This window comes from Ochrobactrum sp. SSR (assembly GCF_030067775.1).
Taxonomy (GTDB): domain Bacteria; phylum Pseudomonadota; class Alphaproteobacteria; order Rhizobiales; family Rhizobiaceae; genus Brucella; species Brucella teleogrylli.
The window spans coordinates 1146358-2069103 of sequence record NZ_CP125969.1; the positions used below are offsets into that span (position 1 = coordinate 1146358).

Below are 922746 nucleotides of genomic sequence, written 5' to 3' on the forward strand. Positions count from 1 at the left end.
GCAAAGCGAAGATATTCTTGCCCTACACTCCGGCCGGATGCGTCAAACACGAACAGCTTCATCAGAACATAAGCCGTCGTCATTCCAAGCAGATAGGCAATGACGATTGCTGTCGAGAAGTTGGTCACTTCCGACAGCAATACACGCGAGCCGATATTGACCGCCGCTGCGATGCCACCCGACAAGGCGAAGCGGACAAACGGACGGTCGAGAAGAGACTTGGCAACGGCGATCATTTGCTGACGGTTTCCGCCATCATACGACCGTATCGAACGCTTTCAGCGATACCGCGGTCTTCCGGATAGTAATAACACGTGTCTGCAATTTGCAGGCCGCCGATTGGCGTCTGAATCGGCGGCAGCTTGTCCAGAAAGTTCGGTTCACAGACGGGCTGGGCATAACGCAAACGCCCAACACTCGCATCGATCAGGTCATCGCGGTTGATATTGGGATTGATCTTGCGAATATAAGCGAACGCTTCCTCAATGAACTGCTCGTCGCTCCACTGCCATTTCGGCTGTGTCGTCGGCATGTAATAGGGGACGTAGATGATGTGATCATCAACAGGGCGCAGGTTCGAAAACTCGATCAGTCCCGGAATTTCGATCTTCTCATCAATGATGTTGAGCCAAAAGTTCTTGCTGACACTTTTCTTCAGCTTGAAGAGCAGGCATACAACGCCGATGTTGCGGATGGCATCATATTGTTCTTTCGACGCTGTCGGCAGATCAGGAACAAGCGATGAGATAAATGGCGTTGGGACAGTCGAAATGACCGCGTCGGCTGGGAAGACACGCCCGCCTGCGACCACGCCCGTGACCTTACCGTCTTTGGTTTCTACACGCTCGGCAGGCGTCGAAAGATGCAAGCGTCCGCCTCTTTTCGCGTAAGCGTCGACCAATGCGTCAACGAGCGTTTGCGTGCCGCCATCGATATAACCCAACTCTTCCTGGAAAATCGAACGCCGCGAATTGCCGACACGGCGCACCCGGGTCGCAATCCACGACGCCGACATCTCGTCGGCAAGCTCGTAGAATTTGAGCTCCATCAAACGCTTCCACAGCGTATTGTAGACTTCCTTGCCCGAACCCTGTTCCAGCCACTGACGCGCTGTTTTGTCTTCGATGGATTTGAAGTTCTTGGCCTTCGTGGTCAGGAACATCTGCAAGCCGGTGCGGAATTTCGAAACGAGGCTTAGATAAGGGAATTTCAGCAATGAAATCGGATCGCCCCACGGATGGATACGGTCCTTGATGTAATAGCCCATAGTGGTTGGACGCCATTTCATCTTGTCGCCGATACCAAGCTCACGCATCAGGCTGAATGTCGGATCGTCAGATTTACAGACAAAATGATAGAAGCGCTCAATCGATAACCCGCCAAAGTCGAAATGGGCAGCCATGCCACCCGGCACGCTGTCGCTTTCGATGAGATCGACCTCATGGCCCAGCTGAACCGCGCGGTGCGCAGCCGCAAGCCCCATCGCACCAGCACCGATGATAACAATCCGGCTCATTTCGCTACCTCAGAAATCCAGAACAATCGTGCTATAAGTCTTGTTGAGGTAAGTTTCCTCAACAGCTTGCTTCAAAGGCGTGGCTGTAATCGCAAATTCCTTCGGCCAATCGATCTCCGGAAAAGTTTCCGGTATGACCAGCGCCTCGAGCTGGCTGGTCGTGAAAGGCGGATTTTTGCTGAACTTTCCGTAGACGAATAGCAACCACCAGAAAAGCGCATAAGGGATATGGACAATCCGCGCCTTCGGCTTGACCGTATTGTGGATCAGCTTGATCAGATCGCCGTAATTAATCTGCTCCAGACCCGAAATATCGAAAGTACCGGTCTTCCGCGTATTCAATGCCGAAATAATGATAGCCGCGAAGTCACCGACATAAAGCGGCTGGCGAATAAACGCACCGTTACCTGGAATGGGAAACACCGCCGTCCGATCCATGAACCGGCGCAGCCAGCCAAGATGCTTGCGGTCAAACCAGCCGAACATAAGTGTTGGCCGTAAAATGACATGCGGAATGTCTGTAACGGTATCGATGAAATGTTCCTGCGTCGTTTTAGACCGCGTGTAGAAATCATCGGCCTGCGAGTTAACGACTGACGACGAAATATGCACGAAATAAGGCGTCTTGTGCCGCCGCATTGCATCGACGATCCGTTCGGTCGCCGTAACATTGTTATCGACAAATTCTTTCTCAACCAGACCACCGATCTGCGCCTGATTAAGAACCACTGCATCCGCACCTGCAAACGCGTCCTGCCAGGCACCTTCCTGCGCCAGATCTGCCTCAATCACTTCGACTTCAGGATGAAGACGGCGCAGCAAATCCGTATTGGTTGGATGCTTGTCGATACCAATTATCTTCAACCCCGGCACCGATTTCAGCCGTGCGATCAAATTCTGACCAACAAGCCCGGCGGCGCCGGTAATAACAATCTTCTGCATCAGATGTCCATACGATTGAAAATGGCGCTCGGCAGATTGCGAATGATCAGCATGATCAGCCGCCAAAAGCCCGGCGCATAAGCAATGGGCCCACCGCGTTTGGACCGATTATAGGCAATGAGAGCGATCTGTTCCGGTTTCGCCCAGAGCAGACCTCTCCGGTCCATATCCTCGGTCATAGGCGTAACGGTCGGACCGGGTTTGATGAGCACCGCACGCGGCCCCTTATCGGCAAAGCGATGTGCAATGCCTTCGACCAACGCTGCCAGTCCGGCCTTGGCTGCACCATAAATATAGTTTGCCCGCCGGCCACGATCTCCTGCAACGGAACCAATCACCACCAATGTGCCCCGGCCCTGTCGCTCAAACACATCGGCGGCGGCGAGAGTCCAGGCAGCAGCCGAATTAAAATTGACGCGCAAAATCTCTTCGGCAGCCACAAGATCGCGTTCCGCCGCGCCCTGATCACCGAGAATACCATAAGCGAGCAATATCTGGTCGACGCCACCGATCTGCTCGACAAAACCGCCGAATTGCGCTTGCGCATCCTGTGGAGCAGCGAGATCGGTGATCGCAGTCTCAACGCGCTCCGCACCGCGGATCTTAAGGTCAGCGGCAATCTGGTCAAGTCGAACCTGATCTCTGCCCACCAGAACGATAACAGCGCCATCCTTTGCGTGAAGGCGTGCCGTTGCAATCGCAATAGCCGACGTGGCTCCAAGAACGATAAGGCGCAAGACCTTCCCCTTTTTAATTCGGCTCTTTCCAAACGGAATATTAGAACCGCCCTAATCATCTAACGAACGCATTACCGCACGCGACACCTCGCGACGCGTTTGCAGGCAATGCTCTATTTCACGACACGTGCCCAAAAATGGGAGCTGAAGCCCGGATCGACATGTTCGGCAAAAGTTTCCCATTCGGGATAGCCGCTTTGAAACATCTTCGCCGACATGCGCCCATCCTTGGCCGGATAAAGCCTTCCACCAGCTTCTAGCACAATCGCATCGAGCTTTTCCATGAGCCGGAGCGTTTTAACGCCGCGGTTTGGGAAATCCAGCGCCAGCGTTGTGCCTTCGCGCGGAAAGGACAACAATCCAAGTGAAGGCTTGCGTCCGAACGTCTTCAACACAGCCAGAAACGACCCTTGTCCGCTCGAAGAAATAGCATTCAGCATCTCGCGTGTTGCTTCCAGCTGGCCAGCCGGCGGAACAACCGATTGATACTGATACATGCCTCCACGCCCGTACATCCGGTTCCAGTTGCCAATAGCGTCAAGCGGATAAAAGAACGGATGCGCTGGAATGATTGCCTTGCCGCTCTTTCGCTTACCATTCCAGAAATAAAGAGCGTTGAAGGCTTGTATCGAATAGCGGTTCATCGCAAATCCGGGCAGATTGACCGGCATTGTAAACCGCGTATTGCCGCGATCCAGCAGTCGCGACCCTGTGCGTGCGTGATTGCCGCGCGTGAAAATCCCCCGCCCAAGGACGTCGCCCTTCGATAGGCAGTCGATCCACGATACCGTATAATCATAGCCCGCCTCGCTTTCAGCAGAGAGCGAGAAGAATTCGTCCAGATTGTCGAAAGGAATATTCTCCGCATCCATCAGAGCGCTGTCGACCGGAATGACTTCCAGCTCCACCCAGGTGATGATGCCTGTCAGCCCCAACCCGCCAATCGTTGCAGCAAACAGGCCCGTATCGTCATTGCGCGCCAGCTCAATTTCATTGCCATCGGAACGAAGTAGCCCCAACCGGCGCACCCAGCAGCCAATCGTCCCATGCGTGTGATGGTTCTTGCCATGTACATCGTTTGCCACAGCGCCGCCGAGCGTAACGAAGCGCGTACCGGGTGTAACAGGCAGGAAGAAGCCTTGTCTGACGATAATATTCAAAATGGCATCGAAGGAAACGCCAGCCTCGGCCCGCAACAGACGCGTCGCAGGGTCGAACGCAATCACTCTGTCCAGCCCAGAAATATCGATCAGGCTTCCATCCGGATTGAGGCCGCTATCGCCGTAGGAACGGCGCAATCCACAGGCAAGCAAACTGCTGTTTGAATCCTGTGCGCTCGCGACAAGATCGGGCAGTTGGTCACGCCATGCTGGCGACGCGACCAGATGCTCGCGCAATATGGTGCCACCCCAGGAACAAATATCGCTGCGGGGAACGAAACCGCTCATAGCGCAACAACAAAAAGTAGTGCTATGACGACACCCAGGCCGATACTCGTCCGGTCGCGTATGGCAAAGCTGACTGGATCGTCATTCATCTTACCGCGATGCGACAAAAGCCAGATGCGCCCGAGCCAGATGGAGAGAACCAGAGGAATAAGCGCCAATGGTTGCGGGTGCGAATAGCTTTTGCTTGGCAGAAGTTCCTGCAAAATGAAGATCATCATCACGACAAGCGAAGCAATTGCGGTGCCGAGCCCCATAGCCAGCGTGAGGGGTGCATCTTCAACCTCATAACCCCGGCTTTTCAAGCTCGTCTCGCCCATAAGCGAAGCGCGCACGATTTCCGTATGCCTTTTGGCCGAAGCGAGCGAAAAGAAGAAGAACACAGCAAAAGTGAGCAACCATTCGGGGTGGGGGTCAGCGAGCAAAGCCACCCCCATGACCAGACGGAGCGTAAACAGAACACCGATAATCAGCATATCCAGCAATGGAACCCGCTTGAGACCAAGCGAATATGCGCCCGTGATCACCAGATAAGCGAGCAATGCCAATCCAAAACGGGGCGTTATCGTGAAGGCGACCGCAAAGCCGCCAACAAGCAATCCGACAGCCAACAGGAACGCCGACCTGATGGCCAGCCTTCCGCTGGCGATGGCCCGATTGCGCTTCGTCCAATGATGGCGATCGGCATGAACATCAGCGATGTCATTCAACAAATAGGTCGCCGAGGTCACCGCGAGCAGACATGCGAAAGCGATAATAGCGTGCAGCCATAAACCGATATTCGTCCACTCATGTGCGAGAACGAGCGGCACAAACATCAAAACATTCTTCGACCAGTGATGGACGCGAATTGCCTTCAGAAACGCCTTGAGATTGAGCTTGGGATTATCAAAACTTGCAATAACAGGCTTTTCCAGCGCCTTCGCGCGCGCTGTCACTGCTGGCTTCGTACCGGCAAGAACTATACCACTCGATTCCTTCCAGACATTCAGGTCAACGGCATGATCGCCGACATAGATAAATCCATGAGGGAATTGCTTCTTTAGATAATCGGCCTTGGCTGGCCCCTTCAGATTGGCTTGTGCCGACCCGATTGCAGAACTGAAAATCCCGATATGCTCCGCAACGCTATCCACCACGGATTGATCTGCAGCTGAACACAGATGCAGTTCATGTCCTTCCTTGGCCTGTTTATGCAACCACTCAACCAGATCCTCACGGATCGGGAACACTGCATCGGACAGATTGACTTTTGAAGCGATGACCGCTTTGAGCGAATGGCGGCCTTTCGCAAGCTGCGGCAGGCACTGGACAAAAGCCAAGGGCCGCTTGAAAAACAGCATCGCCGCCGTCTCATAGAGAGTATCAGAAAGGATCAGCGTCTGATCGAGGTCAACAACAATCGGCAAACGCTCATCGTTACTATTGCCGCTGATATCTGCCTGCTGCTGGACCGGTGCATTAAACATTGTAATTCCACACTCTAGGCAAGCAGAATAACGCCCCCTTGCGATTTACATCGTCTAGCAGATACTATGGCTGGAGCAACAGTGACAATCATTTTTATGATAATAAATATGCGTCGTGGAAAAAACGTCACATGAAAAGGTATCGCTATCTTCTCGCTTCTGTTGTCGATTAAGAAAAATACGATCCCAAAACTTCAGACGTGTTGCCTTCCATCTTAACACGACCATGCTCCAACCAGATCACACGATTGCAATTCTTTTCCAGCAAATCTCGAGAATGACTAGCTAGAACAAGAATTTTGGTGGAGTCAACGAGATTGCGCATACGCTGATTAGCGCGCACCTTGAAATCTTCATCACCGGTCGAGAGCCATTCATCCATAATCAGAATTTCTGGATTGATTGATGTCGAAGCGGCAAAAGCCAGGCGAAGTTGCATGCCTGTTGAATACGTCCTGAAAGGAACATCCAGAAACTCACCAAGCCCGGAAAAATCCGAAATATCATCTATCTTCTCGGCAATCTCATCCGGGTGCATACCCATCATTGCACAGCGCAGACGAATATTTTCGCGGCCAGTCGCATCAGGATCAATGCCCAAATTAATATTAATGAGCGAGATTGTGTGTCCGTGAATAAGTGCGGTCCCCTGCGTCGGCGTATAAATGCCAGATAAAACGCGCAGTAAGGTCGTCTTGCCAGAGCCGTTATGACCGATGAGTCCAACACGATCGCCATCATTCAGCGAAACCGTCACATTATCCAAACCCCGAATAATAACAGTTCTATCTGTTCGTCGCTCTATTTTTCCACCGGTCGCTACACTCAAGACGCGGTTTTTCAGAGACCGACTCGACGAGTTGTAAATTGGAAATTCTACACTCGCATTCTGAAGTTTGATAAAAGTCATGGATTTACAACCAATAAGCCACGCGCCAGCGGTACTTGCCGAAGAATACAATCGCCAGACCCCAGCCGGCAATCGCCAGACATCCAGCCACAACCCAGCTTAAAGTCGCCGGCGCTTCACCGAACAGTGGCGCGCGCACCAACTGGATCAAGTGATAGAATGGGTTCCAGTCGATAACAGCGTGCGAAACATGACCCGGCAGAGTTTTGACCATCCACATGATCGGCGTAGCATAGAAAAAGACCTGCAAGATATTGCCCACTACCTGCGTCATATCGCGGAATCGCGCGCACAGAACAGCCAGAATCAACATCATCCAAGTGAGATTAAGACAAACCAACAGAAACCCGGGCACGCTCAGCAGCGCATAATCATTGAGACCGCGCCCCAAAATCAGCGCAACAATCGGAAAAATTATAATGTTGTGGCCAAAGATAATAACATTACGCCACAGCGTCCGCATGACGTGCGTAAAGAGTGGTAACCGCACCTGCAGAATGATGCCATCAGATGAGCTAAAAGTCGTGCATCCTTCCGACAAGGAAGTCGAAATGAACCCCCACATGATAACGCCAGCGCATAGATAGGGAAGAAACTCCCGCATCTCCGACTGGAACAGCGTTCCGAATATCAGGCCCAATGCGCCGATAAATACTGCCATATTCAAGGTGAGCCAGAAAGCTCCAACCCGAGACCGACGATAGCGCTGCGCCACGTCCTGCCAGCCGAAAATCAGCGCCAGTCGGTACTTAGACAAAGCATCACCGATATCGGTCAATGCAGCCGATACACCTGCCTTGGGAGGAACCGAGGCCATTTCCGAGTTTATGTGCCGCTCTAAAGAGTCAACGCTCATGGTCATCCTGTTTCAAGGGCAATATGCCCCGAAATTGTTCGGGCGGCTAGTCAAATAGATAGTGCCCATGCTGTGCGTACTAGAGGAATAGCTTTCGGAGAGTCAACTATTATGAACTATGAAATGACGATGGAATAAGGCTTCAATAAGTCACACCCGCTACACGTCACCACTGCAAACACTATGTTGAGAGACGAGTTCACAGGTTAAAAAAAACTGCCCGAACAACTGTGAAATTTAAACCAATTTCGTTGAGTGGCTGGGGCGCCTGGATTCGAACCAGGGAATGCCGGTACCAAAAAACCGGTGCCTTACCGCTTGGCTACGCCCCAACAAATCAAACCGAAGCAATCGGTTGCGCGGCCTTATAGCCGCTTCATTTGGCAAGCGCAATCGCCTAATCGCGAATTTCCCGTACATGCGCAAACTACCAGTTCGAACGCCATAATCACCCAATCGGCTCACTTCTTCCACCGTCAGTCAAAGCAGGGATTTGCGCGGACGCGTAAAGCTGATAATCCCTGTAACAGCTTCATTTGCCGCCGGTATCCCTATGCTTTTTTTAGCAATCTCTTTTCTATTCAGTGCCGTCCTTTGCGTTTTGGGTCTCGTGATCCTTTCTCGCCTTCTGCCGATGACATTTCTGGCCGCGCGGATGAATTCGCGCTCCAATCACACCGTCGCCGCAAGGCAGATTGGCGGACTGGCTTTGATACCGGCAACGCTGGCAACTTTGCTGATTTTCGCATCCGATCTTGAAATTGCCAACAGGCTGTTGCTCTGCCTCATCGGCGCATCGACCTTGCTGTGGGTTGTTGGCGGGCTGGATGACCGCTACGAGTTGTCCGAGATTATTCGGCTTGGATCGCAGCTCTTAGCCGCCTGTGTCGTTCTCTACGGTATGGGACCCGATTTTCGCCTTCTGGCGGATGTGCTGCCACATTGGCTGGAAGCGGCATTGGTCGTATTCTCACTTCTGATCGCCATCAATGTCACGAACTTCATGGACGGCCTTGATCTGATGACCGTCGCGGGGCTTGGGCTGCCGCTGGCGGGTGTTGCGCTGCTGGCAGCGCTTGGCCTTGCGGGCATGGAAAGCGGCGGACTGAGCGCGGCGACCGCGGGCGGGTTACTCGGCTTTGCATGTTTCAACCGCCCCCCTGCCCGCGTTTTCCTCGGCGATACAGGTAGCCTGCCGCTCGGGCTCATCACCGGCACTGCCCTGCTTCTTCTGGCGCGCGAAACGCATATCGTCGTGGCGTTGATTTTGCCGCTTTATTATATTCTCGATGCGGGCTCGACCATTATCATGCGCCTCAGCCAAGGCGAGAATATCCTGAAAGCCCATTCGAAACATGCCTATCAGGTCGCCAAACGCGCAGGCTGGAGCGTGTTGAAGGTCGTCGGCCATATAGCCCTGCTCAACCTTATCCTGATTGCCTGTGCTGTCGCGCTGCTGGCGCTTGACCATCTGATCACGCGCGGGGCTTTCCTGCTGGTCGCAATGGTGGCCACGCTCGTGCTGCTACTGGATTTTCGCGGACGCTTCAGGAAGCTATGACGCTGAAGAGTATCTTGCGAACAGCGTCCACATCGCCGCTTTCCATGGCCGCCTGAAGGCGCTGAAGGCTTTCAGGCACATCAACAGCGGCCTTGTTGCCCTTTGGAGCGCGCATGATCTTCGGGTGCCGTGTGGATTGCGCCTGCGAAGGATCGTAGAAGAGCTCCTCATACATCTTCTCGCCTTCGCGAATACCCGTCACTTCAATGGCGATATCGCCCGCAGGATTTTCCGCATTGCGTACGGTCAGCCCGGCGAGCAGGATCATGTTTTCGGCCAGATCGCGGATTTTGACCGGCTCGCCCATTTCGAGCAACACGGTGTCGCCGGATTCGGCTATTGCGCCTGACTGCACGATGAGTTCCGCCGCTTCCTTGATCGACATGAAATAGCGCGTCATATCCTCATGGGTCAGGGTGATCGGCCCCCCATTGGCGATCTGCTCGCGGAAAAGCGGCACAACCGAGCCATTCGAACCAAGCACATTGCCGAAACGGACCGAATAAAAGGCTTTTTCCTTGCCCGCTTGTGCGGCCAGCAAGCCGTAATAATAGACGACCAGTTCGGCCCAGCGTTTGGTCGCGCCCATAACATTCGTTGGCCGAACCGCCTTGTCTGACGAAATCAGCACCATGCGCTCGACATCGGATGCGAGTGCCGCTTCCGCCACGTCGAGCGTGCCGAACACATTGTTGCAGATGCCGATGAGAGGATTTTTCTCGACCAGCGGCACATGCTTATAGGCAGCGCAGTGATAGACCGTGTCAATGTGATTATTGCGCAGCGCCTGCTCGACATAAGCGCGGTCGCGCACGGACCCCAGCACCGGCACGATCTGGCAGGACGCAATTTGTCGCAACTGGCGCTCGATCTGATAAAGCGCGAACTCGCTCGATTCAAACAGCACCAGACATTCGGGATTCCACTGCACGATGGTCCGGCAAAGCTGGCTGCCGATAGAGCCGCCTGCGCCCGTCACCATGATGCGGCGACCTTCGACCACTTCACGCAGCAGTTCTGCATCCGGTGGCACCGGCGAGCGACCAAGAAGGTCATCGATTTCGATATTGCGCAGCGCCGAAACGAGATATTTGCCTGCGCTCAAATCGGCAATCGGCGGTAGAATCCGCGTATTGACCGGAAGCCGGCCAAGCAGACGGGCAAAGTCCTGACGCTGTTTCTGATCGAGCCCCGGCTCGGATACCAGCACCTGTTTGACGCCGTAATTTTCAATAAGGGCAGGCATTTCTTCAGCCCCATAGACACGCAGGCCGATAATATCCATGCCCTTGAGCTGCCCTGCCGGATCGACAAAGCCAACGACCATCGTATCGCTATGGCTGCGCAGCGCCGTCGCCAGCTGGCGCGCAGGCTCTCCGACGCCAACGATCAGCGCCGAGCTGGTATAAGTCCGGCCGGTTTCGGCATTGCGCAGCAACCATTTCGCGCCGAAACGGCTTGCCGTGATCAGCACCGTGCTCAAAAGCCAATAAAGAAGCGGAACCGAGCGCGGCAGACCGGCATTGCCGTAAAGCTCCATCAGAAAGACCAGCGCGACCCAAAAAAGAGCCGCCACTGCGGTCGCCTGAAAGATCGGCCAGATGGCGCGTTCCGCAAGATAGCGGATGATCGCCCGATAAAGTCCGAACCGGATGAAAACCGGAACGGTCAGAATGGGCGCGATGATAATCAGAAAAAGTTGTGCCTTGCTCGGCGTAAAAACAAAGCCCAGGCGAATGACAAATGCCAGATACGCGCTGAGCAACAGCAGAACGCAATCGCTCAGCATCAAAATAATCTGCTTGGTCAGTCGTGGCAAAAGCGCGAGCCTTTGCCAAGGATATCTCAAACTCATACGCGCATTATCCTGCTCTCAAGACAGAGCGAAACAAATACCGCTCCTGTCGGCAGCAAAAAACTCTCTTTTTACCCGACGGATGAAGCCCCTAGAATTATTCCGCAACCGTTAGCATGAGTCCGCCAGACGAACCATATGAATTGAGCCTGCATAAGATTAACGAACACGTTTCAGGCGATTAGTACGCCGGTGCGGCATAAAAGCGTCGGAAAAGGCGACCTGTCTGGAAAAATTTCGATTTTCCAGACAGATACCACTCAGGATATCAAGATGCCGGTTCTGATGCTGCGCCATGCGCTACCATCGGAATAGGCAAGCTGCGCGCCCGCCGACGCATCCGTAACGTAGATCAAGGCGCCCGCGCCGTGATTCGCGGCGATAGGCATTGTGAGTTTCGAATAGGATGCAGGCCGGATCGGCCCATCGACATCAAGACGCGTCACCGGTGTATTGCTTCCGATTGCGACATTGCCCGTCGCGCGATCCACACGCATTGCCTGACGCCACGTGCCCAGATCGTCACTCACCTTGATGCTGAAATCGCTGCTGCCGTTCAGGCCCATTTCGGCATAGCCGGTCCAGCTGGTCTGGAACAGAAGGCTCGCCGTGTCGGTCGCGGCCTGCTTGTTGACCTTGATCTGATGTCCCGCGCCTGCATTGTTGAACAGGCTTGCCGCTGCCGAAAGCGAGAAACGATTGACCGCATCCGCCGTCGCCTGAATGCCCAGCATGGATACGGACAGTTCGTCCGGCACGCCGCCGCCGGTGGGGTTCCAGTCCGTTCCATCGAAAACCAGAAGCTGCGCTTCCGCCTCGACATAGGCTTGCCAGCCGATCGCCGGTTGAATGAACAGCCAGCCATCATCGATGAACGAAGCGACCATGCCGTTCTTGCCGGACCAAGCACCTGTGGCGGGCAGTGCAACGATATAGCGCGCGCCAGCGGAAGGTGCTGCCGGTGGGGCGGTGAGGCTGCGCGATTTCACACTTAAATTCACCACCGCATCCAACAGCCGCAATGCTTCATTATGCGTGACATGCTTCTGCGCCTGACTGGGCAGAATATAGGGAAGTTTCAGATTAGGCGTTTCATCCATGTTCGGCTCCTCATGTTTGGTGATACGAGGAGCTTAGTCCGGGCGAACGACGCGGGGATAAGTGCGGATCAGCTGCCGCGATAGGTCGAATAGGACCAAGGGCTGACAAGCAGCGGCACGTGATAATGTCCGTCCACATCCGCCACGGCGAACCGGATCGGAATGAGATCGAGGAAAGGCGGATTGGCCTGATCGGCCCCGCGCCCTGCAAAATACTCGGCCACATGGAATTGCAGCTCGTAAACGCCAATCTGCATGTCGTCGCCGGTCAGCAGCGGTGCATCAGTGCGCCCGTCCAGATTGGTGACAACGCGCTTGATCAGTTCCGGTGTGCCCTTGCTGATGCGATAGAGCTCGATGCGCATTGCCGCAGCCGGGCTGCCATGCGCTGTGTCGAGAACGTGTGTGGAAAGTCTGCCCATGTTTCCCTCGAATAATATTCAGATTGGTTTGGCCGACTGGATGCAGAAAACGACATCCGGGAAGAAATATTCTTCCAGATTGTCCTCCTTGCCAGCGCGGTCGACAATGAGAAAATCCGATTTCTGCTCAAGCGCCAGAAGCGGATGATGCCAGACATTCTTGAGATAGTTGACGCCCTGATCGCCCTTGGCAAGGAAAACACGCGGCCGTGCGGGCTTGCCGTCGGCATCTTCAGCGACAACGACCAGAAACGGACGCCGCTCCAGCGGTATGAAGGCCTGCGAACCGAAGGGATGACGCTCCATCATGACGATATCGATGGGCGCTTCAAAAGACTGGCCGCGGAAAATATTGATGAGTACACGCGCTTGCGTGCCTTCTGCCTCGACGCGCGCCAGATCATGAAAACGCTCGGTCGAACCATTGTTGATGAGACGCCGCTCTGCCCCTTCAACCTCGATGACATCGCCGAACGGCGCGAATGCTTGCTTGGTCAGCGGCTCTACCGCGAGCGTCTCAACCTTCACCTTTGCCTCCCGAAAAACAGTACTGGAGTATGACAAAGCGTTGTCCCGCGCCGCTTGTCAATCGCGAAGCAGTTTCAATCAGATATGATAAAGGCCGGACATGATCCGGCCTCTCGCAACCACGGTGAAATAAGCCCTGCATATTTGCGCGGGAGCGCGTTTCACTTTTTCTTTGAAAAGCCGTAGAGCGCTGAAATGCCCAAGAGCGCCACCGCCTGCACCGCCATGATCATATAGATGAAATCAACCTTCACCCCAGCGGCAATCGCAACGAGCGCCGCGCCGATCAGGCCAAGGGAAAGGAAGGAGAATATTCGGGCGAGCTGTCTTGTTTGACGAGATTCGGCGGCGAGCGATGCGGTAGCGACGCGTGACTTTGCTCTGTGCGGCATATCCAACTCCTGACCGTGATGAATAGGATTTCCGAATTTCGAACGCACAACCCTCTGACGTCCATTCTTGACGTATCAGGCAGTTACCGTTTGAAATCCTACTATATAAGGCCTATGCCGTTTCGACAATAACACCGTAAATAAATTGGAAATGACTTCCATGGCGCTCGTTTTCGACAGCAGTTTCTCTCCTGAATATGGGAAGCCGGTTGAGCTAAGTAAAGGGATTGTCCGCGTGACGGTGAACAATCCGAGCGCCTTCACCTTTCATGGCACCAACAGCTATATCGTTGGCCGGGACACGCTGGCAATCATCGATCCGGGTCCCGTCGATGAGGCCCATTATCAGGCTCTGCTTGCCGCCATTGCAGGACGCCCCGTCAGCCATATTTTCGTCAGCCACACGCACCGTGATCACTCGCCGCTAGCCGAGCGCCTCAAAAACGAGCTGGGTGCAAAAACGGTTGCCGAAGGCCCGCACCGGCCCGCCCGCCCCTATCATGCGGGCGAAGTGAACGTGCTAGAAGCCAGTGCCGACACGGATTTTGCGCCCGATATCGTGCTTGCCGATGGCGGAACCGTTGAAGGCGATGGCTGGGCGCTTCAAGGCCTTCACACACCGGGCCATGCCGCAAACCACATGGCATTCGAGCTGAAAGGCACGGATATCCTGTTTTCGGCCGATCATGTGATGGCCTGGGCTACCTCCATCGTCGCCCCGCCGGATGGCTCAATGAGCGACTATATGGCCTCGCTCGAAAAGCTTCTGGCACGTGACGATCATGTCTATCTGCCCGGCCATGGCGGTGCGGTGACCAAGCCCGCCGCCTTTGTGCGCGGATTGCGGGCCCATCGCAAAATGCGCGAGCGCGCGGTTTTTCAGCGCATCATGCAAGGCGACCGCACCATCGGCGACATGGTGAAGGCGATCTATCGCGACACCGATCCGCGCCTCCATGGCGCAGCAGCTCTGTCGGTGCTGGCGCATCTGGAAGATCTGGTCGGGCGCGGGGAAATCGTGACCGAAGGCGACCCATCGCTCGACAACATCTACCAGCCTGCATAAACAACGCTATTCGACGTCCGCAGGTGCCTTGTTCACTTCGCCTTCCAGGCTTCCAAGAAATTCGGTGATGAAGGCCGCATTCTGCCCCAGATCGCGTTTTCCATAGCGCGAGAGCGAACGGATATCGACATAGGTGGTTTCACCTTCATCCAGCAGCCGGATAACGATATCGCTCTTGAGACCGAGAATGAAACTATGCGCCGTCGCGACAAAGCGGGTGGCGCTTTCCTCCGGCGACGGCGCATCGTTGACGATTACCTGCCAGCCGAAACTCTTCAACACGGTCTGCACACCCTGCGCCACGCGGTCGGGCGCTGCCTCATAGCGGCGGCCGAGTACATCGGGATAGGCGGTGAGCTGTGTCAGCGCATCGCCGCTGACCGCCGGTGTCAGCGGGTTCATCCATTGCAGGCGGGCGGGCATGTCGGTGGGAAATTGCGGCGGCGTCTCGAAATCGGTCGAAATATCGTAGAGCGCTGGCGAGCTGATCCAGAGAATGCCCAGAAAACCGAGCGGCGCCAGCACGATGCAGGCAAACACGCAGGCCGTGAAGGATCGCGCCCCGCCCTTGTCGCCATTGACCCAGAGATTGCGAAAACCCTTGGCTGCGCAGATCAGCGCCAGCAGGGCCAGAGCGCCGCTTAACCCGGCGGCAAGGACGAAATCAGGCGTTTCAAGCTTCCAGAAGCGGTGCAGCACGAAAGCCAGCGCCAGCAATACGGCGGCGAAGACCCCGAACCGCAAGGCCCAGACCGCAGAACGCGACTGTCGCCGCTGATAGCGAAGTTTTCTCATCCAGGTTCCCAGAAGCACATCCCGAAAAATACAAAGCACTTTCCGGCAGAATCCCAAAACGGCCACAACATTCAGCCACGCTTATGAATAGCAGAGAGATTTGAACCCGGCAAAACATCCAGCTGTACAGTTTTGCATAATCATCTTTACTGCCTGAAAAGCACACGTATTGCGCGATCATGGCACACTAAAAACGCATGAAGTGCAGGCTATTTTTGGCTCACTATTGCCGCCTAACAGAAAAAAGCGAGGTAAATCAATCAAAAGAGCATTGCAGCAACTACTAATGAAGGGCATGATCGATTATTAGGGGGCTTTTTTCGGATTCGTCGGAGAGGACGGAATGAACCACGCGCCTGAAAACAGTGCCAACGGGATTGGCACCACCACCCGGTCGGGCAGCGCCGAAGAAAGCGCCCAGACGGGTCTTGAAACAAGTACGATGACGCTCGAAGCCGTCGAGCTGGAATTTGCGCTCGGGGCCATTGACGTGCTGATCGAGGGGTTTGATGCAGCGCTTGCCAAGGCCGCAGAACGTGTGGGTGGCGAAGTTCTGTTCAACATGCCGGCGCTCGACACCAGCGAAGCCCAGCGCATCGGCGCGATCGCCATTGCCGGGCAGCCGCAGGATCAGGTGATTTTCGTCACGCTGCGCAATGACGGCACAACCCTGTCGGTCGAACCGCCGAAGGGCGAGAATGCGCTTTTCGAAAGCCTTGGCCGCAACTATGCCGCCGTCATGAAAAGCCTGTCGCCGAAGGAGCAGACCAACGGCGCTTGATCATTTCGGCGGGGTGGATTTTTTGACGCCTGGAACACCTGCCTGAAGATTGTGCGCAGGCACCGGGTTCAGCGTCATCGACGTTTCAACATCGCGCAGCAGCACGAATTTCATGCCCTTGGCCTTCAGCGCCATTATGCCTTTGGCAACGCCCTCGCCCGCCGAACGTGTCGGCTGATTGATATGCGAGATGATGACATCGCCATCGCGGGCCGCCGATATGCGCCGCGCCACAGTCGGCGCCAGCAACGATGCGCCCTGATCGCCATTCAGCGAATAACCGCCGATCTTGTAGCCAAGGCTTGTGGCGAGCGCCACGGCATCGGTCGAATAGCGGGCTGTCGCATCGCGATAATATCGCGGCTTTGGCGCACCAGCCCCGACAATCAACGTCGATCCGCCTTCGATTTCCGAGCGCACGGCATCCAGCGATCCGGCGGTCTTGATGCCATACATCGTCGGCACATTGGTAATGGCCGGAACATGCATAGCGCCGTGATCCTCAATCGCGAACAGGTCGGGATTGGCTTTCATCACCGCAAAGGCTTCCGCGTTTTGTTTCAACCAACGCCCGGTCACAAAGATCGTCGCGGGAATGCGCTCCTTGACCAGCGTATCGAGAATGCGATGGTCCGTCTTGCCCATGCAGGCATCAAGCGTCAGCGCCACTTGCGGCGTTGCACTGCCGCCGCGTGCGATGCGCAGCTGCGGCTCCACGATCCGAACCTTTTCCGGTTGGGCCGCATCCTGCGGTGAAACCTCGACAGCGCCTGCCGTGCTGCAAGCGAAAACAAGCGCGGCCCCCGCCGCAGAAATGAAACGACGCATGGCCCGTTCTTCTGAAAGTGTAAATTTCGAAGGATTTTAATACGTCGGGCAATATTGTCCAGTGTGCCGACCCAACTGAATGGGGCCGACATATTAACACTTTGTTATTATAGGGATTTTCCTTGCCAAAGCGAAAGCGCTCCTTCCTTTTCAGGAGCGCTTTCTTTTCGCTTTACGCCTTGCGCACGGCTGCCTGTGCGGCGGCGAGCCGGGCAATCGGCACGCGGAACGGCGAGCAGGACACATAATCAAGGCCGGTCTTTTCGCAGAAGGCAATCGACGACGGATCGCCACCATGCTCGCCGCAAATGCCAAGCTTGATCTTGTCGCGCGTCTTGCGTCCGCGTTCGGCAGCGATCTGCACCAGTTCGCCCACGCCATCCACATCGAGCGACACAAACGGGTCCTGCTCCACCACACCGCGCTGCTGGTAAGTGGTGAGGAAGCCTGCCGCATCATCGCGCGAAATGCCGAAGGTAGTCTGGGTCAGGTCGTTGGTGCCAAACGAGAAGAACTCCGCCGTCTCGGCAATTTCCGCTGCCCGCAAGGCGGCACGCGGCAGTTCGATCATCGTGCCGACCATATAGTCGATCTTGACGCCCGCTTCCTTCATGACGTCCTGCGCCACGGCATCAATGCGTCCCTTGACGAAATCCAGCTCTGCCTTGAGGCCGACCAGCGGCACCATGACTTCCGGCACCACCGGCTCGCCGGTCTTCTTGCCTGCTTCGACTGCGGCCTCGAAAATCGCTCGCGCCTGCATTTCCGCAATCTCCGGGTAGGAAATTGCCAGGCGGCAACCGCGATGGCCCAGCATGGGGTTAAACTCATGCAGGCTTTCGGCGCGCTCGCGCAGCTTCACTGCATCCACGCCCATGGAGCTGGCCACTTCGGCAACTTCCTCATCCGTATGCGGCAGGAATTCATGCAGCGGCGGATCGAGCAGGCGGATCGTGACCGGCAGGCCCTTCATGATTTCGAACAGCTCGGCAAAGTCCGAACGCTGCATTGGCAGAAGCTTGGTCAGCGCTGCGCGACGGCCTTCTTCACTATCCGAGAGGATCATTTCACGCATCGCAACGATACGGCTTCCGTCAAAGAACATGTGCTCGGTACGGCAAAGGCCAATGCCTTCCGCACCGAAAGACCGCGCCGTGCGGGCATCCTCCGGCGTTTCCGCATTGGCGCGCACTTTCATGCGGCGCTGGCGGTCGGCCCATTCCATCAGCTGGCCGAAGTCACCGGAAAGCTCCGGCTGGAGCATGGCGACAGCACCCTTCAGCACCTGCCCGCTCGAACCGTCAATGGTCACGACATCGCCCTTCTTGAAGGTCTGACCGGCAGCCAGCATGGTGCCATTGCGATAATCGACGCGCAGCGATCCTGCACCCGAAACGCAAGGCTTGCCCATGCCGCGCGCCACAACCGCCGCATGGCTGGTCATGCCGCCGCGCGTGGTCAGAATGCCTTCTGCCGCATGCATGCCGTGGATGTCTTCCGGGCTGGTCTCGATACGAACCAGAATGACCTTGCGGCCTTCCGATTTTGCCTGTTCGGCATCTTCCGACGAGAAGACAATTGCACCCGTCGCAGCGCCCGGCGAGGCAGGCAGACCCTGACCGACGATCTGACGCTCGGCGCGGGGATCAATGGTCGGGTGCAACAGCTGATCCAGCGCTGCGGGATCGATGCGCAGCACGGCTTCTTCTTCGGTGATCAGTCCTTCGCCCGCCATTTCGACCGCCATTTTCAGGGCAGCCTTAGCCGTGCGCTTGCCTGAACGAGTCTGGAGCATCCAGAGCTTGCCGCGCTCGATGGTGAATTCCAGATCCTGCATGTCGCGATAATGCTGTTCCAGCCGGTCGGCGACTTTGAGGAATTCCGCAAAGGCTTCCGGCATCACCTTTTCAAGCGATGGCTTATCGGAACCGGCAGCGATACGCGCTTCTTCGGTGATGTTCTGTGGCGTGCGAATGCCCGCCACCACGTCTTCGCCCTGCGCATTGACGAGGAATTCGCCGTAAAGCTTCTTCTCGCCGGTCGACGGGTTGCGGGTGAAGGCAACGCCCGTGGCCGAGGTCTCGCCCATATTGCCGAACACCATGGCCTGCACATTGACCGCCGTGCCCCAAGCCGCGGGAATATTGTGCAAACGGCGATAGGTGATGGCGCGCGCATTCATCCAGCTGGAGAAAACAGCACCGATGGCGCCCCAGAGCTGCTCATGCGGGTCCTGCGGGAAAGGCTGGCCCAGCTCTTCCTCAACCTTGGCCTTGTAGAGCGAGATGACGTCTTTCCAGTCTTCACCCGTCAGCGCCGTGTCGACATCGACGGCAAGATCGGCCTTCTTGTCTTCAAGAATTTCTTCGAAAAAGCCATGATCGACGCCCAGCACCACATCCGAATACATCTGAATGAAACGGCGGTAGCTGTCATAGGCGAAACGCTCGTCACCGGCTTCCCGGGCGATGGCCTGCACGGTTTCGTCGTTAAGGCCGAGATTGAGCACCGTGTCCATCATGCCGGGCATGGAAGCGCGTGCACCGGAACGAACCGACACCAGCAGGGGCTTGTCGGCATCGCCGAAATTGCGGCCCGTCACCCTGGCGATATGGGAAAGCGCTGCACGCACCTGCTCGTCCAGTTCGGACGGATAATTGCGGTCGTGGTCGTAATAATAGGTGCAGACCTCGGTGGTAATCGTAAAGCCGGGCGGTACGGGCACACCGAGGCTGCTCATCTCAGCCAGGTTCGCTCCCTTGCCGCCGAGGAGATTGCGATCACTCGCAGTGCCCTCTGCCTTGCCGTCGCCGAATGTGTACACCCACTTCGCCATTATGGCCTCCCTTCACGCAAGATCGGCTCTTGAAAGCCTTGCAACGATCGCAAGAACTTTTAGAACCCGCTTCTCCCGTTGCTTATGCGATCCACAGGGCCGCTGCCAACCAAAAAGCACGGGCCGCGACAATAGGATCGATTAGAGCGGGATCTGTGGGGGAGCGAGTTGGCTTTTTTGGCCAGACGATTCAAGATTAAGTTCAATTCCGAAGCGACCACCCACAATATCCCAGCTGACATCCGTGAACCGGGCACCGTGATGGCACTAACATCGTGCAGTCGCGTGGAGATTGGCTTTTTGGGGCGGCATGCGTGATCTCAGCAAAATTCCCTTAGTGCGATGGTTTCCAAAGGGGGCAAGCGCTTCGCTTTAGCGGCGCTACACATTACGGGTCGTAAATTTCAGCAACAAAAAACCGTCCGTCCAATTCTAGCTCTGGACCGTATTATTTATTGAGAATTCCAGCACCTGGTCGATATCATCGTGTTCGCCGCTCCGTCCGATTCTTTGACCATTAAATTAGTATTTGAACACCAATTTCGTGGAACCCGCAGCACGACGGTCTTGATCAAGTCAGAATGACCTCAATTAATTGTGCTAAATAGAGTACCGTGCCATCGTGAGCTTCCGGGCAAAATGAGCTCAAGCTGATTTCGGAAACCGACCCCGCTGGAGCACACAAACGAGTGGCCTCGTGCCAACCACCACTGGAGCTTCTGCATTGACGTCGATATCCTGAACATTGCATCTCCATGTATCGACAACTGCGCTAAACTTGGGATTGGAGGGGTAGTGAGGTGAAACCAAATGGCCATGGGGGCCAGTTTTGGAAAAAAAGCCCCGTAATGCTTAAAAGCCTCCCGCGGTTGTCCAATCTATAGATGCCGAGCGGAATTGCCATCTACATTCACGCATACAACTACAAAGTGATAAAAAACGATGAGCAGCTTCTTAAGTGATCGGTTACAAAGTCAAGCTCTGGCGGCATTCGCTATTCGTGAAATTCTCGAAAAGCCGCTTGTGGGTGAAACACCGCAGTCTCGTATCAAACAGATCGGACTAGTAAACATCCTCTACATGATGCATCAAGCCCACGAGCCATTGACCCTTGCAAAGGTCATGAATTTCACTGGAATGACGCGCGGCGGTGTCATCGAGACGATGGACGCTCTTGTGCAGCGCGGCATCCTTCAAGAAATTCTGGGCAAGAATTCCATGGGGAGAGGTACAGCTCGGCAGTTCGAGTTTGCGCCCGAGGTCTTTTCTCAAATTCGCTCGACCATCTAACTAGACGCCGTTGTCTAATCGCGCACCCACGGTCAAGCCTTTTTGACAACGGCATCTAGATAGCCTGATTTCGGGATGGTTTCATAATTGTATTGGGCAGATTATTACTGCACTAGCCGTAGCGTGTTTTTGCTACCGCAGCTTCCTCGCTGATGGCGAAAAAAACGCGCGCTGAGACGGCTTGACAGACTTGTTTTTGTTTAATCAAGTGGCGTGGCGTAATAGCAGCGGACGCGTGCACGAGGTGCAGACCAACGCTCGCGTTCGTCCTTTGGGGAGGGTGTCGTGCTAGTCGAACGATCTATTTCTCGTGTAGAGCAAGTTTTTCAGAACATTAATCAGTTTACGCAAACAGGACTTGAAATTGGGGCACTCGACAATCCAATTGCCCGCAGAGAAGTCGGGGCCGTATACTACGCGGACTACTGTTCAACAGATCAGTTAAGAGAAAACCATCGCAATACCCCGACGGTGAACATTGACAACATTGTTCAGGTGGATTTTGTGACGAACGGCGGAGCGATCAGCGATGTAGTTCCGGAAAATGTTCGGTTTGACTATGTACTAGCTTCGCATGTGATCGAACATGTGCCCGATATCATCTCTTGGCTTCAGGATGTGGGCAAAGTGTTGAAGCCGGGCGGCATTCTTTCCTTGATTGTCCCCAACAAGAAAAAGACATTCGATATCCGCAGGTCGATCTCGGAGCAGAAGGACTTTTTCGCTGCTTATGTGCTGAAGCAGACAAAGCCATCCCCGATCCAAGTTTTTGATAGCTACAGATGGCATGATCGGGACGGATGCATAGTCCACACTCTCGACTATACCTTGGCGAAGACAAGAGAAGCACTGTTGGAATACGTGGACTGTCATTGTTGGGTTTTCACGCCCGAAAGCTTTGCCAAAGAAATTCAAGCCTTGATTGACGAAAATCTAATTCCATTCCGACTCGATGTCGTTACAAAAACGCCGGAAGATGAAATCGATATGTTCGCCAGATTGACAAAGATGTAGACGAACGTCTTGATTATTGGGAAAGCAATCGAGCCGCCCGTGTCTCGCCAAATAGATCGATTACGATCTGGCGTATTGATAGCTATGTTCGGCATGAAAGTATTTGATTTCAACACCCTACCCTCCGTCACAATGCAAAGGATAGGGCCATCGTGGATAGTGGTGTGCGACCGTAAGGCACTAACTATTACCCCGGCAGGGGGCAAGCTTGGCGACCACCATTAATCAACAGAAACGGTTTTAGCGGCTGCTCCGCGCCTGGGCCCACATAACCGTACCACCCATCCAAGGAACTACCAAGAACCGATAAAGCTGGTCTCACCTTTTCAGTCACCCAGCCATTGAAGCCATATCCCACGACCGTACCGGTTCTGTCGAGGATGACAATACGCTTATTCTCAATTCCTGCATTGGGATAAGTCGCCCAGCCGTTCACACGAAGCGCACCTTGGACGTTTGCTACCGGCTCACTCGTATTCAACTCTCCAGAACATGCTCCATCGACAACTGGAAGCGGCAAAGGCTTTCCGATCCAGTCAGCCCATTTCTCCGAATACATGCCTAGCCTTTCCTTCTGAACTCCCTCCAGAAGAGAAGGAAATGCATTTTCCCATGGGTAAACTAACTTCATAACAAAGCTATCGTTAACGTCAGCAAGCAATGCAGCCGCTGGCATTCTGCGAAGGTTCGCCCATTCACGATCACGCTTAGCCATGTGCACTTGATGCGCCGCAGTGGCAAACATCAGAGTAATCATTGCAAGCACTACATACGGTTTCGCAGACCTTTCGCTGCTTACAATGATGTCAATGAACAACATCCCTACGACAACTGTAAACAAGACGCCGCCCATTCCGTATCGACCGTCTACGGCTGTTGCCAAGCCATAACTGAAGCGACCTGTCGATGTCGCCAATGCCGTAACTAAGACAAAACCGCCAATAGCAACTAACGTGAACTGAATGTGCCGTTTGGTAACGAACAACACGCGAAACGTTAGGATGGCAAATCCAAGGATCAGCGCCCCTCCGACATACAGCGCCAAAACAGGATCGATGCCTTCTCCTCCATATCGCAAGGGGTCCGGGGCTGTGCTGAAAACGTAAAAAAGCAATAGATATAAAGGACCGCCGACATAAGCGAGTGTATATTTCAATACCTCAATCACGTTACCGGACTGCAGACATGTATGTTGCGCTTTTAACCCCCAAAAGTGCAATAGTAAAAGTGCTCCACTGCCTATCACCGAAAACAGGAAAAGTCGCCATTTTCCAGTAAATAGTGTGACCCCAGCCACAGGAATTAGAGTCAATGCGCCATTTGCCATGGAAATTGACGACAAAAATGCAAATAAGAACGAGTATATTAATGAGTTTTTTTTTGTGATTATCATCGAACGCGAAAACGTAAGAAAGAATTGCTGACACATACACCAATGGCCAGCTCACCATGAAACCCCACTCTAATATGTTTCTCTGCTGCATACTCAAAAATAAACCGCACAGCAAAGCGCTGACGGCCACAGTTCCGAGAGTGCTTAGCTTAAGGAGATAACGCGCAACAATCCCCATCAGAACGCCATATCCGATCATGAGGATATGAGTTCCAAATAGTGGGATGATCTGCCTGCCGCCGTCAAAATATCTATCGAGGATAAAAAACAACCTCGGCAGGACTATCCGATGTTCATTATGATGGGAAAAAAAAATTGCCGACCAACTGGACTAACGTAATGTTATCCCACGTATCCCAAAACGGAACGGGCGAGTATGTAATATATATGTATAATATATTAACCGCCTCCATAAATAATGCATAAAATATACTTAAAAAAGCAAATACAAATAAGGCAATCATTATTTTCTTTTTATTGGCCACCGCCACAGAACCCGACATGATCAATCCCGTCATCAACGATTTTTAACGACATTGATCCTCATCGAGCTGAAAAACAAGCCGCCGTCTGTTTTACTGGGGTGGTTGATGTCGCGCGGTGATATTCGACAGGGCAACACCTGGCGTCTCGCATACCGCTTTTATCTCAAAACGTCCTTCGGCAGCGAGACTGAGTGCAGCATGCTTTTTTGGGACCGTTGCCGATTTCTAGGGCTTCCTTGAGAATTTCCCCCTCGATTGTCTCCTTGTCTGTAAGCGCGATTTTCGATGCGCCTAGACGGCCTCTTCAGGCGGAATCGCGCACGGGTTCTAGCGGTACGCAGCTTTATTGGGCATTTGCCTTGGAGAAGTTGAACGGCAGCAGGTCGCCAATGTCGGCCGTTTCTTCGCGCTGAGGTAGCTCAGTAAGCACGTGGCGTAGCCAGGTGAGCGGGTCGACACCACAGGCGCGCAAGTCAGCATCAGACTGTAGATCACAGCACTGGCCTTGGCCCCGTCAGCGGTATCGCTGAACAGCCACGATTTTCTTCCAGTGGCAAAAACTCTGATCTCGCGTTCCAGAATGTTGTTATCGATCGGCATCCTGCCGTCGCTGGTGTAACGCGTCAGGTAACTCCATTGGTTCAGGGTGTAGGACACCGCATCGCCGAGCTTGGTATCCGGCACGATCTTTGGCGCGATATTGTCGAGCCACGCCTTTAGGGCGTTCAGGATAGGCAGACTGTGCTGCTGGGGGAAACGGCGAATGCAATCGGCGTTTGTCTCCCTCGGATCTGGGGTCTTGTCTCTCGCCTGCCTTTCGATCCGGTAGAGCTGTTCGAAGAACCGGAGAGCTTGCTCCGGCGGGCCGCCACCATTCTTTCTCGCCTTGAGAGCATCAACGAAGCGCCGCCTGGAGTGAGCCATGCATCCGACATGGGTTGCGCCATTCAATGTGCGCCAGGCGGTGTAGCCATCAGTGACGAGTATCCCACGGTAGTCACCAAGGAAGGTCTGCGGGTAAATCTGACCGCGGCCGGGCTGGTAGTCGAGAAGCACGATCGGCTCGTCACTGTTCTCGCTGCTGCGGTACGCCCACATGTACGACGTGCTGGTGGCTTCCTTGTCCTTTTCCTTCAGCACCTGAACCGTCGTCTCATCGCCATGGATGAGAGACTGCGATTGCAGCCGCAGCTTCAAAGCATCGTAGATGCGATGTAAATGCTTCTCGCTCGAGCCGATGACCCAATGCGCAAGAGCGCCACGGCTAATCGGAACGCCGGCACGCTCGAATGTCTGAGCCACGCGGTAGAGCGGCGTGCCATCTACGTATTTGTGGACGAGAGCAAAGGCGAGCGTCGACGCGGTGGCGATGCTGCCCGGCAGGGGTTGCGTGGGCATGGGCGCGATTACGACGGGCGTGTTAATCCCTGTACGGTCACAGTGCCGGCAGGCGTATTTGAACCGTACGTTCTGCAGGACCTTTGCCTTGATCTCGATATGGAGCTGCTCGCTAACGGCTTCTCCCATGCGATGCATTTGGCTTTTGCAGCACGGGCAAGCCTTCTGATCGTCAGCAAGGTCGTATTCGACACGCTCGCGCGGCAGGTCTGCTGGTAGGGGCCTGCGCCCCCGTTTTTGCCCGTAGCGCCCCCGGCCGCAGGCAAGCCAGTATCCGGAAGCTCGACGTCATCGTCTTCCTCGCTACCACCTTCGACCGCAGCCTCTTCGGCCTCGTTGAAGAGACGATCAATGTGCTTTTCACTGCGGGGGGCAAAGCGGTGCAGCTTTGCCAGTGCCAGTTCTTCTTCAAGCTTGACGACCCGCTGCGAGAGCGCTTCCTTCTCGGCTTTGAGTGCGGCGATTTCGGCAGCATTGGCTGCCAATTGCGCCATCAGTTCTGCAATGCTCGGTTCGCCGGTGCGCGTCATCAGATTCTTGAATCTTCTGTGGTTGCCGCCCGTGATGCAAGAAGTCTTTGAACCGAAGGTCATGTGATCGAGTGCGGTCTTCTGTGAGGCCTGTAGATACGGCGTTTACAGAAGCCGCTGGCCGGTATGGTGATCTGCGGGTCGGGTCTAAATCTGAATCCCGAGCTCTTCTGCTCATGATTCAAGGCTGGTTTTCCCGATCCATATCTTTTCGATCATTTGCCCATTCGGGTCGTCGCCTTCTCACACCCCTTTTTCCGACATTAGGCTACCTACAACACCTTCATCATGTTGCTGGCGCCTGTGCCGGAACTCGATAATCCTCATGTTTTGTCAGCAATGCCCAGACCGTGCGCGCCATCTTGTTGGCCAGTGCGATCGCGACCAACATTCGGGGCTTTCGCGCGAGCATGCGCGCCAACCACGATCCTTCGGGTATGGATTTCCGCCCCAGCCAGTTCAGACGTGTCATTGCCCCAATAATCAGCAGCCTGCGGATATCAGACTGCCCTGACTTGGAAATGCGTCCCAGTCGTTGTTTGCCGCCCGACGAGAACTGACGTGGCACAAGGCCCAGCCATGCGGCGAAGTCACGGCCACGCCCGAAGTTCTCCATTTGCGGGGCAAAGGCTTCTATCGCCAAGGCTGTCAAAGGGCCAACGCCAGGAATGGTCTGCAAGCGCCGCGCCGTGTCAGCTTCAGCCGACAATGCCTTGATCTTTGCGGTCCGCTCGTCGATGCGGGCCGTCTTCTCAGCGATCTGTTTCAACAAGTCGCGGCATTCATCAAGCATCAACGCAGGCAAGTCGCTGTTTAGCCCGTCCAAAATCTCTTCAATACGCTTGAAGTGGTTACGACCTTGAGGAACAACATGGCCATATTCATAAAGGCATGCTCTCAGCGCGTTGACCAGTTCTGTGCGCTGATGGACGAGTCGTTCTCGAGCCCGAAACAGAATCGCTCGGCTCTGCTGATCCGCGGATTTTGGCTCCACGAAGCGCATTTCCGGTCGCTGGGCCGCAATTACAATAGCCTCCGCGTCCGTCGCATCGTTCTTCTGCCGCTTGACAAACGGCCGTACATATTGCGCCGCGATCAGCTTCACTTCGTGGCCAAGCCTAACCATCTCACGTGCCCAGTAATGCGCGCTGCCGCAGGCCTCCATCACCACCAACGCCGGTGGGTGTTCCGCCATGAACTTGGAAAAGTTCTGCCGTGACAGCTTCTTTCGAAACCTGACTTGCCCGCTCATCGAAGCACCGTGCAGTTGAAAGACATTCTTTGCTAAATCCACGCCAATCATCATATCGTTCATAACGGTTGCCGTCCTTTCCGCTAAGTGGTCACAACACCACATCTTGGCACATTGCGATGCCGTCTCGGGAGGGCGGCAACCACCCCATCTGAACCGCCGCCCCTGCGCGTCAATCGCAATTTGTCATCCTCAGCCAGCAATCTGATACTGCCGCACGGGATGGCGGACCATCGCATCTATATCGATGCCATCGAGGATCCAGTGGAGTTGCTCTGTCGTCAGCGTCACCACCGCAGTTTCCCGGCGGGGCCACCTGAACCGATCTTCTGGTAGCTTCTTCAGGACCATAACAAACCCGGACCGATCAAAGAACAAGAGCTTCACCCGGTCACGCCTGCGATTGCAGAAGGCAAACACCGATGGAGCAAACGGGTCCAGCTCCATCACCTCTTGTGCCCCGCGAACAGCTGGTTAGGCGCAATGCCATGACGACGCGCGACCAAACTGACCGTAAGCGCATTCTGCACTCCACCTTCCGGATATAGGGCTGATTATCTCATTGAAGTGTTGTGATGATCAGTTTGGATGTTCTCCAAGGAGTGTACATTGGAGGTTCTCCCGGTTGAAGGACAAAGCCGCCGGAACCGCAAGTGGCCAGATTATTTGAAAGCGCGGATCGTGGCCGAGACGCCGACGCCCGGCGTGACGGTAGGTGAAGTTGCACGCCGCCATGGTTTGCTTTCGAACCATGTGTCGTCATGGCGGACGCTTGCAAAACGGAGACGGCTGGTATTGCCTGCGCTGGACGATCCGGTGGAATTTGCAACGCTGATGGTTGGCCCAGTTGAGAAAGCGTCGAGCGTCGATGGCGCTGCTCACACGCGTCCGGAAATCGTGGTGGGTGCAGTGACCATTCGACTGGAAGCAGGCGCTTTGGCGAATCGGATCGCGTCGGTCGTGCACGCGTTGGCTACTTACCTATGATGTTTCCTTCCAACCGGGTGCGGATCATGGTTGCGACGAAGCCCATAGACTGCCGCAAGGGGCATCACGGGCTGGCTGCACTGGTGTCATCAGTTTTGCGCAAGGATCCGTTCACGGGTACCGTATTTGTGTTCCGTTCACGCCGGGCGGATCGATTGAAGTTACTATACTGGGACGGTACCGGGCTGGTGATGGCTTACAAGCGACTGGAGGATACCAGCTTCACCTAGCCTGCCGTCAGCGACGGGGTGATAGCACTGAACCATGCACAGTTTGAGCCGCTTTTTCTGGGCTCGACTGGCGCAAGGTCAAGGCGTTGGAAGCCCGGGCGCCAGCTGTGGCAGAATGAATCAAGTCTCTGGATCCGCGTGTTTTTGCTGGCGTCTGGTGATAACTTCGACTGATGCAGACTGCTCCCGCCCTTGATCTTTCCGCCATCCCTGCTGCGCAACGTGCGGCAGTTCTGGCATTGATGGAAGAGGTTCGGCGCTGAAAGACATCACCCGGCGACAAGAGCACCTGATTGCCGAACTGAACCACGCCTTGCATGGAAAACGGCCGGAAAAGCTGTCAGAAGACGAGCGACAGCTGGCGTTCGATGATCTGTCTATCGCGCTTGCGGAAGTGGAGGCAGAGAAGGAAACGCGTGCCGCCAAAGCAGGCGACGGAACAACCAGGCCTGCAGCCAGACGCATCATCGGCAATTTGCCTGCCACATTGCCGCGTATTGAAGAGATCATCGAACCGGACAGCCTGGTTTGCCCTTGCGGCTGTGGCGTGATGCATAAGATCGGTGAAGACCGAAGCGAGCGGCTGGACATCGTACCGGCGCAGTTGCGTATCATCGTTACAGTGCGTCCAAAATATGCCTGCCGAATTTGCACCGACGCGGTGACCCAGGCACCGGCTCACCTGATCACCGGTGGCCTGCCCACGGAAACAACACTGGCCCATGTTCTGGTCCGCAAGTATGCGGATCATTTGCCATTATATCGTCAAAGCCAGATTCTGGCACGAGCAGGCCTTGATCTGCACCGAGCCGTTCTGACCGATTGGGTCGGCAAGGCAGCGTTCCACCTGAAGCCGGTGGTCGAAAGGCCGGCCGACCATCTGAAGCGGTCTGGAAAGCTGTTTATGGATGAAACCACCGCGCCGGTGCTGGATCCGGGACGCGGAACGACAAAACCCGGATATCTGGGCACGGGCTCGCGATGACCTACCACGGTGCGGAGAGGACCCGCCCAGCGTCGTCTACTTTTATGCCCCAGGTCGCGCGGGCGAGAATGCCTAAACCTTCCTGAGTGGTTTCGATGGCATTCTACAGATCGACGGCTATCAGGGTTACAATCGGCAGACTAGCTCCTCTCGCGAGGGTGGCAGTCCCGTTCAATTGGCCAATTGCTGGGCACATGCAAGGCGCAAGCTGAAGGAGGTCTTCGACCGGGACGGCTCCGAGATCGCCGCCGAAGGCTTACACCGCATTGCCGAATTCTATGCAATCGAGGCCGATATGCGCGGCATCCCTGTGGGACAGCGTCTGTCGGCCCGCCAGACCCGTACTGCGCCCCTGGTGGTGGCCTTCGGTGAATGGCTTCAGGCACAACGTTGCAAGGTATCCGCCAAATCACGTCTGGGAAAAAGCTCTCCTATATCCATAACCAATGGGTCGGCCTGCAAACCTTCCTGACAGATGGTCGCGTGGAGATCGACTCCAACAGGGTTGAAAATTTCATCCGACCCATCGCTCTCAATCGCAAGAACGCGCTCTTTACAGGTCACGACGAAGGCGGTATCGCTTGGGGTCGCATCGCTTCGCTGAACGAGACCTCTAAAATCAACGGCGTCGAACCGTTTGTCTATCTTAAGGATACGCTGACCACCATCGCAAGTGGACATCCCCTAAGTCGCCTCGATGACCTGCTTCCGCGGAACTTCAAGACGTCAAGCTAAGACAGATGTGCTTTGCAGCGAAAGCTTACGACTGACCGTCGCGTCCGCCTCGTAGACAATTGCAAGCCTCTCCGCCGTACTCCAGCGTCGAAGCCACGCAGGGCCCGAAAGGATGTCCAACTTAATTTTGTTACCCTTTAAATTGTAAACAGTATTCCTATCGCTTAACTAAGCGGAGGAAATATTAAAGACAATTATGTTCAAATCCATTAGGACTATGCATAATTTTCTAGACGAAATACGTTAATGCATTCTGTAAATTTATTTCCGAAATATTCTAAAATAACTGTTAAGACAATATCATATTAGCTTATATTAGCTATTCTTTTGGCTTATGTATAGATATACTCGAATAGTTTATTTGAAGGAACATTTAATTGAATTATTTTATTCGAATAAGCAAGGTTAAAAAATAGTTAAGAAAGATTTTGTCATATCAATAAATTCTGCAAATTCATTACGCGTGAAATCAGCGCTACATTCTAACGTCAGGTGCCCCGTTTCCGGCGTGCTGATTTCCTCAAGAGCATTGCGATCTATTTTCATCTGTAACTCCTGGCAGAGCTACAGAGTTTCCTGAAAGGGAGCTCCACTTACCGGCTGCCAATCGATCTCGGTTAAGGTGGCTATGGTTAAGTACATGTAACCGGAAAGGACCGTCAAAATACCATAGAAATCGACAATGTTTCGCGCCGAAACCCATACTACAATGCCATTATCTGCGGTTTTGATTGCGGCTTTTCCATTGGATAGAGAATAGAAAGTCGCACACTCTCCGTGGAATACGGAGCTGCACAAGGGCTTGACCTTTTCTTCTATTTTTCTGGATACCCTCGTTGGATCCATTGAACGGATAAAGACTTCCGCATTCGTTTCCTGCATGGAACATCCCTTTCCAATAAGAATATCTGGATTACTCGTAAAGCTGACTATATTCCTAATTCATCTGCCTTTTTCTTCGCATTTTTCCCAAATGCCTCGACCGCGTCGATGAGGTTGAGATCAAATTGCGTCTGAAAATATGCGTGCAACGACACGAAACTCTTAAAACCCTCTTCATCTTCGAGCGGGACTAAAATCCCCGTTGCCAATCGGAATTGCTTTAGAAACTGAAGAAACCCCTGACCACGAGGGTCTCGATACCGATCGAACGTGCTGTCCCAGATGAATGCGCGGCTGCCCCCAATGATGTGAGGTAGAAGGACATCATTCTCAATCCAGTTCTGGCGCTTATATTCCCTCATGACATCCAGCGGGATGGTGGAGTAAGTAGGGTTAAGCAATAACGCCTCTTTGGTCGACTTGTGACATGAAAGCATGACTGCATCGAACCCGAGAACGTTACAGCCTCGATCCAACGCAGCAAAAAGTTCCACTGGGGTATGAGCCTCCTTAATCCACTCGTCGACTTTTTGAAGGATTTTTGCCAATTGGGGGCGACTGACACCCCGGCTTGGTACTCGTGAGCCCGTTCTTGCGTTCAAATCATCATTGCTATCGATCGTAGATGCTTGCTTACCTTCAATGGTCAGCCAATGTAGCCTGTCGAATAGCGGAAGCTCAGACTGGCGAATGGCTTTGACAACCGTGTGTGTCTTGTTCGAGGCCTCTAGCTTGATACGCGAATTTTTTTAAGTGCGTTTTTACTGTTGTTTCCGCAATGCCGAGTATAACAGAAATTTCCCATTGTGTTTTTCCTTCTGCCGTCCAGTAAAGTACATTTTTCTCCTGCTCAGTCAGTACTCTTCGAGTGTAGAGTCTATATCTTCCATCACTTTGCAACCGTTTCGCCTCTAATTGGACGGCCGATACAGAAATTGAACTGACTGGATATGTTCAGCCTCTCACTTTCTTAATTGACCACAGCGCCGAAGCATATTTTTCACTTCTATTCGGTCGAATATCGGCCTTTCTACTATTAGAAGTACCTTTTGAAACATCGCAATTGCAAGTCTGTAAAGAGCGTTTGATTATTATAATAGGTGGCCACACAACGCGTAATCTGGATTGCTATTGATTATGAGATTAACCGCTATCTTTGCGCGAAATTTGCGACTCTGTCGCCAGCAATCCGGCCTTACACAGGAACGCCTGGCCGAGTTCGCCGGACTTGACCGAAATTTCATTGGCAAGCTTGAGCGTGAGGAATGCTCGCCCACTCTCGATACGATCGAAGCTCTATCCCTAGCCATGCAAATCAGCGCCGAACGCCTCATTGATCGCAACATACAGACCAGAGAAAAAAATGGTACGACGCTGTAAATTTTCTATTATTTATCAATCTTTTGATTGCGACGCAGAAGATCATCGAGGTCGACACCAAGCGCCTCGGAAAGCTGTACGAGCGTCAAAATAGTCGGGTTACGCTTACCCGCCTCCAACCCACTTATATAAGCGCGCGTCGAGGTCAAGCGGAACGCCAGTTCTTCTTGCGTCAAACGGCGTTCACGCCGGATTCTCAGAACGTTGAGTCCAATGACCGAGCGTATATCCATGCCGCGACGGTCGCAGGGGCGTACATTATATGACGACACACTATAGTGAACATTCTGCTTGACACCGAGACGATCCGAGGACTTTAATGTTCATTAAATGGAACACTGTTCTTATAATAGGAACACTTGATGAGTAACAATCTCTCACTAGAAAAAGGTTTGCTAATCCTGGGCCTGCTCAAGAACACTCCTGAACCGCTGGGCGTCCGAGAAATTGCTCGACGGCTAGAATTGACCCCATCTGTCGCCCAAAGGCTTCTGAACACATTGGCCGCGCAAGGATATGTGGAACAGGAAAATGGTCGCCGCTATCAGATCGGGTATGCAGTGCTTGGGCTCGCGCAACATGTTTTCCAACGAGACAGGCTGATGGCGCTCGCGGAAAGGGAGCTCAAGGAGTTAGCGGCCGGGGGCTGTTTCAACGGCTTCCTCGGTGTCAGGCGAGGATTGGTCGGCATCTATGTACTTGCCGTACAGTCCGACAGCCCGGTCGTTATTAGAGCTCATCCCGGTGAAGCGATGATGTTGCATTCCACTGCACTTGGCAAAGCATTGCTGTTCGGCATGAGCGACACGATGATTTCGGAGTTACTTGGCCGCGAACCGCTCAAACAACTCACCGAACGAACAGTCGTGGACGTGGATAAATTGGTCGAGCAACTGCGTCTGGGCCGCTCGCTCGGCTATGCCACGGCCATCTCGGAAAACCTGGAGGGCGTCATCTCGGTTGGCGCTCCGATTTATGATGCTGCCGGCTTTGTAACAGCTGCTCTCAGCATCGCATTTCCACGCGCGGTCTATCCAAAAGTTAAAATCGGCGATGTCGCACGAAGCGTCACTGCAGCTGCGCACCGCGTATCGAAGGGATTGGGCTTCGAGGGAAAGTATATTTCAGAGGAGGAAGAGATACCTAATGTTGTTACATGAAGAGCGTCTCCACGCCATGATGGCGAAGCATGCCCTGGCCGCTATTGTGGCCACCTCACCAGAAAACGTTCTATATTCCAGCGGATTTTGGTGTCTGCCACAGTGGATCAGGCGCGGCCCACAGGCCTTTGCGCTTCTCACATCGGAATCCGCTACCCCGTCTTCGATTGTCATAACAGGAACATCTACACTTGATCTTCTTGCTGATCAGCATGTGCAAACAAAAGTTCGCCGGTTTGGGTCTTTCACCGTCGATATAGCTCCATCGGCGAAACTCGACACTGTAAGTTTGAGAGAGGAAAAGCTCTTCAAACAGCCCGATGAGGGCAATGCGCTCGATGCTCTTGTGGCGGAAATCCGTTCACTGAAATTGACTAAGGCGCGCATCGGTATCGATGAAGTCGGACTGCTGCCCGGTGACATGGAAAAACTTCAAAGCAAGTTACCCGGCGTCATCTGGGTTACTGCCGCAGCGCTGTTTAGATGGATACGCGCCGTCAAGACCGCAGAAGAAATCGAGCGGCTCGCGACCGTTGGCGCAATTACCGAAAGGTCCATTGCAGCTGCGCTCGGTGTCGCAGGCGTTGGCGTGACAGAACGGGATTTCGCCAGAGCATTTCATTGCCAGACGATTGTGGAAGATGGTTTTCCTGTTTTGGGGTGTATCGGCTTTGGAGAGCGTAGCGCGCTCATGAACGTCCAGCCTTCGGATCGCCGTCTTAAAGACGGTGACATAATCCGCTTCGATGTCGGGGGCCATTTTAAGCATTATCGCGCAGACATTGCACGAAATGTTAGCTTCGGCGAACCATCACAGGACATTCAAACAAAATACAATGCTTTGAATTGTGGCGTTCAGCGCGGCATAGAGCAAATTCGTCCGGGCATTGTAGCGTCGAAAATTTTTGACATTGTTGTCGATACGGTCCGCAAGGAGGGCATTCCTCACTACCAACGCAGTCACGTTGGGCACGGAATCGGCCTGGATGGATATGATCTTCCGCTTCTTTCTGCCGGTAGCGCCGATATTCTCGAAGAGGGAATGGTTCTCTGTATCGAGACGCCCTATTACGAATTGGGACATGTTGGCCTTCAAGTCGAGGACATGCTCGTCGTCCGTTCAACCGGCGCGGAAATGCTGACCAACAACGGCGACAACCTCTTGGTGCTGTGATGACGCACCAGATAGTAGCATATTCCTGTTATCGATGCGGCAGCGAATTTCCAATCGATCTACCAATCGATTCCCGCGGTTGCCCGTCATGTCTGCACACCGCTTCTTCAAATTTGAGAGTTCTTTATCGCGCACCATTTCCGGCAACATTTATAGACAATGGGAGGTCCGATCTACCGTCGCTTTGGCGTTATTCTGAAAGGCTCCCTTTCGATGAAAGTAGAGCAGTCTCGCTTGGCGAAGGTTTAACGCCACTCCTTCGCTCCGAACGAATTGGGGCCGTAATCGGCGCGCCCAATTTCTTCATCAAGAATGAGGGCTACAATCCGACCTGGTCACACAAGGATCGGTTTTCAACGGTTGCTGTTACCGCCGCAGTAGAGGCAGGTGCATCCGTCGTCGCAACGAGTTCAAGCGGAAACGCCGGCGCATCGCTGGCGGCCTATGCTGCGCGTGCGGGCCTGGAATGCGTCGTTGCCACCATTGCCGGTTCTGCGGGCCCCATGCTCTCTCAAATCCAAAAGTATGGCGCAAAAATCGTACCCTTTGAAAACAAGCAGGACCGCTGGCCGTTTCTCGCCGAAGGCGTCAGACGCTACGGCTGGTTTGCGACATCGCCCTATAGGCATCCAGTAGTCGGCAGCCATCCGATCGGCATCGAGGGTTACAAAACCCTCGCCTACGAAATTATCGAACAGTTCCATGGGAACGTGCCGGATTGGTGTGCTTTTCCAGTCTGCTACGGAGACGCAATTACGGGTGCCTGGCTCGGCTTTCGTGAGTTGATGACATGCGGAATGATCTCCAGGGTGCCAAGGCTTCTTGCAGCGGAAGCGCATGGCTCTCTCGCTAAAGCGCTTGAAACGGAAGCAGATCAAATTCCAGACATGCCCACTTCTTTCAACGCACTCGCCATTTCGGTCGGAGCAGCACGGAGCACCTATCAAGCTCTCAATGCACTACGCGCTTCAAACGGCATCGCCGTTCCAGTCAGCAATGACGGCCTGATTGCGTTTCAAGAGCGAATAGCCGCCACTGAGGGCACATTCCTTGAGCTTTCCTCCGTGATGCCTGTGGCCGCTGTTGCGACAGCACGACGTCAAAACATAATCCGAGAAGACGAAAGTGTCGTCGCAATTGTCACCGCCTCTGGCCTCAAAGACATCGACAAATCTGTTTCAAGCAAGGTTCACCCACGCTTCACCAACATCGATGATGCCTTCAGGCATTTCGCCAACTAGCAAGGAAATACTCATACGCAAGTCGCCCAACAATTAAAATTGAAAGGGAACGAACATGAGACGACGGGAATTTCTGGCCATGACGGCCTTATTTATTGGATCAGGCCCACATTTGGCATGGTCAGCTTCGAAAGCTTACCCCGCTAATAATCCAATGCTGATCGTCGGTTTTGCAGCAGGTGGTGCGGGCGATATCGCGTCTCGTGTCGTGACAAACTACGTTAAACAAAATCGTGGTCTCATTGCCATGCCGGATTTCCGTCCCGGCGCGGGAGGAACAATCGCAACCGACCAAGTGCGCAGGGGAACATCCGACGGCTCAATCCTGTCGTTGTACTCGGCCAGTCCAGTGCTAGTCGCACCTCATCTGCAAAAGGTACCATACGACACGACAAGTGACTTTACCTTTATTGCAAGCTATGCGGGCATTTCCGTTCCGTGTTTCGTCCGTAGAAACAGTCCGTTCGAAACCTGGGACCAATTGCTGGATTTTTGCCGCAAAAATCCAAAAAAGTTGAAATGGGCGACTGCGGCGCCGCGAGGACTTGCGCATATTGCGACCGACGCAGCGTTTCGCCAGGAGAAAGCGACAGCGACATTCGTTCCCTTTCGAGGAGGAGCCGATGCTGTAACTGCACTTCTTGGGGGGCACATCGACATGGTCGTTTCGTCGGATTTCGGACCTCATCTGGCAGCCGGATCAGTGCGACTATTAGCCGAAACCAGCCCAAACCCAAAAGCAAGCCCGGACGGTATCGTCAGTTTTGCAGAACGGGGCTATCCCATTGCAATCCCCGCATCATACGGCCTCTTCGGTCCCGTAGGTCTACCTTCCGAAATCGTCTCCTGGTGGGAAGGCGCGATTGGGGAAATGGTCGCAAGTCCAATGTACGCCGATTTTTTAAAACTGATTAATGGCTATGCGATGTTCCAAAAAAAGCGAAGAATTCACCCACATGGTCAAAGAAGGATATACCAGTATAGGACATCAGATCGAAGCGATGGGGGTCCACCTATGAACCTGTCTCGTTTCGTTCCTTACACGCTTTCCACAATCGGCCTTGGTGCTGCAGCGAGCGGCCTAAGCATGCGTCTTTGGGAAAACGGTGAGCCAGGAGCAGGGCTTTTTCCCTTTCTGGCCTCACTACTGCTGATCATCACCAGTTTTCTTTGCACCATGCAAATTTCATCCAATGAAGATCCAATCGAGATACACCGTGTCCTCGCCTATTGCGTATCACTCGCTCTTTTTTGCATCTTCCTGGAATTTCTCGGCTTTGTAGCGGCCGCGTTTTTATTCCTCGCAGGGGTTTTGCTGTTCATTGAACGGATAAGGTGGCAAATATCCGGATTTTTTGCAGCCGTCGTGGCTATAGCAACCTGGCTTCTTTTTGAAATCCTTCTCTCCGTTCCCCTACCACATGGCGTCTGGAGACTGTGATGCTGGATTCTCTTTCCCAACTCATCATGGGCCTCGGCATTGCGCTCGAGCCAACCAATATCGCCGTGGCTTTTTTGGGCGCAGCATTGGGTACGGCCGTAGGCGTTCTTCCTGGTCTGGGTCCATCGGCAACGGTTAGCTTGTTATTGCCCATTACCATGGCACTCGACCAAACAAGCGCAATTATCCTGCTTGCTGGTATCTATTACGGATCGCAATATGGTGGTTCTATAACCTCCGTCCTAATGCGGGTTCCCGGAGAGGCCTCAAGCGTGATGACGTGCTTTGACGGCTATCCGATGGCCAAACAAGGCCGAGCCGGTGCTGCGCTAGGCATCAGTGCATTTGGGAGTTTTATTGCAGGAATTTCCGCAACACTGGCAATCGCAATCGTTGGTCCAGCCTTCACAACAGTTGCCCTCGCATTCGGGCCGGTCGAGAAGTCAGCAATTGTCCTGTTGGGTCTCGTGCTTGCCGCAAGCGTTGGTGAGGGACCGCGTATCCGTGCGTGGACGATGGTGGCGCTGGGTCTCCTTCTTTCAACTGTCGGCGTCGATCTAATTTCTGGACAAGAGCGGTTCACCTTTGAAATCAGCTACCTGCGCGACGGTTTCAATATCGCCATACTGGCCATGGGCCTGTTTGGAATGAGCGAGGTTTTGATGCTCATCCAGCGTAAAGAAGCGCACGAAACAACTAAAATGCCCTCTTATCGAATACGCGACCTTCTGCCGAATCGTGACGACTGGAAAGCCTCAGGCGGACCAATCGCGCGCGGCACAGTTCTCGGTTTTTTCCTAGGCCTGCTGCCCGGTGGCGGTGCGCTCGTCGCCGGATTTGCAAGTTACCTCATGGAGAAAAAACTTTCCCGCTCACCTGAGCGGTTTGGCAAAGGGGCGATAGAAGGCGTCGCTGGGCCAGAAAGTGCCAACAATGCTGCTGCACAGGCGAGCTTCATTCCTATGCTATGTCTCGGCATTCCTGCCAATGCAGTAATCGGCATCATCATGGGAGCGCTCCTGATGCAAAATGTCGTTCCCGGGCCGCAGATTATCTCCGAGCATCCGCAACTTTTCTGGGGTATCGTGGCCAGCATGTTGATCGGAAACGCCATGCTCGTCGTTCTCAACGTCCCTCTGATCCGCATTTTTGTCCTTTTGCTAAAAGTTCCTCAGACAGTCCTGGCTCCCCTTATCGTCTTGTTTTGCGTGATAGGGGCGTTCAGCCTGAGCAATAGCATGTTCGACGTCGGCGTCGTAATCGGATGTGGATTTGTAGCCTATGGATTACGTCGGGCTGGCTTCGATATGGCGCCTCTCCTGCTGGCATTCCTGCTTGGATCGCTTCTTGAGGAAAATCTGCGACAGAGTCTTATTCTTGGCGAAGGCAGCCCGTCAATTTTCATCGAAAGCCCGATCAGTATCTGCCTGATCCTATTCACGCTGACTATCCTGGTTGTACCTCTACTCAAGAACGTCAGGGTTTGGCTCGTCCGTCGGCCCTCGTGAGAAACCCGCCGTGACAGAAACCAAATGTCACGGCGTCACTAAGTACTCAATCACTTTCCCAACTCACTTACGCGCGGCTCGAATTCCGCGAGCCAATGGCATGTGACCGCAATGAGAGAGCTAATATGAAGCACCAACATCTCAAGACGATCGAACAACGGCTGCTGTGGCTATCACATTGGATGATCCATCACGCAAACCACATCCGCCCAAAGGAGGATGGAATTAAGGTGGGAGGACATCAGGCGTCGTCAGCTTCTCTAGTATCGATCATGACCGCACTTTATTTTTCTGCGTTGCGCCCGCAAGACCGCGTTGCGGTTAAACCACATGCGTCACCAATCTTTCACGCAATTCAGTACCTCATGGGCAACCAAACACGACAGAACATGGAGAACTTTCGCGGTTTCCGCGGAGTACAAAGCTATCCCAGTCGCACCAAAGATATCGATGATGTTGATTTCTCGACCGGATCGGTGGGGCTAGGTGTCGCGATCACATCTTTCGCCTCGATGATACAAGACTATATCGCTGCAAAGAGCTGGAGCACGGACCTCGTTCTTGGCCGTATGATCGCGCTGGCTGGGGATGCCGAATTGGATGAAGGCAATCTTTATGAATGCCTGCAGGAAGGTTGGAAACACGACTTACGCAACACCTGGTGGATTATTGATTATAATCGACAATCGCTAGACGGTATCGTCCGTGAAGGTTTGTTCCGGCGGATCGAAGGCATTTTCAGCGCCTTTGGCTGGGATGTGGTCAAGATTAAGTATGGTGTGCTGCAACGCGCAGCTTTTGACGAACCGGGCGGCGAACGCCTTCGCGAATGGATCGATAACTGTCCAAATCAGCTTTATTCCGCGCTCACCTTCATGGGCGGCGCCGTTTGGCGCAAACATCTCATGAACGATCTCGGCGATCAGGGCAATGTCACTGCGCTAATCGAGCGGCGCAACGATGTTGAACTTGCCGAACTGATGGAAAATCTTGGCGGCAATTGCGTGAGCACCATGGCAGATACATTCGCCGCGATCGATCACGACCGACCGGTCTGCTTTCTCGCCTACACAATAAAGGGATGGGGTACGCCCATCGCCGGGCACAAGGACAATCATGGCGGCCTCATGAACAAGGCCCAAATGGCCGATTGGCAAGCGTTTATGGGTATTTCACAAGGGCAAGAATGGGATAAATGGGCAACTGTTGCAAACCCAAAAAAGCTGCAGGATTTTCTAGACACCATGCCATTTTTTGCCAGCGGCCAGCGTCGTTACCGTGATGCTCAAATCGAGGTTCCCGCTATCCCAGCAGGAAACGAAGGAGACATCTCGACCCAGACGGCCTTCGGAAAAATACTGGATGAACTATCGAAGTCCGATTCAGAACTTGCAGCGCGAATTGTGACTATGTCACCTGACGTGACGGGAACAACCAATCTCGGGGCATGGGTCAACCGGCGAAAGCTGTTTGCCCGCGAAAAGCGTCCTGACACTTTCATTGATCAGTAAATACCTTCAACCGCAAAATGGGAATTTACACCGGCTGGCCAGCACATCGAATTGGGCATTGCGGAAATGAACCTTTTCCTACTGCTGGGTGCAGCCGGCCTATCACACTCACTTTTCGGCAAACGTTTGTTGCCTATCGGTACGGTCTATGACCCATTCGTTGCGCGCGGCCTCGATGCGTTGAACTATGCCTGCTATCAGGATGCACGATTCATGATCGTGGGAACGCCCTCTGGTGTCACTTTGGCGCCCGAGGGCGGTGCCCACCAATCGATTGGATCTCCATTGATTGGGATGTCCCAGGACGGGCTCGCCTCTTTTGAGCCTGCATTCGCAGACGAACTTGCGGTTATCATGACATGGGCTTTCGACTACATGCAGAGAGACGGAAGCGGCGACCCAGATGAGAGGACTTGGTTAAGAGATGAAACCGGTGGGTCGGTCTATTTACGGCTTTCAACCAACCCCATCGAGCAACCGGTCAAGCGTCTGGACGATAGGTTCAAACAGGGCACGATTGACGGTGCCTATTGGCTGCGGGAACCAGGACCAAATTGCGAGGTGGTCATCGCCTATCAGGGTGTGATCGCGCCCGAGGCTATCAAAGCTGCCGGCATCATCGGTGAGAGTCGTCGCGATATTGGTGTGTTGGCGATAACATCTGCCGACCGGCTTCATGCGGGCTGGTCCGCTGCGCAACGTGCTCGTGCCCGTGGTCTTACGCAAGCTGAGAGCCACATAGAAACACTCATGAAAGATGTCCCAGCACACTGCAAAGTCGTTACGGTCATCGATGGACATCCCGCGACCTTGTCCTGGCTCGGTTCGGTTAACGGTCATAAGACAATTCCCCTTGGCGTCGAGCATTTCGGGCAGACGGGAACGATTGGCGACCTATATCGGCACTTCGGTATCGACGCGCGTGGAATCGTGGAAAAGGTGAATGGCCTCACATTTGGCAAACCTGTGTTAGGTGTTGTAGCCTAAGTAAAGCCACTAGCTCAAAGCAGCAACGAGAGCGCCGACCGAGGCCTTAAGCGCTCCGATCCCGTGTCAAATTGGCCGCAAGTTTCCATTCGATCAGTACCAGCCGCCGAATTGTGTTCTCCGGGCAATGTTACCCCCGAAATGCAAGTTGCGGCTCGGTGACCACCTCAACAATCTCGCGAGACTTGATAAAACCGCCCAGATCGCCGTGCATACCGTTGAAGAGATCAATCAAGGTTTTTTGGGTTACGGGTCGAGTACGAAGCTGAACGATCTTCATGTCTGGTATCGGTCGATCTCGATCCTGATCTTTTATCAATGACGTTCGGAAGTCTACGAGATCCTCACGTGCCTCATCTTGTGATCCGTAAAACTGCCGCGCGCAGTGTCGCGGATCGTCACCATAGGTGTAGGTATAGAAAGTAAAGCCATGCGCGGCTTCGTGTTCGGTAAAAGCCATTTCCACGGTTTCCAATTGAAGCATTCGCGGTACGCCCCCGCTTCAATGCTCATTGACCCCTTGGTGATCGGGGAGTTGCAAACCGTCACGAAACGGCCCTGTGGCCTTTAGCCGGAGGCCTGTTGCATAAGCCACAGGCTCCCCGACCATAAGGTCAAGGAGTACGGTGCCATAGCAGCAGGCACCAGCTTTCGTGAGGGGTTTGCACGCCCCAAGGCAGCGCGTCACTGCCTTATGTTCACTCTAATGTAACCGTTATCGATTGTCGTCCATTTTTTCGGTCGCTTTGCATTTGCCGAAAAAATAACAATATCAACAATAGGAATTGTCTACTTTAGCCACGCATCAGGCCCAACTAGCGAATTGAGAAAAGATCGGAAGCGAGCGCACCGAGCGTCACCATCATCTTTAATCGCCGTGAAAAGATCAGGAGTCTTGAGAACAAATGAAACCTTCAGTCGTACGGTCCCGAGTGTCATGCAGCGATGTCGAATAAGTGAATCGGTCACATGTTCGAAAGCGTCGAATTTAACCCCCGCGGATATGAGCTCATCGTCCGGGCCAGCCGTGGCAAGCCAAACGGTACGCGCGTCAATGTAAGCAGCAATGAGCTGCTCAAGTTCCGTATCTGGCATATCAGCTACTTTCGACAAAGGATAATGTCGTGTGCGCTTTGCATTAGACTGCAAAGCTCTCCCAATGTACGTTAAGTATAACGTTTTAGACTCACAAAATCAAACTAAAAGTACCACATAATATACGAAAAGTGACAAATGATCGACGCAGGACAAATTAAAGCCGCTCGTGCCTTGTTGGGGCTAACGCAAAACGACGTCGCTGCTGCGACCGGGTTATCCGTACAGACTATCAAAAGGATGGAAACAGCGGGAACGCTACGAAGCACCGTTTCAAACGTCCTAACAATTCAGAAAGCACTTGAAAAAGCAGGCGTCATTTTCATTCCTGAAAATGGTGGCGGTACGGGTGTGCGGCTGGCTAAGCCACTACTTTCTAAATGAAAGGGAACGGTCAGCCTTGCAGTTGGCGCAATGACCAGTTCATGTAAGTCCAATCGCGCTCGCTGGCCGACGCAATTGCTGTAAGTTCCGTCGGCTCCTGCTTTACAACGGATGTCCATCCCGGTTGAATATTCAACCAGGTATCGGAAAAAACAGTCGACTGGTATCGATAACCTTCGTCAGCCGTAATGGCGACTATGGTTTTGTTAGGCTCGCCACTTGCATGCCAATTTCCAACGAGCGCAGAAGCTCCGCCGGAAGGGCCGACAAAGATTGCATGGGTTCGATAAAGTTCACGTGTAGCAGCAAAGGCTTGTAAGCCTCCCACCCAATGCACTTCGTCGATTAACCCGTGATCGAGGTTTTTGGGCACGATACTGTTTCCAAGTCCGCGCAACAGACGCGGCCCGGCTTCTTGTCCGAAGAGAACACTATTGTTCGTATCAACCGCTACCGCGCGCATATCTGGGTAAATCCGACGTAGATAGTGGGTCGCGCCGCAAAGCGATCCGCCGGAACCGACACACCCGACCAGACAATCAACGTGACCCAGATGATCTACAATGACCTCCGCAAGACGCGAATAGGCCGCCGGATTGTCAGGGTTGTCGTATTGTTGGGGCCAGAAAGCGTCCGGTGTCTCGCCAAGCACGCGATGTAACTCAGCGAGACGACCTTCCTGATTGCCTGTTCGGCTCGGATCGTCAACCATCCTCACCACGGCGCCAAGCTGCTCGAGCCGTTCCTTGAATGAACCATCCATGAGGCTTGTCGCGCTAACAATTGTAAGGCGATAACCACGGATCGCAGAGAGCATCGCCAATGCCAATGCAAACGTTCCTGAACTCGTCTCAACGATGTGACCGCCGGGCTTTAGAAAACCATTTTCCTCTGCACGATTCAGCATGTAGTGGGCCGGCAGCAGTTTCATCAAACGAAATTGAGCCAAATAGAAATTCGGCCTCAACTCAATCATCTGGGGTGTTTCGTAATCATGAAGAAAAGACCCCGAATTCATGACACTGCCCCGAGAATCTCGACGTCGTTGTTGACGGAGAACTGATGAAAGCCTGCAAATCCCAGCTCGGCCGCCGCCTCCACTGCTGCGCCAATCTTTAGATCAACTTCCGGATCATTGGCATCCATCAGAAGGCCCATCAAATTTCCACTGTGGGCCACTTGCACGCCGAGTGCGTTGCTATTTTCCCCGATCTTGAGAAGATCATCAAAATGCCTTTTCGGGAGATGTCGTTGATTTATCCGGGCGCTTGCTGTTGCGACACGGCCAAGCAAGCCGACATCCTGATCAAGGACCGCCTTGCGGGCAAGACCACGGAGCACCCGGAAGCTCTCGATCTCGGATCGATCGTAACGGGCGGGTGTGAACGTTAACGTATCTACGGGTGGATCATCTGGCGAAATAAAACCCACAACCATTAAGGGAGGATATTCGCCTGGGAAAAATTCCATGACGTGCCCTTCCCTGTGGGCGAATAAAACAGCATGCTCGCCAAAAACGATAGAATCGCTAGCGGTCTCAGCCGCCACAGCCAAACGACATATAAGCGCGCGTCGGAGTTCAACGCCCATAGCAACTGAAACCGCTCTTATTGCTGCGACAACGTCCGCAGTCGATGATCCAAAACCTAGACTGATCGGTATGTTCGTTTCAATCGTGAGACATCCCGCCTTTTCCGGTTTTCCCAACGCGTCCAAGGTCAGGCGCGCCGCGCGGGCAGCTTTGCTCATGCCTGCTGGACGCGTGCGGATCTCATTTCCGTCATCAGGCCAGAACGTAACCACGGATTCCAACGCCGGACACGGCAACGTAATCAACGCTCTGTGTAGGCTTCCCGCATCGTCAGAAAAAACCCCTTGAAGTATTTCTCCGTGATGAGCCATCGCTCGACCGGTTCCAGCACCAAGCGAAAGTGGGGAGACACGTTTCTTGAAAAAATTTGTTTCATCAGCAACTGAGCGGGAAAAAGACACCGATTTTCCTCCGGCAATTGAAAGATTGAGCAGTGTGCTTCACGAAACCACGAACGTCTGCCCTCCTTTTGGAGGAGAAAATTTAATTTGACTAAATGGTGTGGTGGGTAGCCCAAAGAACCCACCACAGAAATCATCACAAAGAAACGTTGGGGATCGCGCGCGCTAATTCACTACAAGGATGCTGCGATTTTCGCTCTAAAGCGGGGCAACGAAGTGCCACTATTCGGCCAGCCACACACTCTGTCTGTTTAAAGTAAAGATCATGACCACGTGGCCGTCGGCTATCGCTACACAATCTTTGCATAGGATATACTTGCCGAGCTTGCGCTTCAGGCACTTTTGAAACCGAAACGCAGTCAGCAAAATTCCGGCCATCACGCAAAACTGGCAACACGACGGAAATCATTGAGCCTTTTACAACCAGAATAACAAGCGATATCGATACTACGTGAAAGCCGGTCTGGAAAAATAGTCCAAGCACCAAGCCTGTTTTACGCCATATAACTCACCTCAAGTTGATCAAGCGTGGGAACTGCGGGCGTCAATGCAATCCGCTCAGCAAAGCTATTGACGTCAAACTTAATACGTTATCCCTCGTTCGAGCGCACGACGCTGACGTTCGGCCACGATTTGCTGGCTTGCCTGCATGCGAACCGTCTGTTGTACGATCTTCAAGCTTTCCTGCATTGTCTCGAATGCTCGGCGTTGCGTCGGTGCCACACTGTTGGTAACGGTCGTTTCGCCGCGCAGGATCGCATCACGCCCAAACCTCAGATCAAGCGCCCGGCTGACAGTGGTGAATTCCTGTATGATATTGGCCCCGAGTAGTCCGGCTTCCGCTTTGAGATCTGTGCCTTTCTTCTTCATTGTCTTTGTGAGCTCACGCAATACCACTTCGGCTGCAGGTGACAAACCTGGAATGGCAATTCCCATGCGCTGGCGCTCCCCGGTAATCGCTTTGGTCTCGTTGCTCAGCGCCGTCGCGTAAGATGCACCCAACGACCGAACACGGCTTTCTGCGTCCGGGACAGCCAAAAGGGCTTCCTTTCGTTCACGCCCAGATGCCAGAAATTTATCCATGATGCGGTCAGAACCACGCAATGCCCCATAGGCTGCGGGATCGTTAGCAACCGCCGCCGCGATGCGCTCAGCCGCAAAACCTTTGATAATCAAGGCTTCAATTTTGTCGACGGCACCTGCCGGATCACGCCAGATGTTGGATGCTGTTTTAGTAAGGACTGCGCGATTGTATTGGTAGTGATTGGCTGTGAGCACCCTCTCCTTTGCCACATCTTCTATTGGCGTTTTGAACTCCGTCACAGCTGTCAGCATCGGCAACACGGCATTTGTTTTCGCGCTTGGCTCGATGCTGGCAACTGCAACGACCTTCGCGCGGTCCCTAGTTTCGACAAGACGCTGTTCCTCGGCAAAACGGCGTATAATGGTAAAAAGACGCGTCAGTTTCTCGCGCCGATCTGAATTGAGGTTCTCCGGCATGCGCTCGAGGATATTGCGTTCAGCCACGGCATCAGCTTTGTCGGTAAAGGCCGACCAGCCAAAGCGCGCGGTCAACGCCTCATTGATCGCCTTCACTTGCTGGACCAACTGATGGTCCCCCGCAGCATGGGAAAAGGCCGTCTTATAGGCATCTGTTACACCGCGCTTGCGCTCCGCTTCGACTTCGATAAGGCGGGCCATTGCCTGCTGCGAGGGTGCAGGGATCGACAGTGCCATATAGCCGCGACGTTGCTCTTCGCGCTTGCCAAAGCGTTCCGCCTGACGACGGAATTCTGTCGCATGCGCACGCGACAGCGGAACAAGTTCAGAAAGAGCGCCAAGCGCGGCCTTGCGTTCATCCCGAGCGACGCGACCGTCAAACAGAGAACCCGATCCCCGGATCGGGCCAAGACGTTCTGGTTTAGCGGCAATATCCTCAGCAAGGCTTCGCGGTTCTATTTGCCTGTTGGAGGCAAGTGCATTGAACCTTGCCAGCGCACCATCTGGATCTCGATATATCTTCCCCAACACTTGTCGAAGAATGACCTCCCGCTCCTTCCAGCGATCTGAATGTAATTGCGCACGTCGGGCATCCTCTTCGAGGCTGCGGGCGAACTGGGTTATTGGGGGAAGAAGATGAGGTCCGTTGTTGCCTCGTTGCTCTGATGTTTCAGGTTGTCGTGCTGCAAGCTGCTGCGAACGTTGTTCGTTATAGGAAACGCTTTTGTTGCGTTCGATCATGATATCGAGCGCCACACTGGCCCGTTCCCAAAGCTTTGCCACTTGTCCGCGCTTGTCATCAAGCCACGCCAGCTTTTGTCCGACACGCTCTTCTATGCTCGCCATAACTCCGGCAAGCGTGTCGATACCTCGCCGACGGGCAAAGTCATGCGCATGCGCCCGATAACCAGCTTCATTCTCAAAATCGAGCGTCGTGGTTTTTGTGCCTGAACGGCCAAGACGTTCAACCAGTTGCCCAAACAATTCCGGCCTATGGTTTTCGCGCTCGATCCGCTCACTTCGTATAATAGCAGTTTCGAGCTGCTTTGCCGTCCAGACGTTTCGCTCGACTTCGCGTTCCTCAAAACTCTTCCGGCCGGTCTCCTTGTCTGTGACAGGGATTTTGACCTTGACGATTTCAACGCCGTCTTTTCGGAGAAGTGCGGTATCACCTTTTGATACACCTCCGTCAGCCAACGCCTTGGGCAAACTGACGCCCCAGAGCCGATGCACGGTTTCGTCATCTATCTTCACATCAGCATAGGGACTTTCATCCGTATCCTTATCCTGTGGCCGGAACTTTGCCATACCGGTCGCAATCAGTTCGCCGGCAACACCGGCTGCATGATCAACCCGCGATTTCCCGCCCCATTCCGCTTTTGGCTCAAAATCCTCCCGCGCCGCATAAAGATCGGCGCGGTCATGATGACGGGTCATGGACACATAGGTCAGATGCTGATCCATCATGCCGGTAGCAAGCACAAATGTCCGACCAACGGTCACGCCTTGCGATTTATGGATGGTCACAGCATAGCCATGATCGATATTGCGATAGCTGTCCTCGCTGAGCACCACATCCCGGCCAGTGTCGAGACGGATCGATAACAGCGGACGCCCACCTTTGCCACCGGTGGAAACGACAGTACCGAGCATACCGTTTTTGACATATTGCGGACGAAGATGCTTTGCGCGCGTTTCGACAAAGCGGGCATTTTCTAGAAAGATGACCCGGTCGCCGCAGCCAAATTCTCGAACGCCGCGCTCTGTGCGAAACTCACGAGCGTTTGTCAGAGCACCCTCCCTGTGCATGACGATGCGCAGGGATTTGTTCAAGCGCCTTACATCTTTATTGGTATGAGCGAGCACCAGCATCTCGTCGCCGCGCAGCTTTCCATCTTTCCCTGCCGTCCGCGACTGTGCGATCGCCTCTCGGCGCCCATCGCTCCAGTCGGCAACAAGACGTTCTATAACCTCAGCGCGTCGCTCGGCTTCGATTATGTGCCCCTTTTGAGCATAGGCATCGAGCCCCTCTTCGACCTTGCCCCGCGCAAAAAGCCTGGAGGCATCGCGTGCCCAGGCTTCTCGTTGGCGGCGGACACCGGCAAGCTCGGCGAAACCAATCCGCTCCGTTATTGCCCGGAAGGCTGCACCGGCCTGGATCGGCTGAAGCTGCATCGCATCACCGACCAGAACGGCTTTTGCACCGGCATTCTCAACCGCCTTCAACACGCGTGCCATCTGCTCAGAAGACACCATGCCGGCTTCGTCCACTACGAAGATGTCTCCGCGTTTGAGAAGATCACGACCATTCTCCCAGCCAAGTTCCCAAGCGGCAAGGGTTCGCGATTTTATGCCAGAGCTATCCTCCAATCCTTCCGCAGCTTTACCGGATAAGGCTGCTCCGAAGACATCCCTGCGCTCATTTTCCCAGGCAATACGGGCAGTGGCAAGAAGCGTCGACTTGCCAGCGCCCGCAAGCCCGACCACGGCGGAGATGGCACTGTCGCCAGTAAGATGACGAATGGCGTCAATCTGCTCTAGATCAAGCTTAAAAGATTTGCCCGGATCCGCCGTTTTGAATTTTTGGATGCCCGCTTCAATCTTCGCAGCACCAATTCCAAAGCCCTTGCGCTTTGACAAAACCTCAGCTGACTGCGCCATGTCATATTCAATCCGCAGGATCTCGCGGGTGGTAAAAATTGCGGGCTCGTTTGCCTTGCCGGTTTGCTGATCCACCTGTTGCGGCTTCAACAGTACTAGATCTTCAGACGCCATCAGCCGTGAGCGAATATTGGCAAAATCGCCCGGATCATCAACATAACGATGCAATGTCTTGGCGATATCCTTCTCATCAAAGGTCGAACGCTCAATGCCGAGGCGTTTGAGAAGAAGTCCGGGGTCAGCAAGCAGTCGATCAGCCATTTCCTGCCGACGCGCAAGTTCGGCCGGCGCGAAATACATCTCCACGCCCTTGCGAGCCATTGCAGTCTTTGCTGGCCCAAGATGTTTCTGGGCAATTCCATCCAGACCCTGTTCAGCGTAAGAGCGCCCATCAAGGCGAATATCATGGCCAGCCAGAGCCAAGTAGCGGCTCGCCGTCTCTGCCCAAGCAACCTTCCACGCCTTCATCGTTTCTTTGTCGCCAGCCCAACACGTATAAACAATATCCCCGTTATGGCGGTTCGACTTTACCTCACGCAATGGTTTCCCGTCCGGTCGGAGAACCGGCACATATTTGGGACCGAAACCCGTTTCTGTCAGGGGTCTGAGCGCAGTCAGCAGGTGAATATGGGGATCACCATCCTTGTCGTGATAGACCCAGTCAGCAATCATACCCTTCACAGTCAGATTGTCCCGGACGAACTCCTGCACCAGGGCAATATTCTCCGCCCGCGTCAGTTCTTCTGGGAGCGCAATAATCAGCTCACGAGCAAGCTGTGCATCCACCCGCGTCTCAAATGCATCGACGGCGTTCCACAACACTTCGCTCGCACCCGCGGCGGTCTTGCCATCTATCGCCAACCGTAACCAACCCGGAACATCTTCCGGCAAAGCCAGCTCTTCATGGACCAGATCATCGTCGCCACCACGATAGTTGAATGAGATTCCGGTCTGTTCGTCTCTCATCCGGGTGCGATGCCGATAAGAAGCCGCGGAGATAATATTACGGCCCGCCCCTCTGCTGATCATCTGTGCTCTGACGAACATGATTGCCACGATTAACTCCTGACCGCACAAACGTGCCAACCAACCCAATCCTGCTGCTTGCCAAAAGTCAGCTCCCAACTCCGGGACGAAAATCAGGTTGGAATTTCGGTAGTGTCGATTTGGATAATTGCACAGACAAACGCTTTTTACTATCTTTTTTTAGATTAGTTAAATTCGACCCTTATGTCTGGCTAGAATAAGCGTAAGGCGTAAATTGATCTAAATTTCGTATTTTCTCGTAACGATGGATAAATAGAGATGCTGATCGAACGTATAAAACAAGTTACAGTTAAACCGGCCGAACCGCTAAGGCAGGACTAGCGCAAATGAGGTCGCCGATGTGAAACTCAATCACTGTTTCGAAGAATTCGTGGCGCGGCTTCGTGAAAGCTGAAAAAAGCGATTGGGGAGAGCGACAACGGCAAAATAAAAAGCCACACAACTTTTAGAAAACGTCTCAAGGACGAGCTGCCAGAACACGACCGGTTCATGAACCCCTGAGGCAGTCGCAACCTCTTCCCCGTTGCTTATGCAATCACCTTATCTGCGCCAACGAAAAAGTTGGGGCGCGACAATCGAAACGATTCAACAGTTGAGGTCCACACTGGACGATTGACTCTCCTTCTCAGTTGCCTCAAAAATAAGAACAAATAATGAACACTTGGAGATGATGATGCGCACAACTGGCAAACTCGATTATCTGGAAATGCCCGCCGCCAATGGCTCACTCGACGCGACAAAAAGCTTTTATGCACGGGCATTCGGCTGGTCGTTCACCGATTACGGTCCCACTTATTCGGCCTATTCCGAGGGGCTGGACGGCGGCTTTGACGCCGACCCGCAAGCGACATCGAAGCCGCTACCCGTGCTTTATGCGCTGAGGCTCGAAACCGCGCTTCAAGCCGTGACCGAAGCTGGCGGCACCATCGTCAAGCCGATCTTTGCATTTCCGGGCGGACGCCGCTTTCATTTCACTGATCCGGCGGGTAATGAACTCGCAGTATGGAGTGAAAATTAGAGCAGCCCATGTCCACATCCTTGTCAGCCCTCGAAGCCGCAGCGCGATACTTATCCCAGGCCGACAAGGATCGGTTCTTCCGGATCAAACGTGAAATGGAAGCGGCAGGCGCTTCCAAAAAGAGTATTGAAGACCGCCTTCACGCCTTCATCTGGGAAGTCATCGAATCCGATGACGACGATGAAGACGTGGAAGAAGAATAGACGTCAGGTCTGAAGCACATCCCGAAAAATACGAAGCGTGATCAGCTCGCTTCACGCAGGCGTTCCGCCGTTTGGAGATCGACCGAAACAAGCTGGCTGACACCCTGCTCGCCCATGGTGACGCCGAACAGACGATTCATACGCGCCATGGTGATCGGATTATGCGTGATGACCACGAAACGAGTTTCGGTTGAAGCCGCCATCTCGTCCATCAGATTGCAATAGCGCTCAACATTGTGGTCGTCGAGTGGCGCGTCCACTTCGTCCAGCACGCAGATCGGCGCGGGGTTGGTGAGAAACACCGCAAAGATCAGCGCCATGGCAGTCAGCGCCTGCTCGCCGCCTGAAAGCAGCGTCATGGTCTGTGGCTTTTTCCCGGGTGGACGGGCGAGAATTTCAAGCCCGGCTTCCAGCGGATCGTCGCTTTCAATCAGTTGTAGTTCCGCCGTGCCGCCGCCGAACAGATGCGTGAACAGGCGCTGGAACTGCACATTCACCACCTCGAAGGCAGCCAGCAGACGCTCGCGTCCTTCGCGGTTCAGGCTCTGGATCGCCTGGCGCAATTTCTTGATCGCCTCGATGACATCCTCGCGCTCGGATACGATCGCGTCGAGACGGTCCGAAAGCTCCTGGCTTTCCTCTTCCGCGCGCAGGTTCACCGCGCCAAGCCGCTCGCGCTCGATCTTGAGCCGCTCCAGCTGGCGTTCCAGCTGATCGGGGTCGGGAATAGCATCATCGGCCTTCAGCCCGGTATGGCGGATCGCTTCATGCGGCGCACAGTTGAGCGCCTCAACGATACGGACTTCCGCGTCCTTGCGCCGCTCTTCGGCTGCGGCAAGACGTTCTTCGGCGCGGGCACGCTGCTCGCGACTTGATGCCAGATGCTGAATGGCAAGCGTCGCAGCCTTGTCGAGTTCGGCCTGCGCGGTCTCAGCCGCAGCCAGAATATCAGCGGCTTCTTTACGACGATCATCGGCCAGCGAAAGCTCGTTCAACAGCGCCCGGCGGCGCGCCTCGATCTCGTCCGGAGCTTCGGCCAGACCTTCCGCCTCGTCTGCCGTCTCAGCGCGGCGGTCGTTTAGCGACGCAATCTGCCGGTCGGCATTTTCCGCGCGCGAAATCCAGTTGCGTCGCTCCAGCGCAATCATGTCCAGACGGCGCAACCGCGCTTCGGCCTCACGACGCAGCCCTTCATAAGCGGCGCGTGCTTCGGCCAAAGCCGTGCGGTCGGAGAGAACTTCACTCGTCAGCGCCGCAAGGCGTTGCGCGATGGCCTCCAGATCCGGCATTTCACCGAGCCTATCTTCTGCTTCCGCGACGCGGATCTGCGCTTCTTCCAGATTTTCTTCCAGTCGCGCCTTGGATTCGTCCAGAGCCGAACGGCGGGTTGCAAGCTGCCCTGCCGCACGCTCGGCGACCGCCAGCGCTTCACGCGCCTCATCCAGTTTGCGCTGATTGGTGCGCCACTGATCGCGGGCGACACGCTCATGTTCGACGGCTTCGCGCACCGAAGCTTCAGCGCGGCGCACGGCCTGTTCGGCCTCATCGACGCCTTTGCGGGCGGCAACCGATTCCTGCTCCAGCTCGCTCAGGCGGTTCTTCTGGGCCAGACGTTGTGCTGCCGGTGTCGGCGCATCGGCGCTTGCCGTATAGCCATCCCAGCGCCACAGTGCGCCAGCCTTGCTCACCAGCCGCTGGCCGGGACGCAAAAGCGCCTGCAAACGCTGACCATCATTGTCCGACACAACGCCAACCTGGGCCAGCCTGCGGCGCAATTGCTGCGGCCCATCGACCAGCCGGTCGAGCGGCGTTGCCCCTTGCGGTAAGGCCGGATCGGCTTCCGGCGCCGGATTATAAGCCCAGTAGACGGGCGCATGCTCGTCGCTTGCCGCGTCGAGGTCTTCACCAAGCGCCGCGCCAAGTGCGACTTCATAGCCCTTCTCGACACGCAGCTCTTCCACCACAGGCGGAAACTGGCCGGTCTCGCCAGCATTAAGGATACGCGCCAGTGTCTGTGCTTCGGTCTCGATGCGGTTCAGTTCGGTGCGCGCTTCGTTCAGTGGCTGACGGCTCGCCGCTTCCACTTCGCGTGCGCCTGCGACCAGTTCTTCTGCCGCAACAACCGCTTCTTCAGCCGCAGCAAGCGCATCCGCACAAGCATCAACCACGATGCGCTTTTCAGCCGGGTCGAACAGACCGCCGATCTGCTGGACGACAGCGGCAATATCGCGCTCGATGGCGTCCATCTGCGCGGCAAGCCGGTCGCGGCGATCCTGCGTTTCCTTCAAAGCGCGTTCGATCTGCGCCCGTTCGGCGGTCGCTTCCGCCCGTTCGGCGGTCACCCGCGCCAGCGCGCCTTCGCTATCGGTCAGGCGAATTTCCGCCTCTTCGAACAGCGCACGCAATTCCTCGTCGCGCTCGCCCGATGCTTCGTTGGAAGCGACCAGTTCCTGCTCTTCTTCCTCCAGTTTCGCCAGAATATCGGCGTTCTCGCGCACCATCTGCTCTTCGCGAGCAATGTCGGCAGTCAGCTGTTCCAGCCGCTTCATCAACTCGGCGCGGCGGGCGCGAATGCGTCCGTCCTCTTCGTCCAGCTGGGTGCGGGCAATTGAAAGGCGCTGCAAGGCGGCAGCGGCCTTGGCTTCGGCCTCGCGCAGTTCCGGCAGCTTATGCGCGCCAATCGCCTGATCGCGGGCCGCGTTCATCTGCGCCTGCGCCATATCGCCGACAGTCGCGGTCGCAGCCGACAAGGCGCTTTGCGCCTCGCCTTCCTGCACCTTGGCCTGGCTCCAGCGCAGATGCAGCAAGGCGGCTTCCGCACGGCGGATATCGGCGGACAGCGCCTTGAAACGGTTGGCCTGACGCGCCTGACGCTTCAGGCTTTCGATCTGGCTACCCAACTCGCCGACCACATCGTCAAGACGATCTAGATTGCCCTCGGCAGCACGCAGGCGTAGCTCCGCTTCGTGGCGGCGCGTATGAAGGCCGGAAATACCGGCAGCTTCTTCCAGAAGCGCGCGGCGCGCCTGCGGCTTGGCCTGAATGAGTTCGCCGATGCGCCCCTGCCCGACCATGGACGGCGAACGCGCGCCGGTCGATTGATCCGCAAAGAGCAACTGCACATCCTTGGCGCGAGCTTCCTTACCATTGATGCGATAGACGGAGCCTGCCTCGCGCTCGATACGGCGCGACACCTGCAACTCATCGGCGTCATTATAGCTCGCGGGAGCCGTGCGGTCGGAATTGTCGAGGAAAAGCGTCACTTCCGCCGTATTGCGCGCCGGGCGCGTGGCAGAACCGGAGAAAATGACATCGTCCATGCCGGAAGCGCGCATGTTCTTGTATGAGTTTTCACCCATCACCCAGCGCAAGGCTTCCACCAGATTGGATTTGCCGCAGCCATTCGGCCCGACAACGCCGGTCAGCCCGCCTTCGATGACGAACTCCATGGGTTCGACGAAGGACTTGAAACCGACCAAGCGCAGTTTGGAGAAGCGCATCAGCAAGCTCCTCCAGTTTTATCGCCCATTCCAGAAACGACAAAAGCGGACGCAATGATGCGTCCGCTTTTCATCCGGGAAAACGGGTCAGAGAAGCTTGTCGATGATTGCCGACATTTCGTCAACCGAAAGGGCTCCAGCGTATTTTTGGCCGTTGATGAAGAAGGTTGGCGTCGCATTGACTCCATAATCCTTCGATCCACGTTCCATCGTGGCTCTCACATCATCGAGAACTTGCTGGTTCGTCAAGCAAGCCTTGAAGGACTCCTGTGTAAAACCGGCAAGTTTTGCGATTTGTAGCAGGGCAGCTTCACCATCTTCGGCGGTTGCCCACTGTTGCTGCTGCTTGAAGAACACGTCGACCATCGGGAAATAGCGATCTTCCGGAGCGCAGCGCGCCAGCATGAACGCAGCGGTTGCGCGCGGATCGAACGGGAATTCGCGGAAGATGAGCCGCGCCTTGCCTGTATCGATATATTTTTCCTTGATCTTCGGCAAAGTATTGATCGTGAATTCGGCGCAATGCGGGCAGGTCAGCGATGCATATTCGATGATCGTCACCGGTGCATCGGCCTTGCCGTAGACCATATCCTTGAGCTTGCCCGGCTCGGCGATCTTCGCCGCATCGACAGTGCCTTCCGGGGCACGGTCCTGCGCCAGAGCGCCCGTTGCAGAAGCTCCTGCAAAAGCCAGTCCGGCAGCAGCCGATCCAGCGAGAGAAATGACGTGTCTGCGATTAAGTACGGCAGGCATCCGAATCATCCAGTCCTGTTTCATTTGGTTGTTCGATATATAATTTAAGGCGGCCGAGAAATATTCGCCAGACCCGCATCGTTCACATGAAAGTCAGAAGAGCGCCGATATTGTTTCCATATTCAGAACGACTAGCCCGGTTCTTGCTTCGACTCGCTGCAAACTGCCCAAGGCTTGCATCAAATTTATGGCGGCTTGTATCGCAATTAAGAGTTTTTGCAATTGTGGGAGTTTCTTAGAGCTTGTTCCAAAAGTCGCCCTGTGTGGCTGCAAATGGCAATTTTCTCCATTCCGGTGCTCACGTACCTTAAGTACGTTCCGCTCCGGTACTCGAAAATCACCATTTTCGCACACACATGCCGCTTTTTGATTCAGTCTCTTAATCCGTCTTTTTGCCAGAGCTGCGCTTTTCCGCCAGAATATTCTTACCGAGCCGTGCAAGTGCTGCCCGCAAGGCATCATCCTCAATTCCGTCCGTTGCCTTGTCGATCCGGCGCTCTTCCGAAGGGGCCAGCGGAGCAAGCCGCTTGGCCCGGCGCTTGGCCGGTATAGCGGGCGGCTTTTGCTCGATGCGGATGCGCCCGATGGCCGAAAAGCCAAGAAAGCCATTGACGCGACTGATGATTTCTCCGGTCTCGTGCTGGATCTGTAAGGCGGCAAAACCTTCGCAAGCGATGATCAAGGTCGCAGGTTTGAATGGGTCATCTTCATGCAGGCGACGCGGCCAGAGAATACGCAACGGGCGCGATGTGGCGCCAATGGCTGGGCCGACGATATCTTCCCAGGATTGCAGGAGCGAGAGATTGATGCCCGCACGTTTCTGGAGCATCGGGTCCATCAGACCCGAGGTCATATCTGCCAGCGGTCGAAATCCGCGTTTTGATTTTGGCTCGCTCATCGCGCTCCATTATAGCCGCGAAACCACTCCACAAACAAAGGAATACCTTCATCGAGCGTCGTTTTGGGGCTGAAACCCAGATCGCGGGCGGCCAGCGTGATATCCGCATAGGTGCGTGGAACGTCTGCGGCAGGCATCGGTTCAAGCTTACGGATCGCTTCCCTACCCGTCGCCTTCTCGATTGCCGCAATGAAATCATTGAGCATGACCGGGCGGTTGTTGCCGAGATTATAGACCGGCGCGGTTTCCTCCGGCTTTTCCACAATGCGTTTCACGGCGCCGACAACGCCGCTGACGATATCCTCCACGAACGTAAAATCGCGCTGCATCTCGCCATTGTTGAAAACGCGGATGGGCTCCCCTTTCAGGATCGCCGAAGTGAAAAGCCATGGCGCCATATCCGGTCGTCCAAAGGGGCCGTAAACCGTGAAAAAGCGCAAGCCCGTCGAATGCAGCTTGTGTACATGGCTGTAGGAAAAAGCCAGCAATTCGCCCGAGCGTTTCGTGGCGGCATAGACCGATACCGGATGATTGACCGGATCGCTTTCCGAAAAAGGAATTTTCTCGTTTGCGCCATAAACCGACGACGAACTGGCATAGACCACGGGTGGGCGCTTTTCGAGCTTCAGCGCGGTCTCGAAAATATTGACCTGCCCCATGACATTGGCCGAAACATAGGCAGCCGGGTTTTCGATGGAATAACGAACGCCCGCCTGCGCGGCGAGATGCACGATCACATCGGCATCCCTATCCGCGCCAATGGCACTCTTGATCGCTTCCGCATCCGCAATATCGGCTTTGGCAAAACGAAAGCCGTCGCGCGCGTGGAGCTTGGCGAGCCGCGTTTCCTTCAGCTCGACCTGATAGTAGTCGTTGACATTATCGATGCCGACAACCTGCCAGCCTTCGTCCAACAGGCGTTGTGCCGTGTGGTATCCGATGAAACCGGCGGCCCCCGTTACTATCGTTTTCATGCAATCGACTTCTTTCCGAATACGCACATTTCAAGTCCGGCGCGCCGTGCGGCCATGACCCGACGGGACGCGGCTGCATTCAGCGCCGCAAGGAAGAACATGGTCGACGAAATCGTGACTTCATGCAGTAGCGGATTGTGCAGCATGCCATAACTGCCGCTGACCACCGCGAAATAAATCAGGGCTCTGCGCATTGCCCAGCTATCTGCGGTTCGCCACAGATAGACCAAAATGGACAGGAAGGCACCGGTCATGAAGATCAGGCCGATGATACCGTCATTCAGCAATTCGTCGAGAACAGTATTGTGCACATGGCGGAACCCGGCCAGTATCGGAGCCTGTTCGCCCGCTTCCGTCCGCACCTCATTCATTTTGGAATAGGAACCGACGCCCGCAATCGGATGCTGCACGATGATCTTGCTGGCGCTTTTCCACAGCACCTCTCGAATATCGGCAGAAATCTTGTCTTCCCACTGCTTGCTGTCACCGGTGTCGTAATACTCGATCATGCCAGAAAAGCGCTTCGAAATGATGTCGCCGACAGGACCGACGACAACCAGCGCCGCCAAAGCAACGCCCAGCGCGGCGTAAACACTCCCCTGCTGGCGGATGCTGAAACGCTTCAGAAAGAAAATGATTTCAATCGCCGCAAAGAACGGCAGAACCACGATCACGGCCCGGGTTTCCGAGGTTAAAACCGCCGCCAGACCAAGCACGAGCCAGTGCGGCCCGTTCGGGAGATAGCGCGATGCCTGGCGCAAAGGTATCGCTGCCGAGATGGCCGAGACGCCCACAACAAAGGCAAAAACCGCCTGATTGCCGCCGATCCCGATACGTCCGCCAGCGGTGACCGCCAGATACAGCGCAGCAATAGTGGCGACGAGGACGCCGACACGCGCGCCAAGCACATAGGCGCGCAGCGGGTCGCGGATCAAAGCCATGCCGGAGCCTGCAAAGGCGAAAACCGCAATCAGCAGCGTATAGCCGATCTGACGGTTATCGTTGAAGGGTTCGCCGCGAAACAGGATCAGCCCAAGCGACCAGGCCGCATAAAGCAGAATGAAAATATAGAATTTCTTGCAATGGAGCCGCGCGACCGCATGGCGGCCGCAAGCCATATAGATTCCGATGCAGGAAAAAACGAATAAAATCAAAGGGCCGAGGCCGACCCGGATTGGCATCGCCGCTGAGGCCACGCCCAAAATCCAGGGATCTACCCTGCGGCGAACTAAAAAGGATTTTTTGAAATAACTCAATCGGTTGCCTCTCTGAGATTCCTCTTCGCAAGTGCATAAACGATTCGCCTGACATAATCGGCAGTCCTGAAAAAAAGCGTAGTTAGCCTTTTGTATGGCGGCAATCGCTTTTTAGCGTAAGCTGAACGGCCCTGTGCAATTGTCGATACAGCAACGTTGGAGAATTCCACCACCGGTTTGTCGGTAGTGAAAATCTCGTAATGGCCAGCCCATCCTCGTTCAAGTGCAACATCGTAAGGGACCCGCATGGGGCGTATCCCAGCCAGCAGTTTCGCAGCCCCTTCCCGTGTCACGATATAAGCCGCAGAGCTTCCCAGCGGTCCATGCAGACAACGCCCGATTGCGAACTCGTCATCGACTTGACGGAATGACCGGAATGCCGCCGTGCGGTGATTGACCAGTTTGATCGCATCCCAACCGCTGATTCGGATCGCTTTTTCAACGAAGGGCATAAAAGCGGTCGTAAACAGGACATCGTCCTCGACCAGAACGGCAAAGGGTTCCGGGGCCGCAGCGATGACTTCAAGCGCGCGAATGTGGCTGAAATAGCAACCAATTTCGGCAGGCATGGCGATTTTGCCATGGCAGCGTCGGAAACCGGCCTCATCGAAATCGCCAAGCTCGTCCGGCTGCAACAGCTTGCCTTCCACAGCCTCGACGCGCCGCAGATCGAGCGAAAACGCGTCAGCGCTTTGTTGCAGGCGCTCCCATCGGTCTCGCGAACGCGCGAGATTGATGACATAAACCGGTACGGAATTAATCACTGATTCTCTTTCCACGGCAAAAGCGCGATGGGAGGATTTGTAACGCGCCAGACCCATTTGCCAAGTGCTGACAATGTTTGGCTTTACACTATCGCTGTTTTTTCTATCAACTACAGAAAACGGGACATTTTTTAGAAAGCCGCTGCGACTTTGAATTCCACCGCCCGCCCGATCACTGCTTCGCCTCAAGCCAAAAGCGGTTCCACACGCAGCGGCCAGCTTTTGAGCTGGTATGATCGCCATCACCGTGTTCTGCCCTGGCGCGTGACGCCCTCAGAACAGACGCGCGGCATACGGCCCGATCCTTACCGGGTCTGGCTTTCGGAAATCATGCTTCAACAGACGACCGTTGAGGCCGTGAAATCCTATTTCACCGCTTTCGTCGCACACTGGCCGAACGTGCGCGCCATGACGAACGCCAGCGAAGACGATATTCTGCGCGCATGGGCCGGGCTTGGTTACTATTCCCGCGCCCGCAACCTCAAGAAATGCGCCGATCTCGTTGCCACGCAATATGGCGGCAAATTTCCAGACAATGCCGCAGCATTGAAGGAACTGCCCGGCATCGGGGACTACACATCGGCAGCTATCGCCGCGATCGCGTTCGGCGAAAATGCCGCAGTGGTGGACGGCAATGTCGAGCGCGTCATTTCGCGGCTTTATGCCATCGACACGCCGCTGCCAGCCGCCAAACCGCAAATCCGCGCCCTGATGGCCGAGATGACGCCGTCAGACCGCCCCGGCGACTTTGCACAGGCGATGATGGATCTCGGCGCAACGATCTGCACGCCGCGCCGACCGGCCTGCGCGATCTGCCCGGTCAACGATAATTGCATCGCACTCGCCACCCGCGACCCGGAGGAATTTCCGGTCAAGGCGCCCAAGGCGGAAAAGCCGATCCGCACTGGTGCGGCTTTCATTGCAATCAACGGAGATGGGGCGATTTTTCTGCAAAAGCGTGAGCGCCAAGGCCTGCTGGCGGGCATGACGGAAGTGCCGGGCAGCGCGTGGACCGCGCGTATCGATGGCGACGCGACCATAAATGCGGCCCCCTTTCCGGCATCCTGGATTCCGGCGGGCAGCATTACCCATGTCTTCACCCATTTCGAATTGCGCCTCTCGGTCTACCGCGCCGAGAATGTGAGCGAGCGTTTGGCCGCAAATGGCTGGTGGTCAGCGCCGGACGAGCTCGCCGGAGAAGCTTTGCCCACCGTGATGAAGAAAGCCATTGCAGCGGCGGTGCCGGATGCCTTCAAGCAGACTGGCAAACCCAAAAGGACGAAAACGTGATCTCTCCAATCAAACATGTCGTTTTCGATATCGGCAAGGTTCTCATCCATTACGATCCGGAACTGGCCTATCTCGACATCATTCCCGACACCGAGCGGCGGCGCTGGTTTCTGGAAACGGTCTGCACGGGTCCGTGGAATGTCGAACAGGATCGCGGGCGCAGCTGGCAGGATGCCGAAGCGCTGTTGATCGACACCCACCCGGAATGGCGCGAGCAGATTCTGGCTTTCCGGCAGAACTGGTCGCGCATGGTGCCGCATGCCTATGATGAAAGCGTCGCCATTCTGCGCGGGCTGATCGCCTCGGGGAACGATGTCACCATGCTGACCAATTTCGCCTCCGACACGTTCCGCGAAGCGCAGGTCCGGTTTCCTTTCCTGACGGAAAGCCGGGGTGTCACCGTTTCGGGCGACGTGAAGATGCTGAAACCCGACCGGGAAATCTACGATACGCACGTCGCAGCGTTCGACCTCGACCCGGCGGCAACGCTTTTCATCGATGACTCGCTACACAATGTTGACGGCGCCAAGGCTGCCGGCTGGCAGGCCGTTCATTTCACCGGTGCGCCCAAACTCGCCGCCGACCTGAAATCTCTCGGATTAAGTTTCTGACAAAGCGAAAGCGCCCGAAGCATTCGCTTCGGGCGCTCCATGATCAGACTTTGCTGGAGGCCGTCCGATGAGAATTATGCTCAGGCGCCTGCTGCTGCCATCTCGTCGCGGATGACTTTGCGCAGATCGTCGATAGGTTTCAGCACGCCTTCTTCTTCAAAATGCCAGAAGGTCCAGCCATTGCAGGCGTCGAACCCTTGCACCTTGGCGCCGATACGATGGATCGAACCGGCTTCACCATTGGCGGCCAGCGTGCCGTCAGCGCGAACGATCGCTGCAAAGCGGCGGCGCGCATCGCAAAGAACCGTTCCCGGACGTAAGAGACCTGCTTCCAGCACGCTGGTGAAAGCCACACGCGGTTCAGCGCGCTTGCCGGTCATGACGGTCAGTTCAGCCTTGCCGAGCGGTTCCACCGCATCAATGCGGGCGGTTGCGGCGTCGATATAGGTCTGTTCGCGTTCGATACCGACAAAATGGCGTCCGAGGCGCTTCGCCACCGCGCCGGTCGTGCCAGAACCGAAGAATGGGTCGAGAATAACGTCTCCCGGCTTGCTCGAAGCCATCATGATGCGGGCCAGAAGCGCTTCCGGCTTCTGCGTCGGATGAACCTTGTCGCCGTTCTCGTCCTTCAGGCGTTCGGAACCCGTGCAGATCGGAAACAGCCAGTCCGAGCGCATCTGCACATCGTCATTGGCGGCTTTCATCGCTTCATAATTGAACGTGTAACCCTTGCCCTTCTGGTCGCGCGATGCCCAGATCAGCGTCTCATGCGCGTTCTGGAAACGACGCCCGCGGAAGTTCGGCATCGGATTGGTCTTGCGCCAGATGACATCGTTGAGGAGCCAGAAGCCCAGATCCTGCAACTGCGTGCCGACGCGGAAAATATTGTGATAGGAGCCGATAACCCAGATCGTGCCATTCGGCTTCAATACGCGGCGGCAGGCCAAAAGCCAGGCGCGGGTGAAAGCGTCATAAGCCTGAAAGCTCTCGAACTGGTCCCAATGATCGTCAACAGCGCTGACCATCGACTGATCCGGGCGATGCAGATCGCCACCCAGCTGAAGATTGTAGGGCGGATCGGCAAAGATGACATCGACGGAATGATCCGGCAGGCGCTCCAGAGCGGAAACGCAATCACCCTTGATGATGGAGTCGAGCCAGGCGGTACGCGGGGCCTCGATGGGCAACTCATGGGCAAGACGTACTAGGGACATGGGATACTCGATTACCTGTGGACGCGAAAACTTGTCCTTATGGTTACCGGGTAGGGTAAATATGGCGTTAACGCCAAGGTATTGAAATCGTAAACCTTTTCTTAAAAAGGCAACGAAGTCCCGGCTTTCCGGGCTTTTTCCTTTCAAACGATGCGGAACAATTTCATGACTGCCATCTTAACGCCGTCATCGAAATGCAAAGGCCGACGGGTAATGCGTCGTCTCCAATAAGGCTTGGTTATCCCTTTCCGGCTATGATTTGCGAATAATCAGCCTTCGAAGCAACTGAGCCGACCGATCCGCGCCTGTCAGGTTTTTGCATATGAATTTCGCAGAACTGCGCCATAACCGTTATTTGAGGGTTTTCTTCGTTCCCTTCCGCATGCGCGCCGTTGTGCGCGGCAGCGAAATCGGTCTCGTCATCGCGGGTGTGGTGATCGGCATCGTCTCCGGCCTTGCCGTTGCGGCCATCGGCGGCATATCGCAATGGATGCATCAGGCGCTGTTTGCGCTGGAACCCGGCGAAAAGCTCAGTTCTGCGGCGCAGCTTTATCCCAGCGCCTTCATCGCGCCGCTGGCTGGCGGCATTCTTATGGGGATTATCATCTGGGTGCTGGCGCGTTGGCGCAAGCGCCCCATCGTCGATCCCATCGAAGCCAATGCCTTGCATGGCGGTCGCCTGTCACTCACCGATAGCTTTATTCTCGTCGGGCAAAACCTGATTTCCAACGGCTTTGGCGCTTCGGTTGGCCTGGAGGCCGCTTATACGCAGCTTGCCAGCGGTTTCGCATCGCGCATCGGGCGCGCGCTCAAACTGCGCCGGGCCGACTTGCGCACGCTGGTCGGCTGCGGTGCGGCAGCGGCCATTGCCAGCGCGTTCAACGCGCCCCTCACCGGCGCATTTTATGCATTCGAGCTTATCATTGGCGTTTATTCCATCGCCACACTGGCCCCGGTGGTCGTCGCGGCGATTGTCGGCACTTTGGTGACGCAGGCCATTGGGGGCACACCTTTTCTGATCGATATCGGCAACATCGACGCCATCACCCCACGTGACTACGTGCCCGCATTGCTGCTGGGCTTTGTTTCGGCAGGGATCGCCATTTTGATCATGCGCGGCGTAACATTCGTCGAGCAAATCACCCGGCGCAGTTTTCTGCCCAATGTCCTGACACCGGCTATCGGCGGGGCCATCGTCGGTCTGATCGCCTTCTTCTCGCCGCAGGTGCTGGCCTCTGGCCATGGCGCGCTGCATCTCGATCTGAATGCGAATATTACAATCTCGGCGCTGCTGTTGCTGATCCTGACGAAATCGCTGGCCTCGGCAATTTCCATCGGCTCCGGCTTTCGCGGCGGCCTGTTCTTCGCATCGCTGTTTCTGGGCGCATTGACCGGCAAGCTTTTCGCAGCGGTCGCGGGCGTGGTGCTGCCAACCAGCCTGACGCTTGCGCCGGAAGTCTATGCGGTGATCGGCATGTCATCACTCGCCGTCGCCATCGTCGGCGGCCCCATGACCATGACCTTTCTGGCGCTGGAACTGACCGGCGATTTTCCGATTTCCATGCTGGTGCTCGGTGCCGTCGTGTCCTCCTCGCTGATGGTCCGCAAGACCTTCGGCTACTCCTTCGCCACCTGGCGCTTCCACCTGCGCGGCGAAGCGATCCGCTCGGCGCATGATATTGGCTGGATACGCAATCTGACCGTCAGCCGCATGATGCGTCACGATGTGCGCACCGTGCTGATCGACACGGATATCGAAACCTTCCGCCACGATTTCCCGCTTGGTTCTACCCAGCGGGTCATCGCGGTGGATACGCAGGACGCTATGTCGGCATGATCCCCGTGCCGGAAGTCTATGCCGACAGTTTCGACAGTTCGGAAAACCACAGCATCAGCGAGCTTTTGAAGTATCAGGATGAATTCCTGTTGCCGCAAATGAACGCCAAGGAAGCTGTCGTGCGGTTTGACCGTTCCGAAAGCGAAGCGCTCGCCGTGGTCAACAATGCGCAGGAACGCAAGGTCATGGGCCTGTTGAGTGAAGCGCATACGCTCAGGCGCTATAGCGAAGAGCTGGACCGCAGACGGCGCGAAGTCTCCGGTGAAGTTTGACGCTAGGGCTATAAAGTTGTAGCTGATCCTTCAATATTCCCGATGCGTTCCCGCAAGTGTGAATGCGTCCTCCTCCCGATAAGAAGGCTACCCACATGGCGGCTCCGTCCCTCATCATTTTCGATTGCGATGGCGTTTTGGTGGATTCCGAAATCATCGCTGCGGAAGTCGAATCCGTGCTTCTGACCGATGCCGGTTTTCAGATTTCCGCCGACGAACTGGCCGAACGTTTCGCCGGTCTCACCTGGCAGGACATCCTGCTGACGGTCGAGCGCGAGGCAGGCATAGCGCTTTCCGCATCGCTGATCGATAAATCGGAAAGCATTCTCGATGAGCGCCTCAAGAACGAGGTGCAGGCTGTCGATGATATTGTGGAAGTGGTTTCGGCATTGAAGCTGCCGAAATGCATCTGCTCCAACTCGACCAGCGCACGGCTGGAAACCATGCTGAAGCGCGTTGAGCTTTACGATCTCTTTGCACCGAATATTTTTTCGGCCAAGGAAGTCGGCACCAAAAAGACCAAGCCCGCGCCGGATGTGTTCCTCTATGCGGCCAAGCAGTTCGATGTCGATCCAAGCAATGTGATCGTGATCGAGGATTCCGTGCACGGCATCCATGGCGCGCGTGCCGCCGGTATGCGGGTCATCGGCTTTACGGGTGGTGCGCACACCTATCCGGGCCATGCCGACCGTCTGACCGACGCAGGGGCCGAGACGGTGATCCACCGTCACAAGGATCTGGCGAGCGTCATCAACGCGCTATCGATCTGGACCGACGCCTGACACACAAGGTTCCGGCGTACCGTCCGATCTGATCTAAATATCGCGTTAGCCCGAACGTTCGGGCCATCTTCCGCACTGCTTCAGTGTCTGAATCAAAAAGCGACAGGCCGTGGCGAAAATGGTGATTTCGAGAACCAGAGCTTGAGCCGTACTTTTGGGTACGTGAGCACCGGGAGCCTCGCGCAATCCCGAAAAGTTGCAGACTTTTCGGATCAGATTATGCGAATACAAAACTCAAATTGCGATTTGCAGTCCGGCATGGCGACTTTTGGAACAGACACTCAGGCGGCGGAGCGTTTGCTGCGCCCCTTCGGCGGCACGTTGAGGATGGCCAGCAGCTCTTCGGCTTCCTGCTCGGCAAGACCGATCAGCAGCCGGGTCCCCATCATGACAGGCTCACCCGTAGACGTCTCGAAGATCGCCCAGGTATCCGTCGGTTCGAGAATACGTTCATATTTCTGTTTCATGGGTGCAGACTAGCGCAGACTCGTTGCTTTTCGTTTGAACATCGCTGTCGAATTTAATTCGAATTTTAGCTAAAGCGCGTTTTGCTTTTAGGATATTCACAGAATGCGGTAAGACATCAGCCTATCTAACCACGCGGCTCGCCGCCAATGCCCAGAAACGAGCCTTTTCGGGTCGTCTTCCGGCGTTTTACGGGTTTTGCGGGTTTTGCAACCACCAGCGTTCGCGCGATGATCGCAGAGACCGGCTTGCCGAAATACCAGCCCTGCGCCTTGACCGGCGCGCTGTCGCCCGCACTTTCCCTGGCGAAATAGAGCGCCTGCGCCTCCGTTTCCACACCTTCCACAACCACGTCCAGACAATGCTGCCGCGCCATGGCCAGTATCTGCGGAACGATCGAAACCGTGCTGCCATTGTCGACCGTCCGTGTGAACGTCTTGTCGATCTTGATCGCATCCACATTCAACGCGCCGAGATAAGCAAGGCTGGAATAGCCTGTTCCAAAATCATCGATATAGATGCGATGCCCCTTCTCGCGCAGATGATGGATCGCACCGGAAGCCTTCGCAAAATCCACCGCTGTACGCTCGGTCAGCTCCAGACCGATCTGCTGCGGGTCGATGGACGCTTTCACCAGCCGCGCCTCCAGCCGGTTGGCGAATTCCATGTCATGCAGGTCGCGGGCGCTTATGTTGATATTGATGCGCAAGCCGGGCTTGGCGCGCAACAGCTCGCCCATTTCGCTGATCACTGCATCGATTACATAAAGCGTTATGCGATGGATCAGCCCGCTCTTCTCCGCCCGCGTAATGAAAACATCCGGCGGAACAAAGTCTCCCTTATGAATCTCCCAGCGTATCAGAGCCTCAAAACCGACAATCGCGCCACTGGCAACATTGACTACCGGCTGGTAGACAACCTCCAGTTCCTTTTTTGTCAGCGCTCTGGACAGGAGCGTCATCAGCGAACGGTCGCGATTATTATAGACGCGCCAGCCAAGGCCAAGACTGCCAGCCGCCAACATGCCAAGCACAATGGAAAGAAATGATCGCAGCCGCGCATGCAGGCTTGTGCGGTCGATCTCCGTCCTCAGCGTGAGACAGATGAGCTTGTCCGGGCTGCAGGCATAGGCGTTCAGCTGGTCATGCTTTTCGACAAAATCCCGGATCTTCCCGCCTGATAGCGGCTCAAGATCGGCATTGGCCGGATATTCATAAAAGCGAGCGAAATTCTCGCGCGACTGATCGCTCATGAACAGGGCGAAGGCATAGCCCGGCGTATGCATGAAATCGAAGGCCGCCGGGCTTAGAACGACATTGGAGTTACCCTTGCCCATCACCGGGCCATAGGTTCCCGGCGTAACCAGCGGGCGGTCGGCATAGACGTAGGTTCCGTCAGGCAGCAGCGCATCCGCCGTGGAGCGCGGTTCCTGCCGCGCCAGATCCGGCAGCAGCGTCGAACAGTTCAACCGGCCATCGATCAGCCGGCCAATATCCTTGATCTGGTAGGCTTTGAAGAGAATTCTGCGCAGATAGACCCGCTCATCGGCGGAGCAAACCCTGTAGGGCGATTGTTCTGCCTGATCGAGAGTATTGTGCGCCGAGTCGATCAGCCGCCCCGCATAGGAAAGCAATGCCTCCATATAGGCATTTACCTGCCGCTCATCGCCCATTCTTCGTAGTTTTTCGCCAACCCAATGCCCGGCGACCGCTCCACAGAGAAGCAGCAAGACAAGGATAAGAGGAACTGGATTGAAAAGGCTCCCGCCACTGCTCCGCCTGCGCACCATCCGCCCTTGATACCTCGCAAACGATCTGTGGCAGGGACTATACTGCTTATCCCGCATAAGCAGCTATATTAAATATAAGCACAGACCCACAGCATCAATATAAACATATAAAAACGATATGACTATTACACGAACCGCATCTTTTGGGAACAATATTAATTTATTGGCAGTTTTGTTTTTGTATTAGAGCTCGCAAATATATCGACGTTCGCGACTGTACCAATATCGCGCGCAGGCAACAAAAAATGCGCGGGTTTTGCCCCGCGCATCTGGTTTTCCGATAAGCGCTCCGCCCTATCAGGCGCTGCGAAAATTACTTGGGATTCGGGCCTTCATCGAAGCCGACGAAAATCTGGATATTCTGCTTGTCCGGCATTGGCAGCGAAATGCCCTTGTCGTTGAAGACGAACTGGGTCGCGGTATCGCCGTTGGTGATGGTGACCGCCTGCTTGTGCAGCTTGGAATAGACCACCTGATCACCCTGACGCACGGCCACACGCACCGGCATGGTGATGGTGCCGCTCTTATATTTCGGACCGGGCACAACCTTGCCAGCGGCAGCCACATCGATGGTAATGTTGCCGTCGCCATACTGGCACGAACGCGTCACATCGGTCAGCGATGCCTGATAGACCACCTGTGCCGGGTCCTTGTCGCCGCCCTTGGCATAGGTGCTGAAGAAGGCGGTTCCGTCACGCAGCGTCACCGTCGGGCAATAGGCGCGAAGCTCAGATGCGCTGATGCGCTTTGGACCTTCAGCCGCCATATCGCCAGGCTTTTCGCTGCCACTGGTCGTGCAACCCGCAAGCGCTGCGAGCAAAACCGTTGCAAAGACTGGAAACAACGATGAACGATTCTGTGATGCTTTCTGCATAAACCGGGCTTCCCTGCATTAATTCGTTTGTTTGAGAGCGCGCCGATTTCATTGAAACCGCCGGACCACCCCAATTTGTTCCGCCGCCACATTTCCCAACGCAAAACCGCTTCGCACTTTTGCTGGAAATGCTTTATACCACTGCGCACAAAACAGTGCGCGATGACGTTTTCCCGTTTTTTGCCGCGAAGAGCAACCCCACCCCCTCCGGGATGTTTTAATTTCTTGCGGCTTTTTTATGGACGCCCTATTGCATTTGCACAGCTTTGAAACGCATCCCAATAAGATGCGCGTCGAATGAGACATGCGCAGCCGATCTGGGCAGATATCTGGAATGAAGGCCTGACGAAATGAAATATGTAAGCACACGCGGCGAAGCCCCGGTCCTGGGTTTTAGCGATGCATTGCTCGCCGGACTTGCCCGCGATGGCGGCCTCTATCTGCCGCAGGAATACCCGCAGTTTTCTCCAGAACAAATCCGCAGCCTGCGCGGAAAATCCTATGTCGAAATCGCGCTGGCCGTGCTGACGCCCTTCACCGGTGGCGAAATTCCGCAGGCCGATTTCGAACGCATGGTGCGCGAAGCCTATGGCACCTTCCGTCATGATGCCGTGTGTCCGCTCGTCCAGACCGGCGCGAATGAATTCGTGCTCGAACTCTTCCACGGCCCGACGCTCGCCTTCAAGGACGTCGCCATGCAGCTTCTGGCGCGCATGATGGACTATGTGCTGGCAAGCCGTGGCGAGCGCGCCACCATCGTCGGCGCAACCTCTGGCGATACCGGCGGTGCGGCAATCGAAGCCTTTGGCGGTCGCGACAACACGGACATCTTCATCCTGTTCCCGAATGGCCGCGTCTCGCCGGTGCAGCAGCGCCAGATGACTTCGTCGGGCTTCGCCAATGTTCATGCGCTGTCCATCGAAGGCAATTTCGACGACTGCCAGAACCTCGTCAAAGGCATGTTCAACGACCTCGCCTTCCGCGATGCGCTGTCGCTTTCGGGTGTGAATTCGATCAACTGGGCGCGTATCATGCCGCAGGTGGTCTATTATTTCACCGCTGCGCTGAGCCTCGGCGCGCCGGACCGTCCGGTGTCCTTCACTGTTCCGACCGGCAATTTCGGCGATATTTTCGCAGGCTATGTGGCCAAGCGCATGGGTCTGCCCATCGAACGCCTGATCGTCGCAACCAACGACAACGACATTCTGTCGCGCACGCTCGACACCGGCGCTTATGAAATGCGCGGTGTGGCCCAGACCACCTCGCCGTCGATGGATATCCAGATTTCGTCCAATTTCGAACGTCTGCTGTTCGAGGCCCATGACCGCGATGATGCTGCCGTGCGCGGCCTTATGCAGAGCCTGAAGCAATCGGGCGGCTTCACCATTTCCGAAAAGCCGCTTTCGGCGATCCGCGCCGAATTCTCCGCAGGCCGCTCGACGGTTGCGGAAACGGCGGAAACGATCAAGTCGGTGCTGGCTGATGACGGTTATCTTCTCGATCCGCATTCGGCCATTGGCGTAAAAGTGGCTCGCGAAAATGTGTCCGGCGCAGCACCGATGGTAGCGCTCGCCACCGCGCATCCGGCCAAATTCCCCGATGCCGTAAAGGCTGCATGCGGTGTCGAACCGCAGCTCCCGGCATGGCTGTCGGACTTGATGCAACGAAAAGAAAGCTTCACAGTTCTTCACAACGACCTGAAAATCGTAGAAGAATATGTAAGCCGCCATTCCAGAGCCCACGCCTGAGGCTCCGGAAAGGAAATTTGAGCCCGACCCCGAACCGGATCGGGCCCATGAAAAGTCAGAGCGGGGAATGCAGGGAGCAGTTCGCTTATGGGTGTTGAAGTAACGCGTCTTCCCAATGGGTTGACGATAGCCACCGATACCATGCCGCATGTGGAAAGCGTGGCGCTTGGAATCTGGGTTAAAGCCGGCGCGAGAAACGAAGCCGCCAACCGGCACGGAATAGCCCATCTCCTCGAACATATGGCCTTCAAGGGCACGGAAAACCGCTCTGCCTGGCAAATCGCCTCGGATATCGAAGATGTGGGCGGCGAGATCAACGCCGCAACCAGCGTCGAGACTACATCCTATTACGCGCGCGTGATGCGCGATGACATGCCTCTCGCCATTGATATCCTCTCCGACATCCTGACCGCATCGAAGTTCGACGAAGCCGAACTGGAGCGCGAAAAGCAGGTGATCATGCAGGAGATCGGCGCGGCGCACGACACGCCGGACGATATCGTCTTCGACCGTTTCACCGAAACAGCCTATCGTCACCAGCCCATCGGCCGCGCCATTCTTGGCGAGCCGGATACGGTGATGTCCTTCTCTTCCGCCGATCTGCGCCAGTATATGGACGAGCAATACAGCGCCGACCGCATGGTCGTAACGGCTGCCGGTGGCGTGGACCACGATGCTTTCGTCAAGGAAGTTGAAAAACGCCTCGGTGGTTTCCGTGCCCATAACACGGCCCCGACGCTTGAGCTTGCCACCTATGTCGGCGGCGACTTCCGCGAAAACCGCGAATTGATGGATGCGCAGGTGCTAATCGGCTTTGAAGGCCGCGCCTATCATGTGCGCGACTTCTATGCCTCGCAGCTTCTGTCCATGGTGCTGGGCGGCGGCATGTCTTCCCGCCTGTTCCAGGAAGTGCGCGAAAAGCGCGGCCTGTGCTATTCGGTCTATGCCTTCCATTGGGGCTTTTCGGATACCGGCCTGTTCGGCATCCATGCCGCCACGGGTCGCGATGAACTGGTGGAACTGGTTCCGGTCATCATTGACGAGCTGCACAAGGCGGCGGATTCGATCAGTATCGAGGAAGTCAATCGCGCCCGGGCGCAATATCGCGCCAGCCTTCTGATGTCGCAGGAAAGTGCAGCCAGCCGCGCAGGCCAGCTGGCCCGCCAGTTCCTGCTCTATGGCCGCCCGGTCGACAATAACGAATTGATGGAACGCCTTTCCCTGATCACGCCGGAACGCCTGACGGACCTTGCAGGTCGCCTGTTCCTCGACAGCAAGCCGACCATCGCGGGTGTCGGCCCCGTTGGCCGCCTGATGAGCTTCGGCGACCTCACCGATGCGCTGTCGACCAATGCGCATACGAGAAAGATAGCTGTTTAAGGCCGTAGGGGAATAAGGGAATAGGGGAGTATGTGGCCGTGAAGATTTCGTTTTTCCTACTCACTTATTCCCCTACTCACCTACTCCCCTAACTCCGATGATCGGCCTGTCGTTTCGGCGCAACAACCCGACGATCCTGCGTGGACAGCGCATTTATCTGCGCGAGCCCATGATGGGTGATTTCGCGGGCTGGGCAAATCTGCGTGAGCAAAGCCGGGCGTTTCTAACCCCGTGGGAGCCGACCTGGCCCGACGATGACCTGACGAAAAGCGCCTTCCGCTATCGCATGCGGCGTTTTCAGGAAGAAATTTCTGCCGGAACCGGCTATCCTTTCTTCATTTTCCGCAACAGCGATAATCGCATTCTCGGCGGTATCACGCTCGGCAATATCCGGCGCGGCGTAGGACAGAACGGCATGATCGGCTATTGGAGCGGCGCTCCTTTCGCGGGTAAAGGCTATATGACCGAGGCGCTCTCTCTGGTTATCCCCTTTGCATTCGACCAACTGCGGTTGCACCGGATTGAAGCTGCCTGTATTCCCCATAATGTACGTTCGGTCCGGCTTCTCGAAAAAGCCGGATTTCAGAGAGAAGGACTGTTGCGCTCCTATCTCAAGATAAATGGCTTCTGGCAGGACCACCTGCTGTTCGCCCTCATAGAAAGCGACAAACGTATGTTGGATGGCCGCATGATCAATGGCAAGGTTGAACGCTCGTGAGCGGTTTTTCTGAAAAGCTATTCCAGAACGCCGCGCGGTTTCTCGCGTTGATCGTCTTTCTGGCCTTTTCGACCGTTCATGCATCTGCCATCGAACCGATCAAGATTTCCAAGGACGACACCGCTCTCGATCTGTCGCGCGCCGTCGAACTCCTGCGCAACAAGGGCGAGAGCGTTCAGGTTTCTACCGCGCCCGGCCCCGATGGCATTGTGCGCCGCATCGAAGTGCAGGCCGATCAGAACAGCAATGCCTCCGGCGACTGGGCCGCTTTCTCCATCGCCAATCCGACCGACCAGCAGATCGACCGCCTGATCGTCGCGCCGCATTTCCGTCTTGTCGGTTCAGGCATTATCTGGCCGGATCTCGGCTCGCCGCGTATTGCGTCGATCACCCCCAGCGAAGGCTTCGCGCTCGACCGCCAGCCAAGCGCCGATGCGGATGTGTTCCGCATCACGCTCAATCCGGGCAGCGTGGTCACCTTCGTCGCCGAGCTTTCCTCGCATAATCTGCCGCAGCTTTATCTGTGGGAACCGGAAGCCTATAAGGACACGGTCAATTCTTATACGCTCTATCGCGGTATCCTGCTTGGCATTTCAGGCCTGCTGGCGCTGTTCCTGACCATTCTCTTCGTCGTCAAGGGCACCTCGCTGTTTCCAGCCACGGCGGCGCTTGCATGGGCGGTTCTCGCCTATATCTGCGTCGATTTCGGCTTCTGGAACAAGCTGATGGAAATCACACCCGGCAATGAGCAGATATGGCGCGCGGGCACAGAGGTGGCGCTTGCCGCCTCGCTGGTGATCTTCCTGTTCGCCTATCTCAATCTCAACCGCTGGCACGACCATTTCAGCTATGGCGCGGTGACGTGGGTTCTGGGCCTGCTGGCGCTTGCAGGCGTTGCGGTTTTCGATCCGCCGATTGCCTCGGGCATCGCCCGCATCTCGCTCGCACTGACCGTCGTTTCCGGTGTGGCGATTATCGGCTATCTCGCGGTGAAGGGCTATGACCGGGCGGTCATGCTGATACCCGCCTGGCTTCTCACATTGATATGGCTGCTCGGCGCATGGATGGCGGTCACGGGCCGTCTCGACAACGATATTGTCCAGCCAGCGCTGGGCGGCGGCCTCGTGCTGATTGTGCTTCTGATCGGCTTTACCGTCATGCAGCACGCCTTTGCGGGCGGTGCGCTGCAGCAAGGGCTGCTGTCCGACATGGAACGCCAGGCGCTTGCCGTCATCGGCGCGGGCGATATCGTCTGGGACTGGGATGTGCCGCGCGACCGCGTGGTTACGACGCCCGATATCGCCAACCAGCTCGGCAATTCGGCAAGCAGCTTGCAGGGACCGGTGCGCAACTGGCTGCCCGTCATGCATTCCGACGACCGGGATCGTTTCCGTTCGACGCTGGACGCCATTCTGGAAAACCGCCGCGGACGCATCGGCCAGATTTTCCGTATGCGCGCCAATGACGGCCATTACCACTGGTATGCGCTGCGCGCCCGCCCGGTGATCGGCTCGGACGGCGAAGTCGTGCGTTGCGTCGGCACGCTCGTCAACGTTACCGAGCAGAAGAAGGCCGAAGAGCGCCTGCTGCACGATGCCGTACATGACAATCTGACCGGCTTGCCCAACCGTGAGCTTTTCCTCGACCGCCTCAGCAATGTGATGAACATGGCGCGCGGCGAGAGCAATCTGCACCCGACCGTGTTCATGATCGATATTGACCGCTTCAAGCAGGTCAATGACAGTCTGGGCATGTCGGCGGGCGATACAATCCTTTTGACCATTTCGCGCCGTCTGGCGCGATTGATGAAGCCGCAGGACACGCTGTCGCGCCTGTCTTCCGACCAGTTCGGGCTGCTGCTTGCATCAGAGAGCGACCCCGGCCGTATCGCGGCCTTTGCGGAAGCGCTGCGTCAGGCCACCCGCGCGCCCATTGCCTACGCCAAGCGCGAGATCGTCCTGACCGCCTCCGTCGGCCTCATCACATGGACGAAAACCGCCACCACGGCAGAAGATTTCGTGAAGGACGCGGAACTGGCCATGTATCAGGCCAAGCGCTTTGGCGGCGACCGGATCGAGCCGTTCCGCCCAGCCTTCCGCGCCATCGGCAGCGACAAGCTGCAGCTGGAATCCGATCTGCGCCGCGCGCTCGAACGCGACGAAATCAGCATGGCCTATCAGCCGATCGTCAAACTGGAGGAAGGCACCATCGCCGGTTTCGAAGCGCTAATGCGCTGGGAACATCCGCGCCGTGGCGCAATCTCGCCGTCGGAATTCATTCCGATTGCCGAAAACTCTGGACTGATCGTGCAGCTTGGCCTTTTCGCCATGCAGCGCGCCGCCGAAGACCTCTTCGCCTGGCAGGAACAATTCCCGAAACTCGACCTGTTCGTCTCGGTCAACCTGTCATCCACGCAACTCATCCGGCAAGACCTCATCAACGATGTCCGGTCCGTACTGTCGCGCATCCACCTCAATCCGGGCAGCCTGAAGCTGGAGCTGACCGAATCCGTCCTCATGGAAAATCCCGAGCAGTCGGCCCATGTGCTGGCGCGGCTCAAGACGATGGGGATCGGCCTGTCACTGGATGATTTCGGCACCGGCTATTCGTCGCTAGCCTATCTGACGCGCTTCCCGTTCGACATCATCAAGATCGACCGCTCCTTCGTGAAGGGCGACCAGCCGCAGAAGACCACCCTGCTGCGTTCCATCGTCAGCATGGCGCATGATCTGGGGCTGGCGGTTGTGACGGAAGGTGTGGAGAGCGAAAGCGACGCGCTCCAGCTGCGCCAGATGGGCTGCGAATATGTGCAGAGCTTCATGTTCGGCCAGCCGACCAGCCGCGAAGACGCCACCCGTATGATCAAGGAACAGCTGGAAGCAGCGGCAGCGTGAGATTAGGGGGAATAGGGGAATAGGGGAATAGGGGAATAAAAACTGAATCGGGTCAGCCGAAGCAAGTCTTTTTGACCTACTCCCTTACTGCCCTATTCCCCTACTCCTTGACTCACGCATGCCCCGCGTCGGAAACCAGTCGCGACATGTCGATGCCCATATGCATCATGAGGCGGGAATATTTGCCTTCGATGTCGCTGTCGAAAAGCATGTCGAGCGGCGCATCGCAACAGAGCCAGCCATTGTCGGCAAGTTCTGCTTCCAGCTGCCCCGGCGCCCAGCCGGAATAGCCCAGCGCCATCAAAACCTGTGACGGGCCCTTGCCGCCATAAATGGCGCGCAGAATATCAACCGTTGCGGTCAGGCAGACATCTTCGGAGACCGGCATGGTGGAATCGACCATGTAATCGTCGGAATGCAGCACAAAACCGCGCGAGGTATCTACCGGCCCGCCATTGCGCACCATCATATGCTGCGTGCGCTCTGGCAAAATGATCAGTTCATCCTCATCGATCACGCCAATCTGGCGCAAAATATCCGGGAAGCCGATCGGCTGCAGTTGATTGATGATGAAGCCCATCGCGCCCTCGTCCGAATGGGCGCAGATATAGACCACCGACCGGGCGAAACGCTCGTCGCTCATGCCGGGCATGGCCAGCAGGAACTGCCCGTTTAAGAACCCCTGCTCGTGGTTTGGCTTCCGCATCGTGGTCATAGTGATGAAGGTAGCAAGCCTGCAGAAAATAACAATGGGCGTCGCAGAATTGTCTTCGACGGACGCAAAAATATAATTGCTCCCAACAATGTTGGACTTGAAGCAACCATGATTTCATTTCATTTTTGAACAATGAAAACACGTCTGAATATTCTTGCGTTTGGCCTGCTGGCCACCTCGGCCCTGCCCGCCCACGCTTCAACGTCCGCCTGGACCGACACCCCCGGCGGGCGCGTCCGCGTCATCATCGAAGATGGTGCGGTTTCAGCTGAAGCGGGCCCAAAGCGCGAGATACGCGGCGCGTTGCAAATCGAGTTGCAGCCGGGGTGGAAAACCTATTGGCGCAATCCGGGCAGTGCCGGTGTGCCGCCACAGATCAATCTTGATGGCAACGCCAACGCACAGATCGACTATCCCGCGCCAGTGCGGTTCGGTGGAGATGACGACGGCATCGGCTACAAGAAGCCGGTTTCGCTCCCCATCATCTTCAAGCTGCAACCCGATGACACACGCCTCAAAGGCCATGCCTTTCTGGGTGTTTGCGAACATATCTGCATCCCCGTGCAGGCCGAATTCGACTTCCCCGTGAGTGCAAATGCCGAATCCGCCGAGCCGCAGGCCATTGCCGCGCGTACCATTGTGGAGACGGCCTTCGGGCGGCTTCCGGCGACGGCCTCCCCCACTTTCGGCGTCAGCGCTGTGAAGCGCGATGAGGACACGGCCGTCTTCACCGTGGCCGTGCCTGATCCCAAAGCACCTGCCGAGCTTTTCGTCGCCAGCGACAAGCTTCGCCTGTCTGATCCGGTGGCGTCCGGCAATCGCAACTTCACCGTTACGATCAAGGGCAATGCGCGCTATGCAACAGTCGACTATACCGTCGTGCAGAACGGCAAGGCTGTATCGGGACAGGTCACGCTCGACTGAAGTCGTGTGCGCCCTCGCCCTTTTTGATGGCAATATCAACGTTTTGAAATTGTCGAGCGCCCCGTTATCGGTTTAACTGTCGCTGCCTGCGCTTCGCAGTGCGGCAATGACAGTTTTAAAATCAGGCAGCGGATCAGACGGCGATTTATCCCCTGCCCTCAGGAGAGAACAGATGACGATCAAAGTTGGCGACACGCTTCCCGCAGCAACCTTCAAGGTCAAGACTGCGGACGGTGTCAAGGAAGTGACGACCGACGAAGTCTTCAAAGGCAAGAAGGTCGTCCTCTTTGCCGTTCCGGGCGCTTTCACGCCGACCTGCAGCCTCAACCACCTGCCGGGCTATCTCGACAATCGCGATGCAATTCTCGCCAAGGGCGTGGATCAGATTGCGGTCGTCGCCGTCAATGACGCCTTCGTCATGGGCGCATGGGCGCAGAGCACCGGCGGCGAAGGCAAGATTCTTTATCTCGCAGACGGTTCAGCCACTTTCACCAAGGCAGCAGGCCTTGAACTCGACGCCACCGCGGGCGGCCTTGGCATTCGCTCCAAGCGCTATTCGGCCATCGTCGAAGATGGCGTGGTCAAGACGCTCAATATCGAGGAACAGGCCGGTCAGGCCGTGACCTCCGCTGCTGCCGGAATTCTCGAACAGCTTTGATCCAATGCAAAAAAGGGCGGTGAAAACCGCCCTTTTTAGTATCCAGAATGATGTCTAAAGCACCTTCAAAGATTTGTGGCCGCCATATTTGAACGGCTCCATACCGGCGCGGGCCAGTTCGTCGGCCCGTTCGTTTTCCGGGTGCCCGGCATGGCCCTTGACCCAGTGCCAGTTGACCTTGTGCGGCTTGCGCGCCTCATCCAGCAATTGCCATAGCTCGGCATTCTTCACCGGCTTCTTGGCCGCTGTTTTCCAGCCATTGCGCTTCCAGCCTTCAATCCAGCCGGAAATACCGTCGCGCACATAGACCGAGTCCGTATAGAGATCGACTTCGCAAGGTTCCTTCAGCGCCGACAGTGCCGAAATTGCCGCCATCAACTCCATGCGGTTGTTGGTGGTCTCGGCCTCGCCGCCCTTCAGCTCTTTCTCATTGCCGTTCCAGCGCAGCACCGCCCCCCAGCCGCCGGGGCCGGGATTGCCGGAGCAAGCGCCGTCCGTATAGGCTTCGATCCGCTTCACGCAGCCACTCCCTGCGGTTCCAGCCCATATTCGGCAGCCGAAACGATCTGGCGGTGGAAGCGCATCTTGCGCACATATTCCATCGGGTCCTTCTTCATGACGAAGCTGCCGTCGGGGACGGTCAGCCAGTCATAAAGCCGCGTCAGCATGAAGCGCACCGCAGCCCCCCGCGAGAGGACCGGCAGCGCATCGGCTTCCGCCGTCGAAAGCGGACGGATCGATGTGTAACCACGCAACAGCGCTGCGCCCTTGGTGCGATTATAGGAAAAGTCTTTTTCGAAGCACCACGCATTCAGGCAGACGGCAACGTCATAGGCCAGAATATCGGTGCAGGCGAAATAGAAATCGATGAAGCCCGACAGCTTGTCGCCGAGGAAAAAGACATTGTCCGGGAACAGGTCGGCATGGATCACACCGTGCGGCAGTTCGGCCGGCCAATGCTTTTCCAGAAAGTCGAGATCGGCTTCGGCTTCTTCGACCAGCCCCGGTTCGACCGTATCGGCGCGTTCGCGCGACAGGTTCCACAGCGGGCGCCAGTCGGGCAGCGTCAGACCGTTGCGGCGGCGCATGGCGAAATCCTCGCCTGCCAGATGCATGCGCGCCAGTCCCTCGCCCACGGCCTCGCAATGCGCCACCGTCGGCTTGCGCATCCACATGCCTTCCAGAAAGGTGACGATGGCCGCCGGGCGCCCGGCCAGTTCGCCGATCGTTTCGCCGTCGCTGCGTATCACCGGCTGCGGGCAATCCACGCCATGCCGGGCCAGATGCTGCATCAGGCCCAGAAAGAACGGCAAGTCTTCGCGGTTGGTGCGCTTTTCATAAAGCGTCAGAATGAAGGAACCGGAGGTCGTGTGCAGGAGATAATTGGTATTCTCCACGCCCTCGGCAATGCCCTTATAGGACGTCAGCGTGCCGATATCGTATTGCTGCAGGAATGCGCCAAGTTCGATTTCGTTGATATCAGTATAGACGGCCATGCCGCTTATTTCCCCTATATGACCTTGGGCATTATTTTGGGCGCCAGTTTCGGAATGCCGACAACCTTGTTCTCGCCATTGACGAATGCCATATCCTGCACCGTCAGTTCCACATCGCGAATTTCACGATTCACAAGGAAGTTTTCCGTTTCCACTGCCGTTTCCGCCAGTTCGATGCGCACATCGAAGCGGTCGCGGAACGATGCGATGATTTCGTCAACGATGATTTCCGGGGCGGAAGCACCCGCCGAAAGACCGACGACCGAAATATCGCCGATCTTGTCCCACTCGATATCAGCCGCGCGTTGCACCAGCATGGACATGCGCGCGCCCGCCTTTTCCGCTACTTCGACCAGACGTTTCGAATTGGACGAATTCGGCGCACCGACAATCAGGAACAGGTCGCAGCCGGGCGCTGCCGCGCGAACCGCATCCTGACGGTTGGTGGTGGCATAGCAGATCGATTCCGCAGCCGGAGCCGAAAGATTGGGGAAGCGCGCCTGCAATTCCTCGATAATGCCTGCGGTATCGTCCACCGAGAGCGTCGTCTGCGTGACGAAACCGAGATTATCCTCATCAGCAAAATGGCAGTTGCGGGCGTCCTCGACCGTTTCGATCAGCGTGACAGCGCCTTCCGGCAGCTGGCCCATCGTGCCGATGACTTCCGGATGGCCGGAGTGGCCAATCAGGATGACATGGCGTCCAAGCCGCTGATGGCGCATGGCCTGCTTGTGCACCTTGGAAACCAGCGGGCATGTCGCATCGAGATAGAAGAGGTTCTTCGATTCCGCATCGGCAGGCACGGATTTCGGAACCCCATGGGCCGAGAAAACCACCGGCTGATCGCGATGCTCCGCCGGGATTTCATCAAGCTCTTCGACAAAGATCGCGCCGCGCGATTGCAGCCCTTCGACCACATAGCGGTTATGCACGATCTCATGGCGGACATAGACCGGCGCGCCGTATTTCTTCAGCGCCAGCACGACGATCTGGATCGCCCGGTCAACACCAGCGCAAAAGCCGCGCGGACCGCAAAGGCGAATTTCCAGTGGGGGGCGCTGATCGGTCATGAAGAAGCTCGCAGGTTCGGCGTGACGAAATACTTAAGATCTGTAGCCTCCGAGTTGGGCCGCAACGCGGCCAATGTCAACCCCTTGGCGATTTTCGATAGCGCCAGAGCCACGTTCCGACAACCCCCATCAGCGCCAGAGCGAGGCCGTACCACGTCACAGCATATTGCAGATGATTGTTGGGAAAATCGATGATCGTCACGCCGCCGATGGGCAGCCCGCCCGGATTGAGCTTGTTGTCGGCATCGATGAAAAAGGGCACAACCTGATTGAGATCCGGCAGATCGGCGCTTTCGGCCATCGCCGCCCAGTCCTTCCAGTAGAAGATATTTTTGGCGATATCGTTTTCGGGCAGGAAGAAACCGGGCTTTGCGGATAGCGGGTCGCGCGCCAGCCCGGTTATGCTCACCGGCCCGTCCAACTGGCCATCGGCGCGGGTGGCCGGGTCCTTCTTCTCATAGGGAACGAAGCCGCGATTGACCAGCACGAAGCGTCCGTCTTCCAGCATCAGTGGCGTATAGACATTATAGCCTGCCGCACCTTCATAGGTGGACAGGAAATGCCGTTCGCCCTGATGCATGAAGGTGCCGGAAACGGTCACGGGCAGATATTCGACCGTGCTCTTTTCCTTATAGAGCTTTTCCATCTCCGCCAGCGGCAGCGGCGGTTCCTTGATGCGCTCATTGGTGGAAGCGATCAGCGCTTCCTTCCAATAGAGCCGCTCCACCTGCCAGGTGCCAAGCGCCAGAAGGATGACGAGCGCGATACCCGATGCGATGAGAACGCCCCATGGAAAGCGGCGCGATGCCTGACGCTCTGTCATTCTTTGGTATCCGGATGGCTATCGGCACCTCGTTGTATCGTGCCGGGCGCGGCCTTGTTGCGATATTGCATATTGATGAGAATACCCTTCATCCATCGCATCGCGACGAGGCTTAGAATGATCGCCAGCGGCACCCAAAGGATGAAATGCACCCAGAGAGGCGGGCCGAGATTGACTTCCATCCAAAGCGCCAGCCCGACGACGATAAAGCCGATGATCAGAATCACAAAAGCTGCCGGACCGTCGCCGGAATCGGCAAACGCATAATCCAGCCCGCAGGCATTGCAACGCGGCGCGACCGTCAGAAAACCGTTGAACAGCTTGCCCTCGCCGCAGCGCGGGCAGCGCCCGGCAATACCGCTTTTGATCGGATCGACCGGCGGATAGAGATTGGCATCAGGCATCGCGCGCTCCAAGATCTTGACGGTGTTTCAAAACAAAAGGCGGCCATGTTGCCAGGGCCGCCTTCAAACTCAGATTACGGCCAATCAGCCGGCGTGCATTGGCGCGCCCCAGCCACCCCAGACATAAATGGCGAAGAACAGGAACAGCCAGACCACGTCAACGAAGTGCCAGTACCAGGCGGCAGCTTCAAAGCCGAAATGCTGCTTTGGCGTGAAATCACCACCGATTGCGCGGAACAGGCAGACCAGAAGGAAAATCGTGCCGATGATCACGTGGAAACCGTGGAAACCGGTGGCCATGAAGAAGGTCGCGCCGTAGATCGAGTCCTTGAACGCGAACGGAGCGTGCATGTATTCATAGGCCTGCACGAACGAGAAGATAATGCCCAGCACCACGGTGATAGCGAGGCCGGTGATCATGCCCTTGCGGTCATTGTGCAGCAGCGCGTGGTGCGACCAGGTGAGCGTCGTGCCCGACAGGAGCAGAATCACAGTGTTGTAGAGCGGCAGGTGCAGCGGGTCGAGAACCTCGATGCCCTTCGGAGGCCAGACGCCGCCCGTAAACGTGGCGCGCGCCACCTGATGAACTTCGTTCGGGAAGAGGCTTGCATCGAAGAAGGCCCAGAACCATGCCACGAAGAACATCACTTCCGAAGCGATGAACATGATCATGCCGTAGCGCAGATGCAGCGACACGACGCGGGTATGGTGACCTTCCTTGCCTTCCTTGATGGTATCCGCCCACCAGCCATACATGCAGTACAGCACGATTGCGAGGCCGATGAAGAAAATCCACGGCGTGACGAGGTTCAGGCCGAAGAACGGCACCTCACCCGCATTGATGTAACGCATCCAGGCGATGCCGCCGATTGCGAGCACAAAAGCGCCCATCGAGCTCAGGAACGGCCAAGGGCTGGGCGCTATGATGTGATAATCGTGGTTCTTCTCGTGTACGTCCGCCATGTCTCTCCCCGTAATCCCCTGAGGGGCTCCTCTCTCGTGCCTGCCTGCTGAAATCCGCCAAGGGACACAAGCAAGCGCGACTATGTTTTGCGTCAGATGGCTCCCTGACCAGATGCCGCATACCGTCAATATTCAAGCGGTTTTACCAACGGTTCGATTCCGACAATAAAACCAGTCTTCGCATTTGTCTTTGCGGCATTATGTGCCGCCCCGGAACTCGCGTCCCGTTATCCCCCATTGCTCACCGCATCATCCGGCTTCGTTGCTGCCTTTGCATCGGCAACCGGCTTCGGCTTGTCGATCGGGAAAAATGTGTAGGAAAGTGTGATGGTCTTCACATCCTTCAGATCGGGATCGTTGACGATCTCCGGATCGACGAAGAAAACCACCGGCATTTCCATGTCTTCGCCCGGCTTCAGCGTGGTATCCGTGAAGCAGAAGCACTGGACCTTGTTGAAATAGGCGCCTGCCCGGCCCGGCGAGACATTGAAGCTCGCACGACCAAAGGTCGCTTCATCGAACAGGTTGCGCGCTTCATATTTGATCATGGTGGTTTCGCCGATACGCACCGTCACTTCGCGCTGCACCGGCTTGAAATCCCAAGGCAGGCCATTAGCCGTATTGGCGTCGAAACGCACCTTGATGGTCTTGTCGAGAATCGTATCGGAATATTGCTCAACGCGCTGCGTCGTGCCGCCATAGCCCGTGACCTGACAGAACAGCGTGTAAAGCGGGACGGACGCATAGGCCGCACCGATCATGCAGACGAAGAAAGACACGCAGGCAATCGCAATGGTCCGGTTGGAACGCTGCTGCCGCTTGAGCTTATCGTCTTTGTTCTGCTGATCTGCCATGGTCTCCTCCCAGTTTCCCTCCCGAAACAGCTTAACCCGAACTGTTTGTCAGAGCGGCCGCACCAGAATATTGGCACCCAGTTTTGCTATCGTGCCGACATAGACGAGCAGCACGAACAGCGCCAAGGCAATTGCCAGTCCCCAGGACCGGTTGCGCTGGGCTTTCTTCTGCTGCTCGGTCGGCACGACCAGTTCCAGCTTCTCATGAACCGGATTTTCTGCCGTTTTATCCATTACAACACTCCAAAGGCGTGAAGCGCCTTCAACGTCAGTGCCTCGACCAGCATAACCGCGAACAGGCCGGACAGATACACCAGCGAAAAGCGAAACAGCTTGCGCGCGGCAACCAGCATTTCCGGCTGCGATGCGGCCATCCACATGCGCCAGGCATAATAGATGAAGGCTCCGCCCAGCAGCACCGAGACGGCGCCGTAGACCGGGCCTGCAAAGCCCATCACCCATGGCAGCACGCCGACCGGCGCCATGAGCAGCGTATAGAACATCGCCTGACGGCGGGTCGAAAGCTCGCCCCTCACATTCGGCATCATCGGAATGCGCGCGGCTTCGTAATCATTGGTCGAAAACAGCGACAGCGCCCAGAAATGCGGCGGTGTCCAGAGGAAAATGATCATGAACAGCACGACGCTGTCCCAGGTGATTTCACCCGTTGCCGCAGCCCAACCGATCATCGGCGGGAACGCGCCCGCAGCACCGCCAATGACGATATTCTGCGGCGTCGAGCGCTTGAGCCACATCGTGTAGATGACGGCATAGAAGAAGATTGTGAAGGCCAGAAGCGCTGCCGACAGCCAATTGACCATCAGGCCCAGCGTCAGCACCGAAAAGACCGACAGCGTGAGGCCAAAAGCCAGAACCTGATTGGGTGCAATCACACCAGCGGGAATCGGGCGGTTGCGGGTGCGCTTCATCACCGCGTCGATATCGGCGTCGTACCACATGTTCAGCGCGCCGGATGCGCCCGCACCAACCGCGATGCAGAGAATGCTGATGGCAGCCAGAACCGGGTTCATCGTGCCCGGAGCAAGGACAAGCCCGACCAGCCCCGTGAACACCACAAGCGACATCACGCGCGGCTTCAGCAGAACCAGATAGTCCCGCGCCGTTGCTTCCGAGAACGCGACTGCGTCATTCGGACCTGAAGCGCTTACGTTTTTTTCCACCAGCGACATTAGACTTCAACAACCTCAAATTCACCGGTCCGACCACCGCATCTTGTTCGATACAGTTCGACAACCAACACAACTTGTCCCTCCCGGAGAACATCCGTTCCTGCCGGAAATGCCGTGCAATTGTCGGCAGGCCAAACCTGCCAGTACGGTCATAACGCGATGGGCGGAACAGAATGTCGCCCGCCTTTAGCACAATTTGTTGGAAAGGGCGAAGCCTTTTACAGACCTCCCCCTACCCATCGCATTATCCTAAGCAAAACCGCTTCGCACTTTTGCTGGAAATGCTCACTTTTCCCTGTCGCATTATCCTAAGCAAAACCGCTTCGCACTTTTGCTGGAAATGCTCATGCCCTTCGCGCGATTACTTGATGCGCGGCAGCTGTTCCCACTGGTGGTACGGCGGCGGTGAAGGAAGCTGCCATTCCAGCGTGGTTGCGCCTTCGCCCCATGGGTTTGCACCCGCTTCACGCTTCTTCGCGAATGCCTCGAAGACATTGTAGAGGAAGATCAGCACGGCAAAGCCCGAAATATAGGAGCCGTAGGACGACACCATGTTCCAGCCTGCATAGGCATCCGGATAGTCGATGTAACGGCGCGGCATGCCAGCGAGACCGAGGAAATGCTGCGGGAAGAAGATCAGGTTCACACCGATGAAGGTGACCCAGAAATGCAGCTTCGCGGTGAACTCGTTATACATGTAGCCGCTCATCTTCGGGAACCAGTAGTACCAGCCCGCGAAGATCGCAAAGACAGCGCCCAGCGACAGAACGTAGTGGAAGTGTGCCACCACGTAATAGGTGTCGTGCAGTGCACGGTCGAGACCGGCATTGGCGAGCTGAACGCCCGTCACACCACCGACCGTGAACAGGAAGATGAAGCCGATTGCCCACAGCATCGGCGCGCGGAAGGTGATCGAACCACCCCACATGGTCGCGATCCATGAGAAGATCTTGATGCCTGTGGGAACCGCGATGACCATCGTGGCGAACACGAAATAGCGCTGCGTGTCGAGCGACAGGCCGACCGTGTACATATGGTGCGCCCAGACCACGAAGCCGACGACACCGATGGCGACCATGGCGTAGGCCATGCCGAGATAACCGAAGATCGGCTTGCGCGAGAAGGTCGAGACGATGTGGCTGACGATGCCAAATCCCGGCAGAATCAGAATGTACACTTCCGGGTGACCGAAGAACCAGAACAGATGCTGGTAGAGGATCGGGTCACCACCGCCATCCGGCGCGAAGAAGGTCGTGCCGAAGTTACGGTCGGTCAGCAGCATGGTGATGCCGCCTGCCAGAACCGGCAGCGAAAGCAGAAGCAGGAATGCCGTGACCAGAACAGCCCACGCGAAGAGCGGCATCTTGTGCAGCGTCATGCCCGGCGCGCGCATGTTCAGGATCGTGGTGATGAAGTTGATTGCACCGAGGATCGACGATGCACCCGAAATGTGCAGCGCCAGAATGGCGAAATCGATTGCCGGACCCGGCTGACCGCTCGTCGAAAGTGGCGGATACAGTGTCCAGCCGCCGCCAGGACCCCAGCCGCCCGGTGCCGAAGGCATGAACAGCGAGATCATCAGCAGCATCAGCGCAGGCGGCAGAAGCCAGAACGAAATATTGTTCATGCGCGGGAACGCCATGTCCGGCGCGCCGATCATCAGCGGCACCATCCAGTTGGCGAAACCACCGATCAGCGCAGGCATGACCATGAAGAAGATCATGACCAGCGCGTGCGCCGAGGTGAACACGTTGAACATCTGCTTGCCGGCATCAAGTGCGGCATCGCCCTCGACACCGTAGACCATGGACGCAAGGCCATGGAAAATCTGAATGCCCGGTTCCTGCAGTTCGGCGCGCATCGCGATGGACAGCGCGCCGCCGATGATACCGGCGATGATTGCGAAGATCAGGTACAGCGTACCGATGTCTTTATGATTGGTCGAGTAAACCCAACGAACCCAGCCGTGTGGCTTGTGGTCGTCATGGGCACCCTCGTGAGCTGCTGTGCCAGCCATGGAATTCGCTCCCGTTTTTCAACAGTTTGGCGTTCGGGATCAGAGACCCGCCGCAGCCACTTTATTGTTTGCGCCACCTTCGACGGCAGCCTGCAGCGCCTTGTTCGCGCCGTTCAGATCCGAGCCCGCAGCGGCGAGCCATGTCTGGTACTGCTCTTTCGAGACAACGCGCACGGCGATTGGCATGAAGCCATGATCCTTGCCGCAAAGCTCCGAGCACTGACCGTAATAGAGGCCTTCCTTGTCAGCCTTGAACCAGGCTTCGTTGATACGGCCGGGAACGGCATCCATCTTCACGCCGAAGGCGGGAATGGTCCAGGAATGGATCACGTCGGCGGCGGTTACCAGAAGGCGAACGGTTTCACCGACCGGAACAACCACTTCATTGTCGACGGCCAGAAGGCGCGGATAGCGGGACTTATCCTCTTTGCCCGCGGCGGCGCGATCTGCATCCTTCAGAAGAAGGGCGTCAAAGCTGACCGGATTGTCGACCTGATATTCATAGCCCCAATACCACTGGTAGCCGGTTGCCTTGACCGTCAGGGACGGGTCTTCCGGCGAATATTGCGCGGTCAGAAGCTGGAACGACGGCACAGCCAGGAACAGAAGAATGATCACGGGACCAACGGTCCAGATCACTTCGATCATCGTATTGTGGCTGGTCTTCGATGGTTCCGGATTGACGCTCGCCCGGAAGCGAAGCACGACGATAACCAGCAACGCCAGAACCAGCAACGTAACCGGAATAATGAACCAGAGCGTATAGCGCTCAAACCAATGAATCTGCTCGGCAATACCCGTTGCAGCGTCCTGAAATCTCCATTCCCATGGACGCGGCTGATCCGCAAAAGCGGCACCGGTCATCCACAGCACTGCAAGAGCACCAACGACGGCGCCCTTCGTTGTGGCAACAATCTTATCCACCAGAACTCTCTCCCTTTTCGCCCTTTCAGGCTGGACGCCGGACGCAAATGACGGCCGCATCCCCCGTCGGCGTTCAAATCACACCTTAACGCACACCGCAAGGAAGGCGAATATGTTCCTGTGCGGCATTTTTGCGCGCAGCTTTTGCCCGCCGACGGAACCACTCCCAATTCCGCCCGGATTTCTAGCCTTATGCCTGCGCATCCTTAAACCGGCAAAAACTTGGGAAAAACCTGTAAATCTCATAATGAAGCCATGATTTGAAAAGAGGTTTCGCCGCACGTGCTACGTGACAATCGATCCAACAGGCGATATCACCGTTGCAATGATAGCTATGATTGACGATGACTGATAATCGCGTCTCTGATTGCTTTTCATGGCTGATGCTGCGCGTTAACGTCCCACTGATTCGATCAGGGATTCGATCTGGAGATTTCATGACTGTCCGCATGCTTGCCAACCGCCCGATTCTTCAGCGCCTGATGGCTCTTGCCGCTGGCGTCAGCCTGTCGCTCGCAGCCGCAACCCTGCCGTCCGCCGCGCAGAATACGCCCGCGCCGTTGCAGACACCGGATCAGGCCCCGGCTGCGCAGTCGCAGGCGGCCCCGTCCAACCCGCAGCAAAGCGGCAAGCTGAAGTCGCAGCACGGCGCTTGGGCTGTGCTTTGCGATACGCCCGCTGGCGCCAAGACCGAGCAATGCGCGCTAATCCAGAATGTGGTTGCCGCCAAGCGTCCGGAACTCGGCCTTTCGGTCGTGGTTCTGAAGACCGCCGATAACAAGGCGCGCATTCTGCGCGTGCTGGCCCCGCTCGGCGTTCTGCTGCCGAACGGCCTCGGCCTCAACGTCGACGGCAAGGATATTGGCCGCGCCTATTTCGTGCGGTGCTTCGAAGACGGCTGCTATGCGGAAGTCATTCTCGAAGACGAGCTGTTGAAGACGCTGCGTTCCGGCAAGGCCGCAACCTTCATCGTCTTCCAGACACCGGAAGAAGGCGTCGGCATTCCCGTGGATTTGAAGGGGTTTGGTGAAGGCTTCGACGCCCTGCCCTAAGAACTATCGATATTCCGGCGCTGGCGGGCTGCAAACCGCATCCCGCTGCGCTTCCGGTGCTCATGTACCCTTAAGTACATTCCGCTCTGGTTCTTGCGGCCAACGGTTTTCGCCTCACCATCACCAGAATCTCAACAGTTCTTCATCGCGTGGTTGTTCTCAACCGTTTTAAGGCTTACATCCTGCAGCAGACCCATGCTGCAGGATTTGTTTTTATGAAAAGCCTGATCGACAGTTTCGATACCGGACGTGACGATATCGAACGCCTCGTCGCCGCAAGCCTCAAGGGCAGCGACGACGGCGAACTCTTCATCGAATATCGCGAAGCTGAAGCGCTCGTTTTCGACAATGGCCGTCTCAAGACCGGTTCCTTCAATCAGGATCAGGGTTTTGGCCTGCGCTCGGTTGCCGGTGAAGCCATCGGCTATGCCCATGCGGGCGACCTTTCGATGGCCGCGCTGAAGCGCGCCTCCGATGCGGTTTCCGCCACCATCAAGGGCTATGGCGGTTCCTATGCCGCTGCACCGGCGGGCACCAATCGCCATCTCTATACCGACGAAAACCCCATCGGCTCGCCGACCTTTGATGCGAAAGTGCAGCTTTTGCAGCAGATCGATGGCTATCTGCGCGCCAAGGACCCGAAAGTTCGTCAGGTTTCCGTCTCGCTGGCCGGTTCATGGCAGCAGGTTGAAATCCTGCGCGCCGACGGCCATTTCGTGCGCGATATCCGCCCCATGGTGCGGCTCACCGTTTCGGTCGTGGCAGGCAGCGGCGACCGTCAGGAATCCGGCTCGCATACGCTGGGCGGGCGCAAGGGTTTTGGCGAATTTATCACTGTTGAAAGCTGGCAGCACACAGCCGACGAAGCTCTGCGGCAGGCGCTGGTCAATCTGGAAGCGATCCCTGCCCCGGCGGGCACGTTCGACATTGTACTCGCCAATGGCTGGCCGGGCGTCATGCTGCACGAAGCGGTTGGTCACGGCCTTGAAGGCGACTTCAACCGCAAGAAGACCTCGGCCTTTGCCGGGCTGCTCGGCCAGCAAGTGGCATCCAAGGGCGTGACCGTCGTGGATGACGGAACGATTGCCGAGCGTCGCGGTTCGCTGACCATCGACGATGAAGGCACGCCGACCAATCGCACGGTGCTGATCGACGACGGCAAGCTGGTCAATTACATGCAGGACCGGCAGAACGCCCGCCTGATGGGCATGGAGGCGACCGGCAACGGACGCCGTGAATCCTATGCCCATGCGCCGATGCCCCGCATGACCAACACCTATATGCTGTCGGGCGACAAGACGCCGGAAGAGATCATCGCCTCCATGAAGAAAGGCATCTATGCCGTTTCGTTCGGCGGCGGGCAGGTGGACATCACCTCCGGCAAGTTCGTGTTCGGCTGCACCGAAGCCTATATGATTGAGGACGGCAAGGTTGCCGCGCCAATCAAGGGCGCCATGCTGATCGGCAACGGTCCGGATGCCATGCAGCGCATTTCTATGATCGGCAACGACATGAAGCTCGATACCGGCAGCGGCAATTGCGGCAAGGGCGGCCAGTGGGTTCCTGTTGGCGTCGGCCAGCCGCATCTGCGTATGGATCAGGTCACCGTCGGCGGTACGGCGGTCTGAGGACCGTCGTTTAGCCAGAAACGCGGCGCATTTGATAAACCGCACAGAAGGCGTTTATAAAGCTCTCTGAAGGCTTATAGAAAATATAGGCCGATCTGGAGATGCATATGCCTGGTTCTTCATATGACTGGACAGGGAAGCAGCCCGACAAGCGCAACCGGCAAAAGCGCATGCTCATCATCACGGCGATCACGATGGGCGCGCTCATCCTGCTATTAGGCATGGTGGACGGACTTTTGATCCTGCTCGGTTGATGGTGCCCGTTTACGAAATCGACTGCGCAGGTGTGACAACGCCAGACGAACTCTGGCGACGCTACCTTGCCGCGGTCCCGGCGCAGGATGTGCAATCCTTCGGCTATACGCTCGATTCTTTCTGGGATGCGGTGCAATGGCAAGGGCCAGGTTGGCCTGGCGAATGCGAGCTTGTGTTTAAAAACACAGAAGCGCTGAGCGAATTGCGCACGCTCGGAGGCAAGCCTTTTCTGGAAGCCTTCAGACGGCTGGTGCATGACACCAGCCGCATTTCGATAAGGCTAAACTAGATCGTCAGATATTCTGACCGCCGGACACTTCGATGCGCTGGCCGGTGATCCAGCCCGTGCCGCCCGACAGAATGGCCGCTACTGCACCGCCAATATCATCCGGACGTCCCACGCGACCCATGGCCGTGGAGTTCGCCACCATCTTGTTGACTTCCGGCATGTCGCGCACCACGCCACCGCCGAAATCCGTTTCGATGGCGCCCGGCGCAATCGCGTTCACCGCAATGCCGCGCGGGCCAAGCTCGCGAGCGAGATAGCGGGTCAGAACCTCGATGCCGCCCTTCATGGTGGCATAGGCCGAATAGCCCGGCAGCGCGAAACGCGCGAGACCGGTCGAGACGTTCAAAATCTTGCCGCCATCCTCGATCAGCGGCAGCAGGGACTGCGTCAGGAAGAAGACGCCTTTCAGATGCACATTCACCAGACCGTCGAAATCTTCTTCCGTGGTTTCGGCAAATGGCTTGTGAACGCCATGACCGGCATTGTTCACCAAATAGTCGAAGGTTGTGCGGCCCCATTTTTCCTGAAGCGCCTGCTGCAACTTTTCAGCAAAAGCAGCAAAACTTGCCACCTTCCCCGTGTCGAGCGGCAGGGCAATGGCGGTGCCGCCCTCGGCTGCAATTTCAGAAACCGCCTCTTCCGCCGCCTTCGCATTGCTCTGATAGGTCAGGACGATGCCGACTCCCTGTCTGGCCAGATGCAGCGCTGCGCTGCGGCCAAGGCCCCGGCTACCGCCTGTGATGAGTGCAATCGTCATGTCAGTTTCCTTTCGCTCAACGAATTCTGGTTTCTATATTGCCGCTTTCCCGTTCGTTCGGCCTGCCACATTCTCCATGAAACATGCCCATTTCTCCGAAGGCTCCGATTTCTGTGTCACGGAAAACAAAGGCTTGCTATGCTTTTTCCATGTCCGAACACGCTTCAAATCTCGCAGCCCGCTGCATCGAAATTGCCCGCGAAACTGGGGTGGGGCCTTATCCTGCGCCGACCGGCATCGACGGCGTAACCGTGGTCTGCTCCCCGGCCATATCGGCCATTCGGCCCGATATGTATCAGCCGATGATTTGCCTGGTCCTCCAGGGCGCCAAAGAAATCCTGCATGGCGAACGGGCCGTTCGTTTCGATGCGGGCATGACGGCGATCGTCTCGCACGAATTGATCACAGGTGCGCGCATTGTCGAAGCCAGCCCCGATAATCCCTATATAGCCCTTGCTTGCCGGATCGATCTGGAGATTTTGCGCGCCCTTCAGGGCGAGATTGAGCCGGAGATGATCGCGGCGGCGCGTAGCGAAGCCGTGGCCACCGGCAGGGCGGATGCAGGCGTGACCGATGCCATGACGCGTTTGCTCGATCTGCGCGACAAGCCGCTGGAACGCCGCGTTCTTGAGCCGATGATCCGCAAGGAACTGCATTTCCGCGTGCTTCTGACCCGCAACGGCGCGATGTTGCGTCAGCTTGCCCAGCCGGGCAGCCCGGCAAGCCGCATCGCTAAAGCAATCACCCATATCAAGCAGCACTGGAACAATCCGATCCGCACGGAAGAGCTGGCGGATATTGCCGGAATGAGCCCTTCCAGCTTTCACGAGCATTTCAAATCCGTCATGGCCACCACGCCGCTGCAATATCAAAAGGCGTTGCGGCTTCTGGAAGCGCGCCGCCAGTTGAGCGAAACCGCAGTGCCGGTTTCATCGGTTGCTTTTGCTGTCGGCTATGAAAGCCCGACGCAGTTCAGCCGCGATTATCGCCGCGCCTACGGCGCCCCGCCCCGCGACATGCGCGCATAGAAGAATTGCCCCGCATTGCGGTGAAGATGTGGGAAACGCCGCGAAGCGTGCCCCTCGCCTGGCAATTTTCAGTCTGGCATCCACAAAAATAAAACCGCCTCAAAAGGCGGCTTTATTGTTCAGCAGAATGCTCAGATGCCCGGCTCTTCTTCGAGCAGGCCTGTCACGAAATCGAACAGGCCGGGGCGGCGGTCGCGACGCAGGCGCTCGGCCTCAATGATCGACTTGATCGCCGCAAAGGAGCGGTCGAGGTCTTCATTGATGACAATATAGTCGTATTTAACCCATTTCTGGATTTCAAAACGGGCATTCTGCAAGCGTGTCTCGATGACTTCCGGCGTGTCTTCCGCACGGCGGTTGAGGCGTTGCTGCAATTCGCGCATCGTTGGCGGCAGGATGAAGATCGACACCACATCGGCGGGCATCTTGGCCTGAAGCTGGTCCGCGCCCTGCCAGTCGATATCGAACAGCATATCCTGACCATCGGCCAGTGCAATCTCGGCGGTTTCGCGCAGAGTGCCGTAGAAATTGCCGTGCACTTCCGCCCATTCGATCAGTTCGTCATTGTCGCGCAGACGCTCGAACTCGCGAATGGTCTTGAAGTGATAATGCACCCCTTCGATCTCGCTCGGACGGCGCTGGCGCGTCGTCACGCTGATCGACAGCGAAAGGTCCATCTTCTTGTCTTCCAGCAACAGCCGGGCAATCGTGGATTTTCCAGCGCCCGACGGCGACGAAATCACCACCATCAAGCCTCTGCGCGCGACGCCATTTTCAACTGAAGTGATGGCCATGTTACTCTTACTCCAGATTCTGTACTTGTTCGCGAAACTGATCGACGACCGCTTTCAGTTCCAGCCCGATGGCCGTGATCGACGCCGCGTTCGATTTGGAACACAGTGTATTCGCTTCACGATTAAATTCCTGTGAAAGAAAATCGAGCTTGCGCCCGACCGGCCCGCCATCGGCGAGCAATTGATGTGCGGAGGCGACATGGGTGTCGAGCCGGTCCAGCTCTTCCTGAATATCCGCCTTGGTCGCAAGGAAAGCCGCTTCCTGATAAAGTCGGGCCTCATCCAGTTCACGCGGGCCGTCAAGCAGCAGCGCAACCTGCGTCGCGAGCCGCGCCTTGATGGCATCCGTGCTTCGCGACGGATCCTGACGCGCCGCTTCGGTGAGACGGCCAATCGTATCGACATGGCCCGACAGGATCGTGAACAGCGCCTTGCCTTCCTGCGCCCGCGCCTCGGCAATGGCCTTCAGCGCGCCTTCAAAGGTTGCCACGACGGCTGCTTCCAGTCCTGCCCGGGCATCGTCGTCTTCCGAGACCTGCGCCTGATCGATCATGCCGCGCAGCGACAGAACACCATCGACGCTAGCAGGTGTCAGACCGTGCTTTTCCTGCAATTCGGCACCGAGTTTCAGCACCTCGGACAGCATGGCGTGGTTGATGACGAAATTGGCCTGCTCGTCGGTCCGTTCGACACTCAGGCTCGCCTGAAAATTGCCGCGGGAAAAATGACGCGCCAGCATGGAACGCACCGGATGCTCGACCGCTTCCAGCCCCTGCGGCAGACGCAGGCGCAGATCAAGCCCCTTGCCATTGACCGAGCGCACTTCCCAAACGATACGCGCTTCGCCATTGGCACCGTCATGCTGCGCGGCATAGCGCGCAAATCCGGTCATGCTCTGGAGCGCCATGCGTCCCTTCCCCTCAACCTGAGCCCGGAAGCGATAGTTCGCCGGCCGTGCACCGAAACTCAATCATGCACTCCAATACGCGGAATGCTGCATTCCTTTAGACATACAGAGCCGGCGCTTTTCAGCAACCGGCTCTGTCGAATCACACACAGATATGTCTGGCAGTCAGATCACTGCGCAACCTTCTGGCTGCCAGCAGCGCCACCGGCACTGTTCTGCTGTTCGACATTGCGCCACTTGCGGACATTGGCATTGTGTTCCTGCAAGGTCTTCGAGAAGACGTGTCCGCCAGTGCCGTCCGCTACGAAAAACAGGTCCTGCGTATCAAGCGGATTGGCGACAGCCTCAAGCGCTGCCTTGCCCGGATTGGCAATCGGCGCCGGTGGCAATCCGTTGATGACATAGGTGTTATAGGGCGTCGGCTTTTCGATATCCGACTTGAAGATCGGACGGTCGGACGGTTTGCCCGCACCACCGAACAAGCCATAGATGATCGTCGGGTCCGATTGCAGCCGCATGCCCTTGTTCAGACGATTGACGAAAACCGAAGCAACATGCGGACGTTCCGACGCGATACCCGTTTCCTTCTCGACAATGGAAGCGAGCGTCACGAATTCATTGCGGTCCTTGACCGGCAGGTCGGGGCCGCGCTTCGCCCAGATATCGTCAACCAGCTTCTTTTGCGAAGCGATCATGCGGTCGATGATTTCGGTCCGCGTGGTGCCACGCGTGAAATGCAACGTGTCGGTGAAGAGCGAACCTTCCGGCGGCATGTCTTTCGGCATATCGCCGACCAGAATCGGATCAGACGAAATACGATCGAAAATCTGCTTGACCGTCAGCCCTTCCGGCACCGTCAGCGGATACATGATCGACTTGCCGCTGATGAGAATATTCATCACGTCGCGCATGGTTGCACCCGCTGGAATGGCATATTCACCGGCCTTGAGGTCGTTTTCGTGACCATAGGCGCGCATGCCGAAACGGAAAATACGTCCATCGCTGACGATATCGCGGGCTTCGAGGCTGTTGGCGACTTCGGAAATGCCCGCGCCGCGCTTGACCACGAAAGTCGTCTCGCTTGCCAGCGGGCCCTGCCCGTCAAATTGCATCTTGCCGAAATAAAACAGCGCCGACGCGCCCAGCAAAGCGAGCACGACCAGCGACAGCATGAAATTCATGAAGACGACGATCTGGCTGCGCGCATGGCGCGAACGCTTGCGTGGCGGCGGCGTGCCGGGTTCAGGACGCAGAGCTTCCGACGCAGATTTGGGAACAAACGGCTTTGTGGCCGCAGCCGTTTCCGCCGGCGCTTCCGTTGGCGTCTCCGGCTTGCCAGCCTTGGCTTGCTCTTCAGCAGAGTTGGTTCCGGGTTGTGCCCCGGGCTGTACCTCTGAATTCACTCCGTCACCTCGGTCCTGTAGCCTTGACCGGCCTTGCCGCCAAGAGGCGTCAACGACCTGTCCCGAGCGGCTCTCCGCACTTGATGCCCAAATCCGCTCAGGCCGAAGCCTTCCGTCAATTCGAGCGTGCTCACCCTAACCACTATTAGCGATTTTAAATATCGCATCCGGTTATATTTTGACAAAAACGCGGAGAAATCCCCGCGTTTTTATTTATTCCTATCAGATTTGGTCTGTCCGGCCAGAAATGCCGGTCAGGAATAGCGACGCAACACCAGCGAAGCGTTGGTTCCGCCGAATCCGAAGGAGTTCGAAAGAGCCACGTCGATCTTGCGTTCGCGTGCCTTGTGCGGCACCAGATCGATCTTTGTCGAGACAGCCGGATTGTCGAGATTGAGCGTCGCAGGTGCGATATTGTCGCGAATGGCCAGCGTCGAGAAAATCGCTTCGGCAGCACCGGCAGCACCCAGAAGATGGCCGATGGACGACTTGGTCGAGGACATGGAAATCTTCGAAGCCGCATCGCCGACCACGCGCTCCACAGCGCCCAGTTCGATCGTATCGGCCATGGTCGATGTGCCATGGGCGTTGATGTAGTCGATCTGGTCCGGCGTGATTTCAGCACGCTTGAGAGCCGCAACCATGCAGCGCTCCGCACCTTCACCGCTCTCGGTCGGAGCCGTGATATGGTATGCATCGCCCGAAAGGCCGTAGCCGATCACTTCGGCATAGATCTTCGCGCCACGCGCCAGCGCGTGTTCGAGTTCTTCCAGAACCACAACGCCTGCACCTTCGCCCATGACGAAGCCGTCACGGTCATCGTCATAAGGACGCGATGCGGCGGTCGGATCGTCGTTGCGCTTGGTGGACAGCGCCTTGCAGGCAGCAAAGCCCGCCAGCGAAATGCGGCTGACCGGCGATTCCGTGCCACCGGCAACCATCACTTCGGCGTCGCCGAAAGCGATCAGGCGGGCGGCATCGCCAATGGCGTGCGTGCCTGTTGCGCAGGCGGTGACGACCGAATGGTTCGGGCCACGCAGATTGTGCTTGATCGACACATGGCCGGAAGCCAGGTTGATCAGACGACCGGGAATGAAGAACGGGGAAATACGGCGCGGGCCCTTGTCGCGCAGCGTGTAGCCCGCTTCGACAATACCTTCGATGCCGCCAATGCCAGAACCGATCAGAACGCCGGTGCGCACCTGATCTTCATCGCTTTCGGGATGCCAGTTCGCGTCATCCAGTGCCTGATCGGCCGCGCCGACGGCATAGACGATGAACGGATCGACCTTGCGCTGTTCCTTGGGCTCCATGTGGAGATCGGCATTGAACGTGCCGTTGGTGCCGTCGCCAACCGGAATGCGGCAGGCAATCTGGCAGGCCAGATCGTCAACCTCGAATTCCGTGATGCGGCGAGCCCCGCTTTCGCCAGCCAGAAGCCGCTTCCAGGACTCTTCCACACCGCTTGCAAGCGGTGACACCAGACCGAGACCGGTGATGACGACACGCCTCATATCCACCCCTTAAAACTGTTATGTCACGAGCATCGACCCGCAGGCTTTCACCGGCAGATGCAATGTCCGGGCCTGACTTTGAAAGGGATGATGCTCCAATCGTTAAATCGGAGTCTGCCGCAAGAGCCTGTCGAAACGATCCGACACCGGCATGCCGGCAAATTCACTTGGATGCCGAAACGGCCCGTACAGACATGTCTGTACACTGTATTTTCTACACGCTTTATTCCCGACCATTCCCGGATGCGAGGCAACCTTCATTTAAAAGGCGCAGCATCCGGCAATGTCGGAATAGAGCTCAGAATACAGGCAGGGCCGGGTTCCGAAGAGCCCAGCCCTCAGCTCTGGTCCTGATTAGGCCGAAGCCTTGTCGATGAACTTCACAGCGTCGCCGACCGTGAGGATCGTTTCTGCAGCGTCGTCAGGAATTTCAACGCCGAATTCTTCTTCGAAAGCCATGACCAGCTCGACGGTGTCGAGGCTGTCTGCGCCGAGATCATCAATGAAGCTTGCGCCTTCCGTGACCTTGTCGGCATCTACGCCCAGATGTTCAACAACGATTTTCTTGACGCGCTCTGCGGTATCGCTCATGTCGGAACCTCGACCTGTTTGTTTGTTGCTCTGCCTTGGTTAGCGGCATGCAGGATTGTAATCAAGTTCTAAGATGACTGCCAGTTTCGAGCGAAGCCGCCCGGACAGTCATCCTGTGGATATTCCTTTCGGAACAGGATCGCGGCAAATTCTACGAAATGCCACAACTCTCGATGGGCGCATTACCATGCTTCTTGAGCAAGGCAAAGCGCCTTTTCCCGTCACGCCCCATGTATTAAGGCATTTTATACCATAAATCGGGGATCGCCGAGGGTTTATGTCTGAATCAAAAAGCGGCAGGCCGCGGCGAAAATGGTGATTTCGAGAACCGGAGCGCAGCGTACATTTGGGTACGTGAGCACCGGAAGCGCAGAAATTGCCATTTGCAGACCGGCATGGCGACTTTTGGATCAGACACTTAAATCATGGCCATGCCGCCATTGACATGCAGCGTCTGACCCGTCACGTAGCCGGCCTGATCGCTGGCGAGATAGACCACGGCAGCGGCAATATCGGCGCCAACACCCATGCGCTTCATGGGAATATTGGCCATGATCGCTTCTTTTTGCTTGTCGTTCAGCTTGTCGGTCATGGCCGATCTCGATGAAGCCCGGCGCAATGCAGTTCACCGTCACATTGCGGCTTGCGATTTCCTGCGCCAGCGACTTGGAGAAGCCGATGAGGCCCGCCTTCGACGCGCAATAATTCGCCTGCCCCGGGTTGCCGGTCACGCCGACGATGGAGGTGATGTTGATGATGCGGCCATTGCGGCGGCGCATCATCGGATGGGTCAGCTCACGCGTCAGGTTGAAAACCGAGGTGAGATTGACATTCAGAACGGCATCCCAGTCTTCATCGCTCATGCGCACGAACAGGCCGTCACGGGTGATACCGGCATTGTTGACCAGAATATCGACGCCGCCCAGCTCCTCTTCCGCCTTCTGGCCGAGCGCCTTGACGGCTTCGCGGTCCGACAGATTGGCCGGGAAGATGAAAACACGATCGCCGAGTTCGGCAGCCAGTTCCTTCAGCTTTTCTTCGCGCGTACCGTGCAGGCCGACAATAGCGCCCTGTGCATGGAGAGCGCGAGCAATCGCTTCACCCAGACCGCCGGTCGCACCGGTTACGAGAGCCTTGCGGCCAGTCAGATCAAACATATCGGATCCTTTTAGCTAATGAGCTTTTATGCCAGAGCAGCAAGCGCTGCTTCGATTTCTTCAGCCGAACCAACAGCGGCGCCCGACACATCCTTGGAGATGCGGCGCGCCAGACCGGTCAGAACCTTGCCCGAACCTACTTCATAAAGCGAGGTCACGCCATTGGCGGCAAACCATTCCACGGTCTCGCGCCATCGCACCTGACCCGTCACCTGCTCAACCAGCAGATCGGCGATTTCACTGGCGTCCGTCACCGGCGCGGCGCGCACATTGGCGATGAGCGGGACAACCGGATTGTGCTTCTCGACACTGGCCAGCGCTTCGCGCATTGCTTCAGCAGCCGGAGCCATCAGAGTCGAATGGAAGGGTGCGGAAACCGGCAGCATGATGGCGCGCTTTGCGCCCTTTTCCGAAGCAAGCTTTGCCGCCAGTTCGACCGCAGCCTTGGAGCCGGAAATTACCAGCTGGCCGCCGCCATTGTCATTGGCGATCTGAACAGAACCGGAAGCCCTGGCTTCCGTGCAGATTGCTTCCACATCGCCATGCTCCAGACCGATGATGGCAGCCATCGCGCCTTCGCCAACCGGAACAGCCTTTTGCATTGCATTGCCACGAATGCGCAGGAGGCGCGCCGTATCGGCAAGCGAGAAGGTGCCGGCAGCGCAAAGTGCGGAATATTCGCCCAGCGAATGACCGGCCACATAGGAAACCTTTTCCTTCAGCGAGAAGCCACGCGCTTCCATGACGCGCAGGACGGCCATCGACACGGCCATCAGCGCGGGCTGGGCATTGGCGGTGAGCGTCAGAACGTCTTCCGGGCCTTCGAACATGGTGGCGGACAGCTTTTCGCCAAGCGCTGCGTCCACTTCGTCGAAGACGGCGCGCGCTTCCGCGAACTGTTCGGCCAGGGCTTTGCCCATGCCTACCGCCTGGCTGCCCTGTCCGGGAAAGGTAAATGCTACCGCCATTGATGCCTCGTTCTGGTTCTATGCATATGATAAAGGTGAAACCGGTATCCGTTTTCGCCGCCATGCCTGCAATGAAATGCACAATTTGGCGCGATGTGCCTTAGCCTTGGGCGAAAAGTCAAGCATTTGTCGGTTTTTCGGGGATATCGCGCTTGCAAACAAGGGGAAAAACACGTAATAGCCGCCCGTTCATTGCTCGGCACCAGCTGGGGGCTGAACGGAGGGCCGTGTCTTCTTGCCGTTAAAAGCCGGATAACACGTTGGAAGTCATAAGCGCTTCTGCCTCCCGTGTCTCCGCTCTCGACCGTCTCAAATACGCGTCCTTTCTTCACCGGTTTCCGGCAAAAGAGAAGTCGCAGGGGCTTAGCCGCTGGTGTCGGCGTGATATAACGAAGAAAGGCAAAGCCAATGGCTCTTTATGAACATGTGCTTCTTGCCCGCCAGGACATTTCCCAGCAGCAGGTCGACGCTCTCGTCGAACAGTACAAGGGTGTCCTCGAAGCTAATGGCGGCAAGGTCGGTAAGGTTGAAGCTTGGGGTCTGCGTCCCCTCACCTACCGTATCAACAAAAACCGTAAGGCGTATTATACGCTTCTGAACATCGACGCTCCGGCTGCTGCCGTTGCTGAAATGGAACGTCAGATGCGTATCAATGAAGACGTCCTGCGCTTCATGACCATTCGCGTTGAAGAACACGAAGAAGGCCAGTCGGCTATGCTGACCCGCCGTGACGACCGTCGCGAGCGTGATGGTGATGACCGTCCGCGCCGCCGTGAAGGTGGTTTCGACCGCGGTGATCGTGGCGATCGCGGTGATCGCGGCCCACGTCGCCCGCGCGACAACGAAGCTGGTGAAGGAGCATAATCATGGTTGATATCAATCAGATCCCGACCCGCCGTCCTTTCCATCGCCGTCGCAAGACGTGCCCGTTCTCCGGCGCAAACGCACCGAAGATCGACTACAAGGACATCAAGCTTCTGCAGCGTTACATTTCCGAACGCGGCAAGATCGTTCCTTCCCGTATTACGGCTGTCAGCCAGAAGAAGCAGCGTGAACTCGCCAAGGCGATCAAGCGCGCCCGTTTCCTCGGCCTGCTGCCTTACGTTGTGAAGTAAGACAAGATTTTCGGGAGGCATCTCATCAGAGTTTGCCTCCCGGACCCTTTCCTCCCTTGCGATGGGCGCAACGGAGCGTACTGAAAACCCAAGTTGGGGCATTTGCCTCTAACTGCACGAGCCGGCAAGACCGGGGCAGGACAGCGAAACTGATGAAATTCAATGGAACCATAGTTGGTGTCGGCATATTGGCGGGGCTTGCCTCGGCACTGATGTCGTCCGGCGTCATTGTCCAGTCGGGCATGGCGATGGTTCTGTATTTCCTGACACCGCTTCCCATTTTCGTTGCAGCACTCGGCTGGGGTTCCACCGCCGGTATTGTCGCAGCAGCCGTAGCAACTATCGCGGTCGGCGTTTTCGCCGTTCCGATGGCGGCCCTCCTGATGGCGCTGACGAGCTATATTCCTGCGGCCATCGGTGCATATCTGTCCGGCCTTGCGCGCCCCGCCGAAGAACTGGGCGGACCGAAAGGCGTGATGGTCTGGTATCCGCTGTCGGATATCGTTTTCCGCCTTGCCCTGATGGTGGCGGTTTCCTTCATCATCATCGGCGCTGTTCTGGGCTTCGGCCCGGATATGGCGCGCGAGCTTGCCAATGCGGTCATCGACCGCGTTGCCGAAGCCGACCCGCAATTCACCGCCAGCGATGAAATGCGCAACACCATGTCGGCGCTGCTGATGTTCGCCCTTCCGGCGATCCAGCCCGCCACGTGTCTTGCCATTCTGGTCGGCAATCTCTATCTGGCGCTGCGTCTGACTGCCATGTCGGGCCGCCTGCGCCGTCCGCGTGACGACTGGCCCGCAACGCTGCGCATGCCGCGCACGGCGCTGATCGTTTTCGCAGTAGCACTTGCAGTCGCTTTCCTGTCGGGCGCCGCCGGTCTGGTGGCAACCGTCGTGGTCGGCTCGCTCGGCGCAGGCTTCATGATGGCGGGCCTTGCCATCATGCATATGCGCACACGCGGCAAGGTATGGCGCCCGATGGCGCTGTGGTTTGCCTATTTTGCGATCATTCTTTTCGCATTTCTGCTTTTCGTCTTCATGGTTCTCGGACTTTTCGATACGTCGCGTGGCGCGCCGATCTCGAAAATTCCGGGCAATGACAAACAATAACCCGGATTAAAACACTCGAAAGGAAACTCCAATGGAAGTCATTCTTCTGGAACGCATTGGCCGCCTCGGCCAGATGGGCGAAACCGTCAAGGTCAAGGACGGCTATGCCCGTAACTTCCTGCTCCCGCAGGGCAAGGCTCTTCGTGCCAACGAAGCCAACAAGAAGAAGTTCGAAGGCCAGCGCGCTCAGCTCGAAGCCCAGAACCTGGAACGCAAGAACGAAGCCAGCGCCGTTGCTGAAAAGCTGAATGGCCAGAGCTTTATCGTTGTGCGTTCGGCTGGTGAAACCGGTCAGCTCTACGGTTCGGTTTCGACCCGCGACATCGCCGACATCATCACCGCAAACGGCTTCACCCTGCACCGCAACCAGGTTGAACTGAACCATCCGATCAAGACGATCGGCCTGCACGAAGTTTCGATTTCGCTGCATCCGGAAGTTCAGGTTGAAGTGACCGTCAACATCGCTCGTTCGAACGAGGAAGCTGAACGTCAGGCAAAGGGTGAAGACCTCACCTCGATCGAAGCCATCTACGGCATCGAAGAAGCCCCGCTTTCGGAAGAAATCTTCGACGAAGACGAAGAAGCTGAAGACCAGGCTTAATTGTTACACTTACCTCCGGAAAAGCCAGCTTTGTCAGCAGGCATTCCAATGGTGGTAAACTTTAAATGATCATGCCCGGCGGCCTCCGCCGGGCATTTTCTCTTTCCAGAATGGGAAAACTGCCTATTCTTCTCCATGGTAATGTATTGGAGAGGGTGCAGACGGAAACGTCCGCGTTGCTTAAGACAGCGTTCCCAGGGCCGGTAGACCTTACGGAAACTGCCTGAAAATCTGATGACAGTGTGGCTCGAGAAGAGGATACACAAGCCGCCTGCCATGCAACCGCATGGATGCTACGCCTGTCTCACTCCATAAAAGGAGATGGGGCCGATGTATGGAATGATGCGTACTGTTCTTTCGCATATGATTAAAACCGGAGACCTGACGGTCACCGATTCTAGTGGTGCGCGTTCGCAGTATGGCGACAAGACCGGGGTGCCGGTTCATATACACTTCAAGACAAAGCACGCCGAGCGCGCCGTAGCGCTCGACCCCGAACTGAAGCTCGCCGAATGTTTCATGGACGGCGAGATCGACTTTCTGGACGGCGATATCTACACGCTGCTTCAAATCGTGTTCGAAAACACCGGGCCGACCGCCGCGACAGAACCGTGGATGAAGGCGCTGGCGAAACTGCGCATCCTGTTCCGCCGCTTCCAGCAGATGAACACGATTGCGCGCTCGTCCGACAATATCAAAAGTCACTACGACCTTTCGGGCGAGCTTTACGACCTGTTTCTCGACCCGGACAAGCAGTATTCCTGCGCCTATTTCGAAACACCGAATGCAACGCTTGCCGAAGCGCAACTTGCAAAAAAGCGCCATATCGCCGCGAAAATGCTGGTGAAGGAAGGCGACAAGGTGCTCGATATCGGCTGCGGCTGGGGCGGCATGGGGCTTTATCTCGCCCGCCATCTCAAGGCCAATGTGACCGGCGTGACCCTTTCGGAAGAACAGCACGGCATCGCCAACCAGCGCGCCGCCGATGAAGGACTTTCCGACCGCGCCAAGTTCGAGCTGACCGACTATCGCAATATCGAAGACAAGTTCGACCGGCTGGTTTCGGTCGGCATGTTCGAGCATGTCGGTGTCGGCCATTTCGCGGAATATTTCCAGCATGTGGCGCGACTGATGAAGCCGGATGGTGTGTTCATGCTGCATGCCATCGGGCGTGCCGATGGACCGGGCGCGACCAATCCGTTCATCCGCAAATATATCTTCCCGGGCGGTTACATTCCTGCTTTGTCGGAAGTGCTGCCGCATATCGAAAAGGCCGGGCTCTATGTCACCGACATCGAAATCCTGCGGCTGCATTATGCGGAAACGCTGAAAGCCTGGCGTGAGGCCTTCATGGCCAATCGCGAACGGGCCAAGGCGCTTTATGACGAACGCTTCTGCCGCATGTGGGAGTTTTATCTGGCCGCATCGGAAAGCGCCTTCCGCTGGCAGAACATGATGGTGTTCCACATCCAGATCGCGCACCGGCAGGAATCCGTTCCGCTGACGCGCAACTATATCGAAGCGGAAGAAAAGCGCCTCAAGCGGCTCGACAGCGCGCCAAAGGGGGCCAATAGCGAGGCCCGCGCCGTCAAGAAAAGCGCGAACGCCTGATCCGGCGAGCACCGGTTCACAAAAAGGGCTGCCGTCTCCGGCAGCCCTTTTGCATTTTCACTCGACCTTCGGCACTGGTCCTAATTTTAGCCAGCCTTCGGCACTCATCGTTGTTTTAGTCGGCCTTCGGCACTGATCCTTGTTTTAGTCGGCCTTCGGCACTCCGGTTTCCCACTTGTCCCAACGGGTAACGATATCATCGACCAGCGGCGAACCGGCGAGATAGATGTTCTGCACCGTCTCCGCAAAACCGCCTGCCGTCTGACCCGGCGCTGGATCAAGATGCTGCAAGGTGGTTTCGTTCGGGTTGCCCTGATCGAAGTTCACCGAGCCGCGCAGGCTGGCGATACGATCCGTGCCGAACTGGCGCTTGATGACCAGCGTAATCGCAGCCGCTTCCATTTCCGTCACCAGATAATCATCCGCACCGTAGAGATGCGCGATATATTGCGCCTCTTTCGACAGGCCGGGCCCGTGGAAGAACGTATCGCCGGTCATATGCGTGCCTGTCTTGAGCGACGGCTTGGCCTGTGCGGCCTTGTCGGGATAACGCATGCGATAGTTCTGAGCGTCCTGCAGATCAAGCAGTTCGACCTTCGAATCGAGACGAAGCGCGGCGGCGATCAGATCTGGATTCAGCTTGAAGACCCGGTAATCCTCATAACCCTTCCGCGGCATGAAAACCGGCTCGCCGGGCTTGCCTTCTTCCGGCGCCCAGCGATGGCCGAGATCGTAATCGACCAGCCAGGTCGCCCAACTGACATCGCCGATGGTGCCGCGCGATGGCGGCGTGCCACCGACGCCCGACAGAATATAATAGCTCTTCGAGAAATCGAAGGCCGGATCGAGCAGAATAGCCTGCATGCTGGAGGAGGAATTGACCTTGCCCATGCCAAGCACCGAGCCGCAAACGCCGTCATTGTTGCAATAGACCGGCTTCAGCGCGCCCTTCACTTCGATGGGCTTTGCGTCTTTCCAGTAACGGTCATACCACCACTGGAATTCACCGGCGCGATCACCGCTATTCTGTCCGATTTCGAACATGGCGGCGATGAAGACCTTGACCTTGATCGGCTCGGCAGCCGTAGCCGGTGCCGTAAACGAAGCGAGATAAGCAAGGCAGGAAAGCCCGGCTGCGATCAGACGATGCCGCATGAATGAACCTTTGCATGAAGAACCTGTCATCGGGATCTGGCACGACCGTGGACAGGGTGAATTTGATGATCGGGAGGCAGAGTAATATCCACTGCTATTAGCGGCAACGCCCGTCAAGAACATAGCGCTCATGCACAGGCGCAAACTGTGAATCAGTGTGAATCATGGTATAGCTTATCCCTTCCAGCAGGAATCATCCGAAGCCGCGTTGCGTTTGGCATCACATGACGGTTAGCTGGCAGCATCAGGGACAGGATCAAGAATCATGGCGGAAGCGGCGGTACGCAAACTCGAGGATGTGCGCGATCAGAAGGACGCACTCTATCGGGAAGCACCACACAATATCGAAGCGGAACAGGCATTGCTGGGCGCAATCCTGATCAACAACGATGCCTTTTACCGCATATCGGACTTCCTGAAGCCGACCCATTTCTTTGAGCCGCTGCATCGCCGTATCTACGAAATCACCACTGATCTGATCCGCGTCGGTAAGATGGCCAATCCGGTCACGATGAAGACCTTTCTGCCCGAGGGCAAGGTCGGCGATCTTTCGATCTTCCAATATGTCACCCGCCTTGCCACCGAGGCCGTCACCATCATCAATGCTGCCGATTATGGCCGCGCGATCTACGATCTGGCGACCCGCCGAGCGCTGATCGGGATCGGCGAGGACATGGTCAATCTCGCCTATGATGCGCCGGTCGACAACGCGCCGCAGGAGCAGATCGAGGACGCCGAGCGCCGCCTGTTCGAACTGGCAGAAACCGGTCGTTACGATGGCGGATTCCTGCCGTTCAAGGACGCCGTGACCACCGCAGTGGACATGGCCAATGCCGCTTTCATGCGCGATGGCCACCTGTCGGGTATCTCCACCGGCATTCACACGCTTGACGGCAAGATGGGCGGCTTGCAGCCGTCCGACTTGATCATCCTCGCCGGACGTCCGGGCATGGGTAAAACCTCGCTCGCCACCAATATCGCCTTCAACATCGCCAATGCCTATGAGGGCGAACAACAGGCCGATGGAACGGTGAAAGCCAAGAATGGCGGTGTAGTCGGCTTCTTCTCGCTCGAAATGTCGGCGGAACAGCTCGCCACCCGTATCATTTCCGAGCAGACGGAAGTGTCGTCCTCGAAAATCCGCCGTGGTGATATCACCGAGACCGATTTCGAAAAGCTGGTCGCCTGCTCGCAGGTGATGCAGAAAATCCCGCTTTATATCGACCAGACCGGTGGTATTTCCATCGCGCAGCTGGCCGCCCGCGCCCGTCGCCTCAAGCGCCAGCGCGGCCTTGATGTTCTGGTCATCGACTACGTGCAGCTGATGACCGGCTCGTCCAAGGCCTCGGCACAGAACCGCGTGCAGGAAATCACCGAAATCACCACCGGCCTGAAGGCGCTCGGCAAGGAACTGAACGTTCCGATCATCGCGCTTTCCCAGCTCTCGCGTCAGGTGGAAAGCCGCGACGACAAGCGCCCGCAGCTCTCCGATCTTCGTGAATCGGGCTCGATCGAGCAGGACGCCGACGTGGTGCTGTTCGTGTTCCGCGAGGAATATTACGTCAAGAACCTCGAACCGCGCGACGAGTTCGACCCGAAATACGAAGAATGGAAGCAGCATTTTGAAAAAGTGCGCGGCACTGCCGATGTCATCATCGCCAAGCAGCGCCACGGACCGACCGGCACGGTCAAGCTCGCCTTCCAGTCCGAATTCACGCGATTTGCAGATCTGGCCGAGGGTTCCTATCTTCCCGAACAGTATGAATAATATCTCTTCGAAAAAGGCGCGTCTCTGATGGCCAAGGCGCGCATTCAGTTCATCTGCCAAAATTGCGGCACAGTGCATACGCGCTGGGCGGGCAAGTGCGATTCCTGCGGCGAGTGGAACACGCTTGTCGAGGAAGGCACCAATAGCGGTATCGGTTCCGGTCCGGGCGCCATGTTGTCGAAGCGCAAGGGCCGCGCCGTGGCGCTGACCTCGCTGTCCGGCGACATTGAAGATGCCCCGCGCATTATTTCCGGCATCAGCGAACTCGACCGTGTAACCGGCGGCGGCTTCGTGCGCGGGTCGGCGCTGCTGATCGGCGGCGATCCCGGCATCGGCAAGTCAACGCTTTTGACGCAGGCGGCAGCAGCCCTTGCCAATCGCGGCCACCGCATCGTCTATGTTTCAGGCGAAGAAGCGGTCGCGCAGATCCGCCTGCGCGCGCAGCGTCTCGGCGTCGCCACATCGGCAGTGGAACTTGCCGCCGAAACCAATGTCGAAGACATCATCGCCACCATTTCCGACGGCAAACGTCCCGATCTCGTCATCATCGATTCGATCCAGACCTTGTGGACCGACATGGCGGATTCTGCCCCTGGCACGGTCACGCAGGTGCGCTCCTCGGCACAGGCCATGATCCGTTACGCCAAGCAGACCGGCGCTGCGGTTGTTCTGGTCGGCCATGTCACCAAGGACGGCCAGATTGCCGGTCCCCGCGTGGTCGAACACATGGTCGATGGTGTTCTCTATTTCGAAGGCGAAGGCGGGCATCATTACCGCATCCTGCGCACGGTGAAAAATCGCTTTGGCCCCACCGACGAAATCGGCGTTTTTGAAATGTCCGATGGCGGCTTGCGTGAAGTGTCCAATCCGTCCGAGCTTTTTCTGGGCGAACGCAACGAAAAAGCGCCGGGGGCAGCGGTTTTCGCCGGGATGGAAGGCACGCGCCCGGTTCTGGTGGAAATTCAGGCCCTTGTCGCGCCCTCCTCGCTCGGCACGCCGCGCCGCGCGGTGGTGGGCTGGGATGGCGGGCGTCTCGCCATGATCCTCGCAGTGCTCGAATCGCATTGCGGCGTTCGCTTCGGCCAGCATGACGTCTATCTGAATGTCGCGGGCGGCTATCGGATCAGCGAACCGGCTGCCGATATTGCGGTTGCATCGGCGCTTGTTTCCTCCATGGCCGGTATTGCCCTTCCGCCAGATTGTGTTTATTTCGGCGAAATCAGCCTTTCCGGTGCTGTTCGTGCGGTGACGCATGCAGTACAGAGATTGAAGGAAGCGGAGAAACTCGGCTTCCGGCAGGCGGAAGTGCCAAGCGGCAGCGGCGAACTTTGGAAAGATCGCAGCTTCCGTCTCATGGAAACCGCCGCCCTGCCCGACCTCGTTGCGCGCATTGCAGCATCGGGTGCCGGAAAGAAGTAATAATTCAGGGGCTTAACGCGGGAAGATTCTGTCAACCTTCGGATGTTAAGCTTCCGCGTCTTTGACTGCCCTGCGCACCGGAACGCATGCGCGAAACACTGAGGACAGGCCAGAATGCCGATAACCATACTTGATGGAATTCTACTCGGAATAACGCTGGTATCAGCGGTTCTGGCGATGGTGCGCGGGTTTTCCCGCGAAGTGCTGTCGCTGGTATCCTGGGCCGCTGCCGCCGCTGCTGCATTCCTGTTCTACAAGCCGGTGCTGCCCTACATAAAGCCCTATATCAATAACGACACGCTGGCCATGATCGCCGCTATGGCTGCGGTTTTCCTCGTGGTGCTGATCATCGTTTCGCTGATCACCATGAAGATCGCGGATTTCATCATCGACAGCCGCATCGGCGCGCTCGACCGCACGCTGGGCTTCCTGTTCGGTGCGGCCCGCGGCGTGCTTCTGATGGTCGTCGCCATGCTGTTCTTCAACTGGGCGGTGCCGGATAACCAGCCTGCATGGATCACCAACGCCAAATCGAAGCCGATGCTCGATTCCTTCGGCGAACAGTTGCGCAATCTCCTGCCGGCTGACCCGGAAAAGATGGTCGACAAGTTCAAGCCGCAGCAGAACAATGCTCCGGCCACTGGCGAGCAGGAAGAAGCGCCTGTCCCGGATGACGCGCCTGCACAGCAATAATCACAATCTGACTTAAAAAATTGAAACCGGCTTGTGCCGGTTTCATCTGTTTTTGGCCCCAATAAAGGCCTATATGATCAGCTTAACTGACGCGGGTTCAAGGGATCGCTTTCAAAACGGCGTCCTTTCATGTAAATGTTGTTTTTAACAACCCGCAATCGAAAGGCCTTGCGGACAATGTTCCAACAGTCGCATGATGAGACTTCCTTTATGCTGGATGACGACACCCTGCATGAAGAGTGTGGTGTATTCGGCATTTTGGGTCATGAAGACGCCGCAGCGCTGACAGCGCTCGGTCTGCACGCCCTTCAACATCGCGGGCAAGAAGCCGCCGGTATTGTGTCCTATCACAATCGCCGCTTCCACTCCGAACGCCATATGGGCCTCGTCGGGGACCATTTCACCGACGCCGCCACGCTGAACCGCCTGCCCGGCGACCGCGCCATCGGCCATGTGCGCTATTCCACCACCGGCGAAACGATCCTGCGCAATGTGCAGCCGCTTTTCGCGGAACTGGAAGTCGGCGGCATTGCGATTGCCCATAACGGCAATTTCACCAACGGCATTTCGCTGCGCAAACAGCTGATCGCCTCGGGTGCGATCTTCCAGGCGACTTCCGATACGGAAGTCGTTTTGCATATGATCGCCCGGTCGCGTTTCGCCTCGTCTTCCGACCGTTTCGTGGATGCGATCCGTCAGGTTGAGGGCGGTTACGCCATGCTGGCGCTGACCCGCACCAAGCTGATCGCTGCGCGTGACAGCATCGGCATTCGTCCGCTCGTCATGGGCGAACTGGACGGCAAGCCGATCTTCTGCTCGGAAACCTGCGCCCTCGACATCATTGGCGCGAAATATATTCGCGACGTCGAAAATGGCGAAGTGATCGTCTGCGAAATCCAGCAGGACGGCTCGATCACCACCCAGTCCATCAAGGCGGAAAACCCGCAGCCGGAACGCCTGTGCCTGTTCGAATATGTCTATTTCGCCCGCCCGGATTCGGTCGTCGGCGGACGCAGCGTCTACGTGGCGCGCAAGAACATGGGCATCGAACTTGCCGGTGAAGCCGGTGTCGAAGCGGATGTCATCGTGCCGGTGCCCGATGGCGGTACGCCTGCGGCGCTCGGCTTTGCGCAGGCAAGCGGCATTCCATTCGAATATGGCATCATCCGCAATCATTATGTGGGCCGTACCTTCATTGAGCCGACGCAGCAGATTCGCGCCCTGGGCGTGAAGCTGAAGCATTCGGCCAATCGCGCCATGATCGAAGGCAAGCGTGTTGTGCTCGTGGATGATTCCATCGTGCGCGGCACCACTTCGGTCAAGATCGTGCAGATGATGCGCGATGCGGGTGCAAAGGAAGTGCATATTCGCGTGGCAAGCCCGATGATCTATCATCCGGATTTCTACGGCATCGACACACCGCATGCCGACAAGCTTCTGGCCAATCAGCATGAAGATCTGGAATCCATGTGCCGTTACATCGGTGCGGATTCGCTGGCCTTCCTGTCCATCGACGGTCTCTACAAGGCTGTCGGCGGCAAGGTTCGTGATCCGAAGGCGCCTGCCTTCACGGATCACTATTTCACGGGTGACTACCCGACCCGCCTTCTCGATCAGGAAGGCGAAAGCAACATCCACACGCTGTCGCTGCTTGCGAGCAACGGCTGACGCATATTCGCGAACGGGCGGCCTCCGGGCCGCTCCAATCTCTTCATAAAAGTCATTGGGGACGGAATGACAATCGACCTTACGGGCCGGCTGGCCTTGGTAACGGGCGCATCGCGCGGCATTGGCTATTTTCTTTCGCTGGAACTGGCAAAGCGCGGCGCGCATGTGATCGCCGTGGCGCGCACTGTCGGCGGCCTTGAAGAGCTGGACGACGACATTCGCAAGCTCGGCGGCAACGCGACTTTGGTGCCGCTCGACATCACCGACATGGAAGCCATCGACCGCCTTGGCGGCTCGATCCACGAGCGCTGGGGCAAGCTGGATATCATGGTCGCCAATGCGGGCGTGCTGGGCACCATCTCCCCGATCGGCCATGTGGAAGCAAAGACCTTCGAGAAGGTCATGAATGTCAACGTGACGAGCGTTTGGCGGCTGATCCGCTCTACCGATCCGCTGCTGCGTCTTTCCGATGCCGGGCGCGCCATTCTGCTTTCATCCGGCGTTGCGCATAGCTGCCGCGCCTTCTGGGGGCCTTATGCGGCCTCCAAGGCGGCTGTCGAGGTCATGGCCCGCAGCTGGGCCGAAGAGACCAGGCAGATGGCGCTGAACATCAACTCGGTCAATCCCGGCGCAACCCGCACCGCCATGCGCGCACAGGCGATGCCGGGCGAAGACCCTGACACCCTGCCGACACCGCAGGAAGTGGCCGAAAAAATCGTGAAGCTTGCCGATCCGGCGCTCAATGTCACGGGCAAGCTGTTCGACGTGCGGCAGGACCGCTTCCTCGACTATCACATGCCGTCCTAATACTATTTGGCTGGCCTTGCCAATTAGCAAGGCCAGCGTTATTTTACAAATACTTGCCCCCTCGCTGCCTTGTCTTCGGCCTTTTTTAGCGGGCTTTTTCCCTCTCCCCTCCCAAAGAAATCCATCGTCACCGGCATGCGCTTTCGCACGCCGCAACTCACTTCATTTGTCTGGAGAACAGAATGGCTGACAACCAAGCCCGATTTCACGTCATCAGCGGCGGACCCGGATCGGGGAAGAGCACGCTGATCGACGCACTCGAACAGCACGGCTACGCCCGCACCGTGGAGGCCGGACGCGCCATCATTCAGGATCAGGTTGCCATTGGCGGCACGGCCCTGCCCTGGGGCGACCGCGCTCTCTTCGCCGAGCTCATGTTATCGTGGGAAATACGCTCATACCGCTTGGCGCAAGACCAAACAGGGCCGGTCTTCTTTGATCGCGGCGTGCCGGATGTGATCGGCTATCTTTCGCTTTGCAACTTGCCCGTACCGCCGCATATGGAAGCGGCAGCACAGCAGATTCGTTATAACAAAACAGTGTTTCTCGCCCCGCCATGGCCGGAGATTTTTGGGCAAGATGCCGAGCGCAAGCAGGATTTCGACGAGGCTGTGCGCACCTTCACGGCGATGGAAACAACCTATCGCCGGTTCGGATATGAAATCGCGCTCCTGCCGAAAACGTCGGTTGAGGAGCGCGTTGCGTTCATTCTGGAAAAGCTGCCGTCAGTTTTCTTCTGACGCTGACGGCTTTTCTTCCTCGTTCGCGGTCGCGGTTTCTTCCGCCGCTCCCCGATCCGCTGCCTCGCGGCGGTTCCATGCGGCAAGGCTGAACGGCAGGAAAGCCAGATAGGCGAGAGCTGTCAGGCTCAGCGTCTGCCATGTGAAGCTCATCAGGAACGCCACATAGACGACCACGCAGAGGATCAGCGGCATGACGATATCGCGGCGCACGAGGCTGCCCGCCGATTTGCCGTTATAAACCGGCAGGCGGCTCACCAGCAGAAACGCGATGGCTACCGTATAGATGGCGACGCCGAAGGCCAGCCCGCGCGAGGGCGTCAGGCCGAGAAAACCGAGATAGACCGGCAGCAGCACCAGCATGGCGCCTGCGGGCGCAGGCACGCCGATGAAATAATTGCTCTGCCATGCAGGCCGGTTCGGGTCTTCCAGCATCACATTGAAGCGCGCAAGACGAAGGCAGCAGGCAATCGCATAGAGAAGACCGGCGATCCAGCCGAAGGAACGCGCCTGATCCAGCATGAAAGCATAAAGCACCAGCGCGGGCGCAACGCCGAAATTGACGATATCGGCCAATGAATCCATCTGCTCGCCGAATTTCGACGAGCCTTTCATCATGCGCGCGACACGTCCGTCGATGCCGTCGAGAAATGCCGCAACCAGCACCATAGCGACGGCCAGCTCGAAGCGGTTTTCGAAAGCAAGACGAATCCCGGTCAGACCAGCGCAAATGGCCAAAACCGTAATGAGATTCGGAATAACAATACGCAGCGGTATCTGCGACAGCTTTGGGCCGCGGGATGACTCCACGCGGCCATTGGGCTCAAAAAGGCGGAAAAGGTGTTCCCATCGGCTACGCAATCCGGACGACGGGTTCGCTACGGTTGCTGCCATAATCGGCAAGCACCGTTTCACCGGCAACAGCCGTCTGACCAACTGCAACGCGAACAGTCGCATCGGCGGGCAGATAGACATCGACGCGGGAACCGAAGCGGATAAGGCCAAAACGTTCTCCGACCGACAGATCGTCATCCTGATTGGACCAGCACACGATTCGGCGCGCCACCAGACCAGCGATCTGCACCACGCCGACCTTGCCATGCGGGCTCTCGATCAGAACGCTGTTGCGTTCGTTTTCGGTGCTGGCCTTGTCGAGTTCGGCATTGAGGAACTTGCCCGGGCGATGCTCGACCTTAACGATCTGACCACGAACCGGCGAGCGGTTGATGTGCACGGAAAAGACATTCATGAACACGGAAACGCGCGTCAGCGGCTCGTAACCGAGATCAAGCTCCGCAGGCGGAATGGCCGGGCCGACGAAGGATACCTTGCCGTCAGCCGGGCTGATGACGAGATCGTCGTCCATCGGTGTCACGCGCTCGGGATCGCGATAGAAATAAATACACCAAACCGTCAGCACCATGCCGATCCAGAACAGCGGGTCCCACAACCAGCCAAGGATCAGCGAAACCACGAAAAAGCCCGCTATGAACGGATAGCCTTCACGGTGAATCGGCACGAAAGTGTTGCGGATAGTGTCAGTCAGGCTCATCGCTTGTTCCTCGCGTTTCGCCGTATGTAGCGCATCCCTTCCAGAATCTCAAAATGCATTTCGCAATTTATGCACGACTGTCAGGTGGCGTGATCACTCCGCCGCAGGCGTACCGCGCACAACGACGCCCAATTCGTCACTTTCGCGCACCTGACGCAGGCGTTCTTCGGCTTCGTCGGCCTCGCGCTGGCGATCCCACATCGAAGCATAAAGGCCTTTGTGCTTCAGAAGCTGGCGATGCGTGCCGCGCTCGGCGATCAAGCCATCCTTCAACACGATGATTTCATCCGCGCCGATCACCGTTGAAAGGCGGTGCGCGATAACCAGCGTCGTGCGGCCACGGCTGACGATATCCAGCGCCGACTGGATTTCCTGCTCGGTCGCCGTGTCCAGCGCCGAGGTCGCTTCATCGAGGATCAGGATCGGCGGTGCTTTCAGGATCGTGCGCGCAATCGCCACGCGCTGCTTTTCGCCGCCTGAAAGCTTCAGGCCGCGTTCGCCGACCATGGACTTATAGCCGTCCGGCAGATGCTGGATGAAACGGGAGATCTGCGCCATTTCGGCTGCCTTCTCCACCTCTTCCTCGGTCGCATCGGTGCGGCCATAGCGGATATTATAGGCGATGGTGTCGTTGAACAGCACCGTATCCTGCGGCACCATGCCGATAACCTTACGCAGGCTTTCCTGCGTCACATCGCGGACATCCTGCCCGTCGATGGTCACCGAGCCCGACTGGATATCGTAGAAGCGGAACAGCAGCCGCGAAATCGTGGACTTGCCCGCGCCCGAAGGCCCGACAATCGCCACCGTCTTGCCCGCCGGAACTTCGAAGCTGATGCCCTTGAGGATCGGGCGATTGGAATCATAGGCAAAATGCACGTCATCAAAGCGGATTGCGCCCTTGTCGACCTGCACCGGCTTGGCGCCCGGTTTGTCGCTCACTTCCTGCTTCACGTCGAGCAGGTCGAACATCTGTTCGATATCGGTCAGACCCTGACGGATTTCGCGATAGATGAAGCCGATGAAGTTGAGCGGAATGGAAAGCTGCATCAAGAGCGCATTGATGAATACGAAATCGCCGATGGATTGCGTCCCAGCGCGCACTTCCAGCGCCGACATGACCATGACAATCGCCATGCCGACACCGAAGATCACCGCCTGACCGAAGTTCAGCCAGCCGAGCGAGGTCCAGGTCTGGGTCGCAGCCTTTTCATAACGCGCCATAGAGCTATCGAAACGCTTGGCCTCCATCGCCTCATTGCCGAAATATTTCACGGTTTCGAAGTTCAGCAAGGAGTCGATGGCCTTGGTGTTGGCGTCCGTATCGGAATCATTCATCTCGCGACGAATGTTGATGCGCCAGTCGCTCGCCTTGATGGTGAACCACGTATAGAGCCATACCGTCGCCGCGACGACGACCAGATAGGAAATGCCGTAGGAGACGGCGAAGATCACCGCCGTCATCGCAAATTCCAGAATGGTCGGCAGCGTGTTGAGAATGGTGAAGCGGACGATGGTTTCGATGCCCTTCGTACCGCGCTCGATCACGCGTGACAGGCCGCCCGTGCGCCGCTCCAGATGAAAGCGCAGCGAAAGCTGGTGCATGTGCACGAACGTCCGATAGGCGAGCTGACGCACAGCATATTGGCCGACACTGGCAAACAGCGCGTCACGCAGCTGGTTGAGACCGGCCTGCACGACCCTCGATCCATTATAGGCCACCACCAGCATGACCGCACCGGTCAGGAAGAGCGGCACATAGCCCGGCGCTTGCAGCTGTCCGTTCAGCGCATTCGTCGCCCATTTGAAGAAATAGGGAACGAGAATGAGTACGATCTTCGAAATGACCAGATAGAACGTCGCCCACACCACGCGCATGCGCAGGTCCGGCCTGCCCTCGGGCCACATATAGGGCCAGAGATTGCGCAGGGTCTTGAATGTTTCGCCGGATTCGGCAGAAACCGTTTTGGAGGAGCTCATCAGGCGTTCTTTCGGGTCAGATCATAACGTGCAACAACCACCGGCAAATGCGGCAAGGTGGGTGCGAATGGCATTGATTTGCTGCCAGTTGACGCTGTAGCGCGAAGACTGGCGTTCGGGTCGATAGTCGATCAGCCTTGCGGTCACGAGAACCTTCAAATGCTGCGAAACAGTGGATTGGGCGAGATCCAGCCTGCCGACAATGTCCTTGCAGCAGCAGGCGTCCTCAAGGATCAGCTGCCGTAAGATGGCGATACGCACCGGATGCCCCAGCGCGGCATAGATCCGCGCGGCATCCTCGTCGCCTTTCGCCATCGTGCCGAGATCGGCTGCGGGCTGATCATTCATGGAAATCTTCATCGTATATCGACGATAAACGATTATACTTTAAAGCACAAGATTTCACGGCGTCTTTTCCAAAAAACGCCGTGAATGTAAAAACAAGCTATCGTGATTGTTGAGTATAATGAAGACCGGTCAGTTTTGACGTTCTTGCCTCTGGCGCTTCACTTCCTCATCGCCCAGTGGCTCTTTGGGCATGTGGAACACCTGCCCCGGCCAGATGAGGTCCGGATTCCTGATCTGCTCGCGATTGGCCAGATAGATCGTCGTGTAGCGTGTGCCCTTGCCATAAGCGCGCTTGGAAATCGTCCACAGATTATCGCCGCGGCGGATGATCACCGAACCATCGACCTTTTGCAGCGCGGCCTTGTCCTCGGCACCGGCTTCCGCGGGCGCAGCGCCGCTGGCGGCGGGGGCGACCGCCGAAATATTCGCGCCAGCCTCGCGACGGAACGGCACACGCGCAGTTGCGACGATTCGATTGGCATTGTCGAGAAGATCGGCGCGAATGATGTAATCGGCAACAGCCAGCGGCTGCGTGCTCTGCACGAGGAAACGGCCTTCCGGCGAAACGGCGCTGGAGCCGATCAGAATATCGTTGGCATGGACGATCACGCGGTTTCCGCCCTTGGCGTTGCCTGCCACGAAGATGGCGTCTCCTTCGATTTCCACCGCTTCGATGGCAATCGGAAGTTCCTCCGCAGGCTTGGCCTGCGAACTTTCGCCCGGTGTCGGCGCTGTAGCCGCGCCATTCGACGGGCCGGAGGCGCTGTCGGCGGGCTGCGCGGGAGCCGCTTCGGGCTTGGTGATCAGGCGGCTTGCTGCGCCCGGCTCTTCAACCAGCGCCAGAACCTGTCCGCTTTTTGAATCCGGCACGGAGACAATGGCGGTTTGGGCGGAAGTGGCAACCTTGTCCTGCCCCGAGGCGCGCAGCACCAGCTGATGATCGCCCGGCTTCAAAGGATCGTCCAGCACCACGACGAAATCGCCATTGGGGCCTGCCTTGGCCTTGCCGAGAACACTGGCACCCGCCACGACTTCGACATCCGAATTTGGCATGGCCTTGCCTGCAATCACCACGGAACCGTCCGGTTCTACGCGCAAGACGTCGAAGATCGGCGTCTGGTGTTGCTGTTCGGGTTCAACGGCAGCCTGTTCGGCAGGGGTGGTCGGCTTATCGGCCTTTGGCGCAGCCGCAGCGGATTGCGCTGGGGGTGTTTCCGTCTGGGGCGTTTGCGGCTGTGCTGCCTGTTGTTCGCCGCCGGAAGCGGCGGGCGCAGAAACGCCGGCCTTAGTTGTATCAGGCTCTGTCTTTTTCGCGTTCCAATAAAGACCGAGCCCGACAATAACCGCCATCACGCCAGCGCCGAGCAATCCAAAGCTGTTCTTCTGCATTTCGTTTCGAAACCCACGCCAGAGACTTGCGCGTTTCCGGTTAAAACGGAGACTTTGGAACCGCGCTATCTATTTTTTTTCTGCGCATCATCCAACACAAACCGCTACGCAGTTTTGCTGGAAATGCTAACTTCTTCCCCTGTCGCATTATCCAACGCAAAACCGCTTCGCACTTTTGCTGGAAATGCTCTCTAGAACGGGTTTATAGCTTTTGGCTTCCCCCACAACAAATCTGCACCGAATTAGCGAAAGCTACGAGGGTTTTTCTTAGCTTGCTTATTGTTCTGCACAGCTTGTAGGCTTTTCCTGCTCCGGGTCGTCCATAAGATTGTAGAGACTAGCCTCCGGGCCCTTGGTCCACCAGACATAAACGCCACCGGCATATTTCGCGCCTGAGCCAGAAATGACGTTGGAAGCGACGACGGTTTCATCATCCAGCTCAAGCTCGGCCAGCGAAATATCACCGGCATTGTAATAGGTGACGGACACGTCCTTTTCGCCGCATTTATAAAGAACTGAATTGGTCGTCACCGCCGTATCGTCCGGCAGTTTGATGGTAATTTCAGCAGCCGATGCCGCAGAGGCGGTCAGGGACAGTGCAAAAAGCGCGACGGACAATTTCATTGGTGACAACATTTTCAAATTCACTCCGATTTGATTTGCAAAATAAGACTTAGAATACCGGCGCTGAATGTACAGGACATGAACGGTTTTTGCGCCACTGCGGCGTGACGCCCGACTTGACGCTTACGCAGCAAAAGCCCAAAAAAGCACTATGTCTGAGATTCGATCCATTTGCGTTTATTGCGGCTCTTCCATGGGCCAGAACCCCATCTATCGCGAAGCGGGACTGGCGCTTGGCCGCTCGATTGCCGAGCATGGCCTGCGCCTTGTCTATGGCGGCGGCACACGCGGCATCATGGGCGCGGTGTCGCAGGGCGTGATGGAAGCTGGCGGCGAAGTCACCGGCATCATCCCGACTTTCCTGCTCGACAAGGAAGCAAGCCTCGAAAAGGCGGAACAGCTGACCGAACTGATCGTCGTTGACGATATGCACGAGCGCAAGCACTTGATGTTCCAGAAGTCGGATGCATTCGTCACACTGCCCGGCGGCATCGGCACGGTCGAGGAAATCGTCGAGATGATGACCTGGGGACAGCTCGGCAAGCATCGCAAGCCGATGGTCTTCGCCAATATCAACAATTTCTGGCAGCCTATGCTGTCGCTGCTCGACCACATGCGCGCAGAAGGGTTTCTCCATACCGCCCATCAGGTGCAGCCGCTGGTCATCGACCGGGCGGAAGACATTGTGCCGGCCATCATCGCCGCCAATGGCAAGCCGCGCGAAGGCGATCCCGAAATCATCGAAAAGATGTGAGCCCTCCCCCTCGCAAGGGCGGCCTTCTTATTCGTTTTGCATTGAACCATCTGTACCACCCGTACAGATGGTTTTGTTTTTAAAGCATAATCCGCCCGGAGTGAAACGAGGATCGATAAGATTATGCTTGAAATATAGAAGCTTAGAGCGCTCATCTGATTCATTCAGATCGAAACGCGCTCTAAGCACGCAACTGCCACCACAGCCCATTGAAAAACGTTCACCCATATGGTTGACTATTTCCATGGATGACGTACATTCAACCTTACGGGTGAATAATGAACGAGGATGCTCTGTCACATATTCTCAAAGCCGTCGGAGACGTTACGCGACGGCATATCTTGACGCTGCTCGTACAGGAGGGGCCATCAAGAGTGACTGCGCTCGCCGCTCATTTCGACATGTCGCTCAACTCGGTCTCCAAGCACATCAAGGTGCTGGAGGAAGCAGGGTTGGTCACCCGCAAGACTTTGGGCCGCGAGCATTTCATTGCCGCTGAACTGGAACCAGTACGGGAAGTGGAAAACTGGTTCGCGGAACTGAAGTCTGTCTGGGAACTGCGCCTGACGGCGCTGGAGGATGTACTCGTTTCGAAGGAACAGGAAAATGAGTGAGCTTGAACTGACAGTCAATCGCAGGATCGCCGCTCCCCGGGAGAAGGTTTTCAACGCATGGCTCTCGCCCGTAACGCTGGCGAAATTCATGCGCGCATCAAGCGACAGCACCGGTCCGTCCGATGTCACCACGGATGCGGTGAAAGGCGGTCGCTTCTCCATTTTGATGCACATGGTCGACCGCGACGTGCCGCATTCGGGCACCTATCTCGAAATCGACCCCCATGCGCATCTGGCATTCACGTGGAATTCGCCCCATTCGCTGGACGACAGCGTGGTGACGATCGACCTGAAGGAAGTGGACCCGAACACCACTGACATCACGCTGAAGCAGGTCAAATTCCGCAGCCCCGAAGCGCGCGACGGCCACATCAAAGGCTGGACCACCATTCTGACGAATTTCGACGGACTGGCCAACTAAGCCTGACGATAGAAATAAAAATGCTGGGCGCTCGGCCCGGCATTTACTGCTTTATTTCTTCACCAGTGTCACAACCGCTTCCACATGCGGCGACCACAGGAACTGGTCGATGGGCGTGACGCGCTGGATGCGATAGCCACCCTTTACCAGAATGGCGAGATCGCGGGCGAGCGTCACCGGGTTACACGACACGGCAACCACCCTTTCCACTTTGGACTTGGCCAGTTCCTGCGCCTGTTCTTCGGCACCCGCACGCGGCGGATCGAAGACCACGGCGTTGTATGGCAGCAATTCCTTCGGCATCAGCGGACGGCGGAACAGGTCGCGCCGCTCGACCGAGACAGGCTTCAAGCCCTGCACATGGCGCACGCCACGATCGAGCGCCGCCAGCGCGGCAGCGTCGCTTTCCACCGCATGGACAGCGCTTTTCTCTGCGATTCTGAGTGCAAACGTACCGACACCGCAGAAGAGATCGGCCACACGCTTTGCCTTGCCGACATGGTTCAGCACCAACGCCGTCATGGTTTCCTCGGCTTCAGCCGTCGCTTGCAGGAAGCAGCCGGGCGGCACTGGCACCGGAACCTTGCCGAAATGGATCAGTGGCTTTTTCGGCTCGACGATGATTTCGCCCTCGTGGGAAAGACGCGCAAAGCCTTTCTTGATGACCAGCGCGGTCAGGGAGCGGCGCTGGTCGTCATCCAGCACTCCGCAGCCGCTTGCCGCCAGATCGAGGCCGGATGCCGTCAGTGTTGCCGCCAGCTTGAACGGTTTGGAACCGGGCGCCAGCAAAGCGCCGACATCGCGCAGATCGTCGAGGCGCACAATGATTTCCGGCACAGTAACCGGGCATTCGACAATATCGATGATTTCGTGGCTGAGATGGCGATTGAAGCCGAGCAGAACGCCCTTTTCCGTCTTGCGCGCGGCAAAAACGGCGCGGCGGCGCGTATGCGGCGCGCAGGCCACCAGCGGTTCAACCTCTGCGTCGATGCCCCTGCCCTTCAGGGCCGCGACCACCAGTTCGCGCTTCCACAGGCGATAAGGCTCATCCTGCCAGTGTTGCAGCGCACAACCGCCGCAGGCTTCGAAATGCTGGCAGGCCGGGTCCTGCCGTTCCGGCGAGGCTTCCAGCAAGGCCATCAGCGTCGCGCGGTTCTTGTCGCGCGCCACATTGGCCACTTCGCCCGGCAGGGTGAAAGGCACATAGATCTGACCATCGGGAAGATTGGCGACGCCATCGCCGCCCGCACCAATCGAGCGGATATTAACTTGCCCCGTTACTGGCGTCGTCATTGGTCTTTCTTTCCTGCCAAGAGATATTCACGATTGCCATCACCACCTTCGATGGGCGACGGGCAAAGGCCGAGCGCGCGCCAGCCAGGCTGCGTCTCAAGCCAGAGTTTGAGTTCTTCTGCGATGCGTTCGCCGTCTGCCGCGTCGCGCAAAATGCCGCCCTTGCCGATGGCTTCACGTCCTGCCTCGAATTGCGGCTTCACGAGAAGCGCGCAGATAGCATCTTTTTGCGCAAAGGCCAATGCCGGGGGCAAAGCCAGCTTGAGCGAGATGAAACTGACATCAGAGACAACGCAGTCGATGTCGCGTCCATCGAGATGGATAAGCTCCAGCGCGCGGGCGTTGACGCCCTCCTTGTTGGTGACGCGGGGATCAGCGCGCAGGCTGTCATGCAATTGGTCGTGGCCGACATCGATAGCGATGACATGGCTTGCACCGCGCTCCAGCAACACCTGCGTAAAGCCGCCGGTGGATGCGCCAATATCGAGCGCCGTGCGCCCCGTCACATCGAGGTCGAAATGATCAAGCGCCGCAATCAGTTTCAACGCGGCGCGGGAGACATAGGCGCTGGCCGGGTCGTCCACCGCGATTGCCGCGTTCTGCGCCACGGTCTGGCCCGGCTTGGTGACGGCTTTGCCATCCACCTTGACCGTGCCGCGCTGGATCGCATCGCGGGCGCGCGAGCGCGTGGCGAACAATCCGCGTTCCACCAGCAACTGGTCAAGGCGCGGACGACTATCGGCAGATGGCACGCTCATAGGATCAGGCCCTGAAATCAGGCACGGAACGGTGTCGCGATATCTTCGCGGCCAAGCGCCGAAAAGACCGTGTGCACGATACCGGCACGGTCGAGACCGGCGCTGGCATACATCGCATCCGGCTTGCCGTGATCCTGATATAGATCGGGCAGCGTCAGCGCACGAACCTTGAGGCCACGATCCAGCAAACCATCGGTGGCGAGGAATTGCAGCACATGCGAGGCAAAGCCGCCTACCGCACCCTCTTCGACCGTCACCAGCACTTCATGCTCACGGGCGAGACGACGGATCAGATCGTGATCGAGCGGCTTGGCAAAGCGCGCATCAGCAACTGTCGTCGAAAGTCCGGCAGCGCCCAGTTCATCGGCGGCGGCAAGGCATTCCTGCAACCGCGTCCCGAAGGATAGCAGCGCCACTTTGGTGCCTTCGCGCACGATGCGGCCCTTGCCGATTTCCAGCACCGAGCCGCGTTCCGGCAGATCGACGCCGACGCCGTCACCACGCGGATAGCGGAAGGAAATCGGGCTTTCGTCATATTCGGCGGCGGTGCGCACCATATGGCGCAGTTCAGCCTCGTCGGAAGCCGCCATAACGACAAACCCCGGCAGAGCCGCGAGGAAACCCGTATCGAAGGAGCCTGCATGGGTGGCGCCATCGGCACCCACCAGACCGGCGCGGTCGATGGGGAAGCGAACCGGAAGGTTCTGGATCGACACATCATGCACGACCTGATCGTAACCACGCTGCAGGAAGGTCGAGTAAATAGCGCAGAACGGCTTGAAGCCCTCGCTGGCGAGACCGGCTGCAAATGTGACGGCGTGCTGTTCGGCAATGCCCACATCGAAGGTGCGCTTCGGGAACACTTCGCCGAAGAGGTCAAGCCCGGTGCCGGTCGGCATGGCGGCGGTGATCGCCACGATCTTGTCGTCGTGACGCGCTTCCTCGATCAGGCTTGTGCCGAAAATCTTGGTATAGCTCGGCGCATTCGCAGGCGGCTTCGCCTGCTTGCCGGTGATGACATCGAACTTGTTGACGCCATGATATTTGTCGGCAGCAGCTTCCGCAGGCGCGTAGCCCTTGCCCTTCTGCGTCACCACATGGATCAGCACCGGGCCTTTTTGCGTATCGCGCACATTTTTCAGCACGGGCAAAAGATGGTCGAGATTATGCCCGTCGATAGGCCCGACATAATAGAAACCCAGCTCCTCGAACAGCGTGCCGCCGGTGAAGAAGGCGCGGGCATATTCTTCCGACTTGCGCGCCTTGTCCTGAAGGAATTTCGGCAGTTTCTGCGCTACCTGCTTGGCGGCTTCGCGGACGCTGCGATAGGTGCGGCCCGAAACGAGGCGCGCCAGATAGGCGCTCATCGCCCCGGTCGGCGGCGCAATCGACATGTCGTTATCGTTGAGGATCACGATCAGCCGCGCATCCAGCGCACCGGCATTGTTCATCGCTTCATAGGCCATGCCAGCCGACATGGAGCCATCGCCGATGACGGCAATGACATTGCGCTTTTCGCCGGAAAGATCGCTGGCCACCGCCATGCCGAGACCGGCTGAAATCGACGTCGAGGAATGCGCCGCGCCAAACGGATCATATTCGCTCTCGGCGCGCTTGGTGAAGCCCGACAAGCCGCCTTCCTGCCGCAGCGTGCGAATGCGGTCGCGACGACCGGTCAGGATCTTATGCGGATAGGCCTGATGGCCAACGTCCCAGATGATGCGGTCATGCGGCGTGTCGAAGACATGATGCAGCGCGACCGTCAGCTCGACCACGCCCAGTCCCGCGCCCAGATGCCCGCCCGTGGTGGACACGGCGTCGATCAGCTCGGCGCGCAGTTCTGCCGTCAGTTGCGGCAGGTCCTGCTCCGGCAAAGCGCGCAGGCGATCCGGGGTCGGCGCCTTGTCGAGCAATGGGGTGTTGGGTCGGGACATCGAAACAACCTGTTGTTGGTTTATCTGGATTGGTCGTCGGTATAGCAGCATCGCGGCCAGATCAAGCAGCGCAGGCCGATCTGGGCCAATATGCCCAATCTAGCACGATAAGGCCATCATTCAGGCAAGGGGATGAAATCCTGTTCGTCGCCCGGCACGATATCAAACCGACCCGTGCGCCATTCTTCCTTGGCCTGCTCGATGCGCTCTTTGGAGGATGAAACGAAATTCCACCAGATGTAACGTTTCGAGCCAAGCGCCGCACCGCCGAAAAGCATGATATGCGCGCCTTCAGGCCCGGCCTGCACGACGATATCGTCACCGGGGCGGAAGGCCAGAAGCCGGTCGGGCGGAAACACTTCGCCGCCGATGCCCACATTGCCGCTCAGCGTATAGATCGCGCGTTCTTCCGCTGTCGGCGGGATGGGAAAACGGCCATGCGGCTTGATGCGGATATCGGCATAAAGCGTATCGGCATGCTGGATGACCGGCGATTTCAGCCCATGCATCGAACCGATGATCACGCGACCGTCAAATTCGGGATCCGTCATCAACGGCAGATCGGGCGCATTGGTATGATAGAAATGCGGGTCGATTTCTTCCAGCGCGTCGGGCAGCGCCAGCCATGTCTGCACGCCGGAAATCGAGAGCGGCCCATTTCGTTCTTCTTCGGGCGAGCGCTCGGAATGCACGATACCGCGCCCCGCCGTCATGAGGTTCACATCGCCGGGCCGCACCACCATTTCCGTGCCGAGGCTGTCGCGATGACGGATATGACCATCAAACAGATAGGTCACCGTCGAAAGACCGATATGAGGATGCGGGCGCACGTCGAGCGCATCGCCATCGCGCAGCACTGCCGGCCCCATGCGGTCGAAGAAGATGAACGGCCCCACCAGTCTGCGGCGAACGGTTGGCAGCGCGCGGCGCACTTCCAGCCCGCCAATGTCGCTTGTGCGCGGAATTACCAGCGTCTCAATCGCATCCACTGTCGTCTTGTCGCCAAGCACCGGATCGGGACAGGGAAAAAAGCTCATGAGACATCCTTTCCAACCGGATCAGCCGCAAACCAGCCGATCAAATCTGTTCAAAACAAAACCGCACCGGCAGGCCGGTGCGGTCCGCATTCATCAATATGGCGCTAGCTCCACGCTTTTCCAGAGCCGCATTATCTACGCATCGAAGCGGGATCAGAAATCAGTCCAGTGGACTGATTTCCCCGCGTAGGCGCTACGCACTTTTGCTGGAAACAGCTTTTTCCTACGCATTATCCTACGCAAAACCGCTACGCACTTTTGCTGGAAATGCTTTAGCGACCCTGCAACAGCTTGGAAAGCGCGTTGGTGTCCGGCACCTGACCGTTGGCGGTCAGCTTGTCCACCAGACCCGGCAAAACCTGCGAAAGCTGGTTCAGCAATTCCTGCTGGTCAATGCCTGCATGCTGTGCAATTTCGCTGAGCGTCTTCTGGCCAATAGCATCGCCAAGCTGGCCCGGCTCGATGGGGTGGTTCTGCCCCTGGCCGACCCAAGATTCAACCTTTTCACCAAGACCTGCCTGATTCAGCTGTTCCAGCAGGCCGCCAAGGCCACCGCTGAGCGGACCCGGCGCGGAAGGTGCTGCCGATGCGTTGCCCGCAGCAGCGCCACCAAGCAGGCCACCAAGCCCGCCGAGAATGCCACCGAGCAATCCACCACCAAGCCCGCCAGCCTGACCCGCAGACGGTGCAGCCGAAGCATTACCGGCTGCGCCGCCGCCAAGCAGGCCACCGAGAAGATCGCCCAAACCGCCGCCAGCCTGAGACTGGTCAGGCACCGGCTGCGCCTGCGTCGGTGCGGGTTCTTCCTTGCTGCCGCCGAGCATCTTGCCAACCAGCAACGCGCCAAGTGCAATCATGATTGGCTTGGCAAGACTGCCGCCGGGGATCGGCGAACCGTTTGAGTTATCGTCGTAACTACCCATGACGCAATACTCCCTGTTATCCCATGCAGCTTGACGTGCATGCGGTAAGTTGAAGTTAAAACGATTTCTCGTTTTGACAAGCATATTAACTTGCCTCTGCGCAATAAATATGAAAATTTTCCGCGAGCGCGAAACAAATGTTTATCTGCGCTTCGGGAGATATAAGATGTCTGTAATAAGCTGGATCATACTCGGCCTGATTGCTGGCTTCGTCGGCAGCAAAATCGTTAATAAAAGCGGTCAAGGCGTCTTCTTTGACATCGCATTGGGTATTGTCGGCGCAATCGTCGGCGGCGTGCTTTCATCTTCACTGTTCGGGCGCGGCGTCACCGGCGCATTCGATCCGATCAGCCTTATCATCGCCATTGTCGGCGCAGTCATCGTGCTTTGGGCCTATCACGCCATCACCGGCAAACGTTCTATCGGCTGATATTTTGATTTATATGTTTCCGGCTCCGGTCCGCGCCGGAGCCGTTTGCGTTTCAGGACCAGCGGTTTCTCAGCAAAGATGTTGAATTTATGAGCTTTCTCGAACCCTACATCACGGCCTATGGCGCGTTGGCGCTGTTCGTCATCGTCTATTTCGAGTCGTTCGGCGCGCCGCTTCCCGGCGAAAGCGCGCTGATCGCAAGCTCGCTTCTGGCGCTGCATGGCACGCTGAATATCGAAGCCGTGCTGCTGGCGGTGTTTATCGGCGCGGTACTGGGCGATTGCACCGGCTATCTGATCGGGCATTTCGGCGGGCGCAAGCTGATCCTGCGCTATGGCCATCTGGTCAAGCTCACGCCTGAAAGGCTCGATCAATTTGAAAAGCTGTTCGACAGCAAGGGGTTTTATGTGGTCGCGACGGCGCGCTTCGTCGTGCTGTTGCGCCAGCTCAACGGCATTGTCGCGGGCTCCATGAATATGAACCCGCTGCATTTTCTGGCTGCAAACGTGATCGGCGCTGCCGGGTGGACGCTCTGCTGGGGCCTTGGCCCCTATTTGCTGAGCGGCGTGCTCGCGCCCTATGTCTCTCAACTCAGGGCGCTGTTCTAACTATTCCGCGTCGAGCGGTTCCGTGCCGACAGGCTGACCATCGCGGCCGATGCGGATTTTTTCGACCTTGTCTTCCGCCGATTTCAGCAGCGTGTCGCAATGCTTCTTCAGCGCTTCGCCGCGCTCATAGATGCGAATGGATTCTTCCAGCGGCACATCGCCCCGCTCCAGATCATCGACGATCTTTTCAAGCTGCTTGAGGGCATCCTCGAAGCTCATGACCGCAATATCGGCGTTGGACGGTTCGGTTACCATGATTCATCCTTTCAACAGCCGCGTAATATGCGTAGATGCGGACTGCGACAAGCCCTCTAGATCATATCCACCCTCCAGCACACTCACGAGCCGGTGATCGCAGAAGCGTTCCGCCCGTTCCATGAGTTTGCCGGTCGCCCAGTCGAAGTCCGCCTCGTCGAGATTGATCTCGGCCAGCGGATCGCGAAAATGAGCATCGAAGCCAGCCGAAATAAGGATCAAATCTGGCCGGAAGTTGTCCAAAGCGGGCAATACACGACTATTAAATGCTTCGCGAAATTCGCGGCTGCCCGTATTGGGTGATAGCGGCGCATTGACGATATTGCCGACGCCGGTTTCATCCTTCGCGCCCGTGCCGGGATAGAGCGGAAACTGATGCGTGGAGCAGAACAGAACGCTTGGATCGTCCTGAAAAATATCCTGCGTTCCGTTGCCATGATGCACGTCCCAATCGATGATGGCGACCCGCTCGGCACCGTGTCGGCGCTGCGCATGACGAGCCGCAATGGCAATCGAATTGAACAGGCAAAAGCCCATGGCGCGCTCACGCTCGGCATGATGGCCCGGGGGGCGTGCAGCGACAAAGCCGTTGCTGGCGGCGCCTGAAAACACGTCATCCACCGCGCCCATCGTTGCGCCGATGGCGGTGAGCGCTGCCTCCATGCTTTTCGGGCTGACATAGGTGTCGCCGTCGAGCTTCACGACGGGCTGCGGCGCTTCTTCATCCTCGACCGGCTCCGGGATTTTGGCGCGCACCGCGTCAAGATGCTCTTCCGGATGGGCGAGAAGGATCGCGTCTGCGCTCGCCTTCGATGCCTCGACCCGGTCGAGCCGGTAGAAATCTGGCCCTTCCAGCTCGCTCATCAGCGCGCGAATGCGATCCGGGCGCTCGGGGTGCCCGGACGGTGTCAGATGTTCCAGATAGATCGGATGCCAGTAAAGCCGTGTCGTCATGCGTCCACTATAGCATCAGGCGAGCACATGACCATGACGGCCCTGTGCATATCCTGCCTGCAGTCTTCAGATGATTTCGGTGCGGGCAATGCCGATGCCGAAACCTTCGAGGCCGACATAGTGACGTTCGCGCGAGGCCAGCAGCACGATGGAGGTGATGCCCAGATCTTTGAGGATCTGCGCGCCAAGGCCGATCTGCCGCCATTCTTCTTCACGGGCGCGGGCTTCCGCATGGCTTTCATGCTCGCCTGGCAGATTATCGCGGGCGCGCGCATCGTGATGATCGGCGCGAACACCGACCGAACCTTCACGCAGATAGACCAGAACGCCCCGGCCTTCCTTGCCCATGCGCTCCATGATCGCGTCGAGATTGCTGCCACCCTTGCCGAACACGTCGTTCAGCACGTCTTCGCGATGCAGGCGCACCGGCACTTCCTCGCCATCGCGAATGTCGCCGAACACCACCGCCACATGCTGCATCGGCTCCCATGGCAGTTCGTAAGTATAGGCATGGGCATTGCCGGCGCAGGTCTTGATCGCCGCATCGCCGACGCGCTTGACCAGCGTTTCCTTGCGCTGGCGATAGGCGATGAGGTCTGCCACCGTCACGCGGTGCAGCGAATGTTTTTCGGCGAAAGCGGTCACATCGGGGCCGCGCATGACTGAGCCGTCATCATTGACCAGTTCGCAGATGACGCCGATGGGCGGCAGATTGGCGAGCTTGCAAAGATCGACGGCAGCTTCGGTGTGGCCCGAGCGCATCAAAACGCCGCCTTCGCGCGCGATCAGCGGGAAAATATGGCCGGGACGCACAAAATCATCCGCACCTGCATTCGGGTTCGCCAGATTGCGCGCCGTCAGCGTGCGGTCTTCCGCCGAAATGCCGGTGGTCGTGCCATGGCGATAATCAACCGTGACCGTGAAAGCGGTGGTGTGGGCGGATTCATTCTCGGCGACCATCGGCGCGAGATTGAGGCGCTTCGCTTCCTCACGCGGCATCGGCGTGCAGACGATGCCCGATGTGTGGCGCACGATGAAGGCCATCTTTTCCGGCGTGCAATGCACGGCGGCAACGATCAGGTCGCCTTCGTTTTCGCGGCCATCATCGTCCATGACGACGACGATCTCGCCGCGCTCGAAAGCGCGCAATGCATCCACAACCTGCTTCTGATTATAGCTCATCGACATACACCTCTGTTAAATCCGCCTGCCTTGGCCGTATTTTCCTCAGACGCGGCCAGTCTGGCCGCGGTGACGCAGATAATGATCCGCAATGGCGCAAGCGACCATGGCCTCGCCAATCGGCACGGCGCGGATGCCCACGCATGGATCGTGACGTCCCTTGGTCATCACGTCCACTTCCTTGCCGTCCTTGTCGATGGAGCGGCGCGGCGTCAAAATGGAAGACGTCGGCTTGACCGCAAAGCGCGCCACCACCGGCGCGCCGGTGGCGATGCCCCCAAAATGCCGCCGGCATGGTTGGACAGGAACAGCGGCGTGCCGTCATTGCCCATCCGCATTTCATCGGCATTTTCCTCGCCGGTCAGGCGCGCAGCTTCAAAACCATTGCCGATTTCGACACCCTTCACGGCGTTGATCGACATCAGCAGGCTGGCAATATCCTGATCGAGCTTGCCATAGATCGGCGCGCCGATACCGGCGGGCACGCCCTCGGCCACGATCTCGATCACCGCGCCGACCGACGATCCGCTCTTGCGAATACCATCGAGATAATCCGCGAACAATTCAACCGACCCGGCATCCGGCGAGAAGAAAGGATTGTTGTCCACTTCCGACCAGTTCCAGCGGCGGCGGTCGATACCGTGTACGCCCATGGCAACCAGCGCGCCCTTGACTTCAAGGCCCGGCACGATCTTGCGCGCAATGGCCCCAGCCGCCACACGGGCCGCCGTTTCCCGCGCCGACGAGCGGCCCCCGCCACGATAATCGCGAATGCCATATTTGACGTCATAGGTGTAATCGGCATGACCCGGACGGTACTGGCGGGCGATCTCGCCATAATCCTTGGAGCGCTGATCGGTGTTTTCGATCATCATCGAGATGGGTGTGCCGGTGGAGGTCATGGTCACGCCGTCTTCGCCGAGAAGAACGCCGGATAGCACGCGCACCTGATCCGGCTCGCGACGCTGGGTGGTATATTTGGACTGACCGGGCTTGCGCTTGTCGAGATAGGACTGAATTTCAGTTTCGGTGAAGGTGATGCCGGGCGGGCACCCATCCACGACGCAACCGAGCGCCAGACCGTGGCTTTCGCCCCAGGTGGTTACGCGGAACAGATGACCGAAACTATTATGAGACATGCGCGACGCCTGACTAAAATGACCCCGGAACGCCCCGGAGGCGAACCCTGACGGGCAGGATACCAGCTACTTCATCGGGCGTTTTATTGAGCTTTTCGGGATCGGTCAAATCATGGCCACCGCCGACCCGAAATTTCCTTCGGATCATCCCGTTCCGGTATTTTTTTTGACACATTCGACACGCTAGATTGAGGGCAACAAAGAGCAAGTCGCTAATAGACAAATGGCGACGTCGTGTCGATCTCGGTGAAGTCTTGCTTCACGACAATGAAACCGGGCGAAAGAGCGGGCAAAGGAACGGAAAACCATGCAGTATCTGGTCGGATTGATCCTCATTCTCGCCTCGCTGTTTTCAACAGTCGCCATGGCCGACGATGCCGAAGGCAAGATCACGTCCATCAACAAGGACAGCGAAACGCTTTCGCTCGATGACGGCAAGACCTACAAACTGCCCGGCGAATTCGATTACAGCGCCATCAACAAGGGCATGAAGGTCATCATCATCTACGATATGGTCGACAATACCCGCTTCATCACCGACATTCAGGAAGCGCCGTAAGCGCTGGCTATGGGCAGTTGGCAGGTTTGACGAGCGGCTGAAAAGCCGCTCTTTTCATGGGTGAAACCAGCCGCTGCGCACCACGCGCGCCCAATCCGGACGCCCGGCCTTCTCCGCAAGCGCCACCATGCGCGACGTGTCGTAAGGAATGCTGCGCATCGTCACGAGCCAGCCGGACGGGCCTTCCTCTATCACGGCATAAGATGCATTGGGATTGCCGGTCTGCACGACATGCGGGCGCGGCTGATCATCGTCATAGCCGGGGCAACCGACACTGCCGGGATTGACCAGCAGGCTGCCATCGCTCAGGCGCAAAATGCGCGGCATATGCGTGTGTCCGCACAACAGCAGCGACGCGGAAATATCCCCGGCTTCCGCTTCTATCACCGCCCGCGATTGCAAAACGACATCGCCGCTTTCAGTCACAGTCTCGAGCCAGTAGCATGTGTCGCTCGTCGGCGTGGCGTGGCAGGCGAAAATGCGACCATCGGCCAGCTCGCGCGTTGCAGGCAAGGCGCGCAACCATTCCAGATGCGTCTCATCTATCTTCTCCCGCGCAGCGCGGTCCGACTGGCTCATTTCGTCAATGGGCTGTTCAACCAGCCAGCGATCATGGTTGCCGCGAATGGAGATCATATCGCGGGCAATCAGCATGTCGGCTGTTTCGCGTGCAGCAAGCGGTCCGCTCAGATGGTCGCCCAGATTGATGATTGTTTCGATGCGCTGCGCGTCAATATCAGCAAGCACCGCCGCCAGCGCATCGCTGTTGCCATGAATATCTGCAATGACGGCAAAGTGTTTGAACGGCATCATGTGACCTTTTCGCTATGTGAGCGCAATTCTGCTGCCGATCATAGCCGCCATCAGCGGCTTGTCACACCCACTCCAGCTTGCCGTTTTCGAACTTCAGAATCTTGTCCTGCGGGATGGAGAGATTGGCGGCGTCGTGGCCGTCCAGATCACCATAGAGATAAAACAGCGTGCGAATGCAGCCGCCATGCGTCACGCAAACGGTTGGCCATTCCACGGCCTCCACCCAGCGGCCAATGCGCTGCGACAGGCTCATATAGCTTTCAGCGGTGGTGCCCGGCGGCATGAAATTCCACTTGTCGCGGGCGCGCGCTTCGATGAGATCGTTTCTCTCCCTGGCAATGTCTTCCATCATGAAGCCCTGCCAGTCGCCGAAATTCACTTCCATCAATTGCGGATCGGTGCGGAAATCATAAGGATCAAGGCCCATGCGCAGCCGGATGCGTTCCATCGTCTCGCGCGTGCGGCGTAATGGGCTTGCCACGAAATCGAAGCCTGCGCCATCACCGATTAGCGATTTCAGCATATCGCCATTGCGATCAGCCTGGGTGCGTCCATGGGCATTGATGTCAATATCGAGCTGCCCCTGAATGCGCTGCGAAACATTCCAGTCCGTTTCGCCGTGACGCGAAAAGTAGATGATCTCCCGGGCCAAAGCCTTACCTCTAAAGCGTTGCCAGTCGAAAACAGCTGTCGAAGCCGTTCCGGCTGTTTCCTCTTTCTCTTAGTGTCTGAATCAAAAACCGGCAGGCTGTGGCGAAAATGGTGATTTCGAGAACCGGAGCGCAGCGTACATTTGGGTACGTGAGCACCGGAAGCGCAGAAATTGCCATTTGCAGACCGGCATGGCGGCTTTTGGATCAGGCGCTAAAACAGGGATAACTTTCCCGGTCCGGGAAAGACAAAGAAAAAATCCCGAAAAGCGTCTCAACTTTTCGGGATTTCAAAAGGATCGTATCAGTCCTTGACGACTGAAATGTCCGGCGCGTCCACCGCCTTCATACCGATGACGTGGTAACCGCTATCAGCGTGGTGCACTTCACCCGTCACCGAACGCGACAGGTCGGAGAGGAAGTAGAGGCCAACATCGCCCACTTCTTCAATCGTCACGGTGCGGCGCAGCGGCGCGTTATACTCGTTCCATTTGAGAATATAGCGGAAGTCGCCAATGCCCGAAGCGGCCAGCGTCTTGATCGGGCCTGCCGAAATCGCGTTGACGCGGATGTTCTGCGGGCCGAGATCGACGGCGAGATACTTTACGCTTGCTTCGAGTGCAGCCTTGGCAACGCCCATGACGTTGTAATTCGGCATGACCTTCTCGGCGCCGTAATAGGTCAGCGTCAGGATCGACCCGCCATCAGCCATCAGCTTTTCCGCGCGGCGGGCAACTGCGGTCAGCGAATAAACCGAAATCAGCATCGTATTGGTGAAATTGGCTTCCGACGTATCGAGGTAGCGGCCGGTCAGTTCGTCCTTGTCGGAGAAACCGATGGCGTGCACCAGAAAGTCGATCTTGCCCCACTTCTTCTCAAGCGCGTCAAAAACAGCGTCGATGCTCGCGGCATCCGCCACGTCGCAATGACCGGCAACAAAAGCGCCAAGTTCTTCGGCAAGCGGCTCGACGCGCTTCTTCAATGCATCGCCCTGATAGGTGAATGCGAGTTCTGCGCCGGCATCGCGGGCGGCCTTGGCAATGCCCCAGGCGATGGAGCGGTTGTTGGCCACGCCCAGAATCAATCCACGCTTGCCCTGCAACAAACCAGACTGTGCGGTCATTAAGGGTCCTCATTGAAAAACTATAAACTTGTTGCCCTATCGCACAGGCTTGCATCACCTTCAAGCAATTGCAGCGAAAAAGCCGGGCATTGTCACTTTACTGCCGCAAAGCTACAACACCCGGCCCGCATTTTGGCCCGCGTGACCACAGAAAAAACAGTTCTGATCGATTGAAAAGCAATTCAATCGATCAGAATCGCATCAATTCTTATTGTGTGGCCTTATTGCCTCCCAAAGCGATTTTCCGCTTCGGGAGAACAATATCAGCCTTCGCGGCGCTTCTGGAGGAATTCTTCTAGTTCCTTGTCACCGCCCTCCGGCAGCATGATGCGGATATGAACATAAAGGTCGCCGCGCCCGCCCGCTTTCAGCGGCAGGCCCTTTTCCTTCAGGCGCAGCACCCGATCCGAACTCGACCAGGCGGGAACCTTCACCGCAATACGCCCATCAAGCGTCTCGACCTCTTCCTTGCCGCCAAGGGCTGCATCGCTGAGATTGACCGGCAAATCCACATGCACGTCGCGCCCTTCAAGACGGAAACGCGGATGCGGCTTGAAGCGGATCGTCACAAGCGCATCGCCGGGCGTTCCGCCCATCAGCGGCTCGCCCTGCCCTTTCAAGCGGATGGTCTGGCCATCCTCGACATATTTCGGCAGCTTGATGTTGAGATGCTTGCCATTCGGGAAAATCGCCTCGACTTTCTCCGCGCCTGCCGCTTGCGACAGGGTCACGTCGATGGATGCGGACAGATCTTGGCCCTTGGCACTGGTGCCCGCGCGGCCACGCTGCCGTCCGCTGCCGCCAAAAGCACCGCCGAACAAATCGTTCAGAATATCTTCTGCGCCGCCGAAGCCGCCGCCCTGACCGCCGGGACCGGAACGGAATTCGAAATGGCTGTTGCCGCCGCCCTGGCGGAAGCCCGCAAACGGGTCGCCATGTGCACCGCCGAAACCACCGCCGCCCTGGAAACCCTGAAACAAGGGCTTGCCTTCGGCATCGATCTCGCCACGGTCGAACTGACCGCGCTTATCCTTGTCGCCGACGATTTCATAGGCCTGATTAACTTCCGCAAAGCGCTCCTGCGCCTTTGGATCATCCTGGTTCTGATCCGGATGGTGCTTTTTGGCCAGCTTGCGAAAGGCCGATTTTATTTCTTCGGGCTTCGCCGTTTTGGCGACGCCCAGCACGCTATAGGGATCGCGCATATAGTTCCTCATTCAGGAAAATGACTGTGAAGTCAGTGGTAAGACTCAATTGAGCCTAATATGCGCATCAGGCAAGAAAAGTTCCAGTCTGTACCGACGTCAGACTGCGCATATTGTCAGATCGGTGCAAATGCCGTGACAGTCCACTGGCCGCCGCGCTGCATGCAGGTTTCACCGCGATAGATGGAAACGCCGTCAAAAGCTTCGCGTGAGGTCTCGAATTCACGGCAGAGCTGATCGTTCTTGTTGCTCTCGGCAACGGTCGTGATCGTGCCCTGGCTGCCAGTATCCGGATTGGTCCACGGCACCGGCTTCTTACCCCATTGCGTGAAGTTTAAAGCGGAAACCACGTTCTTGACTGTTGACTGATCGGAAAGCGTACTGGAATCCGGCACGGTCGGCTGCTGCACCGAACCGGTGATGGTGGTCGAATCAGGAACGGCCTTGTCGATGCTGACGCCACCCATGGCACAACCGGCCAGCGAAAACAGCGTCATGCCGATCACGGCATTGCGCAGGGCCGCAGCAAAATCAACGGCAGAGCGGATATGTTTCTGGTGACAGACAGTTCCAGCAGCCAAACGCTACGTCCTCAATTTTACACGCTATGGATGCAGCGATTATGGCGGTGGTGGGTTAACAAGCGATGAGCTGGCAAGGTAAACAAAACCATACCAATGCACAACAGCAACTCTGTGGGTTTCCTCAGCCGACGGGCAGAAAAATCCACGCCCATTCTTGTGATGCGGCATATGCATTCAACCCCGCCCCTGTCCCTGACCAGGAGGTGGACAAGACGCGCTTTATGGAGGAAGCTCGCGCCAGTTTTTCAGGTCGGGATTCCCGTTCCGACCCCGCCTATCACCACAATCATTCGAGAATAGTGGAAATGACCAGCTCAAGCGACGATTTCACCCTGTCTTCCCAGCCTTTCAAGCTTTTTGCGGAGTGGCTGGCCGATGCAGGCAAGACCGAACCGAACGATCCCAATGCCGTAGCGCTTGCCACCGTCGATCCTGATGGGCTGCCCAATGTGCGCATGGTACTGCTGAAGGATTTCGACGAACACGGCTTTGTCTTCTACACCAATTATGAGAGCAAGAAGGGGCAGGAAATCCTGTCGGCTGAAAAGGCTGCCATGTGCTTCCATTGGAAGACGCTGCGCCGTCAGGTGCGCGTGCGTGGGCCGGTTGAGAAAGTCAGCGATGCCGAAGCCGACGCTTATTACGCCTCGCGTCCACGCGGCAGCCGTATCGGCGCATGGGCCTCAAAACAGTCGCGCCCGCTGGAAAGCCGTTTCGCGCTGGAAAAATCTGTCGCGGAATATACCGCGAAATATGCCATCGGCGACATTCCACGCCCGCCATACTGGTCGGGCTTCCGCATTCGCCCGGTCTCGATCGAGTTTTGGCACGATCGCCCGTTCCGCCTGCACGACCGCGTCTTATTTACCCGGCCCGTGCCGGAAGGGGACTGGAACAAGGACCGGCTTTATCCGTAAGAGAAAGAAAAGCTGCTACCCCCGCCCTCACCCTGAGGTGCGGAGCGTAGCGAAGCCTCGAAGGGGCGGCCCTTCGACAAGCTCAGGATGAGGGTCGCGCGTTTACGCCTGCCCCTCAATTACACAATCGGCTTGATCGCCACCCAGAGGCTGCCGAAAACGAGGCCGAGGAAGATCAGCCAGCCGACGATATTGTTCGACTTGAACAGTTTCAGGCACTGGTCGGGGTTGTCGATATCGAGCACGATGATCTGGCGGTAGAGATGTACGCCAGCGGCCAGCAATCCGGCAAGTGCCGGCATCGGCACCTGCGCCACCGCAAAAGCGGCGGCAAAGAAACCGATAGCGCCACCATAAAGGATCATCAGCGCGGTCTTGGTGTGCTTCCCGAACAGGCGCGCCGTGGAACGCACGCCGACCAGCGCGTCGTCTTCCTTGTCCTGATGGGCGTAAATCGTGTCGTAACCGATGGTCCACAGGATCGCGCCGATATAGAGCAGCACCGGTGGCAACGAGAGCGATCCTTCGACCGCAGCCCAACCCATCAACGCACCCCATGAAAAGGCGAGACCCAGCACAAATTGCGGCCAGTCGGTAATGCGTTTCATGAAGGGATAGGCAGCGACGATCAAAAGCGAGAAAATGCCCAGCGCAATCGAAAACCAGTTGAATTGCAGCACCACGACAAGCCCGACCAGCGCTTGCAGGACGAGAAAGGCTTTGGCCTGACCGCGTGTCACCTGCCCGGCAGGCAGCGGGCGTGAACGGGTACGGTCCACCTGATCGTCGATATCCTGATCGACCAGATCATTATAGGTGCAGCCCGCGCCGCGCATGGCGATGGCGCCGACCAGAAACAGAAACAGGTGCCAGATCGAAGGCACGACCGACCATGCGCCGTCACCGGGCTGCGCACCGGCGCCCGCCACCAGTGCCGCCGACCACCAGCACGGCCACAACAGAAGCTGCCAGCCAATCGGGCGATCCCAGCGCGCAAGCTGCGCATAGGGCCAAAGCGACTGCGGCAACAACTTATAGACCCAATGGCCCGACGGAGCGTCCTTTACGCGCCCTTGCGCATTGCGTGACTGAATCGATCCGTGTAGTTCGGGCTGTGACATGGCGAAATCCTTGATATATGCAGCCATCACTATAACCCCGACGAAGACGGAGCAAGCAATGAGAGTTCTTTTAATCGGTTCTGGCGGTCGTGAACATGCTCTGGCCTGGAAACTGTCCGCTTCTCCGTCACTGACAAAACTCTATTGCGCGCCGGGCAATCCCGGCATCGCGGAAGCAGCCGAGCTGGTCGATATCGATGTCAGCGACCATAAGGCCGTTATTGCCTTCGCCAAGGATAAGGCCATCGATCTGGTCATCGTCGGACCGGAAGCGCCGCTGGTTGCAGGCCTTGCCGACGATCTGCGCGCCGAAAACATCCGCGTCTTTGGCCCCTCCAGGGCGGCAGCCCAGCTGGAAGGCTCCAAGGGTTTCACCAAGGATCTCTGCGCCCGCTTCGATATTCCGACCGGGGCCTATGGCCGTTTCAACAATGCGCCGAAAGCCAAGGCCTATATCCGCCAGCAGGGCGCGCCCATAGTGGTGAAGGCTGACGGTCTGGCCGCAGGCAAGGGCGTGGTCGTCGCCATGACGCTCGATGAAGCGCTGGATGCGGTCGATGCCTGCTTCGAAGGCGCGTTCGGCTCTGCCGGGGCCGAAGTGGTGGTGGAAGAATTTCTGGACGGCGAAGAAGCAAGCTTCTTCTGCATATGCGACGGCAAAACGGCGCTGCCGCTTGGCTCGGCGCAGGATCACAAGCGTGTCGGCGATGGCGACACCGGCCCCAATACGGGCGGCATGGGCGCTTATGCCCCAGCTCCGGTCATGACGCCGGAAATCGTTGAGCGCACCATGCGCGAACTGATCGAGCCGACCATGCGCGGCATGGCGGAAATCGGCGCGCCCTTCTCCGGCATCCTGTTTCTCGGCCTGATGATCGGCAAGGACGGCCCAAAGCTGATCGAATACAACACCCGTTTCGGGGACCCGGAATGTCAGGTGCTGATGATGCGCCTCAACAGCGACTTGCTGGCGCTGATCGATGCCGCCGTCGACGGCAAGCTGGATCAGGTTTCGCCGGACTGGAAAGATGATCCGGCGCTGACCATCGTTATGGCTGCGGAAGGCTATCCGACCAATGTAAAGAAGGGCAGCGTCATTCGCGGTCTCGACGCGCTTGACGGTCTCGATGGTGTCAAGGTCTTCCACGCAGGCACTGCTGAAAAGGACGGCAATCTCATTGCCAATGGCGGTCGTGTGCTGAACATCACCGCAGTCGCCAGCACTGTCGAGGAAGCACAGGCGAAAGCCTACGACGCCATCAGGAAGATCGACTGGCCGGAAGGTTTTTATCGCACCGATATCGGCTGGCGTGCTGTGGAGCGGGAACGTTCCGGCAAATAGTTTTAATGACAGCACCGGCATGATCGCATCCTTTTGACAGATAGGATGCGATTGGAGCCTGTTTTCATCATGCAATAGGCTGCGAGAAAATATTGACGTTTACGTAATAAGCCGATAGCTCTTGTGTTGAAGAAGACTGATACTCCCTCTGCACGCTTGCAGATCGGAGGCCGGGGTTTCCGAGGAGGGGCCTCGATGAGCACGATGTGGAGGAAAGATGTATCGCGCGCCGGTTTCTGAAATTTCCCATACGCTGATGAAGGTTGCGGGGCTTGAAAAAGCGCTGGCCGACAACCGCTTTCCCGAATTTTCCGCCGATCTGGCCGCAGCCATTCTCGAAGAGGCCGGAAAGTTTGCCGCTGAACGTGTCGAGCCCTTACGCATCCCCGGCGACCGGCATGGCGCGACCGTCAAGGACGGCGTCGTCACCACCGCGCCGGGCTGGAAAGACCTTTACCGCGACTGGATTGCAGGCGGCTGGAATTCGCTGACGGGCACGCCGGACTATGGCGGTCAGGGTCTGCCGACCATGATGTCGGTCGCCGTCAATGAAATGTGGAATGCCGGTTCGCTGTCCTTCGCCATCGGGCCGACGCTCACCACGGGTGCGATTGAGGCGCTGGAAAAGCATGCCTCCAGGGAATTGAAGGATATCTATCTCGAAAAGCTTATCTCCGGCGAGTGGATGGGCACGATGAACCTGACCGAGCCGCAGGCCGGTTCCGACCTTGGCGCGCTGCGCAGCCGCGCCGAGCGCGGCAATGACGGCACCTATCGCATTTTCGGCCAGAAGATTTTCATCACCTATGGCGAACATGACCTGACCGATAACATCGTGCATCTGGTGCTGGCCCGCCTGCCCGATGCGCCTGCGGGCACCAAGGGCATTTCGCTGTTTCTCGTGCCGAAATTCCTCGTCAATCAAGACGGTTCGCTCGGTCGTCGCAACGATCTGTTCTGCTCTGGTCTTGAACACAAGATGGGCATTCACGCCTCGCCGACCTGCACCATGATCTATGGCGACGGTTTCGTGAAAGGCGAGGAACAGGGCGCGGTCGGCTATCTGATCGGCGAAGAAAATCGCGGCCTCGCCTGCATGTTCACCATGATGAACAATGCCCGCCTGCTGGTCGGCATTCAGGGCGTTGGCGTTGCGGAAGCGGCTTACCAGCAGGCGCTCAACTATGCCAAGGAGCGCAAGCAGGGCCGCGCCATCGGTGCGAATCCCAAGGAGGGTATGAGCCCGATCATCGAACACCCCGATGTGCAGCGCATGCTTTTGACCATGAAGGCGCTGACGCAGGCCGCCCGTTCCATCACCTATGCCTGCGCCCATGCCATCGACATGAGCCATGCGACCGAAGGTGCGGATGCACAGCATTGGGCCGACCGTGCCGGTTTGCTCACGCCGCTGGCCAAGAGTTTTGCCACCGATGTTGGCGTGGATGTCACGTCGCTCGGCGTGCAGATCCATGGCGGCATGGGATTCATTGAGGAAACCGGCGCGGCCCAATTGCTGCGCGATGCGCGCATCACGCCGATTTACGAAGGCACCAACGGCATTCAGGCCATCGATCTGGTGATGCGCAAGTTGCCGCTTGGAAATGGCGAGCATATCAAGGGTTTCCTTGCCGAATTGCAGCAGGATGCCGACAAGGTAGTTGCCTCCAACCGCCCGGAACTGGGCGAAACCGGCGCACGTCTTGCAAAGGCGCTCTCCGAAGCGCGTGAAGCGACCGACTGGCTGCAAAAGACAGTTGCCGAGGGTGGCGCAGAGGCGGCACTTGCCGGTGCAACGCCTTATCAGCGTCTGCTGTCGCTTACTTCCGGCGGCGCTTATCTGGCCCGCGCAGCCGCTTGCAGGCGACGATAAGGGTCGCGCCGTTCTTTGCCGTTTCTTCGCCGAGAACATGCTGGCCGAAGTATCGTCGTTGAAAGACACCGTCATCACCGGCGCAGCCAGCCTCGCCGCCGCTAAATCCGCACTGGAGGCTTGAACGTGAGCGAACATATTCTCGTCGAACGTCGCGATGCGGTGCAGATTATCCGACTGAACCGGGCCGACAAGAAAAACGCCATCACCCGCGCCATGTATGCCACCATGGCCAAGGCGTTGAAGGATGGCGACGCCGACGACGCGGTGCGCGTCCATGTGTTTCTTGGTGTGCCGGGCGCGTTTTCATCCGGCAACGACATGCAGGATTTCATGGCCGCAGCGGCTGGCGGCGGCGATATGGGCAAGGATATTCTGGATTTTCTCTATGCCCTGTCGAGCGCCAAAAAGCCGGTCGTCTCAGGCGTTGATGGCCTTGCGATTGGCATTGGCACGACGATCCATTTCCATTGCGACCTGACATTTGCAACGTCACATGCGCTGTTCCGCACGCCATTCGTTGATCTCGGTCTCGTGCCGGAAGCCGGTTCCAGCTTGCTCGCGCCACCGCTGATGGGGCATCAGAAGGCCTTTGCCCTTCTGGCGCTCGGTCATGGTTTCAGCGCGGAAGCAGCGCTTGAAGCAGGCATCGTCTATAAAATCGTGGAAAGCGCAGAGCTGGAAGCGGAAGTGCTGAAGGCTGCGGAAGAAATCGCCGCCAAGCCGCCGGAGGCCATGCAGATCGCGCGGTCGCTCATGCGCATGCCCGCCGAAAACATCGCGGATCGTATTGCGCGGGAAGCGAAGCTTTTCGGCGAACGCCTGACCTCCAATGAAGCGCGTGAGGCCATCATGGCCTTTCTCAGCCGCAAGAAGTAAATCCCGGCTCTGATCGATAAAAAAGAACCCGGATGGGGAAACCCATCCGGGTGGCTTTGTCTGGAGGTCAGCCAATTAATTTAGCTTCAAAATGAAGCAGTCTCCTAAACCTAGCGGCAGAATGGGACGAGATCGTGATCACACGACAATGTGAATAATCTCGCCCGTTCAACTTTTCCGCTGCGGTCAATTCCGGGCGATGATTTCCTTGCCTTCGATCACCAGACGGACGCCCAGCGTGCCAGCCTTGCGGCGGGCGAGGAAGCGCGGGCGGCGACGGCGCGTCTCGTGCCCCTGACGGCGGGCCTGCGGTTGGCTGGTGCGCACCGGGCCGGTGCTTTCGTAAAGCGGACGGGCGACGCCGTCTTCTTCCACCAGCATCATCGGCAGGTTGAACGCAGCCGCCCAGGCGCGCCAGTCGGCGGCAACATCGGTCAGGTCATGCGCCACCAGAAGCGGCACGGAAAGCTGCGGGTCCTGATGCATCAGTTCCAGCGTGACGGTGATTTCGCCATATTCGTCTTCGACCGCGCGGGCGACAACACCGACAAAAGCATGGATCGGCAGTGCAATCGACATGGGCAGGCCGCTCGACGGCAGAACCTGCCGGATGACCGCGCCCCGTTCGTTGATGGTGAAGGTGACGTCGGTATTGCCGTCGTGCGATGCGTAGCTCACCACCTGCGGAAAGTGAAACGGATCGAGCCGCAGTTCACGGCCTGCCCAGTCTGGCTTCAGTCCCTTGCTCATCATTGTCAACGCCTCTGTCTCTCTGTCTCTGTCGAGAGCCGGTTATTCCAGCTTCTCTTTGATTGGGCTTTCTGCCCTCGTTGAGATGGAGAATAGACCGCGTTTGTTACCGATGGCCTTAAGGAGTTGGGTTAACTTTTCCCTGCTTTTTCCTTTGGTTATCAGAATGCAACCAGGTGTAAGAATTCGGAAATTATTCCTAATATGCGTTTACCGATAGCAAAACGGGCGGAAAAACCGCCCGTCATTCAAGTAGCAATTTGGTTTGTTTTACAGGGTCTTGCCGGGGTTCATAATCCCCGCCGGGTCGAAGGCCGTCTTGATGCGGCGCATCAGGTCGAGCGCGAAAGGCTGCTTGAAATGCGCAAGCTCGTCCCGCTTCAGGCGACCGATGCCATGCTCGGCAGAAATCGACCCCCTGTAACTTGTGACAATCGTGTGGATGCGGTGATTAAGCGCGCCCCAATGGGAGAGGAATTCCTTTTTGTCCGCGCCGACCGGCTGCGACACGTTATAATGCAGGTTGCCATCGCCGATATGGCCGAAGCAGACAATGCGTGCACCGGGGATCATCTCCAGCACCGCCGCATTGGCTTCGCGGATAAAGGCCGGAATGGATGAAACAGGCACGGAAATATCGTGCTTGATCGAGCCGCCCTCCGGCTTTTGCGCCCAGGACATTTCCTCGCGCATTTTCCAGAAGGATTGCGCCTGCGCGACGCTTTCGGCAATCGCCGCATCCTGAAGAATATCCGCCTCAAAAGCTTCGTGCAGAATGGTTTCCAGCGTGGTGCGCGCATCTTCTTCCGAGCGCGTGGAGGAAATATCGATCAGCACATACCAGTCATGCGGGCTTTCCAGCGGATCGCGCGCGCCATCGACATGGCGCACCGTGAACTCGACGCCGACACGCGGCATCAGCTCAAACCCGGTCAGCGACGGGCCTGCATGTTCGGTCGCGAGCTGGAACAGGCGCAGCGCGTCGTCCGGGCTGCGCATCCCGGCATAGGCGACGCCCTTGCCCTTCGGCTGCGGAAAGATTTTCAGAACCGCCGCCGTGATCACGCCGAGCGTGCCTTCGGAACCCACGAACAGGTCTTTCAGGTCATAGCCGGTATTGTCTTTCTTCACATAGCGGAGGTCGTCGAGAATTTCGCCGGTTGGCAAAACCACTTCGAGACCGAGGCAAAGCTCGCGCATATTGCCATAGGCGAGCACCGCCGTACCACCTGCATTGGAACCGAGATTGCCGCCGATCTGGCACGAACCTTCCGCGCCCAGCGACAGCGGGAACAGGCGGCCCGCCTTCTCGGCCGCGTCCTGAAGGTTTTTCAGGATGACGCCTGCCTCGACGGTCACCAGATTGCCCACCGTATCAAGCGCGCGTATCTTGTTCATGCGGCCAAGCGCCAGCACGATCGTCGTGCCGCTCTCATCCGGCGTCTGCGCGCCGACGAGGCCCGTATTGCCGCCCTGCGGCACAATCGGTGTTTTCGTTTCGCTGGCGAGTTTCATGATCGCCGCGACTTCTTCCGTGGAGCCGGGACGCAACACCAGCGCCGAATTGCCCTTATAAAGATCGCGTTGCTCGATCAGATAGGGCGCAATGTCTTCTGGCGCGGTGAGTGCGTTCTTCTCGCCCACGATGGCGGCGAAACGTTCGATCAATCCGGTGTCCATATTGGTCCTTTGAAATCTAGCGCGGTGCGGCAGCGCGGTTCAAACGGTCATTGATGGCCTCGCCGAGACCGTCAAAGGGAATGGGTTCAACGGCAATGGTGCTGGCGCCGATGGCGTCGAGCTTGCGCATGAAATCGAACAGATTGCTGGCCGCCTCGCGCAGATTGCCATCGGCGCTGAGGTTGAGTACGGCCTTTGCCGTCTCGGCTCCGGCCACCCGCGACGGCCCGAAAGCCAGCAGCGCCTCGCCCGGCTGCACATCGCCAACCGCAAGCCGCATGGCGGCATCCGGTGCATAATGCGAGGCCATCATGCCCGGCGCGATGATATGCGCCTGAATGGCCTCGGTCTGTTCGGTGCGCACCAGCTTTGTGCCAATCGCTGCTTCTATGTCCTCTGCAGCAAGCCCGCCGGGGCGCAACAGACGCACCATGCCGCCCTCGACCTTCACGATGGTGGATTCCACGCCCACTCCGCATGGACCGGCATCGAGGATCAGGTCTATTTTGTCGCCAAGATCGTCCGCGACGGCTTTGGCGCTTGTCGGACTGATACGCCCGGAGGTATTGGCGCTCGGTGCCGCAACAGGGCTGTCCAGCGCCGTGATGACCTCCTGCACGCGGCCATGCGGCATGCGGATGGCGAGCGTCGGCAGTCCCGCCGTCACCAGCGGATGAATGGGCCGACTGGTATCCTGTTGGTCTTTCAGCGGCAGCACGATGGTCAGCGGGCCGGGCCAGAACAGTTCCGCCAGCTTGCGCGACAGGGCATCGAAGGTAACATAGCGCTCTGCCATGGCAATGCCGCTGACATGAGCAATCAGCGGGTTAAACTGCGGGCGACCCTTGGCGGCGAAAATACCGGCCACGCCTTCGCCGTGCGAGGCATCGGCGGCAAGACCGTAGACGGTTTCGGTGGGAATGGCGACAAGACCGCCGCGCCGCAGGATTTCCACCGCGCGCTGAACTGCCTCATCATCGAATTTCATTACATCTGACACTGGTTTTCCGCCTCTCGGGCGTCCAAGTTGAGTGCATCCCGAAAAGTGCAAAGCGGTTTTCGGACAAGATGCACGCATAGATATGAGCGCCTTCTGCCTACACAAGCGCGAAGCCCTGCGCAAGCAAACAGGCGGTTTGCCTCGTGCACATTTATGGCAACGCGACCCGGAAAATTGCGTTTTGTTAGCTTTTTTGCGGCAGGATGTTACTATCCATGCTTGAGGTGAATAATGTTATCGCGATTTATCGCCATTTCACTGACTGTCGCCGGACTGCCCGCTGTTCCATCGGCCCACGGGGCGGAACTTGCGCGAACGACCTATGCGGTCGGTTCCATCGACTATATCGGCTATGACCGGATGGGCGCCAACGGGCTGCCTGTCTGCGGCGCTTGCAGCCAGCGGCAAGAGGCTGAAGCCGAAGCGCTGAAGGAAATCGAAGCACGGCGCAAGCGCGCCCGCGCCTATATGGCGCGCATGCAGGGCAAGCCGCTGCCGGAAGACGTGCAGGAACAGCCCGCTATCATCCCGACCGAACAGAAGATGCCAGACTTCGACCCCGCCAAGCCCGTGCGCGTCGTCGGCGATCCGTGGGCAGGCGCATCGGGAGAAGTGGACCTCAGTTCGCTGACGCTCAGACCCAGCCTTCAATAATCCTCAAATAAAAATGGCGCCAACCGGCGCCATTTTTATTTCGTATAGGCTGGCTATCAGCCAGCGATCTTGGAGAAATCCGCAACCTTGCCGGTGGCCGTGCGGATCAGGTCGAGCAGAGCCAGACGGTTGGCGCGAACATTTTCGTCCTCGTCATTGACGAGCACCTTTTCGAAGAACGTATCGACCGGACCGCGCAGCTTGGCGAGCGCCAGCATCGCGCCCGAAAAATCTTCGCGGGCAATGGCCGTTTCGGTTTCGCTCGATGCGAGATTGACCGCGTCGAACAGAGCCTTTTCCTCGTCCAGCTTAAGAAGCGAAGCATCGACGCTGCTCGCGACTTTGGTGCCCTTCTTCTCTTCCGCTGCCAGAATATTGGCGGCGCGCTTGGTGCCAGCCAGCAGGTTCTTGCCGTCTTCCTCATTGATGAAGACGATCAGCGCTTCCAGGCGGCGTGCGACCAAAAGCAGGTTGTCGGCTTCCGGCGTCAGCACGGCGTCGATAGCGTCGTAACGTGCGCCTTCGTCTTTCAGATGCACCTTGAAACGGTCGTGAAGGAAGGAGAGAAGATCGGCCAGCACCGGTTCGGCGCTGCGGTCGGCTTCGGCACGAACTTCCGTCTCATAGTTGCGCAGTGCATTGTCGACATCCTGTTCGCCATCGACATCGCCAGACTTTTCACCTGCAAGCCTGGCTTCGAATTCACGCAGCTTGCGCTGGACCACGCCTTCTTTCAGCGCGGCGAAGGCCGAACGGAACAGCGGCAGCAGCGGGAATTTCCAGTCCTGCGATAGCAGAAGACGAATCACGCCAAGGGCGGCACGACGCAGCGCATAGGGGTCTTTCGAACCGGTCGGCTTTTCGTCAATGGCCCAGAAGCCGACCAGCGTATCGAGCTTGTCGGCCAGCGCCACGGCAACCGAGACCGGGTTCTTCGGCACCACATCGGACGGGCCTTGTGGTTTGTAATGTTCTTCAACCGCTGCGGCGACGGCTGCATCCTCGCCCTGAAGCAAAGCATATTTGCGGCCCATCGCGCCCTGAAGCTCGGGGAATTCACCCACGACTTCGGTGGTCAGATCAGCCTTGGCCAGCACTGCCGCACGTGCAGCAAGCTTCGGATCGGCACCGACCAGCGGCGCGATCTGCGCAGCCAGTTCGCGGATACGCTCAACGCGAGCGCCTTGCGTCCCGAGCTTGGCATGGAAGGTCACGTTCAACGCGTCCAGCCGCGCCATGCGCTGATCGAGCGGCTTCTTCAAATCGAGGCCGAATTTTTCCGCCGAGGCGCTGAGCTTGTCGAGGTCGGGCAGATCATGCTGATCGGTGTGCCAGAAATAGAGCGCATCCGACAGACGTGCGCGCACCACCTTGCCGTTACCGTATGCGATTTCCGTACCGCCATCGCGGGCTGCGATGTTCGACACCAGAATGAACCGGTTGGACAGCGCTTCCGTTTCGCCCTGCTTGCGCGTGACAAAACACTTCTGGTTGGCGCGGATGGTGAGGCGGATGACTTCCGGCGGGATCGCCAGAAACTCTTCCTCGAATTCGCCCATCAGCACGACCGGCCATTCGACAAGACCTGAAACTTCCTCCAGAAGCCCCTCATCCTCGACCAGTTCGAGTCCCGACGCGAAGGCAAGGTTATGCGCGTCCTGCGAAATCATTTCCTTGCGGCGTTCGGCGTCGAGCACCACAAAAGCCTTTTCCAGCTTTTCGACATAATCGTCGAAGCGGCGCACCTTGATCGCCTGACCGTCGCTCAGGAAACGATGACCATAGGTCAGATTGCCGGACTTGATGCCATCGACGTCGAATTCGATAACCACTGTTTCCTCGGTTTCAGGGCCGAAGGTGCACAGGATCGATTGCAGCGGACGCACCCAGCGCAAAGCACCGGGCTTTGCCGAAGCCGCGCCCCAGCGCATGGATTTCGGCCAGGGGAAATTGCGGATCGTCTGCGGCACCAGCTCGGCGACGATTTCTTCCGCCGGGCGGCCCGGCTTCGTCAGATGGGCGACATAGAAATCGCCCTTCTTCGGATCGGAATGCACATGGGCCTGCGCAACATCGGTGAGACCGGCCTTGCGCAGAAAGCCCTGAATGGCCTGTTCCGGTGCTGTGACCGACGGGCCCTTGATGTCCTCATGCACGTCCTTGGAACGCACGGTCAGGCCGCGAATGTCGAGCGTCAGGCGACGCGGCGTCCAGTAAGCGGTCGCGGCTTCATAGGTAAGACCGGCTTCGACCAGACCATCGGTGATCATCTTTTTCAGATCGCCGGCAGCCTTGCGCTGCATGCGGGCCGGGATTTCCTCGGAAAAGAGTTCGAGAAGTAAGTCAGGCATTAAACAGCCTCATTCTTGTAATTAAAGCCGCCTGCATCGGTGAGCAGAAATGCCTCGCCGCACTGACGCGCGAGATTGCGGACGCGCAGGATGTAGCTCTGGCGCTCGGTGACCGAAATCACGCCGCGCGCATCCATCAGGTTGAAAACATGGGATGCCTTAATGCACTGGTCATAGGCGGGGAGCACGCATTTGTGCAAAGAGCCCTCGCCCGTGCTGCCCGCCTTCAAAATGGCTTCGCATTCGCGCTCGGCATCAATGAAGTGGCGATGCAGGATTTCGGTATCGGCCATTTCGAAATTGTAGCGGGAATATTCCTGCTCAGCCTGCAGGAACACATCGCCATAGGTAACCTTTTCGTCGCCTTCGAGACCGTTGAAATTGAGGTCGTAGACATTGTCCACGCCCTGCACATACATGGCGAGGCGCTCCAGACCATAGGTCAGTTCCCCGGCGACCGGCGAGCATTCAATGCCGCAGACCTGCTGGAAATAAGTGAATTGCGACACTTCCATGCCGTCGCACCAGCATTCCCAGCCAAGCCCCCAGGCGCCGAGCGTCGGGCTTTCCCAGTCGTCTTCCACGAAACGCACATCATGCAGCGTCGGATCAAGGCCGATGGCCTTCAGCGAACCGAGGTAAAGGTCCTGAAGGTTCGGCGGCGATGGCTTGATGATGACCTGATACTGGTAATAATGCTGCAGCCGATTGGGATTTTCGCCATAGCGGCCATCCTTGGGACGGCGCGACGGCTGCACATAGGCGGCTTTCCACGGCTTCGGCCCGAGCGAACGCAGCGTGGTTGCCGGATGAAACGTACCCGCACCCACTTCCATGTCGTAAGGCTGCAAAATAGCGCAACCATGTTCCGCCCAATAGTGATGGAGCGTCAGGATCAGACCCTGAAAGGAACGGGTGGGATGCATATGTGCGGGCAACATGCTGGACGAATTAGACACCGGGCTGGGCCTCGTTATTGAAATGATGGCCCGGTCTAAGCAGGATTTCCGAAAAGTGGCAACCGGTTTTCGGATAAAAATCCTGCCAGATCATACATCAGCACCGCAGGGTCAAGCACAGACTGCCGGTTTCAGTGTCCTATCGCCCTGAAACCGGACCTATCTGCCGCTTTTAATCCGTCGTCGGCTTTTCCGGTGTGGGCGCAGCTGGTGCAGGCGCGACAGCAGGCGTGTCCTGCTTCGGTTCTTCCGGCTTCGGCTGGTCCGGCTTTTTCTCGCCTGGCTTGGTCGCATCGGCGGAAGACTGGCCCGGAACGTCGGGCAGGCCCTTCTTCAGCTTTTCCTCGATCTTGACGAGTTCTTCCGGCTCCGGCTTGCCTGCAATCGCATGGTTCCACTGAAACGTCGCCTCAAGCTGGCGACCAACGCGCCAATAGGCATCGCCCATATGATCGTTGATCGTCGGGTCTTCCGGGCGCAGCTTAACAGCCTTTTCCAGTTCCACCACCGCTTCGTCGTAACGACCGAGCTTGTAATAGGCCCAGCCCAGCGGATCGACGATGTAACCGTCCTGCGGGCGCAACTCGACCGCCTTCTTGATCATGTCGAGCGCACGATCGAGATGGATGCCCATATCGACCCAGGAATAACCAAGATAATTCAGCACCTGCGGCTGGTCGGGATAAAGCTCCAGCGCCTTGTTGAAACTCGGTTCCGCCTTGTCCCACTGCTTCAGACGCTCATAGGCGATGCCGCGCTGGTAGAAGACCGGCCAGTCCTTGCGTTCCGGCGTCTTGATCTGTTCGACAGCCGCGTCATAAATCTTGGCGGCTTCGGCGAAATTCTTGTCCTGCGCGTAAACGCCACCCAGCGCCAGATAGGTACGGATGTCGGTCTTGTCGCGGCCCAGAAGCGTCTTCAACTGCTCAATGGCCTCGGCAGACTTGTCATTATCGGCAAGGTTCAGCGCGCGCTGCATTTCGGCATCGCGGCGATAGGGCGATTTTTCCGGCACTTGCGCATAATATTCCACTGCCGCTTCCGGACGGCGCAGCTTGGCCGAAATATCGCCAAGCTGGAACAGGGTCGCATCATTGCCCGGACGCAGCGGCAGCGAGAGTTGCAGATAAAGCTTCGCAAATGCCTCTGCACCGCTGCGGTTGATCGCGGTGCCGAGCGTATAAAGCACTTCACCAGCGCCCTGCTGCGGCGTTTCGATCAGGCGGTCAACTTTCTGCCCCGCCTCGACCTGCTCGCGCAGTTCGGTGAGCGTCATGCGACCATTCAGCAGTTCCTCGCCATCCTTCAAGATCTGGATGGCCCCGGCCTTGTCGCCCTGACGCAGCTTGAACGAGGCATAGGCCATAATGATGCGTTCATAGGTGTCGGGCGCAGCGCTGCCGCCGGGACGGTCATCGAAGGCCTGCTGGTAGAATTCCGCCGCTTCCTTCTTCATCCCGGCCTGATCGGCGATCAAAGCAGAATTATAGGTGCGGAACAGGCCATACCATTCGGGGCCTTCCATCTTCTTGATATCGGCCAGTGCCTGCTTGGGATTGCCCTGCCCCACCTTGACCCACGCATTCATGAAGCCTGTCGCAAGCCGGTCCATGTCGGACTGCATGGACAGCATCAAAAGCGGTCCGACCTTGCGGTACTGCTTTTTGGAAATAGCGTCGATGGCAAGGGCGACGCGAGAGAAACGCTCGATATCCGGCACATTCTGCAATTCGGAAGCAAGTGGCAGGGCGTCTTTGAAGCGGCCTTCGGTCAGCAGAACGAGAAGCAGGTCCTGCTTGACCTGACTGTTGCCCGGATCGAAAGCCATGGCCTGACGATAGAAATCGGCGGCGGCGGACAGGTTGTTATCGGCTTCGGCGGTGCGGCCCGCCAGATAGGCGCCAGCAAAGGAACCGGCCCGAACAGCAGGCGTGACGACGGGAGCGGGATCGGCTGCCGCCTTGGCCCATGCGCCGCTGGCAGGCATTGCAATTCCCGCCAGAAGCGAAAAAAGCAAACCGTAAAGCGGGCCGTTTTTCATTCCATGCCGCATGAAGCCCAATCCTCTTCTCACATTCCCACCTGTGCCATCGGCAACGAATCGCCGACCGTATCCAAAACCGACAAGCCGTCTCCTCACCGGAAAAGGCACTTCAAGCATGGCCTTTTTGGGATGAGGGGGCAAGAAAAGCATCCGTGATGGGGTGCTTTTCCTGATCGATCCCGTTCGAAATATTCGAACTCAGTTCACGCGGCTGATGCAGAAGTCGATGACTTCGATGAGGGCATCCTTTTCCGGCGAGGCCTTCAGCGGCGCCAGAGCATCGCGGGCAATCTCGCCAAAGTGGCGCGCACGCTGCACGGTATCGGCAATCGCGCCATGTTTGGTCATCAGGCCGATGGCCTTTTGCAGCGATGCATCGTCGCTGGCACCGTCCTCGATGGCGTGCTTCCAGAACGCGCGTTCATCATCGGTGCCACGACGGTAGCTGAGAATCACCGGCAGCGTGATCTTGCCTTCGCGGAAGTCGTCGCCCGTGTTCTTGCCCAGATCGGCAGCCGAGCCACCATAGTCGAGCGCATCGTCAACCAGCTGGAAAGCGAGACCGAGATTGAGACCGTAATCCCGCAAGGCTGCGCGATCCGAACGCTGCACACCGGCGATGATCGGGCCGACTTCGGCAGCCGCCGAAAACAGCGCCGCCGTCTTGGCCTTGATGACCGCCAGATATTCGTTTTCGGTGGTTTCCATGTTCTTGGCAGCGGCAAGCTGCATGACTTCGCCCTCGGCGATCACCGAAGCAGAGGTCGCCAACACGTCAAGCGCGTCGAGCGAGCCGACATCGACCATCATCTTGAAAGCCTGACCGAGCAGGAAATCGCCGACGAGAACGCTGGCCTGGTTGCCCCAGATCATGCGGGCGGTGCTTTTGCCACGGCGCAGATCGCTTTCATCAACCACATCATCGTGCAAAAGCGTTGCGGTATGCATGAATTCGACAGCGGTTGCGAGACGCACATGACCGTCGCCGTCGTAACCGAACATGCGGGCGGCAGCGAGCGTCATCATCGGGCGCAGGCGTTTGCCGCCCGACGAGATCAGATGATTGGCGACTTCGGGAATCATTTCGACGTCGGAACCGGCGCGTGACAGGATCATTTCGTTTACGCGCGCCATATCGGCCTTCGTCAGGTCGACAAGCGGCTGCACCGATCCTGTCTGCTTTTTCTTGTCGTCGAGATTCAGAACCACACCCAATGCCATTACTCCTTGATGGGGCCGCCACCATATTTAAGCGCGGCGGAATGCTCAAGACGCATTCCGTGCCTTCACTGCCTGTTCAACATTGACGGAAGCTGTTGTCAATGCGGTGCATTGGCTCCAAACTAGGTAAATGATCGAACTTATCCGCACCAACGATTCCGTCCTTTTGTCTTTCGCCGAAGCCTTGATGAAGGAAGCGGGAATAGCTTATTTCATCGCAGACACCAATATGAGCATTATCGAGGGGTCGTTAGGCGTACTGCCGCGCCGTCTTCTGGTCAGTGAGGATCAGCTGGACGAAGCGCGGCAAATCCTGATCGATGCCGAGATTGAACACGAACTGCGCGATCAATGACCCTGACGACCGAAGACGAGATTGAAGAAACGCTGGATGTCTTTCATCGCGGCGCTTTTCATCTCGTGCAACCGGCAATGAAAGGGCATCGCTCCGGCGTCGATGCGATGATCCTTGCAAGCGCGGTGCCGGACGGCTTTGCCGGACGCCTCGCCGATCTTGGCAGCGGTGCGGGTGCAGCCGGGCTTGCGGTTGCGGCCCGATGCGCGGCAAGCCGCATTACCCTTGTCGAACGCTCTGGCCTGATGGTCGGCTTTGCCAGAAAGACCATCGCGCATCCCCTGAATACAGCTCTGGCAGACCGCCTCGCGATTGTGGAAGCGGATGTGGCGCTGACCGGAAAAGCGCGTGTTGCGGCAGGTCTTGCCGATAACAGCTTCGATTTCGCCATCATGAACCCGCCTTTCAACGAAGCGGCGGACCGGCGCACGCCCGATCCGCTCAAGGCGGAAGCGCATGTCATGCCCGAAGGCATGTTCGAACAATGGGTGCGCACGGCGGCGGCCATCGTCCGGCCGGGCGGCGGCATCGCCATCATAGCGCGACCGGGCTCGATTGCGCTCATTCTGGAAGCGCTCACCGGGCGCTTCGGCGGCTTGCGCATCGTGCCGGTGCACCCCCGCGGTGACGCAGCGGCAATCCGTATCGTCGTCACCGGCACGCGGGGCAGCCGCGCCGGTCTCTCGTTCATGCCGCCACTCGTCCTGCATGGCGACAGCGGCAACGGTTTCACACCCCGCGCCAATGCCATCAACAACGGCCAGACCGCGCTTCTTTGATCCGGGGAGAATAAACCGTGCTGCTTATCGTCGGAACCGTTCGGCTGCCTGCTGCGAAGTTGAATGAGGCGCGCCCTGTCATGCAGCAAATGATCGAAGCCAGCCGCGCCGAGGCTGGCTGCATCGACTATTCCTATGCCGCCGACATTCTCGATCCGGGTCTTATCCATGTAAAAGAGCTGTGGCTGGACCGGGCTTCGCTGGACAAACATTTTGCCTCCGGGCACATTGCCGCCTGGCGTTCGACATGGCCGACACTCGGCATCACCGACCGCGATCTTGTGCTCTACGAAGTGGATGCGCCGCAAAGCACCTAACAGTTTCTTTAAGGAGACCGATGAACCACAGTCCAAATTCCGCTCGCCCCGTATCTCTCATGCGACGCTTTCTGGATAGCGAGGTTGCCGGTGGCCTGGTGCTGATGGCAGCGGCAGCGCTTGCGCTCATCGTGGCCAACTCACCCTTCTCGCAAATCTATTTCGATGCGCTTCACGTCTATATGGGCCCATTGAGCCTTGCGCACTGGATCAATGATGCGCTGATGGCGGTGTTTTTCCTGCTCGTCGGGCTGGAGATCAAACGCGAATTCATCGACGGGCAGCTTGCAAGCTGGCCAAACCGGATGCTACCGGGCATTGCCGCAGCAGGCGGCGTGATCCTGCCTGCGATCATCTTCGCGTCGCTGAATTTTCACGATGCCGAAAAAGTGCGGGGCTGGGCGGTGCCTTCCGCAACCGATATCGCCTTTGCGCTCGGGGTCCTGTCGCTGCTCGGCTCACGCGTACCGTCGAGCCTCAAGGTTTTTCTGGCGACGCTCGCCATTCTCGATGATCTGGCCGCCGTCGTCATCATCGCCATTTTCTACACAGCCGAAATCTCGATGCCCTATCTGGGCGGGGCTTTCATAACTGCGATTGCGCTTTTCGCGATGAACCGCATGGGCGTGATGAAGCTGCTGCCCTATCTGATCGGTGGCGCAATTTTGTGGTTCTTCGTGCTCAATTCCGGCGTTCACGCCACCGTCGCCGGTGTGGTGACAGCGCTGATGGTGCCGCTGAAACCTGCGCCCGGCAAACCGGATGACATGACGTCACCGCTGCACATCCTCGAACATGCGCTGGCAAAACCGGTCGCCTTCCTCATCGTGCCGATCTTCGGCTTTGCCAATGCGGGCATTTCCTTTGCCGGGCTCGATGCCTCGGTGATGGGCGACACGCTGACACTCGGCATTCTGCTCGGGCTTTTTGTTGGCAAGCAGCTTGGCGTGTTCGGCGCAGCCTGGCTCGCCATCAAGACCGGCCTTGCGCAAAAGCCGATGGGCGCCAGCTGGGCGCAGCTTTATGGCGTCGCCATATTGTGCGGCATCGGCTTTACCATGAGCATTTTCATCGGGCTTTTGTCCTTCCCGTCCGATCTCATGCAGACCGAAACGAAAATTGGCGTTCTGGCCGGTTCGGCGCTCTCGGCCATATTCGGCTACGGACTGTTGCGGATCGTGGCAAAACCCGCGAAAAAATGATCCTACTCACCCTCCGAAGATATAAATTTTCGGAGGGTTTTCTTTGTGTTTCCCAGATTGGTTCCTACATTGGCAACCAACAGTTGATCCAGTTTGGAGTTTGCCTTGCCCGGTTTATTGACGCGCCTTGTTCCGCGCCGCTTTCGCAATGCCGCAATTGAAATTCCCGTCGTGCGCCTGCATGGCGCCATCATGAGTGGGGGTTCAGCGCTGCGCCCGTCGCTATCGCTGGCATCGACCGCCGCCGTGCTGGAAAAGGCTTTCAGCAACAAGCATGCGCCAGCCGTGGCGATTTCGCTCAATTCTCCCGGCGGTTCACCGGTGCAGTCGCGCCTGATCTATCGCCGCATTCGCGATCTCGCCTCCGAACACCAGAAAAAGGTTTTCATCTTCGTTGAGGATGTGGCCGCATCCGGCGGTTATATGATTGCCCTGGCCGGTGACGAGATCATCGCAGACCCCTCCTCCATCGTCGGCTCCATCGGCGTGGTGTCCGCGTCATTCGGTTTTCCGGAATTGCTGAAGAAAATCGGCGTGGAGCGGCGCGTCTATACCGCCGGCAGCAACAAGGTCACGCTTGATCCGTTCCAGCCGGAAAAGAAGGCCGACATCGAACGGCTGAAATCGCTGCAACTCGAAATCCACGACACCTTCATCGAAATGGTCAAGGAACGGCGTGGCAACAAGCTTGTCGAGGAATCCGACCTGTTCACCGGCCTGTTCTGGACCGGCACGACAGCCTTGCAGCTCGGCCTCATCGACGGGCTGGGCGACATGCGCAGTTTCCTGCGCAAGACCTATGGCGACAAGGTGGAGCTCCAGCTGATCCAGCCCCAGCGCGGACTGCTTGGCCGCAAGGTTCCGGGCGTCGGCATGGCGCTTTCATCGGCGTTTTCCGGCTTGGAACCGGCGGAAATTGCCGCCCATCTCGGCGACGGCCTGCTCTCCGTTGCTGAAGAAAAAGCGCTTTGGGGACGCTATGGTCTTTGAAACATCACGGTTTCTCGTGATAAGATGTCAGAAATGACAGGGTGCGATAAGCGCGCGCCCAACACGACACATAAGGAATTTGGTCATGCCACAGCTCATTTTTCTGCTGCTGATCATCATCGCCGCCTGGTATGGCTACCGCTCGTTCAAGCGTGAAGCCACACGCGTGTCGCAGCGCGTTCGTCAGGCCGAGAAGGAAGCGCAGAACCGTGCCAACGGCACGCTGGTGCAGGACCCGAAAACCGGCGAATATTACGTCAAGAAAGACTGATCCGCTTAAACCCCGATGACCGACACCCTGTTGCGCGCCCGGCCTGCTGACAGCCGGTCTGTTACCCGTCTTGCCCCTGCGAAAATCAACCTCGCGCTGCACGTCACCGGACGGCGCGACGATGGCTATCATCTGCTCGACATGCTGGTGGTCTTTGCGCACTATGGCGATACGATAACGGTTGCCGATGCTCCGGAAGACCGGTTTACGGTCAGCGGGCCTTTCGCCTCGGCGGTTCCCCTCGATGGCGGCAATCTGGTGCTCAAGGCGCGCGATGCATTGCGCGCGCATTCCGGGCGCGATCTGCCGCCCGTTGCCATTCATCTTGAAAAAAACCTGCCCATAGCATCGGGTATTGGCGGCGGCTCCAGCGATGCGGCGGCCACATTGCTTGCCCTCAACACGCTCTGGAACCTCCAATTCGATTTCGACCGGCTCGCCGCGCTCGGTCTGGCGCTTGGCGCTGATCTGCCCATGTGCCTGCATGGTGCGGCGCATGGCACGCCGCTGACGGCGCGCGGCATTGGCGAAGACCTTGCACCTGTTACGGGCCTTCCGGCCCTGCCCCTGCTGCTCGTCAATGACGGCACGGCGCTTGCCACGCCCGATGTGTTTCGCGCCCTCGACAAGCGGAACAATCCCGCCTTGCTGCCGCCCGACCAGAATGAACTCGGCGCGCTCTGCCATTACCTTGGCACGACGCGCAATGATCTCCTGTCGCCAGCCCTGGCGCTTGCTCCGCAAATCGGCGACAAGCTTGCGCTGCTACGGGCGGGCGATGCGCTATACGCCCAGATGTCCGGTTCCGGCGCGACCTGTTTTGCAATCTTCGCCGACGAAGACGCCCTGCAAAAGGCCGCAGCCCGCATGAGAGCCGAAAAGCCGGACTGGTTTGTCATCGCGACCGGCACAGCTGCATCGTAACCCTCACACAGCTGTAACCCGCCTCCTCCGATATTGATTCTGCCTGCTTTGCGCTTGCGTGCAGCCCGCAGAAATCCATTCTCCTTCGATAGTCAGTAACACCCTATTCAAAAGCCAGCTATTGTTCACTCTTATTGGACAATAAACACGGACACTCTGTTCGCGATTTATGAACAAAAAGCGTCATATAACAGTCACGTGATTGCTGGTATATCAATCAAACTGTTGATTTTACGTATATATTTTTCCTATTTTCGATTGTTTCCAAATATTAACGAGCACGAATGTGTGATTAACAAAACATTTTCGTGACTGGAACTTTTGCCCATTGTCACCCATTTCAGCTGCATCGGAACGACGAAAAGAAACGCCGCTCCAGTTTCCAAGGAGATAGGAAATGAAAAAGATTGTTCTTGCTGCTGCTGCCCTCGCCCTGAGCGCCGGCGCTGCCTTCGCTGAAAACCCATATGTTGGCGAACCTGCAGACCTCTATGCAAATGACCGCACCCCGGTTGTTTCGCAGACTGTTGACCACACCGCAACCGCAACCATCCAGTCTGGTTCGGCCTATCAGGACGGTTCTGCAAATCGTTTTGGCGACGCTTCGCCTTCGAGCTACCAGAACTAATCAGGCCTACGCCTGACTGCATAACGGGCGTCGCGCTGAAAACGCCGCTGACGCCCGCCCTGCCGGAATCCTCCCAAGCAATCCCGGCGATTGATTTCCCCTCCCTGATGGATGGCATTTCGGCCACCCGGGACGCCCCGGACAGAACCCAGTGATTGGGTGTCGTTCGTGCGGCAAACGAAAAGGAATATGAAAATGAAAACGTTTGCTCTTGCTGCTGCCGCCCTTGCCCTTAGCGCCGGTGCTGCCTTCGCAGAAAACCCACATGTTGGCGAACCTGCAGACCTTTATGCAAACGACCGCACCCCGGTTGCTTCGCAGACCGTTGACCACACCGCAACTGCGACGATCCAGTCGGGTTCGGCCTATCAGGACGGTTCCGCGCATCGTTTTGGCGACGCTTCGCCTTCGAGCTACCAGAACTAATCAGGCCAAAGCCTGCTGCATAACGGGCGTCGCGTTCGAACGCTGACGCCCAAGGCCGGGCCTCAAACGATCCGGCTTCAACAGTTATCTCCCCGAAGGATGGTGCCTGAGCCACCCGGGTGCCCTTACTTGCTTCCCGATTGGTTCGGGTGCCATCCGAAGGGCGATCTTCAAAGGAATATGAAAATGAAAAAGCTTGCTCTTGCTGCCGTTGCCGTTGCCCTTAGCGCCGGTGCTGCTTTCGCAGAAAACCCGCATGTCGGCGAACCGGCCGACCTCTATGCAAACGACCGCACCCCGGTTGCTTCTCAGACCGTTGACCACACCGCAACCGCGACGATCCAGTCGGGTTCGACCTATCAGGACGGTTCTGCACATCGTTTTGGCGACGCTTCGCCTTCGAGCTACCAGAACTAATCAAGATAGAAGCGAAAGCTGCTATCTTACAAAAAAGGCGAAGCTCCTGCTTCGCCTTTTGCTGTTTAGAGCCTGAATCAAAAAGCGGCACGTGTGTGCGAAAATGGTTATTTTCGAGTACCGGAGCGGGGCGTACTCAAAGTACGTGAGCACCGGAACGCAGAAGATTGCCATTTGCAGCCACACAGGACGACTTTTGGAACAGGCTCTTAGGGACCGCTTCAATCCTGCGTGGGCGGATGAATGCCATGCTTGAGCCGCACTGGCTTCATCTGACGCGGAAGCCCAGCAAAAGCCATCCCGTCCAAAATCAGAGGCTTGATCATATCCAGCCGAACCAGAAGCCCGGCATCGAGCGTCGGCCCCTTGCCGAACACTGCCGCCTTCAACCCGCCAAGCCCGCGCTCCCCGGCCAGCGTGAACCGCGCCGGATCACTTGTGCCTTCCATATGGCGACGCGCAACTTCTTCCCATCCATCCTGCGGAATAGCGCCCGGCGCGAGAACCAGAACCCAGGGCGTGCGGATCTCGCTTAACGCCGCCGCCTTATCCGCGCCATCGCTGAACGAACATCCGGCGCCAATCGCCACCAGTGCGGTTTCATCCGACGAGCCTTTGTCGATCACCAGAACGCGACGAACAAGCCCCTCCACCACCGCTGGCACAAGCGCCGACAATGTGTGGGTCAGAGGCTTTTCGGAATTCTGCGTTTCTATAATCACGGACAGCATGCGCGCTTCTTATATCAACAGCGCGTGAACGGAAAGCGGAACGAACTATGTTCTTGATTTGTTCTTACTCTTCGGATAGGAATAGATTCATCAGACAGAGTCGGACAATTACCAGAAGCGTTGCCGCATGCAAGCCGTCAGAGGCTTTGCCGGACATGCTTTGAAGCTCCGCAGGGAGATGAATATGGCAGCTATCCAGCACGCAGATATCATCAAGCAGGCAGACATGGCCGCATTCGGCACTGGCCGTGCGGAGCATGCCAACGCGCTTGTCGGCGAAGCGGGGCTGCGGATCGATCACAGCCGTCGGCGTGGACGCGGTGCGGGCATTAATCCGACGGGACGCTTTGAGCCGACCACGCGCGAGGATTTCGACGACGGCTGGACGACGCTGGAAGAGCTGCCCGCTTTTAACACCGATGTGCAGGTGGAAAAGCCGCGCACGATCATCACCCGCAACGATTCTCCCGATATCAGCTTCGACCGTTCGATCAATCCTTATCGCGGTTGCGAGCATGGCTGCATCTATTGTTTCGCCCGCCCGAGCCATAGCTATATGGGGCTGTCGGCTGGTCTCGATTTCGAATCCCGCCTGTTCGCCAAGCCGGACGCGCCGCGCCTTCTGGAACGCGAACTGGCGAAGGCTGGCTATCAGCCCAAGACGATTGCCATCGGCACCAATACCGATCCATACCAGCCGATCGAGAAGAAATGGCGCATCATGCGCGAAATTCTCGAAGTGTTGGAAGCGGCCAACCACCCCGTCGGCATCGTAACGAAATCGGCGCTTGTGGTGCGCGATATCGACATTTTGAGCCGCATGGCTGAAAAGGGTCTCGCCAAGGTCGCGCTATCGGTGACGACGCTGGACGCGCATCTGGCCCGCACGATGGAGCCGCGCGCTTCGACGCCGAGCCTGCGCCTTCAGGCAATCCGCAAGCTGACCGATGCAGGTATTCCGGCTTCGGTCATGATGGGACCTGTCATTCCGGGTATCAACGATCACGAGATCGAGCGCATTCTCGACGCGGCTTATGCGCAAGGAGCGCGCGAGGCTGGCTATGTACTGCTGCGCCTGCCGCTGGAAGTAGCGCCCTTGTTCAAGGATTGGCTGCTGCGCAATTATCCCGACCGTTACCGGCATGTGATGTCGCTGGTGCGCTCGATGCGCGACGGCAAGGACTACGATGCCGAATGGGGCAAGCGGATGCGCGGCACCGGCCCTTATGCCTGGCAGATCGGCCGCCGGTTTGAAATCGCCGCCCGCAAGCTCGGCTTCAACAGCCAGCGCAAACACTTGCGTACCGATCTGTTCGAACCCGTCCAGAAAGGCGGCAAGCAGTTGTCATTGTTTTGATGGCCACACCCAATACAGATTAACACACTATCTATTTCCGCCTGTCCCGTCAGGCGGATCGGGTCCTGCTTCCCGCCACCATTCCTCTTGGCAGGACCTTGCGGAGAATCGGAGGCAATGCGAAAATCGCCGCCTCATGAAAAGCACGGCTTCTGATTCTCCTCTTCTATTCGACATCCCACTCGTGCCCGACTTCTCTGAAGAAGCGAGGCTGCTGGCGCGTGGGCTTCGCCATATTGTCGGCATCGATGAAGCGGGGCGCGGGCCTCTCGCCGGGCCGGTCGTAGCTGCTGCCGTGCTGCTGGACGCAAGCGACGTTCCCGACGGGCTAGACGATTCCAAACGTCTCAATGCAGCCAAGCGCGATGCGCTCTATGAGACTATTCTGGCGAAGGCCATAAGCGTCTCTGTTGCAAGTCTCAGCGCCCGCAGCATCGATGTCAGCGATATTCGGAAAGCTGCTTTGGAAGCCATGCGTCGCGCCGTACACGGGCTGATCTTACAGCCATGCCACGCATTGATTGATGGGCGCGATGTACCGCCCGGCCTGCCCTGCCCCGGTTCCGCCCTCGTGAAGGGCGATCAGCGCTCCGTGTCGATTGCTGCGGCTTCCATCGTCGCCAAAGTGACGCGGGATCGCATGATGGAGCGCGCAGGCAGCGTTCACACGATCTACGGCATGGAAGTGCATGCAGGCTATGCAACCGCCCGCCACCGCGCCGCCATTGAAAGCGACGGCCCCATCCCCGGCCTGCACCGTTACACTTTCGCACCGATCAAGGGACGCTTTGAGCCTCACACTTAAGCGCATCGTGTAGATGCGAAACGCCTGAACGGAAATCAGTCCGCAGGAATGAGCCCTTATCCGGCTCGGTCCGAAAAGATGCGAGCGCAAAACCGGAAGCTGCACCGATCGAATCCTGGTGGATTTATCAGGCGCCACTGGCGGCGATCAACCAGATCGCGCCGGTTATGTCATCCATCGCCCCCGGTAGCTCCATTCTTTTCGAATACTCGGCATGTCCCTGAATGGCTCATCCATTCCACTGGTATGCACCGCCGAATTGGCGCACCCTCTCCGAGGCCTTATTAAAACAAAAATGCCGCCCTTTCAGGCGGCATTTCAAAACTCAAAAGGTCGCGAGAACCTTAGTTCATGTTCGACTTGACCTGAACCAGTGCGTCCTTGAACAGACCGCCGGAAACCTTGGTGTCAACCTTGTCGGCGACAAGCTTGCCAGCGGCGGCAACGGCGAGATCGACAGCCGAAGCGCGGACGGCATTGATAGCGTCGACTTCAGCGGTTGCGATCTTCTGTTCAGCCAGCTTGTTACGGCGGGCCACATATTCTTCAGTCGCACGCTTGGCGTCTTCGAGAAGAGCCTTGGCTTCGCGTTCAGCAGCGGCGACGATATCGCCTGCTTCCTTTTCGGCTTCCTTGCGCTTGCGATGGTATTCGGCCAGAAGCTGCTGTGCTTCTTCGCGCAGCGTACGGGCTTCTTCCAGTTCCTTCTTGATGTGATCGGCACGCTCATCGAGCGAACGACCAACCATGGCCGGAACTTTCAGATAGGCGAGGATCGCCAGGAAGATGATGAGGCCAACAAGTGCCCAAAATGTAGCGTCCATTGTCCTCTCCTCAGGCGTTCACGGCCTTGACAGCGGCTGTTACCGAAGCCTTGTCGGCCTTGGTGCCCAGAAGCTGTTCGACGATTTCAGCCGTGGTTTCCTCGGCGATGGTGCCGACGTCGCTCATGGCCTTGGCCTTGATCGCAGCAATACGCTCTTCGGCGTCCTTGAGCTTGCCTTCCAGCGCAGCTTCGGCAGCAGCGCGTTCGGCGTCTGCTTCGCCCTTGCCTTTTTCGCGAGCAGCTTCTGCAATGGAAGCGGCCTTGGTGCGGGCCTGGGCCAGTTCCTGCTCATAAGCAACGATGGCGTTATCGGCATCCTGCTTGAGACGGGCAGCCTGCTCGAGATCCTGGGCGATACGGTCACGACGGGTTTCGATCACGCCGCCAATGCGCGGCAGAACCACGCGCGACATGAACAGATAGAAAAGACCGAAAGTGATCGCCAGCCACAGAAGCTGCGAGGCGTAGTGGGTGGAATCGAACGGAGGGAATACGCCGCTGCCGTGTCCGGCATCCTGCGCGACCCCGGTTTCGGTGTGCACAGCATCAGCTGCGCCGTGCTCACCAGCAGCTGGTGCCGGTTGCGATTCGGTGGCGGTTTGGGCAAACGCCGTGGACACGAACATCCAGATTTCCCCTTAAATCGAGCATGATCTGATCCGAAAACCGGTTCCCGTCTTCCGGGATCATGCCTACTCGAACGTCATATGCAAAGGCCAGCCGCGCTGCATTTCAAGATACAGATCGCGGCAGGCCAGACTCTTGAACCGTTTATTAGACGGCGAAGAGGAGCAGAAGCGCGATGAGCAGCGAGAAGATGCCCAGAGCTTCCGTAACGGCGAAACCGAACACCAGACGGCCGAACTGGCTGTCAGCAGCGGACGGGTTGCGCAGAGCGCCGGAGAGGTATTGGCCGAAGATGTTGCCGAGGCCGAGAGCCGTACCGGCCATACCGAAACAGGCGAGACCGGCGCCGATGTACTTTGCTGCTTCCGCTTCCATGTTAAGCTCCTTCTGGATTGAAATATAAGCGCGGATTTCAGTTCTGGCGGTCGCCCGCCGGTTTGAACTCAGTGTCCCGGATGTACTGCGTCGTTGATGTACATGCAGGTGAGAACGGTAAACACGTAGGCCTGGAGGAAGGCTACGAGGAATTCGAGTGCGGTGATCGCAACCGTCATGATGAGCGGCAGCACCGCGCCACCGACGCCGATGGGCCCAAGAGCGGCCAGCGAAACAACAAAGCCGGCAAAAACCTTGAGCGTGATGTGGCCTGCAAGCATGTTCGCAAAAAGACGAACCGAGAGGCTGATCGGACGCGACAGGAACGAGATGATTTCAATGGCGACAACCAGCGGCACGATGATGCCGGGAACACCGCTCGGCACGAACAGCTTGAGGAAGCCGAAACCGTGCTTGAAGAAACCGTAGACGATGACCGTACCGATGACCAGGCACGCGAGAGCGAACGTCACGATGATCTGGCTGGTGACAGTGTAGAAATACGGGAAGAGACCGATGAAATTCGCGACCAGCACGAACATGAACAGCGAGAAGACGAAGGGGAAGAACTTCATACCCTTCGAACCAGCCGAATCCCGCAGGCTTGTCGCCACAAATTCGTAGGCCATTTCCGAAACCGACTGCAGACGGGTCGGGATAAGACCGCGGCCCGACGATGTCAGATAAAGGAAGCCCGAAGCGACCACGACGGTTGCGACCATGAAAGCCGAAACATTCGTGAACGACAGGTCAACGCCGCCTACATCGATGGGAATCCACCGAGAAATCTGGAACTGATGGATCGGATCGTTCGCCACCTTAACCTCGTCTGTCTTCCCTGCCCGAAGGCGATTTGGCCTGCCCGAAGGCGATTTAGTCTGCCCTGAGGCGACTTGGTCTACCCGAAGGCGTTTCAGTCTCGGGGCCCGACATGCATCCGGCCCGCTTATCACTTACACTTGAACGAACTTTACCGTAAAGTCCGCCAAGTCTTATTTCCTGTCACTCTTTTCCGCGTTAGTCTTAATGCCGCCTTGATCGGCGACATAACCTACGGAACGAAGCACATTGAGGACACCCGCTGCGAAGCCCAGTAGGAGAAATACGATCAATCCCCAAGGCGACGTGCCGGCGACACGATCGATGAACCAGCCAAGCACCGCACCCACCACGATCCCAGCGATAAACTCGCTGGAAAGCTTCATGGCCTGCGCGACCGAACTTGCCGTCTCCGACCGCTCCTCCTCGGAAGCTGGCTTCTTGAACATGCCCTTCTTGACCAATTCGGCCTCAAGACGGTTCAAACGCTGATCCAGCTCCCCGGAAGCAGGTTGCCCTTGCCCATCCTTGACAGCACCGGATGGCTTTTCGGGCTCAATTCCCCGTGCCATTGGCAGCTCCTTTTTTCAAGAAAGGCAGGTTCAAAACCCCATTTCCAAGTTGCGCGCAACATATTGACACCCCGCCCGCTAGTCAAGGCGGTGAAGCCACTGCTCCAGAAGGTTTTTTATTCATAAAAAACAATTGGATAGCTAATGGTGCGACTCATTTTCCGCCCAAAGTCCAAGAATGTGGCGCGAATCCTTCACTTTTTCGTTGCCACTATCCCCAGCGTATCGCAGCCGGAGCGGCTCCAGCGCCAATGAAACGCGGGCCCTGCTTCAGCCATCCGGTTTCCGCCGCGATCAACGATCAAACTTGCCCTGGATTCGCGTGAGAGCGCACTGCGCCAAGTGCTTGCTGTCGAGCAGTGAAACACAGACAGGGAAAGCTGGGTCAAGAACGGGCGCAACGCAACAGGCGGAAGAGGTTGCCCTCTCCCGCCTGTTTGTTTTCATAATGACAGTTTCGCTAAACGGCACGTCGAAGCCGATCTGCCGTCGGCTCTAACGCTTCATGCCAAGCAGAACCGTTCCTTGCCCGGCAAAGCTTAAAACTTGCCAGAAAGGCCGATGATCGCGCCGAAGGCCGTATCCTTGTTGACCGTGCGGTTTACATAAGGCGTCACGCCGATGCTGACGGCATCGCTGAACGCATAGGAAACCGTGGTCGACAGGCTGCCGCGTGTATGCGCCGCATCGGAATCGAACTTGAACGAGCCGATATAGTCGGCGCTGGCGATTACGCTCGGGTCCTTGTGCGACAAATCCTGCTCGATCTCGGCATTGACGGACCAGTTGACCTTGTCGGTCAGCGCCATGCCGTAATTGAGACCGAGATAGGCCGTGGTGCGCTGTGACTTCACATCCGAATAGGTGAATGGGAAATGAGCGCCGGATTCGGTATAGCCGTCCATTTTCAGGTCGGTATAGTCCAAGCCGCCGTAATAACCGAACGATGCCTTGTTGCCGAGATCAAACGACTGCCCTGCTTCCAGCTGTACGCCCCAACCATTGACGGTGCTGTCACCGCTGCCCGGTTCGGTATAGCCCAGCACCTGACGCGTCCGCTCGACATCATAGCGATTGATCGCAGCCGAACCACGCATATACCAGGTTCCGCTCTGGGTCCGGTCTTTCCACTGCGCATAGATACCGCCGCCGAGATTATTGTTGGTGCGGTCGAAATTGTCCGGCATGTCCTGCCAGAACGTATGGGCAATGGTTGCGCCTGCCGAGAAATTATCGGTGAAGGCGTGACCGAGCGTCATCCAGCCGAGCACATCCTTGCTGTCGCCTGCGCGGCCAACGTCGGAATAGATGCCGTACCAGCTTTCGCCACCCCGCGCCATGCCGAGACCGGCGCCGGAGAAGTCGTTGAAGCCCTGACCGCTGCTGCTGCCGCCCATCAGCCGGCCAACAATGGCGCCTTGCGAGCCGACGACCGAGAAGGTGTCATTGGCAAGTGCGGCAACCGTCTGCACCGTATTGGTGACATCGATGCCGACAGGCGTGGGCGTTGGTTCCGGTGCTGGTGTCGGCTTCCCATTCGCGTTCGGGTCCGGATCAGGGGTCGGAGTGGGGTTCGGCTTAGGATCGGGCGGCGTTACCGTCACGAGTTTCCAGAGCGCGGTATGTGGAACAGTATCGGCGCCATAAGAGTAACCGACGATCACAGTCCCATCAGCAGAGACGCCGCTCGTATAGGAAGCCTTGCCCCCCAAAGTCCCAAGGTCTGTCGGCGATGTCGCACCGCCAATCCAAACCACGGCGTGGATTGCATCGCTCTCATTCGTCGCATGGCCAACGATAACCCCCCATTCGCTGAAACGGCAGTTGCGTCAGAAGCCTTGCCCCCTAAAGTGCCCAGATCGGTCGGTGTTGTCTCTTGATTATACCACGCTACGGCATGGGTATCAGCTGTTGATGAATACGTTGCCCCCCCCGATGATGACACTGCCATCAGCGGACACAGTACGGGCAAAAGAGCTCGATCCGCCATTCAAAACGCCCAGATTCACCGGATTCGCGTTTTTGCCGTACCACGCCACGGCGCGCAAATCTCCACCAGCCAGGTTCGACTGTCCAACAATTACGGTTCCATCGGCAGACAAGCCGCGTGCGCTGGAGTTACCACCCAAAGTCCCAAGATCCACCGCATGCGAATCTATGTCGTACCATGCCGCAGCATGGTTATGTGTCGCATCCAAATCTGCCGAACCGACAATCACCGATCCATCGTGGGAAACGGCAGCCGCGGCGGAAGTAGCGCCACCCAATGTTCCAAGATCAAGGATCGAATAGGCACCGTTAACACGCGACCAAAGAACGGCATGACCGTTGTTCAAAGCACCATTACTGTTCGAGGATCCGACAATCGTCGTTCCGTCGGCCGAAATTGCATGGGCGACCGCCGTACTATTGGCATCGAGAGCGTCAAGACCAGTTGGCGTCGACGTTTCATTCAACCACACCAGAGGGCGCTGCACACCTTGGGCGTCGACCGTGCCGCCAAAAATAACCTTCCCGTCAGCAGACGCACCATTCGCAGAAAACGGACGACCTGCGTCCAAAGCCAAATTTTGGAGGACAGTCAGTTTTCCAGTTTTGCTATCCCAGACTGAAGCAGTAGTAGCGCCGCCAGTCGTATCTGCAACGTACCCAAAAATCACACTGCCGTCAGCAGAAACGCCTTGGGCAACAGACCTAACCCAGCCAGCCCCCTCAACCAAAATGGGTGCAGGGTTAGGATCAAGCTCCAGCTGCTGCGCCATCGCAATATGTGCAACGCCTAATAAAGAAGATGTACCAATAAGCAAATACGCCAAATTCTTATTTAAAACTTTCATTACCCCTCACACATCAAAAAAGATGAACAAACTCCGATGATTCCTATCTTATATTTATTTTAAAATATCATGTCTATATTACAAAATATTCATATATACACTAATAAAGTTAAATATGAAGTAACTTTATCTATATATTATTTTACATCTAATTTAGATAATAAGAATAGCTACGCGCAGGCGGGCCGGATCGACACGCCAGACATTTATTCGCGCATATTTTATGAAATCGAAGCCGCAGCAAGCTCTGCTAAAGCGGGCCTTTGCGGGTGGATACCGGATAGATCAAAGCTGTATCAGTGGGCAGTCCAGCGGGCTTGCCGCCGCGGGCTTCACACTTTTGCTGGAAATGCCTTCTTCCCTACGCTTTTCCGAACGCAAAGTCGCTTCGCAATTTTTGCTGGAAATGCTTGTCAGCTCCACCCGCCGCCATAGGTGCGGTAGAACACATGAAGGCCGATCTTGGTCAGCTTCTTCATGGTGGGTGCCCAGAAGGGCTTCACATAGGTTGCATGATAATGCGTGGCCGAGCCCACTTCCGGCAGCCATATCTGACCGGACGACACCGTCTTCGCCACCTGCTGCGCCATGCGCCATTGCGGCATCTCGGTAACACGATGTTTCTGCCCGTCGCAGGCAAAGGAGAACTGGCAGGCATTCAGCCAATCGCGGTTCTGATAGACCACCCCGCAAATGGTGCCCGGATAGGCCGGGTTGCGCACGCGGTTGAGCACGACCTGCGCCACAGCCACCTGCCCTTTGACCGTTTCGCCACGCGCCTCGTAATAAACGGCTTCGGCGAGGCACTTCTGTTCGCCCTTGCTAAATGCCGAAGGCGGCAACGGAGTTGCCGCCCAGTCGTGATCTTCCTGTCCGATGGGCGGGACGAAACGCCCCTCGCTCGGGTCTGGTTTCAGGATACTCTCAAAGGGTGATGTTTTTCCATAATCAGGCGCAGACGGTGCATAACCCAGGGCCAGCACATCCGGCTGGTCATTGTTGATCAGCTTGGCCAGTTGCACCGGCATTTCTGCGCGCGGCTTTGGCGGCTTCACGGCATGGAAGGCCATGGTGATGTCGATTTCCTTGCCTTCAAGCTTGCTGGAAAAGGCCATCTTGGTGTCGGTCTTTTCCGGCGGGCGGGTGATCATGCTGATCTTGTCGAACATGCTGCCCGCGGTGAACGCCTTGGCGGGCGCCTTTGGCTGCACCGAGACCAGACGGCCCGTCTTGTCGGCGCGGTTGATGCGGTTTTCGTCCGGGTTGGGATCATCCGGGCCGAGCTTCGCGGTCTTCTTGCCGCCCGAAAGCGCTACACGACCGATGCCCGGCACTTCGATGCCGTTGGTGGCGATGCTGCCGGTGACGGTCGTTGCATCGACAAAGGGCATTTCCGCCTGATGCACCGAACCAACGGGAGCCTTGGCGACAAAAGCCGTCCAGCGATGCGTGCCGAGATCAGCAGACGGCACGAGGCTCGCCATATCCTGAAAGGCAATCGCATTGGAATTGAAGAGATAGGCGAAGGCTGTGAGGACCAGCGGGATCAGACGCTGCGGCCTGCGGGCGATGTGACGCGGTTTCGCGCGCACGGCATAATAGCGACCATCCTCCGGGCAATAGCCCGTGACAGGATAATGCCATACCGGCTCGGCAACGGCCTTCCGTCGGCCAAACAGCGCTCGTATCGACACAAGACGCACCGCACACTCCACTCACACAGACTTCAGTTCTCGCGCACAGGTTCCGAAGCCGTTTCACGCTTTTCGGGATGTGCTTAACGAAGCCGATAATGGAGTATTAACCTTGATGGATCGTTAACGATGTCTTGTTTACCCTTTGAAAATATTGATTAATTTTGAATTAACACTGTCCGCCCAACGATTGTTTTCATTGCGTTTTTGAGTGGCAATGGTCAAAACGGTATGGCAGGGATAAAAGCCCTTTGGCAAAAAATGCCTGCATAAGATTACCGACAGGAACCAGCGAACGTCATTGGCACGTGATATTCAAACAGAGGCAGAATGGACTTTTTCCAAATGTTTGCGGCTGGCCTTATCAGCATAGTTGGATGTTATGCTGCTTCAGCGGAAGTCATGAACCTCAGAGTGACCAGCTCATCCATGATGCCCACTTTTGGTCCGGGGGATGTGGTCGCCACCACCAGCTATGCGTCGACCGAAACCATGGAACGGGGCGATCTCGTTGCCTACAAGGTCCACTATATATCGAAAAGCTTGTTGGGCGGCCCCGGCCAGCTTGTGGATACGGTATTCCTCGGGCGGATCATAGGCTTGCCTGGAGAAACAATCGAGATCGAGGACGGGATACCAATTATCAATGGTGAACCGCTTAAGATGACACCAATTTCATCGACTCTCGATGGGGGGTGCCCCGAAGAGACAGAATCCAGCACTTATTATCAATGTCGTTTCGTGCGGGAAACAACACCGAAAGGCAAAAGCTATATACTGCTGGACATGGTCAATAATAGTTTCGGTGATAATATCGACGCAAAGACACTCGCGGATAATGAATACTATATTATGGGGGACAATCGGGACAACGCGAATGACAGCCGCTTTCCATCGGTCGGCCTTGTTCTCAAGGACCAAATAAAAGGTAAGATCCGCATGTTTTCCGCATCGGTCCGCAAGCCGGATCGTCAGTGGCGACTGGATGGCTTTCCGGGATTTAAGTAAGCTCTATCAAGCGCACTCGACAGCAATCGTTCGGAGGGGAATGATGAACGCAATCTTCAAGACGGCCTGCATCAATGGTTTCATTGCAATGGCGTTTCTGGCATCGCCGGGGAGCGCCTTCGCCAAATCGCCCTGCGACGGGGTTACCACGAGCCTGACCAAGCAACAGCGGTCCGATTACTCGGCCCTGATTGCCAAAAGCCTTCGCAAGAAGGTGAAGCCAACTGCGGTCAAAATCGACAGTTTCATGCAAAGCGGTGAATGGGCAGTCGTTTATGCCGATGTTCCGGTCGCCGACCCCGGCTATTTCTTCTTCGACCTTTCAGGCAAGACACCGCAGCTTAAAGACGTCTGGGGCGGCATGGCCGACAGGAGTGAAGTGCCGGATCTGGTCAAATGGGCCAAAAAGCTTGGCGCGAATGGAAAGATCGCCAGCTGTTTTGCCGATACGGCAACTGCATCCTAAAGCGCTTGTCAGAACAGAGCGCCTTTGGCAATCACTTCACCGACCAGCGGTCGATATCGGCGTCCTGTCCGATCAGCGCCAAACCCGTGGCAATCGAATCGAACTGGTTGGAGCTGGTCACGGCCGCATCGGGAAAGCGGCTTTCGAATGCGGTGCGGATGGCCGGCACAAAGGACGTGCCGCCCGTCAGGAAAACGCGGTCGATATTGCCGGATTGCAGTCCGGCCTTTTCCACGGCTTCATCCACCGACTGTTCGATCTGGCGCACATCCTCGGCGATCCAGTTTTCGAAATCGTTGCGGGTGATATCCGAGCGAATTTCAAAATCGTCCGCCTTGAAATGCAGTTCCGCGATGCGCTCGGATGAGAGGCGAACCTTCAGGTTCGAAACGGCGCGATAGATTTCGTAGCCGTAATCATTCTCGATCAGATTGATGAAATGCTCCAGCGCTTCCGGCTCGACCGCCTGCTTGGCAAGCTCGGTCAGGTCGCGGATCGTCGCGGGCGAGTTCATCAGGAACAGCGTGTTCCAGCGCGCGAAATTTGCGTAATAATGGTTCGGCATGGTCAGGCGCTTGCCGAAGGACTTGTATTCCGTGCCCTTGCCGAGCAATGGCGAAACCGCATTGTCGATGATGCGGTAGTCGAATGTGTCGCCCGCAATGCCAAGACCGGTCTGGCTCATCGGCGTGAAGGAAAGACCGCCCTTACCTACTTCGAAGCGCACGATGGAAAAATCGCTCGTGCCGCCGCCAAAGTCGGCCACCAGAACAGTCGAATCCGCCTTCAATTCCTGCGCATAAAAATAAGCCGCGGCCACCGGTTCATAGACATAGTGAATGTCGGTGAAGCCGAAGGCGCGAAACGCCTTTTCGTAGCGCTGCATGGCCAGCTGCTCGTCCGGCGAGCCGCCTGCAAAAATAACCGGACGCCCGACCACCACGCGATTGCCCTTTGGCGGCAACCTGTCGCCGAGGCGCGCGGCAACCGTTTCGAGGAATGTCGTCAGAATATCCTCGAACTTGAACCGTTTGCCGAAGACCGGCGTATCGGTGAAGGATTTTGACGCCGCAAAGGTCTTGAAGGATTGCAACATGCGCGTTGAATGCGGCGCATTGACAAAAGCATCCATCGCCCATGGGCCGCTTTCCACCGTGCGCTCGCCGGTTTCGCGATCTTGCCAGAAACAGAGGATCGAGCGATAGCCGGTCACGTCGGCGCCATCCTTGACGACGCTCAGCACAGCCGCGGTGCCATCGGGGCTTGCAACCGACAGAACCGTGTTGGTGGTGCCGAAATCGATGCCTAATGTCACGCCATCAAATGGGCTCTCAATAGCCTTCGTCATCGTGGCACCTTTTGGGAGAAAATCGGGGAGCGGGCGGATTAGCAGCCGCGACGACCAAGCTCAACCCGTTAATGTGCGTTTTGATGCCAACGGATAAGATCGGCGCGAAAAAAAATACCTGAAACACCGGCCCAACCCATCATGTAACGAACGGAAAAGAAGTTTGAAGTAAAAGATTGTAGGTTTTTTTGAAAATTTATAGAATTTTTTGTTTTCAGACTGTTAGGTTTCAGCCCCGCATCCGGAGTGGTTCACCTTTTAGAGCATAATCCGATCAAACCTGCTCTCATAATACCGCCAGAACTGCTCCCTTATTTGTTCTCACCGCATGAATGCGACGCCGGGTGATTTCTTCCGACTGCATAATGCTCCAGGCTGTCCAACAAATGAAAGCGATACTCATGGCGTTTCTCTCACGTACACTTCTCGCCACCGTCTTGCTGTCTGCAAGCGCCCTGCCCTTTGGAGCGCTGGCTGAAGAATCAGCGGGCCAGCCGCTCGCCACCGGCTATCACAGCAGCGGTCAGGTTACCGCCGAGGTCAGCGGCGCCATCCGCGACGGCGACAAGCTAACCGTCAAGGTTCGTTTCAAGAACGCCACGGAAGGCGACAACGTTTCCTCGACGCTTTACAGCTCCATGTCAGACAAGGAGTACGAGAATGATTATTACCTTCTCGCCGGCGACAAGAAGTATCTGCTGTTGAAGGACTCCGAGGGCAAGCCGCTCACGCCAACCTCCGTTTCACTGTTCGGCAAGGGGCCTGTGGTCGGCGTCTGGCACGGCGTTTTTCCGGCACCACCGAAAGATCAGAAGGTGACGCTCTATATCAAGGGGGTCGAGCCGCTCGGACCATTCGCCGTTCCCGCCGAATAGGGGGAACAGCCAATGGCTACAATCCATCGATTGACCCGTCTCGGTCTGATCGGCCTTGCTGCGCTGTGCCTGCCGTCGGTCGGAACAGCGCAGGATGCAGGGCTGAATACGGATAAGAACGCCTATATCCGTGATCTTGTGCCGGAAATCCGCGATCTGGTTTCGGCTTCCGGCGGTACGGATGACAACGCACGCGGCCTTTCGGCCGCAGCGCAACAGATTGTCGAGAAGAGCGGCAACATCACGATGCGCGAGACAGACAACAGCGTCGTCCTGTCTGTCTCGAGCGATATCCTGTTCGGTTTCGACAGCGCCAAGCTGACGGCTAAGGCCAAGTCCACACTGGGTGGTGTCGTCAAGATATTGGACAGCACACCGGATTCCACCGTGCAGGTTGTCGGCTATACGGATTCCAAGGGCTCCGATAGCTATAACCTCAAGCTTTCGAAAGCGCGGGCCAGAGCGGTTGTCGAATTTTTAGTCGGCAATGGCGTGCCGTCGGCGCGCCTGAAGCCGGAAGGGCGTGGCGAAAGCGAACCTGTCGCTCCCAACGACATCAAGGGTAAGGACAACCCCGATGGACGCGCCCAGAACCGGCGTGTGGAATTTGTGCTGCCAAAGGCATGATGCCGTCTGCACAGTAATGCCAAAAGAAAAAGCCCGGATCACTCCGGGCTTTTTTTACATGATGCTTATCGCTTCTTCTTGGCGCGGCCCGCGAACGGATTGTCCGAGGTGCGCAGCGCAAGGCGGATCGGCACGCCCGGCATATCGAAGGTTTCGCGCAGGCCGTTGACCAGATAACGCACATAAGATTGCGGCATCGCGTCGGGACGCGAGCAGGAGACGACGAAGCCCGGCGGGCGGGTCTTCACCTGCGTCATATATTTCACTTTCAGGCGGCGACCGGAAACAGCCGGCGGCGGCTGATGGGCAATCACGCTTTCCAGCCAGCGATTGAGGCGGCCGGTGGAAATACGGCGATTCCATATCTCATGGGTCTTCACGACATTTTCCATGAGCTTGTCGAGACCCTGGCCGCGTTCGCCGGAAATCGGCACGGCGCGCAGCCCGCGCACCTGCGGCAGAAGACGGGCGGTCTTTTCGTAAAGATCGGCCAGAACCATCTGACGGTCTTCGATCAGGTCCCACTTGTTGAAGGCGATGACCGGCGCACGACCTTCACGGATGATGAGATCGGCGATCTGCAAATCCTGCTTTTCAAAGGGGATCGTCGCATCAAGCACGATGATCACCACCTCGGCAAAGCGGATGGCGCGCAGGCCATCGGCAACCGAAAGCTTTTCCAGCTTTTCCTGCACGCGCGACTTGCGACGCAGACCGGCAGTGTCGAACAGCTTGATCTTGCGACCGTGCCATTCCCAATCGACCGAGATCGAGTCACGGGTGATACCCGCTTCCGGGCCAGTCAGCAGGCGGTCTTCACCGAGCATGGTGTTGATCATCGTGGACTTGCCCGCATTCGGGCGTCCCACAATGGCAATGCGCAGCGGCTTGGTCGCGTCATAGGCCGGGATGACTTCCTCATCCGGATCTTCAATGTCGTCGCCGATCAGCTCGCCGACCGCCTTTGGCGTGAAGACTTCGTCAGCGCCTTCCGCTTCTTTTTCGTCGGCGAAGACGCGTTCTTCGCCCAGAAGTTCGACAATGGCGTCGCGCAGGTCGGGCATGCCCTGACCATGTTCAGCGGAGATCGGGCACGGTTCGCCGAGACCAAGCTGGAAGGCGTCATAAAGGCCCGACTGCGCGCCGCGCGCTTCGGCCTTGTTGGCCACCAGCACCACGGGCTTGCCGGACCGGCGCACCAGTTCAGCAAAGGTGTTGTCGGCAGGCGTCAGGCCGTTCTTGGCATCGACCACGAACAGCACCGCATCGGCTTCGCTGATGGCGGCTTCCGTCTGGGCGCGCATACGCGCTTCCAGCGAGTCATTGGCGGCCTCTTCGAGACCAGCCGTGTCGATCACCTGAAACTTGAGGTCGTAGAGCTTGGCGTCATGGATGCGCCTGTCGCGCGTGACGCCCGGCAGGTCGTCCACCAGCGCCAGCTTGCGGCCGACGAGACGATTGAACAGCGTGGACTTGCCGACATTGGGACGCCCGACGATTGCGAGAGTGAAACCCATGAACGAAAATTACTCCAGAAAGAAACAGGGCCGGTTCAAGACCAGCCCCGAAGGTAGCCTTTGTTTAACTTTGTGCCGCAACGCCTGCGCTGCGCATCAGGTCCAGCATCGTATTGGCGCGCTGGCGGATATTGGCCTGCGCCATACCGTCATCGGCGATCTGCTTGAACAATTTGACCGCATCGTCGAAACGTTCGGCCTTCCAGGCTGCGAGGCCAAGGGCTTCGCGCGCGCTGGAGCGCATCGAATTGCCATCGGCAGACAGGGTTTCAACCCGCTTGGCGACATCGTCATAAGAACCGCTATCGACCAGCAGATAACCCGCCCGCAAACGCGCCACATCGCGCAGCGTACCCGGCACGGCATTGTCGGCAGCGATATCGTCAAACGCCTTCACGGCGCCAGCCGCATCGCCCTTGCTGGCAAGGACGGAGGCCGCACGCAGGCGCGCCAAAACCGGATAAGACCCATAGCCGGTCTTTTCCAGATCGTCGAGCGCAGCAAGTGCTTCATCGTTCTTGCCTGCCGATGCAAGGTCAAGCGCCGCAAGGAACTTGTCGCCGGAAGCAGAGGCCTTGCTGTCGGTCCAGTGCTGGTAGCCGACCCAGCCGGCAGTGCCCAGAACGATTGCAACGGCAGCACCGATCACGATCGGGCCGAAATTCTTCCAGACCTGCTTCGCCCGTTCCGAACGGAGTTCCTCGTTTACCTCGCGAATGAAACTGTCGTCTGCCATGGACCTGCCATTGTTCTTGAATCTGATTTACGAAATAGCTGTTCTGGCGCTTTTAGTCGGAATTGTCGCCATATGTAAGACCCGTCCGCGAAATAAGCATAGCGAGCCCTGCGTAAAAGTGAATTTCGGTCCGACCTTCGCCATATTCAAGGGATAGCCGGGTCACTGGCCCCTTCCCGGCCTTGGATTTTCCCGGTATTTGATGGCAATGCGCGTTTTCTTCCCCAAAACTCTCCTCGCTCTTTCCCTCTCGGCGGCTTTTTGTGCGCCTGCCGGGGCCACATCACCGGAAACAACGGCCAGCAAAACGCAATATGTGCTGATTTCCTTCGACGGCGCGCATGACAATGCGCTTTGGACGCGCTCGCGCGAGCTTGCGAAGAAAAACAACGCTCGTTTCACCTATTTCCTGTCCTGCGTCTTTCTGATGACCCGCAAGGACCGCGCCAGCTATCAGCCGCCGCACAAAAAGGCGGGCGCGTCCAATGTCGGCTTTGCCCAGACCCGCGATGAAGTCGTGACCCGGCTTGGCAATATCTGGCAGGCGCATCTGGAGGGCAACGAGATCGCCAGCCACGGCTGCGGCCATTTCGACGGCACGAGCTGGTCCACCGCCGACTGGAACAAGGAAATCGGCGCGTTTCGCCGCATCGTGGCCGACGCCTACAAAAATAACGGCATCGACGGCGAACCGGAAGGCTGGCGCAACCTCGCTCTCAACGGCATCAACGGCTTTCGCGCGCCCTATCTCGCCGCTTCGAAGCCGGTGCAGGACGCACTCAAGGCCAATGGCTTCCGCTATCAGGCATCATCCGTCACACGCGGGCCGGAACTGCCGCAGATCGCCGGTCAATTCGCATCTTTCGGTCTGCCGCTGATCCCGGAAGGCCCGTCAAAGCGACCGATCGTCGGCATGGATTACAATCTCTATGTCCGCCATTCCAAGGCTAAGGAAACACCTGACCAGTCGGCAGCGTTCGAAGAGCGCGCCTATAAGGCGTTTCGCGCCGCCTTCGACAAGCAATATGACGGCGAGCGCATTCCCTTGCAGCTTGGCTTCCATTTCGTGCTGATGAATGACGGCGCATACTGGCGCGCCATGGAGCGACTTGTTTCCGAGGTCTGCACCAAGGCCGACGTCAAATGCACCACCTATGGCGATTATCTGAACAACCTCGACAAGAACACCGGCTCGACCATTCAGAACCGGTCGTAACCGGCGTTTTTCCAAACCCTCGTGCTTCGAGACGGCGCTGACGCGCCTCCTCAGCATGAGGGTGTTGGCGCTCTTTAGCATGAGGTGTTGGCGGACTTCCCTAAACGCTCTGCGGCGTTTCCAGATTTTGACGATCCAGCGTCGGCAGTTGCTCGCCATGGATGGTCGCCTCGAAGGCGCGAAGGCGCTTGTAGATCGACAGAAGCTCGATGATCGTTGTCCAGGAATTGACCAGATACTGGAACGAGCCGCGCACCTGATCGAAGACGTTCAAGATCTGGTTCATCAGGCCCAGGGTCAGTTTGCCTGCCACAATGGACGGAATGAGGATCAGGGTCGGGAAAATATTATCCGCCTGAATGTAGAAGATGCGGGCGACGTTGAAATAGACGTAGTGGAAATAAAGCCGGAAATAATTATGCCGGACATTGCGGAACAGTTCCTGCATCGTCACCGGCGCGGCGCGGTCTTCGTGATCCTCACCATAGACCAGCTCCTTACGATAGGCTGCTTCCACGCGCTGATTGTTGAACTCCAGCCCCGGCAACTTGATGCCGACGAGCGCCAGAAAACCGGTGCCGAAGGCGGCCCACAAAATGGCCGCCCAGACAAGCGCATGCGGAATAGCGCCGATGATCGGCAGTTCATTGACCTTTTCCGAAAAGGTGAACAGGACCGGCAGAAAGGCGATCAGCGTCATCACGGATTTCACAAGGCTGACGCCCAGCTGTTCCAGCGTGGAGGAGAACCGCATCGTGTCTTCCTGCACGCGCTGCGCGGCGCCTTCGATATGACGCAATCGCGGCCAGTGGCTCATATAGTAATTGTTCATCGCCGTGCGCCATCGGAAGATATAATGGCTGACGAAGAACAGGCTGAGCACGCTCACCGTGACCGCGATGAAGGCGATGCCAGCGAATTCGACCATCCCCCAGTAAAAATCGGCGGCTGTCACCGAACCCGGCGTCGACAGCGCCTTCTGCACCATGTCGTAGAATGGTCCGTACCAGGCGTTCACCGCAACACTCACCTGCACCGAAAAATAGGTCGTGAACAGGATCAGTGCCGAACCGAGGATCGACCAGCGCTGCCATGGATGCGGTGAAAACAGCGCCCAGAAAGCGTAAAACGCAAAGGTCGCCACGGCGAAATAAATGTAGAACCAGAGAAACGGCGCCGACCAGAAAAGGCTTGCGCCGATGATCGGCGCGGCGTCCGGCGCGGCGGGCGGCAGGCCGAAAAGACGCCCGAGATTTTCGCCCCCCATATACCAGCCGAACACGGCCAGCAGACTCCAAAGAAAGACAGATGGAAAAAACAGTTTTGGGCGGGGGAAAAAAGATACGAACACGAAAGCGGTCCCGATTCTATGGGGTTATCGCCCCATAGAATGCTTCTTGCAGCGCCTTTGCCAGTTAAATGTTTGTAAGATTTTGACAGAAACCTTTTTTTAGATTCCCAATTTTGCAGTGCTACTTGGCCTTTTGACCGGCCAGCACGCCGATGACGGCGACTGCCACCAGCGAGAAGGCGGCGGCAAGGCTGGCCGAGGTGAAGGAGCCAGAACGCTGCGCCATGTAACCGGCGACCAGTGGCCCGACAATCTGCCCGATGCTGAACGATACGGTCATGCGCGCCAGTGCCCGCTTCGGCGAGGCGGGAGCCAGAACCCGCGCGATCTGGAGACCGAAAGCAGTCAGCGCCATGAAGGTCATGCCGAGAAGCGCACCGCCGACCAGCGGACCGACAGGCGGGGCGATGACGACGCTTGCGGCGACACCGATGGCTTCCAGTAGCGCCGTCAGCGCGAAGGCATTGAACAGGCCGAACTTCTTCGCCGCCGGAGACCACAGCCAGATCGACGGCGCGGCGGTCAGGCCGGTGACGATCCACACGGCTGCTTCCATCAGCGGCCCGCCATCATTGGCGCGCACGATGGCGATCAGAAAGGTGGCGGTGATGACATAACCGAAGCCGAAAATGCCATAGGCGAGCGCCAGCGCGTTGAAGGCAAAGCTTTTCGGCAAAGCCGGTTCACGCGCGTTGCCGCCGTTGCCGCGCGGTCCCTCGCGCACCAGAAAGACCACTGCCGCCAGCATGACCAGCGTGAGCAAAGCCGCGCCGATCCAGTCCGCACGCCAACCGAGGCCGGAAAAACGGATGGCCGCCACCAGCACCGCCGATATGGCGATACCGCTGCCCACGCCGCCGAAATGCAACGCGCCAAGCCCGCTGCGCTCGGCGGCGGTCACATGGCTGAGCACGATGGCCGTGCAGAGGATCATGGTCACGGCGCTGGCGAAACCGGCGGCAAAGCGGATCGCGGCAAACATCCAGACGCCGTCGAAGAGTGCCATGGCGGCGCAAAGTGCGGCGCTGATGATCAGGCCGGTGATCACGCTGGCGCGCTCTATGCCTGCCGACCAGCCATAGCCTGCGGCAACAGCGCCGAGCAGATAGCCGATATAGTTGGCGGAAGCGATGAAGCCCGCATCGGCGGCATTGAAGCCAAGATCGGCCATCATGCCCGGCAGGATCGGCGTATAGATGAAACGCCCGATCCCCATTGCGGAGGCCATGGCGAGAAAACCGCCCAGCGCATAACGGATCGCCGTCTGATGTTGAGCGGATTTTAGTGAGGATGACATTGAAAAATCCGAACGGAAGAAGGCAGACTTAAGGAAGTTCGACTTGGGAGAGAACTGAGTCATGCGCGGGAAAATACGCCTCAAATGCAGCCGCACAATTGAATTTTTCTGATGGCAGCGATCAAGGGGAGTAAGGGAGTAAGGGAGTAAGGGAGTAAGGGAGTAAGGGAGTAAGGGAGTAAGGGAGTAAGGGAGTAAGGGAGTAAGGGAAGAGGATCGCGGGCGCTTATTCAGCGCAAGCGTTTTTCTTCGGAGCACCGAGTGCCTACCCTATTCCCCTATTCCCCTACTGCCCTCCTCTATCCCCTCACCACCGGCACGCTGTCCGGAACCCCGGAATGCAGGAAGTGCAGCAGCGTATCCTGCACCGATTCCAGCCGGTGCACGCAATCGCGCCAGCCGAAGGGAATTTCCTTCGGCACGGGCGGAATGCGCTGCGGCGCCACGCCTTCATCCAGCGAACAATTGGCGATGATGATCTGCAACGCCTCGCTGACCCATGGCGGCGGAGGCGCTTCCTTCTTGCGCAGCGCATTACCCAGCGCTTCGCCAAACAAGAGCGCTGAAGCATAAAGACGAATGCCGCGACGGTCATAACGCCCGGCCATTTCTGTCACTTCGCGCGCCGCCAACCGCCCGCGCAACGACCAGCGCGCATTGCTGCGCGCAAGCGCAATGCCGTCACCCAACGCGATTACCGCGCGATGCGCGGAGGTGAACTGGTTGATTGCGTTTTGGGCGCGTGCCGCATCCTCCTTATCGAGCGCGATGGCCGCCTGTTTCAGCCCGTTGGCCAGCCGGTCCAGCAGGCCCCGCGCCGCCCGGTCGATCAGCCGCACCGGGTCCGGTGTCAGCAAGATCTGGCTGAACAGAAGCCCGACACCTGCGCCCACCAGAACGTCGATCAGGCGCGTCACACCCGCCACCTGCGGCCCCATGGCGAGCACCAGAATGGCCGAAACACCGGACTGGATGGCAATTGCCGGCGCCATGCCGAACGAGGTTGCCAGCACCATGGCGATGAAGGTCACCACCGCCATATGCACGACGAGAACGGTTTCCGGCAGCAGCAGCGACAATTCTCCCGCGGCTACCCCTGTCGTCACGCCGACCATGACGCCGATGGCCTGCTTGCCATGGTTTGGCAGGTTGGGCGCAAGGCAGATCACCGCCGTGACCATGGCGAAGACCGGCCTTGGCTGACCGAGAAGCCACTGGCAGATCAGCCACGCCACAGCCCCACCAATGGAAGCAATCAGCGCATCGCGCCAGCTCACCGACCATTGCTGGACAACCTTGTTCACGCGCTGATGCATGGGGTTTTCTCCGCTTGGGCAGGCCTATCCGCAGATACTTATGGCAGAAGCCCGGCAGCTCAAGCCTTGAAGAACGCCTCATACTGATCCGGCTTGAAACCAACCGTCAGCACGCCGTCCCTGTCGAGCACCGGGCGCTTGACCATGGAGGGCTGTTCCAGCATCAGCGCCCGCGCCTTGGCGGCATCGACACTCTGGCGTACATCTTCGGGCAATTTGCGGAAGGTCGTGCCAGCGCGGTTCAGAAGCTGTTCCCATGCGACGGTTTTAAGGAAACGGTCGAGCGTTGCCGCATCCAGCCCTTCCTTCTTGTAATCGTGAAAACCATAGTCGATGCCATGGTCCTCCAGCCATGTGCGCGCCTTCTTCATGGTGTCGCAGTTTTTGATACCGTAAATGGTCACGCTCATGGTCGACTCCTTCAATCCTTTGCGCGATCAAAGGCTAATACGCGTTTCGGTTCAACCCCTTATGTCGGCCTATCGCGCATCGTGAAAGATTATGCCCAGCGTATGTCGCATGCCGGAGCGGATACGGCTGACGCCGTGCCGCATCTTGACCCGGTAGTCGCCGCGCGTGCCCTGTACCGGGCGGTCATTGACGGCGAAGATAACCGCGTCACCCTGTTGAAGCGGCACCACCTCCGCCCTGCTCTGCATGCGCGGACGTTGCTCGGTGAGCACGAATTCGCCGCCCGAGAAATCCTCGCCCGGCTTTGACAGGAGGATAGCCACCTGCAACGGAAAGGCGATGTCGCCATAAAGGTCCTGATGCAAACAATTATAATCCCCCTCGCCATATTGCAGGAGAAGCGGTGTCGGACGTAACTGACCGGCTGTGTGGCAGCCTTCCAGAAAGGCGTCGTGGGTCGGCGGATAGCGCGTGTCGCTGCCCATTCTCCGGCTCCACGCATTGGCGATGCGCGCGAGCTGCGGATAGAGATTTTCGCGCAGGCCCGCAATTAAGGCAGGCAGCGGATAGGCGTAATATTTGTATTCGCCGCGCCCAAAACCGTGCCGCGCCATGGAAATGGTGGTGCGAAATGCGGCGGAATCATGCCATTTCGTGGCAAAATTGTGGCATTCGCTATCTGAGAGGAGTTTCGGGAGAATAGCCGTACCCAATGTGTCGAGTTCGGCGCCGATCTTCTCCCAGTCATAGGCGGCGACTTTAGCCGCCGCCGTTTCGTGATCGCCACTCATGCTTCACGCTCCCGCTTCAGGAGGTCGCGCTTGCGCTCGACACCCCAGCGATAGCCGGACAGTCCGCCATCATTGCGCACGACACGATGGCAGGGCACCGCGACGGCGATCTTGTTGGCGGCGCAGGCCTGCGCAACAGCGCGAACGGCTTTCGGCGCGCCGATCCGTTCGGCAATATCCGTATAGCTTGCTGTTTTTCCTGCCGGAATTTCCCGCAAGGCCTGCCAGACACGCTGCTGGAATGCCGTGCCGCGCAGATCGAGCGGCAGATCGAGACCAATGCCCGGCGCTTCGACAAAGCCGACCACCTGCGCGATCATGTCCTCGAAGTCGCGGTCGGCCCCGATGAGATTGGCTCTCGGAAAGCGCTTTTCCAGATCGCGTATCAGTGCTTCCGGGTCGTCGCCCATTAAAATGGCGCAGACGCCCTTGTCGCTCGCCGCCACAAGCACTGCGCCAAGCGCCGATTGGCCAATGGCGAAACGAATGTCGGCATCCTTGCCGCCCTGCCGGTAAGCCTTTGGCGTCATTCCGAGAATCCGGTCTGAGGCTTCGTAGAAGCGGCTGCTGGAATTGTAACCCGCATGATAGATTGCATCGGTGACGCGGATTTCCGGCGCGTCGAGCGCCACACGCATTTTGCGGGCGCGATGCGCATCGGCATAAGCTTTTGGCGTCAGCCCGGTGAAGGCTTTGAAAATGCGGTGGAAATGCGCGGGGCTGGTCTTCACCGCATCTGCGATTTCCTCCAGGGACGGCACTTCTTCCGCCGCCTCTATATAGCGGCAGGCAGCGGCTACAATTTCGGCATGGCGCGCATTATTCTGCGTCGCGAGCGTTTCAGTCAGATGCGGCTTGCAGCGCAGGCAGGGGCGAAAGCCTGCCCGCTCCGCATCCTCACAGCGGTCGAAAAACTGCACGTTTTCGCGCTTTCCTCGCCGCGACGGGCAGGACGGGCGACAATAAACGCCAGTGGTGCGCACGGCATAAACGAAGGCGCCGTCCGACGCCTTGTCGCGTCCGAGCACCTTCTGCCAACGGCTTTCATCGGGATCGTGCTTTGCGAGTGTCATAAGGTTCATGTCCGTGTTCCTTCTTTATATGAACCAGACATAGAAGCTTACAAGGGCGCTCACACTCCGCTGCTTGCTTTCAAATTCGCATCACGCTTTACGCGCATCCGCGATAGCTGCGATCAGTTCCTGCTGCTTCATGACCCCGCCATAGAGCTTGGTGCCGATGACGAAAGACGGGGTGCCGCTGAAATTAAACGCTTCGCCCTGATTCATGTTGCGCTCGAGTATGTTGTTGATGCGCTTGGAATCCGCCTTATAGGCCGCCTGAAGCTTGGCCGCGTCCAGACCAGCCTTCTTCAAGGCTGCATCGACCTGTTCCTTGGTCAGACGGCCCGGCGTGGCCATCATGGCTTCCATCGCCTTGGCGTAATTACCGGATTTTTCCGCCGCCAGAACAAGCCGCGCCGCATAGGCTGACGTTTCGCCAAAGATGATCCAGTCCTTCAGCACCAATCGCACATTGCCGTCATCCTTGACGACGCGCATCAGTTCGCCATGGCCCTTTTTGCAATAAGGGCACTGATAGTCGAAATATTCGACGATGGTGACATTGCCATTCGGGTTGCCGAGAACCGGGATTTCGGTGTCGTAAAGAACCTCGGCCACGGTCGGAACGGCCTGTGCCAGACCTTGCACGCCCGAAAGGCCGAGCGTCGCAACGGTTCCGGCTGAAACAGCCAGCATCTGACGACGATTTATCATGCACTCACTCCCGTACCGGATTGCGACTTGTCGAGCACCACAACGCGGGCGCCCGTCGGGGCGCGCTTGTAGAGATCGAGAATGTCCTGATTGAAAAGGCGGATACAGCCCGAGGACGCCGCCTTGCCGACCGACCACGGTTCGTTGGTGCCATGGATGCGGTAGAGCGTGTCCTTGCCGTCGCGATAGAGATAGAGCGCGCGGGCGCCAAGCGGATTGCGAATGCCGCCTTCCAGACCATTGGCATATTTCGCGTAATGATCGGGATTGCGCTTGATCATATTGGCGGTCGGGGTCCAGCGCGGCCATTGCGACTTATAGGCGACCTTGGCTTCGCCCTTGAAGGTCAGCCCTGCACGGCCGACGCCAACCGAATAGCGCATGGCCTTGCCGCCCGGCTGCACCAGATAAAGATAGCGCGCATAGGGATCGACAATGATGGTGCCCACCGGATGGTCGGTCGCGTAATCGACCTGCTTGCGCAGGTTGCGCTCGGCAATCTTGTTCACGTCGAGCGCGGGAATGAAGTTCTTTCCGTCGGTGACGGCACCATACATCACTTCATATTCGCTGCGCGCCGTCTGTACTTCCGGTTCCGCAACGGCCGCGACTTGCACCGGCTGCGGTTCTGCCACAACCGGCTGAACCATCGGCGCGGGCATAACAACCGCGACCGGCTGCTCGGCGGAAGTGGTCGTGCAGGCGGCTGCCGCCAGTGGCAGCGCAGCGACAGTGGCAATGCGCAACAGTCGCGCTGCAATACGATATCTATCGTCCCCGCGTTTCATAATAGTCCAAGCCCCCGGCATCATCTTCAATCCTTGTTTCTGCAATTACATCCGGCCATCGGCTGTGAGACCAACCGACCGGGCAATGGTGGCAGACGTGACATCGCCCACCAGTCTCGTCCCTCCCGCTCGCGGCTTGCCTTGTCGAAGAAAATCATCGTCGGCGGGCCAGCCACTTTCAGCTTCGCCATCAGGTCGGCATTGCCACTGGTGAGATCGGAAATATCAGCCTTGATGAGCTGATAGCCGTTCAGGCTTTTCTTCACATCGGCATCCGGCAACACACGCTTTTCCACGGTGGAGCAACTCACGCACCAATCCGCCGTGAAATAGACCAGTGTCGGGCGCGAGCCTTCCACTGTCGCAAGCTTCTCCTGAAGGGAAGAAACCGTATCGACCGGCGCGAATCGCAGCTCGGTCCTATTCTGGTTGTCGCCACGGTTAGCGAATGCGGCCAGCGGTTGCAACGGATCTCTGCCGCCCGAGGCAAGACCGAGCATCAGAATGGTTGCGTAGACGAAGGCCGCCGCGCCAATCGTGCGGGCCACCACGCTGTGCCCCGGCACTTTGAGAAAGGCAAAACTTGCCACGCCGAACAGCAGGATCGCCCAAAGTGCCATGTCCACGCCTGACGGCAGAAGCGGCGCGGCCATGAAGATGGCGGTTGCCAGAAAACCGAAGCCGAAAATCTGCTTCACGGTTTCCATCCATGCGCCTGCGCGCGGCAAGGTGCCCGCGCCAAGGGTCGCGAAAGCGATCAACGGCAGGCCCTTGCCGATGCCGAGCGCAAAAAGGGCCCCCGCACCCAGCGCGATATTGGCCGTCTGTGCAATATAGAGAAGCGCGCCCGCCAGTGGTGCGGTCACGCAAGGACCGACGATCAGCACCGACGAAAAGCCGAGTATGACGGCGGAGCGCTTGGAGCCTGTGCGCTGGCCAGTCTGCGCGGAAACCGCGCTCACCCACTGGCTGGGAAGCTGGATCTGGAACAGGCCGAACATCGACAGGGCCAAAAGCGTGAACAGCCCGGCCAGAGCAAGCGCTGTCCATTTCGATTGCAGGACCATTTGCAGATTCTGCCCCGACCAGCCAGCGATTGCCCCCACCAGCGCAAAGCCCAAAGCCAGACTGACCACATAGACGGAGGACAGGACGAAGCCGCGTTTTGCCGTCAGCTTTTCACCTTCGCGCGCCAGTGTTCCGGCAACAATGGGGTAGATCGGGAAGACACAAGGCGTGAAGGCCAGCAGCACCCCGAAAGCCAGAAATGCCGCGATAACAAAGCCCGTGCCGCCCTCAGCCAGCAGGTTTTCGACCATGCCCTTTTCCGGCGCGAGCGCAAAGGCCTTGCTTTGTGCGCCAGGGGTCGGCGGGACCGCGGCTTGCGTAAAGGCCGAACTCTGCCCGAATGATTTCGCCAGATTTCCCATCTGGCTGGAAACCGCCAGCGTCACCGGATCGACCGTCCGTGTTTCAGGCCGATAGCAGATGCCGTCTTCCTGACAGCCCTGATAGGTGATTTCCACCGGCGCGGTTTGCGCGTTCACGCTGGCGCTGGCATAGCGATAATAGACTTCAAGCCTGCCGAAATTCGGATCGTCCTTGGCAATGCCGGGCTGTGTATCGACATCGAGCGCATTGCCCTTGTCGTCCTTCGCGGCAATATGATCGCGATAGAGATAGTAGCCTTCGGCAATGGTCCAGCCAAGCACGAGGCGTCCGTCGGCATCTTTCGTCACGCCGAGACGAAAGGCTTCGTTCACCGGCAAGGGGCCTGCGGCAAAGGCAGACGAGCACGCCGTGAAGATCAGGAGAGCCAAACACGCAAGGCTCGCAGAAAGACGCATTCCGGTTTTCCGAACTGATTCGTAGAAAATTGATTATGCTGTAAAAGGCGAATGACGCCGCCACCTTAAGGCAGCCTTAAGCTGGGTTGCCGACAAGCCCGGGCGGTTTAAAACGACAAACAAGGCGAAAACAGGAAGACCAATGCGCATTCTGGTGGTTGAAGATGATGCAATCCTGCTCGACGGCCTGTCCGTCGGTCTTGGCATTGCCGGTTTCACCGTGGATGCGGTCTCGACCTGTGGCGATGCGGAAGCAGCCCTCGCCGCGCAGAATTACAATGCTGTCGTGCTCGATCTCATGCTGCCGGACGGGTCCGGCCTCGACATTCTGAAAACCATGCGGCGCGGACGTGACGATACGCCGGTGCTGCTTCTGACCGCCCGCGATCAGGTGCCGGAACGCATTGCCGGGCTGGACGCCGGTGCCGACGACTATGTCGGCAAGCCGTTCGATCTGCATGAGCTGGCCGCCCGGGTGCGCGCTATTGCGCGGCGGGGGGCTGGTCGCGCCAATGCCGTGCTGGAATGGCGCGGCGTCGAGCTTGATCCGGCGGAAATGTCGGCGCGTTTTAACGGCGAACCGCTGCGGCTGACGCGGCGCGAATTCTCGATCCTGCGCGCGCTGATGGAGCGCCCCAATGCGACGCTTTCGAAATCGTCGCTGGAAGAAGCGCTTTATGGCTGGCAGGAGGAAGTAGAGAGCAATGCGGTGGAGGTCCATGTCCACCACCTGCGATCCAAGCTTGGCTCCGATTTCATCGAGACGGTGCGCGGGGTCGGCTATCGTCTGGCGGGAGCCTGCGCATGAATTCGATCCGTGGCCGTCTGACCGGCATTCTGATCGGCGTGACCTGTATCGTCTGGCTGGTTGCGGTGGTGTGGATTCACATCACCACGCAGGCGCAACTGGAAAAGGTTCTGGATGCGCGTCTGATGGAAGCCGCGCGCATGGTTAATTCACTATTGAGCGATCACCGTGTCGAAGTCGGCCCGAACGGCGATGGCGGCCAGCTTTCGCTAAAACCCATGCCGGAATTTTCCGACTATGACCGGCAGCTTTTCTGCCAGATCTGGGCGCTGGACGGCAAGCTGGTCGGGCGCTCGGAAAGCGCGCCCATCACACGGCTGACCAATGTGGCGAACGGCTTTTCCAACACCGTTGTCGACGGTGAGCGCTGGCGGGTCTTTGCGGTTGAAAACACGCAGCTCGGTCTGCGCGTCATGGTTGGCGACAGTCTCTATGTCCGTGAAAGGCTGGTGCGCACGGTGGTGACGGGGCTGGCCGTGCCTGCCCTTCTGGTACTACCGCTGCTGGCAGGCATGATCTGGCTTTGCGTGCGGCGCGGGCTCAACCCGTTGAGCAGCCTTGCCTCCGTTCTGTCGAAGCGACAGGCACAGGATTTACGCCCGCTGCCGGAAGACAATCTGCCCAAAGAAATAGCCCCTGTCGTGACGGCGTTGAACGGGCTGTTCCACCGCGTCGAGGAAGCGCGCGAGCGCGAGCGCAACTTCGCGATCTTCGCCGCCCATGAGCTGAAGACGCCGCTCGCCGGACTGAAGACGCAGGCGCAAATCGCCGAAAGCGCAAAGGACAAAGCCGTGCGCGCCAATGCGGTGCGCCAGATTGCGGCGGGCGTGGACCGCACCAGCAGGCTGGTCGGTCAGTTGCTCGATCTTGCGGCGCTTGAAACCAGCGACGAAGCCGAGACACCGGTGCCGGAACCGGCCTGCAAGCTTCTGCACACCATCGCCACCGATATGCGCATGCTCGGCGCGCAGCGCGGCGTCGCCATCGAATTGCTGGAGGGGATGCCGCTTGTGCAGATGCCGTTCCCACATCTCTTCACGCTTGCCGCGCGCAACCTGATCGAAAATGCCGTGCTGCATTCCCCGGTGGATGGCTTCGTGCGCTGCGGCTTTACCGTCGCGGACGACCGCCTCACCCTCACCGTCGAAGACAGCGGCCCCGGCATTCCCGACAATGAAATGCCGCATGTGACGGAACGCTTCTTCCGTGGCAAGCACCGGCAGGATAATGGCAGCGGCCTTGGGCTTGCCATCGTGCACATGGCGGTGACGCGCATGGGCGGCAGTTTTGCTCTGGTCAACCGTTCCGATGGTGGTCTTCGCGCCTCTATGATCGTCCCGGTGACATAAGCTCCGGGACCACTTCCCTCCCTAGAAAATCGTCGTTGATTAGGATCAATGACAGCACGCCACCGAGCGCAGATAGACATCCTGTCGCTACAACTGCCCCTGACGGGCGGTCTTCGTTACGCGCTGCGAGGGGATTTCATGAACTACGCCGCTGGAACAGTCCTATCCGGTCTGGGAGCGCTTTTTGCCGTGCTTCTGGCCGGATTTTCCCATGACGAGCTGTTCAGAACCCATATGTGGATTCTGTTCGTCGTGCTCGCCATTTTCACCATTCTTCTGATGCGCAATGCCGATTACGGTCTGACGCCGAAAAAGACGGACCAGTCCGTCTATATGGATGGCCCGATCCGCTACGGCGTGATCGCCACGGTGTTCTGGGGCGTTGTCGGCTTCCTCGTCGGCGTCGTTATCGCAGCCCAGTTGGCTTTCCCGGATCTCAATCTGGAACCATGGCTGAACTTCGGTCGGGTGCGCCCACTGCACACTTCCGCCGTCATCTTCGCCTTCTGCGGCACCGCGCTCATCACCACATCCTTCTATGTGGTGCAGCGCACCTGCCGCGCCCGTCTGTTCGGCGGCGATCTGGCCTGGTTCGTGTTCTGGGGCTACCAGCTTTTCATCGTTATGGCCGCCACCGGCTATCTGCTCGGCATCACCCAGAGCCGCGAATATGCCGAGCCGGAATGGTATGTGGACATCTGGCTCACCATCGTCTGGGTCGCCTATCTGGTCGTGTTCCTCGGCACGGTCCTGAAGCGCAAGGAGCCGCATATCTATGTGGCCAACTGGTTCTTCCTCGGCTTCATCATCACCATCGCCATGCTGCATATCGTGAATAACCTTGCCGTGCCGGTCTCCTTCCTTGGCACCAAGAGCTATTCCGCCTTCTCGGGCGTTCAGGATGCGCTGACGCAATGGTGGTACGGCCACAATGCCGTCGGCTTCTTCCTCACCACCTCGTTCCTCGGCATGATGTATTATTTCGTGCCGAAGCAGGCGAACCGTCCAGTCTATTCCTACCGCCTGTCGATCATCCACTTCTGGTCGCTGATCTTCCTCTATATCTGGGCTGGTCCGCACCACCTGCACTATACCGCCCTGCCCGACTGGGCGCAGACGCTGGGCATGGTGTTCTCGATCATGCTGTGGATGCCGTCCTGGGGCGGCATGATCAACGGCCTGATGACGCTTTCGGGCGCATGGGACAAGATCCGCACCGATCCGATCATCCGCATGATGGTGGCGGCCATCGCCTTCTACGGCATGGCGACCTTCGAAGGTCCGCTGATGTCGATCAAGGCGGTCAATTCGCTGTCGCACTATACCGACTGGACCATCGGGCACGTCCATTCCGGCGCGCTTGGCTGGAACGGCATGATCACCTTCGGCGCAATCTATTATCTGGCTCCGAAGTTGTGGAACCGCGAACGCCTCTATTCGGTGCGCATGGTCAACTGGCACTTCTGGCTCGCTATTCTCGGCATCGTGCTCTACGCCGCCGCCATGTGGGTTGCGGGTATCCAGCAGGGCCTGATGTGGCGCGAATACGACGACCAGGGTTTCCTCGTCTATTCCTTCGCAGAAACGGTCGCGGCGATGTTCCCTTACTACGTCATCCGCATGACTGGCGGCCTGCTCTACCTCACGGGCGGTCTCGTCATGGCCTGGAACGTCTATCAGACCATTCGCGGAAATCTGCGCGATGAAGCGCCGATTGCCGGCGTAACACCGGCCAAGCCGACATCAGCGATGCAGCCTGCGGAATAAGGATCGAACACACATGTCCTTTCTGAAAAAACATGCCGTAATCGAAAAGAACGCAACGCTGCTGCTGGTTGGATCGCTGACCGTGGTGCTGATTGGCGGCATCGTGGAAATCGCGCCGCTGTTCTATCTCGAAAACACCATCGAGAAGGTGGAAGGGATGCGACCCTATTCACCGCTCGAGCTTGCGGGGCGCAATATCTATGTGCGAGAGGGGTGCTATCTGTGCCACAGCCAGATGATCCGCCCCTTCCGCGACGAGGTGGAACGCTACGGGCATTACAGCCTTGCGGCGGAATCCATGTATGACCACTCGTTCCAGTGGGGTTCCAAGCGCACGGGGCCAGACCTCGCCCGCGTCGGTGGCCGCTATTCCAACGAGTGGCACGTCCAGCACCTGATCCGCCCGCGCGACGTGGTGCCGGAATCGGTCATGCCGGGCTATGGCTTCATGAAGGATACGCCGCTCAGCGCCGACACCATTGCCGCCGATCTTAAGGCCAATGTCGCGGTGGGCGTACCCTATACGCAGGACATGATCGACAATGCGCTGGCCGACCTCAAGGCACAGGCCGATCCCGAAGCGGATACATCCGGCGTCGAAGCCCGCTATCCGAAAGCAAAACTTGGCGATTTCGACGGCAACCCGGCTGCTTTGACCGAGATGGATGCACTCGTCGCCTATCTCCAGATGCTCGGCACGCTGGTCGATTTCTCGACCTACGATCAATCCCCCAAAGCGCGATAGGAGCTTCCCATGGATTACAACGCCATGCGCCACTTCGCCGACAGCTGGGGCCTGCTCGGCATGACGGTCTTCTTCGTTATCACCGTCTTCTATGTCTTCCGTCCCGGCAGCAAGAAGATCGCCGACGAGGTGAAAGCCATTCCGTTCAAGGATGACGCAAATGACTGATAAGCATATTGACGACGTCAGCGGTGTTTCCACCACCGGCCATGAATGGGACGGCATCCGCGAACTCGACAATCCGATGCCGCGCTGGTGGCTGTGGACCTTCTACGCCACCATCCTGTTCGCCATCGGCTACACCATCGCCTATCCGGCATGGCCACTGATTTCCAGCTCGACTGCGGGGCTGACCCAATGGTCGAGCCGCGGCGCGTTGCAGGAAGACATGCGCCAGGTGGCGGCAGAAAAACAAGGCATTCTCGACCAGATCAAGACCAAGGATGTGCACGAGATTGTGGCCGATGAAAATCTGCGCCAGTTCGCCGTTGCAGGCGGCGCGGCTGCCTTCCGCGTCAATTGCGTGCAGTGCCACGGCTCCGGCGCGCAGGCCGCGCCCGGCTATCCGAACCTCAACGACGATGACTGGCTGTGGGGCGGTTCCATCGACGAAATTCTGACGACCATCCGTCATGGTGTCCGCTCGAAGGACGACGCGGATACGCGGACTTCCGAAATGCCCGCCTATGCCGACATTCTGGAACCGCAGCAAGTTCGCGATGTGGCGGCCTATGTGGTGAGCCTGACCGGCACACCGCATGACCCGTCGATGGTCCCGGCAGGCCAGAAGGTTTTCTCGGAAAACTGCGCCGTCTGTCACGGTGCCGACGCCAAGGGCAGCCGCGAATTCGGCGCGCCGAACCTGACCGATGCGATCTGGTTCTACGGTTCCGGCGAAGACGCGATCATCCGTCAGGTATCACACCCCAAACACGGCGTCATGCCCGCATGGGAACCGCGCCTCGGCGACACGACCGTCAAGCAGCTGGCGATATTCGTGCACTCGCTTGGCGGGGGAGAATGAAGAGAGGGGAGTAAGGCAGCAGGGGAATAGGGGAGTATGTTTTGGTTGTGAAGGCCCGCAACGTCGCGCCCCTTTTTTTCATACTCCCTTACTCCCCTATTCCCCTACTCCCTTCTCCTCTCACGGAGCATAAAATGTCAGAGCAGGTCGAACGCATCGACGTTCAGGCAGTGAATTCCCCCAAGACCCGGCAATCGCTCTATGCGGCGCGGGTCAAGATTTTTCCGAAGCGCGTTCGAGGTGAGTTCCGGCGCTTCAAATGGCTCGTCATGCTCATCACGCTGGGCATCTATTATCTCACGCCGTGGTTGCGCTGGGATCGCGGGCCTTATGCGCCCGATCAGGCCGTGCTGATCGACCTCGCCAATCGCCGCTTCTATTTCTTCTTCATCGAAATCTGGCCGCAGGAATTCTATTACGTCGCGGGCCTGCTCATCATGGCGGGCCTCGGCCTGTTTCTGGTCACATCCGTCGCAGGCCGCGCATGGTGCGGCTATACCTGCCCGCAGACCGTCTGGGTCGATCTCTATCTCGTGGTGGAACGCGCCATCGAAGGCGACCGCAACGCCCGCATGAAGCTCGACAAGGGGCCATGGACTTTCGACAAGATCTGGAAGCGGGTGGCGAAACATTCGATCTGGCTTTTGATCGGGGTGCTGACCGGCGGCGCGTGGATTTTCTATTTCGCCGATGCGCCGAAATTGCTCCTCGACTTCGTGAGCGGACAGGCGGCGCCCGTCGCCTATTTCACCGTCGCCATTCTCACCGCCACCACCTATGTGCTCGGCGGGCTGATGCGCGAGCAGGTCTGCACCTATATGTGCCCATGGCCGCGCATTCAGGCCGCGATGCTGGACGAGAATTCGCTGACCGTCACCTATAATGACTGGCGTGGCGAGCCGCGTTCGCGCCATGCCAAGAAGGCAATCGCCACCGGGGAAGCCGTCGGTGACTGCGTGGATTGCAATGCGTGTGTCGCCGCCTGCCCCATGGGTATCGACATTCGCGACGGCCAGCAGCTTGAATGCATCACCTGCGCGCTATGCATCGATGCCTGCAATTCCGTTATGGACAAGGTCGGCAAGGCGCGCGGCCTCATCTCCTATGCGACGCTGGCCGACTACAACGCCAATATGGCGCTGGCGACCGACAACGGAACGATGCCCATTACCCCCGCGCGGGTTTATGACGCGCCGAACCGCTTTTCCCACAAGGTGCAGAACCTGTCGTGGGGCAAGGTGCTGCGTCCGCGCAGCCTGTTCTATTTCATCGTCTGGGCGCTGATCGGCCTCACGCTGGTCATTTCGCTGTCGATGCGCCAGCGCATCGGTATCAATGTCCTGCATGATCGCAACCCGCAATATGTGCTTCTGTCCGACGGTTCAATCCGCAACGGCTATACCGTCAAGCTTCTGAACATGATCCCGACGCCGCGCACCTTCCGGCTTTCCATCGAAGGTCTGCCCGGCGCGACCCTGACCGTACAGGACGAGACGGCAGACGTAGACGGCAATTATGCCGTGCCCGTCGAACCCGACCGGCTGAAGACATTGCGCGTCTTCGTGACCCTGCCGCACAGCGCCATCACCGATCACCGCCAGGATTATGAAATCGAAGTGCGCGATGCGGACGGCGCGGAACACGCCCGCTACAAGGCAACCTTCATGGCTCCGGAGGGACGATAATGTCGGCAGAAACCAAGACAGCATCCGCAAATTCGTCGGGCACTTTCACCGGCTGGCACATGCTGGGCATCATGGTGGCGTTCTTCGGGGTGATCATCGCCGTCAATGTGACGATGGCCTATTTCGCCATCAACAGCTGGAGCGGGCTGGTCGTCGCCAATTCCTACGTCGCAAGCCAGGAGTTCAACGAAAAGGCCGAGACCGGCAAGCAGCAGGCCGCTCTGCAATGGCAGTCGAAACCGTCTTATGAAAATGGCGTGCTGACCTATCGTCTGCTCGACCGCAACGGCCAGCCGGTTGCAGTGACTGGCGGTACCGTGGAGTTCAAGCGTCCGGTGGGCGATGTGAACGATACCAAGGCCGCGCTCACCGCTGGCGACGAAGCAGGTGTGCTCGGCGCCAGCATCGCGCTTACCGATGGCGCATGGGTCATGGAAATCAATGCCGATGCCGGTCTGGAAGACCCGTATCGCCACATCATCCGTGTCCTGATCAAAAACGGCAAAATGCTATGAGCTGCTGCGTCGAGAATGCACAGATCGCGACTGTCATCCAGCGTGTTTCTCCGGATGAAATGCAGCTCGCCAGCCGCGCGCTTGGCGACGGGCTGCGGCAACTCGACCTCTCGGTGCCGGGCGTTCACTGCGGCCTGTGCATCAAGACCATCGAAGATTCGCTGGGCCAGATTGCGGGCGTTGCCTATGTGCGCGTCAACCTGACGGCGCGCCGGGTCGCGATCCGCTGGAAGGACGGCGAAACGCCGCCCAATGTCGTCGATCCGCTGCGGAAGCTCGGCTATGAAGCGCATATTTTCGACATGGCGCAGGAGAAGGACCCCGCCTTCACGCGCCTGCTGATCGCGCTTGGCGTTGCGGCTTTTGCCTCCAGCAATGTCATGCTGCTTTCCGTCGCCGTCTGGTCGGGCGCGGATGCGGCAACCCGCGATCTGTTCCACTGGGTCTCTGGCCTCATCGCCCTGCCGACGCTGATCTTCTCGGGCCGTATCTTCTATGTTTCCGCTTGGAATGCGCTGCGCAACAGGCGAGTGAACATGGATGTGCCGATAGCGCTCGCCATTTCGCTCGCTTTTGCGATGAGTATCTATGAGACCATGAACCACGGTCATCATGCCTATTTCGATGCCTCCGTGACGCTTCTGTTCTTCCTGCTGATCGGTCGCACGCTGGATTACATGATGCGCGCCCGCGCCCGCTCCGCCGTGCGCGGACTGGCGCAGCTTGGCAGTCGCGGCGCGGTGGTGATCGGCGATAATGGCGAGCGGAACTATCTGCCCGTCAATGAAATCCGCCCCGGCATGCGCATCATTCTGGCGGCGGGCGAGCGTGTGCCGGTGGATGCCAGAATTGAGGAAGGCCGCTCCGAACTCGATTGCGCCATTGCATCAGGCGAAAGCGATGCGGTGCCGGTCGGCCCCGGTTCAGATATTCGCGCCGGTACGCTGAACCTCTCCACGCCACTCATCATCCGGGCGACGGCGGAAGCGAAAGATTCCTTCCTTGCCGAAATGGTGCGCCTGATGGATGTGGCCGAGAGCGGACGCGCCTATTATCGCCGCCTCGCCGACCGCGCCTCGGAACTCTATGTGCCGATGGTGCACACGATCGCCTTCCTCGCATTTACAGGCTGGATGGTCTACACGGGCGGCGACTGGTATCGCTCGATCTATATCGCCATCTGCACGCTGATCATCACCTGCCCATGCGCGCTGGCGCTGGCGGTGCCGATTGTGCAGGTGGTTGCGGCGCGCCGCCTGTTCGAGAACGGCATCATGATCAAGGACGGCTCCGCCATGGAGCGCATGGCCGAGATCGACACGGCGATTTTCGACAAGACCGGCACGCTCACGCTCGGCCAGCCGCGACTGATCGGCGTTGAAAGCGTCAATGCGCGCTATCTGGAAATCGCCGCCGAACTGTCGCTCTATTCCCGCCATCCGCTGTCGCGGGCGTTGGCGCAGTTTTCCGGTCAGGGCCCGATGAGCGCCTTCACCCGGATCGAGGAATTTTCCGGTTCGGGGATCGAGGCGGAAATCGACGGCAAGCTCTATCGTCTCGGCAAATCCGAATGGGTGGGCGGCCTGGCCGATGCAACCGCCGCAAACGGCCCGGAAACCTGCCTTTCCATCGACGGTATGCTGGTTGAAACCTTCCGTTTCGAGGACAGCCCGCGCGAAGACGCCGCCGCCGCCATCGCCGCGCTGAAAAAGGATGGGCTGAAGCTCGCCATTATTTCCGGCGACCGGTTGCCCGCCGTCAGACAACTCGCGGATTATCTCGGCGTCGATGATTATCGCGGCGCAGTGCTGCCCGCCGACAAATCCCGGCTTGTACAGGAGCTTTCCGGCGAAGGCCGAAAGGTGCTGATGGTGGGCGATGGTCTCAACGATGCGCCCGCCCTCGTCGCGGCCCATGTTTCCATGGCGCCTGCAACTGCAGCGGATATCGGGCGCAATGCCGCCGACTTTGTGTTCCTGCGGACAAGCCTCGCCGCCGTGCCGCTGGCCCTCGCCGTCTCGAAGGAGGCTGGCCGGCTGATCAGACAGAATTTCGCGCTGTCCATCGGCTATAATATCATCGCCGTGCCGATTGCGATTTTCGGCTATGTCACGCCGCTGGTGGCGGCTCTTTCCATGTCGCTATCATCCATCGTGGTTGTCAGCAATGCGCTACGCCTGAAAGCGGGAAAGCAGAAGCAACAGGCGCAGAAAACGGCAGCGCCTGTGGCCTTCATCAAGGAAGCACACAAATGAGCGGGCTTCTGTTTCTGATCCCCGTTGCGCTGTTCATGGGTGCACTGGGACTTGCCGCTTTCCTGTGGTCGCTGAAAAACGGCCAATATGAAGATCTCGATGGCGCGGCTAGTCGAATCCTGCTCGACGACGACACTATTCCGTCACAAGAATCGCGCGCAAATCGTTGACATTGGTGCCGGTCGGTCCCGGTATGAACAGATCGCCGATGGCGTCAAACGCCGTCCAGGCATCATTGTTGTTGAGGCGCGCCGCACCATCCTCGCCCGCCTTTTGCAGACGCGACACCGTGCTGCCATCGGCGAAAGCACCCGCATTGTCCTCCGAACCGTCAATGCCATCCGTGTCAGCGGCCAGCGCATGGATATTGCCATAGCCGTCGATATCGAGCGCGAAGGACAGCAGGAATTCGCTGTTGCGCCCACCCTTGCCACCCTTGCCGCGAATGGTGACGGTGGTTTCGCCCCCGGACAGAATGACCACCGGTTTCTTGAACGGGCGGTCGCGTTCGGCCACCTCCCGCGCAATTGCCGCATGGACATGCGCCACCTCGCGCGATTCCCCTTCCATGGCGTCCGACAGGATCACCGCTTCAACACCGTGGCGGGCAGCCTCTTTCGCTGCCGCTTCCAGCGATACGGCGGCAGATGCAATCACCCGCACCTCGTTTTGCGCGAAAACCGCGTCATCGGGTTTCGGTGCATGTGCGCCTTCGCCGCGAATATGCTTGAGCGCAGCCTCCGGCAAGTCGAGCCGGTAGCGTTCGATGATCCTGAGCGCATCGTCGCGGCTGGTTTGATCCGGTACAGTCGGGCCAGAAGCCACGAAGGCCGGATTGTCGCCCGGAATATCCGAGACCACCAGCGAGAAAACTTTGGCCGGATGGGCGGCGGCGGCAAGGCGTCCGCCCTTGATGGTCGAAAGATGCTTGCGCACGGCATTCATGGCCGAGATCGGCGCGCCCGACGCCAGCAAGGCCTTGTTGACGGCAATTTCGTCTTGCAGCGTCAGCCCTTCCGGCGGTGATGGCAGCAGTGCCGAGCCGCCGCCTGATATCAGCGCCACCACGAGATCGTCTTCCGTGAGGCCCGATACGGCTTCGAACAGGCGCTTGGATGCCACAAGCCCGGCATCATCTGGAACCGGATGCGCCGCCTCGATAATCTCGATGCGTTCGCAGGGCGTGCCATAGCCATAGCGTGTCACCACAAGACCCTCAATCGGGCCGTCCCACGCCCTTTCGAAAGCCGCCGCCATCTGCGCGGAACCTTTGCCCGCGCCGATGACGATCGTGCGGCCCTTGGGCTTCGCGGGCAGGTTTGCCCGTATCACCAGTTCCGGATCGGCTGCGGCAACAGCCGCATCGAAAAGGCTGGTCAAAAACTTCTTCGGATCGGCGATGGCGCTTGGGGCAGTCATGGGATTCCCGATTTTGATTATTGGTTTGGCAGCACTATTTCGTGCCGCGCAAATAAAATCAATGGAGCCGGCCACCTCCTCCAAAGCGGCCAGCTCCACCTTCTCCCCTCCAGAGAAAAGGTCATGCCCGAAGCTCAGGCGACCTCGTGATTGGCCATCCGCTCCAGCGCGCGCACCAGACCGGAATGGTCGAGACCATCATCGCCGTGCGCCGCGCAGGAATTGAACAGCTCCTGCGCCGTGGCCGTGTTGGGCAGCGAGACGCCCAAGGCCTTCGCGCCCTGAAGCGCCAGATTGAGGTCTTTCTGATGCAAGGCAATGCGGAAACCAGGATCGAAGGTGCGCTTGATCATGCGCTCGCCATGCACTTCGAGAATGCGCGAGGAAGCAAAACCGCCCATCAGCGCTTCGCGCACCTTGGCCGGATCGGCACCCGCCTTCGAGGCGAAGACCAGCGCTTCGGCAACAGCTTCGATGTTGAGCGCCACGATGATCTGATTGGCGACCTTGGTGGTCTGGCCATCGCCACAATCGCCGACCAGCGTGATGTTCTTGCCCATCAGCTTGAGAAGCGGCAGCGCCGCATCAAAGCTTGCCTGCGCGCCGCCCGCCATGATGGAGAGGCTGGCGTTCTTCGCGCCCATCTCGCCGCCCGAAACCGGCGCATCGATATATTCCGCACCCGTGGCGCGGACTTTTTTCGCAAATTCCTTGGTCTCGATGGGCGAAATCGAACTCATGTCGATCAGCGTCTTGCCCTTGCCCAGACCTTCCGCCGCGCCGTTTTCCCCGAAAAGGACTTCGGCCACCTGCGGCGTATCCGGCAGCATGAGTATGGTCGTCTCGCATTCCGCAGCCACCGCCTTGGGCGTATCGAGAACCGTCAGCCCCGCATCCATCAGGTCCTTGTGCGGCGGCTGGCTATGCTTCGAGGTGAAAAGCTGGTGGCCTGCATTCTGCAAATGCTGCGCCATCGGCTTGCCCATGATACCCAGTCCGATAAAGCCGATCTTGGCCATTCTCTATCTCCCTATGCAATTTACGCGCTCAGACGCTCGGCTTCATATTGTTTGAACCAGCCCAGACCTTCCTCGGTGGTGGTCTTCGGCTTGTATTCACAGCCGATCCAGCCCTTGTATCCGGCGTTCTTCAGTGCCTCGAAGACGTTCGGATAATGGATCTCGCCGGTGCCGGGCTCGTTGCGCCCCGGATTGTCGGCAAGCTGCACATGCGCGATCAGCGGCTTGTAGCGCTCATAGGTCGCGACGAGTTCGCCGCGCGTGCGCTGCTGGTGATAAAGGTCGTACTGAATGAACAGGTTGTTGCTGCCCACCTCGTCGATGATCGAAACCGCCTGCTCCACAGTGTTCAGATAGAAACCTGGAATGTCGTAATGGTTGATCGGCTCGATCAGCAGGCGGATGCCGTGCTTTCCCAGCTCCTTCGCCGCCAGCCGCAGATTGCCGACAAAGGTGGCCCGCAGCGCGTCCGGGTCGATGCCCTGCGGCGCGATCCCGGCAAGGCAGTTGACCTGCGAGCAGTTGAGCGTCGTGGCGTAATCGATGGCATCCGCCACGCCGCGCCGGAACTCATCCACACGATCCGGCAGGACGGCGATACCGCGCTCGCCGCCTGCCCAGTTGCCGGCGGGCAGATTGTGCAGCACCTGCGCCAGATTGTGGCGGGTCAGCGCTGCTTTCAGCTCATGCCGGTTGAAGTCGTAAGGGAACAGATATTCGACGCCTGCGAACCCGGCCTTGGCGGCCAGCGCAAAGCGATCCATGAACGGCACTTCGGTGAAAAGCATGGTGAGATTGGCTGCAAATCTTGGCATTTCCGCCTCCTCTGTTTTTCTACGCAATTGCGGAGAACCGCTTCACACTTCTCCAATTGCTCTAATGTTGTTCTTTTCCCTCATCCTGAGGAGCCTCCCGAGCTTGTCGAAGGGAGGCGTCTCGAAGGGCGAGGGAAAACGCACCGTGCCTGCCCTCACCCTTCGACCCTTCGACGGGCTCAGGATGATGCTTCGCTTCGCTCCGCACCTCAGGATGAGGAGTGAAGCCGGGGGAAAAATCGCGCCGCTAATCCAGCAATGCCGCAATCGCGGTCGGCGCATCCTCGCCGCGTTCGGCCAGGTCCTCGAACTCGACCACCTGATCGATGTCGGCGCCCATGGAAATATTGGTGACGCGTTCCAGAATGAATTCCATCACGACGGGCACCTGATGCTCCTGCATCAGCGCCTTGGCCTGCTCGAAACTTTCCGCAAACTGGTTAGGGCTGCGCACCCGGATCGCCTTGCAGCCGAGACCTTCGGCAACCGCCACATGATCGACGCCATAGCCCTTCTCCGCATCGCCGGACGCATTGATGTTGTCAAAGGCAAGGCTGACCTCGAAATCCATATTGAAGCCGCGCTGCGCCTGACGGATCAGGCCGAGATAGGAATTGTTCACGACGACATGGATGTAGGGCAGTTTGTGCTGCGCGCCGACCGCCAGTTCCTCGATCATGAACTGGAAGTCATAGTCGCCCGACAGCGCCACGATAGGCCGATCCGGATCGGCAGCGCGGACGCCCAGCGCCGCAGGCAGGGTCCAGCCGAGCGGACCGGCCTGACCGCAATTGATCCAGTTGCGCGGGCGGTAGACATGCAGGAACTGCGCGCCGGCGATCTGGCTGAGACCTATGGTGGTGACATAGCAGGTGTCACGCCCGAAAGCCTTGTTCATCTCCTCATAGACACGCTGGGGTTTCAGCGGCGTCTGGTCGAAATGCGTCTTGCGCAGCATGGTGCGCTTGCGGCCCTCGCATTCCTTCGCCCAGCCGGACCAGTCGCGCAACTTGCCTGCCGCCTTCCATTCGGTCGCAACGTCGAGCAACTGCTTCAGCGCCTTGCCCGCATCGGACACGATGCCGAAATCTGGTGCAAAGACGCGCCCGATCTGCGTCGGTTCGATATCGACATGGATGAAGGTGCGATCCTTCTTATAGGTATCGACATTGCCGGTGTGACGGTTGGCCCATCGATTGCCGATGCCGATGACCGCATCGGAGGCCAGCAGATTGGCATTGCCGTAGCGATGCGAGGTCTGGAGGCCGCACATGCCCGCCATCAGACGGTGATCGTCCGGGATGACGCCCCAGCCCATCAGGGTCGGGATGACCGGAATGCCGGTGATCTCGGCGAATTCGACCAGCAAATCCGATGCATCGGCATTGATGATGCCGCCACCCGCAACGATCAGCGGGCGTTCCGCCGCGTTGAGCATGGCAATCGCCTTTTCGGCCTGCGCCCGCGTGGCGGCTGGCTTATAGGCCTCCATCGGCTGATAGGTGTCGATGTCGAACTCTATTTCGGCCATCTGCACATCAATCGGCAGATCGATCAGCACCGGACCGGGACGGCCCGACCGCATGACATGGAACGCCTTCTGAAAAACAAAAGGCACCAGTGCAGGCTCCATGACCGTGACCGCCCATTTGGTGACCGGGGCCGCGATCTTGGCGATATCGACTGCCTGAAAGTCCTCCTTGTCGAGCCGGGCGCGGGGGGCTTGCCCTGTGACGCAGAGGATCGGAATGGAATCGGCGGAAGCCGAATAGAGGCCGGTGATCATATCCGTGCCCGCCGGGCCGGAGGTGCCGATGCACAGGCCGATATTGCCATGCTTTGCCCGCGTATAGCCTTCGGCCATATGCGATGCGCCTTCGACATGGCGGGCGAGCACATGGCGGATCGAGCCGCGCGCCTTCATGGCCGAATAAAACGGATTGATGGCTGCACCCGGCACGCCGAAAGCGCAATTGATCCCTTCCCTCTCCAGCACAAGCACGGCTGCATCGACTGCACGCATTCTGGCCATCGCCCTATCCTCCTACGGAAACATCTTCCATTTACAAATCCTATTTTCAAAAAATGGAAATGCATACCATTATATGGAAATAAAGATTTTCAACGGAATGGAGATAATCGGCGGCCCTTTTCGCGGATGCGGCGATAGGATAGTGAATGATCACAGCAGAATCGGAGGCGGGCAGATGGAACAGGCCAAGGCGAAGCGGGGCCGCAAGGCGGCGGATAATGCCGCGCCCTCGTCCGTGCAGGTTCTGGACCGTAGCCTGAAACTTCTGGCGCTGATCGCCGAGAATGACGGCTCGACCCTGACCGATCTCGCCGATGCGAGCGGCATGGCACCTTCCACCGTGCACCGGCTGTTATCCTCGCTTGCCAATCACGGCATGGTTTCACACGATCTGGAAAGCGGCGACTGGACCATCGGTGTCAAGGCGTTTGAAATCGGCAATGCCTTTCGCCGCTTCCGCAAGCTGGGCACGCTGGCGCGCCCCTATCTGAAGCAACTCATGGAGACGAGCGGCGAGACCGCGAATATCGGCGTCGAGGACGACGGCGATGTGGTGTTCATCTCGCAGATTGAAAGCCATGCGCCGATGCGCGCCTTCTTTCGTCCCGGACGGCGCGGACCGATCCACGCATCGGGCATCGGCAAAGCAATTCTGTCGACCTGGTCGGATGGCGAAATCGCCCGCGCGCTTTCAGCAAAAGCGCTTGAGCACTTCACCCAGCGCACGCTGGATGGCCTGCCTGCGCTTCTGAAAGACATTCAGGCGACACGCATGCGCGGCTGGTCCATCGATGACGAGGAACACACGCTCGGCATGTGCTGCATCGCCGCCCCGATTTTCAACGAATATGGCGAGGGCATTGCTGGCATTTCCGTTTCCGGCCCCGCGGTGCGTCTGCCAAAGAAGAAGCTCGAAGAGGTGGGGCCGCTCATCCGCGCGACCGCCGATCAGCTGACCCGCGCCATTGGCGGCAAGCGACCGGAAGAGCTCTGAACACGATTATTTTGGGCTGAATTCTATGTTGCCACGCTGCTCTTTTCCCTCATCCTGAGGAGCTTTCCTGAGCTTGTCGAAGGAAAGCGTCTCGAAGGGCTGAGGGAAAACGAACCAGCGCCTGCCCTCGTCCTTCGATCCTTCGACAGGCTCAGGATGATGCTTCGCTTCGCTCCGCACCTCAGGATGAGGGGGAAGCGAAGCGACGGATTAGGCGAAAATCGTCAGGCTACATCTGTACTTTACAGTTCCGTCTTGAGCGGCCTCCCCGCCACATAGGTTTCGACAATGGCGCGGTCGTCGCCGACCGTTTGCAGCAGGAACAGCTCCTGTTCCAGCGTTGCGCCTGCCGCCATGCGCAGACGCATCGGCGATGTGGCGGCTGAATCAAGCACCACGATATCGGCCTCCGTGCCTTCGTCCAGCGTGCCGATCTTGTCTTCCATCGACAGCGCCCGAGCATTGCCAAGCGTCATCATGTAGAAGGACTGGAACGGGTTCAGACGCTGTTCGCGCAACTGAAAAATCTTGTAACCCTCGTCCATGGTGCGCAGCATGGAAAAGCTGGTGCCGCCGCCGACATCGGTTGCCACAGCCATGCGCACGCCCGACGCCTTCAGGCGATCACGGTCGAACAGGCCGGAACCGAGGAACAGGTTCGAGGTCGGGCAGAACACCGCCACCGAGCCGGTTTCCGCCATCACACCCACTTCGCGCTCTTCCAGATGGATGGAATGGCCAAGCAGCGTCTTGTTTCCCAAAAGGCCGTAATGCTCGTAAATGCCGAGATAATCCGGCGCATCGGGATACAGCGACTTTGTAAACGCAATTTCGTCGTGGTTCTCCGAAAGATGCGTCTGGATAAAGCATTCGGGATGTTCACGGGCAAGCGCCTGACTGGCTTCGAGCTGTTCCGGCGTCGAGGTAATGGCAAAGCGCGGCGTGATCACATAGTCGAGGCGGTCCTTGCCGTTCCAGCGCGCAATCAGCGCCTTGCTGTCGTCGTAGCCGGATTGCGCCGTGTCGCACAAAGCGGGCGGCGCGTTGCGATCCATCATCACCTTGCCGCCCAGCATGCGCATATTGCGATGCTGCGAGGCACGAAAATAGGCGTCGACGCTTTGCGGATGCACCGAGCAATAAGCGACAGCCGTGGTGGTGCCATGGCGGATTAGCTCGTCCAGAAAACGCTCGGCGATGAATTCCGCGTGCTGCTCATCGGCGAATTTCTGTTCGGCCACGAATGTATAGGTGTTGAGCCATTCCAGAAGATTGGCGGCATAGGACGCGACCACCTGGGTCTGCGGATAATGGATATGCGTATCGATGAAGCCCGGCAGGATCAGATGCGGGCGATGATCGGCCAGCTTCACATCGCTGCCCGCTTCCGCGCTAACTTGCGCATACTCCCCAAGGCGCACAATGCGTCCGTCTTCGACCAAAATGGCGCCATCTTCGATATAGCGATAGGACGCGCTGTCATCGAGACTTTGCGGCTCATCGCGAAAGGTCAGCACGCGGCCACGGATGAGAAGTCTGGTCATTGTTACTTTGCTCCAGCAGTAGCGGATTCATACCAGGAGGCGAGAAGCTGGCGCTCCTGGTCGGTCACTCCGGTCACATTGGCGGGCGGCATGGCATGGGAGCGACCGGCCTGCAAATAGATTTCACGCGCATGGGCGGCGATATCCCGGTCTGTTTCAAGCGTCACGCCCTTCGGCGGCGTGATCATGCCTTCCCAACCCGGCTCCGCCGCATGGCACATGGCGCAGCGTCCTAAAACGGTATCCCGCACCTTGCCGAAGTGCGGGTCCGAGATGAAGCTTTCCTGCAAGGCCGAAACCTTCTGTTCTTCCGGCTGACCGGTCAGAATCTTCGGTGCGGTGGAAAGCCACATGATGACGATGAACAGGATGACCGTCACCAGCCAGGTCCAGGTCGGCTTGCCCTTGCGGGCATGCTGCGTGTTGAACCAATGGCGGATGGTCACGCCCATCAGGAACACCAGCGAAGCGATGATCCAGTTATACTGCGTGCCGAAAGCCAGAGGATTGTGGTTCGACAGCATCAGGAATAGAACCGGCAGCGTCAGATAGTTGTTATGCGTCGAGCGCTGCTTGGCGATCTTGCCATATTTCGGATCGGGCTTGCGACCGGCGATGAGATCGGCCACCACGATTTTCTGGTTCGGGATGATGATCATGAACACGTTGGCCGACATGATCGTCGCCGTGAAAGCGCCCAGATGCAGGAAGGCCGCGCGGCTGGTGAACAGATGCGTATAGCCCCAGGCCACGAACACCAGCACCGCATAGAGCATGACCATCAGAAGCGTATCGCTCTTGCCCAGCATCAGCTTGCAGATGGTGTTATAGGCGACCCAGCCAAAGGCCAGCGAGGCGATGGAAATCGCGATGGCGACCGGAACAGACACGTCGAGTACATTCGGATCGATCAGATAGAGATCGGCGCCCGTGTAATAAACGATGCAGAGCAGCGTGAAGCCCGACAGCCAGGTGGCGTAGGATTCCCATTTGAACCAAGTGAGATGTTCCGGCATTTCGGCTGGCGCAACCAGATATTTCTGGATGTGATAGAAACCACCGCCATGGACCTGCCATTCCTCGCCATGCGCACCAACCGGCAAGCCGGGACGCTGGCGCAGACCGAGATCAAGCGCGATGAAGTAGAAAGACGAGCCGATCCACGCAATCGCGGTAATGACATGCAGCCACCGCGCTGCGAAGCCCAGCCAGTCCCAGGCTACGGCAAAATCATACATCAGGCACTCCCATTGTTCGCCCCATTGTTCGTTATCTCATTATGTGCCAAAGCTTTGCGTCCGAGGGAACGTCACAACACGACCATCACTTTCAAAAAAAACTAGACAATCGTGGAGGGGACGCATGTCTTATCTTGATAATCTGCGCGTTTTCGTGCGCGTTGTCGAATTGGGAAATCTTTCTGCCGCCGGGCGCGACCAGCGCGCCTCTCCGGCGGTTGCGAGTAATCGAATCAAGGAGTTGGAGAAGCATCTTGGCGTCCGGCTCTTCAACCGTACCACGCGCAAGCTGACGCCGACCGAGCATGGCCGCATATTCTATGACGGCGCTTTGAAAATCCTCGAAGCGGTCGATGAGGCGGAAGCAGCCGTCGCGGAACTTGCGAAAAATCCCAAGGGTTCGATTCGCATCACCGCGCCTTTGGGGCTTGGCCGCAGGCTCATCGCGTCGGGCATTCCGGAGTTTCACGACAAATATCCGGATATCGAAGTGCGCCTGCGACTATCTGACCACGAGATCGACATTATGAGCGAAAGCGTGGATGTCGCCTTCAAACTCGGTGTTCTGGAAAACTCCAACTTGCGCATGCGCGGCATCCTGAATTGTGAGCGCGTGATCTGCGCCGCCCCGCAATATCTTGAAAAACATGGGATTCCGCAATCACCGGAAGAGCTGCTCGGCGACACGCATGACTGTTTGCTGCTGCGTTTTCCGGGGTCGAAGGAATATTACTGGTCGCTGCAAACATCGGAAGGTCTTCGCAAATTCGAAGTCACCGGACCTTATGATTCCGATGATGGCGACGTATTGACGCAATGGGCGCTGGGCGGGCGCGGCATCATCAACAAGCCGCTGTTCGAGGTGAAGGAATATCTCCGCGACGGACGGCTGGTGCCGCTCCTCGAAAGCACGCCGCCAGCACCGATCCAGCTTGCGGCGATCTATCCGCACAAGCGTTTTCAGGACCCGAAGGTGCGTCTGATCATCGATTTCATGACGGAGCGCTGCCAGCGGCTGATACGGGAGGCGCTGGCTAAATAGCAAAGCGCAAAGATGTTCATGCATCGCCTCTGCGGAGGTGCGGTCGCCACACGCACTTGACCAAAGTCTCTCCGAGCCGTTCCGATGAAAGCGGAACGGCGGAGCTTCTCCATACTATCAGGGGCCGCGCCCGTTCAAAATCTCCTGTTCTGGATGATGAACCATAAATCCCGTGATAGTAACGGCCATCAAAGCGGCAAGAGTATCTAATCCACGCAACAATAAGCGACCACACTATTCGAATTGACAATTAATCGGATAAAGCTTTCAAATATATTTGAAATATAAATTCAAAATAATACATTTTACACAATACTCATTTTAAAAATTCCATGAGTATCAACCCGTAAATCCAACGGTTCAGAGAAAATGTGAATAAATTTCAAGGAATTATTTTTTTTGAGAGAAAATATTTCACCTGATGCTTCAAATCGCGACCCAATAATTGAAGACATCCAGAAGCGCACCTTCCAATGGTTCTGGGAGAGTGGGCAAAATAGTCCCCACGGCCTTATCCCCGATCGCAATTCGGAAGGGCATCTCGATCAGGATTTCACAAGCATCGCAGCCACGGGTTTTGCCCTTACAGCCTACGCTGTCGGTGTCGAGCGCGGATATATTGCTCGTCATGAGGCCGCAGAACGAACGTATAATACCCTTCATTTTTTTTGCCACCGCACCTCAGGGCGACGGTACGAGCGGCTTCACGGGTTACAATGGATTTTTCTACCATTTCTTGCACAAGGACAGCGGCACCCGTTATAACACCTGCGAATTATCATCCATTGATACCGCTTTGCTGCTTGCAGGGGCGCTGTTTGCTCAAGCCTACTATTCCAACCCTTCTGACCCGCTAGAGAAAGCTATTCGCAACCTCTCCGGTCAGATCTATTCAAAAGTAAACTGGAGCTGGATGCGGGGTGGAGCCGACAAAAAGACAATTGCCATGGGCTGGCTGCCGGAATCGGGGGGCTCTTTTGTGTCAGCCCCGTGGCTCGGCTATAATGAAGCAATGATATTATATATCCTTGCACTGGGCGCGCCTACATTTTCGCTTCCACCGTCTGCATGGAAAAAGGGATGGACCAGTAATTATTACCGGCAAATATGCTCTTATCAGGACAAAACCCTGCTTCGTTTCGCGCCCATGTTTGGCCACCAATACAGCCATATCTGGCTTGATTTTAAAGGCATCCAGGACGACTGGAACAAAGAAAACGGGCTGGACTATTTCGAGAACAGCTGCCGTGCGACCTATCATCAGCAAGCCTATGCGGTCGCCAATCCACTGGGTTTCAAGGGATATGGCGAAAATGTGTGGGGGCTTACAGCATGCGATGGCCCTGCCAATGATTCTGGTGGCGAACCTTACTGGGACGCACAGGGAAAGCGCTATTTCGGCTATACTGCCCGTGGCGCCGGGCGTCTGGGCGTTATCAATCCTGCGGATGCTTATACAGATGCCGGCGGCACCATCGTTTCTGACGATGGTACGATTGCGCCTACGGCAGCAGGTGGCTCCATCGCATTTGCACCAGATATTGTCATTCCCACATTAAAACATATGAAGAATATAAACGTTGGAAACAGGCCTGTTTATGGTAAATATGGCTTCTTCGACGCTTTCAACCTCACCGTAAACAAGTCTCCATATGTAAATGGATGGGTGGGTTATCAATATATTGGTATTGATCAGGGACCGATCGTGCTCATGATTGAAAATTATTACAGCCGCCTGATATGGGACACGATGAAAAAGAACAGTTATATTCGCGACGGATTGAAGCGAGCCGGCTTTACGGGTGGCTGGCTCAACGATAACGGATATGATGGCTTGGTTGAGCCCGCGCGGTAATTGAACATTTTCTAGTGAATTGAATTTGACGTTTGAATTCCGCCTGACATAGATGCTGTTTCAAACGTCAAATTCGAAAAATCCACTAGATACATATACTTGCTAGTGGTCTTTTTGATTCCAACATTTGCTTAGCGCGTGAACCGAGGGATGCAAATGTTGGAATCAGATCACTAGGCGTAATGCGTCAGCATCTCAGCGCCTTGGAATAATTGACACACAAAACGGCGGTCAGCACTTCGGCCGCCGCAAGGGCTGCAATGACTTCCGGCCGTTTGTCCTTCACGACCGCACCGCCGACCGGGCAGATGAGCTCTTCAAACAACTCGTCGCTGCCGAATTCGCGGTTCAACCAATTTTTGAAAGTCGCCTTCTTCGTCTTCGAGCCGATCATGCCGACATAGATCGCATCGCGGCGTTGCAGCGCCTCGGCGGCGATCAGAAAATCAAGCGCATGATCATGCGTCAGTATGATGAACGCACTGCCCGGCGGTGCGGAACGCACCACCTGTTCCGGCATGGCCGCGAGGCAGGTTTCGACGCCCGGCGCGTCAACAGCCATAAGCTCCGCCTCGCGCGTATCCACCAGCACCACCCGCACCGGCGTCAGCGACAGCGCATAGGCCAGCGCATCGCCGACATGGCCTGCGCCGAAGACATATACATGCGGGCGGGTGGCGATTTCCGCATCGATCTTGCCGACCAGTTCATCGGCGAGGCCGCGATTGACGCGTCTGAAACTTAAAGCCACGCGCCCGCCGCAGCATTGGCCGATTTCGGGGCCCAGAGGCACATCCATCGGGGAATCGCGACCGCCAGCGAGTATTTTCCGGGCGTGGTCGATGGCCATATATTCGAGCTGTCCGCCGCCGATGGTGCGGAAGATCATATCGCGGGCGACGAGCATCCATGCCCCGGCATCGCGGGGCGCAGAGCCCTTCACGTCCGCCACCTCCACCAGCACGCTGTCGTGGCGACGGTTCAGGAATGCCCTTATATCGTCCCGCCTGCCCAGCGTGCCGCGGCTCATAGTGTTACCCCTTTTGCGCGCGCAACCGCTCGATAGCCATCAGCACACGCTCAGGCGTGGCTGGCGCATCGAGACGCGGGCTGATCTTGTGGTCGGCAACGCTCGCCACCGCATCCGACAGCGCATAAAGCACCGACATGCCGTGCGGCAGCGGCGGCTCGCCCACCGCTTTCGAGCGATGGATGGTCGACTCATAGGCTTCCGACCAGTCGGTCAGCGCCACATTGAAAATCTTTGGCCGGTCGGACGCCAGCGGGATCTTGTAGGTGGATGGCGCATGGGTGCGAAGCCGCCCCTTATCGTCCCAGACAAGTTCCTCGGTGGTGAGCCAGCCCATGCCCTGCACAAAGCCGCCTTCGATCTGGCCGATGTCGATGACACGGTTGAGCGAGCGTCCGGTATCGTGAAGAATATCGGTGCGTTCCACCACATATTCGCCGGTCAGCGTATCGATAGAGACTTCCGAACAGGCCGCGCCATAGGCGTAATAATAGAAGGCATGGCCTTTGCCCTTCGCCCGGTCCCAGTGGATTTTCGGCGTCTTGTAGTGCCCGGCGGCGGAAAGCTGCACGCGCCCGATATAGGCCTGCTTCACTAGATCGTTGAAGCTGATCTCCTGATTGCCAACGCGAATGCGGTTGGGCAGGAATACAACCTGATCTTCCGGCACCCGATATTGCTCGGCAGCAAAACGGATCAGCCGCTTCTTGATCTGGCGTGCGGCATCCTGCGCCGCCATGCCGTTGAGATCGGCACCCGACGATGCCGCCGTCGGCGCGGTGTTCGGCACCTTGGCGGTGGTGGTCGCGGTGATCTTCACCCGGTCGATGTCGATCTGGAATTCTTCCGCCACGACCTGCGCCACCTTCATATGGAGCCCCTGCCCCATTTCGGTGCCGCCATGGTTCATATGCACCGAGCCGTCATTATAGACATGCACCAGTGCACCGGCCTGATTGGACTCGGTCTTGGTGAAGGAAATGCCGAATTTCACCGGCGTCAGCGCCATGCCGCGCTTCACGGTGCGGCTTTTGGCGTTGAATTCACGGATAGCCTCGCGGCGCGCAGCGTAATCGGCGCTTTCTTCCAGTTCCGCGACAATGCGCTGGATGATGCAGTCTTCCACCTTCTGGTGATAGGGTGTGACGTTACGAGCGCCACCCTCGGTACCCATCGCGTCGTAGAAATTGAGCTTGCGGATATCGAGCGGGTCCTTGCCAACCGCAAAGGCCACTTCCTCGATGACACGTTCGGCACCAACCATGCCCTGCGGGCCGCCAAAACCGCGAAACGCCGTGTTGGACACGGTATTGGTATAAAGCGGCGCGGATTGCGCATGCACTGCCGGGAAGAAATAGGCATTGTCGCAATGAAACAGCGCGCGGTCACCGACCGGTCCCGAAAGGTCGGCGGAAAAACCGGCATTGAGCGCGAACATATAATCGACGCCCAGAATATTGCCTTGGTCGTCGAAGCCCACCTCGTAATCGATCATGAAATCATGACGCTTGCCCGTGGCGGTCATGTCCTCATCGCGGTCGAGACGGATTTTCACCGCGCGCTTGTGCTTCTTGGCGGCGATAGCGGCAATAGCGGCCCATTGATTGGCCTGCGTTTCCTTGCCACCGAAGCCGCCGCCCATGCGGCGCACTTCAACCGTGACCGCATGGCTCGGCACGCCCAGCGCATGGGCGACCAGATGCTGCGTTTCGCTCGGCCCCTGCGTGGAGCAATAGATGGTGACGTCTTCATCTTCACCGGGAACGGCCAGTGAAGCCTGCCCCTCGAGATAGAAATGGTCCTGACCGCCGACCATCATGCGGTTCTTGACCTTGCGCGGGGCCTCGTCGATGGCCTTGCGGGCATCGCCGCGATTGAGCGTCAGCGGCGTGAAGACCAGACGGTCTTTTGCGCCGTCGAGATCGGCAATGGAAAACAGGCCCGGCATTTCCTCATATTCGACCTTGGCCAGACGCGCGGCGCGGCGGGCCTGATCGCGTGTGCGACCGATCACGGCAAAGATCGGCTGGCCGTGAAACTGTACCGTATCGACCGCGAAGATCGGATCGTCATGCATGCCGGACGGCGAGACGTCGTTTTCGCCGGGAATGTCGCGCCAGGTCAGCACATCGACCACGCCGGGCGCTGCACGCACGGCGGCAAGGTCGATAGACTTGATATTGGCATGGGCCACCGTCGCAAGGCCGACGCCAACATGCAGCGTGCCTTCGGGTTCGGGAATATCGTCGATATAGACCGCCTCGCCCGTCACATGCTTATGCGCGGAATCGTGCTTCTGGTCGGTGGCGACACCACCTTTGATAGCGGCGGCTTTGATCGTGCTTGCAGGATGTTTGTTCATGCCTGCCTCCTTCAGACCGCTTCGATATGCTGAGCGCGCAGGGGTTCGGCTTGCCCTTGCGTTTCGGCATAGAAGCGGCGCAACAAATTCTTTGAGACCATCAGGCGATAATCCGCTGTGGCGCGCATATCGCTCAAGGGCTGGTAATCCTGCTCATAGGCACCGATTGCGGCCTCCACTGTATCTTCGCTCCATGGCTGGCCCAGAAGTGCGGCTTCCACGGCAAAGGCGCGTTTTGGTGTCGCCGCCATGCCGCCATAGGCGATGCGAATGGAAGCGACCTTGCCTGCCGCATCAAGCACCATGTGGAATGCGCCGAGCGCTGCGGTGATGTCTTCCTCGAAACGCTTGGACACCTTGTAGATCGCAAAGAGATTGCCTGCCTCCGGAACCGGCACATGCACCGCCTCGACGAACTCGCCGGGCTGACGATCCTGCTTGCCATAGGCGATGAAGAAATCTTCCAGCGGAATGGTGCGGCGGCTATCGCCCTTGCGCAGCGTCAGCCTTGCGTTGAGCGCGATCAGCGGCGGTGGGGTGTCGCCGATGGGCGAACCATTGGCGATATTACCGCCGATGGTGCCCATATTGCGCACCTGCTCGCCGCCGATGCGGTTGATGAGTTGCCCAAGCTGCGGAATGCGCTTGGCGAGGAAAGCGAAGGCCTCCGTATAGGTCACGCCCGCGCCGATGGTGACGACGTTTTTGTCCTCGGTGATCGCCCGCAATTCGGTCAGATGGCCGATAAAGACCACCGGCGAAATATCGCGCATCATTTTTGTGACCCAGAGGCCCACATCGGTGGAACCGGCCACCACGGTCGCCTTCGGCTCATTGGCCAGCAGTGCGGCAAAATCGTCGAGATCGGCAGGCACGACCAGACGGTCCTTGCCATCGCCGACTTCGACCCGCGAACCGTCGCGCATGGAATTCAACTGTTCCAGCACATGGGCGCGTTCTGCCGCCAGCGGGTCTTCAGTTGTATTGCCGTAATCGGAAATGGCACGGGCGGCGCGAATGATCGCCTCATAGCCGGTGCAGCGGCAGAGATTGCCTTGCAGCGCCTTTTCAATGGCCGGATCGGCGGGCTTCGGATTGCGCATCCACAGCCCGTAAAGCGACATGACGAAGCCCGGCGTGCAGAAGCCGCATTGCGAGCCGTGGAAGTCGATCATCGCCTTTTGCACCGGATGCAGACCGCCATCGGCCCCGCGCAGATGCTCGACCGTCACCACATGGCAGCCATCCAGTGAACCGACGAAACGGATGCAGGCATTGACGCTTTCATAGACGAGTTCGCTGCCCGCGATCTTGCCGACCAGCACCGTGCAGGCGCCGCAATCGCCTTCTGCACAACCTTCCTTGGTGCCGCGCAGCTTGCAGGCCAGACGCAGATAATCGAGCAGTGTTTCCGTTGGCGAAACCTGGTCGAGTTCAACCCGCTCGCCATTGAGAAGAAAACATATTCTGTTTCTCACAGACTGAACCATCCTGCTCAGCTCCCGCGATAGGTCGAATAGGAAAAAGGCGAAACCAGAAGCGGCACATGATAATGCGCTTTTTCATCGGAAACACCAAAGCGCAACGGCACCACATCAAGGAACGGCACGCCGTCTTCGTCCTTGCCAAAATATTCGCCGACATGAAACAGGAGCTCATAGGAGCCGCGTTGCAGGTCGCCATTGGCCAGCATCGGCTCACCGCTGCGCCCGTCCTGATTGGTGCGGATTTCCTTGATGCTGTGCGGCGTGTGATTCTCGATCCTGCGCAATTCGATACGCAATCCCGCAGCAGGCTTGCCGCTGACCGTATCGAGAACATGTGTCGTCAACCGACCTGTTCTGCCCTCATCGCCGTGATGTCCCTGACCCATTTGCACTCCTGACCGCTTGCGTGATTCTCCGGCCATTAACAGCCGAACCGCCGCAAGTTGCTGATTTTACTCGGTTTGCCAGTGCTGTTTTTGCAATGAAAGCACATTTTTATGGCAGACCGGCGGCGTTCCCGCTTTTGTTCCCATCGTGAAGTATTCCGCCTTATGCGGCATTAAGAAAGAGCTTTCTCATTGGATGTCTTTCAAAATTTTGAAGGGGAATTCAGCGCGTAAATCTTTATTATCATGGACCAAATAACAGAACCCAAAGGGATGTTTGGAAGGGGATGTATGGCATGAGCTATCCACGTAATCTGATCGGCTATGGCCGCAACACGCCAGATCCGCGCTGGCCCGGCGGGGCCAATATAGCCGTCCAATTCGTGGTCAATTATGAAGAGGGTGCGGAAAACTGCATTCTCGACGGCGATGCATCCTCGGAATGCCTGCTGTCGGAAATCGTCGGTGCACAGGCCTGGAACGGCCAGCGCAACCTGAACATGGAATCCATCTACGAATACGGTGCGCGTTCCGGTTTCTGGCGTCTGTGGCGCGCCTTCACGCGGCGCAACATGCCCGTCACTGTCTATGGCGTGACGCTGGCCATGGCGCGCAATCCCGAAGCAGTCGCTGCCATGAAGGAAGCCGACTGGGAAATCGCCAGCCACGGCTTGCGCTGGTGGGAATACAAGGACGTGCCGGAAGAAGTGGAGCGCGAGCATATCCGCGAAGCCGTGCGCCTGCACACCGAAGTCACCGGCTCGCGTCCGCTCGGCATTTATCAGGGCAAGCCGTCCGACAACACGCTGAAATTGGTGATGGAAGAAGGCGGCTTCGTCTATTCAGCCGATTCCTATGCGGACGAGCTGCCCTATTGGGTCAAGGGCCCGAAAGGCCCGCATCTGATTGTGCCCTATACGCTCGATGCCAACGACATGCGTTTTGCAACGCCGCAAGGCTTCAATTCCGGCGATCAGTTCTACACCTATCTGAAGGACGCCTTCGACGTGCTCTACCGCGAAGGCGCAGAAGGCGCGCCCAAGATGCTGTCCATCGGCCTGCATTGCCGTCTGGTCGGACGTCCGGGTCGGGCAGCCGCCCTTGAACGTTTCCTCGATTATGTCCAGAGCCACGACAAGGTCTGGGTTGCCAAGCGCATCGACATTGCCAATCACTGGCACGAACACCATAAGCCAAAAGTGGCCGATGTAGTGCCATCCCAAGCCAGCAAAGCCGATTTCGTGGCCCGTTTCGGCAGCATTTTCGAGCATTCGCCGTGGATCGCCGAGCGCGCCTATGATGCCGGCTTCGGTGCCGCTGAGGACACGGCCTCCGGTCTTGCCGCTGCGATGACGAGAATCTTCCGCGCCGCCTCGCCCGAGGAGCGGCTTGGCGTTTTGAATGCCCACCCGGATCTCGCCGGCAAGCTGGCGCAGGCCAAACGCCTGACGGCGGAATCCACCGCCGAACAGGCCGGTGCCGGTCTCGATGCACTGACCGATGCGGAAAAGCAGACTTTCACCGAACTGAACGACGCCTATACGCAGAAATTCGGCTTTCCCTTCATCATTGCCGTGAAGGGGCGCAACAAACAGGAAATCCTCGGCACGTTCCAGCGCCGCGTCGCCAATGACCGCGATACGGAATTCGCCACCGCTTGCGCGCAAGTCGAGCGTATCGCCCTTCTCCGGCTGAAAGATATTCTGCCAGAAACGCTTTATTGATCAGGAACAGACAATGACCCGCACTTATTTCGCACCGACCGGTGGGTTGCCACCGCAGACGCAGCTTCTGACCGACCGCGCCATGTTCACGGAAGCCTATGCGGTTATTCCGAAAGGCACGTTCAGCGATATTGTGACGAGCTTCCTGCCTTTCTGGGAAAAGACGCGTCTATGGGTGATCGCCCGCCCTATGTCGGGTTTTGCCGAAACCTTCTCGCAATATATCATGGAAGTGCAGCCCGGCGGCGGCAGCGACCGCGCCGAGCTTGACGACACGGCGCAAGGCGTGTTGTTCGTGGTCGAAGGCGAAGTCACCGTCACCGTCGCGGGCAAGACCCACACGCTGACCGAAGGCGGCTATGCTTATCTGCCGCCGAAAAGCGGCTGGAGCCTGCGCAACACGGCCAGCGCGACCGCACGTTTCCACTGGGTCCGCAAGGCCTATGACTATGTGGACGGGCTTGATGTGCCGGAGCCGCTCTTCCTCAACGAAAACGACATCGCCCCCTCGCCCATGCCCGACACCAATGGCGTTTGGGCAACGACGCGCTTTGTCGATCCGAACGACATGCGCCACGACATGCATGTCACCATCGTGACGCTAGAACCGGGCGGCGTGATCCCCTTTGCCGAAACCCATGTCATGGAGCACGGCCTCTATGTGCTGGAAGGCAAGGCGGTCTACCGGCTCAATCAGGACTGGGTGGAAGTGGAAGCCGGTGATTTCATGTGGCTGCGCGCTTTCTGCCCGCAGGCCTGCTATGCAGGCGGTCCGGGCAAGTTCCGCTATCTGCTTTACAAGGATGTGAACCGTCATATGAAACTGTCGCGATAAGCGTAAACCGCAACAGGTATCAGGCCAAAGCTGGCTGGATACCTGCTCACTGCAACGCCCAACCCGCTATTTTCAAGCAAACGTTGCAGTGAAGACTATATTAGACTTCGATAACCTTTTAAGATTATTCGAGCAAACAAGATATTTTGATGGGATTGCAGTTGAACGCCCTCCTGATTTATGCTCAATAAATCTCCAAAGCCGCCTCTTTTGAGCAGCAGGCTTCGGATGATTGTTTTTTAGAGAGAAATATATTTATGAAAAACCATCGCGCGCTCGGCCTTGCTTGCACGCTGTCAGCACTTCTCGCAGCCCCTGCCTTTGCAGCCCCCCTTCCGGGCGGTGCAAACAGCTTGCAGGAAACCTATCAGGACTGGACCGTCTCCTGCCAGACGCAGAAGGACGCGTCCACCTGTGCTATCCGCCAGGAGCAGAACAGCTCTCAGACCGGCCAGCGCGTCTTGACCGTCGAGCTGCGCAATGTGGCGGGCGGAAAGGTCGACGGCGTCATCCTGATGCCGTTCGGCCTTGATATCGGCAAAGGCGCAACCATCAAGGTTGATGAGGCCGCTGGTCCGAATCTGGCATTTTCCACCTGCCTTCCGCAGGGTTGCCTTGCACCGGTCAGCTTCGACCCCAAACAGGTTGCGGCCATCAAGGCGGGTGCCAATATCAACGTGACCGCGACGGCGCTCAGCCCAAGCCAGCCGGTCGCCTTCAAGATTTCCCTGAAGGGTTTCGGCAGCGCGCTTGATCGCATTATTGCTCTGACGAAGTAATCGCAAAAGCGAGAACGCGGATACGGTATGATATCCGCAGCATGCAACTATGCCGCACGACCTTCAGGCCGTGCGGCATTTTTGTTTTATGCCAGTGTTCTGGAAATATGGGCCAGATGCCTGCGCCAGCGCAGGGTCATCATCACCGCAACGATGCCAAGCCCTGCGGCAAGGCCGAGCCAAATGCCCTGACCGCCCATGCCGACCTTGAAGGCGAGCAGCGCGCCAAGCGGCAGGCCGACGCCCCAATAGCCAAGCAGCGCCAGAAACATCGGAACGCGCGTGTCGCGCATGCCGCGCAACATGCCCGCCGCGACCGCTTGCGCGCCATCGACCGTCTGAAACAGGGCGGCCAGCGCAAGAAAGCTGACGGCCAGTTCCATCACGGGCAGATTTTCCGGATCGTGCAGATCGAGAAACACGCCGATGAACAGACGCGGGATCAGGATCATCAGAAGGCCCATGATCATCATGAAGCCGACGCCCAGCGCATAGGCGCTCCAGCCTGCATAGGCGACGGCTTTAGGATTGCCCGCGCCATAAGCGCGCCCCACCCGCACGGTCGCCACCTGCCCGAAACCGAGCGGCACCATGAAGCTCAGCGATGCGATCTGGATCGCCACCGCATGCGCCGCCATGGCGGTCGGGCTGATCCGGCCCATCATGACCACCGCCGCATAGAAGATCGAGGTTTCAAACACGAAGGTCAGCGCCATCGGAAAGCCAATGCGCCACAGCTCGCGCAGACGCGGCCAGTCAGGACGCCAGAAGCGACCGAACAGGTGATAGCGCCGGAAGCGGCGATGACGCAGCGCGATCACCGCCATGCCGAGAAACATCATCAGGCTGGAAAGCGTCGTCGCGATACCTGCGCCATGCAGTTCCATGCGCGGAAAGCCGAAATGACCGAAGATCAGCGTCCATCCGGCAAGCGCGTTGAAGCCGATCGCAGCACCTGCAATCAGCAGCGTCCACATCGGCTTTTCCATCGCCGCGAAGAACGAGCGCAGCACGATGTAGAACAGATAGGGCAACAGCGCCCATTGCAGCGTGTGCATGAAATCGGTCGAGCGTGCGGCAATATCCGGCTGCTGGCCGAGGAACAGGAATATCTCCTCGCAATGCCACAGCACGACCCAGATCGGGATCGAGATGATGATCGCCGTCCAGAAGCCCTGACGGACCGTGCGGCGCACATCGCGCACCGAATGGCGGTTCTTGCCAAGCGCGATGGCGATCATCGGCATGACCGCCGAAACCAGCCCCATCGAGAAGATGACCAGCGTGTGGTAGAAGCTCGTGGCGAGCAGCGCCGAGGCGAGCGTATCCTTGCCGAGACGCCCGATGAAGATCACGTCGGTTGCCGTCAATGCGGCTTGCGAAACATTGGTCAGGATCAGCGGCCAGCCGAGCTTCAGCGCCGCCGAAAGTTCCCTGCCCCAGCGTTGAACGCTGTTCTGATTGGGCTCATGAAAGCCCGCATTGGTTGTACTGCTCACATTCCACTCCCCTGAATCATCCGGGGAGCCGTCACTCCGCCGGACAATTCAAAACCTGAAAACCACGCGCCGAGACATCAAAGACTCAGAGACCGGGTCAATCTGAGGAGAGAGTGGCGTCGCGATACGATCATCGACCGTCCCATGCCGGCTAAGAGCCGCGCGTTGCTTTTCAAAACAACGGTGCCCCAGCTTTTCGGGTTGTTCAATTTCAATGGGGAACGTTTTGCATGTTCCTGAAACTGATCCGGAGCCAAGCGGGTTGCGCATCGATCTGCACAAAATCAGTGCAATCAATATCAAAACTGCACGGATAAGCAACACATCATGAAACGAAATACTTTGCCCCTGCCAATGTCAGAAATCCTTTTCTCTTTCCGTCGCGAATGAGCCATCCATCGTCCGATAAATGATTGACCCGGCACAGCGTCTGGATAGGAATATACGTGTTGTATTTTGCGAGGTTCCCATGCGCAGCACCAAGGTCATCCATATCGTCGGCTGTCATGCGGAGGGCGAAGTCGGCGACGTCATCGTCGGTGGTGTCGCGCCGCCTCCGGGTGAAACGGTGTGGGAACAGTCGCGCTTCATCGCCAGCGATGAGACCTTGCGCAATTTCGTGCTGAACGAACCGCGCGGCGGGGTGTTTCGCCATGTCAATCTGCTGGTGCCGCCGAAAGATCCGCGCGCGCAGATGGGCTTCATCATCATGGAACCTGCCGATACGCCGCCTATGTCGGGTTCGAACTCGATCTGCGTTTCAACAGTGCTGCTTGATAGCGGCATCATCCCGATGCAGGAACCGGTAACGCGCATGGTGCTGGAAGCGCCGGGCGGGCTTATCGAGGTGGAAGCGGAGTGCCGCAACGGCAAAGCCGAGCGTATCAGCGTGCGCAACGTGCCGTCTTTCGCGGACCGACTGGATGCTGCGCTTGAGGTCGAAGGACTAGGCACCCTCACCGTCGATACGGCCTATGGTGGCGACAGCTTTGTCATTATCGATGCGGCTGAGATCGGCATGAAGATCGAGCCGGGTCAGGCGCGGGAACTGGCAGAGATCGGCGTGAGGATCACCAAGGCCGCCAATGAGCAGCTCGGTTTTCGTCACCCGGAAAAGGACTGGAACCACATTTCGTTTTGCCAGATCACCGAGCCGGTCACGCGCGACGGCGATGTACTGACCGGCGTGAACACGGTGGCGATCCGTCCGGCCAAGCTGGACCGCTCGCCGACCGGCACTGGATGTTCGGCGCGAATGGCTGTGCTGCACGCCAAGGGCCAGATGAAAGTGGGCGAGCGCTTCATCGGCAAATCCGTACTGGGTACGGAATTTCATTGCCGGTTGGACAGAGCGCTGGAACTTGGCGGTAAGCCCGCCATCAGTCCGATCATTTCCGGTCGCGCATGGGTGACCGGCACCGCGCAGCTGATGCTCGATCCGAGCGATCCGTTTCCCGGGGGTATCGGTTGTCGGACACCTGGCCCCGGGGCGAATAGCCGGATTCGTTCGAATAGAGCGGTACTGGTTTAGCGCCGAGGTCCACAATTCCAGCATGGCAATACGTGGAAAGGACTAGACAGACCTTTGGCCTGCCCGCCGGCCCAGGATGCGCCCATGGCGCCACCCAGAATTCCTGTCAGGACCGATAAGGCTATCACTGTATTTTTCATCGAAGACCTCCTCTGTTGTAAACACAGTGGAGTTGAACACAGATCGGATTCTCCCACATCCCCAACTCTATGCCGCCGAAATTCAGGGTTCCAGAATATCCTCGATCCTTCGAGACGGCCCTACGGGCCTCCTCAGGATGAGGATCGAAGGAGACAGTGCAAAGCATGAAGCACGCAATAAAAAAAACCCCGCCAAAGCGGGGTTTTTTATTGTGTAAAGCTATAACCTCACGCGAAGTCCAGCGCGCGGTCGCCATTCTCATCCTTGATACGGGATGGCAGGCCGATATGGTTCAGGATGTTGAGGAAAGGCTTCGGGTTCAGCTCTTCCACATTGACCATTTTCTTCACATCCCATTCGCCGGAAGCGATCAGGATTGCGGCAGCCACAGGGGGAACGCCAGCCGTGTAGGAAATGCCCTGCGAACCCACTTCGTTGTAAGCGTCCTTATGATCGGCAACGTTGTAGATGAAGACTTCCTTTTCCTTGCCGTCCTTGGTGCCCTTGACGAAATCGCCAATGCAGGTCTTGCCGGTATAATCCGGCGCCAGCGACGACGGATCGGGCAGCACAGCCTTGACCACCTTGAGCGGCACGACTTCCAGACCTTCAGCAGTCTTGACCGGCTGTTCGGACAAGAGACCAAGATTGTTCAGCACCGTGAAGACGTTGATGTAGTGATCGCCAAAGCCCATCCAGAAGCGGACATCCGCATTCGGGTAGTTCTTGGACAGCGAATGCACTTCATCATGGCCAGTCATATAGGCCTTGCTCGGGCCGACGACAGGCAGATCGAACGTGTGGCCAACTTCGAACATCTTGTTCGACTGCCACGCACCCTTCTGCCAGGAATAGACCGTGCCGGTGAATTCGCGGAAATTGATTTCCGGGTCGAAATTGGTCGAGAACCAGCGGCCATGCGAACCGGCATTGATGTCGACGATATCGATCGACTTCACATCATCCAGATAATCGTCAGCGGCCAGACGCGCATAGGCATTGACCACGCCCGGATCAAAGCCGATGCCGAGAATGGCTGTGATGCCCTTCTCTTCGCACTCCTTGAGGTGCTTCCATTCGTAGTTGCCATACCATGGCGGCGTCTCGCAGATCTTCTTCGGATCTTCGTGAATGGCCGTGTCCATATAGGCAACGCCCGTATCGATACAGGCGCGAAGAACCGACATATTGAGGAAGGCCGAGCCGACATTGATGACGATCTGAACACCCGTCTTCTGGATCAAAGCCTTGGTGGCTTCAACATCCAGAGCATCCAGCGCATGCGCTTCCAGCTTCACCTCGGTCTTGAGGCTCTTCTTTTCATGCACGCTATCGATAATCTTGCGGCATTTCTCAACCGTGCGGGACGCAATATGGATATCGCCCAAAATGTCAGAGTTTTGCGCACATTTATGTGCAACAACCTGTGCCACGCCCCCGGCGCCGATAATGAGAACGTTCTTCTTCATTTTCTGTCGATGCTTCCTCTTCCAGCGGTTTCCCGCCATCTATTGACCGTCCCGATTGCCTTCTCATTCGGAACACATGAGTTCGTTGCAGCCTGAAGCCGCAACCGGATCTTTACGAAAGCGACCCTTCAAAATCCGCGAAGGTGAATTCGCGGACAACATTGACCGTGCCGTCCAATTCGCGCACGGCAATCGCAGGCATTTTCACGCCATTGAACCAGTTTTTCTTGACCATCGTATAACCGGCGGCATCCGCAAAAGAGAGACGGTCGCCAACTTTCAGTTCATGGCCGAAATTGAACTCGCCGAAAACATCGCCCGCCAGGCACGACTTGCCGCAGACCATGTAACGGTGGTTGCCCTCATTCGGCTCCATCTTCGCGGTTTCGCGATAGATCAAAAGATCGAGCATATGGGCTTCGATGGAGCTATCCACGATGGCGAGGTTCTTGCCGTTGAACAGCGTGTCGAGAACCGTCACTTCCAGCGTTGTGGTCTTGGTGATCGAGGCTTCGCCCGGTTCCAGATAGACCTGCACGCCAAACTTTTCCGAAAACGCCTTCAGGCGCGTGCAGAACTCATCGACCGGATAATTCTCGCCGGTGAAATGAATGCCGCCGCCAAGGCTGACCCATTCAACCCGGTGCAGAAGCGAGCCGAACTTGTCTTCGATCTCCGTCAGCATCTTGTCGAACAGACCGAAATCGGAATTTTCGCAATTGTTGTGAATCATGAAGCCAGTCACGCGGTCCATGACCTTCTCGACCTTCGCCACATCCCACTCGCCAAGACGGCTGAACGGACGCGCCGGATCGGCAAGATCGAAGCTCGATGACGACACGCCCGGATTGAGACGCAGGCCGCGCTTGATATGCGCCGCCTTATCGGCAAAGCGATCCAACTGGCCGATGGAATTGAAGATGATCTTGTCGGCATTGGCGATGACTTCATCGATCTCGTGATCGGCATAGGCAACGCTATAGGCGTGGGTTTCGCCGCCGAATTTCTCGTGGCCAAGACGCACTTCGTTGAGCGAGGACGAGGTGGTGCCGTCCATATACTGGCTCATGAAATCAAACACAGACCATGTCGCGAAGCATTTCAGCGCCAGCAAAGCCTTCGCGCCGGACTTCTCGCGCACATAGGCGATCTTTTCCATGTTGCGCTTCAGCTTGGTCTTGTCGATCAGGTAATAAGGCGTCTGGATCATGGCTCTTCGTCTTCGGGTCGTCCAATGGGGAAATCTGGCCTGTCCAGCAAGGCTGGTCGCCACGTTGGGAAGAAGCGTCAGACGCTTCTTCTGGAATTATTCAAAGGCTTATAGGAAGCTTGTGACAGAAACACAAATCCGCCACAGCACCACGGGGAAAAATTTCCCCACAAGCTGTCGCGGATCGCTTCCATCTTGGCTATCAGCCTTCAACGGTTGGCCCTGATATAGAGCTTTTCGCCAGAATTTGAACCCCTTACACGCTTCTCCCTTGTTTTGATTGAAAGTCTTTGTGCGCTGGCCCGGCTTCCTGCGCGTGATTGACCGCTCTATCATCGCCCGAAATATCTCCCTGATAATTAAACAAGCATCTTCTTGACAAATTAAAGGGGCGGGCGTAGCGATTGGCATGCAGTTCGGACAGATGGGCATTTTGGGGCCTCCATGTCCGGTTATTCAGTTGTGTAAGGGAAAAATCATGCAGGACCAAACATCCGCTAGCGGCCAGACCGCCGGTTGGGGAGACCTGTTTGCCGGTAAGAACGCCATCCGGTCGCTCACGCTTGTCGGCGGTGTCGCATTGCACGCCATCAACGTGTTCATCGCCACCACCATCCTGCCCACGGTCGTCGCCGATATTGGCGGCATGGATTATTACGCCTGGAACACGGCGCTGTTCGTGACGGCCTCCATTCTCGGCTCTGCGCTCGTTCCGCGCCTGCTCTCGCAGGCAGGTCCGCGCAGCGCCTATCTGTTGGCGGCAATAATTTTCGCCGCCGGGACGCTCGCCTGCGGTCTCGCGCCATCCATGCCGGTCATGCTGGCCGGGCGTTCGGTGCAGGGCCTTGGCGGCGGCATGATGCTGGCGCTTTCCTATGCGATGATCCGCATCGTTTTCCCTGAAAACCTCTGGCCCCGCGCCATCGGTCTCGTCTCCGGCATGTGGGGCGTTGCAACCCTCGTTGGTCCGGCCATCGGCGGCATATTCGCCGAGCTTGGCATCTGGCGCGCTGCCTTCTGGTCGCTGGCACCGGTGATCGGCATTTTTGCCATCATGGCCATGGTCGTGCTGCCGCGCGCCTCCGGCGATGCAGGCAGCCGCGCACCACTGGCCTGGCCTCAGCTCATTTTGCTGACGGCGGCTGTCCTTGCCGTCTCCGCCGCCAGCATTTCGGTCAATGCCGTCATGAATGCGGCAGGCGTCGCGCTGGCTATCGTGCTGTTGGTCCTGCTCTTCGTGATCGAACGCAATTCGTCACGGCGCATTCTGCCCAAGGGGTCTTTCAGTCTCCGCCGGCTCGGCGCGCTTTATCTGACGCTCGCCTTCCTCAGCGCCTCGGTCACCAGCGCCGAAGTGTTCGTGCCACTGTTCTTTCAGGTGCTGCATAACCAGTCGCCCTTAGTCGCCGGTTATCTGGCCGCCATCATGGGCGGAAGCTGGACGCTCGGTTCCATCGGATCTTCGGGCGTCTCGTCAGGCCGGGTTGACCGGGTGATCATCGCCGCGCCGCTGATGGGCATAGCGGGCATGGCCACGCTCGCCACGCTGGTTCCCGTCGGCAGCGACGGTCAATGGGCAAGCCTGTTGCCAATCTGTCTGGCGCTGGCGGTCATCGGCTTTGGCGTGGGCATGACATGGCCGCATCTTCTGACGCGCATTTTCAAGCGCGCCGATGCGGATGACCAGAATCTAGCGTCGGCATCCGTCACGACTGTCCAGCTTTTCACCACGGCGCTCGGCGCCGCGCTGGCGGGCATGGTCGCCAATATGGCTGGCCTCAGCAATCCCGGCGGCTTTGCAGGCACCGCCAATGCCGCCATGTGGCTGTTTTCCGGCTTTGCCATCATGTCGGCGCTGGCATTCCTGTCCGCGCTGGCTTTGGTGCGCAGCGCAAGACAGCCGCAAGTGGCATCGTGCTGATCAGGAAAGACTGGCCGGGGTAAAAACATAGGCGCAGCGCCGCGCCCCGGCCAGAATATGCTCGGTACGGGCAACCGAAACATCGGGACCCAGAACCGCTTCAAACACCTGAAGCTCGGCCCGGCAAAAGCCCTGACAGGCATCGGCGGCGGCACAGATCGGACAATGGTTCTCGACAAAAAGCCAAGAACCATCCGCCCGCCGCTCGGCATCGGCCATATAGCCCTCGGTCGAGCGAATATCTGCAAGCGCCTTGACGCGCTCGTCGAACTCCATGTCCTTGAGGCGCGCATGATACTGGCGGCGGGTTTCCGTCTCGCGATGCGCAACCAGCGTTTCCAGCGCGTCTTCACCAAGGATGGTGCGCACGGAATGCAGAAGCTGCACGGTCAGATCGGCATGGGTATCGGGAAAGCGCTTATTGCCGGTTTCCGTCAGATCCCAGAACTGCGACGGGCGGCCAACGCCCTGCGAAACGGAATGCGGCGCGACGAGACCTTTCTCGGCCAGCCGCACCAACTGCTGGCGCACCGCCTCGCCGGTGGTGCCGAGATGTTCACCGATTGCGGCAGCCGTCTGCGCACCGCGCATCTTCAGCGCCAGCATCACGCGTTCTGCGGGTGAACGTGCTCCCGAAACGTCCGTATTTAGAAAGTCATTCCTTGACATATTGCCTGTTTTCGATTTAAAGAAGCATTATCTTGTTAAATTAAGCGAACCGCCCGGAATTATCAAGATCGTTCTGTATGAAGGAGTCCAAAATGAGCTTTACCCTGCCTCCGCTTCCCTATGCGACCAACGCTCTTGAAGGCGTCGGCATGGGCACCGAAACGCTTGAGTTGCACCATGGCAAGCACCATCAGGCTTATGTAACGGCGCTCAATGGCTTCGTTGAGAAGAACGATGCGCTCAAGGGCAAGTCGCTTGAGGAAATCGTGCTCTTTGCCAAGGACAAGGCCGATCTCGCTCCGGTCTTCAACAATGCCGGTCAGCATTGGAACCATGATCTATTCTGGCAGAACCTGTCGGCAAATGGCGGACGCCTTCCCGGCGCGCTGGAAAAGAAGATCGTTGAAGACTTTGGCGGCGTCGACCAGTTCAAGGAAGCCTTCAAGACGGCGGCTGTCGGCCAGTTCGGGTCGGGCTGGGCGTGGCTGGTTCTGGCCAATGACGGCAAGCTGAAGGTCACCAAGACGCCAAATGGCTCCAATCCGCTGGCAACCGGCGAAGGCAAGGCGCTATTAGGGCTTGATGTCTGGGAGCATAGCTATTATCTCGATTTCCGTAATCGTCGGCCTGACTATGTAACGAACTTCCTCGACAAGCTGGCCAACTACGAATTCGCGGAAGCCACCCTGAAGGCAGCCTGACGCGCTTATATTGATTGCGATCAAAGCGGCCTGCCTGCTCAGGATGCAAACTCCACGGAGTTGCATCCATGCGGGCGGGCCGCAGCAATGACCGATAAAGACCAAACCAACCGACCCAATCCTGAAGGCGCCGTCCTCCCAAGCGTGGTGCCGGAGAACAACAGAGACAGTTCCGAAGATGAGCAGCAACTTTAATCAGGAAACCGTCACCGATATCCATCACTGGACCGACACGCTGTTTTCCTTCCGCACGACGCGTGATCCGGGCTTCCGCTTCCAGAGCGGCCAGTTCATCATGATGGGCCTCGAAGTGAACGGCAAGCCGCTCACCCGTGCCTATTCCATTGCCTCGAGCCTCTACGAAGACGGGCTGGAATTCTTCTCGATCAAGGTGCCGAACGGTCCGCTGACTTCCAAGCTCCAGCATTTGAAAGTTGGCGACCAGATCATCCTGTCCAAGAAGCCGGTCGGCACGCTGCTCTATGACAATCTCAAGCCCGGCAAGAATCTGTGGCTGCTCTCGACCGGCACCGGCCTTGCGCCATTCCTGTCGATCATCCGCGATCTGGAAGCCTATGAGCGCTATGAGAAGATCATTCTCGTTCATGGCGTGCGTCAGGTGGCGGAACTGGCCTATACGGATTTCATTTCCAACGAATTGCCGCAGGACGAATTCCTCGGCGAGATGGCGGCAAAGCAGCTCATCTATTACCCGACCGTCACCCGCGAGCCTTACAAGAACCGCGGACGCCTCACCGACCTCATTCGCTCGGGCCAGATTTTCACCGATATCGACATGCCGGAACTCAATCTGGAAGACGATCGCGTGATGCTGTGCGGCAGCCCGGAAATGCTGGCTGAAACCAAGCAGCTCCTCGAAGAGCGCGGTTTCAAGGAAGGCAGCCAGAGCGAAGCCGGTCATTTCGTGATCGAAAAGGCTTTTGTCGAAAAATAAGTTTCGCAGCCATGCAGACGAAAAAAGGGAGGCGATTGCCTCCCATTTTCATTTCAGCTCTTCGAAATCGAGCCCGATATCGAGGTTCGGCGCGCTGTGCGTGGTCCAGCCGACCGAAATCAGCTCAACGCCGCTGGCAGCCACCGCCGCCACCGTTTCCGGCGTGATCCCGCCGGACGCTTCCGAAATCGCGCGCCCGTCGATCACCGACACCGCCTCGCGCAATTGCGCAGGCGACATATTGTCGAGCAGCACCGCATCCACGCCGACAGCCATCGCCTCATCAAGCTGTTGCAGCGTATCGACCTCGACTTCGATCTTGACCATGTGACCGGCCCCGGCCTTGGCACGTTCGATGGCCTCACGCACACCGCCAGCAACTGCGATGTGATTGTCCTTGATCAGCACCGCATCATAAAGCGCGAAACGGTGGTTCATGCCGCCGCCTGCCCTCACTGCATATTTCTGCAAGGCGCGCAGCCCCGGTGTTGTCTTGCGCGTGCAGACGATGGAGGCCCTGGTGCCTTGGACCGCCTGCACCAAGCCGGCGGTGGCTGTGGCGATACCGGAGAGGTGACCGAGGAAATTCAGCGCCGTGCGCTCCCCCGCCAGAATGGAACGGGACGAGCCGGAAACGCGGGCAACATCCGCCCCCTTCTCAAGAGACTGACCGTCCCGCGCCAAACGTTCGAATTTGACATCCGGATCGACCAGACGAAACGCCATTTCGGCCACATCCAGCCCGGCAATGACGCCCGGCTGGCGCAGGCTGAAAAGCATGGCCGAACGGTGATCCTCCGGCACCACCGCATTGCTGGTGATATCGCCAGCGAGCCCCAGATCTTCCAGAAGTGCGGCGCGCACCAGCGGTTCGACGACAAGCGGAGACAAGCGCGGCAGGTTCATCATGCAGTCCTTGTAACAGGGTGAGGCGCGGCGATTTCGCAAGCCAGTGCGAAAGCGACCGGAAAGGTGAAAAAGCTGCGGCCTGAATCCGTGCTTTTGGTGGGATAGTCGGTGCGGGCATGGCTGCCGCGCGACTCGCACCGGTCAAATGCCGCAACCGCAGCGACCAGCGCCACGGCTGCGGCATCGTCGGTCTCCGCGAGGGGGAGAAGGGTGGTGATTGCAGAGCGCAAACCTTCTTCATCACGCAGCAGGCCAAGATGGCGGGAAACAATGTGCCGCACGGGTTCAGCGTCCGCGCTCTGCGGCAGGCTGACCGGCACGGGATGCCGCACGGCGACCGCCTCTTCACAGCCAATCGCGCGGGCGGCGCGCAACCCCATGGCGGCGGCTTCAAGCAGTGAATTGCTGGCAAGCCGGTTGGCGCCATGCAGGCCGGTGCAGGCAGCCTCGCCCACAGCCCAGAGACCGGGCAAGCTGGTGCGACCGTCAGCGTCGGTCTTGACGCCGCCCATGTGATAATGCGTGGCGGGTCTGACCGGGATCATATCGCGGGACGGATCGACGCCATGTTGTTTGCAAAGCGTATCGATACCGGGAAACCGGGTTGCAAAACGCGCGCCCAGAGCTGTACGCGCATCGAGATAGACCTTGCGCCCTTGCGCGATCTCGCTGCCGATGGCGCGCGCCACTACATCGCGGGGCGCAAGCTCGCGGCCCGGAATATCCGCCATGAAGCGCTCGCCACGATCATTGACGAGATTGGCGCCCTCCCCGCGCACCGCTTCGCTGATCAGCGGCAGACGCGGCGCGGAAACGGCTAGCGCGGTCGGGTGGAATTGCACAAATTCCATATCGGCCAGCACAGCGCCTGCACGGCCTGCCAGAGCGGCCCCTTGGCCGAGATTGCCGAGCGGCGTGGTCGTTGCGTTATAAAGTCCGCCGATCCCGCCCGTCGCCAGCACCACGGCGCGCGCTGCAACCGGACCGACATTTTCAAGACAAGCGCCGGCGACACGGCCATCCTGCCGGATGAGCCGCAAGGCGCGGGTGTTTTCCATGACGTTGATCGAAGGCGTCGCCAGCACTTTCGCAATCAAGGCGCGCATAATGCCAGCGCCGGTCCCATCGCCATCCACATGCACAATGCGATGGCGACTATGGGCGGCTTCCAGCCCGAGCGAAAATGAACCGTCCGCCGTGCGGTCGAAGTGTACGCCATGGGCTTCCAGCGCGGCAACCACGTCCGCGCCTGCCGCGATAATTTCTGCCGCCACGCCTGCGTCACACAGGCCGTCGCCCGCCGCAATCGTATCGGCCAGATGCAGCGCCGCGCTGTCATCCGCGCCAAGGCTCGCGGCAATGCCGCCTTGTGCCAGCGTGCTGGATCCGGAAAGGCCGAGGGTTCCCGCCGTCACCAGCAACACAGGCTGCGGCGACAAGGTCAGCGCCGTCATCAGACCGGCAAGGCCGCTGCCAATGACGAGGACCGGGGCCGTATTCATACCGCCAGCATCCGCTCGACGGCACGCCGGGCAGGCTCCATCAATGCTGCATCGACGGTCACTTCATGACGGTTGTTTTCCAGCGCGTCGCGAATATTGGCGAGCGTGATCCGCTTCATATGCGGGCAGAGATTGCACGGGCGGATGAACTCCACATCCGGGTGATCGACGGCGACATTGTCGCTCATCGAGCATTCGGTCAAAAGCACGACACGCTGCGGCTTCTTCTCGCCGACATAGTCCGACATGACCGCTGTGGAACCGGCAAAATCGGCGACCGCCACCACTTCCGGCGGGCATTCGGGATGGGCCAGAACCACCACGCCGGGATGGCTTTCACGCAATTCACGGATATCGTCGGGCGTGAACCGCTCATGTACCTCGCAATGGCCATGCCAGGCGAGAATTTCGACATTGGTTTCGCGCGCCACATTCTGCGCCAGAAACTCGTCGGGGATCATCAGCACACGCGGCACGCCAAGCGACTCCACCACTTTCTTGGCATTCCCGGAAGTGCAGCAAATGTCGGACGCCGCCTTCACGGCAGCAGATGTATTGACATAGGTGATGATTGGCACGCCCGGATGCGCCTGCCGCAACAACGCCACATCTTCCGGCGTGATGCTGTCGGCCAGTGAACAGCCCGCGCCCATATCGGGGATCAGCACCGTCTTGCCGGGATTAAGCAGCTTCGCCGTCTCGGCCATGAAATGCACACCCGCCAGCACGATCACATCGGCATCGACCTCCGCAGCCTTGCGGGCCAGCGCCAGACTGTCGCCGACAATATCAGCCACGCAATGGAAGATTTCAGGCGTCTGGTAATTATGCGCAAGGATCACCGCATTGCGTTTTTTCTTCAATTCGAGAATGGCTGCGACATCGTCTTCGAAGCCCAGCCACTCCGCCTTGGGTAGCACCTTGGCCACGCGGTCATAGAGTTGCGAAACGGAAACATGATCGTTCATGGTTGGGCCTCCCGAGCCTACCCATTATACTCAATCTGAGCATTTCATGTTTATGAACTTATACTCGATTCGAGTATATTGTCAATCGCGGGAGATTGGCAGCTTGGCTCCAGCCAGATGGCGCTCGGAAAGGGCGCGTTCCTCGACAATCGAGTAACGGAAACGGAAGAGTTTTGCCGGGCGACCGCCGGTTTCGCTATCGCTTTCGCCGGTTTCCTCGACCAGATCCTGCTGCTCGATCAGGCGGCGGAAATTCTGCTTGTGCAGGCGCAGACCGGCCAGCGCTTCGACCGTGCGCTGCAATTGCAGAAGCGTAAAACTGTCCGGCATCAATTCGAACACCACCGGGCGATATTTGATCTTGGCGCGCAGTCGCGCAATGGCCGTGGCAAGGATGCGGCGATGATCGGCAAACATGGAGCGACCGTTCTCGTCTTCCTTCATCCCAGCTTCCGCCACCAGACCGGCTTCGAACAGCAGTTCATAGCGTTGCAGCACGAGGTCTTCGTTCCAGCGCCCGCCCCACTCGCCATTTTCAAAGCCGAAGGTGAAGGCGATACGCCGCATGCGCTGCGCGGTCAGTTCCGGCGTTTCGGCCCGATAGGCCCAGACAAGGAGCGCATTGTTGAGATGCTCCATGATGGCCGGTTCGCCCTGACGGTGATCTTCCCACGGCAGATAATCATACCAGCCGCGCCAGCCGGCCTGCCCTGCCGCCGCATCGCTCTCACGCACAAGGCCGAGATAGCTGATCGAAATGATGCGTTCGCCCTGTGCGTGACGGTCACGGTCGGCAAAAGTGTAGAGCTGCTCCAGATAACCGACCGGATGTGCGGTTTCCGACTGCACCCAGGCGCGCAGACCGGATTGCAACGAACGATGCTCGCTTTCGAACGGGCCAGAGGGAAGAGCCTGCCCCTGCCGCACGGTCATGACGCGCGGCTGTTCGCTGGTCACGGCGGCCAGCACGGCAATCAGTTCGGTATGGGCAATATCGTCGGTCACGGCAACTCCGGAAAACAGTTCCGACATTGAACGCGATTGACCAACGAATACAAGGCGCTGTGCGTTACCGGCCACAGCTTTCAGCGCCTACGCCTTGCTCTTGGCCCCGAAAACATGCTCCGGCCCCGGAAATGTGCGCGCGCGCACCTCCTCGGCATAGGCTTTTGCGGCATCGGACACCTGCGGCGCCAGTTGCGCAAAGCGCTTCACGAAGCGCGGCGTGAAATCCTGAAACAGCCCCAGCATATCGTCGGAGACGAGTATCTGCCCGTCGCAAGCCGCCGACGCACCGATGCCGACGGTCGGAATGGCAAGGGCACCGGTGATCTCGCGCGCCAGCGGCTCCACCGTGCCTTCAATCACCAGCGCAAACACGCCGGCATCGGCAATGGCCTGCGCGTCACGGCGGATGCGGTCGGCTTCCTCGTCGCCGCGTCCGAGCGAGCGAAAACCGCCGACCGTGTTGACCTGTTGCGGCATCAAACCGACATGGCCGAAGACCGGAATGCCGCGCCGCACCAGAAAATCGACCGTTTCGGCCATTTCTTCGCCGCCTTCGAGCTTGACGCCATCACAGCCAGTTTCCTGCATCACGCGAACGGCGTTGCGAAACGCCTGTTCCTTCGATTCCTGATAGGAACCGAACGGCATATCGACGATGACGCAGGCCGTCTCGGCTCCGCGCATCACCGCCTGCCCATGGGCGACCATCATGTCGAGCGTCACGGCAAGGGTGGAATCCATGCCGTAAAGCACCATGCCGAGCGAATCCCCCACCAGCAGCAGGTCGCAATGCGGATCGAGCAGACGCGCAATCGGTGTCGTATAAGCGGTGAGGCTGACAATCGGGCGCTCGCCCTTCAGGGCTGAAATGGCCTTGGGCGTCAGTCGCTTCTGTTTGACGGGTGCGCTCATGTCAGGCCGCCTGTTCCTGCGCGACATGCGCAATGACACGATTATCGAGGAGCCGCGTCGTGCCAAGCCGCACGAACAGCGCAAGCAGCACCGGACGCCCCTGCACCACCGTCAGGCGCTCCAGCGTTTCGGGGTCGCGCAGCGCCACTACTTCCGGCGTCGCCAGCGGCTCCGTGGCGATATAGGCGCGAATTGCCGCTTCCAGCGCATCGGGATCATCCACACCGGAGCGATAAAGCCGCTCAGCCTCATCAAGCGCCTTCGGCACGATGATGGCGGCAGCACGCTCAGCGGGCGTCAGATAGACATTGCGCGACGAACAGGCGAGCCCGTCATCCTCCCGCACCGTCTCCACGCCGACGACGCGCACCGGAATGGCCATATCCTCCACCATGCGGCGGATGATGACGAGTTGCTGAAAATCCTTTTCGCCGAAATAGGCGGCATCGGGACCGACGATATTGAAGAGCTTGCTCACCACCGTCGCGACCCCGGCGAAGTGGCCGGGACGCGCCTCGCCTTCCATCTGATTGCCGAGCGTCGGCACATCCACCACCGTCTGCATCGGGCGCGGATACATGTCGCTGACGGCTGGTGCGAAGAGGTAATCGACCTCTGCCCCGCGCAACAGAGCCGCATCGCGCTCCAGATCGCGCGGATATTTGTCGAGATCTTCATTCGCGCCAAATTGCAGCGGATTGACGAAGATCGACACGATGGTCAAGTCATTGTCGGCGCGGGAACGATGTACAAGTTCCAGATGGCCTTTGTGAAGATAGCCCATGGTCGGCACGAAGCCGATGCGCTTGCCCGCACGACGCGCAGGCGCCAGAACCTGCCGCAATTCCTCGATGGTGCGGATAATCTGCATACGCGTTCCTCCTCGCGGGCCGATCTTCTGATGGCCGCGAGTCCTACAGCGTCAACTCAAATATGACAACAGCGAAGGCAAGGCGCACCAAGCCGCTTATTGCGTCGGGGTCGCCACCGCTCCCACCGTATTGCCGACAGCGCGACCAAAACGGTCGATCTGCTCGTCATAGGTCTTGCGGGTTTTCGGATCGAACACGGCAATCGGCGCTGTGACCACGAGAGAGGCCGCCGTACCGACGCCTTGCGCCGTGCCGATGGCCACGGCGCCCAGACGATCACCGAGACCGATCTGCGAATCCGTGATGGTCTGGCCTGCAACAAGGCGCTGGCCGATCAGCTGCACGACCTCGGGGCTTGAGGCAAACTTGCCGTGATTGAGGCGATCACCCGATTTGAGCTTGGTAAGATCGATGACGGTAATGCCCGCCTTTTCAAGCCCCGAACGATAAGGCTCTATGGACGGATCGATCTGGCCGAGGCGGTCGATATTACCGGAAATGCGCCGCGACAGTGCAAGCGCGCGGTCGTCACGCGAGGTGAACAGCGTGAAGCGCGGATGGTCCTTGCCCATCGCCAGAAACTGCTTGGCAAACACATCGACGTCGAGATCGGGTGAAGCCAGAATGACATCGGTGATCTTGGCATTCACGCGCCCGTCGCGGATCGCCATCTGGCGCAGCGCTTCAACCGTCAGCCAGCTGCCCATCGAATGGGCCATCACGGTGATGTCCTTCACCTCCGGCTCACGGGCGATGGCGCGAAGGATCTGTTCCAGCGCGTCGCGGGAATAGTTGGTGCTTTCCTTGTCGTAATTATAGTCGAACACGCTGGCGCGCGACGGCCAGGTAAAGATCACCGGCGCAACATCGGCCCCGGAATCATGCACGATCTGGGCAAAGCGGTAGACGGAATCTTCAAACGTGTTGTTGAAGCCGTGCACGAACACCATCACGCGGCGGCTCTTGGTGAGGTGCGGGCGAACCCAACCTGCCTTCTCAACATCGGTCTTGAGCGGTGTTACACTGACGGTGGCAAAATCGGTCTGCGGATTGGGCGGCAGCTTCTTTGGCCACTGCACTTCGCCGGCCTTGCGGTTCTTTTCCGGCGGGATGGATACGACGATATCATTGATCGAGACAAGCTTGTCGCGCTCGCCGGAGAACAGAATGCCGGGATTGTCAGATGGGCGGCGGGTGGTTGCGACGAGCAGATCAACCTTGGTCGTTCCGGGCGATGTAACCTCGCCCACCGGCACAAGCACGCCTTCAGGACGACTGGCGCAACCTGCGAGCAGCGTCACCAAAACAAGCAATGCAGGCACAGCCCGACGAAACATGCTCTGCAAAACCAAGCTCCCTTTACGCCACCGCTTCGCACCGAAATCAGACCTGATTTCTGAAAGGCCAGACACGCCACGTCAATGAATTCGCGTTTCTTTTACACTGCGAATTTTGCAGGTTAATATATTCTTGACGGGCCAAGCTCTGCCAAGCCCCTTTTATCCACCACCGAACGATCAGGCCACGGCTGCGGCTTATCGGTTACACACTGTTCAGCAACCAGCACTTTTCCGGAACGCCCCAACGGACGATATAGGGACCAACAGCAAACGCAACTCCCTGAACAAAGGAGGCAGTTATGGCTTTGGAACTTACCGGACTGCACCACCTGACGGCCATCACCGCCAATGCACCGGCCAACCGGCGCTTCTACACCGATACGCTCGGGCTGCGGCTCGTCAAGAAGACCGTCAATCAGGACGACACCAGCGCCTACCATCTGTTCTATGCCGATGGTCTGGCATCGCCGGGCACCGACATCACCTTCTTCGACTGGCCGGTCGAGCGCGAACGCCGCGGCACCAACAGCGTGGCCCGCACGGGCCTGCGCGTGAATGGCGTCGAAAGCCTCGACTGGTGGCGCAAGCGCCTGAACGAACAGGGCATCGAAGCCGGCGATATTTTTGAAGTGGCCGGTCGCGCCGTACTCGATTTCGAAGACCCGGAAGGCCAGCGTCTGCGGCTGACCGACGATGGCGGCGCGGGCGACGCCCATAGCTGGGACAGAAGCCCCGTACCCGCCGAGAGGCAGATTCGTGGCCTCGGCCCGATAACGCTGAGCGTCCCCGACCTCGCGCCGACCAGGATCGTGCTCGAAAAGCTGATGAACATGAGCGAGACCGGCGACTATGCCTCGCCCGATGGCGAAGGCCATGTGCATGTCTTCTCGATGGGACCGGGCGGCGCGGCTGCCGAACTTCATGTCGCCGTGCAGCCCAACCTGCCGACAGCATGGCAGGGTGCGGGAGCGGTGCACCATGTCGCCTTCCGCACGCCGGATCAGGAAAGCATGCAGGAATGGGTCGAACGCCTGCGGTCGCTCAGGGTGCCGTCCAGCGGTGAAGTCGAGCGTTACTATTTCCGTTCGCTCTATTTCCGCGAACCGAACGGTATCCTGTTCGAAATCGCAACCGACGGTCCGGGCTTTGCCGTCGATGAACCGCTGGAGAGCCTCGGCGAAAGCCTGTCGCTGCCGCCTTTCCTCGAAAGCAAGCGCGCAGCCATCGAAAAAGGCCTCAAGCCGCTGGACTAAGCAAATAAAAAGGGCCGCCGGAGAAATCCGGCGGCCCTTTTTTCGTTTGATCGACGAGGCATTCAGAGTTTCTGCTTCAGCCAATCGCCTGTGAGGCGAGTATCGTCGTCGGTCAGGCCATGCCAGCCCTCGATGGCGTGAACATCGATATCGGCACCATCATCCCGCAGCGCCTTTGCCAATGCGCCCGAAGCATCGCCGAACGGATCGGCTGCGCCGTTCAATTGAAGAACGGCAGCGTCGGAGAGATCGGCGTCCGGCTGTTCCTCCAGAACTTCCGAAGGGCGCAGCAGAACCGCCTTGCGCACGATATGCGGATGAAGCCGCATGAAGGCCGCAAGCAGGTTTGCCCCGTTGGAATTGCCGATAAAGGCCAGTCGGTCCGGGTCGATGTCATAGGCCGCAATCGCGCCCTCAACGAAAGCCTCAAAGGCTTCCGCTTCGAACCGGATGTCCTTCTGATCGAACCGCTTCTGATCGAAACGGCGGAACCAGCGCTGAATGCCCTCCTCCGTGCTGCGACCGCGAACACCGATCAGCGTGGCGCGCGGCGCGGCCAGCCGGGCGAGCGGCATGAGATCATTCTCATTGCCGCCCGAACCGTGCAGCAGGATCAGCGTGCTGCCATCCGGATCTTCCGGCAGGTGAACTCGATGGACGAAGGGCAGATCGCGATAGATCACCCGCTCCTCACCCGGCAGGCCGAATTGCGGCATGCGGGCGCGGATTGCCTGGGCCTGTTTCTCATTGCCCGGCGGCACGAACAGAAGCTGCCCCAATGTTTCCACCGGCTCATCCACGGTAAAACCAGGGGCGTCGGTGGCAAATTCGAACAGGGTTCCGCCCGGCTCACGAACATAGAGCGAGGTGAAATATTTGCGGTCATGCACATTGACCTCGCTGGAATTGAGCTTGGACAGCTCCTTTTCCAGCGTCGTCACATCGTCGGTCGTGCGGGCGCGAAACGCCACATGATCGGCAATGCCGGTCCCCGGAATGCCGGGCCAGAAGCCGCTCGCATCGCGCACATCGATGGCGTCACCGGAATCGGAGACCAGCCGGTCGATGGTTTCTTCCTTCCCCTGATGGCGAAAGCCGAAATATCGCTCGATGAATGCGGCGGTCTGTTCGGGCTGCTCCGACAGGATGGTGGCGGAGCGTATCCGGCGAATGGCGAATTCAGCCGGAATGCCCTCACCGGACCACGGGTCATTGGCCGCAAGATCGCTGCCGACCAGCTTGACGATCACGCCATCGGGATCGCGCAGCCGCAAAACCGGCTCGCCAAATTCCTGCACCGGACCCTCGGACGATACGTGATAACGCAACGCGCGCTCCAGCCAGAAGCCGATGGCCGTGCGGTCGATGGAAAGCGCGATTTCGCTGACCTGCCCGTGACCGACCCGGCCCTTGGAGCCGTCTTCCCAGACCAGAAAGGTGATCAGCGAACCGGGCGTGCCGGAGCGGTCGCCATAGAACAGATGCAGCTGCTCGGCATCCTCGAAGCCGCCCGTCCGCTTGACGATACGCAGACCCAGAAAGCCCGCATAGAAATCGACATTCGCCTGCACCTTGTGCGTGATCAGCGTGAGATGATGGATGCCACTGGTCATGATTGCGATCTCCCGTCCTAATAAAGCTGCACGAGAGATAGTACAGCCAGTGCGGATTGCCCATGGGGCTATACGGTGACGGATTGTCAACGGATGGAGCGTTTGGCTTGTGCAGATTTTGGGGAGGCTCACAAAAAGAAAAAGGCCGCGCGGGAGGAGGATGCGCGGCCTGATCTTCGAATACGGCTGGGAGGAGGAGTGCCGTATTCCGGTATCGAGTTCTGGGAGGAGGAGTGAACTCGATGGCCAAGTTCTAACCCGCTGTACTTTATACAACAACGGCCAATAATGCATGTCAGTTATGCAAATTCCGCACTGCTCAAGAAAAAGGCATCTGCGGAAAATGCAAAAGCGCCCGCAAAAACGGGCGCTTCTGAAGGAAGATTTATATTTATAATCAGCGATTTAGAGGAAATGTGCAATCATCGGCGCAGCCAGTACATTCACCAGTCCAACCAGCACCATGACGAGACCGGCGATGGAACCTTCCTCGCTGCCGATCTGGTGGGCCTTTGCCACACCGGCGCCATGCGCTCCCATGCCGAACAGTGCGCCGCGCGCCAGTGCGGAGCGCAGCGGCAGCCAGTTGAGCATCACTTCGCCAAGCGCCGCGCCGAAAACACCGGTCAGCACCACGAAGATGGCAGTCAGGTCCGGCGTGCCGCCAATGTCGCCCGAAACCGTCATGGCGAACGGCGTGCTCATCGAACGCGGCATCAGGCTGAGGCTGATCGCCTCGTTCAAGCCCAGCAGATGCGCCAGCCCCCAGGCCGAAGCCATGGCCGATGAACTGCCGACCAGCACACCAGCCAGCAAAACCGGCCAGTACCGGCGGATGGTCGCGCGCTGCTGATAGATGGGAATGGCGAAGGCAACCGTTGCAGGGCCGAGCAGCGCCACCAGCCAGTGGGTGGCGCCGAAATAGCCGCGATAGTTTTCATCAAGCGCGACAACCAGCCCCATCAGCAGAAGCGGCGTGACGGCCAAAGGCGTCAGCCACCATAGGGGAAAGCGGCGATAAACGCGCTTGGCCGCGAGATAAAGCAGGATCGTGGCCGCCGACCAGAACAGCGTTGCCACGAAGGGGTTACTTGGCAGCATAACGGAGGCTCCAGCGATAGCAGAGGTCTACCGTCAATGCGGTGACGCTCATCACCGTCAGCGTGCCGAGCAGGATGACGGCCATGATCTTGAGGCCAAGCACACCGATCAGTTCGCGATGCTCAAGGATCGCCAGAACGGCGGGCACGAAGAACAGCAGCATTTCCGCCAGAAACCATTCCGCGCCGCGCTTCATGCTGAACAGGCTGACGCGCCCGCTCAACAAAAGCGCCAACACCAGCGCCATGCCGATGATGCCACCCGGCAGGGGCAGGCCAACCACGCGGACGAAAGCTTCACCCGCCAGCCAGAAGCCGACCAGCGTCGCAATCTGCATCATGCGGCTGTGGTGCAGCGCATAGCGGAAGCGGACGGCGAGAGTACGGGCATTTTTGGAGGCGTTCATTGGCTTCTTCCCGGGCGTTGACCCGTTTGAATTCGGTCTCTTGTGAACAACAATATAGGCCGTCATGGCTTATTCTAGAAATGAATTGATTTCATTGCAGCTATTCCGATATAGAATAGCTCATGAACTTGAGGAGCTTTCAGGCATTTGTGGAGGTGGTGCGGCAGGGCGGGTTTTCCGCCGCGGCCAGAGCCATTCACGCGACCCAGTCCACCGTCAGCAAGGCAGTGAAGCAGCTGGAGGAAGAGCTGGGCCTTGCCCTTCTCGACCGCGACGCTTCCCCGCCCCGCCTGACGGCTGCGGGCGAAATCGTCTATCGCCGATCTATCGCCATGCTGGCCGAGAAAGACGATATGCTGGCGGAACTGGGCGAATTGCGCGGCCTGAAACGCGGTCTGCTGCGCCTCGGCCTGCCGCCCATCGGCTCCAGCGTGCTGTTTGCGCCGGTTTTCGCCGCCTATACCAAGCTTCACCCGGATATCGACATTCAGCTGGTCGAGCATGGCAGCCGCCGCCTGGAAGAGCTGTTGCTGGCGGGTGATGTCGAGCTTGCCGCCTCGCTTCTGCCTGTTGAGGACAGTTTCGAGTGGCAGGATGTACGCTGCGAGCCGGTCGTCGCCCTGCTGCCCGCGACCCATGAGGCCGCCAAAGGCGACGGCGTGACGCTGGACCAGATCGCAGGCTTGCCTTTCATTCTTTTTGAAAGCGGCTTTGCACTCAATCATATCATCCTCGATGCCTGCCAGCAGCATGGCTTTGCCCCCAATGTCGCGGTGCGTTCCAGTCAGATCGATTTCATCGTCGAGTTGGTGGCAGCGGGCATGGGCGTCGGCTTCCTGCCCCTGATGATCGCCGAGCAACGCCATCATTCCGGCGTCCGCATTCAGAAAATCACCGATGCGGACATGAACTGGAACATGGCTCTGATCTGGCGCAAAGGCGCGTTTCTGTCCCATGCGGCGCGGGCCTGGCTGACACTTGCAAGCGGTGGAACGTCAAAAACCCCTTGAAGCGCGCGGGTCGTCGCCTATCTCAAATAGATACACCGACTTTACGCGCCATCCGGCGGCGTTCCGTCTTGATGCTTATCAGCTGAGAAGGAGGCTATGATGGAAGGTCAGGTTATATTCTACAAAGGCGACAGGATCCTCTACCGGCACCATATCGAAGTGCAGGACGACGATTATTCCAAGGGCGTCAATGACGCCTTGATCGCCTTCCAGCGCAACTATGCCGGTTTCGATCTTGCGGGCGACGATATTCACGTCCGCTTCAAGAAGCCTGGAGATGTTTAACGGCTAACATTCCACCGCGACTGGAGCCCGCGTCCGGTTTCATGCCGAACGCGATGGGCTCCTTTTGCCCGCATTGTCAGGCTGCGGCGTAAGCGGCTTCGCGCGCCACGCGGCGGATGTCGTTGCGGCTGAGGCCGAGATCGCTCAGTTCGCGGTCGCTGCAGCTTTCAAGCTCGCGCAGGTTTTCGCAATACTGCATCCAGCGATTGAATTGGGTACGAAGATTGATTGGAAGGCTCATGGCGGTATCCCCTTGTTTTTATCTTCCTCCCAAAAATGAGCTTCCGCCTTTCAAACGCGTTTGAGAAGTGCAGATACTGCATGGCTGCATTGTGATTGGGGAAATCCTGCAAATCAGCCAACATTCTTTTTTATCTAAATTAGCTAATGCTTTTAAAATATAAAAATTCCGGTTAGACGGGAAGCAGAACGTCTTTCAAGTCGATTCCCGCCGGTAAAAATGAAGAAAACTCTCATTATAGTCGGTAATGCCCCTTTACCCCGCGACCTGTCGCGCGAGGTTGATGCTGCAGATTTCGTGGTGCGTTTCAACGAGCCCAAGCAATCGATCGGCATGAGCGGCACGCGGACCGACCTCCTGATACTGGCCACCTCCAGCAAGCCGATGCAGCGCCGCCTGCGCGATCCGGGCTTCGTGCAAACCCCGACCTTCCGGGCCGCGAAGGAAGTCATGCTCGCCTATCACCCGAGCATCATGCGTCTTTATCACCCCAAGCCGAATATCCTGTCGCGTCTCAAGGGGCGTCGTTCCGACTGGACCGCCGAAACCATCGAAGTCGTGGGCGCTGCGGGCAAGGAAATCCGCATCATGCCGCCGCAGTTCTATATGGCTGGCTGCAAGGAACTGGGCGTCAGCGAGGAGCAGCTGAGCAAGGTTTTTCCCAGCACCGGCTTTTTCGGCATCTGGCACATGCTGGGCAAATGCCCCGCCGAAAGCTGGGACGTGAAGCTGTGCGGTTTCACCTGGGAAGGCTGGAAACGCCACGCATGGGGCGACGAGCGCAGCTGGGTCGAAAGACAAGTGGCTTCCGGGCGCATCAGCATCATCGAATAGCCCGACCTGCTCGGGCCTTCGCCACAAATCTCGTTAAAAGGAGTATTTGAATGACTGAACCGTTACGCATTTTTATTGGCTGGGACTCCCGCGAACCGATCGCCTATGAAGTCGCCAGGGCCTCGGCGCTGAAACATTCTTCCATTCCGCTGGAGATCGTACCGATCAAGTTGCAGGATCTGGTCGATCAGGGCGTCTATACGCGTGACATCGACCCGCTGGCGTCCACGGAATTCACCTATTCGCGGTTCTTCACGCCCTGGCTTGCCGGCTACAAGGGCTGGGCGCTGTTTTGCGATTGCGACTTCCTGTTTCTCGGCGATATTGCCGGGCTGCAGGCCTATAACGACCCGTCGAAGGCGGTTTACTGCGTGCAGCACGACTATCAGCCGAAAGACAGCGTCAAGATGGATGGCAAGGTGCAGACCACCTATCCGCGCAAGAACTGGTCGTCCTGCATGTTGTTCAATTGCGCGCATCCTTCGACGCAGCAGCTGACGCCGGAACTGGTCAACCGCGAAACAGGCGCTTTTCTGCATCGCATGCAATGGGCTGCCGATGATGAAATCGGCGCCTTGCCGACCGAGTATAACTGGCTTGAAGGCTGGAACGAAAAGCCCGAACACGGCCTGCCGAAAGTCGTGCATTACACCAGTGGCGGTCCCTGGTTCAAAGACTGGCAGAATGTCGATTATGCCGATCTGTGGCGCGCCGAAGCCGATCTTGTGGAACCGGGCTGGAAGCCGGTCTGATCGCCGCTCCTTTCCGGCAAAAATCCTGAAGCTTTTTCGTCGGCTCCACGCTACATAGAGACCATGAACGAAACGCGTCATGACTCTCCAGCGCAAGGCGGATCGCAAAAGCCCGCCACGCAACAAAAACCAGACGGCCCGAAAAGGGCCGTGAAGGCCTTCATCATCCATCTGAAGCGGGCGAGCGATCGCCAGCCGCAGGTGGCGCATCTCATCGAAAACCTGCCCATGCGGGCCGAGGTGATCGACGCCATTGACGGGCGTGTGCTTGATGGAGAAACCATCCAGCGCGTTTATCGCCGCTCGGTGCACAAGCCCCACTATCCCTTTCCGCTGGGCACCAATGAGATTGCCTGCTTTCTCTCGCATCGCAAGGCATGGCAGGCCATCGTCGATCAGAAGATCGACGCCGGTTTTGTGCTGGAAGATGACGTGGAGCTGACGCCGGAATTTGCCGCCGCTTTTCAGGCCGCGTTGCAGCTTGTCGACCATGACAGCTTCATCCGCTTTCCTTTCCGCGAGCGGGAAACAGGCCGCGAAGTGCTGAATATCGATGGCGTGCGCGTGATCCTGCCCGTACCGGTCGGCCTCGGCATGGTCGCCCAGCTTGTCGGGCGCGACGCGGCGAGACGGCTGCTGGCCGCGACCGAAACTTTCGACCGGCCGGTCGACACCACGGCGCAGATGAACTGGGTGACGGGACTGAAGCCGCTTTCCGTCCTGCCCGGCGGCGTGCGCGAGGTGTCGGTGCGTCTGGGCGGCAGCACCATCCAGAAATCCCGATCCCTGCCCGATAAGCTGAAGCGGGAAATCCTGCGACCGCTTTATCGCTGGAAGATCAAAAATCGTTCTCGCAAGAGTTAGCAATTCCATTCAGGAAAAAACTGATTTAATTATTTATTTTTAAAGATTTAGCGACAAAACAATATTTCGCGCGACCGACTGAACATACAAGATCGAGGATTATCGTGTCCGTACCAATTCTTCTTTATCACCAGATCGATGTTCCGCCCCGGCACAAGGCGCCTTTTCGCAGCATGACCGTGCATCCCGACCGTTTTGGCAACCAGATGGCCTGGCTCAAGCGCCTCGGCTATCAGGGATTGTCGCTGAAGGATGCGCTGCCCTATATCTATGGTGGCAAAGAGGGGAAAGTCGCGGTCATCACCTTCGATGATGGGTTTGACAATGTCTTCCGCAATGCTCTGCCTATCTTGCAGGAACATGGCTTTACCGCCACGAATTATTTCGTCGCGAACCAGATCGGTGGCTTCAATCTCTGGGATCAGAAAATCGGCGTGGCGCGGGCCGATTGCATGGGCGTCGCCGAAATGCGGGAATGGGCGGCCCTCGGTCACGAAGTCGGGTCACATACGCTCGATCACATCAATCTGAGCACCGCAAACGATACGGATGCTGAAGTGCAGATCCGGCAATCTCGCGAAAAGATCGAGGACTTGCTTGGTCAGGAAGTCATATCATTCGCCTATCCCTATGGCGGCGAGACTGCGAGAACACGCGAGATCGTCGCGCAGGCCGGGTATAAATACGCCACCACCACGGAAAAGCGCCGCGCAAAAGCCACCGACGACCCGTTCGGCATTCCGCGCCTGACGATCCGGCGTAACGATATATGGCTGCAATTCCTGCGGAAGATCGCCCTGTCCTGAGCCGAAACATAACCGGTTTCAGCTTGCCTTGGCCCGCTCCATGCAGGGCGGCTTCGTCAGGTTTTGCAAATCCACCATGAAGCCGCGTTCGACCAGACATTCCGGTCCCGTATAGTGAACCGAGCCGGAATAGACCAGCGAAAGGTCGTCGGAAAACCGCTCGTTGCCGACGATGGCCTTGTAGTGTTCCGAGCCGCCTGCATGGCCGCCCTCTTTCGCGATCCGTTGAAACTCCTCGACCGAGCGCGACGAAAAACGATAGTGCAAAAGCGCCCCGGTGACCGGCAGATAATTGCGGAAGCAAGGGCCCGGCCCGTGAATGCTGCCGCGGCGATAATCGGTCTTGCGGTCTACCCAGATCAGCGGAAATTTGGACAGGCGCATGCTGCGCCCGAACAGGCGCTGGCGCGGCCCACCGCGCACGGCAACGCCGAAACGCTCCTGCTTGACCGTATAGCCGTCGCCGTCGAAATGCGACGACACTTCGAAAGGATATTTCGTTCCGTCATCGACAAAAACGCCATCGCGCAGAAGACCGGCGGGATACATGTCGATCATCGGCGCGAGGCAACGCCGGATACCATGCGCTTCCAGTTCCCCGATGAAATCGCGCAAGCTGCGCTGTTCCATACGCGGGAAGACGAAGAACTCGTCGGCATCCACCGAGAGATACCAGCGGCGGCGACCGTAAATATTGAACAGCGCATCGCGCCAGGCGCGCCCGCGATCCGCCTCAGCATAGCGCACGTCGGAAACGAACAGATCGACATCGGCGGCATTGGCGAGAATTTCGGCCGTGCCGTCATCCGACTTGTCGTCCACGACGATGAAACGCGTGACGCCCAGCGCACGATAATAGCGCAGGAACGAATTCAGATAGGCGCCGGCATTGCGCACCACGCAAATCAGCGGCAGATCATCCGGCAGCAAAGCCGCGAAACTTCCAGCCGAGGCGATCAGATTGGCCTTGCCGCGCCTTCTGGGCACCGACAGCCGCGCATGACGCCAGCGCAGCTTGAAGTGCTGGGCCGACGAGGCGCGCCAATAGGCGGCCCAATCCGTTTCTTTTGACGCTGGATAGTGCATTGGCGGCAAAACCGACTTCATACGGGGGATGTCTTTCAGGAAGCGCTAATAAACACTATATCGCTATTCATTCCAGGCAATTCCATGTCAGCAAGAATCACGCTGTGTGATGCGACGATACGAATGCGTGAATGATCGTTTCAGCCATTTTGCCCTTCTGGCTGCATTTGCTTGATCCTGATCAATGCTGCTTCAATAAAACGTGGCAAATTGCCCGCGACCGCGCCATGGACCTTAACGGCCAAAAGCGCTAGTTAAGGCAAAGACAAGCGCATCGGCCTAAAAATCGGGAGCGATTTTTCGGAAACAGGGTGCGTCGAATCAAATAGTTAGAGCGAGTTTTGTGCGCCCTGAAGGACGCGCTGCCCTCTAAGGAGCGCATGATGGATTATCGCCGGTTTTTCGAAGACGCGATTGATCAGTTGCACGCCGAGAAGCGTTACCGCGTTTTCGCCGACCTTGAACGCATCGTCGGACGTTTCCCCCGCGCGATCTGGCGGAACAATGGCACGGCCCGTGAAATCACCGTTTGGTGTTCCAATGATTATCTCGGCATGGGACACCATCCCGATGTGATCAAGGCCATGTGCGACACCGCAAGCAATGCCGGTTCCGGCGCAGGCGGCACGCGCAACATTTCCGGCAACAACCATCCGCTGGTCGAGCTGGAAGCCGAACTGGCCGACCTGCACGGCAAGGAGGCCGGTCTCGTCTTCACCTCCGGCTTCATTTCCAACGAAGCCTCGATTTCGACCATTGCGCGCCTGCTGCCGAACTGCCTGATCCTGTCCGACGAGCTGAACCATGCCTCGATGATCGAAGGCGTGCGCCGCTCGGGTGCGGAGAAGAAGATTTTCCGCCACAATGACGTCGAGCATCTGGAACAGCTTTTGAAGGCCGCCGATCCGGCACGCGCCAAGCTGATCGTGTTTGAATCCGTCTATTCGATGGATGGCGATATTGCACCGATCGAAGAGATCGCCGACCTCGCCGACAAGTATAATGCCATGACCTATATCGATGAAGTTCATGCCGTTGGCATGTACGGCCAGCGCGGCGGCGGTATCACCGACCGCGATGGTCTGGCACACCGCATCGACATCATCGAAGGCACGCTCGCCAAGGCTTTCGGCGCGCTGGGCGGCTATATCACCGGCTCACGCGCCATTATCGATGCCGTGCGTTCCTATGCGCCGGGCTTCATCTTCACGACCGCGCTTCCGCCATCGGTGGCAGCGGCTGCAACGGCTTCGATCCGCCATCTCAAAACCTCGCAGATCGAACGCGACGGCCAGCAGCGTCAAGCGCAGCAGGCCAAGGATGTACTGTCGGCAGCGGGCCTGCCGGTCATGCCTTCGGACACGCATATCGTGCCCGTGCTGGTCGGCGATCCGGAGCTTTGCAAGAAGGCCAGCGACCGGCTGCTCGATGTCCACGGCATCTATATCCAGCCGATCAACTATCCGACTGTGCCGCGCGGCACCGAACGCCTGCGCATCACGCCGTCGCCGCTGCATGACGATGCGCTGATCGACGGGCTGAAGGACGCGCTGCTGGAAGTCTGGAACACGCTCGGCATTCCTTTTGCCGAAACCGATGCCCCGCAGACGGCCAGTTCCGACCGCGTCGTGCCGCTGATGGTGTCCAAGGCGGGCGGATAAGCGCTTCGCAAATAGCTGAATGAAAAAGGCCGGTTTTCACCGGCCTTTGTTTTAGATTAAAGTCGCTCGATCCAGTTCACGAGCCGTGCTGCGGCCTCATCAATCTGATGCGGGGCGCGACCGAAACATAGCCGGAAGAACGCCTCGCCGCCCTGCCCAAAGGCGCTGCCCGGTGCAAGGCCCACATTGGCCCGGTCGATAATATCGATGGCCGCCTTGACCGAATCCGTCACGCCTTCAACGCCGAAGAACAGATAGAACGCGCCTTCCGGCGGGGCCAGGCGCACCTTGCCGGTTGCCTGCAAGGTCGAGCAAAGCCTGTCGCGGGTGGCGCGGGCACGCTCCACCTGCATGGCGAAAAAGGGTTCACCCTGATCGAGCGCCGCCACCGCGCCACGCTGCATGAATGGCGCCACACCGGAGTTCGAATACTGGATCATGTTTTCGATCACCGGACCGACGGAAGGATGCACCGTCATCCAGCCCACGCGCCAGCCGGTCATCGCCCAGTTCTTGGAGAAGGAATTGACGAAGATGATGCGGTCGTCGGGCTCCATGATTTCCATAAAAGACGGGGCGTGACCGCCGCCATAATAGAAATGCGTGTAGATCTCGTCGGCGATGATCCAGAGACCGTGCTTGCGCGCCAGATCAAGGATGTAACGCAGCGTCTCACGGTCGGCGGTCCATCCGGTCGGGTTGGACGGCGTGTTGATGAACAGCGCGCGGGTGCGGGGCGTGATGGCGGCGGCGACCTTCTCCGGGTCGAGCACCCAGCCATTCGCGCCGAATTCCAGTTCCACCGCGACGGGCACCGCACCTGCAAGACCAGCCGCGCCGACGAAATTCGGCCAGGCCGGCGACAGATAGATCGCTTCCTCGCCCGCACCGACCGTCGCCGTCAGCGCCATTTCGATGGCGTGCATGCCCGAGCCGGTGACGTAGAAATTCTCAGGCTTCAAGGCCAGCGGGAAATGACGCGCATGGTAACGGGCCAGCGCCTCGCGCAGTTCGGGAATACCGGCCTGCCATGTATAGAAGGTCTCGCCGTCGGTAATGCTTTTCTGCGCCGCATCGCGGATGAAATCCGGCGTCGGCAGATCGCCTTCGCCCACCCATAACGGAATGAGCCCTTCGCGGCCCCTGCCATGATTGGCAACGGCGACAATGCCGCTTTCTGGCGCTTGCGCTGCTTCACGGCGGAGACTGGCTAAAAGTGTCATGATGATCCTGCGCTACTTGCTCTATGTCTATCGGCCTTAGCAAGACGCGAGCACAAAATCACTCGGCATTTTGTGATGATCCGATCATCGGTATTGATGAATGCCAAAACAAAAACGGAGCCCTTGCAGGCTCCGTCTTGTAACGCAAAGAAAAAATCCCGATCAGGCCTTCTTGGCAAGAAGATCGCGGATTTCGGTCAGCAGCACTTCCTCGCGCGGAGCTTCCGGCTCAGGCTTTGCTTCTTCCTTCTTCTTCATGCGGTTCATGCCCTTGACGACAAGGAACAGCACCCAGGCGATAATCAGGAAATTGATCAGCAGGGTCACGAAGTTACCGTAAGCAACGGTTGCACCGGCTTCACGGGCGGCGGCAAGCGTGGACTTCGGCTCGCCGGCAAGCTGGATGAACATGTTCGAGAAATCGATACCGCCGGTGATCAGACCGATGATCGGCATGATGATATCGTTGACGATGGAATTGACGAGGCCACCGAAGGCGCCGCCGATAATCACACCGATGGCCAGATCGACCATATTGCCCTTGAGAGCGAATTCCCTGAATTCTTTCAACATTCGTCAGTCTCCCTCACGATTGCATTCCACATAACCGGGCCGTCGTTGCTGCGGTGCGTTCGTCAATTAATATGGCGTCAGATCGCTCCGACGGTGAACGATAGGACCGCTCCTGACAGGGGGAGGCTCGAAGAACGGTTCTATCAAACTGTATTTCGCTTAGTTTGTATTCGAAAAACTTCAAAGAAAAGATAAACGCGGATATCGACGGGTAAAACATCCGCTTTTTCATCAATATTCTTGCACGCAGAACATGAAAGTGCTTGCGTCAGACAGACTTGGATAAACTGAAGAGGAATAAAGCCGCCTATGCAAGGCTGGGGAATCATCGGCGCTGCCTTCCTGTACCTGCTGCTGCTTTTTGCTGTTGCCAGTATCGGCGACCGCAGAGCCTCACGCTGGAACAGTGCGCCGCGTCCCTATGTCTATGCGCTGAGCCTTGCGGTCTATTGTACGTCCTGGACCTTCTTCGGCTCTGTCGGCCTGTCCGCACAGCGCGGGCTGGAATTTCTCGGAATCTATATCGGGCCGATCCTGGTGTTCACGCTCGGCAACCGGCTACTGCGCCATATCGTGCGGCTGGCCAAGGCGGAGCGCATCACCTCCATCGCCGATTTTCTGGCGGCGCGGTATGGCAAAAGTTTTGGCGTGGCATCTCTCGCCACCTGTATCGCCGCCGTAGGGTCGATCCCCTATATCGCCTTGCAGCTGAAAGCAGTTGCGGGCAGCGTCGGGCTGGTGATGGACCATTATGGCCGCGCCGTCGCGCCGCCTGCCTTCATCTTCGGCGATATTTCGCTGGCGGTTGCCGCTGTGCTCGCCGTCTTCGCGATCCTGTTTGGCACGCGCCACACCGATGCGACCGAACACCAGAACGGGTTGATCCTCGCCATTGCGGTGGAATCCGTCATCAAACTTTGCGCATTTCTCACCGTGGGGCTCGCCTGCACGTTCTTCCTGTTCGGCTCGCCCTCGCAGCTCATCGACCAGATTTCCCAGTCCACCGATGCGCTGAAAGCCTTCCACTACCAGACCTCCATCGGCACCTGGATCATACAAACCGCCTTGAGTGCTGCGGCCATCATCATGCTGCCGCGCCAGTTCCACGTTACGGTCGTCGAAAGCCGCAGCGAAAAGGAATTGCGCACCGCATCCTGGCTGTTCCCGGTCTATTTGGTGCTGATCAATATCTTCGTGTTTCCGATTGCCCTGATCGGCGTGATGACGCTTGGCACCACGGTCAGTGGCGATCTTTACGTGCTGGCGCTGCCGCTTGCCGCCGAAGCGCACTGGATGGCGCTCATCGCCTTCCTTGGCGGTCTGTCCGCTGCAACGGCGATGGTGATCGTCGCCTGCGTGGCGCTGTCGATCATGATTTCCAACCATCTCGTGCTGCCGCTTTTCATCCGCAGCATGGCCAAGCGTCACCCGGCTGAACAGCCCGACCTGACAAAGGTCATTCTCAATACAAGGCGTGTGACGATCATCGCCATTCTGGCGCTCGCCTTCGCCTATTATCGCTTCACGTCCAACAATATTCACCTTGCCTCTATCGGCTTCGTATCGTTTGCGGCGATTGCGCAATTCGTTCCGGCCTTTATCGGCGGTTTGTTCTGGCGCAATGCCAATGGGCGCGGCGCAATGATGGGGCTGTCGGCGGGCTTTCTCGTATGGGCCTATACGCTGTTGCTGCCCACCATGGCGCCGGAAGATGCCGCCATTTTGCGCGACGGCTTTCTGGGTTTCACCGCGTTGCGCCCGGAAGCGCTGTTTGGCACCGATGCGCTGCCGCTGACCAATGGCGTGATCTGGAGCCTCACCGCCAACACGCTGTTCTATATTCTGGGTTCGCTCTCGCGCGCCTCGACGCCGCTGGAGCGCATTCAGGCCAGCATCTTCCTGCCGCGCTATTTCATCGCGACGCCGACGCTCCGACGGTTCCGCACCACCGTCACCGTGGCGGAACTGAAAGCCACCATGGCGCGCTATCTCGGCTCCGAACGTGTCGAGCGCGCCTTCCTGCGGTTCGAAGGGCATGAACAGCGCAGGCTCGATCCGGGCATGACCGTTGACACGCCCCTGATCCGCCATGCCGAACAATTGCTTGGCACGGCGGTTGGCACCGCTTCGGCACGGCTCGTTCTGTCGCTGCTTCTGCAACGCAACGATGCTTCAGGGCGTGATGCGCGCCAGCTTCTCGATGACGCTTCCGCCGCCCTGCAACAAAATCGCGACCTGTTGCAGATCGCGCTCGACCAGATGGAACAGGGCATTACGGTTTTCGACAAGGATTTTCGGCTGGCCTTCTGGAACCGCCAGTTCCGCACCCTGCTCAACCTGCCTGACGAGGTGATGCAGGTCGGTATCCCGGTCTCGGAAATCGTCGAGCATCTGATCCGCCGCGAAGACATCGCCTTCAATGCGCGCAACAGCATCATCCATTCACTGACGGCCAGCCGCAAGCCCGCGCGCCTGAAGATGAAATCGACGGCCAAGACACTGGAAATCCAGTCCAATCCGATGCCGGATGGCGGTATCGTCGCGACCTATACCGACATCACCGCTGCCGTCGAAGCCGATCTGATGCGCCAGAAGGCCGCCGAAATGCTGGAACAGCGCGTGGCCGACCGCACGGCGGAACTGACCCATGTGAACAAGGAACTGGCGCGGGCGCAGGCCGCTGCCGAAGAGGCCAATCTCGGCAAGACGCGCTTTCTCGCCGCCGCGGGCCACGACATTCTGCAACCGCTCAACGCCGCGCGCCTCTATTCCACCGCGCTGTCGGAGAAACTTGGGCGTTCGGAAACCAGCGAATTTGCCCGCAACATCGATTCCTCGCTGGAGGCGGTGGAAGCCATTCTGGGCATGGTGCTGGATATTTCGCGCCTCGACACAGGCGCGCTGAAACCGGAAGTCTCGGTGTTCCGGCTGGACAGGTTGCTGAGCCAGATCGCCACGGATTTCACGCCGCTGGCGCGCAAGAAGGCGCTGAAACTGCGCGTGGTGCCGTCGAGCATCGTGGTGAAAACCGACCGCAACATGCTGCGCCGCCTGATCCAGAATCTCGTTTCCAATTCGATCAAATATAGCCGCAGCGGCGGCATGCTGCTTGGCGTCCGGCGGCGGGGCGCTTTTGTCGAATTGCAGGTGCTGGACACCGGCATCGGCATTGCGCAGCACAAGCTGAAACTCGTCTTCCGCGAATTCACCCGCCTTGATGAAGGTATGCGCGAGGCGGAAGGGCTGGGACTTGGCCTGTCCATCGTCGACCGCATCGCCCGGCTGCTGGAATTTCCGCTGTCGGTGCGCTCGGTTCAGGGCAAGGGCACAACATTCACCCTGCGCATTCCGGTTTCAAACGAGCCGGTGCCGGTAGAGGAAACCAGAAGCCGTCGTGGCCATGCGCGCGCGCTGGAACTGACAGGCCTCGATGTGCTGTGCATCGACAATGATGCCGACATTCTGTCCGGCATGGAAACGCTTCTTTCGGGCTGGGGCTGCAACGTGACCACGCTGCGCAACGGCGCGGCGCTGAAAGCCTTTTGCGCCAATCGCAGCACCGCGCCGGATGTCATCGTCGCCGATTATCATTTGATCCATGAAAACGGCATCGACATGATCGGCTTCACGCGGGAGCATTTCGAGACGGAAATACCCGCCATCTTGCTGACCGCCGACCGTTCCAAGGAAGTGCGCCAGCGCGCCGAGGATGAAAACATCACCTTGCTGAACAAGCCGCTTCGCCCGGCGGCGTTGCGCTCATTGCTGTCGCATTTTTATCATGCGCGACAGGACGGCAGCTCGTCACAGACGGCTGCGCAATAACCATATCATGTGCTGATAACGTCACTGCCGATGCGCGACAGCAAGATGACAGCCTGAGTGCGGCTATCGACGCCAAGCTTCTGCAACACGGCCGAGACATGCGCCTTGACGGTTGCTTCCGACACGCTCAGCTCATACGCGATCTGCTTGTTGAGAAGACCCTCGGCGAGCATGGTCAGCACGCGGGTCTGCTGCGGTGTGAGCGTGCGCAGGCGCGCAATCAGCCCCTCGATTTCCGGATCCTTCGGGTGATCGAGATCGATGCCTTCCGGCGTCCAGATATCGCCTGCAAGCACGGCGCGAACCGCCTCGCCGATGGTTTCCATGCTGGCAGATTTGGAGATGAAGCCCGATGCGCCAAGTTCCACCGCATGATGGATGGTGGCGGCGTCATCCGTGGCCGATACGATCACCACCGGCAAAGCCGGTTGGAGCGCCTTCAGCGCAACCAGCCCTGACAGGCCTGCACCACCGGGCATGGTCAGATCGAGCAGCAGAAGGTCGATATCGTCGCGTTCGGCAACCAGTTTCCTGACGGCATCGAAATCGCCAACTTCGACAATCTCGACGTTTTCGGATTGTCCCGACAGAACCTGTCTCAATGCGCCGCGAAAAAGCGGGTGATCGTCAGCGATGATAAAGTGCATGTGCCTCGCGCGCCAATTTCAAGTGGTTCCTCCCCGTGCGGTGCATCCAATGCTACCAAACAAGTTTTTATGCCTATTTTTATGCGGAGCAACCAAAAATCACGTTGCTAACGTGTTTTCGCATTTCTCATTGCCGCCATGTTGCCCCATTGTGTGGTAGGGTTGCGCCGGAAATTGAAACACCGGCCCCGCCAGACACGTGAAGCAGAGGGTGGGAACCAGAAGGCCTTTCATGACGCGCAATATGCTTTATCCCGAGATTGAACCCTTCAAGGAAGAGATGCTGCAGGTGTCCCCGCTGCATCGCATCCATGTCGAGCAGTGCGGCAACCCGGACGGCAAGCCGGTGATCATGATTCATGGCGGCCCCGGCGGCGGCATCACGCCTGCCATGCGTCGCCTGCACGATCCCGAGCGTTATCGCATCATCCTGTTCGACCAGCGCGGTTGCGGTCGTTCCACGCCGCACGCCGAATTGCGTGAAAACACCACCTGGGATCTGGTCGCCGATATGGAGCATATCCGCGCCCATCTCGGCATCGACAAATGGCAGATTTTCGGCGGCTCCTGGGGTTCGACGCTCGGCCTCGCTTATGCTGAAACGCACCCGGAACGCGTGTCGGAAATGGTGCTGCGTGGCATCTTCATGCTGCGCCGGTTCGAAATCGACTGGACATATACCAACGGTGCCAGCATCATTTTTCCAGATCACTTCGAAGCCTTTCAGGAGCATATTCCCGAAGCCGAGCGCGGCGATATGATTGCCGCCTATTACAAGCGCCTGACGGACCGCGATCCGAAAGTTCAGCTGGAAGCCGCCCGTCGCTGGGCGCGCTGGGAAGGCTCAATCATTTCGCTTCTGCCGGACCCATCCCGCGTTGATGCCTTCGGCGCGGATGAATATGCAATCGCCTTTGCGCGCATCGAATGCCACTATTTCCAGAATCGCGGCTTCCTCGATTCCGACGACCAGCTTTTGCGCAATGTCGAACGCATCCGGCATATTCCGGGCGTCATCGTGCATGGCCGTTACGATATCTGCACGCCCTTCATCAATGCATGGCAGCTGAAGAAGCTGTGGCCAGAAGCCGACCTCAAGATCGTCGAGGATAGCGGCCACGCCGTGACCGAGCCGGGCATCGTTCATGAGCTGATCGAAGCGACGAAACGCTACGCCGCGTAACGACAGAAACAGAAAAGGCGCCATTTGGCGCCTTTTTTATTATCCACGAGCGATCACGTCCGTCCGCCGGGCGGTGTTGGTGTCGTCTCCGCGGGCTTTTCTGGCTCGCTGTCGAAGCTCTTGGCTATGTCCATGAAGCGGCGCATGAAGCGTTCCATATAGCTCATGGATTGTTCGAACTCCTGTTCGCTCGGCAGGCCCGAAGCGGTATTGCCGCCGCCCTTCTGATCGATGGCCGCCAGCCGGTCTTCCAGCACCTTCACGCGGCCCTGCAAATCCGCCAGATCATTCTCATAAGCCTCGCGGTCTTCCGTGGCCATCTTGCAGATCATCTGGCCCTGCGACTGTTCGGTGCAAACCGAAATCGCGCCGGTCTTGCTATCAAGGCGCACATAGCCGGTTTCGGTCTGTTCCAGACGATAGCGGCCATTTTCCTGCGCCACCGCTCCGGATGCGGCCAGAACCGGCGCGACCAGAGCCACCGCCGCCAGACCGCGCATGACGGGACGTGCGGCGAAAAAGGTGTTTTTGTTCGACATAATCCGATCTCCCTTTGGCTTCCTGTCATCATATGGGAGCTTTGCGACGAAAATCGAACATCACGGTCTTTGATTTTCTGACAATTTCGGTCTAGAGGACAGCCATGACCAAGATCATCTACAAGATCGCCCCGCGCGAACTCTGGGCGCAAGCGGAAAAGGCGGGAAGCTTTTCGGGTGCACCGGTTGATATTGCCGATGGCTATATCCATTTCTCTACTGCAACACAGGTGCGCGAAACCGCTGCGAAGCATTTCGCGAACCAGAACAACTTGGTTCTTGTGAGCGTGGACGCGACCCGTCTTGGTGAAGACCTTAAATATGAGGCCTCGCGCGGTGGTGCGCTTTTCCCTCATCTCTATGCGGACCTGCCGCTTGATGCGGTCGTGGCTGTCGAGCCCTTGCTGCTCGACGACAATGGACTTCATATTTTCCCGGAGCTGAAAGACGAATGAGCGGACTTTTTGAAACTCTCGGCCGACGCGCCCTCTTCTCTTTCGACGCAGAACAGGCGCATGGCCTGTCCATTGCCGGGCTGAAGACCGGGCTCGTAAGCTGCAGCGCACCGAGCGACCCCGCTTTGTCGGTCAAGGTTGCGGGATTGCAGTTTCCCAATCCGCTCGGCATGGCCGCTGGCTATGACAAGAATGCCGAAGTGCCGGATGCGCTTTTGAAGCTCGGCTTCGGCTTCACCGAAATCGGCACCATCACGCCGCGCCCGCAAAGCGGCAATCCGCGTCCGCGCATTTTCCGTCTTGTGGATGACAGGGCCGTCATCAATCGCCTCGGTTTCAATAATGAAGGCCACGAGGCGGCTTTCAAGCGCCTGTCGCAGCGCGCAGGCAAGAGCGGCATTGTCGGCGTCAATATTGGTGCCAACAAGGATGCGGAAGATCGCATCGCCGATTACGTGGCGGGCATTCGCCGGTTCTACCAGCTGGCGCGCTATTTCACCGTCAATATTTCCTCGCCCAACACGCCGGGCCTGCGCAATCTCCAGGCGCGCGACAGTCTGCGCGAGCTTCTGAGCCGTGTGCTGGAAGCGCGCAACGAGGAAGGCAGCATGTGCACGCTGAAGCGTCCGGTGTTCCTCAAGATCGCGCCTGATCTGGCCGATGAGGAACTGGACGACATTGCCGTCGAGGCCACCGAGCAGAAACTGGACGGCATCATCGTTTCCAATACCACCCTGTCGCGTACCGGGCTGAAAAGTGCTGAAAACCGCGACGAAACCGGCGGGCTTTCCGGCGCACCGCTGTTCGAACGGTCCACCGTGGTTCTTGCCCGCATGCGCGAGCGTGTGGGGCCTGACATGCCGCTGATCGGCGTTGGGGGTATCGATAGCGCCGAAACCGCCCTGACCAAGATCAAGGCTGGGGCTGATCTGGTACAGCTTTATACGGGCCTCATCTATCGCGGCCCCGGCCTGCCAAGCGACATTCTGCGCGGGCTTTCGGCAGCGGTTAAACGCGAAGGCGTTGCCAATATTGCCGAACTGCGCGACCGCGACACAAAAGACTGGGCAGCGCGTCCGTTGCCTGCGTGATTATTTCGTGAATTCCAGCCGATAGCGGCGTGGCAGCATCGCCAGAAGCGTGATGCCACGTATCGACAGAAACAGATTAAGCGCCAGCCAAAGCCCGTGATTGCCCATCGCGGGCTTTGCCGCGTAAAGCACGGCCATAAAGAAGGCCAGCGACAGAAACATCATATTGCGCATGTCGCGCGACCATGTGGCCCCGATATAGACACCGTCCATATGAAAGGCGAGCAGCCCGGTGATACCGGTGAGTGCCGCCCATGGCAGATATTTGAGCGCCTCGGCATGGACATCCTCGGCCTTGGACAAGAGGCTGATGATTGGATCTCCGAAAACCAAAAGCGCGAAGGCGATGATGCTGGCCATCACCAGCCCCCACACAAAGGTGAGCTTAGTGCCGCGCACAAAGGCCGGGCTGTAGCGCGCACCGATCGACCGCCCGACGATCTGTTCAGCGGCGGCGGCCATGCCGTCGAGGAAAAAGCCTGCCACGAGGAAGAAATTCATCAGCACGGCATTGGCTGCGAGCGTCACCGGCCCGAGATCGGAACCCGCACGTGTGAAGAAGGCGAAAGCGGTCAGAAGCAGGAAGGAGCGGATCATGATATCGCGATTGACCGCGAACATGCGCAGAATGCCTTCCTTCTGGAAAATGCGCTGGCGGCTCGGGCGCTTGGTCGCGTCCTTGCGGAAATGCCGGACCACCAGAAAGAGGCCGACAATCGCCGCGACGGTTTCGCCGGTGACCGTGGCCCAGGCAACGCCTGTCACGCCCCAGCCGAGTTCCAGACCGAGGATAATGCAGAGCACGATATTGATGCCGTTGAGCAGAACCTGAAGGCCGAGGCCAAGCAGGCCCTGTCCGCGTCCGAGAACCAGCCCCAGCACCGAATAATTGATGAGCGCCACCGGCGCGGCCAGCATGCGGATCGACACATAGGTCGCCATGGCCTCCTGTGTCGCGCTTGTCGGATGCATGAAGCTGGAGGCCGCGGCCAGAATGAGCGGCAGGCAGAGGATCATCAAGCCGCCCGCGATCACCGCGATAATGATGGCGCGCCAGAAGATTGCCTGTTCTTCGATGGCGTCTTCAGCACCCATGGCCTGCGCCACCAGACCGGTTGTGCCGGAGCGCAGGAAATTGAACATGGACAGCAGGAAATCGAACACCAGCGCGCCGATGGCCAGCCCGCCGATCAGTTCGGCCTTGCCCATCTGCCCGACCACGCCCATATCGACGAGCCCCAGCAGCGGCGTCGTGATGGCGGCAAGCGTCATGGGAATGGCGATCAGCATGACCATGCGATGCGTCACATCGAACGGCCTCGTAACGCTTCCAACGCGCTGCGACTGATCCATAACCACTATCCCCGAATTCACACCTGTAATTCGAGAACGTCTACTCTGGAATCGCTCGAAACTACAGAGAATTCGGCCCATAGATTGTCGCAGCCCCTGACAGCTTTATGTCAGGAGTTATAGAGATCAGAGGCCCAGCATCATTGCCCAATAGATGCGATTGGGTTTGTTTTCCGGCGTGGCCCAGGCCAGGCCATAATGGCTGAAGGTGGGATCGAGCATGTTTTTGCGATGGCCGGGCGACTTCATCCAGGCGTCGAACACGGCTTCGGTATTGGGCTGGCCGGAGGCGACATTTTCAGCCGCAGGACCGCGAATGCCCGCCTGACGCAACCGCGCGACAAAACCATTGCCCCAGCCGACGCTGTGGCCGATCTTGCCATAGCTTGCCATGCGCTTCGCCTGAAAAAGCGCGGCCTGTTCCAGCTTGGAATCGGTCGCCATGAGCGAGAGGCCGTTTGCCTTGCGGATGGTGTTGAACAGCGCGGTGGGATCACCCGCGCTCACCACATTCGTCGCTGCATCCGCTGCGCCGAACGGCAAGACGGAGAGCGAAACCGCGCCCCCGGCGAGAACCAGAAAGCCGCGCCGGGAAAGCATAAATCCTTGTTTTTGCTGCATCGTCCGAATGTATAACCCTGCTTCCAATATCTGCTATTTGCGATAGCTGAGGATACGGAGCAAAATAAAGGCAGGGATGACAACGGCTGCGCCCAAAATGAGATAATCCGCGAAACGGGCGACGGCGGAGAAGCCCATATTCCACAGGCGCAGGAAGAAATCGCGAATGCCCCAGAGAATATCGTAGGGCGTCCAGTGGAACGCGCTCATGACCACGCCAACCACCAGCGAAATCAGCACCAGCTTGACGATGATGCGTGCAGGCGTATCGCCAAGAAAACGGTTTACACCATCAGACATGCAAATCTCCTGCGTCTCAATTTTCCGCCATGCTGACAGATTCATCGCGCAAGACATAAGCGGAGATGATGACATCCGCAAGTTTTGAGCGTCTGCATCTATCTTTGCTTACGATAATCGCGTGGAGCCTTCTGCTTCTGGCGCGAGAAGGACCGGTTCATGCTGCGCGTATCGGTAAAGCCACTCGCGACGGCCACTTCCAGAAGCGATAATCCGGTCTCGGCCAGCAGTTCCTTTGCCTTCTTGACGCGCAGTTCTTCGCGCACTTCGAAGGCTGTGCGTTCCAGCGCCAGCCGGAAGCCGCGCTCCATCTGCCGCACCGAAATGCCGAGCCTGCGCGCCACATCGATCATGGGCACCGGGTCTTCCAGCGTTTCCTCGAAAATGCGGATGGCCTTGCGGATCATCGGCGAGCGCACGCCATTGAAACTAAGCGCTGGCTGTTCGGAGCGTACCAGCTCGTAAGGGATCATGAGGATCGATGCGCTTTTACGCGCCAGTTCCTCGGAAATTTCGTTCTGGATGATGGAAAGCGCCAGCGACGCTGCACCCAATCCACCCGCGCAGGTATAGTGCCGCCCGCTGCGGTGAAACAGGCTGGTCGTATCGGCGGTATAGCCGTCGAACAGATCGAGAAAATCGTCGCGGTGGAACCAGTTCACACAGCAATTGCGGTCTTCGAGCAAGCTGCCCTCGGCAAGCAGGAAAGCGGCGGTGCAAAGCCCCACCACGGTCTTGCCGCGTTTGTCGGCGCGCTTGATGAGATCGATCAATGCCTGCTGGCGCGGACGATACTGGGCAAGCACCCCACCAACGACCGCCACATAATCGCATTCGTCGAGTTCGCCGATGGGAGCTGTCGGCTCGATCACCATGCCGGAACTGGACGCAACCGGATCGCCCGACAGCGTGCAGATTTTCCAGGCGCAGCGGATCTGGCGGCTCTTGTCACGATCATCGGCAGCGAGGCGGAAGGGATCGAGAAACAGGCTGAGCGCCGTCAGCGTAAAACCCGGCAGCGCGACAATGCCAACCGACAGCCTGCGCGGCGACGCATCCGCCGGGGCATCCTGTTTTCGGCTTGTTTCCGGTCCTGTTCCGTTGGCCACGTTCGTCGCTTTCCTCCGCACTTCATCTATCTGCGCGGAGCAGGCTCATACAGTCAACGAAAATGCTTGGAAAGCTTCAACTGCTGCGCCTGATAATTGGAGCCGAGATCGGTGCCGTAAAGCGCCTTCGGACGGTGCAGCATATGCTCATAGACAAGGCGTCCGACGATCTGGCCATGTTCCAGAATGAAGGGCACTTCATGGCTGCGCACTTCGAGAACCGCGCGGCTGCCCGTGCCGCCAGCCGCACTGTGACCAAAGCCCGGATCGAAGAAGCCCGCATAGTGAACGCGGAACTCACCGACCAGCGGATCGAACGGCGTCATCTCTGCGGCGTAGAGCGGCGGCACATGCACGGCTTCTCGCGAGACGAGGATATAGAATTCATCCGGGTCAAGCACGAGTTCGCGTGCGCCGCGATCATAGATAGGCTCCCAGAAATCGAGCACATCATTGGCGGCGCGCTTGTCCACATCGACAACGCCCGTGTGATGTTTGCCGCGATAGCCGATCAACTTGTCCGGGCCGCCGGAAAGATCGACGGAAAGCGCAATGCCGCCGCCGGAGATGTTCGGCATTTCAGCGGCCACCAGCGTCTCGGAATTATGCAGCGCGGCGAGTTCCGCCTCATCGAGCTGGGCGCGGCCCTTGCGGAAACGGATCTGCGACAGGCGCGAGCCGGTGCGCGCAACAATGGGGAATGTGCGCGGGCTGACTTCCAGATAAAGCGGGCCGTTGTAACCGGCAGGCACCTTGTCGAATTCCTGCGCGCCATCGGCAATCACGCGGGTGAAGATGTCGAGACGGCCAGTCGAGCTTTTCGGATTGGCGGATGCCGACAGTTCGGGCGACAGCGCAAGGCTTTCCAAGAGCGGCACGATATAGACGCAGCCGGTTTCGAGAACCGCGCCTGCGGTCAGGTCGATCTCGTGCAGCTTGAGCCGTTCGAGCTTATCTATAACCGGTGTGCCGGGACCCGGCATGAAGGAGGCGCGAACGCGATAGGCCTTTGCGCCAAGGCGGAGATCGAGGCTCGCAGGCTGAATCTGGTCGGTATCCAGCGGGCGCGGCGAAGCCAGCAAACCGCTTTCGAACAGCGCAGCGATATCCGCATCCGCCAGAATTCCCGCATCTCTTAGCGCCATCGACCTCGTACTCCATAGTCTGAGCAATTCTTCAAAAGACCTTTGACCACTCGAAGGCCCAATGCCAACCCTTCACGCCCGGAGAAACGGGGTTTTCCGCAGGAATCGAACCCAATCGTGAGCCAACGAGGCAGGCTTTTCCTCAAAACTCGCTATCGTGGCATTGACGACCTTGCGCAACAGGCATATGGAAAATGTGTTCCGTGGTGATTTGGCCGGCCGGCTTGCAGCCACGTTAAAGAATTCGCTAAAAAGGGCCGCGGTTCGTTACCGGCCTTTTGGGCCGGTTTTTTATTGGCCGCCGAGATGCCACTAAACGCTTTTGGGCGTCCCGGCCGACCAGCTTTTGACAGGTTGGAAAAATGACGACTGAGACTACCCGCAAGTTCCGCCCCGCAACGCAGCTCGTGCACGCCGGTTCGCTCCGCTCCGGTTTCGCCGAAATGTCGGAAGCGATGTTCCTCACGCAGGGTTTCCTTTATCCCGATGCCGAAGCCGCCGAAGCGCGTTTCAAGGGCGAAAATCCGGGTTTCATCTATTCGCGATACGCCAACCCCACCACGGACATGTTCGAAAAGCGCATGTGCGCGCTGGAAGGCGCCGAGGAAGGCCGTGCCACGGCTTCCGGCATGGCTGCCGTCGCCGCTGCCATTCTGTGTCAGGTCAAGGCGGGTGATCATGTGATTTCCGCGCGCGCCGTGTTCGGCTCGTGTCGCTATATCGTCGAGACCCTGCTGCCGCGCTATGGTGTGGAAATCTCGATCATCGACGGCTCGGACATCGCCAACTGGAAAGCCGCTGTTCGTCCGAACACCAAGGTGATGTTCCTCGAAAGCCCGTCGAACCCTACGCTCGAAATCATCGATATCGCCGCCGTGGCCGAAGTGGCCAATGAAGCAGGCGCGAAGCTGATCGTGGACAATGTCTTTGCGACCCCGCTTTACCAGAAGCCGCTGGAGCTTGGCGCGCATATCGTCGTCTATTCGACCACCAAGCATATTGACGGTCAGGGCCGCTGCCTTGGCGGCATCGTGCTGTCCGACCGCGAATGGGTCGAAACCGAGCTTCAGGACTATTATCGCCATACCGGCCCCGGCATGAGCCCGTTCAATGCCTGGATTATGCTGAAGGGTCTGGAAACGCTGTCCGTGCGCGTGCGCCAGATGACGCAGTCGGCGGCTGCCGTTGCCGATGTTCTCGCAGGCAAGCCGGGCGTCAAGCGCGTCCTTTATCCGGGCCGCGCCGACCATCCGCAGGCAGATGTGATCGCCAAGCAGATGACTGGCGGTTCGACCCTGATCGCGCTCGAACTGGAAGGCGGCAAGGAAGCCGCGTTCAAATTCGAAAATGCGTTGCAGGTGTTCAGCATCTCCAACAATCTGGGCGACGCCAAGAGCCTGATCACCCATCCGGCCACCACGACGCACAAGAACCTGAGCGATGAGGCCAAGGCCGAGCTTGGCATTTCCGATGGCGTGCTGCGCATTTCGGTTGGCCTTGAAGATACCGACGATCTTCTGGAAGACGTCGAAGAGGCGCTGAAGGCAGCCGTTCGCTAAATAAAGAAAAGGATGATCCGGCCTGATTCCGTCAGGCCGGGTCATCCGTTTATTTTCTGCATTTTCTTGTGCCGAAGCATCTCCGGATCATGCAAAAGACGGTGTTTCGTCTTAAAAAAATGTGACCTTTTCGCTGCAATCCACCACAAGAACGATCCGATTGCAGAAAACCGCCCGCTTTGGCCCTGTCGAGATTGCCGCGCCACGTTGACCTCCAACGCAACTTTGGCGATAGGTGGGCAACAGGCACATGACAAAGGCGGATGCGATGTACAGGGCGGTGACGCAGGGGATCGAAATAACGGTTGAGCCGTTTTATCTGGAAGACGAGTCGGCTCCCGAAGACAACCGCTATGTCTGGGGCTACCGCATCACCATTGCCAATAATTCCTCCGACACGGTGCAGCTGCGCTCGCGCTACTGGCAGATTACCGATGCCAATGGCCGCGTCGAGGAAGTGCGCGGGGCCGGTGTCGTCGGCGAACAGCCGGTGCTCGATCCGGGCGACTCGTTCCAATATTCATCCGGCTGTCCGCTGACCACATCATCCGGCGTCATGGTCGGGCGCTATCAGATGCAGAACCCGACGGGCAATACATTCGAAGTGGATATTCCGGCTTTCTCGCTGGATGTGCCGGAACAGCGCCGCACGCTGAATTAGAGCAGGAAACAAAAAAGGCGGTTCTTCTGAACCGCCTTTTTTGATTACTTGGCGAACTGCGCCGGATCAAACTCGTAATGCGTCGAGCAGAATTCGCAGGACACCGAAATCTTGCCGTTTTCGATGCTGTCCTGAATTTCCTCTGCCGAGAAGCCCGACAGGACGCCCTGGATTTTCTCCCGCGAGCAGGAGCATATATCCGCCACCTTGATGGCGTTGAAGACGCGCACGCCGCGCTCGTGGAACAGGCGATACAGCAGGCGTTCCGAGCCGACCTGCGGATCGGTCAGTTCCGAGCTTTCGATGGTGCCGAGCAGTGACCGCGCCTCATCCCAGGCATCATCCACCGGATGAAACACGGCTTCTTCCTCGTCACCGTCGCCGCCCGGCAGATCGGGAACACGCGCGCGCAATTCCGATTCCGGCAGGAACTGGATGATCAGACCGCCTGCGCGCCATTGCTCGACCGGCTTGCCATCGGCACCCCGTTCGACCAGCTTGGCGACGCTCAGCTTCAGATCGGTCGGGATCTGTTCAGACTGACGGAAATAGGTCGTGGCAATTTCCTCCAGCGTCGAGCCGTCCAGCGCCACAATACCCTGATAGCGCTGCATATAGGCGCCCTGATCCACCGTGAAGGCCAATGTGCCGCGACCGAGCAGCTCTTCAGGCTGCGTCTTGCCTGTGGCGATGGCGTCCTTCAGGCGATCCTCATCGAAACGCGCATAGCCGCGCACCGCATTGGGTGTGCTGAAATCCACCACCAGCATGTCCACCGGACCGTCGGACTGGGTCTGGAAGATGAACTTGCCTTCGAATTTGAGCGAAGTGCCGAGCAGAACGGTCAGAACCGTCGCCTCCGCCAGCAGGCGGGCCACTTCTTCCGGATATTCGTGGCGTTTCAGGATGGCGTCGATGCTCGTGCCAAGCTGAACCGCGCGACCGCGCACATCGAGCCCTTCCACCTGGAAAGGCACGACGGCGTCGTCGCCTGCAAAGCCGAAATCACCCAGATCGAGCTTGGGACCCGAATGGCCGTTTTCGGCTTCGATATAATCGTTGCTGGTATTCTCAGCCACAGAAAACTCCAATCACGCGCCTTGCAGGCACCAGGCCAGAATGGCCTTCTGGGCGTGGAGCCTGTTTTCGGCTTCGTCGAACACGACCGATTGCGGCCCGTCGATCACTTCGTTGGTCACTTCCTCCCCGCGATGTGCGGGCAGGCAATGCATGAAGAGCGCCTTCGGGTCGGCTTTCGCCATCAGCCGCGCATTGACCTGATAGGGCATGAACACATTATGTCCACGGGCACGGTCCTCCTGTCCCATCGAAACCCAGGTGTCGGTCACGATGCAATCCGCACCGCTTGCCGCTTTTTCCGGGTCTGTCGTGGACATGATGTCCGCACCGTTTGCCCTGGCCCAGTCAATGAAGTGCTGGTTTGGCTCGCTGCCTTCCGGCGTCGCGATATTGACGTTGAAGTCAAACCGCGCCGCGGCTTCCACAAGCGAATGCAGGACGTTGTTGCCGTCCCCCATCCAGGCAAAGGTCTTGCCTTTGATCGAGCCGCGATGTTCCTCATATGTAAGTACGTCGGCCATAATCTGACAAGGGTGGGTGTCGTCGGTCAAAGCGTTGATGACCGGAACGGTGGCATATTCGGCCAATTCGAGCATGCGGTCATGCGATGTGGTGCGGATCATGATCGCATCCACATAGCGCGACAGGACCTTTGCCGTATCAGCGATAGTCTCGCTGCGACCGAGCTGCATTTCCGAGCCGGTGAGCATCAGCGTTTCGCCGCCGAGCTGGCGCATGCCGACATCGAACGACACGCGCGTGCGGGTCGATGGCTTTTCGAAAATCATCGCCAGCACCTTGCCGGCATAGGGCTTTTCAATCTCGCCCGCCTTCAGCCGCGCCTTGCGCGCCTTGGCGTCTTCGAGGATGGAACGCAATTCGCTTCCTGAAACAGAAGACAGGTCGAGAAAGTGCTTGATACCGTTATCCTGAGCCATGATTACGCCGTCTTGCTGATCGGATTTACGACAGAAAGCCGTTCCACGGCTGTTTCGATGCGGTTCAGCGCTTCACGGGCTTCTTCCGGCGTCGTGACCAATGGCGGCAGCAGACGCACGACATTGTCGCCAGCGCCGACGCTGAGGAAATGCTCGTCGCGCAGCGCCTGAATGAGCGTGGTGTTCGGCACAACGCATTTGATGCCCATCAAAAGGCCGCGACCGCGCACCTCGGACACCACATTCGGGAACCGGTCGATGATCGACGCAAGGCCCTGCTTCATGACAAGCGCGGTGGCCTGAACATTTTCCAGAAAACCCTCTTCCAGAATGACGTCCAGCACGGCATTGCCGACCGCCATGGCCAGCGGATTGCCGCCATAGGTGGTGCCATGCACACCGGCAACCATGCCCTTGGCGGCTTCAGCCGTTGCAAGGCAGGCGCCAACCGGGAAACCACCGCCGATGCCCTTCGCCACAGCCATGATGTCCGGCGTGATGCCCGACCACTCATGGGCGAAAAGCTTGCCGGTACGACCAACGCCGGTCTGCACTTCATCGAGGATCAGGAGCAGGCCCTTTTCGTCGCAGATCTGACGGATAAGGCGCATGAATTCTTCCGGGAAGCCACGCAGACCGCCCTCGCCCTGAATGGGCTCAAGCAGGACAGCGGCGGTTTCATCGGTGATGGCGGCGCGAAGGGCCGCCTCGTCGCCGAACGGCACCTGATCGAAGCCTTCGACCTTCGGGCCGAAACCTTCGAGATACTTGGCCTGGCCACCGGCAGCGATGGTCGCAAGCGTGCGGCCATGGAACGCGCCTTCAAAGGTGACAATCCGGAAACGCTCCGGATGACCGTTGGCGAAATGATAGCGACGGGCGGTCTTGATCGCGCATTCCAGCGCTTCAGCACCGGAATTGGTGAAGAAGACCTTGTCGGCGAATGTGTTGTCGACCAGACGCTGGCCGAGCTTTTCCTGTCCGGGAACTTCATAAAGATTGGACAGGTGCCACAGCTTGTCTGCCTGATTTTTTAGGGCTTCGACCAGATGCGGATGGGAATGGCCAAGGGAGTTCACCGCAATGCCAGCCGCAAAATCGAGATAGCGCTCGCCGGTTTCGGTGATCAGCCAGATGCCCTCACCTCGCTCGAAGCGCAGAGCCGCACGATTATAGGTGTCGTAAAGCGGTTGCACGGTCGTAGCGTCGGTCATTGCAATCAGGCCTCCATAAGCCTTTCTAATGCTGCATATCCGCAGAAAGCGGACTGTCAGCCTTGCCATTTTGAGCGATATTCCGGCCCTCTCTCCGGCCAGTTATCACAGGATTTTGGCACGTCGATCATGCGCCCTTCGCATGACGAACCTGCCGAAATAAAAAGCCGCCCACCGGGCGGCATAATTATTCTGGGTGTATATTGGCGCTCGCGAAAAAAAATGTCAATCAAACTAAGGCTCGATTATCGCGCTTCTTTACGCATGAGTTGATGCATTTTTTGCCCGTTGTACGGGCGTTGCCCGCACTTTTTCAGCGCGCATGCCGGACTTGTCGCCAACATTTCCGGAAGCGGGCTAGCGCTACCGACATCCCGCCTATATATAGAGCCCAGTTTCCACGGCGCGGCGCGTGCAGCGGCTTCTCTCTCAAAGGTGTTCAAAAATGCACCACGGGACCAAAGAAAAACCGTCTTTGCCACCCAAGTTGGGGAAAACCTTAAAAATGGAATCTGCCTGACAGGGCTATCCCTTGTCATGGAGTCATCCGGTATTGTAGTTTCTCTTTAAAGAAAAAAGCTACATTTCGTGCGGCGGACCTAGTCACCCGGATAGATATGGTGTTTGCGCCTGGAGCAATCCGGGAACACTGGTGGATTCCGGATAACGAAAATGATTGGAGCCCAGGGCGATGAACTGGACAGACGAACGCGTTGAACTACTGAAGAAACTGTGGAGCGAAGGCTTGAGCGCAAGCCAGATCGCAGCACAGCTTGGCGGTGTGAGCCGTAATGCAGTGATCGGCAAAGTGCACCGTCTGAAGCTTTCGGGTCGCGGTAAGACGACGACCGCTGCTCCGCGCAGCAAGAAAGTCAATACGGTTGCAGCAGCGCCGCGTCCTGTAACGCAGCATGCGGGCGGCAGCACGCATACGGCCCATACGACGACGATGCGCACGGCAACTGTCACCAAGACAGTGGGCGCAACGGCACTGCAGATGGAATATGCAGCCGAAGTGGTGACGGAAACCGTCGTCAAGCCGGCTTCGAATGTGGTGGTGCCGATCTCGCGCCGCCTCACTTTATTGCAGCTCTCCGAGCGTACCTGCAAGTGGCCGATCGGCGACCCGCTGAACGAAGATTTCCACTTCTGCGGCAGTGAATCGGGTGAATCCAGCCCTTATTGCAGCTACCACTCCCGCCTGGCTTTCCAGCCGACGGCAGAACGACGCCGGGCACGCTGATCTAAGGGAATAGGTGAGTAAGGGAATAGGGGAGTATGCTTGACGATATCGTCGGCAGCTCCCTTTTTCTTTGCCTGCCGCCCTATTCCTTCACATACTGCCCTACTGCCCTAATCCCTTATTCCCCTACTCCCCTATTCCCCTCCTCATAGACCCTCAGCGTGCGATCGGCGATGCCGTCCCAGCTGTAATCGCGGGCGATCCAGTCGATGAGTTGCTGCGACTGTTCTGCCGTCAGCGGGTTGTCGCTCTTGCGGCGTAGCGCGGTTTTCAACGCATCGATGTCGCCGAGCGGGAAATAGTCGTCGTCTGGCAGTCCGACTTCCAGATTGGCCGTGATGTCGCTGGCCAGCACATTGAGCCCGTAGCCCATCGCCTCCAGAAGTGCGATGGGCATGCCTTCATGGCTCGACGGCAGCACAAAAAGTCCAGCCTGACTGAAAAGCGCGGAGAGTTCCTCCCCCTGCAATGCCCCGGTCAGGACGACGCCCGGCACGGCCTCGGCGCGGGTGCGCACCTCTCCCGCATAGTCGGCGGTATATTCCGCCGAGCCGATCAAGGCGAGTTTCAGCGATGGATCGGAGAGCTTGGCGAATGCCTCGATCAGATCGAGCTGGCGCTTTTCCGGTACGATGCGCGCGACCAGCGCAATATAGCGGCTCGGAACTAGCCCATGCTTTTCCAGCCAGCTTGGATCACGGCTCGGCTCGCGCAGGGTGACGCCATTCGGGATGAAGGTGACGGGAACGTTATAGCGTTGCCCGACCGTTTTCGCGATATCGTTGGAGACGGCGATGCGGGCGTTTGCAAAGCGCATTCCCCATTTTTCGCCAAGCTTCAATGTCGTGCGCGCCAGGCGGCCCCATTTTTGACGGTTATAATCGAAGCCGTGATGGGTCACGACCGTCCGCAAACCGAGCAGACGCGCAAGCGGCGTCACTAGTGCCGGGCCGATAGCGTGAATGTGCAAAATGTCGGGCCGTGTGAAACCCGCGCGCAGCACGCCCAGAAGGGTATGCACGATGGCTTCGAACTTCATCGACGTCGGCGCCCAGATCGGCGTGACTTTCACGCCTTCCCAGACATAGGGCTGTTTGTTGGGAAGATAGGGGCTGCGGCCCACCACTTCGACATCCCAACCCTTGGCGATGTAAAGACGGGCCAGTTCTTCGACATGTCGCTCCACGCCGCCCTGCACATTGGGTACGCCGCGCAGGCCGAGCATCATAACACGTCGCTTTTTTAGCCCTTTGTTCCATCAAAGCGCTCCCAGTTCCGCGTAAAGTTCCAGTGTCCGGTTCCGATAAGCCTCCGGCGAGAACTCCCGACCAGCCCAGGTGCGGCCAAGACGGCCCATCCTGCGCCGGGCCTGCGGGGGCAGACTGGCGGCTTCGCTCATGACGCGGGCAAGGTCTTCAGCATCGCCGGTTCTGGCCACCATGCCGGTCTCGCCCGGCACGATCATTTCGGGAATACCGCCAATGTCGGCGCCAATCACCGGCACGCCAAGCGCATAGGCCTCCAGAATACTGATCGGCGCATTTTCATACCATTCCGACGGCAGGATCAGCGCCTTGGCCTCGCCGATGAGCCTGTGCAACCGCTCGCCCGAGACATAGCCCGCAAAGGTAATATCGCCGCCGGTTTCAGCCGCCAGCGCCCGCAAACTTTGCTCTTCCGGGCCGGTGCCTGCAATCACCAGTTTCTGGCCGGCAATTGCGGCTGCGCGGATCAGCGTGCCAATGCCCTTTTCCGGGGCCAGACGGCCCACATAGGCGAAATAGTCGCCTTCATGCTCGAAGGGTTCGAGATTATCGGTCTGTGCGAAATTCGGGATATAGACCAGCTTTTCCTCCGGCCAGCCCCATTCGATCAGCTTCGAAATATAGAAGCGGCTCGGTACCACGATGCGATCGAGCGTGTTGCGATAAAGGCCGAGCGTGCGATGGATCGCCGTTTCGACCAGAACCAACCCGCTCAACGCCGTCGAATCCTTGATGCATTTATGGACTGCGACATTGTAGATGCGCCCGCCCTTGCAGCGCTCGCAAATCTGGTTATGCGACAGCATCTTATAGGCCGGGCAGGCGAGCTTCAGATCATGCGCGGTCATGACGGTGGGAATACCCGCCGCTTTCAGCACCGGAAAGATCGACGGCGACAGGTGATGATAAACATTATGCGCATGGGCGACGTTCGGGCGAAAGCGCTCGATCAGCGCCTTGATGCGGTCGCGCGCTTCCCATGAATAGATGATCTTGCCTGCCTGCGCGACTTTGGTGAGAAGGCCGCTCTCGCGCCCATATTCGATTTCCGACACGAAATAGGACGACCAGTCGGAGGCGAAATTGTCCGGATGCTGCATGGCAAAGGGAGCCGTCTCCCATCCAATCTCGGAAAAGAGCTTGATATGGTCGAGAAAAACCGCTTCGGCCCCGCCGCGACGGTAAAAATAATTATTGATTGCCAGCAGGCGGTGATCCGGATCGGCAGCTTTCATCAGGGAGCACCTTCCTCTGCTCCGATATGAGCCAGCGCATCGCGTATCGACAAAACCTCCGCGCCGCTTTGTGCCGCATGGGAAACCAGCTTTTCGAAGGTTTCCGGCGTGCAACCGAAAGGCGTCGGCCTGTCGCTGATATCATGCGTATAGAAGATCAACCAGCCGGGATTTGCGACGAGATCGTCGATCCAGCGGGTCAATTGCTGCGAATGCTGCTCCGGCTGCCTTATCTCGACGGCTTCCAGAAAGGCGAGATCAACCGCGTCGCGATTGATCCGCTCGCCGCCACTGCGGCAGGTGGCGAAGCGGTCGGCAAACAGGCCGCGCGAGCGCATCGACGAGGCGCAATAGGGATAGGCGAAATTGCGCCGCCCGACCCGGTTCGGTTCGATCCCGTGCAGATAAGCGTGGTTGCGGTCAAGATCGGCCGCCAGATCGCGCGCGCCGACCGAAGGCACATTCCAATGTGCATATGTATGGCAGCCAATGTCGTGCCCGGCCTCGGCCAGCCTGCGGAGCCCGTCTTCGGTGATCAGCTGCCGGTGGGTTTCGACGGAGCCGACCAGGCCACCGGCAATATAGAAGGTGCCATGAAAGCCGTAGCGTTCCAGTATCTTCGCGCCTGTGCTTTCAGCACTGTCGGGAACATCGTCGAATGTGAAACTGATGATCCGCCGGTCCTTCGGCAGTGGAAAGGGCCGCAACGGAAAACTGCGGCTCAGCGCGTCATGCAGGCGGTTGTTCAGCCGGTCCAGACGTGCCCGCGCCCAGCCCAATCTGTCCTGCTCCCCCAATTTTTCCTGTCCCATTGTCTTTACCAAGCCTTTGCCCCAAAAAAGCTTAACTTACAAGTCGCGCCTTCGCCTGAAGGCGCATGCCGAAAACGGCAATCATCAAACAAAACCAGACCGCGCTGCCATTCTGGAAAAACGTGCTTTCCATGCAGGATGCATAGAGGCCGTACAACCACAAACGGCTGAAAAGAAGCGTCAATGCCGGATCGTTCCCCGTCGCTTCGGCTGCTTTGATATAACTTAGCGGCAGGATCATCAGCCAGATCAGCATCAGGATCAGGCCGAAAACGCCCGCATTGATCATCATATCCAGATAGGCATTATGCGCGTTGAAGGCTGCGACTGCCCATGTCGCCCCGCCTCCCCCGGCATAGACCATTTCCGGTGTTTTCCAGAAAGAGTCCAGCCCGTAACCGAATATCGGCTTTTTAGCGACTGCCGAAAAGGCTATGCGCCAAATATCGGCGCGGTTGGTAAATGTCGCGTCAATGCCGATGCTGGTGATCAGCTGGCGGATGGGGTCCGAAACCGCAGCTCCAATGGCGACGAAATTGAACGCCGCCACCCCGCCGATCGAGATCGGAATGCGTGTCCAGCGCCAATGCGTGAAGATCAGCGATATGATGGCAATGAAGGGCAGCATGGCCGTCGATGTCTTGCCGCCCGTGTGCAGCAGGAAGAAGACACAGAGCGCCACGACCAGCCCGCCTGCCTTGCGATACCCCATTTGCCAGCCATAAAGGCCGAAGAAGCTGAGCAGCACCAATGCAGCAGCAGCAGCGTTCTTGTGCGGAAAATGTCCGCGCCATGCGCCCGCCAGCATCGGCTCGATGACATTTGTTGCCTGATGGATGGCCCGGCTCGGCATGAAGATAACGCCGAAATAGGCAAAGCCGAGCGTGATGAACGACCCGATCAGCAGGAGCCGCGCCATCTGGGTGGCGGAGCGCGGCAAAAGCAGGAATATGCTGGCATTGAGCGCCATCAATACCGACAGCACCACCTTGCGGCTTGCGATCGAAGGATGCGCCGAGACAAGGGCCGTCACGAACATCCAGATGAACAGCGTTACCAGAAGCGTCCGCGGCTGGAGAATGGTCTGGCGCAAGGGACTGCTCAGGCCGCAAGCGATGAAGCCTGCGGTCAGTCCCAGCGTCAGCAGCTGGTTCAGCAGGTTCGATTGCCCTGCCGAGGCAGCAGTGCCCAGTTCAGCACTGGAAGTCGGATAGGGGCTGATCCCCACCCACATGAACAGAAACATGATCAGAAACAGGGCAACGCCCAGCGATGACGATACCGTCGTCAGGTCGCGGGGCGATGCTTTGACTGGGACAGGGGCCGTCACACGCCGATGGGAAGCGAGGTCAGACACGGCTCTCCCGATTTCTCCGCCAGGCGCCAAGATAACCCAGCGCCAGCGCCAGCGCCACGCCGAGACCGAGCCCCACGAAACCACCGGCTGCACCGAGCAACACGGTGCGCGGCGGCCAGCTGCGGCTGACGGGCGGGATCGCCGTCGAGATCACGCGGATATTGGTGGCGTCGAGTTGCTGGCGCTGATGCGTTTCCGTCGAGCGCGTCAGGAACGTGTTGTAGATGGACACTTTGGCGGTCATGTCGCGCTCAAGGTCGGACAGCTGCACCTGCGCATCATTATCCAGCGCTACCGCAGAGCGCGCCGTCGCGGCCTGCGCATTGAGCGCATTGACAACCGCATTGGCCTGATCGAGATCGACCTTTGCCGATTGCAGGATGCGCGAGCGTTCATTGGCGATCTGCTGTTCCAGCCCGTCGAGCTGGCGCTGCGTGTTGATAAGCTCGGGATAGCGCGGGCCATAGGTCATGGTCAGCGCATCGTAACGCTGCTTCAGCGTCGCATACTGGCTGCGCAGATTGGTCATGGTCGGCGATTGCAGCGTGCTTGCCGGGCCAACCGGGCTGCCCGTATCACGAGTCAGCTCGTTATAGCGGGTGCTGGCGTCGGTCTGGCGCGCCTTGGCATCGACCAGCTTCGTGTTGATCTGCGCCATGGACTGCGCGCTGACCAGTTCGCCGCCGGTGGTCTGGAGACCATGTGCGCGGCGGAAAGCGGCGACTTTCTCTTCCGCATCGGTGGCGGCTTTCTGCAAGGAGGTCAGGCGTTCCGACAAGGCCGCAGCAGCGCGACCTGCGCCATCGGCATCCGCCTCGGCCACTTCTTCCTGAAACGACTGCGCCAGAGTATCGGCAACCTTGACCGATTTTTCGGGATTATCAGTCCAGACACCGATGGTCACGAGATAGGACCGCTCCGGCCGGCTCACGACAATGCGTTGCGACAAGGCGCGCACCGCCGTCAGCGTGTCGTCGGATGCACCCTTCGGTTTGCCAAGTCCAACCAGCGCGCGCAGATCGAAACTGGCAGGCGGCGGTACGAATTCCGGATCGCTTTGCAGGTTGAGATCCTGCACGACACGACGCAGCACATTGCCCGAGACCAGCATTTTCATCTTGCTTTCGATGTCGAGAATCTGGCTGTCAGCCTGAAGGCTCTGAGCATAGATATCGTTGGGCAAAAGCTGCAAGCCGGATGGCGGCACCAGCATATCCGTATAGGCCGTATAGCGCGGCTTGGCCGTCATGCCATAGGCAAGGCCCGCCAGTGCACCGGCAAGCGCGAGAATGACGATCCATATCCAGCGGGCGCGCACCCATTCAAGTGCCGCCCAGAGATCGATTTCCGGCAGCATGAGCCCGCCGCCGTAAGACCCCGTCTCCTGCTCCACCGGACGGGATGCAGGTGCATCGGAAACGGACGCTGGCCTTGGATATGACGGCGCATGGTTCTGCGCCAAAGCCTGGTTCCATTGCTCGAGCGTCTCTGCACCGCGCTTTTGAGCAGCCGGTTGCTGAGCCTTCGAAGCAAGGTCACGCAAGGTGTACATTGATCGATCCTATGGTTGGGCCTTTGATCGCCCTCTTGTTGCCCCGTCGCGCAAAAAGCGCCTTTGCCTTGTTTATATGAGAAGATTAAAAAAAATTGGTTAATCACAACTATCGGGCAGCAATACGCGATAAAACTGGAAAATACATGACCTGTTCAGTTAGGGTTCATATTTCAACGCTACATGTGCAATAAGCACAATAACCGCAGATCAAGACAATATTGAGTAAGTCGGGAGAGGGAAACAACCTTTCCGCAAAAGCCATGCCGGGCTGGACCGAGGCGCAAAGCCGACATCGGCAGACAATGCCCGACACAGATTACCCCCTAAATCCGCAGTAAGAAATGTTGAAACGCTACTGGCCCACCTTGTTGTCCTATGCCGCATCGAGTGGCAGTCTGTTTGCAGCCAATGTGGCGCAGCTGCTGACTTTTGCCATTCTGGCACGGTATCTCGGATCACACGAGTTCGGGCTTTTCGTGACCGTCATGGCGATCACGGCCATAGCGAATTACATTTGCGGACTTGGCGGAGCCGAATGTCTCGTGCGGCGCGTGGCCCAAAACCGGGCCATCTATCCCGCCATGCTCGGGCACAATATCATCCTGATCGTCACAAGCGGCGTCGTGCTGGTGGTGATCGGCATGATCCTGCTGCCGTTCTGGCTTGAATCCGTCCCGGAATTCGCCAGCAATTATCTCGGCATGTTTTTCCTGCTCGTCACGAATATCGTGCTTGTCCGCGCCATTCTTCTCGTCGAACAGATCTATATCGCCCATACCGACTTCGTATCGGCCAACCTGTCGGTGGTCGGTTTTGCGGTGGCGCGCACGCTGGCCGCAGTCATTGCCTGCCTCGTCTTCGATATTTCAACCGTGGTGCAGTGGGCCTACTGGCAGTTCGGCTGCCATGTGCTGGTGCTGGCGATCTATGTGTGGTTTTTGCGCCGGCTCGGCGCGCCGCAATATCGAATCGTGCGCGAGGAAATCCGGCTCGGCATCATGTTCGCCTCGCAGTTCATTTTTCGCGCTATTCGCCAAAATGCCGACCTTCTCATCCTCGGCGCGCTTGTCGCACCCAGCATCGTCGGCAGCTATGGCGTAACCCGCCGTATCGTGGACAGCAGCATGCTGACCATCGAGGCTATGAACCGTCTCGTCTATCCGCGCCTGTCGCAAGCCAGCGCCAACGGCATTCACCACGCATTGCCGATCACGCTGCGTCTGCTCGGTGCTTCGCTTCTGATCGGAACGCTGACCTCGCTGGTCATCTTCATCGCCGCGCCCTATCTCCCTCTTCTGTTCGGCCAGGAATATACGACGCTGATCGCCTTCTGCCGCACACTGTGCTGGATCACGATCTTCGTCGCTCTGTGGTCGATTGCAGTGGATTTGCTCGGTGCTGCCAGCCAGCACGCCTATCGCACGGCGGTGCTGAATGTCGGTAATATTCTGGGTGCGCCGCTTCTGGCGGCAGCCACCTGGTACGCCCCGATCACCGGCACGTTCACCGCCATTTACTTTATTGAAATATGTATCGTGTTGGCTTCGTGGTGCTGCGTCTTCTATCTCGTCAAAAGAAGCCGCGAGGCTGCTGCAAGGAAAGAGGTTCAAGTTTAAGCCCGGTCCGCCCGGGCAGAGGGGCAGGGTATAGTGGGGTTCACATCTGTCGCGGATACAAGGACACATCGGGTCCGGTCCATGCGTGTCGACGACATACCAGCGGTGCGCGACCTGTTCAGACAGGTCTTCCGACCCGAAGCCACCTCGAACGACGAGAGTTTCGACCGCTATTTCCAGCAAGTTTTCTTCGAAAACCCCTATTACGATGCCGATCTGTGCAGCATCGTGCATGAGGACAGTAAGGGCGAGATCGACAGTACGCTTTGCGTGTTGCCCATCCCCTATCATGTCGACGGCAAGATCGTCATGGGAAGGCTGCTCTGCGCCTATATGATGCGCCCCGGCAGCTCACCACGCGGCGCAGCGGAACTGACGCTGACCTTGCGCTCCCGGCCCAATGATTTCTCCTTCAGCGACAGTGCAGCACCCGTCAGCACCCGCCATTTCAGCGCGGTCGGTGGCATCACGCTCGATACCCATGGCCTTGCCTGGACCCGGATTTTCCGCGCTGCCAGTTATGTGGCCCAGTTCGTCGCCGAACGCCGCGCCGCCTTGCGCGGCTGGCCTGCGGCAAAGGTCGGCCAGCTTCTGGACCCTCTCGTTCCACTGCCCAAATTGCGCAATTCCACCAATGGCAAGCTGGCGGTGCAGGACATTGAGCAAAGCGACGCCATCGGCCTGATCCGTCACTTCCTGCCGACCTATGACGCCTATCCGGCATGGACGGAACAGGACCTGCACTGGGTCTTGAACCTTGCCCGCGACAACCGCGCCGCCGGTGCGCTCCGTTCCTGCTCGGTTTCCGGCACGAGCGGCGAGCCGGTGGGTTTCTTCTGCTATTATGCCCGGCCAAACGGGATTGCCGAAGTGCTCAGCATTCTGGCGCCGAAAAACCGCGAGCAAGCCGTGGTCGAAGTCATGCTGTCCCACTTGCAGGAGGCCGGGCATATCGCGGCGCAAGGCCGTGCAGACCCGCACTTTCTCGGCGCGCTGTCGCAGCAATCGGTGATGTTCTTCCGCCTGAAAGCCAATGTCTGTGTGGTGACCGCCAATCCAGATGTGCTGAACGCCCTCGACCACAACGATATCTTTGTCGGCGGACTCGCGGGAGAAAGCTGGAGCAGGCTTGTAACCGATTTCCAGTGAGGTTCTAGCTAGAGCAGTTCCAGCAAAAGTGCGAAGCGGTTTTGCGCAGGATAATGCGTAAAAACAAATAGATAGATCGGCTCCACGATTCCATTTTAACCGGAAATGCTCTAGCGGCTGAACCGGCGTTCGAGCAGGAAGAATGTCGTCGGCCCATTGGCGCTGGCGCCGTTATCGAGACGAAACTCCACTGCGCCCTCGCCGGTCGCAACGGGCGCATGAAGCTTGCCGTCAAGGCCGATGGCGGACAGTTTCCAGACCGATGCGGCGCCTGCAAGCCGGATATCGACGCGGTTGCGCAGCAGTGTAACGGGCAGACGCCCCCAATCCTCGATCACCTTTTGCGCGCTGTCGCGAAAACGCATATCCGTGTTGCGCGCATCGGTGGCAAAAATCACCAGCATCTTTTCGCTGGTCGCGAGGGGTTGTTCATCGAGCGCCGACACGGAAACGAGGCCGCGCTCTTCGGCATTGCCAAGTGTCACAACCCCGAGCGTCAGACTGTCCTTCAGATCGGCAAAGGCCAGAGCTTCGGTGCGGGGTGTCACCACCCGCATGCGGCTGCGGTCACGTTCCAGAAGGAGTTCCCCGGTCGCGCTGGCGAAGATGCCACGATAGGGATCGGTCGGATTGTCCTGCGAAAGCAAGCCTGCCTGTTTCAAACGCCCCAGAACATTATCCAGCGCGACATTGCGATAATTGATCTCGATGCCCCGCGTTACGGTTTCCGGCCATTGCAGACCGGAGGCGAAAAGTCCGATACCGCCGACCAGCGCCAGCGGTTTCAGCCTTTCCGGCTCACGCGCCTCAAGCGAATCTCCCAAGCTGGTTTCGCCCTGTATCATGAAGGGAACGGTAAAAGGCGCCGTTTTGACATCGCCACGCCGGAACAACAGCGAGGCCAGCGTTTCGCCCGCCCGCGCCACCGGATCGACCGCAAATGTATAGGGCACGATGCGCTGGCGAAGCGGCTCCGCCTCGTCGAAACCAAGCGTGACCGGCCCCTGCCCGTGGCGGCAAATGCCGTCCCAGCCCTGCAAGGCGGCATAGGCCGGAAAGACCAGCCCGGCTTCGTAGCGATAGCGGTTCCAGAACAGATGTTCATATTCGGTAACGAAGAACGGACGCCCGATCCAGCGCCCCGCCGCAAGCTCGCTTACATAGAAAGCGGCCTCACCGATGGAGCTGTTCTGCTTCATCGTCGTTCCCTGTTCCATTGAGCCGGTCCAGTCGTGATAGCTGTTGGCGCTGACCGCTTGTTGCGGCATGCGCGACAGCGCGGTCTGGACCGTGAACCAGTTATTATAGGGTGCGATCAGCCCCTTATAACCCAGCTTCCGATAGGCAGCCTCAAAGCGCGCGGCCAGCGCCTGTTCCCGCTCGACGGCGAAAGCCTGAAAATCATGCAGCCGCCGACCGCCGCCGGAGCGGCTTTGTGGCAGTTGCACCGTTCCCGCTTCAAGGCTTTCGCCAGCGGCAAGACCGCCCCAGGCGCGCGACAATGCAGCCGTGCCGGTATAACGTTTTTTCAAAAACGCATTGAAAGCCGGGGCAAATCCCGGCCAGAACGGCCCGCTCGCTGGCCTGCCATGCAGGAAACTCGTGAATTCAATGCCATTCTCATTGAAGGGAACAATCAGCGCCAGCGCCGGGTCGTGCAGCGGGGCCAGCCCCGTATAGGGATTGACCGTCGCATAGACTTCCTTTTGAAACCGCAACCAGTGGTCGAACGCGGTGTCGTCCACATAGATGCGGCGTTTCAGATTGCCTTCCGGCCCCCAGCGGTTGATATCCTTGCCGCCGAGCGCGCCGCTTTCCGCCGTCAGCCCGTCGATGGTCAAGTAGATGCCTTCGCGTTTCAACGCCGCCATCAGATAGCGAATGCGGTCCAGCGCCTGTGGGTCGAAGTTGAAGTCACCATCCCGACCCAGCATCAGGTCGGTGTCGAGGAAATGCAGCCGCGCAATATTGTAGCCATGGAGACGCAGCTGCCGCACATAACGGTCGATGAAGGCGTGGTCAATTTTCCCGGCTGACGGCAATCGCCAGGAGAGCGACGCGCAAAACAGGCGCTGAGGCTCATCCGGCTTTGCAGCCCGGACCAGACGCCCGGCGGCATTGGCGACGATGCGACCTTGCTCATCGATCGCAGGGTTGGGCAGAAAGGACGAGAAGTCCAGCGGGCTGCCCGGTGCCATTTCCAGCCGGGTTTCGGTGACCGGCATCCACTCTTCCGCGCCAGCCGTTACCGGCCAGCACGCCAAAGCGCCGAGACCGGCAAGGCAGGTTAGGAAAGCGGCGCGCGGCTTTCTCATGTCGTCTCTTTGAGAGGCTCTTTCGATATTTCTTTCACAACTCGGCTTTCGATCCAGTCCTGCGGCTTTCGGCGCGACTGGAAGAAGCCGAGCGGCATGGCGGCTGCGTGGAAAATCCACGCAACAACCGCGTAGACGCCAAGCGAAACGCTGCGCTCGCGGATCGACATCAGCACGAAAGGCAACAGCGCGAAAACGAGGGCTGCGACAGGCCCCCAAGGCGTGACGAAACCCAGCAATAGCGCGGCGAACACCAACAGCCACCAGACATAGACCGCGCCCCAGAGCCGCAATTCCGGCAGTTCTTTTATAACGTTCTTCCAGTGCGGCTGCCCGACTGCCGCGCGCAGCACCTCGCCCGTGCCGCGCAGATATTTGCTTTTCCAGCGGCGTGTCAGAAGCTTGTAGGCATTCATCGAATAGCCGAAATGCTGCACGAATGGCCGGTCGAGACGGTGCAATTTCCAGCCATGGGTACGCAGCCGCACGCCCGCGTCAAACTCCTCATGGCCATGCAGGTTGCGGTCGGAGAAATAGCCTGCCTGTTCGATTGCGGCACGACGGTAGAGCCCGCCGCCATTCATCCGGTCGATGTTACCAGCCTGCTTTTCGGGCGTATGCCTGCGGGCTCGCCGCTGAAATTCAAGGCTTTCCAGAATCTGGTCCACCACATGGCCGGTGACGCCACCGGCTTCGGGGTGGTCGGCCATATATTGCAGGGCTGCCGGAAAAAAATCCGGTTCGATGATCATGTCCCCGTCAATCAGGCCGACGAAAGGTTGCGTGGAATATTGAAAGCCCAGTTGCGGCCCCAGACCGCAGCTCGCCCGCGCAGGCGCTTCGATCTGCACCACCCGCACCGGATAGGCGCTGGCAATCTCCACCGTGCGATCTGTCGAACCGCTATCGGAGACGATGACTTCGACCTGTTCGTCCGGCAAGGCTGCAAGCGCGCTTTCAATCGCGGCGGCGATGCGCTGTTCTTCATTCAAAGTCTTGATGATGATCGAAACTGACATTACCCCGCCTTGCCCGCTACCGGTTGGTTATCGACAGTCATCGCTTGAAGCACATACACTTCTTGGATGTTTTCCAAAGTTTCATAGTTCCGTTTAGTTTCAAATAAACTAAACACCGCTATGCCAATATCGAATCGTCAGTGCATATTGGCGGATAAGCTTATCAACCGGCAAAGCAAACAGATATTTCAAGGCTACTGATGTCGAATGCCAATTTTCAAATAGAAGTACACAGTCGCGTTGATGATATATCCGAAGACTGGCCCGATGCAAATGACAGCAGCGGCAGCGCATTGTTCGTCTTTCAGTCGAAAACGTTTTTGCGCGCCTGGGAAGCGAGTTATGGCCAAGCCCGCAAGGCCCAGCTTTGTCTGGTCGAGGTGCGCGACCAGGACCGGCGCCCGGTCCTTTTTGTCCCCCTTTACATCCAGCAGCAACATGGCGCGCGCGTCCTCGCCTTCACCGATGACGGTGTGGCCGATTACAATGCGCCGATCCTTTTCGACCATGGGCAGACATGGGATGCCGCAAGTGCGGAGGCGCTGCTGCAATCCATTATCGCCGCTCTGCCGCCCTTCGACATAGCGGCTTTCGACAAGATGCCGGAAAGCATCGAGGGCCGCCCCAATCCGTTCTGGTATATTTCCAACCGCGATTGCGATGAGGCAACGCAATGGATCACGCTCGACCGGGCACAGCCCGATATCGAAGCATCGATCCGCGGCCTGCGCACCTTGAAAAAGCGCGCCAAGGCGCTGCGTCAGGCAGGCCGCTATCGCTTTCTCGTCACGCGCACGCCGGAAGAACGCGCCACCATTCTCGACGCCATGTTGCGGCAGAAGCAGCGGCGCTTCGTGGAAACCCGCGTGCCGGGCTTCGACGCTCATCCCGAAAAGCGCCAGTTCTTCGAGCTGGTGACGGAACCGCTCGCCGCCCGCAACGCCCTGCATTTCTCCGCCCTGACCATGGACGACGAGGTGGTCGCCACCATGTGGAGCGTCACGCGCAACGGGCATTATTGTGCAATGATCACCACTTTCGAAGATGGTGTCTGGAACAAATATTCGCCTGGCAAGGTGCTGATCCTGCGCCTGATCGAAGCGCTGAAAACCGACAATTACGCCTGTTTCGATCTCGGCTTCGGCAATGAGCCGTGGAAGCAGGATTTCGCAGATCGCACGATCCCCTTGCGCGATTATGTTGCCGCCCGGACAGCGCGCGGGAAACTGTCTCTGGCAAGCCAGCAACTGTTACGATCGCTGCGCTCCACCCGACTTTATCAGCGGCTTCGCCCGCTCAAATGGGAATTGCTGCGCCGGTTCTCGCGCTGAACGCTCAGCCCTCGCGCTTCGGCAGGCGCACCATGAAGGTGGAGCCTTCGCCAAGCTGCGAGCGGACGACGAGGCGTCCGCGATGGCGGGCCAGAATATGCTTGACGATGGCAAGCCCCAACCCGGTGCCCTTCTGCGCCCGGCTGGTTTCCACATCGATGCGGTAGAACCGCTCGGTCAGACGCGGCAGATGTTCGGCAGAGATGCCCGGCCCGAAATCCTGCACCGAAGCCACGACTTCCGGCGCGCTCCCGGTTTCATCCGTCTCCAGCTTGACGATGACTTTCTTGCCGCCCTGCCCATATTTGCAGGCATTTTCGACAAGGTTCTGGAACACCTGTATCAACTCGTCGCGGGCACCCGTGACCAGCACCGGACGATCCGGCAGATTGCGTTCGATGGCCACGCCCAGATTGGCGGCAAGCGGGGTCAGCGTGTCGGTGACATGGTTGATAACAGCCGTCAGGTCGACGCTTTCATTGACCGCCAGATGCGCCCGCATTTCCAGCCGGGACAGAGACAGGAGATCGTCAATCAGACGCGACATGCGCTCGGCCTGCTTCTGCATGATATCGAGAAAGCGGTCGCGGGCGGCAACGTCATTGCGCGCCGGACCCTGCAAGGTTTCGATGAAACCGCGCAAGGAGGCGAGCGGCGTGCGCAATTCATGGCTGGCATTGGCGATAAAGTCGGACCGCATGCGGTCGATGCGGCGCGTCTCGCTCTGATCGCGGAAGATGAGCACGAAGAGTTCGGGCCGCCCGTCCATATCCGGCAGCGCCTTGACCATGGCCTTGTACCAGCGGTCGATTGGCACACGCTCGAAATATTCGATGCTGCGGGGCTCGCCATCGGCAATAACGCCCTGAATGAGCGCATGCATTTCCGGGGCGCGGAAGCGCAGATAGAGCGCCGTTCCGCTTTCCAGCGATTGAAAGGCTTCAAGCGCCGCCGCGTTGGCGAACAGCACCGTGCCGCCATGGTCGAAAACGATCATCGGATCAGTAAGCAGATCGGCCAGCCGCTCGCCGGAAACACCGGCCATTTCGCTGTGGTCTTCGTCCTTGACCGGAGCCGCTTCGGGTTCACCACTACCGACTTCATTCGCGACCCACACCGCCCCCAGCACCACCAGAGCCAGAAGCGCAGCCCGGAACCAGAATGGCAGTTCCAGAGCCATGACGCAGACCGCCAGAACCATGCTGACGATGAGAACGCCTTTTACCCTGCCTAGCGGCGCAAAAATCGACGATTCCTGAACCTGCGCCGTCTGGGCGGTCTTGGCATCCTCGGTATGGCGGTTGTTTTCACTCATTCTTGTCCCTCAGGCGTGCCGAAGATCTGCCCCAAAATCCACAGCGACGTCTTTACGCAACTTCTTATCTGCCCATATCATGGATTGATATAAACGAAAGGGAATTGCCGTGGGTGACAGTTCGAAGACAGCTAACAAAAAGAACGACAAGAAAAGCGATATCCCAGCTATTGATAAGCCGCTGAAGCTGAAAATCGGCGGCGAAACCCGCAAGTTCGATATCAACGATCCCAAGCTTCCCAACTGGATTGACGATCAGGCGCTGCAGTCCGGTGGCTATCCCTATTCATCCCGCATGAAGAGCGATGAATATGAGGCGACGCTCGAACGCCTGCAGATCGAGCTGGTCAAACTGCAATACTGGCTGCAATCGACCGGCGGACGCGTCATCAGCGTCTTTGAAGGGCGCGATGCGGCTGGCAAGGGCGGCACCATCTTCACCATCCGCGAATTCATGAACCCGCGTACCGCGCGCAACGTCGCCCTGCCAAAACCCACCCCCACCGAAAGCGGGCAGTGGTATTTCCAGCGCTATGTGGCGCATTTCCCCACGGCGGGCGAATTCGTCACCTTCGACCGCTCCTGGTATAACCGGGCTGGCGTGGAAGCGGTGATGGGCTTCTGCACTCCTGCGCAGCTTGAAATCTTCCTCACCGAAACGCCCGATTTCGAACGGATGATCGTGACGGACGGCATTCACCTGTTCAAATTCTGGCTCGATATCGGGCAGGAAATGCAGCTGAAACGCTTTCACGAGCGCCGCCACAGCCCGCTCAAGAGCTGGAAATTCTCGCCGATGGATGTGGCCGGTATTTCGCGCTGGGATGATTATTCCGCAGCACTCCACACCATGCTGGAACGCACCGACAGCGGCTATGCGCCATGGACCATCGTGCGCTCCAACGACAAGCGGCGCGCACGACTGGCCGCCATCCGGCGTATCCTTTTGACCCTCCCCTATGACGGACGAGACCTCGACGCCATCGGCCCGGAAGATCAGTCCATTATCGGGCGCGGTTCGGCATTCATCACGCAGTCGACGGCATCCAAGTAAAAAATACTCGGCCTGTGCGGCGTTTTCTCCCAAAGATGTGGTTTGCGCACCAGCTGCCACAGCGCCCGCCAGGCCGAGAGCGAAATCAGCACCCAATAAATCGGTATTCCCGGCAGATAGGCATAACCGCCGCGTTCTGTCGGCTCCATGGTTTTTGCGCCGAGCAGATAGAAGCTGAGATAGGCCAGCAGAATATTCACCACATCCAGTACCAGCAGCCAGAGACTGGCGGGCGTCAGCGGCTGCGCGAGCAGCTTTACGACCAGGACGATCAGCGTCACCAGCATGAACGGATGCAGCAGCGCCGAAGCAATAATGCCAAGCGTATAAATCTGGTTGATCGCAAAGCGCCAGCCGCCAAGCTGGTGCAAGGCCGTGTAAGGGTCGCGGGCATGCACCAGCCATGTCTGTATCCAGCCCTTGATCCAGCGCGTGCGCTGCTTGCGCCAGACAGCGTAATCCTCAGGCGCATCCTCGATGGTGCCTCGACTGATTATGCCGATACTGTAGCCATAGCGCGCCAGACGAATGCCCAGATCGGCATCTTCGGTTACGTTGAAAGCATCCCAGCCGCCGACCTCTTCGAGACACGACCGGCGGAAATGATTGGACGTGCCGCCAAGCGGAATGACCAACCCCCGGCTGGCCAGCCATGGCAGAAGCCCGCGAAACAGTGCCGCATATTCAAAGGCGAACATGCGCGTCAAAAGATTATGCCGGAAATTGCCGATGATCAGCGGCGCCTGCACGCAGGCAAGCTGCCCGCCGTCGCGCCGGAAAGCCTGCCATGCCTCGCGTAACTGGTCGGGATGCGGGCGGTCCTCGGCGTCGAACACCGCAACAATCTCGCCGCGCACAAATTGCAATGCATAGTTCAGTGCATTCGGCTTGGTGCGCGGCCCACCCGGCGGCACGGTAATGACCTCGAAATTCGCAGGCAGAGTGTGGCGCTCTATCGCGGCGCGGGTTTCGACATCGTCTTCTTCGCAGACGAGCTTGATTTCCAGCTTGCTGCGTGGCCAGTGGATCCCGTTGAGCGCGGCAATCAGCTGGCCGATTACCTCTTTTTCCCGATAAAGCGGCACGAGCACGGAATAGACCGGCAACTCACTTTTCTTCAGCGGGAAGAGTTCCACAAAGCACAGACGCCCGCCGCTCGTCACCGCGAACAGCCGGATCAGCACGCAGCCGAAGAAGAACAGCGTCATCAGGACATGGATGGCAAGAAAAGTCTGGAGCGGCCAGTTGATGAGGGCGGCGATCAGCAGATAAAGCGCCATCGCAATGACGAAGGCTTGCCAACTATGCAAGACGCGGGCTGCCGAAAGGGTTTGCGGCGTCATCTGCCGCGCCCGTTCAATCAGCCGCGCGCGGTATCGCCGTCGCAAGATCTGCCTGAGAAGTGTAGGCGTGCAGATGCGGATACGCCTGCGCAGCGACGGATTTGCACGCACATGCTCAAGCAGGCTCCTGATCCGATGCTCCGCCGGCGCAATATAGAGATATGTCGTGCCATCCGGCCCGATGGTCGTGACCTGCGCGACATCGGTGAGCCGCAGCAAGCCCTCTTCATCCGACATGAACACGCGAGACGGCAATATTGCCTGCGTGAACTCCAGCCCCAACAGGTCTGCAATCGCTTCGAAAACCGCAATTTCCGTCATGCCGGGCTGCTGAACAAGTTCGGCGCAGAATGTGGTCCCGTTGCGCACGGCTTCGCTATAAGCCCCGATAAGCGAACATCGTGCAACTCCGCGCCGCTGCAATCTGGCAGATATGGCGCCGCATATCTCCAGATCGAAGCCAATCGATCCGTTATTCATAACGCCCCCCGACGTTCGACAAATATAAATCAGATATATTTATTTTATTGATTTATAATAGTAGAATATAATTATGCACTACTACCTTTCTCTTCGCCTTTTATTGAAATTTTAAAGTAAAAAAATATTATAAAAATGCAACCATTATTTTAAGCGCCATTCACTATGCAACTCTTGCAAGTTGCGCGTTAACGCGAAATTATGCCGAAGCTGATAGGAAGCCTGCCCATGAAACGGTGTCTTTCAAGCTTGATGATTTTAGCTGGCGCGCTGGCGGCGAGCCCGACCGCGTTTGCGCAGACGGCACCGGCTGCTCCGGATTTCCTCAACCAGAGGGAACGCCTGCCCCTGCCTTCGCTGCAACGGCTCACGCGGCTGCGTTTCATTACCACAGTGGATTTTCCGCCGTTCAACACGCTCAACAATCAGGGGCAGCTCTCCGGCTATAATGTCGATCTGGCCAAGGCGCTTTGCCGCCAGCTCGGCATCGAGGATATCTGCCAGATCGAAGCAGCCCCTGGAACGAGCTGGAAGACCGTGTCCTGAAAAGTGATGCGGAGGCGATCATCGGCGGCTGGCAACCCACCGAAGCGCGGAGGAAGGATTTCGTGTTTTCGCGCAGCTATATGCGCCTGCCCGCCCGCTTCGCGACGCAAAAAAGCAAGAGCTTTAACCAGCCCGCCTCGCTGGCAACACGCGGCAAATCAGTTGGCGTTGTTGCGGGCACCGCGCATGAGCAATTGCTCAAGAGCTATTTCCCACAGGCGCTGGCAAAACCCTATCCGGATCGCGCAGCCATGCTGGCCGACCTGAAAGGCGGCAAGCTCGATAGCGTGTTCGACGACGGCATGGCGCTGTCCTTCTGGCTCAATGATGCCGAAAGCGGCAATTGCTGCGCCCTGACCGATGGCCCCTATCTCGCGCCGCAATATCTGGGAACCGGCCTCAGCATCGCCGTGACGAGCGAGAACGCCGCCATCGCCAGCGCCATCAACAATGCGCTGCAAGCCTTGCAGCAAAAGGGCGTCCTGACCGAATTGTACCTGCGTTATTTCCCGACAAGCTTTTACTGAGCCCGGGTTGAATCAGCCGGATAACACTTTTCGGCCACCCCACGCCCAAATGCGCATTTCAAATGACGGCATTTGCTGCACACGCTCCCCACAGGGGGCCAAACATGCGTGCCATTTTGACGCAGAGCATAGACTCAACGATTTCGGATTTCACAAATTTTTGAAACTTCCGACAGAACAATACTTACAGTAATAAAGTAAAAATGTTTACTATCAAGCACTTTTGGTAAATTTCAGCCGCTAAAAGGTTGATAAAGCGACCGATATCAAGCAGTTACGCGCCGCTTTTACCACAAACATAAGTTTAAATACATCGATTTATTTTGACTTGAAGAAACAACCGCCTGATCCCTAATCTGTCATGGGGAGAAGGAGGATTTATACGATGTTTGATGGCGTTCCCGCACAATGGCACAAAACTCCGGAACAAACCAAACGCTCGCCGAATGAAGCGGCATATGTCTTTCTGGGGATCATGCTGGCAGCATTGACCGTACCGGCGGCGTTTCTCGGCTGGGCACTGTTCCAGAGCATCGGCTCGCTGCTGCACTGAGCGGTTTTCGGGTCAGAACGCAATTCACCCGGCTTGAGGAGACCGGGGCTGCTGTGGCGTGATCTGTAAACCATTGGGGACATCCCGGTGAGGATGTTCGTGAAACAAGATTTTGAGCAAATGAAAAGCCCCGCCGGATAGCGGGGCTTTTGCTTTTTTGGTTTCAGGGCTAGCGGTCAGAGACCGCCGGCCGAGCCATTCGGCGCATCATGGGATGGCGTCTGCTCGATTGCATCATCCTCGTCCTCAGGCTTCTTCGGCGGCTTGCGCGCGATGATGCTGTAGAACATCGGGATGAAGAGCGTCGCAACGAAGGTTGCAACCAGCATACCGCCGATAACGCCCGTACCGATGGAGTGACGGCTGGCCGAGCCTGCGCCCGAGCTGATTGCCAGCGGCACCACGCCGAGAATGAAGGCCAGCGAGGTCATCACGATCGGGCGGAAACGCAGGCGTGCCGCAGACAATGCCGCATCGAAGGCGGATTTGCCCGTCTCGCGTTCCAGCACGGCAAATTCCACGATCAGGATCGCATTCTTTGCCGCAAGACCGATGAGTGTCACCAGACCGATCTGGAAATAGACGTCATTGGTCAGTCCGCGCAGATGGGTGGCCAAAAGCGCGCCGAAGATTGCGAAAGGCACCGCCGTGATAACGGCAAGCGGCAGGCTCCAGCGCTCATACTGGGCAGCCAGGATGAGGAACACCATCAGAAGACCGAAAATCATGGCCTGCGTGCCGGTGCCGCTGGTCGTGACTTCCTGATAGGCGGAACCCGTCCACGCGATCTGGAAGCCCTGCGGCAACACTTCCGCCGCCACTTCCTGCATCGCCTTGATGGCGTCGCCCGAGGTGTAGCCCGGCGCCGGGTTGCCGGTGACCTTTGCAGCGTTGAACGCGTTGAAACGTTCGAGCTGGTCGGGACCGACGATGCGTTTGACGGTCACAAGAGCACTCAGCGGAATCATGCTGCCGGAGTCGGCGCGCACGAACACGTGTTTCAGATCGCTTGGATCGCGGCGGAACTCTGCCTCGGATTGCAGATTGACCTGATAGTTACGACCAAACAGCGTGAAATCGTTGACATAGACACTGCCGAAGGTCGCCTGCATGGCGGTGAACACCGAGTTGATCGGCACGCCCATCGCCTTGGCCTTTTCGCGGTCAAGCTGGATGTCGTATTGCGGAACATTCGGATCGAATGTCGTGCGTACACCTGCAAGCTCGGGCCGCTTGGCGGCTGCATCAGTGAGCAGCTTCGTGGCATTGGTCAGCGATTCCACACCACCGCCGGTACGGTCCTGAACATAAAGTTCGAAACCGCCGGTCGTGCTGAGGCCGAGGATCGGCGGCGGGTTGAAGGCCAGCACAAGGCCGTCCTTGATCCCCGCATTCATGCCCATGATGGCGCCCGGCAGGTTGCGCGCGTCGAGATCCGGCGTCGTGCGTTCCTTCCAGTCCTTAAGCATGATGAACATGGTGCCCGCACTGGTCTTCAGACCGCCCGACAAGAGGTCGAAACCCGAAACGGCAAACACGTTTTCCACGGCTGGATGCTTGCGGATATTTTCGCTCGCCTGATTGAGAACCGCCGTCGTACGTTCCAGCGAGGCGGCCGGAGGCAGGATGGCGACACTGAACAGGAAGCCCTGATCTTCATCCGGCAGAAGCGAACTTGGAACCTTCTGGAACAGGAAATACGTGCTGCCCAGAAGACCTGCAAAGATCAAAAGGCCGATGGCAACGCGCTTGAGGAAGAAGCGAACGCCCGCCGTATAACCTTCCGTAACCCGGTCGAAGAATCGGTTGAAGATGCGGAACGGCAGGATCGGCTCATGATGTCCCGGCTTCAGGATCAGCGCGCAGAGCGCCGGTGTCAGGGTCAGCGCCACAGTACCGGACAGCACCACCGAGATCGCGATGGTGACGGCGAACTGCTTGTACATTTCACCGACGAGACCGCCCATGAAGGCAACCGGAATGAACACCGCGCAAAGCACGAGAACAATCGCGATAACCGGCCCCGTCACTTCGCCCATGGCCTTGATGGCGGCCTTGCGCGGCGAGAGCTTCTCGGTCGTCATGATACGTTCGACGTTTTCAAGCACCACGATGGCGTCGTCCACGACGATACCGATGGCAAGAACCAGACCGAACAGGGTCAGAAGGTTGATCGAGAAGCCCAGCACATACATGCCCGCAAATGTACCGATGATCGAGATCGGCACCGCGATAACGGGAATAAGCGTTGCGCGCCAGTTTTGCAGGAAGATGAACACCACGAGGACAACGAGGATAATAGCCTCGATGAAGGTGTGGATGACTTCCTCGACCGAAACCTTAATGAACTTGGTCGTGTCGAACGGGATGGAATAATTGATGCCCGCCGGGAAGCTGGCCTTCAGCTCATCCATACGGTTCTGGATGAGTTCCATCGTGTTGAGCGCGTTTGCGCCCGGCTGCAGATAGATCGCAATCGGAACGGCGGGCGTTCCATTGAGATTACTATCGACGAGATAGCTTTCGGTGCCAAGTTCCACGCGCGCCACGTCTTTCAGACGCAACGTCGCCGCATTGGGGCTGGACCGCAGAATGATGTTTTCGAAGGCCTTTGTATCCGGCAGACGGCCCTGCGTCGTCGCCGTATAGGTGAACGGACCGGCCTGCGGATCAGGCTGATCGCCGAAGCGACCTGCAGCAAACTGCGCGTTCTGTTCCTGAATGGCGGTCTGAACGTCGGATGGCGTCAGATTATACTGCGCGAGCTTGTCCGGGCGCAGCCAGATACGCATCGAATAATCGATATTGCCGAGCAGTTGCACATCGCCCACGCCCGACAGACGCTTCAGATCGTCGATGACGTTCAAAAGCGCATAGTTACCGACATAGGTACGGTCATAGCGTCCCTCTTCCGCGAACATGGCGACCATGCCCAGAATGGTGGTGGAACGCTTGTCCACGGTCACGCCGAGACGCTGCACTTCCTGCGGAAGCGAAGAGGTCGCGCGCTGAACGCGGTTGTTGACGTTGATCGTGGCCTGATCCGGGTCGGTGCCCAGCGCGAAGGTCACAGTCAGCTGCATGGTGCCGCTGCCAAGGCTCGAGGACTGCATGTAAAGCATGTTCTCGACGCCGTTGATCTGCTGCTCCAGCGGCGCGGCGACGGTTTGCGTCACCGTTTCCGCGCTTGCACCCGGATAGGTCGCGGTGACCACCACCTGCGGCGGTGTCAGCTCCGGATATTGGGCGATCGGCAGGATGCGGATGCAGATAAGCCCCGCAAGCACAAGCACAATGGATATGACCGCCGCGAAAACGGGGCGGTCTACGAAAAACTTATTCATTTGCTGCCTGCCGCCTGTTCCTTGCCAGCTTCAGCCGACGATGCTTCCTTGTTGCCGGCAGCCGCCGCCTCGACAGGCTGCACCTTGGCGCCCGGATGCGCCTTGATGACGCCTTCGGTCACAATGCGGTCACCTTCCTTGAGGCCATCGGAAATCAGCCATTCGTCGGCGAGTTCACGCGCGACCGTGACCGGGCGCACTTCCACGACATCGTCCTTGTTCACGACATAGACGAATTGCAGCTGCGGACCCTGCATCAGGGCAGCCTTCGGGATCGTCACGGCGTCTTTCACCTGAATGCCGAGAATGACGGCGCGCACGAACTGACCGGGGATCAGGCGGCGATCCGGGTTCTGGACCACGGCGCGGGCGCCGAGCGTTCCGGTTTCCGTATCGAGCGACGACGAGGTGAAGTCGATCGTGCCTTCATGGTCATAAGCCTGTCCGTCACCGAACAGGATCTTGATCTTGAGACGGTCGGCATCCTCGCCCGTCGCGCCGCGTTCGGCGCGCAGCCGCTGGATTTCAGCGGCTTCCGTGTCGGTGAACGAGAAATTCACATAGACCGGATCAAGCTGCGTGATCGAGGTCAAAAGGCTCGATGTCGCGTCGGTGCCGATAAGGCTGCCCTCGGACACCTGTTCCTGGCTGGTAATGCCGCTGATCGGCGCGGTCACCTTGGTATAGCTCAGATTGAGTTCGGCAGTGCGCAACTGCGCCTGCGCGGCGGCGACAGCGGCCTTGTTCAGATCGCGGGTCGCGAAGGCCGTATCGCGGACTGCCGTGCTCTGCACCTTCTGCTGGACCAGTTGTTCGGCGCGCTCGGCATCGCGGATGGACTGCTGATACTGCGCCTGCGCCTGCGCAACCTGAGCCTGCGCTTTTTCAAGCTCGGCCTGATAGGGCGCCGGATCGATTTCGAACAGCACTTCGCCGGCCTTCACCTCGGTGCCTTCGACGAAGTTGCGGTGCAGGAGAATGCCGCCGACGCGGGCGCGAACCTGCACGTTACGATAGGCGCTGATGCGCGCTGCATATTCATAGGTAACGGGCACGTCGTGCGGTCTGATCGTCACGACAGAAACCTGCGCAGGCGGTGCGCCTGCGGGTGCCTGTGCAAAAACAGGCTGCCCTGCAAAAACAAGAAAAGCGGCTCCCGCCGCAAAAAGCCGGATAGAACGATGGATGGTCATGATGGGTGTTGCCCTTGCTGTCGCCCCGGTGGTGCCCATGAGGTGCGGCCAATTAAACATACATATCTGTTTGTAAACACGATTTGCGATGCTATAGTCAATAAGCTCAAAGGTAGATCACGAATGATTTATCCACGGTACAGCCGAAAAAGCAAGGAAATCCAGTCTTTTCCGGCAGATTGAGACAAATATGCGCCGAACCAAAGCCGAAGCCGCCGAAACGCGGGAAGCCATACTGATCGCTGCCGAGCAGATGTTTCTGGAACGCGGAGTTAATCAGTCATCGCTGATGGAAATCGCGTCCCATGCAGGCGTGACCCGTGGCGCGATCTATTTCCACTTTCACGACAAGCTGGACATATTTCAGGCCATCATCGGACAGGCGCGCTTTCCACAAGAAGAGATCATGCTGCAGGCGGCGAGCGTCAATCATCCGAACCCGCTCAATGTGCTCGAACAATCCATTGTTTCGGCGCTGGAACTGTTCGTGACGAATGAGCGCCAGCAGGTCATTTTCACCATCATCAACCAGCGCTGCGAATATGTGGGCGAAATGGCCCCGGTGGTGGAGCGCATCAAGGAAGCCCGCGACAATGTGCTGTCGCTTTTCACCGGACTTCTGGACGTTGCGGAACGGCGCGGCGAGCTGTCGCCGGAATGGACAGCCAGCACCGCGGCTCCGATCCTGCTCGCCATTGTCAGCGGACTGCTGAACGAATGGCTGCGCAGCGAAAAGAATTTCGATCTGGTGGCGGGCGGCAGCAGGGCTGTGAGGACACATATCCAGTCGCTTCGCCGGAACGACTGAGATCGGTCAGACACGGTAAAGCTACGCTCCGGTTCTCAAAATTTGCATTTCCGCCAGCACAGCCCGCACCCCCTGACACCGAGATCAGGCCATTATCCAGTGTTTGCTAAAGTTTTTCAGGAAGACTCGACAGCTTATTATTTTACGTTTACGTCAATGTAAGCCTTGCGAAGAAGTGGAAACTCGACCACATTATTCTGGAGGGAGCTGACCGGGAGGACGGGCCAGCTTGGGAGATGGGCGGATGACGTTCCGCTGGAAGACATTCCGAAAACTGTGAAATGGCTTTCGGATGCGATGTGCACGAACAAACGATCAGAGCGCCGGTCCGGTGATGGGATCGCAGGCGCTCCAGCTGCAACGGACGGAGCGATCCGGGGAGAAAAAATGGCGAAAAAAGCGACAGGGCAAAGTGCATCTGCAACCGAAACCGTCATGGCGCAGCAGGCCAAGCCTGCACCCGGACAGTTGAACCGCTACTGGCTGCAATCCTATCCGGCTGGCGTTCCCCATGAGTTCGAGCTGAACCGCGCCATGTCCATTGGTGACATGATCGCTACCGCCTGCCGTCAGTTTCCCGGCAATCCTGCCTTCACCTGCATGGGCAAGGACCTGACCTTTAAAGAGCTCGACGAGAATGCGCGGGCGCTCGCCGCATTCCTGCAATCGCGCGGACTGGTCAAGGGCGACCGTGTCGCCATCATGATGCCGAATGTGCTGCAATATCCCATCGCGATCGCCGCCGTCCTGCGCGCGGGCTTCGTCGTGGTGAATGTCAATCCGCTCTATACGCCGCGCGAATTGGAACACCAGCTCAATGATTCCGGCGCCAAGGCGCTGATCGTGCTGGAGAATTTCGCTGCGACCGTTGAAAAGACCCTGCCCGCCGTCAAGCTGTCGACCATCATCGTGGCCTCCATGGGCGATATGCTGGGGCTCAAGGGCCACATCGTCAATCTGGTGGTGCGCAAGGTCAAGAAGATGGTTCCGGCCTGGAACCTTCCCGGCCATGTCAGCTTCAAGGATGCTCTGGCGCAAGGCAGGTCGAAGTCGTTCAATCCGGTTCCCGTCGAAGGTTCGGACCTCGCCTTTCTGCAATATACCGGCGGCACGACCGGCATTTCCAAGGGGCGATGCTCACCCACAGCAATATTCTCGCCAATGTCGAGCAGATGGAACTGTGGAATGAGGTGGCCTTCCGCATCAAGGGCAGGCCGAAAGCGCTGAACTTTGTCTGCGCGCTGCCGCTCTATCACATCTTCGCGCTGACCGTGAATGCGATTTACGGCATGAAACTTGGCGCGCGCAACATCCTGATCCCCAATCCGCGTGACATTCCGGGCTTCGTTAAGGAACTGAAGAAATATCCGTTCCATATCTTCCCCGGCCTCAACACGCTGTTCAACGGGCTGATGAACAATCCCGATTTCCAGACGCTGGATTTCAAGCCGATGATCCTGACGCTTGGCGGCGGCATGGCCGTGCAGCGCCCGGTGGCCGAACGCTGGCATGACATGACCGGTTGCCTGATCACCGAAGGCTATGGCCTGTCGGAAACCTCGCCGGTCGCCAGCGCCAACGCGCTGGACGCGACCGAATTCAGCGGCACCATCGGCCTGCCGATGCCTTCGACCGAAATTGCCATCCGCGACGATGACGGCAATGATCTTCCGCTCGGCGAAGTCGGCGAAATCTGCGTGCGCGGCCCGCAGGTCATGAAAGGCTACTGGAACCGTCCCGACGAAACCGCCCGCGCCATCATGCCGGACGGATTTTTCCGCACCGGCGACATGGGCTTCATGGACGAGCGCGGCTATACGAAGATTGTCGACCGCAAGAAGGACATGATCCTCGTCTCCGGCTTCAACGTCTATCCGAACGAGATCGAGGAAGTCGCAGCAGGCCATCCGAGCATTGTGGAATCAGCCGCCATCGGCGTTCCCAACGAGCATTCCGGCGAAGTGGTGAAGCTTTATGTGGTGCGCCGCGATCCGAACCTGACGGCAGACGAGGTCAAGGCCTTCTGTGCCGAACGGCTGACCAATTACAAGCGCCCGCGCGAAATCGAGTTCCGCGAAAGCCTGCCGAAGAGCAATGTGGGTAAAATCCTGCGCCGCGAATTGCGCGACTGATCGCAAAAATCAACAGCCGGGGTTTTCTCCCCGGCTTTTCTCTTTAGAGAGGTCCCGGGTAAAATGGAATCGGGCAACCGCTATCTATTTGTTTTTACGCATTATCCCACGCTAAAGCGCTACGCACTTTTGCTGGAAATGCTCTAGATCAGGCCGATGGCGGGGCAAGCGGCTGCACGATTTCCTGAAAAGGTGCGAGCGCCTCGCAGCGCCCGGCGAGTGTCGCCAGCGCCGGATATTTCTCGACGTCGACGAGATGCCCATGGGCCTCGCCAACAAACCGCAGCGCACAGGCAACCGCGATATCCGCGTGCCCGATATCGTTACCGAACCAGAACGGCGAACCGCGCGCGGAAAAGTCCTGCTCCAGAACGTCGAGCACACGCCCGATCTGTGTTTCGCACCGCTCCACCCAGACTGGTGACTGTTCCTTGCGCAAAAGCCCCTCATAGAGAAGGCTCACCGCCTTGTCGGCAAGCCCCGTGGCCAGCGCGCAAATCTTTAACGCCTGACGCCGTTCAATGCCGTGACCAGCGATCAGCGGTTTTCCCGCCTCGGCAATCTCATCGAGATAATCGAGGATCGCCGCACTTTCGATCAGCACATCGCCATCGTCGAGCAACAAGGTCGGCACACGGCTGAGCGGATTATAATCCGCCAGTCGGTCACGGTCGCCAAATGTAGACCACGGCCAATGCTCGAATGGCAGGCCATACAGGCGCATGGCGATTGCAACACGTCGGACGAAGGGTGAATCATATTGGCCGATAAGGATCATGGACTTAAGCTCGGATGAGGTTGTAATCCGGCCATGCTACCGCAGGACCCCGCTTCCGCAAGGGTCACTGCGATGAATTCTTCTGAACGAAAGATCAGAAAACGGAAAGCTTTACGGTATGGCTTTCAGCAGTTGCGGCAGACCGGCAATGGACTGAAGCACCACATCGGCATGCGGTTCCAGCGCCTCACGCGGGCTGTTGCCCGACAGGACGCCGATGGCCAGTCCCGCATCCGCCGCATGCGCTGTTTCGAGATCGTGCAGATTATCGCCCACCATGGCGATTTCACGCGGCTGAAGCCCCAGCTTCTCTGCGAAATGCAGCAATGGATCGGGAAAGGGTTTTGGGCGCGCTGCCGTGTCATAACCGATGATCACTTCAAAGAAGCCCTCAATGCCGAGCGCCCTGGCCGTCGCATGGGCGCCCGCCTCGGAATCATTCGTCGCAATGCCAAGCCGATAGCCCATGGCGCGCAGCGCTTCCAGCGTTTCGCGCAGGCCTTCGATGGCGACCGCCGAACGCGCGCCCTCCGCCACCGCATAGCGGTCATATTCGCCGATCAGGCTGCGCCGGTCAGCGTCGTCCAGTTCCGGATGCCAGAGCGAGACGATGTCTTCCACCGTTCCCGCAGCAATCACCGAATTGGCGCGAAAACGCTTTGCCGTCCAGTCATAGCCACCGGCATCAAGCAGGGAGCGCGCATGCGGCTCGTCGCCCTTTCCCAAACACTGGGCAGAACGCTGCGCCAGTGTCCACGAAACCGAAAACCATGTGCGGTCGAAATCGATCAGTGTGCCGTCCTTATCGAAAAGAACGGCACGGATGTTTTTCAGGCGGTCGGCAAAGGGCGTCGCACTCATGCTTCGAGTGCGCCCGCACGCTTCTTGACGGAAGACGGCTTGGCACCGAGCAGTTTCAGGAGATCGTCGCCACGGCGCACATAACGCAGCGAGCGGCGCGTCAGGATGCGACCGGCCTGCGGCGCGGTCATGACGATGTCGTGTTCCGGTTCGCCCGGCACGGTGACAATCGTGACGAGCTTCGCGCCTGCTTCCACCTGATCGCCCGGCTCGACATGGAAGAACACCATGCCGCCTTGCGGTGCGCGGACCATTTCGACGTTCGAAAGCGGCGATATGAGGCCCTTATAGTCGAGGTCGAGCTTGACGCTCTCGTCGCGGATGACGCCGCGATGCACGAGAAACTTATAAAGACCTTCCGCATCGCCCTTGCCCATATCGGCGTAAACATCGGTCAGGCCGCGGAATTCCACCGTGGTCACGGCGCGGCGCTTCATATCGCGCTTGTCTTTCGGCAGTTGCAGAACGGGATGCGCGCAGGCTTCCTCAAAAGCAGCGTCAGCTGTGGTGTCCCATGCAAGGATCGCTGTGGAATTGAGCGCGACCGCCAGATCCTTCATGTCCTCCACGAATTCCTCCGCGATATAGACATAATTTTCGCTCTCGTCGTCGCAATGCAGGTCAAGCACGATATCGTTCGGCAATGCGAGCTTGAGAAGCGTCGCCTTGAGCCGCTTGGCCAAAGCTTCCGGCGCATCGGGACCGGGCAGTTCCGAGGTATCGAAATCCGGCAGCAGCGGGAATGCGCGATTGAAGTTCACCGCCGAGAACATCTCGAAACGGCCCTGATGCTGATAGGCCAGCCACTGGTTGGAACCCACCGGATTGGCCTGTGGCACCACGGTGATGTTGCCCAGAATGCGGCCTTCTTCGCCAGCCTTTTTCAGCATCGGGATGAGAAAATGAAGTGCGGCCTGACCCGGCAGCTCCGAACCATGCAGCGAGGATTGCAGATAGGCTGTCGGCGCATCGCCACCCTTGCCTGCAAAGCGCAGCACACGCAGTTCGATGGCATTGCCCGGTACGTCGCCCGCAAATTCGATGATCTCAGTCTTCATTTCACATCCCATTTCATTTTCATACGAATGAAGCCGGGTCTGGTACAACAAACCCGGCTCCACATTATTTCTATTACGCAGGATTATGCCGTCAAGCTTTGCGTCGTGCGTGCAGATGCGCGACAAGACCTTGCGTGGAGGCGTCGCGGGTGCCTGCCGTCTCCTTGCCGGAAACCACCGGCAGCAATTCGGTGGCCAGTTCCTTGCCCAGTTCCACGCCCCACTGATCGAAGGCATTGATGCCGAAAATCTGCGCTTCCACGAACACACGGTGTTCATAAAGCGCGACGAGGCGACCCAGCGCATAAGGATCGAGCTTGTCGTGCACCAGCGTCAGCGACGGGCGGTTACCGGAGAAAACACGGTGCGGCGCGATCCGCTCGACTTCGCTTTCCGGCAGCTTCTTCGCCTGCAACTGGGCGCGGGCTTCGTCGAGCGTGCGACCCTTCATCAGTGCTTCCGACTGCGCAAGGCAGTTGGCCAAAAGCATTTCATGCTGATGATCGAGTTCCGGTTCGTGCCCTTTGGCGGCCACGATGAATTCCAGCGGGATCGTATCGGTGCCCTGATGCAGAAGCTGGAAGAAAGCGTGCTGGCCGTTGGTGCCGGGCTCGCCCCAGACAACCGGACCGGTCGGGCCGGAAACCGGCTTGCCGTCCACAGTCACACTCTTGCCGTTCGATTCCATGTCGAGCTGCTGGAAATAGGCCGCAAGGCGCGAAAGGCGCTGATCGTAGGGGATGATCGCGCGGCTGCCATAGCCGCAAATCGCTCGGTGCCAGTAGCCGATCAGGCCGAGCCACAGGGGCAGGTTCTTGTCCATCGGCGCATCGCGGAAATGCACATCCATGGCATGGGCACCGGCGAGGAACTTGCGGAAATTTTCGGGACCGACAGCGATCATCACCGGCAGACCAATCGCCGACCATACCGAATAGCGACCGCCGACCCAGTCCCAGAAACCGAAGACGCGCTCTTCGGCAATGCCGAAGGCCGCAACCTTGTCGAGCGCCGTCGACACGGCAGCGAAATGCGCGCCGACCGCCGCCTCGCCCAGCGCATCGGCTATCCATTTGCGCGCCGTCTGCGCATTGGTCATGGTTTCGATGGTGGTGAAGGTCTTCGAGGCGATGATGATCAGCGTCGTCGCCGGATCGAGCGGAGCCAGCGTGTCGGCAATATGTGCGCCATCGATGTTGGACACGAAATGAGCGCGCGGACCATCGTGATAAGGCGCCAGCGCCAGCGTCGCCATGACCGGGCCGAGATCGGAACCGCCAATGCCGATATTGACGATATCGGTGATCTTCTTGCCCGTCGAACCCTTTAGCGCGCCGGAACGGATGCCGTCAGCAAAGGCCGCCATGCGATCCAGAACCTGCTTCACATCCGGCAGCACATTGTGGCCGTCAACGAGCACTTCCTTCGACGATGTGTCGCGCAAGGCCACATGCAGCACGGCGCGGTCTTCGGTATTGTTGATATGTTCGCCTGCGAACATGGCAGCGCGGCGGCCTTCCACGTCTGCGGCCAGCGCCAGCTCTTTCAGAAGCCCAATGGTCTCGTCATTGACCCGACATTTCGACCAGTCGAACAAGAGATCGTCCAGCGACAGCGAATAACGCTCGAACCGGCCCGGATCGGATTGAAATGCCGCGCGCATGTCGTGCGGGGCTTTCTCCGTCCAGTGCTTTTTCAGCTTAGCGACCGTTGCTTCAAGCTTCGTCGCGTCTCTTGCCATGATGCTACTCCCGAATCAAATCGATTTAATTCCGCATATTAGGGCAGTTTAAGAAAGTTTGTGGCAATTAAATCACCGAAACTTCCTATTTGGATAGATTGCCATATACATCTTATCAATCAAATTACATTGATAGCAGCACGCGTCTGGAGCAAAGCATGGACCTGACAGGTGAAGAACGCATAGCAGCGCCAAGACAGGCGGTTTGGGATGCGCTGAACGACATCGAGACGCTGAAAGACTGCATTCCCGGCTGCGAGGATATCGAGCGTCTGTCGCCAACCGAAATCCGCGCTGCGTTGAAAGTCAATCTCGGCATTGTCAAAGTCCGGTTCCACGGCATGCTGGAATTGTCCAACATGAACCCGCCAGCCTCCTATACGATTTCCGGCCATGGCGAGGGTTCTATTGCCGGTTTTGCGCATGGCGTGACCGACGTGATGCTGACCGAAGATGGCGACGAAACAATCCTGTCTTATACCATACGCGGCGATGCGGGCGGCAAGATTGCCCAGCTCGGCACCAAGCTGCTCGGTTCTGTCGCGCGCAAAGTGGCCGACCGCTTCTTCGCCAATATTGCCGAAGCTGCATCCGAAGCCTCTGCGAGAACAGCATAATTTCAAACCATCTATCTGCCTTGAAAAGCGGTGCCTCGCATCGCCTATTTCTTGACAGTTTTTGAGCGCCGCATTTCCGAACGCAAAACCGTTTCACACTTTTGCTGGCAATGCTCGGGAATCATAAATTGACCAGATGATAAAAAAATTTGACCTTCCGAAAAAATCTGTCATCCTAACCATAACCGGAGCAAGCAACAGCAAGATTGCAGCCTGGACATGAGCGGCATTGCGCAAAGGGAACCCGCATGTCGCATGGAGCACCAAGGCGTCCGCAAGGGCGCACAAAGGTCGCTCCGAAGCATTTCTACGCATCGTGATTTCCAAAGGTCGATCCGGACTTTTGGGCCAATACTGTAGATAAAAATGGGAGATGCGATCCATGAATCCTTCCACGAGGGGATCCGCAGGCAGTTCATCCATTGATGCAGAAACGGGCCACACGCCTGACATTCACGGCGCGCGCCTTGCCGCCGGTGAATATGCGCATGTGTTCGACGATCTGCATCCGCCGCTGACGCGGCACGAAGCCATTGTCGAATCCGACCGCTGCTATTTCTGCTATGACGCGCCCTGCATGAATGCCTGCCCGACGGGCATCGACATTCCGCTGTTCATCCGGCAGATCAATGCGGGCAATCCGGTCGGTGCGGCCAAGACAATCCTGAGCGAAAACATTCTGGGCGGCATGTGCGCCCGCGTCTGCCCGACGGAGACGCTCTGCGAAGAAGTCTGCGTGCGCGAAACGGCAGAGGGCAAGCCGGTCAAGATCGGCAATCTGCAACGCTATGCCACCGATGTTCTGATGGCCGAAGGCAAGCAGCCCTTCAAGCGTGGAGCGGAAACCGGCAAGCATATTGCCGTGGTGGGCGCTGGTCCCGCCGGTCTTTCGGCAGCGCATCGTCTGGCCATGAAGGGCCATCAGGTCACCGTGTTCGAGGCGCGGCCGAAGGGCGGCGGTCTCAACGAATATGGTATTGCGGCCTATAAGACCGTCAATAATTTCGCCCAGCGCGAACTGGAATTCGTGCTGGAAATCGGCGGCATCACGATCGAATACAACCAGACGCTCGGTCAGGACATCACCATCGAAGCGCTGAAAGCGGGCCATGATGCGGTGTTCCTCGGCATGGGGCTGCCAGGCGTGAACGATCTTGGCCTTGCCGGCGAAGATGCGCCCAATGTGCTCGACGCGGTCGATTACATCGCCAATCTGCGTCAGGCCAAGGACCTCTCCGCCCTCCCCGTCGGGCGCAATGTGGTCGTCATCGGCGGCGGCATGACGGCCATCGACGTCGCCATCCAGACCAAGAAGCTCGGCGCGGAAAATGTTACCGTCGTCTATCGGCGCGGTCAGGAAAGCATGAATGCCAGCGCCTACGAGCAGGAACTGGCGCAGATCCATGGCGTCGTCATCCGGCACTGGCTGCAACCCCATGCGCTGGAACGCAGCGGCGACGGCACCGTCCATGCGGTGACCTTTGAATATACCGGCAATCAGGACGGCAAGCTGGTCGGCATGGGCGAATATTTGACGCTGGAAGCTGATCAGGTCTTCAAGGCTATCGGCCAGACATTCGATCCAGAACCGCTGCGCGGCTCCGGTATCGGCATGGCCAAGGGCCGGATCAGCGCAGATGCGGAAGGCCGAACCACGGTTGAAGGCATATGGGCGGGGGGCGACTGCGTTGCAGGCGGCAAGGACCTGACGGTCGCATCGGTAGAGGCGGGCAAGATTGCCGCTGAATCGATCCATGCCACGCTGACGCGGCGTCCGCAGGCCGTGGAAGGCTTTGCGGAAGCCGTGCTTTCCGGCGGGGCACATCACGCGAGCGCATCCGCACGGGACAGAAACATCCCATCCGATCATTGGGCAACGACCCAGCTTGGCAACGAGCAAGGCTGAGGAGGTTCAGGACATGGCTGATCTTTCAACGAATTTTCTCGGAATCAAATCGCCCAATCCGTTCTGGCTGGCTTCGGCCCCGCCGACCGACAAGGCCTATAATGTCGAGCGCGCCTTCAAGGCGGGCTGGGGCGGCGTTGTCTGGAAGACGCTCGGCGCGGAAGGCCCACCAGTGGTCAATGTCAACGGCCCGCGTTACGGCGCCATCCACGGCGCCGACCGGCGGCTGCTCGGCCTCAACAATATCGAGCTGATCACCGACCGTCCGCTGGAGGTCAATCTGCGCGAGATGAAAGAGGTCAAGATGCGCTGGCCCGACCGCGCGCTCATCGCCTCGATCATGGTGCCTTGCGAGGAGGAAGCCTGGAAGGCGATCCTGCCTCTGGTCGAGGAAACCGGCGCGGATGGCATCGAGCTGAACTTCGGCTGCCCGCATGGCATGAGCGAACGCGGCATGGGTGCTGCTGTCGGTCAGGTGCCGGAATATGTCGCCATGGTCGTCAAATGGTGCAAGCAATATAGCCGCATGCCGGTGATCACCAAGCTGACGCCCAATATCACCGATATTCGAAAGCCCGCGCGCGGCGCGCATGCGGCGGGTACGGATGCCGTGTCGCTGATCAACACGATCAACTCCATCGTCTCGGTCGATCTCGACCGCATGTCGCCGGTGCCCTCCATTGACGGTCGCGGCAGCCATGGCGGCTATTGCGGCCCGGCGGTAAAGCCCATTGCGCTCAACATGGTGGCGGAAATCGCCCGAGATCCCGAAACCCACGGCCTGCCGATTTCAGGCATTGGCGGCATCACGACATGGCGCGACGCAGCCGAGTTCATCGCGCTCGGCTGCGGCACGGTGCAGGTCTGCACGGCGGCCATGACCTACGGCTTCAAGGTCGTGCAGGAAATGATCGACGGCCTGTCGGACTGGATGGATTCGAAAGGCTATGAAACGCTCGACGATTTCCGCGGCATGGCCGTACCGCAGGTTACCGACTGGCAGTATCTGAACCTGAACTATGTCACCAAGGCGCGCATCGATCAGGATCTCTGCATCAAATGTGGTCGCTGTCACATCGCCTGCGAGGACACCTCGCATCAGGCGATCACCAATCTCGTCAATGGCGCGCGCCATTTCGAGGTGATCGACGAGGAATGCGTCGGCTGCAATCTCTGCGTCAATGTCTGCCCGGTCGAGAACTGCATCACCATGGAGCAGATCGGCGGCGTCGATCCACGCACCAAGGCGCCGATCATGCCTGATTACGCCAACTGGACCACCCATCCGAACAATCCGATGGCGGTCAAGGAAGCGGCTGAATAAACGCTATCCAACAAAGACAAAGCGCCGGGCGAAACCCGGCGCTTTGCAAGCTAGAGCATTTCCAGCAAAAGTGCGTAGCGCCTACGCGGGGAAATCAGTCCACTGGACTGATTTATGGTCCCGCTTCGATGCGTAGGATAATGCGTAAAAGCAAATAGATAGAGCGGTTCCACGATTCCTTTTTAACAGGAACCGCTCGCGTCACGAATCCTTGAAACGCGCCTGAATGCTCTGTGACAGCAGCGCCACCGGGCGGGTCTGATCGCCGGGCGGGTTCCACAGCAGTTCCTCAATCTCGCTGGAAGCGACCGGCACCTGACCGTCCTTCAGCGTGAGATGGAAAAGCTCTGCTTCCACGGTGGCGTCCACCTCATTGGCGGCTGGGGCCGACATCTTCGCCGCATAGCGCAATTGGCTGGCGTCGATGCGAATGCCAAGTTCTTCCTCGATCTCGCGAATAAGCGCGATTTCCGGCTGTTCGCCTGCATCGATCTTGCCGCCGGGCTGGAAGAATATCGCGCTGCCGCGCTTGCGCACGAGCAGGAACCGGCCTGCCTCGTCGCGGATGATGGCTGCTGAAATGCGAATCGTTTTCATGATGCGGCAACTTCTTCCCGTGGGCGGATTCCGTCAAGGATGATGGCGCTGACCGCCGCTGCCGTTTCGTCGTAAAAGCCGGGCTTCTGGGTCCGGTCACCGAGAATGGCGGAAACCTGCACCGAGAAATCGGAATAATGCTGCGTCACCGCCCAGATCGTGAAGATCAGATGATAAGGATCAACCGGCGCGATGCGCTTTTCGGCGATCCACCGATGAATGACGGCTGCCTTCTCATCGACAAGCTGCTTCAGATGCCCTTTCAGAAAATCGGAAATGGCTGGTGCGCCGTGCAGGATTTCATTGGCAAACAGGCGCGAGGCTTCTGGCTTTTTGGCCGATATTTCCAGCTTCACCGCAATATAGCGGCGCAATTCATCCAACGGGTCGCCCTCCGGGTCGATATTCTCGAAAGGCTCCAGCCATGTGGCGAGCGTATCTTCCAGCACGGTGACATAGATGTTCTGCTTGCGCGGAAAATAATAGAGCAGGTTCGGCTTCGACATTCCCGCCTTCTCGGCGATCTGGTCGATGGTCGAGCCGCGAAATCCATAGTTTGAAAACACTTCCAGCGCCGCGTCGAGAATGAGCCGGCGATTGATGCCCTGAATACGCGTCGCACCTTCCGTCTTTTCGGGCGCGGTTGGGTCCGCAGATGGGGGTGCTGAAGGGGCTGTGGCCATTTGACACCTTTCGGCAGTGTAGAATTTTTCAAAAGCGCTTGACCGTCTTCGAACGCTCTTCTAGCCTGCATTTTGACCAACTAGTCAAGTTTTTGCAATTCAGGCAAGAATATTGTGGCCAAAGAGCCGGGTCGCGGGAACTTATAAGCGAGTGGATACGAGCCTTATGCAGATTTGGCGCAGCGTCCAACGCATCCATACAATGAGGAGGTCGAGCGCATGGTGCTCACCAGCAATCTCAGAGTCAATGGCGACCGCCTGTGGGACAGCCTGATGGACATGGCCAAGATTGGCCCTGGTCTGCGCGGCGGCAATAACCGTCAGACGCTGACCGATGAAGACGGCGAAGGCCGCAAGCTTTTCCAGTCCTGGTGCGAAAAGGCTGGACTGTCGATGACCGTCGACACGATGGGCAACATGTTTTTCTTGCGCCCCGGCGAAGACGCCGATGCCGACCCCGTCTATATGGGCAGCCATCTCGACACGCAGCCGACCGGCGGCAAATATGACGGCGTTCTGGGCGTTCTGGGCGGGCTCGAAGTCATGCGCACGCTCAACGACATGAACATCCGCACCAAGCGCCCCATCGTGGTCACCAACTGGACCAATGAGGAAGGCACCCGCTTCGCGCCTGCCATGCTGGCTTCCGGCGTATTTGCAGGCGTGCTGGATCAGGACTGGGCCTATCAGCGCACTGACGCCAAGGGCAAAAAATTCGGCGATGAGTTGGAGCGCATCGGCTGGAAAGGCGACGAGCCGGTCGGCAAACGGAAAATTCACGCCATGTTCGAACTGCATATCGAACAGGGGCCGATCCTTGAGGCTGAAAACAAGGATATCGGCGTTGTCAGCCATGGTCAGGGCCTGTGGTGGCTGCAAGTGACGCTGACCGGCAAGGAAGCGCATACCGGCTCGACGCCGATGAAGATGCGCAAGAATGCCAGCCTCGGCCTTGGCAAGATGCTGCAACTCGTCAACGAAATCGCCATGGCGCATCAGCCGGATGCGGTTGGCGGCGTCGGCCATATCGATGTTTCGCCGAATTCGCGCAATGTCCTGCCGGGCACGGTCGTGTTCACGGTGGATTTCCGCTCGCCCAATCAGGATGTGCTGGACGGCATGAAGGCGCGTTTCGAAAAGGAAGCGCCGAAGATTGCCGAGGAACTGGGCATCGGCATCGAAATCGAAGTGGCTGGCCATTTTGATCCCGTCACCTTCGACAAGGGCTGTGTGGAAGCTATCCGCAATGCCGCCGAACGGCTTGGCTACAGCCATCGCGATCTTGTTTCCGGCGCTGGCCACGACGCCTGCTGGGTCAATCGCGTTGCACCGACGGCAATGGTCATGTGCCCCTGCGTCGACGGGTTGAGCCACAATGAGGATGAGGAAATTTCGAAGGAATGGGCGTCGGCGGGAACCGACGTGCTTCTGCATGCCGTATTGGAGACTGCTGAAATTGTAAGCTGATTTCACTGCCATCCAATACAGCACCTGTGTTCATACAAAACCAAAAAGGGGAACGAACAGTGGCTAAGACTGGAGCATCCAAGGTCATCAAAGGCGGCACCGTCATTACCGCCGACCGCACCTTTAAAGCCGACGTTCTCATCGAAGGCGAGAAGATTGCTGCCGTTGGCGACAATCTGACCGGCGATGAAATTATCGACGCGACCGGCTGTTATATCATGCCCGGCGGCATCGATCCGCATACCCATCTGCAAATGCCCTTCATGGGCACCTATTCGTCCGACGATTTCGACACCGGCACGGCGGCGGCCCTTGCGGGCGGCACGACCATGGTGGTCGATTTCGTGCTGCCGGATTCCGAAGGCAACCTCCTCGACGCGCTTCAGGAATGGTTCCAGAAGGCGGGCAAGGCGCGCACCGATTATTCGTTCCACATGGCGATTACCGGTTGGAACGAGCGCACCTTCAACGAGATGGCCGAAGTGGTGAAGCGGGGCATCAACACCTTCAAGCATTTCATGGCCTATAAGGGCGCGCTGATGGTGAATGACGACGAGATGTTCGCCTCGTTCCAGCGCTGCGCGGAACTGGGCGCCATGCCGCTCGTTCACGCCGAAAACGGCGATGTTGTCGCCCATTTGCAGGCCAAGTTGATGGCCGAAGGCAATAACGGGCCGGAAGCCCATGCATATTCCCGCCCGCCGGAAGTGGAAGGCGAAGCCACCAACCGCGCCATCATGATCGCCGATCAGGCAGGCGTACCGCTTTATGTCGTGCATGTTTCCTGCGAGCAGAGCCACGAAGCAATCCGCCGCGCCCGACAGAAGGGTATGCGCGTGTTTGGCGAACCGCTGATCCAGCATCTGACGCTGGATGAAAGCGAATATCATAACAAGGACTGGGATTATGCGGCGCGCCGCGTGATGTCGCCGCCCTTCCGTGACAAGGTCAATCAGGACAGCCTGTGGGCGGGTCTTGCGGCTGGCAGCCTGCAATGCGTCGCGACCGACCATTGCGCCTTCACCACCGAGCAGAAGCGCTATGGCATCGGCAATTTCACCAAAATTCCGAACGGCACCGGCGGTCTGGAAGAGCGCCTTCCGGTTTTGTGGACGCGTGGTGTTCGCACCGGTCGTCTGACGCCGAACGAATTCGTGGCGGTGACTTCGACCAATATTGCGAAGATCCTCAACATCTACCCGCAAAAGGGTGCTGTCCTGCCGGGGGCCGATGCCGATCTGGTCATCTGGGACCCGGAAGCCACCAAAAAGGTTTCGGCCAAGACACAGCACTCCTCCATCGACTACAATGTGTTCGAAGGTTTTGAGCTGAAGGGCCTGCCGGTCGTGACGCTCTCTCGCGGTCGCGTTGCCTATAACAAGGGCAAGGTTACCGCCGAGCCGGGCGACGGTCGCTTCATCGAACGCGAGCCGAACGGCGCGGTGAACAAGGCGCTGTCGCAGTGGAAGGAAATCGTCGCTCCGCGTAAGGTGGAACGCAGCGCAGAACATATGCCGATAGGGGTCTGACACATGGCTCTAGCTCAGCTTCGGGAACCGCGCATGAATGTGAATGACAGCATGGCCCCGGAGAGGGGCTTGGAGAATGCGCAGACGGTAATCGACATCAAGGATCTGTCATTGGTTTTCGAGACCAATGACGGGCCGGTCCATGCGCTGTCCAATATCAACCTCGCGATCCAGCGCGGCGAGTTCGTTTCCTTTATCGGTCCTTCGGGTTGCGGCAAGACCACGCTGATGCGTGTGGTCGCCGATCTCGAACAGCCGACCTCCGGTTCGGTGAGCGTCAACGGCATGACGCCCGCCAATGCCCGTCTCGACCGCTCCTACGGCTATGTATTTCAGGCGGCAGCCCTGTTTCCATGGCGCACGATCGAGGACAATATCAGCCTGCCGCTGGAAATCATGGGCTATTCCAGGGCGGAGCGTCAGGCGCGGATCGAGAAGAACCTCGCGCTCGTCAATCTGACCGGCTTTGGCAAGAAGTTTCCATGGCAGCTTTCCGGCGGCATGCAGCAGCGCGCTTCCATCGCGCGCGCCCTGTCGTTTGACCCCGACATGCTTTTGATGGACGAACCCTTTGGCGCGCTCGATGAAATCGTGCGCGACCACCTCAACGAACAGCTTCTGAAACTCTGGGCCGCGACGCGCAAAACCGTCATCTTCGTGACCCACTCGATCCCGGAAGCCGTGTTTCTTTCCACCAAGATCGTGGTGATGAGCCCGCGTCCGGGCCGCATTCATGAAATCATCGACTGCGACCTCGGACCGGATCGGACGCTGGATATTCGTGAATCGGAGGCTTTCCTGAAAATCGCCCATCGCGTGCGCGAAGGCCTGCGGCTGGGGCATATCCATGAGTAGAGCTCGCGGCCCATATGCTGTTGCTGGAGGCCGCAAATGAAAGCCTTCCTGCACGACAAATTCATTCCCGTGACGACGGTTCTCGCCGTGTTCGTCGCGCTCTGGTATGGGCTGGCCGTTTTTCTCAATGCGCCATTCGAGCGCGATCAGGCAGAGCGCGCCGGGACCGAGGTTTCGTTTTCCACGCTCGTCGCCAATACGATGAACCAGGAGCGCCCGGTTCTGCCAGCACCGCATCAGGTGGCGCAGGAAATCTGGAAGACCGTTTTCGACGTCAAGCCCACGTCCAAGCGCAGCCTCGTCTATCATGGATGGGTCACGCTGTCCTCCACGCTGCTGGGCTTCGCGCTGGGTTCGCTTCTTGGCATCGCGCTTGCGGTCGGCATCGTCCATTCGCGCACGCTTGACAAGAGCCTGATGCCGTGGATCATCACCTCGCAGACGATCCCGATCCTCGCCATCGCACCGATGATCATTGTGGTGCTTAACGCCATCGGCATATCGGGCTTGCTGCCGAAAGCCTTCATCTCGACGTATCTCTCCTTCTTCCCCGTTGCCGTGGGCATGGTGAAAGGGCTGCGGTCGCCGGATGTCATGCATCTCGACCTCATGCGAACCTATAATGCGTCCCGCGCACAGGTGTTCTGGAAGCTGCGCTGGCCTGCCGCCATGCCGTTCCTGTTCACATCGATGCAAATTGCCGTTGCCATCAGCCTTGTTGGCGCAATCGTCGGCGAATTGCCGACCGGCGCCGTGGCCGGACTTGGCGCGCGTTTGCTCGCTGGCTCTTATTACGGGCAGACGGTGCAGATCTGGGCGGCGCTCATCGCCGCCGCATTGATGGCGGGTGTGCTGGTCGCACTGGTCGGGCTGGTAGCGCGCATCGTCAACAGCCGCATGGGCGCGAAGGCGGAAAGGGCGGCGGCATGATGACCGGCATTCTCTCCGTTATCGCCATCATTGTGGTGTCGTGGGTGATTGTGGGTTGGGTTTCCAGCCTCAAGGCCCGCACCCCGCAGGGCCAGAAACTTCTCGACATCGCGGTCCCTGCCCTGTTCGGCATCGCCATGCTGGTGCTGTGGGAAGCAGCCGTCCGGCTGTTCGCCATACCGCAAGTGCTGCTGCCTGCACCTTCCGCCATCTGGGCGCGGATTGTCGATTCCGTGCCGATCCTCTGGGCGGATTTCCGCCAGACCTTCATGAAGGCGGTCATCATCGGTTATGTCGCCGGTTGCGGGCTTGGCTTCATCACGGCCATCATCGCAGACCGCATCCCTTTCCTGCGCAAGGGCCTGTTGCCGCTCGGCAATCTGGCGGCGGCGCTGCCCATCGTCGGCGTCGCGCCGATCATGGTGATGTGGTTCGGTTTCGACTGGGAGTCGAAGGCTGCCGTCGTCATCATCATGACCTTCTTCCCCATGCTGGTGAATACGGTTGCAGGCCTTGCCAGCACCGGATCGATGGAGCGCGACCTGATGGAGACCTATGGCTCCAATTACTGGCAGACGCTGGTGAAGCTGCGCCTGCCCGCCGCCATGCCCTTCATCTTCAACGCGCTGAAGATCAACTCCACGCTCGCGCTGATTGGCGCTATCGTGGCCGAATTCTTCGGTACGCCGATTGTCGGCATGGGCTTCCGCATCTCGGCTGAGATCGGGCGCATGAATGTGGATATGGTCTGGGCCGAGATTTTCGTGGCCGCTCTGGCGGGATCGCTCTCTTATGGGCTGATCGCGCTGATCGAGCGCAAAGTGACATTCTGGCACCCTTCTTACAGGCGGGGGTGAAGCCTTTCCGGCGAAAGCGCGAAGTGCTTTTGCAGGAAAGACGCAGATGTAAGCAGATCCGGTATCCGCCACCATAAGGCGGGACCGTCAACCAGAGGAGAACCAAGCATGAAGAAGGCACTATCCATAGGCCTTGCAACAGCCGGACTTGCATTGGCACTCATGAGCACGACCGCCATGGCCGCCGACAAGCTGACCTTGCAGCTCAAATGGGTTACGCAGGGCCAGTTCGCAGGCTATTACGTGGCCAAGGACAAGGGTTTCTACGAAGAAGAAAAGCTTGACGTCGAGATCAAGCCGGGCGGTCCGGACGTGGCCCCGCCACAGGTGATCGCCGGTGGCGGTGCGGATGTGGTGGTGGACTGGATGCCGTCGGCGCTCGCCACCCGCGAAAAGGGCGTGCCGCTGGTCAACATCGCGCAGCCTTTCAAGAAGTCGGGCATGATGCTGACCTGCCGCAAGGAAACGGGCATCACCAAGCCGGAAGATTTCAAGGGCCGCACGCTAGGCGTCTGGTTCGGCGGCAATGAATATCCGTTCCTGTCCTGGATGAACCATCTGAAAATCCCGACCACGGGCGGCAAGGATGGGGTCACTGTTCTCAAGCAGGGCTTCAATGTCGATCCGCTGATCCAGAAGCAGGCCGACTGCATTTCCACTATGACCTATAATGAATATTGGCAGGTTATTGATGCCGGTATTCCTGCCGACCAGCTCGTCGTCTTCCCCTATGAAGAACAGGGCGTCGCGACGCTGGAAGACGGGCTTTATGTGCTCGAAAAGAGCCTCGATGACCCAGCCATGGTCGACAAGCTGGCACGCTTTGTCCGCGCTTCGATGAAGGGCTGGCAATATGCGTCCGAACACCCGGATGAAGCCGCCGAAATCATTCTCGACAATGATTCTTCCGGCGCGCAGAAGCAGGAAGTTCAGGAGCGCATGGTCAAGGAAATCGGCAAGCTGATCGACGGCTCGGACGGCACGCTCGATGTTGCCGCTGCCGACCGCACGGTCGAAACGCTGCTTGGTGGCGGCTCCGATCCGGTCATCACCAAGAAGCCGGAAGGCGCCTGGACCACAAAGGTCACTGATGCGATGAAGAAATAATCATTGCCATCTCACAATGAAAAAACCCGGAAGCGTGCTTCCGGGTTTTTGTTTGCGTAGCCAGTATTTTTACTTCAGCTTCTCTTCCAGAGCCACGGCCCGAACAAGCTCGCGTTGCAGACGCGCTTCTTCCTCGACCTTCGGCTTGGTGAAGCGTCCGAGCAGCAGATAGGCCACCGGCGTCACATAAAGCGTCGCAATGGTTGCAAGGCCAAGACCCCCGACGATCACCCAGCCGAGCGCCACGCGGGCTTCCGCGCCCGCTCCGCTTGCTAGCACCAGCGGCACGCCACCCAACACGGCGCAAATCATGGTCATGCAGACCGGACGCAGGCGGATATTGGATGCTTCCTCGACAGCCTCGCGTACGCTCAGCCCCTTGTCGCGCAGCTGATCGGCGAATTCGACGATCAGAATGCCGTTCTTGGCCATGATGCCGACCAGCAGCACAAGGCCGATTTGGCTATAGACATTCAGGCTGGTGCCGGTCAGCATCATCGCGACAACCGCACAGCCCAGACCGAGCGGCACCGTCGCCATGACGATCAGCGCGCTGACGAAGCTTTCGAACTGCGCGGCCAGCACCAGCAGAATGATGATGATGGCAAAGCCGAACACCATGGCAAGGCCGGTGGAGGTTTCGCTGAGCGTCGAGGCTTCGGCCAGCGGAATGATATGGCTGCCCGGCGGCAGCAGCGGTGCGGCGATTTCCTGCGCTGCCGTGAAGGCATTGCCGAGCGCGAAATCCGCACGCAGGCCTGTGGTGATGGCCACCGAACGCTGGCGCGTTTCACGGTCGAGCTGCGGCGGCACCGCCTTTTCAACGACGGTTGCGATGGACGACATCGGCACATAGCGACCGTCCGCCGCTTTCATGAAGATGTTTTCCAAATCCGTCGGATCGTTGATCGGATTGGTGGTCGCGACAAACTTCACGTCGAAGCTGCGGTCTCCGACATAGACAGAGCCGATCTTGCGCCCGTCCAGCACCGACTGCACGGCATTGGCAAGGCCGGTAATGTCGATGCCAAGATCGGAGGCGCGCTCACGGTTGATCTCGACGGAAAGCTGCGGGTGCGTCGGCTCCACCGACAGGCGCGGCTGCACGAAGCGCGGATCTTTTTCCAGCGCCGCAACCACGGCCTGCGCGGCAGGCTGAAGCTTGGCGTAGTCGCTGCCGACAATGGCGAATTGCAGTCCGTTACCCGCGCCGCGAATGCCAAGACTGTTCGGCTGCGTCGAGAAAATACGCACGGCGGTGATGTTCTGCACCCGCTTCGTGATATCCGCCATGATCTCCTGCTGGCTGCGGTGACGCTCCTTCCATGGCGCGAGCGTCAGCACCATGAAACCATTGTTGGAGGAGCCACCGGAACCCGCAATGGCATAGGTGGTGACAATCTCGCCATCGTCGCGCAAGGGTTGGATGGCTTCCTCGATCTTGTTGAGCTGCGATTGCAGGAAATCAACACTGATGCCTTGCGGGCCATTGATGCGCAGCAGCGCCACCGCGCGGTCTTCCGACGGCGTCAGTTCCTGACGGATCGTGCCAAAGACCACGACCGACGCGCCACCGAAAAGCAGCGCCACCAGCACGACCACCCATGGCGCGGCCAGACAGGCATGGAGCGTCTTGCGATAGAAACCGGCGAGCGCGCCGCCAATCCGGCGCAGGAACAGCGGTCCATGCGCACCTTCCGTCTCGCCGCTTCCCTCTTTCAGAAAGCGCGAGGCCAGCATCGGACACAGCGTCAGCGCGACGACCGACGACAGCAGAACCGCAATGGCCAGCACGAAGCCGAACTCACGAAACAGGCCGCCCGCCTGCCCCGGCAAAAACGAAATCGGCACAAACACGGCGGCAAGTGTCAGGGTGGTCGCGATGACGGCAAAGAACACTTCCTGCGTGCCCAACACGGCAGCAGCACGCGGCCCCATGCCCTGATTGCGTCGACGCACGACATTTTCCAGCACCACGATGGCGTCATCGACCACAAGGCCGGTGGCAAGCACCAGCGCCAGCAATGTCAGGATGTTGATGGAAAAGCCCGCAAGATAAATCGCTGCGACGGTGCCGATCAGCGCCACCGGCATGGAGAGCGCCGGAATGAGCGTGGCGCGAATATCCCACAAAAACATGAAGATGATCGCTACCACGATGATCACCGAAGCGATCAGCGCAATCTCGACTTCGTGGATGGCGCCATTGATGAAGCTTGCATCATCGCTGGTGACGGCGATGTTCACGCCCGGCGGCAATGTCGTTTGAAGATTGGCAACGGCGGCGCGCACGCCTTGCGAAATATCGAGCGTGTTGGACTGCGCCTGACGCACGATGCCAAGGCCGATTGCCATTTTGCCGTTGGAACGCACGGCAGAACTTTCCACATCGGGGCCGAGCGTGACAGTGGCGATATCTCGGACCTGTGTACGGCCCTTGATATAGACATTCTCGAAATCTTCGGGCTTTTCCAGATTGGCCGTCGCGCGCACCACGATGGCCTGATCGGAGCTGCGCAGCGATCCGGCTGGCGCATCCAGCCCCATGGAATTGAGCGCGGTCGCGACATCGGCCAGCGTCAGCCCGTAGCTTGCAAGGCGCGCCTGATTGATATCGATGCGAAAAATCTTGGCGCGGTCGCCATTGATCTGCACATCGGCCACGCCCGGCACTGCCGACAGCACATCCTGAATCTGATCTTCGATCAGCACGGTCATGTCGTCGACCGACATGGAGTCCGACGTCACGGCCAGTCGCATCACGGGATCGGCGTTCGAATCCGCCTTGATGATGCGGGATGGATCGGCCTCTTCCGGCACCGTGTTGGCGACGCGTGAAATCGCATCGCGCATATCGGCAGCGGCAACGTTGAGATCGACACCGTCATTGAACTCAACCGTCACGCGGCTGCGCTCGAAGGACGAGGTGGAGGAAATCGACTTGACGCCGGAAACACGCGCAACGGCGTTTTCCAGAACCTGCGTCAGCTGGCGGTCGATGGTTTCGGCGGACGCGCCGCTGAAATCCGTGCTGATCGTAACCACCGGACGATCCACATCGGGCAATTCACGAATATCGACGCCGGTAAAAGCGGCAAGGCCCGCAACGACGATCAGAACATTGACGACAAAGGCGAAGACCGGACGACGAATGAAAAGCGCCGTCGAACCGCCCCGCTCGGCGGATGGTGATTTATGGTTGCTCACCGGCGCGCCCTCAACCGGCAACGCGCTTGGTAGGCGCAGGCTCGGCGCGGGCGGTGCCCTGCTCCTCCATCACGCGCACGGGCGCTTCATCGCGCACGGTCTGCACCCCTTGCGTGACGATCATGTCGCCCTGCTTGACCGGACCGTCCAGAAGAATGCTCGTCGCATTGCGCTGCACGACACGCACGGCGACCTTTTTTGCCAAACCCTGCTCGATGCGCCAGATATAAGAGCCGTCCGCGCCCCACTGGATCGCCAGCGGATCGACAGACGGAAACCGGCTGCCGGGGAAAAGCACGGTGACGTAGAACGACATGCCGGCGCGCAGGCGATCTTCGGAATTATCGACCTCGGCCCGCACATGCATCGTGCGGCTCGCCTCATCGATCATATTGTCCACGGCGTTGATTTCGCCCTTGTGGGTTTCCCCCGGAAAGGCCGTCGTTTCCGCCGTCAGCGGCTGGCCAACCTTGATCTGCGGCGCAAAACGCTCAGGCACCCAGATATCGACCAGCATCTTCGAGCGGTCGTCAATGCGCGCAATGGAGGTCTGCGCGGTGACATAGTTGCCAGCATTGACGGGCAGAATGCCCACCACACCCGAAATCGGCGAGCGCACCGTGCGGCGGTTCAAGGCAAGTTGCGCGTCCTTCAGTGCAAGTTGCGCATTGGCGACGGCCAGTTCGGCTTCGACCGCCTGAACACCGGTTGCGGTGTTGGTGGCGCGCAGCCGCTCAATACGCTGCCGGGTCGTCTCAGCATCTTTCAGGGCCGTTTCAGCCTTGGCGACGGCAATTGTCTCGGTATCCGAATCGAGTTCTGCAATCGGGTCGCCAACCTTGACGCGGTCGCCCGCCTTGACGAAAAGTTTGTTCATATAACCGCTGGAATAAGGCGTGATCGAAACAGTGCTAAGCGCACGTGCAGAACCAATGACGGTCAGGCGATTGTTGATCGTTTCCTCGCTGGCCGGTTCGACGACGACCAGCGGCGCCCTCGCGCCGGATCGGGCAGCGGATTGCTGAGTGCGGGGCGTGTCAGCGCCTGCGGCGGCGTTTTCCGGCGCAGCGTTCTTCTGTTTATAGGCGTTCCAGCCGCCCGCAGCGGCCAGAACAATAAGCAGGCAGAGTGCAATCTGCTTCCACGATTTCATTCAGCTCTCCGGCAGGCCCCGTCCCGTCGCTGCCCGACGGGCCTGTCTTTTCAAAAATATACTTTTTTGCACGACACGTCGAATGCCCGACCATTCGCGACAACCTATCGGCAAGATGGTTACCGCCTGCCCATGACAGGGATTCGATGGAGAAATAGCTAACACATCCCCATATTGCTTTTTTGCATCGCCTCCCAAGAAGGTCGAATTAAATTTCGGTAATCCTTGCACCCAACAAGTGACGACCACATTTAAATCGATACAATAAAGCCTGTTGGAAATCTCCCCCGCCACCATATATAGGAAGCTATATTTATTGCAGTATCGAGACTCATAGACATATCGGACGCGCTGCACCGGCCAACAGCCCCAGTCGCCGTCTATTTGGAATCAGGTTATGGCGGTTGTTGAAAAGACCATAGTTCCGGGCGTTGCTCCGATAGAAACCGCTGCGCCGGACGGAAGCGCCGAGGATCGCACCTCGCCGGCGCAATTTACGCGGCTGCGCTGGCAGAACCGCCTTTCCAGCAAATTGCTTCTGCTTATCGTTCTCGCCGTTCTGGTAGCGGAAGTTCTGATTTTCGTGCCGTCCATCGCCAATATGCGCCTGCGCTGGCTGACATCGCGCCTCGATACGGTGGGCGCAGTCAGCGAAGTGCTGGCGGCAAGCGCCAATATGGACGTGCCGCGCGCCATTCAGGACAAGGTGCTGCTCGTTACCGGCACCAAGGCGATTGCACTGCGCGAAGCTGGCGCGTCACGCCTTCTCGCCATGTCGGAAGTGCCTGGCAAGATCGATCAGGTGATCGACCTCGACAATGTCAGCGAAGCGGCGTCCATCTGGGACGCCTTCAGCACGCTTTTTCACGGTGGCGACCGGACATTGCGCATCTACGGTTCCGTTTCGCCCACCACGTCGCCGGGGCGCGTGATTGAAATCGTCACCTCCGATGCGCCCATGCGCCGCGCCATGTTGCTCTATGCCCGTAACGTGGCCGTCATTTCGCTGATTATTTCGGTGATCGCCGCCAGCCTGATCTATCTCATCATCCATGAAATGCTGCTGCGCCCGGTGCGCATCATGCATCGCAACATGATCGATTTCGCAACGACGCCCGACAATCCAGCGCTCATTCTCGTGCCGGAAAACCGCAAGGACGAGTTCGGCATTGCCCAACGACAGATTGCCCACATCCAGAGCGATCTGCAACGCACGCTGAAGGAACAGAAGCATCTGGCCGATCTCGGCCTCGCCGTATCGAAGATCAATCACGACATGCGCAATATTCTGGCTTCCGCGCAATTGATGTCGGACCATCTGTCTGACGCCAAGGACCCGATGGTGAAGCGCTTCGCGCCGAAGCTGATCCGCACACTCAGCCGCGCCATCAGCTATTCGGAAAGCGTCATCGCCTATGGGCGCTCGCAGGAAGCGCCGCCGACGCCGCGCCGTGTCAACCTGCACGCCATCGTCACGGATGTGCAGGAAAGCCTCAATCTGGAAAGCGAAAGCGGCATCGAGTTCGACAATCGCATTCCTGACGACTTCGAACTGAATGTCGATTCGGAACAGCTGTTCCGCGTGCTGAGCAATCTTTGCCGCAATTCCGTGCAGGCCATGGAGCGCGACGCTACCGGCGGTGCCGCCGCGGTGAAGCGCCTGACGCTCTCATCTGGACGAATCGGCACCACGGCGATCATCGGCGTTGAGGATACGGGGCCCGGCCTGCCGCAAAAGGCGCGCGACAATCTCTTCACGGCGTTCAAGGGTTCGACCCGCAGCGACGGCACCGGACTGGGCCTTGCCATCGCGCAGGAGCTTATTCGCGCCCATGGCGGCAGTATCGAGCTTCGCGAAGACCGCCCGATCGGCGCGCATTTCGAGATTCGTCTGCCTGATTTGCCTGCACAGCGCGAAAGAGAACAAGCGCGGCGCGAAGAAACCGTGTGACTGGGGAAAAACCCCAGGGAAAACAACGGTGAAAAAGCCCGGAAATCCGGGCTTTGACAAGAAATCTTCACAGAACGGCATTTTTTTCTCACAAGACGCTTGCATTTAGCAATGGGTCCGATTATCAACCGCCCATCGCCGCAGCGAGCGGCGCCAAGGCAAGCACCCGTAGCTCAGCTGGATAGAGCACCAGACTACGAATCTGGGGGTCAGAGGTTCGAATCCTTTCGGGTGCGCCATTTCTTTTCAAGCATTTAGCGAAGATTTCACGACAGACTGATCGACAGGTCTGACTTCGCTTTTTTGCTTATTCCATTGCAAAACGGATTGCCGGCGTCGTCTCTGCAAAACGCAGCGACGGTGAGGCGGCCCCCGCCCTATTCCACCGAATCCATAACGCATTGATATGTGACGCCCTGCGACGTGATGGCGATTTTGGACAAGGTCTCGAATGCAATTTCATAGCCCTCGCCCGCAAATTTGCTGCCGGAGCTGGAGGGCACCTTCTCAAGAAGACGGTCGCGGCTGAAAGCGCTCAACCGGATATGGTTGGGGTCGTCGGTCGAGGTGAAGACATCGATGACATTGTCGTGGTCGCATACATAGGAGATGCGGTCCTGATCGGCTTCAGCATGGGCCAGAGACGGCATCAGGATCAAAACAGCACCGAACAGCCAACGCATGGACAAACCCCTCCTGAGACCCGCAACGCGCTTCTGTCGGAATGAAGCAGACAGGCGTTGACGGCTTCCTTTAGGTGCATCCGAATGAAACGCCGTCCCAATCGGCTGCACGACACTCCCACATAACGAATTGTCGGCAATCCGCGCAAGAGATCATGCAATCAACCGCTGTGAAAAGCGGCAACACGCAAACATTGTCGCTTAAAATGCAGCATTCTTTCTTGGAGAAGAAGTGGTGCCCGGAGGCGGATTCGAACCACCGACACGCGGATTTTCAATCCGCTGCTCTACCAACTGAGCTATCCGGGCATCCTGTCGCAAGCACTTGGTCTTGCTTGTGGCGGTGTTGGTGTCCGCCGGAAGTGGGTGGGTTATAGCATTAAATTTCGCGCTGTCCAGCACCGTATCGCATTTTTTATGCGCTTTTCTCACAGTTTCTCTAATGTTTTGATTTCACATCAGAAAAAGCGCCAAAAACCCTAATTCTCGCCCTCATCCTCGTCGCCCAGAGGCTTGCCGGGGATGACATAGCTTCCCGAAAGCCAACGATTGAGATCGATGCTTTTGCAGCGCGGCGAACAGAACGGATAGCTGTCACGCGCCGAAGGCTTGCCGCATTCCGGGCAAGGTCGTGTCGGGCGCAGCGGCGTCACGCGTGCGCCTGCTGCTGCGGATATGTCCTTCTTGCCGTTCATGGCTGAACCTTAAACTTTTCCGGTGCTCCAGTTGGCATAGACCGGATAATCACCGTCAGCCAGCAGGCTTACGGTTTCCTGAAGCGGCAGGCCGACCACATTGCTGTAGGAGCCGACCAGCTTGACGACAAAACTGCCTGCAAGGCCCTGTATGGCGTAGCCGCCAGCCTTGCCGCGCCATTCCCCGGAAGAGAGATAGGCGTCGATCTGCTGGCGCGACAGGCGCTCAAAGCGCAGGCGTGTTTCCACCAGGGTCTGGCGCAGATTGCCGTTCGGCAAAAAGAGGCAGACGCCCGTAAAGACCTTATGGGTACGGCCCGACAGAAGACGCAGACATTCACGCGCCTCATCGGCGGTTTCCGCCTTGGGCAGAATACGCCGCCCGACCGCGACGACCGTATCGGCCGCGAGCAGGAAGGGCTTGACGAAATTGGCGTCGCTTTTCAGTTGCGCCAACGCCGCTTCAGCCTTTTCACGCGACAGACGACGCGCCAGCGAGCGGGGATGCTCGCCACGCTGCGGCGTCTCGTCTATGTCCGCAGGCTGGATATGATCCGGCTCGATACCGGCCTGCCCAAGCAGTTCGATCCTGCGAGGAGACCCGGAAGCCAGAACCAGCTTGTGTTGCGCAACTGTCGTCAAGAACACCCCCGAAACGGCTGCCCGTGCGTGATAAGCTTACTTGAAGCGGTAGGTGATGCGACCCTTGGTCAGATCGTAAGGGGTCATTTCGACCAGAACCTTGTCACCAGCCAGAACGCGGATACGGTTCTTACGCATACGGCCAGCCGTATGAGCGATGATTTCATGTTCGTTTTCGAGCTTCACGCGGAACATTGCATTCGGCAGCAGTTCCGTAACAACACCCGGAAATTCGAGGACTTCTTCTTTCGCCATGCGATACCTGTTTCTTTCTTCGATAAAAGCGTCCGAAAATGGACTCTGATCCTAAATTTGGCCGGAACCTATATGATTAGGCGGCATTTGTGAACAACGGAATTCCGTGAACTTATTTCGGGCTGAAACGCTGCAAAATCTGCGTCTTCAACCGATCCCGCACATCGCGATAAGCATTCATGATCTGCTCGCGGCTGCCGGTGACCAGCGTGGGGTCTGGTGTCGGCCAATATTCCACATCCACGGAGAAACCGCGCATGCGCTCCAGCACCGTATGGTGGGCAAGCGGTGTCAGCGTCACAATGAGATCGAAATAGCCGTCGGCCAGTTCTTCAATGCCCCGCGGCTGGCGGTCGTCGAGCGAAAGACCCTCTTCCGAAAGCACCGCATCCACGAATGGATCGCGTTCGCCCCGTTTCACACCTGCAGAAGCCACATATATATTGGGCGGCAGCAGCTTTCTTGCAAGAAGTTCGGCCATCGGCGAGCGGATCGCGTTCTTGCCGCAGACGAAAAGCAGGGATGACGGCAGTTTCTGTTTCGGGCCGCCATCGCCCTCTCCATCATCCTGCGCGCTTTCAACATCAACGGCGACCATGCAGGCTCAACCTCGCCAATGCAGCACGCAGACAAGCGTGAACAGTCGCCGCGCCGTGTCAAAATCGACTTCGATCTTGCCCTTCAGCCGCGCCTGCAAGGTTTGCGACCCTTCATTATGCAGTCCGCGCCTGCCCATATCGATGGCTTCGATCTTGCTTGGCGTGGCCGAGCGGATCGCCTGATAATAGCTTTCGCAAATCATGAAATAATCGCGCACCACGCGGCGCAGCGGGGTCAGCGACAATATATGCGTCGCCACATCGTCCCCGCTTTCGCGGCTTATGGCAAAGATCAGCCGCGTTTCCATCAGCGACAGCTTCAGCCTGTAGGGACCGCCGGTCTCGTCGCCAATCGGGTGAAAGGAATTCTCCTCGATCAGATCGAAAATCGCGACCGCGCGTTCATGCTCGACGTCAGGCGTCGACCGCCCGATGGATTCATCGAGCTCGACATCAACAAGACGGGCATTGGGAACGCCAGCGGTCATGATGCCTCATAGATTGAGCCGGATGGCGACTGACTTGGCGTGCGCGTCAAGACCTTCGGCGCGCGCGATTTCGATGGCAGCAGGGCCGAGAACCCGCAACTGGTCCGGGCCAAGCTTCAAAAGCGAGGTGCGCTTCATATAATCAAGCACATTCAGGCCCGACGAGAAGCGGGCCGAGCGCGCCGTCGGCAGCACGTGATTGCAGCCGCCCACATAATCGCCGATCACTTCCGGCGTGTGCGCGCCGATAAAAATGGAACCGGCATTGCGGATTTTCGGCAGCAGCGCTTCCGGGTCGGCGACGGCGATTTCCAGATGTTCGGCAGCGATACGGTTGGCGAGCGGAACCGCCGCCTCGAAATCCTCCACGAGAATGACCGCGCCGAAATCGCGCCAGCTTGCCGTGGCAGTTTCAGCACGCGGCAGCGTCAACAACTGACGCTCAACCGCCGCTTCCACATCCTTGGCCAGCGTTTCGTCATTGGTCATGAGGATGGATTGTGCGGCAGTGTCATGCTCTGCCTGCGCAAGCAGATCGGCAGCGATCCAGTCCGGATTGTTGTCCTTGTCGGCAATCACCAGAACTTCCGACGGACCAGCGATCATGTCGATGCCGACCGTACCGAAAACAATACGCTTGGCAGCCGCGACATAGGCATTACCGGGGCCGACGATCTTGGCGACCGGCTTGATGGTTTGCGTGCCATAGGCAAGCGCGGCAACGGCCTGTGCCCCGCCGACGCGGTAGATTTCCGAGACGCCTGCGAGACGCGCTGCAACCAGCACCAGCGGATTGAGAATACCGTCGGGTGCGGGAACAACCATGACGATGCGCTCGACGCCCGCCACCTTGGCGGGCACGGCATTCATCAGAACCGAGCTTGGGTAACTGGCCGTGCCGCCCGGCACATAGAGGCCAACCGCCTCGATTGCCGTCCAGCGCGAACCAAGCTCGACGCCAAGCGCATCCGTGTAACGGTCATCCTTGGGCAACTGTCGCGCATGGTGGCTTTCAATGCGCTCATGCGCCAGTTTCAGCGCTTCGACGGTGGATGCGGGCGCAACTTCAAAAGCCGCGTCGATTTCAGCTTCCGTGATGGCAATGCCGGTCTTTTCCAGATCGATACGGTCGAAGCGGCGCGAATAGTCGATCAGCGCCGCATCACCTTCGCGTCGCACGCGCTCGACGATTTCGCGGGCTGCGAGGTCCACGTCTTCCGAAACTTCGCGCTTGCCGGACAGAAAGGCTGCGAATTGCTGTTCGAAGTTCGGATCGGTTTGTCTGAGCGTCGTGACCACGCTTTTATTCCTTTAAATAGTCCAGATAAGAGCAACCGCCCGCATGGCAGCAGACGCGATGCGTCGAAGTTACATTGTCATACGCCGTGACGCGGGAGCGATTCCGTTTCCCAGGCCGCGCCCAGATCCGTCAGCTGCGCTTCGATGCATTCCACCGAAAGACGGATAGCGGCATTTGCCGAGAATGTCAGTTCTATTGTGCCCGCAGGCGCTTCGCCGGGGACAAAACCGATCGTCAGCAGCGACAGGACATCATCCTGCTTCTGGCGGTCGATGCCAGTGGCCTTGGCGGCAGTGACGCGGTTGAAATGCAAAGCGGCGCGGCGGCGTTGATATTGCGGCTTGCGCAGGAATTTCGGCCGCGCCTCTTCCCAGACGAAACGGTTCGCCGTCAATAAAAAGCGCTGCTCTTTGGCGATAAATTGCAGATCGGAGACTTTGAGAACCGCGTCCTGAAGATGGGCGGACAGGACCTGTAAATCCTCTTCATCCAACGCCACAAGCTTCAACATATCCATGGTCCGCACCGATTTCCTGTCATGTTCAAAACAACCGCCCGACATCGCATCCAGATTGGCGACATGGTTGGTTCACGAAGCAACTTTGCTCAATGGTTTGAGACAACTTTGCTCAATAACTTTGCATGTCGGCAGAAAAAATCGACAGGCTTTTCAAGCCTGTGATCAATCAGCGTGCCAGAATGAAAAAGCCGGAGCTTGATTTAAGCTCCGGCCCTTGCCGATTATCCGCTGATGCGTTCGACATTCGCGCCGCAACGCGAAAGCTTTTCTTCCAAACGCTCGAACCCGCGATCCAAATGATAGACGCGGTTGACGACGGTTTCGCCTTCAGCGGCAAGGCCCGCAATAACCAGCGATACCGATGCGCGCAGATCGGTCGCCATGACCTGAGCGCCCTTGAGGCGTTCCACGCCTTCAACGGTCGCGGTCTGGCCGGACAGCGAAATCTTCGCGCCGAGACGCGCCAGTTCCTGCACATGCATGAAGCGGTTTTCAAAGATCGTTTCGGTGATGTGCGACGTGCCCTTGGCCTTGGTCATCAGGCCCATGAACTGTGCCTGAAGGTCGGTCGGGAAGCCTGGGAACGGATCGGTCGTGACATCGACCGGATGGATGCCATGGCCATTGCGCACCACGCGCAGACCGCTATTGGTCTCGGTGATTTCCGCACCGGCCTGACGCAGCGTATCGAGCGCCGAGGAAAGCAGGCTTTCCTGTGCGCCTTCGAGCAGCACGTCACCGCCGGTCATGGCGACCGCCATGGCATAGGTGCCGGTTTCGATACGGTCGGGAATGACGCGAACGCGCGCGCCGGAAAGGCTGGTGACGCCCTGCACGTGGATCGTGCCGGTGCCTGCACCCGTGATCTTCGCGCCCATTGCATTGAGGCAGTCGGCAAGATTGACGACTTCAGGCTCACGTGCCGGGTTTTCGATGATCGTTTCGCCCTTGGCGAGAACAGCGGCCATCAGCATGACATGCGTTGCGCCGACCGAAACTTTCGGGAAGTGATAGCGCCCGCCGACAAGACCGCCCTTCGGCGCACGCGCCTTGGCATAGCCGTTTTCGATGTCGATTTCGGCACCCAGCGCCTGCAGGCAATCGAGCAGCAGATCAACGGGGCGCGTACCAATAGCGCAACCGCCTGGCAGGGACACGGTTGCTTCGCCCATACGCGCCAGAAGCGGGCCGATCACCCAGAAGCTCGCACGCATTTTCGAGACCAGCTCATAAGGCGCAGTGGTATCGACGATGTTGCGGGCTGTGAAATGGATGGTGCGGGAATAAGCGCCGTTCTGGTGTTCGCGTCGGCCATTGACCGAATAATCAACGCCATGATTGCTCAGAATGCGGATCAGCTGCTCGACATCGGCCAGATGCGGCACGTTTTCGAGCGTCAGCGTATCGTCGGTCAGGAGCGAAGCGATCATCAGGGGCAAAGCGGCATTTTTTGCGCCCGAGATCGGAATGATTCCATTCAGCTTATTACCGCCGACGATTTTGATGCGATCCATGCTGTTTCCCCTTCTGGGCCGGGGCTTCTCCCCGGTAATCGATTTGAAGCCGTTGGAACGCGTTTCGATCGGGATAATCGGATCGACACTCCAACTGTTTGTTTTCAAGCACATCTTATCCGAAAACCGGTTCACCCTTTTCGGGATGTGCTGTTGCTGCTGCCTGAACGGCGCGGCGGCGGTACATGACAAATGACGAGTCTTGCGGCGGAATTACGTTCGAACGCGAATCGCTTTTGAACGACAATGGCAACCGAGAACAGAAAAGCGCTTTTACCTTAGCCGACGTTTCTCTTCAAGAAAGGCTTTCCAAGCTAAAGCGAACTCTTATTTGGTCGGCTGATGCCCTATTCCTTTTCTTGCCCCGCTTCTTTCCCGGCGCTGGCAATGCCGTCGGTGCGCTCATCCGCTTCGCCGGAGCGTCGCGAGCGTGACTGTTCCTTGCGGCGCATCAGATTCGCGCGCAGCTGATCGGCCAGCCGCTTTTTCTGGCGGTCCAGCTGGTTTTGTCGTTCCTGATTGATCGGTTTTTCGCTCATGAGCCGTGTTTACTACGAGAAAAAGCGCCGGAAAAGCGGCTTGAAGCGCAGCTATACGCAGATTTCCACATTATGTGAAAAGAAATGCATTTGGTCGCTTGCGATTTGCGCAATGATGTGTCAGAAGTCCGCCGCACTCAAGAGAATGCTGCGGTAGCTCAGTGGTAGAGCACTCCATTGGTAATGGAGAGGTCGAGAGTTCAATCCTCTCTCGCAGCACCATTCATCTCTTTGATTTGGCAAATTTTCCCTGAAAATTGATCACGAATGTCACGGCTTTGTGCGATAGCATTTTAGCGCATTCTTACCCGTTGTTTTTTCATCGGATGGTCGAAGATCGCCGGTGAAACATTGGCGTCCAGCCTTTGAAGAAATGGGAAACTCAGGAGAGGATATTTTATGCTGTGGACCTTGTTCGGCATTCTTTCGGGTGCCTGCATCGCCATTCAGGCGCCGATCAATGCAGCTCTTGCGCGCGGACTTGGCTCCCCACCGACTGCCGCTGCGATTTCATTTCTGGCAGGTGCAGTCATTCTCGCCATCGTCTCGACCATAACCGCAAAGGCGACCGGCAACCTTCCCACATTCAATGTACCCGCAGGCTGGCTGTTCGTCGCGGGCGGCGCGCTGGGCTGTATCTATGTCACCGCATCGATCCTGCTGACACCGCGCATCGGCGCAGCAGCCGTGATGGGCCTTGCCGTGGCCGGGCAGTTGATGGCCGGTCTACTTGCTGACCGCATCGGCTTCATGGGCGTCGCCGTGCGAGAGATCACCGCCGGACGTGTCGCAGGCGCCGTGCTCCTGCTTACCGGTGCCCTGATGATCCGCTTTCTGTAAAAGAAAACGCCGCGCTTCAAAGCGCGGCGTTTTCGTATTCGTTAAGGCATTGAAACTGGCTCAACCCTTGAAAGTATAGTCCGCAATCGACTGCGGCTTCATCTCGATGGAGAAGCCCGGCAGCGACGGCGGCATATAGGCCGCGTTCTTGATCACGCACGGGTCGATGAAATGCTCGTGCAGATGATCGACATATTCGATCACACGGCCTTCCTTGGTGCCCGAAACGGCCACATAGTCGATCATCGACAGATGCTGCACATATTCGCACAGGCCAACGCCGCCCGCATGCGGCCAGACCGGCTTGCCAAACTTGGCGGCCATCAGCAGCACGGCCAGAACTTCGTTCAGACCACCCATGCGGCACGAATCGATCTGGACGATGTCGATGGCGCCTTCCGCTATGAACTGCTTGAACATGATGCGGTTCTGGCACATTTCGCCGGTCGCGACCTTCACGTCGCCAATGGCTTCGCGAATCTTGCGATGGCCTGCCACATCGTCCGGGCTGGTCGGTTCTTCAATGAAGAACGGCTTCGAGAAAGCGAGCTTGTTGACCCATTCGATGGCCTGATCGACTTCCCAGACCTGATTGGCGTCGATCATCAGATAACGGTCGGGACCGATCACTTCGCGCGCGATGGTCAAGCGACGGATATCGTCTTCGAGATCACGGCCGACCTTCATCTTGACGTGGTGGAAACCCTCGTCGATGGCTTCCTGGCAAAGACGGCGCAGCTTGTCGTCGTCATAGCCGAGCCAGCCGGCAGAGGTCGTGTAGCAGGCATAGCCTTCCGCCTCGAGCGTGGCAATACGCTCGGCCTTGCCGGCTTCCGCCTTGCGCAGGATTTCGACGGCTTCATCACGCGTCAGCGCATCGGTCAGGTAGCGATAATCGACGATGTCGGCGATCTCTTCCGGCGACATGTCGGCCACAAGCCGCCATACAGGCTTGCCTGCCTGCTTTGCAGCCAGGTCCCAGAAGGCGTTGACGACAGCGCCGGTGGCAAGATGCATCGCGCCCTTGTCCGGGCCGATCCAGCGCAGCTGGCTGTCGCCGGTCAGGTAACGCCAGAACTTGCCGGGGGCTGCGAGGAAATCATCCATCGAAGCACCCACGACCAGATGACGCATGGCGAGAATCGCCTGACAGCAAATGTCGTTGCCGCGTCCGATGGTGAAGGTAAGGCCGTGGCCCTTCAGCGAGGCATCATCCGTATCGAGGATGACATAGGCCGCCGAATAATCCGGGTCCGGGTTCATGGCATCCGAACCGTCCAGACTTTGCGAAGTCGGGAAACGCAGATCGAAGACGCGCAGGTCAGTGATTTTCGTCATGATATATCCGTGATCAGGGCATGATCCCAAAACATGGGAACGGTTTTGGGACCATGCGTAAACAAAGCCTAGATGTCAGCGCGCACGTTCTGCTTCTGCGTGCCGAGGCCTTCGATGCCGAGTTCGACAACATCGCCAGCCTTGAGGTAACGCGGCGGCTTCATGCCCATGCCGACGCCGGGAGGCGTACCGGTGGAGATGATGTCGCCCGGCTGCAGGGACATGAACTGCGAGAGATAGGAAACGAGGTAGCGAACGCCGTAAACCATGGTCTTGGTCGAGCCGTCCTGCATGGTTTCACCGTTGAGGGTGAGCCACATTTTCAGGTTCTGCGGGTCAGCGACTTCGTCCTTCGTCACCAGCCACGGGCCGGTCGGGCCGAATGTGTCGCAGGACTTGCCCTTGGTCCACTGACCAGCGCGTTCGATCTGGAAAGCGCGTTCGGAAACGTCATGCAGCGTGCAGTAGCCAGCGACATAATCCAGCGCATCGTCTTCCGAAACGTATTTCGCGGTCTTGCCGATGACGATGCCGAGCTCGACTTCCCAATCGGTCTTTTCCGAGCCGCGCGGGATGAGAACGTCATCATTCGGGCCGACGATGGCCGAGGTGGCCTTCATGAAGATGACCGGCTCAGGCGGCACAGCCATGCCGGATTCGGCTGCGTGGTCGGCATAGTTGAGGCCGATGCAGATGAACTTGCCGGTGCCTGCAACGCAGGGGCCGAGGCGCGGATTGCCTTCAACCTTCGGCAGCGAATTGACGTCGACCGCGCCAAGCTTGGCCAGCGCATCGGGGGCAAGAGCCGCACCGGAAAGGTCGCTTACATGGGCGGAAAGATCGCGGATCGCACCATCGGCATCGAGAATGCCGGGCTTTTCCTGACCGGCTTCACCGTAACGAAGAAATTTCATGAGTTTACTCCTTTGGGGGTAGCTGGGGCGAACTTAGATAGTCCAGCCGCCATCAATGTTATAAGCTTGTCCGGTCGTGTAGGTCGCACCAGCGAGATAAACGGCGAGATCAGCGATTTCTTCCGGCTGGCCGATGCGGCCAATCGGCTGGCGGGCGATGAACGCCGCGCGCTGCTCTTCGTAATCGCCCTGCGAACGCAGACGGTCCTGCAAGGACGGGCTTTCGACCGTGCCGGGGCAGATCGCGTTGCAGCGGATGCCCTTGGCAACATAATCGGCAGCGACGGCCTTGGTGAGACCGATAACGGCGGCCTTGGTGACGCCATAGGCAAAACGGTTCGGCACGCCCTTCACGCTCGATGCGACGGAAGCCATGTTGACGATGGCGCCGTCCTTGCGCTCCAGCATGCCCGGCAGCACGGCGCGGATGGTGCGGATCATTGCCTTGACGTTGAGATTGACGGCGAAGTCGAGGTCTTCGTCCTTCATTTCGAGGATGGAGCCGCCGTGAACGACACCGGCGCAGTTGAACAGGATGTCCACCTGTCCGATTTCGGCTACAAGTGCGTTCACTTCCGCGTCGTCAAGCACATTGAGCTTGCGGGTGATGATACCGTTGACGCCTTCGATTTCCTTGAGGGCATCGGTGTTGATGTCGGTCGCATAGACCTTGGCACCCGCTTCTGCGAAGGCCAGCGCGCTGGCGCGGCCAATGCCTTGTGCTGCGGCTGTCACCAGCGCGGTTTTTCCATCAAAGCGTATCGTCATTTTCAAGCCTTCCGTTCGACAAGCAGGATGTGGTCACAAGCGAGCACCACTTCGTCCCGCTGATTAAGCACTTCGCAACGTTCCGTCACGCGTCCCATAGTGGCGCGTTTTGGATCGTCTTCCTTCGCACTGATCGTAACCCGCGTGCGGATCGTATCTCCGATATGCACCGGACGAATAAACCGCAAGCGATCATAACCATAGGAAAAAGCAACCGGGTTGATCAACGTCGCCGTGAGGCCGACGCCAATGGCAAAAATCATGGTGCCATGCGCGATGCGCTGGCCGCCCGGCAAGGTCTTGGCGAATTCCGCATCCATGTGATGCGGGAAGAAATCGCCCGTATGCCCGGCATGGACCACGAAATCCGTCTCTGTAATCGTGCGGCCCGTGGTGAGGCGCACATGGTTCATTTCATAATCTTCGTAATATATTTTCTGCTCGGCCATGGTCAGACCTCCGGTTTTGCAGCAAGCGGCGTGGCGGGCGCGGCGCTCGATTGATAGGCGGCCTCGACAAGCGCCATGGTGTGCCAGGCATCTTCGACCGAGCCGAGGAGTTCGGCATCCTCGCCGCAAGCGAAACGCTGCAACTGCGCCATGCGATTGAGGAAAGCGTCCGGGAACCAGGCCCCTTCAAGCGGCACGGAAACCCAGTCTTCGGCACCCTTCGACTTGATCCAAAGCTCGTCCGGTTCGCCGCGCGGATAGTCGAGATTGACGCCCAGTTTCACATAGGCCGCACCCTCGGTCCCGCAGATGCGGAATTCGCAGGCCTGAAACTTGCGCCCGAAATCATGATCGTGGTTGACCGACAGCGCGCAGCGAACGCGGTCGCCATAATCCAGAATTGCAGCCGTGCGCGTCTGGGCTACGTCGTGGTTCGGATGGCCAATGGTCTTGGCGTGAACGCCGAGAGGATCGCCCAGCAGACCGCGGACGAAATCCAGATAATGGATCGAGTGCATGGCGATTTCGATGCGTGGCAGACCTTTCAGGAAAGGCCACAGACCCCATGGCGTGGCAAGCGCCAGCCAGGCGTCAAAATCCACCACTTCGCCCAGCAAGCCCTTATCGACGGCGTCATAAAGCGCGAGCATCATCGGCGCGAAACGCAGCTGAAAATTCACCGCCGCCTTCAGATTACGCGCGCGGCAGACTTTGAGAATTTCCGTCGCGGCGGCGAGGTCGCTGCCCATCGGCTTCTGGATCAGAACAGCCGCACCTTTCGGCAATTGCGACAGGATTTTCGCATGGGCTGATGGCGGCGTCGCCAGATCGAAGATCGCGCCTTCGACGGCAATCGCTTCCTCGGCGCTGGCAAAAGTCTTAACGCCCCACTGGTCGGCAAGCTCCCGCGCCTTGTCCAGATCGGGATCGAAAATACCGGCAACCGGAAAGCCGCCCTTCTTGTAGGCGGGCAGGTGCGCGTCGCCGACAATGCTGCCCGCGCCAAAGATCACGATGGGTTTTGGCTTGGTGGGCTTTGCCCACCACTGGCGCAACTGCGTCGGATCGAAAGCCTCAGTCATGATGGAACACCTCTTCCATCATGGCCCACCACTCGCCCTCTTTGCGGGTTTCGAGCGGCTTCTGGCAGGGCATACAGAAGGACCACCATTCCTGATTTTTCGGATTATCGGCCATCTTCTTCATGTCGGCCTCAAAGTCGGTGCCGACATATTCCCATGTGCCGAACAGGAGATTTTCCGGCTCTTTCAGAAAGATCGTATAGTTGGTGATGTTGCACTCGGTAATGAGAGCCAGAATTTCCGGCCACACGGCGGCGTGCAGCTTCTTGTATTCTGCGATCTTTTCCGCATTGAGTCCGATCACCATGCCCATTCTTTGTGCCATTACGACCTCACGATCTCGCGGGTAAACTCGGAAATCGAACGGCTACGCACTGCATCCCAATCCCATTCGATGCCGATACCCGGCTCGGACGGGGCAATGGCGCGACCGTCGCGAATTTCCATGCCCTTGGTGGTGAGGTCGTCGAGCTGCGGAATATATTCGACATAGCGACCGTTCTGCACCGCGCAAACGAGGCTGACATGCAGTTCCATCAGGAAGTGCGGACAGACTGGAATGTCGAATGTTTCCGCCGCATGGGCGACTTTCAGCCAGGGCGTGATGCCGCCAATGCGCGCCACATCCACCTGCACGATGGAGCAAGCACCCTTCTGCATATATTCGCGGAAATGGCGGATCGAATAGATGGACTCGCCCACCGCAATCGGCGTCGGGGTGGAGCGCGTCAGGCGGATATGACCGTCGAGATCGTCCGCCGGAAGCGGTTCTTCGATCCATGCCAGATCAAGCTCCTTCAGGCGCTCGGCACGACGAATGGCTTCATCAACCGTAAAACCCTGATTGCAATCGGTCATGATCTCGAAGCCGTCGCCCAGCGCCGCACGCACGGCGGACAGGCGCGCATAATCTTCAGAACCGTGCGGCTTGCCGATCTTGACCTTGGAGCCGGTGAAGCCCTTGGCCTTGGCCTGCAACGCGTCCTCGACCAGCGCTTCCTTCTCGATATGCAGCCAGCCGCCTTCGGTCGTGTAGAGCGGGCAGCTTTCCTTGGCCCCGCCCGCAAGCTTCCACAGCGGCAGACCCTGCTTCTTGGCGCGCAGATCCCAGAGTGCGGTATCGACCGCAGCCAGCGCCAGCGCGGTGATCGCGCCGATGGTCGTGGCATGGGTTGCGAATTCCAGCTTGCGCCAGATGGCTTCGATGCAATCAGCATCCTCGCCGATGATGAGCGGCACGAGATGGTCGCTCAACAGGCGCATGACCGACGAACCGCCGGTGCCGATCGTATAGCTGTAGCCGGTGCCGACCGCGCCGTCGCTGTCGGTGATGGTGACAATCGGCGTTTCCTGGCTGACGAAGCTCTGGATCGCGTCGGTGCGCTTGACCTTCGGCGGAAGGTCAACCATGCGCAGTTCAACTTTTTCAATACGTGCCATGGTCAGATAGCCAAAGTCTTGCCGCTTACGGCATCGAAAAGATGCGCCTGCGACAGATCGAGTTGCATGGTAATGGTTTCGCCCGGTTGCAGGTGACGCGGGTTCAGCATGCGCGCCACCCACTCCTTGCCCGCGAATTCCACGAAGACAAGCGTTTCGTTGCCGAGCGGCTCGGTGATCGAAACGCGCATGTCCTTTTCAAACACGGCGTCACTGGTGGAAATGCCATGACCTTTCGGGAAGACATCATCCGGGCGCAGACCGAACGTCACCTTGGAACCATCCTTGGCCTTGCCCTGGAACTGTGCAGGCAGCGGCAGGCGGTCGCCATTGGCGAAGACCAGATCGCCGCCCGTCACCGTCGCCTCGCCCATATTCATCGGCGGGGAGCCGATGAAACCGGCAACGAACTGCGTCGCCGGGCGCTTGAAGACTTCATCCGGGGTTCCGGCCTGTTCAATATGACCATCGCGCATGATGACGATGCGGTCGGCCAGCGTCATGGCTTCGACCTGATCATGCGTCACGTAAACGACCGTGGACTGCACCTTGGCGTGCAGCTTCTTGATTTCGGTGCGCATCTGGGTGCGCAGCTTGGCGTCAAGGTTAGACAATGGTTCGTCGAACAGGAACACTTCGGGATTACGCACGATGGCGCGGCCCATGGCGACGCGCTGGCGCTGGCCGCCCGAAAGCTGCGCTGGGCGACGCTCCATCAGTGCTTCGAGGCCGAGAATGGCCGAGGCTTCATTGACGCGACGGTCGATTTCCGCCTGCGGCTGCTTGGCGATCTTCAGCGAGAAGCCCATGTTCTCGCGCACCGACATATGCGGATAAAGCGCATAGGACTGGAACACCATCGAGATGTTGCGGTCACGCGGCGGCAGATCGTTGACTTGCCTGCCGCCGATTTCCAGCGTACCGCCGGAAATGGATTCCAGACCCGCGATCATGCGCAGCGTTGTGGACTTGCCGCAGCCGGACGGACCGACAAGTGCTACAAATTCCTTGTCCGCGATTTCGAGATTGATGCCATGCACCACGCCGACATTGCCGTAACGCTTGACGAGATTTTTGATGGAAAGCTGAGCCATTGTTCTATCAACCTTTAACCGCGCCGAACGTCAGACCAGCAACAAGGTGCTTCTGGACGATGAATGTGAGGGTCAGCGCCGGAATAATCATCACGACCGCCAGCGCGCACATGCCGCGCCAGTCGATGGTGAATTCAGCGGTGTAATCGAGAAGACCGACAGGAAGGGTCTTGGAATTGACGGAACGGGTGAGCTGGGAAGCCAGCGCATATTCGTTCCACGAGGTGAGGAAGGCAAAGATGCCAGCCGTCGCGATGCCGGGACCGGCCAGCGGAAACTCCACCTGCCAGAAAGCCTGCCAGCGCGTGCAGCCGTCGATCTGGGCGGCTTCCGCAAGATCCTTCGGCACCTGACGGAAGAAGCCGTCGATCAGCCAGATCGTGAATGGCACATTCAGCGCCACATAGGTCAGGATGAGGCCAAAATGCGTGTCGATGATGCCGACGCGGGAAAACACCATGAAGAGCGGTAGCGAGAGCGCAATGCCCGGCACCGAGCGCGTCAGCATGAAGCCGAGGAAGGTTGCCGACTTGCCCCAGAAGCGGAAGCGCGCGAAGGCATAGCCGCCAGATACGCCGATGATCAGCGCAATCACGGTCGAGGTGATCGAGATAATCAGCGAATTGCGGAAATAATCCCAGACCGGAATGCCGCCCGCACCTGCGCCCGAGAACATGGCGCGATAGGCTTCCAACGTGATTTCCTGCGGAATCCAGACCGGTGGCTTTGCCATGATCTCGACCGGCGGACGCAGCGACGAAAGCACGATCCACAGGCCGGGCAGGCAAATGACGGTCATCGCCAGAAACAGACCGACCAGATAGGCGATTTTCTTGAAACGGCGCAGCAGACGATGCTGGCTGTTGGAAAGTGTTGTTGTTGCCATGATTACCACTCCGCTCCAATCTGCGTGCGTGCGGACGCAAGTTTGCGGAAGAACAGGACGGTGAAGAGGATCGAGAGCAGGATTGCGACATAGGCCATGGCATTGGCCATGCCCATCTGCGCATCCGCATAGGCCGTGCGGCCCACCAGCGTCCAGATCAGTTCGGTGCGGCGCGCCGGGCCGCCATCGGTCATGATCTTCACAATGTCATAGGCGCGGGCCACATCCAGCGAACGGATGGTCATCGCGATATAGGCAAACGGCATCAGATAAGGCCAGATGACGTAGCGGAAGGTCTGCCACGGCGTGCAGCCATCGACGCGCGCAGCCTCGACCGGGTCCTGCGGCATGGACAGAAGACCGCCGAGAATAAGGATCGCGAAGACCGAGGTGGACATCCACACTTCCGCCAGCAGGATGGCGATCAGCGCCAGATTGCCGTCGATCAGCCATGGAATGGCGGTATTGGTCAGGCCCAGCGACTGCAGCGCATTGTTGACCAGACCGATATTGTCATTGAACATGAACTTGAACTGGAAGCCGACAAGCACCGGCGAGAACATCATCGGGAACATCATCAGCGTGCGCAACACGCGCTGGCCGTGCGTCGCCTTGTTGACGAGCATGGCAAGGCCGAGGCCGAGCAGCATTTCCAGATTGAGCGCAATGGTGAGGAAGACCACCGTGCGAATGAAGGCCGCCCAGAACACCCAGTCGGTCAGGATGCGCTGATAGTTGCGGAAACCGATGAAGTTGAACAGGCTCTCGGGGCGCGTCAGCCGGAACGGCGTGAAGCTCGAATAAAGCGACAGCGCGAGAGGAAACAGAACCACCGCTGCGAGAATGATGAAGGCCGGAAGCAGAAGCAGGACCGGCGGGGAAAGTCTCTTGAACATTGCGCTTCCAAATAGTGGACTGGCAAACAGTGGAACGGGCGAACAGCGGAACTGCCTCAGCGCCGCCACTGGCAAAAAAGGCCCGCCCCAAAAAGGCTTCAGGGCGGGCCCATGATTTTGTTCAGGCAGGATCAGAGCTCGCCTGCATCCTCAAGAATCTGCGTTGCCTTCTTGGCAGCGTCATCGAGGGCCTGCTGGGAGGTCTTGTCGCCAAGGATCGCAGCCTGAAGCTCAGGATAGACCGCGTTGGAGATTTCGATCCAGGATGGGGTCTGCGGAACCGGGAAAGCGGTCTTTGCCGTTTCCTGGAACACCGACAGCACTTCCTTTTTGTACGGGTCGGAAGCGGCCTGCTCGATCACGTAATCCCAGACAGCGGTGCGGGTCGGCAGCGTACCGGCAGCCGATTCCTGCTTCTGCGGATCTTCGTTGGTCAGGAACCAGACGAGCGAGGCGGCGGCTTCCTTGGTTTCGCAAGCTTCCGTTACCGAGAAGCCGTGATGACCCGACCAGCCGGTGCGCTTGCCGGAAGAACCGGTTGGCGCCGGAGCGATGCCGACATTGCCAGCGACCTTCGACGACTTCGGATCGTTGAAATAGGTCGCCCAGCCCGGCCAATCCAGGTTGACCGCGATGGTGCCGGAAGCAAAACCAGCGCCCAGCTCATCCCACAGATAGTTGGTGGTGCCAGCCGGAACAGCCTTGGCCTTGTAGAGATTGACGAACCAGTCGAGGGCGCGAACACCGGCTTCCGAATTGAAAGCAGGCTTGCCGTCCTTGAGATATTCGCCGCCTTCGGCGACCAGCATTTCATAGAAGCGGCCATTGATGGCTTCTTCCTTGCCCGCAAACTGCGTGCCGTAGAAATTCGGCGGATCGGCGAAGAATACTGCCTGATCCGACACTTCCTTCCAGGTTTTGGCCGGTGCGAGGTCGTAGCCGTATTTCTCCTTGAACGCCTTCTTCTTGGCTTCGTCGTTGAAGAGGCTCTTCTGATAATAGAGTGCCGAAACGTCGAACTGCGCACGCGGCAGCATGATCAGCTTGCCGTCAAGCGTGGACGCCTTGATGACCGATGGCACGAAACCGTCGATTTCTTCCTTCGGAAGCAGCGAGTTCAGATCGACATAGAGGCTGGTATATTGCGGCGCGAAAGACGAGTGGTTGGAACCGACGCACCAGTTGATCGAACCCGAAGCGATGTCGGACTTGATTTCCTTGTCCAGCTCGAAATGGTTCTTCTTGGACAGGATGTTGACCTTGGCGCCAGTCGCCTTTTCCCATTCGCCGATACGCGAATAGAGCGCCTCATATTGCTGACCGCCGATCAGCTTGGCGTTGATCGTCACGCCTTCGAACTTGCCGGGCAGATCGGCTGCAACTGCCGGGGCCATCCCCACGGCGAGCCACGCCACACCTGCCAAAATGTGCGCCTTGAAACTTTGCATCACTTCTCCTCCTAAAACGGGCACTCCCTGCCCGCACCCCCGGTTGTGAAGGTTGTATTTATATGCAAACATAGTATTCAAGAACGGTCAAGGCGTTTTATCGCCGATATACGACTTTCGCAGTCGGAAATGTTTGTATATGAATGACGAAATTCACGAAGAGCCACCTTGGGGGAACGCATTTGGAAACCGATGACCGCTACCGCGCGCCCGCGCTCGACAAGGGCCTTGATATCCTCGAATTGCTGGCAGGCGTGGACGGCGGACTGACGCAGGCCGAGATCGCCAAGCATCTGGATCGCAGCCCGAACGAATTCTACCGCATGCTCGACCGGCTGGTGAAACGCGGCTATGTCACCAAGCTAGAGGGTGACCGCTATTCGCTGACGCTGAAACTGTTCGGCCTTGCCCAGTTGCACGCGCCGGTGCGCCGCCTCGCCTCGTTCGCAACGCCCTTCATGCGTGAGCTTGCCGACCGTTCCAAGCAGGCAAACCAGCTTGCCGTGTTCGACCGCGGTTCCGTGGTGGTGATTGCCCAGCAGGAAGCGCCGGACTATTGGGGCATTTCGATCCGCGTCGGCTCGCATATCAGCCTGTTCGACACGGGTTCCGGCCATGTGCTGCTTGCCTTCCGTTCGCCGGAAGAGCGCAAGATGATGATCGCTGAATATGGCAAGGATGGCGAGACCGTCGATCTCGATCCAAGCTTCTATGAGCGGCTCGACCAGATCCGTGAGCGCGGCTATGAAATGATGCCAAGTGCCCAGGTTGCAGGCGTTTATAACCTCTCCGCGCCCATTCTCGGACCAGACGGCACCTGCATCGCGGCGCTGACCTGCCCCTATGTCACGCTGGTCAATTCCGGTGCCTCGCCCGACATTACCCAGACCATCACGCTGCTGCAAAAGACGGTGCAGGAATTGTCCAAGCTGGTGGGCGCAGATCTTTCCACACTCGATTAGGGCTGGTTCCGTCCGGGTCGGACCACGCCCTAAATTCTTATTTGAAAACTATCTTCTTTTTTGAAAATATCGGGATAGGAGGAATCTCTATGCTGATTGATACCCATCTGCACCTGATCGACAAAAGCGCGCTCACCTATCCATGGCTAGGCGACGTGCCAGCGCTTGATCGGGATTTTCTGTTCGACACCTACCGGCAGCAGGCGGAACGCTGCGGCATCGCCGCCGCCCTGCATATGGAAGTGGATGTCGCGCCCGAAGCGATTCAGGCCGAAACGGACCATATTCGGGCGCTTTCCATCGCAAATGGCGGCTTCATCAAAGGCGCGATTGCATCCTGCCGCCCCGAAGAAGACGGCTTTGCCGCCTATCTTGAGCGCCAGCTTGCTGATCCCTTTGTCAAAGGCTTTCGCCGCGTTCTGCATGTCGTGCCGGACGAGCTTTCCGAAGGCGCGCTTTTCCGCGAAAACCTCAAGCGCATGGACAATACGCGTCTGACCTTCGATCTCTGCACCCTGCCGCATCAGATCGACAAGGTTATCGCGCTTGCCGATCTGGCGCCGGGCCTGCAATTCGTGCTCGACCATTGCGGCGTGCCGGACATCAAGTCGGGCGCACTGGAAAGCTGGCAGAAAGGCATCACCGAGATTGCCCGCAGGCCGAATGTGGTAGCGAAGATTTCCGGTGTGGTAGCCTATGCCGATGCTGAAAGCTGGACTGCCGAAACCATCCGCCCCTATGTCGAACATGTCATCGAGGCGTTCAGCTGGGACCGAGTGGTATGGGGCAGCGACTGGCCGGTCTGCACGCTTGCAAGCTCTATCGATGCCGGACTTTCGACATGGGTGGCGACGACCCACACCCTGCTTGAAGGCTGTGGCAAGGACGAAAAAGCGCGCCTTCTGTCTGAGAACGCGCGCCGTATCTGGAACCTTTAAGTAGACGAGAATAGCTTTCTCCTCGACCCTCATCCTGAGGAGGCTCCCTGAGCGAAGCTCGGGGAGACGTCTCGAAGGATCGAGGGATAGGAAACGAGAAGAAACACAGTGCCTGGCTCCTCACCCTTCGAGACGCCTCCTTCGCAAGCTCAGGAGGCTCCTCAGGATGAGGGGATGGAGAGGTCGATCAATACAAGCCGTCAGAAGCTTTCGCGGAACAGCCGGTTCAGATCGGCGATCACCTGTTCTGCCGGTTCATGGCCCTGAAGCCCCTTGTTGATGCGCTCTGACGCTGCTTCCTGAAACGGCATATAGCCGTCATGGCGTGGGCGCACCCACGCCCCTTCAAGCGTTGCGCGCGTATCGAGATAGAAGCCTGATGTAGCGGCATTCACACCCTCGTCTTCCCATGCTTCCGCATGGCCGGGCTGGCCGTTGGAGGCGGCATAAAGCCCCTTCTGCACCGCGCCGCTTGCTATCCAATAGGCGAAGTCGATGGCGGCTTGCGGGTGCTTCGTAAAGGCCGAAACGGCAATGCCCGTGCCACCCAGCGCCGAACCCGCAACACCTTTCACGCCTGCCGGAATATCGGCAAAACGGATCAGACGGTCGCGGAAACCCGGCATGGCATAGTTCACATATCCATAGATCAGGGGCACGCAGGCAATGCCGGAATCGGGCTTTGCCATTTCTTCGAACACCGCAATCGGGTCCATGCTGAAACATTCCGGCTTCACCAGCGCAGCAATTTCCCGAAGCTGTTCAAAAGCCGTCACGCCGTCTTCAAGGTGGATCAACGCGCCCTCGGTGGCACAAGGCGAACCGTTATTGGCAGCGAATGTATAGAAGCACATCAGCGAATGCGGCGAGCGCAATGGCAAAAGCACCTTGCCCGCGCGCGCCAGTTCCAGCACTTCGGCCCAACTTGTGGCGGGCTTTTTGATCAGGTCCGGACGCCATGCCTGAACCTGCGTGGCCGCATCGAGCGGAAACGCCCATTGATGGCCCTGCCATTTATAGCTTGGGAAGGACTGCCCGACCGAACCGTCGGCCAGCGCCTCCAGCTCGGCTTCGCGGCCCGGCACATCGAGCGGCAGCAGGCAGCCTTCCTTGGTGATCTGGCCGACATGGGGATGATCGATCACGATCATATCGAAATTGCGCGCCAATTCCTCGACCGGAAAGGTCTCGAAATCCTGCAAGGAACGCTTTTCCCATTCGATCTCGACGCCCTGGTCGCTCAGCCATTGCGTGGCGCCGGCAACCATCGGATCGTAACCGCGCGGGTGGCTCCAGGTCATGCCTTTCAGCTTGATCGCACTCATAGACCAAACTCCTCACGAATTGCCTTGCTGTTTTCACCGACGCGCGGCGCTGCTCGTTCCACCTTGTGCCGCTTCCCGTTGATGCGCAGCGGCGAGCGGGTGGTGGTGATGGACACGTCATCCTCACGCGTGACGGTCTGCAGCATGTCGAGAACCGAAAAGCCGTCGCTGGCCAAGAGCTCTTCCCAGTTGAGAACGCGGGCGCACCAGATATCCGCCGGTTCCAGAATGGCCAGCCATTCATCCACCGTCTTCTGGGCGATGCGGTCGGCGATCAGGCGCTTGATTTCATCGCGCTTGGTAAACCAGCTCGACGGATCGTCGGCATAGGGCGCCAGCGTGTCGGCCTCCAGCAGCGCCGCCAGTTTCGGGATCGGCGTCATGGCAATGGCGAGATAGGCATCCGCCGCTTGATAGACCCCGTAAGGTGCGGAGAGATAAGCATGCGCGCTGCGGAAATCGGAACGTTTTGGTAAACGGCGTCCGTCATTGAGATGGGTGGTCAGCACTTCGAACTGGAAATCGACCAGCGCTTCCAAAAGGCTGGTTTCCACATGCGCCCCCTTGCCGGAAATGCCGCGCCGCACCAGTGCAGCGAGAATGCCCTGCGCCACGGCAGCGCCTGCCAGCATGTCGGCGACAGCCAGACCAAACGGCACCGGTCCCTGCCCTTCATCACCATTGAGCCACATCAGGCCTGAACGCGCCTGCGCCAGCAAATCCTGCCCGGGACGCTTGACCCAAGGACCTTCCTCGCCATAGCCGCTGATGGAGGCATAGACGAGGCGCGGATTGATCGCCTTGGCGGATTCATAATCAAGCCCGAGGCGTTCGATGACGCCGGGACGGAAATTCTGGATCAGAACATCGGCCTTGGTGATGAGCTTCTTCAGCGCTTCCACATCATCCGGATTTTTCAGGTCGAGCGCCAGGCTGTCCTTGCCGCGATTGATGGCGTGGAAAATCGTTGAATCGCCACCGATCTCCGTATCGCTCAGATAAAGCCTGCGCGACAGGTCGCCGCCGTCCGGGCGCTCGATCTTGATGACCCGCGCTCCAAGGTCCATCAGCCGCAGCGAGCAATAAGGCCCCGACAGAAACTGGCTCATATCGACAACAACGAGCCCGCTCAGCGGCAGTTCATTTTCCGGCATCGGGAAATTCCCTCCTCATGAATTTCTTATGTGAATATAGTCTTCACATATGGATTTATAGAAGGCAAGACTGAAATTGCCCTAAAAACAAAAACGCCGCCCGAAACGGACGGCGTTTTTGAGAATTGAAAGTGAAGGCGTAAGTCGAACGATCAGACTTCGAGTTCGACTTCGCGGCTTGCGGTTTCGAGCAGCGTCCAGACGTGATCGGCGAGCGAGTTCCACACTTCGACCCGGTAGTGATCCGCACCCCATTTCAGGAGGATGATCTGCACGCGGTCGAAGATGGTGCGCGCAGCGCCGGGTGCCGCCATCGAAGCCAGATCGAGCGGCGAAGCGGCATTGAGCAGCCACTCGGCCTGCGGCCCGGTGATGTCGATGCCGGTCTCGCGATGGCTTACCTCGACCAGCGCATGTGGTTCTGTCTCGTAAAGGCTCGCGAAGGCCGCGACGATCTCCGCGGCCTTGCCGTCATCGGCCCAGATATACCATTCATCCGGTCCGATGCAGGCAATGGCGATCTCGCCGGTTTTCGCAAGTCCGCCGATTTTGGCGGGGATTGTTGCGCCAAGCGCCTTTTCCGCCAGCGCCAGTTTTTCCGGCTTGAAGCGCAGGACAAAGCGCGCACCATCAGCAGCCGGACGGATATCGAGCTTGCCCGGAATGGCAACCGCGCGGCTCGCAAAAGGGTTGGTCTGTTGCAGCATGATGCGATCCTTATCCGTTCAGCTTCTTGCCTTCTGGGTCATAAAAGACGAGCCCAGTGATTTCCGCCTCATGCACACTGCCATCCGGCATCGGCATATAGATGGTTTCGCCCGTGCGATCCTTGCCGCCAGCAACCAGCGCCATGGCGAACGAACGGCCCAGCGTCTCGCTCCAATAGGACGAAGTGACATGGCCCAGCATGGTCATCGGCACGGCCTGTTTCGGATCGGCGACGATCTGCGCGCCTTCCTCCAGCACCAGCTTCGGGTCCTTCGGCAGCAGGCCGACCAGATGCTTGCGATCCTTCTTCAGCATGTCCGGGCGCGCCAGCGAACGCTTGCCGACAAAGTCCGGCTTCTGCTTGCCGATGGCCCAGCCGAGCGCGGCATCGTCCGGCGTCACCGTGCCGTCGGTGTCCTGACCGACGATGATATAGCCCTTTTCTGCACGCAGGACATGCATGGTTTCGGTGCCATAGGGCGTGATGTCGTATTTCTGGCCCGCTTCATAAAGCGCCTTCCACAAAGCCAGGCCGTAACGCGACGGGACATTGATTTCGAAGCCGAGTTCGCCGGTAAAGCTCATACGGAATAGACGCGCCGGTACGCCGAGGAACTTGCATTCCGCCACCGACATATGCGGGAAGGCTTCGTCGGAAAGGTCCAGCCCCTCGACCATCGGCTCGATGAGCTTGCGCGCATTCGGTCCGTTCAGCGCCACCACGGCCCATTGTTCGGTCGTGGAGGTCAGCGAAACCTTGAGGTCCGGCCATTCCGTCTGGAGATAGTCCTCCATCATGTTCAGCACACGCGGCGCGCCGCCGGTGGTGGTGGTGACGTGGAAACGGTCCTGCGACAGCCTGCCGACGACACCGTCATCGCGGATGAAGCCGTCTTCACCGAGCAGCAGACCGTAACGGCAGCGCCCGACACCGAGCTTCGTCCATGGATTGGTGTACATGCGGTTCATGAATTCGGCTGCATCCGGGCCGACCACTTCGATCTTGCCGAGCGTCGATGCATCGAACATACCAAGGCTGGTGCGCACGGCCTTGCATTCGCGCGCGACGGCCTTGTGCATGTCTTCGCCCGCCTTGGGGAAATACCAGGCGCGACGCCACAGCGAGACCGGCTCGAAAGCAGCGCTCTGTTCTTCCGCCCATGAATCGATCGGCGTCTTGCGCGTCACGTCGAACAGCTTGCCCCGATTGTAGCCGCAGAAAGCGCCAAAGGTCGTCGGCGTATAGGGCGGACGGAAGGTCGTCAGGCCGACCTGCGGTGCGGGACGGCTGAGCGCATCGGACGCAACGGCGAGACCGTTGATGTTCGAGGTCTTGCCCTGATCTGTCGCCATGCCGTTGGTGGTGTAGCGCTTGATATGCTCGATGGAGCGGAAACCCTCACGCACGGCCAGACGAATATCCTTGGCGGTCACGTCGTTCTGGAAATCGATGAAGGCCTTTGCCTTGCCGGGATCGCGATCTGTCGGCAGCTCACGGCAATTGACGCCCGCGCAGACGAAATCGCCCGCCACCGCATATTCGGCGGGTTTCGCCTTGTGTCCGGCATCGCTTGCCGCAGCCGCACCGCTGACGGCACCCTCGCGCAGCGCAGCCTGAAGATCGAAATTGCCGTTACCGGCACCGGCGCAGCGGCTTTCTTCCGTGCGTTCGCCCGGCAGATAGATCTGGCGTTCCTCATCCCAGATGAGCGAGCCCTTGGTGTGCGAGAACAGATGCACGCTCGGATTCCAGCCGCCAGACATCAGCACGACATCGCAGGCAATGGTGCGCGCCGCGCCGACCGAACCGTTTTTGACCGGATTGACACGAACGGAGGAAACACGATGACGACCCGCCGTATCGCTGACGGTCCAGCCGGTCAGCGTTTCAATGCCGAGCATTTTTGCGCGGTTCACCAGACTGTCGGCGACCTGATCGCGCACATCGATAATGGCCGGTACCTTGACGCCCGCAACCGCGAGATCGAAGGCCGCAAGCCAGGCGGAATCATGCGAGGTAACAACGACAGCCTTTTCGCCGACCTTGACGCCGTAGCGATTAAGATAGGTGCGTGCGGCACCGGCCAGCATCACGCCCGGACGGTCATTGCCCGCAAAAACCAGCGGTTTTTCGATTGAACCCTGCGCAAGCACAACCTGCTTGGCGCGCACGCGCCACATGCGCTCACGCGGGGCATTGGCGGCGGGCTTTGCCTGATGGTCGGTCAGGCGCTGGCAAAGGCCGACCATGTTCTGATGATAATAGCCAATCGCCGTGGTGCGCGGCAAAAGCGTGACATTCGCCATCGCGCCCAGTGCTGCCAGCGTCTGGTTCAGCCAGTCCCAGCTGGTGCGGCCATTGATGACCGGCTCCGGCTCGGACAGGAGCGAGCCCCCCATTTCCGCCTGCTCGTCGCAGAGGAAAACTTTCGCGCCGCTCTTGGCGGCTTCAAGGGCTGCGGCAAGACCGGCAGGCCCGGCGCCCACCACCAGCACGTCGCAATAGGCATAACGGCTGGCATAGCTGTCGGGATCGGCTTCGGACGGCGATTTGCCGAGACCGGCAGCACCCCGGATGAAAGGCTCATAGACCTTGTTCCAAAAGCTCTTCGGCCACATGAAGGTCTTGTAGTAGAAGCCTGCCGAGAAGAACATGTAGAAGGCGTCGTTGACCGCGCCGACATCGTGCTTCAGCGACGGCCAGTGGTTCTGGCTTTCCGCCTTCAGCCCGTCATAAAGCTCCAGCACCGTGGCGCGGGTGTTCGGCTCGTAACGGCCCTCTCCACGCGAAACGCCCATCAGTGCATTCGGCTCTTCGGATCCGGCAGAAAGAATGCCGCGCGGACGGTGATATTTGAACGAACGGCCCGCCAGATGCTCGCCATTGGCCAGAAGCGCGGATGCAAGCGTATCGCCCTCAAAGCCGCTATAAGTCTTGCCGTTGAAGGAAAAGCGCACGGGCTTCGCCTTGTTGATGCGGCCTTTATTATTCAAACGCATGTCGGTCATTATTTTGTCTCCGCAGCGGGAGTTTCTGCCAATACAGGGCGCGGCTCACCGGCCTTATAGGTCATGACGAATTTGTCGCTCACCGTGTCGCGCACCGCATTGAAGAAGCGGCCGCAACCGTTGATGTGCCGCCAGCGTTCAAAATGCGTCCCGCGCGGGTTGGAGCGGATGAACAGGAAATCGCGCCATTCATCGTCGGAATAGGTCGAAGGATCGGCAGGACGCGCAATATGAGCTTCGCCCGCATAGGCGAATTCGAGTTCCGGACGTTCCATGTCGCAGTAAGGGCAACGGATCAAAAGCATGTCGATATTTCCTCAGTGCGCAACTGCGGCAGCCGCCGCTTCGTCGATCAGGCGACCCGTCTTGAAACGGTCGAGCGTGAACGGCGCGTTGATCCAGTGCGGCTCGTCGCGAGCGATGGTGTGGGCAAAGACATGCGCCGAACCCGGCGTTGCCTTAAAGCCGCCCGTGCCCCAGCCGCAATTGACATAGAGACCCGGAACCGGCGTCTTGCCGATGATCGGCGAGCGATCCGGGGTGACGTCGACGATGCCGCCCCATTTGCGCAACATACGCATGCGGGTGAAGATCGGGAAGATTTCGCAGATCGCCGCCAGCGTATGCTCGATCAGCGGCAGGCCGCCGCGCTGGCTGTAGGAAGTGTACTGATCCGTACCCGAACCGATCACCAGCTCGCCCTTGTCGGACTGGCTGATATAGGCATGGACGGTGTTGGACATGACCACGCAGGGGAAGATCGGCTTGACCGGCTCGGACACCAGCGCCTGCAGCGGGAAGCTTTCAAGCGGCATGCGCACGCCAGCCGTATCCATGACGACCGAGGTGTTGCCAGCGGTCGAAACGGCGACCTTCTTGGCCTTGATGAAACCGCGCGCGGTTTCAACGCCGGTCACACGGCCAGAAGCATCACGACGGATCGATAGAACCGGGCAATTCTGGATGATATCCACGCCGCGTTGGGTCGCGCCGCGCGCATAGCCCCAGGCCACCGCATCATGACGGGCCACGCCGCCGCGACGCTGCAAGGTTGCGCCAACCACCGGATAGCGGGCATTGGGCGAAATATCGAGCGGCGGGCAATATTCTTTGGCTTCTTCTTTCGACAGCCATTCATTGTCGATGCCGTTGAGGCGGTTGGCATGGATATGGCGCTTGAAGCTCTGCACATCATGCACCGTATGCGCCAGCATCATGACGCCGCGCTGTGAGAACATAACGTTGTAGTTGAGGTCCTGACTGAGCCCCTCCCACAGCTTCACCGCATGTTCGTAGAGATGCGCGCTCTCGTCATAGAGATAGTTGGAGCGAATGATGGTGGTGTTGCGCCCCGTATTGCCACCGCCGAGCCAGCCCTTTTCGATCACGGCGACATTGGTGATGCCGTGTTCCTTGGCCAGATAATAGGCGGCACCCAGACCATGACCGCCCGCGCCGACGATGATCACATCATACTCGGCCTTGGGTTCGGCATTGGGCCATTGCGGGTCCCAGTTCTTGTTACCGGAAAGCGCGTTTTTGATAATAGAAGCTGCAGAAAAGCGGGACATGAACAACCACCAGTTTCGCGGCTGCAAGCACCCTGACGGCACATGCGAAGCCTTTGATGATATTTCTATTGTGTCCTGTGAAAACCCGACAGCAGGCTTGCGTCAAAAGACGCCATAAATACGACATGCGCACCATTTCGCGACATGACGCCCCGCGCAATAACGATGGCTTTTTTCCTGCCCGCCAGTCCTCCTGACAGACAGCTGTCAGGAGCCGGTTCCACCAAGGTTTCCTTTTTGCGGTCGCGCTATAGTTTATCATGAACACAATTAAGCAATATGGGACGAGGAATATGTCATACCGAGGTCTTCTGAAGGGCGCAGCCATCGCAGTCACCCTGATTGCGGGCGCGACGGGACTTTCAAATCCAGCACAATCACAGGTTGTCGTTTCATCCAAGATCGATACGGAAGGCGGCGTGCTGGGCAACATCATTCTCGCCATGCTCAACGCCAACGGCATTCAGACGACCGACCGTATTCAGCTCGGCGCGACGCCAGTGGTGCGCAAGGCCATCGTGGCCGGAGAGATCGATATTTACCCCGAATATACCGGTAATGCGGCCTTCTTCTTCAACAAGGCAGATGATCCGCTCTGGAAAGACCCGGCCAAGGCGTTTGAGACGGCAAAGAAGCTCGATTACGACGCCAACAAGATTGTCTGGCTGTCGCCTTCGCCCGCCAACAACACCTGGGGCATTGCACTGCGCAAGGATGTGGCGGACGAAAACAAGCTCACGAGCCTCAGCGATTTCGGCAAATATGCGTCCGGTGGCGGCAAGGTCATTCTGGCCGCCTCGTCGGAATTCGTGAATTCGGCTGCCGCCCTGCCCGCTTTCCAAACCGCCTATGGCTTCACGCTGAAACAGGACCAATTGATCACGTTATCCGGCGGCGATACGGCGGCGACCATTGCCGCCGCCGCCAACCAGACCAATGGCGCGAATGCGGCCATGGTCTACGGCACCGATGGCGGCATCGCGCCGTCCGGGCTGGTGGTGCTGGAAGATGACAAGCATGTGCAGCCCGTGTATCAGCCCGCACCCATCATCCGCGAGGACGTGCTGAAAAAGAACCCGAAGATCGAAGAACTGCTGAAGCCGGTTTTCGCAAAGCTCGACCTGACCACGCTGCAGGAACTGAACGGTCGCGTGCAGTTGGGCGGTGAACCGGCCAAGGCGGTCGCCGAAGACTTCCTGAAGAAGAACGGCTTTTTGAAATAGGCGGATAAAGGCGACCCGTTGCCGGATAGAATCGCAGTCCCTCATTCCAATTCGGCGAATGCTGAAAAGGCCTCGCATGGCCTGTTCGGCCATGTTGACAAGCTTGGCTTCGTCATCGCGGTTTCGTCCATTGCCGGGCTGCTGCTGCCCTTTGCCAATTTCCGCGCCAACCGCATCGTGCAGGGCGAGCCGCGCTTTGTGCTCGACGCCTTGCCGATGGCCGAAGCCTTGTCTTTGCTTGGCATAATGGCAGCGGTCCTGCTTTTTGGCCTCTTCTCGGCCAAAGCCAGACTGCGGCTTGGCGCAAACCTTGCCGGCCTTGCTGCTATCATGATCGCGATCGGGCTCGCGGCAACACATCTTTCACCCGACGGCAATAATTATGCCCGCGTTTCACCCGCATCCGGCTTCTGGCTGCTGCTGTTTGCCAGCGGCATTTCGGTTGCCGATGCTCTAGTGCGCTTGCAAGTGCGACCGCTCATGCGGGTGGGTTTGCTGATACTCGCAGCCCTTCTCCTCTATGCGCTGCTCGCCTCGGGATTTTGGGACAATCTGTCCTTCATGAAGGAATATCTCAGCCGCGCCGACAGTTTCTGGAACGAAGCCCGCCGTCATGTGGAACTGGCGCTCGGCTCGCTTGTCGCAGCGACGATCATCGGCATTCCGCTTGGCCTCGTCTGCCACCGTGTGCCAAGGCTGCGCGGACTGGTGCTGAACAGCCTCAACATCGTGCAGACCATTCCCTCCATGGCGCTCTTCGGCATTCTGATCGCACCGCTCGGCTGGCTTGCGGCCAACGCGCCATGGGCAGCAAGCCTCGGCATTCGCGGCATTGGGGCCGCTCCCGCTTTCGTGGCGCTGTTTCTCTATTCGCTGCTGCCCATCGTCGCCAATACGGTGGCCGGGCTCGCGCAGGTGCCAGCACCGGTCAGCGATGCCGCGCGCGGCATGGGCATGACGCGGCTGCAACGGCTGTTCAAAACCGAATTTCCACTAGCCTTTCCGGTGATCCTCACCGGCATCCGCATCGTGATGGTGCAGAATATCGGCATGACCACCATTGCCGCCCTGATCGGCGGTGGCGGTTTTGGCACCTTCGTCTTTCAGGGCATCGGACAGACGGCCATGGACCTCGTGCTGCTTGGCGCGCTGCCAACGGTTCTGCTGGCCTTCGGTGCTGCCGTTCTGCTCGACGCCGCCATTGAAATCGCCGGGAAAGGAACCGCGCCATGATCGAGTTCGACCAGATCACCAAGCGCTATAATGGCCGGGCTGCCGTGGATGCGGTCAGCTTTTCCGTTGAGCCGCACAGTATCGCGGCCATTGTCGGAACCTCCGGTTCGGGCAAGACAACCCTGCTGCGCATGGTCAACCGTCTTGTCGAGCCGACCGGGGGCGAAATCCGCATCGACGGGCACAGCAATATGGACGAGCCGGGGCACGCCTTGCGGCGGCGGATCGGTTACGTGATCCAGCAGCACGGGCTTTTCCCGCATCGCACGGTGGCAGAAAATATCGCCACCGTGCCGGTTCTGCTCGGCTGGACGAAACAGCGTATCGATGCCCGCGTCGATGAACTGCTCGATTTGTTTCAGCTTGAACCGGCGGATTATCGCGACCGCTATCCGCAGGAACTGTCCGGCGGGCAACAGCAGCGCGTCGGCGTCGCCCGGGCGCTGGCGGCGGAGCCGAACATATTGCTGATGGATGAACCTTTCGGCGCGCTCGACCCGGTCATCCGTGCCAAGGCGCAGGAAGACCTGAAGGCGATCCAGCGCCGTTTCGGCACCACGATCCTGCTGGTCACGCATGATATGGAGGAAGCGATTTCGCTTGGTGACCATATTGCGGTGATGGATGACGGCAAGCTTTTGCAATATGGCCCGCCTGCGGAAATTCTGGCGCGACCCGCGACGGACTTCGTCGAAAGGCTGGTCGGCACCGGCGAACGCCCTTTCCGCCTGCTCTCGCTCACCGATCTCAAGACGGTCCTGCAACCGGGTGATGCCAGCGGCGACGCCATGCCGGTTTCCGCCTCGCAACGCGATGCGCTGGCCGAGCTTTTATGGTCGGGTCGCAATGCTCTGCCGGTTCTGGACGCAGACGGCAGACCGCTTGGCCGCGTCACACTGGAAAAGCTGTTGCGAAAAGCGGAACGCCCGGCATGAGGCTGTTCATTTCCATCATTCCACGGCTGGCGCTTCTGGCGATGCTGCTGCTCTTTCTGATGCAGCCGAATCTGTTCGAACCCGTCTTCCGCCCATTGGTCAGCGATGGCGCGCCCGTCATCTATGACCGCGCCAATCTGATGACGCTGACCTTGCAGCATTTGGGGCTGGTGGCATTGGCGACCCTGATATCCACGCTGGTGGCCGTCGCCATGGCGATCTTCGTGACCAGACGGCAGGGCGCGGAGTTTCTGCCGCTTTCGCGCAGTCTGGTGAATATCGGCCAGACCTTTCCGCCCGTTGCGGTGCTGGCGCTCGCCGTGCCGATCTTCGGTTTCGGCGACAAGCCGACGCTGATCGCGCTGTTTCTCTATGGGCTGCTGCCGATCTTTGAAAACACGCTGACCGGCCTCACCACCCTGCCTGCGCCTGTCGTGGAAGCGGCGCGCGGCATGGGCATGACGGGAATGCAGCGTCTGGTCAAAGTGGAAATGCCGCTTGCCATGCCGGTCATTCTTGCCGGAATAAGGCTATCGGCGGTGATCGGCCTTGCCACCGCCACCATCGGCTCGACAGTGGCCGCCCGGACGCTTGGCGAAGTCATCATCGCCGGTCTCATCTCCAACAATCTTGCTTTCGTGCTGCAAGGCGGCCTTGTCGTCGCGGCGCTGGCCATTTTGATCTTCGACGGATTTCAGGCCCTTGAACATTTTCTCATGAAACAGGCCGGAACCGACGCCTGAACCGCACCAGCCCCCTTTGAATAGCCGCATTGCATTCCTATATCGTCGTAAATGACCATTGGATGAGGAACGGAATGAATATCGGGCAGGCAGCCACAGCATCGGGCATATCGGCGAAGATGATCCGCCATTATGAAACCATCGGGCTTATCGAGGCTGCCGAACGCACAGGTTCCGGCTATCGCGTCTACACGCAAAAAGATGTCGAGACGCTGCGCTTCATCCGTCGCAGCCGCGATCTCGGTTTTCAGGTCGAGCAGATCAAGGAACTTCTGGCGCTCTGGCGTGATCGCAACCGCGCTTCTTCCGATGTGAAGAAGGTTGCGCTCGTTCATGTCGAGGAACTGGAAGCCAAGATGCTCCAACTGCAGGAAATGGCCGACACGCTGCGCCATCTGGCGCAAAACTGCCATGGCGATAACCGTCCCGACTGCCCGATCATCCACCAGCTCGCGGCAAACGTCGCCGAGCCGCGCAAACGACCTGCCGCGCGCAAGGGCGAATTGCTGCACAGCAAGGTCTGACCAACCCACATATTCAGAAGAAAACGCCGGGATTTCTCCCGGCGTTTTTGTTGCAACTTCCGTTGGGAGTTAGCTCTTCGGCAGCGTATAGGCGATAACGTAATCGCCCGGCTTGGTGCCGATCGAGCCATGACCACCGGCCACCATCAGCACGAATTGCTGATCGCCGACCGTGTAGGACATTGGTGTCGCCTGTCCGCCCGCGGGCAGACGTGCTTCCCACAGAACCTTGCCATTTGTCAGGTCATAGGCGCGCAGATAGTTGTCCACGGCGGCACCGAGGAAGGCAACGCCGCCTGCCGTGATCATCGGTCCGCCTATGCCCGGTACGCCGACTTTCAGCGGCAGCGGAACCGGCGCCATATCGCGGATGGTGCCGTTGCGATGCTTGTAGACGGTCTTGCCGGTGCGCAGATCGACGCCCGTGACATAGCCCCATGGCGGGGTCTGGCACGGAATGCCGAGCGGGCCGAGGAACGGTCCCATGAAGACGCCATAAGGCGCGCCGTCATTGCGGTTCAGGCCCTGTTCGCTGCCCTTCTCATCCTGTCCCTTCGGTGGAATTTCCGAACGCGGGACAAGGCGCGAGGTGAAGGCCAGATAGGTCGGCATGCCGAACATTACCTGACGCACCGGATCGACCGCCACACTGCCCCAGTTGAAGACGCCGAAATTGCCCGGATAGACAATGGTGCCCTTCAGCGAAGGTGGCGTGTAGCGGCCTTCATAGGCAAGCTGGTGGAACTTGATGCGGCAGGCCAGTTGATCGAACATCGTCACACCCCACATGTCGCTTTCACGCAATGCAGGCGGGCTGAAGGTCAGATCGGAGATCGGCTGCGTCGGCGACGAATGATCTTCCGGGATAGTGCCGGTCGGAGCCGGGATTTCCTTGACCGGAATGATCGGCTCGCCGGTGCGGCGGTCGAGCACATAGAGGTCACCCTGCTTGGTCGGGCCGACCAGCGCAGGCGTGCCATTGATATCGAGCAGCACCGGCTGCGCCGGAACGTCCATGTCCCACAGATCATGGTGGACCGTCTGGCGCACCCACTTCACCTGACCCGTATTCACATCGAGCGCGACGATGGAGGAGGAATATTTCTCCACATTTTCGCTGCGCCCCATTCCGAGCTGGTCAGGCACCTGATTGCCAAGCGGAACGAAGATCAGGCCGAGCTTTTCGTCCACGCTAGACACCGACCAGCTATTGGGCGAATTCGTCGTGTAGAACTGACCTTCCGGCAGCGGTGTCGTGACGTCCGGATTACCCGAATCCCAGTTCCAGATAAGCTGGCCCGTGCGGATATCGAAGGCGCGGATGACGCCCGACTGTTCTTCCGTCGAGTAATTGTCATTGACGGCGCCGCCGACGATGATCTTGTCGCCGACCACAGCCGGAGGCGAGGTCGAGTAATAGTAACCGGCCGGATTATATTTCATGCCATGGCTGAGATCGAGCGTGCCGCCATTGGCGAAATCGGTGCAGATTTCACCGGTCGCCGTATCGAGCGCGATCAGACGAGCATCCGAGGTCGGCAGATAGACCCGCTCGGCGCATTTCGCGCCAGCGGTCGCATTGGCGTCCTTCCAGTAGCTCACGCCACGGCAGGTCTGGTGCTGGCGGTCGGTGTTGAAGCCGACCTTCGGGTCGAACTTCCACTTTTCCTTGCCGGTCGCGGCGTCGAGCGCAATCGCCCAGTTATGCGGCGTGCAGAGATAAAGCGAATCGCCGATCTTCAGCGGCGTCACCTGATAGGTGGTTTCGCCAACATCCTGCGGCTGCTTCACGTCGCCGGTCTGGTACTGCCAGGCCACCTGCAATTTGGACACATTGTCTGGCGTGATCTGCGCCAGCGGCGAATAACGCTGGCCGTAAGGCGTGCGGCCATATTGGTGCCATTCGCCTTCCGGCACATTGCCGCCGAGGTCCGGCGTCGCCGCAACCGTCTCTGTCGGCAGGTCGCCCGAAATATTGTACGGGTCCTGCGTCATGGAATAGCCGGCAATGGCCAGCGCGATGACGCTCGCGACCGTCAGCGGCAGTCCGCCGCCGCCCTTGCCGCCATTGAGCGGCTTTCTGATCCAAGGGGTCAAAAGCCACAGGCCGAGCAGCACGATAATGCCGCCACGCGCGCCAAGCTGCCACCAGTCAAAACCGACTTCATAGACGGCCCAACCGAGCGACCCGAGCACGATCAGCGCATAGAGCCACAGGGCCGAAGCGCTTCTTTTCAAGAGGAGAGCGGCCGTCAGCAAAAAGCCGACAGCCGCAATGATGTAGTACCAGCTGCCCCCCAGGGTGATCAGCTCGATACCGCCCCAGCCGAGCGCAAGCCCGACCAGCAGAAGGACGATGGATGTCAAGGAAATCAGCAAAATATTACCCCTTCAAGTGTGACTGCAGACCCGCCGTGCCTGAGCCGAAACGCACGGAACACATCGAATGCGAGAAGTCCTGATGGGTGGGAGCGCCGCTGCGTTTCAGACGCCGCGACACTCTCTGCCTGTATTAAACATTAGGCAGAAATAAAATAAATCCAGAGGAAATGAAAAAAGGCGACTCGTGAGAGCCGCCTTTGCTTGGGAGTTAGTTTGAATTGCGGTTTTGGTCAGCCGAGGGGACTCTTGAACCGCCGCAACCGCAACGCATTGCTGAGCACGAAAATGCTCGACAGCGCCATGGCGCCCGCTGCCAGAACCGGCGACAGCAAAGTGCCGGTGAAGGGGTAGAGAACACCGGCGGCGACCGGAATGAGCGCCACATTATAGGCGAAGGCCCAGAAGAGGTTCTCGCTGATATTGCGGATCGTCGCCTTGGATATGGCGATGGCATTGGCGACACCGCGCAGATCGCCCGACATCAGCACCACATCCGCACTTTCAATCGCGATATCCGTTCCGGTGCCGATGGCGATGCCCACATCTGCCGCTGCCAGCGCCGGGGCGTCGTTGATGCCGTCCCCGACAAAAGCGATGCGCTTGCCACCAGCCGAAAGCCGCTTCAGCGCTTCGACCTTGCCGTCGGGCAGCACTTCCGCCACCACTTCATCAATCCCGAGCCGCTTGGCGATAGCCTGCGCGGTGCGGCGATTGTCGCCGGTAATCATCGCCACGGTGAGCCCCTTGTTCGTGTAGAGCGGCGATGGCGGCAGGCGTTGTCTCCTTCATCGGGTCTGCGACCGTCAGGATAGCCGCAAGCTTGTCGTCAACGGCGGCATAAAGCGGCGACTGGCCTTCATCGCCAAAGCGCTTCGCATCCTCGGCAAACACCGCCACATCATGGCCGAGCTTGGCCATATAGCGATCAGCGCCGATAGCGATTTCATGCCCCGAGACGGTCGCCTTGAGGCCGAAACCCGGCACTGCTTCGAAAGCCGAGACATCGGCAAGCTTCAGGCCCTCTTCCTTTGCAGCCGTCACAATGGCGTCGGCAATCGGATGTTCCGAGCGAGCTTCGACAGCTGCCACCAGCGCCAGAAGTTCTTGCCTGTCGAAACCGGCTACCGTTGCAAAATGCGCCAGTGCAGGCTTGCCCTGGGTCAGCGTGCCGGTCTTGTCGACGGCGATGATCGATGCATCGCGCAAGGTTTGCAGTGCATCGCCCCGGCGAAACAGAATGCCGAACTCGGCGGCGCGACCGGTGCCAACCATGATGGAGGTCGGCGTGGCAAGGCCCATGGCGCAAGGGCACGCGATGATGAGCACCGCAATGGCATTGACCAGCGCGTAGCCAAGCATGGCCGTCCCTCCGATGGCGAGCCAGAGCACGAAGGTCAGCGCGGCGGCGGCCATGACGGCGGGCACGAACCAGCCCGTCACCTTGTCGACCTTGGCCTGAATGGGCAGCTTGTCGGCTTGCGCATCCTCGACCATGCGGATGATCTGCGAGATCACCATATCACGGCCCACCTTGGTGGCGCGGAAGGTGAAAGCGCCGGTTTTATTGATGGTGCCGCCGACCACTTCCGCGCCCTCGTCCTTGGCGACAGGGACGGGCTCGCCGGTGATCATCGATTCATCGACATAGGACGAGCCTTCGACCACCTCGCCATCGACCGGCACTTTCTCGCCGGGCCGCACCTGCACGATATCGCCTGCGCGCACGTCTTCCAGCGGCACATCGATCGTCTCGCCATTGCGCACCACGCGGGCCGACTTGGCCTGCAAGCCGACCAGACGGCTGATGGCCGCACTGGTGCGCCCCTTGGCGCGCGCTTCAAGATAGCGCCCGATCAGAATCAGCGTGACGATAACCGCCGCCGCCTCGAAATAGACATTGACGGTGCCCGCTGGCAAAACGCCCGGCAGGAAGGTTGCGACAAGCGAGAAGCCCCAGGCCGCAAGCGTGCCGACGACCACCAACGAGTTCATATCCGGTGTGGCGCGCAGCAGCGCCGGAATGCCCTTCTTGAAGAAGCGCAGACCGGGGCCGAACAGGACGAGCGTGGTCAGCACGAATTGCAGATACCAGCTGTTCTGCATGCCGATCCGGTCCATCACGAACATATGGACAGCGGGAATGAGATGCGATCCCATTTCCAGCACGAAGACCGGAAGCGTCAGGACGGCGGCCAGCAGAACGCTCTTCTTCAGTTCCGCAGCTTCGGCATCGCGCTTTTCGCTTTGGGTTTCGGCTGGCGCTTCATCTTTTCTATCGTTCAGCGACCGCGCTTCGTAACCAGCTTTCTCGACGGCCTTGACGAGTTCGGATGTCTCGACCCCACCCGCCAGTTCCACATGCGCGCGTTCGGTCGCCAGATTGACGCTGGCCCGCGTCACGCCCGGCACCGCATTCAACGCCTTTTCGACCTTGCTGACGCAGGAAGCGCAGCTCATGCCCTCAATGGCAAGATCGACGCTGCCGGAAGGAACCTCATAGCCCGCCTTGCGAATGGCATCGATAACGGCAGGCAGATCCGGCGCGCCTTTGAAGGTTACGTCGGCGCGCTCGGTGGCCAGATTGACGGAAACCTTGTCGACGCCCGCAACCTTCGACACGGCCTTTTCGACGGAGGAAACACAGGATGCGCAGCTCATGCCTTCCACGGGAACGGGAAAGCTGATGGATTCGTGATCGACGGGCTTGTTCATGGCAATCCTCTTCGAGACCTTTAGCGGTCCCTTTTCAGCCTTCGGGCGCGCATCTTGTCCGAAAACCGTTTCACACTTTTCGGGATGCGCTCCAACAGAGGCTAGATTTCTGAATTGCCATATAAGTAGTCCTTCCCACCGTTGGAAGGTCAAGCGCTTTTTTGAAAGCGGAATTGCGGCAGCGTTTTTTCTGGAGTTTCCGGGTCAGACCGGCAGGCGGTTATGGGCTGCGGGCATGGCAAGACCATTGCCGTTATTGCTCTGGATGAAGGCATGCACATCGCTGGCTGGCATCGGGCGTCCGGTCAGATAGCCCTGCACTTCGCCGAAACGTTCGGTTCTCAGGCGTTCCAGCTGCTGCGCTGTTTCCACGCCCTCGGCGGTGGTGACGATATTGAAGCCGGCGCCAAGTGTCGCCACCGCCTGGATGATGGCGAGATCGCGCGTATCCGCTTCGATGCCGGACACAAAGCTGCGGTCGATCTTGATCTTGTCGAACGGAAAGGAGCGCAGATAGCTGAGCGAGGAATAGCCAGTGCCGAAATCGTCCATAGCAATGCGGGCGCCCAGACGGCGCAACTCGAACAGCAATTCGATATTGTGCTTGCTGTTGGAGAGAAACACCGATTCCGTGATTTCAAGTTCCAGCCGGTTCGGCGACAGGCGGGCCGCATCCAGCGCATCGGTGACAGAGCGCAGAAGCGAGGTCTGGCTGAACTGGACCGGCGACAGATTGACCGAGACCTTGATATCTTCCGGCCAGGAAACCGCCTCGCGGCAGGCAGCCAGCAGCACCCAATCGCCAATCGGGCCGATCAATCCGGTTTCCTCGGCAAGCGGAATGAATTCCGCAGGCGATACCATGCCGCGTTCGGGATGACGCCAGCGGATCAGCGCTTCGAAGCCGGAAATCAGTCCGCTCTCCAGATTGAAGATCGGCTGGTAATGCAGTTCGAACTGTTCGGACAGCAAGGCTTGACGCAGCTCGCTCGTCATGATGTGGCGCTTTTCGGCGGCCAGACGCAGCGAATGCTGGTAGAAATGGAATGTGCGCCTGCCGCCTGATTTCGACGCATTGAGCGCCAGATCGGCATTGCGCATCAGCACGTCGGAATTGTCGCCATGCAGCGGCGCCTGCGCGATGCCCATGCTGCAGGTGACGAATTCGGAATTGTCACCCAGCCGGAACGGTTCCTGAAAGGCCGAAAGCACCCGGTCTGCAAACATGGCGATCTGGCCGACGGTGCCACTGCGATAGATGACGGCAAATTCGTCGCCACCAAGCCGCGCGATGAACTGGTCGGACGTGGTGATCTGGCGCAAACGCTCGGCAACCTGTTGCAAAAGCTGGTCGCCCGCCTGATGGCCGATATTGTCGTTGATGCTCTTGAAGTGATCGATATCGATACAAAACAGTGCAAAAGGCTCCGCATCGCCGCGCTTTTTCAGCAGTTCCTCCACATGATGGGAGAAAGCGGCGCGGTTGGGCAGGCGCGTCAGACTGTCATGCATGGCGATATGGGCCATGCGTTCCTCGATTTCGCGCCGTTCGGTGACATCTTCGATCAGGCCGATCAGATAACGCGGCGTGCCGCCCTCAACCGGCGGAATGGAACTCTTGATGACACGCAGAATGCGCTGCGTTCCGTCGTCATGTTGGGACTTATATTCGACGCTGAGCGCCTCGCCCTTGCTCATCACCTGACGATCCTGCTGCGCATATTGGCGGCGTTCCAGATCCGACATCAGTTGCGCATCGGTAAAGCCGACAACCGCATCGACCGCCTTGCCGCTCGCCCGCGACGCCGCCTGATTATAGAGGACATAGCGGCCATCATCCTGCATGTCCTTGATGAACACGCCGAGGGGCAGATTGCTGACGAGGCTGTCGAGCAGCGACTGGGCATGGATCGCCTGCCGGTTGGCCTTGGCCAGTTCGGTCCGGTCCTGCACGATGGCGAGGATCGCTTCCCTGCCATCGAACTGCACCTCACGTCCATAGGTCAGTACTTCGATGATTTCGCCATCGGCGCGCCGGTGCTGCCAGCGCTCCGGGCGCTCCAGATCGCTGCGATCCCGGACAGCGCTCAGCATGCGCTCGCGCTCGGTATGCGGACGAATATCCAGGACAGTCATGCCGGGCAGCTCATCGGGCGTGTAGCCGTAAAGCGCATAGGCGGCATCATTCATGATGATGAAGCCCAATGTTTGCGGATCATAGACCCACATCGGCGTCGGATGGGTGGTGAACAGAATACGGAAATCCTGCTGGGGCGTGCTCGCCATGGAGCTTCCCGCCTGTACCGGACCGGCTTTCCGCTTCGCCATTCTTATTCCCCTCGCCCAAGCCGACACATGCCGTCGTTTTAATTAGCCAACAAAACCTCTCACTGGAACATCATATTCCGCATGTGTTCATGAGACAGGCTCACAAACAAACAAGCGGGGACCGCCACCCAGACACACTTCCCCGCAACTAGATTACGACCAATGGTTTTAACAAACCATATATGAAAAATAGGCTCATATAAGTTTTTTCTGATGATGGCGTTTTCATCGCGCCGAGTCACAGTGCAAGACACGGGACAACACTGTTTCCCGACCAGCGAAGACATTGCTTGACCACTCAAAACTTCCGGCCTATGCCTATGGACGCAAAATTCGTTGGGGTGCCTCAAAAGAGGCTGAGAGGCGCGTTCTCGCGTTAACCCATTGAACCTGATCCGGGTAATACCTGCGTAGGGAACGGAGTTTGACGCGTCGCGGACGGGGTTCATTCCCCACAGGAGCTTACGCTCCATAAAGGTTCATGGCGTCTCATCTTTCCGTTCGGAATGAGAGACGACACGATGAACCAGAAACATAGTTTCTCCCGAAGCAAAACCAACAATGGCCAGATGCGTTCTGTGCCCATCTGTGTAACCATTGCCGGTTCCGACAGCGGTGGCGGCGCTGGCATTCAGGCCGACCTCAAGACATTTTCCGCACTTGGCGTTTATGGCGCAAGCGTCATTGCGGCTGTGACCGTGCAGAACACCTGCACGGTAAGCGCGGTGCACGATATCCCGCCCGCTATCGTCGCAGGGCAGATCGACGCTGTTTTCAGCGATCTCGATGTTGCGGCAGTGAAGATCGGCATGGTTTCCGTGCCTGAAACCATCGACGCTATCGCGCGCGGCCTTGCGCATTTTTCCGGTCCCGTCGTTGTCGATCCGGTGATGGTGGCAAAGTCGGGCGACCGGCTTTTGAGCGAAAACGCCATTGCGCTTTTGCGCCAGAAACTGGTGCCGCTGGCCACGCTTTTGACGCCCAACCGGCCAGAAGCGGCTTGCCTGCTCGGCTGCGGTCTGGCGCTCGACGATGCGGACGCCGAGGAACAAGGACGCGCCTTGCTCGAATTCGGCGCGAAAGCCGTTTTGATGAAAGGCGGCCATGCGGAAGGCGAAACATGCGTCGATCTGCTGGTGCGCCCCGATCAGCCGACGCTGCGGGTTGAAGCACCGCGTATCTTGACCGGTAACACCCATGGCACAGGCTGCACGCTCTCCTCGGCCATAGCCGCAGAGCTTGCCAAAAACCTGCCGCTGGAGAAAGCCGTTCTGAACGCACATACCTATCTGCAAGGGGCAATCCGCGCCGCCGACACATTGAAGATCGGACACGGCCACGGGCCGGTGCATCATTTCCATGACCTCTGGACAATCCGGGTGGAGGAGATTGCGTGATGCGCGTCACCATCATCGGAGCGGGTGTCGCCGGTCTTGCCACCGCCGCAGAGTTCACCGATCAGGGCCATGCCGTCACAGTGATTGCCCGCAGCCCGCAGATCGGTTCCGATTGCTGTTCGTGGTTGGCAGGCGGCATGCTGGCGCCATGGTGCGAGGGCGAAAGCGCCGAAGAGCCTGTGGTGCGGCTTGGTCAGGAATCCATCGGCTGGTGGGAAAAACATGTTTCCGGCGTCAAACGCGAAGGCACACTGGTTCTGTCGCACAACCGCGATGCCAGCGAGTTGCGCCGTTTCGCCCGCCGGACGGAAGCCTTCGACACAATCGATCATGAACGCATCAATGCACTGGAACCTGATCTGGCCGAGCGTTTCCGGCAGGGCCTGTTCTTCGCGCGCGAAGGGCATCTCGATCCGCGCAAGACACTCGTTGAGCTGGCCGGAAACCTGCAACGAAAGGGTGTCGTCTTTCACCTCAATACGGACGCAGATGAAGCGAAGATCGACGCGGATATCGTGGTGGATGCACGCGGCCTCAGCGCCCGTGACGCCCTTCCCGATCTGCGCGGTGTGAAGGGGGAAATGCTGGTTGTCCGCTCGCGTGACATCAACCTTTCGCGGCCTGTGCGCCTGCTGCATCCGCGCATTCCGCTCTACATCGTGCCGCGCGGCGACGGTGTGCACATGATCGGCGCGACGATGATCGAAAGCGATCAGCGCAGTGGCATCAGCGTGCGCTCGACATTGGAGCTTTTGAGCGCTGCTTACGCCCTCCATCCGGCCTTCGGCGAAGCGGAGATTCTCGAAACCGGCGTCGATGCGCGCCCCGCCTTTCCCGACAATCTGCCCCGCGTAAGGCGACGCGGCAAAACCATCTATGTCAACGGGCTTTACCGCCACGGCTTCCTGCTCTCGCCGGCGATAGCGCGGATGGCGGTTGCGAGCGCGACCACGCCCGAAACCAAGCCCGAATTTGTGGAGGACTATGCATGACGATCGTGCTGAACGGTGAAGTCATCACCACGGCAGCAGCCAATCTGGCGGCGCTGCTCGCCGAAATCGAACTGGACGAAGCGGTGGTCGCAACCGCGCTGAATGGTGAATTCGTGGCCAGCGATGAGCGCGCAACCGCGACCCTGTCGCCTGGCGACCGCATCGAAGTTCTGGCCCCGATGCAGGGAGGCTGAGATGCTCGAATTCTACGGAAAAACGTTTGAAAGCCGCCTGCTGCTTGGCACGGCGCAATATCCATCGCCCGCTATTCTTGCCGATGGGGTGCGCGCCTCGCGGGCCGGGATCGTCACCGTGTCGCTGCGTCGTGAAAGCGGTGAGGCACGGGCCGGACAGGACTTCTGGGCGCTGATCCGCGAACTGGGCGTGGCCGTTCTGCCCAATACGGCAGGCTGCCACACGCCGCGTGAAGCGGTGACCACGGCCAAGATGGCGCGCGAAATCTTCGGCACCAACTGGATCAAGCTGGAGGTGATCGGCGACCACGACACATTGCAGCCCGACCCGTTCGGCTTGGTGGAAGCCGCGCGCATTCTCTGCGACGATGGCTTTGAGGTCTTTCCCTATATGAATGACGATCTCGTCGTCGCGGAAAAGCTGATCGAGGCTGGCTGCAAGGTGCTGATGCCCTGGGGCGCGCCCATCGGCTCGGGCCGTGGCCTCAACAACCCCTATGCGCTGAAGACCATGCGGGCGCATTTCCCCGATATTCCGCTGGTGGTCGATGCTGGCATCGGCGTGCCGTCCCACGCGGCGGCGGCGATGGAGCTGGGCTATGACGCCGTGCTCATCAACACCGCTGTAGCCAAGGCTGGCGATCCCGTCGCCATGGCGCGCGGTTTCGCGCTAGCGGTTGAAGCCGGGCGGCTCGCTTTCGAGGCAGACGCCATCGAAGCGCGAGACATGGCCGCGCCATCCACCCCTCTTCTCGGAAAGGCATTTTTGTAATGGCCCTCGATCCGTTCTATCCGATCTTCGACAGCGCCAAATGGCTTGAGCGCATGGTGCCGCTCGGCGTCAAGCTGGTGCAACTGCGCGTCAAGGACAAGACCGAGGCGGAGCTGCGCAGTGAAATCCGCGCCGCACGAGAAATCTGCCTTGCCCATGACTGTCAGCTGATCGTCAACGACTACTGGAAGCTGGCGCTGGAGGAAGGCTGCGACTTCATCCATCTCGGACAGGAAGATCTTGACGATGCCGATCTCGACGCCATTCGCGCCGGTGGTTTGAAACTGGGTGTTTCGAGCCATGATGAGGCCGAACTCGACCGCGCTTTGTCGGTAAAGCCTGACTATATCGCGCTTGGCCCCATCTACCCGACCATTTTGAAAAAGATGAAATGGCGCGAACAGGGCCTGCCCCGTCTTGGCCAATGGAAGGCGCGCATTGGCGACATTCCGCTGGTGGGCATCGGCGGCATGAGCGTCGAGCGCGCGCCGGGCGTTTTCGATGCGGGCGCCGATATCGTGTCCGTCGTCACCGACATCACCCTGAATGCCGACCCCGAAAGCCGCCTGCGCCAGTGGATCGAAACCACGCGCGCTTATGCTGACCATGCTCTGGAGCAGACATTATGAAAAAGACCGTCTTCGCCGCCCTGTTCGGCCTCGCTTTCACGGCTGCCACTTCGGCTCATGCTGACGACAAGCTGAAGCTCATTCTCGACTGGTATGTGAACCCCGATCACGGCCCGATCATCGTTGCCGACAAGCTCGGCTATTTCAAGGATGCCGGGCTGGACGTGGAAATCGTCGCGCCTGCCGACGCGTCGACGCCCACCAAAATGGTGGCGGCAGGACAGGCCGATCTTGCCATTTCCTATCAGCAGCAGGTGCATCTTCAGGTGCATGAAGGCCTTCCGCTGATCCGCGTCGGGACACTGATCGACTCGCCGCTCAACTGCCTGATGACCCGCGATGACGGATCGGTGAATGCCATTGCCAATCTCAAGGGCAAGAAGATCGGCTATTCGGTCGCCGGAACCGAAGAAACCTTGCTTGGCACCATTCTCGGCCAGCATGGCGTCAAACTCTCCGACGTTGAACTCATCAATGTGAATTTCTCGCTGGCGCCTTCACTGATGTCGAAGCAGGTCGATGCGGTGATGGGGGCCTATCGCAATGTCGAGCTGAACCAGATGGCTGTCGAAGGCGTGCCCGGCAAATGCTTTTTCGTCGAGGAAGAAGGCGTGCCGGTTTATGACGAGCTGGTCTATGTCGCTGCTTCCGACAAACTGGATGCAGCGGAAAAGGGTAAGATTTCGCGCTTCCTCGCAGCCACCGAAAAGGCAGCGCAATATATCGTCAATCACCCGGAAAAGGGCTTTGAGCTGTTTTCATCCTACAGCACCGAACTCAACGACGAGCTGAACCAGCGCGCCTGGAAAGACACCGTAGCGCGCTTTTCCCGCGCGCCTGCAAGCCTCGATTATGGTCGCTGGCAGCGTTACGAGGCCTATCTCAAGGAGAACAATCTGATTCCTTCCATCCTGCCGGTCGAGAAATTCGCCATCGACGTCAACGCCGAAGGGAGCAAGTCATGAGCCAGCCACAGCCGCATTATTCATCCGAACTGTTCACGCGGCTTCGCGCCGCGACCCTTGCCGACTGGAAGCCCTATATCGAGCATGAATTCGTGCGGGGAATGGGCGACGGCACGCTGCCGAAAGCCGCCTTCCTGCATTATCTGCGTCAGGATTATGTCTATCTGCACCACTATGCCCGCGCTTTTGCGCTCGGCGTGGTCAAGGCCAACACATTGCAGGAAACCCGGCTCTGCGCCGATATCATGCACGGCCTTGCCCATATGGAACTGCCGCTGCATGTCAGCATCTGCGCCCGCGAGGGGATCAGCGAAGACGAGCTTTACGCGACCAAGGAAGAGCCGGAAAACCTTGCTTATACGCGCTATGTGCTCGACTGCGGGCAGGCCGGCGACTTCCTCGATCTTCTCACCGCGCTTGTGCCCTGCGCGCATGGCTATGGTGAAATCGGCCTCAACCTCGCCGTGACCGCCCTGCCCGGCACACCCTATCAGGAGTGGATCGACACCTATGCGGGGCCTGAATATCAGGACATGTGCCACACGGTCGGCAAGCTGTTCGATCAGGCCGCCAAAGACCGCATCGGCGACGACTTCGAGAAAAGCCCGCGTTGGCCAAGGCTCTGCCAGATTTTTGCAACCGCAAGCAGGCTCGAAGCCGATTTCTGGTCGATGGGGTTGAAAGCAGTTTCAGGAAAAGTGGGAACCGGTTTTCCGTCCGAAACTGCGTCAGCAAAATGATGAAGGCGGCTTAGTTGGACGCCACGATTTCGACTCGTTCCCGCACAAGGCGCATCGCCGACGGCTTGCTGTCGGCGGCGGTGGCGCTGGCCATCTGGCAAGCGGTGGTGAGCATCGGCCAGATGCCGCGCTTCATCCTGCCCGGCCCGCTCGAAGTGGTGCAGGCGCTGATCGGCAATGCCGGGCTGATTGCTGAGAACGCCGCCGCCACCATCGGCGAAGTGCTGGGCGGCCTTGTCCTCGGCAGTGCGGTCGGCATCGCCACCGCGATCTGCCTGATGATGTCGCCGCTGGCGCAGCGGCTTGTCATGCCCGCCATGGTATTCAGTCAGGCGATCCCGATCTTCGCACTCGCCCCGATTTTAACCTTGTGGCTCGGCTACGGTCCCGCATCGAAGATTGCGGTCACGGTGCTGATGATCTTCTTCCCCATCGTTTCGACCTTCTTCGACGGCATGCGGCGCACCGAAACGAGCCTGATCGACGCGGCGGAAATTCTGGGGGCCGGACGCATGGCGATCCTGTTTCGCATCCGCATCCCGTCCGCCTTTCCATCGCTGGCGTCGGGCCTCAGTCTTGCCGCCGTCTATGCGCCCATCGGCGCGGTGGTGGGCGAATGGGTCGGCGCATCGAAAGGTCTCGGCTATCTGATGCTGCTCGCCAATGGTCGCGCCAAGGGGGATCTGATGTTCGCCTGCCTGTTTGTACTGGCGGCTTTCACCATGCTGCTGCATGGCACGGTATCGCATTTCGCCCGCAAGTTGGCCGCATGGCCTAAAAAAGCCGCATAAAAAACCGGCGGGGAAACCGCCGGTTTTCGCATTCTCTCAGACCGCTAAAGCTTTTGTTTTTACGCATGTCTTTATCCCGAAACCGGTTCCCACTTTCGGGAGACATGCTTTATCAGGCCAGCGTATAGGCCGTCTTGACCGTCGTGTAGAACTCGGCGGCATAGCGGCCCTGCTCCCGCGGACCGTAGCTCGAACCCTTGCGCCCGCCGAATGGCACGTGGAAATCGACGCCGGCGGTGGGCAGATTGACCATCACCATGCCCGCTTCCGAATTGCGCTTGAAATGGGTCGCATATTTCAGGCTCGTCGTGCAGATGCCCGACGACAGACCGAAGTTCGTATCGTTGGCGGTGGCAAGCGCTTCTTCATAATCCTTGACGCGGATAACCGAAGCGACCGGGCCAAAGATTTCCTCGCGGCTGATGCGCATCTGGTTGGTAGCCTCGGTGAAGAGTGCTGGCTGGAGATAGAAGCCCGGCGTTTCGCGGTTGAGGCGTTCGCCGCCAAAGGCAAGCTTCGCGCCTTCCTTGCGGCCGATCTCGATATAATCCATGTCCTGCTGAAGCTGGCTTTCATCCACGACCGGGCCGATATGCGTGCTCTGCTTCAGGGCATTATCGACCACGACGCCCTTCAGCCTTTCGATGGCGGCGGCAATGAACTTGTCGTGGATGCCTTCCGTCACGATGATGCGCGAGGATGCCGTGCAGCGCTGGCCGGTCGAGAAGAAGGCTGAATTGACGACGGATTCCACCGCGACATTGAGATCGGCATCATCCAGAACAACGACCGGGTTCTTGCCGCCCATTTCCAGCTGGAAACGGCGGTTATGCTCGATGGAGGCGGCAGCAACGCGCTTGCCCGTGCCGGTCGAGCCGGTGAAGGTCACGGCCTGAACATCGGCGCTGTCCAGAATGGTCTGACCGACAACCGAGCCCTTGCCCATGACGAGGTTGAGAACGCCCTTCGGCAGTCCGGCGCGGTGCAGGATATCGACAATCGCCCAAGAGCAGCCCGGCACGAGGTCGGCTGGCTTGAAGACGATGGTGTTGCCATAGCAGAGCGCGGGCGCAATCTTCCAGGTCGGAATGGCGATCGGAAAATTCCATGGCGTGATGATGCCGACGACGCCGACCGGTTCACGGGTGACTTCAACGCCGATGCCCGGACGCGCCGAAGGCAGCGTTTCACCGGCAAGGCGCAAGGCTTCGCCTGCGAAGAAATCGAAAATCTGGCTGGCGCGGATGGTCTCACCAATGCCTTCGGCCAGCGTCTTACCCTCTTCGCGCGACAGGAGACGGCCAAGCTCGTCCTTGCGCGCCAGAATTTCGTCGGCAGCCTTACGCAAAATTGCGTGGCGCTCCAGAATGCCGGAACGCGACCAGGCCGGGAAAGCGGCCTTTGCAGCGGCAATCGCAGCCTTGGTGTCATCGGCGGTGGCGCGGGCATAGGTGCCCACTACATCGTTGGTGTCGGACGGATTGATATTGGCAATGCCGTCGCCGCCAACCCACTCGCCAGCGATCAGATTCTGATGAATTGTCATGTAACTCTCCCGTGAATTCCCGATATCGGCCGTGCGGCACTGATATATCTGACCTTCATTCGCGCAGCGAACAGGCGAATGCAAGGGCGCAAGCGCTTGTAACAGAAAAATTGAAAAGTATTACTTTTAAAATTCAGAAATTCGAAAACTTGCAAAATTGCCACACCCCGCCCCTTGCAGACCAGAAATTGCATTTTGGGCCTTGGCAAATGGGTTTGCTCATTTATTGTGCAACCATCTGAAACACTGGCAGGAGGTATGAGATGCGTGTCCATTACCCGTTCCCAATGGTGCCCAGTGTTTTCGCGGGCGCTTCTAACCGCTAGGTCCGCGGCCCACCCGGCAGGCTGACCTGTCCGCTCCTTCGGAGCATCTTTCCAAACCATCGCTGTTCGCGGCTCCTCCGGGTGCCGATCGTTTTGTTTTTCTCAATCAAGGGCCAGTTTCTGCGCGCGAGCACAGGCTGGTAATATGGATATGACTCGGTTTCGTCTCGATTTCCGGGGGCCTGCGTTCCGCAATGTCCTCGGCTACACTTTCAGCCATTGGCGAAGTCAGCCCTTGCGGCTGGCGCTGATGATAATCGGCATGCTGCTTGCAACAGCCGCAGATGTCTTGACCCCGCTCTATTCCGGACGGCTGGTGGATGCGCTTTCGCTAAGCGGCGACAGCGCCTGGAACAGTGCAATCGAAGCACTGGTGATCTTGCTTGCACTCGGCGCGCTGGCGCTGATCACCCGCCAGCTGACCTTCTATGTCATCACCGACTTTACCTTGAAGATCATGAGCGACATGGCGGCAAGTTCGTTCCACAAGTTGCAGCGGTTCTCGACCGACTGGCACGCCAATGCCTTTGCCGGATCGACGGTGCGCAAGGTTTCGCGTGCCATGTGGGCGCTCGATCTGCTCAATGACACGCTGATCATCGCCTTGCTACCATCCTTGCTGATGCTGCTTGGCTCCGTTGCGTTGCTGTCGTGGTATTGGCCGTTGATGGGCTTGCTGGTTGCAATCGGCTCTGTGCTATTCATCGTCTGCACGATTGTGATTTCGCTCGGCTTCGTTGCGCCTGCCGCAACATTGGCCAATAGCTGGGACACGCGCATGGGCGGCTCGCTGGCCGATGCCATCTCCTGCAACGCTGTCGTGAAGGCATTCGGCGCGGAAAGCCGCGAAGATCTTCGTCTCTCGAAGGTCGTTACCAAGTGGCGCAGTCGCACGCGCCGCACGTGGCTGATCGGCACACTGAACGGCTTCATCCAGGGCGCGAACCTTTTGGTTATGCGCGGCGTTGTTATTGCCTTTGCGCTCTATCTGTGGAGCCAGGGCAAGGCCACTGCAGGCGATATCACCTTCGTTCTGACGGCATTCTTCATGCTACAGGGCTATCTGCGCGATGTCGGCATGCATATCCGCAATCTGCAACGGTCGGTCAACGACATGGAGGAACTGGTCGAGATCGAAGCACAGCCCTATGGCATTGCCGACAGGTCTGGCGCGCCCGCCATCAGGATCGGCGCGGGCGAGATCACCTTCGATCACGTCACCTTCCATTATGGCAACCATGAAGCCGCGCTTTACCGCGACTTCTCGGTCAAGATCGATGCGGGCGAGCGGGTTGGCCTTGTCGGCCATTCCGGCTCCGGCAAGACCACTTTCGTCAAGCTGATACAGCGGCTTTACGACGTTAATGACGGCGCCATCCGCATTGACGGGCAGAACATTGCCGACGTGACGCAGGCGTCGCTGCGCTCGCAGATCGCCATCGTGCAGCAGGAGCCGATCCTGTTTCACCGCACGCTGGCGGAAAACATCGCCTATGCCCGCCCCGGCGCGACGCAAAGTCAGATCGAGGAAGCGGCACGCCTTGCCAGCGCGCATGACTTCATCATGCGGCTGCCGAAGGGCTATGCGACACTGGTGGGTGAGCGCGGCGTAAAATTGTCGGGCGGCGAACGCCAGCGCGTGGCCATCGCCCGGGCGTTTCTCGCCAATGCGCCGGTTCTGATCCTCGACGAGGCAACGTCCAGCCTCGATTCGGAATCGGAAGTGCTAATCCAGCAGGCGATGGAACGCCTGATGGTCGGGCGCACCACGCTTGTCATCGCGCACCGGCTTTCGACGGTGCGCGCACTCGACCGGCTGCTGGTCTTCGACAAGGGTCGCATCATCGAGGAAGGCGACCACGACGCGTTGATCCGGAAGCCGGGCGGCATCTATCGCCGCCTGTTCGAACGGCAGGCGCTGGAACTGACCAAGGGGCTTGAGGACGTCATTTAAACGACGATTATCGTCAGCACTTGAAGAATAGGGCCGGAAGCAATTCCGGCCCTATTTTTATTGGGCTTTTTCCATTCATTGTGCGTTCAGATCACGTCCGGTATCACCCGCCGCTCAACCGTGGCTTGACATTTCCATGACAGAAATGTGACACGAAATTTCTCACAGGAAGAAATGGTAGCGAGTAAGGCATGTCTGGAGTAGTGGAAAACGCGGGCGAACGTCGCTGGAGCGATGCTGCCATTTTCGGCGCTTCGCATGTTTCCTGGCCTGTGCGTGTTGCCTGGGTTGCTCTTGCTTCCATTGTTCTGTCCGTTCTTCTGGTTTTCTCCGTTGAATGGATTTTTCGCGGTTCTTTTGCCGAAACGATTGCGTTTTTCCGCACGCCGCACAAGCCTGCATGGACGACGGTTGCCTTCTTCGTTGTGGTGCTGACCGCCAGCGACGCGATTTTCGGGCGCATCCATTACGGGCTTTTCGTGGTGGGGCCGCTGGCGCTGATCGCCGCCGCCACTGCGCGGGAGAAAAGCCTTTATCTCGGCGACCCGCTTTATCCGAGCGATTTTCTCTATGCCCGCCAGATCGTCGATCTGCTGCCGCTTCTGGTGCGTGAACGCCCGTGGAGCGCTGTCGGCATCGCCCTTCTCCTGCTTGCCAGCGCAGCACTTTTGATTGCCGCGAGCCTTTTCTGGTGGCGTCGTTTCGACCGCATTCCGTGGAAAGGCCGCGTGCTTCGTCTGGCCTTCGCGCTGCCGCTGCTGGCGTGGTTCGCCTTCATTTCCGATTATTCCAGCTTTTCGCTGGCGCGTGACCGCCTGCGCGTTCTGCCCATCATGTGGGATCAGAAGGAAAATTACGCGCATAATGGTTTCACCATGGCCTTCATCCTGAATGTGCCGATGGCAACCGTGTTTGCGCCGGAAGGCTATTCGCCGGAAGCAATTGCCTCGATCGAGCCGCCCGCGCAGCTCATTCCCGCAGCACTTGAAACCGGCAAACCCGACGTCATCATGATCATGAGCGAGTCCTTCTGGGACCCGACCCGCCTGCCGGGCGTGGCGTTCAGTGCTGATCCGATCCCGACCGTGCGCGCTGAACAATCCGGCCATGTGTTCTCGCCGGAATTTGGCGGCATGACCGCCAATGTCGAGTTCGAAGCGCTGACCGGTTTTTCCAAGGCATTCCTGCCTTCCGGCAGCATTCCCTATCAGCAATATGTCCGGCGTCCGCTGCCTTCGCTCGCGAGCTTCTTCAAGGAACAGGGCTATGCAACCCGGGCTATCCACCCCTATCGCCAGTGGTTCTGGAACCGCGGTCCCGTCTATGAAAATATGGGCTTTGACAAGTTCATGTCCGAAGAAAACATGCCACCGCTGGAAAAGCGCGGCATGCTCGCCTCGGACGACGCGCTGACCAGCGAGATCATTCGCGAGGCGGATGCGCAGGAAGATCCGTTCTTCTTCTTTGCTGTTTCGCTGCAAGGCCACGGTCCCTATGAGGCCAACCGCTATCCGGATTCGAAGCTCGACGTGCAGGCCGATGCCAGCGACGCTGTGCGCCAGTCGATCCGCACCTATTCACAAGGCGCGATGGATGCCGACGCCAGCCTCGCACGTCTGATGGACTGGGCGTCAAAGCGCGAACGCGAGACCATTCTTGTATTCTTCGGCGATCACCTGCCGCCACTCGGGCCCGTCTATACGGAAACCGGCTTCATGCAGGAACGTGTTGCAAGCCGCATCGCGCCTGCTCGCGACATGCTTCTCCAGCATGAAACGCCGCTGGTGCTGTGGTCGAACAAGCGCGGCGCGGAACGCGGTACGGGCACGATCAGCCCGGCATTCCTGCCGATGCAGATACTCGAAATGGTCGGGATGCAGCATCCCTATTACACCGGTTTCCTGCGCCAGCTGCATGACCAGTATCGCGTCGTCGATGCGCATGCCGTGTTCGATAGCGGTGAAAATGCCGATGAAGGCTGGCAACAGCGCCCGCCTTTTGCGCCCCTGCTGCGCGATTACCAGATGCTGCAATATGACATGATCTTCGGCAGCAGTTACGCGCGAGACCGGTTTTTCCCCGTGCCATCCCAAAGCTGAGAGCTATACGGGGGCCTTGCCGGCTGACTGACGAATGATCAGCTTGTAATCGATCTTCCGGGCAGGCGAAATCTGGCCATTTTCGATATGGTTCAACAGCATATCCGCCGCCCCGCGCGCCATTTCGAAAATCGGCTGGCGCACGGTGGTGATCTGCGGCGATACCATGCTGGCAATCGAACTGTCGTCGAAACCGACCACGGTAATATCGCCCGGAACAGACAGTTTGTGGTCATGCGCCATCTGCACCACGGCTGCCGCCATATCATCATTGGACGCGAAGATCGCCGTTGGACGATTTTCGAGTGACAGAAGCTTCTTTCCGGCGACCAAACCGCTGGCGAAACTGAACCCGCCCTGCGCCTCATAATCCGGATTGCGCTCGATCCCCGCCGCGTCCAGCGCCTTCCGGTATCCGGCAAGCCGCAATTCGGCGGAGCGGTGGGTCGGGTCGCCGATGATGATGGCGATCTTCCGATGACCGAGTTTCAGAAGATAGTTCACCAAATCGACGGCTGCGGCCTCGTCATCGATTGAAATACTGTCGGTTGGATGTACGTTGACATCGCCCGCCACGCGCGCAAAGGGCATGGCCGAAGCGGAAAGTTCCTGCAAAATTTCCGGATCGTCCGACATGGGCGGCGTCACGATGATGCCGTCGAGGCCCGATGCATGGGCGGTTTCTATCAGTGCACCGCGAATATCGGCGCGGTTCTCGACCGGAAAAATCAGCAGGCGATAGCGCGTGCCGCGCAGGCGTTCCAGCGCGCCCATCTGCAATTCGGCGACATAGCTGGAACTGGGATTTTCGAAGAAAAGGCCGATCAGATGCGAGCGGCGCTCCACCAGATTGCGTGCCGCCGCATTGGGCCGATAGCGCAGCTCCTGCCCCACTTCGCGCACCTTTTCGCGGATCGCCTCGCGCACATTCGGTTCGTCGTTATAAACGCGTGAAACGGTCTTGATCGACACGCCCGCCAGACGCGCCACATCGTGTATCGTCGCTCTTTTACCCGTTGCGGCCATGTAGAATCGACTTCCTCCCCGAAGAGCCTATGTAAATAGCTTGTTCGCCGGATAACGAAAAGGCCAAAGCTTTCAGGGAACGGAACATATGCGGGATCGCGTGAGAAAACGCACCTCCCGCCCGTTATCGAGCGAGAACATGCCCCCGCGCCCCGGTACGACATCGATGATGAGTTCGGTGTGCTTCCAGACTTCATATTGCGGGCCGCTGATATAGACCGGCGCGCCACCAATCTCGCCCAGCTTCACATCCGTATCGCCAATGACGAATTCGCCCTGCGGATAGCACATTGGCGAAGAACCATCGCAGCAGCCGCCCGACTGATGGAACATGATCGGCCCATATTCAGCCTGCAATTCACGAATAAGCTTGAGAGCGTCGGGGGTGGCGCTGACTTGCCCCTTGCCGTTGTCCTGCTCGCCCCTTTGCGGGTTTTCTTGCAACATTTTCTCCTCCCTCGCATGCAAGCGGGCGAAACAGGTCCGCCCGCTCGGAACTTACAGAGCCTATCCTGCACGCTTTATTGCGTCAGATCCATCACGACACGGCCTTCAATATTGCCCTTGCGCATGTCATCGAAGATGGAGTTGATATCTTCCAGTTTCTCGGTGCGGATGGTTGCCTTGACCTTGCCGTCGGCGGCGAAGTCGAGCGATTCCTGAAGATCAAGGCGAGTGCCGACGATGGACCCGCGCACGGTGACGCCGTTCAGCACCATGTTGAAAATCGACAGCGGAAAATCGCCCGGCGGCAGGCCGTTCAGCGATACCGTGCCACCGCGCGCCACCATGCCGAGCGCCTGTTCAAAGGCGATCGGCGAAACTGCCGTCACCAGTACGCCTTGCGCGCCGCCATCGGTTTCCTTCTTGATATAAGCTGCCGGGTCCTTGTTCGTCTTGGCATTGACCGTCACCGTCGCACCAAGCTTGCGGGCAAGGTCGAGTTTCTTGTCGTCGATATCGACGGCCGCAACATTCATCCCCATGGCCTTGGCATATTGCACCGCCATATGGCCAAGACCGCCGACACCGGAAATCACCACCCAGTCGCCCGGTTTGGTGTCGGTCACCTTGAGGCCCTTATAGACGGTGACACCAGCACAAAGCACCGGGGCGATCTCGTTGAAATCGATATTTTTTGGCAAATGGCCGACGAAATTCGGATCGGCCACCACATATTGCCCAAAGCCGCCATTGACCGAATAGCCGGTATTGAGCTGTTCCTCGCAGAGTGTTTCCCAGCCGCCGAGACAGTGGCGGCAATGACCGCAGGCCGTGTAAAGCCATGGAACGCCAACGCGGTCGCCTTCCTTCACGTGCTTGACGCCAGCCCCCACGCCCGACACGAAACCAACGCCTTCATGACCCGGGATAAATGGTGGATTGGGCTTCACCGGCCAGTCGCCTTCGGCGGCATGAAGATCGGTATGGCAGACGCCGGAAGCCTGAATGGCAACCTGAATCTGACCCGGTCCCGGCTCAGGTATCGGCACTTCGTCGATTGTCAACGGCTTGCCAAATTCTCGTACCACTGCCGCTTTCATTGTCTTGGCCATAAAGTCTCTCCTTCGTTATCGAATTGAGTTTCTTTCAAGCTGTTCCCCGAGACGGGACGGAAGAAATGTAGTCGGAAATATGGTGCACCCTGTTGCCGCGTCCAGCCAGCCGCGTGACACTTATGGGCCGAAAGGGTCGCCCGGGCATTTTCGCCCAGGCCCCTTCGACAGTCCCCTTGGGAGGGTGAACTGATACCGTTCTTCCAACGCAATACTGACATGGAAGACGGGAATGCTCTTTGATTAGACGCAATGCGGAGACATCTTCTCCGCATTGCAACGCGCGATATTCAGACCTCAGAAGAAACCTAGCTTTTTCGGGCTGTAGCTGACGAGCATGTTCTTGGTGTTCTGATAATGCTCCAGCATCTTCAGGTGGTTTTCGCGACCGATGCCCGACTGCTTGTAGCCGCCAAAGGCCGCATGGGCCGGATAGGCGTGGTAGCAGTTGGTCCACACGCGGCCCGCCTGAATGGCGCGACCGAAGCGATAAGCGCGTGTACCGTCACGGGTCCAGATACCGGCACCCAGACCATAGAGCGTGTCATTGGCAATCGAGAGCGCTTCCGCATCGTCCTTGAAGGTTGCAACAGACACGACCGGTCCAAAAATTTCTTCCTGGAAGATGCGCATCTTGTTGTTGCCCTTGAACACGGTCGGCTTGACGTAATAGCCGCCCGCCAGATCGCCCGGCAGGACATTGCGTTCACCGCCGGTCAGCACTTCAGCACCTTCCTGACGACCGATATCGAGATAGCTGAGGATCTTCTCAAGCTGCTCGCTCGATGCCTGCGCGCCGATCATCGTTGCCGGGTCGAGCGGATCGCCCTGCACGATGGCTTCCACACGCTTCAGCGCCTTTTCCATGAACTTGTCGTAGATCGATTCATGAACCAGCGCACGGCTCGGACAGGTGCAGACTTCACCCTGATTGAGCGCGAACATGACAAAACCTTCGATGGCCTTGTCGAGGAAGTCGTCATCTTCGGCTGCGACGTCCTTGAAGAAGATGTTGGGCGACTTGCCACCAAGTTCCAGCGTGACCGGGATGAGGTTCTGGCTGGCATATTGCATGATGAGGCGGCCAGTTGTGGTTTCGCCGGTGAAAGCGATCTTGGCGATGCGCGGGCTGGATGCCAGCGGCTTGCCTGCTTCGAGACCGAAACCATTGACCACATTGACCACGCCTGCTGGCAGCAGATCGCCGATCAGTTCCATCAGGACGAGGATAGAGGCCGGGGTCTGTTCTGCGGGCTTAAGCACCACGCAATTGCCAGCGGCCAGCGCCGGGGCCAGTTTCCACACCGCCATCAGGATCGGGAAGTTCCACGGAATGATCTGGCCGACAACGCCCAGCGGTTCATGGAAGTGGTAGGCGACCGTGTCGTGGTCGATTTCCGAAATGCCGCCTTCCTGCGCGCGAATGACACCGGCGAAATAGCGGAAGTGATCGACGGCCAGCGGAAGATCGGCAGCGGTGGTTTCGCGGATCGGCTTGCCGTTGTCCCATGTTTCGGCGGCAGCGAGCGCAGGCAGGTTTTCCTCGATGCGATCAGCAATGCGGTTGAGGATCAGCGCGCGTTCGGCAACGCTTGTGCGACCCCATGCTTCCTTGGCGGCATGAGCGGCATCGAGCGCGGCTTCAACATCCGCCGCGTCGGAACGCGCGACTTCGCACAGAACCTGGCCATTGACCGGTGAGGTATTTTCGAAATAGCGACCCGACTTGGGTTCGACCCATTTGCCGCCGATGAAATTGCCATAACGTTTGGCAAAAGCCGGCTTCACCGTCCGGCTGAATTCAACCTTATTCATGACTTCCTCCCGAGTTAACGCCGCTCCTACAGCGCTTCAACAGGGAGGATCGCGCGATAGCGGGGAAGAGTCATCCCGCCATTCCATGCTCGCAAGATCATGTGTCGCAATATTGAGACAGTTGCGTCAGATGATTTTGCCAGCAGTTCAATGAGGGCGAATGATCTTGAGACGGTTCAGCTTGCGATGCAGCGTCGCCCGGCTGATGCCCAGAAGCCCTGCGGCGGCGGAAATATTCCCTTCCGCGCGGGCCAGCGCCCGCAGGATGACGCCGCGTTCCGACTCTGCCATATCCTCGCGCGGATCGGCATTCCAGCCGAGAATATCGGCAGCAGGCAGCGGGCCCGCCAGCGCCGCATCGTCAAGGCCGAGCGCCAGACGCGCAGCCCGTGTCGCGCCGATTACCAGATCGTCCTTATCGACCGCGATCAAGGCGCCGCCGCTGCGGTCCACGCTGGGCGCAAGCATGATGCGCGCCTTTGGAAAAGCCTGCCGGAAATTTTCCGCCTCTATCCGGCGCGCCGCGTCGATCACCGCCACCGAAATGAGCTGCGCAAAGGCTTCCGTCAGATCGGAGCGGCAGGATGAAACATCGAGCGCGGCCATGAGGCGACCCTGATGATCGTGGATCGGGGCCACCGTGCAGGACAGTCCGACATTGCGCGAATGAAAGTGCTGGTCGCGGTGAATGGTCAGCGCGCGCTGTTCGACAATACAGGTGCCGATACCGTTTGTGCCTTCGCTTTCCTCGCTCCATACCGCGCCCGTCCAGAGGCCCCAGCGATAGAAGGTGTCGTCGTCGCTGGCCGCCCCGCGCCGCTCGACCGGCACGCCTTCGCTATCGGCCAGAAGCACGCAGCAGCCGACACCGCCGACCGCCAGGTAAAGGCGATCCATGCTGGCCTGCGCCACGCTGACCAGCCGCTCCACCCGCTCGTGCGCGGTGCGGAATTCACCTTCTGAAAGTGTGCGCACCGCACCGGGGGCGGCAGGATCGAGCTTGTGCAGTTCGGCAGAACGCTGCCACGACGCCACCAGTGCCGAGCGGGCAGACCCGCCGGTGTGGATTGCGGACAGAATACGGTCCGCATGAACCCTTTCTTGCGGTGCACCCATCTTTCTCCTCCCAGGAAGGCTGGAACCGCTGAATTCGTCTTGAACATGCCCGAATGCAGGACCGCTGCGCAGTCTTGCCGGAATGCTCGTCAATGAATAATGGCTTTTTCCCCCACAACTGGCAAGCGCATCATCGAAACGACGAGAAAACGGCCCGGCGGAGATAGCCGCCGGGCCGCAAGGTCAACTGATGGGAGGTATGTATTGTCAGGGGTATGCGCCTCGTGAGAGACGATTGCATGAACGGTGCGGAACCAATCTAAGTGATGACACCCGGACAAAAATACACCAGTCCGAGTGGTATCGGGAGGAAACGATCAGCATCCGCACCGCATTCATAAAGTACTGTTTTAAAATTTTCAAGTATAAAAGTCTTTAAGTACATTAGTAAACTATCACGTCAAAGAATAATTGAAAATTACAAACATTTGATTGCGATTAAGCGCCAGCAACAAATCGGGATTGCATTTTTTCTTCGTCTTGCAGGTAATTATTCAGTCCCTCTACTTCTGCCGCATTCAGACGAAGGCCGAGTTTTGTGCGCCGCCAAAGGATATCCTCTGCCGTGCAAGCCCATTCATTTTCAATGAGATAGGTGACTTCCGCCTCATAGAGATCGGCGCCGAAATGGCGACCAAGATCGGCAAGCGATGCGGCCTTGCCAAGCAGGTGATGGACGCGCGTTCCGTAGAGCCGGAACAGGCGACGCGCATGGTCTGGCGACAGAAATGGATAAGCCGACTGTATTTTCCGCAACTCGCTTTCGAAAGCAACTTCCTGAAAATCCCCGCCCGGCAGCGCTGCCGCATGGGTCCACGGCGCGCCCTTTTTGCCCAGATGATGCTCGATTTTTTCCAGCATGTGTTCGGCAAGTTTGCGCGCCGTCGTCAGCTTGCCGCCAAATACATTGATCAGCGGCGCAAGACCGGCTGGCGCATCATCCTTCAGAACATAGTCGCGCGTTGCTTCCTGCGCCTTGCTGGCGCCGTCATCATAGAGCGGACGCACGCCGGAATAGGTCCAGACCACATCTTCGCGCCGCACAGGCTCGGCGAAATATTCGCTTGCCGCCGCGCAGAGATAGTCGGTTTCAGCCTCGGTGATCGCTACCTTGGCGGGGTCACCCTTGTAATCCTGATCGGTGGTGCCAATCAGGGTAAAATCATCTTCATACGGGATTGCAAAGATGATGCGCCCATCATTGTTCTGGAAAAAATAGGAGCGCGGATCGGCAAATTTCTTGCGCACCACGATATGGCTGCCCTGCACCAGACGAACATTGTGCAATTGCCTGTCGCCTTCGACGCCCTGCAAAACCTTGTCGGCCCAAGGACCGGCGGCATTGACCAGCAGGCGGGCGCGAATTTCTTCGCGACGCCCGGTCTCCGTGTCCTCGACTGTCACCGTCCAGCCTTGGCTGTCGCGGCGCGCCGCCACAACTCTGGTCCGCGTACGGATCGACGCGCCACGGTCGGAAGCATCGCGCGCAGTCAGTGCCACGAAACGGGCATCATCGACCCAGCAGTCGGAATATTCAAATGCCTTGGTGAAAAGCGGCTTCAGCGGTTTGGCGGCGGCGTCGGTGCGCATATTCAATGTGCGTGTCGCCGGAAGTTTCTTGCGCCCGCCCAGATGATCGTAGAGGAACAGGCCCAGCCGCAACAACCACGCGGGCCGCACGCCGCCCTTGTGATAGGGCAGCACAAAGCGCATCGGATGGATGATATGAGGCGCATTCGCCCACAGCACCTCGCGTTCCATCAGCGCCTCTCGCACCAGACGAAACTCGTAATGCTCCAGGTAACGCAGGCCGCCATGGATCAGCTTGGTGGCACGGGATGAGGTGCCGCTCGCCAGATCGTTCATTTCCGCCAGGAAGACGGAAAAGCCGCGCCCGACCGCATCACGCGCAATGCCGCATCCATTGATGCCGCCACCAATAACGAAAATGTCGAATATGTCTTCCTGCGCCATGGCAAACCTTAAAAGCGGTTTCAGAGCGCTTGCAGCAGACAGACGCTCGAACATTCATTTTAAGGCGCGTGACAGCACGCGCCTCAGAAACACCAAAGCGAATATAAAACTATTTAATATGAAAGCAAAGCGAAAATAAACGAAACCGCCGCGCTTTGACTTCTCTCGCTGACTGTCTGATCAAAAAACGGCAGGCCGTGGCGAAAATGGTGATTTCGAGAACCGGAGCGCAGCGTACTTTTTTGTACGTGAGCACCGGAAGCGCAGAAATTGCCATTTGCAGCCCGGCATGGCGGCTTTTGGATCAGACGGGGAGCGTTTCGATCAGCTCAACCTCATGTTCTGAACAAAGATCGCGCAGCTGCTGCGAGGTGCAACGGTCGGTGATGAAGGTATTGATCTGCGAAATATGGCCGATGCGCACCGGTGCGGTGCGTTCCAGCTTGGTGGAATCGGACACCAGAATGACGTGGCGCGCATTGGCGATAATCGCTTGTGCGACTTTCACTTCGCGGAAATCGAAGTCGAGCAGCGCGCCGTCCTCATCCATCGCCGACGCACCGATGATGGCGTAATCGACCTTGAACTGGCGGATGAAATCGACCGCCGCCTCGCCCACAATACCGCCGTCGGACGAGCGGACCACGCCGCCGGCGATGACCACTTCGATAGAGGTGTGCACGCGCAGCGTGTTGGCCACGTTGATATTGTTGGTGATGACCATCAGCTCGCTGTGATCGATCAGGGCATGGCTGACCGCTTCGGTCGTAGTGCCGATATTGATGAACAGCGATGCGCCATCCGGAATGATATCGGCTGCGGCCTTGCCGATCGATTCCTTCTCGCGGGCGGCGATCCGGCGGCGCGCCTCATATTCCATATTTTCCACGCCGGACGGATAGAGCGCGCCGCCATGGATGCGGCGCAGCAGCCGTGCGCGACACAGATCGTTGAGATCCTTGCGCACGGTCTGCGGCGTCACGTCAAAAGCCGCGGCCAGATCGTCCACCAGAACCTGCCCCTGTCGGCGGGCGAGTTCCAGAATTGCATTGTGACGAGGGGTAAGCTGCATTTTTTGCCCGCGCTGAGTTTGTTAGAATTGCGAGCCTGTAATGTCTCTGTTTTCGAAGAGAAAGCAACCGCCTTGCACATATGCTGGACGTCTGAAACCGCTCAATCGTCTCCCAGGCCGTTATTGTACATATTGTGCAGCTTGCAGGCCACTTCGGTCCGGTTGGCGGCGCCGATCTTGCGCATGATGTTATGAACATGCGCTTTCACGGTGCCTTCGCTCATGCCGAGTTCGAAAGCGATCACCTTGTTGGAGCGACCGATACGAATCGCATGAACCACCTCGATTTCGCGCGCCGTCAGCAATTCGCCCAGCGCATCCTCGTCAATATCGGGCGGCGGCGCTTTGACAGCCATGGAGGCTGGAATATACATGCCGCCCGCGCTCGCCAGATGGATCGCCTCGACGCAGACCCTGACATCGACGGAGGTTGGAATATACCCCCTCGCGCCAATTTCCATGGCCCGCACGACCTGCGCCCATTCCTCCCGCTCGGCGAGAAGCACAATCGGCGATGGCGCCCACATCTCCACGAGAGATCGAATTTCTTCGGAAAAGAACGGATCGGCAAGCCGCTTGGCCCCGATATGCAGCAGAATGACGGCGCTTCCGCTGAAAAGCTTTGCCTGCTCGATGGACGCATAGCACGTCACCGGCATTTTCAGCCCATTCATCAGGAGCCCGTTGAAAAGGCACTCCCGCTCCAGATTGCTCTTGCACACAAGCAGCAGATGGCGATCACTGTTCGGCAGAACGCCGACACCGACCGCTCCATTATCTCTATCTTCCGGTACAGCCCACAGGCTGGCACCCCTTGCATCCAACATCGGCGCGTCTCCCCGGCACGAAGGTTACTTACTCCTACACAGTGATCCGCCGTTCCCGCCGTCACAGGTTCGGTATTTAAATTATGCTTATGACTTATATTAACGAAATTCCCCCATCCAATGGCCCAATATTGCTACCTCGCAGCAATCGTGTCATTAATTTATGTTAGCAAGTACGAAAATTTATCTTGTCCGTAAGAGCGACTTAAACAATAGGAAGATATAAAACTATATCTTTCGTTTAGTGCGGAAGTGTTATGCATAGTGGTAGAGGCATCGCGGCACCTTCCGTGGGGGCGCTGATCGACTTGTTGGAATCTTCGCCGATTCTGGCGGACCTCGACGCACATGCCATTGGTGCTTTGGCTTCGCTTGTCGTCACCGAGAACAGTTTTACCACCGATACCATCATCATCGAACAGGGCGAGCGCGTCAGAAACGTGCATATGGTCGTGTCCGGCTGGGGCTGTGTCTATCGCGACCTGTCCGGCGGGCAAAGGCAGATCATCGACTTTCCGATGCGGTGCGATTTCATCGGCCTTCGCACCGCCGACGGCTATAGCTACAATACAATATCGGCCATTACGCCGATGAAAGTCATTGAAATTCCAGTGGCTTCGCTTGAAAGCGCCATTCGGCGCGTGCCGCGTCTGGCGATGATCTTCATTGAGCTTTTGTCACGACAGCGCGCCATGCTGATCGAGCATCTCACCAATGTCGGACGCCGCAGCGCCTATGTCCGCACCGCGCATCTGCTCCTGGAACTGTCTGACCGGGTCAAGGCCAGCTGCGTCGATGATCCCGATTCCTATTATTGTCCGCTGACGCAATATCAGCTGGCCGATGCGCTTGGCCTGACGCCGATCCACCTCAATCGCATGTTGCGGGATCTGCGCGAGGAAGGGCTTGTGCTGTTCCGTTCCAACCGGGTCGAGATTCTGGATCGCGCGCGTCTGGTGGCGCTTGCCGAATATGACGGCGAATTCATGCGCATGTCGGTTTTCGGTCGCCATCAATAGAAAAATATGTGCGAAGGGAAGAGTTTCTGGAAAAATCGGGAACAGCTTCCAGCATCTGAATGGTCGGAGTGAGAGGATTCGAACCTCCGACCCCCTCGTCCCGAACGAGGTGCGCTACCAGGCTGCGCTACACTCCGAACCAGTCGGTCGCAGCCAGTGGCGCAACCGTTGAGGCGGCTTATAACGCTGCATTTTTGATGCCGCAAGTGCATGACGCAGTTTTTTTGCCGCCACACTCAAACCTGCTCATAAATGTCACAGGATCAGAGCACTTCCGCCGGAAAGACGGGCGTAAAGCCCGCGCCATAGGCGACGAAATGCGGGTTGGCGAAGCCCTTCACGCCCTGTCCGGCGCGCTGGCCATAAGCGAACGGCTTGCCGTCAAGGGTGGCGGTCATGCCGCCGGCGGCACGCAGCACAGCGTCGCCAGCCGCCGTGTCCCATTCCATGGTCGGGGCAAAGCGCGGATAGATATCCGCCTCACCGCGCGCGATCAGACAGAACTTCAACGACGAACCGACCGAAACATGGCCGGAAATCTGATTTGCCTGCAAAAAGCGCTGGGTTTCGGGCGTGTTGTGCGAACGGCTGCACACGGCAATGCGTTCCGCGGCACCTTCCCGCGCTCGGATTGCACGCCGGCGGGCAATCTTGTGATCCGCAGTGGTTTCCGCTTCCTCGGCGCGGTTGCCCGTGCCGGTAAAAAGCAGATTGCGCGCCGGGGCATAGACGATGCCCGTGACCGGCACGCCATCTTCGATCAGGCCGATATTGACTGTGAAATCGCCGTTGCGCAGCAGAAACTCCCGCGTGCCATCCAGAGGATCGACCAGCAGAAAGCGCCGTCCGAAATGGGATGGAAGGCGGCCCGCGGAAACCTCCTCCTCGGCCACGACCGGAATATCGGGCGCGACCGACGAAAGTGCGGCAAGGATGATCGCCTCGGCGGCGCGGTCTGCTTCCGTGACGGGCGATTCATCCTTTTTATGTTCGACGGCGCAGCCATCGACATAATGCTTCATGATGACCCGGCCAGCCTCAAGCGCTGCTTGTTCAAAAACGGCGAGCAAGGCTGCGCCATTCGGGTCTGCTTTGGGAGAGGCTGGAATGTTCATCGCTCAGATCGACCAGGAATCGCTACCATAACTGCCGATGATACCACGCTCGGCCAGATACTTTTCTACTTCCGCGACCAGTTCGTCAACATTGCGCCCCGTCGTATCGAGGCGCAGTTCCGGCGAGGCTGGCGCTTCATAAGGCGAATCGATGCCCGTGAAGGACTTGATTTCGCCACGCAGCGCCTGCGCATAAAGACCCTTTGGGTCACGCGCAATGCATTCCTCAATCGGCGTATCGACGAAGATTTCAATGAACTCCCCTTCCGGCAGCCGCGCGCGAACCGTATCGCGCTCCGAGCGGAACGGGGAAATGAACGAAACCAGCGTGATCAACCCGGCATCGGCCATCAGCCGCGCCACTTCACCGACGCGACGGATGTTTTCCGCCCGATCCGCATCGGAGAAACCAAGATCGCTGTTGAGGCCGTGGCGGACATTGTCGCCATCGAGAAGATAAGTGTGCTTGCCCAGCGCATGCAGGCGCTGTTCCAGCCGGTTGGCGATGGTGGACTTGCCCGACCCCGAAAGGCCGGTGAACCACAGCACTGCTGGCTTCTGGAATTTCTGCGCGGCCCGTGTCTTTCCGTCGAGGTCGAGAGCCTGCAAATGCACATTGGTCGCCTGACGCAACGCACTGTCGATCATTCCGGCACCAACTGTCGCGTTGGACACCCGGTCGATCAGCACGAAAGCGCCGGTAACGCGGTTCTCGGCGTAAGCGTCGAACACAATCGGGTCGGCCGTCTGGAGGTGGCACAAGCCGATCTCGTTGAGGTCCAGATGGGCCGCATCCTCACGGGCGAATGTGTTCACATCGGTCCGATATTTGATCTCGCTGACCGTCACCGGCGTCTGGTCGGTTTCGGTGCGCAGGAGATAGGACCGTCCGGGCTGCAAGGCGTCCTCGCCGAACCAGACGATATTGGCTGCGAAACGATCCGCCACTTCCGGCCGTGCTTCCGCGCCGACCAGCATATTGCCGCGTGAAACTTCGATCTCGTCTTCCAGCACCAGTGTGACGGCCTGTCCTTCCGAGGCGCGGGGCAGATCGCCATCATAGGTCGCGATGCGCTTTACCCGCGACTGCTTGCCGGATTTAGCTACGACGACCGTGTCGCCTGCCGCAATCGAACCGGAGGCGACCGTGCCGGAAAAACCGCGAAAATCGAGATTGGGCCGGTTCACATATTGCACCGGAAAGCGGAATGGCCTGGCTGCCGCTTCCGTATCGATGCGTACGGTCTCCAGATGTTCGAGCAGATGCGGGCCATCATACCAGTCGATACGCGGCGACAGGCTGGTGACATTGTCGCCATAGCGGGCCGAAAGCGGGATCGGCTGGATACTGGCAAAACCGAGATCTTTGGCGAAGCTCATATAATCGGCAACGATGCGGTCGAAGGCCTCTTGCGAGAAATCGACAAGGTCGATCTTGTTGACCGCAAGCACGATATTGCGAATGCCGAGCGCCGAGGCAATGAAGGAATGGCGGCGCGTTTGCGTCAGCACGCCCTGCCGGGCATCGATCAGCACCACTGCCAGATCGGCGGTCGAAGCGCCCGTCGCCATATTGCGCGTATATTGCGCATGGCCCGGCGTATCGGCGACGATGAACTTGCGGCGCGGCGTGGAAAAGAACCGATAGGCGACATCGATGGTGATGCCCTGTTCGCGCTCGGCCTCCAGACCGTCAACCAGAAGCGCGAAGTCGAAATCGTCATCTGTCGTGCCGAATTTGCGGCTGTCGTTCTTAAGCGCTGCAAGCTGGTCTTCGAAGATCAGCTTGGTGTCATAGAGCAGACGCCCGATCAGCGTCGATTTACCGTCATCAACGGAGCCGCAGGTGAGAAACCGCAAGAGCGTCTTGCGCTCCTGATCGGCCAGAAACTCGGTCACCGCTGCGCTGGTGACGGAAGGCTTCAACCCGGCATTCATCAGAAATAGCCCTCGCGCTTTTTCTTTTCCATGGAACCGGCTTCATCGCGGTCGATGGCACGGCCCTGACGTTCCGACGTGCGGGCGATCAGCATTTCCTCGACAATATCCGAAAGGCTGGAGGCGCTGGATTCAATCGCCCCGGTCAGGGGATAGCAGCCAAGCGTGCGGAAACGCACCAGCCGCTCTTCCACCTTTTCACCATCGCGCAGCTTCATGCGGTCGTCATCGACCATGATCAGCATGCCGTCGCGCTCCACCACCGGACGGCGGGCGGCGAAATAGAGCGGCACGATGGGGATGTTTTCCTGCAGAATATATTGCCAGATATCGAGCTCGGTCCAGTTGGAGAGCGGGAAGACGCGGATCGACTCACCAGCCGCAACGCGCGTATTGTAAATCTTCCACATTTCAGGCCGCTGGTTCTTCGGATCCCAGCCATGCTGCGCATTGCGGAATGAGAAAATGCGCTCCTTGGCGCGGGATTTTTCCTCATCGCGACGCGCGCCGCCAAAAGCCGCATCGAACTTGTACTTGTCGAGCGCCTGCCGCAGACCGACCGTTTTCATGACATGGGTATGGACATTCGAACCATGGGTGAATGGGCCGACGCCCTCGCGCACGCCATCCTCATTGATATGTACCAGCAGCTCGAAACCCTTTTCGCGCGCCTGTGCGTCGCGGAATTCGATCATCTCGCGGAATTTCCAGGTCGTATCGACATGGAGAAAGGGAAAGGGCGGTGGTGCGGGATAAAACGCCTTCATCGCCAGATGCATCATGACCGACGAATCCTTGCCCACCGAATAGAGCATCACCGGATTGGAGAAGGTTGCTGCGACTTCGCGAAAGATATGGATCGCTTCTGCTTCGAGACGTTGCAGATGCGTCAAATTCTTGGTCAGGGATGCATGATGCACGACATTAACTCCCGGAAACCGGATAGAGACGAGAAAGCAGGATTACGGTTCTGACGGAGCGAAATCGGCACCCTGGCTAAGTTGCGCGCATTGTCGTGAAAAGAAGCCGAAAAGTGAAAGAATGCTTTCGCGTATTAGCGATTGCCTGCGCCAAAAACTTGCAGTCTTTCGCACAAGGCCGGAACAAACTTGCGCCGCCGACAAAAAGTGAAATTTGGCGTAAATGTCGGAAAATCCTACTAAAATTGTGATATTTAGCAGTTTTGGAGCGTTCACGCCGGGCAAATTCTTGCTCAAAAAGAGCGGCCACCGTCGGGCATCTTCTGCCGCGCGCGATAAGGATGGAACGGTTTTTGGAGGGAGATTTTTGAAAGCACCCAAGGGGCCAAACCGCCGTGGGGCTTAGAGTGGATCAGAGCAGGCCGAAGGTACGCGCCTTGGCGACTGCCTGAACCTTGTTCACTGCAACAAGCTTCGTCAGTACATTGCTGATATGAAAATTGACGGTACGGGTCGAAATATTGAGGATTGCCCCGATAATTTCGGCGGTTTTTCCTTCACTCGTCCAACGCAGGATTTCACGCTCCCGTGCCGTCAGACAGACTTCACTGGCGCAATTCAGCCGCGGCACATTGACCAGTTCGAACATCGACAGATGCAGGAGATTGGTCACCAACTGCAATTGACGCCGCAGGGCTGTGACTTCGGCTGCAGTCAGCGGCTGGCCGCTGCGCAGGAATGTCAACATTCCAAACACGCCCTGTGCCGCCCAGCATGGTTGTGAAATACCGACCTTCAAGCCAAACGCTTGCAGATCAGCCCATAATTGCGGCGTTTCGGCAAAAAGCTTCGGCGACCAGACCAGCGGGTCGATGCTGTGCAGGCCGAGCCGGACAAGGGGATCGATCTCAACATATTTTTTGCTGGCATAGAGTGCAGTCCAGCCTTTCGGCATATCTTCGTAACGCACCCATTTGACCGCCCCATTCAAGGACGGAACCGACATGACATAAGAAACATGATCAAAGCCGATTTCGCGGGCATATTTTTTTTACATATTCAAACAATTTGTCCGCATTACCGGCGGACTGCATGGCATCGCATAACAATTCCCATTTCATTGCTGCCATCCTAATATTTTGTTTTCAATAACTTCGCACAATACAACTTTAACGCTCACAAAATTTCGAACGCACAGCCTTAAATAGCATTTTCCTGTAACTCTCTCCAGAAGGATTGCTTCCAAAAAGCAGCGTGAATTTCGCAAAACCTCTGTTTTTAAACAGTTATGCCATCGTGGGATAAGAAATATTGCAAACAAAAAAAGCCTCGCAACGTGCGAGGCCCTTCTTCTTGAGGTTGTGACAGCTGCGTCGGCTATGCCGCTTCGTCCGTAACATTGCCGGGGGTGTAATTGAGAATCGGCGCGAGCCAGCGCTCCACCTCCCCGACGCTCATATCCTTGCGGTTTGCATAATCCTCGACCTGATCGCGCTCCACCTTGGCGACACCGAAATAATAGCTTTCCGGGTGGCCGATATAGAGGCCCGAAACCGACGAGCCCGGCCACATGGCATAGCTTTCGGTCAGTTCCACACCCGTCTCCGCCGTTGCATCGAGCAGACGGAACAGGGTGGTCTTTTCGGTGTGGTCGGGTTGTGACGGGTAACCCGGAGCCGGGCGGATGCCCTTGTAAGGTTCGCCGATCAGTTCTTCCGGCGTATAGGTTTCTTCGGTCGCATAGGCCCAGAATTCCTTGCGCACGCGCTCATGCATCAGTTCCGCAAAGGCTTCGGCAAAACGGTCGGCCAGCGCCTTCACAAGAATAGCGGAATAGTCGTCATTGGCCCGCTCGAAACGCTCGGCAATCGCCACTTCGCCGATGCCCGCCGTGACGACGAAGCCGCCGACATAATCCTGCTTTCCGCTCTCGACGGGCGCCACGAAGTCGGACATGGCGACATTCGGGCGGCCATCGCGCTTACCAAGCTGCTGACGCAGCGTGAAGAAGGTGGCCAGCTCCTCTTTCCGGCTCTCGTCGGTGAACAGCCGGATATCGTCGCCGACCGCATTGGCGGGCCAGAAACCAACCACGGCTTTCGGCGTGAACCATTTTTCGTCGATGATCTTCGTCAGCATAGCCTGCGCATCAGACCAGAGCTGGCGCGCGGCCTCGCCCTGCTTTTCGTCCTCAAGGATTGCCGGATAGCGCCCTTTCAGCTCCCAGGTCTGGAAGAATGGCGTCCAGTCGATATAGCGCGCAATTTCGGCCAGATCGTAATCGTCGAATGTCTTCGTGCCGGTAAAGCTTGGCTTCACCGGTGCAAATGCGTCCCAGTCGAGCTTGTGCGCATTGGCGCGGGCGCGGGCAAGCGGCAGGCGCTGCTTTTCCGCTTCGCTACGCGCATGGGCGGCTGCAACCTTGGCATATTCCTCGCGGATGCCATCGACATAATTGCCCTTGGCTTCCGGCGACAGCAGGCTGGATACGACGCCGACCGCGCGGCTGGCATCGATCACATAGACCGTCTGGCCGCGCTCGTAACGCGGATGAATTTTCACCGCCGTATGGACGCGGCTCGTGGTCGCCCCGCCGATCAAAAGCGGAATGTCGAAACCTTCGCGTTCCATTTCCGCGGCCACATGTGCCATTTCATCGAGCGATGGCGTGATGAGGCCGGAAAGGCCGATGACATCGACCTTCTCTTCACGCGCCACCTGCAAAATCTTCTGCGAAGGCACCATGACGCCGAGATCGATAATCTCGTAATTATTGCAGGCCAGCACGACGCCGACGATATTCTTCCCGATATCGTGCACGTCACCCTTCACGGTCGCCATCAGCACCTTGCCGGCGCTCTGACGCTCGCCGCCCTCAATGCCATTTTCGGCATTGCGGCGCTTTTCCTCTTCCATGTAAGGCAGGAGGACGGCCACAGCCTGTTTCATTACGCGGGCGGATTTCACCACCTGCGGCAGAAACATCTTACCCGCGCCGAACAGATCGCCAACCACATTCATACCGGCCATCAGCGGGCCTTCGATGACGTGCAGCGGCCGTTCGGCAGCCTGACGCGCTTCTTCCGTATCGGCTTCGATATATTCGGTAATGCCGTTGACCAGCGCATGTTCGAGACGCTTTGCCACCGGCCATTCGCGCCAGGCCAGATCTTGCGCCTTGGCTTCCTTCGAGCCTGAATCGCGGAAACGTTCGGCAATCTCCAGCAGGCGTTCGGTCGCGTCGGAGCGGCGGTTCAGCACCACGTCTTCGCAGGCCTCGCGCAGCTCCGGATCAATGGCATCGTAGACCGCCAGCTGACCAGCATTGACGATACCCATATCCATGCCCGCCTGAATGGCGTGGTAGAGGAACACGGCATGCATCGCCTCACGCACCGGCTCATTGCCGCGGAACGAGAAGGACAGGTTCGACACGCCGCCCGACACATGGACATGCGGCAGGGTCGCCATGATTTTCCGGGTCGCTTCGATGAAATCGACGCCGTAATTATTGTGTTCCTCGATGCCGGTCGCCACCGCGAAGATGTTCGGGTCGAAAATGATGTCTTCCGGCGGAAAACCAACCTGCTCGGTCAGAATCTTGTAGGCCCGACTGCAGATTTCGATCTTGCGCGCTTCGGTATCGGCCTGTCCGGTTTCGTCGAACGCCATGACCACGACCGCCGCACCATAAGCACGGACGAGCTTTGCGTGATGAATGAAGGCTTCCTCACCTTCCTTCATCGAAATGGAGTTGACCACCGGCTTGCCCTGAACGCATTTCAGGCCAGCCTCAATCACTTCCCATTTGGAGCTGTCGATCATGATCGGCACGCGGGCGATATCCGGCTCGGCGGCGATCAGATTGAGAAATTCGACCATCGCCTTTTCGGAGTCGATCAGGCCCTCATCCATGTTGATGTCGATGATCTGCGCGCCATTGGCGACCTGATCGCGCGCCACATCAAGGGCGGCGGCAAAGTCACCGGCCTTGATCAGCTTGCGGAACCGGGCGGAACCCGTCACGTTGGTGCGTTCCCCGACATTGACGAAGGGAATGTCCTCGGTCAGCGTGAACGGCTCAAGGCCCGAAAGGCGCATCAGTGGGGCAACCTTGGCAGGTTTGCGCGGCGGGTGCTTTGCAACAGCCTCGGCAATGGCGCGGATATGGTCCGGCGTGGAGCCGCAGCAACCGCCAACCACATTGACCATGCCGTCGCGGGCAAAGCCCTCGATCTGGGCAGCCATCGCCTCCGGCGTTTCGTCATACTGGCCGAACTCGTTCGGCAGACCGGCATTCGGATAGGCGCAGATGAACGTATCGGCGATATTCGACAATTCGTCCAGATGCGCGCGCATGGCATTGGCGCCGAGTGCGCAGTTGAGGCCGATGGTGAACGGCTTGGCGTGACGCAGCGAATGCCAGAATGCCGTTGGCGTCTGGCCGGACAGGGTGCGGCCGGAAAGATCGGTGATCGTGCCGGAAATCATCACCGGCAGGAAAATGCCCTTCTCTTCGAACACTTGCTCCGAAGCGAAGACGGCGGCCTTCGCATTCAGCGTGTCGAAGATGGTTTCAATCAGGATGATGTCGGAACCGCCGTCGATCAGCCCCCGGATCTGCTCGGCATAGGCAACACGCAGATCGTCGAAGGTGACGGCGCGGAAGCCGGGATTATTGACATCCGGCGACAGCGATGCAGTGCGGTTTGTCGGTCCAAGAGCGCCCGCGACGAAACGGCGGCGACCGTCCTTCTGCTCGGCGCGCAAGGCAGCGCGACGCGCAAGGCGCGCACCGTCGCGGTTCAGCTCATAGACCTGCTCTTCCATGCCGTAATCGGCCTGGGCAATCGTCGTGGAGGAGAATGTATTGGTTTCGAGAATATCCGCGCCCGCAATGGCGTAGGCGTAGTGGATTTCCTCAATGGCCTTTGGCTGCGTCAGCGTCAGAAGGTCATTATTGCCCTGAAGCTGACAATCACAGGCCCCGAAACGCTCACCGCGGAAATGCTCTTCATGGAAGCCAAGCCCTTGAATCTGCGTTCCCATCGCCCCGTCGAGGATCAGAATACGCTCGCGCGCCGCTTTGGTCAGCGCGGCCAGCACCTCCGAACCATCGGGCTGAGCCGCCGTTGCACCGAAAAGATCGTCGAGGGAAGACGCCATAAGAGTACCGCCTGTATTCTGATATGCACAATCGCAGGAGGTCGCTTAATGACATAAACATATCTTTATGTCAATTATTGTTCAGCTCTCGAAGCATTATATGTACCCGCTATAAACTGCTCGCTTTGGGCTGCAGGCAGCTCTGTGTTCCCTCCCTGGTCTGTTGCAGCACAGAAGAAATCGTGACTGGTGAAAGCCACCGCTCCGCCACAATGGGCGAGCAAAAATACGCACATAAACGATTGCTTTGATTAGGAGAGACCTATGAAAAGGTTTGGTTATTCCGTTTTTGCCGCGTGTCTGTCGCTGGGCATGGGCCTGTCCGCCGCTGCCGGGACAGCCAATGCGGCGCAGCCCTCGCTGATGGCGGCCCCTACCACGGCACCGGCTCAGGCATCGGCACCTACTGCGCAAACGGTGCAATATTACGATTATCGCGACGACCGGCGCTATTGGCGCTACGACCGTCCGCGTTACCGGCCCTATTACAGACATGACCGGCGTTACTGGGGTCCGGGTCCTGCCTACCGTCCGGCACCGACTTACCGCAGCCGCAACCCGCATACCCGCTGGTGCTACAGCCGCTATCGGTCATACCGCGCCTATGACAATACGTTCCAACCCAATTACGGGCCGCGCCGCCAGTGCTATTCGCCTTATCTATAAGGCCGCGACCAACGAAAAAGCCCCGCATTGCGGGGCTTTTCTCTCAATTGCTTCGAAATATTGATGGCTCTCAGGTGACGTAGGCACCGATAGAAGCCGCGACAAGGCCGATTGCAACGGCAATCATCACGCCATAAACGCGCGGCTTGTCGAAAAGAACGGCGAAAGCTGAAAACCAGCCGACGACCGCTGCACCAAGCGCGAAAAGAAAACCCGGCTTGTCGCCATGATAAAGGTTTGCCGCCATCAGCCCGCCGATGATCAGCGCGCCGAAAACGATCATTAACCCCGTGGCATAACGCTCATAATCGTCCATTTAAATTCCTCGGTTCCGATCTCGCGAAAACTGCGACGGAAACTTATATCGACCCGTTTGGCCATTTAAGGGCATGGAATCTCTCATGCCACGATCCTGACCTTCCCGCTCACACAATCATTATTCGGAACGTTCTTCAACCATTTCGCAGCGCCATACGCTGCAAATGTTGCAACTTATCGTTTCCAGTCGCCGTTCGTCGCGAAATCCGTGCTATATTGATACGTATGGAACCGTCCGGAATCACCATCTTTGAGACGCCGATTGGCCCGTGCGGCATTGCCTGGCGCGGTGCAAAAGTCATTGGTGTCGAAATCGGCGATACGGACGAGAAAGAAACCCGTTACCGCCTTGGTGAGCGGGTGGGCGAACAGTTTTCCGATGCTCAGGCCGATGTGCCAGCCTTTGTAACGCAAGCCATCGAAAAAGTGCGCGCGCTTCTCGACGGCGGATCGCCGGATTTCTCGCAAACGCCGCTAGCGTTCGAATCGCTCCCCGACCTCAACCGGAAGGTTTACGAGATTATTCTCGAACTGAAGGCGGGCGAAACCACTACATATGGCGCGATTGCCAGACGACTTGGTGACGTGAGCCTGTCGCAAGCGGTCGGTTATGCACTTGGCAAAAACCCGTTTCCGATCATCGTGCCCTGTCACCGGGTGCTCGGTTCCAACGGCAAGGTCGGCGGGTTTTCGGCGGCGGGCGGCACGGCGACGAAACTGAAGCTTCTCAATATCGAGCGCGCCAAAATCTCCAGCGAGCCAGATCTATTCGGCGGCCTGCCACTTCAGGAACGACCACAGGCGGAGTGGTAACTACTCTTTATCAGTGACAACATCAGCGGAAAAACGCAATTCGCGCATCGGGCGCACGAGTTGCGTCGTGGCGTCATAGGTCGGATGTTTCTTGAAAGCGAAAAGCGCTTCTTCATCCTTGAACTCGGCATAGACGACGAGATCGATGCGGTCGCACATCGGATCGACCCTGGAATTCGGCAGAACTTCGAAGACTTCGGAATGCGGGATGGTGGCAAGCTGCTCCAGCCCTTTTCTGACTGTCTCGATATCCTGACCTTGCTTGACGCTGAAGAAAACAATGTGCCGGATCACGCATCGACTCCTGTAAATGACAAGGCGTATCTAGCGCATCAAGACAGCCAAAAAAATGGCAAGTTTGAGCGATGTGTCTAACTAGCCTTTACCCGCCGCCAGGCGAACCCACCTTCCGCCGGAATGGAACCGCGCCCCGGCTGATAGTAACCGGGTGTATCGACCAGACGGTTTTCGCCAAGACGGCTCTGGGCGACCTTGTTGGTCACCTGAAGACTGTCGAAGCCGGTGCGCAGCATCAGCGCCGCCTGATCGATCAGCACATCGCCGACGGCGCGCAACTCACCCGCAAAACCTTCGCGGCGCAGAATCTCGGCCTTGGAATAGGAGCGACCATCGTTGAAAGCCGGGAACTGCAAGGCGATCAGCGGCAGGCTGCCCAGATCATTCAACAGCGGTTCAATCGCTTCGCCCGGCGCAACCGAAACGCCGATGCGGCGGTTGGAGGCGCGGCGGCGCTCTTCATCTAGGCCGAGCCAGACGGCGAGCGGAATGATGATCGCCGGGGCATCGCCCGCAGCTTCAAGATCGTCGGCAAAGACATAATCGTCTTCGCGAAAGCCATCGGAGGACCAGAGTTTGGTTTCGTTGATATCGCTCATTTCCGCTCGGTGGCTCCCAATGTTTTAAGGCTGTCGGCAAGGCCAGTCAGATGGATGCCACATTCTGTCTTTTCTGATCCCGCCCAGCGTCCGGCACGCTGGTCTTCGCCGTCGTTCACGGGCCGCGTGCAAGGCATGCAGCCGATGGAACGATAGCCCTGCGCAGTCAGAGGATGCGGCGGCAGATCGTGCTTTTCAGCGTAGGCCTTGAGGTCTGCTGCCTGCAAACGCGCTAGCGGATTGATACGAATGCGCGGGCCGACCGATTCAAACACCGGCAAGCTTTCGCGTGTCGATGCCTGAAACTGCTTGCGGCCCGTCATCCAGGCGCGATAGGGCGCGACGGCGCGCGCCATCGGCTCAACTTTGCGGATGAAGCAGCAGCGGTCCTTATCGGTCATCGACAGCGCGCCAAACGGATCATCGCTTTTAAGACTGTCCTCAAGCGGCAGGATATCCTGCACATCGGTCAGCCCCAGCCGGTCCACCAGATCGTGACGATAATCGAGCGTGGCCCGGAAATGCTTGCCCGTATCGAGAAACAATACCGGTGTCGCCGGATCGACTTCCGAAATCATATGCAAAAGCACAGCCGATTCCGCCCCGAAGGAAGACACAACCGCGATCTGCCCGTCATAGAGTTCACGCGTGACGAGCGCGATCACTTCCTGCGGGGTAGACGCGCCGTGGCTTGCCTCCAGAAGGCGGGCTTCGGCGGCAGCACTTTCTTCAGCATCAAGCTGCACGGCTTATTTCTCCATAAAGCGCGCGTTTGAACGGTTCCATGCCAACGCGGCGATAGGCGGCCAGGAAGTTTTCCTCTGGGCTTTCACGCAAGGCGAGATAGGTATCGACCACCGTTTCGATGGCATCCACCACTTCTTCCGACGAAAAGCCGCGACCGGTGATTTCACCTATGGTCGAATGCTCGTCCGCCGAACCGCCAAGCGTGATCTGATAGAGTTCCTCACCCTTTTTCTCGACGCCCAGAATGCCGATATGACCGACATGGTGATGGCCGCAGGCATTGATGCAGCCGGAAATCTTGATCTTGAGATCGCCGATTTCGAGCTGACGCTGCTGGTCGCCGAAGCGTTCGGAAATGCGCTGCGCCACCGGAATGGAGCGCGCATTGGCAAGGGCGCAATAGTCGAGACCGGGGCAGGCGATGATATCGGTGATGAGACCGGCATTCGGCGTCACCAGCCCATCCGATTGCAGCAGATCATAGACGGCTGCAAGATCGGCCTTAGCCACATGCGGCAGGACCAGATTCTGCTCGTGGCTGACGCGGATTTCGTCGAAAGAATAGGTTTCGGCAATATCCGCCACCAGTTCCATCTGCTCGGCGCTCGCATCGCCGGGAATACCGCCGATGGGCTTCAGCGAAATGGTGACGACCGCATAATCCGGGTTCTTGTGCGGCGTGACATTGCGCGCCACCCAGCTTGCAAATTCCGCATCGGCCTTCTGGGTAACAGCCAGCACTTCCCAGCCTTCCGGCCGTTGCGGCAACTTCGGCATGCGGAAATAGCTTTCAATCGAGTCGATATCGCGCTGCGGCAGCTTCAGCTCGCCATTGCGGATTTCTTCCCATTCAGCATCGATCTCGCGGGTCAGTTCTTCAACGCCCGTTTCATGGACGAGGATCTTGATGCGCGCCTTATATTTGTTGTCGCGACGGCCATGCAGATTATAGACGCGCACGATGGCCGTCACATAGGTCAGCATGTCCTCGATGGGCAGGAAGTCACGAATCTTCTTCGCCACCATCGGCGTGCGGCCCTGACCGCCGCCGATATAGACAGCAAGGCCCAGATCGCCCGCCTCGTTCTTCTTCAGCTGCAAGCCGATGTCATGTACCTGAATGGCGGCGCGGTCATGGTCCGAGCCGACAATGGCGATCTTGAACTTGCGCGGCAGATAGGAAAATTCCGGATGCAGCGACGACCATTGGCGCAGGATTTCGGCGAAGGGGCGCGGATCGGCCACTTCGTCGGCGGCAGCGCCTGCGAAGTGATCGGCAGTCACGTTGCGAATGCAATTGCCGGAGGTCTGGATGGCGTGCATCTCGACTTCCGCCAGCTCTTCCAGAATGCGCGGCACGTCCTTCAGCGCAGGCCAGTTATACTGGATGTTCTGGCGCGTGGTGAAATGGCCAAAGCCGCGATCATAGACGCGCGCAATGTGACCAAGCTTTCGCAACTGGCGGCTCGACAGCGTACCATAGGGAACCGCCACGCGCAGCATATAGGCGTGCAATTGCAGGTAAAGGCCATTCATCAGGCGCAGCGGACGGAACTGTTCTTCCGTCAGCTCTCCGGTCAGGCGGCGCTCAACCTGATCCTTGAACTGGGCAACGCGGGCCGCAACGAAATCGCGGTCGAATTCATCATAACGATACATAGTCTAAATCCAGATCAGAGCATTTCCAGCAAAAGTGGGAACCGGTTTTGCGTCCGGAAATGCGTCAACAGATATTACGAGGCGCGCTTCAAAGCAGGCTTGTCGAGGGGCAGATCACCAAAGGTCACGATGGTCGGGCCGGAAAGGCGGATCCGCTCGCGCAGGCGGATCGGGTAAAGCCCCTCCTCGCGCTCCTCAACATCGATCACATTCACATCGACAACCAGATTGGCTTTCGCTGCAACCTTGCCCGCGTCTTCCAGCGCCGTCACAGCTTCGGCGTGGCGTGCAACCAGCGCGCCGTCGATGGTCTCCTGCCACGAACCATCGGCACCGAGCCACACAGCCTGCCCGTCGATCAGCCGGTTTGCAGTGAGAACTTTTACGACCATTTCCAAACTCCAAACTTTTGTTAACCGCGCATCCTGCGGGTTTAGGCTGCGACGGAAACCGGCTTGAGGGCCAACGCTTCGGCTTTGTCGATTGCGGCACCGGCGACCGCATCGCCAATGATCACCATGACCGGGCCGGAAAGCTCCTTGCGGCTTTCCAGATCCGGCAAATCCTTCAGCGTGCCGTGGAATAGGCGCTTGTCCTGCCGGCTCGCATTTTCCACCACCGCCACGGCGGTATCTTCATGCAGGCCCGCACCAATCAGGCGTGCGGCAACCGATGCCGCGACCGTGGAGCCCATATAGACGGCAATGGTTGCGCCGGAGACGGCAAGCTTGGCCCAGCCCGGCAGCACATCGCCCGTCATATCGTGACCAGTGGTGAACACCAGCGACGAGGCGACACCGCGCAGCGTCAGCGGCAATTCCATATCGGCAGCGGCGGCAAAGGCCGAGGTGATGCCGGGCACGATTTCGAAACCGATACCAGCGGCACGCAGCGCCGCCATTTCCTCGCCTGCGCGTCCGAACACCAGCGGATCGCCGGATTTCAGCCGCACAACGCGCTTGCCTTGCCGCCCCAGCGAAACCAACAGGCGATTGATCTCTTCCTGGCTTTTGGAATGGCAGCCCTTGCGCTTGCCGACGGCGAGGCGTTCGGCATCGCGGCGGCCCATGGCAATCACGCCTTCCGGCACCAGCGCATCATGCACGATGACATCGGCTTCCATCAAAGCGCGGTGGGCGCGCAAGGTCAGCAGGTCTTCAGCACCCGGTCCGGCACCAACCAGCCAGACATAACCGGCGGCATTGTCGCGCTGCTCGATCAGGTCGCTCGCAGCCTTATACGCTTCCGCGCGATCACCATTTTCAATGGCGCTGGCAACACGGCCCGAAAAGAAGCCGCGCCAGAAGCTGCGGCGCGCCAGCCCCTTGGGCAATGCGCGCTCGACCAGCGGACGCCAGCTTTCGGCGAAATGCGCAAGCTCGCCAAGGCGCGGCGAAAAGGCGGCATCGATACGTGCACGAACCATCTGCGCCAGAACCGGAGCGCTTCCTTCCGAGCCGATGGCAATCGTCAGTGGCGCGCGGTTGACGATGGCAGGCGTCAGGAAATCGCAAAGGGCAGGACGGTCAACGACATTGACCGGGATCTTCTGCGCCTTGACCGCAGCGGCAATGGCGCGATCCTGCGCTTCGTCGCCGGTTGCCACGAAAACAAGCTTCGCGCCTTCGATATGTTCCGGCGCAAAAGGTGCCGCCACATGCTGCACACCATGGCTTGCGATGAACTCGGCCAGATGATGTTCCGTTTCCTCGGCAACGATGCGAAGGCGTGCGGATGTCTGCGCCACAAGGCGCGCCTTGTTCAAAGCTTCCTCGCCGCCGCCAACGACGACAACCACCTCTTCCGACACCCGGAAGAAGGCAGGAAAATCAGCCAGTAAACGCTTTTGCGGTAGAGACACGATGCCATCCTTGAGAGCATTTCCAGCGAACGCGGATACCGTTTTCGCGTGCGGAAATGCGTCTTGTGAAAGTTGGCGCCATTATCCATGGAGAGCGGGAGATTTATAAGAAACGGGCTTGCGCGCGAAAATGATGGCGAGCATCACTTTTTCTCAAAACAGCCGTTTGCGGGATTTTAATTTCCCGTAAGGCCGGAAATATATCCCACAATTTTTATAGGATTTACATAGGCTTATCGATAAGCGCCACTCGAGAAGAAGGCCGGAACGTGTTTTGGCCAGCGGCGCGGCAGCACGGCAATCAGGTCGAAACGAAGAGACAGACGGTCAAGGTCGGGCTGGCGTTGCAGCCAGAGATCAGCTGCGGCTTCGATACGGCGCATGGCCTGCGGCGTGACGGCCAATTGCGCTGCTTCGAGACTGCTGCGCGCCTTGACCTCGACGATCAGCACCAGATTACCCCGTCGGGCGATCAGATCGATTTCGCCGAGCCGTGTCCGATAGCGCCGCGCGACAATGCGAAAACCTTTCAAAAGAAGCACCATCGCCGCAAAGCGTTCGGCGCTATGTCCGCGAAAGAAAGCAACGCGCTTTTTCTCGCGGAGGTCTGTCATCGCTGATCCGATTTCAGTTGCATAAGACGCTGATAGAGAACCGATTTCTGCCCGCCTGTCATGCGCGCCGCCTCGCCTGCAGCCTTGGATGGCGGCAATTCGGCGGCAAGCGACAGAAGCAGCTTGTCGATGTCTTCCTCGCTTTGCGGAATTGTGTTGCCTGTCGGCGGGCCGACCAGCAGAACCACTTCGCCGCGAATGCGATCCTCACCGTCGAATTCCTTCGCCAGTTCGCCCAACGGAGCAGTGCGAATGGTTTCATAGGCCTTGGTCAGTTCGCGGCAGAGCGCGCCCAGACGATCCGACCCGAACACTTCGGCCATTTCGGCCAGCGTCGCCGCTGTCCGATTTGGCGATTCGTAGAAGACCAGCGTTGCGTCGATTCCCTTGAGACTTTCGAGCTTCGTCTGCTTTTGCCCGTGTTTTGAAGGCAGGAAGCCGCAGAACATGAAGGCGTCGGTCGGCAGGCCCGAAGCGGCGAGTGCGGCCAGAACGGCGGAAGCACCCGGAATGGGAACGACACGAATACCCGCCTCGCGGGCTTCGCCGACCAGACGAAAGCCCGGATCGGAAACGAGCGGCGTGCCCGCATCCGACACCAGCGCAACGCTTTTGCCCGCTGACAGCGCGGCAATCAGCTTTTCTCCGGCTTCGGCGGCATTGTGCTCGTGATAGCTGATCGGGCGGCGGGAAATGCCGTAGCGGTCGAGGAGAACACGGGTCACACGCGTATCCTCGCAGGCCAAAACATCGGCTGCGGCGAGCGTTTCGATGCCGCGCAGCGTCATATCGCCAAGATTGCCGATCGGCGTCGAGACGATATAAAGCGCGGGTTCCAGCGGACGGGCGCGCATGGCTGTGCCACCCACCACATAATCGCGCCGTGCGTCGCCCATATCCTCAGTCATTGCTTACCCCTCATGCGGCCAGATCGGCCACCAGCGCATCCAGCACCAGCGCACCGTCCGGTGTTGCGCGAATGATGCTACCGCCCATCGGCTCGATCATGCCCTCGGCAATCAGTTTCGCCAGACGCTTCTGGTCAACGCTCTGGCCCGACAGCCGCTTGTATCGATCGAGATCGATGCCTTCGCGCAGACGAAGCCCCATCATCAGAAACTCGTCGCCCTCCTGCCCGCCATCGAGATATTCTTCCTCGACAATGCCATGACCGCGCCGTTCGACATGATCGAGCCAGGTTTCCGGGTGCTTTTCGGTCATGGTGACGGTGCGAACATCATTTTCCACGAAACGCCCATGCGCGCCGGGGCCGATGCCGACATATTGGCCATAGCGCCAATAGACCAGATTGTGCTGCGACTCGCGCCCCGGCACTGCGTGATTGGAAATCTCATAGGCCGGAAGTCCATGCTCTGCCGTCACCCGCTGCGTTTCTTCATAGAGCGCTGCGGCGTGGTCCGGCTCCGGCGTGGTCAGCTTCCCAGCCTTCCAGAGATTATAGAACTGCGTGCCTTCCTCAATGGTCAGCTGATAGAGCGAGAGGTGATCGGCAGCCAGTCCGATGGCCTCCTTCAGCTCTTCGCGCCATGCCTCAATGCTCTGGTTCGGACGCGCATAGATCAGATCGAAGGACAGGCGCGGGAAAATCTCACGCGCTAAGCGAATGGCCGCCTTTGCCTCATCGACCGAATGCATACGCCCCAGACGGCGCAGATCGGGATCGTTCAGCGCCTGAATGCCGAGCGACACGCGATTGACGCCTGCGGCGCGATAGCCGCGAAAACGGTCGGCTTCCACACTGGTCGGATTGGCTTCCAGCGTCACTTCGATGTCGGGTGCGACAGACCAATGCGACGCAATATTATCGAGAAGCGCACCCACTGTTTCGGGCTGCATCAGCGAGGGCGTGCCGCCGCCCAGAAAAATGCTGGTGACCGTGCGTGGGCCGGTGCGCTCGCGCAGCGTTTCCATCTCGCGGCGAAACGCTTCAGAAAACCGCGCCTGATCCACCGGCTTATGACGGACATGGCTGTTGAAGTCACAATACGGGCATTTGGCCAGACAGAACGGCCAATGCACATAGACGCCGAACGCATTTTCCCCGTTTACCCGCGCGATAGGGATCATGCTGGCAGCATTTTTCGCCTGCAAAGGGGGAAAGAGCCTGTTCATTTCGCGGAAGCCGGCTCCACGTTGAGCGCCTTTTCGGCGAAAAGCTTGAAGGCGCGGGCGCGATGCGACAGGGCCGAAGCGTCGCCCGGCTTCCAGCCGTGCTTCTCGTCGGCGGACATTTCACCAAAGGTTTTCTCATGGCCATCCGGCAAGAACACCGGGTCATAGCCGAAGCCGGTCGTGCCGCGTGGCGGCCAGATCAGCACCCCTTCCACTTCGCCGCGGAAATATTCCGCTTCGCCATCCGGCCATGCAAGGCAGATGACGGAGACGAAACGCGCGCCGCGCTTGTCCGGGCTCGTCGCACCCTTTTCCTGCAAAAGATCTTCGACCTTGCGCATCGCCATGTTGAAATCACGCGTGCCGTCTTCGGTCTCGGCCCAGTTGGCGGTATAGACGCCCGGCTCGCCATCCAGCGCATCGACCATCAGGCCGGAATCGTCGGACAATGCGGGCAAGCCGGTGGCTTCAGCCGCTGCAAGCGCCTTGATATAGGCGTTTTCCTCAAACGTGGTGCCGGTCTCGTCCGGCTCCGGCAGGCCAAGTGCCGCGACCGAGCTGACATCGAAGCCGAACGGGCCGATCAGCCCGTCGAATTCCTTCAGTTTGCCCGCATTGTGCGAGGCGACAATCAGCTTGCCCTTTTCCAGCGTTCTCATTTTCAGTTCCATAGTTTGGGTTCGGCGATCTCCAGCGAATTGCCGGATGGATCGCGGAAGTAAATCGAATGTGCGCCATTGGGCCAATCGAAACCGGCCTCAATGGCGACGCCATGTTGTTGCAGATGTTCCCGCCAGTCGTCGATCTCGGCACGACTTGCGGCAAAACATACATGACCCGGCCCCGTCGTGCCATGTGGTGGCACAGGCAGATGGCCGGGCAAAGGCGGCTTCAAGGTTTCTTCCGCCTTGAAAAGCAGCAAAATGCCCTCGCCGCAGCGGAAGAAAGCGTTGCGCTCGCTAAGCTGGCCCACCGGCTCCAGCCCCATTGTGTCGCGATAGAATTCTACCGCCTCGGCGACGTCGCGAACATAGAGAGCCGTTTCAAGAATACGTGCAGCGCGCATGGATCAGGTCTCCTTATTCAGATGGAGCAGACACTGTCCTATCAGAGCCTGTTCCAAAAGTCGTCTTGTGCGGCTGCAAATACGCTTTTTTGAGTGAGGCTCTTAAGCGACCGCCATTTTCTGCAACGACACAAGACGATCCACACCGCTGCGCGCCAGCTTCATCAGGTTCAGGAACTCTTCTTCCGAGAAAGGCGCACCCTCGGCGGTGCCCTGAATTTCAACAATGCCGCCTGCGCCGGTCATGACGAAATTGCTGTCGGTCTGGGCGACGGAATCTTCCGCATAATCGAGATCGAGAACAGGAGCGCCTTCATAGATGCCGCAGGAAATAGCCGCAACGTGGTCCTTCAGCACCTTCTCGACCCGTACCATCTGGCGCGCTTCCATCCAGCGCAGGCATTCATGTAGGGCCACCCAGCCGCCGGTGATGGCTGCCGTGCGCGTGCCGCCATCGGCCTGAATGACATCGCAGTCCACCGTGATCTGCACTTCGCCCAGCGCTTGCATATCGACAACAGCGCGCAAGGAGCGTCCGATCAGACGCTGGATTTCCTGGGTACGTCCGCCCTGCTTACCGGTGGCTGCTTCACGGCGCATGCGGTCGCCGGTCGAACGCGGCAGCATGCCGTATTCCGCCGTAACCCAGCCCTTGCCGGTATTGCGCATCCAGCCCGGCACCTTTTCCTCAAGGCTTGCCGTGCACAGAACATGGGTGTCGCCGAATTTGACCAGGCAGGAGCCTTCCGCATGTTTGGAGATGCCGCGCTCGAAAGAGACGGCGCGCATTTCGTCGGCAGCACGCTTGGATGGACGCATATAGTAAATTCCTTGATCGAGTTTTTTGGGATTCAAAGTTTTCCGTGCGGCTTTTTAGGCCCCCCGGGCACAAATAGAAAGGCATTTCACATCGTTCCGGGGCCAAAGATATGTTGAGAGGATTGCCAGTGTGAGGCTAAAGCCTTTGACGCTTGGCGCAGCAACCTTATATTCAAGGCAAGCAATCAACAGGTTCGCCGCTCTATCATGATGAAATCGCCTGAACATCAGCTTTTGAATTCGCTCGACCAGCGGTCGCGCGAAATTTTCCGGCTGGTCGTCGAGAGCTATCTCAACGACGGCGACCCGGTCGGTTCGCGCAATCTGTCCCGTCTTCTGCCACATTCGCTCTCGCCCGCCACCATTCGCAATGTGATGAGCGATCTGGAGCATCTGGGCCTGATCTATGCGCCGCATGTGTCGGCGGGCCGTCTGCCGACGCAGATCGGCCTGCGCTTTTTCGTCGATGCCTTTATGGAAGTCGGCGATCTGGCGCCCGGCGAGCGCTCGTCCATCGAGGCGCAGGTGCGCGCCGCCGGAAACAGCAATTCGGTTGAAAACGTGCTGACCGAGGCAAGTCAGGTCCTGTCGGGCCTGTCGCGGGGGGCCGGTCTCGTGCTCGCCACCAAGACCGAAGGCGCGCTGAAACATATCGAATTCGTGCGGCTGGAACCAACCCGCGCGCTGGCCGTGCTGGTGATGCAGAATGGCGATGTGGAAAACCGCGTCATCAATCTGCCGGTCGGCATCAGCGCATCGCAGCTGGTCGAAGCGTCCAATTTCCTCAACGCGCATATTCACGGCCATACGCTTTCCGAAGCCAAGGCCGAGTTGAAAGTGCTGATGGAGGAAACCCGTCAGGAACTCGACCAGCTTTCGCAGGAACTTGTCGAACAGGGCCTCGCCGTCTGGGGCGGCACCGGTTCCGACCAGCCGTCACGGCTGATCGTGCGGGGGCGCGCCAATCTTCTCGAAAACATTCACGCGCAGGAAGATATCGAGCGCCTGCGCCATCTCTTCGACGATCTGGAAACCAAGGACGGCATGGTCCAGCTTCTCGATCTGGCCGAAACCGGTTCGGGCGTGCGCATTTTCATCGGCTCGGAAAACAAGCTGTTTTCACTGTCCGGCTCGTCGCTTGTGGTCGCACCCTATCGCGACAGCGAACAGCGCGTGGTCGGGGCGCTTGGCGTCATCGGCCCGACCCGCCTCAATTATGCGCGTATCGTGCCGATGGTGGACTATACGGCACAGATCGTGTCGCGGCTGTTGCGGTGAGGTGTCAATCTTACCGGGTCAGCAGAAATTAAGCCTTGATTTTAATGGCCTGAAACTCGATATCCGCCCCAGAAGATATTCAAGACGGAAGAAGCATTATGTCTGACGAAAAGAACAAAACCGAGAACCCCGATCTTGAGCAGCGCGACATCAACAATCCACGGGATCGTGAGGCGCTGAACCGGGCTGCCGCCGATTTCCTGAAAGCGCGCAAGGCGGAAGCCAGCGCCGAAGTTGCGGAAGACGAAGCGGACAATGCGGTCGATGAAACCGCAAACCGTATTCTCGCGCTCGAAGCCGATAATAAGGAACTCAAGGACCAGGTTCTGCGCGTTGCTGCCGAAATGGAAAACCTGCGCAAGCGCACCCAGCGCGACGTGCAGGATGCCCGCACCTATGCGGTGACCAATTTCGCCCGCGACATGCTGTCGGTTTCCGACAATCTGCGCCGCGCCATCGACACCATTCCTGCCGAAATGCTGGAAGCCGATGCCAGCCTGAAGTCGCTGGCCGAAGGCGTGGAAATGACCGAACGCGCCATGCTGCAGGCGCTGGAACGCCACGGCGTTACCAAGCTTGAGCCGGAAGGCCAGAAATTCGACCCGAATTTCCATCAGGCCATGTTCGAGGTACCGAACCCGGATCTGCCGAACAATACCGTCGTGCAGGTTGTGCAGGCGGGTTACGCCATTGGCGACCGCGTGCTGCGCCCGGCCATGGTCGGCGTATCCAAGGGTGGCCCCAAGGCTGCTGCCGAAAATGGCGGCGCGGAAGCCAACAGCTGATAAAGCCTATCTACTGAGTTAGACGATCAGAGCGGCGGTTTATCCGCCGCTTTTTTTGTATCTGCTGACCTGCGCTCATACACACATATTGCCAAGGCGCGCAGAGCAATAGAAAATCGCATCATATATCTTGCTGGGGGAGCCCGCGTGACCGTCGTGCAGTTTCTGAACTTTGCGGGTGTTTTCGTCTTCGCGGCAACAGGCGCGCTTGCAGCCTCGCGGCGGCAGCTCGATATTGTGGGCTTCATCTTTCTTGCCAATATCACCGGCATCGGCGGCGGAACGCTGCGCGATCTGATGCTGAGCACGCCGGTTTTCTGGGTTCAGGAACCGATCTATCTGCTGGCGGGCACACTGGCCGCCTTCGCGGTCTATTTCACCGCTCATAGGGTGGAATCACGCTATCGCGTGCTGCTCTGGCTCGATGCCATCGGCATGTCGGCCTACACGGTGATGGGTGCCGCCAAGGGGCTTGCGCTTGGCGTCAGCGCGCCGGTTGCCATCGTCACGGGCATTTTCACCGCCACGCTGGGCGGTATCCTGCGCGATATGGTGGCCGGAGAGCCATCGGTGATCATGCGGCGGGAAATCTATATCACGGCGGCACTGGCTGGCGCCTGCCTCTATGTCGGGCTGGCGCGCCTTGGTGTCGATCCGTTCTTCTCGGCGGTGGTCGCAGCGCTGACCAGTTTTACCGTGCGCGGCGGGGCGCTTTATTTCGGCTGGAACCTGCCGGTTTATAAAAGCCGTCCCGGCCGCACCGAAGAAGAACTCCAGCGCGACCGGATCATTCGGTCCGAATAGAGACCAGCACTACAGTTGCAAATTCGTCAGGCCGTGGCGAAACGAGTGATTTTCGAGCACCGGAGCGGAGCGTACTTTTGGGTACGTGAGCACCGGCGCGCAGGAAATTGCTCGTTGCAGCCCGGCATGGCGAAGAATGCAACTGTAGTGCTAGATCAGGCCAGCCTGACTTGCAGCAGCCTCAAGGCTGAGCAGCGGACGCGGGCCCATCTGCTGGATGATGAGACCGGCGGCAAGCGAGCCAAGCCGTGCGCAATCTTCCAGCGAGCGGTCCTTGGTATAGCCATAGAGGAAACCCGCCGCATAAAGATCGCCTGCACCGGTCGTATCGACCAGTTCGTCGATCTCGATGGCTGGAACTTCGAGCGTCTGATCAGGCGTCACAATGACAGCGCCCTTTTCCGAGCGCGTGATGATCGACAGCTTGCAATCCATCCGCATTGAGGCAATCGCCGTTTCGAGCGACTTGGTCTGATAGAGCGATTTGGCTTCGTCTTCATTGGCGAAGACGATATCGACCGTGCGCTGGCGCATCAGGTCGAGAAACTCTTCGCGATAGCGGTCCACGCAGAACGGATCGGAGAGCGTCATGGCCATTTCATGGCCCGCCTCATGCGCGATCTTTGACGCCATCACGATGGCTTCCTTAGCGCGCGGCGGGTCCCACAAATAGCCTTCAAAATAGGTGACTTTGGCATCGGCGACCTTGGAGGTCTCGACGTCTTCCGGTCCAAGCTCGACGCAAGCGCCGAGAAACGTGTTCATCGAGCGTTCGCCATCCGGCGTCACGAAAATCATCGAGCGGGCGGTCGGCGACCCCTTTTCCAGCGGACGCGTATCGAAGGCCACGCCCTGCGCGCGGATATCATGCGCGAAGACACGTCCGAGATGGTCAGTCGCTACCTTGCCGAAATAGGCGGAGCGTCCGCCCAGGCTGGCGACGCCTGCCGCCGTGTTGCCCGCGCTGCCGCCCGACATTTCAGTCGCCGGACCTGCAATGCGGCTATAGAGCAATTCTGCACGATCGGCATCGATCAGGTTCATTGCGCCTTTGACGATACCGTTGGTTTCGAGAAATGAGTTGTCCGTACGCGACAGAATATCGACAATGGCATTGCCGATGCAAAGAACGTCGAATGTGGCCATGAGCGCGAGAAGCTCCCCTTTTTTCAGTTCTCCAGCCCGCCCTCGATATGGCAGGAGGAGGCTTTGGCGCCAGCTGCGTATCGTGGAATTGATACGCTTATGCAAATATGCGCGTGCGGGTTTAGCCTTTTGCCGCCCTTTTGGCTACCCCGCGCCAATCCCGGGATGTGGGTAGTCCGGCTTGCACAGCCAACGGCTCGTTCCTATTTTCAGTTCGTCCACAGCCAAAACGGGCGCAAAACGGAAAAAGAATGATCATAGATGCTGCCTTGAAAGCCCTCTCCCGCCTGCTGACGCCGGAGTTTCGCTCGGTTTTCTGGAAAACGCTGGGTCTGACGCTTTTGCTGCTGGCCGGTCTCTGGGTCAGCATTCGTCAAATCTTTTTACCTATGCCTGGCCGTGGATGGAGCAATTGCTGCCGGGCATGCCCGCATGGGCAGGCTGGCTCGGAATCGTCGCCGCTGTCGCGGCGGGACTGGGGCTTGCGCTTGTGCTGGCGCTGATGATCGCGCCGGTGACCGCTCTTGTGGCCGGTCTGTTCCTCGACGATGTGGCGGAAGTGGTCGAGCGCACGGATTATCCGAACGATCCTGCGGGCAATGCCCTGCCGCTTGGACGTTCAATTGTGACGTCGCTGAAATTCCTCGGCGTGGTGATCCTTGGCAACCTGCTGGCGCTAGCTCTGCTTTTCGTACCGGGGATCAACCTGATCGCCTTTTTCGTCATCAACGCCTATCTGCTCGGACGCGAATTTTTCGAATTCGCCGCCATGCGCCATCGCACCGAAGCGGAAGCCAGGGCGCTACGCTCGCATTATGGCGTGACGGTCTTTCTGGCAGGCTTGCTGATCGCCGGTTTCATGGCCATTCCGCTGGTCAATCTTCTGACCCCGCTTTTTGCGGCAACTATGATGGTGCATCTGCACAAGGCCATATCGCAGCGCGAGGCCGCAAAGCCTGTCAGAACTTAAGCCTGAGGCGGAAGCGGAACCAGTGCGGCGGGCACGTCGCAGGTCTTTTCCGGCGACTTACAGATATCGGCGATGACGCAGTGTTCGCATTCGGGCCTGCGCGCCTTGCAGGTATAGCGCCCGTGCAAGATCAGCCAGTGATGGGCGTGCAACATATATTCCGCCGGTATCACCCGCACCAATATCGCCTCGACCGCTTCCGGCGTCTTGCCGGGCGCCAGACCGATCCGGTTGCCGATACGCAATATATGCGTGTCCACCGCCATGGTCGGCTGGCCGAACGACATGTTGAGCACAACATTGGCGGTCTTGCGCCCGACGCCCGGCAGTTTGACCAGCTCGTCACGGTCGCCTGGCACCTCGCCGCCATAGTCGCGGATCAGTGCTTCCGAAAGCAGGATGACATTCTTCGCCTTGTTGCGCCAAAGGCCGATGGTGCGAATGTGACTGCCGACCTTTTCCTCGCCCAGCGCCAGCATTTTCTGCGGCGTATCGGCAACCGCAAACAGGCCGCGCGTGGCCTTGTTGACGCCCGCATCCGTCGCCTGCGCCGACAGCACCACCGCGACCAGCAGGGTGAAGGCGTTCACATGCTCCAGTTCGCCCTTCGGTTCCGGGCGCTGCACGGAGAAGCGGCGAAAGATTTCGTGAATCTCATCAGCCGTATAGAGCGTACCAGCCACGCGGCGTGGACGCCGTGCTGGCGGGGCGGCGGAAACAGTCACGGGCGATTTGATTTTGGCCTTTTGCATTCTGTCTCTATACTGAGGTCTGTTCCTGGAAGACAACCCGCAGCTTGACGCAGGCGGCGTTCAAAGGCTCAGACACCCATGCACCATCCAGACGGCGCGGAACCGGACAGGTTCGAGACCCCTATTTTTGAAGCCTTGCTGAGACCCTATCGCTCGCTGGGGCGCACGGGCTTTACCGTTCTGATGGCAGCCCTCATCGCCTGCTGGATTGCTGTCGGCATTCTGTTCTGGTCCATCGGCGCTTGGCCGATCTTCGGCTTTTTCGGCCTCGACGTGCTGTTGATCTATCTGGCATTTCGCTGGAATTATCGCGCGGCGCAGGCCCGCGAAGAGATTTCCGTTTCGCGTGCAGCCCTGCAAATCCGCCAATACGCACCATCCGGCAAACTGACCGCACATCAGTTCAATCCGTTCTGGACACGCTTTCGCGTGGCGCGAAAGCCGGACATCGGCATCACGGATATGAGCGTTGAAAGCCGCGACAAGCATGTCGCCATCGGCAGCTTTCTGAACCCCGACGACCGTGAGGATTTCGCCACCGCTTTTCGCGCAGCGCTTGCCGAAGCAAGACGGTAGAACACATTTCTCGATATGCTAAGTTTGACACTGCCCGCCCCGCAACAGTGGCGGGTATCGCCCTCCCCATCGTCGTTTTACGATAGAACGAAGGGGGATTCCGGCATTGGCCCTTGAAGTCGGGCTTTTCACAAGCCATATCAGTTAGCGAAGAGATACGCCGAACGGGTTCTCTTCATAACGGTCGCTTCTCATCAAGGACTGATGCAATGACAAGAATGACTCCGTTTTCGAGCCCTCTCTTGCTCGGATTCGACACGATGGAAAAGACACTCGAACGGATTGCAAAATCCGGCGATGGCTACCCACCCTATAATATCGAACGCCTGCGCGGCGAAACAGGCTCTGAGCGCTTGCGCATCACGCTTGCCGTGGCAGGTTTTGCCAGCGACGATCTCGACGTCATGACGGAAGACAACCAGCTTGTCATCCGCGGTCGACAGACCGACGACACCGAACGCGAATATCTGCACCGCGGCATCGCGGCGCGTCAGTTTCAGCGTGTGTTCGTGCTGGCCGATGGTATGCGGGTGCTGGGTTGCGAGTTGAAAAACGGTCTTCTCGCTGTCGATCTCGACCGACCGGAACCGGAACGGCTGATCAAGAAAATCAACATAGCTGTGAAAGACTGAAAAACGTTCAGGTTTCGTTCAGTCATTAAGGCTATGATAACTATCGTGAAGCTCTGGTGCGGCATAGCCGTGAATGGTGTGCCGCTCAAATGGAGGCTAAGACCATGAACAGACAACAGGTTCTCACCGAAAATGAATTCGCTCATCTGGGCGAAGGTGAAATTGCCTACGTGCGCAAGATTCGCTCCGACGACCTTGCTCGCAGCTTCCCTGCCCTCCCACCAATCGAGCCGGGCCTTGAGCTCTGGGCCCTCTTTGGCGCAAGCGGCGAGCCTATCGTGCTCTCCGATGTCCGCGCCACCGCGCTGCAAGGCGCCCATGAACACGAATTACGCACGGTGCTGCTCAACTAAAATGGCAGCCCTGTCGAATATGTGGCGATAGCGGCCCGCCTTGTAAGGAAGCTGCTATCGTCCTCATTGCGCCATTGCCGGCATCAGCCGGGCGCGACTTCTCAATCTACTGACACTTGAGTTGTTCTTGCTTGAAGCAGTCATGATACTGCTTCGAGAAATTGAGACTGCTTACCGTGTTGAGCTTCGATAAGCGCTTGCTTACAAGTCGCCTGGGCATTCTTGAAGCAAGCCTCCCTCGCATTAGCCAGCGCGGAACCGGAAGGCCTTCACTTTGATGTGCCCAATTGTATTGCCTCAACCGAGCACAGAGTGCCGATATGTTTGACACAGTCACGATGTTCCTGCGAAAACTGATCCGAATGTCTTTTATTGCACATTTCAACCGCTTTATTGATGCACGCCATCCTGTCCACAGCCAAAGCAGCATTTGAAATAGATAGAAACGAAATCAATGCAAAAAATTACTTTTCTCAATTTATTCTTCCTTAGTATAATTAATCTAAATTACTTTCCAAATCCGGGACAGAGAGGCAGATTTTCCATTAGACAATTATGATAATTAGGATTGAATTCTAGTAAATCGCTCCCGTGCTTCGCGGTACATTCTTTGACGACACGCTCTACGCACTCCGCCTTAGTTTCTTCAGCTAGGGCGGAACCGGAAAACACAATCGTAACAATAAATATTGAAATATATTTCTTCATGTAATTTGTCCTGGTTATGAAATTTACACATTCCGTTTACACGAATGCCATCAATTGCATAATCCATATATTATATTAGTATAATAATACTAGCGATGACGCTGAAATACAAAAGCCGCCACTCTGTCCGAGTGACGGCGTTACCAAATGATTTACCGGAATGCTTCTGTTTTGACGAAATCGTCAGAACCGCTCCGTATATTTGCTTTCTGGCATTTCTGAACGCAAAACCGTTACACACTTCCTTTTGAAAAGCGCCGGTACGAACAAATCCGGCGCTCCAGTTCTTGTATTTGAAGCACAATCTGTCGAGCCGCGTTCACGCCGGTCGGATTATGCTCAGTGGCTCAGGCGGCGTTGGACGCCGGCTGGGCTGTCAAAAATGAATAGAGCGCCTGTGCATCATGGGTGCCTCGCAGCTTGGCGACCATATCCGGGTCGCGGAGCATACGCGCAATGCGCGACAAGGCTTTCAGATGATCGGCCCCGGCATTTTCCGGAGCCAACAGCAGGAAAACGAGATCGACAGGCTGATCGTCCAGCGCCTCGAAATCAACCGGCGTTTCAAGGCGCGCGAAGATGCCGGCAATCTTGCCGATATTCGCCAGCTTGCCGTGTGGAATGGCCACACCGCTGCCCACCCCGGTTGAACCGAGGCGTTCACGCTGGAGAATTGTTTCGAAAACTTCACGCTCAGGGAGACCGGTCAGTTCCGCAGCCTTTTCAGACAAAATCTGCAAAAGCTGCTTTTTGGAGCTGGCTTTCAGCGCGGGGATAATCGCCCCCGGCTGAATCAGATCACTAAGATCCATTCTCTCCGTTCCTTCTTCAATCAGACCGTTTGCGGCCCGGTTTTGGGAAGCGCACGCAACCACCCATAAATGGGCTCGCCCTTCACTGGCGATAACGCGTAACGTGCGCTTCGGGTTTGCCGTCAGACGCGAGGCGCGGCCTGGCGGGTAACCGTCGATGGGTCAACCCAGCCAATATTGCCGTCCGCTCGACGGTAGACGATGTTTACTTCATCATTGCCCGCGTTCCGGAAAACCAGAACGGGATTTTCAATCAGATCAAGCTCGACCACCGCCGAAGCCACCGACATGGTGCGCAGGGCGACGGACGTTTCCGCCACAATGGTTGGCGCATAATCGGCCGGAAGCTCCTCCTCTTCCTCCGGCAGCGGTGCCATAACACGATATGCCACGTCGTCATAGATCGCATTTGGCTGGGTAGCCGTACGCGACTTCAGACGGCGCTTGTAGCGCCTAAGGCGGGTTTCGATCTTGTCCGCTGCCGCATCAAAAGCCAGCTGCGGATCCTGCGCATCGCCAGTGCTTTGTAGCGTCGCACCACTGTCGAGGTGCAATGTACAATCCGCACTGAATCGTGAACCGGACTTCGTGACCGTTACCTGCCCGGAAAAGCCATGATCGAAATATTTGCCGACCGTTTCATTCACCCGATCCACGATCCGGGTTGTGAAAGCTTCACCGACGTCCATATGCTTTCCAGATACACGCAGAGTCATTGGCACACCTCATTTGCGTTACACCACAGGGCTTAGTCTAATCACAAGGCAAGCGAAGCGCAAAGCGAACCGTCATCAAAGATGGCTTTCATCCTACGGGTTTTTCAGCCTTGATCCGGATCGCCGGCCAGAGCCTTGAAACACCTTCGAAATCCACGCTTTTCCGGTTTAAAACCGGTCAAACGGCACCCCGAACATCCCTTGTCTTATGCAACGCCCCAAACGCGTGATCGTTGCCCTTTCTGCTAAACTGCCTTTCCTTTAAGCAATCGGACATCCGCATTCTCTTTCAGAAAAAGCCGATGCATATTTCGTGCCACATACGCATAAGGCCGCAAAACCGAAGAATTCCGGCTTTTTCGGGCCAGCGTCGCAGCGCGAGCGGGGCTTCTATTGATTGAAACGGCGCTTGTCAATTGGTCCTCCTGCCAGTAGCCCAACTCGAAACGCTGCCGGTTCTCACGATCATCATCGATTTTTTCTGATCGTGCGGTGCTTCAAGTTCAAAATTTCAGAGCATTCTCTTGGGGCTTGAACTGGTCGAAAACGCTCTGGAGGTACAATCGTCTATTCCAGGCCGCCGGGGAACCGGTGGTTTAAACAGTTGTTTTGACACACATCTTTTCCGAAAACTGCTTCGCGTTCCGGGATGCGTTCTAAGAAACAGAAAGCTTGGCTTTCTTTTCACGCCTGCGCTGAACCGATGAAGCAATATTCATCGATTCCCGATATTTTGCGACCGTTCTGCGCGCAATATCCACACCGTCCTTCTTCAACGCATCAACAATTGCATCGTCAGACAGCACATCATCGGGCTTTTCGGCGTCGATCATCTGGCGAATACGATGCCGCACGCTTTCAGAAGAATGGGCGTCACCGCCCTCCGAAGAGGCGATGGAAGCCGTGAAGAAATAGCGCAATTCGAACACGCCGCGCGGCGTTTCCATGAACTTGTTGGCGGTCACGCGGCTGATGGTGGATTCATGCATACCCACCGCATCGGCGACCATGCGCAGGTTCAAGGGCTTGAGATGGGTCACGCCCTGACGCAGAAATCCGTCCTGCTGGCGCACAATTTCCTGCGTCACCTTCAAAATGGTTCGCGCGCGCTGATCGAGGCTGCGCACCAGCCAGCTTGCCGTCTGCATGCAATCGGCCAAAAACGTCTTTTCCTCAGCCTTTACCGATCCGCTGACTTCCGCATAATATTCATTGTTGACAATAAGCCTCGGCATGGCCGCCGGATTGAGTTCAATCGCCCAGCCTCCGTCACGTGACGGCGTCACCACCGCATCCGGCACGATGGCGTCGGCCACCGCCACCTCGAACAAAGCGCCGGGCTTCGGGTCCAGCGTACGGATTTCAGACAGCATGTCGAGAATGTCAGCCTGATCAACCCCACAGAGCTTTTTCAGCGTCGCAAAATCCCGTCGCGCCAAAAGGTCGAGATTGTCCACCAGCGCTGCCATGGCTGGATCGAAGCGGTCTTTCAGGCGCAGCTGAATCGCAAGGCACTCGCGCAGATCGCGTGCAAAAAATTCCAGGCGGATCAAAGCTTTGCAGGATCGCCAGCACTCGTTCGACCTCCGAGGTCTCGACGCCGAGATTTTGCGCCAGACCGATAATATCGCCCCGCAGATAGCCGCTTTCGTCCAGCGCATCGGCAAGAGCCATCGCGATGAAACGGTCGGAGGTTTTCGGAAAGGTCAGGGCAATCTGCTCGCCCACAAAGTCAGCCAGCGAGACCCGGCTCGCCGTCACCTGATCGAGATCATATCCGCCACCGCTGCCGCCACTATAGGCGTCGAGGGTCGACGATTTCCATTGGGCGGCAAGGTCTGGATTGATCTCGTCATAGCGCCCCGGATCATCGGGAAAGATATTCTCCAGCGAGCTGTCGAAGGTGGTGGAGAGATTTTCAGCTGCGTCCGGCGCGTCGGTCTTGAACCAATCCGCCTGCGCTTCGTCGAAGGCCCCATCATCCGTTCCATCATCACTTGCGGCAGAACGGTCATCATCCCGCGCCGCGTCAGCGCCGGAAAAATCATCATTTGCTGCCTCTATTCTGTCCAGCAGCGGATTTTTTTCGATTTCCAGATCGAGAAAATGTTCAAGCTCAAGATGCGTCATCTGCAGCAGTTTGATCGACTGCATCAGCTGAGGCGTCATCACCAGCGATTGTGACTGACGAAAATCGAGCTTAGGCGACAGAGCCATACGACGCGTTAATTCCCCCTGCGAACGACTGGTCGACCGAACCCTGAGCCGCTATTTTCAGCCGATCTTTCTGACCGGCGCTTCTTCCCGATCAAAACTGGTATGAACCTTGCTTGTCAATTCAGAATGTGCAGTTTTGGGACAAATGAGGAAAATAGTCGCAATATTGACGGGTTTTTTAGAGCGGCTGTAACGGAGCCAGCTTCAAAAGACCCGAAAGCCGAAGCTTTCGGGCCAGATTATTGTGTCGTCAGGGAAAACTTAGAGCGTGAACTGATCGCCAAGATAGAGACGACGGACGTCAGGATTGGCGACGATCTCGGCCGGGCGGCCATGAGTCAGCACCTGACCGGCATGGATGATATAGGCGCGATCGATCAGACCGAGCGTTTCACGCACATTGTGGTCGGTGATGAGAACACCGATGCCGCGACTGGTCAGATGGCGCACCAGCTGCTGAATATCGGAAACCGCGATGGGATCGACGCCCGCGAAAGGCTCATCGAGCAGCATGAAATTCGGGCGCGAGGCAAGCGCGCGGGCAATTTCCAGACGGCGGCGCTCACCGCCCGACAGCGAGATGGCGGGCGCCTTGCGCAGATGCGCGATATGGAATTCTTCGAGCAGCGCGTCGAGTTCGGAAGCGCGCTTCTTGCGGTCCTTTTCGACCACTTCAAGCACGGCCTTGATATTGTTCTCGACCGAAAGGCCACGGAAAATCGAGGCTTCCTGCGGCAGATAGCCGATACCAAGACGCGAACGGCGATACATCGGCATGGATGTCACGTCGAAACCGTCGATTTCGATAGAACCGGCATCGGCTGGAACCAGACCCGTCACCATATAGAAACAGGTGGTCTTGCCCGCACCGTTGGGGCCGAGGATGCCAACCGCCTCGCCAGCGCGCACGCCGAACGACACGCCATTGACGACCTGACGACCACGATAGCTCTTGCAGAGGCCGCGCGCGACCAGCGTGCCCTTCAGGCGCGCCGTCTTGCCCGGCTGTGCTGGCATGGCGCCATGAGGTTCACCCGAAGAGCCGACACTCTCGGCAACCGCTTGCGGCTCGCCGTCTTTCTTGTTCCAGAACAATCCCACACGTGCTCCGGTCAGTTCTGCTTGGGCGCGGCACCGCCCTGCTGTTGATCCTTCGGCGCCATGATGATCGACACGCGGCCCTTGCTGTTCGCGCCGCTCTTGCAGCTTTCGACATTGGCGCGGCCCGTATCGAGATGCGCCGTCAGCTTGCAACCGGTGACGACATTGTCACCATCCGTCAGAACGACCTTCGAGCCTTCGAGAATCATGATCTGGTTTTTTGCGTCGTAACGACCGGTATCGCCGGTCGCGACCTGCGTGCCCGACTTCAGGTAAACCTTGCCGGATATATCGATGTGATCGATGCTCGACGAATCAAGGCCACCGACACCGGCGCTTGCCGGTTCCTTCGGGGCTTCGCCGTCCTTGGCCGCCTTGTTGTAATAGACAGTCATCAGACCTGCCTTCAACAGCGCGTCGCCCTGCGCCACAGAAACATTGCCGGTGAAAACCGCAACGCCTTCCTTGTCGCGCATTTCCAGCTTGTCGGCATCGATCTTGACCGGTGCCTTGCTGTTGGAAAGCTTGAGGCCGTTCACTGCGCCGCCTGCGGCTTCCTGTGCGGAAGCGGCAAAAGGAGCGGCAACGATGCCAAGCGCCAGAACTGCGAATCCTGCCCGCATCGTGCGAGCCATAGTGCCCTTGATCATCTTGCCCGTCTCACGTTCCATAAATTCAGTCCCCGAATGCAGGCGTCATGATGTAAACAACCTGCCTCCAGATGCAACATTAAGCACTTTGACGCCAAATGGGAACATAAGGCTTTGCAAAATGCGTATAAAAAACAAATCCGCGCCAGGCCCGAAAATGGGGCTGAACGCCGGATATGCCGTTCTTTTGCACCCGGTCAGGGCGCCTTGTTTCCCGAAACCACGCTGCCGTCAACGGTCATCTGAACGCGGTTCTCAAAAATCAGAACCTTGCCGTTGTCCTTGACCTGCATGGTATCGGCCAGAATATGCGTATTTCCGCTGCGAATATCGACCGGCTTGTCGGTTGTGATCTGCCCGCTCTTCAGATTGACATCTGCCGAACGCATCACCGCACGCAAACCTTCATTCGTGGTTACGACAAAGTCCTTATCAAGTTGCAAACGACCATTGGCATTATCGTAAATGCCGGAGGCCGCCTCGACCTTTGCCGTGCCTCTTTCACCGACCGGCAGTTCCGCCTGAATGCCTTCCAGGGTGATGACGCCGCTATTTTTGGCATCCTGCGTCGCCTTGGAGGCGGTCATCGAATAGGGCTTGTTGTCCTTGGTGTAACCGTTGAGATGCGGGCTGGCCATGACGAGCTTGCCGTTCTCGCCGCCCGTATTCATCTCGACCTTGATCGGGGTCGCTGGCGTTGCCAGAAATGTGTACCAGGAAAACACCGCCGCAAGCGCGACGGCCGCGACCGGCAGGGCGGTTTTCAACACCCGCACCCGGATCGAATGGCGCTGCGCGGCATGAAAAAGCGACTCGGCCTTCTGGGACGCACCAAAACGCACGCCGCCCTTGCCGCGCCCGGAAGGGGCTGCGGTCTGCGCAACGGGGCTGTTTGTGGTGTCGGTTGTCATGACGTCCTTCAGATAATCCACGGCACTCAATTCAAGAAACTTCCGGTCAATAAACTTACGGTCGAGAAACACCCACCCAGAAGACAGGCGCACGCCCGATGTAAGGTCCATTCCCTGCAATCAATAGGCGCTTTTTCATTTTAATATGGTTTATTTGGGATAATTTGATCGGATGCTCAATAGCAAGAAGGCGACACAAAATATCGCACCTGCCTCATAATGAAAGACAAGCACGTCTACCCCATTGATATTTCATCACAATCAGCACCTACCTTAATTAGGTAGAATGCTAATCAACTCTTTGATACCACAAATTGCTCTTGAATTACAGCGCGTCGCAGGGCCGCTAAACTTGCAAATGAGCCCGGTTTTTCGACCAAAGACAGAATCTTTCGTCCCCATGTCATGACAATGCAGTTGTGCAGCACTATCTCTTTGAAATCTGTAGCAAGATCGAAGCTCTTGCCGCCCGACTGAATTGGGGGCACAAAGATCGCCAGAGTTTTCAGGATCGCCCCTCGGGGCCGGTCATATTGATAAAGACGATTGGATGGACAAAAATGGCCCAGGACGCCGAGGCACTGATCGAAAGACGAAAGCTGCGCCGCAAGCTGACCGTCTGGCGCGTGGCTTTTCTGCTTCTGCTCGCCGTTCTGATCGCCGGTTTCGCCTCATGGTCGATGCGCGGCGCCAATCTCACCCAGCCGCATATCGCCAAGGTGCGCATCGAAGGCACCATTTTCGAGAATGAGGAGCTTCTGAAGCGTCTCGACCGGATCGCCAAGAACGATGCGGTGAAGGGCGTGATTCTGGTTCTCGATTCGCCCGGCGGCACAACGGTGGGCGGCGAAGCGATTTTTGAAGCCGTGCGCAAGATCGCCGAGAAAAAGCCGGTCGTCACGCAGGTCGGCACGCTGGCGGCGTCTGCCGGTTATATGATCGCCAGCGCTTCGGACCATATCGTGGCGCGGCAGACCTCCATCATCGGCTCCATCGGCGTGCTGTTCCAGTATCCCGACCTTTCCAAGCTTCTCGACACAATCGGCGTCAAAGTCGAAACCATCAAATCCGCGCCGCTGAAAGCGGAACCCAATTATTTCAGCCCGGCCAGCGACGAAGCCAAGGGCATGATCCGCAACATGATCATGGATTCCTATGCCTGGTTCGTGGACATTGTGGAAAAGCGCCGCTCGTTTACGCATGAACAGGCGCTGGCGCTCGCCAATGGCGCGGTTTTCACAGGCCGTCAGGCGCTGGAGAAAAAACTTATCGATGGGCTTGGCGGTGAGGACGAAGCCGTGGCCTGGCTTGGCACCAAGGGCGTTTCCACCACCTTGCCACGCCTTGAATGGAAGCCGGTCAACTCCGAAACGGGTTTTTCGCTGCGCGATCTCATCATCCATGCCGGTGCGCGGCTGATCGGTCTGCCGCAGGAAGCCGATAGTATGCTCAAGGGGATAGCAAAGGATCGCATCTTTCTTGACGGACTTCTCTCGGTTTGGCACGTTGACGGAACGCCAGATGCAAATTCAGCAAACTAACAATGTCCGGCGTCAAGGCCTGACAGCACATAACAGGAAACAGGGGTAAAGCCGTGATCAAATCGGAACTCGTTCAGATTATCGCCAGCCGCAATCCGCATCTCTTTCAGCGCGATGTCGAAAACATCGTCGGCGCGGTTTTCGACGAGATCACCAATGCACTCGCGGACGGCAACCGCGTCGAGCTGCGTGGCTTCGGCGCTTTTTCGGTCAAGAACCGCCCCGCCCGCAGTGGTCGCAACCCGCGCACCGGCGAAACGGTGGATGTGGAAGAAAAGTGGGTTCCCTTCTTCAAGACCGGCAAGGAGCTGCGCGACCGTCTCAACGGCGCCGTCTGATAGAAGATCATGCTGGCAAAACGTATTGTCGCAATCGTCATTCTGGTCCCGCTCGCGGTCATTCTGATCGCGCTGTCGGTTGCCAATCGTGCGTCCACGGTCCTGACGGTTGATCCCTTCAATCCGGGCAATCCGGCCTTGTCCTACAGCGCGCCGCTGTTCGTCTGGCTGTTTGGCGCGCTGCTCGTCGGCGTGGTGATCGGCTCTGCGGTGACCTGGTTGACGCAGGGCAAGCACCGTCGCCGCGTCCGTGACAGCAAGCAGGAAGCAGCCCGTCTGCTGGAACGTGCAGAAGCCGCCGAGAGGCGCAACACATCGGTCGCGAACACCTGAAACGCCCCCTCTTCGCAAGCCCGGAAGCGAAACTTCCGGGTTTTCCGGTCCTGAAAAGGCCTGCGCACGGGAAAGAACGTCGTTTTCCCCTTCCACACCGGCCTTGTTTATCCTACCTAGACCGCAATCACTGTGATTGGAGTTTCGGGTGAAAGCGCCAAAGGGAAAAGGCAAAAAGCCGTCGGGTGGCAAACAGGATCGCGGTTTTGAACGCGCGAAGCATGATGCGCCGCGTCATGAAAACAAGTTTGAATCCGCCAATCCGGGTAAAGGCCAGGCGTTCAAAAAGCCGCGTCCGCAATTTGCCAAGGCAGCGCCAAAGCCGGTAGCCGCCGAAGAACGCGAACGTCCCGCCGCCCCGCAGCGCGAAATCAAGCCCTATACCGGCCCTCGCCCGGGCGAGAAACTCGCGGTCATCCTCGAAACAGAACCGTCCGCCGATTATGCGCTGCTCGACAGCGGCAACGGGCTGAAGCTTGAGCAATACGGTCCCTACCGCATCGTTCGCCCGGAAGGTCAGGCGATCTGGCTGCCCAGCCTGCCGCAAAAGGAATGGGATCAGGCCGATGCGGTCTTCACCGGCAATACGGACGAGGAAGGCATCGGACGCTGGGCGTTCCCGAAAGTGCCGCTCGGCGAAACATGGCCGATGCAGCATGACGGCATTTCCTTCCACGGTCGCTTCACCTCTTTCCGCCATGTCGGCGTATTTCCCGAACAGGCCGCGCACTGGTCTTTCATGGATGGCCTTATCCGCGATGGCGTGAAATCCGGACGCAACGTGAAGGTGCTGAACCTGTTCGGCTATACGGGCGTTGCCTCGCTGGTTGCAGCCCGCGCCGGTGCGGAAGTCACTCATGTGGACGCGTCGAAAAAAGCCATCATCTGGGCGCGCGAAAATCAGGAAATGGCGGGCCTGTCGGACAAGCCGATCCGCTGGATTTGCGAAGACGCGATGAAATTTGTGGCGCGCGAAGAACGCCGTGGCAGTTTCTACGACATTATCCTGCTTGACCCGCCCGCCTACGGGCGCGGACCGAGCGGCGAAGTCTGGCAGTTGTTCGAGCATCTGCCCGCCATGGTCGATACGTGCCGTTCGATCCTGACGCCGAAGCCGCTCGCCGTGATCCTGACCGCCTATTCGATCCGCGCATCGTTTTTCGCGATTCATGAGCTGATGCGCGACCGCTTCACCGGCCTTGGCGGCACAGTCGAATCGGGCGAACTTATTCTGCGTGAGCGTTCTGCTGGGCGCGCGCTTTCAACATCCATGTTCAGCCGCTGGGTAGCCAAATGAGCCGTAACGACGATTTTTCCAGAAACAGCGGTTCGCGCGGTGATCATTCAGGTGGGCACTCCAAAGTCGGTCAGGTGAAGGAAGTCACCAGCCTGACCAACCCGATCGTCAAGGATTTGCGCTCGCTGGCGCTGAAGAAATTCCGCGATCAGCAGGGCGTGTTCCTCGCCGAAGGGCTGAAGCTCGTCATCGACGCGCTGGAGCAGGACTGGCGCATCAAGACGCTGGTTTTCGCCAAATCAGGCAAGGGCAACAAAATGGTCGAGCAGGTCGCCGCCCGCACCTTCGCCAAGGGCGGACTGGTGCTGGAAGTGACCGAAAAGGTGATTGCCGCGATCACCCGCCGCGACAATCCCCAGGTGGTGGTTGGCGTTTTCGAACAGCAATACCAGCATTTGGCGAGCCTCAGGCCCAAGCATAATGATGTCTATATCGCGCTCGACCGCGTGCGCGATCCGGGCAATCTCGGCACGGTCATCCGCACCGCCGATGCTGTCGGGGCAAAAGGCGTCATCCTGATCGGTGACACCACCGATCCCTATTCGCTCGAAACCGTGCGCGCCACCATGGGTTCGGTCTTTTCCGTACCGCTCTACAAGACGACGGAAAATGACTTCCTCAACTGGCGCAAGGGTTTCTCCGGTCTGATCGTCGGCACGCATCTGAAGGGCGCTGTCGATTACCGCACCATTCCCTATGCCAACAAGCCTGTCGTGCTGATGATGGGCAATGAGCAGCAGGGCCTGCCGGACAATCTCGCCAATGCATGCGACAAGCTTGCGCGCATTCCGCAGGCAGGCCGCGCCGATTCGCTCAATCTCGCCATCGCCACCGGCGTCATGCTCTATGAAATCCGCCGTGAGGCGCTTACCCTCGACGAAAGAGGTTAGTCATGAAGCGCCACGCGGTTCTGTCCTCGCTTTTCGTCGTCATTCTCACGGTTCTGATTGATCAGGGCGTCAAGCATCTGGTCGAAACCCGCATGGACTACGCCCAGCAGATCGACCTGCTGCCGTTTCTGGCGCTGTTTCGCACGCATAATGAAGGCATCGCCTTCTCCATGCTCGCCGGGCTGCACGATTGGGGTTTGGTGGCGTTGACAGCTGCGGTCATCGTCTTCGTGCTTTATCTCTGGTGGACCAATGCGCATGACCGCGTCTTTGCGCGCTATGGTTTTGCACTAGTGATCGGCGGCGCCATCGGCAATCTGATCGACCGCGTGATGCATGGCTATGTGGTGGATTATATCCTGTTCCACCTGCCGACATGGTCGTTTGCTGTCTTCAATCTTGCCGACACCTTTATCACCATCGGCGCGGCGCTGATCATTCTGGAAGAATTCCTCGGCTGGCGGCGCGAACGCGCTGCCCGATAAGCCACTCATATGACGCCCAATATATTGCGGGCACCCGGGTAACTTGATCGTTATTGGGCTTTCGCATAACGTGAAGGCTGTAATTTTAAAGACTTTTGAAGGGGATAAGCGGCGCCCAGCCGAAATGACACATTGGTGACACGCTTCTGTCATCCTCACGTAGCACTCGCTCTCTAGTACGTCGGCCAGATGCAGTTCAGGCTGCGCCGCCGACCTATAAATGAGAAGGCCGATTCCACTGCCTAATCGGTGGGAAAAGGTTCAGGAATACGTGAATAGACAAATCAGGAGCGAATCATCATGACAGTACTGCTTGGAATGGGCCAGCAAATCATTGATGATACGGTCATGTCAGGCTTAGAAGCACAACAGGCGCTATTCGCAACCGGTGAAGACCCGATCGTTCTCGGACGTATCGGCTCGCTGGAAGTGCGACTTGCAAACTCCCGTGAGGCCATTGAGGCCGCGCAGGAACTTCGGTTCCGCGTGTTCTTCGAGGAAATGGGCGCGCGCAAGGAATCCATCGAGGCCGTGGAGCTTCGCGATGCCGACCGTTTCGACACGATCTGCGATCACCTTCTCGTCTATGACACGGCCCTGCCGGTCCCCGAGCACCAGCAGATCGTCGGCACTTACCGGCTGATGCGCAGCGATCAGGCCGACAAGGCGCTCGGTTTCTATTCGGCGGATGAATATGACGTGCAGCGCCTGGCGCTGTCCCGCCCCAATCTCAAGCTGCTTGAGCTTGGCCGCTCCTGCGTGAAGGCGGAATATCGTTCAAAGCGCACCGTCGAGCTGCTGTGGCAGGGCGCATGGGCCTATTGCCGCCGCCATTCGATTGACGTCATGTTCGGCTGCGCTTCGTTTCATGGCGCGGTTCCTGCCGCCCACGCACTCGGCCTGTCGTTCCTGCACCAGAATTGCCGCGCCACGTCCGACTGGGATGTGCGCGCACTGCCGCATCGCTATCAGCCGATGGACCTGATGCCGAAGGAAGCGATCAACAACAAGGTTGCGCTGTTCTCCATGCCGCCACTGGTCAAGGGATATCTGCGTCTCGGCGCGATGATCGGCGACGGCGCGGTGATCGATGAGGCCTTCGGCACAACCGATGTGTTCATCATTCTGCCGATTGAGCGCATCTCCAGCCGCTACATCACCTATTACGGCGCTGAAGCAAACCGCTTCGTGTAGTCTGTAGCTATTTCCCCTCGCCCTTCGAGACCGGCCCTACGGGCCTCCTCAGAATGAGGGGAAACCATCTGGATACCCTTCGCAGAAAAACTCGACGCCCTCACCCTGAGGTGCGGAGCATAGCCTGATCCTGAGCCCGTCGAAGGATCGAAGGGCGAGGCTTCAGAAAGCCCTCACGCCTTCCCGGCCAGTTCCTTCAGCTTATAGATCAGGTCGAGCGCTTCACGGGGCGTCAGCTCGTCGGGGCTGATGCCTGCCACCGCCCTTGCCAGTTCGCTGTCCTTTGCCGATGCCTGCGGCTTCGGCTTTTCCTGTTGCAGCACAACGGAGAAGAGCGGCAGATCGTCGATCAGTTTGTCGGCTTTGCCGGATGTTTCGCCAGCTTCCAACTGGTGCAGCACATCACGCGCGCGGTTGACGACTGCTTCCGGCAGACCGGCCAGCCGTGCCACCTGAACGCCATAGGACCGGTCGGCAGCCCCCTTGGCCACTTCATGCAGGAAGACGACATCATTGTCCCATTCCTTGACCCGCATCGTGACATTGGAAAGCCGCTCCAGCTTTTCCGAAAGTGCGGTCATCTCGTGGAAGTGAGTCGCGAACAAAGCCCGGCAGCGGTTCTTCTCATGCAGATATTCCACCGCTGCCCAGGCGATGGAAAGCCCGTCGAAGGTGGCAGTGCCACGACCGATCTCATCGAGGATGACCAGCGAACGTTCGCCCGCCTGATTGAGGATTGCCGCCGTTTCCACCATTTCGACCATGAAGGTCGAGCGTCCGCGCGCCAGATCGTCGGAAGCGCCGACGCGGCTGAACAGCCGGTCCACCACACCAATCTGCGCGGCGCCGGCAGGCACGAAGGAACCCATCTGGGCGAGGATCGCGATCAGCGCATTCTGGCGCAGGAAGGTCGATTTACCGCCCATATTCGGCCCGGTCAGCAACCAGATCGCGCCATTGCCAGCGTCGCTTTGCGGCGAGAGATCGCAATCATTGGCAACAAATGGATTGGCCGCCTGACGGCGCAGCGCCTGTTCCACCACCGGATGGCGACCGGCCACGATGTTGAAGGACAGGCTGTCATCGACCATCGGGCGGCAATAGCCCTGTTCCTCGGCCAGCACGGCAAGCGCTGCCGAAACGTCAAACACCGAAAGTGCGGCTGCAGCAGCGCGGATCGCATCGGCATGAGAGACGGCTTCCGCCGTCAGTTCTTCGAAGATGGCGAGTTCGATAGAAAGCGCGCGGTCGGCGGCATTGGCGATCTTGCTTTCAAGCGCGGCCAGTTCCGTCGTCGTGAAACGCATGGCATTGGCCATGGTCTGACGATGGATGAAGCGCCCCTTGGCGGCATCCGTATCGGTCATCGCGCCGGAATTATTCGCCGTCACTTCGATGAAATAGCCAAGCACATTGTTGTGCTTGATCTTCAGCGACTTGATGCCGGTTTCCTCGATATAGTCAGCCTGCAAACCGGCGATCACCCGGCGGGACTGGTCGCGCAAGGCGCGCATTTCATCCAGTTCGGTGTTGTAGCCCTCGCGCACGAAACCGCCGTCGCGCTTCAACAGCGGCAGCTCGTCGGCCAGCGCCCGGTCGATATGCACGGCAAAAGCCGCAGGCATGGCGTCGAGCGCATCCCGCGCCGCAGCCAGCTCTTCCGGCAAAAGCGCGCCTTCCAACAGCGAGACCAGCGTGCCCGCTGCCTCAAAACCGCGCTGCAACGCGCCCAGATCACGTGGACCACCGCGCCCCACTGCCAGACGCGACAGCGCGCGCGGCATGTCGGGCACACCTTTCAGCTCTGCCCGCATTCCGTTGCAAAGCGTCTGCTCGCTGAGAAAGGACGACACGGAATCAAGCCGCAATGCGATTGCCTTGGGATCGGTCAGCGGCGCGGTGAGCCGCTCCGCCAGAAGCCGCGCCCCGCCGCCAGTGACCGTGCGGTCGATGGATTTGAGCAGGCTGCCATCGCGATTGCCCGACATGGTGCGGACCAGTTCCAGACTGGCGCGCGTGGCGGGGTCGATGAAGATCGTGCCGCCTTCATGCTCGCGCTCCGGCCGCATCAGCGGCGGACGCTCGGCAATCTGCGTCTTTTCGATATAGGCGATGGCGCCGGAAATGGCCGATAGTTCCGAGCGGCTGAACTGGCCGAAACCGTCCAGCGTCGCCACATCGTAATAGCGCTGGATGCGCGCCTGCGCAGCCGCACTGTCGAACAGGGTTGCCGGCTGCGGTGACACCGCCTTGCCGACCAGATCGAAAGCCGGGCGCAATTCGGGATCGTGAAACGCCGTATCGGCCACCACCAGCTCGCGCGGATCGACGCGCATGATATCGGCAAAAAGCCGCTCTTCCGTCGTTTCCGCCACGCGGAATGTGCCCGTGGAAATGTCGATCCAGGCAAGCGCCAGCGCGCCGTCTCCCTTGGTGCGGCCAAGCGCCATCAGGAAATTGGCCTCCGACGGATCAAGCAGTTTTTCTTCCGTCAGCGTACCGGGCGTCACCAGACGGATCACGTCGCGGCGCACCACGGATTTCGAGCCGCGCTTTTTGGCTTCCGCCGGGTCTTCCACCTGTTCACAGACGGCGACGCGATAGCCCTTGGCAATGAGCTTTTGCAGATAATCGTCGGCGGCATGGACCGGCACGCCGCACATGGGAATGTCTTCGCCCAGATGCTTGCCGCGCTTGGTCAGCGTGATGCCAAGTGCGCCCGACGCTTCCACCGCATCGTCGAAGAACAGCTCGTAAAAATCACCCATGCGATAGAACAGGAGCGAATCAACATTCGCCGCCTTGATCTCGATATACTGCTCCATCATGGGCGTGAGACGGACAACCGTTTCCTGTGCGGCATTTTCTTCCGCTTCCGGCTTGTCGTTTTCGCCCCGCACGTCCATGCTATAAAACCTTATTTTGTTGCGTGTTTTGCACGACCAAAGTTATTAAATTACGCATTCGTTCGCTTTTGAATGAATAACTATTCCCAAAAGCGCTGTTTACACATTTCCAGACTGGCGCTATCGAATGCGACCGCACAAGATTCCGGAGGGAACATGCCAGTCTCGACGCCGAAGGGCAACACGCCAGAACGCACACCCACAGCCAGTGAGAAAGAAGCGCTCGACTTTCACGCGCAGGGCCGCCCCGGCAAGCTGGAAATCAACCCTACAAAACCGATGACCACCCAGCGCGACCTGTCGCTGGCCTATTCGCCGGGCGTGGCCGTGCCGGTCAAGGCCATCGCGGAAGACGCCGCGCGCGCCTATGACTATACGGCCAAGGGCAATCTCGTCGCCGTCATTTCCAACGGCACCGCCATTCTCGGCCTCGGCAATCTCGGCGCACTGGCGTCGAAGCCGGTCATGGAAGGCAAGGCCGTTCTGTTCAAGCGCTTTGCCGATGTCGATTCCATCGATCTTGAAATCGATACGACCGATATCGACGCCTTCATCAACGCTGTGCGTTATCTTGGGCCCTCCTTCGGGGGCATCAATCTGGAAGACATCAAGGCGCCAGACTGCTTCATCATCGAGCAGCGCCTGCGCGAGCTGATGGACATTCCGGTTTTCCACGACGACCAGCATGGCACCGCGATCATCGCTGCCGCCGGTCTGATCAATTCGCTGCATCTGACCGGACGCGACATGAAGACGACCAAGCTCGTCTGCAATGGCGCAGGTTCCGCGGGCATCGCCTGTATCGAGCTGATCAAGGCCATGGGCTTTGCGCCGGAAAACATCATCCTATGCGACACCAAGGGCGTCGTCTATCAGGGCCGTGAAGAAGGCATGAACCAGTGGAAATCGGCGCATGCGGTCAAGACCGATCGCCGTTCGCTGACCGATGCGCTGAAAGATGCGGATGTGTTCTTCGGCCTCTCGGCCAAGGGTGCCCTGACCGAAGAGATGGTGCGCGCCATGGCGCCCAATCCGATCATCTTCGCGATGGCCAACCCCGACCCGGAAATCACCCCGGAAGAAGTCGCCCGCATTCGCGATGACGCCATCGTCGCCACCGGTCGTTCGGACTATCCGAACCAGGTCAACAATGTGCTTGGCTTCCCTTACATCTTCCGCGGTGCGCTCGACGTGCGCGCCACGACGATCAACGACGCGATGAAGATCGCCGCCGTCAATGCTCTGGCGGAGCTTGCCCGCGAAGATGTGCCGGACGATGTGGTCGCCGCCTATCAGGGCAGCCGCCCGCGCTTCGGCCCGAGCTATATCATTCCGGTGCCGTTCGATCCGCGTCTGCTCGCTTCCGTTTCGGCAGCCGTCGCCAAGGCCGCGATTGAAACCGGCGTTGCCGGTCACATCATCACCGACCTTGAAGGCTACAAGAGCGAATTGTCGGCGCGACGCGACCCGATCGCCTCGACGCTGCGCGGGATTTACGAGCGTGTGCGTCGCCAGCCAAAGCGCATCGTCTTTGCCGAAGGTGAAGAAGAGCAGGTCATGCGCGCCGCCGTTTCCTATGTGAATCAGGGGCTAGGCACGGCCATTCTCGTCGGTCGCGACGAGCGCATCAAGGACACTGCCAAAGCCGCAGGCATGGACCTCGACCGCCCCGGCATCGAGATCATCAATGCGCGCCTTTCCAGCCGCAATTCGGCCTATGCCGACTATCTCTATGAGAAATTGCAGCGCAAGGGCTATCTGGCGCGCGATTGCCACCGCCTCATCAACAATGACCGCAATCATTTCGCGGCCTGCATGGTGGCGCTGGGCGATGCCGATGGCATGGTGACGGGCGTGACCCGCAACTACGCGGTCGGCCTGGAAGATGTGCGCCGCGTGGTCGATTCCAAGCCCGGCCATCGCGTGGTTGGTGTTTCCATCGCGCTCTGCCGCGGTCGCACCGTGTTCATCGCCGATACGGCCGTGCATGAAAAGCCGACCGCCGACGAGCTTGCCGATATTGCGGTGGAAGCCGCAGGCATGGCGCGTCGCATGGGCTATGTGCCGCGCGTTGCGCTCACCGCGTTCTCGACCTTCGGCCATATGGGCGGCGAAAGCTCGGCCCGCATTCAGGAAGCGGTGCGCATTCTTCACACGCGCCATGTCGATTTCGAATTCGACGGCGAAATGAGCGCTGATGTGGCGCTGAACCCCAAGCTGATGGAACAATATCCGTTCATCCGCCTGTCGGGTCCCGCCAATGTCATCGTAACGCCAGACAATCATTCGGCGTCGATTGCCGCCAATATGTTGCAGGAACTGGGCGGCGCGACCATTATTGGCCCGCTTTTGGTCGGTCTCGACAAGCCGGCGCAGATCGTCAGCATCGGCGCGAAGGATTCCGATATCGTCAATATGGCGGCTATCGCGGCCTATAACGCGACCAATTGAACATTAGAAAATACAAACAGAAAGGCCGGGGAAACCCGGCCTTTCCTTTTGCATATTCATCCATTGTAAAAGCCGCTATAGGATAGTCTTGTCACCGCAATTCCTTTCCCGAAAAGCCGGACCTGCAAGCCGCATGAGCGCACACGACCTGAAGCTGGAAGAGATCGTCAATCCCGAAACGCTCCGTCGCAAGCTCAATGAGCTGGCGGATTCGACCGACGAAAGCTATACGAGCCTTCCGGTGCGAAAGGTGGTTCTGCACGCGTTGAAAGATGCGCTGGTGCGCGGCCGCGCCAATGCGGAAGGGCTGCTAATGAAGGATGGCGGCGGCACACTGTGCGCCCGACGCCTGTCCTACCTCATGGACACGCTGATTGAGGCGCTGTTCGAATTTGCAACCACCAAGGTCTATCCGATGGTCAATCCGTCCAAGGCGGAAAACATGGCCATCGTCGCAGTCGGCGGTTATGGGCGCAACGGGCTGGCGCCGGGTTCCGACATCGACCTTCTGTTCCTGCTGCCCTACAAGCAGACGCCGTGGGGCGAGCAGGTCGTCGAATATATGCTTTACATGCTCTGGGACATGGGGCTGAAAGTCGGCAACTCGACACGCAATATCGATGAGTGCATCCGGCTGTCGCGCGAAGACATGACGATCCGCACCGCCATTCTCGATGCGCGTTTTCTCACCGGCAACAAGGATCTGTTCACCGCGCTCGTCTCCCGCTTCGATGAGGAAATCGTCAAGGATACCGGGCCCGAATTCATCCAGGCCAAGCTTGCCGAGCGCGACGAACGCCACCGCAAGGCGGGCGAGACGCGCTATCTGGTGGAGCCCAATGTCAAGGAAGGCAAAGGCGGCCAGCGCGATCTGCATACGCTGTTCTGGATCGCCAAATATTTCTATCGCGTCAAAACCAAGGAAGAGCTGGTCAAGCTCGGCGTGCTGTCACGTGCCGAATTGCGCATCTTCAACAAGGCGGAAGATTTTCTCTGGGCTGTGCGCTGCCACATGCATTTCGCCACGCTGAAAGCGGAAGAGCGCCTTTCCTTCGACATTCAGCCGGAAATCGCCCAGCGCCTTGGCTATACCGCGCATCCCGGACAGAACCATGTCGAGCGCTTCATGAAGCATTATTTCCTCGTGGCCAAGGATGTCGGCGACCTGACCCGCATCATCTGCGCCGCGCTGGAAGAGGAACAGGCCAAGCATGTGCCGGGCTTCAACCGCATTTTCCTCACCTTTTCGCGCCGCAAGCGCAAGCTTTCGACCGATGGCTATTTCGTCTCCGAAAACCATCGCATCAACACCGCGCGCCCCGACGTGTTTTCGGAAGATCCGGTCAATATCATCCGCATCTTCCAGCTGGCCGACAAGCATGGGCTGGAGTTTCACCCGGAAGCGATGCAGCAACTGACTCGCTCGCTGAAGCTTATCAATGCCGATCTGCGCGAGAACCCCGAAGCCAACAAGCTTTTCCTCGACGTTCTGACATCGCCGCGCAATCCCGAACTGATCCTGCGCCGCATGAACGAATCCGGCGTGCTGGGCAAGTTCATCCCGGATTTCGGCAAGATCGTCGCCATGATGCAGTTCAACATGTATCACCACTATACGGTGGACGAACATCTCTTACGCTGCATTGCCGTGCTGTCGGAAATCGAGCATGGCGAACTGGAAAACGAGCATCCGCTTTCCAACCATCTGATCACCACGATCAAGCGCGACCGCAATCTGCTCTATGTGGCACTTCTCCTGCACGATATCGCCAAGGGTCGCCCGGAAGATCATTCGATTGCCGGTGCCCGCATTGCCCGCAAGCTTTGCCCGCGCTTCGGCCTCTCCCCTTCCGAGACGGAGACGGTGGAATGGCTGGTGCGCGAACATCTGACCATGAGCATGGTGGCCCAGTCGCGCGATCTCAACGACCGCAAGACCATCATCGACTTTGGCGACACGGTGCAGACCATGGAACGGCTGAAGCTGCTCCTGATCCTGACCGTCTGCGATATCAAGGCCGTCGGCCCCGGTGTCTGGAACGGCTGGAAGGGCCAGCTTCTGCGCACGCTTTTCTATGAAACCGAACTGGTGCTGACCGGCGGTTTCTCCGAGCTTTCACGCGCCGACCGCGACCGGCAGGCCCGTGAAGCGCTGGCCGAAAAGCTTTCCGACTGGCCAACGCCTGAGCGCGACGCCTATCTTGGCCTGCATTACATCAATTATTTCCTGACCGTCAGCCTAGACGATCAGGTGCGCCACGCCCATTTCATCCGCGAAGCCGACCGGGCGGGCCGCGCGCTTGCCACCATGGCCAAGCCACAGAGCTTCGAAGCCGTGACGGAAATCACCGTTCTTGCGCCCGACCATCCGCGCCTCTTGTCGATCATCACCGGCGCCTGCGCTGCCGCAGGCGGCAATATTGTCGATGCGCAGATTTTCACCACCGGCGACGGACGCGCGCTCGATACGATCCTGATCAGCCGCGAATTCGATCTGGATGAGGATGAACGCCGCCGCGCCGAGCGCGTGGGCAAGGTTATCGAAGACGTGCTTTCCGGAAAGGCGCATCTGCCCGACGTGCTGGCCAAGCGCACCAAGCCGAAGAAGAACGCCAAGGCCTTCACCGTGGAACCGCGTGTTGAGATCAACAACACGCTGTCGAACAAGTTCACCGTCATCGAAGTGGAAGGTCTGGACCGTCCCGGCCTTTTGTCGGAACTGACTGGCCTTATTTCCGACCTTTCGCTGGATATCGCTTCGGCGCATATCACGACCTTCGGCGAAAAGGTCATCGACAGTTTTTATGTAACGGACCTCGTGGGTCACAAGATTTCAAACGCCACCCGCCAGGGCAATATCCGGCGCAAGGTTCTTGCGTTGCTCAGCGGCGAAAACGGCAGCAAGGCCAATGGCCGCTCGTCGCAGGCAGCATAAGTTAGGTTTCTCAAAAGCATGAGTCTGGTCAAAAAGTTCGCCACGGTGGCATCCGGCACGCTGATGAGCCGCATATTCGGCTTCACCCGCGAGATGTTCATGGCGGCAGCGCTCGGCACCGGCCCGGTGGCCGATGCTTTCAACGCAGCATTCCGCTTTCCGAACACGTTCCGCAGGCTTTTCGCCGAAGGCGCATTCAACTCGGCCTTCGTGCCGCTTTTCGCCAAGGAAATCGAAAAGAACGGCATGGACGGCGCCCGCCGCTTCTCCGAAGAAGTGTTCGGCGTGTTGTTCACGGTGTTGCTGTTCATCACCATCGTGATGGAACTTTCGATGCCCTTCATCGTGCGCACCGTCATTGCGCCGGGCTTCATGGACGATCCGGTGAAGTTCGACAACACGGTGCGGCTCGCCACCATCATGTTCCCCTATCTCGCCTGCATGTCGCTGGCGGCGATGATGGGCGGCATGCTCAACTCGCTGCACCGCTATTTCGCGGCAGCGATAGCGCCTGTCTTCCTCAACATCATCCTGATCGGCGTTCTGGCCTTTGCCTGGTGGCGCGGTCATGATCCATTGACTGTCGGCTACGGCCTGTCCTGGGGCGTCATGGCGGCAGGTCTGGTGCAGCTCGCCATCGTCTGGCTCGCGGTGCGCAATGCGGGCATCAAGATTGGCTTTCGCCGTCCGCGCCTGACTGCCAACGTCAAGCGGCTGCTGGTGTTGGCGCTGCCCGCCGCAATCACCGGGGGCATCACGCAGATCAACCTGCTCATCAACACCAACATCGCTTCCGGCATGGAAGGAGCTGTTTCCTCACTGGTCTATGCCGACCGCATCTATCAGCTGCCGCTGGGCGTCGTGGGCATTGCGGTTGCCACCGTGTTGTTGCCGGAACTGTCGCGCGCCTTGCGTGGTGGCCACATGAAGGAAGCCTCGAACCTGCAAAACCGCTCGGTCGAGTTCACGCTGTTTCTTACGCTTCCCGCAGCAGCAGCGCTTCTCGTCATGTCGGAACCCATCGTGCGGCTGTTGTTCGAGCGCGGTAAATTCAGCCCCGATTCCACAATCGTCGTCTCCAACATTCTGGCGATCTACGGTCTTGGTCTGCCCGCCTTCGTGCTGATCAAGGCGTTTATTCCGGGCTTCTTCGCCCGCGAGGATACGCGTACGCCGATGATCTTCGCGGCCATTTCCGTCGCGGTGAATGTTTCGCTTGCCATCACGCTGTTCCCGCGTCTCGGCCCGACCGGCATCGCCACAGCAGAAATCGTGGCTGGCTGGGTCAATGCCGTTCTGCTGTTTGCAACGCTCGTGAAACGCGGCCATTGGGGACAGGATATTCCGCTTCTCACCCGCATTCCGCGCCTGTTGATCGCGGCGGGCGTCATGGCGTTTGGCATTCATTATGCCATCGGCCATTTCGCCTATGAGCTTTCTTCCGCTGCGCCCTTTGTCGTTCGAGCCGGAACAGTCTGCGCCATGGTGATTGCCGCGATGATTGTCTATTTCGGCCTCGCCTTCGGTCTCGGCGGTGCAAATACCGGCATGATCCGCCGCAATGTCAAACGCGGCGCGGTCAAGAAAGAGCCCGAGAGTGACGCATAATTGTCCTTGAAACGCCTCTGCGTCTCTGCGAAAACACGCCACATCATCAAAGCCCCCTGCTCTCCACCGGCAGGGGTTCATTTTTAGGATAGAACCATGAGCACGTTCAAACCGCTTGTCTTCTCCGGCGTCCAACCGACCGGAAATCTCCACCTCGGCAATTATCTGGGGGCGATCAAGCGGTGGGTCGAGGTCCAGAAGACCCAAGAATGCATTTATTGCGTCGTGGACATGCACGCGCTGACCGTGTCGCCCGACCCGGCTGAACTGCTGCAATCCACCCGCGAAGTGACGGCGGCGTTTCTGGCTTCCGGCATTGATCCGCAGAAGAGCATCGTCTTTAACCAGAGCCGTGTCATGCAGCATGCGGAACTGGCCTGGGTGTTCAACTGCATTGCGCGCATCGGCTGGATGAGCCGTATGACGCAGTTCAAGGACAAGGCCGGCAAGGACCGCGAAAATGCTTCGCTGGGCCTCTTTGCCTATCCGAGCCTGATGGCTGCCGACATTCTGCTCTATCGCGCCACCGCCGTGCCCGTTGGCGAAGACCAGAAGCAGCATCTGGAGCTGACGCGCGATATCGCGCAAAAATTCAACAATGACTATTCCGACCGTATTGCATCGCTTGGCATCGGCGTGGATATGCAGGTGGGCGACGAGAAGGTTTCGGGCTTCTTCCCGCTGACCGAACCGATGATTTCGGGTCCGGCTATGCGCATCATGTCGCTGCGCGACGGCACCAAGAAAATGTCGAAATCCGATCCGTCGGACCTGTCGCGCATCAATCTGATCGACGACGAAGAAACGATCACCAAGAAGATCCGCAAGGCCAAGACCGATTCCGATGGCCTGCCATCGGAACTGGATGGTCTGTCCGGTCGTCCGGAAGCGGACAATCTGGTCGGAATCTATGCGGCTCTCGCCTCGCAGTCGAAGGAAGATATCCTTGGCGAATTTGGCGGGCGCCAGTTCTCGGAATTCAAGGCGGCACTGGCCGAACTGGCCGTGACGAAGCTTTCGCCGATCACCCATGAAATGCGCCGTCTGGTGGCCGATCCGGCCCATATCGACAGCGTTTTGCGGGACGGCGGCGAGCGCGCAGGTGTGATCGCCGAGAAGACCATGCGCGATGTGCGCGACATTATCGGCTGGTTGCAGAACTGATTTTCAACAGCGTCACCAAGGGCGACTGGTTTTTTGCGGTCGCCCTTGTTTTTGTGAAATTGCCTGCTGTTCAGGGCCATAGCAAAGAATGCTGGCTTGCAGGCGGCCAATCCTGATGGCAAATTGCGGCCATGGTATCCAAACGACTAAGCCGGGAATCCGGTCACCGACGCAAATTTCTCGCCGTCATCGATGAAACGCCCGAATGCGGGCGCGCTGTCGCCTATGCCGCACGCCGTGCCAAAAACACGAGCGGCTCGCTCATTCTGCTTTTCGTTATTGATGACTCCGATTTCCAGCAAATTTTGGGCGTCGGCGAAATCATGCGTGCCGAAGCGCAGGATCGAGCGCGATCCGCGCTGGAAAAATTCGCCGCCGTCGTACGTGAAGATCAGGGCATCGAACCCGAACTTAGCATCCGTGAAGGCCAGACAGCGGAAGAGCTGCTCAGCCTGATCGAGGAAGACCAGGACATTGCCATTCTGGTTCTCGCTGCCGGTTCCGGCAAGGAAGGCCCCGGCCCTCTCGTGCAATCGCTGGCTGGCCGCGCCCAGTTTCCCATCCCCGTCACCGTTGTTCCCGCAGGGTTGACCGATGACGACATTGATGCGGTGACCTGACGCAACAGTTGCATTCTTCGTGATGCCGGGCTGCAAAGAGCAATTTTGAGTTTTGCGTTCGCATAATCTGATCCGAAAAGTCTGCAACTTTTCGGGATTATGCGAGGCTTCCGGTGCTCACGTACCTTTAAGTACGTTCCGCTCCGGTACTCGAAAATCACTCTTTTCGCCACGGCCTGACGAATTTGCAACTGTTGTGCAATCACCCTATATTGATAGCAACTGAAACGCGCCTGAGAGCGACAGCCCTTGTTTCCGCGCGGTTTCGCTATTATTAGAACAGTTCCAAAATTGAAAGCGGAGAACTGGCATGTTCATCCAGACTGAAACCACGCCCAATCCGGCGACCCTGAAGTTTCTGCCCGGGAAGGTGGTCATGCCGGAAGGCACCGCCGATTTCCGCGATGCTTCATCCGCCGGCAACACGTCGCCGCTGGCAGCCAAGCTGTTCGCCGTTCCGGGCGTTACCGGCGTTTTCTTCGGCTATGACTTCATTACCGTCACCAAGGACGATGGCGAATGGCAGCACCTGAAGCCTGCGATCCTCGGCACGATCATGGAACATTTCATGTCGGGCGCCTCGGCCATGGCTGGCAACGCCAATGCAGACGCCGCAGCCGCCCATGGCGATGAAGAATTCTTCGATGAGGCCGATACCGAAATCGTCGAAACCATCAAGGAACTGATCGAAACCCGCGTTCGCCCTGCCGTGGCGCAGGATGGCGGCGACATCACTTTCCGTGGCTTCGAAAACGGCACCGTGTTTCTCAACATGAAGGGCGCCTGCTCGGGCTGCCCGTCTTCGACCGCGACGCTGAAGCACGGCATCCAGAACCTGCTTCGTCACTTCGTGCCGGAAGTGCAGCAGGTCGAACAGATCTGATCGGTCTCACAAACTGAAATCTGAAAAACGCCGGATCGCCAGACCGGCGTTTTTTTTATAAAAGCGCCGCGCTCAACGCCGTCCCGGCGTATATCGTATATTAAGTATAAGCGATATCATGGTACTTATCGTGTACCAAACTATGGCGATTGCAGCGCCCCGTAAAAAGTATAGATTCACTCATGTTTCAAGAAAGAGGACATGATGTTTCATATACCGATCGGCAGTTCAGACTTGGAAGAACTAAAGGAGGCATATGGATACTTTATGCACTCCGTTTCAGATGTCATTCTGCAATATGCAGATATATTTCCCGCACTGCTCTGAAAATAGACTTTAAACTATTTGAAAATAAGTTCGGCGATACACGATCACCACTTTAATGTCGTGTATCGCCGATATTGTATTATTTACTGCTTCACGATGACCTTTGCACCCTGTTCGGCACGATCATAGAGATCGATGATATCCTGATTCATCAGGCGGATGCAGCCCGACGACATGGCTTTGCCGATGGTCCACCATTCCGGCGTCCCGTGCAGGCGATAGCCGGTATCACCACCCTTGTTGAACAGATAGAGCGCACGCGCGCCGAGCGGATTTTTGAGGCCCGGGTCCATGCCATTGCGGAACTTCGCCAGTTCCGGCTGACGCTTGATCATTGCCGATGGCGGCGTCCAGGTCGGCCATTCGCGCTTCATGGCAACGCGGGCTGTGCCCGACCAGCCAAAGCCTTCACGCCCGACGCCGATGCCATAGCGCATCGCCTTGCCATCCGGCATGATGTAATAGAGGAACTTCGCTTGCGTATCGACGATGATGGTGCCGGGGGCTTCATCGGTCTGATACTTCACGATCTGGCGACGATATTGCGCCGGTATCTTTTCGCTCGGAATGGCGGGAAGCACATAGCCAGCATCGGTGACCGACGAGTAAGAGGCTGTGTAGAACGTTCCGCCGACAGTAGAGCAGCCAGCAAGTCCGCCTGCAAGAAAAAGTGCCGCCGTCAGTTTAAGGACGCGAGAATTCATGCATTCCCCCAAGATAGAATCAATGTGCCGTCAAAAGGAGCGAATCGCCCATTCATGCTTGAAGATGCGGCAGTATTGTTAACTGTACGTTAACCGTAAATTGAAAAATTCTTTATTAGGCCATTTTTCTGCCTTTTTTCGCCTTGTTTGACGGACCAATACTCAAAAATCGCCACAAAGAATCGCGCGTTTTCGGTTGTTTCGCTTTGAAACCGCACGCAAAATGCCGCCATGCCCATCGTGATTCCCAACCAGACCCATCCGCTGTCCGACGGACGGCAATCAGACAACGCCATGCTTGTGCGCCGTGGTGTGCAGCGCCTGTTTCTGGATATGGGGCTTGCGACCTTGCCGGAGCTGCCGCTTGCATCCGGCCGCCGCGCCGATCTGATTGCGGTCAGCCGCAAGGGCGAAATCTGGATTGTCGAGATTAAGTCGTCGATTGAGGACTGGAAGGCGGATCGCAAATGGCCGGACTATCGCGCCTATTGCGACCGGCTGTTTTTCGCCACCCATCCGGCGGTGCCGCGTGAGATATTCCCGGAGGAATGCGGCTTCATTCTCTCTGACGGTTATGGCGCGGAAATCCTGCGCGATGCGCCTGAACACAAGCTGGCAGGTGCTACCCGCAAGGCGCTGATGCTGCGCTTTGCCCGGGCGGGCGCGGCGCGCCTCACCTATGCCGAGCTTTCCGGACTGGAAATGCCGGGCGGCGATTTTTAAACAAAAAGCGAGGAAACCGATGTGGTTTCCCCGCTTTTCAATGCTTTAGCAGAGGCGCTTACTGGCGCGAACGGCTGCGGCTGATCGCGATGATGGCGACCAGAGAAATCAGCACCGTCACCAGCAGATAGACCGCGACCGCATGCCAGCTGCCTTCATATTTGGCGAGCAGCCAGGTGGCGATCAGCGGCGCAGTACCGCCAGCCAGCGCAGCACCCAGCTGGTAGCCGAGCGTGATGCCGGTATAGCGCACCTTGGTCGCAAAGATTTCCGACGACAGTGTGCCCAGAACAGCGGTGATCGGCGACCAGAGAACGCCGAAGCTGATAACCGTTGCCAGCGTCAGGCCCCAGACGGTCTTGGTGTCGAGCAGCATGAAGTAGGGAACGATGAACAGGCCGAGCAGGATGCAGCCGACGACATAGACCGTCTTGCGGCCAACATAATCGGACACGAGACCCATGGTCGGGATCAGGATCGAAGCGACCAGCGCGCCGATCATCACGGCGTTCAGCGCCCCGCTCTTTTCGAAGCCGAGTGTGCTCACCGCATAGCTCACCACGAAGGTAGAGAAGATGTAGAACGGTGCTGTTTCCACGACCTTCAGGCCAGCGGCGATCAGCACTTCGCGCCAATGGTTCTGAAGGGTTTCAACGAGCGGCATCTTGGCGACATTGCCGCTTTCCTTCGCCTGCTTGAATTCCGGCGTCTCGTCGAGACCGTTACGGATCCAAAGGCCGAGGAAAACCAGACCCGCGCTCAGCACGAAGGGAACGCGCCAGCCCCAGGCCATGAAGGATTCATCCGGCAGGGTGACCATCAGGCTGACCGAAAGCGTCGCCAGCAACATGCCGATGGTTACGCCGACCTGCGGAACGCTACCGAAGAAGCCCTTGCGATTGGCAGGTGCATATTCATAGGCCAGCAGCAGAGCACCGCCCCATTCGCCGCCAATGCCGAGCCCCTGCACCATGCGCAGCAGGATCAGCAAAATGGGTGCCCAGACGCCAATATGCTCATAGGTCGGCAGCAGACCGATGAGAACGGTTGCGCCGCCCATCAGCGACAGCGTGATGACCAGCGTCTTCTTGCGGCCGATACGGTCGCCGATATGCGCGAAAATCACGCCACCCAGCGGACGGATGAAGAAGGTCAGCGAAAACGACAGATAAGACAGCATCAATCCGACAACGGGGTCGAAGTTGGGGAAGAACAGCTTGTTGAAAACAAGCGCGGCGGCTGTGCCGTAGAGAAAGTAGTCGAACCATTCGATGGAGCTGCCAGTCAAGCTGGCGATAAGCGCTCGCCGGCGGGCGGTCGCGCTCGAAGGTGCATCAGTATGAGCAGTCATGTGTTGCCTTGAATGTTAGATAGCGCATTCGAGCACAAGAGAACCGGGCTGCGGTGGAACAGGGCGCAGCATTCTCCTCCGAATGGCCCTAGAGCGGCGCATGACCGCTCTAACTATTTGTTTTTGGAGCACATCTTATCCGAAAACCGTTTCACACTTTTCGGGATGTGCCTTAATTGCCTTATTATTATAGATTTTTATATTCAACTTTAGAACAATCCACTAGGAATGGTGCACAATATAGGGAATTGGCCTTTGAAATTCTCTCTAATAAAAAAAAATCCAGCAAAACACGGAGGTTTTACTGGATTTTTCACTAAATTAAGAAACTCTTAATTTTCAAAGAGCGAATGCCACATGCCGAAGCAAGGTCTCAGCGCGGCGCGCGCTTGGCGAGAATGCGCTGCAAGGTACGGCGATGCATGTTGAGACGGCGCGCGGTTTCCGAAACATTGCGCTCGCACATCTCGTAAACGCGCTGGATATGCTCCCAGCGGACGCGATCGGCAGACATGGGGTTTTCCGGCGGAGCGACTTTTTCGCCCGGACGGCGGGTCAGGGCTGCGAAAACTTCATCCGCATCGGCAGGCTTCGACAGATAGTCGATGGCTCCGAGCTTCACCGCATTCACGGCGGTGGCGATATTGCCATAACCGGTGAGGACGATGGCACGCGTATCGGAACGACGCAGGCGAATGGCCTCGATGACGTCGAGACCGTTGCCGTCTCCCAGCCGCATATCGACCACGGCATAGGCGGGCGCTGCGGCCTTGGCGGCGGCGATGCCTTCTTCAACCGATTCCGCTGTGGTCACCTGAAAGCCCCGGCTTTCCATGGCGCGGGCCAGGCGTTGCAAGAAAGGTTTGTCGTCATCAACCAGAAGGAGGGTGGGGTCGTTGCCTATGGCTTCGCTGTCTTCCTGCTTCAAGTCGTCCATCGGGTGCTTCCTGCCTGTATTTTTGATCCCTTATTGATACCCCTGCGTCAAAAAGTCAAATAGCCATTGAATCGTTGAAGCAATTTCTACGGCCATGAATTTTACGCCAGACTATAAATCATTGTATTTGATTAATAATTCTAAAAGACAACACAAGAAGTTGAGCAAAAACAATTTTGCGAGGCGGTTTTGCGTCAGACGTGGGTGAAGGTTGAACGCGGCCAAACCACTTTGACTTCTGCCCCCTGCCCGGGATTGCTTCGATTACGAAACGCAATCTGTGCGCCGGAACGCTCCAGCAAGGTTTTTGCGATGAACAGGCCAAGGCCAAGGCCGCCGCCATTGCGGGTGCTGTCGCGGCTGGTCATATAGGGCTCACCGATGCGGTCGAGGATTTCCGGCTTGAAACCTTCGCCATCGTCCTGAATGGTCACGCTGACCTGATTGTCGGTCCAGCCCCAGGTGACACTGACATTGCCGCGCGCGAAATCGACAGCATTTTCCACCAGATTGCCGAGGCCATAAAGCAGGCCGGGATTGCGCCGCGTGACCGGCTCGGGCTTCGGCCCTTCCACCTTCTCCACGTCGATGGTGACACCGAAATTGCGATGCGGCGCTATCACTTCCTCGATCAGCGAGGACAATGGCAGGCGCGACATATGCTCCTCGTTTTCCGAGGACAAGCTGGTCAGCCGTTGCAGAATTTCACGGCAGCGCTGCGTCTGCGAATGCAAAAGCGCAATGTCTTCGCCAAGCCCCGTATCGACCGGATTTTTGGCATAGGAACGCTGCATTTCCTTCACCACCAGCGCGATGGTGGCGAGCGGCGTTCCCAGCTCGTGAGCGGCAGCAGCGGCGAGACCATCCAGAGCGGTGAGGTGATGTTCGCGCTGGAGAATGAGTTCCGCAGCGCTCAATGCATCGCCCAGCTGGCGCGCTTCTTCCGCGATGCGATAGGCATAGACACCGGTAAAGCCCAGTGCCGATGTGATGGCGCACCAGATGCCGATCACGAACAGGAACGGCAGGTTCAGCACCTCGCCCGGATACCAGGGCAGCGGTTCATGCCGCACCGAAAGCACGGATGTGCAGGCGACGACCAGCAAAGCCAGCGCCAGCGTATGCCGGGCTGAAAGCGAGGTGGCCGAAATGATGACCGGCACGATCATCAGGATGACGAAGGGATTTTGCAGCCCGCCGGTGAGATAAAGCAGGCCCGCCAGTTGCAGAATATCGAAGGCCAGCACAAGGCTCGCCGCTTCCGGGTTCAGCCGGTGATTGGTCGGAAAACGAAAGGCCAGATAGAGATTGAGCCAGGCCGAGCAGGCAATCAGCGCAAAACAGATGCCAACCGCAAAGGGAAATTGCAGGTAAAGCGCCACGAGCATGACGGCTGCCGTCTGTCCGGCGATGGCCAGCCAGCGCACACGAACCAGCGTGGTCAAACGCGGGCGACGCGAAAGATTGGAAGCGCGGTTCTCGAACTCTGCGTGCATTTTTTGCTGTTCCTCTATCCTGCCCCTTATGGGGCAAGCGAAGACTGGAATGCAAGCGGAACTGCGTTATCCGGTCGCAGGCGATTAATGCTTCGTTTTAGCACGACAGTTGCAAGTTCGTCAGGCCGTGGCGAAAAGAGTGATTTGCGAGCACCGGAGCGGAGCGTACTTAAAGTACGTGAGCACCGGAGCCTCGCATGATCCCGAAAAGTTGCAGACTTTTCGGATTAGATTATGCGAATGCAGAACCTAAAATTGCTCTTTGCAGTCCGGCATCACGAAGAATGCAACTGTCATGTTAGGTTCCGCGCGGCTTTGCCCGGCGGGTTGCTTCCGCATTGGCGGGGTCTTCCGGCCAGACATGTCTTGGATAGCGCCCACGCATGTCGGACCGGACATCGGCCCATGATCCTTTCCAGAAGCCCGGCAGATCGCGGGTGATCTGGATCGGGCGATGGGCGGGCGACAGAAGTTCCAGCAGCAAAGGCACCTTGCCATTGGCGATAGATGGATGCACACCAAGTCCGAACAGTTCCTGCACGCGGACGGCCAGCACCGGCTCTTCGGCATCGTAGTGGATTGGAATATGCGAGCCGGTAGGCACGGTGAAATGCGTTGGCGCGAGTTGATCCACGCTGCGCTGAAGATCAAAGGGCACAAGGCTCATCAGGCCGTTTTTCAGCACGTGACCCGGAATGCGGTCGAGTTGCGCTTCCCCGGTCAGGAAGGGCAGCAGCCAGTCTTCCAGCGTCTCCAGCAGATGCTCGTCGTCCATGGATGGCCATGGATCGCCCAGGCCACGATAAAGCCAGCCAAGACGGCGACGCAGAATTTCGGCTTCCTTGCCCCAGGGCAGAATGCCAAGCCCATGTTCGCGCAGGGCGGCGATCACGCCCTCATCGGCAGCGCTGCCCGATGGCGCGGCCAGCGGCTTTTCCGAAAGGGCGATGGCGCCGATGCGCACGGCCTCACGCGCCCTGAGCGCGTTCTTTTCGGGGTCATAGACGACCTGTCGCCCGCTCTCGATCCGCTCGCCAAGAGCCAGCCGGATTTCCGCTTCCGACACTTCGGCAGCCGAAAGAACACGCGCACGGCCCGCCTTGCCGGACATATCCGCCACGACCAGCCAGGGGGCACGACTGAGGCTGATCGCGCTATCCACCTCGCCGCCGCGACCATTGGCCAACAGGAATTGCCCGGTCTGGCCGCGCGCTCTGGCAATCCGGTCGGGATAGGCGTCTATCAGCATGCGCCCGATGCCTGATCCAGCGGGCGCGCCCTGATTGGGCACATTCGCGGCAAGGCGCTTTGCCAGACCCTTGGCCCTTTGAGCACGGTCCGAACGATCATTGCGAAAGCGCGAAAAGCGCGTATCGAGATCGGTTTCGTTACCGCCAAGGCCGCGCTCGGTTAAAAGCACCGCCAGTTCGGCAGCCTTTAAAACTTCGCCGCGCTTGCCCGCCTCGGCCACCATATGGGCAAGACGCGCAGGCAGAGCGAGCTGACGCATGGCTTCTCCGTCGGGGGTCAGACGCCCGGCCTCGTCCAGCGCGCCAAGCCTGCGCAACAGAGCACGGGCTTCGTTCAGCGCCGGTTTCGGCGGCGCATCGAGAAAGGCAAGCGTTGCCGGATCGGTCACGCCCCAAGCGGCGCTGTCGAGCACAAGGCCGGATAGATCGGCCTCCAGAATTTCGGGCGGAGAAAAGGCGGGCAACGATGCCGTCTGCCCCTGATGCCAGAGGCGAATGGCCATGCCCGGCTCCGTTCGCCCGGCGCGGCCCGCCCGCTGATCGGCGCTTGCGCGCGAGGTCCGCACCGTTTCCAGCCGTGTCAGGCCGGTGGCTGGTTCATATTTCGGCAGGCGAGCAAGCCCGCTGTCGATCACCACGCGCACGCCGTCGATCGTGATGGAGGTTTCAGCAATCGAGGTCGCCAGAACCACCTTGCGCCTGCCTTCCGGTGCCGGCTTGATTGCCGCGTCCTGATCGCGGCCTTCCATCGCGCCATAAAGCGGCGCGAGTATCACATGGGCCGGCACGCGATCTTCCAGAAGGCGCACCGTGCGCTCGATTTCGCCCTGCCCCGGCAGGAAAGCCAGAATGCTACCGGTCTCATCGACCAGCGCGTCGCGAATGCTCCGCGCCATCGCGTCTTCCACCCGCTCGTCGGCTTTTCGTTCGCGATAACGAATATCGACAGGGAAGGCCCGGCCCTCGCTTTCAATCACTGGCGCATCGCCGAGGAGTGCGGCCACGCGGGCACCATCGAGCGTTGCCGACATGACCAGAATTTTCAGATCGTCGCGCAAGGCCGCCTGCACATCGAGCGCCAGCGCCAGCCCGAAATCCGCATCGAGGCTGCGCTCGTGAAACTCGTCGAACAGCACTGCCGCCACACCCTTGAGGTCCGGATTATCAAGGATCATCCGCGCAAAGACGCCCTCAGTGACGACAAGGATTTTCGTCCTGCCCGAGACCTTGCTCTCCAGACGCATCCGGTAGCCGACCGTTTCGCCCGGCTCCTCGCCCAAAAGCTCGGCCATGCGACGGGCAGCCGCGCGGGCAGCAAGTCGCCTCGGCTCCAGAAGCACGATCATGCCATCGCCGCGCCACTGCGCATCCAGCATATGGATCGGCACCAGCGTCGTCTTGCCCGCACCCGGCGGCGCGACCAGAACCGCGCTTGCATGGGTGTCCATGGCCGCAACCAGCTGCGGCAGAATGCGTGTAACGGGAAGATCAGGCAGGCGCGTCAAAAGAATATCCGTCGATCAGGGGGCAGCAGCATTTGTGCTTATCACACAAGTGCTGGCCATTATCCATATTCGAACCCGACCGAACAGGCCCCCGCGTCCTACAGGACGCGACAAAAGTATTTCTGTATATTTTATTCATAGAATTGCGCATAGTATTTATAAAATTAAAAACATTGGGGAATTAATCGGGATGAATATTAGCAAAAGGGAATTTTTAAAAGGACTTATTCTTTCCAGTCTCGCAGGCGGTCTGGCGACATCGGGTTTTCCCGGCCTCTTCGATGCAGCTGCGAAGGACACGGATGCAGCCATTCCTCTTATCCCGACCCCGCACAGGATCAGGAATTTGAGCGGAAAATTCCGCGTCGAGAGCGGCGCCAGGATCACCTATGACGATCCCGCCATTGAAAACAGTATTCGCGTTTTCAAAGAAGCAATACGACCCTTCTCGGAAATAAAACTCGTAAACGCACCCCGTTCCAGCGCGAATTCACCGAAGGGCGCCATTCATCTGGAAATCGGTCCGACACCGGAAATCAAAGAGGCTCCCCGGTCGACGGGCCTCTCGCCCGCCGAGCAGGACGATCTGGACGAGCGCTATTTTCTGCACGCAGACGAAACCGGGGTGGTCATCAGGGCGAACAGTTCGCAAGGGCTAGCCATGGGCCTGACCACGCTGTTGCAGCTTTTCGCCACCGCGCCGCAACAGGATGCCAGCGGCATCGAAATTCCTGCTGTCCGCATCGTGGACGGTCCGCATTACAAATGGCGCAGTTTCCATCTCGATGTTGCCCGGCATTATTTCACCACGGACGAGATCAAGACTGTCATCGATCTGATTGCGTTCTACAAGTTCAACGCGCTCGATCTTCATCTCACCGATGATGAGACCTGGCGCATTGAAGCCGCTAGACCGGATGGCAAACAGCCGGATGACGAGCCCATCTATAGCCGCGCCGATCTCAACGAAATCGTCGCCTATGCGCAGGCACGTCACATCACCGTCATTCCATCTTCGGACGCGCCCGGCCATGCCGCGGCACTGATCAGGCTGCACCCGGAACTGGCGATGGGCAGCAACGTACAGCGTTTCGAACTGACGCCGGGGGTGGTGCAGCATCGCGCCTGGCTCAACCCCGATCTGCCCGATAGCTTCAAAGTCTATGACGAGATCATAGCCTATCTGTCGGATGTGTTCCCCGGGCGCTGGCTCGATATCGGCGGTGATGAAGCCTTCGGGATGACGGAACAGCTTTATACGAAATTCGTCCGGCATCAGCATAAGGTGGCGGTGCTGGCCGGGAAAAAGCCGATCGCCTGTCAGGAAACCATGCGGGCCGGACTTGACCGCGATATCGTCGTTCAGCACTGGATTTCCACCGACCCCAAATATGCCAATATGGAACTCGGCGCGCAGATGGGATCGCAACAGGCACTCCAGTTGCAGAAAATGGTCGTCAAGAATGTCCAGAACAGTTTGAACGACCTCAACCGCGCGATGGAGCGCGAGCTTCCGATCCTGCTCACGCCTTTTGCCCATAGCTATCTCGACGTGCCCTATAAGGAAGCGTCCATTCTGCCCGCGCAGAACGCGCTCAAGGCACGCCTTGGACTGCGCACCTATCGGCCCCAGACCGTCGAGGAATATTATAACTGGAATCCGGGCAAATCCCTGCCCGGCGGGGGCAAGAACGCGCATATTGCGGGCGTGGGTGCGGCAATCTGGTGCGAAACCATCAAGAGTTTCGATGATTTGAGTTTTCTGATCCTGCCGCGCCTACCCGGCATGGCGCAAAAGGGATGGAGCACCGTTTCCAACAGTCCATGGCAGAGGCACAGCGCGGCTCTTCCGGCCCACGGAACGGTCTGGGAGAAAAGCAAACTCGGCTTCTTCAAGTCCGAACTGATAAGGTGGTAGAAGAGCGTGCTTTCACACCTATTCTGTCAGGAACACACATGCCCCATATCCGCCTATCGAGCGCGACCGACGCGCCTGCTCTCACTGAAATCTGGCGGGCCAGCGTGCGCGCCACGCATGACTTTCTTAGTCCCGAGGATTTCCGGGAAATAGAAACCCTCGTATCCGAGCATTATCTGCCTAATGCTGAAGTCTGGGTCATCGAAGACGACGGAAGGCCTGTCGGCTTCATGGGGCTGACCGACAATCAGATCGACAGCCTGTTCATCGCGGCAGACCAGCGCGGCAAGGGCATTGGCAAGCGGCTCATCGCCCACGCGCAATCCCTCAATGGCGGCACGCTGACTGTCGATGTGAACGAGCAGAACGCTCAGGCCGTCGGCTTCTACCGGCATATGGGCTTCATCGAAACCGGACGTTCCGAAACCGACGATCAGGGACGCCCCTACCCGCTGATCCATATGCGCCAGCAAAAACCTGCCTGATACCGGCCTGAAAGGTTTGCGCGTAGCTGGCCGCACGCGCAGATCCTTTCCTGAAAAAGACGTTTCAGGAGCAATTGACATACTCCCCCATAGTATATAGATTTTCGCAAAATCGAGAGGATTCATGCCGCATTCACCGGACGATAAAAAGCGTGCGCTAACCCGCCTTCGCCGCATTCGCGGACAGGCGGAAGCGTTGGAACGCGCCGTGGAAGCGGGCACGGAATGTGCGGCGCTGTTGCAGCAAATCGCCGCTTTACGCGGCGCGGCCAACGGGCTGATGGCGGAAGTTCTGGAAAGTCACTTCCGCGAGACATTCGGGCAAGCGCGTGAGACCATTGTGCGGGATGTCGCGACAGACCCGGACGCCGAGATCGATCAAATCATGCAGATTTTGCGCACCTATCTGAAATAGGGCGCCAAACCGGACTAACTATTTGTTTTTGAGCCCATCCTGTCGGAAGATAGTTTCAAAATTGTCGGGATGCGCTCCAGATCCAGAAGGAACATCGTCATGAAATCACGTGCAGCCGTTGCCTGGGAGGCAAAAAAGCCGCTCACCATCGAAACCGTCGAAATCGGCGGGCCGCGGGCCGGTGAAGTGCTGGTCGAAATCATGGCGACCGGCGTGTGTCACACCGACGCCTATACGCTGTCGGGCCTCGATTCCGAAGGCAAGTTCCCGGCCATTCTCGGCCATGAGGGCGCGGGCATCGTGCGCGAAGTTGGCGCAGGCGTAACCTCCGTCAAGCCGGGCGACCATGTCATCCCGCTTTACACGCCGGAATGCCGCCAGTGCAAAACCTGCCTGTCGCAGCGCTCCAACCTCTGCACCTCGATCCGCGCCACGCAAGGTCAGGGCCTGATGCCGGACAAGACCACGCGCTTTTCCTGCGATGGCGGCGAAGTGTTCCATTATATGGGCTGCTCGACTTTCTCGAACTTCACCGTTCTGCCGGAAATCGCCGTCGCCAAGGTGCGTGAAGACGCGCCCTTCGACAAGATTTGCTATATCGGCTGCGGCGTCACCACCGGCATCGGCGCGGTGATCTATACGGCAAAGGTTCGTCCAGGTTCGAATGTGGTGGTATTTGGCCTCGGCGGCATCGGCCTCAATGTCATTCAGGGCGCGCGCATGGTCGGCGCGGACAAGATCATCGGCGTTGATATCAACCCGGCCAAGGTCGAAATGGCGAAGAAGTTCGGCATGACCGACTTCATCAACCCGCGTGAAATCGGCAATGACAAGGTGGTTCAGGCCATTCAAGACCTGACCGATGGCGGCGCGGACTATTCCTTCGACGCCACCGGCAACACCGATGTCATGCGTCAGGCGCTGGAATGCTGCCATCGCGGCTGGGGTGAATCCATCATTATCGGCGTTGCGGAAGCTGGCAAGGAAATCGCCACGCGTCCATTCCAGCTGGTCACGGGCCGCGTCTGGAAAGGCACCGCCTTCGGCGGCGCGCGCGGCCGCACCGACGTGCCGAAGATCGTCGACTGGTACATGGACGGCAAGATCAACATCGACGATCTGATTACCCACACCATGCCGCTCGATGAAATCAACACGGCCTTCGACCTGATGCATGAAGGCAAGTCGATCCGTTCGGTGATTGTCTACTGATGAGCGAAAAAACGCTGATATCCCGCTGGGATGAGCTGGACGATTTTACGCCGCGCGCGCTTTATGCGCTGCTGAAATTGCGCGTGGATATTTTCGTGGTGGAGCAGAAATGCCCCTATCCCGAAATCGATGGCAAGGACATTGGCGCGTTCCACCTGCGCATTCTTGACGGCGAAGAACTCGCAGCCGCCTTGCGGGTTCTGCCGCCGGAAAGTGATGGCAAACCTGCCAAGATCGGGCGTGTGGTCGTGGCCCCGGATTACCGGGGCTACCAACTTGGCCGAAGGCTGATGCAGGAAGCGATTGCCTTCACGCAACAGCATTTTCCCGGCATCGCCATTGAGCTCGGTGGCCAGAGCCATTTGCAGAAATTCTATGGCTCGTTCGGTTTTGAAGTCATTTCGGATGAATATCTGGAAGACGGCATCCCGCATGTGGACATGCGGCTGGAACGCCGGGAAAAGAGCAACTGATGTTTCTGCTGCGCCGCCATATGTCCTTCTATCTTGCGGCCATCGGCGGCGCAGCGGCCTTTATCATCGCCTGGCTATTCGGCAGTCCGCTGGCGCCGGTGATCGGGGCGGACACATTCTTCGTGCTTTATCTGGTGCTGGCGCTTGCAGCCATCCCAAAGCTCACCGCCGCTTTTCTCAAAAAGCACGCCGCCGCCGCCGATGAACCGGCCTGGATCATCTTTCTGGTGACTTTCGCAACCGTTATCGTCGCAGTGGCCTCGCTGTTCATCCTGCTCAACCGGCAGCCGAACGCGGATGCATTGGCGCTGGTGACCACGCTTGCATCGGTGCCGCTCGGCTGGGCGACCATCCACATGATGACGGCCATTCACTACGCCCATGCCTTCTGGCAACCGCAGGAACCAGCCGGTGACGACAACGGCCACGCCAGCCGCCATCGCGGCGGGTTCGACTTTCCCGGCACGCAGGAACCATCGGGCTGGGATTTCGCCTATTTCGCCTATGTCATCGGCATGACCGCGCAGACTTCCGATACGGGCGTCACCACCACCGCCATGCGGCGGCTGACACTGATGCACAGCGTGGTATCCTATTTCTTCAACACCATTCTCGTCGCGGCAGCGGTCAATGCCGCCGTCGCGCTCGGCAGCTGAATAGCCCGGCCCGCGCGCAAAATCAGGAACTGGAATTCACATGACAACGACCCTCGAAACAATTTCGACAGCCAAGTGCTTTGGCGGGACGCAAGGCGTCTACCGGCACAAAAGCGCGACCTGCCAGTGCGATATGACCTTTGCCGTCTTCCTGCCGCCGCAGGCCAAGGATGGTCCGGTGCCGGTGCTCTGGTATCTGTCCGGCCTGACCTGTACGCATCAAAACGTGATGGACAAGGGCGAATATCGACAATTGGCCGCAGAACTTGGAATTGCCGTTATTTGCCCGGATACGAGCCCACGCGGTAATGACGTTCCGGACGAACCGGAGAACTGGCAGTTCGGCAAGGGCGCAGGCTTTTATGTCGATGCGACGCAGGCGCCTTTCGCCCGGAACTACCAGATGTACAGCTATATCACGCAGGAACTGACCGATCTGGTTGCGGCTGAGTTTCCGCTGGATATGGCGCGGCAAGCCATCACCGGCCATTCCATGGGCGGTCATGGCGCGCTGACGATTGCGCTGAAAAACCCGGACCGCTTCAAGTCGGCCTCGGCTTTCGCGCCGATCGTGCAGCCATCGACCGCCGGATGGTCGAAACCGGCGCTGGAAAAATATCTCGGACCGGAAGAACGTGCATGGCGTCCCTATGATGCGTCGTTGCTGATCGAGGATGGCTACAAATTCCCGGCATTTCTGGTCGATCAGGGCACCGCAGACGGTTTCCTGAACGACGGCTTGCGTCCGTGGCTGCTGGAAGAAGCCTGCAAGAAAGCTGGCATTCCGCTCACGCTCAACATGCGCGAGGGCTATGATCATTCCTATTTCTTCATTTCGACATTCATGGATGACCATCTGCGCTGGCATGCAGAACGGCTGTAAGACACAGAAAAGCCCGGCTTGGCCGGGCTTTTTGCTATCGCCTCACCACCTTCATCGGCAGACCGCCCTGCGGCTGCGTGGTGAGCTTTTGCACCGGCCACGGTCTGGTGGTTTCCAGCACGTCGAAGCGGTGACCGTCGAGCAAAGTCGCCAGCGCAATCACCGCTTCCTGCAAGGCAAAGCTCGCCCCGATGCAGACGCGCGGTCCCGCGCCGAAGGGCAGATACTGGAAACGGTCGAGCCGGTCGCGGTTTTCCGGCCAGAAGCGCTGCGGCATGAAAGCATCCGGCTGATCCCAGTAGAGGCGGTGACGGTGGATCACCCACGGCATGACAAGCACCGTTGCGCCTTTCGGTATTGCCAGATCGCCATAGCGATCATTCTCCGCCGCCTCGCGATTGATCGATGGCGCAGGCGGGTAAAGACGCATCGCTTCCTCGAAAGCCGCGCGCGTAAAAGGCAGACTTGCCAGCCATTCATGCGGCGGGAGATCGCGCCCGCCCTTTTCGAAAAAGGCGTCGATTTCCGCCTCAACACGCGCACGCTCTTCGGGGGCCTTGGCCAGCAGATAGAGCGTCCAGCCAAGCGCCCGGGCCGTGGTTTCGTGACCGGCGCCAATGAAGGTGATGATGTTGTCTTCGATCTCGGAACGGCTCAGGCCTTCCGGACCTTCGGCGCGCAGAAGCAGCGTCAGGAAATCGCTCGGCACCGCCTCGCCCTTGTCCATGCGCGCCTTGCGCAGGGCAATCGTGTCGGAGACGAGCGCGCGGAAGAAGCCCAGCGACTGCTGGCCACGCAAACGCGTGAAGCGTGGCAGCCAGTCGGGCAGGCCCAGCAGATCGAACGGATCGACGCGCCCCATGGTTTCAAACAGCTTGTCGATCTGGCGCGCGAAATCATTGGCATCGCCTGCGATCTCGCCGGAAAACAGCGTTTCGGCCAGAATATCATAGGTCAAAAGCGTCATGTCATGGGCAACATCGGTGACGGTGCCGTTGGTCCTGTAGCGCTCGACGAACAGGCGTGAACGGTCGCGCATGGTTTGCGCAAAGCCCGCAATATGGCGCGGCGTGAAGACAGGCGCCATGGCCTTGCGCGAACGCTTCCACACCTGCCCCTCAGCCGTCAGAAGGCCATCGCGCAGCAGCGGGCGCAGCACGCGCTGCCGAATGGCGGACATGGGATAATTGGCGGCGTTGTCCACAAGCACGTGGCGGATCAGCCCCGGATCGTTGGCGATGATGGTTTTGATGCCGAGCCAGCTGACCTCGACCCAGCGCTCATTGTAGGAAGGCTCACCCCACAATTCGAGCGGGTTCTTGTAAACCACGCGCATCATCTCGAAACGGCCGACCGGCTTTTCGCGCGGACGCGGCGCGGGCGGCACGAAGGGTTCTAGCACTTCCGGCATAGTCATCGCAGTTTCATCCAAGCGTTCCAGATACCGTTGTTTTATGACATATAAGGGGTAATTGTGGCGCTTCCAGAAGCCCAATCGAGGCTGCATCTGCCATATGGGGTCGATATCCGCCCAAACTACCGGAATCCCCGGCAAATTTGCGCGTGAAATTTGGAAAATAAGCCGTTAGCGCCTATATTAAAGCCATGTTTGTCGTGTGATTCGACACGTTCTTTAAGGCTGCATTTGCAGCAGGCTATCAGGCTGCATTCGCAGCACGTTTTCGAAAGATTTTCATGAGCGATACGCCCGAGATGAATTCCGAAGCCTCCGCCGAATATGGCGCGGATTCCATTCGTGTTCTGAAAGGTCTGGATGCCGTTCGCAAGCGTCCGGGCATGTATATCGGTGACACGGATGACGGCTCCGGCCTGCATCACATGGTTTATGAAGTCGTGGACAACGCCATCGACGAAGCGCTGGCGGGCCATGCCACACTCGTCACCGTGACGCTCAATGCCGATGGCTCCTGCACTGTGACCGATAACGGTCGCGGCATCCCGACCGACATCCATAAGGAAGAAGGCGTTTCGGCTGCTGAAGTCATCATGACCCAGCTCCATGCGGGCGGCAAGTTCGACCAGAATTCCTACAAGGTTTCCGGCGGTCTGCACGGCGTGGGCGTTTCGGTCGTCAACGCGCTTTCGGTCTGGCTGAAGCTGAAGATCCGCCGCTATGGCAAGGTTCACGAAATGAGCTTTACCCACGGCGTCGCCGATGCGCCGCTGGTGGTGACGGGCGATGTGGCCGACGGCGAAACCGGCACCTCCGTGACCTTCCTGCCCTCGACGGAAACCTTCAGCATGGTCGAATTCGACTATGACACGCTGGAGCGTCGCCTGCGCGAGCTGGCCTTCCTCAATTCCGGTGTGCGCATCAAGCTGAGCGATCACCGTCATGCGGACGCCAAGGAACACGAACTGCATTACGACGGCGGCCTGATCGAATTCGTGAAATATATCGATCAGAACAAGAAGCCGCTGATCGACGAGCCGGTCTATATCCGCAGTGAAAAGGACGGCATGACGGTTGAAGTCGCCATGTGGTGGAACGATTCCTACCACGAAAAGGTGCTGTGCTTCACCAACAACATCCCGCAGCGCGATGGCGGCACCCATCTGGCCGGTTTCCGTGGTGCGTTGACCCGTCAGGTCACGGGCTATGCGGATGCTTCCGGCATGACCAAGAAGGAAAAGGTGCAGCTCACCGGCGACGATTGCCGCGAAGGCCTGACGGCCGTTCTTTCCGTCAAGGTGCCGGACCCGAAGTTCTCGTCGCAGACGAAGGACAAGCTGGTTTCGTCGGAAGTGCGCCCGGTGGTCGAAAGCCTCGTCAACGAAGCGCTGTCGATCTGGCTGGAAGAGCATCCGGCGCAAGGCAAGGCCGTGGTCGAGAAGGTCATTCAGGCCGCCGCCGCCCGTGAAGCGGCGCGCAAGGCCCGCGACATCACCCGCAAGAGCACGCTCAGCGTCACCTCGCTGCCGGGCAAGCTCGCCGATTGTCAGGAACGCGACCCGGCCAAGTCGGAACTCTTCATCGTCGAAGGTGACTCGGCAGGTGGTTCCGCGAAGAGCGGGCGTTCACGCCAGAACCAGGCGATCCTGCCGCTGCGCGGCAAGATCCTGAATGTGGAACGCGTCCGCTTCGACCGCATGCTGTCCTCCGATCAGGTCGGCACGCTGATCACGGCGCTCGGCACCTCGATCGGCAAGGATGAGACGCACGGCTTCAACGCCGACAAATTGCGTTATCACAAGATCATCATCATGACCGATGCTGACGTCGACGGTGCGCATATTCGCACGCTGTTGCTCACCTTCTTCTTCCGTCAGATGCCGGAGCTGATTGAGCGCGGCCATATCTATATTGCGCAGCCGCCGCTCTATAAGGTGTCGCGCGGCAAGTCCTCGCAATATATCAAGAACGAGGCCGCCTTCGAGGACTTCCTCATCGAGACCGGCCTTGAAGAAGCAGCCCTTGAAATGGCAAGCGGCGAAGTGCGCGCCGGGCCAGATCTGCGCGCCGTCGTGGACGATGCCCGCACGCTCCGCCAGCTTCTGCAAGGCCTGCACACCCGCTATGACCGCCGCGTTGTCGAACAGGCGGCGATTGCTGGCCTGCTCAACCCCGACGCTTCGAAGGACAATGCCACGGCGCAACGCTCTGCCGATACGGTTGCGACGCGCCTCGACATGATTTCGGAAGAAACCGAGCGCGGCTGGACCGGCCATGTCATGGACGATGGTGGCTATCGCTTCGAGCGCATGGTGCGCGGCGTCAAGGATGTCGCCATTCTCGACATGGCGCTGCTCGGCTCTGCCGATGCCCGACAGATCGACCGGGTGGCAGGCCGCATGAGCGAAACCTTCGCCGAGCCGCCCATGCTGCGCCGCAAGGACAAGTCGGACGTGCTGTCCGGCCCGATGGCGCTGCTGGATGCGGTTTTCGCGACGGGTCGCAAGGGCCTCACCCTACAGCGTTACAAAGGCTTGGGCGAAATGAACGCCGAACAGCTGTGGGAAACCACGCTTGACCCGAATGTGCGCTCGCTTCTGCAGGTCAAGGTGACCGATGCGACCGACGCGGACTCGCTCTTCTCGCGCCTGATGGGCGACGAAGTGGAACCACGCCGCGAGTTCATTCAGGAAAACGCGCTGAGCGTCGCCAATCTGGACGTCTGATCCAGCTCGGTCCCTGACAACAATAAAGGCCTCTGCTCGCAGAGGCCTTTTGTTTATCTGGCGGTATCACAACCGCAAAAAGAAAGGCCCCGCAATGCGGGGCCTTTCTCTTGCAATCCTTTAACGAAGGATCAGAACTTGTAGGCAACGCCCAGACGAACTTCGTTGGTCTTGAAGTCGTTGTTGACGCTCAGTCCACCGAAATCGAGGTCCTTATCGCCGTAATCGGTGTAGCGATATTCAAGACGCAGGATCAGGTTGTCGGTTGCGGCATAGTCCACACCGCCGCCAATGGTCCAGCCGGTAAGCGTCTTGCTTTCGGAGAAGCCGATACCGTCGATGTCGCCGCTGTTCTTGATATTGCCGAATGCAACACCGCCAGCGATGTAAGGCAGGAAGCGGTCAAAGGCATAACCAGCACGGGCACGAACGGCACCCGACCAGCGCAGCTTGTTTTCAAACGAACCGACTGCGAGATCGCCATCGTAAATGTCGATGCCCTTCGAGACGTCATTATAGGTGATGTCGCCATCGATACCGAGAACAACATTGTTGCCCAGATCGAAGTTGTAACCGGCATAGAGACCGCCGAGGAAGCCATCAGGCTTCACATTGCCATAGGTGAAAAGGTCACCGCTGAAGTCGGACTTGCCCCAGCCATAGCCAACCTGACCACCGATGTAAGCACCGTTCCAGGTAAAGGTCGGAGCGACGACAACCGGTGCTGGTTCCTGTTCGATAACCGCGTCAGCAGCCTTTGCGCCGGTGGCAGCAATCAGGGCGACGGTGGATGCGAGAAGAAGCGTCTTGAGCTTCATGATGAACCTCCAAAGGAAATTTTCTGAACCAAGCTTGCCCCTAATATAAGCGACTACTCAGAAAAGTCTGTAGCAAGGAAGCCACAGCAAGCGAAATGTGCAAAAAGCCGAACACGAAGCCGTGAAACCGCCTTCTCTAGTTAAAATTCGGTTAAAAACCACCGAAAGAGCCGCTCTGTGCAGGCCTATATTAATCCCGATCCAATCGGGTTATAGAAAACCGGGCTTAAAAGGTGGGAGACTGATATGCAGATAGCGGGCGGCAGCGAACGGATCGACTGGGTCGATATTGCCAAGGGCATCTGCATTATCTTCGTCGTTATGATGCATTCCACGCTGGGCGTCGAAAAGGCGGCGGGTGCCGAAGGCTGGATGCATTATGTGGTTGCCTTCGCCAAACCATTCCGCATGCCGGATTTCTTCATGATCTCCGGGCTGTTTCTCAGCCTCGTCATCGACCGGCCCTGGCGACGCTATCTCGATCGCAAGGTTGTGCACTTCCTGTATTTCTACATTCTGTGGCTCACGATCCAGTTTGCGTTCAAGGCGCCGGGCATTGCCAGCGAAGCCGGTATTTCAGGCGTTGTGCAGGCCTATCTCATGGCTTTCGTCGAGCCGTTTGGAACGCTGTGGTTCATCTATATCCTGCCAATCTTCTTTATCGCGACGCGGCTTTTGAAGCGTGTGCCAGTGGGCGTGACCTTTACGGTGCTGGCTGTGCTGGAAATCCTGCCCGTGCATACGGGCTGGGTGATGATTGACGAATTCTGCTCGCGTTTCGTCTATTTCTTCGCGGGCTATGCCGTCGCACCGGCCATCTTCAAGGTTGCGGACTGGCTGCGCCAGCGCCCTCTTGTCGGCGTTGCCGGGCTACTCGTCTGGGGTCTTGTCGAATATAAGCTCGTCTTCATGCCGGTGCCGGAAAGCCTCGCATCGTTGATCGCGCCGGCAAGCGATCTTCTGAACGGGCGTGGCGCTATCAGCGATCTGCCCGTTATCTCGCTACTGCTGGGACTGGTCGGCGCGCTGGCGATTATCTCGATTTCGTCGCTGTTAAGCCTGCTGTCCGCGCGCAACTGGCTGCATCGGGCCTTAAGCTGGCTCGGCGCACATTCGATTGTGATCTATCTGGCCTTCTTCCTACCAATGGCCATTGCGCGCACGGTGCTGCTGAAACTCGGCTTCATCGATATCGGCACAGTATCGCTGCTGACCACCGCAAGCGGCGTGATCGGGCCGGTCATTCTTTACGGGCTTATCCGATGGACCGGCTATGGCCAGTTTCTGTTCCGCCGCCCGGCATGGGCCTATATTGATCAGGCCCCGCAAAAGAAAACGGCGGCCACAGCCGCCGTTTGATGGTTTCGGATTTTTCGCCCAGTATTAGCTATGCGCGAAGATATCGTCTTCCGGCCAGCCCATCAGATCGAGCTCCGAACGAGTCGGCAGGAATTTGAAGCAGGCTTCGGCCTGTTTCACGCGGCCATCGCGCTCAAGGCGCTGTTCCAGAACGGCCTTCAGGCGATGCAGATAGAGCACGTCGGAAGCAGCATATTCGAGCTGCGCCTGCGAGAGAATTTCCGCAGCCCAGTCGGATGACTGTTGCTGCTTGGAGATAGAAACGTCCAGCAGCTCGTTGCACAGTTCCTTGAGACCATGGCGGTCCGTATAGGTGCGGGTGAGCTTCGATGCGATCTTGGTGCAAAAGACGGGCTGCGGCATGGTGCCGAAAGCCTGCGCCAGCACCGCCAGATCGAATCGGCCGAAATGGAAGATTTTCGTGATCGAGCGGTCTTTCAAAAGCTTGACCAGATTGGGCGCCTTTTTCTGACCGGCTTCGATCTGGATTACGTCTGCCGTGCCGTCACCGGGCGAAATCTGCACCACGCAAAGCCGGTCACGATGCGGGTTCAGCCCCAGCGTCTCGGTATCGATGGCGACCGCATCGACCTGATAGTGATCGAGGTTCGACAGATCGTTTTTATGAAAACGGATGGTCATTCTCTATTATCCTTATTTGGCGGCGATAACCGCCATGATGCGAGCCCTACTTGGCGGCGATAGCCGCCATAATACGCGCCCATGAGCGTTGGCCTTTGTGGAAGGAGTTCAGCTCGTATTTTTCGTTGGGCGAATGGATCCGGTCGTCTTCGAGGCCGAAGCCGACGAGCAGCGATTCCATGCCGAGGAACGTGTCGAAGTCGCCGACAATCGGGATCGAGCCGCCCATGGCGATCAGCACCGCTGGCTTCGGCCATTCGTCGGACAGCGCGTCCTTGGCCTTGGAAACCAGCGGTGAATCATAAGGCAACTGGATTGCGGGCGAGCCGCCATGCGGGTGGAACTCCACCGAACAATCGGCTGGCAGACGCTCTTGCACAAAGGCGCGGAAGGCTTCGCGGATCTTCGCCGGGTCCTGTTTGTGGACCAGACGGAACGAGACCTTGGCCGAAGCCTGCGCCGCGATAACCGTCTTGAAGCCTTCGCCGGTATAACCGCCGGTGATGCCGTTTACTTCCGCAGTCGGGCGCGCCCAGGTGAGTTCCAGAACGCTGCGGCCCTTTTCGCCGGATGGGACCGACAGGCCGATAGGACCGAGAAAATTTTCCGCCGTGCGACCGAGGCTTTCCCAGGATTGCAGGATTTGCGACGGGGTTTCTTCCACGCCTTCATAGAAGCCCGGAACGGTGACGCGTCCGGTTTCGTCATGCAGGTCGGCCAGAATCTTGCTCAGAATATGGATGGGATTGGCGGCAGCACCACCGAAGAAGCCCGAATGCAGATCACGGTCGGCAGCCTTGATGACGATTTCCTCGCCGACGAGACCACGCAAGCCCACACTGATGGCAGGGGTTTCCGCGTCCCACATGGCGGTGTCGCAGACCAGCGCCACGTCGGCCTTCAGCTCCGCCTTGTTGGCATCAAGGAATGGCTTCAGCGACGGCGAACCGGATTCTTCCTCGCCTTCGAACAACAGCGTCACCTTGACTGGCAGATTGCCATGGATCGCCTTATAGGCGCGGCAGGCTTCCACGAAGGTCATCAGCTGGCCCTTGTCGTCGGACGTGCCGCGACCGGTCAGGATCTTGCGACCGTTACCGACATCCTTGATCGCCGGATCGAACGGGTCGTTTTCCCACAGGTTCAGCGGATCGACCGGCTGCACATCATAGTGACCATAGAACAGCACATGCGGCGCATCGGGCTTGGCGCCATCGTGATGTGCAACCACCATCGGGTGGCCCGGCGTGTCGCGCACGCTGGCGTCAAAGCCAATCGTCTTCAGATCCTCGACCAGCCATTCCGCAGCTTTACGGCAGTCGGCCTTATAGGCCGGGTCGGTCGAAATCGACTTGATCCGCAGCAGTTCGAACAGGCGTTCGAGGCTTTTATCGAGATTGGCGTCGAGGTGGCTGAGAACTTTGTCGAGCGATTGCTGAGACGTTTCCGTGGACATGAAAATTTCCTGACGAGTCTTAAACTGGCGGCACACTACAACCAGCATCGTCAGGAGGAAACCCGGTTTGAGAGCGGGCACCCGAAAATGATTTGGCCGCTGCGGTGAGGGGATACCACAGCGGCCATATCACTACACTCAAAGCGGCAGCCCGGAGAGGGGAATGAGGCTGCCGCAACATCCGGTATCCAACGGGGGACGGGTCAGAAAACCGGCGACCGACGAACTGTCGATGACTGAAATTTGGTTTTCAATCGTGGCTATTCAAGGGCACGGAAGATTACAAATCTGTAACAAACTTGTTATCGATCCGTGACGAGGTTCTTTCGCGTGGATCATTGTTTCTCCTGACATTGAGCCAGTTCCCTTTAGGGCTGCTTTGATCTACTTCTAAGCCATGAAAAAAGGCGATCATCTCTTTCTCGTTGACGGCTCGGGTTATATTTTCCGCGCCTATCACGCCCTTCCCCCGCTGACCCGCAAGACCGATGGTTTGCCGGTGGGCGCCGTATCGGGCTTCTGCAACATGCTGTGGAAGCTGCTGAAGGATGCGCGCAACACCGATGTAGGCGTGGTGCCGACCCATTTCGCGGTGATTTTCGACTATTCGTCGAAGACGTTCCGCAACGCGCTTTATCCTGAATACAAAGCCAATCGCACCGCACCGCCGGAAGATCTCGTTCCGCAGTTCGGCCTGATCCGTCAGGCAACCCGCGCCTTCAACCTGCCCTGCATCGAAAAGGAAGGGTTTGAGGCCGACGACCTGATCGCGACCTATGCGCGCCTTGCCGAACAGGCGGGCGGCGATGTCACCATCGTCTCTTCCGACAAGGATCTCATGCAGCTCGTGACGCCGGGCGTGTCGATGTATGACAGCATGAAGGACAAGCAGATTTCGATCCCCGAAGTGATCGAAAAATGGGGCGTGCCGCCGGAAAAGATGATCGACCTGCAATCGCTGACCGGCGACAGCACCGATAACGTGCCCGGCATTCCGGGCATTGGCCCCAAAACGGCAGCGCAATTGCTGGAAGAATTCGGCGATCTCGACACGCTTCTCGCCCGCGCCTCGGAAATCAAGCAGAACAAGCGCCGCGAAAATATTATCGCCTTTGCGGACCAGACCAAGATTTCGCGCGAGCTGGTCACGCTCAAGACCGATGTGCCGTTGGATGTCGATCTCGACGGTCTGGTTCTGGAACCGCAAGACGGCCCGAAGCTGATCGGCTTCCTCAAGGCCATGGAGTTCACCTCGCTGACCCGCCGCGTGGCCGAAGCGACCGATACGGATGCTTCCGCCGTGGAGCCGTGCCATGTCGAGACGCAATGGGGCGCGGATGCGCATGGCCCCGATGTCGATGTCGTCGTGACGAGTGTTGCGGACGTCACGGTCGTCGCTGTGGCGACGGGCGAGCCTGCCGCTGCGACAGGCTACACCCCGCAGGCGCTGGCCGATAAGCGCGTCGCGAATGCCACTGCGCAGAAGATCGACACCGGCGCTTACACTTGCATTCGCGATATTGCCACGCTCAAGCTCTGGCTGGCCGAAGCGGTCGAAACCGGCGTGATGGCTTTCGATACGGAAACCAATTCGCTTGATCCGATGCAGGCCGAACTCGTTGGCTTCTCGCTGGCTCTCCCCGGCCAGAATAGCACGACCAGGGCGGCTTATATCCCGCTTCAGCACAAATCCGGTCAGGGCGATCTGCTCGGCGGCGGCATGGTCGATGGGCAGATACCGCTCGGCCAGGCCCTTGAAGCGCTGAAAGCCGTGCTTGAGGATGCTTCCGTTCTCAAGATCGCGCAGAACATGAAATATGACTGGCTGGTGATGCGCCGTCACGGGATCAACACCGTATCCTTTGACGATACGATGCTGATTTCCTATGTGCTCGACGCCGGTACGGGCAGCCATGGCATGGACCCGCTTTCGGAACGCTGGCTCGGCCATACGCCGATTGCCTATAAGGATGTTGCAGGCAGCGGCAAAAGCGCCGTGACCTTCGACATGGTCGATATCGACCGCGCGACAGCCTATGCGGCTGAAGATGCCGATGTGACGCTGCGCCTGTGGCAAGTCCTCAAACCACGCCTCGCTGCTGAGGGCCTCATGTCGGTCTATGAGCGGCTGGAGCGTCCATTGGTCGATGTGCTGGCGCGCATGGAAGAACGCGGCATTTCCGTGGATCGTCAGGTGCTGTCGCGCCTGTCTGGCGATCTGGCACAGGCTGCCGCCGCTTACGAAGATGAAATCTACGAACTGGCCGGTGAGAAATTCACCATCGGCTCGCCGAAGCAGCTCGGCGATATTCTGTTCGGCAAGATGGGCCTGCCCGGCGCCTCCAAAACCAAGACCGGCCAATGGTCCACCTCGGCGCAGGTGCTTGAAGACCTCGCTGCTGAAGGTCATCCCCTGCCGCGCAAAATCGTTGACTGGCGCCAGCTGACCAAGCTGAAATCCACCTATACGGATGCGCTGCCCGGTTTCATCCATCCGCAGACCAAACGCGTCCACACATCTTACGCAATGGCGTCCACGTCGACGGGCCGCCTCTCCTCTTCCGAGCCGAATTTGCAGAACATTCCGGTGCGTACCGCCGAAGGTCGCAAAATCAGGACGGCCTTCATCGCGGAACCGGGCAACAAGCTGATCTCCGCCGATTACAGCCAGATCGAGCTGCGCGTGCTGGCCCATGTGGCCGATATTGCGCAATTGAAACAGGCTTTTGCCGATGGCGTCGATATTCACGCCATGACCGCATCGGAAATGTTCGGCGTGCCGGTGGAAGGCATGCCGTCGGAGGTTCGCCGCCGCGCCAAGGCGATCAATTTCGGCATCATCTATGGCATTTCGGCTTTCGGTCTCGCCAACCAGCTTTCCATCCCGCGTGAGGAAGCCGGGCAATATATCCGCACCTATTTCGAGCGCTTCCCCGGCATCAAGGATTATATGGAAGCGACCAAGGCTTTTGCGCGTGAAAATGGCTATGTCGAAACCATATTCGGACGCCGTGCCCATTATCCGGATATCCGCGCATCCAACCCGCAAATCCGCGCTTTCAACGAGCGCGCTGCCATCAACGCGCCCATTCAGGGTTCGGCTGCCGACATTATCCGCCGCGCCATGATTCGCATGGAAGATGCGCTTGAAAAAGAAAAGCTCGCCGCCCGCATGTTATTGCAGGTGCACGACGAACTGATCTTCGAAGTACCCGAAAATGAAGTGGAAAAAACCATTCCGCTGGTGCGTCATATCATGGAGAATGCGGCCCTTCCGGCGGTATCTCTGACGGTTCCGCTGCATGTCGATGCGCGCGCAGCGCATAACTGGGACGAGGCCCACTAAAATATTTACCGAGCCGTCACTGCCAAACAGTTGCGGCTCGGCTTTGCTTTAAATCCGCGTTTTAACGGATCATACAGAACGACCTGTAGTGATTATCCGTATAATAATAGGTGCGATTTGCACTTCCATCATAACCGATAATGGCCCGGTGCCTTCCACGGCGACCGTATCGATCCTTGCCGAGATCGAACTCAAAATAGGTCATACGAGGCACATTCGGGAGAATTCCCTCGTTATTGTTGAAGACCGTGGGCCTCTGCCCCTTCCCCTTCAAATATTGGTCGAGCTGGAATTTTGCATTTCTGAAATCATCATATTCATTGGGGTTACTCTTGGGAGGAATTACAGATGCACAGTACGAAATCGGCCTTGCGACACTGTAATTGACAGAAAACATCAAACCAGCGATTAAAAAAGCTGAAACAGCCAATAATTTTCTCATTTTTATCTCGCAATTACTTTTATTAACACGAATTGATAGCCAATCATTATTGTTAATGGCGTTTATATATTAAATGAAAACTTCCCCGCGGTAAGTCGGTTAATTGGCATACGCCGGGCGCAGGGCTGCCATGTCGCCAGCCATGGTTGACCTCGCGACCTGAACCCTATAGGGAAGCGGCAATTCTGTTGCTTCGGTGGTCGCCAGGGGAGCCGTGAACGTTAGGTTTACGGCCAATGGGTTTGCGACTTGTGAAGCTTTTGTGAAAGTTGTCCATGTCTCTGCCCGAAACCATCGCTCCGGCCCTGTCCGGAGCTCTTGCCGCTCGCGGTTATAATACCCTCACCGCCGTTCAGAACGCCGTGCTGGCGCCTGAAACCCTTGATTCCGACCTTCTCGTTTCCGCCCAGACCGGTTCCGGCAAGACCGTTGCCTTCGGTCTCTCCATGGCCAACACCATTCTGGAAGACGAGCTTCGCTTCGGCGAAGCGGGTGCGCCGCTTGCCATGATCATCGCGCCGACGCGCGAACTGGCGCTTCAGGTGCGCCGCGAGCTGGAATGGCTTTATGCCGATACCGGCGCGCGCATTGCATCCTGCGTTGGCGGCATGGATATCCGCACCGAGCGCCGTGCGCTGGAGCGTGGCAGCCATATCGTCGTTGGTACGCCGGGCCGCCTGCGCGACCATATCACCCGCTCAGCGCTGGACATGTCTGCGCTGCGCGTCGTCGTGCTCGACGAAGCCGACGAAATGCTCGACATGGGTTTTCGCGAAGACCTCGAATTCATCCTCGGTGAAGCGCCGGAAGACCGCCGCACGCTGATGTTCTCGGCAACCGTGCCGAAGCCCATCGCGCAGCTCGCCAAGCGTTTCCAGAACAATGCGCTGCGCCTCACCGTGCAGAGCGAAACCAGCCAGCACGCCGATATCGATTACGTCGCCATGCCGGTTCCGCCGCATGAGCGCGACCACGCGATCATCAACACGCTGCTTTATTACGATTCACAGAACTCGATCATCTTCTGCTCAACCCGTGAAGCGGTAAAGCACATGGCAAGCCGCCTTTCCAATCGCGGCTTTGCAGTGGTGGCGCTTTCGGGCGAACTGAGCCAGGCCGAGCGCAACAATGCGCTGCAGGCCATGCGCGATGGTCGCGCCCGCGTTTGCGTGGCGACCGACGTTGCCGCACGCGGTATCGATCTGCCGAATCTCGATCTGGTTATCCATGCCGATCTGCCGAACAATCCTGAAACCATGCTGCACCGTTCGGGCCGTACCGGTCGCGCCGGTCGCAAGGGCACCTGCGTGCTGGTCGTGCCGTTCTCGCGCCGCCGTTCCGCCGAGCGCCTTCTGCATATGGCGAAGCTCGACGCGCAGACCATCCCTGCGCCGGGCATTGCCGCCGTTCAGGCCAAAAACAACGAACGCATTCTCAATGCCGAGGCATTTGGCCAGCCGGTTGAGGAAGAACATCAGGACGTGCTGAAAGCGCTTCTGGAGCGTTACACGCCGGAACAGCTGGCTGCCGCCTATCTCAATCGCGAATTGTCGCTGGCGCCTGCACCGGAAGAAGTGTCGGACGCGCCGGTTCATCCGGTTGGCGGCAAGAAACCGCGCGAACGTTCTGACCGCGGCGATCGTTTCGAGCGTAACGACCGTTTTGATCGTGGAGAACGCGGCGAACCGGGCGAACGCTTCGACCGCAATGCGCATTTCGATGGCGTCTGGTTCTCGGTTTCGGCTGGTCGAAAGCACCGCGCCGATCCGAAGTGGCTGCTGCCGCTGATCTGCAAGGCTGGCGACGTGTCGAAGCGCGATGTCGGCTCGATCAAGATCCTCGACGGCGAAACCCGCTTTGAAATCGCCGCATCGAAGGCCGATGAATTCCGTCAGTCGGTTGCCGAGCGCGGCACGGGCGAAAAGGGTCTGGTGATCCGTCCTGCGGTTGCTGGCGCCGGTGAAGATGCCGGACGCCGCGAAAGCAAGAGCTTCAGGCCGCGTGTTGAAAAGTCTTATGGCGAGAAATCCTGGGGCGACAAGCCGCGCGGAGACAAGCCTTGGGGCGACAAGCCACGTGGGGAAAAGTCATGGGGCGACAAGCCGCGTGGCGAAAAATCCTGGGGTGACAAGCCTCGCGGTGACGGCTTCAAAAAAGGCCCGAAGAAGTCCGAAGGCGGCTATAGCAAAAAGCCTCGCAGCGAGTAAGCTGTTCGTAAAACTGGAAAAGCCCGCCGCATGGCGGGCTTTTTATTAACCGGCGATTTACGTCCCTTTAAACCGCCGCATTTACCCTGCACCGGGTAGACCCTTCTTCGCATTGGCTGAATAACATGACGGCAATGCAGATTAATTTTGGAAAATGATCGGTTCGCACGCATAACGGACCGGCGCGCAGGTGGGTAACTTAGGCAGACTATGGCATCGCGAGACGACAGGAACGGACGCATCGACCCCTCTTTCGGCAAAGAAGAGAAGAGGACTGACGAGGACGATTTCCGTGTCGATGAGGAGGAGCGTATGGCGCGCTCGCAGCAACGCAAACGGGCCCCGTCCCGGGATCGCGAACCGCGTGCAGCACGCCGCGGCAAGGCGAAGCCGCGCGGCTTCTTCGGCTTTCTGCGCCGCGCGATCTACTGGTGCTTCGTGCTCGGCCTGTGGGGCGGCATCGGCCTTGCCGGTGTGCTCGTCTATTTTGCAGCCAAGATGCCGCCGACGACGGATTGGGAAATTCCCGACCGTCCACCCAATGTGCGCATTGTCGATGTTAGCGGAAAGCTGATTGCCAATCGCGGCACCACAGGTGGCGAGGCTGTGGGTCTGCATGAAATGTCGGCCTTCATTCCAAAGGCGGTTGTCGCCATTGAAGACCGGCGTTTCTTTTCGCATTTCGGCATCGACCCGATCGGCCTTGCCCGCGCAATTGTGACCAATGTTGTTTCAGGCCGCGCCGTGCAGGGCGGTTCGACGCTGACACAGCAGCTCGCCAAAAACCTGTTCCTGTCACCTGACCGCACGCTGGAACGCAAGGTACAGGAAGTGATGCTCGCCGTGTGGCTTGAGCATAAATACACCAAGGAACAGATTCTGGAGATGTATCTGAACCGGGTCTATCTCGGTTCGGGCGCCTATGGCGTCGACGCGGCTTCGCGGCGCTATTTCAACAAGTCGGCCAAGGATGTGAACCTGATGGAAGCCGCCACGCTGGCTGGCCTTCTCAAAGCCCCGTCCCGCCTGTCGCCCGCCCGCGATCCGGAAGCCGCCGCCGCCCGCGCCAAGCTGGTGCTGGGTGCCATGCGCGAAGAAGGCATGATCGACGACAGGCAACTGGCGATCGCCGAAAGCGAACCGCCGACCCGCGCGCCATCCTTCTGGCAGGGTTCGGAAAACTATGTCGCCGACAAGGTCGTGTCGGCATTGCCGGCGCTGATCGGTGAGGCAAAGACCGATATCACGGTGGAAACGACCATCGATCTCGGCCTGCAATCGGCAGGCGAAGACGCGATCAAGGACCAGATTTCCCAAAGCGGCAAGAAAATGAATGTGAGCCAGGGTGCTCTCGTTTCCATCGACGGCACTGGCGCGGTGCGCGCCATGGTCGGTGGCGTCGATTATGCCGCCAGCCAGTTTGACCGCGTGACCGATGCGCGCCGTCAGCCTGCATCCTCCTTCAAGCCGTTCGTCTATCTTTCGGCGCTGGAACAGGGCCGCACACCGGATTCGGTGCGCAACGATGCGCCGGTGCGCATCGGCAAGTGGACGCCCAGCAACGACAACGGCAAATATATGGGCGAAGTGACGCTGGCGACCGCGCTGTCGCACTCGCTCAACTCGGTTTCCGCCCAGCTTGTGATGGAAGTCGGCCCGCAGACCGTGGTGGATACCGCGCACCGTCTTGGCGTGCAATCGAAGCTTGAGCCCAACGCTTCGCTGGCGCTTGGCACCTCGGAAGTGACCCTTCTCGAACTGGCCGATGCCTATGTGCCTTTTGCCAATGGCGGCTATCGCGCGCCGGTCTATTTCATCACCAAGGTGACGGATGCCGATGGCAAGGTGCTTTACCAGAAAGATGACGCCATTGGCCCGCGTGTCATCGACGAGCGCAATGTCGGGATGATGAATGCCATGTTGCGGCGAACCGTCGAGGACGGCACGGCGCGCAAGGCGGCCTTTGGCGGCTGGCCCGCAGCGGGGAAAACCGGCACCAGCCAGAATTTCCGCGACGCATGGTTCGTCGGCTACACATCCAATCTCACCACTGGCGTCTGGTTCGGCAATGACGATGGCAAGGGCATGAAGCGCGTCTTCGGCTCGACCTTGCCCGTTGCCGCCTGGAAAAGCTTTATGCAGGAAGCGCACAAGGGCGTGCCCATCTCCGAACTGCCCGGCCATTACGACATCCAGAATGTCGTACCCGGCGGCAGCGACGGCATGGACCCGAATGCGCCTTACGATCCCAACATGATGCCACAGGGCGGCTATGGCGATCAGCCGATGGCTGGAAATGGCGACGATGGTTACTGGCCGCCAGCGCCGGAAACCACCACGCGCAACGACATCCAGCAGGCTGCACCGGAAGGCGCTTATCCTGTGAATGCGCCGGGGCCGCAGGGCAACGCATCCGGCGGGTATAACGACACCTACCGCCCGATGCCACCCGGCGAGGTCGGTGGCCAGCCGGTGCAGCAGCCGCAGCGACGGCTGGGTGGCTCCACCACGTTGCTTGACATCATCATGGGCAATTCGCAGTAGAGATTTGCAAGAAATGCGGGAGTGGATGACAGTCCGCTCCCGCAGTCGCGATCAAGTGAAGCACCTTCTGCACGCAATTGCTAATTCCCCTCGAAATCTTGAGCGGCATGGTCTATTCAAGATTTGAGAGCGAGGTTTTCCATGACCCAAATGACCAAAACAGACGCGTCCCCATCTGAAACCCCGAAGGTTGACGAAGAGCGCAAGACACTGGTTCTGACCGGCGCCAGCCGCGGTATCGGCCATGCGACCGTCAAGCGTTTTTCGCGTGCAGGCTGGCGCGTGATTACCTGCTCGCGGCAGGATTTTTCCGATAATTGCCCATGGCCCGCCGGACCGGAAGACCATATCAAGGTCGATCTGGCCGATCAGGAAGACGTCGGCAAGGCGATTGCCGAAATCCGCCGTCGCCTTGAAGCCAATGGCAGCAAGCTGCATGCGCTCGTCAACAATGCAGGCATTTCGCCGAAAGCACAGGGCGGACGCCGCCTGAATTCGATTGAAACGCCGATGGCCGTGTGGCGCGACGTGTTTCAGGTCAATTTCATGGCCCCGATCATGCTGGCGCGTGGTCTGTTCAAGGAACTGGAAGCCGCGCAGGGTTCGGTCGTCAATGTGACCTCCATTGCAGGCAGCCGTGTTCACCCCTTTGCAGGCACCGCTTATGCCACGTCGAAAGCAGCGCTTTCCTCGCTGACCCGCGAAATGGCCTCGGATTTCGGCCCCTACGGCATCCGCGTCAACGCCATTGCGCCGGGCGAAATCGACACGGCGATCCTGTCGCCGGGCACAGAAAAGCTGGTGGAACAATTGCCCATGCGCCGCCTTGGCAAAACCTCGGAAGTCGCGGAAACCATCTACTTCCTGTGCACTGAGGCTTCATCCTATGTCACAGGATCGGAAATCCATATCAATGGCGGCCAGCACGTCTAACAAATGCAAAGCGCGGCTGTTGAAAAACACTGCGCTTTTTGTTTAGCTGTCTTCAATCGATTTAAAACCCAATTCAACAGTAGACCGAACCATGATCCTTTGTTGCGGTGAAGCCCTGATCGACATGCTGCCACGCGAAGCCGCGACCGGCGAAACGGCCTTCGTGCCTTTTGCGGGCGGTTCGGTTTTCAATTCGGCCATAGCGCTTGGTCGACTTGGCGTGCCGACAGGCTTCTTCTCCGGCATTTCCTCGGATTTCTTCGGCGAAGTGCTGCGTGACACGCTGGCGCGCTCCAATGTCGATTATTCCTTTGCCGCCATTTCGGATCGCCCGACGACGCTTGCCTTCGTCCGCCTCGTGGACGGTCAGGCGCGCTATGCTTTCTACGACGAGAATACGGCTGGCCGCATGCTTTCCGAAAGCGACATGCCTTTCGTGGATGAAAGCATCGACGCCATGCTGTTTGGCTGCATCAGCCTGATTTCCGAGCCATGCGGCAGCGTCTATGAAGCGCTGATGACCCGTGAAGCTAAAAAGCGGGTCATGTTCCTCGATCCCAATATCCGCGCCGGTTTCATCACCGACCGCGAGAAGCATCTGGCGCGCATGAAACGCATGATCGCGCTGGCCGATATCGTGAAACTGTCGGACGAAGATCTCAACTGGTTTGGTGAACATGGCAGCCATGACGAAATCGCCGCCGAATGGCTGAAGCTCGGTCCAAAGCTGATTGTCATCACCAAGGGCGCCCATGGGGCCGATGCCTATACGGCCCATGCAACGGTGCGTGTGCCGGGCGTCAAAGTTGATGTCGTGGACACGGTTGGCGCGGGCGATACGGTCAATGCGGGCATTCTCGTCAGCCTGCACAATCAGGGCTTGCTCAACAAGGCGGCCATCGCAACTCTGAACGACGACCAGATTCACGCCTCCGTCGCGCTCGGCGTCCGGGCTGCTGCCGTCACCGTTTCCCGCGCGGGCGCAAACCCGCCATGGGCCGCAGAAATGCGCGATTGATTCCGTCATCTACAGATAAGACAGCGCCTTCTAACCTACGCCATTGACCCGACTCAATTCCCGCCTTCTATAGGGAGTGGGTGGGAGAGAATCGAATATGGCGAAGGACAATTCAGTGGACGTCTTGCGCATCGCAGCCTTCTCACAAGGCAATCAGGGCGGCAACCCAGCAGGTGTGCTGATTGCGGACCGCCTCCCCTCTCCAGAGGAAATGCAGAAAATCGCCAAGGAGGTGGGGTTTTCTGAAACGGCTTTCGCCGCGCCGGACGGCGAAAGCTGGCGCGTGCGTTATTTCGCACCAGAAATGGAAGTGCCGTTCTGCGGCCATGCCACCATTGCGCTCGGTGCAGCGCTGGCCATGCGCATGGGCGACGGACATTTCAACCTGAAGCTCAATAACAGCACCATCAGCGTGGACGGTCGCAAGGAAGGCGAGTTGTTCGCCGCCAGCCTGCAATCGCCGCCGACGCGCAACCGTGCCGCCGCAGAGGTTGAGGTGGAGCAGGCACTCTCGCTGTTCAGCTACGACAAGGACGATCTCGCGCCGGGCATTCCGCCGGCGCTGATCCATGCGGGCGCGGACCATATCCTGTTGCCGCTGCGCTCACGCGAGAAGCTTGCTTCGATGCATTATGATCTGGCGCGTGGCCGTGTAATGATGAAGCGGCAGGGTTGGACGACCATCCTGCTGATCCATTCGGAAACGCCGCAACGCTTCCATAGCCGCAACCCGTTTGCCGCTGGTGGCGTCTATGAAGACCCGGCGACGGGCGCTTCCACGGCGGCCTTTGCCGCCTATCTGCGCGATATCGGCTGGCCGCATGGCGGCGAGATCGAAGTGTTTCAGGGCGAGGATATGGGCAGTCCGTCGCATCTTCGCGCCCAGATCGGCACGGAACGCGGCGGATCAATCCGCCTTTCCGGCACAGCACGGCTGATGGAATAGCGGTAAAACGCGGCTCGTAACGTCAGTGGAGATTCGGCGTTATGGTGAGACGAAAATGCCGTTCTTCGAGAACCGGCGCGCAGCGTACTTAAAGGTACGTGAGCACCGGAAGCGCAGAAGAGCGGTATTTGCAGGCCACCAGAACCCGAATATCCGCTGACGTTTAAACTCTGACGAGCTGCTCCACTCTTTCCTCATTGCCGAAGAATTTGAGATATCGCGCCACTTCCTTCGGGTCGCCCGTCGCTTTCTGCGGATTGTCGGAAAGCTTGACCGCCGGATGACCATTGGCATCCGTGACCTTACAGACCAGCGAAATGGCATTCAGCCCTTCGATGTTCTTCGGCGCGCAACCCATGAAATCATTGGTGAGGTTTGTGCCCCAGCCGAAGCTCATGCGCACACGACCTTCGAAATGGCGATAGGTGTCTTCGATCGTATCGACATCCAGCGCATCGGAGAAAATGAGCAGCTTTTCACGCGGGTCTTTTCCGCGTGATTTCCACCATTCGATGATGCGTTCGCCGCCTTCGACGGGCGGGGCGCTGTCGGGACGAAAACCCGTCCAGTCGGCAACCCAGTCCGGCGCATTGCGCAGGAAGGCCGCGGTGCCGAAAGCGTCCGGCAGAACAATCAGCAGATTGCCGCCATAATAACGGTTCCAGTCCTGCAACACGCGATAGGGCGCGCTGCGCAGTTCCTCGTCGGTCTTGGCGAGTGCGGCCAGCACCATCGGCAATTCATGCGCGTTGGTGCCGAGCGCTTCAAGGTCGGTATCCATCGCCAGAAGCACGTTGCTGGTGCCGGTAAAGGAATCGCCGATGCCCTCCTTCAGCGCCTCCACGCACCAGCGCTGCCACAGGAAGGAATGGCGACGGCGGGTGCCGAAGTCGGAAATCTTCAGATCCGGCAGCAGGCGCAGCCGTTCCACCTTGCTCCACATCTTGGCTTTGGCGCGGGCATAGAGCACATCGAGCGAAAACGGCCCGAGGTTCTTCATCGCCGCGCGCGAACGCAGTTCGTTGATGATGGCAAGCGCTGGAATTTCCCACATCGATGTGTGAGACCACGGCCCGTGGAAATGCAGCTCGTACTGCCCGTCCTTGCGACGAAGCTCATATTCCGGCAGCTGGAAATCATGCAGCCATGCCAGGAATTCCGGCTGGAAAATCTGCTTGCGGCCATAGAAGGTGTTACCCGCCAGCCAGATCATTTCCTTTTGGAGAAGCGCAGCGTGCGCGCATGATCAAGCTGCGCGCGCAGCTCGCCTTCTTCGATCTCGTCGGCGAGGCGCACAGAGGTCGTGCGATTGATGAGCGAGAAGGTCGCGTCCACCTTGGGATAGAGGCCCCAGATCATCTGGAGCATCAGTAGCTTGTAGAAATCCGTATCCAGCAGGCTGCGGATAATAGGATCGAGCTTCCAGGCATGGTTATAGACGCGGCGCGCGATATCAGTTCTGGCCATCACGGCCTCCAGCAAACAACAAGTATCCGATGGCACTAGGGCTAATTCTACTTAGCCTGAGTCGTGCAAAAGGCGGGTTTTCACCCGCCTTTTTAATCGGTTCACTTCTGTTTGGGAAGCTCTACCACAATTTCATGTTCGCCATCCGGCTTGATCGGCACGCCTTCGTCCGGTTTGCCGACCTTGCGTCCGTTGAGCTTGATCGCCTTATCCTTAGCACCAGCGACAACCTTGACCCGGTAGAGCGCCTCGCCGAAGCGAAGCTCGGCTTCATAGCCGTCCCATTCCGGCGGCAATGCCGGATCAAGATGCAGCCTGTCTCCACGCTTTGTCACACCGAGGATACCCTCGGTCGCCACGCGGTAGAACCAGCCTGCCGAACCCGTATACCAGGTCCAGCCGCCCTGCCCGCGACGCGGCTCGACGGAATAGATGTCGGCTGCGATCACATAAGGTTCAACACGGTAGGTGTCCGGGTTGCGGCCATGATTGACCGGGCTGATCAGCGAGAACAGACGCCAGGCTTCCGCTGTCTTGCCCATGCGGGCCAGCGCCAGAATGGCCCAGGTTGCGCCATGGGTGTACTGACCGCCGTTCTCGCGAACGCCGGGCGGATAGCCCTTGATGTAACCCGGCTCCTGCACGGTCTTGTCGAAAGGCGGCGTGAATAGGCGAAGCAGTTCGCCCTCCTCATCCAGCAGACGTTTTTGGAGCGAAGCCATCGCCTGTTCGGCGCGCTTTGGATCTGCCACACCGGACAACACGCTCCAGGATTGCGCGATGGCGTCGATCTGGCATTCGTCGCTGTCTTTCGAACCAAGCGGCGCGCCATTGTCGTAGAAGCCACGACGATACCATTCGCCATCCCAGCCGTCGCGGTCGAGCGCCGCCGTCAGGCTGTCCAGATGCGCTTTCCAGATATCAACGCGAACATTATCCTTGCGCGCTTCGGCAATCGGGATGAACTGGCGCAGCGTATAGGCCAGGAACCAGCCGAGCCACACGCTTTCGCCTTCGCCCTTCACACCGACAAGGTTCATGCCGTCGTTCCAGTCGCCGCCGAGGATCAGCGGCAGACCATGCTTGCCGGTGCGGTCGACCGCAAGGTCGAGCGCCAGCGCGCAATGCTCGTAAAGGCTTGCCGTGTCCTTGGAGATTTCCGGCTCATAGAAGGCATCATGTTCGCTTGTCTCCAGCTTGCGTCCGACGAGGAATGGCAGCTTTTCATCGAGGATCGAGCGGTCGCCCGTCGTCTCGACATAAAGCGAGGTGCCATAGCCGAGCCAGACCACATCGTCCGAAATCAGCGTGCGCACACCGGCACCCGTGGCGGGCAGCCACCAATGCTGGACATCGCCTTCCGGGAACTGGCGCGATGCGGCATTGAGGATCTGCGCGCGGGCGAGCGTCGGATCGACGAGCAGCAGCGACAGCGTGTCCTGCAACTGGTCGCGGAAGCCGAAGGCGCCGCTGGCCTGATAGAAAGCGGCACGCGCCCAGATGCGGCAGGCAATCGCCTGATAAGGCAACCAGCCATTGACCAGAAGATCGAAGGCCGGATCAGGCGTCTTCACCTGCACGCGATTGAAGAGCGTTTCCCACTGGTTCTTCGCCGCCTGCAGCTTGTCCTCGAAAGACGCGGTGCGGGCGTCGGAAATCAGCTTTTTCGCCTGCACCTGATCGGCGGCATTGCCGAGCAGGAACACCAATTCGCGGCTTTCGCCAGGACCGACCTCGATGTCGAGCGCAAGCGCCGCGCACGGATCGCGTCCGGCTTCCACCGTGTTGGAGAGCGCCTTGCCTGCAAGCACGACTTCCGGCCTGTCCACCGAACCGGTGGTGCCGATGAACTCGCTGCGATCAGCCGTCACCGATTGTGGCTTTTCAGTCGCTGCAAAGAAGGCGATCTGGCCCGATTTGTCGGGATGATACGGGTTGCCCGCAAAGAGCGCACCCAGTTCATCATCATGCGACGGCACGATGAACGGCACGTTCTTGGCGCGGGCATTGCCCAGCACCCATTCGACGTAACCATAAGCGCGCAGCTTGCGCTTGGAGCGGCCCTTGTTGGTCACTGTCAGGCGCGACAGGCGCACCGGCTTGTCGGCATCGACGATATGGGTCAGTTCCAGCGCCAGTTCGCCATGCTGTGCGGCGAAAGTGCTGTAGCCATGGCTGTGGCGGGCTTCGTAAGTCACCGCCTCGTCGCGCAGCACATTCGACGTTGGCGCGAAGGTGCGGCCCGTTTCGCGGTCGAGGATATAGATCGCCTCGCCCGGACGGTTGGTGACCGGATCGTTGGCCCATGGGGTCAACTGATAGTCGCGGCTGTTGCCAGCCCAGGTGAAGGCCGAACCTTCCGCCGAGACATGGAAACCGAAGGACGGATTGGCGATGACATTGATCCACGGATGGGGCGTGTTGGTGAGGCCATTGACCCGCACCACATAGCTGCCATCCTCCGCAAAACCGCCATAACCGTTCCAGAACTGGAGATCGTCGCCCGACGGAGCCGGACGATTGGTGACCTTCGGCTTGACGACCGGACGGCGTTCTTCCGTACCGCCGACGCCACGTTCGATGGCGACAGGCGCAAGTCCGGCAGCACCGAGACCCTGTGCCGCCGCCTGACCATTGGTCGCCGACTTGGCATCGCGGGCGGCGAGATCGACGGTGATTTCCTCGCTGCGGCGCAATTGTTCGGCCAGCGAGCCGTTCTGCGCATGCATGACGATACGGGCAGAAGCCAGGAGCGTGTTGTAGCTTTCGTCGCTCATCTGGTCGCGGCGCACCGCGAAGATATGCGGCTGCCCGCCGCCACGGGCGCGGAAACCTTCCACGATCCAGTCGATGGCGCGCTGCGTATCCTGCGCATAGGAGAAGGCGCGTTCGTTGACCGCCACCACATCGACGGTGAGGCCCTTCGAGCGCCAATATTCCTGCGCGCGCAACACGCCGCGCAGCACTTCGAGATCGGCTTCGTTGTCGATCCGCAATGCGAAGATCGGATAATCGCCGGAAATCGACATCGGCCACAGATCGGACTGTTTGCCGAGACCGCTGGCGATGGTTTCCGGCGGCTGGCGCAAGGTCCGCTCGGGATAGAGCAGATAGGCCGCGACCTTCTGGTAATCGGCAGCTTCCGCCGGCTTGATACCAATATGGTAGAGCTGCACCTGCGAGCTGGTCCAGGACAGCGAATATTCGCGGGCAAAGCTTTCCGGATGGCGATGCATCGCCACGGCATGTTCCACCGCATCGCGGCTGCCACCGGCGAAGGTCCAGAAAACGAGGCTCACCTTCTTGTGTGCCGGTACGCGGACACGGGTGCGCACCGATGCAATCGGATCGAGCACGCAGCCCTGGCTGCCGCTAAATTTCGCACCCGGCTCGAAGGCAATCGCATCACGCAGGCTGCGGCCACGACCGATGAAGGCGCGGCGGTCGGTTTCGACCTCGGTTTCACGCACAGCGCCAGTCAGATCGGTGACGAAATGCGCAACATGGATATCCGGGTCGGACGGCGCGCGCTTGCGGCGCTTGGCATAGATGGTCGAACCGTTATCGGCGATTTCGGTTTCGACGAACATCTTGGCAAAGGCCGGATGGGCGGCATCGCTGTCCTTGTCGGTCAGCACCAGTTCCTCATAGGACGTGACTTCGATGATGCGGTCACGCGCCGAGGTGTTGATGATGTCGAGCCTGCGGCCCTCACCGTCATATTCCGACGAGACGATCACTTCCATGACCGTCTTGATATCGCCGGCGGTCTTGTAGAATTCCGCCTTGTCTTCGGTGAAGACGGTCTTGGTTTCTTCTTCCGGGTTGCGCACCGGCTCGCCGGTCGCCGACCACCAATAGCCGCTTTCCATATCCCGCAGGAACAGGAAGGAACCCTGAAGGTCTTCCGACGCATCGGCGTGGAAACGGGTGATATCCCAATTGTGCCAGCGGCTGTAGCCGGAACCATTGGCCGTGACCATCAGCGCATATTGGCCGTTCGACATCATATGCGTGGTGCGCGGCGCCTTGAACGGCTTGTCGATGATGCGCATCGGTGCATCGTCGAAACCGCCCGAATCCACGCGCATCGGATTTTCTGTCTTGGCGTAAATCATCGGGATTTCGCGCGGCGCCTTTTCCTGCAACAGGAGTTCGGCGGCTTCGATCACCGGATCGGAGTGGAAACGCTCGCGCATGCGGCCTTCGAAGATCACATTGTTGACCGCGATGATCGCCATACCATGATGGTGGGCATAATAGTTCTTCACGACCGCGCAGGTTTCGCCTTCGCGAACACGCGACGGGGTGAAGTCCACGGAATCGTGGAAGCCATAGCGGCCCAGCGCGCCAAGCTTGGCCAGACGCTTGAGGTTGGCGACGGCAGCCGCTGGCTGATATTGCGACGCAAGCAGGCTCGCATAAGGCGCGATAACCGCATTGCGCGACAGGCCGCGCTGCAAGCCCAGATTAGGCACGCCGAAGTTGGAATACTGGTAGTTCATATGCGCGTCACGCGCATTGAACGCCGCTTCGGAAATACCCCATGGCAGACCGCGCGAGGTCGCATAGTCGATCTGACGTTGCACCACGAGTTTGTTGGTCTGGTCGAGCAACGAACCGAGCGGCTCGGACATGACCAGCGGCGGCATCAGATATTCGAACATCGAGCCGGACCAGGAGAGCAGAGCGCCCTTCCAGCCCACCGGCACCAGTAGACGGCCCAGCTTGAACCAATGCTCGACCGGCACGTCGCCCTTGGCGATGGCGAAGAGGCTCGCCAGACGGGCTTCGGAAGCCAGAAGATCGTAGCAGCTTTCGTCCAGTTCGTTTTCCTGCACGCGGAAACCGATCGACAGAAGGCGACGTTCCTTCCGCTCAAGGAAGCCGAACTGCATATCGAAGGCCAGCTGACGCGAACGGGTTGCGAGATCGCGCAGGCGCTCGCGCAGCGCGTCGGTGTCGCGTTCGCCCATGGCGTCATCGGTGTGCGCCTGGCAGGTATCGACCAGAATACGCGCCCATTCCTTGGCCTCGGCGCTGGCGGGCGTCTCGATCTCGCTGTCGAGTTCTTCCATCAGACGCACGATATCATTGGCGAAAAGCGACAGGTTGATCGTGCGGAAGGATGCCGTTTCCGGCTCTTCCTTGATGGTGCGCACGGCGCGGCGGAAATTGGCGATACGCTCTTCCAGACGGCGGCGCAGCGGACGCAGGATGCGGCGGTCGTCCGGGATACTCGCGATGGTTTCCTCAAGGATGTCGTTGACATCGAGGATACCGTCGAGGTCGCCCTGCACATAGACGGATGGCGCTTCGGCCCATTCTTCGAGCGCCGAAGACAATGTCACCAGATGGCCGGCGAGATTGCCGCTATCCACCGCCGACACATAAAGCGGGCGCATCGGCGTCAGCGTGTTGGTCTCATACCAGTTGTAGAGATGGCCCTGATACTTCTCCATCTTCTCCAGCGTATTGACGGTCGCCTCGACACGCTCCACCGTTTCGTCGAAGCCAATCCAGCCGAAATCGCGGGCTGCGACAATCGACAGAAGATAGACGCCGATATTGGTCGGAGAGGTACGCTGCGCCAGCACCGGCAGCGGGTCTTCCTGGAAGTTATCCGGCGGCAGATGATGGTTTTCATCATTCGCGAATTCGGCGAAATAACGCCAAGTCCGGCGCGCATAACGGCGCAGATCAGACTTGTCGGATGACAGAACTTCGAGCGTGTCCTGCGGCTTGGCCGAACGGCTGACCAGCCAAGCGATCAGCGGCGAGACGAACCAGATCACCGCAAAGGGAGCGGCGATCAGCGCGGCATGGCTTTCGGCTGCGAGAGGCACGAACATCGCCAGACCAGCAATGGCCATGGCTGGCCACATGAGCTGGAAATAGAACAGCAGCGTGTCCGGTGAGGTCTTGGCCTGCGCCGCTGTGCGCCATTCCAGGAGGTTGCGGCGCGAAACGAACAGACGATAGACCGTGCGCGCAATGGCATCGGCCATGAGGAAGGCCGAATGCGCGATGAAGGTGGTGCGTAGCGCCACATCCGCTGTGCCCAGTGCAATATCGGTCAGCACCGATTGCGCATGTCCCTTCAGCGAATAATCCATATTCACCGGGATCAGATTGGTGACGATGCCGAAAGTCGGCGCGACGAACATGCTGACGATCAGGAAGCCCTGCCAGACGGCAGCAACGCCAAGCGGCAGCACGCTCCAGCCGATTACGGCGGCAAGCAACCACAGGATCGGGTTCAGCGAACGGCGCAGATTGTCCACCATCTTCCAACGCGTCGTGGCGCTGACGCCGCGATTGGTGGAAAACAGCCATGGCAGAAGCTGCCAGTCGCCACGCGCCCAGCGATGGTGGCGCGACACATCGACATTATAGCCGGTCGGATAATCTTCCACGACTTCAACATCGCTGACGAGTGCAGCGCGGGCATAGCCGCCTTCGAGAAGATCGTGGCTAAGAAGCGTGTTTTCCGGCACGCGATCCTTCAGCGCCGCCTCAAAGGCGTCGATGTCGTAAAGACCCTTACCGGTAAATGTGCCTTCGCCCAGCAGGTCCTGATAGGTGTCGGAAACCGCGAAGACATAAGGGTCTATGCCACGATTGACCGAGAAGACGCGTTGCAGGAACGATGCCTCGTCGCCCGTCGTCAGCGACGGCGTCACGCGCGGCTGCAAAATGCCATAACCGCGAACAACCTTGCCGGTCTTTTCATCGATGACCGGACGGTTCAGCGGATGGCTGAGCTTGCCAGCGAGATTGGTGACGGATTCCGGCGTCAGACGCGTATCGGCGTCCAGCGTCATCACATATTTGATTTCCTTCGGCAGACGCTCATCCGGCGGGAAGAAGCTCGTATCCTGATCGCCGCGCAGAAGCAGGTTCAGCTCGTGCAGCTTGCCGCGCTTGCGCTCCCAACCCATCCAGCAATTCTGCTTGTCGTTGAACAGGCGACGGCGATGCATGAGGAAGAAGCGCGGCTGGTCGCCGCCCGTATAATGCTCGTTGAGCTTAGCGATTTCCTCACGCGCATAGTCATAGATTTCCATGTCCGCAGGCTTGATTTCCTGCTTCGCATCCACCCAGTCGCTGACCAGCGCGAAATAGATCTCGCCGCGCGGATTGGTGAGATAATGGACTTCCAGATTGCGGATCTGCTCGTCGATGGAATCACGCGAGGTGATGAAGGTCGGCACCGCGACAAGCGTGCGCGCTTCTTCAGGCAAGCCTTCCTTATATTCGAATCCGATCAGGCGCGTCGGCTGTACGAACCACGGCACCAGCGCATTGAACAGCGAATAGGAGGCATCCATCGCCGGGAAGATCGCCAGCAGCGTGAACAGCAGGCGCAGATCGGTCGAAAGACCGGCACGGCTCATGCAGTAATTGACGAGCAGCAGAATCAGGATCGTGAAGATCGCCGTCGGGATGAATAGCCCAAGAAGTCCAAGCCCGCGATAAAAGCGCAGCGCCTTGACGCCGAACGGCGCCTTGTAGCCACAGACTTTCTCAAGATCGCTGCGACCGTCGCCCGACAGATAATAGGCGATGGAGCCCTTGCCTTCGGCTTCCGGATGACCGGCCTGCTCGGCACGCTGGCCTTCCTCGGCAAGCTTGAGCGCTGCCCAGGTGATATCGATTTCGCTCATATCCGAATAGCGGGCGAGCTTTTCAATCGTCACGCGATAGGCATTGCGCGAGCGGAAATCCAAGAGTTCGAAATCGCTGTGGTCGCGCAGGATCGCATCGACCTCGTTGACCGTTTCGAACCAGGTTTCCCAATCCACGTCGTCGATGGATTTCAGGCTGCGAATGACGTTGCCCATCGTCACGCCGCCAGTGGACTGGCGTGCATGTTCCTCGACGATGGCGTCTTCCGGGTTGCTGCCTTCCTGTTCCAGAATCCGTTCGAGCCAGCTTGCGGCAGCCGTCGTGTCGGTGGAGGCGGAACGCAGACGATAGAGAAGATGCGTGGCGAAAGTGCTGTCGCGGGCGGCCTGCGCATATTGCGCCAGAACCGCATCGAGTTCCGCGCCGTCGGCAGCGACCACAATGCGGTCTGCGGCCGTGTTGGCGAGATTGCGCATCAGGCGCGCACGATCAACACGCAGAGCCAGACGGCGCGCATTTTCGATCAGGAAATAGCGAACAGCGGACGGCAGCGCCCACAATTCACCGATCTTCAGCGGCTCGACTTCCTGAAAGCCCTTTACGATGGCCGTCAGGGTTTTGAGCGAGAAATTGCTGTCCGTATGGGCGACATAAAGCCAGGCCAGCGCGAAAATGCGCGGCATGCCTTCGACAGCCTTGTAAGGCGGCAACTGGCGAATGAATCGGCGCGGCAGATCGCGGCGTGCCTGCTGGACATTCTTGTCGATCTGGTAATGGTTATCGAGCAGCCATTGCGCGGCAGGCGTAATCGTCTCACCGGCACGCGACGCGGCGTCGGACGCGCGATAGGCATGCAGGATCAGCTTGCCGTTTTCGGACAGGCGCTGATCGAACGGAAACGCCAGATAGCCCGGCAGCGGAATGTCTTCCCCGCGGGCAACGGTGCTCGCCAGAACGCGCAGCTCATCTTCCGTCTTGTAAAGCGCGCGGATCGGCGATGGCTGTTCCGGCGGAATCTGATCAGAACCGCCCTGCCCAGTGGATTTCGGCTCCATCGGACTATTCGTTTTGGGCGGCTTTGACGATTTATTCTCGGTTGAGGTTGAATGGGAGTGCGACGAAGACGATTCCGGCATCTGCCTTAACAGCCTTTCCGAAGGGATGAGTTATCTGCGGCGGTGGATACTAAATTCATTTCAATTCAATGTAGGGAAACGACAGTATCCGTAATCGGTTCCCTGCATGTCGCCCGCATTTGGCCAAAATGCGACGGCGGATTGTGCTGATATTCAAACCGTTTAAATCGCAACGCACAATTCTTTCCCGGTAGTAATGTTGCGTTATGGATCAACTCGTTGAATACAACCCTAACATATTGAATTTATAAAAAATACCACCCTGGGTACGGTCGCAGCCATTTTAACGCGCGCCGCCATTCTCGTCCAGAACAACAAAAAAAGCGGCCTCCACGCGAGAATCATCGTGCGGAGGCCGCTTTTAGTCTGCTTAGCCAGTCAAAAACCGCGATTCAGGCATCAATCTTCGCCGAAGTTTCACTCGAAGCCTTTTCCGGTCCGCCTGCCGGAAACAGCTTCCAGTAGCGCGGACGAAACGCGATGCGGCTTTTCTCCGCAGCCGGGTGTTCGGCAGGAATTTCGATCTCGATGCGCTCACGCGCACCGCCCACTTCAAGCTCCACACGCCGCTTACCGCCGGAGCGGCGGCTTGCCACAACCGTGCCTGCGATGCAGCCGCCGCAACCGTCGAGCAGTTCCACATCATGCGGGCGGAAATAGAGCTGCGCCTCGCCCTCTGCCGCGCCCTCGGCGGTGAGGCCGATATTGCGATCCGTCAGCCAGACCTCGCCATTTTCGACCCGGACCGGAAGCGTGCTGGACTCGCCGATAAATCCATAGACGAAAGGCGAGTTCGGATTGTCATAGATTTCATCGGGCGTGCCGAGTTGTTCGATCCGTCCCTGGCTCATGACCACCACGCGGTCGGCCAGTTCGAGCGCTTCATCCTGATCATGCGTGACGAAAACGGTCGTATGGCCGGTCTTGTCATGAATTTCACGCAGCCAGCGGCGCAATTCCTTGCGCACAAGCGCATCCAGCGCGCCAAAAGGCTCGTCGAGCAGCAGAACCTTCGGCTCGATGGCCATGGCGCGGGCAAGCGCGACGCGCTGGCGCTGACCACCGGAAAGCTGGGCGGGATAACGCTTTTCCAGCCCCTGCAACTGCACCAGATCGAGCAATTCCAGCGCACGGCGACGGATTTCGCTGGTGGCAGGACGGGTCGAACCGGGGCGCACTTTCAGGCCAAAACCGATATTGTCCGCGACCGTCATATGCCGGAACAGCGCATAATGCTGAAACACAAAACCAACATTGCGCTCCTGCACGCTCTTCTGCGAGGCGTCTTCCTCACCGAAGAAAATCGTGCCTTCCGTCGGTGTTTCCAGCCCGGCGATCAGACGCAGCAGCGTCGTCTTGCCCGAACCGGACGGGCCGAGCAGCGCGATCAGTTCGCCAGACCGGATATCCAGCGACACATTATGCAAAGCCGGAAAACGGGCAAACTCCTTACGCACGTCGGCAACACGAACTTCCATTCCCTATCCTTCCCCTGCCGCTTCGCGGCCATTTATCCTTGAAGCCGAGCCCGGTTTCAACCACCCGGATCAGCTTTCCAAATTGCCTTCAGTGCCCGTTGCTGCCCGCCAGCTCATCGCTATAGCGCAGCTCCAGGATTGTCTTGATCGCCAGCGTCAGAAGCGCAAGCAGAGCCAGAAGCGAAGCCACCGCAAATGCTGCAACGAAGTTATACTCGTTATAGAGGATTTCCACGTGCAAAGGCATCGTATTGGTGAGACCGCGAATGCGGCCCGATACCACGGATACCGCCCCGAACTCACCCATGGCGCGGGCATTACAGAGCAGAACGCCATAGAGAAGGCCCCATTTGATATTCGGCAACGTGACATAGCGAAATGTCTGCCAGCCATTAGCGCCAAGTGAAATCGCCGCCTCTTCGTCCCCGGTTCCCTGCTCCTGCATCAGCGGGATCAGTTCGCGCGCCACGAAGGGAAAAGTGACGAAGACCGTCGCCAGAACGATCCCGGGCACCGCGAAGAGTATCTGGATCCCATGCTGCTCCAGCCACGGCCCGAGCAGGCTGTGACTGGAAAACAGCAGCACGAAGACCAGACCGGAAATGACCGGCGACACCGAAAACGGCAGGTCGATCAGCGTGGTCAACAGTGCCTTGCCCTTGAACTCGAACTTGGCGATAGCCCATGCGGCGGCCACGCCGAAAACCAGATTGAGCGGCACGGCGATGGCCGCAACCGTCAAGGTGAGCTTGATCGCCGACCAGGCGTCCGGCTCCAGCAAGGCTTCGAGATATTCGGTCGGGCCTTTGCGGAAGGCTTCCACAAAAACCGCAATCACCGGCAGGATCAGAAAGAGCGCCAGAAACGCCAGCGCCAGCGCAATCAGGATGATGCGCGTGGTCCGGCTTTCCGTCACGGCGCTACGGCTGGCGCGGCCAGTGCGGCTGGCGCGGCCAGTGCCTGTTGTTTCATTCGCCATAGCCGTATTTCTTTCTCGAACGCGCCTGAATGAGATTGATGAACAAGAGCATCGCGAAGGAAAGCACCAGCATGATGGTGGCGAGCGCCGTCGCACCGGCGTAATCATATTCCTCCAGCTTGACGACGATCAGCAGTGGCGCGATTTCCGACACATAGGGCGTGTTGCCCGCAATGAAGATGACCGAGCCATATTCACCCACTCCACGCGCAAAGGCGAGAGCAAAGCCGGTGAGGATCGCAGGCTGAAGGCTGGGCAGAAGCACCCGCCAGATGGTCTGGAAACGCGTGGCACCGAGCGTCGCCGCAGCCTCTTCGACCTCACGGCTGATTTCTTCCATGATCGGCTGCACCGTGCGCACCACGAAAGGAAGGCCGATGAAGATCAGCGCGACCACGATACCGATGCGCGTAAAGGCGATGCGGATGCCGAAGGGCGCAAACAGGCTGCCGATCCAGCCATTCGGTGCATAGATGGCGGCCAGCGCAATACCGGCAACCGCTGTCGGCAGCGCAAAGGGAATATCGACAATGGCATCGATGAAACGGCGGCCCGGAAAGCGATAGCGGGTCAGAACCCAGGCCAGAATAACGCCGAACACGACATTGACCAGCGCGGCGATGAATGCCGTTCCAAAGCTTGTTTCCAGCGATTTCAACGTGCGTTGATCGGTGATCAGCCGCCAGAAGCCGGAGAAACCGATCTCGCTGGAGCGCAGCACGAGGGCCGCCAGCGGAATGAGAATGAGAAGGGTCAGATAGGCAACACTGAAACCGAACGTCAGTCCGAAACCTGGAATGACGCTCGGCTTGCGAAAGTGCGACCCTGCTCTGGCCCGTGCAGGGAGCGAAGACATGCTGTTGTTTTGTTCCCTTTTTCAGTGGCTGCAAATATCAGCTTCGGTTCTGACCGGCTGACTGTGCTTTTGTCTGCCCCTTATTTGCCAGGCTTGTAGATCTGGTCGAACGTACCGCCGTCACCGAAATGGTAAGGCTGCGCCTTGGCCCAACCGCCGAAAATCGGATCGTCGATGGTTACCAGCGTCAGGTCTGGAAGCTTGCGCTGCTGGTCAGCCGGGATGAGGTCCGGCTTCGACGGACGGTAGAAATGCTTGGCTGCGATAGCCTGACCTTCCGGCGAATAGAGATATTCGAGATAGGCCTGCGCCAGCTTGGTGGTGCCGTTCTCCTCGGCGTTCTTGTCAACGATAGAGACCGGGGGTTCAGCTAGGATCGACTGCGGCGGCACAACGATATCGAACGCATCCTCGCCGAATTCGGCAACCGAAAGATAGGCTTCGTTTTCCCAGGCCAGCAGCACATCGCCGAGCTGGCGCTGCACGAAGCTGGTCGTCGCGCCGCGTGCGCCAGTATCAAGCACCGGCACGTGACGGAACAGGTCAGCGATGTAATCCTTGATCTTCTGTTCGTCGCCGCCATACTGCTTGTAGGCCCAGGCCCAGGCGGCAAGATAGTTCCAGCGCGCGCCGCCGGATGTCTTCGGGTTCGGCGTGATGACTTCCACACCGTCCTTCACCAGATCACCCCAGTCCTTGATGGCCTTGGGGTTGCCCTTGCGCACCAGAAAAACGATCGTTGATGTATAAGGCGACGAATTGTTCGGAAGGCGCTTGCGCCATTCCTTGTCGATCTTGCCGGTGCGCGACGCTATCGCGTCGATATCGCTTTCGAGCGCCAGCGTGACCACATCAGCCTTGACGCCGTCGATCACCGAACGGGCCTGCGCGCCCGAACCGCCATGCGATGCGCGGATGGTGACGGTTTCGCCGGTTTCCTTCTTCCAATGCGCCGCAAAGGCCGCATTGTAATCCTTGTAGAGCTCACGCGTCGGATCATAGGACTCGTTCAGAAGCGTCTGATCCGCGTGGCTCGCCTGAACGGTTCCGGCCAGCGAGGCCGCTGCCACCAATGCCGCCAAAGTGAGCGAAAGTCTCGATAATTTCACGACCGCCTCCATTGTTTCCTTTGGGCCCCCCACGGGTATCCCTCGTAGCCATTGGTCAGGACAGTATCAGAGGTCTTTGACGACAGGATGCCACAACCTCACCGAAATTTAAAACCGCTTCGAAAAATCTGCTCACTTTTGGGGTTATTTCGGGGATATTTTTTCCAGCGCCCTATCAAAACGCGTCGGGCGGTAGCATCATAAACTCAATGGGCAGGCGCGAGAACTGCCGAAGGCGCAGCGCTGCCCAACGCAAGCGGTGGCTGTTTCGGCTCATTCCATCCCATGTAGTTATAGAACTCATAGCGCCAGACGCCTATCGCTTCATGCAGGGCCAAATCGGTCACCAGAAAAGAAAGTCCCGCCGAAGACATGTTGGTATGCGCCGCCGTCAGAAACCCGGCTGCGACCGGCTCGGGCTTCACGCCGAAATGTGCCAGATAGAGCAAGTCACGCTTGATGATCGGCGCTGCTTGCAGCAGCACGATCTTCGCGGGCTTGATCGCACGCAGGATTGCTGCGGTGTTTTTGGCGTTCTGCCAAGTATTCCGGCTCTTTTCGTCCAACAGGATGGAAGCGGGATCAATACCGGCCTTCACCAATTGCCCGGCGATCGATGCCGCCTCGGTCACACCGGTCCCGGCCACATCTGCGCCGCTGACGATGAAGGTGCACTTCAGGGCGCTCTCGATACAGTGATGGTTCATGCCCACGGCAGCAAGGATCGGCCCATAGGAAAAGGCGAGCGGTTCGACCACTTTTTCACCGCGTTCCATGACGGTCTGCGTGCCCATGCCGAAGACGATAAAGGCGGTATTGTCTTCAAGCGAGGATTGCAGCGTCGATGAATAGGACGACTGCAGGCGGTTCATCAGATAATCGGGCAGGATGGCCGACGCGATTGCGCCATACAGAACGATGCCGACGGCAATCGAAACAAACCCAAGCTTGCGGCATTTGAAATACCAAAGCAGCAACCCGACAACAATAAATGCAATGGTCAGATTAAGTGTCATATCCGGAAAACCGATTATTATTATAAGTTTAGCAATAATTGATGTATTGAGAGACCACACATCGCCCCAGCTGGCAATCCCAATTATTTCGGAATATTGAACGAGCGCAATGAAAGAATGCCGCGCGCTGTAATCTTTGACGCAAAGATTATCAGTTATTTATAAATACAGCGATTTTATTGAATCACGGCACCAGATAGTGCTTGTCCCACTGGTCGGCGGGGACTTCGTCGCCAATATCATATTGAAAAGACGTTATATTGATGTGTTCATCATCCGTCTTGCAGGTAAAGGCGAGCTTGTACCAGTGCTCGCGGCTGCGGAAGGCAGCACCGTCTGCCGCAATGGAATTCTTCTTCGTCACCGGATCGGAAAAAGCATAGGCCAGCACCTTATCGACCGAAAATTTATTCTGTTCGCGGGTAATCCGCTCCATGGCCTCGACATCGCAGCGCTGTTCCAGACGGGTTACCGGATCGAGCTTTTCGAGCTGCGCTTTCTCGGACGCATTCATCGCGGAAGCAGGCAATGCCATCGAAACCAGGGAAACAAGGCAAGCGAGGGCAAAGGCCGGGGACAAAACAGACATAAACTTCATGAGACTTTCGGATACTCCTCGAAATGCATCGATATATGTCGAAAATTGTTCCCGATGCGAAGCGCGGGACTATAACAGCGATTTGGGACGCAAAGCCGATCATCACCTGAAATTGATATATTACCAGAGCAATTATGACCCAATGCTCTTTTTGACCACAGCTTTTGGCCGGGCCGTCAGTCGGGTTTCGAACAGGATTTGCAGCGATTGATAAGCCCTCATTCCGCAATGGCTCTTGATTTCGCCAGCCCGACCGTGTTTGAAACCTCGAACGCCGCCATCGATGCGAAAGGTAGAGACATGAAGCCCGTATTCCTGCAACTGCAGTGCGCTCCCGGCAAAACCTATGAGGTTGCCGACACTCTCTTTCAGCGCGAGATCGTATCCGAGCTTTATTCGACCAGCGGTGAATTCGACCTGCTGGCGAAAATCTATATCGCCGAGGGCGACGATATCGGCAAGTTCATCAACGACAATGTGCTCAATATCCCGCATATCGTGCGGTCCCTGACAACGCTGACTTTCACGGCATTCTGATTATCGGCTAATTACCTTCTGGAGCACCCTTCCGGCGGTAAAGATTTGATTCACCATAAGTGAATTATCATGCGGCGAAGGGAACTACCTTCTGTGTTCGCGCATTTTCTGTATGGAAGCGCGGGCCTCGCTCAGTGGGCTCCCGCAGAGGTGAAAGACAGTGATGAACGATCTTGAACAGCGACGCATACTGGTTGTGGAGGACGAAATTTTCGTCGCTCTCGACGTTGCCGCGACTGTGGAAGACGCGAACGGAACGGTTGTCGGTCCGGTCGGCACTGTCCGGCAGGCCATGGATCTCATCAATCGTAATGAAGTCGATGCCGCCATCCTCGATGTCAATCTGATTGACGGCAATGTGGAACCTATCCTGGACCGGCTGAAAAGCCGCAACACATTCGTCGTCATCCATACCGGCGGCGGGCTGCCTGCCGAGCTTGCGGCGCGCTATCCTGAAGTGCCGGTCTTTCAGAAGCCGATCCCGCCCACCATACTGACCCGCACGCTGGCAACCGCCCTTTCAGCCGGCGCGGTGCGCTGAGACCGATGCGGCGGGCGTTCCCGGATTTTGCGACTGTCCTGAAAGAAACCGAGGCGAATTCCGGTCAGGAAGAGGCCGTTCGCCGGTCGCAGATCAATCTTGCATCGGCGTTCTTTTCGGCAGGGTTGGGCGATAGTGCCGCACCCTCACGCCCGGAAATCGATCTTGCGCCGCTTTTCTATTTTGAGGAAAAGTCGGCCGAGAGCGACCAGCGAGAGACTGAACGGCAAGCAATCGCTGAGCGCATGCAAAACCAGTCGCCCGACGCGATACGGCGAGAGTTGAACCTTCGCCCCGGTCTGACGCGCGCTGAGCTTCAACGCCTGCGTCGCTCCTTTGCCGCGAGCAATCATCCAGACCGCCTGCCACAAGAGTTTCGCGCCGATGCGGAACAGCGTATGAAGATGGCAAATGCCCTCCTCGACACAGCCATGGCGACAGCAGCAAATTGAGTTCAAGCAATTTCGTTACGTTTTGAGCTCAAATTCTTTTGCATTATAACAAGAACCTGCTAGATTGGGGTCAATTGCGCCTGCGAAAGCTGGCGCACGAGAGAACCCCTTTCGTTGTCCGTAAACCGGCAAATGGTCCCGCTTCTGGCAATATGGGGCAATTTGCGCTTTGCCTGCTGTGGGTGGTTCTGTCATACCGCATTATAAAGTTAGAATAATTCCTAAAAGGTCAGAAAATGCCTCCTTATCGTTCGCGAACAACCACCCACGGCCGGAATATGGCGGGTGCGCGCGGCCTATGGCGCGCCACCGGCATGAAGGATGAGGATTTCGGCAAGCCGATTATTGCTGTGGTGAACTCGTTCACACAGTTCGTGCCGGGCCACGTTCACCTCAAGGATCTCGGCCAGCTCGTCGCGCGCGAAATCGAAAGTGCTGGCGGCGTGGCCAAGGAATTCAACACCATCGCGGTCGATGACGGTATCGCCATGGGCCATGACGGCATGCTCTATTCGCTGCCATCGCGCGAACTCATCGCCGACTCGGTCGAATATATGGTCAATGCCCATTGCGCCGATGCGATGGTCTGCATTTCCAACTGCGACAAGATCACCCCCGGCATGCTGATGGCCGCGCTGCGCCTCAATATTCCGGTCGTGTTCGTTTCGGGCGGACCGATGGAAGCGGGCAAGGTCGTCTGGGACGACCAGATCAAGAAGCTCGACCTGGTTGACGCCATGGTCGCCGCTGCCGACGATCACTATACCGACGAGCAGGTCAAGACGATTGAACGCTCCGCCTGCCCGACTTGCGGTTCGTGCTCGGGCATGTTCACCGCAAACTCGATGAACTGCCTCACCGAAGCGCTTGGCCTGTCACTGCCGGGCAACGGCTCGACGCTCGCAACCCATGCCGACCGCAAGCGCCTCTTCGTAGAAGCCGGCCATCTAGTCGTCGATCTCGCCCGCCGTTATTACGAGCAGGACGACGAAAGCGTGCTGCCGCGCTCGATTGCAAGCTTCCCGGCGTTTGAAAACGCCATGACGCTCGACATCGCCATGGGCGGTTCGACCAATACGGTCCTGCATCTTCTCGCCGCCGCGCAGGAAGCCGAAATCGATTTCACCATGGCCGATATCGACCGCCTGTCGCGCCGCGTGCCGGTGCTTTGCAAGGTCGCCCCTGCCAACAATACGGTTCACATGGAAGATGTGCACCGTGCGGGCGGCATCATGGGCATTCTCGGCCAGCTCGACAAAGCGGGCCTGATCAATACCGATCTGCCGACCGTGCACAGCCAGACGGTTGCCAAGGCGCTGGATCATTGGGACGTGACCCGTACCAACAGCGAAATGGTGCACAAGTTCTATTCGGCGGCACCGGGTGGCGTGCCGACGCAGGTGGCATTCAGCCAGGAGCGCCGCTTTGATAGCGTCGATACCGACCGCGAAAAGGGCGTTATCCGCTCCAAGGAACACGCGTTTAGTCAGGATGGCGGTCTGGCCGTGCTTTACGGCAATCTGGCGGAAGACGGCTGCATCGTGAAAACGGCAGGCGTGGATGATTCCATCCTTAAGTTCTCCGGCCCGGCGCGTATTTTCGAAAGCCAGGATACGGCGGTACTCGGCATTTTGAACGGCAAGATCAAGGCTGGCGATATCGTGCTGATCCGCTATGAAGGCCGCGCGGCGGCCCCGGCATGCAGGAAATGCTCTACCCGACCAGCTATCTGAAGTCGAAGGGTCTGGGCAAGGCCTGCGCGCTGATCACCGACGGTCGTTTCTCGGGCGGCTCGTCGGGCCTCTCCATCGGCCATGTTTCGCCGGAAGCAGCCGAAGGCGGCACGATCGGTCTGGTGCGCGAAGGCGATATCATCGATATCGACATTCCGAACCGCAAGATCCACCTCGCCGTGGACGATGCAACGCTGGCCGAACGCCGCGCCGAACAGGAAGCAACGGGCTGGAAGCCCGCCGAAGATCGCAAGCGCAAGATTTCCACTGCGCTGAAGGCTTATGCCTCCATGGCAACCAGCGCCGCCAAGGGTGCGGTGCGGAAATTGCCGGATTGATTATCAAAAGAAAAGCAAAAGCCCCGCAAATGCGGGGCTTTTTCATAATCTGCTCGTTGTAAACCTGTTGCTTCGCCCCCCTCATCCTGAGGAGGGGCCCTGAGCTTGCGAAGGGAACCGTCTCGAAGGGCTGAGGGGGAGATGTGCGTTTTTCCCTCAGCCCTTCGATCCTTCGACAAGCTCAGGGTGATGCGCTGTTTTCAACAGCTCCTTAGGATGAGGGAAAAGAGCAGCGCAGCAACGTCCATAAACCACGACGTTGTAAGGTCGATGATTATTGAAAGGCCTTTTCCACCGCAGGCATCAGATCATCCCGCACCGACTCCGGCGTGAACGGGCCGACATGCTTATAAATGATCTTGCCGTCCGGGCCGACGAGGAAGGTTTCCGGCACGCCGTAGACGCCCCATTCGATGGCTGAGCGACCCACGCGGTCGGCGCCGACAGCGGCAAAGGGATTGCCGAGATCGCCCAGAAAGCGGCGGGCGTTTTCGGGCTGGTCCTTGTAGTTAAGGCCCACCAGACGGATGCGGCTGTCCCTGGCGATTTCCATCAGGAGCGGATGCTCCTGACGGCAGGGAACGCACCACGATCCCCAGACATTCACCAGTGTCAGCTTGCCCCCCGGACCCGTTTTGAAATCTTCGCTGTTGAGGCCCGGCACCGGAACGCCATCGCGCATCAGGCCTTCGACCGCCGGGAGATTGGTTTGCGGCGCTTGCTTGCCGATCAAAGCAGATGGAATGGCCGAGCTATCCTTGCCTGACAGAAGCTGCACGGCGAAGACGGCTGCAAGCCCCACAAACACCAGCAATGGAAGCAGCGCTGCCCATGTGGCGCGTTTTTTCGGCGCGGCGTGCTTTTGTGTCGTTTCCGTCATTGAACCGGCGCCTTTGACGAGCGGCGGCGCACGCCCTGCGCCTCAAGCCGCTTCAGCTCATTCTTCTGGATACGCTGATCGATATATATCCAGCCGACAGTCAGGATAAGCGCCGCGATGGTGATGCCATAAGCGGCCATGACGAAGCCGAGATGATTGCTCATACCGCGCCCTCCTCCTGCATTTGTTTGCCGCGTTTGCGATCAGCGTTGCGGGCGGCGAGCTTCTTCATCGAAGCCACGCGGCGACGCCATATTTCGTTGCGCATCGCCATCATATGCAGCGCAAGGAATAGCAGCGTGAAGCCAATCGCCATCACGAATAACGGGCGCAACATGGAGCCATCGATGGTCGGCCCGCCCATGCGGAAAACGGAAGCTGGCTGATGCAACGTGTTCCACCAGTCGACCGAGAATTTGATGATCGGGATGTTGATGAAGCCCACCAGCGTCAGCACCGCCACCGGCTTGGCACTCTTGGCCGGATCGGCGAAGGCGCGCGATAGCGCGATGATACCGAGATACATCAGGAACAGCACGAAAACCGAGGTCAGGCGTGCATCCCACACCCACCACGTGCCCCACATGGGCTTGCCCCATAGCGAACCCGTGGCAAGCGCCAATGCGGTGAAAACCGCACCCAAGGGGCAGCCGAGCGGATCGACACATCGGCCAGCGGATGCCGCCAGACCAGTGTGCCGAGAGCCGACACTGCCATGATCGAGTAACACATCATGGAAAGCCATGCGAAAGGCACATGGATATACATGATGCGGACTGTGAGGCCTTGCTGGTAATCGTCCGGCGACAGGAAAACCATACCGAGACCGGCGGCAAGGAACAGAACGGCAAGCCCCGCCAGCCACGGCAAAACCTTGCCCGCAAAAGCGAGGAAGCGTGTGGGATTGGCCATATCGAGCCAGCTTGCGGTTTTCACGGCGTCTTTCGTCATGACCTATACTTAACCTCCCCCCCTCATGCCGTTCAATTGACCGCGCTCAACTGCGTCAATCGGTCGAGCATGATCCGATTCCGATCGTAGCGGGATCAGAAAACAGTCCAGTGGACTGTTTTCCCCGCGAAGGCGGTTCCCACTTTTCGGGATCATGCTCAATCCGCCGAATTCTTCAGCGCCGCGCTCGCGGCCAGCGGTCCCAGCACAGCGAAAAACAGCGTCAGTGCGGCAAGCACCAGAAATGGAGCCAGAAAGGGGGCGTTGTCTACCGTCGCTCCGTAAGAAGCAGATACACCAAAAATGAGAACCGGAATGGTGAGCGGCAGCACGATGACCGAAACAAGCAGTCCGCCGCGCGGCAGAGCCACCGCCAGCGCCGCACCCACCGCACCGACAAAGGCGATGGCGGGTGTGCCGACCAGAAGCGTCAGGGTTGTGGCACCGATTGCCGCCGCATCCATATTCATGAACAGGCCGAGCATGGGCGAGGCGATTACCAGCGGCAAAACGCTCGCCGCCCAATGGGCGACGCATTTGACCAGAACCGTGAGCGCCAGCATGTGACGGTCGGAGCCGATCAGCAGCAGATCGAGCGAGCCATCGTCACGGTCGGCCTGAAACAGCCGGTCGAGGCCGAGCAGCGTCGCCAGCAACGCACCGATCCACAGCATGGCCGGACCGATCCGCGCCAGTAGATTGAGGTCCGGGCCGACGCCGAATGGCATCACCGAAATAACAGCGAGAAAGAACAATATGCCGACCAGCGCACCGCCGCCCGCGCGAAAGCTCAGGCGCATGTCGCGAAGGAACAGCGCCAGCATCAAAACGCCTCATGCGAGAATCTGGCCATATCGAGCGTGTTCGCACCTTCCAGCCCCAGCGGAATATGCGTGGCGGCAATGATCATGCCGCCCTGTTGCAGATGGTCGCGCATCAGCACGGCAAAACGGGTTTCCGACGCCTTGTCGAGACCGGCGGTCGGCTCATCGACAATCCATAGCGGGCGATGGCTGACCAGAAGCTTGGCAATGGAGACGCGACGCTTTTGCCCGGTGGAGAGATAGCCGAAAGGCAGATGTTCGACGCCGGGCAGGTTGACAGCTTCCAGCGCGTCATCAATGTCGAGCGCTCCCGCGCCGTTAAACCGCTGCCAGAACAAAAGATTTTCGCGCACGCTCAAGGCCGGTTTCATCGCATTTTGATGGCCGAGATAATGACAGGCCGCCTGCACGGGCAGCGATGCGCCGTCCTCGATCAGTGCGATGCGGCCTTCTTCCGGCGCGAGCAGACCGCAGATGATTCGCAGCAAGGTGGATTTGCCGGACCCGTTCGGGCCGGTGACCACCAGCGCCTCCCCGCCATCGAGCGTGAAAGAAAGGTTGGAGAAGATCGTCTCGCCACCCCGTTCGCCACCCAGATTTTCGGCCTCAAGCCGCATTTTCTCTCCTCAAAAACCAACCGTCTCCCAGAGTTTCGGGAACGAACGGAAGGATCGCAACATTTCGCCGCAAGGCAGCGAATTCACGAAATTCAGTCTGGAATCGTTTTAGAAAACTCTCTATATGAGGGCTACCACGCCAGCGGTCGGCGTGGAAACCATTTTTGGCCGATCTCAAACACCTGGCGCCCGTGAGGACCCAGGCTTCGGGACGGACAGCGGAAATGACTGCACCCGCACCTTGGCGCGTCCTTGAAACGCTAGCCTAGGCGTTCGTCCTGGTTTTCCGGCCAGTAGCATAAGGACGAACGCAGTGTCACACATTGACAGCTTCAAATGTCGCAAAACCCTCACCGTCGGCGGTAAAGACTATGTCTATTACAGCCTGACCGAAGCCGAAAAGAACGGCCTCGAAGGCGTTTCCAAGCTTCCTTTCTCCATGAAGGTTCTTCTTGAGAACCTGCTTCGCTTCGAGGACGACCGCTCCGTCAAGAAGTCGGATATTGAAGCTGTCGCCAAGTGGCTGGCCGACCGCGGCAAAGCCGGTGCAGAAATCGCCTACCGCCCGGCCCGCGTTCTCATGCAGGATTTCACCGGCGTTCCAGCTGTTGTCGACCTTGCAGCCATGCGCGACGGCCTCAAGGCGCTCGGCGGCGACCCGGAAAAGATCAACCCGCTCGTGCCCGTCGATCTGGTCATCGATCACTCGGTCATCGTTGACGAATTCGGCAATCCAAGCGCATTCAAGGCCAATGTGGACCTCGAATATCAGCGCAACGGCGAACGCTACCGCTTTCTGAAGTGGGGCCAGCAGGCGTTCCAGAACTTCCGCGTTGTTCCTCCAGGCACCGGCATCTGCCATCAGGTGAATCTCGAATATCTGGCCCAGGCAGTCTGGACCAAGGAAGAAGACGGCGAAACCGTCGCTTATCCCGACACCTGCGTCGGCACCGACAGCCACACCACCATGGTCAACGGCCTTGGCGTTCTGGGCTGGGGCGTGGGCGGCATCGAAGCTGAAGCTGCCATGCTCGGCCAGCCGGTTTCCATGCTTCTGCCGGAAGTCGTCGGCTTCCGCCTGACCGGCAAGGTCAAGGAAGGCGTCACCGCGACCGACCTCGTGCTCACCGTCACGCAGATGCTGCGCAAGAAGGGCGTTGTCGGCAAGTTCGTCGAATTCTTCGGCGAAGGCCTCGAAAACATGACGCTGGCCGACCGTGCGACCATCGCAAACATGGGGCCGGAATATGGCGCAACCTGCGGCTTCTTCCCGGTTGACAGCGAAACGCTGAACTACATGAACACCACTGGTCGCGATGAACATCGCATCGAGCTGGTTGAAGCATACTGCCGTGCGCAGGGCATGTGGCGCGACAAGGGCGCAGCCGATCCGGTCTTCACCGACGTTCTCGAACTCGACATGGGCGACGTTGTTCCCTCGATGGCCGGTCCGAAGCGTCCTGAAGGCCGCATTCCGCTGGAAAACATCGGCTCCGGTTTCGCGACCTCGCTCGAAAACGAATACAAGAAGACCACCGGCCAGACCACGCGCTATGCCGTCGAAGGCGAAGATTTCGACCTCGGCCATGGCGATGTGGTGATTGCCGCTATCACGTCCTGCACCAACACCTCGAACCCGAGCGTGTTGATCGCTGCCGGTCTTCTGGCCCGCAACGCCGTCGCCAAGGGCCTCAAGACCAAGCCTTGGGTCAAGACCTCGCTCGCGCCCGGCTCTCAGGTCGTTGCCGCCTATCTCGAATCCGCCGGTCTCCAGAAGGATCTCGATGCGCTCGGCTTCAACCTCGTCGGCTTCGGCTGCACGACCTGCATCGGCAATTCCGGTCCGCTGCCGGCACCGATCTCCAAGACCATCAACGAAAAGGGCCTGATCGCGGCTGCCGTTCTGTCCGGCAACCGTAACTTCGAAGGCCGCGTTTCGCCGGATGTACAGGCAAACTACCTTGCTTCGCCACCGCTTGTCGTCGCTCATGCTCTTGCCGGTACGGTCACCAAGGACCTGACCAAGGAGCCGCTTGGCGAAGACCAGAACGGCAACCCGGTATACCTCCGCGACATCTGGCCTTCCTCTCAGGAAATCCAGGACTTCATCGCCAAGAACGTCACCCGCAAAATCTTCTCGGAGAAATATGCGGACGTGTTCAAGGGCGACGAAAACTGGCAGGCCGTTCAGGTTCCTGCGGGCCAGACCTATGCATGGGACGACAACTCGACCTATGTGCAGAACCCGCCTTACTTCGTCGGCATGGGCAAGTCGGCTGGCACGATCGGCGACGTGAAGGGTGCTCGTATTCTTGGCCTCTTCGGCGACAAGATCACGACTGACCACATTTCGCCTGCCGGTTCGATCAAGGCGCAGTCGCCTGCCGGTAAATACCTCATCGACCATGGCGTTGGCGTTGCCGACTTCAACCAGTACGGCACGCGTCGCGGCAACCATGAAGTGATGATGCGCGGCACCTTCGCCAACATCCGTATCCGCAACCACATGCTGGGCGAAAACGGACGTGAAGGCGGCTACACCATCCACTACCCGTCGAAGGAAGAAACCTCGATCTATGATGCTGCCATGCAGTACAAGGCCGAGGGCGTGCCGCTCGTCGTCTTCGCAGGCGTCGAATATGGCAATGGTTCTTCGCGTGACTGGGCTGCCAAGGGCACCAACCTGCTTGGCGTGAAGGCCGTGATTGCGCAGTCTTTCGAGCGTATCCACCGTTCCAACCTCGTCGGCATGGGCATTGTGCCTTTCGTCTTCGAGGAAGGCACGAGCTGGCAGACGCTGGGCCTCAAGGGCGACGAAATCGTCACCATCGAAGGTCTGGCCGATGTGCGTCCGCGTCAGAAGGTCGAAGCTTCCATCACCTATGCCGACGGCTCGGTGAAGAAGGTTCCGCTCATCTGCCGCATCGATACGCTGGACGAGCTCGACTACATGAAGAACGGCGGCATTCTGCAGACCGTTCTGCGCGATCTCGCTGCTTAATCAGCGCCCGACTGAAACAAAAAGGCCGCCGGAGCAATCCGGCGGCCTTTTCGTTTCTGACGCAAATAGAGCACACTCGCCGCTGAATCTCACCGCAACGTGAATTCCCATTGATCGGCGTAATTCCTACATAATAGATGTCATCGTCAATTAATGCAGGATCATACAAAGTGACCGTTCAGCCCTCATTCTATGGAACAGCCACATGGCTGACCGGCGATTCCCTGCCGGGCTGGCGCAATGTCTGCGCCGTTCTGGGGCTGGCTTTCACCGGTTGCGTTTCCATGCAGGGTTCTGCATCGGCTGAAGCAGCGCCCAAGAAAACCGCGGTGGTAGAGCTTTTCACCAGTCAGGGCTGCAAGTCCTGCCCGAAGGCGGACGATAATTTTGCCAAGTTCGCCGATGACCCCAGCGTGCTGGCGCTGTCGTTCCACGTCAATTACTGGGATTATATGGGGTGGCGCGACACGCTTGCCACTCAGGATAATACCGACCGCCAGAATGCTTACCGTAACTCCTTCAACGCGCGCATGATCTATACGCCGCAGGCCATCATCAATGGTCAGGCGGAGGTCAATGGGCGCGATGCGGGCGCCATCAAGGCACAGGTCGCCGCCGACAAGCTGACAGTGCCGGTTGCGATCAACCGGCTCGACGATGGTCGCCTGTCCATCGAGATCGGGGCTGGCGAAAAGCCAAAGTCGCCGGTGCATGTCGTTCTGTTCTATTTCCGCGATGCGGTCACCATCCCAATCACCGAAGGCGAGAATGCCGGTCAGGATATCACCTACCGAAACACGGTGAGCGAGATCAACACGATCGGCATGTGGGATGGCAAGCCGCTGAAAATCGAGCTCCCTGCTTCTGAATTGAAGCGTAAGGATGTTTCCGGTTGCGCGGTCATTCTTCAGGAAACCCGGGACGACAACTCGCTCGGGCGCATTCATGGCGCAGCCATGTTCAAGCAGAAAGCGCCGGTCGGCTTCTGATCGCAGGCATTCGGCCGCAAGCCATTATCCATTCGGCATCGGGCCGGATGGTGTGAGGTTAGCTGTCATATTGCGGGAATATCTGGTGTTGCGGCTCGGTCGGACGAAAAAGTTGGTTCGGCTCGGGCAGTCCTTTGGGCGGGGGGCTTGGGGTCGGACATACCCGAACCGAACCGTCTCAGGCAACACGTAGATGCTGAAGCCATAATCAGGCTGGAATGCGAAGCTGACAAGGCGAAAATGTGTTCAACGATCACCATTGCCGACAGACTTTCGTTTTTCGTGAACAGCTAATGCACAGCGGCCCGCGTGCAAAATCCAGCGTTTTATGAGGGAAATCCCGTTCATTTGAACGGTGCCGCGCCTTCCCGCACTTGAATTTGTTTCACAAAAGCATCACCCTCCTGTCATGCGTTTCAAACGCACCTGCCGCTTCGCCACCCACAGGGCTGAAAGGAAGGACATGGATATTTCAAGCGCAGAGGATTCATCATCCTCGTCCAACGCGTCCGCGTCGCCAAAGGTCGTCTCTCTCGACCGCGCAAGGCCGGTTCCCACCGCCATCAGTTTCGACCGGCATGAACTTGGCAAGATCCTGAACATCTATGGCCGCATGGTCGCCGCCGGTGCCTGGCGCGACTACGCTATCGACCATCTGAGCGACCGGGCGGTCTTTTCCATCTTCCGACGCGCCAGCGAGGTTCCGCTGTTCCGGATCGAGAAAAATCCCAAGCTCGCGCAAAAGCAAGGCGCTTACGCGGTCATCGCTGCAAGCGGACTGATCATGAAGCGCGGCCATGAACTGGACCGCGTGCTGCGCGTTTTCGACAAGAGCCTGAAACTCGTCGAGGCCTGATTAGCCTTCGGTTCCTCAATCCTTCGATCCTTCGAGACGCCGTTTTCAACGGCTCCTCAGGATGAGGGGAGCGTAGTCTGCAACGCCCTCCCCTGAGCTTGTCGAAGGGCGAGCTTGTCGAAGGGTGAGCCTGTCGAAGGGGCACTGACCCGCCATTTGATTTATGAAAGCGGCGGTGCTCCCGGCTCCAGCGTGCGCCCGCCATTGAGCGGCAGCTGCATCAGCACCGTATCCAGCCAGCGCCCATGCTTGAAGCCGGAGCCCTCAATTCGTCCGCAATGCACGAAACCCATGCTTTCATGCAGCCGCACCGAGCCGATATTGTTCTCGCCATCACCGATGACAGCCAAAAGCTGCCGGAAGCCGAGCTGGGCGGCCCGTTCGATCAGTTCGCGCAGGAGAAGCTTGCCCACGCCCTTCTTCTTGGCCTCGGGCGCGATATAGATCGAGATCCTCCGCAAGCCAGCGATAGGCCGGTCTGGTGCGGAAATAGCTGGCATAGGCATAGCCCAGAACCACACCATCCTCTTCCGCGATCAGAATAGGGAAACCCTGCGCGACGAAGCCCTCAAAGCGCTGGCGCAGGTCTTCGCGCGACGGCGGCTCGACCTCGTAGGAACCGGAGCCGTTCAACACGGCTTCGGTATAGATTGCAGTGATGGCATCGATGTCGGTGGGGTGAAAATCGCGGACGATGGGCATGAGGCAGAACCGGAGAAATGATTTTACACATTTCCAGAATGCATCAGGAAGCGACCGGACAAAAGCAAAAAGGGCGGCGTTTCCGCTGCCCTTTTCATTCAGAACCTGATCCAGCGACTATTCACGGTTGCCCATGAACTGCAGCAGGAAGGTGAACATATTGATGAAGTCGAGATAGAGACGCAGCGCGCCCATCACGATCTTGCGGCCCTGCGTATCCGATGCATCGCCTTCGTAATACATTTCCTTGATCGACTGGGTGTCGTAGGCGGTGAGGCCTGCGAAGATCAGAACGCCGATCACCGAGATTGCGAATTGCAGCGCGGTGGAGCCGAGGAAGATGTTGACGACCGAAGCCAGGATCAGGCCGAACAGGCCCATGATCAGGAACGAGCCCATAGCGGACAGGTCACGCTTGGTCGTGTAGCCGTAGAGCGACAGCGCACCGAAGGACGCAGCCGTCACGAAGAAGGTGCGAACGACGCTCTGGCCCGTGAAGACCAGGAAGATCGACGACAGCGACAGGCCGACGAGAGCTGCATAGCCCCAGAAGACGGCGTTAGCGGTCGAGACCGAAAGACGTTCGATGCGGAAGCTCAGGAAGAACACTGCCGCCAGCGGCGCAAGCATCACCACCCAGCGCAGCGGCGAAGTGTAGAGCGCGACGCCAAGGCCCGTGAGCATCTTGCCATTGGCAAGCTGCGCGACGGCTGCGGACGGGTCCGTCGTCGTTGCGAGTGCCGCAACGGCGAATGCAGCAAGGCCGGTAACGGCCAAACCGATAGCCATCATGTTGTAGACGCCCAGCATATAGCTGCGCAAACCCTGATCGATGCCTGCATCGGCGCGAGCGCCGCCTACCGGCCTCTGCTGCGCCTGAATATTGCGAAAGTCAGCCATGACTTAAATCCTCTTGCCATGTCCCGTCCGGTGTCGGGGCGCTCATTCCGGCGAGCCGCCGCCGGGCGCCGCTGGCGGGACTCCAGCATGCCTGCCTGACATTATGGGGATTATGGCCCTCACGTACAAGTACCGCCTGTAAAAAAACGCGAGGGCAGGTTTGAAAAATCGGGCTGCATTCTCCATAGGTTCCAATAGCTTAGGCTTTGCGCCCTCTCCGCATTACAAATAACTCATATTGTTCTGAGAACCTGCGCAGGCTTCTGTCCCAGCACACGCCATGTCCCGGCCAGCCCGAAACCGACGGTCAGCACCAGCGCAACCACCACGGTCATCAGCGCCACATCGGGCAGGAATTGCGCTTTAAGCTTCATGATCTCCACCACGACATACCAGCCCGCCACACTGCCAGCGGCAAGTGCGAAAAGCGCTGTTGCAAGGCCGAGCAGCATATATTCCATGATATAGGCTGCAATCAGCGTGCCGCGTGTGGCGCCCAATGTCTTCAGGACGACAGCGTCGTGCACCCGGGCGCGGTTGCCCGCAGCCAGCGCCCCGCCCAGCACCAGAACCGATGCAGCAAGCGCAATGGAAGCCGCCGCGCGAATGGCTGTCGCCAGCTGACCGATCAGATCATTGGCGACGTTAAGCGCGTCCGTCACGCTAACCGTCGTGACGGCGGGCCAGGTTTTGGTGACCTGCCGCAGTACATCGGGCGCGAGGTTTTTCTTGCCGTCCGGAATGGTCAGCGTCGCAAGCCATGTCGCCGGCGCACCGGCGAAGGTGTTGGGCGAGAACACCATGACGAAATTCATCGCCAGTGTTTCCCATTGCACCTGCCGGAAACTCGCGATCTTTGCGGTGATGTTGCGGCCCAGCACATTGACCGTCACCGTGTCGCCAAGCTTCAGGCCCAGTTCCTTGCCTTCCCGTTCAGCGAAGGAGACAAGTGGCTCACCGCTATAATCGGCGGGCCACCATTCGCCCTCACTCAGCGTCGAATTCTCCGGCACCTTGTCGGCAAAGGTTATGCCGCGATCGCCACGCAGCACCCAGGCGGCTTCCGGCGGGATGGTCATATCGCGCACATTGGTGCCATTGAAAGCCACAATACGCCCGCGCAGCATCGGACCAGAGGTGAGCTTGCCGTCCGGCACGATGCCGCTTACCAGCTTGGTGAAATCGCCAATGTCGCGGTTCTGGATATCCACGAAAAAGAAATCCGGCGCTTGTGCCGGGATATTCTCGGTCACCTGACGGCGCAGATTGCCGTCGATCAGCGCAATCGCCACCATCAGCGTGAGGCCGAGGCCGAGCGAAAGCACCACCGAAGGGGTAAGCGCGCCGGGGCGGTGAATATTGCCGACCGCAAGTCGAAGTGCGGTCGAGCGCACACGCGGCGCACGGCGGGCAAGCCAGCGTATGCCATCGGCCACAAGCCGCAACACGCCGAAAGCGGCAATGGCCGAGACGATGAAGATCGCCGCGATCCGCCGATCATAGGCGACATAGAGCGCCAATCCGGCCAGAGCCGCAATCAGCAGAACCGCAAGACCGAGATATAGCAGGGGCGGCAGGCCGCGCTGCTCAAAGCCCTGCTCGCGGAACAGCGCAGTCGCGGGAATATTGCGAGCGCGCCCAAGCGGAATGATCGCAAAGGCAAGCGTGGTGATGAGGCCGAAGACTGCCGCAAGCGCCAGCGCGCCGGGGAAGAAGCCGCCGCCACCGGCGACCGGCAGATAATTGGCGAGCGCCAGTGCGGCGGCAAAAGGGATGATTGCCGCCAGAATGAGCCCAAGCACGATGCCGATCAGGCCGATCACCATGATCTGCACGAGATAGACCAGAACCGCAAAGCGTGCAGGGGCGCCGAGCGATTTGAAAGTCGCGATCACGCCGCGCTTGCCGTCGAGATAGGCGCGCACCGCATTGGCGACACCAACGCCACCGACGATCAGCGCGGTCAGGCCGACCAGCGTCAGAAACTGGGAGAAGCGTTCGATATTGGCGCTCAGCGCCGGTGCAGCATTGGCGCGGGATCGGATATTCCATCCGGCATCCGGGAAATCGGCGGCGGCCTGCCGCCGCACCTCGGCAATCGCCGAGTCAGGTGCTCCGTTGGGCAGTGCGACCTTGTAGATATGATCGACAAGGCTGCCGGGTTGAATCAGACCAGACGCGCGCAGACCATCGAGCGAAACGAGAAACCGCGGTGCAAAATTGAAGCCGGACGACAAGAGGTCCGGTTCGCTTTCGATCACAGCGCGCAGTTCAAAGGTTTGCGAGCCAAGCAGCACCTTTGCGCCAAGCGAAAGTCCCATGCGGTTGAGGAAATCCTGACTGACGGCAGCGCCGTAAATATCGCCTTTGATGGCCGTCATATCGGCCAGCGACTGCTCCGGTGCGGCCTTCAGCGTGCCATAAAGCGGATAGGCGGCATCGACCGCCTTCACCTCGACCAGCGACTGGTCGGAACCATCGGGCATACGGGCCATGGAGCGCATTGTCGCGCTTTCGGCCATTCTGCCCTGTTTTCCGATGAAGGCGCGTTCTTCCGCTGTTGCTTCGCGCTGATTGAGTGCAAAGCTGACATCGCCGCCCAAAATGCTCTGGCCTTCCGATGCAATGCCGGTGCTGACCGACCGCGCCACGGAATTGACGCCGCCAATGGCCGCCACGCCAAGCGCGATACAGGCCAGAAAAATATAGAAACCGGCAAGCCCGCCGCGCATTTCGCGCAGCGCAAAACGGAGAGCGAGAGAAAAAGATTTCATTCGGCTCATGCGTCCGCCGCCAGTTTCTCAAGCACCGCACCGGCCTTTTCAGCGGTTTCTTCGATGCGACCGGACCGGACGGGAATTTCGCGGTCGCAGCGCGCCGCCAGCGACGGATCATGCGTGACCAGCACCATGGTCAGCCCGTTTTCGCGTTGCTTGGCGAAGAGAAGATCGGCAATTTGACGCCCCGTTGTGGTGTCGAGATTGCCGGTCGGTTCATCGGCAATCAGAATTTTCGGCGATGGCGCGAGGGCGCGGGCAATCGCCACGCGCTGCTGCTCGCCGCCGGAAAGTTCGGACGGATAATGCGTCAGACGTTCGCCAAGCCCAACCGCTTTCAACTCGCGCTCCGCGACTTCGAATGCATCGCGGCGGCCAGCCAGTTCCAGCGGAACCGCCACATTTTCCAGCGCCGTCATATTGGGAATCAAGTGAAACGACTGGAAGACGATGCCTATATTGGCGCCACGAAAAGCGGCGGCCTGATCCTCGCTCATCTGGCTGATCGTCTCGCCCGCGATCTTCACAGTTCCGTTATCAACATGCTCCAGCCCAGCCAGAACCATGAGAAGTGTGGATTTGCCCGAGCCGGATGGACCGACGATACCAACCGACTGGCCTTGCGCAATATGGAGAGAGACACCCTTCAGCACATGCACCGACGAGGCGGCATGGCCAAGTGTCAGATGAACGTTCTCAAGTTCGATAATCGGGCCAACAGCCTGTTCCGTCACGCGGTTTTCTTCCTATATGTATGTGTAGAACCGAAAAGCGCGCCACAAATTTGAACCTATGTTGCGCCAAGATTTGATTCAATCCCGTGAGCTGTCGCTCATCCCTTTACCGAATATGGGTTGCCAACGATGCGTTTCAAACTCTCAATTCCGGCATGGCTCTCGATTTTTGCGATCCTCGGATCGGTTTTTGCGGGCAGCGTCTATGCCCAGCAGGAGCCGACGCAGGAAGACCCGACCGGCCTTGAAGACGCCTTGCCGACCGAGCAGCTTTCGCAGGTCAAGGTTGTGGGCTTCGGCGACAGCCTGATGGCCGGTTATCTCCTGCCCGCCAATGCCGCCTTTCCGCAGCAGCTTGAAAAAGCGCTCAACGACAAGGGCGTCGAGGTTTCAATCGAAAATGCAGGCGTGTCGGGTGACACGACTACCGGGGGCCTGTCGCGCATCGACTGGTCTATCCCCGATGGAACCGATCTCGTCATTCTTGAACTCGGCGCTAACGATGCGCTGCGCGGCATCCAGCCCGACATCACGGAAAAGAATCTCGACGACATGCTGGCGCGTCTCAAGGAGCGCGGCATTGCCGTCATTCTGGCAGGCATGATGGCCCCGCCCAATATGGGTAAGGACTATGCCGCCAAGTTCAACCCCATCTATCCGAAGCTGGCGCAGAAATATGGCGTGCCGCTCTACCCGTTTTTCCTCGACGGCGTAGCAACCAAGAAGGAGCTTTTGCTCGAGGATGGCATGCACCCCAATGAAAAGGGTGTTGAAGCCATGGTGGCAAACTTTATGCCGACAATCGAAAAAAGCCTGTCCGATGTGCAAAACAAGGGGACATCAGGAGGCTGAAACCCGTTAGGGGCATAAACAGCTTGCCCCGGGAACCAAACGATGATTCGCTACGAATGCATCGACTTAGCCGAATCGACTTCTGACAGGTACGATGCTTTGACTCTCTAGGTTAGAGTGTCCTTTATGCGTCCACGACGCATAGCGCTCTGACACAGAACGCTTCGAGGAGGATGCCTTATGCCGCGTCTTTTCACTGCCCTCGAAATCCCGCGCGATGCTGCGCTCTCGCTGTCATTATTGCGAGGCGGTCTCCCCGGCGCACGCTGGATTGATGTCGAAAACTACCACATAACGCTGCGTTTTATCGGAGATGTGGAAGGCCATGTGGCCGACGAGATCGCCAATGCGCTCGACCGCGTACGGCGACCCGAATTCATGCTCAACCTGTCAGGCGTCAATGCTTTCGGCTCCAAAAAGCCGCACAGCATTTATGCGGGTGTATCCCCCTCGCCTGAACTCAACGCATTGCAGGCGGAAATCGAACGCATCTGCCAGAGGCTTCACATTCCCGCCGATCCGCGCAAATTCACTCCCCATGTGACCCTGGCGCGTCTTCGGAATGCCCGCATCGATGATGTGGTGCATTACCTGTCCTCACGCGGCAATTTCGCGACGCTACCCTTCAAGGTGGGGCGTTTCGTGCTGATGTCGTCGCGCGATTCCGTGGGCGGCGGACCTTACATCGTCGAGGAAGCTTGGCCTTTGGTGGCCCGTTCCAGCCAGAACTGGTCGGCCAATGCTTTCGAGGAAGCCAGAACCATCCGGTAAACCAGCTCGAAATCCCCGATGCCACCATAATAGGGATCGGGGATTTCAACCGGCTTTCCCTCGGCAATCTCGGTGAACAATCCGATACGGGCTGCAGCATTACCGGGCTTGCGCTCGGCTATCATCCGCATGTTGTAACGGTCCATTCCGAGGATGAGATCAAAGCGGCTGAAATCTCCCGCAGTCAGCTGACGGCAACGCTGCGCGGAAATATCAAGCCCGTGCACGGCTGCCACGCGCACCGAACGCTCATCTGGCGCTTCGCCAGTGTGATAACCGTTGGTGCCCGCCGAATCGATCAGCACATCGCGAATGCCGCGTGCTTCAAGCACCTGCCCCATCACGCCTTCGGCGAGCGGCGAACGGCAGATATTGCCCGCGCAGATGAAAAGAATGCTGGTCGGTTTCTCTATGGTCACGGAACCCTCGCGCTCATGATAAGTTAGTTCGAGAACCGCAACATAGGCGAAAGATGATGGCACGCAACCGGTTGACCGAAGACGAACTGAAACAGGCGTTGGCCGAACTGGATGGCTGGCAGAAGTTGGAGGATCGCGAGGCGATCACCAAGAGCTTCAAGTTCAAGGATTTCAGCGCTGCCTTCGGCTTCATGACACGGGCGGCACTTTATGCCGAAAAACTCGACCATCATCCAGAATGGTTCAACGTTTATAATCGCGTTGATGTCACGCTTGCGACCCATAGCGAAAATGGCGTTACCGAGCTGGACATCAAGATGGCGCGCAAGATGAACGCGATAGCTGTGCCTTAGAGCCTGAATCAAAACGCGGCATGTGTGTGCGAAAATGGTGATTTTCGAGTACCGGAGCGGAGCGTACTCAAGGTACGTGAGCACCGGCATGTAGAAAATTGCCATTTGCAGCCACACAGGGCGACTTTTGGAACAGGCTCTTAAACCTTTGAAATATAAACCATAATATTCTTCTTCTGGTAAGTGAAGCTGCCGTCGCGGTTTCGGCACGAATAGGGCAGCGCTTTGGTCAGATCGACGCGATCGCCCCAGTTCTGGCCGAGCGCGCCGCCATTGATGCTGCGGATAAAGACATCGCCGACTGCAATGGCCGAATGGAAAATATGCCCGGCCCGGACATCGTAGAAGCCGATGGCGCGGCCATAGGTAATGGCGGAATAGCCGTTCCATTGCTCTCCGGCACGGAAATTCAGCAGCGGAATCCAGTTCTGCCCGGAGGTTCCGCGCAAGGTATGCTCCGAAATGCCCGCCCCCAGAAGAAAGCGCATATAGGCCGTCGCGTCGTAGCAAACATTGTCTTTCACATCGACATTGATGTGGTCGCTCAAATCCTGCGCCGATGCGAGCTGGTTTCCGCGATAGAACTGACTTGTCCGGTCAGCACGGACAAAGTTCTCTCCATAGCCGGTAAGATGCATGAACAGTCTCCATTCAATCAGATCAACAAGCTGACCCAGCCCAAAACTGACCTTGGGCTGGCCGGACCTATATTCCTTTGATTTGGCATGGCCGTTGTAGCTGATGGTTCTTGCAGGATGCTCCCTGCCCTGAACGAGCAAAAACTTGAAAACCGGGTCGATTGCCCCCATTTTCGGTCGTGTCATTTTCGGCTCTGTTCACGCCGACATCTGACTGACAGGAGTTTGCACGACGATGGATAGCGTCAAAATTGGTGAAATCCTTGAACCCGGCAGCGAAAGCGATTTCAAGAAACGCAGCGAACGGGTGAAGCAAGGTTTCTGGAAGGCCGCGCGCCGCGCCGGTCGCATGGTGCCCTTCATGGATGAAGTGGTGGCCGCCTATTATTGCGCGCTCGACCAGAACACGCCGACACGCGTGCGTATGACCCTGATGGCGGCGCTCGCCTATTTCGTGCTGCCCTTCGACATTATCCCCGACATGCTGGTCGGCATCGGCTTTACCGACGACGTCGCCGTGCTGATGGCGGCGCTCACCGCCGTGCGCACGCATATTACGCCCGCGCATCGGCTCGCGGCGCGTCAGGCGTTGGAAGAAGGTAAGGGAGTAAGGGAGTAAGGGAGTAAGGGAGTAAGGGAGTAAGGGAGTAAGGGAGTAAGGGAGTAAGGGAGTAAGGGAGTAAGGGAGTAAGGATGCTCGCTTAATTGTGAAGTAAAACAATTCCCTATTCCCTTATTCCCCTACTCCCTTATTTTCCAAACGCATGTCTTTATCCCAAAACCGGTTCCCACTTTTGGGAGACATGCTTTCCGTCATATTCCAGCCGCTTTCTTTGCATTGAAGTTGAGCGCGGGATGGCTACCAGCCCTTGCTCGTTCAAGTTTTCTTTCAAAACTTCACCGTTTGGTAACCCAGATTAAGGCACTTTAATCGGCAACTGAGCGGGGCGGCGTGTTGAACGGCGGCATCCCGATATTCGAGTTTGAAGCAAACGAAAGAGAACCGGTAAAAGACCATGCTTGGAAAATCGATCGTCGCGGCTTCGGTGTTTACGATTGCAATGGCGGGCTCGGCCCTCGCCCAGACACCGACCCAGATTAAACAGTTCGACGCCTGGGGCGCCTATAGCTACAAGGCTGGCAACGGCAAGGTTTGCTATGTCCTCTCCGTTCCGACTGTGAAGGCTCCCGCCTCGGTCGATCACGGTGACAATTTCTTCCTGATCAGCCAGAAGCCGGGCCAGAACATCTCGTTCGAGCCGCAGTTCATGGCCGGTTACGATCTGAACCCCAATGCCAAGGTTACCGTCAGCGTCGGCAGCAACCGCTTCACCATGTTCGTGAACGGCAAGTCGGGCTGGATGGAAAACGCCGCCGAAGAGCCGAAGCTCATCGCAGCCATGAAGTCCGGTCAGGATCTCAAGGTCGAGGCGCAGTCGAAGCGCGGCACCAAGACCAATTACACCTATTCGCTGAAGGGTGTTTCGGCAGCGCTTGCCGCGATCCAGAACTGCAAGTAAGCGACATTTCGTCGGATACGGACTGCTTTTTCAAAGCCGGAGCCTGTGCTCCGGCTTTTTTCTTCGTGCCTGTTCCGGCAATTCTGCATAACAGCCGGGATGATCGAACGGGATGACGGACGCCTTATTCTATGCTAAGAGCGCGCGAAACAAGGCTCGCATATGCAGATGACAGAGCCCATATATCCTCGCAATAAGGGCAATCGGGCCCAAATTGATCGGCGCGCGACATCGCGGTCGCCCCTTAACAGTTGAAAACAGATGTCTATTTCGTTCGATCTTACCATTGATGATACGCGCGACCAGCTGGCCCGCCATGTGCGCGCCAATCTGGACGCAAAGCCGTCGCTCATCGGCATGTCGCGCGAGGAAATGGCCGAAGCGCTCGTCAAGGCTGGCGTGCCGGAACGTCAGGTGAAGATGCGCATCAGCCAGCTCTGGCACTGGCTCTATGTGCGCGGCGTTTCCGATTTCGCCGATATGCGCAATATTTCCAAGGATTTGCGCGCCATGCTGGCGCAGCATTTCACCATTGCGCGCCCGGAAGTGGTCGAAGAGCAGATTTCGCAGGACGGCACCCGCAAGTGGCTGTTCCGATTTCCGCCGCGGGGCGCTGGCCGCCCGGTCGAGATCGAAAGCGTCTATATTCCCGAAGAAGGTCGCGGCACGCTGTGCGTTTCCAGCCAGGTCGGCTGCACGCTGACCTGCTCGTTTTGCCATACTGGCACGCAGAAGCTGGTGCGCAATCTAACTTCGGAAGAAATTCTGGCGCAGCTTCTGACCGCCCGCGACCGGCTCGGCGATTTCCCGGACAAGGACACGCCCGACGGTGCCATGGTGCCCGCCGAAGGCCGCAAGATCACCAATATCGTGATGATGGGCATGGGCGAGCCGCTCTATAATTTCGAGGAAGTGAAGAAGGCTCTCATTATCGCCTCGGATGGTGATGGCCTGTCGCTTTCCAAGCGTCGCATCACGCTTTCGACCTCCGGCGTGGTGCCTGAAATCTACCGCACCGGCGATGAAATCGGCGTGATGCTGGCGATTTCGCTCCATGCCGTGCGCGACGAGTTGCGCGACATCCTGGTGCCGATCAACAAGAAATATCCGCTGGAGCAGCTCATCAAGGCTTGCCGCGAATATCCCGGCCTGTCGAATGCCAAGCGCATCACATTCGAATATGTGATGCTGAAGGACATCAACGACAGCCTGGAAGATGCCAAGCTTCTGGTGAAGCTGTTGCAGGGCATTCCGGCCAAGATCAATCTCATTCCGTTCAATCCATGGCCCGGCACCAACTATCAGTGCTCGGACTGGGAACAGATCGAGCGCTTTGCCGATTACGTCAATGCAGCCGGTTATGCCTCGCCGATCCGCACGCCGCGTGGTCGCGACATTCTCGCCGCCTGCGGTCAGTTGAAGTCGGAATCGGAACGCATGCGCAAGAGCGAACGCCTTGCGCTGGAAGCCATGATGATCGCCGGACACGGCGAATAAACGGGGCGAATAACCCGATAAAGCGAGCGCGCATGAACGATACATTCGACTACATAATGCGCTTCGTCGTTATTCTTTTTGGCTATTGCTGCGGCTTGCTGGCAACCGGTTGGTTTCTGGCGGCAATCCTGTTTCGCAGCATCGGCGTTGATGCGCTGATGGACGATTTCGCGATGATGGCCGGGGCAGGCAATACGGAAGCCGCCAGCCTTTGGGCCACAACCAGCTTCTGGAGCAGCGTTTTCGTCGGCGGTTTCATCGTGGCCATGCTGGCAGGCGGCATCAGCTTCCTGCCAGCGGCCATCGTCATTCTGCTTGCCGAAGCACGCGGTTATCGCTCGTCGGTGTTTTATTGCGTTGTGGGCGCCATCATCGGCCTAGGAGCCGCGGGAACCGCTATTCCGTTTCGCGGATCGGACGACTGGCCGGAAATGCCGCTCTGGATTGCAGCCTTCGTCGGTGCGGGCATTGTCGGCGGCTTCATCTACTGGCTGATTGCAGGCCGCAATGCCGGACGGCTTTCCGACCGCCCGGCTGGGTAGATATCAGGTTATTTCGCCTGCGCGGTGATGATTTTCAGGGCGAAAGCCGAAAACACGCCCGCAAACAACCAATCCACAATGCGCGTGACCGTCGGGTTCTTCTTCAGGAGGCCCGCAAACCGGTCGGCTGCGACCACCATCGGAATGGTGAAGGGCAGCGCCAGCGGGATGAAGGACAGGCCGAGAAAGAACAATTTGCCCATTGCATGCGGGTCCGTTACGGAAACGAACTGCGGCAGGAAGGTCATGTTGAACAGAATGATCTTCGGGTTGAGCAGATTGATGCCAAGCCCGGTTGCCCAGTTCTGAACCAGCGTATGTTTCTTACCGCCGTTCTTTTCCGGCGAAAACGCCGAACCCTTGCGGATTGCCTGTACGGCGAGCCAGACGAGATAGCCCGCACCCACAACCTTCAGCACGGTGAAGGCAGCTGGAGACGCGATAATCAGTGCCGAAAGCCCCAGCGCCACCATGGTGGTGTGGATGACGATGCCGGTGCTTGCGCCAGCCATGCAGGCGAAACCGGCTGCCTTGCCTTCAGACAAGGCCCGTCCGACGAACAGCGTCATATCCGGGCCGGGTGTGATGGAAAGAATGGCGGTTGCAATCGCGAACTGGACGAAAATGGTCCATTCGGGAATGAAGGTCAGGTTTGTCAGGAACGACATGCGAAAAGCTCCGAAAATTCGCGGCAAGCTAACGCGAATCAAATCTCGCCGCTACTGGATTCTCGGGTCTTTTCGATAAGTCGCAGCCATCCGGCTTGCACGTCGCCTAGCAACTGATAAAAGGACAGCAACATCCAATTCCCAAGCCCTGCGGATGCTCTCCCCGAGCGGACAATGGGTCATCCATCGTATCGGAAGTTGACTATGAGCAAGTGGAAAGACGTTAAGAAAGTCGTGCTCGCCTATTCGGGCGGTCTCGACACCTCGATCATCCTGAAATGGCTTCAGACGGAACTCGGCGCGGAAGTCGTGACTTTCACCGCTGATCTGGGTCAGGGCGAAGAACTTGAACCGGCACGCAAGAAAGCGGAAATGCTGGGCATCAAGGAAATCTTCATTGAGGACGTGCGCGAAGAATTCGTGCGCGATTTCGTTTTCCCGATGTTCCGCGCCAATGCCGTCTATGAAGGCGTTTATCTGCTCGGCACGTCGATTGCCCGTCCGCTGATTTCCAAGCATCTCATCGAGATCGCCAAGAAGACCGGCGCAGACGCCATTGCGCATGGCGCAACGGGCAAGGGCAACGATCAGGTTCGCTTCGAGCTTTCCGCTTATGCGCTGAACCCGGACATCAAGATCATCGCTCCATGGCGCGACTGGTCGTTCAAGAGCCGCACGCATCTGCTCGAATTCGCTGAACAACACCAGATTCCGGTTGCCAAGGACAAGAAGGGCGAAGCGCCGTTCTCCGTCGACGCCAACCTGCTGCACTCCTCGTCCGAGGGCAAGGTTCTGGAAGATCCAGCACTCGAAGCACCCGAATATGTGCATATGCGCACCATTTCGCCGGAAGCAGCACCCGACAAGGCAACGATCATCAAGATCGGCTTTGAAAAGGGCGACGCCGTTTCGATCAATGGCCAGCGTCTTTCGCCTGCAACGCTGCTTGCCAAGCTAAACGAATATGGCCGCGACAACGGCATCGGTCGTCTCGACCTCGTGGAAAACCGCTTCGTCGGCATGAAGTCGCGCGGCGTCTACGAAACGCCCGGCGGCACGATCCTGCTGGCGGCCCACCGCGCCATCGAATCGATCACGCTCGACCGTGGCGCTGCTCACCTCAAGGACGAGCTGATGCCGCGCTATGCGGAGCTGATCTATTACGGCTTCTGGTTCTCGCCGGAGCGCGAAATGCTTCAGGCCGCAATCGATCTCAGCCAGAAGAACGTCGAAGGCGAAGTCACCCTCAAGCTCTACAAGGGCAATGTGATGGTGATCGGTCGCGAGTCGGACAAGTCGCTTTATTCCGACAAGCTCGTGACCTTCGAAGACGATCAGGGCGCTTACGACCAGAAAGACGCAGCAGGCTTCATCAAGCTCAACGCGCTGCGGTTGCGTACGCTGGCTGCCCGTGACCGCCGTTAGGTATTGATCTTCAGGCTCTGCTGGCCTGCAAATGGCAGTTTTCTGCGCTTCCGGTGCTCACGTACCTTTAAGTACGCTGCGCGCCGGTTCTCGAGGCCCACCATTTTCGGCTCACCGCGCCAGAATCTCAACGGCCTAAGGTCTACCGTTTTGGAAACGCCCTTCTCATCGGAGGGCGTTTTTCTTTGTCCTGAATTTTCTTGTTCCTTGAAGAATCCGACGCGCCCACAGGGATCGAACGTTTCCCTGCTTGACTCTTTTCAGAGTCGATTCAATACTAGAACAAATAGAGAACAATGACGGTTCCTGTCTCCGGAACCGCGCCAACAAACACAGACAGATTACAGGATTTTTGACGTGAGCGGCATCGACATCGCGACGTTGCGGCGCATGGTTACCGCCATTGAAGGCAACGATCCGCAAGGAAATTTTGCTGGCGATACAGCTGCCGGTTTCGGGCGCGAAAACAGTTTCGCGCTGGGCCACGCGGCGGCGGACGCGGCCTTTCCGCATGGGCTTGCTGGCGATGCCTTGCATGAGGTTTTCGCGGAAAATCCCGGTGCGCATATGGCGGCGACCGGCTTTGCGCTCGCCATGGCATTGCGCGCCACACAAAAGCAGCGACCGATCATCTGGATCGAGGAGGAAACGGCGACAAGCGAATATGGCGGGCTCTACCCGCCGGGGCTGCATGCTTTCGGCATCGCCCCGCACCGGTTGCTGATCGTGCGCTGTCCGAATGCGCAGGATGTGCTGAAGGCGGCCAATGATGTGCTGGAAGCAGGAACCGGCGGCAAGGCTTCGCATCTCGTCTCCGGCATCGTTGCCTCGATAACCGGCCAGCCGAAATGCCTCGACCTGACACCCTCACGTCGCCTGCTGCTGGCAGCGGAGACAGCGCAACTGCCGGTCATCCTGCTTCGAAGTCATCGCACCGGCGTGCAAAGCGCTGCCGTCAGCCGATGGCGTGTCGCGCCTGCGCCTTCTCGCTCCAGCGGGGCCAATGCGCCGGGAAAACCGGCCTTTCTGGCCATTCTGGAGCGCAACCGTCATGGCACATGCGGCCAGTGGATCATGGAATGGAACAATGAAACCCTTGAATTCGGCATCAGAGAACGGGAAGGAAGCGGCAGCGTCGGCATCCACCATGGCGTTCATGGCGCTGTGGTTTCCGTTCCTGCCGACGGACAGGCTGCACCGCGCCGGGCGATCTGATGCATCCTCCGGGCAAGCGTCCGACGCACTGCCGCTTGTCATTACCGAGCGCACCGCCAATGCGCTTCGGTTGACGGCCATCGACGTCAAGGCCGCCAAGCTCGGGCTTTATCCCGGCATGGCGCTGACCGATGCGCGGGCGCGTGTGGAAAGGCTTGATGTCGCCAATGCCGCGCCGGAGCGCGATGCCGCCCTGCTCAACAAAATGGCCCATTGGTGCGAACGCTATACGCCACTTGTCGCCTTCGATCCGCCGCACGGGCTGATGCTGGACATTACCGGCTGCGCGCATCTGTTCGGCGGACTGGTCGCCATGCATGCCGATGTGATCCAGCGCATCGAGCGCGCTGGTCTGCACGTGCGGGCAGCCATTACCGATAACAGTTTTGCGGCGCGGCTTCTCGCCCGTGGCACCAGAGGCGGCGTATTCGACAAGGCGCAGGCCGATGCCGTGTTGCCGCGCCTGCCGCTTTCCGCGCTTGAACTGGCCGATGCCGCTGAAACCGGCCTCAAGCGCGCGGGCCTGAAACGCATCGGCGATGTGATGGCGCTGCCGCGTGCAGCACTCACCGCGCGCTTTGGTCCCGATCTCGCCACCCGTCTCGGTCGCCTGACACGGCAGGAGCGCGCGCCCATCTCGCCGCTACGCATGGTGCCGCTCGCAACGGCAGAGCGCCGCCAGTCCGAGCCTCTGACCGCCATGGAACTGGTGGAGCGCATCTTGCAGGAATTGGCGCAGGAGCTGTTCGCCCGGCTTGAGATGGAAGGCAAAGGCGCGCTTTTGATCGAAGCATCCTTCTTCCGGGTCGATGGCGAGATACGCCATATCCGCATTGAAACCGGCCAGCCTCTGCGCGATGACAGGGTTTTTCTGCGTCTTGCGCGTGAAAGGCTTAATGCCCTCACCGATCCGCTGGATGCCGGTTTCGGTTTTGACATGATCAGGCTTGCCGCCTTGCGCAGTGCTGCGGTCACACAACGCCAGACCGGGCTGGACCAGCATGAGGAAGATGATGCCGGCTTCAGCCAGCTGATCGACCGTCTCTCGGCGCGTCTGGGGCCGGACCGCGTGCTGGTGCCTTTCGCACGCGATACGCATATGCCGGAGCGCGCTTTTGGCCTGCGCCCTGCCCTGCATGGCAGCCGCGCAAACCAGACCGGTTATGAAAGCAGCCCAACGCTGGCTGGTGACCCGCCAGCGCGCCCCATAAAACTGTTTCGCCCGCCGCAGCTGATCGAAAGCGTGGCGGAAGTGCCGGACAGCCCACCCTCATTCTTCCTGTGGCGACGGGTCCGCCATCATATTCGCCTTGCCGAAGGACCAGAGCGGATCGAACCGGAATGGTGGCTTTCTCTCGGTCATGACGTACCGGAACTGCGCGATTATTACCGGGTGGAAGATGTGAACGGCCAGCGTTTCTGGATTTTCCGCGAAGGTCTTTATGACGGCGCCAATCATCCGCGCTGGTTCCTGCATGGGTTGTTTGCCTGATGCCCCACATCGAGAAAAAACCCGCTTATTATGAAATGGCTGTCGCCAGCAATTTTTCGTTCCTGTGCGGTGCGTCGCACCCGCAGGAACTGGTGCTGCAAGCTCGCGATCTTGGCCTTTCCGGCATCGGCATTGCCGACCGCAACACGCTGGCCGGTGTGGTGCGGGCACATGCCGCCTGGAAGGATTTTCGCGACAAAAGCAATTTCCGGCTGTTCATCGGCTGCCGCTTGTCCTTCATCGACGGCACGCCGGATATGGTCGTCTATCCGCGTGACCGACCTGCCTATGGGCAATTATGCCGCCTTCTGACCGAAGGCAAAAGGCGCGCCGCCATCAAGGGTGAATGCCATCTGCTCTGGGCCGATCTGCTGTTTCGCGCCCGGCAGTTTCAAATCGCCGTCATGCCCCCGGAAGAGGATGACCCTGCCTTTCCGGCGCGTCTGTCGGAAATCGCCACGGCGGCACAAGGCTGCATCTGGCTGGCGCTTGCCATGCCACATCAGGGGCATGATGGACGCCGGGCCGAACGCATCGCCCGCTTTGCAGCCGATGCCGGTGTGCCGCTTCTCGCCACCAATGACGTACTCTATCACCACCCCAACCGCCGCGCGCTTCAGGATGTGCTGACGGCAACCCGCCATCACAGCACGGTTTTTGCCGCCGGGCGGCTGCTGGAGAAAAACGCCGAGCGCCATCTGAAACCAGCGCAGGAAATGGTGCGGCTGTTCCGCCAATATCCGCAGGCGATTGCCGCGACCGCCGATTTCATCGCGCCCATCACCTTCCAGCTCGACGAGTTGAAATATGATTATCCCGACGAGCCCGTGCCACCGGGAAAGACACCGCAACAGCATCTGCACGACCTTACCTGGGAGGGCGCTGCCAAGTTCTACGGATTGGGTAGCATACCGGAAAAGGTGCAGGCGCTGATCCACAAGGAACTGGCGCTGATCGAAAAGCTGCAATATGCGGCCTATTTCCTGACCGTCCATGACATTGTGCGCTATGCCCGCTCAAAAGAAATTTTGTGTCAGGGGCGCGGTTCGGCGGCCAATTCCGTCGTCTGCTTCTGTCTTGGCATAACCGGCGTGGACCCAACCGAAGTGGACCTGCTGTTCGAGCGCTTTATCTCTGCCGAGCGCCAGGAACCGCCGGATATCGACGTCGATTTCGAGCATGAGCGGCGCGAGCAGGTGATGCAATATGTGTATGAACGCTACACCACCGACCGTGCGGCGATTGTCGCGACTGTCATCAGCTATCGATCCCGCAGCGCGATCCGCGATGTCGGCAAGGCGCTGGGCCTGACGGAAGATGTGACGGCAGCCCTTGCCAATACGGTCTGGGGCATATCCGGCGGCGGCATCGACAAGCAGCATATTCGCCAGGCGGGTCTCGACCCCGACAATCCGGTCATCCGGCGCGCAGTGGAACTGGCCATTGAGCTGATCGGCTTTCCCCGTCATCTGTCGCAGCATGTGGGGGGCTTTGTGCTCACACGCGACCGTCTGGACGAGACCGTGCCCATCGGCCCGGCGGCCATGGAAGACCGCTATTTCATCGAATGGGACAAGGATGACATCGATGAAGTGGGGCTGATGAAAGTGGATGTGCTGTCACTCGGCATGCTCACCTGCATTCGCAAGGCTTTCGACCTCATTCATCAGCACAAGCCGCAGCTTTATGGCGGTCAAAAGCAGACCCTCGCCACCCTGCCGCGCAAAGACAAGGCCGTCTACGACATGCTTTGCAAGGGGGATTCGCTCGGCGTGTTTCAGGTGGAAAGCCGCGCTCAGATGAACATGCTGCCGCGTCTGCAACCGCAGGAGTTTTACGATCTGGTCATTCAGGTCGCTATCGTGCGTCCCGGCCCGATTCAGGGCGATATGGTGCATCCTTATCTGAGACGAAGAAGCGGACAGGAGCCCAACATCTTGCCGTCACCAGCCCCCGAACACGGCCCACCGGACGAGTTGCAACAGATATTGGACAAGACCAAAGGCGTGCCGCTATTTCAGGAACAGGCGATGCGCATTGCCATCGAAGCGGCAAAGTTCACGCCCGACGAAGCCAACCAGCTTCGCCGCGCCATGGCGACTTTCCGCAAGATGGGCACCATCCACACCATGGAGAAAAAGATGATCGACGGCATGGTCAATCGCGGCTACGACCGGAGCTTTGCCGAGAATTGTTTCAACCAGATCAAGGGCTTCGGTGAATATGGCTTCCCCGAAAGCCATGCGGCCAGCTTTGCGCATCTGGTCTATATTTCCGCGTGGATCAAGCATCATCACCCGGAAGTCTTTGCCGCCGCCCTGCTCAATTCGCAGCCGATGGGCTTTTATGCGCCAGCGCAGATCGTGCGTGACGCGCGCGAACATGACGTGACGGTCCTGCCCGTCGATGTGAATTTCAGTGCGTGGGATAATCTTCTGGAAGACATTCCCGGTCCGCGCCCTGCTGTGCGGCTCGGCTTTCGCCAGATCGACGGTTTTTCAAAACGTGACACCGAACTACTGCTTGCCGACCGGCATGAGCCTTATCGCACCATCGAGGACATGCATCGCCGTCTGCGCCTCGACCGGCGCGCCTTCACCGCGCTGGCCGATGCCGATGCTTTCGGCTCGCTCGATATCGACCGCCGCGCAGCACTTTGGGCCGTGCGCCGCCTGCCCAATGACGAAACCCTGCCGCTGTTCCGGGCCGCCGCCACCAGCGAACTGGCGGAAGAGCCGCGCACGAAGCTGCCCGAAATGGCGGCATCCGAACATGTCATTGCCGATTACGAGACGACCCGGCTTTCGCTGAAAGGGCATCCGCTGCAATATTTGCGCGAAGGGCTGGCGGCAGAAGGTGTCTCCACCTGTCGCGCCGTGCAGGAGGGTGCCGATGGTCGCCGGATGAAAGTGGCGGGCGTCGTGACTGTGCGCCAGCGCCCCGGCAGCGCGAAGGGTGTTGTGTTTCTCACCATCGAGGATGAGACCGGCATTGCCAATATCGTTGTCTGGCCGAAAATCATGAAAGCGTTTCGCCGTGAGGTGATGGGCGCACGCCTGATCCGCATCGAAGGCCGCATCCAGCGCAGCCCGGAGGGTGTGGTGCATCTGGTGGCGGCCAGGATCGAAGACCGCTCCAGCGCCCTGATGGATCTGAGCGGGCGCGAGGCGCAACGCCTCGTCGCGCCGTCACAAATGGCGCATCACCCGAGAAATGTGCGGATCATGCCGAAGTCGCGAGACTTCCATTGAGAATTTCAGTTCCAGGCACCGACAAAAAACACCGCACAATAATGCAGCATCGCCCCGACGACGACAAAGCCATGCCAGATGGCGTTCTGGAAACGCAGCCGCTGCCAGACGTGAAAGATCACGCCCAGCGAATAAACAATGCCGCCCGCCGCGATCAGCCAGAACACGGTCTTCGGCAGCGATTGAGTAATCGTGTCGTAGACCATGATGCCACTCCATCCGAGCGCCAGATAAAGCAGGATCGACAGCCGGTCGAAACGACCGGGCAGAAAAAGCTTCAGCATGATGCCGACGAAAGCCACGCCCCAGACGAAGAGCAAAAGTGGCACGGCGCGATCCCCCATATGCATGGCGAAGGGCGTATAGGTTCCGGCAATCAGCAGATAGATGGCCGAGTGATCGAACCGGCGCAGGAACCATTTGGTCGGCGAGACGGGCCAGATATTATAGACCGCCGAAATGCCAAGCGCGCCCAGAAGGCTTGCCAGATAGACGCTGGACGAAATCGAGGTCGTTGCGGAACTGTTCGGCAGAAAATAGATCAGCATGGCAACCGCACCGGCGAAAGCCAGCGCCACGCCAAGCACATGGATAACACCATCCGCCCAGAGTTCGGCCTTGTCGTAATGCCATTTGATGGAATGTGGCAGCTTCATAATCTTCGCCCTGTCCGGTCTTCGGACAGGGAACTACCTTCGCTTTGCAGCGTCAAGATGACAGTTAAACGCATTGTGCTTTCCAAAAATCGATTCCGATTTTTGGGCCGATGCGCCAGTCGATATGGGGAATTAAACCGGCGACCAAGCGCCGCCGGGAGAAGCTTATTGTGCTGGCGTGTAGGACGCCTGGATCGGTGCAACACCCGGCAGCGGCGCCGAAGAACCGCTTGGCAGGGACACCGGTTCGATGGCAGCCGCGGCATCGCGGGTCGGACCGTTGCGGAAACCGCCGTCCATGCCGGTTTCTTCCAGCATGCCCTTGCGCTTGGCATCGTAATAATAGCCGCGTGCATAGAAACGCACGGCCTGGCTTTCATTGCCACCCGCAACCTTATATGCGCCCGACAGATAGCGAACGGCATATTTCAGGTTGGTTTCGGCATCGAGCAAGCCCTTCGGCGCACCCGTATAGCCCATGCCGCGTGCGGTCGGATGGCTGATCTGCATCAGACCCCAATAGGGACCGTTGCGCGCACCGGGATTGAAGCGGCTTTCGCGATGCACGACGCGGCGCACCAGACGCTCAGGCACATCATAAGCGACGGAATATTTGGCAATCAGCGCATCGAGATTTTTCGGCGCGCTCTCCGGCGTTTCAAACGCCATATTGGCGGCAACCGAGGCAGGCGAAGCGGCGGCACGTGCCCCTGCATAGGCCATCATCGGCTGCGAAACGCCGCGTTCGCCCGGAATAGGAACCGCGGCAGGCAGAACCGGCTCGGCAGAAGCAACAGCCTCGACACCAGCAGCCGGTACGCCAGGAACAGCAGCGCCGTCCGTCGTGGTGGCAGCGGCAATCGCGGCAGCACCGCCCGTTGCAGCCGGACCAGCGGCCATGGCCGTTGCGGTCGCGCCGACAGCGGCATTGGCGACTGGTGCAGGGGAAGCCGCAGCGCCGGGAACGGCAGTGCCAGCGGCGGCCACGGCAACAGTCTTCGCATCAGTCGCCTGTGGGGCGCCCGGTGCAGCGGTCTGCGTTGCAGCATCCGTTGGGGAAATCAGCGCCGTTTTCACGGGCTTGCCGTCATTGGTGGTGTTGCAGGCGCTCAGCGCCACGGCGCAGCCCAAAAGCAGGACACCCTTGCCGAGAAGGGAAGCGGATATAGAAGAAAAAAGCGCGAAACGCATGGCTGGACCCGTTCTCAGGAATCGAAATCTTTTTCGATGCGTTTTTCAAGCTCGACCAGATCGTCAGGCAGCGGCAAACCGTTCGCACGGAGCGCATTCAGCTTTTCGCGAACCGTTTCGCGGATTTCATGGGCGTCCTGCGGCTGATTCACCATTTGCTCAAACAGCAGCGCAATTTCCGCCTTGATGTCCTCGAATGCCATCCAGATCCTCTTGGCTTAACGGCCTCCAGGAAGCCCGTTGCAGTCAATATTCTTTCGGTCGATGACAGTTCTGTACCATGCAAAAGACGAAAAACGGAAGCGCTAAACGTCTGGGTCGCGCCAAAATGAATATTTCAAATGGTAACAAAAGGATTAACGCGCTCAGAGAATGCGCGGCAGCATCGTATCTATCACATTGAAATCCAATGCAAATATTCCAAGATCGTCGAAGTCCAGTCCACCATTCGGATCGAACAGATAAATGCTCATCCAGATGAGCGCGATGACCAGCAAAATGGCCAGAATCGTGAGAATCAAAAGGCGTTTGCCGAGCGCCGCCTTGCGACCCGCCCCCTGTTTTGAATGCTTGGCCATCGTCACTTGTCGCCTCGGCTTTGCTGCTTCGGCGTGGTATCGAACGCGCTAATCATCATTGGTCGCGTTCAGTTCTTCCGGCGGTGTGCCGTGTTCTGGCACCGCGGGCAGATAGCCTTCATGGACCAGCCATTTGCGCAAAATCAGCGTTATGGCTTCTGTCAGGTTCAGACCCGGGTGCTTTTCAGCGATGACGCGCTCCAAAGCATCATGCACGTCATCGGGAAGATAGGTGCTCATTCTGTCTCCTCCGCTTAGAGCGCATTTCGATCTGATTGAATCAGATCGGCGCTCTGGTCCTTTGCTTTAACGCGCATCTTGACCGAAAACCGGTTCCCACTTTTCGGAATGCGCTGTAGTCCTTTGCTTTAGCGCGCATCTTGTCCGAAAACCGGTTCCCACTTTTCGGGATGCGCTTTATAGAAAATCAGGCAACCGTAACCGACAAGCTGCCGACACCATCCACCTTGCCCACAAGGTGGTCGCCGCGCTGCACGGGGCCGACGCCTGCGGGGGTGCCTGTAAATATAAGATCGCCCGGTTGCAGCTCAAAGAGCGACGAAAGATAGGAGATCGTTTCCGCCACTTTCCAGATCATCTGGTTGAGGTCGCCAGACTGGCGCGTCTCGCCATTGATGGACAGCGAAATCGATGCCGACTGCGGATGGCCGACATCCGATACTGGCGCGATGGCAGAGCATGGCGCGGAATGCTCGAATGCCTTGGCGACTTCCCACGGGCGACCGGCCTTCTTGGCGACCGCTTGCAAGTCGCGCCGCGTCATGTCGATGCCCACCGCATAGCCATAAACGTGATCCAGCGCCTGTTCGACCGGAATATCGATGCCGCCAGTCTTCAATGCGACCACAAGCTCGATTTCGTGATGCACATCCTCGGTCTTGGGCGGATAGGGAAAATCGCCGCCATTGATCACCAGACTGTCAGGGTTTTTCTGGAAGAAGAACGGCGGATTGCGGGTCGGATCGCCGCCCATTTCGATGGCGTGATCGGCATAATTCTGACCGACGCAATAGATGCGATGCACGGGAAAAGCTGCGTCCGTGCCCTTCACGGGCAGAATAGGCTGCGGGCGCGGCGCGAAGACATAATCGGTCATTGGGGATTATTCCGATCGGAAATTGCAGGATGCTACGATTTTTCCCCATCATGCAGGCGCATGCGCATCCTCGCAAGCCTTGAAAACAGCAATTCCCCATTATCGCCCATCCGTCGCGACCACAAATTCCGCTTGGCGCGATTGGCTCACGACAAGCTTAGCGTTCGGAATATCGTTGGACAATGCGCGGCTGCGCGCCGTCTCCTCGTCGAAACCAAAAGAGAGCCAGCGGTCGATCAACCGCCGCTCCAGCACCGGAAAAGGCACATCGAGACGGATTGTCATGTCGAAAAACGGCGCAAGTCCCGACCATGGTTCCTGATCGAGCAGCAGGTAATTGCCCTCAACCAGAAGCACGCGATGCTCGGGCCCGACCACTGAGGCCGCCGCGCGGGAAAGCTCCAGCGAACGGTCGAACACAGGAATGAACACTTCGTCGCGTGCATGTTTCAGCCGTTCCAACAGGGCGGCAAAACCGGCGCAATCGAAGGTCGGCGGCGACCCCTTGCGACTGCGCAACCCGCGCTGATCGAGAATCACGTCATCAAGGTGAAACCCGTCCATCGGCACGACGATGGATGGGCCATCAGCGCCCTTGTTGAGCGCCACGCGCAGTTCTTCCGCGATGGTGGATTTGCCTGCGCCCGGAGGACCCGCAATGGCGACGATCAGCCGGCTATCCACCTTCGAAAGCCGCGCAAGAATTTCTGAAGGCAAGGCTTCGCGGTCAATAGGCGTCATGTCCGATTTCCGTTTCGTGGTCGTGCGGACAGATGTCCCGATTCGTGCAGCCCGCTCAAGGGAGTTAGGCAGCTTCGGCCTTCGGTCGCATTGCACCCGTCATCAGAGCCACAGCGTCCGACATGGAATATTCCTTCGGGTCAATCACCGTCAGGCGACGTCCGAGCCGGTGAATATGGATGCGGTCGGCCACTTCGAACACATGCGGCATGTTATGCGAGATGAGCACAATCGGCATGCCCCGCGCCTTCACGTCGAGGATCAGTTCCAGCACGCGGCGCGATTCCTTGACGCCAAGCGCTGCCGTCGGCTCATCCATGATCACGACCTTGGACCCGAAAGCGGCAGCGCGCGCCACGGCAACGCCCTGACGCTGGCCGCCGGACAGCGTTTCCACCGCTTGACCGATATTCTGGATGGTCATCAGGCCCAGCTCCGTCAGCTTGTCGCGGGCGATCTTTTCCATCGCGCCGCGATCGAGCATGCGAAACAGCGAACCGAGCGGTCCCTTGCGGCGGATTTCCCGCCCGAGAAACAGATTGTCAGCAATCGAAAGCGCAGGCGACAAAGCGAGGTTCTGATAAACCGTCTCGATGCCCGCATGGCGTGCTTCCATCGGCGAATGGAAACTGACCGGTTTTCCGTCGAGCTTGATCTCGCCTTCGTCGGGCTTGATCGCGCCAGATAGCGCCTTGATCAGCGAGGATTTACCGGCGCCATTGTCGCCGATAACGGCGAGGATTTCGCCCGGATAGAGATCGAAATCGGCATGGTCGAGCGCGGTAACGCGCCCGTAACGCTTGACCAGACCCTTTGCCGAGAGAACAGGTGTAGCCGAGGTTTTCATGCGGCAGCCTTTCTGATCCATTGGTCGATAGCGACGGCGGCGATGATGAGAACGCCGATCAGGAGATAGGTCCATTGCGGATCGGTACCCCACAGGCGCAAGCCAAGCGAAAATACGCCGACGATCAGCGCGCCGAACATGGTGCCGAGGATCGAGCCGCGCCCGCCGAAGAGCGAAATGCCGCCGATCACCACAGCCGTGATGGATTCGATATTGGCGAACTGGCCTGCGGTCGGCGACACGGAGCCAAGGCGGCCAATCATCGCCCAACCGGCCAGAGCGCAGATGATACCGGCCAGAACATAGACGGACATCAGGATCGGTTTGACCGAAACGCCCGACAGCTTTGCCGCCTCCGGATCGTCGCCAATGGCATAGACATGGCGGCCCCAGGCGGTGTGGTTCAGCACATACCAGAGCAGCAGCACCAGAAGCACCATGGCGATGACGCCATAGGTGAAGACAGCGCCACCGACACGAATGCTCTCGCCGAAGAATTGCAAGATTGGCGCTTGCGCGGTTATTTCCTGCGCGCGGATGGTTTCATTGGCCGAATAGAGGAAATTTGTGGCCAGAATCACCTGCCACATTCCGAGCGTGACGATGAAGGGCGGCAGGCGGACATAGGCCACCAGAAAGCCGTTGATAAAGCCGCACAGTGCGCCGGTGGCAAAGCCAAGCACGATGGAAAGCTCGGCTGGCAGGCCATAGCGGAAGGTGAACTGGCCCATCACCACCGATGACAGCACCATGATCGCGCCGACCGAAAGATCGATACCGGCGGTGAGGATAACCAGCGTTTGCGCTGCGGCCACGATGCCGGTGATGGCGACCTGCTGGAGAATGAGCGTGAGCGCGAAGGCGGAGAAGAATTTGCCGCCCAATGTGACGCCAAACACCACCAGCGACAGGACCAGCACGATCAGCGGCACGGCTGCCGGATTGTGATGCAGGAAATTCCGCATCCGATAAAGCGCCGACTGGTCACCCGCATCAAAGGAGGCCACGTCGGATGCGCTTTGCGAAAGGGTCGTTTCAAACGCCTGCATCGACGGTTTTTGTGCAGCGGAAGCCGCCTCTGGCTCACTCATGATTATCTCCTGCTTTCAGCTGCAAAACGGTCCGGCAAATCTGACGATCCGCCGGACCGATATTTCAAAAGATCAGCCCCAGCACTTGTCGAGCGCAGTCTTGGTATCGATGGACGGAACGCCATCGACAGGCTTGTCCGTCACCAGCGTCACGCCCGTATCGACGAAGGTTTTGCCTTCCGTCGGCTTTGGCTTTTCGCCGGTATCGGCAAATTTCTTGATCGCTTCGATGCCGAGCGACGCCATCTGCAACGGATATTGCTGCGAGGTTGCGCCGATCACGCCAGCCGCAACGTTCTTCACGCCGGGGCAGCCGCCATCGATGGAAACGATCAGCACATCCTTTTCACGGCCCACAGCCTTCAGCGCTTCATAAGCGCCAGCGGCGGCAGGTTCGTTGATCGTGTGCACGACATTGATGTTCGGGTCCTTCTGCAGAAGGTTTTCCATGGCGCGTCGACCGCCTTCTTCGTTGCCGTCGGTCAGGTCGCGACCGGCGATGCGCGGATCGTCCTCGTCGCCAAGCTTGTTCTTGTCTTTCGGGTCGATGCCGAAGCCGACATCAAAACCCTGATCGCGCAGAACATCCACGCTTGGCTGCGATGCGGTCAGGTTGAGGAAGGCGACGCGCGCATCCTTGGCCTTGTCACCAAGCGCTGCTGCGGCCCATTTTCCGACCAGTTCTCCGGCCAGGAAATTATCCGTTGCAAAAGTCGCGTCTGCCGCATCCGCCGGTTCCAGCGGCGTGTCGAGCGCGATGATCAGAAGACCCGCGTCACGCGCCTTTTGCAGCGTCGGCACGATGCCCTTGGTGTCGGAAGCGGTGATGAGAATGCCCTTGGCGCCGTCGGCGATGCAGGTTTCGATGGCCGCGACCTGACTTTCGGAATCGCCGTCGATCTTGCCCGCATAGGTTTTGAGATTGACGCCCAACTCCTTGGCCTTGGCGACAGCGCCTTCCTTCATCTTGACGAAAAAGGGATTGGTGTCGGTCTTGGTGATGAGGCACGCGCCGACATCGGCAGCATGCGCTGGAAGTGCGGCAACACCAAGCGTGAAGGCAGCAAAGGCCGCCGACAGAACTGTCTTCTTCATGAACTCCTCCCAGAGTGAAACCGGTCCTTCTTCCCCCGGCATGGTTGAAGCAAAACACGGCTTCGAAACAGAGTCAATTAATAAATCCACTTGATTTATTAATGTACTGTGTCACTCTCGCCCCGGGAGGAGAGAGCCGAGGAAGACGCGACGCCACGCTGAAAAAAGCGCGCATCTCGCTGCTTAAGCTTTTGTTTTTATTTCATATCCCACAGAATGAGGCTTTTTCTCCTGCGATGAATGGGTTAGGAACCTCGCCGTGCCCGAACACTACAGTTGCAAATTCGTCAGGCCGTGGCGAAACGAGTGATTTTCGAGCACCGGAGCGGAGCGTACTTAAAAGTACGTGAGCACCGAAGCACAGGAAATTGCTCGATGCAGACCGGCATCACGAAGAATGCAACTGGGTGTTAAGCGTGGGATCTGGGAGAGAAAATGGTCAGGCATCATCCGGAACAGGACGTTTCCGAGCCAAGGGGCGGCCCGGCAGGCTCGCCCGGCCCTGCCATGCAGAAATTTGCCGAACCGGGCGCGAGTATCAATCGCGGTTCCAACCAGATCGGCGTGCGCGCCTATAATGAGCGGCTGGTTCTGGCGCTTGTGCGCAGGCATGGCGCGCTGGCCCGAGCCGATATTGCACGCCTGACCGGACTTTCGGCGCAAACTGTTTCCGTCATCATCCGCGCGCTGGAAAAAGACGGGCTGATTACGCAAGGCGAGCGCGTGCGTGGGCGCGTCGGCCAGCCCTCCATGCCGATGCGGCTTGCAGCGGACGGCGTTTTTTCCTTCGGCCTCAAGATCGGGCGGCGCAGCGCGGAAATCATCCTGATGGATTTTCTGGGCGCGATCCGCGAACGCAGGCATATCACCTATCGCTGGCCGGTGCCCGACGAAATCCGCCGTTTCGCCTTTGACAGCATTACCGCCTTCACCGCCGCACTTGATCCGGACAAGCGCGATCGCATTGCGGGCCTCGGCATCGCGCTGCCGTTTGAACTCTGGAACTGGGTGGAGGAAGTGGGCGCGCCCGCCGCCGACATGAATGCGTGGCTCGATGCCGATCTCGTCAACGATTTCGGCGCGGTCTTTCCGTTCCCCGTGTTTCTTCAGAATGACGGCACGGCGGCCTGTGGCGCGGAACTCACCTTCGGGCGCGGGCCGGAATTCACCGATTTCGTCTATTTCTTCATCGGCTCGTTCATTGGTGGCGGCGTGGTGCTGAACAACACGCTTTATCCGGGACGCACAGGCAATGCCGGTGCGCTCGGTTCCATGCCGATGCGCATGCGCAGCGCCGAAGATGGACGCGCGACATTGCAGCTGATCGATACCGCCTCGCTTTTCGTGCTGGAGCGGCTGTTGCAGGAGAGAAATATTTCGTCCGACGATCTCTGGCTATCGCCCGAAAGCTGGCACAATTTCGGCGAACCGCTCGATGCCTGGATCGCACTTGCCGCGCGGGGGCTTGCCCATGCGGCGGTGGCGGCTGCGTCGATCATCGATTTTCCTGCGGCCATCATCGATGGATGGTTGCCGGAAGGCGTTCGCCATCGCATTGTCGAAGCGACGCGGGCCGAACTCTCCCGCCTCGACCTGCAAGGCCTCAGCGCGCCGGAGATCATCGAGGGCAATGTGGGCGTCCACGCCAAGGCCATGGGCGCCGCAAGTCTGCCGCTCTCCAACCGGTATCTGTTCGACCAGAGCGTGCTGTTCAAGGATGCAGGTTAATCTCCAGAATTTGTAAAACACGCACACGGTTTGTTATTTACCAATGACAAGTTTGATCTATTTTGTCTTGCAATGACCGCAAATGCCGACAAGTTAACCGCTTGAAACCATTGAATCGAACGGGAAAGATATGACCGTCAAGACGATTGCGACCACGCCTTTTCAGGACCAGCAGCCGGGCACATCAGGCCTGCGCAAGAAGGTTCCCGTATTCCAGCAGCCCAATTATGCAGAAAACTTTATTCAGTCCGTTTTCGATGTGCTGGAAGGTTTTGAGGGCAAGACGCTTGTGGTCGGCGGCGATGGACGCTTCTATAATCGCGAAGTGATCCAGAAGCTCATCAAGATCGCGGTAGCCAACGGCTTCGGCCGCATCATGGTCGGTCAGGGCGGCATACTTTCCACGCCAGCCGCATCCAACATGATCCGCAAATACAAGGCATTTGGCGGCATGGTGCTTTCGGCCAGCCATAATCCCGGCGGACCGAAGGAAGATTTCGGCATCAAGTACAATATCGGCAATGGCGGCCCGGCACCGGAAAAGATCACCGATGCGATCTTCGCTCGCTCCAAGGTGATAGACCAGTACAAAATCGCCGATGTGGCCGATATCGATATCGACAAGCTCGGCAGCACCAAGCTGGGTGACACCGAGATCGTCATTTTCGATCCGGTGACCGATTATGCCGAGCTGATGGAAAGCCTGTTCGATTTCGACGCCATCCGCGCCATGATCAAGGGCGGCTTTGGGCTCAAATTCGATGCGATGCATGCCGTGACAGGGCCTTACGCCAAGGAAATATTCGAGCGCCGTCTGGGTGCGCCGGACGGCAGCGTCGTCAATTTCGTGCCGCTGCCGGATTTCGGTGGGCATCACCCCGATCCGAATCTCGTCTACGCAAAAGATCTCTATGATCTGCTGATGTCGGACAATGCACCGGATTTCGGCGCAGCCTCCGATGGAGACGGCGACCGCAACCTGATTATCGGACGCGGTATTTTCGTCACCCCGTCCGACTCGCTCGCCATGCTCGCCGCCAATGCGCATCTGGCACCCGGTTATAAGGGCGGCATCAAGGGCATAGCACGTTCGATGCCGACCAGCGCCGCCGCCGACCGCGTGGCGGAAAAGCTCGGCATCGGCATCTATGAAACGCCAACCGGCTGGAAGTTCTTCGGCAATCTGCTGGACAATGGCAAGGTCACGATCTGCGGCGAGGAAAGCTCCGGCACCGGTTCCGACCATGTGCGCGAGAAGGACGGTCTATGGGCCGTGCTGCTCTGGCTCAATATTCTGGCCGTGCGCAAGGAAAGCGTGAAGGCCATTGTCGAGGAACATTGGGCGCGCTTCGGGCGCAATTATTACACCCGCCACGACTATGAGGCGGTCGATTCAGATATCGCAAAAAAGCTGGTGGCTGACCTGCGCGCCAAGCTTTCGAGCCTGCCGGGCACCACGGTCAACGGTCTGAAGATCGAGAAAGCTGATGATTTCGCTTATCATGACCCGGTGGACCATTCGGTCAGCGAGCATCAGGGCATCCGCATCTATTTCCCCGATGGCGGGCGCGTCGTGCTTCGCCTGTCCGGCACCGGCACTTCAGGCGCCACCATCCGCATCTATATCGAGCGCTACGAAGCGGACACCGCCAAGCACAATCTTGATACGCAGGAAACGCTCGCCGCGCTGATCGACGCTGCCGAGCAGATCGCCGAAGTGAAGAAGCGCAGCGGACGCGATGCGCCGACGGTGGTTACGTAATAGGGGCATAGGGGAATAGGGGAATAGGGGAATAGGGGAATAGGGGAATAGGGGAATAGGGGAATAGGGGAATAGGGGAATAGGCTAGTAAGGCCGAAACTTTGTTCAAGCTCCCTTTTCACTTATTCCCCTACTCCCTTACTCCCTACTCCCTTAATCGAAAACAATCGCCGGTGCTGGTCGGCCAGCACCATTGCCGCCCTTCATGTTTTCCCAGACCTTGGACGCGATATCGCGGTAGATTTTCGCGTGTTCGCTATCCGGCTCGACCACCGTGACCGGTGTGCCATTATCCGAATGGGCGCGGATATCCATATGCAGTGGCACTTCGCCGAGGAACGGCACATTGAGGCGTTCGGCCTCCTTGCGCGCGCCGCCGTGACCGAAAATGTCGTAGCGCTTGCCCGTATCAGGCGCGATGAAGTAGCTCATATTTTCGACGATGCCGAGCAACGGCACATCCACCTTGCGGAACATGGACAAGCCCTTGCGCGCGTCGATCAGCGCCAGATCCTGTGGCGTCGAAACGACAACCGCACCAGCCAGCGGCACCTGTTGCGCCATGGTCAGTTGTGCGTCGCCGGTGCCGGGAGGCATATCGACGACCAGAACATCAAGCTCGCCCCAGGCCACTTCGCGCAGCATCTGCGTCAGCGCCGACATGACCATCGGACCCCGCCAGATCATCGGCGTTTCCTCATCGACCATGAAGCCCATCGACATGACCTTGAGGCCATAATTTTCCATCGGCTTCAGGATGCGTCCCTCGATCGTTTCCGGGCGACCGGAAAGGCCCAGAAGGCGCGGCATGGAGGGGCCATAAATATCGGCATCGAGAATGCCGACCTTCAGGCCATTGGCCTGCAAGCCGAGCGCCAGATTGACCGCCGTGGTGGACTTGCCAACGCCGCCCTTGCCGGATGCGACGGCGATGATCGCGCCGACGCCCGGAATGCCGGGCTTGGCTGCTGCACGTTGTGGCTGCGGCGGATGGCGATGCTGTGCGGGTGCGGCAGCGGCAGGGCGCGGTTGCGGCTTGGGCGGCGGCGGAGCGTCGTCGCTGGTGCGGCCGCCTCTTTTTTCCGCCGTCAGCGTGACCAGCGCGCCGGAAACACCGGGGATTTCCTTCACGGCCTTTTCCGCTGCAAGCCGCATCGGCTCCAGCGCATCCGCGCGCTGCGCGGGAACCGTGATGGAGAAGAAGACCTTGCCGTCGGCAATAAAAATATCCGATACCAGTCCGAGCGACACAACATCGCTTTCGAAGTCCGGTCCCGTCACGGTCTTCAGCCGTTCCAGAACCTGTTCGCGCGTTACGCTTGCCATTTCGATTCCTTTAGTGAAGGCAGTAAGGCAATAGGTGAGTAAGTGAGTATGTATAGAACATATTGTCCTACTGCCCTATTCCCTTATTCCCCTACTCCCCTAATCCCTTTTCACCAAGAGGCCAATGCTCATTCTGGGCCTCATTCGGCGCACCTTTCAGGCCGCTTCCTCGCAGACGGCGGCTTCCGGGCGGTGTCCCATGAGATAAAGCGCGCAGGTGGTGCGCAGCATGGAGGCGAAATTCGGGATTGCGCCATTGGCTTCCAGCGCTTCATCATAGAGCGTCGAGATGAAGCGCGGCGTGGTCAGATTCTGGCTGGCCGCGATCGCATCCAGCAGTCGCCAGAAGGTCGCTTCCAATTGAATGCTGGTGGAATGCCCGCCGATGCGCACAGAGCGATTGATCTGCCGGTAGCCTTCCGGGTCCTGCTCGGCGAAAACCTTGCACATGGGTTCCTCCATCCTTTAGAGCACGAACTGCGCTGTGGTAGCCGATTGCCACCACGCCGTCGTTTTTTCTTTCATAATCGACAACCAGTGAGACAATCGCAAGCCGCTTTTGCTGAAGCGCTGCCAAAAATGACCTGCAAGAAATAGGAGTCACTTGTGGCTAAAGCCATTCATTCGATGATCCGCGTTCTCAACGAGGAAAAATCCGTTTCCTTCTACCACCAAGCTTTCAAGCTCGACATTGCAGAACGCATTGATTTCGAAACCTTCACGCTGATTTATCTGCGCAATGCAGAAGCCGACTTCGAAGTCGAGCTGACCGTTAACAAGGGTCGCACCGAACCCTACAATCTGGGCGATGGCTACGGTCATCTTGCTGTGGTCGTGGACGATGTCGACGCCGAACATGCGCGCTTCACCGCGCTTGGCTTCAAGGTCGGCAAGCTTGTCGATTTCAAGAACAACGGTGTGCAGCTTGCCCGCTTCTTCTTTGCCGAAGATCCGGATGGCTACAAGATCGAAGTTCTGCAGCGCGGCGGCCGTTACCAGTAAGCCGCCCGGCACCATATCGCCTGTCATGGCCGAGAGGAGCGGCCACGACAGACGCCAGCGTTCCCGGTGACGAAAATGCGCCGGGTACGCGCAGCCAGTCCATCCATTCCGGATGGGCAAGCAAAGGAGGAGAACCGAATGACAACCGTTTTCGACGGTCTTTCCACCCACGAAAAGAAGAAGCTCTCCCGCCGCGACCTCTTGAAGCGCGGTGCGGGCCTGAGCCTTGGGGCCATGCTGGTCATCAGCGGCAATGCCGTTATCTGCCCGCAATTTGCATGGGCGCTTGAAACGACAACGCTCAAGCCCGAAACCATAGCGACGCTGATCCAGCTCGCACGCGATATTTATCCGCATGACAAGCTTCCCGACCGGTTCTACGCCATTGCCGTCAAACCCTACGACGCGGATTCCGCCAAGGATGAAACGCTGAAAAAGCTGATTGAGGACGGTGTTGCCGATCTGGACAAACGGGCCGGAGCCGGAGGCTATCTGGGTCTCGGTTGGGAGGAAGAGCGCGTGGCGATCCTGCGCGATATTGAACAAAGCCCCTTCTTCCAGAAGGTGCGCAGCGGACTTGTGACCGGCCTTTATAACCAGAAGGATATCTGGCCGCTCTTCGGCTACGAAGGCGAATCCTATTCCAAGGGCGGTTATATCAAGCGCGGCTTCGACGATATCGAGTGGCTTTAAAGAGCCGGATCAAGCTCAACCGAACCAAATTCAAAGCGGCATTACCGTTCGGCAAGCGCCAAGCGCTTTGCGGAAACGGCGAAGCATTGGGAGGAAACCATGGCTGCTCCATATGATCTCAAGGACGACAAGGTCGTCGTTATCATCGGTTCCGGCGCTGGCGGCGGTACGCTCGGCAACGAACTGGCGCAGAAAGGCATCGACGTCGTTATTCTGGAAGCTGGAAAGCGCCACGAATTCGAAGACTTCATCAATGATGAATGGGACAGTTTTGCGCAGCTCGCCTGGCTGGACAAGCGCACCACATCCGGCGACTGGCGGGTCGCGAAAGATTTCCCAAATCTGCCCGCATGGATCGTCAAGGCGGTCGGCGGCACCACCACGCACTGGGCTGGCGCATCGTTGCGTTTTCAGGAACACGAATTCCACACGCTGACGAATTACGGCAAGCTGGAAGGCGCGAATCTCCTCGACTGGCCGATTACCCTTGCCGATCTGGAGCCTTATTACACCAAGGCCGAGGACAAAATGGGGGTGACGCGCACCAACGGCATTGAAGGCCTGCCCGGCAACAATAATTTCAAGGTGATGAAAGCCGGTGCCGACAAGCTCGGCTACAAGGAATGTCATACCGGTCGCATGGCGATCAATTCTGCGCCGCGCGATGACCGCATGGGCTGCCAGCAAACCGGCTTCTGTTTCCAGGGCTGCAAATGGGGCGCGAAATGGTCGACGCTCTATACCGAAATTCCCAAGGGCGAAGAGACCGGCAAGCTGGAAGTTCGTCCCGAATGCACAGCGCTCAAGATCGAACACAATGCGGCTGGCAAGGTGACGGGCGTTCTCTATGCCGACAAGGACGGCAAGCAGCATCTGCAAAAAGCGCGTGTGGTCTGTGTGGCAGGCAATTCGATCGAAAGCCCGCGCCTGCTGCTCAACTCGGCCTCGTCGAAATTTCCCGACGGGCTCGCCAATTCATCGGGACAGGTCGGACGCAATTATATGCGGCACACGACGGGATCGGTTTACGCTTCGTTCGAAAAGCCGGTTCACATGTATCGCGGCACGACCATGGCAGGCATCATCCGCGACGAAGCGATCCACGATCCGAAGCGCGGCTTTGTCGGCGGTTATGAAATGGAGACCATTTCGCTTGGCCTGCCCTTCATGGCGGCGTTCCTTAATCCGGGCGGCTGGGGTCGAAGCTTTACTTCGGCGCTGGATGATTATGTCAACATGGCGGGCCTCTGGATCGTTGGCGAGGACATGCCGCAGGAGAACAACCGCATCACATTGAGCAAGGACGTGAAGGATGAGCATGGCCTGCCGGTGCCGGATGTTCATTATAGCGACCATGCGAATGACGTCGCCATGCGCACCCATGCCTATGCGCAGGGCAAGGCGCTCTATGAAGCGGTCGGTGCGGTTCGGACTTTCCCGACACCGCCCTACCCTTCCACCCATAATCTCGGCACCAATCGCATGAGCGAGAAGCCGCAGGACGGCGTGGTCAACAAGCACGGGCAGACGCATGACATCAAGAACCTGTTCGTTTCCGATGGCAGCCAGTTCACGACCGGCGGCGCGGAAAATCCGACCCTGACCATCGTGGCGCTGGCCATCCGTCAGGCGGATTACATCGCCGAGCAGATGAAAAAGCGGACGATCTGAGCCGCGACCGGCATTCTCCCCCGACTGCCCGCGATGATGAAACCGGCGCGACCAATTCGCGCCGGTTTCGTTTGATGCTTGGCAAAGATGCATGGCTTCGACTAGATAGGCTCCGCGACACAGGGAGATGCCGTAGGTTGAAGTTCAGCGCACGCCAGTTTCGGAGCAATCTCGCCATACGCCTCCTGAGCGTATTGGCTTTGATGCTCGTGGCCTTCGCGCACAAGCCCATCGATCTGAATGCTCCCGACAGCTATCAGCTCGCACAGTATCAACTGCCGGATGGCACCTATCCCGTTCTTTGCATCGGTAACCAGGGTGAAAAACAGAATCATCAGGGGCATGACAAGCATGTAAGCAGCGAAAGCTGCGAGGCCTGCCGTATTGCCTCCGGCTTCCTTTGTCCGACACCGGAAAGCTCGACCGCTCCCTCGCCGCATGTCGCGATCACCCATTGCTTTGCACCGCCACAGCTTGCATTATTCCGCAGTGTCTACCCGCCTTCGGCGCCGCCGCAGGCTCCGCCTATTGTTTGATTAAAAATTTTTAGCCGTGCGCCTTTTCTCAAAAGGTTGCGCCTTCCTTTTTTTTAAACTTCAGGTTTATCAGAATGAAAAATCATCGTCTTTTCGCGTCCGCATTTTCGCTGGCAGCCCTTTGCCTTTCCGCAGGCCTGGCCAATGCCCATTCGTCGCTCGACCAGAGCGAAGCCAAGGCTGGCAGCTTCTACAAGGCCACTTTCCGCATTCCGCACGGCTGCGACGGCAAGGCCACGACCGAAGTCAAAGTGGAGCTTCCCGAAGGTTTTGTGTCGGCGCAGCCGCAGGTCAAGGCTGGCTGGACAATTGAAACCACCAAGGGCGATTATGCCAAGAGCTACAAAGTTCATGGCAAGGATGTCACCTCCGGTATCAAGGAAGTGCGCTTCACCGAGGGCAACCTGCCGGGCGAGTTCTATGACGAGTTCACCGTCGTCGGCCAGCTGGCCAAGTTCGACAAGGACACCACGCTTTCCTTCCCCGTGACGCAGATCTGCGGCAGCGACGCTTCCGTCGCATGGACGGAAATTGCCAAAGACGGACAGAACCCGCACGAGCTTGAACATCCGGCCCCGCAGCTTCTCGTATTGGCGGCGACCGGCGCTGACGAGCATGCAGGCCACGGTGGTCATGGTGACCACGGCGACGCGCACGGCAGCCATGCAGCCGAGCCGGTGAAACTTGGCGATCTCACCATTACATCGCCTTCGGTTCGCGCCATGGTGCCCGGTGCCAAGGTGGCAGGCGGTTTTCTGACAATCGAAAATGGCGGCAAGGATGCCGACAAGCTCATCTCCGTCAGCACAACGGGCGTAAAGCGCGTAGAAGTCCACGAAATGAGCATGGAAAACAATGTGATGAAGATGCGCAAGCTCGATGGCGGTCTCGACCTGCCTGCGGGCGAAACCGTCGAGCTGAAGTCCGGCGGTTATCACCTCATGTTCATCCAGCCGGAGAAGCCCTACAAGGAAGGCGAAACCGTGCCGGTTACGCTCGAATTCGAAAAGGCTGGCAAGGTTGAGATCAACTTCCCCGTCACGGCCCAGAATGGCCAGACGAGCGAACATTCATCCGATCATTCATCCGATCATTCTGGCCACTAATTCCCGGAGCATGGGGCGCGGTGTCGTTCTCTCCCTCCTCCACCGGCATTGCGCCCGTTTGCCGCAACCGCTGTCTCCCCGCAGCGGTTGCGTTATCATTCGAATACTGTAAACATGACTATTGCAGTCTAGAATAATTCTACGCTCTTGAAATCTCTCGGCTTTTTAAAAGTTGACCAATTGACTCCAGATCAATTTGCAGCTTTTATATAGCTCCGCGCAATCCTGCGCACCTTTGATGTCTGGGCCTTGAACCCTTTCGATTGGAGGACCCAATGGTTGGTCTCGGTGAATGCCGGTCCGCAAATATCGACGGCCTGCCCTGGCAGCTCAGTCTCTTGCCGACCGGATACTGCACTATACGCGGCGCGACGGAACGTCCCGCTCAGCGTAAACAGGGCAAGTCTCCTGTCTCGCATGCCTCTGCCGATGTTGCATCGTGGAGGCGCTCATGAATATGCGTATATCGCAGCTGAACGGCGCCAATAGCGCAGGCTATTTCGACCGCCTGCCGGAAAAGCTGGTGCTGGAAGGTTATCGCCGCTGGACTGCGGGTTTCGAGACTGGCTCGATCATCCCGTGGGAAATGACCTGGGGTCTCTATTCGGAAGTGCTCGGACCATCGGAAGCAAAGCGCGCTGTCGGCGAGCTTTCGCATTTCATCCGTGTGCTGCGTCATTGTGCAAGCTGCGAGTTGCGCGCTTTCCCGTTCGACTCGCATCATGTCTGCCGCGAGGAATGCCTGACGCTGGGGCTGATTTCCGGATTGCACAATCAGGATGCGCTGCTGCTCGACACGTGTCTGGAAGCCATTGCCTGCAAACGGCGCTGCGACGATGTGGCAGCTGCCGCCAGCAATTTTGCCGAAGCTTTGGCCGATTTCGGCCAGACTTTGCTGCCAATACCGATTCACGCCATCGACACCGCTTTGAACATTACGCATCGCGCGACTTTTCACTGATCTGAAAATCCCAGCGTTTTGCGAACAAAGACGATTCTAAGTTTTAAGCCGCTGCGATGCAGCGCAAGGAGATCAAAATGCAGGCCAGAACCGAACGACGCCTCGGCATTGCCGCTGCCCTCGTACTGACCGTAGCAGCATTTGTCATGCCGGGCGTATCCACCCAGATCGCGCAAAACGACGTTGCGCCAGAAAAGCAGGTTCACATGGCTTCCGCCGAAAGCCTGCGCGCCGAGTTCCGTCATTTCGTCAGGCTTGGCGAAGCGATGCCGAAATCGGTTCGCTACGAATAGAATGCAAAAAAGGCCGTCTCTGACGGCCTTTTGTTTAAGCATTCATATCTTCGGCGCAGTTAGCTGACAACAATCGGCGCCTGCCCCTGTACGCGATTATACAGGTCGATAATGTCCTGATTCATCAGGCGGATACAGCCCGACGACATCGACTGCCCGATGGACCACCATTCCGGCGAGCCGTGGATGCGATAGCCGGTGTCGCGGCCATTCTGGAAAATGTAAAGCGCGCGTGCGCCGAGCGGGTTCTGCGGACCCGGCTCCTGACCATTGCGGTATTTTTCGAGTTCCGGCTTGCGCTGGATCATTTCCGGCGGCGGCGTCCAGCGCGGCCACTGCTTTTTGTACTGCACATTGGCACGGCCCTGCCATTCAAAGCCCGCCTTGCCGATGCCGACGCCATAGCGCAGCGCTTCGCCGCCCGGCAGCACATAATAGAGGTAATGATCTTTCAGGCTGACGACGATGGTGCCCGGCGCTTGACCGGTCGGGTCCGGCACAATCTGGCGGCGGAATTGCTTCGGTACCTTGTCATAAGGAATGGCAGGCAGCGCGTAAGGCCCCTCCTGCACCGATGCATACATGACATCCGGCGTCGTGATGGCGCGATCAACACTGATCTGCGGACGCATCGGCGAGATGCCCCCTGTCGACATTGTATCTACCTGAAAGGCAGACATGTCCATCGTCTGCGAGCAGCCTGCGGCGCCACTCAGAACGACGGCCCCGGTGCCAAGCAAAAAGCGGCGGCGGCTCAGAACATCACTCAACTTCGACATGCAAATCGCCCAAAACACAGGTGACAGGGAGCAGGCATCATGCCGCTCGGTATTAACCGCAATTTGCAGTCTTATGGTTGAGGAACCGTTAAACCAGGCATTTCGATACTCATAAAAGATTAGCGCAGGCGTAAAAACTCAACCGAGGGATGCAGCGTTTGAAAAGAAAAAAGCCGGACGAACCGCCCGGCTTATTCAAGCAAATCGAGGAAAGATCAGTAGTCTTTTTCGTAGAAGATACCGCCGCTGGAATCACCCTCTGCGCCAAGCGACCCCTTCGCCTTGAGGTTTCGCGTGATGTCGAGATTGACGGTTCCCTTGGTCGAGCCGCCGGACCCTGCTTCCACACCCAGATAGATATTGTCGCGGATGTAGCGTCCGGCGCGAACGGCTGTCTGCCCCTTGCTGTCGGTCACGACATCAAGATCGTCGAGGCCGGTACCGGCGCGAAGCTTGTTCATGAGCGAATTGTTGGAGCCGCCCGCAAGTTCCGCTGCCGCAGCAGCAAGCTGTGCAATCTGGAACGCCGACAATTCGCCGATGGAGCGCTTGAAGATCAGCTGAGCCAGCACTTCATCCTGCGGCAGTTCCGGGGACGAGGAGAAGACGATATTGAGATTATCGACCGTGCCTGTGACCGTGACGATGGCGGTGATTTCATTGCCTTCCGAACGGGCCACGAAATTGAGCTGCGGATTGAGGTCGCCAACCAGCGTGACATGCCCCTCATCAAAGGTGATGCGCTGGCCGAGAATGCCGATGCGACCGCGAATCATGTCGAAGGAACCAACCGGCTTGATATCGCTGACCGGCCCGGTGAGGCGCACGCGCCCGCCCAGTTCCGTATCGAGACCGCGACCGCGCACGAAAATCTGGTTTGGCGCATTGACGACGACATCGAGACGCGGTCCGGCTGAATTGGTCCGCGCCACCGACTTGGCCTTACCCTTGCGGGTTTCGACCTTGGCGCGCTCCAGCGTCTTCGCAACATTTTTCGGCGTGTTCTTATGCTCGACCGGCACATAGGTTGCGCCGCCACCGAGATTTTCCGGTACCGAGATTTCCGCACGTTCCACGTCGATCCGACCACCAATCAGCATGTCGCCTGCCAGCGGTCCGGTGATCGAGATGCCGCCATTGACCGTTGCGACGACAAGCTTGCCATCGGCATAACGGGCGCGGTCCAGCTTGATATCGATATTGGCCGGGAAATTCGCCGCTGCATTCGTGGAGATCGTGCCGCTTGCGGAAACGGAGCCGCCGCTACCGAACGCAGCATTGACCTGCCGCAGCGTGATGGTTTCACCATCCATGCTGCCCATGATATTGATATTGTTCACACGGACATTGGTTTCGGGATCGATGAAGGTTGCACCGCTGGTGGAGAACATGCCGCGCAATTGCGGGCGGTCGAAGCCGCCGGAAACGCTTGCGGTCAGCGTCAGTGTGCCATTGGCCTGCGCGCCGCGATCCGCCAGAAAGCGATTGGCGAGCGCCAGCGGGACGTTGCCGTTGACATTGACGCCAAGGCCCTGACCGGAGAACGGCACCTTGCCGCTCGCCGTGACATTCAGGCCCTGCGGGCCATCCACCGTCAGCGAGGAAATATCGACCGCCTTGGCGGCATAGCTGCCTGCTGCCTGAAGGCTGAGCGGCGCAAGGCCGTTTTCGCGCAGCGGCTTGGCAGCAAGGCCGGCCCCCTTGAGATTGAAGGTCGCGGCGGGATTGGTCAGCGGGCCCGTCACGCGCGCCGTGCCGGTGACATTGCCCGCGAGGTCCTGCCCTTTCACAGCGCCGTTCAGTATGCCGAGCGGCAGATTGGCCAGCGTCACATCGACGCCAAGATCACCTTTGCCGAGCGGCACGCCGCCCTTCGCCGTGACGTCGATACCATTGCCGCTTGCAGCGCCACCGGTTACCCGGGCGTCGATGTTGAGCCGGTCATTGGCCGACGTGCCCTTGGCATCGGCATTCAGCGCAGCGATGCCCTGTTTCTTCAGTTCAGCAGCCGTCACGCCACGCGCCGCCATATCGAAGGCGATATTGGGCGCATCGCGCGTACCGGTCACGCGGGCGGTCCCGTTGACAGTACCGCCGAGGCCGAGGTCCGGCTTGAAGGTGTTGGCAAGCGCCAGCGGCAGATCGGTAAGCGCCACCGACAGATCAAGGCGGTCATCGACCGAGCCGTTGATCTTGACCTGCCCCGCGCCCGCATTGGCACCGGTATTGATGATGATATCGCCAAAGGAAATCGCGCTGCCCTTCATGGCAATCGTCACCGGCTCGGCGAGATTGGCGCGAAGCGCACCCTGCTTCACATCTGCCGAGGCAAGGCCGAGTTCAAAGCCGCCATCCTTCGGCTCCAGCGAGCCGGCGGCATTGGCCACCGTGCCGATCTTGAGCTTCGTATTGGCGCTGAAATCGGTCTTGGTTCCGGTGGCGTTTGCCTTGGCGTCGAAGGTGTCGATGCCGAACGTGCCGACCATAATGTCGCGCGCGGCAGCATTGCCGTCCACGACGGGCACGCCGAACAGATCCTGTGCGGTCAGCGCGATATTGGCGGACGCAATATGATTGCCATTGACCTTCACGCCCTTGGCGTCAGCTGAAACGGTCGCATTCTGCCGGTCGCCATCGGCTTGCAGCGCGATATCGGCATTGGCCGCCCCGGTTGCCTCGGCAAGAAACAGTGCGGCGGCAGTGGAGATATCCGGCGCGTCGAGCTTCAGCGCGCCATTGAGCAAACCCTTGGCCGTCTGCGTGACATTGCCGGAAAGATGGGCCCCGCCTGCATTGAACAGAAGATTGGTCAGGCGCTTCTCGTCATTGACGATGTCGATCAGTGAACCCAGTTCAATGCGCTCGCCATTGAGGAAGGCATTGCCTGCCAGCTTGCCGGACAGAGCCGCGCCGGTGCTCGCATTGCCATCGAGCATGGCGTTGAAATCAAGACCGGCATTGGTAAGCTTGCGGCCCGCAAGCGTGCCCTGCGGCGCGTCGGCCCGCAGCGCCAGCGCAATCAGCTTGTCGTCACCGCGCGCACTGCCCTTGACCGTCATACGGCCCGATGCCTGCGGTGAAAGCAGCTTCATATCGGACAGCATCACGCCGAAATCGAAATTCGCCTTGTCCGATGCGAAGGAGCCATTGGCGGTGATTTTGCTCAACGCATTGCCGATGCGGAAATCGCGCGCGGAAAAACCTTCGGCGCTGCGACCGACAGCACCGGCCAGCCGCACTTCGCCGTCCAGAATATTGTCGACCGCCTCAGTGCCGGTGCGCATGTTTTGCGCCGTACCGTCGAGATCGAGATAGAATGCGCCGCTGATCGGGCGAACCGTGCCCTTGGCCTTGACGTCGATACTGCCCGCCAGTTCCTTGTCCGCCAAAGCGCCGAAGGGCGCAAGGCTTGCGACCTTGGCGGCGATATCGCCATTGAAGACGAAGTCGTCAATATTGCCCTTGAGATCAAGGCTGAGACCGTTGCCCTCGATATTCGCCTGTGCAAGTTCCACCGGAGAACCGGCGCGCCAGCCGCCATCGATGAGAAGCGCGATCTTGCTGCCCAGTGCCTGCGCCAGTTCTGCGCGTGGCGAGGAAATGCCGTCCATGCCGCCCGTCACCTTGAAAGTGATGTGGCGGTTTGCGGCATCGTTGAGGTTTTCGGCAACGCCGCCCATGTCCAGCGCCACGCTGGAGGCGGCAATGGTCGCATTCTTCAAGCCGTTGACGGAAAGTTGGCCGGTCCAGTCATTGGTTGGACGGTCGCCATAGGAAACCTGAAACCGCGCATTGTCGATATAGGTTTCGGCGCCCTTGACCGGCAGCAGCACACGGCCCTTGGTTTCGTCGGCAATCGACGCATCGATGCTGAGCTTGTTCAGAAAATGATCATTGCCGGATTCCGCAGCAGCCTTCAGCTTCAGCGCGGCGCTTGTCAGCGCCAGATCATCGAGACGGAAACCACCCGCATCTTTCAGGAAGCCATCGGCAGAAAGCACGGTTTCGGAACCGAAGAAGTCACGGAACACTGGTGGCACCAGCACAGCAATCGGCCCATTGAAACGGGCGGCAAAAACGCGACCGCCATTGGGCGCTTCGCCCTGACGGTTCAGCGTGAAAGCGCCAGTCAGCGTGCGGCTGCCATTGGTGTCGAGCGCCAAATCCACTTTCAGATCATCAAGCGGGCCAGCGCCTGTCAAGGTGAGATCGACTGGCGGGCGACCGTCAATATTGAGCAAGTTGGCCACGATGCCATTGGCGGGTTCTGCAACTTTCAGATCAAGATCGACCTTTTGGTCGGCATTGGCATAGGCGGCGCGCAGGGCGAAACTGCCGCCGGGACCGTCAAGGCGCTTGATATCGAAGGACGAGTTCAGTGAACCATCGGCGAGCGAAAGGCTGCCGGTTGCAGAGACTTCCGATTCGAGGCCGAAAATCTCGGGTCCAAAACGCAGCCGCGCCACATCAAGCTGATCCAGACTGATGGAAATCGGCAGTTCCGGCAGGCTGAAGCTCGACGATTCCGGCGATGGCAGGCTGTTGTCCGGCAGCGGCTTGCGGGCAATATCGATGCGCTCCGCGCTCAGCGACTGAATGCTGAGCCGACCGAGCAGCAAAGCGGTGCGGCTCCAGTTCAGCTTGGCATTTTCAATCCGCAGCCAGACGCCTTCACGGTCGGCAATGGTGATCGAGCCGATGGAGGCTTCCGACGACAGGACGCCGCTGATGCCCGAAAGCGAGATACGGCGGTTCGGCGCGGAAAGCTGGCTTTCCACGAAAGACAGGAAATAGGATTTTTGCTCTTCGTTGCTTTCCGATGCTTCGGCCTGCTGTTCGCTCTGGCCCTGCGTTTGCGCATTTGCCGGGGCGACAATCGACGCCGTGGTCTGTGTATCCACGCCGATAAGCGTGACCCATGCGCCCGGAATGGCCAGCACGGCGGCCACAGCGGCGAGAATCAGGAAGAGGAAAACGGTGATAAATCTGGTCAAAACGCCTGTCCTATGCCCACATAGAATGCATAGCTCGGATCACCCGAGCGGCGGTTAAGCGGTATGGCGACGTCGAGGCGAATCGGCCCGAGGCCGGTCAGGTAGCGCAGACCACCACCGGCGCCGACGCGCATTTGTTCCGAGAAATCCGGAAACGATTTTTCGCCGACATAGCCCGCATCGACAAAGGCGACCGCGCCGATGGAATCGGTGATGCGGGTGCGCACCTCGCCCGAAGCTTCCAGCAGCGACCGTCCGCCGACGATGTTGCCGTTTCCGGCATCGACGCCGATATTGCGATAGGCATAGCCGCGCACTGAGCCGCCGCCGCCCGCAAGGAAGGACAGGCTCGGCGGCAAATCTTCAATCGAAGCGCCAACAATCGATCCCACTTTCACGCGCCCGGCCAGAATCACGCGATCCGTTGCACCAAGGCCGTAATAGGTGCGGCCCTCGGCGGTGAAGCGGGTGGCGAAATTGCCGTAATGGAATTCGTAGAAGGGCTGGATATTGCCTTCCAGATAAAAGCCCGAACTTGGGTCCGGCTTGTTGTTGCGGCTGTCGTAAAGCACGCTGCCTTCCAGACCGGCTGTCGTGAAGTCGCGGGGACCGAAAGGATAGTCCGTGTAGCGTCCCTGGCTCGCCTTGGCATAGATCGCGCCTGACAATTCGTCGCTGAATATCTGCGTGAAACCGGTCTTGGCGTTGATCGAGGTTTCGGTATAGGCGTCGAGCACTTCGCGCTTGGCGTCGAGCGACAGAACGAAATCCGTATCAGGCGTATAGACGCCGGGCTTCTTGAACGTGCCGCCGAGCAGATAGGTATAGTTCTGCGGATTAAATGAATTATCCTGCGAACCGCCAATGCCACTGACCTTGGCGTCGAAACGCAGGTTTTCACCCTTGCCGAACAGGTTGCGATGCATCCAGTAGCCGGTGACGCCGAAGCCGTCGATGGTCGAATATTCCGCACCGAAGCCGAACCGGCGGGGTTTGCGCTCCTGCACGTTGAGCGTCATCGGCAGGCTGCCATCCGGCTCGATGGTTTCGGCTTCCTCGAAACTCATCGCACGAAACACTTCCATGCGGCCAAGACGCTTCTTGGCTTTTTCGATATCGTCGGGGTCGTATTCCTTATCGGGCGTCAGCCCGGTCATCCAGGCGACGAATTGCGGGTCCATACGCGCCGTGCCTACCACGCTGACCGGCCCATAATGCGCCTTGCGGCCCGGATCGAGCGCGACATCGGCGGCAACCGTGTTGCCATCATGGTCGGCGACAACCTCTTCGCCTGTCACCTGCGCCTTCGGATAGCCCTGCTGACGCCAAGCCTCGACGGCAAGACGCTCGGCCTTGATGATCGTTCCAGAGCGCGCTACCTGACCGGGCGCGAAACCCGCATCTTCGGGCGATTGCACGACATCGCGCTTGTCGGTGGCGGGTGGCGCTATATTGGAAATGGCCGTGCGCGAAAACAGGAACTGCGGTCCCGGATCGACGGAAATCGCCACTTTCGCATTGTTTGGAATATCAGCGTCCGGCGGAATGTCGTTCGCCTCGCGGCCATCGACGAGAATCGAGATCGTGCCGCCATAGCGGCCTTCACCGTAAAGGGCGGCCAGAATACGCCGATAATCGCCGCGCGCCTTGGCCAGCAGACCGGCGGAACCCGAGGCGGGCTTGTCCGCGTCGGTCACCAGACCGGATGCACCTTCAACGACGGATTTCAGATCGGCTTCGGTGCCATCCGCATTCTTGCGATCACCGGTGGTAGTGACCTCGACCTCATAGGTCTTCGGATCGATGATATCGGGATCGGTTTTCTTGTCTTCGCCCCAAAGACGGACGCCAAAAAGCTCAAACGCCAAAGCAGGCGACACGGTAAACGAGGAAAAATGCGCCGCCAGCAAAAGCATGGCAATGCCTTTTCCCTGTATCGTCCTGTTACTCCGAGTCATACGCGTTACTGTCCGGTTCCTGTCTATGCGGTCGCCTGGCAGCGTCCCGTTTCCATTTCCCACCCAGGACGTTTCAGGGATTACCATAGGGAGGTCGGGGGGCCAAGCAACAACCTAAAGCTTAAGCTCTAGATATGAACGGATTCAGTCAAGGGAGTGTTAACGTTACCACAGCTTTACGCAACGCCCGGTCGCAGACGCGAAGACTTCGCGCTGAAAATGCAAAATATGAAGCGCACAAAAAAGGGAGGCGCTCCGGAGGGAACCGGAGCGCCACGCGGCTTTGGGGGGAGAGAGGGAGGATAAAGCCGCGATTCAAACCGTGTGCGGATCATGGTCTGGCGCACGGGAGAAACGGTAGCTCAGCGGGGCATGTCAAAGACCAGCCCCGCCGGGCGCGGTCTGATTAAGGCAGATTACGCACGTCGTCAGGCGTCATGTACATCGGCATCATATTGGTATCGAGGTGATGCATGACCCAGATGGAGCCGGCAAGCACGATAGCCAGAATGATGACCGTGAAGATGAGCGCCAGAATGTTCCAGCCGCCTTCCGACTTCGGATCGAGGTGCAGGAAGTAAACCAGATGCACCAGGATCTGAACGACGGCGATGCCGAGAACAACGGCTGCGGTCGTGGCAGGCGTGAAATAGCCGTTCATCGCCAGAAGGAATGGAACGACGGTGAGAATAACCGCCAGCACGAAGCCGATCAGATACGACTTCAGGCTGCCATGCGCGGCATGATCGTGTGTTTCGTGTGCAGAACTCATCACAGTACACCCAGCAGATAGACAAGGGTAAAGACGCCAATCCAGATGATGTCCAGGAAGTGCCAGAAGAGGCTGAGGCACATCACGCGCGTCTGGTTCTTTTCGGTCAGGCCGTCACGCAGAAGCTGGGCGGAAAGCACCAGAATCCAGATCAGGCCGGACGTGATGTGAAGACCGTGGGTTCCGACCAGCGCGAAGAAGGCCGAAAGGAACGCGCTGCGGCTCGGGCCGGCGTCTTCGAGAATCAGGTGATGGAATTCATAGACTTCCATCACGAGGAAGGCTGCACCCAGCAGGAACGTGACGCCCAGCCAGAACAGCACGCCTGCACGGTTCTTCTTGTACATGGACAGCGTCGCCAGACCATAGGTCAGCGAAGAGACCAGCAGCAGCATGGTTTCGGTCAACACAAACTGCAGGTCGAAGAGTTCACGGCCGGTCGGACCGCCCGCAAACTGGTGCGCCAGAACGGCATAGGTTGCAAACAGGCCCGAGAACAGGACGCAGTCGCTCATCAGGTAGATCCAGAAGCCGACCAGCGTGGTCGACCCTGCATCCTGATGGTCTTCGTGAGCAGGATGCTCGTTGCCGCCCGTGAATGGACCGGCCGTTGAAATGCTAGCGCTCATGGATCAAGCCTCCTGAGCCATCAGTTGCCGGGTGCGAAGGTCTTCGACGCTCTGCACTTCTTCGGCCGAGACGTAGAAGTCTCTGTCATTGTTGAACGAGTGGAAGATCGCAACGGCGAGTACACCCACGGCAGAGGCAATGGCCAGCCACCAGATATGCCACACCAGCGCAAAGCCGAGCGGAATGTTCATGATGCCGATGATGAAACCCGTACCGGTGTTCTTCGGCATGTGGATGCGTGCGAACTTTTCCGTGCGGCGCACATAACCGTTCTGCTTCATGTCCCACCAGCTGTCGTGGTCGCGGACATGCGGCACTTCAGCGAAGTTGTAGAATGCAGGCGGCGAAGCCAGCGACCATTCCAGCGTACGGCCCGTACCCCAGCTGTCGCCGTTGTTGTCACGCAGCTTTTCGCGGTCGCGGATCGAAACCATGATCTGCAGAACCTGGAACACGATACCGCACAGGATGATCGCAACGCCGACGGCGGCGATGATCAGATAGATGTGCCATGCCGGGTTTTCGGTGTGGTTCAGACGACGGGTCATGCCCATCAGGCCGAGCACATAGAGCGGCATGAACGCCATGATGAAGCCGACCAGCCAGCACCAGAACGCGTTACGGCCCAGACGTTCGTTGAGCTTGAAGCCGAAAGCCTTCGGCCACCAGTAGACGAGACCGGCAAAGCAGCCGAACAGCACGCCCGAGATGATCACATTGTGGAAGTGGGCGATCAGGAACACCGAGTTATGCAGCACGAAATCCGCAGGCGGAACAGCAAGCAGAACGCCCGTCATACCGCCAACCACGAAGGTACACATGAAGCCGATCGTCCACAGAACCGGCGTTTCCATGCGGACGCGGCCCTTATACATCGTGAACAGCCAGTTGAAGACCTTAGCCCCCGTCGGGATCGAGATGATCATCGTCGCAACACCGAAGAAGGCGTTGACATTGGCGCCGCCACCCATGGTGAAGAAGTGGTGCACCCAGACGAGGAACGACAGGACCGTAATGGCAACTGTTGCGTAAACCATCGACTTGTAGCCGAACAGACGCTTGCCGGAGAAGGTCGCGATGATTTCGGAGAAGACACCGAAAGCAGGCAGGATGAGGATGTAGACTTCCGGGTGACCCCAGATCCAGATCAGGTTCACATACATCATCGGATTGCCACCAGCATCATTGGTGAAGAAGTGGAAATCCAGATAGCGGTCCAGCGAAAGCAGGGCCAGCGTGACAGTGAGGATCGGGAAGGCTGCGACGATCAGCACGTTCGAGCAGAGCGCGGTCCAGGTGAAGACCGGAACCTGCATCATGCCCATGCCGGGCGCACGCATCTTGATGATGGTGGTGATCAGGTTGACGCCTGAAAGCAGCGTACCCATACCGGAAATCTGCAAGGCCCAGATATAGTAATCCACGCCGACATCCGGGCTGAATTCCTTGCCGGACAGCGGCGGATAAGCAAGCCAGCCGGTCTTGGCGAATTCGCCAATGCCGAGCGACAGGTTGATCAGAACCGCACCGGCGACCGTGAGCCAGAAGCTCAGCGAGTTGAGGTAGGGGAAAGCAACGTCACGCGCACCGATCTGGAGCGGAACCGCAAAGTTCATCAGACCGACGACGAATGGCATCGCCACGAAGAAGATCATGATCACGCCGTGGGCGGTAAAGATCTGGTCGTAGTGATGGGGCGGCAAAAAGCCTTCATTCGCGCCCGAGGCAAGAGCCTGCTGCGCGCGCATCATCACGGCGTCCGAGAAGCCGCGGAACAGCATCACGAAAGCCAGAATGATATACATGATGCCGATACGCTTGTGATCGACCGTCGTGAGCCAGTCTTTCCAGAGCGGGGCCCATTTGCCGTAATAAGTGATGGCTGCCAGAATAGCGAGCGCACCACCAGCCACCGCGGTCAATGTGACCATGATGATCGGCTCGTGATACGGGATCGCTTCGAGCGTAAGTTTTCCGAACATTTTTATCACGCTTCGATTGGAGCAATTCCGGGAAAGCCTCTAACGGCTTTCGGTCCGGAACCGCGTGAAACAAAAGATTGAATGCCGATGGCCGCGATCTCGCAGGAGATCACGGCGCAAGGGCAAATCAGTTTGCGAGCTGCGACAGGCGCTGCGGCGCCACTGCACAGATGATGTCGCTCGCCCACTGGCTGAAATCGACAGGCGAAGACTTGCGCAGGTTTGCGCGTGCTTCGCGGATCATCTGCTGACGGTGCATTTCATCGTCCATGCAGACGGACTTGCCGTCCCAGCAGCGGTTCACGATATCGTGGAACAGCGTCTTGTCATTGTAGTTGAAGAACTGCACCGCATGCTTTTCGCTCGGCTGAACCAGCGATGCATAACGGTCGCGGCCCAGTTCTTCGCCCTTGGCCTTCACGTCGGCAACCCACTTGTCGAAGTCGGCCTGATTATAGGCATGTGCCTTGAAGCGCATCTGGGCAAAGCCCTGACCGCTATAATTGGCGGAAATGCCGTCGAACTCACCTTCATGATTGGCGATGAGATGCAGCTTCGTCTGCATGCTCGGCATGGTGTAGACCATGCTGCCCAGCGCCGGAATGAAGAAGGAGTTCATGATGTTGCTGGAGGTCAGCTTGAAGTTGACCGGAACATCAACAGGCATGGCCATTTCATTGACGGTGGCAATGCCCTGATCGGGATAGATGAAAAGCCATTTCCAGTCGAGCGCAACCACTTCGACATTGATCGGCTTCACGCTGGATTCCAGCGGGCGGTACGGATCGAGCTTATGCGTGCTGATCCAGGTGACCGTACCGAGAACCACGATGATCGCCAGAGGGATGAGCCAGACGCCCAGTTCGATCTTGGTCGAGTGGTGCCAGTCGGGCTGATAATCCGCCTTTTCATTCGTGGCGCGGTATTTCCAGGCGAAGTACAGCGTCATGAAGATGACAGGCAGCACGACGAGCAACATGAGGCCGGTCGCAAAAAGGATAAGATCGCGTTCCGCCACGCCGACCTCTCCCTTGGGAGAGAGAAGAACCTGGTTCTCGCAGCCGGCAAGAAACGCAGTCAGGGCCAGTACGGCGAACGAAACGATCGTCCGAGGGATGCCGAGTTTCATTTGTCTTTCCATCCTGCACCGATGCGATCTGAAAATCTGAAACCCGCTGCCGGGACCATTCCCGGTCAGACGCTTCAGTTCTTCAGATCGCACCAGAGCGATTTCGTCTCAGTGTGGCTTTGAACTTGAAATCACTTTCAAGCTGCCCGTTAACGTGAACCGCAGGGGTTCGTCATGTCGCGAGCGTCAAATCCGGCACGTATGTCGTTTTTCAGTTTTCGGTAAATTCTGAAAATTCCAAACGTACCGTTATAACGAATAGTTCCGTTTGTCACCTGTCTGGAGAAATTTGTGCTGGATCGTAATGTCGCGGTCAAAAACGCCGCAAACCAGACTCCAATTAGCGGAAATGACATCTCCGCAAGCGCCTCAACGCGGGGAATTAGAGCCCCTGTTGCGCTGACGCGGCGGTGACTTAATCCTTTGTCCCCGGCCATGCAAGTACAACCAACGGATAAATCCTGCGATAGCCGCGCGATCTGGAACCGATTAACCACATTGTGAAGTCGCCGGGCCGCGACTAAGACAATCTAAAAACACACAACCTAAAACCCGCAACGTTTCGGGGCTGGCCGACTGAAGTCTGGAAAGGGTACCATGGTTTTCGCCGACTTCCCGCTCGATGAAGCCGAAGGCGCGGTACTGGCCTATGCGGTAACGGCGGGTGCGCTCACGCTGCGCAAGGGGACCGTGCTCACCCGCGAACATTGCGCGGCCTTGCAGCAGGCTGGCCTCACAAGCGTTCTGGCGGCTCGGTTCGAGCCCGGCGATATTGGCGAAGATGAAGCGGCGCAGTTGATCGGGGCCGCCCTCACCTCGCAGACGATCCATACCGGCACGGCGACGACCGGACGCATCAATCTTTTTGCCAGCTCCACCGGTATTTTCTGCGTGGATGCTTCAACAATAGATGCGGTCAACGTCTATGACGCGCGCATTTCTCTAGCGACAATACGCAATCATATGCGCGTGGAAGCAGGCCAGATGGTCGCGACGGTCAAGATCATTCCCTTTGCCGTACCAAAAAATCTTGTCGATGCCATCTGCCCCCTCCTCCACGGTCAACAGGCGATGGACGTCAAGGCGTTTCGCCCGCTGCGCATCGGCCTGATCCAGTCGCGACTTCCCTCTATCCGCGAGACCGTGTTCGACAAGACGCGCGAGGTGATGGAAAAGCGCGTTGCGCGCAATGGCGGCACGCTAATCGTGGAAAAGCGTGTCGCGCATGACACGGAGGCGCTGGCCAGCGCGATTTCGGGCATAAGCATTGGCTGCGACATTCTCGTGGTTTTCAGTGCATCGGCGGTTGCCGACACCACCGACATCGTGCCGCGTTCGATCCTCCAGAGTGGCGGAGAAATTCTGCGCATCGGCATGCCGGTCGATCCCGGCAATCTGCTGGTGCTTGGAAGGCGCGACGGCAAATATATCATCGCGGCACCGGGTTCGGCCCGCAGCATGCGAGAAAACAGTCTCGACTGGGTGCTGGACCGCCTGATGGCAGGCATCGACCTCAATTCGACCGACTTGTCCCGCATGGGCGTGGGCGGGCTTCTGTTATAGGCTAATGGTCAGATGTCGAAATCGAACACCAGAATGCCGTCGACACCGCCTTCCGCAGCTTCGACGAGAGCCTTACCAACCTTGACGTGCTCGGGATGCGGCAGATAGGCGTCACGCGCCGCAGCATCGGCAAAATCCACCACAAAACCGTGGCGAAAGCCTTTTTCTAACCCTTCGGGGCTGTTGTTGGCCCCGGTCGTGACAGAAACTATTCCGCCGATCTTGCCTTTGAGAGCGACGACCGAAGCAAGTGCCCGCTCGATGGCCGCGCCATCAAGTTCCGGCTTGAATTTGATGAGAACGATGTGGCGTATCATGGAGCCTATCCGTTTCCAAAAACAGTGTTCCGTCGCCCCTGCCTGAAAAGCGGAAAGCCAGAGGCAAGGAAACAAAAACGAAAAAGGCCGGGATGGACCCGACCTTCCGCTTTCACCTGAGTTGACGCCGGTTCATCCGCGGTCGTCATCCCAGGTGAATTCCCGATACGGAGGCAGATATAAACCTTCTCCGTTTCAAGATTGTGACATCCCCGAAATTTCTGCCAAAGAGCAGAAATCACCCGCCGAAACGAGCCGCCCGATATCAGGCAGCCATCGCCGTTTCGGCAAATTCGGGATGGTTATAGTTCCAGACCTCGACCAGACACTGATGCATCAAATCAAGATCGACCGGACCAATCCGGCTCAAGACCAGATCAAGATCATCGCGCTCAACACCACGGTTAAGAAGCTCGACAATCGCTTCCGTGAGAATCATTTTATCGTCAAATCTGTAGCGCTGCATAAACCTGCTCCGCTAACTGCCCCAGCTTTTCATGGATTCAGACTAGACACTTATAGTTAACCGAAGCTTAAGCCACGGAAAACCAACGCAACTTCGACTGACGCCACGCAACTGACACGAATGCTTGCCCCTGACGGCTTATGGCCGTCGCCCGATATAAAATATGTAACCAAAGCTATCCAAAAAACGGCCAGAATATCGCCAGGCCGAACAAGAATAAGTCTCATTCTTACTCCATGCTCCGCCAAAGCCAAGCAAAAACTGGCGCTAGAATTTATTTCATAAAACTCTTTTAAAGCGTTCCCATGAGCTTTTTCAAAATATACGCCCAATGGTCCATCAACCGCGTCAGAATTGGCGCTCTTGCTGCTTTGACGGGAGCAAGTATGTTGGGCGGCTATCTCTATACGATCCAGTATAACGGCAATGTCCATGAAATTGTGCCCGGAGAGGCCTATCGTTCGAACCAGCCTGATCCGGCGCGGATCGCAAAACTGCAAAAGGCCTACGGTATCAAGACCATCATCAATCTGCGCGGTCCGGAACCGGGTGCGGATTGGTATGACGACGAAATCAACGCTTCACAAGCGCTTGGCATCCAGCATGTTGATTTTGAAATGTCGTCCAGCAAGCGGCTGTCGCCCCAGCGCGCGCAGGAGCTGATCACGCTGATGCAGAATGCCGAAAAACCGATCCTCATTCATTGCAAGGCTGGTGCGGATCGCACGGGTCTTGCCGCGGCGCTTTATGTGGCGGCTATCTCCAAGGGCGGCGAGCGCAAGGCCGAGGGGCAGATGTCCATTGCCTATGGGCATTTCGGTTTTCCGGGCAGTCCAACTCATGCGATGGATGACACCTTCGAGGAGCTTGAACCGACGTTCAACTTTTCCGGGTCCTGAACTGCCTTCTAATATTTATCTGAACGCAAAAACGCCGGGACAAGCCCGGCGTTTCTGATTGTCTGTCGAGGGCGTCTTATTCGAGGCCGACGATCTTGCCGTCATCCCACTTGAAGATGTCAAAGCTCGGCGAGCTGAGGTCACCATTTTCGCCATAGGTCAGCGTGCCGATTGCGGTTTCGATCGGCTTGCCGTCATGCAGAGCCTTGGCAACGGCAGCCGAATCATCAGCCGAACCTGCGCTTTCAATGCCAGCCTTGATGACTTCAACTGCGGCATAGGCGTTCATGGTGAAGGCTTCAGCCGGGATACCCTTGGCCTTCAGCGCTTCGATGGCGTCCTTGGATGCGGGGTTCTTCGTGGCGTCCTTGGCATTGGTGAACAGCGTGCCCTGTGCGTTGGTGCCGCCGATTGCCCAATATTCGGTGTTGGACAGGCCTTCGCCGCCGAGAACCAGCGCCTGCATGCCAGCGTCATGCAGCTGGCGCGACAGGAGACCGCCTTCGGCATGATAACCGCCGAAATACACGACTTCCGCGCCTGCCGACTTCAGCTTGGTGACCAGTGCGCTGAAATCCTTATCGCCCGGCGTGACGGAATCGTAATGCACTTCCGTAACACCGCCCTTGTTGATCGCAGCCTTGAAAGCGTCGGCCAGACCCTTGCCATAGGCGCCCTTGTCGTGGATCACGGCGACCTTCTTGTCCTTGAAGTTCTTCAGGACATAATCGGCCATGACTTCGGCCTGCTGGTCGTCGCGGCCGCAGGTGCGGAACACGTTTTCCAGCTTGCGTGCGGTCAGATCCGGGCCAGTTGCAGTCGGGGTGACCATCAGCACGCCGTTTTCAGAGAAAACGTCGGATACCGGAATGGCAACGCCGGTCGTGACCGGGCCAACGACGAACTTGATGCCATCGCCGACGATCTGGTTGGCAGCGGAGACGCCCTGCTTCGGTTCACCGGCGTCGTCGGCAAACTTCAGAACGATTTTCTCGCCCTTGATGCCGCCAGCCTTGTTGATGACTTCGGCAGCGGTTTCTGCGCCCTTCTTCACCTGATCGCCGAAAGCGGCAACCGGACCCGTCAGCGGTGCAACCACGCCGATGGTGATGTCGGCATAAGCAGCACTGGCAAAACCGAGAGTAGCAGCGAAAGCTACGCTGGACAGAAGTTTCAGGTTCATTCTTTTTCTCCTTTGGTGGGGCGCCGTCCTGGGACGCGCCCTCATCTAACCCATGATGGCAACCCATCCGGTCAATTGTCAGCGCTTGCGTGCTGGCGAATTGCCGGGCCCTCCCTTTTGTTTCATCTTACGATCTCAAAGGGTCGATCCAAAAGCGCGCCGCACCGCACCCAAAAAGGGACTGGAGCCATAATATTATCCAAAACAGCCTCGGCAGTTTCGGAAAACTGCTCCAAAACGGGAGCCGCTTTCGTGATGTGCTAAGAATGCATTTCCGGCTTTCGATTGCAAGGGGCCAAGTGCCCACAGTGACAGCGAAAATCGGCTTCCTCCCAAAGTCTAACTCCCTCCCTTCCATGATGGTGATTGCTTCGCAAAAAAGGCCGCGATCCCTTCCGCGGCCTCCGGTGTTTCCCATGTGTCGGCAAGACGGATGAGCGTCGTGTCGATGACGGCTTCGTCAATCGGCGCGACCAGCGCATGAACGAGCCGTTTCGACGCCGCAACCGCCGCCGGTGCGGTGGAAAAATACGGTTTGATCTCCGCTTCGACCGTCGCGTCCAGTTGCTCAGCCTCGACCACCTCATGCAGAAGGCCGATACGCATTGCCTCCTGCGCGTCGAACAGTCGGGCAGAGGTGAATGTGCGCAGTGCATGGGCCTGACCAATGCGCGCCACGACATAGGGGCTGATGGTGGCAGGTATCAGACCAAGCTTCGTCTCCGTCAGGCCGAAGCGCGCGCCGGACACGCCGATGGCTGCATCACAGACACTAATGAGGCCGATACCACCGCCATAGGCTTGTCCATTGACGCGCGCGATCAGCGGTTTTGGCAGATCGCGAAGCGCCTTCAGCATCAAGGCGAGCTTGCGCGCTTCCTCGATCCGCTGCGCACGGCTGGCATTCACCTGCGCCTGCATCCAGCCAAGGTCGCCGCCCGCGCAAAAGCTCGTACCCGCACCGGTCAGAACCACAATCCTGACCTTCGGATCATCCGCCAGATGCAGCGCCGCAGTGGTCAGTTCATCGATCATCAGACCGGAAAGCACATTGTGCTGCTCGGGCCGGTTCAGCGTCAACGTTGCGACGCCGCGCGCGTCAATGGCAAGCTGAATGGTCTCGAAAGGGTTCATGCGGCTCTATCCTGACGCAGCGCCTGCGCGAACAATGCCGCCGACCGCAGCTTGTCCAGATCAAGGCCGGTTTCAAAACCCAAACCGTGCAAAAGTTCGGCCACTGCCACCGTATCGACATTGCCCTTGGCACCCGGCGCAAAAGGACAACCGCCCAGACCGCCGACCGATGCATCGAACACCCGCAAGCCCTTTTCCAGACTGACGCGAATATTGTCGAGCGCACGTCCGCCCGTGTCGTGATAATGGCCCGCAAGGCTGTGCGCAGGGGCGATGGCAAGCACCGCATCCAGCATGGCCGCGACCTTGTCGGGCGTGCCGCGCCCAATCGTGTCGCCAAGGCTCACCTCATGGCAACCGAGCGAGAAAAGCTGCTCAGTCACATCGGCAACGGCCTGTGGCGCGGTCGGCCCGTCATAGGGGCATTCGATGGCGCAACTGACATAGCCGCGCACCGCAAGCCCGTCATTGATCGCAGCGCCAATTACCGGCGACAGGCGTTCGATGCTCTCGGCAATCGTGCAGTTGATGTTGGCTTTGGAAAAACCCTCCGAGGCGGAAATGAAAACCGCGACCTCGTCGACATTGGCCGCAGCCGCCGCCTCATAGCCCTTCATGTTCGGCACGAGCACAGAATAGCGCACGCTGTCGGCGCGACGAATGCCCGCCATCACGTCTGCTGCATCGGCCAGTTGCGGCACCCATTTCGGGCTCACGAAACTTGTCGCCTCGATGCGGGCATAACCGCAGCCGGACAGGCGGTCGATCAGGGCGATCTTGTCCGCCGTCGGCACAAAACGTTTCTCGTTTTGCAGGCCGTCACGTGCTGCCATTTCAACGATTTCGACGTGTTCAGCCATGTTCTTCCTCCAATTCGACAAGCAGCGCGCCTTCACTGACCTGATCGCCAGCCACAACAGTAATGGATGTGATCTTGCCGTCGCGTGGCGCGGTCAGCGAAAGCTCCATCTTCATCGCCTCCATCGTCACCAGCGGATCGCCCTTCGCGACGCTGGCGCCTTCCACGGCGGATACGAGCCGTACAAGTCCTGGCATCGGAGCCAGAATGCGGCTTTCCGTGGACGCATCATCTTCCGCTCCGGCAGACAGCACATGATGAAATATGGTGTCGCGCCCGTCGAACTGCACCGTCACATCATGCCCGATGCGGACGACAGACGCTTCCGACACACGGCCATCGACGGAGAACCGAACCAGCCCGTTTGCGTGACTGCGGATTTCGACCGCGCCGAAATCGAAGCCGAAACGCCGTTGATCATTGATCGCGAAGCTGATCGTCCGGCGTTCGCCCTGATGGTCGAGCAGCACCGAGCGCGATGCTTCGTCCCACAGACGAAATCCGCGCAGGCTCGACCATGGATCGTCGCTCAACGGCGCATCCAGCAGATCGAGCGCCGCCAATGCCGCCAGTGCAAAGGCGATTTCCGATGGCGGCTCGTCAGCAAATAATTGGCCCCCCCTCGCGGGCAATCAGCCCGGTATCGACATCGCCGGTGCGAAAAGCATTCAGCTTGCAGAGCGCCGACAGGAACTGGCGATTGGTGACGAGTCCGGCAATGCGGGTTTTGCCCAATGCCGTGTCGAGTCGGTTCATCGCCTCGTCGCGATCCCGGCCATGGACGATGATCTTGGCGATCATAGGATCGTAGAACGGCGTGATGGTATCGCCTGTCCGCACACCGGAATCGACACGCGCCTGCTCCGGCGGAGCGAACAGCGCAAGCTTGCCCGTTGCGGGGAGAAAGTCGCGGGCTGGGTCCTCGGCGTAAAGCCGCGCCTCAAAAGCCCAGCCATGGATTGCAATTTCATCCCGCCGCTTCGGCAAGGCTTCGCCGGACGCAACGCGCAACTGCCATTCGACCAGATCGAGACCGGTGATCGCTTCCGTCACCGGATGCTCCACCTGCAAGCGCGTGTTCATTTCCATGAAGAAGAACCGGTCAGGCCGCAGCCCTTCCGACACATCGGCGATGAACTCCACCGTGCCCGCGCCGGAATAGCCGATGGCCAAAGCGGCCTTCACCGCAGCTTCGCCCATCACCGCGCGCATATCCGGCGTCATGCCGGGTGCGGGCGCTTCCTCAATCACCTTCTGGTGGCGGCGTTGCAGCGAGCAATCGCGCTCAAAAAGATGCACCGCATGGCCGTGATTATCGCCGAAGACCTGCACCTCGATATGGCGCGGCTTGGTCATATATTTTTCCACCAGCACGGCGCTGTCGCCGAACGAGGCTTCCGCCTCGCGACGCGCGCTGTCCAGCGCTGCTGCAAAATCCGCCGCCTGATCGACGCGCCGCATACCTTTGCCGCCGCCACCCGCCCGGGCCTTGATCAGCACCGGATAGCCGATGCGATCCGCCTCGCTTTTGAGGAAAGCGCCGTCCTGATTGTCGCCGTGATAGCCCGGCACGACGGGAACACCGGCTTTTTCCATCAGCGCCTTGGCGGCATCCTTTAACCCCATGGCGCGGATGGCTTTTGCCGAGGGACCGATAAAGACCAGCCCTGCTGCCTCGACGGCATCCACAAAACCGGCGTTCTCCGAGAGAAAGCCATAGCCCGGATGGATTGCCTCCGCGCCGGTTTCAAGTGCAGCTTTGATAATCGCCTCGACATTGAGATAGCTCTGCGCCGAAAGCGCTGGACCGACGCGCACCGCCTCATCGGCCATTTCGACATGCAGCGCCCGCGCGTCCGCATCGGAATAGATCGCGACGGTGGCAATACCGAATTGACGCGCCGTGCGGATGACCCGACAGGCAATTTCCCCGCGATTGGCAATCAGTATCTTTTTGAACATCTGATCGCCCCCTTCACATTCTGAACAGGCCAAAACGCGTCGGCTCGACTGGCGCATTCAGCGTTGCGGAAAGCGAAAGGCCCAGCACTTCGCGGCTCTTGCGCGGATCGACGATGCCGTCATCCCAAAGCCGTGCCGAGGCATAAAGCGGATGGCTCTGGCGCTCGAACATTTCAAGCGTCGGACGCTTGAACTCCGCTTCCTCTTCCGCCGACCATGTTCCACCGGTGCGTTCGATCCCGTCGCGCTTGACGGTCGCCAGCACGCCCGCCGCCTGCTCGCCACCCATCACGGCGATGCGGCTGTTCGGCCAGGTCCACAGAAAGCGTGGGGAATAGGCCCGTCCCGCCATACCGTAATTGCCCGCGCCATAGGATGCACCGATCAGCATGGTGATTTTCGGCACATTGGCCGTCGCCACCGCCGTCACCAGCTTGGCGCCGTGCTTGGCGATGCCTTCCGCCTCATATTTGCGCCCGACCATGAAGCCGGTGATGTTCTGCAAAAACACCAGCGGAATATTGCGCTGGCAGCAAAGCTCGATGAAATGCGCGCCCTTGGTGGCCGCTTCGGAAAACAGCACGCCATTATTGGCGATGATGCCCACCGGCATGCCGTAAATGCTGGCAAAGCCGCAAACCAGCGTGGCGCCGTAGCGCGCCTTGAACTCATTGAAATCCGAGCCGTCCACCAGCCGCGCAATCACCTCGCGCACATCATAGGGAATGCGCGTATCGGCGGAAACCACGCCCAGAAGCTCTTCCGGGTCATAGAGCGGGGCCGAACCGTCGCCCTTCGCAATGAAGGAGCGTTTCTCACTGTTGAGATTGGCCGCGATGGCGCGCGCGATCTGGAGAGCATGGGCATCGTCATTGGCCAGATGATCGGCCACGCCTGAAAGCCGCGTGTGCACGTCGCCACCGCCGAGGTCTTCCGCCGTCACCACTTCGCCGGTCGCGGCCTTCACCAGCGGCGGGCCAGCCAGAAAGATCGTACCCTGATTGCGCACGATCACCGTCTCGTCGCTCATGGCAGGCACATAAGCGCCGCCCGCCGTGCACGACCCCATGACCACGGCGACCTGCGGAATGTCCGCTGCCGACATCTGCGCCTGATTGTAAAAGATGCGTCCGAAATGGTCGCGATCCGGGAAAACCTCATCCTGATTGGGCAGGTTGGCCCCGCCTGAATCGACCAGATAGATGCAGGGCAGGCGATTCTCGCCCGCGATCTCCTGCGCGCGCAGATGCTTTTTCACCGTCACCGGATAATAGGTGCCACCCTTCACCGTCGCATCGTTGCAGACGATCATACATTCGCGTCCCGATACGCGCCCGATGCCGGTGATGATACCGCCGGAAGGAGCAGCACCGTCATACATGCCGTGACCCGCCGTCAGACCGACTTCCAGAAAGGGCGAACCCGGATCAAGCAATTGCGCAACGCGGTCACGGGGAAGCAGCTTGCCGCGTGCGACATGACGTTCGCGCGCTTTCTCGCCGCCGCCATCGATGGCAAGGCGGGACGCCTCGGCCACGATATCGATGGCCTCAAGCATGGCCTTGCGGTTAGCCTGATAGGTAGTGCTTCGCGTCGATATCTCGGATTTTAGAACCGGCATCAACGGGTCTCCTGAAACAATTCCCGCCCGATCAGCATACGCCGGATTTCCGACGTACCCGCACCGATTTCGTAAAGCTTGGCATCGCGCAGCAGACGCCCGGTCGGATAGTCGTTGATATAGCCATTGCCGCCCAGCGACTGGATTGCCTGCAAGGCCATCTGGGTCGCATTTTCTGCCGTGTAGAGAATGCAGCCCGCCGCATCCTTGCGCGTCGTCTCGCCCCGGTCGCAGGCTGCCGCCACAGCATAGGTATAGGCACGCGAGGCGTTGAAGGTCACATACATGTCGGCGAGCTTGCCCTGCATGAGCTGGAATTCGCCGATCGGCTGGTCGAACTGCTTGCGCTCGTGCACATAGGGCACCACGACATCAAGGCAGGCCGCCATGATGCCAAGCGGGCCGCCCGCCAGCACCACACGCTCATAGTCGAGGCCGGACATCAGCACGTTGACGCCCTTGCCGACCTCGCCCAGCACATTCTCGGCAGGCACTTCGCAATTTTCGAACACCAGCTCGCAGGTGTTGGAGCCGCGCATGCCAAGCTTGTCGAGCTTTTGCGCGGTCGAGAAACCCTTGAAACTTTTCTCGACGATAAAGGCGCTCATCCCGCGCGAGCCAGCCGACGGATCGGTCTTGGCGTAGACCACCAGCACATCGGCATCCGGGCCGTTGGTGATCCACATCTTGTTGCCGTTCAGCACATAGGCGTCGCCGCGCTTTTCGGCGCGAAGCTTCATCGAAACCACGTCCGATCCGGCTCCCGGCTCGGACATGGCGAGCGCGCCGACATGTTCACCGGAAATGAGCTTTGGCAGATATTTGGCGCGCTGCTCGCTTGAGCCGTTGCGCTTGATCTGGTTGACGCAGAGATTGGAATGCGCGCCATAGCTGAGGCCAATCGAGGCCGAGGCGCGGCTGATCTCTTCCATGGCCACGCAATGGGCGAGATAGCCGAGACCCGCGCCGCCATACTCTTCCGGCGCCGTGATGCCCAGCACACCCAGCTCACCCAGTTCACGCCACAGATGCATGGGAAATGCGTTATTGCGGTCGGTTTCGGCGGCAAGCGGCGCAATGCGGCTTTCCGCGAAACGGCGCACGGTCTCACGAAGGGCTTCGATCTCCTCGCCAAGACCGAAATTCATGCCCGAAGCAAACATACTCGTCCTCCACAAGTTCTGCCCGGTATCCATCTTTTTCAAGACGGCTATGTCTGGTCAGAGTGTCCCGTGGCGGTCAAATAGGCAATGGCTTTGCGCGGCGTTCTGTGGCTATTTATTACCGGATAAAGAAATTTTGTTGCGCGAAAACCGGCGACCTTCGTCGCCGGTTCAGCTTTTGTTTGCGCATCATCCCGCGCATCGGAGCAGGAATAGAAATCAGTCTTCCTGCAGGGAAGGAACGTCCCGATAAAGCTCAAGCGCTTCCGGATTGGCCAGCGCCTCGCGGTTCTTCACCTCGCGCCCATGCACGATGTCGCGCACGGCCAGTTCGACGATCTTGCCGGACTTGGTGCGCGGAATATCGCTGACGGCGACGATCTTCGCCGGAACATGGCGCGGCGTAGCGCCGGTACGGATCTTGGTCTTGATGCGCGCCTTCAGATCGTCATCCAGCGTCACGCCTTCAGCAAGCCGCACGAACAGCACTACCCGCACATCCTTATCCCAATCCTGACCGATGCAGAGCGCCTCGGCGATCTCCGGCATCTGCTCGACCTGATTGTAGATTTCCGCCGTACCGATACGCACGCCGCCGGGGTTCAACGTCGCGTCCGAACGTCCATGAATGACGATGCCGTCATGTGCGGTCCATTCGGCAAAATCACCATGGCACCAGATATTGTCGAAGCGCTCGAAATAGGCGGCCTGATATTTCGCCCCATCCGGGTCGTTCCAGAACTGCAGCGGCATGCATGGAAACGCCTTCGTGCAGACCAGTTCGCCTTTCTGCATGCGCACCGGCTGGCCGTCATCGTTCCAGACATCGACAGCCATGCCGAGGCCAGCGCCCTGAATTTCGCCCAGCCAGACGGGTTCCGTCGGCACGCCCAGCACAAAGCAGGACACGATATCCGTTCCGCCGGAAATGGACGCAAGATGCACATCCGGCTTGATGGCGTCATAGACGAAGGCAAAGCCTTCCGGCGACAACGGCGAGCCGGTGGACGAAACAGTGCGCAGCGCCGAGAGGTCGTGCGTTTCGCCCGGCTTCAGCCCGGCTTTCAGCACGGCGTCGATAAACTTTGCCGATGTGCCGAAATAGGTCATGCCTTCGGCGGCGGCATAATCGAACAGCACATTGCCATCGGGATAGAATGGTGAGCCGTCATAGAGCAGCAAGGTGGCCCCGGAACCGATGCCCGACGCCAGCCAGTTCCACATCATCCAGCCGCAAGTGGTGAAATAGAAGAACTTGTCGCCTTCGCGGATATCTGCATGGAGACGCTGCTCTTTCAGATGCTGCAACAGCACCCCACCCGCGCGATGGACGATACATTTTGGAATGCCGGTCGTGCCGGAGGAAAACAGAATATAGACCGGATGATCGAAAGGTAGGCGTGTGAATTCGACAGGCTTTGCGGCAAAGGCGCTCAGCGCTTCATCAAGCGCCACGCCCTTCGCAGCCTTCTGCGCGACAGCTTCCGCTTCGCCCAGATAGGACACGATCACCGACCGACGCAATCCCGGCAGCTGTGCCGTGACCTGCGCCACCTTGTCGGCCACCTCAATGCGCTTGCCATTGTACCAATAGCCATCGCAGGCAAAGAACAGCTTCGGTTCGATCTGGCCGAAGCGGTCGAGCACGCCCTGCACCCCGAAATCCGGCGAGCACGACGACCAGACGGCGCCGATGGAGCTGGCGGCCAGCATCAGCGCAACGGCCTCCGGCATATTGGGCATCATGCCCGCGATGCGGTCGCCCGGCTCTACGCCTTCGGCCAGCATGAATTGCTGGAGTTTCGAGACAAGCGCGTGGAGATCGTTCCAGCTCAGGCGACGCTCCACCTTGTCCTCGCCACGGAAGACGATGGCGTCGTCGTGGCCCTGCTGGCGCAGGAGATTTTCCGCGAAATTAAGCCGCGCTTCGGGAAAGAATTTCGCCTCGCGCATATGGCCCTTGTCGACAAGGGCCGTTGCACCGCGCTCGCCAATGACCTCGCAGAAATCCCAGATGAGCGTCCAGAAGCCCGCGCGATCTTCCACCGACCAGCGATGCAGCGCCGCATAATCCGACAGGCTGAGGCCGGTGCGCTGCTCGGCGCGAATGCGGAATTGTTCCAGCGTGCTGGCTGCGATGCGTTGCGCATCGGGCTGCCACAGCGGATGGTCGTGCGAAAACTGCGTGGAAACGGGCTCGGTGCTCATTATTCCTCCATGACACGGGCGCAGCAGACACCAGTTACGGGCTGCGCCGCCAGAGGTTTCTAAAAGAGACTTTCCGGTACGTCCATGCTTTTCCGGGTCATGCGTCGCGTCGGCGCATCATCGGTGCGCTTTCACCCAGTCTGTCCATCCACAAGTCGATGCGGCGCACCGCCCAGCGGTGGATCGGATTTTCAAACAGATGCCACGCAGCAATGGCGACAAGCACACTGATCAACGTGCAGCCGGAAATCAGCAGAAGCGCGCTGAAGCCACTCTGCGCGGCTTCTGCCGGAAGTATCGCGAAGGCGATCTTGAAGAAAAACTGGCCGACCAGAGGGTGAAGAATGAAAATTCCGAAACTGTAACGCGACAATTTCACGAAGCCGTTCCATCGCAACGGCGTGTAGATGTTCTGCATGCTCGCGGCATAGAGAATATAGGTGCAAAAATAGAGGAAGACGAGCCGCCAGGGTCCTTCCAATGTTTGAACGCCATCCATCGCGCTTTGTGGATGATAAAACAGAAACACCACCAAACAGCCGGCGAGAGCGAGCATAATCAGCGGTTTCGGCAGATCGGTATGCTTTCGCCGCGCCAGCCACATGCCGAACAGAAACGACGGCAGCGCGCGAAACACGCCGATATCGGCAAATTGTATCCGCGTCAGCGATGGTGTGCCGACCGAGCGCGCCAGATATTCGCCGCCCAGCAAGGCAATGGCGACCACAACCAGCACACCGCTGCCCAGCCGTTTGCACAGCATATCGAAGAGCGGGAAACACAGATACATCAGGAACAGCGCGCTGAGCGACCAGCTGACGTAATTATAGGACAGGCTTTCGCCGAATCCCCAGCTTTGCACGAGGAACAATTGGGCCACACCGTCCCACACATTCATGTTCGGCAGCACAGCGGGGTGTAAAAACCCCTTGGCCGTCAGCACCGATATGAGCGCGAAACACAAAAAGGTCACCAGATGCAGCGGATAGATTCGCGCAAGGCGCTTGCCCATGAAAGCAGCGTAGTGGCGCGGGTCCCAGATATAGTTTGCGCGCCGCGCCAGAAAGAGACCGGAGACTATAAAAAAGACATCGGTAAAATAAGCAAATGTTGATATAAGATCAGACAGTGCATCGTTCTTCACGGAAACCCGAAAAGAATAATGGAAGAATGCGATCCCGAGACACAATACAAACCGGAGACCGTCGAAGTCAGGAAGCCGTTTCATTACAAGACATCTTAAACAATATGCACAGGGATGTCAGTATATGCTTCCGCGATAAAGTCGAGTGTGAAATGATCTTGCGGACAAGAAATTCGACAAAAATCGAACGTCGGGCTCTCAGAGCCTGAATCAAAAAGCGGCATGTGTGCGAAAATGGTGATTCTCGAATACCAGAGCGAAGCGTATTCATGGCACGTGAGCACCGGAAGCCTCGCATAATCCCAAAAAAGCTGCAGACTTTTCGGTTCAGATTATGCGAAAGCAAATCTCAAATTGCCATTTTCGCATATATAGGACGTTTTTTGGAACAGGCTCTCAGCAATCACCGTCTTCTGGCTTCCGCGATGAGCCTTGAAATTAAACAGGATGAATCATCCGAGCAGTTAACGATTATTCGAGAAGAAGCATCGATAGCACAGAAGTTGAGATGTCATGTGGCACAATACGGGATAAACACTTAGTTGAACTATCCGTGACAATCGGATTCTGTATCTGGTCTTCCACTAAAGAAGCACTCCTCTTCTGTCGTGTGTGTCTCCTGATCCGATAAAGTCTCCCTCCTAAAACGCCAACTCTCTCCCACTGATCAGGATCTAAAGGTGTTATGCGATAATTTGTACTGCTTTCTCTGTAAAGATGCGTAAGATCAGCAGATATTTGTCGAAGCAGACCTTCATTTCCTGATGGATCTTGAATATAATTATACATATTGCGATTAAGTCGACTGAGATACTGAAATCTATCACGTCCTACAATGTATTCTGCATAAATTTCAAAACCTTCATTCTCGTTTTGATATCGAGGATCATTTCGCGGCGCGTGCGCGGGATCATCCACTCTATTCATGCCTGATGGCCCCTCAAACAAGTTTCCCGGAGCCCACAAAAAATAGTCACTGAACGCATCTAAGCCCTCTGGCTCAATCGTTCCTCCAGGCACCACTCGACCACTCGCAAAACCATCCGCAAGATCCATAGCCTGTGCAACTTCAGCATACGTTATTGCAGGACAAGTAGCCGTTCGCCTGCGATCAAGAGAATCCGCAGCCATCTGACCAAACGTACTCCGCGCCATGATCCTGAAATTAATCCAGGCTGTATGCAACCTCCGTAAATGGCCTGGGTGTGCCACTACGGTTGCAAAAAAAGCTCGAAGACGTTCTTGAGGAATAATATGGTGGCGACTTGCCTCTATGGGAAACTCTTGCGGAGAGCCTTGGCGAGTCGCTGTATTCCTCGTCAGATCAAGCGTGTATCGGGACAACGAAAGAAAGGGGGCGACCGCCCTTAATTGACGCGCTAATGAAAATGCACCTTTGAGAGGAGGATCAACTGCATTGGCCCTCATCGGAAAAGTAACGAGAACGACTATAAGAGAACCAAGGATAGCCTTCTTTTTTATACATATGTTTACCCAATAAATTATATAAATATAAAATAATATGAGAAATATATTCAATTATATTTAACAAATAATAAAAATATATTACTTTGGATCCATATCGATTTTCTTTACATCGCCGTTGCTATTATCGCAGAATAAAGTTACAGGATAATAACCAGATTTAGCTGCAAGCAAAAGAGCATACATAGCGCGGCCATATTCTGTGTTCAATCCAGATTTTTTCGACAAAGTTAGCCACGTATTTCTATTATCCTCTTCTATCGAAAATGTTGGGTAATAATTAGATCCTTCATAGGAAATCGCCTTAATATGCACCTTGGTTGTATTGTCCGGACATTTTTTTGTAATCATTAGCGTAAGCATTCTCATGCATAGCGATAAATGAAAATACGATCGAAGCGGCAGTAAATAATTTAGCAGGAATTTTCATAAACTATCCTTTTTTAAGTATAAAAATATATTCTGTTGCAAAATTACTAATATGAAGATACTTTCAGCGATTATAGGCGGGATTTTTTGAATTATATTCGAGATATTTTAATAAAAACAATTCTTATTCGGAACGGACTCCAACAAAATATTCTTTGCATTTTCTAGAGCAGTTGCGGTTGAAACGGAATCGTGGGACCGCTCTATCCATTTGTTTATAGGCATCGAAGCGGGATCAGAAATCAGTCCAGTCGACTGATTTCCTCGCGTAGACGCTACGCACTTTTGCTGGAAATGCTCTAATTGCAATAATTAGCAGAAGCTTAAGCAACAATATACAGCAGTATATTGCTACATATTCGTCTTTCGCAGATTTTGCGCTTAGAGCCTGAATCGTAATGAATGGAGCGAATCAGACAGATGCAAGGATGAACTTGGTCAGTACCGTGGTACGCATTTGTGGCACGCGAGCGCATGTGGCATGCACGCCAAGACATCGAAAACAAGGGGAAGTTCAATTCACAAAGTGAATGGTGGAGCCAAGCGGGATCGAACCGCTGACCTCCTGCATGCCATGCAGGCGCTCTCCCAGCTGAGCTATGGCCCCATCAGACCTCTTTCGAGGCGGGCCAGACAGAACTTGCTGTCCGGTGTGGCGGCTTATTAAATGGCGTTTGCCAGAAGATCAAGAGCTAAATCGCAACTCTTTTCACATCTGCGAAAATAATTTGCCGATTGTCCGCTTCTGCCGCCGGAGGCTGTGGAAAGCGGCCTCTGCGCAGGCCGAAAAGAAAGGGCAGCCCGTGGGCTGCCCTGTCGTAAACACTGGGAAATCAAGCTGATTCTGCGGGATCAGCCTTCTTCGTCGTCGCCACCGACGCCACCACCGAGGATGCCCGACATATCGTCGTCCTCGTCTTCTTCCTCTTCGAGGAAGGTGTCGTCATCGTCGTCGCCCAGATCGACATCGTCGTCGTCCAGATCCGGCAGATCGTCGCCGCCACCCTTCGCTTCATCGTCGGCATCTTCAAGAGAAACGAAATCCGGCTTTTCCAGTGCCGTATCCAGTTCTTCCTCTTCGGCTTCTTCTTCAACGACGCGGGCTTCTGCATTCGCGTCGAAATAAGAACGCGGATAGGAGATGCCGGTGTAAGGCGAAACGATCGGATCGCGATTCAGATCGTAAAACTTCTTGCCCGTTTCCGGGTCGATGCGCTTGGTACCAAGTTCAGCTTTTGCCACGTTGAGCCTCGTGAGTTTTATTCCCGTTACGCCTGTGGCGGGGGCCACTTTTCATCCGGGGGCATAAATTCATTTCAAAAACGCGCCGGCTGATCCTGTCAGACCACCCATATGCCCGCAATATACCGAAAGACCGGTCCACAGCAGGAACAGCGGACGGTGCCGCGTCTTTGCCTTTGTTGTTCGGTGCATAAACGCAATTTAGCGGGTTTGTCAAAGCGAAAGACGCCGAATAGCCAAGACTCTTTATTATAGGCGCGTCCGGCAGACCATCGATGGCGTATTCGCGGATGACCGCATGGTATTACTATGCTAGTGAAGCCCCGCTTATCTCTCAATCCCGGCGCGCGATCGCGCCAAAAATGCGACAGTGAAAAATCCATGTCCCATTCCGCTTCCCCGAAACCTGCAGTCGCCCGCCGCTCGGAGGCACTGGCCGGCGAAATTCGCATTCCGGGCGACAAGTCCATTTCTCACCGTTCCTTCATGTTCGGCGGCCTGGCATCGGGCGAGACCCGTATTACCGGCCTGCTTGAAGGTGAAGACGTCATCAATACCGGTCGCGCCATGCAGGCCATGGGCGCCAAGATCGAAAAGGATGGCGATACCTGGATCATCCATGGCGTCGGCAATGGCTGCCTTCTTGAACCGGAAGCACCGCTCGATTTCGGCAATGCCGGAACGGGTGCGCGCCTGACAATGGGCCTCGTCGGCACCTATGACATGACCACCGCCTTTATCGGTGATGCGTCCCTTTCGCGCCGGCCGATGGGCCGCGTGCTTGACCCGCTGCGCCAGATGGGCGTGCAGGTGAAGTCGACCGATGGCGACCGCATGCCGCTGACCCTCGTGGGACCGAGCGTCGCCAATCCGATCACCTATCGCGTGCCGATGGCTTCCGCGCAGGTAAAGTCGGCAGTGCTGCTGGCCGGTCTCAACACGCCGGGCGTCACGACCGTCATCGAGCCGGTCATGACACGCGACCATACCGAAAAGATGCTGCAGGGCTTTGGCGCTGATCTCACCGTCGAGACCGACAAGGATGGCGTGCGCCATATCCGCATCACCGGACAGGGTAAGCTGATCGGCCAGACCATCGATGTTCCGGGCGATCCATCCTCAACGGCGTTCCCGCTGGTTGCAGCGTTGCTGGTCGAAGGTTCGGATATCACCATCCGCAATGTTTTGATGAATCCGACCCGCACGGGCCTGATCCTCACCTTGCAGGAAATGGGCGCTGATATTGAAGTCTTTAATGAACGTCTCGCTGGCGGTGAAGATGTTGCCGATCTGCGCGTGAAATCGTCGAAGCTCAAGGGCGTCACCGTTCCGCCGGAGCGTGCGCCTTCGATGATCGACGAATATCCGGTGCTGGCCATCGCTGCGACTTTCGCGGAAGGCGAAACGATCATGGACGGGCTTGATGAGCTGCGCGTCAAGGAATCGGATCGTCTGGCAGCGGTTGCCCGCGGCCTCGAAGTCAACGGCGTCGATTGCACGGAAGGCGAGATGTCGCTCACCGTTCGCGGTCGTCCCGACGGCAAGGGCATCGGCGGCGGTGTCGTCGCCACCCATCTCGATCACCGTATCGCGATGAGCTTCCTTGTCATGGGCCTTGCCTCTGAAAAGCCTGTGACCGTTGACGACAGCACGATGATCGCAACCTCCTTCCCGGAATTCATGGACCTCATGACCGGAATGGGCGCGAAGATCGAGCCGAGCGAAGCCGAATGAAGCCATTCATCGTCGCCATCGATGGACCGGCAGCCTCGGGCAAGGGAACCCTTGCCCGGCGCATCGCCACGCATTACGGCATACCGCATCTCGACACCGGACTGACCTATCGCGCAGTCGCCAAGGCGCTTCTCGACAAGAACCTGCCGCTTGATGATGAGCTGCTGGCAGCCGATGCGGCCCGCCATCTCGACTTACGCGAAATGGACAAGACCGTGCTCTCCGCCCATGATATCGGCGAGGCCGCATCCAAGGTTGCGGTCATGCCAGCCGTGCGGCGTGCGCTTGTCGAAGCCCAGCGCCATTTTGCGGCGGCCCTTCCGGCCAGCGTCCTCGATGGTCGCGATATCGGCACGGTGGTCTGCCCCAAGGCGGAGATAAAGCTGTTCGTCACCGCTTCGCCGGAAGTACGCGCCGAGCGGCGTTACGACGAGATTGTTTCAAGCGGCGGCGCTGCCGACCTTGGCGAAATTCTCGCCGATCTGAAGAAGCGCGACGAGCGCGACACCAACCGCACTGATTCTCCTTTGCGCCCTGCCGAAGACGCGCACTTGCTTGATACGAGCGAAATGAGTATAGAAGCGGCATTTCTGGCGGCGAAAAACCTCATCGATGAGGCTCTCGCGCGTCATAAGGCATAACGGACCAGCATTTTAAGGCTCTTTGGCCTGAATTTGCCCCGGAAATGCTGGAAAAATGCCCGGTCGGCCCTATATAGGCTGCTCGAATAACAAATAGTCTGACTTCGCGTTCCACGCGCCGGTTGTCTGCAAAGACGGAGCCGAGGTCGGACAGTGTACAACACGAACCCCCGGCGCCGCATCCGATGAATTTTCCGGATGCATCAGGAGTATATATGTCTCAATCCAACCCCTCCCGCGCAGATTTCGAGTCCCTGCTGGCAGAATCCTTCGCGCAAAACGATCTTGCTGAAGGCTATGTCGTCAAGGGCCGCATCGTCGCCATCGAAAAGGACATGGCGATCATCGACGCCGGTCTGAAGGTCGAAGGCCGCGTACCGCTGAAGGAATTCGGCGCAAAGGGCAAAGACGGCACGCTGAAGCCGGGCGATGAAGTTGAAGTTTACGTCGAGCGTATCGAAAACGCTCTCGGCGAAGCTGTTCTCTCGCGCGAAAAAGCACGTCGTGAAGAAAGCTGGGTCAAGCTCGAGCAGAAGTTCGCCAATGGCGAGCGCGTCGACGGTGTGATCTTCAATCAGGTCAAGGGTGGTTTCACCGTCGACCTCGACGGCGCTGTTGCCTTCCTGCCGCGTTCGCAGGTCGACATCCGTCCGATCCGCGACGTCACCCCGCTCATGCACGTCCCGCAGCCGTTCGAAATCCTCAAGATGGACAAGCGTCGCGGCAACATCGTTGTCTCGCGTCGTACCGTTCTTGAAGAGAGCCGTGCGGAACAGCGTTCGGAAATCGTCCAGAACCTTGAAGAAGGTCAGGTCGTTGAAGGCGTCGTCAAGAACATCACCGATTACGGTGCGTTCGTTGACCTCGGCGGCATCGACGGTCTCCTGCACGTCACCGACATGGCATGGCGCCGCGTCAACCATCCGTCGGAAATCCTCACCATCGGCCAGACGGTCAAGGTGCAGATCATCCGCATCAACCAGGAAACCCATCGTATCTCGCTCGGCATGAAGCAGCTCGAGAGCGATCCTTGGGATGGTATCGGCGCGAAGTACCCGATCGGCAAAAAGATCACCGGCACCGTCACGAACATCACTGACTACGGTGCATTCGTGGAAATCGAGCCGGGCATCGAAGGCCTGATCCACGTTTCCGAAATGTCGTGGACCAAGAAGAATGTCCATCCGGGCAAGATTCTCTCCACCACCCAGGAAGTCGAAGTCGTTGTGCTCGAAGTTGATCCGGTCAAGCGCCGCATCTCTCTCGGCCTCAAGCAGACCCTCGACAATCCGTGGACGACGTTCGCTCAGAAGTACCCGACCGGCACCGTTGTTGAAGGCGAAGTCAAGAACAAGACCGAATTCGGCCTGTTCATTGGTCTCGACGGCGACGTTGACGGCATGGTTCACCTCTCCGATCTCGACTGGAACCGTCCAGGCGAACAGGTTATCGAAGAGTACAACAAGGGCGAAGTGGTCAAGGCTGTCGTTCTCGACGTCGATATCGACAAGGAACGCATCTCGCTTGGCATCAAGCAGCTTTCCGGCGACAAGGTCGGTGAAGCAGCAGCTTCGGGCGAACTGCGCAAGAACGCCGTTGTAACCTGCGAAGTGACCGCTGTTACCGATGGTGGCCTCGAAGTTCGTCTGGTCGATCACGACCTCGACAGCTTCATCCGCCGTTCGGATCTTTCGCGTGATCGCGAAGAACAGCGTCCGGAACGCTTCACGGTCGGTCAGAAGGTTGACGCGCGCGTCATCGCTTTCGACAAGAAGACCCGCAAGCTGCAGGTCTCGATCAAGGCGCTCGAAATCGCCGAAGAAAAGGAAGCTGTCGCTCAGTACGGTTCGACCGACTCCGGCGCTTCGCTCGGCGACATCCTCGGTGCCGCTCTGAAGAAGCAGGAAAAGAACTAATCTTTTCCCTCTTCTTGCAAACACGGAAAAGCCCGCTTTATAGCGGGCTTTTTTCTTTTGGTTTTTCATAATAATACGCAATTGTTGTATTTTAATTAGTTCTAAAATTAATTTGACTCCTCTATATATTCGTTTTATTTGCGGATGTTACTTACATTTGCTTTGTTATATTTAGGAGAAATATATTGGGTGCAAGATTTTCCATGATCGCGTCTGGCATTTTGGCTCTGATCGCCACGAATGCCTATGCCGCAGACGTCATTGTTCCCGAGGCACCTGTTGCACCAGCAGTCCCGATTGCCACTCCCTTCAACTGGGGCGGCGCTTATATCGGCGGGCAGGTCGGCTACGGATGGGCAAATACCAAATACACGGTCGGACCGTCCTATAACTCCATAGGAAAACTGGACGGTTTCCTCGGCGGTATTTATGCCGGGTATAATATTGATACCGGGACAAATGTTATCTTGGGCGTTGATGGCGATTTCACTGGCACAGCGGTTGGCAAGACCGAATCTGTCGGAGATCTCGCATCAGGCAAAACGCAATTGCGTTGGTCTGGGGCAGCCCGCGCGCGCGTGGGTTACGCCGTTGACCGTTTCCTGCCTTATATCGCTGGCGGCGTGGCGTTCGGCAATATCGAAGACAAGCTGCATGTTCTAGGCGAGAAGCTTTTGTCGGAATCGAAAACACAGGCCGGCTGGACCATCGGCGGCGGTATTGATTACGCTGTGACCGACAATATCGTCACCCGCGTTGAATATCGTTACACCGATTTCAACAAGCACAACTACAATTTTGATAATACCAGCGTTGGTGGCAGTGGCAAGCTGTCGACAAACGAAGTTCGTCTCGGCGTCGCTTATAAGTTCTGATTGAACATTGTCCTGAGATCAGGAAACAGCCCTGTCCTCGCATCGAGGCGGGGCTGCTTCCGTCACACGACACCGAGCATATGGATCAGTCCGAGGCTGATGATGCCGAGCGCCAGCAGCGAGAGAACCGCCGTCAGCGTTACCCGCCCGCCAGCCTGCGCTACCGACCGTACATCTACACCAAGACCGAGCGCTGCCATCGAAATGATGGTCAGAAGCGTCGACGCATATTGAATGCCGGGGAGGAGTGCCTCTGGGATGAGGTGCAACGAGTGCAGCGCCATCATTCCAAGAAAGCCAATGATGAACCACGGCACCAGTTGGAAAAAGCCCGGCTTTGCATCCGCGTTTTTATTACCGGCAAGAACCGCCAGCGCCAGAATGACCGGACCGAGCATCAGCACGCGCACCAGCTTGACCAGCGTGCCCAACTGCACACTGATGGCGGCGACCGGAGCTGTCGCAGCCAGCACCTGCGGCACAGCATAGACCGTCAGCCCCGCCAGCACGCCATATTGCGTGTGCGACAGGCCGAGAAGCGGCACCAGCAATGGCAGGCACAGCACGACAACCACGCCGAGGATCGCCGTAAAAGCGATGGAGGCGGCAACATCTTCGCTTTCGGCCCCGATGACCGGAGCCGTTGCCGCTATGGCCGAGTTACCGCAAATCGAGTTGCCGCAAGCCACCAGCACCGCCATGCGATGCGGCAGCTTGAGCAGCCGCCCGATACCGTAGCTCAATCCAATCGCAAGAATGACCACGCAGGCGATGCCGAGAATAAGGCCCGAACCTGCCGCGATCACTGCGCTGACACTGATCGAAGCGCCGAGAAGCACCACGGCGATTTCCAGAATCATCTTTGCCGAGAAGCTGATGCCCTTGCTGAACTGTTTGCCCGGACGCAGGAAAGTCCGCACCGCCGTGCCAAGCAGAATGGCAATCACCAGCGCTTCCAGCCATGCTCTGCCCGCATAATGCACTTCGATCTTCTCGAGACCTATCGCCATCGCGGCGACACCGACGCTGAGGGCAAGTCCGGGCAGAATGTTCTGGATTTTTGAGTATGTCATTATCGGCATTTCATATCGAAAGAGAATTCCATTCCGATCTGATGCCCGATTTCCCCTGTTCAATCCATTTCATTATATGGCATATTTCATTCGATATAATCGAACGAATAACGCTATGACCCTGGAACAACTGCGTATTTTCATTGAAGTGGCGGAGCGGGAACATCTGACCCGCGCCTCCGAGGCTCTACATCTGACGCCCTCGGCCGTCAGCTCGGCAATCCGCACCCTCGAAGAGCGCTATGGTGCGACATTATTCAACCGCATCGGACGTCGTATCGAACTGACCGGAGACGGACGGCTGTTTCTGGATGAAGCGCGTGCAACGCTGGCGCGCGCACGTTCTGCCGAACGTATGCTATCTGAATTCGGTGGCGGCAAGCGTGGCATTCTCTCCATCCATGCCAGCCAGACCATCGCAAGCTATTGGTTGCCGCCCTTTCTGGCACAGTTTCACAGCGCCTTTCCGCTGGTCGAGGTGCGGCTGACAGTGGGAAATACGGAAAGCGTGACCGCGGCAACGCAGGAAGGCGCCGCCGATATCGGCCTCGTGGAAGGCTCCGTGCAGGCGCCGGCGCTTTCCATAAGCAAGGTGGCGACGGATCAGCTTATTCTGGTCACGCGCCCTGACCACGCATGGAGAGGAGCGGGACGCCTCTCGTGGGACCGGCTGTTTGAAGGAAAATGGATATTGCGCGAACAGGGATCAGGTACGCGCAGTGTTTTCGAAGATGCCATGCGCGCCAACGGCTATAACCCCGCGCGGTTGAATGTGGCGCTGGAACTGCCCTCCAACGAGGCCATTTGTTCAGCCGTGCGTTCCGGCGACTACCTCACCGCCATATCGGAACTGGTCGCTGCCCCGCATCTTGCCGCAGGAACGCTCGTCAAAGCGGACTTCATTCTGCCGCAGCGCCAGTTTCTACTTATCACTCAGAAGGAGCGGCATAATACAAAAGCTAAGGATGCGTTTTTGAGGCTAATTACGTCGACGGTTAACTCTGCCGAGTGACATCGGTTACATGTCGTAATTTACACCCGCAGAAACGAGATTCTATAATAAAATTTCCTATGAATAATTAAAATATATAGTATTATGTAAATATAATAATTTATAATTATTCTATAATATATAACCCACACCCTCTGCACCGTAACATTTTCATGGAAACTCACTATAGATACCATCACTGTGCTCTCTGTGACAAAACAGAGGGGCGCAACCTTGCCACTAAAATAGCTTATACTCCAAAAAAAATCTTAAATAACTAATGCTCCGGCAAGGTACTCTGGCATATTATCGAAACCGCGCGAACCAAAGGTCGGGTAAAAATCTTTAGCCAACGCAGTGGGACGCCAGGCCTCCCCCCCACAGAGCGCCTCTGATAATTCATCGGAGTGGGATAAGGAGAGAAGCCAATCGCTGCCTGTTGAACAACTTTTACAGCCTTCAGCCTAACTTCCCCCCGAAAACCGGTCACAGGCAATCCGGTTTTAATCGCCAACTGCGCTGCAAACGAATTTTCTCCGCCGTTAGCAGAATAATCCGTGAGCATTCGTATGTGATCAAATTCATGCTCACGTCTCAATTTCCCAATTAGCTCTGCAAATCTTTCCGCTCCCCAATATTTTCGCGGACCATTAGTATAAACATTATTAATCGGCTTTCCTTTTACTGAAACCTCTCTGGTACGAATGTATATATTTAGCCGCGGCGTTCTTCTTTTATGATCGATTATATCAAAGTATATACCAATATTTTGAGAATGAGAAAAATCCGAATATTTCACTCCGCGCGTATTTTCGAAAATTCTACCATCTTCCGGTGGAGCGATATATTCATGTTGAGTGAGCATACCGCCTTTTGGCAGCATCTGATAGCGAGGGTTTTCCAGATACAGAATAACATAATCCGGAACAGCTTCTCTCATGAACTTTATCCTATATATAGTTATGAACTATCATATTAATAAGAATTATTATTCTATGAGTAACTGACATTTATAGCAGAAAAATGAGAAACCGAATAACATTTTTATTGTCAGTCGTGCATTGATGATTAGCGGATCTGACGCAGCAGTTCAGGCTGCGGAAAACAAGTCGAAGCCAAGCCGTTCTTTGCCTGCCACATGCCGATGGAGCGGCGTGTCTTGAAGCCCGGCAATCCGTCCGGCTTGCCGACATCATAGCCCTGCGCCTGCAAGCGCTTCTGCATGGCGCCGATATCTGAGCGATACATCGTGCCGACATTGCCCCATGCCTGCTGGAAATCGCCTGCGCCATATGCAATGCGGTCGCCGACATGGCCGATGAAGAGCGCATAGAGATCGCTCATATTATAGTCCTTGAGCACGTAGAAATTCGGGCTCACGATGAAGGCGGGGCCAAATCGCCCGGCGGGCATGAGCAGAAAACCTTCGCCCTTCATTTCATTGGATGGAAATGCCTTGCCATTGACGCGGGTGATGCCAAGTCTGGCCCATTCGGCAATCGGCTTGCCCTGATCCGGGCCTTCCAGAGAACACGACACGCTCTGCGGGACATTGACCTCAAAGCCCCAGTCGCGCCCCTTCTGCCAGCCGTGCAGCTTCAGATAATTGGCGATGGAAGCCAGCGTATCCGGCACGGAATTCCAGATATCGCGCTTGCCGTCGCCGTCAAAATCGACCGCGTGCTTGAGGTAGGAGGTTGGCATAAATTGCGGCTGGCCAAGCGCGCCCGCCCATGAGCTTTTCATGGCGTTTTCGTCGATATAGCCTTTCGAGGCGATTTCGAGCGCGGCAATCAGCTCCTTGCGGAACATGTCCTTGCGCGTTGCCATAAAGGCCTTCGTGCCCAGAACTTCAAACACATTATAGGGAATTTTGACCGTGCCGAAGCCCGATTCACGGCCCCATATCGCGACAATGATCGGACCCGGAACACCATATTTCTGCTCGATGCGTTTCAGAAGGCTCGAATATTGGCTGTAACGCGCCTGACCGCCACTGGTGACCGAGGCCATGGTCTTCGCATTGAAATACTTGCCCGGCGCGCCGAACTCGGCCTGTTTCTGTTCTTTCGGCGTCGACGGCTTTTCCCCGGGGATGACCAGATCCGGCAATTTCCAATTGATGGCCACACCGGCAAAGGCCTGATCGAAGGTAGCGCGCGAAACACCCGCCGCCTTGGCCTCAGGCCAGAGATCTTGCTCGATCCAGTTGCGATACTGGCTTTCGACCTGCGCCTTGGAGGGCGCTGCGACGGCAGGAGAAACAGCAAGAATGACGACAAGCCCCAGAGCAGTTTTCAAAGCATGCTTCCAACGGCTTGCTGCCATCATGTTTCTCCTGAATAACTAAAGGGTGGTTCTCGCTCGCAAGGCGGCAGCCAGCGTGCCCTCATCCAGATAATCGAGTTCGCCGCCCACCGGGACGCCATGAGCGAGCCGTGTGACGCGAACCTCGAAATTCGCCAATTGATCGGTAATGTAATGCGCGGTGGTCTGGCCTTCGACAGTCGCATTGACTGCGAGAATCACTTCTTTGATTTCGCCGGTCGCGACACGTTCCACCAGCCCCTTGATATTGAGGTCGTCAGGACCGATGCCGTCGAGCGGCGACAGACGACCGCCCAGGACATGATAACGGACATTCATCGTGCCCGCCCGTTCCAGCGCCCAAAGATCGGACACGTCTTCCACCACGATCAGCGTGGTGGGGTCGCGGCGCTCGTCCGTGCAGATGGTGCAGGGATCGGACGTGTCGACATTGCCGCAGCACGAACAAATGCGCACCTTTTCGGCAGCGTCCTGCATGGCGCCGCCCAGCGGCACCAGAAGCGCTTCCTTCTTCTTGATGAGATGCAGCGCCGCACGGCGCGCCGAACGCGGCCCCAGACCCGGTACACGGGCAAGAAGCTGGATCAGTCGTTCGATTTCGGGACCGGCGATTCGTTTGGACATTTTTTGTAAGGGAGTAAGGGAATAGGGGAATAAGTGAGTAGGGGACGAGAATGAGGGATATGCGACATGGCGGCAACCAGCCGGCCAAACATACTCCCCTATTCCCTTATTCCCCTACTCCCTTAAAACGGCAGCTTGAAACCCGGAGGAATGGGAAGACCCGCCGTCAGCGACTGCGTCTTTTCGGCCATCACGGCTTCAAGCTTTGCCTTGGCATCGTTGTGGGCCGCGATGATCAGGTCTTCGAGGATTTCGACCTCGTCTTCCTTGGCCAGCGACGGATCGATCTTCAGCGCCGACAAGGTGCCCTTGCCGGACAGGGTGATCGTCACCAGACCGCCACCGGAAGAGGCCGTGGCTTCCAGATTGGCGATTTCGTCCTGCATGGCCTTCATCTTGGCCTGCAATTCCTTCGCCTGCTTCATCATGCCCATCATGTCACGCATGGGTTTACTCCATAGTCTTCAATAATTCAGTCGTCTTCAGACGGCACACCGGGCACTTCCGAAACGGCGTCGAGGTCAATGTCCTCGTCATCGTTCTGTTCCGCCACGGCAATGCGCACGTCGGTGATTTTCGCGCCCGGAAAGGCCGCGAGAATGGCTGCCACATCCGGATCGGCGCGGGCATCGGTGACAAGATTGTCGCGACGCTCCGTTTCCGCTTCGGCAACCGTCTGGCTCGCGACATCACGCGCCACCGTCACCACCCAGCGAATGCCGGTCCAGTTCAAAAGATGCTGCGCGATCTCGCTCGGCAGCGATTTCGGCGCATCGTCGGTCAGGCCGATTTCAAGTCGTCCCGGCGCGATGGAGGCCAGACGCACGCAGTTCTTGACCAGAATCTTGAACTGCATGTTGCGATGCTTGTCGGCCATCGCAACAATGTCGTTCAGGCTGTTGACCGGCACGGAAGGCTGCGCTGCACTCTCGGCGACCGGCTGCGGAGCAGGCGGCTGAACCGGTTGTGGAGCCGTTTCCACGATACGCATGGCCGTGGCCGGACCGCCCGAGGCGGATGCCATCGAGGCCGAACCGACGGCATCGGCCGCGAAACGTGCTTCCGGCGCGCCGTTGCCATTGGAGCGAGGATTGCCCGGAGGCTGCGGACGCGGAGCAGAAACAGAACCGTTTTCAAGGCCGCGCAAGGCTTCGTCCAGCGTCGGCAGATCGGCAGCATGGGCCAGACGGATCAGCAACATTTCGGCAGCCTGCACCGGCCTTGTCGCCGTATCCACTTCCGCAATGCCCTTGAGTAGCATCTGCCAGGTGCGCGACAGCACGCGCACGGACAGCTTTTGCGCAAAATCGCGACCGCGCACGCGTTCATCTTCCGACAGCGACACATCTTCCGCCACATCGGGCGTGAAGCGCAGTCGTGTTACCAGATGATTGAAATCGGCCAGATCAGTTAGCACCACCGAGGGATCGGCACCCACATCATATTGGGCGCGAAACTCGGTGAGAGCGCCAGCCACATCGCCGCGCATCAGCATTTCGAACAGGTCGATGATGCGGGCGCGGTCGGCAAGCCCCAGCATGGAACGCACGGCTTCCGCACTGACCTGACCGGCACCATGCGCAATGGCCTGATCGAAGATCGACAGCGAATCGCGGGCGGAACCTTCTCCAGCTCGCGCAATCATGGCGAGCGACGCATCATCGACTTCGATCTGCTCGGCCTCCGCAATGCGGCGCAAATGCTGCGCCAGCGTGCCCGATTCGATGCGGCGCAGGTCGAAGCGCTGGCAGCGCGACAGAACCGTGATCGGCACCTTGCGGATTTCGGTGGTGGCGAAGATGAATTTCACATGCGGCGGCGGCTCTTCCAGCGTCTTCAACAGACCATTGAAGGCCTGATTAGAGAGCATGTGCACTTCGTCGATGATATAGACTTTGTAGCGCGCTGAAACCGGGCGATAGCGCACCTGCTCAATGATCTCGCGAATATCGTCAATGCCGGTATGCGAGGCAGCGTCCATCTCGATCACATCGACATGGCGGCCTTCCATAATTGCCTGACAATGCTCGCCGGGCACGGAAAGGTCGATGGTCGGCTGATCGACAGTATCGGTCTTGTAATTGAGCGCCCGCGCCAGAATGCGCGCCGTCGTCGTTTTGCCAACGCCGCGAACGCCGGTCAGCATCCAGGCCTGCGCGATGCGACCGGTCTCGAACGCATTTTTGAGCGTGCGCACCATCGGCTCCTGGCCGACGAGATCGTTGAAATTCTGCGGACGGTATTTGCGGGCGAGAACGCGATAGGCCCCATCGGCAGCTATGCCAGCGGATTTCGTATCCATGGCGACCCTTCCGTTCTTCCTGTTACGCTTTTTTCTCGACCGACAGTTTGGACCGGACGTATGAGCAAGGTCAACAACGGACACTGTTCATCAACAGCCGCCAGATAGCCAAGAAAAGTGGCGAATGAGAAAAAGGTGGGAGGCTGGCACGGCGACCCGTGCCTGGCTCGTTAGGGCTGCTTCCTTCCGGACCTGACCCGGTTGGCGAGTGGCTCGTCCACCACCAACCTCCCACGCTGCATATCGTCAATCGCAGCGCAAAAAGCAAGCGCAGAACGAAAAAAACTGATAGGAAACAGCTTATGACACAGTTCGAACTCGATAAACGGCTTGATGCCGACACTTTTTCCGTCGCCGTGCTCGGCCTTTGCGAGTTGCGACTGATGAATGACCGCCGCTGGCCGTGGCTTATCCTCGTGCCGCGCAGGGCCGATCTTTCAGAAATTCACGATCTGACGCCGCTCGACCAGACGATTCTTACCTTCGAGGCCGGATTGGTAGCGCAGGCGCTGAAAACCGTGACCGAGTGCCAGAAAATCAACACCGGAGCCCTCGGCAATATCGTGCGCCAGCTTCATCTGCATGTGATTGCCCGCAACGAGGGCGATGCGGGATGGCCCGGCCCCGTCTGGGGCCATGGCACGCGTGAAGCCTATGACGAAAAAGACGCCCGCAAGCTGATCGCCGACATTCGCGCGGCGCTGTAATTCTCCCAACAACAGCAATTCGAGAGCATCATGGCTTTCCGCCTCTACGATCTGCCGGAAATAGAACCGAGCCGTTTTGTCGGCTTTGGTGGCAACCGCATCGACCGCCAGTCCGAAAAACGTCAGGACGATTCGGCCTTCACCGCGCTGGAACTGCCGGAAACGCGCGTCATGCTTTTGGGCGGCAACAAGCTTCTGCTCGATTACACCGATGAAAAGACGCCGCGCGCGCTCTTCCGCTTCAGCGAAGCGAGGGACTTTGCACCCGATCTGCACGAGCCGGTGTTTCTGGGGTTGCAGGATGGCACGCCGCTCGTCGCCCTGATGGCCCCCATCGATCCCGAGGCGCTGGAAGTACCGTTTCGGGCGCAGGACTATCGCAGCATCTATATGGAAGGGCTGGTTTCAGCCGATCTGCTGGGCGCGCTGGCGCAAGCAGCGGCACTAACTGCCTGGCACAACAATCACCGTTTCTGCGGGCGTTGTGGCACAAAGACCGAAATGCGCGCCGGTGGTGCCAAGCGTCAATGTCCAAATTGCAGCGCCGAGCATTTCCCGCGCACCGATCCGGTGGCGATCATGCTGCCGGTGCGCGGTGACAAATGCATTCTCGCGCGCAGCCCGCATTTTGCTGCCGGTTCCTATTCCTGCCTTGCTGGTTTCATCGAACATGGCGAGACGATTGAAGCAGCGGTTCGTCGTGAAAGCCTTGAGGAAATGGGGCTCGCCATTGGTCGCGTCGGATATCACGCCAGCCAGCCCTGGCCGTTTCCCTATTCGCTGATGATCGGCTGCCATGCCGAAGTGCTGTCGGACGACTTCACTATCGACCGCTCGGAACTGGAAGACGGTCGCTGGTTCGGCAAGGATGAAGTCCGCACCATGCTGGCGGGCACCCATGAAAATGGGCTGCGAGTGCCACCATCCGGCGCCATCGCAACCCATCTGATCAAGGCATGGGCGGAAAACTGATTCTGCCCGATATTTTCGTGAATTATTCCGCGGCGAGCAACTGCGTGCCGCGAATGTCGCTGCCCCGATAGACGCCGAGAATACGTACTTCCTTGGAGAAGAATTCGAGTTCCTCCAAAGCGAGCTGTACATTGCGGTCTTCAGGGTGGCCCTCAATATCGGCATAGAACTGCGTGGCGATAAAACGCCCGCCGATCTGATAGCTTTCGAGCTTGGTCATATTGACGCCGTTGGTGGCAAAGCCGCCCATCGCCTTGTAAAGCGCTGCCGGAACGTTGCGCACGCGGAAAACAAACGTCGTCATGATGCGTTCGCCGTTTTCCGGGCGTGGTGCCCATTGCTTTTCCTTCGACAGAACCACGAAGCGGGTCACATTGTCTTCCGCGTCCTCGACATTTTCTTCCAGAATATCGAGGCCGTAGAGATCGGCGGCCAGACGCGGCGCGAGCGCTGCCATCGAACGGTCCTGCATGTCGGCGACGAGACGGGCAGCGCCCGCCGTATCACCCGCGATGACCGGCTTCCAGCCGTTCTGGCGGATGACCTTGCGGCACTGGCCGAGCGCGTGAATATGGCTGTGAACCGTCTTGATTTCCTCGCGCTTGACGCCCGGAAGCACCATCAGCTGAAAATGGATCGGCAGGAAATATTCGCCCACAATGTGCATATCGGCCAGCGGCAGCAGATAATGAATATCCGCAACGCGACCAGCCAGCGTATTCTCGATCGGGATCATCGCCAGATCGGCAGCGCCGGTCTCGACCGCGTTGAAAGCGTCTTCAAAAGTCGGACACGGCAAAGGCTCCATACCGGGAAACATGTTGCGCGACGCCGTATCGGAATTGGCACCCGCTTCACCCTGAAAAGAAATCCGGTTGGTTTTCATCGTCGTCGTACTTTCTCAAACGCCCCTCACTCGCGGGGCTTTCCTGGTTGTTGACCTTGTCAAAGACCCTTTGCGACAAGAAGTCGGGCGCGGTCAAGGTCGGCGGGCGTATCGACGCCCAGCGGCACCGTTTTCACCACTTCGACATCGATGCGCATGCTGGCTTCCAAAGCGCGCAATTGCTCAAGCTTTTCGCGCTTTTCCAGCGGCGACGGCCCGAGTTTCACGAATTTCTCCAGCGCCGAACGGCGATAGGCATAAAGGCCGATATGATGATAGAGCGGGCCGTCGCCATAAGGCGCCGTGGCGCGGGTGAAATAGAGCGCGCGCAGACGCGAACTGCCCGCCAGCGGCGAGCCGACGATCTTCACCACGCTCGGATTGGTCTTTTCCGATTCTTCCTCAATCTCGACGCCAAGCGTCGCAATATCTGCCGGACCGTCTTCGAGCGGCAGCAGAGCGCTGCGGATTATGTCGGGATCTATGGTCGGCAAATCACCCTGCACATTGACCACGGCATCGAACTCGCCAGCCGGATCGAGCTTCAAAAGCGCTTCATAGATGCGGTCCGAACCCGATTCGTGATCGGTGCGGGTCATGACGGCTTCGTGGCCATGCGCAGTGACGGCGGCAAAAATTTCCTCGCTATCGGTCGCAACGACGGCGCGCCCAAGCTTGGCGGCGGCGGCTCTGTCGGCCACATGCACGATCATCGGCTTCCCGCAAATATCGGCCAGCGGCTTGTTCGGCAAGCGCGTGGCGGCCAGTCTTGCCGGAATAAGAGTAAGGGTCTTTAAGGTCTGAAGCATGGTCGCCTCTTGTTGTCTCGTCGGATCGTGGCCGTCTTTCGAGGAGTTTTATCCGCACTGTAAATGCTGCAAAAGTGTCAAAAAGTCACGGGTCTGGTTACCCTTATAGGTGTTGCATCGCCCTGGTAAAAGACCTAGTTTCCGCCCGATGCCGCGGAGAGAATTGCAACCTCATATGAGGTGCGCATGTCGGCTGAGGAGAGCGTTCTCGGGGAGAGCGTTTTGGTAGAGGGAGCGCTGACCGGCGATGAATTCAACCCGGACTAACAAGTTTATCATGGCTTTTCTGGCAACGGTTTTCGTTGTCATGACGACGGGCATCCTGTCCGATGCGCTGTTTCATTCGCCTGCACCGGAAAAGCCCGGTTTTATAATCGAAGCGGCGGAAGCGTCGACCGGTGAAGGGGGAGCTGCACCGGCCAAGGAAGAAGTTTCCATCGCAACATTGCTGCAATCCGCCGATCCTGCGCGCGGCGAAACAGTTTTCAAGCGCTGTGCTGCCTGCCACACCGGCGAAAAGGGCGGCGCAAACAAGGTCGGCCCGCATCTGTGGGATGTCGTGAACCGTCCGGCGGCTTCCGTTGAAGGTTTTGGCTATTCGTCCGCCATGAAGGAATTCGGCGCAGGCGGCAACAAGTGGGACTTCGAGCATCTCAACAAGTTCCTGACGTCGCCAAAAGGCTTCATCAAGGGCACGGCCATGGGCTTTGCGGGCGACAAGAAGGACAATGAGCGCGCCGATCTGATCGCCTATCTGCGCACGCTGTCCGACAACCCGGCTCCACTTCCAGCCGCTGATGCCGCACCGGCAGGCGGCGATGCTAAGCCTGCGGATGCAGCGCCTGCACCGGAAGGCGAAAAGCCAGCCGCACCGGCGAACTAATAGCGCAAGAATGATCGAAAAGCCCGGTTTCAACCGGGCTTTTTCATTTGGACGATGAAATTTATTGTCCCGGTGCCTTTCTTCCTCCGCAAAAACCCATAAGACTCATACAGATGATCCGAAGCAGAAACGGAGAGACTGGATGAAAGCGTTTTGGGCGGGTGCATTTGCGGTTGCCATGCTTGCAAGCACAATGTCGTTAAGCCATGCGAGCGACGTGGAACCCCAATGGCGCAGTTCTTCCAGCCTGCTCGGCGAGCCCAAATATGCGGCTGATTTCAAGCATTACGACTACGTAAACCCGCAAGCGCCGAAGGGCGGCACGCTCAATCAGGTGGCCGTCGGCACATTCGACAGTCTCAACCCGTTCGTCGTGCAGGGCGTCGCCGCAGCGGGCCTGTCAGACTTCGGCGGCGGCATGCTCTACGATACGCTGATGACAGATTCGCTCGATCAGGGATCGACACAGTATCCGCTGATCGCCGAAGCGCTTCAGTACCCGGATGATTATTCCTGGGTGAAGTTCAAGCTCAACCCGAACGCCAAATGGCATGACGGTCAGCCGATCACCGTGGAAGACGTGATCTGGTCCTTCAATGTGCTTAAGAAACAGTCGCCACTTTACAACAAATATTATGGCGACGTGGAAAGCGCGGAAAAGACCGGCGACCACGAGGTGAAGTTCAACTTCAGCCAAAAGGGCAATCGCGAATTGCCGCAAATCATGGGCCAGCTCGCAGTGCTGCCGCAGCATTGGTGGGAGGGCAAGGACGCGCAGGGCAAACAGCGCGATATCAGCCGCCCGACGCTGGAAATTCCGCTGGGTTCTTCTGCCTACAAGATCGACCGCGTTGCGCCGGGACGATCCATCACCTGGGCGCGCGTCGATGATTACTGGGGCAAAGACCTGGCCGTGAATGTCGGTCGCAACAATTTCGACCGCGTCGTCTACGAGTATTACTTCAACGAAGATGCAACCTGGGAAGCCTTCAAGAAGGGCGGCCAGTATGATTATCGTAACGAAAACCGCGCCCAGCGCTGGGCGGAACAGTATAATTTTCCGGCAGTCGAGCGCGGTGACGTCGTCAAGAAGTCCTTCCCGTATAATGCCGTCGGCCGCATGCAGGGCTATTTCCTGAATACGCGGCGCGACAAGTTCAAGGACCCGAAAGTTCGTCAAGCGCTGACCTATGCTTTCGACTTCGAATCCATGAACCGCATGCTGTTTTTTAATCAGTATAACCGCATCAACAGCTATTTCGCTGGCAATGAATTGCAGCTGAGCGGCCCGCCGACCCCGGCGGAGCAGGCCATTCTCGAAACGGTCAAGGATGCGCTCCCCGCAGATGCGCTGACCAAGGAATTCAAGCTGCCTGTTTACGACACGCCGCAGGCCACCCGCGATAATCTGCGAACGGCTCTGAAGCTGTTTGCGGAAGCGGGTTGGAAATTGCAGGGCAACAAGCTGGTCGATGCGAATGGCAATCCGTTCACCATCGAATTTCTCGGCAAGGATCCGACCGACGAGCGCATCTACAATCCGTTTGCGGCGAGCCTGCGCAAGATCGGGATCAATGCCACGGTGCGTATCGTCGATACCGCCCAATATCAGGCGCGGGTCAATGATTTCGACTATGATATCATCACCTCGGTCATCGCGCAGACCGCCTCGCCCGGCAATGAGCAGCGCGACATGTGGGGCTCGAAGGCCGCAGATTTCAAAGGCAGCCGCAACTATGCCGGTATCAAGAACCCGGCCATCGACACGCTGATCGACCGCGTGATCTATGCCAAGGATCGCGAGGAACTGGTGGCCGCAAGCCATGCGCTCGACCGGGCGCTGTTGTGGAATTATTACGTGATCCCGCAATGGTATTCCGACCACATCAATGTGGCCTATTGGAACAAGTTCGGCATGCCGGAAAAGCAGCCGGATTATCTGGGCATCGATCCATTCTCATGGTGGGTCGACTCCGCGAAGGAAGCCAAACTGAAGACCGGCAGCGAATAGGGACAAGCGGAGAATGACGATGCTTCGCATGAACCGCCGCCATTTTCTGGGTGTTTCGGGCAGCGCCGCAATCGCGGCCTGCCTGCCGGGTCAGGCTGTCATTGCCAACGCCTTTGCGGAGGTGCCGACCGGCAAGTCCCTGCATGGCCTGTCCGCCTTTGGCGAGCTGAAATATGGCAGCGATTTCACCCATTTCGATTACACCAGTCCAGACGCGCCGAAAGGCGGCACGTTCAGGTTTGCGCCAGCAAGCTGGACCTGGAACCAGAACACGCAGACCTTCAACACGCTCAGCACCTTTACCTTCAAAGGCGACGCGCCGCCGCGCATGGAGCTGACCTATGACAGCCTGATGGTCCCGGCGCTCGATGAACCGGATTCCGTCTACGGACTTATCGCTGAAAGCGTCACGCTGTCGAAAGATCGTCGGGCCTGCACCTTCAAGCTGCGCAAGGAAGCGCGGTTCCATGACGGATCACCGATCACGGCGAAAGACGTGCTGTTCACCTATACGGTGCTGAAGGAAAAGGGCCACCCGCTCATACGTCAGTCGCTCGCCGGGCTGGAAAAGGTGGAACTGACGGGCAAGAACGATATTCGCATGCGTTTTGCGACGGATCGCGGCCCCAACGCCATCCTTGACGCCGTGGTGCTGCCGATCCTGTCGGAGACCTGGTTCAAGGATCGCGATTTCGAAGCGACCACGATGGAACCGGTGCTCGGTTCGGGCGCTTACAAGGTGGGGAATTTCACCGCCGGTCAATTCATTGAATATGATCGTTTCGAAGACTACTGGGCCAAGGATTTGCCAGTGCGGCGCGGTTCCAGCCATTTCGACCGCATCCACATCGAGTTCTTCCGCGACCGGCAGCCGGAATTCGAAGCCTTCAAGAAAGGCGATATCGATTTTCGTTCCGAAAGCGTGTCCAAGAACTGGGCTACCGGCTACGACTTCCCGGCCATTCAGGAAAAGAAAATCATCAAGCGCACCTTCCCGAAAGAGAAGAGCCCGCTGATGCAGGCCTGGGCGCTGAACCAGCGTCGCGAGCGTTTCCGCGACCCGCGCGTGCGGGAGGCAATCAGCCTCTGTTTTGATTTCGAGTGGACCAACAAAAACCTCTTCTTCGACACCTATGAGCGCTCGCAATCGAGTTTCAACGGGTCGGATTTTCAGGCCAGGGGCCTCCCCACCCCGGATGAGTCGAAAGTGCTGGAACGCTATCGCGGCAAGCTTCCCGATGCCGTGTTCGGCGAGGCCGTCATCATGCCGGTTTCGGATGGAACAGGGCGGGACCGCGCGCAATTCGGCAAAGCCGTCAAACTGATGGAAGAAGCCGGTTTCGAGCGGCGCAACGGGCAGTTTCACGACAAGGACGGCGCGAAATTCGCGCTGGAAATTCTCAGCGATTCGGAAGCCTTCACGCGCGTCTACAATCCGTTCATCCAGAAACTGCGGGCCATCGGTATCGATGCCAGTTTGCGGCTGGTGGATGCCAGCCAGTATCAGGCGCGGATGCAGGATTTCCAGTTCGACATGGTGGGCATTGCAATGCTGTTTGGCGCGACGCCGACGTCAGAATCGCTTTCCAGCATGTTTGGTTCGCAAGCGGCCAAGACGCCCGGAAGCTATAATCTGCCCGGCACAGCCGACCCGTTGATCGACGCCCTGATCGACGATGCCGGAAAAGTGTCGACCCGCGACGATCTTGTCGCGACCATCAGAGTGCTGGATCGGTACTTGCGTATCCGGCGCGACTGGATTCCAAATTGGACAACAGCGAATCATCTCGTCGCCTATTGGGACCGGTTCGGTTTCAAGGAACCGAAGCCCGATTACGGCTTTCCGGTCGAGACGCTGTGGTGGATTGAAGAAGAAAAGGCAAAAGTTGTTGGTAAGCCATAAGAGAAACACGGATCTAACGCGAGAGCCAAGCTAATGGGCGCCTACATCCTCCGCCGCTTGATCTTAATGATCCCGACCATCTTCGGCATCATGGCTATTTCCTTCGCCGTTGTTCAATTCGCTCCCGGCGGTCCGGTCGAGCGCGTGATCGCGCAGCTTTCCGGTCAGGGCGGCGACGCGCTGGACCGCCTTTCCGGTGGCGGCAGCGATTTCGGCCAGAGCGCGGTCGATAGCGGCTCGGTCAATTCGAAATATCGCGGCGCACAGGGGCTCGACCCCCAATTCATTGCCGATCTTGAAAAGCAGTTTGGCTTCGACAAGCCGCCACTGGAACGTTTCGGTCAGATGCTATGGAATTATCTGCGTTTTGATTTTGGGCGCAGCTATTTCCGCGACATCAGCGTCATCGATCTGATCAAGGAAAAGATGCCGGTTTCGATCTCGCTCGGCCTGTGGCTGACGTTTCTGTCCTACATGATCTCGATCCCGCTTGGCATTCGCAAGGCAATCAAGGAAGGCACGCGCTTCGATACATGGACCAGCGCGGTCATCATTGTCGGCTATGCCATTCCAAGCTTCCTCTTCGCCATCCTGCTGATCGTGCTGTTTGCGGGCGGCTCGTTCTTCGACTGGTTCCCGCTGCGCGGCCTCACCTCGCCCGACTTCGTGCAAATGTCATTCTGGGGCAAGATCGGCGACTATCTCTGGCACATGGTTCTGCCGGTCACGGCGCTGGTGCTTTCGGCCTTCGCCACCACAACACTTTTGACGAAAAACTCGTTTCTCGAGGAAATCCGCAAGCAATATGTGACGACGGCGCGCGCCAAGGGCCTTACCGAAAATCAGGTGCTTTATCGCCATGTCTTCCGCAACGCCATGCTGATCGTCATTGCCGGTTTTCCGGGCGCTTTCATCTCGGCTTTCTTCACCGGCTCGCTTTTGATTGAAACCATCTTCTCGCTCGACGGTCTTGGCCTGCTCGGCTACCAGTCGGTCATCAACCGTGATTATCCGGTTGTATTCGCCAATCTCTTCATCTTCTCGCTGATCGGTCTGCTCGTCGGGCTTCTGTCCGATCTGACCTATACGTGGATCGATCCGCGCATCGATTTCGACCGGAGGGACGTGTGATGACCGATGCCGCCCTCACCCCCACCGTCAAGCCCGTAAAGCGTCCATGGCTGTCGCCGCTGAACCGTCGCCGCTGGCAGAATTTCAAGGCCAACAAACGCGGTTACTGGTCGCTGTGGGTTTTTCTGTTCCTGCTCATTGCCGCCCTTTGCTCGGAATTCATCGCCAATGATCGCCCCATTCTCGTTTCCTACAAGGGCGAGTTGCTGGCGCCGGTCTTTGTCGATTATCCGGAAGAGAAATTCGGCGGCTTCTATGCGGTGACCGACTATCGCGATCCGGTGATCCAGGAAGAAATCGCCAATAATGGCTGGGCGATCTGGCCGCCGATCCGCTATTCCTACAACACCGTGAATAATGAAATCCCGGAAGCGGCGCCGTCCAAGCCTTTCTGGCTCTTTTCCGCCGAGGAACGTTGCCAGCGCTATCCGCAAGGCGTGAGCGATCCCAATTGCCGTTTCGGCAATTTCAACCTGCTAGGCACCGACGATCAGGCGCGCGACGTCTTTGCGCGCGCGCTTTATGGCTTCCGCATTTCGGTGCTGTTCGGCCTGATCCTCACCTTCTTCTCGGCCATCATCGGCGTGACGGCAGGCGCGGTTCAGGGCTATTTCGGCGGCTGGGTCGATCTGATCTTCCAGCGCATCATCGAAATCTGGTCGTCGATCCCCGTGCTTTATCTGTTGCTGATCATAGCGGCGATCCTGCCGCCCGGCTTCTGGGTGCTGCTCGGCATCATGCTGCTGTTCTCATGGGTGGCGTTCGTCGGCGTGGTGCGCGCTGAATTCCTGCGCGCCCGAAATTTTGAATATGTGAATGCCGCGCGCGCGCTCGGCGTGAAGAACGGCACCATCATGTGGCGGCATCTTCTGCCCAATGCCATGGTGGCGACGCTGACCTTTCTGCCCTTCATCCTCAACGGCTCGATCACCACGCTGACCTCGCTCGACTTCCTCGGCTTCGGCCTGCCACCCGGCTCGGCCTCGCTCGGCGAACTTCTGGCGCAGGGCAAGAATAATCTTCAGGCGCCGTGGCTCGGCATTACCGGCTTCGTGGTCATCTCGGTCATGCTGTCGCTGCTGATCTTCATCGGCGAGGCGACCCGCGACGCATTCGATCCGCGAAAGGCATTTCAATGAGTGGGTCAATGAGCGGATCCCTGTCCGAATCAGGCAATAAAACCCTGCTGTCCGTCCGCGACTTGTCGGTGGCCTTCCGCCAGAATGGCGAAGAACGCATTTCCGTCGACCGCGTGTCCTTCGACATTGCCGAAGGCGAAACTGTGGCACTGGTCGGCGAATCCGGCTCGGGCAAGTCTGTATCCGCTTTGTCGGTGCTGAAACTTCTGCCCTATCCGGCGGCCAGCCACCCTTCCGGTGAAATCCTTTTCAACGGCAAGGATTTGATGCAGGCCTCCGAGCCGGAATTGCGGCGCGTGCGCGGCAACGACATTGCCATGATCTTTCAGGAGCCGATGACCTCGCTCAACCCGCTGCACAGCGTCGAGCGGCAGGTCGGCGAAATTTTGCGTGTGCATCAGGGCATGGGCGACGCCCAGGCACGAGCACGCACGCTGGAGCTTTTGAACGAAGTGGGTATTCGCGAGCCGGAGAAGCGCCTGTCAGCCTTCCCTCATCAGCTTTCTGGCGGACAACGCCAGCGCGTGATGATCGCCATGGCGCTGGCCAACAAGCCGAAACTGCTGATTGCCGATGAACCCACCACCGCACTTGATGTGACGGTACAGGCGCAGATTTTGAAGCTGCTGGCCGAACTCAAGGCCGCGCAGGGCATGTCGATGCTGTTCATCACCCACGATCTCGGCATCGTGCGCAAGATCGCCGACAAGGTCTGCGTGATGAGCAAAGGCAAGATCGTCGAGGCTGGACCGACAACGGAAATTTTCGACAATCCGCAGCATCCCTATACAAAACATCTGCTTGCCGCCGAACCGAAGGGCGAGCCGCCCGCTGCCGATCCGGCAGCGAAAACGGTGATGGAAGGCAAGGATATCCGTGTCTGGTTCCCGATCAAAAAGGGGTTCATGCGCAAGACCGTCGACCATGTGAAGGCAGTGGACGGTATCGATGTCAATCTGCGCGCCGGTCAGACACTCGGTGTCGTCGGCGAATCGGGCTCTGGCAAGACTACGCTCGGCCTTGCCCTTTCGCGCATGATTTCATCAAAAGGCGATATCCACTTTGAAGGGCGCGATATCGCGAAATTCAGCTTCAAGGACATGCGTCCGCTGCGTCGTGAAATGCAGATCGTGTTTCAGGACCCGTTCGGCTCGCTCTCACCGCGCATGACCATTGCGGACATCATCGCCGAAGGTCTGCTGGTGCATGAGCCGAAACTCTCGGCAGACGACCGCGATGCGCGTGTCGTCTCGGCACTTCAGGAAGTGAACCTCGATCCCGAAACCCGCTTCCGCTATCCGCATGAATTTTCCGGCGGCCAGCGCCAGCGCATCGCCATTGCGCGCGCCATGGTGCTGAACCCGCGGTTCGTGATGCTGGATGAGCCGACCTCGGCGCTCGACATGAGCGTGCAGGCGCAAGTGGTCGATCTTTTGCGTGGATTGCAGAAGAAGCATGATCTCGCCTATCTTTTCATAAGCCACGATCTCAAAGTGGTGCGGGCACTGGCCAATGATGTGCTGGTGATGCGCAACGGCAAGGCGGTTGAATATGGTACGGCGAAGGACGTCTTCGCCAATCCGAAGACCGACTATACCAAGGCGTTGATGGCGGCAGCCTTCCATATGGAGGCGCTAGTGGAGTGAATTTGACATTTGGACACCGCCCGACCGATACGCAGGTTCAAATGTCAAATTCAAAACTCCACTAGATACAGAATTGATAAGTGGTCCTTTGATTCCGACATTTGCTCGGAGCTAAAGGCAATTGAAGGCAAATGTCGGAATCGGACCACTTGGGGAGGAGTGAGGCAATGACCACGAACAACGACAAAGGCAATATTCTTCTGGCGATCACCGATTGGGATCCGGAAATCTGGCTGAAGACATTCAAGGACAATGCGCCGGATCGCCCCGTGGTGACCGAGCGCGCCGAGGCCGATCCTTCCGTCAAATACGCGCTCGTATGGAAGCAGAAGCCCGGCTCGCTCGCCAATCTGCCCAATCTGAAAGTCATCTTCTCGCTTGGCGCTGGCGTGGACCATGTGTTCCGCGATGACCGCATTCCCGATGTGCCGCTGGTGCGCATCATCTCCGACGATCTGACCATGCGCATGACCGAATATGTGGTCTGGCAGGTGCTGGATCATCACCGTCTGGGCTCGCGCTATCGCAAGCAGCAGCAGAACCATGTCTGGCACGAAGATCGCCGCCAGCCTGCCGCCCATGAGGTGACGGTTGGCATTATGGGGCTTGGCGTGCTGGGTCGCGATGCGGCTGAAAAGCTGACCGCGCTCGGTTTTAACGTGACCGGATGGAGCCGCCGCCCTCAGGAAATCAAGGGCGTCAAAACCTATCACGGTCGCGACGGCTTTGGCGCTTTCCTCAAGACCGCCGATATTTTCGTCTGCTTGCTGCCGCTGACGCCGGACACCAAGGGCATCCTGTCCATGTCGATGTTCGCGCAGTTGAAAAGCGACGGACCGTTCGGCGCGCCGGTATTGATCAATGCCGGACGCGGCGGCTTGCAGAACGAGGCTGATATTCTGGCCGCGCTCGACCGTGGGCTGCTTTCGGCAGCAACGCTCGATGTGTTCAATCAGGAACCGCTGCCGGCCACCAGCGCGCTCTGGGATCATCCGCGCGTGACGATCACCCCGCACGCCGCCGCAAGCTCGTCAGCGACCGCGCTGGTGCCGCAGATCATCCGGCAGATCGAAGCTTTCGAGCGCAATGGCACGCTGGAGCATATCGTCGACCGCAACACGCAGTATTGATGTTGATATTCGGCTTGATCGGCAGCTACCGGCTGCCGGTCATCTCACCGCCTATCCCTGCACGATTTCCTTGCGCATGGTGATGGAGGTCGTGCGCGTATAGCCGGGATGCGCCGTTTCCGCGATCTTGCAATAACCGAGCTTTTCAAACACTGCCCGGTTGCGCGTCAGTTCGATACGCACCTGCAATTCAATCGCCGGCTTGCCCGTCGCGATAGTTTCGGCCTCCACACAATGCATAAGGGCGCGCGCGATCCCTTGCCCCTCGAAAGCAGGCGCAACGGCCAGCTTGCCGAGATAAAAGCTGTCGCTTCCTTCTTTGATGAAAACGCAGCCTACCAGTTCTTCGCCGATCAGGGCGACAAAGCCGATTTCATCGCTGGCCTTTTGTTTCAGCCCTTCCGCGGTCAGAAGATGCGCGGAAGACGGCGGATCGATCACGCCGTCCATATAGGCAAAGCTGTCGCGGATGAGTTTCAGAAGCTCGTCCCAGCGGGCGAAATCCTGAGTGATGGGTACGATACGGGGCGTGGTCATTTGGGCGTGCGCGCCTTGTAGCGAATGGTCTCGAAGCGGACATTCAGCGCATTATAGAGCAACAGGCGACCGACCAGCGGCTCGCCGATGCCGATGACGAGCTTGATGACCTCCATCGCCTGCAAGCTGCCGATCACGCCCGGCAACACGCCCAGCACGCCCGCTTCCGCGCAGGTTGGGACGGTTCCCGGCGGCGGTGCTTCCGGGAAGAGATCGCGATAGGAGGGATGTGGCGCGCCATCTGGCCCCGTCAGATAGGGCATCAGGACCGTCACGGTTCCATCGAAACGGCCCATCGCGCCTGTCACCAGCGGGCGCCCGACCTTGGCTGCCGTATCCGCCAGCACATAGCGTGTCGTGAAATTATCGGAACCGTCGACGATCACATCGTAAGCGGCAATGAGCGCTTCGGCATTGTCCGCACTGAGACGCAGGGCGTGGCCTTCGACCGCCACATGCGGATTGATGCGCGTAATGGCGCTTCGCGCGCTCTCGACCTTTTGCTGCCCGACGCTTTCCGTGTCGTGGATGACCTGACGCTGCAGGTTGGACAGCGAAACCGTGTCGTCATCGACGATGCCAAGCGTTCCTATGCCCGCTGCCGCCAGATATTGCAGCACGGGCGCGCCGAGACCGCCAGCGCCGACGACCAGCACGCGGGCCGCCTTCAGCTTCTGCTGGCCGGGACCGCCGACTTCCGGCAGCACGATATGGCGCGCATAGCGTTCAAGCTCTTCGGACGAAAATGGTCTGGATGGTGCATTCATGATGGTCACAACATAAGCCGCCGCGACGATGCTGTCAGCGGATATTTTAGCTCTTGGTGAGGACGCCGCCTGCGACACTGAAAAACTGCGCATCGCCGCCAAGCGTATCGAACAGCGCCCTGTCGGTTCCGGTCATGAAGGCCTGTCCGCCGAGATCATCGAGAATGCCGAACAAGGCGGCACGACGACCTGAATCGAGATGCGCGGCGATTTCGTCCAGAAGGAGAATCGGGGCCATGCCGGATAATTCGCCGGTCAGGCGCGCATGGGCGAGGATAAGACCGATCAGCAATGCCTTCTGCTCCCCGGTCGAACAAAGGGCGGCAGGCATCGCCTTCGGCCGATGCTGCACGATGAGGTCGGTGCGGTGCGGCCCGTCCAGCGTGCGGCCAGCCGCTCGATCCCGGCTGCGCCCGTCACGCAAGTTGCGGCGGAAATCCTCTTCCAGATCGAGCGCCGCCTCAACGCCGATCCGCTGTTCCAGCGAACCTTCCAGAAAGCAATCCGCCTTCGGGAAAGGACCTTCTGCCGGCAACCGTTCGATCATGGCTGCAATCAGCCGCATGGCTTCCGCCCGCGCTGCGGCAATGGCGGTGCCAAGCTCCGCCATCTGACTTTCAATGGCGTCGAGCCACTGGTCGTCATTATTGCCTTCGCTCAAAAGCCGGTTACGGCTGCGCATGGCCTTCTCATAATCGAGCACACGCTTGCCGTGCCCGGTATCGATGGCGAGCACCATGCGGTCGAGAAAGCGCCGCCGGTCCGACGCGCCACCGGTGAAAAGCCCGTCCATGGAAGGAACGACCCAAAGAATGCGGGCATAATCGAGCAGCTCGTCGCCAGAGGCCGCAACGCCGTTGATGCGAACCTTGCGCCCGCCTTCTCCGCCGCCTGCAGTTCCAGTGCCGATTTCTGCTTCGCCGTAAATCATGCAGTCGAGCGTTGCGTGGATGGCAAAGCCGTCATGCGCGACAGTTCGCGCCACATCGTCATAGGAGGCCCGGCGAAGGCCGCGCCCCGGCGACAGAAAGGAAAGTGCTTCGATGAGATTGGTCTTGCCCGAACCGTTCTCGCCCGTCAGCACCACATGGCCGGGACCAAGCGGCAGCGAGAGTTCCGCATAATTGCGGAAATCAGTCAATTTAAGCCGCCGGACCGAAACCCGGTCAGGGCGGCTCGTTATATCGTCTTTTATATCCACAATTGGGTTCTTTAAGAGACCTCTTCCAGCGAGATGCCGTGGCTGTCGAGATTTTGGTTATGGTGAGCCGAAAATGGCGGGATTTGAGAACCGGAGCGGAGTGTACTTCACCGCATAATCCCGAAAAGTTGCTGACTTGTCGGGATTATGCGTCGAAAAATGCCACGTGAGCACCGGAAGCGAAATATCACGCCATTTGCAGGCCGCCAGAGCCTGAAGATCGATAGCTCTTAGACGCGCATCGGCATCAGGACATACAGCACATCTTCGTCGCCGGTGTCGCGCACCAGTGTAGGCGAACCGGCATCAGCCAGCATGAAGACAGCATCCGAGCCGGAAAGCTGGCTGGTGATGTCCAGCAGATATTTGGAGTTGAAGCCGATATCCAGTGGATCGGAATCATAATCCGCTGCCAGCTCATCCGTAGCGCTGCCCGGATCGGGATTATTGACCGTCAGCGTCAACTGGCCATCGGCGATGGAAAGCTTGACCGCACGGCCACGCTCGCTCGAAATGGTCGAAACGCGGTCCACCGAAGCGGCGAATTCCTGGCGTCCGATGGTGAGCTTCTTGTCATTGCCGGAAGGAATGACGCGCTGGTAATCCGGGAAGGTGCCGTCGATGAGCTTGGAAGTAAGCACCACCGAGCCGACCGTGAAGCGGATCTTGGCATCCGACAGTTCCACTGTCGCCACCACATCCGGAGCGTCAACCAGCTTTTGCAGTTCGGCAACCGTCTTGCGCGGGATGATAATGCCCGGCATGCCTTCCGTGCCCGATGGCGCTTCCAGTTCGGCACGCGCCAAACGGTGACCGTCGGTCGCCACGGCGCGCAGCTTCAGAGCGCCGTCGCTTTCAATGGCATGGAAGTAGATGCCGTTCAGATAATAGCGGGTTTCTTCCGTCGAGATCGCAAACTGGGTGCGGTCGATAAGGCGCTTCAGCGCCTGCGCTTCGATGCGGAAGGAATGGGTGAAAGACCCGGCTGTCAGTTCCGGGAAATCCGACTGCGGCAGGCACTGGAGACGGAAGGACGACTTGCCGGAAATGACCGACATGGAACCGCCATCCGGATTAGTCGACAGCATGACTTCCGCGCCATCGGGAAGCTTGCGCACAATGTCGTAGAGAAGGTGTGCCGGAACGGTCGTCGCACCCGCCTGCTCGACCATGGCGGCGGTTGCTTCATTCACTTCGAGGTCGAGATCGGTCGCCTTGAGGGCAAGGCTTGCGCCTTCGGCCTGCAAAAGCACGTTCGACAGAATCGGAATCGTGTTGCGACGCTCCACGACGCGGTGGACGTGGTTGAGAGATTTGAGAAGGTTCGATCGCTCTAGGGTAACACGCATGTTCAAACGCACTCGCTCGCTGGGACCAGGGCGCTTGCATCTGACGGGCAGCGGCCCTCGTCGGTACGGCGCCAGAGGCGCCAGAAAGGTCCGTTAAAGTGGCAGATTTTTAAGGAGAAAAGCAAGCCCGCGCCGTGCCGTAATGCGACAGGGCCCGGGCTTTTTGTTGATAACCGCGGTTGATAGCGGGGAAGCTCTCCAACACGACCGTTGCATTCTTCGTGAGGCCGGGCTGCAACGAGCAATTTCCTGCGCTCCGGTGCTCACGTACCTTTAAGTACGCTCCGCTCCGTTGCTCGAAAATCACCCGTTTCGCCATGGCCTGACGAATTTGCAACTGTCGTGTTAATCAAGCCGCCTGATCGTTGATGAGGCGCTTCAGAAGCTCCAGTTCCTGTGCCAGCTTGGTGTCGGCACCCACCAGATCTTCGATCTTGCGCACAGCGTGCAGCACGGTGGTGTGATCGCGTCCGCCAAAGCGGCGGCCAATTTCCGGCAGCGAGCGCGGCGTCATCATCTTGGCGAGATACATCGCCACCTGACGCGGCTTCACGATGGTGCGGGTACGACGATTCGAGAGCAGATCCTGCTTCGAAACATTGTAATGGCGCGCCACGATGCGCTGGATCTCCTCGATGCGGATGCGCTTCGGTTCACCTGCGCGGGTCAAGTGACCCAGCAGCTCATCCACGCGGTCGATCGACAGATTAGGCTCGAAAGACTGGCGGAACAGAAGCTGGTTGAAAGCACCTTCCAGCTCGCGACCCGATCCGGTGACGGTGCGGGCAACATGCGAGAGAATCTCGTCGCCAATGTTGAGGCTCGGATCTTCGACCTGTGCCGTGTTCAGACGACGGCGCAGCATTTCAACGCGCATGTCGTAATCCGGTGCGGCCACTTCAAGCGCGACGCCGCCCTGCAGACGCGAACGGACGCGAACGTCGAGCGATTCCAGTTCCGACGGTGCACGATCAGCGGCAACCACGACCTGCTTGGCGCTGTCGAGCAGCGTGTTCAGGAGATGGCAGAACTCGTGCTGAATGGACTTGCCCTGCAGGAACTGCATGTCGTCGATGACCAGAAGGTCGATGTCGCGCAGCTGCTCCTTGAAGGAAAGCGCATTGTTGTCACGGATCGCGGTCGCAAAGCGCCACATGAAATATTCAGCTGTCAGATAAACGACGCGGGCCTTTTCCTGACGCTGCAACGCTGCCGCTGCAATGGCCTGGAGAAGATGCGTCTTGCCGAGACCGACCGAGGCATGGATGAAAAGCGGGTTGAAGCGCACGGCGCTGGAACCGGCTTCCGCAATGGTGCGGGCGGCAGCAAGCGCCACGCGATTCGATGCGCCATCGACGAAGCTGTCGAAGGTGTAGCGCGGATCAAGCGGCGAACCGAGAATCGAGCCCGAAGCGGCAGCCGATTCTGCGACCACGGCGGAGCCGCGCTTGTCGCCGATATGCTGACCGGCAAAGGACTGGCCGACCGGGAACATCATCTTTTCGCGCGGCGCCACGACCGGCTTGGTTTCAGCCGATTCTGCCGTTTCTGCGGGAGCGGCGCTGCGAACCACACGGTTCATGCCGCGCACCACGACTTCGACCTTCAGGATCTGCGCGTTTTCTTCCTGCCAGAGTTCGGTCAGGAGTTCGGAATAATGATTGTTGATCCAGGAGCGCAGAAAAGCGGTCGGAACCGACAGACGCACAATGCTCTTGGAAATATCGTCAAGTTTCAACCGGCCAAACCAGCTCGAATAGATTTCGCTGCCCACGCGGGCTTTCAGCTTTGCCGTCAGGCGCTCGAAAGCCTCTTCGCTAACCGCAGCGTCCACGTTCGTCAGGCTCTTGTCATTGCCGGTAGCAGAAGATCCATGGATACGGTTCGCATGTGCATCATCACCCATCGTTGCCGTCGCCTTGCCGCTCGTCATTGCCATCGCTCGCCTGCCTTCACATTCGTACGCGCCATTTTCCGGCGCTTGTCATTTTTTCCAGCTCGTCGTTCCGGATCTGTCGTCCTTCAACGTCGGCGGTACTCATTCATACACTCAGACCCGCAAACATCCGGGCCAAACACAAACTCAATCGAACCCAACAGGTCCCAAACCGAAATACTCCTTTCCGGTTACCCGCGCACGACTCATACAACTGTTCACCGAAGGCTGATTGCCCGGAACCCCTTCCACGACAACCACTCAATTGCCCGCCATCTGTCCAAAACGACTTTCCGGTTAATGGCCAGTTAATGGCCCGGTCATTGAATGATAAGCAATCGCCTGAAAGAAAGAGGACCTTGGAGACCAGAAAATAGCGCCCGCGGATTGAACATCCACGCTGACATTCGACAGCAATAAGCGCTAACTCCGGGCCGGTGGCCCACCCCTCTTGATGAGCTGACTTTAGCGAAGGGCCGGCGCAAAGAGCAAGCCTGAGATTGCCAGTTTTTTTTTCATAAAACCCCTTGCATAGGGCCGTGCGACAGACAGGGAATCGGACGCCAGCGAATTAACACCTTTGGATTCAAGGCATTTTCCACATGGTCAAATTAGATGGTCCTGATCTGTTCCGCCTGAAAAATAAATTTTAAAATTCTGCTTGACTCAAACGGCCTTCCGAGTCCCGCCAACCCCCTGTGGATAACTCCGTTGGAATCTCCGCAAATGATTGAAATTACAATTGAAAATTACCCAATCATTGCTTTTGGAAACCTCGGAAACTGGCCTTTTCACATTGAAAAAACTGCGAAAAAATGGCGACCTCTCCTTGCGCAGTCTTTTGGCAGAAACCTGAAAAAAAAGAAAACCCGGCTAACAATGAGCCGGGTTTCGAAATTTACATATAAAAATAGGCGGCAATTAGGCGTTGAGTGCCTTCACGCGCTTGGCAAGACGAGACACCTTGCGAGCAGCAGTGTTCTTGTGCACGACGCCCTTGGAGGCTGCGCGCATCAGTTCAGGCTCAGCAGCCTTGAATGCGACTTCCGCAGCCTGCTTGTCGCCGCTCAGCAGAGCGTCTTCCAGCCTGCGGATGAAAGTGCGAACGCGCGAGCGGCGCGACTTGTTGATTTCGGTGCGGGCAGCGATCTTGCGCACTGCCTTCTTGGCCGAAGGAGTATTGGCCATAAATGCCTCTCTTTTTCTGTCAGCTAGCCAGGGGCTTAAACCGCCGGGCACAAAACCTCTAGGGCAGCCGAAATCCCTAGAAATCCCGGGAAGGCCGCCGATCCGTGGGCGGGCTTATAGATCAGCTTTGCCCTCACGTCAACGAGGATTCTGCCTCAACCGCCAATCAAAAAGCCGGATTTGCGCCTGCGCGCGGGCTTTTCGGCCCTTACAAGGGGCCATCATACCGCATCGGGCAACGGTAATGGCTGCCCGATGTGCTGTCAGTCTTATCGATTCTTGAAGCTTGGCGTGCGCTTGTCGATGAAAGCGGCCATGCCTTCCTTCTGGTCTTCCGTCGCAAAAAGCGAATGGAACAGGCGGCGCTCATAGCGCAGTCCTTCGTTCAAGGTCAATTCGTAGCTGCGATTGACGGCTTCCTTGGCCATCAGCACGGACGGACGCGAGAAGGAGGCGATGCGCTCGGCTGCCTTCAGCGCTTCTTCCAGCAAGACTTCCGGCTCGACGACCCGCGAAACGAGACCCGAACGCTCGGCTTCCGCTGCATCCATCATGCGGCCCGTCAGGCACATATCCATGGCCTTGGACTTGCCGACAAAACGGGTCAGGCGCTGCGAGCCGCCCATGCCAGGAATTACGCCCAGCGTAATTTCCGGCTGGCCGAACTTGGCATTGCTGCCCGCGATGATGAAGTCGCACATCATGGCCAGCTCGCACCCGCCACCCAGCGCATAGCCGGAAACGGCGGCGATGATCGGCTTGCGCACGCGGTCCACCTTCTGCCAGTCGGCGAACATATCCTGCAGATAGGCATCGACGAAATCGATCGACTGCATTTCCTTGATGTCGGCACCCGCCGCGAAGGCTTTTTCGGAACCGGTCAACACCACGGCGCCAATCTTGTCATCGGCGTCGAAAGCCGAGAGCGCATCCGTCAAATCATCGAGCACTCCCCGATTGAGCGCATTGAGCGCTTGCGGGCGATTGATGCGGATAAGCCCGACATTGCCGCGCGTCTCGACGATGATCGTTTCATAAGCCATGGAATTCTGCTCCTCCTTCATCAGGCATCGCCGTCCGGTTCAGGCCCCTATAAGGCCGATACCATGACAGCTTCAATTTCCGGGCGGCAAGGTGAACCGGCCATCCCCGTTTGGCAAGGTCTTATGTCTGGCACGAGGCACAGAAAAAAGTCGAACGTCCCGCCTGAACCGCACGCTCGACCACGCCATTGCAGGCGGGATTGCGACACGGCTCCCCTTCCCGCCCATAGACCGAGAAGGAATGCTGGAAATAGCCGAGTGCGCCATCGGCCTGAATATAATCCTTCAGGCTCGATCCGCCCGCAGCAATCGCCTCCGCAATCACTGTGCGGATATCGCTCGCCAGACGCTCCATAAGTGCTGCATCGTCCGCCACGGCCCCGGCTGCCCGCATGGGCGACAGGCCGGAACGCCACAGCGCCTCGCAGACATAGATATTGCCGAGACCGGCGATCAGCCGCTGATCGAGCAGCGCTGCCTTGAGCGGCGTGCGCCGTCCCTGGAACAACTCCGCCAGTACCGCCCCCGACAGAAGATTGCCGGTCGGTTCGATCCCGAGGCCGCTCAGAAACGGATGCGTATCGAGCGCGCCTTTTTCCGCAAACAGCATGAAGCCGAAACGGCGCGGATCATTATAGATGATGCGCGCGCCCGAACCGCCCGACCGCAACAGGTGAAACACCACATGGTCATGGGCGCTGTTCTTCGAACGCTCATGATGGAAGGCACCGGGCGTATCGGCATCGTCGTCGGCCTCGATGCGAAACGAGCCGGACATGCCAAGATGGCTGATGACGGACAGGCCGTCATCGAGGTGAAGCGTGAGATATTTCGCACGGCGACCGAGCGCCTCGATACGATGACCGGTCAGACGCTCGACAAAATGCTCCGGGAATGGAAAGCGGAGATCGGGTCTGTTCTGATCGACCTTTTCGATGGTTGCGCCTTCCATGAAGGGTTGCAAGCCGCGGCGAACGGTTTCTACCTCGGGCAATTCTGGCATGAAAACAAATCCTGAAGGGGGCGGTTTGGCCTTTCCTTCTATATGTTGGGTTTTATCCGCATTGCCAAGCACTACAGTTGCATTCTTCGTGATGCCGGTCTGCAACGAGCAATTTCCTGCGCTCCGGTGCTCACGTACCCTTAAGTACGCTCCGCTCCGGTGCTCGAAAATCACTCGTTTCGCCGCGGCCTGACGAATTTGCAACTGTAGTGCAAGGGGTAGAGCCAAGACACGGGTTCAGCAACCGCTGCAGGGAATGGTGTTGGTATAGCGCGGCGCGAGGTAATAGGTCTCGCTCATCGGTATGCTGGTCGATATCCAGGAGTTCAGCGGCCTGTAGTCCAGTTCGACGTCGACCTTGATGAAATAGGCATCGCTTGCGACCAGCGCCTCGGGAAGATCGGTCTTGCTGCCAGCCAGCGCCGCGAAATTTGCGACATTGGCGCGCGACCAGTCAACAGTCACGGAATAGGTGCTGGACGACTGCGCCTTGGTGACCTTGATGGCTGTCACCCTGATCTTCGGGCTTGTCCGGCGATAGGGCAAAAGCGACGTGCTGCCGATGGCGAACATATCGTCGATATCCGTGGCTTTGACGGATATCTGGCGCGTGACCAGATCGGCAAGGCCACTCGCGGACCGCGACACCTTCTTGTTGACGTCGAGACCATCGGCCAAATCGGTGGAGCCCAGATAAATCAGGAGCAGAACCGGGACGATCAGCGCGAATTCAACCGCGCCGACCGCGCGCTTGTCGCGGAAAAATCTTTTCAACAACCGGGATAATGCTGTTCGCATGGCGATATAGGTCCAGTCCGGGCCACAACCCGATATTCGTCGTCAGTTTGGAAACGGCTCGTTTTGCCATGTCAGCGTGGAGAATAACGGCATAGTGCCGCTCTCAGCATCGGCGCTATCGGTCATGTAGAGAATGTTGGTCAGAACCGGCCAGCGATAAAGCACATTGAGCTGGTTGATGGTCGAGGTGCCGTTGGTGCCGGTGATGCCGGTGCGCGACAGATAACCTTTGTCCGTCAGAATGTCGCGGTTCGGGACCGAGGCAAAGCCGGAATATGTTCCGAGATTGAATGACAACCCCTCGCAACCGGTTTTCACCATGAACTGGATCTGATCGCAAAGCATGGTCTGGATTCTGGTCTGCGTGAGATCGCTTCCCCGGACCTGCCCGGTCTGGATCTGGCGCGCCACGTTCTGCGTGGCGTTCCACAACACCTGTCGGGCGGTGAAATTCATGCCTGTTTCAATGATCGAAAAGACGATGAGGAGAAACGGGATGATCAGGAGCGTGAATTCAATGGCCGTGACGCCGTCTCGCGCCCGACCGAACAGCCGCAACTGACGGACGGCGGCCTGCAACCGCAGCCGTCCTTCTCCGCGCCTTTGACGGAAATCCATGAATGCCATGCCCCACCCAAACCCGCCGGTTCAAACAATGGCGCATGATTACATCAGGACAACCTGAAAGAGTATTAACGGCGCAGGCCGGATTTTAGAGAGGGGTGTTATTTATCGTCGCCGGTCTTGGTGGACGCCTTTTCGCAATAGGGTGTGCAGGACAGCGTCTGCACCTCTGCCTGGCGATAAACGCGCATGGTGCCGCGCGCATTGCTGGAAACGACGAGTTCCCGGTCGATGATCGGCTCGCCGTTCTTATCCATGACAACGATATTGGTAACGCCAAAATCCTTGCCGGTCAGCACGATGGTCTGGGAATCCTGCACCACTGCATCCGCAATGGCGGGATTGCCGATCACTACCGTGTCGGCGGGTCGGGCCAGACGAAGGATGCGCGCCTGACTGGTTTCCAGCTTGATATATTCTTCCGCCTGCGCAGCCTGAAGCCCTGCTGAAACCAGCATCATTGCGGCCAAAGCAGATGCCTTCCGCAACTTTTCCGAAGAGAAAAACCGATGCGCCACTCTACGACCCCCGTAATATGCCTAGCAAATAATGAAGAGGATTGGTGAAGGAAGCATTAAGCCGTCCGCCACGCCCGCCTAGTGGTCTGATTCCAACATTTGCTCCCTCGGTTCACGCGCTGAGCAAATGTTGGAATCAAAAAGACCACTAGCAACTATATGTATCTAGTGGATTTTTCGAATTTGACGTTTGAAACAGCGTATGTGTCAGCCGGGATTCAAACGTCAAATTCAATCCACTAGCATGCGAGAGCGGCGAGCCAATCGACAGGAAACGCTTCATTAACCCTGATTATTAAGGGCCCAACAATGCGTGTCGATTATCTTTCAGCCATCCGAACAGAGCGACGGCCATGATGGGGCAGCCGTCTTCGGAGAGGTGAAGGAGCGTACAATGCCGACATTGATGACGCGTTTTTTGAAGAACCGGGCCGGTTCCACAGCGATTGAATATGCGCTGATCGGCACGCTGGTTTCGATTGCGATCGTCAGCGGCGTGGCGCTCATGGCCGGCAGCGTCGGCGAAAAATTCGACAGCGTTGCCACGAGCTTTCAGAACGCGACCAACGGCCAATAACACTTATTGAAGGGATCGGGGGATTCGATGGTCATAGCGGCGCTGATGACGGCGATATTCGTGGCGGCGATGGTCACGGCCATGGTCACCGATCTTCTGTCGATGACCATTCGCAACCGGGTTTCGATTGGGCTCGCCGCCGGTTTCATCATCCTTGCACCGTTTTCCGGTCTTGCCCTTGCCGATTACGGCTGGCATCTGCTGGCAGGCGGGCTGATGCTTTGCATCACTTTCCTGCTCTTCTGCCTGCGCACCATGGGCGGCGGCGATGCAAAAATGATTGCAGCAACCACATTGTGGTTCGGCTTCAATCCGGGGCTGGTGGATTATGTCATCAAGTTTTCGCTGATTGGCGGCGCCCTCACGCTTCTCATCATTCTTTACCGCCTGATGCCGCGCCCGGCGCATGCGGATCGCTATGCCTTTTTGGAACGGCTGTCGCACAAGGATGTCGGGATTCCCTACGGTATCGCTTTGGGTGCTGCCGGTTTGTGGAGCTTCCCGCTCTCACCCGTTGGCCAGACCATGCAGTCGATTTTGTTCGCTCCCGCGTAACGGCCAGCACGAAATTGCCCTGCGGAACTTATATTTCTTAATACGAATAAGATTATATTAACCATAATTACACGATTGCCAGTGCAATTTTGGAACACGTCGTTCGGACGTGGGGACTTGCACGGGGCGCATCATGAAATCAGCTCGTCTGCTCATTCTTGGGGTAGCCGTCATCGCTGCTGGCGGTGCGGGCTATATCGCCATGAATCTGGCGGCACCGCCGCCAGCGCCGGTCGTGGTTGCGTCCGAAACCCCACAGATCCAGCTGGAAGAAGTGCTGGTCGCCACGGAAAACCTCGGTGTCGGTGCTGAACTGACCTCGCAAATGCGCTGGCAGTCATGGCCTGCCGAAGCGATATCCGACGGCTATATCACCCGGTCCAGCGAACCAGACGCGATCAATCAGCTCAATGGCGCAACCGTCAGGCTGCAACTTTTCCCCGGCGAACCCATTCGCAAGGTGAAGCTGATCGGCCCCGGACAGAGCTTCCTCTCATCAATCCTGCCGCCCGGCATGCGTGCGGTTGCGACCCAGATCAATGCCGAAAGCTCAGCGGGCGGTTTCATCCTGCCCAATGATTTTGTCGATGTCATCATGACCCGTCGGAAGCCGGACAATGCAACCAGCACCTCCATCGCGCCTTTCACGACCGAAACAGTGCTGCAAAATGTGCGTATTCTCGCCATTGACCAGACCATTCAGGAAGACGAACAGGGCCGCAAGGTCATGGTCGGCCAGACCGCGACACTGGAACTGACGCCCGATCAGGCGGAAATCATCACCGTCGCCCAGCAGATGGCCGACCGGTTGACCCTGTCCCTGCGCTCCATGCACGATGCGGAAGACAAGGACATCAAGCAGGCCGACTATCTGGTTTCCTCGCCGACGCGCAGCGGAACCGTCAAGGTCATCAAGTCCGGCAGCATTACAGAAGTAGGACCGCGCTCATGAAACAGGGAAAACGCGTGCGCCCGTATTTTGCCAAATCCGCCCTCATTGCCGCAAGCCTGGCACTTTGCGCCCAGCCTTTCTTCGAAGCGCCTGCCATGGCAGCGGGTGGCGTCGTCAAGGTCGGCGCACAGGGCCGCGCCCAGCGCATCGCGCTTGGTCTCAACAAATCGCTTGTGCTGGACCTGCCGCAGGACGCCTATGACGTTCTCGTCTCCAATCCATCCATCGCGGATGCGGTCACGCGCACATCGCGCCGCATCTATCTGTTCGGCAAGCAGGTCGGGCAGACGAATATCTTTGTCTTCGGCCCGAATGGCGAACAGATCGCCTCGATCGATGTTGAAATCGAGCGCGATGTCAGCAGCCTTTCGACGCAATTGAAACGTCTCGTTCCAGGTTCCGATATCCGGGTTGAACTGATCAACGACAACGTCGTTTTGACCGGCACGGTTCAGACGCCACAGGATTCGGCGCAGGCCGCAAAGCTTGCAAGCCTTTTCGTAACCGGTGGTGAGGCCACGACGGGCCAGTATTCGACGACCGCTTCGGCCCCGACCGATGGCGGCGGAGTAGCAATCGACAATCCCGATGCAGGGCGGCGCACCAGTAAAGTGGTCAATATGCTCACCATCGTTGGGGAAGATCAGGTCACGCTGAAGGTGACGGTGGCCGAAGTCAGCCGCACCGTCATGAAGCAGCTCGGCGTCAATATGACGGGCAGCGGAACCAGCAACGGCATTTCTTATGGCGGCATTTCGGAAAGCCTGCCCGGAGCCATTGGCGATACCCTGTCAAATACTGGCTTCGGTCTCGCAACCAGCAATTTCTCTGCCTATCTGCGCGCGATGGAAACAGCAGGCGTCATGAAGACGCTGGCCGAACCGACGCTGACTGCGATTTCCGGCGAAAAAGCTGCATTCAATGTGGGCGGCGAATATAATGTCATCAACAGCGTCACCTATGACGATGATGGCAAGCGCACCAACCAGCTGGCCAAGATCAACTATGGCATCGGACTGGAGTTCATGCCGGTGGTGCTCGGCCCGGGTCGCATCAGCCTGAAGATCAGAACATCGGTTTCCGAACCCACAACGGAAGGTTCCTCATCGACCAACCAGGCAGACGGCCTCGGCGCGAGCATTCTGTCGCTGCGCAAACGCGTGGCAGACACCACGGTGGAGTTGCCATCCGGGGGCTCGATGATGATCGGCGGCCTTATCCGCGATGAAGTGCGCCAGTCGGTTTCCGGCTTTCCGGGTCTTACCAAGATTCCCGTCCTCGGCGCGCTGTTCCGCAGCAAGGACTTCATCCGCAACGAATCCGAACTGGTCGTCATTGTGACGCCTTATCTCGCTCGCCCGGTGGCGCGGCAGCAGCTTGCGCGCCCCGACGACAATCTTAATCCGGCCAGCGATGGCGCCGGTTACATTCTCGGCAAGGTCAACCGCGTTTACGGGACGATGGAGACCAAGCTGCCGCCCGGCCGTTACAACGGCGTTGTCGGGTATATCTACAAATGAGCGGGGAAACGGGAATGACAATCCGGGGCAAAAAGGTTTCCATCAAGTCGGCGATGCTGGTTCTGTCGGTCGCGCTTCTGGCCGGTTGCGCCAACCGACAGCACGTGACCGTCGGCGCATTGCCTGACGATTACCGCACCAATCATCCCATCACGATTGCCGAGCGCGAGCAGGTGACGGATATTCCGGTCGGCAGCGCCGATAGCCGGCTTAATACCATGCAGCGCGGCATCGTGCAGAAGGCCGTCGCCAACTATCGCTATAACGGATCGGGCATGGTCTATGTGCTGGTTCCAGCTGGTGCAGCCAATCAGGCTGCCGCCTATCGCCTGAGCACGGAAATCTCCGCAGCGCTGCGCAAGGGTGGCATCAAGCAGACCAATATCGCCATTGAAAACTATCCCGTTCCATCACCGGATGCCGCAGCGCCGATCCGCATCAGCTATTATGCGATGACGGCTGGCACGACGCCTTGCGGTCGCTGGCCGGACGATATTGCGACCACGCCGGAAAACAAGCATTACGCCAATTTCGGCTGCTCGATGCAAAACAATCTCGCAGCTCAAGTCGCCAATCCAGCCGATCTTCTGGGGCCGCGCGCTTCCTCTCCAATCGATTCCGACCGCACGACGGAACGCCTCAATGGCGATCAGGGCTACACGAAAATGTCGACTGCGCAGACGGATAATTGGCAAGAACCCCGCAGCGAACAGGCAAATTACTAAGAGGGCGAACCATGACAAATATCGCCTTCGAACCGGACAATGGCAGCGAAATTGCCGAACAGCGCGCGCCGATCATGCTGGAAAATGTGCGGCCGATTCCGCGCATTTCCATCCAGGCCTTTTGTGAAAACGAAAGCGTCGCTATTCCCATCGAACGTGCCGGCAACGACCGGCGCATGGCCAAGACGCATCTCAAAGTCTCCGGCGGCGGCATAGAAGCGGCCATCGAGTTCTACCAGACAGCCTCAACGCCCAATCTGATCATTGTCGAATCGTCGTCGGAACCGAGCATTCTGCTCGACGAGCTCCAGCGCCTGTCGGAGGTCTGCGATCCCGGTTCCAAGGTGCTCGTCATCGGCCACTCCAACGAAGTCTGGCTCTATCGCGAATTGCTGCGCCGCGGCGTATCGGAATATATCGTAGCGCCCGTTTCGCTAGCCGATGTTCTGGCCATCGTCTCATCGATATTTCTCGATCCGGGTGCCGAACCGCTTGGACGTTCCATCGCGGTTATCGGCGCGAAGGGCGGTGTCGGCGCATCGACCATCGCGCACAATGTTGCCTGGTCGATCTCGAACCTGTTCCGGCACGACGTGGTTCTGGCCGATATGGACCTGCCCTTCGGCACGGCCAATATCAATTTCGATCAAGACCCGACGCTCGGTATCGCCGATGCCGTGTTTTCGCCTGAACGGGTGGACGAGGTCTATCTCGACCGCCTTCTGGTGCAATATGGCGAACATCTCTCGATTCTCGCCGCCCCTTCCAGTCTGGAGCGCACCTTCGATTTTCAGGAAGACGCCTTTTCCGAAATAATCGATGTCGCCCAGCGCACCTCGCCGCTGGTGGTTCTCGATCTGGCGCATGGCTGGAACGGCTGGACCCGCACCACATTGATGCGGGCCGATGAAGTGGTGATCGTCGCAGCACCCGATCTCGCCAATCTGCGCAATACGAAGAACCTGCTCGACACGCTGGCGCAATTGCGCCCGAACGATCTGAAGCCGCATCTGGTGCTCAATCAGGTGGGTGTGCCGAAGCGCCCCGAAATTGCACTGTCGGACTTTTCCGAACCGCTCGGCATCGACCCGATTGCTGCCATCGAATTCGAACCGCAGCTTTTCGGCAATGCCGCCAATACCGGGCGCATGATCGCGGAAACCAGCCCCGACAGCCCGGTTTCTGCAACCATCACGCATTTAGCGCACGTGCTGACGGGACGGGCGGATGTCCAGCCGCGCAAGAAGAATGGCATCTCCGGTCTTTTGGGCAAATTTGCACGCAAGACGAAGTAACGGCGGAAAATCATGTTCGGCAAAAGAGGCAACGATTCAGGAAGCAAACAGGATGGCAGCATTGCAAAAGCAATCGCGCCTCAGCCTGTGCAGCGCACGGAGCCTGTTCAGCCGTCCCGCATGCAGGCCGCTGTTCCCACCACGCCTGCCAGACCTGCCCCGCCCACCAGCAGCGGGCGCGAGAAGACCGAAGGCTATTACGACACCAAAGCGCAGGTCTTTTCCGCGCTGATCGACACGATTGATCTGTCGCAGCTTTCGCGCATGGCGCCCGATACGGCGCGCGAGGAAATCCGCGATATCGTCAATGATATCATCGCCATCAAGAATTTCGTGATGTCGATTGCCGAGCAGGAAGAACTGCTCGACGACATATGCAACGATGTTCTGGGCTACGGTCCGCTGGAGCCATTGCTCGCCCGCGACGACATTGCCGATATCATGGTCAATGGTTCGCGCCACACCTATATCGAAGTCGATGGCAGGGTGCAGGAAACGGGTATCCGGTTTCGCGACAACCAGCAGCTTCTCAATATCTGCCAGCGCATCGTCAGCCAGGTCGGCAGGCGCGTCGATGAATCAAGCCCGATCTGCGATGCACGCCTGCCGGACGGGTCGCGCGTCAATGTCATCGCGTCCCCCCTGTCGCTTGACGGCCCGGCGCTCACCATCCGCAAATTCCGCAAGGACAAGCTGACGCTCGACCAGTTGGTGCGTTTCGGCGCGATTTCCAGCGCCGGTGCGGAACTGTTGCAGATCATCAGCCGCGTGCGCTGCAATGTCATCATTTCCGGCGGCACGGGTTCGGGCAAGACCACGCTTTTGAACTGCCTGACCCGCTATATCGATACGCATGAGCGCATCATCACTTGCGAAGATTCCGCCGAACTGCAATTGCAGCAGCCCCATGTCGTGCGCCTTGAAACCCGCCCGCCCAATCTGGAAGGCGAAGGCGAAGTGACCATGCGCGATCTGGTCAAAAACTGCCTGCGTATGCGCCCGGAGCGAATCATCGTCGGCGAAGTGCGCGGACCGGAAGTCTTCGATCTGCTGCAAGCCATGAATACCGGCCATGACGGCTCGATGGGCACCATCCACTCCAACAGCCCGCGCGAATGTCTCAGCCGTATGGAAGCCATGATCGCCATGGGCGGCTATGTGCTGCCGCAGAAGACCGTGCGCGAAATTCTGGTCAACTCCATCGATATCATCATTCAGGCGGCGCGCCTGCGGGACGGTTCGCGTCGCATTACCCATGTGACAGAAGTTGTCGGGCTGGAAGGCGACGTTATCATCACCCAGGATCTAATGCTTTACGACATCAAGGGCGAGGACGCATCCGGACGTATTCTCGGCACGCACAGTTCGACCGGCATTGGTCGTCCGGCCTTCTGGGAACGCGCGCGCTATTACAACGAAGATAGCCGCCTTGCCACTGTTCTCGACAGTATGGAGACGGTTGACTGATGACCGCCTCCCCCGTCAGCATTCTGATCTTCATTGTTCTGGCGGTGGTCGCCTGTGCTGCGCTCGCCTATGTGCTGTTCTATGACAGGCTGGCCAGCAAGGACCCCGCCTCGCGGCGGCTGGAAACCGTGCGCAACTATGCCGAACGCAGTGTCACCCGCAGCGAACGGGACAAAAACACCGATATCCAGAAACGCCGCAAACTGTTGCAAGACAATATCAAGGATCTCGAAGCGCGGCAGAAGCAGCGCGAGAAGAATCAGAAATACCCGCCGCTGCGCATCATGCTGACGCAGGCGGGCCTGAGCATCACGCTGCGCCAGTTCTATATCTATTCCGGCGTCACGGCCTTCACCGGCCTCCTGATCGGCTTTATTTTCGGCCTGCCGCTTCTGCTACTTCCCGGCATTGCCATTGCCTGCTTTTTCGGGCTGCCACGCTGGTTCGTGCTGCAAAAACGCAAGCGCCGCCTGAAGAAGTTTCTGGAAGAATTTCCAAACGCGCTCGACGTCATTGTCCGCGCGACAAGGGCGGGCCTGCCGCTCAACGATGGCTTGCGCCTGATCGCCAGCGAGGCGCTGGAGCCGGTCAAAGGCGAATTCAAGAAAGTCGTTGAAGCCCAGCAGATGGGTCTGTCGATCCCCGAAGCTGTTGGCAAGATGCCCGACAGCATGCCCTGCCCCGAAACCAACTTCTTCGCCATCGTGATCCAGATTCAGTCTCAGGCGGGCGGCAATCTTTCCGAAGCGCTGAACAATCTGTCCAAGGTGCTGCGTGATCGCAAGAAGATGAAAGCCAAGGTCGATGCGCTTTCGATGGAAGCAAAGGCATCAGCCGCCATCATCGGCGCGCTGCCCTTTATCGTCATGGTGCTGGTCTATCTGACCAGTCCGCAATATATGACGCTGCTTTTCACGTCATCAACCGGCCATATGCTGTTAGGCATTGCCGCCGTGCTGATGGCGACCGGCATCTTCATCATGAAGAACATGATCAATTTCGATATGTGAGGCGCAGACCATGTTTTCTCTCCTCATCGAAAAACTAAGCGACCCGCAATTTCTGATCGCCATGCTGATCACGGTTGCGGTTTTCGCCGCCATCGTCACTGTTGTCATGCCGGTCCTCAGCACCAGTGTTTTGAAATCACGCATGAAATCGGTCGCCACCGAGCGCGAGGCCATCCGCTCGCGCGAACGCGCGCGGCTAGCAACGGAAAACGACCGGCGCAACAGCCTGCGTCACCAACAGAAGCAGGGCATTCGCGACTTCGTCGAAAGGCTCGATCTGAAAAAGGCGCTGGCCGACGAAAAGACGATTGCAGCACTCAGAACCGCCGGTTTTCGCGGGCAAAACCCGCTCAACATCTTCCTGTTTCTGCGCTTCGTGCTGCCTTTCGGCGCGATGACGCTGGCAGCCTTTTACGTCTTCGTGCTTGGCAATCTGCCGGAGCACTCATTCTTCGTCCGGATTTTCGTCTGTATTCTGGCCGGTTATGCCGGGTTCTATGCGCCGAACCTCTATGTTTCCAACAAGGCGGCCAAGCGCAAGCAGTCGATCCGCCGGGCCTGGCCGGATGCGCTCGACCTGATGCTGATCTGCGTCGAATCGGGCATGTCGGTTGAAGCAGCCTTTCGCAAGGTGGCCGACGAAATCGGCATACAATCGGTGGAACTGGCGGAAGAACTGATGCTCACCAATGCCGAGCTGTCATTCCTGCCCGAGCGCCGTCAGGCCTATGATAATCTCGCCAGCCGTACCGGCGTCGATCAGGTGAAATCGGTTTCGCAGGCGCTTATTCAGGCAGAGCGTTACGGTACGCCGGTGTCGCAGGCGCTCAGAACGCTTTCTCAGGAAAGCCGCGATCTGCGCATGCTGGAAGCGGAAAAGAAAGCGGCAGCCCTGCCGCCGAAACTGACCGTGCCGATGATCGTGTTCTTCCTGCCGGTGCTGTTCATCGTCATTCTTGGCCCGGCCTTCATCCAGATCGCCGCGCAGGGCGGACTGTTCGGTCCGCGCTGATGCATCGCCGGATGTAAGAACGTCAGCCCTTCGGCTTGTCCTTGAGCATGTTCCAGGAGTTCTGCTGCGCCAGCATGGAACGCAGATAATCCGTGTTGGCCTTGGCCTGTTGCGGCGAAAGCTCCTGCGCGGCAATGGTTTCCGCTTCCTGAAAACGCCCCTGCAATCCGACTGAAAGCGCCAGATTCTGACGCACGCGGCTATCCGCGCCAGGCAGAACGGACGCCTGCCGGAAATAGTTTTCCGCCGCCTTGGAATCACCGGCGAGAAGATAGGACATGCCCATATTGGAGAGTACCGACGGTTCGTTCGGCTTGATCTGTAGCGCCTTCTGATACATGGCGCGGGCCTGATCCCGATTGCCCATCTGGTCGAGAATGGCACCTTCGGCGGAGACGAGTTTCCAGTCGGGATAGGCCGGGTTCTGCGCACGGCGAATGGCATCAAGTGCGGTGTCGAACTGGCCCGCACCGGCCAGCGCCTTGCCATAGGCGGCAAGCACCTGCTGATCCTTCGGATAGGTGATGACCAGCGCGCGCATGACGGCCAGAGCCTGATCGTTGCGGCCAAGTCGTATCAGCACGCCTGCATAATTGAGCGCTGTGCCACGGTCCTTGGGGTTGCGCTCATATTGCGCGCCAAGACGGCCCGCCATCGCGGCAAGCTGTGCGTCGTTCATGTGATCGAAAGTGGCTGCGGTTTCGACGCGTCGCACCGAACCTGTCGTAGTGCGGTCCACCGTGTTGCAGCCGGTGAGGACAAGCGCTGAAAGGATAGAAGCCACGCCAAGGCGGAAACCAGCGCCGCCCATTACACCGATGTTGAGCATCCCGCCTCCAATATCGACCGGCGCTACGCCCCGGTCCATCAAGCCCGATTTCTCCTTCATCAATAATCCGTTAACCCTAATGATTGGTTAACAAGCCCTGCATGCACCTGTTTTCAAACGAGGCGAAGCACTCTATCTGTTTTCAAAACTGCCTTGATCGGAAAGAGTGCCATGTCTGTCGAACTCATTGCCCAAAAGTCGGAACAAAGCCGTCCAATCTGGTTTACGAAAAAGGGGCAACTGGAAGAAAACACGCTTCCTGCCCCGGTGATCGCTTGGGCGAAAGCCCATGATTTCGACGGAGAGGCGGGCAAGGTTCTGGTTCTGCCGGGACCGGACGGCGCGATCTCCGGCGCGCTGTTCGGCATTGGCGACGGTGCCAAAGGTGGTCAGTCGCAACTGCTTGCAGGCAAACTCGCACGCAGCCTGCCGGAAGGTGACTGGCATTTCGAAAATGCTGGCGACGAGGCCGGGCTGGCGGCGCTCGCCTTCCTGATGGGCGGCTATCATTTCTCGCGCTACCGCAAGGCAAATGGCAAGACAATCCGTCTTGCTCTGCCAAGCGGTGTTGATGAAGCCGAGACGAAGCGCATCGCCGCAGCGGTTACACTCACGCGTGATCTCATCAACACGCCGACCAACGACATGGGACCGGACGCGCTGGAAAAAGCCGCACGCGAACTGGCCAGCGAACATGGCGCGAAGGTGAGCGTCACGGAAGGCGATGCTCTTCTGGAACAGAATTTCCCGATGATCCATGCGGTCGGACGCGCAGGCGCGATTGCGCCACGTCTGATCGACATCACATGGGGCAAGGAAAGCGATCCGAAAGTCACGCTGGTCGGCAAGGGCGTCTGCTTCGATACGGGCGGTCTCGATATCAAGCCCGCAAGCGGCATGTTGCTCATGAAAAAGGATATGGGCGGCGCTGCCAATGTGCTCGGCCTTGCCGCCATCGTCATGGGCGCAAAACTGGCCGTGCGGTTGCGCGTACTAATCCCGGCGGTCGAGAATTCAATTGCCGGAAATGCGTTCCGTCCGGGCGATGTTCTGCAAAGCCGCAAGGGACTGACCGTCGAAATAGGCAATACGGATGCGGAAGGCAGGCTGGTGCTGGCGGATGCTCTGGCGCTGGCCGACGAGGAAGAACCGGAATTGCTGATTGATATGGCGACCCTGACCGGTGCAGCGCGTGTGGCGCTCGGTCCTGACCTGCCACCGTTCTTCACCCATGACAATGCGCTGGCGGAAGCCATTGCCGCCAAGGCCGAGGAAACCGCCGATCCGCTGTGGCGCATGCCGCTCTGGCAGCCCTATGCGCAAAAACTGTCGTCACGCATTGCCGATATCAACAACGTCACCACTGACGGTTTTGCCGGATCGGTGACGGCAGCCTTGTTCCTCAGCCGCTTTGTCGAAAAAGCAAAGGCGCATGCGCATTTCGATATTTTCGGCTGGGTGCCGGTGGAAAAACCCGCCTCACCGGTCGGCGGTGAAGCGCAGGCGATCCGTGCGCTCTATCTGTTGCTCAAGGAACGCTACGCTTGATGTTTATCAATCGAAGGCTTCACCGGGATAAACACCCCATAGCTCCGACTGCTTGATCCAGCCGCGCACGCCGCTGACATCCATGCGGCACCATTGACCGGTGCACTGGCGCACGGTGCCGACAACACCCGGTTCGATATCGGCAGCGACTGCTGCCGTATCATTGGCATCGCGGCGCATGGTGATCATCTTGCCCTGGTCGTTCTTCAGCCAGGGCGCGGTGATCGCTGTGCGCTTGCCGGACAGGAGCGACTGGTAGACCCAGCCTTCTGTGCCGTCGGCATCGCGGATACGCCGCCAGTTGTCATATTCCTGAATGATCTCGACCGGCAGCCCGGCCTTCATGAACAGCCAAGACACCGGATAGTCGCGCCCCGGCCCGATGCGCAGGTTGACGCGTGCCGGTTTGAGGCTGACGAAGCGCGGCACAGGCAGTCCGCTTGCGCCCGTGGCGGTGCCAGTTGCTTCCGTTTCGGCTGCATGCGCGCTGATCGGCGCTGCCGCGAACAGCAGCCCCAGACACGCCGCAAAGGCCATGAAAAAGCGCTTTACCGAGATGCTCTGAGCCAAAAACCTTTGGGGAAGTACTCTATTCACTGCGCCTCTCGCCGTCCTGTTCTTTACTCAAGACGGTCATGCCTTCAGCGGAAGCGTAAAACGGCGGGGGCTGTCCGGCATCGCGACCGTCTTGTTTATCGGTCCTGTTTTTCTTTGTCTTTGCCCCGCCGCCTTGATAGAGATGAGCAGCCGAAGCAATATCCCATATTGCACCTTCTTGGTTAAGGAGGTCTCAACATGAAGCTTCAGCACAGAAGTTCGCCCGGAAGCGGGCTTAGAAAACGGGGTGGAGATGTCGAACAAAAAGAAGCCGCTGGTCGTTCTTACGAGAAAACTGCCGGACCCGGTGGAAACCCGAATGCGGGAATTGTTCGATGCACGTCTCAATATAGACGACCACCGTATGACCCAGCCGGAAATCATCGCCGCGCTGAAAGAGGCCGATGTTCTCGTGCCCTGCATCACCGATGTGATCGACGCCGCCGCCATTGAACAGGCGGGACCCAATCTCAAGCTGATCGCCAATTTCGGCAATGGCGTCGATAATATCGATGTAGCCGCCGCTGCAAAGCGCGGCATTACCGTAACCAACACGCCGAATGTGCTCACCGAAGATACCGCCGACATGACGCTGGCGCTGCTTCTGTCGGCCCCGCGCCGCCTTGTCGAAGGCGCGAATGTGCTGAACGAGCGCGATGGCAAATGGCCGGGCTGGTCGCCGACATGGATGCTCGGACGCCGCATCTGGGGCAAGCGCCTCGGCATTGTCGGCATGGGCCGCATCGGCACCGCCGTGGCGCGTCGCGCCAAGGCTTTCGGCTTGTCGATCCATTATCACAATCGCAAACGCGTCAGCCCGCAGGTCGAGGAAGAGCTGGAAGCGACCTATTGGGACAGCCTCGACCAGATGCTGGCCCGCATGGACATTATCTCGGTCAATTGCCCTTCGACGCCGGCCACATTTCATCTGCTCTCGGCCCGTCGCATCGCGCTGATGCAGCCGACGGCCTATCTGGTCAACACGGCGCGGGGCCAGATCATCGATGAAAACGCCTTGATCGATCTGATCGAGCAAGGCCGCATCGCCGGTGCCGGGCTGGACGTGTTCGAGAACGAACCTGCGGTCAATCCGCGCCTGCTGGCGCTTGCCGAAAAGGGCAAGGTCGTGCTGCTGCCACATATGGGTTCAGCCACGATTGAAGGCCGCATCGATATGGGTGACAAGGTCATCATCAATATCAAGGCCTTCGTCGACGGACACCGGACGCCGGATCGGGTTCTTCCAAACCGGGTTTAAGTTCGGCTGTTCGTTTTTCCATCAATGAATTTCAGAACCGTGTGGGCGTAAAGCCGGGGATTTTCCACCGGCACGCCGTGGCCGGAATCAGGCAGGATAATCAGTTCTGCACCGGGAATCTGGCTGGCGATGAATTCCGTATGTTCGCGCGTGACGGCTGTATCGTGATCGCCGATCACGATGGCGGTGCGCACCTTTATCTGTGACAGGTCTTCATCGGTATAGTTCGGTTCATTCGCCCAGAGCGCATGAATTTCCTTGTCGATGCTTTCGTAGTGGCGAAGTTCAGGGATGGGCCGACCCTCGGCCATCGCTTCGATATAGCCGGTATTGCCCTCAGGTGAGACATTGGCAGCCTGCGCGAACAGGCTGTTCAGGCGCTCAGGGTAACGCATGGCGATATCGAGCCCGATAATGCCGCCATCGCTCCAGCCCACCAGATCGACCTTGTCGATATGCAGAAAGTCCATGAGCGCCACATAATCGTCAGCCATCAGGCCATAAGTCAGCGGTTCAGTCGTGCGGGTGGAACGCCCCTGCCCGCGACTGTCGGCGACGATCACCGTATGATGACGCGCCAATATCGGCAGTTGCGCATCCCAGACATGCTGGTCGGACAGACCGCCCGGTATCAGCAGGATCGGCGGTCCCTTACCGACGATCCGGTAATACATTTCGATACCGTTGACTTCGGCAAAGGCGGCTGGCGAAGCGGGAATGGTCACGCGCGCTATCCTTTCGGATGAAACCGCTGAAGGGATGAGGACAGCAAGACCAAGCGCCATGGCGACAAAGCCTGCACCTTGAAACATCCTGTTTCCCGTCATCGGCCCGACCTTTCATGGACCTGTTTAAAGCAGTCGCTGCGCAATCAGGGTCTGCGGATCAGCGTCGGCAGATCATAGAGATAAGCGATGCGCTTGATCGCATCCTGCAACGGTTCCAGCGTCACGGTCATGGTGTGACCGCTCGCATGGATCAGCATGTCGGGCGCAGCGCAGATCGCGACATGCCCCTTCCAGAAAACAAGATCGCCACGCTGGAGATTGGAATAATCCGCATTCGGCTCCACCACCGTGCCCAGCGTATTTTGCTGCATGTCGGAATCGCGCAGAACCTTGCGGCCCGCGACCCACATGGCAAGCTGAACCAGACCGGAACAATCAATGCCGAAGCCGGACGTGCCGCCCCAAAGATAGGGCGTATGCAACAGCGTTTCCGCCACGGCCACATAGTCGGCAGCGTGTTCGCCGATTGGCGCCAGATGGCTTGCAATCATCGCCTCGCCGCTTTCCAGCACGGCATAAGGAGTGCCGCGCGTTTCGGCAGCGCCCACGATCCGCACGCGTGAACCAAGCGACAGCGCCTGTGTGTGCGGAAAACGCAAATCGGAGCCGGGATAGACAAAGGTTCGCGGCACGATGACCATATGGGTGGCTTCGCCCTGCGGTTTTTCGATGAACGACGCCGAGACATAACCCGTATAACCGTCACGCTCGGCCTGCACCCAACACCAGCCGTCCATTTCCTCGAAAACGCGCACCGTGTCGCCAAAAATGATCTGGGTCTGGGGTCCGCTGTCCGGGCGCGGCTGCGACCGGAGATCAACCACCGGCGCGGTCACCTGCATTTCGGTTCCGGCTATAAAGCGGGCCGCCTGCACCCGGTCGTTCAATCGCTCATCGGCGAGATCGGCGCGATAGGCATTGAGGCGGCGGTCGAGCGTGGTCACATCGGAACTCATGGGCAGACACTCATAAAGGTAACTCTCTGGCTTTGGCGATCACCAGATCGCCCAGTCGTTCAACATAAAGCGCACCGGCGACGGTTCTCTTAACTAGCACATTTCGCCGGTCTTTTTCATCACGATGACGGGATAGAAGGTCGAGCGTACCCATCGTGTCGAGCGCGCGCGTGACCACCGGCTTGGTGACATCCAGTTTTGCCGCAAGCCCCCGCACCGTATGCGGCGGCGGCTCCAGATAGATTGTCAGAAGAATAGCGGTCTGCCGCGTCGTGAGATCTGGCATCTCGTCACGTATCTGCCCAAGCGACAGGGTCTTCAGCAATGTCAGTGCCTGTATCGGCTTCATCTCAACCGGCATCCGCTATCCTCTACACCAAGGATTGTTTCGGAACCGTTTTATTCAACCCGCTTTCGCTGTTTCTGGCAAGAACTTTATGGCAGCTAACAAAAAAGCGGCCGAAGCCGCTTATCAGTAATCCGTCAGGATCGAACTGTCACTGCGTCTTGCGACGGAGGCGAACGATAATGTCCACATTGACGATTTCCATGCCTTCCGGTGCGTCGGGCATATTGGCAACCGTCGGCTGGCCGCGTTCGCCATGCGGAATATCGAACACGACATTTTCCCCTTCGAGGAAAAAGTGCTGATGGTCCGAAATATTCGTGTCGAAATAGGTCTTGGAGCCTTCCACCGCGATGATGCGGAGCATTCCGGCTTCCGTGAACTGGTGCAATGTGTTGTAAACGGTAGCGAGAGACACCGGCACATCCGCCATGACCGCCTGTTCGTGGAGGTCTTCAGCGGACAGGTGGCGATCACCTTGCGAAAAAATCAGACTGGCAAGCGCAACGCGCTGGCGCGTCGGACGCAGGCCGCAATCGCGGAGCCGTTCTTCCATAGAGACCGTCGAGTGGGTATGTGTAGACTGCATATTCACCGCTGGTTCCGTTACAAGCTTGTAGCAAATTCGTCAAAGATTGAACGGGCTGTTGCCCATTGCATACTGACATTGATATATGCCGTTGCGAAATAAGTATCAATAGGCTTGGAGTTTGCCCGTTTTTTCGGGAAAATCCATTGCATATTTTTATGGTCGCTAAGGTTTTGTACGGGAACCAGTCTGTGATAGGGGTGTTCCGACTTAACGACCAGAAAGAGATAGAGCGGTTTGGGCGTTTGCGCTAAAACCGTTCCGAATGACAACCGGGCCGGATTGCCGGCCGATAGCGAATAAACCTCAAGGGAGGCGAAATGGCAGAACAGAAATCAAGCTACGGGTATGAAGAACTCCTCAGCTGCGGGCGCGGCGAGATGTTCGGCCCCGGCAATGCCCAGCTTCCCCTGCCGCCAATGCTGATGGTGCACCGCATCACCGATATTTCCGAAACCGGTGGAGAGTTCGGCAAGGGTTATATCCGCGCCGAATACGACGTGCGCCCTGACGACTGGTATTTTCCATGCCATTTCCAGGGCAACCCGATCATGCCGGGCTGCCTCGGCCTTGACGGCATGTGGCAGCTGACCGGCTTCTTCCTTGGCTGGCTCGGCGAACCGGGCCGCGGCATGGCGCTTTCGACCGGCGAAGTGAAATTCAAGGGCATGGTGCGCCCGCACACCAAGCTTCTCGAATATGGCATCGACTTCAAGCGCGTCATGCGCGGACGTCTTGTGCTCGGCACCGCCGATGGCTGGCTGAAAGCCGATGGCGAAACCATTTACAAGGCCACCGATCTGCGCGTCGGCCTTTCAAGGGAAGGCGACGGACAATAATCGTCTGAACCAACCATTATTCACGGGCGCGACGGCAAAAACGAACAGTTTTTATGCGGTCGCGCTCAAAACATGCGAAGATCGCACCTATGTAACGGCGACGAGGCAGTCTTGACCCAAGCGACTGCCGCTCGACGAGCAAAGGTGTAAAGGAGAACGCGATGCGGCGTGTGGTCGTAACGGGTATGGGGATCGTATCCTCGATTGGCAACAACACCGAAGAGGTGACGGCCTCGCTGCGCGAAGCCAAATCCGGCATCTCGCGTGCGGAAGAATATGCCGAACTGGGTTTCCGCTGCCAGGTGCACGGCGCACCGAAGATCGATGTCGAATCCCTCGTGGACCGTCGCGCCATGCGCTTCCACGGTCGCGGCACCGCCTGGAATCACATCGCCATGGATCAGGCGATTGCCGATGCTGGTCTTTCGGAAGACGAAGTCTCCAACGACCGCACCGGCATCATCATGGGTTCGGGCGGTCCTTCCACCCGCACCATCGTTGATTCCGCTGATATCACCCGTGAAAAGGGCCCGAAGCGCGTCGGTCCGTTCGCCGTGCCGAAGGCCATGAGCTCGACGGCGTCCGCGACGCTGGCGACCTTCTTCAAGATCAAGGGCATCAACTATTCGATCTCTTCGGCCTGCGCGACATCCAACCATTGCATCGGCAATGCGTTCGAGATGATCCAGTATGGCAAGCAGGACCGCATGTTTGCGGGCGGCTGCGAAGATCTCGACTGGACGCTTTCGGTGCTATTCGACGCCATGGGCGCGATGGCGACCAAGTATAACGACACGCCTGCCACCGCATCACGCGCTTATGACAAGAACCGCGACGGCTTTGTGATTGCAGGCGGCGCTGGCGTTCTGGTGCTGGAAGATCTCGAAACCGCGCTTGCGCGCGGCGCCAAGATCTATGGCGAAATCGTCGGCTATGGCGCAACGTCTGACGGCTACGACATGGTCGCTCCATCCGGCGAAGGCGCGATCCGCTGCATGAAGATGGCGCTTTCGACCGTCAAGACCAAGATCGACTACATCAACCCGCACGCAACCTCTACGCCTGCTGGTGATGCGCCGGAAATCGACGCCATCCGTCAGGTGTTCGGCTCGGGCGACGCCTGCCCGCCGATTGCCGCGACCAAGTCGCTGACCGGCCATTCGCTGGGCGCAACGGGCGTGCAGGAAGCGATCTATTCGCTTTTGATGATGCAGAATAATTTCATTTGCGAAAGCGCGCATATCGAAGAATTGGACCCTGCCTTCGCGGACATGCCTATCGTCCGCAAGCGCATCGATAATGCTCAGCTCAATACCGTGCTCTCCAACTCCTTCGGGTTTGGCGGCACCAATGCGACGCTGGTTTTCCAGCGCTACCAGAGCTGAGGGAGAGGGGAATATGGAAGGTTTGATGCAAGGAAAACGCGGCCTCATCATGGGGGTCGCGAATAATCATTCTCTGGCATGGGGCATCTCGAAGCAACTGGCCGCACAGGGCGCAGAACTCGCTTTCACCTATCAGGGCGATGCGCTGGGCAAGCGCGTGAAGCCGCTGGCCGAACAGGTCGGCTCGGACCTCGTCCTGCCCTGCGATGTCGAAGACATTTCTACGGTCGATGCGGTTTTTGCCGAAATCGAGAAGAAGTGGGGCAAGCTCGATTTCATCGTTCACGCCATCGGTTTTTCCGACAAGACCGAACTGAAGGGCCGTTACGCAGACGTCACCACGCGCGATAATTTCAGCCGGACCATGGTGATTTCCGCCTACTCCTTCACGGAAATGGCGCAGCGCGCTGAAAGGCTGATGAAGGACGGCGGTTCGATCCTGACGCTGACCTATGGCGGCTCGACCCGCACGATCCCGAACTACAACGTTATGGGCGTTGCCAAGGCGGCGCTTGAAGCCATGGTTCGCTATCTGGCTGCCGATTACGGCCCGCAGGGCATCCGCGTCAACGCTATTTCGGCTGGCCCGGTGCGCACGCTGGCCGGTGCTGGCATCGGCGATGCGCGCGCGATCTTCAGCTATCAGCGCCGCAATTCGCCGCTACGCCGCACTGTTGATATTGACGATGTCGGCAAATCGGCAGTCTATCTGCTGTCCGATCTGTCGAGCGGCGTGACTGGCGAAATCCATTATGTGGATTCCGGCTACAACATCGTTTCAATGCCGACGCTGGAAGAGCTGAAAAGCTCCGACGCCGAACGCGGCGAATAAGTATTCCGGAAACAAAAAAGCCGCCCTTCGGGGCGGCTTTTTTGCTTCACTTCTTCGCATCGAAGATTTTGAAACCGTCTGCTTCTTCCAGTGTCGTCACCGACTTGAACAGGCCCTTGAGGGTCACCTCATAGGGTAGCTGCCGGTTGGCGACCATCAGCAGGCGACCGCCCGGCTTCAGCCGCGACGCTGCAGCCGAGATAAAGCTCTGGCCAAGCGAAACATCCGTCACGCGCCCTTCATGGAACGGCGGGTTCATGATGACGGTATCGTAGATGCCGGTCACCTTCTCGCTGGTAATATCGAACCAGTTGAAGGAAATCGGCACCGAAGCGCGCAAGCGCTCCAAATTGCCGCGTGCGGCCTCCAGCGCCTCATAATCCGCCTCGAACAGATCGATGGACTTGATGCGGTCGGCATATTTCGAGCTCTGCGCTGCGAGATAACCCCAGCCCGCGCCAAAATCCGCTACATTGCCGAACACGATCTTTTCCATATGCGGGACCAACAGCGCCGAGCCCTTGTCGATGGCGCCGTGCGAAAACATGCCCGGTTCGGTGCGGAACACATCATCAATTGCGCTTTCCAGCGGGCGCAGCGCCGCGATGAAGTCGTCGTCCAGATCGGCGGGACGCTGCAGCCAGAAGGCCACCGCGTGGTTCTTTGACATCCGGTCGCTGATTTCGGCGATATTGCCCACCCATTTGCGGAAACTATCGACGCCAAGCTTCTTGTCCCCGCAAACGACGATCCACCCGCCCGGCTGAACACGCGCCAAAAGCTCGGAGAACCACGCCTCGTTGCGTCCACGGTGTTTTCCGAGCAGGAGTAGCCCGCCGTTAAAACGGCTCTCTGTGGCCAATCTCGGCTCTGCGCGAAAGCCTTCCTTGCCCAGCGCCAGAAAATCTGGACGCCATGGTTGCAGGCAAGTCAGGATCTGCTTCCATTCAGGATCGAGAAGCCGGTCGGCGGAAAGGCCGCATGCGAGAAAGGATTGCCCATCTTCGGGCGTATCGAGAATGCCCTGCTCGAAGGGAAGGAAGAGTGTTTTCTGTGCCGGTGTCATCATGATCGTTCTTTAACCCGCAAGATCGCATCCGAAAAGTCCGCGCGACCCCTATGATTCCCGTGAAACAACAAAAAAGCGCGCCCGAGGGCGCGCTTTCAGATTTCATAAGCGATGCAGGGCTTATTCAGCGTCTGCCTCTGCCTTCTTTTCAGCAACGACTTCCTTGCCGGTTTCCTGATCGACGACCTTCATCGACAGGCGAACCTTGCCACGTTCGTCGAACCCCATGAGCTTGACCCAGACCTTCTGGCCTTCCTTGACCACATCGGTGGTCTTGGCAACGCGGTCGGCAGCCAGCTGCGAGATGTGAACCAGACCGTCACGCGGGCCGAAGAAGTTCACGAAAGCGCCGAAGTCGGCGGTCTTGACGACCGTGCCTTCGTAAATTTCGCCGACTTCCGGCTCAGCAACAATCGAGTGAATCCACTTCTTGGCGGCTTCGATTTCCTTGCCGTTCGACGAAGCGATCTTCACCGTGCCGTCGTCTTCGATGTTGATCTTGGCACCGGTCTTTTCCACGATTTCGCGGATGACCTTGCCGCCCGAACCGATAACATCACGGATCTTGTCAGTCGGGATGTTCATCACTTCGATGCGCGGAGCGAATTCGCCGAGTTCTTCACGCGACGTGGACAGAGCCTTGCTCATTTCGCCGAGAATATGAATGCGACCACCCTTGGCCTGCTCCAGAGCGACCTTCATGATCTCTTCGGTGATACCGTCGATCTTGATGTCCATCTGAAGTGCGGTGATGCCGTTTTCAGTACCGGCAACCTTGAAGTCCATGTCGCCGAGGTGATCTTCATCGCCGAGAATATCGGAAAGAACAGCATAACGCTCGCCTTCCTTGATCAGGCCCATGGCGATACCGGCAACCGGACGTGCAAGCGGAACGCCGGCGTCCATCAGAGCGAGCGAGGTGCCGCAAACGGTCGCCATCGAGGAGGAACCGTTGGATTCGGTGATCTCGGAAACCGAACGGATCGTGTAAGGGAACTGTTCGGCAGCTGGCAGCATCGGGTGGATAGCGCGCCATGCGAGCTTGCCATGACCAACTTCACGACGGCCCGGCGAACCCATACGGCCGGTTTCACCAACCGAATATGGCGGGAAGTTGTAGTGCAGCATGAAGGATTCTTTGTACGTACCGGTCAGAGAATCGATCATCTGTTCGTCTTCGCCGGTGCCGAGCGTGGCAACAACGATTGCCTGCGTTTCGCCGCGGGTGAACAGCGCCGAGCCGTGGGTGCGCGGCAGAAGGCCAACTTCCGAGACGATTGCACGAACGGTCTTCAGGTCGCGGCCATCGATACGGTTGCCCGTGTCGAGAATGTTCCAGCGAACGATCTTCGCCTGCAGGTGCTTGAAGACAGTCGCAAAGCTTTCAGCCGAGAATTCCGGTTCTTCAACGCCTTCAGGGAAGAAGTGAGCCTTCGCCTTGGCCTTTGCAGCGTCAACAGCAACGTAACGAGCCTGCTTTTCGGTGATCTTGTAAGCGTCGCGCAGGTCGTTCTCCACAACGGCCAGCATCTTGGCTTCGAGGTCCGACAGGTCTTCCGGCTGGAAGTCGCGCGGTTCCTTGGCAGCAACTTCAGCAAGCTTGATGATCGCGTCGATCACCGGCTGGAAGCTCTTCTGGCCGAAAACGACGGCGCCGAGCATGACTTCTTCGGAAAGTTCCTGCGCTTCCGATTCAACCATCAGCACGGCATCAGCCGTACCGGCAACAACCAGATCGAGCTTCGATTCCGGCATTTCGTCGATATTCGGGTTCAGAACATATTCGCCGTTGATGTAACCAACGCGCGCACCACCGATCGGGCCCATGAAAGGAACGCCGGAAAGGGTCAGTGCTGCGGAAGCTGCAACCATCGACAGGACGTCGGGGTTGTTTTCGAGATCGTGCTGAACAACGGTCAGAACAACCTGCGTGTCGTTCTTGTAGCCATCGACGAAGAGCGGACGGATCGGACGGTCGATCAGGCGCGAAACGAGGGTTTCGTTTTCGCTCGGACGACCTTCACGCTTGAAGAAACCGCCCGGGATCTTGCCGGCAGCATAGGTCTTTTCCTGATAATTGACCGTCAGCGGGAAGAAATCCTGACCAGGCTTCGGTTCCTTGGCAGAAACGACAGTCGCCAGAACGACGGTTTCGCCATAGGTTGCGAGAACTGCACCGTCAGCCTGACGCGCGATCTTGCCGGTTTCGAGCGTGAGCGGACGACCGCCCCATTCGATTTCCACTTTGTGGGTATTGAACATATCTTGTCCTCATAGGGAGACGCCGCGCCAGGCGCTAAGGCATCTCCGTGGTTGGTGGACGGGCCACGGGCAAGACAACGGGGAGCTCGGGGGAGAGCGAACTACCTGCAATCCTGCCCCATGACTGGTCCATGTCATGAGCCTTTTCGGCTCTCGGGCAACCCGATCCGGCCTTGTTTCGTCCGGGGCGGGAAATAAGGGCATATGCCCTATTCTCTGTTTCTCCGCATTACCCTACGCAAACCGCTTCGCGCTCTTGTTGGGAATGCTTTAAAAATCAAACGGGCGACGTTCATCACGTCGCCCGATTTACCGTTAACGGCGCAGGCCGAGACGGCTGATCAGCGCCTGGTAGCGCGCTGCGTCCACGCCTTTGACATAGTCAAGAAGACGGCGGCGCTGCGAAACCAGCTTCAAAAGGCCGCGACGCGAATGATTGTCATTCTTGTGGCCCTTGAAGTGTTCGGTGAGGTTGGCGATACGCTCGGAAAGAACGGCAACCTGAACTTCAGGAGAACCGGTGTCACCTTCCTTGGTGGCGTATTCCTTGATAAGTGCTTGCTTGCGCTCAGCAGTAATCGACATCGTAAACCCTTTCTTGATGAGAGGAAAAACAGACGCCCAGGCCGGGATGTCGTCCAGCGCGGGCCAACTTACACGATCTGATCTGCATTTCTGCGGGATCGCTGTTGGGGCATATAGTGCAAAAACGGCAAGAATACCAGCATCAAATACGCCCCGGCAGTTGCGAGGACTTTTTAGGTAGCAGTGAAAACTCGCTTCGGCTTGAACTGACCATGCTCGATATAGCCGATGGCTAGCAGTTTTCCGCGTGCCGTGACGCACGCTTCGTCCGCTTCCAGCGGGGCATCGCGACCACGCAGGATAACCGGATTGCCGAGGCGAACGCGCTGCGCCTGATCGTCGGTCAGCGGCACCTGCGGCAGACAATCGAGCGCAGCGCCCGTATCGATCACCAGAGCATCAAGGCCCGAGAAATCGCGGCGCGGCGCGGGTTCGAGCACATTGCCATCCTCGTCTTTCGGCGGCAGCGGCGGCCAGACGGCTTCCAGTTCCGAGAGCGTGACAAAGTCTTCTTCCGTGAACGGCGCGACTTCGATGCGGCGCAGTTCGGAAATATGACCAAAGCAGCCAAGATCGCGGCCCATATCGCGCGCCAGTGAGCGCACATAGGTGCCCTTGGAGCACTCGACCTCGAACGAGGTGCGGTTGTCGTCGTGGAATTCGACGATTTCCAGACGGTCGATCTCGACTTCGCGTGCCGGAATCTCCACCGTTTCGCCTTCACGGGCGAGATCATAGGCGCGTTCACCGTCGATCTTGATGGCGGAGAACTGCGGCGGGATCTGCGAAATGAGGCCGGTATAGTTCGGCAGCAGGGCCTCAACTTCTTCACGCGACGGACGCTTGTCGGAGGTCTTGGTCGGCTGACCTTCAAGGTCGTCGGTCGAGCGTTCCTCGCCCCAGGTCACCGTGAAACGATAGACCTTGGTTCCGTCCATGACATAAGGCACGGTCTTGGTGGCTTCGCCCAGAGCAATCGGCAGCATGCCGGATGCGAGCGGGTCGAGTGTGCCGGCATGACCGGCCTTCTCGGCGTTGAACAGCCACTTGATCTTCGAGACCGCTTCGGTCGATCCCATACCTTTCGGCTTGTCGAAAATAACCCAACCGGAAACCGGACGGCCTTTTTTCTTACCCCGTCTTGCCATGCTTTATTTGTCTCCATTGCGGGAGGTTTCATCCTCGCCAGCGTCTTCATCGTTATGCGCAAGATCGCGCGCCACTTCCGGCGAACGCAGAAGTGCGTCGATCTTCGAAAAATTGTCGAAACTCGTGTCGGAGCGAAAGCGGAACTCCGGCATGTATTTCATCTGGCCAAGGACTGGCGCCATGCGTCCGCGAATGAATTTCGCGTTTGCGGCCAAAGCCTTGACGATAGACTGCGGGTCAACATTGCCAAGCGGCATGATGAAACAGGTGGCGATCTTCAGGTCGGGCGACATGCGCACTTCCGAAACGGAAATGACGGTGCGCTCGATCAGATCGTCACGGATTTCATTGCGCTGGAGCAATTGCGCCAATGCATGGCGCACCTGTTCGCCAACGCGAAGCTGGCGCTGCGAAAGACCGCCTGAGCCTTTTGGGTCCGGGGAACGTGCCATAGCTAAATCCTCGATGAACAGCCATCGACCGACGTTCAGCCTCTCAGGCTGTCCGACGACACGGCTTGAAAATTATGGGCGTAACTTACCACAATTCAGATGGGAGTCAGACCCTCGGAACCGGGCATTAGAGCGCGTTTCGATCTGAATGAATCACATCGGCGCTCAATGCTTTTCTATTTCAAGCATAATCTTTCCGATGCTCGTTTCACTCCGGTCAGATTAAGCTCTAAAAAGCCGGACCGCCCCTGTCGGACGGTCCGGCCAAAGCTATTAGAGCGTGCGCGTAATATGCTCGACGCGGAACGCTTCGATCGTGTCGCCTGCGCGAATGTCGTCGTAGTTTTCGAACGCCATACCGCATTCCTGGCCCATCGGCACTTCCGACACTTCGTCCTTGAAGCGCTTGAGCGTCTTGAGCTTGCCTTCGTGGATAACCACGTTGTCACGGATGAGGCGGACGCCTGCACCACGTTCGACCTTACCGTCAACGACACGGCAACCAGCAACCTTGCCGACCTTGGTGATGTTGAAGACTTCAAGAATCTCAGCGTTACCAATGAAGGTTTCACGGCGTTCTGGCGACAGAAGACCCGACATTGCTGCTTTAACATCTTCGATCAGATCGTAAATGATGTTGTAGTAGCGAATTTCGATGCCCTGCTGTTCGGCAGCGTCACGTGCCTGCTTGTTGGCGCGGACGTTGAAGCCGATGATCGCGGCATTGGAGGCTTCGGCCAGCGACACGTCGCTTTCCGTGATACCACCGGCGCCCGAATGCACGATGCGTGCACGCACTTCGTCGGTGCCGAGCTTGTCGAGAGCCGTCATGATTGCTTCGACCGAACCCTGCACGTCACCCTTGATGACGAGCGGGAATTCCTTCAGGCCATTGACCTGCAGCTGGCTCATCATCTGCTCGAGCGAACCGCGCGCGCCGGACTGGCGGGCAACGGCCTTGTCACGGGCCAGACGCTGACGATATTCGGCGATTTCACGCGCCTTGGCTTCATTGGCAACCACGGCAAAGCGGTCGCCCGCCTGCGGCGTGCCCTGAAGGCCCAGAACTTCAACCGGCATAGCAGGACCGGCTTCCTTCACATGCTCGCCATGGTCATTGACCAGTGCGCGCACGCGGCCCCATTCGCTACCGGCGACGAGAATGTCACCGGGATGCAGCGTACCGGTCTGAACCAGAACGGTTGCAACCGAACCACGGCCACGATCAAGCTGGGCTTCGATGACAACGCCTTCAGCCGTACGCTTCGGGTCTGCCTTGAGATCAAGGATTTCAGCCTGCAACAGAACTGCTTCCAGCAGCTTGTCGAGGTTGATCTTGTTCTTGGCCGACACTTCGACGTCGAGAACTTCACCGCCCATCGATTCCACGAAGACATCGTGCTGCAACAGGGCAGTACGAACCTTCTGCGGATCGGCAGTTGGCTTGTCGATCTTGTTGATCGCCACGATGATCGGAACACCAGCCGCCTTGGCATGGTTGATCGATTCAATCGTCTGCGGCATCACGCTATCGTCGGCAGCCACCACAAGGATGGCAATGTCGGTCGCCTGCGCACCACGGGCACGCATTGCGGTAAAGGCAGCGTGGCCCGGCGTATCGATGAAGGTGATCTTCTGGCCGTTCTGTTCGACCTGATAAGCACCGATATGCTGTGTGATACCACCGGCTTCACCCGACACCACATTGGCGTGACGGATTGCATCGAGCAGCGAGGTCTTGCCGTGATCGACGTGGCCCATGATGGTCACGACCGGAGGACGGGAAACCAGCGCAGCCTCGTTGTCGGCAACACCGAAGATGCCTTCTTCAACGTCCGATTCCGCAACGCGCTTGACGGTGTGGCCGAATTCTTCAGCAATGAGCTGCGCCATATCGGCATCGATCACATCGCCCGGCTTCATCATCTGGCCCTGCTTCATCAGGTACTTGATGATGTCGACCGAACGCTCGGTCATACGCTGTGCGAGTTCCTGAAGCGTAATGGTTTCAGGCACAGTCACTTCGCGAGAGATTTTCTCGCGCGTTTCCTGCATCTGCGAACGCTTGAACTTTTCCTGACGGCGACGCATGGCCGACAACGAACGCGAACGGCCTTCGTCTTCCAGATTGCTGGAGATCGTCAGCTTGCCGCGACGGCGATCGTCTTCCGTCTTGACCACCTTCGGCGCGCGCACTTCCGGCTTGGCCGCGGTGCCACGACGGGCTGCCATCGGGCTTCCGCCACGACGATCATCGTCATCGCCAGACTGGCCCGGCCTGCGAAGCTGGCTCTGCGGCAGCGGCTTGCCCGGTCCCGGAGCGGTTTCTGCAAGCGACGGAGCCGGACGCGGTGCACCCGACTGCGGACGATTGCCCTGCTGCGGACGGCCAGCGTGCTGCGGGCGGTTGCCCTGCGGTGCGCCACGCGAATCGTCGCGACGCTCGGTGCGCTGTTCGCCCCGTGCTTCCGGCTGCGGAACGCGCTTGGCAGCTTCTTCTTCTGCCTTGCGGCGTGCTTCGGCCTCAGCCTTGAGACGGGCTTCTTCCTCGGCCTGACGGCGTGCGGATTCTTCACGTTCCTTGGCGCGGCGCGCATCTTCTTCGGCGCGACGCTTGGCTTCTTCAACGGCGCGGGCGCGTTCTTCGACTTCACGCACCTGCGCTTCTTCAAGCGCACGGCGGCGTGCATCCATTTCGGAGCGCGACAGCGTGTTCAGCACCATGCCGGAGCGATCGGCAGGGCGCGGGCGCGGTGCCTGCTGATTGGGGCGCTGCTGCACCGGGCGCTGCAGTTGCTGTGCGACATGCGGCTTTGCAACCGGGGCCGCAGCAGCGGGTGCTGCCGGTGCCTTCGGCTGAGCCACGGGCGCGGCAGGGGCTGCTGCAGGCTTGGGAGCCGCTGCTTCCACTTCCGGCTTGTCGTCTGGCCGTGAGAACTTGCGCTTCTTGGTTTCAACGACGACAGCCTTGGTGCGGCCGTGGCTGAAATTCTGGCGCACGGTGCTCTGCTCGACGCCCGGCCGCTTCATGGTCAGGGTCTTCTTGGGGGTGACGCCCAGCGTCTTGTCGTCGTTTGTGTTATCGCTCATTACGTTCCGTTTCCTTCGCGGCTCCGGCCGCTCTACTCGAGCATTATCCAACGCGACCTGGTCGGGTTGGATAATGCTCCAGTCATCCACTTCTACGCCCAATCCGGTGTGAGACCTGCCAGCCTCCGGGATTACGCTCTAATTCGAATTCGTTGCGCTTTCACCGCGATAGCGATGCAGCAATTGCGCCCGCTGAACGAACCCGACAGCCGCCTTTCCTTCAAGCACGGCTGCATGTATCACATTTCCGCCCCCAAATGCCAAATCCATTTCTTCTCCCGTAAAAAGGGTGAAGGCCGGGATATCGGGGCCATCCAGATGCACCACGGCGCGCCTTGCCTGATCAAGCTTGCGCACGCCATCGGCTGCGGCTTCCTTGGTATGCAGCACCATGGCCGCCGCGCCCGTGCGGATCGCCTGATCCACCTTGGTCGAGCCGGTTACCACGGCGCCTGCCTTGCGCGCCAAAGCCAGACTGCCGAGAGCGGATTTCGTCAGCAGCTGGTCGACCAGCGCGCCAAGATCGTCCTGCGGCTTCACGCCTTCCTTCAGCGCCCGCGCAAAAAGCTTGCGCTTGATCGCTTCATCCACCAGACGGCGCTCGGCCTTGACCCAGCATCCCCTGCCTGGCAGGTTTCTTTTCAAGTCCGGCACGACGGAACCGTCTGGCCCTGCCACAAAGCGGATCATGTCATCGGCAGAACCGCTTTCGCGCGTGACGATACAGGTTCTGTCATTCATATCCTGCTCCACGCAAACTCCCGCTCTGCCATATACGGACTTGTACTCAACTTCAAAACTGGCAACGCTTCCGCCGTTATGTTCTCAAATCGGGCGGTTTGGAACCTCCCCGACATATCAAACGCAACGCGTGGCGCTGTACCAGAGCCGGGGCTTCGCCACAACCCGAAACGTGGTCCAAGGCCCACTGAAACCCGATCCGACTGACCGAATCCGGCAGATGAGACCCGTTTCCCCATCTCCGGGCGCAAAACCGCTGCGCAGTTTTGCTGGAGATGCTTGAAGCCGCACAGCTTACGCCTGAATTGCTTCAGACGTAAGAACCCATGCGGCTCCAGAACTTTCAGCGCTTCTTACGAAGCAGCTTCTTCTTCACCGGCTTCAGCCTCGACTTCCGCTTCGGCTTCTTCCTGAGCGGCTGCTGCCAGCTCTTCTTCCGTGATCCAGCCAGCCTTGAGGCGGGCAGTCAGGATCATCTGTTCGGCATCGACGCGCGAAACATCGAAGGACGAGAGAATGCCGCTATGAGCGACAGTGTCGCCATCCTTGCGCTCACGCCAGCCGACGAGATCGTCAACAGCGTAACCTGCAAAGTCTTCAATCGACTTCACACCGTCTTCACCGACAGCAACCAGCATGGCGGTGGTGAGGTTCGGCAGTTCACGCAGTTCGTCTTCGACGCCGAGTTCCTTGCGGCGCGCATCCAGTTCACCTTCGAGGCGATCCAGATATTCACGGGCACGCTGCTGGATTTCAGAAGCGGTATCGTCATCGAAACCGTCGATGGATGCGATTTCGCCCGGCTCGACATAAGCCAGTTCTTCAATCGAGGCGAAGCCTTCGGAAGCCAGAACCTGACCGACCATTTCGTCAACGTCGAGGGCTTCCATGAACAGGTTCGAACGCTCGGTGAATTCCTTCTGACGACGTTCGGACTCTTCGTCCTCCGTCAGAATGTCGATGTCCCAACCGGTGAGCTGCGATGCGAGGCGGACATTCTGGCCGCGACGACCGATCGCAAGTGATAGTTGGTCATTCGGGACGACAACTTCAATACGTTCCGCATCTTCGTCGAGAACAACCTTCGCAACTTCAGCGGGCTGAAGCGCGTTGACGATGAAGGAAGCCGCATCCGGCGACCACGGAATGATGTCGATCTTTTCGCCCTGCAGTTCAGCCACAACCGCCTGAACACGCGAACCACGCATACCAACGCAGGCACCGACCGGATCGATGGACGCATCGCGCGAAACCACGGCGATCTTGGCGCGCGAACCCGGATCACGGGCGACCGACTTGATCTCGATGATGCCGTCATAGATTTCCGGAACTTCCATGGTGAAGAGCTTCGCCATGAATTGCGGATGGGTGCGCGACAGGAAAATCTGCGGGCCGCGCTGTTCGCGACGCACGTCGTAAACATAAGCGCGGATACGGTCACCATAACGGAAGGCTTCACGCGGGATCAGTTCGTCACGGCGCACGATGGCTTCGCCACGGCCCAGATCGACAATCACATTGCCATATTCGACGCGCTTCACAGTGCCGTTGACGATTTCGCCCACGCGGTCCTTGTATTCGTCATACTGGCGGTCACGCTCGGCTTCGCGCACTTTCTGCACGATGACCTGCTTGGCGGACTGGGCAGCAATACGGCCGAAATCCATCGGCGGCAGCTGGTCAGCGATGAAGTCGCCGATCTGCGCATCCGGGTTGCGGTCGCGTGCGGTGAACAGCGAAATCTGCGTGGCGTAGTCTTCGACATTCTCGACCACTTCGAGCAGACGCTGAAGCTTGATCTCGCCCGACTTCGCATTGATGTCGGCGCGGATGTTGCTTTCCTGACCGTAACGCGAACGCGCTGCCTTCTGGATCGCATCGGCCATGGCCGCAAGAACGATCTCGCGGTCAATCGACTTCTCGCGTGCGACCGCATCGGCGATCTGCAGAAGCTCCAGCCTGTTAGCACTGACTGCCATAGGTCTCTCCTTGGTGTCGCACCCGGCTTCTCCTTGCGCCGAATGCCTGAAACTTTTTTCGTCGGCTTATTTCTTGTCAGCCGTATCTTCTGTCGGCGTCTCTTCCGGCGCATCGCCCAGATCGTCTCCGGGGATGCGGCCTTCACGAAGGGCCTTGTCCTTGCGCAGCGCATCGCGGATCAGATCGTCGGTGAGGACCAGACGCGCATCCGAAATCACATCGAAGGGAATGCGCACGACCGGTTCGTTGCCGTAGGACACCTGATCGCTTTCGATCACCACCGTCTCGGCATCGCCCAGCACGATACGACCGCGGAATTTCTTGCGGCCTTCATGCACGATAGAAGTCTCTACCTTGGCGATATGGCCTGCCCAGTCAGCAAAGTCCGAATTGCGCACCAGCGGACGATCGATGCCCGGCGACGAGATTTCCAGATGATATTTGCCGCTGATCGGATCTTCGACGTCGAGCACCGGCGCGACGGTACGGCTGACCAGCTCGCAATCGTCAACGGTCATCGTGCCATCGGGACGCTCGGCCATGATCTGCAAGGTCTGGCCATTGAGGCCGGAAAGACGCACGCGCACCAGACGGAAGCCGAGCGTATTGAGGACCGGCTCCACAATGCCTGCCACTTTCGCGTCGATGCCCGTTTCGCGAATGATGCGCTCATCCACAGCCACGATTGGCGTCTCTGCTTCGTTTGCCTGAACCTGTTCCGTCAACTCTGAACCTCTCGAAGGGGTCGAAAAACCTCTATTTCCCGGGTCTAAGTAACAAAAAAGAGCGGGACCGGACGGACCCACTCTTGTTCGTTCGACCAAGAATTTGAGAGTTATATACCAGCGGAAGCGGATTTTTTCAAGTCCCGCTTCTGTCTAGAGCATTTCCAGCAAAAGTGCGCAGCGATTTTGCGTAGGATAATGCGTAAAAACAGATAGATAGAGCGGTTTCACGATACCGTTTTGATCGGAACCGCTCTAGAAATTCAACGTCGGATAAAAGTCAGATAGGCAGCCTTGCGGCCCTCGCGAAAGGCCTTGGCCTCATAGCGCGTTCCCGGCCAGCCTTCATAGGCATTGTTCCAGTCCGCCGGACTTTCCGCTTGCCAGTCAAAAGCATCGTGACGACGGCAATGTTGCAGCGTCCAGTTTACATAATGCTCGATATCCGACGCGAAGCGGAATTTTGCGCCGGGTTTCAAAATGCGGGCAAAACGATCCAGATTGGCGTCGCTGACAAAACGGCGCTTCCAGTGGCGGCGCTTGTGCCACGGATCGGGATAAAACAGGTCGATACCGGTCAGCGATGCATCCGGCAGCCAGTCGAGAACCGCCGTCGCATCTTCATCATAGAGCCGCATATTGGGACGCAGCTCCTGATCGAGCGCCGCCAGCATCTTGGCCATGCCGTTGACGAAAGGCTCGACGCCAATGAAGCCTGTCTGCGGATAGCGGCCCGTTTCATGATGAAGATGTTCGCCGCCACCAAAGCCGATTTCCATGCGCACCGCGTCAACCGCGATGGGAAACAACGCGCGCAGATCCTGCGGCGCAGGCTTGGCAAGGTCGAGCTTCAGTTCGGGCAGAAGGTCCTCGAACAGGTTCCGCTGATGGCTGCGCAGCGGCTTGCCGTGACGACGGCCAAAAAAGTTTCCGGCACCGCGCAGAGGATGGGTTTCTTCGGTCATGTTTTATCCGTCAGAATAAGCGAAGAGCGCGGTCGATGACCGCGCTCTTTGATATTTGCAAGACACATAACGCCAAGCGGCCTGTGATGCAACTTTTGGAACAGGCTTTAAGCGACAGACGCTTTGAGTGCCTTGGTGAGGTCGGTCTTCTCCCAGGAGAAGGAACCGTCACGGCCCGGCTTGCGGCCAAAATGACCGTAAGACGAAGTCTTGGCATAGATCGGCTTGTTGAGGTCGAGATGCTTGCGGATGCCGGTCGGCGACAGGTCCATCACTTCACGCAGCGCTTCTTCAACAGCGGATTCCGCTACCTTGCCGGTGCCATGCAGATCGACATAGACCGAAAGCGGCTGCGCAACGCCGATGGCGTAGGCAAGCTGGATCGTGCAGCGGTCGGCAAGATTTGCCGCCACGACATTCTTGGCCAGATAACGCGCTGCATAGGCAGCCGAGCGGTCAACCTTGGTCGTGTCCTTGCCGGAGAATGCGCCGCCGCCATGCGGAGCGGCACCGCCGTAAGTGTCGACGATGATCTTGCGGCCCGTCAGGCCTGCGTCACCGTCCGGGCCACCAATGACGAATTTGCCGGTCGGGTTGATGTACCAGTTGCAGGTCGCTGCAATCGGCAGCTCGCCCAGCGCGTCGCGGATATAGGGCTCGACAACCGAACGAACCTTCTTCGAATCCCAGCTGGCATCCAGATGCTGCGTCGAGAGCACAATCTGCGTAACTTCCGCAGCCTTGCCGTTTTCGTAACGCACCGTGACCTGGCTCTTGGCGTCCGGGCCAAGCTTGCCCGCATCGCCTTCGCCCTTATGGCGGGCTTCGGACAGCTTTTCGAGAATCTTGTGCGAATAATAGATCGGGGCAGGCATCAGATCGGGGGTTTCGCGGCAGGCATAGCCGAACATGATACCCTGATCGCCCGCACCTTCTTCGCCCTGACGGTCGGCAGCATTATCGACGCCCTGCGCGATGTCGGCAGACTGCGGGTGCAGAAGCACGTCGATCTTCACCGTCTTCCAGTGAAAGCCGTCCTGCTCGTAACCGATTTCGCGGATCGCCTTGCGGGCTGCCGAACGGAAGCGGGCAGGATTGATCAGCGGATGGCCAGCGGCGTCCCTGGCGATCGAGCCGTCCTTATTCTTCTTCAGGAAAGTCTCCGGCACGCGCACTTCACCGGCAATCACCACGCGGTTGGTGGTGGCAAGCGTTTCGCAGGCGACGCGGACAGACCACGGATCCACGCCGGTGCGGCGCGCTTCCTTGTAGACCATGTCGACGATTTCATCGGAGATACGATCGCAAACCTTGTCCGGGTGTCCTTCAGACACAGATTCGCTGGTGAAGAGATAAGAACTGCGCGACACGGGTAACCCCTCTTGAAAATCCAACGGAGGACATCTCCGCCTAGGAAACACAGTAGCGCCCGGAACTTTCCGGGCGCGTCAAAGTGTTAGCGAAGTTGGGATCGAACCGTCAATGCATTTTCGTATTGCGACAGGGCGCGGTGGGAAAAATTCATTTCCCAAGGCCGAAAAGCCACCGTCAAAAGGGGAAAAACGCGCATGAATCGCCAGAAAACAGGCGTAAAGGGGAGTGACTTACTCGGCGTCTGCTGCCAGCGACTTCACCAGATCGATGATTTTCCGGCGAACTTTCGGATCTGAAATTTTCGTGAACGCCCGTGTGAGCTGGACGCCTTCGTTCGAATTCAGGAAATCGACCACATAGGTCGCTTCGTTATCTTCCGCAAAGCCTTCCTGGCCGACGGGGTTTGATCCCGGTGCGTCTTCGAAGAAAAAGGAAACCGGTACATTGAGAATGGCTGAGATCGCCTGCAGGCGGCTGGCACCGACGCGATTGGTGCCCTTCTCGTATTTTTGAATCTGCTGAAACGTGATGCCCAGATTTTCGCCAAGCTTTTCCTGACTGAGGCCCAGCATGTTGCGGCGGAGACGAATGCGGCTGCCGACGTGTACGTCGATTGGGTTGGGCTTCTTTTTTATTCTCAATCATACAGCTGTCACTCCTCGCGGCTGCGAGCTTTCATTCATGTACTGTTCATCTGAACAGGGATAACATCACGTTGTGGGAGGTAGTCTGACGCGTTTCGCACGACTTCACACGTGGGAACCGTCACCGCGCCGGTATAACATCTTAACAAAATTGCCGTGTCAATGAAAACGCCTGCGGAATGACACCGTGAAAGCGACGTTGACAAAGAGTAAGGTTAACAGGATCGTTATCGTCTGTTTCGATCCCGGCGCTGTGCCCCAAAATGGTGCACGAACTGACGGTAGGGAAGCATCCACCACGCCGACAGCATCCAGCGCGAGACCTTCAGTGATTCGACCGTAGGAATCCGTTACCGCCGAAAGCCCGTTATTGGCCGCACGCACGAGCGGCAAGCCTTGCTCCACGGCGCGAACCTGCGCCTGCCGGAAGTGCTGATAAGGCCCCGGCGTGTTGCCATACCAGCCATCATTCGTGACGTTGACGATTGCTTTGGGCGCGCTTGTTTCCGGCCCCGAAACGCCCAGCTCATCAGGGAAAATCGCCTCGTAGCAGATAAGCGGCAGGAGCGTCTGGCCCGGCCTCACATTCAGGAGACGCCGTGAGGAACCGGCGGTAAAGCCGCCCGGCATTTTCACCACTTCCTGAAGTCCAAGCCCCCGCAGAAGGCTTTCCAACGGCAGATATTCGCCGAATGGAACAAGATGCACCTTGTCGGTAGCGTCGGTGATCTCGCCCCGGTCGTTGATCGAATATATGGAATTGTAATAGCGCGGCTCGCCATTGCCTGCGGCCCGCTCTTCGCGCACGGCGCCGGTCAACAGCACCTGACCGTCCTGCAATGTATTGCCGATCTGGGCCAGCGCTTCCGGTGTCGACGTCAGAATATAGGGTACTGCCGTTTCAGGCCATATGACGACATCGGGGCGCGGCTTGCCATCAGCGGGCGGCTCGGCCGTCAGCGCAATCAGCTTGTCGAAGATCGAGCGGCGCGCGGCATTGTCCCATTTCATGGTCTGCGGAATGGAGGGCTGCACGATGCGGATATTGATGTTGCCCTTTTCGTCGCCCACGGCTGGCGCGCGCGAAAGTGCAAATGCGCCAAAGCCGACATGGGTTGCAGCAAGAAGAATGGCGAGGGTGATACCGCTTTTTGCAAGCCGTCCGCCGATCAGCAATGCGGGCGATGCGAAGAGGAACACGGCAAGCGCGCTCATGCCCACAAGGCCGACCACCGCGACCGACTGCATCAGCAGCGGCACCGGCATTGCCGCATAGCCGATAGCGTTCCACGGGAAGCCGGTCAGCAGGAAGGTGCGCAACCATTCTGCAAGCGCAAAGCCGAACGCGAGCGCAAAAATCCTTCCAAGCCCGTCAGACCAGAAAATGCGCGCAACCATGGTCGCAAAGGCATAGAAAATCGCCAGAAAGGCGGGCAGGCCCAGCACTGCCAGCGGCAGGGCCCAGGCAAACTCGTCTGCATCGACCAGAAGCGCCGTCCCGATCCACCAGAGGCCCGAGACGAAATAGCCGAAGCCGAACCACCACCCAACCATTGCCGCGGGCAGAATACGCCGGATCGGGCCAGCATCGGCGCGCGCCAAAGCGCCGTCGATCAGCCAGACGAGGATCGGAAAGGAAATGAAACCGGCGATGAAGAGATCAAAAGGCGGCTGGGTCAGTGTCGCGAAGGCGCCACTCAAAAAAGCGGCCAGCGCACGACGCCAGCCGCTTGAAAGAATGATCCTGCCCGCAAGCCGTTCGATCATCAGGCCTCTTTGAAGGTTTCAGTGTCTTCGGCGGTAGCCGGAGACTGCTCTTCAGGCTTGGTGGTAACAACGGCACGCTGTTGCCTGCGGCGGTCAGCGGCGGAAAGCGGCACGATGCGCACCTTCTTCACGCGGCGCGGATCAACCTCCAGCACGTGGAATTCATAGCCGGGCACGGCCTGCACCACTTCACCGCGAACCGGAATCCGGCCCAATACGGAGAAGATCAGGCCGCCAACCGTATCGACATCCTCGCCATGTTCGCCCACCGCGAAAGACGGGCCGATCTTTGCCGCGAATTCGTCCAGATCGGCGCGCGCATCGACGACGAACACGCCATCGGCTTCCTCGGCGATCATGATTTCTTCGTCGTCATGCTCGTCTTCAATATCGCCGACAACCATTTCGACAATATCTTCCAGCGAGACGAGACCATCGGTGCCGCCATATTCGTCGATGACCAGCGCCATCTGGATATGGGTTGCCTGCATGCGGGCCATCAGGCCGCTCGCCATCATCGATGGCGGCACGAACAGCACCTTGCGCATGAGGTTGAGCTCGCCGATCGTCTTGGTGAGATCAATGCGGCTCATATCGAATTTCGGCGGCGTCGCCGCAGCAGGCGTCTTGGCCGTCGTGCGGCGGCGCGTTTTCTGGCGCGCCTGACGCGTGATGAAATTCAAAACGTCGCGGATATGGATCATGCCGCGCGGATCGTCCAGCGTTTCGGCATAGACCGGCATACGGGAATGGCCGGATTCCTCGAAGAGTTCCAGCACTTCCCAAAGCGGCGTGGAAATTTCCACGGCCTCGACATCCGCGCGCGGAATCATCACGTCTTCGACGCGGATTTCACGCAGGCGCAGGATATTGTGCAGCATCGCCTTTTCTTCGGGCGAGAAGGCGGAATCCTGTTCGCTTGCCGTGCTGGACAACGCATCGGCCAGATCTTCACGCAAGGAAGATTGCTGCCGCGAGCGGATGAAAGGGAAAATATTCGACAGAAGGGAACGCTTTTCGACCGCTACCGGTCGCTGCGTACTTTGCCCTTCGGCGTCTTGGGTCTCGCTGCGATTCTCGCCCGCGGACGGAGGTTGTGAGGTTTGATCAGCCATGGTCAATCGTTGTTAATGGTCTCTTGGGATACAGCATAAGGGTCCGGGATGGCAATAGCATGAAGAATCTCGACCTCGCGGCGTTCCATTTCCTCTGCTTCCTCGTCGGTTTCATGATCATAGCCCAACAGATGCAGGAAGCCATGCACGACAAGGTGTGAGAGGTGATGGTCAAGAGGCTTGCCTTCTTCAACCGCTTCACGCTCCACGGTTTCGCGGGCGATGACAATGTCGCCCAGCATTGGTCCCGGTTGGTTCCCGGCCTTGACCGGAAACGCGGGAAACGACAACACATTGGTAGGCTTGTCCTTGCCGCGCCATTCGGCGTTCAGCTCCTGAATGGACGCATCGTCGGTAAAGACGATACTCAATTCGCTGTCGGCATCCTTGAGGCCCAGATTGGTCCATGCCGCCTCGACAGACTTTCTGACAAGTCCTTCGAGTGTTGTTTCATCCGGCCAGTTGCCAGCTTCAATGGTGATATCGATATGGATCGCGTTGTCTGACACGTTCTGCGGCGGCTTCCCGGACAGCAAGCCGCTTCGTCCTTTCAGTTGTTCGAAAGCCGTCTGCCCCAAAAAGGCAGACAGCATTTTTTAGATCGTAGTTCTAACGACCAATTACAAGTCCTCTTATTCCGGACGGACCGGCTGCTGGACATGCGTTTTCGCATCGCGGTCATAGGCGTTGACGATTGCCGCCACCAGCGGATGACGCACCACGTCTTTTTGGGTGAACCGCACCTTGATGACGCTTTCCACATCGTCCAGCACGCGAAGCGCTTCGACAAGCCCGGATTTCTGACCGGGTGGAAGATCGATCTGGCTCGGATCGCCCGTCACGATCATCCGCGATCCTTCACCAAGACGCGTCAGGAACATTTTCATCTGCATGGATGTCGTGTTCTGCGCCTCATCGAGGATCACCGCCGAATGGGCCAGCGTGCGCCCGCGCATGAAGGCCAGCGGCGCGATTTCGATGACGCCTGCCGTGATGGCCCGCTCGACCTTTTCGGCGGGCATCATGTCGTAAAGCGCGTCATAGAGAGGACGCAGATAGGGATCGACCTTTTCCTTCATGTCACCCGGCAGAAAGCCCAGGCGTTCACCCGCTTCAACAGCCGGGCGGGACAGGATGATCCGCTCCACCAGACCGCGTTCCAAAAGCATGGCGGCATGGGCGACGGCCAGATAGGTCTTGCCTGTACCGGCAGGACCGACACCGAACACCAGTTCGGAACGGTCGAGCGCCCGCATATAGGCGTCCTGCGTCGGGGTGCGCGCAAAGATCGTCTTCTTGCGGGTGGAAATCTGGGCAGCAGACAGCTTGCCCTTGTTTTCCATCGTCGGCAGGTCGAGCTGATCATCGGCGGCGATGGCCATGCGCAAGGCACCATCGACATCCGATGCCGTCAGTTCATGGCCTTTCTGCACGGTTTCATAAAGATGATCGAGCGTGCGGCGCGCCTGTTCGGTCGCGGTCGGTTCGCCCCGGATCGAGAGCTGGTTGCCCTTGGAGCGAACATCGACACCGAGCTTTTGCTCGATCCGTGCCAGATTTTCGTCGAACTGACCGTAAAGCGCACTGGCCAGGCGGTTGTTCTCGAAAGTGAGCACGATATGGGCCATATCCGAGGCCCCGGTAGTCGGGCTTTTTTGCGTTAGAGTGGTTGGCTTGGCAGGTCTCAGCTTTTCCGTGGCGCTCAACCGTATCTCCTCAAGAGTTCACGCATTGCAATCACAGTTCCGACGGGATCATCGGCCCGACAGGATTATCGGCACGAGACTCAAGCGCCGAACCATCTGCCTGAACGGTATCATGCCTTCACGCCAGTTTTTGCGCAATAAGGCTATTGGTCCCAGTGGAGGTGATTTTCACATGAATAATTTCGCCGACCTGATCATTGTTGTCATCGATGATCACCGGAAGGAGCCAGGGCGAGCGTCCCACCATCTGCCCCGCCTGACGGCCGGGCTTTTCTAAAAGCACGTCCATCTCGCGACCGATCATGGATTCCTGAAACGCATATTGCTGTTCCGACAGCAAAGCCTGCAGGCGCTGAAGCCGCTCGTCTTTCACCGCTTCGTCCACATGACCGGACAGATCCGCGCCGGGCGTGCCGGGACGTGGCGAATATTTGAAGGAATAGGCCTGCGCGTAATTCACATCGCGCACCAGCTGCATCGTATCTTCGAAATCCTGATCGGTCTCGCCGGGGAAGCCGACAATGAAATCGCCCGACAGCGCCATATCCGGACGCACGTCACGGATGCGCTCGATCAGGCGTCGATATTCGTCCGCCTTGTGGCGGCGGTTCATCGCCTTGAGAATACGGTCCGAGCCGGACTGCACCGGCAGATGCAGATAAGGCATCAGCTGGCGCAGGTCGCGATGCGCGGCGATCAGGCTGTCATCCATATCGCGCGGATGGCTGGTCGTATAACGCAGGCGCGCAACACCCGGAATACGCGCGAGGCGGAACAATAATTCGCCCAGCCCCCATTCGCGGCCATCGTCGCCCTCGCCATGCCAGGCATTGACGTTCTGGCCGAGCAGGGTCAGTTCCCGCACACCGCCATCGGCAAGGCGTTCCGCTTCGGCCACGATCTGTTTGACGCTGCGCGACACTTCCGAACCGCGCGTATAGGGCACCACGCAGAAGGTGCAGAACTTGTCGCAGCCTTCCTGCACCGTCAGAAAAGCAGAAACGCCGCGCTTGCGGGTTTCCTCGCGCTTCGGCGACGGCAGATGTTCAAACTTGTCTTCAAGCGCATATTCGGTCTCGACGACCTTTTCGCCGCCGCGAACGCGCGCCAGCGCATTGGGCAGGCGATGATAGGTCTGCGGTCCGATCACCAGATCGACATTCGGCGCTCGGCGCAGAATTTCCTGTCCTTCGGCCTGTGCCACGCAGCCAGCAACACCGATGGTCAGTTCCTTGCCATTGGCTTGCCGCGCGTCCTTCATCTTGCGCAGGCGTCCCAGCGCGGAATAGAGCTTTTCCGAGGCCTTTTCGCGGATATGGCAGGTGTTAAGCAGCACCAGATCGGCATCGTCCGGCGTATCGGTCGCGACATAGCCTTCCGCTGCAAGGCTGTCGGCCATGCGCTGGCTGTCATAGACATTCATCTGGCAGCCATAGGTTTTGACAAAAACCTTGCGCGTATTTGGACGCGTATCGGCGTGGTCTGCCGCTGGCACAATATCGGTGATGTTTTCGCTCATGCGGGGCTATCTACAGCTTTTGTCGCCGCTTTGGAAGGTGACAAACTGATCGGCTTTTTCGCTATCGCATTTTCGAACGCAAAACTGCTTCGCACTTTTGCTGAAAATGCTGGTTACTCTTCCGAAATCTCACGGCCCAGAAGTGCGCTTTGCAAAAGTGTGCGCACCCGGCTTTCCATGGTGCGGGCCAGCATCTTGCGGTCTGTGGCTGCCGTGACGACCATCGGCTCGCCGAAGCGGATTTCAACATCGATGGCGCCTTCGCGCAGGATACCTTTCAGATGCGGCATCAACTCGACATCGCCCGGCCAGGATGCAATCGGGCGAAAATAGCGCCCCATGGCCATGCCATGCACGCCGGTATAGGCGATGGCGACCGGCTGCACGAGCACTTCCGGCACACCGGCTTCCCTGATCGCCGCATGGGCTGCACCGAAAAGAGCGGTCTTGAACGGCAAGACCCGATTGCCATCGGAGGTCGTGCCTTCGGGAAACAGCACCATGGCATCTCCCTCGCTCATCCGCGTGGCGATTTCAGAGGTTTGTTCGCCGGTCTTGCCGCGCCGCTCGCGCTCGACAAAAACGGTCCGCTGCAAAACAGCGAACATGCCGAAAATCGGCCAGCTGCGCACTTCTGACTTGGCGATGAACGACACCTGCCCGACCGAGGACAGGACAACAATGTCGCTCCAGGACGTATGATTGGCGACCAGCAACAACGGGCGACCGCGATGCATTTCGCCGACGGTGCGCACCCGAAAGCCGAACAACCGCGCAATCACGCGGTGGAAAAAATTGGGCAGGCTGCGTTTCCAGCCATTCCTGAGTTTCAGAAACACATATTGAACCGGGATCAGCGACAGGCTCAGCATGACCATGGCCGCGAGAACGAGAAAGACCCGGATCGCGCCAATCATTGCGGTCTCTTCAGATCGCGGCGCAGAACGAGCGCTGCCGAGCGCCCATTGGCGGTTTCGTAATAAGCCGGGCGATCACCGACCTTCTGAAACCCGAGACGCCGGTAAAGCGCCTGCGCCGCGACATTGGCTTCATCGACTTCGAGAAACAGCGTTTCCGCCCGTTCCTGATAGAGATAGCGCAACACGGCATCCATCAGCGCGCGACCGACACCCTGCCGTTGCACATCGCGAGAAACCGCGATGGTGAGAATTTCCGCCTCTCCTGCAACCAGCCGCGCCAGAACGAAACCGCAGGCGTCATTGGGTTTGCCTTCCGCACGGGCGACAAAACCGAAAACCGTATCCTGCGCGATCAGCGAGCGAAAATCGTCCGAGCTCCAGCCATGGTGAAACGCGACGGCATGAATGCGCTGGATCACGTGGCTGTCCTGCGCGCTGAGCGCTTCCACCGAAACCTGTCGGCGACCGAAGCGACCGAATGGCAAGCCCATCATCGCCTATTCTCCGGCCTGCCTGCGCGGCAATGCAAACCCGACCTGCGGCTTGGCATCTGGCCCGCGCATGTAAAGCGGCTTCGGCGCGTCAGCGGGTGTGCGTGTGGCCGCCAGGCAGGCGAAAGTGGCGATATTGGCGGTCGGCTCGATGGGGCCAAGCGCAAACTTGTCGCCCAAGGCCTCGTTGATCGACTTTGCTGCCGATCCGGCCAGCACGGTATCGAGGGCCGCATTGCCTGCAAAAGCTTCCGCTTCTTCTCGCGACAGCACCGATGGCTTGGACAGGGCAGCACCATTGGCGTCGAATGTCTGCGCGTAAATCTCGCCGCGATGCGCGTCGAGCAGGATCGTCACCGGCTTGCCCGGCATGTGTGTGATTGTCTCATCCGCCAGCGCCTCGAAGGCGGTGACGCCAATCGCCGGGCACCCGAGCGCCAGTGCAAAACCCCGCGCCGCCGAAACGCCAATACGAACGCCCGTGAAAGAACCGGGGCCGATATTCACCGCCACGCGATCAATATCCTTAATCGCCACGCCTGCCTCGGCCAGCGCGCGCCCGACATAATCCATCAGCACTTCGGCGTGCCCCTTGCCGATATTCTCGCTGACCTGAGCAAGAACGACATCGCGGCCAGCGTCATAGACGGCGGCGGCGCAATAGGAAGCGGCGGTATCGAGGGCGAGTATCTTCATGCACTTCCGGGTAAATGAGAATTGCCCCCGCGACAAGTCTAACCGTGCCCAAGTGGACACCAATTCATCGTCAAAGAGCAGCCTGGCTTGGAATTTTCGGCTTTTTCTGCGGAACAAAATCTCTCGGCAGGCGTTTTCTTGCTGGGTGCGGGACGATTCTGTTTGCGCCTCTCTTCGACCGCCCCGACGCTGGCGATTCTCCCAATCGCTGCGAGCCAGCCAATCGCTCGCGCCTGATTGTGCAAAAGGATATGAGGATAAAATGTCCAATAAGTCGATGCATGCAACCCGCAACGATCTTCCTTCCAACACCAAGACGACCATGATCGCGCTTCTGAACGAAAATCTGGCTGCGACCATCGATCTTGCACTGATCACCAAGCAGGCGCATTGGAACCTCAAGGGGCCGCAATTTATCGCAGTGCACGAGATGCTCGACGGTTTCCGCACCGAACTCGACGATCACGTCGACACCATTGCCGAACGGGCGGTGCAGCTTGGCGGCACGGCCTATGGCACGTCGCAGATTGTGGTGAAGGAAACGAAACTGAAGCCCTATCCGACCGATATTTATGCGGTTCACGATCATCTGGGCGCGCTGATCGAGCGTTATGGCGATGTCGCCAATCTTCTGCGCAAATCGATCAAGGATTCAGACGAGGCGGGCGACGACAACACGGCGGATATTTTTACCGCCGCTTCGCGCTCGCTGGACAAGGCGCTATGGTTCCTCGAAGCCCATGTGCAGGAAAAGAATTGAGGCTTCAGTTCATCGCAATCATGAAGAAGGCCGGGAAATTTCCCGGCCTTTTCGATTTCCGGCGTCCAGCACTCAGAGCGGTTCCGGTAAAAACGGAATCGGGCAACTGCTCTATCTCTTTGTTTTTACGCATTATCCTACGCAAAACCGCAACGCACTTCTGCTGGAAATGCTCTAGCTGGCCCATTCGCCGCGACGCATCACCGGCTCGCGGCTACCATCGGCCTTGATGCCATCAACGTCGATTTCACCGGAACCGATCATCCAGTCGATGTGGATGAGGCTGGAATTGCCGCCCTGCGCCTTGATCTGTTCCGGCGTCAGCTTGGCGCCGTCGATGAAGCACTTGGAATAGCACTGGCCGAGCGCGATATGGCTCGCAGCATTTTCATCGAACAGCGTGTTGTAGAACAAGAGACCGCTTTGCGAGATCGGTGAGGAATGCGGCACCAGCGCCACTTCACCGAGCCTGCGCGCGCCTTCATCCGTGTCGAGCACCTTCGACAGCACTTCCTCACCACGGCTCGCCTTGGCTTCGACAATCCGGCCCGCTTCGAAACGCACGGCGATATTCTCGATCAGTGTGCCCTGATGCGAAAGTGGCTTAGTGCTGGCGACATAACCATCGACGCGCAAGGCATGCGGCGTGGTGAAAACCTCTTCCGTTGGAATATTCGGATTGCAGGTAATGCCGTTCTTCGCCGTCGATGCGCCGCCGTGCCACTCGTGGCCGTCGGCAAGCCCGACCGTCAGGTCCGTGCCCGGGCCCTTGAAGTTCAGAGCGCTATAAGCCTTGCCGTTCAGGAAACGGGTGCGGGTGCGAAGCGCTGCATTATGCGCGGCCCATGCGCCGATCGGATCTTCGACATCCACGCGTGAAGCGGCAAAAATGGCTTCGGCCAGCTTGCGGGTCGCAACCTCTTCCGGCTCATTCGGGAACATCAGCTTCGCCCATGCCACATTTGGATAGGAAACGATGTTCCAGTTGATATCGAAGCCCGCGATCTTTTCCAGCGCAGGCTGATAGGCCTTGGAATTTGCGCGATTGGCACGCGAAACCTTGGCGGCGTCCTGGCTGGACAGGAGCATCGGGTTGTCGGCAGCAATCGCAAGACGCGCCGCACCTTCCGAATAGGCCTTGGCCATACCCTGATAGAGCCAGTCCGCGGCGCGGTCGAAGCTTGCATCGGGCGCGTTTTCATAGCGGGCCAGCGCAATCTGATCATCGGCGAAGAACGGCGTCACCAGACCTGCGCCAGCCTTATAGGCGTGTTTGGCAATCAGCCGCACCAGCGGCAGGGCGACAACCGGCGCCGTGATGATCAGATCCTGTCCCTCGCGCAATTGCAGGCCGACGCGCACGGCGACTTCCGCCAGACGTTCGAGCTTTACCGGATCGATGACAGGATTTTGCATATCGTGAGCCATGAGCTGCGGGACCTCTTTTGATGCGAAGACGCGTACCTTTAAAAAAAGGAGCGCGGTTTGGAATCAGTTCTATACTCTCGTTATCAGTTTACCAAACGGCATAATTTCACCACTCTTTTTCATGCACCTGCGCTATTATTGAAGCAGCGGGCAGTTACACAGGACGAATGACATGAACCGGAAACTACTTGTTTTGCTGGGGCTCGCAGGCCTGCTGGCCGGTTGTGTCACCATGACACCGGAAGAGCGCCGCGCCGCCGACGAGCAGACATGTCTCGGCTATGGCTTCAAGCCGCGGACCGACGCATTTGCCAACTGTCTGCAGCGGCTCGATCTCGACCGCCGGGCGGATCGCCGCGCCTGGGAAAACCGCGTCGATTTCTACGATCAGCCCATCATGCTCTATCAGCCGATCTATCGTCCGGTCGTGGTTCGTCCCCGCTAATAGCGATGGAATGCAGAACTCAAATAAAAAATGCGGGCCAATCGGAAAGATTAGCCCGCACCAAATCTGTTCAACTCAACTTATAGAGGGGTTTCCGGACGGTCCTGCGACAGAAGCAATGCGCCGATTGCATCGACCTGCTTCTGATCTGCCGCTGCATAGCCAAGCGATTGCGGCTGGCTTGCCGGTGCCGACGTATCGAATTGCGGCTGATAGGACGCGACCTGCTGAATTTGCGGCTGAGCCGTCGCTACATCGTTGTTATGCGCAAGGCGATTGCCCCGCGCCTGCGGTCCAAGGCCGCTGCCACGCACAGAGGTTTCCATCTTGGACGCATCCGCCAGCGCGACCTGTACGGTTGGCGCTGCTGCCGGAACCGGTCCCGCCTGCGGCAAGGTCACGTCATAGGACGGGTCTTGCGGCAGCGACGGCGATTGCGGCGAATAGGCGAGCGCGAGGTTATATGGTTCCTGCGGCACCGGGTTCTGCAACGAACCGTCGCGATTGCGTTTTTCGTAGAAGGAATTACCGCCGGCAACCAGCACATAGTGCATGTTGTTGTAGGGGAACTTCAGGCCTGCCGTATGGAAGAACATGGCGTTCTTCAGCTTCGGATGGCGCTGGCCTTTCAGCACGGCGTCGGCTGCGGCCTGAACATCGGGCAGCTTGCTGGATTCCATCTTGCGGGTGAGAACGCCGGGTGCGAACTGGTTCTTCTGGCCGACGACGCCGCAAATCGTATCCGGATAACGGCCCGATGCGAGGCGGTTCATCACAACCGTGCCGACAGCCATCAGACCATCGGAACTGGAGCGGTTCGATTCGAAGAACATGGCGCGCTCGAGACACTCCTTGTCCCTTGCCGTATAGGTATAGGTCTTGACACCGTTGACCGACTTGACGTGACTTACGGCCGCCGTCTTCTCGGTCTTGGCTGTGGTGCCGGTCGTCGTGCAACCCGTCACTACGAAGGGCGCTACGAGCAGTCCTGCCAATACAGGCAGCTTCCAATTACCAGCGCGCGTCAACGGCTCAGTCTCATATTCAGGACCCTTAACTGAAGCAGTCGATCCGAAGGCCAAAAATGACCAATACGGGTCTAGCTGCGGTGCAAGTCAAAGCAGGCGAAGATCAAAAATCAAACAACCTGCCGTCGCTCGTCTTCTTCAAGGTTTTGGAATTTTTTAGGCCAAAAAAAGGCAATGGGTCAAATTCCGAAATTGCTGAAACCATCGAAATGGTCGCAAATGAAACCCGAATCACGAGCGCAATTGTCCACACAAACCATTCAAAACTATTAATATTTTCTTAATGAACCTGCGGAAAAGAGATAAACCTTTGATTTGATGGAAATGATAGTTCCTCAATACAGGTCACAACCCTGCCTTAATTCGCAACTGCTGTAAAATTTTGATATATCTTGCTTCATCAGGTTGGGAAAATCTGCGGCGTAACTGTTTTAGCAAGTCCTGCGCCGGTTCCTTCAACTTTGATACAAGAAGCGTAACATTCCGTGAGATTAGCGATTTTCAGCCTTTTCAGCGTCTCGCCGGACCGAATCGGCTGGCAAGGATAACAGGCCGCAAGAGCGCTTCAGAAAGTGATCGAGCCCGCCTTTCGATGAGGAAAGACGGGCTCGAAAAGAAGTTTTTTATCGACGCACGATCAGCCGAAAGAATATCCCGCGCCGCGTACCGTGCGGATCGGATCGAGCGCACGACCCAAGTTGATGGCCTTGCGCAAGCGTCCGACATGGACATCCACGGTGCGATCATCGACATAGATATCCGGTCCCCAGACACCGTCGAGAAGCTGACTGCGCGAGAAAACGCGGCCCGGCGACATCATGAAATATTCGAGCAAACGGAACTCCGTCGGTCCAAGACGGACTTCCTTTTCCTTGCGGTAAACGCGGTGCTGCTGACGGTCGAGCACCAGATCGCCTACTTTCAGAACATGCGACAGCAGGCTTGGATTGGCACGGCGCAGCATCGCCTTGACGCGGGCCAGGAGTTCCGGTGTCGAGAAGGGCTTCACGACATAGTCGTCGGCCCCGACGCTTAAACCCCGAACGCGTTCGCTTTCCTCGCCGCGCGCGGTCAGCATGATGACCGGCAGGCGTTCCGTCTCCGGCCATTGGCGCAGACGGCGGCACAGTTCGATGCCCGATACGCCGGGAAGCATCCAATCGAGGATGAGGAGATCAGGGACGTTCTCGCGCAGCGCGATTTCGGCCTCGTCGCCGCGCAGCATCGTGTCCACCTGATAGCCTTCGGCCTCAAGATTGTAGCGCAGCAGAACGCTCAGCGCTTCTTCGTCTTCCACCACAGCGATTTTGGGTACCTGTGACATCCAATATTCCCTATCTTAAACCGGCGAGCGGAAGATACACGTCCCCCCATCGACCGCGTGCAGCCGCGCTATTCACACATTCTCCACCGCATTTGGGAGCAATCCGGCAATCTGCCCTGATCGCTTCAAATGCAGCGCTTACTCAGGGCTTGCGTGCCTCATCCACGACGATGCCGTGGCTCAGGTCTTCCTTCGGTCGTTCGGCAGGCATCTGCAGGCCGGTCACGATGTAATAAACGGTTTCCGCGATGTTGGTCGCATGGTCGCCGATGCGCTCGATATTCTTGGCGCAGAACAGAAGATGCGTGCAGGCGGAAATATTACGCGGATCTTCCATCATATAGGTGAGCAGCTCGCGGAACAGCGAGGTGTACATGGCGTCGATCTCGTCGTCGCGATCACGCACGACATTGATCTGCTGTACCGAGCGCGACGAATAGGCGTCGAGCACGTCTTTCAGCTGGGTCAGCGCCAGTTCGGCGAGCGTTTCCAGACCGCGATAGAGCTTGACCGGCTGGCGGGATTCCGAAACGGCGGCAACGCGCTTGGCAATGTTCTTGCCCAGATCGCCAACGCGCTCCAGATCGGCGGAAATGCGAATCGAACCGATGATTTCGCGCAGGTCCACCGCCATCGGCTGGCGCTTGGCGATGATCATCACGGCCTTGTCGTCGATTTCGCGCTCGCTGGCATCCAGGATCAGGTCGTCGGAAATGACGCGCTGCGCAAGGGCGTTGTCGGCATTGACGATCGCTGCGACCGACTGTTCGACCATACGTTCCGCATGTCCGCCCATTTCGGCGATCTTGTGGGTGAGAAACTTCAGTTCCTCATCGTAGGAACGAACGGTATGCTGAGACGGCATGGTAGACCTCGTAATATAAATTGCGGGGAAGCCGCACTTCTGTTTGTTCTGACGCAATCCGCGCGCAAGGGTTGCTTTCCCCTGCCCCCGGTTTGTTAGCCGAAGCGTCCGGTGATGTAATCCTGCGTGCGCTTTTCCGTCGGCGCAGTGAACATCGTTTCCGTGTCGCCCACTTCGACCAGATTGCCGAGATGGAACATGGCGGTGCGCTGCGAAACGCGGGCCGCCTGCTGCATCGAGTGCGTGACGATAACGATGGTGTAGTTCTGGCGCAGTTCATCGATCAGCTCTTCCACCTTGGCGGTGGCAATCGGATCAAGCGCCGAGCAGGGTTCGTCCATCAGGATGACTTCCGGGCTAACCGCAATCGCACGTGCAATGCACAGGCGCTGCTGCTGGCCGCCGGAAAGGCCCGTGCCCGCATCGTGCAGGCGATCCTTCACTTCCTCGAACAGGCTTGCCTTCTGAAGGCTGGTCACGACGATTTCCTCCAGATCGGCCTTCGTGCGGGCCAGACCGTGAATGCGCGGGCCGTAGGCGACATTCTCGTAGATCGACTTCGGGAACGGGTTCGGCTTCTGGAACACCATGCCGACACGGGCGCGTAGTTCCACCACATCAATCTTCGGATCGTAGATATCCTCATTGTCGAGCGTGATCTTGCCAGCGATGCGACAACCTTCAATCGTGTCGTTCATGCGATTGAGCGAACGAAGGAAGGTGGACTTGCCGCAGCCGGAAGGACCGATCAGCGCCGTCACCATCTTTTCCGGAACATCCAGATTGACGTCGAAAAGGGCCTGCTTCTCACCATAGAATACGCAAACCTTGTCGCCGCGCATCTTTACGGAACTGGCGTTGGCGTTCATCTTTTCTCCTACGGCTTTCTCGAGAGTTCGTTCAGTCATCAAATTCATAGCTTCGACTCCCGTTTACCAGCGGCGCTCGAACCGGCGGCGCAGAATGATTGCTGCAATGTTCATCACGGCCAGGAACAGAAGTAAGACGATGATAGCGCCGGACGTGCGTTCCACAAAGGCGCGTTCTGCTTCATTGGCCCACATATAGATCTGGACAGGCAAGGCGGTCGCCGGGTCCATCGGCGTGGACGGAACATCCGCCACGAAAGCCACCATGCCGATCAGCAGAAGCGGCGCGGTTTCGCCCAGCGCATGGGCAAGCCCGATGATCGTGCCCGTCAGAATGCCGGGTGCGGCAAGCGGCAGCACGTGATGAAACACCATCTGCGTCTTGGACGCGCCGAGACCGAGCGCTGCTGCGCGGATCGACGGCGGCACGGCGCGCAGGGCGGCACGCGTTGCGATAATGATCGTCGGCAGCGTCATCAGCGTCAGCACCAGACCGCCGACCAGCGAGGCTGAGCGCGGCAGGTTGAAGAAGTTGACGAAGACCGCAAGCCCCAGCAGACCGAACACGATGGACGGTACGGCTGCGAGGTTGTTGATGTTCACCTCGATCATATCCGTCCAGCGGTTCTTCTTGGCGAACTCTTCCAGATAGATCGAAGCGGCGACTCCGATAGGCAGAGCCAGACCCAGCACGATCAGCATCATATAGAGCGAACCGACCAGCGCCACGCCGAGCCCCGACGTTTCCGGGCGGCTCGATGCGCCATAGGTGAAGAGGCCGGTGTTGAATGCCTCCTTCATGACGCCTTCTTCCGAAAGCGTCTTCATCCAGCCAACCTGACGGTCCGATACCTTGCGGCTCGTTTCAGGGACGGTCAGATCGATCTGCCCCTTGAAGGCGGAATCGATATCCGCACCGGCCAGAACCGGAACAGTTTGTGTCGTGCCGATGATGGCCGGATTGTCCATCACCATCTGGCGCAGCTGAACGCGCACGCCGTCGGAATAGAAGCGGCCAAGATCGCGCATGGCCGGGCGGTCGGTGGTTGCGACGCCGAGCTTTTCAGCCAGCGCATTGCGCACCAGAAGCGGATAGTTCGCGGCGATCAGCACGTTCGGATCGGTCGCCCGCTTGTTGCCCGGATCGATCACCTGCGCGTCGATCTGGACCGGAAGGTAGAGCGTCGTCTGCCAGAAGGCGGTGTAGCCCTTGGAGAAAACCGAGAACAGCAGCGCGCAGAGGAAGAACACGCCAATGGCGATTGCAGCGATGCCATAGAGGCGGAAGCGGCGTTCGGCAGCGTAGCGGCGTTTCAGTCCGATATCGCGGCGGGCGGGTTGTGCAGTCGCCGTACCGCTTGCGTTGAAGGTCGTATCGGTCATTATTCGTACTGCTCCCGGTACTTGCGCACGATATGCAGCGCAAAGATGTTCATGATCAGCGTCAGGACGAAAAGCGTGATGCCAAGTGCAAAGGCAACCAGCGTCTGCGGCGAGTTGAACTCAAGGTCGCCGGTCAGCTGATTGACGATTTTCACCGTGATGGTGGTCATCGCGTCGAATGGGTTGATGTTGATACGCGCCGCAACGCCTGCCGCCAGAACCACGATCATGGTTTCACCGATGGCGCGTGAAGCGGTCATCAAAAGTGCGCCGACGATGCCCGGGAGTGCCGCAGGCAGGACAACGCGCTTGACAGTTTCGGAGCGGGTGGCGCCAAGACCGAGCGAGCCGTCGCGCAGCGTGCGCGGCACGGCGGTGATGATGTCGTCGGAAAGCGACGACACGAAAGGAATAAGCATCACACCCATGACGAGACCGGCGGTCAAAACGCTCTGCGCCATGATGAAGCCCTGACCGCCCGCAATCGCGGCGGAAAGATCACGCAGGAACGGGCCGACCGTCACAAGGGCGAAGAAGCCGTAGACGATACTGGGAATACCGGCGAGCAGTTCAAGCACCGGCTTGACCACCGTGCGCACGCGCGGCGAGGCATATTCGGCCATGTAGATGGCGGCGAACAGACCGACCGGAACCGCGAACAGCATAGCGACCAGCGCGATATAGAGCGTACCGGCCAGAAGCGGGATCAGGCCGAACTGGCCCGTCTCACCGCCGGAACCGGCAGCAGCAAAGCGCGGGTCCCAGACCGTGCCGAAGAAGAAATTCCACGGCGAAACCGACTGAAAGAAGCTGATCGTCTGAAACAGCATCGAGCAGATGATGCCGACAGTGGTCAGAATGGCGATGCCCGACGCGGCGATCAGCCCCCACAGCACGATGCGCTCGACATTGTTGCGGGCGCGCATGCGGCGGTTGATCGTGGAAAGACCGAAAATCAGACCGGCAACCGCAATGACCAGCGCCACGGCAGCGCCGATCGTGTGCGTGAGGTCCGTCGCCTTCTTCAGATAGAGGGCGATGGGCACCATATAGTCCTGGCCCTCGGTCGCGAGAGCCACGCCCTTGTTGCCGAGAACCGAGCGCGCATCCTGATAGTTGGTCGGGAAGCTTTCCAGCTCAGCCGGTGTCAGGCGCTCAAGCCCGTTGGCGAGGCCGCGCACCATACCGAGCTGAAGGCTGCGATTGGTGTAAGAACCATCCTCGACGGCATCGGGTAGTCGTGCGGTGGCGCTGTGATCGAGATAGACGGACGATCCGACAGCCCAGACGGCAAGAAACAGCACTGCAGGCAATGCAGAAACGAGGAAAACCCACCAGCCATGATAATGCGGGCGGGAATGCATTTTCTCGGCCGTCGATCCTTGCCCCGAACCTTGGGGCGCGACAGGCTGCGCTTTGTCCAGTGCAACGGCGCGCTGACGGCCAATAAAGAAGCCGACCAACCCGATTGCAATGACGCTGACGAGAACCAGAAAGAAGGACATTCAATTTCCCCGGTTGCCCTGAAAAATGCGAAACGACATAGACGTGTCCCCAATGACCAGACTGTCAGCTCCGCGCGATTGCGCCTCTCATATTAGAATGGCGCGAAAGGAGAAGAACGCGGGGAGGTTTCATCCCCGCGTTCCACAGTTTTAGACTTACTTTGCAGCCAGCGTCTTGCCTTCGGTGAAGGCGGCGCGCTGTGCTTCGCGTTCTGCATCCGGAGCCGGCACCAGACCATATTCAGCGAGCGGGCCGTCAGGACCGATCATCTGGTCGTTCAGGAAGAAATCGACATATTCCTTGAGGCCCGGCACGACGCCGAGGTGAGCCTTCTTCACGTAGAAGAACAGCGGACGCGAAACCGGATATTCACCCGAGGCGACGGTCGCAGCCGATGGCGTGATGTCGTTGACGGTCGCAACCTTCAGCTTGTCGGCATTGTTTTCGAAGAAGTAGAGGCCGAAAACGCCAACGCCGGTCTTGTTGGAGTCGATGCGCGCCAGCGTTTCAGCATAGTCGCCGTCGATGTCGACAGCCTTGCCGTCCTTACGCACTGCGATACAGGCCGAAGCGGCAGCCTTGTCGTCGAGACCGGTCTTCTTGATTTCGTCCAGAGCGCCGGAGTGCTTGCAGCCGTCGGCCAGAACCTTTTCTTCGAAAACTTCACGGGTGCCGTGCTTTTCGCCCGGGATATAGGCAGCAATGTCCCAATCCGGCAGGTTCGGGTTCACCTGGTTCCACTTGGTGTTTGGATTATCGACCAGCTTGCCATCAACAACAACCTTGGCGGCCAGGGCCTTGTAGACGTCTTCCGGCTTCAGCTTCCAATCCGGACCCTTGGCGTCGGTTGCGAAGACGATGCCGTCATAACCGAAGCGCACTTCCTGAACGTCCTTGACGCCAGCGTCAACGCACGACTTCAGTTCCGAATCCTTCATGGCGCGCGATGCATTGGCGATGTCGATGGTGTTTTCACCGACGCCCTTGCAGAATTCCTTGATGCCGGCGCCCGAACCGCCCGATTCAACAACCGGCGTCTTGAAGTTCGGATAGGTTTCGCCGAAGGTTTCAGCGACGATCTTTGCATAAGGCAGCACGGTCGAGGAACCGGCAACCTGAATCTGATCGCGCGCCTGGGCAGCGGAAACCGACAGAACGGCGGCAATGGCCAGCGCCGCGGTCGAGGAAATCATCTTGTTCATGAGCAGCAGCTCCTGTTGTAAAAAGCCTATGACGATTAGCGTCAGTAGCCGTCTACGCGCTCTATATTACATTCATATGACAGTAATGTTACAGGTTTGTAGCAATCCACCCTCCACCAATTGTGTGGGACTTTGGATGCCATGGAAGAGCTGCTGGAACTGTTATGGGAATCAAAGCCGTAAGCTTGGCAAACGGGCTCCCGTGGCTTCGATGCCGGCCACATCGGCATTGGCAAAGGCAAAGCGCAGAAAAGCTTCCTGCCCGTCACCGAAGAAGACACCCGGCAATGTGACAATGCCGAGCGACTTCGCAAGGCGCTCTGCAACCGTCACCGATGATAGGCCCTCGAAAGGGTGCCGCACGAAGGCGAAATAGGCCCCCACCGCTTCTACACGCCAGCCATCGACCACCGCCATGACGGAGCGAAGTGTTGCAGACCGGCACGCGATTTCCTTGCGGTTCTCGTTGCGCCATGCTTCGAGCGGCGCAAGCACGCGGGCAACGGCCACCTGCGGCGCACGTGTCGCGCAGATTTGCAGATTATCCATCACCTTGGCTATATTGGCCACCATATCGACGCCTGCAACAATGGCCCCCAGACGATGCCCCGGAATGCAGAAGGATTTCGAGAAGCTGTAGAGCTGGATCAGATGCGACGGCCAGTCGGCCTCACCGAATAACTCGTGCGGCGCCTCACCGGCAGTCGGCAGAAAATCGCGATAGGTTTCATCGAGGATCAGCCACGTGCCGTTGGCGCGGCACAGCGCATAGATCTGGCCGAGCAGTTCCGGCGGGTAGACCGCGCCGGTCGGGTTGTTCGGGGAAACAAGCGTCAGCGCCCTCACACCGGGATGCAGCGCCGCCCGCACATCCTCAACCGTTGGCACAAAGCCATTTTCAGCACGGCACGGAAAGGAAGCCGGCTTGATGCCAAGCATTTCCAGTGACGAACGGTGGTTGAAATAGAACGGGTCGGTCGTCAGCACCGTATCGCCGCTGCCAGCCACGCACATGATGGCCGCGATGAAAGCCTGATTGCAGCCGGATGTGACATGCACATTGCGCGCTTCAATCGAAGCGCCATAAAGCGAGCCGACATGTCGGGCATAGGCCTGACGCAGCACAGCCTCGCCTTCAATCGGCCCGTAGCCTGCGCTGGAGAGCGAACCCGCCGCCTCGCCCAGAAAGCGCAGCATGTCGGGATGCGGCGGATAGCCCGGAACCGCCTGCGAAAGATCGATCAGCGGGCCGTGGCTGCCGTCATAATCCCGCGCCCAGACCTGCACAGCCGGAATGGGCGGCGCGGAGAGTTGATCGATCAGCGGATTGACGGCAGGCAAATTCATCGGTGGCTCCCATAGCGATGACGCCACTCTTATCGCGAAGGGATGAGGGTTTAAAGCGGTTACTCGCTGGGCCGAGAAAGCACATAGGCGGCAGAGCCCAGCATGAAGATGGTCACCGCAATCGCCAGCAGCGGACCCGGATGGGCGCCCCACCAGAAAAAACCGTAGCCGACAAGCATGCCCAGGCAGGCATAGAGCTTTGCCTTTGGTGGTATCGCGCCACGGTCACGCCACTTGACGATCAGCGGGCCGAAACGCGGGTCGGCAAGAAGCCGCGCTTCAAGTTTGGGCGAAGACCGCGCAAAGAACCAGGCCGCCAGAATGATGAAGATGGTCGTCGGCATGACCGGCAAGACGGCGCCGATGATGCCAAGCGCAAGCATGACAAAGCCCAGTACGAGATAGAGCGCCCGCTTGCCAGCGGATATCGCCGGAACGGAGGCATTCGTGTTCGTGTCGGGATGATCGTCCTGCATGTTTTCCGTTGGAATCACATCTGTTCGCCACAGGCATATAGCAGGATTTCTTCCATAAATTGCACTGGCTGCACGGTCAAAGAAACGTCATAAGCGCCGTTTTCCGGCCTGTGGATAAGAAAAAACCGACCTGTAAAAATTGCCACACACACGGCCAAATTGCATTTTTTGCCCGGAAAATGCCGCATTTCGACAACTTTTAGAAGAGGCTTTAAAACTTGCGCTACAAATAAAAATTGTAGGGTCAGGCGACAGCGGTAGAACCGCTAAAAGCAGTTTTTCTTGGATTCCACCGCGTAAAACAAGGCCACACGAAGCCATGCGCCAGATTCCTAACGAATCGTAAACGCTTTTACAGCAACAGAACCGAATCCTTCAAAATATTCCTCAGTTATGTTTCGAAATATAAGTAAACAACGCATAGTATAGGATGATATTCCGCTGCGGATATAGATTCAATTATCGCATAATGTTCTCATTCGAACCACGTCATCGCCACATTTAGATTCCACTTCGCTCAGGTCTTTCTCAGCAAAACTGTCAAAGCGCCCCGTTAACAACTAGTGGAACTGGTATGAACTTCAAGACCCGTATGGCTATGCTCGGCTTTGCAGCAACCAGCCTTCTCGCTGTCAGCGCAATCGAAGCCTCGGCACAGCAATGCGGCGGTGCCTCCTGGTACGCCCTGACCTCCCGCACGGCTTCGGGTGAACGTATGAACCCAGCCGGATTGACCGCAGCGCACCGCTCCCTGCCGCTTGGCAGCAAGGTCAAAGTTACCAATCAGAGAAATGGCAAGTCGCTCGTCGTGCGCATCAACGACCGCGGCCCGTTCATCAAGGGACGCGTGCTGGATCTCTCCAAGGGTGCTGCAAGCCGTCTCGGCTTCATCGGCGCCGGACATACCAAGGTCTGCTTCACGCCGATGTAATCCGGCGTAAAGCAATGATCAGATTCTAGAGCGCATCCCGAAAAGCGGGAGCCGGTTTTCGGAAAAGATGCGCGTAAAAACGAAGAATTAGAGCAGTAACAGCCTAGGCTGGGCAGGTACTGCTTTCAACTCTTCCGGGATACGCTGTTTGCGATCCAGCCGATCGATGAACCAGCGGGTCAGATTGATCCAGACGTCGTCTTTTTCCGCCGCATCCTCGATGCCGTGTTCGAGATTGGGATTGTCATTGACTTCGATCACCACGACACCGTCATCCGTCTCTTTCAGATCGACACCGTATAATCCATCGCCAATACACCGCGCAGCGCGCAGGCCGGTTTCCAGAACCGCTTTGGGCGCATCCGCCAGCGTATAGGTGCGAAAGCCGCCCTCAAGCGGTTTGCCGCCCGTATCGTGCTTGACGATCTGCCAGTGGTTTTTCGCCATCATATACTGACAGATGAAGAGCGGCTTGCCGTCGAGGACGCCCACACGCCAGTCGAACCGGGTCGGCATATATTTCTGCGCCAGCAGAAGATCGCTGTCCTGAAGCCACAGCATCGCCAGCACCTTCAGCTCCGCAATATCCTTCACCTTCTTCACCCCGCGCGAGAAGGACGAATCCGGTATCTTGATCACCAGCGGAAAGCCCAGAATATCGGCGGCCCGCTCCAGATCCTCCTCGCCCGCAATCATCACGGTCTGCGGCACGGCCACATCATTGGCCTGCATCAGTTCGTGCAGATAAACCTTGTTGGTGCAGCGGATCATCGAAATCGGATCGTCGATGACCGGCATGTTTTCCTGCTGCGCCCGTCGCGCAAAGCGATAGGTATGGTTGGAAATCGACGTGGTTTCGCGGATGAACAACGCGTCGTAATTGGCAAGTCGCGACAGGTCCTTCCTGCCGATGGGGTCCACTTCAACGCCGAGGCGCGCTGCGATCTTCGCCCAATGCTTCAGTGACGCCATGGATGAAGGTGGCATCGCCTCTTTCGGATCGCAAAGCGTGGCGACCGTATAACGGGCCGGAACCTTTGGCTTGGCCGCCCGCCATTCGCGCTGCGTATAGCGGTCGAGCGCATCCTCGAAACGCTCCTTTTGATGTTTTGAGAATTTCGCAATATTGGCAAAGCCGATTTTCTGGATACGCGCCCACTCGCCGGGCTTGACCGTTACTTCCAGCGACGGCGCACGGAACCAGTCGAACAATAGCCTGCCGAAACGCTCGAATTCCGGGTTCTCGGCCAGCCCGAAATGGACGTGGATGGTTTCTGGCGCTTTTTCGGGATGCTTGCCCAACGCCTTGTTGAGCATGTCTTCCAGCTCGGGAATGGCATTCTCATAGAGCCGCCGTTCGGACAGATCAATCATCGTCTCGACGGACGGAATGATCCGGTGACCGCGCGCCTCCGCCAGAAGCGAGGCATAATAGCCGCGGCTTTGATAGGTATAGCTCCGCGACAGGTTGATAATGCGCGGGCGCTGCTGGCCGTTGAACAGGGCCGGATGCGCGAGATAATCGCGATTGGTCATGACCTTGTGCGGTGTCGCGCCATTGTCGATATCCGAGAGGCGCCCAACGAGAATGACGCAGATCGTCATCAGTCTGTCCCTTTTTCGAGAATCACCGCTGCTCTCAGCCCATCGCTGCCGAAGCGGGCGATGCGGTCGAAGATGTGGAAGGGAACCGGCACATTGGCCGCATCGGCGATGCTTTCGCCCTGTTTCTCTTCCACCCACGGATCATGAATAAAAATGTGACGGCCATCTTCGCCATGGACGAGCACCCAATGCGGCACCTTGTTGCCGAACATGAGATAGCCGCTGATCAGAACGATCACCGACGCGCCCCGTCGAAGCGCCGTGATGATGTCGAACAAGGTGAAACCGCGATATTCCACCGGAATGCCATAGGCTTCCGTGCGCTGGCGAAAATCGGTCTGTGCAAGCCGCATCACCCGGCGCTTCTTTTCCGAACGCACCGATTGCAGAAACAGCATATCCTCAATGGAGACGATGATGGATGCCTTCAATCCATGCTCGTGCCCGGCGACGGCAAGGCCGAAAGGTTCGCAGCCGCCCGGCCCGGACATCATGTAGATCGTGGTTGCATCGCGCCACAGACGGATTTCCAGCACCGGATCGAGCGCGGTTCCGGGCTTGTGCCGGGCAAGCGCCATCATCAGGCAGGCCGCACCACAGGTGAAATCGGTCGTCTGCCGGTAATAGGCAAATGGTGTTGCCAGAGGCACGCCGCCGCGCACCGTCTTTTCGAAACGCAAGGCGTTGGAATGGTCGGCATAATAATCGAGATAGCGCCCAATCGGGCGATAGCTGTGGCGCTTGTAAAGAGCGATCGCCCGCGCATTGTCCTCGCGCACTTCAAGCCGTAGCAGCGGACGGTCATGCTCAAAGGCCGCCGTCTCTGCCGCCTGGAGCAAAAGCGCGCCGATCCCCTTGGCGCCTGCATCCGGATCAACGGCAATCGAATAGAGCCGCGCCAGTGCCGTACCGTGCCGGAAAAGGATCATCGCATAGCCGATGATCTGGCCGTCAGCTTCCGCAATGATGGTTTCCGCAGTGGGGCGCGCGATCAGGGCGCGAAAGGAGCGTCGGGAAATGCGGTCTGTTTCGAAACAGCGCTCTTCGATGCGCAATAACGCATCGATGTCGTCTGCCGTGGCCTTGCGCGTGGTTGCGCTTGTCATCCCGTGGCCTTTGCAAATGGACCTCAAAGGTCCGGTGGAATGTGCCAACCATTGGCATATTCGCTGGCAAAAACAAGCTCCCTCAGCATGGCAAAATTATGAGTGGTCACCAAGCGTACAAAACGCCTGAAAAACCCAACAAATTCAATCATAGATTGTATTATTTCAGACCACCCGCGTTAACCATTAATTAAGATGTTGGGCGGTGAAGCGGCAAATCGAATTGACTCGCAAGTGTTTCAGATTTTAACGTTTCGTTAATAAAAGAGTTTCCGGCAAGGGCGTTGAGTATGTTTTGCGTTGTTCGCTCGACCAAGAAAATGATGGCAGCTGCTGCTTTCGCGGCTTCGGTGCTGATGACAGGCTTTGGTGCTGAAGCAGCCTCTGGCGACTTCATGCAGACTGGCAAGGTCACCTCGCAGCCAATCGGCCATTACGAATTCTGCAAGCGCGAAGCGCAGGAATGCAATATTGCCAGCCGCGACACCAGCCCGTTGCCGCTCGGTCATGCCAACTGGCAGCGCATTGTCGAAGTCAATCTTTCGGTCAATGAACGCATCAAGCCGATGACCGACGTGGAAATCTACGGCGTCGAGGAATATTGGGCTTATCCGACCACCGTTGGCGATTGCGAAGACTATGTGCTGCTCAAGCAGCGCGAGTTGCAAAAGGCCGGCATTCCGATCAGCGATCTTCTGATCACCGTCGTGCGCAAGCCGGACGGCGAAGGCCATGCCGTGCTGACCGTTCGCACCGACCGCGGCGACTTCGTTCTCGACAATCTGACCGACGAAGTTCTGCGCTGGAACGAAACCGACTACACCTATCTGAAGCGTCAGGCCGCGAACAATACCGGTCGCTGGGTCACCATCGAAGCACCGGACAATCTGTTGGTCGGCTCGGTTCGTCATTAGAGCGGTTCCGGTTAGCACGGAATCGTGGAACCGCTCTGTCAATTTGTTTTTGCGCATTATCCCACGCAAAACCGCTACGCACTTTTGCTGGAAATGCTCTAAATCGAAAGCTTACCGAAATTGAATTCAGGCCCGGAACGTGATAGACAGTCCGGGTCTAAAAAAGGAGAGGTCGGTGCGGTTAGCCCGGCTCCCGTGCAACGGCATAGTATAATGCCAGAGACGGGTCCTGACCTTCGCGGTTCTGCGATCGCAATGTGTCCCCTGACCTTCAACTCCGGAGCAATGGTGCGCCGGAGGATCAAGGGTTTGGACAATGAAACAGCAAATTTCCGTTATTACACTCGGTATTGCCGACCTCGCCAATTCGCGTCGCTTCTATGTCGAAGGCTTCGGCTGGACGCCGATATTTGAAAATGACGAGATCATCTTCTACCAGATGAACGGGTTCGTTCTCGGCACCTTCCTTAAATCATCGCTCGAAGCCGACATGAACCGTCGCGGCCTTGTGCAACCGGGGGCATTTTCGCTCGCCCATAATGTGGAGCAACAAGCAGATGTCGCGCCGCTGATGCAGCGGCTGACAGAGGCAGGCGGGACGCTGCTGCGCGCTGCCGACGCGCCCCCGCATGGCGGCTTTCGCGGCTATGTCGCCGATCCCGACGACCACGCCTGGGAAATTGCGTGGAACCCGGCCTGGCGCATCGATGAAAACGGGCTGGTGACCTTCGGGATCTAAGCCCCGGAACGCGACCATCTGCGGCGTGAGCAATCACGCCGCAGAAATCAACCGTTCCGCACCGATGCGGTAGGAAATTGCGCCAGCCAGATGAATGCGGCTGATTTGATCCACCCCATCGAGATCGGCCAGAGTGCGCGCAACTTTCAGGATGCGGTGATAGGCACGGGCGGAAAAGCGCATCTGCTCGCTGGCGTCGCGCAACAGCTTCATTCCCGCTGCATCCGGTCGCGCCACCTCCTCGATCAGATTCGCCGAGCAATAGGCGTTCGCCATCGACGGATCGAGCCCCAGCGCCGCATAGCGCGTGGCCTGCACGGCGCGGGCGCGGGCGACACGCTGCGCCACGGTCTCGCTGCGCTCCGACTGCGCGGGCTGGATCAGGTCGAGCGCCGAGACAGCGGGCATGTCGACACGCAGGTCGATGCGATCCAGAAGCGGGCCGGAAATCCGCGCCTGATAATCCGTCTGGCAGCGCGGCCCGCGCGCGCAACTGTGGCCGGGCTCGCCCGCCATCCCGCATCGGCATGGGTTCATGGCGGCAATCAGTTGAAAGCGCGCCGGATAGCTGGTGCGATGATTGACCCGGGCGATCAGACATTCGCCCGTTTCGAGCGGCTGGCGCAACGAATCCAAAACCTGCGGTGAAAACTCTGGAAACTCATCCAGAAACAACACGCCATTATGCGCCAGCGACACCTCGCCCGGGCGGGCGCGCAAGCCACCGCCGACCATCGCCGCCATCGAAGCCGAATGATGCGGCGACCGGAACGGCCTTCGGTCGGACAGTTTTCCGCCCGCTAGCTCGCCCGCGATGGACGCGATCATCGACACATCCAGCAATTCACGAGGGGAAAGCCGCGGAAGGATCGACGGCAGGCGTTGCGCCAGCATCGACTTGCCGGAACCGGGCGGGCCGACCAGAAGCAGATTGTGATTGCCTGCTGCGGCGATTTCCAGCGCGCGTTTGGCCGTTTCCTGTCCCTTGATATCGGCAAGGTCGGGCAGGCTTTCGCTGGAAACCCGCATGGACGGATCGGGCGGCGTCAGCACCTGTGTTCCACGAAAATGATTGGCCAGCGCAATCAGGCTGCGCGGTGCGAGAATGTCGATATCGGCACCGGCCCAAGCAGCTTCCGGACCGCAGGCATAGGGGCAGATCAGCCCCTTGTCTTCCCGATTGGCACCGATCGCAGCGGGCAAAACACCCGCGACAGGCGTAATCGACCCGTCGAGCGAAAGTTCGCCCAGCACCAGATAGGATTGGATGGCGTCTGCCGGAATGGCGCCGATGGCCGCCATCAACCCGACCGCTATCGGCAGATCGTAATGCGACCCTTCCTTCGGCAGATCGGCGGGCGCCAGATTGACCGTGACCCGCTTGGTGGGCATCGATAGCCCGGAAGCATGCAAGGCCGCCTGCACGCGCTCGCGGCTTTCCGCCACCGCCTTGTCGGGCAGGCCGACAATCGAGATGTTGTGGCTAATTAATTTATCGATTACACTCGCATAATGGACAGAGAAAACACTAAACCGCTCGCTTATTCCTACGTTCGCATGTCGACGGATATGCAGCTTAAGGGCAACAGTTTAGAACGACAGAAAGAAAAATCGAAAGAATATGCAATTCGCCATGATCTTCAATTGGTTGAAAACTTTGAAGATATTGGTGTTTCTGCATTCAAGGGCAAGAATATTAAGGAGGGAATGCTCGGAGATTTTATCTCCCTTATCGAAAACAAAACTGTCCCTGCTGGATCTTACCTATTAATTGAATCGCTAGACAGACTCAGTAGAGAAAACATATTTGAATCTATCCCGTTATTCATAAAAATACTTAAGTCCGGAATCAAAATCGTTACACTTATCGATGAGCAAGTGTATGGCGCGGAAAATGCTGATTTCAAAGATTTGCTGTACCCGATGGTTGTACTCAGTCGCGCCCATGAGGAATCGGTCGCAAAAAGTTTTCGAGTTGGCAAAGCTTGGGCGAACAAGAGAAAAAACATCCACCAACGCAAACTTACAAAAGTATGCCCCGCTTGGCTGAAACTGAATACAGACTCAAACTCGTTTGAGGTTATTCCGGGAAGGGATGACATCGTTAAACGTATATTTGACTTGGCCGATTCCGGATATGGTTCTTATTCGATTGGTCGCATTCTCAACAACGAAGCAGTTCCGCCCTTCGGTGAAGACTCAAAGGGATGGCATGCTTCATATATCTCTAGAATCCTTAACAACAGATCGGTTCTGGGTGAGTTCCAGCCTCACAAGTTGGTGAATGGAACCGCCCAGCCTGATGGTGATACGGTCCCCGATTATTTCCCTCAGTTAATTGATGAAGAACAGTTTTTGCGCATTAAGCATGCTCGCCGGAAGCGACAGGTGGAAGGAGCGGGTCGAAAAGGTCCTGTGTATCGGAATTTATTTTCGAGAATTGCCAAATGTGCCTACTGCGCCTCCCCCATGCGCTTTGTCGACAAAGGGCCTCCACCCAAAGGAGGGCAGTTCCTGAGATGCACCAACGCAGATCGCCATTTCGGATGCTCCGCATCGAACTGGCGATACGACCATTTTGAAAACGTGTTTCTTTATTTCGTTCATGAGCTTGACCTCGTTGAAACTTTAAAACGTGCTGACGAACAATCAGACCGGTACACGCTGGAGCAAAAGCTGGTCTCCCTTAATGAAAATATACGAGGGAAGAGGGAGCTACTGAATACAACTTTTGATATGCTTCAAACAAGCAATGCCTCCAAGGATTTCATCCAGTCGAAAATTGAAGAGATTTCATCCGAAATTCTGGAACTTGAAAATCAGAAGGGAGCGGTGGAAGCCAAACTGGAGAAAGATGCTGCCCTCGCTCCGGTTGATGACCAACAGATCAAATCGCTGATCAAGGAACTTCAGGATGCTGATGATCGCGATCTGGAGCGAAAACGTCGTGTCGTTGCCAACAGACTCCAGATGATGATCAAATCTCTTACCCTTGCTCCGGACGGTTTGCGAAAAGATTCCGAAAAACTGGTGTTATCTCAATTTGGACCGTCTGAAGCGCTGTTCGATTTCTTTGAAAGAGGAGCACAGTCAGGCGAGGTGAGCACAGGTATGTCCTTCTCCGTCGTTCTGTTGGACGGCATTATGAGAAGAGTGACCGTAAGCCGGAGGGAGCCTCTAAAAGTGATACAACTGATAGCTGTCGATAAGCACGGCCTCATTATTGAAACTGAACAAACCCACGAAAGTCTGAAAATCTGACGCTAATTTAGCGACAGCAATCCCTTGCTATGGCCGTTTCGGAAGAACGCGTTGTCTTGACCTAGAATTGGCGGGATTCTCGTTTCACCAAGTAAGGAGAAACGATATGACGAAGCCGAAAAGCGTTGCAGCCATTCCTGCGGACAAGGCAATCATCGAGGAAGCAATTTCGGAAGGAAAAAAACTGATTGCTGCTGGCAAGTCCAAGATTGATACTGCGTTGGCAATCTACGCAAAGCTTGAAGGCATGGAGCAGGACGTGATTGTCAGAGCATTTATCGAAGGCGCAACGCTGACAGAAAAAGGCGCCCTCACGTATTGGTACAACTGCCGACGGCGTCTAGCTAAGGAACGCCGTAGTGAACCCGCCAACACTCACTAAATGCATTATCAAAATCCGTAAATGTTATATATGGGAGGTGGGGGCACAACATTTACGGATTTTCATCTTTCCACCATCATCAACGATAAAGGGGGAAGGCGTGGAAAAAACTCCAAAATCGAATTGCCCCTCTCTCCCCATATTGCTCGTCATCCCACGATTTTTGAGTTTTTTACAGGGCTTCTCCCGGGACAAATAGCTCGATTTCCAATTCGGGGTAATGTTCCACCTGCAACTTTTTCAAGGCTTTGACGACTCTGTCCGTAGCCGGTGTGCAGTGTGGTTCGAACGTCTTTCTTTTGCCGTTGTCGATATCGCTGATTTTGCACGGTATACCGCAAGCCTCCAAGGCAATAACAAAGTCGGCGTGTTTCATTTTTTGTTTGCTTCGGATGAGGTCGAACCCCGCTTGGTGCTGCTGATAAGCTCGTGTCAAGCTTTCCCGAAGCCTTTTTAAATCTCCGTCGGTTTGTCGCAGATACTTCTTGGATCGATCTCCGAGGGAATCTCTTGACGTGCGGTATGTTTCAAACGAGTTGAAATCCTCGAGTGTTTTTAGAAGGTGTGGAGATTTCTTGTCGTAGTTTTCCCAGTTCTCGCGCACAAGATTGAATTCTGCAACGTCCTCCACCGGCCTCGTTTCGAACGTAAGGTGTATGTACTGCTTGCCTTCGAACTCGAAGATGGTATCGCGCGCGTTTATGGGCTTCCTTTTCCAGTCAAATTCCATTGAAAGTCGCTTGGTCACGGAACGAAAAACGAAATCGGTTTCGCCGCGCAGCATGTCTTTGATACCGACGCCCGATTTGTATTGAATTTCTTGGTCGGGACTGCGGTTGAAGAACAGTCGTAACGTCTCCTGATTCTCTTCAAACAGACCGTTGAGCGGGTTTGATTTGATGCCTCCTTTTTTGTAAGACAATTCCGTTGTCGCCGTCACCCGGTTTCAACGTTGCCGCGCCTCGCGTTCGCCAGCCGACAGGTTGGCGAACTATATGCTTAATCTCCAAAGGACTGCCTTTATCCAGATGACTTCGGGCCTGTCGAAATGATTCGAATAACTCTCCGCTGGTTGCCTTTGTGATATTTTGGTCGCTCGCATTGGAGAGGAAGCCGTCTGTGGTGACACTGAAGACATGTACGTCCTCAGGGAAACCGTTGAGAATTTCACCGAGGACTGCTCGCGTGTACGACGTGATGAATGATGCAAAATACGGCTGGGTGATCTTGCTCGGTGGAAGGGATTCCATTCCATCGTTTTGAAGGTTGTATACCCGCTTTTCACGAAGACCTTGGGCCGTTTTTCCGTAAGTGCTGTTGCCGACCTCTTTCCAGAACAGGTTGTCAAAGGTTCCCTTCTTATGCGCTGTACGCTTTTCAATGCATTCCTTAATGAAATCCCTGAAAACTGGTTGCTTGGGATCGGATGGTACGTGAACGCCCTTGCGGAAAGTCAGTAGCGCTCCAAGTTTCTGGGCAAGATACAGTTCGGGAGCCGAGCACTTCGAGCTGCCCTTACGAGGAAAGATGATTCCATTTGCCGTGCGGACAGGGAGAGTTGGGAAACGTACAGTTTCGGGAAACTCAAAGTCCACGGAGAAGAAACTGAGGTCGAGCGGTCCAACATCATCAAGCGTTGTCAGATTAGTGATATTGTCCCAGTCAGGCATGCCTATCAGTGACATCGCTGTGGTATATGCAGAACTGAGATCGTGGTCCCTCCACTGACCTTCGTCTGCAATGCCGAATATGAACTGCTCGTTTCTGCCGCCATGGTAGGTTTCTGTGATGAACGCCTCGTTGAAATAAGCTTCCTCTTTCAGCGGTGTTACGGTCTTGATTTTGAAATAGCCGTCTTTCTTGCTGAAAAATCTCTCTTTGATGGCCTCTCGCCCCAAGATTTGATTGCTATCCAACCCATCGTTTTGCCACCCGAGAAGCAGCAACCCGGTTCCAAAGGACGTCAACGTTGCAGGCATTTTGAAAGAGGTGAAAAGCGCTGTGCTCTGCTGAATTATCCGTTCGGCAAAACGGACGCACACCTGCGCATCGCGGATGGCATACTCACGAAACTCGCTCCACCGTTCCGTTCTGAAACGGGCCATGTTTTCCTTGATTTCCCGCTCTTCCTTCGGCGTCTGCCCGAGCTGGATTTTTGGGAAACCGAGAAGATCACCGATATCTGCAAGAGATTTAGCGTTGCTCGGAGCAAGCAGGATAGTGTCGCGGACAATGACGCTGAACTCGGCAATCGGATTATCCGCTTCGCCAAACCTTACTGGAATAGCACTGTCAATGCTGACGAATGTGCTTCTGACATTTGAAGTCAGTCGAGCGTTGTCCTTGAAATCACTGAATGCTGGGAAGTCAGCGCGAATGAAATGTCCAAGAAGGTAGATGGATTTCGGCACCTTCACATCGGGAAATTTCTCGATCAGCGATCCGACCGCAATACCAAGAAACTCGGCGAGCGTTAACCTCTGTTCCGCATCGGGGATAATAATTCCATCTGTTTCAGGCGTGCCAGGCTGTCCATCTTTGGTAATCAGCTTGATCGAGAACTGGTACGAAAGAAGCTCATTTTTTGCACCTGCTTCGATGGAGCTTTCCTGCTCGTTTGCCTTCAAAGACTGATATTCGGTGTCAAAACCAAGGAGCAGATAAGCGCTCGGGTCCTTCTTTGTCTTTCGCTTTTTTCCGGCGACTGGCGGCTCAGAAATGTTCTCGCTCTGAATAGAAACCGTTTTTGTTCTGCCCCCTTCATCGTCGGGTTCGATCTTGAAGGTGAATTTGTTCTCAAGCTTGGGCTTAGGCATCTACGCCCTTTCCGGATTCTACCACATCGATGTGTTGGGGAGCGTCGTCATAATCTCGAGGGCTTGCCGGAATACTTGATCTCATCGTGCCGTTGAACGTTGCCCTGCATCGGTAGGATATCTCGATATTCAAAAAGGGAGCCTATGTTGCTGGTAAAACGTGGAAATTCGAAATTCTGGTACGCGCAGTTTCAAATTGAACATCAAACGATTGTCCGGTCAACAAAGACGACTGACCGCAGAATTGCCCTGCAAGTCGCCGCCAAGATTCGGGCTAATTTCCACTCCGAGCTGCTGCTTGGCAAAAAGGAGGCGATTACGTTGGAAACTGCTCTTCATCGATTTGCGAACTCGAAGCTCGGAACCCCGAACTACCGGAATCTGGAAAGTCAGATCAGGGTAATTCTGACAATACTGAATGGCTCGATTCCTTTGATGAAGGTCAACTCCGACACACTGGAACGGTTTCGGCAAAAACGACTGTCCCAAGGATGCACATCGCACACTATCAAGCACGGCATGAACTGTCTGATAGGAGCGATCCAGCTTGCTCGGAAGGACGGCTATCAAAGTCCGTCAATCAGCGCGCCCCTCATTAGAACACCCAATTCCAGAGCGCGATATCTGAGTATCGAGGAAGAGCGTCGCCTGCTGCATGAACTGTCCCCCTCACGTATCGCAAATGGCCTATCTGCTGACCCGTCCCGTCGAGAAGATCGCCAAAAATGGATGCAGGACAATTATGATCTCATCGTTATGCTAATCGATACCGGAGCGCGCTACAGCGAAATCGCTAACATTGCGTGGCAGGACATTGATTTGAACAGGGGGGAAATACGCTTATGGCGCTCCAAAGTTCAAAACGAGAGCGTAATCTACATGACGGATCGCGTGGAAACGATCCTTCACCGTCGTCTGCGGGAGAGCCATGGGCCAACCGTTTTCGTGAACAAGCTCGGAGAGAAGAGAGGATATTCAAGGGCTGCCATCCGTAAAGCCTTCCGTCGCGCTGGCCTTGATGACTGTACTATTCACACACTTCGCCATACGCACGCGACACGCCTTGTTCAAAACGGACTCTCAATCCAAGAGGTCAAGGCTGTGCTTGGTCACTCCGATATTCGGACAACTATGCGATATGCCCATCTTGAACAGGCTGTCGTTACCCGCAAGGCACGTGACATTGTGAACGGCTTTAATACTGTTAATTCCTCTGGGGACGATATCCAAACCCTAAGCCGCTTCGCTCAGGGCTGACGTGCAACCGAAATCGAAGGCCTTATGCCTTGGAACTTCAAGTCCAACGCCATCGCCTGACTGCTTACTCTGCAAGGAGGACCAAAACGGTTAGTCGGTTTCCGTATGGTCGAAGAGGATGATGCCACACAGTTAAAATAATCAAGCGCCGGAAATTCCGTTTAAGGACAAAATTCATTGTTGGGGCTTTGGTGCGGATGGCTCCAGTACAAGCTCACTTGGAGCATTGCAGATTATTGACCAAATTGCTTCGCGAGGGCTCGCACTTGAGCGGCAAAGACCGTCTCTGCATTTTCCACAATGACGCCTTGAGCCTGATCGAAGCTATCGACTTGAAGTTCGTTGAGGCCAAAGAAGTCACGCGTATAAACCGCCTTCACACTCCCCTCAACATTTATGAAAGTGACAATATTCTTGGTATCAACCTGAACTGCTATCCGCTTCAGATGTTCGTCGTATGCATCGAAGCTAGGATGGATAAAGCGATAGTTTTCGCTATCTTGAAATTTCGCGAAGTCAGTCGTATCGACGACGAATGCGTCGCCTTTGCGTTTGAACTGCATGTTGCAGCGCTTGCAAGCGGCAGCTAAGTTCCAGACTGCATAACTGAACGGTCGGTAGACCGGCTTCCCTTTGGGAAGCACGTGCTCACGGTCGGTCATAAATGGCCCTGCACCGTTGAGGTTCGTTCGGCAATAACAACAGTTTCCGCCATGCCTTTGAAGATGATATGCAAGGATTCTGTCTTTAGCTGCCCTGAGCGCCTGTCGTTCGCTGCTGTCTTCGGGTTTCCAGTCCCAAGGTTTTTCTGTTTTCAGCGCCTTTTCGACTGCCTTAGCTTCCTCTTCACCCAACTCAAAATCGGCTAGGGCGGGTAAATACCGATCAACCATCGTTCCTGTCGGCCTTGCGTATGTGGCGATCGACCTTTCCAATAAGGTCGCGAACTGCGTCGAAGAATTTTAGCTGCTGACTATCAAAGCTGTTGCTGGCCATCTCGTTAACGCGAGCTATGGCATTATCGCGGGTGATTTCGCCGCGTTCGACTTGAGTGACGATTCCGACCATTTCCTCACTGACGAAATGGCTAGCGGGTGTGATCACGTCGAAGGCTCGCCACAGAACCCCCTCAACGTTAGCAGCAGAAACCTTAGCTTCCTGCAAATCGAGTGCCTTGGGAAAACCATCTCGGATATGAAAGGCGGATACCATGTCTGGGACCGTCCCAAGGGCGCCGATAACGATCAGCGGAGCATGTGTTGCTATAACAATGGTTGCATTGCGATAGGACGCTGCAGCTAGAATTTTATCGACATACTCCCGCTGCCAACGGGGGTGCAAGCTGTTCTCTGGCTCATCGATGACAATAACCGGATCCTCACCGAGTGAGCTCACAAGGAATACAAGTGAAGAAATCAACGACAGTTCGCCAGAACTGGCGTTCAAGAGCTCAATTATTTCACCGTCGTTGCGCTGAAGGAAAACTTGAATTCCCCGTAACCTCCCTGAACGACGAAGGCTACTCTCGCTGCGTAAGATTGCCCCAAACTCACGACCAAGAGAGAACGAATATGCAGAATCCCCTTGGTCAACCCACAGAATTTCCTCTGGATTATGCCTGCGCAAAAAACTGACGACGGCATCGTAGTCATTTAGATCGAAGAGATAATCCTCCGGATCTACTCGCGCAGCATAAGGATCGGCATCCACAAAAAAACCAAATCGGGGTCGATAACCACAGTATTCTAGTATCGAACCGATATGATAGAAGCGGGAATCCGGACGGTCGATTGTCCTTCCGAGCGCCCGCTTTACAATGTTCTTCGGCGTGTAGCTGCCTCTGCCCGAGGCGATACGATTCAGCCCTCTCAAACCTGAAAATCGGTCATGTGCTGTGTTGGAAATAATGGCCAAGCTTCGCTCACCACGAAGCTGCAAGACGAGTTCCCGAAGAAACCGGCTCTTACCCGAACCGTTAGGTCCGACGAGTATCGCCACTTTTTCGGTACTCGGCCATCGGTCCGCCAAGCCAAGTTGCTGTAGGTTCGATGAAACCATATACTTTCCGAGAAACAAGTTTAAGGTGAGGAATGTTTGCCACACTACCGATCGGACAGAACTTTTCCAAGCCCTGCGTCAGTCCGAACGTCATCAATTCGACGATTATTTTTGAGAACGTCGCACACGCGCCGAATTGCGCTGCACACGGCATCACCGATTGCAGGAACCCGCCAATCGAATAAATATCGTTGCTTTTGACCATTGGTGACTGATGCTGATGGTAGCCTATCTGGCTTTTACGATTGCACTATTCACACGCTTCGCCATATGCATGCTACACGCCTTATTCAAACTGTCGATCCAAGAGGTCAAGGCTGTGCTTGGTCACTCCGATATTCGAACAACAATGCGATTTGCCCATCTTGAACAAGCCGTTGTTGCCCGCAAGGCACGCCATGTTGTAAACACCATTGAAGCCTTTAACTTCTCTAGTGGCGGTAGTGCGTAAGCATCTCAAGCTTATTGCCTAGCGCTTGCAACGCGGGGAATCGTGCTGGAAAACTTCAGCGTCGTTATAGTGGTACGGCTTCCTTCTATTTTAAATCAACTACACCCCGTTTCGACCGAACAGTCTGCGCGCTGAAGCGGAGTAATTCTGATTATGCCCTTGCTCAACGATATCCCAGCCGTGGCCTGAGCTTGGGTAAAATCTGCGGAACATAGTAATCCCTACGCCGGGCATTACTCTCTGCAACGATACCCGAAACGGTTAGTCGGTTTCCGTATGACCGACGAGGACGATGCCGCGCAGCTAGTATAATGTCTATGACCGTTTCAACCCCATTCAGTCGTTCGGCGTAAACTCCGCTCCGCCTGAAAGCGGACAACCGACCGGTTGCTTTATTCGCGTCATGCAACGCCTGTTCTGTCTATTTTCGCGTGAAAAGATTCTCATTCGGGTAGAAATCCGAAAGCATAAACCTGCGGGCGCAGCTTTCCGGTCAGCGCTGCATAGGCTGCCTTAAATGGATCGAAGTCGGTCAGCTCGGTGTCACCATAAGCTGCGAGCGCGCGTCGAATCTGATACCATCCCGCGTCTGGTCGCCCGAGCTTGAATTCGTCGCGAATTTTACGCGGGAAACTTGTGGCATGGAAGCTAGTCCAAAGCTTGCGGCCTTCTTTGAGCACCGCTCGCGCCTCCGGTGAGAAGATGATGCCTTTCACGTAGCGCACCATAAAGTCGCTCTCGAATCTCCCCTTCGCGCCGACTTCGGCTTCGCTGAAGGGGATGAAGTGATTGACAAGACTCCAGTCTCGATCATTCCAGTGAAGGCCATCAGTCCCGGCGGTCAAATTACTGCCGTTGAACAGCATCCAGACGAGGCAGTCCGACTTGAATTCGTCGGTCAGCGGCTTGCTTGGTTGCAGAAACTGATCGCGATCGTTGAGCCAAGTGGGCTTGATCAAACGACGGACGCTGAAAACGATAGCTGCTTGCCACAAGTTGTCGGGTGTTACGTAAGTGCCGCCGCCATTCCTGCCGGTGTAGATGGACGAAGTGAGGACTGTCCCTGTCGAGGCGTTCTGCAGATCGTTGTTACCCGCAAAGAGATATCCTAGTGCCCCATCGCACCAGAGCTTCCTACGGGGATTTCTTGACGGCGTGAGCGCGTTCGAAAGCGGGAGAGCTAATTCTCCCCGAGCCTTCGGGGCTATGATCCATGCGTTTAAGAATGAGGACGCGGGATGAACAACAAAAGTCTTCTCAGCAACTAGCGTTCCCTCCTTATCAAGCGCATTGGCTGTAATGTCGCCGATTCGGTCCTTTATACTTTGGTCCCATATCAAAAAGCCGATCGGAAATTCACCCTTTAATTCGAAGGCGCGGCTATGGACAACAAAGCCTCCTAGATACTTCGCTTCCCAAACCTTTCGAAACGCTTCGAAATTGGGAGCATTAACGTACTTCAGCTTGCTGAACATCGCGAGTGTTGCGTCGGGCATTTCCTGTCGTATGCGAATTAGGAATTGCACGAACAGTTCTTTGCTAGCGTATCCCAAGTTCATTGCGCGCATCCACTCATTGATGCGCGTTTTCTCCACTCCGACCTTGTTCTCGTCGCCCTTGCCGATTCCCGATCCACTCTCCGCATAAGGAGGATTAATCAAGATCAGAATCGGCTTCGCGCCTTTTTTACCCTTGTTGGCATCGGCAATCGCTTGCCTCAGCGCCTTAGGTAGTTTGTTCGACAGGCTGTAATCAATCTCGCCGAAGTCGGTGACATCGTCGTTGAGATAGTCGTACTGGAAAATCTCCGCCCCCGCGAATGCCGGGTTCGATCTCATGATCGTCACATCGGCTTGGTCGAGCGTGGACATGAACACATTGCGCAGGTTGCTGTGCTTCGCCTCGAGATTGCCCACTCCCGCACACATGTCCCACACTATATAGCGATCCTGCCATTTCTCGCCCAGCGTCGCACGGAGCTGATCGTAGGCTTTGTCGACGATGTGCAGCGGAGTGTAATACGCACCCTTAAATTTTTGCTCATCGATGGGGAGAAGGCTGTCGCGCCTTTCAAGCAGATAGTGGCGGTGCTTCTGCTCGGGCGGCCGATGATAGATGGCCCAAAAATTGCGGTAGCCGCGATCGTTGGCCAATTCATAGGTTTGCGCGTTGAGTAGGAAAGTCGGCCCAGCTGCTGTCATCAATAGACGAGCGGGCAGATTGTTTATCGTCTCACGCTGTCCGTCATGCATAATATCGGCGAAAAACAGCACGGCGTAATCCGCTTGCGATTTCACCCCAAGCTCCTGCCCGATCATCGAAACCCATCGGTCGAATACTTGCCGCAGATTATCGGGCGTGATCGGTGTGCGTATAATACGGCGTTTCTTGATCGCGTCCTTCACCGCCGTTATAAATGCGGCCTCGTCATGCGCGATCTCATATTCGACGATGTGCGTCTGGACGTATGGCGCGATCTGCGCGCCCAACTCTCTGCCGGCGCCCGACCCCGATTTTGGCCACACAATACTCTTATCGTCTAGCAAAGGCAGTGCCTTCTCGGTCGGCATGATCGCTGCTTTTTCGCGGTCGATCACAGTCAGGAACGCGGGAATCGGCTCGCCCCGCTTCTTCGCGGCACGGATATAAAACATCAGTTGTGCGAACATAACTATTGGCGGTGTAGAAACCGCCTTTGCTTCGAACCAGACCTCCTGCGTTTGAATATCGACAAGGTTCTTGGAAACACCCTTGAGCCCCAAGGCCGAGATATAGGCGTCCTTCACGTCTTCCTCGGTGCGAGCCTTGGCTAGCGTCTGTGCCAGTGTCATAAAATGCTTCGCTCCCGTTTGATAATTTATACCAAGACTCGCGTTATAAGATATTTCCGTTGATTCGCTACGCCAAAGCGGACTGTCGGCTTTCCACTACATCATGGTCTTTCCAGCAGAAAAAAAAGAAGCGGAATGGCCTCCCGGGAGTGCCCTTGAATTGTACGGTAATGGCTGCAATTGGGTCAGAGCAGAATTTGACGGAACGCCTGATCGCCTTTGCCCAGTAATCCGTACAGCGCTTCCGAATCCGGCAGTGAACTTTTGGGGTGTCCGTCCCTCCCGCCGTCGTCGATGCTAGACGAAATGAGCCAGCGAGCCCTGCGATTGTAACTCCTGTTGCTCCAATCACTCTCCTCACGACACTGGCCATTCGGTTATAGCCTCCCGCACAGGTTACGGAACGTCAGACTAAATACTTCACGAAACGATATCAGCAGGCTTACCCGTCGTGTAAATACCTTCGCATACCCTTGCCTGTCTCAGGGAATGTCGGCTCCTGAGCCCATTCTCAATGTTTAAACTATCCGCTTCACTGCTGGCTGGAGGGCCTCCAATGGGACAGAATTGGGCTACGCCTTGGCCGCCCCCATGGAGCGCTACCACTAGAAATCGGTTACAATAGCTTAAAGGCCATCCATCAAGTGGAGAACTACTTAATTTGGTAAGCGAGGCGGCGTTGTACGAATGCTGGCTTTGAGCCTTCAAGAATCTTCACGATGAAATCGTTTATGCGCGGATTCTCGATGGACCCGGATTCGTACGTAAATTTGTAGTTTGCTGCTTTATTCAGAGTCACATAAAGCACCTGCTCCGCATCAGCTCCAACGGCAAGGTTGGGGTTATGCGTGACCAAAATCACCTGCCGTGTTTTCTTGGCTACGCGGATGCAGTTCGCCAGAACGGAAAATATGCTGTCATTATCAAGATTGTCTTCTGGTTGGTCGATAATCAGCGGAGTTTTCTCCATGTCGAGATGAAGATAAAACACCAATAGCAACAAGCCCTTTTCGCCCGGAGATAGCTGATTGAGATTTTTTCCACCGAGGCGGAGCTCGTACCGCGCATCGAAGTATTCAAAAGAGAACAGCAGATCGTATAGACGCTTTAGGTCCTTAACCTGCTTGCTTACATCTTCCTCGAAGATCGAAGAAACAACGCCTTTGGCAAAGGCTAGAATGCTTTCGACATCGTTCCAATCTACATCCGCAATACGCGAATCGAGCTCAGCCTGACCTTGTGCCGCGCCGCGAAAACGGCCGCTCGCTACTTGATTAACAAGTTCGAAAAAATTGTTCGCAAAATCGTGTGAGGGTACGAAAGATGCATCAATCGTCACCATGAACGCATCGGAATTTACCTCAGCTAACCTTTCTTCAACGCTCGTCTTGAGGTTTTCATAAAAAGAGCGGACCTTCGTTTTTGCTTCAAAAATAGACCGGGAAATTTTCTCGCGGTCCTCGTATCGCTCGTGAAGCCTTACCTGCAGTTCTTCATCGATATAACGAATACGGCGCTCTATATCTTTGATCGTGCCGGGCTTAGGGCCTTCGTCTTCACCCATAACAGCAACCATTTTCGACTGCACATCGGTCAGCGCCTGCACGTACCGCTGATATCTGCGTTGCGGCGCGGATAGCGTCTCTTGCAGCGTTTTCAGCTTGTCTGCCAGAAATTGGTACGCGGCCCGAAGATCGGGCACGCTCGATAGCGCCGCCAAATCGGTTTCGCCGGAGACAGGCATCTTGCTGGCCAGATCGAGCGCTTTCACCTCAGCCTTGAGCGCTGTGATTTTGGCTTCGATTGACCGTGTATCGATGCGATGTGAAACAATGGTGTCGATGTCAAAGCCAAACTTTGCGCATGAAGCCCTGAGCTCCTCTTTGCCTTCCTTGACTTGCGCGTCAATCGCTGCGACAGCTTCCGTGAGCGCACCAAGATCGACAATATCCATTTTGAGCGCCGACAAGCGCTCTACGGCGATTTTACCTCGTTCTTGGATCTCCGCCTGCATCCTTCTCGTTTCTTCAATCTGTCGGGTTACGGCTTGTTGCTCGGGCGTTTCCTCTTGGGGCTTTGGCTCTTCCTTGGGTTTCGACCCTTCGAGAACACGGTATTCTTCGCGTTTCTGATTCAGCTCTTCGGTCAGACGCGTCTTTGTGGCCGGATCAGCCTGCTTCTCCAGTTCGACAATTTCGATGTTTAACTCACGAAGCCTAACCTTGAGCGCACTTATATCGCTCTTGCTCTGGCTGGTTTTAAGTTCTTCCAGCTCGGCAAAAGTGGACTTTCCCATTCGGTCGGACTCATCGACATGAGAGAACACGACCTCTTCTATTTTTCGTCGGAAAGCCTTGACCTCAATTTCGTTGGTAAGGCTCTCGAAGTAATTTTGCGGCAAATATTTTATGGATTCGGGTTTGAGAGTATCGACATCCGCATCCAGCTTTTTTGTCGGCTTTGCACCGCTTGCCCAAATCAGCTCACCGATAAAATTCTCCGCGTAGCCCTTCTGCCTGAATTTCCTGTTTCGCGTGTCATCCGTCAAGAAAGAGAAATGATCGAACTGTCGAGACTCGCCAAGCAGCCCGATTATGTCGGCAATTGCGCTCTTGCCGCTGCCCTTGTTACCGATGATCGCAGTAAGCTCGGGATTGAAAGGAATATCCACGTTCTCGAACCACGACCCGTTATTTCCGCGATAACCGGATACCTGATTGATTTTGAGTCCAGCGATGAAGCGGGTCGCATCCTGATCAAGTCGTCTCAATACCGTCGGACGCTCTCCGATATGAACGCGCCCCTTCGGTTCGAAAAGCGTTTGACGCAGCCCCCGAAACGTCAAGTCGGCTTTAATCCAAGTCGGCTCGAAGCCTGCCTCGTCCCCGGACAGGCGGGAAAGATCGTCAAACGAGTGCGCATCGGAGCCGCAATAGACCGGCTTTTTCTGGCTCTCGGATTTGTCCTCGTATCGGTTGGATTTCAAGAAATGGTGGGTGTTCTTCGCGGCCCCGAAGAACGCATGGCTTGCCTTATCGAGCTCGTCGGAAATCGACATGCTTCGGGGTGATTTACTATCAACGCCGCGAAGTCCGTCGTTACTTGCCGCTGTGACGATGATGTAGGCTGCCTCGTCGGGAAAAACCTGTTTTAGAGCGGCTTTAAGGTCGGCAATACTGACCGTGGCCTGTTCATGGTCCTCTTTGGAGCTTAGCTCGCGACAGCGCAATTGCACCCCGTTCCGCGTTTTGTGGGTATAAAGGTCGCTTAAGAGGGTGGCTAGCTTGTCCGGTGTAGCTGCGACCGGATCAATGAGGACGTGGGTGTGGACATTCCGTCCATCGGAACTGATGGTCTCGGTGAGACGGAACTCAATATTTGGTATGAAGAGTTTCTTGCCCTCGGGATAGTGTTTCCTATAGGCATCAAGAACGGCGAAGTAACCGTCGAAAGAAAAATAGTCGGTAATTCCGAAAGCCTCTACAGCAGAGGCTTCGAGTTCATCAACATAACGTTTTAGGATCTCGTCCGAAGCTCCGCCGTAATTGTCAGACAGCTTCGTGCCCGGCGCATGCAGATGTAAGTCCCACCGCTTCCAAATTGATCCAATCTTCTGGTGTAGTTCCGACAAACCAAGCCCCCCAATTACCGCACAGCTTGAGCAACAATATAGCCGATTAAGGATGTTACCGGTTCAACCTCGTATGGGAATTGAATGTAGGTTGTTCAGGCGGCACAACATATCCGGAATCATGTTCTCTTGTATCCATGAACAAATTAGGAACCCACGCCTGAGCGAGTCAACAAGTAATCCGTTTTTGAGCCTGCAATTGATCCAACAACCCCGATGTTGGCCGAGATGTTTGATCTGGTAGGACGGGACGCATAGCAAAACCCTTGCCAAGTAAGCGTTGTATTACAGCGCACATCTTGCAAAACAAATTAGGAGACGGTCTCGCTATATCAGAGGATTCACCGGAGGGTGCTGTCTAGGCGCAATAATCCCAAACGTCGTCCTGTCCGTCGCTTCCACGGCAATTTGCTTACCAGGTGTTCACGTCTGACATATCATCAGTTCATGAGAATCGGTGGACTGACAGTCGAGGCGATATTTGCAGAGGGCGGGCTGCTGATCAGCCGTCGCTGACAAGGTTGGCGGGACGCGCTGGGAAGAACTGGTGTCATCATAGGACGTAGTTCGCGCTTTCGGCGTGCTGGCGACGATCCGCAAAAACGAAATCACCGTTAAGACCAAGATCGGTCTTTCCGATCTGCCACATCTCGTCAATTCGATGTTGCTGGAGCCTACGAATGGACGGTGCTGGACACACGCATTCAAATTGCTCGCCGGTGTGGTCGGGCCGGATTTGCTGAGCGTGGATTCGGTCGCGCAAAAGTGCAGTCGCAATGACACGGATAATAGGGAAACCGTACCGCCAGATTTGAGTGCAGGTCAGGTGTTCAATGTGTTTTCCCGGAAGGCGCATTCAGCCGTCTTCAACGTCAATCGGATGATGGAGGTTGACCACAGCCCACCAAAATAAATCGTGCATTCAAACCTGTGAATTGACTGATACAGACATCCCGTGTCTTTCAACTGACTCGGCGCCATCGCCAACGTACCAATCATGCCTCTGGAGAGCCTAACAGCGCCGCCATCGTCATAGATCTAAATCGTCAGGTATGTCTGTTCCATCAAGGTAACTGACTGGAATTTGTCGGAACGGCTGATCGCCAGTGAACTTCTGATTGTTGTTGTTCGTACCTGTCGCCGTCATCGATGCCAAAAAGAAATGCTTCAGCGAGCCCCGCGATTGCGGTTCTTGTTTCCCTAAACACTTCACGCACGATACCGGTCATTTGGTCTTAATCTGCCAGACAGGTTACTGACCGCCACGACATCATCTTAGATGCCGGTAGAAAAATCAGAAAAAAAATCATAATCCGGTCTCCTTAATGTTCGTGGAGAATAAATACTTCACGAAACAATATCAGCAGGCTTACCCGTTGTGTAAATACCTTCGCCTATATGCCTATGATTATACCATTTTACACCCTCTCCTTTTTCTCAGGCAGGGGATTTAAATTACTATTTGATAAGGAGAAATAATTTGAATAATATTGATTTACTAAATGAATACGCTAAATGGATAGATGATACAATTTTTCATTATGCAAATTACTACATTGAAAATAATATGAAAATCAATCCAAAAGATTTCGTTTATAGATACGGATACTACATAACATTCAATTTTGAAATTCAGAAGATGGTACGTAAATATCAATTACTTCCGTCATCTCACCACCAGATCAATGAGAGAAACTTCAAGAACGTAAGATTCCTGTACAACTTAATATGCCGAGAGGCGTTAGGGCGTAACTTCATGAAAAATACTAGCGGTTCACCGCTAGTAATAATGTGTTCAGATGTAAACAATACCAAGTTCTGGTCATACAGCGGTGATATTATCAACCTCCATGTACACTCTATCTGGATATCAAACCCTGTTATCAATATCAATTTAGATCAATATATATCAAATTTATTAGAAAGTGATACTTCAGAGAACTTCGATTTTCGGGATGTACATATCGAACGTATCACTTCATATGACCCAACCGCTGATGCCCCTTCAAGAATTGCAACATATACGGCGAAATTCATACCTTTTAACACCCACGGAGCGGACATAGCATCCGACATCAGAATATTGCCTGAGTACAGTTCTCATTGTGATACTTGAGGTGGGAAGTAAGGGTAAGCTGCCATCGACGGCTATTTGAAGCTTTTGATTATCTCTTTTTCACCGATCTCATAGCTTACTAGTTGACCATTTTCGCATGAGTAACTCGAATCAGAATCAGCCGCACCAAATGCAACGCCAACTTGATCAGGTTCCTCAAAGCTGATGTACCACTGTTTGGTATCTTCTTTCCGTAATTTCTCGAGGATGTACGTGAGGCATCTGGAATCTGCGTCGTTCAGTCCTCGTTGAAGATAAACCTCGGTTTCTCTATCCAGCTTATCTAAACGCAACTTTTCGGCGTAAGCTACGGACAGATGACCGACGAATATCGACGTCAGGCAGACTGTGTGAACTAAGGGATTTCTCATTTGTACGCCGCTCCGCCAACGTGACCACTCGATGTCAGCGTGCATTTCATCTCATGAGGAACGCACGCGATTCTAGGGGTTGAACAAACCAACTCACGACCGCTCAAAGAGCAAGTAATGCATCCATCATCTATAGCAATGCACGCCTTGTTCTCGCTTAAGATTTGATCGGCTCTCTTCCCTAAACTGGACCTCTCCGATTCCACCGGAACGGGTGTCTCTGCTGCACCCACGAGAAGTACCAGCATGGAAAGCCCCAAACCATTCCAGATTCTTGTTTTCAGGATGTTTGAAGACAATTCACGGTTGGTTTTGACGGAGTTTAGCACTCCTAACTCCTATATCAGGACGACAGCTTTGTAGGATCGACGTTAACGTGAATCACCGGAGCAACGACGTTGTGATTGGAAACATTCGCTGAAGCACGCGCTAACCCGTTCAGTAAATTAGCTTGACGGACCATTGAGCCTAGCATGAACAGGTCGATCAGTTGGCCAATTCCCAGCAAACCGAGAGTACAAAGCCAAAGCAAGCCTGTCCACGGTCTACCCAGGTAGAAGCGGTGAAGTCCGCATAGTCCAACGAAGCCGCAACACCACAACAAGAATGCTGTCACTCCTGATTTCACTATCATTCCCTTTCTCAAGACAAATCGGTTCTCTCCTCAAAAAAATATAGAGGGAAACCACCTGAAACTCATACCAATGGATAAGTTTTTGGAAATTATTATATAATTAGACTTGTTTCAACTAAAATATTATACCTCTGGATATTCTTTTGCGTAGTTTCTTGTCTCATCAGATATGAATGACGAGTACCCGCTCCACGACAACAACCGCGCGAAGCTTTGGCGAACGCCTCAAAACTGCGAGAAAATATTTCGGATTAACGCAGGACGAATTGGCGTTGAAGTCCGGACTATCAACGATCACGCTCAGTAAATTGGAATCTGGCGTAAACAAGCCGTCTTATGACGCAGTCCTTTCACTCTGTAACTCGTTGGAAATTGAACCAAATTATTTCTTCGGTTGGTCGGATGAAATGTCTGAGCATACCAAATCGGAGCGCCGTCTGAAGCTTCGGAGCCTTATCCTTCATGCGGAAAAGCTGGACGATGCATGGATAGACGAATTAATTTCACTTTCAAAACTCGCATCATCCCGCCAATGATCGGCTAATTCTACGTTCCAAGGGACGGCAATTTAGTGTAAACATTTGAATTTAATTAGCCCATATATCGACATGCCCATCTTGCCCGGCGCGACCATGACCTGCACATCGACAGGCACCGCTTCTATGCCCTGAAAGGCAACCGTTCCAACCCGCGCGACCATAAGCCCCCACTCGCCACGCAGCACATCTCTAAAGTGAGAGAATGCTTAAATACAACCAGAGGATTTAAGCATTTTTCCCGAAACAGATCAAGAACGCTGTGTCGCCGGCGAGGCCTGAATTTACCAGGAAACGCGTGCGCCTATACGACCGGAAAGAAGCCTGAAGCGCTCGCCGCCGAGGTTGAACTCATAGGATGCATTGGCGTAGAGCGAGGTATTGTCGGCAACCTTGGTCGTGAAACCGGCACCGAGTTCAAGGCTGGTTTCCTCCCAGGACGGACGAAGCCTGTCATTGTTGAAATAGATCGTATCGCTCGCCTTGAACTGATGCCAGACATTGGCCAGCACAAACGGATTGAACGGCCGCTCGTTGATCGTGTAATTGCCTTGCAGGCGCGCGCCGACACGGCCTGTCCAGCTATCGTTATTGTCGTAACGGATGGTGCCGCCGGGATCGTTAGCCTCATCGAAATTCTGATACTGCCAATAGATCTGCGCCTGCGGTTCGATCACCCATTTTTCGCTGATCGCGAATTTCTTGCCCGCTTCGAGAGAGGCCGTCCATTCCTTGCCATGGAAGCTGGAACTATAATCTGCGACCGATTCCGTATCGATGCTGAGCCATGAATGCATGACGATGGCGTCGATATAAGCTTCGTTTTCCCAGGTATGGGTCCAGTAAGCGCCGAGGCTGTAAGCATCGACATCGATATTGCCGATCTCGATATTATTGCCATAGATGTTTCTGGCGCGCATATCGCCCCAGCCGCGCGCATAGCCAGCCATCAGGCCGAGCGTATCGAGCTGACCGTCATCATGTTCGGCACGATAGACCGGCACGCCGAACTGCATGCCCCACTGGTTACCCTTGTAGCGCTGATCTGCGAAGGTGCTGAGATTCTGGCGATATTGATCGCCGAACATGCGGCCCCAGATGACATGCTTGTTTGCTTCATCACCGAACCAGGACTGTTCGCCGTGCCGTTCGTGGAATGTGCCGAGCGCCACGCGCAACAACCCGCGCACGACGGTTGGCGTTGCGCCCAGGATCGGAACTTCGGGACGAACCAGCGTGATGCTGCCGCCATCGTCGCCACCGCCCGAACCGCCTCCGGTCCCACCGCCGCTGCCGCCACCCGTGCCGCCGCCAGAGCCGCCGCCTGTACCACCTCCGGAACCACCGCCAGAGCCGCCACCTGTGTTGCCATTGCCGTCGTCGTCATCATCGCCATCGTCAGGGCCGGGCAATAACCAAATCGGCAAATCAGGATTGGTTGCGTCGATGCCGTCGAAATTGTTGCGCAGATACCAATTGTTCTCGGTTCCCGCCGTCACACCGCCTTGCACCAGCTGGTATTCGTAAATACCGGCGGAAGCGCGCCGCGCGAGGTTAAACGTACCTTCGCCCGTGGTCGCTCCATTGATCGCCTCCACCACAAGGATACCGTTCTGCTGGGTTTGCGCACCCGTACCGCCGACATTGGTCACCACGATGCCGGTGGAGCCGGTCGTCGTGCCGTTCGAAATGACCAATTTGTCGGACGGCGCATTGTCGCTGGCCAGAACCGTGTTCAGCCAGAGCTGGCCCGAATTCCCCTGATAATTGCCGACGATGGTGAGGCTGTCCGATGTGGAATTGGAGCCATTGGTGAGATCGATCACGCCTGCATTCACCACCTGTGTGAGACTGCCACCCACCGCCGGGCTGATGGTCCAGCTGCCGCTGCCAGCGCGAAGATAGCTGCTCGAATCGATGGTGAGCGTGCCGGTAGCGGTGCCGCTGTCGCCAAGCGTCAGATTGCTGTTCATCGTCAGCTCCGACGCATTCTGAAGCTCGATAAGCTCCCAGTTGATCAGACGCTGCGGATTGCTGCCCTTGGTGTTCTGCCAGGTCAGACGATCTGTGCCGAGGCCGCCATTGATCTGGATGCTTTTCAGCTGCGTATCGGTCAGCCCCTGAAACACCGCGACATCATTGTCCGCGCCCATGTCGATGCCGCCGATCAGACCGCCCGTCCAGAGCATGTAATCAGCGCCATTGCCCGCCATCAGCGAACCGGTGACTTCGCCACCGGACAAGAGGAACCGGTCATTGCCGTCATCCTGATTGACCGTCGCACTGACACGACCGCCGCGCATGTCGAAAAGATCGTCGCCAGCCCCTTGCGAAACGCTGCCATTGATCTGGCCGGGATCATAATTGATGATCGTGTCGTTGCCGGAACCAAGCGCAATCGTGCTCTGGATCGTGCCGTAATTTTCCACGAAGGTCTGGCTGGCGCCATTGACGAAAATGCCGTTATTGAAGAATGCGCCGGTGGTGTTGGTGATATTGGTCGCGCCATCGCCATTGATGGTGACGCCATTGTTCAACGTGCCATCATTGGTGATGATGTTCGTGCTGTTGCCGGTGAAGCTGAACGCCGAATTGATATGCGAATTGGCATAATTATGGACCACATAGGTGCCGTTGCCGCTCACAGTCAGGCCGCCATTGATCGTGCCGCGATTGTCGAAAACGAGGCTGGTCGCATCGTTTATGGCAACGCTCTGCGCATTGCCCGAATGATCGACCGTCAGCGCGCCCATGCTGCTGGCCGTGAATGGGCCATTCAGATTGGTGTTCTGCTCGATCACGACATTGAGGCTGCCAAGCCCGCTGGTGCTGAACCCGCTCGGATTACCGTTACAGACAACCGTATCGCCCGATGCAGGCGAGGCAGGCGTACAATCGGCAAGCGCCGTTTCTGTATAGGGGAAGAGAAGAAGAACCCCGATGACCGGTATCGGCATTTTGAACTGAGGGGCGGTAAGGCGCAGTAACGGAAAGGCGTGACTTTTTCTGTTCTCAGTCGAATGACGCATCAAGGTCCCCTCGAATACTATTCGCAAATAACTGAATAGACCGAATTCTGCACTAAAGAACGGGATTGGCAATATTATAAATTAGGGTGTTCTAAATTTGTTGGACGGTGTGTCCCAAAATCGTACAGGGGGTGCAAGCGGCGCAGTCACTTTGATTTTGCAAGTCTGCTCAATCCTATAGCCAGACGAAGCGCATGTCTGGCGAAAAAGAAACGGGCCCCATTGCTGGAGACCCGTTTCACTATACTGGTGGTTCGCAGTCGAAACATCGGCGCCACGGATTTGCGGGGGCCGGTGTTGTCTATTACCGCTTTGCTTCCACTGCGTCCCAGAACAGAGCAGCAATATTGGTGCCGTCAAAACGCTCGATCTCGCGAATGCCGGTCGGCGAGGTGACGTTGATCTCGGTCATGTAGTCGCCGATAACGTCGATGCCGACCAGAATGAAACCGCGCTCCCGCAGGGACGGTCCGATGCGTGCGCAGATTTCACGTTCGCGCGCCGTGAGCTTGCTCTGTTCGGGCCTGCCGCCGACATGCATGTTGGAGCGCGCATCGGTTTCTGACGGCACGCGGTTGAGCGCACCGACCGGCTCGCCGTCGATCAGGATGATGCGCTTGTCGCCTGCGCGCACGTCTTTCAAATAGCGCTGGGCGATGAACGGCTCGCGGAAAAGCTGGCCGAACATTTCGAGCAGCGAAGTGAGGTTACGATCACCATCGGCCAGATGAAACACGCCCGCGCCGCCATTGCCATAGAGCGGCTTGAGGATAATGTCGCCAAATTCGCGGCGGAAATCCATGACTTCCTGCGGGTCCTTGGTGATGAGCGTTTCCGGCATCAGGTCGGGAAATTCGGTGACGAAGATCTTTTCGGGGCTATTGCGCACCCAGGCCGGATCGTTGACCACCAGGGTCTTCGGATGGATGCGCTCCAGAAGATGCGTGTTGGTGATGTAGTTCATGTCGAAAGGCGGGTCCTGACGCAGCAGCACCACATCCATTTCCAGCATGTCGCGGCGCTCAGGTACGCCCAGCGTGAAGTGATCGCCTTTGACGTCGCGCACTTCCAGTTTTTCGAGGCGCGCCGAAACGACGCCGTCGCGCATCGACAGGCGGTCAGGCGTATAATGATAAAGCTCGTGGCCGCGCTTCTGCGCCTCCAGCGAAAGAGCGAACGTTGTGTCGCCCGTGATGTTGATCGTGCTGATATGGTCCATCTGGACCGCGACTTTGAGAGCCATGATTTCCTCGCGATTCGAAGTTGCGGGAAATTTAAAACGGAATGCACCGGCGATATAGTGCCTTTCTGCCGCCGAAACCGTGCCAATTCAGGCTTTCCGGCGTCCACAAAACACAAAAAAGTGTTTGCCATGGGGCCTCACTTCCAAACGAGGCAACCCTCCCCATATGATGGATCACAAATAGATACCCCTAGAATCAAGAGAACCTCATGAAAAAGATTGGCTTTCTCTCGTTCGGCCATTGGTCGCCCTCCCCGCAGTCGCAAACCCGTTCGGCTGCCGATACGCTGCTGCAATCGATAGATCTGGCAGTAGCCGCTGAAGAACTGGGGGCCGATGGCGCCTATTTCCGCGTGCACCATTTTGCGCGCCAGCTCGCCTCGCCTTTCCCGCTTCTGGCGGCGGTCGGCGCCAAGACCAGCAAGATCGAGATCGGCACCGGCGTCATCGATATGCGTTATGAAAACCCGCTTTACATGGCGGAAGATGCAGGCGCTGCCGACCTGATCGCTGGCGGACGCTTGCAGCTTGGTATCAGCCGCGGATCGCCCGAACAGGTGATCGACGGCTGGCGCTATTTCGGCTACGCGCCGGAAGAAGGCCAGACGGATGCCGATATGGGCCGCAAACATGCGGAAGTGTTTTTGCGCACATTGAAAGGCGAAGGCTTTGCGCAACCCAATCCGCGCCCGATGTTCCCCAACCCGCCCGGCCTGTTGCGCCTTGAGCCGTATTCGGAAGGATTGATCGACCGCATCTGGTGGGGCGCAGGGTCGAACGCCACCGCGGTCTGGGCAGCCAAGCTCGGCATGAACCTGCAAAGCTCCACGCTGAAAGACGACGAGACGGGCGAGCCGTTCCATATCCAGCAGGCAAAGCAGATACGCGCCTATCGCGAAGCCTGGAAGGAAGCGGGCCACAGCCGCACGCCGCGCGTTTCGGTGAGCCGCAGCGTCTTCGCGCTTGTCGATGACCGCGACCGTGCCTATTTCGGCGCTGGCGGCAAGGAGCAGGACAGCATCGGCTACATCGATGAGAATACGCGGGCGATCTTCGGTCGCTCCTATGCCGCGGAGCCGGAAGACCTCATCAAGGAACTGGCGCAGGACGAAGCGATTGCCGAGGCAGACACCCTGCTTCTGACCGTCCCCAACCAGCTTGGCGTCGACTATAATGCCCATGTCATCGAAGCGATTTTGAAACATGTCGCTCCGGCGCTTGGCTGGCGCTGAATTGCCGCATTTATGCCATGCCGAAGCTTTTCATTTGGCGGGAAAATGCTCTAGACACAGCGGTTGAATGATACTTTTCGGGAGGAAAAGGTGACGTCCGTCAAAACTGTCATATTCGCCGACCATATCGCAGAACTGGGCGAAGGCCCGGGTTACGATCCGCTGACAGGCCATGTCTGGTGGTTCGATATTCTCGGGCACAAACTCATCGAGCGAAACTGGGAAAGCGGGGCAATGGAGGTCCATGACCTCGGCATGAAAGCCAGCGCCCTTGCCGTCATCGACCGCGAGCGCCAGCTTCTGGTCAGCGAACACGGGCTGTTCATCCGCGAGCGCGCCAATGGTCGTCTGACGATGCATCATCCGCTGGAAGCCGACAATCCGGTGACGCGCTCCAATGATGCGCGCGTCCACCCCTCCGGCGCATTCTGGATCGGCACCATGGGCCGTAAGGCCGAGAAGGATGCCGGTTCCATCTGGTGGTATCGCGAAGGCCAGGTGAAGAAGCTCTTTTCCGGCATCACGATCACCAATTCGATCTGCTTTTCGCCGGATGGAAAGATCGCCTATTTCGCCGATACCGACCGCAATATCATCTGGCGTGTCGATACCGATCCTGAAACGGGGCTGCCGGTTTCGGAAAAGAGCGTCTTTCATCACCGTGTCGATGAAGGCGGCGTTGACGGATCAGTCGTGGATGCGGAAGGCACCGTCTGGAACGCCTGCTGGGGCGGAAAAGCGCTTCACGCCTATTCACCACAAGGTCGCCTGATCCGATCGATAGAACTGCCTGTAAGCCAGCCGTCCTGCCCGGCCTTTGTCGGCCCGGATGCGGCGGTGATGATCGTGACCAGCGCCCATGAAGGCATGAACGACGAGGCTCGTAACGCCGATCCCCATGCCGGAAAGGTGCTGCTGCTTGATCTCACATTGGCGGGGCGGCATGACCCGCCGGTAGCGCTCTAAAAGATAAAGGCCCCTTCCGAGGCCTTTTTCATTGTGGTGTCAGATACCCTCGACAATGACGATCTCACCATCCGCTACGGTCTGGCGAATAGCTTTCGCCGCCTGATATTCCGGCGAGTTGTAGCAATCGAGCGCGTGCTGCATGGTCTCGAACTCGATGATGACATTGCGCGCACGTCCTTGTCCTTCGACGGCTTCCACCTTGCCGCCGCGCGCAATGAAATTCGCGCCATAGCGTTCGAAGGCGGGTTTGGCTGTGGACACATAATCCTTGTAGCGTTCCGGGTCGCGAACATCCACGCGGGCGATCCAATAGGCTTTCGTCATGCTTTCCTCCTCGAAAACTATTTACGCAGCGGAGCGCATTTCTTCCAGAATGGCAAGGGCAGACGCTTTGCGATCCGCTGCGCCGACAATCGGTCGCGCCACGACAAGATGGCTGGCGCCGGCACGAAGCGCATCCGCTGGCGTCATGACACGCTTCTGATCACCCTTCTCCGCGCCTGCGGGACGAATGCCCGGCGTCACCACCGCCATATCCGGTCCGATGGCCTGACGAATGGCGGCAGCTTCGGCTGCGGAAGCGACGATACCACCCATGCCGGCGTCCAGCGCCTGACGCGCGCGCTTCAGGACCAGCGTTTCCGCATTGTCGGAATAGCCCGCTTCGCGCAGGTCGGCATCATCCATCGACGTCAGAACCGTCACGCCGAGCAAGCAGAGATCTGACCCTCTGGCGGCTTCGACGGCAGCGCGCATGGCTTTTGGATAGGCATGGAGCGTGAGCATCGAAACGCCCATCTTCGCAACATTCTCCACGCCCTTGGCGATGGTGTTGTCGATGTCGAGCAGCTTCATGTCGAGGAAGACTTTCTTCTTCGCCGCAATCAAGCTCTTCGCAAAATCGAGACCGCCCGCAAAAACCAGCTGATAGCCGATCTTGTAGAAGGACACGGCATCACCGAGTTCCTCAACGGCTTTTTCCGCTTCGGCGATAGTCGGCACGTCGAGGCCCACGATCAGCTGATCGCGCAATTCTGTCGTCGTCATGAAATTCTCCGCTGCAATTTTTGTTCTAATCGCACAACGGGGCGCGGTACGAAAGATACCGCGCCCCGAAATATGCAGATTGAACGGAGAATCAGCCGACCCGGCTGATCACGCTCTGACAGACGGCTGTGAGCATTTTGGCGCTGCGCTCATCCTTGAGGGTGCCATCCTCGTTGAATGCCACCGAGGCGCGACCGACCGAACATTGTTCGGTCACGACCTGCGTTCCAACCGCCATCAACACCGCGCGCAGGTGGTAGAGCCCGCGCATACCGGCGAACATGCCATCCGACGTCGAACACAGACCGACCGTCAGCCCGCTATAGGGCCGCAGCGGCTGGTCGCCATCCTTGGAAATCCGGCTGACCCAGTCGAGCGTGTTTTTCAGCAGCGGCGGGATCGATGCATTATATTCCGGCGAGCAGATCAGAAGCGCGTCGTGTTCGGCAAAGAGCCGACCGAGCTTCATGGCGTTTTCGGGAACGCCATGCTCCTTTTCCAGATTCTGGTCCATCAGGGGCAACGGATAATCAGCAAGCGTGATGCGGGTGACTTCCGCACCCTGCGCCCGCAATTCCTGTTCGGCGGCATCCGCCATATGACCCGAGAAAGCGCCGATACGGATCGAACCGGCGAAGACAAGAACACGTGCGGTCATGGACAACTCCGAGAATCAGCAAATACAATCACGGACAGTCAATCAGCCGAGCGGCCTGCGGTAAACCCACAGCTGTGCTGGAGGAACATTACGCATGACGAAATCATAGTGCTGAACCGTATAGTTTCCGCGACCGGCTGGAACCGGCGGCAGAGGTCCATAAGTGATCTGCATGAACGGACGGCCGCGGGGAATGCGCGTCAGCATATCTTCGATAAGCTGCACACGGCGCGCCATCGGGAAGTTGAGCAGCGGCACGGCAGAAATAATACTGTCGAACTGCTGGTCCTTCATGGTGCCGAGCGTGGTGTCGAGATCGAACGCATCGCCCTGGATGATGTTCACCTCGGGATAGGTCTTGTTCAGATGCTCGACGAAATCCTGCGAATATTCGATCGAATAAAGATCGGATGGCTTCACGCCATGCTTGAGGATCGCCTTGGTGATGACGCCGGTGCCCGGCCCAAGTTCGAGAACCGGCAGGCCGGAATGGATATCGATCACGCTTGCCATGCGCCGCGCGGTGATGGAGCTGGTCGGCAGAATGGCGCCTACCGCTTTCGGCCCGTCAATCCACCCTTTGAAAAAACGGATTTCCTCGTCGAATTTCGCGGCGAGTTTCCTGCCGAGTTGACCTGCCATTCCGCATGCTCCCATTGTCGTTATTGGACAAGCTTATGCCGCTTTCAATTCCTTAAGCAAGGCAGGAATAAGGAAAATATGAAAAAAGGGAGCCGTTTGGCTCCCCTTTTTTACTCACCTATTCCCTCGAAGAATTCCTTCATCCGCGAGAAGAACCCGGCTGATTTCGGGCTGTTCTCCTGCGAGGAGAGCTTTTCGAATTCCTCCAGTAATTCGCGCTGGCGCTTCGACAGGTTCTGCGGCGTCTCAATATCGATCTGGATATAGAGATCGCCCACCGCCTGCTGGCGCAGAACCGGCATGCCCTTGCCCTTGAGGCGGAACTGCTTGGCGTTCTGCGTGCCTTCGGGAACCTTCACGCGGGTCTGGGTGCCGTCCAGTGTCGAGACTTCGAACTGGCCGCCCAGCGCCGCCGTGGTCATCGAGATCGGCACCTTGCAATAAAGGTCGGAGCCGTCGCGCTGGAAGAACTCGTGCGGCTTGACCGAAAGGAAGATGTAGAGATCACCCGACGGACCGCCGCGCATTCCGGCTTCGCCTTCGCCTGCAAGGCGAATACGGGTGCCGTCCTCGATCCCGGCCGGGATATTGACCGAAAGCGAACGCTCCTGCGTCACGCGGCCCTGACCGTGGCACTTGCCGCAAGGATCCTTGATGACCTGACCGCGACCATTACAGGTCGGGCAGGTGCGTTCCACCGAGAAGAAGCCCTGCGCCGCGCGCACCCGGCCCGAGCCCGAGCACATGGTACAGGTGGTGGGCTGCGAACCCGCCTTGGCACCCGAACCGGAGCATTCATCACAGGTGATGGAGGTCGGCACGCGAATCTGCGCCGTCTTGCCGGCGAAAGCTTCTTCGAGCGTCACTTCCATATTATAGCGCAGATCGGCGCCGCGTTCGCGACCGTTGCTGGAACGGCGGCGACCGCCACCCATCATCTCGCCAAAAATATCTTCGAAAATATCGGCAAAACCGCCCGCGCCCGCAAAGCCATTGCCAAAACCGGCACCTGCGCCGCCATTTTCAAAGGCAGCATGGCCGAAACGGTCATAGGCTGCCCGCTTCTGCGGGTCCTTCAGCGTTTCGTAAGCTTCGCCGATTTCCTTGAACTTGCGTTCAGCTTCCGGATTATCCGGGTTGCGATCAGGATGGTACTGCATGGCGAGCTTGCGAAAAGCCGCTTTCAGCGTCTTGTCATCGCAGGACTTTTCTACGCCCAATGCTTCGTAATAATCGATCTTCATACGTCCGTTACCCCGGCGGCTGGACCGGACTCCCAACCGGAGCCTTCGTTATTATTCATCGTCTGCCGAATACCGAAACTGGCAAAAGCCCGGCATGGAGCCGGGCTTTCACTGTCAGCGGCAGATGATTACGACTTCTTCTTGTCGTCGTCGATTTCTTCATAGTCGGCGTCAACGACATCGTCCTTGGACGAAGCCTGCTCGCCGCCTTCGGCGTCCGCACCTTCAGAAGCCTGCGCTGCCTCATACATGGCCTGACCGAGCTTCATCGCCGTTTCAGCGAGCGTCTGGGTCTTGGCCTTGATGTCTTCGGCATCGTCACCTTCAAGCGAGGTCTTGAGCGCAGCGATCGCGCCTTCGATGGCCTGCTTGTCGTCTTCCGAGACCTTGTCGCCGTAATCCTTCAGCGACTTTTCCGTCGAGTGGATCAGGCTTTCGGCCTGGTTCTTGGCTTCAACGGCATCGCGGCGCTTCTTGTCGGCGTCGGCATTGGCCTCGGCGTCCTTGACCATCTTTTCGATGTCGGCATCCGACAGACCGCCCGAAGCCTGAATGCGGATCTGGTGCTCCTTGCCGGTGCCCTTATCCTTGGCCGATACGTTGACGATACCGTTGGCGTCGATGTCGAAGGTCACTTCGATCTGCGGCACGCCACGCGGTGCAGGCGGAATGCCCACGAGGTCGAACTGGCCGAGGATCTTGTTGTCGGCAGCCATTTCACGCTCGCCCTGGAAGACGCGGATCGTCACAGCCGACTGATTGTCTTCGGCAGTGGAGAAGGTCTGCGACTTCTTGGTCGGGATGGTCGTGTTGCGGTCGATCAGACGGGTGAACACGCCACCGAGCGTTTCGATGCCGAGCGACAGCGGGGTCACGTCGAGCAGCAGAACGTCCTTGACGTCGCCCTGCAGAACGCCGCCCTGAATGGCCGCGCCCATGGCGACGACTTCATCCGGGTTCACGCCCTTGTGCGGTTCCTTGCCGAAGAAGGCCTTCACGACTTCCTGGATCTTGGGCATGCGGGTCATGCCGCCGACCAGAACCACTTCGTCGATTTCACCAGCCTTGAGACCGGCATCCTTCAGAGCGGCCTTGCACGGCTCAATCGTGCGCTTGACGAGGTCTTCGACAAGGCTTTCGAACTTGGCGCGCGACAGCTTGATGGCCAGATGCTTCGGACCCGTTGCGTCAGCGGTGATGAACGGCAGGTTGATTTCGGTCTGCTGGGCAGCCGACAGTTCAATCTTGGCCTTTTCGGCAGCTTCCTTGAGGCGCTGCAGAGCAAGCTTGTCGTTCTTCAGATCGATGCCGCTTTCCTTCTTGAACTCGGTGATCATGTAGTCGACGATGTGCATGTCGAAGTCTTCACCGCCGAGGAACGTGTCACCGTTGGTGGACTTCACTTCGAACACGCCGTCACCGATCTCAAGCACCGACACGTCGAAGGTGCCGCCGCCAAGATCGTATACGGCAATAGTCTTGCCTTCGCTCTTGTCGAGACCATAGGCGAGCGCAGCAGCGGTCGGCTCGTTGATGATGCGCAGCACTTCCAGACCGGCAATCTTGCCAGCGTCCTTGGTGGCCTGACGCTGGGCGTCGTTGAAGTAAGCCGGAACCGTGATAACGGCCTGCGTGACGGTTTCGCCGAGGTAAGATTCAGCCGTTTCCTTCATTTTCTGAAGGATCATCGCGGAAACCTGCGATGGCGAATACTTCTTCCCGTGAACTTCTACCCAGGCATCGCCATTGTCGCCCTTGACGATCTTGTAAGGGACGAGATCCTTGTCCTTGGTGACCATCGGATCGTCGAAACGGCGACCGATCAGGCGCTTGACTGCAAACAGGGTGCCTTCCGGATTGGTGACGGCCTGACGTTTCGCAGGCTGACCAGCGAGACGTTCGTCACTATCGGTGAAAGCAATGATGGAAGGCGTCGTGCGGGCGCCTTCGGCATTCTCGATGACCTTCGCGCTCTTACCGTCCATAACGGCGACGCAGGAGTTGGTCGTTCCCAGATCGATACCAATAACTTTAGCCATATTTCTCTCCATTCAGCAAACCGCCAAGACCTCTACCGAGCGTTCCATGGGCGGCTCCTACGGTTTTTCACAATGCCCGCTTCAAGGTTGGGTTTCCGGAGGTTTTTTCAAGACCCCTCGGCCTGTCATCGAAGCCCTGTGCGAGGCGTATATAAGAAAGGCGCTTTTTCACTGCAAGTCAGAACAGCCGGACAGTCATAAATTCCTTCCCGGCTAATCTGACAGGTCTTTATCCGGACGATCCCTACAGGGAACCTATAGGTCTACGAAACCATTATTTTTGCCCGCCCGATAGATCGCGTCGATGACGCGCTGATTGGCCTTGGAATTCTCCAATGAAAACAAGGCTACATCCTCGCCCTGTACGACGCGCACAAAATTTTGCGCCTGCAACTGATAATGGTTTACGTCCGAAAACGACCATTCCGTCGCTTCCGTATGGCCTGCGTCGTTGAGCGTCACGCGGCTATGGCCATATTTGCCGGTGTTGAACGGCGCATGAACCTCGATGAAGCCCTTGTCGCCGTGGAAAACCATGAACTGACGCCCGGCAAGCTGCGTCGCTACATAGAAAGTCATGTCGAAGCCGTCGAATCGGGCCGCGACATTGGCATAGCGGTCAGTGCCGAAATTCGGGTCGATTTCGACGGAAGCCTGCACGGAGAGCGGCTCCTTGCCCGTGACCATGCGGGTTACGACCGTCGGATAAACGCCGATATCCGGCAACGCGCCGCCGCCGAGGTCGGGCTGATTGCGCATATTGCCGGGATCGACGTTGAAATAGCTGAAAGCGCCCTGAACATGGCGCAACGTGCCGATGGCGCCTTCGGCCAGCAATGCGCGCACCTTGATCCATTGCGGATGGTAATAGACCATGAAGGCCTCGGCGATTGTGACCTTGTGCTTGTCGCGTGCGGCGATGAGCTGGTCGATATCGTCGGCTTTCAGCGCTATCGGCTTTTCACACAGCACATGCTTGCCGGCTTCCGCCGCCTTGATCGTCCATTCGATATGCTGCGATGTCGGCAGCGGGATATAAACGCCGTCCACCTGATCGCTGGCCAGCAATTCCTCATAGGAGCCGAAGGCAAGCGGGGCACCGAAACGGTCGGCCACGGCGCGGGCACGCGCGTGATCGCGGCTCGCTATCGCATGGACCACGCCATTATCCGACGCGGCCAATGCGGGAATCACCTGCGTGACGCCGATTTTGGCGGTGGAAAGAATACCCCAACGGAACATGCCATTTCCTTTAGTTTCGCGGCTGAACACTATCATCGATTTCGTGACCGGTGGTAATCGATGACATGTTTGACCGAAAGACAAAAGGAAAAATCCCGTTACAGGCGTTCTTTCCAAAAAGGCGTAAATTCACATCCGCCGCAAGGCTGGCGGCGCAAGCGTCAACAGCCCGGCCAGTGTCATGGCGAAGCCAACCCACAGTGGCGCGTGGAGACCATATCCCGCTTCCATCGCCAGACCGCCGATCCATGGACCAAGGCCGAGGCCGATATTGATAACCGATGCGTGCATTGCATTCACCAATGCGCCGGGATGGGCAATGCGCATCACACGCGCCACGAAAGCCGGGTTCAAGGCAATGCCGGTCAGGCCGATCATCACGATGGCGAGGATTGCGGCAGGCTTGAGTTCGGCGAAAAGCGCGAAGATCAGCATGGCTGCAAGCATCACCACAAGACCTGCAAAGATCGTCATGATCGTGTGCCGATCGGCAAAGCGACCGGAAACATAGTTGCCGACGATGTTGGCCGCACCATAGACGGCGAGCAGGAACGGAACCTGCATGGCCGAAAATCCGGCCAATTCCACGGTGATCGGCGACAGATAGCTGTAAACCGCAAAAGACGAGCCGATGACCAGCGCGCTGGTGGCATAGGCCGCCCAGAGTTTTGGCTTGCGCATTTCCGCCAGCTCCGACCGCAGATCGGCCTGCGGTCCGTCACGGGTCGTTTCGATCTTCAGCGCGATGACCAGCGCACAAAGCAGAATCAGCACCACGATGCTCCAGAAGCTGGCGCGCCAGCCGAACGCATTGGTGATCGCCGTTGCAATCGGCACGCCCAGCACGGTGCAGAGCATCAATCCGGCAAAGACCAGCGAGGATGCCCGGCCGCGCAGTTCCGGCGCGACGAGTTGCGCCGTAATGGCGAGCATGAGGCCGAAACTGGTTGCGGCGGCCATGCCGGTCAGCACGCGGGCGGCCAGAAGCACCTGGAAATTGCTGGTGGAGGCGGCAACGCTCTGCGCGAGCGCATAGAAGATCAAAAGGCCGAGCAGTCCGCGCTTGTTCTCGATCTTCAGGGCCAGAAACAGCACCGTTACCAGCGGACCGCCGACCATCATGCCCAAGGCATAGAGCGAAATCAGATTGCCGATATCGGCAATGGAGCGGCCAAAAGCTTCCTGAAGCGAGGGCATCATGCCCGAAATCATCAGTTCGGAGGTCGTCAGCGCAAAAACGCCGAGACTGAGACAATAGACAACCAGCGGTATTGCCCGCGCCTCTTTACGGGACGCAACCGTCCCCTCCGCCGCAAGGGCAGAATCGCACGAATCGTTCATGGAGACGAATCCTATTTATGTAATAATGATTATATAATTCATATCGACTTGTTCGAGCGCGTCAAGAGAATTATATAAGACAGACTACAGAAAGGGAGGAAAAATGGTTTCGCGCGGTCGCCCGCGCAGTTTCGATCGCGATGCTGCGCTGGACAAGGTCATGAAAGTTTTCTGGGCCAAAGGCTATGAATGCGCCCAGATCAGCGATTTCACGGCAGCCATAGGCATTACGCCGCCGAGCTTCTATGCCGCTTTCGGCAATAAGGAGCTGGCTTTCCGCGAGGCCGTGGATTTTTACCGACGCACCATCGGCGCTGCCCCCTTCAGAGCTTTGGAAGTCGCCGCCACCATTCAGGACGGCATACGCCTCTGGCTTGAATTGAGCGCAGACAGCGCTTTTGCGTGTCCTGCTGGCGGCTGCATGATCAGCGTCAGCTCGATCCAGTGCAAACCGGAGAACGTCCCGGTCAAGGAATTCCTGACAGCCATTCGCCACACCAATCAGGACCTGCTTTCCAAGCGCCTGCAACGCGCCTTGCGCGAGGGCGACCTGCCGCCCGAAACCGACATCGCCCAGATGAGCGAATTCTACCACGCGATCCAGCAGAGCCTCTCCTATGAGGCGCGCGACGGCAGTTCGCGGGCCGCGGTGCAAAAGATCATCGACATGGCCATGCGCGCCATGCCCGCAAAAGTAAAAAGCCCGGCTTGAAGCCGGGCTTTTTACTTTTTGCTTATCCGCGCAGCACGCCGCCGGTCTGTTTGGCGACACTTGCCACAACCTGTTTCGACAATGCGTCCAGATCTTCGTCGGTCAGGGTGCGGTCCTGCGGCTGAAGCAGCACTTCAACCGCAATCGACTTCTTGCCTTCGCCAAGCGATGCACCGGTGAAGATATCGAACACCTGAACGCCGACGATCAGCTTCTTGTCGGCTGCCGAAACCGCCTTCACGACATTGCCCGCCTCGACGGTGGCATCGACCACGAAAGCATAGTCGCGTTTGAGGCTCTGGAACTGCGACAGGTTGAGCGCAGGCTTGGTGCGGGTCGCCTTTGCCTTCGGCTCAGGGATCGCATCGATATAGATTTCGAAGCCGCAGAGATTGCCCGACACGTCGAGGGCTTCCAGCGTGTCCGGATGGAACTCGCCGAAATAGCCAAGCACGACCTTGGGGCCGAGCTTCAGCGTGCCGGAACGGCCCGGATGGAACCATTCCGGTCCACCGGCTTCGATCTGGATGCGATCAACCGGCGCACCGGCAGCTTCCAGCGCCGCCAGCGCATCGGCCTTGGCGTCGAACACGCCAACGGTCGCCGCATTGCCCGACCAGAAGCGGCCAGCGCCTTCAACGCCCGCCGTTCCGCGACGGATACCACCGGCCACACGGCGCTGCTTCTCCGGCGTGTCGCCTTCATAGATGCCCGAAACCTCGAACAGAGCGATATCGCCAAAACCGCGATCCGCATTGCGCTGTGCCGCAGCCAAGAGGCCCGGCAGAAGCGACGGACGCATATCCGACATGTCGGCTGCAATCGGGTTGGCAAGCTTCAGCTCCGGCTGGCCGCCGCCAAATGCCTTGGCCTGCGCTTCGGAAATGAAGGAATAGGTCACCGCTTCCAGCATGCCGCGCGAAGCGAGCATACGGCGGGCATGACGCGTGCGAATCTGCAAGGTGGTCAGGATGCGGCCATTGACGGCGCCATGGTTTGGCAGCGGCTGCGGCTCGATCTGGTTGATGCCGTGAATACGCATGACTTCTTCAACGAGGTCGGCCTTGCCTTCCACGTCTCCACGCCATGTCGGCACCGTTGCCTTGATGACCTTGCCATCGCCTTCGACACCGAAGCCGAGACGCTTCAGGATATCGAGCGAAGCGTCGTAGGAAACCTCGATACCTGTCAGGCGCTTTACTTCCGTGACCGGGAAATCGATGACGCGCGCAGCTGGCGCCTTGTAACCGACAACGTCGAGAACCGTTGGTTGTCCGCCACACAGGTCCAGCACCAGCTGGGTCGCAATTTCCGCACCCGGAACCATCATTTCCGGATCGACGCCGCGCTCGAACCGATAGCGCGCATCGGTGACGATGCCGAGTTCGCGACCCGTGCGTGCAATCATGCGCGCATCCCAAAGCGCGGATTCGATCAGCACATCGACCGTGTTCTCGTCGCAACCGGAATGCTCGCCACCCATGATGCCCGCAATCGATCCGGGACCGTTTTCATCGGCAATGATGTAAATGCCGGGCTTCAGCTTGTACTCACGCTGGTCGAGCGCCAGAATGGTTTCGCCTTCACGCGCCGCACGCACCGTCAGATTGCCCTTGACCTTGGCCGCGTCGAAAACATGCAGCGGACGGCCCTGATCGAAGGTCACGTAATTGGTGATATCCACCAGCGCATTGATCGGGCGCAGGCCGATTGCCTTCAGACGCTGCTGCATCCATTTCGGGCTCGGGCCATTCTTCACGCCCTTGACCATGCGCAGCGCAAAGCCAAGGCAGAACGGGTTTTCCGCATCCTGATCGAGAACGATCTTCACCGGCGTTTCGCCTTCGCCCTTGGCGGCGGCTGGCAGCGTGTTCTTCAGCGTGCCGAGACCGGCGGCTGCCAGATCGCGGGCAATGCCGTGAATACCGGTGCAATCGGCGCGGTTCGGCGTGAGGCCGATTTCGATAATCGGATCGTCAAGGCCCATATAGGCCGCAAAGCTTGTGCCCACCGGTGCATTTTCTGGCAGATCGATAATGCCGTTATGCTCGTCGGACAGTTCCAGCTCACGCTCGGAGCACATCATGCCAAAACTTTCGACACCGCGAATCTTGCCGACCGACAGCGTGACATCGAGACCCGGCACATAGTCGCCCGGACGGCCCAGAACACCGACCAGACCGGCGCGGGCATTCGGCGCGCCGCAAACGACCTGTACCGGCTTGCCATCGCCCGTATCGACGGAGAGCACGCGCAGCTTGTCGGCATCGGGATGCTGGGTGGCGCTCACCACCTTGGCGATCTTGAAAGCCTTGAAGGCGGCGCGGTCATCGACCGATTCCACTTCAAGACCGATATCGGTCAGCTTCTCGACGATCTGGTCGAGCGTCGCATCGGTTTCAAGGTGATCCTTGAGCCAGGAAAGCGTGAATTTCATGATCGTGTTCTTTCCTAAAAATCAGCGTTTGAGCACTTCGACAACGCGAAAGCGCTCGCAAAGCAATTCCATATCTGGAGAGAAGCCGCCGTTGCGGCGAAAATAGGCTTCGTGGCCCTTTCGCCATTCTTCCAGCGGGCCTTCGCCCTCCTGTTCCGCAAATGCGGCATCAACCTCATCAAAGCGGCAGACCGTCAGTTCGACGGTTTCGACCACCGCAGCGGGTCGGCCAAGACCATCCAGAACCACATCGCGACGACCGATGACCGGCATCGGCTCGCCGTCTTCACCGAATGAGGCAAGCGCGGCGCAGGTCGCAGTCTTGCGACCTGCCAGAACCAGCGCAAGCAGCTCATCGGCGAGTTCCGGCGAATCGCCAAAGGCGAAAGTCACGGCATCGCGATAAGGTTCGGGCAATTGCGTCATGCGCTGAGGCCACCAAACAGCGTCGGCAGATCGAGCGGACGGAAACCGTAATGGTTGATCCAGCGCACATCGGCATCGAAGAAAGCGCGCAGATCCGGCATGCCGTATTTCAGCATGGCGATGCGGTCGATACCCATGCCCCAGGCAAAGCCCTGATAGACGTCCGGGTCATAACCCGAAGCGCGCAGCACATTCGGATGCACCATGCCGCAGCCCAGAATTTCGAGCCAGTCATTGCCCTCGCCGAACTTCACATGCGGGCCGGAGCGGTCGCACTGGATATCCACTTCGACAGATGGTTCCGTGAACGGGAAGAAGCTCGGACGCATGCGCATCGTCACCGACGGCACTTCGAAGAACGCCTTGCAGAACTCTTCCAGCACCCACTTCATGTTGGCGACATTGGCCGACTTGTCCACGACCAGACCTTCGACCTGATGGAACATCGGCGAATGGGTGGCGTCGGAATCCATGCGATAGGTTTTGCCCGGGATCACGATGCGGATCGGCTCGTCGCGGCCTTCCTTGTCACGGATCGCTGCAAACTTCTCCATCGTGTGCACCTGCACCGGCGATGTATGCGTGCGCAGAAGCTTGCGCTCGCCCTTTTCATCCGGATTGAAGAAGAACGTGTCGTGCATCTCGCGCGCCGGGTGCCCTTCCGGAAAATTCAGCGCGGTGAAATTGTAGTAATCAGTTTCGATATCCGGACCTTCGGCAATCGAGAAACCCATATCGGCGAAGATCGCCGTGATTTCGTCCACCACCTGCGAAATCGGATGAATGCGGCCGCGCGAGGCAGCGCTTTCACGAACCGGCAGCGTCACATCGACTTTTTCGCGTTCCAGACGGGCCGCAACCGCAGCCTTGCGCAGCGCAGACTTGCGCTCCGTCAGCGCATCGGTGACGCGGTTCTTCAGGCCGTTAATCGCCGGGCCCTGAAGCTGGCGTTCTTCCGGCGTCATGGTGCCGAGCAGTTTCAACTTCTCGGAAACCGTGCCCTTCTTGCCCAGTGCCGCGACGCGGACCGCTTCAATCGCCTGCTCATCGCTGGCGGCGGCGATTTCGCCCATGATCGTTTGTTCGAGTTGTTCAAGATCGCTCATTGTCTATATCCCTCTCGTGTCCAAGGGACACTCGACGCCTCTTGTTTACATCCCTGTCGTGCCTTTGGCACTCCACGCCTCTTGTCTATTTCCCTGCGCGCCTGCAACACCCACGCCTCTTGATCGGCGATATCGGCACCGGGCACCAGATAAGAAAGAAAAACCCGCGCCAGCCGAGCCAGCGCGGGTTCCCCAAATTCACAATGTCACTTGGGAAGGGCTGGCTTAGCGGACAGCGCCTTCAAAAGCGTTCGGCGTTTCGGTGTTCTTGAGGTACTCAAGAGCCTTCTTTGCCGATGCAACCAGCGCACCGAATGCATCCGGTTCGTGGATTGCGATATCGGACAGGACCTTGCGGTCGATTTCGATACCAGCCTTGGCCAGACCGTCGATGAAACGGCCATAGGTCAGGCCCTGCTCGCGGACAGCAGCATTGATGCGCTGGATCCAGAGCGCGCGGAACGTACGCTTGCGATTCTTACGGTCGCGGTAAGCATACTGCTTCGAACGGTCAACTGCAGCCTTGGCGGTGCGGATGGTGTTCTTGCGACGACCGCGGAAACCGGCAGCCTGATCGAGAACTTTTTTGTGCTTGGCGTGTGAGGTAACGCCGCGTTTTACGCGTGCCATATCATGATCTCCTTAAAGGACAGCGGCTTAGAGGCCGTTAGGCAGGAACTGTTTTACGATCTTCGCATCTGCTTCCGAGAGCACCATGGTGCCGCGTGCATCGCGAATGAACTTGTTCGAGCGCTTGATCATGCCATGGCGCTTGCCTGCAGCCGCAGCTACAACTTTGCCAGTGCCGGTGATTTTGAACCGCTTCTTCGCGGCCGATTTGGTCTTCATCTTGGGCATTTTGCTACTCCTTAATTGCGATCCCCGTCGTGCCTGCGGCACTCCACGCCTCTTGTTATGGAAGGCGTTCGTGCCTGAAACCGACCGAAATCTGTTTTTACTTTCAGGCAGACCAAGCCTGAAAAGCATACGAAACCGCCACGGCATGCCCTGCCGGGCGGTTCGAACGCGGCCTTATAGGCTTAAAGCCCATAAAACGCAATGGCTGAATCAACCGAAATTGATCAATAAAGCCGCAACAAAACCGACAAGACATGGATGTCCTGCAGGTACTCGATAAATTCGAAGAACGGATAGGCTACGAAGAATACCAGCCCATCTATGAAAGTACGATAGAGCCGGTCCGGCTTCACCGTGACCGTCGCGTCGTCGCTATAGATCGAAAACTTCGGGAAGAAGCGTGGAACCTCACGGCAATAAGCGCGGTAAGGCTCGCCGAAATTCTGCTCCAGAAATTTTTCTTCTGTGCGGATGACGATGGAAAAGGCGATATAGCAAAGCACGCCGAAGCCGGCTGCCACGATGATACTGCCCGTCTGCGCGCCGATGCCCATCGCACCGATGGTGCTGAACACATAAAGCGGGTTGCGCGTGATCGAATAAGGACCGCTGCGCACGATTTCCGCGCTCTTGCGCCCGCCGATATAAAGCGTGCACCACAGGCGCCCGAGAATCGCGGCGACGATGAAGCTGATGCCGATCGCCTCAATATATTCATGCGCGTGCCCGACCCAGGCCGAGCGCACGAAAAGCAGCGCGATCACCAGCAGCGCAATCACAACGCCAATCGCCAGACGGCGACGTTGCTGATATCTTCCCAATTCACCTATCGTCTTCATAATTGTTCCACGATTGCCACATTGGTTGCCGCCCATCCGATTGCGGGCAAATTTCCGGCAAAGAAAAACCGCCCGAAGGCGGCTTTTCCAAGACAATTCTGAAAAATCAGCGCGGTGCAAGCACCATCATCATCTGACGGCCTTCGAGCTTCGGCTCGGACTCGACCTTCGCGATTTCGACAGTGTCTTCTTTTACACGCTGCAGAAGCTTCATACCGAGCTCCTGGTGCGCCATTTCACGGCCACGGAAACGCAAGGTAACCTTTACCTTGTCGCCTTCCTCAAAGAAACGCACGGCAGCCTTCATCTTCACCTCATAATCATGAGTGTCGATGTTCGGTCGCATCTTGATTTCCTTGATTTCAACCGTTTTCTGCTTCTTGCGTGCCTCGGCGGCCTTTTTCTGGTTCTGATACTTCAGCTTACCAAGGTCTACGATCTTGCAAACCGGAGGCTCTGCGTTCGGCACGATCTCAACGAGATCGAGGCCCGCTTCCTCTGCCATAGCAATCGCTTCCTGAATGGAAACATCACCATGGTTCTGGCCTTCGGCATCGATAAGCTGGACCCGGGGAACCCGGATGTCACGGTTGGAGCGCGGTCCGTCTTTCTGGACCGGCGTCGCTCTGAACGGTCGGCGAATGGTCGTTATCTCCTGATTGTTAACGTTCATACGGCAAGAACTTTTGTCGCTCACACGACATATCCCCGATCAAACCGCAGTTGATCGCGGAAATGTCGTCAAGCAAGCGGCGAAGTCAATAGCATCTTTGACAGGAAAAATCACCCCCACTTGATAAAGAGCTAAATCGGGGGCTGAAAGCGACATATCGGTCACATTTCCTGCAATTTCAAGGGCTGCCAAGCGGTTGGGCTGATCGCGCGGGTTTCCTCGCCAGACAAGACATGGCAAAAGTCATCCCAACAATCAGGAGACTCAGATGAGCAGTGCGGGGCCAGAACTGGAGCCAGAATTTCTTGACGTGGACGGCGCGAAGATTGCCGTTCGCCACAGAGAGGGTAAAAATCGGCCCGGTGTCGTCTGGTTAGGTGGCTATCGTTCCGACATGCGCGGCACCAAGGCCCTCGTTCTCGATGAATGGGCCGAAAAGACCGGCCATAGCGCGCTGCGGCTCGACTATTCCGGTCACGGCGAATCCGGCGGCGATTTCAATCAGGGCACGATTTCGCGCTGGCTCAACGAAAGCCTTGCCGTCTATCGCCATTATGCCAAAGGCCCGCAAATTCTCGTCGGCTCGTCCATGGGCGGCTGGATTGCGCTGCGAATGGCGCAGGAATTGAAGAAGGAAGGCAAGGAGCCCGCCGGCATCGTGTTGATTGCGCCCGCCCCCGACTTCACGGCGGTGCTTGTCGAGCCAACCCTTTCTGACGCCCAAAAGCGCGACTTGCAGGAAAAGGGTTATTTCGAAGAGCCTTCCGACTATTCGCCCAATCCGTACGTCTACACACGTGCGCTTCTCGAAGACGGCCGCCAGAACCTCGTACTCAAGGGCATTATCGAAACCGGATGCCCGGTCCATATTCTGCAAGGCATGCAGGACCCGGACGTGCCGTACAAGCACGCGCTGACGCTGGTGGAGCATCTGCCGGTCGATGATGTGACGCTGACGCTTGTACGCGACGGCGACCACCGGCTGTCACGCCCGCAGGATCTCGATCTTCTCATCCGCACGGTCTCCGGTTTGGCCGAACGTGTGACCACAACAGCATAACGGGGCATCATCATGCGCTTTTCGGTCATCGCGTCATCGGCGGTTGCGGCCATTGTCGGCTTCGGCGGCACGCTGGCGCTGATCATCGCCGCCGCACAGGTTCTGGGCGCCACACAGGCCGAAACGGCGAGCTGGGTCACGGCCATTTGTCTTTCCATCGCCGCCACCTCAGCCTGGCTCAGCACGCGCTATCGCATGCCGATCATCGCGGCATGGTCGACGCCCGGACTGGCGTTGATCGGCGCAAGCGCCGGTTTCACCATGGCGGAAGCCGTCGGCGCCTTCATCGTGACGGCGATTGCGCTGATCGCGACCGGACTGATCCGCCAGCTTTCGGTGCTGGTCTCGCGCATACCGGCCTCCGTCGCCTCGGGCATGCTTGCGGGCGTACTGCTCAGCTTCGTCATCGCCGCCGCCAAGACTGTTCCCTTCGATCCCGTTTTCGTGCTGCCGCTGGTAGCGCTGTTCTTCCTGATCCGCCTCTTCAACCCGTCGCTGGCAGTCATCGCCGTTCTGGTGGTTGGCATGATCTTCGCGCTTGTTTCAGGCCGCTCGCCGACCCTGCCCGCACCGGAAATCTCGACGCTCACCCTCGTCTGGCCGGAATTTCATTTGGGCGCGATGATCGGCCTCGCCTTGCCGCTCTATCTCGTCACCATGGCGTCGCAGAACCTGCCCGGTTTTGCGGTGCTGCGCGCATCCGGCTATGAACCGCCGACCAGCGCCTGCCTGCGCGTGACGGGTCTGTTTTCCATACTGTCGGCACCGTTCGGTGCATCCACCACCAATCTGGCGGCGATTTCGGCAGCACTTTGCACCAATCCCGATGCCCATCCCGATCCCACCAAGCGCTGGCTGACCGGGCCGGTCTATGCGGCAATCTATGTTGTGTTCGCTTTGTTCGGCGCATCGCTGGTTGCGATCTTCGCCGTGCTGCCGACAACGCTGATCGCGCTGGTCGCCGGTCTTGCCCTGACCGGCCCGTTCATCAACGCCATGTCGCTTGCCTTGAAGGACGAACCGGAGCGCCTTGCCGCCACGATCACTTTCGCTGTGACGGCCTCCGGCATGGCATTCTTCGGGGTCGGTTCGGCCTTCTGGGCCCTGATAGCCGGGCTTGCCGTTACTTTTCTCGAACATTTTCGGAAAAAAATTTCGAGATAATCACATTGGTTAGCTCTGACTCCCTCTGAATCGCACTGGAATCGGATTGCGACATGCTTGAAATGCCGCAATCCCCTCACCAATTCGAAATCAAGCCGCCAAACACGAAATGTCCGCATAATGTGGACCTGGCAGGCCTGATTTTATGGAGCAGACCATGACCAATTCCGCATTGATACGACCGGCATGGACGCCAGCCACGATTGCGCTGATGGTGCTCGGCTTCTTTCTCTTCTGGCCGCTTGGCCTTGCCATGCTCGCCTATATTCTTTGGGGCGACCGCCTCGAAGGGTTCAAGCGCGGCGTCAACGAGAAGACCGATTCCATGTTCGGTTCTTTCCGCAACTGCCGCAAAAGCGAGAGCTTCAACTTTGGCAGCGCAACCGGCAACGCAGCCTTCGACGACTGGCGTCGCGAAGAACTGAACCGTCTTGCCGAAGAGCGCCGCAAGCTTGACGAAGCCCGCGCCGAATTCGAATCCTATGCCGCAGAGCTTCGCCGCGCACGCGACAAGGAAGAGTTCGACCGCTTCATGGCTGAGCGTCGCGCTGCAGCCAAGAAGACGCCAGCAAAGGGCAACAAGAATGACATCACCGATCTTTGATCGCGGATAACAGCTTGAAAACTATTGAAACGGCGCGGGTTTTCCGCGCCGTTTTGCTTAAAACAGCTTTTTTTGTCTGGCTTTTCGCACGAATCGCTTATTCTTGCGCGATGGGCTTATCCTTCCTTCGGCAAATCAGCGGCAACAGGGCATCTGCCAATACGGCAACTGTCCGGAGCGAACGCATCCATGCGGTGGCCGGTCGCGAGCTGTCATTGCGTGTCTTCGAAAACCCGCGCGCCAAACGGCTGACGCTGCGCATCGAAGCTGGCGGAAAAGGCCTGCGCATCACGGTTCCGCCCGGACTGCCCGAGCGCGAAGTGCAGAGTTTTCTCAAGCGCCATCAGGGCTGGATCGAAAGCCGCATCACCAAATTGCCGGATCAGCCGGGTGTTCGCCCCGGCGTGAAAATTCCGATCCGCGGCGTGCCGCATCTGATTACACATCGGCCCGGACGCGGCACGGTCGACCTCCTTGAAGGCAATGTGCTGCTGGTTCACGGCGACCCCGCCCATCTGCCACGCCGTCTGGCAGACTATCTTAAAGGGCAGGTGAAGCGCGATATAGAGGCGCTCGTCATCCGCCACACGGCAAGCGTCGGTCGCAAGGCCAAGGCCGTCCGCTTCAAGGACACCAAGAGCCGCTGGGGGTCGTGCACCTCCGATGGCGTTCTTTCCTTTTCATGGCGGATCGGCATGGCGCCACCGGCCGTCATCAACTATCTCGTCGCGCATGAAGTCGCGCATCTGATCGAGATGAATCATGGGCCGCAATTCTGGAAACTCTGTCAGGAGCTTTGCCCCGATACGGAACGCTGCAAGGCGTGGCTGAAGCGAAATGGCAGCGCATTACAGGCTATAGACTTTACATGAACCGATCGATACTGACCGCCGCCAAGGTGCTGTGGGACTACCACTGCATTTACGATCCCATTCCGGCATCCGATGTCATCATCGGCCTTGGCAGCTATGATCTGCGCGTCGCCGAACGCGCTGCCGATCTCTATCTTGAAGGCATGGCACCCCTGGTGATCTTCACCGGCAAAAGCGGTCACTGGACCGAAAATCTCTATCCTGCAAGCGAAGCGGAAGCATTTGCCGAAGTCGCAGTCCGGCGTGGTGTGCCGGAAGAAGCAATCACCATCGAGCCCAACGCCACCAATATCGGAGAAAACATCCGCTTCTCGCTGGAAAAAATGTTGCCCGGCGTGATCAGCCCGATTTTCGTCACCAAGCCGCAGACCCAGCGCCGCGTGCATGCCACCGTCGCCCGGCAATGGCCGGAAGCAAAGGCAAGCGTGACGGCGCCGCTCCTTTCCTTTGAAGAACAGCCGACGCCTTCCTATCCGGTGGAGATGCTCATCAACGAGATGACCGGCGATCTGGAGCGCATTCTGGACTATCCCGCCAAAGGCTACCAGATTGCGCAGGCGGTTCCCATGGAGGTCATGGAAGCGTATGATTTCTTGATCGCACGCGGTTTTGACGGACATACCGCCAGAGAATAGCTGCGAACTGCTTGAGAAGCGCACCGTTTTGTGCGACGGGAAACCATGGTTTTGGATATCAAGATATGCGGGCTGAAAACGCCTGATACAGTCGCTGCCGCTCTCAACGGCGGTGCGACGCATATCGGCTTTATCTTTTTTCCCAAAAGCCCGCGCAATATCACGCCGGACGCCGCAGCCGTTTTGCGCCCTGCCGCGCTTGGCCGCGCTAAAGCTGTTGCCGTGACGGTCGATGCCGACGATGCGACGCTGGATGATATCGTCAGCGCCGTAAAACCGGATATTCTGCAATTGCATGGCCATGAAACGCCTGAGCGCGTGCGCTTTGTGAAGGAACGTTACGGCCTGCCGGTCATGAAAGCCTTTGCGATCCGCAGCGCCGACGATCTGGCCGCCATCGCGCCCTATAAGGGCATTGCCGACCGCTTCCTGTTCGACGCCAAGCCGCCGAAGGGATCGGAATTGCCGGGCGGCAACGGGGTTTCCTTCGACTGGGCCCTGCTTGATGCGCTTGACGCGGATGTCGATTACATGCTTTCCGGTGGATTGAACGCTGGCAATATTGCCGAGGCGCTGCACGAGACGCACGCGCCGGGCATCGACATATCGTCCGGCGTCGAGCGCGCACCCGGCGTTAAGGACGTGCGTCTCATTGAAGATTTTTTCCAGGCTGTCGCCGATGCGGATGTGTCACCATCCGCAAAACGCGCCTGAACATGACGGAGCTGAAGCGTTGAACAAGCCGGTTGAACCCAATTCCTACAAGACAGGCCCGGACGAAGAGGGCATGTTCGGTATTTTCGGCGGACGTTTCGTCGCCGAGACGCTGATGCCGCTGATCCTCGAATTGCAGGAGGCCTATGAAACGGCCAAGAACGATCCTGAATTCAAGGCCGAGCTTTCCGCCCTTTCGACCTATTATGCCGGTCGCCCGTCGAAGCTGTATTATGCCGAAGGGCTGACCAAGCATCTGGGCGGTGCAAAAATCTACTTCAAGCGCGAAGACCTGAACCACACCGGCAGCCACAAAATCAACAACTGCCTCGGTCAGATTCTGCTCGCCAAGCGCATGGGCAAGACGCGCATCATCGCCGAAACCGGTGCTGGCCAGCATGGTGTGGCATCGGCAACCGTCGCTGCACGTTTCGGCCTGCCTTGCGTGGTCTATATGGGCGCGACGGACGTTGAACGTCAGAAGCCGAATGTGTTCCGCATGAAGCTGCTGGGTGCCGAAGTGAAGCCGGTTACGGCTGGCAACGGCACGCTCAAGGACGCGATGAACGAAGCGCTTCGCGACTGGGTCACGAATGTTGAAGACACCTATTACCTGATCGGCACGGCTGCCGGTCCGCATCCTTATCCGGAACTGGTTCGCGACTTCCAGTCGGTCATCGGCACGGAAGCGCGCCAGCAGATTCTCGAACAGGAAGGCCGTCTACCGGATGTCATCATCGCGGCTGTCGGCGGCGGTTCCAATGCCATCGGCCTGTTCCATCCCTTCCTCGATGACGCATCGGTCAAGATCGTCGGCGTCGAGGCAGGCGGTCACGGTCTGGACGGTGACGAGCATTGCGCATCGATGAGCGCAGGTCGTCCCGGCGTTCTGCACGGCAATCGCACCTATCTGCTCCAGAACGAAGATGGCCAGATCCTCGAAGGCCATTCGGTCTCCGCCGGTCTCGACTATCCGGGCGTCGGCCCGGAACATTCCTGGTTGAAGGATTCGGGTCGCGTCGATTATGTGCCGATCCTCGATCAGGAAGCACTGGATGCCTTCCAGCTTGCAACCCGCGTCGAAGGCATCATTCCGGCGCTCGAATCCGCCCATGCCATTGCGCAGGCCGTCAAGATGGCGCCAACCATGGGCAAGGACCAGATCATGATCGTCAACCTGTCTGGCCGTGGCGATAAGGACGTTCACACGGTCGGCAAGCTTCTCGGCATGGATATCTGAGGACAGAATGGGCAAAGACGCCGCTGACGCTTCCACCTACAGACCGCGCGCCGCATGGTTCGACGGGCTGACGGAATGCGGCCCGGCGACGATCAAGCTCAACATCATCGAAGCGGACCCTTCCAATCCGCTTGCCGAAGCTGCGGTGGGCATTGCCCGCCGGCAGATCGCAAATGCTGCGGCAAGGCTTGAAGCCCTGCCGCATCTGGACGCTGGTTTCGCCATTCTCCATCAGGGTGAGGAAAGCCTCTGGCTTCTGCTTCACTGGTGGCTGGAAGGCGGCATTGCAACGGAAATGCTGTGGCAGTCCGAACTCGGCGACGAGATCGAATTCATGCCCGCACAGCCCTTGCTGATGGCCTGCGTCTGGGAACTCGGAATTATTGACTTTGAACGGCGCGCTTGGATGGAGACGGCCATGTCCGGCAAACCCATCGCCGATTATCTTGCGCGCACTTTGCCACGGGGCACGGTATGACCACTCGCATCGACACCAAATTCGCCGCATTGAAGACCGAGGGCCGTCCGGCGCTGGTCACCTATTTCATGGGCGGCGATCCCGACCTCGAAACTTCGCTCAAGGTCATGAAGGAACTGCCGAAGGCCGGTGCCGATGTGATCGAGCTTGGCATGGCTTTCTCCGATCCGATGGCGGACGGCCCGGCCATCGAAGCTGCCGGTCTGCGCGCGCTGAAAGCCGGGCAGTCGCTTTCCAAGACGCTTTATATGGCCGCCGAATTCCGCAAGGAAGACGACACGACCCCGATCGTGCTGATGGGCTATTACAATCCGATCTATATCTATGGCGTCGAGCGCTTCCTGACCGATGCCAAGGCTTCCGGCGTTGATGGCCTGATCATTGTCGATCTGCCGTCGGAAATGGATGCGGAACTTTGCGTTCCGGCCAGGAAGGCGGGCATCAACTTCATTCGCCTGACCACGCCGACCACCGACGACAAGCGTCTGCCGAAGGTTCTGCATAATTCGTCGGGCTTCGTCTATTATGTCTCGATGAACGGTATCACCGGCTCGGCCATTGCCGATACGGCCCGCGTCGGCGACGCGGTGCGTCACATCAAGAAGAGCACCGATTTGCCGATCTGCGTCGGCTTTGGCGTCAAGACGCCGGAACAGGCTGCCGCCATTGCCGCCCATGCGGATGGCGTCGTCGTCGGCACGGCAATCGTCAATGCGGTGGCCGGCGAACTGACGCCGGAAGGCGCGCTTAAGGGCGATCCTGTGGCCGCTGTGAGCAAACTTGTCGGTGCACTGGCGCAAAGCGTTCGCACGACACGCCTTGAAGCCGCCCAATAAATCGTCCATTTAAGCGGGTAGAGTTGCTTTTCCGCATAAGCGGGCGCAAAAGCGCCCGCACTTTCTGTCGGAAGTGCTTGCCGTCGAAGAACAAGAAACGGAACCAAACGTCATGAACTGGATCACCAACTACGTTCGTCCGAAGATCAATTCGATGCTTGGTCGTCGCGAAATGCCGGAAAACCTCTGGATCAAGGATCCGTCCACCGGCGAGATGGTGTTCCACAAGGATCTGGAGAGCAACCAGTTCGTGATCCCGTCTTCGGGCCATCACATGCGCATCAAGGCGAAGGACCGCCTGCGCTTCTTCTTCGACAATGGCGAATATACCACGCTCGACGCGCCGAAAGTGCCGGTCGATCCGCTGAAATTCCGCGACGAGAAGAAATATATCGACCGTCTCAAGGATTACCGCACCCGCACCGGCATGGACGACGCCATCGTCAACGGCCTTGGCACCATTGAAGGTCTGCCGATTGTCGCCACCGTGCAGGATTTCGGCTTCATGGGCGGTTCGCTCGGCATGGGTGCCGGTGAGGCGATCATTCAGGGCTTTGAAAAAGCCATCGAGCTGAAGCGCCCGCTGGTTCTGTTCGCAGCATCGGGCGGCGCGCGCATGCAGGAAGGCATTCTCTCGCTGATGCAGCTCCCGCGCACCACCGTTGCCGTGGAAATGCTGAAAGAGGCAGGCCTGCCTTACATCGTCGTGCTTACCAACCCGACCACGGGCGGCGTGACCGCTTCCTACGCCATGCTGGGCGACATTCATATTGCTGAGCCGGGCGCGCTGATCGGCTTTGCCGGTCCGCGCGTGATCGAACAGACCATCCGCGAAAAACTGCCGGAAGGTTTCCAGAGTGCTGAATATCTGATGGAACACGGCATGGTGGACATGGTTGTTCCCCGCACCGAACTGAAGGAAACGATTGCACGTCTCCTGAAGATCATGACCAAGCAGCCGGCCAACACCGACAGTCCTGTAGCGCCAAAACCAGACGCCGATAGCAACACTGGCAGCAAGGCGGCCTGATATGGGCAGCCAGATCGTGGCAGGCAAGGCGGCTGCCGCTATCGAGCGGCTGATGCAACTGCATCCGAAAGGATTTGACCTCTCCCTGGACCGCATTCGCGGTCTGTTGGAGAAGCTCGGCAATCCGCATCTCAAACTGCCGCCCGTGATCCATATTGCCGGAACCAATGGCAAGGGATCAGCGACTGCCTTCTGCCGCGCCATTCTGGAAGCTGGCGGCTTTGACGTCCACGTCCACACTTCCCCACATCTGGTCAACTGGCACGAGCGTTATCGTCTGGCTGCGCCGGGTGGTGGCCAGCTGGTTGAGGACGACGTTCTGGCCGAGGCCATTGAGCGCGTCGCGGCCGCCAATGGCGGCCAGCACATCACCGTCTTTGAAATCCTCACCGCCGTGGCCTTCGTGTTGTTTGCCGAGCATCCAGCCGATGTCGTCATCATGGAAGTCGGGCTGGGCGGACGCTTCGACGCCACCAATGTCATTCCCGAACCTGCCGTATCGCTGATCATGCCGGTTTCCATTGACCATCAGGCATATCTCGGTGACCGTGTGGAACTGATCGCCGCCGAAAAGGCGGGGATCATCAAGAAGGATTGCCCGGTCGTCGTCGGCTTTCAGCCTTTCGATGCGGCGCGCGAGGTGCTTGTTTCCACCGCGGACCGGCTCGGTTGTCCGGTTTCGGTCTATGGTCAGGATTTCCTCGCCTTCGAAGAACATGGCCGCATGATCTTCCAGAACGAGGATGGGCTGATCGATCTGCCGCTTCCACGCCTGCCCGGTCGTCACCAGATTGCCAATGCCGCCGCTGCCATCGAAACAGTGCAGCTTGCGGGCTTCAACATCCCCGACAAGGCCGTCGAAAAGGCGCTGATGGTGGTGGACTGGCCGGCGCGCATGCAGCGTCTGACGCATGGGGCGCTTGTCGATCTCGCACCGCCAACCTCGGAAATCTGGCTCGACGGCGGACATAATCCGGGCGCAGGCGCGGTGATCGCGGAAGCCTTCGGCGATCTCGAAGAACGCAATGCGCGTCCGCTGTTCCTGATTACCGGCATGATCAACACCAAGGACCCTGTCGGCTATTTTGAGGCCTTTGCGGGCATGGCGCGTCATGTGTTCACCGTGCCGATCCCATCCAGCGATGCGGGTATACCCAATGATGCGCTGGCTGTCGCCGCCCAGAAGGCCGGATTGTCAGCCGAACCGGTTCACTCGGTCGCCAATGCGCTGAAACTTCTGCACGACACCTGGCCAGCCGATGAAATTCCGCCGCGTATCCTGATCGGCGGATCGCTATATCTGGCGGGCGAAGTATTGGGAGAAAACAACACACCACCATCCTAATAAAATTACACTATTATGAGTTACTTTATTAGTCATTATTCCGCCTTTATTTATATCCAAGAATGAATTGTCGTAATTTTAAGAATGGATATATAAATGCGTAATACTATTATTATTTCTACAATTCTTTTTATGGGTCTTTCGGCTGCTCCGTCCTTTGCTGCCAGTATTGCAAAAGAAACTGGTGCCAAGGAAACGGGCACCAAGGCTGTAATGCCCGTTTGTCCCACCGGCACCAAAGCTGCTGCCGACGGGAAATATTATCTTCCCGGTACGCATGAAGAATGCCGGTCGGGCGATAAAGACCATAACGACACCCAGCACAAGTCGAAGTAAGCACACCGCTGATCTTCGAACAAAGAAAAACCCGGCTCAAGGCCGGGTTTTTTTATTGCTTGCTATAATTTCTACTTAAGCAGCAGAAGCCTTGATCCAGTCGGCAAGGCGGCTCTTCGGAGCAGCGCCAACCATATTGGCAGCAAGTTCACCGTCCTTGAACATCAGGAGCGTCGGAATCGAACGCACGCCGAACTGGGCTGCGAGTTCCGGATTCTCGTCGATGTTGACCTTGGCGATCTTGACCTGACCGGCCATTTCGGCGGCGATCTCGTCGAGCGCCGGAGCGATCATCTTGCATGGACCGCACCATTCTGCCCAGAAATCCACCACGACCGGCTCGTTCGACTGAAGAACGTCCGACTGAAAATTGCTGTTATCGACCTTAACGGTTGCCATAGGGCTATCCTCTATATGGTTAAGAACGGCAGACATCTTCACAGACTCACACGCAATCCGCTCTTTCTTCGCTATATCATGTGGCGTGTCTGCTGCCATCCGTCAAGTTCTAGTTACTCACCTTTCCTTGAGAGTCTCTCAGCGCCTGCATGGCTTCATCAAGCACAGCATCGGATAGCGGCAGCAGGAACGGCCCCTCGGTAAAGAGCAAGGCCGTTTCCACAACCCGCCCCGGATAAAGCGGCTCCAGCAGTGCCTTATAGAGCGCAAGCTGTGCGCGATAAGCGAAAGGCACCGCCTCGACGGTCTTGGGCGGCGGTCGGTTGGTCTTATAGTCGACAACGAGAACGCGGGTCGCGTCCACGCTGATGCGATCGACCTGACCGGACACGGCATGATCGCGCCCGCCAAGATTGATCGTGCCCATGATTGCGACTTCGCCACGCGAGCCGGAAGCGAAAACCGGTGCAAATTGCGGATCTGTCAATATAGCTTTCACGCTCGAAACGGCGTTGTGACGCTCAGCCTCCGGCCAGTCGCCCGCTATTCGGCCCAGATAATCTTCCGCCAGCTTCTCTCGCTCGCTCTCCGGCACTTCCGGCAGATATTGCAGCAGCATGTGGATCGCCGTGCCGCGCCGCAGGGCAAAGCCGGGCGTGCCATCGCTGACGATATCCCCGAGCACAGGGGAGCTTGCATCAAGCGGCGGCTCTTCATCCGCCTCAATCAGCGCCGACGCGCCCGATGGTGCCAGCGGGCGCGGGAGCCCCGCCTCGGGCTTAACCGAAAGCAGATATTCCGGCGGCAAACCGGGCAAAGGCGTCGCCTCCGCCTGATCCGGCTCGATAATCTCCGTTAATCCGCGTGGCGTATTGCGATAGCGTCGTGCGGCGACACCCTGCACGGGGTGCACAAAGGTCTCCGATTTGATGGCAAGCGCGTCCTCGGCCAGCCGGTGCCAGGTTTCTCCGCTCTCGCGTGTGCCGCGATAGCCGCAGATGATCAGGCGATCCTCGGCGCGCGTCATGCCGACATAAAGCAGGCGGCGGTATTCTTCCTCGGCGCGGGCCTTTAGCTCTTCGATACGAGCAGCAGTAAACCCGGTCTGCCATGACCCGTTCGGCTGCCAGAGATAGCCTTTCACCGGCGGTCCGTCATGCGCCAGATCATAGGGGATCAGCTTGGGCGCACGGCTCCCGGTCCAGACGGCGCTGCCGGGATCGACCAGAAACACCACAGCGCCTTCAAGGCCCTTCGCCGCATGGACGGTCATGAGGCGCACTTCGTTGCGGCCCTGATCCAGCTCACGCTTGATTTCCGGCGAAGCGGCATCCAGCGTTTCGAGGAAAGCCTGCAAACCGGGCAGCCCGGCCCGCTCGGCAGAGAGCGCGTAGTTCTGAAACTCATCGATAATGTCGCCCGCTTCCGGTCCCAACCGCGCCAGAAGTTTTCGCCGCGCGCCGTCAGCACTCAGAATACGGGCATAGAACTCGAAAACCGGCATGGTGTCGGCGATGCCGCGCCAACGGCTCAAGGTCTTGTGGATGGCGGCAAGCGCCTCGTCGTCACGTGAGGCACGGTAGAGATGTTCGAACAAGGTCGAACCGGACCCGCGCGGATGCGCCAGTGCAAACAGCCGGTCATCGTCCCAGCCGAAGAGCGGGCTTTTGAGAAGCGAAGCCAGCGAAAGATCGTCGGAGGGTTGCAGCACGAAGCGTCCAAGCGCCATCAGATCCTGAATGGCGATATGGCTGGTGAGGCGCAGGCGATCCGCGCCCGCCACCGGCACACCCAGATTCTTCAACGCCCGCGACAAGGCAGGCATGAACTGATCGCGCTTGCGCACCAGCACCATGATATCACGCGGCACGATGCGGCGGTTTTGACCGGGAATGGGTTCGCCCCTGTCCAGCCAGTAGCGGATGGTGGCGGCGATCTGTTCAGCCAGCCGCACGGCGGGCGCGGCCAGATGATCGACCGGCACGCGCCAGTCATCCGGTTCTTCCACCGCTTCGGGCGTCAGCATATCCCAGATTTCCACCTCGCCCGGCGCGTCGGCGCGAATGGCATCGTGAACCGTGGCACCGGCAAGCCCGCGATTGGCTTCCGGCCTCGCAAACACCTCATCCACCGCCTGCAACACATCCGGTGCCGAGCGGAAGGAGAAGTTGAGGCTGACGCGCTCGAACTTCAATTCGGCATCGCCTGCGCGAAGACTGACGGAACGGCCCTGCGCGGCAAAATCTTCCGGTACAGCCCCCTGGAACGAATAGATCGACTGTTTTTCGTCACCCACTGCAAACAGCGTGCGCTGCAAATTGCGCTGGCCGAGACCGGAGAAGAACTCCTCCGACAACATGCGGATAACCTGCCACTGGTCGGGGCTGGTGTCCTGCGCTTCATCAACGAGGATATGATCGATGCCGCGATCGAGCTTGTACTGCACCCACTGCCCTGCCCCGTCGCGGGCAAGCAGCGCCACGGTGCGGGTGATCAGGTCCTCGAAATCGAGCAGACCGCGCTTACGCTTCAGATCATGATAGCGTTGCAGAAGATCGTCGATCAGCGTCAGCGCGGCCAGATTGAGCCGCACGAGGCGCAATTCCTTCAGCCGGTCGAGGCCCATTTCAACACGGGAAGCGGCTGCATCGAAGGCTTCCTCGAAATCCGGCAGCAGCTTCTTCACCGCCGCCGAGCCGACATAGGACCCGGATTTCGGCTCGCCAGTGCTTTTCAGAAACGCAGCGCGCAGCACGGCTTCGCGGTCACGGGTGACGCTCACCTTGTCGTAACGCTTCAGTTGCAGCGCAAAATCATGCGCGCGCGCAGCACCCTTCTGGATCGAAAGAATGAGATCAAGCGCGTCATCGGAGAATTCAGGAACCGGCCAGAGCTCCGCCAGAATATCGCTTTCGCGCTCATCCCGATCGAAACCGAAGGCGCGATGCAAGGTCTTGGCGCGCGTTTCGGCAACGCCCAATTCCGCGATATAGCGCTGCAAACCGTTGCGCCGGTTCACCGCCTCGTCCAGCAGCGATTGCAGCCCCATTTCGCCCGATGCCTGCAACACATCGGCAAAGGCGGCTGCGATATTCGCATTGCCACCACCATGCGCCGTTTCGAGTAGCTGACGCCGTGCTTCACCCACAAGCGCGACCTGCATCAGATCGTCCATCATCTCGAAGTGACCGGCGATGTTTGCCTCAAGTGGAAACTGATGCAGGATGGCTTCGCAAAACGCATGGATGGTCTGGATTTTCAACCCGCCCGGCGTTTCCAGTGCGCGGGCGAAAAGCCGCCGTGCCACCGCAAGGCGAGGTGCGCCCGGTCTGCGGCCTTCAAGCGATTTCAACCGCTCGGCCAGTTCACTGTCCGGCAGCACCGCCCATTCCGACAGACGCGCAAAGACGCGGTTCTGCATCACCGCAGCCGCCGCCTTGGTATAGGTAAGGCAGAGAATTTTCGACGGATCGGTCCCTTCGAGCAAAAGGCGGATAACGCGCTCGGTCAGAACATGCGTCTTGCCGGAACCGGCATTGGCCGACACCCAGACCGAGGCGGCGGGATCGGCTGCCCGCGTCTGCGCATCGATGGTTTCCGGCGGAATATAGAGTTTCTTCTTCATTCGCCGCCCTCCCCACCGGCATCGCCGCCAGCGGACCATTCTAGCACGCGCGCGAGGTGGTCATAGTCGCCCGTAAGATCGGTTTCGCGGAATGGCAGCGCGCGCGAAAGATAACCCTTATCCGGCTTCTGATATTCAGCCAAAAGCTGGGCAAGGCGCTGCCATGCCTCCTCACCCAAAGCGGGAGCGGTCTTTTCCGATGGCGGTCTGCTGATCTTCAGAATGGATTCCGGCTTCACCTCGCCTCCGGCGCGAAGCCGCACATAGGTGAGATCGGACGCCCGAACCGAGCCAACCTCACGGAACGCGCCCCGCACCAGAAGAGCTGCCTCCAGCGCCAGCTGCGGCGACAGCAGGACATGCGCCTGACGCGGCGACGGCGTGGAGCCAGTTTTATAATCGATGATTTCGGCGGTCCCGTCGCGCATCAGATCGATACGGTCGGCACGGCCCGAAAGCGTGATGCCAAGACTTTCGATGTCGCGCTTGTCCGAGGCGATTTCCGCAAACCGCGTCTGCACATTGTAAGCGCGCTCCCGCTCCCATTCCAGAAACTGCGGGATCAGCGCCGTGAAACGCGGCCACCAGACGGCTTCGATTTCGGTCGGCAAATCCATATCTGCAAACAGGATGCGCCCCAGTTCCGTCAGGCGCTCGGCTGCATCCGGTGCCAGCGGGTCGATATTTTCCTGCGTGAAATGTCCGAGAATGTCATGGAACAGCGTACCGCGTTCCGCCGCTGCCGGATCACGGATCAACGGCTCCAGCGGACGCAGCTTGAGAATGCGCTTGGCGAAGATCGCGTAAGGGTCGCGGCGCAGCGTTTCCACTTCCGTGACCGAAAAATGCTTGGGCCGCGCTGCGACCGGTGGCGCAGGCTCAGGTCTTTTGACGAAAGGCACATCCGGCGCACGGTCAATCTCCCGCGACCAGTGCACGAAACGCTGGCCGCGCTGGCGCATGTCCTTCGTCACATCGGCACCCAGCACGGTTTCAAGTCGCTGCAACCAGCGCGATGTAACCGTGGGCGCATTGTCGGAACGCTGCGAGCGCGACAGCACCACATGGTCCATGCCAAGCGCCATTTGAAAATCATGCGCGGCAAGGCCGGTGCGCCGCTCTGGCGGATCGAGTGCGATCATCGCCTTCATCGGGCGCGACATGAAGGGATCGTTGCGCGTCTTGGCGGGCCAACTACCTTCGTTCAGACCGCCGATCACCACTGTATCGACCGTCTGGAGACGCGCTTCCAGCGCACCCCAGACAAAGACACGCGGATGACCGCCCGGATGCGGCTTGACGGTTTCGCCAGCCATCAGCGCATCCAGAATAGCGGGCCATTCGCTAGCTTCGAAATCCAGCTCCGACTCGCTCGACACCAGACCGCGCAGGAACGAGGCAATTTTTTCGCCGCGCTCACCGGAATAGAAAGTGGCGACGCTGCCGTTTTCATCACGCGCCATGTTTTCAACGGCTTGCGCCGTCGCACGCGCAATCTCGCCAATATTGGTTCGCCGACTTGTTGTCGCGAAAGGTGCCAGCGGCACCACCGCCTGGGACAGATTTTCACAGAGGGCCCGGGCGGCAGCGATCATCTCCGGCGTGATGCTGTCATGCCATGCCGGACGCCACGACTGATTGGCGCTCTCCTTCAATCGCCGGTCAAAAAAGGCTGGTAGGTCGATAACGGAAGCGCGTCCCGTGCCACCACGAAAGGCGACAAGCTCCAGCGTTTCACCAGCGAGACGCCGGTCGATGCGCGGTGTTTCAAGCCGCAGCAAAGGATGCTTCACCAGCGCCAGCAAGGCCACCGGATCACCGGGATTGAACACCGTTTCGACCGTCAGGCGCAGCAGCGTCGAGGTCTCGACATCGCGCAAATGCCGCCCGCCGGAATCATCGGCATCAATGCCGAACCGCGCCAGTTCTCCAACCACACGCCGCGCCAAATTGCGGTCCGCCGTCACCAGCGCTGCGATCTTGCCTTCTTGATGGATGGCGTCGCGCAGCGCCAGCGCCACCGACAGCGCTTCCTCGCGTTCGTTCGCCGCCTCAATGAGATCGATTTTATGCGCCGAAGACTGAAGGACGTCCGGTTGCATATCCGGGTGCTGGCTGAGCGCGCCCCACGCATCAGTCGTTTCCGCCGGGCGCAGCGCTTCGCTCACAACACGCTCCAGAATCCGTTTCTGGCGGGGCATGTCTTCAATATGCTCGACATCTTCGCGGAGCGTCCCGATGGCGCGCAGCAACTTGTGCAGGCCATATTGCGGATGCCCGAAGGTCGAGGGATTGTCCTCGACCTCGCCCAGCATCTTCCACGCCTCATCGTCCAGATCGCGATCAAGCCCCGGCAGCACGACTGCGCCGTTCGGCAGATGCGCGATGACGGAAATCAGTTCCGCTGTGGCAGGAATGGAACCCGTCGAACCGGCCGCGATAACCGGCCCCGGAGGCGGGTTATCGCGCAGGCGCGCCACCTCGCCCCAGATCAGGTCGTTGCGGTGGGCTGCCGGATTGGAAAGCTTGCGCTCAGCCAGAATTTCGGGCCACAGCTTGGTGACGATATCGAGAAAACCGAGCGTCACCCGCCACCAGTCGGCAAGATCGTCCGGCGCGATGCTGGCGAGCTCGCTCCATTGCGCGCCATCAGTTTCCACCTGATCCATCAGCCCGGCCAGATCGCGGGCCAGCCAGATGGCATCGGCGGTTGTGGCTGGAACCGATACGTCATCAACGCCGAACAGCGCCCGCACATGGGCGGGCAGAGATTCGCGCCATGGACGGATCAGACGCGCCAGCAGCAGAAGCCGCTCGGCCTTTGCAATCGGCGGATTGAGGTCGAATACGCCCGCCGCCCCGGAATTGAAAAACGCCGCGTCTTCATCCACATCGCCAAGCGGTCTGATGGCGGGCAAAATGGCACTCTTAGCCGGATTCATATCAACGATAACAGAACGCAGAGCACGCGCGGCACGACGCGTCGGCACATAAATCGTGGCGCTGGCTAGCGCCAGAGGATCTGCGGGATTGCCGGGAAAGCCTTCGATCAGTTTGCCGTCAAGCAAGGCTTTGGCGAAGGCTGGGAGAAACGGCGTTCCGGAAGGAATGGAAAACAGCCTTGGCGTGGTTTTGCTCATGCTGTTTCTATCCTTCTCAAATTATTTGGCTCAAATAAACTCGGTTCAAACCAACGCGGAAAGTGCGACCTCCGCTTGCGCTATCGCTTCCGGTGTTCCGACCGTCAGCCAATGGCCGACCATGGGCATACCATAAAGACGGCCTTCAGCGATGGCCTTATCGAAATATCGATTGAGCGACGCCACTTCAGGCTCTGCACCTGCAAAAATGCGCGGATGAATGATACCGGCCCCGGCATAGATGAGCGGCGTTCCCGCCACATCGCGGGCGCGACGCAAGCGGCCTGCATCGTCGGCGACGAAATCGCCCTTCCCCTCGAAACCGGTGGCCTGATCCAGCCCCGCCGTCATCAGCAGGATATCCATCTTTGCATCGTCCCAAGCCTCGCCCAAGGACACGAGATTGGGCTTCGATATATCGCCCACCCAAAACGTATCGGCGTTCAGGAGGTAGAACGGTGCCCCTCCCAATTGCGGCAATGCCTTGACGATGCCGCCTGCAGAATCGAGCAGCAGATCGCGCTCGTCGGAAATGACGATATGCGGCTCTGCGCGGTCAGCAAGATAGGCATCAAGTTGGTCGGCTAAATAATGTACATTCACGACCGCCATCTGTACGCCAACGGCTTCAAGCGCGTCCAGCCCCCAGTCGATCAGCGGCTTTCCCGCGACCTTGACCAGCGGTTTCGGGATTGTCTCGGTGATGGGGCGCATACGCTTGCCAAGCCCCGCCGCCAGAACCATGGCCGTCTCAGGCATTTTCATTGCGCAATAGCCCTTCCTGCATCAATCCCAATTCGCGGAACCATGCCGCCACGGGCGCCATGACCGGATGAACAAGCACACGACCGAGATAGTCATGGATGCGTGGCAGATGGTTGAGATAAGCCGGTTTACCGTCGCGCTCATCAAGCCGCACGAAGAGACCGAGCAGCTTGGCATTGCGTTGCGCGCCCATGGCCGCATAGGCCTTGCGGAACAGTGCTTCGTCGAAAGCATGGCCCAAGCTGCGGCGCTCGTCGCAATAAGCAGAAACGACCGCCTGTTCCAGTTCAACCGGAATCGTCACGCGCGCATCGAGCGCCAGCGAGGCCACGTCATAGGCAGCGGGACCGATCATCGCATCCTGAAAATCGATGGTTCCGATGCGGTCCTTGCCTTCTGCTTCCGGAAACCAGAACAGGTTTGGCGAATGATAATCACGCAGCAGCAGGCTCTGTTCGACATCGGCGATATCGGCAATCACCTTGTCCCACGCCACTTCGTAAGCCTGCTTTTCAGCGTCGGTCAGCTGGCGACCCATCATGCGTGGCGCATACCACTGCCCGACAAGGCTAACCTCGATCAGCATGGCATCGCGGTCGAAAGGCGCGATGAGGTGATCAGGATAGCCGTCAAGCGGCACGTGGTTCGGCCAGTGCACCCCATGCAGATGCGCGAGAAAGCGCCCTGCCGCCTTATAGCGTTCCGCCACCGGCTCACCGGTAGCGGCGCGCACGCCCTCAACGCCCAGATTTTCCAGAACCAAAAACCCTGCGTCCAGATCAGCAGCGCGCATTTCAGGCACGCGAAAACCATGCGCGGCCAAAAGCCCATCAATGGCTGCGAAAGCCAGAATATTCTCGGCCAGATGCGCTATCTGTCGGTAGGTCTTGCCGTCACGCAATATTGGATCATAAGGCATCTGCGGCGCGTTCATGAGAATCTCGACGCCATGCGTGCTGCGGATCGTTTCATATTTGCGCGGCGATGCATCGCCTTGCAGATAACGCCGTTCCGCACCCTGCCGGTCATGGCGGTCAAGAAAAGCACGAATGGCCAGCGAGCGCTCCAGACGGCTGATCGCGGCTTTCGGCACGGCAATGGCGATGCGTCGCCCTGCCCCTTCATGCGAAAGCGTGACCGAGAAATTCGCCTCGGGCAAAAAGCCCTCCCCGCGCTCCGGCCATTCGGCAAGCACAACGCCATCGTCCAGAAATTCGACCAGTCCCAGCTCGTCAAGCTCTTCACCCGACGACAGGCGATAAAGATCGGCATGGGCAACCGGTAGACGAAGCGCTTCGTAGCTTTGCACCAGCGTAAAGGTCGGGCTTGGCACTTCAAGCCCCGGATCGTCGGCAATGGCGCGGATGACCGCGCGGGCCAGCGATGATTTCCCCGCCCCCAGATCACCGGAAAGCGTGACCAGATCGCCCTTTTGCAAAGCGAGAGCGAAGTCCTCGCCAAACCGGAGTGTGGCGGCTTCATCGGGCAAATAGAATTCGAGAATCTGTGTTTGGGCGCTCATAAGCACCGTTTACCTTATTCGGCAGCAACACGGAAGCTGCGTGTCTCCGATGGAAAGCGGCAAATCACGGTTGTTCCCCTGCCCGAACCAGTCTCGATATCGACGTTGCCGCCATGCAGCTCAACGAAGCTTTTCACGATGGCAAGGCCGAGCCCGGCACCGCGCTTGCGCCCGCCATTCGGATAGGATTGGAAACGCTTGAAGACAGTATCCAGAACTTCCGGCGGCATGCCGTGGCCATCGTCATGGACAGAGAAGACCACTTCAGACCCTTCGCGCGCCACCTGCAAGGTGACGGTCGAACCTTCCGGCGCGTAATTGGTCGCGTTGGACAGAAGGTTGAAAAGCACCTGACGTACGCGATTGGCGTCTGCCTTGAAGACATCCACATCATCGGCAATATCGACATCGAGGCCGATATCATGGTCGCGCAAGCGCTCGCTCACGCGGGAAGCAGCTGCGGAAATCGCCTCCACCACCGAAACATCGCCGATTTCCAGTTCCATGATGCCGGCATCGACGGTCGCGAGATCGAGAATATCGTTCACAATGGTCAGCAGAACCGACGACGACGTGCTGATATGCTCCAGATATTCCACCTGACGCTCGTTGAGCGAGCCAAAGGACGGGGTCTGCAGCAGTTCGGTAAAGCCGATGATGTTGGTCAGCGGCGAACGCAGCTCGTAGGAGACGTGCTGCACGAAATCGTTCTTGATCTGGTCGGCCAGTTCCAGCGCTTCGTTCTTTTCCTTCAGGGCACGTTCAACGCGCACCGTATCGGTCACATCGATGAAGGTAAGCATGGTCTGCCCCTTGGGCAGCGGCACCACCGCGAAGGACAGGATCACACCGTCATCCAGCTCCACCTGCCCCATGCGACCATCACGCTGGTCGAGGAAGCCGGTCACGGAGGACACGAAATCGTCCCAGAGACCGTCTCCGCCACGCTCACGGCAAAGCTTTGAAATCGTTGATATATGCGTGCCCACCACGACCATGGCGGCAGGTAGTGACCACAGGTCCGCGAAGGACGGATTGGACAGGCGCATGCGGCCATCGGACCCGAACACCGCCACGGCCTCGGCCAGATGATCCAGCGTTTCGCCCTGAACCTTGATCAGTGTGTTGTAGCGGCCTTCGAGTTCGAACTTTTCCGTCATGTTCTCGAAGAACCAGGTCACGCCGCCTTGCGGATGCGGATTGGCGACCACGCGCATGGTGCGCGTATCGGGCAGATGCCACATATGTTCCTGCGGCTCGACGGCGCGATAGGCAGACAGTAAACCGTCCTTCCACTTGCGCCATTCCGGCTGTTCCGGCAGCTTGCCTTCGGACCGCAGCCGGTCGAAGAGCAAGGTGTTGCTCGGCTGGGTTTCGAGCCAGGCCGTGTCAAGCGACCAGAGTTTCGCAAATGCCTGATTGAAGAACTGGAGCTTCATTTCCGGATCGAAAATCGCCACTGCGGTCGAGAGCTGATCCAGCGTTTCAGCATGGCTTTTCAGCGTGCGGCTCAGTTCCTCACGCACCTGCTCGACTTCGCTCAGATCGAAGCCAAGACCAGCGGAACCGCCCTCGGCGCTCACATCGGTCACATCGAAAATCCGGCGGTCGCCGCGCACCACTGTCGGCAATTGCTCATGCAGAACCGGCTCGGCAATACGGTCGCGCTCCAGACGAATCCGCGCCTGCGCACCGAAAAGCTCGCGACCTTCCGCGATCGTCTGGCTGGTATCGGGCATATCGACAGCGCGCGCATAGGCCTGATTGACCCATTCGATGCGGCCATTGCCATCGCGAACCCAGACAGGTTGCTCGATGCGCTCCAGCAGGCGGCGCAGGAGTTCGATCCGGTCCGACAATTCGCGATTTTGCGCCTGAAGCGCTGCGCGCTCCGCCTGAACGCCCTGCAGGCTGAAAAAGCGGGCGACAGCCAGACCGCCGGAGGTACGGCCATAAACATCAAGCAGCGTGCCATTATTGGTTTCGACCGTCAGATCGAAGGTGCGCGCATGTTCGCGCAGCGACGCGACGGCGCGCTCCAGCGCCGTCACCGATTGCGGGCGCAGCCAGCGACCGAAAGCCAGAAATGCCGAGCGATCCTGCGGCGCGCCGCTTTCATCCGGCAATTGCCCGACCACATCGGCCCGCATCGTATGACCGTCCCAGACGACGATGCGCTGATCCTTGAGATTGAGAAGCGCTTCATTGCGCTGCGCCGTAAGGCTCAGATCAGAGAGTTTGGAACGCAGTTCCTTGTTTTCACTCGCAGCGCGGGCGCGCTCGCGAATGAGCCAGCCTGCGGAAAGCAGCGCCGCGCCCATGGCGCCGACAAACATGGAAAACTGAATGACTTCGAAGGCGCCGACGCTGCCGCCGCCAAAAGGCAGTTCGATGCGCGCGCCATCAGCGCCCTGCGCAAAAGCGGGCATGGCGGCAAGAACGGCGGAAACTGACACGGTCGCCTTCAAGACGACCTGCCGAAGCGGCTTTGCAACACAGGCGAGAGCAACCGTCAAGCTCTTGCCTCTTCCGATTGTGGAATTGCCCCGGGTTGTGCCCGATAAGCCGACTTCTGGCATGTTTCCCTTTTCTCCGCCACCCGACTGTGCTTCCGCAAACGGACGCACACCCGCATTTCAATTTCAACACATCAACCGACCGTCGGGCACCGCCATAGTGCCGATAGCCGAACGTGTTTCAGGGACGAAGCGACCAGCCGCTTCCCGCCGAAACCGGCAAAAAACGCACCACGCGAACACCCGCCAAAACACATTGTTTCTTCGCATTCCCGAACATCAAAACCGCAATACACTTTTGCCGGGAATGCTTTTGATTCGTCTTCACAATACCCTTCCGACGAATCCAGGTGAAGCGTGTCGCGCGCAAAAGAAAGACTGGACAGCCTGTCAACTGTCCAGTCTCAACATGTAGTAGAATGCTTAACCGATGGTTAATATCTGTAGTGCTCGGACTTGTACGGGCCCTGTGGAGTGACGCCGATATAGGCTGCCTGTTCCTCAGAAAGCACAGTCAGCTTCGCACCCAGCTTGTCGAGATGCAGGCGCGCGACCTTCTCGTCGAGATGCTTCGGCAGAACATAGACTTCGTTCTTGTAGGCTTCCGGACGCGTGTAAAGCTCGATCTGGGCCAGCACCTGGTTGGTGAAGGAGGCCGACATCACGAAGCTCGGATGGCCGGTCGCGTTGCCGAGATTGAGCAGGCGGCCTTCCGAAAGAAGGATCAGGCGCTTGCCATCCGGGAACTCGATCAGATCGACCTGCGGCTTCACATTGGTCCACTTCAGGTTGCGCAGAGCGGCAATCTGAATTTCGTTGTCGAAGTGGCCGATATTGCCGACGATGCACATGTCTTTCATCTTGCGCATGTCGTCCAGCGTGATGACGTCCTTGTTGCCGGTCGTGGTGATCACGATATCGGCGGTCGGAGCGGCATCGCTGAGCGTCACGACTTCAAAGCCATCCATGGCGGCCTGAAGGGCGCAGATCGGATCGACTTCCGTCACCTTGACGCGGGCACCGGCACCGGCCAGCGACTGGGCGGAGCCTTTGCCGACATCGCCGTAACCGCAGACGACGGCGACCTTGCCAGCCATCATCACGTCGGTGCCGCGACGAATGCCGTCGACCAGCGATTCCTTGCAGCCATACTTGTTGTCGAACTTCGACTTGGTGACGCTGTCATTGACGTTGATGGCTGGGAAGGGCAGGAGGCCCTTCTTCTGCAACTGGTACAGACGGTTGACGCCGGTGGTGGTTTCTTCCGTCACGCCCTTGATGGCATCGCGCTGCTTTGTGAAGAAGCCCGGCGTTGCAGCCATGCGCTTCTTGATCTGCGCGAAGAGAACTTCCTCTTCTTCCGAACCGGGGTTCGACAGAACGTCTTCACCCGCTTCAGCGCGCGCGCCGATGAGGATGTACATGGTGGCGTCGCCGCCATCGTCGAGGATCATGTTGGACGGCTGGCCATCCGGCCACTGGAAGATCTGGTCGGTGTAGGTCCAGTATTCTTCAAGGGTTTCGCCCTTGATGGCGAAAACCGGCGTGCCGGTGGCGGCAATCGCAGCGGCGGCATGGTCCTGCGTCGAGAAGATGTTGCACGATGCCCAGCGCACATCGGCGCCAAGGGCCTTGAGCGTCTCGATCAGAACGGCGGTCTGAATGGTCATGTGCAGCGAACCGGAAATGCGTGCGCCCTTCAGCGGTTGCGTCTTGCCGAATTCCGCGCGCGCAGCCATCAGGCCCGGCATTTCGGTTTCGGCAATGTCGAGTTCCTTGCGGCCCCAGTCGGCCAGGCTCAGATCCTTGACGACGAAATCTTGGCTTGCGGTCATCGCGTGCTCCAATCAAAAACAATTCCAACACGGCAATGAACCCGGTTCGGAATGGCGTTGTAGACATGGTTTGGGAGCGGAATATCGTCGATAAAAGCCGCTCCGGCTGCCGCTTTGACTAGCAGATCGCGGGTCGAAGCACAACTTCATATAAACAAATCTTTATACGTGCATATCGGCAGATCTTGAAACCGCTATACACGGAGTTCAATCGTGAGCCATAAATCCCCCACGCAAGGCAACGATTAAACCAATTAATATCCCGCTCTCAAATCCCTCAAGAAAATATAACAGCTATCCTCAGGAACCATTTGGTGATCCTATCAAATTATAATTTCGTATTATTTAATGTTATGGAGATAAAATAAAAAAAACTGTCTTTATGTTATTAATTCTTGCAATGGCATCGCACATCGATACTCTCCCTTCCCAAGCACAAGATAAAGGAATCTCTGCTTGGGCAAACAACGTTTACAATGACAGCGTCATCGATATTTATATTAGCAAGGCAAAAAATCCATATGGGAAAGCTAACTTAATAGAGGCGCACAGTAAAGAAAACACTGGTCTTAGTGAGCCTCCAGACGGAATTACTTACATAAGAAATAGCAACAAGGAAACATTATACAGCATTGTACAGCATGGTGAGGAACCATACACTCTATCATCAGTCATCTGGAAATCGGGAAAACCTTATAAAACATTAGAGTGCTACTCGATAATCAAAAATAAACATAACGAATATGGATATGACCTGAGATATAAAAACAGCGGTTACCTGCAATTTGAAAGAATCGATTTAGTCACCGCAACTCTCATTGCTCCCACGGACGAGCGCTGCACAGCTAACTTCCAACGTCTTTTGGTAACAAAATAGGAAGCGGGTCCTATCAGCACTCCTCGCCGAACTTGTCGGCAATCAGCGTCTGCAGGGCGTCGAGCACCGTCTCGGCCTGTTCGCCCGAAGCGCTGACCTCGATGCAGCAGCCGGGCGAGGCGGCCAGCATCATCAGCCCCATGATCGAGGTGCCGCCGACCGTCATGCCGTCCTTGGAAACGCGGACATGCGCGTCATAGCCGTCGACCAGCTGGACGAATTTGGCGGAGGCGCGGGCGTGCAGCCCGCGCTTGTTGACGATCTCAAGCGACCGGGAAATTGCAGTTTCGGGATCGTATTCGCCAGTAAGGGTGACGCTGGACCGCATATTTACTTTCCTGTCAGAACCTGACTTGCGACGTTGATATATTTACGCCCCGCGTCCTGCGCCTCGCGAAGCGCAGTCTTGATGTCGCCGCCGATCCGCACGCTTGAAAGCTTGATCAGCATCGGCAGATTGACGCCTGCGATGACTTCAATCTTGCCTTCCTGCATGACCGAGATGGCCAGATTGGAGGGAGTTCCACCGAACATGTCGGTCAGGATGATGACGCCGCTGCCATTTTCGGCGCGTTCGACAGCTTCGACGATATCGCGTCGACGCTGCTCCATGTCATCTTCCGCACCGATGCATACGGTTTCGAAATTATCTTGCGGGCCTACCACATGCTCAACGGCATGAAGAAACTCTTCGGCCAGCCTTCCGTGCGTAACAAGCACGAGTCCGATCATACTATAAAAGCTCCCGTCGCGCGCCCGCCGCATCACCCCGCCAGATGATCAGATGGCACCTGCTTTGTTCCAGTACGATCACTCCAAAAAACCTGTCTCGTTTTAAGGATCGTACTGTAGCCGGAACCATGCCGGCGAGTTGTGCATCTTGGCAGGGCAAATCCTTATAGCAAGTGAAAAATCTCCACCCCGCCTTGAAAAAAGCAAAATGCCGCAGCGGTGTGAAATCTTCACAGAATCGAAACCATCGCCGGTCAGCGATTCTCCGGCGACCACCGTTCGTAGAACAAAGTCGCCTCTATCGCCCGCGACAGCGCGTTGGAATCGCCATTCGACGACAGTGACGGTAGAAGCAGACGCGGCAGTTCGATCCCTTCAAAGCTCCAGATTCCGCCGCCTGGATAACGCTCCGCTTCTTCACGGGCCACAAGCAGGATCACCAGATCAAGCGTGGCGCTGGCGACGAAAGGCACCTTGAACAGGCCAGCGCCGCGAATCTCCACACCGCCCGCAAGGGCAACTGGCGCGCTGGCGATCAGGTGATTGTCTTCGGCGCGCAGCATCGTGCGATCATCGCTGACGAGGGCCGCCTGTTCGCTGCGGAGCGATGCGCGCTCCACCAGCGTCAGCGCCAGTTCGGTCTTGCCCGCGCCCGAGCGGCCCATGATCATCACGCCCTTTCCGCGCAATTGCACGGTGGTGGCGTGGAGGCCGCTCCTGGCTTCTTCCGGGGTCATGTGCTGGCCGGAAGATCGACGATGAAACGGGCGCCCCTGAATTGATCGGGCTTTGCAGGATCGACAATGTTTTCCGCCGTCAGCGTACCGCCATGGGCTTCGATGATCTGACGGCTGATCGACAGGCCGAGGCCAGAATTCTGGCCGAACGCCTCCGATGCCGGGCGATCCGTATAGAAACGCTCGAAAATCCGCTCGATATTCTCGATGGGGATGCCCGGTCCGTTATCCTCGACGAGAACGCGCAGGCGGCTGCCTTCGCCCTGCAACGTCACCACGATGCGCCCCGTATCGTCGGGCACGAAGGAGCGCGCATTTTCAATGAGATTGCTCACCACCTGCCCAAGCCGCAGGTCATGGCCCGCGACGTAGAAGGCCTTTTTACCCGCTGGCAGCTTGCCAGTATTGAAGACGATCTCGGTGCCAACCTTGTTGCGGCGCACTTCGCGCGCGGCAGTGACAAGATTGGTGAGCAGCGTCTTCATATCCACGCGGTCGATATGTTCGCGCGCCAGTTCCGCGTCGAGGCGCGAAGCGTCGGAAATATCGGTGATCAGGCGATCAAGACGGCGCACATCATGCTGAATGATGTCGAGCAGGCGCTTGCGCGATTCCTCCGACTTGGCGAGCGGCAAGGTCTCCACCGCGCTGCGTAGCGAGGTGAGGGGGTTCTTCAGCTCGTGGCTGACATCGGCGGCGAAGCTCTCAATGGCTTCGATGCGGGTGTAAAGCGCGTCGGTCATATCGCGGATGGAGGTGGACAGATGTCCCACCTCATCCTGTCGCTCCGAGAAATCTGGAATTTCAACGCGGTTCTTGACGCCATGACGCACGCGATCCGCCGCAGCCGACAATTTGCGCAGCGGGCTTGCTATGGTCGATGCGAGGAACAGCGACAGGATCACCATGACCAGCGACACGACACCGAACACGCGGAAGACGGCCATGCGCTCGCCCTCTACGATCTTGTCGATATCGTCGCCTTCGGTCGAAAGCAGCAAGACGCCGAGAATCGCGCGCGAACGCTGGACCGGCACGGCCACAGAGACCACCAGTTCGCCCTTTTCGGTGCGGCGCTGCGCCGTTTGTGGAGAACCAGAAAGCGCCTTGACGATCTCGGGGAAGGCGAGACCATTGCCGCCCGGCTGTTCCTGATAAACGGGCAAGCCGCCACCATAGAAGAAGCCGGTGAACCAGCGGCTGAAACGCTCCCACAGCCCCGGCGTTTCGCCCTCGATCGGTGGCAGAGGGTAGCTCAACACCGGGCTGGAGGACGGGAAACTCGGCGAATAGAGCGCGCGCGAATCCAGCAGCATATTGGCGTAGCGGTCATAGATACGCGCCCGCGTGCTGGTCGGCGAAATCAACCGGCGCAACAGGGGCGAAACCTTTTCAGGATTGATCGGGAATTCCCAATTATCGGGAGAATCGGGCGAGGGGGTCAGGCTTTGCCCGGCTTGCAGTTCTAGAAGCTTTTCCGGATCGACCATCAGCGAGTTGGTATCGACCGTTGCCGAGGCCGAAATCGCCGCAGCGATGATCTTGCCCTGGGTCAGAAGGCTTTCCACCTTCGCGTCGATCAGCCCCTCGCGGAACTGGTTCATATAGAGAATGCCGGAAACCAGAACGCCAAGCGCCGCAAGGTTGAGAAACAGAATGCGGCGCGTCAGGCTTGAGAAGAGATATTGACCGAGAAACTTGCGAAAGGGCGCAAACAGACGGCGCCAGAACACCGAGCGCTGCCGCCGTGCCCTGCGCTCGCGCAAGTTTGCTTGCAAACTCGTTTTCTGGCCTGCAAGGCCTTCGTTCTGGGTCTCTGCGACCATCTCGCTTTTGTTACTCGTTGGAGCGCATCCCGAAAAATGTGAAACGCATTTCGGATAAGATGTGCGTCAAATATTCCAAACCAATGCCGGGCTATCGCACCCGGCATTGGTAATCCTATGCATCAAGCCTCGCGGAAGCGATAGCCGACGCCATAGAGCGTTTCGATCATCTCGAAGTCGTCGTCAACCACCTTGAACTTCTTGCGAAGGCGCTTGATGTGGCTGTCGATGGTGCGATCGTCCACATAGACCTGCTCATCATAGGCCGCATCCATCAAGGCGTCACGGCTTTTCACAACGCCGGGACGCTGCGCGAGCGAGTGCAGGATGAGGAATTCGGTGACCGTCAGCGTAACGGGTTCACCCTTCCAGGTGCAGGTATGACGTTCCTGATCCATGACCAGCTGACCGCGTTCCAGCGATTTGGACGGCTGGCCCGCAGGCTTTGCCGTACCGTCGCGGGCAGCGACGCGGCGCAGAACTGCCTTGACGCGCTCCACCAGCAGACGCTGCGAGAACGGCTTGGTGATGAAATCGTCGGCGCCCATCTTGAGACCGAACAGCTCGTCGATCTCGTCGTCCTTCGAGGTCAGGAAGATAACCGGGAGATCGGATTTCTGGCGCAGGCGGCGCAGAAGCTCCATACCGTCCATACGCGGCATCTTGATATCGAAGATCGCAAGATTTGGCGGGCGCGCCATCAGACCATCAAGTGCGGAAGCGCCATCGGTGTAGGTTTCAACCCGATAGCCTTCCGACTCCAGCGCAATGGAAACGGAGGTCAGAATGTTACGGTCATCGTCGACCAGCGCAATTGTCTGCGTTGCCGAGGCTTCCTTCATGCGGACCTTTCTCCTTCATGTTTTGCCAGGGCATCACCCTTTGGGGCTCTGCCATCTGGCATTCCACCCGGAACAACCGGCTGGTGGGGCGGTTCGATCATCGAGCGCCTGATTTGCACGTCGATCTTATTATAGTGATGCAGCTTGTGCAGTACAAATTAGGTACAAAATGTGGCAGCCCTGAAAGAAGCCGTGAAAGGCGCCGTCTCGAATCATTCTTTGGTTAACGCTCGTAAAGATTGTATTCCACAAAAAATACACGCGAAAACGCAATAGTTAAACGATTTAAAAAAAAATTCAAAATTTTTAAATCGATTAAATATTTGAATTGCCACAATTAATCTGTTTCTGACTGCCATTCCTCCGAGAACGGAAAAACGGAGGGCAGATAAATTTGTCAAACCAAGATGGCGGAGACACCATGAGAGAGACCGGCATTCACAATACGGCCGCTTCCATTGCCACTTCGGGACTGAAGGAACTCTCCGCAGTCTTTTATAACCTCGGACCGGCTCGGCTCTATGAGGAAACCGTCCGCCGTGGCGAAGCCGAACTGACGGCACAGGGCGCGCTCGTTGCCCGCACCGGCCAGCACACGGGCCGTTCGCCGAAGGACAAATTCGTAGTCCGCGACGCCAATACCGAAGATCAGGTCTGGTGGGACAACAACAAGCCGATCACGCCGGAAGCCTTCGAGCTTCTCTACGCCGATTTCATCGAGCATGCGAAGGGCAAGGAGCTTTTCGTACAGGATCTCATCGGCGGTGCTGACGCCGACAACAAGATCAACGCCCGCGTTGTGACCGAATATGCCTGGCATTCGCTGTTTATCCGCAACCTGCTGATCCGTCCGGCCCAGGAAGAGCTTGCTTCCTATGTGCCGGAAATGACGATCATTGATCTGCCGTCCTTCAAGGCCGATCCGGAACGCTATGGCGTGCGCACCGAGACGGTGATCGCGGTCGATCTGACCCGCAAGATCGTGCTGATCGGCGGCACCTCCTATGCCGGTGAAATGAAGAAGTCGGTCTTCACCGCGCTCAACTATATTCTGCCTGCCAAGGGCGTGATGCCGATGCATTGCTCGGCCAATGAAGGCCCGGATGGCGACACCGCCGTCTTCTTCGGCCTGTCCGGCACCGGCAAGACCACGCTTTCCGCCGACCCGACGCGCACGCTGATCGGCGACGACGAGCATGGCTGGGGTGAACACGGCATCTTCAATTTCGAAGGCGGCTGCTATGCCAAGACCATCCGTCTTTCCGCCGAAGCAGAGCCGGAAATCTATGCCACGACGCAGCGTTTCGGCACTGTGCTGGAAAATGTCGTGCTCGACGCCAATCGCCAGCCGGATTTCGACGATGGTTCGCTGACCGAAAACACCCGTTGCGCCTATCCGCTCGACTTCATCCCGAATGCATCGAAGACGGGCAAGGGCGGCCAGCCGAAGAACATCATTATGCTCACCGCCGATGCTTTCGGCGTGATGCCTCCCATCGCCAAGCTCACGCCTGCACAGGCCATGTACCACTTCCTGTCCGGTTACACGGCAAAGGTCGCAGGCACTGAAAAGGGCGTCACCGAACCGGAAGCAACCTTCTCGACCTGCTTCGGCGCACCGTTCATGCCGCGTCATCCGTCGGAATACGGCAATCTGCTGCGCAAGCTGATCGCCGAACACAAGGTCGATTGCTGGCTCGTCAACACCGGCTGGACCGGCGGCGCCTATGGCACCGGCAAGCGCATGCCGATCAAGGCAACCCGCGCGCTTCTCGCTGCCGCCCTCGATGGCTCGCTGAACGACGCCGAATTCCGCATCGATCCGAATTTCGGCTTCGCCGTTCCGGTTGAAGTGCCGGGCGTGGATACGTCCATTCTCGATCCGCGCTCCACCTGGGCCGATAAGGCCGCCTATGACGCGCAGGCCAAAAAGCTGGTCGATATGTTCGTCACCAACTTCGAAAAGTTCGAACGTCACGTCGATCACGAGGTCAAGGACGCAGCACCGGCAATCCGTATCGCTGCGGAATAAGCTCAGAAATACTGAGGAGGAAGAAAGCCCGGCCCGCGTGCTGGGTTTTCTTTTGCCCTCAATCCAGCCCCGCACTTTGGCGCGCGTGATTTTTCTCGCATGCCCTTACCCCAAAACCGCTTCGCACTTTTGAGGAGCATGCGCGTGCCGGGTTTTCTTTTGTCCAACCGAAGCGAAGCGTGTATGCGTTCTCTCATGGAAGAGAACCGGAACATCATCCGCATCACCAATCGCCTGACGATCCGCGAGGACGATCTGGAGGAAAGCTTCATTCGCGCCTCCGGTCCCGGTGGGCAGAACGTCAACAAGGTTTCGACGGCGGTGCAGCTGCGCTTTCATGCGGCGCGATCGGGATTGCCGGAAGATATTCTCACGCGCCTCTTCAAGCTGGCCGGTCAGAAAGGCACCAAGGACGGTGACATTCTTATCGAGGCCAATCGCTTCCGCACGCAGGAGCGCAATCGCGAAGATGCCCGCGAGCGGCTGATCGCCCTGATTGCCAAGGCCGCCGAGCCGCCACCTCCGCCGCGCAAGAAGACCAGGCCGACCAAAGGCTCCGTCGAGCGACGCCTGAAGGCGAAATCAGGCCGCGCGGATATCAAAAAAGGGCGCGGCAAGGTTTCCTTCGACTGAAACACCGTCTAAAAAGGGCGGGCTCCCGATTTTTCTTAGCATTTTTCTTACTTCGACCTCTTCGAAAGGGCGCGAAGCCTTTGCATCGTTTCAAATCCGTACGTCACCCTGACCCGCATATTCGTGATCGGATTATCCACTTACCTAGGTGTCAAACCGACGCAAATATGCAATTTGATCTATGATATTCTCATGCTTGCTATCGTATACATCCATAATTTGCAGATACTTATCCCCGGCTCCCGTTGGTTCGTATTGCATCTGATCATGATTTCCATCATTATAATCAAATGGGCTGACTTTACTGAATTTTACTGCATCGGAAGAATTCCAGTAATCCTGGAATATGTATATGTAATTATCTTGATTCTTTCCACATTTTAGTGTTATTTTTTTATAATTTTCGGATTTTTTACCAATCCACGGTATCCCAATTGAACATTTATGAATAAGCTCCGCATGACATGTCATATTTTTATCTTTATCTTCGCCATCCTCAAGGTATACGTCATATGAAGACAAATTATCTACTTGAACAATTGTTGTTACGCGAGCCATGATGCCATCCTTAAATTAATACATAATAATTCACTTATAAATATTCAATTCTAATTGAATATAATCAAGATACTTGCATTCATAAATAAATAAAACTGTCAATTTTTCTGGTATATCCGTTTTACATATTCTAACCATATTCTCTAAAAAAAGCATTCCGACGCAATGCGGATTTGGAAAACCCACATGAGGATTAAATTGGTCACAGCATGATTTTGGCTTTTCAGCGCGAGTCTTCGAGACAAGCGTGCAATTCGGGCATGGCGCAAGTCATCATCGACAAGTCGGCGACGAAATCGTCGAACTCGTCCGCACCAATCTCCGATGTGGCCGGGTTTCCCCGGCCTCTTTTCATATCTTTACTGAGTGCGACCTCTACGATCAGATGATCGCTGCCCTTGCGCAGGATCAGATCGGCGGGTGGGTTGGTAGGATATTCTCGTTGAGATTGTGCAGATTGATATTCCGCCGCTGCCCTTCGGCAATGGAGCGCGGCACATCTTCCGAAAGCTGCAAATAGCGATGGACGAAGGACTGCGGATCGCGGAAAGCTGTTTCGCGCGCCGCATCATGTTCGAGAAATTCGCCGCCGGAACCGGTGGCAACCAGCGCGATATCGTGGCGGCGGCAAAGCTCCCCATCGCCGTGGTCAATGGGCGCGACGAGCCTTTCGTCGAACTCGACTTCGTGTCGAACGTCCGCTTCGGCAATCTCTGGGAGGGGAAAACCCACGTTATCGACAATGCCGGTCACGCACCTTTTCGTGAAATGCCAGCGGTTTTCGACGCCTATCTGGCACGTTTCATTACCGATTGCACGGCATAGAGCCGTTTTCACCGCGCTTGATGCATTCTTTTCGGCGGCGTTGCGCGGCGCCGCCGAAATTAGCTGCTACCATCTCCTCATTGACGCCCTAGTTTGAAGGCGGGAGTTTCAACGAGGTGATATTATGAGCATGACTGTTGCAGACCTTTTGGCCGAAACCCTCGCACAAGCCGGAGTCCGGCGCATATGGGGTGTGACCGGCGATAGTCTGAACGGGCTGAACGACAGCCTGCGCCGCCTTGGCAAGATTGACTGGATGCATGTCCGTCACGAAGAAACTGCCGCTTTCGCCGCAGGCGCGGAAGCAGCCGTAACCGGCGAGCTCGCCGTCTGTGCTGGCAGTTGCGGCCCCGGCAATCTTCACCTCATCAACGGCCTTTTCGACTGCCAGCGCAATCGCACACCCGTTCTGGCGATTGCCGCCCATATTCCATCGTCGGAAATCGGCCTCGACTATTTTCAGGAGACACATCCGCAGGAACTGTTTCGCGAATGCAGCCATTTCGTCGAACTGGTGACCAATCCCGCCCAGATGCCGGAAGTCCTGCACCGCGCCATGCGCGCCGCAGTGGGGCAACAGGGTGTGGCCGTCATCGTCCTGCCGGGGGACATCGCGCTGAAACAGATCGACGAACCGTCCGCAAAAGCCTGGGTCCATGTGGCGCGACCACGGATCATTCCGTCCGATAAAGATATCGGGCAGCTTGCCGATCTTTTGAACGGCTCGGAAAAAATCACGATCCTCGCGGGGAGCGGCTGCGCCGGAGCACATGATTCCGTGGTGGCGCTTGCTGACCGTCTGGCTGCGCCTGTCGTTCACGCACTGCGCGGCAAGGAACATGTCGAATGGGACAATCCGAACGATGTCGGCATGACCGGCCTGATCGGATTTTCATCCGGCTACCACGCCATGCTGAACTGCGACACACTTCTGATGCTGGGCACGAGTTTTCCGTATCGGAATTTCTATCCTGAAAAAGCGAAAATCGTTCAGATCGACCATGATCCATCGCAGCTCGGCCGTCGCGCGCCAATCACGCTTGGCATCGTCAGTGACGTGAAGGAAGCCGCCAATGCGCTGTTACCCAAACTGAAATCGAACCGCAGCGCGACATTCCTGAATTCCGCCAAGGCGCATTATGTGAAAGCGCGCAAGGATCTCGACGATCTTGCCCAGCCCTCAAAGGCGGGCCAGCCGATCCATCCGCAATATCTCACGCGTCTGATCAACGAGATTGCGAAAGACGACGCCATTTTTACCGCCGATGTCGGGACGCCGACCGTCTGGGCGGCGCGCTATCTCACGATGAATGGCAAGCGCCGTCTGCTTGGCTCGTTCAATCATGGCTCCATGGCCAATGCCATGCTGCAATCGCTTGGCGCGCAGGCCGCAGCACCGGACAGGCAGGTCATCTCCCTGTCCGGCGACGGTGGCTTCACCATGATGATGGGCGATTTTCTATCCCTCACGCAGCTGAAACTGCCAGTGAAGATCGTCGTCTATAATAATGGCTCGCTCGGCTTTGTCGCCATGGAAATGAAAGCGGGCGGCTATCTCAGCACCGGCACCGATCTGGACAATCCAAACTTTGCCGCCATGGCGGAAGCCATCGGCATCAAGGGTATCCGGGTGGAAGAATCCGCCGACCTGCCGGGCGCGTTGCAACAGGCGTTCGATCACAAGGGCCCGGTTCTGGTCGATGTCGTCACGGCCAAGCAGGAGTTGGTCATGCCGCCGAAGATCAAGGCCGAGCAAGCGAAGGGTTTCAGCCTCTATATGCTGAAAGCCATTATCAACGGGCGCGGCGATGAAATCGCCGAACTCGCCCGCACCAATCTGGGACGCTGATCAAAATGCCAAGGCCGGGTTCCCCGGCCTCTTTTCATATCTTCCTGAGCGCGACCTCTTCGATCAGATGGTCGCTGCCCTTGCGCAGGATCAGATCGGCGCGCGGGCGGGTCGGCAGGATATTCTCATTGAGATTGCGCAGATTGATATTCTGCCACAGCCCTTCGCCGATGGAGCGGGCCGCATCTTCCGAAAGCTGCGAATAGCGATGGAAGAAGGACTGCGGATCGCGGAAAGCCGTTTCGCGCAGGCGCATGAAACGGTCGATATACCACTTGTGGATCAGTTCCGGATCGGCATCTATATAGATTGAGAAGTCGAAGAAATCCGACACGAAGGGCACCATCTTGCCGTCTTCCGGCAGATCGCGCACCTGAAGGACATTGATGCCCTCGAAAATAAGAATGTCCGGCTTGTCGACCACTTGGTAATCGTTCGGCAGCACGTCATAGCTCAGATGCGAATAAAGCGGCGCGCGCACACGGCTCATGCCCGCCTTGATCGCCGACAAAAAGCGCAGAACCGCGCCGATGTCATAGCTTTCCGGAAAGCCCTTGCGCTCCATCATGTTCTGCTCGCGCAGAACCGCGTTGGGATAGAGGAAACCGTCCGTCGTCACCAGATCGACCTTCGGGCTGGAAGGCCAGCGGGCGAGCAGTTCCTTCAGGATACGCGCCGTGGTGGACTTGCCAACCGCGACCGAACCGGCAACGCCGATGATGAAGGGCGTCTTGAAGGATTCCTCCATATTGAGGAATTGCTGGCGCTGGCGAAACAGCAACTGGCTTGCCTCGACATGGGCATAAAGCAGTCGCGACAGCGACAGATAGATGCGGCGGACCTCATCGAGATCAATGGGGTCGCCGAGCGAACGCAACCGCTTGACTTCTTCATAGGTCAGGGTGAGGGGGGTATCCGCGCGAAAACCGGCCCATTCCTCTGCCGAGAAAAAGCGGTAGGGCGAATATCTGGAAGGGGTGAGCTGATCCACTTTTTCCCACATGAACTGTCGTCTCTCTAGAGCATTTCCAGCAAAAGTGCGAAGCGGTTTTGCGCAGGATAATGCGTAAAAACAAATAGATAGATCGGCTCCACGATTCCGTTTTAACCGGAACTGCTCTGGCCTTCTATTCAGCGCGATCCTTTGCAGGATCACGCCTTCGGGCGAGCAGCCTTTTCCTCAAGGCCGGTCTGGCCCGTGCGGCGGTCGAGTTCCTGCAGAACATCTTCCAGCGGAACACCAGCGATTTTCCAGACCACCATCAGGTGATAAAGCAGATCGGCGCTTTCGGAAACCACGCCCGCGCGGTCGCCGGAAACAGCGGCAATCACCGTTTCCACGGCTTCTTCGCCGAGCTTTTGCGATGCCTTGGTCTGACCTTTGGCGACAAGGCTTGCCGTATAGGACGATCCATCGGTCACGCTGGCGCGTTCCGCCACGATGCGTTCAAGGTCTGCGAGCGTAAACTGGTTCATCGGGGTTCCTCCCGTCATGTATATTCTTGTTAGCGAACCGGATCGAGCCGCATCGGAATTCCGGCTTCGGCCATATAGCGTTTCGCTTCCCCGATCGAATAAGTGCCGAAGTGGAAAATTGAAGCGGCCAGCACGGCCGTCGCATGACCGTCGCGGATACCGGCCACCATGTGATCCAGATTACCGACACCGCCGGAAGCGATCACCGGCACGCGCACGCTGTCGGCCACTGCGCGGGTCAGCGCCACATCGTAACCCGCCTTGGTGCCGTCACGGTCCATCGAGGTGAGCAGGATTTCGCCTGCACCCAGATCGACCACCTTACGGGCGAATTCCACCGCATCGATGCCGGTCGTCTGGCGACCGCCATGGGTAAAAATTTCCCAGCGGTCCGCTTCGCCTTCGCCCGAAACCTTCTTGGCGTCGATGGCAACGACGATGCACTGGTTGCCGAACTTGTCCGCCGCCTCGGCGACGAATTCCGGGTTTTTCACCGCCGCCGTGTTGATCGACACCTTGTCGGCACCAGCCAGAAGCAGTTTGCGAATATCGGCAACCTGACGCACACCGCCACCGACGGTCAGCGGCATGAAGCACTGTTCCGCCGTGCGGGCCACCACATCGAAAATTGTCTCGCGATTGTCCGAAGACGCCGTGATGTCGAGGAAGCACAATTCGTCTGCGCCCGCTGCATCATAAGCGCGGGCGGCTTCCACCGGATCGCCCGCATCGATCAGATCGACAAAGTTGACGCCTTTGACGACGCGACCGTCCTTCACATCGAGACAGGGAATTACACGTGCCTTGAGTGTCATACTGTGGCCCTCAACAATGACAGTGCTTCCGCCGGATCGATGCGACCGTCATAAAGCGCACGGCCCGAAATCGCGCCTTCGAGCTTGCGCGCATCCGGCGCGGCCAGACGCTTGATGTCGTCTATCGAAGCAAGACCGCCCGATGCGATCACCGGAATGGATACCGCTTCGGCGAGCGCCAATGTCGAATCCCAGTTAATTCCGGCCAGAACGCCGTCGCGGTCGATATCCGTATAGATGATGGCGGCAACGCCTGCGCCCTCGAACTTCTTCGCCAGTTCGATCACGCCAAGTTGTGAGGCTTCGGCCCAGCCTTCAACGGCGACCTTGCCGCCCTTGGCGTCGATACCGACAGCGACCTGTCCCGGAAACGCCTTGCAGGCTTCGATCACCAGCGCCGGGTCCCGCACGGCAACCGTGCCGAGGATAACGCGACGCAGTCCCTTGGACAGCCAGTTCTCGATATGCTGCAAGGTGCGAATGCCGCCACCCAGCTGCACCGGATTTTTGGTGGCCTTGAGGATTGCCTCGACCGCTGCGCCATTGACGCTTTCGCCTGCGAAAGCGCCATTGAGATCGACCACATGCAGCCATTCAAAGCCCTGATCTTCAAAGGCCTTGGCTTGCGCAGCCGGGTCGGTGTTGTAGACGGTGGCCTGATCCATGTCGCCGAGCTTCAGGCGCACACATTGACCGTCTTTCAAATCGATGGCGGGAAAAAGGATCATGTCTTCAAGGCTTCCATTTCAGGAAATTGGCAATGAGCGAAAGGCCGAGCAGCTGGCTCTTTTCCGGGTGGAACTGGGTTCCCACCATATTGTCGCGACCGACAGCGGCGGTAACATCGCCACCGTAATCCGTCACGGCCAGAACCTCGTCCGCCTTCTTCGCGTCGAACATATAGGAATGGACGAAATAGGCGTGCAACCCGTTCTCGCCGGTCTTAATGCCGTCGAAAATCGGATGCGCCTGATGCGATTGTTTCACGTGAATCCGATTCCAGCCGATCTGCGGAATCTTCAGTGTCGGATCAGATGGCGTCATTTCGCGTACATCACCCGCGATCCAGCCCAGACCTTCGGTCACGGTCTTTTCCAATCCGCGCTCGGACATGAGCTGCATGCCGACGCAGATGCCGAGAAACGGATGGCCCTTCTGGATGACAACCTCATCGAGCGCTTCAACCATGCCCGACACGGCGTGGAGACCGGCACGGCAATCGGCATAAGCGCCAACGCCCGGCAGCACTACGCGGTCGGCAGAGGCCACCCGTGCGGCATCCGCCGTCAGTTCGATTTCGGCATTTATGCCGCTTTCGCGGGCGGCGCGCTCAAAGGCCTTGGTGGCCGAGCGAAGATTGCCGGAACCATAATCGATTATCGCAACACGCATTTTCAGTTTTCTCCGCGATGACCCACGAAGCCGATCGTGGAGCCAGTAGAGGAATAAGTGGGACGCAGGGACGCCTTGTCCCATCGATGGGCAGAAACCGGCTCCGATGCAGGGACAGGCTTTTCCGCGAGAGTGGTTTCAGCCGCCGCACGCCCGAAGAAATAGCGGATTTCCGCCTCGTCGAGATCGCTGGCGTCGATTGCCGCCCGTTCGATATAGCCCTGACGCTTCAGTTTCGCGATTTTCCAGTTCGCACCTTCAAAGGCGACGAACAGAGAAACGATCAGCGTCAGCAGAGGAACCGCCTCGGCAATGCCGAAGTAACTCCCGGCAAAACCGAGCAGAGCCGTGACACCGAGAATGGCGAAAGCCTCGAACCAGAGGCGTTGCGCCAGAAGCCAGACAAAGGGCAGAACCAGCGCCAGAACATGGAAACCGTCACGCACGAACACGGAATGTTCAACGCTCGTCCCGCCGCGCTTCTTTTTGAAAGACGCTTCGGTCGGTTCCAGAATGACGAACTGGGCCATGAATTATCCCTTCAGCGACCCCTTGGTGGAGGGGATTGCATCCTTCTGGCGCGGATCGGTTTCCAGCGCCGTGCGCAGAACCCGGGCCACCGCCTTGAAGATCGACTCGGCGATATGGTGATTATTGGCGCCATAATGATTGTTGATATGCAGCGTAATACCTGCATTCATCGCAAAGGCCTGGAAGAATTCGCGCACAAGCTCGGTATCGAAGGTGCCGATCTTGGCCGTCGTGAAGTTGACATTCCACACCAGAAAAGCGCGACCGGACACATCGACCGCAGCCCCGGTCAGCGTGTCATCCATGGCGAGATTAAGCGAGGCATAGCGCACGATGCCGCGACGCTCGCCGAGGGCCTTGGCGACGGCCTGACCGAGCGCGATGCCGGTATCCTCAACCGTGTGATGATCGTCGATATGCAAGTCGCCCTTGGCCATGACGCGCATATCAATGAGCGAATGTCGCGAAAGCTGCTCGAGCATATGATCGAAGAAGCCGACACCGGTGGTGATGTCGAACTTGCCGACGCCATCCAGATCGACAGAAACGGCAATGCTCGTCTCTTTCGTGGAGCGTTCGATACTTGCCTTGCGGGTGCTTTCAGCGGTCATAAGCGGTCCTCATTGGGTACTGGACGCGTTCTAGAACAGCTTGCCCGCTTTGCCAAATGCTTTCGGCAATCCGGCAAGCAGCAATTCGGCATTTGCAATTCAGTATTTGCAATTCAGGGGGCTGTTCTTAAATATCCACATTGAAACGCGATTCATCCGGCAAAATCACCGGCTGGCGCGGTTCACCCTCAGATGAAGGGGCTTGTGGGATCGCCGTCCGGGATTGCATGAGCCGCCAAAGGAGCATCCATGATCGAACACAATCCCACAACGATTTACGGCACGACCATCGTGACCGTCCGCAAGAACGGCAAGGTCGTGATTGCAGGCGACGGCCAGGTCTCGCTCGGCAATACCGTCATGAAGGGCAATGCGCGCAAGGTTCGCCGCATCGGCAAGGGCAATGTCATTGCCGGTTTCGCTGGTGCCACCGCCGACGCCTTCACCCTTCTCGAACGCCTTGAAGCCAAGCTGGAACAATATCCCGACCAGCTGATGCGCGCTTCTGTCGAACTCGCCAAGGACTGGCGCACCGACCGCTATCTGCGCAAGCTCGAAGCAATGATGCTTGTCGCCGACAGCAAGGTGACGCTGGCGCTTACCGGCACCGGCGATGTGCTTGAACCGGAACATGGCGTGATGGCCATCGGTTCGGGCGGCAATTATGCGCTGGCTGCGGCCCGTGCGCTGATCGACACCGACAAGTCGGCCGAAGAGATCGCCCGCAAGGCCATGGAGATCGCAGCCGATATCTGCATCTACACCAACCACAATATCCTCGTGGAAAGCCTGGACGCAGAATGAGTTCGCTTGCGCAGGTCACCAAACCGAGTGCACAACGCTGGGGCCTGGGCGTCCTGATCGTCATTGCCATTGTTGCGGTGCAAGCCATCTGGCTGCATCTCGACGGGCGGATTGCCATGTGCGAATGCGGCACCATAAAATTATGGTCGGGTTCGCTGAAATCGGAGAATTCGCAGCATATTGCCGACTGGTATACGCTGTCGCATATCATCCATGGCTTTCTTTTTTACTGGCTGTTCACGGTTATCGCGCCCAAAGCCCCGCTCGGCTTGAGACTTGCGGCTGCGGTCGGCATCGAAGCGGTATGGGAACTGGTCGAAAACTCGAATTTCATCATCGAGCGCTATCGCGCCAATACGTCCTCCGTGGACTATTTCGGCGACAGCATCGTGAATTCAGTTTCCGATACGCTCGCCGCCGCGCTCGGCTTTCTGATCGCAGCAAAGCTGCCAACCAAAATCACCGTCGCCATCGCGCTCTTCTTTGAAATTCTGGCGCTGATCGTCATTCGCGACAATCTTACGCTCAACGTGATCATGCTGCTGCATCCGTTTGAGTTCATCAGGCAGTGGCAAAGTGGGTTGTAAAATGAGTAACTTCTCCCCCCGTGAAATCGTTTCGGAGCTTGATCGCTTCATCATCGGCCAGAACGACGCCAAGCGCGCCGTGGCCATCGCCTTGCGCAATCGCTGGCGCCGCCAGCAGCTCGAAGGGCAGATGCGCGAAGAGGTCATGCCGAAGAACATTCTCATGATCGGACCGACCGGCGTGGGCAAGACGGAAATCTCGCGCCGTCTCGCCAAGCTTGCAGGCGCACCTTTCGTCAAGGTCGAAGCCACCAAGTTCACCGAAGTCGGCTATGTCGGCCGCGACGTCGAACAGATCATCCGTGACCTCGTTGAAGTCGCCATCGGGCTCGTGCGTGAAAAACGCCGCGAAGACGTGAAGGCCAAGGCGCATCTGAACGCCGAGGAACGCGTTCTCGAAGCTCTGGTCGGCAAGACGGCAAGCCCTGCCACCCGCGACAGCTTCCGCAAGAAGCTGCGCAACGGCGAGCTGGACGACAAGGAAATCGAAATCGAGGTCGCCGATACCGGATCGAACTCGAATTTCGAGATCCCGGGAATGCCGGGTGCCAATATCGGCGTGCTCAACCTGTCGGACATGCTGGGCAAGGCGATGGGCGGGCGCACCAAGACGCGCAAGACCACGGTGAAGGATTCCTATGCGATCCTCGTCAATGATGAATCCGACAAACTGCTCGATCAGGACCAGATCGTGCAGGAAGCGCTGCGCGTCACCGAAGACGAAGGCATCGTGTTCATCGACGAGATCGACAAGATCGCCTCCCGCGAAGGCGGGGGTGGGGCTGGCGTTTCACGCGAAGGCGTGCAGCGCGATCTGCTGCCGCTCGTCGAAGGCACCACGGTTGCGACCAAATACGGGCCGGTGAAGACGGACCATATCCTCTTCATCACCTCCGGCGCGTTCCACGTGTCGAAGCCGTCCGATCTTCTGCCGGAATTGCAGGGCCGCCTGCCGATCCGCGTCGAGCTTTCCGCTCTGACGCGCGAAGACTTCCGCCGTATCCTCACAGAAACGGAGGCAAGCCTGATTAAGCAGTATATTTCGCTGATGCAGACGGAAGAAGTGACGCTGTCCTTTACCGACGACGCCATTGACGCTCTGGCCGATATCGCGGTCGATCTCAATGCGACGGTCGAAAATATCGGCGCGCGTCGCTTGCAGACGGTGATGGAAAAGGTTCTGGACGAGATTTCGTTCACCGCTCCGGACAAGACCGGCGCGACCTTCACCGTCGACGCCAATTACGTGAAGGACAAGGTGGGCGCTCTGTCGAAGAACACCGACCTGTCGCGCTTCATTCTGTAAACCGCGACAATAAAGTGACCGGAAAGCCACGGCCCTAGTCGCTTTCATGCTTCTAAAAAGAAACCCCTCGACTTGCGTCGGGGGTTTTCTATTTTGCCCGCGAATTGACGATCCATTTACCATATTGGGACTGCTTCCGCACAATGATGAGCAACAGTACACTGAACCGCATTGCTGGCTTTTGTTTCCGCGCCATGTCCAATGCAAAACCGGTTTCCGCTGTTGCTGGCGCTGCCTTGGCCTTCATGCTTGCAAGCCAGAGCGCCTATGCGGTGACGGTCGTGCCGCCCGGCAACCGCAATGCAGAGCAGCCGCCCATTCCCGGCGCTTCGGCCAAGCGCACGCGGGAACTCAGTACCACCTATGAGAAGAAGTACCAGAAGATCTATAATCTTCTGAAGAAGGACGCCTCGCTGCGCTCGAAAATCCGGTCGACCGCCGCAGCCTATGGCATCGATCCCATTCATATCGTTGGCGCGATTGTTGGCGAACACACCTATAATGTCGATGTCTATGACCGGCTTCAGACCTATTATGTGAAAGCCATGTCCTATGTGAATCAGGGCGTGAGCTTCGGCTATAATGGCGAAAGCATCGGGCAATTCATCAAGCGGCCTGAATTTGCCGACTGCCTGAAGTTCAAGGATAGCTATTCGCTGTGGTCCTGCCGGGAAAATGTCTGGAACAAGACTTTTCGCGGCAAATCGGTGGGCGGGAACTCTTATCCCAACAATCGGTTCAGCGCCGTGTTCTTCCAGCCCTTCTATGCCGGGCAGACATTTGGCCTTGGCCAGATCAACCCGCTGACCGCCTTGCAGATGTCCGACATGGTGAACCGCGTTTCCGGCCTGCCGAAACTCGATGCCGAAGACGGCAGCGTCGTCTACAAGACCATCATGGACCCGGACCTGACGCTGCCTTACATCGCGGCGACACTGAAACAGTCGATCAATTCCTATCGCCAGATTGCCGGTTTCGACATTTCCAAAAAATCCGGGTCTCACCGCCACGCTCTATAATACCGGCGGCGCCGATGCCCGCGCCCGTGCGCTGGCAAATGAGAATGCTGGGCGCTCCGACCCGCAATTGCCGCAGGAAAATTACTATGGCTGGCTGGTCAATACCAAGCTGGATGAACTGAAGGCGCTGTTCTGACAGGAAGTCGCATTCAGGCCTTCGGTATGATGCCCCGGCGGCGCTTGCGCGCCGTCTCTATATCATCGCTCAGGCGTTTGATGGTTTCCTTGTCGATGATGCGGATATTGCGCGCCAGAAGATTGGCAAGCTCCGTTGCCTGCGGCGACAGGCCTGATGTATCGATCACCACGCGCGGATGCGAAACAGCCGCAAGGCTTTGCAGCTCTTCCGCTTCATCCCAGATGATATTGAAAAATGTGATGATGCGCTGGAGCAAATCCCAGGTCGGTTGACCGCGCCGTCCATGTTCCAGCGCCGAGAGATAGGCGGGTGAAACGCGCAGCGCCGCCGCCATTTCCTTCTGCGTCACGCCGCGCTCTTCGCGCAGTTCCCGCAATCGCTTTCCAAACGGGGTCATCGCTGCGGCCTGCCTCCGCTCAAACCGCCCAAGCCACCACCAAGCAGGTTCTGCTGGGTCTGGCGGCGCAACCGCACATAAAGCGCGCCGTGACCACCATGATGGCGCGCGGCGTCTTCATAGGCGCTGACCAGCAAACGGAACAGCGGCGTGGAGAACCAATGCGGCACGGCCTGACGCAAAATGCCCTCGCTGCCAAAAGACCGGCCTTTGCCGGTAATCACCATTACGTGGCGCAGACCGCGGGCATGAGCGCTGACCAGAAAGCTGTAGAGAAGCCCATGCGCCTCATTCTGGGTGAGGCCGTGAAGATCGATCCGCGCCTCGATATCGACCCGGCCTTTGGCGATCTTGCGATGGGTCGGCTTGTCCAGCGACTGGATTTGCATTTCACTGAGCGACGACAGGCCCTTTTTCGGCTTGTTTCCTTCATCGGCAGAGGTTTGCGGCATTTTCAGCGCCGGACGCTTTTCTTCTTCTGCCACCAGGGTCTTGAAATCGGGCAGCTCTTCCGCGACCGGTTTCTGCCGCGACAAGGGCTTCGCAGTCTTCGCAACCGTTTCCCAGAGAATGCGGTCTTCGGGCCGCAGATAATCCTTGCCGGATTTTTCGGTGTCGCGCGCCATGGTCACGCTCCCACCAGCTGGCGCGGCACGAGCGCGTAGAAATCCGCAGCGCTCTTGATGCCGCCCGCAATTTCGCCCGCTGCATCGCCGGAACCGGCGAACAGATCGCCGCGTGCCGGGCCGACAATGGCCGTACCGGTATCCTGTGCGATCATCAGGCGGGCGAAAGGCGCACCATCGAAAACAGTGACGGTCGGCGCATCGACATAAAACGGCGTGCCGAATGTATGCAGCAGCCGGTCAACAGCCAGCGACCGGCCCGCCGTCAGCGGAACCTTGGCGGCTGCAATCGGACCGGCATCGACATCGTCCACCGGCGCTTCCCGAAAGAAGATGTAGGACCGGTTCTGCCAGATCAGCGCATCCGCCTTGTCGGGATGATCCTTGAGCCAGCGGCGGATTGTCTGCATGGAAATATCGGCTGCGGGAATTTCGCCATTCGCCACCAGGATGCGCCCAATGCCCGTAAATGGATGCCCCGCCTTGGCGGCATAGGTGATGCGCATCATGCTGCCATCGTTGAGTTTCAGCCGGGCAGCGCCCTGAACATGGGCGAAAAATGCATCCACCCGGTCGGCAACGAAGGCAATCTCCAGTCCCCGCCCGGCGAGACTTCCCTGTTCGATCTGGCGGCGGTCGTCATATTCGACAAGCCCGGTATCTGTCTGGCGCGCAAAGGCGTAGGTCGGATCGAAACCTGCGGGACGGTTATCATCCGTCACCTTGACGAGATCGCCCGGTTTTCTCAGAAACGGCACCGTGAACCGTTCATCCGCAGTAAGGGATGCTTCGATTTCCGGCTCGTAAAAGCCGGTGACAAATCCCTGTTCCTGTTCGGGAACAATCTGGCATGGCACGAAATGCTGTTCGAAAAAGGCGCGGGCGGTGATCGTATCGGGATCATCCAGAAGCCGCGCTGCCGCAAAAACAGGTTCCAGCGCCTCAAAACTGATGCCGAGACTGCCGCTATGATAGGTGTTTTTAGCAGCGTAATCGGCGGAACGGCGGAAAGCGGCAAATGCCAGCGCCTGATCGTCCCGGTCCCAGCCGGGGCAATCGGAAAAACCCACCGGGCGGAAAATCCTCGCCAAGTCGCTCACAGCTACATCCGCTATCAAGTAAAAACAAAAAAGGCCGCTGAAATCAGCGGCCCGATTCATAAGCCTTCTCTTAATCTTCCGCTTCGGTCGCGACAAGCTTCCAGTTCGGATCACGCGAGCGCGTATCGCGGGCAAAGGTCCACAGGTCCTTGATCTCGACCACATTTTCCAGATCGCCGTCGATCAGCGTGCCTTCCTTGTCGAGCGTCGCCGAAATCATCTGGCTGACGATATTCAGCGTCACATGCGCCTCCGAGCCCTTCATTTCAGCAGCCGCGATTTCCGCCTTTTCGATGCCCACGAAGGAAGAGCGCACGCTTTCGCCGCGCTGCTCGCGCTCCTCGATGGCCGAAACGAAGCCTTCATAGACTTCCTTCGACAGAAGATTCTTCAAAACCTTGCGATCGCCATCGGCAAAGGACATCACAATCATTTCATAAGCGATCTTCACGCCATCGACGAAACGGGCTGGTTCGAAGGTGGGATCGGCGGCGTAAATGGCCCGCAGACCGTCATTGATCGGCGTTCCCGCCGCAGCAATCTTGTCGATTGCCGTAAAGTCCTTCTCACCGGCACGGCGCGGCAGAGCCACGACATTGTCAGTATCCGACCCGGCGGGCGCGGCATTGTCGGCGCTTTTGGCCGATGTATAGGGATCGAAGGGCGGCTTTTCATTTCCAGTACGGCGGCCAAGAACATTCCTCAGCTGGAGAAAAATGATCACCGCTGCGATGAAGAAGAAGATTGTGCCGAAGTCGAAAAAATTCCATGCCGCCTGCCATAGATTGAAGGAGAGGGCGTCAAATCCCTTCCAATCGTGAATTTCTGTTTCATACATATAGATCGGCAGGCGCAATCATTCAAATCCCGATCACGCGTACCTATTTGATATTTCATGTTAACAGTTTCATTTTCGTTCCGAACCTGAAAAAGCTACATTTGTCGCTATGTTCGCAACGTCAATCACACAACAAAAGGTCCTGACTCACGTGTCGTCTTCTTTCGCCCCTCTCGTCATGCTGGCAATGCCTTTCATCGAGATCGCCGGTTTTGTGATCGTCGGCAGCCATATCGGCGTATTCGCGACACTGGGTCTGGTGATCTTGAGCGCCATGCTGGGCTTTTTCCTGCTGCGTGTGCAGGGGATCGGCCTTCTCCAGCGCATCCGCACCGAAACGGCGGCAGGCCGCGTGCCGGATCGCGAAATGGTGCATGGCGCCATGCTGGTTCTGGCCGCGATCATGCTGATCGTGCCGGGCTTCGTGACCAGCACCATCGGCATTTTGCTGTTCATCCCGTTCATTCGCGATATCGTCTGGGAAAAATTCGTGCGTGGCCGCATGGTCGTCGCCACCTCGGCGCGCTATTCGGACGGCTATGGCCAGTATAAGCAACCGCGTGAAGATCGTGTCATCGATCTTGACCCCGAAGATTATACGACCAAGCCGAATGACAATTCGCCATGGAAAGGCGAGCGCAAAGACGGCTAACAGCAGCAATAGCTAACGTTAAAAGCCTTCCTTGCCTCATTCCCGTTCACATGCTAGCCAAGCATTCCAGTGGAGTTAATTTGACGTTTGAACGCCGTTCGACATAAGCGCAGCTTCAAACGTCAAATTTGAAAACTCCACTGAAGATTTAAAGTTGCTGGTGGTCTTTTGATTCCGACATTTGCCCAGCGGCTGTAGCACGGAAAGCAAATGTCGGAATCAGACCACCAGCCTTTTGGGGCAACGAGTTTAATTACCGAAAAGAAGGCATACCGATAATGAGCGATAAGGCCGCTGCGGGCGAAGTAAAGAATGGCAATGGCGCGACCGCCGAGCCGTCCCTCAACATTCTGGCGCAATATGTGAAGGATCTGTCCTTTGAAAGCCCGGGTGCGCCGCTGTCGCTGCGCCCGCGCGATAAGGCTCCTTCGATCAACATCAATGTCAACGTGAACGCCAATCCGCTTTCCGAAACGGATTTCGACGTCGTTCTGACGCTGGAAGCCAAGGCTATGGACGGCAAGGACGTTCTGTTCAACACGGAACTGGTCTATGGCGGCGTTTTCCGCATTGCTGGCATCCCGCAGGAACACATGCTGCCGCTGCTGTTCATCGAATGCCCGCGCCTGTTGTTCCCGTTCGCGCGCCAGATTATTTCTGACGCAACGCGCAATGGCGGCTACCCGCCGCTGATGATCGACCCAATCGATTTCGCGCAGATGTTCCAGCAGCGCATGGCCGAAGAACAGGCCAAGGCCGCCGTCAAAAGCTGAGCTCTACATACGGCTTGCAATAAAAACCCGGCTCAAGGCCGGGTTTTTTGTCATATTCATCCAAAAATTCAGGCCAAATATTTTTTCCAGATTGCCTTGTCACCCATACCCTCAATCAGTGCGGCATGGGCTGCACGTTCCGTTTCGCTGATGCGGGGAGCAAGCGGGGCAGGGCGCACCGCCAGCACAATGGCGGCGCTGCCATCGGCTGCATTATCCCTGTTTGCCCCACCATCCTGGCTGAGACCAAGCGCCGTCTGCTTGCCGCCGATCAGCTCGATATAGACTTCCGCCAGAATCTGGGAATCGAGCAAAGCGCCGTGCAGCGTGCGGTGCGAATTGTCGATGCCATAACGCTTGCACAGTGCGTCCAGCGAATTCGGCCCCATCGGATGTTTGCGGCGCGCCAGCGCCAGCGTATCCACAATGCGCTCCGCAGCGATTTCCGGTTTTCCAAGACGCGCGAGTTCGGCATTCATGAAGCCAAGGTCGAACATGGCATTGTGCGCGACCAGCTTGGCGCCGTCGAAGAATTCCAGAAACTCGTCCAGAATTTCAGCAAAAGTCGGCTTGTCCAGCAATTGCTCATTGCTGATGCCATGCACGGCCAGCGCTTCCGCATGCACCTGACGTCCCTGCGGATTGATGAATTTATGGAATGTGCGGCCTGTGGGAAACTTGTTGATCAGTTCCACGCCGCCAATTTCGATCACGCGATCCTCCAGCCTTTCCAGACCGGTGGTTTCGGTATCGAAAACGATCTCACGCATTGAAGAACCTCTCAAGGGATTATCTCGAACCTTATAGCACGACGAATGCGGCTATTCGGTCGCGACCGCCGGCTTTCCACTCAATTTCTCGATGACCGCTGTAATCTGCTGACGCAAATTGTCAAAACTGCCGCTGGTATCGAGCACGAAATCGGCACGGGCGCGCTTTTCGGCATCCGGGATCTGACGCGCGAGAATGGCGTCGAGCTTTTCTTCTGTCATGCCGGGCCGCGCCAGAACGCGGGCGCGCTGAATATCGGCAGGCGCAGAGACGACTACGATCCTGTCCACGCGCTTTTCGCCGCCGGTTTCAAAAAGCAGCGGAATATCGACCAGAGCGATGGCCGAGCCTTGCGCTTCCGCCTCACGCAGAAACGCTTCTTCTTCCTCGCGCACCAGCGGATGCACGATGGCTTCCAGCTTCTTCAGGGCATCCGGCTTGCCGATCACCGTAGCGGATAGTTTTTCACGGTCCACGGTGCCGTTCGTCACCGTTCCGGGAAAAGCCGCCTCGATCAGCGGCGCGGCACGGCCTGAATAAAGCCGGTGGACTGCATCGTCGGCGCTATAAACAGGAATACCCGCCTCGGCAAACATATTGGACGCCGTGGTCTTTCCCATGCCGATGGAGCCTGTCAGTCCGAGAATGATCATAGAGCGCCAGCCTTTGCCATATCCGCCAGAATATGCTCCCGCAGCGCCGCCGTCACCTCAGGCTTTTGGCCAAACCAGCGTTCGAAACCCGGGACTGCCTGATGCAACAACATGCCAAGCCCGTCCACGGTGTTCAGTCCGGCCTCTTCCGCAGCTTTCAGAAAGGGCGTTTTGAGCGGAACATAAACAATATCGGTCGCGATGACGCCTTCCGCTGCGACGCTCAGATCAAGCGGAAACCTGCCTTCGTCATCCTGATCGCCGCCATGACCGCTCATGCCGAGCGAGGTGGTGTTGACGATCAGCCCGGCATCAGCAACGCGTTGCTGCGCGGCATCCCAGCCGGAGGCCGAAACGGCAGCGCCGAAATGCGCGGCCAGTTCTTCTGCCCGGCTTGCCGTGCGATTAGCGATCCAGACCTTTGAAAAGCCGCGCGACAAAAGCGCGTGAACGACGGCGCGGCTTGCGCCGCCCGCACCCAGAACAAGCGCCGTTTCGGCGTTGTCCCAGCCCGGCGCATAATCGTCGAGATTGGCGGCGAAGCCATAGGCATCCGTATTGCCGCCGCGCAGCCTGCCGCCTTCAAACCACAGCGTGTTGACCGCGCCGATGGCCGTTGCGGCACCATCAAGGCTTTCCGCTGCCGCAAAAGCCGCTTCCTTATGCGGGATCGTGACATTGCCGCCCGCGAAACCATTGGCTGCAAGCGCTGCGGCGAAAGCCGCGAAATCTTCCGGTTTGACCTCGATCGGTTGGTAAGAACCGTCAATGCCGAGCGTTTCCAGCCAGAATCCGTGGATCAATGGGGAACGCGAATGTTTGATCGGAAAGCCGGTGACGAAAGCCTTCGGTCCCGCCACGGATGTCGTGTCAGCCATCGATAAGTTGTTCCTTGCGCAGTTCGGCAAGCAGCGGCAGCAGCGGCAGGCCGACAATCGTGAAATAATCGCCTTCGATTTTTTCGAAAAGCTGGATGCCCGGACCTTCCACCTGATAGGCGCCGACGCTGGAAAGCGCGCTGTCGCCAACCCGACCGAGATAGCGCCCGATAAAAGCCGGGCTCAATGCCCGCATTGTCATGCGCGCCACCGAAACGTGACGCCATAGAGTCTCGCCGTCCTTCACCAGAACCACCGCGCTGTTGAGCTGGTGCGTCTTGCCGGAAAATTGCAGAAGCTGGCGACCCGCCGCTTCCATATCGGCGGGCTTGTGGAAAATATCTTCACCGAGCGAGAGAGTCTGGTCGCAGCCGATCACCACGGCGCCAGGATTTTTCTCGCTCACGTCCAGCGCCTTGGCTTCAGCCAGAACCTGCGCCACATCTTCCGGCGTAGCGCCCGTTTCATAAAGCGGGGCTTCGACGGCGCGCTCATCGATATCGGCACTTTCGTTCGAAAATTCGATACCTGCATTTTTCAACAGCGCAGAACGGAACGGGCTTTTGGAAGCAAGAATGAGCCTGGTTGTCATGACTGAAATCCTTCGTTCTTTCCAGATCGCAAAAGCGCCAATATGGCGGCTGCCGTTTCCTCGATGGAACGGCGCGATACATCGATGATCGGCCAGCTGTGCCGGTTGCAGATGTTACGCGCATAGGCCAATTCTTCAGAAATTGACACCCGGTCCGTATAAAGTCCCGTATCGAGCGACGGCACACTGCCAAGCGGGCGGTTCTGGCGGATTTGCGAAATCCGCTCGGCGGTCGCCACCAGCCCCACAATCAGCGGTCGCTTGGCCGTGAACAGCACTTCGGGAATAGGAATGCCCAATACGATTGGCACATTGGTCGCCTTCACGCCGCGATTGGCCAGATAAATACTGGTCGGCGTCTTGGACGTGCGCGAAATACCGACCAGAATGACGTCCGCCTCCTCGATATCGAGCGGCAATTGCCCGTCATCGTGCTCCATCGTGAAATTGAGCGCGTCGATCCGGCGGAAATAATCGGCATTGAGCACATGCTGCGCGCTGGCGCGGCGGTGTGCGGGCGCGCCGAGATAGGATTGAAACGTGGTCAGCACCGGTTCCAGCACAGACACGCTTGGAATACCCATTTCCGCACAGGACTGATCGATGATCGCAGCCAGTTTCTGATCCACAATCGTATAAAGCACAATGCCAGGTTCGGCGTCGATGCCTTCCAGAACCTTGCGCAACTGCTTCTCGGTGCGGATCAGTGGATAAATATGCTCGATGGCCCGCGCATTGGCATATTGCGCCGCCGCAGCGCGCCCGGCTGCAAGGAGAGTCTCTCCGGTCGCATCAGAAATCAGATGGAGATGAAAGTAGGAAAGCGGTCTGGTCACAGTTTTGTTGCCCTCCTGTTGACGGCTGTGCGTAAGCCCGAGGCTTCTTCCACAAGCCATGGCAGGCCGTGGAAAAATTGGCAAGTCATCCACAGCGGGCGAACATGTGAGAAGCCGCCATCAACATGTGTGGACAAGACTCGCAAAATCGGGAAACCTCTCAATAATTCCCAGCTTTTCCACAAAAGCTCATGAACTGCGTCAATTGGTAACCCTTTATATTAAAAGAGGGAATTGAGTTTTTTCCGTTTTCGGTCAGACTGGCGGCGAAAAATTGCACAGGATGCGTTGGCAATTTCTGAACTGTGGGGAAAACCGGAACAGACCTTAATCCCCGATTCCAACAGACTCTAAGAATCAAAAGATTCCTGAATCATCCTTTCTTTATGAGAACCGGACTGGATAACTTCAGACCAAAACCGGATCAGACAACCAACAGGGCGGAAAAAAATCAGATGAAGCGCAAAGTCTTGAGAGTGATCGACGGTGAAGCGGTCTTTCCACCTCCCATCTGGATGATGCGTCAGGCCGGTCGCTACCTTCCGGAATATCGCGAGACACGGAAGAAGGCAGGGAGCTTTCTCGATCTGTGTTATTCACCCGACCTGGCAGTCGAAGTGACGCTTCAGCCGATCCGCCGTTTTGGCTTTGATGCAGCCATTCTGTTTTCCGACATTCTGGTCATCCCTCACGCCCTTGGACGTGACCTTCGCTTTGAAGAAGGCAGGGGGCCTTTGATGACCCCGATCGACGCGGACGAGATATTCTGGCTTGAGACCGAAGGTGTCGCCAAACGGCTGGAGCCGGTCTACGAAACGGTTCGGCTACTGCGCGAGCAACTGCCCGACGAAACGACGCTGCTTGGCTTCTGTGGCGCGCCCTGGACCGTTGCGACCTATATGATCGCCGGTCACGGTACACCGGATCAAGCGCCAGCCCGCCTTTTCGCCTATCGTTTCCCGGAAGCCTTCGAAAAGCTTTTGAATGATCTGGCGGATGTGTCCGCCGAATATCTCATCGAACAGCTGGATGCAGGCGCGGACGCCGTACAGATTTTCGATTCCTGGTCTGGTGTTCTGGACGAAGATTGCTTTGAGCGGTTCTGCATCCAGCCGGTGGCGCGGATCGTTCAGAAAGTTCGCGCGGTCTATCCCGAAGCCCGCATTATCGGTTTCCCGAAGGGAGCCGGAATGCTTTATGCGGGCTACCGCGAAAAGACGGGCGTGGACGTGCTCGGCCTCGACTGGTCGGTTCCGCTCAATTTCGCCGCCGCCTTGCAGGAAGATGGCGCCATTCAGGGCAATCTCGATCCGTTGCGCGTTGTCGCGGGCGGTTCGGCACTCGATGAAGGTGTAGACGCGATCCTGGAACGTCTCGGGAAAGGTCCGCTGATCTTCAATCTCGGACATGGTATTACGCCGCAAGCGCCGGTCGAGAATGTCCAGCGCATGATTGATCGCATTCGTGGAGAAAAATCGTGAGCCAGCCGACCTCGAAGGGCAGCACCAAGGCCGCCTATATTCGCATGATCGCAGCGCTTGTCATCGTGGTGCTTGGCGTTTGGGCATTGTTTCACGTGAATCCAACCGATGCCTATCTCTGGGTAAAGGCGGTTCACGTCATTGCCGTCATTGCCTGGATGGCCGGAATGCTCTATCTGCCACGGCTTTTCGTCTATCACACAGCGGCCGAGCCGGGCTCAGAAGCTTCCGAGACTTTCAAGGTGATGGAAAAGCGACTGCTGCACTTCATCATCAATCCCGCCATGGCGGTGACCTGGATCGCCGGTATCTGGATGGCATGGGAGATTTTCCGCTTCCAGGGCGGGTGGCTGCACGCCAAGCTGCTGCTGGTCGTGCTGATGTCCGGCATGCATGGCTATCTTTCGAAAGCGACACGCCTTTTCGCGGAAGACAAGAACACGAAATCGGCAAAGCACTGGCGAATCGTTAACGAAGTGCCAACGGTGCTGATGGTCCTGATCGTCATTCTGGTGATCGTGAAGCCATTTTAATTGCGGTTTTAAATGAAAAAGAAACCCGTTTGGTCGGGTTTCTGCCATTTTCTCGTTGCAGAATTTTTGCGCAGTCACTACATGTGACTTGCTCTTCATATTGCAAATCGATATGAAGGAAACCTCTTCCCTTCCTGATCGCAGGCCTTCGATGCCGGTCAAGCCAACCAGCTGACCAACTTTCCGAACAACTGCATTTTCTCCTTATATTTCAAAAGAGTTCCTCATCCATGCAGGAAATGAAACTACAAGAACTAAAAAATAAAACACCGGTTGAGCTGCTTGCTTTTGCCGAAACCCTTGAAGTCGAAAATGCGAGCGCGATGCGCAAGCAGGAACTGATGTTCGCGATTCTCAAGAAGCTGGCTTCGCAGGATGTCGAGATCATCGGTGAGGGCGTTGTCGAAGTGCTGCAGGACGGTTTTGGCTTCCTGCGCTCCGCCGACGCCAATTATCTGCCAGGCCCCGACGATATTTATATTTCCCCTTCGCAGTTGCGCCGCTTCTCGCTGAAGACCGGCGATACGGTTGAAGGCCCGATCCGTGGCCCGAAGGAAGGCGAGCGTTATTTTGCGCTTCTCAAGGTCAATTCGATCAATTTCGAAGACCCGGAAAAGATTCGCCACAAGGTCCACTTCGACAATCTGACGCCGCTCTATCCCAATGAGCGCTTCAAGATGGAACTCGAAGTTCCAACCTCCAAGGATCTGTCGCCGCGCGTCATCGATCTGGTTGCGCCGCTCGGCAAGGGCCAGCGCGGCCTGATCGTCGCTCCGCCGCGTACCGGTAAGACCGTTCTGTTGCAGAATATCGCGCATTCGATCACCGCCAATCATCCGGAATGCTATCTGATCGTTCTTCTGATCGATGAACGTCCGGAAGAAGTGACCGATATGCAGCGTTCGGTGAAGGGCGAAGTCATTTCGTCAACCTTCGACGAACCGGCTGCGCGTCACGTTCAGGTTGCCGAAATGGTCATCGAAAAGGCCAAGCGCCTCGTGGAACATGGCCGCGATGTCGTGATCCTGCTTGACTCGATCACCCGTCTTGGCCGCGCTTACAACACTGTTGTTCCGTCGTCGGGTAAAGTCCTGACCGGTGGTGTGGACGCCAATGCGCTCCAGCGTCCGAAGCGTTTCTTCGGTGCTGCGCGTAACATCGAAGAAGGTGGTTCGCTTACCATCATCGCGACCGCGCTGATCGATACCGGCAGCCGTATGGACGAAGTGATCTTTGAAGAATTCAAGGGCACGGGTAACTCGGAAATCGTTCTCGACCGCAAGGTTGCAGACAAGCGTATCTTCCCGGCTATGGACATTCTCAAGTCCGGTACGCGTAAGGAAGATCTGCTCGTCCCACGCGCCGATCTCCAGAAGATTTTTGTTCTCCGCCGTATCCTTGCGCCGATGGGCACGACCGATGCAATCGAGTTCCTCATCGACAAGCTCAAGCAGACCAAGAGCAATGGCGAGTTCTTCGATCTCGATGAACACGTAAGCTCCTTGCAGCTTTGCTAATCAAAAGCCACGCTGGGTAGCCGGCGTGGCTTTTTTGGTGTTCATGCTCCGCCGGTGAGAAGAATGCGCAAGGCTTCGCCGTTTTCCACGGGTGGCAGGCACACATGGCCTTTGCAGAACCACGCGGAGGGCTTGTCCGCCTTGGCTGTGCCGCCTGTGGGCAGGTTGATCTCAGCATCCGCTGTGAAACTGACGATCTTATCCATACGCCGCGGATCAGGGTTTCGATTCGCTATCGTAACAAGCTCATCCTGTTGGGATTGCGCGGCGACAACGAGCGACAGCGGTTCGGCTGCCATACGCGCAGCATTCAATATGCCGATCTGTCCATATTGCTGCGCGAATGCGCGGCCCAGTGCCTGCTCAATCAACGTCTCATTGCTTTGATAAAGCGCCATATCGCCGGGCGCGAGGAAAAGCCGCGTCAGCGCTTCAATGATCTGGCTGGTCGCACTGGGGATCGCCTCGTCATAATCGCCATAGGCGTGAAGAATAACATCGTCGGCATCGAGTGCCGAGAGGCGATAATTGCCGGACGCGTCCCGGTGATGTGCGTCGAGCGCTTGCTTCAGCTTCTGCGCATCATCCACATAAGCGCGGTCAGCACTTGCTTCATAGAGCGCCAGCGCTGCATTGATCATGCCGGCATAGTCTGTCGAAAGGGCAGGGTAGACCAGCCGATCTTCCACACGACAATGCGCCATTTGTCCCGCACGAAACGGCGCCATGATGGCGTGATAGGCTTCGATGGCGAGCGTGGTCCAGTCCGGTTTTGAAAAGCTCCGCCCTGCCTCTGCGAGTGCCCGGATTGCCAGTGCGTTCCAGTCGGTGAGCGCCTTATCATCCCGTCCGGGGCGAATGCGTGTTTCACGCTGTGCGAAAAGCTTCGTCTTGGCATCCCGTATCAACGGCGGAACCGACCCTCCACCATCGACGTCATGCAGGCGGTTCAGAATAGTATGGCCTTCCCAGTTGCCACTCGGTGTAACGCCATAGAAGGTCTTGAAAGCTGCGCTGTCTCCTCCCAGAACGCGGTCGATCTCTGCTTCGCTCCAGACGTAGAATCTTCCTTCCTCGCCTTCGCTGTCGGCATCCAGACTGGATGTGAAACTGCCGTCCGGCAGGCGCATTTCACGAACCAGCCAATCGATAGTTTCTTCGATTCGGTTACGGAACAAGTCATCCTTGGTTTCCGCATAGGCATAATTAGCGTGACGGATCAGTTGGGCATTGTCGTAGAGCATCTTTTCAAAATGTGGCACCAGCCAGTCCGCATCCGTGCTGTAGCGACAAAGACCACCGCCGAGATGGTCGTAAATGCCACCTTGCAGCATGGTTTTTAGCGAGTGGATAAACTTGTCCCTGCTATCGCTGTCGCGATTATAAAGCCAGGATAGCCACAGAGCGTCCATGAAAGGGGCATTGGGAAATTTCGGAGCGCCGTCAATACCACCCCGGACGGGATCGAACATGGTCGCGATCCGTGTGGCGATCGCATCGAAACGGGAAACTTCGTTCTGGCTACCTTCGCTCTGCGCAGCGAGCCTGCCTTCCAAATGATTGAAGACCGCTTCGGCATTATGTTTAATTTTTTCTTTATTTCCCTGCCAGAGACCATTCACCGCGTTCAGTACGTCGACAAAGCCCGGCATGTTGTAGCGCGCATGTCGCGGAAAATAGGTGCCGCCCCAGAACGGCTTGCCGTCAGGGCGCAGAAACATGGTCAAGGGCCAGCCGCCCTGCTGTCCCATGGCGCCAAGCGCTGCCATATAGATCTGGTCGATATCCGGTCGCTCCTCGCGGTCTACCTTCACATTGACGAACAGGTCGTTCATGACTGCTGCAACATCGGCATCTTCAAAAGACTCGTGGGCCATGACATGACACCAGTGACAGGCGGCATAGCCGATTGAAAGCAGGATAGGGCGGTTCAATTCCCGCGCTGCGTCGAGGGCTTCCTTTCCCCAGGGCTGCCAGTGAACCGGGTTGTCCGCATGTTGGCGCAGATAGGCACTGGGTTCCGCAGACAGCCTGTTTCTGCTGATATCCGTCATGAGGCTTCCCTTTCAGCGTTTGAATGAATATGCACTGAGCTTAATTTCAATCCTCTTGGCAAGATTGATATAGGTCAGGAAACGCAATGAACGACACCGCCGTGCATCACGATACGATTTTCGCACTGTCCAGTGGAAGGCTCCCGTCCGGTGTTGCTGTCGTGCGTGCGTCCGGCCCCAAAGTTCGATTCATTATCGAAACGATTATCGGCGGCGAAATCAAACCGCGCTATGCGGCCTATAAGACATTCCGTTCCCGAAATGGAGATGCGATCGATCGCGGATTGGCGCTCTTTTTCCCTGGACCGCATAGTTTTACCGGCGAAGACTGCGTTGAATTTCATCTTCATGGCGGTATCGCCGTCGTAGAAAAGCTGTTGCAGGAACTGAGTGAACTTGCCGGATGCCGCATTGCAGAAGCGGGCGAATTTACGCGTCGGGCCTTTACCAACGGAAAGATGGACCTGACAATTGCCGAAGGTCTCGCCGATCTGATTGCCGCAGAGACCGAAGGCCAACGACGCCTTGCCTTGCAGGTCGCTTCCGGCGCGCAACGTCAACTCTATACGGAATGGCGACAACGGCTTGTCCGTGCGCGTGCCTTCATTGAAGCCGAACTCGACTTTGCGGATGAAAGCGATGTGCCGGGTTCTGTTTCTGATCAGGTATGGCGATCTTTGCAAGCGCTGCATAAGGAAATTGAGCTGCACATTGCCAGCGGCAAACGCGCAGCCATGCTTCGCGACGGATTGCATGTGGTAATTGCTGGCGCTCCAAATGCCGGTAAATCGAGCCTGTTGAATTTTCTCGCCGGGCGTGAAGTGGCCATCATTTCCGATGAAGCGGGCACCACGCGCGACCTTCTGGAAGTCAAACTCGATCTCAATGGCATCCCGGTTTATGTCACCGATACGGCGGGGCTACGCGAGACCGAAAGTGTGGTGGAAAAAATCGGCATTGAGAGAGCTCGTGAAAGAGCGTCGGAAGCAGACCTTATTCTTCTGCTTGAAGATATGAGCGATCCGATTGACGTGGCGCTGGACGAAGCCGATGCCGAGATTTGGCGGATTGGAACAAAGGCCGATCTGACTGGTGCCCAAACCGAACAATGGACATTTCAAATCTCCATCAAAGACGGTTCAGGATTGGAAGAGCTTCTAGCCAAACTCCTGACGTTTGCCGAAGAACGCATTGGTCAGATCAATGATGCTGTTCCCACACGACAGCGCCATATAAATTTGCTCCGCTCGACACTGAGCGAGATCGAAATCGCTGCCAGCCGGGATGATCTTCCGCTGGAACTGCGTGCCGAGAACATGCGCCGAGCCTCGCAATATCTGGGACGTATCACAGGCGATGTGGATGTCGAAGAAATTCTGGATGTGATCTTTTCGCAGTTCTGCATTGGCAAGTGATTCACGTGAAACATTGCCTCGCGAAGCACCGATAAAGCTCGTGGAATGTTTCACGTGAAACATCTGTGGAATCCGCTGATGCCGGTTGACTCCATCTGATCTTCATGAGTCAGCGACCTTGAACGCTTTAAATTGATCACTCGTCACGCTTTTATCCTTCCGTTTCAAACGCTTTCATGGCAAAAGCTGTCTCTTAATCCAAGGATGCGAGAAATGAGTTCGGCTGAGTCTACAGTCTTCGATGTTATTGTTGTCGGTGGCGGTCATGCGGGCTGCGAAGCTGCGTCGGCTGCTGCGCGCGCTGGCGCACGCACGGCATTGGTGACGCATCGCTTTGATACCATTGGCGTTATGTCCTGTAATCCGGCTATTGGTGGTCTGGGGAAGGGGCATCTTGTTCGCGAGATTGATGCGTTGGACGGTTTGATGGGTCGCGTTGCCGATAAGGCAGGCATCCAGTTCCGCCTACTGAACCGACGCAAGGGACCAGCCGTTCGCGGCCCTCGTACCCAAGCTGATCGCAAACTTTATCGTCTTGCAATGCAGGACATAATCAGTAAGCAAGAGAATTTGACTGTCGTTGAAGGTGGTGCCTTCGATATCAAAACCGAGAATGGTAACGTCACTGGTGTCGTGTTGTCAGATGGTCGGCTGTTGAACTGCGGCGCTGTCGTGCTGACGACCGGCACATTTTTGAACGGCCTCATTCACATCGGCGAGAAGAAGATACCGGCTGGGCGCATGGGTGAGAATCCGGCACTTGGGCTTTCGGATACTTTGAAGACGCTTGGCTTTGCATTGGGGCGCCTCAAAACTGGCACGCCACCGCGTCTTGATGGGCGGACTATCGATTGGGCAAACCTCGAAACCCAGTCTGCCGATGAGAACCCGGTCCCGTTCTCTTTGATGACAGATCGCATTACGACGCCGCAGATCGACTGCGGTATTACGCGCACGACGCCGGAAACCCACGCGATTATTCGCGCCAATCTGCATCGCTCAGCCATGTATTCCGGTTCAATTGAAGGTATCGGCCCGCGCTATTGCCCTTCGGTTGAAGACAAGATCGTCAAGTTCGGGGATCGCGACGGCCACCAGATATTCCTGGAGCCGGAAGGTCTGGATGACGATACCGTCTATCCGAATGGTATCTCGACCTCTTTGCCGGAGGATGTGCAGCTTGCAATCCTGAAGACCATACCCGGTCTTGAGAAGGCAGTGATGCTGCAGCCCGGCTATGCAATCGAGTATGACTTCATCGATCCGCGCGAGCTGAAGCGCAGTCTGGAAACGCGGCGCGTCAATGGTCTGTTCCTCGCTGGTCAGATCAATGGCACGACAGGATACGAGGAAGCGGGTGCCCAAGGTCTTCTGGCTGGCTTGAATGCGGCGCGGCGGGCAGGGGGCGATGAGCCGATCATCATCCAGCGCACCGAAGCCTATATCGGCGTGATGGTGGATGACCTCACGTCTCGCGGTGTCAGTGAGCCATATCGCATGTTCACATCACGCGCGGAATTCCGTCTTTCTTTGCGTGCGGATAATGCTGATCAGCGTTTGACGCCGCTGGCAGATCGTCTCGGTATATTAGGCGCAGAGCGCAAGAAGAGGTTTGATGAACGTCAGGAAGCATTGTCTGCCGCACGGGAATTGACACAGTCGCTGTCGATTACGCCAAATCTCGCAAGTCGTTATGATTTGCATCTCAATCACGACGGTGTTCGCCGCTCGGCCTATGATTTGTTGTCTTATCCTGATATTGACCTGGCGCGGTTGAATCCAATCTGGCCTGAACTCAAATCAATCGATCCGATCACGCGCGAAACGCTGGAAATTGAAGCGCAATATGCGGTCTATATGGAACGTCAGCAGACGGATATCGCTGTCATGGAACGTGAAGAGCGTTTGTTGATTCCCGCTGGTCTGGATATCGACGCGATTTCGGGCTTGTCCAATGAGTTGAAGCATAAGCTCAAGCAGCGTAAACCGGAAAAGATTGCCGAAGCGCAACGCGTCGACGGGATGACACCAGCTGCTTTGGCGCTGTTGATCGCACAAATCAAGAAGCATGGCTCGCGCCGACAGACCGCCACGGAACTGGCGGAAGGGAAGGGCGCGGCGTGAGTGCTATTATGAGTGCGGATCTTCGTTATGAAAGCCTTCGCCGGATCAGCCCCACTGTTTCACGTGAAACAGCGGATCGCCTGATTGCATTCGAAGAGCTGTTCCGAAAATGGTCAAAAGCGATCAATCTGGCCTCTCCATCGACATTGGCGGACCTTTGGAGCCGTCATATTCTCGATAGCGCGCAGGTTTTCCCGTTGGCGCCAAACGCTAAACGCTGGCTCGATATCGGCTCCGGTGGCGGATTTCCTGGCATCGTGACGGCCTGCTATCTGGCGGATCAACCCGATAGCCGTATCGATCTGGTGGAAAGTGCGGGCAAAAAGGCTGCTTTTCTGCGTACCGCTGCCGGTCATTTGAATGTTCCTGCTCATATTCATGCGGCTCGCATCGAGTCGATGTGGGAAAAAATCGAAACGCCGGACGTTGTTACCGCCCGCGCGCTCGCCTCATTGAATGATCTTTTCGGTTTGACGGAGCCCTGGCTCGTCAACGGCGCCAAGGCGCTTTTCCAAAAAGGTCGGGATTACCAGAGGGAAATCGATGAAAGCCGTGTCGGTTGGGATTTCGATCTGGTAAAACATCAAAGTGCTATCGATCAGACTTCGGTCATCCTCGAAATCAGCAACTTGCGACGCAAAGCAAATTGAATCCGAGAATTTGGCAGATCTGGAAAGCGGCAGGGCGACGGTAATGAACAAGATGTCCAGGATCATAACCATTGCAAACCAGAAAGGCGGCGTCGGTAAAACCACGACGGCGATCAATCTGGCCACGGCTTTGGCGGCAATAGGCGAAACGGTTCTCATCGTTGATCTCGATCCGCAGGGTAATGCCAGCACGGGGTTGGGGATTGACCGCCGCAACCGTCCGCTGTCTTCTTATGACGTGCTGACGCAAGAGGCGTCAGTGCCGGAAGCTGCGATGCAGACCGATGTGCCCAATCTTTTTATCGTGCCTTCGACGCTCGATCTGTTGGGTATCGAGATGGAAATCGCACAATCCGCAGACCGTACGCGCCGTCTGCGCGATTCTCTGCGCTTCGATTCCAGCGTTTCCGAACGGTTTTCCTATGTTCTGGTGGACTGCCCACCATCCCTGAACCTGTTGACGCTGAATGCCATGGCCGCTGCGGATTCCGTGCTTGTGCCGTTGCAGTGCGAGTTCTTCGCGCTGGAAGGCTTGAGCCAACTGTTGCAGACGGTCGATCAGGTGCGCTCGACCATCAATGCCGAGCTTTCCATCCAGGGCATCGTGCTGACGATGTTCGATAGCCGCAACAATCTGGCTTCCCAGGTGGTGGATGATGTCCGCGCCTTCATGGGCGAAAAGGTCTATCGCACTGTCATTCCGCGCAATGTGCGCGTATCGGAAGCCCCATCCCATGGCAAGCCGGCCATTCTCTATGATTTGAAATGCGCGGGAAGTCAGGCCTATTTGCAGCTTGCGTCGGAAGTTATCCAGCGTGAGCGGCAGCTGAAAGCCGCATAGAAAACTTATCGATTCGACTACGTAACAATTGCAGGAATTTGCCGAACGATGAACGACGATCCTTCAAAGAAGCGCCTTGGCCGCGGACTGGCCGCCCTGATTGGTGAGATCGACCGTCCGGTCGAAGAGCGTAAAGCGCCGGTTCCAATTGAACGCAATGTGCCGATCGAGTTCGTCACGCGCAATCCACGCAATCCGCGACGCATGTTCGCGGAAGCCGAGCTCGAAGATCTGGCCCAGTCGATCAAGGAACATGGCGTTGTCCAGCCAATCGTGGTGCGTCCCGCGCCCGGTCAGCCTGATCATTTCGAGCTGATCGCCGGCGAACGCCGCTGGCGCGCATCGCAGCGCGCAGGCGTCGATACGATCCCTGTTATCGTCCGCGATGTGGATGATCGCGTCGCTCTTGAGATCGCGATCATTGAAAACGTTCAGCGCGCAGACCTGAATGCAGTCGAAGAAGCGTTGGGATATCAACAGCTTATCGATAATCATGAGTATACGCAGAACGATCTGGCGCAGGTGATCGGCAAGAGCCGTAGCCATGTGGCCAATACGTTGCGCCTTCTCAAGCTGCCGCAACCAGTTCAGGATTTTATCGTTGATGGTGCGCTGTCTGCCGGACATGCGCGCAGTCTTATCACGATGGACAATCCGACGGTTCTGGCGGAGCGGATCGTCAAGGAAGGCTTGTCCGTCCGTCAGGTGGAAGCTCTTGCGCAGGCCGAAGCGCGGGGCGGGGCGGAACCGAAACCGGGCAAAGCTACGCCGGTGGAAAAAGATGCCGACACCAAGGCGCTGGAAAAGCTGCTTTCCGATGTGACCGGCATGAAGGTCGAGATCAACCATCGGGACCGGGGCGGCGAGGTGAAAATCCGCTACAGCTCTCTGGAGCAACTCGATGAAATCTGCCGCCGCCTTCAAAGCTGATTTGTTCGTTTGTGGAATACAAGAACCCCGGTATCTATACCGGGGTTTTTATTTGCAGATTGTTTCACGAGCAGGCAGTTAGCGCCGTGCGTTGCGCATAGCTTCCACACCGATAGCCATCAGGCATTGGCGGATGATCGGAATGGCAAGCGCGGAATTCTGACGGCTTTCCAGCACGGCACGCTGGAGACGCTCCAAAACGCGTGAAAGGCTTTCGCCGCTCCAGCGTCCGACAGCTGTTTCGATCAGCCTTTTACGATTGAAGAAGATGGGTGGCCTTGCACTCGCCACGACAATGGACGCGCTTTTGCGTTCGCTATCCATGATATAGCGCAGGCCCTGTATCTGCTGGAATTGCCGCATGGCTGTGTTCAGCACCAGAAAAGGCGCTGTGCCGGATTTCACGACACGGTCGAATGTGATTTCAAATCGCTGCAAATCACCGGCAATGACTGCATCCACGACCTCGTCTGTCGACAGGCCTGCAACATCGCCCACCGCTTCGCGCACATCGTCAATGTCGATACGCTCCTTGCCGCGCGCATAGAGGCAGAGCTTTTCCAGTTCGCCGCGGGTGGCAAGGCGGTCGCCGCCAAGGCTGGCGCGAAGCAGCTGACGTCCATCGAGGGTGATCTGCAGCTTCCATTCGGCCAGCACATCATCGATGACACCATCGATACCGCGCGCATCATCCGTATAGCAGGGCAGCGCCATGCCCGCCGAGGCGTTCTCGACGGCGCTGCGCAACCCTGCGCCCTTCTTCAAATCACCGGCTTCCACAAGGATGAAGGTTTCATGCGGCGGTTCGGTTGCCAAGAGCTTGACCGCATCGGCGAGTTTCTTCTGCCCGGTGGCGTTCTTGATCCAGATCAGCCGAGTGCCGCCGAACATCGAAATAGTGCGCGCTTCATCGGCGAGCTTCGAAGGATCTGCGTCGATCTCGTCGGCTTCCATGCGAATGACGGCAAAGGGATCGTCGAGCGGCAGCTTTGTCGCCTCGGCATAGCGGCGCGCTCGCTCACTCACCAGCCCTTTATCCGGGCCATAAAGAAGCACGACCGGAAACGAGCTGCTCGGTCTGCTCAGGAAACCATCGACTTCATTTGCTTTTTTCTGGGCCATAGTGGGTTCTTAGAACATTTCGGGCAGAAACAAAACAGCCGCCGGTCACGGGGTGAACGGCGGCTGTGAAAAGCGAATAGTGGACTATTATTCGATCAGCAGGGCATCGTCGTCGAGCGTCTGGCCGCGCACCTTGCGGAACATCTCGATCAGGTCTTCCACGCCCAGCGTCTTGCGCCTGTCGCCGGTAACATCGAGCAGAATCTTGCCGCCATGCAGCATGATGGTGCGGTCACCATAGTCGAGCGCCTGACGCATGGAATGGGTGACCATCAGCGCCGTCAGCTTGTTTTCGGTGATGAGCGTACGGGTCAGTTCCATGACGAATTCAGCCATGCCCGGATCGAGCGCTGCGGTATGTTCGTCGAGAAGCAGAACTTCCGAACCGGCCAGCGTTGCCATGATCAGCGAAAGCGCCTGACGCTGCCCGCCGGAGAGAAGTTCCATGCGGTCCTGCATCCGGTTTTCAAGGCCGAGATTGAGGCTCGCCACGCGCTCGCGAAACCATTCGCGACGATTGGAATTCAGCGCATGGGTGAAGCCGCGCTTCTTGCCACGCGATGCGGCAAGCGCGAGGTTTTCCTCAATGGTCAGGGTGCCGCAGCTGCCAGCCAGCGGGTCCTGAAACACGCGTGCGACGAGACCGGCGCGTTCGGCGGTGGATTTGCGGGTCACATCCTTGCCACTGATCACCACCTTGCCGCCGGTCGGGATGACATCGCCCGCAAGCACACCGAGAAGGGTGGATTTGCCAGCGCCATTCGAGCCGATAACGGTGACAAAGGAACCGCGATCCATGGTCAGGTTGATTTTGTTCAGAACCTGCTTTTCCAGCGGGGTGCCGCGACCGAAGACGACATCGAGATTGGATACTTCGATCATGCGGATGCTCCCCCGCGGCGCATGCGCGGCAATATCAGGGCGAATGTAACGAGAAGCGCGGTGGCGATGTTGAGATCGGACGCCTGCAGGCCGAATGTGTTGCCGTTCGAAAGTGCAAGCTGGATGGCGATGCGGTAGATGACGGAGCCGAGCACGCAACCGATCAGGATCACCAGCAGGTTGCGCGTGCGCAGGATGGTTTCACCGATGATGACCGCTGCGAGACCAACGACGATGGTGCCAACGCCCGAGGTGACGTCCGCAAAACCGTTCGTCTGGGCGAAAAGCGACCCGCCAAGCGCGACGAGCGCGTTGGACAGCGCCATGCCGATATAGATTTGGCGATCCGTCTGTACGCCTTGCGCGCGCGCCATTTTCGGATTGGCGCCGGTCGCACGCATGGCAAGGCCCATATCGCTTTCCAGAAAGCGCCAGACGATGAAGACCGCGATGGCCACCAGCACGAAAAGAAAAGCCGGGCGAACGTAATATTCCGGGATACCGTGGCCGAAGAAGGGGCTGAGCATCGTGTCCTGATTGATGAGCGCGATATTCGGCCGACCCATCACACGCAGGTTCACCGAAAACAGCGCGATCATCGTCAGAATGGAAGCGAGCAGATTGAGAATCTTGAAGCGGACATTCAGCGTGGCGGTCACGAGACCGGCTATCGCGCCAGCAACCATGGCGATTGCGGCGGCGAGCCATGGGTTGAGGCCTGCGAGGATCAGAACGCCGGTTACAGCTGCACCGAGCGGGAATGAACCGTCTACCGTCAAGTCGGGAAAGTCGAGGACGCGAAACGCCAGATAGACGCCAATGGCGACAAACGCGAAAACGAGGCCTAATTCGACCGCACCCCAGAAGGCGATCTGACTCACAACGACATTCCTTGTACTTTGCCGCAATCGGCAAGGATGAAGCCGGTTTTCCGGCATAAGACCATCCGCAAGCCTGCGGGCATCGAGGCTTCGTGCCTCCGATTGCCCAAAAGGCTTTCACCAATCGCGACCGGTTTTGGTTTGAGTGTATCCGGCGGGCGAGGCCCGTACGGATCGTTTCCCGGCTAGATCATTTGTTCCCGTTATTATTCCAGTGGGATTACAACTCTCGTAATCCCGAGCGCAAGCCCAAACCGCGCCAAAGGCCCGCAAATGCGGCTTTATGTGCGGCTCACGCAACATTCGTGCGGTATTGCCTCACCTTGGGTATTGTTTGGAACTCCTTTGGCCTTTGTCCAAAAAGAAGAAGGGCGAGAGTTTTCACTCTCGCCCTCTTTTTCTGCGGTCTGATCGATGATCAGTCGATCTTGCTGGTAGCGCGGTCGATCACGGCCTTCGGGATTTCCACGCCCATCTTCTTGGCGGCGCCGAGATTGATGACGAGATCAGTGCCCTTTGCGATTTCAACCGAAATGTCGCCCGGCTTTTCGCCCTTCAGGATGCGTGCAACCACAGCGCCGGTCTGCTTGCCGACGTCGTAATAGTTGAAGCCGAGGGCGGCCATCGCACCACGCTTGACGGAATCCGTATCGGCGGTGAAGAGCGGCAGCTTGCTTTCCTCGGCAACACCGACAGCGCTTTCGAGGGCCGATACGATGGTGTTGTCGGTCGGCACATACATGGCATCGGCGCGGCCGACGAGAGCCTGCGCAGCGCCCTTGACTTCAGCCGACTTGGTGGCGGCGGATTCAACGATTTCGATGCCGTCAGCGGCAGCAGCTTCCTTCAGCGCAGCCAGAAGCGAGACCGAATTGGTTTCGCCGGAATTGTAGAGATAGCCGAGCTTCTTGATGTTCGGCATCACTTCCTTGATGAGCTTGATATGTTCGGCCACCGGCGACATGTCGGAGAGGCCGGTTACATTGCCGCCCGGCTTTTCCATGCTTTTGACGAGCTGTGCGCCGACCGGATCTGATACGGCGGTGAACACAACCGGTATGTCGCGCGTGGAAGAAACCACGGCCTGAGCCGAAGGGGTGGAGATCGGAACGATCACATCCGGGCCTTCGCCGACGAACTGACGTGCGATCTGTGCGGCGGTTGCCGGGTTGCCCTGTGCGGACTGATAGACGAATTTGAGATTTTCGCCTTCCTTGAAACCGGCTTCGGCCAAAGCATCCTTGACGCCGTCACGGGCAGCGTCGAGCGCCGGATGTTCGACGATGGCGGTCACGGCGACGGTAACGTCTTTTGCCTGGGCCGAAGTGGCAATGGCCGTTGCGGCCAGCAATGCCAGAAGTACAGAACGCATGAAAATCTCCCCTAATTGGTTTCTATGCTGTTGATTGCTTAATCAAGTTGATAGCCGAAATCAATCAGCACGGGAACCGGACAGATTGCATGGGGGAATGCGGGTCGCTTCATGAAGCGGCTGTCAGGCTTGTTCCACCCCATGGGTTTCCAAAAGCGACTTCATGCGTTTCACGGCAAGCTCCGGCCTGTCGAGCACATTGGCCTTGTCCGCCAGCTGAAAAATGTCGGCATAATGGACAATGCCGCGCGCCGACTGCATTCCGGCTGGCATGGTGAAATGCGTCTGGTGGCCGTTGAGCCATGCGAGAAACACGATGCCCGCCTTGTAATACTGGGTCGGCGCTTCGAAAATCTTGCGCGATAGCGGGACGGTCGGCTCTATGATGGCGCGGAAACGGGCGCTGTCGCCTTGGGCAAGCGCTGCCAATGCGCTGGAGGCCTGTGGCGCGACCGCATCGAAAATGCCGAGCAAGGCATGGCTGTGCCGGTTGCCGTCGCCTTCGATCAGCGGCGCATAGTTGAAATCATCGCCTGTGAAACAGAGCACGCCTTCCGGCAACCGGTCTCGTAATGCCAGTTCGTAACGTTCTTCGAGTAGCGAAATCTTGATGCCTTCCACCTTGTCGCGGTTGGCTTCGATGATGCCGATGACCGTATCCAGCGCATCCTCAAAATTTGAGGCTCCCCAGTAGCCTTTGAGCTGCGGATCGAACATGTCGCCCAGCCAGTGCAGCACAACTTTCTCGCGGGCATTGGAGAGAATGTGCCCATAAACCTTCGCATAGTCGTCGGACGAGCGGGCGATACGGGCAAGGGCGCGGCTTGCCATCAGGATGAAGCGCCCGCCGTGTTTCTCGATGAAACCAGCCTGTGTTTCGTAGGCCTTGATGATGTCATCAAGGCTCTTGGCATCCGCCGGATCGAGATGGTCGGTGCCAGCACCGCAGGCGAGATCGGTACCCGCTACGGTCTTGCTTTCAGCCAGCGAGCGGCGGATCAGCTCCTGCGCGCCCGCCCAGTTGAGGCCCATGCCGCGCTGCGATGTGTCCATCGCTTCGGCGATCCTGAAACCGAGACTCCAGAGATGATGCCGAAAAGCCATGGTCGCATCCCAGTCGAGCGCGGGATTGCTCCAGGGCGTCGTATCTTTTCGCGGGTCGGAGACAACATGCGCTGCCGCATAGGCGATGCGATTGAATTGCGGGGGAGCGGACGGTCTTTCGGTCGGCGTTCCGACAAGCCGATATGGAAGCAGGGTTCCACCGGCCTTCGGCAAGGTCAGCATAGTGTCGAATGCAACGCCCATCATCGTCCTCCCATGAACCTCAGTCTTGATAATTTAGAACGTTCCAAATGGCAAGGAATAAGCCTATTTCAAACAGATATAGCCCATTATTTTGAGAATTCTGCCTAAAAAGGGCCAAACAACAAGGCGATATCATGGCAATATTACGGCTAAATTTATCTAATTGACAATTTTGGAACGTTCCAATTAACTTAGCGGCAGAAGTCGAGGAAAGCCATGAACAAGAGCAGCGTTACGGTCATCGATATTGCACGCGAGGCAGGCGTGTCCAAATCGACCGTGTCGCTCGTGCTGCGTGACAGTCCGCTGGTTCACGCTGAAACGCGGGTCAAGGTACAGGCGGCAATCGAAAAGCTCGGTTATGTCTATAACCGCAGCGCCGCAAATCTGCGTCAGGCGAAGTCGAAGATCATCGGGCTGGTCGTCAATGATCTGACCAACAGTTTTTTCGCTGAACTGGCGGTGGGCATAGACCGCGTGATGCAGTCGGCGGGCTATGTGCAGTTTTTGGCCAATACCGGCGAAAGCATCGACCGCCAGCGCGAGGTGATCGCCTCTATGCGCGAACATGGCATTGCCGGGCTGATCGTTTCACCAGCACGCGGTACGGAATCAGGCGATCTGAAGCCGCTGGCGAAAAGCGGCCTGCCGGTCGTGCAGATGGTGCGCGATGTGCCGGGTTCCGGTGTTTCGTCCATTCTGTCCGACAATCGCGGCGGTGTCGCGAAGGCCGTCGAGCATCTGGTTGGTCTGGGTCACAGGAACATCGCCTTCATGGGCGGTTATGCGGATACCGCGGTGTTTTCGGAGCGTGTTTCCGGATATCGCGCTGGTCTGGAGCAGGCGGGTCTCGCCTTTGACGAAGCGCTGATCTTTACATCGGCGCCGTCGCGGGCGGGCGGCGTGGAAGCTGTGGAGCGCATGTTGCTGCTCGGTGCAAAGCCAACGGCCACGGTGTGTTTCAATGATGCGGTGGCGTTTGGTGTTTGTGACGGCCTGCGCGCCGCGCATCTGGAACCGGGTCGCGATTTCGGCGTGGTCGGCTTTGACGATGTGATCGAAGCAAAGACGGCGGTGCCCGCATTAACAACGGTGTCGGTCGATCCGCAGGGGATGGGCGAACGGGCGGCACAGCTTCTGTTGAAGCAGATCAACTCGGAACGGGTGGAGGCGGAGGCGCAGCGTTTGGCGGTGCGTCTTGCGGTGCGCGCAAGCTGTGGTGCGCAGACCAAAAAGGAGGAAAAACACCAATGGCAAAGTGGGGCCTTATAGGCGCAAGCACGATTGCGAAGGAATGGGTGATCGGAGCCATTCGCGCGACCGGCGGCGAAGTCGTTTCGGTTTACAGCACCAATGCCGCGCGCGGCGAAACCTATGCGCGCGAAAACGGGATTGCCCGCTCGGTGACAAGCCTTGATGCGCTGCTGGCCGATCCGGAAATCGAAGCGGTCTATATCTCCACCACCAATGAACTGCATCGAGATCAGGCGATTGCCGCAGCAAAGGCCGGCAAGCACATTCTGTGCGAAAAGCCGCTGGCGCTGACCCTTGGCGACGCCCATGCCATGCTGAAAGCCGTGCGCGAGGCAGGCGTGGTGGCAGGCACCAACCATCATTTGCGCAATGCCGCCAGCCACCGCGCCATGCGCGATGCCATCGCAGAAGGCCGGATCGGCAAGGTGCTTGGGGCGCGGGTTTTCCATGCGGTTTATCTGCCGCCACATTTGCAGGGCTGGCGCATTGAACGACCAGATGCCGGTGGCGGCGTCATCCTCGATATCACCGTGCATGATGCCGACACGCTGCGTTTTGTGCTGGGCGAAAACCCGGTCGAAGCCTTGGCTTTCAGCCAGCAGGGGGCCTCAGCGGCGCTGGGCTGGAAGACGGTGTGATGGGGGTGCTACGCTTCTCCTCCGGCGCGATTGCCCAGTTCCACGATGCTTTCACCACCAAATATGCCGAAACGGGCTTTGAAGTGCATGGCAGCGAAGGCTCGCTGGTGGCGCGCAATGTGATGACGCAAAAGCCGATGGGAACCGTCATTCTGCGTAACAAGGATGGCGAGCACGAATTGCCGCTCGACCAGAAAAATCTCTACGAAACCGCCTTGCAGGCATTCCACAACGCGATTGCGGGCAAGGGCCAGCCTTCTGCAACACTCGAAGACGGCATCTGGTCGCTCGCCACCGGGCTTGCGGTCGCGGAAGCCGCCAAGACTGGCAAGGCAACCGCCGTTCAATCTGGACTCTGAACACCATGAACAAGCATATTTCGGCTGCGAAAGCGGCTGCACTCATCCCCGACAATGCTGTCGTTTCGGTCTCCTCATCGAGCGGTCTTGGCTGTCCCGACCTGACGCTGAAAGCGATTGGCGAGCGGTTCGACGAAACCGGCCATCCCAAGAACATCACCACGCTGCATCCAATTGCGGCAGGCGATATGAGCGGCATCAAGGGCGTCGATTACATCGCCAAGCCCGGTTTGTTGAAGAAGATCATCGGAGGTTCCTATCCGTCCGGCCCGTCGAGTGCCGAACCGCCGCTGATCTGGCAGATGATCACCAATAATGAGATTCCGGCCTATAATGTCCCATCCGGCATTTTGTTCGACATGCACCGTGAAGCGGCGGCCAAGCGCCCCGGCGTGCTGACCAAGGTAGGGCTCGATACATTCGTCGATCCCAAGCGTCAGGGTACGGCGATGAATGACAAGGCTACACAAGAGCCGGTGGTGAAACATGTCAGCTTCGAAGGCGAGGACTGGCTCTATTTTCCGGCCATCATCCCGCAGGTGGCGATCATTCGCGCGACGACGGCGGATGAACGCGGCAACCTCACCTATGAGCATGAAGGCGCTTATCTCGGCGGTCTCGATCAGGCGCTGGCCGCGCGCAACAATGGCGGCATCGTCATTGCGCAGGTGAAGCGCATCGCCAAGGAAGGCACGCTGAAGCCGCATGACGTTCGCGTGCCGGGCGTTCTGGTCGATTATATCGTTGTCGATCCCGACCAGAAGCAGACCACGCAGACGCTCTACGACCCGGCGATTTCGGGCGAGATTTTCCGCCCGCTGGATACATTCCGTCTCGCCGAATTCAATATTCAAAAAGCGATTGCACGGCGTGTCGCGCAGGAATTGCAGGCGGGCAGCGCGGTCAATCTCGGCTTCGGCATTTCCGCCAATGTGCCACGCATTTTGCTGGAAGAAGGCCTGCACGGTGCCGTGACCTGGGTGATCGAGCAGGGTGCTGTCGGCGGCGTGCCGCTTCTGGACTTCGCTTTCGGCTGCGCGTCCAATGCCGATGCCTATATGCCGTCACCCTATCAGTTCACCTATTTTCAGGGTGCCGGTTTTGATGCCTCGCTGCTCTCGTTCCTTGAGATCGGGCGCGACGGTTCGGTCAATGTGTCGAAACTTTCATTCCGTCCGCATGTCACGGCGGGAGCGGGCGGCTTTGTCGACATTACCGCACGCGCCAGGAAGATCGTCTTTTCCGGCATGTTCAATGCGGGTGCGAAATTGTCGGTCGCTGACGGTAAGCTGGTGATCGAAAAAGAAGGCAAGCTCAAAAAACTGGTCAATGAGGTCGAGCATGTCACCTTCTCAGGCCCCCGCAGCGTCGCGCAGGGACAGGACATTACCTACGTCACCGAACGGGCGGTGATGAAGCTGACGCCGGAAGGTATCGTGCTCACCGAGATTGCGCCGGGTGTCGATTTGCAGGCGCATATTCTAGATCAATCCGAATTTCCGCTGATCGTTTCCGACCAGCTCAAGACCATGGATGAAGCGCTGTTCCGCGAGGAGCCAATTGGACTTGAATTGCCGCAAAAACCGGCGCGAAAGCTGGAGGCGTGACATGGCTGATCGGATAGAAATTTCGACCGAGAACCACATCGCGGTCATGACCATCAGGCGGCCCGAAAAGCTCAATGCGTTTGATATTGAGCTTTTGCAGGAACTCTCTGCCGCCTGCGACCGTGTGGAGGCCGATCGCAGCGTGCGCGTTGCGATCCTGACCGGCGAGGGAAAAGCCTTTTCAGCAGGCGGCGACATCAAGGCCTGGGGCGGCATGGAACCGCAGGAATTCGGCCATGCCTGGGTGCGCTATGGTCATCGGGTGTTCGAGCGGCTTGCGACTTTGCGTGTGCCGCTGATCGCGGCGATGAACGGCCATGCTTTGGGCGGCGGTCTGGAACTGGCAGGCGCCGCCGATATCCGCATTGTCGAAAAACAGGCGAAGATCGGTCTGCCGGAAACATCGCTGGGCATGATCCCCGGCTGGTCGGGCACGCAGCGTCTTGTACACCGCTTCGGCGCGCAGATCGTGCGGCGCATGGTGCTGGGCGGCGAGATGTTCACGGCTGAGGAAGCGCTCTCGCACGGGTTGGTCGATGCCGTTGTGGAAACGGGCGCAGCCTTGCAGGCGGCGCAGGATTATGCGGCGCGGGTGGCACAACGCGGACCGGCTGCACTGGAAATTTCCAAACTGATGCTGTCCGTCGCCAATGGCGAGGACAACGGAACCGCCGTCGAGGCGCTGGGTTCCATCCTTGTCGCCAAGACCGGCGATCTGAAGGAAGGTGTGCGCTCGTTCAGCGAAAAGCGCGAAGCAAATTTTAAAGGAGAATGGTGATGAGCGTTATTGTAAAGCCGCAACCGCTGGCCGGACTGGCCGTCCGCGAATTCTCCATGCTGATCGATGGCAAATGGGTGGGCAGCCAGAGCGGCCAGACCATTGAGCGCGTGGCCCCCGGCCATGGTGTCACGGTGAGCCGTTATCCGGCGGGTAACAAGGCCGATGTGGAGCGCGCCGTAGCAAGCGCACGCAAGGCTTTCGATGACGGGCGCTGGTCGTCTAAGACTGCTTCGCAGCGCTCGCTGGTTCTGCTGAAGGCTGCCGAGCTGATCGAGGCGCGGGCCGAAGAGCTTGCCTATCTCGATGCGATTGAAGCTGGAAAGCCGATCAGTCAGGTGCGCGGCGAGATCGCCGGTTCCGTCGATATCTGGCGCTACGCGGCAGCGCTTGCGCGTGATCTGCACGGCGAAAGCTATAACACGCTGGGCGATGGTACTTTGGGTGTCGTGCTGCGTGAGGCGATTGGTGTTGTCTCCATTATCACGCCGTGGAACTTTCCGTTCCTGATCGTCGGACAGAAGCTTCCTTTCGCGTTGGCTGCAGGCTGCACAGCGGTCGTCAAGCCGTCGGAACTCACCTCCGGCTCGACGCTGGTGCTCGGTGAAATTCTGGCCGAGGCGGGCGTGCCGGATGGCGTCGTCAACATCGTCACCGGAACGGGTGCGGATGTCGGCCAGCATATGAGCACGCATTCGGATGTGGACATGGTGTCTTTTACTGGTTCCACTGGCGTCGGCAAGCTGACCATGGCCAATGCCGCTCAGACCCTGAAAAAAGTGTCGCTGGAGCTTGGCGGCAAGAACCCGCAAATCCTGTTCCCGGATGCGGATATGGATGCCTTCATCGACGCGGCGGTGTTCGGCGCATGGTTCAATGCGGGCGAATGCTGCAATGCCGGTTCGCGGCTGATCGTGCATCGCTCGATTGTCGATGAGATTGTCGAGCGCGTCGCCGATCTGTCGAAAAAGGTCATTGTCGGCGATCCGCTCGATGTCAGCACACAGGTGGGCGCGATTATCACGCCGCAGCATCTGAGCAAGGTTGGCGCCTATGTCGATCAGGCCAGAAAGGCCGGTGCGGCGCTGGCGCATGGCGGCGAAGTTCTGGATCTCGGCCTCGGCCAATATATGGGGCCAACCATTCTGTCCGGTGTGAAGGCCGACATGGCCGTGGCGCGTGAAGAAGTGTTCGGGCCGGTTCTGTCGGTATTGTCCTTCGACAGCGTGGATGACGCAATCTCGATTGCCAATGCGGTCGATTACGGTCTTTCGGCAGGCGTGTGGAGCCGCGATTTCGATACCTGCATGACCATCGGCCGCAAGGTGCGTGCTGGCACAGTCTGGATGAACACTTTCATGGACGGCACGCCGGAACTGCCTTTCGGCGGCTATCGCCAGTCGGGTCTGGGCCGTGAGCTGGGCCGTCATGCGGTTGAGGATTATACCGAAACCAAGACGCTCAACATGCATATCGGTGCGCGGACGGCCATGTGGATGCCACAGGCAAAATAGGAGGAGACGGCTTTGGGAGGACAGCCGGATATCGTCATCATCGGATCGGGTATCGGCGGCGCGACGATGGCTGCCGGTCTTGCTGCGTCGGGTGCCGAAATTCTCATCCTTGAGGCGGGGGAGCATTTGCCGGACAGGCCGGAAAACCGTGACCCGCGCGCTATTTTCCAACAGGGCTTCTTTCGTCCGAAAGAGTTCTGGTACGAGACGAACGGTACGCCGTTCAATCCCGGCAATTATTACAATGTCGGCGGCAATTCCAAATTCTTTGGCGCGGTGCTGATCCGCTACCGCCGCGAGGATTTTGCAGAAATGGCGCATCTGGAGGGCGTCTCGCCCGCCTGGCCCTTTTCCTATGAAGAACTGGAGCCGTGGTATAGCCGCGCCGAACAGCTGTTTCAGGTGCGGGGTGAACTGGGCGGTGATCCGACCGAGCCAGATCATTCAAAGTCTTATCCCTATCCGGCGATCCGCGACGAACCAGCCATTGCCGATGTGCGGGCGCGGTTGAAGCAAGCCGGATTGCATCCGGCATCGCTGCCGCTGGGGGTCGATATCGACCGTTGGCTGGCAAAGGCCAAAACGCCGTGGGATGCGCATCCGAATAGCAATGACGGCAAGATGGATGCGGAAACCTGTCCGCTCGCGGTTGCCCTCAAGCATCCCAATGTCCGGCTCGAAACTTCCGCACGGGTGACACGGCTGGAACCCGGGCCGGATGGCAAGACCATTGCCACCGTGCATTATGTGAAGAACGGAGAGGCGCTGGTCCTGCGCCCGAAGCTGGTCATTCTGTCCGCCGGTGCGGTGCAATCGGCGGCGCTCTTGTTGAGGTCAGGACTGGCCAATCGCTCCGATCAGGTGGGGCGCAATTTCATGAACCACAATGCGAGCGCCGTAATCGCTTTCGATCCGCGCTATCGTAATGACAGCATCTACCAGAAGACCTTTGGCTTCAACGATTACTATCTGTCGGACGGGGCGGGCGGGCCGCCGCTCGGCAATGTGCAACTGCTGGGGCGCATCTCGGGTGCGATCCTCAAATCCAGTATGCCACGAGTGCCGGAATGGCTGTTGAACCGGGTTGCCGGACACACGATCGATTTCTACGCCATGAGCGAAGATCTGCCGTCGCCGGAAAGCCGCGTGACGGTGGATGGCGACCGCATTGTCCTGCATTGGGTGCGCAGCAACTGGCAAGCGCATCTGATGCTGGTGGAAAAGCTCAAATCCGCTCTGCGGGCAGCAGGTTTTCCGGTCGTGCTGTCGCGAGCCTTTGACCGGCGCACGCCGTCGCATCAATGCGGGACGGTGCGCATCGGCAACGATCCGGCGACAGCGCCGCTTGATCCCTGGTGCCGTGCCTATGATCACCTTAATCTCCACGTGGTCGATGCATCGTTCCTGCCGACATCGGCGGCGGTCAATCCGGCGCTGACCATTGCCGCGCAGGCGTTGCGCGTGGCGGACCACTTGAACCGGGAGGTTCTGGCATGAACCGTCAAAGACCTGTGGCGCTGGTAACCGGCGGACGTCGCGGCATCGGGCTTGGCATTGCCCGCGCCCTGGCGGCAAAGGGTTTTGATCTGGTGATCACCGATATTGAGGACGACGAGGCCGTCATTCACGAATTGCGCGGCATGGGCGGCAGGGTGGCTTTCTTCAAAAGCGATCTGGCTGCCGTCGAGACGCATGAGGCGACCATTGCCGCTGTGCTGAAGGAGTTTGGCAGCATCGACTGTCTCGTCAACAATGCGGGCATGGGGTCGGTCGAGCGCGGCGATTTTCTTGGGCTGAAGCCTGAAAATTTCGACACCATCATGGGGGTCAATTTGCGCGGCACAGTGTTTTTCACGCAGGCGATAGTGAAAGCCATGCTGGCGGTAACCGATGTGCGTTTTCCACGCAGCATCGTGACGATCAGTTCGGTTTCATCGGTGATGAGTTCGCCGGAAAGGCTCGATTATTGCATCAGCAAGGCGGGGCTGACCGCCTTCGTGCAAGGGCTGGCGCTGCGTCTGGCCGAGGCGCCGATTGGTGTGTTCGAAGTGCGTCCCGGCATCATTCGTACCGATATGACGGCCAAAGTCTCCGAGCGTTACGACGCGCTGATCGAAGGCGGTCTGGTGCCGATGAAGCGCTGGGGCGAAGTGGGCGATGTTGGCGCCATCGTGGCCGGGCTTGCGGACGGAAATTTCATCTTCGCCACCGGATCGGTGATCAATGCCGATGGCGGCCTTTCGATAGCGAAGCTTTAAGGGAAGTGCGCGATGAACTACGATTATATCATCGTTGGCGGCGGGCCTGCCGGTTGTGTTCTCGCCAATCGCCTCAGCGAAGATGCGTCTGTAAAAGTGCTACTGCTAGAGGCGGGCGGAAGCGACTGGAATCCGCTGTTCCATATGCCTGCGGGCTTTGCCAAAATGACCAAGGGCGTGGCGAGCTGGGGTTTTGAAACCGTTCCGCAAAAGCATATGAAAAACCGCGTGCTGCGCTATACGCAGGCCAAGGTGATCGGCGGCGGTTCCAGCATCAATGCGCAGATTTATACGCGCGGTAATGCCGCTGATTACGATCTTTGGGCCAATGAAGATGGCTGCACCGGCTGGGATTATCGCAGTGTGCTGCCCTATTTCAAACGCGCCGAGGACAATCAGCGTTTTAACGACGATTATCATTCCTATGGCGGCCCACTGGGCGTTTCCATGCCGTCCGCACCGCTGCCGATCTGCGACGCTTATATCCGCGCCGGGCAGGAACTGGGGATACCCTACAACCCGGATTTCAACGGGCGCGAACAGGCGGGCGTCGGCTTCTATCAGCTGACGCAGCGCAACCGCCGGCGGTCGTCCGCCTCGCTTGCTTATCTCGCATCGATCAAGGGACGGCGAAACCTGACGGTCAGGATCAATGCGCCAGTCCGTAACATCGTGCTGGAAAAGACCCGCGCCACAGGCGTGGCCCTGATGAGTGGCGAGGTGTTGCGCGCATCGCGGGAGGTCATCATTTCATCGGGCGCTATCGGCTCTCCAAAACTTCTGCTGCAATCGGGCATCGGTCCCGCCGATCATCTGAAACAGGTTGGCGTTGCGGTGAAACACGATCTGCCCGGCGTTGGCGAAAATATGCAGGATCATCTCGATCTGTTCGTCATCGCTGAATGCACTGGCGATCACACTTATGACGGCGTGGCAAAGCTGCACCGTACGCTTGGCGCGGGGCTGCAATATATCTTTCTGCGTTCCGGCCCTGTAGCGTCCAGCCTCTTTGAAACCGGCGGCTTCTGGTATGCTGATCCGGATGCCCGCTCACCGGATATTCAGTTTCATCTGGGGCTTGGTTCGGGCATTGAAGCTGGCGTCGAGAAGCTCAAGAATGCAGGTGTGACGCTCAATTCCGCTTATCTGCATCCGCGCTCGCGTGGAACCGTGCGGCTGGCTTCCAGCGACCCGGCTGCTGCACCGCTGATCGACCCGAATTACTGGAGCGATCCGCACGATCTGAAAATGTCGCTGGAAGGGCTGAAGATCGCACGTGAAATCATGCAACAGGCCGCATTGAAACCCTATGTCATGGCCGAGCGGCTTCCGGGACCGAAAGTGGTCACCGACGATGATCTGTACGACTATGCCTGCGCCAATGCCAAGACCGATCACCATCCGGTCGGCACGTGCAGGATGGGCACCGACGCTTCAGCCGTGGTTGATCTGGAACTGCGGGTGCACGGTCTGGAGGGGTTGCGGGTGTGCGACAGCTCGATCATGCCGCACGTGCCGTCCTGCAACACCAATGCGCCAACGATCATGGTCGGCGAAAAGGGATCGGACATTATTCGTGGACGCGATCCGCTGCCGCCGACCGTCTTCTCCTGGGAGAAGAATGACCGGCGACGAATGGCTTGATTAAACGGCGGTGCTAGAGCGGTTCCGGTTAAAATGGAATCGGGGAACCGCTCTATCTATTTGTTTTTACGCATTATCCTACGCAAAACCGCTACGCACTTTTGCTGGAAATGCTCTACGGGCAATTCATGGAAGCCTGGATGCCACCAAACTCGTATACCGATACATCCGGCGCGGAAAAGCCGACATTGCCGGTTATTTCTTGTCCCGGCTTCAATATTCCGGTGTTGAGTTTTTCCTCAACGGTATCGACTTTGGATTTGTTGGTCGGGTCATCGGCGAGAAAAAAGCATACATTTTTCAGATCGACATCCGTTGTCCCAACATTTCTCAAAGAAATGAGGACCAGGTTTTTAAAGAAAATGACACCTCCCCGGTTTGCCGTGCTTCCCTTCGAAGACTTTTCCATGATCTGTAAATCTTTCGAAGGGGGGCTGCCTGTTTCAGAAGCAAAAGCGTGTGAAGCCATGAAAGCAAAAAGAAACTGAAGTAAATAATATTTTTTCATGAAATAACTCCATGGAAAATAATAAATACTTATAGTGTTGCTTTATGTCTTTTTATTGATCTGATTTGCTGTAATTATTGCTCACTATCACTTTGGTCTGCTTCAGTGTAGCGCAAATAACCCACAATACCCGATCCCTTGCGGTTCGGCGTGTCTGACGGGTGATTGACGCCGTCATTGACCGGAATGACTTTGAAATCGAAAGGTGAGACGCCTTCCAGACATGCCGCATTCACACCGAACTGGTGTGGATTGGAGCGGCGCTGGTGATGCGTATAAATTCCGCATTTGGAGCAGAAGTAGTGCTTCGCGGTGCCGGTATTGAAAGTGTAGAGCGTCAGCGCATCTTCACCTTGCAGAATTTCCAGTCCGCCCACTTCTGCTGTTACGGCAACCGCTCCACGCATCCGGCAATAGGAGCAGGTGCAACGTCGCGCACTGTGCAGGCCATTGGACAATTTTACGCGAAAACGCACCGTTCCGCAGTGACACGCGCCCTTGGCTTCCGTGATGTCCGGATTCATTTTTCCCTCCATTCTGCTTATGGGGACGATATTTTCTTTTCTGCCAGTTTACCACCGGCGAAAACCGATTAAGTTCGGTTTCGGAAATGCTTCAGGGAGGGAGCGGCATGAGCGAATTCGCAGTCATCACAGGCGGCAGCACGGGGATCGGCAGACATCTGGTTACGGCTTTTGCCGATGCGGGCTATGCGGTGGCTTTCAGCTTCAAGGATGACGACGACGCAGCCCAGTTTCTGGTCGAGGCGATTGAAGCGGGCGGCGGTCAGGCGCTTGGGCTTGCCTGTGATGTCGGCGTTGGAGCCGAGGTCGAAGCTTTCTTCGACGAGGCGTGCAGCTGGTTTGGCGATGCGCCGGACGTGCTCGTCAACAATGCCGGTATCCAGACATGGAAATCATTGCTGGAACTCGCCGAAGACGAGTGGGACGATGTCATCCGCACCAATCTGAAAGGGTGCTTCCTCAACACGCAGGCTGCGGCCAAGCGGATGGTGGATGCCGACAAGAGCGGCGCGATCATCAATATCGGTTCGGGCTGCAACAAGCTGGCTTTCCCGAAACTTGTTTCCTACACGGCCTCCAAGGGCGGCATTGAGCAGTTCACCAAGGTTTCGGCGGTGGAACTCGGGCCGCATGGCATTCGCGTGAATTGTGTCGCTCCCGGCGCGATCCTCAATGAGCGCACGGCGCTGGAACAGCCCGATTATGCGGGCACATGGGCCAAGGTGACGCCATTGCGCCGGGTCGGCAGCGCTGAGGATCTGTCCGGTCCGGTGCTGTTCTTTGCTTCCGAGGCGGCGCGTTTCGTGACGGGCCAGACATTATGGGTCGATGGTGGCGTCTTTTCGCAGGCCAACTGGCCTTATGATAGGTGATTTTTAAGTGGTGATCCCGACTGGATTCGAACCAGTGGCCTACAGATTAGGAATCTGTCGCTCTATCCTACTGAGCTACGGGACCGACCGTTAAACCATCCGCTGTTGCCAGTGATGCCAGCATGTTCGGATATTTTCGACACATACTGGGTTTCATGGCGGTAGCCAACCCCGCAAAAAGCGGGGTAGACGGATTTTCTCAAGTTTGGAGTGACGTCAGGCGGCAAGCGCCGTCTCGGCGACGGACACGAAATAGCTGACGCCATAGGGAATAGCGTCGTCGTTGAAATCGTAGGCCGGGTGATGCAGGCCCGGCGTATCGCCATTGCCGATGAAGATATAGGCGCCGGGGCGTGCTTCCAGCATGTAGGAAAAATCTTCCGCAGCCATCATCGGCTCGACATTGGCGTTGACCTTGCCTTCACCTGCAACGCCGGTGGCGATGCGCTCGGCAAATTCCGTCTGCGCATCGTGGTTGAAGGTGACCGGATAATTGTTCTTATAGCGCACGGTAATTTCTGCGCCCGTGGCGGCGGCGATCCCGGCAGCCACTTCGCGGATACGGCGTTCGGCGAAAGCGCGGGTTTCCTTTTGCAGCGTGCGCACAGTGCCCGACAATGTCGCCTTTTCCGGGATCACATTGTAGGCCTCGCCCGCGATGAATTTCGTGACCGAAATGACGAGTGAATCCAGCGGATCGGTATTGCGTGAGACGATGCCCTGCAAGGCGATCATCAGCTGCGAACCGGCGAGGATCGGATCAATCGTGCGGTGCGGCTGTGCCGCATGGCCGCCGCGACCGCTGACGAAGAGATCGAATTCGTCGGTTGCGGCCATGATCGGTCCCTTGCACATGGCAAACTGACCCACGGGCAAACCCGGCATATTATGCACGCCATAGACTTCCGAAATGCCGTAGCGATCCATGACGCCGTCCTGGACCATGGCGAGGCCGCCCGCGCCGCCTTCTTCGGCAGGCTGGAACAGCAACGCGACCGATCCGCGGAAATTGCGGGTCTCGCTCAGATATTGTGCAGCGCCCAGCAGCATGGAAGTGTGCCCGTCATGGCCGCAGGAATGCGCCTTGCCGGGAATTTTCGATGCCCATTCGACGCCGCTGGTTTCATTGATTGGCAAAGCGTCCATGTCGGCGCGCAGGCCGATGGCCGGGCCGTCGCCGTGGCGGCCCTTGATGATGCCGACCACGCCGGAGCGTCCGACGCCGGTTTCCACATGGTCGCAGCCGAAAGCTTTCAATTTTTCCGCGACGAATTTTGCAGTGTCGTGCACGTCGTAGAGCAGTTCGGGATTCTGGTGAAGCTGGCGACGCCAACCGGCGATTTCCGCCTGTGTTTCTACGGCACGATTAAGCACTGGCATTTCGGAGAGGCTCCCGTATTGGGTCTATATAGGCATGGGTATCAGGTGTGATTTGAAGGGTACAGGATATGACGTTTCGGTGAAATCCGGCAATCCCTGTTTGCCTTTTCCTCGCCACATGGCATAGATAAGAGCAACGCAAATCCTCCTTATATGACCGAACGTGTCGTGTGTCGTCCTGATGGCGATTTGGAACCATTGAATTGAGCCGTGCAAACGGAGACCCGCAGAAGTTGCGGGCCATTATTGATTGGAACTGCGCAATGTTGTCGAAGTCGTTGAAAATCCTGGTTGCTGCCGCAGCAATGGCTGGCACGGCGATGGGAGCGGCAGTTGCCAATCCATCAATCGCCGTCGATGTGGCGACCGGCAAGGTTTATGCCCAAAAGGATGCGTTCCAGCGCTGGTATCCGGCTTCGCTCACCAAGATGATGACCGCCTATGTGGCGTTTCGCGCGCTCCAGTCCGGTCGCATGACGCTTGAATCTCCGGTGCCGATGACGGTTCGTGCCGCCAAGGAGCCGCCGAGCAAGATGGGCTACAAGCCGGGCTCGGTCATGACGCTCGATACCGCGCTGAAGATCATGCTCGTCAAATCCGCCAATGACGTCGCCGTCGCCGTGGGCGAGGCAGTCGGTGGCAGTGAAGCTGGCTTCGTACAGCTCATGAATGCGGAAGCGCAGCGTCTCGGCATGGTCGGATCGCATTTCGCCAATCCTAATGGTCTGCACGATCCGAACAATTATACGACGGCGCGCGATCTTGCGGTGCTCGCTGTGCAGCTGCGCCGTGAATTCCCGCAATATGCGCATTATTTTGCCACCGAGGCCATCGATCCAGGTGCGGGGAAGAAAATTCAGGCCAATTACAACATTCTGCTTGGCCGTTATGACGGTGCGGACGGCATGAAGACCGGTTTCGTCTGTGCGTCGGGCTTCAATCTGGCCGGGTCCGCCACGCGCAACGGTCGCACGGTGCTTGCCATCGTACTCGGCGCGGATCGTCAGGAAGCGCGCGCCGTGCAGGCTGCGCAGCTGATGACCGATGCATTTCGCGCCAGTGCGTCCGGCGGCGCAACGCTTGCGACACTGCGACCAATCGCAGGCGGCAATCTCAATGAGGCTGTCGATATGCGTAAGGCGATTTGCAGCAAGGAAGCCATGGCCGATCGTTGGGATGGACGCGATGTCGAGGGCAAGCTGAAGATCAACTCGCCCTATATTCACGCCATGGATCACGATCCGGTTGCGGTGCAGGTCGGACTTGTTTCCGAACCCGGCCCGGTCACAAAGCCGAGCCAGTTGCATATTTCGCAGGTGCCTGTGCCGATGCCGCGTCCGCAGCGTGCGGTGGGTATAAAGACGACCGCGATCAACTGATCCACCATAATATTGGGTTGATAGGGTCAACTCTGTCAGTCGTGTTCCTGAAGTGTCGCGCCCTCAAAGTGTGAAGTGTTTGCCATGCCAAATCCTATTCCCGTCTCCGTGTTGACCGGCTTTCTGGGCTCCGGCAAGACAACGCTGCTCAACCGGCTTCTGAAAGACCCGGCCCTGAGCGACACCGCCGTCATCATCAACGAATTCGGTGAGGTGGGTATCGATCATCTGCTGGTCGAGCAGGCGAGCGAAGGCGTTATCGAGCTTTCCGACGGTTGCCTCTGCTGCACGGTGCGCGGCGAGCTGGTCGATACGCTGGCTGATCTGATCGACCGCTTGCAGACCGGGCGCATCAAGGCGCTGAAGCGGGTCATCATCGAAACCACCGGTCTTGCCGACCCGGCGCCGGTGCTGCATTCGATCATGGGGCATCCGGTGCTGATGCAGGCCTTCCGTCTTGATGGCGTGCTGACGACCGTTGACGCCGTGAACGGCATGGCGACACTCGACAACCACGAGGAAGCGGTCAAGCAGGCGGCGATGGCCGACCGCATCATCCTGACCAAATCGGATCTGCCGGAAGCACAGGCGGGTTTGCCAGCGTTGAAAACACGGTTGCGGGCGCTCAATCCGGGTGCGGAAATTCTGACGGCAGGCGATCAGCGTACCGGCTTTGCGGCCTTGTTCGAATGCGGATTATATAATCCCGAGACCAAAACGGCGGATGTGCAGCGCTGGCTCAAGGCGGAAGCCTATGAGCATGATGACCATCATCATCACGACCATACGCATCATCATGATCACGGGCACGATCATGACCATGTTTGCGGCCCGAATTGCGACCACGATCATCATCATGCGCATCACCACCATCATGACGATGCCATCCGCTCGTTTTCGCTGCGGCATGATGCGCCCATTCCGCTCTCGAGTTTCGATATGTTCCTCGATCTCTTGCGCTCGACGCATGGCGAGAAGCTGCTGCGTGTCAAAGGCATCGTCCAGATCGCCGAAGACCCGGAACGTCCGGTGGTGATTCATGGCGTCCAAAAAATCTTCCATCCGCCAGCGCGCCTGCCGCAATGGCCGCAAGGTGAGAAGCAGACGCTTCTGGTGATGATCGTCAAGGATCTGCCGGAAAGCTATGTGCGGGAGCTGTTCGACGCATTTCTGGGTCGTCCAAGCCTCGACCGGCCTGATCGCGCAGCGCTGATGGAAAACCCGCTGGCAATCCCGGGCTTTTCACCGAAGCACTGAATCTTATTTTTTCCGGATCAGGAAACGCTGCACGGTTTCGCTGCGCTCATGTTCAATGAGCGCATGGCCTTCCTGCGCGCAGAAATGCGGCAGGTCGATACCGGAAAGCGGGTCGGTCGCCTCCACCCAGAGATATGCGCCGCTTGGCATTTTCTCCAGACGATGACGGGTCTTCAAAACCGGGAGGGGGCATTTCAGCCCCCTCAGGTCATAAACGGGAATGTGCGCCTCGGTAGTGGTCAGTTGCCGATGATCTTCCACCATGGCTTTTTCGCTTCCGGTGCAGCCACAGGTGCGGGCTGATCGATATTCTGTGCAACCGTGCTGCCGGTCGTCACTGGCGAAACGTCGGCAGGCATTGCGGGGCTCTGGGCGGGGTTTTGCTGCGGTGTCGGCACAGAGGCGGTGACCGGAGCGGCTACCGGAGCTGCAACGGGAGCCGTTGCGGCAATTGCGCTCGCTGGCTGCGCAAGTGCAGGCGTAGCAGGACGAATATCCGGTGCGCCAGCCTTTTCAGCCGATGATGGCGTGAGCGACGGCGGTTCTCGCGTTACCTTTTCGCCGCGGGCGCGGGCAGCGCTCCAGGCCGAAACGAGCTTGGCTTCGGTCAGGCCCTGAATCGATGGAGCAGGCGCTTTCTGCGAAGCGCTGAAGGCGCTCTGGAAGGTCTTTTCATAAGATGCGTAGGCCGTCGACATCGCGTCGGTGTTGGCCGATGGCGGGCAGGCATCCGTTGCCGAGAGTGGCTTTCCGTCTGGCGAAGCGACGTTGAACACGTAGCGCTTCTCGCAAACATCAACCTTCGGTGGAACCTTGGTCACTTCGAAGGCGTCATAGCCCTGCTTCAGCATTTTCCAGAAGCCGTAATTCGGGTCGCTCTTGTAGCGCGCCATGTTGGCATTGGTCATGCGGAACGGGAAGGCCTGAATCTGGAAGTCGCGCTGGCCGCCCTTGAAGGCGTCGCGTCCGAAGGCGTAGATTTCAGAAACGCTTTCGTCGGTCATCGAATAGCAGCCCGACGAAGAGCATGCGCCGTGCACCATCAGGTTCTGGCCCGTGCGCCCGTTGGCGCGGTCATAGGCGTTGGGAAAACCGATGTTGAAGGCGAGATAATAATTGGATTTCGGGTTCATCTGCGTCGGGTGGACGGTGTAGAAACCTTCCGGAGCCTGACGGTCACCCTCGATATATTTCGGTCCGAGCTTGCCCGACCATTTGCAGATTTCATAAGAGGCAATCTGGTCGTATTTGCCGTTATTCTTCTGCTTCCAAACTTCGAGAACGCCTTCTTCCTTGAAGATTCTGACCAGAATCGGCGAGGTGCGGGTCATGCCCTTCGCCTTCATCTTGGTGACGATCTTCTCGGGAAGCGGCTTTTCAGCGCGCAAGCTCAGGTCGGATACGGACGAGCCCTGACACCCCGCGAGAAGCGCGGTTGCCATGACGGTTCCAAGTATTGCGGTTCTGATCTTCATATCGCATCGAGTCTGTTAGAACGGTGCAAGAGACGATTTCCTGCAAGGGTGATTTTGACAACCAAACCTTACGGTATCGTTTACAAATCCTTGCCTGGATATCTAAAAATTAACGCGACGGCAATATGGCGGAAATGACGTGAAGATGCAAATCCGGGATGCGAAGAACATCCCGGATGAGAAATGCCAAAACTGGCAGGGCTTTATTAGAGATTACGGCCGATCTGGAGGAATTTCTGACGGCGTTCCTGCTTCAGCGTTTCGCCGTCGACATCCTTCATCGACCGTAACGATGCCGTGATCATGTCGCCCGCCGCATCGATGACAGCTTCCTTGCCGCGATGCGCGCCGCCCAGCGGCTCAGGAATGATACCGTCGATGACCTTGAGATCGAACAGATCCTGCGCGGTGATGCGCATGTTGGACGCGGCATCCTTGGCGCGGGTGGAATCGTGCCACAGGATCGAGGCCGCGCCTTCCGGCGAGATGACCGAATAGATCGAATGTTCGAGCATATAGACGCGGTTGGCGACGGCAATCGCGATAGCACCGCCCGAACCGCCTTCGCCGATGATGATCGAGACCACCGGCACGCGCAGACGCAGGCATTCGGCGGTGGAACGCGCAATGGCTTCCGCCTGGCCGCGTTCCTCGGCGCTGACACCCGGATAGGCGCCTGCCGTATCAACCAGCGTGATCAGCGGCAGCTGAAAACGGTCGGCCATTTCCATGATGCGGACGGCCTTGCGATAGCCTTCCGGGCGGGCCGAGCCAAAATTGTGCTTGAGGCGCGTCTTGGTGTCCGAGCCCTTTTCCTGACCGAGAATGGCGACCGGCTGTCCGTTGAAACGGGCAAAGCCAGCCTGCAGCGCTTCGTCATTGGCGAACTGGCGATCACCGGCCAGAGGCGTGAATTCCGTAAACAGCCGGTCGATATATTCCAGGCAATGCGGACGATCCGGGTGGCGGGCGATCTGCGCCTTCTGCCACGGGGTCAGCTTGCGGTAGATATCTTTCAGCGCATCGGCCGAACGCTTCTCGAGGCGGCGAATCTCGTCGCTCATCTCAACGCTGCCTTGTTCCTGCGCGAGCTTCTTCAGCTCAAGAATCTGGCCTTCGAGATCGGCGACGGGTTTTTCAAAATCGAGATAGTTGTACATCGGGCCTGACTGTTCGTGCGTTTCCAACGAGATCGCCGCAATAGCGTGCCTGAAGAAGGCTGTTTTACGGCGCCTTACATATTCACTGCGGGCTCAACTTGCAAATTTTGCTTTTCTCATAACCGGAGCAGGCTCAATCGGCAAGCGGATGATGTTCACTGACGAGCTTATGCAGTCTTTCCTCAAGCACATGCGTATAAATCTGCGTGGTCGAAATATCGGCATGGCCGAGCAATTGCTGAACCGTGCGCAAGTCAGCGCCGTTCTGCAAAAGATGGCTGGCAAAGGCGTGGCGCAGAACATGGGGTGAAATGGCGGCGGCGGAAAGATTGGCGCGGGCGGCCAACCCCTTCAATTCGCGGGCAAAAACCTGTCGCGCCAGATGCCCGCTTTCGGAGAAGGCTGGAAACAGCCACGGGTTCTCTTCGCAGGCGGGCAGGGAATCGCGCAAGGCCAAAAAGGTCTGCAACGCATCCCGCGCCTTGGTCGACAGCGGCACCATACGATCTTTCGAGCCCTTACCCCGCACCAACAAAAAACGGTGATCGGTGCGCGCAACGCGGACCGGCAGGCCCACCAGCTCCGAAACACGCAAGCCCGTGGCATAAAGCGTTTCAATCAGCGCATGAAGCCGCAGTGCCTTGATGCGCTCGCCTTGTTCTTGCGCTTCGCCTGCTTCCAGCGCCGCCCGGTCGAGAAGGCGGGTGACCTGATCGACGCTCATGATTTTTGGCAGCGGCTTTTGCTTCTTCGGCGCATCGATGACGCTGGTGGGGTCGTCCTGCCGAAAGCCTTCCGCATAGAGAAAGCGGAAGAACTGGCGCAGCGCGGACAGCCGCCGCGCCTGCGATGTCGCGGCAAAGCCTTCTGTCGCCATGCCGTCAAGCACCGAGCGAATGTGATCGGCCTCAGCTTCCGCTAGATTGATGCCGCGCTCAGCCAGTGCTTCGGCGGTCATGGTGAGGTCGCGCGCATAGGATTCGAGCGTATTGCCTGCCGCGCCCCGTTCAGCGCTCATCATTTCAAGGAAATTTTCAATCGCCAGCGATGCGCGCATCATTATTCCTGTGAAGGCGTGGTTGTTTCAATAGCTGGCGTCTCGCTTGCGGCGGTTCCAGCATTTGAAGGTGGTGGCGCAATCGGCACTGGGTTTAGTTTGGAGGCTGGAATCTCCACCCGCATTTCCTGGGTCTGCGGCTCGACGAAATTCGCAAGCGCATACATCGCAGCATAGACAATGGCTGCGATCAGGACGACGAAAGCGATGAGGCGCGTCAGCGTAGGCATCTGTCGTTTATGATGCGGCATTGCGGTGAAAGCAAGAATGTCGGTGGCGTCGCTGCAAAAAGCCGCCATTCCTCCTTTCAGATTCCATGAAAGCAATTGACGCCGCCCGGTTTTTCATGTGGAACCATCCCAAATGGATGAGGTTGATGAGCAGTATAGAAAAACAAGCCAATTCACATGAAAAGGCCGGGCTGCATGAGAAGGCGGGGCTCCACGGGCGAGCCGACGCCATCCGTGGTCTGCTCGGTACGAAGGTTCTGGTGCTGGTCGGCCTGATGGGCGCTGGCAAGTCCACCATTGGCCGCAAAATGGCTTCGATGCTCGGCCTGCCTTTCCGCGATGCCGATACGGAGATCGAAGCTGTCTCGCGCATGACGATCCCCGAACTGTTCGAAGCCTATGGCGAGGTTGAATTCCGCGACCTTGAACGCCGGGTGATCCTGCGTCTTCTCGATGACGGCCCGATGGTGCTTGCCACGGGCGGCGGCGCTTACATGAATGCCGAAACGCGCACGGCCATAGGCGCTGCGGGTGTTTCCATCTGGCTCAATGCCGATATCGATGTGTTGATGGACAGGGTTTCCCGCCGCCAGAACCGGCCGCTTCTTCGCAACAGCGATCCGCGTGCCGTCATGCAGAAACTGATGAATGAGCGCTATCCGGTTTATGCGCTTGCCGATCTGCACATGATGACGCGCGAAGAGAAGAAAGAAATCATCGCCGACGAGCTGATCGAGGTTCTCGCCCAGCATCTGGAAAAACGGCATCTGGAAAAATCGACTGGAGAATAGAATGAATGCGCCTTCGTCCGCACATGACAGTGTTACCGTGCCGGTTTCGCTGGGAGAGCGCTCTTACGATATCCTGATCGGCAAGGGCCTCGTTGACCGTGCGGGCGCGGAAGTTGCCAAGCGCCTGAAGGGCGCGCGCGTTGCCATCGTCACCGATGAAAATGTCGCCAGAGCGCATCTTGAACGGCTGCGGACAAGCTTTGGCAATGCCGGTATCGAAGCCACGCCCGTTATTGTGGCACCGGGCGAAAAATCCAAATCCTTTGCGACGCTTGAAACCGTCACCAATGCCATTTTGGCGGCCCGGCTGGAGCGCGGCGATGCGCTGGTGGCTTTCGGCGGCGGCGTGGTGGGCGATCTGTCCGGCTTCGTGGCCGGGATTGTGCGGCGCGGCATGAATTTCGTGCAGATGCCGACCTCGCTTCTCGCGCAGGTGGATTCGTCAGTTGGCGGCAAGACGGGCATCAACACTGCCTATGGCAAGAATCTCGTCGGTGTTTTCTACCAGCCGCAGCTGGTGCTGGCCGACACGGATGTTCTGGACACGCTGAGCCCGCGTGAATTCCGCGCCGGTTATGCGGAAGTTGCCAAATATGGCCTCATCGACCGCCCGGAGTTCTTCGCCTGGCTGGAGAAAAACTGGCAGGAAGTCTTTGCCGGTGGTGCGGCGCGAGCGCAAGCGATTGCCGAATCCTGCCGTTCCAAGGCCGCCGTTGTGGCGCGCGACGAGCGTGAAACCGGTGATCGTGCGCTGCTTAATCTCGGCCATACATTCGGACACGCGCTGGAGACGGCGACGGGTTATGATTCGAGCCGTCTGGTGCATGGCGAGGGTGTCGCCATCGGCATGGCGCTGGCGCATCGTTTTTCGGTCAAGATGAATCTGGCCGGTGTGGAAGCAGCGGAACGGGTCGAGGCGCATCTGAAGGCCGTTGGCTTGCCGACGTCGCTTGGCGAGGTGCCGGGCGGCCTTCCGCCTGCGGAAAAGCTGATGGACTATATCGCGCAGGACAAGAAAGTGGCGCGCGGCGCGCTCACCTTCATCCTCACCCACGGGATCGGCCAGTCTTTCATCGCCAAGGATGTGCCGCCCGCCGCCGTGCTTGAGTTTTTGAAGGAACGTCTCGCGGACGCATAATTTTCATAGCGCAACCGGTCGGCGCGGACGGAAAAGGAGATCGACGGAATGGTTTTCGAACTCTGGATCATGTGCGGGATCATCCTGCTTTGTGTCATTCTATCCGCCTTTTTCTCCGGTTCCGAAACGGCGCTGACGGCTGCGTCCCGCGCGCGGATGCATTCGCTGGAAAACCAGGGCGACGAGCGTGCCGAGGTCGTGCAGCAATTGATCAGCCGGCGCGACCGGCTGATCGGCGCGCTGCTGATTGGCAATAATCTCGCAAATATCCTCGCATCCTCGATTGCCACCAGCATTTTCCTGACCTTCTTCGGTGACGCCGGTGTGGCCTATGCCACTATCGCCATGACGATCATTCTGGTGATCTTCGCGGAAGTGCTGCCAAAATCCTGGGCCATTTCCGCGCCCGACCGCTTTTCGCTGGCGGTGGCGCGCAGCGTATCCTTTGTGGTGACGGTCATCGGCCCGGTTTCATCGGTGGTGAACTGGATCGTGCGCGTCATCCTGCGGCTGTTCGGCATCAATCTGGCGGCAGGGCGTTCGATGCTCTCAGCGTCCGAGGAGATACGCGGCGCCGTCGCTGTGCTGCATCGTGACGGTTCGGTGATCAAGGAAGATCGCGACCAGTTGGGCGGTCTTCTCGATCTCAAGGAGCTGGAAGTCAGTGACATCATGGTGCATCGCACCGCGATGGGAACGATCAATGCCGACGCGCCCGCCGAGCAGATCGTCGGCGATATTCTGGCAAGCCCGCACACGCGCATGCCGGTCTGGCGCAACGATATCGACAATATTGTCGGCATCATTCACACCAAGGATCTGGTACGGGCGCTTTACGACGTCGATAATGATTTTACCCGCATCGACATCATGAAAGTGGCGAGCAAGCCGTGGTTCGTGCCGGATACCACGACCTTGCAGGATCAGCTGAATGCGTTTTTGCGCCGCAAGGCGCATATCGCGATCGTCGTGGACGAATATGGCGATGTGCAGGGTCTGGTGACGCTGGAAGATATTCTGGAGGAAATTGTCGGCGATATTGCCGATGAGCACGATATCGACATGCAGGGCGTGCGGCTGCAACCGGACGGTTCGGTCATTGTCGACGGATCACTGCCGATTCGCGATCTGAACCGCGCGCTCGACTGGTCGCTGCCCGACGAGGAAGCGACGACGATTGCGGGGCTGGTCATTCATGAAACCCAGTCAATCCCGGAAGTGAAACAGGCTTTCACCTTTCATGGCAAGCGGTTCTCCGTGTTGAAAAAGGAGAAGAACCGCCTGACTCGTCTGCGTATCGTGACGCTGGATGCCGATGGAAAGCCGGTCGTGGCCGTTGGCGTTCTGCCGCAGCGTACCTAAATAGGGGATCACCGGCGCGTCGGTTCGCCGGGGGCAGAAGGTTCAAGCGCCAGCGCATGAACACCGTTGTTCAGCTCGTCCTTGAGGACTTCGTTGATGGCGCGATGGCGCTGAACGCGACTCAGGCCCGTGAAGGCATCGGAGACGATCCGGACGCGAAAATGCGTCTCGCCGGAGCCGTCAAAAGCGGCATGGTGATCGCTGTCGTGATGATGATGGCCAGCGTGAAGGTGGCTTTCATTAATGATTTCAAGTCGTTCTGGCGCAAAAGCTGCCGTCAGCTTCGCTTCCATCACGTCTTGTTTGCTATTGTGAATGGACATTTGGGCTCGTTCTCCCCATATACACGCTGTGCTTCATATAGACTCAAGCCCCGACGGCCCAAGGTGGGGCAAATCCGCACAGGAACCAGATCCGCTTCAAAATTTCGCCCAGTTGAAATGGCCAAAAGCCCAACCGGACGAAATGTCAATTCTTGTTTAGCAACCCCTTAATCCGCATAATTGATTCGATGACCACGAACTCCAAACTTTTCGACAGTATCCGCATCCGCCCGAAAAAGACGCAGCAGGCCAAGTCCAGCGGCCCTTGCTGCCAGTGGGACGGTTGTGACAAGCCCGGCACGCATCGCGCGCCGGTCGGACGCATGCGCGAAGGGGAATATTTCCACTTCTGCATAGACCACGTGCGGGAATATAATAAGAATTTCAACTATTTCTCCGGTCTTGCCGATGGAGATATCGCCAAATTCCAGAAGGATGCGGTCACTGGCCATCGTCCAACCTGGTCCACGACGGCGAATTCGACGGCCAAGGCGCGCACTTCCCCCGACATGGCCAAGATGCGTTCCGGCTCGGCTTCCTATCACAATCGCATTCGCGATCCATTCAATTTCGTGAAAGAAGCAAAAGGGCAGGAGCCGGGGGCAACAGCTAAGCGCAAGCCGCGCACGCTGGAAATCAAAGCGCTCGCTACACTCGGACTTGAACCGAATTCGACTAGCGATAAAATCAAGGCGCGCTATAAAGAGCTGGTAAAACAGCACCATCCCGATGCGAATGGTGGTGACCGCGGTTCTGAAGAGAGATTCCGCGATGTCATTCAGGCTTATCAATTGCTCAAGCAGGCAGGTTTTTGCTAGAGCATGAAGGATTGGCCAGTCTTGAACTGGCCGGTTTTTGATTGATCAAGTCGAGCTGTGGCTCAAGCCGCATTTATGCGATGCCAGATGTTTTCATCTGGCTGCAAAATGCTTTGACGGACATTCTCCTGCCGTGCTGGAAGGCGCGGATTCAAGCATGGATGCCCGCAACGAACGACGGAAGGGGCATACCACCGGCTTGCCGGTCATCATGCCCCGGATGATACTTGGATGTCGCGGCCGGACAGTCCTGCCGCCCTGGAGGCATGATGAACAAGGTTGAGCGGGATATAGCCAATTTGCCGGATACGACGGTTTCGGTGCGCGATGTGTTCGGTATAGATTCCGACATGAAAGTACCGGCCTATGCGGCGGGCGACTCCTATGTGCCGGAGCGTGATCCGGATTATCTTTTCGACCGTCAGACGACGCTCGCGATCCTGGCCGGTTTTGCCTATAACCGCCGCGTGATGGTCTCCGGCTATCACGGCACGGGTAAATCGACCCATATCGAGCAGGTTGCGGCGCGCCTGAACTGGCCTTGTGTCCGCGTCAATCTCGACAGCCATGTCAGCCGTATCGATCTCGTCGGCAAGGACGCCATCGTCGTCAAGGACGGCGTGCAGGTCACCGAATTCAAGGATGGCATCCTGCCCTGGGCCTACCAGCACAATGTCGCGCTGGTCTTTGACGAATATGATGCCGGTCGCCCGGACGTGATGTTCGTAATCCAGCGCGTGCTGGAAACCTCCGGTCGCCTGACCTTGCTCGACCAGAGCCGCGTTATTCATCCGCACCCTGCTTTCCGCCTGTTCGCGACCGCCAACACGGTCGGTCTTGGCGACACGACCGGCCTTTATCATGGCACGCAGCAGATCAATCAGGCGCAGATGGACCGCTGGTCCATCGTGACGACGCTGAACTATCTGCCGCATGACAATGAAGTGGCAATCGTTCTGGCCAAGGCCAAGCATTTCCAGAATGCGGAAGGCCGCGAGATCGTCAACAAGATGGTTCGCGTCGCCGACATGACCCGTCAGGCTTTCATCAATGGTGATCTTTCAACCGTGATGAGCCCGCGTACCGTCATTACCTGGGCAGAAAACGCGGCGATCTTCGGCAATGATATCGGCTTTGCCTTCCGCCTGACCTTCCTCAACAAGTGCGATGAACTGGAACGCGCGACGGTGGCTGAGTTCTATCAGCGCGCCTTCGGTGCGGAACTGCCGGAATCGGCGGCCAATATCGTTCTGGCCTGATGCTGTCTCCCGAAGCGGAAACCGTTTCGGGGCAGACAAGCGTGAGCAAAATTGACGATGCCTGTCGCCGCCATGGCGGCAGGGCCTTGATTTGATGGGAAGCAGGATAGGCATATGTCAGGCCAGATGTCAGGAATGGGCGACAATTCGCGCGAGCGCAAGCCGGGGCCAGTGGACTCCGAGCCGTTCAAGCGCGCGATCACCGCTTGCATGCGCGCTATTTCCGGCGAGAACGAGCTGGAAGTGGCGTTCAGCAATGATCGCCCCGCTCTGACGGCCAACCGCGCCCGACTGCCCGATCTTCCGAAGCGCCCGACCGCGCACGACATTGCCGTGACCCGTGGCCTTGGCGACTCGATGGCGCTGCGTCAGGCGCGCCACAATCCCCGCATTCATGCGCAGCTCGCGCCGGAAGGCAAACAGGCCCGCGCCATTTATGATGCTGTCGAGCAGGCCCGTGTCGAGGCCATCGGCGCGCGTGCCATGGCAGGCGTTGCCGATAATCTGGCGACCATGCTGGCCGACAAATATGCCAAGGCGAATTTCTCCGCGGTTACGGACAAGGAAGACGCCCCGCTTGAAGAAGCGGTGTCGCTCTTATTGCGCGAAAAGCTGACCGGACGGGCCGCACCTGCGGAAGCGGGCGAAGTACTGGAGCTGTGGCGGGACTGGATCGAGCAGAAGGCTGGCGGCGATCTGGCGCGTCTTGGTGAAAATCTCGACGATCAGCAGGCTTTTGCGCGCACGGTGCGCGATATGCTCGCTTCCATGGACATGGCTGAAGAGCTGTCGCAGGAAGAGCCGAGCGACGATCAGGAACAGAACGAAGAACAGACGCCGGATTCTGACGAGAACGAAGAAGGCGGCGATGAAAGCCAGGAAGGTTCCGATTCCGCTGAAAGCGAAGAGTCGGATAGTTCCAGCGAAGAAGGCGAGCAGGGCGAGATGGATGCCGCCGATGCATCCGCCGACGATATGGACGACAGCGAGGATATCGACGCGGAAACGCCGGGCGATACGCGCCGTCCCAATCAGCCTTTCGCCAATTTCGCCGAGCAGATCGACTACAAGGTTTTCACGCGCGAATTCGACGAAGAGGTCGAGGCGACCGATCTGTGCGATGAGGCCGAGCTGGACCGTCTGCGCGGGTTTCTCGACAAGCAGCTGGCCAATCTGCAGGGCGTGGTGGGCCGTCTCGCCAATCGCCTCCAGCGCCGCCTGATGGCGCAGCAGAGCCGCTCCTGGGATTTCGATCTGGAAGAGGGCTATCTCGACTCGGCGCGCCTCGTGCGTATCGTGGTCGATCCGACCCAGCCGCTTTCCTACAAGATGGAGCGGGATACGGATTTCCGCGACACGGTGGTGACGCTGGTGCTGGACAATTCCGGCTCCATGCGCGGTCGCCCGATCACGGTTGCGGCCACCTGCGCCGATATTCTGGCCCGCACGCTGGAACGTTGCGGCGTCAAGGTTGAGATTCTTGGTTTCACCACCAAGGCTTGGAAGGGCGGTCAGTCGCGCGAGGCCTGGCTGTCGCGTGGCAAGCCTGCCAATCCGGGTCGCCTCAACGATCTGCGCCACATCGTCTATAAGAGCGCTGACGCGCCATGGCGTCGCGCACGGCGCAATCTGGGCCTGATGATGCGCGAAGGGCTCCTCAAGGAAAATATCGACGGTGAAGCGCTGATATGGGCGCATCAGCGCCTGTTGGGTCGCCCCGAGCAGCGCAAGATCCTGATGATGATCTCGGATGGTGCGCCGGTGGATGATTCCACGCTGTCGGTCAATCCAGGCAATTATCTGGAACGGCATCTGCGCGCGGTGATCGAAGAGATCGAAACGCGTTCGCCGGTCGAGCTGATCGCCATCGGTATCGGCCACGACGTGACACGCTATTATCGTCGCGCTGTAACGATTGTCGATGCGGAAGAGCTGGCAGGCGCAATGACCGAGCAGCTTGCATCCCTGTTCGAAGAGCAGGGCGCGGCATCCGCCGGAAAAGGCAAACGCCGGGCTGGCGGAAGAAGATAAAAAAGGGGCTTTAAAGCCCCTTTTTTCTCGCCTTATTCTGCGGTCGCGCGACCGGCTGCATACAGAGCCGGGGCGAATATGGCGAGGATTGCGCCATAGGGAATCAGCATCAGCGTTCCCATGATGACCTTCACGAAGAAATCACCGAAGGCGAGCGACGCCCAGAGCGGGACGCCCAGGCCGAGGAACGAGGCTGGTTCCGTCAGTGACGAATCAGGCATGCCGGTCAGCCTGTCGATCCATGCAAAGCCCGCCGCAAAAGCGATCGAGAAGAACAGGATCGTGTCCAGCACCGAGCCGAACATGGCGGCTGCGAAGGGTGCTTTCCACCAGGTCTTGCGGCGCAGGCGGTCGAAAACGGTAATGTCCATCAGCTGGGCCAGCAGAAAGGCGGTCCCTGATGCGATGGCGATGCGGGGCGTGGCCAGCCAGATCGACATGACGACGCCGAGCACAAAACCGGCATAGACCACTTTGCGCGCCGCGGCGGGGCCGAAGCGGCGATTCGTCAGATCATTGACCAGAAATGCGACCGGATAGGTAAAGGCGCCATAGGTTAGCACTTCGCCGAGGCCGAAATGCTGGAAAGGATACTGGACCAGAATATTCGACGCGGCAACCGCCACGCACATAGCCAGTACAGCCGGCAAAAGCCGGGATAATGCAGGATTCTCAATAGGCATTTTTTTATCCTGGGTGATGGAACCAGCAAAAAAGGCCGACAAACTGTCAGCCTTTTTTGTCAAATCTTCAAGACTGCGTCTTCTGTCCGAAGCATAATCCTTTTTAGAAAAGCCCACAAACCATGCGGGTTTTCAGGATTATTGCTTAGGCAGCAACAGCTTCAGCCTGCTTCTTAGCGATCTGGCGCTTCAGAAGACGAGCGCGCTGCGACAGTTCCTTGTCGTCAGACTTGACGAGGAAAGCGTCGAGGCCGCCGCGATGTTCAACCGAACGCAGGGCGTTGGCAGAAACGCGCAGACGATAGCTCTGGCCGAGTGCTTCAGAGATCAGCGTAACATTGCAGAGGTTCGGCAGAAAGCGGCGACGCGTCTTGTTGTTCGCGTGGCTGACATTGTTGCCGTACTGGACCGACTTGCCGGTCAATTCACAAGCGCGGGACATTTTGGTCTCACCTTCAATTTTGTTTCCGGCCCTTTTCGTTTTCTTCGAAAAGCGAAAAGGTCCCTCGTTCCGTTTCCTCGCAATCCTTGAGCAAACTGCTTCGCATTTTTGCTGGAATTGCTCAGGCCCCGACCAGAATGTCCGAATTCAAGCATTCAAAGCAATTTAATGCTGCTGGCGCGCGGTTTCGGACAGGCGGCCTATTGGGAAAGTCGCGTTTCTATAGTGACAGGAGCGCTTGCAGTCAAGTGAGATTCCGCCGCGATGCCGTCACAGCGCGGTTTTACGGCATTCGCATCGCCTTCACGAAACGCTGCGATCATAACTTCGCCGGTTTTGCTTGGCTTACACAGATACTGTATCGAAGAATCTCTCGCAACTTTTTGACAGCTCAATGTGGTTGAAAACCATAGGTCCTCTTTCCGGGCCGGGACGCAGAAAGGAACGCCGAATATGATCGAGCCGCCATTCTTATCGAAACCCGTAGCGAACCGGCTGAAAGAGCTTGTTCTCTTGTCATGTGCAGGTTTCGCGCTGACCACGGGAGTAGCACAGGCGAACGATCTCTACAGAACCGAATATGCGATTTCGATTTTCGGCCTTTCCATTGCACGCGCCGCAACCGAAACGACGGTCAGTGGCTCCAGATATGATCTGAACGGCAATTTCAAAACGTCCGGCCTTGCGCGCGTTTTCGATGATACCAAAGGTACGGTGACCGTGACTGGCAATGCGGTCAACGGGCGGGTTGTTCCGAGCGGTTTCGATCTCAATTACAAGCACGGGCGGAAGAACAAGCGCACGACGATACGTTTTGCCAATGGCAATGTGGTGGCTTCGGAAAACCAGCCGCCGGTGAAGAAGCGCGATCCATGGGTGGAGACTACGCCGCAGGATCTGCTCAATGTCAGTGATCCGCTGAGCGCCCTGATGATCCCCGCCACCGATCCGCGTTCAGTCTGCAATCGCACACTGAGCGTGTTTGACGGGCAGACGCGCGCCGACATCAAGCTTTCCTTCAACGGCACCGAATCGTTCACCGCCGATGGCTTTACCGGCGAGTCGGTGATCTGCTCGGCCAAGTTCATTCCGATTTCCGGCTATCAGAAAGGCAAGAAGTCGATCGACTATCTGAGCAATAAAAGCCGGATCAGCGTGTCCTTCGCTTCGCTGGGCGATTCGGGCATTTATGCGCCGGTCGTCGCGCGGATAGGCACCCAGATCGGCACGCTGAAAATTACCGCCACGCGCTTCGAGAAGGTGAATTAAAACAACACCGCGCAATCAGTGCGCGGGGTGCAGGCATTCGTCGTGATTGCCCAGAATTTCGATCACCCGGCATTGGTCGATACGGCCATGGGCGGTGCATTCCAGCATGCGTTGCAGTTCCGTCTTCAGAGAGAGAAGCTTGGTGATGCGGTGTTCGATCTCAACAAGCCGGGCGCGGGCGATGGCATCGGCCATGGCGCATGACTGATCGGGATTATCCTGCAATTCGAGCAATGTGCGGATGGAATCCACCTCGAAACCCAGATCGCGCGCGTGGCGGATGAACAAAAGCCGCTGAACATCGCTCTTGTCATACAGGCGGCGATTTCCCTCCGTGCGCGGCGGCACCGGCAGCAAACCAATCTGCTCATAATAGCGGATGGTCGGCACTTTGACGCCGCTGGCTTTGGAGGCCTCACCAATGGGAAGATTGTTTGTCATTTTTCTCTTGCTCCTCTAGTCACTAGAGGATGTAGACCCTGTTCAGGACAATTCAAGAGTGCTCTGAAAGGGCAGGTCATGAATAAGGCAATAAACCAGATTCGCTTTCGTGTGGACGGCATGGATTGCGCGTCCTGCGCGACCAAGATTGATACCGCTGTCCGCCGCGTGTCGGGCGTGGAGGATGTCTCCGTTTCGGTCACCGCAGGCACGATGACCGTGCTACATGACGGCAGCAGCAAACCCGAAAATATAGAAAAGAAAGTGCGCAGCCTCGGCTATCGCACAGAACGGCTGGCCGCCGAAAAGCGCGCCGATGCGCCCAAGCCTAACGCGCATGCGCACGACCATGATCACGGAAGTTGCGCTGGTCACGACCATGATCATGACCACGGCGATGACCATTCGGGGCACACTCACGATCACGACCATGATCATTCTGGGCATGACCACGATCATGAGGATGAACCGGCAGCCATACCGGCATCGGCCAACAGCTTCCGTTTCCAGGTGTCGGGCATGGATTGTGCATCCTGCGCCGCGAAGATCGACACGGCGGTGCGCCGCGTTGCAGGCGTCAGCGATGTGTCGGTTTCCGTGACCAACGGAACTATGACTGTCAATCATGATGGCTCTGCAAACAGTGACGAGATTGCCGGAAAGGTGACGGGGCTTGGTTATAAAACCGCCCTCGCCACACCGCCATCCGCAGCGACGCCCGAGGCCAGCGCACCGTCTAAGCCCCTGTCATGGTGGCGGACGGACAAAGGCCGCACGATGCTCATCAGCGGTGGCGGACTGGTGGTGGCCTATGTGATCGGTCATCTTTATCCGTCGATCTCGCTCTGGGCCTTTACAGCGGCGATGCTGATCGGTCTCGTGCCGATTGCGAGACGCGCTTATATGGCTGCGATCAATGGCACGCCGTTCTCCATCGAAATGCTGATGACGATTGCCGCGATTGGCGCGGTGTTCATCGGCGCGACAGAGGAAGCGGCGGCAGTCGTGTTCCTGTTCCTCGTCGGCGAATTGCTGGAAGGTGTTGCGGCGGGCAAGGCCCGCGCCAGCATCCAGTCACTGACCGCCCTTGTGCCGAAGACGGCCTTTCTGGAGCGCAATGGCGCGACCACGGAAGTTGCTGCCGACAGTCTTGCCGTGGGCGATGTCATTTCCGTGCGCCCGGGCGACCGTATGCCAGCAGATGGTGAAATCCTGTCCGGTGAAAGCGCTATCGATGAAGCGCCAGTCACCGGCGAAAGCACGCCGGTCGGCAAGACCGCAGGCGACACTGTCTTTGCCGGAACGATCAATGGCGATGGTCTGCTGCGTGTGAAGGTGACGGCTGCCGCACAGGACAACACCATCGCGCGCGTCGTGCGGCTGGTGGAGGAAGCGCAGGAGGCCAAGGCTCCGACCGAGCGTTTCATCAATCGCTTCTCGACCTGGTACACGCCCGGCGTGGTGGTCGTTGCCGCACTCGTGGCCATTCTCCCGCCGCTGGTCGCGGGGGGCGCATGGGACGAGTGGATCTATAAGGGCCTTGCGATCCTGCTGATCGGCTGCCCTTGCGCGCTGGTCATTTCCACACCGGCTGCAATCGCTGCGGCCCTGTCGTCGGGCGCCCGGCGCGGCCTTCTCATGAAGGGCGGCGCCGTGCTTGAAACCATCGGCAAGATCACGACCGCCTGTTTCGACAAGACCGGCACGCTGACCGAAGGCAAACCGAAGGTTACGGACGTGCTTGCCGGTGCTCTGCCGGAGGATGAGGTGCTGCGCCTTGCTGCATCGCTCGATGCAGGTTCAAGCCATCCGCTGGCGCTGGCCATCGTGTCGGCGGCGGAAGAGCGCGGGCTGAAGCTTTCTGCGGTCGCGAAAGGCAAAGCTCATGGTGGCAAGGGCGTGTCCGGTACTGCGGACGGCACCGAACTGTTCCTCGGGTCTCGCAAGGCGGCAAACGATGTGTCGGCTATCCCCGAGGCACTGGCTACCCGGATCGCTGCCTGCAACGATGCAGGCAAGACGGTTTCGGTGCTGGTCGCCGGTGGCAGGATTGCCGGTGCAATCGCCATGCGTGACGAACCGCGCGCAGACGCTGTTGCCGGGCTCAAGGCACTGAAAGATGCCGGTATCCGCACGGTGATGCTGACGGGCGATAACCGCCGCACGGCAGAAGCTATTGGGCGCGACCTCGGTATTGAAGTGCGCGCCGAACTGCTGCCCGAGGACAAGCAGCGCATTGTCGGCGAATTGCGGGGTGAGGGGCAGATCGTCGCCAAGGTTGGCGACGGTATCAACGATGCGCCAGCCCTTGCTGCCGCGGATGTCGGCATCGCCATGGGTGGCGGCACGGACGTGGCGCTTGAAACCGCTGATGCAGCGGTGCTGCATGGCCGGGTCGGTGATGTTGTGGCGATGGTCGATCTGTCGAAGCGAACCATGCGCAATATTCATCAGAATATCGCCATTTCGCTTGGGCTGAAGGCTGTCTTCCTCGTGACGACCGTGCTGGGCATTACCGGGCTGTGGCCCGCCATTCTGGCCGATACCGGCGCGACCGTGCTGGTGACGATGAATGCGCTGCGGCTGTTGAGGCAAAAAGCCTGACGGCCTCTCCGGCCCCCTCATCCTGAGGAGGTGCGCAGCACCGTCTCGAAGGGCGAGGGGGAATAGCTCGGTGCCTGATCCTTCGAGACGCCGTCTTCGACGGCTCCTCAGGATGAGGGGCGGAGGTGCTGGGTGAGAATGATGAGAAGCTGGGGGAGGGACGAGACTATTCCCCGATCAGTTCGCGGATGCGGTCGCCATATTGCTTGCCGAAGGCGACGTGTTCGGGATTGATCCCCTTCACCTCGTCGACGAGCTGGTCTTCTTCTTCCGCATCGACGGCGGCAAGGGCGCTCATCATGGCGAAATAGGCGAGCAGATAATCGCGCGGCGCGATGTTCTGCGCCTTCATCAGTTCCACGACCTGCGGGCGCGATTCGATGCTTTTCACCATGGAATCCATCGAAGGCCGGGCGTCCTGACCTTCTTCCGCGGTTGGGGAAAGCTGCATTCTCTCAAGCTCGGCATGGACCTTTTCCATGCGCGTCAGAAGATCTTCGCTCAGCTTGAAATTGTTGATTTCGGCTGGCGTTTCCGGCGGCGTGGCGATCGACAGGATGTCTTCCGCATAAGCCATTCCGGCAGAAGCAGGCAGGACAACAAGCGACAGGCCAATAAGAGCGGCGCGGTTCAGGCTTTTGAAGCGGGAAAGGGTCATCGTCGTCTTATCCTAAAAGCATAATCCCGAAAAGTTGCAGACTTTTCGGACAAGATTATGCGTGAAACAATTATATAGAGCAGTCGCCATAGGCGACGGCTCTAAAACAGGTCTTTACGCTTGCGGATCTCTGCAAACACGGCTTCGTCGGGCGCATCCTGCATGTCAAGGCGGGCACGAATGCGGCTGTCATGCCAGCGCAGGAACGGATTGGTGGCCATTTCGAGGCTGATGCTCGACGGCAAGGTCATCTTGTCGGCAGTGCGCAGCCGACCGATCTCCAGCGCCCGTTCTTTCAGCGCGGAATTATCCGGGTCGATGCTCAGCGCAAAGCGCGCATTGCTTTCGGTATATTCGTGGCCGCAATAGATGGCGGTATCGCCGGGCAAAGCAACGAGCTTTTGCAGTGAGCGGAACATTGTCGCTGGCGTTCCCTCGAAAAGCCGCCCGCAGCCAAGCGCAAACAGTGTATCTCCGGTGAAGACCACTTTGGCGTCGGGGATGTAATAGGAAATCTCGCCAGCCGTATGGCCGGGCGTGGATATGACCCTGACCTTGAAAAGCCCGAAGGTGAATTCTTCGCCGTCGTGGACTGTGCGGTCGATGCCGGGGATTTTGCTCTCTTCATCCTTGGGGCCGATGATGCTGAGGCCAAACTTCTTTTTCAGTGCGGCATTGCCTTCGACATGGTCGAGGTGATGATGCGTCGTGAAAATGAAATCAAGCGTCCAGCCGCGCCGTTCAAGCGCTGCTTCGATGGCATAGGCGTCGGGCGCATCGATGGCCGCCGTCAGCGCGCTGACAGGATCGTGGATCAACACGCCATAATTGTCGCTGCGGCAGATGAACTGTTCGATCTCAAGCTTGTGTGCGATTTCGACCATGCCGCGATTCCCTCAATTCCCGCTGTTCATATGACTATGATGCGGGCTTATTGTCCTCTGTCAATGAATGCTTCTGGATAAGCGGCATTTGTAAAAGTGTGAAGATGATGGTGATGGGCATGATGCCCCAGACCTTGAACGAAACCCACGCATCGGTGGAAAAATTGCGCCACACGACTTCATTGGCTACCGCCAGAAAGATGAAGAACAGGCCCCAGCGGAAGGTGAGCTTTTTCCAGCCCTCGGCATCGAGCCGGAAGGCCGAATCGAACACATAGCCCAGAAGCGACTTGCCGAAGAACAACCCGCCCAGAAGGATCGCGCCGAACAGCGTGTTCACGATAGTTGGCTTCATCTTGATGAAGGTGTCGTTGTGCAGCCAGAGCGTCAGCGCGCCAAACACCAAAACCACAATACCGGAAATGAGCGGCATGATGGGCAGGGTGCGCGTCATGGCCCATGAAATGGTGAGCGCGATCACCGTCGCGACCATGAACAGGGCGGTGGCCAGAAAGATCGGCTCGCCGATGGAAGCGAGCACGGGAAAACGTTCGATCAGCGTTTCGCCGCGCGCATTGGCGAAGAAGAATACCAGAAGCGGCCCCAACTCCAGCACCAGTTTGAGCAGTGGTGGCACTTCCTTGCGCTCGGCTTCGCTCTTCTGCGACGGATCGCGTTCGAAGACGGGGTGCTCCATCAGGCAACTCCTGCAATGGCGCGGGCAAATTCATTGGCCGCAAATGGTTCGAGGTCATCGACGCCTTCGCCGACACCGATGAAATAGACCGGCAGCTTGTGCTTGGCCGAAATGGCGACAAGAATGCCGCCCCGCGCCGTGCCGTCAAGCTTGGTCATGACCAGCCCGTTCACACCGGCGATATTTTTGAAGATTTCCACCTGATTGAGCGCGTTCTGGCCTGTCGTGGCGTCGAGCGTCTGCAACACCGTATGCGGCGCTTCCGGGTCGTGCTTGCCGAGCACGCGCACGATCTTGGCCAGTTCGTCCATCAGTTCGGCCTTGTTCTGCAAGCGCCCGGCTGTATCGATGATCAGCACGTCGCTGCCCGCGTCCCGGGCTTTTTCCCAGGCGTCATAGGCGAGGCCCGCCGCATCAGCGCCCAACTTGGACGAGACGACCGGTGCGCCGGTGCGCTCGCCCCAGATATGCAGCTGTTCGATGGCTGCGGCGCGGAACGTATCACCGGCCGCCAGCATGACCTTCAGGCCACCTGCCGTCAGCTTTGCCGCGAGCTTGCCGATGGTCGTGGTCTTGCCGGTGCCGTTGACGCCGACCACCAGAATGACATGCGGCTTATGCGAAAGGTCGAGTTCCAGCGGCTTGGCGACGGGACCCAGCACTTTCTCGATTTCCGTGCTCATGATCGAGCGCACTTCATCGCTCGAAACATCCTTGCCATAGCGCCCGGAGGCCAGCGCATCGGTGACGCGCATCGCGGTCTCAAGGCCGAGATCGGCCTGGATCAGCACGTCTTCCAAATCCTGAAGCGTGTCCTCATCCAGCTTGCGCTTGGTGAAAATGCCGCCGATGGATTCGCTGAGCGATGAGGACGAACGCGACAGGCCGCGCCGCAAGCGCTCGAACCACGACAGTTTCGGCTCGGCGATAGGGGCGGCAGGCGCTTCTTCCGCCTGTTCCTCGACGGCCTTGGAAACCTTGACCTTCTTCGGCTTGGCGGGCGCTGGCGCTGGCGCTGGTTCAGGCGCAGATGCAATTTCCCCCACCGGCTCCGCTTCGACGGGAGCAGGTGTTTCGACAGGCTCCGGCTCTTCGGGCTTTTCCGGTTCAGGAGCCCGTTCTGGCTCGGCTTCGGGTTCCGGTTCGGCCTCTGGCTCAATAAACGGCGGTTCGATCACCGCCGGTTCCATGACCGGCGGCTGCTCGATTGGAATTTCGATTTCCGCGACCGGATGTTCCGGTTCGCGCTGTTCTTCGGCAGTTTCCTCGACCGCAGCAGGCTCTTGCGGCTTTTCAGGCTGCGCTTCGACAGGTTCGGCAACCGGCGCTTCCAGCTCGGCATGAACCGTCGGTTCTTCGGCTATCGGTGCTTCCGGCGCTTCAGGTTCTGGCGCGGGTGTGACTTCGGTTACGGTCTCGGGCGCCGGTTGATCGACCGGCCTTTCCTCGACCTCCTTCTTGCCGAAGGAGAACATTCTCTTGATGAAACCGATAGCCATGGATTCCGATGCCTTAGTTTATGCAGCTGATGGTCAGGCGGCGCGGGTGAGAAGTTTCTCACCGTCGTGGCCCGTCACCACACGTTCGATGATTTCACCCGGTGCGCCATTATCAATGGCTGCGAGCGTAAAGCCTTCCGTGCGGGCGATGCCTTCCTTCTCGATCAGCAGACGCTGGGTCGTGCCGGTGAGCGAGGCAAGATGTTTCTCATAAGCCCTGTCGCCCTCGGCGCGCAGCCGGGCGGCGCGTTCCTTGACGATTTCGCGCCGCACCTGCGGCATACGCGCGGCAGGCGTGCCTTCGCGTGCGCTATAGGGGAAGACGTGCAGATGGGTCAGCCCGCATTCCTCGACGATTTTCATCGAGTTCTGGAACATGTCCTCGGTTTCGGTCGGAAAGCCGGTGATGATGTCGGCACCGAACACGATATCTGGCCGCAGTGAACGCACGGTTTCGCAGAAGCGGATGGAATCGTCGCGCAGATGGCGGCGTTTCATCCGCTTCAGGATCATGTCGTCACCCGCCTGCAAGGACAGGTGCAGATGTGGCATTAGCCGCTTTTCATTGGCAATGGCGTCCATCAGATCGTCATCCGCCTCGATGGAATCGATCGATGAGAGGCGAAGGCGCTGAAGGTCCGGCACCTGATTGAGAACCGTCTTGACCAGTTTGCCAAGACGCAGGCTTCCCGGCAAGTCCGGCCCATAGGAGGTCATGTCCACGCCGGTCAGCACCACTTCGGCATAACCATTGCCGACAAGGCGCTTCACCTGTTCCACCACAGCACCCATCGGCACCGAGCGGGAATTGCCGCGGCCATAGGGGATGATGCAGAAGGTGCAGCGATGGTCGCAGCCATTCTGGACCTGCACGAAAGCGCGCGCCCGGCCTTCTATGGCATCGACCATGTGGCTTGCGGTTTCGCGTACTTCCATAATGTCGTTGACGCGCACCTTCTCGAACTGGTTCACACCGAAATCGGGCAGCATCCGATAAGAGTTGGATTTCAGCTTTTCCTCATTGCCAAGCACGAGGTCCACTTCATCCATGGAGGCGAAATTGTCGGCTTCGGTCTGCGCCGCGCAGCCGGTCACGATAATGCGGGCTTCCGGATTTTCGCGCCGCGCCTTGCGGATGGCCTGACGGGCCTGACGCACGGCTTCCGATGTCACGGCGCAGGTGTTGAAGATGATCGCGCCATCCTTCAACTGTCCAAGACCGGCAGCGTCGGCTTCGCGCTTCATCACCTCGGATTCATAGGTGTTGAGACGGCATCCGAATGTTACGACTTCCACACTCATCAGGCCGCACCCTTATCCCCAGTCTTGTCGGTTGCCGGGCCGCCTTCAAAATCGCGGCTCCAGTCGCCGCTTGCCGGGTCGAATGTGCCGGAAAATTCCCATTCCGCCGGACCGGTCATCATGACGTGATCGTCGTCGCGCCATTCGATCTTGAGCGGGCCGCCCGGAACATTGACCGTGACGTTGCGGCCAGTGCGGCGCGTGCGTGCGCCGGAAACGGCGGCGGCGCAGGCGGCGGAACCGCAGGCGCGGGTCAGCCCCGCGCCACGTTCCCAGGTGCGCAGGTCCATTGTTTCCGGCGACGTGACGCGGGCAATCGAGATATTGGCGCGTTCCGGGAAAATCGGATGGTTTTCCAGAAGCGGGCCGAACTTTTCCAATTCAAAGGACCATACGTCGCGGTCCACCCAGAAGATCGCATGCGGATTGCCCATGGAGGCGACCGAAGGCGAATGCAGCACGGGCGCATCGATGGGCCCGACCTGAAGCTCGATCATGCGCGTGTCGTGGAATGCTTCGGCAAGCGGGATTTGCTGCCATTCGAAATGCGGCTTGCCCATATCGACGGTGATCAGCCCGTCATCATGTTCCGTTGCGGTCAGAATTCCGGCGCGGGTTTCAAAGGTGAAGGCGCGCTTGCCGGTCTCGGCTGCCAGCGCCTGCACCACGCAGCGCGTGCCGTTGCCGCAAGCTTGCGCTTCCGTGCCGTCGCAATTGATAATGGAGATATAATTGTCGGTGCCCGGCGTGCGTGGATCATGAATGGCCATGATCTGGTCGAAGGCCGTTTCACGCGCACTGGCAAGATGAATGGCGGCGTCGGGCGTGATGCGGTCTGCGCGACCGCGCATATCGGCAACGATGATCTGATTGCCGAGCCCGTTCATCTTGGCGAAGGCTGCCCTGGTGGCCATGGTTTTTGTAGTTCCGTTCTGCCTGCGGTTGCATTGAAGCAGCCGACACGGTTCATTGAATGAGTTATCTGGCGTCTATATGGCGGAAAACCCGGCAAATTGCCAGTGCCAGCAATGAAGCTAACCTTGCTGGGGGCTTATAGGGCTGATTGTGCCGTTCCGTTTCGATCTGCGCAGATACTAAACTGTGGCCTTCCTGTCCCAGTCACCAAATATATGAGCAATTTCAAACCCGGAATGGTCTCTCCTGCTCAAATTGCCGGGCGGCAGTGTTGATTTTTTAACCATATAGCCATTTTATCGCGGCAATATTGTCGTGATGTTTGGTTTCGCAGACGCGTGGTTCGCGCCTCTTTCCCCGAGACCTCGACCGAAATGGAGAACCTGATGGGAATTTCGAAAGCAAGTTTGCTGAGCCTGGCGGCGGCTGGCATCGTACTGGTCGGCTGCCAGAGCTCCCGGATGAACAATGATCTCGGCCCGGTTTCGCCGCCCCCTCCGCCAGCGCCCTTGCAGGCCGCGCCGCAGGGAGCCGTTCAGAAGGGCAATCTCAATTCACCGGATGCTTCGCAATTCCCGACCGCGCCCACGTCCAATCCCGGCATGCAGCCGGGCAACACGCAGGTTGCAAGCCTGCCGCCCGCATCCGCGCCTGATCTGACGCCGGGCACGGTCGCAGGCGTCTGGAACGCTTCGCTTGGCGGCCAGAGCTGTAAGGTTGCTACGCCTCAGACCAAATATGGTCAGGGTTTCCGCGCAGGCCCGCTGCGCTGCCCGGGCGAACTGGCAAACCTCGCTTCCTGGGCCGTCAACGGCAAGCAGCTTGTGCTTTACGATGGATCGGGCGGCACGGTCGCTTCGCTCTATTCGTCGGGTCCGGGCCGTTTCGACGGCCAGACCACCGGCGGTCAGGCTCTGTCGCTTTCTCGCTGATATAAAGCCGAAACAATCGATCACGGCGGGGCGTCTCCGGACTGCTCCGCCGATGTTTAATTAGAGGTTCACGGAACCTGTCATGTCCTTTGATGGTAATCTGAAAGCGTTTCCCTCCGTCCGCGAGCATTATGATGCGATGGTAGCATCCGGCGATGTGGAGGCCGATCCCGCCCAGTTGCAACTCACCGACCGCTACGACCGGCTGATCGAGGAAATCTGCACCAAGCGGCTTTCCCGCAAATCCAGCGCGCTGGGCTGGCTGTTCGGCAAGCGCAAGCAGGCGCAGGAGATCGTCAAGGGGCTTTATGTCCATGGCGAGGTCGGGCGCGGCAAGACCATGCTGATGGATATGTTCTTCCAGCTTCTGCCCGTCGAACGCAAACGCCGTGCGCATTTCAACGATTTCATGGCCGATGTGCATGACCGTATCAATGCGCATCGTCAGGCTTTGAAGCGCGGAGAAACCAAGCAGGACGATCCGATCCCGCCGGTCGCCGATGCGCTGAGCGCACAGGCCTGGGTGCTGTGCTTCGACGAATTCACCGTCACAGACATTGCCGATGCGATGATCCTGTCGCGCCTCTTCAGCGCGCTTTTCGCGCGCGGGGTCGTGCTGATCGCTACGTCGAATGTCGCGCCGGACAATCTCTATCGCGACGGCCTCAACCGTCAGCTGTTCCTGCCTTTCGTCGATATTCTCAAGAAGCATGTCGATGTGATCAATCTCGATTCGCGCACCGACTACCGGCTGGAAAAGCTCGATTTGCAGCCGGTTTATCTCGCTCCGCTCGGCGGCGAGACGGCAAAGCGGATGGATGCCGCCTGGGCCGCGCAGAAGGACGGCATGGAAGAAAGGCCGGACGCGATCCGCATTAAGGGGCGTGACGTCGAGGTGCCGCGTGCCGTTCCGGGTGCTGCGCGTTTCAGTTTCGAGGAACTGTGCAGCCGTCCGCTCGGCGCTACGGACTATCTGGCCATTGTCGGTCGCTATTCGACCTTGTTCATCGACAATGTGCCGATGCTCGACCTGTCGCGACGCAATGAAGCCAAGCGTTTCATACTGCTGGTGGACGTTCTTTACGATCACCACGCCCGCGTGTTCATCACGGCGGAAGCGCAGCCGGAGAAGCTCTACGTCGCAAAAAGCGGCACCGAAGCGTTCGAATTCGACCGCACCGCGTCGCGTCTTTTTGAAATGCAGAGCGCCGAATATCTGTCGCAGATACCGGAGAATGCCGGGTGAGACCTGTGCGTTTCGCGCATCGGTTTGGTGGAAAGTACGGCTCGCCGATTCTGCGGGCTCTCTCTGGCGAGCAATCTCCTGATCCTATCATCTGATTGCCACAGACTGGACTTATATCCTCAATCGGCTATCGTGCCCGCGCAAATTCAGCGCATTTGCCCCGGAACGCGCAGGCGATTTTGGAGGTGAGGGCGTGCAGGTTCAGATAGTTGGAGCAACCTTGGTGCACCCGGAAGGATGTATCTGCTCCAGCATTGTTGCACCGTGCATATGGATGCGGGCTGCGGCAATGACCGATCGGATTGGCGGCTTGCCTATCGCACCATCGGCATGGTGGTGGCGGGCGAGAAGGAGGGCAATTGCCATTATTTCGCCCAATTATCTTACGTTTACGTAAGAACATATAATTCTAACCGATTGAAAACATTGGTCGCAAAATAATGAGTTGTGTTTTTTTGCAAAGAGTCATATCGAACCCTCGCAGCGCTTAAGCGTTTCCGGGAGGACACCGGATGGCTTCATGCGTTTCTGGATCAAACTTGAGGAAAGAAACAATCATGGCACGCAACAAGATTGCCCTCATCGGCTCCGGTATGATTGGCGGCACGCTCGCTCATCTCGCCGGTCTGAAGGAACTGGGCGACGTCGTCCTTTTCGACATTGCGGAAGGTACTCCGCAGGGCAAGGGACTGGATATCGCCGAATCTTCTCCGGTTGACGGTTTTGATGCGAAGTTTACCGGCGCCAACGATTACGCAGCCATCGAAGGCGCGGACGTTGTCATCGTTACCGCCGGTGTGCCGCGCAAGCCTGGCATGAGCCGCGACGATCTTCTGGGCATCAACCTGAAGGTGATGGAACAGGTCGGCGCAGGCATCAAGAAATATGCGCCTGAAGCCTTCGTCATCTGCATCACCAACCCGCTCGACGCGATGGTCTGGGCTCTGCAGAAGTTCTCGGGCCTTCCGGCTCACAAGGTCGTCGGCATGGCTGGCGTTCTCGACAGCGCCCGCTTCCGTTATTTCCTCTCGGAAGAATTCAACGTTTCGGTTGAAGATGTCACCGCATTCGTACTCGGCGGCCACGGCGACAGCATGGTTCCGCTGGCGCGCTACTCGACCGTTGCAGGCATCCCGTTGCCGGATCTGGTCAAGATGGGCTGGACCAGCCAGGAAAAGCTCGACAAGATCATCCAGCGCACCCGTGATGGCGGTGCGGAAATCGTCGGCCTGCTCAAGACCGGTTCGGCTTTCTACGCTCCGGCTTCTTCGGCCATTCAGATGGCTGAATCCTATCTCAAGGACAAGAAGCGCGTTCTGCCTGTCGCTGCCCAGCTGAGCGGTCAGTATGGCGTGAAGGACATGTATGTCGGCGTGCCGACCGTGATCGGCGCCAATGGCGTTGAACGCATCATCGAAATCGATCTCGACGGTCAGGAAAAGGCCGAGTTCGAAAAGTCGGTGGCTTCGGTTGCCGGTCTTTGCGAGGCTTGCATCGCTATCGCTCCGTCGCTCAAGTAATATCCAGACAAGGCCGGATGCCCTGTTTTTGATGGGGCTCCGGCCTTTTCCGGCTGTCAATATTGGTCGAAGATTTGGGCCGTACCGGTTCGCCAGACGAACCGGGAATCCGTAGAGGACAACCAGATGAATATTCACGAATATCAGGCCAAGCGCCTGCTTCACACCTACGGCGCGCCGATCGCCAATGGTGTGGCTGTCTATTCCGTCGAACAGGCGGAAGAATGGGCAAAGACGCTTCCTGGCCCGCTTTACGTCGTCAAGAGCCAGATCCACGCTGGCGGTCGCGGCAAGGGCAAGTTCAAGGAACTCGGCCCGGACGCCAAGGGCGGCGTGCGCCTCGCCAAGTCGGTTGAGGAAGTGGTTGCCAATGCGAAGGAAATGCTGGGCAACACGCTCGTCACCAAGCAGACCGGCCCTGCTGGCAAGCAGGTCAACCGCCTTTACATCGAAGACGGCGCCGACATTGATCGCGAGCTTTATCTCTCGATCCTGATCGACCGCACCGTCGGCCGTCCGGCTTTCGTCGTTTCGACCGAAGGCGGCATGGACATCGAAGCCGTTGCCGAAGAAACCCCTGAAAAGATCGTGACTGTCGCCATCGATCCGGCCAAGGGCGTAACGGATGAAGACGCCAACAAGCTCGCCGACGCGTTGAAGCTTGAAGGTCAGGCTCGCGAAGACGGCCTCAAGCTGTTCCCGATCCTCTACAAAGCCTTCACCGAAAAGGACATGAGCCTTCTCGAAATCAACCCGCTGATCGTCATGACCGATGGCCGCGTGCGCGTTCTCGACGCCAAGGTATCGTTCGACGGCAATGCGCTGTTCCGTCATCCTGACATTCAGGAACTGCGCGATTTATCGGAAGAAGACGAAAAAGAAATCGAAGCTTCCAAATACGATCTCGCTTACGTCGCTCTCGATGGCAATATCGGCTGCATGGTCAACGGTGCAGGCCTTGCCATGGCAACGATGGACATCATCAAGCTCTACGGTGCAGAACCTGCCAACTTCCTCGACGTTGGTGGCGGCGCTTCCAAGGAGAAGGTGACGGCTGCGTTCAAGATCATCACCGCTGATCCGGCTGTCCAGGGCATTCTGGTCAACATCTTCGGTGGCATCATGAAGTGCGACGTGATCGCCGAAGGCGTGATCGCTGCGGTCAAGGAAGTCGGCCTGAAGGTTCCGCTGGTTGTCCGTCTTGAAGGCACCAATGTGGAACTCGGCAAGAAGATCATCAACGAGAGCGGCCTGAACGTTATTTCGGCTGACGATCTCGACGATGCGGCGCAGAAGATCGTCGCTGCTGTGAAGGGGAATTAAGGCATGTCCATTCTCGTCAACAAGGACACCAAGGTTCTCGTACAGGGCCTGACCGGCAAGACCGGTACTTTCCACACCGAACAGGCGCTTGCCTATTACGGCACGCAGATGGTCGGCGGTATCCATCCGAAGAAGGGTGGCGAAACCTGGGAAGGCTCGAAGGGCGAAAAGCTCCCGATCTTCGCAACCGTTGCCGAAGCCAAGGAACGCACGGGCGCCGACGCTTCCGTGATCTATGTTCCGCCAGCAGGTGCTGCCGATGCGATCATCGAAGCCATCGAAGCTGAGATTCCGTTCATCGTCTGCATCACCGAAGGCATTCCGGTCATGGACATGGTTCGCGTCAAGGAGCGTCTGGAACGCTCGAAGTCGCGCCTGCTCGGACCGAACTGCCCGGGCATCCTGACCCCTGAAGAATGCAAGATCGGCATCATGCCGGGTAATATCTTCAAGAAGGGTTCGGTGGGTGTTGTATCGCGCTCCGGCACGCTTACCTATGAAGCTGTGTTCCAGACCTCGAACGAGGGCCTCGGCCAGACCACCGCTGTCGGTATCGGCGGCGATCCGGTCAAGGGCACCGAGTTCATCGACGTCTTGGAAATGTTCCTGGCCGACGACGAAACCAAGTCGATCGTCATGATCGGTGAAATCGGCGGTTCGGCTGAAGAAGACGCGGCTCAGTTCCTCAAGGACGAAGCCAAGCGCGGTCGCAAGAAGCCGATGGTCGGCTTCATCGCTGGCCGCACCGCGCCTGCAGGACGCACCATGGGCCATGCCGGCGCCGTGATCTCCGGCGGCAAGGGCGGAGCGGAAGACAAGATTGCAGCCATGGAATCGGCTGGCATCCGCGTCTCCCCGTCGCCTGCGCAGCTCGGCAAGACGCTGGTTGAAGTCCTCAAGGGCTGAGACCGACTGAGTTTGAATATCCCGGCGGCGGCGAAAGCCGCTGCCGGGTTTGGCATAACAAAAACATACTGAAGCCGGATACCGGGCTTTAAGGGAATGGCAGGCATTCGCGGTCATTCTTCGGTGTCGAACAAATAGACCGGGTGGTTTTGACAATTGCGTCGGAACAGATCGCTCGGGTCGCGTAGAAACGAGTTTTGCCGGGGTCTGTTGTGGTTCCTCCCCGGCGGCGTGAGGGATGAAGGTTTCGGTATCTTCCGGCCCGCGCAGATGAGCTACTGACAAGGAGACGGAGCAAAGCTCCGGATTAGGTTATGGCAAGGCAAGAACAGGCCAACGACGTTTTCGCCCTTACCTCGTTCCTCTATGGCGGCAACGCCGACTATATCGAGGAGCTGTACGCCAAGTATGAGGATGATCCGAATTCGGTTGATCCGCAGTGGCGCGATTTCTTCGCGAAGCTGGGCGATAGTGCCGAAGATGTGAAGAAGAATGCGCAAGGCGCAAGCTGGACCAGAAAAAACTGGCCGATTGCCGCCAATGGCGAACTCGTCTCCGCTCTCGACGGTAATTGGGCCGAAGTCGAAAAGCACGTCACCGACAAGCTGAAGGGCAAGGCTGCCAAAGGCGACAGCAAGGCCGCCGCAGCGCTTTCCGCTGAAGAGATTGCACAGGCTGCACGCGACAGCGTTCGCGCCATCATGATGATCCGCGCCTATCGCATGCGCGGCCATCTGCATGCCAATCTCGATCCGCTCGGTCTCGCTGAAAAGCCGAACGACTATAACGAGCTGGAGCCGGAAGCTTACGGCTTCACGCCTGCAGACTACAATCGCAAGATTTTCATCGATAATGTGCTCGGCCTCGAATATGCGACCGTGCCGGAAATGCTCGACATTCTGAAGCGCACCTATTGCGGCACGATCGGCGTCGAGTTCATGCATATTTCCGATCCGGCTGAAAAGGCATGGATTCAGGAACGCATCGAAGGTCCGGATAAAAAGGTCGCTTTCACGCCGGAAGGCAAGAAGGCTATCCTGTCGAAGCTCATCGAAGCGGAAGGTTTCGAGCAGTTCATCGACGTCAAGTACAAGGGCACCAAGCGTTTCGGCCTCGATGGCGGTGAATCGCTGATCCCGGCGCTGGAACAGATCGTCAAGCGCGGCGGCCAGATGGGCCTTAAGGAAGTCGTGCTCGGCATGGCGCACCGTGGCCGCCTGAACGTGCTGTCCCAGGTCATGGGCAAGCCGCACCGCGCCATCTTCCACGAGTTCAAGGGCGGCTCCTACGCGCCGGACGATGTGGAAGGTTCGGGCGACGTGAAGTACCATCTTGGCGCTTCGTCGGACCGCGAGTTTGACGGCAACAAGGTTCACCTGTCGCTGACCGCCAACCCGTCGCATCTTGAAATCGTCAACCCGGTTGTCATGGGCAAGGCCCGCGCCAAGCAGGATCTGCTTGTCGGCCGCACCCGCGACGACATGGTGCCGTTGACCGAACGCGCCAAGGTTCTGCCGCTGCTGCTGCACGGCGATGCCGCTTTCGCAGGTCAGGGTGTGGTTGCCGAGTGCCTCGGCCTGTCGGGCCTCAAGGGTCACCGCGTCGGCGGCACGCTGCATTTCATCATCAACAACCAGATCGGTTTCACCACCAATCCGGCCTTCTCGCGTTCTTCGCCTTATCCGTCGGATGTGGCGAAGATGGTCGAAGCGCCGGTCTTCCACGTCAATGGCGACGATCCGGAAGCTGTGGTGTTCGCGGCCAAGGTTGCGATGGAATTCCGCATGACCTTCCACAAGCCGGTGGTCGTGGACATGTTCTGCTACCGTCGCTTCGGCCACAATGAAGGCGACGAACCGTCCTTCACCCAGCCGTTGATGTACAAGGAAATCCGCGCGCACAAGACGACGGTTCAGCTCTATAGCGATAAGCTGATTGCCGAAGGTCTGCTGACCCAGGCCGACGTCGACAAGATGCGCGCCGACTGGCGCGAAAAGCTCGAAATCGAGTTCGAAGCCGGACAGAGCTACAAGCCGAACAAGGCCGACTGGCTGGACGGCGCCTGGGCTGGTCTGCGCACGGCGGACAATGCCGATGAGCAGCGCCGCGGTAAGACCGGCGTTCCGATCAAGACACTCAAGGAAATCGGCAAGAAGCTGGTTGAAGTGCCGCAGGACTTCCATGTCCACCGCACCATCCAGCGCTTCCTCGATAACCGCGCCAAGATGATGGAAACCGGCGAAGGCATCGATTGGGCAACCGCTGAATCGCTGGCATTCGGCACGCTGGTTGCGGAAGGCCATCCGATCCGCCTGTCCGGTCAGGACGTGGAACGCGGCACCTTCTCGCAGCGTCACACGGTTCTCTACGATCAGGAAAACCAGAACCGCTATATCCCGCTGAACAATATCCAGAAGGGGCAGGCGATCTACGAAGCCATCAACTCGATGCTTTCGGAAGAAGCGGTACTCGGCTACGAATACGGTTATTCGCTGTCCGATCCGCGTGCGCTGGTTCTCTGGGAAGCCCAGTTCGGCGATTTCGCCAATGGTGCGCAGGTCGTGTTCGACCAGTTCATCTCGTCGGGCGAGCGCAAGTGGCTGCGTATGTCCGGTCTCGTCTGCCTTCTGCCACATGGCTATGAAGGTCAGGGTCCGGAACATTCGTCGGCCCGTCTGGAACGCTATCTCCAGCTTTGCGCTGAAGACAATATGCAGGTTGCCAACGTTACGACGCCGGCTAACTACTACCATATTCTGCGCCGCCAGATGAAGCGCGACTTCCGCAAGCCGCTCATCATGATGACGCCGAAGTCGCTGCTGCGCCACAAGCGCGCCGTGTCCAGCCTTAGCGAACTGTCGGGCGATTCCTCGTTCCACCGTCTGCTGTGGGACGACGCGCAGTACAACAAGGGCGAAGAAGGCATCAAGCTTCAGAAAGACGCCAAGATCCGCCGTGTCGTGCTCTGCTCGGGCAAGGTCTATTACGATCTCTACGAAGAGCGTGAAAAGCGCGGCATCGACGATGTCTACCTGCTGCGCGTGGAACAGCTTTACCCGTTCCCGGCCAAGGCGCTCATCAACGAGCTGTCGCGTTTCCGTCATGCGGAAATCGTCTGGTGTCAGGAAGAGCCGAAGAACATGGGTGCGTGGTCGTTCATCGATCCGTATCTGGAATGGGTGCTGGCGCATATCGATGCCAAGCATCAGCGCGTCCGCTACACGGGCCGCCCGGCTGCCGCTTCTCCGGCAACCGGCCTGATGTCGAAGCATCTTGCGCAGCTTGAAGCTTTCCTTGAGGATGCGCTCGGTAACTGATCCGGGTTATAGTTCTGGAGCGGTTTTTCGAAACTGCTCCAGCCTGAATTGAACATAAAATCCAAAGTTTGAAGATCAACGGAAGAAGAAACCATGGCCACCGAAATTCGCGTTCCCACGCTTGGGGAGTCCGTTACTGAGGCAACCATCGGAAAATGGTTCAAGAAGGTTGGCGATGCCGTCGCCATCGACGAACCGCTGGTGGAACTGGAAACCGACAAGGTGACAGTGGAAGTTCCGGCTGCTGCTGCTGGCGTGCTGGCTGAAATCGTGGCCAAGGAAGGCGACACGGTTGAAGTGAACGCTCTGCTCGGCCAGATTTCGGGTGAGGGCGCTGCTGCCGCTCCGGCTCCGAAGAAGGAAGAAGCCAAGCCTGCCGCCGCCGCTGCTCCGGCTGCCGCTGCACCGGTTGCTTCCGCATCGTCCGGTCCGGCCATGCAGCCAGCTCCTGCCGCTTCGAAGCTTCTGGCTGAAAGCGGTCTTTCCGCCGATCAGGTCGATGGTTCGGGCAAGCGCGGTCAGGTCCTCAAGGGCGACGTTCTCGACGCTATTGCAAAGGGCGTGTCGGCTGCTCCGGCTGCTGCCCCAGTTGCTGCACGTCCGGCTTCGTCGGCTGACGACGCATCGCGTGAAGAACGCGTGAAGATGACCCGTCTGCGTCAGACCATCGCCAAGCGTCTGAAGGATGCGCAGAACACTGCCGCCATGCTGACGACCTATAACGAAGTCGACATGTCCGCAGTCATGGAACTGCGCACCAAGTACAAAGACGTCTTCGAAAAGAAGCACGGCGTGAAGCTTGGCTTCATGGGCTTCTTCACGAAGGCCGTCACCCATGCGCTGAAGGAAATCCCGGCTGTAAACGCCGAGATCGACGGCACCGACATCATCTACAAGAACTTTGCGCATGTCGGCATGGCTGTCGGCACCGACAAGGGTCTTGTGGTTCCGGTCATCCGCGACGCCGATCAGCTTTCGATCGCGGGCGTGGAAAAGGAACTGGGCCGTCTGGCCAAGGCCGCGCGCGATGGCACGCTTTCGATGGCTGACATGCAGGGCGGCACCTTCACCATCACCAATGGTGGCGTTTATGGCTCGCTGATGTCTTCGCCGATCCTCAATTCGCCGCAGTCGGGCATTCTCGGCATGCACAAGATCCAGGATCGTCCGGTTGTCGTCGGCGGTCAGATCGTCATCCGTCCGATGATGTATCTGGCTCTCAGCTACGATCATCGCATCGTGGACGGCAAGGAAGCCGTGACCTTCCTCGTTCGCGTCAAGGAAAGCCTGGAAGATCCGGAACGTCTGGTTCTCGATCTCTAAGCTGGAATTCAAAAAAAGCCGCCCGAACATGATCGGGCGGCTTTTCGGTCGGGTTTGCGAGAAACGGGATTTGCACGATGGAGTCGGGTCTTTTCTCCTCTTCGCCTTATCTGCCGCCCTACCTGCCACTTGTCGGCTGGAGCGTGGTTTTGCTGGTGGCGCATGTGCTGCTTCAGGCCATGACGGCGACGCGAGAACTCGGCACAGACTGGAATGCCGGTCCCCGCGATGAAGGACTGAAGCCTTCCGGCGCGATTGCCGGTCGTGCGGAACGGGCATCCGCCAATTTCCGCGAAACCTATCCGGCTTTTATCGCGCTGGCGCTGGCTTTGACGCTGAAAAGCGATGCAGCGCAATGGGGCGTTTACGGGGCCTGGCTCTGGTTTGCCTGCCGTATTGTCTATATTCCGCTCTATCTGGCGGGCATTCCCTATATCCGGTCGCTGATCTGGGTCGGCTCGATGGTCGGACTGGGTGTCATGTTTCTGGCTTTGATTTTTTGATGGTTGCCTGCGCGGGTCTTCGCGCATAGTGCAGCAAAGGAAAAGCGATGCATCCCTATCTCTTCGAACTGGCCTCTCTGATGGCGATCTTCTTCTTTGCGATTGTTTCGCCGGGGGCTGATCTTGCCATGGTCATGCGTCAGTCACTGATGCATGGCCGCCGTGAGGCGATCATCACCAGTTTCGGCATCGGTAGCGCGCTGATGATGCATGTGACCTATACGGTTCTGGGTCTCGGCCTCATCATTTCTCAGTCGATCTATCTGTTCAACATCGTCAAATGGTGCGGTGTGGCCTATCTCGTCTATATCGGTATCAAGGCGCTGCGCGCTGGCGCGACGAAGATCGATGTCGAAAACGATGCGAAGGAGCCACGCAAGCAGCAGAGCTTTGCCAAGGCCTTCGGTCTCGGCTTTGCCGCCAACGCGCTCAATCCGAAAGCCGTGTTCTTCTTCCTGTCGATCTTCTCAACGGTCGTGCACGCGCATACGCCGACCGAAGTGAAGCTCGGTTACGGTGTTGTGATGGCAACCGCGCTGATCAGCTGGTTTATTGGCGTCAGCATTTTCATGACCACGCCGAAGATGCGCGCGGCCTTCTCGCGCGCTTCGAAATGGATTGATCGTACCAGCGGTGTTGTCTTCATCGCGCTGGGGCTTAAACTTGCGACCGAAAAGGCTATGTAAGAAGCAATTGATTTGCTGCCGGAAAAACTCAAGGAGAACCGACAGATGCATGTTGCAGTTAAGCTTCTCAGAATAACGGCCGCTTCGGTCGTTGCCGCATCGGTGTTCTCGACTGCGGTGCAGGCGGCCTGCACACAGAATCGCGGCATCTATCAGGATCGTGACGGCGCCTATACGCTGACGTTCCAGCCCTTGCAGTCGAACGATCTCAAGATGACGCCAGCGCCGACAAATGAATTCACCATCACGGCCAATGACAAGCCGGAATTCAAGCTGAGCGGCATGGTGATCTGGCCGGAAGAAGGTGTGGCGCGGCCTTATGCGCTCATCACCTATAATTGCAAGGGCGACGGCTCCAATGCGGAAGACCTCGATGATTGCAGCATCTGGCAGAGCGTCATCTATGCGCTGAAGGAAAGCGCGGAAGCTGATGTTCTGCCGAAGGCGGACGAACCAGCTGCGCAGGCCGTGCTGTTCCCCGATCTGGTGACGGCGCTCGACGGCTATGATTTTGGAGCGGCCAAACCGGAAAAGCCGCTTCAGTGGGAAGTGTTCCGCTTTCAGGGATGCACCCCGGATGAAAACTGACCGGCTGTTCTCACGAATGCCGGTCTCAAACTAAAAACGTTCAGGAAAGACTGAAAAGGGTAATTCAATGTCTTATGATGTGGTTGTCATCGGTACGGGCCCCGGCGGTTATGTCGCCGCAATCAAGGCCGCGCAGCTCGGTCTCTCGGTTGCCGTGGTGGAAAAGCGCAAGACCTTCGGCGGCACCTGCCTCAATGTCGGCTGCATTCCGTCCAAGGCGCTTTTGCATGCGTCGGAAGTGTTTGCCGAAGCTGGCCATTCCTTCGACACGCTGGGCGTGGAAGTCGGCAAGCCGAAGCTCAATCTGGAAAAGATGTTGGCCCACAAGGACGCGACCGTGAAGTCGAACACGTCGGGCGTGGAATTCCTGTTCAAGAAGAACAAGATCACCCCTTACATCGGCACCGGCAAGATCGTCGCCAAGGGCAAGGTTTCCGTGACCGCCGAAGACGGCAAGGTTGAGGAAATCGAAGCCAAGAACATCATCATCGCCACGGGTTCCGACGTCGCCGGTATTCCGGGCGTCAAGGTCGATATCGACGAGAAGACCATCGTGTCCTCGACCGGCGCTCTGTCCTTCGACAAGGTTCCGGGTCATCTGGTCGTTGTCGGCGGCGGTGTGATCGGTCTGGAGCTGGGTTCGGTCTGGGCGCGTCTCGGTGCGAAGGTGACGGTTGTCGAATATCTCGACAAGGTGCTGGGTGCGATGGACGGCGAAGTTTCCAAGCAGTTCCAGCGTCTGCTCGAAAAGCAGGGCATTGCCTTCAAGCTCAGCGCGAAAGTCACGGGCGTCGAAAAGTCCGGTAAAGGTGCAAAGGTCACTTTCGAGCCGGTCAAGGGTGGCGATGCGGAAGTGCTCGAAGCCGATGCCGTTCTGATCTCTACGGGCCGCCGTCCTTACACGGATGGTCTCGGCCTTCAGGAAGCAGGCGTCACTGTCGATGAACGCGGTCGCGTTGCGATTGACGACCATTGGCGCACCAATGTCGAAGGCATCTATGCTATCGGCGACGTGGTACAGGGCCCGATGCTGGCGCACAAGGCCGAGGATGAAGGCATTGCCGTTGCCGAAATCATCGCCGGTCAGGCCGGTCATGTGAATTTCGACGTCATTCCAAGCGTCGTCTACACCCAGCCGGAAGTGGCTTCCGTGGGCAAGACCGAAGAAGAACTGAAAGCTGCCGGCGTTGAATACAAGGTCGGCAAGTTCCCGTTCACCGCCAATGGTCGTGCACGCGCCATGCTGCACACCGATGGTTTCGTGAAAATCCTCGCCGACAAGGCAACGGATCGCGTTCTGGGCGCACATATCCTCGGTTACAATGCCGGTGAAATGATCCACGAACTGGCCGTACTGATGGAATTCGGCGGTTCTTCGGAAGATCTGGCCCGCACCTGCCATGCGCATCCGACCATGTCGGAAGCCGTGCGCGAATCCGCTCTGGCGACCTTCGCCAAGCCGATCCATATGTAATCTCTTCGAGAGAGCATGCAGAAAGGCCCGCGTAAGCGGGCCTTTTTTTTGGAAATCAGTTCTGGGCTGGCGGATTGGCAGGGGTTGCCGGGGCCGGTGTGGCCGGTTCGCTCTGCGTCGCGGGCGGTGGTGCCGCCATGTCGGTTCTCGTGCCGTTATTGTAGAAGAAATAGCCGAGAATGATGATTGCAACGAGCAGAACAGCACCCAGAAGATAGCCGCTGCCGCCCCGTTGTGGCGGTGGCATGCCGGAAGGGTCCGACAGTCTCGGATCAGTATTCACCGGGTTTGTTCTGGGGTCGTTTCGCGGATCGAGGGGATCAACCATTGCGCGCTCCTCCAGTTTTCGCATGGGGCTTGCGCGGTATCCAGCCGTCACAAACCTTGTGTGGAGAGTGAACGCAGTCAAAAGCCGATTGTTCCGCAGCCACGCCGGAGCTAGAGCGCCGTCAGGCGATAGCCCTTGGCCCGCAGCAGTTCCACCACGCCTTCCTGACCCGGCAGATGCAGCGCGCCGATTGCAATGAAGACATTGCCTTTTTCCAGAAGCGGAACGGCGCGATCCGCCATGGTGTGGTTGCGGTCGGTGATCAGATATTTCTGGAACAGGTCGTAATCCTGATCGGACAATGCATCCGGCACGATCTGTCGCAGCGCGGGCATGATCATGCCCAGTTCACCGTTCAGATAAAGCGCGGTCGTCGTCTCCATCGCGTCTTCGGACTTGTCGCCGTAATCGACCGTGGCGATCAGATTGCGAATGTGAAAATCGAGCGGAAGCTTTTCAGTCGCTTCGAACTGTTCGGCAGCCGTTTCCAGCCCCGCTATTTCGCGCCCTTCCGCCTTTGCATTGACGGCCAAAAATTCGTCAAGCGACTTTTCACCTTCGCTTTTGCGTTCGCGCTCGCATTCGGGCAGGGATAACAGCGTGGTCAGAACCCACGGCTTCATCTTGGCGACCGCATCGAGAATAATGCCGCGCTCGGCCAGTTTCTTTTCAATATCGTCGCGCCTGTCGGCAGGCAGATGCGATTTAAGCGTGCTGCCATCGGTGAAAAGCAGCAGTTCCGGGCGCTCCAGCTTCAGGCGCAGAAAGTTCTTCTGATCGAGAACATCGGTGGTTTCGATCACGACGGTGCCGGTCGAACGATAGGCGTCTTCGACAGGCTTCGGCAGGTCCAGCACGCGCGGATCGCTGAGATGAATCGTGCCGAACAGATAGGACGGCGCTACGCCGTCCTTTTCGATCTTCCAGAGGCGGCCCTGATGGTTGGGCGTTGCTTCGGCTTCCGCCTGCAATTTTTTCCAGAGGGCGGGATCGCTTTTCTCCACGCCATCGACGAGATTTTCGCCGCGAACGGAGCAGGCGGTGGCCTTTTCGTCAGCGCGGGCGGTGACGGACCCGGCGAAGACGGCGCATAGAAGAACAAGAAGCAGCTTTTTCATAAAGTGAATATAGGCGATCTTCCGCGATGTGAAAGGTGCCCGGGTCAGGCTCTCGGATGCGCCTTGTCATAGACTTCCAGCAAACGCTCCGTATCCACGCCGGTATAAATCTGCGTGGTGGACAGGCTGGCATGGCCCAGCAATTCCTGAATGGTACGCAAGTCGCCGCCGCGACCCAGCAGATGCGTCGCGAAGGAATGGCGCAGTGCATGTGGCGTGGCGCTGTCGGGAAGGCCCAGCCCAGCGCGCAGCTTCTGCATTTCGCGCTGGATGATCGCGGCATGAAGCTCGCCGCCCTTCGCGCCGCGAAATAGCGGCTTGTCGGCAGAGAGATCATAGGGGCAAAGCGCGCGATATTGCGCGACGGCGCGGTGTATGATCGGCAGCAGAGGAACAAGGCGGGACTTATTGCCCTTGCCGGTTATGGTGATCGAAAGCGCGGAACTGTCGGCTAGCGCGTCGCCTTTCAGGCCAAGCGCTTCGGAAATGCGCAAGCCGCAGCCATAGAGAAGGGTCAGCACGGCGGCGTTACGGGCGGCGATCCACGGCTCCTCGGCCATCTGGCCATCGGCTGCGACCACACGGCGGGCGTCGTCTGCGGTCAGCGGTTTTGGCAGCGATTTCGGCTGGCGGGGCGCGCGTATGGCACCGGCGCCAGCGGCATTGGCCAGTCCGCGTTTTTCCAGATGCCGCAGCAGCGAGCGCACACCAGCCAGACCGCGCCCAAGGGTTCGTGCGCCTACGCCGTCATTGCGGCGGCTGGCGAGGAACGAGCGCAGATCGGCAACGCGCAAGGCGCTCACATCCTTCAGCGAGGGCGCTTCGCCCAGATGGCCGGTGAGAAAATTCAGAAACTGCCGCGAGTCGCGCTCATAGGCTTCGATGGTATTCTCGGAAAGACGGCGCGTATCTTTCAATGTCTTCAGCCATTCCTCACGCGCAGCCGCGAGGTCTGCACGGGCGGGAATCAGGAATTCGCCATTCATTGCCATCTTGAAATCTACCGGTTGAAGTTTCGGCAGACAGTTTGTCAGGCAGAGGTTACCGGCTGGTTGCCTTTGATGCTTCCATCGGCGACTTTGCTGAAACCGTGCATTTTTCTTGGCGTTTCGGTCTGAATTCGCTAAGCGATAGGCTAATCAGCAGCGCATATCGGTCCGACTGTCGGGACGATGCGCCCGAATCCAGATCAGGGGCAACCATGCCACGTCCAGAAAATCCGATCCAGCTTGCCATCGTCGGTGCCGCCCATGGCATTCGCGGCGAAGTCCGGATCAAGACATTCACCGAAGACCCGCTGTCCATCGGCGATTATGGCCTGCTCTATGATGAGCAGGGCAAGGGCTACGAAATTCTTGAAGCGCGGGCCGCCAAGACGGTGGTGATCGTGCGCCTCAAGGGCGTCAATGACCGCAATGCCGCCGAGGCGCTCAACGGCACGGCGCTCTACATCGACCGTTCGCAATTGCCGGACGACGATCTGGACGATGACGAGTTCTTCCAGACCGACCTGATCGGCCTCGCGGCCATCGATGCCGACGGCAAAAGCTATGGCATTGTCAGCGCGGTGTTCGATTTCGGCGGCGGCGACATCATTGAGTTGAGCGAGAAGGGCAAGCGCCCGATGCTCATTCCGTTTACCGAAGCGGCTGTGCCGGAGATTGATTTCGAAAAAGGCACCATTCTGGTGGAGCCTTTCGCGGCGGGCCTGATCGCCGATGAAGACGACAATCCGCTGAAGGGCGGCAATCAGCCCAAGAAGCGACCGAAGAAGTCATGACGGGCGAACTTTTCCATGCTTCGGTCCTGACGCTTTATCCGGAAATGTTTCCGGGGCCGCTTGGCGTTTCCCTGGCGGGCAAGGCGCTGGCCGAGGCGAAATGGCAGCTTGATACGGTGCAGATTCGCGACTTTGCCGAAGGCAGGCATCGCATGGTCGATGACACGCCGTCCGGTGGCGGCGCGGGCATGGTGATGAAGCCTGATGTGATTGCGCGGGCGCTCGATTCCGTTGCCGATGATCGCCCAATGCTGCTGATGACGCCGCGCGGTGCGCCGCTGACGCAAAAGCGCGTGCGCGAGCTTGCAGCCGGTCCGGGCGCGATCATTTTGTGCGGTCGCTTTGAGGGCGTGGATGAACGTGTGATCGAAGCGCGCCATCTCGAGGAAGTGTCGATCGGCGACTATATACTTTCGGGCGGCGAGACGGCGGCCATCGTGTTGCTGGATGCTGTGGTGCGCCTGTTGCCCGGCGTGATGGGCAATCAGCAATCGGGCGAAACGGAGAGTTTCGAGACCGGGTTGCTCGAACATCCGCATTATACGCGCCCACAGGTTTGGGAGGAGCGTTCCATTCCCGATGTGCTGACATCCGGCAATCATGGCGCCATCGACAAATGGCGGCATGCTGAGGCCGAGCGGATTACCCGGGAGCGTCGTCCCGATCTCTGGGATGTCTATCAGGAGACGAAGCGCAAAAGCTGATCGAGCGCTTGAAAAGTATCGTCCCGCAGAAAAATGCCCGGTTTTCACCGGGCATTTCTGTTTCAGGCATGTTGCTTTGCGGATGCGCGAAGGGCAGCTTCCGGCTTGCGAAGCAGGTAATAGACCCCGCCGCCAATGCCGACCCCGAAGAACCAGCCATAGGTTCCCCACCAGTTCGGCAGAAGATTGGTGGCTATCGGCAGGACCGACGAGAACAGCGCGCCAATGGCAAAGGCGATGAAAGCCTTGACGTGCCAGCCGTTCTGGAAGCGGAACTCGCCATTTTCCTGATAGAGATCGGCGACATTCAGCTGTCCGCGACGCAGCAGATAATAATCGACCATCATGATCCCAAAGATCGGCCCCATGGTGGAGCCGAGGAAATTGACGAAATGCGCAGCGCCGGTTTCCCATGGTGCGAACGGATAGAGGATCAGCGCGATCAGCGCCGCGATAAAACCGCCGCGCTTGAAGGAAACCTTCTGCGGAAATGTGTTCGAGAAATCAAAGGCGGCGGAAACGAAGTTTGCCACCACATTAATGCCGAGCGTTGCGACGGTGAATGTCAGCGCGGCCAGCAATGCCAGGAACCAACTGTCGAACTTGGCTGAAATCTGGTCGGGATGCAGCAGCACTTCGCCATAGACCGTGAAGGCGGCTGTGGTCGTGACACCGGCCACGAGGCAGAAGGCCAGAAGATTGACCGGCAGGCCCCAGAGATTGCCGCGCCGCAGTGCCGCCTCATCCTTGGCATAGCGCGAGAAGTCGCAGAAATTGAGATAAAGCGCTGCGAAATAGGTGATCCAGGTGGCGGCAACCGCCGCCAGCGCCGGGATGGAACCCGGTTCGCCGGATACGCCTGCATCTCTTGTCTTCTCCAGCAGAACATCGCGCGGGATTTCGCTGCCGAAGGAGAATGTGCCTGCCTTGATGACCAGATAGATGGCGAGAATGAGCATCATGATCCAGACTGCCGGGCCGGCCCAATCCTGAAAACGGCGCACCGTTTCCATCCCGCGCTGGATGATCAAGAGCTGCGCCGCCCAGACGAGCACGTAGCAGATGACTTCAAGGGTCGAATGACCGAGCAAATGGCTGTTCTGGTGAAAAGCCAGCATGCTGTCATTGCGGATCAGCAGCGCAACAAGGGCGCCGGAAGCTGCCGCCGTCTGCGCGCCATACCAGAAGCAGGCGACGACGCCGCGCACGAGGGCTGGGAAATTCGCGCCGAATGTGCCGAAGGAGGCGCGGGCCAGCACCGGAAAAGGCACGCCGGTCCGTACGCCCGCATCGCCGACGAGGCTCATCAGGAAGAAGATGACCAGAGAGCCGAGACCGATGGCAATGATAAAGTTCAGAAAACTGCCGCAAAGCAGGAAAAGACTTGCGGCAAGATAGTAGCCCCACAGACTATGGACGTCCGATGTCCAGACGTTGAAAATACTGAAGGCGCCCCATTTGCGCTCAACAGCCGGCGCCAGATCCTCATTATACAATGAGGGTGACGGTTGTTTGCTTGTCATATTGTCCCCATTTTAGCTTTATGCTTTATTCGATTGCTTGCATGCGCAGCCGTCATTTTTTGCAATATTTCTGACATAGACCATTGCGGCTGGCTATTAAAAATTCTGACAGGGCGTGACAAAACCCTCGCGATGCTGTATTGGCGCGTCTGTTCGGAAAAATCCGACATTGCGATGGCTCGTTCGGGCATAGCCCGGGACGTCCGTAAACCAATAAATGGTGTACCGCTCCTGCCTGATATCGAGGGCATAGCCGCAAGGCCAAGGATTGCTTGGCGGCAAGTGCAGAGCGCTCTGACTGTTTGAGAAGAACATAGAAGGAGTCAGACGATGACCGATATTATTCGTCAGCTTGAAGCCGAACAGGCAGCAAAGATCGAAGAAAAGCGCAAGCTTCCAGATTTCCAGCCGGGCGACACGGTTCGCGTTCAGGTTCGCGTGACCGAAGGTACGCGTACCCGCGTACAGGCCTATGAAGGCGTCTGCATCGCTCGTTCGGGCGCAGGCCTCAACGAAAACTTCACCGTCCGCAAGATTTCGTATGGCGAAGGCGTAGAGCGCGTATTCCCGGTTTACTCGCCGATCGTTGAAGGCGTTGAGCTGGTTCGCCGCGGTAAGGTCCGTCGCGCCAAGCTTTACTACCTGCGTGGCCTCACCGGTAAGGCTGCCCGTATTTCTGAAAAGAAAGACAACCGCACCAAGGCCGAGCGCGAAGCCGACAAGGCTGCCGCCGCTGCCGAAGCTGCCAAGACCGCTGCTGAATAAGTTTCAGCCAGAGATCTTTGAAAAAGGCGGCCTGTGGCCGCCTTTTTTATTTGCCAAACGCATTACGACGCATAATATCAGGCATAATTCTGCCCGCTTTGCGCAAGATTGTTACTGCGACACCCTGTTGCTGTTTCAGTTTCTTGACGAAACGCAACAGCAGGTGCATATGACAGGCCCAATTAAGAACCGTTCAAAGGAACTCTCGCAATGAGCGCGCCGCGTACACTTTATGACAAGATCTGGGACGACCATGTAGTGGATCAGCAGGAAGACGGGACCTGCCTCCTTTATATTGATCGCCATCTTGTGCACGAAGTGACGAGCCCGCAGGCTTTCGAAGGCCTGCGCATGGCTGGCCGTCAGGTGCGCCATCCCGAGAAGACGCTGGCTGTGGTCGATCACAACGTGCCGACCTCGAAAGATCGCGTCAACGGCATCAAGAACGAAGAAAGCCGCATTCAGGTTGAAGCTCTCGCCAAGAATGCCGCGGATTTCAACGTCGAATATTATTCCGAGCGTGATCGTCGCCAGGGCGTCGTGCACATCGTCGGACCGGAGCAGGGCTTTACCCTGCCGGGCATGACGATTGTTTGCGGCGACAGCCACACCTCGACCCACGGTGCTTTCGGTTCGCTGGCGCATGGTATCGGTACGTCGGAAGTCGAGCATGTGCTCGCGACCCAGACGCTGATCCAGAAGAAAGCCAAGAACATGCTGGTGCGTGTTGAGGGCGAACTGGCTCCGGGCGTGACCGCCAAGGACATTACGCTCGCCATCATCGGCGAAATCGGCACCGCAGGCGGCACCGGTTACGTGATCGAATATGCAGGCAGCGCCATTCGCTCGCTGTCGATGGAAGGTCGCATGACCGTCTGCAACATGTCGATTGAAGGCGGCGCACGCGCTGGTCTCATCGCACCGGACGAAACGACCTTCGCCTATGTGCGGGACAAGCCGCGCGCGCCGAAGGGCGAAGCGCTGGAACAGGCTATCGGCTACTGGAAGACGCTGCATTCGGATGAAGGCGCGCATTTCGACAAGATCGTCGAGCTGGATGCGGCCAAGATTTCGCCGGTCGTTTCCTGGGGCTCTTCGCCGGAAGACGTTGTTTTCGTCACCGACATCGTGCCGAATCCGGATGATATCAAGGATGAAACCAAGCGTGCATCCAAGTGGCGTGCACTGGACTATATGGGTCTGAAGCCGGGCACCAAGATGACCGACATCAAGATCGACCGCGTCTTCATCGGTTCCTGCACCAATGGCCGTATCGAGGATCTGCGCGACGCAGCCCGCATGGCCGCTGGCAAGAAGGTTGCCGATGGCGTCAATGCCATGATCGTGCCTGGCTCGGGTCTCGTGAAGGAACAGGCGGAAGCCGAAGGCCTCGACAAGATCTTCATCGAAGCCGGGTTCGACTGGCGCGAGCCGGGATGCTCGATGTGCCTCGCCATGAATGACGACCGTCTGAAGCCGGGTGAACGTTGCGCTTCGACCTCGAACCGCAACTTCGAAGGCCGTCAGGGCTTCAAGGGCCGCACCCATCTCGTGTCGCCTGCCATGGCCGCCGCAGCTGCCATTGCCGGTCACTTCGTGGACATTCGCGACTGGAACTAACGTGTCCAGACAACACTGAATAGAACAAGCCGCCGGAGCGATCCGGCGGCTTTTCTTTATGCGCCGCCATGGGTAAGAAAAAAGCTTTGCTCTTATCCGCTTCTTCACGGTTTCCTCGCATATTCCATGTATAAGTAAGTGCTGCTAGATTAGCGCCTACTTTAGAGAAGCCGCTACGAACCAAAGCAGGCGGAATAGGCATTCATGGGCGGGGCCGATTTCATTCTCATCATCAACATGACCGTATCCGGTCTGTTTGCCTTCGCGTTTTTCGGCATTGCCGTTTATGCGAAAGGCAATGCCGCGGCGCGCGTCTTCGCGACGGGCTTCGTCTTTGCGATGCTCTATTTCCTCAGTGAGCTGGCGATGCCGTCCATGCCGAGCCCGCGCATCGGCTATATGCTCGCATTTGCAACCTATCTGATGACACTGGCTTGTCTCGTCATTGGTCTGGCGCGGATGTATTCTTCGCCCGTGCCGTGGAAGACGCTTGGCGCGCTGGCGTTTGTTTCGCTGGTGATGATCCATGCCATATACGGCATCGCGCGCAGCACCTTGCCCGGTATGTTCCTCTACCAGACGCCTTATTTTCTGACATTGGCGCTCGCCGTCTGGATCATCCTGCGCTCCAGCAGACGCGGGGCTGTCGATATGCTGATGGCCGTGCTTTTTGCCTTCAGTGCTGTGCATTTTCTCATGAAGCCGGTGCTTGCCAATGTGTCGGGCGGCGCGGGGGCTGAGCCGAACGATTATGTGAATACGGCCTATGCGCTTTTTGCCCAGTCGATCGGGGCCGGCCTGTCGGTCGCGGCGGGACTTCTATTGCTATTGAGCCTGATGCGGGAACTGCTTTCGGACATGACCATTCGTTCCGAAACGGACGAGCTTTCGGCGCTGCTCAATCGCCGCGGCTTTGCGTTGCGGGCAGAGGCGGCCATCGAAAAATCGAAGCGGTCTCGACAGGCCCTGTCGCTGGTGGTTTGCGATATCGACTATTTCAAATTGATAAATGACAATTACGGTCACGCGCTGGGCGACCGTGTCATTGCAGCCTTTGCTGCCGAATTGCGCAAGACTGCCGTTGCCCGAGGCGGATTTGCGGCGCGTATGGGCGGCGAGGAATTTGCGGTCCTGCTGCCCGGCAACACCATTCAGTCGGCGTCTCGCTGTGCCGACGGTATGCGTCTGGCCTGCGGCACGATCCAGATACCGAGCAATCATGGCGATATCGATTTCACAGCCAGCTTCGGCGTTGCCGAAATGGAATTCGACGACATGTTTTCCGACCTCTACAAGCGAGCTGACGGTGCTCTTTATGAGGCGAAGAAGGGCGGTCGCAATTGCGTCCGCGCAGCCTCGCCCATTATCTCTGATGAGAATGTCGTGGAGTTTCGTCCGTCAGGCTCAGCCCGCACACGCGGATAATCGGCCTCAACAGCCCGGATGATCCAGAACCGGGGTTTCGCCGCTGTCCAGCCCATACATGAAAGAGCGTCCGCGCAGGACGATGGCGCTTTCGCAACTGCTGTTCGGAGGGCTGACGATATAGGACACAGCCTTGTCCTGCGACGCGGTTATTGTTGTCGTGCCGTGCACCTTGCGCGGCATCTGCAATGTCGGGTCTTTATGCGCTGCACCGACCCGGATGATCTTAGCGCCGCCGTCAGCCTTCTGCATGACGAGGTTTCCAGACGCGTCGGCATAGCGCAAGGTGGTCTCGGCAGAGGCTGTCGCGACCAAGCCACCAAAAGCCAGTGTACATGACGCCAGCAACGCGATCCTGTTTCTGTTTGCCATGGTGCCGTTTCGCCTTCGCCGTCTGACGCAAAAAGAGTTTCCGCACCATCTTAACTCTTTCTTTACCTTTGTCATCCGTGCTGGCTACAATCGGATAAGTCTTTGGTCGCAACTGCTTCGCGGCGTTGTGAGCAAGGACGACTTGAACCGCCCCGAAGGCCAAGGAATGTTCAATGACCAAAGATCATGCCGTCGATATCGCGCTGCTCCATCTTCGTGATGCTCACGAATTCGCGCCGCTGCTTGCCAGCTATGCGCAGGCGCTGAAGCGTGGCGCACCGCGCCGCCCCGACGATTATTATGCCGAGCATCTTCTGCAGGACCGTGCCACTGAAATTCTAGGCGCGCGCGTGGACGGCAATCTTGTCGGCTTCGTGATTTTCTACGATCTGCCGGAGCCGGTATCGGGTCTGCGCGCAGGGCAGGTGGATCATATCTATGTGCATCACGATCATCGCGGCAAAGGCATCGCCAAGGCGCTCATCGACCTGCTGGCCGACAAGGCGGAAGAGCGCAGCTGGTCCAAGCTGGTGCTCAACGCGCCGCGTGTGCCGGAAGACGGACGCAAGCTCTATGAGCAGGTCGCGACGGCAGCCGACTGGTCGAGCTATGTGATTCGATTCGGCGCCTGATGTGCTTTTGCTAAAGTTGATGAAATTACACATGTTTTTAAATTGCGGCCTTCAAACGATTGAAGGCCGCATTCACGTGAAAGTGTCGCAAAGGTGCGACCAATTGTTAGTCTTTTCGTGAAAAAGCTTCTTTGACGTGGTGGTAAAAGAGCAGTAGAAAGCGGCACATAAGGCCGTATTCCACGGTCTCGCCATATTTTCAGGTCGCACCGGCGCGGGATCGAAAGTTCCGGTTCATTGCGTAGAGCGCGACTTCAAAACTGGGTTTTTAGAAAAACCCGCCATCCGGTACGCCAGATCGATCATTGTCGGTGGGCATTCCGGGGGAGAAACGTCAGGGAAGCCCCACGAGAGGCCAACGAGAACCATGACACAACCGACCGTAACGCGTCAGCGTCCTTTGTCGCCGCACCTGTCCGTCTATAAGCCGGTCATCACGATGACGATGTCCATCGTGCATCGTATCACGGGCGGCGCTCTCTATTTCGGCACCCTGCTGCTTGCAGCCTGGCTTATTTCCGCAGCCGTCGGCGAAGAGTGCTTCAATGCCGTCAACGCCGTGTTCGGCTCCTGGATCGGCCAGCTTGTGCTGTTCGGCTATACCTGGGCGCTGTTGCACCATCTGGCGGGCGGCGTTCGTCACTTCATCTGGGATACCGGCGCAGGTCTTGAAAAGCATACCGCTTCCAAGATCGCCTGGGCTACGGTCGTCTTCTCGGTCATCGCCACGATCCTCGTCTGGGTCGTCGCTTACTCGGTGCGCTAGGAGGCTGATCCCATGAGCGGTTCGAATAATGATATGCGCACGCCTCTCGGCAAGGTTCGCGGTCTTGGTTCTGCCAAGGAAGGCACCAGCCATTTCTGGTATCAGCGCGTGACGGCAGTGGCCCTGGTGCCGCTGGTTCTCTTTTTCCTCGGTCTGGTGATTTCGCTCAATGGCGCAAGCTTTGCGGAAGTCCGGGCTGCTCTCTCGCATCCCATTACCGCCATTGTCATGGCGCTGTTCGTTCTGACCGGCGTTTATCACATGCGTCTGGGCATGCAGGTTATTATCGAAGATTATGTGCATGGCGAAGGCATGAAGGTCGTGCTGGTAATGCTGAACACCTTCTTTGCGGCGGTGGTCGGTTTTGCCTGCGTTTTCGCGATCCTCAAGCTCAGCTTCGGAGGTTGATAGCCCGATGGCTAGTGCAGAAAAGAATGCAGCTCCGGCTGCGGGCGAAAAGTCCTACAAGTTTGTCGATCACAAATTCGACGTTGTCGTGGTTGGCGCCGGCGGCGCTGGTCTGCGCGCCACGCTCGGCATGGCCGAGCAGGGGCTCAAGACCGCCTGTATCACGAAGGTTTTCCCGACCCGTTCGCATACGGTCGCGGCACAGGGCGGCATTGCCGCCTCGTTGAAGAACATGGGCCCGGACAGCTGGCAGTGGCACATGTACGATACCGTCAAGGGATCGGACTGGCTCGGCGACACCGACGCGATGGAATATCTGGCGCGTGAAGCGCCTGCCGCCGTCTACGAGCTTGAGCACTACGGTGTGCCGTTCTCCCGTACGGAAGAAGGCAAGATCTACCAGCGTCCGTTCGGTGGCCATATGCAGAATTTCGGTGACGGTCCTCCGGTTCAGCGCACCTGCGCTGCTGCCGACCGTACCGGCCACGCGATCTTGCACACGCTTTACGGCCAGAGCCTGAAGAACAACGCGCAGTTCTTCATCGAATATTTCGCGCTCGACCTGATCATGACCGACGGTGTCTGCACCGGCGTGGTGGCGTGGAACCTCGATGACGGCACCATCCATCGCTTCTCCGCCAAGATGGTGGTTCTGGCGACCGGTGGTTACGGTCGCGCCTATTTCTCGGCTACCTCGGCCCATACCTGCACCGGCGACGGCGGCGGCATGGCTGCGCGCGCTGGTCTACCGCTTCAGGACATGGAATTCGTTCAGTTCCATCCGACCGGCATTTACGGCGCAGGCTGCCTCATCACCGAAGGCGCACGCGGTGAAGGCGGCTATCTGGTCAATTCCGAAGGCGAGCGCTTCATGGAGCGTTATGCGCCATCGGCCAAGGATCTTGCCTCGCGTGACGTGGTTTCGCGCTGCATGACCATGGAAATCCGCGCCGGTCGTGGCGTCGGCAAGGCCAAGGACCACATCTTCCTGCATCTCGACCATCTCGATCCCGCCGTTCTGCATGAACGCCTGCCGGGCATCTCCGAGTCGGCCAAGATTTTCGCGGGCGTGGACGTGACCAAGGAACCGATCCCGGTTCTGCCGACCGTTCACTACAATATGGGCGGCATTCCGACCAATTACTGGGGCGAAGTGCTGAACCCGACGCCGGAAGACCCGGATCGCGTACAGCCCGGCCTGATGGCTGTCGGCGAAGCGGGCTGCGCTTCGGTGCACGGTGCAAACCGTCTCGGCTCCAACTCGCTGATCGACCTTGTGGTGTTCGGTCGTGCGGCTGCGATCCGCGCTGGCGAAGTCATCGACCGCGCCGCGAAGATCCCGGATATCAACGAAGCCGCTGTCGAAAAGATCATGGATCGGTTCCATCGCCTGCGTTACGCCAATGGCTCGACGCCGACGGCAGAGCTGCGCGAGAAGATGCAGCGCACCATGCAGGAAGACGCCGCCGTGTTCCGCACGTCGGAATCGCTCAAGCAGGGCTGCGAGCGCATGGAAAAGATCTGGCAGGAACTGCCGGATATCAAGGTTTCCGACCGCTCAATGATCTGGAACTCCGATCTCGTTGAGACGCTGGAGCTGGAAAACCTGATGGCCAATGCGTTGACGACCGTTGTTTCGGCGGAAGCGCGTCATGAAAGCCGCGGCGCGCATGCGCATGAGGATTTCCCGGACCGTAACGATGCCGAATGGCGCAAGCACACCCTGTCCTGGCTCTCGCCGGACGGCAAGGTGACGCTCGGTTATCGCGCCGTTCATCTCGATCCGCTCACGACGGAAGAAGAAGGTGGCATCAGCCTCGCCAAGATTGCGCCGAAGAAGCGCGTTTACTGATTAAGGGAAAGAGCAATGGTTGAACTCGCACTTCCCAAGAATTCCCGCATGCAGGAGGGCAAGACCTGGCCCCGCCCTGATGGCGCCAAGCGCGTCACGGAATTCCGTATTTATCGCTGGTCGCCGGACGACGACGCCAATCCGAGCATCGACACCTATTATGTCGATCGCGACGATTGCGGCCCGATGGTTCTGGATGGTCTGCTCTATATCAAGAACAAGATCGATCCGACGTTGACGCTGCGCCGCTCGTGCCGCGAAGGCATTTGCGGCTCCTGCGCGATGAATATCGACGGCGCCAACACGCTGGCCTGCACCAAGGGCATGGACGATATCAAGGGCGCCATCAAGGTCTACCCGCTGCCGCATATGCCGGTGGTGAAGGATCTCGTGCCCGACCTCAACAACTTCTACGCCCAGCACCGTTCGATCGAGCCCTGGCTCAAGACGGTTTCGCCGGAGCCACAGAAGGAATGGTTGCAGAGCCATGACGACCGCCAGAAGCTCGACGGTCTTTATGAGTGCATTCTGTGCGCCTGCTGCTCGACCTCGTGCCCAAGCTACTGGTGGAACGGCGACCGTTATCTCGGCCCGGCTGTGCTGCTGCAGGCATATCGCTGGCTGATCGACAGCCGTGACGAAGCCAAGGGCGAACGTCTCGACAATCTCGAAGATCCGTTCCGCCTATATCGCTGCCACACGATCATGAACTGCGCGCAGACCTGCCCGAAGGGATTGAACCCGGCCAAGGCGATTGCCGAGATTAAAAAGATGATGGTCGAGCGCCGCGTGTAATCGCGGCAATCGCTTCTTTTTGCGATCCCTGTCGGCCTGCGGCCTCCACGCCTCTTGTGCCGAGATCAAGAAGATGATGGTTGAGCGCCGCGTGTAGTAGCGCCAGCTATCAATTGGAGTATGCAAAGGGGAGGGCTGTTGCCTTCCCCTTTGTTCTTTGCACGAACCGGCAATAGATCATGCACTCATTGATTGTATGGTCTTGACCTTTACGTTGCCGCCGATATGTCTTGAGATAACAAGGCAGCACGGAGAATGGGCAATCATGCTCGACCATATCGGCTTCAACATTTCCAGCATGCCCAAGTCGCGCAAATTCTATGATGAGGCGCTTGCCCCTCTGGGCATTACCCGCGCCATGGAATTCGGCGACTGGGTCGGATATGGGCGCAACGGTAAGCCGGAATTCTGGATTGGCAAGCAGAAGGGCGCCAAACTGGAAGGGGTTCTGCATGTCGCCTTTTCGGCGGGCACGCGCTCGGAAGTGGATCGTTTCTATGAAGCGGCCATCGCGGCTGGCGGCAGCGACAATGGAAAGCCGGGCATCCGCGAAGGTTACCATCCCGATTATTACGCTGCTTTCGTGATCGACCCGGACGGGCACAATATAGAGGCCGTCTGCCACCTGCCGGAATAAAAGGCGGGATCTGTAACCCCGCCTTTCGTGGTCTCAGACCAGTTTTGCGTCCAGCGTCACTTCGATTGCGCCAAGCGCCTTCGAAAGCGGGCAGGATTCCTTAGCCTTCTTGGCAAGATCGGCAAAGGCCTCAGCCGAAATGCCGGGAATCTTGGCATTGAGGGTCAGCGCGCTGCGGGTGATTTCAAAACCGCCGCCCGAAGCTTGGCCGATGTTGACGGCTGCCGTTGCTTCCAGTTTTTCCGGCGGGGTGCCGTTCTGCGTCAAAAGGGCGGAAAGCTGCATGGCGAAGCAGCCCGCATGCGCCGCACCGAGAAGCTCTTCCGGATTGGTGCCAGCGCGCCCGCTTTCATCCTCGAAGCGAGCTTTAAAATCATAGGGAAGGTCTTTCAGTGCGCCGCTCTGGGTGTTGAGCGTGCCTTTGCCTTCCTTCAGCGTGCCTTGCCAGACTGCTATTGCTTTTCTTTCCATGGGGAAGCTCCTCTCGGTGATTGTCCGTCACGGATATAGGGCGCTTCGCGATGGCTTCCAGCGATGAATAGGCAGCAATTAGGGGGCGGCGGTCAGATCGGCTGCCCTTTCAGAAGGCGGGGCGTATCGCCGGACAATCCGGCTGCCTGCTTGATGAAGAAGGATTTCAGGCTCGGGACGCGATCCACGAGACCAAGGCCGATATCGCGAATGGAGCGGATGGCCGGATTGTCGTTGGAAAACAGCTTGGTGAGAACATCGGTAGTCACGCCCATCTGCACCGTGTCAAAGCGACGCCAGGACTGGTAACGTTCAAGGGCGGCGAACGATCCGATATCGAGGCCGAGGCGATCCGTTTCGACGATAACCTCGGCAATGGCAGCAGCATCGCGGAAACCGAGATTGAGGCCCTGTCCCGCGATCGGGTGGATGCGATGCGCCGCATCGCCGACAAGGGCAAAGCGCGGTTTCACGAATTCGCGCGCCAGCGTCAGGCCAAGCGGGAAGGCGCGGCGCGGGCCTTCGACATGCAGCGCGCCGAGACGATGCCCGAAGCGCTGTTCCAGTTCGGCTTCGAAAACGAAATCATCTTCGCGGATCAGCCGGTCGGCGTCAGCGGTGCGTTCGGTCCACACCAGCGAGCTGCGATTGCCCTTGAGCGGCAGAATGGCAAAGGGTCCGGCAGGCAGGAAATGCTCGTCGGCGCGTCCGCCATGCGGCTTTTCGTGGGATACGTTGCAGACGATGCCCGACTGGCCATAGTCCCAGTTGACGGTCTTGATGCCCGCCTGATCGCGCAGACGGGAGCGCGCACCGTCGGCGGCAATCAGAAGGCGGGTCTCGATGGCGTCGCCATTGGAAAGCGAAACGGTAACGGTTTCCGGCTTGGTTTCGAAGCCATTCACGCTGGTTGCTTCGAGAAAGGTAATGCCCAGCGCATCGGCCTTGTTGTGCAGGGCAGTATTGAGAATGCGGTTTTCAACCATATGGGCGAAAGGCTCGCCGGGGTCCACATCGCCTGCAAAGGTGAGGAAAACGGGTCGCACCGGGTCGGATACGCGCGAATCGGTGATGACCATTTCGGTAATTGGCTGCGCATCGGGCACGATTTCCTGCCAGCAGCCGAGCTTGTCGAGCATGCGTGATGCGGCAGCCGCGATGGACGAGGCGCGTGGGTCGGTTTTCCACGAACCGGCGGGCGTGCCATCGACAACGGTGACGGAAAGATGTGGCGCCGCCGACTTGACCGCAACCGCCGTGACGAGGCCAACATAACCGCCACCGGCGATCAGCAGGTCGGTGTTGCGGGTGCTTGTCTGTCTGGAAGTCGCAGCCATCGGTTCGTCCTTTTCGGAAAGCCTATACCATGCTTGTGCGCTTCTGGCACAAATACGGCAAGAGTGAAGCCGATATTTTGCCGCGGCACTGTGAGGCACACCGACCGAATCCGAAAAGCCTCCGGGCCACTTGACAGATTTCGACCGGCAGGAACAAACATGAGCCTCAAGTTTATTAGCTTCATATATGGTCGCAGGAGCCAGGCTGTCCATGTCCGATCGCGAAAAGTCCGAATATCAGCAGTCCGATCTTACATCTGTCTCAGATGAGAGCGCAGGCCAGACGGCTTCCATGCGGCAGCTGCTGTCGATACTCGATCTGGAAACGCTGGAGATGGACCTGTTTCGCGGCAACAGCCCGCAAGTGGGTTGGCAGCGCGTGTTCGGCGGTCAGGTGATCGGCCAGGCGCTGATCGCGGCGCAGCGCACCGTGGAGCCTGCGCGGCATGTGCATTCGCTGCATGGATATTTTGTGCGTCCCGGCGATCCGGCGATTCCGATCATCTATGAGGTGGATCGCATTCGCGACGGTTCCAGCTTCAACACCCGCCGCGTGCTGGCCAAGCAGCACGGCAAGGCCATCTTCACGCTGTCGGCGTCGTTTCAGGTGGATGAGGGCGGTCTGGACCACCAGATCGCCATGCCCGAAGGACTGCCGATGCCGGAGCAATTGCTGGGCGACCGCGACATCAAGGAGCAATATCTGCATCTCGCTCCGGCCAATGTTCGCAGATATTGGGAACAGGAGCGTCCCATCGAGATCAAGCCGGTGCAGCTGACGCATTATTTCTCGCGCGAGAAGCTGGAGCCTGCGCAGCATGTCTGGGTGCGCGCAAATGGTATTGTTCCTGATAATCGCGCGCTTCAGGCGGCGATCCTCGCTTATCTCTCCGACATGACGCTGCTCGACACATCGCTGCATCCGCATGGGCGCTCGATCTTCGACCGCGATCTTCAGGCGGCAAGCCTCGATCATGCGATGTGGTTCCATCGTCCGTTCAAGCTGAATGACTGGCTGCTTTATACGCAGGACACACCGAGCGCTTCGGGCGCGCGCGGGTTCAATCGCGGTTCGCTTTATACGCGCGACGGCATTCTGGTGGCTTCCGTTGCACAGGAAGGACTAATTCGTGTGCATGAAAACAAAGAATGATTAAATATTAACCGCACCAATGCCTTCTGTATAAATATTATGCAATTCGACGGTTTTCAGCCAAGTTCAGCGCTCGGGCATGGCGCTGAAAAGATGAATCGCTAGAATCACTTAGCCTGAATTTGCCTAAACCTCCGGCACAAAAAAGCCCGGCTTTGCGGGGCTGCCGGAAGCCGCAACGACCCACTTCACAAAAAAATCACATTTTGCGCCGCGCCTTTCTGCAACTGGCACGATTTTTGTTTCTCTTGGTTCGAACCGGTCTTTCCAGCGCATACGCGTTTGAAACCGCCATTCGACGGAGATATTCGATGCTCATAACAGGAAGAATCAAGCCAGCAGCTCTTTTGGCCTCTTTGCCTGCGCTGGTCGCCATGGCTGGAATGGCGATGGCACAGGACGCAGCGCCTGCTGCGGCTCCCACGCCCACTCTCGATACGGGCGATACGGCCTGGATGCTGACGTCAACCGCGCTCGTGTTGATGATGACCATCCCGGGCCTTGCGCTGTTCTATGGCGGCATGGTGCGCAAGAAGAACGTGCTGTCCACCGTGATGCAGAGCTTTGCCATCACCTGCCTCATGTCGGTTTTGTGGATGGTCGCCGGCTATTCGCTCGCTTTCACCGACGGTGGTTCGTCGAACGCTTATATCGGTGGTCTTTCCAAGGCTTTCTTCTCCGGCGTCACGATGGAATCGCTGACCGGCACCATTCCGGAATATGTCTTCATCACTTTCCAGATGACCTTTGCGATCATCACGCCCGCGCTGATCGCCGGCGCGTTTGCTGAACGCATGAAGTTTTCGTCCATGCTGGTCTTCCTGACCCTGTGGCTGTTCATCGTCTATATCCCGGTCGCGCACTGGGTCTGGGGCGGCGGTTTCCTCGCGTCGGACGGCGTGCTTGATTTCGCCGGCGGTACGGTCGTTCACATCAATGCTGGTGTTGCCGGTCTGGTGGCTGCACTCATCCTTGGCAAGCGCGACGGCTATGGTCACACCAACATGGCGCCGCACAATCTCGTTCTCTCGGTCATCGGCGCTGCCCTTCTGTGGGTGGGCTGGTTCGGCTTCAATGCCGGTTCGGCTGTCGGTGCGAATGCTCTCGCCGGTGTCGCCATGCTCAACACGCAGGTTGCGACCGCCGGTGCGGCTCTGGCCTGGATGTTCGTGGAATGGGCAATTGCGGGTAAGCCAAGCGTGCTTGGCATTATTTCGGGTGCTGTGGCCGGTCTGGTCGCCGTCACGCCTGCTGCCGGTTTCGTCAATCCGATGGGCGCGCTCATCATCGGCATCGTGGCCGGTGCGATCTGCTACGTCGCAGCCGTCAAGATCAAGCATGCGCTCGGCTACGACGACTCGCTCGATGCGTTCGGCGTCCATGGCGTCGGTGGTTTCGTGGGTGCGATTTTGACCGGTTTCTTCGCAGACACCACCATCAATTCGCTCGGCGAAGGTGCTTCCATGGGCAAGCAGTTCTTCGGTGCGGCAATCACCATCGTCTATACCGCAGTCGCGACGGCCATCATCCTTTATGTGATCAAGGCCGTGATGGGACTGCGTCCAAGCAAGCAGGCTGAAATCGAAGGCCTGGATATCTCTTTGCACGGCGAATCTGTTCAGTAAGAACAATTCTCCCAAGAAGGAGAAAGGCGCGGGAAACCGCGCCTTTTTTCATTTATAAGAAGAAAACCCATGGTTAATGGGGAATTAACCATCGCCGGATTAGGATCGGACCGATTCATTCTGCCCATAGCTATTCCGTTATGGGCGACAGCAGAAATTTCGGTTCGGGACTGGCTATATGCGGCAAGGATATTCGCCCTCATACCCGCTGCGTGACGAGCGGATTACGGAAGACAGGCTCCGCCTGACCAATATCTTCCGCAGGCAGTTCTATATATTGTTCGGTCTGGCGCTTCTGTCGCTGACGGCAATGGCAGTTGGTGCACTGGCCACTTGGAATGTGGCTGATCCAAGCTTCAGCCATGCAACCGACAATCCGGTGACCAATGCGCTTGGCTATCCGGGCGCTGTCTTCTCTGATCTCGCCATGCAGTTTTTTGGTCTGGCGAGCGTTCCTGCATTGTTGCCGCTGGTCGTGTGGTCGCTTCTGATGATGACGCGCGGCGGTATTGGCCGCGTTGCCAAGCGCAGCTTTGCCTGGATCGGCGCTGCCCTTCTGTTTGCCGGCATTGCAAGCTGCTTTGCCGTGCCGGAAAGCTGGCCGATGCCGATCGGTCTTGGCGGTGTGTTTGGCGATATGGTGCTGCGCCTGCCCGGCCTGTTCCTTGGCCAGTTCCCGCAGGGCGCAATCGCTTCGGCCATTGCATTGGTTCTCGCCGTTCCCGCTTTGTGGCTCTGCCTTTTTGCAAGCGGCATTATTGGCCGTGGCATCATCAATCCGGTTCAGCCCGTGCAGCGCGGACGGGCGGAGGAAGATTTCATCGATGAGGATGACGAGGAAACCGCAGGCGGCGGCTTCCAGTTCATTGGTGCGCTGACCCATCTCGTGCTGACAACGACAGCCAACTTCAAGCGTCTGACCGGGCTTGGTCGCCGCCAGTCCCGCGACGAGGATTTCGGCGACATGCGCGCCGTGCGCCGCAGTGCCGAAACGCGTAACGGTGCGGAAGCGGGCAGACGTCGTGAGCCGGGCTTCGGTGGGCCGTCGGCGGACGAAGCGCCGTTCCACATGGATGATCCGATGGATGACGGCATGGACGACGTGCCGCTGGCCGGTCAGGAATGGCACGATGCGCCGCCAGCACGCAGCCGCAAGGCGCGTGTCGAACAGGCCGCGCCGTCGCCCAAGCCGGGCGCTCGCGCACAGCGTGAGGCGCAGCCGTCGTTCCTCAAGGACAAGGGCGTGTTTGAAATGCCATCGCTGCATTTCCTCGCCGAACCAAAGCTTGTTCAACGTGATCCCGCTCTGTCGAAGGATGCGCTGGAGCAGAATGCCCGTCTGCTTGAAGGCGTGCTGGAAGATTTCGGCGTGCGCGGCGAAATCATCAATGTGAAACCCGGACCGGTGGTCACGCTTTATGAACTGGAGCCAGCGCCGGGCATCAAGTCTTCCCGCGTGATCGGCCTTGCCGACGATATCGCCCGTTCGATGAGCGCGATTGCGGCGCGTGTTGCCGTTATTCCGGGCCGCAACGCCATCGGCATCGAATTGCCGAACCCGAAGCGCGAAATGGTTTATCTGCGCGAAATGCTGGCCAGCCGCGACTTCGAACATTCCAAGGCGAAGCTGGCATTGGCGCTCGGCAAGACCATCAATGGCGAGCCGGTGATTGCCGATATCGCGAAGATGCCGCACGTCCTCGTTGCCGGTACGACCGGCTCCGGCAAGTCGGTGGCGATCAACACGATGATACTGTCGCTGCTCTATCGCATGACGCCGCAGGAATGCCGCCTGATCATGATCGACCCGAAGATGCTGGAACTTTCCGTCTATGACGGCATTCCGCATCTGTTGACGCCCGTTGTGACCGATCCGAAGAAGGCGGTTGTCGCGCTCAAATGGACCGTGCGCGAAATGGAAGACCGCTATCGCAAAATGTCGAAGGTCGGTGTTCGCAATATTGACGGTTTCAACCAGCGGGTGGGTCTGGCGCAAAAGAAGGGCGAACCGATTGCGCGCACCGTGCAGACCGGCTTCGACCGCAATACCGGCGAAGCGATCTACGAGACCGAAGAGCTGGATTTGGCACCAATGCCCTATATCGTCGTGATCATCGACGAAATGGCCGACCTGATGATGGTCGCAGGTAAGGATATCGAAGGTGCGGTGCAGCGTCTGGCGCAGATGGCGCGTGCCGCCGGTATCCATGTCATCATGGCGACGCAGCGTCCGTCGGTGGATGTCATCACCGGCACGATCAAGGCCAACTTCCCGACCCGTATTTCCTTCCAGGTGACGTCGAAGATCGACAGCCGCACTATATTGGGCGAGCAGGGCGCTGAACAGCTGCTCGGTCAGGGCGACATGCTCTTCATGGCGGGCGGCGGTCGCATCCAGCGCGTGCACGGGCCTTTCGTCGGCGACGACGAAGTGGAGCGCATCGTGCAGCATCTGAAGCTTCAGGGCGTGCCGGAATATCTGGATGCCATCACTGAGGATGAAGAGGATGACGAGGGCGGCAGCGGACCGGCTGGAACCTCCAATCTGGAAGACTCCGACGATCCTTATGATCAGGCCGTTGCCGTAGTGCTTCGCGACAAGAAGGCTTCCACGTCCTATATCCAGCGTCGTCTCGGCATTGGTTATAACCGCGCTGCCTCGATTATCGAGCGTATGGAAGACGAAGGGATTGTCGGTCCCGCCAACCATGCCGGCAAGCGCGAAATTCTGGTGCCGACCGGTGACGATGACTTCTAAGCCGAGTGCAGCAGCGCGCCATACTCGCGCCAAACTGGCGGCGTAGTTAAACAGAATGATGAAAAGAGAAAGTATATTGATGATGTTCTCCCGTTTTTCAGCCTTGGTAAAAGCTGGCCGTCTTGCCGCCGTGCTGGGAATGGGAGCGCTTGGTCTTGGCGTATCATCGCTTGTTCTGGCACCTGTTGCTGCGATGGCGCAGGGCGCAGGCAGCGGTGCGGCGGCGCAGCAGATTGCCGACCATTTTTCATCGGTACGCACCATGACGGGTGAGTTCGTGCAGTTCGGGCCGAAAGGCGACCAGACCGGCGGCACTTTCTATATCGAGCGTCCGGGCAAGATCCGCTTCAACTACAACAACTCGCCAATCCGTGTAATTGCCGACGGCGAGTCCGTCGTTATCAACAATCGCAAGCTGGATACGTGGGATCTCTATCCGCTTTCCAAGACGCCGCTCAAGCTGTTGCTGGCGGATCGCATCGATCTCGGCGGCGGTCGTTTGCAGAACGTGAAGCAGGAACCGGACATGACCACGCTGGTGCTCGGCGACAAGTCGATCTTCGGCGATTCGAAAATCACCATGATGTTCGATCCGAAGTCCTATGAGCTGAAGCAGTGGACCATCACCGACGCCCAGAAGCTAGATACCACGGTGATGATCTTCAACGTGCGCAGCGGTGTGCGCTTCACCGACGACATGTTCAAGATCGACTATCAGCGCATCGCCATGAAGCGCAAGCGTCCGTAATCGCCAGTTTATGGTCTGCAAGCCGTTTGCATTTGCGCGATAAATGGTTAGGTTCGCGGCATCTTTTTCGTTGCTGCGAGTCCTTCCCCCATGGCTTTTTCCGTTGCTACCTGGAACATCAACTCCGTGCGCCTGCGCATGCCGCTGGTCGAGCAGTTTCTGCGCGACTATCAGCCCGATGTTTTGTGTCTTCAGGAAACCAAGTGCCCGGACGATCAGTTCCCCTCCAAGGGGTTTCGCGCGCTCGGCTATGAGCATATCGCGATCAGCGGCCAGAAGGGCTATCACGGCGTTGCGACCATCTCGCGCCGTCCGTTGTCCGGCGTCGAGAAGATCGGCTTTTGCGATATGGGCGATTGCCGCCATTTGAGTGCTGTCGTCGAAGCTGGAAACAAGAAGCTCCGCATCCATAATTTCTACGTGCCAGCCGGCGGCGATGAGCCGGACCCGGCAATCAATCCGAAATTTGCCCATAAGCTCGGCTTTCTGGAAGAAATGCGGGCCATTGTGGCGGACAGGCAGGACGGATTGTCGTCGATCCTGGTGGGCGATCTCAACATCGCGCCGCTGGAAAACGATGTCTGGTCGCATAAGCAGCTTTTGAAGATCGTCAGCCATACGCCGATCGAGACCGAGACGCTGGAAGACCTGCGCGTCAAGGGCGGCTGGAGCGACCTCATGCGCCAGATCATTCCAGCGGATCAGAAAATCTATACCTGGTGGAGTTATCGCGCCAAGGATTGGGATGAATCGGATCGTGGTCGCCGCCTCGACCATATCTGGGGTTCCGCTGATCTGGAGGTCCATATGAAGGGCTTGCAAATCTTGCGCGATGCGCGCGGCTGGGAGCGGCCGTCAGATCACGTCCCTGTTATCGCGACATTTGATCTGGATTGATTTCGTAACAGTCCCTATATTGGGAGCAGTCTAAACAAGGAGAGAAGAACGATGGATCAGGCAGCACTGTATCAACCAACCAGTGTTTTCAATGTTTCCATGGTTCGCAATGACTGCTCCTCTCACACTTCAGGACGTTTCCTGCATCACGGCTGATGGCCGCACGCTTTTCGAATCCGTCAATTTCAGCGTGACCGAAGGCCGTATTGGGCTTGTCGGGCGCAATGGTGCGGGTAAATCCACGCTTCTCAATATCATGAGCGGCGCCATGGCGCCGACTTCCGGCGCGGTCACGCGCAACGGCAGGCTCGGTGTTCTGCAACAGAATATTGTGACTGACGGCGGGCGAGCGCTGGCCGATCTGTTCGACCTTTCCGCAGCGTTCACCATGCTTTCGCGCATTGAAGCCGGGCTGGGGTCGGATAACGACTTTGAACAAGCGGACTGGCTGTTGCCGCAGCACTTTGCCGATGCCTTGCAGCGCTTCGGGCTGACGCTTGAACCGCAGACACCCCTTGCAACGCTCAGCGGTGGGCAGCGGACGCGCGCCGCTCTCGCCGCCCTTCTTTTCCATCAGCCTGATATCATTCTTCTGGATGAGCCGACTAACAACCTCGATCATGATGGCCGTCTGGCCGTGATGACTATGCTGGCAGAGTGGCGCGGGGCAGCAATTGTCGTTAGCCATGATCGCGCCTTGTTGCGAAACATGGATGGCATTGCCGAACTTTCACAAGGTGGCCTGCATCTTTATGGCGGCAACTGGGATTTTTATCACGACAAGAAGCAGGAAGAACGGGACAACGCAGCTCGCAATCTTCAGCTTGCCCAGCGCGATGTGAAACAGGTTCAACGCAAGGCGCAGGACGCAGCCGAACGTCAGGCACGCAGTGATTCACGTGGACGTAATTCACGTGCCGATAGCGGCATAAGCAAAATGACACTCGATGCGCGTGAGGATCGGGCGCAGAAGACCGGCGGCAAAGGTCAGGCGCTTGCGGATCGCAATATGGAGAAGGCTGCGGCGCAACTGAGAGAAGCTGAAACGCTGGTCGAAACAGTCAAGCCGATGCGCTTCAGCGTCGAGCGCGAGGCGCTTCCTTCCGGGCGCGTCCTTCTGCAAATGGAGAGCGTGTCGGGCGGGCCGCGACCGGACACGCCCGTCATACGCGATTTTTCGATGAAGATTGTCGGACCGGAGCGCATTGCCATACGCGGTGCGAATGGCGCGGGCAAGACATCACTGCTGCGGCTTGTCACGGGGGGAATTGCTGCCGGTTGCGGGGCGCGTGCAGTGTTTCGTGCCGATCGCTATGTTCGACCAGCAGATGAGCTTGATGGACCGCAAAGCCACGCTTTATGAGAACTTCCGGCATCTCAATCCGGATGCGAATGACAATGATGCCCGCGCAGCGCTGGCGCGTTTTTCATTTCGCGGCGAAGCTTCGTCCCGGCTTGCCGGAGAACTGAGCGGCGGTGAATTACTGCGCGCAGCACTGGCCTGTGTGTTGGGTGGAACGCAGAAGCCGGAACTACTGATCCTGGATGAGCCGACCAATCATCTCGATCTGGATTCCATCGAGGCGCTGGAGGTAGCGCTGAACGACTATGAAGGCGGACTGCTTGTCGTCAGCCACGATCAGGCGTTTCTGGATGCTATCGGGATCGAAAGGATGATTGATCTGTAGGTTCAGCGAATTGCCAGGGGGGCGCGCGGAGGATTTGCAGGCGGCAAAACCTGCTCTATTCGTCTACAGATATTCTTTCAAAATTTGGGGGGAAATTTTGGATTTGTCCTTCGGGCCAAGCCGCCGAAAGACTGAGGGGATAGAATAAGATTAGAGAAGGCCGAAGGTGCGGGCTTTCGCGACCGCCTGAACTTTATTCACCGCAACAAGTTTGGTCAGCACGTTGCTGATATGGAAATTCACGGTACGGGTTGAGATATTGAGAATTGCGCCGATGATTTCCGATGTTTTGCCCTCGCTGGCCCAGTGCAGGATTTCCCTTTCACGCGCCGTCAGGTTCACTTCGGAAACGCAGTTCATGGTTGGAACATCAAGATGTTCATACATGGACAGATGAAGCAAATTGGCCGAAATCTGCATCTGACGACGCAACGTGGCGATTTCGCCGGAAGCTAACGGCGGATCGCTTCTGATGAAAGACAGCATGCCGAATACGCCCTGCGCGGCCCAGCAAGGCTGCGAAATACCAACCTTGAAGCCGAAACTCTGCGCATCCGTCCAGATTTGAGGCGCCTCGGCGTATAGTTTCGCCGACCAGACCAGCGGCTCGATGCTGTTTAATGCTTTACGAATAAGCGGATCTTCCTCCGCATATTTTTTTGAAGCGTAATGATCTACCCACTCTTGCGGCAGAGAGCCGAAGCTGAGCCATTTCACCACGCCATTGAGCAGTGGAACGCGCATGATATAGGACACATGTGCGAACCCGCGCTGTTTGGCATAGTTGTCTATGTGCTCCAGAAGCTGCCCAGCATCATCAGCGGATTGCATAGATTCATAAATTTGTTCCCATTTCATTGCAGACACCCAATAAGAATGTTTTGTTTATGCTCGTGTGAAATTTAGTAGTGTATTGTATTCAGTTTTACTGAAACAATTTCATCATATTACTCTCTTTTTTTTCAAGATTTTAATACCGATGGGAACAATTTTAATTCAATTGGCTGTATATTTAAATGAAATTCAGCTAAATTAGCGCGCGTCCACTTTACTCGGGGTTATATCCGCAGGATTTGAAGTAGTTTGCGGATTCTTGTGGTTCGAACAGCGTGACGATCTGGCCGACAGTATTCCATAAGCCCTGGACGGTCCGCTCGGCTTTGGCGCGCAAGACGGCCTTGAGCTTGGCGAAGGCCTTCTCGATGGGGTTGAAGTCTGGACTGTATGGAGGAAGGTAGAGCAAGCGGCACCCAGCACCTTCGATTGCAAGACGCACGCCCTGCGCCTTATGTGACGGCAGGTTGTCCATGATGACGATGTCGCCGGTCACCAAGGTTGGAATGAGAACCTGTTCGACATAGGCCTGGAATGGGACGCCGTTCATCGCGCCGTCGAGGGCCATGTCATGCCGGATAGTCTGAGTGCACCGGTAAATGTCGTTGTCTTCCAATGGCCGTTTGGGACCGGTGAACGGCATCGATCTCCGCAAGGGGGCGCCCGCGAAGCCGGGACATCTTCGTGCTCAGGCTGGTTTCATCAATGAAGACGAGGCGCGCTGGATCGAGATCGAGCTGGCCGTCGAACCAGTCCTGGCGATGCTTCAGCAGGTCAGGACGGTCCTGCTCCAATGCATGTGCGGTCCTTTTTTGAAAGTCCAGTCGCGCTTTCGCAGCCAGACGTCAAGCGCACTGCGGCCGATCGATACGGCTCTCTCCTCATGCAATCGCCGGACCATCTCGTTGAGCGTGATGTCCTTCGCCTCTTCGATCATGCCGAAGATGAAGCCCTCGTGAGGATCCAGGCGTGAGCCGCCGCGTCTGCCCTGCTTCGCCGGGGCCAACAGACCTGCCCGCGCACTCGCAATCCAGGCGATGGCTGTTGAAATCCCAATCCCAAATCGGGCTGCCGCTGAACGCGCCGACATGCCATCCCGTGACGCAGCCAGAACGCGGCTACGCAGATCATCACTGAAAGCCCGGGTCATATTGCCTCCAACCAAATCACCCGTCGGAGCGATGGAATCAGAATTCGGCGACCAAGGGAATCCCCAACGCGATTCCGCGTTCAATGGACGCGCTCTAGCTTTAATTCAATTAATTTTCATTGACATGAAGCTGATGATAAGTGGCCGAGGCCAAAAAAGTGCGCGGCTGCGTTGATCTGACATTTGTATAGGTGCTTTAGTCGATGAGCCCTAACTAAAGCTCGGCGGACAGCTGTTCTGTTTTCTAAGCCGACACCTCAAGCACTCCATAATCGCTTCAGCGATTTCAGCCAGTGTCCACGTTTTAAAATGTTGTGGAGGCGGGCATATACATCGCCGCGAAATCGTCTTCTTTCTTATCGGTGCCGCCGTGCTAACAACGACACCGATATTGAACTCGCTACTATTAGGGTTCGACGGTATCAATCTCGATGGGGCCAAAGGCTTTCGACCAAGTATCATCTATATTATAGTCGGACTCCAGCGTTCCTTTATCGTATCCTTTAACGTCATCGAAAGCAAAATTAAATACTAATTGCTTGTTATTGATGTCGCTTCCGGCTATTTTCCTTCTTTGTTGTAATCTATTTCCATATCCACCACCCTTTTTGTTTAGGTAAAGGATCAGGGTGATTGTTTTTCCAATTAATGTTTTATCAGAGTCGATATCCACAAAGATATCCAATCCGTCAACGATATCAGGGAAATTAATTATGCTAGCATGCTGTCGCAGATATGGAGCCGCCAGTGTTCGAGTCACGCCCGGAGCGGGATGATTCGGGGCCGAGCTAATTACCTCCGGTAATACGGGCCTTGTCTGGAAGCCAGCGCCGGTAGTGTTCACGAGCATATAGGAAAAGATGTTCGAAGGCTGCCCATCAATGTCTGGCGTAAGATATTTGAACGGAACAACAACCGAACCGTCGACGGCTTCCTCGTAGCTCGTGATTACTATATTCTCCTGAGAGTTATCCGCAGTACGACTATTGATCCAGAAAACAACCTTTTTGTATTCTTCTCCAACGCTTCCCGGCGGCACTTGTAGGGTGAAGCCATCGTGATCATATGCATATTTGCCAGTTAAATCAATTGGTTGAGGTTCATACTCAACCTGATGGAATTGGTCGTAATAAGTTACATCAAGAAATGTGGCTATGACGAATTCGCTCGACTGAACAAGCGCTTCATTGTTCTCGTTCGGCCAAGCCCTGACGGTGGCGACACACGCGGTCAGAGAGCCGATTTTTAGGATGGTCTTGCCGTTTTGATCGGTTTTTGTGGGAATAATATGAGCGTCGTTGTCGACGAACAACTCTGTGTTCTTCTCGTCGAAGAACTGCATGCCCGGCATCATTGTTTCGACAGTCCAATCTATCAACTTGCCGGGTTGAGGAATGCCATTCTTGACATAGGTATAGGTGTACGTGATGATTTGGCTCTCATCGAGTGGATCGACGTCCTGGCGCCTGGGCGGGTTATGCGCATAGCGCTTGTTATGGGCCAGAGCGGTGCCCTGGTAATCATCTACCCCAAAGTTCAGTTGGATCGGGCAAGTAGCATCTGCTTGCGTGGCTTCCACGGTAAAGGGAAGGGATTGTGCCTTGGTTACCTCAATTATAGCAATGGCTGTACCATACGACCTTGTAAGTTCGTCTTGCCGTTTGATTGTGACGCCGTCTGTAGGCAGGTTCCACTTGATTGGGTAGTTATTTAGCTTCTTGCCGCTTTCCGTAGACAATTCCACGATGATGATGGTATTTGTGTCGAGCGATTGGGAGGAGTTGTTGTTGGGTTGCAGGAGTTTGAGGTTGTTGTGTCGCGCTGGACCCGTGAATGTGAATAGTGCAGTTTCGGAAACAACCGAGCCGTCGGCTGTCTTGACTGTTGCTTTTAGGGAGACATCGAAGGCGGGAGGGCCCGAAACGGTCGACAAGTGAAACCAGAACGAGGCTTTTCCAGATGGATCCGTGTTTGCAAACGGGTTCCACGATAAATTGGGTGCTACTGGGCTTCCATCGGCAAGGGTCAGGTCGAGCTTCAATTGGCTGCTGGGAACAGGACCGCGGCTATCCGTATATGTCGCAGTTACCGTAACATCGGTATCGTAACGGATCGTTTGCGGATCCGGCTGATCAATCGTTATTTTGGGTTTGTTTTCACCAAAGGTGAGCTTGACCGTTGTGGGAACACAATCTGGCCCTTCGGAAATGGATAACTGTGTCGTAAGCGCGGCGGACGCAGTTACCGGTATGGTCGCGATGCCGTCAAAGTCTGTTGCAGCACTGGAACCAACCTTGATATCAGAGTTGGGGGCGATATTTAGCGTGCGATAGCGCACAGCATTTCCCTTGTAATCGGTCACGCTAACCTTAACAGCCTGTTCAATTCCGACAGCCAGCGGGTCGGTGGTCGTAGGTGAGACCGGTGCGATGACGTTGGCGGCTACCTGATACGACGCCTTGTAGGGGGCGCCTTCCGATGGTGTAATGGTAACGTCGATATTCTGAACTACACCTTGTGGCATATTGCTAAAGTGGATGTCACTTTGGCTCAAACCGTTTTGGAGCTCGGTAATAAGCTCGGGAAAACGTGCCTCTCCCTCTCCCTTTACAGAGGCTTCCCAAGTAACGCTGAAATTGCCACTTGGCGCGATCCCATTCTCGTCGGTCACTTTAACTTGGAACGCGTAGGAATTGTGCGGGTCAAAAATATTCTCGTTGTCTGGCAGCGGTGCAACCTGAACAAAGCGCGGCCCGCCGATCTTGAAGGTCGGGTAGTCGAAGATGACAATGTCCGATTCTTCCATTCCAACTAAGCCAACTTTCAAGGTGATCCGATCATCCATTCCATAGACAACATATGGAACAGTAATTGATGAAATGGCAGTGCCTATGTGATCTTCCTTTAAGGATGCCGGCTCAATCCGGACCTCGACACCATCGGGTAATCTGGTATTTACACTCCACAATATCTCACGACGACTTAAGACAAATCCATTTCCAGCCGTGTGAAGTGTCTTTAGGTCGTAGGAATAACCAGGATATATTACAGAATTGTTAATAGGCCAAAAATTAATAACCTGATTTATAACTATATTTTGATCAATAAGTAGATTTTTTGAATTATCTTCTTTACCATCTACTTTTGCGGTCGTGATCCACTCTCCGGGAGAATATTGGTCTACTTCTTTAAAATGGGTGTAGAATTGACCAAGGCGGATTTTAGTATTATTACTTATTGTACTCTGACCAAGTACAGAAGTAATAATTATTTCTTTGCTTTCTATAGGAATTCCATAGGGGTCAGCGTAGAAAACCAGGTAGTTTATATCGCCTGCATCTGGGGCGAGGGATATGGGGGCGAGATATTTTGGGTCGTCGCCGGGGTAGAGAATTTTTAGCCAGTTTCCCGCGCCAATCGGCGGAGCAGACTTTGGCGCGCCGAAGAGACATTCGAATTCGAGCTTGGATTCCGGTTCATCTTCCGGCCAGACGGCCAGGCGGATGGTTGCGTTCGCACTCGGATCGGCAAGCGTCACCTGGATGGAATTGACGCCGTTGCCGTCGCTGCCGACCGGCGTCGCCTGGTGGCGTAGCGTGGCTTCGCCTTCGGCAAGCTGCCACACGAGGTTTCTGCCAGCCAATGGCGTATGAAAGCTGTCCTTATAGGTGACGGCAAGATCGACGAATTCATTCGCTGGAAAAGCAAAACCGCAAGCCGGTGTGCTGGCCATGTAATGCAAATTATTGTTGTTTTGAGTGAGAATGAACTGTCTCATCCTGCTCTCCTGATTTTGAACAAACGGAAAAACTTGCCAATTCCATCCGAACTGACAATTCAACTGGCGCAGTATGTGTCTGGGCTTAGAGGAAGGCTGTCTTCATATGCATCACTGTCAAATGACGCACCTGCCTTCAGATCGTCGTTCGGCAAAGTATTTAAAACGCACCCAATGCAAACCGACTGGGTTCCTGTCTGTTTCAACAAGACATATCTCAGTTCTGTGTGAAATGCCCGGTCACGATGGAACTAGAATCAACACTGTGGTTGTTTTCCGAGCGCCACCCCATATACTGAAATTTCTTATTTCACAGAAAATGCGATGTGCTTGGAAAGATCGCTTATTGTTTGTGTGATCTGCCGAGTCCCACGTTGATTGCGAGCTCTGGGGTATGCTTCGGCATGGCCTTTGTTTTATTAGTGTTTGGGTCTCTGATTACATAGTCAACCCTGACCGTGCCCAAATGTATTCCCGTATCCTGTCCAGCACAAAAGCCAGCAAATCTGGGCGCGGGAATTGGCACTATAAGCTCGCCATTAAAGTCACTACCGTCAAGTGTGTGATCGTCCGACTCAACTACGTTGGAATTGGGTTCCATCGTTTCATAATGATAGGCATTAACGTAACACTTTATCTTCAGAATATCACCTTTCACAAAGGGCAGGCTTCCTCCTAGCGCCGGTATTTTAATTGAGAAATTGTTGGTGATGGTCGCATCGTTAATGACACCGGTGTGATTTGCCAGATATGCTGCGTTATCCAGATTGCGGTATTGCGTAGCTGCTGGCGGATTGACGTCATCGGCTCGAACCGTCAACAGTGCGAGGATCATTCCATTTTCAGCCGCCAATGCGTTATAAATCATATAGACAAATGAGTTATAAGTGTCGTATCTCAATGTGTCAGGCGGTATTTTAAAGCCTTCGGTACTGAGTTCCCTCATGCTTTTGACGTAGATATCATCATTCACCTGCAGTGCCACTAGCGCCTCAGGCCGGTTGCCATAGTCGGTTGTGCATGTCTGTGGCAGTGTGACGCTAACAAAATCCTGACTCGCAGCGACCACGAGCTTGCCGTCCTCATTCTGCGTGGCGTCTACAGGCCCCCATTTTGCATCTATGGATTTCGAGTTATCAATAAAGACCAGGTGTGGCGGCATGTTGTCTGGCAGCTCCGCGCGCTCGTTCCACAGGCGGACAATGGGTTCGATGATTGCTTGGGTATGACTAGCATAATAGAATTCTAACTTGCCGTCCGCCCCGGAAGTGAGCTTGTAGCCAGTCTCTCCGTCGTCATAGTCCGCAAAACTTCCGTCGCTTTTTAAAACCGCAACTGAACGGGGCGAGAGGCTGACATAGACGTCCATTGACGCGCCGCCTGTGCCATCATTTGTTATGAGCTCGAACTTGATTGACCCATCCGTTGTTGTTGGTACATCTGCTGTTGAGACATCAGTTACTTTAAGTGGGGGACTAGTAAATTGAATAGTGTTTGCCATTGAATTAACCTCATGTTTTACAATGCGCATCAACAATGAATTTTAAAACGAAACGCAGCAACTGTTGGGAACGACATAATCTTTGACGGAGTTGCCAGTTGCGCTGAAAATTGATCGATACCGGAGACAATGCGCGCTGATCAAAAGCTGATCCAGCCGTCAGCAAACCGGCACGATGATTCCCGAAAAATCCGCTCTCCTGGGGCGTGCTATCTCGCCGTTCTCAATGCGTTTTGAAAATGGGGAAATAGAAAGCATATTCCCGAAAATAAATATAGATTGGATTCGTCCTTGATGAATATAATATTCATTATTAGATTTATTTAATATAATAAAAATTCAAATTATTCATTGAATTTTTATTTAAATATGAGAAAAAAGCTAGAAACTGTATTATTTAAGAGAATTGAGATGTTAAATTATCGCCGCAGATTCAGTGTATATCATTTTTCTAAATTAAAAATACTTAATTTAAATCTCCGTTCAAGTGTGGCGCTCCCAAAGGCACTTATTTTGGCGGCCTTATTGTTCTCACCCGTCTTGCCAGCTCTTGGCCAGACAGTGGGTGGGCGAGGCGGGGAAGGGATTCGTAGCACCGGTCAACCTGGTGACGGTGGATCGCCTGGCCAGCCGGGAACCGATGGAGTGCAACCTTCGGGCTTTCTTGACGCCGGGGTGGGAGGTGGAGGTGGCGGTGCCGGAGGCGGCCTGGGCGGGCATGGTGCCGGAGGCGGGGGACGAGCGCAAGGCGGCGATGGCGGCCTGGGCGGAACGCATGACAAGGAGGATGGCGCTAACGGAGACGATTACACAACCCCCCTTACCGGCGGATTAGGGGGCAATGGCGGTGACGGACAGGATGCAAACATTACCCCCAATGGCGACGGTAGCGGGGGTGGCGGTGGTGCTGGTGGTTATGCCCTGATCATTGCTGGCAATAGTTCTGTTACAAACCATACGACGATTACGGGTGGTAATGGCGGTAACGGCGGCAACAGTGGTCACATATCGGTAGTATTTTAGTGAACGCAGAGGGTATGGGCGGCGGTGGCTATGGCGGTGGCGGCGGCCTAGGCATCTGGATGAATGGTGACGGGATAACTGTCACGAACTCCGCTACAGGCGTGATTATTGGCGGAAACGGTGGCAAGGGCGGAACATCTTTTTCGGCTTCGTTATCGGCAGGAGTTGGCCGGAACACTGGCAATGGTGGTGACGGCGGCGCGGGTATTTATGGCGCAAGCGGTAATCCTTCTCAGGCTCGACCTGATTCAGCAGTTGTGAACCAGGCATCAGGGAGCATCACCGGTGGCGCGGGTGGTGAAGGAGGGGACACGGACCCGACCGTGATTCAAAATGGCCGATCAGCCATCGACGAAAATGGGGCCAATGGCGGCGTTGGTGGCGCAGGCGTCTTTGGTGTTGCTACGGTGACGAATGAACAGGGCGCGACCATTACTGGCGGTGCAGGTGGCAAGGCCGGTCGGGGGTCGCAATGGGTCAAAAACGCTGCGGATATAAATACCGAAGCCAATGGTGGTGCCGGGGGCGCCGGGGTGGTTACGCTTTCAGTTGCGGGAGGGGCTCAGTCGAGCGTCGATAATTCCGGTGCGATCACGGGTGGCAAAGGTGGCAAGGGCGGAGATGCGCTGACACCGCTACTCGATACGCTCACCGTGAACCAGAGCGTTGGCGGCAGAGGTGGCGACGGTGTCAGGGGCGATAATACAACGATTACCAATACGGGCGTGATCGCGGGTGGTGATGGCGGCGATGGCGGCGCAACACTGGCGGGGACAACCGCGGGGCGCAACGGCGATGGCGGTGCCGGCGGTGACGGTATCAATGGCTCGAACCTGATGGTTGTGAATAGCGGCACCATTGAAGGAGGTAATGGTGGCGCTAAGGGAGCAAATGGTGCCGGCACTGCGGCGGACGGAAAAAATGGCTACGGCGTACACTTCACGAGCGGCACCAACACGCTGGAACTCCATAATGGTTCCACCATTATCGGAGGCGTTTTCGCCGACGCCGGAACGACCAATACGTTCATACTCGGTGGAGCTGCCGCTGGTACCTTCGACGGAATCCTGTCGACCAAAATAGATGGTTCAGGAACCTATCAAGGGTTCACTACCTTCGAAAAACGGGACACCAGCAACTGGACGCTGACGGCGGCCAGCGATGTGAGTTGGACCATCTATGGCGGCACCTTGACGATCGGCAATGGCGGCGGATTAGGCACCGCTGGCACCTCCGTCAATACCGGTCCAAGCGCCGCAGAAAAAGGCATCCTGGCTTTTGATAGCAATGGTTCAATAACGGTCGGCAGCACGATTACCGGCGGCGGTAAGGTCGTTCAGAAAGGGACGGGCACGGTTTCTCTGGGTTCAATCGCCAACACCTACACGGGCGGGACTGACCTGAACGACGGTATTATGTCGGTAGAACTTGATCAGGCTCTCGGCGACATAACCAGCGGTGTCACTTTTAACGGCGGAACATTGCGTATAGCGGGAACGGACAACGATACATCGAACCGTCAATTCGCGCTGAATTCTGCATTTGGCACATTCGATATTGATGATGCGGCCAATATCTTCACGCTCACAAACGATTTGGACGGCACCGGAGCGTTGAAAAAGACCGGCGCGGGAACGCTCGCTCTGACAGGCCTCAACGCATATACCGGCATGATCGCAATCGAAGAGGGCACGTTGCAGATTGGTGACGGTAGCACGGTGGGAGAACTCGGTGCAGTTTCGGATGTTACGGTTGCCAGTGGTGCATCGCTGGCTTTCAATCGAACCGACGATAATCTTGTTGTGAGCCAGACGATTAGCGGTGATGGCGGTGTTACACAGAAAGGCACGGGGAAAACGACGCTAACTGGCACCAACAACTACATTGGTGTAACTGACATCCAGGCGGGCGCGCTTCAGCTTGGCCAGAACACAACAGCCGGTAGTCTGGATCCTCAAAGCACCGTTAACATCGCCCAAGATGCAAAATTTATCATCAATCACAACGATGCCTCTTTTGATTTCACCAACATGATTCAAGGCGACGGCCAGGTGGTGATTGACGGCGACGGAACTGTCGTGCTCACCAATATGAGCAATACCTATACGGGCGGCACTGAACTCGAGAAGGGTGTCCTCAAGCTTTACTCTGATAGGGTCCTGGGCTCAGGTGACCTAATAATGAATGGTGGCACGCTGTTGCCGGATTCGGCTGTTGTGCTGGGCCACGATGTTCAGGTTTTGGGCATTGACAGTGTGTTCCAAACGAACACATTGAAGGACTTAACGCTTACGGGAAAACTGACGGGCGACGCAGGTACTGCTTTCACTAAAACAGGTAACGGTCGCCTGATCCTCAATCAAAGCGCCAATGCGTCGGGCTTTGCTGGTTCTGCCAACGTGAACGAAGGCGCCTTGGTGGTCAACAGCAACCAATTTGGTGGTAGTGTCATCGTCAACAGCGGTGGAACGCTGGCAGGCGCTGGCACAGTCGGCAATACGAATGTTGTGACTGGCGGAAAGCTGGCAGGTATGGTTGGCACAACGCTGACTATAAACGGCAATCTGACCGTCGATGCGAATAGCACCGTTGATGTCAATATTGGTGCAACAACTTTCAATCAGGAGATGTTCAACGTTACGGGCAACCTCACCCTTAACGGAAAACTCGACGTTAGTACCAGCGGGGGTGCGGCACCCGGTATCTATCGCATTTTTAATTATGATCCCAGTCAAACGAACGCCTATAGCACTTTCCAATTGGGTACAATTGATGGCGCCGCCGCCAATTCGGCCGACTGGAAGATTGAGGACACGAATCCCGGTCAGATCAATCTCGTCAATATGAAGGGCATGTCGTTTGTTGTTTGGGATGGTTCCAATACAAACGATGGTGGTGGAGTCCACGGCGGTGACGGAACCTGGAACATCGCGGACACCAATTGGAAAGATATTCAAAGCCTATCCGTCAATGACCCATGGGCTGACGGATCAGTCGCGGTCTTCAGAGCAGCCGCTGGAACAGTAACCATTGACGATCAAGCGGGTGGCGTAAATGCAGCGGGCTTGGTGTTTGAGACCGATAATTATCACATCAACGGTCGACCGCTCAATCTGGTTCAAGGAGTTAATGGAACGGCGCCGTTTATACAGGTCGGTGCGGGAAGCGATCCGACCGTTAAGGCCACAATCGACACCGTTTTGCAAGGAAGCGCGGGCTTGACCAAAACAGGCGTTGGCACGCTGATTCTGACGAAGGATGCGACATATAGTGGTACAACAACGGTAACCGCTGGCACTCTTCAATTGGGCAATGGTGGCCACGAGGGCGCGGTGAATACGGATGTCGAGTTGAATGGTAGTCTGCTTGCTGACACTGCGCTCGTATTCAATCGTTCGGATGGGTTTCATTTCCAGCATTCGATCAGTGGCAACGGTGAAGTTATCCAGCGCGGCACCGGGACCACAGTTTTCGATGCAAGCAATAGCTTTTCTGGTGGTCTGACTGTCGAGATTGGGACGGCGCAAGCCGGCATCGCGGACACTGCGTTCGGCGCAGGCCGTGTGGCCGTGGAAAAAGGTGCCACGCTCGATCTTGCTGGATTCAACCAAACCATCGGTGGTCTCGTCGGCAATAAAGACGACAAGGGTGACGGTGATATCCAGCTCGGTAGCGGAATCCTGACACTCAATCAGGACTTCAGCACCAATTTTTCCGGTAAGATTTCTGGTACAGGCGGTCTCGTAAAAAACGAGAACGGTACGTTGACGCTGTCGGGTACAAACAACTATTCCGGTGTTACCACTGTCAATGGCGGCTCGCTGGTGCAAGGCGCGAAAGATGCCTTCAGCGGTACATCAGCCTATGCCGTGGCCAACGGAGCGACACTCGATCTAGGCGGTTTTGCCACCGGCATGCGGTCACTGGAAAACGGCGGTACTGTTGATTTCGGCGGTACTGGTGGTACTGCGCTTAACATTGCTGGCGATTATGCTGGTGGCGGCACGCTTGTCATGAGCACCGTGCTGGGTGCGGATAACTCCACCACGGACCAGATGAAAGTCGGCGGCAATACTTCCGGAACGACATCGGTTGTGGTCAAGAACCGGGGAGGGCTTGGTGCCGCGACGGTAAATGGTATCGAACTGATCGATATCGCGGGGAACTCGGGCGGCACATTCAATCTTCAAGGTGATTACACGACCAAGGATGGGCAGCAGGCAATACTCACCTCCTCGGCATATGCCTATACCTTGCAGAAGGGCGATGCGAGCGGTTCAAACACCAACGATTGGTATCTTGTCAGCCAGTACACCAGAAACGATCCGGATGGCCCTAATCCGCCGGCTTGTGATGATCCGAATGGTTGTCCTGAGAATCCGAGCAATCCAAGTGGACCATCCCGGTTTAGTCCCGCCGCTCCGGTATATACGTCTTATGCTGCCAGCATGCAGGCACTGAACCAACTGCCAACATTGCAGCAGCGCCGCGGGGATCGTTACCTTAACAAGTCAGGATCACTTCGCGGCTCCTCGGAGGCTGGCGAGACGGATGATCGGGCCATTTGGGCACGTATCGAAGGAGCGCATAACCGTCTGGAGCCGAATACGACTGCCGGGCATGTGCAGCAGGATATCAATACTGTCATCATGCAGGCTGGTGTCGATGGGCAGTTCTATGAGGATGAGAGCGGTCGGTTGATCGCAGGCATTACCGGTCAATACGGCAATGGTCGTGCCAGAACGGCGAGCAATTTCGACGATGTCAACGGTGGTGGCGAGCTGAACACCCAAGGCTGGGGTCTCGGTGGAACCATTACCTGGTATGGCAATGACGGTTTCTATGTCGATGGACAGGCGCAGGCCAACTGGTACAAAACCGACCTTCGCTTTGGCGGCGGCAACAACGGGCTGACGAACGACAATAATGGTTTCGGTTATGCGTTAAGCGTGGAATCTGGAAAGCGTTTCGATATCGATGAAAATTGGTCGCTGACGCCGCAGGCTCAGCTGATGTTCTCATCGGTCGATTTCGATACGTTCTCGGATAGCTACGGCGCGACTGTCAGCAATCGTGACGGCAACAGCCTCAACGGTCGTCTCGGGCTTGCCGCCAACTACGCCAATAGCTGGCAGGGAGCGGATAGCCGCATGGTCAATGCCAATGTGTATGGCATCGCCAACCTCTATCAGGAGTTCCTCGGTGGAACGAGCATCAACTATGGCGGCACCCGGATGAAAGCCGACCGGGACCGTACATGGGCGGGCATTGGTTTCGGTGGCACCTATGCCTGGGCGGATAATAAATACTCCGTCTATGGCGAAGGCACCGTGAACACTTCGCTCAACCACTTTGCTGACAGCTATGCCGTCAAAGGAAACGTAGGTTTCAAGGTGAACTGGTAGGATCAGCATAACAAGAAGAGCCCCAACAGGCTCTTCTTGTCGCTCCATCTCGATGCTGACGCTGGGCTTGTGGTTTACTTCTTTTGCCATCGGGCGAGGAATGACGTCAGGTCGCAATGCATCGGACGGACAGGGCGTTGTCGGGGAATCGGTTATTGCGAGACCTTAGCAAAGGTTGCTCGGAAGCATTTCCGGTAAATCGGAAGGACTTGCAGGGAAAATCGGACGAGACTGCTTCCCATTCATTTTGGATAGGCAAAACATACCCTAAGCAAAAAAGAAGCGCCGGTTTGATTGTATCAAATCGGCGCTTTCGTTTTCAGAGCAAGAATTCCGCTCGCTTTGAAGCCTCGGTAGGTTGTCGCGTTTCGACCGAGGGACTGATGGAGCGTTTTAATTCGGAGTGGACAACCTCTACCGAACTCACAGCTGGAGTTCGTTCAGTGAAAGTCGGATCGCTTTAGCCGGTTTAACTCGTTCTTTGGCGCCTATCTTATCCGAAACAGTTTCGGACATTTCCGTCCGCGCTCTCGAAGTCAGTCGCCATTCGTCAGGCGGGGCGCGACTTTCTCGATCTCGCCGATCAGCTCCAAAAGATTGCGGCTGATATGACCATGCAGGGAGGCTGCCACTTCCGGGTATTCTTCCAGAATGCGCCGGAAGATTGAGCGGCTGATGCGGATCACTTCGGTTTCCGCTTCGGCAACCGCGCCGGTCAGGCGTGATGTCTGGGCGATGAGAGCCATCTCACCAAGCATCGCACCGGGGCCAACGGGGCGGATCGATATCCGCCCCTCATCAGCGTCGTGAAACAGGGTAATGTTGCCGGAAACGACGATATAGGCACAGTCCGCGCTCTGGCCTTCACGAAAAAGCTCGCGGCCCGCGCGCAGCACAAGCCGCTCGGCGCCGAAGGCAAGGAGGCGCAACTGTTCCGGAGTGAATGACTCGAACAGGCCCACCGTGCCCAGAATGCGAATATCGTCGTCTAGCGCCATAGAGTGTCAATACACCTGCATCGGGCGCTGTCCATCACGGGACAAGCTTGTATCCCCCGCTTTCTGTGACGAGAAGCGTCGCGTTGGATGGGTCCTTCTCGATTTTCTGGCGCAGACGGTAGACATGGGTTTCAAGCGTATGGGTCGTCACGCCTGAATTATAGCCCCAGACCTCCTCCAGCAGCACATCGCGACCGATGACCTTGTCGCCAGCGCGATAGAGATATTTGATGATCGCCGCTTCCTTTTCGGTGAGGCGAATCTTTGCACCCTTCTCGTCGATCAGCAGCTTCTGACCCGGCTTGAACGTATAGGCGCCGACCGTGAAGGTCGCGTCTTCGCTCTGTTCATGCTGGCGCAATTGCGCGCGGATGCGGGCAAGCAAAACGGCAAATTTGAACGGCTTGGTGACATAGTCGTTCGCGCCGGATTCGAGACCGAGGATCGTGTCCGATTCGGTGTCATGTCCGGTCAGCATGATGATCGGGGACTTGAAGCCGCCTTTGCGCAGAAGCTTGACAGCCTCGCGGCCATCCATGTCCGGCAGACCCACATCCATGATCAGAAGATCGACGATGCCATTGCGGGCCGTCTGAATGCCCTTGGTGGCGTTGTCTTCCTGCAGAATCTGGAATTCTTCACACAGCTCAAGCTGCTCGACGAGGATGGAGCGGAGATCTTCGTCGTCATCCACAATCAGAATTGTACGGCCTGTCATGCCTGTCCTCGTTACTCTTTGATTTAAATATGGCTCTTCGTGTTTTATGACACTTAATGGCCAGAAGTTGAAGCGGCGAAACGCGAATCAGGCTTTCGCACGCCTCAGGGGCGAAGTGTAAACATATTTTGCCCGAAAACTGAAAATGGAGACGGCAGCGTGACCAGATACCAAGGAGGCCGTGGGGTCGGCATCATCAATGTTCGGGCCAAGCCGGGCCACAAAACGCGTGGGCTGCTTACTGCTGGCAATCTGGTGCTGGAATGCGCGCTTGGCAAGGGCGGCATCAGCGCTTTCAAGCGCGAGGGCGATGGTGCAACGCCTCTGGCCGCCATGCGTCTGCTTTATGGTTATTGTCGCGGTGACAAGGGCAACCTGCCATCGTCACGGCTGCCTCTGCGCCAGATCCGCCGTCTGGATGGCTGGTGCGATGCGCCGGGCGACCGCAACTATAACCGGCCGGTGCCGCTGCCTTACAGGGCCAGTCACGAGGATATGTGGCGCAAGGACGAGCTTTACGATGTTTGCATCGTCATGGACTGGAACATCCTGCCGCGCCGCCGCGGCTGCGGCAGCGCCATTTTCTTCCACCTGGCGAGGCCGGGCTATACACCGACGGAGGGCTGTATCGCATTGAAGCGCGCCGACATGGCGCGCCTCTTGCCGCATCTATCGGACAGAACGGTCATTCGCGTCCTGCGATAGTTCCGATTTTCAGTGCGCCGGTGCGGGCACGATTTTCACCTCGTTGCCCTGCACGTCGTAGAGCTTTCCGCCGAGGAAATAGTCGCCGTCGTGCAGCTCTGCGATGTGGTGATGACGGATAATGCGCTCGGTGCCTTCCGAAAACACCGACATTTGATCGGAATTACCGGTCTTGAACTCATTGAACAGCAGGTTCAGCACGATGGCCATCAGCGCAGCCGAGCTGATGCCCGAATGGAAGATGGTTTCAAACCAGTCGGGAAACTGATGGTAGAACTGCGGTGCAGCGATCGGGATCATGCCGAAACCGATGGAAGTGGCCACGATGATCAGATTGACGTTGTTCTGATAATCGACCCTCGACAGCGTGCGGATGCCGCTGGCCGCGACCGTGCCGAAAAGTACGATGCCCGCACCGCCCAGAACCGCTGGCGGAACACAGGCAATCACGCGCCCCATCACCGGCAGCAGGCCGAGCGTGACAAGAATGAGACCGCCGGTCGCGACGACAAAGCGGCTTTTCACGCCCGTCACCGCCACCAGTCCGACATTCTGCGCAAAGGCGCTCTGCGTGAACGAGCCGACGATTGGGGCAAAAATGCTCGACGCCATATCGGCGCGCAACCCGTTGCCGAGCCTGCGGGAATCGACCTTGGTGCCGATGATTTCGCCCACGGCCAGAATATCCGCCGAGGTTTCCACCAGGGTCACCAGAATGACAATGAACATGGAAATGGTCGCAGCGATGCTGAATACGGGCATGCCGAAATGAAAGATTTCTGGAAAAGCCATGATCGGGCCTTCGCTGACGCGCGAAAAATCCGTCATGCCGAGCGCCCAGGCGATCAGCGTGCCGCACACCATGGCGAGCAGGATTGACAGGCGGGAAATGGTGGCACTGCCGATCTTGCTCAGGATAAGCACCAGCGCCAGTGTCAGTCCGGCCAGACCGATATTGGACATGCTGCCGAAATCGGGCGCATTGCTGTTGCCGCCCATCGCCCAGCGGGCCGCAACGGGCATCAGCGTCAGGCCGATGGTTGTGATGACGATGCCAGTCACGAGCGGTGGAAAGAAGCGCGTTATGCGTGAGAAAATCGGCGTTATCAAAAAGCCGATAAAGGCCGCCGCCATGACGGAGCCAAGCACGACTTGCAGGCCTGCTTCACCGCTGCCGCTGGACGTGACAATGGCCACCATTGTGGCGACACCGGCAAAGGAAACGCCCTGCACGAGCGGCAGCTGGCATCCGAAAAAGGGAATGCCGATGGTTTGCAGCACGGTGGCAACACCGCCGGCAAACAATGAGGCAGTGATGAGCAGACCCACTTCACTGGGGCTCAATCCTGCGGCCTGACCGATAATCAGGGGAACCGCAACAATGCCGCCATACATAGTCAGCACATGCTGAAAACCATAGGCAAGGTTTGCTGCAACCGACAGTTTTTCATCTTCAGGGCGCGAAACTGCATCCGCCCCGGACAGGTGCGTATTCAATGCTACTCCCTCCCGGCAGACGGGTTTAGACCAGTCTGCCCTCTCCGTTCTCCCTGCGCAATCGTGTTGTGGCTGTCCGAGTTGTGCCGCACACAAAAATACGCATGTCTCCTCCAAGACAGTCGTCAGAGTATAGCGGCACCCGTCCGCATGACTGTGCGTGTTTTGCTTGAAATTGTTTTCGACGCGGGAAGGCTAATGTCGTGGTTGGGTTTAGCAACCTGTCATTTTCATCGCTTCTTGCAGAACCGTGAAAACAGCGGGGTCTGTCGATTGCGCCACGTTGAAGCGCAGATAGGCGCTTGCCGTGCGTGACGGGCTGAATACATCGCCGGGCGCCATAACGACACCCTTGTCCAGCGCGTGCCTTGCAATGGTGCCGGAATCCATGCCGTCGGGCAAGCGCGCCCAGAGAAACATGCCGCCTTGCGGTTCGGCCCAGAGTTCCAGCCCTGCGGCTTTCAGGCGTTTGGCGGTCAGCGTCATGGCATCGGCAAGCTTGGCGCGCATGCCTTCGATGTGGCGGCGATAGGTGCCATCGGTCAAAAGCGCATGGACGATTTGCGCCGAGATCGAATTGCCGCCGAAGGTGGTGGCGAGCTTCAGATCGGTCAGGCCGTCGATCCAGTCACTGCGCCCGGCAATATAGCCGACACGCGCCGCAGCCGAGAGCGTCTTGGAAAAACTGCCAATGTGCAGCACGCGCTCGAACCCGTCGAGTTCCGCCAGTAGTGGTGCTGGCGACGGATGAAAATCGCCGAAAATATTGTCCTCGACGAGAATAATGTCGTGCGCTTCCGCGAGCTTCAGAAGGCGATGCGCGGTTGCGGGCGACATGACGCCGCCGGTCGGATTTTGCAGGCCCGCATTGGAAATATAGAGTTTCGGGGCGTGTTCGGTGGCAGCCTTGGCGAAGGTTTCGAGGTCCGGGCCGCTATGGGTATAGGGCACGCCGACCAGCTTGACGCGGTGGGTCAGCAGCACGGCCTGAAAGTTGAAATAGCACGGATCGTCCACCAGCACGGTGTCGCCCGGCTGGAGCAGAAAGCGGCAGATGAGATCAATGGCCTGCGTGCCGGAATCGGTCAGCAATATCTCGCTGCCGGAAATATCCATGCCCTGTTCCGCCAACCGGTGCGCGAGATGGCTGCGCAACGGGCGGAAACCGAGCGGTTCGCCATAGGTGGCGAGATCGCTGCGCTCGTCGCGGGCAATGGCGCGCAGCGCACGGCGGATGCCCTCAAGCGGCAGCCATTCATCCGGCAGCCAGCCGCAGCCGGGCTTCAATGTCTTGCCTTCGGTTTCCAGCGATTGGCGCATGACCCAGAACGGGTCGATCTGCCGGTCCTTGTGCGGCGTGGTGGTGGCCAGCGAAAACGGCTGGCGCGCTCGCTCTGACACATAGAAGCCAGCACCACGGCGCGAGTGGATGGTGCCTTCTGCCACCAGCCGGTCATAGGCTTCGACGACGGTGGATTTGGAGACGTCCATGGTTTCGGCTAGGCGGCGGATCGATGGCAGGCGGGCGCCGGGCGCAAGGCTCATGGCCGCAATGCGTCCGCGTATAATGGACATGACTTTTTCGACGAGCGAGGTTTTTTCAGCCATGCCATTTTCATCACCGCGCGCGCTATCGACGCCCGCATAGGCGGCTTCCACGGCTTCGAGGCTGCGCAACAGGCCCGTCGATATCATCTGTACTCTCTTTCGTATCAGTACAGTTTGCCAGAATTGTCCGGTAACTGTCTCTGATTATTTCGGCAAGTTCGCGGCATTGTCCGCGAAATTCATAGACGATTTTGCTGAAAGCTGAAAAGACACAATGAGCGAGAATGTTGGGAACAACGGTATTGGCAACAAGACCGCCGGTTGGATGAATGGGTTTCTGGGCGTGCTGATTTTCTCAGGCTCGCTGCCTGCGACACGTCTTGCGGTCATCGATATCGACCCGACATTCCTGACCCTGGCGCGCGCGTCGATTGCCGGGCTGTTGGGCATGGCGCTGCTGCTGGCATTTCGCGAACCGCTTCCGCGCAAGAGCGATGTCATTTCGCTGATCGTGGTGGCGCTGGGCGTGGTGGTCGGCTTTCCGCTGCTCACGGGTATTGCGCTCCAACATATGACCTCGGCGCACGCGATTGTCTTTATCGGCCTGCTGCCGCTTTCGACGGCAGTGTTCGCTGTGCTGCGCGGCGGCGAGCGGCCGCGTCCGCTGTTCTGGCTGTTTTCGATCGTGGGTGGGGCTATTGTCGCGTCCTATGCTTACGGGCAGGGCAGCCAGTCCACGCTGCTCGGCGACGTGCTGATGCTGGGTGCCATCATTGTCTGCGGGCTTGGCTATGCGGAGGGGGCCAGCCTGTCGCGCAGGCTCGGCGGCTGGCAGGTCATTTGCTGGGCGCTGGTCTTCTCGCTGCCGATCATGCTGCCGCTGACCATTCTCATGCGTCCTGAAACATGGACAGGCATTGGCGCGATGGCATGGGGCGGGCTGGTCTATGTGTCGCTGTTTTCGATGCTGATCGGGTTTTTCTTCTGGTATCGCGGGCTGGCGCAGGGCGGGGCTGCGACGGTCGGACAGCTTCAGCTTCTGCAACCGTTTTTCGGTCTCATGCTGGCGGCAGGCATTGCGGGAGAGCCCGTCAGCATGGGCATGGTCGCGACAGCGGGCATCGTCGTGCTGTGCGTTGCGGGAGCGAAACGCTTCGCTTAAGCGGGTCTAAATGAATGCCCAGACGGTCGTGCGCTTGACTTCGGAATCTTCCAGCGCACGCGTCACGGGCACCGTATAGACCGCAAGCTGCTCCAGCCGATCCTTGGGCAAATAGGCGCGGCCCGGATCCCCAACGATGATTTGAGCGCCGCGTTTCGCCAATTTTGCGAACCATGGAATAAGCCGGTCGGCCAGCGGCTTTTCATAGAAGACATCGCCCGCCAGAACCACATCCCAGCCGTGATCGGCGCCGATGAGATCGTCAAGGCTGGCCGTCACTGCAACGCCATTGGCCTTGGCGTTGATATCAATTGCGGGAAGCGCGAAGGGATCAATATCCGAAGCGACGACGCTTTTCGCGCCCGCTTTCATGGCCGCGATGGCGACAAGACCGGAGCCGGATGCAAAATCCAGCACAGTCTTGCTACGCACGGCTTCCGGATGGTCGAGAATATAGCGCGCCACGCCCTGACCGCCCGCCCAGGCAAAGGCCCAGAAGGGCGGCGGCAGGCCGATTGTGGCCAGTTCTTCCTCTGTCTTGTGCCAGAGGTCGTGCGCTTCGTCAGCCAGATGCAGGCGGATTTCCGGCACATGCGGCGGTGCTTGCAGGCCGGTATTGGCCAGAATGAAGCTGCGCGTGCTGGTTTCCGCCGGATCGAGCATCAGATATCTTTGGCGTCGAGGCCGCCCATGCGGCAAACCTCAATCCATTCATCTTCCGTCACGGGCTGAACGGACAAGCGCATGGAGGTGACAAGCGCCATATTCTCAAGCTTCGGGTTCGCCTTGACATCCTTCAGGGTGACCGGCTTCGGCACATCGCGAACAGCCTTGATGTCCACGCAATCCCAGCGCGGGTCGTCGGTGGTGCTGTCAGGGTGCGAAAGCGCGCAAACCTCGACAATACCGACCACTTCCAGCCCTTCATTGGAATGGTAGAAAAAGCCTTTGTCACCGAGTTTCATGGCGCGCATGTTGTTGCGCGCCAGATAATTGCGCACGCCATCCCATTGCTCGCCTTTTTCACCACGGGCCTTTTGCATTTCCCATGACCATTTGAACGGTTCGGATTTGAACAGCCAGTAAGCCATTGTGCGTTCCTCGGTAAGCGACTCAGGCGTTGGCGGGATTTTTGAACGACCAGTTCCACGGGCGCACGGTCACGTCCTGAAACAGACCAGCCTTCGCATAGGGATCGTTGGCGCCGATGGCTGCTGCTGCCGCCTTGTCTTCGGCTTCGACAACGAGAAGGCTGCCATTTGGCTTGCCATCTTCGCCAAGGAAAGGACCGGCAAACTTCAGCACATCGCCAAGGCTCGTAAGGTATTCGAGATGCGTCGGGCGCGTGTCGAGGCGCACCTGCAGATGGTCGGGCTTGTCGTTGCAAAGAAGTGCAAAAAGCATCGTCTGGTCCTCTAGTCTTCGGTCTTGAGTGGTCGGTTGATAAGGTTGATCACAGCCTCGTCGATGGTGATCTTTCCGCTGAGCAAAGCGCCAACCGCATCGATGATGGGCGCGGAAATGCCGTGCTTGTCGCACAGTTCCGCAGCAATCGGCGCGGTCGCGACACCTTCGGCCAGAGGCCGGTTGGTCAGGTCTTCGCCGCGACCAAGCGCGAGGCCGTAGGAATAATTGCGCGATTGCGAGGATGAGCATGTCAGCATCAGATCGCCGAGGCCGGAAAGCCCCATAATGGTTTCCGGCTTTGCGCCCATGGCCTGACCGATACGGCGCAGTTCGGCAAAGCCGCGCGTCACAAGGGCTGCCTGCGCGCTCGCACCATAACCGCGCCCGACAGCGGCACCCGCCGCAATCGCCAGAACGTTTTTCAACGCACCTCCGATCTCGACACCTTTGAGATCGGTAGTCGAATAACAGCGGAAAGCAGGACCTGAAAGAAGTGCAGCCAGCTGGTCAGCGGTGTCGGCATCCTCGCAGGCAACCGTTACTGCCGTTGGCAGGCCACGCGCAACATCGGTGGCAAAGCTTGGGCCGGATAGGGCGGCGATGCGGTGGTTCGGCAAAACTTCCGCCACCACTTCCGACATCAGGCGTCCGGTGCCGCGCTCGATGCCCTTTGCGCACAAAACGACGGGCGCGGATTGCGGGATGAGGCTGTTCAGTTCGGAAAGGCCTGCGCGCATGGCCTGTGCCGGGATCACGGCCAGAACGGCGTCAGCACCGGTTACAACGTCCGAAGCGCTGGCGCTGGCGTGGATACCAGCGGGCAGTTCGATGTCACCCAGATAGCGCGGATTGCGCCGATCATTGTTGATGGCTGCGACAGTTTCCGCATCGCGGGCAAAGAGCCATGCTTCGTGGCCACTGGTCGCTGCCATGGCGGCAAGCGCCGTGCCCCATGCGCCGCCACCGAGAACGGCGATCTTCGTGCGAGCACTCATGCCTTGGCTCCACGCCGTCCCGTGCCGATCAGCGGCGCGGATTTTTCATCGAGCGGCCAGCGCGAGCGCGGCGCGATGGCAAGCGAATCCGGAGCCTTGGTCGCGGCATGTTCTGCCCCGGCCCAGGCGATCATGGCTGCATTGTCGGTGCAGAGATTGAGCGGCGGCGCGATGAAGCTGAAGCCGTGTTTGGCGCAAAGCTGTTCCAGCGACGCCCGCAGGGTCTTGTTGGCGGCGACGCCGCCCGCAACCACCAGCGAAGGCGTTGCACAGTCGGGAAACTCTGTCTTGAACCGTTCAAGCGAACGCCCGACCCGGTCTGACAGCGTGTCCGCCACGGCTGCCTGAAACGAGGCGCAAATATCCGCAACATCCTGATCGCTAAGCGGCACCAGTTCGCTTGCTGTCTGGCGCACGGCGGTCTTGAGGCCCGAGAAGGAAAAATCGAGCCGCGCTTCGCCTTTCAGCGGGCGGGGCAGGGCAAAGCGTTTCGGATCCCCCTGAAGCGCCATGCGCTCAACCGCCGGGCCGCCGGGATAAGGCAGGCCCAGAAGCTTTGCCGTCTTGTCGAAGGCTTCGCCCAGCGCGTCGTCTATCGTGGTACCGAGACGCTCATAATCATTGAGCCCGCGCACCAGCACCATCTGCGTGTGACCGCCGGAAACCAGCAGCAGCAGATAGGGAAATTCGAGCTTGTCGGTCAGCCGCGCCGTCAAAGCGTGGCCTTCCAGATGGTTCACAGCATAGAACGGCTTTTGCGCGGCCATAGCGAGCGCCTTTGCCGTCATCAGGCCGACGATCAGCCCGCCGATGAGGCCGGGACCGGCAGTGGCCGCCACGGCATCCACCTCGTCGAGTTGCATATCCGCATCCTGCAAGGCGCGCGCGACCAGCCGATCCAGCGCCTCGACATGGGCGCGCGCGGCAATTTCCGGCACGACGCCGCCATAAGGCTCATGTTCGGCGATCTGGCTCAGAACCACATTGGACAAAATACGGCCTTCGCCCTTATCGTTGCGTTCAACGATAGCGGCGGCTGTTTCGTCGCAACTGGTTTCTATTCCAAGAATGCGCATTTGCGGTTAGACCCTGCCAGTCTCATATTTCTGATACGTCAAGCAACCCGGTACCATGGACGACGCGATATGCAAACAGCATCCTTGAAGATTGGCCCATTGAAGATTGGTACGCGCGGTAGCAAGCTGGCTTTGGCGCAGGCGCACGAGACGCGTCGCCGCCTGATGCAAGCGCATGGTCTGTCGGAAGACGCGATTGAAATCCTGCCCATGTCCACGGCGGGCGACCGCATTCAGGATCGCCCTTTGTCGGAAGTCGGCGGCAAGGGGCTTTTCACCGAGGAAATCGAACAGGCGCTGAAGGATGGCACAATCGATATTGCCGTCCATTCGACCAAGGATATGCCGACCGTTCTGCCCGAGGGGCTGCATCTTTCCGTCTTTCTTGAGCGCGAGGACCCGCGCGATGCTTTCATCGGCCGCACCGCCGGGCGATTCATGGATTTGCCGCAGGGGGCAATCGTCGGTTCGTCGTCGCTGCGCCGTCAGGCGTTGATCCGGCGTTTGCGCCCGGACATTCAGGTGGTGATGTATCGCGGCAATGTCGATACCCGTCTGCGAAAACTTGAAGCGGGCGAAGTGGACGGCACCTTTCTGGCTTGCGCCGGGCTCCGGCGTCTCGGTCTCGATGCGGCGATCACCGAACTGGTCGATCCGCTTGCCTTCCCACCGGCACCGGGACAAGGCGCCATTGGCATTGAAAGCCGCATCGGCGATACGCGCATCGATGCGCTGCTGGCACCGCTGGCGCATCGCGATACGCAAGTGGCGCTTGCCTGCGAACGCGCATTTCTGGGTGCGCTTGACGGCTCCTGCCGCACGCCGATTGCCGGTCTGGCGACGGTGGACGGCGACAACGTGCATTTCCACGGCATGATCCTGACGCCGGATGGCGCGCAAGCGCATGACGTGACGCTGGACGGCACGGCAGCGAACGCGGCTGCAATCGGCGTCGAAGCCGCCAGAACTGTACGTGCGGCTGCGGGTCCGCATTTCTTCACGGATTGGGACTGACATTGAACGGGCCGGGCGAAGCGAAAGCAGGCAGACGGGTTCTGGTCACACGACCGGAACCGGCAGCCTCGCAGACGGCATCCCGGCTTTTGCAAGCGGGTTTCGAGCCGGTGTTGTTGCCGCTCAGCCGCACGGTTTCGCTGGCGTTCTCGATACCGGGCATTCCGTTTGCAGCGCTGACAGTGACAAGCGCCAATGCTTTCCGCCATGTCGAGCGCGCCGTTCTGCCGTTACATCTGCCGCTTTTCGCGGTCGGTGAAGGCACGGCGCAGGCCGCGCGTGAGGCCGGTTTCGGCCAGGTGATCGAAGGCGGTGGCGATGCCGTCCGGCTTGCCGAAACGATGCGTCAGGCTCTGCCTGCGGGTGCGCGGGTTCTTTATCTCGCCGGGCGCGTGCGTCAGCCGGTATTCGAAGAGCGGATTGCCGCCGCCGGGATCGAAATGGCGGTTTGCGATGTCTATGACATTGAGCCTGTCGATTACACGCCCGATGCATTTCGACGCATTCTGGGGCAAGTGCCCGTTGCTGCCGTGATGCTTTATTCCGGCGTGGCGGCGGGGCAGTTTGTCGATGCGATGCGCAGGATCGAGCCACCTTTTAACGAAAACACCCGTTTTCTGTGTATTTCAGCCCGGGTTGCCGACAGGCTGCCTGCCGAATGGCAACAAAGAGCGCTGACCGCGGACCACCCGGATGAAAAAGGACTTTTCCGACTGTTTCCCAAACTTTGATTCTTTTAGACGCAACCTTCCTGCGACAGAAGATTTTATCTGTTAGAGTCACACCGAGTTACCGGCAGGCAATCGACGATTACGAGAGGACCCATGGCGAAATCCGGCACCCCGCGACATTCCAAACCGGCCCGCAATCCCGTGACGATCAATCTCGATCCGTCTGATGTAAAGCGTGTCGACGAACAAGCGGGAGCCAGGACGACACCGCCCGCCGAACCGGTCGGGAACTTTGCTCAGGCAACGACCGCCAAGCCCGCTGAAACGAAAGCCGAGCCGAAACCGGCTGCAAATGCCGCAAGGCCGCCCTTCACCGCTGGCGTAAAACCGGAAACGGAAAAGCCGGGCACGAGTTCGGGCACATCTTCAACCGTGCCGCCCGTCGGCAACTCCAGCCCGAAGCAAAGCACCGGCGCGTCGCATCTTCTGGCGGGTATTGCCGGTGGCGTCATAGCGCTTGGTGGCATGTTTGCGCTGCAATGGGGCAATGTCATTCCGTCGCCCGGCGCGCGCGTGACCGCCGAGCAACTGGCCGCGATGGAGCAGCAGATCTCAGAACTGCGCACCAACCCGACGCCCGCACCGCTCGACGCTGCGAGCCGCACGCAATTTGCCGATTTGCAGAAGAATGTTCAGGCCGCCGAAATCAAGGCGGAAGCGGTCGCAGGCACGCTGACGCAATTGCAGCAGCAGGTCGAGACATTGCCGCAGGCGAGTGGAGGCGCCGCTTCGGGCGATATCGAAGCGCTGACCGGGCGTCTCGACGCGCTGGAATCGAAATTGTCGGCGGCCCAGAATCAGGCGGATCAGGCTGCAGCCGGTGTTTCCGGTAATACCGGCACGATTTCTTCGCTGGAATCGAAGCTGACCTCCTTGCAGGCAACGGTCGGCGAAGCCGCCCGCCAGCCGGATGCAACAGCGCTGATTGCCGCCAATGCGCTGAAAACGGCCATCGATCGCGGCGGTTCGTTCAAATCCGAGCTCGAAACCTATGCGTCGCTGGCGCCACAGGAAAGTTCGGTCGAGGGCCTCAAGGCCTTTGCCAATACGGGCGTGCCGACCGTGGCGGACCTCAATGCCTGGTTTGGTCCCGTCGCCAATCGTATTGTCGCCACCGAAAACAAGCTGCCCGCCGATGCGGGCGTTTGGGATCAACTCGTTGCCAGCGCCAAGGGGCTGGTGAGTGTTCGGCCCGTCGCAGGCAATGTGGAAGGCGAAGGTGTCGGACCCACGACCGCACGTATGGAAGCAGCGCTTCATGCAGGCGATCTGGAGCGCGCCATCGGTGAATGGGAAAAACTCCCTGCCGATGCGAAAGCGGTGTCCGGAGAATTTGCGAACCAGATGAAAGTGCGGCGCGACGCCGACGCGCTGATCCAGCGTCTGGTTGCTGACAGCCTCAAGCCGAAAGCACCGGCAGAAGCGGGTGCCGCGGCACCGGCGGGCAATTAAGGGGGCGGGCCGATGCTGCGTGTTTTATTCTATCTGCTGATCGTTGTGGCCCTTGGTTTCGGCTTTGCCTGGCTGGCTGACCGTCCGGGCGAGCTGGATGTTGTTTTTGCAGGCAACCATTATAATGTGCCGCTGATTACGGCAGTCGCCGGTATTGTGGCTATCGTGGCGGCGATCCTGCTTTTGTGGTGGCTGGTAAAAAGCATCATCCAGTCGCCCTACACGCTGCGCCGCCATTTTCGCGCCCGCAAGCGCGACCGTGGATATCAGTCGCTTTCGACTGGTCTGATCGCTGCCGGTGCGGGCGATGCGGAAGCTGCGCGCCGCATGACCAAGCAGGCGGGCAAGCTGCTGAATTCCGATCAGGAGCCGCTCATCAAACTTCTGGAAGCGCAGACGGCGATGCTTGAAGGTCGCACGGACGATGCCCGCAAGGGCTTCGAGGCGATGTTGGAAGACCCCGAAACCAAGCTTTTGGGCCTACGCGGGCTTTATATCGAAGCGCAGCGCGTCGGCGCAATCGAGGCGTCCCGTCATTATGCTTCGGAAGCTGCCAAGCAGGCGCCGCAGCTCGAATGGGCGTCATCGGCAATGATGGGCCAATTCTGCGCCGACGGCGATTGGGATGGCGCATTGAAACTGGTCGAGGCGCGCAAACAGGCGCTGGCGCACAGCAAGGATACGGTGAAGAAGGAACGCGCAGCGTTGTTGACCGCCAAGGCCATGGCAACGCTGAATGTCGATCACGCCCATGCCAAGACTATTGCGCTGGAGGCAAACAAGCTTGCGCCCGATCTGGTGCCTGCCGCTGTCGTGGCTGCGCAGGCGCTGTTCACCGATGGCGATGTGCGCAAGGGTTCCAGGATTCTGGAGGCGGCATGGAAGCGTTCCCCGCATCCCGATATCGCTTCCGCTTATGTCTATGCCCGCGCAGGCGACACGGCGCAGGATCGTCTGAAACGCGCGCGGCATCTGGTGTCGCTGCGTTCCAACACTGCGGAAGGCAGTCTCGTTCTGGCGCGCGCGGCCTATGAGGCTGGAGATTTCAAGGCAGCCCGCGACAATGCCGAACAGGTGTTGCGGGCACGCCCGACCGAAAGCGCCTATCTGCTGCTGGCCGATATCGAGGAAGCCGAAACCGGCGATCAGGGCAAGGTGCGTCAGTGGCTCGCGAGAGCGCTCAAGGCGCCACGCGATCCGGCCTGGACTGCCGATGGTTATGTTTCCGAGCGCTGGTCGCCAGTTTCGCCGGTTACCGGCAGGCTGAACAGCTTTGAATGGAAAGTCCCGGTTGTCGAACTTGCGCCGGTTGTTGAGGCCGAAGAGCCGGAAATCAAAGGGCCTGTCCCGGATGTTAAACCGGCAGTGCCCGTGGTGGTGACGCCGCCGCTTCGCGACGCACCTCCGAAAGCTGCGCCGCAGCTTGATGTGGTGGAGGCCGAAGTGGTTGTGCCCGCCGCCGAGCCCGTGAAAGACGATCCGCCTGCGCCAGTTCTGAAGCGCGATGAAACTCCGCAACCGCCGCTTGATGGAACCTCGTTCGATGACGTCGAAGACGGAGAGGACAAGCGCGGTCATTTCGTGGTCGATGATCCGGGTGTGGATCAAAACAGCACACCGCGCAAGGTGCAGGGTGGTTTACGGCTGTTCTAAGCCAGTTCCACTTGAATAAAGCGTTGCTTAAAAACAACGCTGGCGACGTCATCTGCGTCGAACCGTCTTTCATGACGGTTTGTCGCGTTGCCTGCCGTATTTCCCCCGTTAGGTTCGCAAATATGCAGGTCGGCGTTTCCCTGGTGAGGCGCTTGAGCGTTAATGTGTCTCGCGAGGGTGAATGTTCGATCGTCTGTTGGAATTTTTGAAAGAACTGCCCGGCAACGGTTTTCGTGACCGCACGGGAAATATTTCCAACGATGATCCGAAACTTGCCGCCGCTGCCCTTTTGTTTCACATCATGGATGTCGACGGAGAAACACGCGAGAGCGAGCGCAAGAAGCTCGCCGCGATGCTGTCGCTGAAATATAATCTCAAGGGCGATGCGCTGAAGAAGCTCATCAAGGCCGCCGAGGCTGCCGATAGCGAAGCGATCGATTTTTCAAGCTTTACATCCGTTCTCAAGCGTCAGCTGGACTATAATGCGCGGCTCGATTTCGTGGGTCTGATGTGGGAAATGGTCTATGCCGATGGCGATGTCAGCGAAGTGGAAGCGGACGTGACATGGCGCATCGCCGAGCTTATCGGCATCCGCGAGGATGACCGCAATGCCCTACAGGCGCGGGTACAGATAGAAAAGGCGAGCCGTAGCTCGCCCTTTTGATCATCAAGTCCGGCCTTGCAGATGGCGGGCCTTGCGCAATTGCGGGAACATGGCTGCCCAGATCATCGCGACGGCGATGGAGCCGACGCCGCCAATCACCACTGCCGGAACCGCACCCAGAGCCGCCGCCATCAGACCTGCGCGGAATTCGCCCAATTCGTTCGACGCGCCGACGAAAACCATATTCACGGCATTGACGCGTCCGCGCACATGATCCGGCGTCCAGAGCTGCATCAGCGTTTCACGGATGTAGACGCTGATCATATCGGCAGCACCGGCCAGCGCCAGTGCGACGACGGAAAGCCACGTCAGCGTTGAAACGCCAAAGATGATGTTGAACAGGCCGAAAAGCCCAACGAAGACGAACATCACCCGGCCTGCATGGTCGCGGATCGGATGACCGGCCAGCCAGATCGCGGTCAACACCGCGCCAATGCCGGGTGCGGAACGCAACAGGCCAAGCCCCCACGGACCAAGATCGAGAATATCGCGCGCATAGATCGGGAGCAGCGCCACCGTGCCGCCGAGCAGCACCGCAAAAAGGTCGAGCGAGATCGCGCCCAGCACGATCTTTTCCTTCCAGATATAGCGGAAGCCGGCGAGCATGCTCGACAGGGAACGCTGTTCTGCAAGCGTATGCTGCTTCGGCTTTGGTATCGAGAAGGTGAGGACCGCAGCCGCGATCAGAAAGACCGTGGCAATGCTGTAGGCTGCGACCGGCGAGATGCCGTAGAGCAGGCCGCCCGCGACGGGGCCAACGATGGTTGCGACCTGCCAGGCCGACGAATTCCAGGATACGGCATTGGCAAAATCCTCGGTCGGAACAAGGTTCACCACCAGCGATGCCGAGGATGGCCCGAGGAAGGCGCGGGCGATGCCGAATAGCAGGAGGCTCGCAAATACGGTCGCTGGCTCGAATAGCCCCGCAAGCGTCAGTGAGAGCAGCAGTCCTGTGACGACAGCTTCCAGAACCAGCGACAGGCCCATGATCAAGCGCCTGCCGAAACGGTCAGCCGTGGCCCCGGTTACGAGAACGAGCAGCAATGCAGGCAGAAACTGCATCAGCCCCACCATGCCCAGATTGAAGGCATCGCGGGTCTGGTCATAGATTTGCCAGCCGACCGAAACGCTGACGATCTGCACCGCAAAGGCGCTCAGAAAGCGTGCGCCCCAGTATTTTTTAAAAGATGAGTGGCGAAAAGCTGCGTAACGATCAGCAGAAGAAGCATCGGTTGAGGGAGACATTGCTCAAAACATCGCGAGGAAAGATAGGGGTTACTTACAGCATCCTTCCCATGATCGGAATCACTTTTTGGTGGCAATTGTGTCGGCAATTCCCGAAGCGGAAAGGACTTCAAGAAAAAGGGCGAAAAAAAAGGCCGACATGACGTCGGCCTAGTCGATCCGGGAGGGCGGATCAATCCTTGCCAAGCAGGCCTTTCCAGATGATCGCGCCGAGCGCTGCACCGATCAGCGGAGCAACCCAGAACAGCCAGAGCTGGCTGAGTGCAGCCGTTTCAGCGAAGAGCGCAACGCCGGTGGAGCGAGCCGGGTTAACCGACGTATTGGTCACCGGGATCGAGATCAGGTGGATCAGCGTCAGGCCGAGACCGATCGCGATGGGGGCAAAGCCAGCCGGTGCGATCGACGATGTCGAACCCAGAATGATGATGATGAAGAACGCCGTCAGGACGATTTCGATCAGCAGGGCCGAGGTCAGGCTATAGCCGCCCGGCGACAATTCGCCATAACCGTTGGAGGCGAAGCCGCCCGCCGTGAAACCGCTTTTCCCCGAAGCGATCAGATAGAGCACTGCCGCTGCGACAATGGCACCCAGAACCTGTGCGATCCAGTAGGGGATAAGATCCTTTGCCGGAAGCCTGCCGCCGATCACGAGACCGAGCGAAACAGCCGGATTGAAGTGGCCACCAGAAATGCCGCCCACAGCAAAAGCCATGGTCAGGACGGTGAGACCAAAAGCAAAGGCGACGCCCAGGAAGCCGATGCCAAGTTCAGGAAAAGCCGCAGCGAGCACCGCGCTGCCGCAGCCGCCGAAAACCAGCCAGAAAGTTCCGAAAAACTCAGCCGATAGTTTATTCAACATGGAAATCCCCAAGGTTGGTGTAGTGAAACTGGCCGAATGCGAATCAGATATCCAAAACTATATCCCTGTCATATTCTTCCGGCAATATTGTTGAAAACAAAGAATGGCGTCTATGCTTTGCTTCGTAGAACTATTTTAAAAGTAAATATCGAAAATTACCCCAATTATATTGTTGTTATTCGATAATATGATTGATAAGCACTTGAATTGATTAATGTAAATCATGTGCCCTACGGCTGAAGCGAAGGGCGAGCAGCAATGGCGCCCCGGAGGGCGTTGTCACCGGTCGTCGGCTGAATGACGCAATTGCGGGGTTGCTTGACCGCTGACTTCCATAGCCGGGTTATTGCGAAGGGGGCTGCATGCGCGTTATAAGCGAAGAGTAGGCACGGGGCAGGCCCGTAACCGAAGAACAGCCATTTTCAAAGGCTGTCGTAGAGCAGACAGGGAGTTTGCGGTTTGAACATGCATCCTAAGACCAGAGGATCGAGAATCTTTTGGGGTATCGCCATGGCGGTGCCGCTGGTTTCCGCTCTTTCCGGCTGCACGGCGACCGCATGGACGGAAAAGGTCAAGATCGACACCACGCCGCTACCGACCGAATGCGCGGGATGGCAGAAGATCGATCTCAAGCAGCGCACCACAATGGTTCTGCTGCGTCAGGATCCCAAGCTTATTGTCGAGATCGATTCTCACAATCTGAAGGGACGTAATCTCGGCTGCTGGCAGTAAGCGATCCAGCTTTTGAAACACGCGTCGGGGCTCAAGCCGGACGCGCCATCCTGATATCGACCTTCTCGATTGTGCCGCGCAGGGCGGGCAGCATCGTCTCGAAACGGATGTTTCTGCCGGGTTCGATGCTTGTGCGCACCGGTTCCAGCAGGCGTTCACGCTTTTGTCCGTCACGATAGGTGATGCTGACGATCAGAGCCGGTGGCGGCTGCGTTTCGTGGCTGTCATTCCTGATGCTGGCGCCCACATTCAGCACATTGCCTTCGGCGCGCTCTGCGATATTGCTGGTGATGTCGGTCACTTTCAACGCGGAAACGAGCGGCAGTGATGGCGATACGCTGGCGACGGCGTCCGACGACTTGCCTGTCATGATCGTATAGCCGCCCGCCATCCAGAAGGCGGTCGTGGCGCAAAAGGCCACCAGAACCCAATAGGCAACACTGGGGCCGCTCGCGGTTTCCGTCGCAATCGCCGGGCGTTGCTGTTTGCGGAAAAGGCTGAACCCCGGCAGCACATGCGGCGTGGCTGGCTTTCGACGTTCCGGCAGCACAGTTTCGAATTCGGCGTCCTCGACTTCGACAGCGGGCGCGTGACGCCAACCGGCAGACGTCGAGGCACGCTTATGGGCGCGCGCATGGTCTGCGGCGGGGGATCGCTTCGCCATCATGAAGTCATCTTCCTTTGCGTTTGCTCACTCATTCCAGCCCCATAGGCTGCCGCAAAATGGTTAATGCTTCGCTCGCGAATATTTTAACGGCCGAAACGGGTCCGATTTAACGCAAGATTAACCATAGAGGGTAAAGGTCGAACGGGTATTGATGCGCGACGCGTGAAGGCTTCGCGCGCGCGAAGAACAAAGAGAAACTGACCGGTGATACGTTTCGAGAATGTCGGGCTGAGATATGGAATGGGACCTGAAATCCTGAAGGATGTCAGTTTCCACATACCGCCGCGTTCATTCCAGTTTCTGACCGGCCCTTCGGGTGCCGGGAAGACGTCGCTCATGCGGCTGCTTTTCATGGCGCTGAAGCCGACACGCGGATTGATCAACGTGTTCGGCAACGACGTGGCGCGTCTCGACCATAAGCAGGTGCCGCTGCTGCGCCGCCGTATCGGCATTGTGTTTCAGGATTTCCGTCTGCTCGACCACATGACCACTTATGAGAATGTGGCGCTTCCGTTGCGGGTGCGCGGCAAGGAAGAAGCCACCTATCGGCATGAGGTGGAGGAACTTTTGCACTGGGTTGGCCTTGGTGACCGGATGGGCGTTCTCCCGCCGGTCCTGTCCGGTGGTGAAAAGCAGCGCGCCGCGATTGCGCGCGCGCTGATCGACCAGCCGGAACTGCTGTTGGCTGATGAGCCGACCGGCAATGTCGATCCGCCGCTCGCCAAGCGCCTGCTGCGCCTGTTCACGGAGCTTAATCGCTCGGGCACCGCTGTCATCATCGCGACGCACGACCTTTCCCTGATGGATCAGGTCAATGCGCGCCGCATGATTCTGGAACATGGGCGGCTCGATATCTATGAATAAGCCCCGCAGTGGTCGCCTAAACGGCTGGCAGAAAATTCTGGATGACCTCAAGGTTCGTTTCGAAGACCTGAAGGACATGGTTCTGGTGCGGGTCGGCAAACGCCGACAGCGCAAGGGGCCAAGCCCCATCGTGCCCGATGGCAGCGTCACCGGCACGGCTTTGGTGACCGTTATCGCGATCATGACCTTTCTCGCCTGCCTGACCATGGGCGGCGTTTCGCTGGTCCGCGCATCGGCTGCCGCCTGGCAGAGCCAGATTGCGCGCGAGGCGACCATCCAGATCCGTCCGGTCGAAGGGCAGGATATTGAAAAGGCCTTGCAACAGGCGAGCGATATCGCGCGCGGCTTTGCAGGCGTGAAGGCGACGAACATCATCGACAAGGATGCTACGGCGCGTCTGCTGGAACCCTGGCTTGGCAGCGGGCTCAACATTGACGAACTGCCGGTGCCGCGCCTTGTCGTGGTGACCATTGACGAAAGCGCGCCGCCAGATTTCGGCACCATGCGCGCGGAACTGACCCGCGCCATACCGGCAGCCAGTTTCGACGATCACCGGACTTGGGTGGACCGGCTGGTGTCGATGGCGCGAACCACGGTTCTGGTCGGCACGGCAGTTCTTTCGCTGGTGATCGCAGCCACCATTCTCACCGTCATTTTCGCCACGCGCGGCGCAATGTCCGGCAATAGCCACATCATCGAGGTTCTGCATTTCATCGGGGCGGAATCGAAATTCGTGGCGCGTGAATTCGAGTGGCATTTCTTCCGCACCGCGCTGAAAGGCGCGCTGTTCGGCGGTGCCGCCGCCATGCTGGTTTTCCTGATCTTTTCGTGGTGGGCTTCCCGCCATATGGCGACGCCGGAAGGCGATCAGGCCGCGGCGATGTTCGGGAACTTCGCCATCGGTCGCAGCGGCTATCTCGGCGCCGCCGCCATCATCATACTGGTCAGTGTCCTGACCATGCTGACCAGTCGCCTGACGGTTATTCGCCAGCTCGCAACCATGGATGGTCCGGGAGTGCGCTCCGAATGACAATCTTTTGGCCCAATACGCTCCGCCGCTCGCAAATTCCTGGTAGTTTTCCGAGTTATCGCCGCAATGCTGCGTATGATAGCCAGAGGAACAACGGGCGGATCGCGCACGCATTGGGCGGCGGATACCGGGCGAGTAACGATGCGGTGGCAAAGGGACAAACAGCGGAAGAGATGCGAGCGGGCGCCGTGGTCTGGCGACGCAGCCCCCTGTTGTTGCCCCTTCATCCTTGCTGCTTGCGCCAGCCAGATTCCTGTGGTCTGTCATGATGCGCATGCTGAGACGTTTCCAACCCATTTCCATCGTACTTTTTGGCCTGCTTCTGGCTTTTCTCGTTGGCTTTGTCGCCTTCGGTGAGAAGGTGACGAGCATGACGCCGCCGGTGATCGATGAACCCGCCGACGCCATTGTGGTCCTGACCGGCGGTCAGTCCCGCATTCAGGCGGCGGTCGATCTGTTGCAGGAAAAACGCGGCAAGCGTCTGCTGATCAGCGGCGTGCATCCTTCCACGAATGAAAAATCGATACAGCGCGCCACCCATGCCGATCCGAGCCTGTTCGACTGCTGTGTCGATCTCGACCGTTCGGCACGCAACACCATCGGCAATGCCGAGGAAAGCGAACACTGGATTCGCAACAACGGTTATAACCGGGTGATCGTCGTGACGAACAATTACCATATGCCGCGCAGCATTCTGGAAATGTCCTACCGGATGAAGGACGTGGAATTCGTGCCCTATCCGGTGGTGAACACCGAGGGGCGCGGGCAAAGCTGGGTTGCCGAGGGTGACACGCTGCGCGTATTGTTCGTGGAATATGTCAAATATCTGGGCGCGGTCGTGCGCGTCGGTACGTCGGAGATTTTCGGCTTCGACATCCTGAACGGCGTCGCCGGTCAGAAAATCAATCGGTAACAAACAGCAAATTCCTGACAATCGGTCACTGTTTTCTGTATGGAAAACGGGGCAGTTCCTGATATACGAGTGCCCGAGATTTCGGAAAGCGAAGGTCTGACAGTTTTTCGAGATTGTGTCTCTCTCTACGGGACGTGCTCTAGCCGGGACATTCGCCGACACGATGCTTCTCTATCTGCGTTCAATCCTCTTCAATGCGGCGTTTTACATCTGCACGCTGGTTCAGATGATCGTCTATACGCCGTTCTATTTCCTGCTGCCGCGCAAGAAGGCCTGGATCGTGCCGAAGCTGTGGGCGCGGGTCAATCTCAAGCTCCAGAAGATCATTGCCGGGACGGATTACGTCATTGAAGGTCTCGATAATATTCCAGAGGGCGCCTATATCTGCGCGCCCAAGCACCAGTCGGCCTGGGATACCTATGCGTTCCTGCCCTATCTGGATGATCCGGTTCTGATCCTGAAGCGCGAATTGATGCGCATTCCGCTGTTCGGCTGGTACGTCGCTAAAATGGAGATGATCCCGGTGGATCGCGGATCGCGCGTCAAGGCGCTGCATTCGATCACCAAGGGCGCGGAAAAGGCCATTGCCGAAGGGCGTCAGATCCTGATCTATCCTGAAGGCACCCGCCGCGCGCCCGGTGCGCCGCCGCAATATAAATACGGCATCGTGCATCTTTACGATGCGCTGAACCTGCCGGTCTTGCCGATTGCCCATAATGCCGGGCTTTACTGGCCGCGCCGCAAGTTTCTGCGCTTTCCGGGCACCATTCGGTGCCGCGTCCTGCCGCCCATTCCGCCGGGGCTTGAAAAGGAAGAATTTCTGCGCCGCCTGATCGAAACCACCGAAACGGCCTGCGACGAGCTTCTGGTTGCGGCAAGCCGCGACCCCAACCCACCCCCGATGCCACCGACAGCTGTGGACCGCCTGAAGGAACTGGGTGTTTCACCGCGCAGTTAAATGCCCGACATCCTTCCGGCTGTACATGAGCTAAACGACAATTAGTCGCGTTTTATTGAACTTTCGTTTTTCTTGCACGGAAACATGAAACCCGTTATCAGAGCGCGACACGAAAGGACCCATCATGAATATTGATGCCATTTCCATCGGAACCAATCCTCCCGAAGACGTCAACGTCATCATCGAAGTTCCGGTCGGCGGCCAGCCGATCAAGTACGAGATGGACAAGAAGTCCGGGGCTCTGATCGTTGACCGTTTTCTCTACACGCCGATGACCTATCCGGGCAATTACGGTTTCGTACCGCACACGCTCTCGGAAGACGGCGATCCGATCGACGTTCTCGTCTGCAACACCCGTCCGCTGGTGCCGGGTTCTGTGATCAATGTCCGCCCGATCGGCGTTCTGGTCATGGAAGACAATTCCGGCAAGGACGAAAAGATCATCGCCGTTCCGTCGCCGCACCTGACGCGCCGTTACGAGAAGATCCACGACTATACCGATATGCCGGAAATCACGCTGAAGCAGATCGCGCATTTCTTCGAGCATTACAAGGATCTGGAACCCGGCAAGTGGGTCAAGATCGGTGACTGGGGCGATGAAGACTACGCTCGCAAGTTCATCGTTGAAGCGATCGAACGCGCCAAGGGCAAGTAATCGCCTGTTTCATGAGTTGAGTTCAAAACAAAAGCGCCCGATGATCCATCGGGCGCTTTTGTTTTTGGTGTTTGCTGTGCCGGTCAGAGGAAGAGCGGCAGCAGCGTCGTCCACATGAACTGGCGGATGAAGAAGATAATCAACAGCAGGACAATCGGCGAAATGTCGATGCCGCCGAGATTGGGCAGGAGATTACGGATCGGGCGCAGAACCGGCTCGGTTACCTTGTAGAGAAACTCTCCGACCGAGGCCACGAAGCGATTGCCGGAATTGACGACATTGAACGCATAGAGCCACGAATAAATGGCGCTGGCGATGATGATCCACGTATAGATGTCGAGCGCCAGGTCAATGGTGCGGAACAATGCTATCATGAGTGTCTGTCTCCTTGACGATTGGCCGAGATGTAGCGATTGCTTCGATTGAGGACAAGTGCCCGATAGGCTGCCGGCTCAATTTTCGTGCTTGAGGCACTGGATCGGCCCTTCTCTTTGCTCTGCCGGACAATGCCCTGATATGCCATCGGTGTTGCTATGCTTTGTAATAAATGGCAAGTGAGCTTAACAGTGCTGACCGGTGTTTGGCTGAACGGATAAAACGACAATGGATATTTCAGAAAATAGTCGCGATCCTTATAAGGACCGCAAAAGCATCGAGTTTTCCTTCCGTGCCAAACGGTTCGCCCATATCCGCAAATTGATCGAGGCGGCACTTGCCGAAAAGCCGGAAGGCGAAAAAGTTGAAATCCTCGATCTCGGCGGGTCGGAAAAATATTGGCTGATCGGCGAAGACTTCATCGAAGCCAACCGCGACCGCCTGCATTTCACGCTGATCAATCCTGAAAAGCAGGAAGAGAAAGATACGGGAACCTTCACGTTTCTGGTCGGCGACGCGACCGATCCGGCGCTTTTTGCGGGGCGGACTTTCGACGTGGTTCATTCCAACTCGGTTATCGAACATGTCGGCGACTGGGCGGCCATCACACGCTTTGCGGAAAATACCCGCAGGCTCGGCAAGCGCTATTACATGCAGACGCCCAATTACTGGTTCCCTTATGAGCCGCATTTCCGCTTTATCGGTTTTCAGTGGCTGCCGGTGGCGGTGCGCATCTGGCTGATGACCAAGATGCGGCTCGGCTTTTTCGAGCGTCAGAAAAGCGCCGACGATGCCCGTTTTCATGTGGAATCGATCCGGCTTTTGACCACGGGACAGGTGCGTAAGCTCTTCCCGGATGGGCGGATCGAATTTGAGAAGATTGCCGGACTGGCGAAGTCCATTCTCGCGATCAGGGATTGATCAGTCGAAATCACGCGGTGGGTGTGATTTCGCGGCAATCAGGCTGCCGACATGCTCAAGCGCGTGATCGCGTACGCGCATATCGCGCAGATGTTTCAGCGTGTTGGCGACATAGTCGATATTCGCGCCGGATTCGCCATGCGCGGATGCAACAATCGCAGCCGCGTCCTCGGCCTTGAGCGCGCCCGCATATTGCACATGGCGGCGGTCGGCCACATAGACCAGTCCCTGAACATCGCGCCCGTCATGGAGGCGCAGCCGTAACCTTTTTTCGTGGTAGACATTGTTCGACATTTCGCGTTCGCGCAGATAGACCATCACCTCGTCGGTCATCTCGCCCGGAACGCGGAACGCCATGCCAAGGCAGGAGCCGCCCGCGTCGAGACCAAGCACCAGTCCGGGGTGGTCGGGCGAGCCGCGATGAAAATGCGAATAGATGCACAAGCTGCGACGATAGCCGTGCAGGCGGGCGCGAACGGTCTCCACATGCGCGAAGCCGGGCCGCCACATTAGCGAGCCGTAGCCGAAAACCCAGAAATCACTCGTCCGCTTTGCATCGATATGGTGTGTCATGATGGTATAATATTTGCCGTCTTGTGACCGATTTCCATGGGTAATTGATGGATATCCCTCGTTTTTTCTGAAGCGCCACTTCACAAGACTCAATCCTGCCATAATATGGCCAAGAGTGAGGTTGAGCAAAACATTGTATCGAAAGATGCGTCGCTGGCGGCTCTGCTGCTTCTCAGGCTCAACTCTCTGACCGACATAAGGTTTTTCGATGGTGCATCCCGGGACGGAAGCTGGAACGAAACAACGGAAGTCCAGAAAGCGATCTATTGCGCTTGGCATTTTCCTGATCGTTCTCGTCGCTGCCTACACTGCCGGGTGGTTCTATGTGGCCGACCGCCTGCAAACGCGCGCCACCGCGGATATGGCAAAGCTGTCCGCTCAGGGCATTGGCGTGCGCTGCGAGGATCTGCGCACAAGCGGCTATCCGCTTCGTGTCAATGTGGTCTGCGACAGCATTTCCTGGCAGAAGCCCAGCGCCGGTATGGCCTTTCGCGCAGGGCGTTTCACCTCCGGCTCGCCGATCTATGCGCCGCGCTCGCTCAGCAATGATCTGACAGGACCTGCCTTTATCGAATTTCCGGGTCTTCAACCGCTTGAAGTGAGCTGGAGCCGGTTCAGCTCCAACACCCGGCTTGCCCGCCCATTCCCGACCGAGATTGCGCTTGAAGCGCGCGACATCGTGGTCGGTCGCCGCACGGAAACCACGACGACGGAGCCGCTCAGCAGTCTGGAACAGATGGATTTCAGCATGAGCGCCGTCGATGGCGCGCTGAAACTGGCAGGCCGCTTTGCCGGGCTGAAGCTTGCAGCCCCGGTGATCGGCAATGCCAAGAGCCCCGAGATCGACGGCGTTGCCGATATCGAGATTGCCGATGCTGCCACACTGCTGGCGTCGGGATCTTCCGACTTCAGCCAGCGTCTGCGCGGCCATAGCGGCACGATCCATCAGGCATTTCTCTCCATGCCCAATGGGGCGATGGTGACGCTGACCGGTCCGTTTTCCGTCGATGACAATGGGCTGATCAACGCCGATGTGAAGCTGACACTCGTCAATGCGCAATCGCTGGCGCAGGCTGGCCAGACGGTTTTCCCGGAGCAGGGCAGCAATATCGCCACCATCCTCTTCGCGCTATCAGCCATGCCGAAAGACGAAAACGGCAATCCCACGCTGGAGATTGCCGTTCGCAAGGGCAGAGCCAATGCCGGGTTCATTCCGCTTGGGCGGTTACCGGCGCTTTAGGGGAGTAAGGGAATAGGGGAATAGGGGAGTATGTTTTTACTGCCCTATCTATTGCCTTACTTCTTTTCGTTGGTGCGCGTCGCAGCATGACGGCCAAAGTCTGGCGCATCCACTTCCTGACCCGCATCGATAATGCCACGGCGCACCGCACGCGTGCGCGTGAAGAGGTCGAACAAGGCCTCTCCGTCGCCCCAGCGGATCGAGCGTTGCAGCGAGGCCAAATCTTCCGAAAAGCGTCCGAGCATTTCAAGGATAGCGTCCTTGTTGTGCAGGCACACGTCACGCCACATGGTCGGGTCTGATGCCGCCAGACGCGTGAAGTCACGGAAACCGGATGCGGAATATTTGATGACTTCCGATTTTGTCACCTGCTCCAGATCGCTGGCGGTGCCGACGATGTTGTAGGCGATGATATGCGGCAGATGCGAGACGATGGCCAGCACCAGATCATGGTGCTGCGGGTCCATATGGTCGAGCCGCGAACCGCAGGCCGTCCAGAAGGCCGTAAGCTTTTCCAGCGCCGCTTCATCCGTGTCGGGAAGGGGCGTGAGGATGCACCAGCGATTGTTGAACAGCTCTGCAAAGCCTGCGTCCGGGCCGGAATATTCCGTTCCCGCTAGCGGGTGGCCCGGAATGAAATGCACATTGGCGGGCAGTTCCGGCTGCATCTGTGCAATGACGGAAGCTTTCGTCGAGCCGACATCGGTGACGATGGCGCCCGGCTTCAGGCTGCCAGCGATCTGCTTTGCGACGGTGCCGGACGAACCGACCGGTACCGAGACGATCACCAGATCGGCTTCCCTGACCGCTTCGGCGCTGTCGGTGGTGTAGCTGTCGCCGAGGTTCAGTTCCTCGGCGCGCTTCAGGGTTTCGGCGCTGCGGGTTGCAATTGCGATATGGTTGGCAAGGCCTTCGCGACGGATGACGCGCGCCAGCGACGAACCGATGAGACCGATACCGATCAGCGCGATTTTATCAAAATGGATCGTGGACATTGATCTTACTTTAAAAACTCAGTGAGTGCGGCGACTACGCCGCGATTGGCTTCTTCCGGTCCGACGGTCATGCGCAGCGCGTTGGGGAAACCGTATCCGCCAACACGGCGCAGAATATAACCGCGCTTGGAAAGCCACTCATCCGCCTTGTCTGCCGAGTTTGCGGCGTCTTCGGGGAAATGGATCAGAAGGAAGTTCGTGACCGAAGGCGTCACCCGCAGGCCGAGCTTGGTGAACTCATCCGTCAGCCAGGACAGCCACTTGTCGTTATAGGCGACCGACTTTTCGACATGGTTGCGGTCGCGAATGGCGGCCGCACCGGCGGCAATCGCTGCCGAATTCATGTTGAACGGGCCGCGAATGCGATTGACTGCGTCGATCACATGGGCGGGCGCATACATCCAGCCGATTCGCAGACCCGGAAGGCCGTGGATCTTCGAGAAGGTGCGGGTCATCACGACATTCTCGTTCGACGAAACGAGTTCGAGACCGGCCTCATAATCGTTGCGGCGCACATATTCGGCATAGGCAGCATCGAGGATGAGAAGGACATGCTTCGGCAGGCCCGCATGCAAACGGCGCACTTCCTCGAAAGGCAGATAAGTGCCGGTCGGATTGGCCGGATTGGCGATGAAGACAACCTTGGTGCGCGGCGTAATGCCAGCAAGAATGGCATCCACGTCGATGCGCGCATTGCTTTCCTTCACGGTTACCGGTGTTGCACCGGCTGCCAGCGTCTGGATCTTGTAAACGGCAAAGCCATGCTCGGTGATGACGGCTTCATCGCCCGGCGCAAGATAAGTCTGGCAGAGCAGGCCCAACAACTCATCCGAACCATTGCCGCACAGGATATTGCCAATGTTCAGCCCTTGCGTTTCGGCAATAGCTTCACGCAGCGCGAGCGCCTGTCCGTCGGGATAAAGTTCCAGCTTTTCGCCCGCGTATCGATAGGCCTCCACCGCATGGGGGCTGGGGCCGATCGGGGTCTCGTTGGAGGAGAGCTTATAGACCTTGGCAACGCCTTCCACATGTTCCTTGCCGGGCACGTAGGCTGCGATGTTGAGCAGGCCGGCCTTGGGCTGGGGACGGGAAAGGTTTTGCTGATCGGTCATGATTTTGGCTCCGCCAAAAGAACAGTGTTGCTTTATGGGACGCTCAAGGGATTTGAGCCCCGATGCGACATAAACCGCCATGGGCGCGAAGTCGAGAAAAACCTTGTTTTATGGGGGTTGAGCAAATCCCGAAAAGTGCGAAGCGGTTTTCGGACAAGATGTGCGTCAGAGTAAATATGTAGAGCTGATCTAATGTAATCAGATGGGCTCTAGGCGTCAGACTCTTGTTTGGCCTTGCGCAGTCCGCTGACCGGGGTTCCAAGCACCGGCACGAAAACACGCCGCGACGAGCGCTGCGCAACCGGCAGACCCTGATAGAGACGTTTCTGGGCTTCCACCACCAACACGCCTGAGAAAAGCGGCCACAGCCGCCGCCCCAGACCTTCGATTGCCAGACAAGGCCGCATCATCCAGCGCCGCGTGGCGGGTGGGAAATGCAGGGCGTCGCTGACGGTGTTGACCGTGAAATTGGCTTCGCGCAGCAGGGTGGAAAGCTGGTCGCGGCTGTAAGGCCGCCCGCTGCCGAAAGGCGTATGTTCGAAGCGGGCCCAGACGCCACGGCGGTTGGGCACAACGATCACCAGCCGCCCGTTGGGCGCCAGTACGCGCCACATTTCCTTCAGCGTTTCCGGTGCGCTTTCGGCATATTCCAACGCATGGACCATCAGGATGCGGTCGATGGAGGAATCCGGCAGCGGCAATTCTTCATCGAAGACCAAAGCCGTGGTGGATTTGTCCGCCGAAGGCCAGGCGATCGCGCCCTGTCCGGCTGGCATGAAGGCAAAAGTGCGTTCCGTATCGGCGCTGAACCGGTCGAGATAGGGCAGGCTGTAGCCCATGCCGATGAGCCGTTCGCCCGGAACACGTTCCCAAAGACCGGCAATCGCCATGCGTATGGCGCGCTCGGCCAAATGACCAAGTGTCGTGTCGTAAAAGGAGCGCAGTTCGATAATGTCCGGATGCATGCGGGCACGCTATATCAAATCCTGTCATCGGGGAATGGATATAAGAGCCTGTTCCAAAAGTCGCCCTGTGTGGCTGCAAATGGCAATTTTCTCCATTCCGGTGCTCTCGTACCAATAGTACGCTCCGCTCCGGTACTCGAAAATCACCATTTTCGCACACACATGCCGCTTTTTGTTTCAGGCTCTAAGCCTGGGCTTGTTGACAGGCGGGGTGCATTTTCTTCAAACCGTGCTATAGAGCGTGCCTTCTGCAGGAAAGCGCATCCCGAAAAGCCTGAAAAGGCTTTCGGTGGCCCATAAGCAAAGCAAACGATCAGGAGAGAACCGGCAATGCCAGAAGTCGGCGGCAAGACGATAGAAATTCTATTCAGCCCGGAAGATATTGCCGGTCGCAATCTTGAACTGGCGAAGGCTATTGCCGAACGCAAGTTTCACAATCTGCTGACGATTTCCATTCTCAAGGGCTCGTTCATTTTCGCAGCCGACCTCATCCGTGCCATGCATGATGCGGGCGTGGAACCGGATGTCGAATTCATCACGGTGTCCAGTTATGGCAAGGGCACGACCAGTACGGAAGTTCGCCTGCTGCGCGATATCGACAGCGAAGTGCGTGACCGCGATGTGCTGCTGATCGACGATATTCTGGAATCTGGCAAGACGCTCAAATTCGTCCGCGAACTGATGCTGGAACGTGGCGCGCGCAGCGTCAGTATTGCCGTCCTGCTGGACAAGAGCGTGCGGCGCAAGGTCGATCTGGAAGCTGATTTTGTCGCCTTCGAATGCCCGGATTATTTTGTCGTCGGCTATGGCATGGACGTAGCCCATTCGTTCCGGCAGTTGCCCTATGTCGGACACGTCAAGGATTGAGCGGCAAATTCGTGATGCCGGGCTGCAAAGAGCGCTTTTCTGTGCGCCGGTGCTCACGTACCCTTAAGTACGCTCCGCTCCGTTGCTCGAAAATCACTCTTTTCGCCACGGCCTGACGAATTTGCAACCGTCGTACGAGTTCGTTGAGCAGCCTCTAATCGAACTGTAACAGGCGCTGCAGATATTCCTTTTCCATCTGCGGCGTCAGCGCGTTGCCGAGCTTGCGGCGGATTTCATCCAGAATTTCACGCGCGCGCTGAATGTCGATTTCGCCGGGAATTTTGGTGCCGTTGCCATCATCGGCTCCCATGCCCTGCTGGCGTCCGAGCGGATCGCGGCCACGAGAACCATTCGCGCCCTGACCCTGCTGGACGTCCTGCCCCATCGCCTGCTGCATCTTCTGCATCATGTCGCGACCGGCACGGCGCAGGGCGTCCAGAGCGCTGCCCTGATTGTCGTTGGCCTCCGCGCCTTCATTGCGTCCTAGCGCTTCGGCGGCATTGCCCATGGATTTTCCAGCATCGCCGAAATCCTTGCCGGGTTCTATACCCAAGCCTTTCAGGTCTTCCGTCAGCTTTTGCAGTTCCTGCTGCAATTGCTGCTGCTGCTGTTGCAGCTTGCGCATGGCCTCTGCGGTCTTCTCATCCGTCTGGCCGCCTTGCTGCGAACCGCCGCCCCTGGAGCCGTCATCGCCGGGGAACAGGCCTTCCATGTCCTCACCTTCGCCCTCTTCACCGGCACCCGGATTGCTGTCGAACTGGCGCTGCTGCTGCTGGTCGAGATTGAAGGTCTCATTCATCATCTGCTGCTGGCGGCGCATCAGATCGCCAAGCTTGTTCATCTGCTGCTGCATCTGCCCTTGCTGGCCCTGCTGTCCCTGACCCTGCTGGCCGGGTTGTGTCTGACCCATTTGCAGATTGTTCATCAGGTCCTGCAATTGCGACAGAAGCTGTTCGGCCTGATCGCGCGATCCCTGACGGGCCAGATTTTCGATCTGGTCCATCATGCGCTGTAAATCCCGTTCCGTCAGCATCTGCGCATTGGGATCCGGCGCTGACTGGCGCGCATTCGGGTTCTGCTGCTGGCGCTGGGCGAATTCGCGCAGGAAATCCTGCATCGCCTTGCGCAATTCGGCGGTGAGCTTCTCGATCTCTTCCTGCGAGGCACCGTTTTGCAGCGCATTTTTCAGTGCTTCCTGCGCCTGACGCAGACGCTTTTCGGCTGCCGAAAGATTGCCATCCTCAATACCGAGCGCCACCTGCCACATATAATAGGCAGTATCGCGTAGGGCGTCGTCGCTTCTCGCCATGCGAAGCCTGGTGCGGATGGTGACGAGGCCCAGATAATGCGCGGCGTTCTTGATCGTTTCTTCCGGGCGCAGCATCAGCGCCGACAGCATGTCCAGCACATGATCGCGCTGGTTGGCGTCAAGCGCCAGAATACGCCGCTGTTCGGCAATAGCGCGCGCCAGCGGGTTGCTGAAAGGCCGTTCGGGAAGCGTTATCACCTTGGTTTCGCTGCGCCCAACCTGGCCCGCCGCGTCGGTGACGACGAGGGTTAGCGCTATCTTCTGGCCTGCCCATGGATGTTCGGTCAGGTCTTTCGATGTGGTGGTTTCCTTCACGCCGCGGCGCGGCAATGCGAGCGGCAGCTCCGGTGCCTCGTAAAGCGGGGAGGCCTCTTCGTCTTCATCGATTTCCAGCGGCACGATCTCGGCAAAGGCTCTGGCCGGCACATAGTCGTCATCGATTTCATAGGTCAGTTGCAGCGTGCCGTTGAGCGCGTGACCGGGTTCCTTGGTAAAGCGGATCGTCGGCGGCGTGTCTGGCGTCACCGCAAATTTCCAGCGCGCATCGGTGCCGGAAAGGGTCACGGTTTCGTCTTCGCGTAAATCGTAGCGGAAGTTGCGGCTTCCATCGACAGCGCTTTCTTCCGGCGTCTGTACCGGCCTCAGTCCTTGCGCTTGCGTCTGCTCTTCCTTCGGGGCGACGGGCTGGACTTCCCGTTGCTCGCCTTCTGCATTGGTTGCGGTGAGGCGTTCCGAGCTGCCGCCGATGACGCGGACCGAAAGCACACTGCCCTCGGGAACCGTGATCGCTTCGGCATTGCGGCTGTTTTCAGCGCTGGCCGTCAGGAAGACCGGCGCGCGGCCTGTATAGCGCGGTGGTGTCACCCAGGCATCGACACGGGCAAGGGCGGCACCGTTGCCGGGGCGAATGTGAAAGGCGTCGGCAATGCGCCCGCTGCCAGCGCTGGACGTGTAGGCGAGCGCTGTGACGAAAAGCAGCGCCACGACGGCGCGCAGGCCATAAGGATCGCGTTCCGGCAGGCGCGGTCGCGGCAAGCCGGATTGCAGGTTCTTGAGCCGTTCGGCCATACGCTTCTGATGTTCGCGCCACAGAGCTTGCGAAAACGGATCGTGGGTGCCGCTGGCCATATGGCCGGATTGCACGGCCAGCGGTTCGTGCACGAGGCCGTTGACCGCCTCGATGCGCGCCGTGACATCGTCTTCGGTCGGCTGGCGAAAACGGGATGGGAGATAGAGCGCAACCAGCCCTGCCAGCGCGAAGATCGTCAGCACGGCGATATGCAACCAGCGCGGCATCATGCCGAACAGGCCAAACCAGCTGATGCTTGCAAAAAGCGCAACCAACAGAATCAGCGGCAGGACCAGCGGCCACAGGCGTTCAAACCCGACGGACAAGAAGGTGCGCAGACGCAGTCGGCGCAACAGAGCGCCATCGCCTGAAAACAGGCGCAAAAAGGCTTCCCGCATCAGCTGCGGCCTATCCTTCTTGTCTTGGCCTTGATCCGTCATCCGGGCTTTCTGCTCTGTCTGCCAGCGTGCAATCAAATGACAGGATAACATGCATCATGGCAAAGGCGAGGCTTTGCCATGATTAATATGGGCCCTGATTAATTGGGCCCGATGGCTTACAGCCAGTCCGGTATGGAATCGAGCGCAAGCAGCTCTTCGTAAGTGTGGCGCGGGCGCACGACATGGTAGCGGTCGCCATCGACCAGAACTTCCGGCACCAGAAGGCGGCTATTATAGGTGCTCGACAGGACCGCACCGTAAGCGCCAGCGGTGCTCACCGCAATCAGGTCGCCGGGCGCTGGCTTGGTCGTCTCGCGGTCGAGGCCGAGATAATCGCCCGTCTCGCAGACAGGTCCGACGAAATCGGCGCGGATGCGCGGCGCGTCGTCCTTTGCCAGCTTGACCGGGCGGATATCGTGAAATGCTTCATAAAGCGTCGGGCGGATGAGATCGTTCATCGCGGCATCGACGATGATGAAGTTCTTCGCATCGCCTTCCTTGACGAAAATCACTTCCGTCACCAGCAGACCGGCATTGCCGACGATCAGGCGGCCCGGCTCGAAAACCGTCTTGAGGCCGAGCGGCTTGATGTGCTTGGCGACAATCTCCGCATAGGCCACCGGCAGCGGCGGCGGGTTGTTGTCGGTGCGATAGGGAATGCCGAGACCGCCGCCGACATCGACATGGCGGATGTTGTGGCCATCGGCCTGCAATTCCTTCACCAGCTGCGCCATCAGCGCAAAAGCATTGTCGAAGGGTTCAAGATCGATGATCTGGCTGCCGATATGCATATCGATGCCAACCACGTCGATGCCCGGCAGGCTGGCCGCACGGGCATAGGCCTCGCGCGCCTTGATGCGCGGAATGCCGAACTTGTTTTCAGACTTGCCGGTCGAGATCTTGGCGTGGGTCTTGGCGTCGACATCCGGGTTGATACGCAGCGATACCGAGGCAACCTTGCCCGCCTTGACAGCACGGGCCGAGAGAATTTCCAGCTCCGGTTCGGATTCGACATTGAAGCAATAGATACCGACCTCAAGCGCGAAATCCATTTCGCGCGGGGTCTTGCCGACGCCGGAAAAGACGATTTTGCTGGCAGGGATGCCTGCGGCGAGCGCACGGCGAATTTCGCCTTCCGACACCGTATCGGCACCGGCGCCGAGCTTTGCGAGCGTCTTCAACACGGCCAGATTGGAATTGGCCTTCAGCGCATAGGCGATCAGCGGTTCCATATCGGCGAAAGCTTCGCTGAACACGCGGAAATGGCGCTCGATCGTGGCGCGGGAATAGACGTAGAAAGGCGTACCGACCGCCTTGGCGATTTCAGGCAGGCTGACATTTTCGGCGTGCAGCACACCGTCGCGATATTCAAAATGATTCACGGAAGATAGTCCTTGGGAACTAGAGCAGCTTATCAAGAATGAAAGGCTTGTCTTCCTTGGGTTTCGGCTTGGTGTGGCCCTGATCATCGGTGATCAGCGATGACGGCGGCGGTTCCAGCGGGCCTTTACGTCCACAGGCGGCAAGCGTGGCTGCGAGTGCGGCGATCATAAGCACGGTCGAAATGGCGGAGCGGCCTGTCATCAGCTTTGGTTCCTGAATCAAAATCTTGGTTGGGCTAGCTGTAACGCAAAATTCTCAAGAGTGAAATCACCCGTTGGCCGGATGATTTCACATGACTTTATCTTGAACGGCGATCAGGCCTTCACGATGCGCTTTTTCCAGTACCGGATCTGGCGGCGCACTTCCTGCGGGGCCGTGCCGCCAAAGGACTGGCGGCTCTTGACCGATTTCTCGACCGTGAGATAGCCGAAGATCGCATCGGTGATGCCGGGATGGATCGATTGCAGCTCTTCCAGCGAGAGCTTGGCGAGGTCAACCTTGCGGCTTTCCGCCAGAGCAACCGCGCGACCGGTGATGTGGTGCGCTTCGCGGAAGGGCAGTCCCAGTTCCCGCACCAGCCAGTCGGCGAGGTCGGTTGCCGTGGAATAGCCCGAACCGGCGGCTTTCTTCATGGAAGCGACATTGATCGTCAGGTCGCGCACCATGCCCGCCATGGCGGCAATGGCGAGTTCCAGATTTTCGGCAGCGTCAAAAACCTGTTCCTTGTCTTCCTGCATGTCCTTGGAATAGGCGAGCGGCAGACCCTTCATGATGGTCAAAAGGGCGACCAGCGAACCGTTGATACGGCCAGTCTTGGCGCGAACCAGTTCGGCGGCATCCGGGTTCTTCTTTTGCGGCATGATCGACGAGCCGGTGGAGAAGGCATCGGACAGGCGCACGAAGTTGAACTGCGGCGTGGACCAGATGACGATTTCTTCGGCAAGCCGCGACATATGACCGGCGCAGATGGCTGCAAGCGACAGGAATTCCAGCGCATAGTCGCGGTCGGAAACGCTGTCGAGCGAGTTGCGGGTCGGTTCGCGGAAGCCGAGCGTCGTGGCCGTCATATGACGGTCGATCGGGAAGCCGGTGCCAGCGAGGGCTGCGGCACCCAGCGGCGATTCATCCATGCGCTCGATAGCGTCGCGCACGCGGGACAGATCGCGTCCGAACATTTCCACATAGGCCATGCAATGATGGCCGAAAGTGACGGGCTGCGCGGTCTGGAGATGGGTGAAGCCCGGCATCACGGTCGCCGCGTGTTCTTCGGCGCGTTCCAGAAAAGCTTCGATCAGGTTTTTCAGGGCGACGGCGGTCTTTTCCAGTTCCTGCTTGACCCAGAGGCGGAAATCGACGGCCACCTGATCGTTGCGCGAGCGGGCGGTGTGGAGGCGACCTGCCGAGGGGCCGATCAGATCGGCCAGCCGCGCCTCGATATTCATGTGAATGTCTTCGAGCTTGCGCGAGAAGGTGAACTTGCCGTCCTCGATCTCCTTGAGGATGGTTTTCAGGCCCTGCTCGATCTGTTTGTGATCGTCTGCCGTAATGATGCCCGTCTTTGCGAGCATGGCTGCATGCGCGAGCGAGCCTTGAATATCTTGCGCATAGAGCTTGCGGTCGAAGCCGATGGATGCATTGATCTCTTCCATGATCGCATCGGGTCCTGAGGCAAAACGGCCGCCCCACATCTGATTGCTTGATTTTTGTTCGCTCATGCTCATATGCCCCGAGTGACGATTTGGCCGGATATTAGAAAGAAGTGACGCGACATGGCAGAAGACAACGAAAAGGCGAAATCGGGAAATCGCAAGATCGTCCTTCTTGCAGCCCTTGCCGGTGTCATTGCCGGTATCGGGGCGGTATACGTGATGGAGCGCCCCTCTGGCAATGTGGTAGCCGCTAATGTTTCGTCCGAAAATGACGAAGCGTCCGCCCAATGCGCCTTAAAAGCGGATTCGCTGAAGGCGCTCGACGCGGCTGCAACCGGCGGCGTGGCCGCCATGCGCCCAGCGGAAAAGCCGATTTCCGTGGCGCATCTTGCCTTCACGGGCCCCGACGGCAAGCAGATGACGCTTGGCGATTACAAGGGCAAGACGCTTCTCGTTAATCTCTGGGCGACATGGTGTGCGCCATGCCGCGAGGAAATGCCAGCCCTCGACAAATTGCAGGCCGAAAAGGGCGGCAAGGATTTCGATGTCGTGGCGATCAATATCGACACGGGTTCCGACGACAAGCCCAAGGGTTTTCTAAGCGAGATCGGCATTAAGAACCTCACGCTGCACCGCGATGCGACTATGGCAAGCTTCAATGAGCTGAAGCGCAAGAACCTTGCTTTCGGCCTGCCGGTGACGCTTCTGGTCGATAAGGACGGCTGCCAGATCGCATCCATGAACGGGCCCGCCCCATGGGAAGGGCCGGACGCCATGAAACTGATCGAAGCCGCGCAGAAACTTTAACGCTCGACAACGGGGCGAATTGGTGGCTTCCTCCTTTTCCGAAGGAGACATCGCATGAGTCTCGACGTCTGGCTTGCATTCACCGCCGCATCCATCGTGCTTCTGATCATTCCGGGGCCAACGGTTCTGCTCGTCGTGTCTTATGCGCTGGGGCAGGGATGGAAGACGGCTTTTCCGATGGCGGTGGGCGTGGCGCTGGGCGACTTCACGGCCATGACGCTGTCCATGCTGGGCGTCGGGGCACTGCTCGCGGCTTCCGCAACTGTGTTCACAGTGGTTAAATGGATCGGCGCTGCCTATCTCGTCTGGCTCGGCATCAAGCTGTTCCGGGCCGGAGGCACGATGAATGCCAAGGCCCGGCATGACAAGGTGCATCCGGTTAGGATGCTGGTTCATGCCTGGCTGGTGACGGCGCTCAACCCGAAAAGCATCACTTTCTTCGTGGCGTTTCTGCCGCAGTTCCTCAGCCCGCATCGGGATTTTCTGACCCAGATGCTGGTCTTTGAAAGCACATTTTTGGTGCTCGCCTTCCTCAATGCCTTCGCCTATGCGCTGACGGCGGCACGGGCGCGGCGCTTCTTTGCCAGCGAGCGGGCCCTGCGGATTTTCAATCGCGCAGGCGGCACCTTGCTGATCGGCGCTGGTGTTGCGACTGCAACGATCAGGTCAAGCTGATGTAAAACCGGCGCGCTTTAACCGCACAATGGCGAGATCGAGCGCCGACAGAAACGCCGACCGGTCCTTCGGCGCAAATGGCGCGGGACCGCCGGTGATTTCTCCGGCAGAGCGTAGCGAATCCATCAGATTGCGTGTCGCGAGCGTGTTGCCGATGGTGCTTTGCGTATGAACGCGTCCATTGGGCGCGATGACCGATGCGCCTTTTTCGAGCGAACGGCTGGCCAGCGGAATATCGGCGGTGATGACGATAGCACCCGGCTTAGCATTTTCGGCGATCCAGTCGTCGGCGGCGTCGAGCTTGTCCGAGACGACAACCCGCTCCACCCGTTCGGCATCACGCGGGATCGCCACGAAACTGTTGGCGACCAGCACCACAGGCAGGCCATGCCGCTCGGCGACACGGTAGATTTCAGCCTTCACCGGACAGGCATCGGCGTCAACGAGGATGCGGATCGTATTGGTTTCAATGGTCATCCGTTCTCAATAAAACGACGCCTGCCTTTTGGCAAATTGAACGCTGCAATCAGATTTATGCGATAGGTGTTTCTGACGAAGCGGTATAAGGCGAGCGCAAATAAGAGAGTTTGCCATGGCCGCGCGCTTCTTCCCCATTATGTTTGTTCTGCTCTGGGCCACCGGCTTCATCGGGGCCGGATTGTCCATGCCCTATGCGGAACCGTTCACCTTCATGGCGGTGCGGTTTTCCATTGCGGCGGTCATCATGACGCTGTGGGCGCTGGCGAGCCGGGCGGTGTGGCCGAAGGGCGCCACACTGGTTCACGCGGCTATCGCCGGTTGTTTGATCCATGGTGCCTATCTTTCAGCACTTTTCTGGGCGGTTCATCACGGCCTGCCTGCTGGCATGTCGGGTCTGGTCGCGGGGCTGCAACCCATGCTCACCACGCTGATTGCGGCAATGCTTCTGCGCGAAAGGGCGAGCGGACGCCAGTGGACAGGCCTGCTGATCGGCTTTCTCGGTGTGGCGATGGTCGTCTGGCCGAAGTTTTCGGCAGGCAGCGGCGTCGATCCCAAGAGCCTTGCGGCGGCTTTTTTCGCTGTGCTTGCCATCAGCACCGGCACGGTCTGGCAGAAGCGTTTCGGCACGACCAGTGATCTGAAAACCGGTACGGCAGTTCAGTATATCGCTGCTGCCGTCCTGACGGCGCTCTGTGCTTTCAGCTTTGAAACCCGCGTGATCATCTGGTCGCCACAGCTCATTTTTGCGCTGGTCTGGCTGACGCTGGCGATTTCCATCGGCGCCATTCTGGCGCTTCTGGTGATGATCCGCGAAGGCGCGATGTCGAAAGTCGCCTCGTTGTTCTATCTCGTACCGGGCACGGCGGCGATCATGGCCTATCTGATTTTTGGTGAAACGCTCGGTCCAATCCAGATTGCCGGCATGGTTGTCACGACTTTGGGTGTTGCCCTGACGACCATGAAGCGCTGATTATTCCAAGACCAGATCTGGTTGCTGCTCGCGTTTGCGGAAATTCATGATCGCGGCGTTGATTTCAGCGCCGATGATGAAAATAGCCGACAGCATGTAGAGAAAAACGATTGCCACCATGATCGAGGCAAGGCCCGCATAGGTGGTGACATAAGTGGCAAAAGTTTCGAGATATTTTGCAAAGGCGGTCGCGGCCGCCAGCCAGGCGACAAGTGTGATGAGAATGCCGGGCAGGATATCGCCGAGACTGCGGCGTCCGGCTGGCAGCCAGATATGCACCATGAACAGCGCCAGCACCAGAACGGCCACGGCGACGCTATAGCGCCAGAAGGCGATGGTGCCGGTGAAAGGCGCGATGTCTGGGAACCATTGCTCGGCAATGCGCACGGCGAGCGGGGCCAGAACCAAGAGGAAGCTGATCGCCATCAGGCTGAGCGTGCCAACCAGAACGAAGCCGAGGCTTTGCAGGCGGCAGAAAATAATCGAGCGCTGGTCGGTGACGCGGTAAGCACGGTTGAGCGCAATGCGCAGCGCCTCTACGCCATTGGAGGCAAAATAGGCAGCGGCGATCACGCTGAGAGTCAGAAGCCCGCTGCGCTGCACGGTCAGAACGTTGGTCACTTCATTGGCGATGGGGGCCGCGATATTCGATGGCCACATGTCGAAAATGACGTGGACAGCCGTTTCAGCAAATTCCTTGGTGCCGAGAAAACTCGCCAGCGAGGTTGCGAAGATCAGGAAGGGAAACAGTGCCATCAGGCCCGATAGGGCGATGTGACTTGCAAAAGCCCAGCCGTCGTCCGAACTGAAATGGCCCAGCACATCATAGGTAATCTGACGGAGAAAACGTCTGATTTTTCGCATCCGCAGATTTTACCCTTTTCGCCGCCAGCATTGAGTTTCAATGCCTTAAATCTAGCATCACCTGACAGATTGCAAGGGTGGCGCCGTTTTAAAGGCCATGCGAATCAAGCACTGTAGAGGAAACGCGGCGGCAGGATGGGACGAAATGGTTGAGGAACGCGCAAATCGCAGCATCATCATAACCGGCTGTTCTTCCGGCATCGGCGCTTATTGCGCGGAAGCTCTGCACCGTCGTGGATGGCAGGTTTTTGCCACCGCTCGCAAGGAGCAGGACATTGCCGCCCTGCAAGCCAAGGGGATGACTGCCTATTATCTCGATTATGCGGAGCCGGATTCCATTGCCGCCCTTGCCGACGAAGTGTTGCGCAAGACCGATGGCAGGCTGGATGCACTGTTCAACAACGGTGCCTATGCCCAGCCGGGCGCGGTCGAGGATTTGCCGGTGGAAGCACTTCGCGCACAGTTCGAAGCCAATTTCTTCGGCTGGCATGATCTGACGCGGCGGGTGGTGCCGGTCATGCGCGCGCGGGGGCATGGGCGCATCGTCCATTGCTCATCGATCCTGGGGTTAGTGCCCATGAAATGGCGTGGGGCCTATGTCGCGTCCAAATTCGCCATTGAAGGATTGATGCTGGCACAGCGCATGGAGCTTGAAGGTTCCGGGGTGGAGGTTTCGCTGATCGAGCCGGGGCCGATTGCGTCGCAATTCACCTATAATGCCGCCCGGCATGCGCAAGCCAATATCGATATGGAAGCCTCCGTGCATCGTGAGCTTTATCAGCGCCAGATGGCCAAGCTGACGAGCGGCGGCACCAAATCGAAGAACAAGCTTGGACCGGAAGCCGTCTATGATGTACTGCTTCACGCATTGGAGGCGCCGCGTCCGAATCCGCATTATGCGGTGACGAGACCGGCGAAACTGGGAATTCTGGCGCGCCGCCTGATGCCGTCGCGCTGGCTTTACCGGATGCTGTCCGATCAGTCTTGAAGTATTTTCAGCAAAAGTGCGAAGCGGTTTTGCGTCTGAAAATTCAATAGACTGCGGATGATGGGAAGGGAACAAGATGGACGTTGTGTTCAAAGGCGCAGCCATGGTGGCCATGCTCGCCGTTGCGATTGTGTTGATCATCGGCCTGCGCAATATGATGCGTGGTGGCGACGCCAATTTTTCCAACAAGATGATGCAATTGCGCGTCTTCCTGCAATTCATCGCAATCGTTCTGATCGTGGGCGCAATCTATTTCGCACGGTACACGGGCGGACAGTAAGGCATGGTCAAGCTCAACAAGATTTATACGCGCACCGGCGATGACGGCACCACCGGTCTTGCCAGCGGTCCGCGACGGCTCAAATCCGATCTGCGGGTGGAAGCCTATGGCACGGTGGACGAAGCCAATGCCTGTATAGGCATGGCGCGAATTCATACCGGCGAATATGCAGAAATCGACGCGATGCTGTCGCGTATCCAGAACGATCTTTTCGATCTCGGCGCCGATCTTTCGACGCCCGATGACGGCAAGCCGCTGGCCTATGAACCGCTGCGTATCGTTGCGTCGCAGGTCGCCCGCGTCGAAGCCGATATCGATAATCTCAACGCCCATCTTCAGCCATTGCGCTCGTTCATTTTGCCGGGTGGTTCGGCGGCGTCGGCTGCACTGCATCTTGCGCGCACCGTTTCGCGCCGCGCCGAGCGACTGATGGTGGCGCTGGCGAAAATCGAGGGCGAGGTGGTGTCGCCGGAGGCGCTGCAATATATCAACCGCCTCTCGGATTTTCTCTTCGTCGCCTCCCGCGCCGTCAACGATAACGGCGCGAAAGACGTGCTCTGGGTGCCGGGCGCAAATCGCTAAGTTTTTATTTTCGCACATCTTTTCCGAAAACCGCTTCACACTTTTCGGGATGTGCTCAGACGCCTCGCTTGTTGCCCCAGATCAGCACATGCAGTTGGGGCAGCACATGCGCCTCGAACCAGCGGTCGGCAATCACCTTATCCACCAGCCATTCCATGCGGCGCATAATGCCGTCGATGTCGATCAATGCATCGTCCGTTTCTGGCGGTGGCGGCGTGTGATTGCCGGGCTGGAGATAGACCGGCAGATGCGGATAAAGCGCCGAGACGTGTTTTGCGAAAGCATAATCGGCATCGTCGAAGATCACGAATTTCAGCACCGTTCGGGGCTTTGGCCCCGCCGCTTCGACACAGGCTGCCAGTGCGTCGGGATCGAATGCCATCGCGCTGGAAGGCGGTTTCGGGCTCAATACCAGCGTGTCCAGCGCGGAAAACCAGTCTTTTGCGACGGACCCCTGCGTTTCCAGTGCAAAGCGATAGGCCTCCTTCTTGCCATGGGCGATGAGCGGGCCAAGCGGCTGTATGGCCGGATTGCCGCCCGAAAGTGACACTGTTAAGGGTCGATTTTCCGAAAGTGCCGTCACTTCATGCCAGATGGCCTCGACGCCCATTGACTTCCACTCATGGCGAAAGCGGCTTTCGACCGCGTGCAGGCTGTCGCACCATGCGCAGCGGTAGTCGCAGCCGCCCGTTCGCACGAAGACAGTCGGCTCGCCGATCAGGACGCCTTCGCCTTGAATGGTCGGGCCGAAAATTTCGCTGATGCGGATTTCGGAGACCGGTTTCATGGCTTTGCACTTGGGCGATATTCCGCCCAGGTTTTTGGCGTTTCGCTCACCCGCACGGCGGATATTTCCGGCCAGCGCGCATGGCACCAGTCGAAAAAGTGCTTTGCCAGTGTTTCGGCTGTTGTCTGGCCATGGCCCAGCACGTCATTGAGATGCCGATGATCGAAAGCGTCATCGATATAACGCTTAAACGGCGCCAGTTCATGATAATCGCGCACGAAGCCATGGCCGTCGAGATCAGGAGCGGAAAGCTCGACCTCTACAATGTAGTTGTGGCCGTGCAGGCGTGCGCATTGGTGATCGGCAGGAAGTCCGGTCAATTGATGCGAGGCGGAGAAGTGAAACTCCTTGGTGATGCGAAACATCAGGTGTTCCTCCGCGCAACGGCTTCACGCCAGAAATCGGCATCTTCATAGACGGTCGGGTCTTTGACGCCCGCAAGGTGAAAGGCTTCGCGGCGCTCCACGCAGGTGCCGCAGCGGCCGCAATGGTTCTCGCCGCCTTTGTAGCAGGACCATGTCGCCTCGAAAGGCGTGTCGTGCCTCGCCCCATCGGTGACGATATCGGCCTTGGATGCGTTCACATAAGGCGCGAGTAATTTGATATCGGCATAGCCTTCCAGCGCATGGTTTTGCATGGTCTGGAACGCATTGATGAAGTTGGGGCGGCAGTCGGGATAGATGAAATGATCGCCGCCATGGACGGCAAGCGCCACCGCTTCGGCCTTTTGCGCAGCCGCCACGCCAAAGGCAATCGCCAGCATGATGGCGTTGCGATTGGGGACGACGGTGATCTTCATCGTCTCCTCGGCATAGTGGCCGTCTGGCACATCGACATTGTCCGTCAGCGCCGAGCCGGTCAGGCTGGCGCCGATGGTGCGGATATCAATGATCTGGTGCGGAACGCTCAGCCGTTCGGCGCAGGCTTTGGCCGGATCGAGTTCCTTTTTATGACGTTGGCCATAATTGAAAGAGAGAAGGGCAGTGAGGTCATGTTCCGCCGCGATTCTATGCGCAAGCGAAACGGAGTCGAGTCCGCCGGAGCAGACGACAAGCGTTTTCATAGTCAGGGTTCCTTGTTTTGACCGGGTAGGCTGCGACCGGTTAGTGCGGGCGTGTCGTAAAGCAGGATGCCGCCTTTGTAAACGCCACGGATGAGGGAGCAGAAGGCCTCTCAGGGGATGTCGCAATCTGAGAATGAAGTTCTGCCAGAATAAATGGATATTAATCGATATAGATCGCCGAGGCTGATTGACGTGCACGTCAAGCGTCTTTAGGTTTCCCGCCGGTTTCTAATAGGAAGTGCCGTGACGGGACGGTTTGTCACCGTGCTTCCTACGGAGCCGCTTTCACGTCGCATTCCCGTCGGAATCTGGCATGCAGGCGGTGGTTCATGGCGGCATAGTCTGCCGCAAGATTCATGGAAGAGGTGATCGCGGATGAAAGTCCTTGTCGCAGTAAAACGGGTTGTCGATTACAACGTAAAGATCCGTGTGAAGGGAGACGGTTCGGGCGTTGAGCTTGCCAACGTCAAGATGTCGATGAACCCTTTTGACGAGATTGCGGTTGAAGAGGCGATCCGTCTGAAGGAAGCTGGCAAGGTAACGGAGATTGTGGCTGTTTCGGTTGGCCCGGCACAGGCGCAGGAAACGCTGCGCACGGCGCTCGCCATGGGTGCGGACCGCGCCATTCTGGTCAAGACCGACGAGACGGTCGAGCCACTCGGCGTTGCCAAGGTGTTGAAGGGCGTTGTCGAGGCTGAACAGCCGGACCTCGTCTTCCTCGGCAAGCAGGCGATCGACGACGATGCCAACCAGACCGGCCAGATGCTGTCGGCGCTCCTCAACTGGAGCCAGGCAACCTTTGCCTCCAAGGTGGAACTGGCTGACGGTTCGGCCAAGGTCACGCGCGAAGTGGATGGCGGTCTGCAGACCATCGATGTGAAGCTTCCGGCGATTGTCACGGTTGATCTTCGTTTGAACCAGCCGCGTTATGCGTCGTTGCCCAATATCATGAAGGCGAAGAAGAAGCCGCTGGACGAGAAGTCGCCTGCCGATTTCGGCGCCGATATTGCACCGCGCCTCAAGGTGCTGAAGACCGAAGAGCCGGGTGGTCGCAAGGCTGGCGTCAAGGTCGGTTCGGTCTCTGAACTGGTTGAAAAACTCAAAGCCGATGGCGTGCTGTAATAAATCGGAAGGGACGAGAAAAATGGCTATTCTTCTTATTGCCGAACACGACAATGCAACCCTTTCGGACCAGACGGCAAAGGCGCTGACGGCAGCTGCCCAGATCGGCGGCGATGTCGATATTCTGGTTGCAGGCAAGGGTGCAAAATCTGCAGCCGATGCAGCCGCCAAGCTCAAAGGCGTGCGCAAGGTTCTGCTGGCTGAAAGCGATGCGCTGGAAAACCGTCTGGCTGAGCCAACGGCAGCACTCATCGTGGAACTTGCCGCCCATTACGACACGATCATCGCACCGGCGACGACCTCGGCCAAGAATATCCTGCCGCGCGTTGCAGCGTTTCTCGATGTGATGCAGTTGTCCGAAATCATGGAAGTGGTGTCAGCGGATACGTTCAAGCGTCCGATCTATGCGGGCAATGCGATCCAGACAGTGCAGTCTACTGACGCCAAGAAGGTGATCACCGTTCGCACGGCCTCCTTCTCCGCAACGGGCGAGGGCGGTTCGGCTGCCGTCGAGAACGCAACGGTGCCTGCCGATCCGGCCCTGTCGAGCTTTGTTGGCAATGCGCTGTCGGCTTCGGATCGTCCGGAACTGACCTCGGCGAAGATCATCATCTCGGGCGGTCGCGCACTTGGTTCGGCTGAAAAGTTCCAGGAAGTGATCCTGCCGGTTGCCGACAAGCTCGGTGCGGCGGTTGGCGCCAGCCGTGCGGCAGTCGATGCGGGCTATGCGCCAAACGACTGGCAGGTTGGCCAGACGGGCAAGGTGGTTGCACCGGACCTTTACATCGCTGTCGGCATCTCCGGCGCGATCCAGCATCTGGCTGGCATGAAGGACAGCCGCGTCATCGTCGCCATCAACAAGGATGAAGAAGCGCCGATCTTCCAGGTTGCTGATTATGGCCTCGTCGGTGATCTCTTCACCGTGCTGCCGGAGCTGCAGAAGGCTCTCTGATTTTTGCGAAGCGGCGGGCTGATCTCGCCGCTTCGTTATTTTGCGACCCGTCCCAGTCGGAGACTTAGTCTCGCGTTTGGGGCGGGTTCTTTGTAATGAGCGAGAATTTTGGATTGCATTTTAGGCGTTCAGCCTATCATTTGCTGGATGAGCCTTTTGCAATTCGAAGCGCGGTTTTCCGCTTGCTGTAGAAAAGATATGCTCGACAGGCCCCTTTTGGGGAGGATGAAGGAGTTACACGGTGGCGATCAAGACGGTTGGTATAGTTGGCGCGGGGCAGATGGGTGGCGGCATCGCTCATGTCTGCGCTCTGGCAGGGTTTAGTGTGCTTTTGCATGATGCTGCGCCGGACCGGCTGGAAAAGGGCATTGCCACCATCAATGGCAATATGGCGCGTCAGGTTTCTTCGGGCAAATTGCAGGAAGAAGAGCGCGCCGCCGCCATGAAGCTGATCCGCGCGGCGAATTCCATGGAAGACCTTGCTGGTGTCGATCTGGCCATTGAAGCGGCGACGGAAGACGAAACCGTCAAGCGCAAGATTTTCGCGCAGCTCTGCCCGATCCTGAACCCGCAAGCCATTCTGGCGACCAACACCTCGTCAATTTCGATCACACGGCTTGCTTCGACGACGGACCGCCCGGAACGTTTCATCGGTATTCACTTCATGAATCCGGTGCCGGTGATGAAACTGGTGGAACTGGTGCGCGGTATCGCCACCGATGAAGACACGTTCCGCAAATCGAAGGATTTCGTGCAGGCGCTGGGCAAGACCGTGACGGTCGCCGAAGATTTCCCGGCATTCATCGTCAACCGCATCCTGCTGCCGATGATCAACGAGGCGATCTATACGCTTTACGAAGGCGTGGGCAGCGTCGAGGCTATCGATACGGCCATGAAGCTCGGTGCGAACCATCCGATGGGCCCGTTGCAGCTGGCAGACTTCATCGGTCTCGACACCTGCCTTTCGATCATGCAGGTGCTGCATGACGGGCTTGCGGATTCCAAATATCGCCCATGCCCGCTGCTGGTCAAATATGTCGAGGCAGGCTGGCTTGGACGCAAGACGGGCCGCGGCTTTTACGATTATCGCGGCGAGCACCCGGTGCCGACGCGCTGATAGTGCTATTGCCAATCGATCTAAAAAGCCGGTTTTGACCGGCTTTTTTTGTGAGAACTTTCAACTGTGACAAGTTTCAGGCAGTTGTGGAAAACCGGAATATCGTTACTATTAACTTACCGTTAACGATGCGGATTTAGCACTTATTCATCTTTGATCGTTAAAGTTTTCATTAAGATGTTCGGAAGTGAAGATTACTTCACAAGCTCACATTGAGCGCGGAACATCATTTCGAACATGATTGAGATGAAGGTGAAAGCGATGAGCATTCTTGTTCAGTTGCGTGACAGCGTTAATGTCATCCGCGAGTTCGTCGCACCGAGCTATCGGCCTGAGCGTCATTATATGCGCGGACCTGGCCCGGCTTGCGAAGCACGCACGCGCCACTAAAGTGCATTTCGATCTGATTATATCAGATCGGACTGTGCCCTAAGCCTCTCCCAAGGCACCCCAGAATGAAATAAAGCCAGAACGGTCGCCCGCTCTGGCTTTTTTGCTTTTCTGAAATTAGGCTTCGATAAAGCCGATTATTCCAGCCCTTCAAACAGCGCCGTCGAGAGATAGCGTTCTGCAAAGGATGGAATGATGATGACAATGTTCTTGCCAGCATTCTCCGGGCGCTTGCCCACTTCAACGGCAGCAGTCAGCGCTGCGCCCGACGAAATACCGACCGGGATGCCTTCGATGCGGGCAATCAGGCGCGCATTAGCAAAGGAATCCTCGTTGGAAACCTGCACCACTTCATCGTAAATGCCGGTGTCGAGCGTCTTTGGTGCAAAGCCTGCGCCAATACCCTGAATCTTGTGCGGGCCGGGCGTCCCGCCGGACAAGACGGGTGAATCCTTCGGTTCGACGGCAATCACCTTGAAGGAAGGCTTGCGCGCCTTGATCACCTGACCGACGCCGGTAATCGTGCCGCCGGTGCCGATGCCGGAGATCAGAATATCGGCTTCGCCATTGGTGTCGTTCCAGATTTCTTCCGCCGTCGTGCGGCGATGGATTTCCGGATTGGCGGGATTTTCAAACTGCTGCGGAATGATGGCGTTCGGGTTGCCTTCGGCGATTTCCTCAGCCTTGGCAATGGCGCCCTTCATGCCCTTGGCGCCTTCGGTCAGCACCAGCTCGGCGCCAAGCAGCTTGAGAAGCTTGCGGCGTTCCACCGACATGGTTTCCGGCATGGTGAGCACGAGGCGATAGCCTTTTGCGGCAGCGGCAAAGGCCAGCGCAATGCCGGTATTACCCGAAGTCGGCTCCACAAAAACCGTCTTGCCGGGCACGGCCTTGCCCTGTTCTTCAAGCGCCTCAATCAAGGCGAGACCGATACGGTCCTTGACGCTTGCCAGCGGATTGAAGAATTCCAGCTTTACCAGAAGGTTCGCGACAACGCCGTTTTCCTTGGCAAATTTATCAATGCGCACAAGCGGCGTATTGCCGATTGTTTCCAGAATGGAGCCGTAAATACGACCACGTCCCGCAGTTTCGTCGCTCTTCGAGCCAAGGGGTTTGTTCATAGCGTAATCTCCCTTCATATTGCGCAAAGTTTAAGAGGAAACAGCGCAAAAGCATAGCTGGGCATATGCGCTTGATGGATCAAGATTAGAATTATATTCTATATAATCGAATTTTTTAAAAGTGAATTCCATCAAAATTGGGAGTGCGCGTATTAGCTTATCTGAAAGCTCATTGATCCGCGTCAATGCAACCGTGAGAGCGGCGCGCGCATAATCAAGCTGTCAGGCAACAGGAGACCGAGTGATGTACAAGAATATTCTGATCGCAACCGACGGGTCGGAACTCGCTGAAAAGGGCGTGGATCAGGGCGTGGAACTGGCCAAGGAAACGGGCGCGAAATTGACTTTCGTGTCGGTGACCGAGCTTTTGCCGTCCTATGGCATCGTCGTTGCGGCGGAGTGGGCGTCGAGCCCTGTTGCGTTTCAGGAATATCGCGAAGCAATCACCAAGGCGGCAACCGAGATTCTGACCAAGGCCAAGGGCAAGGCGCAGGCCGCCGGTGTGACCGCTGAAGCGGTGCATGTCGAAAACCAGTCGCCCGCGCAAGGTATTGTGGAAGTTGCCAAATCCCACGGCAGCGACCTGATCATCATTTCTTCACATGGCCGTCGCGGCGTCAACAAACTTCTGCTCGGCAGTCAGGCGGCGGAAGTCCTGTCGCTCAGCACTGTTCCGGTTCTGGTGATCAAATAATTGGTAGCTACTTGTTTTCTATCGGGCGTTTCACACGGGTTCAGCGATTGCCCGTGAGAGGCAAACAACGAAAGAAGATTGCCGATCACCTCTGTTAAGCTCCTCTTGTCCGCCTATCTGGTTGGGCAAGAGGAATTTGGCTTTTCAGGAGATCGTCATGACTGCGCCACGTCCATCCAAGACCAGCTTGGGCAATCATTTGCTTCACCCCGAAACGCAAATGCTGAATTACGGCTATGACCCGGAGCTTTCCGAGGGCGCAGTCAAGCCGCCGGTCTTTCTGACGTCAACCTTCGTGTTCAAGACCGCCGAAGACGGACGCGATTTCTTCGATTTCGTTTCCGGACGCAAGGAGCCGCCCGCCGGTGTCGGCGCGGGGCTGGTCTATTCGCGCTTCAATCATCCCAACAGCGAGATCGTGGAGGACCGTTTGGCCGTCTATGAGGGCGCCGAAAGCTCTGCGCTATTCTCATCCGGCATGTCGGCCATTGCGACCACGCTTTTCGCCTTTGCCCGGCCCGGCGATGTCATCCTGCATTCGCAGCCGCTCTATGGTGGTACTGAAACGCTGCTGGCGAAGACGTTTTTGAATTTCGGCGTGGAAGCGGTGGCTTTTGCCGATGGCGTGCATGAGGCGGCAATCGAAAAGGCGGCCGAGGAAGCCTTGGCTAAGGGGCGCGTTTCGGTCATCCTGATCGAAACACCGGCCAACCCGACCAACAGTATCGTCGATATCGCCGCCATCCGGCGCGTGGCTGAAAAGATCGAGCAGCAGCAAGGGCATCGCCCGATCATCGCCTGCGACAACACCTTGCTGGGGCCGGTCTTTCAAAAGCCACTCGATCACGGCGCGGATTTGTCGGTTTATTCGCTGACTAAATATGTTGGCGGCCACTCAGACCTGATTGCGGGCGCGGTGCTGGGTTCCAAATCCATCGTCCGGCAGGTGAAAGCCTTGCGCGGCGCCATCGGCACGCAGCTCGATCCGCACTCCTGCTGGATGCTTGGCCGATCACTGGAAACGCTGGGGCTGCGCATGGAACGCGCCAACAGCAATGCGCGGGCGACGGCTGAATTTCTGCGCGAGCATCCGAAGGTCGAAAAGCTGCATTATCTGCCCTTCGCGGATGAGAATTCCGATGTCGGCGCATTGTTCAGGCGGCAATGCACGGGCGCCGGCTCTACCTTCTCCTTCGATATCAAAGGCGGGCAGGCCGCAGCATTCCGTTTTCTCAATGCGCTTCAGATTTTGAAACTGGCCGTCAGCCTCGGCGGCACGGAATCGCTTGCGAGCCACCCGGCGGCAATGACCCATTCCGGCGTTCCGCTTGAGGTCCGCGAGCGTATCGGCGTGCTGGAATCGACCATCCGTCTGTCCATCGGCATCGAGCATCCGGACGATCTGATTGCCGATCTCGCGCAGGCGCTGGACGTGGCGTAAGCAAAGCCGCCGCTGACGTCGGGTTGGCCTGGCCTCAGCGGCGGTAATCGATTTCTGATAGCAGTTCCTGCAATTGGCGGCCCGTCGTTGTTTCGGACCAGCTGCCGCTGTTGCCGAGGCTGCGAAACGTTGCTCCGGCGGCCAATGCAATTTCGTTCGGCAGTTTCGCATCGGCCAGCATTTCCGCAAGCGCCTCCATTTCCTCGGCGCGGCGCAGCACGTGGCGCGGATAGGTCGGCACCAGTTTGCCGAAATCGGATAATGTGCCGCCCAGATGTTGGCCGATCAGTTCGAACAGGGAATCGGTCACGCCAAAAGCATTGGCCGTGTTGGCCGTCTCGAACAGGGCAGCGGCGACGGTCTTGTTGAAACCGGCAAAGGCCATTTTGAACACTGAAGCCTGCGCGATTTCCTCGCCAAGTGCGATTACTGGCAACAGGCCTTTAAACAATTCTTCCAGCGGTTTCGTGTCGGGGCCGCTGGCATAGATGCGGCCTTCGTCGCCAAGATGCGAGGCGCGACCGATGATGCAGGCATTGCAGAATGGAAGCGAAGCATTGCCGAAAGCTGTGTTCAGCCGTTCGGCATCGGCAGGCGTCTTGGCATTCATATCGACGTAAAACGGCGCCGCTTTCTGTTCGCGGCTGGCCGCGATTGCCTGTTCGGCCACGTCGATGACTGCCGATGGCGGCACGAGCGACAGCACGAGGTCGCTTTCTGCCAGAGCGGAAGCCATGTCGTCCCGCATTTCGACACCGATTGACCGGGCTGTCTCTTGCGTCTGCTCGCTGCGACCGCCCATCGGGCTGACGACTTTATGACCGGCAGCAATCAGCAATTTGGCAAAGGCGCTGCCCATATCGCCGGGATAGAGAAGAGTGATTGTGGACATGATGAGCCTCCTGCTGGTTCAAGCTTTTGTTGATGTCTTGCGCGACACACTGGCGCCGAACAGTGCCAGTCCGCCGAGAACAGAAATGACGGCGTAGATTTCGAAGGCGAATACGTAGCTACCCGTCATGTCGAACAGCAATGCGGCCAGCATCGGACCGCCAATGCCGGAGATCATCACCATTGGCGTGACCACACCCATGATGGCGCCCTGATTCTTGCGACCGAACAAGGAAGCCAGCAGAAAGGGCATCATCATGATGAGCCCGCCAGCCGACAAGCCGCTCAACACACCGTAGCCAAGCTGCAACTGCCAGATACTATTGGCGCTGATAAAAAGGATCAGCCCGATGGCCTGCATCGCCGAAAGGCAGAGAATCACCAGCCGGGTCGGGAACTGATCGGCGATGAAACCCGTGAGCAATTTGCCCAGAATGGCACAAATACCGTAGGTCAGGACGACGCTGCCCGCTTGCGCGGTGGTGAAGCCAAGCGACTGCGCGGCTGGGATCTTGTGCAGCAGGGCACCTTTCAGCACGAAGTCGGAAAGATTCCAGCCGACCATGAGAAACCAGAAGCCCGGCGAGCGCATCGCGTCTGCCACCGTCAGATCAGGGCTGGTATCGGCTTTTCCGGCTTGGACCTTCGCATCGTCCGTTTCGTCTCCCAACGGCTTCAGCCCCATATCGGAAGGTTCGCGGCGAAGGACGAAGATTGCGAGTGGCACCAGAATGAGAACCGGCAAGAAGCCGAGGACGAACCAGGTCGAGCGCCAGTCCGAAATCGACAAAAGCCAGATGATCAGAGGCGACATCAGGATGCCGCCGAGATTGGCCCCGGATGAAACCAGCCCGGTTGCGCGACCGCGCTGCGCTGAAAACCACTTGGCGATCAGCGGAAACACCAGTGCGTTGGACAGGCCCGCAACCCCGACGCCGCCGATAACACCGAAAGTCAGTGCGAACTGCCAGAAAGTCTGGGCGAGAGACGTCAGGCTGAATGACAAGCCGACGAGTACCGCGCCGATAATCATGATGGTTCTCGGTCCACGTTGGTCCACCCATCGTCCGACGAGGGGCGCCATGATCCCGGCGACAAGTTCACGGAAGGCAATCACGCCGGTGATCTGGGTATTGGACCAGCCCAGTTCCTCGCGCGCGGGATTGATGATGAAACCCATGGTCTGGAAGCCGATGCCGGCGCGGATGCACGAGATGGCGAGACAGGCGAGGGCAATGTACCAGGCATAATGAATCTGACTTGGTTTTCGCATTTGCACGGTCCTCCGAAGTAGCGAGACGGGACTTTGAAGCGAGCAAGGAATGCGAGGTCGTCAGGCGGAAAATGCACGCAAGTATCCGTCACCGATGCACGGGCATCGGTCTGTTTGACTTTTCATCGTCATGGCAGAATCAGGAGCGCTGAGCGTCGTACTGCCCTAAAGCGCATTTCGATCACATGAAATCAGATCGGCGCTCTGAGGAGCGGGAGTGCAACATGGATGCACTCCCGAGCCTTGCCGAAAAACGCCCTATGCGCTCTCGGTCTTTTCCATTCTCGACAATGCAGACATCTTTTTCGCAGATGCAGGCGCCACCATCGGGTAATTGGCGGGCAGGTTCCATTTGCGCCTGTATTCATCAGGTGTCAGCCCGAAGCGGCTCATCAGGGCGCGCTTGAGCGTCTTGTAGCGGCGACCGTCTTCCAGGCAGATGATGTAATCTTCGAAAACCGACTCTTCGGGGTTTACCGAAGGTATTGCGGGAGGCTCCTCGGCAGAAAAGCTGCTTCCTTCCGACAACTCCCCGATGCATTCGCAGACATCAGAGATTGTCTTTAGTAATTCCTCATGGGTTACCTGATTTTTGTTCAGATAAGACGTTATAATGTTGTTCGCAAGTTGTAGGTGGAGGTTTCTATTTACGTATACATATTCTTTTTGGGTGTTTTCCATCATATGTCGCCAGATAGGAGGGAGGTTTATTTTATCAAGTTTTTGTAATGCGATTGCGTGAGCCTGATCGTGATGGGTTTGTGGTTTCAACGTGCGGTTTAAGTATCATCGTATTTGACTTTACAGTAAAGTCAAAATTAACATTGCGTAATGTAGCAAACTACGAAATAAGGCCGTGTCAGCGGCTGAAAGGCGCGTGGATACTGGGCTGGTTGTGTCGAACGCAAATCGGTTCGATCAGAGTCGAACGAAATCCGGCGCAGGCGCGTTGCACATGCGTTTTCGGTCTATGGGGAAGGTGCCATCCGGCGATGTCGAATAGCCGTGATCAACCCGGCGGAAAGAGGCCGGGTGACAGAAACTCGAGATTTTTAATGAAGTGGTGCGGGTGGTCGGAATCGAACCGACACTCCTTTCGGAACCGGATTTTGAGTCCGGCGCGTCTACCAGTTCCACCACACCCGCACAGGTCTGCCGAAGCAGTTCGATATGGTCCGAATTGGACAGCGGGTTGGGATATACCGACTAAACGAAACAACGTCAATTGCCCACAAGCGCAGGTTTTGGCGTAGAATGACAATTGTTATGAATGGCCTATCCAAAGCAGCCAGAACCCTTGGCCAACGCATAGGGCAGCATGGCGCGGCCAGCTTTGAAAGACGCGCTAAAAAGTCAAACGTCGAAAAGCCGAAAACTCCCCTGACACTCGTTGCTTGAAAGCACGGCGCTCGTTGGGGCGATCAGCACCTGCCGTTCCGCCGCAGAACGCCGGGCGTTTGCGCGGGCAATCAAATCGCAAATGTTTTCGACGGCAAGACCTTGCCGGTTTGGTGCGGACTATCTTTGGCGCAGACCGTGTTCAACCACGTTCCAAACCACCACCACGGCAATGAAGCCGAGCAGGATGTAATCCAGCGTGCTGATATAGTGGAAATATTCCATAGCGCATCTCCTTCCCATGGGAGGGCGCAATGGCGGTTGCGAACCAGACGAAAGCCGGTCCTGTTGTTATGACCCGGAACGCTTCGCACCCTCTTGCGAGGTGGAATTGCAGCGGTGCGGACCTCCTCTTCCGCCTGTCATGCGCTCTCCCGGAGCTGATGATAACACGTCGGAAAAGCTTTCACAAACTGTTGATCTTGCCCGCTATTTCTATAGCGGGCAAAGCATCGTTTTAGCTCCGATCCGTGAAGCTGCGAATGCGGTTTCGCACGATGCGCGCCAGATTGCGGGTGCGCTGATAAAGATGGATCTGCGATGCGGCCTGACGCGCGAGCTTGTCTGCACCGGGGTTTAGTCCGACCACCAATGTCTCGATGGTTTCGCGCTCGCGGAAAAGCCTCGTCATCACCGGATGGTCCGGCACGGCACAGGAATCCGTTCTGAGAATATTCGGATCGTTCAGGTGGCTTTTCGCGACTTCGATCATGAGCAGAACGCCGGGCGAGAAAGTCTGAAGGCTTTCGTCATAGGCGGTTTTCCAGGTCCAGGCTTCGCCTGCAACGGTGAAGACGGTGAGGATGGCGATGACGCGTCCGTCCAGTTCCAGCGTGTGGATGCGCACACAATCGCGTTCGGCAAGATTATTGACCGCCTCGCGCGCGAAGGCCGCACGGAAACGGTCTACGGCCATGGCCGTGCCGCGCTTTCCTTCCAGCCGCTGGCTTCCAGCGACAGGAAATGCTCGAAGGACTGCCGCACTTCGTCCGGCGTGCGATAGATGCGGTGGACGAGTTCGCCTTTTTCGGCCAGACGCCGCCACTGGCGCTGATAATCGCGGCGGTGATGCGCGCCGATCGCCTGCTGGATATAGCTGTCGCCGTCGAGATCGCTCTTGAGGAACGGACGCTCTTTCTGTTCGATGGCGACGACCGGCAATTGCCGTCCGACCGCGACGGAGCGGATGAGTTTTGCCGCAGCGCCATTGGCGCGCATTTCGGGCAGAACCAGCACATCGGGCAGTTTGAGGTGATCGCGCGCCAGAATATCGAACAGATCTTCCACAACGCCGACCGGATCGTCATGGTCGATAAGCGGCGTGCCCTGCGGGCCGAACGGCGTGGACCAGGCGCGGATGACCGGCGTGGACAGCGGGAGACCCGGACGCTCAATGGTGTAGGGCATCACGAAGCGCAGGCGGCTGCGGATTTCGTTCTCGTCGCGCATGACCATGAAGCGCACTTCACGGTCTTCCAGCCGTGGCATGGCGGGAGCTAGAAAACGCGCATTGAAGAAGACATTCGGTTCGATGGTCCGGTTGCTCAGGTGGTCCAGCTCGTCGCGCAGTTCGAAGCCTGCCGCAGCGCCGTAGATCGCCAGCTTGCGCGGAATATCGCGGCTGTGAAGGCTTTCCTCCAGCTTCTTGGCGGCATCCATGGCGGCGACCGTATCGGACAGTTCCGAGACGATGCGAGCTGCGTTTCCGCCTGCGGATTCTTCAAGCAAAGGTTTTGCGGCCATTACAAAATACCCTCCGGGCTATTGTCTCGATCTCGGGGGATGAGAATGAACATAGCGATATGCATGGTGCGAAATACGGCTGTTGAAAGCAGCGTGGCTTCCATCAGCATGGCGATAGCTGTCGAAATTGCGGCGCCGGTCAGGCCGAAGCGTGGGATCAGCACCAGATTGAGAATGACATTGACGCCAAGTGTGGCTGCATAGAGCAGGGCGCAGATATTCTGCTTGCCCGACATGTTGAGAAGGCTTTCCGCTGGCCCCACGCTGGCACGGGCGATCACGCCGATGATCAGTATGAACAGCAGCGGATAGCCTTCCGTGAAGGCTGTGCCGAACAGGCGCAGCAGCGGATAGCCGGCCATCAGGATGACGATGCCGAGTACGAGCGTGGGCCAGAAGGTCCAGCGGACGGAAGCCTGCGCAAAGCTCGCAAATTCCTCACGACTGCCGCTGTGCAGCAGGTCCGAATAACGCTGCGCAACGCTAGCCTTCACCGCGAAATAGACGAAATGGGCAAGCGCCATGATTTTTGTCGCAGCGAAATAGATTGCGACATGCTGCGGGTCCATCTCGCGACCGACCATCAGCACATCGACATTGATGAGCAGGAAAAAAATCCTTCGACAAGGAAAATCGGCAGGGCGACGGTCATCCATTCGCGCAGGCGCTGGTCGCGCGGGGCTGCCGGAATGTCTTTTTGTAGCGATCGGTCGACGGTGAAAAACTGCCCGACGGTGGTGAGCCATGTTGCGGCGATCGATACGGCAAGCGCGGTTGCCGCCGTCGATGGCAGGCCCGAGCCATGCGCCACGATCATGAACAGAAGCACCAGAAGCGGCCGCACGATATAGCTCGGCGTCAGCGCCAGAGTGACCCAGGTGCGCGAACGGGCGATACCATCCAGCATGTTGCCGAGCGTGATCATGGGCAGGCAGACGAAACCCAGAATGAAGGGCACCAGATAATAGCTGGCGACCTCATCCTTCAACAGCCAGAGCGCGAGTGAGCCGATCAGCGCGATCACAGTTGCAGCCGCAAAGGCAAATGCGCGTCCGGTGAACAGGATGCCCCGCACCAGACCGAACATCTGGCGCTGAACATATTCCGGCACAAAGCGAATGATGGTCGTGTGCAGGCCGAAACAGGCGAGATCGCCGATGATCACCATCGTCAGCCAGACGAGAACGAAAATGCCATATTCGAATTCGCCCATCCAGCGAGCGAGGATGACTTGCGACAGGAGCGCGATGGCGGCGCTCGCCACACGAACGGAAAATGCGATCAGCGATGCGCGCTGTGCAGCCGCCTGCGGACCGCTATCGGTCAGCACGGAATCCAGCCGCTCCGTCACAGGACGGAGTTTGGCCGCGATGGTGCCGGGTAAAAACCGGCCCGCTGCTTCAGCTGCCGAAAACCACACGTCTATGCCAACCCTGTTATGCGCCGCCCTTGTGATGAGCGTTTCGCTTGTTTGCGCCGGGATTCTCCCGGTCTCGTTGTCTGTTGTCTCGCACACTTATACGAAAAACATTTCACGTTTTCGGGATGTGTTGGAATTCTTGTTATCGGTCCCGATACGAGCCCGATGGCAGGACCTTAGATGGGAGTTCTTTAAAAAGGGAAAAAAGAAAAATCCAGCGGAAGATTTCACGCGGAAATTGTAGGAATGGTGAGTATTTCCTGAATCCCGCGCATCTATGCTTACTGCTTGATTAAAGCATCGATAGACAAGGCTGCAAAGAAAAACCCCGGCGTTTGGCGCGCCGGGGTTTTGTTCTTATTCGAAAGCACCGTGGCAGTGCTTGTACTTCTTGCCCGAACCGCATGGGCAGGCCTCATTGCGGCTGACCTTACCCCAGGTGCGGGGATCGACCGGGTCCCGGTCGGCTGCCGGGATGACGCGCTCATCGTGCTGATGATCGGTCCATGCGGCATCGTCGAAGTCGTTCTGCCCGGTCGTCTCGTCAATGTGGCGGCCCTGCATGACCGGCAGTTCCGGCTCCTGCGGTGCTTCGCGGACAATCTCAACACGCATAAGCTGCGAGATGACCACTTCGCGAAGGTTCGCCAGCATGGACTGGAACAGTTCGAAGGCTTCCGTCTTGTACTCGTTCAGCGGGTCGCGCTGTGCATAGCCACGGAAACCAACAACCGAGCGCAGATGGTCGAGATTGACCAGATGCTCACGCCACAGATTGTCGAGCGACTGCATGATGACCGACTTTTCAACATAGGTCATGATCTGCGGACCAAAGCGTTCGGCGCGGTCGGCAGCAGCCTTGTCGGCAGCTTCCTTGATGCGGGTCTCGAATTCTTCTTCGGCGATGCCTTCTTCCTTCGCCCATTCCTCGACCGGCAGGTCGAGATTGAGCTTGGTGGTAACGTCTTCCTTCAGACCGGCAATATCCCACTTTTCCGCAT

Annotated in this window: 814 protein-coding genes, 8 tRNA genes, 1 other RNA gene, 32 pseudogenes and 2 riboswitches (2 of these 857 cut by a window edge); of the genes and pseudogenes, 368 read left to right on the forward strand and 487 right to left on the reverse strand. The window is 57.9% G+C overall.

Annotation, left to right across the window (positions count from 1 at the left end):
- The 9 genes from QLQ11_RS05495 to QLQ11_RS05535 form a co-directional block, all read right to left on the reverse strand.
- Positions 1–236 carry the 5' portion of a GtrA family protein gene (locus tag QLQ11_RS05495; RefSeq protein WP_283736082.1) on the reverse strand. The gene continues 181 nt to the left of window position 1, outside the view, so 236 of the gene's 417 nt are visible here — the first part of the coding sequence; it begins with the start codon at positions 234–236; its stop codon lies off the left edge, out of view.
- Complete coding sequence (locus tag QLQ11_RS05500) at positions 233–1516, reverse strand: NAD(P)/FAD-dependent oxidoreductase (RefSeq protein WP_283736081.1); 1284 nt, start codon at positions 1514–1516, stop codon at positions 233–235. Before QLQ11_RS05500 ends, QLQ11_RS05495 begins: the two co-directional genes overlap by 4 nt.
- Positions 1517–1525: 9 nt before the next feature.
- Complete coding sequence (locus tag QLQ11_RS05505; RefSeq protein ID WP_283736080.1) at positions 1526–2458, reverse strand: NAD(P)-dependent oxidoreductase; 933 nt, start codon at positions 2456–2458, stop codon at positions 1526–1528.
- Entirely contained in the window at positions 2458–3195 is a 738-nt protein-coding gene (locus QLQ11_RS05510) for an SDR family NAD(P)-dependent oxidoreductase (protein ID WP_283736079.1), read from the reverse strand. The genes QLQ11_RS05505 and QLQ11_RS05510 overlap by 1 nt, the downstream gene beginning before the upstream one ends.
- Before the next feature lie 113 nt (positions 3196–3308).
- Entirely contained in the window at positions 3309–4643 is a 1335-nt protein-coding gene (locus QLQ11_RS05515) for an FAD-dependent oxidoreductase (protein ID WP_371835935.1), read from the reverse strand.
- Entirely contained in the window at positions 4640–6109 is a 1470-nt protein-coding gene (locus QLQ11_RS05520; protein WP_283736076.1) for a UbiA family prenyltransferase, read from the reverse strand. Before QLQ11_RS05520 ends, QLQ11_RS05515 begins: the two co-directional genes overlap by 4 nt.
- A gap of 169 nt (positions 6110–6278) precedes the next feature.
- Positions 6279–7019 (reverse strand): ABC transporter ATP-binding protein, encoded by a 741-nt coding sequence (locus QLQ11_RS05525; protein ID WP_283736075.1) that lies wholly within the window; start codon positions 7017–7019, stop codon positions 6279–6281.
- Positions 7020–7023: 4 nt separating this feature from the next.
- Positions 7024–7875, reverse strand: coding sequence for an ABC transporter permease (locus QLQ11_RS05530; RefSeq protein ID WP_283736074.1), 852 nt, complete (start codon positions 7873–7875; stop codon positions 7024–7026).
- Positions 7876–8131: 256 nt separating this feature from the next.
- Positions 8132–8207 (reverse strand) — tRNA-Lys (locus QLQ11_RS05535).
- Between the two features lie 221 nt (positions 8208–8428).
- On the opposite strand from QLQ11_RS05535, the gene QLQ11_RS05540 reads away from it, so the two are divergent.
- Complete coding sequence (locus QLQ11_RS05540) at positions 8429–9436, forward strand: glycosyltransferase family 4 protein (RefSeq protein WP_283736073.1); 1008 nt, start codon at positions 8429–8431, stop codon at positions 9434–9436.
- Here the strand turns inward: QLQ11_RS05540 and QLQ11_RS05545 are convergent.
- From QLQ11_RS05545 to QLQ11_RS05565, 5 genes are all read right to left on the reverse strand, one after another.
- Positions 9423–11291, reverse strand: a complete 1869-nt coding sequence (locus QLQ11_RS05545) for a nucleoside-diphosphate sugar epimerase/dehydratase (RefSeq protein WP_283736072.1) — start codon at positions 11289–11291, stop codon at positions 9423–9425. The genes QLQ11_RS05540 and QLQ11_RS05545 overlap by 14 nt on opposite strands.
- A gap of 260 nt (positions 11292–11551) precedes the next feature.
- A complete protein-coding gene (locus QLQ11_RS05550; protein ID WP_371835936.1) occupies positions 11552–12391 on the reverse strand; it encodes a DUF2793 domain-containing protein in 840 nt (279 codons plus the stop codon).
- A gap of 68 nt (positions 12392–12459) precedes the next feature.
- The gene (gene uraH / locus QLQ11_RS05555; RefSeq protein WP_283736071.1) at positions 12460–12813 is read right to left on the reverse strand and encodes a hydroxyisourate hydrolase; all 354 of its coding nucleotides are present in this window, start codon (positions 12811–12813) and stop codon (positions 12460–12462) included.
- Between the two features lie 18 nt (positions 12814–12831).
- Positions 12832–13341 (reverse strand): ureidoglycolate lyase, encoded by a 510-nt coding sequence (locus tag QLQ11_RS05560; RefSeq protein WP_283736070.1) that lies wholly within the window; start codon positions 13339–13341, stop codon positions 12832–12834.
- A gap of 161 nt (positions 13342–13502) precedes the next feature.
- Positions 13503–13781 carry a hypothetical protein gene (locus QLQ11_RS05565; protein WP_283736069.1) on the reverse strand — a complete coding sequence of 93 codons (279 nt, stop codon included), beginning with the start codon at positions 13779–13781 and terminating at the stop codon, positions 13503–13505.
- Between the two features lie 112 nt (positions 13782–13893).
- Between QLQ11_RS05565 and QLQ11_RS05570 the strand changes: the two genes are divergently transcribed.
- Positions 13894–14799, forward strand: a complete 906-nt coding sequence (locus tag QLQ11_RS05570; RefSeq protein ID WP_283736068.1) for an MBL fold metallo-hydrolase — start codon at positions 13894–13896, stop codon at positions 14797–14799.
- A 6-nt stretch (positions 14800–14805) separates the two neighbouring features.
- On the opposite strand, the gene QLQ11_RS05575 is transcribed toward QLQ11_RS05570, so the two are convergent.
- Positions 14806–15594 carry a DUF1499 domain-containing protein gene (locus QLQ11_RS05575; RefSeq protein ID WP_283736067.1) on the reverse strand — a complete coding sequence of 263 codons (789 nt, stop codon included), beginning with the start codon at positions 15592–15594 and terminating at the stop codon, positions 14806–14808.
- A gap of 442 nt (positions 15595–16036) precedes the next feature.
- On the opposite strand from QLQ11_RS05575, the gene QLQ11_RS05580 reads away from it, so the two are divergent.
- Positions 16037–16375: a hypothetical protein gene (locus QLQ11_RS05580; RefSeq protein WP_036592710.1), complete on the forward strand. Its 339-nt coding sequence runs from the start codon at positions 16037–16039 to the stop codon at positions 16373–16375.
- On the opposite strand, the gene QLQ11_RS05585 is transcribed toward QLQ11_RS05580, so the two are convergent.
- Both QLQ11_RS05585 and ppdK read right to left on the reverse strand, forming a co-directional pair.
- A complete protein-coding gene (locus QLQ11_RS05585; RefSeq protein WP_283736066.1) occupies positions 16376–17203 on the reverse strand; it encodes a polysaccharide deacetylase family protein in 828 nt (275 codons plus the stop codon).
- Positions 17204–17375: 172 nt separating this feature from the next.
- Positions 17376–20039 carry a pyruvate, phosphate dikinase gene (gene ppdK / locus QLQ11_RS05590; RefSeq protein WP_283736065.1) on the reverse strand — a complete coding sequence of 888 codons (2664 nt, stop codon included), beginning with the start codon at positions 20037–20039 and terminating at the stop codon, positions 17376–17378.
- 942 nt (positions 20040–20981) lie between these two features.
- Here ppdK and QLQ11_RS05595 point away from each other — a divergent pair.
- Both QLQ11_RS05595 and QLQ11_RS05600 read left to right on the forward strand, forming a co-directional pair.
- Positions 20982–21329 carry a transcriptional regulator gene (locus tag QLQ11_RS05595; protein WP_283736064.1) on the forward strand — a complete coding sequence of 116 codons (348 nt, stop codon included), beginning with the start codon at positions 20982–20984 and terminating at the stop codon, positions 21327–21329.
- A 285-nt stretch (positions 21330–21614) separates the two neighbouring features.
- Entirely contained in the window at positions 21615–22343 is a 729-nt protein-coding gene (locus QLQ11_RS05600) for a bifunctional 2-polyprenyl-6-hydroxyphenol methylase/3-demethylubiquinol 3-O-methyltransferase UbiG (protein WP_283736063.1), read from the forward strand.
- A gap of 187 nt (positions 22344–22530) precedes the next feature.
- Here the strand turns inward: QLQ11_RS05600 and QLQ11_RS05605 are convergent, their stop codons facing one another.
- The 5 genes and pseudogenes from QLQ11_RS05605 to tnpB (QLQ11_RS05625) form a co-directional block, all read right to left on the reverse strand.
- Entirely contained in the window at positions 22531–23736 is a 1206-nt protein-coding gene (locus QLQ11_RS05605; RefSeq protein ID WP_371835937.1) for a hypothetical protein, read from the reverse strand.
- 593 nt (positions 23737–24329) lie between these two features.
- Positions 24330–24495, reverse strand: a pseudogene (locus QLQ11_RS05610) (IS3 family transposase); the annotation flags it as partial.
- Between the two features lie 69 nt (positions 24496–24564).
- Positions 24565–26149: pseudogene (locus QLQ11_RS05615) on the reverse strand (IS66 family transposase).
- Between the two features lie 286 nt (positions 26150–26435).
- Entirely contained in the window at positions 26436–27464 is a 1029-nt protein-coding gene (locus tag QLQ11_RS05620) for an IS110 family transposase (protein ID WP_283736061.1), read from the reverse strand.
- 129 nt (positions 27465–27593) lie between these two features.
- Positions 27594–27848: an IS66 family insertion sequence element accessory protein TnpB gene (gene tnpB / locus QLQ11_RS05625; protein ID WP_235858900.1), complete on the reverse strand. Its 255-nt coding sequence runs from the start codon at positions 27846–27848 to the stop codon at positions 27594–27596.
- Positions 27849–28010: 162 nt separating this feature from the next.
- Here tnpB (QLQ11_RS05625) and QLQ11_RS05630 point away from each other — a divergent pair, with 162 nt between their 5' ends.
- The 3 genes and pseudogenes from QLQ11_RS05630 (at position 28011) to QLQ11_RS05640 (ending at position 30338) form a co-directional block, all read left to right on the forward strand.
- The gene (locus QLQ11_RS05630; RefSeq protein WP_283736060.1) at positions 28011–28388 is read left to right on the forward strand and encodes a transposase; all 378 of its coding nucleotides are present in this window, start codon (positions 28011–28013) and stop codon (positions 28386–28388) included.
- Between the two features lie 26 nt (positions 28389–28414).
- A complete protein-coding gene (gene tnpB, locus QLQ11_RS05635; protein WP_283736059.1) occupies positions 28415–28618 on the forward strand; it encodes an IS66 family insertion sequence element accessory protein TnpB in 204 nt (67 codons plus the stop codon).
- Between the two features lie 173 nt (positions 28619–28791).
- Positions 28792–30338: pseudogene (locus QLQ11_RS05640) on the forward strand (IS66 family transposase).
- Positions 30339–30743: 405 nt separating this feature from the next.
- On the opposite strand, the gene QLQ11_RS05645 reads toward QLQ11_RS05640, so the two are convergent.
- The 4 genes from QLQ11_RS05645 to QLQ11_RS05660 all read right to left on the reverse strand — a co-directional run bounded on the left by QLQ11_RS05645 (position 30744) and on the right by QLQ11_RS05660 (position 32120).
- Entirely contained in the window at positions 30744–30884 is a 141-nt protein-coding gene (locus tag QLQ11_RS05645; RefSeq protein ID WP_283736058.1) for a hypothetical protein, read from the reverse strand.
- 18 nt (positions 30885–30902) lie between these two features.
- On the reverse strand, positions 30903–31220 hold the full coding sequence (locus tag QLQ11_RS05650; RefSeq protein ID WP_283736057.1) for a hypothetical protein: 318 nt from the start codon (positions 31218–31220) through the stop codon (positions 30903–30905).
- 47 nt (positions 31221–31267) lie between these two features.
- Complete coding sequence (locus tag QLQ11_RS05655) at positions 31268–31714, reverse strand: autoinducer binding domain-containing protein (RefSeq protein ID WP_283736056.1); 447 nt, start codon at positions 31712–31714, stop codon at positions 31268–31270.
- Between the two features lie 184 nt (positions 31715–31898).
- Positions 31899–32120 (reverse strand): helix-turn-helix transcriptional regulator, encoded by a 222-nt coding sequence (locus QLQ11_RS05660; protein ID WP_283736055.1) that lies wholly within the window; start codon positions 32118–32120, stop codon positions 31899–31901.
- A gap of 237 nt (positions 32121–32357) precedes the next feature.
- Here QLQ11_RS05660 and QLQ11_RS05665 point away from each other — a divergent pair, with 237 nt between their 5' ends.
- Positions 32358–32600, forward strand: a complete 243-nt coding sequence (locus QLQ11_RS05665) for a helix-turn-helix domain-containing protein (protein ID WP_283736054.1) — start codon at positions 32358–32360, stop codon at positions 32598–32600.
- Between the two features lie 8 nt (positions 32601–32608).
- On the opposite strand, the gene QLQ11_RS05670 is transcribed toward QLQ11_RS05665, so the two are convergent.
- Positions 32609–32833 carry a helix-turn-helix domain-containing protein gene (locus tag QLQ11_RS05670; RefSeq protein ID WP_109368533.1) on the reverse strand — a complete coding sequence of 75 codons (225 nt, stop codon included), beginning with the start codon at positions 32831–32833 and terminating at the stop codon, positions 32609–32611.
- A gap of 129 nt (positions 32834–32962) precedes the next feature.
- Here QLQ11_RS05670 and QLQ11_RS05675 point away from each other — a divergent pair, with 129 nt between their 5' ends.
- From QLQ11_RS05675 to QLQ11_RS05700, 6 genes and pseudogenes are all read left to right on the forward strand, one after another.
- A complete protein-coding gene (locus QLQ11_RS05675; RefSeq protein WP_371835938.1) occupies positions 32963–33760 on the forward strand; it encodes an IclR family transcriptional regulator in 798 nt (265 codons plus the stop codon).
- Positions 33747–34934: a Xaa-Pro peptidase family protein gene (locus QLQ11_RS05680; protein WP_283736052.1), complete on the forward strand. Its 1188-nt coding sequence runs from the start codon at positions 33747–33749 to the stop codon at positions 34932–34934. The genes QLQ11_RS05675 and QLQ11_RS05680 overlap by 14 nt, the downstream gene beginning before the upstream one ends.
- A complete protein-coding gene (locus tag QLQ11_RS05685) occupies positions 34934–36175 on the forward strand; it encodes a threonine synthase (RefSeq protein ID WP_283736051.1) in 1242 nt (413 codons plus the stop codon). The genes QLQ11_RS05680 and QLQ11_RS05685 overlap by 1 nt, the downstream gene beginning before the upstream one ends.
- A gap of 55 nt (positions 36176–36230) precedes the next feature.
- Entirely contained in the window at positions 36231–37616 is a 1386-nt protein-coding gene (locus QLQ11_RS05690; protein WP_371835939.1) for a tripartite tricarboxylate transporter substrate-binding protein, read from the forward strand.
- Positions 37616–39124, forward strand: coding sequence for a tripartite tricarboxylate transporter permease (locus QLQ11_RS05695; RefSeq protein WP_283736050.1), 1509 nt, complete (start codon positions 37616–37618; stop codon positions 39122–39124). Before QLQ11_RS05690 ends, QLQ11_RS05695 begins: the two co-directional genes overlap by 1 nt.
- A gap of 125 nt (positions 39125–39249) precedes the next feature.
- Positions 39250–41622, forward strand: a pseudogene (locus QLQ11_RS05700) (transketolase).
- A 130-nt stretch (positions 41623–41752) separates the two neighbouring features.
- On the opposite strand, the gene QLQ11_RS05705 reads toward QLQ11_RS05700, so the two are convergent.
- The gene (locus QLQ11_RS05705; RefSeq protein WP_283736049.1) at positions 41753–42082 is read right to left on the reverse strand and encodes a hypothetical protein; all 330 of its coding nucleotides are present in this window, start codon (positions 42080–42082) and stop codon (positions 41753–41755) included.
- 773 nt (positions 42083–42855) lie between these two features.
- Between QLQ11_RS05705 and QLQ11_RS05710 the strand changes: the two genes are divergently transcribed.
- The gene (locus tag QLQ11_RS05710) at positions 42856–43101 is read left to right on the forward strand and encodes a helix-turn-helix transcriptional regulator (protein WP_283736048.1); all 246 of its coding nucleotides are present in this window, start codon (positions 42856–42858) and stop codon (positions 43099–43101) included.
- A gap of 10 nt (positions 43102–43111) precedes the next feature.
- On the opposite strand, the gene QLQ11_RS05715 is transcribed toward QLQ11_RS05710, so the two are convergent.
- From QLQ11_RS05715 to traA, 3 genes are all read right to left on the reverse strand, one after another.
- Entirely contained in the window at positions 43112–44119 is a 1008-nt protein-coding gene (locus QLQ11_RS05715; RefSeq protein ID WP_283736047.1) for a cysteine synthase family protein, read from the reverse strand.
- The gene (locus tag QLQ11_RS05720) at positions 44116–45093 is read right to left on the reverse strand and encodes a kinase (protein WP_283736046.1); all 978 of its coding nucleotides are present in this window, start codon (positions 45091–45093) and stop codon (positions 44116–44118) included. Before QLQ11_RS05720 ends, QLQ11_RS05715 begins: the two co-directional genes overlap by 4 nt.
- Positions 45094–45675: 582 nt before the next feature.
- Positions 45676–50310, reverse strand: coding sequence for a Ti-type conjugative transfer relaxase TraA (traA, locus tag QLQ11_RS05725; protein WP_283736113.1), 4635 nt, complete (start codon positions 50308–50310; stop codon positions 45676–45678).
- 664 nt (positions 50311–50974) lie between these two features.
- Between traA and QLQ11_RS05730 the strand changes: the two genes are divergently transcribed.
- Together QLQ11_RS05730 and QLQ11_RS05735 are read left to right on the forward strand one after the other, a co-directional pair.
- Positions 50975–51319 carry a VOC family protein gene (locus QLQ11_RS05730; RefSeq protein ID WP_121537399.1) on the forward strand — a complete coding sequence of 115 codons (345 nt, stop codon included), beginning with the start codon at positions 50975–50977 and terminating at the stop codon, positions 51317–51319.
- A gap of 8 nt (positions 51320–51327) precedes the next feature.
- Entirely contained in the window at positions 51328–51522 is a 195-nt protein-coding gene (locus QLQ11_RS05735; protein WP_109368520.1) for a hypothetical protein, read from the forward strand.
- A 41-nt stretch (positions 51523–51563) separates the two neighbouring features.
- Here QLQ11_RS05735 and smc read toward each other — a convergent pair whose 3' ends face one another.
- From smc to QLQ11_RS05765, 6 genes are all read right to left on the reverse strand, one after another.
- The gene (smc, locus tag QLQ11_RS05740; RefSeq protein WP_124915227.1) at positions 51564–55022 is read right to left on the reverse strand and encodes a chromosome segregation protein SMC; all 3459 of its coding nucleotides are present in this window, start codon (positions 55020–55022) and stop codon (positions 51564–51566) included.
- Positions 55023–55109: 87 nt separating this feature from the next.
- Positions 55110–55775 carry a DsbA family protein gene (locus QLQ11_RS05745; RefSeq protein ID WP_283736045.1) on the reverse strand — a complete coding sequence of 222 codons (666 nt, stop codon included), beginning with the start codon at positions 55773–55775 and terminating at the stop codon, positions 55110–55112.
- A gap of 379 nt (positions 55776–56154) precedes the next feature.
- The gene (locus QLQ11_RS05750; protein ID WP_109368517.1) at positions 56155–56673 is read right to left on the reverse strand and encodes a DUF721 domain-containing protein; all 519 of its coding nucleotides are present in this window, start codon (positions 56671–56673) and stop codon (positions 56155–56157) included.
- Positions 56670–57647, reverse strand: a complete 978-nt coding sequence (locus tag QLQ11_RS05755) for an SDR family NAD(P)-dependent oxidoreductase (protein WP_283736044.1) — start codon at positions 57645–57647, stop codon at positions 56670–56672. The genes QLQ11_RS05750 and QLQ11_RS05755 overlap by 4 nt, the downstream gene beginning before the upstream one ends.
- Positions 57644–58765: an O-antigen ligase gene (locus tag QLQ11_RS05760; protein WP_283736043.1), complete on the reverse strand. Its 1122-nt coding sequence runs from the start codon at positions 58763–58765 to the stop codon at positions 57644–57646. The genes QLQ11_RS05755 and QLQ11_RS05760 overlap by 4 nt, the downstream gene beginning before the upstream one ends.
- Positions 58766–58899: 134 nt before the next feature.
- Positions 58900–59910 carry a glycosyltransferase family 25 protein gene (locus tag QLQ11_RS05765; protein WP_283736042.1) on the reverse strand — a complete coding sequence of 337 codons (1011 nt, stop codon included), beginning with the start codon at positions 59908–59910 and terminating at the stop codon, positions 58900–58902.
- On the opposite strand from QLQ11_RS05765, the gene mutY reads away from it, so the two are divergent.
- Complete coding sequence (mutY, locus tag QLQ11_RS05770; protein WP_283736112.1) at positions 59839–60957, forward strand: A/G-specific adenine glycosylase; 1119 nt, start codon at positions 59839–59841, stop codon at positions 60955–60957. The genes QLQ11_RS05765 and mutY overlap by 72 nt on opposite strands.
- Positions 60954–61568: an HAD family phosphatase gene (locus QLQ11_RS05775; RefSeq protein WP_283736041.1), complete on the forward strand. Its 615-nt coding sequence runs from the start codon at positions 60954–60956 to the stop codon at positions 61566–61568. The genes mutY and QLQ11_RS05775 overlap by 4 nt, the downstream gene beginning before the upstream one ends.
- An 80-nt stretch (positions 61569–61648) precedes the next feature.
- Here the strand turns inward: QLQ11_RS05775 and QLQ11_RS05780 are convergent, their stop codons facing one another.
- Positions 61649–62782: a site-specific DNA-methyltransferase gene (locus QLQ11_RS05780; protein ID WP_283736040.1), complete on the reverse strand. Its 1134-nt coding sequence runs from the start codon at positions 62780–62782 to the stop codon at positions 61649–61651.
- Between the two features lie 322 nt (positions 62783–63104).
- Here QLQ11_RS05780 and QLQ11_RS05785 point away from each other — a divergent pair, with 322 nt between their 5' ends.
- The 3 genes from QLQ11_RS05785 (at position 63105) to QLQ11_RS05795 (ending at position 65673) form a co-directional block, all read left to right on the forward strand.
- Positions 63105–64619 carry a chloride channel protein gene (locus QLQ11_RS05785; protein WP_371835940.1) on the forward strand — a complete coding sequence of 505 codons (1515 nt, stop codon included), beginning with the start codon at positions 63105–63107 and terminating at the stop codon, positions 64617–64619.
- A complete protein-coding gene (locus QLQ11_RS05790; protein ID WP_371835941.1) occupies positions 64616–64891 on the forward strand; it encodes a hypothetical protein in 276 nt (91 codons plus the stop codon). The genes QLQ11_RS05785 and QLQ11_RS05790 overlap by 4 nt, the downstream gene beginning before the upstream one ends.
- Positions 64892–64986: 95 nt before the next feature.
- Positions 64987–65673, forward strand: coding sequence for an HAD family phosphatase (locus QLQ11_RS05795; RefSeq protein WP_124915220.1), 687 nt, complete (start codon positions 64987–64989; stop codon positions 65671–65673).
- A 281-nt stretch (positions 65674–65954) separates the two neighbouring features.
- On the opposite strand, the gene QLQ11_RS05800 is transcribed toward QLQ11_RS05795, so the two are convergent.
- The 3 genes from QLQ11_RS05800 to QLQ11_RS05810 form a co-directional block, all read right to left on the reverse strand.
- The gene (locus QLQ11_RS05800; protein WP_283736038.1) at positions 65955–66140 is read right to left on the reverse strand and encodes a hypothetical protein; all 186 of its coding nucleotides are present in this window, start codon (positions 66138–66140) and stop codon (positions 65955–65957) included.
- 125 nt (positions 66141–66265) lie between these two features.
- A complete protein-coding gene (locus tag QLQ11_RS05805) occupies positions 66266–67927 on the reverse strand; it encodes an EAL domain-containing protein (protein WP_371835942.1) in 1662 nt (553 codons plus the stop codon).
- A gap of 313 nt (positions 67928–68240) precedes the next feature.
- A complete protein-coding gene (locus QLQ11_RS05810) occupies positions 68241–68801 on the reverse strand; it encodes a hypothetical protein (protein WP_121537381.1) in 561 nt (186 codons plus the stop codon).
- Between the two features lie 350 nt (positions 68802–69151).
- Between QLQ11_RS05810 and thrC the strand changes: the two genes are divergently transcribed.
- From thrC to QLQ11_RS05830, 4 genes are all read left to right on the forward strand, one after another.
- A complete protein-coding gene (gene thrC, locus QLQ11_RS05815) occupies positions 69152–70549 on the forward strand; it encodes a threonine synthase (RefSeq protein WP_121537379.1) in 1398 nt (465 codons plus the stop codon).
- Between the two features lie 87 nt (positions 70550–70636).
- Entirely contained in the window at positions 70637–71929 is a 1293-nt protein-coding gene (locus QLQ11_RS05820) for a pitrilysin family protein (protein ID WP_109368506.1), read from the forward strand.
- 97 nt (positions 71930–72026) lie between these two features.
- Positions 72027–72647, forward strand: coding sequence for a GNAT family N-acetyltransferase (locus tag QLQ11_RS05825; protein WP_109368505.1), 621 nt, complete (start codon positions 72027–72029; stop codon positions 72645–72647).
- A complete protein-coding gene (locus tag QLQ11_RS05830; RefSeq protein WP_109368504.1) occupies positions 72644–75541 on the forward strand; it encodes a sensor domain-containing phosphodiesterase in 2898 nt (965 codons plus the stop codon). The genes QLQ11_RS05825 and QLQ11_RS05830 overlap by 4 nt, the downstream gene beginning before the upstream one ends.
- A gap of 112 nt (positions 75542–75653) precedes the next feature.
- Here the strand turns inward: QLQ11_RS05830 and QLQ11_RS05835 are convergent, their stop codons facing one another.
- Complete coding sequence (locus tag QLQ11_RS05835) at positions 75654–76256, reverse strand: YqgE/AlgH family protein (RefSeq protein WP_109368503.1); 603 nt, start codon at positions 76254–76256, stop codon at positions 75654–75656.
- Positions 76257–76388: 132 nt separating this feature from the next.
- On the opposite strand from QLQ11_RS05835, the gene QLQ11_RS05840 reads away from it, so the two are divergent.
- Complete coding sequence (locus tag QLQ11_RS05840) at positions 76389–77180, forward strand: protein-disulfide reductase DsbD domain-containing protein (protein WP_121537377.1); 792 nt, start codon at positions 76389–76391, stop codon at positions 77178–77180.
- Positions 77181–77352: 172 nt separating this feature from the next.
- Positions 77353–77838 (forward strand): peroxiredoxin, encoded by a 486-nt coding sequence (locus QLQ11_RS05845; protein ID WP_109368501.1) that lies wholly within the window; start codon positions 77353–77355, stop codon positions 77836–77838.
- 54 nt (positions 77839–77892) lie between these two features.
- Here the strand turns inward: QLQ11_RS05845 and rnhA are convergent, their stop codons facing one another.
- From rnhA to coxB, 11 genes are all read right to left on the reverse strand, one after another.
- Positions 77893–78357, reverse strand: a complete 465-nt coding sequence (gene rnhA, locus QLQ11_RS05850) for a ribonuclease HI (protein WP_121537375.1) — start codon at positions 78355–78357, stop codon at positions 77893–77895.
- Positions 78354–79334, reverse strand: a complete 981-nt coding sequence (locus QLQ11_RS05855) for a homoserine kinase (RefSeq protein ID WP_109368499.1) — start codon at positions 79332–79334, stop codon at positions 78354–78356. The genes rnhA and QLQ11_RS05855 overlap by 4 nt, the downstream gene beginning before the upstream one ends.
- A 14-nt stretch (positions 79335–79348) precedes the next feature.
- Complete coding sequence (ispH, locus tag QLQ11_RS05860) at positions 79349–80404, reverse strand: 4-hydroxy-3-methylbut-2-enyl diphosphate reductase (protein ID WP_371835841.1); 1056 nt, start codon at positions 80402–80404, stop codon at positions 79349–79351.
- 76 nt (positions 80405–80480) lie between these two features.
- Positions 80481–81227, reverse strand: coding sequence for an SURF1 family protein (locus QLQ11_RS05865; protein ID WP_124915212.1), 747 nt, complete (start codon positions 81225–81227; stop codon positions 80481–80483).
- The gene (locus QLQ11_RS05870; RefSeq protein WP_121537369.1) at positions 81224–81631 is read right to left on the reverse strand and encodes a DUF983 domain-containing protein; all 408 of its coding nucleotides are present in this window, start codon (positions 81629–81631) and stop codon (positions 81224–81226) included. Before QLQ11_RS05870 ends, QLQ11_RS05865 begins: the two co-directional genes overlap by 4 nt.
- 84 nt (positions 81632–81715) lie before the next feature.
- A complete protein-coding gene (locus QLQ11_RS05875) occupies positions 81716–82594 on the reverse strand; it encodes a cytochrome c oxidase subunit 3 (protein ID WP_109368495.1) in 879 nt (292 codons plus the stop codon).
- Between the two features lie 227 nt (positions 82595–82821).
- A complete protein-coding gene (locus QLQ11_RS05880; protein ID WP_124915211.1) occupies positions 82822–83448 on the reverse strand; it encodes a cytochrome c oxidase assembly protein in 627 nt (208 codons plus the stop codon).
- Positions 83449–83496: 48 nt separating this feature from the next.
- A complete protein-coding gene (locus tag QLQ11_RS05885; protein WP_109368493.1) occupies positions 83497–83682 on the reverse strand; it encodes a hypothetical protein in 186 nt (61 codons plus the stop codon).
- On the reverse strand, positions 83682–84638 hold the full coding sequence (locus QLQ11_RS05890; RefSeq protein WP_124915210.1) for a heme o synthase: 957 nt from the start codon (positions 84636–84638) through the stop codon (positions 83682–83684). The genes QLQ11_RS05885 and QLQ11_RS05890 overlap by 1 nt, the downstream gene beginning before the upstream one ends.
- Before the next feature lie 361 nt (positions 84639–84999).
- Complete coding sequence (gene ctaD, locus QLQ11_RS05895) at positions 85000–86655, reverse strand: cytochrome c oxidase subunit I (RefSeq protein ID WP_109368491.1); 1656 nt, start codon at positions 86653–86655, stop codon at positions 85000–85002.
- Between the two features lie 39 nt (positions 86656–86694).
- Positions 86695–87519 (reverse strand): cytochrome c oxidase subunit II, encoded by an 825-nt coding sequence (gene coxB / locus QLQ11_RS05900; protein ID WP_171317181.1) that lies wholly within the window; start codon positions 87517–87519, stop codon positions 86695–86697.
- A gap of 497 nt (positions 87520–88016) precedes the next feature.
- On the opposite strand from coxB, the gene QLQ11_RS05905 reads away from it, so the two are divergent.
- The 4 genes from QLQ11_RS05905 to QLQ11_RS05920 all read left to right on the forward strand — a co-directional run bounded on the left by QLQ11_RS05905 (position 88017) and on the right by QLQ11_RS05920 (position 90803).
- Positions 88017–88631, forward strand: a complete 615-nt coding sequence (locus QLQ11_RS05905) for an invasion associated locus B family protein (RefSeq protein WP_109368489.1) — start codon at positions 88017–88019, stop codon at positions 88629–88631.
- 215 nt (positions 88632–88846) lie between these two features.
- The gene (tldD, locus tag QLQ11_RS05910) at positions 88847–90259 is read left to right on the forward strand and encodes a metalloprotease TldD (protein WP_109370182.1); all 1413 of its coding nucleotides are present in this window, start codon (positions 88847–88849) and stop codon (positions 90257–90259) included.
- A gap of 107 nt (positions 90260–90366) precedes the next feature.
- Positions 90367–90513, forward strand: a complete 147-nt coding sequence (locus QLQ11_RS05915; RefSeq protein WP_167836051.1) for a hypothetical protein — start codon at positions 90367–90369, stop codon at positions 90511–90513.
- Positions 90513–90803: a hypothetical protein gene (locus QLQ11_RS05920; RefSeq protein WP_124915234.1), complete on the forward strand. Its 291-nt coding sequence runs from the start codon at positions 90513–90515 to the stop codon at positions 90801–90803. Before QLQ11_RS05915 ends, QLQ11_RS05920 begins: the two co-directional genes overlap by 1 nt.
- Positions 90804–90807: 4 nt before the next feature.
- Here QLQ11_RS05920 and QLQ11_RS05925 read toward each other — a convergent pair whose 3' ends face one another.
- On the reverse strand, positions 90808–91560 hold the full coding sequence (locus QLQ11_RS05925; RefSeq protein ID WP_109368487.1) for an SDR family NAD(P)-dependent oxidoreductase: 753 nt from the start codon (positions 91558–91560) through the stop codon (positions 90808–90810).
- Between the two features lie 149 nt (positions 91561–91709).
- Here QLQ11_RS05925 and QLQ11_RS05930 point away from each other — a divergent pair, with 149 nt between their 5' ends.
- Positions 91710–92588, forward strand: coding sequence for an AraC family transcriptional regulator (locus QLQ11_RS05930; protein ID WP_171316514.1), 879 nt, complete (start codon positions 91710–91712; stop codon positions 92586–92588).
- Between the two features lie 131 nt (positions 92589–92719).
- Here the strand turns inward: QLQ11_RS05930 and gmk are convergent, their stop codons facing one another.
- From gmk to fabD, 7 genes and pseudogenes are all read right to left on the reverse strand, one after another.
- Positions 92720–93382, reverse strand: coding sequence for a guanylate kinase (gene gmk / locus QLQ11_RS05935; RefSeq protein WP_109368484.1), 663 nt, complete (start codon positions 93380–93382; stop codon positions 92720–92722).
- 7 nt (positions 93383–93389) lie between these two features.
- Positions 93390–94289 (reverse strand): YicC/YloC family endoribonuclease, encoded by a 900-nt coding sequence (locus QLQ11_RS05940; protein WP_124915207.1) that lies wholly within the window; start codon positions 94287–94289, stop codon positions 93390–93392.
- A 170-nt stretch (positions 94290–94459) separates the two neighbouring features.
- Positions 94460–95692 carry an endolytic transglycosylase MltG gene (gene mltG / locus QLQ11_RS05945; protein ID WP_124915206.1) on the reverse strand — a complete coding sequence of 411 codons (1233 nt, stop codon included), beginning with the start codon at positions 95690–95692 and terminating at the stop codon, positions 94460–94462.
- A gap of 254 nt (positions 95693–95946) precedes the next feature.
- On the reverse strand, positions 95947–97206 hold the full coding sequence (fabF, locus tag QLQ11_RS05950; RefSeq protein WP_109368481.1) for a beta-ketoacyl-ACP synthase II: 1260 nt from the start codon (positions 97204–97206) through the stop codon (positions 95947–95949).
- A gap of 354 nt (positions 97207–97560) precedes the next feature.
- A complete protein-coding gene (locus QLQ11_RS05955; protein ID WP_002963616.1) occupies positions 97561–97797 on the reverse strand; it encodes an acyl carrier protein in 237 nt (78 codons plus the stop codon).
- 418 nt (positions 97798–98215) lie between these two features.
- Positions 98216–98954 (reverse strand): annotated as a pseudogene (gene fabG, locus QLQ11_RS05960) (3-oxoacyl-[acyl-carrier-protein] reductase).
- A gap of 26 nt (positions 98955–98980) precedes the next feature.
- Positions 98981–99922, reverse strand: a complete 942-nt coding sequence (gene fabD / locus QLQ11_RS05965; protein ID WP_283736037.1) for an ACP S-malonyltransferase — start codon at positions 99920–99922, stop codon at positions 98981–98983.
- Positions 99923–100330: 408 nt separating this feature from the next.
- Between fabD and rpsF the strand changes: the two genes are divergently transcribed.
- The 5 genes from rpsF (at position 100331) to QLQ11_RS05990 (ending at position 104361) form a co-directional block, all read left to right on the forward strand.
- Complete coding sequence (gene rpsF, locus QLQ11_RS05970; RefSeq protein ID WP_121537353.1) at positions 100331–100786, forward strand: 30S ribosomal protein S6; 456 nt, start codon at positions 100331–100333, stop codon at positions 100784–100786.
- 2 nt (positions 100787–100788) lie between these two features.
- A complete protein-coding gene (rpsR, locus tag QLQ11_RS05975) occupies positions 100789–101037 on the forward strand; it encodes a 30S ribosomal protein S18 (RefSeq protein ID WP_006466219.1) in 249 nt (82 codons plus the stop codon).
- A gap of 152 nt (positions 101038–101189) precedes the next feature.
- Positions 101190–102149, forward strand: a complete 960-nt coding sequence (locus QLQ11_RS05980) for a DUF2232 domain-containing protein (protein WP_124915204.1) — start codon at positions 101190–101192, stop codon at positions 102147–102149.
- Positions 102150–102180: 31 nt separating this feature from the next.
- Positions 102181–102750, forward strand: a complete 570-nt coding sequence (gene rplI / locus QLQ11_RS05985) for a 50S ribosomal protein L9 (RefSeq protein ID WP_109368476.1) — start codon at positions 102181–102183, stop codon at positions 102748–102750.
- Positions 102751–103080: 330 nt separating this feature from the next.
- Positions 103081–104361 carry a cyclopropane-fatty-acyl-phospholipid synthase family protein gene (locus QLQ11_RS05990; protein ID WP_109368475.1) on the forward strand — a complete coding sequence of 427 codons (1281 nt, stop codon included), beginning with the start codon at positions 103081–103083 and terminating at the stop codon, positions 104359–104361.
- Positions 104362–104505: 144 nt separating this feature from the next.
- Here QLQ11_RS05990 and QLQ11_RS05995 read toward each other — a convergent pair whose 3' ends face one another.
- The gene (locus tag QLQ11_RS05995) at positions 104506–105516 is read right to left on the reverse strand and encodes a purine nucleoside permease (protein WP_371835842.1); all 1011 of its coding nucleotides are present in this window, start codon (positions 105514–105516) and stop codon (positions 104506–104508) included.
- Positions 105517–105781: 265 nt separating this feature from the next.
- On the opposite strand from QLQ11_RS05995, the gene QLQ11_RS06000 reads away from it, so the two are divergent.
- From QLQ11_RS06000 to QLQ11_RS06025, 6 genes are all read left to right on the forward strand, one after another.
- Positions 105782–107284: a replicative DNA helicase gene (locus QLQ11_RS06000; protein ID WP_109368473.1), complete on the forward strand. Its 1503-nt coding sequence runs from the start codon at positions 105782–105784 to the stop codon at positions 107282–107284.
- Positions 107285–107311: 27 nt separating this feature from the next.
- Positions 107312–108703 (forward strand): DNA repair protein RadA, encoded by a 1392-nt coding sequence (gene radA, locus QLQ11_RS06005; protein ID WP_109368472.1) that lies wholly within the window; start codon positions 107312–107314, stop codon positions 108701–108703.
- A 114-nt stretch (positions 108704–108817) separates the two neighbouring features.
- Complete coding sequence (locus tag QLQ11_RS06010; RefSeq protein ID WP_109368471.1) at positions 108818–109396, forward strand: CvpA family protein; 579 nt, start codon at positions 108818–108820, stop codon at positions 109394–109396.
- Between the two features lie 177 nt (positions 109397–109573).
- The gene (gene purF / locus QLQ11_RS06015) at positions 109574–111064 is read left to right on the forward strand and encodes an amidophosphoribosyltransferase (RefSeq protein WP_109368470.1); all 1491 of its coding nucleotides are present in this window, start codon (positions 109574–109576) and stop codon (positions 111062–111064) included.
- Positions 111065–111130: 66 nt separating this feature from the next.
- The gene (locus QLQ11_RS06020) at positions 111131–111871 is read left to right on the forward strand and encodes an SDR family NAD(P)-dependent oxidoreductase (RefSeq protein ID WP_109368469.1); all 741 of its coding nucleotides are present in this window, start codon (positions 111131–111133) and stop codon (positions 111869–111871) included.
- A gap of 182 nt (positions 111872–112053) precedes the next feature.
- Positions 112054–112611 (forward strand): AAA family ATPase, encoded by a 558-nt coding sequence (locus QLQ11_RS06025; RefSeq protein ID WP_124915202.1) that lies wholly within the window; start codon positions 112054–112056, stop codon positions 112609–112611.
- Here the strand turns inward: QLQ11_RS06025 and pssA are convergent.
- The 6 genes and pseudogenes from pssA to QLQ11_RS06055 form a co-directional block, all read right to left on the reverse strand.
- Positions 112597–113461: pseudogene (gene pssA, locus QLQ11_RS06030) on the reverse strand (CDP-diacylglycerol--serine O-phosphatidyltransferase). The gene QLQ11_RS06025 and the pseudogene pssA sit on opposite strands and share 15 nt — an antisense overlap.
- A gap of 3 nt (positions 113462–113464) precedes the next feature.
- Positions 113465–114169 (reverse strand): annotated as a pseudogene (locus QLQ11_RS06035) (phosphatidylserine decarboxylase); the annotation flags it as partial.
- Between the two features lie 87 nt (positions 114170–114256).
- Positions 114257–116143, reverse strand: coding sequence for an ABC transporter ATP-binding protein/permease (locus QLQ11_RS06040; RefSeq protein ID WP_124915200.1), 1887 nt, complete (start codon positions 116141–116143; stop codon positions 114257–114259).
- 21 nt (positions 116144–116164) lie between these two features.
- Entirely contained in the window at positions 116165–116491 is a 327-nt protein-coding gene (locus QLQ11_RS06045) for a metalloregulator ArsR/SmtB family transcription factor (protein WP_349496900.1), read from the reverse strand.
- A 129-nt stretch (positions 116492–116620) separates the two neighbouring features.
- On the reverse strand, positions 116621–117880 hold the full coding sequence (locus QLQ11_RS06050; RefSeq protein WP_124915199.1) for an Ig-like domain-containing protein: 1260 nt from the start codon (positions 117878–117880) through the stop codon (positions 116621–116623).
- 276 nt (positions 117881–118156) lie between these two features.
- The gene (locus QLQ11_RS06055) at positions 118157–118504 is read right to left on the reverse strand and encodes an MliC family protein (protein ID WP_371835843.1); all 348 of its coding nucleotides are present in this window, start codon (positions 118502–118504) and stop codon (positions 118157–118159) included.
- Between the two features lie 151 nt (positions 118505–118655).
- On the opposite strand from QLQ11_RS06055, the gene QLQ11_RS06060 reads away from it, so the two are divergent.
- Entirely contained in the window at positions 118656–119258 is a 603-nt protein-coding gene (locus QLQ11_RS06060) for a TIGR00730 family Rossman fold protein (protein ID WP_109368461.1), read from the forward strand.
- A gap of 27 nt (positions 119259–119285) precedes the next feature.
- Here QLQ11_RS06060 and QLQ11_RS06065 read toward each other — a convergent pair whose 3' ends face one another.
- The gene (locus QLQ11_RS06065) at positions 119286–119486 is read right to left on the reverse strand and encodes a hypothetical protein (RefSeq protein WP_124915198.1); all 201 of its coding nucleotides are present in this window, start codon (positions 119484–119486) and stop codon (positions 119286–119288) included.
- Between the two features lie 50 nt (positions 119487–119536).
- Between QLQ11_RS06065 and QLQ11_RS06070 the strand changes: the two genes are divergently transcribed.
- Together QLQ11_RS06070 and QLQ11_RS06075 are read left to right on the forward strand one after the other, a co-directional pair.
- Entirely contained in the window at positions 119537–119872 is a 336-nt protein-coding gene (locus tag QLQ11_RS06070; RefSeq protein WP_109368460.1) for a helix-turn-helix transcriptional regulator, read from the forward strand.
- Complete coding sequence (locus QLQ11_RS06075) at positions 119865–120293, forward strand: SRPBCC domain-containing protein (protein ID WP_124915197.1); 429 nt, start codon at positions 119865–119867, stop codon at positions 120291–120293. The genes QLQ11_RS06070 and QLQ11_RS06075 overlap by 8 nt, the downstream gene beginning before the upstream one ends.
- 51 nt (positions 120294–120344) lie before the next feature.
- Here QLQ11_RS06075 and QLQ11_RS06080 read toward each other — a convergent pair whose 3' ends face one another.
- The 5 genes from QLQ11_RS06080 to QLQ11_RS06100 all read right to left on the reverse strand — a co-directional run bounded on the left by QLQ11_RS06080 (position 120345) and on the right by QLQ11_RS06100 (position 126238).
- The gene (locus QLQ11_RS06080) at positions 120345–121586 is read right to left on the reverse strand and encodes a class I SAM-dependent RNA methyltransferase (protein ID WP_124915196.1); all 1242 of its coding nucleotides are present in this window, start codon (positions 121584–121586) and stop codon (positions 120345–120347) included.
- A complete protein-coding gene (locus tag QLQ11_RS06085) occupies positions 121583–122344 on the reverse strand; it encodes a TlyA family RNA methyltransferase (protein WP_124915195.1) in 762 nt (253 codons plus the stop codon). Before QLQ11_RS06085 ends, QLQ11_RS06080 begins: the two co-directional genes overlap by 4 nt.
- Positions 122345–122361: 17 nt before the next feature.
- Positions 122362–124278 carry a 1-deoxy-D-xylulose-5-phosphate synthase gene (gene dxs / locus QLQ11_RS06090; protein WP_124915194.1) on the reverse strand — a complete coding sequence of 639 codons (1917 nt, stop codon included), beginning with the start codon at positions 124276–124278 and terminating at the stop codon, positions 122362–122364.
- 116 nt (positions 124279–124394) lie between these two features.
- On the reverse strand, positions 124395–125315 hold the full coding sequence (locus QLQ11_RS06095; RefSeq protein WP_124915193.1) for a pirin family protein: 921 nt from the start codon (positions 125313–125315) through the stop codon (positions 124395–124397).
- A 272-nt stretch (positions 125316–125587) separates the two neighbouring features.
- Complete coding sequence (locus tag QLQ11_RS06100; protein WP_109368453.1) at positions 125588–126238, reverse strand: YidB family protein; 651 nt, start codon at positions 126236–126238, stop codon at positions 125588–125590.
- A 166-nt stretch (positions 126239–126404) separates the two neighbouring features.
- Between QLQ11_RS06100 and QLQ11_RS06105 the strand changes: the two genes are divergently transcribed.
- Both QLQ11_RS06105 and QLQ11_RS06110 read left to right on the forward strand, forming a co-directional pair.
- Positions 126405–126668 (forward strand): GlsB/YeaQ/YmgE family stress response membrane protein, encoded by a 264-nt coding sequence (locus QLQ11_RS06105; protein WP_109370181.1) that lies wholly within the window; start codon positions 126405–126407, stop codon positions 126666–126668.
- A gap of 89 nt (positions 126669–126757) precedes the next feature.
- Positions 126758–127276, forward strand: coding sequence for a DedA family protein (locus QLQ11_RS06110; protein WP_109368452.1), 519 nt, complete (start codon positions 126758–126760; stop codon positions 127274–127276).
- Here QLQ11_RS06110 and QLQ11_RS06115 read toward each other — a convergent pair whose 3' ends face one another.
- From QLQ11_RS06115 to aroC, 4 genes and pseudogenes are all read right to left on the reverse strand, one after another.
- Complete coding sequence (locus tag QLQ11_RS06115; RefSeq protein ID WP_078338030.1) at positions 127277–127531, reverse strand: exodeoxyribonuclease VII small subunit; 255 nt, start codon at positions 127529–127531, stop codon at positions 127277–127279.
- Between the two features lie 3 nt (positions 127532–127534).
- Positions 127535–128485, reverse strand: a complete 951-nt coding sequence (locus tag QLQ11_RS06120; RefSeq protein ID WP_283736036.1) for a histone deacetylase family protein — start codon at positions 128483–128485, stop codon at positions 127535–127537.
- 66 nt (positions 128486–128551) lie between these two features.
- Positions 128552–129667: a 3,4-dihydroxy-2-butanone-4-phosphate synthase gene (gene ribB / locus QLQ11_RS06125; protein WP_109370180.1), complete on the reverse strand. Its 1116-nt coding sequence runs from the start codon at positions 129665–129667 to the stop codon at positions 128552–128554.
- A 45-nt stretch (positions 129668–129712) separates the two neighbouring features.
- Positions 129713–130806 (reverse strand): annotated as a pseudogene (gene aroC / locus QLQ11_RS06130) (chorismate synthase).
- A gap of 307 nt (positions 130807–131113) precedes the next feature.
- Here aroC and QLQ11_RS06135 point away from each other — a divergent pair.
- Positions 131114–131365 (forward strand): DUF1344 domain-containing protein, encoded by a 252-nt coding sequence (locus QLQ11_RS06135; RefSeq protein ID WP_109368449.1) that lies wholly within the window; start codon positions 131114–131116, stop codon positions 131363–131365.
- Positions 131366–131419: 54 nt separating this feature from the next.
- On the opposite strand, the gene QLQ11_RS06140 is transcribed toward QLQ11_RS06135, so the two are convergent.
- The 5 genes from QLQ11_RS06140 to QLQ11_RS06160 form a co-directional block, all read right to left on the reverse strand.
- Entirely contained in the window at positions 131420–132175 is a 756-nt protein-coding gene (locus QLQ11_RS06140; RefSeq protein WP_124915233.1) for a metallophosphoesterase, read from the reverse strand.
- 64 nt (positions 132176–132239) lie between these two features.
- Positions 132240–132830 carry a histidine phosphatase family protein gene (locus QLQ11_RS06145; protein WP_124915190.1) on the reverse strand — a complete coding sequence of 197 codons (591 nt, stop codon included), beginning with the start codon at positions 132828–132830 and terminating at the stop codon, positions 132240–132242.
- A 302-nt stretch (positions 132831–133132) separates the two neighbouring features.
- Entirely contained in the window at positions 133133–133951 is an 819-nt protein-coding gene (gene fabI, locus QLQ11_RS06150; RefSeq protein ID WP_109368447.1) for an enoyl-ACP reductase FabI, read from the reverse strand.
- A 263-nt stretch (positions 133952–134214) separates the two neighbouring features.
- Positions 134215–135156: a DnaJ C-terminal domain-containing protein gene (locus QLQ11_RS06155; RefSeq protein WP_124915189.1), complete on the reverse strand. Its 942-nt coding sequence runs from the start codon at positions 135154–135156 to the stop codon at positions 134215–134217.
- 116 nt (positions 135157–135272) lie between these two features.
- Positions 135273–135737 carry an RT0821/Lpp0805 family surface protein gene (locus QLQ11_RS06160; RefSeq protein ID WP_371830798.1) on the reverse strand — a complete coding sequence of 155 codons (465 nt, stop codon included), beginning with the start codon at positions 135735–135737 and terminating at the stop codon, positions 135273–135275.
- A 308-nt stretch (positions 135738–136045) separates the two neighbouring features.
- On the opposite strand from QLQ11_RS06160, the gene pdxH reads away from it, so the two are divergent.
- Positions 136046–136657, forward strand: coding sequence for a pyridoxamine 5'-phosphate oxidase (gene pdxH, locus QLQ11_RS06165; RefSeq protein WP_124915188.1), 612 nt, complete (start codon positions 136046–136048; stop codon positions 136655–136657).
- Between the two features lie 119 nt (positions 136658–136776).
- Here the strand turns inward: pdxH and ubiA are convergent, their stop codons facing one another.
- Positions 136777–137778 (reverse strand): 4-hydroxybenzoate octaprenyltransferase, encoded by a 1002-nt coding sequence (ubiA, locus tag QLQ11_RS06170; protein WP_124915187.1) that lies wholly within the window; start codon positions 137776–137778, stop codon positions 136777–136779.
- Positions 137779–137836: 58 nt separating this feature from the next.
- On the opposite strand from ubiA, the gene purD reads away from it, so the two are divergent.
- The 3 genes and pseudogenes from purD to QLQ11_RS06185 all read left to right on the forward strand — a co-directional run bounded on the left by purD (position 137837) and on the right by QLQ11_RS06185 (position 141872).
- Complete coding sequence (gene purD, locus QLQ11_RS06175; protein ID WP_124915186.1) at positions 137837–139120, forward strand: phosphoribosylamine--glycine ligase; 1284 nt, start codon at positions 137837–137839, stop codon at positions 139118–139120.
- Between the two features lie 217 nt (positions 139121–139337).
- Positions 139338–141117 (forward strand): annotated as a pseudogene (locus tag QLQ11_RS06180) (acyl-CoA dehydrogenase).
- 2 nt (positions 141118–141119) lie between these two features.
- Positions 141120–141872 carry a crotonase/enoyl-CoA hydratase family protein gene (locus QLQ11_RS06185; RefSeq protein WP_109368442.1) on the forward strand — a complete coding sequence of 251 codons (753 nt, stop codon included), beginning with the start codon at positions 141120–141122 and terminating at the stop codon, positions 141870–141872.
- A 186-nt stretch (positions 141873–142058) separates the two neighbouring features.
- On the opposite strand, the gene QLQ11_RS06190 is transcribed toward QLQ11_RS06185, so the two are convergent.
- The 3 genes from QLQ11_RS06190 to QLQ11_RS06200 all read right to left on the reverse strand — a co-directional run bounded on the left by QLQ11_RS06190 (position 142059) and on the right by QLQ11_RS06200 (position 145290).
- Complete coding sequence (locus QLQ11_RS06190) at positions 142059–142625, reverse strand: DUF6101 family protein (RefSeq protein ID WP_121537334.1); 567 nt, start codon at positions 142623–142625, stop codon at positions 142059–142061.
- A 267-nt stretch (positions 142626–142892) separates the two neighbouring features.
- A complete protein-coding gene (locus tag QLQ11_RS06195; protein WP_121537333.1) occupies positions 142893–144302 on the reverse strand; it encodes an FAD-binding oxidoreductase in 1410 nt (469 codons plus the stop codon).
- A 16-nt stretch (positions 144303–144318) separates the two neighbouring features.
- Positions 144319–145290 (reverse strand): L-threonylcarbamoyladenylate synthase, encoded by a 972-nt coding sequence (locus tag QLQ11_RS06200; protein ID WP_371830802.1) that lies wholly within the window; start codon positions 145288–145290, stop codon positions 144319–144321.
- Between the two features lie 243 nt (positions 145291–145533).
- Between QLQ11_RS06200 and QLQ11_RS06205 the strand changes: the two genes are divergently transcribed.
- On the forward strand, positions 145534–145956 hold the full coding sequence (locus tag QLQ11_RS06205) for a hypothetical protein (RefSeq protein ID WP_109368437.1): 423 nt from the start codon (positions 145534–145536) through the stop codon (positions 145954–145956).
- 56 nt (positions 145957–146012) lie between these two features.
- Here the strand turns inward: QLQ11_RS06205 and glyS are convergent, their stop codons facing one another.
- The 4 genes from glyS to QLQ11_RS06225 form a co-directional block, all read right to left on the reverse strand.
- On the reverse strand, positions 146013–148307 hold the full coding sequence (gene glyS, locus QLQ11_RS06210; RefSeq protein ID WP_121537331.1) for a glycine--tRNA ligase subunit beta: 2295 nt from the start codon (positions 148305–148307) through the stop codon (positions 146013–146015).
- On the reverse strand, positions 148307–149233 hold the full coding sequence (locus QLQ11_RS06215) for a glycine--tRNA ligase subunit alpha (protein WP_109370177.1): 927 nt from the start codon (positions 149231–149233) through the stop codon (positions 148307–148309). The genes glyS and QLQ11_RS06215 overlap by 1 nt, the downstream gene beginning before the upstream one ends.
- A 205-nt stretch (positions 149234–149438) precedes the next feature.
- On the reverse strand, positions 149439–151319 hold the full coding sequence (locus tag QLQ11_RS06220) for a tetratricopeptide repeat protein (protein ID WP_371835844.1): 1881 nt from the start codon (positions 151317–151319) through the stop codon (positions 149439–149441).
- 189 nt (positions 151320–151508) lie between these two features.
- Positions 151509–152525 (reverse strand): polyprenyl synthetase family protein, encoded by a 1017-nt coding sequence (locus QLQ11_RS06225; RefSeq protein WP_109370175.1) that lies wholly within the window; start codon positions 152523–152525, stop codon positions 151509–151511.
- A 136-nt stretch (positions 152526–152661) separates the two neighbouring features.
- Between QLQ11_RS06225 and QLQ11_RS06230 the strand changes: the two genes are divergently transcribed.
- The 10 genes from QLQ11_RS06230 (at position 152662) to QLQ11_RS06275 (ending at position 158840) form a co-directional block, all read left to right on the forward strand.
- Entirely contained in the window at positions 152662–152886 is a 225-nt protein-coding gene (locus QLQ11_RS06230) for a DUF2007 domain-containing protein (RefSeq protein ID WP_109368435.1), read from the forward strand.
- A complete protein-coding gene (locus QLQ11_RS06235) occupies positions 152883–153665 on the forward strand; it encodes a tRNA1(Val) (adenine(37)-N6)-methyltransferase (protein ID WP_109368434.1) in 783 nt (260 codons plus the stop codon). The genes QLQ11_RS06230 and QLQ11_RS06235 overlap by 4 nt, the downstream gene beginning before the upstream one ends.
- Positions 153666–153682: 17 nt before the next feature.
- A complete protein-coding gene (locus tag QLQ11_RS06240; protein ID WP_109368433.1) occupies positions 153683–153982 on the forward strand; it encodes a putative quinol monooxygenase in 300 nt (99 codons plus the stop codon).
- Between the two features lie 20 nt (positions 153983–154002).
- Positions 154003–155184 (forward strand): Na+/H+ antiporter NhaA, encoded by a 1182-nt coding sequence (nhaA, locus tag QLQ11_RS06245; protein WP_171316575.1) that lies wholly within the window; start codon positions 154003–154005, stop codon positions 155182–155184.
- Between the two features lie 105 nt (positions 155185–155289).
- Positions 155290–156174: a S49 family peptidase gene (locus QLQ11_RS06250; RefSeq protein ID WP_171316579.1), complete on the forward strand. Its 885-nt coding sequence runs from the start codon at positions 155290–155292 to the stop codon at positions 156172–156174.
- 85 nt (positions 156175–156259) lie between these two features.
- Positions 156260–156445, forward strand: a complete 186-nt coding sequence (locus QLQ11_RS06255; RefSeq protein WP_109368432.1) for a hypothetical protein — start codon at positions 156260–156262, stop codon at positions 156443–156445.
- A 15-nt stretch (positions 156446–156460) separates the two neighbouring features.
- The gene (locus QLQ11_RS06260; protein WP_109368431.1) at positions 156461–157369 is read left to right on the forward strand and encodes a 4-(cytidine 5'-diphospho)-2-C-methyl-D-erythritol kinase; all 909 of its coding nucleotides are present in this window, start codon (positions 156461–156463) and stop codon (positions 157367–157369) included.
- A 397-nt stretch (positions 157370–157766) separates the two neighbouring features.
- Positions 157767–157997, forward strand: a complete 231-nt coding sequence (locus QLQ11_RS06265; RefSeq protein WP_124915184.1) for a hypothetical protein — start codon at positions 157767–157769, stop codon at positions 157995–157997.
- 195 nt (positions 157998–158192) lie between these two features.
- Positions 158193–158423, forward strand: a complete 231-nt coding sequence (locus tag QLQ11_RS06270; protein ID WP_109368429.1) for a hypothetical protein — start codon at positions 158193–158195, stop codon at positions 158421–158423.
- Between the two features lie 186 nt (positions 158424–158609).
- Positions 158610–158840, forward strand: a complete 231-nt coding sequence (locus tag QLQ11_RS06275) for a hypothetical protein (RefSeq protein WP_109368428.1) — start codon at positions 158610–158612, stop codon at positions 158838–158840.
- 221 nt (positions 158841–159061) lie between these two features.
- Here the strand turns inward: QLQ11_RS06275 and QLQ11_RS06280 are convergent, their stop codons facing one another.
- On the reverse strand, positions 159062–159571 hold the full coding sequence (locus QLQ11_RS06280; protein WP_109368427.1) for a glycosyl transferase: 510 nt from the start codon (positions 159569–159571) through the stop codon (positions 159062–159064).
- 184 nt (positions 159572–159755) lie between these two features.
- Between QLQ11_RS06280 and QLQ11_RS06285 the strand changes: the two genes are divergently transcribed.
- Together QLQ11_RS06285 and QLQ11_RS06290 are read left to right on the forward strand one after the other, a co-directional pair.
- Positions 159756–160928, forward strand: coding sequence for a PA0069 family radical SAM protein (locus QLQ11_RS06285; protein WP_124915183.1), 1173 nt, complete (start codon positions 159756–159758; stop codon positions 160926–160928).
- Positions 160929–161064: 136 nt separating this feature from the next.
- Positions 161065–161733 (forward strand): ribonuclease HII, encoded by a 669-nt coding sequence (locus QLQ11_RS06290; RefSeq protein WP_109368425.1) that lies wholly within the window; start codon positions 161065–161067, stop codon positions 161731–161733.
- 344 nt (positions 161734–162077) lie between these two features.
- Here the strand turns inward: QLQ11_RS06290 and QLQ11_RS06295 are convergent, their stop codons facing one another.
- The 8 genes from QLQ11_RS06295 to QLQ11_RS06330 all read right to left on the reverse strand — a co-directional run bounded on the left by QLQ11_RS06295 (position 162078) and on the right by QLQ11_RS06330 (position 169492).
- Complete coding sequence (locus QLQ11_RS06295; RefSeq protein WP_109368424.1) at positions 162078–162557, reverse strand: F0F1 ATP synthase subunit B; 480 nt, start codon at positions 162555–162557, stop codon at positions 162078–162080.
- 10 nt (positions 162558–162567) lie between these two features.
- Positions 162568–163185 (reverse strand): F0F1 ATP synthase subunit B, encoded by a 618-nt coding sequence (locus QLQ11_RS06300; protein ID WP_109368423.1) that lies wholly within the window; start codon positions 163183–163185, stop codon positions 162568–162570.
- 148 nt (positions 163186–163333) lie between these two features.
- Positions 163334–163561 (reverse strand): F0F1 ATP synthase subunit C, encoded by a 228-nt coding sequence (locus QLQ11_RS06305; protein ID WP_002963544.1) that lies wholly within the window; start codon positions 163559–163561, stop codon positions 163334–163336.
- A 68-nt stretch (positions 163562–163629) separates the two neighbouring features.
- Complete coding sequence (locus QLQ11_RS06310) at positions 163630–164379, reverse strand: F0F1 ATP synthase subunit A (protein ID WP_109368422.1); 750 nt, start codon at positions 164377–164379, stop codon at positions 163630–163632.
- 174 nt (positions 164380–164553) lie between these two features.
- A complete protein-coding gene (locus QLQ11_RS06315) occupies positions 164554–164952 on the reverse strand; it encodes an AtpZ/AtpI family protein (RefSeq protein ID WP_109368421.1) in 399 nt (132 codons plus the stop codon).
- A 539-nt stretch (positions 164953–165491) separates the two neighbouring features.
- Positions 165492–166709 carry an autotransporter outer membrane beta-barrel domain-containing protein gene (locus QLQ11_RS06320; RefSeq protein ID WP_124915182.1) on the reverse strand — a complete coding sequence of 406 codons (1218 nt, stop codon included), beginning with the start codon at positions 166707–166709 and terminating at the stop codon, positions 165492–165494.
- A 147-nt stretch (positions 166710–166856) separates the two neighbouring features.
- Positions 166857–167789, reverse strand: coding sequence for a hypothetical protein (locus QLQ11_RS06325; protein ID WP_371835845.1), 933 nt, complete (start codon positions 167787–167789; stop codon positions 166857–166859).
- A gap of 413 nt (positions 167790–168202) precedes the next feature.
- Positions 168203–169492 carry a cell wall hydrolase gene (locus QLQ11_RS06330; protein WP_109368418.1) on the reverse strand — a complete coding sequence of 430 codons (1290 nt, stop codon included), beginning with the start codon at positions 169490–169492 and terminating at the stop codon, positions 168203–168205.
- Between the two features lie 321 nt (positions 169493–169813).
- On the opposite strand from QLQ11_RS06330, the gene lepB reads away from it, so the two are divergent.
- Positions 169814–170491, forward strand: a complete 678-nt coding sequence (gene lepB / locus QLQ11_RS06335) for a signal peptidase I (protein WP_121537328.1) — start codon at positions 169814–169816, stop codon at positions 170489–170491.
- A 40-nt stretch (positions 170492–170531) separates the two neighbouring features.
- A complete protein-coding gene (locus QLQ11_RS06340) occupies positions 170532–170957 on the forward strand; it encodes a hypothetical protein (protein ID WP_235858907.1) in 426 nt (141 codons plus the stop codon).
- Between the two features lie 31 nt (positions 170958–170988).
- On the opposite strand, the gene QLQ11_RS06345 is transcribed toward QLQ11_RS06340, so the two are convergent.
- Complete coding sequence (locus QLQ11_RS06345) at positions 170989–172305, reverse strand: Hsp70 family protein (protein WP_109368416.1); 1317 nt, start codon at positions 172303–172305, stop codon at positions 170989–170991.
- A 386-nt stretch (positions 172306–172691) separates the two neighbouring features.
- On the opposite strand from QLQ11_RS06345, the gene QLQ11_RS06350 reads away from it, so the two are divergent.
- Both QLQ11_RS06350 and QLQ11_RS06355 read left to right on the forward strand, forming a co-directional pair.
- Positions 172692–173180: a hypothetical protein gene (locus tag QLQ11_RS06350; protein ID WP_121537466.1), complete on the forward strand. Its 489-nt coding sequence runs from the start codon at positions 172692–172694 to the stop codon at positions 173178–173180.
- 12 nt (positions 173181–173192) lie between these two features.
- Positions 173193–173807: an OmpA family protein gene (locus QLQ11_RS06355; protein WP_109368415.1), complete on the forward strand. Its 615-nt coding sequence runs from the start codon at positions 173193–173195 to the stop codon at positions 173805–173807.
- A gap of 65 nt (positions 173808–173872) precedes the next feature.
- Here QLQ11_RS06355 and der read toward each other — a convergent pair whose 3' ends face one another.
- Together der and QLQ11_RS06365 are read right to left on the reverse strand one after the other, a co-directional pair.
- Entirely contained in the window at positions 173873–175324 is a 1452-nt protein-coding gene (der, locus tag QLQ11_RS06360; protein WP_109368414.1) for a ribosome biogenesis GTPase Der, read from the reverse strand.
- 64 nt (positions 175325–175388) lie between these two features.
- Positions 175389–176060 (reverse strand): tetratricopeptide repeat protein, encoded by a 672-nt coding sequence (locus QLQ11_RS06365; protein ID WP_109368413.1) that lies wholly within the window; start codon positions 176058–176060, stop codon positions 175389–175391.
- A gap of 208 nt (positions 176061–176268) precedes the next feature.
- Between QLQ11_RS06365 and QLQ11_RS06370 the strand changes: the two genes are divergently transcribed.
- Complete coding sequence (locus QLQ11_RS06370) at positions 176269–177276, forward strand: polysaccharide deacetylase (RefSeq protein ID WP_371835947.1); 1008 nt, start codon at positions 176269–176271, stop codon at positions 177274–177276.
- 100 nt (positions 177277–177376) lie between these two features.
- Here the strand turns inward: QLQ11_RS06370 and sbmA are convergent, their stop codons facing one another.
- The 9 genes from sbmA to dsbD form a co-directional block, all read right to left on the reverse strand.
- Complete coding sequence (sbmA, locus tag QLQ11_RS06375) at positions 177377–178627, reverse strand: peptide antibiotic transporter SbmA (RefSeq protein WP_109368412.1); 1251 nt, start codon at positions 178625–178627, stop codon at positions 177377–177379.
- A 121-nt stretch (positions 178628–178748) separates the two neighbouring features.
- Positions 178749–179924, reverse strand: a complete 1176-nt coding sequence (locus tag QLQ11_RS06380; protein ID WP_109368411.1) for a YbfB/YjiJ family MFS transporter — start codon at positions 179922–179924, stop codon at positions 178749–178751.
- 299 nt (positions 179925–180223) lie between these two features.
- Complete coding sequence (locus QLQ11_RS06385; protein ID WP_109368410.1) at positions 180224–181240, reverse strand: aromatic acid exporter family protein; 1017 nt, start codon at positions 181238–181240, stop codon at positions 180224–180226.
- A gap of 59 nt (positions 181241–181299) precedes the next feature.
- Positions 181300–181650, reverse strand: a complete 351-nt coding sequence (locus QLQ11_RS06390; protein ID WP_109368409.1) for an ArsC family reductase — start codon at positions 181648–181650, stop codon at positions 181300–181302.
- Between the two features lie 69 nt (positions 181651–181719).
- Positions 181720–182442, reverse strand: coding sequence for a 2OG-Fe(II) oxygenase (locus QLQ11_RS06395; RefSeq protein WP_124915181.1), 723 nt, complete (start codon positions 182440–182442; stop codon positions 181720–181722).
- Positions 182439–183524, reverse strand: coding sequence for a bifunctional DNA-binding transcriptional regulator/O6-methylguanine-DNA methyltransferase Ada (ada, locus tag QLQ11_RS06400; protein ID WP_109368407.1), 1086 nt, complete (start codon positions 183522–183524; stop codon positions 182439–182441). The genes QLQ11_RS06395 and ada overlap by 4 nt, the downstream gene beginning before the upstream one ends.
- An 81-nt stretch (positions 183525–183605) precedes the next feature.
- On the reverse strand, positions 183606–184220 hold the full coding sequence (locus QLQ11_RS06405; protein ID WP_109368406.1) for a DsbA family protein: 615 nt from the start codon (positions 184218–184220) through the stop codon (positions 183606–183608).
- Positions 184217–185008, reverse strand: a complete 792-nt coding sequence (locus QLQ11_RS06410; RefSeq protein WP_109368405.1) for a L,D-transpeptidase — start codon at positions 185006–185008, stop codon at positions 184217–184219. Before QLQ11_RS06410 ends, QLQ11_RS06405 begins: the two co-directional genes overlap by 4 nt.
- Positions 185009–185034: 26 nt before the next feature.
- Positions 185035–186855, reverse strand: coding sequence for a protein-disulfide reductase DsbD (gene dsbD, locus QLQ11_RS06415; RefSeq protein WP_371835846.1), 1821 nt, complete (start codon positions 186853–186855; stop codon positions 185035–185037).
- Between the two features lie 142 nt (positions 186856–186997).
- Here dsbD and QLQ11_RS06420 point away from each other — a divergent pair, with 142 nt between their 5' ends.
- The 10 genes from QLQ11_RS06420 (at position 186998) to ccoS (ending at position 197173) form a co-directional block, all read left to right on the forward strand.
- Complete coding sequence (locus tag QLQ11_RS06420) at positions 186998–187663, forward strand: response regulator transcription factor (RefSeq protein WP_109368403.1); 666 nt, start codon at positions 186998–187000, stop codon at positions 187661–187663.
- Positions 187660–189012: an ATP-binding protein gene (locus tag QLQ11_RS06425; RefSeq protein WP_109368402.1), complete on the forward strand. Its 1353-nt coding sequence runs from the start codon at positions 187660–187662 to the stop codon at positions 189010–189012. Before QLQ11_RS06420 ends, QLQ11_RS06425 begins: the two co-directional genes overlap by 4 nt.
- Positions 189013–189150: 138 nt before the next feature.
- A complete protein-coding gene (gene ccoN / locus QLQ11_RS06430; RefSeq protein ID WP_109368401.1) occupies positions 189151–190779 on the forward strand; it encodes a cytochrome-c oxidase, cbb3-type subunit I in 1629 nt (542 codons plus the stop codon).
- A 13-nt stretch (positions 190780–190792) separates the two neighbouring features.
- Complete coding sequence (ccoO, locus tag QLQ11_RS06435) at positions 190793–191524, forward strand: cytochrome-c oxidase, cbb3-type subunit II (RefSeq protein WP_283736032.1); 732 nt, start codon at positions 190793–190795, stop codon at positions 191522–191524.
- 9 nt (positions 191525–191533) lie between these two features.
- A complete protein-coding gene (locus QLQ11_RS06440; RefSeq protein WP_078337972.1) occupies positions 191534–191692 on the forward strand; it encodes a cbb3-type cytochrome c oxidase subunit 3 in 159 nt (52 codons plus the stop codon).
- A complete protein-coding gene (gene ccoP, locus QLQ11_RS06445; protein ID WP_283736031.1) occupies positions 191685–192548 on the forward strand; it encodes a cytochrome-c oxidase, cbb3-type subunit III in 864 nt (287 codons plus the stop codon). Before QLQ11_RS06440 ends, ccoP begins: the two co-directional genes overlap by 8 nt.
- Before the next feature lie 134 nt (positions 192549–192682).
- Positions 192683–194233, forward strand: coding sequence for a cytochrome c oxidase accessory protein CcoG (gene ccoG / locus QLQ11_RS06450; RefSeq protein WP_109368398.1), 1551 nt, complete (start codon positions 192683–192685; stop codon positions 194231–194233).
- Positions 194233–194748: a FixH family protein gene (locus tag QLQ11_RS06455; protein WP_109368397.1), complete on the forward strand. Its 516-nt coding sequence runs from the start codon at positions 194233–194235 to the stop codon at positions 194746–194748. The genes ccoG and QLQ11_RS06455 overlap by 1 nt, the downstream gene beginning before the upstream one ends.
- Positions 194745–197003 carry a cation-translocating P-type ATPase gene (locus QLQ11_RS06460; RefSeq protein WP_109368396.1) on the forward strand — a complete coding sequence of 753 codons (2259 nt, stop codon included), beginning with the start codon at positions 194745–194747 and terminating at the stop codon, positions 197001–197003. The genes QLQ11_RS06455 and QLQ11_RS06460 overlap by 4 nt, the downstream gene beginning before the upstream one ends.
- Entirely contained in the window at positions 197000–197173 is a 174-nt protein-coding gene (gene ccoS / locus QLQ11_RS06465; RefSeq protein WP_109368395.1) for a cbb3-type cytochrome oxidase assembly protein CcoS, read from the forward strand. The genes QLQ11_RS06460 and ccoS overlap by 4 nt, the downstream gene beginning before the upstream one ends.
- Here the strand turns inward: ccoS and QLQ11_RS06470 are convergent.
- From QLQ11_RS06470 to gcl, 4 genes are all read right to left on the reverse strand, one after another.
- Positions 197139–198422: a glycerate kinase gene (locus QLQ11_RS06470; protein ID WP_109370172.1), complete on the reverse strand. Its 1284-nt coding sequence runs from the start codon at positions 198420–198422 to the stop codon at positions 197139–197141. The two genes, ccoS and QLQ11_RS06470, sit on opposite strands and share 35 nt — an antisense overlap.
- A 134-nt stretch (positions 198423–198556) precedes the next feature.
- The gene (locus tag QLQ11_RS06475; protein ID WP_109368394.1) at positions 198557–199441 is read right to left on the reverse strand and encodes a 2-hydroxy-3-oxopropionate reductase; all 885 of its coding nucleotides are present in this window, start codon (positions 199439–199441) and stop codon (positions 198557–198559) included.
- 20 nt (positions 199442–199461) lie between these two features.
- Positions 199462–200256, reverse strand: a complete 795-nt coding sequence (hyi, locus tag QLQ11_RS06480; RefSeq protein ID WP_109368393.1) for a hydroxypyruvate isomerase — start codon at positions 200254–200256, stop codon at positions 199462–199464.
- A 247-nt stretch (positions 200257–200503) separates the two neighbouring features.
- Entirely contained in the window at positions 200504–202288 is a 1785-nt protein-coding gene (gene gcl, locus QLQ11_RS06485; protein ID WP_109368392.1) for a glyoxylate carboligase, read from the reverse strand.
- A 175-nt stretch (positions 202289–202463) separates the two neighbouring features.
- On the opposite strand from gcl, the gene QLQ11_RS06490 reads away from it, so the two are divergent.
- Positions 202464–203282, forward strand: coding sequence for an IclR family transcriptional regulator (locus QLQ11_RS06490; protein WP_109370171.1), 819 nt, complete (start codon positions 202464–202466; stop codon positions 203280–203282).
- Between the two features lie 242 nt (positions 203283–203524).
- Here QLQ11_RS06490 and guaD read toward each other — a convergent pair whose 3' ends face one another.
- The gene (gene guaD, locus QLQ11_RS06495) at positions 203525–204826 is read right to left on the reverse strand and encodes a guanine deaminase (protein WP_109368391.1); all 1302 of its coding nucleotides are present in this window, start codon (positions 204824–204826) and stop codon (positions 203525–203527) included.
- 2 nt (positions 204827–204828) lie between these two features.
- Positions 204829–206064: a urate hydroxylase PuuD gene (locus tag QLQ11_RS06500; RefSeq protein WP_109368390.1), complete on the reverse strand. Its 1236-nt coding sequence runs from the start codon at positions 206062–206064 to the stop codon at positions 204829–204831.
- A gap of 124 nt (positions 206065–206188) precedes the next feature.
- On the opposite strand from QLQ11_RS06500, the gene QLQ11_RS06505 reads away from it, so the two are divergent.
- Together QLQ11_RS06505 and QLQ11_RS06510 are read left to right on the forward strand one after the other, a co-directional pair.
- Complete coding sequence (locus tag QLQ11_RS06505) at positions 206189–207106, forward strand: LysR family transcriptional regulator (RefSeq protein WP_109368389.1); 918 nt, start codon at positions 206189–206191, stop codon at positions 207104–207106.
- A gap of 628 nt (positions 207107–207734) precedes the next feature.
- The gene (locus tag QLQ11_RS06510) at positions 207735–208961 is read left to right on the forward strand and encodes a glucoamylase family protein (protein WP_371835847.1); all 1227 of its coding nucleotides are present in this window, start codon (positions 207735–207737) and stop codon (positions 208959–208961) included.
- A gap of 187 nt (positions 208962–209148) precedes the next feature.
- Here the strand turns inward: QLQ11_RS06510 and xdhC are convergent, their stop codons facing one another.
- From xdhC to uraH (QLQ11_RS06530), 4 genes are read right to left on the reverse strand one after another with little or no spacing between them, the layout of a single operon-like run.
- Positions 209149–209991, reverse strand: coding sequence for a xanthine dehydrogenase accessory protein XdhC (xdhC, locus tag QLQ11_RS06515; RefSeq protein WP_109368387.1), 843 nt, complete (start codon positions 209989–209991; stop codon positions 209149–209151).
- 4 nt (positions 209992–209995) lie between these two features.
- Positions 209996–212353: a xanthine dehydrogenase molybdopterin binding subunit gene (xdhB, locus tag QLQ11_RS06520; RefSeq protein ID WP_109368386.1), complete on the reverse strand. Its 2358-nt coding sequence runs from the start codon at positions 212351–212353 to the stop codon at positions 209996–209998.
- An 11-nt stretch (positions 212354–212364) separates the two neighbouring features.
- Entirely contained in the window at positions 212365–213843 is a 1479-nt protein-coding gene (gene xdhA, locus QLQ11_RS06525; RefSeq protein WP_109368385.1) for a xanthine dehydrogenase small subunit, read from the reverse strand.
- A 5-nt stretch (positions 213844–213848) separates the two neighbouring features.
- Positions 213849–214226, reverse strand: a complete 378-nt coding sequence (uraH, locus tag QLQ11_RS06530) for a hydroxyisourate hydrolase (RefSeq protein WP_109368384.1) — start codon at positions 214224–214226, stop codon at positions 213849–213851.
- 296 nt (positions 214227–214522) lie between these two features.
- Between uraH (QLQ11_RS06530) and puuE the strand changes: the two genes are divergently transcribed.
- The 3 genes from puuE (at position 214523) to QLQ11_RS06545 (ending at position 217564) form a co-directional block, all read left to right on the forward strand.
- Positions 214523–215950 carry an allantoinase PuuE gene (puuE, locus tag QLQ11_RS06535; RefSeq protein WP_124915176.1) on the forward strand — a complete coding sequence of 476 codons (1428 nt, stop codon included), beginning with the start codon at positions 214523–214525 and terminating at the stop codon, positions 215948–215950.
- A 13-nt stretch (positions 215951–215963) separates the two neighbouring features.
- A complete protein-coding gene (locus tag QLQ11_RS06540; RefSeq protein ID WP_109368383.1) occupies positions 215964–216785 on the forward strand; it encodes a bifunctional allantoicase/(S)-ureidoglycine aminohydrolase in 822 nt (273 codons plus the stop codon).
- A gap of 257 nt (positions 216786–217042) precedes the next feature.
- Positions 217043–217564 carry an invasion associated locus B family protein gene (locus tag QLQ11_RS06545; protein WP_109368382.1) on the forward strand — a complete coding sequence of 174 codons (522 nt, stop codon included), beginning with the start codon at positions 217043–217045 and terminating at the stop codon, positions 217562–217564.
- Between the two features lie 86 nt (positions 217565–217650).
- Here the strand turns inward: QLQ11_RS06545 and QLQ11_RS06550 are convergent, their stop codons facing one another.
- The gene (locus QLQ11_RS06550; RefSeq protein WP_109368381.1) at positions 217651–219063 is read right to left on the reverse strand and encodes an MATE family efflux transporter; all 1413 of its coding nucleotides are present in this window, start codon (positions 219061–219063) and stop codon (positions 217651–217653) included.
- A 469-nt stretch (positions 219064–219532) separates the two neighbouring features.
- Here QLQ11_RS06550 and QLQ11_RS06555 point away from each other — a divergent pair.
- Positions 219533–220560 (forward strand): annotated as a pseudogene (locus QLQ11_RS06555) (4-hydroxyproline epimerase).
- A 402-nt stretch (positions 220561–220962) separates the two neighbouring features.
- Here QLQ11_RS06555 and QLQ11_RS06560 read toward each other — a convergent pair.
- Both QLQ11_RS06560 and nspC read right to left on the reverse strand, forming a co-directional pair.
- Entirely contained in the window at positions 220963–222204 is a 1242-nt protein-coding gene (locus tag QLQ11_RS06560) for a saccharopine dehydrogenase family protein (RefSeq protein WP_109368379.1), read from the reverse strand.
- A 112-nt stretch (positions 222205–222316) separates the two neighbouring features.
- Positions 222317–223414: a carboxynorspermidine decarboxylase gene (gene nspC / locus QLQ11_RS06565; RefSeq protein ID WP_124915175.1), complete on the reverse strand. Its 1098-nt coding sequence runs from the start codon at positions 223412–223414 to the stop codon at positions 222317–222319.
- A 478-nt stretch (positions 223415–223892) separates the two neighbouring features.
- Between nspC and QLQ11_RS06570 the strand changes: the two genes are divergently transcribed.
- Positions 223893–225335, forward strand: coding sequence for an MFS transporter (locus QLQ11_RS06570; protein WP_109368376.1), 1443 nt, complete (start codon positions 223893–223895; stop codon positions 225333–225335).
- Here the strand turns inward: QLQ11_RS06570 and QLQ11_RS06575 are convergent, their stop codons facing one another.
- The gene (locus QLQ11_RS06575) at positions 225336–225941 is read right to left on the reverse strand and encodes a metalloregulator ArsR/SmtB family transcription factor (RefSeq protein ID WP_109368375.1); all 606 of its coding nucleotides are present in this window, start codon (positions 225939–225941) and stop codon (positions 225336–225338) included.
- Positions 225942–226096: 155 nt separating this feature from the next.
- Here QLQ11_RS06575 and QLQ11_RS06580 point away from each other — a divergent pair, with 155 nt between their 5' ends.
- Entirely contained in the window at positions 226097–226705 is a 609-nt protein-coding gene (locus tag QLQ11_RS06580; RefSeq protein ID WP_078337946.1) for a superoxide dismutase, read from the forward strand.
- Between the two features lie 178 nt (positions 226706–226883).
- On the forward strand, positions 226884–227660 hold the full coding sequence (locus QLQ11_RS06585) for a ferredoxin--NADP reductase (RefSeq protein WP_078337945.1): 777 nt from the start codon (positions 226884–226886) through the stop codon (positions 227658–227660).
- Between the two features lie 48 nt (positions 227661–227708).
- Here QLQ11_RS06585 and nadC read toward each other — a convergent pair whose 3' ends face one another.
- From nadC to QLQ11_RS06620, 7 genes are all read right to left on the reverse strand, one after another.
- Positions 227709–228566, reverse strand: a complete 858-nt coding sequence (nadC, locus tag QLQ11_RS06590) for a carboxylating nicotinate-nucleotide diphosphorylase (RefSeq protein WP_109370169.1) — start codon at positions 228564–228566, stop codon at positions 227709–227711.
- Positions 228566–230071 carry an L-aspartate oxidase gene (locus tag QLQ11_RS06595; RefSeq protein ID WP_283736028.1) on the reverse strand — a complete coding sequence of 502 codons (1506 nt, stop codon included), beginning with the start codon at positions 230069–230071 and terminating at the stop codon, positions 228566–228568. The genes nadC and QLQ11_RS06595 overlap by 1 nt, the downstream gene beginning before the upstream one ends.
- Positions 230068–231039, reverse strand: a complete 972-nt coding sequence (gene nadA / locus QLQ11_RS06600) for a quinolinate synthase NadA (protein ID WP_109368373.1) — start codon at positions 231037–231039, stop codon at positions 230068–230070. Before nadA ends, QLQ11_RS06595 begins: the two co-directional genes overlap by 4 nt.
- 81 nt (positions 231040–231120) lie before the next feature.
- A complete protein-coding gene (locus QLQ11_RS06605) occupies positions 231121–232071 on the reverse strand; it encodes a hypothetical protein (RefSeq protein WP_109370168.1) in 951 nt (316 codons plus the stop codon).
- 60 nt (positions 232072–232131) lie between these two features.
- On the reverse strand, positions 232132–232959 hold the full coding sequence (gene panB, locus QLQ11_RS06610; RefSeq protein WP_109368372.1) for a 3-methyl-2-oxobutanoate hydroxymethyltransferase: 828 nt from the start codon (positions 232957–232959) through the stop codon (positions 232132–232134).
- Position 232960: 1 nt separating this feature from the next.
- Entirely contained in the window at positions 232961–233830 is an 870-nt protein-coding gene (gene panC, locus QLQ11_RS06615; RefSeq protein WP_109368371.1) for a pantoate--beta-alanine ligase, read from the reverse strand.
- Positions 233831–233926: 96 nt separating this feature from the next.
- Entirely contained in the window at positions 233927–235168 is a 1242-nt protein-coding gene (locus QLQ11_RS06620; protein WP_109368370.1) for an alpha/beta hydrolase, read from the reverse strand.
- A 302-nt stretch (positions 235169–235470) separates the two neighbouring features.
- On the opposite strand from QLQ11_RS06620, the gene QLQ11_RS06625 reads away from it, so the two are divergent.
- Positions 235471–236424 (forward strand): ring-cleaving dioxygenase, encoded by a 954-nt coding sequence (locus QLQ11_RS06625; protein WP_109368369.1) that lies wholly within the window; start codon positions 235471–235473, stop codon positions 236422–236424.
- Positions 236425–236486: 62 nt separating this feature from the next.
- Here QLQ11_RS06625 and QLQ11_RS06630 read toward each other — a convergent pair whose 3' ends face one another.
- The 3 genes from QLQ11_RS06630 to QLQ11_RS06640 form a co-directional block, all read right to left on the reverse strand.
- Complete coding sequence (locus QLQ11_RS06630) at positions 236487–238037, reverse strand: VOC family protein (RefSeq protein WP_283736027.1); 1551 nt, start codon at positions 238035–238037, stop codon at positions 236487–236489.
- A 405-nt stretch (positions 238038–238442) separates the two neighbouring features.
- Entirely contained in the window at positions 238443–239138 is a 696-nt protein-coding gene (locus tag QLQ11_RS06635; protein ID WP_109368367.1) for an LrgB family protein, read from the reverse strand.
- Positions 239125–239544: a CidA/LrgA family protein gene (locus QLQ11_RS06640; RefSeq protein ID WP_109368366.1), complete on the reverse strand. Its 420-nt coding sequence runs from the start codon at positions 239542–239544 to the stop codon at positions 239125–239127. Before QLQ11_RS06640 ends, QLQ11_RS06635 begins: the two co-directional genes overlap by 14 nt.
- A 122-nt stretch (positions 239545–239666) precedes the next feature.
- Between QLQ11_RS06640 and QLQ11_RS06645 the strand changes: the two genes are divergently transcribed.
- Both QLQ11_RS06645 and QLQ11_RS06650 read left to right on the forward strand, forming a co-directional pair.
- Positions 239667–240554 (forward strand): LysR family transcriptional regulator, encoded by an 888-nt coding sequence (locus tag QLQ11_RS06645; RefSeq protein ID WP_109368365.1) that lies wholly within the window; start codon positions 239667–239669, stop codon positions 240552–240554.
- Positions 240555–240653: 99 nt separating this feature from the next.
- A complete protein-coding gene (locus tag QLQ11_RS06650) occupies positions 240654–240839 on the forward strand; it encodes a hypothetical protein (protein ID WP_109370167.1) in 186 nt (61 codons plus the stop codon).
- Between the two features lie 76 nt (positions 240840–240915).
- Here QLQ11_RS06650 and QLQ11_RS06655 read toward each other — a convergent pair whose 3' ends face one another.
- Complete coding sequence (locus QLQ11_RS06655; RefSeq protein WP_210261360.1) at positions 240916–241080, reverse strand: DUF1127 domain-containing protein; 165 nt, start codon at positions 241078–241080, stop codon at positions 240916–240918.
- Positions 241081–241299: 219 nt separating this feature from the next.
- Here QLQ11_RS06655 and QLQ11_RS06660 point away from each other — a divergent pair, with 219 nt between their 5' ends.
- From QLQ11_RS06660 to QLQ11_RS06675, 4 genes are all read left to right on the forward strand, one after another.
- A complete protein-coding gene (locus QLQ11_RS06660; RefSeq protein ID WP_109368364.1) occupies positions 241300–241914 on the forward strand; it encodes a hypothetical protein in 615 nt (204 codons plus the stop codon).
- 50 nt (positions 241915–241964) lie between these two features.
- Entirely contained in the window at positions 241965–242666 is a 702-nt protein-coding gene (locus QLQ11_RS06665) for a glycosyltransferase (RefSeq protein ID WP_109368363.1), read from the forward strand.
- Between the two features lie 63 nt (positions 242667–242729).
- Positions 242730–243530: a glycosyltransferase family 25 protein gene (locus QLQ11_RS06670; protein WP_109368362.1), complete on the forward strand. Its 801-nt coding sequence runs from the start codon at positions 242730–242732 to the stop codon at positions 243528–243530.
- Positions 243531–243634: 104 nt separating this feature from the next.
- Positions 243635–244336, forward strand: a complete 702-nt coding sequence (locus QLQ11_RS06675; RefSeq protein WP_109368361.1) for a polysaccharide deacetylase family protein — start codon at positions 243635–243637, stop codon at positions 244334–244336.
- 18 nt (positions 244337–244354) lie between these two features.
- Here the strand turns inward: QLQ11_RS06675 and QLQ11_RS06680 are convergent, their stop codons facing one another.
- On the reverse strand, positions 244355–245422 hold the full coding sequence (locus tag QLQ11_RS06680; protein WP_319080566.1) for a glycosyltransferase family 2 protein: 1068 nt from the start codon (positions 245420–245422) through the stop codon (positions 244355–244357).
- Between the two features lie 383 nt (positions 245423–245805).
- Between QLQ11_RS06680 and hemA the strand changes: the two genes are divergently transcribed.
- Positions 245806–247083: a 5-aminolevulinate synthase gene (hemA, locus tag QLQ11_RS06685; RefSeq protein ID WP_109368359.1), complete on the forward strand. Its 1278-nt coding sequence runs from the start codon at positions 245806–245808 to the stop codon at positions 247081–247083.
- 56 nt (positions 247084–247139) lie between these two features.
- On the opposite strand, the gene QLQ11_RS06690 is transcribed toward hemA, so the two are convergent.
- Together QLQ11_RS06690 and mscL are read right to left on the reverse strand one after the other, a co-directional pair.
- A complete protein-coding gene (locus QLQ11_RS06690; protein WP_283736026.1) occupies positions 247140–248306 on the reverse strand; it encodes a pyridoxal phosphate-dependent aminotransferase in 1167 nt (388 codons plus the stop codon).
- A gap of 162 nt (positions 248307–248468) precedes the next feature.
- On the reverse strand, positions 248469–248879 hold the full coding sequence (gene mscL, locus QLQ11_RS06695; RefSeq protein WP_109368357.1) for a large conductance mechanosensitive channel protein MscL: 411 nt from the start codon (positions 248877–248879) through the stop codon (positions 248469–248471).
- Between the two features lie 309 nt (positions 248880–249188).
- Between mscL and QLQ11_RS06700 the strand changes: the two genes are divergently transcribed.
- Positions 249189–252704, forward strand: coding sequence for a PAS domain-containing hybrid sensor histidine kinase/response regulator (locus QLQ11_RS06700; RefSeq protein ID WP_109368356.1), 3516 nt, complete (start codon positions 249189–249191; stop codon positions 252702–252704).
- A 5-nt stretch (positions 252705–252709) separates the two neighbouring features.
- Here the strand turns inward: QLQ11_RS06700 and QLQ11_RS06705 are convergent, their stop codons facing one another.
- Positions 252710–253351 carry a response regulator transcription factor gene (locus QLQ11_RS06705; RefSeq protein ID WP_109368355.1) on the reverse strand — a complete coding sequence of 214 codons (642 nt, stop codon included), beginning with the start codon at positions 253349–253351 and terminating at the stop codon, positions 252710–252712.
- Between the two features lie 232 nt (positions 253352–253583).
- On the opposite strand from QLQ11_RS06705, the gene pip reads away from it, so the two are divergent.
- A complete protein-coding gene (gene pip / locus QLQ11_RS06710; RefSeq protein ID WP_109368354.1) occupies positions 253584–254534 on the forward strand; it encodes a prolyl aminopeptidase in 951 nt (316 codons plus the stop codon).
- Between the two features lie 53 nt (positions 254535–254587).
- On the opposite strand, the gene QLQ11_RS06715 is transcribed toward pip, so the two are convergent.
- Positions 254588–255073, reverse strand: a complete 486-nt coding sequence (locus QLQ11_RS06715; RefSeq protein WP_109368353.1) for a hypothetical protein — start codon at positions 255071–255073, stop codon at positions 254588–254590.
- A 104-nt stretch (positions 255074–255177) separates the two neighbouring features.
- Between QLQ11_RS06715 and QLQ11_RS06720 the strand changes: the two genes are divergently transcribed.
- Both QLQ11_RS06720 and QLQ11_RS06725 read left to right on the forward strand, forming a co-directional pair.
- Positions 255178–255528: a DUF952 domain-containing protein gene (locus tag QLQ11_RS06720; RefSeq protein ID WP_109368352.1), complete on the forward strand. Its 351-nt coding sequence runs from the start codon at positions 255178–255180 to the stop codon at positions 255526–255528.
- Positions 255525–256619, forward strand: coding sequence for a quinone-dependent dihydroorotate dehydrogenase (locus QLQ11_RS06725; protein WP_109368351.1), 1095 nt, complete (start codon positions 255525–255527; stop codon positions 256617–256619). Before QLQ11_RS06720 ends, QLQ11_RS06725 begins: the two co-directional genes overlap by 4 nt.
- Here QLQ11_RS06725 and QLQ11_RS06730 read toward each other — a convergent pair whose 3' ends face one another.
- The 5 genes from QLQ11_RS06730 to QLQ11_RS06750 form a co-directional block, all read right to left on the reverse strand.
- Positions 256620–257972, reverse strand: a complete 1353-nt coding sequence (locus tag QLQ11_RS06730; RefSeq protein ID WP_109368350.1) for an MATE family efflux transporter — start codon at positions 257970–257972, stop codon at positions 256620–256622.
- Between the two features lie 126 nt (positions 257973–258098).
- The gene (locus tag QLQ11_RS06735; RefSeq protein WP_109368349.1) at positions 258099–258593 is read right to left on the reverse strand and encodes a CAP domain-containing protein; all 495 of its coding nucleotides are present in this window, start codon (positions 258591–258593) and stop codon (positions 258099–258101) included.
- Between the two features lie 33 nt (positions 258594–258626).
- Positions 258627–258893: a DUF6460 domain-containing protein gene (locus QLQ11_RS06740; protein WP_078338112.1), complete on the reverse strand. Its 267-nt coding sequence runs from the start codon at positions 258891–258893 to the stop codon at positions 258627–258629.
- 98 nt (positions 258894–258991) lie between these two features.
- The gene (locus QLQ11_RS06745) at positions 258992–260002 is read right to left on the reverse strand and encodes a GlxA family transcriptional regulator (protein WP_109368348.1); all 1011 of its coding nucleotides are present in this window, start codon (positions 260000–260002) and stop codon (positions 258992–258994) included.
- Positions 260003–260055: 53 nt separating this feature from the next.
- Complete coding sequence (locus QLQ11_RS06750) at positions 260056–261147, reverse strand: 2'-deoxycytidine 5'-triphosphate deaminase (protein WP_121537244.1); 1092 nt, start codon at positions 261145–261147, stop codon at positions 260056–260058.
- Positions 261148–261340: 193 nt separating this feature from the next.
- Positions 261341–261420, forward strand: a riboswitch (SAM riboswitch).
- 89 nt (positions 261421–261509) lie between these two features.
- On the opposite strand from QLQ11_RS06750, the gene QLQ11_RS06755 reads away from it, so the two are divergent.
- The gene (locus QLQ11_RS06755) at positions 261510–262706 is read left to right on the forward strand and encodes an O-succinylhomoserine sulfhydrylase (protein WP_109368346.1); all 1197 of its coding nucleotides are present in this window, start codon (positions 261510–261512) and stop codon (positions 262704–262706) included.
- Positions 262707–262974: 268 nt separating this feature from the next.
- A complete protein-coding gene (gene apaG, locus QLQ11_RS06760; protein ID WP_109370166.1) occupies positions 262975–263367 on the forward strand; it encodes a Co2+/Mg2+ efflux protein ApaG in 393 nt (130 codons plus the stop codon).
- A gap of 44 nt (positions 263368–263411) precedes the next feature.
- Here apaG and QLQ11_RS06765 read toward each other — a convergent pair whose 3' ends face one another.
- From QLQ11_RS06765 to QLQ11_RS06775, 3 genes are read right to left on the reverse strand one after another with little or no spacing between them, the layout of a single operon-like run.
- A complete protein-coding gene (locus tag QLQ11_RS06765) occupies positions 263412–264446 on the reverse strand; it encodes an Hsp33 family molecular chaperone (RefSeq protein WP_109370165.1) in 1035 nt (344 codons plus the stop codon).
- A gap of 12 nt (positions 264447–264458) precedes the next feature.
- Entirely contained in the window at positions 264459–265385 is a 927-nt protein-coding gene (gene argF, locus QLQ11_RS06770; protein ID WP_109368345.1) for an ornithine carbamoyltransferase, read from the reverse strand.
- A 2-nt stretch (positions 265386–265387) separates the two neighbouring features.
- Entirely contained in the window at positions 265388–266599 is a 1212-nt protein-coding gene (locus QLQ11_RS06775) for an aspartate aminotransferase family protein (protein WP_109368344.1), read from the reverse strand.
- A 691-nt stretch (positions 266600–267290) separates the two neighbouring features.
- Here QLQ11_RS06775 and QLQ11_RS06780 point away from each other — a divergent pair.
- Entirely contained in the window at positions 267291–267842 is a 552-nt protein-coding gene (locus tag QLQ11_RS06780) for a GcrA family cell cycle regulator (protein WP_109368343.1), read from the forward strand.
- A gap of 118 nt (positions 267843–267960) precedes the next feature.
- On the opposite strand, the gene QLQ11_RS06785 is transcribed toward QLQ11_RS06780, so the two are convergent.
- The 5 genes from QLQ11_RS06785 to QLQ11_RS06805 are packed head-to-tail and all read right to left on the reverse strand — an operon-like array spanning position 267961 to position 274063.
- Positions 267961–269067, reverse strand: coding sequence for a glycosyltransferase family 4 protein (locus tag QLQ11_RS06785; RefSeq protein WP_371835948.1), 1107 nt, complete (start codon positions 269065–269067; stop codon positions 267961–267963).
- 33 nt (positions 269068–269100) lie between these two features.
- On the reverse strand, positions 269101–270342 hold the full coding sequence (locus QLQ11_RS06790) for a glycosyltransferase family 4 protein (protein WP_109368341.1): 1242 nt from the start codon (positions 270340–270342) through the stop codon (positions 269101–269103).
- Entirely contained in the window at positions 270342–271154 is an 813-nt protein-coding gene (locus QLQ11_RS06795) for a polysaccharide deacetylase family protein (RefSeq protein ID WP_109368340.1), read from the reverse strand. Before QLQ11_RS06795 ends, QLQ11_RS06790 begins: the two co-directional genes overlap by 1 nt.
- 31 nt (positions 271155–271185) lie before the next feature.
- Positions 271186–272511: an O-antigen ligase gene (locus QLQ11_RS06800; protein WP_319080564.1), complete on the reverse strand. Its 1326-nt coding sequence runs from the start codon at positions 272509–272511 to the stop codon at positions 271186–271188.
- Positions 272504–274063 (reverse strand): GumC family protein, encoded by a 1560-nt coding sequence (locus tag QLQ11_RS06805; protein ID WP_109368339.1) that lies wholly within the window; start codon positions 274061–274063, stop codon positions 272504–272506. Before QLQ11_RS06805 ends, QLQ11_RS06800 begins: the two co-directional genes overlap by 8 nt.
- Before the next feature lie 344 nt (positions 274064–274407).
- On the opposite strand from QLQ11_RS06805, the gene QLQ11_RS06810 reads away from it, so the two are divergent.
- Positions 274408–275682, forward strand: a complete 1275-nt coding sequence (locus QLQ11_RS06810) for a lipopolysaccharide biosynthesis protein (RefSeq protein ID WP_180917925.1) — start codon at positions 274408–274410, stop codon at positions 275680–275682.
- A gap of 81 nt (positions 275683–275763) precedes the next feature.
- Entirely contained in the window at positions 275764–276831 is a 1068-nt protein-coding gene (locus tag QLQ11_RS06815; RefSeq protein WP_109368338.1) for a hypothetical protein, read from the forward strand.
- A gap of 110 nt (positions 276832–276941) precedes the next feature.
- On the opposite strand, the gene QLQ11_RS06820 is transcribed toward QLQ11_RS06815, so the two are convergent.
- Together QLQ11_RS06820 and QLQ11_RS06825 are read right to left on the reverse strand one after the other, a co-directional pair.
- On the reverse strand, positions 276942–279146 hold the full coding sequence (locus QLQ11_RS06820) for a glycoside hydrolase (RefSeq protein ID WP_235858903.1): 2205 nt from the start codon (positions 279144–279146) through the stop codon (positions 276942–276944).
- A complete protein-coding gene (locus QLQ11_RS06825; protein WP_109368337.1) occupies positions 279143–280165 on the reverse strand; it encodes a glycosyltransferase family 2 protein in 1023 nt (340 codons plus the stop codon). Before QLQ11_RS06825 ends, QLQ11_RS06820 begins: the two co-directional genes overlap by 4 nt.
- Before the next feature lie 200 nt (positions 280166–280365).
- Here QLQ11_RS06825 and QLQ11_RS06830 point away from each other — a divergent pair, with 200 nt between their 5' ends.
- On the forward strand, positions 280366–281496 hold the full coding sequence (locus tag QLQ11_RS06830; RefSeq protein ID WP_109368336.1) for a GNAT family N-acetyltransferase: 1131 nt from the start codon (positions 280366–280368) through the stop codon (positions 281494–281496).
- Between the two features lie 4 nt (positions 281497–281500).
- Here QLQ11_RS06830 and QLQ11_RS06835 read toward each other — a convergent pair whose 3' ends face one another.
- Positions 281501–282811 (reverse strand): ATP-binding protein, encoded by a 1311-nt coding sequence (locus QLQ11_RS06835; protein ID WP_109368335.1) that lies wholly within the window; start codon positions 282809–282811, stop codon positions 281501–281503.
- Between the two features lie 109 nt (positions 282812–282920).
- Between QLQ11_RS06835 and ppk2 the strand changes: the two genes are divergently transcribed.
- On the forward strand, positions 282921–283865 hold the full coding sequence (gene ppk2, locus QLQ11_RS06840; protein WP_109368334.1) for a polyphosphate kinase 2: 945 nt from the start codon (positions 282921–282923) through the stop codon (positions 283863–283865).
- Here the strand turns inward: ppk2 and QLQ11_RS06845 are convergent.
- Positions 283808–285688 carry a glycosyltransferase gene (locus QLQ11_RS06845; protein WP_109368333.1) on the reverse strand — a complete coding sequence of 627 codons (1881 nt, stop codon included), beginning with the start codon at positions 285686–285688 and terminating at the stop codon, positions 283808–283810. The two genes, ppk2 and QLQ11_RS06845, sit on opposite strands and share 58 nt — an antisense overlap.
- A gap of 228 nt (positions 285689–285916) precedes the next feature.
- Between QLQ11_RS06845 and QLQ11_RS06850 the strand changes: the two are divergent.
- Together QLQ11_RS06850 and QLQ11_RS06855 are read left to right on the forward strand one after the other, a co-directional pair.
- Positions 285917–286761: pseudogene (locus QLQ11_RS06850) on the forward strand (transporter substrate-binding domain-containing protein).
- 385 nt (positions 286762–287146) lie between these two features.
- Positions 287147–287314 carry a hypothetical protein gene (locus QLQ11_RS06855; protein ID WP_167836049.1) on the forward strand — a complete coding sequence of 56 codons (168 nt, stop codon included), beginning with the start codon at positions 287147–287149 and terminating at the stop codon, positions 287312–287314.
- Positions 287315–287490: 176 nt separating this feature from the next.
- Here the strand turns inward: QLQ11_RS06855 and QLQ11_RS06860 are convergent, their stop codons facing one another.
- Together QLQ11_RS06860 and QLQ11_RS06865 are read right to left on the reverse strand one after the other, a co-directional pair.
- Positions 287491–290658 (reverse strand): efflux RND transporter permease subunit, encoded by a 3168-nt coding sequence (locus QLQ11_RS06860; protein WP_109368331.1) that lies wholly within the window; start codon positions 290656–290658, stop codon positions 287491–287493.
- Positions 290655–291851 (reverse strand): efflux RND transporter periplasmic adaptor subunit, encoded by a 1197-nt coding sequence (locus tag QLQ11_RS06865; protein ID WP_109368330.1) that lies wholly within the window; start codon positions 291849–291851, stop codon positions 290655–290657. The genes QLQ11_RS06860 and QLQ11_RS06865 overlap by 4 nt, the downstream gene beginning before the upstream one ends.
- Positions 291852–292041: 190 nt before the next feature.
- On the opposite strand from QLQ11_RS06865, the gene QLQ11_RS06870 reads away from it, so the two are divergent.
- Positions 292042–292659, forward strand: coding sequence for a TetR family transcriptional regulator (locus QLQ11_RS06870; RefSeq protein WP_109368329.1), 618 nt, complete (start codon positions 292042–292044; stop codon positions 292657–292659).
- A 387-nt stretch (positions 292660–293046) separates the two neighbouring features.
- Positions 293047–294791, forward strand: a pseudogene (locus QLQ11_RS06875) (long-chain fatty acid--CoA ligase).
- Between the two features lie 148 nt (positions 294792–294939).
- On the opposite strand, the gene QLQ11_RS06880 reads toward QLQ11_RS06875, so the two are convergent.
- From QLQ11_RS06880 to pgi, 4 genes are all read right to left on the reverse strand, one after another.
- Positions 294940–295569 (reverse strand): glutathione S-transferase family protein, encoded by a 630-nt coding sequence (locus tag QLQ11_RS06880; RefSeq protein ID WP_109368327.1) that lies wholly within the window; start codon positions 295567–295569, stop codon positions 294940–294942.
- Positions 295570–295680: 111 nt separating this feature from the next.
- Positions 295681–296430 (reverse strand): HAD family hydrolase, encoded by a 750-nt coding sequence (locus QLQ11_RS06885; RefSeq protein WP_109368326.1) that lies wholly within the window; start codon positions 296428–296430, stop codon positions 295681–295683.
- The gene (locus QLQ11_RS06890) at positions 296427–297488 is read right to left on the reverse strand and encodes a succinylglutamate desuccinylase/aspartoacylase family protein (RefSeq protein ID WP_109370161.1); all 1062 of its coding nucleotides are present in this window, start codon (positions 297486–297488) and stop codon (positions 296427–296429) included. Before QLQ11_RS06890 ends, QLQ11_RS06885 begins: the two co-directional genes overlap by 4 nt.
- A 91-nt stretch (positions 297489–297579) precedes the next feature.
- Positions 297580–299229, reverse strand: coding sequence for a glucose-6-phosphate isomerase (pgi, locus tag QLQ11_RS06895; RefSeq protein WP_109368325.1), 1650 nt, complete (start codon positions 299227–299229; stop codon positions 297580–297582).
- A gap of 158 nt (positions 299230–299387) precedes the next feature.
- Between pgi and QLQ11_RS06900 the strand changes: the two genes are divergently transcribed.
- From QLQ11_RS06900 to preA, 3 genes are all read left to right on the forward strand, one after another.
- The gene (locus QLQ11_RS06900; protein ID WP_109368324.1) at positions 299388–299846 is read left to right on the forward strand and encodes a carbon monoxide dehydrogenase subunit G; all 459 of its coding nucleotides are present in this window, start codon (positions 299388–299390) and stop codon (positions 299844–299846) included.
- 382 nt (positions 299847–300228) lie between these two features.
- Positions 300229–301752, forward strand: coding sequence for an NAD(P)-dependent oxidoreductase (locus tag QLQ11_RS06905; protein ID WP_371831109.1), 1524 nt, complete (start codon positions 300229–300231; stop codon positions 301750–301752).
- 13 nt (positions 301753–301765) lie between these two features.
- The gene (preA, locus tag QLQ11_RS06910; protein ID WP_109368322.1) at positions 301766–303076 is read left to right on the forward strand and encodes an NAD-dependent dihydropyrimidine dehydrogenase subunit PreA; all 1311 of its coding nucleotides are present in this window, start codon (positions 301766–301768) and stop codon (positions 303074–303076) included.
- Between the two features lie 201 nt (positions 303077–303277).
- On the opposite strand, the gene QLQ11_RS06915 is transcribed toward preA, so the two are convergent.
- Both QLQ11_RS06915 and QLQ11_RS06920 read right to left on the reverse strand, forming a co-directional pair.
- Positions 303278–303673: an NUDIX domain-containing protein gene (locus QLQ11_RS06915; RefSeq protein ID WP_109368321.1), complete on the reverse strand. Its 396-nt coding sequence runs from the start codon at positions 303671–303673 to the stop codon at positions 303278–303280.
- The gene (locus tag QLQ11_RS06920; protein WP_109368320.1) at positions 303670–304356 is read right to left on the reverse strand and encodes a TetR family transcriptional regulator C-terminal domain-containing protein; all 687 of its coding nucleotides are present in this window, start codon (positions 304354–304356) and stop codon (positions 303670–303672) included. The genes QLQ11_RS06915 and QLQ11_RS06920 overlap by 4 nt, the downstream gene beginning before the upstream one ends.
- A 219-nt stretch (positions 304357–304575) precedes the next feature.
- On the opposite strand from QLQ11_RS06920, the gene QLQ11_RS06925 reads away from it, so the two are divergent.
- The 6 genes from QLQ11_RS06925 (at position 304576) to QLQ11_RS06950 (ending at position 311101) form a co-directional block, all read left to right on the forward strand.
- Positions 304576–305823: a Zn-dependent hydrolase gene (locus tag QLQ11_RS06925; RefSeq protein ID WP_109368319.1), complete on the forward strand. Its 1248-nt coding sequence runs from the start codon at positions 304576–304578 to the stop codon at positions 305821–305823.
- Between the two features lie 59 nt (positions 305824–305882).
- The gene (hydA, locus tag QLQ11_RS06930; protein ID WP_109368318.1) at positions 305883–307352 is read left to right on the forward strand and encodes a dihydropyrimidinase; all 1470 of its coding nucleotides are present in this window, start codon (positions 305883–305885) and stop codon (positions 307350–307352) included.
- A 3-nt stretch (positions 307353–307355) separates the two neighbouring features.
- Positions 307356–308207 (forward strand): ABC transporter ATP-binding protein, encoded by an 852-nt coding sequence (locus QLQ11_RS06935; RefSeq protein ID WP_371830896.1) that lies wholly within the window; start codon positions 307356–307358, stop codon positions 308205–308207.
- A gap of 36 nt (positions 308208–308243) precedes the next feature.
- On the forward strand, positions 308244–309137 hold the full coding sequence (locus QLQ11_RS06940; RefSeq protein ID WP_109368316.1) for an ABC transporter permease: 894 nt from the start codon (positions 308244–308246) through the stop codon (positions 309135–309137).
- Positions 309134–309994, forward strand: a complete 861-nt coding sequence (locus QLQ11_RS06945) for an ABC transporter permease (protein WP_109368315.1) — start codon at positions 309134–309136, stop codon at positions 309992–309994. The genes QLQ11_RS06940 and QLQ11_RS06945 overlap by 4 nt, the downstream gene beginning before the upstream one ends.
- A 108-nt stretch (positions 309995–310102) precedes the next feature.
- The gene (locus QLQ11_RS06950) at positions 310103–311101 is read left to right on the forward strand and encodes an ABC transporter substrate-binding protein (RefSeq protein ID WP_109368314.1); all 999 of its coding nucleotides are present in this window, start codon (positions 310103–310105) and stop codon (positions 311099–311101) included.
- 69 nt (positions 311102–311170) lie between these two features.
- On the opposite strand, the gene QLQ11_RS06955 is transcribed toward QLQ11_RS06950, so the two are convergent.
- Together QLQ11_RS06955 and QLQ11_RS06960 are read right to left on the reverse strand one after the other, a co-directional pair.
- On the reverse strand, positions 311171–314308 hold the full coding sequence (locus QLQ11_RS06955; RefSeq protein ID WP_283736023.1) for an efflux RND transporter permease subunit: 3138 nt from the start codon (positions 314306–314308) through the stop codon (positions 311171–311173).
- Between the two features lie 10 nt (positions 314309–314318).
- A complete protein-coding gene (locus tag QLQ11_RS06960; protein WP_109368313.1) occupies positions 314319–315461 on the reverse strand; it encodes an efflux RND transporter periplasmic adaptor subunit in 1143 nt (380 codons plus the stop codon).
- A 397-nt stretch (positions 315462–315858) separates the two neighbouring features.
- Here QLQ11_RS06960 and QLQ11_RS06965 point away from each other — a divergent pair, with 397 nt between their 5' ends.
- The gene (locus QLQ11_RS06965) at positions 315859–317412 is read left to right on the forward strand and encodes a HAMP domain-containing sensor histidine kinase (RefSeq protein ID WP_109368312.1); all 1554 of its coding nucleotides are present in this window, start codon (positions 315859–315861) and stop codon (positions 317410–317412) included.
- Between the two features lie 162 nt (positions 317413–317574).
- Positions 317575–317651: transfer RNA gene (locus QLQ11_RS06970), tRNA-Arg, on the forward strand.
- Between the two features lie 138 nt (positions 317652–317789).
- On the opposite strand, the gene QLQ11_RS06975 is transcribed toward QLQ11_RS06970, so the two are convergent.
- The 11 genes from QLQ11_RS06975 to QLQ11_RS07025 form a co-directional block, all read right to left on the reverse strand.
- Positions 317790–318095, reverse strand: a complete 306-nt coding sequence (locus QLQ11_RS06975; RefSeq protein WP_109368260.1) for a hypothetical protein — start codon at positions 318093–318095, stop codon at positions 317790–317792.
- A gap of 233 nt (positions 318096–318328) precedes the next feature.
- A tRNA-Phe gene (locus QLQ11_RS06980) sits at positions 318329–318404 on the reverse strand.
- A gap of 170 nt (positions 318405–318574) precedes the next feature.
- Positions 318575–318790, reverse strand: a complete 216-nt coding sequence (gene yacG / locus QLQ11_RS06985) for a DNA gyrase inhibitor YacG (RefSeq protein WP_109368259.1) — start codon at positions 318788–318790, stop codon at positions 318575–318577.
- Positions 318791–318799: 9 nt separating this feature from the next.
- Positions 318800–319432 carry a Maf-like protein gene (locus QLQ11_RS06990; protein WP_109370155.1) on the reverse strand — a complete coding sequence of 211 codons (633 nt, stop codon included), beginning with the start codon at positions 319430–319432 and terminating at the stop codon, positions 318800–318802.
- Between the two features lie 36 nt (positions 319433–319468).
- Entirely contained in the window at positions 319469–319687 is a 219-nt protein-coding gene (gene infA / locus QLQ11_RS06995; RefSeq protein ID WP_002965531.1) for a translation initiation factor IF-1, read from the reverse strand.
- A 112-nt stretch (positions 319688–319799) separates the two neighbouring features.
- Positions 319800–320285: a low molecular weight phosphatase family protein gene (locus QLQ11_RS07000; RefSeq protein ID WP_235858902.1), complete on the reverse strand. Its 486-nt coding sequence runs from the start codon at positions 320283–320285 to the stop codon at positions 319800–319802.
- A 6-nt stretch (positions 320286–320291) separates the two neighbouring features.
- Positions 320292–320774: a UPF0262 family protein gene (locus QLQ11_RS07005; RefSeq protein ID WP_109368258.1), complete on the reverse strand. Its 483-nt coding sequence runs from the start codon at positions 320772–320774 to the stop codon at positions 320292–320294.
- Between the two features lie 6 nt (positions 320775–320780).
- Positions 320781–322073 (reverse strand): histidinol dehydrogenase, encoded by a 1293-nt coding sequence (gene hisD / locus QLQ11_RS07010; RefSeq protein WP_109368257.1) that lies wholly within the window; start codon positions 322071–322073, stop codon positions 320781–320783.
- A 77-nt stretch (positions 322074–322150) separates the two neighbouring features.
- Complete coding sequence (locus QLQ11_RS07015; protein ID WP_109368256.1) at positions 322151–322591, reverse strand: DUF2948 family protein; 441 nt, start codon at positions 322589–322591, stop codon at positions 322151–322153.
- Between the two features lie 224 nt (positions 322592–322815).
- Positions 322816–324108, reverse strand: a complete 1293-nt coding sequence (gene murA / locus QLQ11_RS07020; protein WP_109368255.1) for a UDP-N-acetylglucosamine 1-carboxyvinyltransferase — start codon at positions 324106–324108, stop codon at positions 322816–322818.
- 347 nt (positions 324109–324455) lie between these two features.
- Positions 324456–324647: a hypothetical protein gene (locus QLQ11_RS07025; protein WP_109368253.1), complete on the reverse strand. Its 192-nt coding sequence runs from the start codon at positions 324645–324647 to the stop codon at positions 324456–324458.
- A gap of 147 nt (positions 324648–324794) precedes the next feature.
- Between QLQ11_RS07025 and QLQ11_RS07030 the strand changes: the two genes are divergently transcribed.
- Together QLQ11_RS07030 and QLQ11_RS07035 are read left to right on the forward strand one after the other, a co-directional pair.
- Positions 324795–324869: transfer RNA gene (locus QLQ11_RS07030), tRNA-Thr, on the forward strand.
- Positions 324870–325046: 177 nt separating this feature from the next.
- Complete coding sequence (locus QLQ11_RS07035; protein ID WP_109368252.1) at positions 325047–325487, forward strand: DMT family transporter; 441 nt, start codon at positions 325047–325049, stop codon at positions 325485–325487.
- Between the two features lie 60 nt (positions 325488–325547).
- On the opposite strand, the gene QLQ11_RS07040 is transcribed toward QLQ11_RS07035, so the two are convergent.
- The 11 genes from QLQ11_RS07040 to QLQ11_RS07090 all read right to left on the reverse strand — a co-directional run bounded on the left by QLQ11_RS07040 (position 325548) and on the right by QLQ11_RS07090 (position 335802).
- Complete coding sequence (locus tag QLQ11_RS07040; RefSeq protein ID WP_109368251.1) at positions 325548–326825, reverse strand: L-fuconate dehydratase; 1278 nt, start codon at positions 326823–326825, stop codon at positions 325548–325550.
- A gap of 68 nt (positions 326826–326893) precedes the next feature.
- Positions 326894–327739 carry a fumarylacetoacetate hydrolase family protein gene (locus QLQ11_RS07045; RefSeq protein ID WP_109368250.1) on the reverse strand — a complete coding sequence of 282 codons (846 nt, stop codon included), beginning with the start codon at positions 327737–327739 and terminating at the stop codon, positions 326894–326896.
- Between the two features lie 33 nt (positions 327740–327772).
- Positions 327773–328507, reverse strand: coding sequence for an SDR family oxidoreductase (locus tag QLQ11_RS07050; protein ID WP_109368249.1), 735 nt, complete (start codon positions 328505–328507; stop codon positions 327773–327775).
- A 2-nt stretch (positions 328508–328509) separates the two neighbouring features.
- The gene (locus QLQ11_RS07055) at positions 328510–328956 is read right to left on the reverse strand and encodes a MaoC/PaaZ C-terminal domain-containing protein (protein WP_078337859.1); all 447 of its coding nucleotides are present in this window, start codon (positions 328954–328956) and stop codon (positions 328510–328512) included.
- 2 nt (positions 328957–328958) lie between these two features.
- Positions 328959–330038 (reverse strand): Gfo/Idh/MocA family protein, encoded by a 1080-nt coding sequence (locus QLQ11_RS07060; RefSeq protein WP_109368248.1) that lies wholly within the window; start codon positions 330036–330038, stop codon positions 328959–328961.
- Positions 330031–330363, reverse strand: a complete 333-nt coding sequence (locus QLQ11_RS07065; protein WP_109368247.1) for an L-rhamnose mutarotase — start codon at positions 330361–330363, stop codon at positions 330031–330033. The genes QLQ11_RS07060 and QLQ11_RS07065 overlap by 8 nt, the downstream gene beginning before the upstream one ends.
- Positions 330363–331478 (reverse strand): mandelate racemase/muconate lactonizing enzyme family protein, encoded by a 1116-nt coding sequence (locus QLQ11_RS07070; RefSeq protein WP_109368246.1) that lies wholly within the window; start codon positions 331476–331478, stop codon positions 330363–330365. The genes QLQ11_RS07065 and QLQ11_RS07070 overlap by 1 nt, the downstream gene beginning before the upstream one ends.
- 2 nt (positions 331479–331480) lie before the next feature.
- A complete protein-coding gene (locus QLQ11_RS07075; protein ID WP_109368245.1) occupies positions 331481–332572 on the reverse strand; it encodes an ABC transporter ATP-binding protein in 1092 nt (363 codons plus the stop codon).
- Positions 332573–332579: 7 nt separating this feature from the next.
- Positions 332580–333458, reverse strand: coding sequence for a carbohydrate ABC transporter permease (locus QLQ11_RS07080; RefSeq protein WP_109368244.1), 879 nt, complete (start codon positions 333456–333458; stop codon positions 332580–332582).
- A gap of 2 nt (positions 333459–333460) precedes the next feature.
- Positions 333461–334354, reverse strand: a complete 894-nt coding sequence (locus tag QLQ11_RS07085) for a carbohydrate ABC transporter permease (protein ID WP_109368243.1) — start codon at positions 334352–334354, stop codon at positions 333461–333463.
- Positions 334355–334485: 131 nt separating this feature from the next.
- A complete protein-coding gene (locus tag QLQ11_RS07090) occupies positions 334486–335802 on the reverse strand; it encodes a sugar ABC transporter substrate-binding protein (RefSeq protein WP_371835848.1) in 1317 nt (438 codons plus the stop codon).
- A 143-nt stretch (positions 335803–335945) separates the two neighbouring features.
- Between QLQ11_RS07090 and QLQ11_RS07095 the strand changes: the two genes are divergently transcribed.
- A complete protein-coding gene (locus tag QLQ11_RS07095) occupies positions 335946–336764 on the forward strand; it encodes an IclR family transcriptional regulator (RefSeq protein ID WP_171316747.1) in 819 nt (272 codons plus the stop codon).
- An 89-nt stretch (positions 336765–336853) separates the two neighbouring features.
- Entirely contained in the window at positions 336854–337702 is an 849-nt protein-coding gene (locus QLQ11_RS07100) for an amidohydrolase (RefSeq protein WP_109368241.1), read from the forward strand.
- 200 nt (positions 337703–337902) lie between these two features.
- Here the strand turns inward: QLQ11_RS07100 and QLQ11_RS07105 are convergent, their stop codons facing one another.
- From QLQ11_RS07105 to QLQ11_RS07130, 6 genes are all read right to left on the reverse strand, one after another.
- Entirely contained in the window at positions 337903–339027 is a 1125-nt protein-coding gene (locus tag QLQ11_RS07105; protein WP_109368240.1) for an ABC transporter substrate-binding protein, read from the reverse strand.
- Complete coding sequence (locus QLQ11_RS07110) at positions 339024–340181, reverse strand: CaiB/BaiF CoA-transferase family protein (protein ID WP_109368239.1); 1158 nt, start codon at positions 340179–340181, stop codon at positions 339024–339026. Before QLQ11_RS07110 ends, QLQ11_RS07105 begins: the two co-directional genes overlap by 4 nt.
- A gap of 152 nt (positions 340182–340333) precedes the next feature.
- Positions 340334–340888: a sarcosine oxidase subunit gamma gene (locus QLQ11_RS07115; protein WP_109368238.1), complete on the reverse strand. Its 555-nt coding sequence runs from the start codon at positions 340886–340888 to the stop codon at positions 340334–340336.
- Positions 340889–340898: 10 nt separating this feature from the next.
- On the reverse strand, positions 340899–343898 hold the full coding sequence (locus QLQ11_RS07120; protein ID WP_124915169.1) for a sarcosine oxidase subunit alpha: 3000 nt from the start codon (positions 343896–343898) through the stop codon (positions 340899–340901).
- Positions 343898–344203 (reverse strand): sarcosine oxidase subunit delta, encoded by a 306-nt coding sequence (locus tag QLQ11_RS07125; protein WP_109368236.1) that lies wholly within the window; start codon positions 344201–344203, stop codon positions 343898–343900. Before QLQ11_RS07125 ends, QLQ11_RS07120 begins: the two co-directional genes overlap by 1 nt.
- Positions 344204–344215: 12 nt before the next feature.
- Entirely contained in the window at positions 344216–345469 is a 1254-nt protein-coding gene (locus QLQ11_RS07130; protein WP_109368235.1) for a sarcosine oxidase subunit beta family protein, read from the reverse strand.
- 293 nt (positions 345470–345762) lie between these two features.
- On the opposite strand from QLQ11_RS07130, the gene QLQ11_RS07135 reads away from it, so the two are divergent.
- The 5 genes from QLQ11_RS07135 (at position 345763) to cueR (ending at position 350127) form a co-directional block, all read left to right on the forward strand.
- Positions 345763–346692, forward strand: coding sequence for an ABC transporter substrate-binding protein (locus QLQ11_RS07135; RefSeq protein ID WP_121537192.1), 930 nt, complete (start codon positions 345763–345765; stop codon positions 346690–346692).
- Positions 346693–346722: 30 nt separating this feature from the next.
- Positions 346723–347925 carry an ABC transporter permease gene (locus tag QLQ11_RS07140; RefSeq protein ID WP_109370152.1) on the forward strand — a complete coding sequence of 401 codons (1203 nt, stop codon included), beginning with the start codon at positions 346723–346725 and terminating at the stop codon, positions 347923–347925.
- The gene (locus QLQ11_RS07145; protein WP_109368233.1) at positions 347922–348860 is read left to right on the forward strand and encodes an ABC transporter ATP-binding protein; all 939 of its coding nucleotides are present in this window, start codon (positions 347922–347924) and stop codon (positions 348858–348860) included. The genes QLQ11_RS07140 and QLQ11_RS07145 overlap by 4 nt, the downstream gene beginning before the upstream one ends.
- Positions 348857–349603, forward strand: coding sequence for an ABC transporter permease (locus tag QLQ11_RS07150; RefSeq protein WP_109368232.1), 747 nt, complete (start codon positions 348857–348859; stop codon positions 349601–349603). The genes QLQ11_RS07145 and QLQ11_RS07150 overlap by 4 nt, the downstream gene beginning before the upstream one ends.
- A gap of 74 nt (positions 349604–349677) precedes the next feature.
- Positions 349678–350127, forward strand: coding sequence for a Cu(I)-responsive transcriptional regulator (gene cueR, locus QLQ11_RS07155; RefSeq protein WP_109368231.1), 450 nt, complete (start codon positions 349678–349680; stop codon positions 350125–350127).
- A gap of 69 nt (positions 350128–350196) precedes the next feature.
- Here the strand turns inward: cueR and QLQ11_RS07160 are convergent, their stop codons facing one another.
- The 3 genes and pseudogenes from QLQ11_RS07160 to QLQ11_RS07170 form a co-directional block, all read right to left on the reverse strand.
- Positions 350197–352506, reverse strand: a complete 2310-nt coding sequence (locus QLQ11_RS07160; RefSeq protein ID WP_109368230.1) for a glucose/quinate/shikimate family membrane-bound PQQ-dependent dehydrogenase — start codon at positions 352504–352506, stop codon at positions 350197–350199.
- A 233-nt stretch (positions 352507–352739) separates the two neighbouring features.
- Positions 352740–355221, reverse strand: a pseudogene (locus tag QLQ11_RS07165) (heavy metal translocating P-type ATPase).
- 204 nt (positions 355222–355425) lie between these two features.
- Positions 355426–357549 carry a bifunctional diguanylate cyclase/phosphodiesterase gene (locus QLQ11_RS07170; RefSeq protein ID WP_244597150.1) on the reverse strand — a complete coding sequence of 708 codons (2124 nt, stop codon included), beginning with the start codon at positions 357547–357549 and terminating at the stop codon, positions 355426–355428.
- Positions 357550–357876: 327 nt separating this feature from the next.
- Positions 357877–357983: riboswitch (TPP riboswitch) on the forward strand.
- An 87-nt stretch (positions 357984–358070) separates the two neighbouring features.
- Here QLQ11_RS07170 and thiD point away from each other — a divergent pair.
- The 8 genes from thiD to QLQ11_RS07210 are packed head-to-tail and all read left to right on the forward strand — an operon-like array spanning position 358071 to position 364029.
- On the forward strand, positions 358071–358946 hold the full coding sequence (gene thiD / locus QLQ11_RS07175) for a bifunctional hydroxymethylpyrimidine kinase/phosphomethylpyrimidine kinase (RefSeq protein WP_109368228.1): 876 nt from the start codon (positions 358071–358073) through the stop codon (positions 358944–358946).
- Positions 358946–359938 (forward strand): glycine oxidase ThiO, encoded by a 993-nt coding sequence (thiO, locus tag QLQ11_RS07180; protein ID WP_109368227.1) that lies wholly within the window; start codon positions 358946–358948, stop codon positions 359936–359938. Before thiD ends, thiO begins: the two co-directional genes overlap by 1 nt.
- A complete protein-coding gene (thiS, locus tag QLQ11_RS07185) occupies positions 359935–360132 on the forward strand; it encodes a sulfur carrier protein ThiS (protein WP_109368226.1) in 198 nt (65 codons plus the stop codon). Before thiO ends, thiS begins: the two co-directional genes overlap by 4 nt.
- 1 nt (position 360133) lies before the next feature.
- A complete protein-coding gene (locus tag QLQ11_RS07190) occupies positions 360134–360904 on the forward strand; it encodes a thiazole synthase (RefSeq protein WP_109368225.1) in 771 nt (256 codons plus the stop codon).
- Entirely contained in the window at positions 360904–361533 is a 630-nt protein-coding gene (locus QLQ11_RS07195; RefSeq protein ID WP_109368224.1) for a thiamine phosphate synthase, read from the forward strand. Before QLQ11_RS07190 ends, QLQ11_RS07195 begins: the two co-directional genes overlap by 1 nt.
- Entirely contained in the window at positions 361530–362498 is a 969-nt protein-coding gene (locus QLQ11_RS07200) for an ABC transporter substrate-binding protein (RefSeq protein ID WP_109368223.1), read from the forward strand. Before QLQ11_RS07195 ends, QLQ11_RS07200 begins: the two co-directional genes overlap by 4 nt.
- A complete protein-coding gene (gene tenA, locus QLQ11_RS07205; RefSeq protein ID WP_109368222.1) occupies positions 362495–363238 on the forward strand; it encodes a thiaminase II in 744 nt (247 codons plus the stop codon). The genes QLQ11_RS07200 and tenA overlap by 4 nt, the downstream gene beginning before the upstream one ends.
- Before the next feature lie 14 nt (positions 363239–363252).
- Positions 363253–364029 (forward strand): ABC transporter permease, encoded by a 777-nt coding sequence (locus tag QLQ11_RS07210; protein ID WP_109368221.1) that lies wholly within the window; start codon positions 363253–363255, stop codon positions 364027–364029.
- A gap of 112 nt (positions 364030–364141) precedes the next feature.
- Here the strand turns inward: QLQ11_RS07210 and QLQ11_RS07215 are convergent, their stop codons facing one another.
- Positions 364142–365575, reverse strand: a complete 1434-nt coding sequence (locus tag QLQ11_RS07215; protein WP_109368220.1) for an aldehyde dehydrogenase family protein — start codon at positions 365573–365575, stop codon at positions 364142–364144.
- 477 nt (positions 365576–366052) lie between these two features.
- Here QLQ11_RS07215 and QLQ11_RS07220 point away from each other — a divergent pair, with 477 nt between their 5' ends.
- Both QLQ11_RS07220 and QLQ11_RS07225 read left to right on the forward strand, forming a co-directional pair.
- The gene (locus tag QLQ11_RS07220; RefSeq protein WP_109370150.1) at positions 366053–367855 is read left to right on the forward strand and encodes an ABC transporter ATP-binding protein; all 1803 of its coding nucleotides are present in this window, start codon (positions 366053–366055) and stop codon (positions 367853–367855) included.
- Positions 367856–368046: 191 nt separating this feature from the next.
- Positions 368047–369954, forward strand: a complete 1908-nt coding sequence (locus QLQ11_RS07225) for an LTA synthase family protein (RefSeq protein WP_124915166.1) — start codon at positions 368047–368049, stop codon at positions 369952–369954.
- A 3-nt stretch (positions 369955–369957) separates the two neighbouring features.
- Here the strand turns inward: QLQ11_RS07225 and QLQ11_RS07230 are convergent, their stop codons facing one another.
- From QLQ11_RS07230 to QLQ11_RS07265, 8 genes are all read right to left on the reverse strand, one after another.
- Complete coding sequence (locus QLQ11_RS07230) at positions 369958–370980, reverse strand: LacI family DNA-binding transcriptional regulator (RefSeq protein WP_109368217.1); 1023 nt, start codon at positions 370978–370980, stop codon at positions 369958–369960.
- 72 nt (positions 370981–371052) lie between these two features.
- Positions 371053–371427: a DUF779 domain-containing protein gene (locus tag QLQ11_RS07235; RefSeq protein ID WP_109368216.1), complete on the reverse strand. Its 375-nt coding sequence runs from the start codon at positions 371425–371427 to the stop codon at positions 371053–371055.
- A 74-nt stretch (positions 371428–371501) separates the two neighbouring features.
- Positions 371502–372536, reverse strand: a complete 1035-nt coding sequence (adhP, locus tag QLQ11_RS07240; protein ID WP_109368215.1) for an alcohol dehydrogenase AdhP — start codon at positions 372534–372536, stop codon at positions 371502–371504.
- A gap of 297 nt (positions 372537–372833) precedes the next feature.
- On the reverse strand, positions 372834–374351 hold the full coding sequence (adh, locus tag QLQ11_RS07245) for an aldehyde dehydrogenase (protein ID WP_109368214.1): 1518 nt from the start codon (positions 374349–374351) through the stop codon (positions 372834–372836).
- Between the two features lie 147 nt (positions 374352–374498).
- Positions 374499–375467: a GAF domain-containing protein gene (locus QLQ11_RS07250; RefSeq protein ID WP_109368213.1), complete on the reverse strand. Its 969-nt coding sequence runs from the start codon at positions 375465–375467 to the stop codon at positions 374499–374501.
- Between the two features lie 438 nt (positions 375468–375905).
- The gene (glpD, locus tag QLQ11_RS07255; RefSeq protein WP_109370149.1) at positions 375906–377441 is read right to left on the reverse strand and encodes a glycerol-3-phosphate dehydrogenase; all 1536 of its coding nucleotides are present in this window, start codon (positions 377439–377441) and stop codon (positions 375906–375908) included.
- Positions 377442–377745: 304 nt separating this feature from the next.
- Positions 377746–378513 carry a DeoR/GlpR family DNA-binding transcription regulator gene (locus QLQ11_RS07260; protein ID WP_109368212.1) on the reverse strand — a complete coding sequence of 256 codons (768 nt, stop codon included), beginning with the start codon at positions 378511–378513 and terminating at the stop codon, positions 377746–377748.
- A gap of 101 nt (positions 378514–378614) precedes the next feature.
- Positions 378615–379340, reverse strand: a complete 726-nt coding sequence (locus tag QLQ11_RS07265; protein WP_109368211.1) for a response regulator transcription factor — start codon at positions 379338–379340, stop codon at positions 378615–378617.
- Positions 379341–379597: 257 nt separating this feature from the next.
- Between QLQ11_RS07265 and QLQ11_RS07270 the strand changes: the two genes are divergently transcribed.
- Entirely contained in the window at positions 379598–380359 is a 762-nt protein-coding gene (locus tag QLQ11_RS07270) for a Crp/Fnr family transcriptional regulator (protein WP_109368210.1), read from the forward strand.
- A 60-nt stretch (positions 380360–380419) separates the two neighbouring features.
- Here QLQ11_RS07270 and QLQ11_RS07275 read toward each other — a convergent pair.
- From QLQ11_RS07275 to metH, 6 genes and pseudogenes are all read right to left on the reverse strand, one after another.
- A tRNA-Pro gene (locus QLQ11_RS07275) sits at positions 380420–380496 on the reverse strand.
- 126 nt (positions 380497–380622) lie between these two features.
- Positions 380623–381474 (reverse strand): 3'(2'),5'-bisphosphate nucleotidase CysQ, encoded by an 852-nt coding sequence (gene cysQ, locus QLQ11_RS07280; protein ID WP_109368209.1) that lies wholly within the window; start codon positions 381472–381474, stop codon positions 380623–380625.
- A 3-nt stretch (positions 381475–381477) separates the two neighbouring features.
- On the reverse strand, positions 381478–383412 hold the full coding sequence (gene cysN / locus QLQ11_RS07285; protein WP_283736020.1) for a sulfate adenylyltransferase subunit CysN: 1935 nt from the start codon (positions 383410–383412) through the stop codon (positions 381478–381480).
- The gene (gene cysD, locus QLQ11_RS07290) at positions 383412–384332 is read right to left on the reverse strand and encodes a sulfate adenylyltransferase subunit CysD (protein ID WP_109368207.1); all 921 of its coding nucleotides are present in this window, start codon (positions 384330–384332) and stop codon (positions 383412–383414) included. Before cysD ends, cysN begins: the two co-directional genes overlap by 1 nt.
- Before the next feature lie 412 nt (positions 384333–384744).
- Positions 384745–385453 (reverse strand): annotated as a pseudogene (locus QLQ11_RS07295) (LuxR family transcriptional regulator).
- Between the two features lie 256 nt (positions 385454–385709).
- Entirely contained in the window at positions 385710–389498 is a 3789-nt protein-coding gene (gene metH / locus QLQ11_RS07300) for a methionine synthase (protein WP_109368206.1), read from the reverse strand.
- A 264-nt stretch (positions 389499–389762) separates the two neighbouring features.
- Here metH and QLQ11_RS07305 point away from each other — a divergent pair, with 264 nt between their 5' ends.
- Complete coding sequence (locus QLQ11_RS07305; protein WP_124915165.1) at positions 389763–390164, forward strand: BA14K family protein; 402 nt, start codon at positions 389763–389765, stop codon at positions 390162–390164.
- 70 nt (positions 390165–390234) lie between these two features.
- Here the strand turns inward: QLQ11_RS07305 and QLQ11_RS07310 are convergent, their stop codons facing one another.
- Positions 390235–390480 carry a hypothetical protein gene (locus QLQ11_RS07310; RefSeq protein ID WP_006465911.1) on the reverse strand — a complete coding sequence of 82 codons (246 nt, stop codon included), beginning with the start codon at positions 390478–390480 and terminating at the stop codon, positions 390235–390237.
- 227 nt (positions 390481–390707) lie between these two features.
- On the opposite strand from QLQ11_RS07310, the gene QLQ11_RS07315 reads away from it, so the two are divergent.
- Positions 390708–391295, forward strand: coding sequence for a methylated-DNA--[protein]-cysteine S-methyltransferase (locus QLQ11_RS07315; RefSeq protein ID WP_283736019.1), 588 nt, complete (start codon positions 390708–390710; stop codon positions 391293–391295).
- On the opposite strand, the gene QLQ11_RS07320 is transcribed toward QLQ11_RS07315, so the two are convergent.
- From QLQ11_RS07320 to rph, 12 genes are all read right to left on the reverse strand, one after another.
- Complete coding sequence (locus tag QLQ11_RS07320) at positions 391296–391589, reverse strand: Dabb family protein (protein ID WP_109368204.1); 294 nt, start codon at positions 391587–391589, stop codon at positions 391296–391298. It lies immediately after the preceding gene.
- Positions 391590–391666: 77 nt separating this feature from the next.
- Positions 391667–392191 carry a DUF934 domain-containing protein gene (locus QLQ11_RS07325; protein WP_109368203.1) on the reverse strand — a complete coding sequence of 175 codons (525 nt, stop codon included), beginning with the start codon at positions 392189–392191 and terminating at the stop codon, positions 391667–391669.
- On the reverse strand, positions 392188–392937 hold the full coding sequence (locus tag QLQ11_RS07330) for a phosphoadenylyl-sulfate reductase (RefSeq protein ID WP_109368202.1): 750 nt from the start codon (positions 392935–392937) through the stop codon (positions 392188–392190). Before QLQ11_RS07330 ends, QLQ11_RS07325 begins: the two co-directional genes overlap by 4 nt.
- Positions 392927–394597, reverse strand: coding sequence for a nitrite/sulfite reductase (locus QLQ11_RS07335; protein ID WP_109368201.1), 1671 nt, complete (start codon positions 394595–394597; stop codon positions 392927–392929). The genes QLQ11_RS07330 and QLQ11_RS07335 overlap by 11 nt, the downstream gene beginning before the upstream one ends.
- Positions 394598–394671: 74 nt before the next feature.
- Positions 394672–394989: a DUF2849 domain-containing protein gene (locus QLQ11_RS07340; RefSeq protein WP_109368200.1), complete on the reverse strand. Its 318-nt coding sequence runs from the start codon at positions 394987–394989 to the stop codon at positions 394672–394674.
- 41 nt (positions 394990–395030) lie between these two features.
- Positions 395031–396458 (reverse strand): siroheme synthase CysG, encoded by a 1428-nt coding sequence (gene cysG / locus QLQ11_RS07345; RefSeq protein ID WP_124915164.1) that lies wholly within the window; start codon positions 396456–396458, stop codon positions 395031–395033.
- A 233-nt stretch (positions 396459–396691) separates the two neighbouring features.
- The gene (locus QLQ11_RS07350) at positions 396692–397072 is read right to left on the reverse strand and encodes a YraN family protein (RefSeq protein ID WP_109368198.1); all 381 of its coding nucleotides are present in this window, start codon (positions 397070–397072) and stop codon (positions 396692–396694) included.
- Positions 397069–397980, reverse strand: a complete 912-nt coding sequence (gene rsmI, locus QLQ11_RS07355) for a 16S rRNA (cytidine(1402)-2'-O)-methyltransferase (RefSeq protein WP_109368197.1) — start codon at positions 397978–397980, stop codon at positions 397069–397071. The genes QLQ11_RS07350 and rsmI overlap by 4 nt, the downstream gene beginning before the upstream one ends.
- A gap of 10 nt (positions 397981–397990) precedes the next feature.
- Entirely contained in the window at positions 397991–399205 is a 1215-nt protein-coding gene (gene hemW / locus QLQ11_RS07360) for a radical SAM family heme chaperone HemW (protein ID WP_109368196.1), read from the reverse strand.
- On the reverse strand, positions 399202–399864 hold the full coding sequence (gene rdgB / locus QLQ11_RS07365) for an RdgB/HAM1 family non-canonical purine NTP pyrophosphatase (RefSeq protein WP_109370147.1): 663 nt from the start codon (positions 399862–399864) through the stop codon (positions 399202–399204). Before rdgB ends, hemW begins: the two co-directional genes overlap by 4 nt.
- A 2-nt stretch (positions 399865–399866) precedes the next feature.
- Positions 399867–400271 carry a VOC family protein gene (locus QLQ11_RS07370; protein WP_109368195.1) on the reverse strand — a complete coding sequence of 135 codons (405 nt, stop codon included), beginning with the start codon at positions 400269–400271 and terminating at the stop codon, positions 399867–399869.
- A 102-nt stretch (positions 400272–400373) separates the two neighbouring features.
- Positions 400374–401090, reverse strand: coding sequence for a ribonuclease PH (gene rph, locus QLQ11_RS07375; protein WP_078339626.1), 717 nt, complete (start codon positions 401088–401090; stop codon positions 400374–400376).
- 207 nt (positions 401091–401297) lie between these two features.
- Here rph and hrcA point away from each other — a divergent pair, with 207 nt between their 5' ends.
- The 3 genes from hrcA (at position 401298) to QLQ11_RS07390 (ending at position 403957) form a co-directional block, all read left to right on the forward strand.
- On the forward strand, positions 401298–402368 hold the full coding sequence (gene hrcA / locus QLQ11_RS07380; protein ID WP_109368194.1) for a heat-inducible transcriptional repressor HrcA: 1071 nt from the start codon (positions 401298–401300) through the stop codon (positions 402366–402368).
- A 98-nt stretch (positions 402369–402466) separates the two neighbouring features.
- Positions 402467–403153: a nucleotide exchange factor GrpE gene (gene grpE / locus QLQ11_RS07385; RefSeq protein WP_109368193.1), complete on the forward strand. Its 687-nt coding sequence runs from the start codon at positions 402467–402469 to the stop codon at positions 403151–403153.
- Between the two features lie 147 nt (positions 403154–403300).
- Complete coding sequence (locus QLQ11_RS07390) at positions 403301–403957, forward strand: trimeric intracellular cation channel family protein (protein WP_109368192.1); 657 nt, start codon at positions 403301–403303, stop codon at positions 403955–403957.
- A gap of 150 nt (positions 403958–404107) precedes the next feature.
- Here the strand turns inward: QLQ11_RS07390 and QLQ11_RS07395 are convergent, their stop codons facing one another.
- Positions 404108–405103 carry an adenosine kinase gene (locus QLQ11_RS07395; protein ID WP_283736018.1) on the reverse strand — a complete coding sequence of 332 codons (996 nt, stop codon included), beginning with the start codon at positions 405101–405103 and terminating at the stop codon, positions 404108–404110.
- Positions 405104–405354: 251 nt separating this feature from the next.
- Between QLQ11_RS07395 and QLQ11_RS07400 the strand changes: the two are divergent.
- Positions 405355–406073 (forward strand): annotated as a pseudogene (locus tag QLQ11_RS07400) (sulfate transporter family protein).
- Here QLQ11_RS07400 and nth read toward each other — a convergent pair.
- On the reverse strand, positions 406070–406825 hold the full coding sequence (nth, locus tag QLQ11_RS07405; RefSeq protein ID WP_109368189.1) for an endonuclease III: 756 nt from the start codon (positions 406823–406825) through the stop codon (positions 406070–406072). The pseudogene QLQ11_RS07400 and the gene nth overlap by 4 nt on opposite strands.
- Before the next feature lie 78 nt (positions 406826–406903).
- Between nth and QLQ11_RS07410 the strand changes: the two genes are divergently transcribed.
- The 3 genes from QLQ11_RS07410 (at position 406904) to QLQ11_RS07420 (ending at position 408386) form a co-directional block, all read left to right on the forward strand.
- On the forward strand, positions 406904–407401 hold the full coding sequence (locus tag QLQ11_RS07410; protein WP_283736017.1) for a DUF2244 domain-containing protein: 498 nt from the start codon (positions 406904–406906) through the stop codon (positions 407399–407401).
- A gap of 209 nt (positions 407402–407610) precedes the next feature.
- The gene (locus tag QLQ11_RS07415; RefSeq protein ID WP_109368187.1) at positions 407611–408033 is read left to right on the forward strand and encodes an Hsp20 family protein; all 423 of its coding nucleotides are present in this window, start codon (positions 407611–407613) and stop codon (positions 408031–408033) included.
- Positions 408034–408122: 89 nt separating this feature from the next.
- Positions 408123–408386: a DUF1150 family protein gene (locus QLQ11_RS07420; protein ID WP_371830795.1), complete on the forward strand. Its 264-nt coding sequence runs from the start codon at positions 408123–408125 to the stop codon at positions 408384–408386.
- 1055 nt (positions 408387–409441) lie between these two features.
- On the opposite strand, the gene ptsN is transcribed toward QLQ11_RS07420, so the two are convergent.
- The 6 genes and pseudogenes from ptsN to lptC form a co-directional block, all read right to left on the reverse strand.
- Positions 409442–409906, reverse strand: a complete 465-nt coding sequence (ptsN, locus tag QLQ11_RS07425) for a PTS IIA-like nitrogen regulatory protein PtsN (protein WP_078339638.1) — start codon at positions 409904–409906, stop codon at positions 409442–409444.
- A 122-nt stretch (positions 409907–410028) separates the two neighbouring features.
- Positions 410029–410622 carry a ribosome hibernation-promoting factor, HPF/YfiA family gene (hpf, locus tag QLQ11_RS07430; RefSeq protein ID WP_109368185.1) on the reverse strand — a complete coding sequence of 198 codons (594 nt, stop codon included), beginning with the start codon at positions 410620–410622 and terminating at the stop codon, positions 410029–410031.
- A 656-nt stretch (positions 410623–411278) separates the two neighbouring features.
- Positions 411279–412839, reverse strand: a pseudogene (rpoN, locus tag QLQ11_RS07435) (RNA polymerase factor sigma-54).
- A gap of 261 nt (positions 412840–413100) precedes the next feature.
- Entirely contained in the window at positions 413101–413940 is an 840-nt protein-coding gene (gene lptB / locus QLQ11_RS07440) for an LPS export ABC transporter ATP-binding protein (RefSeq protein ID WP_109368183.1), read from the reverse strand.
- A gap of 11 nt (positions 413941–413951) precedes the next feature.
- Positions 413952–414611, reverse strand: coding sequence for an LptA/OstA family protein (locus QLQ11_RS07445; protein WP_109368182.1), 660 nt, complete (start codon positions 414609–414611; stop codon positions 413952–413954).
- A gap of 176 nt (positions 414612–414787) precedes the next feature.
- Positions 414788–415501: an LPS export ABC transporter periplasmic protein LptC gene (gene lptC, locus QLQ11_RS07450; protein ID WP_109370146.1), complete on the reverse strand. Its 714-nt coding sequence runs from the start codon at positions 415499–415501 to the stop codon at positions 414788–414790.
- Positions 415502–416061: 560 nt separating this feature from the next.
- On the opposite strand from lptC, the gene sppA reads away from it, so the two are divergent.
- From sppA to QLQ11_RS07485, 7 genes are all read left to right on the forward strand, one after another.
- Positions 416062–417042 carry a signal peptide peptidase SppA gene (sppA, locus tag QLQ11_RS07455; protein ID WP_109368181.1) on the forward strand — a complete coding sequence of 327 codons (981 nt, stop codon included), beginning with the start codon at positions 416062–416064 and terminating at the stop codon, positions 417040–417042.
- A gap of 53 nt (positions 417043–417095) precedes the next feature.
- Positions 417096–417380 carry an integration host factor subunit beta gene (locus QLQ11_RS07460; protein ID WP_061344837.1) on the forward strand — a complete coding sequence of 95 codons (285 nt, stop codon included), beginning with the start codon at positions 417096–417098 and terminating at the stop codon, positions 417378–417380.
- 9 nt (positions 417381–417389) lie between these two features.
- Positions 417390–417713, forward strand: a complete 324-nt coding sequence (locus QLQ11_RS07465; RefSeq protein ID WP_109368180.1) for a lipopolysaccharide assembly protein LapA domain-containing protein — start codon at positions 417390–417392, stop codon at positions 417711–417713.
- A gap of 148 nt (positions 417714–417861) precedes the next feature.
- Entirely contained in the window at positions 417862–419010 is a 1149-nt protein-coding gene (locus QLQ11_RS07470) for a class I SAM-dependent methyltransferase (RefSeq protein WP_283736016.1), read from the forward strand.
- Positions 419007–419900, forward strand: a complete 894-nt coding sequence (locus QLQ11_RS07475) for an RNA methyltransferase (protein WP_109368178.1) — start codon at positions 419007–419009, stop codon at positions 419898–419900. Before QLQ11_RS07470 ends, QLQ11_RS07475 begins: the two co-directional genes overlap by 4 nt.
- Positions 419901–419902: 2 nt before the next feature.
- A complete protein-coding gene (gene lspA, locus QLQ11_RS07480; protein WP_109368177.1) occupies positions 419903–420385 on the forward strand; it encodes a signal peptidase II in 483 nt (160 codons plus the stop codon).
- Positions 420386–420685: 300 nt separating this feature from the next.
- The gene (locus tag QLQ11_RS07485) at positions 420686–421579 is read left to right on the forward strand and encodes a GNAT family N-acetyltransferase (RefSeq protein WP_181376067.1); all 894 of its coding nucleotides are present in this window, start codon (positions 420686–420688) and stop codon (positions 421577–421579) included.
- Positions 421580–421752: 173 nt separating this feature from the next.
- On the opposite strand, the gene mutS is transcribed toward QLQ11_RS07485, so the two are convergent.
- Positions 421753–424485: a DNA mismatch repair protein MutS gene (gene mutS, locus QLQ11_RS07490; RefSeq protein WP_109368176.1), complete on the reverse strand. Its 2733-nt coding sequence runs from the start codon at positions 424483–424485 to the stop codon at positions 421753–421755.
- A gap of 156 nt (positions 424486–424641) precedes the next feature.
- Here mutS and QLQ11_RS07495 point away from each other — a divergent pair, with 156 nt between their 5' ends.
- The 6 genes from QLQ11_RS07495 (at position 424642) to QLQ11_RS07520 (ending at position 434146) form a co-directional block, all read left to right on the forward strand.
- Positions 424642–426936 carry an NADP-dependent malic enzyme gene (locus QLQ11_RS07495; RefSeq protein ID WP_109368175.1) on the forward strand — a complete coding sequence of 765 codons (2295 nt, stop codon included), beginning with the start codon at positions 424642–424644 and terminating at the stop codon, positions 426934–426936.
- Positions 426937–427069: 133 nt separating this feature from the next.
- Positions 427070–429871: a [protein-PII] uridylyltransferase gene (locus QLQ11_RS07500; protein WP_109368174.1), complete on the forward strand. Its 2802-nt coding sequence runs from the start codon at positions 427070–427072 to the stop codon at positions 429869–429871.
- A gap of 18 nt (positions 429872–429889) precedes the next feature.
- Positions 429890–431479 carry a murein biosynthesis integral membrane protein MurJ gene (murJ, locus tag QLQ11_RS07505; RefSeq protein WP_109368173.1) on the forward strand — a complete coding sequence of 530 codons (1590 nt, stop codon included), beginning with the start codon at positions 429890–429892 and terminating at the stop codon, positions 431477–431479.
- A gap of 96 nt (positions 431480–431575) precedes the next feature.
- Complete coding sequence (trpS, locus tag QLQ11_RS07510; RefSeq protein WP_109368172.1) at positions 431576–432643, forward strand: tryptophan--tRNA ligase; 1068 nt, start codon at positions 431576–431578, stop codon at positions 432641–432643.
- A 131-nt stretch (positions 432644–432774) separates the two neighbouring features.
- Positions 432775–433263: a universal stress protein gene (locus tag QLQ11_RS07515; RefSeq protein ID WP_109368171.1), complete on the forward strand. Its 489-nt coding sequence runs from the start codon at positions 432775–432777 to the stop codon at positions 433261–433263.
- A 310-nt stretch (positions 433264–433573) separates the two neighbouring features.
- Positions 433574–434146: a NifU family protein gene (locus tag QLQ11_RS07520; RefSeq protein ID WP_109368170.1), complete on the forward strand. Its 573-nt coding sequence runs from the start codon at positions 433574–433576 to the stop codon at positions 434144–434146.
- A 410-nt stretch (positions 434147–434556) separates the two neighbouring features.
- Here QLQ11_RS07520 and QLQ11_RS07525 read toward each other — a convergent pair whose 3' ends face one another.
- Positions 434557–435177: a L,D-transpeptidase gene (locus QLQ11_RS07525; RefSeq protein ID WP_109368169.1), complete on the reverse strand. Its 621-nt coding sequence runs from the start codon at positions 435175–435177 to the stop codon at positions 434557–434559.
- A gap of 231 nt (positions 435178–435408) precedes the next feature.
- Between QLQ11_RS07525 and QLQ11_RS07530 the strand changes: the two genes are divergently transcribed.
- Positions 435409–435900, forward strand: a complete 492-nt coding sequence (locus QLQ11_RS07530) for an MmcB family DNA repair protein (RefSeq protein ID WP_109368168.1) — start codon at positions 435409–435411, stop codon at positions 435898–435900.
- A 58-nt stretch (positions 435901–435958) separates the two neighbouring features.
- On the opposite strand, the gene QLQ11_RS07535 is transcribed toward QLQ11_RS07530, so the two are convergent.
- The 4 genes from QLQ11_RS07535 to hrpB form a co-directional block, all read right to left on the reverse strand.
- Positions 435959–437251, reverse strand: coding sequence for an MFS transporter (locus QLQ11_RS07535; RefSeq protein WP_124915162.1), 1293 nt, complete (start codon positions 437249–437251; stop codon positions 435959–435961).
- A gap of 373 nt (positions 437252–437624) precedes the next feature.
- The gene (regA, locus tag QLQ11_RS07540; RefSeq protein WP_078339656.1) at positions 437625–438188 is read right to left on the reverse strand and encodes a global response regulator transcription factor RegA; all 564 of its coding nucleotides are present in this window, start codon (positions 438186–438188) and stop codon (positions 437625–437627) included.
- A 194-nt stretch (positions 438189–438382) separates the two neighbouring features.
- Positions 438383–439684 (reverse strand): ActS/PrrB/RegB family redox-sensitive histidine kinase, encoded by a 1302-nt coding sequence (locus QLQ11_RS07545; RefSeq protein ID WP_109368166.1) that lies wholly within the window; start codon positions 439682–439684, stop codon positions 438383–438385.
- Between the two features lie 298 nt (positions 439685–439982).
- Entirely contained in the window at positions 439983–442439 is a 2457-nt protein-coding gene (gene hrpB, locus QLQ11_RS07550; protein WP_109368165.1) for an ATP-dependent helicase HrpB, read from the reverse strand.
- 190 nt (positions 442440–442629) lie between these two features.
- On the opposite strand from hrpB, the gene QLQ11_RS07555 reads away from it, so the two are divergent.
- The 7 genes from QLQ11_RS07555 (at position 442630) to fghA (ending at position 448481) form a co-directional block, all read left to right on the forward strand.
- On the forward strand, positions 442630–444357 hold the full coding sequence (locus QLQ11_RS07555; RefSeq protein ID WP_181376066.1) for a family 20 glycosylhydrolase: 1728 nt from the start codon (positions 442630–442632) through the stop codon (positions 444355–444357).
- Between the two features lie 38 nt (positions 444358–444395).
- Complete coding sequence (locus QLQ11_RS07560) at positions 444396–444842, forward strand: acetyltransferase (RefSeq protein WP_109368163.1); 447 nt, start codon at positions 444396–444398, stop codon at positions 444840–444842.
- Positions 444843–444966: 124 nt separating this feature from the next.
- Positions 444967–445257, forward strand: coding sequence for a metal/formaldehyde-sensitive transcriptional repressor (locus QLQ11_RS07565; protein WP_109368162.1), 291 nt, complete (start codon positions 444967–444969; stop codon positions 445255–445257).
- Between the two features lie 99 nt (positions 445258–445356).
- Positions 445357–446469: an S-(hydroxymethyl)glutathione dehydrogenase/class III alcohol dehydrogenase gene (locus tag QLQ11_RS07570; RefSeq protein WP_109368161.1), complete on the forward strand. Its 1113-nt coding sequence runs from the start codon at positions 445357–445359 to the stop codon at positions 446467–446469.
- Positions 446469–446942, forward strand: coding sequence for a GNAT family N-acetyltransferase (locus tag QLQ11_RS07575; protein WP_109368160.1), 474 nt, complete (start codon positions 446469–446471; stop codon positions 446940–446942). Before QLQ11_RS07570 ends, QLQ11_RS07575 begins: the two co-directional genes overlap by 1 nt.
- Positions 446942–447598 carry a DUF1345 domain-containing protein gene (locus QLQ11_RS07580; protein ID WP_109368159.1) on the forward strand — a complete coding sequence of 219 codons (657 nt, stop codon included), beginning with the start codon at positions 446942–446944 and terminating at the stop codon, positions 447596–447598. Before QLQ11_RS07575 ends, QLQ11_RS07580 begins: the two co-directional genes overlap by 1 nt.
- Before the next feature lie 40 nt (positions 447599–447638).
- Positions 447639–448481: an S-formylglutathione hydrolase gene (gene fghA / locus QLQ11_RS07585; protein WP_283736015.1), complete on the forward strand. Its 843-nt coding sequence runs from the start codon at positions 447639–447641 to the stop codon at positions 448479–448481.
- Between the two features lie 34 nt (positions 448482–448515).
- Here the strand turns inward: fghA and QLQ11_RS07590 are convergent, their stop codons facing one another.
- On the reverse strand, positions 448516–449892 hold the full coding sequence (locus tag QLQ11_RS07590) for a cytochrome P450 (protein WP_109370144.1): 1377 nt from the start codon (positions 449890–449892) through the stop codon (positions 448516–448518).
- Positions 449893–450176: 284 nt separating this feature from the next.
- On the opposite strand from QLQ11_RS07590, the gene gyrB reads away from it, so the two are divergent.
- The gene (gyrB, locus tag QLQ11_RS07595) at positions 450177–452621 is read left to right on the forward strand and encodes a DNA topoisomerase (ATP-hydrolyzing) subunit B (protein ID WP_109368157.1); all 2445 of its coding nucleotides are present in this window, start codon (positions 450177–450179) and stop codon (positions 452619–452621) included.
- 131 nt (positions 452622–452752) lie between these two features.
- Here gyrB and QLQ11_RS07600 read toward each other — a convergent pair whose 3' ends face one another.
- A complete protein-coding gene (locus tag QLQ11_RS07600) occupies positions 452753–453439 on the reverse strand; it encodes an outer membrane protein (RefSeq protein ID WP_109368156.1) in 687 nt (228 codons plus the stop codon).
- 246 nt (positions 453440–453685) lie between these two features.
- On the opposite strand from QLQ11_RS07600, the gene QLQ11_RS07605 reads away from it, so the two are divergent.
- On the forward strand, positions 453686–454798 hold the full coding sequence (locus tag QLQ11_RS07605) for an acyltransferase family protein (RefSeq protein ID WP_109368155.1): 1113 nt from the start codon (positions 453686–453688) through the stop codon (positions 454796–454798).
- Between the two features lie 24 nt (positions 454799–454822).
- On the opposite strand, the gene QLQ11_RS07610 is transcribed toward QLQ11_RS07605, so the two are convergent.
- A complete protein-coding gene (locus QLQ11_RS07610) occupies positions 454823–455440 on the reverse strand; it encodes a ribonuclease D (protein ID WP_371835849.1) in 618 nt (205 codons plus the stop codon).
- 46 nt (positions 455441–455486) lie between these two features.
- Positions 455487–456896 (reverse strand): dipeptidase, encoded by a 1410-nt coding sequence (locus tag QLQ11_RS07615; RefSeq protein ID WP_109368153.1) that lies wholly within the window; start codon positions 456894–456896, stop codon positions 455487–455489.
- A 397-nt stretch (positions 456897–457293) separates the two neighbouring features.
- Here QLQ11_RS07615 and polA point away from each other — a divergent pair, with 397 nt between their 5' ends.
- Positions 457294–460242, forward strand: coding sequence for a DNA polymerase I (gene polA, locus QLQ11_RS07620; protein ID WP_124915160.1), 2949 nt, complete (start codon positions 457294–457296; stop codon positions 460240–460242).
- Positions 460243–460303: 61 nt separating this feature from the next.
- On the opposite strand, the gene QLQ11_RS07625 is transcribed toward polA, so the two are convergent.
- A complete protein-coding gene (locus QLQ11_RS07625; RefSeq protein ID WP_283736013.1) occupies positions 460304–460684 on the reverse strand; it encodes a ribonuclease domain-containing protein in 381 nt (126 codons plus the stop codon).
- A gap of 275 nt (positions 460685–460959) precedes the next feature.
- Between QLQ11_RS07625 and QLQ11_RS07630 the strand changes: the two genes are divergently transcribed.
- The 5 genes from QLQ11_RS07630 (at position 460960) to QLQ11_RS07650 (ending at position 468332) form a co-directional block, all read left to right on the forward strand.
- Positions 460960–462891, forward strand: coding sequence for a DEAD/DEAH box helicase (locus QLQ11_RS07630; protein WP_109368150.1), 1932 nt, complete (start codon positions 460960–460962; stop codon positions 462889–462891).
- Between the two features lie 210 nt (positions 462892–463101).
- The gene (locus QLQ11_RS07635) at positions 463102–465435 is read left to right on the forward strand and encodes a transglycosylase domain-containing protein (RefSeq protein ID WP_283736012.1); all 2334 of its coding nucleotides are present in this window, start codon (positions 463102–463104) and stop codon (positions 465433–465435) included.
- Positions 465436–465576: 141 nt separating this feature from the next.
- Positions 465577–466368, forward strand: coding sequence for an SDR family NAD(P)-dependent oxidoreductase (locus tag QLQ11_RS07640; protein ID WP_109368148.1), 792 nt, complete (start codon positions 465577–465579; stop codon positions 466366–466368).
- 91 nt (positions 466369–466459) lie between these two features.
- Complete coding sequence (locus QLQ11_RS07645; RefSeq protein WP_109368147.1) at positions 466460–467386, forward strand: carbohydrate kinase; 927 nt, start codon at positions 466460–466462, stop codon at positions 467384–467386.
- A gap of 115 nt (positions 467387–467501) precedes the next feature.
- Positions 467502–468332, forward strand: coding sequence for a PhzF family phenazine biosynthesis protein (locus QLQ11_RS07650; RefSeq protein ID WP_109370143.1), 831 nt, complete (start codon positions 467502–467504; stop codon positions 468330–468332).
- Positions 468333–468495: 163 nt separating this feature from the next.
- Here QLQ11_RS07650 and pncB read toward each other — a convergent pair.
- The 8 genes and pseudogenes from pncB to QLQ11_RS07690 all read right to left on the reverse strand — a co-directional run bounded on the left by pncB (position 468496) and on the right by QLQ11_RS07690 (position 484600).
- Positions 468496–469799, reverse strand: a pseudogene (gene pncB / locus QLQ11_RS07655) (nicotinate phosphoribosyltransferase).
- A gap of 101 nt (positions 469800–469900) precedes the next feature.
- A complete protein-coding gene (locus QLQ11_RS07660) occupies positions 469901–478483 on the reverse strand; it encodes a GH36-type glycosyl hydrolase domain-containing protein (protein WP_371831108.1) in 8583 nt (2860 codons plus the stop codon).
- A gap of 473 nt (positions 478484–478956) precedes the next feature.
- Entirely contained in the window at positions 478957–480042 is a 1086-nt protein-coding gene (locus QLQ11_RS07665) for a sulfate/molybdate ABC transporter ATP-binding protein (RefSeq protein ID WP_109368144.1), read from the reverse strand.
- 88 nt (positions 480043–480130) lie between these two features.
- A complete protein-coding gene (gene cysW, locus QLQ11_RS07670) occupies positions 480131–481021 on the reverse strand; it encodes a sulfate ABC transporter permease subunit CysW (protein WP_109368143.1) in 891 nt (296 codons plus the stop codon).
- Positions 481011–481877, reverse strand: a complete 867-nt coding sequence (cysT, locus tag QLQ11_RS07675; RefSeq protein WP_109368142.1) for a sulfate ABC transporter permease subunit CysT — start codon at positions 481875–481877, stop codon at positions 481011–481013. The genes cysW and cysT overlap by 11 nt, the downstream gene beginning before the upstream one ends.
- 80 nt (positions 481878–481957) lie before the next feature.
- A complete protein-coding gene (locus tag QLQ11_RS07680) occupies positions 481958–482986 on the reverse strand; it encodes a sulfate ABC transporter substrate-binding protein (RefSeq protein WP_283736011.1) in 1029 nt (342 codons plus the stop codon).
- Positions 482987–483192: 206 nt separating this feature from the next.
- Positions 483193–484002: a YdcF family protein gene (locus QLQ11_RS07685; RefSeq protein ID WP_121537060.1), complete on the reverse strand. Its 810-nt coding sequence runs from the start codon at positions 484000–484002 to the stop codon at positions 483193–483195.
- Between the two features lie 184 nt (positions 484003–484186).
- The gene (locus QLQ11_RS07690) at positions 484187–484600 is read right to left on the reverse strand and encodes a DUF930 domain-containing protein (protein ID WP_109368141.1); all 414 of its coding nucleotides are present in this window, start codon (positions 484598–484600) and stop codon (positions 484187–484189) included.
- A gap of 300 nt (positions 484601–484900) precedes the next feature.
- On the opposite strand from QLQ11_RS07690, the gene QLQ11_RS07695 reads away from it, so the two are divergent.
- The 4 genes and pseudogenes from QLQ11_RS07695 (at position 484901) to ilvD (ending at position 488201) form a co-directional block, all read left to right on the forward strand.
- Positions 484901–485137, forward strand: a complete 237-nt coding sequence (locus QLQ11_RS07695; RefSeq protein WP_109370141.1) for an Lrp/AsnC ligand binding domain-containing protein — start codon at positions 484901–484903, stop codon at positions 485135–485137.
- A 163-nt stretch (positions 485138–485300) separates the two neighbouring features.
- The gene (locus QLQ11_RS07700) at positions 485301–485678 is read left to right on the forward strand and encodes a response regulator (RefSeq protein WP_109368140.1); all 378 of its coding nucleotides are present in this window, start codon (positions 485301–485303) and stop codon (positions 485676–485678) included.
- Between the two features lie 5 nt (positions 485679–485683).
- A complete protein-coding gene (locus tag QLQ11_RS07705) occupies positions 485684–486130 on the forward strand; it encodes a hypothetical protein (RefSeq protein ID WP_109368139.1) in 447 nt (148 codons plus the stop codon).
- A gap of 236 nt (positions 486131–486366) precedes the next feature.
- Positions 486367–488201 (forward strand): annotated as a pseudogene (ilvD, locus tag QLQ11_RS07710) (dihydroxy-acid dehydratase).
- Between the two features lie 274 nt (positions 488202–488475).
- Here ilvD and QLQ11_RS07715 read toward each other — a convergent pair.
- The 5 genes and pseudogenes from QLQ11_RS07715 to ccmA form a co-directional block, all read right to left on the reverse strand.
- A complete protein-coding gene (locus QLQ11_RS07715) occupies positions 488476–489081 on the reverse strand; it encodes a DsbE family thiol:disulfide interchange protein (protein WP_109368137.1) in 606 nt (201 codons plus the stop codon).
- Entirely contained in the window at positions 489078–489245 is a 168-nt protein-coding gene (ccmD, locus tag QLQ11_RS07720) for a heme exporter protein CcmD (RefSeq protein ID WP_109368136.1), read from the reverse strand. The genes QLQ11_RS07715 and ccmD overlap by 4 nt, the downstream gene beginning before the upstream one ends.
- Positions 489242–490032: pseudogene (locus QLQ11_RS07725) on the reverse strand (heme ABC transporter permease). The gene ccmD and the pseudogene QLQ11_RS07725 overlap by 4 nt, the downstream one beginning before the upstream one ends.
- A gap of 158 nt (positions 490033–490190) precedes the next feature.
- Positions 490191–490856 (reverse strand): heme exporter protein CcmB, encoded by a 666-nt coding sequence (ccmB, locus tag QLQ11_RS07730; protein ID WP_109368134.1) that lies wholly within the window; start codon positions 490854–490856, stop codon positions 490191–490193.
- The gene (gene ccmA / locus QLQ11_RS07735; protein WP_121537046.1) at positions 490856–491473 is read right to left on the reverse strand and encodes a heme ABC exporter ATP-binding protein CcmA; all 618 of its coding nucleotides are present in this window, start codon (positions 491471–491473) and stop codon (positions 490856–490858) included. Before ccmA ends, ccmB begins: the two co-directional genes overlap by 1 nt.
- A gap of 313 nt (positions 491474–491786) precedes the next feature.
- Here ccmA and acnA point away from each other — a divergent pair, with 313 nt between their 5' ends.
- The 3 genes from acnA to QLQ11_RS07750 all read left to right on the forward strand — a co-directional run bounded on the left by acnA (position 491787) and on the right by QLQ11_RS07750 (position 496319).
- Complete coding sequence (acnA, locus tag QLQ11_RS07740) at positions 491787–494474, forward strand: aconitate hydratase AcnA (RefSeq protein WP_121537044.1); 2688 nt, start codon at positions 491787–491789, stop codon at positions 494472–494474.
- Between the two features lie 254 nt (positions 494475–494728).
- The gene (locus QLQ11_RS07745) at positions 494729–495463 is read left to right on the forward strand and encodes a thioredoxin family protein (protein WP_109370140.1); all 735 of its coding nucleotides are present in this window, start codon (positions 494729–494731) and stop codon (positions 495461–495463) included.
- Positions 495464–495926: 463 nt separating this feature from the next.
- Positions 495927–496319 (forward strand): DUF2794 domain-containing protein, encoded by a 393-nt coding sequence (locus QLQ11_RS07750; protein ID WP_109368131.1) that lies wholly within the window; start codon positions 495927–495929, stop codon positions 496317–496319.
- Between the two features lie 161 nt (positions 496320–496480).
- On the opposite strand, the pseudogene QLQ11_RS07755 reads toward QLQ11_RS07750, so the two are convergent.
- The 4 genes and pseudogenes from QLQ11_RS07755 to QLQ11_RS07770 all read right to left on the reverse strand — a co-directional run bounded on the left by QLQ11_RS07755 (position 496481) and on the right by QLQ11_RS07770 (position 501432).
- Positions 496481–497021 (reverse strand): annotated as a pseudogene (locus QLQ11_RS07755) (N-acetyltransferase family protein).
- 117 nt (positions 497022–497138) lie between these two features.
- On the reverse strand, positions 497139–497921 hold the full coding sequence (locus QLQ11_RS07760; RefSeq protein WP_109368129.1) for a Bax inhibitor-1/YccA family protein: 783 nt from the start codon (positions 497919–497921) through the stop codon (positions 497139–497141).
- A gap of 233 nt (positions 497922–498154) precedes the next feature.
- Positions 498155–500704, reverse strand: coding sequence for an ABC transporter permease (locus QLQ11_RS07765; protein ID WP_109368128.1), 2550 nt, complete (start codon positions 500702–500704; stop codon positions 498155–498157).
- A complete protein-coding gene (locus tag QLQ11_RS07770; protein ID WP_109368127.1) occupies positions 500701–501432 on the reverse strand; it encodes an ABC transporter ATP-binding protein in 732 nt (243 codons plus the stop codon). Before QLQ11_RS07770 ends, QLQ11_RS07765 begins: the two co-directional genes overlap by 4 nt.
- Before the next feature lie 129 nt (positions 501433–501561).
- On the opposite strand from QLQ11_RS07770, the gene QLQ11_RS07775 reads away from it, so the two are divergent.
- Both QLQ11_RS07775 and thpR read left to right on the forward strand, forming a co-directional pair.
- Positions 501562–502284 carry an arylesterase gene (locus tag QLQ11_RS07775; RefSeq protein ID WP_109368126.1) on the forward strand — a complete coding sequence of 241 codons (723 nt, stop codon included), beginning with the start codon at positions 501562–501564 and terminating at the stop codon, positions 502282–502284.
- Positions 502285–502464: 180 nt separating this feature from the next.
- Positions 502465–503055, forward strand: coding sequence for an RNA 2',3'-cyclic phosphodiesterase (gene thpR, locus QLQ11_RS07780; protein WP_109368125.1), 591 nt, complete (start codon positions 502465–502467; stop codon positions 503053–503055).
- Here thpR and QLQ11_RS07785 read toward each other — a convergent pair.
- A complete protein-coding gene (locus QLQ11_RS07785) occupies positions 502965–503474 on the reverse strand; it encodes a low molecular weight protein-tyrosine-phosphatase (protein WP_109368124.1) in 510 nt (169 codons plus the stop codon). The genes thpR and QLQ11_RS07785 overlap by 91 nt on opposite strands.
- A gap of 56 nt (positions 503475–503530) precedes the next feature.
- On the opposite strand from QLQ11_RS07785, the gene QLQ11_RS07790 reads away from it, so the two are divergent.
- On the forward strand, positions 503531–503827 hold the full coding sequence (locus QLQ11_RS07790) for a 4a-hydroxytetrahydrobiopterin dehydratase (RefSeq protein WP_109368123.1): 297 nt from the start codon (positions 503531–503533) through the stop codon (positions 503825–503827).
- A gap of 140 nt (positions 503828–503967) precedes the next feature.
- Here the strand turns inward: QLQ11_RS07790 and QLQ11_RS07795 are convergent, their stop codons facing one another.
- Positions 503968–504651: a hypothetical protein gene (locus QLQ11_RS07795; protein WP_235858898.1), complete on the reverse strand. Its 684-nt coding sequence runs from the start codon at positions 504649–504651 to the stop codon at positions 503968–503970.
- Between the two features lie 49 nt (positions 504652–504700).
- Here QLQ11_RS07795 and QLQ11_RS07800 point away from each other — a divergent pair, with 49 nt between their 5' ends.
- From QLQ11_RS07800 to QLQ11_RS07815, 4 genes are all read left to right on the forward strand, one after another.
- The gene (locus tag QLQ11_RS07800; protein ID WP_109368122.1) at positions 504701–505084 is read left to right on the forward strand and encodes a YkvA family protein; all 384 of its coding nucleotides are present in this window, start codon (positions 504701–504703) and stop codon (positions 505082–505084) included.
- A gap of 397 nt (positions 505085–505481) precedes the next feature.
- Positions 505482–505985: an invasion associated locus B family protein gene (locus QLQ11_RS07805; protein ID WP_113533733.1), complete on the forward strand. Its 504-nt coding sequence runs from the start codon at positions 505482–505484 to the stop codon at positions 505983–505985.
- 261 nt (positions 505986–506246) lie between these two features.
- Positions 506247–507482: a 23S rRNA (adenine(2503)-C(2))-methyltransferase RlmN gene (gene rlmN, locus QLQ11_RS07810; RefSeq protein WP_121537042.1), complete on the forward strand. Its 1236-nt coding sequence runs from the start codon at positions 506247–506249 to the stop codon at positions 507480–507482.
- Positions 507483–507514: 32 nt separating this feature from the next.
- Positions 507515–508024 (forward strand): hypothetical protein, encoded by a 510-nt coding sequence (locus QLQ11_RS07815; RefSeq protein WP_121537040.1) that lies wholly within the window; start codon positions 507515–507517, stop codon positions 508022–508024.
- 8 nt (positions 508025–508032) lie between these two features.
- On the opposite strand, the gene QLQ11_RS07820 is transcribed toward QLQ11_RS07815, so the two are convergent.
- Positions 508033–508692 (reverse strand): LysE family translocator, encoded by a 660-nt coding sequence (locus QLQ11_RS07820; RefSeq protein ID WP_109368120.1) that lies wholly within the window; start codon positions 508690–508692, stop codon positions 508033–508035.
- Positions 508693–508896: 204 nt separating this feature from the next.
- On the opposite strand from QLQ11_RS07820, the gene QLQ11_RS07825 reads away from it, so the two are divergent.
- The 4 genes from QLQ11_RS07825 to QLQ11_RS07840 all read left to right on the forward strand — a co-directional run bounded on the left by QLQ11_RS07825 (position 508897) and on the right by QLQ11_RS07840 (position 516075).
- Complete coding sequence (locus QLQ11_RS07825) at positions 508897–510117, forward strand: argininosuccinate synthase (protein ID WP_109368119.1); 1221 nt, start codon at positions 508897–508899, stop codon at positions 510115–510117.
- A 357-nt stretch (positions 510118–510474) separates the two neighbouring features.
- Positions 510475–511332 (forward strand): ImuA family protein, encoded by an 858-nt coding sequence (locus QLQ11_RS07830; RefSeq protein ID WP_109368118.1) that lies wholly within the window; start codon positions 510475–510477, stop codon positions 511330–511332.
- 40 nt (positions 511333–511372) lie between these two features.
- Entirely contained in the window at positions 511373–512824 is a 1452-nt protein-coding gene (locus tag QLQ11_RS07835) for a DNA polymerase Y family protein (protein ID WP_109370138.1), read from the forward strand.
- Entirely contained in the window at positions 512824–516075 is a 3252-nt protein-coding gene (locus QLQ11_RS07840) for an error-prone DNA polymerase (protein ID WP_109368117.1), read from the forward strand. The genes QLQ11_RS07835 and QLQ11_RS07840 overlap by 1 nt, the downstream gene beginning before the upstream one ends.
- 5 nt (positions 516076–516080) lie before the next feature.
- Here QLQ11_RS07840 and QLQ11_RS07845 read toward each other — a convergent pair whose 3' ends face one another.
- The 10 genes from QLQ11_RS07845 to QLQ11_RS07890 form a co-directional block, all read right to left on the reverse strand.
- Positions 516081–516731: a hemolysin III family protein gene (locus QLQ11_RS07845; protein WP_109368116.1), complete on the reverse strand. Its 651-nt coding sequence runs from the start codon at positions 516729–516731 to the stop codon at positions 516081–516083.
- Positions 516732–516896: 165 nt separating this feature from the next.
- Positions 516897–517922, reverse strand: coding sequence for a lytic transglycosylase domain-containing protein (locus tag QLQ11_RS07850; RefSeq protein ID WP_109368115.1), 1026 nt, complete (start codon positions 517920–517922; stop codon positions 516897–516899).
- Positions 517923–517936: 14 nt separating this feature from the next.
- Positions 517937–518125, reverse strand: a complete 189-nt coding sequence (locus QLQ11_RS07855; RefSeq protein WP_078339953.1) for a hypothetical protein — start codon at positions 518123–518125, stop codon at positions 517937–517939.
- A 162-nt stretch (positions 518126–518287) separates the two neighbouring features.
- Positions 518288–518500: a hypothetical protein gene (locus tag QLQ11_RS07860; RefSeq protein WP_078339952.1), complete on the reverse strand. Its 213-nt coding sequence runs from the start codon at positions 518498–518500 to the stop codon at positions 518288–518290.
- 48 nt (positions 518501–518548) lie between these two features.
- Complete coding sequence (locus QLQ11_RS07865) at positions 518549–518740, reverse strand: hypothetical protein (protein WP_109368114.1); 192 nt, start codon at positions 518738–518740, stop codon at positions 518549–518551.
- A 187-nt stretch (positions 518741–518927) separates the two neighbouring features.
- Positions 518928–519617: a fumarylacetoacetate hydrolase family protein gene (locus tag QLQ11_RS07870; RefSeq protein WP_109368113.1), complete on the reverse strand. Its 690-nt coding sequence runs from the start codon at positions 519615–519617 to the stop codon at positions 518928–518930.
- A 99-nt stretch (positions 519618–519716) separates the two neighbouring features.
- Positions 519717–520358 carry a nucleoside/nucleotide kinase family protein gene (locus QLQ11_RS07875; protein ID WP_109368112.1) on the reverse strand — a complete coding sequence of 214 codons (642 nt, stop codon included), beginning with the start codon at positions 520356–520358 and terminating at the stop codon, positions 519717–519719.
- A gap of 64 nt (positions 520359–520422) precedes the next feature.
- Entirely contained in the window at positions 520423–521205 is a 783-nt protein-coding gene (locus QLQ11_RS07880) for an ATP-binding cassette domain-containing protein (protein WP_109368111.1), read from the reverse strand.
- Entirely contained in the window at positions 521202–522296 is a 1095-nt protein-coding gene (locus QLQ11_RS07885) for an ABC transporter permease (protein ID WP_109368110.1), read from the reverse strand. Before QLQ11_RS07885 ends, QLQ11_RS07880 begins: the two co-directional genes overlap by 4 nt.
- A gap of 72 nt (positions 522297–522368) precedes the next feature.
- Positions 522369–523391: a sugar ABC transporter substrate-binding protein gene (locus QLQ11_RS07890; protein WP_109368109.1), complete on the reverse strand. Its 1023-nt coding sequence runs from the start codon at positions 523389–523391 to the stop codon at positions 522369–522371.
- A 435-nt stretch (positions 523392–523826) separates the two neighbouring features.
- On the opposite strand from QLQ11_RS07890, the gene QLQ11_RS07895 reads away from it, so the two are divergent.
- Entirely contained in the window at positions 523827–525119 is a 1293-nt protein-coding gene (locus tag QLQ11_RS07895) for an ROK family transcriptional regulator (protein WP_109368108.1), read from the forward strand.
- 130 nt (positions 525120–525249) lie between these two features.
- Positions 525250–526881 (forward strand): alpha-D-glucose phosphate-specific phosphoglucomutase, encoded by a 1632-nt coding sequence (locus tag QLQ11_RS07900; RefSeq protein WP_109368107.1) that lies wholly within the window; start codon positions 525250–525252, stop codon positions 526879–526881.
- 153 nt (positions 526882–527034) lie between these two features.
- Here the strand turns inward: QLQ11_RS07900 and apbC are convergent, their stop codons facing one another.
- Positions 527035–528207: an iron-sulfur cluster carrier protein ApbC gene (gene apbC / locus QLQ11_RS07905; RefSeq protein WP_109368106.1), complete on the reverse strand. Its 1173-nt coding sequence runs from the start codon at positions 528205–528207 to the stop codon at positions 527035–527037.
- Positions 528208–528363: 156 nt separating this feature from the next.
- Positions 528364–528657: a ribbon-helix-helix domain-containing protein gene (locus QLQ11_RS07910; RefSeq protein ID WP_109368105.1), complete on the reverse strand. Its 294-nt coding sequence runs from the start codon at positions 528655–528657 to the stop codon at positions 528364–528366.
- Between the two features lie 156 nt (positions 528658–528813).
- Here QLQ11_RS07910 and QLQ11_RS07915 point away from each other — a divergent pair, with 156 nt between their 5' ends.
- The 7 genes from QLQ11_RS07915 (at position 528814) to QLQ11_RS07945 (ending at position 534469) form a co-directional block, all read left to right on the forward strand.
- Positions 528814–529209 carry a VOC family protein gene (locus tag QLQ11_RS07915; RefSeq protein ID WP_109368104.1) on the forward strand — a complete coding sequence of 132 codons (396 nt, stop codon included), beginning with the start codon at positions 528814–528816 and terminating at the stop codon, positions 529207–529209.
- Between the two features lie 138 nt (positions 529210–529347).
- Positions 529348–529902 carry a Twin-arginine translocation pathway signal gene (locus tag QLQ11_RS07920; protein WP_109368103.1) on the forward strand — a complete coding sequence of 185 codons (555 nt, stop codon included), beginning with the start codon at positions 529348–529350 and terminating at the stop codon, positions 529900–529902.
- A gap of 99 nt (positions 529903–530001) precedes the next feature.
- Entirely contained in the window at positions 530002–531573 is a 1572-nt protein-coding gene (locus tag QLQ11_RS07925; RefSeq protein ID WP_109368102.1) for a GMC family oxidoreductase, read from the forward strand.
- Positions 531574–531710: 137 nt separating this feature from the next.
- Complete coding sequence (locus tag QLQ11_RS07930; protein ID WP_109368101.1) at positions 531711–532109, forward strand: hypothetical protein; 399 nt, start codon at positions 531711–531713, stop codon at positions 532107–532109.
- Positions 532110–532183: 74 nt separating this feature from the next.
- Positions 532184–533215, forward strand: a complete 1032-nt coding sequence (locus tag QLQ11_RS07935; RefSeq protein ID WP_109368100.1) for a DUF1775 domain-containing protein — start codon at positions 532184–532186, stop codon at positions 533213–533215.
- 451 nt (positions 533216–533666) lie between these two features.
- Positions 533667–534176 carry a hypothetical protein gene (locus QLQ11_RS07940; RefSeq protein ID WP_181376065.1) on the forward strand — a complete coding sequence of 170 codons (510 nt, stop codon included), beginning with the start codon at positions 533667–533669 and terminating at the stop codon, positions 534174–534176.
- Positions 534177–534253: 77 nt separating this feature from the next.
- Entirely contained in the window at positions 534254–534469 is a 216-nt protein-coding gene (locus tag QLQ11_RS07945; protein ID WP_109370136.1) for a hypothetical protein, read from the forward strand.
- A 59-nt stretch (positions 534470–534528) separates the two neighbouring features.
- Here QLQ11_RS07945 and QLQ11_RS07950 read toward each other — a convergent pair whose 3' ends face one another.
- The 7 genes from QLQ11_RS07950 to cyoA form a co-directional block, all read right to left on the reverse strand.
- Entirely contained in the window at positions 534529–535248 is a 720-nt protein-coding gene (locus QLQ11_RS07950; RefSeq protein WP_109368098.1) for a L,D-transpeptidase, read from the reverse strand.
- 215 nt (positions 535249–535463) lie between these two features.
- Complete coding sequence (locus QLQ11_RS07955; protein ID WP_371835949.1) at positions 535464–540149, reverse strand: translocation/assembly module TamB domain-containing protein; 4686 nt, start codon at positions 540147–540149, stop codon at positions 535464–535466.
- Between the two features lie 89 nt (positions 540150–540238).
- Positions 540239–542158, reverse strand: coding sequence for an autotransporter assembly complex family protein (locus QLQ11_RS07960; RefSeq protein WP_121537034.1), 1920 nt, complete (start codon positions 542156–542158; stop codon positions 540239–540241).
- A 448-nt stretch (positions 542159–542606) separates the two neighbouring features.
- Positions 542607–542972 carry a cytochrome o ubiquinol oxidase subunit IV gene (gene cyoD, locus QLQ11_RS07965; RefSeq protein WP_109368096.1) on the reverse strand — a complete coding sequence of 122 codons (366 nt, stop codon included), beginning with the start codon at positions 542970–542972 and terminating at the stop codon, positions 542607–542609.
- A complete protein-coding gene (gene cyoC / locus QLQ11_RS07970) occupies positions 542972–543601 on the reverse strand; it encodes a cytochrome o ubiquinol oxidase subunit III (RefSeq protein ID WP_109368095.1) in 630 nt (209 codons plus the stop codon). Before cyoC ends, cyoD begins: the two co-directional genes overlap by 1 nt.
- Positions 543602–543604: 3 nt before the next feature.
- The gene (gene cyoB / locus QLQ11_RS07975) at positions 543605–545584 is read right to left on the reverse strand and encodes a cytochrome o ubiquinol oxidase subunit I (RefSeq protein WP_109368094.1); all 1980 of its coding nucleotides are present in this window, start codon (positions 545582–545584) and stop codon (positions 543605–543607) included.
- Positions 545585–545711: 127 nt separating this feature from the next.
- Positions 545712–546713: a ubiquinol oxidase subunit II gene (cyoA, locus tag QLQ11_RS07980; RefSeq protein ID WP_109368093.1), complete on the reverse strand. Its 1002-nt coding sequence runs from the start codon at positions 546711–546713 to the stop codon at positions 545712–545714.
- Between the two features lie 597 nt (positions 546714–547310).
- On the opposite strand from cyoA, the gene QLQ11_RS07985 reads away from it, so the two are divergent.
- The gene (locus QLQ11_RS07985; protein ID WP_109368092.1) at positions 547311–548276 is read left to right on the forward strand and encodes a molybdopterin-binding protein; all 966 of its coding nucleotides are present in this window, start codon (positions 547311–547313) and stop codon (positions 548274–548276) included.
- An 8-nt stretch (positions 548277–548284) separates the two neighbouring features.
- Here QLQ11_RS07985 and QLQ11_RS07990 read toward each other — a convergent pair whose 3' ends face one another.
- Together QLQ11_RS07990 and QLQ11_RS07995 are read right to left on the reverse strand one after the other, a co-directional pair.
- Positions 548285–548593 carry a Dabb family protein gene (locus QLQ11_RS07990; RefSeq protein WP_109368091.1) on the reverse strand — a complete coding sequence of 103 codons (309 nt, stop codon included), beginning with the start codon at positions 548591–548593 and terminating at the stop codon, positions 548285–548287.
- 265 nt (positions 548594–548858) lie between these two features.
- Complete coding sequence (locus QLQ11_RS07995; RefSeq protein ID WP_109368090.1) at positions 548859–549059, reverse strand: hypothetical protein; 201 nt, start codon at positions 549057–549059, stop codon at positions 548859–548861.
- 386 nt (positions 549060–549445) lie between these two features.
- On the opposite strand from QLQ11_RS07995, the gene QLQ11_RS08000 reads away from it, so the two are divergent.
- Complete coding sequence (locus QLQ11_RS08000) at positions 549446–549958, forward strand: dual specificity protein phosphatase family protein (protein ID WP_235942792.1); 513 nt, start codon at positions 549446–549448, stop codon at positions 549956–549958.
- 76 nt (positions 549959–550034) lie between these two features.
- Here QLQ11_RS08000 and QLQ11_RS08005 read toward each other — a convergent pair whose 3' ends face one another.
- The 11 genes and pseudogenes from QLQ11_RS08005 to QLQ11_RS08055 all read right to left on the reverse strand — a co-directional run bounded on the left by QLQ11_RS08005 (position 550035) and on the right by QLQ11_RS08055 (position 564388).
- On the reverse strand, positions 550035–551141 hold the full coding sequence (locus QLQ11_RS08005; RefSeq protein WP_109368088.1) for a branched-chain amino acid ABC transporter substrate-binding protein: 1107 nt from the start codon (positions 551139–551141) through the stop codon (positions 550035–550037).
- Positions 551142–551480: 339 nt separating this feature from the next.
- Positions 551481–552275: a crotonase/enoyl-CoA hydratase family protein gene (locus tag QLQ11_RS08010; protein WP_109368087.1), complete on the reverse strand. Its 795-nt coding sequence runs from the start codon at positions 552273–552275 to the stop codon at positions 551481–551483.
- Positions 552272–553135: a hydroxymethylglutaryl-CoA lyase gene (locus QLQ11_RS08015; protein WP_109368086.1), complete on the reverse strand. Its 864-nt coding sequence runs from the start codon at positions 553133–553135 to the stop codon at positions 552272–552274. The genes QLQ11_RS08010 and QLQ11_RS08015 overlap by 4 nt, the downstream gene beginning before the upstream one ends.
- Positions 553128–555096: pseudogene (locus tag QLQ11_RS08020) on the reverse strand (acetyl-CoA carboxylase biotin carboxylase subunit). The gene QLQ11_RS08015 and the pseudogene QLQ11_RS08020 overlap by 8 nt, the downstream one beginning before the upstream one ends.
- Before the next feature lie 13 nt (positions 555097–555109).
- Entirely contained in the window at positions 555110–556717 is a 1608-nt protein-coding gene (locus QLQ11_RS08025; protein WP_109368084.1) for a carboxyl transferase domain-containing protein, read from the reverse strand.
- A complete protein-coding gene (locus tag QLQ11_RS08030) occupies positions 556717–557865 on the reverse strand; it encodes an isovaleryl-CoA dehydrogenase (RefSeq protein ID WP_171317214.1) in 1149 nt (382 codons plus the stop codon). Before QLQ11_RS08030 ends, QLQ11_RS08025 begins: the two co-directional genes overlap by 1 nt.
- Before the next feature lie 234 nt (positions 557866–558099).
- Positions 558100–560088, reverse strand: a complete 1989-nt coding sequence (locus QLQ11_RS08035; protein ID WP_109368082.1) for an acetoacetate--CoA ligase — start codon at positions 560086–560088, stop codon at positions 558100–558102.
- A gap of 97 nt (positions 560089–560185) precedes the next feature.
- Positions 560186–561316: an acyltransferase gene (locus QLQ11_RS08040; protein WP_109368081.1), complete on the reverse strand. Its 1131-nt coding sequence runs from the start codon at positions 561314–561316 to the stop codon at positions 560186–560188.
- A gap of 387 nt (positions 561317–561703) precedes the next feature.
- Positions 561704–562363, reverse strand: coding sequence for a hypothetical protein (locus tag QLQ11_RS08045; protein ID WP_371835850.1), 660 nt, complete (start codon positions 562361–562363; stop codon positions 561704–561706).
- Positions 562364–563677: 1314 nt separating this feature from the next.
- Positions 563678–563753, reverse strand: a tRNA-Ala gene (locus QLQ11_RS08050).
- Positions 563754–563998: 245 nt separating this feature from the next.
- The gene (locus QLQ11_RS08055; RefSeq protein WP_109368079.1) at positions 563999–564388 is read right to left on the reverse strand and encodes a TIGR02300 family protein; all 390 of its coding nucleotides are present in this window, start codon (positions 564386–564388) and stop codon (positions 563999–564001) included.
- A gap of 381 nt (positions 564389–564769) precedes the next feature.
- Here QLQ11_RS08055 and aroA point away from each other — a divergent pair, with 381 nt between their 5' ends.
- The 4 genes from aroA to QLQ11_RS08075 all read left to right on the forward strand — a co-directional run bounded on the left by aroA (position 564770) and on the right by QLQ11_RS08075 (position 569554).
- Positions 564770–566122, forward strand: a complete 1353-nt coding sequence (gene aroA / locus QLQ11_RS08060; RefSeq protein WP_109368078.1) for a 3-phosphoshikimate 1-carboxyvinyltransferase — start codon at positions 564770–564772, stop codon at positions 566120–566122.
- Entirely contained in the window at positions 566119–566763 is a 645-nt protein-coding gene (gene cmk, locus QLQ11_RS08065) for a (d)CMP kinase (protein WP_283736007.1), read from the forward strand. The genes aroA and cmk overlap by 4 nt, the downstream gene beginning before the upstream one ends.
- Positions 566764–566978: 215 nt before the next feature.
- The gene (rpsA, locus tag QLQ11_RS08070) at positions 566979–568679 is read left to right on the forward strand and encodes a 30S ribosomal protein S1 (protein WP_109368076.1); all 1701 of its coding nucleotides are present in this window, start codon (positions 566979–566981) and stop codon (positions 568677–568679) included.
- A 203-nt stretch (positions 568680–568882) separates the two neighbouring features.
- A complete protein-coding gene (locus QLQ11_RS08075) occupies positions 568883–569554 on the forward strand; it encodes an outer membrane protein (protein WP_109368075.1) in 672 nt (223 codons plus the stop codon).
- 62 nt (positions 569555–569616) lie between these two features.
- On the opposite strand, the gene QLQ11_RS08080 is transcribed toward QLQ11_RS08075, so the two are convergent.
- Entirely contained in the window at positions 569617–570636 is a 1020-nt protein-coding gene (locus tag QLQ11_RS08080) for a YeiH family protein (protein WP_181376064.1), read from the reverse strand.
- Positions 570637–570742: 106 nt separating this feature from the next.
- Between QLQ11_RS08080 and QLQ11_RS08085 the strand changes: the two genes are divergently transcribed.
- A complete protein-coding gene (locus tag QLQ11_RS08085; protein ID WP_109368073.1) occupies positions 570743–571639 on the forward strand; it encodes a LysR family transcriptional regulator in 897 nt (298 codons plus the stop codon).
- A gap of 256 nt (positions 571640–571895) precedes the next feature.
- On the opposite strand, the gene QLQ11_RS08090 is transcribed toward QLQ11_RS08085, so the two are convergent.
- The 6 genes from QLQ11_RS08090 to ffs all read right to left on the reverse strand — a co-directional run bounded on the left by QLQ11_RS08090 (position 571896) and on the right by ffs (position 577104).
- Positions 571896–572558 carry a hypothetical protein gene (locus QLQ11_RS08090; RefSeq protein WP_371835851.1) on the reverse strand — a complete coding sequence of 221 codons (663 nt, stop codon included), beginning with the start codon at positions 572556–572558 and terminating at the stop codon, positions 571896–571898.
- A 128-nt stretch (positions 572559–572686) separates the two neighbouring features.
- Positions 572687–573946, reverse strand: coding sequence for a lytic murein transglycosylase (locus QLQ11_RS08095; protein ID WP_109368071.1), 1260 nt, complete (start codon positions 573944–573946; stop codon positions 572687–572689).
- Between the two features lie 18 nt (positions 573947–573964).
- Positions 573965–574570 carry a recombination mediator RecR gene (gene recR, locus QLQ11_RS08100; protein WP_109368070.1) on the reverse strand — a complete coding sequence of 202 codons (606 nt, stop codon included), beginning with the start codon at positions 574568–574570 and terminating at the stop codon, positions 573965–573967.
- Between the two features lie 122 nt (positions 574571–574692).
- Positions 574693–575016 (reverse strand): YbaB/EbfC family nucleoid-associated protein, encoded by a 324-nt coding sequence (locus QLQ11_RS08105; protein ID WP_078337775.1) that lies wholly within the window; start codon positions 575014–575016, stop codon positions 574693–574695.
- Positions 575017–575042: 26 nt separating this feature from the next.
- Positions 575043–576872, reverse strand: coding sequence for a DNA polymerase III subunit gamma/tau (locus QLQ11_RS08110; protein ID WP_121537024.1), 1830 nt, complete (start codon positions 576870–576872; stop codon positions 575043–575045).
- Positions 576873–577007: 135 nt separating this feature from the next.
- Positions 577008–577104, reverse strand: an RNA gene (gene ffs / locus QLQ11_RS08115) — signal recognition particle sRNA small type.
- Between the two features lie 70 nt (positions 577105–577174).
- On the opposite strand from ffs, the gene QLQ11_RS08120 reads away from it, so the two are divergent.
- A complete protein-coding gene (locus QLQ11_RS08120) occupies positions 577175–577579 on the forward strand; it encodes an HIT domain-containing protein (protein ID WP_109368068.1) in 405 nt (134 codons plus the stop codon).
- A gap of 30 nt (positions 577580–577609) precedes the next feature.
- Entirely contained in the window at positions 577610–578551 is a 942-nt protein-coding gene (gene nudC, locus QLQ11_RS08125; RefSeq protein WP_109368067.1) for an NAD(+) diphosphatase, read from the forward strand.
- Between the two features lie 22 nt (positions 578552–578573).
- On the opposite strand, the gene QLQ11_RS08130 is transcribed toward nudC, so the two are convergent.
- Together QLQ11_RS08130 and QLQ11_RS08135 are read right to left on the reverse strand one after the other, a co-directional pair.
- Positions 578574–579437: a prephenate dehydratase gene (locus QLQ11_RS08130; RefSeq protein WP_109368066.1), complete on the reverse strand. Its 864-nt coding sequence runs from the start codon at positions 579435–579437 to the stop codon at positions 578574–578576.
- 59 nt (positions 579438–579496) lie between these two features.
- Positions 579497–580246, reverse strand: a complete 750-nt coding sequence (locus tag QLQ11_RS08135) for a 3-deoxy-manno-octulosonate cytidylyltransferase (RefSeq protein WP_109368065.1) — start codon at positions 580244–580246, stop codon at positions 579497–579499.
- A 247-nt stretch (positions 580247–580493) separates the two neighbouring features.
- On the opposite strand from QLQ11_RS08135, the gene QLQ11_RS08140 reads away from it, so the two are divergent.
- From QLQ11_RS08140 to QLQ11_RS08170, 7 genes are all read left to right on the forward strand, one after another.
- Positions 580494–581129, forward strand: coding sequence for a cytochrome c family protein (locus QLQ11_RS08140; RefSeq protein ID WP_109368064.1), 636 nt, complete (start codon positions 580494–580496; stop codon positions 581127–581129).
- Positions 581130–581271: 142 nt separating this feature from the next.
- On the forward strand, positions 581272–583140 hold the full coding sequence (locus QLQ11_RS08145; RefSeq protein ID WP_109368063.1) for an extracellular solute-binding protein: 1869 nt from the start codon (positions 581272–581274) through the stop codon (positions 583138–583140).
- Between the two features lie 13 nt (positions 583141–583153).
- Positions 583154–585043 carry an extracellular solute-binding protein gene (locus QLQ11_RS08150; protein ID WP_109368062.1) on the forward strand — a complete coding sequence of 630 codons (1890 nt, stop codon included), beginning with the start codon at positions 583154–583156 and terminating at the stop codon, positions 585041–585043.
- Positions 585044–585076: 33 nt separating this feature from the next.
- Positions 585077–586174, forward strand: a complete 1098-nt coding sequence (locus QLQ11_RS08155) for a microcin C ABC transporter permease YejB (RefSeq protein WP_109368061.1) — start codon at positions 585077–585079, stop codon at positions 586172–586174.
- Entirely contained in the window at positions 586174–587313 is a 1140-nt protein-coding gene (locus QLQ11_RS08160) for an ABC transporter permease (protein WP_109368060.1), read from the forward strand. Before QLQ11_RS08155 ends, QLQ11_RS08160 begins: the two co-directional genes overlap by 1 nt.
- On the forward strand, positions 587310–588959 hold the full coding sequence (locus QLQ11_RS08165) for an ABC transporter ATP-binding protein (protein WP_109368059.1): 1650 nt from the start codon (positions 587310–587312) through the stop codon (positions 588957–588959). Before QLQ11_RS08160 ends, QLQ11_RS08165 begins: the two co-directional genes overlap by 4 nt.
- A gap of 167 nt (positions 588960–589126) precedes the next feature.
- Positions 589127–590089: a glyoxylate/hydroxypyruvate reductase A gene (locus QLQ11_RS08170; RefSeq protein ID WP_109368058.1), complete on the forward strand. Its 963-nt coding sequence runs from the start codon at positions 589127–589129 to the stop codon at positions 590087–590089.
- 51 nt (positions 590090–590140) lie between these two features.
- Here QLQ11_RS08170 and QLQ11_RS08175 read toward each other — a convergent pair whose 3' ends face one another.
- The 11 genes from QLQ11_RS08175 to QLQ11_RS08225 form a co-directional block, all read right to left on the reverse strand.
- Positions 590141–590626, reverse strand: a complete 486-nt coding sequence (locus QLQ11_RS08175) for a GNAT family N-acetyltransferase (RefSeq protein ID WP_109368057.1) — start codon at positions 590624–590626, stop codon at positions 590141–590143.
- Entirely contained in the window at positions 590623–591393 is a 771-nt protein-coding gene (locus tag QLQ11_RS08180) for a molybdopterin-synthase adenylyltransferase MoeB (RefSeq protein ID WP_109370134.1), read from the reverse strand. The genes QLQ11_RS08175 and QLQ11_RS08180 overlap by 4 nt, the downstream gene beginning before the upstream one ends.
- A 46-nt stretch (positions 591394–591439) precedes the next feature.
- A complete protein-coding gene (gene recF / locus QLQ11_RS08185; RefSeq protein WP_124915151.1) occupies positions 591440–592594 on the reverse strand; it encodes a DNA replication/repair protein RecF in 1155 nt (384 codons plus the stop codon).
- Positions 592595–592824: 230 nt separating this feature from the next.
- The gene (gene dnaN / locus QLQ11_RS08190; RefSeq protein WP_371835852.1) at positions 592825–593943 is read right to left on the reverse strand and encodes a DNA polymerase III subunit beta; all 1119 of its coding nucleotides are present in this window, start codon (positions 593941–593943) and stop codon (positions 592825–592827) included.
- A 349-nt stretch (positions 593944–594292) separates the two neighbouring features.
- Entirely contained in the window at positions 594293–595876 is a 1584-nt protein-coding gene (gene dnaA / locus QLQ11_RS08195) for a chromosomal replication initiator protein DnaA (protein WP_109368053.1), read from the reverse strand.
- A gap of 924 nt (positions 595877–596800) precedes the next feature.
- Positions 596801–597067, reverse strand: a complete 267-nt coding sequence (gene rpsT, locus QLQ11_RS08200; protein ID WP_109370133.1) for a 30S ribosomal protein S20 — start codon at positions 597065–597067, stop codon at positions 596801–596803.
- 269 nt (positions 597068–597336) lie between these two features.
- On the reverse strand, positions 597337–598110 hold the full coding sequence (locus QLQ11_RS08205; protein ID WP_283736005.1) for an enoyl-CoA hydratase: 774 nt from the start codon (positions 598108–598110) through the stop codon (positions 597337–597339).
- Between the two features lie 121 nt (positions 598111–598231).
- Entirely contained in the window at positions 598232–599113 is an 882-nt protein-coding gene (gene mutM / locus QLQ11_RS08210) for a bifunctional DNA-formamidopyrimidine glycosylase/DNA-(apurinic or apyrimidinic site) lyase (protein ID WP_109370350.1), read from the reverse strand.
- A 237-nt stretch (positions 599114–599350) separates the two neighbouring features.
- On the reverse strand, positions 599351–599887 hold the full coding sequence (locus tag QLQ11_RS08215) for a TadE/TadG family type IV pilus assembly protein (RefSeq protein WP_235858897.1): 537 nt from the start codon (positions 599885–599887) through the stop codon (positions 599351–599353).
- 66 nt (positions 599888–599953) lie between these two features.
- Complete coding sequence (locus tag QLQ11_RS08220; protein WP_235858896.1) at positions 599954–600538, reverse strand: TadE/TadG family type IV pilus assembly protein; 585 nt, start codon at positions 600536–600538, stop codon at positions 599954–599956.
- 98 nt (positions 600539–600636) lie between these two features.
- Positions 600637–600996, reverse strand: coding sequence for a pilus assembly protein N-terminal domain-containing protein (locus tag QLQ11_RS08225; RefSeq protein WP_109370131.1), 360 nt, complete (start codon positions 600994–600996; stop codon positions 600637–600639).
- 370 nt (positions 600997–601366) lie between these two features.
- Between QLQ11_RS08225 and QLQ11_RS08230 the strand changes: the two genes are divergently transcribed.
- The 9 genes from QLQ11_RS08230 (at position 601367) to QLQ11_RS08270 (ending at position 610166) form a co-directional block, all read left to right on the forward strand.
- Positions 601367–601630, forward strand: a complete 264-nt coding sequence (locus QLQ11_RS08230) for a Flp family type IVb pilin (RefSeq protein ID WP_235858895.1) — start codon at positions 601367–601369, stop codon at positions 601628–601630.
- A gap of 27 nt (positions 601631–601657) precedes the next feature.
- The gene (locus QLQ11_RS08235) at positions 601658–602185 is read left to right on the forward strand and encodes a prepilin peptidase (RefSeq protein ID WP_109370129.1); all 528 of its coding nucleotides are present in this window, start codon (positions 601658–601660) and stop codon (positions 602183–602185) included.
- A gap of 133 nt (positions 602186–602318) precedes the next feature.
- Positions 602319–603137, forward strand: coding sequence for a Flp pilus assembly protein CpaB (cpaB, locus tag QLQ11_RS08240; RefSeq protein WP_109370128.1), 819 nt, complete (start codon positions 602319–602321; stop codon positions 603135–603137).
- Positions 603134–604657: a type II and III secretion system protein family protein gene (locus QLQ11_RS08245; protein WP_109370127.1), complete on the forward strand. Its 1524-nt coding sequence runs from the start codon at positions 603134–603136 to the stop codon at positions 604655–604657. The genes cpaB and QLQ11_RS08245 overlap by 4 nt, the downstream gene beginning before the upstream one ends.
- 14 nt (positions 604658–604671) lie before the next feature.
- The gene (locus QLQ11_RS08250; protein ID WP_109370126.1) at positions 604672–605382 is read left to right on the forward strand and encodes a CpaD family pilus assembly protein; all 711 of its coding nucleotides are present in this window, start codon (positions 604672–604674) and stop codon (positions 605380–605382) included.
- A gap of 11 nt (positions 605383–605393) precedes the next feature.
- A complete protein-coding gene (locus QLQ11_RS08255; RefSeq protein WP_124915148.1) occupies positions 605394–606677 on the forward strand; it encodes a CpaE family protein in 1284 nt (427 codons plus the stop codon).
- Positions 606678–606689: 12 nt separating this feature from the next.
- Positions 606690–608144 (forward strand): CpaF family protein, encoded by a 1455-nt coding sequence (locus QLQ11_RS08260; RefSeq protein ID WP_109370124.1) that lies wholly within the window; start codon positions 606690–606692, stop codon positions 608142–608144.
- The gene (locus QLQ11_RS08265) at positions 608144–609154 is read left to right on the forward strand and encodes a type II secretion system F family protein (RefSeq protein ID WP_109370123.1); all 1011 of its coding nucleotides are present in this window, start codon (positions 608144–608146) and stop codon (positions 609152–609154) included. Before QLQ11_RS08260 ends, QLQ11_RS08265 begins: the two co-directional genes overlap by 1 nt.
- A 10-nt stretch (positions 609155–609164) precedes the next feature.
- Positions 609165–610166 carry a type II secretion system F family protein gene (locus tag QLQ11_RS08270; RefSeq protein ID WP_109370122.1) on the forward strand — a complete coding sequence of 334 codons (1002 nt, stop codon included), beginning with the start codon at positions 609165–609167 and terminating at the stop codon, positions 610164–610166.
- A 22-nt stretch (positions 610167–610188) separates the two neighbouring features.
- On the opposite strand, the gene QLQ11_RS08275 is transcribed toward QLQ11_RS08270, so the two are convergent.
- Positions 610189–610995, reverse strand: coding sequence for a tetratricopeptide repeat protein (locus QLQ11_RS08275; RefSeq protein WP_109370348.1), 807 nt, complete (start codon positions 610993–610995; stop codon positions 610189–610191).
- A gap of 171 nt (positions 610996–611166) precedes the next feature.
- Here QLQ11_RS08275 and QLQ11_RS08280 point away from each other — a divergent pair, with 171 nt between their 5' ends.
- Positions 611167–612543, forward strand: a complete 1377-nt coding sequence (locus QLQ11_RS08280; RefSeq protein ID WP_109370121.1) for a M17 family metallopeptidase — start codon at positions 611167–611169, stop codon at positions 612541–612543.
- 6 nt (positions 612544–612549) lie between these two features.
- Here QLQ11_RS08280 and QLQ11_RS08285 read toward each other — a convergent pair whose 3' ends face one another.
- The gene (locus tag QLQ11_RS08285; protein ID WP_109370347.1) at positions 612550–613080 is read right to left on the reverse strand and encodes an SH3 domain-containing protein; all 531 of its coding nucleotides are present in this window, start codon (positions 613078–613080) and stop codon (positions 612550–612552) included.
- A gap of 96 nt (positions 613081–613176) precedes the next feature.
- Positions 613177–613353 carry a hypothetical protein gene (locus tag QLQ11_RS08290; RefSeq protein ID WP_180917932.1) on the reverse strand — a complete coding sequence of 59 codons (177 nt, stop codon included), beginning with the start codon at positions 613351–613353 and terminating at the stop codon, positions 613177–613179.
- 40 nt (positions 613354–613393) lie between these two features.
- Between QLQ11_RS08290 and QLQ11_RS08295 the strand changes: the two genes are divergently transcribed.
- On the forward strand, positions 613394–614398 hold the full coding sequence (locus tag QLQ11_RS08295; RefSeq protein WP_109370120.1) for a D-glycerate dehydrogenase: 1005 nt from the start codon (positions 613394–613396) through the stop codon (positions 614396–614398).
- Here QLQ11_RS08295 and QLQ11_RS08300 read toward each other — a convergent pair.
- From QLQ11_RS08300 to irrA, 4 genes are all read right to left on the reverse strand, one after another.
- Positions 614395–615225 carry an alpha/beta fold hydrolase gene (locus QLQ11_RS08300; RefSeq protein ID WP_244597181.1) on the reverse strand — a complete coding sequence of 277 codons (831 nt, stop codon included), beginning with the start codon at positions 615223–615225 and terminating at the stop codon, positions 614395–614397. The genes QLQ11_RS08295 and QLQ11_RS08300 overlap by 4 nt on opposite strands.
- A gap of 44 nt (positions 615226–615269) precedes the next feature.
- Positions 615270–616142, reverse strand: a complete 873-nt coding sequence (locus QLQ11_RS08305) for an NlpC/P60 family protein (RefSeq protein ID WP_109370118.1) — start codon at positions 616140–616142, stop codon at positions 615270–615272.
- Between the two features lie 10 nt (positions 616143–616152).
- Positions 616153–616503, reverse strand: coding sequence for a MarR family transcriptional regulator (locus QLQ11_RS08310; protein ID WP_109370117.1), 351 nt, complete (start codon positions 616501–616503; stop codon positions 616153–616155).
- Positions 616504–616639: 136 nt separating this feature from the next.
- A complete protein-coding gene (gene irrA, locus QLQ11_RS08315) occupies positions 616640–617077 on the reverse strand; it encodes an iron response transcriptional regulator IrrA (protein ID WP_109370116.1) in 438 nt (145 codons plus the stop codon).
- Positions 617078–617397: 320 nt separating this feature from the next.
- Here irrA and fabA point away from each other — a divergent pair, with 320 nt between their 5' ends.
- The 3 genes from fabA (at position 617398) to fabI (QLQ11_RS08330) (ending at position 620133) form a co-directional block, all read left to right on the forward strand.
- Positions 617398–617916: a 3-hydroxyacyl-[acyl-carrier-protein] dehydratase FabA gene (gene fabA / locus QLQ11_RS08320; RefSeq protein ID WP_109370115.1), complete on the forward strand. Its 519-nt coding sequence runs from the start codon at positions 617398–617400 to the stop codon at positions 617914–617916.
- Positions 617917–618077: 161 nt separating this feature from the next.
- Entirely contained in the window at positions 618078–619301 is a 1224-nt protein-coding gene (gene fabB, locus QLQ11_RS08325) for a beta-ketoacyl-ACP synthase I (RefSeq protein WP_109370114.1), read from the forward strand.
- A gap of 13 nt (positions 619302–619314) precedes the next feature.
- Positions 619315–620133: an enoyl-ACP reductase FabI gene (gene fabI / locus QLQ11_RS08330; RefSeq protein ID WP_109370113.1), complete on the forward strand. Its 819-nt coding sequence runs from the start codon at positions 619315–619317 to the stop codon at positions 620131–620133.
- Positions 620134–620179: 46 nt separating this feature from the next.
- On the opposite strand, the gene QLQ11_RS08335 is transcribed toward fabI (QLQ11_RS08330), so the two are convergent.
- The 20 genes and pseudogenes from QLQ11_RS08335 to tsaB all read right to left on the reverse strand — a co-directional run bounded on the left by QLQ11_RS08335 (position 620180) and on the right by tsaB (position 643383).
- Complete coding sequence (locus tag QLQ11_RS08335; RefSeq protein WP_283736000.1) at positions 620180–621202, reverse strand: class I SAM-dependent methyltransferase; 1023 nt, start codon at positions 621200–621202, stop codon at positions 620180–620182.
- 120 nt (positions 621203–621322) lie between these two features.
- Positions 621323–623464, reverse strand: a complete 2142-nt coding sequence (pnp, locus tag QLQ11_RS08340) for a polyribonucleotide nucleotidyltransferase (RefSeq protein WP_109370111.1) — start codon at positions 623462–623464, stop codon at positions 621323–621325.
- 315 nt (positions 623465–623779) lie between these two features.
- Positions 623780–624049, reverse strand: coding sequence for a 30S ribosomal protein S15 (gene rpsO / locus QLQ11_RS08345; protein ID WP_109370110.1), 270 nt, complete (start codon positions 624047–624049; stop codon positions 623780–623782).
- Between the two features lie 173 nt (positions 624050–624222).
- Entirely contained in the window at positions 624223–625197 is a 975-nt protein-coding gene (gene truB, locus QLQ11_RS08350; RefSeq protein WP_109370109.1) for a tRNA pseudouridine(55) synthase TruB, read from the reverse strand.
- Between the two features lie 3 nt (positions 625198–625200).
- Positions 625201–625650, reverse strand: a complete 450-nt coding sequence (gene rbfA / locus QLQ11_RS08355; RefSeq protein ID WP_109370108.1) for a 30S ribosome-binding factor RbfA — start codon at positions 625648–625650, stop codon at positions 625201–625203.
- 273 nt (positions 625651–625923) lie between these two features.
- Complete coding sequence (infB, locus tag QLQ11_RS08360) at positions 625924–628740, reverse strand: translation initiation factor IF-2 (protein WP_109370107.1); 2817 nt, start codon at positions 628738–628740, stop codon at positions 625924–625926.
- A 138-nt stretch (positions 628741–628878) separates the two neighbouring features.
- Positions 628879–629481 (reverse strand): RNA-binding protein, encoded by a 603-nt coding sequence (locus QLQ11_RS08365; protein ID WP_109370106.1) that lies wholly within the window; start codon positions 629479–629481, stop codon positions 628879–628881.
- Between the two features lie 353 nt (positions 629482–629834).
- A complete protein-coding gene (gene nusA, locus QLQ11_RS08370) occupies positions 629835–631460 on the reverse strand; it encodes a transcription termination factor NusA (protein WP_109370105.1) in 1626 nt (541 codons plus the stop codon).
- 66 nt (positions 631461–631526) lie between these two features.
- The gene (gene rimP, locus QLQ11_RS08375) at positions 631527–632186 is read right to left on the reverse strand and encodes a ribosome maturation factor RimP (protein WP_283735999.1); all 660 of its coding nucleotides are present in this window, start codon (positions 632184–632186) and stop codon (positions 631527–631529) included.
- 263 nt (positions 632187–632449) lie between these two features.
- Positions 632450–633151: a tRNA (guanosine(46)-N(7))-methyltransferase TrmB gene (locus QLQ11_RS08380; protein WP_109370103.1), complete on the reverse strand. Its 702-nt coding sequence runs from the start codon at positions 633149–633151 to the stop codon at positions 632450–632452.
- A 107-nt stretch (positions 633152–633258) separates the two neighbouring features.
- Positions 633259–634521, reverse strand: a complete 1263-nt coding sequence (gene metK, locus QLQ11_RS08385; RefSeq protein WP_109370102.1) for a methionine adenosyltransferase — start codon at positions 634519–634521, stop codon at positions 633259–633261.
- Positions 634522–634755: 234 nt separating this feature from the next.
- Positions 634756–635170: pseudogene (locus QLQ11_RS08390) on the reverse strand (helix-turn-helix domain-containing protein).
- 158 nt (positions 635171–635328) lie between these two features.
- Positions 635329–636936 carry an apolipoprotein N-acyltransferase gene (lnt, locus tag QLQ11_RS08395; RefSeq protein ID WP_283735996.1) on the reverse strand — a complete coding sequence of 536 codons (1608 nt, stop codon included), beginning with the start codon at positions 636934–636936 and terminating at the stop codon, positions 635329–635331.
- Positions 636936–638051, reverse strand: a complete 1116-nt coding sequence (locus QLQ11_RS08400) for a hemolysin family protein (RefSeq protein ID WP_109370100.1) — start codon at positions 638049–638051, stop codon at positions 636936–636938. The genes lnt and QLQ11_RS08400 overlap by 1 nt, the downstream gene beginning before the upstream one ends.
- Before the next feature lie 2 nt (positions 638052–638053).
- The gene (gene ybeY, locus QLQ11_RS08405; RefSeq protein ID WP_109370346.1) at positions 638054–638560 is read right to left on the reverse strand and encodes an rRNA maturation RNase YbeY; all 507 of its coding nucleotides are present in this window, start codon (positions 638558–638560) and stop codon (positions 638054–638056) included.
- Positions 638561–638683: 123 nt separating this feature from the next.
- Positions 638684–639757: a PhoH family protein gene (locus QLQ11_RS08410; RefSeq protein WP_171316966.1), complete on the reverse strand. Its 1074-nt coding sequence runs from the start codon at positions 639755–639757 to the stop codon at positions 638684–638686.
- A gap of 118 nt (positions 639758–639875) precedes the next feature.
- Positions 639876–641276, reverse strand: coding sequence for a tRNA (N6-isopentenyl adenosine(37)-C2)-methylthiotransferase MiaB (miaB, locus tag QLQ11_RS08415; protein ID WP_124915144.1), 1401 nt, complete (start codon positions 641274–641276; stop codon positions 639876–639878).
- A gap of 113 nt (positions 641277–641389) precedes the next feature.
- Positions 641390–642193, reverse strand: a complete 804-nt coding sequence (locus QLQ11_RS08420) for a 1-acyl-sn-glycerol-3-phosphate acyltransferase (RefSeq protein WP_109370097.1) — start codon at positions 642191–642193, stop codon at positions 641390–641392.
- Positions 642190–642690, reverse strand: coding sequence for a ribosomal protein S18-alanine N-acetyltransferase (rimI, locus tag QLQ11_RS08425; RefSeq protein ID WP_109370096.1), 501 nt, complete (start codon positions 642688–642690; stop codon positions 642190–642192). The genes QLQ11_RS08420 and rimI overlap by 4 nt, the downstream gene beginning before the upstream one ends.
- A 3-nt stretch (positions 642691–642693) precedes the next feature.
- Positions 642694–643383, reverse strand: a complete 690-nt coding sequence (gene tsaB, locus QLQ11_RS08430) for a tRNA (adenosine(37)-N6)-threonylcarbamoyltransferase complex dimerization subunit type 1 TsaB (RefSeq protein WP_109370095.1) — start codon at positions 643381–643383, stop codon at positions 642694–642696.
- Between the two features lie 262 nt (positions 643384–643645).
- On the opposite strand from tsaB, the gene dps reads away from it, so the two are divergent.
- Entirely contained in the window at positions 643646–644143 is a 498-nt protein-coding gene (dps, locus tag QLQ11_RS08435) for a DNA starvation/stationary phase protection protein Dps (protein WP_109370094.1), read from the forward strand.
- A 174-nt stretch (positions 644144–644317) separates the two neighbouring features.
- On the opposite strand, the gene QLQ11_RS08440 is transcribed toward dps, so the two are convergent.
- Entirely contained in the window at positions 644318–645571 is a 1254-nt protein-coding gene (locus QLQ11_RS08440) for an aminopeptidase (RefSeq protein ID WP_109370093.1), read from the reverse strand.
- A 172-nt stretch (positions 645572–645743) separates the two neighbouring features.
- Here QLQ11_RS08440 and QLQ11_RS08445 point away from each other — a divergent pair, with 172 nt between their 5' ends.
- Positions 645744–646016: a hypothetical protein gene (locus QLQ11_RS08445; protein WP_109370092.1), complete on the forward strand. Its 273-nt coding sequence runs from the start codon at positions 645744–645746 to the stop codon at positions 646014–646016.
- A gap of 80 nt (positions 646017–646096) precedes the next feature.
- Here the strand turns inward: QLQ11_RS08445 and QLQ11_RS08450 are convergent, their stop codons facing one another.
- Complete coding sequence (locus QLQ11_RS08450) at positions 646097–647044, reverse strand: cell wall hydrolase (protein ID WP_109370091.1); 948 nt, start codon at positions 647042–647044, stop codon at positions 646097–646099.
- A 56-nt stretch (positions 647045–647100) separates the two neighbouring features.
- Between QLQ11_RS08450 and QLQ11_RS08455 the strand changes: the two genes are divergently transcribed.
- Positions 647101–647328 (forward strand): hypothetical protein, encoded by a 228-nt coding sequence (locus QLQ11_RS08455; RefSeq protein WP_371835853.1) that lies wholly within the window; start codon positions 647101–647103, stop codon positions 647326–647328.
- Between the two features lie 353 nt (positions 647329–647681).
- Here the strand turns inward: QLQ11_RS08455 and phoB are convergent, their stop codons facing one another.
- The 8 genes from phoB to QLQ11_RS08495 all read right to left on the reverse strand — a co-directional run bounded on the left by phoB (position 647682) and on the right by QLQ11_RS08495 (position 656016).
- The gene (phoB, locus tag QLQ11_RS08460) at positions 647682–648368 is read right to left on the reverse strand and encodes a phosphate regulon transcriptional regulator PhoB (RefSeq protein ID WP_078337701.1); all 687 of its coding nucleotides are present in this window, start codon (positions 648366–648368) and stop codon (positions 647682–647684) included.
- Positions 648369–648510: 142 nt separating this feature from the next.
- Positions 648511–649233 carry a phosphate signaling complex protein PhoU gene (gene phoU / locus QLQ11_RS08465; RefSeq protein WP_109370090.1) on the reverse strand — a complete coding sequence of 241 codons (723 nt, stop codon included), beginning with the start codon at positions 649231–649233 and terminating at the stop codon, positions 648511–648513.
- Positions 649234–649328: 95 nt separating this feature from the next.
- Positions 649329–650150, reverse strand: a complete 822-nt coding sequence (pstB, locus tag QLQ11_RS08470; RefSeq protein ID WP_121536974.1) for a phosphate ABC transporter ATP-binding protein PstB — start codon at positions 650148–650150, stop codon at positions 649329–649331.
- 15 nt (positions 650151–650165) lie between these two features.
- Positions 650166–651485: a phosphate ABC transporter permease PstA gene (gene pstA, locus QLQ11_RS08475; protein ID WP_109370088.1), complete on the reverse strand. Its 1320-nt coding sequence runs from the start codon at positions 651483–651485 to the stop codon at positions 650166–650168.
- A complete protein-coding gene (gene pstC / locus QLQ11_RS08480) occupies positions 651485–652990 on the reverse strand; it encodes a phosphate ABC transporter permease subunit PstC (RefSeq protein ID WP_109370087.1) in 1506 nt (501 codons plus the stop codon). Before pstC ends, pstA begins: the two co-directional genes overlap by 1 nt.
- Positions 652991–653146: 156 nt before the next feature.
- Positions 653147–654193, reverse strand: coding sequence for a PstS family phosphate ABC transporter substrate-binding protein (locus QLQ11_RS08485; RefSeq protein ID WP_109370086.1), 1047 nt, complete (start codon positions 654191–654193; stop codon positions 653147–653149).
- Between the two features lie 171 nt (positions 654194–654364).
- Positions 654365–655534 (reverse strand): aminotransferase, encoded by a 1170-nt coding sequence (locus tag QLQ11_RS08490; RefSeq protein ID WP_181376114.1) that lies wholly within the window; start codon positions 655532–655534, stop codon positions 654365–654367.
- 65 nt (positions 655535–655599) lie between these two features.
- Positions 655600–656016 (reverse strand): YbaN family protein, encoded by a 417-nt coding sequence (locus QLQ11_RS08495; protein ID WP_109370344.1) that lies wholly within the window; start codon positions 656014–656016, stop codon positions 655600–655602.
- A gap of 574 nt (positions 656017–656590) precedes the next feature.
- Between QLQ11_RS08495 and QLQ11_RS08500 the strand changes: the two genes are divergently transcribed.
- A complete protein-coding gene (locus tag QLQ11_RS08500; RefSeq protein ID WP_078337695.1) occupies positions 656591–656947 on the forward strand; it encodes a septal ring lytic transglycosylase RlpA family protein in 357 nt (118 codons plus the stop codon).
- Between the two features lie 87 nt (positions 656948–657034).
- Here the strand turns inward: QLQ11_RS08500 and QLQ11_RS08505 are convergent, their stop codons facing one another.
- The gene (locus tag QLQ11_RS08505) at positions 657035–658552 is read right to left on the reverse strand and encodes a RimK family protein (RefSeq protein WP_109370084.1); all 1518 of its coding nucleotides are present in this window, start codon (positions 658550–658552) and stop codon (positions 657035–657037) included.
- The gene (locus tag QLQ11_RS08510; protein ID WP_109370083.1) at positions 658552–659658 is read right to left on the reverse strand and encodes a peptidase C39 family protein; all 1107 of its coding nucleotides are present in this window, start codon (positions 659656–659658) and stop codon (positions 658552–658554) included. The genes QLQ11_RS08505 and QLQ11_RS08510 overlap by 1 nt, the downstream gene beginning before the upstream one ends.
- A 290-nt stretch (positions 659659–659948) precedes the next feature.
- On the opposite strand from QLQ11_RS08510, the gene QLQ11_RS08515 reads away from it, so the two are divergent.
- Positions 659949–660572, forward strand: a complete 624-nt coding sequence (locus QLQ11_RS08515; RefSeq protein ID WP_109370082.1) for a transglutaminase-like cysteine peptidase — start codon at positions 659949–659951, stop codon at positions 660570–660572.
- A 316-nt stretch (positions 660573–660888) separates the two neighbouring features.
- Complete coding sequence (locus QLQ11_RS08520; RefSeq protein ID WP_109370081.1) at positions 660889–661311, forward strand: VOC family protein; 423 nt, start codon at positions 660889–660891, stop codon at positions 661309–661311.
- Between the two features lie 33 nt (positions 661312–661344).
- Here QLQ11_RS08520 and QLQ11_RS08525 read toward each other — a convergent pair.
- Positions 661345–662787 (reverse strand): annotated as a pseudogene (locus tag QLQ11_RS08525) (YifB family Mg chelatase-like AAA ATPase); the annotation flags it as partial.
- Between the two features lie 36 nt (positions 662788–662823).
- On the opposite strand from QLQ11_RS08525, the gene QLQ11_RS08530 reads away from it, so the two are divergent.
- Entirely contained in the window at positions 662824–664572 is a 1749-nt protein-coding gene (locus tag QLQ11_RS08530; protein ID WP_283735994.1) for a recombinase family protein, read from the forward strand.
- Between the two features lie 106 nt (positions 664573–664678).
- Positions 664679–664954, forward strand: a complete 276-nt coding sequence (locus QLQ11_RS08535) for a hypothetical protein (protein ID WP_371835854.1) — start codon at positions 664679–664681, stop codon at positions 664952–664954.
- A gap of 172 nt (positions 664955–665126) precedes the next feature.
- Here QLQ11_RS08535 and QLQ11_RS08540 read toward each other — a convergent pair whose 3' ends face one another.
- Together QLQ11_RS08540 and QLQ11_RS08545 are read right to left on the reverse strand one after the other, a co-directional pair.
- Entirely contained in the window at positions 665127–665876 is a 750-nt protein-coding gene (locus QLQ11_RS08540) for a hypothetical protein (protein WP_371835855.1), read from the reverse strand.
- Positions 665824–667770, reverse strand: a complete 1947-nt coding sequence (locus QLQ11_RS08545) for a DNA polymerase (protein WP_371835856.1) — start codon at positions 667768–667770, stop codon at positions 665824–665826. Before QLQ11_RS08545 ends, QLQ11_RS08540 begins: the two co-directional genes overlap by 53 nt.
- 144 nt (positions 667771–667914) lie before the next feature.
- Between QLQ11_RS08545 and QLQ11_RS08550 the strand changes: the two genes are divergently transcribed.
- Entirely contained in the window at positions 667915–669027 is a 1113-nt protein-coding gene (locus QLQ11_RS08550) for a site-specific integrase (protein ID WP_283735992.1), read from the forward strand.
- 233 nt (positions 669028–669260) lie between these two features.
- Here QLQ11_RS08550 and QLQ11_RS08555 read toward each other — a convergent pair whose 3' ends face one another.
- Positions 669261–669920: an HNH endonuclease gene (locus QLQ11_RS08555; protein WP_371835857.1), complete on the reverse strand. Its 660-nt coding sequence runs from the start codon at positions 669918–669920 to the stop codon at positions 669261–669263.
- On the reverse strand, positions 669913–671085 hold the full coding sequence (locus QLQ11_RS08560; protein WP_371835858.1) for an AAA family ATPase: 1173 nt from the start codon (positions 671083–671085) through the stop codon (positions 669913–669915). The genes QLQ11_RS08555 and QLQ11_RS08560 overlap by 8 nt, the downstream gene beginning before the upstream one ends.
- A 220-nt stretch (positions 671086–671305) precedes the next feature.
- Between QLQ11_RS08560 and QLQ11_RS08565 the strand changes: the two genes are divergently transcribed.
- Complete coding sequence (locus tag QLQ11_RS08565; protein WP_283735988.1) at positions 671306–671536, forward strand: hypothetical protein; 231 nt, start codon at positions 671306–671308, stop codon at positions 671534–671536.
- 443 nt (positions 671537–671979) lie between these two features.
- On the opposite strand, the gene QLQ11_RS08570 is transcribed toward QLQ11_RS08565, so the two are convergent.
- Positions 671980–674367, reverse strand: a complete 2388-nt coding sequence (locus QLQ11_RS08570) for a hypothetical protein (protein WP_283735987.1) — start codon at positions 674365–674367, stop codon at positions 671980–671982.
- 652 nt (positions 674368–675019) lie between these two features.
- Positions 675020–677998 carry a TrlF family AAA-like ATPase gene (locus tag QLQ11_RS08575; RefSeq protein ID WP_371835859.1) on the reverse strand — a complete coding sequence of 993 codons (2979 nt, stop codon included), beginning with the start codon at positions 677996–677998 and terminating at the stop codon, positions 675020–675022.
- A 580-nt stretch (positions 677999–678578) separates the two neighbouring features.
- Between QLQ11_RS08575 and QLQ11_RS08580 the strand changes: the two genes are divergently transcribed.
- Both QLQ11_RS08580 and QLQ11_RS08585 read left to right on the forward strand, forming a co-directional pair.
- Entirely contained in the window at positions 678579–678911 is a 333-nt protein-coding gene (locus tag QLQ11_RS08580) for a hypothetical protein (RefSeq protein ID WP_283735985.1), read from the forward strand.
- A 567-nt stretch (positions 678912–679478) separates the two neighbouring features.
- On the forward strand, positions 679479–680114 hold the full coding sequence (locus tag QLQ11_RS08585) for a hypothetical protein (protein ID WP_283735984.1): 636 nt from the start codon (positions 679479–679481) through the stop codon (positions 680112–680114).
- A gap of 32 nt (positions 680115–680146) precedes the next feature.
- Here QLQ11_RS08585 and QLQ11_RS08590 read toward each other — a convergent pair whose 3' ends face one another.
- Together QLQ11_RS08590 and QLQ11_RS08595 are read right to left on the reverse strand one after the other, a co-directional pair.
- Positions 680147–680530 (reverse strand): hypothetical protein, encoded by a 384-nt coding sequence (locus tag QLQ11_RS08590; RefSeq protein WP_283735983.1) that lies wholly within the window; start codon positions 680528–680530, stop codon positions 680147–680149.
- 298 nt (positions 680531–680828) lie between these two features.
- Complete coding sequence (locus QLQ11_RS08595) at positions 680829–681119, reverse strand: TM2 domain-containing protein (RefSeq protein ID WP_235818424.1); 291 nt, start codon at positions 681117–681119, stop codon at positions 680829–680831.
- A gap of 173 nt (positions 681120–681292) precedes the next feature.
- Here QLQ11_RS08595 and QLQ11_RS08600 point away from each other — a divergent pair, with 173 nt between their 5' ends.
- Positions 681293–681655 carry a helix-turn-helix domain-containing protein gene (locus tag QLQ11_RS08600; RefSeq protein ID WP_094540970.1) on the forward strand — a complete coding sequence of 121 codons (363 nt, stop codon included), beginning with the start codon at positions 681293–681295 and terminating at the stop codon, positions 681653–681655.
- Positions 681656–681711: 56 nt separating this feature from the next.
- Here the strand turns inward: QLQ11_RS08600 and QLQ11_RS08605 are convergent.
- The 3 genes and pseudogenes from QLQ11_RS08605 to gshB form a co-directional block, all read right to left on the reverse strand.
- Positions 681712–681819: pseudogene (locus tag QLQ11_RS08605) on the reverse strand (ATP-binding protein); the annotation flags it as partial.
- Between the two features lie 120 nt (positions 681820–681939).
- On the reverse strand, positions 681940–684612 hold the full coding sequence (locus tag QLQ11_RS08610) for an autotransporter outer membrane beta-barrel domain-containing protein (protein WP_283735982.1): 2673 nt from the start codon (positions 684610–684612) through the stop codon (positions 681940–681942).
- A 376-nt stretch (positions 684613–684988) separates the two neighbouring features.
- Complete coding sequence (gshB, locus tag QLQ11_RS08615; RefSeq protein WP_109370077.1) at positions 684989–685927, reverse strand: glutathione synthase; 939 nt, start codon at positions 685925–685927, stop codon at positions 684989–684991.
- A gap of 209 nt (positions 685928–686136) precedes the next feature.
- Between gshB and QLQ11_RS08620 the strand changes: the two genes are divergently transcribed.
- Both QLQ11_RS08620 and QLQ11_RS08625 read left to right on the forward strand, forming a co-directional pair.
- Positions 686137–687159, forward strand: coding sequence for an LLM class flavin-dependent oxidoreductase (locus QLQ11_RS08620; protein ID WP_109370076.1), 1023 nt, complete (start codon positions 686137–686139; stop codon positions 687157–687159).
- Positions 687160–687249: 90 nt separating this feature from the next.
- Positions 687250–688125, forward strand: coding sequence for an SMP-30/gluconolactonase/LRE family protein (locus QLQ11_RS08625; protein WP_109370343.1), 876 nt, complete (start codon positions 687250–687252; stop codon positions 688123–688125).
- Positions 688126–688164: 39 nt separating this feature from the next.
- On the opposite strand, the gene QLQ11_RS08630 is transcribed toward QLQ11_RS08625, so the two are convergent.
- The 8 genes from QLQ11_RS08630 to QLQ11_RS08665 form a co-directional block, all read right to left on the reverse strand.
- Positions 688165–688452: a DUF1330 domain-containing protein gene (locus QLQ11_RS08630; RefSeq protein ID WP_283735981.1), complete on the reverse strand. Its 288-nt coding sequence runs from the start codon at positions 688450–688452 to the stop codon at positions 688165–688167.
- Positions 688453–688473: 21 nt separating this feature from the next.
- Positions 688474–689175 carry an orotidine-5'-phosphate decarboxylase gene (gene pyrF, locus QLQ11_RS08635; RefSeq protein WP_109370074.1) on the reverse strand — a complete coding sequence of 234 codons (702 nt, stop codon included), beginning with the start codon at positions 689173–689175 and terminating at the stop codon, positions 688474–688476.
- Positions 689176–689266: 91 nt separating this feature from the next.
- On the reverse strand, positions 689267–689833 hold the full coding sequence (locus QLQ11_RS08640) for an NADPH-dependent FMN reductase (RefSeq protein ID WP_109370073.1): 567 nt from the start codon (positions 689831–689833) through the stop codon (positions 689267–689269).
- A 42-nt stretch (positions 689834–689875) separates the two neighbouring features.
- Positions 689876–690475 (reverse strand): phospholipid N-methyltransferase PmtA, encoded by a 600-nt coding sequence (pmtA, locus tag QLQ11_RS08645; RefSeq protein WP_109370072.1) that lies wholly within the window; start codon positions 690473–690475, stop codon positions 689876–689878.
- A gap of 110 nt (positions 690476–690585) precedes the next feature.
- Complete coding sequence (gene dnaJ, locus QLQ11_RS08650; protein WP_109370071.1) at positions 690586–691719, reverse strand: molecular chaperone DnaJ; 1134 nt, start codon at positions 691717–691719, stop codon at positions 690586–690588.
- A 128-nt stretch (positions 691720–691847) separates the two neighbouring features.
- Positions 691848–693758 (reverse strand): molecular chaperone DnaK, encoded by a 1911-nt coding sequence (gene dnaK / locus QLQ11_RS08655; RefSeq protein WP_109370070.1) that lies wholly within the window; start codon positions 693756–693758, stop codon positions 691848–691850.
- Positions 693759–694013: 255 nt separating this feature from the next.
- Entirely contained in the window at positions 694014–695000 is a 987-nt protein-coding gene (locus QLQ11_RS08660) for a Gfo/Idh/MocA family protein (protein WP_109370069.1), read from the reverse strand.
- Between the two features lie 129 nt (positions 695001–695129).
- On the reverse strand, positions 695130–696341 hold the full coding sequence (locus QLQ11_RS08665; RefSeq protein WP_109370068.1) for an MFS transporter: 1212 nt from the start codon (positions 696339–696341) through the stop codon (positions 695130–695132).
- 103 nt (positions 696342–696444) lie between these two features.
- Between QLQ11_RS08665 and QLQ11_RS08670 the strand changes: the two genes are divergently transcribed.
- A complete protein-coding gene (locus QLQ11_RS08670; protein ID WP_109370067.1) occupies positions 696445–697053 on the forward strand; it encodes a TetR/AcrR family transcriptional regulator in 609 nt (202 codons plus the stop codon).
- 22 nt (positions 697054–697075) lie between these two features.
- On the opposite strand, the gene pheT is transcribed toward QLQ11_RS08670, so the two are convergent.
- From pheT to infC, 7 genes are all read right to left on the reverse strand, one after another.
- Positions 697076–699490 (reverse strand): phenylalanine--tRNA ligase subunit beta, encoded by a 2415-nt coding sequence (pheT, locus tag QLQ11_RS08675; protein ID WP_371835860.1) that lies wholly within the window; start codon positions 699488–699490, stop codon positions 697076–697078.
- Between the two features lie 21 nt (positions 699491–699511).
- The gene (locus tag QLQ11_RS08680) at positions 699512–699916 is read right to left on the reverse strand and encodes an ASCH domain-containing protein (RefSeq protein ID WP_109370065.1); all 405 of its coding nucleotides are present in this window, start codon (positions 699914–699916) and stop codon (positions 699512–699514) included.
- Positions 699913–701022, reverse strand: coding sequence for a phenylalanine--tRNA ligase subunit alpha (pheS, locus tag QLQ11_RS08685; RefSeq protein WP_109370064.1), 1110 nt, complete (start codon positions 701020–701022; stop codon positions 699913–699915). Before pheS ends, QLQ11_RS08680 begins: the two co-directional genes overlap by 4 nt.
- Before the next feature lie 225 nt (positions 701023–701247).
- On the reverse strand, positions 701248–701652 hold the full coding sequence (gene rplT / locus QLQ11_RS08690) for a 50S ribosomal protein L20 (protein WP_105543029.1): 405 nt from the start codon (positions 701650–701652) through the stop codon (positions 701248–701250).
- Between the two features lie 27 nt (positions 701653–701679).
- Positions 701680–701880, reverse strand: coding sequence for a 50S ribosomal protein L35 (rpmI, locus tag QLQ11_RS08695; RefSeq protein ID WP_024898386.1), 201 nt, complete (start codon positions 701878–701880; stop codon positions 701680–701682).
- Positions 701881–702104: 224 nt separating this feature from the next.
- On the reverse strand, positions 702105–702719 hold the full coding sequence (locus tag QLQ11_RS08700; protein ID WP_109370063.1) for an isoprenylcysteine carboxylmethyltransferase family protein: 615 nt from the start codon (positions 702717–702719) through the stop codon (positions 702105–702107).
- A gap of 106 nt (positions 702720–702825) precedes the next feature.
- The gene (infC, locus tag QLQ11_RS08705; protein ID WP_319080801.1) at positions 702826–703302 is read right to left on the reverse strand and encodes a translation initiation factor IF-3; all 477 of its coding nucleotides are present in this window, start codon (positions 703300–703302) and stop codon (positions 702826–702828) included.
- On the opposite strand from infC, the gene QLQ11_RS08710 reads away from it, so the two are divergent.
- The 13 genes from QLQ11_RS08710 (at position 703255) to QLQ11_RS08770 (ending at position 713706) form a co-directional block, all read left to right on the forward strand.
- Entirely contained in the window at positions 703255–703446 is a 192-nt protein-coding gene (locus tag QLQ11_RS08710; RefSeq protein WP_319080802.1) for a hypothetical protein, read from the forward strand. The genes infC and QLQ11_RS08710 overlap by 48 nt on opposite strands.
- Positions 703447–703660: 214 nt before the next feature.
- Complete coding sequence (locus tag QLQ11_RS08715) at positions 703661–704452, forward strand: carboxylesterase (protein WP_109370062.1); 792 nt, start codon at positions 703661–703663, stop codon at positions 704450–704452.
- Positions 704453–704464: 12 nt separating this feature from the next.
- Positions 704465–705616, forward strand: a complete 1152-nt coding sequence (locus QLQ11_RS08720; RefSeq protein ID WP_109370061.1) for a benzoate/H(+) symporter BenE family transporter — start codon at positions 704465–704467, stop codon at positions 705614–705616.
- A 157-nt stretch (positions 705617–705773) separates the two neighbouring features.
- The gene (locus tag QLQ11_RS08725; RefSeq protein ID WP_109370060.1) at positions 705774–706220 is read left to right on the forward strand and encodes a DUF2852 domain-containing protein; all 447 of its coding nucleotides are present in this window, start codon (positions 705774–705776) and stop codon (positions 706218–706220) included.
- Between the two features lie 110 nt (positions 706221–706330).
- A complete protein-coding gene (locus tag QLQ11_RS08730; RefSeq protein ID WP_109370059.1) occupies positions 706331–707092 on the forward strand; it encodes a M48 family metallopeptidase in 762 nt (253 codons plus the stop codon).
- Positions 707089–707727 (forward strand): YdcF family protein, encoded by a 639-nt coding sequence (locus tag QLQ11_RS08735; protein WP_109370058.1) that lies wholly within the window; start codon positions 707089–707091, stop codon positions 707725–707727. The genes QLQ11_RS08730 and QLQ11_RS08735 overlap by 4 nt, the downstream gene beginning before the upstream one ends.
- A 45-nt stretch (positions 707728–707772) precedes the next feature.
- A complete protein-coding gene (locus QLQ11_RS08740; protein ID WP_283735980.1) occupies positions 707773–708441 on the forward strand; it encodes a phosphoribosylanthranilate isomerase in 669 nt (222 codons plus the stop codon).
- Positions 708442–708460: 19 nt separating this feature from the next.
- Positions 708461–709681, forward strand: a complete 1221-nt coding sequence (trpB, locus tag QLQ11_RS08745; protein WP_109370342.1) for a tryptophan synthase subunit beta — start codon at positions 708461–708463, stop codon at positions 709679–709681.
- 7 nt (positions 709682–709688) lie between these two features.
- The gene (locus QLQ11_RS08750; RefSeq protein WP_109370056.1) at positions 709689–710159 is read left to right on the forward strand and encodes a hypothetical protein; all 471 of its coding nucleotides are present in this window, start codon (positions 709689–709691) and stop codon (positions 710157–710159) included.
- Positions 710156–710995 (forward strand): tryptophan synthase subunit alpha, encoded by an 840-nt coding sequence (trpA, locus tag QLQ11_RS08755; RefSeq protein ID WP_109370055.1) that lies wholly within the window; start codon positions 710156–710158, stop codon positions 710993–710995. The genes QLQ11_RS08750 and trpA overlap by 4 nt, the downstream gene beginning before the upstream one ends.
- Before the next feature lie 112 nt (positions 710996–711107).
- Complete coding sequence (accD, locus tag QLQ11_RS08760; protein ID WP_109370341.1) at positions 711108–712025, forward strand: acetyl-CoA carboxylase, carboxyltransferase subunit beta; 918 nt, start codon at positions 711108–711110, stop codon at positions 712023–712025.
- Between the two features lie 52 nt (positions 712026–712077).
- Positions 712078–713370 (forward strand): folylpolyglutamate synthase/dihydrofolate synthase family protein, encoded by a 1293-nt coding sequence (locus QLQ11_RS08765; protein ID WP_180918063.1) that lies wholly within the window; start codon positions 712078–712080, stop codon positions 713368–713370.
- Between the two features lie 96 nt (positions 713371–713466).
- Complete coding sequence (locus QLQ11_RS08770; protein ID WP_124915141.1) at positions 713467–713706, forward strand: hypothetical protein; 240 nt, start codon at positions 713467–713469, stop codon at positions 713704–713706.
- Between the two features lie 75 nt (positions 713707–713781).
- Here the strand turns inward: QLQ11_RS08770 and trxA are convergent, their stop codons facing one another.
- From trxA to ahcY, 7 genes are all read right to left on the reverse strand, one after another.
- Complete coding sequence (trxA, locus tag QLQ11_RS08775; RefSeq protein ID WP_078337659.1) at positions 713782–714105, reverse strand: thioredoxin; 324 nt, start codon at positions 714103–714105, stop codon at positions 713782–713784.
- 109 nt (positions 714106–714214) lie between these two features.
- Positions 714215–717730 carry a double-strand break repair helicase AddA gene (addA, locus tag QLQ11_RS08780; RefSeq protein ID WP_283735979.1) on the reverse strand — a complete coding sequence of 1172 codons (3516 nt, stop codon included), beginning with the start codon at positions 717728–717730 and terminating at the stop codon, positions 714215–714217.
- A complete protein-coding gene (addB, locus tag QLQ11_RS08785) occupies positions 717727–720870 on the reverse strand; it encodes a double-strand break repair protein AddB (RefSeq protein ID WP_109370052.1) in 3144 nt (1047 codons plus the stop codon). Before addB ends, addA begins: the two co-directional genes overlap by 4 nt.
- Positions 720871–720915: 45 nt before the next feature.
- Positions 720916–721635: a nucleotidyltransferase family protein gene (locus tag QLQ11_RS08790; protein ID WP_109370051.1), complete on the reverse strand. Its 720-nt coding sequence runs from the start codon at positions 721633–721635 to the stop codon at positions 720916–720918.
- Positions 721622–723157, reverse strand: a complete 1536-nt coding sequence (gene tsaE, locus QLQ11_RS08795) for a tRNA (adenosine(37)-N6)-threonylcarbamoyltransferase complex ATPase subunit type 1 TsaE (protein ID WP_109370050.1) — start codon at positions 723155–723157, stop codon at positions 721622–721624. The genes QLQ11_RS08790 and tsaE overlap by 14 nt, the downstream gene beginning before the upstream one ends.
- 14 nt (positions 723158–723171) lie before the next feature.
- Positions 723172–725736, reverse strand: coding sequence for a PAS-domain containing protein (locus tag QLQ11_RS08800; RefSeq protein WP_371835861.1), 2565 nt, complete (start codon positions 725734–725736; stop codon positions 723172–723174).
- 371 nt (positions 725737–726107) lie between these two features.
- Positions 726108–727508 carry an adenosylhomocysteinase gene (gene ahcY, locus QLQ11_RS08805; RefSeq protein WP_109370048.1) on the reverse strand — a complete coding sequence of 467 codons (1401 nt, stop codon included), beginning with the start codon at positions 727506–727508 and terminating at the stop codon, positions 726108–726110.
- 400 nt (positions 727509–727908) lie between these two features.
- Here ahcY and QLQ11_RS08810 point away from each other — a divergent pair, with 400 nt between their 5' ends.
- Positions 727909–728385 (forward strand): hypothetical protein, encoded by a 477-nt coding sequence (locus QLQ11_RS08810; protein WP_283735977.1) that lies wholly within the window; start codon positions 727909–727911, stop codon positions 728383–728385.
- A gap of 13 nt (positions 728386–728398) precedes the next feature.
- Here QLQ11_RS08810 and QLQ11_RS08815 read toward each other — a convergent pair whose 3' ends face one another.
- The 5 genes from QLQ11_RS08815 to QLQ11_RS08835 all read right to left on the reverse strand — a co-directional run bounded on the left by QLQ11_RS08815 (position 728399) and on the right by QLQ11_RS08835 (position 732522).
- Positions 728399–728713: an HPr family phosphocarrier protein gene (locus QLQ11_RS08815; protein WP_109370046.1), complete on the reverse strand. Its 315-nt coding sequence runs from the start codon at positions 728711–728713 to the stop codon at positions 728399–728401.
- A 2-nt stretch (positions 728714–728715) separates the two neighbouring features.
- Entirely contained in the window at positions 728716–729117 is a 402-nt protein-coding gene (locus tag QLQ11_RS08820) for a PTS sugar transporter subunit IIA (RefSeq protein ID WP_109370045.1), read from the reverse strand.
- Positions 729118–729371: 254 nt separating this feature from the next.
- Positions 729372–729854: an HPr kinase/phosphorylase gene (locus tag QLQ11_RS08825; RefSeq protein ID WP_109370044.1), complete on the reverse strand. Its 483-nt coding sequence runs from the start codon at positions 729852–729854 to the stop codon at positions 729372–729374.
- Complete coding sequence (locus QLQ11_RS08830) at positions 729851–731680, reverse strand: stimulus-sensing domain-containing protein (protein ID WP_109370043.1); 1830 nt, start codon at positions 731678–731680, stop codon at positions 729851–729853. Before QLQ11_RS08830 ends, QLQ11_RS08825 begins: the two co-directional genes overlap by 4 nt.
- Positions 731681–731802: 122 nt before the next feature.
- Positions 731803–732522 (reverse strand): response regulator transcription factor, encoded by a 720-nt coding sequence (locus tag QLQ11_RS08835; protein ID WP_078337648.1) that lies wholly within the window; start codon positions 732520–732522, stop codon positions 731803–731805.
- Between the two features lie 421 nt (positions 732523–732943).
- Here QLQ11_RS08835 and QLQ11_RS08840 point away from each other — a divergent pair, with 421 nt between their 5' ends.
- Positions 732944–734554 (forward strand): phosphoenolpyruvate carboxykinase, encoded by a 1611-nt coding sequence (locus tag QLQ11_RS08840; RefSeq protein WP_109370042.1) that lies wholly within the window; start codon positions 732944–732946, stop codon positions 734552–734554.
- Between the two features lie 183 nt (positions 734555–734737).
- Positions 734738–735187, forward strand: coding sequence for an alternative ribosome rescue aminoacyl-tRNA hydrolase ArfB (gene arfB / locus QLQ11_RS08845; protein ID WP_171317018.1), 450 nt, complete (start codon positions 734738–734740; stop codon positions 735185–735187).
- Positions 735188–735331: 144 nt separating this feature from the next.
- Here arfB and QLQ11_RS08850 read toward each other — a convergent pair whose 3' ends face one another.
- The gene (locus QLQ11_RS08850; protein WP_109370041.1) at positions 735332–735745 is read right to left on the reverse strand and encodes a hypothetical protein; all 414 of its coding nucleotides are present in this window, start codon (positions 735743–735745) and stop codon (positions 735332–735334) included.
- A 358-nt stretch (positions 735746–736103) separates the two neighbouring features.
- Positions 736104–736306, reverse strand: a pseudogene (locus QLQ11_RS08855) (type I pantothenate kinase); the annotation flags it as partial.
- Here QLQ11_RS08855 and QLQ11_RS08860 point away from each other — a divergent pair.
- A pseudogene (locus QLQ11_RS08860) lies at positions 736304–736570 on the forward strand (alpha/beta fold hydrolase); the annotation flags it as partial. The pseudogenes QLQ11_RS08855 and QLQ11_RS08860 overlap by 3 nt on opposite strands.
- A 124-nt stretch (positions 736571–736694) precedes the next feature.
- Positions 736695–738419, forward strand: coding sequence for a ubiquinone-dependent pyruvate dehydrogenase (gene poxB, locus QLQ11_RS08865; protein WP_109370039.1), 1725 nt, complete (start codon positions 736695–736697; stop codon positions 738417–738419).
- Positions 738420–738453: 34 nt separating this feature from the next.
- Here the strand turns inward: poxB and coaA are convergent, their stop codons facing one another.
- The 7 genes from coaA to hisB all read right to left on the reverse strand — a co-directional run bounded on the left by coaA (position 738454) and on the right by hisB (position 743244).
- Positions 738454–739422, reverse strand: a complete 969-nt coding sequence (gene coaA / locus QLQ11_RS08870; RefSeq protein ID WP_109370038.1) for a type I pantothenate kinase — start codon at positions 739420–739422, stop codon at positions 738454–738456.
- 149 nt (positions 739423–739571) lie between these two features.
- On the reverse strand, positions 739572–739895 hold the full coding sequence (locus tag QLQ11_RS08875) for a phosphoribosyl-ATP diphosphatase (protein WP_109370037.1): 324 nt from the start codon (positions 739893–739895) through the stop codon (positions 739572–739574).
- A gap of 29 nt (positions 739896–739924) precedes the next feature.
- On the reverse strand, positions 739925–740710 hold the full coding sequence (gene hisF / locus QLQ11_RS08880; protein WP_078337642.1) for an imidazole glycerol phosphate synthase subunit HisF: 786 nt from the start codon (positions 740708–740710) through the stop codon (positions 739925–739927).
- Positions 740707–741438 (reverse strand): 1-(5-phosphoribosyl)-5-[(5-phosphoribosylamino)methylideneamino]imidazole-4-carboxamide isomerase, encoded by a 732-nt coding sequence (gene hisA, locus QLQ11_RS08885; RefSeq protein ID WP_109370036.1) that lies wholly within the window; start codon positions 741436–741438, stop codon positions 740707–740709. Before hisA ends, hisF begins: the two co-directional genes overlap by 4 nt.
- Before the next feature lie 4 nt (positions 741439–741442).
- Positions 741443–742102 (reverse strand): imidazole glycerol phosphate synthase subunit HisH, encoded by a 660-nt coding sequence (gene hisH / locus QLQ11_RS08890; protein ID WP_109370035.1) that lies wholly within the window; start codon positions 742100–742102, stop codon positions 741443–741445.
- Positions 742103–742104: 2 nt separating this feature from the next.
- Positions 742105–742632 carry a DUF2628 domain-containing protein gene (locus QLQ11_RS08895; protein WP_109370034.1) on the reverse strand — a complete coding sequence of 176 codons (528 nt, stop codon included), beginning with the start codon at positions 742630–742632 and terminating at the stop codon, positions 742105–742107.
- Between the two features lie 3 nt (positions 742633–742635).
- Positions 742636–743244, reverse strand: a complete 609-nt coding sequence (gene hisB, locus QLQ11_RS08900) for an imidazoleglycerol-phosphate dehydratase HisB (RefSeq protein WP_109370033.1) — start codon at positions 743242–743244, stop codon at positions 742636–742638.
- Positions 743245–743493: 249 nt separating this feature from the next.
- Between hisB and hslV the strand changes: the two genes are divergently transcribed.
- From hslV to QLQ11_RS08920, 4 genes and pseudogenes are all read left to right on the forward strand, one after another.
- Complete coding sequence (gene hslV, locus QLQ11_RS08905; protein ID WP_078337637.1) at positions 743494–744048, forward strand: ATP-dependent protease subunit HslV; 555 nt, start codon at positions 743494–743496, stop codon at positions 744046–744048.
- Positions 744045–744635 (forward strand): DUF2585 domain-containing protein, encoded by a 591-nt coding sequence (locus QLQ11_RS08910; RefSeq protein WP_109370032.1) that lies wholly within the window; start codon positions 744045–744047, stop codon positions 744633–744635. The genes hslV and QLQ11_RS08910 overlap by 4 nt, the downstream gene beginning before the upstream one ends.
- 1 nt (position 744636) lies before the next feature.
- Positions 744637–745941, forward strand: coding sequence for an ATP-dependent protease ATPase subunit HslU (gene hslU / locus QLQ11_RS08915; RefSeq protein ID WP_109370031.1), 1305 nt, complete (start codon positions 744637–744639; stop codon positions 745939–745941).
- Between the two features lie 146 nt (positions 745942–746087).
- Positions 746088–747096, forward strand: a pseudogene (locus tag QLQ11_RS08920) (DUF1402 family protein).
- 13 nt (positions 747097–747109) lie between these two features.
- Here the strand turns inward: QLQ11_RS08920 and QLQ11_RS08925 are convergent.
- Genes QLQ11_RS08925 through QLQ11_RS08940 form a run of 4 tightly spaced genes read right to left on the reverse strand, consistent with a single transcriptional unit; the run spans position 747110 to position 750078 of the window.
- Positions 747110–747496, reverse strand: coding sequence for a helix-turn-helix domain-containing protein (locus tag QLQ11_RS08925; protein WP_109370029.1), 387 nt, complete (start codon positions 747494–747496; stop codon positions 747110–747112).
- The gene (locus QLQ11_RS08930; protein WP_109370028.1) at positions 747493–748122 is read right to left on the reverse strand and encodes a Smr/MutS family protein; all 630 of its coding nucleotides are present in this window, start codon (positions 748120–748122) and stop codon (positions 747493–747495) included. The genes QLQ11_RS08925 and QLQ11_RS08930 overlap by 4 nt, the downstream gene beginning before the upstream one ends.
- A 2-nt stretch (positions 748123–748124) precedes the next feature.
- Positions 748125–749282 carry a murein transglycosylase A gene (locus QLQ11_RS08935; RefSeq protein ID WP_371835862.1) on the reverse strand — a complete coding sequence of 386 codons (1158 nt, stop codon included), beginning with the start codon at positions 749280–749282 and terminating at the stop codon, positions 748125–748127.
- A gap of 10 nt (positions 749283–749292) precedes the next feature.
- A complete protein-coding gene (locus QLQ11_RS08940) occupies positions 749293–750078 on the reverse strand; it encodes a Tim44/TimA family putative adaptor protein (RefSeq protein ID WP_371835863.1) in 786 nt (261 codons plus the stop codon).
- A gap of 133 nt (positions 750079–750211) precedes the next feature.
- On the opposite strand from QLQ11_RS08940, the gene QLQ11_RS08945 reads away from it, so the two are divergent.
- Both QLQ11_RS08945 and secB read left to right on the forward strand, forming a co-directional pair.
- Positions 750212–750712, forward strand: coding sequence for an FxsA family protein (locus QLQ11_RS08945; protein WP_109370337.1), 501 nt, complete (start codon positions 750212–750214; stop codon positions 750710–750712).
- Positions 750713–750990: 278 nt separating this feature from the next.
- The gene (gene secB / locus QLQ11_RS08950) at positions 750991–751485 is read left to right on the forward strand and encodes a protein-export chaperone SecB (protein WP_109370026.1); all 495 of its coding nucleotides are present in this window, start codon (positions 750991–750993) and stop codon (positions 751483–751485) included.
- A 68-nt stretch (positions 751486–751553) separates the two neighbouring features.
- Here secB and dnaQ read toward each other — a convergent pair whose 3' ends face one another.
- The 5 genes from dnaQ to QLQ11_RS08975 are packed head-to-tail and all read right to left on the reverse strand — an operon-like array spanning position 751554 to position 755215.
- On the reverse strand, positions 751554–752255 hold the full coding sequence (gene dnaQ / locus QLQ11_RS08955; protein WP_109370025.1) for a DNA polymerase III subunit epsilon: 702 nt from the start codon (positions 752253–752255) through the stop codon (positions 751554–751556).
- A 51-nt stretch (positions 752256–752306) separates the two neighbouring features.
- Positions 752307–752909 (reverse strand): dephospho-CoA kinase, encoded by a 603-nt coding sequence (gene coaE / locus QLQ11_RS08960; RefSeq protein ID WP_109370024.1) that lies wholly within the window; start codon positions 752907–752909, stop codon positions 752307–752309.
- Positions 752906–753787 (reverse strand): shikimate dehydrogenase, encoded by an 882-nt coding sequence (locus QLQ11_RS08965; RefSeq protein WP_109370023.1) that lies wholly within the window; start codon positions 753785–753787, stop codon positions 752906–752908. Before QLQ11_RS08965 ends, coaE begins: the two co-directional genes overlap by 4 nt.
- The gene (locus QLQ11_RS08970) at positions 753780–754379 is read right to left on the reverse strand and encodes a Maf-like protein (protein WP_109370022.1); all 600 of its coding nucleotides are present in this window, start codon (positions 754377–754379) and stop codon (positions 753780–753782) included. The genes QLQ11_RS08965 and QLQ11_RS08970 overlap by 8 nt, the downstream gene beginning before the upstream one ends.
- On the reverse strand, positions 754376–755215 hold the full coding sequence (locus tag QLQ11_RS08975; protein WP_109370021.1) for a pyruvate, water dikinase regulatory protein: 840 nt from the start codon (positions 755213–755215) through the stop codon (positions 754376–754378). Before QLQ11_RS08975 ends, QLQ11_RS08970 begins: the two co-directional genes overlap by 4 nt.
- A gap of 455 nt (positions 755216–755670) precedes the next feature.
- On the opposite strand from QLQ11_RS08975, the gene hemE reads away from it, so the two are divergent.
- The 3 genes and pseudogenes from hemE to rho all read left to right on the forward strand — a co-directional run bounded on the left by hemE (position 755671) and on the right by rho (position 758726).
- Positions 755671–756696 (forward strand): uroporphyrinogen decarboxylase, encoded by a 1026-nt coding sequence (gene hemE, locus QLQ11_RS08980; protein ID WP_109370020.1) that lies wholly within the window; start codon positions 755671–755673, stop codon positions 756694–756696.
- 44 nt (positions 756697–756740) lie between these two features.
- Entirely contained in the window at positions 756741–757229 is a 489-nt protein-coding gene (hemJ, locus tag QLQ11_RS08985; RefSeq protein ID WP_109370335.1) for a protoporphyrinogen oxidase HemJ, read from the forward strand.
- Between the two features lie 230 nt (positions 757230–757459).
- A pseudogene (rho, locus tag QLQ11_RS08990) lies at positions 757460–758726 on the forward strand (transcription termination factor Rho).
- A 61-nt stretch (positions 758727–758787) separates the two neighbouring features.
- Here the strand turns inward: rho and QLQ11_RS08995 are convergent.
- Positions 758788–760800, reverse strand: a complete 2013-nt coding sequence (locus QLQ11_RS08995) for a thioredoxin domain-containing protein (RefSeq protein WP_283735976.1) — start codon at positions 760798–760800, stop codon at positions 758788–758790.
- Positions 760801–760886: 86 nt separating this feature from the next.
- Here QLQ11_RS08995 and mnmE point away from each other — a divergent pair, with 86 nt between their 5' ends.
- From mnmE to QLQ11_RS09020, 5 genes are all read left to right on the forward strand, one after another.
- Complete coding sequence (gene mnmE, locus QLQ11_RS09000) at positions 760887–762215, forward strand: tRNA uridine-5-carboxymethylaminomethyl(34) synthesis GTPase MnmE (protein WP_109370017.1); 1329 nt, start codon at positions 760887–760889, stop codon at positions 762213–762215.
- Between the two features lie 213 nt (positions 762216–762428).
- Entirely contained in the window at positions 762429–764339 is a 1911-nt protein-coding gene (gene mnmG / locus QLQ11_RS09005; RefSeq protein ID WP_109370016.1) for a tRNA uridine-5-carboxymethylaminomethyl(34) synthesis enzyme MnmG, read from the forward strand.
- An 8-nt stretch (positions 764340–764347) separates the two neighbouring features.
- Positions 764348–764989 carry a 16S rRNA (guanine(527)-N(7))-methyltransferase RsmG gene (rsmG, locus tag QLQ11_RS09010; protein ID WP_109370015.1) on the forward strand — a complete coding sequence of 214 codons (642 nt, stop codon included), beginning with the start codon at positions 764348–764350 and terminating at the stop codon, positions 764987–764989.
- 43 nt (positions 764990–765032) lie between these two features.
- Positions 765033–765830, forward strand: coding sequence for a ParA family protein (locus QLQ11_RS09015; RefSeq protein WP_109370014.1), 798 nt, complete (start codon positions 765033–765035; stop codon positions 765828–765830).
- 48 nt (positions 765831–765878) lie between these two features.
- Entirely contained in the window at positions 765879–766760 is an 882-nt protein-coding gene (locus QLQ11_RS09020) for a ParB/RepB/Spo0J family partition protein (RefSeq protein ID WP_109370013.1), read from the forward strand.
- 78 nt (positions 766761–766838) lie between these two features.
- Here the strand turns inward: QLQ11_RS09020 and holA are convergent, their stop codons facing one another.
- The 5 genes from holA to QLQ11_RS09045 form a co-directional block, all read right to left on the reverse strand.
- Positions 766839–767882: a DNA polymerase III subunit delta gene (gene holA / locus QLQ11_RS09025; RefSeq protein WP_109370012.1), complete on the reverse strand. Its 1044-nt coding sequence runs from the start codon at positions 767880–767882 to the stop codon at positions 766839–766841.
- Between the two features lie 87 nt (positions 767883–767969).
- Entirely contained in the window at positions 767970–768764 is a 795-nt protein-coding gene (locus tag QLQ11_RS09030; protein ID WP_109370011.1) for an ABC transporter ATP-binding protein, read from the reverse strand.
- Positions 768761–769645 carry an ABC transporter permease gene (locus QLQ11_RS09035; RefSeq protein WP_109370010.1) on the reverse strand — a complete coding sequence of 295 codons (885 nt, stop codon included), beginning with the start codon at positions 769643–769645 and terminating at the stop codon, positions 768761–768763. Before QLQ11_RS09035 ends, QLQ11_RS09030 begins: the two co-directional genes overlap by 4 nt.
- A 418-nt stretch (positions 769646–770063) precedes the next feature.
- The gene (locus QLQ11_RS09040; protein ID WP_109370009.1) at positions 770064–771017 is read right to left on the reverse strand and encodes an ABC transporter substrate-binding protein; all 954 of its coding nucleotides are present in this window, start codon (positions 771015–771017) and stop codon (positions 770064–770066) included.
- A gap of 123 nt (positions 771018–771140) precedes the next feature.
- Positions 771141–772325, reverse strand: a complete 1185-nt coding sequence (locus QLQ11_RS09045) for a dihydrodipicolinate synthase family protein (RefSeq protein ID WP_109370008.1) — start codon at positions 772323–772325, stop codon at positions 771141–771143.
- 216 nt (positions 772326–772541) lie between these two features.
- Between QLQ11_RS09045 and QLQ11_RS09050 the strand changes: the two genes are divergently transcribed.
- From QLQ11_RS09050 to QLQ11_RS09085, 8 genes and pseudogenes are all read left to right on the forward strand, one after another.
- A complete protein-coding gene (locus tag QLQ11_RS09050; protein ID WP_109370007.1) occupies positions 772542–773597 on the forward strand; it encodes a LacI family DNA-binding transcriptional regulator in 1056 nt (351 codons plus the stop codon).
- Positions 773576–774576, forward strand: a pseudogene (locus QLQ11_RS09055) (Gfo/Idh/MocA family protein). The gene QLQ11_RS09050 and the pseudogene QLQ11_RS09055 overlap by 22 nt, the downstream one beginning before the upstream one ends.
- Before the next feature lie 5 nt (positions 774577–774581).
- Entirely contained in the window at positions 774582–776183 is a 1602-nt protein-coding gene (locus tag QLQ11_RS09060) for an acyl CoA:acetate/3-ketoacid CoA transferase (RefSeq protein WP_109370005.1), read from the forward strand.
- A gap of 1 nt (position 776184) precedes the next feature.
- Positions 776185–776961 carry an enoyl-CoA hydratase/isomerase family protein gene (locus tag QLQ11_RS09065; protein WP_109370004.1) on the forward strand — a complete coding sequence of 259 codons (777 nt, stop codon included), beginning with the start codon at positions 776185–776187 and terminating at the stop codon, positions 776959–776961.
- A complete protein-coding gene (locus QLQ11_RS09070; protein ID WP_124915135.1) occupies positions 776955–778475 on the forward strand; it encodes an aldehyde dehydrogenase family protein in 1521 nt (506 codons plus the stop codon). Before QLQ11_RS09065 ends, QLQ11_RS09070 begins: the two co-directional genes overlap by 7 nt.
- Before the next feature lie 12 nt (positions 778476–778487).
- Complete coding sequence (locus tag QLQ11_RS09075; protein ID WP_109370002.1) at positions 778488–779972, forward strand: GMC oxidoreductase; 1485 nt, start codon at positions 778488–778490, stop codon at positions 779970–779972.
- Positions 779969–780733, forward strand: a complete 765-nt coding sequence (locus QLQ11_RS09080; protein WP_109370001.1) for a 3-ketoacyl-ACP reductase — start codon at positions 779969–779971, stop codon at positions 780731–780733. The genes QLQ11_RS09075 and QLQ11_RS09080 overlap by 4 nt, the downstream gene beginning before the upstream one ends.
- A 12-nt stretch (positions 780734–780745) precedes the next feature.
- Complete coding sequence (locus QLQ11_RS09085) at positions 780746–782377, forward strand: GMC family oxidoreductase (protein WP_109370000.1); 1632 nt, start codon at positions 780746–780748, stop codon at positions 782375–782377.
- Positions 782378–782492: 115 nt separating this feature from the next.
- On the opposite strand, the gene QLQ11_RS09090 is transcribed toward QLQ11_RS09085, so the two are convergent.
- Complete coding sequence (locus QLQ11_RS09090) at positions 782493–782885, reverse strand: DUF4354 family protein (RefSeq protein WP_109369999.1); 393 nt, start codon at positions 782883–782885, stop codon at positions 782493–782495.
- Between the two features lie 74 nt (positions 782886–782959).
- Positions 782960–783409: a GFA family protein gene (locus tag QLQ11_RS09095; protein ID WP_109369998.1), complete on the reverse strand. Its 450-nt coding sequence runs from the start codon at positions 783407–783409 to the stop codon at positions 782960–782962.
- 107 nt (positions 783410–783516) lie between these two features.
- On the opposite strand from QLQ11_RS09095, the gene QLQ11_RS09100 reads away from it, so the two are divergent.
- Positions 783517–784281: an SDR family NAD(P)-dependent oxidoreductase gene (locus tag QLQ11_RS09100; RefSeq protein WP_109369997.1), complete on the forward strand. Its 765-nt coding sequence runs from the start codon at positions 783517–783519 to the stop codon at positions 784279–784281.
- An 8-nt stretch (positions 784282–784289) separates the two neighbouring features.
- Here the strand turns inward: QLQ11_RS09100 and QLQ11_RS09105 are convergent.
- Together QLQ11_RS09105 and QLQ11_RS09110 are read right to left on the reverse strand one after the other, a co-directional pair.
- Positions 784290–784366, reverse strand: a tRNA-Arg gene (locus QLQ11_RS09105).
- Between the two features lie 131 nt (positions 784367–784497).
- Positions 784498–785661: a M20 aminoacylase family protein gene (locus QLQ11_RS09110; protein ID WP_109369996.1), complete on the reverse strand. Its 1164-nt coding sequence runs from the start codon at positions 785659–785661 to the stop codon at positions 784498–784500.
- Positions 785662–785924: 263 nt separating this feature from the next.
- Here QLQ11_RS09110 and QLQ11_RS09115 point away from each other — a divergent pair, with 263 nt between their 5' ends.
- Together QLQ11_RS09115 and QLQ11_RS09120 are read left to right on the forward strand one after the other, a co-directional pair.
- Positions 785925–787040 (forward strand): D-alanyl-D-alanine carboxypeptidase family protein, encoded by a 1116-nt coding sequence (locus QLQ11_RS09115; protein ID WP_109369995.1) that lies wholly within the window; start codon positions 785925–785927, stop codon positions 787038–787040.
- An 84-nt stretch (positions 787041–787124) separates the two neighbouring features.
- Entirely contained in the window at positions 787125–788297 is a 1173-nt protein-coding gene (locus QLQ11_RS09120) for a GTP-binding protein (protein ID WP_109369994.1), read from the forward strand.
- 3 nt (positions 788298–788300) lie between these two features.
- Here the strand turns inward: QLQ11_RS09120 and QLQ11_RS09125 are convergent, their stop codons facing one another.
- From QLQ11_RS09125 to QLQ11_RS09145, 5 genes are all read right to left on the reverse strand, one after another.
- Positions 788301–788558 carry a sulfurtransferase TusA family protein gene (locus tag QLQ11_RS09125; RefSeq protein ID WP_244597188.1) on the reverse strand — a complete coding sequence of 86 codons (258 nt, stop codon included), beginning with the start codon at positions 788556–788558 and terminating at the stop codon, positions 788301–788303.
- Complete coding sequence (locus QLQ11_RS09130; protein ID WP_109369992.1) at positions 788537–789772, reverse strand: murein L,D-transpeptidase family protein; 1236 nt, start codon at positions 789770–789772, stop codon at positions 788537–788539. The genes QLQ11_RS09125 and QLQ11_RS09130 overlap by 22 nt, the downstream gene beginning before the upstream one ends.
- A 206-nt stretch (positions 789773–789978) precedes the next feature.
- A complete protein-coding gene (locus QLQ11_RS09135; RefSeq protein WP_109369991.1) occupies positions 789979–790932 on the reverse strand; it encodes an acetyl-CoA carboxylase carboxyltransferase subunit alpha in 954 nt (317 codons plus the stop codon).
- A gap of 133 nt (positions 790933–791065) precedes the next feature.
- Positions 791066–791989: a site-specific tyrosine recombinase XerD gene (gene xerD / locus QLQ11_RS09140; protein WP_109369990.1), complete on the reverse strand. Its 924-nt coding sequence runs from the start codon at positions 791987–791989 to the stop codon at positions 791066–791068.
- Between the two features lie 2 nt (positions 791990–791991).
- The gene (locus QLQ11_RS09145; protein ID WP_109370334.1) at positions 791992–792219 is read right to left on the reverse strand and encodes a hypothetical protein; all 228 of its coding nucleotides are present in this window, start codon (positions 792217–792219) and stop codon (positions 791992–791994) included.
- A 146-nt stretch (positions 792220–792365) separates the two neighbouring features.
- On the opposite strand from QLQ11_RS09145, the gene QLQ11_RS09150 reads away from it, so the two are divergent.
- The 3 genes from QLQ11_RS09150 to QLQ11_RS09160 are packed head-to-tail and all read left to right on the forward strand — an operon-like array spanning position 792366 to position 795510.
- Positions 792366–793010: a shikimate kinase gene (locus QLQ11_RS09150; protein WP_109370333.1), complete on the forward strand. Its 645-nt coding sequence runs from the start codon at positions 792366–792368 to the stop codon at positions 793008–793010.
- A gap of 1 nt (position 793011) precedes the next feature.
- On the forward strand, positions 793012–794148 hold the full coding sequence (aroB, locus tag QLQ11_RS09155; RefSeq protein ID WP_109369989.1) for a 3-dehydroquinate synthase: 1137 nt from the start codon (positions 793012–793014) through the stop codon (positions 794146–794148).
- 48 nt (positions 794149–794196) lie between these two features.
- Positions 794197–795510: an HlyC/CorC family transporter gene (locus tag QLQ11_RS09160; RefSeq protein ID WP_109369988.1), complete on the forward strand. Its 1314-nt coding sequence runs from the start codon at positions 794197–794199 to the stop codon at positions 795508–795510.
- Between the two features lie 8 nt (positions 795511–795518).
- On the opposite strand, the gene QLQ11_RS09165 is transcribed toward QLQ11_RS09160, so the two are convergent.
- A complete protein-coding gene (locus QLQ11_RS09165) occupies positions 795519–795833 on the reverse strand; it encodes a BolA family transcriptional regulator (protein WP_109369987.1) in 315 nt (104 codons plus the stop codon).
- 188 nt (positions 795834–796021) lie between these two features.
- Here QLQ11_RS09165 and QLQ11_RS09170 point away from each other — a divergent pair, with 188 nt between their 5' ends.
- From QLQ11_RS09170 to cobT, 3 genes are all read left to right on the forward strand, one after another.
- Positions 796022–796651, forward strand: coding sequence for a J domain-containing protein (locus QLQ11_RS09170; protein ID WP_109369986.1), 630 nt, complete (start codon positions 796022–796024; stop codon positions 796649–796651).
- A 269-nt stretch (positions 796652–796920) separates the two neighbouring features.
- Positions 796921–797910 carry a cobaltochelatase subunit CobS gene (cobS, locus tag QLQ11_RS09175; protein WP_109369985.1) on the forward strand — a complete coding sequence of 330 codons (990 nt, stop codon included), beginning with the start codon at positions 796921–796923 and terminating at the stop codon, positions 797908–797910.
- Between the two features lie 114 nt (positions 797911–798024).
- Complete coding sequence (gene cobT / locus QLQ11_RS09180) at positions 798025–799941, forward strand: cobaltochelatase subunit CobT (protein ID WP_109369984.1); 1917 nt, start codon at positions 798025–798027, stop codon at positions 799939–799941.
- Between the two features lie 32 nt (positions 799942–799973).
- Here cobT and QLQ11_RS09185 read toward each other — a convergent pair whose 3' ends face one another.
- Entirely contained in the window at positions 799974–800624 is a 651-nt protein-coding gene (locus tag QLQ11_RS09185; RefSeq protein ID WP_109370332.1) for a queuosine precursor transporter, read from the reverse strand.
- A 145-nt stretch (positions 800625–800769) separates the two neighbouring features.
- Positions 800770–801066, reverse strand: a complete 297-nt coding sequence (gene rpmB / locus QLQ11_RS09190; RefSeq protein WP_078337585.1) for a 50S ribosomal protein L28 — start codon at positions 801064–801066, stop codon at positions 800770–800772.
- 453 nt (positions 801067–801519) lie between these two features.
- Here rpmB and QLQ11_RS09195 point away from each other — a divergent pair, with 453 nt between their 5' ends.
- A complete protein-coding gene (locus QLQ11_RS09195) occupies positions 801520–802335 on the forward strand; it encodes a DUF3108 domain-containing protein (RefSeq protein ID WP_109369983.1) in 816 nt (271 codons plus the stop codon).
- A 15-nt stretch (positions 802336–802350) separates the two neighbouring features.
- Here QLQ11_RS09195 and QLQ11_RS09200 read toward each other — a convergent pair whose 3' ends face one another.
- The gene (locus QLQ11_RS09200) at positions 802351–802776 is read right to left on the reverse strand and encodes a helix-turn-helix domain-containing protein (protein ID WP_109369982.1); all 426 of its coding nucleotides are present in this window, start codon (positions 802774–802776) and stop codon (positions 802351–802353) included.
- A gap of 78 nt (positions 802777–802854) precedes the next feature.
- On the opposite strand from QLQ11_RS09200, the gene QLQ11_RS09205 reads away from it, so the two are divergent.
- Positions 802855–805380 (forward strand): heavy metal translocating P-type ATPase, encoded by a 2526-nt coding sequence (locus QLQ11_RS09205; protein WP_283735975.1) that lies wholly within the window; start codon positions 802855–802857, stop codon positions 805378–805380.
- A gap of 166 nt (positions 805381–805546) precedes the next feature.
- Here the strand turns inward: QLQ11_RS09205 and QLQ11_RS09210 are convergent, their stop codons facing one another.
- The 6 genes from QLQ11_RS09210 to dapF all read right to left on the reverse strand — a co-directional run bounded on the left by QLQ11_RS09210 (position 805547) and on the right by dapF (position 811334).
- On the reverse strand, positions 805547–806038 hold the full coding sequence (locus QLQ11_RS09210) for a hypothetical protein (protein WP_109369980.1): 492 nt from the start codon (positions 806036–806038) through the stop codon (positions 805547–805549).
- 101 nt (positions 806039–806139) lie between these two features.
- Positions 806140–806922 (reverse strand): hydroxyacylglutathione hydrolase, encoded by a 783-nt coding sequence (gene gloB, locus QLQ11_RS09215; RefSeq protein ID WP_109369979.1) that lies wholly within the window; start codon positions 806920–806922, stop codon positions 806140–806142.
- A 34-nt stretch (positions 806923–806956) separates the two neighbouring features.
- Positions 806957–807619 (reverse strand): septation protein A, encoded by a 663-nt coding sequence (locus QLQ11_RS09220; protein ID WP_109369978.1) that lies wholly within the window; start codon positions 807617–807619, stop codon positions 806957–806959.
- Positions 807619–809118, reverse strand: coding sequence for a signal recognition particle-docking protein FtsY (ftsY, locus tag QLQ11_RS09225; protein WP_109369977.1), 1500 nt, complete (start codon positions 809116–809118; stop codon positions 807619–807621). Before ftsY ends, QLQ11_RS09220 begins: the two co-directional genes overlap by 1 nt.
- 33 nt (positions 809119–809151) lie before the next feature.
- Positions 809152–810420 (reverse strand): tRNA (N(6)-L-threonylcarbamoyladenosine(37)-C(2))-methylthiotransferase MtaB, encoded by a 1269-nt coding sequence (mtaB, locus tag QLQ11_RS09230; protein ID WP_124915132.1) that lies wholly within the window; start codon positions 810418–810420, stop codon positions 809152–809154.
- Positions 810420–811334, reverse strand: a complete 915-nt coding sequence (gene dapF, locus QLQ11_RS09235; protein ID WP_109369975.1) for a diaminopimelate epimerase — start codon at positions 811332–811334, stop codon at positions 810420–810422. Before dapF ends, mtaB begins: the two co-directional genes overlap by 1 nt.
- Before the next feature lie 387 nt (positions 811335–811721).
- On the opposite strand from dapF, the gene QLQ11_RS09240 reads away from it, so the two are divergent.
- A complete protein-coding gene (locus QLQ11_RS09240) occupies positions 811722–812267 on the forward strand; it encodes a protease inhibitor Inh/omp19 family protein (RefSeq protein ID WP_283735974.1) in 546 nt (181 codons plus the stop codon).
- 82 nt (positions 812268–812349) lie between these two features.
- Positions 812350–813513, forward strand: coding sequence for a cell division protein ZapE (gene zapE, locus QLQ11_RS09245; RefSeq protein WP_109369973.1), 1164 nt, complete (start codon positions 812350–812352; stop codon positions 813511–813513).
- Between the two features lie 201 nt (positions 813514–813714).
- Here the strand turns inward: zapE and QLQ11_RS09250 are convergent, their stop codons facing one another.
- Entirely contained in the window at positions 813715–813879 is a 165-nt protein-coding gene (locus QLQ11_RS09250; protein ID WP_167836047.1) for a hypothetical protein, read from the reverse strand.
- 191 nt (positions 813880–814070) lie between these two features.
- Here QLQ11_RS09250 and mdh point away from each other — a divergent pair, with 191 nt between their 5' ends.
- The 9 genes from mdh (at position 814071) to lpdA (ending at position 825153) form a co-directional block, all read left to right on the forward strand.
- Positions 814071–815033 carry a malate dehydrogenase gene (gene mdh, locus QLQ11_RS09255; RefSeq protein WP_109369971.1) on the forward strand — a complete coding sequence of 321 codons (963 nt, stop codon included), beginning with the start codon at positions 814071–814073 and terminating at the stop codon, positions 815031–815033.
- Between the two features lie 126 nt (positions 815034–815159).
- On the forward strand, positions 815160–816356 hold the full coding sequence (gene sucC / locus QLQ11_RS09260; protein ID WP_109369970.1) for an ADP-forming succinate--CoA ligase subunit beta: 1197 nt from the start codon (positions 815160–815162) through the stop codon (positions 816354–816356).
- 3 nt (positions 816357–816359) lie between these two features.
- A complete protein-coding gene (gene sucD, locus QLQ11_RS09265) occupies positions 816360–817262 on the forward strand; it encodes a succinate--CoA ligase subunit alpha (protein WP_104755057.1) in 903 nt (300 codons plus the stop codon).
- A gap of 314 nt (positions 817263–817576) precedes the next feature.
- Complete coding sequence (locus tag QLQ11_RS09270) at positions 817577–820579, forward strand: 2-oxoglutarate dehydrogenase E1 component (protein ID WP_109369969.1); 3003 nt, start codon at positions 817577–817579, stop codon at positions 820577–820579.
- A 93-nt stretch (positions 820580–820672) separates the two neighbouring features.
- Positions 820673–821902 (forward strand): 2-oxoglutarate dehydrogenase complex dihydrolipoyllysine-residue succinyltransferase, encoded by a 1230-nt coding sequence (gene odhB, locus QLQ11_RS09275; protein WP_109369968.1) that lies wholly within the window; start codon positions 820673–820675, stop codon positions 821900–821902.
- A gap of 77 nt (positions 821903–821979) precedes the next feature.
- Positions 821980–822405, forward strand: coding sequence for an MAPEG family protein (locus QLQ11_RS09280; RefSeq protein WP_109369967.1), 426 nt, complete (start codon positions 821980–821982; stop codon positions 822403–822405).
- A 47-nt stretch (positions 822406–822452) separates the two neighbouring features.
- Positions 822453–823091 carry a LysE family translocator gene (locus QLQ11_RS09285; protein WP_109369966.1) on the forward strand — a complete coding sequence of 213 codons (639 nt, stop codon included), beginning with the start codon at positions 822453–822455 and terminating at the stop codon, positions 823089–823091.
- Positions 823092–823136: 45 nt separating this feature from the next.
- Complete coding sequence (locus QLQ11_RS09290; protein ID WP_109369965.1) at positions 823137–823679, forward strand: hypothetical protein; 543 nt, start codon at positions 823137–823139, stop codon at positions 823677–823679.
- Between the two features lie 67 nt (positions 823680–823746).
- The gene (gene lpdA / locus QLQ11_RS09295; RefSeq protein ID WP_109369964.1) at positions 823747–825153 is read left to right on the forward strand and encodes a dihydrolipoyl dehydrogenase; all 1407 of its coding nucleotides are present in this window, start codon (positions 823747–823749) and stop codon (positions 825151–825153) included.
- Between the two features lie 55 nt (positions 825154–825208).
- Here the strand turns inward: lpdA and QLQ11_RS09300 are convergent, their stop codons facing one another.
- The 3 genes from QLQ11_RS09300 to QLQ11_RS09310 all read right to left on the reverse strand — a co-directional run bounded on the left by QLQ11_RS09300 (position 825209) and on the right by QLQ11_RS09310 (position 827591).
- Positions 825209–825481 (reverse strand): hypothetical protein, encoded by a 273-nt coding sequence (locus QLQ11_RS09300; protein ID WP_109369963.1) that lies wholly within the window; start codon positions 825479–825481, stop codon positions 825209–825211.
- 110 nt (positions 825482–825591) lie between these two features.
- A complete protein-coding gene (locus tag QLQ11_RS09305) occupies positions 825592–826599 on the reverse strand; it encodes a TraB/GumN family protein (RefSeq protein WP_109369962.1) in 1008 nt (335 codons plus the stop codon).
- Positions 826600–826643: 44 nt separating this feature from the next.
- Positions 826644–827591, reverse strand: coding sequence for a tyrosine recombinase XerC (locus QLQ11_RS09310; RefSeq protein ID WP_283735972.1), 948 nt, complete (start codon positions 827589–827591; stop codon positions 826644–826646).
- A 209-nt stretch (positions 827592–827800) separates the two neighbouring features.
- Between QLQ11_RS09310 and rimM the strand changes: the two genes are divergently transcribed.
- Complete coding sequence (gene rimM, locus QLQ11_RS09315) at positions 827801–828379, forward strand: ribosome maturation factor RimM (RefSeq protein WP_109370331.1); 579 nt, start codon at positions 827801–827803, stop codon at positions 828377–828379.
- Positions 828376–829083: a tRNA (guanosine(37)-N1)-methyltransferase TrmD gene (trmD, locus tag QLQ11_RS09320; protein WP_109369960.1), complete on the forward strand. Its 708-nt coding sequence runs from the start codon at positions 828376–828378 to the stop codon at positions 829081–829083. The genes rimM and trmD overlap by 4 nt, the downstream gene beginning before the upstream one ends.
- Positions 829084–829145: 62 nt before the next feature.
- Here the strand turns inward: trmD and QLQ11_RS09325 are convergent, their stop codons facing one another.
- On the reverse strand, positions 829146–830606 hold the full coding sequence (locus tag QLQ11_RS09325) for an NCS1 family nucleobase:cation symporter-1 (RefSeq protein WP_283735971.1): 1461 nt from the start codon (positions 830604–830606) through the stop codon (positions 829146–829148).
- 330 nt (positions 830607–830936) lie between these two features.
- Between QLQ11_RS09325 and rplS the strand changes: the two genes are divergently transcribed.
- The 3 genes from rplS (at position 830937) to QLQ11_RS09340 (ending at position 834416) form a co-directional block, all read left to right on the forward strand.
- Entirely contained in the window at positions 830937–831371 is a 435-nt protein-coding gene (gene rplS, locus QLQ11_RS09330) for a 50S ribosomal protein L19 (RefSeq protein ID WP_109369958.1), read from the forward strand.
- Between the two features lie 210 nt (positions 831372–831581).
- Complete coding sequence (gene leuC / locus QLQ11_RS09335; protein WP_109369957.1) at positions 831582–832991, forward strand: 3-isopropylmalate dehydratase large subunit; 1410 nt, start codon at positions 831582–831584, stop codon at positions 832989–832991.
- Between the two features lie 204 nt (positions 832992–833195).
- Complete coding sequence (locus QLQ11_RS09340) at positions 833196–834416, forward strand: diguanylate cyclase (protein ID WP_109369956.1); 1221 nt, start codon at positions 833196–833198, stop codon at positions 834414–834416.
- A gap of 6 nt (positions 834417–834422) precedes the next feature.
- On the opposite strand, the gene QLQ11_RS09345 is transcribed toward QLQ11_RS09340, so the two are convergent.
- Entirely contained in the window at positions 834423–834788 is a 366-nt protein-coding gene (locus tag QLQ11_RS09345) for a hypothetical protein (protein WP_124915129.1), read from the reverse strand.
- Positions 834789–834961: 173 nt separating this feature from the next.
- Between QLQ11_RS09345 and QLQ11_RS09350 the strand changes: the two genes are divergently transcribed.
- The 6 genes from QLQ11_RS09350 (at position 834962) to QLQ11_RS09375 (ending at position 839878) form a co-directional block, all read left to right on the forward strand.
- Positions 834962–835420, forward strand: coding sequence for a GNAT family N-acetyltransferase (locus tag QLQ11_RS09350; RefSeq protein ID WP_109369953.1), 459 nt, complete (start codon positions 834962–834964; stop codon positions 835418–835420).
- Between the two features lie 367 nt (positions 835421–835787).
- On the forward strand, positions 835788–836186 hold the full coding sequence (gene sdhC, locus QLQ11_RS09355; RefSeq protein ID WP_078337554.1) for a succinate dehydrogenase, cytochrome b556 subunit: 399 nt from the start codon (positions 835788–835790) through the stop codon (positions 836184–836186).
- Positions 836187–836198: 12 nt separating this feature from the next.
- Positions 836199–836594, forward strand: a complete 396-nt coding sequence (gene sdhD, locus QLQ11_RS09360) for a succinate dehydrogenase, hydrophobic membrane anchor protein (RefSeq protein WP_109369952.1) — start codon at positions 836199–836201, stop codon at positions 836592–836594.
- 7 nt (positions 836595–836601) lie between these two features.
- Entirely contained in the window at positions 836602–838446 is a 1845-nt protein-coding gene (gene sdhA, locus QLQ11_RS09365; protein ID WP_109369951.1) for a succinate dehydrogenase flavoprotein subunit, read from the forward strand.
- 15 nt (positions 838447–838461) lie between these two features.
- Complete coding sequence (locus QLQ11_RS09370; RefSeq protein WP_109369950.1) at positions 838462–839241, forward strand: succinate dehydrogenase iron-sulfur subunit; 780 nt, start codon at positions 838462–838464, stop codon at positions 839239–839241.
- Between the two features lie 265 nt (positions 839242–839506).
- Positions 839507–839878, forward strand: coding sequence for a VOC family protein (locus tag QLQ11_RS09375; RefSeq protein ID WP_109369949.1), 372 nt, complete (start codon positions 839507–839509; stop codon positions 839876–839878).
- Positions 839879–839911: 33 nt separating this feature from the next.
- On the opposite strand, the gene QLQ11_RS09380 is transcribed toward QLQ11_RS09375, so the two are convergent.
- Together QLQ11_RS09380 and QLQ11_RS09385 are read right to left on the reverse strand one after the other, a co-directional pair.
- The gene (locus tag QLQ11_RS09380) at positions 839912–840349 is read right to left on the reverse strand and encodes an OsmC family protein (RefSeq protein WP_109369948.1); all 438 of its coding nucleotides are present in this window, start codon (positions 840347–840349) and stop codon (positions 839912–839914) included.
- A 92-nt stretch (positions 840350–840441) separates the two neighbouring features.
- Positions 840442–841686 carry a ubiquinone biosynthesis hydroxylase gene (locus QLQ11_RS09385; RefSeq protein WP_283735970.1) on the reverse strand — a complete coding sequence of 415 codons (1245 nt, stop codon included), beginning with the start codon at positions 841684–841686 and terminating at the stop codon, positions 840442–840444.
- 292 nt (positions 841687–841978) lie between these two features.
- On the opposite strand from QLQ11_RS09385, the gene tesB reads away from it, so the two are divergent.
- The 7 genes from tesB (at position 841979) to QLQ11_RS09420 (ending at position 850555) form a co-directional block, all read left to right on the forward strand.
- The gene (gene tesB / locus QLQ11_RS09390) at positions 841979–842839 is read left to right on the forward strand and encodes an acyl-CoA thioesterase II (protein WP_235942808.1); all 861 of its coding nucleotides are present in this window, start codon (positions 841979–841981) and stop codon (positions 842837–842839) included.
- Positions 842840–843150: 311 nt separating this feature from the next.
- Complete coding sequence (locus tag QLQ11_RS09395) at positions 843151–844464, forward strand: ammonium transporter (protein WP_121536776.1); 1314 nt, start codon at positions 843151–843153, stop codon at positions 844462–844464.
- A 178-nt stretch (positions 844465–844642) separates the two neighbouring features.
- Positions 844643–847222, forward strand: a complete 2580-nt coding sequence (locus tag QLQ11_RS09400) for a DNA translocase FtsK (protein ID WP_124915127.1) — start codon at positions 844643–844645, stop codon at positions 847220–847222.
- A 79-nt stretch (positions 847223–847301) separates the two neighbouring features.
- Positions 847302–847970, forward strand: a complete 669-nt coding sequence (locus QLQ11_RS09405; protein WP_181376106.1) for an outer membrane lipoprotein carrier protein LolA — start codon at positions 847302–847304, stop codon at positions 847968–847970.
- 90 nt (positions 847971–848060) lie between these two features.
- A complete protein-coding gene (xth, locus tag QLQ11_RS09410; RefSeq protein ID WP_109369942.1) occupies positions 848061–848867 on the forward strand; it encodes an exodeoxyribonuclease III in 807 nt (268 codons plus the stop codon).
- A gap of 109 nt (positions 848868–848976) precedes the next feature.
- Positions 848977–850230 (forward strand): ATP-binding cassette domain-containing protein, encoded by a 1254-nt coding sequence (locus QLQ11_RS09415; RefSeq protein WP_371835864.1) that lies wholly within the window; start codon positions 848977–848979, stop codon positions 850228–850230.
- On the forward strand, positions 850205–850555 hold the full coding sequence (locus QLQ11_RS09420; RefSeq protein ID WP_371835865.1) for an ATP-binding cassette domain-containing protein: 351 nt from the start codon (positions 850205–850207) through the stop codon (positions 850553–850555). Before QLQ11_RS09415 ends, QLQ11_RS09420 begins: the two co-directional genes overlap by 26 nt.
- Before the next feature lie 150 nt (positions 850556–850705).
- On the opposite strand, the gene QLQ11_RS09425 is transcribed toward QLQ11_RS09420, so the two are convergent.
- From QLQ11_RS09425 to QLQ11_RS09440, 4 genes and pseudogenes are all read right to left on the reverse strand, one after another.
- Positions 850706–851413 (reverse strand): LuxR family transcriptional regulator, encoded by a 708-nt coding sequence (locus QLQ11_RS09425; protein ID WP_109369941.1) that lies wholly within the window; start codon positions 851411–851413, stop codon positions 850706–850708.
- A gap of 190 nt (positions 851414–851603) precedes the next feature.
- Positions 851604–852539, reverse strand: a pseudogene (locus QLQ11_RS09430) (IS630 family transposase).
- 406 nt (positions 852540–852945) lie between these two features.
- Positions 852946–856317 (reverse strand): hypothetical protein, encoded by a 3372-nt coding sequence (locus tag QLQ11_RS09435; RefSeq protein ID WP_283735968.1) that lies wholly within the window; start codon positions 856315–856317, stop codon positions 852946–852948.
- Positions 856318–856660: 343 nt separating this feature from the next.
- Entirely contained in the window at positions 856661–857818 is a 1158-nt protein-coding gene (locus QLQ11_RS09440; protein ID WP_124915124.1) for a hypothetical protein, read from the reverse strand.
- 645 nt (positions 857819–858463) lie between these two features.
- Between QLQ11_RS09440 and QLQ11_RS09445 the strand changes: the two genes are divergently transcribed.
- Positions 858464–858841 (forward strand): hypothetical protein, encoded by a 378-nt coding sequence (locus QLQ11_RS09445; RefSeq protein WP_283735967.1) that lies wholly within the window; start codon positions 858464–858466, stop codon positions 858839–858841.
- Between the two features lie 14 nt (positions 858842–858855).
- On the forward strand, positions 858856–864246 hold the full coding sequence (locus QLQ11_RS09450) for an autotransporter outer membrane beta-barrel domain-containing protein (protein ID WP_283735966.1): 5391 nt from the start codon (positions 858856–858858) through the stop codon (positions 864244–864246).
- Positions 864247–864782: 536 nt separating this feature from the next.
- On the opposite strand, the gene QLQ11_RS09455 is transcribed toward QLQ11_RS09450, so the two are convergent.
- A complete protein-coding gene (locus QLQ11_RS09455; RefSeq protein WP_109369936.1) occupies positions 864783–865244 on the reverse strand; it encodes a cyclic nucleotide-binding domain-containing protein in 462 nt (153 codons plus the stop codon).
- A 34-nt stretch (positions 865245–865278) separates the two neighbouring features.
- Positions 865279–865962: a response regulator transcription factor gene (locus QLQ11_RS09460; RefSeq protein ID WP_078337540.1), complete on the reverse strand. Its 684-nt coding sequence runs from the start codon at positions 865960–865962 to the stop codon at positions 865279–865281.
- A gap of 159 nt (positions 865963–866121) precedes the next feature.
- On the opposite strand from QLQ11_RS09460, the gene QLQ11_RS09465 reads away from it, so the two are divergent.
- Positions 866122–866667, forward strand: coding sequence for a L,D-transpeptidase (locus QLQ11_RS09465; protein WP_109369935.1), 546 nt, complete (start codon positions 866122–866124; stop codon positions 866665–866667).
- Between the two features lie 9 nt (positions 866668–866676).
- Here the strand turns inward: QLQ11_RS09465 and QLQ11_RS09470 are convergent, their stop codons facing one another.
- Both QLQ11_RS09470 and QLQ11_RS09475 read right to left on the reverse strand, forming a co-directional pair.
- Positions 866677–868164, reverse strand: a complete 1488-nt coding sequence (locus tag QLQ11_RS09470; protein WP_109369934.1) for a nucleobase:cation symporter-2 family protein — start codon at positions 868162–868164, stop codon at positions 866677–866679.
- 213 nt (positions 868165–868377) lie between these two features.
- A complete protein-coding gene (locus QLQ11_RS09475) occupies positions 868378–869859 on the reverse strand; it encodes a PLP-dependent aminotransferase family protein (protein ID WP_109369933.1) in 1482 nt (493 codons plus the stop codon).
- Between the two features lie 127 nt (positions 869860–869986).
- Here QLQ11_RS09475 and QLQ11_RS09480 point away from each other — a divergent pair, with 127 nt between their 5' ends.
- Entirely contained in the window at positions 869987–870874 is an 888-nt protein-coding gene (locus tag QLQ11_RS09480) for a DMT family transporter (protein WP_109369932.1), read from the forward strand.
- 6 nt (positions 870875–870880) lie between these two features.
- Here QLQ11_RS09480 and QLQ11_RS09485 read toward each other — a convergent pair whose 3' ends face one another.
- From QLQ11_RS09485 to tsaD, 5 genes are read right to left on the reverse strand one after another with little or no spacing between them, the layout of a single operon-like run.
- A complete protein-coding gene (locus tag QLQ11_RS09485) occupies positions 870881–871537 on the reverse strand; it encodes a methyltransferase (RefSeq protein ID WP_109369931.1) in 657 nt (218 codons plus the stop codon).
- A complete protein-coding gene (locus tag QLQ11_RS09490) occupies positions 871537–871965 on the reverse strand; it encodes an EVE domain-containing protein (RefSeq protein ID WP_109369930.1) in 429 nt (142 codons plus the stop codon). Before QLQ11_RS09490 ends, QLQ11_RS09485 begins: the two co-directional genes overlap by 1 nt.
- 22 nt (positions 871966–871987) lie before the next feature.
- Positions 871988–872278, reverse strand: coding sequence for a YciI-like protein (locus QLQ11_RS09495; RefSeq protein WP_109369929.1), 291 nt, complete (start codon positions 872276–872278; stop codon positions 871988–871990).
- Between the two features lie 11 nt (positions 872279–872289).
- Entirely contained in the window at positions 872290–873276 is a 987-nt protein-coding gene (locus QLQ11_RS09500) for an NAD(P)H-dependent glycerol-3-phosphate dehydrogenase (RefSeq protein ID WP_109369928.1), read from the reverse strand.
- The gene (gene tsaD, locus QLQ11_RS09505) at positions 873273–874352 is read right to left on the reverse strand and encodes a tRNA (adenosine(37)-N6)-threonylcarbamoyltransferase complex transferase subunit TsaD (RefSeq protein ID WP_109369927.1); all 1080 of its coding nucleotides are present in this window, start codon (positions 874350–874352) and stop codon (positions 873273–873275) included. The genes QLQ11_RS09500 and tsaD overlap by 4 nt, the downstream gene beginning before the upstream one ends.
- A 69-nt stretch (positions 874353–874421) precedes the next feature.
- On the opposite strand from tsaD, the gene hemC reads away from it, so the two are divergent.
- From hemC to QLQ11_RS09530, 5 genes are all read left to right on the forward strand, one after another.
- Complete coding sequence (gene hemC / locus QLQ11_RS09510) at positions 874422–875366, forward strand: hydroxymethylbilane synthase (RefSeq protein WP_109369926.1); 945 nt, start codon at positions 874422–874424, stop codon at positions 875364–875366.
- Positions 875367–875368: 2 nt separating this feature from the next.
- Entirely contained in the window at positions 875369–876097 is a 729-nt protein-coding gene (locus QLQ11_RS09515; protein ID WP_109369925.1) for a uroporphyrinogen-III synthase, read from the forward strand.
- 93 nt (positions 876098–876190) lie between these two features.
- Positions 876191–877549: a COG4223 family protein gene (locus QLQ11_RS09520; RefSeq protein ID WP_109369924.1), complete on the forward strand. Its 1359-nt coding sequence runs from the start codon at positions 876191–876193 to the stop codon at positions 877547–877549.
- A gap of 12 nt (positions 877550–877561) precedes the next feature.
- Complete coding sequence (locus QLQ11_RS09525; protein WP_109369923.1) at positions 877562–879202, forward strand: heme biosynthesis protein HemY; 1641 nt, start codon at positions 877562–877564, stop codon at positions 879200–879202.
- Positions 879203–879383: 181 nt separating this feature from the next.
- A complete protein-coding gene (locus QLQ11_RS09530; RefSeq protein WP_109369922.1) occupies positions 879384–879866 on the forward strand; it encodes a TerB family tellurite resistance protein in 483 nt (160 codons plus the stop codon).
- A 3-nt stretch (positions 879867–879869) separates the two neighbouring features.
- On the opposite strand, the gene QLQ11_RS09535 is transcribed toward QLQ11_RS09530, so the two are convergent.
- Together QLQ11_RS09535 and aqpZ are read right to left on the reverse strand one after the other, a co-directional pair.
- A complete protein-coding gene (locus QLQ11_RS09535; RefSeq protein WP_109369921.1) occupies positions 879870–881111 on the reverse strand; it encodes an MFS transporter in 1242 nt (413 codons plus the stop codon).
- A gap of 172 nt (positions 881112–881283) precedes the next feature.
- A complete protein-coding gene (gene aqpZ, locus QLQ11_RS09540; protein WP_109369920.1) occupies positions 881284–881970 on the reverse strand; it encodes an aquaporin Z in 687 nt (228 codons plus the stop codon).
- Between the two features lie 465 nt (positions 881971–882435).
- Here aqpZ and QLQ11_RS09545 point away from each other — a divergent pair, with 465 nt between their 5' ends.
- Positions 882436–882702 carry a hypothetical protein gene (locus tag QLQ11_RS09545; RefSeq protein ID WP_109369919.1) on the forward strand — a complete coding sequence of 89 codons (267 nt, stop codon included), beginning with the start codon at positions 882436–882438 and terminating at the stop codon, positions 882700–882702.
- Positions 882703–882733: 31 nt separating this feature from the next.
- Here QLQ11_RS09545 and QLQ11_RS09550 read toward each other — a convergent pair whose 3' ends face one another.
- Positions 882734–883369, reverse strand: a complete 636-nt coding sequence (locus QLQ11_RS09550; RefSeq protein WP_109369918.1) for a hypothetical protein — start codon at positions 883367–883369, stop codon at positions 882734–882736.
- A gap of 240 nt (positions 883370–883609) precedes the next feature.
- Here QLQ11_RS09550 and ftsE point away from each other — a divergent pair, with 240 nt between their 5' ends.
- The 5 genes and pseudogenes from ftsE (at position 883610) to ppa (ending at position 887789) form a co-directional block, all read left to right on the forward strand.
- Entirely contained in the window at positions 883610–884233 is a 624-nt protein-coding gene (ftsE, locus tag QLQ11_RS09555) for a cell division ATP-binding protein FtsE (protein ID WP_210261380.1), read from the forward strand.
- Entirely contained in the window at positions 884226–885263 is a 1038-nt protein-coding gene (locus QLQ11_RS09560) for an ABC transporter permease (RefSeq protein ID WP_109369916.1), read from the forward strand. Before ftsE ends, QLQ11_RS09560 begins: the two co-directional genes overlap by 8 nt.
- A pseudogene (locus tag QLQ11_RS09565) lies at positions 885260–886176 on the forward strand (YdcF family protein). Before QLQ11_RS09560 ends, QLQ11_RS09565 begins: the two are co-directional and overlap by 4 nt.
- Positions 886177–886339: 163 nt before the next feature.
- Positions 886340–887134, forward strand: coding sequence for a 1-acyl-sn-glycerol-3-phosphate acyltransferase (locus QLQ11_RS09570; RefSeq protein WP_109369914.1), 795 nt, complete (start codon positions 886340–886342; stop codon positions 887132–887134).
- Between the two features lie 124 nt (positions 887135–887258).
- Positions 887259–887789, forward strand: coding sequence for an inorganic diphosphatase (gene ppa / locus QLQ11_RS09575; protein WP_078337519.1), 531 nt, complete (start codon positions 887259–887261; stop codon positions 887787–887789).
- An 83-nt stretch (positions 887790–887872) separates the two neighbouring features.
- Here the strand turns inward: ppa and QLQ11_RS09580 are convergent, their stop codons facing one another.
- Positions 887873–888163 (reverse strand): YggT family protein, encoded by a 291-nt coding sequence (locus QLQ11_RS09580; protein WP_109369913.1) that lies wholly within the window; start codon positions 888161–888163, stop codon positions 887873–887875.
- A gap of 229 nt (positions 888164–888392) precedes the next feature.
- Between QLQ11_RS09580 and QLQ11_RS09585 the strand changes: the two genes are divergently transcribed.
- Complete coding sequence (locus tag QLQ11_RS09585; RefSeq protein WP_109369912.1) at positions 888393–889085, forward strand: methyltransferase domain-containing protein; 693 nt, start codon at positions 888393–888395, stop codon at positions 889083–889085.
- Here QLQ11_RS09585 and QLQ11_RS09590 read toward each other — a convergent pair whose 3' ends face one another.
- Positions 889086–889658, reverse strand: a complete 573-nt coding sequence (locus QLQ11_RS09590; RefSeq protein WP_109369911.1) for a gamma-glutamylcyclotransferase — start codon at positions 889656–889658, stop codon at positions 889086–889088.
- A 208-nt stretch (positions 889659–889866) separates the two neighbouring features.
- Between QLQ11_RS09590 and QLQ11_RS09595 the strand changes: the two genes are divergently transcribed.
- Complete coding sequence (locus QLQ11_RS09595; protein ID WP_109369910.1) at positions 889867–890898, forward strand: DUF2125 domain-containing protein; 1032 nt, start codon at positions 889867–889869, stop codon at positions 890896–890898.
- A 56-nt stretch (positions 890899–890954) separates the two neighbouring features.
- Here the strand turns inward: QLQ11_RS09595 and QLQ11_RS09600 are convergent, their stop codons facing one another.
- The 3 genes from QLQ11_RS09600 to QLQ11_RS09610 all read right to left on the reverse strand — a co-directional run bounded on the left by QLQ11_RS09600 (position 890955) and on the right by QLQ11_RS09610 (position 893970).
- A complete protein-coding gene (locus QLQ11_RS09600; RefSeq protein ID WP_109369909.1) occupies positions 890955–891893 on the reverse strand; it encodes a prephenate/arogenate dehydrogenase family protein in 939 nt (312 codons plus the stop codon).
- Between the two features lie 5 nt (positions 891894–891898).
- A complete protein-coding gene (gene hisC / locus QLQ11_RS09605; RefSeq protein WP_283735964.1) occupies positions 891899–893005 on the reverse strand; it encodes a histidinol-phosphate transaminase in 1107 nt (368 codons plus the stop codon).
- A 209-nt stretch (positions 893006–893214) separates the two neighbouring features.
- On the reverse strand, positions 893215–893970 hold the full coding sequence (locus QLQ11_RS09610) for a class I SAM-dependent methyltransferase (protein WP_109369907.1): 756 nt from the start codon (positions 893968–893970) through the stop codon (positions 893215–893217).
- A gap of 330 nt (positions 893971–894300) precedes the next feature.
- On the opposite strand from QLQ11_RS09610, the gene hpt reads away from it, so the two are divergent.
- The gene (gene hpt / locus QLQ11_RS09615) at positions 894301–894837 is read left to right on the forward strand and encodes a hypoxanthine phosphoribosyltransferase (protein ID WP_124915119.1); all 537 of its coding nucleotides are present in this window, start codon (positions 894301–894303) and stop codon (positions 894835–894837) included.
- Positions 894838–894991: 154 nt separating this feature from the next.
- Here hpt and QLQ11_RS09620 read toward each other — a convergent pair whose 3' ends face one another.
- The 4 genes from QLQ11_RS09620 to argH form a co-directional block, all read right to left on the reverse strand.
- A complete protein-coding gene (locus tag QLQ11_RS09620) occupies positions 894992–897655 on the reverse strand; it encodes a TIGR02302 family protein (RefSeq protein WP_124915118.1) in 2664 nt (887 codons plus the stop codon).
- 116 nt (positions 897656–897771) lie between these two features.
- The gene (lysA, locus tag QLQ11_RS09625; RefSeq protein WP_109369904.1) at positions 897772–899037 is read right to left on the reverse strand and encodes a diaminopimelate decarboxylase; all 1266 of its coding nucleotides are present in this window, start codon (positions 899035–899037) and stop codon (positions 897772–897774) included.
- A gap of 19 nt (positions 899038–899056) precedes the next feature.
- Positions 899057–899239 carry a lipoprotein gene (locus QLQ11_RS09630; RefSeq protein ID WP_078337809.1) on the reverse strand — a complete coding sequence of 61 codons (183 nt, stop codon included), beginning with the start codon at positions 899237–899239 and terminating at the stop codon, positions 899057–899059.
- A gap of 113 nt (positions 899240–899352) precedes the next feature.
- Entirely contained in the window at positions 899353–900753 is a 1401-nt protein-coding gene (gene argH, locus QLQ11_RS09635) for an argininosuccinate lyase (protein WP_109369903.1), read from the reverse strand.
- A gap of 54 nt (positions 900754–900807) precedes the next feature.
- On the opposite strand from argH, the gene QLQ11_RS09640 reads away from it, so the two are divergent.
- Entirely contained in the window at positions 900808–901494 is a 687-nt protein-coding gene (locus tag QLQ11_RS09640; RefSeq protein ID WP_109369902.1) for a TlpA disulfide reductase family protein, read from the forward strand.
- A 54-nt stretch (positions 901495–901548) separates the two neighbouring features.
- Entirely contained in the window at positions 901549–902169 is a 621-nt protein-coding gene (locus tag QLQ11_RS09645) for a LysE family translocator (RefSeq protein WP_109369901.1), read from the forward strand.
- Here the strand turns inward: QLQ11_RS09645 and QLQ11_RS09650 are convergent.
- Positions 902161–902646: a YaiI/YqxD family protein gene (locus tag QLQ11_RS09650; protein WP_109369900.1), complete on the reverse strand. Its 486-nt coding sequence runs from the start codon at positions 902644–902646 to the stop codon at positions 902161–902163. The genes QLQ11_RS09645 and QLQ11_RS09650 overlap by 9 nt on opposite strands.
- 115 nt (positions 902647–902761) lie before the next feature.
- Between QLQ11_RS09650 and QLQ11_RS09655 the strand changes: the two genes are divergently transcribed.
- On the forward strand, positions 902762–903619 hold the full coding sequence (locus QLQ11_RS09655) for a DMT family transporter (protein ID WP_109369899.1): 858 nt from the start codon (positions 902762–902764) through the stop codon (positions 903617–903619).
- On the opposite strand, the gene QLQ11_RS09660 is transcribed toward QLQ11_RS09655, so the two are convergent.
- The gene (locus QLQ11_RS09660; RefSeq protein WP_109369898.1) at positions 903620–904483 is read right to left on the reverse strand and encodes a YihY/virulence factor BrkB family protein; all 864 of its coding nucleotides are present in this window, start codon (positions 904481–904483) and stop codon (positions 903620–903622) included. It abuts the gene before it with no gap.
- 145 nt (positions 904484–904628) lie between these two features.
- Between QLQ11_RS09660 and QLQ11_RS09665 the strand changes: the two genes are divergently transcribed.
- From QLQ11_RS09665 to QLQ11_RS09675, 3 genes are all read left to right on the forward strand, one after another.
- Entirely contained in the window at positions 904629–905471 is an 843-nt protein-coding gene (locus QLQ11_RS09665; protein ID WP_109369897.1) for an SDR family oxidoreductase, read from the forward strand.
- A gap of 76 nt (positions 905472–905547) precedes the next feature.
- A complete protein-coding gene (locus QLQ11_RS09670; RefSeq protein WP_109369896.1) occupies positions 905548–905751 on the forward strand; it encodes a twin transmembrane helix small protein in 204 nt (67 codons plus the stop codon).
- Between the two features lie 3 nt (positions 905752–905754).
- The gene (locus tag QLQ11_RS09675; RefSeq protein WP_109369895.1) at positions 905755–906333 is read left to right on the forward strand and encodes a cob(I)yrinic acid a,c-diamide adenosyltransferase; all 579 of its coding nucleotides are present in this window, start codon (positions 905755–905757) and stop codon (positions 906331–906333) included.
- Positions 906334–906388: 55 nt separating this feature from the next.
- On the opposite strand, the gene queE is transcribed toward QLQ11_RS09675, so the two are convergent.
- Genes queE through queC form a run of 3 tightly spaced genes read right to left on the reverse strand, consistent with a single transcriptional unit; the run spans position 906389 to position 908183 of the window.
- Complete coding sequence (queE, locus tag QLQ11_RS09680; protein WP_124915116.1) at positions 906389–907120, reverse strand: 7-carboxy-7-deazaguanine synthase QueE; 732 nt, start codon at positions 907118–907120, stop codon at positions 906389–906391.
- Positions 907117–907485, reverse strand: coding sequence for a 6-carboxytetrahydropterin synthase QueD (gene queD / locus QLQ11_RS09685; RefSeq protein ID WP_109369894.1), 369 nt, complete (start codon positions 907483–907485; stop codon positions 907117–907119). Before queD ends, queE begins: the two co-directional genes overlap by 4 nt.
- Positions 907485–908183 (reverse strand): 7-cyano-7-deazaguanine synthase QueC, encoded by a 699-nt coding sequence (queC, locus tag QLQ11_RS09690; protein WP_371835866.1) that lies wholly within the window; start codon positions 908181–908183, stop codon positions 907485–907487. Before queC ends, queD begins: the two co-directional genes overlap by 1 nt.
- 375 nt (positions 908184–908558) lie before the next feature.
- Between queC and QLQ11_RS09695 the strand changes: the two genes are divergently transcribed.
- The 4 genes from QLQ11_RS09695 (at position 908559) to QLQ11_RS09710 (ending at position 911764) form a co-directional block, all read left to right on the forward strand.
- Positions 908559–909305 (forward strand): electron transfer flavoprotein subunit beta/FixA family protein, encoded by a 747-nt coding sequence (locus QLQ11_RS09695; RefSeq protein ID WP_121537525.1) that lies wholly within the window; start codon positions 908559–908561, stop codon positions 909303–909305.
- 22 nt (positions 909306–909327) lie between these two features.
- Positions 909328–910257, forward strand: a complete 930-nt coding sequence (locus tag QLQ11_RS09700) for an electron transfer flavoprotein subunit alpha/FixB family protein (protein ID WP_109369891.1) — start codon at positions 909328–909330, stop codon at positions 910255–910257.
- A gap of 241 nt (positions 910258–910498) precedes the next feature.
- The gene (locus QLQ11_RS09705; RefSeq protein WP_078341045.1) at positions 910499–911374 is read left to right on the forward strand and encodes a 3-hydroxybutyryl-CoA dehydrogenase; all 876 of its coding nucleotides are present in this window, start codon (positions 910499–910501) and stop codon (positions 911372–911374) included.
- A gap of 261 nt (positions 911375–911635) precedes the next feature.
- Positions 911636–911764 carry a hypothetical protein gene (locus QLQ11_RS09710; protein WP_268898867.1) on the forward strand — a complete coding sequence of 43 codons (129 nt, stop codon included), beginning with the start codon at positions 911636–911638 and terminating at the stop codon, positions 911762–911764.
- A gap of 137 nt (positions 911765–911901) precedes the next feature.
- Here the strand turns inward: QLQ11_RS09710 and cysK are convergent, their stop codons facing one another.
- Entirely contained in the window at positions 911902–912885 is a 984-nt protein-coding gene (gene cysK, locus QLQ11_RS09715) for a cysteine synthase A (protein WP_109369890.1), read from the reverse strand.
- 244 nt (positions 912886–913129) lie between these two features.
- Between cysK and QLQ11_RS09720 the strand changes: the two genes are divergently transcribed.
- A complete protein-coding gene (locus tag QLQ11_RS09720) occupies positions 913130–913579 on the forward strand; it encodes a universal stress protein (protein WP_109369889.1) in 450 nt (149 codons plus the stop codon).
- Between the two features lie 157 nt (positions 913580–913736).
- Complete coding sequence (locus tag QLQ11_RS09725) at positions 913737–915020, forward strand: cystathionine gamma-synthase family protein (RefSeq protein WP_109369888.1); 1284 nt, start codon at positions 913737–913739, stop codon at positions 915018–915020.
- A gap of 34 nt (positions 915021–915054) precedes the next feature.
- Here QLQ11_RS09725 and QLQ11_RS09730 read toward each other — a convergent pair whose 3' ends face one another.
- The 8 genes and pseudogenes from QLQ11_RS09730 to secA all read right to left on the reverse strand — a co-directional run.
- The gene (locus QLQ11_RS09730) at positions 915055–915912 is read right to left on the reverse strand and encodes an NAD(P)-dependent oxidoreductase (protein ID WP_109369887.1); all 858 of its coding nucleotides are present in this window, start codon (positions 915910–915912) and stop codon (positions 915055–915057) included.
- Between the two features lie 18 nt (positions 915913–915930).
- Positions 915931–917184 (reverse strand): MFS transporter, encoded by a 1254-nt coding sequence (locus tag QLQ11_RS09735; RefSeq protein ID WP_109369886.1) that lies wholly within the window; start codon positions 917182–917184, stop codon positions 915931–915933.
- A gap of 258 nt (positions 917185–917442) precedes the next feature.
- Positions 917443–917868, reverse strand: a complete 426-nt coding sequence (locus QLQ11_RS09740) for a MucR family transcriptional regulator (RefSeq protein WP_109369885.1) — start codon at positions 917866–917868, stop codon at positions 917443–917445.
- 377 nt (positions 917869–918245) lie between these two features.
- Positions 918246–918330 (reverse strand) — tRNA-Leu (locus QLQ11_RS09745).
- Positions 918331–919039: 709 nt separating this feature from the next.
- The gene (locus QLQ11_RS09750) at positions 919040–919522 is read right to left on the reverse strand and encodes a GNAT family N-acetyltransferase (RefSeq protein ID WP_371835950.1); all 483 of its coding nucleotides are present in this window, start codon (positions 919520–919522) and stop codon (positions 919040–919042) included.
- Positions 919489–920325, reverse strand: a complete 837-nt coding sequence (locus tag QLQ11_RS09755; protein ID WP_371835867.1) for a GNAT family N-acetyltransferase — start codon at positions 920323–920325, stop codon at positions 919489–919491. The genes QLQ11_RS09750 and QLQ11_RS09755 overlap by 34 nt, the downstream gene beginning before the upstream one ends.
- Positions 920325–921745: pseudogene (locus QLQ11_RS09760) on the reverse strand (lipopolysaccharide biosynthesis protein). Before QLQ11_RS09760 ends, QLQ11_RS09755 begins: the two are co-directional and overlap by 1 nt.
- Before the next feature lie 357 nt (positions 921746–922102).
- Positions 922103–922746 carry the 3' portion of a preprotein translocase subunit SecA gene (gene secA / locus QLQ11_RS09765; protein ID WP_109369881.1) on the reverse strand. Its footprint extends 2077 nt past the window's final position, so the window shows 644 of its 2721 coding nt (coding positions 2078–2721); the start codon falls outside the window, past its right edge — the gene reads right to left on this strand; the stop codon is at positions 922103–922105.

Excerpts from the sequence above, each read along its gene's own strand:
- QLQ11_RS06010 (WP_109368471.1), top strand. The coding sequence starts at position 108,818 with ATGCCGATAACCATACTTGATGGAATTCTACTCGGAATAACGCTGGTA.
- QLQ11_RS08680 (WP_109370065.1), bottom strand. The coding sequence starts at position 699,916 with ATGACGCAATTGCCCGAACCTTATCGCGATGCCGTGACTTTCGCCTTT.
- QLQ11_RS05845 (WP_109368501.1), top strand. The coding sequence starts at position 77,353 with ATGACGATCAAAGTTGGCGACACGCTTCCCGCAGCAACCTTCAAGGTC.
- QLQ11_RS08590 (WP_283735983.1), bottom strand. The coding sequence starts at position 680,530 with ATGCACGCTGACATCGAGTGGTCACGTTGGCGGAGCGGCGTACAAATG.
- QLQ11_RS08825 (WP_109370044.1), bottom strand. The coding sequence starts at position 729,854 with ATGACCCCGGAAGAAGCCAGGAGCGGCCTCCACGCCACCACCGTGCAA.
- dps (WP_109370094.1), top strand. The coding sequence starts at position 643,646 with ATGTCCAATAAGTCGATGCATGCAACCCGCAACGATCTTCCTTCCAAC.
- QLQ11_RS08660 (WP_109370069.1), bottom strand. The coding sequence starts at position 695,000 with ATGTTCCGTTGGGGTATTCTTTCCACCGCCAAAATCGGCGTCACGCAG.
- QLQ11_RS05705 (WP_283736049.1), bottom strand. The coding sequence starts at position 42,082 with ATGGCTTTTACCGAACACGAAGCCGCGCATGGCTTTACTTTCTATACC.
- QLQ11_RS09600 (WP_109369909.1), bottom strand. The coding sequence starts at position 891,893 with ATGTCCACGATCCATTTTGATAAAATCGCGCTGATCGGTATCGGTCTC.
- QLQ11_RS07635 (WP_283736012.1), top strand. The coding sequence starts at position 463,102 with ATGGCATCGCGAGACGACAGGAACGGACGCATCGACCCCTCTTTCGGC.
- QLQ11_RS06055 (WP_371835843.1), bottom strand. The coding sequence starts at position 118,504 with ATGAAATTGTCCGTCGCGCTTTTTGCACTGTCCCTGACCGCCTCTGCG.
- QLQ11_RS05765 (WP_283736042.1), bottom strand. The coding sequence starts at position 59,910 with ATGGCGATCATACCAGCTCAAAAGCTGGCCGCTGCGTGTGGAACCGCT.
- QLQ11_RS06380 (WP_109368411.1), bottom strand. The coding sequence starts at position 179,924 with ATGTCATCCTCACTAAAATCCGCTCAACATCAGACGGCGATCCGTTAT.
- QLQ11_RS06670 (WP_109368362.1), top strand. The coding sequence starts at position 242,730 with ATGAACGAAACGCGTCATGACTCTCCAGCGCAAGGCGGATCGCAAAAG.
- QLQ11_RS07310 (WP_006465911.1), bottom strand. The coding sequence starts at position 390,480 with ATGGACGATTATGAGCGTTATGCCACGGGGTTAATGATCGTTTTCGGC.
- QLQ11_RS09095 (WP_109369998.1), bottom strand. The coding sequence starts at position 783,409 with ATGAATCCGGACATCACGGAAGCCAAGGGCGCGTGTCACTGCGGAACG.
- lnt (WP_283735996.1), bottom strand. The coding sequence starts at position 636,936 with ATGATCGAACGGCTTGCGGGCAGGATCATTCTTTCAAGCGGCTGGCGT.
- QLQ11_RS07200 (WP_109368223.1), top strand. The coding sequence starts at position 361,530 with ATGAAAAAGACCGTCTTCGCCGCCCTGTTCGGCCTCGCTTTCACGGCT.
- argH (WP_109369903.1), bottom strand. The coding sequence starts at position 900,753 with ATGAGCGAACAAAAATCAAGCAATCAGATGTGGGGCGGCCGTTTTGCC.
- QLQ11_RS06260 (WP_109368431.1), top strand. The coding sequence starts at position 156,461 with ATGACCGACACCCTGTTGCGCGCCCGGCCTGCTGACAGCCGGTCTGTT.
- QLQ11_RS05795 (WP_124915220.1), top strand. The coding sequence starts at position 64,987 with ATGGCGGCTCCGTCCCTCATCATTTTCGATTGCGATGGCGTTTTGGTG.
- QLQ11_RS08275 (WP_109370348.1), bottom strand. The coding sequence starts at position 610,995 with ATGCTCAACATCGGTGTAATGGGCGGCGCTGGTTTCCGCCTTGGCGTG.
- QLQ11_RS09500 (WP_109369928.1), bottom strand. The coding sequence starts at position 873,276 with ATGAGTGCTCGCACGAAGATCGCCGTTCTCGGTGGCGGCGCATGGGGC.
- QLQ11_RS07120 (WP_124915169.1), bottom strand. The coding sequence starts at position 343,898 with ATGACCGACATGCGTTTGAATAATAAAGGCCGCATCAACAAGGCGAAG.
- QLQ11_RS07950 (WP_109368098.1), bottom strand. The coding sequence starts at position 535,248 with ATGTCGAAGTTGAGTGATGTTCTGAGCCGCCGCCGCTTTTTGCTTGGC.
- murA (WP_109368255.1), bottom strand. The coding sequence starts at position 324,108 with ATGGATCGCATCAAAATCGTCGGCGGTAATAAGCTGAATGGAATCATT.
- QLQ11_RS07860 (WP_078339952.1), bottom strand. The coding sequence starts at position 518,500 with ATGGCCAAGCATTCAAAACAGGGGGCGGGTCGCAAGGCGGCGCTCGGC.
- QLQ11_RS06205 (WP_109368437.1), top strand. The coding sequence starts at position 145,534 with ATGTTATCGCGATTTATCGCCATTTCACTGACTGTCGCCGGACTGCCC.
- QLQ11_RS06585 (WP_078337945.1), top strand. The coding sequence starts at position 226,884 with ATGAGCAGCAACTTTAATCAGGAAACCGTCACCGATATCCATCACTGG.
- ppa (WP_078337519.1), top strand. The coding sequence starts at position 887,259 with ATGAATATTGATGCCATTTCCATCGGAACCAATCCTCCCGAAGACGTC.
- apbC (WP_109368106.1), bottom strand. The coding sequence starts at position 528,207 with ATGGCAAGCGTAACGCGCGAACAGGTTCTGGAACGGCTGAAGACCGTG.
- QLQ11_RS06070 (WP_109368460.1), top strand. The coding sequence starts at position 119,537 with ATGAACGAGGATGCTCTGTCACATATTCTCAAAGCCGTCGGAGACGTT.
- QLQ11_RS06060 (WP_109368461.1), top strand. The coding sequence starts at position 118,656 with ATGTCTGAGATTCGATCCATTTGCGTTTATTGCGGCTCTTCCATGGGC.
- QLQ11_RS05990 (WP_109368475.1), top strand. The coding sequence starts at position 103,081 with ATGTATGGAATGATGCGTACTGTTCTTTCGCATATGATTAAAACCGGA.
- QLQ11_RS07150 (WP_109368232.1), top strand. The coding sequence starts at position 348,857 with ATGAGGCTGTTCATTTCCATCATTCCACGGCTGGCGCTTCTGGCGATG.
- QLQ11_RS07395 (WP_283736018.1), bottom strand. The coding sequence starts at position 405,103 with ATGGCCACATTCGACGTTCTTTGCATCGGCAATGCCATTGTCGATATT.
- rpsF (WP_121537353.1), top strand. The coding sequence starts at position 100,331 with ATGGCTCTTTATGAACATGTGCTTCTTGCCCGCCAGGACATTTCCCAG.
- QLQ11_RS07695 (WP_109370141.1), top strand. The coding sequence starts at position 484,901 with ATGAAGCCCGTATTCCTGCAACTGCAGTGCGCTCCCGGCAAAACCTAT.
- QLQ11_RS07475 (WP_109368178.1), top strand. The coding sequence starts at position 419,007 with ATGAGCCGTAACGACGATTTTTCCAGAAACAGCGGTTCGCGCGGTGAT.
- QLQ11_RS06105 (WP_109370181.1), top strand. The coding sequence starts at position 126,405 with ATGTCTGTAATAAGCTGGATCATACTCGGCCTGATTGCTGGCTTCGTC.
- QLQ11_RS08495 (WP_109370344.1), bottom strand. The coding sequence starts at position 656,016 with ATGCAGGACGATCATCCCGACACGAACACGAATGCCTCCGTTCCGGCG.
- odhB (WP_109369968.1), top strand. The coding sequence starts at position 820,673 with ATGGCCACCGAAATTCGCGTTCCCACGCTTGGGGAGTCCGTTACTGAG.
- QLQ11_RS06025 (WP_124915202.1), top strand. The coding sequence starts at position 112,054 with ATGGCTGACAACCAAGCCCGATTTCACGTCATCAGCGGCGGACCCGGA.
- QLQ11_RS09700 (WP_109369891.1), top strand. The coding sequence starts at position 909,328 with ATGGCTATTCTTCTTATTGCCGAACACGACAATGCAACCCTTTCGGAC.
- miaB (WP_124915144.1), bottom strand. The coding sequence starts at position 641,276 with ATGAGCGAAAACATCACCGATATTGTGCCAGCGGCAGACCACGCCGAT.
- QLQ11_RS09490 (WP_109369930.1), bottom strand. The coding sequence starts at position 871,965 with ATGGCTTACTGGCTGTTCAAATCCGAACCGTTCAAATGGTCATGGGAA.
- QLQ11_RS07825 (WP_109368119.1), top strand. The coding sequence starts at position 508,897 with ATGAGCAAGTGGAAAGACGTTAAGAAAGTCGTGCTCGCCTATTCGGGC.
- QLQ11_RS09610 (WP_109369907.1), bottom strand. The coding sequence starts at position 893,970 with ATGCATCCGGACATTATCGAACTGCGCTCCTTTTACGACACGACACTT.
- QLQ11_RS08630 (WP_283735981.1), bottom strand. The coding sequence starts at position 688,452 with ATGACGAAAGCCTATTGGATCGCCCGCGTGGATGTTCGCGACCCGGAA.
- pnp (WP_109370111.1), bottom strand. The coding sequence starts at position 623,464 with ATGTTCAATACCCACAAAGTGGAAATCGAATGGGGCGGTCGTCCGCTC.
- QLQ11_RS06020 (WP_109368469.1), top strand. The coding sequence starts at position 111,131 with ATGACAATCGACCTTACGGGCCGGCTGGCCTTGGTAACGGGCGCATCG.
- QLQ11_RS08310 (WP_109370117.1), bottom strand. The coding sequence starts at position 616,503 with ATGCCGGTTGAGATGAAGCCGATACAGGCACTGACATTGCTGAAGACC.
- QLQ11_RS07960 (WP_121537034.1), bottom strand. The coding sequence starts at position 542,158 with ATGCTTTTGCTGGCGGCGCATTTTTCCTCGTTTACCGTGTCGCCTGCT.
- addB (WP_109370052.1), bottom strand. The coding sequence starts at position 720,870 with ATGAGCAAAACCACGCCAAGGCTGTTTTCCATTCCTTCCGGAACGCCG.
- QLQ11_RS07525 (WP_109368169.1), bottom strand. The coding sequence starts at position 435,177 with ATGAATTCTCGCGTCCTTAAACTGACGGCGGCACTTTTTCTTGCAGGC.
- QLQ11_RS08225 (WP_109370131.1), bottom strand. The coding sequence starts at position 600,996 with ATGATGCTGGTTTCAGCAGGGCTTCAGGCTGCGCAGGCGGAAGAATAT.
- QLQ11_RS06540 (WP_109368383.1), top strand. The coding sequence starts at position 215,964 with ATGACCCGCACTTATTTCGCACCGACCGGTGGGTTGCCACCGCAGACG.
- QLQ11_RS07115 (WP_109368238.1), bottom strand. The coding sequence starts at position 340,888 with ATGCTGCAACAGACCAACCCTTTTGCGAGCCGCGCGGTTGCCATTCCG.
- QLQ11_RS08820 (WP_109370045.1), bottom strand. The coding sequence starts at position 729,117 with ATGATCGGACTCGTGCTTGTTACGCACGGAAGGCTGGCCGAAGAGTTT.
- ctaD (WP_109368491.1), bottom strand. The coding sequence starts at position 86,655 with ATGGCTGGCACAGCAGCTCACGAGGGTGCCCATGACGACCACAAGCCA.
- QLQ11_RS09205 (WP_283735975.1), top strand. The coding sequence starts at position 802,855 with ATGAATAAGGCAATAAACCAGATTCGCTTTCGTGTGGACGGCATGGAT.
- QLQ11_RS09735 (WP_109369886.1), bottom strand. The coding sequence starts at position 917,184 with ATGCGAAAACCAAGTCAGATTCATTATGCCTGGTACATTGCCCTCGCC.
- QLQ11_RS07880 (WP_109368111.1), bottom strand. The coding sequence starts at position 521,205 with ATGAAAACCTCGGCTACACCTGTTCTCTCGGCAAAGGGTCTGGTCAAG.
- QLQ11_RS09040 (WP_109370009.1), bottom strand. The coding sequence starts at position 771,017 with ATGCGTTCTGTACTTCTGGCATTGCTGGCCGCAACGGCCATTGCCACT.
- aroA (WP_109368078.1), top strand. The coding sequence starts at position 564,770 with ATGTCCCATTCCGCTTCCCCGAAACCTGCAGTCGCCCGCCGCTCGGAG.
- QLQ11_RS09325 (WP_283735971.1), bottom strand. The coding sequence starts at position 830,606 with ATGACAAGCAAACAACCGTCACCCTCATTGTATAATGAGGATCTGGCG.
- QLQ11_RS06440 (WP_078337972.1), top strand. The coding sequence starts at position 191,534 with ATGGATTACAACGCCATGCGCCACTTCGCCGACAGCTGGGGCCTGCTC.
- QLQ11_RS07130 (WP_109368235.1), bottom strand. The coding sequence starts at position 345,469 with ATGTCCCGCTTTTCTGCAGCTTCTATTATCAAAAACGCGCTTTCCGGT.
- QLQ11_RS09370 (WP_109369950.1), top strand. The coding sequence starts at position 838,462 with ATGGTTGAACTCGCACTTCCCAAGAATTCCCGCATGCAGGAGGGCAAG.
- QLQ11_RS05980 (WP_124915204.1), top strand. The coding sequence starts at position 101,190 with ATGAAATTCAATGGAACCATAGTTGGTGTCGGCATATTGGCGGGGCTT.
- phoU (WP_109370090.1), bottom strand. The coding sequence starts at position 649,233 with ATGCCGTCTCAGCATACCGTTCGTTCCTACGATGAGGAACTGAAGTTT.
- mtaB (WP_124915132.1), bottom strand. The coding sequence starts at position 810,420 with ATGAGTGTGGAAGTCGTAACATTCGGATGCCGTCTCAACACCTATGAA.
- QLQ11_RS08970 (WP_109370022.1), bottom strand. The coding sequence starts at position 754,379 with ATGACAACCAGGCTCATTCTTGCTTCCAAAAGCCCGTTCCGTTCTGCG.
- QLQ11_RS09405 (WP_181376106.1), top strand. The coding sequence starts at position 847,302 with ATGATGTTCTCCCGTTTTTCAGCCTTGGTAAAAGCTGGCCGTCTTGCC.
- xerD (WP_109369990.1), bottom strand. The coding sequence starts at position 791,989 with ATGCGCGCATCGCTGGCGATTGAAAATTTCCTTGAAATGATGAGCGCT.
- xdhC (WP_109368387.1), bottom strand. The coding sequence starts at position 209,991 with ATGAGCCGCGGCACGCTGGGCAGGCGGGACGATATAAGGGCATTCCTG.
- coxB (WP_171317181.1), bottom strand. The coding sequence starts at position 87,519 with ATGACCGGTGCCGCTTTTGCGGATCAGCCGCGTCCATGGGAATGGAGA.
- pgi (WP_109368325.1), bottom strand. The coding sequence starts at position 299,229 with ATGGCAAGAGACGCGACGAAGCTTGAAGCAACGGTCGCTAAGCTGAAA.
- QLQ11_RS06935 (WP_371830896.1), top strand. The coding sequence starts at position 307,356 with ATGGCTCTAGCTCAGCTTCGGGAACCGCGCATGAATGTGAATGACAGC.
- QLQ11_RS07045 (WP_109368250.1), bottom strand. The coding sequence starts at position 327,739 with ATGAAATTTCTTCGTTACGGTGAAGCCGGTCAGGAAAAGCCCGGCATT.
- QLQ11_RS06140 (WP_124915233.1), bottom strand. The coding sequence starts at position 132,175 with ATGCCGTTCAAACACTTTGCCGTCATTGCAGATATTCATGGCAACAGC.
- QLQ11_RS08665 (WP_109370068.1), bottom strand. The coding sequence starts at position 696,341 with ATGAACGATTCGTGCGATTCTGCCCTTGCGGCGGAGGGGACGGTTGCG.
- QLQ11_RS09675 (WP_109369895.1), top strand. The coding sequence starts at position 905,755 with ATGGTCAAGCTCAACAAGATTTATACGCGCACCGGCGATGACGGCACC.
- QLQ11_RS05605 (WP_371835937.1), bottom strand. The coding sequence starts at position 23,736 with ATGATAATCACAAAAAAAAACTCATTAATATACTCGTTCTTATTTGCA.
- QLQ11_RS06040 (WP_124915200.1), bottom strand. The coding sequence starts at position 116,143 with ATGAGCTCCTCCAAAACGGTTTCTGCCGAATCCGGCGAAACATTCAAG.
- metH (WP_109368206.1), bottom strand. The coding sequence starts at position 389,498 with ATGGCGTCTTCCCTCGACGATCTTTTCGGTGCAACGGCGGCTCAGCCC.
- fabA (WP_109370115.1), top strand. The coding sequence starts at position 617,398 with ATGGCAGAACAGAAATCAAGCTACGGGTATGAAGAACTCCTCAGCTGC.
- QLQ11_RS06905 (WP_371831109.1), top strand. The coding sequence starts at position 300,229 with ATGAATCCTTCCACGAGGGGATCCGCAGGCAGTTCATCCATTGATGCA.
- recR (WP_109368070.1), bottom strand. The coding sequence starts at position 574,570 with ATGTCCAAACGAATCGCCGGTCCCGAAATCGAACGACTGATCCAGCTT.
- QLQ11_RS05500 (WP_283736081.1), bottom strand. The coding sequence starts at position 1,516 with ATGAGCCGGATTGTTATCATCGGTGCTGGTGCGATGGGGCTTGCGGCT.
- QLQ11_RS08565 (WP_283735988.1), top strand. The coding sequence starts at position 671,306 with ATGGTAGCCTATCTGGCTTTTACGATTGCACTATTCACACGCTTCGCC.
- QLQ11_RS09640 (WP_109369902.1), top strand. The coding sequence starts at position 900,808 with ATGGCAGAAGACAACGAAAAGGCGAAATCGGGAAATCGCAAGATCGTC.
- rph (WP_078339626.1), bottom strand. The coding sequence starts at position 401,090 with ATGCGTCCATCCAAGCGTGCTGCCGACGAAATGCGCGCCGTCTCTTTC.
- QLQ11_RS08560 (WP_371835858.1), bottom strand. The coding sequence starts at position 671,085 with ATGGTTTCATCGAACCTACAGCAACTTGGCTTGGCGGACCGATGGCCG.
- nusA (WP_109370105.1), bottom strand. The coding sequence starts at position 631,460 with ATGGCAGTCAGTGCTAACAGGCTGGAGCTTCTGCAGATCGCCGATGCG.
- QLQ11_RS07805 (WP_113533733.1), top strand. The coding sequence starts at position 505,482 with ATGCTTGGAAAATCGATCGTCGCGGCTTCGGTGTTTACGATTGCAATG.
- QLQ11_RS06715 (WP_109368353.1), bottom strand. The coding sequence starts at position 255,073 with ATGTCGAACAAAAACACCTTTTTCGCCGCACGTCCCGTCATGCGCGGT.
- queC (WP_371835866.1), bottom strand. The coding sequence starts at position 908,183 with ATGAAAACGCTTGTCGTCTGCTCCGGCGGACTCGACTCCGTTTCGCTT.
- dnaN (WP_371835852.1), bottom strand. The coding sequence starts at position 593,943 with ATGCGTGTTACCCTAGAGCGATCGAACCTTCTCAAATCTCTCAACCAC.
- QLQ11_RS06755 (WP_109368346.1), top strand. The coding sequence starts at position 261,510 with ATGACGACTGAGACTACCCGCAAGTTCCGCCCCGCAACGCAGCTCGTG.
- QLQ11_RS07145 (WP_109368233.1), top strand. The coding sequence starts at position 347,922 with ATGATCGAGTTCGACCAGATCACCAAGCGCTATAATGGCCGGGCTGCC.
- QLQ11_RS06475 (WP_109368394.1), bottom strand. The coding sequence starts at position 199,441 with ATGGCCAAGATCGGCTTTATCGGACTGGGTATCATGGGCAAGCCGATG.
- QLQ11_RS08550 (WP_283735992.1), top strand. The coding sequence starts at position 667,915 with ATGTTGCTGGTAAAACGTGGAAATTCGAAATTCTGGTACGCGCAGTTT.
- poxB (WP_109370039.1), top strand. The coding sequence starts at position 736,695 with ATGAGCATGACTGTTGCAGACCTTTTGGCCGAAACCCTCGCACAAGCC.
- QLQ11_RS07070 (WP_109368246.1), bottom strand. The coding sequence starts at position 331,478 with ATGGCACGTATTGAAAAAGTTGAACTGCGCATGGTTGACCTTCCGCCG.
- QLQ11_RS05730 (WP_121537399.1), top strand. The coding sequence starts at position 50,975 with ATGCGCACAACTGGCAAACTCGATTATCTGGAAATGCCCGCCGCCAAT.
- QLQ11_RS08045 (WP_371835850.1), bottom strand. The coding sequence starts at position 562,363 with ATGGCTGCGGATTCTCTTGATCGCAGGCGAACGGCTACTTGTCCTGCA.
- QLQ11_RS09665 (WP_109369897.1), top strand. The coding sequence starts at position 904,629 with ATGGTTGAGGAACGCGCAAATCGCAGCATCATCATAACCGGCTGTTCT.
- QLQ11_RS06065 (WP_124915198.1), bottom strand. The coding sequence starts at position 119,486 with ATGGGTGAACGTTTTTCAATGGGCTGTGGTGGCAGTTGCGTGCTTAGA.
- QLQ11_RS09725 (WP_109369888.1), top strand. The coding sequence starts at position 913,737 with ATGACTGCGCCACGTCCATCCAAGACCAGCTTGGGCAATCATTTGCTT.
- QLQ11_RS09480 (WP_109369932.1), top strand. The coding sequence starts at position 869,987 with ATGAGCGAGAATGTTGGGAACAACGGTATTGGCAACAAGACCGCCGGT.
- QLQ11_RS09485 (WP_109369931.1), bottom strand. The coding sequence starts at position 871,537 with ATGCTCGATCCGGCGGAAACCAGCACGCGCAGCTTCATTCTGGCCAAT.
- QLQ11_RS08530 (WP_283735994.1), top strand. The coding sequence starts at position 662,824 with ATGGACAGAGAAAACACTAAACCGCTCGCTTATTCCTACGTTCGCATG.
- QLQ11_RS07260 (WP_109368212.1), bottom strand. The coding sequence starts at position 378,513 with ATGCAGCTTACCCCTCGTCACAATGCAATTCTGGAACTCGCCCGCCGA.
- tesB (WP_235942808.1), top strand. The coding sequence starts at position 841,979 with ATGCGGCAGCTGCTGTCGATACTCGATCTGGAAACGCTGGAGATGGAC.
- QLQ11_RS07040 (WP_109368251.1), bottom strand. The coding sequence starts at position 326,825 with ATGACGAAAATCACTGACCTGCGCGTCTTCGATCTGCGTTTCCCGACT.
- QLQ11_RS08640 (WP_109370073.1), bottom strand. The coding sequence starts at position 689,833 with ATGACCGCACGTGTTCTTGTCTTCGCCGGTTCGATCCGTATCGGCGCT.
- QLQ11_RS06815 (WP_109368338.1), top strand. The coding sequence starts at position 275,764 with ATGCGTGTCGACGACATACCAGCGGTGCGCGACCTGTTCAGACAGGTC.
- hslU (WP_109370031.1), top strand. The coding sequence starts at position 744,637 with ATGAGTAACTTCTCCCCCCGTGAAATCGTTTCGGAGCTTGATCGCTTC.
- rdgB (WP_109370147.1), bottom strand. The coding sequence starts at position 399,864 with ATGAGAACGCTGGAAAAGGGCAAGCTGATTGTCGCCTCGCACAATGCG.
- thiD (WP_109368228.1), top strand. The coding sequence starts at position 358,071 with ATGAACCAGAAACATAGTTTCTCCCGAAGCAAAACCAACAATGGCCAG.
- QLQ11_RS06820 (WP_235858903.1), bottom strand. The coding sequence starts at position 279,146 with ATGAGAAAGCCGCGCGCCGCTTTCCTAACCTGCCTTGCCGGTCTCGGC.
- QLQ11_RS08830 (WP_109370043.1), bottom strand. The coding sequence starts at position 731,680 with ATGGTCGCAGAGACCCAGAACGAAGGCCTTGCAGGCCAGAAAACGAGT.
- QLQ11_RS06395 (WP_124915181.1), bottom strand. The coding sequence starts at position 182,442 with ATGAGTGGCGATCACGAAACGGCGGCGGCTAAAGTCGCCGCCTATGAC.
- QLQ11_RS07315 (WP_283736019.1), top strand. The coding sequence starts at position 390,708 with ATGGAACCGTCCGGAATCACCATCTTTGAGACGCCGATTGGCCCGTGC.
- QLQ11_RS06720 (WP_109368352.1), top strand. The coding sequence starts at position 255,178 with ATGACCAAGATCATCTACAAGATCGCCCCGCGCGAACTCTGGGCGCAA.
- QLQ11_RS06880 (WP_109368327.1), bottom strand. The coding sequence starts at position 295,569 with ATGATCCTTATCGGCCAATATGATTCACCCTTCGTCCGACGTGTTGCA.
- QLQ11_RS05690 (WP_371835939.1), top strand. The coding sequence starts at position 36,231 with ATGAGACGACGGGAATTTCTGGCCATGACGGCCTTATTTATTGGATCA.
- QLQ11_RS06855 (WP_167836049.1), top strand. The coding sequence starts at position 287,147 with ATGTTTGATGGCGTTCCCGCACAATGGCACAAAACTCCGGAACAAACC.
- QLQ11_RS08725 (WP_109370060.1), top strand. The coding sequence starts at position 705,774 with ATGACCAATTCCGCATTGATACGACCGGCATGGACGCCAGCCACGATT.
- thiO (WP_109368227.1), top strand. The coding sequence starts at position 358,946 with ATGCGCGTCACCATCATCGGAGCGGGTGTCGCCGGTCTTGCCACCGCC.
- QLQ11_RS09495 (WP_109369929.1), bottom strand. The coding sequence starts at position 872,278 with ATGCTTTTTGCACTTCTTTGCAACGACAAGCCCGACCATCTGCAGGTG.
- QLQ11_RS07105 (WP_109368240.1), bottom strand. The coding sequence starts at position 339,027 with ATGAGTGCGATCAAGCTGAAAGGCATGACCTGGAGCCACCCGCGCGGT.
- sdhC (WP_078337554.1), top strand. The coding sequence starts at position 835,788 with ATGACACAACCGACCGTAACGCGTCAGCGTCCTTTGTCGCCGCACCTG.
- QLQ11_RS05890 (WP_124915210.1), bottom strand. The coding sequence starts at position 84,638 with ATGTCGCTGGTGGAAAAAAACGTAAGCGCTTCAGGTCCGAATGACGCA.
- QLQ11_RS07935 (WP_109368100.1), top strand. The coding sequence starts at position 532,184 with ATGAAAAATCATCGTCTTTTCGCGTCCGCATTTTCGCTGGCAGCCCTT.
- QLQ11_RS05670 (WP_109368533.1), bottom strand. The coding sequence starts at position 32,833 with ATGGATATACGCTCGGTCATTGGACTCAACGTTCTGAGAATCCGGCGT.
- QLQ11_RS09385 (WP_283735970.1), bottom strand. The coding sequence starts at position 841,686 with ATGGCTGCGACTTCCAGACAGACAAGCACCCGCAACACCGACCTGCTG.
- QLQ11_RS08150 (WP_109368062.1), top strand. The coding sequence starts at position 583,154 with ATGACGATGCTTCGCATGAACCGCCGCCATTTTCTGGGTGTTTCGGGC.
- hisC (WP_283735964.1), bottom strand. The coding sequence starts at position 893,005 with ATGACCGATCAGCAAAACCTTTCCCGTCCCCAGCCCAAGGCCGGCCTG.
- QLQ11_RS06285 (WP_124915183.1), top strand. The coding sequence starts at position 159,756 with ATGGCAGCTATCCAGCACGCAGATATCATCAAGCAGGCAGACATGGCC.
- QLQ11_RS07215 (WP_109368220.1), bottom strand. The coding sequence starts at position 365,575 with ATGACAATTCATCAGAATCTGATCGCTGGCGAGTGGGTTGGCGGCGAC.
- QLQ11_RS06390 (WP_109368409.1), bottom strand. The coding sequence starts at position 181,650 with ATGAGCGTGACCATTTACGGTATCAAAAACTGCGACACCATGAAGAAG.
- QLQ11_RS09645 (WP_109369901.1), top strand. The coding sequence starts at position 901,549 with ATGAGTCTCGACGTCTGGCTTGCATTCACCGCCGCATCCATCGTGCTT.
- QLQ11_RS06410 (WP_109368405.1), bottom strand. The coding sequence starts at position 185,008 with ATGAAACGCGGGGACGATAGATATCGTATTGCAGCGCGACTGTTGCGC.
- QLQ11_RS08505 (WP_109370084.1), bottom strand. The coding sequence starts at position 658,552 with ATGACGATCTGCGTCATTCTCGTTGGGCGCCTCTCGGATATCGACAAT.
- cysT (WP_109368142.1), bottom strand. The coding sequence starts at position 481,877 with ATGTCTTCGCTCCCTGCACGGGCCAGAGCAGGGTCGCACTTTCGCAAG.
- ubiA (WP_124915187.1), bottom strand. The coding sequence starts at position 137,778 with ATGTCACAGCCCGAACTACACGGATCGATTCAGTCACGCAATGCGCAA.
- tsaE (WP_109370050.1), bottom strand. The coding sequence starts at position 723,157 with ATGAGCGCCCAAACACAGATTCTCGAATTCTATTTGCCCGATGAAGCC.
- QLQ11_RS06915 (WP_109368321.1), bottom strand. The coding sequence starts at position 303,673 with ATGAAAACGATTCGCATTTCAGCAGCCATCATCCGCGACGAGGCAGGC.
- QLQ11_RS09085 (WP_109370000.1), top strand. The coding sequence starts at position 780,746 with ATGAACTACGATTATATCATCGTTGGCGGCGGGCCTGCCGGTTGTGTT.
- QLQ11_RS09525 (WP_109369923.1), top strand. The coding sequence starts at position 877,562 with ATGCTGCGTGTTTTATTCTATCTGCTGATCGTTGTGGCCCTTGGTTTC.
- QLQ11_RS07500 (WP_109368174.1), top strand. The coding sequence starts at position 427,070 with ATGAGCGCACACGACCTGAAGCTGGAAGAGATCGTCAATCCCGAAACG.
- queD (WP_109369894.1), bottom strand. The coding sequence starts at position 907,485 with ATGTTTCGCATCACCAAGGAGTTTCACTTCTCCGCCTCGCATCAATTG.
- cmk (WP_283736007.1), top strand. The coding sequence starts at position 566,119 with ATGAAGCCATTCATCGTCGCCATCGATGGACCGGCAGCCTCGGGCAAG.
- QLQ11_RS07415 (WP_109368187.1), top strand. The coding sequence starts at position 407,611 with ATGACAAGAATGACTCCGTTTTCGAGCCCTCTCTTGCTCGGATTCGAC.
- QLQ11_RS07575 (WP_109368160.1), top strand. The coding sequence starts at position 446,469 with ATGAGCGAAAAAACGCTGATATCCCGCTGGGATGAGCTGGACGATTTT.
- QLQ11_RS08380 (WP_109370103.1), bottom strand. The coding sequence starts at position 633,151 with ATGACCGAAGAAACCCATCCTCTGCGCGGTGCCGGAAACTTTTTTGGC.
- QLQ11_RS07190 (WP_109368225.1), top strand. The coding sequence starts at position 360,134 with ATGCTCGAATTCTACGGAAAAACGTTTGAAAGCCGCCTGCTGCTTGGC.
- QLQ11_RS08670 (WP_109370067.1), top strand. The coding sequence starts at position 696,445 with ATGGTTTCGCGCGGTCGCCCGCGCAGTTTCGATCGCGATGCTGCGCTG.
- QLQ11_RS09375 (WP_109369949.1), top strand. The coding sequence starts at position 839,507 with ATGCTCGACCATATCGGCTTCAACATTTCCAGCATGCCCAAGTCGCGC.
- QLQ11_RS05520 (WP_283736076.1), bottom strand. The coding sequence starts at position 6,109 with ATGTTTAATGCACCGGTCCAGCAGCAGGCAGATATCAGCGGCAATAGT.
- puuE (WP_124915176.1), top strand. The coding sequence starts at position 214,523 with ATGAGCTATCCACGTAATCTGATCGGCTATGGCCGCAACACGCCAGAT.
- QLQ11_RS07920 (WP_109368103.1), top strand. The coding sequence starts at position 529,348 with ATGACAACCGTTTTCGACGGTCTTTCCACCCACGAAAAGAAGAAGCTC.
- QLQ11_RS08075 (WP_109368075.1), top strand. The coding sequence starts at position 568,883 with ATGATCGCGTCTGGCATTTTGGCTCTGATCGCCACGAATGCCTATGCC.
- QLQ11_RS07940 (WP_181376065.1), top strand. The coding sequence starts at position 533,667 with ATGAATATGCGTATATCGCAGCTGAACGGCGCCAATAGCGCAGGCTAT.
- QLQ11_RS05645 (WP_283736058.1), bottom strand. The coding sequence starts at position 30,884 with ATGAAAATAGATCGCAATGCTCTTGAGGAAATCAGCACGCCGGAAACG.
- QLQ11_RS09195 (WP_109369983.1), top strand. The coding sequence starts at position 801,520 with ATGATCGAGCCGCCATTCTTATCGAAACCCGTAGCGAACCGGCTGAAA.
- QLQ11_RS07625 (WP_283736013.1), bottom strand. The coding sequence starts at position 460,684 with ATGAGAAAATTATTGGCTGTTTCAGCTTTTTTAATCGCTGGTTTGATG.
- lpdA (WP_109369964.1), top strand. The coding sequence starts at position 823,747 with ATGTCTTATGATGTGGTTGTCATCGGTACGGGCCCCGGCGGTTATGTC.
- QLQ11_RS08925 (WP_109370029.1), bottom strand. The coding sequence starts at position 747,496 with ATGACCCCGTTTGGAAAGCGATTGCGGGAACTGCGCGAAGAGCGCGGC.
- pip (WP_109368354.1), top strand. The coding sequence starts at position 253,584 with ATGACGCGCAATATGCTTTATCCCGAGATTGAACCCTTCAAGGAAGAG.
- QLQ11_RS05810 (WP_121537381.1), bottom strand. The coding sequence starts at position 68,801 with ATGCAGAAAGCATCACAGAATCGTTCATCGTTGTTTCCAGTCTTTGCA.
- QLQ11_RS07590 (WP_109370144.1), bottom strand. The coding sequence starts at position 449,892 with ATGCCGGAAGTGCTAGAACCCTTCGTGCCGCCCGCGCCGCGTCCGCGC.
- dnaK (WP_109370070.1), bottom strand. The coding sequence starts at position 693,758 with ATGGCTAAAGTTATTGGTATCGATCTGGGAACGACCAACTCCTGCGTC.
- QLQ11_RS06255 (WP_109368432.1), top strand. The coding sequence starts at position 156,260 with ATGCCACAGCTCATTTTTCTGCTGCTGATCATCATCGCCGCCTGGTAT.
- QLQ11_RS06350 (WP_121537466.1), top strand. The coding sequence starts at position 172,692 with ATGAAAGCGATACTCATGGCGTTTCTCTCACGTACACTTCTCGCCACC.
- rpmB (WP_078337585.1), bottom strand. The coding sequence starts at position 801,066 with ATGTCCCGCGCTTGTGAATTGACCGGCAAGTCGGTCCAGTACGGCAAC.
- QLQ11_RS05755 (WP_283736044.1), bottom strand. The coding sequence starts at position 57,647 with ATGAAAACGATAGTAACGGGGGCCGCCGGTTTCATCGGATACCACACG.
- hpf (WP_109368185.1), bottom strand. The coding sequence starts at position 410,622 with ATGACTCTGCGTGTATCTGGAAAGCATATGGACGTCGGTGAAGCTTTC.
- QLQ11_RS06665 (WP_109368363.1), top strand. The coding sequence starts at position 241,965 with ATGACTGAACCGTTACGCATTTTTATTGGCTGGGACTCCCGCGAACCG.
- QLQ11_RS06655 (WP_210261360.1), bottom strand. The coding sequence starts at position 241,080 with ATGAGCCTTCCAATCAATCTTCGTACCCAATTCAATCGCTGGATGCAG.
- QLQ11_RS07325 (WP_109368203.1), bottom strand. The coding sequence starts at position 392,191 with ATGAGCGATATCAACGAAACCAAACTCTGGTCCTCCGATGGCTTTCGC.
- QLQ11_RS05515 (WP_371835935.1), bottom strand. The coding sequence starts at position 4,643 with ATGAGCGGTTTCGTTCCCCGCAGCGATATTTGTTCCTGGGGTGGCACC.
- hemW (WP_109368196.1), bottom strand. The coding sequence starts at position 399,205 with ATGAACAGGCTCTTTCCCCCTTTGCAGGCGAAAAATGCTGCCAGCATG.
- QLQ11_RS08255 (WP_124915148.1), top strand. The coding sequence starts at position 605,394 with ATGACAAATATCGCCTTCGAACCGGACAATGGCAGCGAAATTGCCGAA.
- cueR (WP_109368231.1), top strand. The coding sequence starts at position 349,678 with ATGAATATCGGGCAGGCAGCCACAGCATCGGGCATATCGGCGAAGATG.
- rpsA (WP_109368076.1), top strand. The coding sequence starts at position 566,979 with ATGTCTCAATCCAACCCCTCCCGCGCAGATTTCGAGTCCCTGCTGGCA.
- QLQ11_RS05940 (WP_124915207.1), bottom strand. The coding sequence starts at position 94,289 with ATGGCGCTCCAGAGCATGACCGGATTTGCGCGCTATGCCGCGCAGCAT.
- QLQ11_RS08130 (WP_109368066.1), bottom strand. The coding sequence starts at position 579,437 with ATGAAAACCAACCGGATTTCTTTTCAGGGTGAAGCGGGTGCCAATTCC.
- QLQ11_RS09110 (WP_109369996.1), bottom strand. The coding sequence starts at position 785,661 with ATGCCAGTGCTTAATCGTGCCGTAGAAACACAGGCGGAAATCGCCGGT.
- QLQ11_RS06965 (WP_109368312.1), top strand. The coding sequence starts at position 315,859 with ATGGCGGTTGTTGAAAAGACCATAGTTCCGGGCGTTGCTCCGATAGAA.
- QLQ11_RS08145 (WP_109368063.1), top strand. The coding sequence starts at position 581,272 with ATGAAAGCGTTTTGGGCGGGTGCATTTGCGGTTGCCATGCTTGCAAGC.
- QLQ11_RS08740 (WP_283735980.1), top strand. The coding sequence starts at position 707,773 with ATGGTTTTGGATATCAAGATATGCGGGCTGAAAACGCCTGATACAGTC.
- QLQ11_RS09290 (WP_109369965.1), top strand. The coding sequence starts at position 823,137 with ATGCATGTTGCAGTTAAGCTTCTCAGAATAACGGCCGCTTCGGTCGTT.
- QLQ11_RS07775 (WP_109368126.1), top strand. The coding sequence starts at position 501,562 with ATGCGTTTCAAACTCTCAATTCCGGCATGGCTCTCGATTTTTGCGATC.
- QLQ11_RS09590 (WP_109369911.1), bottom strand. The coding sequence starts at position 889,658 with ATGACACACCATATCGATGCAAAGCGGACGAGTGATTTCTGGGTTTTC.
- ppdK (WP_283736065.1), bottom strand. The coding sequence starts at position 20,039 with ATGGCGAAGTGGGTGTACACATTCGGCGACGGCAAGGCAGAGGGCACT.
- QLQ11_RS05675 (WP_371835938.1), top strand. The coding sequence starts at position 32,963 with ATGAGTAACAATCTCTCACTAGAAAAAGGTTTGCTAATCCTGGGCCTG.
- QLQ11_RS07855 (WP_078339953.1), bottom strand. The coding sequence starts at position 518,125 with ATGGCATTCGAGGACATCAAGGCGGAAATTGCGCTGCTGTTTGAGCAA.
- QLQ11_RS08040 (WP_109368081.1), bottom strand. The coding sequence starts at position 561,316 with ATGAAACGGCTTCCTGACTTCGACGGTCTCCGGTTTGTATTGTGTCTC.
- sucC (WP_109369970.1), top strand. The coding sequence starts at position 815,160 with ATGAATATTCACGAATATCAGGCCAAGCGCCTGCTTCACACCTACGGC.
- QLQ11_RS08155 (WP_109368061.1), top strand. The coding sequence starts at position 585,077 with ATGGGCGCCTACATCCTCCGCCGCTTGATCTTAATGATCCCGACCATC.
- QLQ11_RS08815 (WP_109370046.1), bottom strand. The coding sequence starts at position 728,713 with ATGCGGTCCAGCGTCACCCTTACTGGCGAATACGATCCCGAAACTGCA.
- QLQ11_RS06110 (WP_109368452.1), top strand. The coding sequence starts at position 126,758 with ATGAGCTTTCTCGAACCCTACATCACGGCCTATGGCGCGTTGGCGCTG.
- QLQ11_RS09115 (WP_109369995.1), top strand. The coding sequence starts at position 785,925 with ATGTTGTCGAAGTCGTTGAAAATCCTGGTTGCTGCCGCAGCAATGGCT.
- QLQ11_RS07660 (WP_371831108.1), bottom strand. The coding sequence starts at position 478,483 with ATGGAGCCGAAATCCACTGGGCAGGGCGGTTCTGATCAGATTCCGCCG.
- QLQ11_RS06835 (WP_109368335.1), bottom strand. The coding sequence starts at position 282,811 with ATGAGTGAAAACAACCGCCATACCGAGGATGCCAAGACCGCCCAGACG.
- QLQ11_RS07560 (WP_109368163.1), top strand. The coding sequence starts at position 444,396 with ATGCCCCATATCCGCCTATCGAGCGCGACCGACGCGCCTGCTCTCACT.
- QLQ11_RS08510 (WP_109370083.1), bottom strand. The coding sequence starts at position 659,658 with ATGACAAGCGCAACCACGCGCAAGGCCACGGCAGACGACATCGATGCG.
- QLQ11_RS06790 (WP_109368341.1), bottom strand. The coding sequence starts at position 270,342 with ATGAAAGCTGCCGATCCGGATCACCGCCTGCTGGCAATCAATAATTAT.
- QLQ11_RS08090 (WP_371835851.1), bottom strand. The coding sequence starts at position 572,558 with ATGAGAGAAGCTGTTCCGGATTATGTTATTCTGTATCTGGAAAACCCT.
- QLQ11_RS06575 (WP_109368375.1), bottom strand. The coding sequence starts at position 225,941 with ATGCTGGCGCTGAAGATGCGCGGTGCGCAGACGGCTGCCGCAATCGGT.
- ispH (WP_371835841.1), bottom strand. The coding sequence starts at position 80,404 with ATGACCGATCAGCGCCCCCCACTGGAAATTCGCCTTTGCGGTCCGCGC.
- ccmB (WP_109368134.1), bottom strand. The coding sequence starts at position 490,856 with ATGCTGGCGCTGTTCCTTCGCGACATGCGCCTGAGCTTTCGCGCGGGC.
- QLQ11_RS06780 (WP_109368343.1), top strand. The coding sequence starts at position 267,291 with ATGAACTGGACAGACGAACGCGTTGAACTACTGAAGAAACTGTGGAGC.
- QLQ11_RS09165 (WP_109369987.1), bottom strand. The coding sequence starts at position 795,833 with ATGTCCATTCACAATAGCAAACAAGACGTGATGGAAGCGAAGCTGACG.
- cysW (WP_109368143.1), bottom strand. The coding sequence starts at position 481,021 with ATGGCGAATGAAACAACAGGCACTGGCCGCGCCAGCCGCACTGGCCGC.
- hyi (WP_109368393.1), bottom strand. The coding sequence starts at position 200,256 with ATGCCAAGATTTGCAGCCAATCTCACCATGCTTTTCACCGAAGTGCCG.
- rimI (WP_109370096.1), bottom strand. The coding sequence starts at position 642,690 with ATGATGGGCTTGCCATTCGGTCGCTTCGGTCGCCGACAGGTTTCGGTG.
- QLQ11_RS06560 (WP_109368379.1), bottom strand. The coding sequence starts at position 222,204 with ATGAAGAAGAACGTTCTCATTATCGGCGCCGGGGGCGTGGCACAGGTT.
- QLQ11_RS05875 (WP_109368495.1), bottom strand. The coding sequence starts at position 82,594 with ATGGCGGACGTACACGAGAAGAACCACGATTATCACATCATAGCGCCC.
- QLQ11_RS07485 (WP_181376067.1), top strand. The coding sequence starts at position 420,686 with ATGACAGTACTGCTTGGAATGGGCCAGCAAATCATTGATGATACGGTC.
- QLQ11_RS08250 (WP_109370126.1), top strand. The coding sequence starts at position 604,672 with ATGACAATCCGGGGCAAAAAGGTTTCCATCAAGTCGGCGATGCTGGTT.
- QLQ11_RS06580 (WP_078337946.1), top strand. The coding sequence starts at position 226,097 with ATGAGCTTTACCCTGCCTCCGCTTCCCTATGCGACCAACGCTCTTGAA.
- QLQ11_RS08285 (WP_109370347.1), bottom strand. The coding sequence starts at position 613,080 with ATGGCCTTTGCGGCGTGTCTGGGGCTGCTGTTCGCGGCAGCGCCGATC.
- QLQ11_RS08300 (WP_244597181.1), bottom strand. The coding sequence starts at position 615,225 with ATGACGGGAAACAGGATGTTTCAAGGTGCAGGCTTTGTCGCCATGGCG.
- QLQ11_RS09345 (WP_124915129.1), bottom strand. The coding sequence starts at position 834,788 with ATGGCAAACAGAAACAGGATCGCGTTGCTGGCGTCATGTACACTGGCT.
- cyoA (WP_109368093.1), bottom strand. The coding sequence starts at position 546,713 with ATGAAACTCGGCATCCCTCGGACGATCGTTTCGTTCGCCGTACTGGCC.
- QLQ11_RS09620 (WP_124915118.1), bottom strand. The coding sequence starts at position 897,655 with ATGACGGATCAAGGCCAAGACAAGAAGGATAGGCCGCAGCTGATGCGG.
- hemE (WP_109370020.1), top strand. The coding sequence starts at position 755,671 with ATGAAGCGCAAAGTCTTGAGAGTGATCGACGGTGAAGCGGTCTTTCCA.
- QLQ11_RS07075 (WP_109368245.1), bottom strand. The coding sequence starts at position 332,572 with ATGGCTCAGCTTTCCATCAAAAATCTCGTCAAGCGTTACGGCAATGTC.
- QLQ11_RS05820 (WP_109368506.1), top strand. The coding sequence starts at position 70,637 with ATGGGTGTTGAAGTAACGCGTCTTCCCAATGGGTTGACGATAGCCACC.
- QLQ11_RS07050 (WP_109368249.1), bottom strand. The coding sequence starts at position 328,507 with ATGACGATACGCTTTGATGGAAAAACCGCGCTGGTGACAGCCGCAGCA.
- QLQ11_RS06810 (WP_180917925.1), top strand. The coding sequence starts at position 274,408 with ATGTTGAAACGCTACTGGCCCACCTTGTTGTCCTATGCCGCATCGAGT.
- QLQ11_RS09650 (WP_109369900.1), bottom strand. The coding sequence starts at position 902,646 with ATGACCATTGAAACCAATACGATCCGCATCCTCGTTGACGCCGATGCC.
- rpsR (WP_006466219.1), top strand. The coding sequence starts at position 100,789 with ATGGTTGATATCAATCAGATCCCGACCCGCCGTCCTTTCCATCGCCGT.
- hemJ (WP_109370335.1), top strand. The coding sequence starts at position 756,741 with ATGATCGCAGCGCTTGTCATCGTGGTGCTTGGCGTTTGGGCATTGTTT.
- QLQ11_RS05925 (WP_109368487.1), bottom strand. The coding sequence starts at position 91,560 with ATGACGATTGCACTCATCACAGGCGGTAGCCGGGGCCTTGGCCGCAGC.
- QLQ11_RS08620 (WP_109370076.1), top strand. The coding sequence starts at position 686,137 with ATGAAAAAGATTGGCTTTCTCTCGTTCGGCCATTGGTCGCCCTCCCCG.
- QLQ11_RS06700 (WP_109368356.1), top strand. The coding sequence starts at position 249,189 with ATGCAAGGCTGGGGAATCATCGGCGCTGCCTTCCTGTACCTGCTGCTG.
- QLQ11_RS06365 (WP_109368413.1), bottom strand. The coding sequence starts at position 176,060 with ATGGCAGACGACAGTTTCATTCGCGAGGTAAACGAGGAACTCCGTTCG.
- mdh (WP_109369971.1), top strand. The coding sequence starts at position 814,071 with ATGGCACGCAACAAGATTGCCCTCATCGGCTCCGGTATGATTGGCGGC.
- ribB (WP_109370180.1), bottom strand. The coding sequence starts at position 129,667 with ATGAGCTATAATCAGAAGCAGGTTGTGGATGCATTGCGCGCTTTCGAG.
- coaA (WP_109370038.1), bottom strand. The coding sequence starts at position 739,422 with ATGTGGGAAAAAGTGGATCAGCTCACCCCTTCCAGATATTCGCCCTAC.
- QLQ11_RS07420 (WP_371830795.1), top strand. The coding sequence starts at position 408,123 with ATGGAGGCTAAGACCATGAACAGACAACAGGTTCTCACCGAAAATGAA.
- leuC (WP_109369957.1), top strand. The coding sequence starts at position 831,582 with ATGAGCGCGCCGCGTACACTTTATGACAAGATCTGGGACGACCATGTA.
- QLQ11_RS06490 (WP_109370171.1), top strand. The coding sequence starts at position 202,464 with ATGGAACAGGCCAAGGCGAAGCGGGGCCGCAAGGCGGCGGATAATGCC.
- QLQ11_RS08080 (WP_181376064.1), bottom strand. The coding sequence starts at position 570,636 with ATGCCGATAATGACATACTCAAAAATCCAGAACATTCTGCCCGGACTT.
- QLQ11_RS08025 (WP_109368084.1), bottom strand. The coding sequence starts at position 556,717 with ATGCCGGTTCTAAAATCCGAGATATCGACGCGAAGCACTACCTATCAG.
- QLQ11_RS09560 (WP_109369916.1), top strand. The coding sequence starts at position 884,226 with ATGAATAAGCCCCGCAGTGGTCGCCTAAACGGCTGGCAGAAAATTCTG.
- dsbD (WP_371835846.1), bottom strand. The coding sequence starts at position 186,855 with ATGCGTCTTTCTGCGAGCCTTGCGTGTTTGGCTCTCCTGATCTTCACG.
- QLQ11_RS06370 (WP_371835947.1), top strand. The coding sequence starts at position 176,269 with ATGCGCGTTTTCTTCCCCAAAACTCTCCTCGCTCTTTCCCTCTCGGCG.
- QLQ11_RS07515 (WP_109368171.1), top strand. The coding sequence starts at position 432,775 with ATGGTATCCAAACGACTAAGCCGGGAATCCGGTCACCGACGCAAATTT.
- QLQ11_RS06470 (WP_109370172.1), bottom strand. The coding sequence starts at position 198,422 with ATGACTGCCCCAAGCGCCATCGCCGATCCGAAGAAGTTTTTGACCAGC.
- QLQ11_RS06290 (WP_109368425.1), top strand. The coding sequence starts at position 161,065 with ATGAAAAGCACGGCTTCTGATTCTCCTCTTCTATTCGACATCCCACTC.
- QLQ11_RS07895 (WP_109368108.1), top strand. The coding sequence starts at position 523,827 with ATGGTCAGGCATCATCCGGAACAGGACGTTTCCGAGCCAAGGGGCGGC.
- QLQ11_RS05835 (WP_109368503.1), bottom strand. The coding sequence starts at position 76,256 with ATGACCACGATGCGGAAGCCAAACCACGAGCAGGGGTTCTTAAACGGG.
- cyoD (WP_109368096.1), bottom strand. The coding sequence starts at position 542,972 with ATGAGTTCTGCACACGAAACACACGATCATGCCGCGCATGGCAGCCTG.
- QLQ11_RS07125 (WP_109368236.1), bottom strand. The coding sequence starts at position 344,203 with ATGCTTTTGATCCGTTGCCCTTACTGCGACATGGAACGTCCGGAACTC.
- QLQ11_RS08485 (WP_109370086.1), bottom strand. The coding sequence starts at position 654,193 with ATGAACAAGATGATTTCCTCGACCGCGGCGCTGGCCATTGCCGCCGTT.
- QLQ11_RS08730 (WP_109370059.1), top strand. The coding sequence starts at position 706,331 with ATGGGCTTATCCTTCCTTCGGCAAATCAGCGGCAACAGGGCATCTGCC.
- QLQ11_RS05665 (WP_283736054.1), top strand. The coding sequence starts at position 32,358 with ATGAGATTAACCGCTATCTTTGCGCGAAATTTGCGACTCTGTCGCCAG.
- QLQ11_RS09730 (WP_109369887.1), bottom strand. The coding sequence starts at position 915,912 with ATGTCCACAATCACTCTTCTCTATCCCGGCGATATGGGCAGCGCCTTT.
- QLQ11_RS09400 (WP_124915127.1), top strand. The coding sequence starts at position 844,643 with ATGCGGCAAGGATATTCGCCCTCATACCCGCTGCGTGACGAGCGGATT.
- QLQ11_RS09300 (WP_109369963.1), bottom strand. The coding sequence starts at position 825,481 with ATGGTTGATCCCCTCGATCCGCGAAACGACCCCAGAACAAACCCGGTG.
- QLQ11_RS07610 (WP_371835849.1), bottom strand. The coding sequence starts at position 455,440 with ATGACCATCCGTTTTCATAAAAACGATCTGTCGAACCTCGATCACTAT.
- thiS (WP_109368226.1), top strand. The coding sequence starts at position 359,935 with ATGACGATCGTGCTGAACGGTGAAGTCATCACCACGGCAGCAGCCAAT.
- QLQ11_RS07265 (WP_109368211.1), bottom strand. The coding sequence starts at position 379,340 with ATGTTGGATGCAAGGGGTGCCAGCCTGTGGGCTGTACCGGAAGATAGA.
- mutS (WP_109368176.1), bottom strand. The coding sequence starts at position 424,485 with ATGGACGTGCGGGGCGAAAACGACAAGCCGGAAGCGGAAGAAAATGCC.
- QLQ11_RS06200 (WP_371830802.1), bottom strand. The coding sequence starts at position 145,290 with ATGAAATTCGATGATGAGGCAGTTCAGCGCGCGGTGGAAATCCTGCGG.
- QLQ11_RS05570 (WP_283736068.1), top strand. The coding sequence starts at position 13,894 with ATGGCGCTCGTTTTCGACAGCAGTTTCTCTCCTGAATATGGGAAGCCG.
- rimM (WP_109370331.1), top strand. The coding sequence starts at position 827,801 with ATGCCACGTCCAGAAAATCCGATCCAGCTTGCCATCGTCGGTGCCGCC.
- QLQ11_RS06545 (WP_109368382.1), top strand. The coding sequence starts at position 217,043 with ATGAAAAACCATCGCGCGCTCGGCCTTGCTTGCACGCTGTCAGCACTT.
- der (WP_109368414.1), bottom strand. The coding sequence starts at position 175,324 with ATGGGTTTCACTCTCGCAATCGTCGGGCGTCCCAATGTCGGCAAGTCC.
- QLQ11_RS08270 (WP_109370122.1), top strand. The coding sequence starts at position 609,165 with ATGTTTTCTCTCCTCATCGAAAAACTAAGCGACCCGCAATTTCTGATC.
- sdhA (WP_109369951.1), top strand. The coding sequence starts at position 836,602 with ATGGCTAGTGCAGAAAAGAATGCAGCTCCGGCTGCGGGCGAAAAGTCC.
- infA (WP_002965531.1), bottom strand. The coding sequence starts at position 319,687 with ATGGCGAAAGAAGAAGTCCTCGAATTTCCGGGTGTTGTTACGGAACTG.
- dapF (WP_109369975.1), bottom strand. The coding sequence starts at position 811,334 with ATGGCCACCAGGGCAGCCTTCGCCAAGATGAACGGGCTCGGCAATCAG.
- QLQ11_RS06640 (WP_109368366.1), bottom strand. The coding sequence starts at position 239,544 with ATGAACGCCTCCAAAAATGCCCGTACTCTCGCCGTCCGCTTCCGCTAT.
- QLQ11_RS06315 (WP_109368421.1), bottom strand. The coding sequence starts at position 164,952 with ATGGCACGGGGAATTGAGCCCGAAAAGCCATCCGGTGCTGTCAAGGAT.
- QLQ11_RS07340 (WP_109368200.1), bottom strand. The coding sequence starts at position 394,989 with ATGGTCGTAAAAGTTCTCACTGCAAACCGGCTGATCGACGGGCAGGCT.
- QLQ11_RS07995 (WP_109368090.1), bottom strand. The coding sequence starts at position 549,059 with ATGCAGCGCTACAGATTTGACGATAAAATGATTCTCACGGAAGCGATT.
- QLQ11_RS09710 (WP_268898867.1), top strand. The coding sequence starts at position 911,636 with ATGAGCATTCTTGTTCAGTTGCGTGACAGCGTTAATGTCATCCGCGAG.
- QLQ11_RS07700 (WP_109368140.1), top strand. The coding sequence starts at position 485,301 with ATGAACGATCTTGAACAGCGACGCATACTGGTTGTGGAGGACGAAATT.
- QLQ11_RS07035 (WP_109368252.1), top strand. The coding sequence starts at position 325,047 with ATGCTGTGGACCTTGTTCGGCATTCTTTCGGGTGCCTGCATCGCCATT.
- regA (WP_078339656.1), bottom strand. The coding sequence starts at position 438,188 with ATGGACGACTTGAAGCAGGAAGACAGCGAAGCCATAGGCAACGACCCC.
- queE (WP_124915116.1), bottom strand. The coding sequence starts at position 907,120 with ATGAAACCGGTCTCCGAAATCCGCATCAGCGAAATTTTCGGCCCGACC.
- QLQ11_RS06730 (WP_109368350.1), bottom strand. The coding sequence starts at position 257,972 with ATGGATCAGTCGCAGCGCGTTGGAAGCGTTACGAGGCCGTTCGATGTG.
- QLQ11_RS06215 (WP_109370177.1), bottom strand. The coding sequence starts at position 149,233 with ATGCATCCCACCCGTTCCTTTCAGGGTCTGATCCTGACGCTCCATCAC.
- QLQ11_RS06045 (WP_349496900.1), bottom strand. The coding sequence starts at position 116,491 with ATGAATGATCAGCCCGCAGCCGATCTCGGCACGATGGCGAAAGGCGAC.
- QLQ11_RS07705 (WP_109368139.1), top strand. The coding sequence starts at position 485,684 with ATGCGGCGGGCGTTCCCGGATTTTGCGACTGTCCTGAAAGAAACCGAG.
- QLQ11_RS08265 (WP_109370123.1), top strand. The coding sequence starts at position 608,144 with ATGACCGCCTCCCCCGTCAGCATTCTGATCTTCATTGTTCTGGCGGTG.
- QLQ11_RS07080 (WP_109368244.1), bottom strand. The coding sequence starts at position 333,458 with ATGGCAACAACAACACTTTCCAACAGCCAGCATCGTCTGCTGCGCCGT.
- xth (WP_109369942.1), top strand. The coding sequence starts at position 848,061 with ATGGCTTTTTCCGTTGCTACCTGGAACATCAACTCCGTGCGCCTGCGC.
- QLQ11_RS08140 (WP_109368064.1), top strand. The coding sequence starts at position 580,494 with ATGAATTCAACCCGGACTAACAAGTTTATCATGGCTTTTCTGGCAACG.
- QLQ11_RS07815 (WP_121537040.1), top strand. The coding sequence starts at position 507,515 with ATGAACGATACATTCGACTACATAATGCGCTTCGTCGTTATTCTTTTT.
- QLQ11_RS07820 (WP_109368120.1), bottom strand. The coding sequence starts at position 508,692 with ATGTCGTTCCTGACAAACCTGACCTTCATTCCCGAATGGACCATTTTC.
- QLQ11_RS07890 (WP_109368109.1), bottom strand. The coding sequence starts at position 523,391 with ATGAAGAAGACAGTTCTGTCGGCGGCCTTTGCTGCCTTCACGCTTGGT.
- hemC (WP_109369926.1), top strand. The coding sequence starts at position 874,422 with ATGCAAACAGCATCCTTGAAGATTGGCCCATTGAAGATTGGTACGCGC.
- QLQ11_RS09060 (WP_109370005.1), top strand. The coding sequence starts at position 774,582 with ATGAACAAGCATATTTCGGCTGCGAAAGCGGCTGCACTCATCCCCGAC.
- hslV (WP_078337637.1), top strand. The coding sequence starts at position 743,494 with ATGATCGAACACAATCCCACAACGATTTACGGCACGACCATCGTGACC.
- rplS (WP_109369958.1), top strand. The coding sequence starts at position 830,937 with ATGACCGATATTATTCGTCAGCTTGAAGCCGAACAGGCAGCAAAGATC.
- QLQ11_RS08800 (WP_371835861.1), bottom strand. The coding sequence starts at position 725,736 with ATGCCAGAAGTCGGCTTATCGGGCACAACCCGGGGCAATTCCACAATC.
- pstA (WP_109370088.1), bottom strand. The coding sequence starts at position 651,485 with ATGACCGATACGACCTTCAACGCAAGCGGTACGGCGACTGCACAACCC.
- QLQ11_RS09220 (WP_109369978.1), bottom strand. The coding sequence starts at position 807,619 with ATGGAGCACCCCGTCTTCGAACGCGATCCGTCGCAGAAGAGCGAAGCC.
- QLQ11_RS08365 (WP_109370106.1), bottom strand. The coding sequence starts at position 629,481 with ATGAATGACAGAACCTGTATCGTCACGCGCGAAAGCGGTTCTGCCGAT.
- QLQ11_RS08180 (WP_109370134.1), bottom strand. The coding sequence starts at position 591,393 with ATGAATGCACCATCCAGACCATTTTCGTCCGAAGAGCTTGAACGCTAT.
- QLQ11_RS06305 (WP_002963544.1), bottom strand. The coding sequence starts at position 163,561 with ATGGAAGCGGAAGCAGCAAAGTACATCGGCGCCGGTCTCGCCTGTTTC.
- QLQ11_RS07495 (WP_109368175.1), top strand. The coding sequence starts at position 424,642 with ATGCCAGTCTCGACGCCGAAGGGCAACACGCCAGAACGCACACCCACA.
- QLQ11_RS09280 (WP_109369967.1), top strand. The coding sequence starts at position 821,980 with ATGGAGTCGGGTCTTTTCTCCTCTTCGCCTTATCTGCCGCCCTACCTG.
- QLQ11_RS06460 (WP_109368396.1), top strand. The coding sequence starts at position 194,745 with ATGAGCTGCTGCGTCGAGAATGCACAGATCGCGACTGTCATCCAGCGT.
- QLQ11_RS08545 (WP_371835856.1), bottom strand. The coding sequence starts at position 667,770 with ATGCCTAAGCCCAAGCTTGAGAACAAATTCACCTTCAAGATCGAACCC.
- QLQ11_RS09340 (WP_109369956.1), top strand. The coding sequence starts at position 833,196 with ATGGGCGGGGCCGATTTCATTCTCATCATCAACATGACCGTATCCGGT.
- QLQ11_RS09415 (WP_371835864.1), top strand. The coding sequence starts at position 848,977 with ATGACTGCTCCTCTCACACTTCAGGACGTTTCCTGCATCACGGCTGAT.
- QLQ11_RS08035 (WP_109368082.1), bottom strand. The coding sequence starts at position 560,088 with ATGAGCACCGAGCCCGTTTCCACGCAGTTTTCGCACGACCATCCGCTG.
- QLQ11_RS06795 (WP_109368340.1), bottom strand. The coding sequence starts at position 271,154 with ATGGGACAGGAAAAATTGGGGGAGCAGGACAGATTGGGCTGGGCGCGG.
- QLQ11_RS07925 (WP_109368102.1), top strand. The coding sequence starts at position 530,002 with ATGGCTGCTCCATATGATCTCAAGGACGACAAGGTCGTCGTTATCATC.
- QLQ11_RS09185 (WP_109370332.1), bottom strand. The coding sequence starts at position 800,624 with ATGCCTATTGAGAATCCTGCATTATCCCGGCTTTTGCCGGCTGTACTG.
- QLQ11_RS08965 (WP_109370023.1), bottom strand. The coding sequence starts at position 753,787 with ATGGCTGACACGACATCCGTGGCGGGACCGAAGGCTTTCGTCACCGGC.
- QLQ11_RS09090 (WP_109369999.1), bottom strand. The coding sequence starts at position 782,885 with ATGAAAAAATATTATTTACTTCAGTTTCTTTTTGCTTTCATGGCTTCA.
- QLQ11_RS09530 (WP_109369922.1), top strand. The coding sequence starts at position 879,384 with ATGTTCGATCGTCTGTTGGAATTTTTGAAAGAACTGCCCGGCAACGGT.
- QLQ11_RS07760 (WP_109368129.1), bottom strand. The coding sequence starts at position 497,921 with ATGGCTGACTTTCGCAATATTCAGGCGCAGCAGAGGCCGGTAGGCGGC.
- fabB (WP_109370114.1), top strand. The coding sequence starts at position 618,078 with ATGCGGCGTGTGGTCGTAACGGGTATGGGGATCGTATCCTCGATTGGC.
- QLQ11_RS07990 (WP_109368091.1), bottom strand. The coding sequence starts at position 548,593 with ATGATACGCCACATCGTTCTCATCAAATTCAAGCCGGAACTTGATGGC.
- QLQ11_RS09740 (WP_109369885.1), bottom strand. The coding sequence starts at position 917,868 with ATGATGGAAAACACCCAAAAAGAATATGTATACGTAAATAGAAACCTC.
- QLQ11_RS07570 (WP_109368161.1), top strand. The coding sequence starts at position 445,357 with ATGAAATCACGTGCAGCCGTTGCCTGGGAGGCAAAAAAGCCGCTCACC.
- QLQ11_RS06940 (WP_109368316.1), top strand. The coding sequence starts at position 308,244 with ATGAAAGCCTTCCTGCACGACAAATTCATTCCCGTGACGACGGTTCTC.
- panC (WP_109368371.1), bottom strand. The coding sequence starts at position 233,830 with ATGCAGATTATCCGCACCATCGAGGAATTGCGGCAGGTTCTGGCGCCT.
- pheT (WP_371835860.1), bottom strand. The coding sequence starts at position 699,490 with ATGAAATTCACGCTTTCCTGGCTCAAGGATCACCTTGAAACCGATGCG.
- QLQ11_RS08610 (WP_283735982.1), bottom strand. The coding sequence starts at position 684,612 with ATGCCGATACCGGTCATCGGGGTTCTTCTTCTCTTCCCCTATACAGAA.
- QLQ11_RS09755 (WP_371835867.1), bottom strand. The coding sequence starts at position 920,325 with ATGGCCGCAAAACCTTTGCTTGAAGAATCCGCAGGCGGAAACGCAGCT.
- QLQ11_RS05790 (WP_371835941.1), top strand. The coding sequence starts at position 64,616 with ATGATCCCCGTGCCGGAAGTCTATGCCGACAGTTTCGACAGTTCGGAA.
- QLQ11_RS05530 (WP_283736074.1), bottom strand. The coding sequence starts at position 7,875 with ATGAGCGTTGACTCTTTAGAGCGGCACATAAACTCGGAAATGGCCTCG.
- QLQ11_RS07565 (WP_109368162.1), top strand. The coding sequence starts at position 444,967 with ATGCCGCATTCACCGGACGATAAAAAGCGTGCGCTAACCCGCCTTCGC.
- QLQ11_RS05995 (WP_371835842.1), bottom strand. The coding sequence starts at position 105,516 with ATGCGGCATCGTCTGATCGCAGCCGGGCTTTCCTGCCTTGCTTATCTC.
- QLQ11_RS08600 (WP_094540970.1), top strand. The coding sequence starts at position 681,293 with ATGACGAGTACCCGCTCCACGACAACAACCGCGCGAAGCTTTGGCGAA.
- QLQ11_RS09585 (WP_109369912.1), top strand. The coding sequence starts at position 888,393 with ATGGATATTTCAGAAAATAGTCGCGATCCTTATAAGGACCGCAAAAGC.
- QLQ11_RS09535 (WP_109369921.1), bottom strand. The coding sequence starts at position 881,111 with ATGTCTCCCTCAACCGATGCTTCTTCTGCTGATCGTTACGCAGCTTTT.
- QLQ11_RS07615 (WP_109368153.1), bottom strand. The coding sequence starts at position 456,896 with ATGTCCACGGAAACGTCTCAGCAATCGCTCGACAAAGTTCTCAGCCAC.
- QLQ11_RS08110 (WP_121537024.1), bottom strand. The coding sequence starts at position 576,872 with ATGGATACGAAATCCGCTGGCATAGCTGCCGATGGGGCCTATCGCGTT.
- thrC (WP_121537379.1), top strand. The coding sequence starts at position 69,152 with ATGAAATATGTAAGCACACGCGGCGAAGCCCCGGTCCTGGGTTTTAGC.
- dxs (WP_124915194.1), bottom strand. The coding sequence starts at position 124,278 with ATGTCCCGACCCAACACCCCATTGCTCGACAAGGCGCCGACCCCGGAT.
- QLQ11_RS09045 (WP_109370008.1), bottom strand. The coding sequence starts at position 772,325 with ATGGGCGTTGCATTCGACACTATGCTGACCTTGCCGAAGGCCGGTGGA.
- argF (WP_109368345.1), bottom strand. The coding sequence starts at position 265,385 with ATGGCTCAGGATAACGGTATCAAGCACTTTCTCGACCTGTCTTCTGTT.
- QLQ11_RS09660 (WP_109369898.1), bottom strand. The coding sequence starts at position 904,483 with ATGCGAAAAATCAGACGTTTTCTCCGTCAGATTACCTATGATGTGCTG.
- QLQ11_RS05595 (WP_283736064.1), top strand. The coding sequence starts at position 20,982 with ATGAGCAGCTTCTTAAGTGATCGGTTACAAAGTCAAGCTCTGGCGGCA.
- QLQ11_RS09395 (WP_121536776.1), top strand. The coding sequence starts at position 843,151 with ATGCTCATAACAGGAAGAATCAAGCCAGCAGCTCTTTTGGCCTCTTTG.
- QLQ11_RS07520 (WP_109368170.1), top strand. The coding sequence starts at position 433,574 with ATGTTCATCCAGACTGAAACCACGCCCAATCCGGCGACCCTGAAGTTT.
- QLQ11_RS09305 (WP_109369962.1), bottom strand. The coding sequence starts at position 826,599 with ATGAAAAAGCTGCTTCTTGTTCTTCTATGCGCCGTCTTCGCCGGGTCC.
- QLQ11_RS09655 (WP_109369899.1), top strand. The coding sequence starts at position 902,762 with ATGGCCGCGCGCTTCTTCCCCATTATGTTTGTTCTGCTCTGGGCCACC.
- ccmA (WP_121537046.1), bottom strand. The coding sequence starts at position 491,473 with ATGCGGCTTGAGGCCGAAAATCTGGGTGGCGAACGGGGTGGCGAGACG.
- QLQ11_RS06660 (WP_109368364.1), top strand. The coding sequence starts at position 241,300 with ATGAAGAAAACTCTCATTATAGTCGGTAATGCCCCTTTACCCCGCGAC.
- QLQ11_RS05685 (WP_283736051.1), top strand. The coding sequence starts at position 34,934 with ATGACGCACCAGATAGTAGCATATTCCTGTTATCGATGCGGCAGCGAA.
- QLQ11_RS07535 (WP_124915162.1), bottom strand. The coding sequence starts at position 437,251 with ATGACTGCTCATACTGATGCACCTTCGAGCGCGACCGCCCGCCGGCGA.
- QLQ11_RS07665 (WP_109368144.1), bottom strand. The coding sequence starts at position 480,042 with ATGGAAGTTCGTGTTGCCGACGTGCGTAAGGAGTTTGCCCGTTTTCCG.
- yacG (WP_109368259.1), bottom strand. The coding sequence starts at position 318,790 with ATGAACGGCAAGAAGGACATATCCGCAGCAGCAGGCGCACGCGTGACG.
- QLQ11_RS08120 (WP_109368068.1), top strand. The coding sequence starts at position 577,175 with ATGACACAGTTCGAACTCGATAAACGGCTTGATGCCGACACTTTTTCC.
- QLQ11_RS08555 (WP_371835857.1), bottom strand. The coding sequence starts at position 669,920 with ATGGTTGATCGGTATTTACCCGCCCTAGCCGATTTTGAGTTGGGTGAA.
- QLQ11_RS09130 (WP_109369992.1), bottom strand. The coding sequence starts at position 789,772 with ATGAAGATCAGAACCGCAATACTTGGAACCGTCATGGCAACCGCGCTT.
- QLQ11_RS07765 (WP_109368128.1), bottom strand. The coding sequence starts at position 500,704 with ATGAGCCGAATGAAATCTTTTTCTCTCGCTCTCCGTTTTGCGCTGCGC.
- rpmI (WP_024898386.1), bottom strand. The coding sequence starts at position 701,880 with ATGCCCAAGATGAAGACCAAATCGGCCGCGAAGAAGCGGTTCAAAATC.
- QLQ11_RS06920 (WP_109368320.1), bottom strand. The coding sequence starts at position 304,356 with ATGGCCACAGCCCCTTCAGCACCCCCATCTGCGGACCCAACCGCGCCC.
- QLQ11_RS09080 (WP_109370001.1), top strand. The coding sequence starts at position 779,969 with ATGAACCGTCAAAGACCTGTGGCGCTGGTAACCGGCGGACGTCGCGGC.
- QLQ11_RS09475 (WP_109369933.1), bottom strand. The coding sequence starts at position 869,859 with ATGATATCGACGGGCCTGTTGCGCAGCCTCGAAGCCGTGGAAGCCGCC.
- QLQ11_RS07100 (WP_109368241.1), top strand. The coding sequence starts at position 336,854 with ATGCTGATTGATACCCATCTGCACCTGATCGACAAAAGCGCGCTCACC.
- QLQ11_RS08595 (WP_235818424.1), bottom strand. The coding sequence starts at position 681,119 with ATGATAGTGAAATCAGGAGTGACAGCATTCTTGTTGTGGTGTTGCGGC.
- rpsO (WP_109370110.1), bottom strand. The coding sequence starts at position 624,049 with ATGTCGATTACTGCTGAGCGCAAGCAAGCACTTATCAAGGAATACGCC.
- QLQ11_RS08160 (WP_109368060.1), top strand. The coding sequence starts at position 586,174 with ATGACCGATGCCGCCCTCACCCCCACCGTCAAGCCCGTAAAGCGTCCA.
- QLQ11_RS05550 (WP_371835936.1), bottom strand. The coding sequence starts at position 12,391 with ATGGATGAAACGCCTAATCTGAAACTTCCCTATATTCTGCCCAGTCAG.
- QLQ11_RS07555 (WP_181376066.1), top strand. The coding sequence starts at position 442,630 with ATGAATATTAGCAAAAGGGAATTTTTAAAAGGACTTATTCTTTCCAGT.
- cobS (WP_109369985.1), top strand. The coding sequence starts at position 796,921 with ATGAACAAGGTTGAGCGGGATATAGCCAATTTGCCGGATACGACGGTT.
- murJ (WP_109368173.1), top strand. The coding sequence starts at position 429,890 with ATGAGTCTGGTCAAAAAGTTCGCCACGGTGGCATCCGGCACGCTGATG.
- QLQ11_RS08875 (WP_109370037.1), bottom strand. The coding sequence starts at position 739,895 with ATGAACCAGTTTACGCTCGCAGACCTTGAACGCATCGTGGCGGAACGC.
- QLQ11_RS07900 (WP_109368107.1), top strand. The coding sequence starts at position 525,250 with ATGACCGTCAAGACGATTGCGACCACGCCTTTTCAGGACCAGCAGCCG.
- QLQ11_RS06100 (WP_109368453.1), bottom strand. The coding sequence starts at position 126,238 with ATGGGTAGTTACGACGATAACTCAAACGGTTCGCCGATCCCCGGCGGC.
- tnpB (WP_235858900.1), bottom strand. The coding sequence starts at position 27,848 with ATGGAGCTGGACCCGTTTGCTCCATCGGTGTTTGCCTTCTGCAATCGC.
- QLQ11_RS06630 (WP_283736027.1), bottom strand. The coding sequence starts at position 238,037 with ATGACCAGTGGCATCCATCATCTCACGCTGATCACGCACAAGGTGCAG.
- dnaQ (WP_109370025.1), bottom strand. The coding sequence starts at position 752,255 with ATGCGTGAGATCGTTTTCGATACCGAAACCACCGGTCTGGAAAGGCTG.
- QLQ11_RS07985 (WP_109368092.1), top strand. The coding sequence starts at position 547,311 with ATGGTTTTCGCCGACTTCCCGCTCGATGAAGCCGAAGGCGCGGTACTG.
- QLQ11_RS05680 (WP_283736052.1), top strand. The coding sequence starts at position 33,747 with ATGTTGTTACATGAAGAGCGTCTCCACGCCATGATGGCGAAGCATGCC.
- QLQ11_RS07005 (WP_109368258.1), bottom strand. The coding sequence starts at position 320,774 with ATGACCGCTGGCGTTCCCAATGCCCGTCTTGTTGATGTCGAGCTCGAT.
- QLQ11_RS06740 (WP_078338112.1), bottom strand. The coding sequence starts at position 258,893 with ATGTCTGATGGTGTAAACCGTTTTCTTGGCGATACGCCTGCACGCATC.
- QLQ11_RS08570 (WP_283735987.1), bottom strand. The coding sequence starts at position 674,367 with ATGACACTGGCACAGACGCTAGCCAAGGCTCGCACCGAGGAAGACGTG.
- rlmN (WP_121537042.1), top strand. The coding sequence starts at position 506,247 with ATGTCTATTTCGTTCGATCTTACCATTGATGATACGCGCGACCAGCTG.
- nspC (WP_124915175.1), bottom strand. The coding sequence starts at position 223,414 with ATGATCCAGACGCCTTATTACCTGATCGACAAGACCAAGCTGAAGCGC.
- QLQ11_RS09435 (WP_283735968.1), bottom strand. The coding sequence starts at position 856,317 with ATGAGACAGTTCATTCTCACTCAAAACAACAATAATTTGCATTACATG.
- QLQ11_RS09310 (WP_283735972.1), bottom strand. The coding sequence starts at position 827,591 with ATGGCAATGAATGGCGAATTCCTGATTCCCGCCCGTGCAGACCTCGCG.
- QLQ11_RS08295 (WP_109370120.1), top strand. The coding sequence starts at position 613,394 with ATGTCGAACAAAAAGAAGCCGCTGGTCGTTCTTACGAGAAAACTGCCG.
- QLQ11_RS09120 (WP_109369994.1), top strand. The coding sequence starts at position 787,125 with ATGCCAAATCCTATTCCCGTCTCCGTGTTGACCGGCTTTCTGGGCTCC.
- QLQ11_RS06690 (WP_283736026.1), bottom strand. The coding sequence starts at position 248,306 with ATGACACTTTTAGCCAGTCTCCGCCGTGAAGCAGCGCAAGCGCCAGAA.
- trxA (WP_078337659.1), bottom strand. The coding sequence starts at position 714,105 with ATGGCAACCGTTAAGGTCGATAACAGCAATTTTCAGTCGGACGTTCTT.
- adh (WP_109368214.1), bottom strand. The coding sequence starts at position 374,351 with ATGAATAAGGTTGAATTCAGCCGGACGGTGAAGCCGGCTTTTGCCAAA.
- QLQ11_RS05735 (WP_109368520.1), top strand. The coding sequence starts at position 51,328 with ATGTCCACATCCTTGTCAGCCCTCGAAGCCGCAGCGCGATACTTATCC.
- QLQ11_RS06340 (WP_235858907.1), top strand. The coding sequence starts at position 170,532 with ATGATGAACGCAATCTTCAAGACGGCCTGCATCAATGGTTTCATTGCA.
- glpD (WP_109370149.1), bottom strand. The coding sequence starts at position 377,441 with ATGGCGCAGGAAGACATATTCGACATTTTCGTTATTGGTGGCGGCATC.
- QLQ11_RS06975 (WP_109368260.1), bottom strand. The coding sequence starts at position 318,095 with ATGCGTTGGCTGTTCGGTGCTGTTTTGATCCTGATGCCGTCTCTGGCC.
- QLQ11_RS06645 (WP_109368365.1), top strand. The coding sequence starts at position 239,667 with ATGAACTTGAGGAGCTTTCAGGCATTTGTGGAGGTGGTGCGGCAGGGC.
- QLQ11_RS07795 (WP_235858898.1), bottom strand. The coding sequence starts at position 504,651 with ATGACACGACCGAAAATGGGGGCAATCGACCCGGTTTTCAAGTTTTTG.
- QLQ11_RS05865 (WP_124915212.1), bottom strand. The coding sequence starts at position 81,227 with ATGACAGAGCGTCAGGCATCGCGCCGCTTTCCATGGGGCGTTCTCATC.
- coaE (WP_109370024.1), bottom strand. The coding sequence starts at position 752,909 with ATGATCATTCTCGGACTGACAGGCTCCATCGGCATGGGAAAGACCACG.
- QLQ11_RS08995 (WP_283735976.1), bottom strand. The coding sequence starts at position 760,800 with ATGACGGATATCAGCAGAAACAGGCTGTCTGCGGAACCCAGTGCCTAT.
- QLQ11_RS08305 (WP_109370118.1), bottom strand. The coding sequence starts at position 616,142 with ATGAGTTCCGATGTGACCACGCTCGACCGCCGCCTCAATGCCTATCGC.
- QLQ11_RS09240 (WP_283735974.1), top strand. The coding sequence starts at position 811,722 with ATGGGAATTTCGAAAGCAAGTTTGCTGAGCCTGGCGGCGGCTGGCATC.
- QLQ11_RS09270 (WP_109369969.1), top strand. The coding sequence starts at position 817,577 with ATGGCAAGGCAAGAACAGGCCAACGACGTTTTCGCCCTTACCTCGTTC.
- QLQ11_RS05620 (WP_283736061.1), bottom strand. The coding sequence starts at position 27,464 with ATGAACGATATGATGATTGGCGTGGATTTAGCAAAGAATGTCTTTCAA.
- QLQ11_RS09425 (WP_109369941.1), bottom strand. The coding sequence starts at position 851,413 with ATGAAATGGGAACAAATTTATGAATCTATGCAATCCGCTGATGATGCT.
- thpR (WP_109368125.1), top strand. The coding sequence starts at position 502,465 with ATGCCGCGTCTTTTCACTGCCCTCGAAATCCCGCGCGATGCTGCGCTC.
- QLQ11_RS05505 (WP_283736080.1), bottom strand. The coding sequence starts at position 2,458 with ATGCAGAAGATTGTTATTACCGGCGCCGCCGGGCTTGTTGGTCAGAAT.
- QLQ11_RS07715 (WP_109368137.1), bottom strand. The coding sequence starts at position 489,081 with ATGACGGAAACGACACAAAAGCACGCCGCGCCGAAAAAACGCGCCACA.
- QLQ11_RS06050 (WP_124915199.1), bottom strand. The coding sequence starts at position 117,880 with ATGCAGAAGAACAGCTTTGGATTGCTCGGCGCTGGCGTGATGGCGGTT.
- nadA (WP_109368373.1), bottom strand. The coding sequence starts at position 231,039 with ATGAACGATCATGTTTCCGTTTCGCAACTCTATGACCGCGTGGCCAAG.
- QLQ11_RS07885 (WP_109368110.1), bottom strand. The coding sequence starts at position 522,296 with ATGAGTGAGCCAGAGGCGGCTTCCGCTGCACAAAAACCGTCGATGCAG.
- QLQ11_RS09030 (WP_109370011.1), bottom strand. The coding sequence starts at position 768,764 with ATGATCGAAGTATCCAATCTCGATGTCGTCTTCGGTCGCGGCACCCCG.
- QLQ11_RS08750 (WP_109370056.1), top strand. The coding sequence starts at position 709,689 with ATGGGCAAAGACGCCGCTGACGCTTCCACCTACAGACCGCGCGCCGCA.
- QLQ11_RS08400 (WP_109370100.1), bottom strand. The coding sequence starts at position 638,051 with ATGGCTGATCAAACCTCACAACCTCCGTCCGCGGGCGAGAATCGCAGC.
- QLQ11_RS09545 (WP_109369919.1), top strand. The coding sequence starts at position 882,436 with ATGCATCCTAAGACCAGAGGATCGAGAATCTTTTGGGGTATCGCCATG.
- infB (WP_109370107.1), bottom strand. The coding sequence starts at position 628,740 with ATGAGCGATAACACAAACGACGACAAGACGCTGGGCGTCACCCCCAAG.
- QLQ11_RS08245 (WP_109370127.1), top strand. The coding sequence starts at position 603,134 with ATGAAACAGGGAAAACGCGTGCGCCCGTATTTTGCCAAATCCGCCCTC.
- QLQ11_RS09145 (WP_109370334.1), bottom strand. The coding sequence starts at position 792,219 with ATGCCTACGCTGACGCGCCTCATCGCTTTCGTCGTCCTGATCGCAGCC.
- QLQ11_RS07845 (WP_109368116.1), bottom strand. The coding sequence starts at position 516,731 with ATGAAGCTGCCACATTCCATCAAATGGCATTACGACAAGGCCGAACTC.
- QLQ11_RS05920 (WP_124915234.1), top strand. The coding sequence starts at position 90,513 with ATGGTGCCCGTTTACGAAATCGACTGCGCAGGTGTGACAACGCCAGAC.
- pstB (WP_121536974.1), bottom strand. The coding sequence starts at position 650,150 with ATGAATTTGATGACTGAACGAACTCTCGAGAAAGCCGTAGGAGAAAAG.
- QLQ11_RS07230 (WP_109368217.1), bottom strand. The coding sequence starts at position 370,980 with ATGGCCGCAACGGGTAAAAGAGCGACGATACACGATGTGGCGCGTCTG.
- QLQ11_RS05745 (WP_283736045.1), bottom strand. The coding sequence starts at position 55,775 with ATGCCTGCCGTACTTAATCGCAGACACGTCATTTCTCTCGCTGGATCG.
- QLQ11_RS06500 (WP_109368390.1), bottom strand. The coding sequence starts at position 206,064 with ATGTATGATTTTGCCGTAGCCTGGGACTGGCTGGGCTTCGCAGCGCGG.
- tenA (WP_109368222.1), top strand. The coding sequence starts at position 362,495 with ATGAGCCAGCCACAGCCGCATTATTCATCCGAACTGTTCACGCGGCTT.
- QLQ11_RS08420 (WP_109370097.1), bottom strand. The coding sequence starts at position 642,193 with ATGATTGGCGCGATCCGGGTCTTTCTCGTTCTCGCGGCCATGGTCATG.
- QLQ11_RS08500 (WP_078337695.1), top strand. The coding sequence starts at position 656,591 with ATGAACTTCAAGACCCGTATGGCTATGCTCGGCTTTGCAGCAACCAGC.
- QLQ11_RS09460 (WP_078337540.1), bottom strand. The coding sequence starts at position 865,962 with ATGACAGGCCGTACAATTCTGATTGTGGATGACGACGAAGATCTCCGC.
- ccoS (WP_109368395.1), top strand. The coding sequence starts at position 197,000 with ATGAGCGGGCTTCTGTTTCTGATCCCCGTTGCGCTGTTCATGGGTGCA.
- QLQ11_RS07095 (WP_171316747.1), top strand. The coding sequence starts at position 335,946 with ATGACGAAATTCACGAAGAGCCACCTTGGGGGAACGCATTTGGAAACC.
- QLQ11_RS09670 (WP_109369896.1), top strand. The coding sequence starts at position 905,548 with ATGGACGTTGTGTTCAAAGGCGCAGCCATGGTGGCCATGCTCGCCGTT.
- QLQ11_RS08520 (WP_109370081.1), top strand. The coding sequence starts at position 660,889 with ATGAAACAGCAAATTTCCGTTATTACACTCGGTATTGCCGACCTCGCC.
- QLQ11_RS09200 (WP_109369982.1), bottom strand. The coding sequence starts at position 802,776 with ATGACAAACAATCTTCCCATTGGTGAGGCCTCCAAAGCCAGCGGCGTC.
- QLQ11_RS05750 (WP_109368517.1), bottom strand. The coding sequence starts at position 56,673 with ATGAGCGAGCCAAAATCAAAACGCGGATTTCGACCGCTGGCAGATATG.
- ada (WP_109368407.1), bottom strand. The coding sequence starts at position 183,524 with ATGAACCTTATGACACTCGCAAAGCACGATCCCGATGAAAGCCGTTGG.
- QLQ11_RS08735 (WP_109370058.1), top strand. The coding sequence starts at position 707,089 with ATGAACCGATCGATACTGACCGCCGCCAAGGTGCTGTGGGACTACCAC.
- QLQ11_RS06750 (WP_121537244.1), bottom strand. The coding sequence starts at position 261,147 with ATGGCGCTAAGAGATGCGGGAATTCTGGCGGATGCGGATATCGCTGCG.
- QLQ11_RS07000 (WP_235858902.1), bottom strand. The coding sequence starts at position 320,285 with ATGGTCGCCGTTGATGTTGAAAGCGCGCAGGATGATGGAGAGGGCGAT.
- QLQ11_RS07335 (WP_109368201.1), bottom strand. The coding sequence starts at position 394,597 with ATGTATCGTTATGATGAATTCGACCGCGATTTCGTTGCGGCCCGCGTT.
- rsmI (WP_109368197.1), bottom strand. The coding sequence starts at position 397,980 with ATGACTGAGGATATGGGCGACGCACGGCGCGATTATGTGGTGGGTGGC.
- polA (WP_124915160.1), top strand. The coding sequence starts at position 457,294 with ATGAAAAAAGGCGATCATCTCTTTCTCGTTGACGGCTCGGGTTATATT.
- hpt (WP_124915119.1), top strand. The coding sequence starts at position 894,301 with ATGCCAGAAGTCGGCGGCAAGACGATAGAAATTCTATTCAGCCCGGAA.
- QLQ11_RS07630 (WP_109368150.1), top strand. The coding sequence starts at position 460,960 with ATGTCTCTGCCCGAAACCATCGCTCCGGCCCTGTCCGGAGCTCTTGCC.
- QLQ11_RS08220 (WP_235858896.1), bottom strand. The coding sequence starts at position 600,538 with ATGGCATTCATGGATTTCCGTCAAAGGCGCGGAGAAGGACGGCTGCGG.
- cobT (WP_109369984.1), top strand. The coding sequence starts at position 798,025 with ATGTCAGGCCAGATGTCAGGAATGGGCGACAATTCGCGCGAGCGCAAG.
- QLQ11_RS09070 (WP_124915135.1), top strand. The coding sequence starts at position 776,955 with ATGGTGATGAGCGTTATTGTAAAGCCGCAACCGCTGGCCGGACTGGCC.
- QLQ11_RS08005 (WP_109368088.1), bottom strand. The coding sequence starts at position 551,141 with ATGAACCTGAAACTTCTGTCCAGCGTAGCTTTCGCTGCTACTCTCGGT.
- cysQ (WP_109368209.1), bottom strand. The coding sequence starts at position 381,474 with ATGAACATTCCAGCCTCTCCCAAAGCAGACCCGAATGGCGCAGCCTTG.
- QLQ11_RS06345 (WP_109368416.1), bottom strand. The coding sequence starts at position 172,305 with ATGACGAAGGCTATTGAGAGCCCATTTGATGGCGTGACATTAGGCATC.
- holA (WP_109370012.1), bottom strand. The coding sequence starts at position 767,882 with ATGGCCCAGAAAAAAGCAAATGAAGTCGATGGTTTCCTGAGCAGACCG.
- QLQ11_RS08280 (WP_109370121.1), top strand. The coding sequence starts at position 611,167 with ATGTCTGTCGAACTCATTGCCCAAAAGTCGGAACAAAGCCGTCCAATC.
- hisH (WP_109370035.1), bottom strand. The coding sequence starts at position 742,102 with ATGCGTGTTGCGATAATCGATTATGGTTCCGGCAATCTTCGCTCGGCC.
- grpE (WP_109368193.1), top strand. The coding sequence starts at position 402,467 with ATGTCTGACGAAAAGAACAAAACCGAGAACCCCGATCTTGAGCAGCGC.
- QLQ11_RS07135 (WP_121537192.1), top strand. The coding sequence starts at position 345,763 with ATGTCATACCGAGGTCTTCTGAAGGGCGCAGCCATCGCAGTCACCCTG.
- QLQ11_RS05760 (WP_283736043.1), bottom strand. The coding sequence starts at position 58,765 with ATGGCTTGCGGCCGCCATGCGGTCGCGCGGCTCCATTGCAAGAAATTC.
- QLQ11_RS06775 (WP_109368344.1), bottom strand. The coding sequence starts at position 266,599 with ATGACCGACGCTACGACCGTGCAACCGCTTTACGACACCTATAATCGT.
- QLQ11_RS08175 (WP_109368057.1), bottom strand. The coding sequence starts at position 590,626 with ATGACCACGCCCCGTATCGTACCCATCACTCAGGATTTCGCCCGCTGG.
- QLQ11_RS05695 (WP_283736050.1), top strand. The coding sequence starts at position 37,616 with ATGCTGGATTCTCTTTCCCAACTCATCATGGGCCTCGGCATTGCGCTC.
- QLQ11_RS05870 (WP_121537369.1), bottom strand. The coding sequence starts at position 81,631 with ATGCCTGATGCCAATCTCTATCCGCCGGTCGATCCGATCAAAAGCGGT.
- QLQ11_RS07110 (WP_109368239.1), bottom strand. The coding sequence starts at position 340,181 with ATGCCGGAAAATGAACTGCCGCTGAGCGGGCTCGTTGTTGTCGATATG.
- irrA (WP_109370116.1), bottom strand. The coding sequence starts at position 617,077 with ATGCAGTCTACACATACCCACTCGACGGTCTCTATGGAAGAACGGCTC.
- QLQ11_RS09250 (WP_167836047.1), bottom strand. The coding sequence starts at position 813,879 with ATGGCAATTGCCCTCCTTCTCGCCCGCCACCACCATGCCGATGGTGCG.
- QLQ11_RS08000 (WP_235942792.1), top strand. The coding sequence starts at position 549,446 with ATGTTGGGCGGCTATCTCTATACGATCCAGTATAACGGCAATGTCCAT.
- QLQ11_RS05840 (WP_121537377.1), top strand. The coding sequence starts at position 76,389 with ATGAAAACACGTCTGAATATTCTTGCGTTTGGCCTGCTGGCCACCTCG.
- nhaA (WP_171316575.1), top strand. The coding sequence starts at position 154,003 with ATGAACCACAGTCCAAATTCCGCTCGCCCCGTATCTCTCATGCGACGC.
- QLQ11_RS06960 (WP_109368313.1), bottom strand. The coding sequence starts at position 315,461 with ATGAAATCGTGGAAGCAGATTGCACTCTGCCTGCTTATTGTTCTGGCC.
- QLQ11_RS08810 (WP_283735977.1), top strand. The coding sequence starts at position 727,909 with ATGGCATCGCACATCGATACTCTCCCTTCCCAAGCACAAGATAAAGGA.
- QLQ11_RS07750 (WP_109368131.1), top strand. The coding sequence starts at position 495,927 with ATGGATATTTCAAGCGCAGAGGATTCATCATCCTCGTCCAACGCGTCC.
- QLQ11_RS09720 (WP_109369889.1), top strand. The coding sequence starts at position 913,130 with ATGTACAAGAATATTCTGATCGCAACCGACGGGTCGGAACTCGCTGAA.
- QLQ11_RS06155 (WP_124915189.1), bottom strand. The coding sequence starts at position 135,156 with ATGCGCGATCCCTATAGCGTGCTGGGCGTCGCCAAAACGGCGAAGCCC.
- QLQ11_RS05930 (WP_171316514.1), top strand. The coding sequence starts at position 91,710 with ATGTCCGAACACGCTTCAAATCTCGCAGCCCGCTGCATCGAAATTGCC.
- gloB (WP_109369979.1), bottom strand. The coding sequence starts at position 806,922 with ATGGTCGAAATCGCACACAAGCTTGAGATCGAACAGTTCATCTGCCGC.
- QLQ11_RS07085 (WP_109368243.1), bottom strand. The coding sequence starts at position 334,354 with ATGTTCAAGAGACTTTCCCCGCCGGTCCTGCTTCTGCTTCCGGCCTTC.
- addA (WP_283735979.1), bottom strand. The coding sequence starts at position 717,730 with ATGAAGAAGAAACTCTATATTCCGCCGGAAACCATCGATGCGCAGACG.
- QLQ11_RS08720 (WP_109370061.1), top strand. The coding sequence starts at position 704,465 with ATGCGCTTTTCGGTCATCGCGTCATCGGCGGTTGCGGCCATTGTCGGC.
- QLQ11_RS07875 (WP_109368112.1), bottom strand. The coding sequence starts at position 520,358 with ATGACGCCTATTGACCGCGAAGCCTTGCCTTCAGAAATTCTTGCGCGG.
- gyrB (WP_109368157.1), top strand. The coding sequence starts at position 450,177 with ATGAGCGATACGCCCGAGATGAATTCCGAAGCCTCCGCCGAATATGGC.
- QLQ11_RS06785 (WP_371835948.1), bottom strand. The coding sequence starts at position 269,067 with ATGCTCGGCCTGCGCGGCGTACCCAATGTGCAGGGCGGCGTGGAGCGA.
- QLQ11_RS06890 (WP_109370161.1), bottom strand. The coding sequence starts at position 297,488 with ATGAAGACTGAGATCATCGAATTTGCGGGCGACGTACCGGGCAATGCC.
- tsaB (WP_109370095.1), bottom strand. The coding sequence starts at position 643,383 with ATGAAGATACTCGCCCTCGATACCGCCGCTTCCTATTGCGCCGCCGCC.
- cyoB (WP_109368094.1), bottom strand. The coding sequence starts at position 545,584 with ATGTTCGGAAAACTTACGCTCGAAGCGATCCCGTATCACGAGCCGATC.
- QLQ11_RS06605 (WP_109370168.1), bottom strand. The coding sequence starts at position 232,071 with ATGTCGGAACTGTTTTCCGGAGTTGCCGTGACCGACGATATTGCCCAT.
- QLQ11_RS07220 (WP_109370150.1), top strand. The coding sequence starts at position 366,053 with ATGACTCGGTTTCGTCTCGATTTCCGGGGGCCTGCGTTCCGCAATGTC.
- QLQ11_RS08835 (WP_078337648.1), bottom strand. The coding sequence starts at position 732,522 with ATGAAGGAAGCCTCGGCAACGCAGACAATTGCGCTGGTCGACGATGAC.
- xdhA (WP_109368385.1), bottom strand. The coding sequence starts at position 213,843 with ATGGTTCAGTCTGTGAGAAACAGAATATGTTTTCTTCTCAATGGCGAG.
- guaD (WP_109368391.1), bottom strand. The coding sequence starts at position 204,826 with ATGACCAGACTTCTCATCCGTGGCCGCGTGCTGACCTTTCGCGATGAG.
- QLQ11_RS09580 (WP_109369913.1), bottom strand. The coding sequence starts at position 888,163 with ATGATAGCATTGTTCCGCACCATTGACCTGGCGCTCGACATCTATACG.
- QLQ11_RS07235 (WP_109368216.1), bottom strand. The coding sequence starts at position 371,427 with ATGTTGCAAGAAAACCCGCAAAGGGGCGAGCAGGACAACGGCAAGGGG.
- rpsT (WP_109370133.1), bottom strand. The coding sequence starts at position 597,067 with ATGGCCAATACTCCTTCGGCCAAGAAGGCAGTGCGCAAGATCGCTGCC.
- QLQ11_RS08085 (WP_109368073.1), top strand. The coding sequence starts at position 570,743 with ATGACCCTGGAACAACTGCGTATTTTCATTGAAGTGGCGGAGCGGGAA.
- cysN (WP_283736020.1), bottom strand. The coding sequence starts at position 383,412 with ATGAATGCCGGGTTGAAGCCTTCCGTCACCAGCGCAGCGGTGACCGAG.
- ahcY (WP_109370048.1), bottom strand. The coding sequence starts at position 727,508 with ATGACCGCAAGCCAAGATTTCGTCGTCAAGGATCTGAGCCTGGCCGAC.
- QLQ11_RS05540 (WP_283736073.1), top strand. The coding sequence starts at position 8,429 with ATGCTTTTTTTAGCAATCTCTTTTCTATTCAGTGCCGTCCTTTGCGTT.
- QLQ11_RS07605 (WP_109368155.1), top strand. The coding sequence starts at position 453,686 with ATGCAGATAGCGGGCGGCAGCGAACGGATCGACTGGGTCGATATTGCC.
- dnaA (WP_109368053.1), bottom strand. The coding sequence starts at position 595,876 with ATGACGAGCGGCAAGGCGACGGCAACGATGGGTGATGATGCACATGCG.
- QLQ11_RS09380 (WP_109369948.1), bottom strand. The coding sequence starts at position 840,349 with ATGGAAAGAAAAGCAATAGCAGTCTGGCAAGGCACGCTGAAGGAAGGC.
- phoB (WP_078337701.1), bottom strand. The coding sequence starts at position 648,368 with ATGTCACAGGTACCCAAAATCGCTGTGGTGGAAGACGAAGAAGCGCTG.
- QLQ11_RS08715 (WP_109370062.1), top strand. The coding sequence starts at position 703,661 with ATGAGCAGTGCGGGGCCAGAACTGGAGCCAGAATTTCTTGACGTGGAC.
- QLQ11_RS07410 (WP_283736017.1), top strand. The coding sequence starts at position 406,904 with ATGCACCATCCAGACGGCGCGGAACCGGACAGGTTCGAGACCCCTATT.
- QLQ11_RS05855 (WP_109368499.1), bottom strand. The coding sequence starts at position 79,334 with ATGGCCGTCTATACTGATATCAACGAAATCGAACTTGGCGCATTCCTG.
- pstC (WP_109370087.1), bottom strand. The coding sequence starts at position 652,990 with ATGTCCTTCTTTCTGGTTCTCGTCAGCGTCATTGCAATCGGGTTGGTC.
- QLQ11_RS09285 (WP_109369966.1), top strand. The coding sequence starts at position 822,453 with ATGCATCCCTATCTCTTCGAACTGGCCTCTCTGATGGCGATCTTCTTC.
- sppA (WP_109368181.1), top strand. The coding sequence starts at position 416,062 with ATGGCCCAGGACGCCGAGGCACTGATCGAAAGACGAAAGCTGCGCCGC.
- QLQ11_RS05825 (WP_109368505.1), top strand. The coding sequence starts at position 72,027 with ATGATCGGCCTGTCGTTTCGGCGCAACAACCCGACGATCCTGCGTGGA.
- QLQ11_RS06570 (WP_109368376.1), top strand. The coding sequence starts at position 223,893 with ATGCAGGACCAAACATCCGCTAGCGGCCAGACCGCCGGTTGGGGAGAC.
- QLQ11_RS07090 (WP_371835848.1), bottom strand. The coding sequence starts at position 335,802 with ATGCAAAGTTTCAAGGCGCACATTTTGGCAGGTGTGGCGTGGCTCGCC.
- QLQ11_RS06455 (WP_109368397.1), top strand. The coding sequence starts at position 194,233 with ATGTCGGCAGAAACCAAGACAGCATCCGCAAATTCGTCGGGCACTTTC.
- QLQ11_RS06505 (WP_109368389.1), top strand. The coding sequence starts at position 206,189 with ATGTCTTATCTTGATAATCTGCGCGTTTTCGTGCGCGTTGTCGAATTG.
- QLQ11_RS08165 (WP_109368059.1), top strand. The coding sequence starts at position 587,310 with ATGAGTGGGTCAATGAGCGGATCCCTGTCCGAATCAGGCAATAAAACC.
- QLQ11_RS05545 (WP_283736072.1), bottom strand. The coding sequence starts at position 11,291 with ATGAGTTTGAGATATCCTTGGCAAAGGCTCGCGCTTTTGCCACGACTG.
- QLQ11_RS08790 (WP_109370051.1), bottom strand. The coding sequence starts at position 721,635 with ATGAAAATGCCTGAGACGGCCATGGTTCTGGCGGCGGGGCTTGGCAAG.
- fghA (WP_283736015.1), top strand. The coding sequence starts at position 447,639 with ATGACAACGACCCTCGAAACAATTTCGACAGCCAAGTGCTTTGGCGGG.
- QLQ11_RS05525 (WP_283736075.1), bottom strand. The coding sequence starts at position 7,019 with ATGACTTTTATCAAACTTCAGAATGCGAGTGTAGAATTTCCAATTTAC.
- QLQ11_RS06885 (WP_109368326.1), bottom strand. The coding sequence starts at position 296,430 with ATGAGTGCGACGCCCTTTGCCGACCGCCTGAAAAACATCCGTGCCGTT.
- ftsY (WP_109369977.1), bottom strand. The coding sequence starts at position 809,118 with ATGGCTATCGGTTTCATCAAGAGAATGTTCTCCTTCGGCAAGAAGGAG.
- pyrF (WP_109370074.1), bottom strand. The coding sequence starts at position 689,175 with ATGACGACGACAGAATTGCGCGATCAGCTGATCGTGGGCCTCGACGTG.
- QLQ11_RS05800 (WP_283736038.1), bottom strand. The coding sequence starts at position 66,140 with ATGAAACAGAAATATGAACGTATTCTCGAACCGACGGATACCTGGGCG.
- QLQ11_RS09135 (WP_109369991.1), bottom strand. The coding sequence starts at position 790,932 with ATGTACAACTATCTCGATTTTGAAAAACCCGTCGCCGATCTCGAAGGC.
- QLQ11_RS07685 (WP_121537060.1), bottom strand. The coding sequence starts at position 484,002 with ATGACACTTAATCTGACCATTGCATTTATTGTTGTCGGGTTGCTGCTT.
- fabI (WP_109370113.1), top strand. The coding sequence starts at position 619,315 with ATGGAAGGTTTGATGCAAGGAAAACGCGGCCTCATCATGGGGGTCGCG.
- QLQ11_RS06270 (WP_109368429.1), top strand. The coding sequence starts at position 158,193 with ATGAAAACGTTTGCTCTTGCTGCTGCCGCCCTTGCCCTTAGCGCCGGT.
- mnmE (WP_109370017.1), top strand. The coding sequence starts at position 760,887 with ATGAACGACACCGCCGTGCATCACGATACGATTTTCGCACTGTCCAGT.
- lepB (WP_121537328.1), top strand. The coding sequence starts at position 169,814 with ATGGACTTTTTCCAAATGTTTGCGGCTGGCCTTATCAGCATAGTTGGA.
- fabI (WP_109368447.1), bottom strand. The coding sequence starts at position 133,951 with ATGACCGCACAGTCTGGTTTGTTGCAGGGCAAGCGTGGATTGATTCTG.
- QLQ11_RS07060 (WP_109368248.1), bottom strand. The coding sequence starts at position 330,038 with ATGACTGAGGCTTTCGATCCGACGCAGTTGCGCCAGTGGTGGGCAAAG.
- dnaJ (WP_109370071.1), bottom strand. The coding sequence starts at position 691,719 with ATGAAGATCGATTATTACGAAGCATTGGGCGTAGAAAAGTCCTGCGAT.
- QLQ11_RS08455 (WP_371835853.1), top strand. The coding sequence starts at position 647,101 with ATGACCAATACGGGTCTAGCTGCGGTGCAAGTCAAAGCAGGCGAAGAT.
- QLQ11_RS09420 (WP_371835865.1), top strand. The coding sequence starts at position 850,205 with ATGGACCGCAAAGCCACGCTTTATGAGAACTTCCGGCATCTCAATCCG.
- QLQ11_RS07055 (WP_078337859.1), bottom strand. The coding sequence starts at position 328,956 with ATGGCCGAGCAGAAAATATATTACGAAGATTATGAAATGAACCATGTG.
- QLQ11_RS06115 (WP_078338030.1), bottom strand. The coding sequence starts at position 127,531 with ATGGTAACCGAACCGTCCAACGCCGATATTGCGGTCATGAGCTTCGAG.
- QLQ11_RS06625 (WP_109368369.1), top strand. The coding sequence starts at position 235,471 with ATGGCTTTGGAACTTACCGGACTGCACCACCTGACGGCCATCACCGCC.
- ccoP (WP_283736031.1), top strand. The coding sequence starts at position 191,685 with ATGACTGATAAGCATATTGACGACGTCAGCGGTGTTTCCACCACCGGC.
- QLQ11_RS05650 (WP_283736057.1), bottom strand. The coding sequence starts at position 31,220 with ATGCAGGAAACGAATGCGGAAGTCTTTATCCGTTCAATGGATCCAACG.
- tsaD (WP_109369927.1), bottom strand. The coding sequence starts at position 874,352 with ATGCGCATTCTTGGAATAGAAACCAGTTGCGACGAAACAGCCGCCGCT.
- QLQ11_RS08030 (WP_171317214.1), bottom strand. The coding sequence starts at position 557,865 with ATGAATTTCGGTCTTGGCGAGGAGATCGAAGCCCTTCGTGAGACCGTG.
- QLQ11_RS06925 (WP_109368319.1), top strand. The coding sequence starts at position 304,576 with ATGGTGCTCACCAGCAATCTCAGAGTCAATGGCGACCGCCTGTGGGAC.
- QLQ11_RS06830 (WP_109368336.1), top strand. The coding sequence starts at position 280,366 with ATGTCGAATGCCAATTTTCAAATAGAAGTACACAGTCGCGTTGATGAT.
- ptsN (WP_078339638.1), bottom strand. The coding sequence starts at position 409,906 with ATGGATCTTAGTGATCTGATTCAGCCGGGGGCGATTATCCCCGCGCTG.
- QLQ11_RS07225 (WP_124915166.1), top strand. The coding sequence starts at position 368,047 with ATGTCTGGAGTAGTGGAAAACGCGGGCGAACGTCGCTGGAGCGATGCT.
- QLQ11_RS08135 (WP_109368065.1), bottom strand. The coding sequence starts at position 580,246 with ATGCTTCAGACCTTAAAGACCCTTACTCTTATTCCGGCAAGACTGGCC.
- QLQ11_RS06095 (WP_124915193.1), bottom strand. The coding sequence starts at position 125,315 with ATGAGCTTTTTTCCCTGTCCCGATCCGGTGCTTGGCGACAAGACGACA.
- trmD (WP_109369960.1), top strand. The coding sequence starts at position 828,376 with ATGACGGGCGAACTTTTCCATGCTTCGGTCCTGACGCTTTATCCGGAA.
- mnmG (WP_109370016.1), top strand. The coding sequence starts at position 762,429 with ATGAGTTCGGCTGAGTCTACAGTCTTCGATGTTATTGTTGTCGGTGGC.
- QLQ11_RS06000 (WP_109368473.1), top strand. The coding sequence starts at position 105,782 with ATGGCGGAAGCGGCGGTACGCAAACTCGAGGATGTGCGCGATCAGAAG.
- QLQ11_RS09160 (WP_109369988.1), top strand. The coding sequence starts at position 794,197 with ATGGTTTTCGAACTCTGGATCATGTGCGGGATCATCCTGCTTTGTGTC.
- QLQ11_RS08095 (WP_109368071.1), bottom strand. The coding sequence starts at position 573,946 with ATGGCAGCAAGCCGTTGGAAGCATGCTTTGAAAACTGCTCTGGGGCTT.
- cysK (WP_109369890.1), bottom strand. The coding sequence starts at position 912,885 with ATGAACAAACCCCTTGGCTCGAAGAGCGACGAAACTGCGGGACGTGGT.
- QLQ11_RS05805 (WP_371835942.1), bottom strand. The coding sequence starts at position 67,927 with ATGGTGCGCAGGCGGAGCAGTGGCGGGAGCCTTTTCAATCCAGTTCCT.
- QLQ11_RS08770 (WP_124915141.1), top strand. The coding sequence starts at position 713,467 with ATGCGTAATACTATTATTATTTCTACAATTCTTTTTATGGGTCTTTCG.
- QLQ11_RS06235 (WP_109368434.1), top strand. The coding sequence starts at position 152,883 with ATGACCCTGACGACCGAAGACGAGATTGAAGAAACGCTGGATGTCTTT.
- nadC (WP_109370169.1), bottom strand. The coding sequence starts at position 228,566 with ATGAACCTGCCGCGCTTGTCTCCGCTTGTCGTCGAACCGCTGGTGCGC.
- trpS (WP_109368172.1), top strand. The coding sequence starts at position 431,576 with ATGAGCACGTTCAAACCGCTTGTCTTCTCCGGCGTCCAACCGACCGGA.
- zapE (WP_109369973.1), top strand. The coding sequence starts at position 812,350 with ATGTCCTTTGATGGTAATCTGAAAGCGTTTCCCTCCGTCCGCGAGCAT.
- QLQ11_RS06355 (WP_109368415.1), top strand. The coding sequence starts at position 173,193 with ATGGCTACAATCCATCGATTGACCCGTCTCGGTCTGATCGGCCTTGCT.
- QLQ11_RS05585 (WP_283736066.1), bottom strand. The coding sequence starts at position 17,203 with ATGCGTCGTTTCATTTCTGCGGCGGGGGCCGCGCTTGTTTTCGCTTGC.
- QLQ11_RS09170 (WP_109369986.1), top strand. The coding sequence starts at position 796,022 with ATGACCACGAACTCCAAACTTTTCGACAGTATCCGCATCCGCCCGAAA.
- QLQ11_RS06735 (WP_109368349.1), bottom strand. The coding sequence starts at position 258,593 with ATGCAGCAAAAACAAGGATTTATGCTTTCCCGGCGCGGCTTTCTGGTT.
- ccoO (WP_283736032.1), top strand. The coding sequence starts at position 190,793 with ATGTCCTTTCTGAAAAAACATGCCGTAATCGAAAAGAACGCAACGCTG.
- QLQ11_RS08205 (WP_283736005.1), bottom strand. The coding sequence starts at position 598,110 with ATGGCTTATGAAACGATCATCGTCGAGACGCGCGGCAATGTCGGGCTT.
- QLQ11_RS05710 (WP_283736048.1), top strand. The coding sequence starts at position 42,856 with ATGATCGACGCAGGACAAATTAAAGCCGCTCGTGCCTTGTTGGGGCTA.
- QLQ11_RS08235 (WP_109370129.1), top strand. The coding sequence starts at position 601,658 with ATGGTCATAGCGGCGCTGATGACGGCGATATTCGTGGCGGCGATGGTC.
- QLQ11_RS06950 (WP_109368314.1), top strand. The coding sequence starts at position 310,103 with ATGAAGAAGGCACTATCCATAGGCCTTGCAACAGCCGGACTTGCATTG.
- QLQ11_RS07250 (WP_109368213.1), bottom strand. The coding sequence starts at position 375,467 with ATGGGTGCACCGCAAGAAAGGGTTCATGCGGACCGTATTCTGTCCGCA.
- purD (WP_124915186.1), top strand. The coding sequence starts at position 137,837 with ATGAGAGTTCTTTTAATCGGTTCTGGCGGTCGTGAACATGCTCTGGCC.
- QLQ11_RS05785 (WP_371835940.1), top strand. The coding sequence starts at position 63,105 with ATGAATTTCGCAGAACTGCGCCATAACCGTTATTTGAGGGTTTTCTTC.
- QLQ11_RS07645 (WP_109368147.1), top strand. The coding sequence starts at position 466,460 with ATGATCCTTTGTTGCGGTGAAGCCCTGATCGACATGCTGCCACGCGAA.
- gmk (WP_109368484.1), bottom strand. The coding sequence starts at position 93,382 with ATGGCCATCACTTCAGTTGAAAATGGCGTCGCGCGCAGAGGCTTGATG.
- QLQ11_RS06805 (WP_109368339.1), bottom strand. The coding sequence starts at position 274,063 with ATGTACACCTTGCGTGACCTTGCTTCGAAGGCTCAGCAACCGGCTGCT.
- QLQ11_RS06860 (WP_109368331.1), bottom strand. The coding sequence starts at position 290,658 with ATGAATAAGTTTTTCGTAGACCGCCCCGTTTTCGCGGCGGTCATATCC.
- QLQ11_RS06075 (WP_124915197.1), top strand. The coding sequence starts at position 119,865 with ATGAGTGAGCTTGAACTGACAGTCAATCGCAGGATCGCCGCTCCCCGG.
- secB (WP_109370026.1), top strand. The coding sequence starts at position 750,991 with ATGAGCGATAAGGCCGCTGCGGGCGAAGTAAAGAATGGCAATGGCGCG.
- QLQ11_RS07170 (WP_244597150.1), bottom strand. The coding sequence starts at position 357,549 with ATGGCGAAGCGGAAAGCCGGTCCGGTACAGGCGGGAAGCTCCATGGCG.
- QLQ11_RS09550 (WP_109369918.1), bottom strand. The coding sequence starts at position 883,369 with ATGATGGCGAAGCGATCCCCCGCCGCAGACCATGCGCGCGCCCATAAG.
- QLQ11_RS09595 (WP_109369910.1), top strand. The coding sequence starts at position 889,867 with ATGGTGCATCCCGGGACGGAAGCTGGAACGAAACAACGGAAGTCCAGA.
- QLQ11_RS09630 (WP_078337809.1), bottom strand. The coding sequence starts at position 899,239 with ATGACAGGCCGCTCCGCCATTTCGACCGTGCTTATGATCGCCGCACTC.
- aroB (WP_109369989.1), top strand. The coding sequence starts at position 793,012 with ATGAATGCGCCTTCGTCCGCACATGACAGTGTTACCGTGCCGGTTTCG.
- hisA (WP_109370036.1), bottom strand. The coding sequence starts at position 741,438 with ATGATCCTTTTTCCCGCCATCGATTTGAAAGACGGTCAATGTGTGCGC.
- QLQ11_RS06865 (WP_109368330.1), bottom strand. The coding sequence starts at position 291,851 with ATGACCATCCATCGTTCTATCCGGCTTTTTGCGGCGGGAGCCGCTTTT.
- QLQ11_RS06085 (WP_124915195.1), bottom strand. The coding sequence starts at position 122,344 with ATGAGCGTGCCATCTGCCGATAGTCGTCCGCGCCTTGACCAGTTGCTG.
- QLQ11_RS07530 (WP_109368168.1), top strand. The coding sequence starts at position 435,409 with ATGCCCATCGTGATTCCCAACCAGACCCATCCGCTGTCCGACGGACGG.
- gshB (WP_109370077.1), bottom strand. The coding sequence starts at position 685,927 with ATGGCTCTCAAAGTCGCGGTCCAGATGGACCATATCAGCACGATCAAC.
- QLQ11_RS06650 (WP_109370167.1), top strand. The coding sequence starts at position 240,654 with ATGGAAGGTCAGGTTATATTCTACAAAGGCGACAGGATCCTCTACCGG.
- QLQ11_RS06705 (WP_109368355.1), bottom strand. The coding sequence starts at position 253,351 with ATGCACTTTATCATCGCTGACGATCACCCGCTTTTTCGCGGCGCATTG.
- QLQ11_RS07370 (WP_109368195.1), bottom strand. The coding sequence starts at position 400,271 with ATGCGCGCTGCACGTATTCTTGAAACGGCTCTCTATGTTCGCGACGTC.
- pmtA (WP_109370072.1), bottom strand. The coding sequence starts at position 690,475 with ATGGCAGGTCAACTCGGCAGGAAACTCGCCGCGAAATTCGACGAGGAA.
- fabD (WP_283736037.1), bottom strand. The coding sequence starts at position 99,922 with ATGGCGGTAGCATTTACCTTTCCCGGACAGGGCAGCCAGGCGGTAGGC.
- QLQ11_RS09455 (WP_109369936.1), bottom strand. The coding sequence starts at position 865,244 with ATGGCGCTAGACGACGATATTCGCATTCTGGGCACGGTGGGCCTGTTC.
- hrcA (WP_109368194.1), top strand. The coding sequence starts at position 401,298 with ATGATGAAATCGCCTGAACATCAGCTTTTGAATTCGCTCGACCAGCGG.
- QLQ11_RS06845 (WP_109368333.1), bottom strand. The coding sequence starts at position 285,688 with ATGAATAACGGATCGATTGGCTTCGATCTGGAGATATGCGGCGCCATA.
- adhP (WP_109368215.1), bottom strand. The coding sequence starts at position 372,536 with ATGGCCAAGACAATGAAAGCGGCAGTGGTACGAGAATTTGGCAAGCCG.
- uraH (WP_283736071.1), bottom strand. The coding sequence starts at position 12,813 with ATGGGCAGACTTTCCACACACGTTCTCGACACAGCGCATGGCAGCCCG.
- QLQ11_RS08010 (WP_109368087.1), bottom strand. The coding sequence starts at position 552,275 with ATGAACCCTTTCGAGACCATTCAGCTTGCCATTGACGCGCGCGGCGTC.
- QLQ11_RS06220 (WP_371835844.1), bottom strand. The coding sequence starts at position 151,319 with ATGCGGCATGGAATGAAAAACGGCCCGCTTTACGGTTTGCTTTTTTCG.
- uraH (WP_109368384.1), bottom strand. The coding sequence starts at position 214,226 with ATGGGTCAGGGACATCACGGCGATGAGGGCAGAACAGGTCGGTTGACG.
- QLQ11_RS07840 (WP_109368117.1), top strand. The coding sequence starts at position 512,824 with ATGCCCCACATCGAGAAAAAACCCGCTTATTATGAAATGGCTGTCGCC.
- QLQ11_RS05915 (WP_167836051.1), top strand. The coding sequence starts at position 90,367 with ATGCCTGGTTCTTCATATGACTGGACAGGGAAGCAGCCCGACAAGCGC.
- QLQ11_RS06385 (WP_109368410.1), bottom strand. The coding sequence starts at position 181,240 with ATGCATCAGCGCGTGAACAAGGTTGTCCAGCAATGGTCGGTGAGCTGG.
- QLQ11_RS06265 (WP_124915184.1), top strand. The coding sequence starts at position 157,767 with ATGAAAAAGATTGTTCTTGCTGCTGCTGCCCTCGCCCTGAGCGCCGGC.
- QLQ11_RS08515 (WP_109370082.1), top strand. The coding sequence starts at position 659,949 with ATGTTTTGCGTTGTTCGCTCGACCAAGAAAATGATGGCAGCTGCTGCT.
- QLQ11_RS09695 (WP_121537525.1), top strand. The coding sequence starts at position 908,559 with ATGAAAGTCCTTGTCGCAGTAAAACGGGTTGTCGATTACAACGTAAAG.
- QLQ11_RS08935 (WP_371835862.1), bottom strand. The coding sequence starts at position 749,282 with ATGAATCGGGCCGCTGATTTCAGCGGCCTTTTTTGTTTTTACTTGATA.
- QLQ11_RS07580 (WP_109368159.1), top strand. The coding sequence starts at position 446,942 with ATGTTTCTGCTGCGCCGCCATATGTCCTTCTATCTTGCGGCCATCGGC.
- QLQ11_RS08710 (WP_319080802.1), top strand. The coding sequence starts at position 703,255 with ATGGTTCTGGCCTTCGGCATCGATAAGCTGGACCCGGGGAACCCGGAT.
- QLQ11_RS07640 (WP_109368148.1), top strand. The coding sequence starts at position 465,577 with ATGACCCAAATGACCAAAACAGACGCGTCCCCATCTGAAACCCCGAAG.
- QLQ11_RS08105 (WP_078337775.1), bottom strand. The coding sequence starts at position 575,016 with ATGCGTGACATGATGGGCATGATGAAGCAGGCGAAGGAATTGCAGGCC.
- QLQ11_RS09520 (WP_109369924.1), top strand. The coding sequence starts at position 876,191 with ATGGCGAAATCCGGCACCCCGCGACATTCCAAACCGGCCCGCAATCCC.
- QLQ11_RS09350 (WP_109369953.1), top strand. The coding sequence starts at position 834,962 with ATGACCAAAGATCATGCCGTCGATATCGCGCTGCTCCATCTTCGTGAT.
- QLQ11_RS09100 (WP_109369997.1), top strand. The coding sequence starts at position 783,517 with ATGAGCGAATTCGCAGTCATCACAGGCGGCAGCACGGGGATCGGCAGA.
- sucD (WP_104755057.1), top strand. The coding sequence starts at position 816,360 with ATGTCCATTCTCGTCAACAAGGACACCAAGGTTCTCGTACAGGGCCTG.
- QLQ11_RS06230 (WP_109368435.1), top strand. The coding sequence starts at position 152,662 with ATGATCGAACTTATCCGCACCAACGATTCCGTCCTTTTGTCTTTCGCC.
- hemA (WP_109368359.1), top strand. The coding sequence starts at position 245,806 with ATGGATTATCGCCGGTTTTTCGAAGACGCGATTGATCAGTTGCACGCC.
- QLQ11_RS07690 (WP_109368141.1), bottom strand. The coding sequence starts at position 484,600 with ATGAAGTTTATGTCTGTTTTGTCCCCGGCCTTTGCCCTCGCTTGCCTT.
- tnpB (WP_283736059.1), top strand. The coding sequence starts at position 28,415 with ATGGTTGCGACGAAGCCCATAGACTGCCGCAAGGGGCATCACGGGCTG.
- QLQ11_RS06295 (WP_109368424.1), bottom strand. The coding sequence starts at position 162,557 with ATGGACGCTACATTTTGGGCACTTGTTGGCCTCATCATCTTCCTGGCG.
- aqpZ (WP_109369920.1), bottom strand. The coding sequence starts at position 881,970 with ATGTTGAATAAACTATCGGCTGAGTTTTTCGGAACTTTCTGGCTGGTT.
- QLQ11_RS08910 (WP_109370032.1), top strand. The coding sequence starts at position 744,045 with ATGAGTTCGCTTGCGCAGGTCACCAAACCGAGTGCACAACGCTGGGGC.
- ccoG (WP_109368398.1), top strand. The coding sequence starts at position 192,683 with ATGTCAGAGCAGGTCGAACGCATCGACGTTCAGGCAGTGAATTCCCCC.
- cpaB (WP_109370128.1), top strand. The coding sequence starts at position 602,319 with ATGAAATCAGCTCGTCTGCTCATTCTTGGGGTAGCCGTCATCGCTGCT.
- QLQ11_RS07270 (WP_109368210.1), top strand. The coding sequence starts at position 379,598 with ATGCATAGTGGTAGAGGCATCGCGGCACCTTCCGTGGGGGCGCTGATC.
- tldD (WP_109370182.1), top strand. The coding sequence starts at position 88,847 with ATGAAAAGCCTGATCGACAGTTTCGATACCGGACGTGACGATATCGAA.
- lptC (WP_109370146.1), bottom strand. The coding sequence starts at position 415,501 with ATGACAACCGACACCACAAACAGCCCCGTTGCGCAGACCGCAGCCCCT.
- QLQ11_RS09440 (WP_124915124.1), bottom strand. The coding sequence starts at position 857,818 with ATGGCAAACACTATTCAATTTACTAGTCCCCCACTTAAAGTAACTGAT.
- QLQ11_RS05880 (WP_124915211.1), bottom strand. The coding sequence starts at position 83,448 with ATGGCAGATCAGCAGAACAAAGACGATAAGCTCAAGCGGCAGCAGCGT.
- QLQ11_RS07305 (WP_124915165.1), top strand. The coding sequence starts at position 389,763 with ATGAAAAGGTTTGGTTATTCCGTTTTTGCCGCGTGTCTGTCGCTGGGC.
- QLQ11_RS07800 (WP_109368122.1), top strand. The coding sequence starts at position 504,701 with ATGGATAGCGTCAAAATTGGTGAAATCCTTGAACCCGGCAGCGAAAGC.
- QLQ11_RS08015 (WP_109368086.1), bottom strand. The coding sequence starts at position 553,135 with ATGGCTGAACACGTCGAAATCGTTGAAATGGCAGCACGTGACGGCCTG.
- nth (WP_109368189.1), bottom strand. The coding sequence starts at position 406,825 with ATGCAAAAGGCCAAAATCAAATCGCCCGTGACTGTTTCCGCCGCCCCG.
- QLQ11_RS07465 (WP_109368180.1), top strand. The coding sequence starts at position 417,390 with ATGCTGGCAAAACGTATTGTCGCAATCGTCATTCTGGTCCCGCTCGCG.
- QLQ11_RS06635 (WP_109368367.1), bottom strand. The coding sequence starts at position 239,138 with ATGCTGCCAAGTAACCCCTTCGTGGCAACGCTGTTCTGGTCGGCGGCC.
- QLQ11_RS08260 (WP_109370124.1), top strand. The coding sequence starts at position 606,690 with ATGTTCGGCAAAAGAGGCAACGATTCAGGAAGCAAACAGGATGGCAGC.
- QLQ11_RS05885 (WP_109368493.1), bottom strand. The coding sequence starts at position 83,682 with ATGGATAAAACGGCAGAAAATCCGGTTCATGAGAAGCTGGAACTGGTC.
- fabF (WP_109368481.1), bottom strand. The coding sequence starts at position 97,206 with ATGAGGCGTGTCGTCATCACCGGTCTCGGTCTGGTGTCACCGCTTGCA.
- nudC (WP_109368067.1), top strand. The coding sequence starts at position 577,610 with ATGGCTTTCCGCCTCTACGATCTGCCGGAAATAGAACCGAGCCGTTTT.
- pheS (WP_109370064.1), bottom strand. The coding sequence starts at position 701,022 with ATGAGCGATCTTGAACAACTCGAACAAACGATCATGGGCGAAATCGCC.
- QLQ11_RS07015 (WP_109368256.1), bottom strand. The coding sequence starts at position 322,591 with ATGGATATGTTGAAGCTTGTGGCGTTGGATGAAGAGGATTTACAGGTC.
- pdxH (WP_124915188.1), top strand. The coding sequence starts at position 136,046 with ATGACCAGCTCAAGCGACGATTTCACCCTGTCTTCCCAGCCTTTCAAG.
- QLQ11_RS08445 (WP_109370092.1), top strand. The coding sequence starts at position 645,744 with ATGAACCGGAAACTACTTGTTTTGCTGGGGCTCGCAGGCCTGCTGGCC.
- QLQ11_RS06120 (WP_283736036.1), bottom strand. The coding sequence starts at position 128,485 with ATGACGACACGGCTTTACTGGCATCCGATCTATCTGGAACATCTGACA.
- QLQ11_RS06195 (WP_121537333.1), bottom strand. The coding sequence starts at position 144,302 with ATGGACACCGGATTGATCGAACGTTTCGCCGCCATCGTGGGCGAGAAG.
- rbfA (WP_109370108.1), bottom strand. The coding sequence starts at position 625,650 with ATGGCACGTTCCCCGGACCCAAAAGGCTCAGGCGGTCTTTCGCAGCGC.
- sdhD (WP_109369952.1), top strand. The coding sequence starts at position 836,199 with ATGAGCGGTTCGAATAATGATATGCGCACGCCTCTCGGCAAGGTTCGC.
- QLQ11_RS07910 (WP_109368105.1), bottom strand. The coding sequence starts at position 528,657 with ATGTGCAAGGTTTTCGCCGAGCAGGACCCGGAAGGCTACCGGCAGATC.
- mscL (WP_109368357.1), bottom strand. The coding sequence starts at position 248,879 with ATGTTGAAAGAATTCAGGGAATTCGCTCTCAAGGGCAATATGGTCGAT.
- QLQ11_RS06275 (WP_109368428.1), top strand. The coding sequence starts at position 158,610 with ATGAAAAAGCTTGCTCTTGCTGCCGTTGCCGTTGCCCTTAGCGCCGGT.
- apaG (WP_109370166.1), top strand. The coding sequence starts at position 262,975 with ATGTACAGGGCGGTGACGCAGGGGATCGAAATAACGGTTGAGCCGTTT.
- QLQ11_RS06825 (WP_109368337.1), bottom strand. The coding sequence starts at position 280,165 with ATGTCAGTTTCGATCATCATCAAGACTTTGAATGAAGAACAGCGCATC.
- QLQ11_RS09020 (WP_109370013.1), top strand. The coding sequence starts at position 765,879 with ATGAACGACGATCCTTCAAAGAAGCGCCTTGGCCGCGGACTGGCCGCC.
- QLQ11_RS05575 (WP_283736067.1), bottom strand. The coding sequence starts at position 15,594 with ATGAGAAAACTTCGCTATCAGCGGCGACAGTCGCGTTCTGCGGTCTGG.
- gcl (WP_109368392.1), bottom strand. The coding sequence starts at position 202,288 with ATGGCCAGAATGCGTGCAGTCGATGCAGCCGTGCTTGTGCTGGAGAGG.
- QLQ11_RS06620 (WP_109368370.1), bottom strand. The coding sequence starts at position 235,168 with ATGTTTCGTCGGGCTGTGCCTGCATTGCTTGTTTTGGTGACGCTGCTC.
- hisB (WP_109370033.1), bottom strand. The coding sequence starts at position 743,244 with ATGACCGCTGAAAGCACCCGCAAGGCAAGTATCGAACGCTCCACGAAA.
- panB (WP_109368372.1), bottom strand. The coding sequence starts at position 232,959 with ATGAGCGCACCCGTCAAACAGAAGCGACTGACGCCCAAGGCCATTTCA.
- QLQ11_RS09570 (WP_109369914.1), top strand. The coding sequence starts at position 886,340 with ATGCTTCTCTATCTGCGTTCAATCCTCTTCAATGCGGCGTTTTACATC.
- QLQ11_RS08170 (WP_109368058.1), top strand. The coding sequence starts at position 589,127 with ATGACCACGAACAACGACAAAGGCAATATTCTTCTGGCGATCACCGAT.
- QLQ11_RS08335 (WP_283736000.1), bottom strand. The coding sequence starts at position 621,202 with ATGATGACACCGGCACAGAAAACACTCTTCCTTCCCTTCGAGCAGGGC.
- ccmD (WP_109368136.1), bottom strand. The coding sequence starts at position 489,245 with ATGAGCAATCATCTCGGCTTCGTCATGGCCGCTTATGGCATCACCATC.
- QLQ11_RS06680 (WP_319080566.1), bottom strand. The coding sequence starts at position 245,422 with ATGCACTATCCAGCGTCAAAAGAAACGGATTGGGCCGCCTATTGGCGC.
- purF (WP_109368470.1), top strand. The coding sequence starts at position 109,574 with ATGTTCCAACAGTCGCATGATGAGACTTCCTTTATGCTGGATGACGAC.
- QLQ11_RS08440 (WP_109370093.1), bottom strand. The coding sequence starts at position 645,571 with ATGGCTCACGATATGCAAAATCCTGTCATCGATCCGGTAAAGCTCGAA.
- rplT (WP_105543029.1), bottom strand. The coding sequence starts at position 701,652 with ATGGCACGCGTAAAACGCGGCGTTACCTCACACGCCAAGCACAAAAAA.
- QLQ11_RS05780 (WP_283736040.1), bottom strand. The coding sequence starts at position 62,782 with ATGTCCCTAGTACGTCTTGCCCATGAGTTGCCCATCGAGGCCCCGCGT.
- QLQ11_RS06870 (WP_109368329.1), top strand. The coding sequence starts at position 292,042 with ATGCGCCGAACCAAAGCCGAAGCCGCCGAAACGCGGGAAGCCATACTG.
- QLQ11_RS08535 (WP_371835854.1), top strand. The coding sequence starts at position 664,679 with ATGACGAAGCCGAAAAGCGTTGCAGCCATTCCTGCGGACAAGGCAATC.
- QLQ11_RS07790 (WP_109368123.1), top strand. The coding sequence starts at position 503,531 with ATGGCACGCAACCGGTTGACCGAAGACGAACTGAAACAGGCGTTGGCC.
- QLQ11_RS07870 (WP_109368113.1), bottom strand. The coding sequence starts at position 519,617 with ATGACCGATTATGTCTTCGCGCCGCGCCCGCAGCCTATTCTGCCCGTG.
- QLQ11_RS09065 (WP_109370004.1), top strand. The coding sequence starts at position 776,185 with ATGGCTGATCGGATAGAAATTTCGACCGAGAACCACATCGCGGTCATG.
- QLQ11_RS07850 (WP_109368115.1), bottom strand. The coding sequence starts at position 517,922 with ATGCGTTTCGCGCTTTTTTCTTCTATATCCGCTTCCCTTCTCGGCAAG.
- QLQ11_RS08930 (WP_109370028.1), bottom strand. The coding sequence starts at position 748,122 with ATGGCGCGCGACACCGAAAAATCCGGCAAGGATTATCTGCGGCCCGAA.
- QLQ11_RS06405 (WP_109368406.1), bottom strand. The coding sequence starts at position 184,220 with ATGATAAATCGTCGTCAGATGCTGGCTGTTTCAGCCGGAACCGTTGCG.
- QLQ11_RS07025 (WP_109368253.1), bottom strand. The coding sequence starts at position 324,647 with ATGAGCGAAAAACCGATCAATCAGGAACGACAAAACCAGCTGGACCGC.
- QLQ11_RS07600 (WP_109368156.1), bottom strand. The coding sequence starts at position 453,439 with ATGAAGCTCAAGACGCTTCTTCTCGCATCCACCGTCGCCCTGATTGCT.
- QLQ11_RS07945 (WP_109370136.1), top strand. The coding sequence starts at position 534,254 with ATGCAGGCCAGAACCGAACGACGCCTCGGCATTGCCGCTGCCCTCGTA.
- QLQ11_RS06900 (WP_109368324.1), top strand. The coding sequence starts at position 299,388 with ATGGACCTGACAGGTGAAGAACGCATAGCAGCGCCAAGACAGGCGGTT.
- QLQ11_RS06425 (WP_109368402.1), top strand. The coding sequence starts at position 187,660 with ATGAATTCGATCCGTGGCCGTCTGACCGGCATTCTGATCGGCGTGACC.
- hisF (WP_078337642.1), bottom strand. The coding sequence starts at position 740,710 with ATGACACTCAAGGCACGTGTAATTCCCTGTCTCGATGTGAAGGACGGT.
- QLQ11_RS05580 (WP_036592710.1), top strand. The coding sequence starts at position 16,037 with ATGACGCTCGAAGCCGTCGAGCTGGAATTTGCGCTCGGGGCCATTGAC.
- xdhB (WP_109368386.1), bottom strand. The coding sequence starts at position 212,353 with ATGAACAAACATCCTGCAAGCACGATCAAAGCCGCCGCTATCAAAGGT.
- trpA (WP_109370055.1), top strand. The coding sequence starts at position 710,156 with ATGACCACTCGCATCGACACCAAATTCGCCGCATTGAAGACCGAGGGC.
- QLQ11_RS06190 (WP_121537334.1), bottom strand. The coding sequence starts at position 142,625 with ATGATGAGCAAGGGACTGAAGCCAGACTGGGCAGGCCGTGAACTGCGG.
- cyoC (WP_109368095.1), bottom strand. The coding sequence starts at position 543,601 with ATGAGCGCTAGCATTTCAACGGCCGGTCCATTCACGGGCGGCAACGAG.
- QLQ11_RS09210 (WP_109369980.1), bottom strand. The coding sequence starts at position 806,038 with ATGACCCTTTCCCGCTTCAAAAGCCTGAACCGCGCCGCTCTTATTGGC.
- QLQ11_RS07350 (WP_109368198.1), bottom strand. The coding sequence starts at position 397,072 with ATGACAGACCTCCGCGAGAAAAAGCGCGTTGCTTTCTTTCGCGGACAT.
- ftsE (WP_210261380.1), top strand. The coding sequence starts at position 883,610 with ATGGGACCTGAAATCCTGAAGGATGTCAGTTTCCACATACCGCCGCGT.
- QLQ11_RS06945 (WP_109368315.1), top strand. The coding sequence starts at position 309,134 with ATGATGACCGGCATTCTCTCCGTTATCGCCATCATTGTGGTGTCGTGG.
- glyS (WP_121537331.1), bottom strand. The coding sequence starts at position 148,307 with ATGCCTGACTTACTTCTCGAACTCTTTTCCGAGGAAATCCCGGCCCGC.
- radA (WP_109368472.1), top strand. The coding sequence starts at position 107,312 with ATGGCCAAGGCGCGCATTCAGTTCATCTGCCAAAATTGCGGCACAGTG.
- QLQ11_RS06725 (WP_109368351.1), top strand. The coding sequence starts at position 255,525 with ATGAGCGGACTTTTTGAAACTCTCGGCCGACGCGCCCTCTTCTCTTTC.
- preA (WP_109368322.1), top strand. The coding sequence starts at position 301,766 with ATGGCTGATCTTTCAACGAATTTTCTCGGAATCAAATCGCCCAATCCG.
- QLQ11_RS09050 (WP_109370007.1), top strand. The coding sequence starts at position 772,542 with ATGAACAAGAGCAGCGTTACGGTCATCGATATTGCACGCGAGGCAGGC.
- truB (WP_109370109.1), bottom strand. The coding sequence starts at position 625,197 with ATGGCAAGACGGGGTAAGAAAAAAGGCCGTCCGGTTTCCGGTTGGGTT.
- QLQ11_RS06300 (WP_109368423.1), bottom strand. The coding sequence starts at position 163,185 with ATGTTCGTGTCCACGGCGTTTGCCCAAACCGCCACCGAATCGCAACCG.
- QLQ11_RS07195 (WP_109368224.1), top strand. The coding sequence starts at position 360,904 with ATGGCCCTCGATCCGTTCTATCCGATCTTCGACAGCGCCAAATGGCTT.
- QLQ11_RS06280 (WP_109368427.1), bottom strand. The coding sequence starts at position 159,571 with ATGCTGTCCGTGATTATAGAAACGCAGAATTCCGAAAAGCCTCTGACC.
- mutM (WP_109370350.1), bottom strand. The coding sequence starts at position 599,113 with ATGCCAGAATTGCCCGAGGTAGAAACCGTTCGCCGCGGCTTGCAACCC.
- QLQ11_RS05715 (WP_283736047.1), bottom strand. The coding sequence starts at position 44,119 with ATGAATTCGGGGTCTTTTCTTCATGATTACGAAACACCCCAGATGATT.
- QLQ11_RS09450 (WP_283735966.1), top strand. The coding sequence starts at position 858,856 with ATGGGCGGCGGTGGCTATGGCGGTGGCGGCGGCCTAGGCATCTGGATG.
- QLQ11_RS08840 (WP_109370042.1), top strand. The coding sequence starts at position 732,944 with ATGAGAGAGACCGGCATTCACAATACGGCCGCTTCCATTGCCACTTCG.
- QLQ11_RS05955 (WP_002963616.1), bottom strand. The coding sequence starts at position 97,797 with ATGAGCGATACCGCAGAGCGCGTCAAGAAAATCGTTGTTGAACATCTG.
- lspA (WP_109368177.1), top strand. The coding sequence starts at position 419,903 with ATGAAGCGCCACGCGGTTCTGTCCTCGCTTTTCGTCGTCATTCTCACG.
- QLQ11_RS07445 (WP_109368182.1), bottom strand. The coding sequence starts at position 414,611 with ATGGAACGTGAGACGGGCAAGATGATCAAGGGCACTATGGCTCGCACG.
- QLQ11_RS06135 (WP_109368449.1), top strand. The coding sequence starts at position 131,114 with ATGCAGTATCTGGTCGGATTGATCCTCATTCTCGCCTCGCTGTTTTCA.
- rsmG (WP_109370015.1), top strand. The coding sequence starts at position 764,348 with ATGAGTGCGGATCTTCGTTATGAAAGCCTTCGCCGGATCAGCCCCACT.
- QLQ11_RS08895 (WP_109370034.1), bottom strand. The coding sequence starts at position 742,632 with ATGGCCCAGTTCGTCATTCTGGAACCGACCGAAGCGTCTTTCAAAAAG.
- QLQ11_RS06510 (WP_371835847.1), top strand. The coding sequence starts at position 207,735 with ATGAGGCCGCAGAACGAACGTATAATACCCTTCATTTTTTTTGCCACC.
- smc (WP_124915227.1), bottom strand. The coding sequence starts at position 55,022 with ATGCGCTTCTCCAAACTGCGCTTGGTCGGTTTCAAGTCCTTCGTCGAA.
- ccoN (WP_109368401.1), top strand. The coding sequence starts at position 189,151 with ATGAACTACGCCGCTGGAACAGTCCTATCCGGTCTGGGAGCGCTTTTT.
- QLQ11_RS05905 (WP_109368489.1), top strand. The coding sequence starts at position 88,017 with ATGACTGTCCGCATGCTTGCCAACCGCCCGATTCTTCAGCGCCTGATG.
- QLQ11_RS08765 (WP_180918063.1), top strand. The coding sequence starts at position 712,078 with ATGCAACTGCATCCGAAAGGATTTGACCTCTCCCTGGACCGCATTCGC.
- QLQ11_RS07065 (WP_109368247.1), bottom strand. The coding sequence starts at position 330,363 with ATGGCACAAAGAATGGGCATGGTGATCGGACTCAATGCGGAAAAGATC.
- arfB (WP_171317018.1), top strand. The coding sequence starts at position 734,738 with ATGCGTTCTCTCATGGAAGAGAACCGGAACATCATCCGCATCACCAAT.
- QLQ11_RS06595 (WP_283736028.1), bottom strand. The coding sequence starts at position 230,071 with ATGAATACGGCCCCGGTCCTCGTCATTGGCAGCGGCCTTGCCGGTCTG.
- QLQ11_RS08850 (WP_109370041.1), bottom strand. The coding sequence starts at position 735,745 with ATGGCTCGCGTAACAACAATTGTTCAAGTAGATAATTTGTCTTCATAT.
- QLQ11_RS06080 (WP_124915196.1), bottom strand. The coding sequence starts at position 121,586 with ATGACGACGCCAGTAACGGGGCAAGTTAATATCCGCTCGATTGGTGCG.
- QLQ11_RS07865 (WP_109368114.1), bottom strand. The coding sequence starts at position 518,740 with ATGAGCACCTATCTTCCCGATGACGTGCATGATGCTTTGGAGCGCGTC.
- QLQ11_RS06420 (WP_109368403.1), top strand. The coding sequence starts at position 186,998 with ATGCGCATTCTGGTGGTTGAAGATGATGCAATCCTGCTCGACGGCCTG.
- QLQ11_RS07545 (WP_109368166.1), bottom strand. The coding sequence starts at position 439,684 with ATGCACGCAGAGTTCGAGAACCGCGCTTCCAATCTTTCGCGTCGCCCG.
- accD (WP_109370341.1), top strand. The coding sequence starts at position 711,108 with ATGAACTGGATCACCAACTACGTTCGTCCGAAGATCAATTCGATGCTT.
- QLQ11_RS09150 (WP_109370333.1), top strand. The coding sequence starts at position 792,366 with ATGAGCAGTATAGAAAAACAAGCCAATTCACATGAAAAGGCCGGGCTG.
- QLQ11_RS06325 (WP_371835845.1), bottom strand. The coding sequence starts at position 167,789 with ATGAAAGTTTTAAATAAGAATTTGGCGTATTTGCTTATTGGTACATCT.
- QLQ11_RS09015 (WP_109370014.1), top strand. The coding sequence starts at position 765,033 with ATGAACAAGATGTCCAGGATCATAACCATTGCAAACCAGAAAGGCGGC.
- rplI (WP_109368476.1), top strand. The coding sequence starts at position 102,181 with ATGGAAGTCATTCTTCTGGAACGCATTGGCCGCCTCGGCCAGATGGGC.
- QLQ11_RS08700 (WP_109370063.1), bottom strand. The coding sequence starts at position 702,719 with ATGAAGACGATAGGTGAATTGGGAAGATATCAGCAACGTCGCCGTCTG.